The organism is Tundrisphaera macrotermitis (genome assembly GCF_051175315.1).
Classification (GTDB): Bacteria; Planctomycetota; Planctomycetia; order Isosphaerales; family Isosphaeraceae; genus Tundrisphaera.
The window spans coordinates 6,098,383-7,021,128 of record NZ_CP195100.1; the positions used below are offsets into that span (position 1 = coordinate 6,098,383).

General features: G+C 69.7%; 740 protein-coding genes, 13 tRNA genes, 1 other RNA gene, 10 pseudogenes and 1 riboswitch (2 of these 765 cut by a window edge). Of the genes and pseudogenes, 388 read left to right on the top strand and 376 right to left on the bottom strand.

What is annotated here, in order from left to right:
* The 10 genes from TA3x_RS24610 to TA3x_RS24655 all read left to right on the top strand — a co-directional run.
* A protein-coding gene (locus TA3x_RS24610; RefSeq protein ID WP_435017316.1) for an aminotransferase class I/II-fold pyridoxal phosphate-dependent enzyme crosses the window boundary here: on the top strand, positions 1-318 show its 3' portion. Its footprint begins 924 nt before the window's first position; only the last 318 of its 1,242 coding nucleotides appear in the window; its start codon lies off the left edge, out of view; the stop codon is at positions 316-318.
* An 18-nt stretch (positions 319-336) separates the two neighbouring features.
* Positions 337-537, top strand: a complete 201-nt coding sequence (locus tag TA3x_RS24615) for a hypothetical protein (RefSeq protein WP_435017317.1) — start codon at positions 337-339, stop codon at positions 535-537.
* 77 nt (positions 538-614) lie between these two features.
* Entirely contained in the window at positions 615-2,279 is a 1,665-nt protein-coding gene (locus TA3x_RS24620) for an Hsp70 family protein (RefSeq protein WP_435017318.1), read from the top strand.
* 26 nt (positions 2,280-2,305) lie between these two features.
* On the top strand, positions 2,306-2,995 hold the full coding sequence (locus tag TA3x_RS24625; RefSeq protein ID WP_435017319.1) for a Uma2 family endonuclease: 690 nt from the start codon (positions 2,306-2,308) through the stop codon (positions 2,993-2,995).
* Between the two features lie 8 nt (positions 2,996-3,003).
* Entirely contained in the window at positions 3,004-3,711 is a 708-nt protein-coding gene (locus tag TA3x_RS24630; protein ID WP_435017320.1) for a Uma2 family endonuclease, read from the top strand.
* A 4-nt stretch (positions 3,712-3,715) separates the two neighbouring features.
* Positions 3,716-5,812: an Hsp70 family protein gene (locus TA3x_RS24635; protein ID WP_435017321.1), complete on the top strand. Its 2,097-nt coding sequence runs from the start codon at positions 3,716-3,718 to the stop codon at positions 5,810-5,812.
* Positions 5,809-6,675 (top strand): FHA domain-containing protein, encoded by an 867-nt coding sequence (locus tag TA3x_RS24640; protein ID WP_435017322.1) that lies wholly within the window; start codon positions 5,809-5,811, stop codon positions 6,673-6,675. The genes TA3x_RS24635 and TA3x_RS24640 overlap by 4 nt, the downstream gene beginning before the upstream one ends.
* Before the next feature lie 3 nt (positions 6,676-6,678).
* A complete protein-coding gene (locus TA3x_RS24645; protein WP_435017323.1) occupies positions 6,679-8,082 on the top strand; it encodes an FHA domain-containing protein in 1,404 nt (467 codons plus the stop codon).
* Positions 8,079-9,113, top strand: coding sequence for a vWA domain-containing protein (locus TA3x_RS24650; protein ID WP_435017324.1), 1,035 nt, complete (start codon positions 8,079-8,081; stop codon positions 9,111-9,113). Before TA3x_RS24645 ends, TA3x_RS24650 begins: the two co-directional genes overlap by 4 nt.
* Positions 9,114-9,126: 13 nt before the next feature.
* Complete coding sequence (locus tag TA3x_RS24655; RefSeq protein WP_435017325.1) at positions 9,127-10,020, top strand: hypothetical protein; 894 nt, start codon at positions 9,127-9,129, stop codon at positions 10,018-10,020.
* A gap of 118 nt (positions 10,021-10,138) precedes the next feature.
* Here the strand turns inward: TA3x_RS24655 and TA3x_RS24660 are convergent, their stop codons facing one another.
* Positions 10,139-10,846, bottom strand: coding sequence for an FKBP-type peptidyl-prolyl cis-trans isomerase (locus TA3x_RS24660; RefSeq protein WP_435017326.1), 708 nt, complete (start codon positions 10,844-10,846; stop codon positions 10,139-10,141).
* Positions 10,847-11,170: 324 nt separating this feature from the next.
* On the opposite strand from TA3x_RS24660, the gene TA3x_RS24665 reads away from it, so the two are divergent.
* Entirely contained in the window at positions 11,171-11,470 is a 300-nt protein-coding gene (locus TA3x_RS24665) for a hypothetical protein (RefSeq protein ID WP_435017327.1), read from the top strand.
* Here TA3x_RS24665 and TA3x_RS24670 read toward each other — a convergent pair.
* On the bottom strand, positions 11,467-13,362 hold the full coding sequence (locus TA3x_RS24670; protein ID WP_435017328.1) for an ATP-binding protein: 1,896 nt from the start codon (positions 13,360-13,362) through the stop codon (positions 11,467-11,469). The two genes, TA3x_RS24665 and TA3x_RS24670, sit on opposite strands and share 4 nt — an antisense overlap.
* Positions 13,363-13,605: 243 nt before the next feature.
* Complete coding sequence (locus tag TA3x_RS24675; protein ID WP_435017329.1) at positions 13,606-14,187, bottom strand: response regulator; 582 nt, start codon at positions 14,185-14,187, stop codon at positions 13,606-13,608.
* Positions 14,188-14,682: 495 nt separating this feature from the next.
* On the opposite strand from TA3x_RS24675, the gene TA3x_RS24680 reads away from it, so the two are divergent.
* On the top strand, positions 14,683-15,438 hold the full coding sequence (locus TA3x_RS24680) for a UvrB/UvrC motif-containing protein (protein ID WP_435017330.1): 756 nt from the start codon (positions 14,683-14,685) through the stop codon (positions 15,436-15,438).
* A 135-nt stretch (positions 15,439-15,573) separates the two neighbouring features.
* Here TA3x_RS24680 and TA3x_RS24685 read toward each other — a convergent pair whose 3' ends face one another.
* Complete coding sequence (locus tag TA3x_RS24685) at positions 15,574-17,442, bottom strand: pseudouridine synthase (protein ID WP_435017331.1); 1,869 nt, start codon at positions 17,440-17,442, stop codon at positions 15,574-15,576.
* A 192-nt stretch (positions 17,443-17,634) separates the two neighbouring features.
* On the opposite strand from TA3x_RS24685, the gene TA3x_RS24690 reads away from it, so the two are divergent.
* The 4 genes from TA3x_RS24690 (at position 17,635) to TA3x_RS24705 (ending at position 23,075) form a co-directional block, all read left to right on the top strand.
* Positions 17,635-18,783: an AI-2E family transporter gene (locus TA3x_RS24690; protein WP_435017332.1), complete on the top strand. Its 1,149-nt coding sequence runs from the start codon at positions 17,635-17,637 to the stop codon at positions 18,781-18,783.
* Between the two features lie 80 nt (positions 18,784-18,863).
* Complete coding sequence (locus TA3x_RS24695; RefSeq protein WP_435017333.1) at positions 18,864-19,868, top strand: sodium:calcium antiporter; 1,005 nt, start codon at positions 18,864-18,866, stop codon at positions 19,866-19,868.
* 176 nt (positions 19,869-20,044) lie between these two features.
* Positions 20,045-21,334: a glucoamylase family protein gene (locus TA3x_RS24700; protein ID WP_435017334.1), complete on the top strand. Its 1,290-nt coding sequence runs from the start codon at positions 20,045-20,047 to the stop codon at positions 21,332-21,334.
* Positions 21,335-21,380: 46 nt separating this feature from the next.
* On the top strand, positions 21,381-23,075 hold the full coding sequence (locus tag TA3x_RS24705) for an ABC transporter ATP-binding protein/permease (RefSeq protein ID WP_435017335.1): 1,695 nt from the start codon (positions 21,381-21,383) through the stop codon (positions 23,073-23,075).
* Here the strand turns inward: TA3x_RS24705 and TA3x_RS24710 are convergent.
* The 4 genes from TA3x_RS24710 to TA3x_RS24725 all read right to left on the bottom strand — a co-directional run bounded on the left by TA3x_RS24710 (position 23,033) and on the right by TA3x_RS24725 (position 26,356).
* On the bottom strand, positions 23,033-24,013 hold the full coding sequence (locus tag TA3x_RS24710) for a diguanylate cyclase (protein WP_435017336.1): 981 nt from the start codon (positions 24,011-24,013) through the stop codon (positions 23,033-23,035). The genes TA3x_RS24705 and TA3x_RS24710 overlap by 43 nt on opposite strands.
* 111 nt (positions 24,014-24,124) lie before the next feature.
* Positions 24,125-24,943 (bottom strand): hypothetical protein, encoded by an 819-nt coding sequence (locus tag TA3x_RS24715; protein WP_435017337.1) that lies wholly within the window; start codon positions 24,941-24,943, stop codon positions 24,125-24,127.
* Between the two features lie 42 nt (positions 24,944-24,985).
* Entirely contained in the window at positions 24,986-26,035 is a 1,050-nt protein-coding gene (locus tag TA3x_RS24720; RefSeq protein WP_435017338.1) for a hypothetical protein, read from the bottom strand.
* Positions 26,036-26,062: 27 nt separating this feature from the next.
* Entirely contained in the window at positions 26,063-26,356 is a 294-nt protein-coding gene (locus TA3x_RS24725) for a hypothetical protein (protein ID WP_435017339.1), read from the bottom strand.
* Positions 26,357-26,693: 337 nt separating this feature from the next.
* On the opposite strand from TA3x_RS24725, the gene rsfS reads away from it, so the two are divergent.
* The 3 genes from rsfS to TA3x_RS24740 all read left to right on the top strand — a co-directional run bounded on the left by rsfS (position 26,694) and on the right by TA3x_RS24740 (position 29,840).
* Positions 26,694-27,233 carry a ribosome silencing factor gene (rsfS, locus tag TA3x_RS24730; RefSeq protein WP_435017340.1) on the top strand — a complete coding sequence of 180 codons (540 nt, stop codon included), beginning with the start codon at positions 26,694-26,696 and terminating at the stop codon, positions 27,231-27,233.
* A gap of 52 nt (positions 27,234-27,285) precedes the next feature.
* Entirely contained in the window at positions 27,286-29,142 is a 1,857-nt protein-coding gene (argS, locus tag TA3x_RS24735) for an arginine--tRNA ligase (protein ID WP_435017341.1), read from the top strand.
* Between the two features lie 140 nt (positions 29,143-29,282).
* Positions 29,283-29,840 (top strand): DUF4142 domain-containing protein, encoded by a 558-nt coding sequence (locus TA3x_RS24740; RefSeq protein ID WP_435017342.1) that lies wholly within the window; start codon positions 29,283-29,285, stop codon positions 29,838-29,840.
* Between the two features lie 82 nt (positions 29,841-29,922).
* Here TA3x_RS24740 and TA3x_RS24745 read toward each other — a convergent pair whose 3' ends face one another.
* Complete coding sequence (locus tag TA3x_RS24745; RefSeq protein ID WP_435017343.1) at positions 29,923-30,705, bottom strand: MBL fold metallo-hydrolase; 783 nt, start codon at positions 30,703-30,705, stop codon at positions 29,923-29,925.
* Between the two features lie 262 nt (positions 30,706-30,967).
* Here TA3x_RS24745 and TA3x_RS24750 point away from each other — a divergent pair, with 262 nt between their 5' ends.
* Entirely contained in the window at positions 30,968-31,810 is an 843-nt protein-coding gene (locus TA3x_RS24750) for a cyanophycinase (protein ID WP_435017344.1), read from the top strand.
* 85 nt (positions 31,811-31,895) lie between these two features.
* Here TA3x_RS24750 and TA3x_RS24755 read toward each other — a convergent pair whose 3' ends face one another.
* Together TA3x_RS24755 and TA3x_RS24760 are read right to left on the bottom strand one after the other, a co-directional pair.
* Positions 31,896-32,951 carry a DUF1559 domain-containing protein gene (locus TA3x_RS24755; RefSeq protein ID WP_435017345.1) on the bottom strand — a complete coding sequence of 352 codons (1,056 nt, stop codon included), beginning with the start codon at positions 32,949-32,951 and terminating at the stop codon, positions 31,896-31,898.
* A gap of 124 nt (positions 32,952-33,075) precedes the next feature.
* Positions 33,076-33,294 (bottom strand): hypothetical protein, encoded by a 219-nt coding sequence (locus TA3x_RS24760; RefSeq protein WP_435017346.1) that lies wholly within the window; start codon positions 33,292-33,294, stop codon positions 33,076-33,078.
* A 210-nt stretch (positions 33,295-33,504) separates the two neighbouring features.
* Between TA3x_RS24760 and TA3x_RS24765 the strand changes: the two genes are divergently transcribed.
* Together TA3x_RS24765 and TA3x_RS24770 are read left to right on the top strand one after the other, a co-directional pair.
* On the top strand, positions 33,505-34,167 hold the full coding sequence (locus TA3x_RS24765; protein WP_435017347.1) for a hypothetical protein: 663 nt from the start codon (positions 33,505-33,507) through the stop codon (positions 34,165-34,167).
* A gap of 69 nt (positions 34,168-34,236) precedes the next feature.
* Positions 34,237-35,610, top strand: a complete 1,374-nt coding sequence (locus tag TA3x_RS24770; protein ID WP_435017348.1) for a 30S ribosomal protein S1 — start codon at positions 34,237-34,239, stop codon at positions 35,608-35,610.
* A 65-nt stretch (positions 35,611-35,675) separates the two neighbouring features.
* Here TA3x_RS24770 and TA3x_RS24775 read toward each other — a convergent pair whose 3' ends face one another.
* The 3 genes from TA3x_RS24775 to TA3x_RS24785 form a co-directional block, all read right to left on the bottom strand.
* Positions 35,676-36,038 (bottom strand): hypothetical protein, encoded by a 363-nt coding sequence (locus TA3x_RS24775; protein WP_435017349.1) that lies wholly within the window; start codon positions 36,036-36,038, stop codon positions 35,676-35,678.
* Between the two features lie 187 nt (positions 36,039-36,225).
* The gene (locus TA3x_RS24780) at positions 36,226-36,564 is read right to left on the bottom strand and encodes a hypothetical protein (RefSeq protein ID WP_435017350.1); all 339 of its coding nucleotides are present in this window, start codon (positions 36,562-36,564) and stop codon (positions 36,226-36,228) included.
* Positions 36,565-36,680: 116 nt separating this feature from the next.
* Positions 36,681-38,510 (bottom strand): hypothetical protein, encoded by a 1,830-nt coding sequence (locus TA3x_RS24785; protein WP_435017351.1) that lies wholly within the window; start codon positions 38,508-38,510, stop codon positions 36,681-36,683.
* Positions 38,511-38,846: 336 nt separating this feature from the next.
* Between TA3x_RS24785 and TA3x_RS24790 the strand changes: the two genes are divergently transcribed.
* Positions 38,847-41,675: an Hsp70 family protein gene (locus tag TA3x_RS24790; protein ID WP_435017352.1), complete on the top strand. Its 2,829-nt coding sequence runs from the start codon at positions 38,847-38,849 to the stop codon at positions 41,673-41,675.
* 50 nt (positions 41,676-41,725) lie between these two features.
* Here TA3x_RS24790 and TA3x_RS24795 read toward each other — a convergent pair whose 3' ends face one another.
* The 4 genes from TA3x_RS24795 to TA3x_RS24810 all read right to left on the bottom strand — a co-directional run bounded on the left by TA3x_RS24795 (position 41,726) and on the right by TA3x_RS24810 (position 46,511).
* The gene (locus tag TA3x_RS24795; protein ID WP_435017353.1) at positions 41,726-43,735 is read right to left on the bottom strand and encodes a thioredoxin-like domain-containing protein; all 2,010 of its coding nucleotides are present in this window, start codon (positions 43,733-43,735) and stop codon (positions 41,726-41,728) included.
* 105 nt (positions 43,736-43,840) lie between these two features.
* On the bottom strand, positions 43,841-44,431 hold the full coding sequence (locus TA3x_RS24800) for a DUF7689 domain-containing protein (protein WP_435017354.1): 591 nt from the start codon (positions 44,429-44,431) through the stop codon (positions 43,841-43,843).
* Between the two features lie 31 nt (positions 44,432-44,462).
* On the bottom strand, positions 44,463-45,335 hold the full coding sequence (locus TA3x_RS24805; RefSeq protein WP_435017355.1) for an endonuclease/exonuclease/phosphatase family protein: 873 nt from the start codon (positions 45,333-45,335) through the stop codon (positions 44,463-44,465).
* Positions 45,336-45,458: 123 nt separating this feature from the next.
* On the bottom strand, positions 45,459-46,511 hold the full coding sequence (locus TA3x_RS24810; RefSeq protein ID WP_435017356.1) for a hypothetical protein: 1,053 nt from the start codon (positions 46,509-46,511) through the stop codon (positions 45,459-45,461).
* Between the two features lie 327 nt (positions 46,512-46,838).
* On the opposite strand from TA3x_RS24810, the gene TA3x_RS24815 reads away from it, so the two are divergent.
* The 5 genes from TA3x_RS24815 to TA3x_RS24835 all read left to right on the top strand — a co-directional run bounded on the left by TA3x_RS24815 (position 46,839) and on the right by TA3x_RS24835 (position 51,892).
* A complete protein-coding gene (locus TA3x_RS24815; RefSeq protein ID WP_435017357.1) occupies positions 46,839-47,822 on the top strand; it encodes a ribose-phosphate diphosphokinase in 984 nt (327 codons plus the stop codon).
* A gap of 195 nt (positions 47,823-48,017) precedes the next feature.
* Complete coding sequence (locus TA3x_RS24820; RefSeq protein WP_435017358.1) at positions 48,018-49,445, top strand: sigma 54-interacting transcriptional regulator; 1,428 nt, start codon at positions 48,018-48,020, stop codon at positions 49,443-49,445.
* A 30-nt stretch (positions 49,446-49,475) separates the two neighbouring features.
* Positions 49,476-49,748, top strand: a complete 273-nt coding sequence (locus TA3x_RS24825) for a hypothetical protein (protein ID WP_435017359.1) — start codon at positions 49,476-49,478, stop codon at positions 49,746-49,748.
* A 48-nt stretch (positions 49,749-49,796) separates the two neighbouring features.
* Positions 49,797-50,102 carry a hypothetical protein gene (locus TA3x_RS24830; RefSeq protein WP_435017360.1) on the top strand — a complete coding sequence of 102 codons (306 nt, stop codon included), beginning with the start codon at positions 49,797-49,799 and terminating at the stop codon, positions 50,100-50,102.
* 647 nt (positions 50,103-50,749) lie between these two features.
* Positions 50,750-51,892 (top strand): VWA domain-containing protein, encoded by a 1,143-nt coding sequence (locus tag TA3x_RS24835; RefSeq protein WP_435017361.1) that lies wholly within the window; start codon positions 50,750-50,752, stop codon positions 51,890-51,892.
* A 12-nt stretch (positions 51,893-51,904) separates the two neighbouring features.
* Here the strand turns inward: TA3x_RS24835 and TA3x_RS24840 are convergent, their stop codons facing one another.
* Together TA3x_RS24840 and TA3x_RS24845 are read right to left on the bottom strand one after the other, a co-directional pair.
* Positions 51,905-52,654, bottom strand: a complete 750-nt coding sequence (locus TA3x_RS24840) for a hypothetical protein (RefSeq protein ID WP_435017362.1) — start codon at positions 52,652-52,654, stop codon at positions 51,905-51,907.
* Between the two features lie 33 nt (positions 52,655-52,687).
* A complete protein-coding gene (locus tag TA3x_RS24845; RefSeq protein ID WP_435017363.1) occupies positions 52,688-54,526 on the bottom strand; it encodes an adenylate/guanylate cyclase domain-containing protein in 1,839 nt (612 codons plus the stop codon).
* Positions 54,527-54,804: 278 nt separating this feature from the next.
* Between TA3x_RS24845 and TA3x_RS24850 the strand changes: the two genes are divergently transcribed.
* Together TA3x_RS24850 and TA3x_RS24855 are read left to right on the top strand one after the other, a co-directional pair.
* A complete protein-coding gene (locus TA3x_RS24850; RefSeq protein ID WP_435017364.1) occupies positions 54,805-57,105 on the top strand; it encodes a multicopper oxidase domain-containing protein in 2,301 nt (766 codons plus the stop codon).
* Between the two features lie 196 nt (positions 57,106-57,301).
* Positions 57,302-61,252, top strand: coding sequence for a hypothetical protein (locus tag TA3x_RS24855; protein ID WP_435017365.1), 3,951 nt, complete (start codon positions 57,302-57,304; stop codon positions 61,250-61,252).
* Between the two features lie 122 nt (positions 61,253-61,374).
* Here TA3x_RS24855 and TA3x_RS24860 read toward each other — a convergent pair whose 3' ends face one another.
* The 5 genes from TA3x_RS24860 to TA3x_RS24880 form a co-directional block, all read right to left on the bottom strand.
* Complete coding sequence (locus TA3x_RS24860) at positions 61,375-62,901, bottom strand: multiheme c-type cytochrome (RefSeq protein ID WP_435017366.1); 1,527 nt, start codon at positions 62,899-62,901, stop codon at positions 61,375-61,377.
* 11 nt (positions 62,902-62,912) lie between these two features.
* Positions 62,913-64,334: a multiheme c-type cytochrome gene (locus TA3x_RS24865; protein WP_435017367.1), complete on the bottom strand. Its 1,422-nt coding sequence runs from the start codon at positions 64,332-64,334 to the stop codon at positions 62,913-62,915.
* Between the two features lie 179 nt (positions 64,335-64,513).
* Entirely contained in the window at positions 64,514-65,941 is a 1,428-nt protein-coding gene (gene sthA / locus TA3x_RS24870) for a Si-specific NAD(P)(+) transhydrogenase (protein ID WP_435017368.1), read from the bottom strand.
* 200 nt (positions 65,942-66,141) lie between these two features.
* Complete coding sequence (locus TA3x_RS24875) at positions 66,142-67,074, bottom strand: polysaccharide biosynthesis/export family protein (protein ID WP_435017369.1); 933 nt, start codon at positions 67,072-67,074, stop codon at positions 66,142-66,144.
* Positions 67,075-67,291: 217 nt separating this feature from the next.
* Positions 67,292-67,765: a hypothetical protein gene (locus TA3x_RS24880; protein ID WP_435017370.1), complete on the bottom strand. Its 474-nt coding sequence runs from the start codon at positions 67,763-67,765 to the stop codon at positions 67,292-67,294.
* Between the two features lie 316 nt (positions 67,766-68,081).
* Between TA3x_RS24880 and TA3x_RS24885 the strand changes: the two genes are divergently transcribed.
* From TA3x_RS24885 to TA3x_RS24905, 5 genes are all read left to right on the top strand, one after another.
* Positions 68,082-68,903, top strand: coding sequence for a hypothetical protein (locus tag TA3x_RS24885; RefSeq protein WP_435017371.1), 822 nt, complete (start codon positions 68,082-68,084; stop codon positions 68,901-68,903).
* Between the two features lie 113 nt (positions 68,904-69,016).
* Positions 69,017-70,276 carry an esterase/lipase family protein gene (locus tag TA3x_RS24890; protein ID WP_435017372.1) on the top strand — a complete coding sequence of 420 codons (1,260 nt, stop codon included), beginning with the start codon at positions 69,017-69,019 and terminating at the stop codon, positions 70,274-70,276.
* A 124-nt stretch (positions 70,277-70,400) separates the two neighbouring features.
* Positions 70,401-71,903: a peptide MFS transporter gene (locus TA3x_RS24895; protein WP_435017373.1), complete on the top strand. Its 1,503-nt coding sequence runs from the start codon at positions 70,401-70,403 to the stop codon at positions 71,901-71,903.
* Positions 71,904-71,937: 34 nt separating this feature from the next.
* Positions 71,938-74,022: a S9 family peptidase gene (locus tag TA3x_RS24900; RefSeq protein WP_435017374.1), complete on the top strand. Its 2,085-nt coding sequence runs from the start codon at positions 71,938-71,940 to the stop codon at positions 74,020-74,022.
* A 17-nt stretch (positions 74,023-74,039) separates the two neighbouring features.
* A complete protein-coding gene (locus TA3x_RS24905) occupies positions 74,040-75,689 on the top strand; it encodes a formate--tetrahydrofolate ligase (RefSeq protein ID WP_435017375.1) in 1,650 nt (549 codons plus the stop codon).
* A 13-nt stretch (positions 75,690-75,702) separates the two neighbouring features.
* Here TA3x_RS24905 and TA3x_RS24910 read toward each other — a convergent pair whose 3' ends face one another.
* From TA3x_RS24910 to TA3x_RS24925, 4 genes are all read right to left on the bottom strand, one after another.
* A complete protein-coding gene (locus TA3x_RS24910; RefSeq protein WP_435017376.1) occupies positions 75,703-77,736 on the bottom strand; it encodes a redoxin domain-containing protein in 2,034 nt (677 codons plus the stop codon).
* 156 nt (positions 77,737-77,892) lie between these two features.
* On the bottom strand, positions 77,893-78,729 hold the full coding sequence (locus TA3x_RS24915; RefSeq protein ID WP_435017377.1) for a SirB1 family protein: 837 nt from the start codon (positions 78,727-78,729) through the stop codon (positions 77,893-77,895).
* Positions 78,730-78,732: 3 nt separating this feature from the next.
* Positions 78,733-79,770 carry a glycosyltransferase family 2 protein gene (locus TA3x_RS24920; RefSeq protein ID WP_435017378.1) on the bottom strand — a complete coding sequence of 346 codons (1,038 nt, stop codon included), beginning with the start codon at positions 79,768-79,770 and terminating at the stop codon, positions 78,733-78,735.
* Positions 79,728-80,792 (bottom strand): sugar transferase, encoded by a 1,065-nt coding sequence (locus TA3x_RS24925; protein ID WP_435017379.1) that lies wholly within the window; start codon positions 80,790-80,792, stop codon positions 79,728-79,730. Before TA3x_RS24925 ends, TA3x_RS24920 begins: the two co-directional genes overlap by 43 nt.
* Before the next feature lie 216 nt (positions 80,793-81,008).
* On the opposite strand from TA3x_RS24925, the gene TA3x_RS24930 reads away from it, so the two are divergent.
* The 4 genes from TA3x_RS24930 to TA3x_RS24945 are packed head-to-tail and all read left to right on the top strand — an operon-like array spanning position 81,009 to position 87,272.
* Positions 81,009-82,028 (top strand): glycosyltransferase, encoded by a 1,020-nt coding sequence (locus TA3x_RS24930; RefSeq protein WP_435017380.1) that lies wholly within the window; start codon positions 81,009-81,011, stop codon positions 82,026-82,028.
* Positions 82,029-82,088: 60 nt separating this feature from the next.
* Complete coding sequence (locus TA3x_RS24935) at positions 82,089-83,648, top strand: glycosyltransferase family 39 protein (RefSeq protein WP_435017381.1); 1,560 nt, start codon at positions 82,089-82,091, stop codon at positions 83,646-83,648.
* A complete protein-coding gene (locus TA3x_RS24940; RefSeq protein WP_435017382.1) occupies positions 83,645-85,885 on the top strand; it encodes a hypothetical protein in 2,241 nt (746 codons plus the stop codon). Before TA3x_RS24935 ends, TA3x_RS24940 begins: the two co-directional genes overlap by 4 nt.
* 55 nt (positions 85,886-85,940) lie before the next feature.
* Entirely contained in the window at positions 85,941-87,272 is a 1,332-nt protein-coding gene (locus TA3x_RS24945) for a glycosyltransferase family 4 protein (RefSeq protein WP_435017383.1), read from the top strand.
* Positions 87,273-87,329: 57 nt separating this feature from the next.
* On the opposite strand, the gene TA3x_RS24950 is transcribed toward TA3x_RS24945, so the two are convergent.
* A complete protein-coding gene (locus TA3x_RS24950; RefSeq protein ID WP_435017384.1) occupies positions 87,330-89,375 on the bottom strand; it encodes an alpha/beta hydrolase-fold protein in 2,046 nt (681 codons plus the stop codon).
* A gap of 380 nt (positions 89,376-89,755) precedes the next feature.
* On the opposite strand from TA3x_RS24950, the gene TA3x_RS24955 reads away from it, so the two are divergent.
* Entirely contained in the window at positions 89,756-90,571 is an 816-nt protein-coding gene (locus TA3x_RS24955; protein ID WP_435017385.1) for a LuxR C-terminal-related transcriptional regulator, read from the top strand.
* A 114-nt stretch (positions 90,572-90,685) separates the two neighbouring features.
* Positions 90,686-91,783: a DUF3500 domain-containing protein gene (locus tag TA3x_RS24960; RefSeq protein ID WP_435017386.1), complete on the top strand. Its 1,098-nt coding sequence runs from the start codon at positions 90,686-90,688 to the stop codon at positions 91,781-91,783.
* Positions 91,784-91,791: 8 nt separating this feature from the next.
* Here the strand turns inward: TA3x_RS24960 and TA3x_RS24965 are convergent, their stop codons facing one another.
* The 4 genes from TA3x_RS24965 to TA3x_RS24980 form a co-directional block, all read right to left on the bottom strand.
* Positions 91,792-93,387 carry an ATP-dependent DNA ligase gene (locus tag TA3x_RS24965; protein WP_435017387.1) on the bottom strand — a complete coding sequence of 532 codons (1,596 nt, stop codon included), beginning with the start codon at positions 93,385-93,387 and terminating at the stop codon, positions 91,792-91,794.
* Complete coding sequence (locus TA3x_RS24970) at positions 93,384-94,439, bottom strand: ligase-associated DNA damage response exonuclease (protein WP_435017388.1); 1,056 nt, start codon at positions 94,437-94,439, stop codon at positions 93,384-93,386. The genes TA3x_RS24965 and TA3x_RS24970 overlap by 4 nt, the downstream gene beginning before the upstream one ends.
* 134 nt (positions 94,440-94,573) lie before the next feature.
* Entirely contained in the window at positions 94,574-95,104 is a 531-nt protein-coding gene (locus TA3x_RS24975) for a hypothetical protein (RefSeq protein WP_435017389.1), read from the bottom strand.
* A gap of 480 nt (positions 95,105-95,584) precedes the next feature.
* The gene (locus tag TA3x_RS24980) at positions 95,585-97,384 is read right to left on the bottom strand and encodes an ArnT family glycosyltransferase (protein WP_435017390.1); all 1,800 of its coding nucleotides are present in this window, start codon (positions 97,382-97,384) and stop codon (positions 95,585-95,587) included.
* A 463-nt stretch (positions 97,385-97,847) separates the two neighbouring features.
* Here TA3x_RS24980 and TA3x_RS24985 point away from each other — a divergent pair, with 463 nt between their 5' ends.
* The 5 genes from TA3x_RS24985 to TA3x_RS25005 all read left to right on the top strand — a co-directional run bounded on the left by TA3x_RS24985 (position 97,848) and on the right by TA3x_RS25005 (position 104,385).
* The gene (locus TA3x_RS24985; RefSeq protein WP_435017391.1) at positions 97,848-99,254 is read left to right on the top strand and encodes a hypothetical protein; all 1,407 of its coding nucleotides are present in this window, start codon (positions 97,848-97,850) and stop codon (positions 99,252-99,254) included.
* A 73-nt stretch (positions 99,255-99,327) separates the two neighbouring features.
* The gene (locus tag TA3x_RS24990) at positions 99,328-100,512 is read left to right on the top strand and encodes an SGNH/GDSL hydrolase family protein (RefSeq protein ID WP_435017392.1); all 1,185 of its coding nucleotides are present in this window, start codon (positions 99,328-99,330) and stop codon (positions 100,510-100,512) included.
* Positions 100,513-100,680: 168 nt separating this feature from the next.
* The gene (locus TA3x_RS24995; RefSeq protein WP_435017393.1) at positions 100,681-101,637 is read left to right on the top strand and encodes an SGNH/GDSL hydrolase family protein; all 957 of its coding nucleotides are present in this window, start codon (positions 100,681-100,683) and stop codon (positions 101,635-101,637) included.
* 139 nt (positions 101,638-101,776) lie between these two features.
* Positions 101,777-103,348: an amino acid adenylation domain-containing protein gene (locus TA3x_RS25000; RefSeq protein WP_435017394.1), complete on the top strand. Its 1,572-nt coding sequence runs from the start codon at positions 101,777-101,779 to the stop codon at positions 103,346-103,348.
* Positions 103,349-103,389: 41 nt separating this feature from the next.
* The gene (locus TA3x_RS25005) at positions 103,390-104,385 is read left to right on the top strand and encodes a hypothetical protein (protein WP_435017395.1); all 996 of its coding nucleotides are present in this window, start codon (positions 103,390-103,392) and stop codon (positions 104,383-104,385) included.
* Between the two features lie 66 nt (positions 104,386-104,451).
* On the opposite strand, the gene TA3x_RS25010 is transcribed toward TA3x_RS25005, so the two are convergent.
* From TA3x_RS25010 to TA3x_RS25040, 7 genes are all read right to left on the bottom strand, one after another.
* The gene (locus TA3x_RS25010) at positions 104,452-106,080 is read right to left on the bottom strand and encodes a hypothetical protein (protein WP_435017396.1); all 1,629 of its coding nucleotides are present in this window, start codon (positions 106,078-106,080) and stop codon (positions 104,452-104,454) included.
* Positions 106,081-106,261: 181 nt separating this feature from the next.
* Entirely contained in the window at positions 106,262-107,884 is a 1,623-nt protein-coding gene (locus TA3x_RS25015) for a hypothetical protein (protein ID WP_435017397.1), read from the bottom strand.
* 381 nt (positions 107,885-108,265) lie between these two features.
* Positions 108,266-109,132: an NAD(+)/NADH kinase gene (locus TA3x_RS25020; RefSeq protein WP_435017398.1), complete on the bottom strand. Its 867-nt coding sequence runs from the start codon at positions 109,130-109,132 to the stop codon at positions 108,266-108,268.
* 209 nt (positions 109,133-109,341) lie between these two features.
* Positions 109,342-111,297 carry a 1-deoxy-D-xylulose-5-phosphate synthase gene (gene dxs, locus TA3x_RS25025; RefSeq protein WP_435017399.1) on the bottom strand — a complete coding sequence of 652 codons (1,956 nt, stop codon included), beginning with the start codon at positions 111,295-111,297 and terminating at the stop codon, positions 109,342-109,344.
* Positions 111,297-112,214 (bottom strand): polyprenyl synthetase family protein, encoded by a 918-nt coding sequence (locus TA3x_RS25030; RefSeq protein WP_435017400.1) that lies wholly within the window; start codon positions 112,212-112,214, stop codon positions 111,297-111,299. Before TA3x_RS25030 ends, dxs begins: the two co-directional genes overlap by 1 nt.
* 171 nt (positions 112,215-112,385) lie before the next feature.
* A complete protein-coding gene (locus TA3x_RS25035) occupies positions 112,386-115,604 on the bottom strand; it encodes an AsmA-like C-terminal region-containing protein (protein WP_435017401.1) in 3,219 nt (1,072 codons plus the stop codon).
* Positions 115,579-116,916, bottom strand: coding sequence for an ArnT family glycosyltransferase (locus tag TA3x_RS25040; RefSeq protein WP_435017402.1), 1,338 nt, complete (start codon positions 116,914-116,916; stop codon positions 115,579-115,581). The genes TA3x_RS25035 and TA3x_RS25040 overlap by 26 nt, the downstream gene beginning before the upstream one ends.
* Before the next feature lie 220 nt (positions 116,917-117,136).
* Here TA3x_RS25040 and TA3x_RS25045 point away from each other — a divergent pair, with 220 nt between their 5' ends.
* Positions 117,137-117,493, top strand: a complete 357-nt coding sequence (locus TA3x_RS25045; protein ID WP_435017403.1) for a hypothetical protein — start codon at positions 117,137-117,139, stop codon at positions 117,491-117,493.
* A 6-nt stretch (positions 117,494-117,499) separates the two neighbouring features.
* Here the strand turns inward: TA3x_RS25045 and TA3x_RS25050 are convergent, their stop codons facing one another.
* Together TA3x_RS25050 and tilS are read right to left on the bottom strand one after the other, a co-directional pair.
* Positions 117,500-117,964: a nucleoside deaminase gene (locus TA3x_RS25050; RefSeq protein WP_435017404.1), complete on the bottom strand. Its 465-nt coding sequence runs from the start codon at positions 117,962-117,964 to the stop codon at positions 117,500-117,502.
* Between the two features lie 21 nt (positions 117,965-117,985).
* Entirely contained in the window at positions 117,986-119,353 is a 1,368-nt protein-coding gene (gene tilS / locus TA3x_RS25055) for a tRNA lysidine(34) synthetase TilS (protein WP_435017405.1), read from the bottom strand.
* 41 nt (positions 119,354-119,394) lie between these two features.
* Between tilS and TA3x_RS25060 the strand changes: the two genes are divergently transcribed.
* Genes TA3x_RS25060 through xseB form a run of 4 tightly spaced genes read left to right on the top strand, consistent with a single transcriptional unit; the run spans position 119,395 to position 122,513 of the window.
* The gene (locus tag TA3x_RS25060) at positions 119,395-120,342 is read left to right on the top strand and encodes a methyltransferase domain-containing protein (RefSeq protein ID WP_435017406.1); all 948 of its coding nucleotides are present in this window, start codon (positions 119,395-119,397) and stop codon (positions 120,340-120,342) included.
* 4 nt (positions 120,343-120,346) lie between these two features.
* Complete coding sequence (locus TA3x_RS25065) at positions 120,347-120,817, top strand: ribosomal protein L7/L12 (protein WP_435017407.1); 471 nt, start codon at positions 120,347-120,349, stop codon at positions 120,815-120,817.
* Positions 120,818-120,838: 21 nt separating this feature from the next.
* Complete coding sequence (xseA, locus tag TA3x_RS25070) at positions 120,839-122,065, top strand: exodeoxyribonuclease VII large subunit (RefSeq protein WP_435017408.1); 1,227 nt, start codon at positions 120,839-120,841, stop codon at positions 122,063-122,065.
* Positions 122,058-122,513 (top strand): exodeoxyribonuclease VII small subunit, encoded by a 456-nt coding sequence (gene xseB / locus TA3x_RS25075; RefSeq protein WP_435017409.1) that lies wholly within the window; start codon positions 122,058-122,060, stop codon positions 122,511-122,513. The genes xseA and xseB overlap by 8 nt, the downstream gene beginning before the upstream one ends.
* A gap of 12 nt (positions 122,514-122,525) precedes the next feature.
* On the opposite strand, the gene TA3x_RS25080 is transcribed toward xseB, so the two are convergent.
* Positions 122,526-123,971, bottom strand: coding sequence for a metallophosphoesterase (locus TA3x_RS25080; protein ID WP_435017410.1), 1,446 nt, complete (start codon positions 123,969-123,971; stop codon positions 122,526-122,528).
* Between the two features lie 210 nt (positions 123,972-124,181).
* Between TA3x_RS25080 and TA3x_RS25085 the strand changes: the two genes are divergently transcribed.
* Complete coding sequence (locus tag TA3x_RS25085) at positions 124,182-125,741, top strand: mechanosensitive ion channel family protein (RefSeq protein ID WP_435017411.1); 1,560 nt, start codon at positions 124,182-124,184, stop codon at positions 125,739-125,741.
* 553 nt (positions 125,742-126,294) lie between these two features.
* On the opposite strand, the gene TA3x_RS25090 is transcribed toward TA3x_RS25085, so the two are convergent.
* From TA3x_RS25090 to TA3x_RS25120, 7 genes are all read right to left on the bottom strand, one after another.
* Positions 126,295-127,188, bottom strand: coding sequence for an ExbD/TolR family protein (locus tag TA3x_RS25090; RefSeq protein WP_435017412.1), 894 nt, complete (start codon positions 127,186-127,188; stop codon positions 126,295-126,297).
* Positions 127,189-127,224: 36 nt separating this feature from the next.
* On the bottom strand, positions 127,225-127,656 hold the full coding sequence (locus TA3x_RS25095; RefSeq protein WP_435017413.1) for an ExbD/TolR family protein: 432 nt from the start codon (positions 127,654-127,656) through the stop codon (positions 127,225-127,227).
* Between the two features lie 37 nt (positions 127,657-127,693).
* Positions 127,694-128,383 (bottom strand): MotA/TolQ/ExbB proton channel family protein, encoded by a 690-nt coding sequence (locus tag TA3x_RS25100; protein ID WP_435017414.1) that lies wholly within the window; start codon positions 128,381-128,383, stop codon positions 127,694-127,696.
* Positions 128,384-128,581: 198 nt separating this feature from the next.
* Positions 128,582-128,866 (bottom strand): hypothetical protein, encoded by a 285-nt coding sequence (locus TA3x_RS25105; protein ID WP_435017415.1) that lies wholly within the window; start codon positions 128,864-128,866, stop codon positions 128,582-128,584.
* Between the two features lie 4 nt (positions 128,867-128,870).
* On the bottom strand, positions 128,871-129,113 hold the full coding sequence (locus TA3x_RS25110) for a hypothetical protein (RefSeq protein WP_435017416.1): 243 nt from the start codon (positions 129,111-129,113) through the stop codon (positions 128,871-128,873).
* Positions 129,114-129,179: 66 nt separating this feature from the next.
* A complete protein-coding gene (locus tag TA3x_RS25115) occupies positions 129,180-130,676 on the bottom strand; it encodes a DUF1501 domain-containing protein (protein ID WP_435017417.1) in 1,497 nt (498 codons plus the stop codon).
* Positions 130,677-130,748: 72 nt separating this feature from the next.
* The gene (locus tag TA3x_RS25120; RefSeq protein WP_435017418.1) at positions 130,749-135,881 is read right to left on the bottom strand and encodes a DUF1549 domain-containing protein; all 5,133 of its coding nucleotides are present in this window, start codon (positions 135,879-135,881) and stop codon (positions 130,749-130,751) included.
* Between the two features lie 407 nt (positions 135,882-136,288).
* Between TA3x_RS25120 and ahr the strand changes: the two genes are divergently transcribed.
* Positions 136,289-137,299 (top strand): NADPH-dependent aldehyde reductase Ahr, encoded by a 1,011-nt coding sequence (gene ahr / locus TA3x_RS25125; RefSeq protein ID WP_435017419.1) that lies wholly within the window; start codon positions 136,289-136,291, stop codon positions 137,297-137,299.
* A gap of 164 nt (positions 137,300-137,463) precedes the next feature.
* On the opposite strand, the gene TA3x_RS25130 is transcribed toward ahr, so the two are convergent.
* From TA3x_RS25130 to TA3x_RS25150, 5 genes are all read right to left on the bottom strand, one after another.
* Positions 137,464-139,059, bottom strand: a complete 1,596-nt coding sequence (locus tag TA3x_RS25130) for an ankyrin repeat domain-containing protein (RefSeq protein ID WP_435017420.1) — start codon at positions 139,057-139,059, stop codon at positions 137,464-137,466.
* Positions 139,060-139,233: 174 nt separating this feature from the next.
* Entirely contained in the window at positions 139,234-140,349 is a 1,116-nt protein-coding gene (locus TA3x_RS25135) for an ankyrin repeat domain-containing protein (protein ID WP_435017421.1), read from the bottom strand.
* Between the two features lie 101 nt (positions 140,350-140,450).
* The gene (locus TA3x_RS25140) at positions 140,451-143,627 is read right to left on the bottom strand and encodes a PVC-type heme-binding CxxCH protein (RefSeq protein ID WP_435017422.1); all 3,177 of its coding nucleotides are present in this window, start codon (positions 143,625-143,627) and stop codon (positions 140,451-140,453) included.
* 31 nt (positions 143,628-143,658) lie between these two features.
* Positions 143,659-144,942 (bottom strand): MFS transporter, encoded by a 1,284-nt coding sequence (locus TA3x_RS25145; RefSeq protein WP_435017423.1) that lies wholly within the window; start codon positions 144,940-144,942, stop codon positions 143,659-143,661.
* Positions 144,943-145,034: 92 nt separating this feature from the next.
* Entirely contained in the window at positions 145,035-147,329 is a 2,295-nt protein-coding gene (locus TA3x_RS25150; RefSeq protein WP_435017424.1) for a sugar-binding domain-containing protein, read from the bottom strand.
* 558 nt (positions 147,330-147,887) lie between these two features.
* On the opposite strand from TA3x_RS25150, the gene TA3x_RS25155 reads away from it, so the two are divergent.
* From TA3x_RS25155 to TA3x_RS25175, 5 genes are all read left to right on the top strand, one after another.
* Positions 147,888-148,991: a DUF1559 domain-containing protein gene (locus TA3x_RS25155; RefSeq protein ID WP_435017425.1), complete on the top strand. Its 1,104-nt coding sequence runs from the start codon at positions 147,888-147,890 to the stop codon at positions 148,989-148,991.
* A gap of 369 nt (positions 148,992-149,360) precedes the next feature.
* Positions 149,361-149,597 (top strand): lipopolysaccharide assembly protein LapA domain-containing protein, encoded by a 237-nt coding sequence (locus tag TA3x_RS25160; RefSeq protein ID WP_435017426.1) that lies wholly within the window; start codon positions 149,361-149,363, stop codon positions 149,595-149,597.
* A gap of 33 nt (positions 149,598-149,630) precedes the next feature.
* Positions 149,631-150,914, top strand: a complete 1,284-nt coding sequence (locus TA3x_RS25165; RefSeq protein WP_435017427.1) for a lactate racemase domain-containing protein — start codon at positions 149,631-149,633, stop codon at positions 150,912-150,914.
* A 21-nt stretch (positions 150,915-150,935) separates the two neighbouring features.
* On the top strand, positions 150,936-152,234 hold the full coding sequence (locus TA3x_RS25170) for a sulfotransferase family protein (protein WP_435017428.1): 1,299 nt from the start codon (positions 150,936-150,938) through the stop codon (positions 152,232-152,234).
* Complete coding sequence (locus TA3x_RS25175) at positions 152,231-152,689, top strand: YaiI/YqxD family protein (RefSeq protein WP_435017429.1); 459 nt, start codon at positions 152,231-152,233, stop codon at positions 152,687-152,689. Before TA3x_RS25170 ends, TA3x_RS25175 begins: the two co-directional genes overlap by 4 nt.
* A 26-nt stretch (positions 152,690-152,715) precedes the next feature.
* On the opposite strand, the gene TA3x_RS25180 is transcribed toward TA3x_RS25175, so the two are convergent.
* Positions 152,716-152,994, bottom strand: a complete 279-nt coding sequence (locus tag TA3x_RS25180; RefSeq protein ID WP_435017430.1) for a hypothetical protein — start codon at positions 152,992-152,994, stop codon at positions 152,716-152,718.
* 290 nt (positions 152,995-153,284) lie between these two features.
* On the opposite strand from TA3x_RS25180, the gene TA3x_RS25185 reads away from it, so the two are divergent.
* The 11 genes from TA3x_RS25185 to TA3x_RS25235 all read left to right on the top strand — a co-directional run bounded on the left by TA3x_RS25185 (position 153,285) and on the right by TA3x_RS25235 (position 167,363).
* Entirely contained in the window at positions 153,285-154,301 is a 1,017-nt protein-coding gene (locus TA3x_RS25185) for a KpsF/GutQ family sugar-phosphate isomerase (protein WP_435017431.1), read from the top strand.
* A 5-nt stretch (positions 154,302-154,306) separates the two neighbouring features.
* On the top strand, positions 154,307-154,849 hold the full coding sequence (locus TA3x_RS25190) for a KdsC family phosphatase (RefSeq protein ID WP_435017432.1): 543 nt from the start codon (positions 154,307-154,309) through the stop codon (positions 154,847-154,849).
* A gap of 156 nt (positions 154,850-155,005) precedes the next feature.
* A complete protein-coding gene (locus tag TA3x_RS25195; protein ID WP_435017433.1) occupies positions 155,006-158,689 on the top strand; it encodes a hypothetical protein in 3,684 nt (1,227 codons plus the stop codon).
* A 148-nt stretch (positions 158,690-158,837) separates the two neighbouring features.
* Positions 158,838-159,251 (top strand): GntR family transcriptional regulator, encoded by a 414-nt coding sequence (locus TA3x_RS25200; RefSeq protein WP_435017434.1) that lies wholly within the window; start codon positions 158,838-158,840, stop codon positions 159,249-159,251.
* Positions 159,248-160,207 (top strand): ABC transporter ATP-binding protein, encoded by a 960-nt coding sequence (locus tag TA3x_RS25205; protein ID WP_435017435.1) that lies wholly within the window; start codon positions 159,248-159,250, stop codon positions 160,205-160,207. Before TA3x_RS25200 ends, TA3x_RS25205 begins: the two co-directional genes overlap by 4 nt.
* Positions 160,208-160,251: 44 nt before the next feature.
* On the top strand, positions 160,252-162,651 hold the full coding sequence (locus TA3x_RS25210) for a hypothetical protein (protein WP_435017436.1): 2,400 nt from the start codon (positions 160,252-160,254) through the stop codon (positions 162,649-162,651).
* Between the two features lie 54 nt (positions 162,652-162,705).
* Positions 162,706-163,554: an IS5 family transposase gene (locus TA3x_RS25215; RefSeq protein ID WP_435022289.1), complete on the top strand. Its 849-nt coding sequence runs from the start codon at positions 162,706-162,708 to the stop codon at positions 163,552-163,554.
* A 29-nt stretch (positions 163,555-163,583) separates the two neighbouring features.
* The gene (locus TA3x_RS25220) at positions 163,584-163,919 is read left to right on the top strand and encodes a hypothetical protein (protein ID WP_435017437.1); all 336 of its coding nucleotides are present in this window, start codon (positions 163,584-163,586) and stop codon (positions 163,917-163,919) included.
* 93 nt (positions 163,920-164,012) lie between these two features.
* A complete protein-coding gene (locus tag TA3x_RS25225) occupies positions 164,013-164,339 on the top strand; it encodes a hypothetical protein (protein WP_435017438.1) in 327 nt (108 codons plus the stop codon).
* 399 nt (positions 164,340-164,738) lie between these two features.
* Positions 164,739-166,052 carry a sensor domain-containing diguanylate cyclase gene (locus tag TA3x_RS25230; protein WP_435017439.1) on the top strand — a complete coding sequence of 438 codons (1,314 nt, stop codon included), beginning with the start codon at positions 164,739-164,741 and terminating at the stop codon, positions 166,050-166,052.
* Between the two features lie 183 nt (positions 166,053-166,235).
* Positions 166,236-167,363 carry a tagatose 1,6-diphosphate aldolase gene (locus TA3x_RS25235; protein ID WP_435017440.1) on the top strand — a complete coding sequence of 376 codons (1,128 nt, stop codon included), beginning with the start codon at positions 166,236-166,238 and terminating at the stop codon, positions 167,361-167,363.
* A 73-nt stretch (positions 167,364-167,436) separates the two neighbouring features.
* On the opposite strand, the gene TA3x_RS25240 is transcribed toward TA3x_RS25235, so the two are convergent.
* Complete coding sequence (locus TA3x_RS25240; RefSeq protein WP_435017441.1) at positions 167,437-170,868, bottom strand: carboxypeptidase regulatory-like domain-containing protein; 3,432 nt, start codon at positions 170,866-170,868, stop codon at positions 167,437-167,439.
* A 370-nt stretch (positions 170,869-171,238) separates the two neighbouring features.
* Between TA3x_RS25240 and TA3x_RS25245 the strand changes: the two genes are divergently transcribed.
* A complete protein-coding gene (locus tag TA3x_RS25245) occupies positions 171,239-171,484 on the top strand; it encodes a hypothetical protein (protein ID WP_435017442.1) in 246 nt (81 codons plus the stop codon).
* A gap of 10 nt (positions 171,485-171,494) precedes the next feature.
* On the opposite strand, the gene TA3x_RS25250 is transcribed toward TA3x_RS25245, so the two are convergent.
* Positions 171,495-171,743: a hypothetical protein gene (locus tag TA3x_RS25250; protein ID WP_435017443.1), complete on the bottom strand. Its 249-nt coding sequence runs from the start codon at positions 171,741-171,743 to the stop codon at positions 171,495-171,497.
* Positions 171,744-172,143: 400 nt separating this feature from the next.
* On the opposite strand from TA3x_RS25250, the gene TA3x_RS25255 reads away from it, so the two are divergent.
* The 3 genes from TA3x_RS25255 to TA3x_RS25265 are packed head-to-tail and all read left to right on the top strand — an operon-like array spanning position 172,144 to position 175,672.
* Positions 172,144-173,652, top strand: coding sequence for a circularly permuted type 2 ATP-grasp protein (locus TA3x_RS25255; protein WP_435017444.1), 1,509 nt, complete (start codon positions 172,144-172,146; stop codon positions 173,650-173,652).
* Position 173,653: 1 nt separating this feature from the next.
* A complete protein-coding gene (locus tag TA3x_RS25260; RefSeq protein WP_435017445.1) occupies positions 173,654-174,619 on the top strand; it encodes an alpha-E domain-containing protein in 966 nt (321 codons plus the stop codon).
* 45 nt (positions 174,620-174,664) lie between these two features.
* A complete protein-coding gene (locus TA3x_RS25265) occupies positions 174,665-175,672 on the top strand; it encodes a transglutaminase family protein (RefSeq protein ID WP_435017446.1) in 1,008 nt (335 codons plus the stop codon).
* A gap of 52 nt (positions 175,673-175,724) precedes the next feature.
* On the opposite strand, the gene TA3x_RS25270 is transcribed toward TA3x_RS25265, so the two are convergent.
* The gene (locus tag TA3x_RS25270) at positions 175,725-176,552 is read right to left on the bottom strand and encodes a transglutaminase-like domain-containing protein (RefSeq protein WP_435017447.1); all 828 of its coding nucleotides are present in this window, start codon (positions 176,550-176,552) and stop codon (positions 175,725-175,727) included.
* Positions 176,553-176,771: 219 nt separating this feature from the next.
* Here TA3x_RS25270 and TA3x_RS25275 point away from each other — a divergent pair, with 219 nt between their 5' ends.
* Positions 176,772-177,515, top strand: a complete 744-nt coding sequence (locus TA3x_RS25275) for a peptidase (RefSeq protein WP_435022436.1) — start codon at positions 176,772-176,774, stop codon at positions 177,513-177,515.
* A 56-nt stretch (positions 177,516-177,571) separates the two neighbouring features.
* Here TA3x_RS25275 and TA3x_RS25280 read toward each other — a convergent pair whose 3' ends face one another.
* Positions 177,572-179,269 carry an alkaline phosphatase family protein gene (locus TA3x_RS25280; RefSeq protein ID WP_435017448.1) on the bottom strand — a complete coding sequence of 566 codons (1,698 nt, stop codon included), beginning with the start codon at positions 179,267-179,269 and terminating at the stop codon, positions 177,572-177,574.
* 486 nt (positions 179,270-179,755) lie between these two features.
* Positions 179,756-180,028 (bottom strand): hypothetical protein, encoded by a 273-nt coding sequence (locus tag TA3x_RS25285; protein WP_435017449.1) that lies wholly within the window; start codon positions 180,026-180,028, stop codon positions 179,756-179,758.
* Positions 180,029-180,055: 27 nt separating this feature from the next.
* Between TA3x_RS25285 and TA3x_RS25290 the strand changes: the two genes are divergently transcribed.
* Positions 180,056-181,756, top strand: a complete 1,701-nt coding sequence (locus TA3x_RS25290; protein WP_435017450.1) for an ABC transporter permease subunit — start codon at positions 180,056-180,058, stop codon at positions 181,754-181,756.
* 204 nt (positions 181,757-181,960) lie between these two features.
* Positions 181,961-182,167 (top strand): hypothetical protein, encoded by a 207-nt coding sequence (locus TA3x_RS25295; RefSeq protein ID WP_435017451.1) that lies wholly within the window; start codon positions 181,961-181,963, stop codon positions 182,165-182,167.
* Positions 182,168-182,192: 25 nt separating this feature from the next.
* Here TA3x_RS25295 and TA3x_RS25300 read toward each other — a convergent pair whose 3' ends face one another.
* On the bottom strand, positions 182,193-183,086 hold the full coding sequence (locus tag TA3x_RS25300) for a nucleotidyltransferase domain-containing protein (RefSeq protein WP_435022438.1): 894 nt from the start codon (positions 183,084-183,086) through the stop codon (positions 182,193-182,195).
* A gap of 695 nt (positions 183,087-183,781) precedes the next feature.
* Here TA3x_RS25300 and TA3x_RS25305 point away from each other — a divergent pair.
* Positions 183,782-184,378 (top strand): chalcone isomerase family protein, encoded by a 597-nt coding sequence (locus tag TA3x_RS25305; RefSeq protein ID WP_435017452.1) that lies wholly within the window; start codon positions 183,782-183,784, stop codon positions 184,376-184,378.
* A gap of 103 nt (positions 184,379-184,481) precedes the next feature.
* Here the strand turns inward: TA3x_RS25305 and TA3x_RS25310 are convergent, their stop codons facing one another.
* From TA3x_RS25310 to TA3x_RS25320, 3 genes and pseudogenes are all read right to left on the bottom strand, one after another.
* Positions 184,482-185,936: a serine hydrolase domain-containing protein gene (locus tag TA3x_RS25310; RefSeq protein WP_435017453.1), complete on the bottom strand. Its 1,455-nt coding sequence runs from the start codon at positions 185,934-185,936 to the stop codon at positions 184,482-184,484.
* A 190-nt stretch (positions 185,937-186,126) separates the two neighbouring features.
* Positions 186,127-186,543 carry a methionine-R-sulfoxide reductase gene (locus TA3x_RS25315; RefSeq protein ID WP_435017454.1) on the bottom strand — a complete coding sequence of 139 codons (417 nt, stop codon included), beginning with the start codon at positions 186,541-186,543 and terminating at the stop codon, positions 186,127-186,129.
* 522 nt (positions 186,544-187,065) lie between these two features.
* Positions 187,066-188,223 (bottom strand): annotated as a pseudogene (locus tag TA3x_RS25320) (IS256 family transposase); the annotation flags it as partial.
* A 49-nt stretch (positions 188,224-188,272) separates the two neighbouring features.
* Here TA3x_RS25320 and TA3x_RS25325 point away from each other — a divergent pair.
* The 5 genes from TA3x_RS25325 (at position 188,273) to TA3x_RS25345 (ending at position 191,544) form a co-directional block, all read left to right on the top strand.
* Positions 188,273-188,983 (top strand): hypothetical protein, encoded by a 711-nt coding sequence (locus tag TA3x_RS25325; RefSeq protein ID WP_435017455.1) that lies wholly within the window; start codon positions 188,273-188,275, stop codon positions 188,981-188,983.
* Between the two features lie 180 nt (positions 188,984-189,163).
* Positions 189,164-189,553, top strand: a complete 390-nt coding sequence (locus tag TA3x_RS25330) for a helix-turn-helix domain-containing protein (protein ID WP_435017456.1) — start codon at positions 189,164-189,166, stop codon at positions 189,551-189,553.
* A 54-nt stretch (positions 189,554-189,607) separates the two neighbouring features.
* Positions 189,608-190,456 (top strand): IS5 family transposase, encoded by an 849-nt coding sequence (locus TA3x_RS25335; protein ID WP_435022289.1) that lies wholly within the window; start codon positions 189,608-189,610, stop codon positions 190,454-190,456.
* A 50-nt stretch (positions 190,457-190,506) separates the two neighbouring features.
* Positions 190,507-190,773, top strand: a complete 267-nt coding sequence (locus TA3x_RS25340) for a hypothetical protein (protein WP_435017457.1) — start codon at positions 190,507-190,509, stop codon at positions 190,771-190,773.
* 57 nt (positions 190,774-190,830) lie between these two features.
* On the top strand, positions 190,831-191,544 hold the full coding sequence (locus TA3x_RS25345) for a tyrosine-type recombinase/integrase (RefSeq protein WP_435017458.1): 714 nt from the start codon (positions 190,831-190,833) through the stop codon (positions 191,542-191,544).
* A gap of 606 nt (positions 191,545-192,150) precedes the next feature.
* Here the strand turns inward: TA3x_RS25345 and TA3x_RS25350 are convergent.
* Entirely contained in the window at positions 192,151-192,495 is a 345-nt protein-coding gene (locus tag TA3x_RS25350) for a hypothetical protein (protein ID WP_435017459.1), read from the bottom strand.
* 153 nt (positions 192,496-192,648) lie between these two features.
* Here TA3x_RS25350 and TA3x_RS25355 point away from each other — a divergent pair, with 153 nt between their 5' ends.
* The 5 genes from TA3x_RS25355 (at position 192,649) to TA3x_RS25375 (ending at position 196,679) form a co-directional block, all read left to right on the top strand.
* Positions 192,649-193,812, top strand: a complete 1,164-nt coding sequence (locus tag TA3x_RS25355) for an IS256 family transposase (RefSeq protein ID WP_435017460.1) — start codon at positions 192,649-192,651, stop codon at positions 193,810-193,812.
* Positions 193,813-193,911: 99 nt separating this feature from the next.
* A complete protein-coding gene (locus tag TA3x_RS25360; RefSeq protein ID WP_435017461.1) occupies positions 193,912-194,109 on the top strand; it encodes a helix-turn-helix transcriptional regulator in 198 nt (65 codons plus the stop codon).
* Positions 194,110-194,254: 145 nt separating this feature from the next.
* Complete coding sequence (locus TA3x_RS25365) at positions 194,255-194,713, top strand: J domain-containing protein (RefSeq protein WP_435017462.1); 459 nt, start codon at positions 194,255-194,257, stop codon at positions 194,711-194,713.
* Positions 194,682-194,789: a hypothetical protein gene (locus tag TA3x_RS25370; protein WP_435022440.1), complete on the top strand. Its 108-nt coding sequence runs from the start codon at positions 194,682-194,684 to the stop codon at positions 194,787-194,789. Before TA3x_RS25365 ends, TA3x_RS25370 begins: the two co-directional genes overlap by 32 nt.
* A 645-nt stretch (positions 194,790-195,434) precedes the next feature.
* On the top strand, positions 195,435-196,679 hold the full coding sequence (locus TA3x_RS25375; protein WP_435017463.1) for a tyrosine-type recombinase/integrase: 1,245 nt from the start codon (positions 195,435-195,437) through the stop codon (positions 196,677-196,679).
* Positions 196,680-196,853: 174 nt separating this feature from the next.
* Here TA3x_RS25375 and ssrA read toward each other — a convergent pair.
* Together ssrA and TA3x_RS25385 are read right to left on the bottom strand one after the other, a co-directional pair.
* Positions 196,854-197,219, bottom strand: a transfer-messenger RNA (tmRNA) gene (gene ssrA / locus TA3x_RS25380).
* 22 nt (positions 197,220-197,241) lie between these two features.
* Positions 197,242-197,469 carry a hypothetical protein gene (locus tag TA3x_RS25385; RefSeq protein WP_435017464.1) on the bottom strand — a complete coding sequence of 76 codons (228 nt, stop codon included), beginning with the start codon at positions 197,467-197,469 and terminating at the stop codon, positions 197,242-197,244.
* Positions 197,470-197,564: 95 nt separating this feature from the next.
* Here TA3x_RS25385 and TA3x_RS25390 point away from each other — a divergent pair, with 95 nt between their 5' ends.
* The 3 genes from TA3x_RS25390 (at position 197,565) to TA3x_RS25400 (ending at position 203,313) form a co-directional block, all read left to right on the top strand.
* A complete protein-coding gene (locus TA3x_RS25390; RefSeq protein WP_435017465.1) occupies positions 197,565-201,218 on the top strand; it encodes a PSD1 and planctomycete cytochrome C domain-containing protein in 3,654 nt (1,217 codons plus the stop codon).
* A 6-nt stretch (positions 201,219-201,224) separates the two neighbouring features.
* Complete coding sequence (locus TA3x_RS25395; protein WP_435017466.1) at positions 201,225-202,655, top strand: DUF1501 domain-containing protein; 1,431 nt, start codon at positions 201,225-201,227, stop codon at positions 202,653-202,655.
* Positions 202,656-202,779: 124 nt separating this feature from the next.
* Entirely contained in the window at positions 202,780-203,313 is a 534-nt protein-coding gene (locus TA3x_RS25400; RefSeq protein WP_435017467.1) for a glycine cleavage system protein R, read from the top strand.
* 21 nt (positions 203,314-203,334) lie between these two features.
* Here TA3x_RS25400 and TA3x_RS25405 read toward each other — a convergent pair whose 3' ends face one another.
* Positions 203,335-204,306, bottom strand: a complete 972-nt coding sequence (locus tag TA3x_RS25405; RefSeq protein ID WP_435017468.1) for an aldo/keto reductase — start codon at positions 204,304-204,306, stop codon at positions 203,335-203,337.
* 184 nt (positions 204,307-204,490) lie between these two features.
* Between TA3x_RS25405 and TA3x_RS25410 the strand changes: the two genes are divergently transcribed.
* Together TA3x_RS25410 and TA3x_RS25415 are read left to right on the top strand one after the other, a co-directional pair.
* Complete coding sequence (locus TA3x_RS25410) at positions 204,491-206,032, top strand: phytoene desaturase family protein (protein WP_435017469.1); 1,542 nt, start codon at positions 204,491-204,493, stop codon at positions 206,030-206,032.
* A 5-nt stretch (positions 206,033-206,037) separates the two neighbouring features.
* A complete protein-coding gene (locus TA3x_RS25415; RefSeq protein WP_435017470.1) occupies positions 206,038-207,264 on the top strand; it encodes a glycosyltransferase in 1,227 nt (408 codons plus the stop codon).
* Between the two features lie 71 nt (positions 207,265-207,335).
* On the opposite strand, the gene TA3x_RS25420 is transcribed toward TA3x_RS25415, so the two are convergent.
* A complete protein-coding gene (locus TA3x_RS25420) occupies positions 207,336-207,830 on the bottom strand; it encodes a hypothetical protein (RefSeq protein WP_435017471.1) in 495 nt (164 codons plus the stop codon).
* Between the two features lie 173 nt (positions 207,831-208,003).
* Between TA3x_RS25420 and TA3x_RS25425 the strand changes: the two genes are divergently transcribed.
* The gene (locus TA3x_RS25425; protein ID WP_435017472.1) at positions 208,004-208,342 is read left to right on the top strand and encodes a hypothetical protein; all 339 of its coding nucleotides are present in this window, start codon (positions 208,004-208,006) and stop codon (positions 208,340-208,342) included.
* A 153-nt stretch (positions 208,343-208,495) separates the two neighbouring features.
* Complete coding sequence (locus TA3x_RS25430; protein WP_435017473.1) at positions 208,496-209,455, top strand: DUF1559 domain-containing protein; 960 nt, start codon at positions 208,496-208,498, stop codon at positions 209,453-209,455.
* 56 nt (positions 209,456-209,511) lie between these two features.
* On the opposite strand, the gene TA3x_RS25435 is transcribed toward TA3x_RS25430, so the two are convergent.
* Positions 209,512-210,939 carry a sigma-54-dependent transcriptional regulator gene (locus TA3x_RS25435; RefSeq protein ID WP_435017474.1) on the bottom strand — a complete coding sequence of 476 codons (1,428 nt, stop codon included), beginning with the start codon at positions 210,937-210,939 and terminating at the stop codon, positions 209,512-209,514.
* Between the two features lie 149 nt (positions 210,940-211,088).
* Positions 211,089-211,859 carry a DeoR/GlpR family DNA-binding transcription regulator gene (locus TA3x_RS25440; protein WP_435017475.1) on the bottom strand — a complete coding sequence of 257 codons (771 nt, stop codon included), beginning with the start codon at positions 211,857-211,859 and terminating at the stop codon, positions 211,089-211,091.
* Positions 211,860-211,977: 118 nt separating this feature from the next.
* Here TA3x_RS25440 and TA3x_RS25445 point away from each other — a divergent pair, with 118 nt between their 5' ends.
* The 5 genes from TA3x_RS25445 (at position 211,978) to TA3x_RS25465 (ending at position 217,792) form a co-directional block, all read left to right on the top strand.
* Positions 211,978-212,802: a Cof-type HAD-IIB family hydrolase gene (locus TA3x_RS25445; RefSeq protein WP_435017476.1), complete on the top strand. Its 825-nt coding sequence runs from the start codon at positions 211,978-211,980 to the stop codon at positions 212,800-212,802.
* Positions 212,799-214,025, top strand: a complete 1,227-nt coding sequence (locus TA3x_RS25450) for an MFS transporter (RefSeq protein WP_435017477.1) — start codon at positions 212,799-212,801, stop codon at positions 214,023-214,025. The genes TA3x_RS25445 and TA3x_RS25450 overlap by 4 nt, the downstream gene beginning before the upstream one ends.
* 417 nt (positions 214,026-214,442) lie before the next feature.
* Positions 214,443-216,446: a redoxin domain-containing protein gene (locus TA3x_RS25455; RefSeq protein WP_435017478.1), complete on the top strand. Its 2,004-nt coding sequence runs from the start codon at positions 214,443-214,445 to the stop codon at positions 216,444-216,446.
* Between the two features lie 178 nt (positions 216,447-216,624).
* A complete protein-coding gene (locus tag TA3x_RS25460) occupies positions 216,625-216,840 on the top strand; it encodes a hypothetical protein (protein WP_435017479.1) in 216 nt (71 codons plus the stop codon).
* An 85-nt stretch (positions 216,841-216,925) separates the two neighbouring features.
* The gene (locus TA3x_RS25465) at positions 216,926-217,792 is read left to right on the top strand and encodes an aminotransferase class IV (RefSeq protein ID WP_435017480.1); all 867 of its coding nucleotides are present in this window, start codon (positions 216,926-216,928) and stop codon (positions 217,790-217,792) included.
* A gap of 743 nt (positions 217,793-218,535) precedes the next feature.
* Here TA3x_RS25465 and TA3x_RS25470 read toward each other — a convergent pair.
* Positions 218,536-219,591 (bottom strand): ABC transporter permease, encoded by a 1,056-nt coding sequence (locus tag TA3x_RS25470; protein ID WP_435017481.1) that lies wholly within the window; start codon positions 219,589-219,591, stop codon positions 218,536-218,538.
* A gap of 35 nt (positions 219,592-219,626) precedes the next feature.
* Positions 219,627-220,625, bottom strand: coding sequence for an ABC transporter ATP-binding protein (locus TA3x_RS25475; protein WP_435017482.1), 999 nt, complete (start codon positions 220,623-220,625; stop codon positions 219,627-219,629).
* A gap of 297 nt (positions 220,626-220,922) precedes the next feature.
* Here TA3x_RS25475 and TA3x_RS25480 point away from each other — a divergent pair, with 297 nt between their 5' ends.
* Together TA3x_RS25480 and TA3x_RS25485 are read left to right on the top strand one after the other, a co-directional pair.
* The gene (locus tag TA3x_RS25480) at positions 220,923-222,116 is read left to right on the top strand and encodes an AAA family ATPase (RefSeq protein ID WP_435017483.1); all 1,194 of its coding nucleotides are present in this window, start codon (positions 220,923-220,925) and stop codon (positions 222,114-222,116) included.
* Positions 222,117-222,489: 373 nt separating this feature from the next.
* Positions 222,490-223,266: a polyprenol monophosphomannose synthase gene (locus tag TA3x_RS25485; RefSeq protein ID WP_435017484.1), complete on the top strand. Its 777-nt coding sequence runs from the start codon at positions 222,490-222,492 to the stop codon at positions 223,264-223,266.
* 90 nt (positions 223,267-223,356) lie between these two features.
* Here the strand turns inward: TA3x_RS25485 and TA3x_RS25490 are convergent, their stop codons facing one another.
* Entirely contained in the window at positions 223,357-223,734 is a 378-nt protein-coding gene (locus TA3x_RS25490; protein WP_435017485.1) for a hypothetical protein, read from the bottom strand.
* Positions 223,731-224,045 (bottom strand): hypothetical protein, encoded by a 315-nt coding sequence (locus TA3x_RS25495; RefSeq protein ID WP_435017486.1) that lies wholly within the window; start codon positions 224,043-224,045, stop codon positions 223,731-223,733. The genes TA3x_RS25490 and TA3x_RS25495 overlap by 4 nt, the downstream gene beginning before the upstream one ends.
* A gap of 444 nt (positions 224,046-224,489) precedes the next feature.
* On the opposite strand from TA3x_RS25495, the gene TA3x_RS25500 reads away from it, so the two are divergent.
* The 8 genes and pseudogenes from TA3x_RS25500 (at position 224,490) to TA3x_RS25535 (ending at position 232,706) form a co-directional block, all read left to right on the top strand.
* Positions 224,490-224,963: a hypothetical protein gene (locus tag TA3x_RS25500; RefSeq protein WP_435017487.1), complete on the top strand. Its 474-nt coding sequence runs from the start codon at positions 224,490-224,492 to the stop codon at positions 224,961-224,963.
* Positions 224,927-225,733: an MlaE family ABC transporter permease gene (locus tag TA3x_RS25505; protein WP_435017488.1), complete on the top strand. Its 807-nt coding sequence runs from the start codon at positions 224,927-224,929 to the stop codon at positions 225,731-225,733. Before TA3x_RS25500 ends, TA3x_RS25505 begins: the two co-directional genes overlap by 37 nt.
* Positions 225,734-225,787: 54 nt before the next feature.
* Positions 225,788-227,062 (top strand): MlaD family protein, encoded by a 1,275-nt coding sequence (locus TA3x_RS25510; protein WP_435017489.1) that lies wholly within the window; start codon positions 225,788-225,790, stop codon positions 227,060-227,062.
* A 266-nt stretch (positions 227,063-227,328) separates the two neighbouring features.
* A complete protein-coding gene (locus TA3x_RS25515) occupies positions 227,329-227,619 on the top strand; it encodes a flagellar biosynthesis anti-sigma factor FlgM (protein ID WP_435017490.1) in 291 nt (96 codons plus the stop codon).
* Between the two features lie 213 nt (positions 227,620-227,832).
* A tRNA-Arg gene (locus TA3x_RS25520) sits at positions 227,833-227,906 on the top strand.
* 194 nt (positions 227,907-228,100) lie between these two features.
* A pseudogene (locus tag TA3x_RS25525) lies at positions 228,101-229,045 on the top strand (ISNCY family transposase); the annotation flags it as partial.
* A 447-nt stretch (positions 229,046-229,492) separates the two neighbouring features.
* Positions 229,493-230,455 carry a DUF1559 domain-containing protein gene (locus tag TA3x_RS25530; RefSeq protein WP_435017491.1) on the top strand — a complete coding sequence of 321 codons (963 nt, stop codon included), beginning with the start codon at positions 229,493-229,495 and terminating at the stop codon, positions 230,453-230,455.
* Positions 230,456-230,558: 103 nt separating this feature from the next.
* Positions 230,559-232,706 carry a G8 domain-containing protein gene (locus tag TA3x_RS25535; protein ID WP_435017492.1) on the top strand — a complete coding sequence of 716 codons (2,148 nt, stop codon included), beginning with the start codon at positions 230,559-230,561 and terminating at the stop codon, positions 232,704-232,706.
* A gap of 55 nt (positions 232,707-232,761) precedes the next feature.
* On the opposite strand, the gene TA3x_RS25540 is transcribed toward TA3x_RS25535, so the two are convergent.
* Positions 232,762-232,974 carry a hypothetical protein gene (locus tag TA3x_RS25540; RefSeq protein WP_435017493.1) on the bottom strand — a complete coding sequence of 71 codons (213 nt, stop codon included), beginning with the start codon at positions 232,972-232,974 and terminating at the stop codon, positions 232,762-232,764.
* A gap of 267 nt (positions 232,975-233,241) precedes the next feature.
* Complete coding sequence (locus TA3x_RS25545) at positions 233,242-234,258, bottom strand: chemotaxis protein CheB (RefSeq protein ID WP_435017494.1); 1,017 nt, start codon at positions 234,256-234,258, stop codon at positions 233,242-233,244.
* A 305-nt stretch (positions 234,259-234,563) separates the two neighbouring features.
* Here TA3x_RS25545 and TA3x_RS25550 point away from each other — a divergent pair, with 305 nt between their 5' ends.
* The 7 genes from TA3x_RS25550 (at position 234,564) to TA3x_RS25580 (ending at position 248,356) form a co-directional block, all read left to right on the top strand.
* Positions 234,564-240,095 carry a chemotaxis protein CheB gene (locus TA3x_RS25550; protein ID WP_435017495.1) on the top strand — a complete coding sequence of 1,844 codons (5,532 nt, stop codon included), beginning with the start codon at positions 234,564-234,566 and terminating at the stop codon, positions 240,093-240,095.
* Entirely contained in the window at positions 240,085-240,753 is a 669-nt protein-coding gene (locus tag TA3x_RS25555; RefSeq protein WP_435017496.1) for a response regulator, read from the top strand. Before TA3x_RS25550 ends, TA3x_RS25555 begins: the two co-directional genes overlap by 11 nt.
* Positions 240,754-240,903: 150 nt before the next feature.
* Positions 240,904-241,380, top strand: a complete 477-nt coding sequence (locus TA3x_RS25560) for a hypothetical protein (RefSeq protein ID WP_435017497.1) — start codon at positions 240,904-240,906, stop codon at positions 241,378-241,380.
* 284 nt (positions 241,381-241,664) lie between these two features.
* The gene (locus TA3x_RS25565) at positions 241,665-242,012 is read left to right on the top strand and encodes a hypothetical protein (protein ID WP_435017498.1); all 348 of its coding nucleotides are present in this window, start codon (positions 241,665-241,667) and stop codon (positions 242,010-242,012) included.
* A 7-nt stretch (positions 242,013-242,019) separates the two neighbouring features.
* The gene (locus TA3x_RS25570; protein ID WP_435017499.1) at positions 242,020-242,286 is read left to right on the top strand and encodes a hypothetical protein; all 267 of its coding nucleotides are present in this window, start codon (positions 242,020-242,022) and stop codon (positions 242,284-242,286) included.
* 646 nt (positions 242,287-242,932) lie between these two features.
* Positions 242,933-243,244 carry a hypothetical protein gene (locus tag TA3x_RS25575; RefSeq protein WP_435017500.1) on the top strand — a complete coding sequence of 104 codons (312 nt, stop codon included), beginning with the start codon at positions 242,933-242,935 and terminating at the stop codon, positions 243,242-243,244.
* 966 nt (positions 243,245-244,210) lie between these two features.
* Positions 244,211-248,356: a hypothetical protein gene (locus TA3x_RS25580; protein ID WP_435017501.1), complete on the top strand. Its 4,146-nt coding sequence runs from the start codon at positions 244,211-244,213 to the stop codon at positions 248,354-248,356.
* An 81-nt stretch (positions 248,357-248,437) separates the two neighbouring features.
* On the opposite strand, the gene TA3x_RS25585 is transcribed toward TA3x_RS25580, so the two are convergent.
* Positions 248,438-248,647: a hypothetical protein gene (locus TA3x_RS25585; protein ID WP_435017502.1), complete on the bottom strand. Its 210-nt coding sequence runs from the start codon at positions 248,645-248,647 to the stop codon at positions 248,438-248,440.
* 79 nt (positions 248,648-248,726) lie between these two features.
* Positions 248,727-249,851, bottom strand: coding sequence for a prephenate dehydratase (gene pheA / locus TA3x_RS25590; RefSeq protein WP_435017503.1), 1,125 nt, complete (start codon positions 249,849-249,851; stop codon positions 248,727-248,729).
* A 280-nt stretch (positions 249,852-250,131) separates the two neighbouring features.
* On the opposite strand from pheA, the gene TA3x_RS25595 reads away from it, so the two are divergent.
* The 10 genes from TA3x_RS25595 to TA3x_RS25640 all read left to right on the top strand — a co-directional run bounded on the left by TA3x_RS25595 (position 250,132) and on the right by TA3x_RS25640 (position 261,540).
* A complete protein-coding gene (locus TA3x_RS25595; protein WP_435017504.1) occupies positions 250,132-250,791 on the top strand; it encodes a hypothetical protein in 660 nt (219 codons plus the stop codon).
* Between the two features lie 465 nt (positions 250,792-251,256).
* Positions 251,257-253,158 (top strand): molecular chaperone DnaK, encoded by a 1,902-nt coding sequence (gene dnaK, locus TA3x_RS25600; RefSeq protein WP_435017505.1) that lies wholly within the window; start codon positions 251,257-251,259, stop codon positions 253,156-253,158.
* A gap of 144 nt (positions 253,159-253,302) precedes the next feature.
* On the top strand, positions 253,303-253,710 hold the full coding sequence (locus TA3x_RS25605; RefSeq protein ID WP_435017506.1) for a hypothetical protein: 408 nt from the start codon (positions 253,303-253,305) through the stop codon (positions 253,708-253,710).
* 33 nt (positions 253,711-253,743) lie between these two features.
* Positions 253,744-254,130 carry a hypothetical protein gene (locus TA3x_RS25610; protein ID WP_435017507.1) on the top strand — a complete coding sequence of 129 codons (387 nt, stop codon included), beginning with the start codon at positions 253,744-253,746 and terminating at the stop codon, positions 254,128-254,130.
* Positions 254,131-254,229: 99 nt separating this feature from the next.
* Complete coding sequence (clpB, locus tag TA3x_RS25615) at positions 254,230-256,872, top strand: ATP-dependent chaperone ClpB (protein ID WP_435017508.1); 2,643 nt, start codon at positions 254,230-254,232, stop codon at positions 256,870-256,872.
* 120 nt (positions 256,873-256,992) lie between these two features.
* Positions 256,993-257,760: a lysophospholipid acyltransferase family protein gene (locus tag TA3x_RS25620; RefSeq protein WP_435017509.1), complete on the top strand. Its 768-nt coding sequence runs from the start codon at positions 256,993-256,995 to the stop codon at positions 257,758-257,760.
* Positions 257,761-258,069: 309 nt separating this feature from the next.
* Complete coding sequence (locus TA3x_RS25625; protein WP_435017511.1) at positions 258,070-259,644, top strand: ArnT family glycosyltransferase; 1,575 nt, start codon at positions 258,070-258,072, stop codon at positions 259,642-259,644.
* A 21-nt stretch (positions 259,645-259,665) separates the two neighbouring features.
* Positions 259,666-260,469: a 3-methyl-2-oxobutanoate hydroxymethyltransferase gene (gene panB, locus TA3x_RS25630; protein ID WP_435017512.1), complete on the top strand. Its 804-nt coding sequence runs from the start codon at positions 259,666-259,668 to the stop codon at positions 260,467-260,469.
* A 21-nt stretch (positions 260,470-260,490) separates the two neighbouring features.
* Complete coding sequence (locus tag TA3x_RS25635) at positions 260,491-260,859, top strand: 4a-hydroxytetrahydrobiopterin dehydratase (protein ID WP_435017513.1); 369 nt, start codon at positions 260,491-260,493, stop codon at positions 260,857-260,859.
* A 150-nt stretch (positions 260,860-261,009) separates the two neighbouring features.
* Positions 261,010-261,540 (top strand): hypothetical protein, encoded by a 531-nt coding sequence (locus TA3x_RS25640; RefSeq protein WP_435017514.1) that lies wholly within the window; start codon positions 261,010-261,012, stop codon positions 261,538-261,540.
* Positions 261,541-262,445: 905 nt separating this feature from the next.
* Here the strand turns inward: TA3x_RS25640 and TA3x_RS25645 are convergent.
* The 3 genes from TA3x_RS25645 to TA3x_RS25655 all read right to left on the bottom strand — a co-directional run bounded on the left by TA3x_RS25645 (position 262,446) and on the right by TA3x_RS25655 (position 266,456).
* Positions 262,446-263,390 carry a DUF1570 domain-containing protein gene (locus TA3x_RS25645; protein ID WP_435017515.1) on the bottom strand — a complete coding sequence of 315 codons (945 nt, stop codon included), beginning with the start codon at positions 263,388-263,390 and terminating at the stop codon, positions 262,446-262,448.
* A gap of 56 nt (positions 263,391-263,446) precedes the next feature.
* Positions 263,447-265,237 carry a lipopolysaccharide kinase InaA family protein gene (locus TA3x_RS25650; RefSeq protein ID WP_435017516.1) on the bottom strand — a complete coding sequence of 597 codons (1,791 nt, stop codon included), beginning with the start codon at positions 265,235-265,237 and terminating at the stop codon, positions 263,447-263,449.
* A 103-nt stretch (positions 265,238-265,340) separates the two neighbouring features.
* A complete protein-coding gene (locus tag TA3x_RS25655) occupies positions 265,341-266,456 on the bottom strand; it encodes a glycosyltransferase family 4 protein (protein WP_435017517.1) in 1,116 nt (371 codons plus the stop codon).
* 342 nt (positions 266,457-266,798) lie between these two features.
* On the opposite strand from TA3x_RS25655, the gene TA3x_RS25660 reads away from it, so the two are divergent.
* Positions 266,799-269,033 (top strand): ABC transporter transmembrane domain-containing protein, encoded by a 2,235-nt coding sequence (locus TA3x_RS25660; protein WP_435017518.1) that lies wholly within the window; start codon positions 266,799-266,801, stop codon positions 269,031-269,033.
* An 86-nt stretch (positions 269,034-269,119) separates the two neighbouring features.
* Here the strand turns inward: TA3x_RS25660 and TA3x_RS25665 are convergent, their stop codons facing one another.
* Positions 269,120-269,374, bottom strand: a complete 255-nt coding sequence (locus TA3x_RS25665; protein ID WP_435017519.1) for a hypothetical protein — start codon at positions 269,372-269,374, stop codon at positions 269,120-269,122.
* A 62-nt stretch (positions 269,375-269,436) separates the two neighbouring features.
* The gene (locus tag TA3x_RS25670) at positions 269,437-269,805 is read right to left on the bottom strand and encodes a hypothetical protein (protein ID WP_435017520.1); all 369 of its coding nucleotides are present in this window, start codon (positions 269,803-269,805) and stop codon (positions 269,437-269,439) included.
* A gap of 384 nt (positions 269,806-270,189) precedes the next feature.
* On the opposite strand from TA3x_RS25670, the gene TA3x_RS25675 reads away from it, so the two are divergent.
* The 4 genes from TA3x_RS25675 to TA3x_RS25690 all read left to right on the top strand — a co-directional run bounded on the left by TA3x_RS25675 (position 270,190) and on the right by TA3x_RS25690 (position 275,017).
* Positions 270,190-271,557: a hypothetical protein gene (locus TA3x_RS25675; RefSeq protein WP_435017521.1), complete on the top strand. Its 1,368-nt coding sequence runs from the start codon at positions 270,190-270,192 to the stop codon at positions 271,555-271,557.
* Positions 271,558-271,724: 167 nt separating this feature from the next.
* Entirely contained in the window at positions 271,725-272,018 is a 294-nt protein-coding gene (locus TA3x_RS25680) for an acylphosphatase (RefSeq protein WP_435017522.1), read from the top strand.
* Positions 272,019-272,073: 55 nt separating this feature from the next.
* On the top strand, positions 272,074-272,892 hold the full coding sequence (locus TA3x_RS25685) for an ABC transporter permease (protein ID WP_435017523.1): 819 nt from the start codon (positions 272,074-272,076) through the stop codon (positions 272,890-272,892).
* Positions 272,893-273,043: 151 nt separating this feature from the next.
* Positions 273,044-275,017: an ABC transporter ATP-binding protein gene (locus TA3x_RS25690; protein WP_435017524.1), complete on the top strand. Its 1,974-nt coding sequence runs from the start codon at positions 273,044-273,046 to the stop codon at positions 275,015-275,017.
* A 49-nt stretch (positions 275,018-275,066) separates the two neighbouring features.
* Here TA3x_RS25690 and TA3x_RS25695 read toward each other — a convergent pair whose 3' ends face one another.
* Together TA3x_RS25695 and TA3x_RS25700 are read right to left on the bottom strand one after the other, a co-directional pair.
* Positions 275,067-275,795 carry an SDR family oxidoreductase gene (locus TA3x_RS25695; RefSeq protein WP_435017525.1) on the bottom strand — a complete coding sequence of 243 codons (729 nt, stop codon included), beginning with the start codon at positions 275,793-275,795 and terminating at the stop codon, positions 275,067-275,069.
* 143 nt (positions 275,796-275,938) lie between these two features.
* Entirely contained in the window at positions 275,939-277,480 is a 1,542-nt protein-coding gene (locus TA3x_RS25700) for a S8 family peptidase (protein WP_435017526.1), read from the bottom strand.
* Positions 277,481-278,215: 735 nt separating this feature from the next.
* Here TA3x_RS25700 and kdsB point away from each other — a divergent pair.
* On the top strand, positions 278,216-278,974 hold the full coding sequence (gene kdsB / locus TA3x_RS25705; RefSeq protein WP_435017527.1) for a 3-deoxy-manno-octulosonate cytidylyltransferase: 759 nt from the start codon (positions 278,216-278,218) through the stop codon (positions 278,972-278,974).
* Here the strand turns inward: kdsB and TA3x_RS25710 are convergent.
* Positions 278,964-282,683, bottom strand: coding sequence for a HEAT repeat domain-containing protein (locus TA3x_RS25710; RefSeq protein ID WP_435017528.1), 3,720 nt, complete (start codon positions 282,681-282,683; stop codon positions 278,964-278,966). The genes kdsB and TA3x_RS25710 overlap by 11 nt on opposite strands.
* Positions 282,684-282,824: 141 nt before the next feature.
* Between TA3x_RS25710 and TA3x_RS25715 the strand changes: the two genes are divergently transcribed.
* Together TA3x_RS25715 and TA3x_RS25720 are read left to right on the top strand one after the other, a co-directional pair.
* Entirely contained in the window at positions 282,825-283,211 is a 387-nt protein-coding gene (locus TA3x_RS25715; protein WP_435017529.1) for a hypothetical protein, read from the top strand.
* Between the two features lie 849 nt (positions 283,212-284,060).
* Positions 284,061-284,324, top strand: a complete 264-nt coding sequence (locus tag TA3x_RS25720) for a hypothetical protein (RefSeq protein WP_435017530.1) — start codon at positions 284,061-284,063, stop codon at positions 284,322-284,324.
* A gap of 159 nt (positions 284,325-284,483) precedes the next feature.
* Here TA3x_RS25720 and TA3x_RS25725 read toward each other — a convergent pair whose 3' ends face one another.
* Entirely contained in the window at positions 284,484-285,410 is a 927-nt protein-coding gene (locus TA3x_RS25725) for an alpha/beta hydrolase (protein ID WP_435017531.1), read from the bottom strand.
* 67 nt (positions 285,411-285,477) lie between these two features.
* A complete protein-coding gene (locus TA3x_RS25730) occupies positions 285,478-287,298 on the bottom strand; it encodes a MutS-related protein (protein ID WP_435017532.1) in 1,821 nt (606 codons plus the stop codon).
* 255 nt (positions 287,299-287,553) lie between these two features.
* Here TA3x_RS25730 and polA point away from each other — a divergent pair, with 255 nt between their 5' ends.
* The 6 genes from polA to ribH all read left to right on the top strand — a co-directional run bounded on the left by polA (position 287,554) and on the right by ribH (position 295,645).
* Positions 287,554-290,250, top strand: coding sequence for a DNA polymerase I (polA, locus tag TA3x_RS25735; protein WP_435017533.1), 2,697 nt, complete (start codon positions 287,554-287,556; stop codon positions 290,248-290,250).
* A gap of 434 nt (positions 290,251-290,684) precedes the next feature.
* Positions 290,685-291,377: a dephospho-CoA kinase gene (gene coaE / locus TA3x_RS25740; RefSeq protein WP_435017534.1), complete on the top strand. Its 693-nt coding sequence runs from the start codon at positions 290,685-290,687 to the stop codon at positions 291,375-291,377.
* Between the two features lie 195 nt (positions 291,378-291,572).
* The gene (gene rho / locus TA3x_RS25745) at positions 291,573-293,366 is read left to right on the top strand and encodes a transcription termination factor Rho (RefSeq protein ID WP_435017535.1); all 1,794 of its coding nucleotides are present in this window, start codon (positions 291,573-291,575) and stop codon (positions 293,364-293,366) included.
* A gap of 20 nt (positions 293,367-293,386) precedes the next feature.
* Positions 293,387-294,058, top strand: a complete 672-nt coding sequence (locus TA3x_RS25750) for a Uma2 family endonuclease (RefSeq protein ID WP_435017536.1) — start codon at positions 293,387-293,389, stop codon at positions 294,056-294,058.
* A gap of 43 nt (positions 294,059-294,101) precedes the next feature.
* The gene (locus tag TA3x_RS25755; protein ID WP_435017537.1) at positions 294,102-294,782 is read left to right on the top strand and encodes a Uma2 family endonuclease; all 681 of its coding nucleotides are present in this window, start codon (positions 294,102-294,104) and stop codon (positions 294,780-294,782) included.
* Between the two features lie 386 nt (positions 294,783-295,168).
* On the top strand, positions 295,169-295,645 hold the full coding sequence (gene ribH, locus TA3x_RS25760; protein ID WP_435017538.1) for a 6,7-dimethyl-8-ribityllumazine synthase: 477 nt from the start codon (positions 295,169-295,171) through the stop codon (positions 295,643-295,645).
* A gap of 81 nt (positions 295,646-295,726) precedes the next feature.
* Here the strand turns inward: ribH and TA3x_RS25765 are convergent, their stop codons facing one another.
* The 7 genes from TA3x_RS25765 to fae all read right to left on the bottom strand — a co-directional run bounded on the left by TA3x_RS25765 (position 295,727) and on the right by fae (position 302,168).
* Positions 295,727-295,870: a hypothetical protein gene (locus TA3x_RS25765; protein ID WP_435017539.1), complete on the bottom strand. Its 144-nt coding sequence runs from the start codon at positions 295,868-295,870 to the stop codon at positions 295,727-295,729.
* Between the two features lie 113 nt (positions 295,871-295,983).
* Positions 295,984-296,889, bottom strand: coding sequence for an Ig-like domain-containing protein (locus tag TA3x_RS25770; protein WP_435017540.1), 906 nt, complete (start codon positions 296,887-296,889; stop codon positions 295,984-295,986).
* A gap of 109 nt (positions 296,890-296,998) precedes the next feature.
* Complete coding sequence (gene cyaB / locus TA3x_RS25775; protein ID WP_435017541.1) at positions 296,999-297,586, bottom strand: class IV adenylate cyclase; 588 nt, start codon at positions 297,584-297,586, stop codon at positions 296,999-297,001.
* Positions 297,586-299,856, bottom strand: a complete 2,271-nt coding sequence (gene glgB / locus TA3x_RS25780) for a 1,4-alpha-glucan branching protein GlgB (RefSeq protein WP_435017542.1) — start codon at positions 299,854-299,856, stop codon at positions 297,586-297,588. The genes cyaB and glgB overlap by 1 nt, the downstream gene beginning before the upstream one ends.
* Before the next feature lie 153 nt (positions 299,857-300,009).
* Entirely contained in the window at positions 300,010-300,456 is a 447-nt protein-coding gene (locus tag TA3x_RS25785; RefSeq protein WP_435017543.1) for a hypothetical protein, read from the bottom strand.
* Positions 300,457-300,482: 26 nt separating this feature from the next.
* Positions 300,483-301,451 carry a DUF1559 domain-containing protein gene (locus tag TA3x_RS25790; protein WP_435017544.1) on the bottom strand — a complete coding sequence of 323 codons (969 nt, stop codon included), beginning with the start codon at positions 301,449-301,451 and terminating at the stop codon, positions 300,483-300,485.
* Positions 301,452-301,619: 168 nt separating this feature from the next.
* The gene (gene fae, locus TA3x_RS25795; protein WP_435017545.1) at positions 301,620-302,168 is read right to left on the bottom strand and encodes a formaldehyde-activating enzyme; all 549 of its coding nucleotides are present in this window, start codon (positions 302,166-302,168) and stop codon (positions 301,620-301,622) included.
* Between the two features lie 196 nt (positions 302,169-302,364).
* Between fae and TA3x_RS25800 the strand changes: the two genes are divergently transcribed.
* Together TA3x_RS25800 and TA3x_RS25805 are read left to right on the top strand one after the other, a co-directional pair.
* Positions 302,365-303,456, top strand: a complete 1,092-nt coding sequence (locus TA3x_RS25800) for a sensor histidine kinase (protein ID WP_435017546.1) — start codon at positions 302,365-302,367, stop codon at positions 303,454-303,456.
* A gap of 19 nt (positions 303,457-303,475) precedes the next feature.
* Positions 303,476-305,161: a sensor histidine kinase gene (locus TA3x_RS25805; protein ID WP_435017547.1), complete on the top strand. Its 1,686-nt coding sequence runs from the start codon at positions 303,476-303,478 to the stop codon at positions 305,159-305,161.
* A gap of 13 nt (positions 305,162-305,174) precedes the next feature.
* Here the strand turns inward: TA3x_RS25805 and TA3x_RS25810 are convergent, their stop codons facing one another.
* Together TA3x_RS25810 and TA3x_RS25815 are read right to left on the bottom strand one after the other, a co-directional pair.
* Positions 305,175-307,247: an endonuclease MutS2 gene (locus tag TA3x_RS25810; RefSeq protein WP_435017548.1), complete on the bottom strand. Its 2,073-nt coding sequence runs from the start codon at positions 307,245-307,247 to the stop codon at positions 305,175-305,177.
* A 194-nt stretch (positions 307,248-307,441) separates the two neighbouring features.
* Positions 307,442-308,176 (bottom strand): HEAT repeat domain-containing protein, encoded by a 735-nt coding sequence (locus TA3x_RS25815; RefSeq protein ID WP_435017549.1) that lies wholly within the window; start codon positions 308,174-308,176, stop codon positions 307,442-307,444.
* A gap of 353 nt (positions 308,177-308,529) precedes the next feature.
* Here TA3x_RS25815 and TA3x_RS25820 point away from each other — a divergent pair, with 353 nt between their 5' ends.
* The 4 genes from TA3x_RS25820 to TA3x_RS25835 are packed head-to-tail and all read left to right on the top strand — an operon-like array spanning position 308,530 to position 312,479.
* Positions 308,530-309,204, top strand: coding sequence for a CerR family C-terminal domain-containing protein (locus tag TA3x_RS25820; RefSeq protein ID WP_435017550.1), 675 nt, complete (start codon positions 308,530-308,532; stop codon positions 309,202-309,204).
* Positions 309,201-310,559, top strand: coding sequence for an ABC transporter permease (locus TA3x_RS25825; RefSeq protein ID WP_435017551.1), 1,359 nt, complete (start codon positions 309,201-309,203; stop codon positions 310,557-310,559). The genes TA3x_RS25820 and TA3x_RS25825 overlap by 4 nt, the downstream gene beginning before the upstream one ends.
* A 40-nt stretch (positions 310,560-310,599) precedes the next feature.
* The gene (locus tag TA3x_RS25830) at positions 310,600-311,376 is read left to right on the top strand and encodes an ABC transporter ATP-binding protein (RefSeq protein ID WP_435022442.1); all 777 of its coding nucleotides are present in this window, start codon (positions 310,600-310,602) and stop codon (positions 311,374-311,376) included.
* Positions 311,373-312,479: an HlyD family secretion protein gene (locus TA3x_RS25835; protein ID WP_435017552.1), complete on the top strand. Its 1,107-nt coding sequence runs from the start codon at positions 311,373-311,375 to the stop codon at positions 312,477-312,479. Before TA3x_RS25830 ends, TA3x_RS25835 begins: the two co-directional genes overlap by 4 nt.
* Positions 312,480-312,575: 96 nt before the next feature.
* Here the strand turns inward: TA3x_RS25835 and TA3x_RS25840 are convergent, their stop codons facing one another.
* Positions 312,576-313,103 (bottom strand): PEP-CTERM sorting domain-containing protein, encoded by a 528-nt coding sequence (locus TA3x_RS25840; RefSeq protein ID WP_435017553.1) that lies wholly within the window; start codon positions 313,101-313,103, stop codon positions 312,576-312,578.
* Positions 313,104-313,438: 335 nt separating this feature from the next.
* Between TA3x_RS25840 and TA3x_RS25845 the strand changes: the two genes are divergently transcribed.
* Entirely contained in the window at positions 313,439-314,500 is a 1,062-nt protein-coding gene (locus TA3x_RS25845; RefSeq protein ID WP_435017554.1) for a N(4)-(beta-N-acetylglucosaminyl)-L-asparaginase, read from the top strand.
* Positions 314,501-314,552: 52 nt separating this feature from the next.
* Here TA3x_RS25845 and TA3x_RS25850 read toward each other — a convergent pair whose 3' ends face one another.
* Positions 314,553-315,263: a hypothetical protein gene (locus TA3x_RS25850; protein WP_435017555.1), complete on the bottom strand. Its 711-nt coding sequence runs from the start codon at positions 315,261-315,263 to the stop codon at positions 314,553-314,555.
* Positions 315,264-315,642: 379 nt separating this feature from the next.
* On the opposite strand from TA3x_RS25850, the gene TA3x_RS25855 reads away from it, so the two are divergent.
* Positions 315,643-316,323, top strand: coding sequence for a 3-keto-disaccharide hydrolase (locus TA3x_RS25855; RefSeq protein WP_435017556.1), 681 nt, complete (start codon positions 315,643-315,645; stop codon positions 316,321-316,323).
* A gap of 88 nt (positions 316,324-316,411) precedes the next feature.
* Here TA3x_RS25855 and TA3x_RS25860 read toward each other — a convergent pair whose 3' ends face one another.
* Together TA3x_RS25860 and TA3x_RS25865 are read right to left on the bottom strand one after the other, a co-directional pair.
* On the bottom strand, positions 316,412-316,627 hold the full coding sequence (locus tag TA3x_RS25860; protein WP_435017557.1) for a hypothetical protein: 216 nt from the start codon (positions 316,625-316,627) through the stop codon (positions 316,412-316,414).
* Positions 316,628-316,729: 102 nt separating this feature from the next.
* Positions 316,730-318,337 (bottom strand): ThuA domain-containing protein, encoded by a 1,608-nt coding sequence (locus tag TA3x_RS25865; protein WP_435017558.1) that lies wholly within the window; start codon positions 318,335-318,337, stop codon positions 316,730-316,732.
* Between the two features lie 313 nt (positions 318,338-318,650).
* Between TA3x_RS25865 and TA3x_RS25870 the strand changes: the two genes are divergently transcribed.
* The 3 genes from TA3x_RS25870 to TA3x_RS25880 are packed head-to-tail and all read left to right on the top strand — an operon-like array spanning position 318,651 to position 321,633.
* On the top strand, positions 318,651-319,667 hold the full coding sequence (locus TA3x_RS25870; RefSeq protein ID WP_435017559.1) for an aspartate-semialdehyde dehydrogenase: 1,017 nt from the start codon (positions 318,651-318,653) through the stop codon (positions 319,665-319,667).
* Between the two features lie 15 nt (positions 319,668-319,682).
* The gene (gene truA, locus TA3x_RS25875; protein WP_435017560.1) at positions 319,683-320,432 is read left to right on the top strand and encodes a tRNA pseudouridine(38-40) synthase TruA; all 750 of its coding nucleotides are present in this window, start codon (positions 319,683-319,685) and stop codon (positions 320,430-320,432) included.
* A gap of 34 nt (positions 320,433-320,466) precedes the next feature.
* The gene (locus TA3x_RS25880; RefSeq protein WP_435017561.1) at positions 320,467-321,633 is read left to right on the top strand and encodes a glycosyltransferase family 4 protein; all 1,167 of its coding nucleotides are present in this window, start codon (positions 320,467-320,469) and stop codon (positions 321,631-321,633) included.
* On the opposite strand, the gene TA3x_RS25885 is transcribed toward TA3x_RS25880, so the two are convergent.
* Positions 321,592-323,292 (bottom strand): ArnT family glycosyltransferase, encoded by a 1,701-nt coding sequence (locus TA3x_RS25885; RefSeq protein ID WP_435017562.1) that lies wholly within the window; start codon positions 323,290-323,292, stop codon positions 321,592-321,594. The genes TA3x_RS25880 and TA3x_RS25885 overlap by 42 nt on opposite strands.
* Before the next feature lie 146 nt (positions 323,293-323,438).
* On the opposite strand from TA3x_RS25885, the gene TA3x_RS25890 reads away from it, so the two are divergent.
* Positions 323,439-324,704, top strand: coding sequence for a hypothetical protein (locus tag TA3x_RS25890; protein ID WP_435017563.1), 1,266 nt, complete (start codon positions 323,439-323,441; stop codon positions 324,702-324,704).
* A gap of 16 nt (positions 324,705-324,720) precedes the next feature.
* Positions 324,721-325,545: a hypothetical protein gene (locus TA3x_RS25895; protein ID WP_435017564.1), complete on the top strand. Its 825-nt coding sequence runs from the start codon at positions 324,721-324,723 to the stop codon at positions 325,543-325,545.
* 8 nt (positions 325,546-325,553) lie between these two features.
* On the opposite strand, the gene TA3x_RS25900 is transcribed toward TA3x_RS25895, so the two are convergent.
* Together TA3x_RS25900 and TA3x_RS25905 are read right to left on the bottom strand one after the other, a co-directional pair.
* A complete protein-coding gene (locus tag TA3x_RS25900; RefSeq protein ID WP_435017565.1) occupies positions 325,554-326,372 on the bottom strand; it encodes an ABC transporter permease subunit in 819 nt (272 codons plus the stop codon).
* On the bottom strand, positions 326,369-327,226 hold the full coding sequence (locus tag TA3x_RS25905; protein ID WP_435017566.1) for an ABC transporter ATP-binding protein: 858 nt from the start codon (positions 327,224-327,226) through the stop codon (positions 326,369-326,371). Before TA3x_RS25905 ends, TA3x_RS25900 begins: the two co-directional genes overlap by 4 nt.
* A gap of 719 nt (positions 327,227-327,945) precedes the next feature.
* Here TA3x_RS25905 and TA3x_RS25910 point away from each other — a divergent pair.
* From TA3x_RS25910 to TA3x_RS25920, 3 genes are all read left to right on the top strand, one after another.
* On the top strand, positions 327,946-328,167 hold the full coding sequence (locus TA3x_RS25910) for a hypothetical protein (protein WP_435017567.1): 222 nt from the start codon (positions 327,946-327,948) through the stop codon (positions 328,165-328,167).
* A 234-nt stretch (positions 328,168-328,401) separates the two neighbouring features.
* A complete protein-coding gene (locus tag TA3x_RS25915; RefSeq protein WP_435017568.1) occupies positions 328,402-328,728 on the top strand; it encodes a hypothetical protein in 327 nt (108 codons plus the stop codon).
* Positions 328,725-330,749 (top strand): cation acetate symporter, encoded by a 2,025-nt coding sequence (locus tag TA3x_RS25920; RefSeq protein WP_435017569.1) that lies wholly within the window; start codon positions 328,725-328,727, stop codon positions 330,747-330,749. The genes TA3x_RS25915 and TA3x_RS25920 overlap by 4 nt, the downstream gene beginning before the upstream one ends.
* 22 nt (positions 330,750-330,771) lie before the next feature.
* On the opposite strand, the gene TA3x_RS25925 is transcribed toward TA3x_RS25920, so the two are convergent.
* From TA3x_RS25925 to TA3x_RS25955, 7 genes are all read right to left on the bottom strand, one after another.
* Positions 330,772-333,117 (bottom strand): helicase-associated domain-containing protein, encoded by a 2,346-nt coding sequence (locus TA3x_RS25925; protein ID WP_435017570.1) that lies wholly within the window; start codon positions 333,115-333,117, stop codon positions 330,772-330,774.
* 46 nt (positions 333,118-333,163) lie between these two features.
* Positions 333,164-333,388 (bottom strand): hypothetical protein, encoded by a 225-nt coding sequence (locus TA3x_RS25930; RefSeq protein ID WP_435017571.1) that lies wholly within the window; start codon positions 333,386-333,388, stop codon positions 333,164-333,166.
* A gap of 37 nt (positions 333,389-333,425) precedes the next feature.
* On the bottom strand, positions 333,426-335,150 hold the full coding sequence (locus TA3x_RS25935) for a DNA repair helicase XPB (protein WP_435017572.1): 1,725 nt from the start codon (positions 335,148-335,150) through the stop codon (positions 333,426-333,428).
* Positions 335,151-335,387: 237 nt separating this feature from the next.
* On the bottom strand, positions 335,388-336,134 hold the full coding sequence (locus TA3x_RS25940; RefSeq protein WP_435017573.1) for a hypothetical protein: 747 nt from the start codon (positions 336,132-336,134) through the stop codon (positions 335,388-335,390).
* A 170-nt stretch (positions 336,135-336,304) separates the two neighbouring features.
* Positions 336,305-337,543, bottom strand: coding sequence for an MFS transporter (locus tag TA3x_RS25945; RefSeq protein WP_435017574.1), 1,239 nt, complete (start codon positions 337,541-337,543; stop codon positions 336,305-336,307).
* A 240-nt stretch (positions 337,544-337,783) separates the two neighbouring features.
* Positions 337,784-338,356, bottom strand: coding sequence for an REP-associated tyrosine transposase (locus TA3x_RS25950; protein ID WP_435017575.1), 573 nt, complete (start codon positions 338,354-338,356; stop codon positions 337,784-337,786).
* Positions 338,357-338,543: 187 nt separating this feature from the next.
* Complete coding sequence (locus TA3x_RS25955) at positions 338,544-339,446, bottom strand: AraC family transcriptional regulator N-terminal domain-containing protein (protein WP_435017576.1); 903 nt, start codon at positions 339,444-339,446, stop codon at positions 338,544-338,546.
* Positions 339,447-339,641: 195 nt separating this feature from the next.
* Between TA3x_RS25955 and TA3x_RS25960 the strand changes: the two genes are divergently transcribed.
* Together TA3x_RS25960 and TA3x_RS25965 are read left to right on the top strand one after the other, a co-directional pair.
* A complete protein-coding gene (locus TA3x_RS25960; RefSeq protein ID WP_435017577.1) occupies positions 339,642-340,697 on the top strand; it encodes an NAD(P)-dependent alcohol dehydrogenase in 1,056 nt (351 codons plus the stop codon).
* A 62-nt stretch (positions 340,698-340,759) separates the two neighbouring features.
* Positions 340,760-341,005, top strand: coding sequence for a hypothetical protein (locus TA3x_RS25965; protein ID WP_435017578.1), 246 nt, complete (start codon positions 340,760-340,762; stop codon positions 341,003-341,005).
* A gap of 2 nt (positions 341,006-341,007) precedes the next feature.
* Here the strand turns inward: TA3x_RS25965 and TA3x_RS25970 are convergent, their stop codons facing one another.
* A complete protein-coding gene (locus TA3x_RS25970) occupies positions 341,008-341,874 on the bottom strand; it encodes a serine/threonine protein kinase (protein ID WP_435017579.1) in 867 nt (288 codons plus the stop codon).
* Positions 341,875-342,130: 256 nt separating this feature from the next.
* Here TA3x_RS25970 and TA3x_RS25975 point away from each other — a divergent pair, with 256 nt between their 5' ends.
* From TA3x_RS25975 to TA3x_RS25985, 3 genes are all read left to right on the top strand, one after another.
* The gene (locus TA3x_RS25975) at positions 342,131-343,627 is read left to right on the top strand and encodes a RecQ family ATP-dependent DNA helicase (RefSeq protein WP_435017580.1); all 1,497 of its coding nucleotides are present in this window, start codon (positions 342,131-342,133) and stop codon (positions 343,625-343,627) included.
* 150 nt (positions 343,628-343,777) lie between these two features.
* Entirely contained in the window at positions 343,778-344,275 is a 498-nt protein-coding gene (purE, locus tag TA3x_RS25980) for a 5-(carboxyamino)imidazole ribonucleotide mutase (protein WP_435017581.1), read from the top strand.
* A complete protein-coding gene (locus TA3x_RS25985; RefSeq protein WP_435017582.1) occupies positions 344,272-345,438 on the top strand; it encodes a 5-(carboxyamino)imidazole ribonucleotide synthase in 1,167 nt (388 codons plus the stop codon). Before purE ends, TA3x_RS25985 begins: the two co-directional genes overlap by 4 nt.
* On the opposite strand, the gene TA3x_RS25990 is transcribed toward TA3x_RS25985, so the two are convergent.
* The 4 genes from TA3x_RS25990 to TA3x_RS26005 all read right to left on the bottom strand — a co-directional run bounded on the left by TA3x_RS25990 (position 345,439) and on the right by TA3x_RS26005 (position 352,651).
* Positions 345,439-345,843 (bottom strand): hypothetical protein, encoded by a 405-nt coding sequence (locus TA3x_RS25990; RefSeq protein ID WP_435017583.1) that lies wholly within the window; start codon positions 345,841-345,843, stop codon positions 345,439-345,441.
* Between the two features lie 210 nt (positions 345,844-346,053).
* Positions 346,054-347,934, bottom strand: coding sequence for a pyrroloquinoline quinone-dependent dehydrogenase (locus TA3x_RS25995; RefSeq protein ID WP_435017584.1), 1,881 nt, complete (start codon positions 347,932-347,934; stop codon positions 346,054-346,056).
* Positions 347,935-348,017: 83 nt separating this feature from the next.
* Complete coding sequence (locus tag TA3x_RS26000) at positions 348,018-348,254, bottom strand: hypothetical protein (RefSeq protein WP_435017585.1); 237 nt, start codon at positions 348,252-348,254, stop codon at positions 348,018-348,020.
* Between the two features lie 104 nt (positions 348,255-348,358).
* A complete protein-coding gene (locus tag TA3x_RS26005) occupies positions 348,359-352,651 on the bottom strand; it encodes a PAS domain S-box protein (protein ID WP_435017586.1) in 4,293 nt (1,430 codons plus the stop codon).
* A gap of 628 nt (positions 352,652-353,279) precedes the next feature.
* Here TA3x_RS26005 and TA3x_RS26010 point away from each other — a divergent pair.
* From TA3x_RS26010 to TA3x_RS26040, 7 genes and pseudogenes are all read left to right on the top strand, one after another.
* Positions 353,280-354,788, top strand: coding sequence for an ATPase domain-containing protein (locus TA3x_RS26010; RefSeq protein ID WP_435017587.1), 1,509 nt, complete (start codon positions 353,280-353,282; stop codon positions 354,786-354,788).
* A 9-nt stretch (positions 354,789-354,797) separates the two neighbouring features.
* Positions 354,798-358,247, top strand: a complete 3,450-nt coding sequence (locus TA3x_RS26015) for a PAS domain S-box protein (protein WP_435017588.1) — start codon at positions 354,798-354,800, stop codon at positions 358,245-358,247.
* A 46-nt stretch (positions 358,248-358,293) separates the two neighbouring features.
* A pseudogene (locus TA3x_RS26020) lies at positions 358,294-358,422 on the top strand (helix-turn-helix domain-containing protein); the annotation flags it as partial.
* Positions 358,423-358,444: 22 nt separating this feature from the next.
* Entirely contained in the window at positions 358,445-358,837 is a 393-nt protein-coding gene (locus TA3x_RS26025; protein WP_435022483.1) for a DUF1398 domain-containing protein, read from the top strand.
* 503 nt (positions 358,838-359,340) lie between these two features.
* On the top strand, positions 359,341-359,646 hold the full coding sequence (locus TA3x_RS26030) for a hypothetical protein (RefSeq protein ID WP_435017589.1): 306 nt from the start codon (positions 359,341-359,343) through the stop codon (positions 359,644-359,646).
* Positions 359,647-360,166: 520 nt separating this feature from the next.
* Entirely contained in the window at positions 360,167-360,343 is a 177-nt protein-coding gene (locus tag TA3x_RS26035) for a hypothetical protein (protein WP_435017590.1), read from the top strand.
* Positions 360,344-360,538: 195 nt separating this feature from the next.
* Positions 360,539-361,084, top strand: a pseudogene (locus TA3x_RS26040) (tyrosine-type recombinase/integrase); the annotation flags it as partial.
* A 293-nt stretch (positions 361,085-361,377) separates the two neighbouring features.
* On the opposite strand, the gene TA3x_RS26045 reads toward TA3x_RS26040, so the two are convergent.
* The 5 genes from TA3x_RS26045 to TA3x_RS26065 form a co-directional block, all read right to left on the bottom strand.
* Positions 361,378-361,450, bottom strand: a tRNA-Lys gene (locus TA3x_RS26045).
* A gap of 309 nt (positions 361,451-361,759) precedes the next feature.
* On the bottom strand, positions 361,760-363,097 hold the full coding sequence (locus tag TA3x_RS26050; RefSeq protein WP_435017591.1) for a tRNA modification GTPase: 1,338 nt from the start codon (positions 363,095-363,097) through the stop codon (positions 361,760-361,762).
* Between the two features lie 120 nt (positions 363,098-363,217).
* Positions 363,218-364,303 (bottom strand): DUF1559 domain-containing protein, encoded by a 1,086-nt coding sequence (locus TA3x_RS26055; protein WP_435017592.1) that lies wholly within the window; start codon positions 364,301-364,303, stop codon positions 363,218-363,220.
* A gap of 374 nt (positions 364,304-364,677) precedes the next feature.
* Entirely contained in the window at positions 364,678-368,343 is a 3,666-nt protein-coding gene (gene dnaE / locus TA3x_RS26060) for a DNA polymerase III subunit alpha (RefSeq protein ID WP_435017593.1), read from the bottom strand.
* 182 nt (positions 368,344-368,525) lie between these two features.
* Positions 368,526-368,804, bottom strand: coding sequence for a type II toxin-antitoxin system Phd/YefM family antitoxin (locus TA3x_RS26065; RefSeq protein WP_435017594.1), 279 nt, complete (start codon positions 368,802-368,804; stop codon positions 368,526-368,528).
* A gap of 236 nt (positions 368,805-369,040) precedes the next feature.
* Here TA3x_RS26065 and TA3x_RS26070 point away from each other — a divergent pair, with 236 nt between their 5' ends.
* Positions 369,041-369,583, top strand: coding sequence for a hypothetical protein (locus TA3x_RS26070; protein ID WP_435017595.1), 543 nt, complete (start codon positions 369,041-369,043; stop codon positions 369,581-369,583).
* 15 nt (positions 369,584-369,598) lie between these two features.
* Here TA3x_RS26070 and TA3x_RS26075 read toward each other — a convergent pair whose 3' ends face one another.
* From TA3x_RS26075 to TA3x_RS26125, 11 genes are all read right to left on the bottom strand, one after another.
* On the bottom strand, positions 369,599-370,951 hold the full coding sequence (locus TA3x_RS26075) for a c-type cytochrome (protein ID WP_435017597.1): 1,353 nt from the start codon (positions 370,949-370,951) through the stop codon (positions 369,599-369,601).
* A gap of 95 nt (positions 370,952-371,046) precedes the next feature.
* The gene (gene yidD, locus TA3x_RS26080; RefSeq protein ID WP_435017598.1) at positions 371,047-371,268 is read right to left on the bottom strand and encodes a membrane protein insertion efficiency factor YidD; all 222 of its coding nucleotides are present in this window, start codon (positions 371,266-371,268) and stop codon (positions 371,047-371,049) included.
* On the bottom strand, positions 371,265-371,642 hold the full coding sequence (gene rnpA / locus TA3x_RS26085; protein WP_435017599.1) for a ribonuclease P protein component: 378 nt from the start codon (positions 371,640-371,642) through the stop codon (positions 371,265-371,267). Before rnpA ends, yidD begins: the two co-directional genes overlap by 4 nt.
* A gap of 28 nt (positions 371,643-371,670) precedes the next feature.
* Positions 371,671-371,904 carry a hypothetical protein gene (locus tag TA3x_RS26090; protein ID WP_435017600.1) on the bottom strand — a complete coding sequence of 78 codons (234 nt, stop codon included), beginning with the start codon at positions 371,902-371,904 and terminating at the stop codon, positions 371,671-371,673.
* On the bottom strand, positions 371,897-372,214 hold the full coding sequence (locus tag TA3x_RS26095) for a MerR family transcriptional regulator (protein WP_435017601.1): 318 nt from the start codon (positions 372,212-372,214) through the stop codon (positions 371,897-371,899). The genes TA3x_RS26090 and TA3x_RS26095 overlap by 8 nt, the downstream gene beginning before the upstream one ends.
* A gap of 20 nt (positions 372,215-372,234) precedes the next feature.
* The gene (locus tag TA3x_RS26100; RefSeq protein ID WP_435017602.1) at positions 372,235-373,209 is read right to left on the bottom strand and encodes a DnaJ C-terminal domain-containing protein; all 975 of its coding nucleotides are present in this window, start codon (positions 373,207-373,209) and stop codon (positions 372,235-372,237) included.
* Positions 373,210-374,001: 792 nt separating this feature from the next.
* Entirely contained in the window at positions 374,002-374,562 is a 561-nt protein-coding gene (locus TA3x_RS26105) for a pentapeptide repeat-containing protein (protein WP_435017603.1), read from the bottom strand.
* 555 nt (positions 374,563-375,117) lie between these two features.
* Complete coding sequence (locus tag TA3x_RS26110; protein ID WP_435017604.1) at positions 375,118-375,564, bottom strand: hypothetical protein; 447 nt, start codon at positions 375,562-375,564, stop codon at positions 375,118-375,120.
* Positions 375,565-375,712: 148 nt separating this feature from the next.
* Positions 375,713-376,519, bottom strand: coding sequence for a hypothetical protein (locus tag TA3x_RS26115; RefSeq protein WP_435017605.1), 807 nt, complete (start codon positions 376,517-376,519; stop codon positions 375,713-375,715).
* Between the two features lie 432 nt (positions 376,520-376,951).
* The gene (locus TA3x_RS26120) at positions 376,952-377,824 is read right to left on the bottom strand and encodes a DUF4238 domain-containing protein (RefSeq protein WP_435017606.1); all 873 of its coding nucleotides are present in this window, start codon (positions 377,822-377,824) and stop codon (positions 376,952-376,954) included.
* Positions 377,825-377,862: 38 nt separating this feature from the next.
* On the bottom strand, positions 377,863-379,638 hold the full coding sequence (locus tag TA3x_RS26125; protein ID WP_435017607.1) for a hypothetical protein: 1,776 nt from the start codon (positions 379,636-379,638) through the stop codon (positions 377,863-377,865).
* 344 nt (positions 379,639-379,982) lie between these two features.
* Between TA3x_RS26125 and TA3x_RS26130 the strand changes: the two genes are divergently transcribed.
* Positions 379,983-380,423 (top strand): hypothetical protein, encoded by a 441-nt coding sequence (locus TA3x_RS26130; protein WP_435017608.1) that lies wholly within the window; start codon positions 379,983-379,985, stop codon positions 380,421-380,423.
* 63 nt (positions 380,424-380,486) lie between these two features.
* A complete protein-coding gene (locus TA3x_RS26135; RefSeq protein ID WP_435017609.1) occupies positions 380,487-381,644 on the top strand; it encodes an Mrp/NBP35 family ATP-binding protein in 1,158 nt (385 codons plus the stop codon).
* A 54-nt stretch (positions 381,645-381,698) separates the two neighbouring features.
* Here TA3x_RS26135 and TA3x_RS26140 read toward each other — a convergent pair whose 3' ends face one another.
* The 5 genes from TA3x_RS26140 to ilvB all read right to left on the bottom strand — a co-directional run bounded on the left by TA3x_RS26140 (position 381,699) and on the right by ilvB (position 387,595).
* Positions 381,699-382,379 carry a DUF433 domain-containing protein gene (locus TA3x_RS26140; RefSeq protein WP_435017610.1) on the bottom strand — a complete coding sequence of 227 codons (681 nt, stop codon included), beginning with the start codon at positions 382,377-382,379 and terminating at the stop codon, positions 381,699-381,701.
* A gap of 227 nt (positions 382,380-382,606) precedes the next feature.
* Positions 382,607-384,166, bottom strand: a complete 1,560-nt coding sequence (locus TA3x_RS26145; RefSeq protein ID WP_435017611.1) for an N-acyl-D-amino-acid deacylase family protein — start codon at positions 384,164-384,166, stop codon at positions 382,607-382,609.
* A gap of 13 nt (positions 384,167-384,179) precedes the next feature.
* Entirely contained in the window at positions 384,180-384,917 is a 738-nt protein-coding gene (locus TA3x_RS26150; protein ID WP_435017612.1) for a DNA-3-methyladenine glycosylase family protein, read from the bottom strand.
* A gap of 24 nt (positions 384,918-384,941) precedes the next feature.
* Entirely contained in the window at positions 384,942-385,688 is a 747-nt protein-coding gene (locus TA3x_RS26155; protein ID WP_435017613.1) for a hypothetical protein, read from the bottom strand.
* 137 nt (positions 385,689-385,825) lie between these two features.
* Positions 385,826-387,595: a biosynthetic-type acetolactate synthase large subunit gene (gene ilvB / locus TA3x_RS26160; RefSeq protein ID WP_435017614.1), complete on the bottom strand. Its 1,770-nt coding sequence runs from the start codon at positions 387,593-387,595 to the stop codon at positions 385,826-385,828.
* 154 nt (positions 387,596-387,749) lie between these two features.
* Between ilvB and TA3x_RS26165 the strand changes: the two genes are divergently transcribed.
* Positions 387,750-388,601: an SDR family NAD(P)-dependent oxidoreductase gene (locus TA3x_RS26165; RefSeq protein ID WP_435017615.1), complete on the top strand. Its 852-nt coding sequence runs from the start codon at positions 387,750-387,752 to the stop codon at positions 388,599-388,601.
* A gap of 13 nt (positions 388,602-388,614) precedes the next feature.
* Here TA3x_RS26165 and TA3x_RS26170 read toward each other — a convergent pair whose 3' ends face one another.
* The 3 genes from TA3x_RS26170 to TA3x_RS26180 form a co-directional block, all read right to left on the bottom strand.
* Complete coding sequence (locus tag TA3x_RS26170) at positions 388,615-388,911, bottom strand: hypothetical protein (RefSeq protein ID WP_435017616.1); 297 nt, start codon at positions 388,909-388,911, stop codon at positions 388,615-388,617.
* A gap of 124 nt (positions 388,912-389,035) precedes the next feature.
* The gene (locus TA3x_RS26175) at positions 389,036-390,007 is read right to left on the bottom strand and encodes a GNAT family N-acetyltransferase (RefSeq protein ID WP_435017617.1); all 972 of its coding nucleotides are present in this window, start codon (positions 390,005-390,007) and stop codon (positions 389,036-389,038) included.
* An 84-nt stretch (positions 390,008-390,091) separates the two neighbouring features.
* Positions 390,092-390,400: a Rieske (2Fe-2S) protein gene (locus tag TA3x_RS26180; protein WP_435017618.1), complete on the bottom strand. Its 309-nt coding sequence runs from the start codon at positions 390,398-390,400 to the stop codon at positions 390,092-390,094.
* A 182-nt stretch (positions 390,401-390,582) separates the two neighbouring features.
* On the opposite strand from TA3x_RS26180, the gene TA3x_RS26185 reads away from it, so the two are divergent.
* Both TA3x_RS26185 and TA3x_RS26190 read left to right on the top strand, forming a co-directional pair.
* Positions 390,583-392,106: a phytoene desaturase family protein gene (locus tag TA3x_RS26185; protein WP_435017619.1), complete on the top strand. Its 1,524-nt coding sequence runs from the start codon at positions 390,583-390,585 to the stop codon at positions 392,104-392,106.
* Between the two features lie 96 nt (positions 392,107-392,202).
* Positions 392,203-393,363, top strand: a complete 1,161-nt coding sequence (locus tag TA3x_RS26190; protein WP_435017620.1) for a glycosyltransferase family 4 protein — start codon at positions 392,203-392,205, stop codon at positions 393,361-393,363.
* Here TA3x_RS26190 and TA3x_RS26195 read toward each other — a convergent pair.
* From TA3x_RS26195 to TA3x_RS26260, 14 genes are all read right to left on the bottom strand, one after another.
* Entirely contained in the window at positions 393,313-394,644 is a 1,332-nt protein-coding gene (locus tag TA3x_RS26195) for a glycosyltransferase family 4 protein (RefSeq protein WP_435017621.1), read from the bottom strand. The genes TA3x_RS26190 and TA3x_RS26195 overlap by 51 nt on opposite strands.
* 73 nt (positions 394,645-394,717) lie before the next feature.
* Positions 394,718-395,245, bottom strand: a complete 528-nt coding sequence (locus tag TA3x_RS26200) for an SMI1/KNR4 family protein (protein WP_435017622.1) — start codon at positions 395,243-395,245, stop codon at positions 394,718-394,720.
* A gap of 26 nt (positions 395,246-395,271) precedes the next feature.
* The gene (locus TA3x_RS26205; RefSeq protein ID WP_435017623.1) at positions 395,272-396,462 is read right to left on the bottom strand and encodes a glycosyltransferase family 4 protein; all 1,191 of its coding nucleotides are present in this window, start codon (positions 396,460-396,462) and stop codon (positions 395,272-395,274) included.
* Positions 396,463-396,517: 55 nt separating this feature from the next.
* Positions 396,518-397,615, bottom strand: coding sequence for a Gfo/Idh/MocA family protein (locus tag TA3x_RS26210; RefSeq protein WP_435017624.1), 1,098 nt, complete (start codon positions 397,613-397,615; stop codon positions 396,518-396,520).
* Positions 397,616-397,696: 81 nt separating this feature from the next.
* A complete protein-coding gene (locus tag TA3x_RS26215; protein WP_435017625.1) occupies positions 397,697-398,851 on the bottom strand; it encodes a DUF362 domain-containing protein in 1,155 nt (384 codons plus the stop codon).
* Positions 398,848-399,996: a glycosyltransferase family 2 protein gene (locus tag TA3x_RS26220; protein ID WP_435017626.1), complete on the bottom strand. Its 1,149-nt coding sequence runs from the start codon at positions 399,994-399,996 to the stop codon at positions 398,848-398,850. Before TA3x_RS26220 ends, TA3x_RS26215 begins: the two co-directional genes overlap by 4 nt.
* A 232-nt stretch (positions 399,997-400,228) precedes the next feature.
* The gene (hemL, locus tag TA3x_RS26225; RefSeq protein WP_435017627.1) at positions 400,229-401,548 is read right to left on the bottom strand and encodes a glutamate-1-semialdehyde 2,1-aminomutase; all 1,320 of its coding nucleotides are present in this window, start codon (positions 401,546-401,548) and stop codon (positions 400,229-400,231) included.
* A gap of 28 nt (positions 401,549-401,576) precedes the next feature.
* The gene (gene hemB, locus TA3x_RS26230) at positions 401,577-402,584 is read right to left on the bottom strand and encodes a porphobilinogen synthase (protein WP_435017628.1); all 1,008 of its coding nucleotides are present in this window, start codon (positions 402,582-402,584) and stop codon (positions 401,577-401,579) included.
* A gap of 32 nt (positions 402,585-402,616) precedes the next feature.
* Entirely contained in the window at positions 402,617-404,248 is a 1,632-nt protein-coding gene (locus TA3x_RS26235) for a CTP synthase (RefSeq protein ID WP_435017629.1), read from the bottom strand.
* A 114-nt stretch (positions 404,249-404,362) separates the two neighbouring features.
* A complete protein-coding gene (locus tag TA3x_RS26240) occupies positions 404,363-405,268 on the bottom strand; it encodes a PP2C family protein-serine/threonine phosphatase (protein WP_435017630.1) in 906 nt (301 codons plus the stop codon).
* A gap of 134 nt (positions 405,269-405,402) precedes the next feature.
* Entirely contained in the window at positions 405,403-408,573 is a 3,171-nt protein-coding gene (locus tag TA3x_RS26245; protein ID WP_435017632.1) for an efflux RND transporter permease subunit, read from the bottom strand.
* A gap of 62 nt (positions 408,574-408,635) precedes the next feature.
* The gene (locus tag TA3x_RS26250) at positions 408,636-409,961 is read right to left on the bottom strand and encodes an efflux RND transporter periplasmic adaptor subunit (protein WP_435017633.1); all 1,326 of its coding nucleotides are present in this window, start codon (positions 409,959-409,961) and stop codon (positions 408,636-408,638) included.
* On the bottom strand, positions 409,958-410,620 hold the full coding sequence (locus tag TA3x_RS26255) for a Uma2 family endonuclease (protein ID WP_435017634.1): 663 nt from the start codon (positions 410,618-410,620) through the stop codon (positions 409,958-409,960). Before TA3x_RS26255 ends, TA3x_RS26250 begins: the two co-directional genes overlap by 4 nt.
* Positions 410,617-411,276 carry a TetR/AcrR family transcriptional regulator gene (locus TA3x_RS26260; RefSeq protein ID WP_435017635.1) on the bottom strand — a complete coding sequence of 220 codons (660 nt, stop codon included), beginning with the start codon at positions 411,274-411,276 and terminating at the stop codon, positions 410,617-410,619. The genes TA3x_RS26255 and TA3x_RS26260 overlap by 4 nt, the downstream gene beginning before the upstream one ends.
* A 220-nt stretch (positions 411,277-411,496) precedes the next feature.
* Here TA3x_RS26260 and TA3x_RS26265 point away from each other — a divergent pair, with 220 nt between their 5' ends.
* Both TA3x_RS26265 and TA3x_RS26270 read left to right on the top strand, forming a co-directional pair.
* On the top strand, positions 411,497-412,099 hold the full coding sequence (locus TA3x_RS26265; RefSeq protein WP_435017636.1) for an RNA polymerase sigma factor: 603 nt from the start codon (positions 411,497-411,499) through the stop codon (positions 412,097-412,099).
* A 6-nt stretch (positions 412,100-412,105) separates the two neighbouring features.
* Positions 412,106-414,535: a protein kinase domain-containing protein gene (locus TA3x_RS26270; RefSeq protein WP_435017637.1), complete on the top strand. Its 2,430-nt coding sequence runs from the start codon at positions 412,106-412,108 to the stop codon at positions 414,533-414,535.
* Positions 414,536-414,541: 6 nt separating this feature from the next.
* Here TA3x_RS26270 and TA3x_RS26275 read toward each other — a convergent pair whose 3' ends face one another.
* The 5 genes from TA3x_RS26275 to TA3x_RS26295 form a co-directional block, all read right to left on the bottom strand.
* On the bottom strand, positions 414,542-416,452 hold the full coding sequence (locus tag TA3x_RS26275; protein ID WP_435017638.1) for a sulfatase: 1,911 nt from the start codon (positions 416,450-416,452) through the stop codon (positions 414,542-414,544).
* Between the two features lie 61 nt (positions 416,453-416,513).
* The gene (locus TA3x_RS26280; RefSeq protein WP_435017639.1) at positions 416,514-417,974 is read right to left on the bottom strand and encodes an alkaline phosphatase family protein; all 1,461 of its coding nucleotides are present in this window, start codon (positions 417,972-417,974) and stop codon (positions 416,514-416,516) included.
* A complete protein-coding gene (locus TA3x_RS26285; RefSeq protein WP_435017640.1) occupies positions 417,971-419,812 on the bottom strand; it encodes an alkaline phosphatase family protein in 1,842 nt (613 codons plus the stop codon). The genes TA3x_RS26280 and TA3x_RS26285 overlap by 4 nt, the downstream gene beginning before the upstream one ends.
* Positions 419,813-419,859: 47 nt before the next feature.
* On the bottom strand, positions 419,860-420,183 hold the full coding sequence (locus TA3x_RS26290; RefSeq protein ID WP_435017641.1) for a hypothetical protein: 324 nt from the start codon (positions 420,181-420,183) through the stop codon (positions 419,860-419,862).
* A gap of 22 nt (positions 420,184-420,205) precedes the next feature.
* Positions 420,206-420,505 carry a hypothetical protein gene (locus TA3x_RS26295; RefSeq protein WP_435017642.1) on the bottom strand — a complete coding sequence of 100 codons (300 nt, stop codon included), beginning with the start codon at positions 420,503-420,505 and terminating at the stop codon, positions 420,206-420,208.
* Between the two features lie 399 nt (positions 420,506-420,904).
* Here TA3x_RS26295 and TA3x_RS26300 point away from each other — a divergent pair, with 399 nt between their 5' ends.
* On the top strand, positions 420,905-422,809 hold the full coding sequence (locus tag TA3x_RS26300; protein WP_435017643.1) for a PAS domain-containing protein: 1,905 nt from the start codon (positions 420,905-420,907) through the stop codon (positions 422,807-422,809).
* Entirely contained in the window at positions 422,806-423,408 is a 603-nt protein-coding gene (locus tag TA3x_RS26305; protein WP_435017644.1) for an ANTAR domain-containing response regulator, read from the top strand. The genes TA3x_RS26300 and TA3x_RS26305 overlap by 4 nt, the downstream gene beginning before the upstream one ends.
* 57 nt (positions 423,409-423,465) lie before the next feature.
* Here the strand turns inward: TA3x_RS26305 and nikR are convergent, their stop codons facing one another.
* The 4 genes from nikR to TA3x_RS26325 all read right to left on the bottom strand — a co-directional run bounded on the left by nikR (position 423,466) and on the right by TA3x_RS26325 (position 428,146).
* Positions 423,466-423,954, bottom strand: coding sequence for a nickel-responsive transcriptional regulator NikR (nikR, locus tag TA3x_RS26310; protein WP_435017645.1), 489 nt, complete (start codon positions 423,952-423,954; stop codon positions 423,466-423,468).
* 31 nt (positions 423,955-423,985) lie between these two features.
* Positions 423,986-425,149: a Gfo/Idh/MocA family protein gene (locus TA3x_RS26315; RefSeq protein WP_435017646.1), complete on the bottom strand. Its 1,164-nt coding sequence runs from the start codon at positions 425,147-425,149 to the stop codon at positions 423,986-423,988.
* 92 nt (positions 425,150-425,241) lie between these two features.
* A complete protein-coding gene (locus TA3x_RS26320) occupies positions 425,242-426,384 on the bottom strand; it encodes a serine hydrolase domain-containing protein (RefSeq protein WP_435017647.1) in 1,143 nt (380 codons plus the stop codon).
* A 127-nt stretch (positions 426,385-426,511) separates the two neighbouring features.
* Complete coding sequence (locus TA3x_RS26325) at positions 426,512-428,146, bottom strand: glucoamylase family protein (RefSeq protein ID WP_435017648.1); 1,635 nt, start codon at positions 428,144-428,146, stop codon at positions 426,512-426,514.
* 472 nt (positions 428,147-428,618) lie between these two features.
* On the opposite strand from TA3x_RS26325, the gene TA3x_RS26330 reads away from it, so the two are divergent.
* From TA3x_RS26330 to TA3x_RS26375, 10 genes are all read left to right on the top strand, one after another.
* Positions 428,619-429,824: an endonuclease/exonuclease/phosphatase family protein gene (locus TA3x_RS26330; protein WP_435017649.1), complete on the top strand. Its 1,206-nt coding sequence runs from the start codon at positions 428,619-428,621 to the stop codon at positions 429,822-429,824.
* Complete coding sequence (locus tag TA3x_RS26335) at positions 429,821-431,713, top strand: CocE/NonD family hydrolase (protein ID WP_435017650.1); 1,893 nt, start codon at positions 429,821-429,823, stop codon at positions 431,711-431,713. Before TA3x_RS26330 ends, TA3x_RS26335 begins: the two co-directional genes overlap by 4 nt.
* The gene (locus tag TA3x_RS26340) at positions 431,710-432,582 is read left to right on the top strand and encodes an alpha/beta fold hydrolase (RefSeq protein ID WP_435017651.1); all 873 of its coding nucleotides are present in this window, start codon (positions 431,710-431,712) and stop codon (positions 432,580-432,582) included. The genes TA3x_RS26335 and TA3x_RS26340 overlap by 4 nt, the downstream gene beginning before the upstream one ends.
* 72 nt (positions 432,583-432,654) lie before the next feature.
* The gene (locus TA3x_RS26345) at positions 432,655-433,551 is read left to right on the top strand and encodes a YitT family protein (protein ID WP_435017652.1); all 897 of its coding nucleotides are present in this window, start codon (positions 432,655-432,657) and stop codon (positions 433,549-433,551) included.
* 130 nt (positions 433,552-433,681) lie between these two features.
* Positions 433,682-436,174 (top strand): endopeptidase La, encoded by a 2,493-nt coding sequence (gene lon, locus TA3x_RS26350; RefSeq protein WP_435017653.1) that lies wholly within the window; start codon positions 433,682-433,684, stop codon positions 436,172-436,174.
* A gap of 312 nt (positions 436,175-436,486) precedes the next feature.
* Entirely contained in the window at positions 436,487-438,052 is a 1,566-nt protein-coding gene (locus TA3x_RS26355; protein WP_435017654.1) for a B12-binding domain-containing radical SAM protein, read from the top strand.
* An 85-nt stretch (positions 438,053-438,137) separates the two neighbouring features.
* Complete coding sequence (locus tag TA3x_RS26360; protein ID WP_435017655.1) at positions 438,138-438,824, top strand: metallophosphoesterase family protein; 687 nt, start codon at positions 438,138-438,140, stop codon at positions 438,822-438,824.
* Positions 438,821-440,134: an FG-GAP repeat domain-containing protein gene (locus TA3x_RS26365; protein WP_435017656.1), complete on the top strand. Its 1,314-nt coding sequence runs from the start codon at positions 438,821-438,823 to the stop codon at positions 440,132-440,134. The genes TA3x_RS26360 and TA3x_RS26365 overlap by 4 nt, the downstream gene beginning before the upstream one ends.
* 84 nt (positions 440,135-440,218) lie before the next feature.
* The gene (locus TA3x_RS26370; RefSeq protein WP_435017657.1) at positions 440,219-441,457 is read left to right on the top strand and encodes an ABC transporter permease; all 1,239 of its coding nucleotides are present in this window, start codon (positions 440,219-440,221) and stop codon (positions 441,455-441,457) included.
* Between the two features lie 25 nt (positions 441,458-441,482).
* Positions 441,483-442,193: an ABC transporter ATP-binding protein gene (locus TA3x_RS26375; protein WP_435017658.1), complete on the top strand. Its 711-nt coding sequence runs from the start codon at positions 441,483-441,485 to the stop codon at positions 442,191-442,193.
* A 16-nt stretch (positions 442,194-442,209) separates the two neighbouring features.
* Here the strand turns inward: TA3x_RS26375 and TA3x_RS26380 are convergent, their stop codons facing one another.
* The 7 genes and pseudogenes from TA3x_RS26380 to TA3x_RS26410 all read right to left on the bottom strand — a co-directional run bounded on the left by TA3x_RS26380 (position 442,210) and on the right by TA3x_RS26410 (position 454,121).
* Positions 442,210-444,780 (bottom strand): hypothetical protein, encoded by a 2,571-nt coding sequence (locus TA3x_RS26380; RefSeq protein WP_435017659.1) that lies wholly within the window; start codon positions 444,778-444,780, stop codon positions 442,210-442,212.
* Between the two features lie 343 nt (positions 444,781-445,123).
* Entirely contained in the window at positions 445,124-448,846 is a 3,723-nt protein-coding gene (locus tag TA3x_RS26385; RefSeq protein ID WP_435017660.1) for a Tex-like N-terminal domain-containing protein, read from the bottom strand.
* Between the two features lie 298 nt (positions 448,847-449,144).
* Positions 449,145-450,311, bottom strand: a pseudogene (locus TA3x_RS26390) (zinc-dependent alcohol dehydrogenase).
* A 59-nt stretch (positions 450,312-450,370) separates the two neighbouring features.
* Positions 450,371-451,111 carry an SRPBCC family protein gene (locus tag TA3x_RS26395; RefSeq protein ID WP_435017661.1) on the bottom strand — a complete coding sequence of 247 codons (741 nt, stop codon included), beginning with the start codon at positions 451,109-451,111 and terminating at the stop codon, positions 450,371-450,373.
* A 158-nt stretch (positions 451,112-451,269) separates the two neighbouring features.
* Positions 451,270-451,806 carry a hypothetical protein gene (locus TA3x_RS26400; protein ID WP_435017662.1) on the bottom strand — a complete coding sequence of 179 codons (537 nt, stop codon included), beginning with the start codon at positions 451,804-451,806 and terminating at the stop codon, positions 451,270-451,272.
* A 130-nt stretch (positions 451,807-451,936) separates the two neighbouring features.
* Positions 451,937-452,962: a hypothetical protein gene (locus TA3x_RS26405; RefSeq protein WP_435017663.1), complete on the bottom strand. Its 1,026-nt coding sequence runs from the start codon at positions 452,960-452,962 to the stop codon at positions 451,937-451,939.
* A gap of 340 nt (positions 452,963-453,302) precedes the next feature.
* On the bottom strand, positions 453,303-454,121 hold the full coding sequence (locus TA3x_RS26410; RefSeq protein WP_435017664.1) for a hypothetical protein: 819 nt from the start codon (positions 454,119-454,121) through the stop codon (positions 453,303-453,305).
* A gap of 363 nt (positions 454,122-454,484) precedes the next feature.
* Between TA3x_RS26410 and TA3x_RS26415 the strand changes: the two genes are divergently transcribed.
* Positions 454,485-454,961: a nucleoside 2-deoxyribosyltransferase gene (locus TA3x_RS26415; RefSeq protein ID WP_435017665.1), complete on the top strand. Its 477-nt coding sequence runs from the start codon at positions 454,485-454,487 to the stop codon at positions 454,959-454,961.
* Between the two features lie 4 nt (positions 454,962-454,965).
* On the opposite strand, the gene TA3x_RS26420 is transcribed toward TA3x_RS26415, so the two are convergent.
* The 6 genes from TA3x_RS26420 to TA3x_RS26445 all read right to left on the bottom strand — a co-directional run bounded on the left by TA3x_RS26420 (position 454,966) and on the right by TA3x_RS26445 (position 461,336).
* Positions 454,966-455,568, bottom strand: coding sequence for a hypothetical protein (locus tag TA3x_RS26420; RefSeq protein WP_435017666.1), 603 nt, complete (start codon positions 455,566-455,568; stop codon positions 454,966-454,968).
* Between the two features lie 142 nt (positions 455,569-455,710).
* Positions 455,711-457,006, bottom strand: a complete 1,296-nt coding sequence (locus TA3x_RS26425) for a DUF1501 domain-containing protein (protein ID WP_435017667.1) — start codon at positions 457,004-457,006, stop codon at positions 455,711-455,713.
* 382 nt (positions 457,007-457,388) lie between these two features.
* On the bottom strand, positions 457,389-459,134 hold the full coding sequence (locus TA3x_RS26430) for a DUF1549 domain-containing protein (RefSeq protein WP_435017668.1): 1,746 nt from the start codon (positions 459,132-459,134) through the stop codon (positions 457,389-457,391).
* 143 nt (positions 459,135-459,277) lie between these two features.
* Positions 459,278-459,601: a TMEM14 family protein gene (locus TA3x_RS26435; protein WP_435017669.1), complete on the bottom strand. Its 324-nt coding sequence runs from the start codon at positions 459,599-459,601 to the stop codon at positions 459,278-459,280.
* 33 nt (positions 459,602-459,634) lie between these two features.
* Entirely contained in the window at positions 459,635-460,867 is a 1,233-nt protein-coding gene (locus TA3x_RS26440; protein WP_435017670.1) for a 1-acyl-sn-glycerol-3-phosphate acyltransferase, read from the bottom strand.
* Positions 460,868-460,883: 16 nt separating this feature from the next.
* Positions 460,884-461,336 carry a hypothetical protein gene (locus tag TA3x_RS26445; protein ID WP_435017671.1) on the bottom strand — a complete coding sequence of 151 codons (453 nt, stop codon included), beginning with the start codon at positions 461,334-461,336 and terminating at the stop codon, positions 460,884-460,886.
* Between the two features lie 205 nt (positions 461,337-461,541).
* Between TA3x_RS26445 and TA3x_RS26450 the strand changes: the two genes are divergently transcribed.
* Entirely contained in the window at positions 461,542-463,083 is a 1,542-nt protein-coding gene (locus TA3x_RS26450) for a sugar ABC transporter ATP-binding protein (protein WP_435017672.1), read from the top strand.
* 112 nt (positions 463,084-463,195) lie between these two features.
* Here TA3x_RS26450 and TA3x_RS26455 read toward each other — a convergent pair whose 3' ends face one another.
* On the bottom strand, positions 463,196-464,812 hold the full coding sequence (locus tag TA3x_RS26455; protein ID WP_435017673.1) for a porin: 1,617 nt from the start codon (positions 464,810-464,812) through the stop codon (positions 463,196-463,198).
* A gap of 382 nt (positions 464,813-465,194) precedes the next feature.
* Between TA3x_RS26455 and TA3x_RS26460 the strand changes: the two genes are divergently transcribed.
* From TA3x_RS26460 to TA3x_RS26505, 10 genes are all read left to right on the top strand, one after another.
* On the top strand, positions 465,195-466,103 hold the full coding sequence (locus TA3x_RS26460; protein WP_435017674.1) for an urea transporter: 909 nt from the start codon (positions 465,195-465,197) through the stop codon (positions 466,101-466,103).
* A 42-nt stretch (positions 466,104-466,145) separates the two neighbouring features.
* On the top strand, positions 466,146-466,448 hold the full coding sequence (locus TA3x_RS26465) for an urease subunit gamma (RefSeq protein WP_435017675.1): 303 nt from the start codon (positions 466,146-466,148) through the stop codon (positions 466,446-466,448).
* A 42-nt stretch (positions 466,449-466,490) separates the two neighbouring features.
* Entirely contained in the window at positions 466,491-467,021 is a 531-nt protein-coding gene (ureB, locus tag TA3x_RS26470; RefSeq protein ID WP_435017676.1) for an urease subunit beta, read from the top strand.
* A gap of 3 nt (positions 467,022-467,024) precedes the next feature.
* The gene (locus TA3x_RS26475; protein WP_435017677.1) at positions 467,025-468,743 is read left to right on the top strand and encodes an urease subunit alpha; all 1,719 of its coding nucleotides are present in this window, start codon (positions 467,025-467,027) and stop codon (positions 468,741-468,743) included.
* Positions 468,744-468,766: 23 nt separating this feature from the next.
* On the top strand, positions 468,767-469,348 hold the full coding sequence (gene ureE, locus TA3x_RS26480; RefSeq protein ID WP_435017678.1) for an urease accessory protein UreE: 582 nt from the start codon (positions 468,767-468,769) through the stop codon (positions 469,346-469,348).
* Positions 469,349-469,375: 27 nt separating this feature from the next.
* The gene (locus TA3x_RS26485; RefSeq protein ID WP_435022444.1) at positions 469,376-470,047 is read left to right on the top strand and encodes an urease accessory protein UreF; all 672 of its coding nucleotides are present in this window, start codon (positions 469,376-469,378) and stop codon (positions 470,045-470,047) included.
* 17 nt (positions 470,048-470,064) lie between these two features.
* A complete protein-coding gene (gene ureG, locus TA3x_RS26490; protein WP_435017679.1) occupies positions 470,065-470,703 on the top strand; it encodes an urease accessory protein UreG in 639 nt (212 codons plus the stop codon).
* Positions 470,700-471,614, top strand: coding sequence for an urease accessory protein UreD (locus tag TA3x_RS26495; protein ID WP_435017680.1), 915 nt, complete (start codon positions 470,700-470,702; stop codon positions 471,612-471,614). The genes ureG and TA3x_RS26495 overlap by 4 nt, the downstream gene beginning before the upstream one ends.
* Positions 471,615-471,656: 42 nt before the next feature.
* On the top strand, positions 471,657-472,559 hold the full coding sequence (locus TA3x_RS26500) for a hypothetical protein (protein WP_435017681.1): 903 nt from the start codon (positions 471,657-471,659) through the stop codon (positions 472,557-472,559).
* Positions 472,560-472,723: 164 nt separating this feature from the next.
* Positions 472,724-474,253: a serine hydrolase gene (locus TA3x_RS26505; RefSeq protein WP_435017682.1), complete on the top strand. Its 1,530-nt coding sequence runs from the start codon at positions 472,724-472,726 to the stop codon at positions 474,251-474,253.
* A gap of 28 nt (positions 474,254-474,281) precedes the next feature.
* Here TA3x_RS26505 and TA3x_RS26510 read toward each other — a convergent pair whose 3' ends face one another.
* Positions 474,282-475,514, bottom strand: a complete 1,233-nt coding sequence (locus tag TA3x_RS26510; protein WP_435017683.1) for a molybdopterin molybdotransferase MoeA — start codon at positions 475,512-475,514, stop codon at positions 474,282-474,284.
* 290 nt (positions 475,515-475,804) lie between these two features.
* Here TA3x_RS26510 and TA3x_RS26515 point away from each other — a divergent pair, with 290 nt between their 5' ends.
* On the top strand, positions 475,805-476,272 hold the full coding sequence (locus TA3x_RS26515; RefSeq protein ID WP_435017684.1) for a hypothetical protein: 468 nt from the start codon (positions 475,805-475,807) through the stop codon (positions 476,270-476,272).
* A gap of 625 nt (positions 476,273-476,897) precedes the next feature.
* Positions 476,898-477,587, top strand: a complete 690-nt coding sequence (locus TA3x_RS26520; RefSeq protein ID WP_435017685.1) for a class I SAM-dependent methyltransferase — start codon at positions 476,898-476,900, stop codon at positions 477,585-477,587.
* Positions 477,588-477,590: 3 nt separating this feature from the next.
* On the opposite strand, the gene TA3x_RS26525 is transcribed toward TA3x_RS26520, so the two are convergent.
* Together TA3x_RS26525 and TA3x_RS26530 are read right to left on the bottom strand one after the other, a co-directional pair.
* On the bottom strand, positions 477,591-478,484 hold the full coding sequence (locus TA3x_RS26525; RefSeq protein ID WP_435017686.1) for an NAD-dependent epimerase/dehydratase family protein: 894 nt from the start codon (positions 478,482-478,484) through the stop codon (positions 477,591-477,593).
* A gap of 8 nt (positions 478,485-478,492) precedes the next feature.
* Positions 478,493-479,653: a glycoside hydrolase family 88 protein gene (locus tag TA3x_RS26530; RefSeq protein ID WP_435017687.1), complete on the bottom strand. Its 1,161-nt coding sequence runs from the start codon at positions 479,651-479,653 to the stop codon at positions 478,493-478,495.
* A gap of 252 nt (positions 479,654-479,905) precedes the next feature.
* On the opposite strand from TA3x_RS26530, the gene TA3x_RS26535 reads away from it, so the two are divergent.
* Entirely contained in the window at positions 479,906-481,543 is a 1,638-nt protein-coding gene (locus TA3x_RS26535; protein ID WP_435017688.1) for an OprO/OprP family phosphate-selective porin, read from the top strand.
* A 36-nt stretch (positions 481,544-481,579) separates the two neighbouring features.
* Here the strand turns inward: TA3x_RS26535 and TA3x_RS26540 are convergent, their stop codons facing one another.
* Complete coding sequence (locus TA3x_RS26540; protein WP_435017689.1) at positions 481,580-481,987, bottom strand: BPSL0067 family protein; 408 nt, start codon at positions 481,985-481,987, stop codon at positions 481,580-481,582.
* A gap of 375 nt (positions 481,988-482,362) precedes the next feature.
* On the opposite strand from TA3x_RS26540, the gene TA3x_RS26545 reads away from it, so the two are divergent.
* The 6 genes from TA3x_RS26545 to TA3x_RS26570 all read left to right on the top strand — a co-directional run bounded on the left by TA3x_RS26545 (position 482,363) and on the right by TA3x_RS26570 (position 487,161).
* Positions 482,363-482,986, top strand: coding sequence for a DUF4272 domain-containing protein (locus tag TA3x_RS26545; RefSeq protein WP_435017690.1), 624 nt, complete (start codon positions 482,363-482,365; stop codon positions 482,984-482,986).
* Between the two features lie 40 nt (positions 482,987-483,026).
* Positions 483,027-483,341 (top strand): hypothetical protein, encoded by a 315-nt coding sequence (locus TA3x_RS26550; RefSeq protein ID WP_435017691.1) that lies wholly within the window; start codon positions 483,027-483,029, stop codon positions 483,339-483,341.
* 4 nt (positions 483,342-483,345) lie between these two features.
* Positions 483,346-483,744 carry a hypothetical protein gene (locus TA3x_RS26555; RefSeq protein ID WP_435017692.1) on the top strand — a complete coding sequence of 133 codons (399 nt, stop codon included), beginning with the start codon at positions 483,346-483,348 and terminating at the stop codon, positions 483,742-483,744.
* Between the two features lie 213 nt (positions 483,745-483,957).
* Positions 483,958-484,173, top strand: a complete 216-nt coding sequence (locus tag TA3x_RS26560) for a hypothetical protein (protein WP_435017693.1) — start codon at positions 483,958-483,960, stop codon at positions 484,171-484,173.
* A 751-nt stretch (positions 484,174-484,924) separates the two neighbouring features.
* Complete coding sequence (locus TA3x_RS26565) at positions 484,925-485,557, top strand: hypothetical protein (protein ID WP_435017694.1); 633 nt, start codon at positions 484,925-484,927, stop codon at positions 485,555-485,557.
* A gap of 497 nt (positions 485,558-486,054) precedes the next feature.
* Positions 486,055-487,161: a hypothetical protein gene (locus tag TA3x_RS26570; protein ID WP_435017695.1), complete on the top strand. Its 1,107-nt coding sequence runs from the start codon at positions 486,055-486,057 to the stop codon at positions 487,159-487,161.
* Between the two features lie 89 nt (positions 487,162-487,250).
* Here TA3x_RS26570 and TA3x_RS26575 read toward each other — a convergent pair whose 3' ends face one another.
* Positions 487,251-487,955 (bottom strand): aspartyl/asparaginyl beta-hydroxylase domain-containing protein, encoded by a 705-nt coding sequence (locus TA3x_RS26575; RefSeq protein WP_435017696.1) that lies wholly within the window; start codon positions 487,953-487,955, stop codon positions 487,251-487,253.
* A gap of 377 nt (positions 487,956-488,332) precedes the next feature.
* Here TA3x_RS26575 and TA3x_RS26580 point away from each other — a divergent pair, with 377 nt between their 5' ends.
* Positions 488,333-490,051, top strand: coding sequence for an ABC-F family ATP-binding cassette domain-containing protein (locus TA3x_RS26580; RefSeq protein ID WP_435017697.1), 1,719 nt, complete (start codon positions 488,333-488,335; stop codon positions 490,049-490,051).
* 10 nt (positions 490,052-490,061) lie between these two features.
* Here TA3x_RS26580 and TA3x_RS26585 read toward each other — a convergent pair whose 3' ends face one another.
* The 3 genes from TA3x_RS26585 to TA3x_RS26595 are packed head-to-tail and all read right to left on the bottom strand — an operon-like array spanning position 490,062 to position 493,163.
* Positions 490,062-491,603, bottom strand: coding sequence for a hypothetical protein (locus TA3x_RS26585; RefSeq protein ID WP_435017698.1), 1,542 nt, complete (start codon positions 491,601-491,603; stop codon positions 490,062-490,064).
* Complete coding sequence (locus TA3x_RS26590; RefSeq protein WP_435017699.1) at positions 491,600-492,388, bottom strand: glycosyltransferase family 2 protein; 789 nt, start codon at positions 492,386-492,388, stop codon at positions 491,600-491,602. The genes TA3x_RS26585 and TA3x_RS26590 overlap by 4 nt, the downstream gene beginning before the upstream one ends.
* Before the next feature lie 10 nt (positions 492,389-492,398).
* The gene (locus TA3x_RS26595; RefSeq protein WP_435017700.1) at positions 492,399-493,163 is read right to left on the bottom strand and encodes a class I SAM-dependent methyltransferase; all 765 of its coding nucleotides are present in this window, start codon (positions 493,161-493,163) and stop codon (positions 492,399-492,401) included.
* 368 nt (positions 493,164-493,531) lie between these two features.
* On the opposite strand from TA3x_RS26595, the gene mqnE reads away from it, so the two are divergent.
* The gene (gene mqnE / locus TA3x_RS26600) at positions 493,532-494,677 is read left to right on the top strand and encodes an aminofutalosine synthase MqnE (RefSeq protein WP_435017701.1); all 1,146 of its coding nucleotides are present in this window, start codon (positions 493,532-493,534) and stop codon (positions 494,675-494,677) included.
* Between the two features lie 579 nt (positions 494,678-495,256).
* Here mqnE and TA3x_RS26605 read toward each other — a convergent pair.
* The 3 genes from TA3x_RS26605 to TA3x_RS26615 form a co-directional block, all read right to left on the bottom strand.
* Positions 495,257-496,558, bottom strand: a complete 1,302-nt coding sequence (locus TA3x_RS26605; protein WP_435017702.1) for a DEAD/DEAH box helicase — start codon at positions 496,556-496,558, stop codon at positions 495,257-495,259.
* Between the two features lie 408 nt (positions 496,559-496,966).
* Positions 496,967-498,472, bottom strand: coding sequence for an amino acid permease (locus tag TA3x_RS26610; RefSeq protein ID WP_435017703.1), 1,506 nt, complete (start codon positions 498,470-498,472; stop codon positions 496,967-496,969).
* 122 nt (positions 498,473-498,594) lie between these two features.
* Positions 498,595-499,308 (bottom strand): hypothetical protein, encoded by a 714-nt coding sequence (locus tag TA3x_RS26615; protein ID WP_435017704.1) that lies wholly within the window; start codon positions 499,306-499,308, stop codon positions 498,595-498,597.
* Between the two features lie 203 nt (positions 499,309-499,511).
* Here TA3x_RS26615 and TA3x_RS26620 point away from each other — a divergent pair.
* The 5 genes from TA3x_RS26620 to TA3x_RS26640 all read left to right on the top strand — a co-directional run bounded on the left by TA3x_RS26620 (position 499,512) and on the right by TA3x_RS26640 (position 503,696).
* Positions 499,512-499,584: transfer RNA gene (locus tag TA3x_RS26620), tRNA-Thr, on the top strand.
* A gap of 157 nt (positions 499,585-499,741) precedes the next feature.
* Positions 499,742-499,906, top strand: a complete 165-nt coding sequence (locus tag TA3x_RS26625) for a hypothetical protein (protein ID WP_435017705.1) — start codon at positions 499,742-499,744, stop codon at positions 499,904-499,906.
* 144 nt (positions 499,907-500,050) lie between these two features.
* Positions 500,051-501,343, top strand: a complete 1,293-nt coding sequence (locus TA3x_RS26630) for a ceramide glucosyltransferase (RefSeq protein ID WP_435017706.1) — start codon at positions 500,051-500,053, stop codon at positions 501,341-501,343.
* Positions 501,344-501,354: 11 nt separating this feature from the next.
* Positions 501,355-502,953, top strand: a complete 1,599-nt coding sequence (locus TA3x_RS26635; RefSeq protein WP_435017707.1) for an ABC transporter permease subunit — start codon at positions 501,355-501,357, stop codon at positions 502,951-502,953.
* A complete protein-coding gene (locus TA3x_RS26640) occupies positions 502,950-503,696 on the top strand; it encodes an amino acid ABC transporter ATP-binding protein (RefSeq protein WP_435017708.1) in 747 nt (248 codons plus the stop codon). Before TA3x_RS26635 ends, TA3x_RS26640 begins: the two co-directional genes overlap by 4 nt.
* 93 nt (positions 503,697-503,789) lie before the next feature.
* On the opposite strand, the gene TA3x_RS26645 is transcribed toward TA3x_RS26640, so the two are convergent.
* Positions 503,790-504,464 carry a hypothetical protein gene (locus TA3x_RS26645; protein WP_435017709.1) on the bottom strand — a complete coding sequence of 225 codons (675 nt, stop codon included), beginning with the start codon at positions 504,462-504,464 and terminating at the stop codon, positions 503,790-503,792.
* 163 nt (positions 504,465-504,627) lie between these two features.
* Positions 504,628-506,004 carry a PFL family protein gene (locus TA3x_RS26650; protein ID WP_435017710.1) on the bottom strand — a complete coding sequence of 459 codons (1,377 nt, stop codon included), beginning with the start codon at positions 506,002-506,004 and terminating at the stop codon, positions 504,628-504,630.
* Positions 506,005-506,705: 701 nt separating this feature from the next.
* Here TA3x_RS26650 and TA3x_RS26655 point away from each other — a divergent pair.
* Together TA3x_RS26655 and TA3x_RS26660 are read left to right on the top strand one after the other, a co-directional pair.
* Positions 506,706-509,120, top strand: a complete 2,415-nt coding sequence (locus tag TA3x_RS26655) for a hypothetical protein (RefSeq protein WP_435017711.1) — start codon at positions 506,706-506,708, stop codon at positions 509,118-509,120.
* Between the two features lie 91 nt (positions 509,121-509,211).
* Entirely contained in the window at positions 509,212-509,901 is a 690-nt protein-coding gene (locus TA3x_RS26660) for a DVUA0089 family protein (RefSeq protein ID WP_435017712.1), read from the top strand.
* Between the two features lie 55 nt (positions 509,902-509,956).
* Here the strand turns inward: TA3x_RS26660 and TA3x_RS26665 are convergent, their stop codons facing one another.
* The 3 genes from TA3x_RS26665 to TA3x_RS26675 are packed head-to-tail and all read right to left on the bottom strand — an operon-like array spanning position 509,957 to position 512,771.
* Complete coding sequence (locus tag TA3x_RS26665) at positions 509,957-510,406, bottom strand: DUF421 domain-containing protein (protein ID WP_435017713.1); 450 nt, start codon at positions 510,404-510,406, stop codon at positions 509,957-509,959.
* A 23-nt stretch (positions 510,407-510,429) separates the two neighbouring features.
* Positions 510,430-510,936 (bottom strand): hypothetical protein, encoded by a 507-nt coding sequence (locus TA3x_RS26670; protein WP_435017714.1) that lies wholly within the window; start codon positions 510,934-510,936, stop codon positions 510,430-510,432.
* Positions 510,933-512,771, bottom strand: a complete 1,839-nt coding sequence (locus TA3x_RS26675) for a TolC family protein (RefSeq protein WP_435017715.1) — start codon at positions 512,769-512,771, stop codon at positions 510,933-510,935. Before TA3x_RS26675 ends, TA3x_RS26670 begins: the two co-directional genes overlap by 4 nt.
* A 189-nt stretch (positions 512,772-512,960) precedes the next feature.
* On the opposite strand from TA3x_RS26675, the gene TA3x_RS26680 reads away from it, so the two are divergent.
* A complete protein-coding gene (locus TA3x_RS26680) occupies positions 512,961-513,746 on the top strand; it encodes a hypothetical protein (protein ID WP_435017716.1) in 786 nt (261 codons plus the stop codon).
* A gap of 24 nt (positions 513,747-513,770) precedes the next feature.
* On the opposite strand, the gene TA3x_RS26685 is transcribed toward TA3x_RS26680, so the two are convergent.
* From TA3x_RS26685 to TA3x_RS26720, 8 genes are all read right to left on the bottom strand, one after another.
* Positions 513,771-514,373, bottom strand: coding sequence for a glycine cleavage system protein R (locus TA3x_RS26685; RefSeq protein ID WP_435017717.1), 603 nt, complete (start codon positions 514,371-514,373; stop codon positions 513,771-513,773).
* 58 nt (positions 514,374-514,431) lie between these two features.
* Positions 514,432-515,727, bottom strand: coding sequence for a glycosyltransferase 87 family protein (locus TA3x_RS26690; RefSeq protein ID WP_435017718.1), 1,296 nt, complete (start codon positions 515,725-515,727; stop codon positions 514,432-514,434).
* A gap of 126 nt (positions 515,728-515,853) precedes the next feature.
* Positions 515,854-516,249: a DUF423 domain-containing protein gene (locus tag TA3x_RS26695; RefSeq protein WP_435017719.1), complete on the bottom strand. Its 396-nt coding sequence runs from the start codon at positions 516,247-516,249 to the stop codon at positions 515,854-515,856.
* A 28-nt stretch (positions 516,250-516,277) separates the two neighbouring features.
* The gene (locus TA3x_RS26700; RefSeq protein WP_435017720.1) at positions 516,278-517,657 is read right to left on the bottom strand and encodes a bifunctional folylpolyglutamate synthase/dihydrofolate synthase; all 1,380 of its coding nucleotides are present in this window, start codon (positions 517,655-517,657) and stop codon (positions 516,278-516,280) included.
* A gap of 15 nt (positions 517,658-517,672) precedes the next feature.
* Positions 517,673-518,053, bottom strand: coding sequence for a response regulator (locus tag TA3x_RS26705; protein ID WP_435017721.1), 381 nt, complete (start codon positions 518,051-518,053; stop codon positions 517,673-517,675).
* A 157-nt stretch (positions 518,054-518,210) separates the two neighbouring features.
* Positions 518,211-518,441, bottom strand: a complete 231-nt coding sequence (locus TA3x_RS26710) for a DUF2171 domain-containing protein (protein WP_435017722.1) — start codon at positions 518,439-518,441, stop codon at positions 518,211-518,213.
* Between the two features lie 91 nt (positions 518,442-518,532).
* Entirely contained in the window at positions 518,533-519,612 is a 1,080-nt protein-coding gene (locus TA3x_RS26715; protein ID WP_435017723.1) for a fatty acid desaturase family protein, read from the bottom strand.
* 91 nt (positions 519,613-519,703) lie between these two features.
* Positions 519,704-521,065, bottom strand: a complete 1,362-nt coding sequence (locus TA3x_RS26720) for a cytochrome P450 (protein WP_435017724.1) — start codon at positions 521,063-521,065, stop codon at positions 519,704-519,706.
* A 156-nt stretch (positions 521,066-521,221) separates the two neighbouring features.
* On the opposite strand from TA3x_RS26720, the gene TA3x_RS26725 reads away from it, so the two are divergent.
* The 3 genes from TA3x_RS26725 to TA3x_RS26735 are packed head-to-tail and all read left to right on the top strand — an operon-like array spanning position 521,222 to position 523,595.
* Positions 521,222-522,175: a TIGR04222 domain-containing membrane protein gene (locus TA3x_RS26725; protein ID WP_435017725.1), complete on the top strand. Its 954-nt coding sequence runs from the start codon at positions 521,222-521,224 to the stop codon at positions 522,173-522,175.
* A complete protein-coding gene (locus tag TA3x_RS26730; RefSeq protein ID WP_435017726.1) occupies positions 522,172-523,023 on the top strand; it encodes a DUF692 domain-containing protein in 852 nt (283 codons plus the stop codon). Before TA3x_RS26725 ends, TA3x_RS26730 begins: the two co-directional genes overlap by 4 nt.
* Positions 523,014-523,595, top strand: coding sequence for a hypothetical protein (locus TA3x_RS26735; RefSeq protein ID WP_435017727.1), 582 nt, complete (start codon positions 523,014-523,016; stop codon positions 523,593-523,595). Before TA3x_RS26730 ends, TA3x_RS26735 begins: the two co-directional genes overlap by 10 nt.
* Here TA3x_RS26735 and TA3x_RS26740 read toward each other — a convergent pair.
* From TA3x_RS26740 to TA3x_RS26785, 10 genes are all read right to left on the bottom strand, one after another.
* Positions 523,497-527,030, bottom strand: a complete 3,534-nt coding sequence (locus tag TA3x_RS26740) for a hypothetical protein (RefSeq protein WP_435017728.1) — start codon at positions 527,028-527,030, stop codon at positions 523,497-523,499. The genes TA3x_RS26735 and TA3x_RS26740 overlap by 99 nt on opposite strands.
* Before the next feature lie 111 nt (positions 527,031-527,141).
* A complete protein-coding gene (locus tag TA3x_RS26745) occupies positions 527,142-527,699 on the bottom strand; it encodes a hypothetical protein (protein WP_435017729.1) in 558 nt (185 codons plus the stop codon).
* Between the two features lie 64 nt (positions 527,700-527,763).
* The gene (locus TA3x_RS26750) at positions 527,764-528,906 is read right to left on the bottom strand and encodes a GTPase (protein ID WP_435017730.1); all 1,143 of its coding nucleotides are present in this window, start codon (positions 528,904-528,906) and stop codon (positions 527,764-527,766) included.
* Entirely contained in the window at positions 528,903-529,214 is a 312-nt protein-coding gene (locus tag TA3x_RS26755; protein ID WP_435017731.1) for a hypothetical protein, read from the bottom strand. Before TA3x_RS26755 ends, TA3x_RS26750 begins: the two co-directional genes overlap by 4 nt.
* A gap of 105 nt (positions 529,215-529,319) precedes the next feature.
* On the bottom strand, positions 529,320-530,342 hold the full coding sequence (locus TA3x_RS26760) for an aldo/keto reductase (RefSeq protein ID WP_435017732.1): 1,023 nt from the start codon (positions 530,340-530,342) through the stop codon (positions 529,320-529,322).
* A 10-nt stretch (positions 530,343-530,352) separates the two neighbouring features.
* Positions 530,353-531,105: a type III pantothenate kinase gene (locus tag TA3x_RS26765; protein ID WP_435017733.1), complete on the bottom strand. Its 753-nt coding sequence runs from the start codon at positions 531,103-531,105 to the stop codon at positions 530,353-530,355.
* Entirely contained in the window at positions 531,102-532,175 is a 1,074-nt protein-coding gene (obgE, locus tag TA3x_RS26770) for a GTPase ObgE (RefSeq protein WP_435017734.1), read from the bottom strand. The genes TA3x_RS26765 and obgE overlap by 4 nt, the downstream gene beginning before the upstream one ends.
* Positions 532,176-532,215: 40 nt before the next feature.
* Positions 532,216-532,476: a 50S ribosomal protein L27 gene (gene rpmA / locus TA3x_RS26775; protein WP_435017735.1), complete on the bottom strand. Its 261-nt coding sequence runs from the start codon at positions 532,474-532,476 to the stop codon at positions 532,216-532,218.
* Positions 532,477-532,629: 153 nt separating this feature from the next.
* Entirely contained in the window at positions 532,630-534,030 is a 1,401-nt protein-coding gene (locus TA3x_RS26780; RefSeq protein ID WP_435017736.1) for a DUF1501 domain-containing protein, read from the bottom strand.
* Between the two features lie 214 nt (positions 534,031-534,244).
* Complete coding sequence (locus TA3x_RS26785; protein ID WP_435017737.1) at positions 534,245-534,979, bottom strand: hypothetical protein; 735 nt, start codon at positions 534,977-534,979, stop codon at positions 534,245-534,247.
* A gap of 348 nt (positions 534,980-535,327) precedes the next feature.
* Here TA3x_RS26785 and TA3x_RS26790 point away from each other — a divergent pair, with 348 nt between their 5' ends.
* Both TA3x_RS26790 and uvsE read left to right on the top strand, forming a co-directional pair.
* The gene (locus tag TA3x_RS26790) at positions 535,328-535,963 is read left to right on the top strand and encodes a DUF1559 domain-containing protein (RefSeq protein WP_435017738.1); all 636 of its coding nucleotides are present in this window, start codon (positions 535,328-535,330) and stop codon (positions 535,961-535,963) included.
* Positions 535,964-536,064: 101 nt separating this feature from the next.
* On the top strand, positions 536,065-537,129 hold the full coding sequence (gene uvsE / locus TA3x_RS26795) for a UV DNA damage repair endonuclease UvsE (protein ID WP_435017739.1): 1,065 nt from the start codon (positions 536,065-536,067) through the stop codon (positions 537,127-537,129).
* A gap of 31 nt (positions 537,130-537,160) precedes the next feature.
* Here uvsE and TA3x_RS26800 read toward each other — a convergent pair whose 3' ends face one another.
* Positions 537,161-537,487, bottom strand: a complete 327-nt coding sequence (locus TA3x_RS26800; RefSeq protein WP_435017740.1) for a type II toxin-antitoxin system RelE/ParE family toxin — start codon at positions 537,485-537,487, stop codon at positions 537,161-537,163.
* Positions 537,484-537,780 (bottom strand): type II toxin-antitoxin system Phd/YefM family antitoxin, encoded by a 297-nt coding sequence (locus TA3x_RS26805; RefSeq protein WP_435017741.1) that lies wholly within the window; start codon positions 537,778-537,780, stop codon positions 537,484-537,486. The genes TA3x_RS26800 and TA3x_RS26805 overlap by 4 nt, the downstream gene beginning before the upstream one ends.
* A 189-nt stretch (positions 537,781-537,969) precedes the next feature.
* Between TA3x_RS26805 and TA3x_RS26810 the strand changes: the two genes are divergently transcribed.
* From TA3x_RS26810 to TA3x_RS26820, 3 genes are read left to right on the top strand one after another with little or no spacing between them, the layout of a single operon-like run.
* Positions 537,970-538,542: a hypothetical protein gene (locus tag TA3x_RS26810; protein ID WP_435017742.1), complete on the top strand. Its 573-nt coding sequence runs from the start codon at positions 537,970-537,972 to the stop codon at positions 538,540-538,542.
* 3 nt (positions 538,543-538,545) lie between these two features.
* Positions 538,546-539,250 carry a tyrosine-protein phosphatase gene (locus TA3x_RS26815; RefSeq protein WP_435017743.1) on the top strand — a complete coding sequence of 235 codons (705 nt, stop codon included), beginning with the start codon at positions 538,546-538,548 and terminating at the stop codon, positions 539,248-539,250.
* A gap of 2 nt (positions 539,251-539,252) precedes the next feature.
* Positions 539,253-539,645 carry an acyl-CoA thioesterase gene (locus tag TA3x_RS26820; protein WP_435017744.1) on the top strand — a complete coding sequence of 131 codons (393 nt, stop codon included), beginning with the start codon at positions 539,253-539,255 and terminating at the stop codon, positions 539,643-539,645.
* A 169-nt stretch (positions 539,646-539,814) separates the two neighbouring features.
* Here TA3x_RS26820 and TA3x_RS26825 read toward each other — a convergent pair whose 3' ends face one another.
* The 3 genes from TA3x_RS26825 to TA3x_RS26835 are packed head-to-tail and all read right to left on the bottom strand — an operon-like array spanning position 539,815 to position 542,366.
* Positions 539,815-540,834, bottom strand: coding sequence for a methyltransferase domain-containing protein (locus tag TA3x_RS26825; protein ID WP_435017745.1), 1,020 nt, complete (start codon positions 540,832-540,834; stop codon positions 539,815-539,817).
* A gap of 37 nt (positions 540,835-540,871) precedes the next feature.
* On the bottom strand, positions 540,872-541,351 hold the full coding sequence (locus TA3x_RS26830) for a hypothetical protein (protein ID WP_435017746.1): 480 nt from the start codon (positions 541,349-541,351) through the stop codon (positions 540,872-540,874).
* 34 nt (positions 541,352-541,385) lie between these two features.
* The gene (locus TA3x_RS26835; protein WP_435017747.1) at positions 541,386-542,366 is read right to left on the bottom strand and encodes a serine hydrolase; all 981 of its coding nucleotides are present in this window, start codon (positions 542,364-542,366) and stop codon (positions 541,386-541,388) included.
* Between the two features lie 92 nt (positions 542,367-542,458).
* On the opposite strand from TA3x_RS26835, the gene TA3x_RS26840 reads away from it, so the two are divergent.
* Positions 542,459-543,040 carry a Maf family protein gene (locus TA3x_RS26840; protein ID WP_435017748.1) on the top strand — a complete coding sequence of 194 codons (582 nt, stop codon included), beginning with the start codon at positions 542,459-542,461 and terminating at the stop codon, positions 543,038-543,040.
* Here TA3x_RS26840 and TA3x_RS26845 read toward each other — a convergent pair.
* The 3 genes from TA3x_RS26845 to TA3x_RS26855 form a co-directional block, all read right to left on the bottom strand.
* Complete coding sequence (locus TA3x_RS26845) at positions 543,037-543,390, bottom strand: type II toxin-antitoxin system RelE/ParE family toxin (protein WP_435017749.1); 354 nt, start codon at positions 543,388-543,390, stop codon at positions 543,037-543,039. The two genes, TA3x_RS26840 and TA3x_RS26845, sit on opposite strands and share 4 nt — an antisense overlap.
* Positions 543,387-543,650: a ribbon-helix-helix domain-containing protein gene (locus tag TA3x_RS26850; protein ID WP_435017750.1), complete on the bottom strand. Its 264-nt coding sequence runs from the start codon at positions 543,648-543,650 to the stop codon at positions 543,387-543,389. The genes TA3x_RS26845 and TA3x_RS26850 overlap by 4 nt, the downstream gene beginning before the upstream one ends.
* Before the next feature lie 84 nt (positions 543,651-543,734).
* Positions 543,735-544,673, bottom strand: a complete 939-nt coding sequence (locus TA3x_RS26855) for a M48 family metalloprotease (protein WP_435017751.1) — start codon at positions 544,671-544,673, stop codon at positions 543,735-543,737.
* A 338-nt stretch (positions 544,674-545,011) separates the two neighbouring features.
* On the opposite strand from TA3x_RS26855, the gene TA3x_RS26860 reads away from it, so the two are divergent.
* Both TA3x_RS26860 and TA3x_RS26865 read left to right on the top strand, forming a co-directional pair.
* The gene (locus tag TA3x_RS26860) at positions 545,012-545,836 is read left to right on the top strand and encodes a hypothetical protein (protein ID WP_435017752.1); all 825 of its coding nucleotides are present in this window, start codon (positions 545,012-545,014) and stop codon (positions 545,834-545,836) included.
* Positions 545,837-546,000: 164 nt separating this feature from the next.
* The gene (locus TA3x_RS26865; protein WP_435017753.1) at positions 546,001-547,878 is read left to right on the top strand and encodes an AI-2E family transporter; all 1,878 of its coding nucleotides are present in this window, start codon (positions 546,001-546,003) and stop codon (positions 547,876-547,878) included.
* A gap of 78 nt (positions 547,879-547,956) precedes the next feature.
* On the opposite strand, the gene hflX is transcribed toward TA3x_RS26865, so the two are convergent.
* From hflX to miaA, 11 genes are all read right to left on the bottom strand, one after another.
* The gene (gene hflX / locus TA3x_RS26870) at positions 547,957-549,261 is read right to left on the bottom strand and encodes a GTPase HflX (protein ID WP_435017754.1); all 1,305 of its coding nucleotides are present in this window, start codon (positions 549,259-549,261) and stop codon (positions 547,957-547,959) included.
* 192 nt (positions 549,262-549,453) lie between these two features.
* The gene (gene truB / locus TA3x_RS26875) at positions 549,454-550,386 is read right to left on the bottom strand and encodes a tRNA pseudouridine(55) synthase TruB (RefSeq protein ID WP_435017755.1); all 933 of its coding nucleotides are present in this window, start codon (positions 550,384-550,386) and stop codon (positions 549,454-549,456) included.
* Complete coding sequence (locus TA3x_RS26880; RefSeq protein ID WP_435017756.1) at positions 550,383-552,248, bottom strand: response regulator; 1,866 nt, start codon at positions 552,246-552,248, stop codon at positions 550,383-550,385. Before TA3x_RS26880 ends, truB begins: the two co-directional genes overlap by 4 nt.
* A complete protein-coding gene (locus tag TA3x_RS26885) occupies positions 552,245-553,603 on the bottom strand; it encodes an ATP-binding protein (RefSeq protein ID WP_435017757.1) in 1,359 nt (452 codons plus the stop codon). The genes TA3x_RS26880 and TA3x_RS26885 overlap by 4 nt, the downstream gene beginning before the upstream one ends.
* Complete coding sequence (locus TA3x_RS26890; RefSeq protein ID WP_435017758.1) at positions 553,600-554,616, bottom strand: SpoIIE family protein phosphatase; 1,017 nt, start codon at positions 554,614-554,616, stop codon at positions 553,600-553,602. Before TA3x_RS26890 ends, TA3x_RS26885 begins: the two co-directional genes overlap by 4 nt.
* A gap of 7 nt (positions 554,617-554,623) precedes the next feature.
* Complete coding sequence (locus tag TA3x_RS26895) at positions 554,624-555,028, bottom strand: anti-sigma regulatory factor (RefSeq protein WP_435017759.1); 405 nt, start codon at positions 555,026-555,028, stop codon at positions 554,624-554,626.
* Positions 555,009-555,404, bottom strand: a complete 396-nt coding sequence (locus TA3x_RS26900; RefSeq protein WP_435017760.1) for an STAS domain-containing protein — start codon at positions 555,402-555,404, stop codon at positions 555,009-555,011. The genes TA3x_RS26895 and TA3x_RS26900 overlap by 20 nt, the downstream gene beginning before the upstream one ends.
* A gap of 55 nt (positions 555,405-555,459) precedes the next feature.
* Positions 555,460-556,320: an STAS domain-containing protein gene (locus tag TA3x_RS26905; protein ID WP_435017761.1), complete on the bottom strand. Its 861-nt coding sequence runs from the start codon at positions 556,318-556,320 to the stop codon at positions 555,460-555,462.
* Positions 556,321-556,510: 190 nt separating this feature from the next.
* Entirely contained in the window at positions 556,511-558,319 is a 1,809-nt protein-coding gene (locus tag TA3x_RS26910) for a hypothetical protein (RefSeq protein WP_435017762.1), read from the bottom strand.
* A 178-nt stretch (positions 558,320-558,497) separates the two neighbouring features.
* The gene (locus tag TA3x_RS26915; protein ID WP_435017763.1) at positions 558,498-559,973 is read right to left on the bottom strand and encodes a sulfatase; all 1,476 of its coding nucleotides are present in this window, start codon (positions 559,971-559,973) and stop codon (positions 558,498-558,500) included.
* Positions 559,974-560,021: 48 nt separating this feature from the next.
* Positions 560,022-560,990 carry a tRNA (adenosine(37)-N6)-dimethylallyltransferase MiaA gene (gene miaA, locus TA3x_RS26920; RefSeq protein WP_435017764.1) on the bottom strand — a complete coding sequence of 323 codons (969 nt, stop codon included), beginning with the start codon at positions 560,988-560,990 and terminating at the stop codon, positions 560,022-560,024.
* A gap of 274 nt (positions 560,991-561,264) precedes the next feature.
* Between miaA and TA3x_RS26925 the strand changes: the two genes are divergently transcribed.
* Positions 561,265-561,453, top strand: a complete 189-nt coding sequence (locus tag TA3x_RS26925; RefSeq protein WP_435017765.1) for a hypothetical protein — start codon at positions 561,265-561,267, stop codon at positions 561,451-561,453.
* 21 nt (positions 561,454-561,474) lie between these two features.
* Here TA3x_RS26925 and TA3x_RS26930 read toward each other — a convergent pair whose 3' ends face one another.
* Positions 561,475-562,881, bottom strand: coding sequence for a hypothetical protein (locus tag TA3x_RS26930; protein WP_435017766.1), 1,407 nt, complete (start codon positions 562,879-562,881; stop codon positions 561,475-561,477).
* A 79-nt stretch (positions 562,882-562,960) separates the two neighbouring features.
* Complete coding sequence (locus tag TA3x_RS26935) at positions 562,961-564,568, bottom strand: ArnT family glycosyltransferase (RefSeq protein WP_435017767.1); 1,608 nt, start codon at positions 564,566-564,568, stop codon at positions 562,961-562,963.
* 306 nt (positions 564,569-564,874) lie between these two features.
* Between TA3x_RS26935 and TA3x_RS26940 the strand changes: the two genes are divergently transcribed.
* Both TA3x_RS26940 and TA3x_RS26945 read left to right on the top strand, forming a co-directional pair.
* Positions 564,875-565,546, top strand: coding sequence for a protein-tyrosine phosphatase family protein (locus TA3x_RS26940; protein WP_435017768.1), 672 nt, complete (start codon positions 564,875-564,877; stop codon positions 565,544-565,546).
* 156 nt (positions 565,547-565,702) lie between these two features.
* Positions 565,703-566,206, top strand: coding sequence for an N-acetyltransferase (locus TA3x_RS26945; protein WP_435017769.1), 504 nt, complete (start codon positions 565,703-565,705; stop codon positions 566,204-566,206).
* Between the two features lie 177 nt (positions 566,207-566,383).
* Here the strand turns inward: TA3x_RS26945 and TA3x_RS26950 are convergent, their stop codons facing one another.
* From TA3x_RS26950 to TA3x_RS26960, 3 genes are all read right to left on the bottom strand, one after another.
* Positions 566,384-566,626, bottom strand: coding sequence for a hypothetical protein (locus tag TA3x_RS26950; protein WP_435017770.1), 243 nt, complete (start codon positions 566,624-566,626; stop codon positions 566,384-566,386).
* 72 nt (positions 566,627-566,698) lie between these two features.
* Positions 566,699-567,352: a sigma-70 family RNA polymerase sigma factor gene (locus tag TA3x_RS26955; protein ID WP_435017771.1), complete on the bottom strand. Its 654-nt coding sequence runs from the start codon at positions 567,350-567,352 to the stop codon at positions 566,699-566,701.
* Positions 567,353-567,495: 143 nt separating this feature from the next.
* On the bottom strand, positions 567,496-567,867 hold the full coding sequence (locus TA3x_RS26960) for a hypothetical protein (RefSeq protein ID WP_435017772.1): 372 nt from the start codon (positions 567,865-567,867) through the stop codon (positions 567,496-567,498).
* A gap of 181 nt (positions 567,868-568,048) precedes the next feature.
* Between TA3x_RS26960 and TA3x_RS26965 the strand changes: the two genes are divergently transcribed.
* The 3 genes from TA3x_RS26965 (at position 568,049) to TA3x_RS26975 (ending at position 571,797) form a co-directional block, all read left to right on the top strand.
* Positions 568,049-569,212: an A/G-specific adenine glycosylase gene (locus TA3x_RS26965; protein ID WP_435017773.1), complete on the top strand. Its 1,164-nt coding sequence runs from the start codon at positions 568,049-568,051 to the stop codon at positions 569,210-569,212.
* A gap of 412 nt (positions 569,213-569,624) precedes the next feature.
* Positions 569,625-570,992: an ATP-dependent Clp protease ATP-binding subunit ClpX gene (gene clpX / locus TA3x_RS26970; protein WP_435017774.1), complete on the top strand. Its 1,368-nt coding sequence runs from the start codon at positions 569,625-569,627 to the stop codon at positions 570,990-570,992.
* Positions 570,993-571,101: 109 nt separating this feature from the next.
* The gene (locus tag TA3x_RS26975; RefSeq protein WP_435017775.1) at positions 571,102-571,797 is read left to right on the top strand and encodes a Uma2 family endonuclease; all 696 of its coding nucleotides are present in this window, start codon (positions 571,102-571,104) and stop codon (positions 571,795-571,797) included.
* A 38-nt stretch (positions 571,798-571,835) separates the two neighbouring features.
* On the opposite strand, the gene TA3x_RS26980 is transcribed toward TA3x_RS26975, so the two are convergent.
* Positions 571,836-572,963, bottom strand: coding sequence for a pyridoxal phosphate-dependent aminotransferase (locus TA3x_RS26980; protein ID WP_435017776.1), 1,128 nt, complete (start codon positions 572,961-572,963; stop codon positions 571,836-571,838).
* Between the two features lie 263 nt (positions 572,964-573,226).
* Here TA3x_RS26980 and TA3x_RS26985 point away from each other — a divergent pair, with 263 nt between their 5' ends.
* Positions 573,227-573,544 carry a hypothetical protein gene (locus tag TA3x_RS26985; protein WP_435017777.1) on the top strand — a complete coding sequence of 106 codons (318 nt, stop codon included), beginning with the start codon at positions 573,227-573,229 and terminating at the stop codon, positions 573,542-573,544.
* Between the two features lie 32 nt (positions 573,545-573,576).
* Positions 573,577-574,836, top strand: a complete 1,260-nt coding sequence (locus TA3x_RS26990; RefSeq protein ID WP_435017778.1) for an MFS transporter — start codon at positions 573,577-573,579, stop codon at positions 574,834-574,836.
* Between the two features lie 179 nt (positions 574,837-575,015).
* On the opposite strand, the gene TA3x_RS26995 is transcribed toward TA3x_RS26990, so the two are convergent.
* Positions 575,016-575,234 (bottom strand): hypothetical protein, encoded by a 219-nt coding sequence (locus TA3x_RS26995; protein ID WP_435017779.1) that lies wholly within the window; start codon positions 575,232-575,234, stop codon positions 575,016-575,018.
* A 465-nt stretch (positions 575,235-575,699) separates the two neighbouring features.
* Here TA3x_RS26995 and TA3x_RS27000 point away from each other — a divergent pair, with 465 nt between their 5' ends.
* A complete protein-coding gene (locus tag TA3x_RS27000) occupies positions 575,700-577,022 on the top strand; it encodes a putative sugar nucleotidyl transferase (protein WP_435017780.1) in 1,323 nt (440 codons plus the stop codon).
* On the opposite strand, the gene TA3x_RS27005 is transcribed toward TA3x_RS27000, so the two are convergent.
* Both TA3x_RS27005 and TA3x_RS27010 read right to left on the bottom strand, forming a co-directional pair.
* Positions 577,019-577,474: a DUF1569 domain-containing protein gene (locus tag TA3x_RS27005; RefSeq protein ID WP_435017781.1), complete on the bottom strand. Its 456-nt coding sequence runs from the start codon at positions 577,472-577,474 to the stop codon at positions 577,019-577,021. The two genes, TA3x_RS27000 and TA3x_RS27005, sit on opposite strands and share 4 nt — an antisense overlap.
* A 6-nt stretch (positions 577,475-577,480) precedes the next feature.
* Complete coding sequence (locus TA3x_RS27010; protein WP_435017782.1) at positions 577,481-577,978, bottom strand: YbjN domain-containing protein; 498 nt, start codon at positions 577,976-577,978, stop codon at positions 577,481-577,483.
* Between the two features lie 237 nt (positions 577,979-578,215).
* On the opposite strand from TA3x_RS27010, the gene TA3x_RS27015 reads away from it, so the two are divergent.
* A complete protein-coding gene (locus TA3x_RS27015; protein WP_435017783.1) occupies positions 578,216-579,193 on the top strand; it encodes a DMT family transporter in 978 nt (325 codons plus the stop codon).
* Here the strand turns inward: TA3x_RS27015 and TA3x_RS27020 are convergent.
* From TA3x_RS27020 to TA3x_RS27055, 8 genes are all read right to left on the bottom strand, one after another.
* Complete coding sequence (locus TA3x_RS27020; RefSeq protein WP_435017784.1) at positions 579,178-579,627, bottom strand: sirohydrochlorin chelatase; 450 nt, start codon at positions 579,625-579,627, stop codon at positions 579,178-579,180. The genes TA3x_RS27015 and TA3x_RS27020 overlap by 16 nt on opposite strands.
* Positions 579,628-579,694: 67 nt before the next feature.
* A complete protein-coding gene (locus TA3x_RS27025) occupies positions 579,695-582,121 on the bottom strand; it encodes a bifunctional YncE family protein/alkaline phosphatase family protein (protein WP_435017785.1) in 2,427 nt (808 codons plus the stop codon).
* 198 nt (positions 582,122-582,319) lie between these two features.
* A complete protein-coding gene (locus TA3x_RS27030) occupies positions 582,320-582,694 on the bottom strand; it encodes a hypothetical protein (protein WP_435017786.1) in 375 nt (124 codons plus the stop codon).
* Positions 582,695-582,860: 166 nt separating this feature from the next.
* On the bottom strand, positions 582,861-584,246 hold the full coding sequence (gene mgtE, locus TA3x_RS27035; RefSeq protein WP_435017787.1) for a magnesium transporter: 1,386 nt from the start codon (positions 584,244-584,246) through the stop codon (positions 582,861-582,863).
* A gap of 50 nt (positions 584,247-584,296) precedes the next feature.
* Positions 584,297-585,022, bottom strand: a complete 726-nt coding sequence (locus TA3x_RS27040) for a PIN domain-containing protein (RefSeq protein ID WP_435017788.1) — start codon at positions 585,020-585,022, stop codon at positions 584,297-584,299.
* Complete coding sequence (locus TA3x_RS27045) at positions 585,019-585,699, bottom strand: hypothetical protein (protein WP_435017789.1); 681 nt, start codon at positions 585,697-585,699, stop codon at positions 585,019-585,021. The genes TA3x_RS27040 and TA3x_RS27045 overlap by 4 nt, the downstream gene beginning before the upstream one ends.
* Positions 585,700-585,717: 18 nt before the next feature.
* Complete coding sequence (serS, locus tag TA3x_RS27050) at positions 585,718-587,019, bottom strand: serine--tRNA ligase (protein ID WP_435017790.1); 1,302 nt, start codon at positions 587,017-587,019, stop codon at positions 585,718-585,720.
* A gap of 49 nt (positions 587,020-587,068) precedes the next feature.
* The gene (locus tag TA3x_RS27055; RefSeq protein WP_435017791.1) at positions 587,069-588,436 is read right to left on the bottom strand and encodes a dipeptidase; all 1,368 of its coding nucleotides are present in this window, start codon (positions 588,434-588,436) and stop codon (positions 587,069-587,071) included.
* A 664-nt stretch (positions 588,437-589,100) separates the two neighbouring features.
* Between TA3x_RS27055 and TA3x_RS27060 the strand changes: the two genes are divergently transcribed.
* Positions 589,101-589,784: a hypothetical protein gene (locus tag TA3x_RS27060; RefSeq protein WP_435017792.1), complete on the top strand. Its 684-nt coding sequence runs from the start codon at positions 589,101-589,103 to the stop codon at positions 589,782-589,784.
* Positions 589,785-590,033: 249 nt separating this feature from the next.
* On the opposite strand, the gene TA3x_RS27065 is transcribed toward TA3x_RS27060, so the two are convergent.
* Together TA3x_RS27065 and TA3x_RS27070 are read right to left on the bottom strand one after the other, a co-directional pair.
* A complete protein-coding gene (locus TA3x_RS27065) occupies positions 590,034-591,101 on the bottom strand; it encodes a DUF1559 domain-containing protein (protein WP_435017793.1) in 1,068 nt (355 codons plus the stop codon).
* A gap of 97 nt (positions 591,102-591,198) precedes the next feature.
* Positions 591,199-591,582 (bottom strand): hypothetical protein, encoded by a 384-nt coding sequence (locus TA3x_RS27070; RefSeq protein ID WP_435017794.1) that lies wholly within the window; start codon positions 591,580-591,582, stop codon positions 591,199-591,201.
* A gap of 266 nt (positions 591,583-591,848) precedes the next feature.
* Between TA3x_RS27070 and TA3x_RS27075 the strand changes: the two genes are divergently transcribed.
* On the top strand, positions 591,849-592,991 hold the full coding sequence (locus TA3x_RS27075; RefSeq protein ID WP_435017795.1) for a Spy/CpxP family protein refolding chaperone: 1,143 nt from the start codon (positions 591,849-591,851) through the stop codon (positions 592,989-592,991).
* Positions 592,992-593,006: 15 nt separating this feature from the next.
* Positions 593,007-593,387 (top strand): hypothetical protein, encoded by a 381-nt coding sequence (locus TA3x_RS27080; protein WP_435017796.1) that lies wholly within the window; start codon positions 593,007-593,009, stop codon positions 593,385-593,387.
* 10 nt (positions 593,388-593,397) lie between these two features.
* On the opposite strand, the gene TA3x_RS27085 is transcribed toward TA3x_RS27080, so the two are convergent.
* Complete coding sequence (locus TA3x_RS27085) at positions 593,398-595,377, bottom strand: universal stress protein (protein WP_435017797.1); 1,980 nt, start codon at positions 595,375-595,377, stop codon at positions 593,398-593,400.
* 104 nt (positions 595,378-595,481) lie between these two features.
* Positions 595,482-595,641, bottom strand: a riboswitch (cyclic di-AMP (ydaO/yuaA leader).
* A 250-nt stretch (positions 595,642-595,891) separates the two neighbouring features.
* On the opposite strand from TA3x_RS27085, the gene eno reads away from it, so the two are divergent.
* Positions 595,892-597,220, top strand: a complete 1,329-nt coding sequence (gene eno, locus TA3x_RS27090) for a phosphopyruvate hydratase (RefSeq protein ID WP_435017798.1) — start codon at positions 595,892-595,894, stop codon at positions 597,218-597,220.
* A 17-nt stretch (positions 597,221-597,237) separates the two neighbouring features.
* Here the strand turns inward: eno and TA3x_RS27095 are convergent, their stop codons facing one another.
* The gene (locus TA3x_RS27095; protein WP_435017799.1) at positions 597,238-597,813 is read right to left on the bottom strand and encodes a hypothetical protein; all 576 of its coding nucleotides are present in this window, start codon (positions 597,811-597,813) and stop codon (positions 597,238-597,240) included.
* A 213-nt stretch (positions 597,814-598,026) separates the two neighbouring features.
* On the opposite strand from TA3x_RS27095, the gene TA3x_RS27100 reads away from it, so the two are divergent.
* Both TA3x_RS27100 and TA3x_RS27105 read left to right on the top strand, forming a co-directional pair.
* Entirely contained in the window at positions 598,027-599,058 is a 1,032-nt protein-coding gene (locus tag TA3x_RS27100; RefSeq protein ID WP_435017800.1) for an isocitrate/isopropylmalate family dehydrogenase, read from the top strand.
* A 171-nt stretch (positions 599,059-599,229) separates the two neighbouring features.
* Positions 599,230-600,972, top strand: a complete 1,743-nt coding sequence (locus tag TA3x_RS27105) for a hypothetical protein (RefSeq protein ID WP_435017801.1) — start codon at positions 599,230-599,232, stop codon at positions 600,970-600,972.
* Between the two features lie 85 nt (positions 600,973-601,057).
* On the opposite strand, the gene TA3x_RS27110 is transcribed toward TA3x_RS27105, so the two are convergent.
* On the bottom strand, positions 601,058-602,749 hold the full coding sequence (locus TA3x_RS27110; protein WP_435017802.1) for a DUF2382 domain-containing protein: 1,692 nt from the start codon (positions 602,747-602,749) through the stop codon (positions 601,058-601,060).
* Between the two features lie 109 nt (positions 602,750-602,858).
* Positions 602,859-603,512, bottom strand: coding sequence for a YsnF/AvaK domain-containing protein (locus TA3x_RS27115; protein ID WP_435017803.1), 654 nt, complete (start codon positions 603,510-603,512; stop codon positions 602,859-602,861).
* A gap of 231 nt (positions 603,513-603,743) precedes the next feature.
* Here TA3x_RS27115 and TA3x_RS27120 point away from each other — a divergent pair, with 231 nt between their 5' ends.
* Together TA3x_RS27120 and TA3x_RS27125 are read left to right on the top strand one after the other, a co-directional pair.
* Positions 603,744-604,607 (top strand): ParA family protein, encoded by an 864-nt coding sequence (locus TA3x_RS27120; protein ID WP_435017804.1) that lies wholly within the window; start codon positions 603,744-603,746, stop codon positions 604,605-604,607.
* Positions 604,608-604,681: 74 nt separating this feature from the next.
* Positions 604,682-605,641: a hypothetical protein gene (locus TA3x_RS27125; protein WP_435017805.1), complete on the top strand. Its 960-nt coding sequence runs from the start codon at positions 604,682-604,684 to the stop codon at positions 605,639-605,641.
* A 34-nt stretch (positions 605,642-605,675) separates the two neighbouring features.
* On the opposite strand, the gene hemC is transcribed toward TA3x_RS27125, so the two are convergent.
* From hemC to rlmN, 4 genes are read right to left on the bottom strand one after another with little or no spacing between them, the layout of a single operon-like run.
* On the bottom strand, positions 605,676-606,605 hold the full coding sequence (gene hemC, locus TA3x_RS27130) for a hydroxymethylbilane synthase (protein WP_435017806.1): 930 nt from the start codon (positions 606,603-606,605) through the stop codon (positions 605,676-605,678).
* Positions 606,605-607,372: a ComF family protein gene (locus TA3x_RS27135; protein ID WP_435017807.1), complete on the bottom strand. Its 768-nt coding sequence runs from the start codon at positions 607,370-607,372 to the stop codon at positions 606,605-606,607. Before TA3x_RS27135 ends, hemC begins: the two co-directional genes overlap by 1 nt.
* Positions 607,369-608,007 carry an RNA polymerase sigma factor gene (locus TA3x_RS27140; protein WP_435017808.1) on the bottom strand — a complete coding sequence of 213 codons (639 nt, stop codon included), beginning with the start codon at positions 608,005-608,007 and terminating at the stop codon, positions 607,369-607,371. Before TA3x_RS27140 ends, TA3x_RS27135 begins: the two co-directional genes overlap by 4 nt.
* A gap of 31 nt (positions 608,008-608,038) precedes the next feature.
* Complete coding sequence (rlmN, locus tag TA3x_RS27145; protein WP_435017809.1) at positions 608,039-609,145, bottom strand: 23S rRNA (adenine(2503)-C(2))-methyltransferase RlmN; 1,107 nt, start codon at positions 609,143-609,145, stop codon at positions 608,039-608,041.
* Between the two features lie 289 nt (positions 609,146-609,434).
* Here rlmN and TA3x_RS27150 point away from each other — a divergent pair, with 289 nt between their 5' ends.
* The 4 genes from TA3x_RS27150 (at position 609,435) to TA3x_RS27165 (ending at position 613,496) form a co-directional block, all read left to right on the top strand.
* The gene (locus tag TA3x_RS27150) at positions 609,435-610,217 is read left to right on the top strand and encodes a ThuA domain-containing protein (protein WP_435017810.1); all 783 of its coding nucleotides are present in this window, start codon (positions 609,435-609,437) and stop codon (positions 610,215-610,217) included.
* 562 nt (positions 610,218-610,779) lie between these two features.
* Positions 610,780-610,998 (top strand): translation initiation factor IF-1, encoded by a 219-nt coding sequence (gene infA / locus TA3x_RS27155; protein WP_435017811.1) that lies wholly within the window; start codon positions 610,780-610,782, stop codon positions 610,996-610,998.
* 208 nt (positions 610,999-611,206) lie between these two features.
* Positions 611,207-611,509 (top strand): hypothetical protein, encoded by a 303-nt coding sequence (locus TA3x_RS27160; protein WP_435017812.1) that lies wholly within the window; start codon positions 611,207-611,209, stop codon positions 611,507-611,509.
* Between the two features lie 202 nt (positions 611,510-611,711).
* The gene (locus TA3x_RS27165) at positions 611,712-613,496 is read left to right on the top strand and encodes a hypothetical protein (RefSeq protein WP_435017813.1); all 1,785 of its coding nucleotides are present in this window, start codon (positions 611,712-611,714) and stop codon (positions 613,494-613,496) included.
* Between the two features lie 128 nt (positions 613,497-613,624).
* Here the strand turns inward: TA3x_RS27165 and TA3x_RS27170 are convergent, their stop codons facing one another.
* From TA3x_RS27170 to TA3x_RS27180, 3 genes are all read right to left on the bottom strand, one after another.
* Positions 613,625-614,830, bottom strand: coding sequence for a hypothetical protein (locus TA3x_RS27170; protein WP_435017814.1), 1,206 nt, complete (start codon positions 614,828-614,830; stop codon positions 613,625-613,627).
* Between the two features lie 158 nt (positions 614,831-614,988).
* Positions 614,989-615,981 carry a DUF1559 domain-containing protein gene (locus tag TA3x_RS27175; protein WP_435017815.1) on the bottom strand — a complete coding sequence of 331 codons (993 nt, stop codon included), beginning with the start codon at positions 615,979-615,981 and terminating at the stop codon, positions 614,989-614,991.
* A gap of 246 nt (positions 615,982-616,227) precedes the next feature.
* Entirely contained in the window at positions 616,228-616,659 is a 432-nt protein-coding gene (locus tag TA3x_RS27180) for a carboxymuconolactone decarboxylase family protein (RefSeq protein ID WP_435017816.1), read from the bottom strand.
* A gap of 221 nt (positions 616,660-616,880) precedes the next feature.
* On the opposite strand from TA3x_RS27180, the gene TA3x_RS27185 reads away from it, so the two are divergent.
* Both TA3x_RS27185 and TA3x_RS27190 read left to right on the top strand, forming a co-directional pair.
* Complete coding sequence (locus TA3x_RS27185; RefSeq protein ID WP_435017817.1) at positions 616,881-618,776, top strand: hypothetical protein; 1,896 nt, start codon at positions 616,881-616,883, stop codon at positions 618,774-618,776.
* A gap of 201 nt (positions 618,777-618,977) precedes the next feature.
* Positions 618,978-619,469 carry a hypothetical protein gene (locus TA3x_RS27190; protein WP_435017818.1) on the top strand — a complete coding sequence of 164 codons (492 nt, stop codon included), beginning with the start codon at positions 618,978-618,980 and terminating at the stop codon, positions 619,467-619,469.
* Positions 619,470-619,762: 293 nt separating this feature from the next.
* Here TA3x_RS27190 and TA3x_RS27195 read toward each other — a convergent pair whose 3' ends face one another.
* The 3 genes from TA3x_RS27195 to TA3x_RS27205 all read right to left on the bottom strand — a co-directional run bounded on the left by TA3x_RS27195 (position 619,763) and on the right by TA3x_RS27205 (position 622,377).
* Positions 619,763-620,233, bottom strand: coding sequence for a YpsA SLOG family protein (locus TA3x_RS27195; protein ID WP_435017819.1), 471 nt, complete (start codon positions 620,231-620,233; stop codon positions 619,763-619,765).
* A gap of 55 nt (positions 620,234-620,288) precedes the next feature.
* Positions 620,289-621,203 (bottom strand): MotA/TolQ/ExbB proton channel family protein, encoded by a 915-nt coding sequence (locus TA3x_RS27200; protein ID WP_435017820.1) that lies wholly within the window; start codon positions 621,201-621,203, stop codon positions 620,289-620,291.
* A 193-nt stretch (positions 621,204-621,396) separates the two neighbouring features.
* Positions 621,397-622,377 carry a diguanylate cyclase gene (locus TA3x_RS27205; RefSeq protein ID WP_435017821.1) on the bottom strand — a complete coding sequence of 327 codons (981 nt, stop codon included), beginning with the start codon at positions 622,375-622,377 and terminating at the stop codon, positions 621,397-621,399.
* Between the two features lie 645 nt (positions 622,378-623,022).
* Here TA3x_RS27205 and TA3x_RS27210 point away from each other — a divergent pair.
* The 5 genes from TA3x_RS27210 to TA3x_RS27230 all read left to right on the top strand — a co-directional run bounded on the left by TA3x_RS27210 (position 623,023) and on the right by TA3x_RS27230 (position 631,194).
* Positions 623,023-624,369 carry a sulfatase-like hydrolase/transferase gene (locus tag TA3x_RS27210; protein WP_435017822.1) on the top strand — a complete coding sequence of 449 codons (1,347 nt, stop codon included), beginning with the start codon at positions 623,023-623,025 and terminating at the stop codon, positions 624,367-624,369.
* A gap of 311 nt (positions 624,370-624,680) precedes the next feature.
* Entirely contained in the window at positions 624,681-626,135 is a 1,455-nt protein-coding gene (locus tag TA3x_RS27215) for a hypothetical protein (protein ID WP_435017823.1), read from the top strand.
* 151 nt (positions 626,136-626,286) lie between these two features.
* Positions 626,287-629,403, top strand: coding sequence for a tetratricopeptide repeat protein (locus tag TA3x_RS27220; protein ID WP_435017824.1), 3,117 nt, complete (start codon positions 626,287-626,289; stop codon positions 629,401-629,403).
* Between the two features lie 340 nt (positions 629,404-629,743).
* On the top strand, positions 629,744-630,607 hold the full coding sequence (locus tag TA3x_RS27225; protein ID WP_435017825.1) for a sugar phosphate isomerase/epimerase family protein: 864 nt from the start codon (positions 629,744-629,746) through the stop codon (positions 630,605-630,607).
* Between the two features lie 107 nt (positions 630,608-630,714).
* A complete protein-coding gene (locus TA3x_RS27230) occupies positions 630,715-631,194 on the top strand; it encodes a BON domain-containing protein (RefSeq protein WP_435017826.1) in 480 nt (159 codons plus the stop codon).
* Positions 631,195-631,327: 133 nt separating this feature from the next.
* On the opposite strand, the gene TA3x_RS27235 is transcribed toward TA3x_RS27230, so the two are convergent.
* The 3 genes from TA3x_RS27235 to TA3x_RS27245 form a co-directional block, all read right to left on the bottom strand.
* Positions 631,328-631,750, bottom strand: a complete 423-nt coding sequence (locus TA3x_RS27235; protein WP_435017827.1) for an ArsR/SmtB family transcription factor — start codon at positions 631,748-631,750, stop codon at positions 631,328-631,330.
* A 322-nt stretch (positions 631,751-632,072) separates the two neighbouring features.
* Positions 632,073-632,441 (bottom strand): hypothetical protein, encoded by a 369-nt coding sequence (locus TA3x_RS27240; RefSeq protein ID WP_435017828.1) that lies wholly within the window; start codon positions 632,439-632,441, stop codon positions 632,073-632,075.
* 3 nt (positions 632,442-632,444) lie between these two features.
* Complete coding sequence (locus TA3x_RS27245) at positions 632,445-633,215, bottom strand: hypothetical protein (protein WP_435017829.1); 771 nt, start codon at positions 633,213-633,215, stop codon at positions 632,445-632,447.
* Between the two features lie 324 nt (positions 633,216-633,539).
* Between TA3x_RS27245 and thrC the strand changes: the two genes are divergently transcribed.
* The 7 genes from thrC to TA3x_RS27280 all read left to right on the top strand — a co-directional run bounded on the left by thrC (position 633,540) and on the right by TA3x_RS27280 (position 641,550).
* Entirely contained in the window at positions 633,540-634,985 is a 1,446-nt protein-coding gene (gene thrC, locus TA3x_RS27250) for a threonine synthase (RefSeq protein WP_435017830.1), read from the top strand.
* A gap of 54 nt (positions 634,986-635,039) precedes the next feature.
* Positions 635,040-635,831 carry a 4-hydroxy-tetrahydrodipicolinate reductase gene (gene dapB, locus TA3x_RS27255; protein WP_435017831.1) on the top strand — a complete coding sequence of 264 codons (792 nt, stop codon included), beginning with the start codon at positions 635,040-635,042 and terminating at the stop codon, positions 635,829-635,831.
* Between the two features lie 14 nt (positions 635,832-635,845).
* Entirely contained in the window at positions 635,846-636,208 is a 363-nt protein-coding gene (locus tag TA3x_RS27260; protein ID WP_435017832.1) for a hypothetical protein, read from the top strand.
* Positions 636,209-636,240: 32 nt separating this feature from the next.
* Positions 636,241-636,732 (top strand): cyclic-phosphate processing receiver domain-containing protein, encoded by a 492-nt coding sequence (locus tag TA3x_RS27265; RefSeq protein WP_435017833.1) that lies wholly within the window; start codon positions 636,241-636,243, stop codon positions 636,730-636,732.
* Positions 636,733-636,930: 198 nt separating this feature from the next.
* Complete coding sequence (locus TA3x_RS27270) at positions 636,931-637,500, top strand: Pycsar system effector family protein (protein WP_435017834.1); 570 nt, start codon at positions 636,931-636,933, stop codon at positions 637,498-637,500.
* 13 nt (positions 637,501-637,513) lie between these two features.
* Positions 637,514-640,303 carry a tetratricopeptide repeat protein gene (locus TA3x_RS27275; RefSeq protein WP_435017835.1) on the top strand — a complete coding sequence of 930 codons (2,790 nt, stop codon included), beginning with the start codon at positions 637,514-637,516 and terminating at the stop codon, positions 640,301-640,303.
* 311 nt (positions 640,304-640,614) lie between these two features.
* Positions 640,615-641,550 carry a UDP-glucuronic acid decarboxylase family protein gene (locus TA3x_RS27280; RefSeq protein WP_435017836.1) on the top strand — a complete coding sequence of 312 codons (936 nt, stop codon included), beginning with the start codon at positions 640,615-640,617 and terminating at the stop codon, positions 641,548-641,550.
* Positions 641,551-641,599: 49 nt separating this feature from the next.
* Here the strand turns inward: TA3x_RS27280 and TA3x_RS27285 are convergent, their stop codons facing one another.
* The 3 genes from TA3x_RS27285 to TA3x_RS27295 are packed head-to-tail and all read right to left on the bottom strand — an operon-like array spanning position 641,600 to position 645,336.
* Entirely contained in the window at positions 641,600-642,682 is a 1,083-nt protein-coding gene (locus tag TA3x_RS27285) for a basic secretory protein-like protein (RefSeq protein WP_435017837.1), read from the bottom strand.
* 55 nt (positions 642,683-642,737) lie between these two features.
* On the bottom strand, positions 642,738-643,682 hold the full coding sequence (locus tag TA3x_RS27290) for an ankyrin repeat domain-containing protein (RefSeq protein WP_435017838.1): 945 nt from the start codon (positions 643,680-643,682) through the stop codon (positions 642,738-642,740).
* Positions 643,683-643,734: 52 nt separating this feature from the next.
* A complete protein-coding gene (locus tag TA3x_RS27295; protein WP_435017839.1) occupies positions 643,735-645,336 on the bottom strand; it encodes a phytoene desaturase family protein in 1,602 nt (533 codons plus the stop codon).
* A gap of 672 nt (positions 645,337-646,008) precedes the next feature.
* Here TA3x_RS27295 and TA3x_RS27300 point away from each other — a divergent pair.
* The 4 genes from TA3x_RS27300 (at position 646,009) to TA3x_RS27315 (ending at position 653,608) form a co-directional block, all read left to right on the top strand.
* Positions 646,009-646,209, top strand: coding sequence for a hypothetical protein (locus TA3x_RS27300; RefSeq protein ID WP_435017840.1), 201 nt, complete (start codon positions 646,009-646,011; stop codon positions 646,207-646,209).
* 127 nt (positions 646,210-646,336) lie between these two features.
* Positions 646,337-647,974, top strand: a complete 1,638-nt coding sequence (gene xrtE, locus TA3x_RS27305) for an exosortase E/protease, VPEID-CTERM system (protein WP_435017841.1) — start codon at positions 646,337-646,339, stop codon at positions 647,972-647,974.
* Positions 647,975-648,066: 92 nt separating this feature from the next.
* Positions 648,067-651,390, top strand: coding sequence for an SdrD B-like domain-containing protein (locus TA3x_RS27310; protein ID WP_435017842.1), 3,324 nt, complete (start codon positions 648,067-648,069; stop codon positions 651,388-651,390).
* Between the two features lie 232 nt (positions 651,391-651,622).
* Positions 651,623-653,608, top strand: coding sequence for a glycoside hydrolase family 97 protein (locus TA3x_RS27315; protein ID WP_435017843.1), 1,986 nt, complete (start codon positions 651,623-651,625; stop codon positions 653,606-653,608).
* Positions 653,609-653,685: 77 nt separating this feature from the next.
* On the opposite strand, the gene TA3x_RS27320 is transcribed toward TA3x_RS27315, so the two are convergent.
* A complete protein-coding gene (locus TA3x_RS27320; RefSeq protein ID WP_435017844.1) occupies positions 653,686-655,950 on the bottom strand; it encodes a hypothetical protein in 2,265 nt (754 codons plus the stop codon).
* A gap of 342 nt (positions 655,951-656,292) precedes the next feature.
* Between TA3x_RS27320 and tssA the strand changes: the two genes are divergently transcribed.
* The 8 genes from tssA (at position 656,293) to tssG (ending at position 664,431) form a co-directional block, all read left to right on the top strand.
* Positions 656,293-657,372, top strand: coding sequence for a type VI secretion system protein TssA (gene tssA, locus TA3x_RS27325; RefSeq protein ID WP_435017845.1), 1,080 nt, complete (start codon positions 656,293-656,295; stop codon positions 657,370-657,372).
* Between the two features lie 108 nt (positions 657,373-657,480).
* Entirely contained in the window at positions 657,481-658,026 is a 546-nt protein-coding gene (gene tssB, locus TA3x_RS27330; protein ID WP_435017846.1) for a type VI secretion system contractile sheath small subunit, read from the top strand.
* Positions 658,023-659,510, top strand: a complete 1,488-nt coding sequence (gene tssC, locus TA3x_RS27335; RefSeq protein WP_435017847.1) for a type VI secretion system contractile sheath large subunit — start codon at positions 658,023-658,025, stop codon at positions 659,508-659,510. The genes tssB and tssC overlap by 4 nt, the downstream gene beginning before the upstream one ends.
* Positions 659,511-659,729: 219 nt before the next feature.
* The gene (locus tag TA3x_RS27340) at positions 659,730-660,245 is read left to right on the top strand and encodes an Hcp family type VI secretion system effector (protein ID WP_435017848.1); all 516 of its coding nucleotides are present in this window, start codon (positions 659,730-659,732) and stop codon (positions 660,243-660,245) included.
* 21 nt (positions 660,246-660,266) lie between these two features.
* On the top strand, positions 660,267-660,746 hold the full coding sequence (gene tssE, locus TA3x_RS27345; RefSeq protein ID WP_435017849.1) for a type VI secretion system baseplate subunit TssE: 480 nt from the start codon (positions 660,267-660,269) through the stop codon (positions 660,744-660,746).
* Positions 660,747-660,753: 7 nt separating this feature from the next.
* The gene (tssF, locus tag TA3x_RS27350) at positions 660,754-662,622 is read left to right on the top strand and encodes a type VI secretion system baseplate subunit TssF (protein ID WP_435017850.1); all 1,869 of its coding nucleotides are present in this window, start codon (positions 660,754-660,756) and stop codon (positions 662,620-662,622) included.
* A gap of 117 nt (positions 662,623-662,739) precedes the next feature.
* Positions 662,740-663,261, top strand: a complete 522-nt coding sequence (locus TA3x_RS27355; protein ID WP_435017851.1) for a hypothetical protein — start codon at positions 662,740-662,742, stop codon at positions 663,259-663,261.
* Positions 663,262-663,267: 6 nt separating this feature from the next.
* The gene (tssG, locus tag TA3x_RS27360; protein WP_435017852.1) at positions 663,268-664,431 is read left to right on the top strand and encodes a type VI secretion system baseplate subunit TssG; all 1,164 of its coding nucleotides are present in this window, start codon (positions 663,268-663,270) and stop codon (positions 664,429-664,431) included.
* 44 nt (positions 664,432-664,475) lie between these two features.
* Here tssG and TA3x_RS27365 read toward each other — a convergent pair whose 3' ends face one another.
* The 3 genes from TA3x_RS27365 to TA3x_RS27375 form a co-directional block, all read right to left on the bottom strand.
* Positions 664,476-664,970, bottom strand: coding sequence for a ferritin-like domain-containing protein (locus TA3x_RS27365; protein ID WP_435017853.1), 495 nt, complete (start codon positions 664,968-664,970; stop codon positions 664,476-664,478).
* Positions 664,971-665,063: 93 nt separating this feature from the next.
* Positions 665,064-666,275, bottom strand: a complete 1,212-nt coding sequence (locus TA3x_RS27370; protein ID WP_435017854.1) for an alpha/beta hydrolase — start codon at positions 666,273-666,275, stop codon at positions 665,064-665,066.
* Between the two features lie 227 nt (positions 666,276-666,502).
* Positions 666,503-667,657, bottom strand: a complete 1,155-nt coding sequence (locus tag TA3x_RS27375; RefSeq protein ID WP_435017855.1) for a hypothetical protein — start codon at positions 667,655-667,657, stop codon at positions 666,503-666,505.
* Between the two features lie 148 nt (positions 667,658-667,805).
* Here TA3x_RS27375 and TA3x_RS27380 point away from each other — a divergent pair, with 148 nt between their 5' ends.
* Both TA3x_RS27380 and TA3x_RS27385 read left to right on the top strand, forming a co-directional pair.
* Positions 667,806-668,768 (top strand): hypothetical protein, encoded by a 963-nt coding sequence (locus TA3x_RS27380; protein ID WP_435017856.1) that lies wholly within the window; start codon positions 667,806-667,808, stop codon positions 668,766-668,768.
* Positions 668,769-668,861: 93 nt separating this feature from the next.
* Positions 668,862-670,238: a hypothetical protein gene (locus TA3x_RS27385; protein ID WP_435017857.1), complete on the top strand. Its 1,377-nt coding sequence runs from the start codon at positions 668,862-668,864 to the stop codon at positions 670,236-670,238.
* 84 nt (positions 670,239-670,322) lie between these two features.
* Here the strand turns inward: TA3x_RS27385 and TA3x_RS27390 are convergent, their stop codons facing one another.
* The 9 genes from TA3x_RS27390 to TA3x_RS27430 all read right to left on the bottom strand — a co-directional run bounded on the left by TA3x_RS27390 (position 670,323) and on the right by TA3x_RS27430 (position 681,712).
* Positions 670,323-672,026, bottom strand: a complete 1,704-nt coding sequence (locus TA3x_RS27390; protein ID WP_435017858.1) for a long-chain fatty acid--CoA ligase — start codon at positions 672,024-672,026, stop codon at positions 670,323-670,325.
* Between the two features lie 281 nt (positions 672,027-672,307).
* Entirely contained in the window at positions 672,308-672,892 is a 585-nt protein-coding gene (locus TA3x_RS27395; RefSeq protein WP_435017859.1) for a hypothetical protein, read from the bottom strand.
* 87 nt (positions 672,893-672,979) lie between these two features.
* The gene (locus TA3x_RS27400; RefSeq protein ID WP_435017860.1) at positions 672,980-673,651 is read right to left on the bottom strand and encodes an SMI1/KNR4 family protein; all 672 of its coding nucleotides are present in this window, start codon (positions 673,649-673,651) and stop codon (positions 672,980-672,982) included.
* 742 nt (positions 673,652-674,393) lie between these two features.
* Positions 674,394-674,711, bottom strand: a complete 318-nt coding sequence (locus tag TA3x_RS27405) for a hypothetical protein (protein WP_435017861.1) — start codon at positions 674,709-674,711, stop codon at positions 674,394-674,396.
* 270 nt (positions 674,712-674,981) lie between these two features.
* Complete coding sequence (locus TA3x_RS27410) at positions 674,982-675,320, bottom strand: transposase (protein ID WP_435017862.1); 339 nt, start codon at positions 675,318-675,320, stop codon at positions 674,982-674,984.
* A gap of 24 nt (positions 675,321-675,344) precedes the next feature.
* Positions 675,345-676,424 (bottom strand): hypothetical protein, encoded by a 1,080-nt coding sequence (locus TA3x_RS27415; protein ID WP_435017863.1) that lies wholly within the window; start codon positions 676,422-676,424, stop codon positions 675,345-675,347.
* A 354-nt stretch (positions 676,425-676,778) separates the two neighbouring features.
* The gene (locus tag TA3x_RS27420; protein ID WP_435022289.1) at positions 676,779-677,627 is read right to left on the bottom strand and encodes an IS5 family transposase; all 849 of its coding nucleotides are present in this window, start codon (positions 677,625-677,627) and stop codon (positions 676,779-676,781) included.
* Positions 677,628-677,741: 114 nt separating this feature from the next.
* A complete protein-coding gene (locus TA3x_RS27425; protein WP_435017864.1) occupies positions 677,742-679,193 on the bottom strand; it encodes a DUF1501 domain-containing protein in 1,452 nt (483 codons plus the stop codon).
* Positions 679,194-679,198: 5 nt separating this feature from the next.
* Positions 679,199-681,712: a DUF1553 domain-containing protein gene (locus tag TA3x_RS27430; protein WP_435017865.1), complete on the bottom strand. Its 2,514-nt coding sequence runs from the start codon at positions 681,710-681,712 to the stop codon at positions 679,199-679,201.
* A 194-nt stretch (positions 681,713-681,906) separates the two neighbouring features.
* On the opposite strand from TA3x_RS27430, the gene TA3x_RS27435 reads away from it, so the two are divergent.
* The 5 genes from TA3x_RS27435 (at position 681,907) to TA3x_RS27455 (ending at position 686,962) form a co-directional block, all read left to right on the top strand.
* The gene (locus tag TA3x_RS27435) at positions 681,907-683,151 is read left to right on the top strand and encodes a peroxiredoxin family protein (protein ID WP_435017866.1); all 1,245 of its coding nucleotides are present in this window, start codon (positions 681,907-681,909) and stop codon (positions 683,149-683,151) included.
* 214 nt (positions 683,152-683,365) lie between these two features.
* Positions 683,366-683,632, top strand: a complete 267-nt coding sequence (locus tag TA3x_RS27440) for a hypothetical protein (protein ID WP_435017867.1) — start codon at positions 683,366-683,368, stop codon at positions 683,630-683,632.
* A 66-nt stretch (positions 683,633-683,698) separates the two neighbouring features.
* Positions 683,699-684,127, top strand: coding sequence for a hypothetical protein (locus TA3x_RS27445; RefSeq protein ID WP_435017868.1), 429 nt, complete (start codon positions 683,699-683,701; stop codon positions 684,125-684,127).
* 160 nt (positions 684,128-684,287) lie between these two features.
* Positions 684,288-685,487 carry an NAD(P)/FAD-dependent oxidoreductase gene (locus TA3x_RS27450; RefSeq protein ID WP_435017869.1) on the top strand — a complete coding sequence of 400 codons (1,200 nt, stop codon included), beginning with the start codon at positions 684,288-684,290 and terminating at the stop codon, positions 685,485-685,487.
* A gap of 113 nt (positions 685,488-685,600) precedes the next feature.
* The gene (locus TA3x_RS27455) at positions 685,601-686,962 is read left to right on the top strand and encodes a glycosyltransferase family 87 protein (RefSeq protein WP_435017870.1); all 1,362 of its coding nucleotides are present in this window, start codon (positions 685,601-685,603) and stop codon (positions 686,960-686,962) included.
* Positions 686,963-686,968: 6 nt separating this feature from the next.
* Here the strand turns inward: TA3x_RS27455 and TA3x_RS27460 are convergent, their stop codons facing one another.
* The 6 genes from TA3x_RS27460 to TA3x_RS27485 all read right to left on the bottom strand — a co-directional run bounded on the left by TA3x_RS27460 (position 686,969) and on the right by TA3x_RS27485 (position 691,828).
* Positions 686,969-688,393 (bottom strand): hypothetical protein, encoded by a 1,425-nt coding sequence (locus tag TA3x_RS27460; protein ID WP_435017871.1) that lies wholly within the window; start codon positions 688,391-688,393, stop codon positions 686,969-686,971.
* Between the two features lie 167 nt (positions 688,394-688,560).
* Complete coding sequence (locus TA3x_RS27465; RefSeq protein WP_435017872.1) at positions 688,561-688,986, bottom strand: hypothetical protein; 426 nt, start codon at positions 688,984-688,986, stop codon at positions 688,561-688,563.
* Positions 688,983-689,450 (bottom strand): RNA polymerase sigma factor, encoded by a 468-nt coding sequence (locus TA3x_RS27470; protein WP_435017873.1) that lies wholly within the window; start codon positions 689,448-689,450, stop codon positions 688,983-688,985. Before TA3x_RS27470 ends, TA3x_RS27465 begins: the two co-directional genes overlap by 4 nt.
* Positions 689,451-689,581: 131 nt before the next feature.
* On the bottom strand, positions 689,582-690,193 hold the full coding sequence (locus TA3x_RS27475) for a hypothetical protein (protein ID WP_435017874.1): 612 nt from the start codon (positions 690,191-690,193) through the stop codon (positions 689,582-689,584).
* Positions 690,194-690,420: 227 nt separating this feature from the next.
* Positions 690,421-690,912, bottom strand: coding sequence for a hypothetical protein (locus TA3x_RS27480; RefSeq protein ID WP_435017875.1), 492 nt, complete (start codon positions 690,910-690,912; stop codon positions 690,421-690,423).
* A gap of 139 nt (positions 690,913-691,051) precedes the next feature.
* A complete protein-coding gene (locus tag TA3x_RS27485) occupies positions 691,052-691,828 on the bottom strand; it encodes an all3515 family Zur-repressed PEP-CTERM protein (protein WP_435017876.1) in 777 nt (258 codons plus the stop codon).
* 432 nt (positions 691,829-692,260) lie between these two features.
* On the opposite strand from TA3x_RS27485, the gene TA3x_RS27490 reads away from it, so the two are divergent.
* The 4 genes from TA3x_RS27490 (at position 692,261) to TA3x_RS27505 (ending at position 697,348) form a co-directional block, all read left to right on the top strand.
* The gene (locus tag TA3x_RS27490) at positions 692,261-693,379 is read left to right on the top strand and encodes a glucose 1-dehydrogenase (RefSeq protein WP_435017877.1); all 1,119 of its coding nucleotides are present in this window, start codon (positions 692,261-692,263) and stop codon (positions 693,377-693,379) included.
* Positions 693,380-693,445: 66 nt separating this feature from the next.
* Positions 693,446-694,534, top strand: a complete 1,089-nt coding sequence (locus TA3x_RS27495) for a PfkB family carbohydrate kinase (RefSeq protein WP_435017878.1) — start codon at positions 693,446-693,448, stop codon at positions 694,532-694,534.
* A complete protein-coding gene (locus TA3x_RS27500) occupies positions 694,531-695,709 on the top strand; it encodes a M24 family metallopeptidase (RefSeq protein ID WP_435017879.1) in 1,179 nt (392 codons plus the stop codon). Before TA3x_RS27495 ends, TA3x_RS27500 begins: the two co-directional genes overlap by 4 nt.
* A 238-nt stretch (positions 695,710-695,947) precedes the next feature.
* Complete coding sequence (locus TA3x_RS27505; RefSeq protein WP_435017880.1) at positions 695,948-697,348, top strand: serine hydrolase domain-containing protein; 1,401 nt, start codon at positions 695,948-695,950, stop codon at positions 697,346-697,348.
* 144 nt (positions 697,349-697,492) lie between these two features.
* Here TA3x_RS27505 and TA3x_RS27510 read toward each other — a convergent pair whose 3' ends face one another.
* On the bottom strand, positions 697,493-698,641 hold the full coding sequence (locus tag TA3x_RS27510; protein WP_435017881.1) for an IS481 family transposase: 1,149 nt from the start codon (positions 698,639-698,641) through the stop codon (positions 697,493-697,495).
* An 843-nt stretch (positions 698,642-699,484) separates the two neighbouring features.
* Between TA3x_RS27510 and TA3x_RS27515 the strand changes: the two genes are divergently transcribed.
* From TA3x_RS27515 to TA3x_RS27540, 6 genes are all read left to right on the top strand, one after another.
* Complete coding sequence (locus TA3x_RS27515) at positions 699,485-701,122, top strand: SPFH domain-containing protein (RefSeq protein WP_435017882.1); 1,638 nt, start codon at positions 699,485-699,487, stop codon at positions 701,120-701,122.
* On the top strand, positions 701,119-702,759 hold the full coding sequence (locus TA3x_RS27520) for an SPFH domain-containing protein (protein ID WP_435017883.1): 1,641 nt from the start codon (positions 701,119-701,121) through the stop codon (positions 702,757-702,759). The genes TA3x_RS27515 and TA3x_RS27520 overlap by 4 nt, the downstream gene beginning before the upstream one ends.
* Positions 702,760-702,869: 110 nt before the next feature.
* Positions 702,870-703,160, top strand: a complete 291-nt coding sequence (locus tag TA3x_RS27525) for a YbeD family protein (protein WP_435017884.1) — start codon at positions 702,870-702,872, stop codon at positions 703,158-703,160.
* Between the two features lie 124 nt (positions 703,161-703,284).
* Entirely contained in the window at positions 703,285-703,470 is a 186-nt protein-coding gene (locus TA3x_RS27530) for an addiction module protein (protein ID WP_435017885.1), read from the top strand.
* Entirely contained in the window at positions 703,467-703,763 is a 297-nt protein-coding gene (locus TA3x_RS27535) for a type II toxin-antitoxin system RelE/ParE family toxin (protein ID WP_435017886.1), read from the top strand. The genes TA3x_RS27530 and TA3x_RS27535 overlap by 4 nt, the downstream gene beginning before the upstream one ends.
* A gap of 180 nt (positions 703,764-703,943) precedes the next feature.
* Complete coding sequence (locus TA3x_RS27540; RefSeq protein WP_435017887.1) at positions 703,944-705,080, top strand: Sua5/YciO/YrdC/YwlC family protein; 1,137 nt, start codon at positions 703,944-703,946, stop codon at positions 705,078-705,080.
* A gap of 13 nt (positions 705,081-705,093) precedes the next feature.
* On the opposite strand, the gene TA3x_RS27545 is transcribed toward TA3x_RS27540, so the two are convergent.
* The 3 genes from TA3x_RS27545 to TA3x_RS27555 form a co-directional block, all read right to left on the bottom strand.
* Positions 705,094-705,426, bottom strand: a complete 333-nt coding sequence (locus TA3x_RS27545; protein WP_435017888.1) for an arsenosugar biosynthesis-associated peroxidase-like protein — start codon at positions 705,424-705,426, stop codon at positions 705,094-705,096.
* An 88-nt stretch (positions 705,427-705,514) separates the two neighbouring features.
* The gene (locus TA3x_RS27550) at positions 705,515-706,828 is read right to left on the bottom strand and encodes a hemolysin family protein (RefSeq protein WP_435017889.1); all 1,314 of its coding nucleotides are present in this window, start codon (positions 706,826-706,828) and stop codon (positions 705,515-705,517) included.
* A 214-nt stretch (positions 706,829-707,042) separates the two neighbouring features.
* Positions 707,043-708,458, bottom strand: coding sequence for an MFS transporter (locus tag TA3x_RS27555; RefSeq protein WP_435017890.1), 1,416 nt, complete (start codon positions 708,456-708,458; stop codon positions 707,043-707,045).
* A gap of 236 nt (positions 708,459-708,694) precedes the next feature.
* On the opposite strand from TA3x_RS27555, the gene TA3x_RS27560 reads away from it, so the two are divergent.
* Positions 708,695-709,180 (top strand): hypothetical protein, encoded by a 486-nt coding sequence (locus TA3x_RS27560; protein WP_435017891.1) that lies wholly within the window; start codon positions 708,695-708,697, stop codon positions 709,178-709,180.
* An 88-nt stretch (positions 709,181-709,268) separates the two neighbouring features.
* Entirely contained in the window at positions 709,269-710,762 is a 1,494-nt protein-coding gene (locus TA3x_RS27565) for a hypothetical protein (protein WP_435017892.1), read from the top strand.
* 5 nt (positions 710,763-710,767) lie between these two features.
* Here TA3x_RS27565 and TA3x_RS27570 read toward each other — a convergent pair whose 3' ends face one another.
* The 6 genes from TA3x_RS27570 to TA3x_RS27595 are packed head-to-tail and all read right to left on the bottom strand — an operon-like array spanning position 710,768 to position 718,045.
* On the bottom strand, positions 710,768-711,979 hold the full coding sequence (locus TA3x_RS27570) for a FliM/FliN family flagellar motor switch protein (protein WP_435017893.1): 1,212 nt from the start codon (positions 711,977-711,979) through the stop codon (positions 710,768-710,770).
* Positions 711,976-712,923 (bottom strand): hypothetical protein, encoded by a 948-nt coding sequence (locus tag TA3x_RS27575; protein ID WP_435017894.1) that lies wholly within the window; start codon positions 712,921-712,923, stop codon positions 711,976-711,978. Before TA3x_RS27575 ends, TA3x_RS27570 begins: the two co-directional genes overlap by 4 nt.
* 51 nt (positions 712,924-712,974) lie before the next feature.
* Positions 712,975-713,745 carry a response regulator gene (locus TA3x_RS27580; protein ID WP_435017895.1) on the bottom strand — a complete coding sequence of 257 codons (771 nt, stop codon included), beginning with the start codon at positions 713,743-713,745 and terminating at the stop codon, positions 712,975-712,977.
* Positions 713,746-713,800: 55 nt separating this feature from the next.
* Entirely contained in the window at positions 713,801-715,048 is a 1,248-nt protein-coding gene (locus tag TA3x_RS27585; protein ID WP_435017896.1) for an ATP-binding protein, read from the bottom strand.
* Between the two features lie 46 nt (positions 715,049-715,094).
* Positions 715,095-715,598, bottom strand: a complete 504-nt coding sequence (locus tag TA3x_RS27590) for a response regulator (RefSeq protein WP_435017897.1) — start codon at positions 715,596-715,598, stop codon at positions 715,095-715,097.
* 50 nt (positions 715,599-715,648) lie between these two features.
* The gene (locus TA3x_RS27595) at positions 715,649-718,045 is read right to left on the bottom strand and encodes a PAS domain S-box protein (RefSeq protein ID WP_435017898.1); all 2,397 of its coding nucleotides are present in this window, start codon (positions 718,043-718,045) and stop codon (positions 715,649-715,651) included.
* Between the two features lie 175 nt (positions 718,046-718,220).
* On the opposite strand from TA3x_RS27595, the gene TA3x_RS27600 reads away from it, so the two are divergent.
* A complete protein-coding gene (locus TA3x_RS27600) occupies positions 718,221-718,577 on the top strand; it encodes a (2Fe-2S) ferredoxin domain-containing protein (RefSeq protein ID WP_435017899.1) in 357 nt (118 codons plus the stop codon).
* Positions 718,578-718,587: 10 nt separating this feature from the next.
* Here the strand turns inward: TA3x_RS27600 and dinB are convergent, their stop codons facing one another.
* Positions 718,588-719,697 carry a DNA polymerase IV gene (gene dinB, locus TA3x_RS27605; protein WP_435022446.1) on the bottom strand — a complete coding sequence of 370 codons (1,110 nt, stop codon included), beginning with the start codon at positions 719,695-719,697 and terminating at the stop codon, positions 718,588-718,590.
* A gap of 456 nt (positions 719,698-720,153) precedes the next feature.
* On the opposite strand from dinB, the gene TA3x_RS27610 reads away from it, so the two are divergent.
* The 3 genes from TA3x_RS27610 (at position 720,154) to lgt (ending at position 723,185) form a co-directional block, all read left to right on the top strand.
* The gene (locus TA3x_RS27610; protein ID WP_435017900.1) at positions 720,154-721,146 is read left to right on the top strand and encodes a hypothetical protein; all 993 of its coding nucleotides are present in this window, start codon (positions 720,154-720,156) and stop codon (positions 721,144-721,146) included.
* A gap of 268 nt (positions 721,147-721,414) precedes the next feature.
* Entirely contained in the window at positions 721,415-722,287 is an 873-nt protein-coding gene (gene panC / locus TA3x_RS27615; protein ID WP_435017901.1) for a pantoate--beta-alanine ligase, read from the top strand.
* 25 nt (positions 722,288-722,312) lie between these two features.
* Positions 722,313-723,185 carry a prolipoprotein diacylglyceryl transferase gene (lgt, locus tag TA3x_RS27620; protein WP_435017902.1) on the top strand — a complete coding sequence of 291 codons (873 nt, stop codon included), beginning with the start codon at positions 722,313-722,315 and terminating at the stop codon, positions 723,183-723,185.
* A 152-nt stretch (positions 723,186-723,337) separates the two neighbouring features.
* Here the strand turns inward: lgt and TA3x_RS27625 are convergent, their stop codons facing one another.
* Both TA3x_RS27625 and TA3x_RS27630 read right to left on the bottom strand, forming a co-directional pair.
* Positions 723,338-723,832 carry a hypothetical protein gene (locus TA3x_RS27625; RefSeq protein ID WP_435017903.1) on the bottom strand — a complete coding sequence of 165 codons (495 nt, stop codon included), beginning with the start codon at positions 723,830-723,832 and terminating at the stop codon, positions 723,338-723,340.
* Between the two features lie 27 nt (positions 723,833-723,859).
* Positions 723,860-724,771: a DUF1559 domain-containing protein gene (locus TA3x_RS27630; protein WP_435017904.1), complete on the bottom strand. Its 912-nt coding sequence runs from the start codon at positions 724,769-724,771 to the stop codon at positions 723,860-723,862.
* Positions 724,772-725,033: 262 nt separating this feature from the next.
* Here TA3x_RS27630 and TA3x_RS27635 point away from each other — a divergent pair, with 262 nt between their 5' ends.
* The 3 genes from TA3x_RS27635 (at position 725,034) to ycaC (ending at position 728,900) form a co-directional block, all read left to right on the top strand.
* Complete coding sequence (locus TA3x_RS27635; protein WP_435017905.1) at positions 725,034-726,416, top strand: DUF1501 domain-containing protein; 1,383 nt, start codon at positions 725,034-725,036, stop codon at positions 726,414-726,416.
* 20 nt (positions 726,417-726,436) lie between these two features.
* A complete protein-coding gene (locus tag TA3x_RS27640) occupies positions 726,437-728,131 on the top strand; it encodes a LamG-like jellyroll fold domain-containing protein (protein ID WP_435017906.1) in 1,695 nt (564 codons plus the stop codon).
* Positions 728,132-728,270: 139 nt separating this feature from the next.
* Complete coding sequence (ycaC, locus tag TA3x_RS27645; protein WP_435017907.1) at positions 728,271-728,900, top strand: isochorismate family cysteine hydrolase YcaC; 630 nt, start codon at positions 728,271-728,273, stop codon at positions 728,898-728,900.
* Between the two features lie 9 nt (positions 728,901-728,909).
* Here ycaC and TA3x_RS27650 read toward each other — a convergent pair whose 3' ends face one another.
* The gene (locus tag TA3x_RS27650; RefSeq protein WP_435017908.1) at positions 728,910-731,306 is read right to left on the bottom strand and encodes a serine/threonine-protein kinase; all 2,397 of its coding nucleotides are present in this window, start codon (positions 731,304-731,306) and stop codon (positions 728,910-728,912) included.
* 237 nt (positions 731,307-731,543) lie between these two features.
* Here TA3x_RS27650 and TA3x_RS27655 point away from each other — a divergent pair, with 237 nt between their 5' ends.
* Positions 731,544-732,806, top strand: coding sequence for an acyltransferase family protein (locus tag TA3x_RS27655; RefSeq protein ID WP_435017909.1), 1,263 nt, complete (start codon positions 731,544-731,546; stop codon positions 732,804-732,806).
* A 7-nt stretch (positions 732,807-732,813) separates the two neighbouring features.
* Entirely contained in the window at positions 732,814-733,410 is a 597-nt protein-coding gene (locus TA3x_RS27660) for a phosphoesterase (RefSeq protein WP_435017910.1), read from the top strand.
* A 23-nt stretch (positions 733,411-733,433) separates the two neighbouring features.
* Here TA3x_RS27660 and TA3x_RS27665 read toward each other — a convergent pair whose 3' ends face one another.
* Together TA3x_RS27665 and TA3x_RS27670 are read right to left on the bottom strand one after the other, a co-directional pair.
* Positions 733,434-734,669 carry an alpha/beta hydrolase gene (locus TA3x_RS27665; RefSeq protein WP_435017911.1) on the bottom strand — a complete coding sequence of 412 codons (1,236 nt, stop codon included), beginning with the start codon at positions 734,667-734,669 and terminating at the stop codon, positions 733,434-733,436.
* A 173-nt stretch (positions 734,670-734,842) separates the two neighbouring features.
* Positions 734,843-736,261, bottom strand: a complete 1,419-nt coding sequence (locus TA3x_RS27670; protein ID WP_435017912.1) for a hypothetical protein — start codon at positions 736,259-736,261, stop codon at positions 734,843-734,845.
* 88 nt (positions 736,262-736,349) lie between these two features.
* Between TA3x_RS27670 and TA3x_RS27675 the strand changes: the two genes are divergently transcribed.
* From TA3x_RS27675 to TA3x_RS27710, 8 genes are all read left to right on the top strand, one after another.
* On the top strand, positions 736,350-737,441 hold the full coding sequence (locus TA3x_RS27675; RefSeq protein ID WP_435017913.1) for a saccharopine dehydrogenase C-terminal domain-containing protein: 1,092 nt from the start codon (positions 736,350-736,352) through the stop codon (positions 737,439-737,441).
* Positions 737,442-737,461: 20 nt separating this feature from the next.
* Positions 737,462-739,021 (top strand): L-piperidine-6-carboxylate dehydrogenase, encoded by a 1,560-nt coding sequence (amaB, locus tag TA3x_RS27680; protein ID WP_435022448.1) that lies wholly within the window; start codon positions 737,462-737,464, stop codon positions 739,019-739,021.
* Between the two features lie 61 nt (positions 739,022-739,082).
* Positions 739,083-739,325, top strand: a complete 243-nt coding sequence (locus tag TA3x_RS27685) for a hypothetical protein (protein WP_435017914.1) — start codon at positions 739,083-739,085, stop codon at positions 739,323-739,325.
* Positions 739,322-739,633 carry a hypothetical protein gene (locus TA3x_RS27690; protein WP_435017915.1) on the top strand — a complete coding sequence of 104 codons (312 nt, stop codon included), beginning with the start codon at positions 739,322-739,324 and terminating at the stop codon, positions 739,631-739,633. Before TA3x_RS27685 ends, TA3x_RS27690 begins: the two co-directional genes overlap by 4 nt.
* A 115-nt stretch (positions 739,634-739,748) precedes the next feature.
* Complete coding sequence (locus TA3x_RS27695; RefSeq protein ID WP_435017916.1) at positions 739,749-740,768, top strand: diacylglycerol/lipid kinase family protein; 1,020 nt, start codon at positions 739,749-739,751, stop codon at positions 740,766-740,768.
* Between the two features lie 31 nt (positions 740,769-740,799).
* Positions 740,800-746,199 (top strand): neutral/alkaline non-lysosomal ceramidase N-terminal domain-containing protein, encoded by a 5,400-nt coding sequence (locus TA3x_RS27700; RefSeq protein WP_435017917.1) that lies wholly within the window; start codon positions 740,800-740,802, stop codon positions 746,197-746,199.
* Positions 746,196-746,567 (top strand): DUF983 domain-containing protein, encoded by a 372-nt coding sequence (locus tag TA3x_RS27705; RefSeq protein ID WP_435017918.1) that lies wholly within the window; start codon positions 746,196-746,198, stop codon positions 746,565-746,567. The genes TA3x_RS27700 and TA3x_RS27705 overlap by 4 nt, the downstream gene beginning before the upstream one ends.
* A 43-nt stretch (positions 746,568-746,610) precedes the next feature.
* Positions 746,611-746,751, top strand: a complete 141-nt coding sequence (locus tag TA3x_RS27710) for a hypothetical protein (protein ID WP_435017919.1) — start codon at positions 746,611-746,613, stop codon at positions 746,749-746,751.
* Between the two features lie 6 nt (positions 746,752-746,757).
* On the opposite strand, the gene TA3x_RS27715 is transcribed toward TA3x_RS27710, so the two are convergent.
* Positions 746,758-747,273, bottom strand: a complete 516-nt coding sequence (locus tag TA3x_RS27715) for a hypothetical protein (protein ID WP_435017920.1) — start codon at positions 747,271-747,273, stop codon at positions 746,758-746,760.
* Between the two features lie 246 nt (positions 747,274-747,519).
* On the opposite strand from TA3x_RS27715, the gene TA3x_RS27720 reads away from it, so the two are divergent.
* Positions 747,520-748,818, top strand: coding sequence for a right-handed parallel beta-helix repeat-containing protein (locus tag TA3x_RS27720; protein ID WP_435017921.1), 1,299 nt, complete (start codon positions 747,520-747,522; stop codon positions 748,816-748,818).
* A 15-nt stretch (positions 748,819-748,833) separates the two neighbouring features.
* Here the strand turns inward: TA3x_RS27720 and TA3x_RS27725 are convergent, their stop codons facing one another.
* Positions 748,834-748,974, bottom strand: a complete 141-nt coding sequence (locus TA3x_RS27725) for an MFS transporter small subunit (RefSeq protein WP_435017922.1) — start codon at positions 748,972-748,974, stop codon at positions 748,834-748,836.
* Complete coding sequence (locus tag TA3x_RS27730; protein WP_435017924.1) at positions 748,971-750,326, bottom strand: L-lactate MFS transporter; 1,356 nt, start codon at positions 750,324-750,326, stop codon at positions 748,971-748,973. The genes TA3x_RS27725 and TA3x_RS27730 overlap by 4 nt, the downstream gene beginning before the upstream one ends.
* 184 nt (positions 750,327-750,510) lie before the next feature.
* Here TA3x_RS27730 and TA3x_RS27735 point away from each other — a divergent pair, with 184 nt between their 5' ends.
* Entirely contained in the window at positions 750,511-751,449 is a 939-nt protein-coding gene (locus tag TA3x_RS27735) for an amidohydrolase family protein (protein ID WP_435017925.1), read from the top strand.
* A 37-nt stretch (positions 751,450-751,486) separates the two neighbouring features.
* Here TA3x_RS27735 and TA3x_RS27740 read toward each other — a convergent pair whose 3' ends face one another.
* Complete coding sequence (locus tag TA3x_RS27740) at positions 751,487-754,369, bottom strand: sigma-70 family RNA polymerase sigma factor (RefSeq protein WP_435017926.1); 2,883 nt, start codon at positions 754,367-754,369, stop codon at positions 751,487-751,489.
* Between the two features lie 261 nt (positions 754,370-754,630).
* On the opposite strand from TA3x_RS27740, the gene TA3x_RS27745 reads away from it, so the two are divergent.
* Positions 754,631-757,270 (top strand): WD40 repeat domain-containing serine/threonine protein kinase, encoded by a 2,640-nt coding sequence (locus TA3x_RS27745; protein ID WP_435017927.1) that lies wholly within the window; start codon positions 754,631-754,633, stop codon positions 757,268-757,270.
* Between the two features lie 22 nt (positions 757,271-757,292).
* Here the strand turns inward: TA3x_RS27745 and TA3x_RS27750 are convergent, their stop codons facing one another.
* Positions 757,293-757,928, bottom strand: a complete 636-nt coding sequence (locus TA3x_RS27750) for a hypothetical protein (protein WP_435017928.1) — start codon at positions 757,926-757,928, stop codon at positions 757,293-757,295.
* A gap of 137 nt (positions 757,929-758,065) precedes the next feature.
* Positions 758,066-759,472, bottom strand: coding sequence for an efflux RND transporter periplasmic adaptor subunit (locus TA3x_RS27755; RefSeq protein WP_435017929.1), 1,407 nt, complete (start codon positions 759,470-759,472; stop codon positions 758,066-758,068).
* 342 nt (positions 759,473-759,814) lie between these two features.
* Here TA3x_RS27755 and TA3x_RS27760 point away from each other — a divergent pair, with 342 nt between their 5' ends.
* The 3 genes from TA3x_RS27760 to TA3x_RS27770 all read left to right on the top strand — a co-directional run bounded on the left by TA3x_RS27760 (position 759,815) and on the right by TA3x_RS27770 (position 765,247).
* On the top strand, positions 759,815-760,816 hold the full coding sequence (locus tag TA3x_RS27760; RefSeq protein WP_435017930.1) for a DUF1559 domain-containing protein: 1,002 nt from the start codon (positions 759,815-759,817) through the stop codon (positions 760,814-760,816).
* 92 nt (positions 760,817-760,908) lie between these two features.
* Positions 760,909-761,886, top strand: a complete 978-nt coding sequence (locus tag TA3x_RS27765; RefSeq protein WP_435017931.1) for a hypothetical protein — start codon at positions 760,909-760,911, stop codon at positions 761,884-761,886.
* 121 nt (positions 761,887-762,007) lie between these two features.
* Positions 762,008-765,247, top strand: a complete 3,240-nt coding sequence (locus TA3x_RS27770) for an efflux RND transporter permease subunit (RefSeq protein ID WP_435017932.1) — start codon at positions 762,008-762,010, stop codon at positions 765,245-765,247.
* Here the strand turns inward: TA3x_RS27770 and TA3x_RS27775 are convergent.
* From TA3x_RS27775 to TA3x_RS27805, 7 genes are all read right to left on the bottom strand, one after another.
* Positions 765,241-766,293, bottom strand: a complete 1,053-nt coding sequence (locus tag TA3x_RS27775; RefSeq protein WP_435017933.1) for a DUF1559 domain-containing protein — start codon at positions 766,291-766,293, stop codon at positions 765,241-765,243. The two genes, TA3x_RS27770 and TA3x_RS27775, sit on opposite strands and share 7 nt — an antisense overlap.
* A 164-nt stretch (positions 766,294-766,457) precedes the next feature.
* Complete coding sequence (locus TA3x_RS27780; protein WP_435017934.1) at positions 766,458-767,165, bottom strand: ABC transporter ATP-binding protein; 708 nt, start codon at positions 767,163-767,165, stop codon at positions 766,458-766,460.
* 40 nt (positions 767,166-767,205) lie between these two features.
* Complete coding sequence (locus TA3x_RS27785) at positions 767,206-768,024, bottom strand: DUF4198 domain-containing protein (RefSeq protein ID WP_435017935.1); 819 nt, start codon at positions 768,022-768,024, stop codon at positions 767,206-767,208.
* Between the two features lie 50 nt (positions 768,025-768,074).
* Positions 768,075-769,178, bottom strand: a complete 1,104-nt coding sequence (locus TA3x_RS27790; RefSeq protein ID WP_435017936.1) for a tetratricopeptide repeat protein — start codon at positions 769,176-769,178, stop codon at positions 768,075-768,077.
* Positions 769,179-769,201: 23 nt separating this feature from the next.
* Complete coding sequence (locus TA3x_RS27795) at positions 769,202-770,611, bottom strand: ABC transporter permease (RefSeq protein ID WP_435017937.1); 1,410 nt, start codon at positions 770,609-770,611, stop codon at positions 769,202-769,204.
* Between the two features lie 18 nt (positions 770,612-770,629).
* Entirely contained in the window at positions 770,630-772,048 is a 1,419-nt protein-coding gene (locus TA3x_RS27800) for a DUF3526 domain-containing protein (RefSeq protein ID WP_435017938.1), read from the bottom strand.
* Between the two features lie 303 nt (positions 772,049-772,351).
* Positions 772,352-772,792: a hypothetical protein gene (locus TA3x_RS27805; protein ID WP_435017939.1), complete on the bottom strand. Its 441-nt coding sequence runs from the start codon at positions 772,790-772,792 to the stop codon at positions 772,352-772,354.
* A 361-nt stretch (positions 772,793-773,153) separates the two neighbouring features.
* Between TA3x_RS27805 and guaB the strand changes: the two genes are divergently transcribed.
* Complete coding sequence (gene guaB, locus TA3x_RS27810) at positions 773,154-774,659, top strand: IMP dehydrogenase (RefSeq protein ID WP_435017940.1); 1,506 nt, start codon at positions 773,154-773,156, stop codon at positions 774,657-774,659.
* A 126-nt stretch (positions 774,660-774,785) separates the two neighbouring features.
* On the top strand, positions 774,786-776,513 hold the full coding sequence (locus tag TA3x_RS27815; RefSeq protein ID WP_435017941.1) for a hypothetical protein: 1,728 nt from the start codon (positions 774,786-774,788) through the stop codon (positions 776,511-776,513).
* A gap of 82 nt (positions 776,514-776,595) precedes the next feature.
* Here the strand turns inward: TA3x_RS27815 and TA3x_RS27820 are convergent, their stop codons facing one another.
* The 3 genes from TA3x_RS27820 to TA3x_RS27830 form a co-directional block, all read right to left on the bottom strand.
* Positions 776,596-777,744, bottom strand: coding sequence for an alpha/beta hydrolase family protein (locus tag TA3x_RS27820; RefSeq protein WP_435017942.1), 1,149 nt, complete (start codon positions 777,742-777,744; stop codon positions 776,596-776,598).
* 39 nt (positions 777,745-777,783) lie between these two features.
* Entirely contained in the window at positions 777,784-778,272 is a 489-nt protein-coding gene (locus TA3x_RS27825) for a carboxypeptidase-like regulatory domain-containing protein (protein WP_435017943.1), read from the bottom strand.
* A 98-nt stretch (positions 778,273-778,370) separates the two neighbouring features.
* Positions 778,371-779,438: a DUF1559 domain-containing protein gene (locus TA3x_RS27830; protein ID WP_435017944.1), complete on the bottom strand. Its 1,068-nt coding sequence runs from the start codon at positions 779,436-779,438 to the stop codon at positions 778,371-778,373.
* 338 nt (positions 779,439-779,776) lie between these two features.
* On the opposite strand from TA3x_RS27830, the gene phoU reads away from it, so the two are divergent.
* Positions 779,777-780,514, top strand: coding sequence for a phosphate signaling complex protein PhoU (gene phoU / locus TA3x_RS27835; RefSeq protein ID WP_435017945.1), 738 nt, complete (start codon positions 779,777-779,779; stop codon positions 780,512-780,514).
* Between the two features lie 24 nt (positions 780,515-780,538).
* Here the strand turns inward: phoU and TA3x_RS27840 are convergent, their stop codons facing one another.
* The gene (locus tag TA3x_RS27840) at positions 780,539-781,471 is read right to left on the bottom strand and encodes a GNAT family N-acetyltransferase (RefSeq protein ID WP_435017946.1); all 933 of its coding nucleotides are present in this window, start codon (positions 781,469-781,471) and stop codon (positions 780,539-780,541) included.
* A gap of 190 nt (positions 781,472-781,661) precedes the next feature.
* Between TA3x_RS27840 and TA3x_RS27845 the strand changes: the two genes are divergently transcribed.
* The 15 genes from TA3x_RS27845 (at position 781,662) to TA3x_RS27915 (ending at position 808,544) form a co-directional block, all read left to right on the top strand.
* Positions 781,662-782,303 carry an RNA polymerase sigma factor gene (locus TA3x_RS27845; RefSeq protein ID WP_435017947.1) on the top strand — a complete coding sequence of 214 codons (642 nt, stop codon included), beginning with the start codon at positions 781,662-781,664 and terminating at the stop codon, positions 782,301-782,303.
* On the top strand, positions 782,293-782,907 hold the full coding sequence (locus TA3x_RS27850) for a zf-HC2 domain-containing protein (protein WP_435017948.1): 615 nt from the start codon (positions 782,293-782,295) through the stop codon (positions 782,905-782,907). The genes TA3x_RS27845 and TA3x_RS27850 overlap by 11 nt, the downstream gene beginning before the upstream one ends.
* 116 nt (positions 782,908-783,023) lie before the next feature.
* Positions 783,024-784,259, top strand: a complete 1,236-nt coding sequence (locus tag TA3x_RS27855) for a S1C family serine protease (RefSeq protein ID WP_435017949.1) — start codon at positions 783,024-783,026, stop codon at positions 784,257-784,259.
* 329 nt (positions 784,260-784,588) lie between these two features.
* Positions 784,589-784,673: transfer RNA gene (locus TA3x_RS27860), tRNA-Leu, on the top strand.
* A 375-nt stretch (positions 784,674-785,048) separates the two neighbouring features.
* Entirely contained in the window at positions 785,049-786,143 is a 1,095-nt protein-coding gene (locus tag TA3x_RS27865) for an AIM24 family protein (protein WP_435017950.1), read from the top strand.
* Between the two features lie 287 nt (positions 786,144-786,430).
* The gene (drmD, locus tag TA3x_RS27870; protein ID WP_435017951.1) at positions 786,431-789,643 is read left to right on the top strand and encodes a DISARM system SNF2-like helicase DrmD; all 3,213 of its coding nucleotides are present in this window, start codon (positions 786,431-786,433) and stop codon (positions 789,641-789,643) included.
* A gap of 47 nt (positions 789,644-789,690) precedes the next feature.
* Positions 789,691-793,032, top strand: coding sequence for a hypothetical protein (locus TA3x_RS27875; RefSeq protein WP_435017952.1), 3,342 nt, complete (start codon positions 789,691-789,693; stop codon positions 793,030-793,032).
* Between the two features lie 44 nt (positions 793,033-793,076).
* Entirely contained in the window at positions 793,077-793,337 is a 261-nt protein-coding gene (locus tag TA3x_RS27880) for a hypothetical protein (protein WP_435017953.1), read from the top strand.
* Positions 793,338-793,363: 26 nt separating this feature from the next.
* Positions 793,364-797,509, top strand: coding sequence for an Eco57I restriction-modification methylase domain-containing protein (locus TA3x_RS27885; RefSeq protein ID WP_435017954.1), 4,146 nt, complete (start codon positions 793,364-793,366; stop codon positions 797,507-797,509).
* Between the two features lie 12 nt (positions 797,510-797,521).
* On the top strand, positions 797,522-799,561 hold the full coding sequence (locus TA3x_RS27890; RefSeq protein WP_435017955.1) for an RNA-directed DNA polymerase: 2,040 nt from the start codon (positions 797,522-797,524) through the stop codon (positions 799,559-799,561).
* A gap of 28 nt (positions 799,562-799,589) precedes the next feature.
* Positions 799,590-803,237, top strand: a complete 3,648-nt coding sequence (drmA, locus tag TA3x_RS27895; RefSeq protein ID WP_435017956.1) for a DISARM system helicase DrmA — start codon at positions 799,590-799,592, stop codon at positions 803,235-803,237.
* Positions 803,234-805,099: a DrmB family protein gene (drmB, locus tag TA3x_RS27900; protein ID WP_435017957.1), complete on the top strand. Its 1,866-nt coding sequence runs from the start codon at positions 803,234-803,236 to the stop codon at positions 805,097-805,099. Before drmA ends, drmB begins: the two co-directional genes overlap by 4 nt.
* The gene (gene drmC / locus TA3x_RS27905) at positions 805,096-805,899 is read left to right on the top strand and encodes a DISARM system phospholipase D-like protein DrmC (protein WP_435017958.1); all 804 of its coding nucleotides are present in this window, start codon (positions 805,096-805,098) and stop codon (positions 805,897-805,899) included. Before drmB ends, drmC begins: the two co-directional genes overlap by 4 nt.
* Positions 805,900-805,961: 62 nt before the next feature.
* Complete coding sequence (locus TA3x_RS27910) at positions 805,962-807,719, top strand: GmrSD restriction endonuclease domain-containing protein (RefSeq protein WP_435017959.1); 1,758 nt, start codon at positions 805,962-805,964, stop codon at positions 807,717-807,719.
* Between the two features lie 84 nt (positions 807,720-807,803).
* Positions 807,804-808,544, top strand: coding sequence for a hypothetical protein (locus TA3x_RS27915; RefSeq protein WP_435017960.1), 741 nt, complete (start codon positions 807,804-807,806; stop codon positions 808,542-808,544).
* Positions 808,545-808,766: 222 nt separating this feature from the next.
* Here the strand turns inward: TA3x_RS27915 and TA3x_RS27920 are convergent, their stop codons facing one another.
* The 4 genes from TA3x_RS27920 to TA3x_RS27935 all read right to left on the bottom strand — a co-directional run bounded on the left by TA3x_RS27920 (position 808,767) and on the right by TA3x_RS27935 (position 810,632).
* The gene (locus tag TA3x_RS27920) at positions 808,767-809,114 is read right to left on the bottom strand and encodes a protein NO VEIN domain-containing protein (protein WP_435017961.1); all 348 of its coding nucleotides are present in this window, start codon (positions 809,112-809,114) and stop codon (positions 808,767-808,769) included.
* A 123-nt stretch (positions 809,115-809,237) separates the two neighbouring features.
* Entirely contained in the window at positions 809,238-809,429 is a 192-nt protein-coding gene (locus tag TA3x_RS27925; protein ID WP_435017962.1) for a hypothetical protein, read from the bottom strand.
* 36 nt (positions 809,430-809,465) lie between these two features.
* Positions 809,466-809,768: a hypothetical protein gene (locus TA3x_RS27930; RefSeq protein WP_435017963.1), complete on the bottom strand. Its 303-nt coding sequence runs from the start codon at positions 809,766-809,768 to the stop codon at positions 809,466-809,468.
* Between the two features lie 201 nt (positions 809,769-809,969).
* Positions 809,970-810,632, bottom strand: coding sequence for a hypothetical protein (locus TA3x_RS27935; RefSeq protein WP_435017964.1), 663 nt, complete (start codon positions 810,630-810,632; stop codon positions 809,970-809,972).
* Positions 810,633-810,889: 257 nt separating this feature from the next.
* Here TA3x_RS27935 and TA3x_RS27940 point away from each other — a divergent pair, with 257 nt between their 5' ends.
* Positions 810,890-812,122, top strand: a complete 1,233-nt coding sequence (locus TA3x_RS27940; protein ID WP_435017965.1) for a plasmid pRiA4b ORF-3 family protein — start codon at positions 810,890-810,892, stop codon at positions 812,120-812,122.
* Positions 812,123-812,685: 563 nt separating this feature from the next.
* Here the strand turns inward: TA3x_RS27940 and TA3x_RS27945 are convergent.
* Positions 812,686-814,899: a hypothetical protein gene (locus tag TA3x_RS27945; protein WP_435017966.1), complete on the bottom strand. Its 2,214-nt coding sequence runs from the start codon at positions 814,897-814,899 to the stop codon at positions 812,686-812,688.
* Positions 814,900-815,099: 200 nt separating this feature from the next.
* Here TA3x_RS27945 and TA3x_RS27950 point away from each other — a divergent pair, with 200 nt between their 5' ends.
* A complete protein-coding gene (locus TA3x_RS27950) occupies positions 815,100-815,483 on the top strand; it encodes a helix-turn-helix domain-containing protein (protein ID WP_435017967.1) in 384 nt (127 codons plus the stop codon).
* Between the two features lie 215 nt (positions 815,484-815,698).
* On the opposite strand, the gene TA3x_RS27955 is transcribed toward TA3x_RS27950, so the two are convergent.
* The 9 genes from TA3x_RS27955 to TA3x_RS27995 form a co-directional block, all read right to left on the bottom strand.
* Positions 815,699-818,296 carry a S8 family peptidase gene (locus tag TA3x_RS27955; protein ID WP_435017968.1) on the bottom strand — a complete coding sequence of 866 codons (2,598 nt, stop codon included), beginning with the start codon at positions 818,294-818,296 and terminating at the stop codon, positions 815,699-815,701.
* Positions 818,297-818,313: 17 nt separating this feature from the next.
* Entirely contained in the window at positions 818,314-819,282 is a 969-nt protein-coding gene (locus tag TA3x_RS27960) for an AAA family ATPase (protein ID WP_435017969.1), read from the bottom strand.
* 613 nt (positions 819,283-819,895) lie between these two features.
* Positions 819,896-820,249, bottom strand: coding sequence for a hypothetical protein (locus tag TA3x_RS27965; RefSeq protein WP_435017970.1), 354 nt, complete (start codon positions 820,247-820,249; stop codon positions 819,896-819,898).
* 23 nt (positions 820,250-820,272) lie between these two features.
* On the bottom strand, positions 820,273-820,494 hold the full coding sequence (locus tag TA3x_RS27970; protein ID WP_435017971.1) for a hypothetical protein: 222 nt from the start codon (positions 820,492-820,494) through the stop codon (positions 820,273-820,275).
* Between the two features lie 112 nt (positions 820,495-820,606).
* Positions 820,607-821,062 (bottom strand): hypothetical protein, encoded by a 456-nt coding sequence (locus TA3x_RS27975; RefSeq protein ID WP_435017972.1) that lies wholly within the window; start codon positions 821,060-821,062, stop codon positions 820,607-820,609.
* 116 nt (positions 821,063-821,178) lie between these two features.
* A complete protein-coding gene (locus tag TA3x_RS27980; RefSeq protein WP_435017973.1) occupies positions 821,179-821,448 on the bottom strand; it encodes a hypothetical protein in 270 nt (89 codons plus the stop codon).
* 78 nt (positions 821,449-821,526) lie between these two features.
* On the bottom strand, positions 821,527-822,447 hold the full coding sequence (locus TA3x_RS27985; protein WP_435017974.1) for an ArdC family protein: 921 nt from the start codon (positions 822,445-822,447) through the stop codon (positions 821,527-821,529).
* A gap of 218 nt (positions 822,448-822,665) precedes the next feature.
* On the bottom strand, positions 822,666-822,830 hold the full coding sequence (locus TA3x_RS27990) for a hypothetical protein (protein WP_435017975.1): 165 nt from the start codon (positions 822,828-822,830) through the stop codon (positions 822,666-822,668).
* A 36-nt stretch (positions 822,831-822,866) separates the two neighbouring features.
* Positions 822,867-823,061: a hypothetical protein gene (locus TA3x_RS27995; protein ID WP_435017976.1), complete on the bottom strand. Its 195-nt coding sequence runs from the start codon at positions 823,059-823,061 to the stop codon at positions 822,867-822,869.
* A 1,222-nt stretch (positions 823,062-824,283) separates the two neighbouring features.
* Between TA3x_RS27995 and TA3x_RS28000 the strand changes: the two genes are divergently transcribed.
* Both TA3x_RS28000 and TA3x_RS28005 read left to right on the top strand, forming a co-directional pair.
* Positions 824,284-825,570: a hypothetical protein gene (locus tag TA3x_RS28000; RefSeq protein ID WP_435017977.1), complete on the top strand. Its 1,287-nt coding sequence runs from the start codon at positions 824,284-824,286 to the stop codon at positions 825,568-825,570.
* Between the two features lie 352 nt (positions 825,571-825,922).
* Positions 825,923-826,954, top strand: coding sequence for an ATP-binding protein (locus tag TA3x_RS28005; RefSeq protein ID WP_435017978.1), 1,032 nt, complete (start codon positions 825,923-825,925; stop codon positions 826,952-826,954).
* Positions 826,955-827,529: 575 nt separating this feature from the next.
* Here TA3x_RS28005 and TA3x_RS28010 read toward each other — a convergent pair.
* On the bottom strand, positions 827,530-827,928 hold the full coding sequence (locus TA3x_RS28010) for a helix-turn-helix domain-containing protein (RefSeq protein WP_435022450.1): 399 nt from the start codon (positions 827,926-827,928) through the stop codon (positions 827,530-827,532).
* 127 nt (positions 827,929-828,055) lie between these two features.
* Complete coding sequence (locus TA3x_RS28015; RefSeq protein ID WP_435017979.1) at positions 828,056-828,757, bottom strand: helix-turn-helix domain-containing protein; 702 nt, start codon at positions 828,755-828,757, stop codon at positions 828,056-828,058.
* Positions 828,758-828,979: 222 nt separating this feature from the next.
* Here TA3x_RS28015 and TA3x_RS28020 point away from each other — a divergent pair, with 222 nt between their 5' ends.
* From TA3x_RS28020 to TA3x_RS28050, 7 genes and pseudogenes are all read left to right on the top strand, one after another.
* Positions 828,980-829,717, top strand: coding sequence for a hypothetical protein (locus tag TA3x_RS28020; RefSeq protein WP_435017980.1), 738 nt, complete (start codon positions 828,980-828,982; stop codon positions 829,715-829,717).
* A gap of 192 nt (positions 829,718-829,909) precedes the next feature.
* Positions 829,910-830,830 carry a DNA-methyltransferase gene (locus TA3x_RS28025; RefSeq protein WP_435017981.1) on the top strand — a complete coding sequence of 307 codons (921 nt, stop codon included), beginning with the start codon at positions 829,910-829,912 and terminating at the stop codon, positions 830,828-830,830.
* A 45-nt stretch (positions 830,831-830,875) separates the two neighbouring features.
* Positions 830,876-831,079, top strand: a pseudogene (locus TA3x_RS28030) (helix-turn-helix domain-containing protein); the annotation flags it as partial.
* A gap of 192 nt (positions 831,080-831,271) precedes the next feature.
* A complete protein-coding gene (locus tag TA3x_RS28035; RefSeq protein ID WP_435022485.1) occupies positions 831,272-831,601 on the top strand; it encodes a hypothetical protein in 330 nt (109 codons plus the stop codon).
* Positions 831,598-831,837, top strand: a complete 240-nt coding sequence (locus TA3x_RS28040) for a hypothetical protein (RefSeq protein ID WP_435017982.1) — start codon at positions 831,598-831,600, stop codon at positions 831,835-831,837. The genes TA3x_RS28035 and TA3x_RS28040 overlap by 4 nt, the downstream gene beginning before the upstream one ends.
* 365 nt (positions 831,838-832,202) lie before the next feature.
* On the top strand, positions 832,203-832,781 hold the full coding sequence (locus TA3x_RS28045; protein WP_435017983.1) for a helix-turn-helix domain-containing protein: 579 nt from the start codon (positions 832,203-832,205) through the stop codon (positions 832,779-832,781).
* The gene (locus TA3x_RS28050) at positions 832,741-833,889 is read left to right on the top strand and encodes a site-specific integrase (RefSeq protein WP_435017984.1); all 1,149 of its coding nucleotides are present in this window, start codon (positions 832,741-832,743) and stop codon (positions 833,887-833,889) included. The genes TA3x_RS28045 and TA3x_RS28050 overlap by 41 nt, the downstream gene beginning before the upstream one ends.
* Positions 833,890-834,448: 559 nt before the next feature.
* On the opposite strand, the gene TA3x_RS28055 is transcribed toward TA3x_RS28050, so the two are convergent.
* From TA3x_RS28055 to TA3x_RS28065, 3 genes are all read right to left on the bottom strand, one after another.
* The gene (locus tag TA3x_RS28055) at positions 834,449-834,625 is read right to left on the bottom strand and encodes a hypothetical protein (protein ID WP_435017985.1); all 177 of its coding nucleotides are present in this window, start codon (positions 834,623-834,625) and stop codon (positions 834,449-834,451) included.
* A 448-nt stretch (positions 834,626-835,073) separates the two neighbouring features.
* Positions 835,074-839,537, bottom strand: coding sequence for a kelch repeat-containing protein (locus tag TA3x_RS28060; protein WP_435017986.1), 4,464 nt, complete (start codon positions 839,535-839,537; stop codon positions 835,074-835,076).
* Between the two features lie 801 nt (positions 839,538-840,338).
* A complete protein-coding gene (locus TA3x_RS28065) occupies positions 840,339-842,237 on the bottom strand; it encodes an FG-GAP repeat domain-containing protein (protein WP_435022452.1) in 1,899 nt (632 codons plus the stop codon).
* 518 nt (positions 842,238-842,755) lie between these two features.
* Here TA3x_RS28065 and TA3x_RS28070 point away from each other — a divergent pair.
* The 6 genes from TA3x_RS28070 to TA3x_RS28095 all read left to right on the top strand — a co-directional run bounded on the left by TA3x_RS28070 (position 842,756) and on the right by TA3x_RS28095 (position 854,144).
* On the top strand, positions 842,756-844,990 hold the full coding sequence (locus tag TA3x_RS28070; RefSeq protein ID WP_435017987.1) for a peptidase domain-containing ABC transporter: 2,235 nt from the start codon (positions 842,756-842,758) through the stop codon (positions 844,988-844,990).
* Positions 844,975-846,468 carry an HlyD family secretion protein gene (locus TA3x_RS28075; RefSeq protein ID WP_435017988.1) on the top strand — a complete coding sequence of 498 codons (1,494 nt, stop codon included), beginning with the start codon at positions 844,975-844,977 and terminating at the stop codon, positions 846,466-846,468. The genes TA3x_RS28070 and TA3x_RS28075 overlap by 16 nt, the downstream gene beginning before the upstream one ends.
* Before the next feature lie 13 nt (positions 846,469-846,481).
* Positions 846,482-848,353: a TolC family protein gene (locus tag TA3x_RS28080; protein WP_435017989.1), complete on the top strand. Its 1,872-nt coding sequence runs from the start codon at positions 846,482-846,484 to the stop codon at positions 848,351-848,353.
* A 678-nt stretch (positions 848,354-849,031) separates the two neighbouring features.
* The gene (locus tag TA3x_RS28085) at positions 849,032-850,228 is read left to right on the top strand and encodes an HlyD family secretion protein (RefSeq protein WP_435017990.1); all 1,197 of its coding nucleotides are present in this window, start codon (positions 849,032-849,034) and stop codon (positions 850,226-850,228) included.
* On the top strand, positions 850,221-853,019 hold the full coding sequence (rbbA, locus tag TA3x_RS28090) for a ribosome-associated ATPase/putative transporter RbbA (RefSeq protein ID WP_435017991.1): 2,799 nt from the start codon (positions 850,221-850,223) through the stop codon (positions 853,017-853,019). The genes TA3x_RS28085 and rbbA overlap by 8 nt, the downstream gene beginning before the upstream one ends.
* Before the next feature lie 3 nt (positions 853,020-853,022).
* A complete protein-coding gene (locus TA3x_RS28095) occupies positions 853,023-854,144 on the top strand; it encodes an ABC transporter permease (protein WP_435017992.1) in 1,122 nt (373 codons plus the stop codon).
* Between the two features lie 42 nt (positions 854,145-854,186).
* Here TA3x_RS28095 and TA3x_RS28100 read toward each other — a convergent pair whose 3' ends face one another.
* The 7 genes and pseudogenes from TA3x_RS28100 to TA3x_RS28130 form a co-directional block, all read right to left on the bottom strand.
* The gene (locus TA3x_RS28100; protein WP_435017993.1) at positions 854,187-854,426 is read right to left on the bottom strand and encodes a hypothetical protein; all 240 of its coding nucleotides are present in this window, start codon (positions 854,424-854,426) and stop codon (positions 854,187-854,189) included.
* A 117-nt stretch (positions 854,427-854,543) separates the two neighbouring features.
* On the bottom strand, positions 854,544-855,371 hold the full coding sequence (locus TA3x_RS28105; RefSeq protein WP_435017994.1) for a hypothetical protein: 828 nt from the start codon (positions 855,369-855,371) through the stop codon (positions 854,544-854,546).
* 27 nt (positions 855,372-855,398) lie between these two features.
* Entirely contained in the window at positions 855,399-855,803 is a 405-nt protein-coding gene (locus TA3x_RS28110) for a hypothetical protein (RefSeq protein ID WP_435017995.1), read from the bottom strand.
* A gap of 49 nt (positions 855,804-855,852) precedes the next feature.
* Positions 855,853-856,581 (bottom strand): annotated as a pseudogene (locus TA3x_RS28115) (carboxylate-amine ligase); the annotation flags it as partial.
* A gap of 42 nt (positions 856,582-856,623) precedes the next feature.
* Positions 856,624-857,499, bottom strand: coding sequence for an SDR family oxidoreductase (locus tag TA3x_RS28120; protein WP_435017996.1), 876 nt, complete (start codon positions 857,497-857,499; stop codon positions 856,624-856,626).
* A gap of 304 nt (positions 857,500-857,803) precedes the next feature.
* Positions 857,804-858,088, bottom strand: coding sequence for a hypothetical protein (locus tag TA3x_RS28125; RefSeq protein ID WP_435017997.1), 285 nt, complete (start codon positions 858,086-858,088; stop codon positions 857,804-857,806).
* 144 nt (positions 858,089-858,232) lie between these two features.
* The gene (locus tag TA3x_RS28130) at positions 858,233-859,033 is read right to left on the bottom strand and encodes a nucleotidyltransferase (RefSeq protein WP_435017998.1); all 801 of its coding nucleotides are present in this window, start codon (positions 859,031-859,033) and stop codon (positions 858,233-858,235) included.
* Positions 859,034-859,198: 165 nt separating this feature from the next.
* On the opposite strand from TA3x_RS28130, the gene TA3x_RS28135 reads away from it, so the two are divergent.
* A complete protein-coding gene (locus TA3x_RS28135; RefSeq protein WP_435017999.1) occupies positions 859,199-859,945 on the top strand; it encodes a metallophosphoesterase family protein in 747 nt (248 codons plus the stop codon).
* Between the two features lie 66 nt (positions 859,946-860,011).
* On the opposite strand, the gene TA3x_RS28140 is transcribed toward TA3x_RS28135, so the two are convergent.
* Positions 860,012-860,395: a hypothetical protein gene (locus tag TA3x_RS28140; RefSeq protein WP_435018000.1), complete on the bottom strand. Its 384-nt coding sequence runs from the start codon at positions 860,393-860,395 to the stop codon at positions 860,012-860,014.
* A 376-nt stretch (positions 860,396-860,771) separates the two neighbouring features.
* Between TA3x_RS28140 and TA3x_RS28145 the strand changes: the two genes are divergently transcribed.
* From TA3x_RS28145 to TA3x_RS28160, 4 genes are all read left to right on the top strand, one after another.
* Complete coding sequence (locus TA3x_RS28145) at positions 860,772-861,041, top strand: hypothetical protein (protein WP_435018001.1); 270 nt, start codon at positions 860,772-860,774, stop codon at positions 861,039-861,041.
* A 200-nt stretch (positions 861,042-861,241) separates the two neighbouring features.
* Positions 861,242-861,604, top strand: a complete 363-nt coding sequence (locus tag TA3x_RS28150) for a hypothetical protein (RefSeq protein ID WP_435018002.1) — start codon at positions 861,242-861,244, stop codon at positions 861,602-861,604.
* Positions 861,605-861,660: 56 nt separating this feature from the next.
* Positions 861,661-861,891 (top strand): hypothetical protein, encoded by a 231-nt coding sequence (locus TA3x_RS28155; RefSeq protein ID WP_435018003.1) that lies wholly within the window; start codon positions 861,661-861,663, stop codon positions 861,889-861,891.
* A gap of 146 nt (positions 861,892-862,037) precedes the next feature.
* Positions 862,038-863,123, top strand: a complete 1,086-nt coding sequence (locus TA3x_RS28160; protein ID WP_435018004.1) for an AIM24 family protein — start codon at positions 862,038-862,040, stop codon at positions 863,121-863,123.
* Between the two features lie 32 nt (positions 863,124-863,155).
* Here the strand turns inward: TA3x_RS28160 and TA3x_RS28165 are convergent, their stop codons facing one another.
* Positions 863,156-863,554 carry a DoxX family protein gene (locus tag TA3x_RS28165; protein ID WP_435018005.1) on the bottom strand — a complete coding sequence of 133 codons (399 nt, stop codon included), beginning with the start codon at positions 863,552-863,554 and terminating at the stop codon, positions 863,156-863,158.
* A gap of 354 nt (positions 863,555-863,908) precedes the next feature.
* Here TA3x_RS28165 and TA3x_RS28170 point away from each other — a divergent pair, with 354 nt between their 5' ends.
* The gene (locus TA3x_RS28170; protein ID WP_435018006.1) at positions 863,909-865,045 is read left to right on the top strand and encodes a hypothetical protein; all 1,137 of its coding nucleotides are present in this window, start codon (positions 863,909-863,911) and stop codon (positions 865,043-865,045) included.
* 453 nt (positions 865,046-865,498) lie between these two features.
* Here the strand turns inward: TA3x_RS28170 and hpnH are convergent, their stop codons facing one another.
* The 4 genes from hpnH to TA3x_RS28190 all read right to left on the bottom strand — a co-directional run bounded on the left by hpnH (position 865,499) and on the right by TA3x_RS28190 (position 871,177).
* Positions 865,499-866,503 carry an adenosyl-hopene transferase HpnH gene (gene hpnH / locus TA3x_RS28175; protein ID WP_435018007.1) on the bottom strand — a complete coding sequence of 335 codons (1,005 nt, stop codon included), beginning with the start codon at positions 866,501-866,503 and terminating at the stop codon, positions 865,499-865,501.
* Between the two features lie 162 nt (positions 866,504-866,665).
* A complete protein-coding gene (locus TA3x_RS28180) occupies positions 866,666-868,054 on the bottom strand; it encodes a M20/M25/M40 family metallo-hydrolase (protein WP_435018008.1) in 1,389 nt (462 codons plus the stop codon).
* Between the two features lie 534 nt (positions 868,055-868,588).
* Complete coding sequence (locus TA3x_RS28185) at positions 868,589-869,593, bottom strand: N-acetylmuramoyl-L-alanine amidase (protein WP_435018009.1); 1,005 nt, start codon at positions 869,591-869,593, stop codon at positions 868,589-868,591.
* 84 nt (positions 869,594-869,677) lie between these two features.
* Complete coding sequence (locus TA3x_RS28190; protein ID WP_435018010.1) at positions 869,678-871,177, bottom strand: DUF4214 domain-containing protein; 1,500 nt, start codon at positions 871,175-871,177, stop codon at positions 869,678-869,680.
* 576 nt (positions 871,178-871,753) lie between these two features.
* Between TA3x_RS28190 and TA3x_RS28195 the strand changes: the two genes are divergently transcribed.
* Positions 871,754-872,998 (top strand): hypothetical protein, encoded by a 1,245-nt coding sequence (locus TA3x_RS28195; protein WP_435018011.1) that lies wholly within the window; start codon positions 871,754-871,756, stop codon positions 872,996-872,998.
* Between the two features lie 19 nt (positions 872,999-873,017).
* On the opposite strand, the gene TA3x_RS28200 is transcribed toward TA3x_RS28195, so the two are convergent.
* The 3 genes from TA3x_RS28200 to TA3x_RS28210 form a co-directional block, all read right to left on the bottom strand.
* On the bottom strand, positions 873,018-876,677 hold the full coding sequence (locus TA3x_RS28200; protein WP_435018012.1) for a protein kinase domain-containing protein: 3,660 nt from the start codon (positions 876,675-876,677) through the stop codon (positions 873,018-873,020).
* Positions 876,674-877,276, bottom strand: coding sequence for an RNA polymerase sigma factor (locus TA3x_RS28205; RefSeq protein ID WP_435018013.1), 603 nt, complete (start codon positions 877,274-877,276; stop codon positions 876,674-876,676). Before TA3x_RS28205 ends, TA3x_RS28200 begins: the two co-directional genes overlap by 4 nt.
* A gap of 92 nt (positions 877,277-877,368) precedes the next feature.
* Entirely contained in the window at positions 877,369-878,784 is a 1,416-nt protein-coding gene (locus TA3x_RS28210) for a DUF1501 domain-containing protein (protein WP_435018014.1), read from the bottom strand.
* A 305-nt stretch (positions 878,785-879,089) separates the two neighbouring features.
* Between TA3x_RS28210 and TA3x_RS28215 the strand changes: the two genes are divergently transcribed.
* From TA3x_RS28215 to TA3x_RS28255, 9 genes are all read left to right on the top strand, one after another.
* A tRNA-Lys gene (locus TA3x_RS28215) sits at positions 879,090-879,164 on the top strand.
* A 20-nt stretch (positions 879,165-879,184) separates the two neighbouring features.
* A tRNA-Lys gene (locus tag TA3x_RS28220) sits at positions 879,185-879,256 on the top strand.
* 76 nt (positions 879,257-879,332) lie between these two features.
* Positions 879,333-879,407, top strand: a tRNA-Asn gene (locus tag TA3x_RS28225).
* Between the two features lie 22 nt (positions 879,408-879,429).
* A tRNA-Gln gene (locus tag TA3x_RS28230) sits at positions 879,430-879,504 on the top strand.
* Positions 879,505-879,538: 34 nt separating this feature from the next.
* A tRNA-Asp gene (locus TA3x_RS28235) sits at positions 879,539-879,613 on the top strand.
* Positions 879,614-879,788: 175 nt separating this feature from the next.
* Positions 879,789-879,871, top strand: a tRNA-Leu gene (locus TA3x_RS28240).
* Between the two features lie 115 nt (positions 879,872-879,986).
* A tRNA-Ala gene (locus tag TA3x_RS28245) sits at positions 879,987-880,057 on the top strand.
* Between the two features lie 15 nt (positions 880,058-880,072).
* Positions 880,073-880,158 (top strand) — tRNA-Ser (locus TA3x_RS28250).
* A gap of 16 nt (positions 880,159-880,174) precedes the next feature.
* Positions 880,175-880,245, top strand: a tRNA-His gene (locus tag TA3x_RS28255).
* Positions 880,246-880,809: 564 nt separating this feature from the next.
* On the opposite strand, the gene TA3x_RS28260 is transcribed toward TA3x_RS28255, so the two are convergent.
* The 3 genes from TA3x_RS28260 to TA3x_RS28270 form a co-directional block, all read right to left on the bottom strand.
* Positions 880,810-882,339: a sigma-70 family RNA polymerase sigma factor gene (locus TA3x_RS28260; RefSeq protein WP_435018015.1), complete on the bottom strand. Its 1,530-nt coding sequence runs from the start codon at positions 882,337-882,339 to the stop codon at positions 880,810-880,812.
* Between the two features lie 84 nt (positions 882,340-882,423).
* Positions 882,424-883,491 carry a hypothetical protein gene (locus tag TA3x_RS28265; RefSeq protein ID WP_435018016.1) on the bottom strand — a complete coding sequence of 356 codons (1,068 nt, stop codon included), beginning with the start codon at positions 883,489-883,491 and terminating at the stop codon, positions 882,424-882,426.
* 324 nt (positions 883,492-883,815) lie between these two features.
* Positions 883,816-884,952 (bottom strand): IS481 family transposase, encoded by a 1,137-nt coding sequence (locus TA3x_RS28270; protein ID WP_435018017.1) that lies wholly within the window; start codon positions 884,950-884,952, stop codon positions 883,816-883,818.
* Between the two features lie 372 nt (positions 884,953-885,324).
* Here TA3x_RS28270 and TA3x_RS28275 point away from each other — a divergent pair, with 372 nt between their 5' ends.
* From TA3x_RS28275 to TA3x_RS28295, 5 genes and pseudogenes are all read left to right on the top strand, one after another.
* Complete coding sequence (locus tag TA3x_RS28275; protein WP_435018018.1) at positions 885,325-885,729, top strand: hypothetical protein; 405 nt, start codon at positions 885,325-885,327, stop codon at positions 885,727-885,729.
* The gene (locus tag TA3x_RS28280) at positions 885,726-886,409 is read left to right on the top strand and encodes a family 16 glycoside hydrolase (RefSeq protein WP_435018019.1); all 684 of its coding nucleotides are present in this window, start codon (positions 885,726-885,728) and stop codon (positions 886,407-886,409) included. The genes TA3x_RS28275 and TA3x_RS28280 overlap by 4 nt, the downstream gene beginning before the upstream one ends.
* A 24-nt stretch (positions 886,410-886,433) precedes the next feature.
* Positions 886,434-886,688, top strand: a pseudogene (locus TA3x_RS28285) (DUF4184 family protein); the annotation flags it as partial.
* 13 nt (positions 886,689-886,701) lie between these two features.
* Positions 886,702-887,424: pseudogene (locus tag TA3x_RS28290) on the top strand (DUF4184 family protein); the annotation flags it as partial.
* A gap of 104 nt (positions 887,425-887,528) precedes the next feature.
* Positions 887,529-888,320, top strand: a complete 792-nt coding sequence (locus tag TA3x_RS28295) for a hypothetical protein (protein ID WP_435018020.1) — start codon at positions 887,529-887,531, stop codon at positions 888,318-888,320.
* A 55-nt stretch (positions 888,321-888,375) separates the two neighbouring features.
* Here TA3x_RS28295 and TA3x_RS28300 read toward each other — a convergent pair whose 3' ends face one another.
* Positions 888,376-890,499, bottom strand: a complete 2,124-nt coding sequence (locus TA3x_RS28300) for a vWA domain-containing protein (protein WP_435018021.1) — start codon at positions 890,497-890,499, stop codon at positions 888,376-888,378.
* Positions 890,500-890,695: 196 nt separating this feature from the next.
* Positions 890,696-892,732 carry a vWA domain-containing protein gene (locus tag TA3x_RS28305; RefSeq protein WP_435018022.1) on the bottom strand — a complete coding sequence of 679 codons (2,037 nt, stop codon included), beginning with the start codon at positions 892,730-892,732 and terminating at the stop codon, positions 890,696-890,698.
* 291 nt (positions 892,733-893,023) lie between these two features.
* On the opposite strand from TA3x_RS28305, the gene TA3x_RS28310 reads away from it, so the two are divergent.
* The 4 genes from TA3x_RS28310 to TA3x_RS28325 all read left to right on the top strand — a co-directional run bounded on the left by TA3x_RS28310 (position 893,024) and on the right by TA3x_RS28325 (position 896,212).
* Positions 893,024-893,551: a hypothetical protein gene (locus TA3x_RS28310; RefSeq protein WP_435018023.1), complete on the top strand. Its 528-nt coding sequence runs from the start codon at positions 893,024-893,026 to the stop codon at positions 893,549-893,551.
* A 440-nt stretch (positions 893,552-893,991) separates the two neighbouring features.
* The gene (locus TA3x_RS28315) at positions 893,992-894,426 is read left to right on the top strand and encodes a hypothetical protein (RefSeq protein ID WP_435018024.1); all 435 of its coding nucleotides are present in this window, start codon (positions 893,992-893,994) and stop codon (positions 894,424-894,426) included.
* A gap of 123 nt (positions 894,427-894,549) precedes the next feature.
* A complete protein-coding gene (locus TA3x_RS28320) occupies positions 894,550-895,854 on the top strand; it encodes a hypothetical protein (RefSeq protein WP_435018025.1) in 1,305 nt (434 codons plus the stop codon).
* A gap of 28 nt (positions 895,855-895,882) precedes the next feature.
* Positions 895,883-896,212 (top strand): hypothetical protein, encoded by a 330-nt coding sequence (locus TA3x_RS28325; protein ID WP_435018026.1) that lies wholly within the window; start codon positions 895,883-895,885, stop codon positions 896,210-896,212.
* 101 nt (positions 896,213-896,313) lie between these two features.
* Here TA3x_RS28325 and TA3x_RS28330 read toward each other — a convergent pair whose 3' ends face one another.
* Positions 896,314-898,050 (bottom strand): HNH endonuclease, encoded by a 1,737-nt coding sequence (locus tag TA3x_RS28330; RefSeq protein ID WP_435018027.1) that lies wholly within the window; start codon positions 898,048-898,050, stop codon positions 896,314-896,316.
* A gap of 326 nt (positions 898,051-898,376) precedes the next feature.
* Between TA3x_RS28330 and TA3x_RS28335 the strand changes: the two genes are divergently transcribed.
* Complete coding sequence (locus TA3x_RS28335) at positions 898,377-900,146, top strand: Ig-like domain repeat protein (RefSeq protein ID WP_435018028.1); 1,770 nt, start codon at positions 898,377-898,379, stop codon at positions 900,144-900,146.
* Positions 900,147-900,519: 373 nt separating this feature from the next.
* Here TA3x_RS28335 and TA3x_RS28340 read toward each other — a convergent pair whose 3' ends face one another.
* The 4 genes from TA3x_RS28340 to TA3x_RS28355 all read right to left on the bottom strand — a co-directional run bounded on the left by TA3x_RS28340 (position 900,520) and on the right by TA3x_RS28355 (position 909,666).
* Positions 900,520-900,909 (bottom strand): hypothetical protein, encoded by a 390-nt coding sequence (locus TA3x_RS28340; RefSeq protein WP_435018029.1) that lies wholly within the window; start codon positions 900,907-900,909, stop codon positions 900,520-900,522.
* A gap of 537 nt (positions 900,910-901,446) precedes the next feature.
* The gene (locus TA3x_RS28345) at positions 901,447-902,679 is read right to left on the bottom strand and encodes a hypothetical protein (RefSeq protein WP_435018030.1); all 1,233 of its coding nucleotides are present in this window, start codon (positions 902,677-902,679) and stop codon (positions 901,447-901,449) included.
* A 138-nt stretch (positions 902,680-902,817) separates the two neighbouring features.
* Positions 902,818-907,140 (bottom strand): TIM barrel protein, encoded by a 4,323-nt coding sequence (locus TA3x_RS28350; RefSeq protein WP_435018031.1) that lies wholly within the window; start codon positions 907,138-907,140, stop codon positions 902,818-902,820.
* A 75-nt stretch (positions 907,141-907,215) separates the two neighbouring features.
* Positions 907,216-909,666, bottom strand: coding sequence for a DUF1559 domain-containing protein (locus TA3x_RS28355; protein WP_435018032.1), 2,451 nt, complete (start codon positions 909,664-909,666; stop codon positions 907,216-907,218).
* 187 nt (positions 909,667-909,853) lie between these two features.
* Here TA3x_RS28355 and TA3x_RS28360 point away from each other — a divergent pair, with 187 nt between their 5' ends.
* From TA3x_RS28360 to TA3x_RS28375, 4 genes are all read left to right on the top strand, one after another.
* Positions 909,854-910,522 carry a zinc ribbon domain-containing protein gene (locus TA3x_RS28360; RefSeq protein ID WP_435018033.1) on the top strand — a complete coding sequence of 223 codons (669 nt, stop codon included), beginning with the start codon at positions 909,854-909,856 and terminating at the stop codon, positions 910,520-910,522.
* Positions 910,523-910,712: 190 nt separating this feature from the next.
* Positions 910,713-911,642 (top strand): DUF1559 domain-containing protein, encoded by a 930-nt coding sequence (locus TA3x_RS28365; RefSeq protein ID WP_435018034.1) that lies wholly within the window; start codon positions 910,713-910,715, stop codon positions 911,640-911,642.
* Positions 911,643-912,148: 506 nt separating this feature from the next.
* A complete protein-coding gene (locus TA3x_RS28370) occupies positions 912,149-912,865 on the top strand; it encodes a GntR family transcriptional regulator (protein ID WP_435018035.1) in 717 nt (238 codons plus the stop codon).
* 35 nt (positions 912,866-912,900) lie between these two features.
* Positions 912,901-913,263: a hypothetical protein gene (locus TA3x_RS28375; RefSeq protein WP_435018036.1), complete on the top strand. Its 363-nt coding sequence runs from the start codon at positions 912,901-912,903 to the stop codon at positions 913,261-913,263.
* 97 nt (positions 913,264-913,360) lie between these two features.
* Here the strand turns inward: TA3x_RS28375 and TA3x_RS28380 are convergent, their stop codons facing one another.
* Positions 913,361-915,064, bottom strand: coding sequence for a M2 family metallopeptidase (locus TA3x_RS28380; protein ID WP_435018037.1), 1,704 nt, complete (start codon positions 915,062-915,064; stop codon positions 913,361-913,363).
* Between the two features lie 370 nt (positions 915,065-915,434).
* Here TA3x_RS28380 and TA3x_RS28385 point away from each other — a divergent pair, with 370 nt between their 5' ends.
* Positions 915,435-916,196 carry a hypothetical protein gene (locus tag TA3x_RS28385; RefSeq protein ID WP_435018038.1) on the top strand — a complete coding sequence of 254 codons (762 nt, stop codon included), beginning with the start codon at positions 915,435-915,437 and terminating at the stop codon, positions 916,194-916,196.
* Positions 916,193-917,854: an ABC transporter permease subunit gene (locus TA3x_RS28390; RefSeq protein WP_435018039.1), complete on the top strand. Its 1,662-nt coding sequence runs from the start codon at positions 916,193-916,195 to the stop codon at positions 917,852-917,854. The genes TA3x_RS28385 and TA3x_RS28390 overlap by 4 nt, the downstream gene beginning before the upstream one ends.
* 1 nt (position 917,855) lies before the next feature.
* Here the strand turns inward: TA3x_RS28390 and TA3x_RS28395 are convergent, their stop codons facing one another.
* Both TA3x_RS28395 and TA3x_RS28400 read right to left on the bottom strand, forming a co-directional pair.
* Positions 917,856-919,088, bottom strand: coding sequence for an MGDG synthase family glycosyltransferase (locus tag TA3x_RS28395; RefSeq protein ID WP_435018040.1), 1,233 nt, complete (start codon positions 919,086-919,088; stop codon positions 917,856-917,858).
* Positions 919,089-919,177: 89 nt separating this feature from the next.
* Positions 919,178-920,032, bottom strand: coding sequence for a hypothetical protein (locus TA3x_RS28400; RefSeq protein ID WP_435018041.1), 855 nt, complete (start codon positions 920,030-920,032; stop codon positions 919,178-919,180).
* Between the two features lie 164 nt (positions 920,033-920,196).
* On the opposite strand from TA3x_RS28400, the gene TA3x_RS28405 reads away from it, so the two are divergent.
* On the top strand, positions 920,197-920,982 hold the full coding sequence (locus tag TA3x_RS28405) for a hypothetical protein (protein ID WP_435018042.1): 786 nt from the start codon (positions 920,197-920,199) through the stop codon (positions 920,980-920,982).
* 199 nt (positions 920,983-921,181) lie between these two features.
* Here TA3x_RS28405 and TA3x_RS28410 read toward each other — a convergent pair.
* From TA3x_RS28410 to TA3x_RS28425, 4 genes and pseudogenes are all read right to left on the bottom strand, one after another.
* A pseudogene (locus TA3x_RS28410) lies at positions 921,182-921,265 on the bottom strand (secondary thiamine-phosphate synthase enzyme YjbQ); the annotation flags it as partial.
* Positions 921,266-921,388: 123 nt separating this feature from the next.
* Positions 921,389-922,108 (bottom strand): hypothetical protein, encoded by a 720-nt coding sequence (locus TA3x_RS28415; RefSeq protein ID WP_435018043.1) that lies wholly within the window; start codon positions 922,106-922,108, stop codon positions 921,389-921,391.
* A 23-nt stretch (positions 922,109-922,131) separates the two neighbouring features.
* On the bottom strand, positions 922,132-922,554 hold the full coding sequence (locus tag TA3x_RS28420; RefSeq protein ID WP_435018044.1) for a secondary thiamine-phosphate synthase enzyme YjbQ: 423 nt from the start codon (positions 922,552-922,554) through the stop codon (positions 922,132-922,134).
* 21 nt (positions 922,555-922,575) lie between these two features.
* Positions 922,576-922,746, bottom strand: partial view of a sulfatase family protein gene (locus TA3x_RS28425; protein ID WP_435018045.1) — the final stretch only. Its footprint extends 1,269 nt past the window's final position; 171 of the gene's 1,440 nt are visible here — the last part of the coding sequence; the start codon falls outside the window, past its right edge; the stop codon is at positions 922,576-922,578.

Below are 922,746 nucleotides of genomic sequence, written 5' to 3' on the forward strand. Positions count from 1 at the left end.
GTGGCCGAGTACCAGGCCCGCCGCGACGTGCTGGTCGACGCCCTCCGCCGCTCCGGCTGGGAGGCCGAGACCCCCAAGGCCGGCATGTTCGTCTGGGCCCAGATCCCCGAGCCCTGGCGCTCGAAGATGGGCTCCATCGACTTCGCCATGAAGCTGCTGGAGGAGGCCGAGGTCGCCGTCAGCCCGGGCCGGGGCTTCGGCGAGACCGGCGAGGGGTATCTCCGCCTGGCCCTGATCGAGAACGAGCAGCGTCTCCGCCAGGCGGTCCGCCAGATCAACCGTTGCCTCAAGCCCGAGAAGGTGGCGGAACGCGACTGATCGCCAGGGAGCGACCCGATGGACTGCCTCTTCTGCGACCGCCCGCTCGAATGCGACGGCTGCGGCGAGCCCTACGAGCCGCGCGGCCGGGCCGAATACGAGGCCCTGGGGCGGGTCGAGGTGCCGGTGGCCTGCCCGTCCTGCGGCGCGGTCCTGGTCTGCCACTGGTGCCGCGCGCCGTATGATGGCGAGGACGGCGGCGGCCCGGCCGGCGATTGATCCGGGCGGCCGGCCAACAATCCCGGCCGCCCGACGAACAGCGATGAGAACCCGAGACGCCCCCGGAGAATCCAGCCGTGAGCGATGGCCTGAAGCGCGTGTTCGGGATCGACTTGGGGACCACCTACTCGGCCATCGCCTACGTCGATGAACACGGCAAGCCCGTGGTCGTGCCCAACCAGGAGAGCGAGCGGATCACCCCCTCGGTGGTCCTGTTCGAGGGCGAGAGCGTGATCGTGGGCGATACCGCCAAGGAGGCGGCCCGGGTCGAGCCCCATCGCGTCGTCTCGCGGGTCAAGCAGCACATGGGCGACCCCCACTTCGTCTTCGAGAGCGAGGGGAAGCCCTACGGGGCCGAGGACATCAGCTCGTTCATCCTCCGCAAGGTGGTCGGCGACGCCGAGATCGCGCTGGGGGGGGACAAGATCACCGACGTCGTGATCACCTGCCCGGCCTACTTCGGCACGGAGGAGCGCGAGGCCACCGCCAACGCGGGACGCCTGGCGGGCCTGAACGTCCGATCGGTCCTGAACGAGCCGACCGCCGCCGCCATCGCCTACGGCCTGGAGCAGGGCGAGGACCAGGTGGTGCTGGTCTACGACCTCGGCGGCGGCACCTTCGACGTGACCATGATCGAGATCAAGGACCGCCTGATCCGGGTCATCTGCACCGGCGGCGACCACCGCCTCGGCGGCACGCTCTGGGATGAAGCGATCGTCCTTCACCTGGCCGAGGAGTTCCGCGTCCAGACCGGGGAGGAATCCGACCCGATGGACGACCCCGAGGTCCTCAACGACCTGTTCCTCCAGGCCGAGCGGGGCAAGAAGACGCTCACCCAGCGCGACAAGGCGCCCTTCCGCGTCACCCACGCCGGACGGCAGGCCCGCGTCGAGTTGGAACGCCCCCAGTTCGAGTCGATCACCCGCCACCTGCTGGACCGCACCATCGAGCTGACCCGCGAGATGCTGGCCGACGCGAAGGCCAAGGGCTGCGAGCGGTTCGACAAGATCATCCTGGTCGGCGGGTCGACCCGGATGCCCCAGGTCCGCGACCGCCTGCTCGCCGAGTTCGGCATGGAGCCCGAGAGCTACGACCCCGACGAGGCCGTGGCCAAGGGCGCCGCCCTGTTCGGCCTCAAGGAGTCGCTCCAGGACGAGGTCCGCGAACGCCTGGCGCCTGCCTCGGCCGCCGGCGAAGACGCCGCACCGATCGACCTCGCCGCCGTGAGCGAGGCCGAGGTCGTCGCCGCGCTCGACAAGATCGAGCGCGACCTGGGCTTCACCCTGACCGGCCCGGTCCGCGAGCTGGTGAACACCCGGATCGTCAACGTCCTGAGCAAGAGCCTGGGCGTGATCGCCCGCGACGAGTCCGGCCGCGAACTGGTCGTCTACCTCCTGCCGCGCAACGGCGAGGTGCCGATGGAAAGCTCCAACGACTTCGGCACCGACACCGCCAACCAGTCGGGCGTCGACATCCGAATCATGGCCGGCGAGCGCGACAACCCCGAGCCCCTGGACTGCAAGGAAGTGGGCGTGGCCACGCTGAGCCTGCCGGAGAACTTGCCCGCCCGCAGCCCGATCCGCGTCAAGTTCGCCATCAGCGCCGACGGCCGGCTGTATGTCACCGCCACCGACCTGACCGGCGGCGGCTCGATCGACGTCGACTTCGCCACCGAGGCCGTCATGAACGCCGAGGAGGTCGCCGAACGCTCGACGGCCTTGAGGCTGATCAACGTCTCCTGAACCCAACTCCAGCGAGGCCAAGCCCGATGGCCACCGCATCTTCCACCGGCAACACCCATCTTCAAGCACCCACCGGGGAGATCCGTACCCTGATCCGTGGCGTGGGTTGGGAAGGATACGAAGCCCTCCTGGATTGGTTCGGCGACGACAGTCCTCGCCTGTCTTACGCTCGCGGGAATGTGGAATTCATGTCGCCACTCAACCGTCACGAACGCGGCAAGAAATATCTCGGTTTCATGATCGAGACCATTGCCGAGGAGACGGGCCTGGATTTCGCCTCATTCGGATCGACGACTCTCAGAAGGCGGGACATCGATTGCGGACTCGAAGCCGACGAATGCTATTATTTTGCCGGCATGGAGCACCTAAGCAACACCGACCGAATCGACCTGGAAGTCGAACCTCCGCCCGACCTTTGCCTGGAAATCGAGATCACGAACAGCCTGCTGCCCAAGCTCGAAATCTATGCTCTCATCGGAGTTCCCGAGATCTGGCGATTCGACGGCAAGTCGATCACCATCTTCCGACTCGGCCTCGAATCTCGATATGTTGCAACGGAGAGGAGCCTTCACCTGCCCTTCGTGCCCTTCGAGGATCTTCGGCGTTTCCTGGCGGAATCGGGGGCCGAACCGGAGTTGACCTGGCGGCGTCGGTTTCGGGCCTGGGTGCGCGAGGTCCTCGTTCCGCTCCATCGCGACCATCCCCCGGGGAAGTGACGTCGATCATGGCCACCGCCCTCAAAGACAGCAGTCCAGCGACCCCGGCCCCGGCCGGGCCGGCGATCGGCGAGCGCCGCTTCCTCCTCCGCAACCTCGGCTGGTCCGGCTATGAGGCCCTGCGGGCCTTGATCGGCGACGGCTCGACGCGGGTCAATTATGCGAACGGGGATGTGGAGCTGATGTCGCCGATCTCGCATCATCATGAACGGTTCAAATCGCTCCTCGGCTTCATGGTCCTGGCTCTCACCGAGGAGCTTCGGATCCGGAGGAACGTGCTCGGTTCGACCACCTTCAAGAAGCGGCTCGCGGATCGTGGCCTGGAGCCTGACGAATCCTTCTACCTGGCCAATGCCGGGCGGATCCGGGACCAGGATCGAATCGATCTCGATGTCGACCCGCCGCCCGATCTTTGCATTGAGGTGGAGATCACGAACAGCCTGCTCGACAAGTTGGACATCTACGCCGCCATCGGCGTGCCCGAGATCTGGCGTCACGACGGCGATCAGCTCTCGGTGCTCACGCTCAACCGCGACGGGCGGTATGTCGCGACGGGGGAAAGTGCATCCTTCCCCTTTCTCCCCCTCGATGGCCTGACTCGCTTCCTCCGCGATTACAATCCCGCGGAAGAGACCCAGTGGGGACTGGATTTCCGCACCTGGGTCCGCGAGGTGGTCGCTCCTCTCCGCCAGCAGGCCGGGCCGGGGCCGGGGTAATCGCATGGGCGTATGCGTCGGGATCGACCTGGGGACGACCAACTCGGCGGTGGGGCGGAGGAATGCCTTCGGCCGGCCCGAGGTGCTCGCCAATCGCGAAGGCAACCCGATCACCCCCTCGGTCATTTACTTCGGCACCGACCCGCCCGCCGTCGGGGAGGAGGCCCGGGAGTGGGCCCGCCTGGGCAATGCCGAGGTCGCCAGCTTCTTCAAGCCCCACATGGGCAGCCCGCACTATCGGCTCCGGTTCCACGACCGCGACTACGACGCCGCGGCGCTCTCGGCCCTGGTCCTCGGGCGGCTGAAGGAGGACGCCGAGGCACGGCTCGGGCAGGCCGTCGACCGCGCCGTGATCACCGTGCCGGCCTACTTCGCCGACGCCCAACGCAAGGCGACGCTGGAGGCCGGCCGACTCGCCGGGCTGGACGTGCCCCGGATCATCAACGAGCCGACCGCCGCCGCCCTGGCCTACGGGCTGGGGAAGGCGGGGGCCGAGGAGACGGTGCTGATCTACGACCTCGGCGGCGGCACGTTCGACGTGACCGTGGCCCGGATCGAACCGGACGCGGTCCAAGTCCTGGCCACGGCCGGCGACCACGACCTCGGCGGCAAGAACTGGGACGACCGGATCGCCACCTTCCTCGCCGAACGGTTCGCGGCCGACACCGGCGTGGACCCGCTCGACGACCCCGTGGCGCTCAACGAGGTCCTGTCACTGGCCGAGCAGGCCAAGTGGGCCCTCTCGGGCCGAGCGGCCACCCGAATCACGCTCCAACTCGGCCGCGACCGGCGGACCTACGAACTCGCCCGCGCCGAGTTCGAGGCGATGACCGCCCCGCTCATGGACCGCACCCGACGGCTCGCCGAGGAGGCGCTGGACGAGGCGAAGCTCGACTGGGGCCGCCTGTCGGGCGTCCTGCTGGTGGGCGGGTCGACCCGGATGCCCATGGTCCGCTCGTTCGTCCGGGAGATGGCCGGGCAGGACCCGCGGGCCGGGGTCAACGTCGACGAGGCGGTCGCCCTCGGGGCCGCGATCCAGGCGGGCATTGAGGAGGGGCTGGAGGCCGAGTCGGCGGTCCCCCGGTTCACCCTGGGGGGTCGGCCCCAGCCGTCGCCCGCCTTCACCCTCCCGGGGGCCCGGCGGGTCGTGGACGTGATGGCCCACAGCCTGGGGGCGGTCGCGGTGAGCCAGGACGGGTCGAGCTACGTCAACGACATCATCCTCCGCCGCAATCTCCCGATCCCGGCGGAAGGGACCGTCCGCTACCTCCACGCCACCCACGGCGGCGCCAATGCCAACCTCGACGTTTATCTGACCCAGGGGGAGAGCGACCGGCCGATCGACTGCACGATCCTCGGCAAGTATGCGTTCTCGGGCATCCAGGCAACCGATGCCGAGGTCACCGTCGAGGTCCGCATGGCCTATGATGCCAACGGCGTGGTCCAGGTCCGCGCCGTCCAGCGCGACACCGGGCACGCGCTCCGGATGACGGTCGAGCCGGTGCCCGCCGACCTGTCCTGGCTCGGCCGCCCCCCGGCCTCGGCCGTCCGCGCGCCGCTCGCACCGACCCGGATCTTCCTCCTCATCGACGTCTCGGCGAGCATGGCGGGCTCGCCGTTGATGAAGGCCCAGGCCGCCGCGCGTGCGTTCCTGGATCGCTGCGACTTCACCGGCACCGAGGTCGGCCTGATCGCCTTCTCCGACGAGGTGACGCTCCAGTGCGACGCCACCGACAACCCCCGCAAGGTCCTGGCGGGGCTGGCCCGGCTGGAGGCCGACGGCACCACGAACCTGGCCGATGCCATCGAGCTGGCCCGCAACCGCCTGCTCCGGATCGACCGGACCCGCTACCTGGTGATCCTGACCGACGGCTACCCCGACGCGGCCGAGGCCGCCGCCGAGCAGGCCGCGCTGGCGCGAGGCGAGGGGATCGAGATCGTCGCCATCGGCACCGGAGATGCCGACCTCGCCTACCTGCGGCGACTCGCCAGCACCGAGGAAGGATCGATCTTCGCGCGGGAGGGGGAGCTGGTGGGCACCTTCGGCCAGATCGCCCGGATCATCGCCGAGGGAGGCCGATCGTTGCGGAAGCTCTCATGAACATCCCGCGGACCTGGCGGGCCAACGGCCGGCAAGCCCACGAGATGAGCATCGCCGGCGCCCTGGGGGGGGTCTTCGGACTGTTCTTCTTCGTCGAGCTGGTCCACGCCAGCTCGATCTGGTTGCGGGACGCACTGGCGGGGGCGACGATCGGCGGTGCGATCGGCTTCTTCATCGCGGCGGCGGGACCATTCCGGGACGCGGCCTGGCTTCGCCTGTCCCGCGACGCGACCCGGGGTGTCCTGCTGGGCGCCCTCGGCGGCGCGCTCGGGCTGGTCCTCGGCGAGGTCATCCTCGACTGGCTCCGGGGGGGCCTGATCGGCCGCTCGCTGTCCTGGGCCATCCTGGGCCTGGGCATCGGTGCCGGCCTCGGCCTCGGGCCGGGGTGGCGGCCCCGGATCTACCACGGCATCGTCGGCGGGGCCGTCGGCGGCCTGGTGGGCGGCTGGCTCTTCGAGGCGCTCCGCGCCCGGATGGGCAATCGGATCGAGCTAGGCCAGGGGCTGGGCATCGCCCTCCTGGGCGGGGGGATCGGGCTGGGCCTGGCCCTGACCGAGCAGGTGCTCCGGCGGTCCTGGGTCCAGGTGGTCCGGGGCCGCCAGGAAGGCCGAGCCTACCTCCTGACCGGCAAGAAGACCACGCTCGGCCTCGACGAACGCGCCGGGGTGGGGCTATTCGGCGATGCCACGGTCGCCCGCCAGCATGCCGAGATCGCCGCGACCGGCAAGGACTACATCCTGACCAGCCTCGCCCCGCCAGGCCGGACCCGCGTCAACGGCGAGGTCGTCCACGCCCCCTGGACGCTCCAGGACGGCGATCGCATCGAACTGGGCCAGACCCTCCTGCTGTTCCGGAGGCGCTGACCGATGACCGCCCCCGACCCCATCACGAGCTGGAGCCTGGAGGTGGTCCGCGGCCGCAAGCCGGGCCAGGTCTATCCCCTGGCCGCCAACGAGATCGTGCTGGGCAACGCCCCCACCCCCCCGAGCGTGGGGATCGACCTGGCCGGCCAGGAAGCCCCGACCTCGCGACGCATGGAGGCGCAGCATGCCGCCCTGACCTGGCCGGGGGGGGAGCCGTCGATCCGCGACCTGGATTCCTCGTGCGGGACGTTCGTCAACCGCCGCCGCGTCCTCCCCGGCCAGGTCTGGCCGCTCCGGGCCGGCGACGAGATCCAGCTGGGGGCCGTCGTCCTCCGGATCAGCGACGACGCGGCGCGGGCGGCCGAGCCGGATGAGGCGGGCCCGCCCGATACGTTCTTTTACGTCCTGGCAGGCGGCCAGGCGTGCCGGACCTGGGATGACTTCCTGACGGCGTCCGCCCAGCGTTGGGATTCCCTCCGGGACGAACTGGCCTCCGGGCGGATCGACGCGTTCCTGCTCGGGATCGGCCGGGGGGACCTGCGGCCGCGATCGGCCCTGGGCAGCGGGGCCGACGATCGGCTCGACGCCTGGCTGGCCAGCCTGCCGACCTCGCGGCCGTCGCGGCCGGAGCTGGACGTCCACCCCCGGCGGATCCTGGTGAGGGCGAGCCCCGGCGGCGGGGTCGTCCGCAAGACGATCCGTGTCGCCAACGTGGGCTACCGCCTGCTCCGCTCGTCCGCCCGGGTCGATCCGCCCGACAGCCCCTGGCTCAAGCTGGCCCCGGAGTTCGACGACGCCCCCTTCGCGACCGTCGAGGAGACCGAGATCGCCTTCGACCTGATAATCCCCGAACTGCTGCCCGTGCCCCTTGCCGGCGAGATCGTCGTGGAGGGGAACGGGGGGACGAAGCGGGTCGCGATCACGCTGGAGCCCAGGAGGGACGGCGACGCCCCGCCCGAGATCCTGACGAACGTGGCGACGCCATCGCCCCTCGGGGGATGGATCGATCGGGCCGGCCCCCGGCAGTTGGCCCGGGAGATGTCCCTGGGCCTCGCGGGCCTGCGGCTGATCGTCGCCGTCGCAGGGCTGTTCGGCAGGCCGGCGGGCCTGCCGCCGGGCAGCCCGGCCTTCCCCGGGGTCCTGGTCGCCTTCGGGGCGGCCGGGTCGATCCTGGGGCTCGGCCTGGCCGCCAGGCTCGGGGAACCCCGGGAGATGCCCTTCGGCGCGTTCGCCGGCGGTTGCGTCGGGGCTCTGATCTCGGCGGTGGTCCTGGCCGCGTGCCGGGCCTTCGACCCCCAGGTCTCGGGGGGATGGGCGATCGCGACCCTCGTCGCCTGCCTGATCTGGGCCGCGATCGGGGCGGCCGCGGCCGGGCTGGCGAAGCTTTCGAGGAGGTGGACGCAATGATCGCCCGATGGCTTTCCATCCCGACGCTGGCCTGGCTGGTCCTCGCGTCCTCCGGGCCCGCCCGGGCCGTCGAGGGCGAGGCGGCCCCCGACGCCACGACGGTGACGATCACCCAGGCCGACGAATCAAACTTCCCCGAGATCTCGGTCTACTTCGAGGTCGCGAAGGCCGGCGTGCCCCTGCTCAACGCCGGAAAGGAGGAGTTTCGCGTCGTAGAGGAAGATCAGGAACGGCCGATCCTGGCGTTCGAGGCCCCCGAAACCCTCGTGAAGCGGCCGACCACGGTGGTCCTGGTCCTCGACCGGAGCCGGAGCATGCTGCTGGAGGGCCGCATCGTCGGCCTGAAAGCGGCGGTGGCCCGCTTCCTCGACGGCCTGCCGCGCGGGTCGAGGGTCGCCGTGATCGCTTTCAGCTCGTCCGTCGAGCTGATTCTGCCGTTCACCGAGGACATGGCGGCGGCACGCCGCGCGGTCGAATCCCTGGAGGCCGACGGCGGCACGCACTACTACGATGCGGTCGCCGCCGCGCTCGAACTCCTCCGGCACGAGGCCGGACGCCGGGCCATCCTGGCGATGACCGACGGCGAGGATACCTCCAACCGCCCGGGCGCGCTCGATGCGGTAATCCTCGAATCCCGCCGGCTCAACCTGCCGATCCACACCCTGGGCCTGGGCACGGGCCCCCAGGTGACGTCGGGGTCCCTGGCCCGGCTGGCGTCCGAGACCCGGGGCCAGGCCTACTCCGCCCGGGATGCCGGGCAGTTGCGGTCGATCTACGAGGAGATCGCCCGCCGGCAGAGGACCAATTACCGGCTCTCCTACCGGACCGACCGGCCCACCCAGGACGGGACCCTCCGGCCGATCCGGGTGTTCCACCGCGAGGCGGCGCGGGCCGCCCATTCGGCCGTCTTCATCCGGGGCATGGTCGCCCCGGCGCCCGGTTGGCCGGGGCTGTTCCTGGTCCTTCTCGGCCTCCTCGGGCTGCTGGCGATCCTGCCCGGGCGGATCGCCGCCGGGTGGCGGAGGGGCTGACGCGCGAACCACCATGCTCCCACCGATCCGCTATCCCCTGCCCTCCCTGGTGATCCTGACGGTCGCCACCCTGGCGATCTGGCAGGGGGAAGCCTGGACCCGCGACGCCCGCGCCGCGCTGGCTGCTCGCCTGCGGCGGGCCGTGGAGGGGCCCCCGATCCCGGCATCGCCCCGGCCCCAGGTCATCGTCGGCAAGGTTACGCGCCGGGCGCTGCTGCTCGACGAGGTGACCGAAGTCGCCGTCCGCCCCGGCGGTCGTCTCTTCGCCACCATCGACGCCCGGATGTTCGTCGAGGTCTACGACGCCTGGCCCCCGTCCGGCCCGGCCACCCACCTGCGGATCGGCCACGGGACGCCCACCGGATGGGCACGCGCCAAGGCCCTCCTGCCCTGGAACACCAGGCTGGTCGCCTTCCTTCCGCCCGGCCCCCGCCCGCTCCGACCCGGTCCCGAGAAGCCCGCCGACGCGACGGCGGAAGTCGGGACCGAGGCGTGCCCGGTCCTGAGCTGGACCGACGAGGCGATCGAGGTGGCCGTCTGGGATCGGTCCGCACCCTGGTGGCGGGTCGCCCGGACGGGCTGGATCCGCATTGATGAACTCCCCGCCGATGTTTGGGGGGCCTGGATCAGCGACGTGGAGCTGCCGATCGCGCTCCGGCTGTCCGTCGGCGCCGACCCCTCGGCGTCTCGCACACTGGCCGCGCTGGGCCATCTGATCGACGGACAGGCCTGGTCGAAGGCCGAGATCGCCGAGGCCCGACGGGCCTTGCCGCCCTGGTTCCCGACGGCCTCCGCGGCCCCCCGCAAGTCGCGCGTCTTGCTGGCGGAAGCCAACGCCCAGCCGAAGGCCGAAGCCTCCTGGGGCGGCTTCTCGTTCCGCGCCCTGCCCCTCGATCACTTCCCCTGATTCGGGCCGAGCCAGCCCGACGGGGCGGTCGGATCGGGGAGCGGGGGCGTGAAAAAGCCCCGCGCGATCTGGATCGCGTGGGGCTGGCGTGGTTTCGAGAGTCGGGCTGCGTGCCGGCTTACTTGACTTCGAGGAGTTCGATCTCGAACAGTAGGGTGGCGTTGGGGCCGATCGGCCCGCCCGGGCGGGGGTTGGCGCCGTACGCCAGGTTGCCGGGGATGAAGAGCTGCCACTTGTCGCCGACCTTCATCAGCTGCAGGGCCTCGGTCCAGCCCTGGATCACGCCGTTGACCGGGAACTCGGTCGGCTCGTTCCGCTTGTACGAGCTGTCGAACTCGGTCCCGTCGATCAGCGTCCCCCGGTAGTGGGTGGAGACGACGTCGGTGGCCTTGGGGGTCTTGCCGGTGCCGGACTTGAGGACCTTGTACTGGAGCCCGCTGGCCGTCGTCTTGACGCCCGGCTTGGTCTTGTTGGCGGCGAGGAACGCCTCGCCCTCCTTCAGGTTCTTCTCGCCGACGCCCTTCGCCGCCTCGGCGGCCTTGGCCATCATCTGCTGCTGGAAGGTCTGCATCGCCTCCATGATCTGCTCGTCGGGGATTGCGACCTTGCCGCCGTATCCGTCCTTGATCCCCTTGGCCACGAGGTCGAGATCGAAGTCGACCTGCTGGCTCTTGATCTTCTTACCGATGTCGACGCCGATCCCGTAGGCGACCTTCTGCTTGACGTCCTTGAGTTCGGTCGCCCCCTGGGGAGGGGCTTGCCCGCCGGCCATCGTCGAGGTGAAAACCAGACCGGCCCCGATCAGGGCGAGCGTCGCATACTTCATCGGAATTCCTTGCGAATGTCCCGGGACAGATCTTGAATGGTGAACGACCATCGTCGGCCACTCATCCTAACGCAACTCATTCGATCGCACCACGCGCAGAACGACCCGGTCCAGCCATCTTCTCGAACCGGAATCCCGCGAAAATCGTAATTCGGACAAAGTGAGATCACGTCTTGGCCCCAGAGTTGCCGAACCTGGGTATATTGGAGAAGCTAGATAACAAAAGGACGACTTCGGATTCGACATCCGAACTCCGCCACGGAACGGGAACCGTCAGCGCGCGTCGCGGGGTTTGCTTCCAAACCTAGAGCGGGGGGACGTGTCATGAAGAAGGTTCGACGGAACCGTCAGCACGCCAAGATCGCCCGACTTCGCCGCCACCTTGAGATCAGCGGGGATGTGACGCGACCGCGTCGGATCCGCACCCGATCGGCCCGCTATGCGGCCGCCCTGGCCGAGCAATTGCGGATGATCGAGCGTCCGAAATGCTGCTCCTGGTGCCGGAGGCGACGCCCCCTGGAGCGCCATCACTGGAATTATGACGAGCCATTGAACGTCACATTCCTGTGCTGCGACTGCCACCCGATCGCGGATTCGATGAATTACCAGGCGAACTCAGCCTAGCCGTTGGGCAGGGCATGGGACCCGTTGGACGGCCCCGGTCGGAGATCGCTCTCGATCGGGGCCGAATCCAGGACCGGGTAGGTCATCTTGAAATTCGTCCCGAGCCCCGGGGCGGAGTTCCACCGCAGCTCCCCGCCGACCCGGTCGATGATCCGGGCGGCCCGTGGGAGGCCCAAGCCGAGGCCGCGGCCGGCCTGGCGTCCGCAGAAGAACGGGTCGAAGATCCGGGCCCCCTCGTCGGCCCCGATGCCCCGGCCATTATCCCGGACCACCCACTTCAGGGACTTGCCGTCGCCGCCGGCCAGGAAATGGACGGCCCCGCCGCTCGGGGTCGCTTCGAGCGCGTTGCGGACCAGGATGTCGGCGAGTTGCCGGATGGCGTCGGGGTCGCCCCAGGCCCTGGGGTTGGCCTCCCGGGACTCGGCCGTCAGCAGGATCCCGCGGGCCTCGGCCTCGGGTTGGAGGTCGCGGATGCAGGCCCGGACGATCTCGTCGGGCTGGCAGGCGCGGACCCTCGGCTCGGGGGGACGGGCCACGTACATGAGGTCGCGGAGGATCCGGTGGGCCCGCTGAGCTTGGGTGATGATGGCCTGGAGCGACCGCCGGGCCTCGGTATCCTCCACCCGCCCCATGACCAGCTGGGCCCGGCCCAGGATCACCGCGAGCGGGTTATTCAACTCGTGCCCGGCCCCGGCCGCGAACTCGGCGAGCCCTTCGACCAGGGCGAGCCGGCGTGTTTCGGACTCGGCCGCTGCCCTCTTCCGGAGTGCCCGGGTGGCGATGTCGAGGCGTCGGCGGAGGCGGGACCGTTCCTCGACCTCGCGCGACCAGGCGGCCCAGGCGGCGCGGGCCGGATGCGGCCCGGCCGGGACGGCATGCTCCGGCGTGTCGACCCGCCAGAGCTGGATCTGGGCGGTGGGCCGATGGGGCTCGCCCAGGACAATGACGGTCGAGGGGGGGCGGACCGGCGCCGTCGCCGACTCGGACGCGGCCGCTTCGGTCCTTTCGGGCGAATCATCGGCCCAGACGACCCGGGCCGCGGCCACGCCGGGTTCCTCGCACCAGGCCAACCCGGCCCGCTCGACCCAGGTGGCGGGCGAGTCGCTGGAGGAGGACGTCGAGAGGACTTCCAGGAACCGGTCCCGGGCCTCCTGCCCGGCGAGGAGCCGGGCGTTCTCGATCCGGAGCCGGGCGTTCTCCCGGGTCAGCCGCTCCTCGCGGGCGGTCGCGTCGGGCTCGACCCACGGGCCGCCGGTCCGCGCCTGGACCTCGGCGATCAGGATGCGGACGCGCGGGTCGGCCGAGGCCGGGTCGCGCCCGAAGCCGTCGCCGGGGGCCCAGGGCGTGCGCCGGGCGCGGTCGTACGCCTGCTGGATCCAGGCCAGGCGTCGGGGCTGGTCGATTTCCGGCGTCAGGTCGCCGTGGCCGTCGCCGTGGAGCCAGGCGGCGGCCTCCACCAGGGGCTCGCATCCCCAGCGGCCCGCCAGGTGCCGCCCCAGGTCGGCGGCCTCGCACCCGAGCCAGCGCCACTCCAGGTCGGATCGGGCGGGCCCATCCGGCGCCGCGAACCACGCTGTCAGCCGGGACGGATCCGTCGCGGCGATTGCCCACATCCCGAGGTTGTGGAGCAATCCGGCCCGCGCCACCGCATCGGGATCGGGGTCGTCGGCCTCGACGGCCATCTTCCTCGCCGCGATGGCGACGGCGACGGAATGCCTCCAGAGGCGAGTGATCGCCTCCTGGGCGGGCCCGGCCGCGGGGCACGGCCACCAGGCATGTTCGGCGATGATGGCCGTGGGATCGAAGCGACCGTCGCCGATCCGGGACCTCGCCAGGGCCCAGCCCGGATCCACCAGGAGGCAGGAGGTCGGTCGGCTCGCGGAGGCCTCCATGATGGGAGGACCATCCTGCCTGTGCGGTATCGCCGACGCCAGGCGAGCCGAGGCAGGGCGGATCGGGAGCCCTTCCATCCTCTCGATCGCCCGGAGGAGGGTCTCCACATCGCCATTCAGATTTCGGGCGGTTTGAACACGCACCGAGCCGGGCTCCTTCCCGTCGGCGACGATCAGTCTCGGCGACTCGAACGATTCGAGCCCATTGCAGACGGGGCCATCCCGGCCCTCACGGTGGCGCGATCAATCGGTCGGCCCCGTCTCGATGTCCAGCAAGCGACAGACGCGGCGGATCAACTCGTCGATATCGAGGGGCTTGTGCAGGAAATCATCGGCACCCGAGGCCCGCAACTCCGCGATTTTCTTGTCTTCGATCAGGCCCGAGATGCAGATGATCTTGATGTCGCTCATCGACGGGTCTTGCCGGATCAGCTCGCAGACCGCCTGGCCATTGATGTCCGGGAGCATCACGTCGAGGATGATGAGGTCCGGGTGGTACTCGGCGGCGAGCTTCCCCGCGCCGAAACCATTGTTGACGTACTTGGACTCGAACCGCGAATCGTTGGCCAGGACGTCCGAGATCAGGTCGACCACCGCCTGGTCGTCGTCGACGATCAGGATCCGCCTCCGTCCGCTTTCCAGCGCATCGGTCGGTATGCTATTTTCCTTCATGAAGCGATAGAGCGCCTCGCGAGGGATGCGGCGAAACCGCGAGCCGGGGACGCGGAACCCTTTGAGCTGGCCCGAGTCGAAGCAGCGAATGATCGTCTGCTGGCTCACCTTGCAGATCTTGGCGGCTTCCCCGGTCGTGAAAACGGTCTTCATGGTCGAGTTCGCCCCATGCCTTTCGGTTGAGCGCCCGGGCTTCCCGACGCCCCCCGATCATTGACGCCACGATCGATTCCCGGGCCGGTTCAACCCTCAAAGAGACCAATAGGCCGGCCCCTCGGGTCCATCGTGGATGCGAGAAACCGACAGATCGGTCGCAGATGGGAAGTCTAACGGCCCGCAGGGATAATCGGCAGAATCCGCGAAAGCTATCAGCTTTGCCGAAGTTACCAACAGTGCCAACTATAGTGTAACTGCCCATCCTGTCAACGTAAATGCAGCCCGCTTTAATTCCGGGCGAGCCGGATCGGCATCGAGACCGCCCAATAACCCCAAATTCATCGTGATGCCTGGCGACAACCCTCTCATGCGGGGGGACCGTGACAGACCGGCCATTGCGACCTGGCCACGAATGCTCCGCGTGGCGGCCCAAGCCTTGCCTGGTATAATCGGTCGTGTCAGGACGTCTCAGAGGGTGACGGGTTGGAGCCGATGATGCGACGGGATATCGACGATGCGTTGCATGGATGGCACTACAATCCCGAGCCCGGCGAGGTGATCGTCCGCAAGATCGTCGCCCGCGACGGTCGCGAGATCCTCCAGATCCGGATCGAGCTTGGCCTGATCCAGATGGAGGTCGCGGGGCGGCCCGATGGCGTCCGTCCCCACGATCACGAGACCTACCTCTCCTATCTGGAGAGCCGGGCCCGCTCCGGCGGGAAGCGGGGCGGGTGGTCGATGACGGCCGAGCATTGCGCCGAGGTCGATCGAGAGTTTGCCCAGTTCTACCATCGCCGCATCGCCTGGCTGACCCTCCAGGCCTATGACCGGGCCCTGCTCGACGCCGACCACACGCTCGCCCTGATGGATTTTATCCGAAAGCATGCGAAGGACCAGGAATACATCGCGGTCCACGAACGCTTCCGGGGCCTGGTCCTGTTCCACCGCACCCAGGCGGAGACCGCGCTGGCCCTGGAGAACCGCCGCGCGGACCTGGCGATCGACGCCGTCCGCGAGGGGATCGCCCGAATCAGCGCCTTCCACGAAACCTGGACCGCCGAGGTGGAGCGTGATGAGACGCCCAGCGAGTCCCTGATCGAACAGCTCAAGGTCCTCGAAGTCGAGATCCGCAAGAACTTCTCGGTCGAGAAGACCCTGAGCGAACAGCTCGATGAGGCGGTGGCCGACGAGGACTACGAACGGGCCGCCCTGCTCCGCGACCAGATCCGGGCGCGGACCCGTCGCTGAACTCGACCCGATCGATCCGACGGGCCGGCCGTCATCAAGCCCGGGGCCGATGGCCTCCAGGATGCCGCCCACCCGATCGGAGGATTTCTCCGATCGGGGCGGGACAACGCCCACCATGCGGCGGGAGTGGGACGATCACTCGCCGGAATCGTCGGCCGGGCCGCGGCGGCGCGGCATCGGCTTGGGGCCGCGGCCGGGCGGGGGCTGGGGGCGACGCCCCGGGGGCCGCTTCATCCTCGGGCGAGGGCGATCATCGCGGGTCGGTTCCGGGGCGGGGGCGGACTCCATCCCGATCACGCGCCGCTGGGGAGGGCCATCGACCCTCGGCGGCGCGGGCCGGCGTCCCTGCGGCGGGCGCGGGCCGTTCGGTCCCCTTCCCACGCCGGGGCCCATGGGGGGCCGGGCATCGCGATCGAACCGACGCGGGCCGTCATTCCGAGCCTGCTCCGGCCGTCCGCCGCCACCCTGCCGGTCGAACCGGCGCGGCGGGCCGTCCTGGCGCGGGCCCTGACGATTCTCGTCCTCGAACCGACGAGGCGGGCCTTCATACCGGCCCTGGGGCGGGCCACCCTGACGGTCGAAGCGGCGGGGACCGTCGTGCCCACCCGGTCCGCCGGGACGGCCCTGCTGATCGAACCGACGCGGCGGACCGTCGTTGCGGCCCTGCTGATCGAACCGACGCGGCGGCGGCCCATCGTTCCGGCCCTGCTGATCGAACCGACGCGGCGGACCGTCGTTGCGGCCCTGCTGATCGAACCGGCGCGGCGGCCCATCGTGGCGGTCGCCTTCGCGGTCGAAGCGGCGGGGCGGCCCGTCGGCCGGACCGCGCAAGGGGCGGCCGCCGGGCCGGTCCTGTCCCTGGTGGGGGCGGGGGCCGGAGGAATAGCCGGGTCCGGGCCTGGGGGGCCGCTGGTCGCGCATCGGGGGACGATCGCCATCGGGGCGGCGGGCGGGGCCGGAGGGACGGCGATCGAACCGGGGGCCGCCCGGCTCGGGACGGCCGGCGGGGCCATCCCGGCGGTCACGCTCGGGTCGGGCCTCCCCCTGGGCGCGTTCGGGTTCTCGGGGGGGTCGCCTCTCGCCCATCCAGGGCATCGAGACCGGCTCGCCGGCTGCGACCCGACGCAGCAGGTCGATCTCGCGCCCGGTGAGGGCCCGGAACTGCCCCGAGGCCAGCCCCTTGACGGTGATCGGCCCGATCGCAACCCGCGTCAGGTTCATCACCTTGTGGCCGAACTTGGCGAGCATGCGACGGACTTCGCGGTTCTTGCCCTCGGCCAGCACCATCTCCAGGACCGTGGACAGCCCCTTCCGCGCGACGATGCGGACTTTCTTGGCGCGGACCTTCCCCTCGGCGAGCCAGACCCCTTCGGTGATCTGGTCGAGGACCTCGCGGCCCGGCACCCCGGCGACGACGACCCGGTAGAGCTTCTCGACGCCGAAGCTGGGATGCGACAGCTTGTTGGCCAGCTCGCCGTCGTTGGTCAGGAGCATCAGCCCGACGCTCATCTCGTCGAGCCGCCCGACCGTGTAGACCCGCTGGGGGATCTCCGGCAGCAGGTCGATAACGCGGGGCCGGCCCGAGGGGTCCGCATTGGTCGAGACGTAGCCCTTGGGCTTGAAGACCGCGAAGTAGACCGGCCGTTCGGAGTGGATCTTCTGGCCATCGACCGAGACCGGCGTCTCGAGCGGGTTGACCCGGGTCCCCAGCTCGCGGACGACCTGGCCGCCGACGGAGACGCGACCCTGGAGGATCAGCTCTTCGCACGCGCGACGCGAGCCGATGCCGGCGTGGGCCAGGATCTTCTGGAGGCGATCGAACCCTTCCGGCTCGTCCCGGGCGACGGCGGGACGGCCCTTGGACTTGAACGGACGGCGGCCGGGGCCCGAGTTGGGGCCGGGGCGACGCGAGGCGGGGCCTCCCCGATGAGGGGGGCCGCCCGCCTTCGAGCGTGGGCCATGAGAGGGAGAATTCCCCCGGCGCGGGGGACGCGGAGCAGCCATGAGACTTCCGATCGAGTGGGCGACGATCGCTTTCCCGGCGCGAGCGAACCCGGGGCGATCGCGGAGTGCAATCTCCCCATCATAGCAGGAGGGGTCCGGCCGCGTCCAGGAATCGTTCTTGCGCGTCGAATTCGCCCCCGTCGCGGGAAGGAAACGGTTTGCCGGCCGCGAATCTGCTAGGCTAGGGGATCCATGTTCCCGAGACGCATCGGCCGGTCCATCCAGAAAGCCTCCACGATCATGAAGCCATCCCCCAGCGCCGCCGAGTCCGACCATCCCGAGCTGACCGAGGGGGGGTCGGATCCCGCGATGACGAGCGGTGCCGGGCTTCGGCCGATGGCGCTGGCGACGCTGACGCTCACCCTGATCGTGCTGTGCGTGATGCTGGCCTATCCGGTCCTGCCGGCGATCACCTGGGGCCTGGCCCTGGCGATCCTCGCCTATCCGATGCACCGCCTGATCGCCCGCTACGTCACCTGGCCCGGGCTGGCCGCCGGCATCAGCAGCGGGGTGGTGGTCGCCGTGATCGTGGGCACGATGGTCTTCGTGACCTATCAGCTCACCAAGGAAGCCCAGACGGCGGTCCGGAAATCGGAGGCGGACGCCGGGAAGGGGACCCTGCTGGAGAAGGCGAAGCAGGCCAAGTTCGTCGGGCCGGGGATCAGGTGGCTCGAAGGGACCGGGATGGACGTGGAGAAGGAGGTCATGGCCCGGGTCGAGGGGGCCACCAAGGACGTCAAGTCGCTGGCGCAGGGGTCGATCGCGGCCCTGGTCCAGTTCCTGGTCGCGATCTTCATCCTCTTCTATCTGCTGAAGGAACCCGGCATCTTCCTGGATGGGATGAAGGACGTCCTGCCCCTCACCGAGTCCGAGAGCGACCACCTCTTCACCCGGGCCACCGACTCGATCCACGCCAACCTCTACGCCACGCTGATCACGAGCATCATCGACACCGTCGGCTTCGGCGTCCTGTTCTGGTGGGCGGGGTTCCCGGCCTGGGTCCTTTGGACGGCCGTGATGTTCCTCCTGAGCCTGCTGCCGATCCTCGGTTCCGGCGTCGTCTGGGTGCCGGCGATCGGCTATCTGGCGCTGCAGGGGCACTATGGCCAGGCGGCGGTGCTGCTGGCGTGGGGGATCTTCACTTTCACCCTGATCGACAACGCCCTGTATGCCCGGATCGCCGGGAGCCGGATGAGCCTGCACGAGGTCCCCTCGCTGATCGCGTTCCTGGGCGGCCTGGTGATCTTCGGCATGTCCGGGATCATCCTCGGACCGCTGATCCTGGCCGTGGCCGTCGGGTTGCTCGAAATCTGGAAGGGCCGGATGGCCCGGGCCGCCTGACCATCGGGAGTGCCTCCCGGCCTCGCCGGCCGATCCGTCGCGGCTCGACGACCTTCCATCTTCCCTCACCCGCGATGTCCATGCTGCTGCCGATCCTCTTGATGGCGACGGGATTGCCCCTGCTGGTGGCGGGCGGGGAGGCGCTGCTGCGGGGGGCCGTCGGGCTGGCGAGCCTGTCCCGTTTGGCGCCCGCCGCGATCGGGCTGGTCGTGGTCGGCGCGGGGACGGCCTTCCCCGAGCTGGCGGTCTCGGCGATCGCCGCGGCCCGAGGCCACACCGACGTCGCGGTGGCCCACGTCGTCGGCTCGCACCTGCTCAACTCCACGCTCATCCTGGGCGCCGCGGCCTTGATCCGCCCCCTGGAGATCGCCGGCCCCGCGGTCCGGCTCCAGTATCCGATCCTCGTGTTGGCGACCTTGCTTTACCTGACCGTGGCCGACGACGGCCTCCTGGCCCGGATGGACGCATTCCTGTTCCTGGCCTGCTACGCGGCGACCTGCGCCTATCTTGGGGTCCTGGTCCGCGACCGGATAGGACCCGGGGAATGTCGGGGGGTCGAGGCGGGCGTCGGGGAGATCCGGGACGCCCTGCCCCGGGCGTCACGATCCTGGGTCGGAGGCGTGGCGCTGGCCTGCCTGGGCATGGCCCTGCTGGCGGCGGGGGCCGGCTGCTTCCTGGCGGGGGCCGTGCAGGTCGGGAAGATGTGGGCACTGCGGGAGCGGGTCATCGGGCTGTCGATCGTGGCCCTCGGGACGGGGCTGCCCGAGCTGGTCACCGTGCTGGTCTCCCGCTTCCGCGGCCGGGATGACCTGGCCATCTCCACCGTGATCGGATCGAATCTCTTCAGCCTCCTGGGGACGCTCGGGCTCACGAGCCTGGTCGACCCGTTGCCGGTGCCCCTGGGGTTGATGGCGTGGGATCACTTCTGGATGCTGGGGGTGACCCTGCTGCTGTTCCCAATCCTCTGCGGGGGGCGCCGCGTCTCCCGCGCGGAAGGGCTGACCCTGGTGGCGACCTATGGCGTCTACCTCGGGATGTTGCTGACCCGCGACATCAATCATGAGGCGGCGGCCGTCGGATCCTGAGCCGGGGGCGGCCGGCCCCGACGCGTGCTGGCCGCGATGGCGGGCCATCCCCGGGCGCGTTAGGTTCGGGGAGGGGGCTGCATGGGTGCCGGCCGAGCGCCGCGCCACCGGAGAGGTGCCGTTCTCACGTGCGCGGCGGAACCCCTGGCCCGAACCGACCGAGGGCGGTCTCTCAGATGACTCCGAACCTGATCACCGACTCTCACCTCGACATGCTCCAGTGGGTCTCGCTGATCTACTATCTCCGCGAGACCAACCCCGATAACGGCCTGGTCGCCGACAAGACCGCGCCGGGCTCCCCGTCGAGCATCGCGGCCGTGGGCATGGCCCTGTCCACGGCCCCCGTCGTGGTGGAACGCGGGATCATGGAGCGGGACTATGCCATCAACCGGGTGTTGACCAAGCTCCGGTTCTTCCGGGACAGCAAGCAGGGCCCCGAGCCCGACGCCACGGGCTACCGGGGGTTCTATTACCATTTCCTGGACATGGAGACCGGGCGCAGGGTGTGGGACTGCGAGCTGTCCACGATCGACTCCGGCTTCCTGATCGCCGGGATCCTGACGGCGGCCACCTACTTCGACCGGGACACCGCCGACGAGCGGGAGATCCGCGAGATCGCCGACTTCCTGTATCGGCGGGTCGACTGGCAATGGGCCGCCAACGGCGGGGCGGCCCTGACCCACGGCTGGCGCCCCGAGACCGGCTTCATCCCCTACCGCTGGACCGGATACGACGAGGCGCTCCTGCTCTACCTCCTGGCGCTCGGATCGCCCACCTACCCGCTCCCTGCCGAGAGCTATGCGGCGTATTGCGCGACCTACCAGTGGCGGGACCTGTTCGACGTGGAGATGCTCTATTCCGGCCCGCTCTTCACCCACCAGCTTTCCCACCTCTGGATCGACTTCCGCGGCATCCAAGATGCATTCATGAGGGAGCACAGGCTCGATTACTTCGAGAACTCGCGAAGGGCCACCTATCTCCAGCGCGATTACGCGATCCGCAATCCCCTGGGGATGGCGATGTACGGCGAATTCTGCTGGGGATTCACGGCCTGCGATGGCCCCGGGTGGATCGACCGCAAGGTCGACGGCGTGGACCGGCGCTTCTATGACTATGTGGCCCGCGGGGTCCCGTTCGGCCCCGACGACGGGACGATCGCCCCGTGGGCGGTGGTCGCGTCGCTCCCCTTCGCCCCCGAGATCGTGCTGCCGACCATCTACAATTTCTACAAGCTCGATCTCGGGATGACCGATGATTATGGCTTCAAGACCAGCTTCAATCCGACCTATCCCGTCGAGGGGAGCCAGTGCGGCTGGGTCTCCCCGTACTACTTCGGGATCGATCAGGGGCCGCTGGCCCTGATGATCGAGAACTACCGGACCGGCCTGCTCTGGACCCTGATGAAACGGTGCCCGCCGCTGTTGACCGGGCTGCGCCGCGCGGGATTCACCGGCGGCTGGCTCTGAGCGGACATCCGCCCCCGCATCCCCACCCGACCCCGGATCCTGACCCATGCCCAAGTCGAAGAACGGCCGCGCCCTGGGCCGGATCCTCATGATCGTCAGGCCGGTGTTCGTCTCGGACGTCCGATGGAGGGTCTTCGCCTGGCTGGGCCTCCTGGTGAGCCTCGTCTTCGGGGTGATCATCCTGAACGTGGTCAACAGCTACGTCAATCGCGGCTTCATGACGGCGATCCAGGAGCGCAAGAACGACGTCTACATCCGGATGGGCATCCTGTATCTCCTGGTGTTCGCCGCGTCGACGGTGGTGGCGGTCTTCCAGAAGTTCAGCGAGGAACGGCTGGCCATCCTCTGGCGGGGCTGGCTGACCGCCCACCTGCTCAACATGTACCTGAATGAGCGGGGGTATCACCGGCTCATGGAGCGGGGCGACATCGACAACCCCGACCAGCGGATCTCCGAGGACGTCAAGACCTTCACCACCACGACGCTCTCCTTCCTGCTGATGCTGACCAACGCCACGATGACGGCCATCGCCTTCGCCAGCGTCCTCTGGATGATCACGCCGGTCCTCCTGTTCGTCTCGGTCGGCTACGCCATCGTCGGGTCGCTGGTGACGATCCTCGTGGGCCGGAAGCTGGTGGGACTCAATAATCTCCAGCTCAAGAAGGAGGCCGACTTCCGCCACGACCTGATCCACGTCCGCGAGTACGCCGACTCGATCGCCCTGTTCCGGGGCGAGGCCAAGCAGAAGGCCCGGCTCTACGACCGGCTGGGCGAGCTGGTGGAGAACTTCCGGGAGATCACCTCGGTCAATCGGAACCTGGGGTTCTTCACCGTCGGCTACAACTACATGATCCAGATCATCCCGATCCTGATCGTCGCCCCCATGTTCATCCGGGGCCAGGTCGAATTCGGGGTGGTCACCCAGTCGATCGGCGCGTTCGCCACGATCCTCGGCGCCTTCTCGCTGATCATCACCCAGTTCCCGCTCATCTCCTCGTTCGCCGCGGTGGTCGAACGGCTGGGGACCATCTGGGAAGTGCTCGACGGGGAGAAACGGCCCCCCGAGACGTCGATCACGATGATCGACGACGACAATCGCCTCGCCTACGAGCACCTCACCCTGGTCACGCCCAAGGACGGCAGCGTTCTGGTCCGGGACCTGACCCTGGATGTGCCGACCGGGCGCAGGCTGTTGATCCAGGGGCCCGACGGCATCGGCAAGAGCGCCCTGGCGCGGGCCACGGCCGGGATCTGGCCGACCGGCACCGGGACGATCATCCGGCCGGGCCGGGATCAGATCATGTTCGTCCCCCAGCGGCCCTACACGGCCTTGGGCACGCTCCGCGACCAGTTCTACGACGTCTACCACGGCAAGAGCATCTCCGACGAGCGGCTCATCCAGGTGCTCTGCCAGGTCTCATTCGGCCCGCACCTGGACCGGCTCGGCGGACTGGATGTGGAGCGGGACTGGGCCAACCTGCTGACCGTGGGCGAGCAGCAATTGCTCTCGATCGCGCGGCTGCTGGTCGCCGCGCCGAAGTATGCCTTCCTGGACCGGGCCACCAACGCCCTGAGCATGCCCCGGGTCCGGCACATCTACCAGATCCTCTCCGAATCGAAGATCACCTACATCAGCGTCGGGGATCAGCCGGGGCTGCGCGAGTTCCACGACGACGTCCTGGAACTCCTGCCCGACGGTCAATGGACGGTCGGCCCGACCCGCGAGCCGGCCGCCGCCTGATCCCGCACCCGGCCCCGGCCGCCCCGCTCCCCGGCGGCGTCGTCGAGGTCGCGATGGTGGCTGACCCGGTCTCGCCCCGACCGCTTCGAGGCGTAGAGGGCGAGGTCGGCTTCGGCGATGAGGTCGGCGGGGCATTTGGACTGGGGGGCCAGCGTGGCCGCCCCCAGGCTCGCGGTGATCGCGCGGCGCGGCCACGCGAAGGCGGAGAACGCCCTGCGGATCCGCTCGCAGACCGCGAGGGACGCCTGCTCGCCCAACCCCGGCAGGATCGCGGCGAATTCCTCGCCGCCGATCCGCGCCACCACGTCCTCGCAGCGGGCGAGGTCGCCGATCATCCCGGCCGCCAGCCGCAGGACCTCGTCGCCGGCCGGGTGGCCGAACGCATCGTTGTAGGCCTTGAAGTGGTCGATGTCGAGCAGGATCAGCGACAACGGCGACCCCAGGCGTCGGGCCTCGAAGAACCGATCCTCCAGCGCCCGGAGGAAGTGCCTGCGGTTCTTCGCCCCGGTCAGCTCGTCGGAATCGGCCAGGGCCGCGAGTTCGCGATTGCGCCGAACCAGTTCGTCCTGGAATCCCAGGATGCGGCCGGCGATCTCCAGCCGGACGGCCAGTTCCTCGACGTGTGGGGGCTTGACCAGGAAGTCGTCGGCCCCGGCGCGGAGCCCTTCCAGCCGGTCGGCGAGGTCGCGCTTGGAGGTCAGGAGGATGATGTACTGATAAGGGGCGACCCGGCGGGAACGGATCCTCCGGCAGAGCTCGATCCCGTCCATGCCGGGCATGATCCAGTCGGAGAGGAGCACGGGATAGCGGCCCGTCTGGACCATCTCCCAGGCCATCTGGCCGTCCTCGGCGATGGTGGACTCGTGGCCGAGCCGGCCGAGCAGGCGGCGGATGGCCAGGGCGGAGGACGGTTGATCTTCGGCGATCAGGACATGCATCCGAGTCGGTTCTCTCGCGCCTTGCCCCGGGGATGCCCGCGGGGGCCCGCCGGAAACGGGCCGCACCGCGATGAGCATAGCACGGGTTCGCGGATCCGGCATGATGCCGCCTCATGCCCGGGAAGACCTGGATCGGCCGCCCTTCTTGGCCCGGCGGGCCTCCTCGATGAGCGCGAACCGGGCACGACGCTTGTCCTTGCGGGCCCGGGCCTCCGCCTCGCGTCGGGCGGAGCCCCCGGCCGGCTCTCGAAGCTCGGGGATCGTCGCCGGGCGGGCCTCGGCGACCTCCGCGACGATCCGATGATCCAGGCCCCAGCGGTCGCAGGCCAGGCAGTACATCGTGGGCTTGAGCGGCCGGTCGCCGCAGATCGGGCAGGCCTGGCCGGCGTCCCGGTCACGCCCCGGCCCGGGCCAGGGGCTCGCCCCGGTCCCGAGCAGGAGGGTCGGCCGGGGCATCCGCCCGGCCCACGAGCCGGGCCGGAGCGTTTCGGCCTGCGGTGCCGCCAGGGACTCCGCGGCGGCCTCGGCCGACTCCAGCGCGACGTCGGGCCGCTCGCGCGGGTCGATCACCATCTCCAGGGAGGCGGCCCGCTCGCAGCGGAACACGCCCAGGGCGCGGTGCGGGGGAGGGTCGGCCTCGCCCCGGGTGGCCCATCGGGGCAGTTCGTCGGCCCCATGCTCGACCAGCCGGGCCCCGAGCCGGGCGGCGGCCGCGGTCGACAGCGTGACCGCCGGGCCGGCACCGTCGCCCCCCTCCCACGCCACCAGCCACCCCTCGGCGTCGAGGGTGGCCAGGTGGTCGGTCGTTTCTTCCACGTCGGCATCCAGGGCCGAGGCCAACTCGGCCGGCGTCTGCCAGGCCAGGGGGGCGGCCAGCAGGGCCTGGATCACCGTCTGATACGCCTCGGGCAACTCGACAATCGCCATCATCGCTCTCGCTCCCGGATCTCCGGCCTCGGCCCAACGAACCGCTCAACCGATGAATGTCACGTCGTCGTCCGGGGGATTCCCCCCATCCGCCACGGGGGCGGGCCGGGCCATCGCCATCGAGGCGAGGCGTTCGGCACGTTCCAGGTCGGCGGCGGTGGGCGCCGCGAGGCCCTCCAGCCGGGCCTCCGACTCGGCCATCGCGATGGCCAGATCGGCGTGGGCGCGGGCGGCCTCGGCCTCCCTCTGCCGGGCCTCGGCCTCCATGGCGCGGAGGGTGGACAATGCGGTATCGGGGAACTCCGGCAGGCCGGCCAGCACCCGGCGGGCCCACCGGGCGTCGGCACGTGACGGGTCCTGCCGCGCGAGGGTGAACGCCGCGACGCAGGCGCTGGCATCCCCCTCGCCGATCGCCCGATCGACGAAGACCTCCAGCTCGTCGGAGGGCCGATCGGCCATCGCCGCCAGGTACACGCCGACCAGCCGCGGGTTGACCCGGTCGGGCAGGTCGCAGGCCAGGTCGATCCGGCGGAGGTCGGCCTCCTCCATGACCCGGGATCGGAACGCCTCGAGTTGCCGCCTCGACCACTCCAAGGCGGCCTCGTCGCCGGCCTGCTCGGCCGACCGGTGGAGGCCCAGGAGCCCGTCCAGGGTCGGGGCGGGGGCCCCCCCGGCGACCGGACGGGAGAAGGCCCGCGCCTCGAACTCGGGGGCGCGGCTCTGGATCTGGCCCTCGACCAGGGATCGGCGGAGGAGCCGATTCGTCTCGCGCTGGAGCCCTTCGAGCGACATCGTCTCGCGGGCCTTCTGCCGCTGCTGGATCGCCTCGACGAGTCGATCCAGGAAGGCGACGGGCACCGGGCTATAGCCCTCGGCCCGCGCCGTCAGCTCCGTGCGGAGCTTGTGGGCGGCCGCCTCGGCCTGCTCGCGGGCGACCTTGGTCGTCAGGTCGCCGCGTCGCACCAGCGATTCGACCTCGCCGCGGGCGGCCCGGAAGTGGGCCAGCGCGGCGTCGGCCTCGGCCTTGAAGGGCGTCGAAAGCTCGACCGCCCGCAGCCCCGCCTGGAGGATCGCGCTGGATTTCGGGTGGATCATCGTCGGAGTGTTCCCTGGGTGTGAGGTCTAGATGTGCGGGCGACGGAGGCCGGCGCGGCTCCGCAGCGCCGCGAGGTGGGCCGCGGAGATCGCGACGAGGCGAGACCCGCCCCGACCCGTGAAGGCGTGGGGGATCGGCGGGACGGTGACGACCGCCCTCCATAGACCGGAGGTCTCGCGGGACCACTGGAGGCCCCATCCGTCGGCGAGGATCGACGCGCCCAGCGCGTCGGCCAGGCGGGCGTCGCGGCCCTGATAGGCAATCGCCCCGGCCATCCCGGCGGGATGGCGCTTCCGCTTGATGCATCGAAGGAGTTTCACGGATGCCGCTCACGCTGTGGGGCGCGATGGGCATCTCGCGGCGACCTTCGAGGTCGCCCCGGGCCTGCTTTCCTTCGGACAATATCGTTCCGAGGTCGGCGCCTTAGCATAGTTCTTGGCAAAATTCCCGAAATTCCCCGGGACCGGCGCAACGGCCCCATCGAGGCGATGGCCACGGGCCCCGTGGATCGGTACACTGGAGGATAGCGACCACATGATCGAACCTGCCGGATCGCCCCCGTGTCCGGCCCTCCGCCCGCCCGCTCGCTCGTCGAACGTCCGGCCGCGAAGGCCGACGACGATCCGGCGCGATGCGAATGCCCTGGACCCCGGTGCGATGGCCCATCCCAATCAGAATCCGTCCCGTCCCGCCCCGATCGGCGCGAACACGCCCCCCCAGGAAACCCCGAGGCGGAGACGGCCCGCCCCCCCCCTGCCCCAGGACGACGTGGCCCATTCGGCCGCCGCGCGGTCCCAGCCGGCCCGCGTCCCGGTGGCGATCGAGCGCGCGATCCAGTGCGCCCGGATCGCCGACGACAACCGCGGCAAGGATATCCTGGTCCTCGACCTCCGCAACGCCACGCCCCTGCTCGACTTCTTCGTGATCGCCACCGCGAATTCGCGCCGCCAGGCCAACGCGATCGCCTCGGAGATCGACCAGGAGATGAAGAAGGCCGGCGAGCGGAAGCTCGGCATGGAAGGGACCGAGGAAGGCCGCTGGATCCTGATCGACTACGGCGACTTCGTCGTCCACGTCTTCGCCGACGACGCCCGCGGCTACTACGCGCTGGAGGAGATCTGGGGCGACGCCCCGAGGATCGACTGGCGCGACCCGTCGCGTCCCCAGCCCGCCCCGGCCGCGCCTCCGGAAGGCTGATCGATCCAACCCGCCCCGGCCCTCGTCCTCATCGCCCCGAGATCCGAGTTCCATGAACGTCCTCGCCCGCCTGCGCCTCGCGTTCGCCGCCGCGACCCCCGAAGGCGGCGACGCCGCCACCTTCGCCTCGGCGGTCCGGGTCGGGACCGACCCCAAGTTCGGCGACTACCAGGCCAACGGCTGCATGGCCATCGCCAAGGCCGCGAAGGTCAACCCCCGCGCCGTGGCCGAGGCCGTGGCGAAGGCGGTCGATCTGGCCCCGATGGCCGGCACGCCCGAGGTCGCCGGCCCGGGGTTCCTCAACGTCCGGCTCGACGACGCCTGGATCTCCGGGACGCTGGGCACGCTGCTCGACGACCCCGCCCTCGGGGTCGAGCCGCCGGCCGATCCGCTGACCGTCGTCATCGACTACAGCTCGCCCAACGTCGCCAAGCCGATGCACGTCGGCCACATCCGGTCCACCGTGATCGGCGAGAGCCTGGCGCGGATCTTCACCGCGCTGGGACACAAGGTGATCCGCGACAATCACCTGGGCGACTGGGGCTCGCAGTTCGGCATGATCCTCTGGGGCTGGAAGAACGAGCGGGACGACGCCGCCTACGCCGCCGACCCGGTCGGCGAGCTGGCCCGCCTCTATCGCCTGGCCCAGTCGCGGATCAAGCCGGGGGAGACGCTCGGGGCCCGCTACGGCAAGGCCATCAAGCTCCACGAGGACGGGAAGTCCGAGGAGGCGGCGGCCCTGTTCGCCAAGCTGGCGGAGGGGACCGACGACACCTTCGAGGACGTCGCCCGCCGCATGGCCGACGCCCGCGACGTGGCCGACGCCTGCCGCGCCGAGACGGTCAAGCTCCACAAGGGCGACTTCGAGAACCGGGCCCTGTGGGAGCAGTTCATGCCCCACTGCATGACCGCCCTCCGCACCATCTACGAGCGTCTCGACGTCCATCACGACGTCGAGCTGGGGGAGAGCTTCTACGACCCGATGCTCGCCGGCATCGTGGCCGAGCTGGAGCAGAACGGGATGGCCGTGCCCAGCGAGGGGGCGACCGTCGTCTACTCCGAGGGTTTCAAGGCCCCGTTCATGATCCGCAAGAGCGACGGGGCGTACAACTACGCCACCACCGACCTCGCCACGATCCGCTATCGCGAGGAGACGTGGGACCCGGATCTCAGCCTCTACGTGGTCGACCATCGCCAGGGGGACCACTTCCAGCAACTGTTCTCGGTCGCCCGCCGCTGGGGCTACGACCAGACCCGGTACGAGCACGTCGCCTTCGGCACGATCCTCGGCCCCGATCGCAAGGCGTACAAGACCCGCCAGGGGGATGTGATCGGGCTGGAGTCGCTGCTCGACGAGTCCGTGGCCGAGGCCCGCAAGGTCGTCGACGAGAACAGCGCCCACCTGCCCGAGGAGAAGCGGCAGCAGATCGCCGAGGTCGTCGGCCTCGGCGCCATCAAATATGCCGACCTGTCCCAGAACCGCATGAGCGACTACGTCTTCGACTGGGCGAAGATGCTCGCCAAGAACGGGAACACGGCGACTTACCTCCAGTACGCCTATGCCCGGATCCGGAGCATCTTCCGCAAGGCGGAGGTCGAGCCCACCGCGATTCGCGCGGCCCGGCCGCCGATCATCCTGACCAACCCGGCCGAGCGGGCGCTCGGCGTCCGGATCCTCCGGTTCCCGGAGACGCTGGAGTTCGCCGCCTCGGAGTTGAAGCCGAACATCCTGGCCGACTACCTGTTCGACCTGGCCAACGCCTACAGCACCTTCTATGAGGAATGCCCGGTACTCAAGGCCGAGTCCATTGAGCGTCGCGACAGCCGCCTGGCGCTGATCGACCTGACCGCCCGCACCCTGGAGTCGGGCCTCCGGCTGATGGGGATCGGCGTCGTCGAGGAGATGTAAGCGGATCCAAAAACGTTCCCGTCGGAATCCTTGGATTCTTCGGCGCGGTGTTTGCTGGGACAGCGGGCCGAGCCGGCCACGCCCCGCCCACGGCGCCGGCCTCGATCGTCCAACGATCCCAAACCCGAGGGAACCGCACCATGATCCGCAACCTTGCCCTGGCCACCCTGTCCGCCGTGCTCCTGGCCCCGTCCGCCCAGGCCCAGGCACCGGCCCAGTCCGCCCAGACCAAGATGGCCGTCAGCGACCCCCTCTTCGCCGCCGCCGCGGCCGAGGGGGGGTTGAAGGAAGTAACGATCTCGGAGCTGGGCGTGCAGAAGGCGACCGACCCCGAGCTGAAGAAGTTCAGCCAGCACATGGTCGACGAGCACACCAAGATGAACGCCGAGCTGGCGGCCCTGGCCGCCAAGAAGCAGGTCGCCCTGCCCAAGGCGCTCTCGCCGTCCGCCTCGTTCTGTGCCCAGGACCTGGCCGGCCTCTCCGGCGAGGATTTCGACGCCTGCTACGCCAAGGCCCAGCTCGTCGTCCACATGGACTCCGTGGCCACCTTCACGGCCGAGGCCGAGCGCGGCCAGGATGCCGAGATGAAGGCGCTGGCCGCGAAGTCGCTCCCCCACATCAAGGAGCACCTCAACACGATCAAGCCGATCGCCATGAGGTATGAGGAGAAGATGAAGCAGAAGAAGGGCGAGAAGTAAGCCCCGAGCCCTCGGCCCATCGGAGTGTCAGGCCTTCGTCCCCCGCAACGATCGGGGGCCGAAGGCCTGTTTCATCGGCCCATCAAAGTTTGGGCATTCCTTCGACGAGTTCGTCTTCCCACTGGTCCAGCAGGGGCCAGTCCACGGCGCAGGTGCCGAAGTCGGCCAGGTGGGTGTAGGTCTCCAGCCGGGCGATGGTGGCGTCGAGCATCGCCTTATCCTTGCGGAAGATCGGCCCGTGCGACGGCAGGAGGTACTCGGCGTCGCAGTCGCGGATCCGCCGGAGGCTGTCCATGTAGTCCGGCAGGCTCGACCCGTGGTGGGCATCGATCGCGCCGACCGCCCCGTCGCGGAAGATGTTATCCCCCGAAAACAGCAAGTTCCCCATCTTGAAGGCGAGTTGCCCGGCGGTGTGGCCCGGCGTGCTCCAGACCTCGATCGCACGGTCGCCGACGGTGATCACGTCCCCCTCGTCGATCGCCTTGTCGACCTTGCATTTGGGCATCTCGATCCGGATCCCTTGCGCATCGATTCGCGCGAAGGTCTCGATCTCGTCCCCGTCCTCGATCGGCTTGATGCTCTTGGGATGGGCGTAGACCTTGCACTTCAGGATCGAGCGGGCGCGGGCCAGCCCCTGGGTGTGGTCGACGTCGGCGTGGCTGACCAGGATCGCCTTGCACGCCGACAGGCTGAAGTTCATCTGCCGGATCATCTCCAGCACGTCGCCCAGTTCTTCGAGGAAGCCGACGTCGATCAGAGCGAACTCGGTCCCGCCGTCGATCAGGTAGATGTTGACGCCGAGCCGACGCCTGGCCTGGACGTTCAACTCGATCACGCCGGGGAAGATATAGCGACGCTCAAGCATGCGGTGGAAAGCTCCGGGGGCCAGGCTTGCCCGAGGACCAATCGGGCCAGCGATCGGGCGGACTGGGAGATGGGCGGTTGGATGAGGACGGGCGCACGGCCCCGCTCGATTCTAGGAAAGCCGACGCGGGACGACAACACCCATTGCGCGGGTCGGGCACCACGACCCGGGGTTTGCCGAAGCCGTCCGGGCCTGGCATAGTGGGGATCCTCTCCCGAGATCCCGCCGCCCGGACCAGATCCACACCCGCCGAGACCGACCCATGAGCACCGCCCGGAAGCCCGCCCTGCTGCCCTGCCTCGCCCTCGCGATCGCCCTGCTGGCCCCCCGCGTCGCGCCCGGCGACGACGCCCCGAAGGCGGGCGCCCTCGTGATCGTCGGCGGCGGGGGGATGCCGGACAACGTCCGCGACAAGTTCATGGCCCTGGCCGGGGGCAAGGCGGCGAAGCTGATCGTGATCCCCACGGCCAGCGAGGACGCCGACAAGAAAGATGAGGAAGAGGCCTATCTCAAGCCCTGGCGCCGGTACGAGCCGGCCAACCTGACCCTGCTCCACACCCGGTCCCGCGAGAAGGCCGACACCGCCGAGTTCGCCCGTCCGATCGCCGAGGCCACGGCGGTCTGGTTCAGCGGGGGCGACCAGAACAAGATCATCGAGGCCTATCGCGGCACCGCCGTCGAGCGCGAGTTCCACGCCCTGCTCAAGCGCGGCGGCGTCCTCGGCGGCACCTCCGCCGGCGCGGCGATCATGTCCGACGTGATGATCCGGGGGGGCAACCCGGTGGCCGAGGTCGGGCGCGGCTTCGGCTTCGTCAAGAACGCGGTGGTCGACCAGCACTTCCTCAAAAGGAGCCGGATGAACCGCCTCTACGGGGTGATCTCCGCCCACCCGGAATTGATCGGCATCGGCATCGACGAGGGGACCGCCTTCATCATCGAGGGCGACCGCTGGAGCGTCGTCGGCCGATCCGCCGTGCTCGCCTTCGAGGTCGGCAAGGACGGCCAGCCGCCCCGGTTCGCCTCGTTCACCGAAGGCGACCGCGGCAAGTATCCGGCCACCGGCCTGCCGACCCCGGAGCGGTCCCGGCAAGCCGAGGACGAGTGAGGGGATGATAGCCTTCAAGGCCGGAGGCACCCGGCCGCCCGATCGGGGGCGGCCGGGGATCGATCCCGGGAGATCGAGGCGGCGATCAGTACTGGTCGGAGCTGACAATCTCGCCGAAGGCGCGGGTGGCGAGCTTCTGGAAGACGCCCAGCTTGGCCGTGGCCGGGTTCAGGACGATGATCCGATTCGTCGAGTCATAGGACATCCCGGGGCCATAGCCGCTGGCATCCACGGGCATCGAATCGACCGTATCCTTGATGAACTTGACCGAGCCGTCGCAGAAGGCGAAATTGGCCCCGCCCGGGTGCTGGCTGCCCGAGATCATGGCCCAGCTTTCCTCGGCACCGTTCAGCTTGGCGACGTTGGTCGGCGTGTAGAAATTCTTGTACTTCAGCTGGCCGTTGACGGGGAAGATCGTCTCCATCAGGCAGTCGGTATAGTAGCCCGAGTTCCACCAGTGGTACTCGGGGCCGGCGCCCACGCCCATCCGGCGATGCGACTTCTCGCCGAACAGGAGGGTGTTGCTGGTCCCGTCGGAGATCTCGGCGATCTTGGTGTTCGAGCTGGGGTAGATGACCCCGTTCATGTTCGCCACGCGCTGTGCGTATGTCGCGTTGTTGGTACGGGCCGCGAGGCCCCAGATGCCCATGACGCCGGCATAGCTGCTGAAGCACTGGCGGAGCGTGGTCGGCGTCGGCATCCCGTAGGTGGCGCCGAGCGGCTGGCCGGTCATGATCTCCGGATCGCTCGGGCACCAGAAGGTCGAAGTGGCCACCCCGGCGACGGTCGCGTTGACCCGGCTCTGATACGAGGAAGCGAGGTTCGCCGTGTTGAACGTCGACTGCCCCTCGATGAACGGGGCCAGGCGGACGAGGACGCTCACGCCGTCGCTGGTCGCGGCGGTCCAGTCCTTGATCGCCGTGTAGTTGCCGGCGGGGAAGCAGCCGTTGGCCGACTCATAGTTGTGGGCGGCCATCGCCAGCTGCTTCAGGTTATTGGTGCATTGCATGCGGCGGGCGGCCTCGCGGGCGGCCTGCACGGCGGGCAGCAAGAGCGCGATCAGGACGGCGATGATGGCGATGACGACCAGAAGCTCGATCAGGGTGAAGCCTCGACGGCGAGGCGAACGCGAGCGGATCATGGGAGGCTCCGGGAGGCAGATGATGGGCAGATGCCAGGGGATGCGTCGTCCTCCGGACATCCGACGAGGGCGGGGATTGCGAGCGGGGAGAGGAGAGGCGGCGGGTCGGACGGGGGGCCGGGGCTCAGCGGCCCGCGCCGCCACCCCCCGCACCGCCCTTGCCCGAGTAACCTTCGGCACCGGGCTGCATCGACTTGACCGGGGCCTTCGGGGTCGCGACCGGCTCGGTCGCGGCCGGCTCGGCCGCGGGCGGCGGGACATCGGCGGCCGGGCCCGAGCAACCGTGGAGCGGGAGGATCAGGAGGGCGAGGCAGGAGCCCAGGATGAGGCGGCGAGTCGGCATCGATTGAACGGATCGAATCATGACTCTGAAAACCCAAGGTAAACGGGCTCGACGTGTGCATTTCCTCGTGCCGACCCCTTAATTTATCAAGGGTTGACTCCCCTGGCAAGCTGCGCGGCGGGGTGCGTTAACGAAAAGCATCCCGATCATCCGGATCATCACGGACCGGCCCTGCTGGCGATCGGGCAGGGCCTTTGCTAAGATCGCGGGATGACCACGCCCCTGTTGCCCCAAGCCTTCTGGTTCCGGACCGCGTTCCCGTGCCGCCGGGTCGAGGGGATACCGCGCGACAAGGGGCGGCTGCTCGACCTGCCCGACGCCTGCGCCCTGCCCGACCTCGCGGCGTGGGAAGGTCGGGAGTCGTGGGGGTCGGCCCGGGTCGGCTGGAACGAGGCGGGGCTGGGCATTGCCTTCGAGGTGGGCGGCAAGGTCGGGCAGATCTCGCCCGAGTGGGAGCGGCCGTCGGGGGCCGATGGGGTCCAGGTCTACGTGGACACCCGCGATACCCGGACGGTGCACCGCGCCACCCGGTTCTGCCACCGCTTCGCCGCCACGGTGAGGCCGGCGTCCGGGAAGGCCCTGGCCGTGGAGGTCGCCTCCAAGCCGATCGCGCGGGCCGTCGCCGATGCCCCGATGGCCCGGCCCCAGACGATCGCCGCGAGGGCGGAGCGGACCGTCTCGGGCTATCGGCTCGAACTGTTCTTCCCGGCCGAGGTGCTCCACGGTTTCGACCCCGAGACCAACCGGCGCCTCGGCTTCTTCTATATCTTGAACGACCCCGACCGCGGCGAGCAGGGCCTCGGGGTCGGCCGCGAGTTCCCGGTCGGCGAAGACCCGAGCCTCTGGTCGGTCCTGCAGCTTCAGGACGCGTGAGGCGCGAGCCCGACCGGCCCATCCGACCAAAGATCCATCCGGATCGCCCAACCTTCCAGGATCAGCCCGATGTCTGACGAGAATTTGCGAGGGGCCTCGGACCGGGATGCCGCGATCGACGCGGCCCTCGATGCGGCGGCGAAGGGGACGCCCCGGAAGATCGAGCCGGCCGGCGAGATTTCCTTCAAGCGGCAGTGGGACGAGGACCTCGACGCCGAGCTGGAGGCCGCCATGGCCGGCTTCGACGCCGACGCCCTCGACGTCGGCGGCAAGAAGCGGCTCCCGCCCGGCGAGCGGGCCGGCGGCATGGCGCCGAAGTCCGAGAGGGGCCAGGAGTCGCGGCAGGGGCCGCAGCTCGGCAAGGTGATCTCGATCCGGGGCAAGAGCGTCTTCGTCGACCTCGGCGCCAAGAGCGAGGGCGTGGTCCCGGTCGACCAGTTCGGCGACGCCCTGCCCTCGCCCGGCGACACCATCGAGGTCCGCGTCGACCGCTTCGACGCGGCCGAGGGGCTCCTCCTGCTCTCGCTCAAGGGGGCCGCCGTCGAGGCGAGCTGGGAGAACCTCCGCAAGGGGCTCATCGTCGAGGCCAAGGTCACCAAGACCAACAAGGGCGGGCTCGACGTCGAGGTCGACGGCATCCGCGGCTTCTTGCCGATCGGCCAGATCGACATCAACCGCGTCGAGGACGCGTCGGTCTACGTCAATCAGAAGCTCCGCGTGGTCGTCACCGAGGCCAACCAGCGCGAGAAGAACCTCGTCGTCTCCCGCCGGGAACTGGTCGAGCAGGAACGGGCCGAGCAGAGGATCGAGACCTGGAAGACCCTGGAAGAAGGGCAGGTCCTCAAGGGCACCGTCCGCTCGGTCAAGGACTACGGCGCGTTCGTGGACGTCGGCGGGGTGGACGGCCTGCTCCACATCGGCGACATGAGCTGGTCCCGCCTGTCCAGCCCGACCGGCGCCGTGAAAATCGGCGACGAGGTCGAGGTCAAGGTGCTCAAGGTCGACCGCACCGCCCAGCGGGTCAGCCTCGGCCTCAAGCAGCTGATGCCCAGCCCGTGGGACCTGGCCGAGGACAAGTATGCCCGGGGCCAGACGGTCAAGGGCCGCGTCACCCGGCTGATGGACTTCGGCGCCTTCGTCGAGCTGGAGCCCGGCATCGAGGGGCTGATCCACGTGTCCGAGCTGTCGCCCAGCCGGGTCCGCCGGGTGTCGGACATCGTCAAGCCCGAGCAGGAGGTCGAGGTCCGGATCCTCAAGATCGAGCCCGAGGCCAAGAAGATCTCGCTGTCGCTCCTGCCCCTGCCCGACGCGGCCCCCGCCGAGGAAGAGGAGGAGGAGGAAGACGAGGCCCCGCGGCCTCCCAAGCCCGAGCCCAAGATCCCCTTGAAGGGTGGCCTCGGCGATCGCGACCCGTTCCTCAACCCGCCCAGGAAGAAGGGCTGAAACGAAAGCGGGCCGGCCCCATCCCCCCCGGGTGGTGCCGGCCCGGCGACGTCGCCGACGCCGGCTTATTCGTGATAATGGTCCACGAGCTGGCGGACGGCCTCGACCCGGGGGTCGTCGCAGGGCGCCTTCTCGATCGGCTCCCAATGGATCGGCGTGGTGGCCGGGGCGGCGTCCCTCGGGGCGGCCTCCTCATGGGCCGGCTTCAGGGCCTCGGGGAGCTTCGGATGCAACTCGGCATCGGCCCTCTCGATCGAGTCGATCAGCGTCTTGGCGGCCCGGGCCTCGGCCATCGAGACGCAGAGGGCCATCCGCGGGCTCCCCTCGCGGCTGAGGTCGCGCTTCTCGACCTCGAAGCCGTGGTGGTTCAGCCAGTAGCGGGCGCGGGCCTGGGCATCCGGCGAGACGAACAGGTGAGTGAGGATCATGATCGTAGCTCCGAGAATGGAGTGAATGGGATGGGTTCATGCCATCGATTGGGTAGGACCGCTCGGGAACCGATCGGCGTCGAGGATGCAGGGCCGGGGCGTGGGAGCCCGGGCCGTGCGGACGCATGAGCGATCGCCGGCTGCGGCAAGAATGGGCGGGCCGTGCGGCCCTTGGGGCGGGGTGGGTCTAACAGCGGAGGATGGGGCTACGATCGATGAGCGGCCGGAAGGACCGTGAGACGGCCGGCCTCGCCTCGCAGGCGGAATGGCGGGGGATCGGCACCCAGGCCAGTTCCATCCCGATCAGCTCGACGTCCCGCGTATCGTCGGTCTCGTCGAGGGCTTCCTCGGGACGCCCGGAGCGGAGGCGTGGCTCGGACCTCCGGAGCAGCGGGCAGAATTGAGCGAACCGGTTGCGCCCCGCGTCCTTCAAGACCATCGGCTCGGTCGCCCGCGCGGGGGCATCGCAAGCCCCCGCGTCGGGGGATGCCAAGACCAGGGTCAGGAAGATGATCGTCGAGGTCATCGGAATTCGTCACCCGGGGGTTTCGAGGGATCCGTCCGACTCGCCGAGGGAAGCATACGGGCCATCTCGGGGAAGGCAATCCCGAAAATCCGGATCTTCGGGGGCGCCGAACGGGCTCATTCTTCGTCGTTCAGGGACGAAAGGTTCGTTTCCCGCCCGGGGTGTGGGGCCATGATCGCCCAGGCGGCCACGCGTCGGCCGCCTGAATCCGTGCCCACCGCCTTGAACACCAGGGGGCCCTGCCCGTCCAGGACGCCGGCCATGGGGATCGGCCGGGAAGCGAGCGTTCCCCTCGCCGGCAGGGCCGAGGTCCCGAACGCGCGGGCGATGCCCAGCATGTCGATCCCGCCCCGGCCGAACCCGGCCGCGCGGGGGTTGCTGGCCGGGACCAGCGGCTCCCAGGCCAGGGCACCCAGCCGGATCGGCGTCCCGTCCCGCTCGACCACCGACGCCCGGAAGCCGATCGTCCCGCCCGGCGCCATCGCCGGGCGCACGGTCAGCTCGGGGCGGCCCAGCCCGGGGGGCAGGGACACCGCCGTGACCTGCATGTCGGCCGCCGCCGGGCCGTCGATCTCGACCCGGGTCGCCTCGCCGGCGGCGCCGGCGACGATCGCGTAGTGGGCGGTGGTCCCCCCCGCATCCCAGAGGTCCAGCCCGCCCGGGCGGACCGTCGAGGCGCGGGGGCCGGCCAGGATCCAGTCCTCCAGCTCGGCCCGGGGGTCGATCGATCGGTAGGACCCGTCGGCATCGGCCGCGGGGTCGAGGCCCGACGTGTAGAGCGCGACCGTCCAGCGGCGGAACAGCTCGGCGAACGGCATCCCGGTGGCGGCCTCCAGCCCGGGGCGGCCGCGCCGCTCGGATCGGATCAACGCATCCAGGAGCCCCGGCCCGTACCGATCGACGCACCAGCGGAGGAACAGGTAGGTCGCCCCGCGGTTGCCGTGGCTCCGGAACAGGTCCTCGCCGTAGTAGTCGTCCACGACCAGCCGATAGCGTTCCGGCTGGGACAGGTAGGCGCTGACGCGGTAGTCCAGGTTCGACCGCGAGAAGCCGTGGGCGTCCTCGACGAGGTGGGCCAGCGCCTCGTCGAGCCAACCCTCCTCCTCGGTCCCCTGCACGCCCCGCGCGGCGGGCGCGAGGACCTTGCGGCTGAACGTGATCGCATGCGTATATTCGTGGGCCATCACGGTCCGGAGGTGGGGGCCCGCCTTGAGCGTCGTGTTCAGGTACATCATGTCGCAGCGGTTGCCCAGCGGCGCGGGCAGGACGAGGTCGAGGTCGGCCCCTCGCGTGAAGCCGTCCAGGCTCACCTTGCCCCCGGCGAGCTTGGCCAGCCAGCCCGAGAACAGGACCGTGAACCGGCCGTCGCCGTCGACGTCCCGGGGCACCCCGAACCGGAGCGCCGCGACCGGATAGATCTTTTCGTCGAAGGTCGCCACCACGTCGCGGAGCGTGGCGACGTCGACCCGGTCGACGTCGTCCTTGTCGACGTAGACCTGGACCCGGAGGCCGTAGGCGCGGAGGTGACCCTCGACCACGCCATAGCTGGCCGCCTGGGTCACGTCGCCATCCTTGGCGAGCAGGTGGAACGACCGGACGGACGGCGGGATCGTCGCCGGCGCGGCGGGGATCGGCCCGGGGTGGGGGGCATCGCGGAGGGGCAGCGAGCCGACGGGATCGGGCAGCACCTCCGCGGGCCTCGCCTTGGCGACGGCCCGGGTCGACAGCCGGATCGGGAACGGGCCGACGCCGTCCCCCAGGGCCGAGACGATGACCAGGGTCTTGCCGTCGCGACCCGAGGCGGGGAGGTCGAACGAGGCGTGCCCGTCCCGGACCGCGATCGGCATCGGCCGGCCGACCCCCGGCGACGCCGGTGCGGCCCCGGGGGCGAGGCGGCACGGGCCGAGCCCTACCACCAGTAGCAGCAGCACGGCGATTCGGGTCATGCCTGGTCCAAGCATCCGCACCCATCCCGGCCGGGTCGACTGTGCCCCCCGCCCGATCCGGGCGGCCCTGGGGTTGACTCCAGGACTTACGATCGACCCGCCGCGGGGCCGGCCTTGAATCGATCGCGCGGGACGCGACGGTTCTGCCGGTTTCCCGGGGAAGCCGGACCGAACCCTGGGGAAATCCCCAAGTTTCGCCGAGCAAGGGCCGAGGGCCCGGCCCCGATCCGCGGGCGAAACTCGTGGCGAGGCGGGGGGCGATTCTGGTCTATAATGGGTGTTGCCGCCCGCCCGACCGATCGGGCCGGATCTCGCCGCCCTCTTGCCGGGACGCCCATGGCTCGCTCGCGTTACATCGTCGGGATCGACCTCGGCACCACCAATTGCGCCGTGGCCTATGTGGACACGAAGGGGAAGGAGCGGCCGAACGCCGACGTCCGGGCCTTCGACGTCGCGCAGCTGGTCGCGCCCGGGGAGTCGAGCCCCCGGGGCATGCTCCCGTCGTTCATCTACCTGCCCGGCCCCCACGAGCTGCCCGCCGGCGCGACGCGTTTGCCCTGGCGGGGGGACAGCGACCGGATCGTCGGCGAGTTCGCCCGCTCGCAGGGGGCGAAGGTCCCCGGCCACCTGGTCGCCAGCGCCAAGAGCTGGCTGTGCCATGCGGGCGTGGATCGGGAAGCGGCCATCCTCCCGTGGGGGGCGGCGCCGGAGGCCCGCAAGATCTCGCCGGTCGAGGCGTCGGCCGACCTGCTCGCCCACATCCGCGACGCCTGGGACGACCACTTCGCCAAGAACGACGAATCGGCGAAGCTGGCCCACCAGGAGGTGATCCTGACCGTCCCGGCGTCGTTCGACGAGGCGGCCCGCGAGCTGACCGTCGAGGCGGCCAAAAGGGCCGGGATCGAGCGGCCGGTCCTGCTGGAGGAGCCGCAGGCGGCCTTCTACTGCTGGATCGTGACCCACCAGGACGGCTGGCAGCGCGAGGTCCGCGCCGGGGAGCTGATCCTGGTCTGCGACGTGGGCGGGGGGACGACCGACTTCAGCCTGATCACCGTGGTCGAGACCCCCGAAGGCCCCGGCTTTCGCCGCGTGGCGGTGGGCGACCACCTGATGCTCGGCGGCGACAACATCGACCTGGCCCTGGCCCACAAGGTCGAGGCCAAGCTCGGGGCGAGGAAGCTGGACACCGAGCAATGGTCGGCCCTCCGGCTGTCGTGCCGGGTCGCCAAGGAGAAGCTCCTGTCGGACACCCCCGCCGCGCGGTGGCCGGTGATCATCGCCGGCCGGGGCTCCAAGATCATCGGCGGCAGCCTCCAGTCGGAGCTGACCCGCGAGGAAGTGCTGGCCACGGTCCTCGACGGATTCCTGCCGCTCTCCCCGGCGGGCGAGGAGCCGGGACGCGGCGGGCCTCGCGCGGGTCTCCAGGAATTCGGCCTGCCGTTCGTGGCCGACCCGGCGATCCCCCGCCACCTGTCGTCGTTCCTCCGCCGCCACCAGGCCGAGTCGGGCGGGACCGGGCCGGCCCGGCCCGACGCGATCCTGTTCAACGGCGGGGCGCTGACCCCCGCCCTGCTCCGCGACCGGGTGGTCGAGGTGGTCCGGTCCTGGTTCGGCGAGGCCGACCCGACCTATCGCCCCCGGGTCCTGAGCAATGCCTCGCTGGACCTCGCCGTGGCCCACGGCGCGGCCTATTACGGGGTGGTCAGGCGCGGCGGCGGGATCCGGATCGGCGGCGGCACCGCCCGTTCGTTCTACGTCGGGTTCGAGGCCGAGGCCGCCGACAGGCCCTGGCTCTGCGTGGTCCCGCGCGACGCCCAGGAAGGGGACGAGATCCGCATCGACCGCCACGACTTCGACCTGCTCATGGGCCAGCCGGTCGCCTTCCCCCTGGCCAGCAGCTCGGTCCGGCCGCAGGACATGCCGGGCGACCTCGTGAAGGCCGACCCCGACTCGATCCGCGTCCTCCCGCCTTTGGTGGGGGTCATGCGGGTGGGCCGCAAGGCCAAGGCGGAGCGGGTGCCGGTGCGTCTGGAAGCCCGCGTGACCGAGGTCGGCACGGTCGAACTCTGGTGCCAGTCCCGGACCGACGAGCGCCGCTGGCGGCTCCAGATCCAGCTGCGCGGGCCGAGCGGCCCGGCCACGCCCCGCCCACTGGAGGTCGGGCGCGAGTCCGACGCCACGGTGATCGAGCAGTCCGAGGTGGACGCCGCCATCGAGGCGATCCGGTCGGCGTTCGCCTCGCCGCCGGGGACGGTCGAGGGGGGGCCGGATCGGCTGCTCAAGACCCTGGAGGTGGCCCTGGACGCCCCGCGCGACCAGTGGCCGCCGTCGGCCCTGCGGGCGATGTGGGAGCCGCTCCGGGAGGCGACCGACCTCCGCGCCAGGGGACCCCGGCACGAGTCGCGCTGGTTCAACCTGGCCGGGTTCTGCCTCCGGCCGGGGACCGGCTATCCGCTCGACGAGGCGCGGATCAAGGCCCTGTGGTCGGCCTTCCACCAGGGGGTCAAGCACACCAAGGACACCCAGTGCTGGGTCGAGTGGTGGGTCCTGTGGCGGCGGGTGGCCGCCGGGCTGAACCGGGCCCACCACGATGAGATCCACCGCCGGCTCGCCCCGCTGATCTTGCCGTCCCGTGGCGGAAGCTCGGGCAAGAAGGCGACCCGCCCCAAGCCCGAGGCCCACGAGCTGGCCGAGATCTGGCGCTGCGCGGCGAGCCTGGAGCGGCTGGCGTCCAACCTCAAGGAGCCGTACGGCGACCTGCTCGCCAAGGAGATGGCCAAGCCGAACCCGCCCGCGTATGCCGCCTGGTGCCTGGGGCGGATCGGGGCCCGGGTGCCGCTCTACGGACCGGCCAACACCGTGGTCCCGCCCGAGAAGGCGTCGCGGTGGGCTCGGGTGCTGCTGGACCGACCGGCGGCGGCCGGTCGCGAGGCCGCCGACCTCATCTTCGCCCTGGGGCAGATCGCCCGGGTCTCGGGCGACCGGACCCGGGACCTGGAGGAGCCGCTGCGGCTGGAGATCATCGCCCGGCTCGAGGCCCTGGGGGCCGACGCCGCGGCGACCGACCCGATCCGCGAGTTCCGCGAACTCGAAGGGGCGAGGCGGGACCAGGCGTACGGCGACGCCCTGCCCGCCGGTCTCCGGCTGGTGGTCGGGGTCGAATAGGACGGGCCGGCCCTCGTGGCCTGCGGGGTCGCGAGGGCCGGTCGGTGGGGTCATGGCGTCTTGAGCGTCACCTTGTCAGGCGCCCCCGGGGTGAACTTGACCGGCACGTTCCAGACGTAGTTCTTGGTCGTGCACAGGCTGTTGGGCAGGCAGATGAACGCGGAGACCGAGACCCGGAGCGGCAGCGTCGCGCCGGCCTCGGCCGGCTTCGCCAGCGTGACCTTGATCGGGAACTGGGCCTGGGGCGACTCGATCTTGTTGCCGGACGGCGAGACCTCGGGGCCGAAGACATCGGCCTGACCGGGGGACTCGACCAGGTAGAGCATCGGGGCCTCGGCGCTCAGCTTGAACCCGTCCGGCAGGCTGAGGGCCACATCCAGCGTCACCGATCCGCCCGGGGCGACCTCGGCGGCCGGCAGGTCGACCACGGCAGGGTTGGGGAATTTCGGCACCCGGACCCGGGTCGGCGCGACGATCGAGGCGATGTCCAGGGTCGCGACCTTGCGGGTGGCCAGGTCCACGGTGCGGATCGCGTGGTTGTTGGTGTCGGCCACGTAGAGGACGTTCCCGGCCAGGCTGAGGCCGGCCGGCTCGTTGAACAGGGGGGGCCGGTCGGTCTTGCCCCGCCGGACGTCGCCGACCAGGGACTCCACGGCCCGGGTCTTCGGGTCGCAGACCTTGATTTTGTTGTTATAAGTGTCGGCAATATAGAGCTTTTCGCCGCCATAGGCCAGGCCCAGGCAGTGCTGGAGCCGGACCGCCTCGCCGATGCCGTCCTTATCGCCGAAGCCGAACAGGCCGACGCCGACGATCGTCTCGACCACCGGGTCGGCCCCGAGGCCGATCGAGCGGACGCCGGAGACTTCCGAGTCGGCGACGAACAGGTGCTGGCCGTCGGTGGCCAGCCCGCTGGGCTGGGCGAGGTTGGCTTCGAGGGCCGGGCCGTCGAGGATGTTCTCCCGCCCGTCGCCAGCGAAGTTGGCGATCGTCCCGGCGGCGAGGTCCAGCTTCCAGATCTGGTGGGGCCCGGCCATCGCCACGGCCAGCGACCGGGTGCCGGGCATGGGCAGGACGTCCCACGGGCTGTTGAGCCGCACCCCGGAGGCCTTGCCCTCGCCGTAGGGCGGGTGGGCCTGGGTGCCGTCGCCGGCGACGGTCGCGACCGTCTTGCCGGCCAGGTCCACGACGCGGATGGCGTGGTTCTCGGTATCGGCCACGTAGAGCTTGCCCTCGAACAGGCAAGTCCCCTGCGGGCGGTTGAACTGGGCCTTGGCGTAGGCGCCGTCGACCAGCCCGCCTTCGCCGCCGCCGATCGCCTCGATGAACTTGCCGGAGAGGTCGGCCACCACGATCCGGTTATGGCCGGTGTCGCTGATGTAGAGCTTCTGGCCGGCGGCGTCGGCGGTGATCTTGCCGGGATAGAGGAGGCCGCCGTCGTGCGGCTTCTCGATCTCGCTGGGGAATTCGACCGGGGTCTCGTCCAGTTCGCCCTTGGCCCTGTGGAGTTCGACCAGCTTGCCGATGACCTGGTCGAGCCGATCGTAGTGCCCTTCGCCCGAGACGCTGCCGATGTACCGGCCCCTGGCGTCGATCAGGGCGAGCGTCGGCCAGCTCCGGACGCCGAATCGGTTCCAGATCACCTGGTTGGCGTCGTTGGCCACCGGGTGCTTGATCTGATATTCGTGGACCTTGGCGCGGATGTTCTCGGTCTCGCGCTCGGCGTCGAACTTGGCAGTGTGGACGCCGACCACCACGAGGTTGTTCTTGTACTTGGCCTCCAGCTTGGCGAGGTCGGGCAGGACGTGGTGGCAGTTGATGCAGCAGAAGGTCCAGAAGTCCAGGAGGACGATCTTCCCCTTGAGCCGATCCAGGTGGATCGGGTTGTCGGTGTTGATCCAGCCCACGGCCCCGTCCAGCGAGGGCACCTCCTCCTGCCGGGCCGGGGGTGTGGCCTCCGACCGATACCCCCACGCCGCCGTCAGGAGCGCCGCCAAGGCGACTCCGAGGCCCGCCTTGACGAGGGCCTTCGCCAGTGCCGGGTCACGCCGATGCAACCGCATGGAGAGCGTCCTTCCGCGATCGAGTGGGAGGTTCGGGATCAAGGATGCCGGTCCATTCTAGGCCGGGCGGGGACGATCGCAACTTGATTCGCCCCCCCGCCGACTTCACGCCGTCTCGGGCTCCGCATACACGGCGATGGGGCGGCCATACAGCGGGCCGCTGACCGCCTTGAGGGTCGGGTGGCGGATCAGCCCGCCCTGGCCCATCTTGCTGGTCCAGGTGCCGTCCTCCTCCTGGACCGCCGCATGCTTCACGCCCCGGACGACTCCCTTCTTGTCGACGACCCCGTAGACGACCACCTTGTCCACGCCGTCCTGGAGGCTGGTGTCCAGCGTGGCCAGGCGGGTCATCCCTTCCTTGGCGTAGGTCTTGTCGGCCCAGGAGAGGGGATTCTTGGCCGTGCCGAGCCGGGGGGAGACCCACCGATCGCGGTGGCCCAGGCTCCAGGCGATGCAGTTGTAGCGGTTGGAGAACGGGGCGATCACCTCGAACTGGCGGCCGAGGTTGGGGAACTCGCCGGGGCTCAGGTCGCGGCGCTCGGCCGGGAAGCGGGTGAGGTTGTACTTGCGGGGTGCCGGTGCGGAAGCCGCGGGCGGGGCGACGGCCGCGGGCGGGGCGACCGTCGAGAGCAGGAGCCGGGATTCGATCCCTTCGACGGCGGGGCGGAACGTCGGTCGTTTCCTGGTGAGCATCATTCGGTCCGGGGGCCTCGTTGGGTTCGTTCGGTCAATCGGCCTTGGGGGCGAGCACGGCGGTCACGGCATGGTGATCGGACGGGGCGCGGCCGTCGCGGTCGGCCCGGACGATCCCGGCCTCGCGGACGGTCCAGTCGGTCGAGGCGCCGATCCAGTCGATCCGCGGGCCCTTGGTTGCGGCGGACTTGAAGCCCGAGAGCGTCCCTTCGGCCTCGCCCCCGCCCGGGTGGGCGGCGCGGTACGTATGGTACGTATCCTTGAGATAGTGGACGCGCTGGAGCTTGGTGGCGAAGAGGGTCCAGTAGGCCTGGCTCCCCACGCCGCTGTTGAAGTCGCCGGTCAGGACGACGCGGGATCCCCGGCCCATCTCGTCGATCCTGGCCCGGATGAGGCGGGCGGCCTCGGCCTTGGACTTCGGGCCGATGTGGTCGAAGTGGGTGTTGATGAAGAAGATGGGCGGGCCGTCCGGGGCGCGTCGGTCGCGGAGCTTCGCCCAGGTGGCCATGCGGGGCAGGGAGCTATCCCAACCCTTGCTGCCGGGCACGTCGGGGGTCTCGCTGAGCCAGAAGTGGCCGGAATCGAGCTTCTCGAACCGATCCTTGCGGAAGAAGAGGGCCATCATCTCCCCCTTCTCCCGGCCGTCGTCGCGGCCGGCCGCCAGCACCTCGTAGCCGTCGAGCCGGGCCGCGAGGTCGTCGCGCTGGCGGGCCAGGACTTCCTGCGTCCCCAGGAGGTCGGGGCCGAACGCCTTGATGGTGTCGGCGAGGAAATCGCGGCGGTTCTCCCACACGTTCTCGCCGTCGCCCGGGTTGGCGAACCGGATGTTGTAGCTCATCACCCGGACATCGGCGGGGGCCGGCTCGGGCGCGATCAGTGCGGCCAGGAGGGCGAGGGCGGGGAACATCGTCACGGCTCCGGGGAGGGAGGGGGTCGCGGGGAGCGATCGAGCCTAACGCCTTCGGACCGCGATGTCACGGGGCACACGGGGGAGACGCGCGACCGTCCACCCGGGTCGTGGGCCGATCGGTCAGCCCGGGCCCCGCGATGGCGACGGCCGGGCGGCGGGCGTTGGGTTCGTTCGGTGCGGGGGTGCGAGCACCGGCGGGGCCGCCGCGATCGGCGGGGCGACCGGGACGGGGGCGGGGACGGCCGGGGCCGCCGCGTGGGGTCGGGGACGAGGCTCCGCCGGGGCGGGTCGGGGCGGCGATTCGGTGTCCGGCGCGGTCGCTGCTACGCTCTCGGCCCGCTCCTCGACCGCGTGGAACTCGCGGAGGGCGCGGAACAGCCCGCGCTCGGCGGCGGCCTCGTATCGCCGCGCCATCTGGCCCTCCTCCGACGGGTCGAACAGGGCGCGGTCGGCCGCCTCGGCGCGGTCGATGGCTTCGTTTTCGCCATCGACCTGCACGCGAAGCTCGCGCAGGGCCTCCACCTCGGCATCGATCAGGGCGGCCAGTTGTTCGAGGGCCCACCGCTTCCGCTTCTTGCGGTCCACCCCGGCCCTCTGGTCGGCGGTCAGGCCCGAGAAGTCGCCCTGGATGGCCCGGAGGATCGGGGTGAACGGGGTGGGCGGGTAGATCCCGGGGTGGCGGCCCAGGAGGCTTTCCAGGCGCTCGTCGTCGTGGTGATTCCAGGCGAGCTTGCCGGGCCGGTCCAGGCGGCCCCGGAGGACGTGCCATGCCTCGATCAGCCCGTCGATCCCCTCGGGGATCTCCTTCATCCGCGCGACCGCGCGGTCGGGGTCGGTGTCCAGGAGGGCGGCGAGGACGTTGACCTCGGCGCGGCGGGCCTCGTCGCGGTCCTTCTGGGCGTCGCGGACCCGCCGGGCGGTCATCGCCGCCTCGTGCCGGCCGCAGCGGTCGAGCCGGGCCGAGAGCGTGGCGACCCGCCGGATCAGGATCCGGCCCATCTCCCCGGAGGGCTTCATCTCCGCCGCGAGCCGCGCGGCCAGGGCGTCGGCCTCCGAGTTCGCATGTTGACATGAACCGTCGTTCGATCCCAACGGATCGGCGGCGGGGCCGGGGCCGGCGCCCCGTTTCGGGTGCGGCGGGTCGGCGGCGAGGCGGGCGGGGCTGCCAGTCATCGGGGGGTCTCTCGGCGTGGGGTCGGCGTTGGCTCCGTGATGCTCGCTCCTGTCGCCGACATATTCAGGATCGCGCGCCGACCCTTATCAGTGTTTTTCCGGGAATCGCGTCGGATTCCCGAAAAAAGTTGGCGAGGCGTCGTCCGGAGGGCGGGATCCGTCCCCGAGGGGGGCCCGGGCCGTTGCCGGAAATCCCCGGGCGATGACCGGAGGCCCCGAACCGAGGGTGGGGCCGGATCCCCGGTGGAGTTCGGGAGGGGGGCGCGTTAAGATACCGCGAGGATGGCGGACGTCGGCGGGTCGGTTCGAGAGGGCACGCGCAGGCTCATGGAAAATCCACTGTTCAGCTCCGCCAGGCAGACCGACCCGTTCGGCGAGCTGAAAATCTTCGCCGGTCGGGCCAGCCGGGTGCTGGGGCAGTCGATCTGCAACCACCTGGGGATCGAGCTGGCGAAGTCGGAGACCAAGATCTTCAGCGAAGGCAACGTCTTCGTGCGGGTCCTGGAGAACGTCCGGGGCCGCGACGTGTTCGTGGTCCAGGGGACGGAGTTCCCGGTCAACGACAACTTCATGGAGTTGTTGTTCTGGATCGACGCCCTGAAGCGGGCCAGCGCCTCGCAGGTCACGGCGGTGATCCCCTTCTTCTCCTACGCCAAGGGGGACAAGAAGGACGAGCCCCGCGTGTCGATCCGGGCGCGGGTCTGCGCCGACGCGATCGAGGGGACCGGGGCCGACCGCGTGCTGATGATGGACCTGCACAGCCCGCAGATCCAGGGGTTCTTCAAGGCCCCGGTGGACCACCTCTGGGCCATGCCGGTGCTGGTGGACTACTTCCGCAAGAAGCAGATCCCCGACCTCGTGATCGCCTCGCCCGACGTGGGATTCAGCAAGCAGGCGTCCAAGTACGCCGAGGCGATGCGGACCCAGTTCGTGATCGGCTACAAGGTCCGCGACGACCACGAGGAGCGGGCCGCCGTCCTGGACATCATCGGCAGCGTCGAGGGGAAGAACGTCCTGATCGTGGACGACTTCACGATCTCCGGCGGCACCCTGATCGAGATGGCCAAGGTGTGCAAGGCCCACGGGGCGAAGGACATCTACGCCTGCGTATCGCACGGCATCCTGTCCAAGGGATCGGCCGCCAAGATCGCCGCCAGCCCGATCAAGGAGCTGGTGCTCACCGACACGATCGGCTACCACCCCGAGGCCCTGCCCCCCAACGCCACCGTCGTCAGCGTGGCCGGCCTGTTCGCCCAGGCGATCCACTCGATCCACAGCCGCGAGAGCGTGAGCCGACTGTTCGAGATCTGAGCCCGACTCGATCCCTTCGCAAAGTCCCCATGGCCCGGCCCCGTCCCCCGAGGATGGTCGCCGGGCCGCGTTGCGTTGACTTGCCCTTTTCGCCCGCCTAGCATAATCGTGCGGCTTCGGCCGCGCCGGCCCGCCTTGCATGCTTTGCCCGCCCCTTCGCCTGGCCGCGCCACCTACACCCTGGAGCACGAATCGATGGCGATGGAGCGACCCCGGACCCTCGGCGAACTGACCGCCAGCGGCTACAAGGGCGAGTCGGTCAAGGACGAGATGCGACGGAATCTGATCCGGAAGATCCGCGCCGGGCAGCCGCTGTTCCCCGACATCCTCGGGTATGAAGACACGGTCGTCCCGCAGATCCAGAACGCGATCCTCAGCAAGCACGACATGCTGTTCCTCGGCCTGCGCGGGCAGGCCAAGACGCGGATGCTCCGCCAGCTGGTCCACCTGCTCGACGACGCCCTGCCGGTGGTCGAGGGGTCCGAGGTGAACGACGACCCGTATGCCCCGCTCTCCAAGGAGGCGCGGGATAAGGTCAACGTGCTGGGCGACAAGACGCCGATCGCCTGGGTGGGCCGCGAGGATCGGTATCACGAGAAGCTGGCCACGCCCGACGTGACCATCGCCGACCTCGTGGGCGAGGTGGACATGATCAAGCATGCCGAGGGGCGCTACCTCTCCAGCGAGCTGACCATGCACTTCGGCCTGATCCCCCGGACCAATCGCGGGATCTTCTGCATCAACGAGCTGCCCGACCTCTCGCCTAAGATCCAGGTCGGCCTGTTCAACGTCCTGGAAGAGCGCGACGTCCAGATCCGGGGCTATCCGATCCGGATGGAGCTGGACCTGTGCATGGTGTTCTCGGCCAATCCCGAGGACTACACCAATCGCGGCCGGATCGTCACCCCGCTCAAGGACCGGATCGGCTCGGTGGTGCGGACCCACTACCCGCTGACCCGCGAACTGGGCATCGCGATCAACGACCAGAACGCCTGGCTCGACCGCGACGGCGGCAAGCTGGCCGTGCCGGTCTACATCAAGGAAGTGGTCGAGGAGATGTCCCGGCTGGCCCGGACCTCGTCGCACGTCAACCAGGCGTCGGGCGTGTCGGTCCGGATGTCGATCGCCAACCTGGAGAACGTGATTTCCAACGCCGAGCGTCGGGCGTTGCTGAACCAGGAGCGGTGGATCGTCCCCCGCGTGTCGGACCTCGCCCACGCCATCCCCAGCTCGCGCGGCAAGCTCGAACTGACGATGGCCGAGGACGACGGCAATGAGGACAAGCTGATCGGCCGGATTGCCGCCGAGGCGGTCAAGAACGTGTTCGACCACCACCTCGACATCAAGGAGTTCCGCCAGTCGGTGGACTTCTTCGAGGGGGGCAAGGGGATCGAGATCGGCGACACCCAGGCGTCGCAGTCGATCCTCGACCGGATCGAAAAGGTCCCCAACCTCCGCAAGAAGGCCGAGGAGCTGGCGAAGAAGTTCCTGCCCGAACTGGCCGAGCCCGAATCCAAATCCGCCGCCACCGCCAGCGCCGCCGAGTTCATCCTCGAAGGGCTCCACGTCCACAACAAGCTGAACAAGACGGCCAAGGACGGGGGATCGTCGTATCGTCGTTGATCTGTCGTCGAGGAGACCGAGGGCGATTCCATGCTGTTGCGAGCCTTGATCCTGGCTCAGATCGTATGGGTCGCCTTCTCCGGCGCAGTTGTCCGTGGGCGGATGATGGGCTATCCCTTCCCCATATTGGCGGAAGAGGCGGCCGCCCTCAGCTTTTATCCCCTGGTGATCGGCTTCCCGATCGTGGTTGTTTCCGTCGCTCGAAGGGCGGCCTGGCCAGGGTGGAAACGGTCTACGCTCCTCGTTCTGGAGATGTTGCTGACTTATGCCGCTTTCATCGCCATCATGCCCTTAGTTCAATAACTGGTGGGCTGGTCCAGAACACGACGCGGAATTGTCGGTGACATCTCCATGTCGGAATTTTCCAGACTGACCACGATGCTCGTCACCCCGGTGTTGAGGCATCAAGGTTTCATCAAACATGGCGCATTCGATCACAGCCCGACACACGATACGGCCTGTTATCATAAAGGAAGTCTTGAGTTGAGCTTGACGCTCGCCTTTCATCCTTATGACTATCCCGAGATGGGCATTCGCATGCAGGTGCGTGATGCCGATCGCATCCTCTTCGATCGGCTTCATCCACCGACTGAGGGAGGGATAGAGGCCATGCTGCAAGCCGTATTAAAAGACATCGAGGCTTCCGCAGTTTGGTAGGGTGGGCACCGCCCACCGTCCCGAGGTGTGATGGTGGGCGGTGCCCACCCTACGTAAGTGATCGATCGCAGGGCAGTTGATCGGATGAGTGACATCGTGAAAACAGAGATAACCATCCGAAACTGTCCCGCGCCATTTCAATTCCAGTGCTCGAAGCTCTGGACGGAACTCGCTGTCACATCCGATCCCGGCGTCCGGCATTGTGATCGATGTGACAGCGATGTTCACTTCTGCACCACCGATTCGGAGACGATCGAACACGCGAGAGCCGGGCATTGCATCGCTCGCGAAGTGCCCGACCGTGCCGAACTTGGCCTCATCCATCTGGGCAGGCCATCGCCGATCCTCGAAACGATGACACCCCAACAATCGCAAGCACGCTACTGGTTTGCGCGGGAATCGGGGATCGACGATTCCATCCGCAATACGCACAGGGCGACTCGATCCTGCCCAAGCTGCCACTATCCGGCAACCGAATGGCGGAAGACGTGCCGCGTCTGTGGTTATGAGATGGGCCGAGCAAATGACGCATCCCGAAGATTGTAGGGTGGGCATCGCCCACCGGTCCGTGGCGTGATGGTGGGCGATTCCCACCCTACGAGAAACTTCCAGTCCTACCCCTCCGCGTATCTTATCGAGGATGGATCATGTCGCGATTTGAATACACGAAGTGGGACGGCTCTCAGGAGTTCCAGCCCCAGTCGGCGGAGAAGGCGTTCGACCAGCTTTCCGAATACCTGATGCAGTACGGCGACCAGGTCTTGCGGAATCTGGACGACGTCGAGGACGAGGACATGAAGGACCTCGTCGAGTTGATCCAGAAGGAAGGGCTGATCGAGAAGGACGAGGGAGGGCAGTACCAGGTGAGCCCCAAGGGGCTGCGGCGGGTCCAGGACTCGGCGCTGGCCAGCCTGTTCCAGACCTTCAACCGCGACGCGATCGGCAAGCACGACACCCCGCAGAAGGGGGACGGGTCGATCCGCCACGAGGACAGCAAGCCCTACGTCTTCGGCGACTCGCTGTCCAACATCAACATGCACGAGACGCTCAAGAACGCGATGGCCCGTCGCGAAGGCGGCCCGCCGATCAAGCTCCGGTATGACGACTACGTGGTCCACGAGGTCGAGCACCAGACCCGGTGCGCCACCGTCGTGCTGATCGACATGAGCGGTTCCATGAGCCGCTACGGCAAGTACGCGACCACCAAGAAGGTCGCCCTGGCGCTGCAGTCGATGGTCCGGGGCCAGTACTCGGGCGACAGCCTCCAGATGGTCGGCTTCTACACATTCGCCAGCGTGATGACCGAGCGCGAGCTGATCAACTCGGCCCCCAAACAGGTCAGCATCTACGACAGCCGGGTCAACCTCCGGTTCGACCTCGACAACATGCCCAAGAGGGTGCCGCAGCACTTCACCAACATCGACGCCGGCCTCCGGCTGGCCCGCAACCTCCTGGCCCGCTCCGGGGCGACCAACAAGCAGATCATCGTCGTGACCGACGGCGAGCCCACCGCGCACATCGAGGGGCGGCAACTCTGCCTGATCTACCCCCCGTCGCAGAAGTCGGCCGACCACACCCTGAACGAGGCCCGCCGCTGCGCCGCGGCCGGCATCCGGGTGTCGAGCTTCGCCCTGATCGAAGATTACTTCTATTACGGCCTGATGAACTTCGTCGAGGAGATGGCCCGGGTGTCGCAAGGCATCTCGGCCCACTGCTCGGCCGACGACCTCGGCAAGGTCGTCATCGACAGCTTCATCGGCGGCCGCCGCAAGCGCCGGTCGGGGGCATGATGCACCGGGCCGTCAGCCCCACTTCCCCACGGCCGGGACCTTGGGCCCGAACTTTCCCGGCCGGTCGGCGGCGATCCGGCGCGTGAACCAGTCGAGGAGGATCAGCAGGACGACCGGCGCCCCGAGCATCAGGGAGAAGATCACGACCAGCATCGGGACGACGGCCCCTCCAGTGTCAATGGCGGCCGGGGCACTGATGAGCAGGATCGTCCCCGGGAGCAGCACGAGGCAGGCGAACCCGACCATCAACATGGCGAAGAGCAGCGTCCGCGTCTGGTTGATCCCCTCGCCGACCCAGACCCGCATCCCCGAGCGGAAGGCGAGCACGAGGCCGCCGGCCGTCAGGATCGCCGACGCGACGAAGCCGAGGACCCACAGGACCATCGCCACGATGCACGCCGGGGGCATCTCCCCGGCCTCGCCCCTCAGCGCGGAGATGATGGCGGCGACGAACAGCATCACGAAGGCGACCATCCCCAGCTTCCAGGCTCCCCAGGCATAACCGAACAGGGAGCAGATGCGGCCGCCGGCCTTGTCCGGGATCACCCTCGACGCCTGCCACGCGGCCCGGAAATCCTGGTACGCAGACGCCAGGCACGCCAGGATCACGGCGAGCGGCGGTTGGATGGAAAAGATCCATGCGATCAGGACGAAGGAAATCGCCCCATCGCGGAGGCGGTGGGCGGGCCGGGCCAGCGCGGGCGACGCGGGGAACAGTTCCCAGACAGGATCGCCCGCGAGTCGGTCGTCGGCTTCCATCATCGCACGGCCTCCCAGCAGGTTCGGCCCGATGGTTCACTTCGAGGAGAGGGTCCAGACCGGGTCGAAGCTGTCGCCGTCGCAGAGCGCGGAGACGACCCGGCTGAGCAGGATCAGCGAGGGGCCGTCGGTCGGGTTCTCGACCTGGAGGTTCCCCAGGAGGCGGGCCGAGGCGCGCAGGTCCCGATTTTCGTAGTGGGCCAGGGCCTTCTCGTGGGCGGCGCGGAGGTCCGCATGCCTGGGGTCGTCGCCCGGGACCACCTCGTAAAGCTCGACCGGCTCGGCGATGTTGACCACGCGGACCCGGCCGAGGCGGCGGGTGGCGAAGCCGGCGTCGAGCTTGGCGTGGGTCTCGCCGGTGACGATCAGGCGGGTGTGGAAGTGCTTGGTCGCCCCCTGGACCCGGCTGGCCAGGTTGACCGTGTTGCCCAGAGGTCCGTACTTGAACTTGCGGGGGGAACCCGTGTTGCCCACCTGCGCCGGGCCGGTGTTCAGGCCGATGCCCAGGTCGAACGGCTCGCCCAGGATCGGCTCCCACTTGCGGACCAGGGGGTCGAGCTTGCCGAGCATGTCGAGCGCGGCGCGGCAGGCGAGCCGGGCGTGGTCGGGCTGCGCCTGGGGGGCGCCCCACATCGCCATCAGCTCGTCGCCGATGTAGTCGACCAGCACGCCGTGATGCTCGGCGACCGAGTCCGACAGGGTGGCCATCACGTCGTTGATCCACTCGACGGTGCGGGCCGGGCCGAGCCGGGCGCTGATCCGGCTGAACCCGCGGATGTCGCAGAACAGGACGGTGACCTCGCACTCGCGCCCCTTGAGCAGGTCGGGGTTCATCTCCAGGTGGCGGGCCAGGTCGGGGGTGAAGAACTGCTCGAACTGGACCCGGGCGGCCATCGCGGCCTTCTCCTGCTTGAGCCGCTCAAGTCCGGCGGCGATCCCGCTGGCGATCAGCTCGATGAGCATCGCCTGGACCTCGGTGATGTTGCCGCGCGACAGGCTGATCGGGTTGAGGTAGGAGCGGTCGCCGTAGAGGGCGCCGATGACGTCCCCCTCGCGGTTGAGGATCGGCGAGGCCACCACCGCCGCGAGCGAGTCGATGCTGGCGGTGACCCCGACGGAGGCGTCGGCGGTGGGCACTTCCCAGAGGGTCTTCTTGCGTTCCAGGACCATGCGGAGGACGTGGCGATTGGGCCGGGATTCGGCGGCCTTGGCATTGTTGGGCGCCGCGCGGAACGCCTCGACGGCCCAGGCCCCGTCGCGGAGCCGGAGCACGCTGGCGGAGTCCAGCCCGACCAGTTCGAGCGTCGCCTGCGCGGCCTTGTCGAAGAACTCCGAGGTGGTGGCGGCGGCCTGGAGCACGTCCATCGCGACCCGGAGGCCGCGGACCATCCCGGCGCCGTCCAGACCGGCGAAGGAACTGCCCAGGCTGGGGGGCATGGCCCCGCTGGACATGGCCCCCGGGGGCAGGGTCGCCTCGGGCAGCTCCTGGATCAGGCCAACCCCGGTGGAGGGCTCGGGCGCCACGACCCGGACGGTCTTCCGCCCGATCATCAGCTGCAGGGGGATCGCCAGGTCCACCGTCTCGCCCGACAGGATCTCCTGGCCGGAGAGGGTGCGGATCGGGATGGCGCGGCTGCCGTTGCGCACCCGCATCCGCCCGTCGGGCAGGGGCTCCAGGCTGAGGTGCCGGCGCGACACCGTGTCCTCGGTCAGCGGGGCGATCACCAGCCGCCACCGGCCGTTCTCGAAGCGGTGGGAATAGGGGCCCGGCTCGCCCCGGTCCTGCCGGCCGATCTCCACCGCCTTCGAGAAGTCGTTCACGAAGACGACCTGCTGATCCTCGTTGACGACCCGCACCCGAAACGTGGCATTCATGGAGGACGGCCCACCCGCGGCCCCGGACGGCATCCGATCTCGATCGCACGACCCGCCGATTGTACACGCGGGCGGCCCGGAGCGGGCCGTCAATCTTCGGCACGGGGGCGGATGCGGGGCGATCGAGGATCCCGGGGCGGGCCGCTTCGGGATCAACCTGTTGCATCGCCGGGCCGGGACGATTCCAATCGTGCACGAGATCGGGACACGCCAAAGATGTCTTGATCTCGCCCGAGCGAATGACGCTCGCGGCCCATCACGAGCCCCGGAGCCCCCCCATGCCCCGCAGATCCCCCCCCGCGATCGCTGCCGCGTTGGCGCTGGCCGCGTGCGTCTCGCCGCCCGGCCCGGCGAAGTCCCAGGAGATCCCGACGGCGACCACGCCGAAGCCGGGGCCGAGGCCGCACGGCGCCTCGGAGAAGATCAAGGAGGATCACCAGCAGCTCCGGCGGGCGTTCCGCGAGCAGGCGGCCCGGCGGGCCGCCGGGGAGCCGGTCGTCGCGGAAGTGGCCGCGCCGGGCGGAGGGCTGCCCGCCCCCCAGCGCCGCGACCTGGCCGAGTCCAGCTCGATCTCGTTCCAGAATCCCGAGGAGATCCGGTCCGCCGACGGCCAGTTGAAGGTCACGCTGGTGGCCATGAAGACCCACGGCCGGATCGGCGACGACCCGGTCTTCCTCCGGTCGTACAACGGCCGGCTGGTCGGCCCGACGCTCCGGGCCCGGCCGGGGGACATCCTCCGCATCAAGCTCGTCAACGACCTGGAGCCGGAGGTCCACCACGCCGGCGACTTCAACACGATCCACAAGCTCAACACGACCAACCTGCACACGCACGGGCTGCACGTCTCGCCCAACGGGATCAGCGACAACGTCCTGCTGGAGGTCAACCCGCAGTCGACCCAGGACTACGAGATCAAGATCCCGGACGACCACGTCGCCGGCACGTTCTGGTACCACGCCCACCGGCACGGCTCGACCGCGGTCCAGGTGGGCAGCGGGATGTCGGGGGCGCTGATCATCGACGGCGGGATGGACGCGATCCCGGAGATCGCCGCGATCCGGGCCGGCGACCAGCGCCGGGATCGGGTCTTCATGCTCCAGCAGATCCCCTATGCCTACAACACCACGATCAGGGACCAGCAAGGGCAGGTGATCCATTCCTTCAACGACCTGCCCGAGGGGATCATCGAGGTCGAGCAGGCCGACGCCGTCCTGGCGCCGAGGGCGTGGCCGCAGCTCGGGCGATTCACCACCATCAACGGCATCCGCCTGCCGGTGCTGCGGGTCCGGCCCGGGTCGCTGGAGCGTTGGCGGTTCGTCCACGCCGGGACCCGCGAGACGATCCGGCTCCAGCTCGAGAAGGCCAAAGGGGGCCCGGCCGCGCCGGAGGCGCCCCCGCTCAACGAGATCGCCCGCGACGGCGTGCCGCTCGGCCGCATGATCCCGATGCCCAGGATCGACATGTATCCGGGCTACCGCTCCGACGTGCTGTTCCGGGCGCCCGACGCGGCGGGGGCCGAGTACCTGCTGGCCGACGCCGAGGTCGAGGCGGGCCGGACGGTCCTGGGCGATGCCAAGCCCCGCCGCTACCTCGCCCGGATCATCGTCGAGGGGGAGCCGGACCCGATGCCCCTGCCCCGCGACGAGCAGCTGGCGCCGTTCCTCCCGCCCTCCCTGGGCGACCCGACCGAGGTGGAGACGCCCGAGACGGTCAAGCGGATCGTCTACGGCGCGACGGGGGGCAACCCCCTGGTCATCAACGGCAAGTCGTATGACGGCAACACCTCGCAGTCAAATCAGGTGTATCGGCTCGGCGACATCGTCGAGCGGACGCTGACGGCGGAAGGGTTCCTCCACGTCTTCCACATCCACGTCAACCCGTTCGAGATCATCAAGACCACCGGCTCGCCCGGTGGCGACATCCCCCCGGGCCAATCCTACTGGCGCGACACCATCGCCCTGGCCCCCGGGGAGGAGGTGACCATCCGCATGGAGCTGAAGGACTTCGCCGGCCTGTTCGTCCAGCATTGCCACCTCCTCCAGCACGAGGACCTGGGCATGATGGACCTGGTCGAGATCCGCCCGCCCGCCCAGGGCGCGGTGGCGGCGCGGCCCCGGGTCCCCGAGCCCTACCCCGCCCCCCGGTGGGACCTCGCCGCGGCCGACGGCACCCGCCTGACGTCCGACCGGCCCGGCGACCGGCCGACGCTCATGGTCTTCTTCGAGGGCTTCGGCTGCGTCCGGTGCAACGAGCAGCTCGTCGCCCTGTCGGCCCGCAAGGAGTGGTTCCGGGCCCGCGGGGTCGACCTGGTCGCCATCAGCTCGGACACGAAGGAGGATCTCGTCGCCTCGGCCCGCGAGGCGAAGTTCGACTTCCCGCTGGCCGCGGACCCGGACGGCCGGGCCTTCCGCGCGTTCGGCTGCTTCGCCGCGGGCTCGCCGCTCCACGGCATCTTCCTCCTGGATGCCTCGCGACGGGTGGTGTGGCAGGACGTCTCGACCCGGCCCTGGGCCGACATCGATGCCCTGCTCAAGGAGTTCGATAACCTCCTGCCCCGGGCGAACGTCACGATCCGCTGATCCCGGCGGGGATCCGCCCGCCCCCCGGCCCGATCGTCGCGCCGAAAGACGGGCCGGGGGAGGGCCGATGCACCGATTCCATTCGCACTTGACGGCCCGTACCCATCGTGCTTAACTCCCGACGCTTGCGCCGAGGATGGCGGGAAGATGGGCCGGACCCCCGGGGCCCGTCGGTTATCAGGAGGATGACGGGCCCATGACGCGGCATCATCGAAACATCGACCGAAATCGGGCGCGTGGATCCCACCGCGTCGTCCCGGGCCTCGCCTGCCTGGCCCTCCTGGCGATCCTGGGGGCGGGGCGGGCCGCCGTCGCCCAGGGCCCGCCGCGATTCATCGGCCGCCCGGCCGCCGCGCCCGAGCCGTTCCCGCTGCCGCCCGAGTACCTCGGCCTCGACCTCTCCAGGCAGGATCCGCAGGCGGCGTTCGACAAGAGCAACGGCTGCATGACCTGCCACCAGAACACGCACGACCCGCACGGCAAGGAGACCGTGAAGCTGGGCTGCACGGACTGCCACGGCGGCAACGCCAACGTGCGGGTCAAGGAGATCGCCCACGTCCAGCCCCGGTTCCCGGACGCGTGGGTCAGCTCCGCCAACCCGGTCCGGTCCTACACCCTGCTGAACCACGAGTCGCCCGAGTTCACCCGGTTCGTCAACCCGGGGGACCTCCGCGTGGCCCACATCAGCTGCGGGACCTCCGGGTGCCACCCCAACGAGGTGGACAACAACCGCAAGAGCATGATGACCCACGGGGCGATGCTCTGGGAGGCGGCTCTCTACAACAACGGCTCGTTCCCGCTCAAGAATGCCCGCTTCGGCGAGAGCTACAGCATGAACGGGACGCCCCAGAGGCTGCTGACCAACCCCCCGCCCACCGAATATGAGATGAAGGTCAAGGGGGTCATCCCCTACCTCGACCCCCTGCCCCGGTTCGAGGTGAGCCAGCCGGGCAACATCCTCCGCATCTTCGAACGCGGCGGCAAGGGGCGGGCCGAGGTCGGCATCCCCAACCCGTTCAACCCGCCGGGCCGCCCGGAGATCCGGCTGTCCGACCGCGGCCTCGGCACCCAGAACCGGACCGACCCGGTGCTGATCGGCCTCCAGAAGACGCGCCTGCTCGATCCGACGCTCAACTTCATGGGGACCAACGACCACCCGGGAGATTATCGGTCGAGCGGCTGCACCGCGTGCCACGTCGTCTACGCCAACGACCGCTCGCCGGTGCACTCGGGGCCCTATGCCAAGTACGGCAACATGGGGCTGAGCTGCAACCCGGACCCGATGATCCCCAAGGATGAGCCGGGCCACCCCATCGAGCACAAGTTCGTCACGTCGCCCCCCACCAGCCAGTGCATCGTCTGCCACATCCACCCCGGCACGACGGTCATGAACAGCTACCTCGGCTTCATGTGGTGGGACAACGAGACCGACAGCGAGCTGATGTACCCCAAGCATCAGAAGGACCTCACGGCCGAGCAGCTCGTGCAGGCCGCGATGAACAATCCAGACGAGACCTCGGCCCGGGGCAACTGGTCCGACCCCCGGTTCCTGGCGAACGTCTCCGACCTGAACCCGCAGCTCAAGCACACCCAGTTCGCCGACTTCCACGGCCACGGCTGGGTCTATCGCAGCGTGTTCAAGAAGGACCGCAAGGGGAACCTGCTGGACTCCGCCGGCGAGGTGGTCCCCGACGTCGGCCCGCAGCAGCTGATGGACTCGCTGAAGCCGCCCACCGACCAGGAGAAGGTCGTCGGCAAGGACGGCCGCGCCGGCACGCCGCTGCACCTGATGGACATCCACCTGGAAAAGGGGATGCACTGCGTGGACTGCCACTTCCAGATCAGCGCACACGGCAACGGCAAGCTCTACGGCGAGGTCCGCAACGCCATCGAGATCCAGTGCATCGACTGCCACGGCACGGCCAGCAAAAGGCCCACCCTGCGGACCACCGGCAACGCCTCCCCCGAGGGCGGGCTGAACCTCGCCGCGCTCCGCACCCCGTTCGGCAAGAAACGGTTCGAGAAGCGCGGCAATGCCCTGATCCAGAACTCGATGGTCGAGCCCAACGTCTCCTGGGAGGTCGTCCAGACGGTCGACACCCTGATCCCGGGCAGCAAGCACTACAACGAGAAGTCCCGCCTGGCCAAGACGGTCCGGTTCGACGAGAACGGCCGGATGGCCTGGGGCGACATCCCGCTCGGCCCGGACGGCAAGCCGCAGGAGACCGCCTGCGCCCACGCCGACGACAACATGAGCTGCATCGCCTGCCACTCCTCCTGGAACCCCAGCTGCTACGGCTGCCACCTGCCGCAGAAGGCCAACATCAAGATGCCGGAGCTGCACAACCAGGGGGATGTGTCGCGCAACTACGTCCATTACAACTTCCAGACGCTGCGCGATGACGTGTTCATGCTCGCCCGCGACGGCGACGTGACCCGCAACCGGGTCAACCCGGCCCGGTCGTCGTGCGCCATCCACGTCGGGTCGTACAACGCCAACCGCGAGTCGATCTACGTCCAGCAGCAGACGGTCTCGGCCGAGGGGATGTCCGGCATCGCCTTCAGCACCAACGTGCCGCACACCGTCCGGGGCGGGCCGACCACCGACCCCCGCACCGGCCGCGCCGTCAACCCGGCCGCCTACCTGCCGGGGCGGAACGAGACCAAGCAGTGCACCGACTGCCACATCAGCAAGGAGAACGACAACAACGCCATCATGGCCCAGCTGATGATGCAGGGGACCAACTACCTCAACCACATCGGCCGCTATGCCTGGGTCGCGGCGGGCGAGGAAGGGCTGGTGGCCGTCGTCGCCACGGAGCGCGACGAGCCCCAGACCGTGATCGGCAGTTCCATGCACAAGCGGGTCTACCCGGAGAACTACGCGAAGCACGAGGAGCACGGGAAGGTCCTCAAGGACTTCCACGAGCACGTCGGCAAGGATGTGGGGACGTCCCTTCTCAGGCCTCGGGCGAAAGCGGACGTCCTGGGCGTCCAGATGCGGGGCGAGTACCTCTACGCCGCGTGCGGCGAGGGGGGCCTGCGGGTCTTCGACATCGCCTTCATCGACCACAAGGGGTTCTCGGAGCGAATCACCACCGCGCCGGTGTCCCCGCTGGGCCAGCGGTTCTACGTCGAGACCAAGTACGCCGCGGCGATCGCGTCGCCCACGACCCTGGCCCCCGACCCGACCCGGACCCACAAGCCGGAGAACCGCGAGGGCTCGGTCCACGCGATGTACGGCTACCTCTACGTGGCCGACAAGTTCGAGGGGCTGATCACGGTCCCGGCCGCGACGATCATCGACGGCAACCCGCTCAACAACTTCCTGGAGCGCGAGGTCACGTTCAACCCGGGGGGGATCCTCTGCGGGGCCAACGCGATCACGATCTTCGGGACCTATGCCTACATCACCTGCGACGCCGGGCTGGTGGTCGTCTCGCTGGACGACCCCAAGAAGCCCAGCATCACCGCGGTGATCGGCGGCGAGTTTCTCCACAAGCCCCGGGCGTTCCAGGCCCAGTTCCGCTACGGCTACGTGTGCGATGAGGAAGGGATCAAGGTCCTCGACGTGACGGATCCGGCCCACCCGCGGCCGGTCAGCACGCTCCACCTGGAAGATGCCCACAACATCTACCTGGCCCGGACCTATGCCTACGTCGCGGCCGGCAAGCAGGGGCTGGTCATCCTGGACATCGAGCGGCCCGACTTCCCCCGGGTCGACCAGGTCTACAACGCCGGGGGGTGCATCAACGACCTCCACGACGTGAAGCTGGGCATCACCTACGTGAGCGAGTTCGCCTACCTGGCCGACGGCCACAACGGGATGCGGATCGTCCAGCTGACCTCGCCGGAGACCCCGGGCAACGACGGGTTCAGCCCCCGGCCGACCCCCGAGCTGATCGCCACGTTCCCGATCCCCAAGGGGGGCGAGGCCCTGGCCATCTCCAAGGGGCTCGACCGAGACCGCGCCGTGGACGAGAGCGGCAACCAGCTGTCCGTCTTCGGGCGGGTCGGGGCCCGGCCGTTCAACCTCCAGGAACAGCGGAAGCTCTACCTCCGCCCGGGCTCCGCCGTCCCCTGGTGGGTCAGCGACGACCCCAGCGACTCGGTCTACGGCCCGCCCCGGCCGATCCGCCGCGACTGACCGGCCGGTCCGGGGGGCGCGATCCCCCCGGCGGATCGCCGCGACCGCCCAACGAAAAGGGGCCGACCACCGGTCTGGTGGTCGGCCCCTTCGTCATTCTTCCCGACACCCTCGCGGCCCGATCAGCCCGGCGGCAGCAGCGGGAGCAGCGCCATGAGGCGTTCGCGGAACGGGTTGGGGTCGTACTCGGCGGCCCGGTTGAGCGCCCGGGAAAGGTACTCCTCGATCGACTGCTCGCGGCCGGTGGGCAGGTCGAGGTCGAGCTGGGTGCGGAGGTCCTTGAGGATCGCCTCGACCTCGGCCTTGCGGGGCAGGTCGCCGTCCAGGTCCTTGATCAGCACCTCGATGCCCCAGCCGACGTGGCGGGCCGCGTCGAAGTCCGGCGCGGTCTGGATCGACGACTCGACGAGCTGATGGAGGAGCTTGCGGGTCACCGCCTTGTCGTACGAGGCGGCCGAGAGCCGGTCGATCAGCAGGCTGGTCCACGACGAGAACGAGCGGGCGGCGGCTTCCACCGGGCCGCGCCGGCCGAACGGGCGGGCATCGGTCGGCGCGAGCATCGCCTTGTGATTCATCTCCAGGCCGGCGAGCAACTCCTTGGCGGCCGGGTCGTCGAGCATGAGCCGCTGGATGCCGAGTTCGACCATGGCCAGGGGCCACTCGTTGAGCACGGGGCGGCCAGGCGTCCCTTCGTAGCCGCGCTCCTGCCGCCAGCTTTCCCGCTTCAGGGCGTGGTGGCAGGCATAGCAGTCGAAGCGGGCGTAGTCGGGCCAGGTCTGGCCGGGGGCCTTGAAGCCGTCGGAGGCGTGGGCCTCGTCGGCGATCAGGTTCATGGTGGTCCGCAGGGCGACGGCGGCCCCCACGATGGCCAGCTTGGTCCGGTCGCGCTGGCCGTCCTTGGTGCCGAGTTCCTTGCGGACCGTGGGGTCGGTCCGCTCGTCGTCGAGATTCCAGTGGCGGGGCATCTTGTCCGAGAACAGGGCCACCTCCACGCTGGGCAGCGGCGGATGGCCGGCCGCGTACATCGCGTGGGTGACGACCTTCTCCTCCTTCACGCTGCCGATGTGGCACGACAGGCACTGCTCGGCCAGGTGCTCGGAGGTTCGCAGGTCGTTCAGGCCCAGCTGGGCCCGCTCGGCGGGGGTCTTCAGCCGGAGCGTGCCGAGGGCGTGGGTGGTACCGCCCCAGTTCGACGCCGGGCCGTGGCAGTTCTCGCAGCTCACCCCCTCGTCGCGGTTGAACAGGTTGCCGACGACCCGATTCTGCAGCTCGGCCGCGCCGGCGGAGTGGCAGCCGAGGCAGCCGGCCTCGGCCTTGGTCACGTCCACCTTGAGCTTCTCGGCCATGCCCCGGCCCCGGGGCCCGGTCAGGTTCTCATAGGCCAGCGAGTGCTTGTCGTGGTTCCGCCAGGTGTCGAACTCGTTGAGCCGGATGAACGTGCGGGCCTTGTCGAAGGGGGTCTGCTTCGAGTCGGGCGGGACGTTGTGGCAGACCACGCAGGACTGCGACCCGGTGTACAGGTTGGGGACGGGCGGGGCCTGGGGGTCGGCCGTGAGCCCCGACCGGGGCCCGGGCGTCGCGAGGGCGCCGATCGCCAGTCCCATCCCGGCCAGCAGGCCGCCCCGCTTCCACCACGACAGCGCGATCATGACGAGGGTCCTTACGGATGAGGGGGCAGCGCGTCGCGGACGTTGATGAGGTCGCCCTGGATCCGCGCCGGGTCGAAGGCGACCGGGCTGTCGAACAGGGCTCCGCCATCGCGGGCCGGGAGGTTCAGTTCCTGGTACATGCCGGCCAGCCCCGAGCGGATGCGCGGGTCGGCATAGCGCGCGTCGAACTCCATCAACGAGGCACGCAGGGCCACGATCGCCAGGTAGCTCTGGGCGGCGGTGTCCCAGTCCGACCGGAGCGAGGTCGGCGCCTCGGCGATCACGTCGGCCAGGCTGGCGCGGATCTCGGCGAGCGAGAGCGGGCTCCGGTTCAGGAGTTCGGCCCGACGGCCCAGCTCGTCGGCCGCGGCCCGGGCCCGCCGGGCGACGGTCGCGGGATCGGGATCGGCCTCGACCATCACGCCCCGGAGCAGCCCGAGCGGCGACTCCGGCTCGCCGATGGCGAGGCGGCCGGGCGACGGGCCGGGGATCGGGGCCGAGGCCAGGGTCCAGCTGCCCCAGGGGAGGCTGCCGGGGATCAGGCCGGGGGATTTCACCGTCGACCGGCCGCCGGTCCGGTCGAGCCCCTGGTGGCACGAGAAGCACCCGTACTCGGAGAACTCGGGCCACGGCGCCCGCGAGTCATCGGGGGCGGCCCGGCGGGCCCGGCTTTCCAGGAGGTCCAGCGCCGCGCGGGCCCCGGCCAGCCGGCCCAGGGCCCAGGCCTTCGCCTCGTAGTCCGGGTGGCGGGCCTTGTCGTCGCCGACCCGCCAGTGCTTGGGCAACTTGGCCAGCTGCCCGGCATAGTCGAAGTTCAGCCGGGGATGGCCGGCCGCGATCAGGTCGTGATTGACCTCGGCCGAGCCGTCGCCGACGTGGCACTCGGCGCAGATCCGGGCGCGGACCAGGAGGTCCTTGGTCGTCCGGAAGCCGAAATCGGCCTCCTTCTGGGCGACGGAGAGCGACCGCCAGCCGGCCTCGGTGTGCGGGGCGAGCCACTTGCCGGCCGGGCCGTGGCAGCTCTCGCACCCCGCGCCGTCGTCCGAGGCGAAGCCCGGCGCGTGGGCGGAGGGGTCGCGGGAATCGTAGCCCTGGTGGACGTGGCACCGGAGGCAGAGGTCGTCGGCGAACGCGCGGGCGTTGTCGACGTCGACCAGCCGGCGGTAGTTCGCCTCGATCTGGCGGGATCGGTCGTCGAACAGGACCGAGAACGCCTTGTTGTGGGGGTCGTAGCTGGCCCAGTAGGCGTATTCCGCGCCGCCGGCCCGGGCCGGGTCGCTGCGTTGCCCGTGGCAGGCCAGCGCGGCGCAGGAGCCGGTCCCGACCCAGACGGGGCGATCCGGGGGGAGGTCGGACCGGCCGGGCGTGGCCGACCCGAGGATCAGCGACGCCGCCGCGAGCATCAGGCCCGTGCGGGAGATCTTCACACCCATGACGACTGACCCACGGGAAGGGACCGGGGTTGGACGCGATCCCGGCGGCGGCGGGGTCCGCCCCGCCGAGGGACGCGGACCCGGGGTCGCCCCCGGGGCTCATGCATGAGTCTAACATGCCTTTTCGGGTTGACAAATGCCGCGCCCTGATCGGGCCGGGTGCCCGGAGGCCGTCCGATTCAGACGTTGGCGCCGACTTCCTTGACCGGCCCGAGCGTGGCGTTCCTCCGCCCGAGGGCGTCGTAGGTGGCGTACTTGTAGAGGTCGGAGAGCGTGGGGTAGTTGTAGCACGAGTTGATGAACAGGTCGGCCGTGGCGTTGAGCATCAGCGCGGTCAGGCCGACGTGGACCAGCTCGGTCGCCTGCTCGCCGATCACGTGGACGCCCAGCAGCTTCATGTCCTCGGCGCGGAACAGGAGCTTGAGGAAGCCGTCGCTGTCGCCGATGATCTGGCCGCGGGCGTTGGCGGTGTAGCTCGCCCTGCCGACGATGTACGGGACCTTCTGCTCGACCAGGGCCTCCTCGGTGGCCCCGGCCATCGAGCATTCCGGGATCGTGTAGATGCCGTAGGGGAGGAGCTGGGCGACCCCCTTCTTGTACTTGAGGTCGAAGGCGTTGACCATCGCCACCCGCGCCTGCTCCATCGAGGTCGACGCCAGGGCCGGCACGCCGATCACGTCGCCCGCCCCGTAGATGTGCGGGACCGCCGTCTGGTACTGCTCGTTGACCGGCAGGAGGCCGCGCTCGCCCAGGGTGATGCCCACCTTTTCGAGGCCGAGCTCGTGGGTGTTGCTGTTCCGGCCCGACGAGACCAGGACGTAATCCCCGGTGACCACCGCGCCCGACTTCAGGTGCAGCTCGATGCTATCTTCGTTGCGGACCGAGACCACGGCGTCGGACATGAGCATGGTGATGCCCAGCCCCTCCATGCCGCGCCGGAGGGCATCGGAGATCTCGTGGTCGAGGAAACCGACCAGGCGGTCGCGGCGCTCGATCACCGTGACCTTCACGCCCAGGGCCGCGAACATGCTGGCGTATTCGCATCCGATCACGCCGCCGCCGCAGACCAGCATCGTCGCCGGCATGTCGCGCAGGGTCAGGATCGTGTCGGAGTCGAGAACGCGGGGGTCGTGGAACGGGAAGATCGGCGGCCGGAACGGCGAGGATCCGGTGGCGATCAGGATCTTCTCGCCCCGGATCTGGATCTCCGGGCTGCCCGATGGCTTGATCGCCAGGGTGTGCGGGTCGACGAAGCTGGCCTTGCCGGAGTAGACCCGGACCCGGTGCCGCTTCAGGTTGGCCTGGATGCGCGCCCGCTCGGTGTCGCAGATGTAACGTTCGCGGGCCATGAAGTCCCGGACGTTGACCTGCTGCTTCATCTCGAACGACAGCCCGTACAGGGCGCGATTGCGGAAACCGGACAGGAACAGGGCGGTCTCGCGCAGCGTCTTGGAAGGGAGCGTGCCGGTGTTGGCCGAGGCGCCGCCCAGGTACGGTTCCTTCTCGATCAGGGCGACGCTCTTGCCGAAATAAGCGGCCTGCGTGGCACCTTTCTCGCCGGCCGGACCGGAGCCGATGATGACCAGGTCGTACGACTTCGGTTCCATACGGGCAGTCATCCTGAGGAGTTCATTGAGCGTAAATTGACGTCGACGCTACATCCGCCCGGCCCTGCCAGTCAAGCGGCCGACGGAGAAACCCGCCTGCCCGGCCTATCCGCACCATAGGTCACCCACGAAACGACGACCGGGAGCCTCGATGGCGAGGGCTCCCGGTCGGGTGGTTGGTCGGCGGGTCGCGGCGAGGCTCAGCGGGCGCCCGAGCCGATGTTCAGGTTCGTCACCGGGGTGGTCCCGCCGTTGTTGGTGCCCGTCCCGGTCCCGGTGTTGTTGGTCGGGAACAGCGGGGCGTTGATCGTCTTCACGGTCCGGGCGGTGATGCCGTACTGGAAGATCGTGTTCAGCACGCTGTTGAACGGGGCCGCCAGGCGGTCGATGAACAGGGTCGTCCGGACGATCGGATCGCGGTAGACCACGATGCGGTCGCCGGGCATGAGCTGGTAGTTGGTGGTCGTGTCGCCCGCGTTGACGATCGCGGTGATGTTGATCGGCAGGGTCTGCTCGCAGCAGGCCCCCGGCGGGGCGGGGCGGACCAGGCGGATGTTGGGGACCGACGCCGTGGGGATCAGCCCGCCGGCATACTGGATCGCGTCCAGGACGGTCTCGTTGCCGGTGATCGGCAGGCGGCCCGGCGAACCGACGTCCCCCTGGACGTAGTAGACCTTGCTGTTGTACGAGCCGATGTCCACGAACACCCGGCTGGTCTTGGCCGGCTCGACCTCCTCGGTCTGGCCGGTCTCGTTGTTGAGCCGGACGAGCCCGAGGACCTCGTCGGTGAGGTCCTTGCGGAGGTGGAGGATGATCTTCTCCTTGATCTCGTCGAGGGTCAGGCCGGCGACGTAGACGTCGCCGTAGAACCCGAGCGAGATCTTGCCGTCGGGCCGCACCAGCCGCTCGCCGGTGATCGGCCGGCCCGGCAGGGCCTCCAGCACCTCGACGATCAGGATGTCGGGCGGCTCGACGACGTAGTCGGGCATCGAGACCTTGTCCAGCTCGCGGGGGATGTTGCTCTTGGCAATCTGCTCCTCCGGCGTCTTCACGGTCTGGCAGCCGGTCGCCATCAGGGCGGCCAGCAAGGCCAGGCTGCCAATCCATCGGCGGTCGAACGACGAGCGATCCATGCCTCACTCCTGCCCGGCAAGCCATTGCCGGCTCGAACGGCCGGGGGTTGATTTCCGGCCCTGATCCCGCGAACGAGTATTGCGTCGTCGCGGTTTCAGGGGTAACGGCCCCTGACCGCGGCCTGAACCCTCGACCCATCGGCGACGGGTCGATTCGTCAGTCAATCCATCGGCCGATCCGACGGCCTTCTGGAGTCAAAACGTCGGATTCGCCGGCTCATCGGCGGGCCGGCGGGGCGATCCGCTCGCGCCGCCCGTAGAAATCGTTCATGTGATTGGCGGCCCCTTGCCCCGAATTGAAGTAGCGCGACGCCCCCGAGCCCGGGACCATCGCCGCCGGGGCGATCTGGGTCGGGGCCCGGTTGGTGGTGGCCGCGCGCCGGCCGGCCCCGGGGTTGTTCGCCATCAGGCCCGAGCCGATCCCCCCCTGGGCCTGCCGCGACAGCAGGTAGAGGAAGGCCGCGTCGCGGGCCATGGCCGGGTCCTGCGCCGGGCCGGCCATCGGGTTCAGGTAGGGGTTGAAGGCCGGGCTCATCATCGGATTGGAGAGCATCGCCGGCGGCGCCGCGGGCGGGGCGGCCCCGGTCCTCGACGCCGGCATCGGCGTCACCTGGCCGGCCGCGACGGCCGGGGCGGCCAGCCCGCACGCCAGCGCGACCGCCGCCCATCCCCGATGTCGGTTCTTCGTCATCCGTGCGACCTCCCGCCTCGCGCCATGATCCTGACCTGGCACATCCCGACCAGGACTTATCGGCCGCGACCGGCCGAAGACCGCAGCCAATCCCGGCAGATCGCCGCGATCGGGATGGTACACGGGTCAAACACCTCGGAAGCGCCACGGACCGAGGAATCGCCCAGGTTTTCCATTTTTCCTGGCTTCACAATTTCGATCGAGCGGCGCGTCCCATCACCCGATCGTTTTCGATGAACGCCCCGACCGCCGCGACGACCCGGCCCCCGGCCGGATCGCAGCGGAGATTCCAGCCACCTGATGGATGAGGCCAAGGATGATGCAAGCCACACGGAGGATCCCCGGATCGCCGGCTCTCCTGGCGATCGGGCTGATCGCGGCCCTGCCCTCGATCGGCAACGCCCAGCTGTTCCCGAATCAGCACATCAAACGCGAGCGTCCGGCGTGCGTGCAGGAGCCGCCGTTCAACGCCCACGTCCGCCGCGACTACTTCGGGTACTACCCGACCTGCTGGAACCGATTCCCGGCCGGCTGGGCCTGCCCCTGCCCCAACCCCGAGCTGCCGAACGCCGCCGAGTCGTTCCGCCAGCAGCCCCGCGACAAGCCGACCGGGCTGGGGCCGGGCCCCGACTCACCCGAGCCCGAAGACCCCGGGATGCCGGGCGACCTGCCCGACGATCCCAAGCTCCCGGCGATGCCGAGCCAGAGCCGGAACCCGTTCGAGCTGGACAACAAGCCGGGCGCGATCGATCCCCTGGATACGCCGCCGGCCGCACCGTTGCGGAACCCGAACGCACCGGCCCCGGCCCCGGCCCCGGAGGCCACCCCGGCCCCGATCCCGTCGCCCACCGGCCTGCTGGAGATGCCCAGCCTGCCCAGCCCGACGACCGGCAGCGTCCTGCCGGGTTCGATGGCCCTCCCGCCCCTGGATGAGGCGACCCTGGCCTCCTCGCCGGACGGGATGGACGAGGCGCCGATCCAGGCGAACCTCGGCCCCCTGCCCGCCCCCCGCGCCGTGGCGACCGGCCCGGCCGTGATCGACGCCGAGCCGATGGTCGGCGCCGCCCCGGCCAAGGCCCCCGCCCGCAAGAGCGTGCTGGGCGGCCTGTTCAACATCGGCAACCGCCGCCGCCGTTGAGTTGACGCCGCCCGCGCCCGACGGCCACGATGTCCCGTGAGATCCGATCGACCCCGACCCGGCCCCCATCGGCCGCGCCGGGGTCGATCTTCGTCCTCGGGAGGCGGGCGGTCATGGCGTGGGCGGTTCTGGGATGGCTCGCCCTGATCGGCGCGGGGGGGCCGCAAACTCCCCCCGATCGGGCCCCGATCTCGGTCCGGGTCGAGTTCGACCGGGCCTCGGAGATCGACGTGGCCGAGGTCGTGACCCGCCTGGCCTCGGCGCTGGGCGTCCCCCTCGACCGGCCTCCGACGCCGCTTCGCCTGCCCGTGGCCGGCCTCGCCGCCCCGCTCGCCCGGACCCTGCTGGCGGAAACCCTCGGCCCCGATGCCGGCATCGAGGTCCGGCCCGACGCGGTCGTCTTCACGCTCCGGACCGGAGGCGCCGCCGCGAGCCGGGACGACTGGGCCCGGAGGCTCCGCGACCTTTCGGACCGCGCCGACCGCGAGGCGCAGCGACGATCGAAGTACGGGATGCACCCCCGGCCGTCGTACCGGCCCGACGACCCCGCCCGGCCGACCGTCTGCCTGATCCACGGGCTGAACTCGACGTCGGGCGTGTTCGCCCACTTCTTCAAGCCCCTGGAGGACGCCGGCTACGGGATCGTCAACTACGACTTCCCGTACAACCGCGACCTCGACGAGACCTCCGAGGCGTTCGCCCGCGACTGGGCCGCCTTCCGGCGCGAGCGGGGGGACCGACGGCCCTGGGGGATCGTCGCCCACTCGATGGGCTCCTTGCTGGCCCGCTCCTACGTCGAGGGGGACGCCTATGAGGGCGACGTCGCCTCGCTGATCCTGATCGCCCCGCCCAACCACGGCTCGGCCCTGGCCCAGGGGCAGACCCTGTTGCAGATGACCCAGGGGCTCCGGTCGGTGCAGGGGTCGCGGCCGACCGACCCGCTGGCGGTGCTGGGCGACGGCCTGGGGGCGGCGGCCGACGACATGATGCCCGGCTCGGCGTACCTCGGTCGGCTCAACCGCCGGCCGCGCCGGGGCGGGATCCGCTACCACATCGTGGCGGGCGACGTGGGCTACCTGTCGGCCTCGGCCCGACGGCAGATCGACGCGCGGGCCTCGGGCGGCGGGCTGCTGGGCGGGATCGGCCGGATGGCCCTGGCGGGCACGTCGGGGGCGCTCGAGGCGATCACCGACGGGCGGGGCGACGGCTGCGTGTCGGTGGCCAGCACCCGGCTGCCCGGGGTGGCCGACCACCGGGTCATGCACGCCAACCACCTCGAATTGATCCGCGCCCCGCTGCTGTTCCCCGACCCGGGGCCGGTGATGACGATGCCCGACATCCTCCGCTGGCTGGCCGAGGACCTGGGACGCTAGGGTCTTGGGGGATGGCGGTGGTTCCGGTAATCTGTTCGCTCGGCGGCTCGGATCGACCTCTCCCCGGTTCTCGCCCGTCATCGCAGGCCGATCGCCCTTCGATTCGATCACGAGGTCACGCCCCATGGCCACCGCCGACATCTCGGAATCCCGGCCCGGATCGCCCGCCGACGAGAAAGGGCACCCGCCCGGCCTGTACGTCCTGTTCGGCGCCGAGATGTGGGAGCGGTTCAGCTACTACGGGATGCGGGCCCTGCTGGTCCTCTACCTGACCAAGCACCTGGGCCAGGCCCGAGCCAGCGCCCTGGAACTGTACGCCACCTATACGGGGCTGGTCTACTTCACCCCCCTGCTGGGCGGCTACCTGGCGGACAAGTTCCTCGGCCAGCGCAAGGCGATCCTGATCGGCGGCATCGTGATGGCCCTGGGCCACTTCGCGATGGCGTTCGAGAGCCAGCTCTACCTGGCCCTGAGCCTGCTGATCCTGGGCAACGGCTTCTTCAAGCCGAACATCACGACCATGGTCGGCCACCTCTACACCAAGGGGGATGCCCGCCGCGATGCTGCCTACACGATCTTCTACATGGGCATCAACCTGGGGGCCTTCTTCTCGCCCCTGGTCTGCGGGAGGCTGAACGAATCGTTCGGCTGGCACTCTGGCTTCGGGGCGGCGGGGGTGGGGATGGTCTTCGGCCTCATCTCGTTCCTCTCCTTCCAACGGCTGTTGGCGGGGGGCTATCCGCCGGGACGCGAGGAGCAGGGCGGCACCGGCCTCACCGTCGCCGATTGGGGGCATGTGATCCTGATCTCGCTGGGCTGCGCCGCCTTCGCCTACGGGTTCGGCAGGGCCTGGCCCGGTAACGGCGGCAACTGGCCCGGCATCCAGGGCTTCGTCAAGATCCTGGTCCCGGTGATCCTGGTCGGCTACGCGATCGGGCTGGTCCTGGTCGGGTTCAAGGCCAGCGAGGAGGCGGGGACCGAGGCGGGGCAGGACTGGCAAAGGGTCCTGGTGATCCTGCTGGTCGCCCTGTCGTCGGTGGTCTTCTGGATGGCCTTCGAGCAGGCCGGCGGGACGCTCAACCTGTTCGCCGAAGAGAACACGGATCGGGTCGTCTTCGGCAGGCCGATCGCCGCCTCGTACTTCCAGTCGATCAACCCCTTCTTCATCTTCACGCTGGCGCCCCTGTTCTCGGTGCTCTGGTCCCGGATGGACTCCTCGCGGTACAAGCTGACCTCGACGGCCAAGATGGGGATCGGCCTGATCCTGCTCGGGATCGGCTGCGTGGTCATGTACCGGGCGAGTTCGATCGCGGCGACCGGGGTGAAGGTCGGGCCGTTCTGGCTGGTCTTCACCTACTTCTTCTTCACCGTGGGGGAGATCTGCCTGTCGCCGATCGGGCTGTCGCTGGTCAACAAGCTCGCCCCGGCGAAGGCGGCGTCCCTGCTGATGGCGGTCTGGTTCCTCTGCACCGCCGTGGCGAACTACCTGGCCGGGATCCTGGAAGCCTTTTTGGAAGCCCGGCACATCAACCTCTGGGCCTTCCTGATCGCCACCTCGATCGGCACCGGCGTGCTCTTGCTGGCCTTCACCGGACCCTTGAAGCGGATGTCGCACGGCCGGCTCTGATCGGCCGGGCCGCCCCACCAAGGAACAGCGCACCATGAGACGGACCCTCGGCACCTTCCTGCTGGCCCTCGCCGCGGCCTCGCCCGCGATGGCCGCGAAACGGGCGATGACGGTCGACGACCTGCTGGCGGTCAAGGGGGTGTCCGACCCCCAGGTCTCGCCCGACGGCAAGCACGTCGTCTACGTCGTCTCGGAACTGGACAAGGCGACCCAGAAGTCCAACAGCGACCTCTGGATCGTCCCGACCGCCGGCGGCGAGCCCCGTCGCCTGACCACCTCGCCCGGCCCGGACAACCACCCGCGCTGGAGCACGGACGGCCGGTCGATCGTCTTCACCTCCGCGCGGGGTGGGTCGATGCAGGCCTGGCAGTTGCCCATCGACGGCGGCGAGGCCCGGCAGGTGACCAAGCTGCCGATCGACATCGACGGCCCGATCGTCTCCCCCAAGGGGGACAAGATCGCCTTCGCGGCGCGGGTCTACCCGGGAAAGAGCCCGGCCGAGACCGCCGAGATCGACGAGCGGAAGGCCAAGGAGAAGTCCCAGGTCAAGATCTACGACCGCCTCATGATCCGCCACTGGACCGAGTGGGACGACGGCAAGCGGTCCCACCTGTTCGTCGCCGACCTCGCCACCGGCGAGGCCAGGGACCTGACGCCCAAGTTCGACCGCAACACCCCGCCCGCCCCGTTCGGCGGGTCGAGCGACTACGCGTTCTCCCCGCTCGGCAATGAACTGGCCTTCACCGCCGAGCCGGCCGTCGACCCGGCCCTGTCGACCAACACCGACATCTGGATCGTCTCGACCTCGGGCAACACGCCGGTCAACCTCTCCGAGGACAACCCCGGGGCCGACGCACAGCCCGCCTACTCGCCCGACGGCGAGTACCTGGCCTATCTCAGCCAGGCCCGCGCCGGGTTCGAGGCCGACCGGTGGGCCCTGATGGTCCGCGACCGCGACGACGGATCGACCTCCGACGTGACCGCGCCGCTCGATCGCTCGGTCGCGTCGTTCGCCTGGGGCGCCACGCACCAGGTCACGAAGCCGTTCGAGGGGGTGAGCCGGGATCTGGTGGCGGTCTTCGACGACGCCGGGAGCCTGGTCGTGCGGCGGATCGGCGTCCTCTCCGACGAGGATGGCCACCTCCTGTCCGCGATCCGGCCGGAAGCGATCGGCGGCGGCACCAACACCTCGGCGCAGGCCGTGCCGGGCTCCGACGCGATCGTCTTCGCCCATGCGGCCAGCGACGCCCCGGCCGAGATCGCCCGGGCCAACCCCGACGGCTCGGCGATGGAGCCGTTGACGAAGCACAACGCGCCCCTGGTCGCCGACCTCGACGTCCACCACGTCGAGCGGTTCGACTTCAAGGGGGCCGACGACGACGCGGTCAGCGGCTGGGTCCTCAAGCCTCCCGGGTTCGACCCATCCAAGAAGTACCCGGTCGCGTTCCTGATCCACGGAGGCCCGCAGGGGGCCTGGCACGACGAATGGCACGGGCGCTGGAATTACCAGATGTTCGCCGCGCCGGGCTACGCCGTGGTGGCGATCAACCCACGGGGGTCGACCGGCTACGGCCAGCGGTTCACCGACCAGATCAGCCAGGACTGGACCGGCCGGGTCTACACCGACCTGATGGCCGGGCTCGACCACGCCCTGAAGACCTATCCTTACCTGGACGGGTCGAACGTCGCGGCGGCGGGCGGCTCCTACGGCGGCTTCATGGCCAACTGGATCGCCGGCCACAGCGACCGATTCAAGGCATTGGTCAGCCACGCCGGGGTGTTCGATCTGCCCAGCATGTACGGGACGACCGAGGAGCTATGGTTTGCGGAGTGGGAGTTCGGCGGCACCCCGTGGGAGCAGCCCAAGCGGTATCACGACCAGTCGCCGAGCAACTTCGCCGAGGGCTTCAAGACGCCGACCCTGGTGATCCATGGGGCCCTCGACTTCCGCGTGCCGGAAGCCCAGGGCTTCGGCATGTTCACCACCCTGCAACGGCGGGGCGTCCCCAGCCGCCTGGTCTATTTCCCCGACGAGGGCCACTGGATCCTGAAGCCCGCCAACCGGATCGTCTGGTGGCGCGAGGTCCACGCCTGGATGGCCCAATATCTGAAGAAGTGAGCCGAGGTCGCACCCGCATGTCCACGCCCGCCGCCGCCCTTGCCCCGATCGCCGAGGTCGCCTCCGGCCTCGGCATCCACGCCGACCACGTCGAGCCCTACGGCCGCGACAAGGCCAAGATCCGCCTGGAGGCCCTGGAGAACGCCGGGCGGCCCCCCGGCAAGCTGATCCTGGTCTCGGCCATCACCCCGACCCCGGCCGGCGAGGGGAAGACCACGACCTCGATCGGGCTGGCCCAGGGGCTCCGCAAGATCGGCAAGGCGGCCGTCCTGGCGCTCCGGCAGCCGTCGATGGGGCCGGTGTTCGGCCGCAAGGGGGGGGCGACCGGCGGCGGGGCCTGCCGGCTCACGCCGAGCGACCAGATCAACCTCCAGTTCACCGGCGACTTCCACGCGATCACCGCCGCCCACAACCTGCTGGCGGCGGCGATCGACAACCGGCTCCACTTCGGCGAGACCGCGCTGGACCCGCGCCGGGTCCTGTGGAAGCGGGCGCTGGACATGAATGATCGCGCCCTGCGGCGGATCGTGATCGGCCTGGGCGGGCCGAGCCAGGGCGTCCCGCGCGAGACGGGTTTCGACATCACGGCGGCCAGCGAGGTGATGGCGATCCTCTGCCTGGCCACCTCGCCGGCCGACCTCCGGGCCCGGCTCGACCGGATCCTGGTCGGCTACGCCGCCGACGGCCGTCCGGTCACGGCGTCGGAGATGGGCGTCACCGGCGCCATGAGCGCGATCCTCAAGGACGCCCTCCTGCCCAACCTGGTCCAGTCGATGGAGGGGACCCCGGCCTTCGTGCACGGCGGGCCGTTCGCCAACATCGCCCACGGCTGCAACTCGGTGCTGGCCACCAAGATGGCCCTCGCTTTCGGCGACTACGCCGTGACCGAGGCGGGGTTCGCCTTCGACCTCGGCGCCGAGAAGTTCTTCGACATCAAGTGCCGCTCGGCGGGCCTCAACCCCGCCGCCGTGGTGATCGTCGCGACGATCCGCGCCCTGAAGATGCACGGCGGGCTGGCGCTCGACTCGCTCACCCTGCCCGACCCGTCGGCCGTGGAGCGGGGGCTGGAGAACCTGGCCGCCCACCTCGACGCGGCGCGGCAGTTCGGCAAGCCGACGCTGGTGGCGATCAACCAGTTCGGCACCGACAGCCCCGAGGAACTCCGGGTCGTCCACGACTTCTGCGAGCGGCAGGGCGTCGGTTGTTCGACGGCCGACGTCTTTGCCCGGGGGGGAGACGGGGCGATCGACCTGGCCCGCAAGGTCGTCGCCGCGGCCGATGCCGAGGCCGCGCCGCTCCGCCCGCTCTATGCCCTGGAAACCTCGATCGAGAAGAAGATCGAGCGGATCGCCACGGCGATCTACGGGGCCGACGGCGTCACGTTCCTGCCGGCGGCCGAATCCAAGATCCGCAAGGCCCGCAAGCTCGGCCACGGGGCGCTGCCGATCTGCATGGCCAAGACCCAGGATTCGCTGTCGGACAACCCCAAGCTGCGGGGCCGCCCCCGGGGGTTCACCGTCACGGTGCGCGACCTGGAGATCGCGGCGGGGGCCGGGTTCCTGGTCGCCCTGACCGGCGAGATCGTCCGCATGCCCGGCCTGCCCCAGCGCCCGGCCGGCGAGCGGATCGACGTCGACGAGGCCGGCGAGATCCGCGGCCTGACCTGATCCGGCGGGTCGATCAACGGCGGACCGTGTCGCCGCCCGAGGTGCGGGAGGCGATCACGCGGTCGAGGCGGGCGAGGGTGGCGGCGGTGGCCCCTTCGCCCCGCCACTGGATCTTGCCGGTCCGGTCCAGGATCACCATCGTCGGCAGGGCCTGGACGTGGAGGGCGTCGCGGAGCGGGCACGGCCCGTCCATCCCCGAGAGGAGGACCGAGTAGTTGATGCCCAGCTGGCGCGACATCTCCTCGACCTTGGCCTTCCGCAGTTTGGGCTCATCCTCCTCGCAGGCGATCCCGACCACGGCGAGCTTGCCGGGGCCGAACTTCTTCTGGAGTTCGACCAGGTGCGGCACGGCCTCGACGCACGGCTTGCACCAGGTGCCCCAGAAGTCGAGCAGGATCAGGTCGGCGTCCAGGTCCTTGAGGCTGACCGGGTTGCCTTCGAGGTCGGGCAGGCGGAAGTCGACGATCTTACCCAGGCGAGCATCGAAGGTGCAGAGCGAGGCGAATTCGTCGGTCTTCGCCTTCTCGCCCCGGGCCCGGTCGGGCTTCTTCGACGCGGTCGCGGTCGCCACGGCGGCCTCGGCCACGACGGGGGCCGGCTCCTGGCTGGAGAGTTCGCCCCAGGTCATCTTCTTCGCCGGGGCGGGCTTCGCCGCGGGGGCGGTCGGCGGCTTCCGGGCGAGCTTGCTCGGCCCCGGCTTCACGTCCATCCCGAGCGCCGACGTCGATCGGGGCCGGGCCGCGACGCCGATCGGGCGGGCCTTGGGCGGCTCCTGCGACGCCTGGGTCACGAACGGGTTGGCGAACGGGTTGTAATCGGCCGGCGCCGGGGGAGCGGGGGGTTCAGACGCAAAAACCGGCTCGGGGGCCGGGGTGGTGACGGGGGCGGCGGCGAGTGGATCGGGCCCGGGCGGTGGGGCCGCCGCGGGTAAACTCATGGGGGATGGCGCAGGGTCGCCCCCGGGGGCGACCGGGGGCATCTCGGGGAGGCCGGATGCGGCGACGGCCGGGGCCCCGTCCAGGGTCGGGACCGGCCCTTCGTCGGCGGCCGGGGCCTCGGCGACCGGGGCCGGATCGTCCGCCGCTTCGCGGGCCGGGCGGGATCGGCGACGAGGGGCCGGCTCATCGGCCAGGGCCAGGCCGCCGGCGGTCGCGGTCGGCTCCGAACGGGCGGCCGCGCGGCCCCGCCGATCCGGGCGGGACGAGGTCCGCTCGGGATCCGATCCTTCCCGGTCGATCGCCGGGGGGAGCGGGTTCGGCCCCTCATCGGGGGCCTCCATCGCCGGGCCTTCCGATCCGGCCTCGGGGGGGCCGGAGGGCGGAGCGGGCTCGGCCGGGGTGGCCGCGCCGACCTTCCGCCAGCCCGAAGCCTGCCCCGGCTCGGCGCGGCGAGGCGTCTCGGCGGTGGCCTCCACATCCTCATCGGGGGCCGCGTCCTCGGGCATCGTCCCGGCGTCCTCGCCGGCTCCCGGGCGTCCGACCGCACCCTCGTCCGCCTCGGCTCGATTCGAGACCGACCGGGCTCGCGCCGGCCTGACGGTCCGGCTCGCGGCCTCCCCGTCGCCGTCGGCGAGGGTGATCTCGACGCCGGTCTCGGAGGAGCGGGCCTCGGCCGATCCCCGGCCCCGGCCGCCCGGCTCGTCCGACTCGGCGATCAGCGTATAGATCGACCCGGGGCGGAGGCCGCTCAGCGTGAAGGCGCCCGACCGGTCGGTGGTGGTGCGGAGGTCCCGTCCCGCCTTGGCCGTGCCGTCGGCCAGGCGGACCGTGGCCTCGGGCACCGGCTCCCCGTCGGCGTCGAGCACCCGCCCCGAGATCCGGGACCGGGCCGCCGGCTGGGCGGCGGTCAGCGCGGGCTCATCGGCGTCGCTGGCCACCCGGGAGCCGGGTTCGCCGACCGCCGGGGCCATCGGCCGATCGCCGATCACCGCCACCGAACGCGACCGGGCCCCCGTGCCCAGGGGGCCATGCCGGCCAGTGGTCGAGCAGCCGGCCAGCGCGATCGCGGCGAGGAATCCCAGGGGCTTGAGACATCGGGGCGAGATCATGAGTTGGGCGTCTCCTCCTGGGCGGCCTGCGGCCTGGGGCCTGGGGATCGGCGCGGCCCGGGTCGAACTCCGGTCGACTCCGAGCAACTCCTATCGCCTTCATCGGCCGGGGAGGCGCGATCCTTGAATCAATCCCGGAGGAATTTCGCCGCCGGTTCAGTTCCTGAGGGCGACCTCGCGGAGGGCACCCCGGAGGAGGATGCGGACCGCCTCGACGTCGTCGGCCTCCGGCATCGCTTGCAGGTAGCGTTGCAGGGGCCCGATCGACTCGCCGGGCCGGTCGGCCTGGAGGCAGGCCATCCCCCAATCGCGCTGCTCCCCGGGATCGTCCCGCTGGAGGGCGGCCAGGCGGCGGATCACCGGCAGGGTCGAGGCGGGGTCGGCCTGCTGGAGATAGATCCCCTTCAGGTTGCGGAGCATCCGGGCGACGATGGTCGTCGCCGCGCACGGGGCGAGGTGCTCGGGATGCAGGGTCACGGCCCGGCCGGAGATCCGGGCGAGCAGCGACTCGCACCCCCGGTGGTCGAGGATCGCGCCCCGGTGGAACGGGTCGACGAACCGGGCCGGGCCGGGCTCATCGATCCGCAGCAGGAAGTGGAGCGGGAGGTTGACCCCGGAGAGCCGGAGCCCGACCCGCCCGGCCAGGGTGGCATAGAGCACGGACAGGCTGATCGGGATGCCGAGCTTGCGCGCCAGGACCTCGTTGATGTAGCTGTTCTTCGGGTCCTGGTAGTCCTCGACGTTGCCCCGGAACTCCTCCTCGATGAACAGGACCCAGTTGATCTGGCCGATGACCTGCTCGGGACGGGCCCGGTCCCCGCACCTTTCGCGGACCCGCCGGGCCAGGGCGTCGATCTGCCCGAGGATCGCGCCGGCGTCCAGGCCCGGATAGGCGTCGCGGGCGATCTCGAGGCTGACGCCGACCAGGTCGATCGGCTCGACGCCCCGGATCAGGCGGCCGAACTCGGTGGTCTCGGGGAACGGGTCGCGCACGGTTCAGGCTCGCCGGGGGCGTCGGAGGTGGCCCCGGGCATCGCCCAGGCAGGCGATCGTGAGCGGGAAGCGGGGGCGGTAAGCGGCGCCCCGCGCCAGCTCGGCCCGGAGGCGGCGGCGGCCCACCAGCCCCGGCATCAGGGCCAGGGCATCGAGCTTACCACGGAAGAAGGCCCGATGCCGACCCCGCGCCAGCCGCCAGCCCGCCTGCAACGCGGTGAACGCCGCGTGCGGGACGGCCGCGGCCAGGAGCCACGGGCCCGGCAGGTTGGACCAGAACAGGACCTCGGCGTTGCGGGCCATCCGGCGCTGGAGGGTCGGGCTGCCGTGGTCGTACGAGGCCGACACGTCGTGGAGGATCCGGCAATCCGGGGCGTAGGCGCACTCATACCCCGCCCAGCGGAGGCGGAAGGCCAGGTCCACGTCCTCATAATAAGAGCCGAACGAGGCGTCGAAGGCCCCGACGGCCCGCAGGACATCGGCCCGGTAGAAGGCGCTCGATCCGCTGGCCCCGAACACCCGATCGGCGGGGTGGGCCATCCAGGCCGAGGCGTCCTGCCCATGCCCGCGCTTGCTCGGCCAGCCGAACAGGGCGTAGCGGTCGCCGGCGGAGTCGACCCGGGAGGGGTCCGACCGGACCAGGACTAGCGGGGCGACCGAGCCGACCCGGGGGTCTTCGAACGGACTCAAGCCGGCCTCGATCCAGCCGGCGGCGACCTCGGTGTCGTTGTTCAATAGCTGGATGTATTCGCCCCGGGCCGCGTCGATCCCCGCGTTGGCGGCCCCGCAGAAGCCGGCGTTCCGTTCGAGGGCAACCACGCGGACGTCCGGGTGGGCGTCAGCGAGCCAGGCGACGGTGCCGTCGGTGGAGGCGTCATCGGCGACGATGACCTCGATCTCCATCGAGGCGGGGCGATGGCGGGCGATGCTGGCAAGGCAGGTGGCCAGGAGCGCCCGGCCGTTGTAGGACGGGATGACCACCGAGCAGGCGATCGGCCTCAACGTCCCGGCCTCCGGGGCTTCTTCTTCGGGGCGGGCCAAGTCGTCTTCTTGCAGGCGACGTGCTGGACGGTCATGTAAAGGACCTTGAAGTCGAACCAGAACGACCAGTTCTGGATATAATTCAGGTCGTACTGGACCCGCTTGCGGAGCGAGGTCCGGCCGCGCCAGCCGTGGACCTGGGCCCAGCCGGTCATCCCGCCGGGGACGGCGTGGCGGAGGTCGTAGTCGGGCATGGCCTCGGTGAACTGGTCCACGAAGATCGGCCGCTCGGGCCGGGGCCCGACCAGGCTCATCTCCCCCTTGAGGACGTTGACCAGTTGCGGAAGCTCATCGATGTTGGTACGGCGGAGCCAGGCGCCGACGCGGGTGCAGCGATCGTCGCCGTTGGAGGCCCAGATCGGGCCGGTCGACCCCTCGGCGTCGAGCCGCATGCTCCGGAACTTGATGATCCGGAAGGTCTTGCCCCCCTGCCCGACCCGTTCCTGGGTGTAGAAGATCGGCCGGCCGGTGGACAGCAGGATCAGGGCCGAGGCCAGGGCGAACAGGGGCGAGAGGAGCACCAGGCCGAGGGCGGAGGCGAGCACGTCGACCATCCGCTTGGCGAGCCGATCGACCCGCCAGGAGCCGGGCTCGCGGACCGAGGCCGGGGCGCGGGACTCGCCGGGGCGGGCCGAGGGGACCTCGGAGATCCAGTGGACGCGCAGGTCGCGGCGGCCGATCCGGTCGATCGCCGGGCGGACCCGGCTGGCCGGGCGACCGGACAGGGCGACGACGAGGTCGGTGGCGCGGACCCGCTCCACCCAGTCGGCCAGGCGGTCGACCTGGCCGAGGACCCGCACCGGCTCGGCCTGGGGGTGGACGGCCAGCTGCCGGCCCCCCTTTCGGCCGGCGTAGCCGTCGTGGCCGGCGTCGATGAAGCCGACCACCGTATGGCCGGACCAGGAGCCTTCGCAGAAGCATCGGGCGACCCGCCGCCCCGCGCGGCGGTCTCCGACGATCAAGAGGCGACCGCCCGCCGGATGGTCGGGGGTCGCCGGGGCCTCGCCTGGAAGATTGTTCATCGAACTCCACCGATCCATCGGTGTCGCGAATGGGGCGGGCCGCCTCGCGGAGGCCAGATCCACCCGGTTGGTTGAAGCGAGAGGCTCGAACATCCGTGTCGCCGCCCTCGCGTATTTCCCTTCAAGGTCTTCCATCGGCCGCGTCGACCGATTATTCCAGTGAATCTCCGGAACTCGCCCGAAACCGGCGGGCTCCCCGATCCGAGGGAAACCCGCGTGGAATCGTCGCCTCTCGAAGTCTCGCGCCGGCCCCTCCTGTCGGTCGTCGTGGTCAATTACCGGAGCTGGCCCGACGTCGTCGCCCTGGTCGGATCGCTGGCCGATGAGCCGGAGATCCGGTCGGGCGATTGCGAGGTCGTTGTCATCGACAACGGCTCGCCCGAGCCGGCCCCGCCCCGCCTGATCGACGCCCCGCCGGTAGGCGTGCGCGTCCTGCTCCAGGGGGCGAACCTCGGCTTCTCGGCCGGCGTCAACGCCGGTCGCCGGGCCTCGTCGGCCGGCTGGCTGCTGGTGCTCAATCCCGACGTCGTGCCCGACCCCGGCCTGCTCGCGGGGATCCTCGGTCGGATCCGCGAATACGAGGCGAGGATCGGGCGGGCGCCGGGGGTCGTCGGGTTCGGGCTCCGCAACCCGGACGGGTCGCGTCAGCCTTCGGTCGGGGCCTTCCCCAACCTCCTCCGGACCGCATGGGAGCAGTTGATACCACGGCCCCGGAGAAAGTACCAGCCCGAATGGCGGCTCCGCCCGGGCCCCGTCGATTGGGTCACCGGCGCCTGCCTCCTGCTCAACGCGGCGATGCTCGACGACGTGGGGGGGATGGACGAGGACTTCTTCCTGTATCACGAGGAAGTGGCCCTTTGCCGCGTGGCTCTCGACCGGGGATGGACCGTCGAGTACGACCCCGGGGTGTCGGTGGTCCATTTACGTCCCTTGCAAAATCGGGCGATTTCGCCAAAGATGCGGGTCATCACCCGGCACAGCAAGCTGCTGTATTTCCGCAAACACTTGCCTCGCCGGCAGTTCCTCGCCCTCGGCGTCATCGTCCGGCTGGAGGCGGAGGTCCGGGCCGCCTGGTGCGGAGCCCGCGGCCTCGCCCAGGAAGCCCGAGGGTGGCGGGCCATCGCGGACGTTTCGCGACGGCTGGCGCGGGGCGAAGACCTGGGCGGGCCGGGCGTGCTGGAGCTGGCCGAGGCGGCGACCGGGCCGACGGATCGAGACGATGCGGACGCGACCTGATCTGATGAGCTGACGTCGCACGGAACGCGACCGACCCGCCGCGAAAGGATGGAGCCTCCCATGAGCATGAAATCGCACCTGGCCCGCGTGGTCCTCCTGATGGGATGCGCGGCGGGCCTGCTCGGATACATCGCCGGCCGGTCGTCGATCCTCTTCGCCGACGGCCTCCGCTACATCGACCAGGCCAAGCGGCTGGACCGGGACACCAACCCCGACAACCTGTTCCGGTCGATCGACCACCCGGCCTACCCGCTGGCGATCGCCGGGGCCCACCGCCTGATCGGCGGCACCGGCCCCGAGTCGTGGCAGGTCGCGGCGCAGGCGGCTTCGGTCGCGGCCGGCGTCCTGCTGGTCGTCCCGCTCTACCTGATCGCCCTGGAGATGTTCGGCGCCGCCTCCGCCTGGCTGGCGGTGTTCCTCACCTTCCTGGTCCCCCTGACCGGGCAGGTCATGGCGGACACGCTCAGCGAGAGCTGGTTCCTCCTGTTCTGGAGCTGGGGCGTCTGGTGCGGCCTCCGGTTCCTCCGCGAAGGGACATTCGGCTGGCTGCCGACCACCACGATCTTCGCGGCGCTGGCCTACTGGGTCCGGCCCGAAGGGGTGCTCTTGCCGGTGGCGATGGTGGCGACTTTGGCGGCCGTCCCCCTGCTCCGCTCGACCCGGATGAACTGGCCTCGCTGGTGGGCGGCGGTGGCCTTCCTGGTGATCGGCCCGGCCTGCCTGGTGGCGCCGATCGTGGCGATGAAGGGCGGGCTCGCGACCAAGCCGGCCGTCGCGCGGCTGATGGGGGCGACCGCCAAGTCGGCCCCGACCGCCGTGGAACGCCAGAAGCCGCTCGACCCGGACCAGACCGAGACGCAGACCTGGGTGCTGGCCGTCCGGGCGATGGCGATCTCGGTCCGGGATGCGGTGACCATCCCCCTGCTGCCGTTCGCCCTGCTGGGGCTGATCTTCGCGTGGCCCCCCGGCGTGCGGGCCCGCCCCTGGGTCTTCCTCGGGACGATCATGGTGGCCTGGTGCCTGGCGCTGGTCCGGCTCCACGCGACCAGCGGCTACTGCACGCCCCGGCATGCGATGATCCTGGCGTTCCCGCTGATCGCCTCGGCCGCGTTCGGCCTGACCCGGCTGTTCGAGACGCTGGCGATCCCCGGCCGCTGGCTCGGGCTCGATGACGTCAAGTACACCGCCGGCCCGCTGGTCCGCTTGCTCGCGCTGGGTGGGTTGATCTGGTCCAACTCCGGGGAGATCCGCGAGCCGCTCAACCAGCGCTTCGCGGGCTATCGGGGGGCGGCGGAGTACCTCAAGGCCAACGTCCCCGAAGGGGAGAAGATCGTCGACGTGACCGGCTACTCCCAGTTCTACGGCGAACGGCCCGGCTACACCTATGCCGATCTCGTCGCGGCCAAGGCCGACAAGTCGATCCGCCGGCTGGTGGTGCGCGACGCCCACCTCGTGGGGTCCTGGTGGTACTGCGACGAGATCCGGATCCTGGTCGGCGACCGCAAGCCGGTGGCGACGTTCCCGGAGAACCCGAAGCCGAAGCAGCCGGTGATCCTCGTCTATGACTGGTCCGACAAGGCCGTCGAGACGGCCCGGGCCAAGTCGGCCGAACTGCGGTGAACCCGGATCAGATCGGGCAAACCAACCTCAGCCCCGGCCGCCGCCTGGCGGTGCTGGGGCTGGTGGCCCTGGGGTACTTCGGCTTCGCGGCCGCGGCGACGTATCCCGTCATCCGCACGGCGGGGTCGGCGGTGCCGGGGCACCTGTCGGACCCATTGGAACACCTGTGGATCATGCGGTGGTCGGCGGCGTGCCTGGCCGAGGGGCGGTCGCCGTACTTCTGCCCGGACTTGCAGTACCCGGTCGGGGTGCCGCTGGGCCTGTTCCCGACCATGCACCTCCAGACCGCCGGGTATCTGGCGATGGGTCTGCTGACCTCCAACGACGTGCTCCGGTTCAACGCCCTGTGGGCGTTCGGATTCGTGTCGACCGGGGTGGCCGGGTTCGTGCTGGCGTGGTCGGCGGTGCGTCGCTTCTGGCCGGCCTGGCTGGGCGGGCTGGGGTTGATGCTCTGCGGCCCGATGATGATGCACGCCCACGGGCATCTGGAAACGATGCAGATGGGGGCGGTCCCGCTGTTCCTGCTGGCCTGGCTCCGGTTCGTCGACCGCCCCGGCTGGCGCGGGCTGCTGGTCGCGGCCGGCCTGTACCTGCTGGTGGTGGCGAGCGCCCCGTACTTCGCCGTGCTGGCGACCGTCCCGGCCATCTGGGCCGTGTCGTGGGGATTCGGGGGTGAATCGAAGTCGGAGCGATGGGGCTGGATCCGGGCGCGGCTGGGCTGGCTGGCGGGGTTCGGCCTGGCGACCCTGCCCGGCGTGATGGTGCTGTTTTCGAGCCAGATCTGGGCGATCGCCCACGGCTATGCGATGTCCCGGTCCCGGTCGGAGTTCAATCGGTTCGGGGCCCCGGCCTGGAGCTACCTGGCCCCCACCCCCTGGCATCGCCTGGGCGGCCTCCTGCCGGCGGACCTCTATGCCGCGAGCGGGTTCAGGAGCCGGATCTACGAGTGCTGCTCCTATCCGGGCGTGGTCGCGCTGGCCCTGCTGGGCTACGCGGTCGCCGGCCGGGTCCGGTTCGATCGTCGCGGGTACTGGTGGTCGAGCCTGGCCCTGGTGGTGGTCCTGTCGTGGGGGGCTTACGGCCCCTCCGGGATCTGGCTGCCGGCGGGGTGGCTGTACGAGATCTTCCCGCCGTTCCGGCTGATCCGGGTCCCCGCTCGATTCAACCTGTTCGCGGCGGCGGTCGCCGTCGTCCCGGCTGCGGCGGCGTTGCGGGACCTCCTCGGCCGCGTCGGCTCGCGCGGGGGGAGGGCGGCGATCGTCGCGGCCGTCGCGACGCTCATGGCCTTCGACCTGGCGATCGTTCCGTTCCCGACCGCGACCATCCCGGCGCTGCCGGCGATCTATCGGGAGGTGGTGCGCGACCATCCCGGCGCGGCGATCCTCGACGCCCCCGTGTTCGCCTCCAACCAGGGGAATGTGCTGGGCTCGCTGTGCGGCTACTGGCAGTCGCTCCACCGGGGGCGGACCTCGGCCGGCTACAGCGGCGTGGCCAATACGCCCTTTGACGCCGAGATCGTCGAGGCCTGCCCGTGGTCGGCCCGGCTGATGGCCCTGGGGGGGGACGCCCCTCCCGGGTTCGGCCCGATCTCGGGCGGCGATCCCCGCGATCAGGCCTGGCTGTTCCTGGCCGCCCACCGCTACGACTACCTGTTCCTCCATCAGGGGCCGACGGTCCCCCCGCACTACCTGGCCCGCGTCGCGGTCTGGAAAGACCTGCTGGCACCGGCCCGGATCGCGGAAAGCGGCGACGTGGCGGTCTTCGACCGGGCACGCCTCCCCGCCCCCGCCTCCCCCGCGGCGACCATCGGCCGGGGCTGGAAGCGGGGCAAGGCCGGATCCGCTGCGGGGAAATCGGTTTATGCCGTCCGGCAGACGGCGGGCATCACGGTCTACCAGCCCGAACCGGGGGGGCCGGCCCGGCTGGAACTCCAGGGGATCGACGTCCGGGGGCGGGGGCGCCGACTCAGGATGCTGGACCGGGACGGGCGGGAACTGGCCGCGTCGGACCTGGGACCGGGCCGGGCCCCGGGCCCCGTCGTCCTGACGTTCGCGCTGCCCGCCGGGTTGCAGACTCTGAGGCTCGAATCGGACGGCGAGGACCGGCCAACGCGGCCGGCCGACGTGATCGACGAGGCCAGGACGCCGTACAGCTTCCTCGTCCGGTCGATCGAGTTAGGGGCGAATCCGCCTCCCGACGCAGAAAAGGTTCAAGGACGGCCCGACGACGGCCGATGACTCGGATATTCGATACAAGCGGTACGACAGGACGGCAGTCACCCAGGACGGGGAGATGGCTTCGATGAGGATCGCCTGGTTCATCCATCGCTACTTCCCGTGCATCGGCGGGGCCGAGAATTACGGCCGGGCCATGGTCCGCCGCTTCGTCGAGGCCGGCCACCAGGTCGACGTCATCACCAGCGACGCCCACGACCTGTGGTACTTCACCAACAAGACCCGACGCCGGATCGACGCGCCGGCCGAGTCCGTCGAGGACGGGGCCCGGGTGCGCCGGTTCCCGGTGCTCCACTACCCGATGCAGCGGTACTTCGGCCGGCTGCTGAGCTACGCCCCGAGCTGGCCCATCCGGTGCAACGTGGCGTCGTACCTGCCGGTGATCCCGGGCCTGTATTCGGTACGCGAGCCGTATGACGCCGTCTACGGCGTCGGCTTCCCGTACACCAACTTCTCGTATGCGGCGATGCTCACGGCCCGGGCGGCCGGGGCCCCGCTGATCCTCACCCCGTTCCTCCATCTGGCAACGCCCGGAGATCCGGTGAATAAAGCCTACACCCGCCCCCACCAGATCCGCCTGCTGGCCGAGTCCGATGCCGTGGTCGTACAGACCAACCTGGAGGCCGACGCCGTCCGGGCCTGGGACATCGCCGACGACCAGATCCTCAAGCTCGGCATGGCCGTCGAGCACGCCGACGTGACCGGCGGCGACAAGGGCCGGTTCCGCCGGCAGTTGGGCATCGCCCCCGGCGCACGGGTGGTCGGCCACCTGGCGACCCTGGACCTGAATAAGGGGACCAACGACCTCGTCCTCGCCGTGGCCAAGCTCAACAAGTGGCGGCCCGAGGCCGAGTGGATCACCCTGATCCTGGCCGGGCCCAGCTCGCCCGACTTCGAACGCTTCCTGGACGAGCAGCCGACGGCGTCGTGGCCCTGGCTCAAGCGGCTCGGCCCGCTCCCCCTGGAAGACCGGGCCGACTTCTTCGCGGCGATCGACGTCTTCTCGATGCCGTCGCGGACCGATTCGTTCGGGATCGTCTTCCTGGAGGCGTGGGCCAACGGCATCCCGGTGGTGGCCGCCGCCGCCGGGGGCGTGCCCGACGTGGTGCGCCACGGCGAGGCCGGGTTCCTGGTCAACTTCGGCGACCTCGACCAGCTCTCGGGCTCGATCTCCGACCTGATCGACCACCCCGAGCGGGCCCGCCAGCTCGGCGAGGCTGGGCGCAAGCTGGTGGAACGCGGGCACTCTTGGGAGGACAAGTACTTCACCCTCGAAGCCCACACCCGCAAGCTGATCTCGGCCCGCAAGGCCGCGGGCGGGCCGGGCCGGAAGCAGGGCCCACACCGCGTCGCCCGATCGAGCGCCGCCCCCCGGCAGGCCGCCGGCTGATCCGGATCATGGCCCCGTCCGCCGGCCCATGCGAGGCCGGCGGACGGGGTGGCTCCCTCAGGGCTTGCGCCACCGCTCGTCGAAATAGCCGCCGACGATCGGCTCGCCCGGCTTGCCGACCGGGAACACGGCATAATCCCCGAGCCGTGGATAGAGCAGGGCGTTGGAACCCTTGAAGGCGTCCTCGCCGAAGGTGTGGCCGCTGTTGATCACGACGTACCGCCCCTTGTTGAGCGGGCTGGCCGCCACCAGGACCGGGGCGTGGTCGGCGGCGGGGTGCTTGCCGTCGAGGCCCACGGTGGTCTCGTCCCAGGTCAGGGGGAGGCCCGGCAGGGCCCGGGCGATCAGGCTGTTGGAGCCGGGGTCGCCGAACAGGATCAGGTGCTTCCCCTCGATGTCCTGCTCGGTCACGTCCGCATCATTCTTGATCGGCAGGTCGCCGCGCATCCAGCGGTTCCAGTCCTCGGAGAAGCGGGCCAGGCGGGCGTCGGCCCAGGCCTGGACCTTCGGGTTCCAGGGCTTGCCGGTCCCGCGCACGCACAGGAACGGGGCGGTGAAGGCGTCGTCGATCGGGCCCTGGACGCCGGGGGCCTTCTCGCCGCGCGCGTTCTGCTGGATCGCCCGGGACTGCTCGTAATCCAGGGCCTCCCAGCCGTCGGCGAGCTTGCGGTAGTAGGCGTCGGGCAGGAGGCCGCCGGCCGCGGCGCGGAGCGGGAGCGGCTTGCCGCCGTCCAGCTCGATGGTCTCGGCCACGTCGCGGGCCACGGCCAGGACCGCCACGTTGCCGGTGCGGACGACCGCGAGTTCCCCCTTCAGCTCGGCGTCCAGGGTCGCCCGCTTGTAGTGCTCCGCCAGCCGCTCGATCCGGAGCCAGTCGACGGCGTTGTACTTGAGGGTGTAGGTCTCGAACCGGATTTTGGCGAGGTTGATGTTGCTCCCGCTGGTCGCCCTCCGGTCGTGGAACGCCTTCATCAGCGCGGCGCTCTCCTTGTCGACGGCGTGGCCCATCCCCTTGCCGACGATCCGGGTGAAGTCGGGGCCTTCCGCCGTGGTCACCAGGCCATCGACCTTCATGACCACGCCGAGGGCCTTGAGCGCCTCCTCGATGTTCACGGACGCCTGCTTCTGCGTGTCCTCCTCGCCGCCGTAGCCGACGATCGGCACGTCGAAGGCGTTGAGGGCGTAGTCGGTGGCGTCGTAGATGTGCAGCCCCTTGCGGACCACGTCCGACGGGTCCTTGAGCTTGGCGTACTTCATCGTCTCGGTGAAGCCGGCCCCGGCCTCGACCGACGACCACATGCCGGGGTTGTGCAGGCCGAGGTGCCAGGCCCCGGCGCCGCCCATCGAGAAGCCGCGGAGGACGATCCGGCGATCGTCGACCCGGTAGTTACGCCGGACGGCGTCGATGGCCTCGTAGACGTCGGCCTCGCCGGCCCAGCGATAGGCATTATTGACCCGGCCGAAGACGTGGAGGACCAGCCCCTCCTGCCCCTCGGGGGCCGGCTTGCCGTCGTGGGTGTCGAGGAACCGGGCCTCGTGCAGCTTGGCGTCCCGGCCGTGGAGGATCACGTCGAGGCGCTGCTTCGCGTCGGCCTCGCCCTCCTTCGCCTTCGGGACGATGACGGCGTAAGGCTGGACCGAGCCATCCACCCTGGACCGATACCCGCGAGGGACCGATCCGGTCACCCCCGGCTCGGCCCAGGGGCGTTTCCCCTCGCCCAACGCCCTGGCGCGTTCCAGCCCCCGGTCGAGCCCTTTGAGCGTCCGCGCGACGTCCTTGGCCTCGCGGAAGTCGCCATGCCGGACGATCCAGACGGCCGCCTTGTGGTAGACCTCGGCGTCGGCCAGCGCATCGCGGGCCATTGCCCCGTCGCCCAGCCTCGGGGCGATGGACTTGATCGCCTCGCCGAGCCGGGCCGTCTTGTCGGCGATCTCGGCCAGTTCGGCGGCCGTCGGGCGATACGGGCCGGGGTCGGCGGCCGCCTTCTTGGCGGGGGCCTTCCTGGCGGGGGCCTGCCCCTTCGCGGCCGTCCCGCCCGCCGCCGGCACCAGCCCGGCGACCAGCAGGAAATGCAAGAAACCACGTCCGAACCTGATGCGCATCGCCAGTCCCCCCGGGTCATCGAAGCTCGCCGCCTCGGCGAACGGGGACCAATCTAGCAGAACCGCCCGGCCCGGGGGGGAGGGCCGGGCGGCGACCTTTCGCGTCACCTCGGCGGACGAGGCGAACCTCGCCCTGCCCGGGCGACGAGACGGGCCAATGCGGCGACGACGGGCAAATCCGCCCGGGCTCGGGACGAATATCGCGACGTCAACGTATGATTCGAGTGACCGGCATCAGCGACCGGGTTCGCGGGGCTCTCGTGGCATTCCGCACGGCGGGCCGCCTTGGCTCTTCGCCCGCGGGTCGTCATAATAACCTGGACAAGTCATCTTATTCCCCCCTGATTCAAGGGGGTCGGGCGATTCCGGCCGGAGCCCCCATGTCGAAGTCGGAACTGATTCGCGTCGATCATCTCCGCGGGATCCTCACGCTCGCCGGGGAGTGCCGGGAACTCGGGCACGATCCCATCGCCTGGCGAAGCCATCTGATGAAAGGGCTCGGCCGCCTCGTCGAGGCCGACATGGGCGCGTGCGTCGAGTTGAGGGGGCTGGCCTCCCTGCAGCACAAGAACACGGGCATGACCTACTGGGGGCACACCCACTGGAATTCCGAGAGGGATTTCGCCGGCATCGGCGAACTGCTCGAAGAGACTCCGTCGCTCTACCATCGGGGGTGCCTCTACTTCACGAATCCGAACCGGGAGGACGGGGCCTGCTCGACGCGGAGGGATTTCGTCGAGGACCGCGAGTGGTACCGCTCCACCGACTATGACGTGATCCATCGGGCCCTGAAGATGGACCACTTCCTCTGGTGCTTCACGGCGATCCCCGGCCGGGGCGGCGACGAGATCGGCGGCCTGCTGCTCTACCGGGCCGAGGCGCGTAAGGATTTCGGCCGGCGCGACCGGTTGATCGTCCGGGAGACGCTGGCGGCCCTGGCCCCGTGGGTGGGCGGCCCGCTGGCCCGGTTCGCCGAGCCGAGCGCGCTGGGCCTCACGCCCCGGGCCCGCGAGGTCATGGCCGCCCTGCTCGAAGGGGACGGGGACAAGCAGATCGCGGCGCGGCTCGGCCTGAGCCCGCACACCGTCAACGACCACCTGAAGGGGATCTATCGCCACTTCGGCGTCCGGGGACGCGCCGAGCTGATGGCCCTGTGGATCCGCCGCGGCCGGCGGGCTTCGGGGGCGTCGGGATGAGCCCCGGGGCGGGGTCCGGGAGCCGGCCGGGAAAGGGGATACCCCGGGCGACCGCCCCGGTATGATGGGGGGCCCCGAGGCTGAAACCCACCCGACCGGATCGAGGACCCCGCGATGACCCGCCATCGAACCCTGTTCGCCGCCCTGGCGCTGCTGACGACGACCGCGTCGTGGGCCGCCCCGGCCGCCGCCCACGACGGCCCCCTCGGCCATGCTCACGAGTCGCCGATGGCCCGCGCGGGGCGCGAGATGGCCGAGGCGGCCAACAACCTCTGGGCCTCGCTCACCCCCGAGCAGCAGCAGAAGGTCGCCACCGGCTTCGATGACCCGCTCCGCCACGACTGGCACTTCATCCCCCGCCCCCGCAAGGGATTGCCCCTGAAGGAGATGAGCGGCGAGCAGAAGGCGCTGGCCACGGTCCTCCTCTCCAGCGGCCTGGGCCAGCGCGGGTTCGTCCGGGCGGAGACGATCATCAGCCTGGAGAAGATCCTGTTCGACAAGGAGCAGGGCAAGGGCCCGACCCGCGACCCCGAGTTGTATTTCTTCAACATCTTCGGCAAGCCCGGCTCGGCCGACCCCAAGCAGCCCTGGGGCTGGCGGGTCGAGGGGCACCACCTCGCCCTCAACTTCACGATCGTCGGCGATCAGGGCGTGGCCGGCGGCCCGACCTTCATGGGATCCAACCCGGCCAAGGTGATGGAAGGCCCGCGCCAGGGCCTCCGCGTGCTGGGCGAGGAGGAAGACCTGGCCCGCTCGCTGGTCCGGTCGCTCGACGCCGACCGCCGCAAGAAGGCCGTCATCCTGGAGAAGGCCCCCAAGGACATCATCTCGATGGCCTCGCGCAAGGCCGAGCCGCTGGAGCCGGCCGGCATCCTGATGGCGGATCTGACCGCCGAGCAGAAAGAAACCTTGAACGCCCTGATCGTCCTGTACGCCGAACGGCTCCGCCCCGAGCTGGCCGCCGACGACCTCGCCAAGATCATGAAGGCGGGCGTGGACAAGGTCGGCTTCGCCTGGGCCGGCGAGCTTGAGGAAGGCAAGCCCCACTACTACCGCGTCCAGGGCCCGACGTTCCTCCTCGAATACGACAACACCCAGGGCAACGCCAACCACGTCCACAGCGTCTGGCGCGACTTCGACGGCGACTTCGGCGAGGACCTCCTCAAGGCCCACTACGAGTCGGCCGGCGCGGCCCACGGCCACGCCAAGTAACGTCCGGATCAGCCTCCGCCCGGCAGGAGGGCGCGGATCGTCTCCAGGCTGTCCGCGTCCTCGGGTTTCTTGTCGTCGCGCCAGCGGAGGATGCGGGGGAATCGGACGGCGATGCCGGACTTGTGGCGTGGGGATCGCTGGATCCCCTCGAACCCCAGCTCGAAGACGAGTTCCGGCTTGACCGTGCGGACCGGGCCGAACTTCTCGATCATGTGGCGGCGGATGAAGCTGTCGACCCGCCCGATCTCCGCGTCCGTGAGCCCCGAATACGCCTTGGCGAACGGGACGAGCTTGTCGCCGTCCCACACGCTGAAGGTGTAGTCCGTGTAGAGGCTGGCCCTCTTACCGCTGCCCCTTTGGGCGGCGGTGAGCACGGCGTCGATCGTGAACGGGTTGACCTTCCACTTCCACCAGTCGCCCCGTTTGCGGCCGACGTGGTAGGGGGAGTCGAGCTTCTTGAGCATCAGTCCCTCGGCCTGGCGGTCGCGCGACTCCTCGCGGGCGGCGGCCAGGGCCTCCCACGTCGGGGCGATGACCAGGGGCGAGAGGGTGAGCCGGCCGGGCTGGCCGACCGATTCCACCAACTTCTCCAGGAGCGGCCTCCGAACCGAGATCGGCTCGGTGCGGAGGTCGCGGCCCTCCCACTCGATCAGGTCGTAGGCGACCAGGACCACGGGCACCTCGGCGAGGATGGCCTTGCCCAGTGTCTTGCGGCCGATCCGCCGCTGGAGCTGGGCGAACGGCAACGGGGCCCCGTCCTTGAACGGGAGGATCTCGCCGTCCAGGACCGTGCCGTCGGGCAGGAAGGCCCCCAGGGTGCCGAGTTCGGGGTAGCGCTCGGTGACCAACTCCTCGCCACGGCTCCAGAGGAACGTCTCCCCCTTGCGGCGGATGAGCTGGGATCGGATGCCGTCCCACTTCCACTCGACCTGCCAGTCCTCGATGGCGCCGAGGGATGCGGGCTCCGCCTCCAGGGGGTGGGCGAGGCAGAACGGATAGGGGCGGCCGTGGTCGGCGTCGCCCGAGTCGGCGGCGTGGATCGCCTCGTAGAACGCCGGGGTCGGCTCCCAGTCCCCCATCAGGCGGTGGGCGACCACGGCGGCATCGACCCCGCCCGCCCTGGCCAGGGCGCGGGTGACCAGTTGCTGCGACACGCCGACGCGGAAGCTGCCGCTGATCAGCTTGTTCCAGACGAACCGCTCGCGCCGGTCCATGCTCCGCCAGGCGTCCAGCAGGGCCACGCGGCGGGCCTCGTCGTCGGCCAGCCGGAGCGGGAGCAACCGCTCCTCGACCCACCGGCTCAGGGGGAGGTCGCTCGACCGTTCGGGGGGCGGGAGCAGCAGGGCCACCGCCTCGGACAGGTCGCCGACGGCGTCGTAGCACTCGGCGAACAGCCAGTCCGGGACGCCCGCCTCCTCGGCGGCCCACTCGCGCAGCTTCTTGGTGGGCACCACCTGCTTGGGCTTGCGGCCGATCAGGAAGTAGACCGCCCAGGCGGCGTCGGCGGGGGTGGCCGAGGAGAAGTAGGCGGTCAGGGCCTCGACCTTCTCGCCGGTCCGGGTGGTCTCGTCGAGCGTGGCATACAGGGCGGCGAAGTCTTTCATGCGGTCGGCTCCGCCGGGGACGCCTCGGCGTCGAAATCGGTGTCCACCTCGGGCTCGTCGGCGGGGGCGTCGTCGCGTTCCCCCTCGTAGCGGGTCGGGACGATGCCGGCCTCGATCCCCTTCTCCCGCAGCCACTTGACCACGACGGCCGTGTAGCCGTGGGTGACCAGGACCCGCTCCGCCCCGGTCGCGTCGATCGCCGAGAGCAGGCCGGGCCAGTCGACGTGGTCGGACAGGATGAAGCCGCGATCGACGGCCCGCCGCCTCCGGGCCCCCCGGATCGTCATCCAGCCCGAGGCGATGCCGGCCGACACCGGGGCGAACTTGCGCGACCACGGCGTGCCGTGGGCCGAGGGGGGCGCCACGATCATCGCCCCGGCCCAGCTCTTGCCCCGCCCGGCCGCGCCGGCATACGAGGTGGGCGGCAGGTCGATGCCGCTCGCGCGATAGGCGCGGTTCAGCTTCTCGACCGCGCCATGGGCATAGATCGGGCCGATCGAAGGATCCAGTCCCGACAAGAGCCGCTGCGACTTGCCCAGGGAATAGCCCAGCAGGAGGCTCGCCTTGCCTTCCTCCTTGTTGGACCGCCACCAGGCATTGACCTCGTCGAAGATCTCGCGCTGTTCTTGCCAGCGGTAGATGGGCAGGCCGAAGGTCGACTCGGTCACGAAGGTATGGCACCGCACCGGCTCGAAGGTCGTGCAGGTCAGGTCGGGCTCGACCTTGTAGTCGCCGGACACGACCCAGACCTCGCCCCGGTGCTCCAGGCGGATCTGCGAGGAGCCGAGGATGTGGCCGGCCGGGTGGAGCGAGATCCGCACGCCCCCCTGATCGACGGACGAGCCATAGGGGATCGCGTCGATCACCGCGTCCCGGCCCATGCGGACCTGCAGGACGTTCGCCCCCTCCGCCGAGGTCAGGTAGCGTTCGCACCCCCAGCAGGCGTGGTCCGCGTGGGCGTGGGTGATGACCGCGCGGGGGACCGGCCGCCACGGGTCGACGAAGAAGTCGCCCGCGGCGCAATAGAGCCCGCGATCGGTCGGCTGCAGCAAGGTGGTGGAGTCCATCGCGTCATTATAACCGTCCGGGAATGCGTCCCGTTCGAAACGGAAAAACCGCAGCCCTCGCGACGAGCGAGAGGGCTGCGGCGTGTCTGCCCGTAGGAGGTTCACACCCCCCGAGGCATTCAGTTACCGGCCGGGGCCAGGAACAGCAGGCTGGAGGAGTTGGCCTGGGTCGGGACGGGCGGGGCGGGGGGCACCGAGTCGTCAGCGGCCGGGGGGGCGACCGGGGCGGTCGTGGTGGGGGTCACCTGGCCGCTGCCGTAGGCCTGGGGGGCGGCGTACGACTGGGGAGCGGCGTACGACTGGGGGGCGGCGTACGACTGGGGGCTGGCCTGGCTGGTCGGGTAGACGGCGGGCGTGCCGCAATCTTCGACGGCCTTGGCGTGGTGGACCTTCTTCTTCTTCAGGACCCACTCGTAGGTGTAGGTCTTGGGCTTGGGCTTGAGGAAGTCGAGGAGGCAGCACTTCTTCTTGGGGGCTTCGCAGGTGCTGCAGGTCGTGTACTCGCCCTGGGGCGAGGCCTGGGGGCTGGCGACCACGCCCTGGGGCGAGGCCAGGCCGCAGGTGTCGCAGCCGCCGTGGCCGGCCTTGCTGATGCCGGTGAAGCCGAGGGCGAGGACCAGGCTCATGCTCAACGTCAAGGACTTCGACATGGGAGAAGAAACTCCGTTTTGGGCAAACAAGTAAAGGGCGGTCTCCTGGCCCGAGGGCGACCAGTCGCGTCCCTTGGAATTCCGACCGTGGACAGCTCTCATGGGCGGGACTTCCCGAGTACCCGAGGCCTTGCGGCCCGACCCATCAAACCGTCCCACTCACCGGTGCTCCCCAGTCCTCGCCGTGCGTTACCTTGGCGAGCCATGACTGTTATCGTCGGAACCCGGCCCGGCCTTGACTCCGGTTCTTCTTTTCTGCCAGAGACTTACGGCACGCGAGGTTGACGGTCGTCGCGGTCGCGTAGCCCTGGGGATCTGCATAAGATAAGACGTCGTCACGACCCGCAGAATCGGAAAAGTCGCCACGGAACAGATGACCCGAACCGCAAAGTCCCCCCGGACGCCGCCGGTCGGAGTGACCTGGCAACATCCGGGGGGACTCGATTTCGACCGTCCGGGCGGGGCGAACACGGGGTTCGATCAGCGGCGGGCGGGACCGGCGGCATGGCCTGCCGCCACCCGGGCGCTCCGGGGCCGGAGCAGGACCAGCTCGTTGCGGCGGACGTCCTGCTCGCGGTAGACCGGCTCGACGAGATCCTGGATCTCGCCGGCGAACAGGTCGTAGATCTTGCCGCGGATCAGCAGGTAGGGCGAGGAGGCGGACCCGTCCCTGGCCCAGTCGGCGACCTGGTCGCGGGCCCGGGCGGTGCGTTGGGCCGGGGTGTCGACCTTCTGGCCCGAGGATTCGTCCAGGAGGTCGAAGCCGCGGTTGTACCGGGTCCGCGCCGCCGGCAGTGGCGCGAGGTCGTGGCCCTTCAGGTAGAACCAGAGCCCCTCGTCCAGCTCCGCGAAGAACAGGACGGTGCGGACGTCCGGGGGCACGACCTCCTCCAGCGTCCGCGCCAGGCGGCGATGCCCCCGCGCGGCGTTCTCCGCCGGGGCCAGGGCCCCATACCCGACCAGGGCCACGGCGACCACGGCGCCGGCGATCGGGGCCATGGACCAGGCATCGGCCCCCCGCCTCCAGGCCCAGGCCCCGAGGATTACCGCCCCGGCGACGATCCCCGAGGCGGCCCACGCCCACGGGAGGAGGCCCGGGGCCACCTGCCCGGCCGCGACCGGCGCGACGAGGGCCGCCGCGAACATCACCACCCAGGTGCCTTGGAGCAGCCAGCGGGCCGCCTTCGCCCCCGCCTCGGCCCCCCTCGCCAGCCGGCAGGCCCGCACCCACTCCCCGCCGATCAGCAGGGCCACCGCGGGCAGGCAGGGCACATAATAGCTGGGCTTGGACACCTTCCAGCATCCCAGCATCGCCAGGTTGCCCAGGGCCCACCACCAGACGATCCCGAATCGGGGCGACGCGTCGGGCGACCCGCCCCGGGCCCGGCGTAGGGGCCGGAGCGCCGCGACCAGGGCGAACGGGGTCCAGGGCAAGGCCATCCAGAGCCAGTCCCAGGCCAGGAACTCGCGGGAGCGTCCGTGATGGATGCCCGCCGAGCTGGTCTTCTGGGCCATCTCCAGCAACCAGACCCGTGCCGCGTTGGGATCGCGGAGCAGGACCGGCAGCGGCCAGGCCAGCGCCAGGGCGATGAACAGCGCCACGCCCGGCCCGTCGAGGAGTAGCCGTGCACCGGCCCGCAGCCGGCGCGTGCTGGCCAGGTAGGCCACCAGGGTCGTCCCCACCAGCAGGAGGATCACCGGCCCCTTTGTCAGGAAGCCGAGCCCCAGCGCCGCATACATGAGGATGGCCCATCGCCGCAGCCCGGCGACCTCCGCGGGGATCTCGGCCGGGCCGCCGTGCAGGCGTTTCCATGCGGCGAAGATGGCCAGCGTGGTGAACAGGGCCAGGGGCCCGTCGTTGCCCGCCTGGCGCAGCTCGACCATGAAGAAGATCAGGGAGGCCAGCGCCAGCCCCGACGCCAACCCGACGGCCCGCCCGCCGATCCCCCGGCCCATCAGGTAGACCAGGCCCACCATCATCAGGGCCGCCGCGGCGTTGGGCAGGCGGACAATGGCCTCGTCGCGACGGCCGGTCAGGGTCATCGCCGAGGCCACGACCCATCGGGGCAGCGGGGGCTTCTCCAGCCGGGGGCGGGACTGGATCTCGGCGACCAGCCAGCGGCCATGGTCGACCGTATCCATCGCCTCGGCCGAGGCCCGCTGCTCGCGCTTGCCCCAGAGTTCGGTGGAACCGAGGAAGCCCAGGAATGCGGCCGAGGCCACGATCGCCAGGATGAGTTCCGGGGCCCAGGATCGCCCGGTGTCGGTCTCTGTCGGCATCGTCTCCTCCTTGAGACCACGCATGGGGTCCGGTCCACCCGCCCCGCGCGGGCGGCCGGCAAGCTACCCCAGATCCCCCCTCTCCGCAAGCCGAGCCACGCCGGGCGATTATGGACCGGAGGGCGGAAATTCGTGCATGCCGGGGTCGGGTTGACTTGTGATCGTCGGATCGGTTATACCCCCTCTGTCGTCCAGACGAGGGGGGGCGAGGACGGCCCAAGAGGGCCCGATCCGCCGCCGACGGTGCGGCCCGAAAGTGGGCGTTTCGACGCCCGCCCGAGCGGCCCCGTCGCCACCCTTCGACGCCGAGGAGGCGGGACGCTCGCATCGAACGCCGACACGGATGTTGCGGTCGTTTCGGGGACCACCGGCCCAAGGATGGGCCGGCCCCCGATCTACTTTGCCTCCATCCGCGGTCCGGCCGAGACGTCGGCAAGCCGGCACAGGGATGGGGGGATGGCCCGTGGGACTCGTAACCCGACCGTCGATCGATGCGCGAACGGCGCGGCGGTCCGCACCCCACCGCCGGTTCTTCCCGATCCCGAGCCGGCCCGATCCGTCCGACTCGCCCCGGGGCTGGCTCTATCCCGGCGAGCCCGAGGCCTGCCGCCGCGACCTCCGGAAATTCCTGCCCATCCTCGGCCAGATGGCCGTGCTGCTGGCGGTCATCGGGGTCTATCGGGTCGAGGGGCGGGCCCTGCTCCTCCTGGGCCTGATCACGCTGATCGCCCTGCCGATCCACTATGCCCTGCCCTTCCGCCACAAGAAGGCGTTCTTCCTGGCCGCGTCGCTGATCGGCCTGGGCGCTGTCTTCGGCCCCGGCCCGGCGCTGGCGGTGATCGGCCTGGCCTTGCCCCTGATCGCGGCGACCCGGCTGCCGATCGCCTGGTCGGCCCGGGTGGCCCTGATCTCGGCGGCCGCGCTCGGCCTGGCGATCGGGCGGGCCTACGCAGCCTCCTCGTCGCTGGCCCTGGCGGAGATCGTCTGGCCGGTGGCCGGGTCGATGCTCATGTTCCGGATGATCATCTACCTCTATGAACTCAAGCACGCGAAGAAGCCCGAGCCCTGGGTGGACACGCTCAACTACTTCTTCCTCCTGCCCAACTTCGCCTTCCTCCACTTCCCGGTGGTCGACTACCGGACGATGGGCCGGAGCTTCTTCGCCAGGGACGTCCACGAGACCCAGTTGGCCGGCCTGCGGATGATCTTCAACGGCGTGGCGCACCTGCTCGCCTACCGCCTGATCTATCATCGTTTGCTGATCTCGGCCGACGAGGTGAACAGCCCGGCAACCTTGCTGGCCTACATCGCCTGCAATTACCTGCTCTACCTCCGGGTCTCCGGCCAGTTCCACGTCGCGTGCGGGATGCTCCACCTGTTCGGCTACCAGCTCCCCCAGACGCATCACAACTACCTGCTGGCGTCCGGGTTCACCGACTACTGGCGGCGGGTGAACATCTACTGGAAGGATTTCATGATCCGGGTCGTGTTCAACCCGGTGGCCTTCCGGCTCAAGCGCCGGCCGCGCTGGGTCGCGCTGGCGACGGCGACCTCGGCCGTGTTCGCGACGACTTGGTTCCTGCACGCCTACCAGACCTTCTGGCTCCGGGGTTCCTGGGGCTTCTCCGCCCCCGACGCCCTGTTCTGGGGCATCCTGGGCGGGCTGGTCCTGATCAACGTCCAGCTCGACGCCCGGGCCTCGGACGCGCGGCCGACCTCGCGCACCGACGCGGGATCGCCGAGGGCCATCGCCCTCCGCGCCGCGAAGACGGCGGCCACCTTCGCCACGATCGCGACCCTGTGGTCGCTCTGGTCGAGCCCGAGCCTCGGCGCCTGGGCCGGGATGTTCGGCAAGGCGTTCCGCCCGTGATCGCCGCCCGCCCGATCGATGCCATCGGCGATTCGGTCATCCTGACGTTTGCGGTCCCCGGAGACGAGCGACGATGAACGATCGCAGGCCGCCCCAACCGTCCCCCGCCCGGGTCGTCGTCGCGCTGGCCGTGCTGGCCCTGGGGGTGATCCCCCTGCCCGCCGGGTGGGCCGTGAGCGTCCGCGACGACGCCCGATCGCTGGGCCTCAACCGCGCCGACCGGGCCGAGAACGCCGGGGGCTACTATGAGGGCCTGATCGGAGGCGCGGGGGCCAACCGGCGGGGGGCGCGGTCCGCGCTCGACTCCAGCCTGATCGGCCGGGCGATCGCCTGGAACCGGGTCCAGGCCGCCGACATCACCCGGGGCCTGGACGGCGACTTCCTCCAGTTCGACCTCAAGCCCGACCAGGACAAGGTCGTCTTCGGCGAGCGGTTCACCACCAACTCCCGGGGGCTCCGCGATCGCGAGTACGCCATCGAAAAGCCCGAGGGCACGTTCCGGATCGCCCTGCTCGGCTCGTCGATCGACATGGGCTGGGGCGTCGCCACCGACGAGACCTACGAGAACCGGCTCGAAGACTGGCTCAACGCCGAGGCCGCCCGGCGAGGGCTGGCTCGCCGGTTCGAGGTGCTCAACTTCGCCATCGCCGCCTACGGCCCGGCTCAGCGTTATGAAGCCTTCCACCGCAAGGCTTTGGAATACCAGCCCGACCTCGTCCTCTTCTCGGCGACGATGCTCGACCCCCGGCTGGTCGAGATCCACCTGGGGGCCCTGGTCCGCAACGGCGTGGACCTCAAGTATCCCTTCTTCATCCGGGCCGCCGCCGATGCGGGGATCACCACCGGCCCCGCCCGCGGGGATGCCTGGGCCGACCGCGACAAACGCAACGGCTTCAAGGCCCGGATCAAGGACCATTACTGGACCTTCGCCGACGGCTTCGTCGGGGCCATCGCCGCCGATTGCCGCTCGCTGGACATCCCCCTGGCCTACCTGCTGGTGCCCCGCGCCTGCCGCGACGACGTGGTCGACGCCCGGGCCCTGGCCGCCGCCCGCCACGCCGGCATCGCCGCCCGCCACGCCGTCCCCTTCTTCGACCTCTCCGCGTCGTTCGACGACGTCCCGTCCGCCTCGGTCGAGATCGCGCCCAATGATGATCATCCCAACACGCTGGGCCACCGCCTCCTGTTCGAGAACCTGTCGCGATCGGTCATGGACCGCCCGGCCCTCGCCGGCCTGCTCTTCCCCGGGGCGGGCTGATCGGCCCGGGTAAGTGCAGGTGAAACGCGGAAACATCATTGCCTTCCATCGTTGATCCTGTTTCAATCCGACCGAATCGCCGTCCGTGCCTCCCCTCGGCCCGCGACGGCGCGGGCTCGACGTCGATCCCGCCGTGATTCGGATCGTCATGGAAAAGGACTTCAACAGATGCAATTCAGACGAGCCCTCGCGGTGGTCCTCCTGGTGTTGGGATCGCCGGCGGCATCGCAGACTCAGGCGGGATTCACCGGGATCGTGGCCTTCGGGGACAGCCTGACCGATACCGGCAACGTGTACGCCCAGACCGGGTTCACCTATCCGACGCCGCCCTACGCCGGCGGCCGGTTCTCGAACGGCCCGCTCTGGGTCGAGACCCTGGCCCTGGGCCTCGGCCTGGAAGCCCCCCGGCCCGTCTCGCTGGGGGGGACCAATTACGCCTTCGCCAACGCCGAGACCGGGGCCGAGCCGGGCCCGGGCGGGAGCGTGAGCGGCGTGCCCAACCTCGACACCCAGGTGGGCCTCTACCTGCTCTCCGGCCCCCAGGATGCGGCGAGCAAGCTGTTCGTGGTCTGGGCCGGGGCCAACGACCTCCTGCACCAGGCGGCCCCGAACCCCGCGCGATCCGTCGGCAACATCCTCTCGCAGATCACCGCGCTGAGCCAGGCCGGGGCGAAGGAATTCGTGGTGCCGAACCTGCCGCAGCTCGGCTACACCCCGGCCGTCGCCGCCTTCGGGCCGGCCGCCGCGGCGCAGTTCAACCTCCTGACGCAGGACTTCAACATGAGGCTGGCCGCGGGCCTCGGCGGCCTCGCCTCGGGCCTCGGGATCAGGATCCACCAGCTCGACGTCGACGGCGTGTTCCAGCAGATCCTGGCCAATCCCTCCCGATTCCAGATCAGCAACATCACCGCCGCGGCCAAGAGCGGGGAGACCGGGCTGCCCGGGACCGTCGATCGGGATGCCGACCACTTCCTGTTCTGGGACGGCGTCCACCCGACCGCCCGGGTCCACGACCTGATCGGGCAGGGTGCCCTGGCCCCGTTCGCGGTGCCCGAGCCGTCCTCCTGCCTCCTGGTCGGCCTCGGGATCGCGGCCTGCTCGGTCGCCGCCCGCCGGCGCCGCTGATCGCCCCGCGGAAATCGGCCGGGATGCCTGTCGGCCGCCGGGACGCGATTGCGAGGTGAGACTAGCGGGATCGTCGGACGGGCTCGCGAGTTCCCGACGTCGATCCCCCGCACCCTGATACCACGATACCATTATGAGCATGGATGCTCACCATCTCGGATCCCTGCTGGATCATGCCGCCGATTCGCGGCCCGATCACCCGGCGGTCGTCGACGAACGCGGCCGCGGCCTGACCTATGCCGAGCTTCACCACGCCGCCGATCGGCTCGCGACCCGCCTGGCCCGCTGGGGCGTGGGACGCGGCGATCGCGTCGGCCTGTTCCTGCCCAAGTCGCCCGAGGCGGTCGCGGCCATCCACGGCATCCTCCGCGCCGGCGCGGCCTACGTGCCGGTCGACCCGACCTCCCCGGCGGCGCGAGGGGCCGGCATCCTGGCCGATGCCGGCGTCAAGGCCGTGATCGTGGACTCCGGCTCGGCCCCGGCCCTGCTGGCCGCCTGGCCGACCGGCCTCGGCCCGGTCCCCCGCCTCATCACCCTGGGCGAGGCGACGCCGTGCCCGGCCCGCGAGGCGACCTGGGAGGAAGTGCTGGTCGACGACGCCCCCTCGCCCCTGGTGCCGGCCCGCGTGGCCGACGACCCGGCCTATCTCCTCTATACATCGGGCTCGACCGGCCAGCCCAAGGGCGTGGTGCTGTCGCACGCCAACGCCTTCGCCTTCCTCGACTGGTGCGAGACGGCCTTCGAACTGAACGAGCGGGATCGGTTCGCGTCCCACGCACCCTTCCACTTCGACCTGTCGACCTTCGACCTGTTCGCGTCGTGCCGCCATGCGGCCACCCTGGTCCTGATCGGCGAGGCGTTGGGCAAGGACCCGGCGCGGCTGGGCGGGTTCCTGGCCGAGGCCCGGGTCGACGTCTGGTACTCGGCCCCCTCGATCCTGGCCCTGCTGGCCGAGCACGGCGGCATCGATCGGGAGGGATTCCCGGCCCCCCGGCTCGTCCTGTTCGCGGGCGAGGTGTTCCCGATCGGGCCTCTGCGGCAACTCCGCTCGGCCTGGCCGGCCGCCCGGATGTGGAACCTGTACGGCCCGACCGAGACCAACGTCTGCACCGCCTTCCGGATCCCCGACGTGATCCCGGCCGACCGCGACGAGGCCTTCCCGATCGGCACGGCCTGCCCCCCCGCCCTGACGCGAGTGGTCGACGAGCGGGGCCGCGACGTCGCCCACGGGGTCGTCGGCGAGCTGGTGGTCGCCGGAGCCGGGGTGATGATGGGATACTTCGGCCGGCCCGACCTGACGGCGCGGGCCTTCTTCCTCGACGATCTCGGGGCCTGGTATCGCACCGGGGACCTCGTCTCCGACGACGGCACCGGGTGCTATCGCTTCCACGGCCGACGCGACCGGATGGTGAAGAAGCGGGGCTACCGGATCGAGCTGGGCGAGATCGAGGCGGCCCTGTATCGCAACGACGGGATCGACCGCGCCGCGGTGATCGCCCGGATGGACGCGGCGGATGGCCTGTCCCTGGTCGCGTTCATCGCGATGAAGCCGGGGCACAAGGCGTCGCAGATCGCCGTCAAGCGGCACTGCTCGCAAATCCTGCCGGGCTACATGGTCCCCGACGTGATCCAGTTCATGAACGGGCTGCCCACCACCTCCACCGACAAGGTCGACTACCAGGGGCTCAAGCAGCTGGCCTCCTGCGGCTGACCCGTCGACACCCCCACCCACGGCCGCCGAGTCCGCCCACCATGACGCTTCGCCAGGCCGTGAGTTGGAAAGGGTGGTTCCACGGGGCCATCCTCCCCGCCCTGCGTCGGATGGGCCCGTCCCGGGGAGACCGGGTCCTGGACGCCCTGGGCCGGCTGGCGATGGCGGCTCGATGGCGGAGGCGCCGGCAGATCGCCGACAACCTGAGTCGGGCCCGTTCGGTGCTCGGCGAGGACTGGGTGCCCGGCACGACGGTCGGGGATGTGGCCGCGAACCTCGCCCGGTTCACGGCCCGCGACCACCTGCTCGACGGCCTGGAAGATGCGGAGGCCCTGGCCAGGTTCGACGTCCGGGGGGCCGATCACCTCGACCGGGCCCTGGCCGGCGGCCGGGGGGTCATCGTGGTCGGCAGCCATCTCGGGGCGCATGTCGCCGGGCAGCACTGGCTCCATCGCCGGGGCATCCCGGCGCGGCTGCTGGTCCAGAAGCCCAAGCACGTGTCGTCCTACCTGGCCGGGCGGTTCGACGAGCCCGGCCCGCATCCCCAGTCGGGCTTCTTCCTCCGCCGGGCGATGACCCCGGCCGAGTCGTCCGATCGGCTGCTCCGGGCCCGCGCGGCCTTGCGCGACGGGATGGCGGTCTACCTCACCGGGGACATCCTCTGGCCCGGCCCCAACTGCCGCCCCGGCCGGCTCCTGGGGATCGACCGGACCTTCCTGGCGATCTGGACCGACCTGGCGGCTTTGACCCGCTCTCCGGTCGTCTTCGCCTTCGCCGGCCATCGGCCCGGGGGGCGGTTCTCGCTGACCTTCGACCCGCCCCGATCGATCGACCCGGGGGCCGAGGATGCCGGGGTTGCGGCCTTCCTGGCCCGGCTCGAAGCCGAGATCGCCGCCCATCCCGCGGATGCCGTCGCATACTGGTTGTGGCCCTGCTTCGGGCCGCCGGCGGCGTCGCGGGCCGAGGCCAATCCCCGGATCGGCCGCCGCGTGTCGGTGGCCATCGGCGGCGGATCGTCGCCGACCGCCCGGGCATGAAAACGGCCGGCGTCCCCGCCCGGGATGGGATGGGACGCCGGCCGGTCGATCAGATGCGGTGAGTGATCAGAGGCCGGAGAGGTCCAGCCCGACCAGCTGGATCCCCTTCTTCAGGCCCGTCTCCTGCGCCGCGCGATTGGTGATCGGCAGCGACAGGCTCCGGCCCGGCGCCACGTTCAGCCCCAGAAGGTACTTCGGGGCGTCGGACTCCTTGTGCTCCGTCCCGATCAGCGACACGCCGTTGAGCACCAGCGGCGAGGCGTTCTCGATCCGGACGTGGAACCCGTTGGTCCCGTCCGAATTCCTCGACTTCACCAGCGACGCCCGCACCAACCGGTTCATGATCCCCTCGGCCAACGCGTCGCCGAAGCCCGCCAGGTCCGCCTTGCCGGAGGAGTCGACGGCCAGCGGCAGGGTGAACTTGCCGCCGGAGATCCACTCGCCGCCCTTGGTGGTCCCGGCCAGGCGGACGACCGCCTCCGGCTTGCCCGGCTCGCCGCCGATGGACACCTTGCACCCCACCGCCGGGCCGTTCGGCTTCTCCGGCACGCCGGCGGTCGCCGACATCCCCAGCACCATCCGGTCCCGGAACAGCCCCTCAAGCTCCTTGGCGAGCCCGGCCTGGTCGGCCTTCTCCGCCTCGAAGGAGACGAACAGGCGTCCGGTCTCCGCCTCGGGCAGGACGTCCAGGCTGTCCACCAGCTGCCGGGCCAAAGCCAGCTCCCTCACGTTGGCGAACGGCCGCGAACGCTCCGCGATCGTCGCCCAGTCCATCCCCCCGGCCACGCTCCACAGCACCATCTGAGCCACCGCGTCCGGAGCCTTGTCCTCGGACAGCCGCCGCAACGCCTTGGCCACCCGCGGGTCCGACGACGCCTGGCCGATGTCGCCCAGCTCCAGCCGCTCCCCCTTCGCCGGGGCCGACGCCGCGTCCGGCCCCTGCAACGCGAACAGCCGGGTGGACAGGCCCCGGGTCTGGCCCGGCTCCAGCACCGCGTTGGGCAGGTCGGTCGCCGGCACCGACCGCATCCCCCCGCCCCGGCCGCCCATGCCGCCGCCCATGCCGCCGCCCATGCCGCCCATGCCGCCCATGCCGCCGCCCATGCCCATGCCGCCGCCCATGCCGCCGCCCATCATGCCCTGCATGCCGCGTTGCAGCGAGGTGCGGTCCCAGCTGTCCTTCTCGCCGGTCAGCTCCATGATCAGGTTGGCCACCGACATCATCCCCATCATCGGCGAAAGCGTCAGCATGCCCCCGCCGCCGCCCATGCCGCCGCCCATGCCGCCCATGCCGCCGCCCATGCCGCCCATGCCGCCGCCCATGCCGCCCATGCCGCCGCCCATGCCCCCCATGCCGCCGCCCATCATCCCTCCGCCCATCCCGCCGCCCATCCCGCCCATGCCGCCCATCATCTGGCCGGTGGCGCCGGTGGCGATCAGCCCGGGCGGGAGCACGACGCGGACGCGACGGTTGGTCGGGTTGGTGACGCGCACGGTCATCACGCCGGTGCCGGTCCCCTCGGCCTGGACACCCAGCTCGCCGGAGCGGGCGCCGTCCAGCAGGTTGACCACCGGCAGCTCGGCCGGGGTGGAATTCTGGGCCTGGGCCGTCTTATCGGCCGCGTACACGGCGATGGGTCCCGAGAGGAGCAGCGGGGCCGCCGCCAACGAGAGCAGAGTATTGAGGTTACGCATGGAGACCTTTCGGTAGGCCAGGAGAAACGAAAGTGAGGTGAGAACACATTCCAACGTAGAAGCTGGTCTTTTCGACGCCGGAGGGTGTGGTCGCCTGGCCAATCGACCCGGTTTTCCCGTCCCGGCGTCCCATCCCGAGAGGGGATGGGACGCCGGCCGAATCAGGGACCGACCGCCAGGTTCAGAGTCCGGAAAGGTCCAATCCGACCAGCTGGATCCCCTTCTTCAGGCCCGTGTCCTGCGCCGCGCGATTGGTGATCGGAAGCGACAGGCTGTGGCCCGGTGCCACGTTCAGCCCCAACAAGTAGCGGGGCGAGTCCGTTTCCTTGTGCTCCGTCCCGATCAACGACACGCCGTTGAGCACCAGCGGCGAGGCGTTCTCGATCCGGACGTGGAACCCGTTGGTCCCGTCTGCATTGCGTGACTTCACCAGCGACGCCCGCACCAGCCGGTTCATGATCCCGGCGGCCAATGCGTCTCCGGACACCGCGGCGTCCACTTTCCCATGGGCGTCCTGGGCCAGCGGCAGGGTGAACTTGCCCACGGCGACCCATTCGCCACCCCGAGTCGTCTCGGCCAGGCGGACGACCGCCTCCGGCTTGCCCGGCTCGCCGCCGATGGACACCTTGCAGCCCACCGACGGGCCGTTCGGCTTCTCCGGCACGCCGGAGGTCACCTCCAGCCCCAGCACCGTCCGACCACGGAGCTGATTGGCCAGTTCCTCGGCCGGGGCTTGCCCCTCGAAGGAGATGAACAGGTGACCCGACTCGCCGGCCGGCAGGGCGTCCAGGCTGTCCACCAGCTGCCGGGCCAACGCCAGCTCCCGCACGTTGGCGAACGACCGCGAACGCTCCGCGATCGTCGCCCAGTCCATCCCGCCGGCCACGCTCCACAGCACCATCTGAGCCACCGCGTCCGGAGCCTTGTCCTCGGACAGCCGCCGCAACGCCTTGGCCACCCGCGGGTCCGACGACGCCTGGCCGATGTCGCCCAGCTCCAGCCGCTCCCCCTTCGCCGGGGCCGACGCCGCGTCCGGGCCCTGCAACGCGAACAGCCGGGTGGACAGGCCCCGGGTCTGGCCCGGCTCCAGCACCGCGTTGGGCAGGTCGGTCGCCGGCACCGACCGCATCCCCCCGCCCCGGCCGCCCATGCCGCCGCCCATGCCCCCCATCCCCATGCCGCCCATGCCGCCCATGCCGCCCATGCCGCCGCCCATGCCCATGCCGCCGCCCATCATGCCCTGCATACCGCGTTGCAGCGAGGTGCGGTCCCAGCTGTCCTTCTCGCCGGTCAGCTCCATGATCAGGTTGGCCACCGACATCATCCCCATCATCGGCGAAAGCGTCAGCATCCTCCCGCCGCCCATGCCACCGCCGCCCATACCCCCCATGCCGCCCATGCCGCCGCCCATCCCACCCATTCCGCCGCCCATGCCGCCCATGCCGCCGCCCATGCCCCCCATGCCGCCGCCCATCATCCCTCCGCCCATCCCGCCGCCCATCCCGCCCATGCCGCCCATCATCTGGCCGGTGGCGCCGGTGGCGATCAGCCCGGGCGGGAGCACGACGCGGACGCGACGGTTGGTCGGGTTGGTGACGCGCACGGTCATCACGCCGGTGCCGGTCCCCTCGGCCTGGACACCCAGTTCGCCGGAGCGGGCGCCGTCCAGCAGGTTAACCACCGGCAGCTCGGCCGGGTCCGGGGTCGCGGGTTGTGAGGGGACGTCGGTGGCGAACACCGCGATGGGACCTGAGAGGAGCAGCATGGCCCCGGCTCGGGTCAGGAGCGAATTCGAGTTACGCATGGATCACCCTTTTTGGCGAACGTGGCCAGGTTGATCGGGAAGGGACGCATTCCATCGGAGGAACCTCTGTTCGACGTCCGTGGGTCGTGATTGATTCAATCCACCCGGGATTTTTTGGCCATCTGGGCAGGCCCGCGAAACCTTCATGAGCAACGCGGTCCGGGGAGATGGCCATCGACCAATTCCGGGGAGGTGGCAGGGATCACGACCGACGCGAGGCCGCCCGGCCGGGCCGGAGGGCTCGCGATGCGGATCGAACACGCCGGGGGTCCCCGACGTTCCGTCAAAGATACCACCGATTCGACCCGGGCAATGGCCGCGTGCCGCCCCAATTCCTGCGGGGTGCGCGTCATCGCTGGGACAATCGGCAGGCCAGGCCTATCAGGGACGCGTGCCCCGCATGCCGGGGGGCAGGTCGCCCCAGCCGAGCTTGTCTCGCAGGGTCCGGTAGAAGCTGTGGCCGGGGAGCCGGACCATCGGGAACGGGGTCTGCCCGCGCCGGACGACCACCCGGTCACCCCCCTCGACCGGGACCTGGATCTGGCCGTCGATGACCAGGGTGGTGGGGGTCTCGCCGATGGGGATCAGCTCGAACACCCGGTGATGGGCATCGACCAGCGGGCGCTGCGTCAATGTGTGGGCGCAGATGGGGGTGAGGACGAACATCTGGGCGTCGGGCGGGAGGATCGGCCCGCCGGCCGAGAGGCTGTGCGCGGTCGAACCGACCGGGCTGGCCAGGATCAGGCCGTCGCCCCGATAGGTCATGACCTCCTCGCCATCGATCGAGACGCCGATCTCCAGGAGGTGGAACGTCGGGGCGGCCCGGAGCACGACATCGTTGAGGCCGCGGAAGGTCCGCGTCTTCCCGTCGCGGGTGATGAGCGTGCAGGACAGCGTCATCAGGTTGTCGATCGTGAACCGGCGGGCCACCAGCTCGGGGAGCCGCCCGGCGAATCCATCCGGGGTGAACTCGGTGAGGAACCCCAGTCGACCGAGGTTGATACCGAGGACCGGGGTCGGCCGGTCCCCCATCCTCCGGGCGGTATGCAGGACCGTCCCGTCCCCCCCCAGCACCAGCGCGATGTCCGCCTCCAGCCCCGAGAGGTCGGTCTCGTGGGCCAGGTCCACCTCCGCCACCCGGACCCCGGGGTGGGCCTGCAAGGTCAGGCGGAGCCTTTCGGCCTCGACGATGACGTCGGACTTGGTGCCGTTGCCCAGGATGGCCAGGAGGAGGGGCGGGAGGGGCACGGGCGAGGCTCACTCGGCCTGGGGATCTCGGGACGGGGAGGTCACGCCGATCTCGGCCGGGGAGGAGCCGCGTCGGCGGTCGGTCGGCCCGTTCTGCCGACGACGATCCGACCGCATGGGCGCGGGGCTCGGTTGATAGCGGCCCATGCGTCCGATCCTATCCGGGGGGATCGGCCGCGGCAAGCGGCCCCCCATCCGGCATCCCGGGCTCAGCCCGCGCAGACGCTCCCCTCGCGGGCCAGGGTGCCGACGGCGGCCGAGGGCAGGCCCACGGCCCGGGCCAGGTCCACGGCGGCGGCGGTCAGGCCATCGACGTCCAGGCCGACCTCGGCGAGCTGTTCGTCGCGCTCGGCGTGGAGGATGAAGCGATCGGGCAGGCCGAGCCGGCGGACGTGCGCGGTGTTCAGGCCGGCATCGGAGGCCGCTTCCAGCACGGCCGAGCCGAAGCCGCCGGGCAGGCAGCCCTCCTCGACCGTCAGGACGAAGCCGCATTCCTCGATCGCCTTGAGCGCGACCGGGCGGTCCAGTGGCTTGGCGAACCGGGCGTTGATGACGCCCACCCGCAGGCCGTACTGCTCGCGGAGCCGTTCGGCGGCGCGGAGGCAGGTGCCGACCAGGGTCCCGCAGGCCAGGAACATCCCGTCGGTCTCCCATTCGAGGATCTCGGCCTCGCCGAGCACGATGGGCTGGACGTCGCGGTCGATCGTCTCCAGGTTGGCCTTGGGGTAGCGGATCGAGGTCGGCCCGTCGTGGCGGAGGGCGAAGTCGAGCATCGGCGCGACGTCCTTCTCGTCGCCGGGCGCCATCACCACCATGTTGGGGAACATCCGCATGTAGGCCAGGTCGTAGCTGCCGTGGTGGGTCGGGCCGTCGGCCCCCACCAGCCCGCCGCGGTCCATCGTGAAGACCACCGGCAGGTTCTGCAGCGACACCTCCTGGAAGATCTGGTCGAAGGAGCGCTGGAGGAAGGTGCTGTAGATGTCCACCACCGGGCGGCTGCCCGCCTTGGCCATCCCGGCCGCGAAGGCGACGGCGTGGCTCTCGCAGATGCCGGTGTCGAAGAACTGGTCGGGGAAGGCCCCGCGGATCTTCTGGAGCTTGTTCCCCTCGCACATGGCGGCCGTCAGCACCGCCACCTTGGGATCCTTGGCCAGCGCCTCGTACAGCGCGTCGCTCACGGCGTCGGTGTAGGCCCGGCTGGACGAGGTGGTGAGCGGGATGATGCCGTCCTCGACCTCCTGGAACGGCGCCGGGGCGTGATACTTGACCGGATCCTGCTCGGCCGGTGCGAAGCCGTGCCCCTTGTCGGTGAGGACGTGGAGCAGCACCGGGCCGTCCATCGCCTTGACCTTCTCCAGGTACTTGCGGAGGGTCTTGAGGTCGTGGCCGTCGACCGGGCCGAGGTAGGCGAAGCCCAGTTCCTCGAACAGCATCCCGCCGTGGAGCGACGCCTTGATGGCATCCTTGGCCTGCTGGAGCCAGCGATCGGCCTGGTCGCCGACCAGCGGGATCGAGGGGAGGAGCTTGCGGAGCCGCTTGTTCCAGTCGTTGTAGGCGGGCGCCATCCGCGCCTTATCGAGGTAGTAGGCCAGGTTGCCCACCGGGGGGCAGATCGACATCTTGTTGTCGTTGAGGACGACCAGGAATTTCTTGCTGCCCGGGCCGGCCGAGGTCGCGTTGTTCAGGGCCTCGAAGACGATTCCCGAGGGGAACGCCCCGTCGCCGATCACCGCGACGGAGTGCCGTTCCTCGTGGCCGGTCAGCACGTCGCCGGCGCGGAGGCCGAGGGCCGTCGACGGGGCGCAGCCGGCGTGGCCGGTCATGAACAGGTCGAACGGGCTTTCCGCCGGGTTGGGGTAGCCCATCAGCCCGCCCTTGGAGCGGATCGTGTGGATCTGGTCGGCGCGGCCGGTGATCAGCTTGTGGGGATAGACCTGGTGGCCGGTGTCCCAGATCAGGCGGTCTTCGGTGAAGTCGAAGGCGAGGTGGAGCGCCAGGCAAAGCTCGACCACGCCGAGGTTGCTGGCAAAGTGCGCCGGGCGTGCGTTGACGACGCCGATCAACTCGGTCCGCATCTCGGCGGCGAGCTGTTCGAGTTCCGTCTCCGAGAGCGTCTTCAAGTCGGCCGGGGTTTGGATCCGACCCAGCACGGCGCTGCTGCTCATCAGCGGTCCCTTTCCAAAAGATCCAGGGCCAATGCCCTCAACCGATCGCCGCGATCGCCCAGGGGGGCCAGCGCCGCGACGGCTTCCTCGGCCTGGGCGCGGGCGTGGCGCCGACTACCTTCGAGGCCGAGCAGTCCGGGGTAGGTCCACTTCCCCAGCCCGTGGTCCTTGTTGACGCGCTTGCCCAGCTTCGCCTCATCCCCCTGCACGTCGAGCAGGTCGTCGACGATCTGGAAGGCGAGGCCCACCGCGTGGCCGTAGTGGTCCAGGGCGAGGAGCGTCCGCTCGTCCGCGCCGGCGACGATCCCGCCCATCTTGAGCGAGGAGCGGAGCAGGGCGCCGGTCTTGCGGCGATGGATCGCCTCCAGGGCGTCCAGGGTGGGGTCCGGGCGGCCTTCGGCCAGGAGGTCGGCCATCTGGCCGCCCACCATCCCGGACGGCCCGGCCCCCTCGGCCAGGGCCAGCACGCAGGCGGCGGCCGCCTCGGCCGGGCGGGTGTGCCTGGCGACGACCTCGAAGGCCAGGGTCAGCAGAGCATCGCCGGCCAGGACGGCCGTGGCCTCGTCGAAGGCCTTGTGGCAGGTGGGCCGGCCCCGACGCAGGTCGTCGTCGTCCATGCTCGGCAGGTCGTCGTGGATCAGCGAGTAGGTGTGGACCATTTCCAGGGCGCAGGCCGCCGGCATCGCGGCGTCCGGGGGGGCCCCGCAGGCCTCCGCGGCCATCAGCGCCAGGACCGGGCGGAGCCGCTTGCCCCCGCCCATCAAGCTATAGCGCATCGCCTCGACCAGGCGGGGTGGGCAACCGAGGTCGGAGGAGTCCGGGAGGAATCCGGCCAGGGCCTGCTCCACCCGGAGCCGGGCATCCTTCATGGATTCGGCCAGGGAGGCGGCGTTCAGGGAGGTCTGGGTGATCGTCATGGGCGAGGGGGCGAGTCCCGGGACGGGTCGAGGCAGCGGGCGCGGCGGGCCTGCACGCGATCCTTGCAAGGCCCGGAAGTCCCGCGTTCGGGGCCCCCGACCAACAGAGGGTATTGTGGCCGCTGTGCGGCCGATTGTCCACCTTCTGCCGGCCGAAACCGACGCCGGGGATCATCGCCGGGCCGCTTCCGGTTTCTCGGCGCCGTCCTTGCGGCTGATCGCCCGGACCGAGTCCCCGGCGATCGGGACCGGGTCCATCGAGAAGCTGGGCGACCTGAGCGGACCTTGAACCCGGATCGAGAACAATTGGCCGCTGGCGCGACGCACCACGTCGCCGATCGGGCTCCGCCAGGTGTCCCGGCCCAGGGTGATCGGGAGGTGTAAATTCAGGTTCCCCTGGACGTCTAATTTTCCTTCGCCATGCAGGGTGAAGGCGTTGCCCAGGATCCGGACCGGCTTGAGTTGGGTCTCCCCGTTGGTCGTCTTGAAGCTCACCTCGGCCTCGTCGAACGCCGTCCGATTGTCCTTGCCGCCCGAGTTGATGACCTTGAAGAACGGCGCCAGGACGGCGGGCACCGCGCCGAGTTCCCCCTTGGACAGCCCGACGTGGCCCTGGGCCTGGATGGCGTGGGGGTCGAACCCCTGCCCGGCCACCGTGGCCCACCCCGAGACCAGGCCCCGGTAGGACTGGTGCCCGGGCAGCGCCTTGGCGTACTCCTGGAGGTCGATCCCCTCGACCGACAGGCCGGCGTTGTACTTGGGCGTGGCATCGAGGCTGGACTTGAGCGACCCGCCAAAGTTCCCGCCGAGCAGCCGGCCTTCGAAATCGGTGATGTTGGCCCAGCCGTCCTTGACGTCGACGCGCCCCCCCAGCCGCGTCAATTGCTGGCCCAGGAACGACACGCTGTCCAGGGCCAGGAGCCCGCTCACCTCCAGGGCGGTCCCGTTGGCGAACCCCTTGACCTGCTCGATCTGCCCCTGGATGTGGTCCAGGGCGAGGTCGGAGCCGAGGTCGACCTTGTTGTCCAGCAGGACGATCAGGACGTCCTTCCACCGGCACCAGGCCGATTCGTTCGCCTTGCCCGACCACCCGAGGCCGAGGTCTCCCTTGACCTTGTGGATCTTGCGGTCGTCCAGGCGGCGGGCCAGCTGGGCCATCAGCGGCGGCATCTGGCGGCGGAGCCGCTCGTCGAGCCGGAGGCCCTCGACCTCCAGCCCCGTCACCCCCAGGCTGAACTGGCCGTTATCCTTGACGTCCACCTGCCCCCGGTCGAACCGGACCGGGGCCCCCTGGAAGGTGAAGCCGACGTCGGTCATCTCGGTCGGGATCGGCTGGGCGGTGTCGAAGACGAACCGGCCGGAGACCTCGTCCATCCTCATCTCGACGCGGGTCGGCCCGCCGTCCCCGCCCGCCGTGGCGGGGCGGTCGAACTGGAGCTTGACCCCGGCCCCTTCGCGGGGGGTGATCTGGACTCGGTAGTGGTCCGGCCGGCCCGGCTCGGCGTCGATGTCGGCGTCGATGTCGCTGGCCCCGGTGGGGTTCAGCGTCGCCCACGTCACCTGCCAGGGTCGGAGCAGAGCCTCGCGCAACTGCTGGTCGAACGGCAGGTTGCGGGCCTCGACGTGGGTCTTGACCTTGAACTTGTCGCGGGCGATCTGGTCCACCTGCCCCCGGGCCGAGATCCGCGCCTGGCCATTGACCCCGCTCATGTCCGAGAAGATCCACTGGTTGGGGTGGATCTCCAGCTTCCCCAACAGGTTCCGGACCGGGTACTTCAGCCCGTCCCAGGTGATCGAACACCCCGGCCGCAGGTCGACCCAGGCGTGGAACTCGACCTGGCCGATCGGCGGATCTTGCGGGGTCAGGGGAGGCTTGCGGGTCACGGTGGCGCGGCCCTGCACCGACCCGTCGGGCTGGAATTCGTTGACCACCTTCCGCACGTCCGCCGGGAGGGCCTTGAGCAGGGCCGCGTCGACCGGCAACGATTCGACGTCGAACGACAGGTTCGCCACGGCGTCCGGCCCCGGGTCGTCGACCGTCCCCCGGACCCGAAGCGGGTGGCCCCCCACCGGCGCCGACATGTCGATCTCCATCCGCTTCCCCTCGATCCGGATCGTCCCCCGGACGTGGTCGAGCGGATACTTGAAGTGGACGTATTCCATCGAGACATCCTGGCACGACGCCTCGACCACCGAGCGGACCGGGCCGTCGACCTCGCCCCGCGAGGCGGTCACGACCACATCGACCTTGCCCGCGCTGGTGGATGGGACGTGGCCGACCTTGGGTAGATAGACGTCCCAGAGGTCGGCGAACTTCTCCGGGGTCCAGTCGCGGAGCCTGCGGTCGAGTTCCAGGTTCCTCGCCTCGGCGCGGACCCGGAACGGGGACCGCTTCGGGTCATCCAGCCCGAACTGGCCGGACAGGGTCAGCAGCGTCGAGCCGTCCTTCCCCTCCCCGCGGTCGATCCGCACGATGCCGTCGCGGGCGGTCAGGTCGACGAGGACGTCGGAGATCGGGAACGGCAATTTCGGACACTTCCACGCCCCCTTGCGGAGCCGGGCCGCGGCCTCGTAGGTCAGGCGGGGCGAGGCGTCGGGATCGTAGCCCAGGCGGGCCAGCGAGATGTCGACCTCCCCCCCCTCCAGCCCGGCCTCGTCCAGTCCGCGGCGGGCGACCGCCGGCAGGCGCTCCCTCAGCGCCCCGGACAGCAGGAGGCGGGACAGATCCCCCCTGGTGATCGCGACCCGACCGGTCCTGGGGTCGAACGTCCCCTCCACGGCGACCCGGTCGAGCAGGTCGCCCCGGCCGGTCATCTCGAAGGCGACGATCCCCCCGGAGCCGGCCGGGATCCGGATCGACACGTCGCGCAGCACGGCCGTGCCCGGCCCCTCCTCGATGCCCGCCAGCTCCACCGTGCCGTTGCTGATCTCGACGGGCGGCGTCGGCCCGCCCATCGGGATCGGCAATGGGTCGGCCAGCAAGCCCTGGATATTCCAGCCCCCGCCCCTCATCTCCCGGAGCCGGAGCAGCGGGTGGGCCACCAGGACCTTGCGGGGGATGAACTTCCCCTCGGTCATGGCCGCCCAGGGGTCGTATCGGAGTTGGATCCAGGGCGACATCGCCACCAGCGTGGGGACCGGGGCCCCCGTGTCGCGCTTGATCGTCGCGTGGGTCAGGGTGATCTCGCCGAGCAGGGGCTTGATCCGCACCCTCGCCAGGGAGAGCCGGCCGCCGGGCAGGAACCGGGGCGACTCCTGCTCGACCAGCGCGACGAGGTTGTCGCTATCGGTCACATAGAAATAGGCGCACAGCCCCCCGCCCACCAGGGTCGCCACGACGAGGAATAGGCCCCAGGCCAGAACTTTATGCACCCGGCGGCGGATTCCCATCGATCGGACCCCCTTCCCTGGAGGATGAGCGGATGCTCGGGGCGGCGAACGCCCCCAGTCGGACCCACCCGGCGGCCACCAGGCCCAGGGCCGGGACCATGCCGGGGATGCGATAACGGATCGAGCTGACGAAGAGCGAGTGGAGGGCGCAGAAGTAGACCAGCGGCCCGAGCAGGAGGGCCAACGCCCGGAAGTCTCTTCGGCGATCCCACGCGCCCAGCATGAGCAGCCCGAACGCCGGGAGCGTGATCAAGGCCGAGGCCGCGTCGATCGCGGGGCTCCGCAGCATGGCCGCATTCGGCCAGGGGCTCCAGAACCGGCCCACCTTGACCAGTGCCAGCCGGAGGATGCGGCCGGGGTCGTCCCGGATCGACCGCCAGGAGCGTCGGCGGAAGGCGTCTTCCTGCTCCAGCTCGGGCAGCGATCGGACGTCGGGGGCGTCCACGAAGGCCATGTCGCTCTCCCCGTTGGCCTGCGGCCCGACCCCATCATAGAGGCTGGCCCCGACCCAGAGGGCGGTCGGCACGAACCGGCCGTGGATCCGATAGACTCGGACCCACCACGGCGCCATGAGCGCCGCCATCGCCAGGGCGACCAGCAGCGAACCGCGCAGGGCGGCTCCGCGACGGCCCCGACCCGCCCCGATGACCCAGGCCGCCAGGACCGCCGGGACGAACAGGAGCCAAGAAGGCCGGGCCAGGACCGCCGCCCCCATCGCCAGGCCCCCCAGGATCGCCGCCCGGTCGGGATGACGCGGGGGTTCGGCGCCGCGAGGAGTCCAGGCCGCCGCGATGGCCCACAGCCCGGCCACCATCAGCGGGATGAAGATCGCCTCCGACAGCACCAGGGCGGACATCCCCACGATGTACGGGTCGACGGCCATCACGGCCGCGGCGATCCAGGCCAGGGAGGGCCAACCGTCGCGCCGATCTTCGGGCCAGGCCGAGCGGACCAGGCGGGACAGGAGCCACACGCCCAGCGTGCCCACGCCGGCCTGGACGATCCGCACGGCCAACAGGCTCGGGCCGAACAGCCAGCGGCAGGCCGCCAGGAAGATCGGGTAGCCGGGGGTCCGCAAGGCATAATGCGGCGCATCCCCCTGGAAGACGCGGAACGGCTCGCCCGCGACGATGGCCCGCGCCAGCTCCCAGTAGATGATGGTGTCCGGGAAGACGCAGAGCGTCCCCTTGCGGGCCGTGATCCAGGTCACCAGCACGGCCGCGGCCAGGCGCAACGCCAGGGCCGCCGCCAGGATCCAGGCCCAGGCGGGGATGCGGCGTCTCGGCGCGTCGGGCGGAACGGTCGCGGCCATGAACCGCCGCCCGTCCTCCGGGCGGCCCTCCCCGAATCCGGCGAGCCAGACGAGCCCCACCACCGCATGGGAAGGCCGAGGCGCGGCGGATGGTAAGACGCCCGTCCCCGATCGTCAACCCGAACGCTTCGACCGGCCCCGAACCCGGCCCCCGACCGCGTGTCTTCCGGCTACGATCTCACGCGCGAGACCCGTCCCCCTTCCCGAAGGATCTCCCTCGATGGACAGCGTGACCCTGTTTCGGCCCGTCGGCCAGAAAGAGCTGGACCTGATCCGGGATTCGGGCTTCCGCGAGTTCCCGCCCCGCCTCTTCTTTCAGCCCATCTTCTACCCGGTGCTGACCGAGGAGTATGCCGCCGGCATCGCCCGCAAGTGGAACACCAAGGATGAGGCCTCGGGCCACGTCGGCTACGTGACCCGGTTCCGCGTCCGAAAGGCGTTCCTGGACGGCTACGGCGTCCAGACCGTGGGCAGCTCCCGGCATCAGGAATACTGGATCCCCGCCGAGGACCTCCCGGCGTTCAACCGGAACCTGGTGGGCGAGATCGAGGTGATCGCCGAGTTCCGGCCGGAGTAGGACGGGTCAGCCGTTCCGTTCCTTCCACCGGGCGTAGACCGCCAGGGCGTCGGGGTCGGGCTGGTGGATCATGGGCAGGGACCGGTCCTGCCAGGGCTTGGCGATCTCGCCGTAGAAGTTGGCCAGGGTGAAGTACCTGCGGTCGTCGGAGTAGAACCGGCCGTAGTCCTCGCGGGTGGTGATGAAGACGACCCGCTCGGGGCTGCAATAGTACATGGCGGCCAGGCACATCGGGCAAGGATGGGCCAGGATCGTGAACGTGCAGCCGGTGAAGTGCTCCGAGCCCAGCTTGCGCGACGCCTCGCGGATGGCGACCATCTCGGCGTGGGCGGTCGGGTCGTGGGTCTGGGCGACCAGGTTGGCCGCCTCGGCGATGATCTCGTCCCCTCGCGAGATGATGCAGGCGAAGGGGCGGCCGCCCGCCTCCACATTCGCCCGCGCCAGGTCGATCGTCCGTCGGATCAGGTCCATCGCGGCCTCCAGGCGGGGGGATCAGGGGGTTTCGAGGCGGAGCCCGATCGGGTCGACGGTCTCCCGGGTCAGCCGGACCCGGTGGGCGATCCGGTGCCCGGCCACCCAGACGATGCCGACCTGATCGCAGACCACCGGCACGGAGGGGCGGAGGGACCGGGGGACCTGCCGGCCCCGGAAGAAGTCGGCCAGGGCCTGGGTCCGGCCGTCCAGGCCGAGCGGGTCGAAGCGGTCGCCGTCCCGGGCCGATCGGACCACCAGGGGCGGGACGATCCGGCCCAGGTCCACGGTCTCGTCGCGATCCTCGACCGGGTCCAGGGTCGCGACGATCCGGCGCCCGCCCCAGGCCGCCGAGCCCGGGACGGGCAGTTCGGCCGGCTCGATCACCACGGGGGCGGGCAGTTCGGCCGGCCGGGCCAGGGTCATCAGCTGGGTGTCCGGGTCCAGGGTCGCCTCCACGCCCGCCCCGACCGAGATCCGGGGGCGGTCCGAGGCGATGAACGCGGCCAGCCGGGACCAGCGGCGGGCGTCCATCGCCGCCTCGGGCCAGCCGGCCCGCCTCCAGGCATAGCGCAGGACCTCGGCCCGGTCGAAGGGGTCGAGCGCCAGCAGTTCGCGGCCATCCACGACCATCCAGCCGCGATCCTGCTCGATCACCACGGCGCGGGCGGTCCGGGCGATCCGCTGGTCGGCCCCGTGCGCCGCGTGCCGGGACAGCCGGGCCAGCCGGACCAGCGCCGAGGCGACCTCGGGGTTGTAGTCGGCGGCCAGCCGGGGCAGGAGGTCATGGCGGATCCGCGCCCGGGTCCGCGACCGGTCGTTGTTGGAAGCATCCTCGCGGAACGGCTGGTCGATCGACCGGAGATACTCCACGATCGCGGCCCGCGAGGCATCCAGCAGCGGCCGGGCCAGGGTGATGCCCTCGGCCAGACGGCGCCGCGGGGGGATCCCGGACAGCCCGCGCGGGCCGGTGCCCCGGATGATCCGGTGGAGGATCGTCTCGGCCTGGTCGTCGCGGGTATGGCCGACGGCGACCACGCTCGCCCCCCGCTTGCGGGCCACCTCGACGAGCCAGGCATAGCGGGCCAACCGGGCGTCGGACTCGAAGTGGCCGGGGCGTTTGGACTCCCACCGGCCGTGGTCGAAGGGCAGGCCGAGCGAGGCCGCCAGTTCGCCCACGAACCGGGCGTCGGCCCGCGACTCCTCGCCCCGGGCGCCGTGATCGAGGTGGGCGACCGAGAGCGTCAGCCCCTCGGCGTGGAGCAGGCGGAGCAGCCCGACGCTGTCCCCCCCGCCCGACACCCCCACGACGATCGGGGCGGATCGGTGCCGGTTGGCGAACCGTCGGGCGAGTCGGGTCGGACGTTCGGCGGGCCTTCGATCGCTCACGGCGTTCCCCCGGGGATGGCGTTTGGCTAGAATCTTCCCTCATGGACGCCGAACTCGCCAGCCTGTTCCGCTGCCCCGCCGACCTCGGCCCCCTCACGCGCGTCGATCGGCCCGCACCGGTGCTGGTCGGCGTCCAGTCCGGCATCACCTACCCGATCGAAGGGGGGATCCCCCGGTTCGCCGGGGATGGCTACGTCGCCAGCTTCGGCCGGCAGTGGAACCGCTATGACGTGGCCCGGGATGAGGAAGACGAGGCGACCTTCCAGATCAAGACCGGCGTGGCCGCGAGCGAGCTGGCCGGCAAGCTCGTCCTGGATGCCGGGTGCGGCGGCGGTCGGTACACCCGCCTGGTCGCGAAGCACGGGGGGAAGGTCGTCGGGGTCGACCTGAGCGCGGCCGTGGAGAAGGCCCAGGCCCTCTGCGCCGGGATGCCCGGCGTGGCGATCGCCCAGGCCAACCTGGAGCACCTGCCCCTGGCCGAAGGGGTGTTCGACTTCGCCTTCTCGATCGGCGTCCTCCATCACGGCCCCCGCCCGCGCGAGGCGTTCCGGCAGGTGGCCCGGCGGGTCAAGCCCGGCGGCCGGTTCGCCGTCTGGCTCTATCGCCGCAACACCCGCCCGCAGGAGTGGGCCAACGACGCCATCCGCGCCGTCACGACGCGGCTGCCGACGCGGGTGCTGGAGCCGGCCTGCGCGGCGCTCGGGCTGGTGGGGGGCGTGCCGATCCTCCGGCGGACGCTCAACAAGGTGGCCAACTTCAGCAATCACCCCGACTGGACGCTCCGGGTCTGCGACAACTTCGACTGGTACGCCCCGGAGTACCAGTCCCACCACACCGTCGATGAGCTGTCAGGCTGGTTCGCCGAGGAAGGCTACACCGACCTCCGGGTGCTCCCACCGGCGCGGGGGGGCCGGCTCTATGACCTGGCCTATCGCCACGACCTGGTGATCGGCAGCGGCGTCAACGTGGTCGGCACCCGGGGGGCCTGAGATCATGGCGGCACGCTGGGAGGACGACGAGCCGGGCCCGTACTTCAGCCTGATCGACGCCGAGCGCGCGGCGGCCGAGCAGGACGGCAAGCCCACGGACAAGATCGCCCTGATCCGGCGGCTCCGCGAGGCATCGGGCCTCGGGCTCCGCGAGGCCAAGGACGCCGTCGAAGACTACCTGTCCCGGGTCGCCGTCGTGGCCGGCGGCAAGACCGGCTGGGTGGACGACTTCCTGGACGCCGAGCGGGCCGCCGCCGAGTTCGAGGGGCGCTCGGTCAACAAGGTCATGCTCATCCGGGCGGTCCGGGGTGCCACGCCGGGTCTCGATCTCCGGTCCGCGAACGCGGTGGTCAACGATTACCTCCGACGCCGGGGCGCCAACTTGCCGAACGGCTCGGGTCGGGCCGTGGCGATCCTTTTGTTCCTGGCCCTGCTCCTGGCCGGCGGCCTGTCCTTCCTGCTGATCGCGGCCTGACCGCGCGTGGAGACTTCGACCGTGGCCAGCCTGTTCCCCCTGTTCGACCGCCCCGAGAACCGGGCCGAGTCGACCGTCTCGGAGCTGACCGAGCGGATCAAGGACGCCCTGGAGACCGACTTCGCCGACGTGACCGTGGTGGGCGAGGTGTCCAACCAGTCGCGGCCCCGGTCGGGGCACGTCTACCTCTCGCTCAAGGACGACTCGGCCCAGATCCGCGCGGTGATCTGGAAGAGCCTCGCCGGCAAGCTGGCGTTCGACCTGTCCGACGGCCTGTCGGTCCGGGCCAGGGGGGAGGTCACCGTCTACGCCCCCCGGGGCGAGTACCAGATCACGATCCGCTCTTTGGAGCCGGAAGGGATCGGGGCGCTCGACCTGGCGTTCCGCCAGCGCTATGCCCGGCTCCATGCCGAGGGGCTGTTCGACCCGGAGAGGAAGCGCCCCCTGCCCCGGTTCCCCCGGCGGATCGTGGTGGTCTCCAGCCCCACCGGCGCGGCGATCCGCGACTTCCTCCAGGTGGCCGGGCGGCGGTGGGCGGCCACCGAGATCCTGGTCGCCCCGACGCGGGTGCAGGGGCCGGGCTCGGCCGAGGAGATCGCCGCGGCGATCGCCCTGGCCAACCGGGTCGAGGGGGTCGACTTCCTGGTCGTGGCCCGGGGCGGCGGCAGCCTGGAAGACCTCTGGGCGTTCAACGAGGAGGTGGTCGCCCGCGCCATCGCGGGGTCGCGGGTCCCGGTGGTCTCGGCGGTGGGGCACGAGGTCGACGTGACCCTGGCCGACCACGCCGCCGACTTCCGGGCACTGACACCCAGCGAGGCCGGCGAGCGCTGCCTGCCCGACGCCCGCGAGGCCCGCGCCGTGCTGGACCAGGCCCGGGCCCTGCTCGTGCGCGACGCCCGCGACCGCCTCGCGTCCCACCGGATCGGCCTGGATGCCCTGTCCGAGCGGCTCGACCGCGCCCTGCGTCGCCAGGTGGACGACCGCCGCCATCAACTGGCGCGACTGGCGGGCAAGCTCGAATCCCTGAGCCCGGTGGCCGTCCTGGCCCGGGGCTACTCGCTCACGTTCCGCGACGGCGACCCCGCGCCGATCCGCGACGCCCGATCCGTGAGCCCCGGCGACCTCCTCCTCTCCCGCCTGGCGTTGGGCACCGTCGCCAGCCGCGTCGAGGAGGTCCGGCCCGGCGAGTCGGCCCCCGTCCCCACGCCCGAGACCCGACCCCCTGCCCCCGGTGAGACCGATGCCTGATCAAGCGGATGCCGAGATCGGATTCGAAGCGGCCCTGGACGAGCTGACCCGGATCGTCGCCGAGCTGGAGCAAGGCGGGCCCGAGCTGACCGCCGCCCTGGCCCGCTACGAGCGGGGCGTCCGCCTGCTCAACCGCTGCCAGGGGCTGCTCGACGGCGCCGAGCGGTCGGTGTCCCTGCTCACCGGCGTGGACGCCGACGGCCGCGCGACCACCGCCCCGTTCGACGCCTCGGCGACGGCGGTGGCGGTCGTCCCGGCCCCGCTGACCGGCGTCCCCACGCCGGCCGCCGCCGAGCCCCCCCCGAAGCCGAAGAAGCCCCGGAGCACGCCCGCGGCCCCGCCGCCAACGCCGGCCCCTACGCCGCCTCCGCCGCCCGCGCCGGCCCCTTCGATGGGCCTGGATCCGTTCCCCTCGGGCGACCCGGACGACACCGGGCCGCCCTGGTGATGGGCCGGCCCCTCAGCGAGAGATCGTGAAGTGGTCGACCTCGACCCCGTCGACGTCGATCTGCCGGATCGTGGCCGAGTTGGGCGACACGTCGACGACCGTGAACGAGTGGACGTCGGCCACGAACTTCTGGGTGAAGGGCCGCCACGACGCGGGCCGGGTCGTCTGGTCGGGGTCATAGAGCGGGGCCCCGGCCGCGCCGGTGATCAGGTAGATCACCCCGTTCGGCCGGGTCTGGGTGGAGCCATCGAAGGCCTGATCCAGCGTCCAGTCGCCGTCGACCCGGGTGACCACCCGCTTCGGCCTGGCCTCAGGGGCCTCCTCCCTGGCCGCGAACTTCAGCGGGTAGGACCGCTGATAGTTGTGGACGTGGCCGGCGAAGGCGATCGAAACCCCGCCCCGCTCCAGGAGGTCGGCCACCCGCCGCATCTGCTGGTCCCCCGCGTGGGCCTTGGAGGAGTTGAAGCCGGGGTGGTGGAAGGCCACGAACCGCCAGGGCTTGCCGGCGGCGGCGGCCAGGTCGCGTTCCAGCCACCCGCGCAACGTCGGGTCGTTCCAGTCAACGTAAGGGTTGGCGTCGAGCATCGTCCAGTGGACGTCGCCGATGTCGAAGGAGAAGTTGGCCATCCGCGGGTAGTTCGGCCCGGCCGCGTCCACCAGCGTCCGGATCCGGGCGGCGTTGCCGACGCCGACCGGGGTGCTGGCCGCCCCCACCTCGCCGATCGGCCCGTTCAGGGGCTGCGACCAGAGGTAGAAGTAGGCCATCAGGTCGGTGTTCGCGTCGAAGTTGCGGACGACGTCGTGATTGCCCGGCACGGCGATGAACAGGGTCGAATCGAGCAACGGGGCGCCGGAGGCGGGCGACGCCGTCCGGTGGCCGTAGATCGGATAGAACTTCTCGCGGTACTCGGACAGCCTTCCACGCGAGTAGACGATGTCGCCGGTGATCACCGCGTATTCGGGCTTCGCCCGGTGGATCTGGTAGGCCACCTGCTTCTGCGCGGCCGAGCCCGCGGCGCAGTCGCCGAAGACCGCCAGACGCTGCGGGGCCCCGGGCGCGGGCTTGGCGCGGGCCCGGCCCTCGAAGTCGACCGCATTCCCATACTTGATCCGGTAGTCGAACGTCGCCCCGGGCGTCAGGCCGCCCAGCGTGGCGCGATAGACGCGGAACGGCTTCTCCCCTTCCAGCAGGATGCGGCGATGCACCGCGGCGGCGGCCGGCTTCCACGCGGCATCGACGGGCGAGCGGGACTCCACGGACCAGGGGGCGTCGGCATCCTCGGCGTGCCAGACCACGGTCATCCCGTCGGGGGCGGGCTGGTCCCCCAGTTGGAGGTAGCGGGGCCCGAGGGCGGTCGACCGGGCTCGTTCGTCGGCGGGGGGCGTGGCCCCCGAAGCGGTTGGAATCAGGCAGGTCAGCAAGGCGAGGGCGGCGAGCCCGGCTCGGGAGGCGTGCATCGGTGGGATCTCGGCGTGGGGTTCGATCGGGGTTTCGCGCGGCGGCGTCCCCGTGCTCCGGCATCGAATCTATCACCGAACCGGGCCCGGCTCCATGCCCCGGGCTGACTGTTCGGTCCGGGATGGTCCGCGATTTGCCCGCTACGTGAACCTTTTGCATCGGAGTTCAAGGCCGCGGAGCGGCCGGTTCGGGCGATCACGGAGTCTGCGATGAATTCGGCGAAACTGGACGTGTCTGCGAAGCTCTCGGGGCTTGGGCGACGGGTGCTGTCTCTGGTCATGGGTGCCACACTGCTGCTGCACGGGGCCGCCTCGGCCCAGATGCCGTCCCTGCCGGTCGGGCCGAAGCCGGCGGAGCCGCCCGCCAAGGACCCAGCGAAGATGCCGGTCGCGGCGCCGACCAAGGACAGCCCGGAGGCGGTGTTCGCCACCACGGCGGGCACCATCCAGGTCAAGAACAAGGTGGCCGACGAGGACGTGGCGACGACCCTCAACGACCTGATGCTCCAGTACCCCGGCGTCCGCAACGCGGCCGTCAAGGTGGTGGACGGCGTGGTCACGATCGACGGGCTGGTGGACGACCGCGACACCCGCAACAACGTCACCGAGTTCGTCAAGAAGGTCGAGGGCGTGCGCCTGGTCCTCAACCTGATGAAGACCGACGAGCAGGTCATGACCGGCCGCCAGATGGCGATGAAGTCGCTCCGCGACGTGGAGTTCCTGGTCGAGCAATACTGGCTGCTGGCGCTGATCGCGATCGGATACGCCCTGGGATTCGCCTGGCTGGCGAAGCTGTTCACCCGCCACTCGGAGACCCTGCTCGCTCCCTTCGTCAAGAACGTCCTGCTCCGGTCGGTGGTCGGCTCGCTGGTCAGCTCGGGGATCCTGCTGGCGGGGATCATGCTCGGCCTGTCGGTGCTGAACCTGACCCGGGCGGTGACCTCGGTGCTGGGGCTGGCGGGCGTGATCGGGTTGGCCATCGGCTTCGCGTTCCGGGACATCGTCGAGAACTTCATCGCGTCGATCCTCCTGGGCACGCGCCGGCCGTTCCAGATCGGCGACTTCATCACGGTGGCCGGGAAGTCGGGGTCGGTGCTGTCGCTGAACACCCGGGCCACGAACCTGATCACGCCGGAAGGGCACCAGGTCCGCATCCCCAACGCGGTCATCTACAAGGAGACGCTGATCAACTCGACGGCGTCGCCCAGCGTCCTGGGCTCGATCGAGATCGTGGTCCCCTACGAGACCTCGACCGCCGCCGCGATGGAGGCGATCACCGGGGCCCTGGCCGGCACCGAGGGGCTGATCCAGTCCCCCGCGCCCCGGTGCCTGCTCACGGCCCTGGAGAACAACGGCGTCCGGCTCCGCGCCACCTACTGGATGCCCACCAAGGGGATGGATAACGACAAGCTCCAGAGCGACCTCCGGCTGCGGATCAAGGTGGCGCTCCAGAAGGCGGGGATCACCCCCCAGACTCAGTCGACCACCCTGTCGGTGTCGGGCCGGATCCCGGTCGAACTCCTCCAGGCGAAGCACGACGAGCCCGCGAAGGCGCGATCCAACGGCTCCGAGCCGGTCGCCTCCCCCGGCTCCGCCCTGACCGCCCGGCAGGCCGAGGCCAACCTGCGGAAGGACTCGCGCGCCGCCGAGGCCGTGGCCGCAACCCCCGAGGAAGCCTGCCCCAGCCCCATCGACCACGCCATCCGGCAGGCCGAGACGGTCGGCGTGGGCGAGGGCGGCAACCTCCTGGCCCACGGCAATAAGGAGTGACGCAAACTTCCCGACGCGAACCACTTGGGATGCCGGCCTCCCCTCCGAGGCCGGCATCCCAGGCCCGCCATTGGCTTCGTTTCGCAAACTTTCGGAGGGTCCACCCAGGTTGGCATTGGCTTCGTTCGGGACGGGGCGCGGGCCGGGGGCGTCGCCGTCGTTGGCTTCGTTTCGGACATCCGGCGAACTGGCGCACCGTCCCGGCCTTGGCTTCGTTTCGGAACTCCTGTCAAGCCGCGCACCACCCGACCTTGGCTTCGTTTCGAAATTACTGTCCGGGTTAATGGTGGCCGGTCATCGGTATCTGCGGTTGGCTTGCCAGCGACGCCGGCGACATCGTGCCACGAGGATGGGCCACCGGCCCCCTCCCGATTCCACCAGCGCCGGGGAGGATCGTTCCCACGGAGGGAACGATCTCATTGATGGGGAGACGTGAGGACTTCGGGCGGCGGGCTTGGCCGTATCCGACCTCCGCCCCCCGGGCCGTGGAAGGCGGCCGGTCGTCTTCGCGAGAAATCGGGCCCGCTCACTTCGGGGCGGCCGGCGTCGCCGGTCAGGGCGGGACCGACCCGGTGGGCTGGGCGACGGCGACCTGGAGGCCGACCTCGCTGGCGGCGTCGTAGGCGAGCACCGCCGCCCGGTGCGGGGCGGCGTAGTCGGCCGAGAGGAGCATGGCGGTCCGCCCGGTCGCCTCGCGGGCCGAGCGGAGTCGGGTGGCGATCGCCCCCGGTTCGCCGGGGACCGGCTGGTGGTCGATCCTCAGGGCGCCGGCGCCATCGACCTCGACCAGGATGAAGTCCTTTTCCAGTTCTTCCACCGGCTTGGGCCGGCCCTGGGCGACGACCTCGGGGGGCTTGTCGTCGGCGGGCCGGGGGACTTCCAGGGTCTTGAACATCACGGTAGTGGCCGTGACCAGGAAGAACAGGACGAGCTGGAACGCCACGTCGACCATGGCCGCCAGGTCGAGTTCCTCGACCCGCTCGGCGCCGCCCCGGGCCAGGGTGAACTCGGCCGCCGCCTCGTCCTCGTCCTCTTCTTCATCGGCCCCGAAGCCGAGCCAGCCGGCCTCGTCCAGCTCGGGCAGGTCGGGCCGATGCATCTCGTCGTCGGGCAGGACGGGCAAGGCGGCCGAGGTGGAACCGCCCGGGGCCGAGATCTCCCAGTCGGCGTCGGGGTCCGCGTCTTCGGGCGGGGCGAAGAACTGCGCCACGGGTCGGCGGGCCGGCGGCGGGTCCGGCTCGGGGGGGGCGGGCGAGGGGTCCGGGGCTTCGGCCAGGAAGGTGGGCGAGTCGCCGAGGTTGACCCAGGGGTCCTGAGTGCCGCCCGGTCGGATCAGGTCATTGGGCCGATAATGGCCGCTCGCGAGGCCGGCGCGGACGTCCTCGGTGGCGACCAGCCGGTCGACTTCGAGCTGTTCGGAGCGGAAGACATCCCAGAAACCGGCCACGGCTCACCCTCCCAACCCGCGCGGATGCGGCCCGAATCACTCGGGCTCCTGGACGCCGACGTGGATCGTCACGCCCGTCTCTCGCTTGGAGAGTTCGCCGATCAGGCGGATGACCTCCCCTTCGGGTACCGAGCCGTCGGCCTGGACGATTACCTTGCGGCGACCTTCGGCCACCCCCTGAGAGACGGCGGTGGCCGCCTGCTCGGCGTCGACCTCGGGCCCCTCGCCGTTGCCGAGCAGGAGCCGGGGCCGGGCCCCGGGGCCGGAGGGGGGGAGCAGGGTGATGAACGTGGCCGCCGTCTCCTCGACACCGACGCCGTGGCGGGCGTGGGGCACGTCCACCACCGCCGACGATTCGAGCTGGACCGAGAACAGCATGAAGGTCATGAGCTGGAACACGACGTCGACCATCGGCGTCATGTCGATGTGCTCGTCCCGTTCCTGGGAGATCTGGCGGCGGAGCAGCATCGCGGTCGGGCCTCGCTCGGGGAGGGTCGGCGCTCAATCAGCGAGGGAGGACCGATCGCGACGATCGGGGCTGCGACGTGCCGGCCCGGGCCGGGTCTTCCAGGGCCTCGAATGTCTCCATGAAGTCCTGGAGCTGCCGCTCGGTCCGGTCGCGGAGCCGGCGGAGCTTGGCGTGGATGTCGTTGGCCAGGATCATCATCGGCGTGGCGATCAGCAGGCCCGAGCCGGTCGCCCAGAGGGCCAGGCTGATGTCGTTGGCCAGCGCCGTGGAGTTCACCTTCTCGGCCCCGCCGATCCGGCCGAATGCCCCGATCATCGACGCCACGGTCCCCAGCAGCCCGAGCAACGGGCCCATCCGGACGATCGTGGAGAGCGTGGCCAGCCGATCCTCCATGCTGCCGATGACCTCGGTGTGGAACTCCATGACCAGCAATTGCTTGACCTTGGCCAGCCCCTTGGCCCGGTGGCGGATCGCCACGGCGATCAGTTGCGCCAGGGCGGTGTGCCACGCCGGAGGGCCCTGGCAGACGGCGATCGCCCCGTCGGGCTTTCCCGCCCGGCACAGCTCCGCCACCTGATGGATCAGCGTCTCGGCCCCGTCGCCGATCGACTTCCGCCGCAAGGCCCGATAAAGCAGGATCGCGTTGTACACGCCCCACACGGCCAGGACCGCCAGCGCGGCATAGATCACATAGCCGAAAGCATCGATGATCTCGGTGATCTTCATGGACGGATCCGGGGGGACGGGGACGGGACGACGCGCCGGGATGCGGGACGGCGAGCGTGTCGATCCGACCCGCGCATCCCATCATCCATTGTGGCGCATCGGGGCGACCGCTCGCAAGGGCGAGGGGCCTCGGAATGGACCGAACCTTTTCCACTCGCCCCGAGAGGTCGGCCTATCGGAAATCCTCATCAGCGATGATCAAACACGCCGGTCGGGCAGGGAGTTGGCAGGCGAGCGGCGGCTCGATCGCGTCCTAGATCGGTCACGACGCCTTCTCATGAGCGGCACAACAAATCCCCAGTAGAACAGCTGATAGATCGCGATGACCGCAACGCAGCAGCCGAAGATCAAGAAATCAAGTCTTCGCGATGATGCGGAGCCCAGGCGTGACGCAGCACGGATCAGCGGTAAGCACTGGCCGAGCGACACGGCCAATACGACGATTCCGCCGATCGTCTCACCGATGCTGATGCGCAGTTTCATCACCCTATTTTCCGAACAGCCCGCCCAGGGTGCCGGCGATGTCGCCGAGGCCCCCGCCGCCTTCGGCCGGGGGCGTGCCTTCGGCCGGGGGCGTGGTCGAACCGCTGGCCAGCAGGGTGTCGATGTGGCCGGCGAGGGCGGGGGGCAGCTTGTCCTTGAGGAAGCCGAGGACCGTCTCGGCGGCGGTCCGGGCGTGCTCGGGGGACAGGCCGGTCTTCTGCGAGATCAGGGCGACGAGCTGGTCCATGGCTGCGATCCTCGGGGCGGAGAGTGTGGGCTCTCCGTCCGATGATCGCCGCGCCGGACCCTGAGATCAAGCGAACAGGCGGGAGACGGCCTCGGCCTTGACCAGCTCGCGGGGCTGGTTCAGGTGGTTGTAGACCAGGGTGGTCGGGTCGATGCCGAAGGCGTGGTAGATCGTGGCCAGCAGCTCGCCGGGGTGGACGGGGTCCTCGGCGGGGGCGGACCCGGTCTTGTCGGACCGGCCGTGGACGTGGCCGCGCTTGATCCCGGCGCCGGCGACGACGGCGGTGTAGCAGTACGGCCAGTGGTCGCGGCCGTCGGCGCTGTTGCCGTTGCCCGAGGTGCTGATCCCCTTCTGCGGGCTGCGGCCGAACTCGCCCACGGCCACGACGAGGGTGTCGGCCAGCATCCCGCGCTCGTCGAGGTCGGTCAGCAGGGTCGACAGGCCGTTGTCGAGCATCGGGCCGGATCGGTCCTTCATCCGCTCGGTGAGGCCCGAGTGGTGGTCCCACGAGTGGTTGTCGGAGTTGGCCACCTTGGGCCACACCACCTCGACGACCTTGGTGCCGGCCTCGACCAGACGGCGGGCCAGCAGGCAGCTCTGGCCGAAGGTGTTGCGGCCGTAGGCGTCACGCAAAGCGGCGGCCTCGGACGAGAGGTTGAAGGCCTCGCGGGCCCGGCCGGAGACGACGAGGTCCAGGGCCTTGCGGTAGTACTCGTCGAGGTTGTATTCCTCGGTCGCCTTGTCCAGGGCGGGCATCCCGGCGTTGATCGCCTCGCGGAGCCGGGCCCGGCGCTCCAGGCGGCCGGCGAAGACCTCGGGGCGGAGGCGAAGATCGTCGATCTTGATCTTCTCCATCTTCGCCATGTCCATGTCGTCGCCGTCGGGATAGAGCGTATACGGGTCGAACGCCTTGCCCAGGAAGCCGGCGGTGCCCCCCTTGCCCACCACGTTGGATTCCTGCAAGGGCCGGGGCAGCATCACGAACGGGAGCATCGGCTCGGTGGATGGCTTGAGCCGGACGATGTTGGAGCCGAAGTTGGGGAAGTCCTTGGGCGTCGGCGGTTCGAGCTGGCCCGACGGGCTGACCTTGTCGGTCGTGTAGCCGGTCATCATCTGGTAGATGGCGGCGGTGTGGTTGAACAGGCCGTTGGGGGTGTAGCTCATCGACCGGATCAGCGTCGTCTTGTCGATCACCTGGGCCAGTTTGGGCAGGATCTCGGTGAACTGGACGCCGGGGAGCTTGGTCTGGATCGGCTTGAACGCGGATCGGACGTTGTCCGGGACGTTCTCCTTCGGATCCCACAGGTCGAGGTGGCTGGGCCCGCCCTGGAGGTAGACCATGATGATGCTCTTGGCCTTGCCCCAGCCGGGCCGGCCCTTGATGCCGCCGAGCTCGGGCGCGGCGGCGGGCGGGGCGGCGGCCGACGCCGCCTGGAGCCGCAGCAGCGAGCCGAGCGGGAGGCCGAGCAGGCTCGACCCGCCGACGCGGAGGATGGCCCTCCGGGTCATGCCGAGGCCCTGGTCGCACAAGTCTTTGCCGGGCTGTCCGGGGACGATCAGCATGATCCGCCCTTTCGGGTCGATGGGAGGTGAGAGGGGCCCGGCCGAACGCCGGCCGGGCGGGAACCTGTCGGATCAGTGGTTGAACAGGAACGCCGGGCTGTTGATCAGGGCCCACGCCACGTCCTGCGCGGCGGTGAGCCGCCGGGCGGCGGCCTGGGCGATGCTCTGCTCCACGTCCTGGCGGAGCTGGGCGAGCGCGGGCTCGACCGGCAGCGGCCTGTCGGCGGCCTCGACATTCGCCTTGAGGGTGGCGAGCATCGGGTCGGGCGGCAACGGCTTGCGGGCCGCGTCCAGCTGGTTCTGCCGCTTGCGGGCCTCGGGGGACAGGCCGCGATGGTAGGCCATCAGCACCTCCACCTGGGCCGGGGTCCGGGTCTCCGGCGAGATGGCGAGCACGGCCCGCAGCTCCTCGGGGACGCCCAGGGCGACCTCGCGATCGCCGCGCGTGACCGAGATCCGGAATCGGCCGGGCATGTAGGACATGCCCTGGTACTGGTGGGTGAGCGTGATCTTGAGCGCCGTGCCGCCGGCGGCGCCGGCCGGCTCCTTCGCCGCGAAGACGGCCCAGTGGGGGATGCCGTAGGCCGGGCTGATCGCCCAGCCCCGGGCCGGGTCGTTGCCCGGCTCGATCGCCCCGGCGATCGAGAAGTTGCCCTGGCTGAAGTCGGCCAGGGGCCTTTCCAGGGCGACCGGCTTGAACGCCTTGGGGTCGGAAAGGGGGGCGGCGGCGACGTCGATCCGGTTCAGCACGAAGTTGCCGTCCGGGGCCCGGCCCGGGCCCTGGGCGGGCAGGCTGGGGTCGGGCAGCATCTCCAGCCGGATGCCGACGATGTCGCCCAGGTCCGTGTCGGCCTCGAAGACGATCCCGCCCGGCGCGTCGGGCCCGGAGCCCAGCACCGAGCCGTCGGGCAGGATGGCGAACTTGGCCCCGGCGGTGCTGGTGACCGCCTTGGGCGTCAGGATCCGCCAGCGGTTGACCGGCGACTGCTTCTTCTCCCACTCGGCCACCTGCTGGGCCAGGGTCTTCTCGTACGCTTTCACGGCCTCCTCGCGCTTGGCGACCTTCTCCAGACGCTCCGCCTCGCGGGCGGCGGTCTTCGCCGGGAGGTCCTTCTCGTAGGCGGCCAGGGCGTCGCGGGCGGCGGCGCGGGCGGCCTCGCGCTCGCGTTCCAGGGCGGGCCTTTTCATGGCATAGGCGGCCTCGGCGTGGCCGAGCTTGGCGGCGAGTTTGGCGTGGTCCTCGTCGATCCCGCCCAGGTCCTCCAGGCAGGCGGCGACCTCGGCCGGGGTGGCGGGGCGATTCAGGATGCGGAGGAACAGCTCGGAGATGAGCGGCTTGTCCTCGGGCATCGCCTTGACCATCCGGGTCAGGTCATTGTCCGGGTCGGACAGGGCATCCCCGAGGGTCGGGCCGCTGACCAGGGCCATCACCGGCCCGAGCTGGAGGCCGCTGGTCCGCTCGCACTCGCAGGCGCTCTCGCGGGGCGGGCGGCCGAAGGTGTTGAGGAACCCGCTGGGCAGTTCGACCCCCGAGTCCGGCAAGGCCGCGGCGCGGGTGCCGGCCGGCACGCCCGGGAACTTCGACGACGACCCCGTCACCCGGTACACCGCGTCCAGCAGGACCTCGGCGGGCAGGCGGCGGGCGATCGCGTGCGAATAGTTCGTCCTGTCGTCGGCGTTCCACTTGTTGGTCTCGACCGACAGCCCGTAGGTCCGGGACTTGGCGATCAGCTTGATCACGTGGCGGACGTCGAAGTTGCTCTTGAGGAACTCGGCGGTCAGGTAGTCGAGCAGCTCGGGATTCGTGGCCGGGTTGCCGGCGCGGATGTCGTCGATCGGCTCGATCACCCCGACGCCGAACAGGTAGCCCCAGAGCCGGTTGACGTAGCTCCGGGCGAAGTACGGGTTCTCGGGCGAGGTGATCCAGGCCGCCAGCTCCTGCCGACGCGACGCCTTCTCGGGCGCGGGGTGCGGGCTGGGGAACGGGAACTTCGGCGGGGCGACCTTCTTGGTCCGGTCGTGGATCATCTCGCCGTCGCCCTTGTCGTAGACCTCTTCGAAGAGGGGCTTGGCCCCCTCCACGGCCGATCCGCCGATCGTCTTGCCCATCGAGCCGGGGTCGGCCTTGAGCCCGACCTGAGCGAAGTAGGCGGCGGTCTCGTAGTACTGGTCCTGGGTCCAGCGCTCGAACGGGTGGTCGTGGCACTTGTTGCAGTTGAACCGGATCGCCAGGAACAGCTGGGTCGTGTTCTCCATGGTCGCGTCGGCGTCGCGGAGGACCTTGAAGTACGACGCCGCCGGGTTCTTCTGGTTCGACCCCTCGGCGGTCAGGATCGACCGGGCGAACTGGTCGTACGGGACGTTCCGGTCGACCTGATCCCGGATCCAGCCCCGGAACGCCGTGGCCCCTTCCACCCCCAGGAACTTGCGGTTCACCTGGAGGAGGTCGGCCCACTTGTTGGTCCAGAAGTCGACGTAGGCGGGCGACCCGACCAGGCGATCGACGAGTTCATCCCGCTTCACCTGCGACGGCCGGGCGTCGGCGAGGAAGGCGTTCACCTCGGCGGAGGTCGGGGGGAGGCCGGTCAGGTCCAGCGACGCCCGGCGGAGGAACTCGGCGTCGGTGCAGGGCTGGGACGGGAGGATCTTGAGCTTCCGCCACTTGGCGGCGGTCAGCTCGTCGATCTTCGTGGTGCCCGGCTGGTCCTCCCAGGCGAAGCCGGTGCGGTCGCCCATCACGGTCAGGGTGGAGGCGGCATAGGCCCCCTCGTAGCGGACCAGGATCGGGGCCTCGCCCCGGCGGAGGGCGGTCATCACGGCGTCGCGGTCGGCGGTGGCGACCTCGGTGTTGCCGCTCTCCAGGAACGCCTCGCGGGTCACGTCGCGGACCTCGCCATCGCCGTAGGTCGCCAGGACCCGCAATTGCTGCCGGGCGCCGATGGCCTGGACGGTGGGGTTGGCCGGGTGGACCGCGATCGACTTGACCCGGGGCACGCCGAGGTCCAGCTTCGCCCCGTCGTTGATCCAGGCCCGCAGGGCCTCGTAGTACGGCTCGCCGGGGGTCATCAGCGCCCCGCCGACGTGCGGCACGGCGCCGGTCGGCTTGAGCAGCATCAGGCTGGAGTCGGGGGCGGCCGTGTTGACCCGGCGCGAGGCGTGGTCGTCGGTGAGCGCCCGGATGTCGAAGATCGGGTCATAGCCCCGCAGCGACATCTTGAACCCGTTCTTCCCCTGGGCCGAGCCGTGGCACGTCCCCGCGTTGCACCCCAGCCGCGACAGGACCGGGATCACGTCGTGGAGGTAGTCCACCTTGCGGGCCACGCCGAAGCCGGACACCCGGACCGGCACCTCGACCGTCTTGCCGCCGTAGGCCAGGGCCAGCGTCCCCGACCCGTCGGCCCGGGGGCGGACCAGTCCGCCCCGGGTCAGGGCGACCAGGGATTCGGGCGCGGTCCGGGTTGCCAGGCGGGTGGCGTCGAACTCGGTGCCGTCGGCGGTGCGGGCGGTGATGACGAGCTGGGCGTAGGCATACGGGTCGCGGAGGTCGATCGCGGTCGGCTGGACGTCCAGGCTCGCCACCGGGGCATCGCCGGGCGACGGCTCGGGCTCGGCCGAGGTCGCGGCGGTGGGAGTCGGGGGCGGGGTCGCGGCGACGGTCGGGGCGGGGCGTTCGGCGGGCGTGCCGCCGGCCGGGGCCGGGGCGAACTCGCGGGCCACGGCGCCGGTCTCGGGGTCGATCAGGCGGACCAGGCCGTCGCCGCACGCGGCGGCCACGAGCTTCCCATCGGGCCGGAACGCCACGCCGTAGACGCCGGCCTTGACCGTGGCCTTGCCCAGCGCCTTGACGTCCCTGGTCAGGTAGGCGTCGAGCGCGGCCTTCTCCTCGGCGGTGCGGCCGGTGATCACCTTGGCCATGATCGCCTTGATCGGGTCGGGCAAGGTGCCGTCGAAGTTGTAGGCGTAGACGCCGACCTCGCCGGCCCCGTCCAGGGAGCTGCCGGCGGCGATCTTCGTCCCGTCGGCGCTGACCGCCACGCCGAAGATCCGCCCGGCCAGGGGGGGGAGGCGGCGGATCAGGTTGCTGTCGTCGCCGATCACGCGGACGGTCTGGCGGAACACCCGGTAGACCTTGGGCTCGCCGTCCGACCCGCCGATGACGATCTCATCCCGTTCGGGATGGCGGACGACCGCCGCCAGGCCCCCCTTGAGGGCTCCCGGGGTGATCGACGTGAGGTTGTCCACGAATCGCTGGGTGGCGACCTCGGTGAGCTTGGCCGTCATGTCGCGGCCGACCGAGATCAGGTTCGCCCCGTCCTTGGTGAAGGCCGTGTCCAGGGCCCAGTCGTTGTGCGAGCCCATGAACAGGACCTGGTTGCCGGTCTTAGCGTCGATGGCCCGGACCGAGTTGTCGCCGCAGCCGAAGGCGATGGTCTTGCCGTCCGGCGACCAGGTGGCGCCATAGACCGTGTCATGGGTGACGGGCAGCGACAGGTCGAGTTCCCGGGTCGCCACGTCCCAGACCTGGATCTCGCCGATCCGTCCGGGCTGGCCGCCGGCCACGGCGAGCTTCTTGCCGTCGGGCGAGAATCGGACCGAGGCGATCCGCTCGGACAGGCCGATCAACCGATCGATCAGCGTCGAGCCGTCGCCGTCGAAGAGGAGGACCTCGTGGAACCCGCCCACGGCCAGCCTCGACCCGTCCGGGGCGTAGGCGATGGCGGCCAGAGCCGGGGGCCGGGCATAGATCGGGGGATGGGCCCGGTCGTAGACCGCCTCGGTTGAGGCGGGGGAGTCGTCCTTCGCCCCCTCGGCGACCCAGCGGCGGATCAGGTCGATGTCGGCCTGGGCCAGCGGGGGCTTGCCCGACGGCATCAGCGCCTTGCCGTCGGCGTCGATGGCGATCTGGTCGATCAGGTGGCTCTCATCCGGCTTGCCGGGGACCACCCCCGGGATGCCCGACTCGCCGGCCGCCATCAGGCCGGCGTGGGTCGTCATCCGGTACTCCCCCTCCTCCTTGGCCGGCTGGTGGCACCCCTGGCACTGGGCCCGGAAGATCGGCTGGATCTGGCGGGCGAAGCTCACCGGCCCATCCCCCCCCTTCCCCGGCGCCTTGGCGTCTTCGGCCCGGAGGGGGCCCGCGACCATCGTCACCGCCAGGGCCACGGACGGCCAGAAACCTCGGGACCAGGACGGGGACGGCACCATGGCGATCTCCTGGAAGTCATATTCGGAGCCCGAGGCGGCGGGCCCTCGGGCGTGTTCGCGTTTCGGTCGGTCGGGGGCGGGCGGGGGCGGTCGCCTCGCCGGTCGCGCCCTCCCGCCCCGAGCATCGCATCGGGAGGGGACGACGATCGGCAGACGGCACCACGGATCCAGCGGAGGGAGATTCATCGTGCATGTTAAACATGACACCGGGAGGGCTTCAAGCAAATTCTCGGATCTTGCGGATCCCGATATTGCCGGTCGGGAAGGCCGGGCCCCGGGAGGGGGACCGCCGGCCCCTGGTTGTCCGGCGGCGGGCCGCCTCCTATGATTTGCCGCGATGACCGCCGCCAGCGGCACGCGCAAGCCATCCCGGGACCGACGCTTCTGATCAGGTGGAGAGATTCGAAATGTCGACGATCGACGCATGGGTTGTCCCGGCGAAGGGGCAGGAACTGGTCCGCCAGCAGATCGACCTCGGGCCGCTCGGCGACGAGGAGGTCGAGGTCCAGGTCGAGAACTGCGGCCTGTGCCATTCCGACCTCTCGGTGAAAAACGACGACTGGGGGATGTCGCAGTACCCGGCCGTGCTGGGCCACGAGGCGATCGGCACGATCGTGGCCGTAGGGCCGTCCGCCAAGGGGCTGAAGGTCGGCCAGCGGGTCGGGGTGGGCTGGACGGCGGGGAGTTGCATGCACTGCCGGCCCTGCCTGTCGGGCGACCAGCACCTGTGCGCCGAGTCGGCCGCGACGATCATCGGCCACCGGGGCGGGTTCGCCAGCCGGGTCCGGTCCCACTGGGCCTGGGCGATCCCGCTCCCGGAGGGGCTCCCGGCGGCCGATGCCGGGCCCCTGCTCTGCGGCGGGATCACCGTGTTCAACCCCCTGGCGATGCACGCGAAGCCGACCGACCGCGTCGGGATCGTCGGCATCGGCGGGCTGGGCCACATGGGGGTGAAGTTCGCCGCCGCCTACGGGTGCGAGGTCACCGCGTTCACCTCCAGCGAGAGCAAGTTCGACGAGGCCCGGAGCTTCGGCGCCCATCACGTCGTCGCGACCCGCGATTCGTCGGCGATCAAGGCCCGGCCCGGCTCGCTGGACATGCTGCTGGTCACCGTCAACGTCCAGCTCGACTGGGACGCCCTTCTCTCGACCCTCGGCCCCAACGGACGGCTGCACATCGTCGGCATCCCGACCGAGCCGATCCCGATCCCCGCCTTCGCCCTGATCGGCCAGCAGCGGAGCGTGTCGGGCTCGCCCACCGGCTCCCCGGTGGACATCGCGACGATGCTCGACTTCGCCGCCCGCCACAACGTCGCCCCGACCACCGAGCACTACCCGATGAGCCAGATCAACCAGGCGTTTGACCGGCTCCACTCCGGCAAGGCCCGCTACCGCATCGTCCTCGACGCCGATTTCTGAGCCGGGGGCTTGCCCCGACCGCGACGATCTACGTCGGTGCCCACCTCGAACCGGCCACCGCCGCCTGATCGTCGCAAGCTTCATGGGTGGCAGTCGAGGCCATCCTGGTTCCTCGGCGTCTTGCTGCCCGACCTGCACGCCCCAAGCTGATCGAAGGCGATCCCTCAATGGGTCGCACCGGCTTCGCGGAGCAGGTCGGCCACCGCGCCGTGACCGGCCCGGATCGCCCACGCCAACGGTGAGAGCCCATCTCTGCCTGCGGTGTGGAGATCCATGCCACGATCGATCAAAAGTCGAGCGGCCTCGACCTGTCCATACTTTGCAGCATGGGATAGCAGCGTCCTCTCCTCGTCCCTCCGGTGGTCTTGCGCCCCTCGACCGAGCAAGAGTCGGACCATGGGAAGTTTGCCGTGCTCGATGGCGAGCATCGTCAGGCGGGCTCGTCCGCCCGTGAGTCGATCAACATCGCCTTCACCTTCATCGATCCTGGCATCGAGCAAGGTCGCGAGCCGATCACAATCGTCCAGCATCAGGGCATCGACGACGCCACGTTCCGCCCCCATCGCGATGAGGAACATGCACAACTCCCTGTGGCCGCCGATCGCGGCCTCGGACAATGCCGTCCTCCCGCACCACGCGTCGGCATCGAGATCGGCTCCCCGTTCCAGCAGTCGACGAACCACAGGAGTGTGCCCGTTACTGGCTGCCTCGATCAGGGGTCGACTCCCCAGGTCGTCCATCCCCTCGATATCGGCCCCATGATCCAGGAGCAGGTCCACCATCCCGAGTTGGCCATGCCGGGCCGCGATCATCAGGATCGGACCGTAGTAAGAACCCTCGGCAAAGTTGGGATTGGCTCCCTCTTCGAGACGTTGACGGGCCAGCGGGATGTCATCAATCAGGACCGCATCGTAGAGCCGATAGCGAGCACCGGCGCCAAGCAGTATCCGCAGGGGAACCGGATCCGGGGTACACTCGGAATCGGCCCAGGGATGGGCTCTTAGAATGGCTGCCGACAGCGCGGTGAGAGCCCCTGAAATGACTGGGTCCAGACTCGCCCCGCGATCGATCAGCAAACGGATCAGGTCATGATGCCCGAAACAAATCGCCGAAAAGAGAGCGGTCGCGGGCTCTGGGAAATCGATGTCGAAGCCGGAGTCGAGCAACTCGACGATCTTATCCATGTCTCCGGATTTTGCCGCCGCTGCCCACTCCAGGGGCATGATCATTTCGGGGTCGACCAAATCGTCCACGAAGGCTGCCGGCCAGGAAGGGCACTTCAACTCGAGACTCGGGTCGTTGGGGTCCGCGCCGCGTTCGAGGAGGATCCGAATCAACGCATGGTCCTGTTCCGACGCGGCATACTTCAGGGCTGTGAACCCGACGGGATCGCGAGCGTTGACATCGGCGCCCAGGTCGAGCATCGCGGCGATCGTTTCGACGTCACGAGACCTGGCCGCCGAGAACCATCTCATGCGGTTGATCGTGCCGGGATCATCGAGGTCATCGATGAACTCGTCCGGCCACGATGGTTCCATGATGAACAGGCATGTGTCTTCGGGGTCCGCGCCGCGAGCGAGGAGCAGGCGGACCATCGCATGATCCTTGTTCGCAACAGCGCATCTCAATGCTGTTCCCAACATGGGATCGCGAGAGTCTACATCAATCCCGGTGTCGAGCAATTCGGCCACCCGTGCCACATCGCCCGACCTGACCGTGTCGAACCATTCCACCAACCTGAACGTCTCGGGGTCGTTCAACCATGAATCGGGCCATGGGGAATCCATCAATGTTCACCATCAATTTAACGATCAGGTTCGACGGTCCGGCGTAATGAGTCCGGACGAGGCCCAGCCGACGGGGGGCGGTCGGGCCGGGAGGGGATTTCGATCATTGGGACAGGTGCACCCGGGTGCGGCCCATGCGGTAAGTCCTCAATGGGTCGCACCGGCTTCGCGGAGCAGGTCGGCCACCGCGTGATGCCTGGCATGGGTTGCCCAGGCCAGCGGGGTGAGCCCGTCCGAGCCGGCGGCATGCACATCCGCCCCTTGTTTGATCAGGAGCAGTGCTATCCCCACCTGTCCGTGTCTTGCGGCATGGGCCAGCAAGGGTTTCTCCGCAAAATCGGGCTGGTTCTTCGCTCCTCGTTCCATCAGCAGGGAAAAGATGGGCAGATTCCCCTCCGCGATGGCGAGCATCGTCAAACTGTACCGATCGTCCTGGGTCGATCCGGCGATGCGTCCCTTGTCGTCCATCTGGGCATCCAGGAACGACAGGAATAGAGCACGGTCGTCCATCACTAGCGCATCGCAGATCCCGCGTTTCGCCCCCATCCCGATCAGGTAGGCGGCTACCTCCCGGTGGCGGCCACGCGCGGCCCAGGATAGCGCCGAACATCCGTGCCAGTCGACGGCATCAAGATCGGCCCCTCCCGAGAGTAAGCGACGGACCACTTCGATGTGTCCACGGCCTGCGGCGTCGGTCAGCGGCCGATTCCCCAGGTCATCCATCCCCTCGGTGTCGGCCCCGTGGTCCAGGAGCAAATCCACCATCTCACGGTGGCCATGCCGTGCAGCGATCAGCAGGACCGGCCCGTCATAAGAGCCTTCTGCGAAGTTCGGATCGGCCCCTGCTTCGAGTCTTTGTCGGGCCAAAGGAACGTCGTCGATCAGTACGGCATCGTAGAGGCGATAACGGACCCCGGCCTCATGGAGGATCTGCAATGGGACCGGATCAGGAGGCAAGCCCGATCCGGACCAGGGACGAGCACGCTGGATCGCGGCGGTCAACGCCGTATAACACTTGGTGTTGGCCGGTTCGAGGCTCGCGCCACGTTCGATGAGCAAGCGCATCAGATCGTGGTGGCCAAATTGCGTCGCATGCAACAACGCCGTGATATTGATCGGGTCGCCTGCGTTGATGTCGACGCCGGAGTCGATCAGATCGACGATCTTTTCCATGTCGCCCGATTTGGCCGCCGCAAACCACCGATCCAATCTGGACCTCTCGGGGTCATTCAACCATCCGTCGGGCCACCACCAGTCCACCATGCTCGGCCTCAGTTAGACGAGGGATGACCACCTTTCCATCAAGACAGAACTCGATCGAGCCCGGCCGCCGGGCGGGGCGGCCGGGCGTTGAAGGGCGTCGTTTACTTCGGCAACGGCACCTGGGTGCGGCCCATGAGGTAGGCGACGAGGTCGCGGGCCTCGTCTTCGGGGAGGGCGTCGAGCTGGCCTTCGGGCATGAACGAGAGGGGCGAGGTCTCGATGTGCTCGATCTCCTCCCGGGGGAGGACCAGCGAGGCGTCCTGGTTGCGGAGGGTGATGGTCTTGGGGGTCGGGTCGCGGGCGAGGCCGGTGAGGGTGCGGCCGTCCTTGGTGGCGACGATCGTCATCCGGAAGTCGGCCGTGACGGCGGCGCCGGGGTCGATCACGTTCTCCAGGACGTAGTCGAGGTTCTCTCGGCCCGAGCCGGTGAGGTCGGGGCCGAGGTCGCCCCCCTGGCCGAACAGGGCGTGGCAGGCGCCGCAGGTTTTGCTGAAGACGGATCGGCCCCGCGAGCGATCGGCGGCGGCCAAAACCTCGGGGGTGAGCTTGGACTTGAACCGGGCGATCGTCGCCTTCTTGTCGGCGGTGGCCTCGCGCATCTCGCCCCAGACCTCGCCGAGCTTGCGGGCGACCTCGGCATCGCCGAGCGCCCGGATCTGGCGGGCGTGGGCGACCGAGATGTCGGTCCGGGGGATCTTGCCCTCGGCCACCTGATCGAGCAGGACCCGGGCGAACGCGGGGCGGGAGGCCATCGCGTCGACGAACTGGGGCCGCTCCGACGGGTGGAACGCCTTGTAGCTGGCGGCCAGGGCCTTCGCCACGGCCGGGTCGTCGAACAGGGTCAGGCCGGAGGCGGCCACCGGGTTGAGGAACCGGACCTTGAGCAGCCGTTCGCAGACGGCGCGGAGGTCGTCGGGCCGGGCCTCGATCAGGGACCGGAGGGCGGACTTGCGGGCGGTGAGGTCGGCCTTGTCGTCGAGCGCCACGCGGCGGATCTCGTCCAGGGCCCGGCCGTCGCCGAACACCACGTCGAGTTCCCGGGCCCGGTCGCGGTCGCCGCCGACCACCTCGGCCAGCTTCGCGGAGAACGCCGGCCACGCCTCGGGCCGGGGCGCCTTCCGCCAGCCCCGCAGCCCCTCGGCAATCCCCATCGCGGCGTCGGACCGGGCACCGGCGTCGCCCGATTCGGTCAGCTTGCCGAGCAGCAGATTGAGCGGGCCGGGGTTCTTCTCCAGGTCCTCGGAGAGTCGCCGGGCGATCAGGCGGCGGGTCGTCGGCAGGACGCACTTCGCCCCGAGTTCGGCCACGGCCGAGGGATCGGCGTCGGCCAGCGGGATCAGGCCGTACCAGAGCATGAGCGGGATGTCGTGGTCCTCGGCGTCCTCCTTGCGGGCGAGCAAGGGCGCCGCCAGCTCGGCTCGATGCGCGACCGGGAACCGTTGCAGGGTGGAGGCCAGGGTGAGACGGACCAAGGCCGACGGATCCTCGGCCGCCATCCGCACCAGGGCCTTTCGCTGCGCGTCCCACACCCTGGCGACGTCGTCGACCCTGGTCCAGGGACGTGACATGACGTCGTCGATCGGCATGGAGTTGGTGAGGAGCCGAATCGCCCACGCCCGGATCACCTCGTCGCGATCGCGGAGCAGTCCGACGTAGTTGAGACTGCGGGGCGATGAGGCAGATTCATAGCGAGCGATCAACCGCAACCGATCGAGCGTCCACAAGGCTCGCAGCCGGATGGTCGGGTCGGTCGATTCATCCAGCAGGGCGCGGAACCCACCCTCCTGGCTAATCCGCGCGAGTTCGGCGGCCTCGTTGGCCCGGTTGAGGTGGAACTGGGCACGAAAATTCGGCCCCCGCTCCGGCCTCGGGAATTTGGCGACGGCCCGTTCCAGGCGGTCGACGATCTGATCGGTGGCCATCCGGGCATACCAGACGTTGGGATGGCGGAGGAGATCGGCCAAAGCCTTGACGTCGAGCTTCGTCAGGTCGCCGATGGGCGGCTTCGGGGTGCCGTGGGTGATCTTGTAGATCCGGCCCGAGGAGCGGTGGACGCCGGAGCTGTCGTGGCACTCGCCCGTATCGCTCCAGTCGAGCACGAACACCGAGCCGTCGGGCCCCTGCCCCAGGTCGATCGGCCGGAACCAGGGGTCGCCGGACTGGAATCGGTCGGGCTCGTGGCGGCCGACGACACCGCCGCCCAGCCGTTCCAGGCGGTCGACGTTGGTGCGTCGGCCGTGGAAGTTGAGCATGAACGCCTTGCCCCGGCTGTCGGCGGGCCACTGGTCGCCCTGGTAGATCATCAGGCCGGTGTGGGCGTGGCCGCCTCCGAGCCGGTCGTGCTCACCCTCGACCTTGCGGGAATCCTGCCACTCCTTGCGGTTGTCCCAGTGGTAGTGGTCGGCGTGCTGGTCGATCGTGGTGTAGACCCGGGGGTTGGGGTCGACCGTGTGGAGCCGGTGGAAGTGGGCGCCGGGGATCGCGTGCCACAGGTGCCCGTTCACCGTGTTGATGAAGTAGGCCTCGCCGTTGGCGTCCCAGTCGTGGCCCCAGGGGTTGGTGGTGCCGTGGGCGATCATCTGGAACTGCTTGCTGGTCGGGTTATAACGCCACAGCCCGCCGTTGATCGGCACCCGCTCGGCGTCGGGCGTGCCCGGTGCGCCGACCCGGCCCGGCGACGAGGCGCCGACGCGGCCATAGAGCCAGCCGTCCGGGCCCCAGCGGAGGCCGTTGGCGAAGTTGTGGTAGTTGTCCTGCGGGATCGTGAAGCCATCGAGGATCACCTCGGGCTCGCCGTCGGGCCGGTCGTCGCCGTCCTTGTCGGGGATGAACAGGAGCTGCGGCGGGCACATCAGCCAGGTGCCGCCCCGGCCGACCTCGACGCTGGTCAACGCCTTGAGCTTGTCGTAGAAGACGGTCCGCTTGTCGTGGCGGCCGTCGTTGTCTGAGTCCTCGAAGATCACCACCCGGTCGCGCTGGTCGGGGGCGAACCGCTGGGCCCGCTCGGCATAGGTGTAGTTCTCGGCGATCCAGAGCCGCCCGCGCGGGTCCCAGGCCATGCCGATCGGGTTGCGGACGTCGGGCTCGCTGGCGAACACCGAGACGTGGAACCCGTCGGGCACCTTGAACGCCTTCGCCGCCTGCTCGGCCGACATCGCCGGCCCGCCGGGGGTCGGCTCGGTGTCGCGGGGTTCGGGGAAGTCGTCCGCAAGGGCCGGGCCCGCCGTCCCGGTCCCGAGGGCGAACGTCAGGCAGGCCATCCGGGCCCAGGATCGCATGGTCATGGCATCCCTCGCGGGGTCGTGGGGTTCAGGCGGTGTCCTTGACGGTGTCGCGGCCCCAGAGGGCGAGCACGGCGATCAGGCCGATCACCGGGAACCACCCGGACAGGCCCACGACGAGATCGTAATCATGGGTCCGGTCGAGATAGCGGCCGATCACGGGGTGGAGCGACGCGGAGACCAGCCAGGTGGTCGTCGAGAGCGTCCCGCTGATCTTGCCCTGGTGCTTGCGCGACAGGTCCTGGGTCATCGAATAGAACGCGGAGAACGCCCCCAGCCCGCCGAAGGCCACCAGGAGCAGCGCCGCCAGCAGCCACGGCCCGCGCGGCATGAACGCCGCGGCCGTGGTCAGGGTGGTCAGGGCGCAGCACCCGGCGAAGATCGCCATCCGCGAGGCGAACACGGTCCAGCCGTTGCGGGCCAGCCGGCCGGCCAGGAACCCGGTGCCGATCGCCCCGAGGTCGGCGGCGATGTAGTAGAAGGTGGTGAAGTTGAGCATCTCGTCGCGGCCGTAGCCCCGCGACTCGCGGAGGAACTTCGGCAGCCAGACGCGGAACAGGTGCCAGTTCAGGTTGATGCAGATCACCATGATCGCCAGCGCCAGGAACCGCTTGGAGAACATGAAGGACCAGAAGCTCGGCTCCTTTTTCGGCTCCTCGACCGGGTCGCCGGCCAGGGCGTCGTCGGGCGTGGTCGCGACATCGACCGGGTCGCGCAGGTCCCTCGGGCGGATCGACAGGAACCAAAGGACGACCCACGCCGTCCCGCCGGCCCCGATCACCAGGAACGGCTTCCGCCAGCCCCCGGTCCCCTCCTCGATCAGGAGCCGGATCGCCTGCGGCGCGAGGATCGCACCCAGCGCCGTGCCGCTCTGCAGCAGGCTGTTGCCCAGGGCGCGGTCGCGGGCGGGCAGCAGCACCTGCACCGTCTTGAGGCCGCAGGGGAAATGCCCCGCTTCGAACAGGCCGAGCATGATCCGCAGGAACATCAGCTCGCCGTACGACCGGCTCAGCCCGGTCAGGTAGCCCATCGCCGACCAGCCGACCAGGGCCACCGGGTAGAGCCAGAAGACGCCGACCTTGTCGACCAACCAGCCGAACAGGATGCTGCCGAAGGCGAACGCCAGGCCGAAGCCGAGTTCGAGGTTGCCGTATTGCTCGTCGTTGAGCTTGAATTCGGCCTGGATCTCCACGGCCAGCGTGTTGGCCGTGAGCCGATCCATGTAGTTGACCACGGTGGCCAGCAGGAGGAGGACGCAAATGTACCACCGCCAGGTGGCCGAACGGTCGCCGGGGGGCGGGGCTGGCAGCATCGGGCGGGGTTCCTCGTCGGGCGGGATGGGCGGGACGCCGGGGCCGGGGCCCGGTGGAGGGCCCGGCCCCGGCATCGATTCGTTAAGGCCGTTCAGCGGGCGCCGGCCGGGGCGACGACGGGGGCGACGATCTCGGCCACGCCGACGTCGATGGCCTGGCCGCCGGTGGTCTGGTGGCAGTGCACCGCCAGGACATTCTTGCCCGGCTTCAGCGCGGCGCGGGCCTCGGCGGAGATCGGCAGCTCGTCATAGGACGAGACGTGCCCCTTGACGGTGGCCGCCAGGACCCCGTTGAGGTAGTACTCGGCGTCCTCGTCGTAGAGGGTCAGCAGGACGATCTTGGCGGGCACCGGGTCGGGCAGGGTGATGACCCGGCGGGCCCAGATGTCCGGGGTGTTCCACACCGTGCCGATGTGGGCGCCGGGCGTCCCCCGGGTGCCGAAGACCGCCAGGCCATCCTTCCACGACGACTCGTCGGCGTCGACGGCGGTCCAGTTGTCGGCCGGCTTCTCGGTCGTGTACTTCCAGGGCTGGCGCTCGGCCTGGCCGGTCGGGGCCAGGTCGCGGGTGGTGGGGACCTTGGAGGCATCCCCCCGGTTGATCGCCCGGGCCCGTTCGACGTCCACCTTGATGACCTCGCGGTCGTAGGTCAGCAGGCCGTTGGCCTCGGTTTCCACGTCGGTGATCTGGGTGTAGACCAGGGCGTTGAGCCCCTTGGTCTCGCGCATGTCCCACCCCTCGCGGAGCAGGCGCTCGTACTTGCTGGTCAGCTCGTCGGCGCTCTTGGTGCCCTGGTAGCCCCAGATTTCCTTGGTCCAGGTGTGGCCGTCCACGCCCAGGGACAGGCCGCCGAACTCGCCCAGGACGCCGGCTCGCTTCGGTTCGAGCGGGGGGGCGGCGGGGCGGGGGTAGTTGTGGAGGTCGTGGACGTCGCCCACGCCGGCGCGGTCGGCCCAGCCGCTCACCGCGTCGACCAGCCGGGTCGGGTCGTACGACTTGACCCAGTCGGCGATCCGCTTGGTGTCGTACTGGCCCCAGCCCTCGTTGAAGGGCACCCACATGACGATGCTCGGGTGGTTGCGGCGGCCGTCGATCATGGCCTTCAGCTCGGTCTCGTAGATCTTGGCCGACTCGGGGGAGCGGACGATGTCCGGCTCGCTCGGCGAGATCGACTTCTCGCCAGACGGCATGTCCTGCCAGACCAGCAGGCCGAGCTTGTCGGCCCAGTAGTACCAGCGGTCGGGCTCGACCTTGACGTGCTTGCGGGTCATGTTGAAGCCGAGCTGCTTGGTCACTTCCAGGTCATACTTGAGCGCCTCGTCGGTGGGCGCGGTATAGAGGCCATCGGGCCAGTACCCCTGGTCGAGCGGGCCGACCTGGAAGATGACCTTGCCGTTGAGCTTGATCCGGTTCACGCCCTTCTCGTCCGGGCTGACCTCGATCTTGCGGAGCCCGGCGTAGCTGCCGACCGAGTCGACCACGGCCCCGTTCTGGCGGAGCGTGACCAGCAGGCCGTACAGGTGCGGCGTCTCGGGGGTCCACGGCTTGGCGTTGGGGATCGCGACCTCGATCGGGCCGCCGGCCGGGCCGGACGCGGTGCCCACGTTGGCCGTCCCGTCCAGGACGGAGATCGCCAGCTGCGTGGTCGCGGCATCGCCGGCGACATCGGCCGTCACCCGGAGCTTGCCGCCGTCGAGGTCGGGCACGATGTGCAGCCCGGCGATGTGGGCGGTGGCCGCCACCGGCTCCAGCCACACCGTCTGCCAGATGCCGGTGATCGGCGTGTAGTAGATCCCCTTGGGGTTGTTGACCTGCTTGCCGCGCGGCTGGGGGCCGCTGCTGGTCGGGTCGAACACCCGGACGATGATCTCGTTGTCGGGGCCCGGCTTCAGCGCCGGGGTGATGTCGAAGCTGAACCCGTCATACCCGCCGCGATGGGTGCCCATCTCCTGGCCGTTCACCCAGACGGTGGACTCCCAGTCCACGGCGCCGAAGTGGAGCAGGACCTTGCGGCCGGCCCAGGTGTCGGGCGTGGCGAACGTGCGGCGATACCAGAGGCGGTCGGCCCGCTTCATCACGCCCGAGAGGGCGGACTCGACCGGGAAGGGCACCAGGATCGATTCCGGGAGGGCCTTGCCGAACGGGGCGGCCTCCCCTTCCTTGCCGATCTGGAGTTCCCAGACGCCGTTGAGGTTCATCCACAGGTCGCGGACGAGCTGCGGGCGGGGGTACTCGGGCAGGACCTTGTCCGCCCGGACGTCCTTGGCCCACCGCGTCATCAGCGGGCCGTCGGCCGGCTTCCAGTCCGCCGACAGGGCGGGCGCGGCCAGCAAGGCCACGGCGAGGGACGAACGCCACGCGATCGCGGCGAGTCGGTTGCGAATCATGATGTTGGCTCTTGGAGTTGGCTCGGCCCCGCGGCTCGCGTCACGACCCGACGCGGCCCGGGAAGCCCTAGAGGATCGCCGATCCGGCCCGGGTTGTCACCCGAAAAAAGTCCCGACCGCCCCACGATCCCGATCCCGCCCCGTCGACGTCCGGCTCGACCCTGCCCAGGACCAGGCCGGGCATCGACCCTGCGACATCCGTGGGATTCGGCTGCATCGCCTCATCGGGGGCGAGATCGACGGGTGGATCGTTCAACGCCGAGCTCGCCGGCGACACCCGCTCGCACGAAAGCGATCATCAACCCATCCTGATCCGCATTTCCGACAAATCGTTGTGAAACTTGGTTCCATGGCCTTGTTTATCTCGCGAGACTGCGATCCAATATCCGATGAGTCCGGTCGTCTCCTCGTCTCGGATGAGTCCCCCGCCCCGTCTCACCTCGGTTCGCCCAGCCGGGCCCGATGCCTGCCCCCGTTTCAGCCCGCCCCCTCATTCGATCGGCGACGCCGCCGGTCCAGGCCGATACCGGACCAGGCATCGTGAATGAAGGCTAATCCATGAAACGCTCAAGTCGCGGTTTCACGCTGATCGAGCTTCTGGTGGTCATCGCCATCATCGCCGTCCTCATCGCCCTGTTATTGCCCGCCGTCCAGGCCGCGCGCGAGGCCGCCCGCAGGATGCAGTGTATCAACAACCTCAAGCAGATGGCCCTGGCGACGCATAACTTCGAGAGTTCCAACGGCAAATTCCCCGACGGGATCGGCCCCCAGCCGATCAACAGCACCGGGGAGGTCAGCCGGGCCAGCGTGCAGGGCATGATCCTGCCCTACATCGAGGGGGCGGCCCTGTTCGCCACGTTCAATCTCACCCTCGACATGAACGCCTCGGGCGCCAACGAGACGGCTCGTTGCCAGCAGATCGCCACCTATCTCTGCCCCTCCGATGGCAAGGGTTTCCGCCAGCCCGGCTCGCGTAATTTCACGGGGAGCACCGGCCAGCTCGCGCAAAACAATTACTATGCCAACAATGGAGGGACCGCCGCCCAGATCTATGGCTCATCGACCACGGTCTTCCCCACCCAGGAGGTGAACTCGCAGACCCTGGGCATGTTCAACGTCACGGTCGATACCACCGCGGCGGCCACCAGCCCCGATTATCGCAAGGTGACGAGCCAGACCACCCATGCGATGATCATCGATGGCACCAGCAATACCGCGATGTTCTCCGAGACGCGCATCTCAAACATCGTGTTCCCCAACACCCCGGCCAACATCCCGCGCGACATCAACACGGTTTATATTCCCTCCTCGTGGGCCATGCCCGCCGACAACTATGTGCCCAGCGCGGCCTGCAACGGCGTCCCGTACAACACGCGCATCACCTATCGCGGCACGCAGTATTACCGGGGCAACGTCCCCGCGCTCTCGTGCTACACGCACACCCATACGCCCAACACCAAGAACAACGATTGTTCGGCGAACGCGGTGGCCACGAACTGGGTGTCGGCCCACATCGCGGCCCGGAGTTACCATCCCGGCGGGGTCAATGTCGCCTTCGTCGACGGGGCGGTGAAGTTCATCAAGGATACGGTCAATCCCCTGGCGTGGCTGGCCATGGGCACCCGCGCCGGCGGGGAGGTCGTGAGCGCCGATTCGTTCTGATCGTCCTCGCCCCGAACTCCTCCCTCGTGCGGGTCCGAGAACGAGCGGCGGAATCCCCACGTTCGACGGCCCGCATCCCTGCGATGGTGCCCGGTGGATCGACCACCGGCACCGTCCCGGCGCGGGACCGCATCGCAGATTTTTCTCACGCCGCGCTCCGCGTCGATTCCTATCCGCGACATTTGCCGCCGGGAAGATGTGGCCCCTCGTCGGCCGGCAGGCCTGATCCTCCCGGGCCCTCGGCCCTTCGACGGCATGCGCGGGGCGAGGAAACGGCATCGGGCACGGGATGGGGTTGCGGTCGGGGGCCGCGACGATCATCCTGGGGCTTGATTCGCGAGTCGAGACCGTCAGGCGAAAGGGTTCTTCATGCGCTTCATCCAGGTCACGGTCCTGCTGGTCTTCCTGATGGCGATCGCCGTGTTCGCGGTCCAGAACAACGAGGCGGTGGCGGTCAAGTTCCTGGTCTGGAAGGCCACGGCGCCCATGGCGCTGATGATCGTGACCATCTATCTGTTCGGGATGGTGAGCGGCGGGGCCGTCCTCGGGTTCATCCGGCGCTCGATCCGCAAGGCGTCGGAACGCCCGGCCGACTATCAGGCCTGAGATCGGGACGGCACGCGACGAAGGGTGAAGCGCATGTATGAGGCGATCGAAGGGGCGGCCGACGCCGAGATTTCCGACGAGCAGTTGGCTGGCTGGATCGATGCGGTCCTGGGCAGGTTGCGCGAGAAGGGCCCGCTGCGGCGGGTGCTGCTGATCCCGCCCGACTTCACGCGGTCGCACTCCGGGGCGGGGCCGATCACGGTCCGGCTCTGGGAACGGCTCCGCGACGAGGCCGAGGTGGCGATCCTGCCCGCGCTGGGCACCCACTTCCCGATGGAGGCGGGCGAGCGCGAGGAGATGTTCCCGGGCATCCCGGCCTCGCTGTTCCACGACCACGACTGGCGGAACGGCGTGGCCGACCTCGGCGACGTGCCGGCGTCGGTGATGGCCGAGCTGTCCGAGGGGAAGGTCCGCCTGCCGGCCAAGGTCCAGGTGGACCGGCTCTTGCTGGACACCAAGTGGGACGCGATCCTCTCGATCGGCCAGCTCGTGCCGCACGAGGTGATCGGCATCGCCAACCACGTCAAGAATGTCCTCGTCGGTGCGGGCGGGCACGACCTGATCCACAAGTCGCACTGGCTGGGGGCCGTCTACGGGATGGAGCGGATCATGGGCCGGGCCAGGAGCCCGGTCCGCGACCTCCTGAACTGGGCCGCCGACCATTTCCTGGCCGACCTGCCCCTCGTCTACCTGCTGACCGTCCGGGGCCTGACCCCCGACCACCGGCTGGTGACGCGCGGGCTGTTCGCCGGCGACGACCCGACGTGCTACGAGCGCGGGGCCGAGCTATGCCGGGCGAGCAACCTGGACATCCTCGACCACGCCCCGAAGAAGGTGGTGGTCAAGCTCGACGCCCAGGAGTTCAAGTCGACCTGGCTGGGCAACAAGGCCGTCTACCGGACGCGGATGGCGATCGCCGACGACGGCGAATTGGTGATCCTGGCGCCGGGCGTCCGCCACTTCGGCGAGGACGCGGCCATCGACGCCCTGATCCGACGGTTCGGGTATCGCGGCACGCCCGAGACCCTGGCATCGGTGATCGAGCACCCCGACCTCGGCGCCAACCTGTCGGCCGCCGCCCACCTGATCCACGGCTCGTCCGAGGGGCGATTCCGGATCACCTACTGCCCCGGCCACATGAGCCGGGCCGAGGTCGAGGGGGCGGGCTATTCCTATGCCGACCTCGCCGAGATGACCGAGCATTACCAGCCCGCCGGCCTCACGCCGGGCTGGAACCATCGGCACGGCGAGGAGCTGTTCTACGTCCCCAACCCCGCCCTCGGCCTGTGGGGCACCGCCGAGCGGTTCGCCGGATAACCGAAGGGAGGGGCGAGGGGCATGGGCAGCGACCTGGCCGATGCGGACCGATCGACCGACGCATCGGCCGCGCCGATCTGGGAGCCGACGTTCCAGCCCAGATGGCTGAAGCTGATCAACCGGGCCTCGGCCCTCCTCCTGGGGAGGGACCGGCCCCGGCTGGATGCCGACGCGATGATTGCCCGCGCCCGGAGGGCGACGGGGCTGGTCGACTTCGGACCGGACGAGTTCCGCGAGTCGCTGGGGGTACTGGTCGACGCCTTCTCCGGGAGGGAGGACGTCCACGCCTTCGGGCGATTGGCGTTCCGGAAGTATTGCGAGGGGCTGCTGGAGAGCCGCCTGCGGATCCGCGACGACCTGAAGCGGCATCCCGAGATCCTCGACGTCCCGATCACGGCGCCGGTGTTCATCGTGGGCCTGCCCCGGAGCGGGACGACGTTCCTCCAGCGGCTGATGTCGACCGACCCCGCCGCGCGGGTGATGCAGTTCTGGGAGGCGCTCTGGCCGTCGCCGCCGCCGACCTCGGCCACCTACGCGACCGATCCCCGGATCGCCCGGGCCCGCCGCCAGGTGGCGCTGCTGGACCGGGTGGCCCCGGGCGTCGCGGCCGGGCACGAACTCGGGGCCACGCTGCCCGAGGAGGACAACAGCATGTTCGCCCGGGACTTCCGGGCGGCCATCTTCGGGTTCATGTACGACGTGCCGGACTACATCCTCTGGCTCGACGGCCAGGACCGCCTGCCCGGCTATCGGTCCCACAAGCGGGAGCTGCAACTCCTCTCCTGGCGCTGCCCGGGAAATCACTGGGTACTCAAGGCCCCGACCCACCTGTATGGGCTCGACACCCTGCTCCAGGTCTACCCGGACGCCCGGGTGGTGATGACCCACCGCGACCCCGAGAAGGTGGTGCCCTCGGTGTGCCGGCTGGCGGCCAACTTCCGGGGGATGCTGGTCGACCGGATCGAGCTGCGGCGGCTGGGGGCCGAGTTCGTCGAGGCGGTCGGCCAGGGCTCCGACCGGGCCATCGGCGCCCGGGCCACGCTCGACCCGGCCCGGTTCCACGACGTGTCGTATGATGACCTGGTGGCCGACCCGATCGGCGCCGTCCGGGGGATCTGCGACCGCTTCGGCCTCGACTTCTCGCCCGGCTTCGAGGCCGGCGCCCGCCGCCACCTGGGGGAGCACCCGCAGGGCCGGCGCGGGGTCCATCGCTACGGACTGGACGACTTCGGGCTGGACCGGGCCACGGTCCACCGCTTCTTCGCCGCCTATCGGGCCTGGACGGCCGATCGCGGGATCTCGACCGGGGGGCCCGCGTGACGATCATCTACGTCGATGCCGATGCCTGCCCGGTCAAGTCCGAGGTCTACAAGGTCGCCGCGCGGCACGGGCTCAAGGTGCTGGTCGTGGCCAACACCTCGATCCTGGTCCCCAAGAACCCGGACATCGAGTCGGTGACGGTCCGCGGCGGCCTGGACGTGGCCGACGACTGGATCGTCGAACGGATCGGGCCGGGGGACGTGGTGATCACCACCGACATCCCGCTCGCCGACCGCTGCCTCCGCAAGGGCGCGGCGGCCCTCAGCCCCAAGGGCTACCCGTTCACCGAGGATTCGATCGGCGAGGCCCTGGCCACCCGGGAGTTGATGGACACCCTGCGCCAGGGGGGCCTCACCGGGGTCGGCCCGTCGCCGTTCTCGGCCAAGGACCGATCCCGCTTCCTGATGAAGCTCGACGACATCCTCCACGCCATCAAACGCAAGGGGAAGGCCTGATCGGGGCCTTCCCGAGATCGGCCGCCTCAGCCGTGGCCGAGCCGGCGCGGGACCAGCCACGACAACAGGGAGGCCATCCGTCCCGGGCGGCCATCTTCCACGGTGCAGTCCCGGAACAGCGATTCGAGGGCGCGGCGGTAGGACCAGTCTTCGCTGAGCCGGCTGAGGCGGTCGAAGTCGGCCTTGCTCATGAACCCCCGGAACCGCAGGGCTCGGCGGTCGGCGTCGTAGGCGAAGCGGTCGCCCATGTCGGGCGGGACCGAGAGCCCCGGCAGGGCCCGGTCGATCGGGACGAAGTGATCCACGAGATCCTCCATCGGATTCGGACGCGAGTGGATGTGCGGCATCTCCCCGGCTCCGATCGATCATACCCGCCCCGGCGCCCCGGGCAACCGCCCGTCGTCCCGGAACCGGCGCCGGATGATCGCGCAGGGCGGAAAGTTCTCCGCAAGTGGACGACCTCCCGCGACCGATGAAGCGGGAAGACCCCGCGTTGACGCGGCGGGCCCTTTGGGCTAAGGTCCGGCACCGAACCTCCCGGCCGGGGAGGATCGCCGACCGAACCGGGACCCGTCGGTGTGCAAGGAGGCACGCGATGGCCATGATCACCGACCCGCCCCTGGCCCGGGAGGCCGAGGGGCTCCGGTTTGCCCGCGACGTGCTCCGGATCGAGGCCGACGCCCTCGACCTGGTCCGCTCCCGGCTCGACCCGAGTATCGCGCGGGCCGCCGACCTCGTCTACCGCTGCCAGGGGGGCGTGGTCGTCACCGGCATGGGCAAGGCGGGCATCGTGGGGATGAAGCTGGCGGCCACCCTGGCGTCGACCGGCACGCGGGCCTACCCGCTCCACCCGGCCGAGGCGATCCACGGCGACCTCGGCCGCGTCCGGGCCGACGACGTGGTGATCGCCCTGAGCCAGAGCGGCGAGACCGAGGAAGTGGTCCGGATCTTGCCCGCCATCCGGTCGCTGGGGGCGTCGCTGGTGGCGATCACCGGCAAGGCCACCAGCGCCCTGGGCCGGGCCTCCGACCTGTGCATCGCGCTCGGCCCGATCGAGGAGGCCTGCCCGCTCGGGCTGGCCCCGTCGGCCAGCACCACCGCCATGATGGCCGTGGGGGATGCCCTGGCCCTGCTGGTCAGCCGGATGCGGGACTTCCGGGCCGAGGACTTCGCCGTCTACCACCCCGGCGGCAACCTGGGTCGCCGCCTGGCCCGGGTGGACGACCTGATGCGGGCCGGCCGCCGGCTCCGATTGGCCCCCGCCTCCGCGAGCGTCCGCGACGTCTTCGTCGGGCTGGCCGGGCCGAGGCGAAGGTCGGGGGCCGTGCTGATCGTGGACGACGACGGCCGCCTGGCCGGGATCTTCACCGACTCGGACCTGGCCCGGCTCTTCGAACAACGCCAGGAAGGCCGGCTCGACCGGCCGATCGGCGAGGTGATGACCGCCGACCCGCTCCAGATCGCCTCGGGCTCGTCGGTCGAGTCGGCAGTCGAGCTGATGAAATCCCGCAAGATCAGCGAGCTGCCGGTGGTGGACGCCGATGCCCGCCCGGTCGGCCTGATCGACCTGACCGATCTGATCGGCCTGGTCCCGGCCGGAATGGAGGATTGATCGGCATGACCCATGCATCCGACGACCTGACCATGCGATGCCAAGCGATCGAACTCCTGGTCCTTGACGTGGACGGCGTCCTCACCGATGGCGTCATCGCGATCGATGACAACGGGGTCGAGACCAAGCACTTCCACGTCCGGGACGGCTCGGCGATCGCCCTGTGGCGGAAGGCCGGCAAGCGGGTGGCGATCCTCTCGGGCCGCTCCGCCCGGTGCGTCGACATCCGCGCCGCGGAGCTGGGGATCTCGCCGGTCATCCAGGGGGCCTCGGACAAGGGGAAACCGTTCCTGGCCCTGCTGGCCGAGTTAGGACTCCGGTCGACCCAGGCCTGCTACGTCGGCGACGACCTGGCCGACCTGCCCGTCATGGGCGTGGCGGGTCTGGCCGCCTGCCCCAACGACGCCGCCCCGGAAGTGCGCCGGTCGGCCCACATGATCACCAATCGCCAGGGGGGCCGGGGCGCCGTCCGCGAGGTCATCGAGAAGATCCTGGATGCCCAGGGAATCCGCAGCGGGCTGGTCGCGGCCTTTCGCACCCCGGCGTGATTCCCTCGTAGTTGGGGGGGGCCGGATGAAAGCGAAGATCACGCCTTCCTGAATGGCCTTTTGTAGAAACGTCCGCGTGCCGGCGAGATCGTCGGGGCGAAAGATCTTCATCGGGTGGATGGCGATCGGCCAAAATCCCAGATATCGGATGCCATCGTGTTCAAGAAAGCCCTCCAGATCGCCGTGACCTTCGCCGTCCTGATCGGGGCGCACCTCGGCTACACGAGGGGCTTCGAGGAGATCTCGACGCGCCTGGCGATGTCCCCCGAATACAGCACCCCGGGGCCGATCCACCACATCGCCTCGTCCTCCTCGATCCGGGCGACCGAGCTGGCCAAGGAACTGCTGCCGGAGGGGCACTGGGCGGCCCAGCCCGCCCTCCCGATCAACTACTATGATTCCGAGCATGGCTTCTACATGTACAGCCAGAGCTACAAGTTGCTGAAGGGGAAGAAGCAGCTGGAGCTGCGGCCGTTCGCCGTGATTTCCGCCTCCCAGGACGGCAAGAGCCACAAGGTCATCACCGCCGACCTGGCGATCGTCGACCTCAGCCAGCCGTTCCTGTCGATGAAGGCGTCCAGCGCCCCGATGAAGATCGTCCACGGCGAGATGTCCGGCAACGTCCTGATCCGCGACGACAAGGGGACGGCCGACGGCAAGGACGACCTGATCGTCGGCCCCCTGACCTACATCGAATACGACGAGAAGGCGGCCCAGATCACCTCCGACTCCGACGTGCTCCTCCGCGACCGCGACCTCACGGCGACCGGCAAGGGGCTGCTGATCCAGCTCCGCCGCAAGCCGCCGGGGATCGGCGGGGGCGGGATGTCCGGGTTCGAGGCCGAGTCGGCCTACCTCCGCAAGAAGGTCCACCTCGCCTCCAAGGACGTCGGGGCCACCAACGTCCTGCCCGGCAAATCAAAGCAGAACGACGCCGGGCAGGTGCCGCTCAAGCTCTGGTGCGACGGCGAGATGGAGATCCTCCTGCCGCCGAACCGGCCGCCCGTGGCGATCGGCCCGCCCAACCCGGTGGAGCCGACCCTGGCCAAGTTCCAGGTCAACGTCCGGGTCGTCCGGGGCACGCACACGCCCGACCAACTCAACTGCGATTCCCTGCTGCTCACCCTGGTCCCGACCCCCAAGCCCGCGAAGATCGCCCCCAAGGCGGCCGGGGACGGGATCGTCCCGACGGCGTTGGTGCAGGCCGATCCGCTCGCGGGGACGCCGGAATCGGCACCGGCCGACGCCGCGGACCCGGCACCGGCTCCCAGCGGCCCGCTCACCGAATTGAAGCTTCGGGAGGCCCTGGCCCAGGGCCATGCCGTGTGGATCCAGTCCGAGTCCCAGCACCTCAAGGCCAAGTGTATCGAGCTGAAATACAAGAAGTTCACCGACGGGACGCCCGACGAGACCTACCTCAACGGCGGCCCGGCCAAGCGGCTCCAGGTCGAGAAGCTCGAACTGGCAACAACCGGCCCGGACGCCGGATCGATCAAGAAGGTGCTCCGGCTCTGGTCCCTGGACGCGACCATCTTCGATGATGGCCAGGGGGGCGCCTCGACGATCGTCGCCCGCGGCCCGGGCAAGGCCGAGGAACGACCATCCCTGCAGGCCTCGGTCGAGCAAACCGCCTGGTGGGAGGATCAGCTCGTCCTCCGCACCGAGGCCGGGCCCGCCGCGCCCGGGACGCTCCTCGCCTCGCCGGGCACCGCCCCCGCCAAGGGGCCGGTCCGCCGCGAGCTGACCCTGACCGGCCCGTCGAAGCTGGTCGACCACAACCGCCAGACCACGCTCGACGCCAAGACCAAGATCATCGCCCGGTTCAACTCGACGCCGAAGACCCGGCCGGACGGGCCCGATGGCCCCACGCAGATCGAGTCGATGCAGGCCTTCGACGACGTGAACCTCACGGCCCCGAACAAGACCCTGGTCGCCCGCCATCAGCTCGACGTGAAGTTCGAGGACGCGACGCCGGCCGACCCGGCGGCCCAGCTGCTGGCCGCCAACGCCGCCCCCGCGCCGGCCGCCGTCCCCGGCCCGGCCATCCCTGTCCCGCGCAACCCGGCGCTGGCCTCGGCCAAGGTGGCGAAGCCGATCCAGGACGAACCCGATCCCGATGCCCCGGCCAAGCCGACCCCGCCGACGGCGGTCGAGCCGGCCGTGGACGTCCGGGCCAACCGGGTCTGGGCCAAGATCCTCCACCCCCAGAATGGCGGCAAGGATGAGTTCCGCGAGGCCAGGCTCCGGGGCAATGTCATGGTCCACCAGGACCCGGCGCCCGGCAAGGTCCGCGGCACCGACGCCAGCGGCGAGGCCCTGGACCTGATGAGCCAGGGCGACGGCCTCATGAAGTTCCGCGTCCTGGACGCCGACCCCGCCGCGGCCGCGCCCAAGACCCGCCTCGTGGCCGGCGGCCGCGCCCCGGCCCTCATGTCGCTCGCCCGCGTCGAGACCCAGGAGATGTCCATCGAGGGCCACGACATCGGCCTCGACCAGAAGGCCGACTACGCCGAGGTCAACGGCCCGGGCAAGCTCACCGAGTGGACCGAGCGCGGCCTGCTCGACGACAAGGGCCTGGGACGCCCCAAGGTCCTCCCGGTCGCCGCCGTCGTCCCGGTCGGGTCCACCCAGGCCCGGCTGATCATCACCTGGGCGGACCAGATGCGGTTCCACGGCAAGACGGTCGACCCCAAGGGCCGGCCCACCGCCAAGGCGGAGTTCCGCGGCGACTCGGTCGAGGTCCGCACCCCCGACGGCAAGTCCACGTTCCGGTACGGCGTCGAGGCCCGCATGGAGAACGCGCTCATCACCTGCGAGGCGATGGACGTCTACACCGACAAGCCGATCGCCCTCAACAAGGACGCCCGCAAGAAGGACAAGCCGGAGCCGGGGGCCGAGCCCGAGCCCGCCGCCCAGATCGCCCTGATGGACTGCCGGGGCAACGACCGCATGGTCGACGACAAGCCGAAGCCCGGCGTCGATGTCATCAGCGAGAAGTACTATCCCAACTCCAAGGATCTCAAGGAAAAGCAGCGGATCTGGAGCGAGCAGGTCGTCTACGACAAGCGGACCGGGGACTTCACCGCCCCGGGCGAGGGGATGGTCTACCTCTACAAGCGGAAGGGCGGCAAGGGCAAGGACCCGGCCGCGCCCGGCACGATCTCGGTCTCCGGGACCGGCGGTCGCCCGGCGAACCTGACGCCCCTGGAGCTGATCAAGATCGCCTTCACCGAAGGGATGCAGGGCCGGTTCGGCGTGGCCAAGGACAAGCCCGACGCGGAAGCCCGGGTGGCCGAGTTCTACGGCAACGTCCAGGCCATCAACGCCATGGTGCCCCACAAGAATGGCGACCTCGACTTCGATAAGCCGCCCTCCGACACCCTGTTCCTCACCTCGGAATACCTCCGGGTCGTGAGCGCCCCGATCGGCGACGGCAAGGCCGCCCAGCAGACCCTGTTCGCGAAGGGGAACGCCCAGGCCCGGACCTACGACCGGACCATCCAGGGGGACCGGATCACCTACGACTCCTCCAACGAGGTCGCCTACGTCTACGGCGAGGAAGGCCGCGAAGTGGTCCTGATCGACCAGGCCAAGGCCGGGCAGCCGGGCAGCATCCTCCGCGGCAAGTCGGGCCGCTACCACCGGACCACCCGCGAGGCCTCGATCGTCGATCCCCAGACCATCGTCTTCGCCGACCTCAAGTCGGGCATCCGGCCCAAGCCGGCCCCGCCGGATCTCGGCGGCTCGGGCCTGAAGCCCAAGCCCGTCGAGCAGCAGCGGGTCAAGTATTTCAAGGCGGGCCGCACCCACATCGAACGGGCCGGATCGACCGGCCGCTGACCGCCCCCTCTCTCGCCGTCCCGTCCATCGAGCGTCGCCGATCCCCCACGCGGGAGATCGGCGACGCTCGCGGCATTTCCGGCTTGACTCCGCCGAAACCTACCCCAATACTGTATTAGCAAACCGATACAGTAGGCGGGAGGGAGCCATGCTCTTCCAGCTCAACGAGGGGGATGGTCGGGCGATCTACGCGCAGATCGCCGACCAGGTGAGGTTCGCGGTAGCTGCGGGCCTGCTCCGGCCGGGGGAGATGGTCCCTTCGGTGCGGGAGCTGTCTCGGCAGTTGGTGGTCAATCCGAACACCGTGGCCAGGGCGTACCGCGACCTCCAGGCGCAGTCGATCCTGGAGCCGGTGCGCGGCACGGGCTTGCAGGTCGCGGCGGCGGCCACGGCCCTGTGCCAGGACGAGCGGCGGGCGACGGTCCGCCGGCGATTGTATGAAGCCCTCGACGAGGCGAGGCGGAGCAACCTGCCGCGCGGCGAGATCGAGGCGATGCTCCGCGAGGAGTGGGAACGGGTCATTGCGGGCGGCGACACCAACGGGACGGGGGGTGGGCGATGAGCCAGGACTCAGCGATTCGCATCGATGGGCTGACCGTGAGGTATCGGGGCCGCGCCGCCGTGGACGGGCTCGGCTTCGAGGTCCCCGTCGGCTCGGTGTTCGGCCTCCTGGGGGAGAACGGGGCCGGCAAGTCGACGACCATCAAGACCTTGCTCGGGCTGATCCGGCCGGATGCGGGCAAGGTCGAGGTGCTCGGGCTCGACCCGTCCCGGAAGGGGGAGGAGGTCCGCCGCCTGGTCGGCTACGTCCCCGAGATGCCGACCCTGTACGACTGGATGACCGTGGCCGAGATCGGCTGGTTCGCCTCGGGGTTCCGCCCCGGCGCTCCGGGGGGTGCGGAGGGGTCGCAGGCCCGATACGCCGAGCTGGCACGGGGCTTCGACCTGCCGACCGGCCGCAAGATCAAGGCCCTGAGCAAGGGGATGCGGGCCAAGGTCGGGCTCTCGCTGGCGCTGGCGTTCGACCCTGCATTGTTGATCCTCGACGAGCCGACCTCGGGGCTGGACCTGCTGGTGCGCCGCGAGTTCCTGGAAAGCATGGTGGACCTGGCCGGGGCCGGCCGCACGGTGCTGCTGTCGAGCCATCAGGTCGCCGAGGTCGAGCGGGTCGCCAGCCATGTCGCGCTGATTCATCAGGGGAAGCTGATCCTGGCCGAGCCGCTCGACGACCTCAAGGCGCGGACGTTCCGGGTCTCGTTCACGCTCGACGGCCCGTTCCGCCCGGGCGGCCTGCCGCTCGGCCCGGCGTGGCAGTTGGTGGACGCCGACGACGCCCCCCGGCAGTCGCGGTGGCTGATGCACGCCGCCGACCGCGGGGTGCTGACGACTTTGCTGGACCTGCCCGGCGTGACCGGCCTGGAGGTCGAGACGCCGAGCCTGGAAGAGATCTACATCGCCTACATGCGGCACCGGGCGCCGACCGTGGTCGCCCCCGTGTTCGCCCCCGCCACCGCCTGAGGCCGGCCCGTCCGAATTCGCTCGCACCCCGGGGAGAGCCTTTCATGATCGCCCGATTGTGGTGGAAGGAAATGCGGGTCATCTGGCCGGCCTGGCCGATCCTGTTCGGGGCCGGCCTGGCGCTTCAGTTGTTCCTGATCAGCACGGGGGCCCAGGCACCAATCCTGGTCGCGGTCCCCCTGTTCTGGCCTGCCCTTTATGCCTTCGTGGTCTCGGCGGCGGCCTTCGCCGGGGAACGGGAGAACGGCACGCTGGTGCTGCTGGACTCGTTGCACGTCACCAGGCGTCCCCTCTGGCTGGGCAAGGCGAGCTTCGCGCTGGCGTCGACGTTCGCCCTCGGCCTGGCGATGCTGCCGGTGGGCTTGCTGGGCCAGGGCGGGTCCCAGAATGTGGTCCGCCTCGCCGGAATCTACGGCGACTTCTCCAGCCTGTTCATCGAAGGGGTGGCGTGGGGCCTGCTCTGGTCGGCCCTGCTCCGGAACCCGATGATCGCGGGGATGATGGCCCTGGCGAGCGTCGGGGCCGTTTCGAGCCTGGCGACCGGGCGGGGCGAGATCAACTTTTCCCCCGATGAGTCGATCCCGGCGCGGTTGATCGCGGCGACCGTGGCGTTGTTGGCCTCCCGATCCATCGTCACCCGGGGGCCCCGCGCCGAGTGGTCGCCCGCCTTCCTCGACGAGATCGACGCGACCGGCCGGGCGTCCCGGCCGATCCGCATCCGCCCGGCCAACCCCTCGCGGGCCCTGCGCTGGAAGGCGGCCCGAGAAGGCCGGGCGATGGCGATCGCCTGGGTGGCCTGGTCCTGCTACGCCTGGGTTTGGCTGATCGTCCTCGACGGGATGCGGGCGAGGCCCGGGGCATTGGCCAACCCACCCCTGCTGATCGGGGTGGGCCTGGCGTTGGTGGCCGGCGTGGGCGTCTTCGGCGGGGAGACGGCGGCGGGGTCGCAGCGGTTCCTGCTCCACCTGGGCGTCCCGCCGGGGCGGATTTGGCGACGGACGGCCCGGACGTGGCTCATCGGCCTGGGGGCCATCACCCTCCTTCCCGTCGCCGTCTTTGTCCTGGCCGCCCTGGTTTTGGGCTCCATCCACGATGGTTACGTCCTGGTGCTCTCGTTGCTGATGATGTGGGTCGAGCCCCGGGACGAGTCGACGATCCTGCTGGCGACGTCCATCGCCGTGGTCCTGAACGCCCTGGCGGTGGGCATGCTGGCCGGGATGCTGTTCCGCCGCCGGATCACGGCCTGGCTGCTCGCGATGGTGGCCTGCGTGTTCATCATCCCCCCGCAATGCGTCCTGGCGATCGACCGCATGATTCCGCCGTGGGGCCTGCTGCTCACCCCGCTGGCCCTGCTGGCCATCTCCCGAGCCTGGGCCGCCGATTGGTTGCACGAACGGCCGGGGTCGGGGCGATGGCTGAGGCTACTCGGCTACGTCGCGGCGCCGACCATGATCCTTCCGCTCGTCTACGTCGCCCATCGCGCCTGGGGCGTGCCCGATCCCGGCCCCGTCGCCACCCCGGCCATGGCCGAACTCGACAATCCCGGCCAGGAAGCCATAGGTGTTTATTATCAATTGTCGTCGGATATTAATGAGCAATTCTCATCGGAGAGCGCGCCGATCCCGGGTCGGCCCGGCGTGATGTCCGAGAAGGGGGACTCTCGGCGTCGGATCATGAATGTTCGGGGCAGATCGATGAATTTTGCCCGGGAAGCCCCCGGACTCATCGAGCGTATTCGCCGAGCCGCCGAATTGCCCGCATACCGGCCCCAACAGGCATCGGCGACGGGGACGGCGTTCACCCCCGACAACCCCCTCGAATGGATCATGCATGTCGGCCACGTCCTGGGCTCGCGGGCGAAGTCCCTCTCGGATCATTCCGATCCCGCCGACGCCTGGAAGGACATCCTGGCCCAGTATCGGATCGCCCGGCAGCTTACCGGGGCGGTTCCGACGGCCCGCGCGACGAGCTACGCCTTGAGCATCGAGCAATCCGCCACGCTGCTCGGGCTCGACTGGGTGGCCCGACCGGGTCAGAACCCCGAACTCCTCCGCGCAGCCCTGGCCGACCTCAAGGCCCTCGCCCCCCTGCCCACCCTGGTCCAGGTGATCCAGGCGGAGGCGCCGATCCTGGATCGGACCTTCGACTTGCCGAGCGACGTCTTCGAGAGAAAGAACACCGAAGAGCAAAGCCGGATGGGCCCGGACAGCATCCTCGACCCCTGGCTCGTTTATTCCTTCTGGGAACGCGGACGAGCCCGGCGGATCGTCCGCACCGCGTTCGCCGGCCTGATCCGGGGCACCGATCCCCAGATCATCTGGATGGAGTTCCTCCGGTACGTCGGGAGGCCCGAAGGCCGGATTCTTGGGATCCACGGGGCGACGGGCGGTCTCGTCGCGTTCCTGGGCATTCTTCCCGACGGGCTAGGGCGTGTCTGGCAATAGCCTCGGCCCATACGATTGGAGTGGACGGATCACCCCACCAGCACCCTCACGACCTTGGCTCAACTCCGACACGCCCTCTCCGACGAGCATTACGCCGCCATCGAGCCGCTCCTGCCCACCAACGCCCGGCCCGGCCACCCCTGGAAGGGGCACCGCCGGGTGATCGACGGCATCCTCTGGATCCTCCACACCGGCTCCCCCTGGCGTGACCTGCCCAGGCCAACCTACGGCCCATGGCAGACCGTCTACGAGCGGTTCAACCGCTGGGCCAAGGACGGGACCTGGGCCCGGCTGCTCGAGGCCCTGCATGTGCGGCTCGACGCCGCCGGCAAGATCGACTGGGACCTGTTCTGCATCGACGGCTCCTCGATCCGGGCGAGCCGCGACGCCGCCGGTGCCTCGCCGACCCACGGGACGGCCGCCGAGCCGGCCGACCACGCGTTGGGCCGCTCTCGCGGCGGCTTCGGTTCGAAGATCCACCTGATCTGCGACGGCAAGGGCCTCCCGATGGCGGTGACGGTGACCGCCGGCCAGCGGCACGAGGCGACCCAGTTCGAGGCGGTAATGGGCCGGGTACGCGTGCCCGGCCGGAGGGGCCGACCCCGGAGCCGGCCCAGGAAGTTGGCCGGCGACAAGGGCTATAGCTCGCGGAAGATCCGCCGATCCAACCGTCGCCGGGGGATCGCCTCGGTGATCCCGACCAAGTCCAATGAGAGGCGGGTCCGGGGGTTCGACAAGGCGTCGTATCGCCGTCGCAACGTGGTGGAGCGTTGCATCGGGTGGCTGAAGGATCGGCGGCGGGTTGCGACGCGGTTCGAGAAGCTGGCGGAGAACTTCGAGGCGATGGTCAAGCTGGCGATGCTTGAACGGTTGCTGAAGGCACTATTGCCAGACACGCCCTAGAACGGGCGCAGGCTCAACGGCTCGCCCTGATGCAGTTGATCGCGCTCCGGGCCTGGAAGCTGGAGCACGGCGGGGCCGAGGCGGAATCGCTCGATGTCCTGGTCCCGAGCCTGCTCGATCGCCTGCCCGCCGACCCGTACTCCACAACCAACCAACCATTCCTGTACGTCAAGACCGCCGGCCGGAAGGTGTTGCCGCCGCGCCTGCATGGAGGGATCGCCAATGAGCAGACGGGCGTGGTCGAGGCCGGCCGGCGATTGCTGATCAGCGTCGGGCCCAATCACTCCTACGATGGGGAGGTCGATCAGGTCTGGCGATCGAGCCCGCCGATGCCGCCGGACGACCTGGTCTTCCCCGTCCCCTGATCCGGGGCCCGCTCGGCGTCGGATTTGCCTCGCATCACGGAGGAGGCCGACATCCGCGACCATCTCCCCAGGGGATTACGGACCATGACGACGATGATGCGAACCCGACTCCGGACGTTGGCCTTGCTCCTGGCCACGGCGGGCACCCCGACGCTGATGGGGGGCTGCCTGGGGACCAGCGACGACAAGCAAGGGAGCGGCCTGGAAGCGGGCACGGGGGGCGCCAAGCCCAACGACGGCCGCGGGATCGACACCGACACCCAGGCGGCCCGCGACGACAAGGGGGATCCCTCGACCCCCGGCACGCTCCGCCAGGAGACCGCCGACAAGCCCGACACCGGCGGCCTGGGCACGGGGGCCCACGCCATCCCGGGCAAGGTCGAGCCCGCCAAACCGGCCGAGCCCGAGCCCCCGCGCTGAGCCGGGACCCGGCCGGCCGGGGGGCGTCGGATCGAGCTGATCCTTCCCGGCCGGCCTTCCTCCTTGATCCTCCCTCGTAGAATCGTACAGGAGGGCGGATCGAACCGAGAATGCCGGCCCGACCCCAGGATCCATGACCTATTATTACACCGAGCGGTGGTTGGCGCGTCCTTCGATTCACGAGCGGAGGGGAACCAGACCGGGACGGAGGGGCCACGCCGCAACCTCCGTCAACAACGCATGTTGGCGATCAGGTCGGAGGATGAGCCCGGCCGGTGCAGTCGGCTCGACGAAAGGGCGACGATGCGTCAGACGGTAAGGTCAGGGCCGGAGGGCGACTGGCGTGGCGATCGCCACCGATGCGGTCGGGCCGCGCACGCCCGGGGAACGTTTCGGCCCGTGTCGCTGCTCGCCTGCCGGGCCTCGATCCTGCTGGCGATGTTCTGCACCGCCGCGATCGCCGGCCGGGATGCGCAAAATCTCGCGCGCAGATACGCCCCCTCGCCGCAGTGGGCCGAGCCCATGGGCCGGGCGGCCGCCCTGCTCGGCTATGGCGTGGTCGGGCTGCTCGCCTGGGCGACCCTCCGCCTGCTCACGCCCGGCGACGACTGGGGGGCGATGCGGGTGGGGACGCCTTTCGCCTCGCCTTCCGGCGATCGGCGGCCCGCCAGCGGCCCGTCGCCCTCCGCCCCCCGCCCCTCGGGGATGGCCATGATGTCGTGCAGCGGCGACGATGCCGACTTCTGGGCCATCCTGGAGCAGAGCCGGGTGGTCGCCTACATGAAGGACCACCGGGGACGATACATCCGGGTGAACCGCCAGTGGTCCCTGCTGTTCGACCCGGAGAACAAGGGGATCGAAGGCCGGGACGACTTCGAGATCTTCCCGGCGGACCTCGCCACCGCGTTCGCCCGCAATGATCGGATGGTCATGGAGGCGGGGAACACCATCGAGATGGAGGAGATCGCCCCTCATCCGGACGGGCCGCACACCTACCTGTCGATCAAGGTGCCCCTGTTCGACATCAAGGGGAATGCCTGCGGGATCTGCGGGATCTCGTCGGATATCACCGAGCGCAAGAAGCTGGAGCGTCGGCTCGCCGACCAGTTGGAGCGGGCCTTCGCCGCCAACGTCGAGCTGGGCCGCAGGGGGGCGGAGCTGGCCGAGGCCAACGCCCGCCTCGTCGAGCTGGCCACGACGGATGGCCTGACCTCGCTGATGAATCGGCGTCACTTCGACGAGGTGATCGAGGCGGCGGTCGAGGCCGCGTTCCGCGACGGCACGCCGCTCTCGGTGCTGATGCTCGACCTGGACGGGTTCAAATCCTACAACGACGCCTTCGGCCACCCGGCCGGCGACCGCGCCCTCCAGAAGGTGGCCGGCATCCTCCGCGACCACGTCCGCTCCTGCGACGAGGTGGCACGCTACGGCGGCGAGGAATTCATCGCCATGCTGCCGGAGGCCGACAAGGTGGCCGCCTGCCAGGTCGCCGAGCGGCTCCGCGCGGCGATCGAGGCCTGGCGCTGGCCCGACCAGGCGCTGACCGCCAGCATCGGGGTGGCGACGTTCTCCTACGGCCGGGGGAACTCCCAGGCCCTGATCGACCAGGCCGACCGGGCCCTGTACCGCTCCAAGGCGGCCGGCCGGAACCGGATCACCCACCACGACGAGCTGCCGCGGCTCGCGATGCTGATGGGGAACGGGGCCTCCTGACGGCCGCATCCAGGAATGCGGATTCGACGCAGAAGGCCGGCGCATTGCGGGGTGCGGGGCGGGTCGCTAGAATCGTGACGGACTTCGTCCGATCGGTCGTGCCGGGATCGCGGCGCCACGTCGCCTCCCGACCATTGCGCTCATTTCGCATCTTGCCCCCGAGGCCCCGGAGATCGTTCCAAGATGGCTGTCGCCACATCCGCCCCGCGCCACCTCGGCGCCACCGTCCTGCTGGGCAAGGGCCTGACCCCGGGCAAGCTCCGCGGCCTGCAGCGGATCTCCAATCCCAACGGCACGCTGACGATGCTGGCGCTGGACCAGAACAGCTCGATGATCGAGATGGCCCAGAAGGCGCTCAAGGGCAAGGGCCAGGACCGCGAGCCGACCTACGAGGAGGTCGTCGAGGCCAAGCTCGACATGATGCGGCAGATGGCCCCGGCCGCCTCCGGCGTCCTGATCGACGCCTACTACGGCGCCTGGCCGGCGATCGCCACCGAGGCGCTGCCCGCCGACAAGGGGATGCTGATCCGGGTCGAGAAGTCCGGCAGCGGCAAGAACAAGGCCGGCGGCCCGATGGGCGAGATCGAGCCGGGCTGGTCGGTCGAGAAGATCAAGCTGATGGGCGCCGACGCCGTCAAGCTGCTCGCCCCGTTCGAGCCCGGCGAGCCGGTCTCCGCCGAGCACCAGTTCGACCTGATCCAGCACGTCTACGAAGAGTGCAAGAAGTACGACATCCTGTTCCTGCTGGAACCGGTCGCCTTCCCCTACAACGGCGAGAAGAAGACGGACCCCGCCTACCTCGCCCGCAAGGCGGCGACGGTGATCGAGAGCGCCCGCCAGATCAGCCGGTTCTGCGACATCTACAAGGCCGAGTTCCCCGGCATCCTCGGCGTCGAGTCCGACGCCCAGCTCGTCGACAACTGCCACGCCCTGTCCGAGGCCAGCGAGCGCCCCTGGGTGCTGCTGTCGGCCGGCGTCGCCTACCCGGATTACCTCAAGCAGGTCAAGATGGCGATGGAGACGGGCTGCTCCGGCGTGCTCGGAGGCCGGGCCTTCTGGACCGAATACTTCCAGCAGGATGGCGCCGAGGCCCGCACCAAGTTCGCCGCCACCGAGGGCGTCCGCCGCGTGGCCGAGGTCGGCGAGGTCGTCACCGCCCACGGCACCCCCTGGTTCGCCCGCTACGGGCTGACCAAGGAAGACCTCCAGAACATCCGCGCCAGCGAGGGATGGCACAAGCGGTACGCCCCGAACGCCTCCGCGGCGGGCGGCACCAGCGGCCACGTCGTCCGGGCCGGCGAGGTCTACTGACCCACGCCGGAACGACGACCAGGTTTTCGGGCCGGGATCACCCCCTCGCGGGGCGGATCCCGGCCCGTTCGCGTCAGCGATCGCCGGTCGCGCCGCCCGACCAGAACGAGAGCAGGCCGTCGATCGATCCCTCGCGGGCGTCCGATGCCGTCCCGCACAGGCTGGTGGCCAGGGCCAGGCAGGCTTCGCTCCGGGGCTGCCGCGTCCCCTGGTCGGGGGAAGCGGGGATCGAGTCGATCAGGGCCAACGCCCGGTCGGGATCGATGGCGACCGCGGCGGCAACCCACGAGCACGGGTCGCCCTCCAGGCCCGAGCGGACACGGGCGGCCAGGGGCTCGAACAGGGTCGCGGCGGCCTCGCCGTCGTAGCGGGCCAGGAGCGGGATCAGCGAGGCATCGGAAGCCGCCTCGCCCGGGGGCCGAGGGCCCCGAATCGCGATCGACCGCCAGAAGAACTCGGGGACCAGGGACGGGTCCACCCGCTCGACGACCGCCAGGAGCGCCGCGGCGACCACGGCCGGGTCGTGCGACATCGCGTCGGCCTCGACGGCCTGGACCCCGACCGGGATCGGGGCGGCATCCAGCAGGTCGAACGCCTCCCGGAGCCAGGCCTCGGCCGCGTCCCGGTCCGCCACGGCGACGGCCTGCGCCATCAGCCCCAGCGAGAACGGAGCCAGGCACGGATCGGAGGCAGGCCGGACCCGCCCGATCAGGGACCGGGCCAGTCCTGGGTCGACCGGGGCCATCGCGTGGCACAGGGCGGGGAGGTCGGCGGCCAGTGCACGGGGGTCGCGGATCGCCGCGATCAGGCGGCCGGCCGCCACCGGGTCGGTGGCCGCCAGGGCGCGGGCGACGCCGATCCGGCAGCGATCCAGGGCGATCGGATCGACCAGGGTCTCGATCATGGCCATCGCCTCGGCCGGCGCGAGCCGGGCCACGCACTCCGCGTAGGCCCCCCGGGACTGGGCGCCCCGGGCGACGCCCGGGAGCGTATCGACGATCGCCCTGGCGTCGCGGAGCAGCTCGGCCCCGCGGTCGGCGTCGCCCAGGTCGAGCCAGTGGCCGGCCACCCGGATCAGGGCGGATGCCCGGCCCGCCGGGTCGCGGATCGCGTCGGCATCCTGCCGGGCCCGCTCCAGCCAGGTGCGGCGGGCGTCCCGATCGTCTTTCCGGGCCGCGAGGCACGCGTCCAGCTCGACGGAAATCCGCGACTCGGGGTCGCGGATCGCCGCGAACGCGGCCGAGGCCCGCGCCGGATCGAGGGGCAGGAGCCCGCGGGCGGCGACGCAGCGGAGATGGTCGACGAGCCAGGAGTCCCGGATCGATCGGGCCTCGATCAATGCCAGGACCCGTTCCGGATCCACCCCGGCGAATGCCTCCAGGATGCGGACGCGGGCGGCCACATCCCCGCGGGCCATCGCGGGCTCGACGAGCAGGCCGATCGTCGTCCGGGCCAGGGCCCGGTGCTTCGGGTCGATCGGCCTGGCGACCATGTTCGAAGGGGCCGCCTCCGCCGTCCGGGTCAGCACCAGATCGGGGACGGTGGCCGCGGCATGCCCGGCGTCGATGGCCCGCCCCGCGAATCGGAACCCCGAGGCGGAGGCGAACAGGAAACCGGGGCCGGCGGCGACGTCGGCCAGGCGGAATGCGCCGGACCCGTCCGTGATGGCCCGGACGTCCCGGGCGGCCTCGCCCCAGGTCCAGACCTCGACCCCGGGGATCGGCATCCCGGCCCGGTCGACGACCCGGCCATCGAGCACGACCTTCCGCGTCAAGCGGGCCAGGACCAGGTCGGGGAAGGCGGGCTCATCGGCACGCCCCGGCCGGATCGTCCGGGTGCGCCCGGCCTGGAACCCTTCGGCCCCGGCCACCGCATGGTATTCGCGGCCATCGAGGGGCAGCGGACGCGTCCGATACCGGCCCTCGTCATCGGTCTTCGCCTCGATCCAGGTCGCCGAGTCCGACGAATGGTCCCGATACCAGGTCCGCACCGAGGCCCCGGCCACCGGCCGGCCGTCGGGGTCGACGACCCGGCCCGTCAGCGCACGCGCGGGGGAGGCGACCAGTTGGAGCCGGGGGGCATCCGGGTCGGCGGCATGGATCGGGAGGGGCGGGGATGTCCCTGCCGGCGACGAGGCGACCAGCCGCAACTCGGCGGTCGGGTGGACCGGGCCGACCGAGAACGACCCATCCGGCCCGCTCACCGCGGTCGCCAGCATCGGGGATCGGAGCCGGCCGTCGAAGAAATTCCAGGAGGCATCGACCTGGACCCCGGCGGCGGGCCGCCCGCCGGGATCGACGACGGTGCCCCGAACCTCGGCCCCGCGCGTCAGGAAGACCGGGGGCAGCTCGAAGCCGGAGATCCCGGCCGGGACCTCGACGGGGCGAGGCGTCACGAATCCGGGCGGCTTGAGGTAAGGGGCCGGGACGCTGGTGATCCGGTGGCTGATCGACCCGGGCGGGACGTACGCCTCATAGCGGCCCTGGGCGTCGGTCCGGGCGGGGTCGGGCTCGAACTGCCCCGACGGGAGCAGCGAGAGGACCGCGCCGGGGACCGGCCGATCGCCGCCCTCCTCGCGCACGAAGCCGAACACGCGGACGCCCCGGCGGAGCCGGACCTCGACATCGACCTCGCCCCCCTTCGCCAGGTCCCTGCGGAGGACCCGCGCCGGGATGTCGGGGGAGCCGGCGCGGGGCCGGACCCGGATGCTCACCCGGCCGGAGGCGACCTCCGCCAGCTCGAACTTACCGGACGCGTCGGTCGTCGCCTCGGCCTCGGCCACGATCGATTCGCCGCGATCGCCGGCCATGGTCGTGACCCGCACGATCCGCCCGACGGCCGCCTCGGGGTCCTCGGCGGTGACCCGTCCGGAGACCGTCCCGGTCGCGCGGAGGACCACCCGCCTGGGATCCACCGAGGGCTTGCCATCGGGGGTGCGGAACTGCCGCCTCTGGATCCCGAATCCCTTGGCCCTGATCTCCACGCCGGCCAGATCCTCGGCGAACAGGCCGGGGAGACGGGCCTGCCCTTCGGCATCGGTCGTGGCGCCGGCCAGGTCGGCCACCTCCCCGGGGATCGTCCGGGGTTCCCCCACGACCTGGCGCGGGACGACCCGGGCCCCCGCCACGGGCCGGCTGTCCGGGTCGAGCACCACCACCGAGGCATCCCCCGCCGCTTTCAGGGTCAGGCGAACCGGCCCCTCGCCCCCCCCGCCGCGTATCCTCTGCCGGGCGACCCGCGATCCGGGGCGGATGGCCCAGAGCGTGACCGGGGCGGCCGGGTCCGACGCCTCGGGGCGATCCAGTCGGAAATCGCCCCGATCGTCGGTCGTCGTGCGTGCCGTGGGTCCAGGCGCGTCGTCGTCGCCGGTTTCGCCGCTCGCGATGACCACCGCCCCCGCGATCGGGGATCCGTCAACGCCGAGCACCCGGCCGGACAGGGGGGCCACCTCGCGGCCCGTCCCCTGCATCATCACCGCGAGCACGAGCAAGACAGGGGGGAGCATGGACGAATCCTCGGCGTTCCACCCGGTTCGCTTCGCGACCGCCCCCGTCCCCGGTGGTCCGGGAACGTCGGCGCTCGAACCCGGGATGTCCGTGCATGGGTCAGGATCGACGGGCAAGGGAGACGGGGCCGCATCGGCCTGGGAGCGGACGCGGGCACTGTCTCCGAAACCTTTGTTACGCTGCACCCGGTTCGATCGTCGGGAGCAAATCGATGCGCAACTCGTTTTTATTCGGCAAGCTCGCGGTTGGTCCTCCCAGATTTCCGCTCGGAGACGGCACCGCCCGGGCCGGTCGGCATCGATGTTGCCTTATCCTTCAGCGGCACCACCGGCCCGATCGGTCCCGATGGCACAATCCAGCGAGGCCAGGATGACGCAGCCCGAAGACGCCTCGACTCCCCCCGAGCCCGCGTCCGGATTGGCCGATCCGAGGATGCATCCCCCCGGCCCCGAGATGTTCGGGACCGGGGATGGCACCGGATCGGCATTACCAGACGCCGACGTCCCGCCCGGGCAGGAACGCCCCACGCCCGAGGACGGCACGGAGGACGCCGGGGCCGACGCCCGGGGCCTGATCGATCCCCGGAGCGAGATCGCCGACCCCGCCTCCGCCTGATCTCCGACGATCAGTGGGCGCCCCGTCCCTGGGGCCCCGAGACAGTCGCGACGAAACCCTGCGAGATCAAACGGGCGTTCTCGTCCCCGACCGACCCGATCGCCCAGAGGATCAGGAAGAACTCGATCAAGACGCCCAAGCCCATGTGCATCGTGGCGATGGCTAGGGCGAAGAAGACGGAAGCCACGGCCGCACGGAACCACCGGCCGCACGACAGGAAGGCCAGCGGGGGGCAGACCACGGCGAAGAAGTATCGCATTGTCGCACCTCCTTCGGCGGACGCAAGGTGATTCGACGGCCGGACGAGATGATTGGACCCCGGCCGATCGATCCTTCCCCCTATCCTACGAAGACCGATGCCCCTTGGTGCGAGGTTCGCGCGGGCTGCCGCGATTGCTAGCATCCGCACCATCCCCTGCCGAGGACGTGGGCAGAGATGGACAAAGCACACGATCCCAGCCGAAAGCTAACTCTTGTGATCTGCGAGCCTTCGCGTCAGGATACGAGACTGGTGCGGCGTTTGCACTGGATGGTGGGGAGCGGAATCGGAGCAGCATCCCGATCTCCCCCCTGGCATGGATGCGCAGCCCGAGCGCGGGGCACCCCGGCCCGCCCGCCCGTTGTGATCCGGAATCTCTCAACCCGGTGACGGAGCCTTCATGGTGTCATCACATCTCAGGGCTGGCTCCGACCTTTTCGACGGCTACTCGGTGGGCGGGTTCGACGAGATGTTCGCTGGCCCGGGCCGCCCTCGCCCCCATTATGCCGCCCTCCACCATCGCCTCGGCCAGATGGATGCCGAGGAGCTGGAGCACCGCCATCGCGCGGCCGACCTGATGATGCGGCATCAGGGGATCACCTTCACCGTCTACGGCCGCGAGCAGGGGGTCGAGCAGATCATCCCCTTCGACCCGGTCCCCCGGGTGGTGTCCGCCGAGGAGTGGACCCGGATCGAACGGGGGCTGGAGCAGCGGGTCCGGGCCCTGAACCTGTTCGTCCACGACGTCTACCACGGCCGCAAGATCCTCCGCGACCGCGTCGTGCCGGCGGACCTCGTCCTGGGGGCCTCGGGCTACCAGCGGGAGTGCGTCGGGCTCCGGGTGCCGAAGGACATCTACATCCACATCTCGGGCATCGACCTGATCCGCGACGGGACCGGCGAGTACCTGGTGCTGGAGGATAACGGGCGGACCCCCTCCGGGGTGAGCTACGTCCTGAAGAATCGCCAGGTGATGAAGCAGGCCTTCCCGGCCATGTTCGAGCAGTACAACGTCCGGTCGGTCGACGACTATGCGACGAACCTGGCGGCGATGCTCCGCTACATCGCCCCGCCGGGCAACGACGACCCGACCATCGTGGTGCTCACGCCGGGGGTCTACAACTCGGCCTACTACGAGCACGGCTTCCTGGCGCGGCAGATGGGCGTGGAACTGGTCGAGGGGCGTGACCTGTTCTTCGACGGCGGCCAGATCTTCATGCGGACGACCCGGGGCCCGATGCGGGTCGACGTGATCTACCGACGGGTCGACGACGACTTCCTCGATCCCCTCACGTTCCGGCGCGACAGCAAGCTCGGCGTCGCCGGCCTGATCGCCGCCCACCGATCCGGGCAGATCGGCCTGGCCAACGCCCTGGGGACGGGCGTGGCCGACGACAAGGGGATTTATCCATACGTGCCCAACATCATCAAATACTACCTCGACGAGGATCCGATCCTGCCCAACGTGGAGACCTATCAGGCCACCATCCCGTCGCACCGCCAGCACATCCTGGCGAACCTCGACAAGCTGGTGGTCAAGGCGGTCGACGGCTCGGGGGGGTACGGGATGCTCATCGGCCCGGCCTCGACGGCCGAGCAGCGCGACGAGTTCGCCCGCAAGATCGAGGCGAACCCGCGCGGGTTCATCGCCCAGCCGACCATCGCCCTCAGCCAGCATCCCACCTACGTCGACAACCACCTGGAAGGCCGGCACGTCGACCTCCGGCCCTTCATCCTGTACGGCGAGGAGATCAAGGTGCTGGCCGGGGGGCTGACCCGGGTCGCGTTGCCCAAGGGGAGCCTGGTGGTGAACAGTTCGCAGGGGGGCGGCACCAAGGATACATGGGTCCTCCGGGGGGCCCCGCCCGCCCCCTCGGCGGTGGCCTCACCCCGTGCAGGAGGCGACTGACATGCTCAGTCGCGTCGCCGAAAACCTGTACTGGATCGCCCGCTACGTCGAAAGGGCCGAGAACGTCGCCCGCCTCCTCGACGCCGGCTTCCACCTGGAACTGGACGCCTCGGGGCTGACCGGGGACGTCGAGGGCCAGGGGCCGATCGAGAGCGTGCTGACGATCCTGGCGTGTCGGGATTCGTACGAGCGGATCCACGGCACCGGCCGGATGCCCCGCGAATCGGTGCTTCGCCACCTGACCTTCGAGCGGCAGAACAACCACTCGATCCTGTCGATGCTCGCCCGCGCCCGCGAGAACGCCCGGGGCACCCAGGAAACGCTCAGCGGCGAGGTCTGGAGCCAGGTCAACAAGCTCTACCTCTACGTGAACAGCCCCCGCGCCCAGCGGCGGTTCGCCGCGAGCCCCTCGCGGTTCTTCGACGGGATCAAGCGGTCCTGCATCCTCTTCGACGGGCTGGTCGACGGCACCCTGCCCCGGACCGAATGCTTCCATTTCCTCCAGCTGGGCCGATACCTGGAGCGGGTCAACCAGGTCAGCCGGATCCTGAACGTGCGGCTCCACGGCCTGCTCACCAACCCCAGGGCCGCCGGGCCCCCGCTGGGCGTGGTCCACTGGGCGAGCGTGCTCCGGAGTTGCTCGGCCCACGAGGCGTACCTCCGCGAGCATCACGACCGGGTCGATCCCGAAGGGGTGGTCCGCTATCTCGTCCTCGATCCCGACTTCCCCCGGGCCATGCGGTTCTGCGTGACCCGATGCGTGGAATCCCTGCGGGAAATCGCCGGGGGCGACGAGGATGAGGATCGCTCCGAGGCGGAACGGCACCTCGGCCGGCTCGACAGCGACCTGCGATACATCGACGTCGAGGAGATCTTCGCGCGCGGCCTCGGCTCGTTCCTCACCGGCATCCAGGCCGCCTGCAACCGGATCGGCGACGAGATCCATCAGGCGTACTTCCTCAACTGACCACGAGCATCCGCGGCCACCCGCCGACATTCCCACGAGGCTGCCATGCTGCTCCGGATCAATCACGAGACCAAGTTCACCTATTCGGCGCCGGTGTCCGAGACCGTCTTCGAGGTCCGGATGGGCTCGACCACCGACGAGGACCAGACGACCCTGGCGTATCGGCTCCGCACCTCCCCCCAGGCGCCGGTGACCTCCTACCGCGACGGGCTGGGCAACCGGGTCGACCTGTTCAACATCGCCAAGCCGTATCTCGACCTCACGATCCACGCCACCAGCTACGTCCGGACCCATCGCCGTCCCGGCATGGCCCGGCTCGATGCCCCGGTCCCGACGATCGACGGGCCCGACGCCATCGAGGTGCTGGAGTTCCTCGCGCCCAGCCCGCTGATCCCCCGCTCCGAGGCGCTCGACGGCTTCGTGGCGAGCCTCCCCCGTCCGGACCGGGCCGGGTCGCTCCAGCAACTCGTCCAGGCGGTGATGGACGAGGTCCACTCCCGGCTCAAGTTCGAGTCCAAGGTCACGAAGTCCCGGACCACCGTCCACGAGGCCCTGGAACTGGGCCGGGGGGTGTGCCAGGATTTCTCCCACCTGTTCGTGGGCGCCTGCCGCGGCCTGGGCATCCCGGCCCGCTACGTCAGCGGCTACGTCAACCACCCCGGCGAGATCGCCACCCATGCCTGGTGCCAGGTCTGGGCCGGCGAGCGGGCCGGCTGGGTCGACGTCGACCCGACCACGCGGAAGGTCGTGGCCGACGACCACGTCGTGATCGCGACCGGGCGGGACTATTCGGACGTCCCGCCCAATCGGGGGCTCTGGAAGGGCAAGGCCGAGGAGACCATCTCGGTGACCGTGAAGGTCGAGCCCGTCGATCGCGTGCCGATGGAGTGGAACGAGTGGGGGCTGCAGAACGGCCGCCAGGGCAACGGCATGTCCCAATCCCAGAGGATGGGGAGCATGTCCCAATCCCAGAGGATGGGCCGGTATGCCTACCCCGACCAACGCGGCCGATCCACCGGCCTGCATCAGCAGCAGGGCGAGCAGCAGCAATAACCCGGCCCACCGCCCGAGGATCCTGCCTCGGGCCGGCGGGCGGATGCGGATCTCAGTTCCTCGGCCCCGGGTCCGACTCGACCTCGTCGGACCAGACGACGAACTTGTCGAGGCGGGCCGAGCCGAACGAGGTGGTGAGGGCCACGTCGACCGCGTCGCGCCCTCGGGCCATCACGATCCGGCCGATGCGGGGCTTGTTGTGGCGGGCATCCATCGTGCGCCACCGGCCGCCGAGATAGACCTCGAACCAGCCGCTGAAGTCCATCGGGTCGGGCGAGAGCGGGACGCCGATGTCGCCGAGATAGCCGGTCGTGTAACGAGCCGGGATGTTCATGCAGCGGCAGAAGGTGAGCGCCAGGTGCGTGAAGTCGCGGCAGACGCCCTGCTTCTCCACGTAGACATCGTAGGCCGTCTTGGTCGGCCGGGCGTACTTGTAGCCGAACGTGACGTGGTTGTGGACCCAGTCGCAGATGGCGTGGGCCCGCCGGCCCCCTTCGGGCGTGTGGCCGAACAGCGACCAGGCGATGTCGGAGAGCTTGTCGACCTCGCAATAGCGACTGCCCAGCAGGTAGACCAGGACGTCGTCGGGCAGATCCTGGACGGGATGCTGCACTTCGTCGGTGACCAGGGCATCGGGCAGGCCGCTATCCTCGACGATGAGGTCGTCGGAGAGGCGGAGGCGACCGGGAGGGGCGAGGATCCTCGCGCATCGGTTGCCGAAGCCGTCCATATATTCATGGACCGGGATGTCCGGCTCGACCCGAAGCTTGCCGGGCCTGCGGATCGAGGCGTCGCGATCGGGGTGCGTCGCGAGCATCAGGACCATGGGTGCCGGGGACGGCACTTCGAAGATCATCTCATAGCCGACTTGGATCAGCATCCAACCCCCACCGGTCGCGTTCCGTCCCTGGCTGGGGACATCGTTGTTGATAGGATAGTATAAACGACGTTTGGCTTGTCAACGCCGGTCCACGCGAGAACCGCGGGCCGGCCAATCGCTTGCGTCGGAGAGGCTCGGCATGTTATCACCGCCGGGAGGAAAGCCGGGCCAGGGGCCGGGTTTCGGGCGACTGTCGGTCGATTGAAGGTGGTGATCAAGATGACGTATTGCGTGGGCATCAAGACGCGAGAGGGGCTGGTCATGGCCTCCGATTCCCGGACGAACGCCGGTTACGACCAGGTGAACGTCTGTCGCAAGATGCACACCTTCGTGATCCCGGGGGAGCGGGTGTTCATCCTCCTGGTCAGCGGCAGCCTGTCCTGCTCCCAGTCGGTCATCACCCTGCTCCGCCGCGACTTCGATGCGGGCATAGGCCTGGCCACGGCGGGCTCGCTCTACGATGCCGCCCGCGTCGTCGGCGACCAGGTCCGCCGGGTCTCGGCAATCGATCGCCCCGCCCTGGAGCAGGACGACTACAAGTTCAACGTCCACCTGATCCTGGCCGGGCAGATCAAGGGGGAGGATCATGACCTGTACATGATCTACCCCCAGGGGAATCCCCTCCAGTCGACGGAGGATTCCCCATATCTCCAGATCGGCGAATGCAAGTACGGCCGCCCGATCCTCGATCGCGGCATCCGCTACGACCGCACGAGCCTGGAGGATGCGGCGCGATATGCGATGATCTCGCTCGACTCGACGATCCGCTCCAACGTCACGGTCGGGCCGCCGATCGACCTCCTCGTCTACCGGAAGGACGATCTGAGGATCGACCGCTATCGGCGTTTCGCCTCCAAGGACCCCGACCTCCTGGCCGTCCACGAGCAGTGGGAGCAGGCGCTCCGCCGGGCCGTCCAGGAACTCCCGCCGGTCCGCTTCGACGCCCGGGGCGAGGAGGCCTGACGAACGGGCCGCGGGCCGAGGGCGTCGACTTCGATCGCCGTTCGGCCCGCCTCCGCTCAGAGATAGCCGAGGTCGGCCAGCCGCTGCTGGATGGCGGCGTCCTCTTCCTCGGTGTAGGCCGCATCGTCCGCGTCGTCCTGCGGGGGCGACGCGGGGGGCTGATCCCCCTGCCCCGGCTCGCCCTTCTCCTCGGGCCTGGATTCGGGGGCCGGGGCCTCGTCCGAGTTGATCAATTCGGAGAGCACCCGCCCGTCCATGTCGGCCGGGACCGGCACTCCGAGCAGGTGGAGGACGGTCGGGGCGATATCCAGCAGGGTCGCCCCGGCGGGCTCGGCCCCCGGCTTGATGGCGCGGCCGGTCGCGATCATGACGCCTTCCATGCGATGGTCTCCTGTGGGCCCGAAGGCGGGCGAGATCAGCTTGTTGGTGGTGAAATCGTGCAGGCCGATGGTCCGATACCGCCAGTCCTTCAGGACCACGGTCAGGTCGGGGGCGAGGTGGGCATGCGGCCCGTCGTAGATCTCCTCGCGCTCGACGACCCGCTCCACCAGCGGTTCCCCGGTCTCCGGGTGCGGGATGGCGAGCAGGCCGGCCTTGAGGTCATCGAGATAGGGCCGGACATCCTCGGGGGCGACGCAACCCTGCGGCTGGCGGCCCTTCTGATTGACGAAGATCTGGCCGAAGTTCCCCTGGGAATAGGCCTTGGTCTTCGACCAGTCGATGTGCCGCCGGGACAGGAAGGCCGATTCCGCCAGCCGCTCCAGGGGGCCGGTCTGCTTGCCCCGGAACCGCCCGACCCGCTGCTCGGCCAGGCCGAGCTTGACCATCAGGTTGTAGATCGCCTCGGGCGTGGCGCCGCGATCGTAGAACCACTTCTTCTGCTTGACGTAGAACGAGTCCTGGAGGGCCAGGTCGCCCCGCCCGAGCAGCCAAACGTTGAAGTTGACGAACCACTCGATCGGGCCGAAACCGTGGTCGCTCATCAGGATGAGGGTGGTGTCGGGCGGCAGCGCCGCCTCGATCTCCCCAACCCCCTGGTCCAGCGTCCTCCAGAATTGAACGTAGCCCTCGCGGAGCTTCGAGAGGTCGCGTCCCTTGGCGGCCCGGTGCTCCGGCTCCCAGACGTGCCACAGCTCGTGCTGGGCGCGGTCGGTGGCCATCAGGTCGTACATGAACAGGTCCCAGGGGCACCTCTTCATGAGGAACTGGACGGATTTGAGGTGATGTTCCAGGAAGCCCTGCAACTCGGCGAGCGCCTGCGGCTCCCTCCCCCCGTCATGGACCGCCGTCGACCAGGGGCGATACGGCCCGACGTGCTGCTCCAATTCGGCGAAGATCGCCTTATCGCTGGCGAAGTCGGCGGCATCGGGGGGGCTGAGGAAGTCCCCGAGGAAGAACCCGGGCCCCTTGCGATGGGGGTAGCTCATCGGGACGCCGCCGGCGACGGTCGTCTTGCCGTGGCGGGCCGCGATCTCCCACACCAGATCGGACTGGATCGACCGCGACGAGTTGACCCGCCCGTGGAGCGGGTCGTGGCCGTATTCGAGGAACTCGAAGACGCCGTGCTTCCCCGAGTTCTTGCCGGTCATCACCCCGGTCCAGGCGACCGGGCTGAGCGGCGGGAAGACCGATCCCAGCGTACCCGACGCACCGTGGCCGATCAGCCTCGCCAGGTTCGGCATGTCGCCCGACCGGCTCAACGGGCCGATGACATCCCAGGTCGCCCCGTCCAGGCCGAGCACAAACACCTTCATCGATAGTCCCAACTCGCCCGCCGGGCGCGATGATTTGAGAACCTTCCCCATCCGCCTTGCCGCGATGCCACCATTTTAACGATCGGCAAACGCCGCGACAAACGCCCGGCCTTTTGGTGTCAACTCAATCATCGCCCATTTCGGCGTCAAGGATGATCGAAATGCTGGCAAAGCCCAACTTCGGCCCGAGCCTCCGCCCGGTCGAATTTTCCGCGAGAAGGAGCTCCATCCCATGAATTTCTCATCACTTAGGCCGAAACAGGGCGAAGTCGACGGGGAGGTTTTCCTTGATGGCATGGCTCCTGCTTTATCCCCTCAACATCAGGCCCGGCGACGACACCTCCCCGAAGGGTCGGGGCCCGACCCAGACACTTGGATTCATGAGCAAGCGTCGTTCTCCCTGGCTGTGCCCGGCTCCCTCGGGGGGGGCCGGGCTTTTTCATTGCAAGATCGAAATGGCTCACCCCAACCTAACGCATCGATTCATCATCTCAAATCGATCGGTACTCTGACCTGCTCTCCTTGAGCATGGCCGTCGGTTGCCCTGCGATCGGGCGCGAATCCGATTGCGTCGCCCGGCGGCGAGAGATTTAATACCGGATCGAGACCGAAGTCCTGATCCGGGACCGGGCCATGGGATGGGCGGCGTATCTCCGGCGAGAACTGATCCTCGCGACCCGACGCAGGTCGTTCTTCGGCGGTCGTTGCTTCGGCGTAATCCTGGCCGGGTCGATCGCCCTCGGCGTCGGGCTCGTCCATGATTCCTGGGGGTGGGATCGATCCTCGGTGGCGGGGATCCGATCGTTCTCGCTGGCGGTCTTCGGCCTGACCATCGGCGTCCAACTGGTCCTCGTGCTGGGGTTGATGATCAACGCGGTGGCCCCGACGATCGCCGTGGAACGGGACCGCAAGACGCTCGACGCCCTGCTCGCCTCGGAGATCACGGCGGCGGAGATCATTCTGGGGGCGGTGGGCTCGGGTTTGTTGCGGTTCGCCAACGGCGTCCTGCCGGCGATCCCGTTGGTGTTCTTCCTGGCGATCGACCCGCGCCTGGCGTTTCTCGCGCTCGCGGGGGTCGCATCGACGGCCCTCTTCCTCGCGTCGCTCGCCGTCGCCGTGTCGGCGGGCGGCCGCACGGCCGCGCGATCCACGAGCGGGGCGGCCGCGCTGGCAATCGCGTGGTTGTGGCTGCCGATCTTGTTCCTGTTGATCCTGCCGCGGATCTGGCCGGCTTCCGCGGGCTGGACGGCGCCGATCGCCATCCCGCTCCTGGACAGCTCGCCGGTCGGGATCATGGTCGGCCTCGGCGGGCTCCTCCCCCGGGGGCCCCTGGTCGGGTCGATCGCGAGGATGATCGCCTACCAGTCGGCCGCCTCGGCGGCGTTCATCGCGTGGGCGATCCTCCGGCTTCGCCCCGCGTCGCGGGCGATCCATGATGCCCAGGGCCGGAACCGGTCTCGGTCCCGGTTTCGCCGGGGGTGGAGGGAGCGTCCCCCCTGCAGCGATGATCCCCTGCTCTGGCTGGAACTCCACCCCAGCCGGGCGAGCCTCCCCTTGCTGGCCCTGGGCTTCGCGCTCAATGCGGTGTGGCTCGGGCTGGTTGGGTACGTCCTCTCGTGGTTCGCGATCCCGGCCTTCGCCGAACTGATCCGGGACGGCTATGCCGCCGGAAACCCGTCCCTGCCCGACATCCATCCCGTGGCCCGGGCCCTGGTCGGCAAATTCTCGCGGGTTCCCTCGGGGACGGCGCCGGGCCAGGCTCGCCTCGAATTCAACATCGTCCTGAGGCAGGCGACCGCCATCATCGGTTTCGTCTACGTGCTCGTGGTCGCCGGGACCGCCGCCGAGAGCATCGTGAACGAGCGGGAGCGGGACACCTGGCCGGGGCTTCTCGCCACGCCGCTCTCGGGGCGGGAGATCCTCCGCGCCAAGATGATCGGCGCCTTCCTCAGGGCCCGGTCGCTCGCTTACTACCTGCTGGCCTTGTGGACCATGGGGCTCGTCCTGGGCTCGATCCACCCGCTGGGCTTCCTGGCCTCGCTGATCACCCTGGTGGTCTCGACCTGGTTCCTGGCCGCCATGGGGATGGCATCGTCGTTGTGGGGCCGGAACCGCAACGAGGCGACCGGGATGGCCCTGTTGCCGGTGATGTTAACCTCGCTGCTCGGCCTGCTCCCCTTCCGCCGACCGGGCCTCGCCGAACTCCTCCTGGCAGGCGTTTCGATCCCATATCAGTTCTGGGCCGCGCCACTCTCCCGCGAAGATTTGGCCACGGCAGCCCGGAAGGGCGTGCCGCCGATGCTCGCCTCGATGGGCGTCCACGATCCGCTCGGCCCCTGGATCGTCGCGGGGTCCTGGGTCGCCATCATGACCGCCTGTGGCATCGCCGCCCTGCTGCTGACGAGGGCCGCGTCCCGCGATTTCGATCGGGCGGTGGGGCGGCCCTGGCGATGCCCGCACCCCGCCCGGCCGGGTGCATCGGGCTGACATCGTCCCCCCTCGACCCTTTCTCCCGATCATGAGGGGAGCAGCGATCATCCCGATCGATCGACGCCCGTGGGCACGCGGGAAGAGCCGATCCGGCGCGAGGATTGCGGCTGTGATGCAAACGACGCGGCGGTGATTCTCGCGTCGAATCCTGCCTCGTCGGCCCGAGGATGCGGGGCCGGCCTGGCCCGTCGGGGCATTGCCATGCGGACCCTCCTGGTCGTCGCGTTCTCCCTCTCTCTGGTCGGTTGCGCCGGATCCTCGGGCGTGAAGCGATCCCCGGTGCCGGATCCCTCGACCCCGAGGACCCACAAGATGCCGACCCCCTCGCAACGGCGGTCCGCCCACCAAATCGAGGCCACCCAGGCCGTGGCCGGGCGGACCATCGTCGAAGGGGCCTTGATCCGGTAGGAGGCGGGCGTCGGGGAGGGCCGGTTCAGATCAGGTCCTTCACCCGGTCCAACTCCGCCTGGATGTTCCGGAGCGCGACCACCGCCCGGTCGGGCTCCACGATGCACCCCTCCAGCGAACCATAATGGTCTTCGATCGCGGCCAGGAGAAGTTCCCGGATCCGCGCCTCGTCCGGCACGGCCCTCAGCGAACTTTCGGCATACAGGCGCTCCAGTTGCGATTCCTTGTCGGCGAACCACCGGCGAAGCCGATCCTCGGTCCACTCGCCCCGGCGGATCGCCTTGAGCTGATCGTTGTTGCGCTGAAGATCGATGTCGCCTTCCATGAGGATCTGTTCCACCTCGCCGATGAGCCGGACGACGTGGTAGCCGAACTTGGTGTCGTAGCCGTGCTCGGCGACCAGCTCGGCCCGCTTGCCCAGGGGCTGCTTGCTGGCCATCTTGTGCAGCTGCGAATAGGCGTACCCCTTGAACTTGGGCCAGGCCCCCTTGTGCAGAAACAGCCTGCGATTTTCCCGGACGAGGTTGCCGACCCTCGTGCTGTGCAGGACGCAGGTGGCGGGGGTGAACAGGGAGTCGATGATGTTCGGGTTGTTCTCCATCGCCAGGGCGAAGAACTTGACGATCCCGAAGATCGTCAGGTCGTACGTCCGGCCGTGCCCGGCCAGCGCGTCGCGATCCTCGACGTGGTGCTCCTGAAACTGCTCGAACCGCCGGGCCGGCTTGCCGAACCCGACGATCTCGCCCCGGAGGTGGGGGAAGATATCCTCCTTCGCCGGGATGGCCCAACCGTAGACGTCCACGTCGCTGGTGTCCGACGAGACGCCGTAGGCGACCGAGCCCATGATCGTCTCATACTGGACGTTGCCGGGGAGCCAGCGGGGCGGTTTGATCAGGCCCCGATCGGTCAGGCGTTGCATCGTACTCACGGCGGGCCACTCCCCCGGGGGCGTTCTTCTCTGGGATCAAGATACACCGGAAGCCCATCCGGTTCGCTGCATCTCGGTCACGATCCGCGAGTTGCTTGACCGGAGACGGCCCCCGGCGACATCACTCCCGGTGGCGGCCCTCGGTCCGATGATTCATCGAATGCCAGTTGTACTGATGAGAACGAGGGCCGCGATCCGATAAGTATGGAGTCCTCCGGAGAAGGAGGCGATGCACCCGATCTTTGGCCGGGGGTGACGTCGGAGGCGCGGGTATCCGAAGTACTAAGGAGACCCGACCGAGGTCGTCGACGCGGCGAGGACGGGGCCGACGAGGTCGTCGGGTGGGCGGAGATGCCCGTGGAACCGGAGTCTGCGGGAAATTCACGACGCCCAGGAAACCGCCATGACCACGTCAATCGACCGAGAACACCAGTTGGAGAGGCCCTGCCGGGCCGGGCCGATCGTCCGCACCGATCGCGCCATGGACTTCACCGGGCCGAGAGACGGCAGGGGATCCGCCCTGGCGTCCGAGAATTTCCGCCGGGCGACATCAGCCGGGGTTGCGTGAGCGGGCGAACGGCGCCCCAGGCGTTCCAATGGTGAAGAACGCGCGGATCTCGGGCTTCGCCGCCAGGCCGAGCGGCCCGACGATCTCCGCGATCGTCTCGATTTAAGGGAGATGGAAGATGATCAGGCGACAATTCCTGACGGCGGGCGCATTCGGGCTGGTGGGCGGGACGTTCGGCGGTCGCCAGGCGTTCGCCGCCGGGAGCGGCGCCGCCGGATACCCCGCCACGGTCTTCGCCGATATCGGCGGCAAGAGCGTGCGGCTCTCCCTGACCGGCTCCGCCCTGCGGACGAAGTACCTGCTCCGCGTCTATTCCGTCGCGAGCTACGTCCAGGAAGGGGTCTCGGTGCGCAGCGCCGATTCGCTGGCGAAGATCGACGCGGCGAAGCTGCTCCACCTGATCTTCGAACGGGACGTGGACGGGGCGACGATGGCCGCGGCGTTCCGCGACTCGATCGGCATGAGCTTCCCCGCCCCCGCCTTCGCCTCGGAACTGTCGCAGCTCGAACGCCACTTCCTCGCCAACCCGGTGAAGCAGGGCGACCACATCCGCCTGACGCACGTCCCCGGCACGGGGCTCGGCGTCCAGGTGAACCAGAAGCCCACCATGCTGATCCGGGGCGTTGGCTTCGCTCAGGCGGCCTGGGGGACCTATCTGGGCCCGAACAACCTCGGGGTCGCCCTCAAGGAAGGCCTCTCGTCCCGCCTCCGCTGATCGTCCTGGCGGGGCCAAGGCTCATCCCGGGGCCCGACGCCCGGGATCGATCCGCCCGGCCCCGGCCGGCTGGGGCGACCGGCGAGGTCGGGCCTTGCGCCGCTCACTCGGCCTTGCCGACGAGTTGTGGCTGCTTCGTCGCCCCGAAGCCGACGTTCGCCTGCGCGTCGAACTGCAGCTCCTCCCCGGCGAACTTCAGCTTGAGCGTGACGATGAACGGCGTCTCATAGAAGCAGATCTTGGCCGTGTAGGTGTCGCCCCCGGTCCAGGCGCCGCTGGCCGCCGCCGGCTGTTCCTGGAACGGCCCGAAGCCGAACCGGCCCTTCGCCCACGCCCCCGATCCGCAGGCGATCCGCCGTTCGGCCCCCGCGACCCTCAGGACCAGCGTCGTCGGATCCCCCTCCAGCGTCACCGCTTCCAATTTCTGATCGTTGTCAGGGAATGCGAATCTCCTGCCGATCCCCTTCCCCGGGGAGGCCGTCCCCTCCTGCGGGCGAACGGCCAGCCCCTTCAGGGTCCGTTCCAGCCTCGATCGGGCGGCATCGTCGGCGGGCAGCGGAGCCGGCCGCAATGCCGGGAGGAGCTTCTCCCAGACGAGGTCGAGCACGTCCTGCATCCCCCTCACGCCGCTCGTGATGGCGATCACCGCGTCCTGCTCCGGCAGGACGATGCAATACTGGCCGAACGCCCCATCCCCCCGATAGGCCCCGTTCCGGCACCTCCAGAACTGGTAGCCGTAACCCTGGTCCCAGTCGCTCATGGGATTGCTGCCGTTGGAGGTCTGGAGGGCGGTGGCCGCCTCGACCCAGGATGCGGGGACGAGCGACTTGCCGTCCCATCGTCCCTTGTTCAGATAGAGCTGGCCGAACTTGGCGATGTCCTCGGTGCGGATGCTGAGCCCGAAGCCGCCGGCGGAGATCCCTTCCGGGCTCGACTCCCAGGTCGGGTCCTTGATGCCGAGCGGGTCGAACAGGCGCGGCCGGAGGTAATCGAGCAAGGTCATGCCCGTCGCCTTCTGGACGATCGCCGACAGCATGTACGTCCCGCTCGTGTTGTACAGGAAGTGGGTGCCGGGCTTGAACGGGACCGGCTGTTCGAGGAAGGACCTGGTCCACGGCCGGTCCGCCGCGCGTTTCGGCTCCTCCTGATGGCCGGTGGACATGCGCAGGAGGTCGCTGACCCGCATCTGCTTCAGGTTCTTGCCCGGCTCGCCCGGCGCGTCCTCGGGGAAGAATTTCAGCACCTCGTCGTCGAGCCGGAGCTTCCCCTCGGCGATCGCGATGCCGACCGCCGTGGAGGTGAAGCTCTTGCTCAGGGAATAGAGCGAGTGGGGCGACCCGGCGTCGTAGGGAGACCACCAGCCCTCCGCGACGACATGGCCGTGACGCACCAGCATGAAGCTGTTCATCGCGTCGATCTGCCGGTCGGCCGATTCGACGAAGTCCAGGAGCGCGGAGGACGAGACGCCCTGGGCTTCCGGGCTGCTGCGGGGAAGGTCCGAACCGTGAGTACCGGCGCCGAAGACGGCGAGGAGCGTCGCGACGAGGATCATTCGCATGACGGTGTACCCGGAAGGGATGGAGAGATCGTCCAGCGAACGGGGATCATCGCCGATCACCCGCGAAGTTGCCAATCGACGGATGCGTGACCCCAGGATGGGACCTCGACCGGCGCGATGATGCGGGGCGGCAACGCCGCTCGGGCACCCGAGACGATCGGAGCATTCGGCCGCTTGCGATCGTCCCGGACTACTTGATCACCGCGGGCAGTTCCTTCCCCTCGGGGTAGAACTTCATCGAGACGGAGTTCACGCAATGACGCGTGTCCTTCGGCGTGAATCCCTCCCCCATGAAGACGTGGCCGAGATGTCCTCCGCAATTCTGACAGAGGATCTCGGTGCGCCGGCCGTCGCTGTCGGTCTCCTTCTTCACCGCCCCCTTGATCTCGTCGTCGAAGCTGGGCCAGCCGCATTCGCTGGCGAATTTCGCCTCGGAGCGATAGAGCGGCGCGTTGCAACGGCGGCAGACATAAGTGCCGGCATCCTTCAAGTCGGTGTATTCGCCGGTGAACGGGCGCTCGGTCCCCTTCCCGATGATGACCCGTTCCTCGTCGGCGGAGAGGGGATTGTACCTGGCTTCCGGGGCGGCATCCTTGGCTGGCGGCATCTCGGGGGCTCCTGTTGTGAGAACGGCCTCCGGGCGATCCGTGGTCGTGTCGGAGGCGGTGGAACACCCGACGAGGGCCAGGACGATCACGGACAAAGCCGAACGCCGGCGAATTCGAACGTAGGGAAGCATGCAGACACCTCCTGTCGAGCGTCCTGGACGGTGCGGTGCATTCTACGAGGTCGCAAGTCCCGGGGGAATGGAACGCAGGCTCGCCCGATCGATCGGCCCCCCTTCCATCTACGCCACCTGCCGCACTTCTGTTTCGCTTCAAAGTGCTGAAGTAATTGGAGAGGCCCTCACTGCGACCCGACGCAAAGAGAATCCGAGCGCTCGGAATTGAAACCACCCCCTGCAGGCGATCGACGAGTTCGAGAAATGGCTGGTGTCGTCGAAGCATTCCGCCCACAATCCGGTCGCCGGCATCGAGCGGCCGAATGCCGAGGTTGATGTCCGGCACCAGCGGTGGATCGTGCAACACAGTTTCTGTAAATTCCCGGGCTGAAGCCAGGCGGGCCAAGCCGGTCCCATCGTCAGATACTTCCTGTTCATCTCCCAGTCGTCGCTCACTTCCATCAGCACCGCACTGACCAGCCGCAGCAGCGGGGCGTCGTTGGGGAACAGCCCCGCCACCCTCGTCCGTCGCTTCAACTCCTCGTTGAGCCGCTCCAGCATGTTCGACGCCCTCAGCCGTCGCCGATGCTCCCGGGGCAAGGCGGAGACGGACAGGCCCTCCGACACGTTCGCCTCCGGCCAGTCGGCCAGCTTGGGGGCACTCGCCCGGTACATCTTCGCCGCCAGGTCCAGCTGACGCTCCGCCTCGGGCCGATCGGGGGCGTCGAAGACCGCCCGCAGGTCGGCCACCACCTCGGCCTGCATCTCCGGCCTCGGCACGAAGGCCAGGGCATTCTTGATCGGGTGGGACTGGCACCGCTGCCACGCCACGCCCGTCAGCCGGGCGTCCAGGGCCGGCTTCAGCCCGCCGTGGGCGTCGCTGACCACCAGCCTCACCCCGTGCAGTCCCCGGGCCGCCAGCGAGGCCAGGAAGTCCCGCCAGTGGACCTCGGCCTCGGACGGCGAGACGCTCACCCCGAGCACCGACCGCCTCCCCTCGGGGTCGATGCCGATGGCCACCAGCACCTCACACGAGCGGACCTGGCCGCCGTGGCGCACCTTCTCGTAGCGGGCATCGAGGATCAGGTACGGGGTCTCACCCAGGGGGCGGCCCCGCCACTTCTCCAACTCGGCGTCCAGGGCCCGGGCGGCCCGGCTGACCTGGGCGGTGGTGACCTCCAGGCCGCAGAGCTTCTCGGTGATGGCGGCGACCTTGCGGGTGGAGACGCCCTGGACGTCCATCTCGGCCAGGGCCAGCTTCAACGCCCGTTCGGAGCGGAGGCCCTTCCCCAGGGCCGAGGGGTAGGACTCGACGCCCCGGGCCTGGGGCACGGCCAGGGTCAACGCCCCGACCCGGGTCCGGACGGACCTGGGCTTGTAGCCGTTGGCGTGGCCGGTGCGGCCCTCGGCCCGCTGATACGGGCCGGCCCCGAGCACGGCGGCTCGCTCCAACTTCATGACCTCGTTGAGGAGCACCCGGAGGGCGTCGGCCAGGCCGTCGAATCCCTGGTCGGCCAGGAGTTGGCCGATCTCGCCGAGGGCGGTAGTCTGCATCTGGTGGGTCATCGTCGGTCGTCTCCCTTGGTGATGGTTGGCACCTTCCAAGGGACCGGCGGTGGCCCGCCGCTTCAAGCCCAATCCCCGCCAGGGGCGGCGGGGAATTTACAGAAAACAGGATGCACTATCCGGAAGGGCGTTCACGGAACCCCAACTCGAAGTCTTCGCCGCCCAGGGCACGTCCCAGGTCTGGATGGAGACCATCGCCAGGCTGGAAGACGCCGACGATCGGGGCATGGCCGTGGACCTCATCGCCCAGGGCTGGGAGCCGGCCGCAGCCGTCGCCGCAGCGACCGAGGTCAGCCACATCGAACTCGCCAACGGCAAGACCGTTGACCTATCCGCCGTCGCGGCCACCGACGCGTTATTCGAGTCCGAGTTGACCGACGACCAGTGGCTCGCCGTCCATTGCTCGACCATCCTCGCCTGCCTTACCGATCCCGCACGCTTCCGCGCCGACGCCATCTTCTACCGCCGCAACATCGACGCCCTATCCGCGTGCCACACCAAGATCGGCCGGAACGCAATCAGGCAGACCGAACTCATCAGCCTCGGCCACCAGAGCTTCCATGCCAGGATCATGAGGCAGTTCCGCACCGCCCACCCGAAGCATTGGCGCCGCTGCGATGCGTGCGAGGGCACCGGGCTGATGAAGTCGGGGATGGTGCGGACGAAGACGCCCTGCCAGGCTTGCTCGGGCGGGGGCTATCTCGTGACCCAGGAGGATCTCAAGGCCAGGGGCAAGAAGGCGACCCCCTCTGCCAACTGACCTGGACGTCGGGTCGGCGATCGTCGTGAACAAACTGCACGAGTTTCCCGGGATGGACAGGGCCGGGTCCAACTTGGACTTGGGCTCGCCCGCCTGAAACAATCTGACAAAGGCATAGCCTGCTTGCCAGGGAGCAGGCATGGGAATCATCGGAGTCGGTCACACCAAAGGGCGAGCAACATGACCATCAAAGAGTTTGCCGAGCGGGCCGAGATCAGCCAACGCCTCGCCTATGAACTGGTCTCGGCCGGCGTCATCGCCCATCGCCGAGTCGGTGGCCCTGGCAACAGGGGCACAATCAGGATCTCGGACGCGGATTTCGACGCCTGGGTCGAAACAACGAAAGTGCCGGCCCGGACACCCGTGAAAAGTGGCAGTAATCTTGGCACGGATAGGAGGAAAATGGCCGCAAATCTCGGGAAAAACTCGGACAAGTGTGCGATGCATAACCCATACAAGGACAGCAGGTTAGGCGGAAAATATAAAAACCCGGCTCCCCCGAGGGGAAAAGTCTACATTCGTACACGTTGCCCGGTCATGGACTTACATCTAGGGCGTGTCTGGCAATAGCCTCGGCCCATACGATTGGAGTGGACGGATCACCCCACCAGCACCCTCACGACCTTGGCTCAACTCCGACACGCCCTCTCCGACGAGCATTACGCCGCCATCGAGCCGCTCCTGCCCACCAACGCCCGGCCCGGCCACCCCTGGAAGGGGCACCGCCGGGTGATCGACGGCATCCTCTGGATCCTCCACACCGGCTCCCCCTGGCGTGACCTGCCCAGGCCAACCTACGGCCCATGGCAGACCGTCTACGAGCGGTTCAACCGCTGGGCCAAGGACGGGACCTGGGCCCGGCTGCTCGAGGCCCTGCATGTGCGGCTCGACGCCGCCGGCAAGATCGACTGGGACCTGTTCTGCATCGACGGCTCCTCGATCCGGGCGAGCCGCGACGCCGCCGGTGCCTCGCCGACCCACGGGACGGCCGCCGAGCCGGCCGACCACGCGTTGGGCCGCTCTCGCGGCGGCTTCGGTTCGAAGATCCACCTGATCTGCGACGGCAAGGGCCTCCCGATGGCGGTGACGGTGACCGCCGGCCAGCGGCACGAGGCGACCCAGTTCGAGGCGGTAATGGGCCGGGTACGCGTGCCCGGCCGGAGGGGCCGACCCCGGAGCCGGCCCAGGAAGTTGGCCGGCGACAAGGGCTATAGCTCGCGGAAGATCCGCCGATCCAACCGTCGCCGGGGGATCGCCTCGGTGATCCCGACCAAGTCCAATGAGAGGCGGGTCCGGGGGTTCGACAAGGCGTCGTATCGCCGTCGCAACGTGGTGGAGCGTTGCATCGGGTGGCTGAAGGATCGGCGGCGGGTTGCGACGCGGTTCGAGAAGCTGGCGGAGAACTTCGAGGCGATGGTCAAGCTGGCGATGCTTGAACGGTTGCTGAAGGCACTATTGCCAGACACGCCCTAGCCTTCCGATCGATGGCAGAAAAATGGCACTCGGATCGGCGGGCACCAATCATGCGAACCAGTGTGAAGCCGTGGTATCGCCAGGCGCGGGACGCCTGGTACGTCCAGATCGACGGCAAGCAGGTGAAGCTAGCCAAGGGCAAGGCCAACAAGGCTGAGGCCCGTCGTGTGTGGCTAGCGCTTGTCGCCAAGTCGGAGGCGTCGGGCGCCACCATCAAGGCCACCGTCGAGCGACTCACCTTGGTCGAATGCTGCACGACCTACCTATCATCGCTCAAATCGGAAGGGACGCTCCGGTCCCGCAAGCAGGTCTGCTGATATTTCACGAAGCGACTCGGCGAGGGATACTTTGTCGATGAGTTGACGGGCGAAAAGATGCAAGCCGTGCTCAAGCCGTCGTGGTCGCCATCGACGACGCGTTCCTACATCAAGACGCTCGTCGCCGCGCTGAACTTGGCCATCAAAAACAAGAGGCTCCGAACCAATCCGCTTGCCGACGTCGAGAAGCCGGCTTGGGGGCGACGCACCCAGATCCTCTCGCCATCGGAACTCGACTCCCTCATTGCCGGCGCCAGGGAGCCCTTCCTCACGCTGCTCAAGGCGATGGTCGGGACCGGGTGTCGGCCCAGCGAGATTTGCCGGCTGCGGATCGAGGATGTCAACCTGACCCGTGGGACCTGGACGGTGGCGAACAAGACCGCCGCCCAGACCGGAGCCGCAACCCGGACGATCTACCTGCCCGACGATTTGATCGAGTCATGTCGCTCCCTGATCGGGGTCCGCACGTCAGGGCCCCTGTTCCTTAACCGCGCCGGAAAGCCCTGGTCCCCGGATACGATTCGACTTCGATTCGCCCGGCTCCGTTCCAAGCTCGGGCTCTCCGAGGGGGCGATCCCATACGGCACGCGGCATCGGTTCGCCTCGGACGCGATCAACGTGCATAAGATGGACAGCCTGGTCGTGGCCAAGCTCATGGGTCACGCCAATCCGATGATGCTGGCGAAGACCTATTTCCGCGAGGATGGCGATGCCATGCGAGATGCCGTGAACAGGGCGACGAGCCACCGCACCAAGGCTGCCGAGGGCTAGCCAGGAAGACTGAACGCATTAACGCCAACGCAGGGCTTTGGCCTGCCTCGGAATGCCTGAGAGATTCCATGAGACGCGGCTTGATCGGCATCGCTCGATGTGGTGGGATGATCCCGCCGGACATAGTCGGGTTCTTGATAGGTGGGATCGGTAGCCAGACCTCCGGGTCTCGGCCCTGATTGCTCCCCACCATGAACCCGGCGAATAATGCATTTTTCGGCTCGGCTGACGTCGACAGGGTTCGCTCCCCGCGTTGGCCTAGCCAAAATCCATAGAGTTCGGTTCGTCCGAATCGAACGGGTTCGCTCCCCGCGCAGAGCCCACCAAATAACGCCGTTCTTCGAGTGGGGTTATATCATTCGAGCCCGACGAGAGGAGTTGGGATCGGGGCTGTTTTGAACGATCCCTGCAGCCGCTGTCACTCAACCGCTTGGGGGCCTGGTTTCCTGTCAGTCACATCCCATTTGTTGCGGTCTGACCACAATCGTCGGCGAGCATTGGTTTTATAGCTGTCACTCAAGACCGCCTGCTTACTGATCGGTCGATCAATAACGGGGCCGGAATTAACCTGCTAATCCCTATTCACACTCGTCATGAGCACCTCTGTCAGAGCGGCTCGGGCGGGTCTGAATCGAGCGGAATCCACGGGCAATTCGCGGCGCGTTCGTGCCTCCGCTTTACATACAAATGGTGTTTGGCCAGGCGTTCGGACCGCAGCGTCTGAGCATACCACTCATAGGCAACGTCCATTCGACCCTGATCTTGGTTGGACCAGGCGACCGATCGTTGCTTGAGCGCCAGTTTGGAATAGCGGTCCTGAGCCTGGGCAGACTCCTTTGCCACCTTGAGATGCTCGGCCCTCACATGGTAGAGGTGCACCAAGACTAAGCAGGCCAGGGCGATGCTTACGATGACGATCAGATTTCGCCTCTCGATCCGGCGATCACGCATACACTTCTGCTTACACTGTAGACCCCGGACGGTGATTGTGCATCCTGTTTTCTGTAAATTCCCCGCCGCCCCTGGCGGGGATTGGGCTTGAAGCGGCGGGCCACCGCCGGTCCCTTGGAAGGTGCCAACCATCACCAAGGGAGACGACCGACGATGACCCACCAGATGCAGACTACCGCCCTCGGCGAGATCGGCCAACTCCTGGCCGACCAGGGCTTCGACGGCCTGGCCGACGCCCTCCGGGTGCTCCTCAACGAGGTCATGAAGATCGAGCGGGCCGCCGTGCTCGGCGCCGGCCCGTATCAGCGGGCCGAGGGCCGCACCGGCCACGCCAACGGCTACAAGCCCAGGTCCGTCCAGACCCGGGTCGGGGCGTTGACCCTGGCCGTGCCCCAGGCCCGGGGCGTCGAGTTCTACCCCTCCGCCCTGGAGAAGGGCCTGAGGTCCGAAAGGGCGTTGAAGCTCGCCGTGGCCGAGATGGACGTCCAGGGCGTCTCCACCCGCAAGGTCGCCGCCATCACCGAGAAGCTCTGCGGCCTGGAGGTCACCACCGCCCAGGTCAGCCGGGCGGCCCGGGCCCTCGACGAGGAGTTGGAGAAGTGGCGGGACCGCCCCCTGGGAGAGACGCCCTACCTGATCCTGGATGCCCGCTACGAGAAGGTCCGCCATGGCGGCCAGGTCCGCTCGTGCGCCGTGCTGGTGGCCATCGGCATCGACCCCGAGGGGAGGCGGTCGGTTCTCGGGGTGAGCGTCTCGCCGTCCGAGGCGGAGGTCCATTGGCGGGACTTCCTGGGCTCGCTGGCGGCCCGGGGCCTGCACGGGGTGAGGCTGGTGGTCAGCGACGCCCACGGCGGGCTGAAGCCGGCCCTGGACGCCCGGCTGACGGGCGTGGCGTGGCAGCGGTGCCAGTTCCACCTGATCAAGAACGCCCTGGCGTTCGTGCCGAGGCCCGAGATGCAGGGGGAGGTGGTCGCCGACCTGCGGGCGGTCTTCGACGCCCCGGACCGGCCCGAGGCCGAGCGTCAGTTGGGCCTGGCGGTGAAGAAGTACCGACCGAGTGCCCCGAAGCTGGCCGACTGGCCGGAGGCGAACGTGCCGGAGGGCCTGTCCGTCTTCGGCCTGCCCCGGTCGCATCGGCGACGGCTGAGGACGTCGAACATGCTGGAGCGGCTCAACGAGGAGTTGAAGCGACGGACCAGGGTGGCGGGGCTGTTCCCCAACGATGCCTCGCTGCTCCGGCTGGTCAGTGCGGTGCTGATGGAAGTGAGCGACGACTGGGAGATGAACCGGAAGTATTTGACGATGGGGCCGGCCTGACCCGCCTGGCTTCAGCCCAGGAATTTACAGAAACGGTGTTGCACGATCGGTCTCGGAAACGGTTCGCAATCACGGACACGCGCGGGAGGATCTGGAGCGATGAGCACCGACGCAGCGCCAAAACTGATCAACGCCGAAGAGTTGGCCAGGCTCATGCAGATTTCTGAGCGGACGCTGTGGCGCTTGCTCTCCGGCAAGAAGCTCCCCCAGCCGGTCCGTATCGGTCGCAACACGCGTTGGCGGCTGGCCGAGGTGGAGGAATGGATCGAGCGGGGGTGTCCGACGGGAGCGAAATAGTGGTTGCGCGAGCCAGGGAGCCGTGGCAGGGTCGGCTCATGCGAGCGACATCATCCACACGAATTTCAGCCTCTCTGCGCAGCGGGCGCACGTCGCTCGCAAGTTTCGTCGCGTCCACTGCGACGAGGGGCTGTCGTGGAGATATATGACCGAAGCCTATCCCCTCCAATGGCCCGCCGGAAAGCCTCGCAAGCAGCACCCGGAGCGTAGCAAGTTCGGCGATCGCTCGATCGACGCCGCCACGACGATACTTCGCGAGGAGTTGCGTCGGCTCGGCGCGGGCAACATGGTTTTGTCCTCCAACCTTCGCCTCAAGAATGACGGCCTCCCCTATTCGAAACAGGCCCAGCCGCGCGACCAGGGCGTCGCCGTCTACTTTACCCACAAGAAGCAGCCGATGTGCTTCGCCTGCGACCGCTGGGACCGCATCCAGGACAACAACTACGCCATCGCCATGACCATCGAGGCCCTCCGAGGCATTGAGCGGTGGGGGAGCGGTTCCATGGTCGAACAGGCCTTCACCGGCTTCATCGGCCCTCCCGGCGCCGAAAGACCCGCATGTGATCCTCGGTGTGCGGCCCGGCGCCACGGCGGAGGAGATTGACGCGGCTTATCGTCAGAAAGCCAAGGCGGCGCATCCGGAGGCCCTGGAGGCTCCGTCGAGGCCATGCAGGATCTGAATGAGGCGAGGGCAGCTTTGAAGGGACGGGCCGCATGAAGGCCCTTAGCATCCGCCAGCCTTGGGCATGACTCATCGCCCACGGCTTAAAGCCGGTCGAGAACCGCACCTGGAACACGAAGTTCCGCGGCGAATTCCTGATCCACGCCAGCAAGAGCTTCGACAAGACGGGTTATGCGTGGGTCCGCGACAACTTTCCCGAGATCGACCTGCCGCTCCCCCAGCAGTTTGATCGCGGGGGGCTTGTTGGAAAAGCCACCCTGCACGACGTGATAACGTCGAGCTCGTCGCCCTGGTTCTTCGGGCCGGTTGGCCTCAGTCTGTCGAACGCGGAGCCTCTGCCCTTCGTGTTAATGGCGGGGAGGCTCGGCTTCTTCGAGGTGGCAGCTCTAGAGATTTGGAAAAACATAATGGATGACGTCAAGCACGAACTTCTGTATGGCTCCTCGACCATCGAGCCGCGGGGGCTGCTCGCTCAAGCGGGGATCGATGAGCAGGGCCGCGTCAGCGTCATGGTCGTCACGAAGACGGGGGTGAGGCCGCATGACGTATGCCGTTCCCAGTAAACGCTAACCCTCTGGCGCGCCCAATTCTCTGAACGTACAATCACTATCGTCCCGTTCTGTCTTTCACGGAGGCCCGATCCATGGCAGCGATTTTCAAGCGAGGCCGCGACAAGGGGAAGAAGAACAAGCCCTACGTGATCCAATATACCGACCACGAGGGCAACCGCCAGTTCGCCAAGGGCTTCACCGACAAGGCTCTGACCGAGCAGCTGGCCGCCAAGCTCGAGAATGAGGTGCTCCTGCGGAAGCGGGGCATGATCGACCCGGCCCAGGAGCGGTTGCTGGCGATCAAGCAGAGCCCGATCACCGAGCATCTCGACGCCTTCGACCGCTCCATGGCCAACAACACGCCGAAACACCGGCGGCTAACCATGACCCGCGTGCGGCGGGTGGTCGAGGGCTGCGGCTTCCTGACGCTGGCCGACATGGACGGCGAGAAGGTCGTCGACTGGCTCAACGAGTTCCGCGAGGAGGAGGATATCGGGGCCCGCACCTACAACCACTACCTCCAGGCGGCCGACGCCTTCGGGAAGTGGCTGGCGGCGACCAAGCGTCTGCCCGGCAACCCCCTGGTGGGCATGGAGCGGCTGAACGCCGAGACCGACGTCCGGCACAAGCGGCGTGCGCTCAAGCCCGACGAGTTCGCCAGGCTGGTCGAGGCCGCCCGGACGTCCGGCGTGGAGGTGCAGGGCTACGACGGGGAGATGCGGGCGAGGATTTATCGGATCAGCTACCTGACCGGGCTCAGGAGGGGAGAGCTGGCGAGCCTAACCCCCAACTCGTTCAAGCTGGACGACGCCCCGCCGACGCTTACGGTCGAGGCCAAGGCATCGAAGCACCGGCGGAAGGACACCCTGCCGATGCACCCGGAGCTGGTCGCCCTCGTCCGGGGGTGGATCGCCGGCCGGGCCTTGGATGACCCGCTATTCCCGAACCTGGCGTGGCGGAAAACCTACACCATGGTCCAGAAGGATCTGGAGCGGGCGGGCGTCCCCTACGAGACGCCGGAAGGGTTGGCCGACTTCCACGCCGCCGGGCGGCACTCTCACATCACCGGCCTGGTCCGTTCGGGCGCGTCGATCATGGAGGCGAAGGAGCTTGCCCGCCATGCCGACATCCGCCAGACCGCCAAGTACACCCATATTGGAATGGAAGACAGGGCGGAAGCGTTGGCGGCCCTTCCGTTCCCCCTTGCCCCCGCGGTGGTCGAGACGCTAGGGCATGACGCCGAACTGCAGGGGCTGGTCACGGCTTGGCCTGGCCTGGCTGCTGAAACTCGCAAGCAGATCCTCATCCTGGCCGGCTCGGCAGCGACGGATCAGTGAAGGCCGTTGGTTGCATATTAGTTGCGTTTGGGGCGGCGGCTCGTGTCAGGAGTGGCGCCGCGTGTCAGCCGGGGTGTCCGGGAGGTAGGCCCCGGAAACGAGCAAAGCCCCGCCGGAGCGAGGCTTTACGTCGTTACCTGTCGCCGCCAGTCAGGAGCTGGCAGTTAACTTAAGTAGTGGAGGCGGCGGGAATTGCACCCGCGTCCCGAGACACTTCAGTGAAGGCATCTACATGCTTAGCCCATCATTTGATTGTCGGCAATTCTTCCCCCGATAGGCAGGGTGACGAATCGCTTATCCCATCATGGTTTTAGCCCGATCGCAACGGGAGGTTTGGGACGGGCGATCCCGCATTGTCGTCTTCGGGCGTCACTAGCGGGAGAAGGGACGCCGCGAAGCCGTTTCTGCTCTTAGGCAGCCATACGGAGAGAGGGAGTCCTCTCGGCAGATAAAGTGTGGTCCGCTTTTTACGAGGCCTGCTGACCAACCTCGGCATGCCACCAGACACATCCGCAATCCGGTCGATCCTGGTTCGCCCCCGGAATGGAAAGTCCACCGTGTATTACGAGGAATTCACGGAGACTCTCCAGGTCAATTTATCGGGCCGGAAGCCGGAAGTCAAATATTCCTCGCCGATGGTCGGAAGATCGAAGATTGAAAATTGCTCGGGCATGCCGAGGACGAATTCGGTCTGGCGATGGAGACGACCGGGACGCCGGGCGATGCGGCCGTCTGGCCCGGTGGGATCGCGATCCATCCCGGGGCCGGATGGTGGCAATGTGTGGATCATCCTTGGTCCTAGGCTTACAATGGATGTCCTTCCCACACACACGCTGTTAGCACCCCAGGTCCGGCGACCGACCCACCCCAGGGAGCCCCGTCGCGATGCCGATTGTCCACCCCATCCTGATGATCGGCCTGCTCGCGGCGGGCGCGGGGGAATCCCCCACGCCGCGAGTGGATTTTGAGCGGGAGATCCGCCCGATCCTGGTGGAGTCTTGCCTCAAATGCCACGGGGCCAGGAAGCAACAGGGCGGGTTGTCGCTCCTGCGCAAGTCGACGGCGTTGGCTGGGGGGGATGGCGGCCCGGCGTTGATCCCGGGGAAGCCCGAGGAGAGTCGGCTGTTCCGGTACATCGCCGGGTTGGAGGACGACGATCGGATGCCGCCCGAGGCGGATGGCGATGCCCTGCCCGCGGAGAAGGTCGAGCGGATCCGGCTCTGGATCTCCCAGGGGGCCGAATGGCCCGACGATGGCGTTGCCGCCGGGCCGACCCGCAGCGACCACTGGGCCTTTCGAAAGCCGACCCGGCCGGTCCCGCCCGAGGTGCTCGACCGTCGCTGGCCGGCCAACCCGATCGATGCCTTCGTCCTGGCCCGGCTGGAACGGGAGGGGATCAAGCCCTCGCCGGAGGCGGATCGGACGAGCCTGATCCGGCGGGTGACGCTCGACCTCATCGGCATGCCCCCGACGATCGCCGAGGTCGATGCGTTCGTCGCCGACGATCGGCCGGATGCATATCAACGCGTGGTCGATCGCCTGCTCGCGTCGCCGCATTATGGGGAACGGTGGGCCCGCCGCTGGCTCGACGCCGCGCGGTATGCCGACACGAACGGGTACGAGAAGGACCGCGCCCGGTCGATCTGGCCCTATCGCGACTGGGTCATCCGGGCCCTGAATGAGGACCTGCCCTTCGATCGGTTCACGGTCGAGCAACTGGCCGGCGACCTCCTGCCCGAAGCCTCGGCCGATCAGAAGGTGGCCACCGGCTTCCATCGCAACACGATGATCAACGAGGAAGGCGGCATCGACGTCGAGGAGTTCCGCTTCGCCTCGCTGGTCGACCGCGTCGCGACCACCGGCACCGTCTGGCTGGGCCTGACCATCCAGTGTGCCCAGTGCCACACCCACAAGTTCGACCCGATCACCCAGCGCGAGTATTACCAGTTCCTCGCCTTCTTCAATAACGCCGACGAGCCGGATCTCGAACTGCCCGACCCCGCCATCGCGGCGAAGCGGGCGGAGATCGCCGCCGAGATCCGGGCCCGGGAAGACGCCCTCGCCTCTCGTTTCCCCGATCGCGACACCCGCGTCGATTGGGAGATCCTGAAGCCGGTCTCCGCCCATTCCCGGGGCGGTGCGACGCTGGAGATCCGGCCCGATGCCTCGATCGTATCCGGGGGGGAGAGCCCGGGCACCGATCGCTACGAGGTCACGTTCGAGGCGGATCTGGACCGCGTGGAATCGCTGCGGTTGGAGGCTCTCGCCGATCCGACCTCGCCATCCAAGGGGCCGGGACGGGCACCCAACGGCAACTTCGTGGTGTCGGAATTCGCCGCGTCGGCGACACCCATCGACGGTGGTTCGGACCCAACCCCGATCCCCTTCGAGTCGGCCACCGCCGATCACTCGCAGGAAGGCTTCGCCGTCGCGGGTGCGATCGATGGCGACCCCGAAACGGGCTGGGCCGTCGGCGGGAAGGGGAAGAAGGCCAAGGCCTCGATCGGGAAGGATCATGAGGCGACGTTCCGGTTCGCCCGATCGATGCCGATGCGGGGCCGCTCCCGAATCACCCTGCGGATCGATCAGAATCACGGGGCGAAGCACACCCTGGGCCGGTTCAGGATCGCGGCCGGCCGGCCCCATTCCCCGCCGACGGACGACGCGTCGGTCCCGATCGAGCAACGGCGGAGTGCCCACCTGGCCGTGCGGTTCGCCGAATGGGAGCGCGGCCTCGAAGTGCACCGCTGGACCCCGGTCGCCCCGACCTCGGTCGTGTCCGCCAAGAATGCAACCATGACCGTCCTGGCGGATGCCTCGGTCCTGGCCACCGGGGACAAGCCCAACAACGATACTTACCGGGTCGAATTGCCGATCCGGGACGGGGGGATCTCCGCAATCCGGCTGGAGGCGTTGCCCGACCCGAGCCTGCCCGACTCGGGCCCCGGCCGCGCCCCGCTGTTCTCCGTGGGAGACTTCCTGCTCGACGAGTTCGAGGCGAGCCTCGTCCCCGCCGACGGGTCGCCGGCCCGCCCGATCGCGATCGGCGAGGCGACCGAGAGCTTCGCCTCGGCCAACCGCTCGGCTGCGCTGGCCATCGACGGCAAGAGCGACACCGGGTGGTCGATCCAGGGGAAGACGGGCCAGCCCCATGCCGCCGTCTTCTCGTTCAAGGAACCGCTCGCCGCCCCCGGCGGGACGTTGGTCGTCACGCTCCACCAACGGTACATCCACCAGATGACCCTGGGCCGGTTCCGGCTCTCGACGACGGCGGCCCCGGGACCGGTCCATGCCTCGGGCCTGCCCGCCGAGGCCGAGGAGATCGCGGCGACCCGGCCCGACGAGCGGACGCCCGAGCAGGTCGCCGCGCTCCGCAGGCAGTTCCTGCTGACCACGCCCGAGTTGAAGGAGGAGCAGGCCGCGATCTCCAAGCTCCGCGCCGGCATGCCGAGCTTCACGACCTCGATGGTGATGCAGGAACGGGACCCGAAACACGCCCGGGCGACGCAGGTCCGACGCCGCGGCGAATTCCTCCGCCCGGCCGAGACGGTCGAGCCCGGGACCCTGGCGGTCCTCAATCCGCTCCCCTCCGACGCGGCCCGCGACCGCCTGACCCTGGCCCGCTGGCTGGTCTCGGAGGACAATCCGCTGGTCGGGCGTGTGGTCATGAATCGTGCCTGGCAGGCGTTCTTCGGCCGGGGGCTGGTGGGCACCGTGGACGACTTCGGGGTCCGCGGCGAAAAACCAACCCATCCCGAGTTGCTCGACTGGCTGGCGACCGAGTTCCCGCGTCGGGGCTGGAGCCAGAAGGCGATGCATCGGCTGATCGTGACCAGCCGGACCTACCGGCAGGATTCTCGGGCGACGCCCGAGGCGACGGCCCGCGACCCCCGGAACGAACTCCTGGCGCGCGGGCCCCGGTTCCGGGTCGAGGCCGAGGCGATCCGGGATATCGCCTTGTGCGCCTCAGGCCTGCTGAACCCGAAGATCGGCGGCCCGAGCGTCTACCCGCCCCAGCCCGACGGGGTGACCTCGCTCGCCTACGGCCAGCCGTCGTGGCCGACCAGCAGCGGGCCGGACCGCTACCGCCGGGGTTTGTATACCTACATCAAGCGGACGGCCCCGTTCGCCGCGTTCATGACCCTGGACGCCCCGTCCTCGGAGCTGGCCTGCGTGCGTCGGGAACGGTCGAACACCCCGCTCCAGGCCCTGACCCTGCTGAATGATCCGGTCTTCGTCGAGGCGGCCCAGGCGCTCGCCCGCCGCGTCCTGGCCGAGGGGCCGTCCGACGCGGAGGGCCGCGCCCGGCTGGCCTTCCGGCTCGTCCTGTCGCGCCCGCCGTCGGCCGACGAACTCGACGCCCTGGTGTCCTTCCAGGCCCGGCAGGCCGATCGGTTCCGCAAGGAGGAACTGGATCCGGCCAAGGTCGTCGGGGACGCCGGCAAGGCGGCCGATGCGGCGTCGCTCGCCGACCTGGCGGCGTGGACCGCGACCGCCCGGGCCCTGCTCAATCTGGACGAGGCGATCACCAAGGAGTGACCGACGATGCATCTCGACCCTTCGATCCGGGCGGCGATCACCCGCCGGCACTTCTTCGGGGACTGCGGCGTCGGCCTGGGCAAGATCGCGCTGGCGTCCTTGCTGGCCGGCTCGGCCCGCGCGTGGGCGTCCGACTCGAACCCCGCCGGCGCCCCCCTGCCCCACTTCGCCCCCAGGGCCAAGCGGGTGATCTACCTGTTCATGGCCGGCGCCCCCAGCCAGCTCGACCTGTTCGATCCCAAGCCGGCCCTGCAGAAGTTCGACGGCCAGCCGGTGCCGGCCGAGGTGGTCAAGGACCAGCGGTACGCCTTCATCCAGCCGAATGCGAGCCTGATGGCGGCCCGGTTCCAGTTTGCCCGGCACGGCCAGTCCGGGGCCGAGCTGTCGGAGATGCTCCCCCACCTGGCCAAGGTGGCCGATGAGATCGCCATCGTCCGGTCGGTCCACACCGACCAGTTCAACCACGCCCCCGCCCAGCTCCTGCTGAACACCGGGTCGTCCCTACCCGGCCGGCCGAGCTTCGGCTCGTGGGTCACCTATGGCCTGGGCAGCGAGTCGACCGACCTGCCCGGTTTCGTCGTGCTGACCTCGGGCGGCGGGTCGAGCGGTGGTGCCGCCAACTGGTCGAACGGGTTCCTGCCGGCCTCGTATCAGGGGGTGCCGTTCCGCTCCAAGGGGGACCCGATCCTCAACGTCAACCGCCCGGACGGCTTCGATGAGACGCTCCAGCGCGAGACCCTGGACCTGGTCGGTAGCTTGAACCGGAGGCACCGCGACGCCACCGGCGACCCCGAGATCGCCGCCCGGATCGCCTCCTATGAACTCGCTTACCGGATGCAGACCAGCGCCCCCGAGTTGATGGACCTGTCGGGCGAGTCCCAGGAGACCCTCGACCTCTACGGGGCCGAGAAGGGGAAGGCGAGCTTCGCCAACAACTGCCTGCTGGCCCGGCGGCTGGTGGAGCGCGGGGCCCGGTTCATCCACCTGTTCCACGAGGGGTGGGACCACCACTCCGACGTGGCCGGGGGGCTCAAGACCTCGTGCGGCGCCACCGACCAGGGTGCGGCCGCTCTGGTCGCCGACCTCAAGCGGCGCGGGCTGCTCGACGACACCCTCATCGTCTGGGGCGGGGAATTCGGCCGGACGCCGATGGTCGAGTCCAACGCGTCGCTCGGCCGGAGCCTGGGGCGCGACCATCACCCGCAGGCGTTCACGATGTGGTTCGCCGGCGGCGGGATCAAGCCGGGCATGACGATGGGGGCCACCGACGACCTCGGATTCCACATCACCGAGGATCCGGTCCACGTCCACGATGTCCAGGCGACCATCCTCCACCTGCTCGGCCTGGACCACACCCGGCTGACCTATCGCACCCAGGGCCGGGACTTCCGCCTGACCGACGTCAGCGGCGAGGTGGTCCGGAAGCTCCTGGCTTGACTCCGGCCCGGCGCCGATCCACCATCGCCCGGGTCGCCGGCCCGCGTCGTGGATCGGGCGGCGGGCCGTGGTTATCATGTCGCGACGACCGATCCCCAATCCGTCCCGGGTGGTGCCCATCCCCATGCCATCGAACTTCGTGCTGACCCTGACCGGCCCCGACCGCATCGGGATCGTCGAGGAACTGACCGGCCTCCTGCTCGAACGCGGCGGGAACGTGGAGACCAGCCGCATGGCCCGCCTCGGGGGCGAGTTCGCCGTGCTGATGCTGGTCTCCATGGAAGCAGATCGCGTCTCCGGGCTGGACGATCGGCTGGCCGACCTCGGTACCCGGGGCTACAAGGTCGCCATCACGCCGGCCCGGCACACCTATGCCGAGGCCCATCCGGGATGGGTGCCCTATCGGATCGAGGTCCAGGGGGCCGACCACGAGGGGATCATCCACGAGGTCGCCCGCTACCTCTCCGGGCGGGGCATCAGCATCGAGTCGATGGAATCGGAGAGCACGCCGGCGCCGACCAGCGGCTCCCCCCTCTTCTCCATGACGGCCCAGGTCGTCGTCCCGCCGGGGGAATCCCAGTCCGGCTGGGAGGCCGGGCTGGAATCCATCGGCGGGCGCCTGAATCTCGACATCACCGTCTCGGCCGCACGCGACTGAACCGACCCGGGCGGCCGGCGCTCACTGGGACCAGGCCGTCGGGGTCCGGTCCCAGCGGTGGGCCTTGAGGGCTTCCAGCAACGACGGGTCGAGCGGCCGGCCGTCGCTCACCGCCGTGTTCGCCTCGACGTTGCGGATCTTCCGCATCCCCGGGATGATCGTGGAGACCCGGGAATCGGCCAAAATCCAGCGCAGGGCCAGCTCGGGCATGGTCATCCCGGGCGGGATCAGCGGGCGGAGCGCCTCGGCGTGGGCCACGCTGGATTTGAGGTTCTCCGGGACGAAGTAGGTGCTCCGCCAGTCCGAGGCGGGCCAGGTCGAATCCTCGGAGAGCGTGCCGGTGAGCGTCCCCTCGTCGAATGGAACGCGGGCGATGATGCCGACGCCGAGTTCCTGGCAGAGCGGGAACAGGCGGTCCTGCGGGGCCTGGTCGAAGATGTTGTAGATCACCTGGACGGCATCGACCTGGCCCGTCCTGAGCGTGTCGAGGACGTTGTCCGGCTCCCAGCGGTTGACGCTGATCCCGGCCGCGCGGATGATCCCCTCGCTCTTGAGGTCGTCCATGGCCCGCGCCCAGCGGTCATCCCTGGCCCAGGCATCCTCCCAGACGTGGAACTGGAGGAGGTCGATCCGGGGCAGGCCGAGGTTGGCCAGGCTCTTCTCGGCGTACTCGCGGATGTGGTCGGGCGGGAAGCAGTCGTCGAGCGTGAACCCCGCCCGCGACGGCCAGGTGAAGTTTTTGGGCGGGATCTTGGTGGCCACCACCAGGTTCTTGTCGGGATGGTCGCGGACGAGTCGGCCCAGGAGCTTCTCGCTGTGCCCCTCGCCATAACCCCAGGCGGTGTCGAAGAAGGTGCAACCCAGCTCGACGGCCCTGGCCAGCGACGCCAGGGACTCGGCATCGTCCGACCCGGACCAGCCGGCCATGCCCCACATCCCGTAGCCGATCTCGGAGACCGACCAGCCCGTCCGACCGAGCGTCCTGTATAGCATTGCGCGACCCGCCCCTCACGAGAAACCGTCCACGACCCTGCGTCGTAGGACAGGCTAACCCCGATCGGTCCCGGGCGGAAGCGGGGGGCGAGTGGATCGGCCTCGCCGGGGCGTCTACATTAAGGGGATGGCGGGCGGATCGCGGCCGCCTCGATGGATTGGCGATGACCCGGGCGGGACGAGCATGGCGACGGCGACGCGGGCGGTGGTGATCGGCGGCGGACTCGGCGGCCTGGCGGCGGCCATGGAGCTGCGCCGCAAGGGTTTCGAAGTCGCCCTGCTGGAACGGCAGGCCGAACTCGGCGGCAAGGCGAGCCAGCGCCTCGAAAACGGCTTCCGATGGGACGAGGGGCCGAGCATCGTCGTGATGCCCTGGGTCTATCGCACCCTGTTCGAGGCCAGCGGGCTCGACCCCGACGCCTACCTGCCGATGAAGCGGCTCGACCCGGCATTCCGGGTGGTCCTCACCGATGGCCAGACCCTGGACATCCCGTCCGACGCCGCCGGCCTCCGCGCCGCGTTCGAGAAAATCGAACCCAAGGACGGCCCGGGGCTGGACAAGTTCCTGAGCAAGATGGACCGGTTCGCCGCCCTGATCGGCCATGCCTACTGCGACCGGATGCTGGAAAACTGGGGGCAGGTGATGTTCTCCCCCCTGATGATCTCGGCCGCGCTCGTCTCGCCCGCCAAGGGGTATGCCAAGGAGATCGACGAGCACTTCCGGTCGCCGGCGATCCGCGAGCTGCTCTACGGCTTCCCGACCTATTCGGGCTTCGACCCGGTGAACGCCCCGGCCTCGCTGGCGATCATCCCCTGGACGATCATCCGCGAAGGGGTCTGGTATCCCGAGAACGGCGGCGTGGCGGCGATCCCGGCCGCCCTGGCGAAGGCCTGCCGCGACGTGGGCGTCGATGTGTGGACCGGGGTCGAGGTCGAGGCCATCGAGCTGGATGCCCGGGGCGAAGTCGTCGGCGTGGCCACCACCAGCGGGCCGATCGAAGCCAAGGTGGTCGTCTCCAACGCGGATTACGTCCACACCCATCGCATGCTCCGGGGCGGCAAGGGCTTCACCAGGGAAGTCGAGACGCTCCGCAAGGGGGACGTCGAGCCGTCGACCTCGTTCTTCACGATCCAGCTCGCCTGCGACCGCACCTGGGATGCGCTGGCGCACCACATCCTGGTGCTGACCAAGGGGTCGGGCAACGTCTACGACGAGCTATTCATCCGGGGCGACTACCCGGCCGACCCGCCGATCTACGTCAACGCCACCTGCGTGACCGACCCCGGCGACGCCCCGGCTGGCCAATCGAACCCATTCATCGTGGTGGGGGCCCCGCCCCTGAAACCGGGCGACGACGTCCGCCGCGACGCCGAGTTCGAGACGGCCTTCGCCGATCGCCTCATTGCCCGGCTGGAGCGGGCCGGGCTGCCGGGCCTGGACTCATCCACGATCTCCCGCCACATCGCCGCCCCGATCGACTGGCGAGATCGATTCACGGCGTTCCGGGGCTCGATCTATGGCCTGGGCAACAAGCATAACGTCCTGGGCGGCTCGTTTCGCCCCCTGAACTTCCGCGCCGACGTCCCGGGCCTCTACTTCGTCGGCGGGGGCGTCCAGCCTGGCGCGGGAATGCCAATGGTCGTGCAGAGCGGGAAGATCACCGCCGACCGGATCGCCAAAGACTTCCCCCAGCCCAGGGCGTCCAAAGCCAGGGCCGGGCGATGACCGCGATGGCGATCGCGGCCGCCGTGGTGGCCCTGGGGTGGACTGCCCTGGCCGTCCGCCTGATCCGCAAGCGGCCCGCGTTCCGGTTCCTGACGGCCATCGATGGCCCGCTCCCCGGCGACCTCCCGGCCGTCGACGCCGTGGTCCCGGCCCGCAACGAGGGGGCCCACGTCGCCGGGACCGTCGCGGCCCTGCTCGACCAGGACTATCCTCGCCTGGCGATCACGGTGGTCGATGACCAATCCACCGACGCGACGGCCGAGGTCGTGGCACGCATCGCCGCGGGGTCGGACTCGGTCCACCTGGTCCGAGGCGAGGAACGTCCCGCCGGCTGGGTGGGCAAGACCTGGGCCGTGCATCAGGGGGTCCAGGCGACCTCGGCCGGGTGGCTCTGGTTCGTCGATGCCGACATGGGGCTCCACCCCCGGGCCCTGGCGACGGCGGTCCACGAGGCGGGACGGACTGGGGCCGATCTCGTCTCGTTCCTGCCCGGGGCGACGTGTCGGACCTTCTGGCAGGGGGCGATCGGCGCGACCCTCGGCCAGATCCTGGCCCAGCTCTACCCCCTGGACCGGGTCAACGACCCCGCCCGCCCGGATGCCATCGCTGCCGGGGGGTTCATCCTGGTCCGGCGCGAGGCCTATGACCGCGCGGGAGGCCATGAGGCCTGCCGCCGCGAGATCGTCGATGACATCCAGCTCGCCCGGAAGGTCAAGGAGAGCGGAGGGCGCCTCGCCGTGAGGGTCGCCCCGTCCCTGGCCTGGACCCATATGTATGGCGGGTTCGCCGAGATCTGGGTCGGCCTCCGCAAGAACGCCTACGCCGGCATGGACTACATGCCCCACAAATACGTGACCGGTTCCCTCCTGGCCCTGGCCATGGCATGGATCCCCTGGATCGCCGCGGGGCTGGGCCTCGCCCGGGGCGCGTCGCTGCTCCTGGGGTTGGGGGCCTGGGGCATCCTGGCCCAGGCGATGACCTCGGCCCCGGTCCTGGTCTTCCTGGGCCTGCCCTGGTGGTTCGCCTTCACCCTGCCGGCCGGGATCTCGGCCTACGTCGCGATCGCGTCGGCCAGCGTGTGGCATTACCACCGGGGCCGCATCCTCTGGAAAGGCCGCGAAATCGCCGCGTCGTCGGTCGCCGCACCCGCCCCGGCGGGCCGAGGAGAAGATCTCGAAAAAGTTGTCGGAAAAACCCGGCCAGGATCGCCGGGTTCGTCGCCTAGTGTCTGAGGTGTGGCGATCACGTTCGCGTGATCACTATACCTGCGGCTCGGCGCGTGAGAGGGCGCGCCGAGCCGTTTTTATTTCCCGTTCGCTGCGCCGGGCGGTTTGGCCGACCTGGACCGGGGCGGGTTCGGCGTCGTGGGGGCCCCGGCCACGGATGGGGCAGTCGCCTCGCTCGCGGCGGCTTTCCCGGTCGCCGGCTTCTTCTTCCTGCTGGGAGCCCGCCCCCAGAGGATCTGCTGCTCCCTCCTGGCCATTCGCTCGGCCTGCTCCTGCTGGGCTTCGAGCTGCTCCCGGGCCTCGGGATGGGACTTGAGATAGGCGGCCATCTGCTTCTGGTAGGCCATCGCCTCTTTCTGCTGCTGGATCATCAGCTTCTGTTGCATGAGCTGCTGATAGACCTCGGGGCTCCCCCGGGCCTGGCGATACTCGGGTGTCATGGCCGGATTGAAGATCGGCCCGTCAGGCCCCATCGCCGGCGTGCGGTTGTACTGGCCGCGTCCGGCGTGTGCGATGCCGGGCACCAGCGAGAGTGCCACCAGGGCCGCGAGGGCGGACATGCGACGAGTCATGGAAATTCCTCCCCGTACGTGAGGGATTCGTGCCAGGCGAACCGGCGAACGTGGCCGGTCGGGCGGGGATTTTCACGCCCACCGCGTGTCTCGCTTGACACTGATGGAACGTCTCCCGCATCATGAAGTATCGCGCCAGGCCGCGAAATTGGAAGTTGGGAGAGTCGCGCGACGTGGGTACGGGCCGTTGGTGGCTTGCACTGGGTTATCTTCTCGCCACTCTGGTGGCCCAGAGCCCGCACGCCCACGACCATCCGTCGGATGAAGCGGCCGAGTCGCGGGGCGACTGCTCCGACCTGGGGCGCCACATCGCCGGGCACGACCCGGCCAAGCCCCACGAAGCGCCGGAGCCCTGCCCGGCCTGCCAGTTCCGGGCCGAATCCCCCTTGTTGCATTCGGCCCCCCGGGCGATGGCCGGCCCGAGCGTGGCCATCCCCCGCGAGAACTCCCGCCCCTCGACCCGGCCCGGGTCGCCATTGCGGACCAGCTGTCGGGCACCGCCACACGCCTGATTTCGATCTCCCCGATCGAAGCCGGATGGATCGCCCAGGGCGCCTCCATCCCCATCATCACGCGTGCTCAACCCGACCCCTTCGCAGGTGCGAAGCCGCCGCGCGGCCTCCCATCCGAGTGCCACGGCGCTTCGAGCAGGTCCATCGATCCCCATGCGCACGAACCATCGCCGCCTCCGCGGCTTCACGCTGATCGAATTACTGGTCGTCATCGCCATCATCGCCGTCCTGATCGCCCTGCTTTTGCCCGCGGTCCAGTCGGCCCGCGAGGCCGCCCGTCGCATGCAGTGCACCAACAACCTCAAGCAAATCGGCCTGGCCATCCACAACTACGCCGATTCCACCCTGGTCTTCCCGCCGGGTTACATCAGCGCCTACAAGCTCGACGGGAGCGACCCGGGCGAGGCCGAGGACGACATCGGGCCGGGCTGGGGCTGGGGCAGCATGATCCTGCCGAACCTCGAACAGCGGGCCGTGTTCAACGCGATCAACTTCAGCATCACGATGACGCAGACGGCCAACACCACCGCCCAGACCCTCCGATTCAACAGCTATCTCTGCCCGTCCGACGGCCCCAAGCAGCTGATCCCGGTGCGGAATGAGGAGAACACCGCGACGGTCTACACCGTCGCTTCGGGCAACTATGTCGGGTGCTATGGCCTCGGCGAGGTCGGCGAGGCGCCGGGCCGGGGTACGGGGATGTTCTACCGCAACAGCCGGCTCGGCTTTCGCGACGTGACCGATGGGTCGAGCCAGACGTTCTTCGTCGGCGAGCGCAGCCACGACCTCAGCTATGTGACCTGGACCGGTCGGGCCATCGGCGGATGGCTGTTCACGACCCCGTCCTTCGAGGGGGGGCGGAACAAGTTCAACCCGGACCCCGAAGAGTCGTACACGATGATCATTGGCCCGATCGGGCTGGAGCATCAGCCCCGGACCCCGAACTACCCCGCGGCCCACGTCGAGGACTACCGGAGCCGCCATCCGGGCGGGGTCAACTTCCTGTTCGGCGACGGCTCGGTGCGGTTCATCAAGGATTCGATCAACGAGACGGTCTATCAGGCCCTGGCCACCCGAGCGGGCGGCGAAGTGGTGAGCGCCGACTCATTCTGAGCCGGATCCGCCCCCGGTCGATCGGATCGATCGGGGGCAATCTTCGTGACCCGAACTCAGGCCGTTTCGGCCACGGCGAGGTCGCGGCGAGACAGGTGCGGCTTGAACTCCGCCTTGTCGATCCCGTAGCGGCGGAGCTTCTCGCTGATGCTGCGCCGCGACAGCCCGCAGTGGGCGGCGCAGCGATCGATCCGGCCCCGATGCCGTTCCAGGACCCGCTGGAGGTAGGATCGCTCGATCCGCTCGGTCAGCTCGTCGGTGATCGCCTGGAGCGGCCGGTCCTGGTCGAATTCGAGGTCGAAGGGCTCCTCGCGGGTCGCAACCACCTGCGGGGGGAGATTTTCGGTTTCGATTTCCGGGCCGGGGGTCGTGACCACCATCTGCTCGACGATGTGCTCCAGTTCCCGGACATTCCCCGGCCAGTCGTACCGGGCCAGCCGGGAGAGCGTCTCTCGCGAGATCGTCTTCGGCGGGAAACCTCGCTCGCGGAGCCGGCCGAGGAAATGGTCGACCAGCAAAGGCAGGTCTTCGGGTCGCTCTCGGAGCGGCGGCAACTCGATCGAGACGACGTTGAGCCGGTAGTACAGGTCCTCGCGGAACCGGCCGGCGGCGACCGCCTCGGCCAGATCGACGTTGGTCGCGGCCAGGATGCGGGCGTCGGTGTGGATCACCTCGCTGCCGCCCACCCGCTCGAACGTCCCGTCCTGGAGCACGCGGAGCAGCTTGGCCTGCATGCCCAAGGGGAGTGCGCCGATCTCGTCGAGCATCAGCGTCCCGCCGCTGGCCTGCTCGAACCGCCCCTTCTTCTGCCGATCGGCGCCCGTGAATGCACCGCGCTCGTGGCCGAAGAATTCGCTCTCCAGCAGGGGTTCGGGCAAGGCCGCGCAGTTGACCGCGACCAGGGGGCCGCGCCGCGAGGCGTCGTTGTAGTGCAGGGCCTGGGCGACGAGTTCCTTGCCGGTGCCGGTCTCCCCGCCGATCAGGACCGTGCAGTGGGCCGAGGCGACCTTGGCGACCCGCGCGAAGACCTCGCGCATCTTCGGGCTCTTGCCCAGCAGGTTGTGATACGAGTACCTCTCGTGCAGCCCCTGGCGCAACGCCCGGACCTCATCCTGGAGCCTGCGGTCTTCCAGGGCCTTCTCCACCAGGAATTCCAGGCGGTGGTGATCGATCGGCTTGGGCAGGTAGTCGTAGGCGCCGAGCTTCATGGCCTCGACGGCGGTGTCGATCGAGGCGTGGCCCGTCATCACGATCACGGTAGCCGGCAGGTCGCGGCGGCGGATCTCGCGGATCAGGTCCAGGCCGTCGATGCCGGGAAGGCGGAGATCGGTCAGGACCAGCGAGAAATTCCGCTCCACCAGCCACTCGAGCGCAGTGGTCCCGTCGTGGGCCACCTTGATCCGGCGGTCGGGTTGGGCGAGGAGTTGCGATAGCTGTTCGCAGATCAGTTCGCTGTCGTCCACCACGAGGATGCGTCGATCCATGGGGGTTCCATCCCTGGGTGCGGCGGGGGTCGGGCAGGCGGCGCAGGCTGCCCTGGACCTAGGATACGCCGTTGATTCATCCTGTCAAGCCGGGTCCCGCTTCCCAAATGGACCCGCCGGATCGGAAGCCGGGGTGGCGCACTTCCCGTTCAGGGGTGGATCTCGTCGCCGAACAGGACCGAGATCCCCGACGCCCGGTAGGGGGCGAGGATCGCCTCCGACGTATTCGCCTCGGTGACCAGGTGGGTGATCTCGATCAGCGACGCCACCGCATGATGCTCGATCGTCCCGAGCTTCTCGGCGGAGGCCAGGGCCACGACCTCGGCGGCCCCTTCGACCATGGCCCGCTTCACCGCCGCCTCTTCGCGCCCGGGCACGCTCACGCCGAACTCGGGGTGGAGGCAGCAGACCCCCAGCAGGCAGAGGTCGGCCCGGACCCGGCGGAGGGCATCAACGACGTCGGCCCCGATCACCGAGAGCGTTTCCTTGTCGAGGTTCCCGCCCAGCAAGGCGACCTCGATCAGGGGATGCTCGGCCAGGACGGCCGCGACGATCGGGCTCGGCGTGATGAACGACGCCCGGAGCCCGGGGGCCAGGTGCCTCGCCACCTGGGCGGCGGTGGTCCCGCTGTCCAGGAAGACGACCTGGCCGTCCTGGATCAGGCGGGCCGCGGCACGGGCGATCGACTCCTTGGCCTCCGGGGCGATCCTCGCCCGGGCGGCATAGAGGACGGGCGTCCGCGAACGGGGTAACGCCCCGCCGTGGACCCTCTGCAAGGAGCCCTCTTCGTCGAGTTCCCGGAGGTCGCGACGCACCGTATCGAGCGAAACCCCAAGGACACGACTGAGTTCCGACGCCACGACCTTGCCGTCGCGGTGCAATCGATCGAGGATGGCCAGGCGTCGTTCACTGGTCAGCATGCCGGATTCCGCCTGATTTTGCGGCTTTCCCATTGATCTTGCCCGTTTGGCATCTACAATCCGTCGTGTGCCTGTTGTTGCCGGATTGTACCTGATTTTGCATGGAAGGTCATCTGTCGTGGATCGAATCAAACTCGTGGCGATCGACCTGGATGGGACGTTACTCAACGGCGAACATCGGATTTCACGGGCCAATGCCGGGGCGATCGCCGCGTGCCGGGCGGCCGGCGTGGGCGTGATGATCGCCAGCGGGAGGACCTGGTCCTCGGTCGGGCCTTACTGCAAAGAGTTGGGGCTGACGGGGCCCCAGATCACTCTCAATGGGGGGGCGATCGTCGAGGCGCCGGAGGGGACGATCGAGGCCGGGACGCTCATGCCGGAGGAGATCCTCCGGTCGATCACCGATCACCTCCAGGCCCTGAGACTTCCCTTCGTCATCTTCGGCGGCAAGGCGATTTACGCCCTTCCCGGGACCGCGGAGGCGGCCGAGCTGGAATCCTTCGGCGAGCCCGCGGCGACGATCGTCACGGCCCTGGATCGCGACCACCTGCCCGATCCGATCAAGATCCTGGTCTTCTCCCCGGATGCCGAAGACGACGGGAAACTAATCGCCCTGGCCGGGGGGCGGACCGATACGGTGCGGACCCACGCCCGGTTCTTCGAATACGTGATGCCCGGGGTCACCAAGGGCACGGCGCTGGCCGAGGTGATCGCGAGGAAGGGCCTGCCCCGCCGGTCGGTGATGGCGGTCGGCGACTACTATAATGATCTGGGCCTGTTCGCCGCGGCCGGTGTGTCCGTCGCGATGGGGGGCGCTCCGGAGGAGGTCCGGGCGGCGGCCGACTTCGTCACGGCGACCTGCGAGGAAGACGGTCTGGCCCGCGCCCTGGAGGTGCACGTCCTGGGCAAGTCCAGCCGGCGCTATGAGGAGGCGGCCCGATGACCGATCGACCGACGCGAGCCGATCACATCGCCCGGGTGGCGGTCGGCGTCCCCTTCCTCGCCCTCGGCCTGGCGGTCGGGAGCTGGCTGGCCCGGCTCCCCGAGGTCAAGGCCGGGCTGGGGCTGGACAACGGATCGCTGGGGCTGGCCCTGCTCGCCTCGTCGGCCGGGGCCCTGTTCTCGATGCCGATGGCCGGGCGGCTGGCCCCCCGCCTCGGCGCGAAGCGGCTGGCCGTGGCGTCCTCGCTGGGGATGTGCCTGATCCTGCCCGTGATCCCGGCGGCCGGCTCGGTGGCCGCCCTGGTGGCCGCCCTGGCCGCTTATGGCGCGACGACCGGGGTCATGGGCGTGACCGTCAACTCCCTGGCGGTCCAGGTCGAGGGGCGGATCGGCCGGCCGATCCTGTCCTCGTTCCACGCCCTGTTCAGCCTGGGTTGCCTGGTCGGCGCGTTCGTCGCATCCTGGCTGGTGGAGGCCCGGGTCGGCCCGGTGGAGTCGCTGGCGGGGACCTCGGCCCTCCTGGCGTTGGCGCTGGGGGCGGCCTCGTTCGGGATGCCCGACGCCCCGGCCCGCGCCCCGGAGAAGGCCCGGGCCCGCCCTCGGCGGGAACTGGTGATCCTGGGCGGGCTGGCGTTCCTGGGCTTCGTCGGCGAGGGGTCGATGGGCGACTGGGGGGCGATCTACCTGGAGGAGATCCTGGGGACCACCAAGGCGGTCGCCGCCCTCGGGTTCGCCGCCTACTCGCTGGGGATGACCGCCGGCCGCTTCGGGGGGGACTGGCTGGCCCGGGTCCTGGGCGATGAGCGGCTGCTCCGGGCCGGGGCAACCCTCTCGACCCTCGGTCTAATCGGGGCCCTGGCCAGCCGGCAGCCCCTCGTCGCGACGGCCGGGTTCGCCCTGGTCGGCCTCGGGCTGGCCAACGCGGTCCCGATCCTCTTCCGCGCGGCGTCCCGGGTGCCCGGGGTCGAGCCCGTGGCCGGGATCGCCATGGCCTCGACGATCGGCTACTTCGGGTTCCTGGTCGGCCCGCCCGCCATCGGCAAGGTCGCGCAGGTTTCCAGCCTGCCCGCCGCGTTGGGCTTGGTGGCCGCTTCGATCGCCGTGGTCGCCATCGGAGGCGGGATCGTCCGGAGTTTCGCCCAGCCCGCCAAGGCATCCCGGGAAACCCGCCCGATCGGATTCGGCGAACTGGACGTGCCGATCCTGCCGACCGCCGAGGTTTGACAGCACATCAGGGCCGGGTGGTTTGTAACAATCCCTCGGAATGATGCAATTTTGACGATAATCCCGCCCGGTGGAGGTTGCGGAGTCGGCGGTGCGATCCGTCGACCTTAAACACCCATCGCGAATGAGTTGGGGACATCGCCGAGCCATTCCATCAACCTCTGCCGTGCGGTTGATCTCGGGGAAGCCCGGGATGGCGCGGGGTTTGCCTGAGATCAGTCCTTACCGCCTGCGATCTCACTCCCGTGGACATGCCTTTCCCCATCATTTTCGATCGAGACTGGACCGGACCGGCCGATTTCGCCGATCATCACGGCTGTGGCGGGCCGTCGGGTTGGATGAGTCGGGACGATCGCCGGGCGGCCGACGCGGGCGAGGGACGACCCGCCCAGGAACCTCGCAAGTAAGGAGACGCCGATGCGGGCTTTGCGGACGACTCTGGCCTCGGTTTGCCTCGTGGGCCTGGCCCCCGCCTTCGCCCCGGCGGCCGTGACCGTCGAACAGCTTCTCAAGTACCGGCCGACCCAGGGCGGGGTCGATTACGAGGTGCCCGGCACCCCCGCGGCGATCGCCGCCTGCAAGGTCGAGATGGTCGCCAACGCCAAGGGCACCCCCAACGCGGGCTTCGCCCTGATCGACGGCCAGGGCAAGCTGCTCTGCCGGATGGTCGACCAGGACGGCAATCGCAAGCTCGACCAGTGGAGCTACTACCAGGACGGCTTCGAGATCTACCGCGAGATCGACCTCAACGATGACCAGGTCATCGACGAGGCCCGGTGGATGAACTCGGGCGGGACCCGGGTCGCCAAGTGCGTCGCCGTGAAGGGCCCCAACGGCAAGGATACGGTCAACAAGATCGCCGCCTGGTCGCGGATCTCGGCCGAAGAGGCCAGCAAGGTCTTCGTCCAGGCCCTGGTCAGCGGCGACGTCGAGTTGCTGGAGACCGTGATGGCCAAGCCCGAGGAGCTGGACGCCCTGGGCATCCCCAAGCCCGAGGTCGCGGCCATCGCCGCGGCGGCCCAGCAGAGGGCGGCGCAGGTCAAGGCCCTGCGGGGCGGGCTGACCGGTTGGGACGCCACGACCGCCTGGCTCCGGCTCGATGGGGCCATGCCCCACCTGATCCCCGCCGACGCCGCCTCGGGGCTGAAGGACGACGTCCTCCTGTATGAAAACGCGGTGATCTTCGCCGGGGCGCCGAACAACCCCGCCGCCAACGCCGGCAAGATGGCGTTCCTCCAGGTCGGCGAGATGGTCAAGATCGGCGACGTCTGGAAGTTGGTCGACCTGCCCCGGGTGATCGACCCGTCCAAGAACGCCGTGATCGCCGCCATCGAAGGGGGCATCCGCTCCTCCATCTATCGCTCCGAGCCGGGCGATGGCCCCGCCGGGAACGACAACCCGGCGATCGCCGCCGCGATCAAGGAACTGTCCGCGTTCGACGCCGCCAACTCCGCCCTGCTGACCAAGGGCGACCCCAAGGACCTGGCCCGGTTCCATGTCGGCCGGATCGCGCCGCTCCGGGGCGTGGTCAAGGCGGCCGAGGCCGCCGGCGATGCCAAGATCGAGCTCGATCACAACAAGCTGATCGTGGACAGCCTGGCCGCCGCCTACGCCTCGGGCGCCTATCCCGAAGGGGACAAGCTGCTCCTGGGGCTGAAGGGCAAGGGGGGCAAAGTCGGCTCCTACGCCGGTTACAAGCAGATCGAGGCCGATTTCACGCTCCAGAACCAGCAGCCGGGCAACAACTTCGTCAAGGCCCAGAAGGATTGGATGGCCAACCTCAAGCAGTTCATCGACGAGAACGGGCAGAGCGACGAGGCCCCGCAGGCCCTGCTGCTCCTGGCCAGCACCCACGAGATGAACGGCGACGAGGACGAGGCCAAGGTCTACTACGGCAAGCTGGCCGAGCAGTCGGCGGCCACCGAGTGGGGCAAGAAGGCCGCCGGGGCCCTCACCCGCCTCGACCTGGTGGGCAAGCCGCTCGCCCTGAAGGGGACCTCGCTCCAGGGCCAGACGATCGACGCCGCCCAGCTCAAGGGCAAGACGGTCCTGGTCACCTTCTGGGCCACCTGGGCCAGCCCGGCCAAGCGTGACCTGCCCGAGTTGGCCAAGGCCTACCAGAAGTACGGCCCCAAGGGCTTCGAGGTCATCGGCGTTGCCCTGGACAACGATAAGGCGGACCTCGACGAGTTCCTCAAGGCCAGCCCCCTGCCCTGGCCCGAGATCTTCGAGCCGGGCGGCATGGAAAGCCGGCTCGCCACCGAGTTCGGCGTGATCTCCCTGCCCACGATGATCCTGGTCGGCCCGGACGGCAAGGTCGTGGACCGCAACCTCCGCACCGCCGCCGACGTCGAGAGCCAGCTCGACAAGCTCTTCGGCGGCAAGCCCGCCGGCGTGGCCACCCTGGGCACCGCCAACTGATCCACCGACACACCCTGGACCGGCACCTCCCTTTCCTCTGCCGAACCCGTCGTCGAGCCGGCTCCCCTCGTGGGACGCCGGCTCGGCGATGTTTCGAAGCCCGTCCAATATTCCGGCGGGCTCGGCGAAGACTCTCGACAATTCCTTTTCGTGACCTTGTGCTGAGGGATAACGTCCTATGGGCCGAGCCATGCCCTGGATCGTGAGCCTGATCTTGATCGCCGCTGGGATCTTCTTCGGGGCCCAGAGCGAGAGTAACTACAGCAGCCGGACCCTGTGGGGTTATGCCATGATGGGGATGACCAGCCTTCTCCTGGGCACCGGCTTCGCCTTCTCGATCTGGTGGCGCGACTCCGGTCCGACCAAGGGTGGCGCCCGCCATCCCCTGGACTGAAGGCGAAGGCCTGGATTGAACATCCGGGCCCGGCGCGATACCTTCGACCCGGAGACACGACGACCGAGAAAGGATCGCGGCGATCATGCAGAGCCTGGCGTGCCTGAACGGGGAAGTGATGCCGGCGGACCAGGCGAAGGTGCCGATCTGGGACCGGGGGTTCATCTTCGGGGACTCGGTCTACGAGGTTTACCGCCTGTATCAGGGGCAGCTCTGGCTGGAGGAGGAGCACACGGCGCGGCTGCGCCGGAGCCTCGACGAGATGCAGTTCCCGCCGGTCGACCTCGACGTCCTCGTCTCCCGGACCCGCCGGACGATCGAGGCGAGCGGGGTTCAGGAAGGCACGGCCTACGTCCACATCACCCGCGGGGTCGCCCCCCGGGCCCACGTCTTCCCCGACCCGGCCGTACCGCCGACCGAGCTGATCGTCGTCCGCCCCTATGACGACGCGCCGGTCGCCCAGAAACGGGAGAAGGGGGTGGCCGTCATCAGCCAGCCCGACCTCCGGTGGAAGCGGTGCGACGTGAAGTCGACCAACCTCCTGGGCAACGTCCTGTCGATCGAGGCGGCCAAGCGGGCCGGGGCCTTCGAGGCGGTCCTCGTCGACGACGGGCTGGTGACCGAGGCCACCCACTCGTCGCTGCTGTGGGTCCGGGGCGGCCGGCTCGAAGCGACCCCCAACGACGCCGCCATCCTCCCCGGCACGACGCGCTACCTGACCGGGACGCTCGCCGCCGGCCTGGGCATCCCGTTCTCCGAGACTCGGGTGACCCTGGACGAGTTGAAGGCGGCCGACGAGGTGTTGATGGCCGGGACCACCATCGAGGTGATGCCGGTCGTCACGATCGACGGGAGCCCGGTCGGCGACGGCACGCCCGGGCCGATCACCCGCAAGCTCCAGGCGGCCTTCCGCGAGGCCATCGCCGGCTGGCTCACCCCCCAGCCGGCCTGAACCGTCGGATCGAGGCCACCGCCCATGACCTGCCCGCCCTCGACCGCCGGTGACCCATGAGGGCCATCGGCGAAAGTCCCGCGGAATCGCCCCCCGAGGACGACTGGATCCACCCGCTCGACCTCGCCGCGAAGCGGGATCCCCTCCCCGGCGGCGGGGTCCGCGTGATCGTGATGGCGACGGCCGACACGCCCGACCCCGACGCGATCGGCCAGGGGCTGCTCGATCTCCTGGCCCAGCGGAAGCGCGCGGCCGACGCGTTCGTGGTCCGGGCCGACCAGGTGGGCTGGAGCGTCGCCCTGGAACAGGGGCTGGCCGACGGCCTGCACCCGATCGTCCTGGTCACGGCGGCCCGCACCCCCTGGACAGCCGCCCACCTGGACCCCCTGCTCGCCGCCATCGACGCCCGCGACCACGTGGTCGGCTGCCGGCCGCTGGGGATCGGCGGCCGGTTCCTCCGCTGGGTCGGCACCCGGCCGTGGCGGATCCTGTTCGCCCTCCCGGTGGCCGACGTCTATTCGCCATTCGTCGCCCACCGCCGCGTGGCCCTGGAGCGGATCATCCCCCAGTCGGAGTCCCGGTTCCTCGGGGTCGAGATCCTGGCCAAGGCGACGTTCCTGACCCACGTGATCGAGGAGGTCGCCGTCCCCGCGTCGGACGCCCCGGATCGGACGTCGTGGCGGGACATCATGACCGTGCTGCGGCGGCCGATCTTCCGCCGCGACCCGGACCCCTCCCCGGCCTCATTGCCAGCGGAAGATCCGCAGGGCCAGGGCGAAGGTGCCGATGGCGTAGGCGCCCAGGACGCCCAGGGCCACCACGACGACGGGGCTGGTCCAGCCGGCCCCCTCCAGCATGACGGCCCGGAGGGCATTCAGGAGCTGGGTCAGCGGTAGGGCCTGGATGAACGGCTGGAAGGCGTCGGGGAACCGCTCCGACGAGAAGAACAGGCCCGAGAAGATCCACATCGGCAGCATCACCAGGTTCATCAGGCCGCTCACGGTCTCGGTGGTCTTGGCCCGGCTGGCGATCAGCAGGCCGATGCCCGAGAACGCCAGGGCGCCCACGACCTCGACCACGCACACCAGCAGCAGGCTCCCCCGGATCGGCATCTGGAAGATCCCCACGCCCAGCGCCAGCAGGACGGCGACGTCGGGGATCAGGAACGTGAGCCGGGCCCCCAGGATCGCCAGCAGGAAGTCGCGACGGGGCATCGGCGTGGCCATGAACCGCTTGAGGAGCTTGGCGATCCGGAAGTTGACGATCAGGAACCCGACCCCCCACAGCCCCCCGCCCATCGTGTTCTGCCCGATCAGGCCCGGGATCAGGAAGTCGATGTAGCGCGAGCCCAGTTCGGTCACCGGCACGTCCGTCGTCCGGATCGGGTCGACGCGTCCGGCCGCCCTCTGGAGGACCTGGTCCACCGCCGCTCGGGCGGAGGTCGCCTCGGGCCGGGTGGGGTCGAAGCGGTAGGTTACCGACCCGGACGGCCCCGGCACCACCACCAGCGGGGCCTTGCCCGTGGTCAGCCTCCGCAGCGCCTCGGCCTCGTCCTCGACGCGGAGCCGGATCACCCCCGCCTCCGGCGCCCGGAGGGCCTTCTCGATCGCCGGAGAGTCGGCGTTCCGGACGAGGTCGACCGGCACCTCCTCCTTGCTGGGGTTCCGGAACGCCAGGCCCAGCCCCAACGCCAGGAGGGTCGGGAAGCCGTAGACCCAGAAGATCCGGGCCGGCTGGCGATAGAACTCGCGGAGCCGGGCCAAATAGAGCCCGAGCAGGGGATGGTACGACTGAGCCATGCTTCCGATGATCCTTGGCGAAAGGTGGTCGGCCATCAGCGCCCGCGACGCTTGCGGCGGGCCGGCTTCGGGGCGTCGGCGTCGGCCGAGTCGCCCTCGCGGAGATGGCGGCCGGTGAGGGCGACGAAGACGTCTTCCAGGCTGACCTGGCGGGTGGTGAGCCGGGCCAGCGGGGCGCCGGTCGTCTCCAGGTGTTCCAGCAGGGCCGGGATCGCGCGATGGGGCTCGCCCACGGTCAGGGCGAACCCGTCCCCCTCGGCGCGGGCGTCCAGGACCGTGGCCAGGCCGCGGAACGTGGCGGGGTCCGGGCTCGGGCCGTCGCCGCCGAGGGCGAACTCGACGACGTGCTCGCCGCCGATCCGGGCGATCAGGTCGCCGGGCGACCCTTCGGCGATGATCTTGCCGTGGTCCACGATCGCCACCCGGTCGCAGAGGCGCTCGGCCTCGTCCATGTAGTGGGTCGTCAGGACCGTGGTCCCGCCCCGCGATCGGTGGTCGAGGATCACGTCCCAGAGCTGGCGGCGCGATTGGGGGTCAAGCCCGGTGGTCGGCTCGTCCAGGAACAGCAGTTCCGGGTCGCCGACCAGGGCGACCGCCACGGCCAGTCGCTGCTGCTGGCCGCCGGAGAGCTGCTCGACGTAGCTGTTCGACTTCCCCTCCAGGGAGACCCGCCCCAGCACGTCCGCCGGTTCCAGCCCCGAGCGGTAGAACCCCCGGAACATCGCGACCAGCTCGCGGACCGTCGACTTCTCCGGGAACCGGGTCTCCTGCAGGGTCACGCCGATGCGCTCGCGGATCGCGGTCGCGGCGGTCTCCCAGCGCAGGCCGAGGACCTCGACATCGCCCGAGGTCGGCTTGTTCAGACCTTCCAGGATCTCGACCGTGGTGGTCTTGCCGGCGCCGTTGGGGCCGAGCAGGCCGAAGCACTCGCCCGACCGGATGTCCAGGTCGAGCCCGGCCACGGCGTCGACCACGCCATCGCGGCCGGGGTACTGCTTGCGGAGGCCCGCCACTCGAATCGCCGACTCGGCCATGATCGCCATTCACCTCGGGCCAACATCCACGCCCCCCGGACCTTGCGAGCGGGCCGGACCATTCTAAACGAGAGGGCCGGGCCCGCCCAGCGGTCGGCGTCGCCACGCATCGACGATCTCAGGTTCAAGCCGGGCCGCGGTCCGCTCCGATAGACCCAGGTAACAGCCCCCGAAGGCGGACGGCCGACCGAGGATGGTCGGGCCGACCGTCCGTAGCGAAGGGGGCGTGGGTCGGCCCATCTTCACAGGATGGGCCGCCGCCCAGTCAGACGGAAAGGGATCTCGATGGATCGACCGATGATTCGCCCCGACGTGGACGGCCAAGGACGGTCGGCCGAGACGCGCGAGGCGTTGGTGCTCCCGAGCCGCCGCGCCGCCTTGAACCTGATCCGCGATGCCCTGGAATCCGGCCCGATCCTCCTGACCGGGCACGCGGGAGCCGGCAAGACCTGGCTCCGCCAGAGGCTCGCGGCCGAGGCCGGCCCGGGGCGATCGTGGGCGGAGGTCGACCTGACGCCCGCCGACGATCCGGCCTCGTTCCTCGGCATGGTCGGCCACGCCATCGGCGTGCCGGGGCGCACCCGGTCCCGGCTCGACATCGCCGAGTTCCTGGCCGAACGGTCCGCCGACGGCGAGCGGTCGATCCTGGCGATCGAGGAGGCCCACAACCTCTCCCCGGCCGTCGCCGAGGAGGTCCGCGTCCTGGCCAATCGGCTCGGGCGTGCCGACGGGTTCGCCGGCCTCATGCTGATCGGCCAGACCAGCCTGGCGTTGCGGATGTCGACCCGGGTCCTGGCGTCGATCGAGGCCCGCCTCTCCGCCCGGGTCCACCTCGGCCCGATCGATGCCGACGAGGCCCGCGAGCTGCTCGCGTGGCACCGGCCCGACCTGCAACGGTCGATCGACGATGTCGAGCGGGCCCACCGCGATGCCGGCGGGAATCCCCGCCGAATGCTCCGGATGGCCCCGGCCATCGGATCGTCGGCCCCGGCCTTCCGCCCGGGGAGTCTGGCGGTGGCCCCGCCGAAGCCCACCCCCCAGATCGCGGCCCCGCCGCCAGCCCCGCCGGCCCGCCGTTCGCCGATGACCGGCCCGGACCGGCCGCCGCTCCGCGTCGAGGATGAGCTGATCGAGGTGGGTTGGTCGCCCGAAGATCCCGTCGCGTCGGATCCCGCCGAACAGGCGGCGATCCCGGCCGAAGACCGGGCTCCGTCACAGGTCGGCGCGGGGATTGCAAGCGGGGAAGAGGCCGTTCACGACCATTACGCGGCCCTCCAGGCCTGGCGCGAATGGGCCGATAACCAGACCCAGCGTGCCCTGTCCGAGCCGATCCGCCACCCCATACCCGGCCCGCCCGCCGATGACGAGGACGTCGACCCGGATCCCGACCCCGACGCGGCCACCCCTTACGTCCGGGTCGATGGGCGGCGTGATTTCGCCCCCTTCGGCCAGCTGTTCTCGCACATGTCGCGGGCCCAGGGGGCCGAATAGGCCGATCGAACCAACGCGGAGGGCCGGATGCTGATCCGACCCTCCGCCCCCGCAAAGAGCGGGTGCCGTCCCCTCGCGACGGTGCTCCCTGCCCTTTCTTCCCGAGAGAAGGGGCGACCTCGGCGGGCGTTCAACCTCTCGTCCCCTCGCGGGACGGTCGGCGAAGACGCTCGCGGGACGGCACTCGCTCCTCAATCCACCAGGCGTCGAGATCCGCCCAACCCCCCCGGCCGGGTGATTTTTCCCGCGCTCATCGCGACAAAACCACCGATCCGATTTATGCTGGGATGGCGACGCAGTGCGGGAAATGAACCCATTGGAGGTCCGTCGCAACGGCCGCGACGACCTGCGTCGGAAGTCTTCGGGGGCTCCCGTGACCTCTATCACACAACCCAAGTCACAGGCCACGGACGCTCCGCCGAGGCTGCTGATCTCGCTCGCCACCTACGACGAGGCGAAGAATCTCCGCCCCCTGGTCGAGTCCATCCTCGAATATGCGCCCCACGCCTCGATCCTGATCACCGACGACAACTCCCCCGACGGGACCGGGAAGGTCGCCGATGAACTCCGGGCCACGCTGCCCAACGTCTTCGTGAACCACCGCAAGGGCAAGCTGGGCCTGGGCACCGCCGTGCTGGAGGGGATGAAGTTCGCCATCGACAATGGCTACGACTACTTCCTCAACCTCGACGCCGACTTCAGCCACCCGCCGCGTTTCATCCCCGACCTCCTGGCCGGGATGGCCGAGAACGACGTGATGATCGGCTCGCGCTACGTCCCAGGGGGCGGGGTGGAGGGGGAGTTCAACCTCAGGCGGAAGTTCATGAGCACCGGGATCAACACCTATGCCCGGCTCTTCCTGGGGCTGAGGACCCGGGACAACAGCGGCTCCTACCGCTGCTATCGCGTCTCCAAGCTCCGCCAGATCGACCTCGACCGCGTCATCTCGCGCGGCTATTCGTTCATGGAAGAGATTCTCTATTGGTGCCGCACGGTCGGCTGCCGGATGGGCGAGACGCCGATCCTGTTCGAGAACCGCAGGTCGGGCTATTCCAAGATCAACAAGCGCGAGGCGGTCGCCGCCCTCCAGATCATCTTCAAGCTGGGCATCTCCCGACTCCTCGGCAAAGCGCCGAAGCGGAGGCCCTGAGCGGCGCAGGGCCGGACGCGACCCGGCCCCCGGGCTCGATCTCCGAGGGTCGTTCGCGCCATGGTTCCACCTTCGCAAGGCCTCCGGGGCTCAGGCCCCGTCGAACTCGCGGACGGTGACGTAGACTTCCTGGCAGGTCTCGGCAATCTTGTCGCCCAGCCCCTGGTGCTTGCTCTCCAGCTGGGCCGAATACATGCCCAGGATGCGGCAGAGGAAGGAGTTCTGGCAGTCGTCGGACTCGTCGACGAGCTGGTGGAGCGAGTCCTCGATCTGGTCGGCCAGGTAGAGGAGGAACTGGGCCTGCCCCTTGACTTCGGCCAGCGACCGGATCAGGTCCTGCGACAGGAAGGTGGCCCGGGGCGGCGCCTCGGCGGGGATGGCGTCGGCCAGCCCGTTGGGCTGGGGCTCGCGGCCGAGGAGATAGGCACTGCCGAGGGGGCCGCGCGGGGTCGTGGTGGCGGGGTTCATGCGGCGTCTCCGTTGGCGTGATACGAGCTGCCCGAGGCGTCCGGGCTGACGGCGGCCTCGAGGGAATGGCACAGCTCGCCGATCAGCCGCATGTTCTCGCACTCGACGGCGAGGTTGGACGAGTGCATCTCGATCAGTTGCCGGAGGAAGATCCGGGTCCCGGGGTCGGCCTCGCCGTCGAATCGATCGACGTCAGCCACCGCCGCCCGGACGAGGTAATCCATGAACTGGAGCTTGCCCCGGATCGAGGTGCAGAGCTTCTCGAGCTGGGCGCGTTCGGCCCGCTGCGACGATGTGGTGAGCTGGGACATCCGTATCATCTCTCCCTGACGCGAGATCGGTCGTGCGGGGCCGTCCCCGACGGGGGGACCGCCCCTGGCGGCCTCGCGAGGCGCATCTTGCGGTCGAATTCATCGATCGGGCAGGCTTCCGGTCGCCTCCGCCGTACGTCCGCGACGAGCTGTAGGTTAGACAGGGGAACCGTCGATCGCAAGCCGGTCGCCGATCGCCGCGACACCGGGAGAATCGACCTCCACAACGGTTCCTCGAAATCCTCCCCGGGTCGGCGACAGGAACCCGCGACGGTGCCGTGAATCGGCCCGGCCCCCCTGCGATCAACCGGAGTTGTGCAAGCGGAGGGATTCGGTTAAAGGATGAGGCCGTCCGAGCCGACCTCCGCAAGGATCGCGGAGCTTCGGGCGAATCCTTCATTCCGGCCGATGACGGCCCGGACCTCCACGGAAGGGGGCCCCGCGGTGAAGCGGGTCGCTTACGTTCTCTCCCTGATGCCGGTCGTGGCCCTGGCGGCCGGGTGCAGCCTGGCCCCCAAGAGCTTCCGCGACATGGCCCACACGGCGCCGATCGTCCGGGCCCGGGCGGTCGGGCTGGGGGACAAGCAGTCGGCGGCGGTGTCGGTCCCCGCGATGATCGAGCGGCTGGACGACAGCGATTGCGTGGTGCGGATGGCGGCTAACGACGGGCTGAAGACGCGGACCGGCAAGGATTTCGGCTTCGTCCCCTGGGGCGGGGCCGAGGAGCGGGCCGAGGCGACCTCGCGATGGAAGGCGTGGTGGAGCGGCCAGGGGCAATCCGTCTCGCCAAGCCCGCAGAGTTCGGCTAAAGTCGCGACCCGTAACGTCCGGGCCCGCCGCAGGCGAGGCCGGGCGGAGGCCCAGGGAGGGGCGACGACAACATGGACGATGAACCCGTCTCCGCAATCCGCCCCCTGACCCCCGCCGCGAGCCTGCTCGCCGCGCCGGTCGGGGTGATCCGCTACCTGGGCGTCCTGGGTCTGCTCGGGGTCGATGCCTTGAGCGCCGCCCGCCCTTCCCCGTCCTTCCTCCGCGAGACGGGCCGGCATTTCGAAGGTTTGCTGGCGATGGGCCTGCCGCTGGTGGCGGTGGTCCACGTCGGGATGGGTTCGTTCCTGGCGATGCAGGCCTACTTCGGCGCCACCTTCCTGGACGGGATCGGGCCGGTGGTGGGGGTGGGGCTGGTCCGCAACCTGGCCCCCCTGCTCGCGGCCCTGACCCTGGGCGGGATCGTCACGGCCCGATACGCGGCCGACCTCCGGGGCATCCGCGACGCGGACGGGTTCGACCCGGCCCGCGAGGCCTCCGGCCGGATCCTGGCGGCGGCCCTGGTCGGCCCGGTGCTGGCGGTCTGGGGCGCGGGGGTCGGGATCGCCGTCGGGTTCCTGGTGGCCCACAAGATGATGGGCGTGACCGTGCCCCAGTTCTTCGACCTGTTCAGCGAGATGCTCTGGATCCGCGACGTGTTCGGCCTGGTGGGCAAGGGGGCCGTCTTCGCCCTGGTCTCGGCCTGGATCGCCTGCCACGAAGGGCTCCACGATCACGGCCCGATCGCCACCTCGGTCTGCCGCGCCGCCTGCCTGGCGGCGCTGGGCGTGCTGGTCCTCAACGGCGGATCGTTCCTCCTCCTCTATCATGCCGGCCCGGCCTTCGGGCCGACCGTGCTCACGCCCCCGACGGGCCGTTGACATCAAGGACGATGGACCCATGACGGCAACTACCCCTGAAGGGATGGACCCCCGATGAGAACGCGCACCTCGGGACGCGAGATCTGGGCCGGCCTGGTGGTCGTCCTGGCGTTGGGGGCGATGTTCGGCCTGTTCGCGATCGCGGGCGGCGGGCCGGGCTTCCTGGCCAAGCGATTCCAGATCGACGTCGACTTCCGCGACGGCCAGGGCATCCGGCCTGGCAGCCAGGTGCGGATCGCCGGCATCGACGCCGGCCGGGTGGTCGACGTGACCCTCGCCGAGATCGAGGGCGTCCTGCACGCGCGGGTCCGCCTGGCCATCCCCGACGACCTGGCGGCCCGGCTCCGGTCCGATGCCAAGATCACGATCCAGTCCAGCCTCACCGGCCAGTCGCGCGTCAACATCGTCTCGGCCGGCCGGTCCGACGAGCGCCTGGCCGCCAACCAGGTGCTCCGGGGGGTCGAGACGACCCTGTTCGACCCGATCCTGGAACAGGTCGGGCTCGGGCCCGTGGAGCGGAAGCACCTGAGCCACACGATCGCCCAGGTCCGCGAGACGGTCGACCTGACCACGCCGAAGGTCCGCGAGATCGTCGCGGCGGTGAGCGACACGACCAACGGCCTCCGCGCCACCTCCGAAGCGATCCGGCCGAGGATCGAGACTACCGCCGAGCACGTCGAGGAGACGCTCCGCCGCGTCAGCGCCGCCACGCCCAAGGTGGAGCAGGCCCTCACCCGCGCCGCGTCGCTGTCGGCGAACGTCGACGCGATGCTCGCGGAGAACCGCCCCAACATCCAGGCCACGGTGGCCGGCATCAAGGAACTGTCCGCGACGCTGAAGGCGGCCGTGGACCAGGGCCAGCCCAAGGTCGCCAAGCTGCTCGACAACGTCGAGAGCACCCGGGCCCGCGCCGACATCGCCCTGTTCCAGGCCGGCCAGCTCGGGGAATCCGCCAACCAGATGCTGTCCCGTAACAAGACCGACATCGAGCGGACCATCGCCAACGTCAAGGATGCGACCGACTGGGGGAGCAAGCTCGTCCAGAAGATCTACGCCAACCCGTTCGTCCTGAGCCCCCTCTACAAACCCACCCCGGAAGACATTCGCGTCCAGGTCGTCTACGACTCGGCGCAGGTCTTCGCCAAGGGGGCCCAGGAACTCGACGACGCGGTCCGGAAACTCGAAGCCATCCAGTCCCGGCCCAACAACGCGGCCCAGCAGCGCCAGGAGATCGAGCAGATCCGCCGGCTCGTCTCCGACGTCACCGGCCGTTTGGGGGCCGTCTCGCAGCAACTCAGCGAAGGCCTCAAGCCCCGGACCCGGCGCTAGTCGATCCGATCGGGCCGATTCGGGACGGATCGCCCGATTTTCCGACTTCGGCTCAATTCGATCGGTCCGGCCGCCGATAGATAAGGGTGTGGAAGCTTGAGGCGGATGCCTCGAGCACCACGGCCAGGCCCCGGGAAAAGGAAGGTCAGGCGTCCCAGACGCCCGAAACTGCCCGGTTAGCCGTCGCCGTGGGTCTGTGATGAACATCGCCTGCCTCCCGATTTCGGGAACGTGGGTCCAAGACACTGAGGAAGAGGGAGGCTGCCATGGAAATCCACGGTGCGGGCGGGGCCCAGGGCCCCCAGGCGATCTACCCCCGGTTGGCCGCGTTCGGGGTTGAGGGCGGCCAGACCGTCCACACGACCACCCCCCGGGACCATGTCGAGATCTCCCCGCTGGGCCAGATGCTCGACGGCATCAGCCGGCTGCCTGAGATCCGGCACGAGCGGGTCGAGGAGATCCGCCGCCAGATCGCCGACGGGTCCTACGAGACGCCCGAGAAGATCCAGGTCGCCCTGGATCGCCTCCTCGACGAACTCAGCGGCTTCCGCTCCTGAACATGAGCATGAGTGGGACGCGATGCGAATCGGCGACCGGAAGGCCTTCGAGCCTGCCCCGGCCGTCGATTTTTGCGTTGATCCTTCCGCCCGGAGCTTCGGCAATCCGCCGGATTTCATGGCCGCCCCAACCTCGCGGCGGTCCCGAACCGGATTCGTCGATTTTCTCCCTTGCTCACCGGGCCAGGAAGCATTACATTGTGTCCTCGCAACGTGCCCGTAGCTCAATTGGATAGAGCGTTAGCCTCCGGAGCTAAAGGTTGCAGGTTCAAGTCCTGCCGGGCATATCAGGGCCGGATCTCTTTAACCAAGAGATCCGGCCCTTTTTTTAGATACGTAGATTTGTTTTGATCGGCAGGTCGCCTCGGTTCTCCTGGTGAAGCCCTCCCAAAAGTCGACCGATGCCCAGGTCCGAGCAGATGCCGTGACCGGTCCCCCACTCGCACCGTCGAGTTGACGGCCGCCACCCGCGCCCGCCCCGGGTGCGGCCATCTGCGTCCGCAGCGTCGACCGCCTGCTCGACCGCTACGATGAGTTGCTCGCCCTCTCACTGTCTGGCCCGGCCCGGCTTCGTCGCATCACCTCCGACCCTGGGCAGGTGATCCTGGCTCTCGACGGCCTGCAGCCCGACGTCGGCCACGAGGCCCTCTGGGTGCTCCGCGAGGTGCTCTCCGGCGAGATCCTCCTGGCCCGGAGCCTGCTCTCCTCCTGCCGGGCCGACCTGGCCGTGATGATTGTCGAGATGAAGGCCGCCCTCGGGCCCGAGGGAGCCACTGGAGCGCCGATCGTCGGCGTGATCTCCGTCGGACAGCACTCCATCCGCGATGCCATGGCCCTGGCCGTGCCCGGCGTCCCGCATCAGCTCTGCCAGTTCCACTACCGTCGCCGGGCGGCTCGGCCGATCTACGAGGCCGATCGCCACGCCAAGGTCACCCTCAAGAAGGAGGTGCGTGGCGTCCGCCCGATCGAGCGGGCCGTCAAAGGACGCGACGACGAGGAGGTCAGGGCGATCCGGGGCTAATGTGCCGCGGTCCGCTTTGTCGCTGGCCGACGACGGCCGGCCGCCGCTGGAGGCATCCGGGCTGAAGCTGCACGATCGACCGGCCCGGATCGCCGCGAGCCTGGACGAGGTGGCCGGCAAAAGGGTCTCCCGAGAGAGTTGAGCAGGTTGAGGCGTCGCGAGTCGGTCGTGGGCCTGGACGACGCGATCGGCCATTTCCTGAAGGTGATGCGGAGCGGCTGGCCCGGGCTGTTCGCCTGCCATGACACGACCGACCTGCCGCGGCCCAACAATGGCCTGGAGCAACTGTTCGGCTCTTATCGCCATCACGAGCGGAGGTGCAGCGGCCGAAAGGTGGCGTCGCCGGGGATGGCGATGCGGGGCTCGGTGCGGCTGATCTTGACGACGGCGACCCGGATGCGGCCGATCGAGGGGCCGCGCGACGGCCGAGGATGCGGAGACCGCCAACCCAACTGAGTTGGAAGCTCCGGCTCATCGATGCGGATCAGAGAACGCGAGAAGGCCGCGAAGCGGTCCCCATAATGGACGTGTCCGAGGTCGCCCCTGGAATATGCGCGGAAGAAAGTTCGCCACCGGCGGTGAAAAACCCGCCGCCTGGGAGGCCGCCCCTAAGTTGCCCCGTGCGGGTAATGTGCTTGTGCCGCCGGATTTACGGTGTGATGACGGGTCGGCATGGGAGATGCCCAGGGCACAACAGCGTCGAGTTCGGTCGGGGCCGCCGCCGGCCCGACCCGCCCGCGGCGAAGCGGCGACCGGGCGTTCCTCGGATGGATCCCCAGGAGGGATCATCCCGCCCGTAGCTGGGCCACATGCTGATCGGAGTCACCCACTTTGGCGTCCCATCCCGACCGCGTGACATGCCGACGGACCGGCTTCACCCTGATCGAACTGCTCGTCGTGATCGCGATCATCGGCGTGCTGATCGCGCTCCTGCTCCCCGCCGTCCAGGCGGCCCGCGAGGCGGCACGCAACATCCAGTGCAGGAACAGCCTCAAGCAGCTCGCGTTGGCGGTCCACAATTATCACGACGTGTATGAATGCTTCCCCTCGGCCAGGCCGTCCTCCTCCCCCCAGTACGGCCACCTGGTCACGCTCCTCCCCTACCTCGAGCAGGGGGTCCTGACCAACGCCTTCAACGTCGCGGTCCCGGGCGGCTTCGCCGACGCCGCGAATCAGACGGTGGCGAACACGAAGTTGGCGGTCCTGCTCTGCCCGTCGAACCCGGTCCAGAACACCATCCGACTCCGCAAGTCGAGTTCGACCGGGAAGTCCTACGGGGCGTTCATCACCGATGCCAATGGCAATCCCATGACCGGATGGGTCTCCGACTACTGGGTCAACCACGCCATCAGCGCGGCGACCTACGCCCTGATGGGGGCCGCCTCGGCCCCCGATCCGATCCTGAAAGGGACCGCGCCACGCATGGAGGACGTGACCGACGGCCTGTCGAACACCACCCTGTTCCTGGAACACGCGGGCTACGACAAGCACTACGTCAAGGGCGTGGGATGGCCGATGCCGGAATCGGACCTGACGCTCGATCAGCCCGGCGCCTGGGGGGCGTGGCTCGGCTGGTGCGCCTTCCAGGTCCAGGGGTATTCCAATTCGCCCCCGCCGGCCACGACGAGCACCCCCGCCGGCCTCGACTGCGCGATCAATTGCAACAACTCGCAGGGCGTCTTCGGCTTCCACCCCGCCGGGGCGAACGTCGCCATGGGCGACGGCAGCGTGCGTCTGCTGCCGTCGACCATGACCGTCCCCGCACTGATGGGGATGGTCAGCCGGAATGGCGGCGAGATCGCCCAGCAGCCGTGATGCTCGCCCGAGGGTAGCCCATCCGGGGCCGCCCGAGTCCACGGCCGCCCCCGCCCCGATCGACCGCATCGCCAGATCGATCCCCTATCTCCGAAGGTCACGCATGACATCCCGATCCGCAACACGAATCCTCATCGCCCTCGCCCTCGCATCCCCGGTCGTCGCGACAACCGGTGCCGCGGGAGAGCCCCCCCTCATCCGGTCCGCGAAATCGGGCGCCTGGTCCTCGAAGGAGACCTGGGACCTGGGCCGGGCCCCGATGGCGGGCGATCGCGTCGTCATCCGGCCCGGCCACAACGTCGGCTATGATGTCGCGTCCGCCGACGTCATCCGCCTGGTCCAGGTGGCGGGCACGCTGGAGTTCGCCAGGGATCGGAGCACCCGCCTGGAAGTCGGCCTGCTCACCGTGACGGCCTCCGAAGAGCCCTCGGAGGAGGGCTTCGACTGCCACGCCGCCGGCGCCCCGATGAAGCACGGCGCGGCCGGCTCGGACAACCGGCCCCAGCCGGCCGACGCCATCTCGGCACCCCGGGATAAGCCATCTCTCCTGGTCGGCAGGCCGGGGTTGCCCATCCCCGCCGAATTCTCGGCCACGATCCGCCTGCACTACGTCGAAGGGATGGACAAGCAGTCCTGCCCGGCCATCGTCTGCTGCGGAGGGCGGATGGAGTTCCACGGGGCGCCGATCGCGAAGACGTGGCTGAAGCTCCGGCAGACCGCGGAAGGCGGGGCGAGGTCCCTGTACGTGGACGAGTGGCCCGAGGGCTGGAAGCAAGGCGACCAGATCATCGTCACGAGCACGACGCGCCAGCGCGACGGCAACCGCGTCGGCGGCGACTTCCTGGCGGGTGCCCAGACCGAGGAGCGGAGGATCACCGGGCTGACGCCGCGAGACTTCACCGGCGGATATTCGGTGAAATTGGACCGGCCCCTCGCCTTCCCGCACTTCGCCGAGGGGAATTTCCGGGCCGAGGTGGCCAATCTCACGCGCAGCGTCGTGGTCGAGTCGGCCGACCCCGATGGAGTCCGCGGCCACACCATGTACCACCGGAATTCGGCCGGCTCGATCCACTATGCCGAGTTCCGGCACCTCGGCAAGCGCGACGAGAAGGGGCGTTACAGCATCCACTTCCACCTGGCCGGAGAAACGATGAGGGGCAGCTCGGTCATCGGGGCCTCGATCTGGGATAGCCACAACCGCTGGATCACGATCCACGGCACCGATGCCCTCGTCGTCCGCGACAACGTCGGCTACAAGAGCGTCGGCCACGGCTACTTCCTGGAGAGCGGCACCGAGATCAACAACATCCTCGACCATAACCTCGCGGCGCTGGTCCTGCCCGGCAAGCCTCAGGAGGACCAGGAGGTCCCCTTCGACCCGAATCGGGGGGCGGGATTCTGGTGGGCGAACAGCCAGAATAGCTTCACCAGGAACGTGGCCGTCGAATGCGCCGAGTACGGCTACCGATTCGACACCAAGAAGACCGAGGCCTACGATCCGATCCGGCCGATCCGCCAGCCCGACGGCTCGGTGAAGAGGCAGGACACCCGCACCTTGCCGTTCGTCCGGTTCGAGGACAACGAGGCCCACACGATGAAGTTCTTCTGCCTGAACCTCCGCGGGGTGACGCGTCCGGAGCAGGGGCTCGACTTCTACAGCCAGGGCGAGAGCCTGGCCCGCGAGGCCTCCGAGGCGATCCCCGAGCCGGGCCACCCGTTCTGGATCCGCGACTTCCGCGCCTGGGAGGCGAACTGGTCCACGCACCTCGGGACCACCGGCGTCTTCGTCGACGGGCTCGAGTCCTTCCGCTGCGACGTCGCCATCTGGCGGTCGATCATGGATGGCTCCGGATTCCGGAGGATGGCGTCCAGGGACATGCGAGTGAATGACATCCACAACCCGATCAGTTCGGGCTACCTCCCCTCGAAGTCCGAATCGGACCGGGGCGTCTTCCGAGGGGTCTCCAGCTTCAAGGATGAGATGCCCCCGACGACGGTGATCACCAGCGCGGTGCGCGACGGCAACCTGGTCATCGTGAAGGGGTCTTCGGTCGACACGAGCGACCTGCGGAGGGTCACCGTCAACGGCCGCCCGGCCCGGTCGACGCGCGGCAGCTTCGCCGAGTGGGAGATCGCCCTCGATGCCCGGGGCGGCGAGCCGTTCGAAATCTCCGCGGTTTCCGAGGACGTCCACGGGCATGTGGAGCCGAGGCCTCACGTCGTTCATGTGGGCCTGTCGGGGCCGAAGTGATACGGAGTGCCCACAGCGGCTCGGCCGGCTGCAGCTTGGGAGTGCAGGGCGGCATCTAGTGCAGGACCACGCCCGGCGGCCCGTCCAGCTTGGCCCCATCGGGGTCGGCCCACCGCGCGAATCCCTCCAGGGCCAGGGGCATCCAATCGGCGTTCGCCTCCGGCAGGATCAGCTCCGGGTTCCTGCTGCTGGCCGGGTGCACGAACCCGTAGACGGAGACCCACCGATACCTGGCCCGGCCGGGGTGCTCGCGGCGCAGCTCGACCATCCGGACGGCCAGGGCGTCTCTTCCATCCCTGTTGCCGCTCGGCCGTCGGCATTCCGCCGCTTGAGGACCGTGCGGACCCAGGCGGGGGTCGGGCCGACGTGGGCGTCGACCCCGGGTGGGCGAGATCTCCCGCAGGGCCTGGGGCGAGACTTCTTCTGATGGCCGAACGGGAGGCCGGCGAGGGCCGCACCAGGATTGATCGGGATTCGCGATCGTCCCTCGCCCTCGGGGCGGCCCCGCCCGGTCCCCGCCCCATGAGGCCCGGGCCTACCCGCCTGCGAGCTTCTCCTCGCTCAGGTTCTCGTGCCCCATCACCGCCCGCCGCACCATCTCGGCCCTCCCCCGGGCCTCGGACGCCTTGCGGTCATACAGCGCGGCGAGATCGGCCTGCCCGGCCTCCCGGGCATGGGCGGCCATGTGCTCCATCAAGATCGAACTCTCCTGCACCGAGCGGACGGCGTTCCACAGCGACTCCTCGACCACCTCGGTCATCTCGGACAGGAGCGAGTCGGCCGTGTAGGAATGCCCGGTGTGGCATCGGTAGCGGGGCCCGCCGCCGGTCTTCATCCGCATGAGGACGCCGTGGCATTCTGGGCAGGCGAACAGGGACGGCTCGCCGATGTCCCTGACGCCGGCCTGCAGGGCCTTATCCTCCATGGCGATCCTCGTCTCGATCTCGAGGCCCTCGGGCACGGGGAAGTCGCGTTCATCGGGGCCGAGGCCGGCCACCAGTTCGGCCAGGGTCGGGGCGATGTCCTCGGCCCGGAGGCGGTGGTCGACGCGGGACTGCCGCAGGGCCGCCTCGGGCATCGAACGCGCGAAGGCCTCTTCGGGCTCCTGGACGATGGCGACCCCGCCGCGGGCCTTGATCGCCCAGAGCCCCGCCGCCCCGTCGTCGAGCCATCCGGAGAGGATCACGCCCACGACGCGCGGGCCGTAGGCCAGGGCGGCCGAGCGGAACAGCGGGTCGACGGCCGGGCGGAAGCGGTTCTCCTTCGGGCCGCGGGTGACCCGCACCCGCCCGTGCTCCAGCAGCAGGTGGTGGTCCGGCGGGGCGATGTAGATGCGGCTCGGCGCAACAGGCTCGCCATCCCGGGCATGGGCGGCCGGGAGCTTGCCCCGGTGGTTGAAGATCTCCGGGAGGAGCCCCGGGCTATGGGGCGAGGAGTGGAATGCGACGAAAACCGCCGCCGGAAGGCCGGGCGGGAACCCGTCGACGATGACATTCATCGCCTCCAGGGCCCCCGCCGAACCCCCGAACACGATGATGTCATGACCGGCCATTCGGACCCCGTCCTGCCGGTTCGTCTCGGCGTGTACTCGCGACTTAGGGAGGAATACCTCCCACTGTAGGGATCCCGCCGGGGCTTGGATAGTGGGCCGGGAAGATCGCCCTCCCCGGCCGCGATGATCACCCGGGCGACGCGGTTCTCCCGGGACGACCTCGCCGATCGGCCCCATCGGCGGTAATCTTTGAGCGAAACGGTATGGGGGCGGTCTCGCTTTTGCTGGCGTGGGGTTGGGCATCCGGCCCGATCCGTCGAGCCGCGTCGGCACCGCGGGCCGCCCGACGGAAAGGATGAAGCGCCTTGGATCAGGACAGCCTGCCGTCCCAGGACGATGCCGCCCCTCGGCCCGACGAGGAGACGAATCGGCGGGCCCAGCCGGTCGACACCGAGCAGCCGCCGCGGCTGCCGTTCCCGGTCGTCGGGGTTGGGGCCTCCGCCGGCGGGATCGAGGCATTCGGCGAGCTGCTCGACGCCATGCAGCCCGACTCCGGCATGGCCTTCGTCTTCATCCTCCACCTGCCCGCCGACGCCGAGAGCCACCTGGCCGGCATCCTCGCCCGCCGCACCGCCATGCCGGTCCGCCAGGTCGAAGATGGCATGCCGGTCGAGCCCGACCACGTCTACGTCATCCGCCCCGGCCACGTGACCACCATCCGCGACGGCCGCCTCCGCCTCGGACCCGAGCTGGGCGGGCCTCGGGCGGCCAACCGGCCCGTCGACGACCTCTTCCGCAGCCTGGCCGAGGAGCAGCGCGAGCGGGCCATCTGCGTGGTCCTCAGCGGCCTGGGTTCCAACGGCACCGCCGGGGCCCAGGCGGTCAAGGCGGTCGGCGGCCTCTGCATCGCCCAGGATCCGGACACCGCCCAGTACCCGAGCATGCCCCGGCACCTGGTCGAGGCCGGCTACGCCGACCACATCCTCCGCCCGGCCGAGATTCCCGACGTCCTGCTCGCCTACGCCGCCAGCTCTTATGCCTCGGGGGGCCGCGAGCAGGCGGCCGGCCCGGTCCTGGACCGGGAGGGGCACCACCTCCGCGAGATCCTCGCCGTCCTGCGCACCCGCACCCGGCAGGACTTCTCGGGCTACAAGAAGGCGACGCTGCTCCGGCGCGTCCAGCGGCGGATGGGCCTGGCCCGGCTCGGCTCGATGGCCGAGTACGCCCGGCTGCTGCGGCAGACCCCGTCCGAGGTGACGTCGCTGTCCGACGACCTGCTGATCCACGTCACCGGCTTCTTCCGCGACCCGGAGGCCTGGGATGCCCTCCGCAGCCGGGTGATCGCCCCCCTGGTGGCGGGCCGCGATCCAGGCGGGTCGGTCCGGGCGTGGGTGTCCGCCTGCTCCAGCGGCGAGGAGGCGTACTCGCTGGCGATGCTGCTGGTCGAGGAGGCCGAGCGGGCCGGCAAGCCGCTGGACGTCAAGGTCTTCGCCACCGACCTGGCCGACCGCACCCTGGCCCACGCCCGCGCCGGCGTCTATCCCGGCGGGATCGAGAGCGAGATCAACCCGGCGCGGCTGGAGCGGTTCTTCGCCCGCGAGTCGGAGATGTACCGGGTGCGGGCCGACCTGCGGGACCGGGTGGTCTTCGCGCCGCAGAACATCCTCCAGGACCCGCCGTTCTCGCGGCTGGACATCGCCACCTGCCGCAACCTGCTGATCTACCTGGAGCCGGACGTCCAGCGGCGGGTGCTCCACCTGCTCCACTTCGGGTTGCGCGAGGGAGGGGCCCTGTTCCTCGGCTCGTCCGAGGCGGTGGGCGGGGCCGATGGCCTGTTCGAGGCCGTCGACCGGAAGGCCCGCATCTTCCGGCGGGTCGGGCCGACCCGGCACGGGGCGATCGACTTCCCGCTCCCCCACCCGCTCGGGGCCGCAGAAGGCCGGCCGCTCGGGGTCGCCACCGGCGCCCTCCCGGCGCGGCCGACGCGGGCGGACGGGCCGCCGACGTCGCTCGGCGAATTGACCCGGCAGGCCCTGCTGGAGTCCCACACGCCGCCGGCCGTGACGGTCGACCGGGATGGCCATGTCGTTTACTTCCACGGCGACGCCGCCCCCTACCTGCGGATGTCCGGGGAGCCGACCCGGGAGCTGCTCCTGATGGCCCGGGAGGGGATCCGCGGGACGGTCCGGGCGGCCCTCCACCGGGCGGCGGCCGAGGGCGCCCGGGCGACCGAGCCCGGAGGGTGGATCGATCGGGAGCCGGGCCGCCGGGCCCGGGTGGCGATCACCGCCTCCCCGGTCCCCGACCCTGCCGGCGGCGACCGCCCACCCCCATATTTCGTGGTCAGCTTCGAGGAACGGGGGGAGGTCCCCGCCCCGGGGTCCGCCCCGCCGGACGCCCCCGACGGGTGGGAGTCCGAGGTCCGCCGGCTGCGGGGCGAACTGCAGGGCACCATCGAGGAGTTGCAGACGAGCAACGAGGAGCTGAAGGCCTCCAATGAGGAGGTGACCAGCGTCAACGAGGAACTCCAGAGCACCAACGAGGAGCTGGAAACCAGCAAGGAGGAGATGCAGTCGCTCAACGAGGAGCTGACCACCGTCAACGCCCAGCTCCGGGCGAAGATGGAGGAACATCAGGCTGCTTCCAGCGACCTGGCCAGCCTGCTGGCCAGCACCGACATCGCCGTCCTGTTCCTGGACACCGACCTCCGCATCCGCCGGTTCACCCCGGCCGTCCGGGACCTGATCGACCTGATCCCGGGGGACGTCGGCCGGCCGATCGCGGCCCTGGCCCACAACTTCGACGACCCGGACCTGGACGCCGACTGCCGGTCCGTGCTGGACCGGCTGATCCCGGCCGAGCGCGAGGTGGCCGGGGTCGACGGCCGGTATTACCAGCGGCGGGCGACCCCTTATCGGACGACCGACAACCGCATCGACGGCATCGTCCTCACCTTCGTCGACATGACCCCCCGCAGGCGGGCCGATCAGGTGGTCCGGGCGAGCGAGGAGCGGCAGGCGTATCTGCTCCGGCTTTCCGATTTGCTGCGGCCGCTGGACGACCCCGCCAAGATCAGGGCGGCGGCGGCCCGATTCCTGGGCGAGCATCTCGGCGTCAACCGCGCGGTGTACGCCGAGGTGGCGGGCGAAGACTGGTCGGTCGCCGAGGCGTACGTGCGGGGCGTCGAGCCGCCCCAGGACCGCCACCCGACCGAGCCTTTCGGCCGGTGGATCATCGATAGCCTCCGCGCCGGTCAGATGTTGGTCATCCGGGATGTGGGGACCGACCCGCGGTTCGAGCCGAGCCAGCGGGAGGCCCACGAGGCCATCCAGATCGTCGCCGCGGCGGCCGTGCCCCTGGTCAAGGGGGACGAGCTGGTCGCCATCCTGGTCGCCCAGGTCGCCGCGCCTCGCGACTGGACGGAGCACGAACTGGGGTTGATCGAGGAGACGGCCGAGCGGACCTGGGCGGCGGTGGAACGGGCCCGGGCCGAGGCATCCCTCCGCGTGAGCGAGGAGAAGTATCGGTCGCTCTTCAACTCGATGGACGAGGCGTACGCGGTCGTCGAGATGATCCGGGACGAGGCGACGGGGCGGTGGGCCGACTTCCTGTTCCTGGAGGTGAACCCGGCGTTCGTCGAGCACACGGGGATGGCGTACCCGGTCGGCCGCACGGCCACGCAACTGATAGGCGAGCCCAACCCCCGATGGGCGGAGACGTATGGCCGGGCGGCCGAGACGGGCGAGCCGCTCCGGCTGGAGGTGGCCGAGCCGATCCTGGACCGCACCTTCGACCTCAACATCTTCCGCCTGGGCGGCCCGGGCAGCCGGCGCGTGGCGGTCCTCTTCACCAACATCACCGACCGGAGGAGGAGGGAACAGAATCTCGCGTTCCTCGCCGACATCGCCCATGACTTCGCCGGCCTGTGGGGCGGCGACCAGATCATGCGGGCCGTGGGCGAGAAGCTCGCGCGGTTCATGAACATCCAGCGGTGCCACTTCGCGCTCATCGACGAGACGGCCGACGAGTGCCGGTTCCTCGACCGCTGGGATGGGCCCGGGCTGCCGCCGCTGCCTCCGGTCATCCGCCTCTCCGAGGTCGCCAGCGAGGCCCTCCTCGACCCGCTCCGTCGCCGGGCCACGGCCAGCAGCAACGCGGTGGAATACGGCCCGGGGATGAGGGATGCGCACGCGAAGGTCGGCACCGGGGCGTACATCACCGTCCCGTTCCAGCAGCGGGGCGATTGGAAATATGTCTTCTCGGTCAATGCGATCGAGTATCGCCGCTGGCGCGACGACGAGATCGAGCTGGTCGAGGAGATCGCCAATCGCCTGTTCCCCCGGCTCGAGCGTGCCCGCGCCGAGGCGGCCTTTCGCGAGGGGGAGGAGCGGCTGCGGCTGGCCGTCGCCATCGCCGGGCTCGGCACCTGGGACTGGGACGTGCGGACCGGGCGGGTGGTGTGGAATGCCGAGCATTTCGCCATGCAGGGCTACACCCCGGGCGAGGTCGCCCCGAGCTACGAGGCGTGGCGAGCCCGGGTCCACCCGGACGATCGTCCGGCGGCCGAGGCGGCCCTGAACGCCGCCCACGACGCCCGCGCCCCGTTCGCCCACGACTTCCGCGCCCTCCATCCGGACGGGTCGGTCCGGTGGCTGTCCGCCCGGGGGATCTTCTTCTACGACGAGGCCGGGGCCGCGATCCGGATGATCGGGGTGATGCGGGACGTCACCGACCAGAGGCAGGCGGAGGACGCCCTCCGCCGGAGCGAGGAGCGGCTGCGGCTGGCCCTCTCGGCCGCCCGGACGGGGACCTGGGCGTGGGACGTGGCGGCCGATATGCACACCCGGGACGCCAATCTGAACGCCCTGCTCGGGCTGGGCCCGGTCGAGAGCGTCCGGCCATTCGCCGAGTTCCTCGGCCACGTCCACCCGGACGACCGGGACTTCGTCCGAACCGCGTTCGATCAGACCGCCCGGCACGGCCGACCGCTGGGCATCGAGTTCCGCGTGGTGCGGCCCGACGGGGAGGTGGCCTGGCTGCGCGACCAGGGCGACGTGTTCGACGCGGGCGGGCAGGCCCGCCTGGCCGGTGCGTGCGTGGAGGTGACCGACCTGAAGGAGGCGGAGGCGGCGCTACGGCGGGCCAACGACGAGCTGGAGGGACGGGTGGCCGAGCGGACGGCGGACCTGGAGCGGGCGATGGACTCGCTCGCGGCCGAGATGGGGCGGAGGCGGGAGCTGGCCCAGCGGCTGGGGACGGCCCAGGAGGACGAGCGGCGGCGGGTCAGCCGCGACCTCCACGACACGATCGGCCAGCTCATGGTCGGCCTCTCCCTGGCCTTCAAGGCCGTCGAAATGTCCGGCGACCTCCCCGCTTCGGCCGCCGCCAAGCTGGCCGACGCCCAGCGTGTCGCCGACGCCCTGGGCCGGGAGGTGCACGGCCTGGCCATCCGGCTCCGCCCCACGTCCCTGGACGACCTGGGGCTCGTGCCGGCGCTGGAGCATCTCGTCGCCGAGTGGTCGGAGCGGGCCGGGACCCAAGCCAACTTCATGACCGCCGACCTCGGCACGGGGCGGCTCAGCCCCGAGATCGAGACGGTCATCTACCGCGTCGTGCAGGAGGCCCTGACCAACGTCGCCAAGCACGCCCGGGCGTCCGCGACGAGCGTGGTGTTGAGCCGCTCGGATGGGCACGTGATGGCCGTGATCGAGGACGACGGCGTGGGCTTCGTACCGGGCTCCGTCCCGGCGGGGCGGCTCGGGCTCGTCGGCATGGAGGAACGCATCTCCCTGGTCGGCGGGACGCTGGAGGTCGAATCGGCCCCGGGATCGGGGACGACACTCCTGGCCCGCATCCCGATCAGCCGGAGATCGGAGGGGGGGGATCATGGGACCTAAACTCAGGATCGTCCTGGCCGACGATCATCACATCGTCCGGGCGGGGTTGCGATCCCTGATCGAAGCCCACCCGGGCCTGGAGGTCGTCGGCGAGGCCGCCGATGGCGAGTCGGCCTGCCGGCTGGCGGCGAGGCTCGAACCGGACATGGCCGTGCTCGACATCTCGATGCCGGTCCTGGGCGGGCCGGAGGCCACCAGGCGGATCAAGCTGAGGAGCCCCGGCATCAAGGTCCTCATCCTCACCGTCCACGAGGACCGGAGCTACCTCCAGCAGGCCCTCCAGGCGGGCGCATCGGGCTACCTGCTGAAGCGGGCGGCCGCCGACGACCTGATCCATGCCATCCACGCCGTCGCCCGCGGCGGGACCTACCTCGACCCGAACCTGGCGGGCAAGATCCTCGGCGGCAACGCGGGCCGCCTCCCCCGCCCCGGCGAGGACCCGGCCCCGGCGCTGAGCGATCGCGAGGAGGAGGTCCTGCGGCTCATCTCACGCGGCCTCTCCAACAAGGAGATCGCCGCCCGCCTCGACCTGAGCATCAAGACGGTCGAGACGCACCGGGCCCGGGGCATGGAGAAGCTCGGGATCGCCGGGCGGGCGGGGATCGTCGCCCATGCCATCCGTTCGGGATGGCTGGCCGGGGACGAGCCGACCCCGTGACGTCGTGTCGGGGAAACCCTTCAGCCGAATGCGAGGCTCCCCGACTTCGTGGCGCGACCCGATCGGCGAAAATTCCCAGGCTGCAGCACGCCGACTGACAACGGCTCGTCATCGGGCGAGCCCGGCCGGCCCGCGGCGGGGATCGACGACATGCCATCATCCGAGGAGAAGTCCTCCCCCCGCGAAATCGTGGGGGCGGGCGGAACCGCAGGGGAATTCTCGGCGGAGGATTCCATCCTGGTCGATCCGGACGACCCGATCGCCCGCGAGTTCATCCGAACCGAGGCCGCGTCGGGGGCCATCCGCATCGCCCGCTGCAGCGGGGGACGGACCCGGATCATCCCCGTGGGCGGGGCGGTCCAAGGCCGCGAGTCCGCCCGGGACCGCATCCGGTCGGCCGTCCTCTCGGCCAGGATCAAGCTCGTCCGGGAGGAGTGCTTCGGGCCGGATGGCACCCTGGTCCTGGCCGCCTACCTGGGAGTCGACCAGGAAACCTGGTCGGGCTACGAATCCTGGGTCACCATCCCGGGCCCGATCCTCCTCGAATTCATCGCGATCACGTCCGCCCGGCCCGCGTGGCTCCTGAGCGGGGCCGGCCCGCGCTACGAGGGCGGGTCGGCCGGATGACCCAGCCCCGAGCGGAGCGACGCCCCGGCCGATCGAGGCGGGCGAATCGACGACGCGGGTTTCCCCCGACGCAAAATCGCCGATCTCCCCGATGATTTCTGAAAGGATGTGTATTTAAACTGATCTTCAAGTCGGTCCGATCGGCGGCTTTCGCCCGCCGAGAGGGCCCGACCCCGGGCGAGATTCGAAGCGGCCCGCGATGCCCCAGGCCCCGGCCGTCCGCGAGGCCCGCACGAGGCCGCAGCCTGATGCCAGATGCGAATCCTACACCAGGAGGCTGGCCGATGCCCGCGGAATCGAGCATGCGGATCGCGAGAAGGCTGCGTCTCGTGAGGGTCGCCCTCTATGGAGAGGACGGCGAGGCGGAATTCGCCGATACGCTCGGCCTCCCGCCCGGGACCTGGGCCAACTACGAGGCCGGGGTGACGATCCCCGGCCATGCCATCCTCAGGGTCCTCGCCCTGACCGGGGTCTGCCCGAGATGGCTGCTGGCCGGGGACGGACCGCCGACATACCTGGATCAGAAAGCGGAGGCGAGCGCCGATGGATCAACGCCAATACCTGGAGGCCGTGGCGCGATGCATATCGATCATGGTTTTCTACCACAATACCGAAAGATCCGAGCGTTGTGACGAATCGATGACGGCCGAGATCCAGGGCGTGGCCGACATGCTCGCCGGCATGACGCAGCCCGACGAGGACCCTTACCGGCTCCACATCCCGGTCGAGGAGGGGCTGATCGCCCGGTACGGGCCCGAGGTCGGCCCCCGACTGTTCGCCTCGTTCGTGGATGCCTACGAGAGCGCCCCATCGTTCGTGCCCTTCTACCCCCCGAGGGAAATGCCGCGATCCGGGCGAAGGCCCATCACGGCCGAGGCCTCGGGCAGCCGCTCCGAATCTCGTTGATGTTCATTCTGGCCGCGATCGTGAGAGCGAAGAGCCGGCGGTGCAGGCCCGCGGACTCGGGGGCGGCGGGGGATCTGTGCCCCCGGTTCGAATGATCGGGCCTGCCGGGCTCGATCGGGCGACCGCGATCGGCGGTCGAACTGTTCGAGAACCTTCGAAGCACATCGGCGCCGCCTGATATCATATCAGGGAAACCCGGGCTCCATTGCCATGCCGGCCGGACTCAGGCATCATCCCCCGGGATGCCCGCATTTCACGCGAATGACGGCAGGGCTGGCGCCTCCTCCGCAGACCGCGACCCGCACTCCAGGGCCGGCGATGGATCCGTCCCGGGGCCCGTCCCATCAGGCCCGGATGGTGGTGGCCCCGTGGCTGATGTGTCCAGCGTGATGCCACTCCCCTCGTTGGGGATGGCCGCGGTGCCGGCGGCATTCGTCCCGAGGTAGTTACCTTGAGGATATTGCTCGACCCGCCAGCGACCAGGATGCCGTTGCCCAACGTGAACCCGCCGATGATCAGGCCGCGGACGAGGCTGTTGGAGACGTTCAGGAGCGTCACGGCAGTGCTGGTCATCGTCCCTCCCCCGTCCAGATCGATCAGCGGCGTGCCCGCATAGCCGGCCCCGCCCTGGGTCCAGGCGTTGAGGGTGACCTGCCTGGTCAGCTCGGGCAAACCGGCGGCCAGCGCCATCGTCTGGACCCCGGCCCCGGGGATGCTGAAAGCGATGCTGTCGGCGGCGTCCGCCGAGGCGTTGACGCCGACCATGGCGGCACGGAGGGAATTGGAGATCGGGCTGACGTCGCTGCCCATTATCGGCGATGGTCAGCACCGTGAAGGGGGCGGGGGCGTGCCGCCGCTCCAACGGCTCGACCAGGGCCACTCATGGGAAGCGACGAATACGGCGGTGGTACCCGCGGGAGGGCAGGAAGTTCATATCGCCATCCCCATTCCTGGATGAGTGATTCGCCGGCGCGCGTTCGCCCGCCCGAGACGACCGGGTCATCGGCACCGATCGGGCCATTCGCTGGGACTGCTCCCGATTCAGAAGCGCCCACCTTAACACAGGTGGACGGATGGGGGATCTGGGCCGACGAAAACTGGAAGGATGGCGAGATAAGTTTGGCGGCGTAACTGGTTCGCAGGGTTTCGAGTCGATCTCGTGAGAATTCTTATGCCTTCCAAACAGGGGGGCGGCGCCCTCGACAGTCGGCGATTCCACGAGTCATCATCCCTGTGTCCATCGAATTGACGCTCCCGTCAGCGTCTCGCTCCGGCTCATCACCGGGGTCAACGGTGCGGATTCTCGGCCTGCGGGGCCCGACACGGGACCGCCAGAAGGGCATTGCAGCATTCCCTTTCTCTTTCCGGGGCCTCAACTTGGGGAGTGCATATCGGGGAGGGATGCGGCTTGGACCCTGTTTCCCCGCAGTGGTTCATTCCCCGGCTCGGGCCTCCCGAGTGACGCCCCCTAGATCCAGGCCACGGCATGGATTGAACTCCAGAATCCTCCAACTTACCCTCAATCCTTAAATTTTCACAGAGAAACCCAAACTACCCATATTTAATGCTGGTACCAGAATAGGCGGATCTATTAGCCTGGCCTTGCTGAACTCAAGCGAATTTAAATCTGAATATTCGCTTGTTTCATTCGCCCAGTCCAGGTTGAATGCGGGCCGATGCCCGACGAACGAGGCGGGTCGGCCGCCTTTCCACGGCCACCTCGTCGACGCGAACGCCGGCGGGCGTAATGGCTTGCGTCTGCTCGTCCTCCACCACGATGGCCGGAATTCTCCCGGCACAAAGGCGCACTGCCATGCTGCGATACTCTCCGAAGGGACTGTCGGCATCCGTCGCGGAGCACCGGGCTGCCATCCTTCGCCGCAGGGCCAGGCCCCAGGCGGAACGGCTGGAGGCGAGGGACCTGATGGCCGTGGTGACACCGTTCACGCCGAGGTTCCAGGTCAACGACACGGGCAACATCGCCATCGTCGCCAACACCCTCATGACGCTCCCCAACTCCGTCCCGAATGCGGATCAGATCCGGGCGGGAATCGGCCGGGGGACGGAGCTGGACAACAACAATTACGACATGGTTTATGTCGATATCGACAACACCCTGACCACCTTCAATTCCAGCTCGGCCACGCTCGGGCTCCCTTCCGGGGCGAGTGTCCTGTTCGCGGGCCTGTACTGGGGGGCGAATTCCACCAGCCCGAATCGGGGGAACGTCCTCCTCCGGGCCCCCGGCGCGGACGGATACCAGCCGATCACCGGGTCGCTGATCGGCGTCGTCGTCGATCCGGGCGGCATCCCCATGCTGAGCAACTACAGCGAGTTCGCCGACGTCACCTCGATCGTCAGTGCGGCGGGCAATGGCGCATACACCGTGGCCAACGTGCAGGCGAATACGGGGATCAATCAATACGCCGGTTGGTCACTGGTGGTCGCCTATCGAGCGCCCAACGAGATCCCCCGCAACCTGACCATCTTCGACGGCGCCGCGCTGGTGCAGGCGAACTCCCCAACCCCGGTCACCATCTCCATCGATGGATTCGTGACGCCGCCGACGGGCGAGGTGGACGCGGACGTCGGGGTCATCGCCTATGAGGGGGACCTCGGCCTGACGGGCGACCGGATGAGCTTCGCGGGCGATTTGCTCAGCGACTCCCTGAACCCGGCCAATAATTTCTTCAATTCGAAGATCTCGACCCTCGGCGTCCTGGCCACCGCCAAGAATCCCAACTACGTCAATCAGATGGGCTTCGACGCCAAGATCGTCAACGCCGACGGATACCTGTCCAACGGCGCCACGGGGACCGACATCACCCTTTACACGACCAGCAGCGGCTATTACCCCTCCGTGGTCACCACGGCGATCGAGTTATATTCGCCGGTGGTCGACGTGGTGAAGTCGGTCACCCCCCTGGGCCCCGGGCCGGTAGTCCGGCCGGGCGATCAACTCCGATACACCGCAACGGCGACCAACAACTCGGGCACGTCGGGCGACAACGCGGTCAACGTCGTCCTGACGGACACCATCCCCGACGGCACGATTTACGTCCCGGGTTCGCTCTCCATCGACGGAGTGCCGAAGACCGACGCCGCCGGCGACGACGAGGCCGAGTATGATCCGATCCTCGACCGCGTCGTCTACCGCCTCGGTGCGGGGGCCACCACGACGGCCGGCGGGCGTCTCCCGATCGCCGCCTCGAGCACCATCTCCTTCCTGGTGCGTGTCGATCCCACCTCGTTCGATCGCACCGTGACCAACCAATCCAACATCGTCTTCTCCGCGGAGACCAGCGGCTTCATCCTGGCCGGGATCAGCAACCCGGTGGCCACGCCGGTCGTCATCCCGAAGGCCGACCTCGCCGTCACCAAGACGGTCAGCTCGGCGTCCCCGAACGTGGGCGACCAGATCACGTTCGGCGTCACGCTCTCGAACCTCGGGCCCGACGTCACCACCAACGTCTCGGTCTCCGACCTCCTCCCCGCGGGGCTCACGTTCATCTCCGCGACCCCCTCGCGCGGGACCTACAACCCGGCCACCGGCCTGTGGACGATCGGCACCGTCGGGACCGGCGAGGCCCTGACGCTGACCATCGTCGCCCGCGTGGATCGGCCGGATCCGGTGACCAACTTCGCGGCGGTCTCCTCCTCGGACCTGTTCGACCCCGTGCCGGAGAACAACTCCTTCGAGGTGGTCGTCGGGCCGCAGCAGGCCGACCTGGCCGTCCTCAAGACGGTCGACAACCGCAATCCCAACGTCGGCGGGACGGTCACCTTCACCGTCACCCTGTCGAACCTCGGGCCCAGCGCGGCCACCGGGGTCACCCTCACCGACCTCCTTCCCGCGGGGCTCACCCTCCAGGGCTCGACCCCCAGCCAGGGGAGCTACAACCCGGCCACCGGCCTCTGGACGGTCGGCTCGATCGGGAACGGGGCAGCCGCCACCCTCGTCCTCGTGGCGCTGGTCACCACCCCCGCGACGCTGACGAACACGGCGACCGTCACCACGTCCGACCAGTTCGACCCCAACCCGGGCAACAACACCGCGAGCGAGACCGAGACGCCCCAGCAGGCCGACCTGGTCGTCCTCAAGTCGGTCGACCTGGCGAGGCCCCGTCTTGGCGCCGTGGTGGTCTTCACCATCAACGTTTACAACGCCGGGCCCGATACCGCCACCGGCGTTACGGTCCTCGACGTCCTCCCCCCGACGCTCGAATTCGTCTCCGCCTCGACCACGCAGGGGGTCTACGATGAGGCCACCGGCCTGTGGACGATCGGCACCCTCACCGTGGCCGGCTCCCCCGTGACCCTCACGATCGTCGCGACGGCCATCGACGACACGCCCCAGACGAACACCGCCAGCATCAACACCTCCGACCAGTTCGACCCGGACCTGTCGAACAACACTTCGACCACGTCGACCGACCCCTTCACGGCCGACCTCGGGGTGATCAAGTCGGTCGACGTTCCCAGGCCGAACGTCGGGGACACGGTCACCTTCACCGTCACGCTGTTCAACAGCGGCCCCAACGCCGCCACCGGCGTGACCCTCGGCGACCTCCTCCCCTCGGGCCTCCAGTACGTCTCCTCGGTCCCCAGCCAGGGGACTTATGACCCGGGGACCGGCGTCTGGATCGTCGGGGCGGTCCCCCGCCTCGGGGCCCCCACGCTGCGGATCTCCGCGAGGGTGATCAGCGCGACGGCGCAGACGAACACGGCGACCGTGCTGACCTCCGACCAGCCCGACCCCACCCCCGGAGACCGCACGGACTCCGCGACGGTCATCCCGCTGGTGGCCGACCTCGCCGTGAGGAAGACCGCCAGCGACACCACGCCCACGCTCGGCCAGACGATCCGGTTCATCGTCTCCGTCCGGAACATCGGCCCCGACAACGCCACCAACGTCTCGCTCACGGACCTGCTCCCCGCCGGCTTCACCTTCGTCTCGGCGACCGCGAATCGCGGGTTCTACGACCCCGCGACCGGCATCTGGACGATCGGGACGGTCAATACCTCCGATGCCGCCGTCATCGAATTCGCCGCCGTCGTCACCGGCGCGGCCGGGATCAACACCGCGACGATCGCGACCTCCGACCAGTTCGACAGCAATCTCAGCAACAACACCGACAGCGTCGCCGTGACGACGCAGGCGGCCGACCTGGCGGTGACCAAGACCGCCACACCGATCACGCCGCTCGGCCCCGGCTCGGTCATCTTCACGGTGACGGTCACCAACAACGGCCCCGTCCAGGCCAGCGGCGTGATCGTCACGGACCTTCTCCCCCCCTCGCTGATCTACGTCCAGGACCGCGAGCAGCGAGGTAGGAGCTACGACCCCACGACCGGCATCTGGCTGATCGGCCTGCTCGGCCCCGGCGAGTCGGTCTCCCTCCAGATCGTCGCCCGCGCCGACGTCTCGACCAGGATCACCAACATCGCCACGGTGACCTCCGATCAGTTCGATCCCAACCCGCTCAACAACGTTGCCAACCTCGAAGTCCTGATCCCGGCGCCAACGTCGCCGCTCGTCATCGACAACGCGCGCTTCGGCTACCACGACCAGCCCACGGCGTTGGTCCTCGCGTTCAACGTGGCGCTCGCCCCGGACCCCGCCCAGTCGATCAGCAACTACACGCTGGTCCGGCTCAACGCCAGGGGCCGCGTGGTGGAGCGGATCGCGATCTCGTCGGCGTTCTACGACGAGGCCACGAGGACGGTCACGCTGCATCCGGCGCGTCGCCTCCGCCTTCGGGCCACGTACCAGGTGGCGGTCAATGGCACGACCCCCGAAGGCGTCACCGACACCTCGGGCGTGCTCCTGGGAGCGAACCGGATCGGCGAGGAAGGCTTCGACCAGATCCTGACCTTCGACCGCAAGAGCCTGAGGGGGAGGAACTACGCCACCAACGGACCCGTCCGCACGGCCCGCCAGGCCAGGGCCTCTCGGAGGCTCGCCTCCATGCACTTCTCACCCGGCCCGCTCGCGGGCGCGCGGGCCGAACAGGGGCGGCTCTCCGCCCGGGCCGTGGACGCGGTGCTCGCCCAGGGCTGGCGCAACTGAGGCCCGTCATCCCGCGATCGGATCGGAGGGCCGGAGGGACGCGGGACGATCCGCGACCGCCCCGGCCCGGACTCGCCCCGGTCAGTCCTCGCGCCCGTCCCTGATCGCGGCGATCACCTCGGCCAGGGCGTCGCGGATGCGCTCGGCGGTCTCGATGTCGAGGTTCGTCCTGAGGGTGAACTGGTCGCTCTGGATGGTCACATCCAGGCGATCGCCGTCCGCCTCGATGGTGGTGCTGGCCTCCAGCGGGTCGAGGTAGCGGATGATCCGCCGGATGGGGTCGGTGCTCATGGTGTCGACTCCTGCCGCCCCGCCGGGCCGGCCCGAGGGCGCGAGAAAGAGGGTCCGATCGGCGGTGCGGCCGTCGAGGTCAGCTCTCGATCCCGTCGCCTCGCGGGTACGAGCCGAGGATTTCGAGGCGGTCGCAGCGGCGACGCACCTGCTCCAGCGCCTTCTTGACCGGTTCATCCTCGAAGTGGCCGTCCACGTCGGCGAAGAACAGGTAGGACGGGCCGCGATCGTCGGGCTGGGACGGCGAGGGGAACGACTCGATCCAGGACATGTTGACCCCATGTTCCTTGAACGGGTAGATCGCCTCGGCCAGCGAACCGACCTGGTTGGAGAGCCGCAGGATCAGGGTCGTCTTGTCGTTGCCCGACTTCTGCTCGCCCCGCTCGGCGATCACGGCGAACCGGGTGGTGTTGTTGGACTGGTCCTCGATGTTCTCGACCAGGACTTCGAGGCCGTGCGCCTGGGCGGCGGGCCGGCTGGCGATCGCGGCCGAGAACGGCTCGTCGCGGGCGATCCGGGCGGCATCGGCCGACGAGACCGCGTCGATCATCTGGGCGTCCGGCAGGTTCTTCCCCAGCCAGTTGCGGCACTGGGAGATCGCCTGGGCCTTGGAATAGACCTTGCGCACCTGGCTCCATTCCCCCGTGCCCACCAGGCAGTGGCGGACCCGGAGCCGGACCTCGGCGCGGATCTTCAGGCCGGGCAGCCGGACGAACATGTCCAGGGTGTCGGCGATCCGGCCGTCGGTCGAATTCTCCAGCGGGACGATGCCGAACTGGACGTGGCGGCGGTTCACCTCCTCGAACACGGCGGCGATCGAGCCGACCGGGACGTGCTCGACCGCCTCGCCGAACTTGGCCACCGCGGCCAGGTGGCTGTAGCTGAACTTCGGCCCCAGGAAGGCGACGCGGATCTTGCCCTGGAGCGCCCGCGAGCTGCTCATCAGCTCGCGGAAGATCAGGCGTAGGGTCGCGTGCGGCAGCGGCCCCCGGCTGGCCTCGACGGCCCGGGTCAGCACGGCCGCCTCGCGCGCCGACGAGAGGATGTCCATCCCCTCGCTCTGCTTCAGCTGGCCGATCCGGACGGCCACCTCGGAGCGGCGGTTGAGCAGCTCGACCAGGTCGCGGTCGATGGCGTCGATCTCTTCCCTCAGGCTGGCGAGCGTGGTCGAGGCCACCGCGACTTCCGGCGTGGAGTCGGGCATGAGCGTTGTCCTTCCGAAACCGATCCGAATCGGGACGGGTTCCCGGCGAGTGTCAGGGTCTCATCGATCCTGGGAAGGGTAGCATGACGCGGCGTACGGGGCCAGCGATGTCGCCCCGGCGCATCCGATCCACGGCGTCGACCCGGACCTCCCCGGGAAAACCCGCACACATGATGACCCTTGAAAGGATCATCGGGTTCTGCCATCATGCTCCGCCCCGACGCGGGGGCGGCGGGGCGCCATCTCGCGGACCATCCCCATCATCATTCTAGGGTCGAGCATGGAAACGCAACTTTGGTCGCAGAAGATCGGCGAGAAATCCGCCTACTTCCTGACCCTCCGGGGCACCCAGATCTATCAGTTGAAGGTGACCGGCAGTAAGTTCTCGATCAGGAAGAACGTCAACAAGTTCCTCGAAGCCCTGGCCGCCGGCCAGCCCCCGGCGGAGGCCGGCGGCAAGGTGGTCAGCGAGATGGACGCCCAGAATATCGTCCAGGCCGAGCTGTCGCCGGGCAACGGCACCCTGTCCCTGGGGGCCGAAGGGCCCGGGAGCAAGGACCTGAACTTCTCGCCCGAGGACGACCGGGCCGACCTGATCTGGGAGGTGATCCGATCCAGGACGGGGCGTGATTTCCAGCCCACGCCGACCGAGATCGGGGCGGGCGAGGCGGTTCTCCCGCCGATCATCCTGGGCGCGGTCGCCGGGGTGTTCTGGGGCATCCTCCACAACTCCGCCTCCCGGATCGCCGCCGGCGAGGAGATCGAGGCCGCCGGCCGGCGTCGCGGCCTGCAGCGGATCTTCATCGGCATCGCCGAAACGATCGGGACCACCGGCTCGATCGCCATCGGGGTCGCGCTGCTGGTGCTCGTGCTCGGCTGGGCCATCCGCAGGCTCGTGGTGCGGCCGGTCAAGACGGTCTGGAAGCCCGCCTCGGCCTGAGGCCGATCCCCCCTCCCCCGGCTCCGTGCCCGCCCCCCGTTCTGGCCGGATCCCGAGGTCCGCGAGAGATCCCGATACCCTGACGGTTTTCTCGGCAACACCAATAGGTTAGACTCGGATGACCTTGAGGTCGGGGGGCGGCCGGGTCAACCCGATTCGCCCGCGCCTCCGCCAGGATCGATCGGCCAAACCGGCATTTTTATGCCTGCCATATCGGCACCCTGAAATCGCCTCGTTCGGGCCTCCTGTCCGCGATTCTTCAGCCGTTAACCTCGACAGGATCGATGGTTGCATAGCGGCGGCGGCGATCGCGTGCGGGTCGGCATAGCCGTTGCGTTCCATCGTTTCCGATTCGAGAAAGGGCCGAACGACGCGGTCGCGCCAGCGAAGGGTCCTGAGAGCGGGCCCCACATGCACCGCCCGCGATTCGTCCCATCGTAGAGATCCTTCGAAAGGAGACCGGACGTGGCTGAAGGGGAGAAAATCATCGGGATCGACCTGGGGACGACCAACAGCGTCGTCGCGGTGATGGAGGGCGGCGACGTTACGGTCATTGCCAACCAGGAAGGAAGCCGCACCACCCCGTCGATCGTCGCGTTCAACAGCAAGGGCGAGACCCTGGTCGGCGACCCGGCCAAGCGTCAGGCCGTGACCAACCCCAGCGGGACGGTCTACTCGATCAAGCGGTTCATGGGCCGCCGCCACGATGAGGTCCGGTCCGAAGAGAAGATGGTCCCCTACGAGGTGGTCGGCGGCGGGGGCGACTACGTCAAGGTCAAGGCTTCGGGCAAGGAATACACCCCCCCCGAGATCTCGGCGCTGATCCTCCGCAAGCTCAAGGAGGCCGCCGAGAGCCACCTCGGTCACAAGGTCCGCAAGGCGGTCATCACCGTCCCGGCCTACTTCAACGACAGCCAGCGCCAGGCGACCAAGGACGCCGGCCAGATCGCCGGGCTGGAAGTGGCGCGGATCATCAACGAGCCGACCGCCGGCGCGCTGGCCTACGGGCTCGACAAGAAGAAGAACGAGAAGATCGCCGTCTTCGACCTCGGCGGCGGCACGTTCGACATCTCGATCCTGGACGTGGCCGACGGCGTGTTCGAGGTCCTCTCCACCAACGGCGACACCCACCTGGGCGGCGACGACTGGGACGAGGCCCTGATCCACCACATCGCCGCCGAGTTCAAGAAGGAACAGGGCGTCGACCTGCTCAAGGACCAGATGGCCCTCCAGCGGCTCAAGGATGCCGCCGAGAAGGCCAAGAAGGACCTGTCGTTCCAGGCCCAGGCCGACATCAACCTGCCGTTCATCACGGCCGACGCCACCGGCGCCAAGCACCTGGCCCAGGTCATCACCCGGGCCCAGTTCGAGAAGCTGACCGACAACCTGTTCGAGCGCTGCCGCGGCCCGGTCCTCAAGGCCCTGGAAGACGCCAAGCTCAAGCCGTCCGACATCGACGAGGTCGTCATGGTCGGCGGTTCGACCCGCATGCCCCGGGTCCAGGAGATCGTCAAGTCGATCTTCGGCAAGGAGCCGCACCGCGGCGTGAACCCCGACGAGGTCGTGGCCATCGGCGCGGCGATCCAGGGGGCCGTCCTCACCGGCGACGTCAAGGACCTGCTCCTGCTCGACGTCACGCCGCTGTCGCTGGGCCTGGAGACCAAGGGGGGCGTGTTCACCAAGCTCGTCGAGCGCAACACGACGATCCCCACCGAGAAGAAGGAAACCTTCACCACCGCCGAGGACAACCAGTCGGCCGTCACCATCGTCGTCTATCAGGGCGAACGGCCGATGGCCGCCGACAACCGGTTCCTCGACAAGTTCGACCTGCAGGGCATCCCGCCCGCCCGGATGGGGACCCCGCAGATCGAGGTGACCTTCAACATCGACGCCAACGGCATCCTCAACGTCTCGGCCAAGGACAAGGGGACCGGCAAGGAGCAGACGATCCAGATCAAGGGCGGCTCCGGCCTGTCCAAGGAAGAGATCGAGCGGATGCAGCGCGACGCCGAGGCGCACGCCGCCGAGGACAAGAAGAAGCGCGACCTGGCCGAGGCCCGCAACGCCGCCGAGCAGCGCGTCTACCAGCTCGAAAAGACCATGGAAGAGCACAAGGACAAGCTGTCCGAGGGCGATAAGTCGGCCGTCAAGGCGGCGATCGACGCCGTCAACGAGGCCAAGAAGGGGGACGACGTCGCCGCCATCAACACCGCCGTGGAGAACCTGGGCCGCGCCAGCCAGGCGATGGCCGAGCACATCTACGCCGCGACGTCCGCCGCCGAAGGCGCCGGGGCCCAGCCCGCCGGGGCCGGCGCCGGTGCCAAGCCCGACGACGTCATCGACGTCGAGTTCGACGACAAGAAGTGATCCGTCAGTGCGATGACCGCCGGGGGCGGGGCCAGGAATCGGCCCCGCCCCCTCTCCTATCCACCTTCGCGAGCCTCGGGGCGGCGCCTCCCGATTCCGGACGCCTGCCGACGAGCCCAGTCCCCCCTCCAAGGATCTTGAACGATGTCGCTTGAGAACGCGAGGGCGGTCTACCCGATCTTGGTACGCTTGGCCCGCGACCTGTCCCAGGCCTCCAAGGACCGCCGGCCCGTCGTGTGGATCTCCTATGACGACCTCTGCGTTCGCTGCAAGGAAGTCGGGATCAAGGAAACGCCCCGGACCATCGCCACCAAGCTGCTCAAGCCGCTCCAGGCCCTCTGCCTGGAGAAGGCGATGCCCGACCTGAGCGCCCTGATCATCCAGAAGCCCAAGCCCCGCGGCGATTTCGGCAACCTGCTCCGCCCCGTCGATGGATGGTGGGAGCCGTACGTCGCCCAGGATATCGCCACCGTCGGCGACGTGGCCTTCTGGTTCAAGGAGTTCCAGAACGCCCGAGATTACGCCGACTGGCCCGAGGAACCGTTCTTCTGATCGGCCCGGCGGCTCCACCAGGCCCCATCGGCGATGACACCGTACAACGAACTGGTCCGGCGGGCGTGGCCGATCCTGATCGAAGCGGCCCGGATGCGCCGGACGTTGCCCTATTCCGAGCTGGCCGGGCGGGCCGGGCCGCCGCTCACCGCCCGGGCCGTCCATCGCCAGCTGCTCACCCCCTTATCCGCCCGATGCCGCCGCTCCGGCCTGCCCGACCTCGCCGCCCTGGTGGTCCGCAAGGGTCTCGGCACGCCAGGTGCAGGATGGTTTGATCCGACCCAGCCCGGCGATCCCATCGAAGCCTGGGCCGATGCCGTCGCCGCATGCTACGCCCACCCCTGGACCAGCACCCCCGATCCGGCGCTGATCGACGACGAGGCGGACCTGCAACCGAAGCCGCGGCGAGGTGGCCAATGAACTTTTGGGCACCAACCTGCGTAATCACTCCGTGAGATTTCCCGTCGGGGCAAGCGAGTGCTCAGCCCCGTTCGACGATCCTGGAGGTCATCGGTTCCCATGGCATTTCGGCCCGATCGTCTGACCCTGAAGAGTCAAGAAGCTTTGCAGCGGGCCCAGGGTCTGGCCCGCGATCGCAGCCACCACCGCCTCGAGCCGATGCACCTGCTGGCGGCCCTGCTCGACGCGGACCAGAGCGTGTTCCGCTCCGTGCTGGCCCAGCTGGGCGTCGAGCCGAACCGGCTCCTCAAGGCGGCCGAGGAGGGGCTCAATGCCCTGTCGACCGTCACCGGGGGCGGCGACCTGTCGCTGGGCTCGGATACGCAGAAGGTCCTCGACCAGGCGCAGGCCGAGGCCGACCGGATGAAGGACCAGTATGTCTCGGTCGAGCATCTGTTGCTGGGGCTCCTGAAGGTCCCGAGCAAGGCGCAAGGGTTGATCCAGGCGCTCGGGGTCAACGAGGCGGACGTCCTCAAGGCACTCAAGAACATCCGTGGGAGTCAGACCGTGGATGACCCCAACGCCGAATCGAAGTACCAGGCCCTGGAGAAGTACGGCCGGGACCTGGTCGAGCTGGCCCGCGCGAGCAAGATGGACCCGGTGATCGGCCGCGACTCCGAGATCCGCCGCGTGGTCCAGGTCCTGTCCCGCCGGACCAAGAACAACCCGGTCCTGATCGGCGAGCCGGGCGTCGGCAAGACGGCCATCGTCGAGGGGCTGGCGCAGCGGATCGTCTCGGGCGACGTGCCGGAAACCCTCCGCGACCGCAAGCTGATCGCACTGGACATGGGGGCCCTGGTCGCCGGGACCAAGTTCCGCGGCGAGTTCGAGGAACGGCTCAAGGCCGTCCTCCAGGAAGTCACCAAGTCCGAGGGGCGGATCGTCCTGTTCATCGACGAGCTGCACCTGATCATCGGCGCGGGCAAGGCCGACGGCGCCATGGACGCCGCCAACCTGCTCAAGCCGGCCCTGGCCCGCGGTGAGCTGCGGTGCATCGGGGCGACCACGCTCGACGAGTACCGCGAGAACATCGAGAAGGACCCCGCCCTCGAACGGCGGTTCCAGCCGGTCCACGTCGGCGAGCCCTCGGTGGAAGACACCGTGGCGATCCTCCGCGGCCTGAAGGAGCGGTACGAGGTCCACCACAAGGTCAAGATCCGCGACTCGGCCCTGGTCGCCGCGGCCAAGCTGGCGTCGCGCTACATCACCGACCGCTTCCTGCCCGACAAGGCGATCGACCTGGTCGATGAGGCGTCCAGCCGGCTGGCGATGGAGCTGCAATCCGTCCCCACCGAGATCGACGTCCTCCAGCGCCGGCTGCTCCAGCTCCAGCTCGCCCAGCGGATGCTCCGCGGCGAGGACGAGGAGCACGCCATCGATCGGCTCGCCGAGGTCGAGACCGAGATCGACGGCATCGAGAAGGATTTGCAGGACCTCCGCGCCCAGTGGGAGGTGGAGAAGCTCGGCCAGCGCAACGTCTCGACGCTCCGCGAGGAGTTGGAGGCGGCCAAGGCGGCGTTCGCCCACCAGATGGCCAGCATCCAGCAGAAGCAGGTGCGCGGCGAGCCGCCCCGCGAGGACGAATACCAGGCCCTCGCCAAGCACGACGCCGAACGCCGCCGCCTCGAAGCGCAGATCGCGCAGGTCGAGGCCCTGGGGGACACCACCACCAAGGATGGCTCGCGGCTGCTCAAGAAGGAAGTCGACCCCGAGGAGATCGCCGAGGTCGTCAGCCAGTGGACCGGCATCCCGGTCTCGCGGATGCTGACCACCGAGCGCGACAAGCTCCTGAAGCTGGAGGACCAGATCCACCTCCGCGTGATCGAGCAGGACGACGCCGTGAAGGCGGTCGCCGATGCCGTCCGCCGCAGCCGCGCGGGGCTCCAGGACCCGAACCGGCCGATCGGCTCGTTCCTCTTCCTGGGCCCGACCGGCGTGGGCAAGACCGAACTGGCCAAGGCCCTGGCCGAGTTCCTGTTCGACAGCGAAGCGGCCATGATCCGGCTGGACATGAGCGAGTTCGGCGAGCGCCACAACGTCGCCCGCCTGATCGGGGCGCCCCCCGGCTACGTCGGCTACGAGGAAGGGGGCCGGCTCACCGAGGCGGTCCGCCGCCGGCCGTACTCGGTCGTCCTCCTGGATGAGATCGAGAAGGCCCACCGCGACGTGTTCAACGTCCTGCTCCAGGTCCTCGACGACGGCCGCCTGACCGACGGCCAGGGCCGCACCGTGGACTTCCGCAACACGGTCATCATCATGACCTCCAACCTGGGCAGCCACCAGATCGCGGCCATGGCCGAGTCGGGCGACCCCGAGCGGATGCGCAGCAAGGTCATGGACGTGCTCAAGGCCGAGTTCCTGCCCGAGTTCCTCAACCGGATCGACGAGACGATCATCTTCCACCCGCTGGGGATGAAGCAGCTGACCAAGATCGTCGGCATCCAGCTCCGCCGCCTCGAAGGGCAGCTGAGCGAGGCCGGGCTGACGATCCGGGTCTCCGACGCCGCCAAGCAGCAGCTCGCCGAGGAGGGGTTCGACCCCGCCTATGGCGCCCGGCCCCTCAAGCGGATCATCCAGCAGAGGCTGGCCAACCCCCTGGCGACGGCCCTGCTGCAGGGCAAGATCGCCACGGGCCAGGAAGTCGCCATCGACTGGGACGGCTCGGAGTTCACCTTCAACGCCCCGGCCACGGCCGCCACCTGATCGCCCGCCGCAGCGGCCTCGCCCGCGTCGCGACACACCCCGGGGATCGGCACCGAGTCGCCATCTCGGTGCCGATCCCCGTTTTCCTGGCGCGACGATTCGACCCCGAGAGATGCCCGAATGCCCCCCCCTCCCCCCCTGATCCGGGCACACAAGAGCGGTTGGCCCCGCTGGGCCGTGCATCGCCTGATCGTCGGCCGGACCCGGAAGGGTTTGCGGCAGGTCCGCGTCCAGGGGCTCGATCGGGTCCGCGCCGCGATCGGAGATGGGCCGGGCGGCACGCTCTTCCTGGCCAACCATTCGAGCTGGTGGGACCTGTTCCTGGTCCACGTCCTGAACGAGTCCATCCCGGTCGACGGCTACGGGATGATGGAGCACTTCAACCTGGCCCGGTTCGGCTTCTTCCGCCGGATCGGGGCGTTCTCCGTGGACCGGACCAGCCCGGCGTCGGTCCGGGCGTCGCTCCAGTACGCGTCGGACCTGCTCCACGGCCCCCGCGCCGGGGTCTGGGTCTTCCCGCAGGGGAAGATCGAATCCAACGACGTCCGCCCCCTGGCCTTCCAGCCCGGCATCCGGGCCCTGCTCCGCCGGGCCGGGCGGACCCGCGTCGTCCCTGTCGCCTTCCGGCTCGAATTCTGGCAGGACGAACGCCCCGAGGCCCTGGTCCGCTTCGGCGAGCCGACCTGGGTCGACCGGCCCGACCTCCCCGACCTCCTGCCGACCTGGGAGCGGCGCCTGACCGACGAGCTGGACGCCCTCAGGGCCGACGGACTGACCCAGGACCCGGCCCGGTTCACCAGCCTCTTCGAGGGCAAGCGATCGATCAGCGAACGCTACGCCACGTTCCGCGACCGGTTCCGCGGCCCCACCCCCGGCGCCCCGACTTGACCTCCGGCCGGGTGGCAGGGGTCTTGCGTCGCGGCCGCAACCCCGGCTCGGGGGTCGCACATACCATCGGCGTCGTGATCCCGGGCGTCGTCGTTCCCGGGGTTGCGGTTGCGCCGCAAGACCCCTACCACCCAGGTCGGTCCCCGCATCGAAGAACGGCTTCGCCTGGCCACCCTGACGCCCTGGCTTGACCGCCGATTCCGGTTCGGGCTACGATCCGCGCGGGCGGGGCAAATTGTGTGCTAACACGCGGCCCATCCCACGATAGTAGAAGGCGGAGCCTCGCGCTTCGCGGGGTCCGTGGCCGAGATGGGCTCGATCGTGGTCGACGACGCGGGATCACCTCAGACCGAACCGGGTCCGTCCGCCCCCGCGCGGTCGGGGCGGATCGTCCTCGCGCTCCTGCTGGTCGCCACGTTCGCGATCCGGGCCCTCTACCCCGGGCAACCGATCGTCGAGAACTACGTCGGCCGCCAGATCCCCACGGCGATGGTCGCCCGCAACCTGGTGCGCGGGTCGGGCTTCTTCCGGCCCGAACTCGACACCGGGCCGTTCCCGAACCTGTTCCTGGTCGAGCCGCCGATCTACGCCCAGATCGTCGCGACCACCCACCTCCTGACCGGCATCCCCCTGGAACCGACCGGCCGGCTGATCTCGGCGGCGGCCACCGCCCTGGCCGCCTGGGGCCTGTTCGGCCTCGCCCGGCGGCGGGAAGGGACGAGGGTCGCCCTCCTGGCGGTCGCTTCGTTCGCGATCTTCCCGGTCATGATCCGCTATGGCCGCGCCTTCCAGCCCGACGCCCTGATGTTGGGGGCGATGCTGGGCGGGCTTCGCTGCTGGGACGACTGGAACTCGTTCGGGGAACGGGCGTTCGGTCCGATGGGTCTGTTTTTCCTCGCGCTGGCGTTGGGGCTCAAATTCATCGTGGCTTGGGCCCTGTTGCCCTTCGTGGTGATCGTCGGCCGATGGCCGATGGCGTCGCGGGTCGCCGCTGCCGGCCTGATGCTGATGCCGGCATTCGCCTGGTATCTCCTCCAGTGGGGCGAGGTCCAGCGTCCCGGGGCGGGGTCGCTGGCCTCGTCCGACAACGCGGCGATCTGGATCCGTTCGGTCGGGCCGGCGGCGTGGCTCCGCCTGGCCACCTGGACGAGCGTGGGCCGGGCGTTGGTATGGAGTTCATTCGGCCCGGCCGGCTTCGGGCTGGCGTGCTGGGGCTGGATCGCGGGCGGCAAGGTCGACCCGTTGTGGAAGGCGTGGGGGATCGGCTGCGGGGTGGCCTTGCTGGTTTTGGCCGCGAAGTGGCACCATGGTTATTATTGGATGGTCGTGGCGCCGGTCGCGGCGGTCGGCGTGGGGCGGGGCCTGGTGGCCCTCGGCCGGTTTGGCTTCGTTTTTCCCGCCCTTATGGGCACGGCGTTCCTGGGGAACTGCGTCGCCCAATCCGTCGGGACCTGGCGGACGCCGCCCGAGTGGGCCTCATTGCCCGAAGTCGTCCGGGCCCTGACCGATCACGCGACCGTCGATGAGATGCCGATCGCAGCCGAGGCCGTCCTGTACTTCGCCGACCGTCGAGGGTTCCGCCTGGAGTTCGAGCCCGAAGCGTCCCGGCGGGCGGCCGGAGAGTGGGGCGGGATGCTCGTCGACCCCGCCAATCCCCTCGCATTGACGTCCTTTTATCAGAGCCAGGATTGGGACAAGGTGCCCGAAGTCGGCCAATCGATCCCGGACTTCGTCCATGGATTCTACCGACCCAGGTGGGTCGCCGATGTCGGGCCGGCCGGGACTGACGGGCGGCGTCGGGCCTGGCGGGCGGCGATCCGCGAGAAGCCCGGAACCCGCCTGATCCTGGATCGACCCGACGCCTTCGTCGCCGAGATACGCTGATCGCCCGAGGATATGCCGAAGATGCCGCCCAAGCCCAAGACCAACGTGACCCTGCCCGACTTCGCCGCCTGGAAGGCGGAGGGGCGGAAGATCAGCGTGCTGACGGCCTACGACTACACCATGGCCCGCCTGCTCGACGCCGCCGGGGTCGACTGCCTGCTGGTCGGGGACACCCTGGGGATGGTCGTCCAGGGCCGGACGACCACGCTGGGCGTCACCCTCGACCAGATGGTCTACCACGCCGAGATGGTGGCCCGCGCCGCGACCCGCGCGCTGGTGGTGGCCGACCTCCCGTTCGGCAGCTACCAGGCGTCGCGCGAGCAGGCCATCGTGTCGGCCGGGCGATTCCTCAAGGAGACGCAGTGCCAGGCGGTGAAGATCGAGGGGGGCCGCAAGATCGCCCCCACGATCCAGGCCCTGGTCGACGCCGACATCCCGGTCATGGCCCACGTCGGGCTGACCCCGCAATCGGTCCGACGGCTGGGCGGGTTCAAGGTCCAGCGTGACGAGGACCAGATCCTCGCCGACGCCCATGCCGTGGCCGACGCCGGCGCCTTCGCGGTCGTCCTGGAGTGCATCCCCGCCGAGGTCGCCGCCAAGGTCACCGCCGAGTTGCCGATCCCCACCATCGGCATCGGCGCCGGCCTCCGGTGCGACGGGCAGGTGCTGGTCACGCCCGACCTGCTCGGCATGTACGAGGGCTTCCGCCCCAAGTTCGTCCGCCGCTACGTCGATCTCGGCGAAACGATCCGCCAGGCGGCGGCTTCTTACGTCGCCGACGTCGCCTCGGGCCGCTTCCCGGACGATTCCGAATCCTTCCGCTGAACCTCGATGCGAGACCTCGCCATGAGCACGCCCACCGTCGCGGAACTGACCCGGAAGAAGTGCGTCCCCTGCGAGGGCGGCGTCCCCCCGCTCTCCGAGGCCGAGGTCGACGCCCTGCTCGCCAACCTCCCCGGCTGGAGCAAGGCCGACGGCGGCAAGGCGATCCGCCGCCTCTGGACGGTAAAGAATTTCATGGCCGGGATCACCTTCTTCGACGAGGTCGCCAAACTCGCCGAGGCCGAGGGCCACCATCCCGACCTGCACCTGACCGGCTACCGCGAAGTGGCCATCGAAATCTCGACCCACGCCATCGGCGGCCTCTCGGAGAACGACTTCATCCTCGCCGCCAAGATCGACGCCATCCCGATCCAGGTTAAAGCCAAGAAGTGAAAGGGGTGATAGTGGTCCATCGAGGGCAAAATGGTAGGTGGTAATGCTCCGAAAATCCTGTCTTGGCCTTGACTTGCGAAATCAGAGCTCCCATCCATTTTCCTTTGATGAACCACCACCAAACTTACCGAAGTCCGAGGACATGAGCAAATGAGCACATCAGTAATTATCGCAAACATGGACAGGCGCGAGTTTCTGGACGCATATGCTTTTGGAAGGCAAATGCAACCAAGGGATTACATCAATGGTCATGCCGCTGTGGCAGTCTCGATGTTGACTTGCGACGCTTCACGTTCCGTCGGCGAGATCACTCCCCTGGCTGGTTCGTGGAATGGATGCAATGTCATCGCGGTCAGCGACGCTGGCCCCCCTGATGCTGAGGGATTCATCACTTCCGCGCAGGACGACCCACTGAGAAATCTATATTCTCTTATAATTGATGAGTTCCGTGATATCAGCTTGGATGCGATCGCGATGATCTGCGAACGCTTTCCAGAGATCGCAGACAGCCTGGCGCTTCAAGCCAAGGACAAATATTCGGGTTCAAAACAATGGGGATCCCAATTTTTTTTTCGATCTCGGCAAATGCGTTTTGGATCACAATGTGCAAAATTTGGATTCAGCCCTAGCACCTCACTTTGGAGACAACTGGAGAGAAATCCACTCGCAGATTCATATTGATTATTGAAAGGCGCCGTTCGGTTATTGCTCCGTTCCGCCCGCCCTGAGGCCCGACACCTGTGCGGGCTCAATCCCGATGAATCCTGCTCCTCCGTCGGGTGGCTGTGGTTGGCAAGCCAACCACAGGACCAATCATCCGGAACCGCTACGCAGGGGACAGGATATGGCGTCGACCCGATAGATGGCCGATCCTTCGATGAACTTCGCCGGCCCTGTGGTTGGCAAGCCAACCACAGCCACCCGACGCGAGAGTTGGTAGCGGTCAGGAGGCTGGGCTATAGTTCAAGCACTGATCAGGGGCGAACTCATGATTTGGCGTCGAATGGCAATCATAGTCTTGTTAGTCATGCCGGCTTTGTTTATGTTTCTCGGATTTCTCCTAATCCCATTTTCAGACCCAACGTACACGTCGGATAGGGAGTCTCCGGTTTCTTTGGTGCTTTGTGTCATTCTTCCCTTTGCCTCAGCAGTTTCTTACGGATTGGGCATCTACCTTAAAAGAAGGTACCCCACTGCTTCGTGGGCACTCAAACTGGTCGCCGTGATCCTCCTGATCCCGAGCTCAGCGGTATTCTATTTGTGTCTCGCTCTTATCATTTTTGTTCTGGTTGCGGCGACCATCACCGGCGGCAGCATAGGTTCGTTTATGTGATCTTTTTTATGGTTATTCGTATTTTCTACAGAGAACATCTGGCTGCTTGACTTGCTCAGTGCATATCAAGGCGAGAGGCCACCCGAAGTCGTACGGAAAGTCTCGGAAATGGTCATTGGCTGCCGAGAGATACTACCGCTGCTCCAGGCCGAACGCGATCGATGGATCGAGGGCGGGGACTGGCAAGATCCGGATGATGAGGAAGACAATCCGTCCTGAGTCGAAACCGTGCGACGGAGCCGGCATCCGTGGGTCACTCGCCGCCGAACAGGCGGGAGAAGAAGCCGCGGCGCTTGGTCGGGAGCGGCGGGGGGGCGGATTCGATCGAGGCACTCTGGAGCCGGACGGTCGGGTCGCGCGGGGCGTCGGATGCCGGCGGGGCCGCGGCGATCGGGGCCTTCTGGGCCTCGGCGAGGTGGGCGAGCATGTCGGCGTCGGACGGGCCTTCCAGGCGCTTGGTGAGCGGGGGGCAGTCGGGTGAACTTCGCAGGTCGGCCAGGTAGGCGAGGAGGGCCGCCTTGCGGGGCCGTTCGTCGTTGAGCAGGAAGTGGACCCAGGCCCAGGACTCGCGATAGTCGCGCGGGGTCATCTGGCGGACGCTCCGCTGGGTTTCCAGGCGGGCGAGGTCGGGGGCCCAGCCGGCGGCGAGGTCGGCGGGCAGGCGGCCGACATGCTCGGGGTTCAGGCCCTTGCGGTCGGCGGGTCCCTCGAAATACTCGGCCAGCCCCTCGTCGAGCCAGAGCGGGATGTCGCCCACGGCGGCGTGCAGCAGGGCGTGGGTCCCCTCGTGGCGGATGTCCTCGATCAGGCGGTCGCCGAAGCAGGTGTAGACCACCCGGCGCGGGCCGTTGGCCAGGAAGAAGGCCCGGCGGTGCGGCAGGTCGGGGTAGTGGAACGAGAGGAAGTGCTGGAAGCTCTGCCGGTCTTCGAGGATGTAGACCTCGATCGGCTCGGTGGCCGGGTCGACCCGGAGGCCCAACGTCTCGCGGACCTCGGTCTCCAAAGACTGGAGCTGCCGCACGACCGGAGCGTCGGCCGCGAGCTGGGTCCCGGTGAACACGGCGAAGGGGCCGGTCCGGGTCTGGAACTCGGTCGGCACCAGCGGCTTGCCCCGGTCGCCCATGGTGGCACAGCCGGGCAAGAAGGCCAGGAGGAACAGGTACCCGGCGAGCCGGGGAAGTGAGCGGCGTTTCCGCATGGTTGGCGGCCTCGACTCGGCGGACCATCGGGCCGGGGCTTCGCCGCCTCTCTTGGTCAAGAGATCGGCCGCCCCCGGCGTCGGTTCCTCTCCTCCTTGGAGTCGATAAGCCGGGCGATCTTCCGCCAAATTCCCTTCCAATCGTTCTCGGGCGTCAGGCCCCACGGAAGGTAGGCGCGGAGGAAGCGGAGCGAGTCGGTGCGGGTCCGGCCCGGCACGTCGGCCAGGCTGATCTGGAGCCGGGCGAGATTCTGGAGCCTCCGGCCGGCGGGCAGAGGGTAGAGCAGCTGGACGCCGACGAGGTCGATCAGGGTCAGCTCGGGCTCGGGGCCGTCGGGGTCGCCCACGATCAGGATGTTGGCGGCCTTGAGGTCACGGTCCGAGATGGACCGGTCGTGGAGCGTCCGCAGGAGGCGGGCCAGCCCCAGGGTCAGGCACTCGATCCGCTCGCGGCGATGCTCGGGCGAGGCGGACGGCAGGACGAGCTTGGCGTAATCGCCCAGCGTCACCGACGGTTCGGCCTTGATCGTGAGCAGGTAGGCGCGGCGGGTCAGGTGGCGCGACAGCCAGTTCCAGCGGCGGACGCCGGGCTGGACGATGTAGGCCAGGTTCTGCGGGGTGGGCAGGCCTCGGCTCCGGAGGTGCTGCCCGGCCTGCCAGGCCCGCCCGGCGCGGGAGGGCCGGACGAGGTTGAGCAGGACTTCCATCGGCTTCTTGGCGTTGAATCGCTTGTAGATGACGCGGGTCGGCCGCCCCTTGACGGGCAAGGTCATCTCGGCGACGACGGCGGTCCGCGACTCCTTGAGGATCACGGTCCCGTCGCGGCGGAGGGGGGCCTCGGGGTCGGCGATCAGGGACTGGACGACCGACGCGTCGAGGTCGCGGGAGGCGATGGCGCGGGCGTTCGGCCCCTGGTAGGTCGTGAAATACTTGTTGCGGCCCCAGCATCGCCGGCCCCAGCGCCGCCAGAGCCGCTCGGCCCAGACGCGGGTGGCCTGCTCGATCGACCGGGCCAGGCCCCGGGCGCCGGGCGTGCTGGCCTCGGACCGGGCCTTGAGGTAGGCCTTGAGGAACCGGAACCGGTCGGATCGGTTGCAGCGGCTCCAGAAGTAGTGGTTCAGGAGGGCGAGGTTCTCGCGGACGTCGGACCAGCTCAGGCGGCGGGCGACGCGGAGGGCATCCAGGTCGATCACGGCCAGGCGGAGCGAGTCGTCGGCCTCGATCCGGATCAGGACGTTGCCGGGATGGAAGTCGTTGTGGACGAACCCGGCGTCGTGGAGCCGGGCGGTCAGGTCGGCCAGGACCCGCGCGAGGTCGCGGCGGAGCTTGCCCTGCCGGGCCTCGGACATCAAAGGCATCCGCCGCTCGACGAACTCGTCGAGCGGGACGGTGTTGGGGATCTCCTTGGTGACCAGGAAGTTCTCCAGGAGGAACTTCCCGACCCGGCGCTCGCCCAGGGCGACCGGGGTGATCGTCGGGACTCCGATGGCTTCCAGCTTGGCGGCGCGGCGGCCCTCGTTGCGGCCCTTGCCGGCGCGGAACCACTGGCGGGCCTTGGCCCGGAGGTTGGGGACCAGGAAATGCTTGACGTAGACCGGGCCTTCGGCGAGGTCGGCGCGGTAGACGACCCGATGGGGGCCGCGCTTGACCGTCCGGAGCCTCCCGTCGCGCTTCCACTCGTCGAGGGGGAGCCGCCCGTCGCGCAACAGGGCCTGGGACCAGTCGGTGCGGACCCACCATCCCGTATCATCCGCCTTCTCCCAGCTCCACATCGGGGGCCGGAACACGCCCGAACGCGGCCCCTTCCGGGGCGCGGTTGGCGAGCGGGTTGGGTCGAGGTCGGGCATCGGGGTCATCCTCGTTCCGGCCCGCTCGTCGGGGATTTCGCCCGATCGAGCGGTCGGTATCGAACGTCGTGGATCGTCAAACAACGGGACATCGATCTACGGTTTACGCCAGAGCCTGTCGGGAGTTCGAGGGGAGTTCCCCGCCCCCGATCCTCGTCTCGCGACGGGGCAATGATTTGGGCCGGGGGATGGCGACGGGATGGTCGGGCGTGGGGCTCGACCCGCCGTCGCCGGCCAGGCAGTCGACGAAGCTGTCGGCCCAGGCGGCCACCGAGTAGTTGGCCTGCACCAGCGAGCGGGCCGACTGGCCCATCCAGCGGCGGAGTTCGGGCTCGGCGGCCAGCTTGCGGACCGCCTCGACCCAGGCGTCGGCGTCCTCCACCAGATAGCCGTCCACGCCGGGGTGGATCATCTCGGAATGCACCCCCACGGGGTTGGCCAGCACGGGGAGGCCGGCGGCCTGGTACTGGAGGATCTTGAGGCCGCACTTGCCGCGGCTCCAGAGGTCGTCGGGCACCCAGCTGATCCCGACGTCCGAGGCGGCCAGCTCCCGGGCCTCGGCGGCCTGGGACCAGGGGACGTCGATCACCGGCAGGGCGTCGAACCGGAGGAATCGGTCGCAGATCATCCGCAGCCGGGTGCCGGGCACCTCGCGGCCGATCCGCTCCCAGAGCGGGCGTTGCAGCTCCAGGCCGGCCATCGTGCTCGACGAGCCGATCCAGACCAGTTCCAGGCCCGGCCCGCTCGATGCCTTCGGCTCGGCGGCGGCCGGCTGGGGCGCGATGCAGGTCGGGATGACCCGGACCCGGTCGATCGGGGCGCCCGCCTGATGGGCGCGATCGGCCAGGAACGAATTCCCCGCGATCACGGTATCGGCCAGCCGGACCGTCCGTTTGAAGCGTTCCGAGCGCCGGCGGTCGTGGGGGCCGCGGCGATCGTAGGAATCGCGATAAAGGACCGCATCGTCATAGTCGAAGATCAGGCGGCGGGACCGGCGGCGCAGCTCGCGGAGCTGCCAGCCCGGCAGCAGCTTCCGCTGGAGCAGGGTCGCGTCGTAGCGGGACGTCCCGGCGAATTGCCGCATCCGGCCCACCAGGCCCGGCTCCAGCGGTTCGATCGTCAGCGACCAGCCCGAGGCCGCCAGCGCCGATTCGAACGCGCGGACCCGATAGCGGCAGCAGACGTGGTCCCGCGCCTCAACCAGCGCGATTGCCTTCATCCCGTCCTCCCTGACGGCCACCCATCGACCGGGGCGGAGGGCCTCGGTCGGGCGGATCTTATCAGAATCCCGAAAGGCCGCCAGGCCGATTTTCCGGGCCGCCCGATCCGCGGCGCCGGGCGAACCGCTGAAGTTCACGCATCGCCGCCGCCGATCCCAATGGCATGACGCGAGAGGATCTTCCGGCCGCCCCGCGAATCGCGGGGGGTTCGAGATTCTCGGATTGTTGCATCCGAGTCCTCCTGCTACAAGGTCTCCAGCCCAAACCTCGACACGCCGTTCGCGACGCTTCGAGTGAGGCATGGAAGCCTTGGGTAACACCGTCCCCGGCGCTGGCCAACCATGAAGAATTTTGCCCGCCTCGTCCGTTTCGCCTGGCCCTATCGGGTCCGGTTCGGGCTTTCCCTCGGCTGCGCGGTGATGGTTGCCGTCTTCTGGGGCGGCAACATGGGGATGGTCTATCCCCTGCTCCAGATCCTGATCCGCAGCCAGAATTGCCAGCGCTGGGTCGACGAGAAGGTCGAGACGAGCCAGACCGAGATCCATGCTCTCCAGGCCCGGCTCGGCGAGCTCGACGCGCTCACCCGGTTGGACCTCCCCAAGGACCAGGTCCGCAAGCGCTATCAGGATGCCAAGGATGCCGAGGCCGCCGAGATCAAGCGGGTCCGCGACCTCCGGCAGGACCTGATCGATATCGCCATGAACGGGCGGGCGGACCAGGCCACGGCCCCCGAGCAGACGATCGGCGAGGCCCAGGAGCGCGGGCTCAAGGTGGCCGAGGCCCGCGTCCAGGAACTCGACGCCTCGCTGCCCATGGCCAAGGCTGGGCGCGTCGCCGAGTTGAAGGAACGCCGGGCCCGCTGGTCCCGCGACCTGTCCTCGGCGACGAAATGGCACAGCCGCTACCTCCGGGCCCAGCCCCTGGTCCACCAGTACCTCCCCAGTAACGGGTTCTGGACCCTGGTCCTGGTCCTCGGGCTGGTGATGGTGGGCGTGGCCTGCAAGGGCTTCTTCCTGTTTCTCCAGGAAGTGCTGGTCTCCGACCTCACCCAGCTGACCCTGTTCGACATCCGCAACCAGTTCTTCCGCCGGACCATGGCGCTGGACCTGGCCAACTTCAGCGACCAGGGGTCGTCGGAGCTGCTGGCCCGGTTCACCAACGACATGGACTCGTTCCACGGCGGCCTGGTCACGATCATGGGCAAGGTGATCCGCGAGCCGTTGCGGGTCGTCGCCTGCCTGGGCGGGGCCCTGTGGCTGAACTGGCGGCTGACCTGCCTGGCGCTGGTGCTGGTCCCGGTCTCGGCGGCGTGCACCCACCGCGCCGGCAAGATCATGAAGCGGGCCGTCCGGCGGTCGCTGGAAAGCATGTCCAACATCTACAAGATCCTCCAGGAGAGCGTCCAGGGGATCAAGGTCGTCAAGGCCTACACGTCGGAGCGGTACGAGCGGCGTCGGTTCTTCCTGGAAACCAAGAGCCTGTACAAGAAGAGCGTCCGGGTCGCCACGATCGACGCCCTGTCCGACCCCGTCCTGGAAATGCTCTCGCTGGTCACCGTGTCCATCGCCCTCCTGTCCGGCTCCTACCTGGTCCTGAATCAGACCACCTTCCTGGATCTCTACTTCTTCAAGCTCCAGCTCTCGGCCTACCCGATGCAGATCGAGGATCTGCTGAGCCTGTACGCGATGCTGGGCGGGATCTCGGACCCGGTCCGGAAGCTGGCCAACGTCCACTCGCGGGTCCAGCGGGCCTCGGCCGCCGCCGACCGCATCTGTGCCTTGATGGACCGCCGACCGGAGGTCGCCGACAAGCCCAAGGCGATCCGGCTCCACCGCCACAAGGCGGCCATCGAGTTCGAGGACGTCACCTTCGGCTACAACGGCCGCGACCCGATCATCAAGGGGCTGAACCTCGAGGTCCAGCACGGCGAGACGATCGCCCTGGTCGGGCCGAACGGGTGCGGCAAGTCGACCCTGATGAACCTCCTGCCCCGGTTCTGGGACGTCCAGGGGGGCGCCATCCGGGTGGATGGCCACGACCTCCGCGACGTCAAGATCCGCACCCTCCGCAGCCAGATCGGGATGGTCATCCAGGAGACCACCCTGTTCAACACCACGGTGGCCGAGAACATCGCCTACGGCAATCGCCACGTCGGCCGCGATGCCATCGTGGCCGCCGCGAAGAAGTCTTACGCCCACCAGTTCATCATGAATCTGCCCAACGGATACGACACGATCCTGGGCGAGATGGGGACCGGGCTCTCCGGCGGCCAGCGGCAACGACTGGCCCTGGCCCGGGCCATGCTGCGGGACCCGTCGATCCTGATCCTCGACGAGGCCACCAGCGCCGTCGACATCCAGGACGAGGCCCTGATCCGCAAGGCGATCGAGGAGTTCTCGCGGAACCGGACCACCTTCGTCATCACCCACAGCCTGGCCGGCCTGTCGTTCGCCGACCGTATCGTGCTGATGAACGCCGGCCAGATCGAGGCCGTGGGCACCGACGCCGAGCTTCGCCGCAACTCCCCGCTCTACCGCCGGCTCCACGACATCCACTATCATCGCGAGAGCGCCTGAGCCTCCGGAGAGCCGCACCCGATCCGACGCATCGACCGACATCCGAGGCCCGCGGGCCCTGGGTGTCGGTCGATTCGCATTCCCGCTCAGGACGGGACGGGGCCGGGCCGGTCGATCGGGTCATCCCGGCAGACGCACCATCCGGACCGGACGAAGAACCCGTCTAGATGGCCAGCCTCCTCGACCCGGTCGTCCCACCCGACCCCGGGGTTGTCCGGGTCGCACAGAAGGATGAGCAGCCCGCCCGTGGCGTCGGCATCATCCTCGACTCGGACGCGGAGCCCGGCGTTCTTGCCGGCCGTCACGCGGCCGGACCACGGCAGGGGCGATGATCCCGGCATGGGCGATGGTCCTCGATGGCTGGCGTGATGGGTCGGCCGAAGCTCGTCACGTCGCCCGGATCTCATGAGGGGGGCCGGAGTCTCGAAAATTCGTCCAGGGCGATCGAGAACCGCTTGACCTTTTCCTGGTTATCGCGGCACCCCTCCCGTAGGAACTCGAAGATCCGGGACGTCGGCACGCCATGCCTGTCCGACAACCAGTCCTTGAATTCCGTCCAAACCTCCCGGTGACTCCGCCAACCTTCGTCAACCGCGTCGATGTCGCCCCGGCGGACGGCCGTGGCCCGATGATAGTCATGTTCCTTGGCCATGCCGCCGTAGAATCCATCGAGGAAGGCGATCATTTCCTCATAGGTGCCGTCGGTCGTATACATCTTGGGGCGCCGGGCGACCGCCCGCATGAACCAGATGGTCCGGTGATCCTCGGTCACGGCCGACCCTCCCGACTCGCAGCCTTGAGGCGTTGCGTCGCCATCGTCGACGGGCACCATCGCCGCGTCAATCCCGGGCGATGGAAATCCGCCGATGGTTCGGTGGAGGATAGGTTGGAATCAGCCCGAGGCGCGAGGCTGACGGTTCTCCCGGACGGACGGATCGGGCCGCGGCAATTCGGGAATCTGGCGGCATCTGGGTCGATGGCGTAAACTCGGTTTGTCGAAAAAGACTAGGAAACCGATGAGGGTCGCGGCTCGAATCACCCGGATTCCCGGGCCGTCAGCCGAAACGCGGAGTTTCGAGCCACCGCCCTATCGCGGGTGGCGGCCGTGATTTCGGTGTTCGAGTCGATCGAGGCTCCGTCCAGAAAGGTCAACGCGATGCCGTGGCGAAATCGTTGGCTGGTCCGGGCCTTCGCGGCCGCGGGCCTGATGTCCGGCCCGATGCTCGGGGCGTCCACCGCGGGCGAGCCGCGCGAGCCCGTGCCCGGTGCCGGGGCGGAATCCCGGACGGTCAAGGTCCTGGAGGCCGAGAAGGCCGGGGAACTGGCCGTCGAGGTCCGAGGGCACGGCCAGGACCGCGTCCGTGTGGGCCTGCGCAACACGTCGGGCCGACGCCTGAATGTCATCCTCCCGCCGGGCCTGGTGGCCTCCAACGCGGTCGGCCAGGGGGCCTTCGGCGGCGGCGGGGCCCAGAACATGGGCCTCGGGGCGGCGATCAATAACGCGGCGGGCGGCTTCGGCCAGTTCGCCGGCCAGGGTCAGGGCCAGAACCAGGGCCAGGACGTCGGCTTCCGCTCGGTCGCCCCGTCCCCCGCGGCCGAATCCGCCCCGTCGGTGACGGTGCCCGCCGGCCAGGAGGTCTCGCTGGAGATCCCCGCCGTCTGCCTGAACTTCGGCAAGCCCACTCCGACCCTGCGGGACCGCTTCCGCCTGGTCGACGTCGATGATTACTCCCAGGACGTCCGCGTCCGCAAGGCGCTCCGGGCGCTGGCCACCTACGGGACCAGCCACGGCACGGCGCAGGCGGCCATGTGGCGGATCTGCAATGACGTCCCCTTCGACCTGATGGTCGCCAAGGGCGACAAGATCGTGAACCCCGCCGAGGTGGCCCTGGCCGCCCGGTTCGTCGACGCCGTCGACCGCTCGGGCGACCGGCTGGATCCGGCCTACCTGTCCGAGGCCCGCGTCTTCGTGAGCATCTCCGGCGAGGGCCCGATGGCCAAGGATGCCAAGCGCCTGGCCGCCGAGATCGACGGCCTTCGCGTGCTCGGGCTGGCCTCGCGGGTGGTTGATCGCGCCGAGGCGCCCCGGGCGTCCGGCCCGGCCCTGTTCCTCGACGTCAAGCTGACGGCGGGCGCGACCGGGGCGACCCGCGGCGTCGTGGCCGTCCGCTCGTCGAACGGGCTGGGCGAAGCGGGATGGCAGCCGCTGGGCGACGTCGAGCTTCGCGAAGGCGCCTCGGTCTCCGCCCTCGACGGCTCGACCCTGGCCCGCTCGATCGACCGGGCCGTCGGCTCGGCGTTCGTGACGGCGAAGGCGACCCGCAAGTCGACCGGCTCCACGACCCTGCGGGTGGAGAACCGCCTCCCGTTCACGCTGGCCGGAATCTCCGTGAAGGCGGGCCAGTCGGCCGGCGCCCCGGTGGTCAACCTGCCCGGCCTGGGGATCGGCCCCGGCCGCTCCGGCCTGGCGACGATCGAGGCCTCGCGGGCCACGGTCGAAGCGGTCGAGTTGAACGGGCTCTGATCCGCGGGATCCCCGCCGCCCGGCCCATCCGATCCGAGACGCATCGCCGGCCCCCCGGCGATGCGTCTCTTTTGGCCAGGACGCTTGTCTTGCGCCGATCCTCCCCGCTAAACTGGGAAGGGTCTCCATCGCGATTCCTGGGTCCACCGACCTCAGCGAGGCCGGCCATGCCGATCGAACGACGCCGGGTTTATTACGAGGGACGTGTCCAGGGCGTCGGGTTCCGGATGACCGCCAGGCGTCTGGCCTCCGGGTTCCCCGTCTCGGGCCACGTCTGCAACCTGCCGGATGGCCGCGTCGAGCTGGTCGCGCAGGGGGATCCGCCCGCCGTCGCCTCGTTCCTGACCGCCGTGCATCGCGAGTTCGGCGACATGATCCGCGACATCCGGGTGGTGCCGGAGACCCCCGACGCCGGGGCCCCGCCCGCCTTCACGATCCATTACGGTCGCTCGACGAGCTGATCCCCGTCCGCCTTCGTCCCGTCCCCATCATCCATCGCACCGAGCCCTCATCCCCATGAAATCTCTCACGATCGCGACGGCGACCGCCAAGGAGGCGATTCGCCAGCCGGCCTTCTTCGTCCTGGCGGCGATCGCCGGGTTCTGGCTGGTGGCCTCGATCTTCATCGCCTACTTCACGTTCGGCGAAGACATCAAGATGTACAAGGACACCGGGCTGACGACGATCTCGTTCGCCTGCCTGCTCCTGGCCCTGCTCACGTCCAGCTCGACGGTGGCCGAGGAGATCGAGGGGAAGACCGCCATCACCCTCCTGTCCAAGCCGATCAACCGCCGCCAGTTCATCCTCGGCAAGTTCTTCGGCATCGAGATGGGCGTGCTGATGATGTACCTGATCCTGGGGTCGCTGTTCGCCCTGGGGGTGGCCTACAAGTATTCGTACGACCTCCGCGAGACCGCCGGCACCGACGCGGCGGGCAAGCAGATGGCCCAGGTGGCCCAGGTCATGCCGGGGCTGGTGCTCGGCTTCTTCGAGGTCACGGTGCTGACGGCCATCAGCGTGGCGATCTCCACCCGACTGCCGATGCTGGTGAACCTGGTCGTCTGCATCTCGATCTTCTTCCTCGGCCACCTGACGCCGATCCTGGTCGACGTGACCGCCAACGGCGGGGCCAACGAGCTGGTCCACTTCATGGCCCAGCTGTTCGCCTTCGGCCTGCCCGAGCTGGAGTTCTTCAACGCCGGCCCGGCGATCTCCACCGGGGCGGTCATCCCGTGGTTCGGATATGTTTTGCCGGCCGCGGGTTACTGCGTGTTGTACAGTGGAGCAGCGCTTCTCTTCGCGTTCCTCCTGTTCGAAGACCGCGACCTGGCCTGACGCTCGTCCATGAGGCGTCCCGCCCCCGGAATCCCGGCGGCGGGCCGCCGGCGAGGTCCGTCGCCGGCCGGGCCCCGGCCTTCCGCGTCGCCGTGGCCGTGGCCCCCACCCGGCGGTTCGTCGACTCCGTGGCCCGTTGGGATACTTCGCGATGCAATCGGCCGCGCTCGATCGCGCCCGGAAGCTGTGGGCCCCGTGCCGGGGCGCCGTGATCCGGGCGAAACTCCTGGGATTGATCCACTCCCTGCTGATCCTGGGCCTGATCCTCATCGGCGGGGGGGTGGCCGCCCTGGTCCTCACCCGGGGCGAGGCGTGGTGGCCCGCCGATGCCGCGAGCCCGCCGCCGCGATGGCTGCCCGCCGCCACGGCCACCCGGCTCGACGGGGCGACGCTCCACCCCAACTCGGGGCTGTATGCGATCGTCGCGGCCCACGAGTCCATCGGCAACCCGCTCCACCGCGCCGGGTCGTATGCCCTCCGCTACCTGATCCGGGCCGTGCCTCCGCTGCGGAACAACGCCGGGGCGCTGTCGACCCTGCTGGCCTTCGCCCTGGCGACGCTGGCGGCGCTGGCCCTGGAGACGATGGCCCGCAAGAAGGCCATCGCCGCCGCCGTGAGCGAATCGGCCACGGCGTTGCGGCGCCTGATCCATCGCCAGACTTACCGGCTCGGCCAGTCGTCGTTGCCCTCCGAGGGGACCGGGCCGGTGGTCGGCCTGTTCACCCGCGAGGTCAACGACGTCCGCGATGGGTTGGCCGCCGAACTCGACGGCGGGGTCCGCCTGCCCGTCCTGGCCATCGGCCTGGCGCTGATCGGCCTGGCGACCTCTTGGACGACCGCCCTGTTCCTGGCGTCGCTGGTCGGCCTGACCTGGCTGGCCGTCCGGGCCCTGTCCCGGTCCTCGAAGCTGGAATCGGTGGTCGCCACCCGCGATGCGGCGCTCCAGCTCAGCCTGCTCCAGGAGGACTTCGGCCTGATCCGCACGGTCCGCGTGCACGGGATGGAGAACGTCGACAAGCAGCGGTTCGACGAACACCTGGAACGGTTCCGCGATGCCGATTCCCGCCGGATGGCCCACGAGGTCCTCTACAGCCCGATGGCCCTGCTGGCCCTGGGGGCCGCCATCACCGTCGCCGTCGGCGTGCTCGCCCAGGCCGTCCTGAAGGGCAGCATGACGGCCCCGGCCGCCCTGGTCCAGGTCGCGGCCCTGCTGGGGATGATCCCCCTGGCCCTGGCCTGGGAGCGGCTCCGCCAGGCGACCCGCCAGGCCGAACGGTCGGCGGGCGGGGTGTTCTCCTTCCTGGAACGCAAGCCGGAGCTGCACCAGGCGGGCGGGGCGAAGTTCCTGCCGCCCCTGCGCGAGAAGATCTCGTTCGAGAACGTGTCCCTGGAAGGGGGCAACCGCAAGCCGATCCTCAACGGGTTGACCGTGGAGATCCCGGCCCGGTCCAAGACCTCGATCATGTCGATGGACGAGGAATCCAAGACGGCGATGGTCTGCCTGATCCCCCGGCTGATCGACCCCACGGTCGGCCGGGTCCGGATCGACGGCCACGACCTCCGCGACGTGACCCTGGAGTCGGTGCGGGCCCAGGTGGCCGTCGTGCTCCAGGCCGACCTGGTGTTCTCCGACACGGTGTTCGCCAACATCGGCCTGGGCGACCCCAGCTACGACCTGCCCCGGGTGATCGAGGCCGCCAAGATCGCCCACGCCCACCACTTCATCCAGGCGCTGCCCGACGGCTACGACACCGAGATCGGCCCGATGGGGGCCTACCTCAAGCCCGACCAGCAGTACCGGATCGCCCTGGCCCGGGCCTATCTCCACGACCCCTCGATCGTGATCATCGAGGAGCCCTCGATCCCGCTGGACGACGACGTCAAGGCGTTCGTCGACGACACCGTGGCCCGGATGGCGCCCAACCGGACGCTGATCATGCTGCCCCACCGGCTCTCGACGATCCGGTCGAGCGACCACGTCATCATCCTCCAGAACGGCAAGCTGGAGGCGGCCGGTTCGCCGCGCGAGGTGGGCGGGGAGAGCAAGCTCTACCGCCACATCCAGTACATGGAATTCAACCAGTTCGCGACCGGCGAGATCGAGGCCGGGCAGATGGGCGTCTGAACTCGGGGAGTCGCGGGCGGCCGGGCATGGCTCGGCCGCCCGATAGCGTTCAGGCCCAGTCGTCGACGGTGGGCTTGATGACGAGTTCCGGGACGCTGGCCCTGGGGTGGAGTTCCACCAGGAACAGGACGGCGCGGGCGACGTCCTCGGGCTGGAGGATCGCGTCGCGGCGATCCTGCGGGACCGGCACCGGGCGAGCGTCGAGGATCGGCGTGTTGACCTCGCCGGGATAGATCACCGTGGATCGGATGCCGCGCGGGCCTTCCTCGCGGCCGATGCCGATGCCGAGCGCGGCCTGGCCGAACTTCGAGGCCGAGTAGCCGGCCCCGCCGAGCACGCTGGCCCGGAGGCCGGAGATCGAGCAGACCTGGACGACCAGCCCGGCCCCCTTCTCGCGCATCCCGGGCAGGAAGGCGTGGACCAGGTTGAAAGCCCCGGTCAGGTTGGTGTTGATCATCAGGTCCCAGTCGGCCGGGGCCAGCTTGTCCAGCGAGCGGACGCGGACGTTGGTCCCGGCATTGCAGACCAGGACGTCGACCGAGCCGAATGCCGCGAGGACCCGCCCGGCCATGGCATCCACGCCGGCCCGGTCGGCCACGTCGCACGACTCGATCAGGGTGTCGTCCCTGCCGATCTCGTCGCGGACGCGCTCCAGCTTGGACGGGTCCCGCCCGATCAGGGCCACCCTCAGCCCCATCCGGCCCAGCTCGACGGCGGTGGCGCGGCCGATCCCGCTGCCGGCCCCCGTGACCAGGGCGGTGCGCGATTCGATCGACATGTGATTCTCCATCCGGGACGCGAACGGCCCCGCGCCGCCCCCCGGAGGGGCGGCGCGGGGCTCGATATCGGCGATGATCTTACCGGATGAGGACGCGGGTGGCAGGGCGAAAATCCCCGGGCCGCCCATGACGCGGCGTGGCGTCAGTCTTTCGACCCGATCAGCGACTTCTGATTATCGCGATGCTTGCCCTGGAAGAACCGGGGCCGCCTGGCCGAGCTGATCACGGCCGGCGCGTCCGTCCCGCTGGGGCGGGGGGTGATGTTGGACGAGGCCGCCTTCACCGTCCAGGTCCGGAAGCTCCCGACGTTCCCCTTGATCGCGGAGAACAGGACCGGGTTGGACGCGTCGAGTCGAGACGTCTCGGCCCGGCCGCTGGAAACCCCGTTGATGAAGACCTGGGTCGTCGGCGCGGGCGGGGTGACCGGCAGGGGCACGGCGATCGGGGCCGGGGCCGGCTGCACGGCCGGGGTCGTGGCGGGCGGGGGCGTCGGGGCCGGGACCTGGGCCGCCGGCGGGGGCGTCGCGGGGACCTGGGCCGCGGGCGGGGCGACCGGGGCCGGCGTCGCGGCCGGCGGGGGCGTCGGGGCCGGGGTCGGAGCCGGGATCGGCGTCGGCGTCGGCGTTGGCGTCGGTGCGGGGACCGGCGTCGGCGTTGGCGTCGGCGTGGTGACCGGCGGGGTGACGGGGGCGGGGAAATCCTTGGAAATCTGCTCGGCCACGATCCGGGCCGAGGCGAACACGTCGAGCCGACCCAGCGAGATGCCGGTCACGGAGTCGCTGATCGCGTCGGCGCCCTGGGTGATCCACTGGTCGATCTGGTCGACCGTGGGGAGCCGGTCGTAGGCCTGCTCGTAGATCTGCTGGAGGAGGACGATCCCGCCGGCCACCTGGGGCGAGGCGAAGCTGGTCCCGTCCAGGCTCATCACGCCGCTGCCGCCGGCCGGGGCCGTGATCCCGATCGAGGGGGCCGCCACGTCGGTGGCCGACTTGCCGCCGAGGGCCTTGCCCAGCCTCTGGGCGTTGCCGGCGAGCTTGTCCGAGGCGTCGGTCCCGGTCACGCTGATCGTGTTGGGGATGATCGAGATGAAGCCTTCGCCCTGCTTGCCGGTGAACGCATTCCCGGTGGCCGTGACCACGGGGATGTTCAACCCTTCCAACTTCGTGATCAGCCCGGAGATCCGCTGGCCGACCCCGCCATCCTGCGAGAAGTAGTCGACGGCGTAGTTGTTGCCGTCGGACAGCGACAGGTTGACGACGGTGATGTTGTAGGAGGAGTGATTGTCGACCACCCACTGGAGGGCGTCGCCGATCTTGTTGAAGTCCCCCTTGCCGTTGTCGCCGAAGACGCGGAGCGCGACGATGTCCGCCCCCGGGGCGACGCCGGTCGACCCGGCCGCGATCCCGGCGACGCCGGTGCCGTGCTGGGACGTGGGGAGCACGCCGTTGGGGCTGCCGGTGAAGTCCACCCCCGCCACGACCTTGTTGCCGGGGCCGAGGCCCCCGCCCAGGATCGGGTTGGTGTAGTTGATCCCGGTGTCGATCACCGCCACGGCGCTACCCGAGCCATCCACGCCGAAGGTGGCGCGGGTGTCCGAGGCCTGGATGATCGCATCGTAGTTGGTCGAACGGTCGGCATTCAAGGTCGCGCCGGCGATCTCGGGGGCACCGGCGACGGACAGCATTTGACGGCCTTCAAGGCCTTCGATCCCGGGTCGGCGGCGGTCGCGGGCAACGCGACCGGTCGTGCGGGTCCACCCCATGCTTGAACTTCCTCCCCAGACGACCGCCCAAACTCGGGCTGGCCGTCCCGCGAAACGATGGTGAACGCCCCCCTTCCATGGCACGACGAACCCGGGGGAATTCCCGGGCGCGTCGCGGAGACCGGGATCGCGCGAACGACCCCGAACCTGGCAGAGCGTGTGCAGTCGGTGTAGGGGACGTACCCGGGCGAGTCCCCGCCTCGCCGGCCCGTCGGGGCGCGAGGCGTCGGCTCGCCGGGATGGATCCCTGAGCGAGGGACCCTCGCGGGATTCCCCGGGCGGCGACGGAGGCCGCCCCATCCAGGGGTGGCCGCATTCGCGCGACGGTTCGGCCGCGAGGGCGGAAGGCGAGCATCCTGCGGGGGGAGCGTGCGGGTACCGGGTGCGGATCTCGACGCGCGTCCTCCGGACGACGCATCAGGGCGCGGACATTCCTGGGGCGGAACTTCGCGGCCGGCGAGGCGGGCCGCCCGTGGCGGCCGAGCGATGGAGACGGAAGACTCGCGGCGGATCGCGACGGGGGCATGCAGGGCGGATCGCCTTGCGTCGCCGCTCGCGTCGGATACAGTAGGCGGGGCGGGTGCCCCGACCGGCCGCTCGTCGACCTTCTCGACGTCCCTAGTATCGGACATAAATCCGCGGAGATGCCCCAGAATCATGGCCATCGTCGGCATAATCCCGGCGCGTTTCGGATCGACCCGATTGCCCGGCAAACCCCTCCTATCCGACACCGGATGGCCCCTGATTCGGCACGTCGTGGAGGCCGCGCGGCACGCGAATCGCCTCGATCGGATCGTCGTGGCCACGGATGATGATCGGATCATGCAAGCCGTGGCGGCCTTCGGCGGCGAGGCCGTCATGACCCGCGCCGACCACCCCACCGGCACCGACCGCATCGCCGAGGTCGCCGCCCTGATCCCGGACGCCGACCTCATCGTCAACATCCAGGGGGATGAACCCGAACTCTCCGGCGATGCGATCGACGCGATCGTCGCCCTGCTCGAATCCGACCCGGACGCCCCGATGGCGACCTTGGGGACGCCGATCCGATCCGAGGCGACCTACCGCGACCCGTCGTGCGTCAAGGTGGTGGCCTCGACCCGGGGCCGGGCCCTCTACTTCTCCCGGAGCCCGATCCCCCACCACCGCGACGGCGTGCCCGACTTCTCCGCCGATCCCCCGTCCGCCCTGCTCCACCTGGGGATCTACGGCTATCGCCGCGACTTCCTCCTGGGCTATGCGGCCCTGCCGCCGTCGCCGCTGGAGCAGGCCGAGAAGTTGGAGCAGCTCCGCGTCCTCGAAGCCGGCCTGCCGATCGCCCTCGGGGTGGTCCACGAACATGGCGTGGGCATCGACACCCCCGAGGACTATCGCCGCTTCGTCGGGCGCTGGCGGGCGGCCCGACCTACGGCCTGAGGCTCATCAGGTAGGCGACGAGGTCGGCGAACTCGGCGGGGGTGAGTCCGTCGACCTGCCCGGCGGGCATGATCGACACCTCGCCGAGCTTCCTTTCGTCGATCTGGTCCTTACGGATCCGGATCGGCCGGGCCTCGGCGTCCACCAGCTCGACCTCCGCGTCGGACTCGGCCCGGAGGACGCCGGCGGCCAGGGTGCCATCCTTGCGGGCGATCAGCACCGGCTGGTATCCGGTGGCGATCCGGTTGGACGGTTCCAGCACCGAGCGGATGACCTCGGCCCGGTCGTACTTGCCGGCCAGCCCGGCGAGATCCGGGCCGACGTTGGCCCCGCCCCGCCCGCCGACGGAGTGGCACTTCACGCAGCCGATCCCCCGGGCGTCGAAGAACAGGGCCTCCCCCTTCTTCGGGTCGCCGTCGTGCCCCAGGGCATAGCTCCGCAACGCCTCCGCGATCGGGACCGCGGGGGCGGCCGATCCCGCCGAGCCGTCGTCTTCCGACACCTGGACGCCGAACGCCCAGACGCCCATCCCCTGATGGCTCCGCACGAGGAGGCGGTTGGACCCCTTCTTGAGGGCGACCCGGACGAGGTCGGAATCCGGGGCATAGGGCCGCCCGGCATAGTTCTGGACCGACAGCACCGGCTTGCCGTCGAGCGTGAGCTGGATCGTCCCGCTCGACCCGACCAGCAGCAGCGCGGAGCGGTCGCGGTCCGAGGCGATCTCGGCGACGGCGAACGCGGAGATCTGGGGCGGGTTCTGGGCGTCGTAGCCGAACCCGCCCCGGTCGCCGGCCCCGCCCTTCAGGTCCTCCAGCACGACCTGCCCGGTGACGGGATCGGCCCGGCGATCGGACCAGGCGACGGACCGCCCCTCGGCGCCGGACTCGGGACGGCCGAAGTCGATCGCGGCGGGGTCCGGGAACAGCGGGCCGAGCGTCCGGGGGAACGGCCCGATCACCTTCCAGTCGACGACCGGGGCGAACCGGGCCAGGATCCGCTCCGCGGCCAGGGCCGACGGCCCGGCGAACTCGCCCCGCGCCGCGCGGGCCGCGATGTCGGGTCGGGCCTGATCGCGGATCGCGAGCAACGCCGACTCCCCGGCCCGGCGCAGGTCGGGGTTCTTCCCCTGGATCGCGGCGACGTAGGCGGGGATGGCACGGGCATCGGGCAGGTTGCACAGGGCCATCGTGGCCTCGTCCCTGACGGCTTCATCTTTATCGGCCAGGACGACCAGCCGGCGGACGGCCGCGTCGATCCGGTGCCGGGCCGAGGCGATCGCGGCGGCCCGGCGGACCGGCGCGGCCGGGTCGTCGAGCCGGGCGGCGATGGCCGCGTGGACCTCCTCGGGCAGCGGCTTGCTGTCGAGCGGGAACGCCGCGACGGCGGCCGCGCGGACCAGTTCGGAGGGATGATCGAGGAACCCCGCCAGGTCGTTGGGCGGCAGCCGCCGGCTCATCCCGAGCTTGGGCAAGGCCCGCGCCAGGAGTTCGGCGGGGGCCTTCGGGTCGTAGACCAGCATCATCCGCGCGTTGAGCGCCGGCCGGGCGTTGAGATTGCCCAGGGCATCGAGCGCGGCGGTCCGCACGTCGAGCGGCCGATCCGGGTCGGCCAGGAGCTTCGCCAACGTCGGGGCCGACCCGGCATCCCCCATCAGGCCGAGGGCCTCGACGATGGCCGACAGTAAACGCGGGTCGTCCTCCGAGGGCAGGCGCCTGCGGAACAGGGGCAGGGCACGCGGGCCGACCGCCAGAAGGCCGACCAGGGCCGGGCGGCGGACCGACGGGTCCTCATCTTCCAGGGCGGCGGCCAGCCCTTCGAAGACGGCGGCCATCCCCTCGGCATCCCAGTCCTCGGTCCTCCGGGGCGGGGGCGAGGCCAGGGGGTTGGTGCCGAACCACTGGCCGTCCCATTCGGGATAGCGGCGATACAGGCCGGCCAGGGTCGCGACGACCCGCGCTCTCCACTCGGGGTCCCCCTCGTCGGTCACGATGGCGGCCAGGGCGACGGCGACCGGGACGGCCCAGGTCTGGTCGGCGAGCTTGAGGGCCTCCTCCCGCCGCCGGGGATCGCCGAGGGCCGCGACGAGTGGGGAATCGGCCCAGACGCCGATCGAACGGATCGCCTGGCGGATCGACCAGGCGGCGAACGGGTCGAGTTCCCCGAGCCCGGCATACAAGGCGGGCAAAGAGGCCGGGTCGGCGATCCGGCCGAGGGCGATGGCGGCCTCGCGGCGGACGGCCGGGTCGGCATCGCCCAGATGAGTCGCGATGGCGGACCTGGCCTGGGCGTCGCGGCGGATCCCTCGCGATCGGATCGCCTGGAGCCGCACCTCCGCATCGGGATCGTCGAGCACCGATCGGATCGCCCCCGTTGACTCGCCGCCCGGGATGGCGTCGAGTGCCCACAGGGCATGGATTCTGCCGGCGATCGGGCCGGCCCCCCCGAGCTTGGCGGCCAACTCGGCGACGGACGGAGGGCCGAGTTCGTCGACGATCCGGCGCTGGGCATCGAGGCGGGCCGAGAAGGCCGGGTGATCGAGCGCCGCCAGGCGGGCCGCCAGGTCGGTGCCGGTCGGCCGGGGGGCGGGCGTGACGCGGTCGGCCCCATCGTAGGCCAGGCGGAACAGCCGGCCCGTCGCCGGACCCTTCGCCAGCCACCCGCCATAGGCCCAGTCGACCAGGTAGAAGGACATCCCATCCGGCGAGGCGGCCAGCGAGAACGGGCGGAAGTCGCCCAGGTCTCCCTTCTCGACGACCTTCTCCTTCGCCAGGACCTTGAACGAGGCCCCCTCCCGGGCGATCCGGTAATGCGTGACCGTCTGGGTGCCCCAGTCGCAGAAGAACAGGCCGCCGCGATAGCGTTCGGGCAAACCGTCGTCGTTGTAGCAGATCCCCTGCGTGCCCGACCCGCCGAGCTGGCCGGCGACGATCGGCAGGGCACGATCGGGGGCGGACAGGAACTCGTAGGGATAGCCGTAGTGGCCGCCGACGATGTGGTGGGTCAGGCTATTGGGCCACTTCTTGCTGTCGTCGTCGTTGCCGTAGGTGAACACGTCGTCCTGCGCGGTCAGGGCCACCGAGAGCGGGTTCCTTTCGCCCGAGGAGACCACTTCCAGGTCGGTCCCATCGGGGCGGATCCGGATCACCCCGCCCCCCTTGAGCTGGATGGTCCGGCCGTCGGCCCCCTTCCCCCTCGGGATGCCCTTGTCGCCGACGGCGATATAGAGGAAGCCGTCCATCCCCAGCCGCAGGCCCGACGCGACGTGGTCGTTGATCCCGTTGAACCCCGGCTGGTCGGGGCCGAGCCCGGTCATGAGGTCGACGCGATGGTCGGCCCGGCCGTCGCCGTCGGTGTCGCGGAGGGCGGAGAGGAACGGGGCGTGGACGACGTAGAGCGTGTCATCGGCCCATTCCAGGCCCATCACGGCCCAGAGCTTGTCGGCGAACTCCCGGACCTTGCCGTCCTTGATGGCCACCACCGAGTCGGCCGGCACGGTGGGCGGGCCGGGCATGTCCATCGGGTCTTGCCCGAGGTAGATCGTGCCGTCGGGCGCCGCCACGATGGCGGTCGGGTAGGCGATGTCGGGCGCCTCCACGACCCGTTCGATCTTCCATCCCGGCGCGACCCTGGGCAGGGGGGCCTCGGCGGCGGGGGCGAGGCCGGCCATCGCGGCCAGTCCGTAGGCGAGCGCGAGCGGGGGGCGACGCATCGGTGCGGATCCTTCCGGGGCGGATGGTCTGGAGATCGGCGGGCGTTTGCGGCATGATTGTAGCCGAACGGGGCTCCCGCCCTCAACGAGACGCCGGGACCGCGCCCCTCCCGATCGACGATCCGCCGGAGCCCGAATTCCGTGAGCGACTCCAACCCCGTCTCCGAAGGCGAACTCGAGACGAGCCCCCGGCGCCCCGCCGACCCCAAGAAGAACCCCTCCTACCCCCCGCGCGTCCACCTCCACGAGAAGCCGAAGTGGCTGGCCGAGCTCAAGGAAGTGGAGAACCGGATCGGCTACGCCCGGCAGATGCTCGCCTCGCTAAAGAACGACCCCAAGCGGCCGTCGTTCGAGCGGATCTACGCCCAGATGCAGGGCGCCCGCGACCAGGTCGCCGACGCCGTCCGCCGCCTCCCCCAGGAGACCGGCGACCTCTATCACGAGGATCACCACCGCGTGGCCGACGCCCAGGCCGCCCTCAAGCGGCTGTTCGACCGCTGGGAAAGCCTGACCACCTCCCGCGCCTGAAGACCGAACGCCCGCGCTGATCGCCCGTGCCCCGGCCACCCAGGCGGCCGGGGGCCCTGGCCCCATCGAGGACTGGGGGGGGAAGGCCGCGAGCGGCATGGGCTATCGCCTCCTCTCCGTCGCCGAGAAGGCCCTCGCGAAGTCGATCACCGCTCCCGCACCCGGGGCCTGCTGGGCGTTGGCGGGAGCCTTCCCCGACGACATCGACGACGAGTCCGAGGAGATCGTGCCCGATCCCGCCTCGTCCGCCTGGAGCCGAGATCCGGGCAAGTTGGCCTTGGTATGCCGACCTCTCCCTGCGCGGATGCCAAGGTCCGAGATCGGATCTTCACCTTCCTGCCCGAGGTGGAGGATTTCACCAAGATGCGGTTCCGGTCGGAGGACGGCGGCTCGCACGGACTGGGCCGCCGCCGGGCTCTCTGCCGGGCGGGGTGCGACGATGATGGACCCATCATCCTTCGGCAAGGTCGCCTTTCTGAATAACGACCGATCGGCTAATTTAGAGACCATCTATGGCGTCTTCCCGCCGATCCAGTCGCACTTCGGGCATCCGCTTGCCTCGATCCGCGGTCATCGCCGGCCTGGGATGTGGGGACGGGCGATCATCCACGCCCGGGCCGATCCTTCATGGATCGGGCGTCGAATTTCGGGTCGGGACCGATAAGGGCGGGCCAGCAAAGGGTTCATGCATCGGATAATCGCTACAGGTGTCAATGTTTCCCGGGGTAATCAACTGCAGCATCCTTGCATCACTCAATTCGTGTTAATTTGTCATGCAGCGATTCGAAATCTATTGTTAAGGTAAGCTCGAAACTCCGGATCCTCCCCCCCCAGAGCGAGATCGTTTTTATGGCTAGGCCTTCCTACTGGCAGGAAGTCTCCCGCCGCGGTCCCGACCTCGTGACCAGGATCGTTCGGATCGCACTGGTCATCTACCTGGCCCCCGCACTGATCGCGACCCTCGCCGTCGGAATCGTCGCGCTGGCCCTCTTCCACCTCGCCATCCTGACGTCGTCGGTCTTCCACCACCATCGCACCACGGTCCATCGGCCCACGGCCGTGATGAGTTCGCGGATCGGCGGGGGCCGGAGTGGGGCACCGCCCCTCGTCTGATCGGATCGTGCCAGATCTGTCCACCCCAGCGGACAGCCTCCCGGCACGATCCGGCCGACCCCCGCACCCCACGGCCCCATCAACCGGCCACGGGATGCGGCGCCCGGCTGATCCCGCCATCTCCCGCGGCCGGCGGGGGCAGATCCGCCCCTCGCCCTCCTAGCGTTTGTCCAGGAAGCCATGACCCTTGAGCCAGGAGGCGCACAGGCCCGGCCAGGCCTGGAACGCCGCGTTGGGCACGACCTTGTGGCGGGCCGAGCCGTTGCCCAGGCCGAGCCCGTGCTGGCCCGTCTCGAAGAGGTGGAGTTCGAACGGGACCTTGTGTTTCCGCAGGGCCATCGCGAAGTCCACGCTGTTCTCGACCGGCACCACGACGTCGGCCACGGTGTGGGCCAGGAAGGTCGGCGGCGTCCGCTCGGTGACCTGGGCCTCGTTGGACAGTTCGTGCATCTGCTCCGGGGTGGCATCCGGCCCCAGGAGGTTGCGGGCCGAGCCCTTGTGGCCGGTCTCGGCCTCGAAGCTGACGACCGGGTAGAGCAGGATCGCCAGGTCCGGCCGCTCGGTGAAGCCGTCGACCGGGTCGGCCGGGTTCGCCTCGGCGTCGCGGAAGTGGGTGGCCAGGGTCGACGCCAGGTGGCCGCCGGCCGAGAAGCCGATCACCCCGACCCGCCTGGGGTCGATGCCCCACTCCGCCGACTTCGATCGCACCGTGCGGATCGCGCGTCGGGCGTCAACGAGCGGGGCCGGATGCCGGTACCTGGGGGAGATCCGGTACTTGAGCACGATGCCGGCGATGCCCAGGGTGTTGAGCCACTCGGCGACCTCCATCCCCTCGTGATCGGCGGCGAGCATGCCGTAGCCCCCGCCCGGGCAGACCAGGAAGGCCGCCCCGGTCGCCTTCTCCTTCGGGGGGAGGTAGACGGTCAGGGTCGGGATGTCGCCCGACGACTCCGGCCCGCCGGGCTCGGTGCCGATCGCGCCGGGCGCCCCGTTCGGCCAGAGCGGGAAGGTCTGCGGCCCGGCGGCCGGGGCCGACGCGGGGGCGATCAGGGCGAGGCCCAGGAGCAGGGAATACCGTCGGAGCATGACGTGGGGTCCCGGAGAGGTGGGTGGGTCGAACCGGGCCCCAGTCTCATGCGGAGGCCGGGCCGTGTCAAACCTCCAGGCCGACGGCCCGCATCAGGGCCAGGGCGTTGCTGTGCTCGACCACGCCGGGGCGCATCCGGTAGTCGAAGGCGAGCCGGCCGTCGGCGTCGAGATGGTCGGCGAAGTGGACGTTGATCGCCAGCGGGGCCAGGCTGCCGGCGACCTCGGCCAGGGTCAGGTCGTGGGTCGTGAACAGGCCGATGGCGCCCCGGTCGAGCAGCCCCCGGATCACCGCCTCGGCCCCTTGCAGGCGGTCGTGGGAGTTGGTGCCGGCCAGCACCTCGTCGATCAGGAACAGGAGCGGCCTCGGCCCCCTGGCCAGGTCGAGCAGCTGGCGGAGCCGGAGGATCTCGGCGTAGAACCGCGACCGCCCCTCCTGGAGCGAGTCGTGGACCTTGAGCGTCCCGCCCACGGCCAGCGGCGACAACGTCATCCGGGTCGCCCGGACCGGCGCCCCGGCCTGGGCCAGCACGACGTTCGCCCCCACGGTCCGCAGCCAGGTGCTCTTGCCCGACATGTTCGACCCGCTCACCGCCAGCACCCGGGGCTCGGCCCCCAGGCGGATGTCGTTGCGGACGCAGCGGGCCGCGGCGATCAGGGGATGGCCCAGGCCCTCGGCCTCCAGCATGGGGCCGGCCTCGGCAAACTCGGGGAACGGGGCGTCGGGGTTCTCATAAGAATAGCCGGCGATGGAAGACAGGGCCTCGATCTCGCCCACCGCCTCCAGCCAGCCGCCGATCTCCTTGCCGTGGGCGGCCCTCCAGGCGGCGACCGCCAGGCCGATCTGGGTCTTCCAGAGGAGCACGGCGGCGATCAGGGCGAAGACCGTGTTGTGCCGCGCTTCCAGCCAGGTCACCAGCCGGGCCAGCCGCGCCAGGCGGGCCGACGCCTTGCCCCGGCCCGCGTCGAACCGGGCGACCCGAGCGGAGAGCCCGGCGGTCCCGAACGGCTCGCGCTCGATCCTCGCCAGGAGGTCGGCGAGGTGGGTCAACTCGGGCCCGCGATCGGCCACGCCGGACAGGGCCTCGTCGGCGCGGCGTCGGGCCAGCAGCGCCACCACGCACTCGGCGGCCAGAAGGGCCAGGAACGGCCTCGGCCACGGCCACCCGGACAGCCAGGCGACCAGGGTCGCGACGGTCGCCGCCATCACGCCGAAGGCGACCCAACGCCACGCGGGCGAGGCGGCGGCCGGCCCCTCGGCTCCCCATTTCGCCAGGGCCTCGGGGTCGCCCCCGGCCCGGACGTCGCGGCCCAGGAAGGCCAGGTCTTCGCGGAGGTCGAGCCGGCCCCGCATCCCGGCGACGTCGGCCTGGCGTTCCTTCACCTCGGCGGGATCGGCCGGGCTGAGCAGCCACGCGGCCAGCGTCCGCTCCCCGGCCGCCGTCTGGGCCAGGCACAGCCGCTCGAAGATCGATCCTGTGCCGAACAGGTCGAGGTCGGCGGCGTAGGGGTGATCCTCGTCGAGGAACCGCGTCCCCGGGTTCCCCCGGCCCGACCACCGGCCGTCGAGCCGATCGATGGCCACCTGGTAATAGGCGGCGATCGCCTCGGCCTTGCGGCGGGCGGCGGTGGCGCGGCCGTGGACCACGACCAGCAAGGCAAAGGCCCCGAGGACAACCAGGGGCCAGGCCACGCCCAGGCTCCCCCGGAAGGCCATGACCGCCAGGACGACCAGCGCGATGAACAGGACCAGGCGGAGGGTGGCCCCGGCATCATCGTAGCGGGCCAGGTGGGCGACGCGGGCGGAGGCGGCGTCGAGGCGTCGGCGATACTCGTCGTGGGGCGTCGTGGCGGCATCGCCCGGCCCCGGTCCATGTCCTGCGTCCAAGATCCCGACCCCCGATCCCGCCGTCATCCCGCGCGACGGCCCATCGCCCCACGCTCGCGAGCGATCGTAACCCGGAGGCACCGCGTCGCTCAAGCCGGCCATCGGCGGGCCCCTCGCCCCGGTCGTGAACGGTTGAACCGCGGGCGGGCGCTTGACTGGGGGCGGGCGATGCCTAAACTGGGGCCTGGCTCCAGGGACCGGACGCCCGCCCTTCCGTCGTGCCGCCCATCCCTTCCCCTTCCGCGACATCGCACGATGAACCCACGGCCGACCCTCTTCATCCTCGACGCCTACTCGCTGATCTACCAGGTCTTCCACGCGATCCCGCTGATGACCAGCCCGAGCGGGCAGCCGACGAATGCCGTGTTCGGGATCTTCCGCGACCTGCTCAACATCCTCCGGGTCCACAAGCCGGCCTACCTGGCGGCGGCCTTCGACGGCGGAGGCAAGACGACCCGGGCCGTGAAGTTCGCCGAGTACAAGGCCCAGCGTGGGCCGATGCCCGAGGACATGGTCCCGCAGATCCCGGTGATCAAGCGGGTCTTCGAGGCGTTCAAGGTCCCCGTGCTGATCGTCCCCGGAGCCGAGGCCGACGACATCATCGCCACCCTGGCCCGCAAGGCGACCGCCCGCGACCTCGACGTGGTGATCTGCACCGCCGACAAGGACGCCCGCCAGCTCCTGGACGAGCGCACGCGGATCCTCAACCTCCGGAAGCAGGAATACCTCGACGTCGATGGGCTGATGAAGGACTGGGGCGTCCGGCCCAACCAGGTGATTGATACCCTGGCCCTGACCGGCGACACCGTGGACAACGTCCCGGGCGTGCCCGGCATCGGCCTCAAGACGGCCGCGACCCTGCTCCAGGAGTTCGGCACGCTCGACAACATCCTGGCCAACATCGCCAAGGTGTCCGGTGCCAAGCGCAAGGAGAACCTGACCGCCCACGCCGACACGGCGCGGACGGCCCGAGAACTGGTCACGCTCGACCTCGACGTGGCCGTGGAACTGGACTGGGAGGCGCTGAAGTCGGACGGCTACGACTTCCAGGCCCTCAAGGCGATCTGCCAGGAATGCGGGTTCCACCGCTTCATGGACGAACTCGTCGACACCGCGTCGCCCGTCGAGGCCCCGTGGGACGCCGATTATCGCCTGGTCGACACGCCCGAGGCCCTGGCCGCGTTCGCCGAGGAGCTGAACCGGCAGCCCCGGTTCTCGGTCGACACCGAAACCACGGCCATCGACCCGTTGCAGGCCGAGCTGGTGGGGCTGTCGTTCTCGTGGAAGCCGGGCGTCGCCTATTACCTGCCGGTGATGGGCCCGGAAGGGAGCAAGGTCCTGCCCCTGGACGCCACCCTGGATGCGATCCGCCCGGCCCTGACCAGCCCGGAGACGGAGAAGGTCGGGCAGAACGTCAAGTACGACATGCTGATCCTGGGCCGCAACGGCGTGTCCATCCGGGGCCCGGTCACCGACACGATGGTCCTGAGCTACCTGCTGGAGAGCGGCGAGCGGAACCACAACCTCGACCAGCTCTCCCAAAGGCTCCTGAACCACGCGATGATCCCGATCACGTCCCTGATCGGCAAGGGGAAGTCCCAGGTCACGATGGACAAGGTGGACGTGGCCAAGGTCGCCGAGTATGCCGGCGAGGACGCCGACGCCACCTGGCGGATCGAGGAGATCCTCGCCCCCAAGGTCCGCGAGCAGGGGCTGTGGGACCTGTACGCCGAGGTGGAACGCCCCCTGATCGGCATCCTGGCCGGGATGGAGACGGCGGGCGTGAAGGTCGACGTCCCCCGGCTCAACGCCCTCTCGGCCGAGTTCGCCGCCAAGATCGCCACCATCGAGGCATCGATCTACGAGCACGCCGGGCACCCGTTCAACATCGGGTCTCCCAAGCAGCTCAGCACGGTGCTGTTCGAGGAGCTGAAGCTCCCGTCATACAAGAAGACGCCCGGGGGCGACCCGAGCACCGACTCCGAGGTGCTGGAAGACCTGGCCCGCAAGCATCCCCTGCCCCGGCTGATCGTCGAGCATCGCCACTTCGCGAAGCTCAAGAGCACCTACCTGGACGCCCTGTCCCGCCTGGCCGACGCCGAGGGGCGGGTCCACGCGTCGTTCAACCAGGTGGTCGCCGCCACCGGCCGGCTCAGCTCCAGCGACCCCAACCTCCAGAACATCCCGATCCGGTCGGAGGACGGCGGCCAGATCCGCCAGGCGTTCGTGGCCGGCTTCCCGGGCTGGTCGCTGCTCACGGCGGATTACTCGCAGATCGAACTCCGGATCCTGGCCCACTACTCCAAGGATCCGGCCCTCCTGCGGGCCTTCGAGAACGACATCGACATCCACACGGCGGTCGCGGCCCGGATCTTCAAGGTGCCCGAGGCCGAGGTCGACGGCAACCAGCGTCGGGTGGCCAAGACGGTCAACTTCGGCGTGATCTACGGGATCAAGCCGTTCGGCCTGGCGACCCGCCTGGGGATCACGCAGGCGGAGGCGGCCGCGTTCATCGACGCCTACTTCAATGAATATGCGGGCGTGGAGGCGTTCATGACCCGGACCCTGGAAGGGGCCGCCCGCGACGGCCGGGTGGAGACGATCCTGGGCCGGCGGCGGTCGATCAACGGGATCAAGAACACCACGGGTCGGAACCTGAACCTGGCCGAGCGGACCGCCGTCAACGCGGTGATCCAGGGCTCGGCCGCCGACCTGATCAAGAAGGCGATGATCGCCGTCGACGCCCGGATCCGGTCGGAAGGGCTCAAGGCCCGCATGCTCCTGCAGATCCACGACGAACTGGTCTTCGAGGCCCCGGACGCCGAGATCCCGGCCCTGGCCGAGCTGGTCCGGGCGGAGATGATCGGGGCGATCCCCTTCGACGTGCCGCTCCAGGTCGACGTCGGCGTCGGGCCGAACTGGCTGGACACCACCAGCCTGCCCAGCCCCTGAAATCGGGCGGGATGCGGGCATTCCCGGGCGATTGCGATTGCAAGGCGTGCGTGGATGTCGTATAAAAACCGTGAAGCAATCGCTCGCGATCCCCCAAGCGTCACCCATCGACTCGCCCGCCATCCGTCACCTCACGCCTGGCGAGGCCCTCCGGGCCAGAAAGCCCGCGAGCCGGCATCGACCGACCGGATCACCTTGGGACTCACAGCGGTTCCGTTCGCGATGGTGACCGTCCCTCCGTTCCTGGACGCGGCCCCATCGCTCGCCCGGTTCTCATCCATCGCCGTGGGCTTCGTGCGTGCCCTCGCGACCCGCCCCCTCGCCCGACCCATTCGGGCACGACTCCCCATCGTTTTAACATGCCGCGATACAACCGCCCCGAACCTGCCCCCCGTCGACGTCCCCCCGGAGCCTGGCGCTTCGGGCCGGTCCCGGTGATCGGCCTGGTCGGCGGGATCGGGGCCGGCAAGAGCCGGGTCGCCGCCGAGTTCGCCGCCCGGGGCGCCCTGATCCTCGACGCCGACAAGATCGGCCACGTCCTGCTGTCCCAGCGCCCTTGCCGCGAGGTCGTCATCGAGCGGTTCGGCGAGTCGATCCTGGGCGAGTTCGGGACGGTGGAGGAGGGGGCCGAGGGGGACGAGCCGGGCGTGGGTCGGCGGCCGATCGACCGCAAGGCCCTGGGGGCGATCGTCTTCGCCGACCCCGACAGGCTCCGCGACCTGGAGGCCATCCTCCACCCGCTGATGCGCAAGACGTTCGAGCGGGCCATCGGCCGCGAGCAAAGGCGGAGGCGGGTCCCGGCCGTCGTGCTCGACGCGGCGATCCTCTACGAGGCCGGCTGGGAGTCGCTGTGCGACACGGTGGTCTTCGTGGACGCCCCGCGCGAGGTCCGGCTGGCCCGGGTCGCGGAATCTCGCGGCTGGGACGAACAAACGCTCGACGCCCGCGAAAAGATCCAGGGGCCGATCGACGAGAAGCGGCGAAGGGCCTTCCACGTCCTGTCCAATGCCGGGACTCCCGAGGAGCTCAAGGCCGAGGTCGACGCCCTGTGGCCCCGGCTGATCGCCCGGCCCCGCGCCCGGAAGGGCGAGCTCCTGATGCCCCCGAGGCTTCCCGAGATGGATTGAAGCCGCGGCCAACGCCCCCGATCTCCCGCGTCACGTCCCGTTCCCCCAGGATTCCGCCTCGTCCCCCGCCCGATCCGGCGTGCGACCGGATCTCCCCGAAACGACCCATCTCCCATCCAGACATATCGCCGTCGGGCGGCGCGCGGACCGACGGCCGCCCGACTTCGCCCGCCCGCACGAGGAGCTACGATCCCCATGCCCAACGAGACGCGCCCGCGCCGGGAGTCCTCCTCCACGTCGCGGCTCCGGAGCAAGGCCGCGACGGCCGCCGCCCCGGCCACCGATGAAGCCCCGACCCCGACCGCCGAGGTCGCCGCCACGCCCCGGCCGCCCGAGGACGCCCCGGCCGCCGAGCCGGTCGCGACCCCGGCCCCCGCGCCCCGCGAGCGGGTCGAACGGCAGATCGAGCGCGAGCCGGCCCGGGCCCGCGAGGCCGCCGGTCCCACCCTCCGCGACCGGATCTCGCGCGACCGCGCCGAGCGCGAGGTCGGCTCCCGCGTCGAGGCCCGCGACGGCATCCCCGTCCGCTCCCGGGAAGCCGAGCCCGTCGCGGCGCAGGCCCCGGCCGCCCCCGCGCGGATGGAGCGCGAGTTCGGCGTGATGCCGCCGCCCGCCTCGGACGATGAGTTGGCCCTGCCCATCCCCGCCGGGATCCCCGGCGAGGACGACGATGACGCCTTCGGCGACAACGCGATCCACGATCGCTACGAGGACATCAAGCGCGGCGAGATCCACCTCACCGAGCTGCAGAAGATGACCATGCCCCAGCTCATTCGCACCGCGAAGAGCGAGGGGGTCATCGAGTTCACCGGGCTCAAGAAGCAGGATCTGATCTTCAAGATCCTCAAGGAGCGGGTCAAGCAGAACGGGCTGATGTTCGGCGAGGGGACGCTGGAGGTCCTGCCCGACGGCTTCGGCTTCCTCCGCAGCCCCGACTACAACTACCTGCCCTGCCCCGACGACATCTACGTGTCGCCGAGCCAGATCCGCCGGTTCGGGCTGAAGACCGGGGCGATCGTCGCCGGCCAGATCCGCCCGCCCAAGGAGAACGAGCGCTACTTCGCGCTGCTCCGGGTCGAGGCGATCAACTTCGAAGATCCCGACAAGCTCAGCGAGAAGGTCGGCTTCGACGACCTGACCCCGCTCCACCCGCTCGGCCGGCTCACCCTGGAGCACGGCCCCGACGACATGAACATGCGGGTGGTCGACCTGGTCTCGCCGATCGGCATGGGCCAGCGCGGGCTGATCGTCGCGCCGCCGCGGACCGGCAAGACGATCCTGCTCCAGAAGATCGCCAACAGCATCCTGGCCAATCACGAGACCGCCTACGTGATGGTCCTGCTGATCGACGAGCGCCCGGAAGAAGTGACCGACATGGAGCGTTCGGTCAAGGGGCCGACCGCCGAGGTCATCTCCTCGACCTTCGACGAGCCCGCCAGCCGCCACATCCAGGTCGCCGAGATGGTGATCGAGAAGGCCAAGCGGATGGTCGAATACGGCCGCGACGTGGTGATCCTGCTCGACTCGATCACCCGCCTGGCGCGGGCGTACAACACCGAGGCCCCGCACTCCGGCAAGATCCTCACCGGCGGCATCGACGCCTCGGCGTTGCAGAAGCCCAAGCGGTTCTTCGGCGCCGCCCGCAAGATCGAGGACGCCGGCAGCCTCACGATTTTGGCCACCGCGCTGATCGACACCGGCAGCCGGATGGACGACGTGATCTTCGAGGAGTTCAAGGGCACCGGCAACATGGAGCTGCACCTCGACCGGCGTTTGGTCGACAAGCGGGTTTGGCCGGCCATCGACGTCAACCGCTCCGGCACCCGCCGCGAGGAGTTGCTGATGGACCCCGAGGAACTCCGACGCGTCTGGATCCTCCGCCGCGTCCTCAACGACATGAACCCCGTCGAGGCCATGGAACTGCTCACCGGCCGGATGCGGAAGACCAAGTCCAACGCCGAGTTCCTGATGAGCATGAACCTGTCCTGAGCCGGGTCGGAGGCGACACGATGGCCACGGCGTCCCGCCGCCAGCATCGCGACGTGAAGGTCCTTCGCAACGTCCCCTACGAGGTGTACCGACTCCTCGTCGAGGACGAGGCGAATGACCACCTCCGCATGTCCTACCACGACGGGACGCTCGAAATCGTGTCGCCCAAGCATCTCCGACATGAAATCCCGAGCGTCCGACTCCTCTTCCTGGTGACGACCGCCGCCGAGGTGCTGGGCATCGATTATCGGGCCGTCGGGAGCGGCACCTGCATGAAAGCCGGTGCCGGGCCCTTCCTCGGCGTGGGCAAGGAGCCCGACCAAAGCTTCTACTTCGCCAACCATCGCCGTCTCCCGACCGATCGCGAGGTCGACCTGGACGCCGGGGACCCGCCGCCCGACCTCTGGATCGAGGTCGACAATCGCGTCAGTTCCGCAGGTCGGCTGCCGGTCTATGCGGCCCTCGGCGTCCCGGAGGTCTGGCAGTTTCGGGTCAAGTCCCGCAAGGTCCAGTTCCTCCGGCTGGTCGGCAACAACTACGAAGTGGCCGATCGGAGCTTATCGTTGCCGATCCTGACCCCGGCCTTCGTCCGGGACGCGCTGACGACGAACCATGACCTTTCCGACCTCGACTGGATCCGCCGGCTCCGCGATTCGATCGGCAGGCTCGTGGCCGATCGGGCCAGCGATTAAGATGGGGTCTCGGCAAGAAGCTTGTCCCGGCCCGGAGGCGATGATGGCCACGGCGTCCCGCCGCCAGCACCGCGACGTGAAGGTCCTGCACCGCGTCCCCTACGCGATGTATGCGCAACTCGTCGAGGACGAGGCGAACCGGCACGTCCGCATGTCCTATCACAACGGGACGCTCGAAATCGTGTCGCCGATCTATCTCGCCCACGAACGTCCCAGCGCCCGCCTTCGATTGATCGTGACCACCGTCGCTGATGCGTTGGGCCTCGCCTACGAGGGGTGCGATAGCTCGACGTTCAAGAAGGCCGGGGACGGCCCATTCCTCGGGGTGGGCAAGGAGCCCGACCAGTCGTTCTACATCCCCAACGTTGCCCGCCTGCCGAGGGAACTCGAACTAAATCTTGAAGCGGGCGACCCGCCGCCCGACCTCTGGATCGAGGTCGACAATCGCGTCAGTTCGGCGGGACGCCTGCCGGTCTACGCGACGCTCGGCGTCCCGGAAGTCTGGCGATACCGGGTGAAGAGTCGGAAGTTCCAGATGCTCGGCCTGACCGACGGCCAGTACCGGGAGATCGAGCGGAGCCTTTCGCTGCCGGTGCTCACCCCGTCGCTGGTCCTGGAAGCCCTGTCCCTCGGGGGTGGGCTGCGCGAGGTGGAGTCGGATTGGGTCCGGATGCTCCGCGACTGGGCCCGCCGTCTCGTTGAGACCAGGGCCGACAGGAAATGAAAAGGCCGATCTCCAAAAGTCATGACGAGGCCAGCGACCCGGACTTTTGCCCCCGATGCCTCGGCGGGCGAGTGTTGATCGGGAAGCTTCAAGGTCATCCGGGTCTCGCCACTCCGGTCTATTTCCGCTGGAACGGCCCTCAAACCCCCTGGCAGCAATTCTGTTCCTTCTTAGGTTTCTGGCCGCGAATCCTCAACTTTCAATCCGATGCTCTCCTCTGCCGCGATTGCGGTATGCTTTGGGCTTCCATCGACTTCGATGAAGCAACGAAGTACGCGAGTGAGAGGGCGAAGGCCGACCTCGGCCGTGCCGCGAAATCACCGTCCCTGGACGATGAACACTTCTGAAACTTGACTCCGATATACCCAGGCCCGAGACCCCGAGCGATGCCCACGTTTGAAGGTGACTTCTCCCCGCCCGCCGGCCGGTTCGCGATCGTCGCGGCCCGGTTCAACTCGCTGATCATCGAGCCGATGCTGGCGGCGTGCCGCGACACGTTCGCGCGTCATGGCGTGGCCGCGGACCGGATCGACGTGGCCTGGGTGCCGGGGTCGTTCGAGATCCCGCTGGTGGCCAGGAAGATGGCGGAGACGAACCGATATGCGGCGGTGATCTGCCTGGGGTGCGTGATCCGGGGGGAGACCGGGCACTATGACCACGTCGCCGGGCAGGCGTCCGGCGGGGTCCTGCAGGCGGGGATGAGCACCGGCGTGCCGGTGATCTTCGGCGTGCTGACGACCGACACCGTCGAGCAGGCGTTGAACCGGGCCGGGCTGAAAGCCGGCAACAAGGGGATCGACGCCGCGATGGCGGCCATCGAGATGGTCAACCTGCTCGGGCAGATCGACGGCGCGTCGGCCTGATCCCGGGCGATGGATGGCCTTCGAAACGACGAAGACGCGGCGTGCCGCGTCTCGTTCGGTTCGTTCCGGCGAGGGCGAGGCTCAGAGGCCGACGCCGCCGAGGTGCTTCTTCTTGAGCGGGTTGCGGACGCCGTGCCGCTTGACGCGGCGGCCCTTGGCGACGGGCGAGCTGTCGGCCTTGCGCCGCCACTTGCTGCTCTTGCGATGCTTGGTCTTCTTCTTCATGGCGCACCTGGACTGGGTTCTCGGTCGGGCGAGAAAGCGCCCATTGTGCGGACTCGGACCGCGGGAATCAATCCGAGTTCGCCGGTTTCTCGTCCCGATCTTCGGTAGATGGCTCAGCGGGGGCCCGACGGGGTGGCCCCGCGGGTCGTGACGACCGGGGTCCGGATGGTGAAGGTGTAGGGCTTGCTCAGCTCGCTGGCGAAGTTCTGGTCGGTCGCGCGGGCGAACACGGTGTACTTGCCATCGGGCAGGGGCGTGGCGATCTTGACCGAGTAGCGCCCCGAGGCGTCGGTCACGGCGCTGGTGCCGAGGACCCGGCCGCCGGAGTCGACGATCTGGATCGTGGCGCCGTCGGTGTAGGAGCCGGTGAAGGTGGGCTGATTGGACCGGGTGAAGTCCATGCCCTTGGAGACCGTGCGGCCGGCCGGCGTGAGGCGGGGCGACGCCGGCTGGAGCAGGGGCCGGCCCGTGCCGAGGGCCACCTGGAGGACGGTCGCGTAGTGGTTGGCCACCACGATCGCCGAGGTCCGCTGGGTGGAATCGAACTGGGTGAGCTGGTTCATGCCATCGCGGAGCTGGGCCCGCGTGGTGGCCGAGGCGCCCGCCCCCTTGAGCACCGCGTCGAAGTCGTTGCTGAGCGTCTGGGCGTCGCTCGGCCGGATGTTCTGGTTGGTCAGGACCCGGCGCAGGTCGACGTTGAACTTGTTCACCAGCTGCGGCGTGGAGGCGTGGAGGGCCGCGACGTTGGTGCGGAGCGCGGTCTGGATCTCGGCGATGGCCGCATCCGGGAGCTTGTTGTTCTCGGTCAACCGGCCGAGGAAGAAGGGCAGGTTCTCGATCCGCTGGAACTTGGTCTGGATCGTCTCGGCCACGGCCGTGTTGGCCGTCACCTGGGCGTTGGCCCCCCTGTTGGCGGCCGCGGCGACCGCGGCGGGATTCGCGGCGGACGTGCTCGCGGTGCTGAGCAGGTTGCGGATCTCCAGACCTTCCGACCTGGGGACGAAGCGGCGTTTGTCCATCGCGAGCGGCTCCCGGCTCGGCATCCCTGCCCGAGCGATCATCGTGCGTCGTGTCAAAGGACTTCGATGATGCGGTGCCCGATGCGAGCCGGGGTTCTACCGGAAAAGCTCAAGTTTGCCCAGGGGATTTCCCGGGCATGATCCCCCGCCGCTCCAGGAGCATCCGGAGGTAGGACCGCGGCTCGACCTCCGAGAGCCCGAGCCGGCGGGCCAGGTCGTTCACGGCGGCCTGCGCGGCGGGGAGGTCGCCGGCCCCGTCGACCAGGGTCTCCACCTCGGCGAACAGGCCCAGCTCGCCGGCATCGTCGAGGGTCACGCTCATGGCCCGCCCGCCGTCGTCGAGGTGGTACGAGATCCGCGTCTTTGCGACCGTGGCGACCGGGCGGAAGCCGAGGCGGTCGAAGACCTCGGCCATCTGCGACCGGGCCGAGGCCCCGGGGTCGAACGAAACCTCGATCTCCTCGCGGGTCTTGGCCGTCCCCCCCTGCTTGGGCCCCTTGTAGGTGACGGCGTTGCCCTCCCCCTCGGACCGGATCCGGAACGCCTCGCCGGTCTGGGCGAAGTCGCGCGAGGGATGGGCGAGATACAGGTCAGTGTTGTCGACGGCCGGTCCGGCCGACGCGCCGGCCGCGGCGAGGCGGGCCGCGAGGTCGGCGTGGTCGGGCACCCGGTACTTGATCTCGACTTCATACCCCATCAGCGTTCGACCTTCAGGAACAGCACGCCCAGCGGGGGGAGCCGGAGCGAGACGTGGAACGGCCGGCCTGACCACTCGCCGGGGTGGGCCCACACGCCGCCGGCGTTGCCGAAGTTCGACCCGGCGTAGCCCTCGGCGTCGGTGTTGAGGATCTCGCGATAGTAGCCGGCCTCCGGGACGCCGATCCGGTAGTTTTCCCGGGCGACCGGGGTGAAGTTGCAGACGACGACGACGGCTTCCCTGGGGTCCTTGCCGCGGCGGAGGAAGGCCAGGACGCTGTTCTCCCAGTCGTGGAGTTCCAGCCACTCGAACCCCTGCCAGTCGAAGTCGACTTGATGCAGCGCCGGCTCGGACTTGTAGAGATGGTTGAGGTCGGAGACCAGCCGCTTGATCCCCTGGTGGTCGCGCCACTGTAGCAGGTGCCAGTCGATGCTCCGGTCGGCGCTCCACTCCTGCCACTGGGCCAGCTCGTCCCCCATGAACAGGAGCTTCTTGCCGGGGTGGCCGAACATGTAGCCGTAGAGCAGCCGGAGGTTGGCGAACTTCTGCCAGACATCGCCGGGCATCTTCTCGATCAGCGATCCCTTGCCGTGGACGACCTCGTCGTGCGACAGCGGCAGGATGAAGTTCTCGGTGAAGGCATAGATCAGGCTGAAGCTGAGCTGGCCGTGGTCGTACTTACGGTGGATCGGGTCCTTCTCGATGTACTTGAGCGTGTCGTTCATCCAGCCCATGTTCCACTTCAGGCTGAAGCCGAGCCCGCCCAGGTAGGTGGGCCGGGAGACGCCCGGGAAGCTCGTCGACTCCTCGGCGGCGGTGATGATGCCCGGGTGTTCCTGGTGGCACAGCTCGTTGAGACGCTTCAGGAAGCCGATCGCCTCCAGGTTCTCGTTGCCGCCGTGGATGTTGGGGATCCACTCGCCCGCCTTGCGGGAGTAGTCGAGGTAGAGCATCGAGGCCACCGCGTCGACCCGGAGGCCATCGAGGTGGTAGCGTTCGAGCCAGAACAGGGCGTTGCCGATCAGGTAGTTGCGCACCTCGGACCGGCCATAGTTGTAGATCTTCGTGCCCCAGTCGAGGTGCTCGCCGAGCCGGGGGTCCTCGTGCTCATAAAGGTGGGTGCCGTCGAAGAAGCCGAGGCCGTGGAGGTCGCGCGGGAAGTGGGCCGGGACCCAGTCCAGGATCACGCCGTAGCCGTGGCGGTGGAGCGTGTCCACGAAGTAGGCGAAGTCGTCGGGCGTGCCGTGCCGCGCGGTCGGGGCGAACATGCCGATCGGCTGGTAGCCCCAGCTGCCGTCGAACGGGTGCTCGGTGATCGGCAACAACTCGACGTGGGTGAACCCGGTGTCGCGGAGGTAGGCCACCAGGTCGTCGGCCAGCTCGCGATAGGTCAGGTAGCGGTCCCCGTCCTCGGGCTTCCGCTTCCACGACCCGAGGTGGCACTCGTAAATCGAGACCGGGGCGTCGAGTCCCTGCCGGGCGGCCCGGTCCTTCATCCAGTCCTGGTCGTTCCAGGCGAACCGGGTCACGTCCCAGACCTTGGACGCGGTCTTGGGCCGGAGTTCGGCGGCGAACCCGTAGGGGTCGGCCTTCTGGACGAGGTAGCCGTTGTGGCGGCTCTTGATCTCGAACTTGTAGACCTCGCCGGGCCGGAGGTCGGGGAGGAAAATCTCCCAGAACCCGCCGGAGACCGCGCGCATCGCGTGGCGGCGGCCGTCCCAGTGGTTGAAGTCGCCGATCACGCTCACGCGGAGGGCGTTGGGCGCCCAGACCGCGAAGTGGACGCCCTGGATCCCCTCATGGTGTTTGACGTGGGCGCCCAGCTTCTCATAATTCTTGTAATGCGTCCCCTCGCCGAGCAGGTGGAGGTCGTAGTCGGTCAGCACCGGGCCGAACTGATACGGGTCGACGAACTCCCAGCCGTGGCCGTCGTGGTTCTCGACGGCGAGCCGATACGGGAACCGCAGGGCGTGGTCGGGGATGATGACTTCGAAGAACCCCTCGTCCCTCACCCGGGTCATGGGCACGCGGGTGCCCGGTTCCCCCTGGTCCAGCCTCACCACCCAGGCCTTGGCGGCGTCGGGCAGGAAGGCGCGGATCACGCGGGCGGCCTTGCCCTTGACCTGGACCTCGTGCTGCCCGAGCACGGAGAATGGGTCCCAGTAATTGCCGTGGATGATGTGGTCGATGACGTCGGCGGGCGTCGTCGGCGAGGCCAGAGGGGTCGCGGTCGCTGGTGCCATCGTCTTCGCCTCGCTCGAACGTGTCATTCTGTCAGCTCCCTCGCGGGCCTCAAGTCGGGACATGGCCTGCCTCGTCGCAACCGACGTGCCCATCATACCCCGAAGGCCGACGACACCGGGATGGGGTCCCGCGTCGTCGGCCTTCGGGGTCGGGCATGGCGGGTGCGGACGGGCCGCTGGCTACTCGAACGTGCCCGCCTTGGTGAGCTTGAAATGGAACTCGTTCTTGGAGGCGTCCGGGTCGATCGTCTTCTTGATGATCGACTTCACATTGAACGCGGGCGGGATCGTCTCGGCCAGGATGTCCATGGTCGGCGCGCCGTCCCCCATGATGTTGGGGATGGTCTTGCCCGTCTTCTTGGCGGCGTTGATCTTGATGACGTAGGTCCGGCCGGCGGTCGGCCCGGCGTCGGCGGCGATGTCGAACTTGCCGCCCTGGATCGGCCCCTGGGCCGGGGCCGCGTCGTCGGTCGACTCGAAGGTGATCGACCCGGCCTCGACCGGCGCGCCGTCGAGCGTCACGTCGCCCCAGGCGCGCATCGTCCTCGGCCCGGTCTCCTGGGAGCAGCCGGGCGCGAGGGCCGCCAGGGCCAGCAGGCCGGCGATCGGGATGGAATGGAACCGCATCGGAGAATCCTCCCGGCCTCGATCCGTCAGTAAGAGTCGGCCGAGATGACCTCGCCCGCGTTGATGCTGGCGATGGCCTGCCAGGTCACCAGGCTGATCGTGTCCTTGGCGAACTTCACCGAACCGTCGGCCATCAGGATGTTGACCCCGCCGGGATGGTAGCTCCGGGCCGCGTAGTCCTGCTGGCACCACGACTGGGCCGGGCCGGTGGTGTTGCCCACGCAGGGCGCCCCCTTCTTGGTGTTCACGCAGTACGAGTCCGGGTAGACGGCGTCGGCGACCTTGGCGTTGGGCGGCCGGTGGTGGGTGTATTGCACCCCCCAGTCGTACCAGGCGGTGCCTCGGCCATCGTTGGTGTTGGTCGGCCCGTGGATCAGCTCCGACGCGGCGACCGTGTTGGACGACCCGTCGGTGATGTCACGGAGGCCCCGGGTGACGTTGAAGTTCGACAGGGCCTGCCGGGTCGACGGGTTGACCGTGCCGTTGCAGCGGGTGTCGTAGGTGAAGTTGACGTTCTTCTCGATCATCAGCCCGTCCGGGCTGTAGGTGGCGACGTAGTTCGACCGGCCCCAGTAGAAGGCCCCCCGCGCCATGGTCCCGCCGGTGTCGTCGGGGCAGAGATAGGTGCTGATCGCCGCCTGGGTCACCGTCGAGTTGTAGAGGCCATAATTCGGGTCGGCCGACGTGTTGATGCTCAGCGAATAGTTGTAGGCATTGCCCAGCGTGCCCAGTTCCAGATAGGGCAGGATGTAGCAGGTCCAGAAGGTCCGCGCCCCGGTGTTGTTGGGCTGGGTGCACTCGCCGGTCGGGAAGCACTCGTTGGTCGAATGGTAGTTGTGGAAGGCGAGCCCCAACTGCTTCAGATTATTGGTGCACTGGGACCGGCGGGCGGCCTCGCGCGCGGCCTGCACGGCGGGCAGCAACAAGGCGATCAGGACCGCGATGATCGCAATCACCACCAGCAATTCGATCAGCGTGAATCCGCGACGGCGCATCGGGACACCTCCGGAGGAGTACGTGGGGCGACCCGGGCCGGAAATGGAGGATTCCCGGCACAGGCCGGCCGATCTGGATCGGATAAGGATGACTCGTCTGGTCTAACAAGACCATCGCAGGTCCGCAATCCAGCCGCCAGGGAGGTGAAAAGATTTTGGTGCGGCCGTTCAGAGGCCCCCTTCCAGCCCGAGCTGGTGGTAATAGTGCTGGACCTCGTCCTGGTGTTCCAGCAGCCAGTCGATGGTCGGCTCGTTGCGCATCGCCTTGCGGATCACCTTGGCGGTCGCCTCGCGATGGACGGCGAAGAGGGCCGCGTGATCCACGGATTCGACCTCGATCACCGAGGGGTCGAGCCACGCCGAATAGATGATCCCCAGGTCGTTGACCCGGTCCTTGGGCAGGTCGCCGGCCCGGACGGCGTCGAGGACGCCGTTGGCGATGGCCGCCTGGATCGTGCCCATCAGGATGTTGGTGTAGCGCGGATCCTTGACCGTGACCTTGCTGACGACCACGGTCGCGGGGCGGACCTGGACGTCGCTGTTGAGGATCGCGAAGACCTTGGTGTGCCCCTTGACCTGATCCCCGATGAGCTGGGCCAGGGCGTGCCCGACCGGCCCGTCGAGCTCTCCGATGACGACCTCGGGCTCGGCCGCCATGTAATCCTCGGCCCCTTCGACCAGGGCTTCCCCGGTCCGCAACGTGATCTTCTCGCCCATCTCGACCGGCTCCGGCGTGTCCGGGCCGCGGCGTGCGGCCCGTGGGAAATGGCCCGCGATCCGGCCCCGTGGGGGCCTCGCGGGGTTCGACGGCCGTCCATCGTAATCGCGACGGCGTCCTGATACGATGAGCCCGAGGCCCGGCGCGGCCCGGGAATGCGACCGGCCGGGCGCGGGCCCCACCGAGGGCGGACGGATGAGTACGGTCCTGCTCGTCGACGATAGCCCATCCGACCGGGCCTTGTTCCGCGCGATCCTCGGTCGCGCGGGGTTCGAGGTCCAGGAGCTGTCGCGCGGCCTGGAGGCGGTCGGCAAGGCGCGTCAGGTCCGGCCCCACATCGTGGTCCTGGACCTCAACCTGCCGGACACCGACGGGTTCAAAGTCTGCCGCGCCCTGCGGGCCGACCCGGTCTGCACCGGGCTGCCGATCCTGATGCTCACCGTCCGGGGGCACGACGACGACATCCTGGCCGCCCTGGACGCCGGGGCCGACGATTACCTGAACAAGGACGAGCCCCGCGAGATCATCCTGGCCCGGGTCAACCGCCTGGTGGAGTTCCGCAAGCTCTCCACCCTGTCGGTCCTCAACGAGCAGCTCGCGCAGGTGGGCCGGCTGGTGGCCGGGATCGTCCACGAGATCCGCGGCCCTCTGACCGTGATCCGGGGCAACGTCGAGCTGCTGGGCATGGAGCTGGCCGAGCACCCCGGCAAGCAGTGGGTCGACCCGATCCTCCGGGCCGCGATCACCCTCCAGGTCCGGCTCGACCACCTGATGGCGGCGGTGCGGACCGGGCCCAGCGACCCCGCGCCGATCGACATCCGGCCGGTCCTGCGCGAGGCCGCCAGCCTGTTCCACAAGGGGACCGACGCCCGCCGGAGCAAGGTCGCGGTGATCGTCCAGGCCGAGGAGCGGATGCCGATCGTCCGGGCCGATGCCGGGCGGATGATCCAGGTGCTGCTCAACCTCCTGGCCAACGCCCACGAGGCGATCCTGGCCGAGCGGGCCGAGGGCAAGATCGTCGTGCAGGCCCGGCCCGAGCCCCGGCCCGAGGCCCCGTGGGTCCGGATCGACGTGGTCGACGACGGCCCCGGGATCGACCCGGCGCACCTGCCCCGGATCTTCGAGCCGTTCTACACGACCAAGGATGGCGGCACCGGCTATGGCCTCTACCTCGCCTCGGAGATCCTCCGCGAGCACGGCGGCAGGCTCACGGCAGAGAATCACGCCGGGGGCGGCGCCTGCCTGACCGTCTGGCTCCCGTCGGCCGAGGCCGAGTCGCCGGCCTGAACCGGAGGATCGCTCCCCGATGCGACGCGGCCCGGACCGCCAGGACCGAGACTCCCGACGCGAGGCCATCGCGACCTTCGGCCGGGTCGCCCTGCCGTCGGCCCTCGGCTGGGCGGCCGCCGTCGCCCTGGCCGCGACCCGATCGGCGGCCGCGCCGGCGTTGATCGCGGCGGTCGGCCTGGCGACGATCGCCGCCACCGAGGTGGCCCGGAGGCGGCAGGAGCGGAGGCGATGGATCCGGCCGGTCCGCTCCCTCGCCCGCAACGTGGCCGCCTTCAACGACCACCCCGACGAGGTCTGGGACCTGCCCGCGACCGCCGACCTGGCCGACCTGATCGAGCCGGTCCGGGTCCTCCAGGGGCGATACATGGCCCTCCGCGACCGGGTCGCCCGCCGCCTCGACGAGCCGCCGATCGGGGCCTACGACACCGGCGAATTCGCCACCTCCCGGCCCGCCCCCGGCGTCATGACCCGGAGCGGCTCCTACGAGCCGCCCGAAACCATCGCCTTCGAGATGATGGCCACCGGCGAGTTCTCCTCGCTCGACATGATCAACCGCCTCGAGCCCCGGACCTGGCGGTGGCTCGATTCGAGCGCCACCGAGCAGGAATTCCTCGGCTGGGACCTGGCCCGACTCCGCGAAAAGTCGTTCCTGGACGTGGTCCACGAGGACGACCGCGAGCTGGCCCGCCAGCAGTTGCGATCCGTCCTGGCCCGGGGCGAAGGGCACGGCCTGATCTACAAGATCGTCACCGCCCGGGGCGCCGTGAAGTCGGTCGAGTTGAACATCGGCGCCCGCTACGGCGTCGATCGCAAGATCACCCACCTCCGCTGCCACCTGGCCGACGTCACGGCCAAGCTCCGCGACGAGGACGAGCTTCGCCGACGGACCCAGGAGCTGGTCCAGGCCAACGACGGCCTCCGCCGGGCCAATCGCGAACTCCAGGCCCTCAAGTCGGAGTTGCAGCAGGGCGTCGAGCGGCTGGCCTCGGCCAACGCCGAGCTGTCCCGCAAGAATCAGGAGCTGGACGAGTTCACGCGGGTCGTCTCGCACGACCTCCAGGAGCCGGTCCGGACCCTGATCGGCTTCTCGGACTTCCTGCTCAGCGACCACGGCCACCAGCTCGACGAATCGGGCCGCGAGCTGGTCCACCACCTGATCGACGCGTCGCGGCGGCTCCGGACCCTGATCCGGGACCTGCTCGACCTGTCGCGGGCCGGCAAGGTCACCGACGATTTCGAGGCCGTCGACCTCGGCGAGGTGGTCGAGACCGTCCGGGCCGACCTGGCCGGGCTGATCCGGGACCGGGGCGCCTCGGTCCGGGTCGAATCCCCCCTGCCCTCGATCTGGGGCGACCGGACGCGGATCGGCCAGCTCATGGCCAACCTGATCGGCAACGGCCTGAAGTACAACGCGAACCCGAGCCCCCGGGTCGAGGTCTCCGCCCGTCCGGGGGACGACGGGCGGACGGTGGTCGTGGCGGTCCGGGACGACGGGATCGGCATCGATCCCCGCTATCACGCCAAGATCTTCCAGCTTTTCCGCCGCCTCCACACCCGCGAGGAGTACGAGGGCACCGGCGCGGGGCTGGCCATCTGCCAGAAGATCGCCCAGGCCCACGGCGGCCGGATCCGGGTCGAGAGCGAAGGGGCGGGGAAGGGCTCGACTTTCCTGGTCACCCTGCCCGCCCCGCCCGGACGCTGATCCGGGGCGGAGATCAGGCCGGGTCGTCGCGGAGGTCGTACTTGGAGCCGACCAGCCTGGACTTGTTGGCGGGGGCCGCCGGCACCTCCGGCTGGCGGATCATCTGGGGGATCAGCTCGTCGATCGGGACGTCCCACTTGACCGCGCCGATGGCCACCGAGGCGATCCGCTTCCTGGGGTCGATCTTGACCACCCGGCCGGGCCGGTCGTAGCCGAAGCGGGGGACGACCACGCGGTCGCCGGGCTGGAGCCGGGCGCGGGCCTCGATGATCCTCGCGTCGTTCTCGGCCTGTTTCTGCATGTCGGCCAGGCGTTGGTTGAGCGCCTCGCGGCTCTGCTCGGCCTCGGCCTGGGCGGTCAGGGCGGACTGGCGGGCCGCCTCGGCCTCCCTCCGCATCTTCTGGGCGATCTCCAATTCGGGGACGTGCTTCCCCTGCCCTTCGCCGAGATAGCGGGCCGCCCGCGCCACCAGGTGCTCGGGCATCTCCAGGCGGCGGGCGATCTGGAGCGCGTTGGATTGGCCGATGTCGCCGATGTGGAGTCGATAGAGCGGCTTGAGCGACTCCAGGTCGAACTCCACGGCCGCGTTCTCGGCCCGGGGGTTGGAGAAGGCGTAGGTCTTGAGGTCGCCGATGTGGGTCGTCACGATCGCCAGGCTGCCGATCGAGTCGATCTCATCGAGGATCGCCCGCCCCAGCGCGGCCCCTTCGGCGGGGTCGGTCCCGGCGCCCATCTCGTCCATCAGGATCAGAGAGCGTTCGGTCGCCTTGCGGAAGATCGACGACACCCGGCGGACGTGGGAAGAGAAGGTCGACAGCGACTGTTCCAAACTCTGCTCGTCGCCGATGTCGGCCAGGACATCGTCGAAGATCGGCAGCATCGACCCCTGGTTGGCCGGGATGTGGAGCCCGGCCTGGGCCATGATCGCCAGCAGGCCCACCGTCTTGATGGCCACCGTCTTGCCGCCGGTGTTCGGCCCGGTCACCACCAGGATCCGGAACTGGAGCCCGAGGTGGACGTCGATCGGGACGACCTTCCTCGGCTCGGCGGGCACCGGGGGGGGCGTCGGCTCGGGCTCGACTTCGGGGGCCTCCTCCCCCTCGGCCGGGGCCTCGATCGCCTTGGCCGCCCGGAGCTTGTCGCCGCGGAACAGGGCCTCCAGCAGGGGGTGGCGGGCGCCCCGGAGGGCGAGCCGGCCCTCGGTGTTGAAGTCCGGCGGGGTCATCGCGTAGTCGATGCTGTAGCGTCCCCGGGCATAGACCAGGTCGAGCTCGGCGAGGGTGTCGAGCGAGATCAGGAGGAGGTCGGCTTCCTGGCCGACCTGGGCCCCGAGCCAGCGGAGGATCCGGCGGATCTCCTTCTCCTCCTTGGACCGGAGGAAGGAAAGCTGGGCCGACTGCTCGGCGATCGCCTGGGGCTCGATGTAGACCGTCTCGTTGCTGGAACTGGTCCGATGGACCGAGCCCTGGATCTCGCCGCGATGTTCCTTGGCGATCGGCAGGACGTAGTGGTGGCCGACCATCGTGAAGTTGGGGTAGCGGAGGATGCGCTTGATCTCGTTGGACCGGAGCATCCGCCGCAGGGTCTCCTGGATCCTCTCCTCCACCTGCCCCATCTCGCGGCGGATCGCCGAGAGGCGGCGGCTGGCGGTGTCGAGGATCTTGCCCCGGGCGTCGATGCACGACTCGATGGCGTTGGCCACGGCGTCGAACCGGCCGACCTCGGCGCGGAGCCCGCCCAGCCGGGGGAACTCGTCGCCGACTTTGGCGAGCCAGTCGCCCAGGTTGCCCACGGCGCGGAGGGTCTCGACGATCACGGCGAAGTCTTCCGCCGCCAGCATCCCGCCCACCTGGGCGCGGCGGACCACGGCGCGGATGTCGTGCAACCCGCCGAACGGCGGCGTGAGCCCGGAGGCCAGCGCGTCGGCCATCTCGGTGGTCAGCGCCTGGCGGTTGCGGATCTCGCCCGGATCGATGCTCGGCTCCATCCGGAGCGCCGCATCCTTGCCGAGCGAGCAGGCCGCCTGCGCGGCCACCAGGGCACGCACCTTGTCGAATTCCAGCAATTCCAGCGTATGAGCGTCCATCAACCCTCGCCCTGGCCCGAACCCCGATCACCCCAGGCGACACGGCGCCATCGATCGAGGTTCGCCGCCTCCGATTATTGCACGCGGCGATCCGCCCCCGCCACGCCAACCCATTGAGTTATAGGACGGGCGTCCAGGTGCAGGCAAACGCCGGGCCGATCGGAGGCCAACGCGAAGGGGTAGGAGATGCCGGCTCAGGGCTCGGGCGACAGCGAGGGCGGTTCCAGCTCGGTGTCTCGGGCCGCGATGGCGGCCTTGGCCTTGGCTTCCGCCTCGATCTCGGCGGCGGCGATGGCGTCGGGCTTCGCCGGCTCGGCGGCCCCGGCCACCGAGCGGACGTAGTCCTTCCAGTCGTCGGCCTTGATGCCGAAGTCCTTGCCCACGGTGGCCACCAGGGCGTTGTGGGAGGCGTAGCGGATGGCCGGGTCGTCGTGCTCCATCGCGGCGGCCAGATAGGTGATGATCCGACCGTCGGTGGACTTCAGGTCGCCCAGCGACTCGATCGCGGCGATGCGGCACTCTTCCAACAGGTCCACCGTCATGATCCGGGCCAGGATCGTGGCATCTTCCTGGCGGCCGACCCGACCCAAGGCGCGGCACGCCTCGGCCCGGACCAGGCCATCCTCGTCGTTGACCGCCCTGAGGATCACGTCGCGGGCCTCGGGCCGGCCCAGCGCCCCCAGGGTCCGGCAGATCACCGCGCGGGTGGCGGTCGGCTCCTTATCCGCCTCCAGCTTGGCCACCAGGGTTCTCACCGCCTGCGCCTTCTGGTTCTCATCGTCATAGCACTTGGGCGAGGCCAGGTTGGCGTATGCCTTGTAGCGGACGTTGGGGTCCCGCTCCTCGATCCTCTTGAGGAAGCTGGCGGCGGTGGTCCCCTGGAACGAGGAACAGCCCGAGCCCGACGAGACGACGACCGCGAAGGCCATCGCCGCGCGAACCGGGAACCGCGGTGATGGTCGAGCGCCTTGCATGTGCCTTGGCCCTACCCGCCGGTCACGGCGTCTTGGTGACTCGGAGTGCGCGAACGCCGGGAACTCCCCGTCGTCGCGACCTTCCTCCCCGCGGCGAACCATCATCCTGGAGCAAGCCTCAACCCGCGGCGCCGCATCTTAATCGGACCCGGAAATCCGACAACCCCAACACCGTCCGTCCCCGCCCATCCCGGGCCCGGGACGCCGCGATGAGAATTTTCCTCCCGATATTGACGCCCCTCCGCCGAAGAATACACTCGATTGAAACGCCCGTTTGAAACAGCCGTTCGCCCCGCTCGGATGGTCAAGTGAATCAGGACGACACGAAGGCACGACTGCTGGAGGCGGCCGGCGAGGAATTCGCCGAGAAGGGGTTCGACGGCGCCACGGTGCGGTCGATCTGCCAGAAGGCCGGCGCCAACCTCGCGGCGGTCAACTACCACTTCGGCGACAAGTCGCAGCTCTACATCCAGGCGGTGGTGGAGGCCCATCGGTGCGGGACGGTCCCGCTGCCGGCCGACGCGTTCGAGCACCTGTCCCCGGCCGACCAGCTCCGGAAATACATCCGCCACTTCCTGAGCAACGTCCTGGCGATCAACCGCCCGGGGTCGTGGCAGAACACGCTGATGCTCCGCGAGATGCTCAGCCCCACCGAGGCGGCGGACATCCTGGTCGACGAGGCGATCCGCCCCCGGTTCCTCCGCCTGAGCGGGATCCTGGGTCGGATCTGCCCCGGGGCCGACCGCCGCCGGCTGGATGCCCTGTGCATGAGCGTGGTCGGCCAGTGCCTCCAGTACAAGATGGCCCGGATGATCACCGAGAAGATCATCGGGCCGGGGCGATTCGAGGACCTGTACGACCTGGATTACCTGAGCGCCCACATCGGCGATTTCACGCTCGCCGCCCTGGGGCTGGCCGCCCCGCTCGACGGGTCGGGACGGCCGGCCGGCACCGATGGCGACGAGGGAGGGGAGGGGTCATGACCTGGATCGCCCTGAAGATGCTGACCGGCGACAAGCCGAAGTTCCTGGGCATCGTCCTCGGCCTGACGTTCGCCGCGCTGCTGATCACCCAGCAGGGGTCGATCTTCTGCGGGCTGATGTGCCGCACGGCCGGGCAGGTCTACGACATCACCGGCGCCGACCTGTGGGTCATGGACCCCAACGTCCGGTTCGTGGACGACATCAAGCCGATGATCGAGAACAACCTGTACCGGGTCCGGGGCGTGGACGGGATCGAGTGGGCGGTGCCGCTCTACAAGGGGAACGCCCGCGCCAAGCTGAACTCGACGGGGATCGACCCGGTCACGAAGCAGCCCAGATCCTTCCAGGTGATCGAGCAGGTCATCCTGCTCGGGCTCGACGACAATTCGATGATCGGCGCCCCGCCGCCCGGGCGGATGCTGGCCGGCTCGCTCGAAGACCTCCGCCAGCCCGAGGCGGTCATGGTGGACTTCACCCGGCTCCGCAAGCTCTACCCCGGCGAGCCCTGGGACCAGGAGCCGGCCCTGCCCGGGCTCATCCAGACGGCCAGGGAAGGGATCGGCCACCTCCTGCACGAGGCCGGGCTGATCCGCGAGGACCCCGCCGAGGTCGGCGAAAGGGAGCGGGCCCGCGCCCGCAGCGCGTTCTATTCCCGATTCCTGGGCCGGGACCTGGAGATGAACGACCACCGGGGCCACATCGTCGCGGTGTGCGAGGCGACCCGCACCTTCCAGTCCAACGCGGTGGTCTACACCACCTATTCCCGGGCCAAGCTGTTCGTGCCCCGCGAGCGCAAGATCCTGTCCTACGTCCTGGCCAGGGTCGCCGGGGCCGACCGGCCGGGCCTGACCGATGAGCAGCGTGAGGGGATCCGCCAGGAGGCGGCCCGTCGGATCGCCGGCCAGACCGGGCTGCGGGCCCGCACCAGCCGCCAGTTCATCTGGGACACCATCGACTACTACATGAAGTACACCGGCATCCCGATCAACTTCGGGATCACGGCGGTGCTCGGTTTCATCGTGGGGACGGCGATCGCCGGGCAGACCTTCTACAACTTCACGCTCGACAACCTCAAGCAGTTCGGCGCGTTGAAGGCGATGGGGGCCAGCAACCTCCGGATCGTGGGGATGATCCTGCTCCAGGCCACGGTGACGGGGCTTTTGGGGTACGGGATCGGGGTCGGCCTGGCGGCGCTTTTCGGCCAGGCGAGCCGGGGCGGCGAGCTGGCGTTCTTCACCCCCTGGCAGTTGTTGCCGATCAGCGGGGTGGCCGTGGTGGCGATCTGCCTGCTGGCCAGCCTGGTCTGCGTGCGCCGGGTGATCGTGCTGGAACCGGCCGTCGTGTTCCGGGGCTGAGTTCGATGACCGCGTCCCGATGGGGGGAGGCCTGCTCATGATGGCGACGATGGACCAGACGAAGGCGGTGCCGGTCGCCCACGCCATCGCCCCGGACGGGGCCGAGGTCGCGGTGCGGATCCGGGGGGTGTCCAAGTCGTTCGGCAAGGGGGACCAGAAGGTCCTGGCCCTCAAGTCGGTCGACTGGGACATCCTGCCCGGCCAGATGACGATGATCGTCGGGCCGTCCGGGTGCGGCAAGACGACCCTCCTGTCGGTGGTGGCCGGCATCCTCGACGCCGACCGGGGGGAGGTGGACATCTTCGGCACGCTGGTCAGCCGGATGCGCGACGGCCAGAAGACGCGATTCCGCGCCAAGCACATCGGCTTCGTGTTCCAGCAATACAACCTCCTGCCCGCTTTGACCGCCGCCGAGAACGCGGCGATCCCGCTGGTCATCGCCGGCTGGAGGCGCGGGCCGGCCGTGGCCCGCGCCGCCGAGGTGCTCGACTCGCTGGGCATGGGGCAGAAACTGGAGAAGCTGCCGTCGCAGCTCTCCGGAGGCCAGCAGCAGCGGGTGGCGATCGCCCGCGCCCTGGTCCACGACCCGAGCCTGCTGGTCTGCGACGAGCCGACCGCCGCGCTGGACCACGAGTCCGGCCTGAACGTGATGGAATTGCTCCGCCGCGCCGCGGTCCGCCCCGACCGCGCCGTGGTGGTCGTGACCCACGACAACCGCGTCTTCCACTTCGGCGACCGGATCGCCCACATGGACGACGGGGGCCTGGTGCGGGTCGATGAGAAGGCCGCCGAGCCCGCCGAGGAGGACCAGCCATGATCCGGAAGCTATCCCTGCCCCTGCTCGCCCTGTCGGGGCTGCTGTTCGCGATCTTCACGATCGTCCAGGCCCGGCAGGAGCCGCCGGCCTACCAGCCCACGACCCCGCCGCCGACCCGCCCCGGCCCCGTCCGATCGATCGCCGGGGCGGGGCTGGTGGAGCCGAAGCTGGAGAACATCCCCATCGGAGCCCCGACCTCGGGCGTCGTGACCGAGGTGCTGGTCAAGATCGGCGACAAGGTCGAGAAGGGTGCCCCGCTGTTCCAGCTCGACGACCGGGAGTGGAAGGCCGACCTCCTGGTGCGCAAGGCGGCCCTGGCGGCGTCCGAGGCCCAGTACGAGCGGCTCAAGAACGCCCCCCGGGCCGAGGACCTCCCCCCGGCCGAGGCGATGGTCGAGGAGGCCACGGCCAAGCTCTCCGACGCCGAGACGGCCCTGGGGCGGTCCGACCGCCTGTTCCAGAGGCAGATGTACTCGGCCGGCGACCTGGACCGCGACCGGTTCGCCTACGCGGCGGCCAAGGCCACCCTGGCACGCGCCCGCGCCGACCTCGCCAAGCTGAAGGCCGGGACCTGGGGCCAGGACCTGGACGTGGCCCGCTCGGCGGTCCAGGAGGCCCGGGCCCAGGTGGAGCGGGTCAAGCTCAACCTCGACCGCCTGACCGTCCGCGCCCTGACCGCCGGCCAGGTGCTCCAGGTCAACGTCCGGCCGGGCCAGTTCGCCGCGGCGGTCTGGAAGGAGCCGCTCATCGTCCTGGGCGACGTCGGCACCCTCCACGTCCGGGTGGACGTGGACGAGAACGACCTCCACTGGTTCGACCCCAAGGCCCGCGCCGTGGCCACCCTGAAGGGCCGGCCCAACGTCCGGTTCAACGACCTCCGGCTGGTGAAGGTCGAGCCCTACGTGATCCCCAAGAAGAGCCTGACCGGCGACAACTCGGAGCGGGTCGACACCCGCGTGCTCCAGGTCGTCTATGCCCTGCCCGACGAGAAGCAGGTGCCGATCTTCGTCGGCCAGCAGATGGACGTGTACATCGAGGCCGCCAAGCTCCCCGAGGGCCTGAACCTGGACGCCGGGGTGGGCCGCCCGTTCGCCGCCGAGTGACCCCAGGGCGAGCCGTCCGGAGGCCAATGCGAAACGGCCCGGTGTTGAACCGGGCCGTTTCGGGCGGGATCGTCCATGTTTCGTCGCGATCGGTGCTTAGAGGGTCGCCTTGGCGGCCTTCCGGCCGGCGAGGCGGCGGCGGTTGGCCACCACCGTGAAGATGACGCCCATGCCGAGCAGCAGGGCCGAGGCCGGCTCGGGGACGGCGGCCGGGTCGACGGCCGTCGCGGGTGGGCCGAGCGAGGGATTCGTGGAGGTCTCCGGCGGCCCGATGATCTGCGGCGCGAGCGGCAGCACCGGCTTGACCGGGTTGTTGCGGTCGTAGATCTCGTTCCGCTTCAGGAGCTTGAGCAGGTCCCGGCACTGGTGGAGCTCGCGGAACAGCCCCTTATCCTGGCGGAAGATCGACGTGGTGAGGTTCCAGAAGGTGGTATTCGGCAGGTCGCCGCCATTCTTGCTGGCGTACCGCTCCGCCTGCCGGATCATCTTCGTCAGCACCGAGTAGTTATATTTGATGACGTCGTGGGGCGAGCCCTGGACGTTCAAATTGTAAACTTTGTAACCCTGGCCTGACGCCGTCGGGGAAGAGTTGCGGATCTGCTGGGCGATGGATAATTGTGCCATATTCCTCGATCTCAAATCGATTAAGGGCCGGGCCCAGCCGGCCTTTGACAAAACATCTTACATGAGCTACGACGTCGCTGTGACGCCGTTCTAGCTCGGATTACGAATTTTGTCCATCCGGTGTGAGTTCTTTTTTCGCAACACGGATTCGTTCAAGTCGGGAAGTTGTTGCGTCGATGGGGATCTGTTGATCCGAACGGGGTCCTGAGGCCCGCCGGGCCCGACGGATCCGCCGGGCCCGGGGCGTGGTGATCGGCCGGGCTTCGCGTTATCGTTGGGGGGCCGGACAGCCGGGACGGCGCCCCGAACGACACCATGAGCGAGGGATCAACGCGATGACCGAGACCTTGAACCGCCGCGCCTTCCTGGCCGCGGGAGCCGCCGGCCTGGGCGCCTCGGCGATGCTGGGGGCCGCCCCGCCCCGCCCGGTCGGCGCCCGCCGCCCGGTGGTCGTCTCCAGCGCCAACGGCCTGCGGACCGTCGAGAAGGCGATGGAGATGCTCCGCGCCGGGGCCGACCCGCTCGACGCCGCCGTGGCCGGGGTGGCCATCGTCGAGGCCGACCCGGCGGATCGCACGGTCGGCTACGGCGGGATCCCCAACGAGGACGGGATCGTCGAGCTGGACGCGGCGGTCATGCACGGGCCGACCCACGGCGGGGGCGCCGTCGCCTCGATCCGCAACATCATGCACCCGGCCGCCGTGGCCCGGCTGGTCATGAAGCGCACCGACCACTGCCTGCTGGTGGGCGAGGGGGCCCTGCGGTTCGCCCGGATGCACGGCTTCCCCGAGGAGAACCTGCTCACCGAGGACGCGCGGAAGATCTGGCTCCACTGGAAGGAGACCAACGGCAAGGACGACGACCGGATCCCGCCCCCCGACGACGAGCTGGACCCCGTCGTCCGGGAGTTCTTCGGCATCCGCAAGCACGGCACGATCCACTGCTCGGCGCTGGACACCCACGGCGACCTGGGGTGCGTGACCACCACGTCGGGGCTGTTCTACAAGATCCCCGGCCGGGTCGGCGACTCGCCGATCCTGGGCGCGGGGCTCTACCTCGACAACGACTTCGGGTCGGCCGGCTCGACCGGCAGGGGCGAGGCCAACCTCCTGAACCTGTCGAGCTTCGCGGCCGTGGACGGCCTGCGGCGGGGCCTGGACCCCAAGGACGCGCTGATCGAGGTGTGCAAGCGGGTCGCCGCGACCACCCGCGACCCCCGGCTCCGCGACGGCAAGGGGCGGCCGAACTTCGACGTGAAGTTCTACTGCGTGTCCAAGGATGGCCGGTTCGCCGGCGCCAGCCTGTGGGCCGGGGCGAAGATGGCCGTGCACGACGGCGATTCCGCCCGCCTGGTCGACTGCGCCTCGCTCTACGACGAGAAGCCGCCCGAAGGCTGAACGCGAACCGGCCCCGGGCGGACTGATCGCGCGGGGCCGGTGCTCGGATCGTTCAGGCGTTGGCGGGCGGCAGCGTGGAGAGGTGCTTCTCGCCGGCCTTGGAGACCATGTAGCGGTAGTGGCCGCTGGTCTTGTCCTTGGACCCCTTCTTGATCAGCTTGCGATCGAGCAGGGCGTCGATCGTCTTCTGCTCGGCCTTCTTGCCCAGCAGATAGCCCGGGTCCTTGGCGTCCTGGATCTGCTTGAGGAACTCGACCTGGCGCCCGGTCAGCCTGACCGCGGCCGGGGCCTTCTTGGCGACCGCCGGGGCGGCCGGCTTCGCGGCGACCGGGGCGACCTTCTTGGGGGTCGCCGACGGCTTGGGCGTCTCGGCCTTGGAGGCCGTCACGACCGCCACGGCCGGGGCGGCCTTCTTGCCCTTGGCGGCCGGGGCCGGGGCCAGGGTCGGGGCCTCGGCCGGGGCGGCGGCCGTCTTGCCCTTCGCCTTCGCCTTGGCGGCGGCCGGGGCCTTGGCGGCAACCGGGGCCGGGACGGGCTCGGGGGCGGCGGCGGGGGCGGCGGCGACGGTCTTCTTGGTCTTCGGCTTGGGCTTGGCCGGGGCCGAGGCTGCGGCCGTCGCCGGCTCGGTCTTGGTGGTCGGGGTTGCGGCGCCCGAGGCGGCGGGCGCGGCGGAGGACTTGGCCGGAGTCTTCTTCGTCGCGGCGTCCTTGGGCGACGACTTCGGGGTCGTCTCGACGCTCACCTTGCTCTTCTTGACCGCCATCGGATTGCTAACCTCCACCAGGGGATGACCGCGGATGAGAGCAGAACACTCATCGTTCGGGCCCTTCTTAGCGAAACATAACACGTCCGTGAAGGCGAACATGACCCGATCCGCGAGAAGGCCGCGGCGATGGACCCCGATCGGCCCCACCCATCAATCCCACGAATGACTTGGAATCTCTGATACCATCACTCCTGGATTCATCATGACTTGCCGACCTGTTCCCGCCACGGCCGCCGCGGCACCGGGGGCCGGGGCGTGGGTTTCGCGGGGGCTGGGCCCGGGTTAAACTCGTGCGGACGGGCGGGGCCGGGCCGGCGTCGGCGGTCGACGCGGGCGGGACTCGCCACGATTCGCGACCTCACGGAGCTTGCCGGACATGCGATTCCTCTCCCTCGCGCTGGGCGTGGCGCTGGGCCTCCCCGCGATGACCTCGGCCCAGGACAAGCCGTCGGACAAGACCCTGGGCGCGAAGCCGCCCGAGGGGGCGAAGGTGCTCTTCGGCGACTCGATCGCCGCCTGGAACAAGCTCGACGGCAAGACCACGGCCGAGTGGCCGGTCGAAGACGGCATCGCCACGGTCGGCAAGGGGAGCATCCGCTCGAAGGACACCTTCGGCGACATGCAGGTCCACGTCGAGTTCAACATCCCCTACATGCCCGACAAGACCGGGCAGGCCCGCGGCAACAGCGGCGTCTACCTCCAGGGGATCTACGAACTCCAGGTGCTCGACTCCTACGGCCTGGAGCCCAAGAACAACGAGTGCGGCGGCATCTACCAGCAGATCGTCCCGGCGGTCAACGCCTGCAAGCCCCCGCTCCAGTGGCAGACCTACGACATCACCTTCCACGCCGCGAAGCGGGAGGGGGACAAGGTCGTCAAGAAGGCCCGGCTGACCGTCGTGCAGAACGGGCTGACGATCATCGACGATAAGGAGATCTCCCCCACCCCCGGCGGCGTCAACGACGTCAAGGAAGGGCAGGACGGGCCGATCATGCTTCAGGACCACGGCAACCCGGTCCAGTTCCGCAACCTCTGGGTCAAGCCGCTCGCGAAGTGAGACGACGATCCCTGACGATTCGAAACGGCGAGGGCCCGGCGAGATCGATCTCGCCGGGCCCTTCGTCATTGGCGCGGATGGTCGCGGCTTACCTGCCCGAATCCTTGATGTCCTGGCCGACTTCCTTGACCTTGTCGCCGGTGGCCTTGGCGGCATCGGAAGCCTTCTGGGCGGCGGCGTCGGTCGCGTCCTTGGCCTTCTCGGCGGCGTGGCCGACGCCGTCCTTGGCCTTCTCGGCGGCGTTGGCCAGCCCATCCTTGGCGTTCTCGATCCCGTCCTTGACCTTGTCACTGAAATTCGACATGGGAGAGGTCCTTATCGAAAGAGTTCGTTCGGGTGGCCCGCGACGACGGGATGACACCATCGCAATCGGCATACCGCGATCCCACGCATCCATCCTCATCGATCACTTCGCCGCCGTCGCCGCCGCCGTGGCGGGGAGCTTCGCGGCCCAGTCGATGCCGTTGCGGAGGAGCCGGACGAACATCGGGTTGTCGAACTCGTCGGGGTGGCCCAGGGTGGTCACGAAGGTCCGGCCGCCGTCGGGGCGGATCCAGGTCCAGGAGACCGGCTCGGGCGGGGCCCCCGGCGTGGTGCCCATCAGCAGGGGCTTGGCCCCCGCGGCGAGCGGCAGGACCTTGTAGAGCGTGGAAGGCAGCTTCACCGGCTCGTCGGCGATCCCGGCCAGGACGGGGTTTCCCGCCGCCTCGGGGATGATCCGGACCACGGTCTCGTGCGGCTTGTGGTGGTTGGCATAGAAGCAACCCAGCACCTCGCGGTCGAACTCGGGCCAGAACTCGCGGTTGGCCGGGAGCGGCTTCTTGGGGAACGGGGCGAACGAGTGGGGCGCGGTGCGGACGCCGACCACCCCCTTGCCGCTCGCGACGAACCGGCGGACGGCCGCCAGCTGGTCGGCGGGCAGCCCCTTGCGGCGGATGCAGAACAGGGCGACGTCGGCCCCGTCCAGCGCCGGGATCAGGCCGGGCAGGTTGTCGTGGTCGCGGGGGTCGGCGAACACGGTGACGACGCGATAGTCCTTGCCGAGTTGCTTGAGGGCGAACTCGGGCAGGGTCCGCTCCGACTGGTACTCGTCCTCGGCCGCGATGATCGCCAGGGTCGGCCGGCGGTCGGCCGCGAACCGGAACGGAGATCCGCCCAGGATCTGGTCGCTGGAGATGGTCGGGCACCAGTGCCGCTCGACGTGGTCGACCATCAGGTCGGTGCCGGTGAAGTGCGAGACGAAAGGGGCCTTCGCCGGGTTGTACATGGTGTCGGTCAGGTCGCGGACCAGGACGACGTTGAGCCCCTGGCGGACGAGTTGGCGGATGGCGAACGGGCGGCCCAGGACGCACATGTTGAGGTGCACGCCCATGACCAGGACGTTCTCCGCCCCGCGCTGGCGGATCAGGTTGTAGGCCTCCACCCCGTCGGTGATGGCGTCCTCGGGGGCGATCCGCAGGGTGTCGATCTGGCGGGTGAAGACCTTGACCGGATTGCCGGGGGTGGGCGAGTCGTCGCCTCCGTCGGTGTCGTCGATCGGCAGGGGGGGCTCGTGGGCCGGGTCGAGCTTGATCCAGCCCCGGAGCGGGACCTTCGGCTCGGCGGCCGGGGCGGCCTGGGCCCGCGCCCTCTGCGGGGTGTCCTTGTAGAAGTCCATCGTCTCGCTGGGGCAATGGATGATCAACGCCCCCCGGGCGCGGAGCGCCGTGAGGAGGTCATTCATCCGGGGGGCCATCTCCGCCACCCGCCCGGTGGCGTTCTTGCTCCAGTGGCTGTCCCACATGTCGCAGACCACGACGGCCGTCTTCTTCGGATCCCAAGAGGCGGGCGTGACCTCGGATCGGTAGCGGCCGACCCCGGGCCCGATCTCCGCCTGGGACCGGAGTTCCAGCGCCAGCGGGGCGGCGGCCTCCTCGGCCGACGCCGCCGGACTCGGGTCGAGGGCCGCCAGCCCCGCAACGACGAGGGCCAGGGCCGGGATCGCGTGACGGAGGAAACTCGGATGCGTTCGCACGGGATGCGCCCTCGCGGAAGGTGTCGGGTGGGAGGCCAGGCCCGGCGGGGAATCCGGCCGGCGGGCGTCGCGGGCCCTCGCACGGCCCGGGGATGGCGATCACCACTCTGCGCGGAAAACGTCTCGATCTCAATCGGGTGCCCCCGACAACGCGCCGCACCCGGCTTGGACCTGCCGCCGATGATCTTGTATGCTGGTGGCTGACGGGCGGGCCCGAACCCGAAGCGAGCGGCTCGTGTCCTCATCCTCTCCCTGGGGATCCTCCGTTTCCTCCATGCACGACGCCCCCGGTTGGGGCGGAAAGGTCCGAGCCGTGAAGAGCGTCGCCGTCGTCGGGGCCAGTGGTGCGGTCGGTGAGGTCATGACCCGCTTGCTCGTGGAGCGGAACTTCCCGATCGGCTCGATCAAATTCCTCGCCTCGGCCCGGAGCGCCGGCAAGACGATCGATTTCATGGGCGAGCCATACACGATCGAGGCGCTGGGCAACCACTCCTTCGACGGGGTCGACATCGTCCTGTCGAGCACGCCGGCGTCGATCTCGCGGCAGTACTCGCCGATCGCGGCCCGCGCCGGGGCCGTGGTGGTCGACAATTCGAGCGCCTTCCGGATGGACCCCGAGGTCCCGCTGGTCGTGCCCGAGGTCAACCCGGAGGCCGTGGCCCGCCACAAGGGGATCATCGCCAACCCCAACTGCTCGACGATCCAGATGGTCGTCGCCCTCAAGCCTTTGCACGACGCCGCGAAGATCCGCCGGGTGATCGTCAGCACCTACCAGTCGGTGTCGGGCGCCGGGCAGACCGGCATGAACGAGCTGTGGGAGCAGACCGAGGCCCAGGTCGCCGGCCGCGAGATCCCCAAGCCGTCGAAGTTCGCCCACCCGATCGCCTTCAACTGCGTGCCCCACATCGACGACTTCCTGCCCAACGGGTACACCAAGGAAGAGATGAAGATGGTGCACGAGACCCGCAAGATCATGGGGGATGACGCCATCGACGTCTGCCCGACCTGCGTGCGGGTGCCGGTCCTGTACAGCCACAGCGAGTCGATCCTGGTCGAGACCGAGCGGCCGGTCACCCCCGAGCAGGCCCACGAGATCTGGCGCAACTGCCCGGGGCTGACCATCGTCGACGACCCGGCCACGCTGTCGTATCCCCTGCCCGCCTCGGCCCGGAACCGCGACGACGTCTTCGTCGGCCGGATCCGCCAGGACCTCCACAACCCCAACGCCCTCCTGTTCTGGTGCGTGTCGGACAACCTCCGCAAGGGGGCCGCGCTCAACGCGGTGCAGATCGCCGAGGAACTGGTCAAGCTGCACCCGGTGGGGGCGTGACCCCGCGACCTTTCCGTGCGTAACCTCAAGCTCCTGATCAGCTACGACGGCACCGACTTCTCGGGCTGGCAGCGCCAGCCCGACCGCCGGACCGTGCAGCAGGTCCTCGAAGAAGCCATCGCGCCGCTGTCCGATGGGATCATCCCGGTCACCAACGCCAGCGGCCGGACCGACGCCGGGGTCCATGCGCTGGGCCAGGTCGTCCACTTCTACACGACCTCGCGCCACCGGCCCGACGTCTTTGTCAAGGCCCTCAACGCGACCCTGCCGCCCGACGTCCGCGTCAAGGGGGCGTGGGACATGCCCCAGTCGTTCCACTCGACGCTCGACGCCCGATCCAAGCTCTACCGCTACGTGATCGACAACGGCCCGGCCGCCGACCCGTTCCAGCTCCGGTACAGCCACCACGTCTACCAGACGCTCGACATCGACGCGATGAACCGGGGCGCGGAGGGGCTGCTGGGCCGGCACGACTTCCACAGCTTCGAGACCAACTGGCCCAACCGCACCAGCTCCGTCCGGACGATCTACCACCTCAAGGTCTGCCGGATGGCCCACTTCGTCTGGGTCGACGTCGAGGCCGACGGCTTCCTCTACAACATGGTGCGGACCATCGCCGGCACCCTGATCCTGGTCGGCAAGGGGTTGTGGAAGCCCGAACGCGTGGCGCAGGCCCTGGCCGCCGAGGATCGCCAGGAGGCCGGGCCGACCGCCCCGCCCCAGGGCCTGTTCATGGTCCGGGTGCGGTACCCCGGCGACCCCTGATGGCCCTCCCCGAACTTCCCGGACCGGACCGTCGATGCGCATCGTCCACGTCATCACCCGCCTGATCCTGGGCGGGGCCCAGGAAAACACCCTGCTCACGGTGGACGGCCTCCACCACCGCCACGGCGACGACGTGACCCTGATCACCGGCCCGGCCGAGGGGCCCGAGGGGGACCTGTTCGCCCGCGCCTCCGAGCGCGGGCTGAAGGTCGAGGTGATGCCGGAACTCGTCCGCGCCATCCGGCCGGCGACCGACTATCGGGCCTATCGCGCCCTCCGGGCGTCGATCCGGAGGCTCCGGCCCGAGGTGGTCCACACCCACAGCTCGAAGGCCGGCATCGTCGGCCGCGCCGCCGCCTGGGACGAGCGGGTGCCGGCCGTGGTCCACACGATCCACGGCCTCCCGTTCGGCCCGTCGGAGACCGCCGCGAAGAACCGGCTCTACATCGCCCTGGAGCGTTGGGCGGCGAGGCGATGCCACGCGATCGTCGGCGTGTGCGACGCCATGGTCGAGCAGGCGCTGGCGGCCGGGGTGGGCCGGCCCGAGCAGTATTCCACCGTCTACAGCGGGATGGACGTGGAGGCGTTCCTCCACCCCCCCCGGGGCCGCGACGAGGTCCGCCGCGAACTCGGCCTCCAGGACCACGAGGTCGCCTTCGGCACCGTCGCCCGCCTGTTCGAGCGCAAGGGGCACGACGACATCCTGGCGGTCGCCCCCAGGATCCTGGCGGCGAATTCGGACGTCCGGTTCGTGTTCATCGGCGACGGGATCTTGCGGGACCGGCTCCGGCAGGACGCCGAGCGGCTGGGCGTGGGGCACGCCGTCCTGTTCACCGGGCTGGTGCCGCCCGACCGCATCCCCGAATTGCTCGGGGCCGTCGATGGCGTGGTCCACCCCAGCCTGCGGGAAGGGCTGGCCCGGGTGCTGCCCCAGGCCCTGCTGGTCGGCCGGCCGGTCATCAGCTACGACGTGGACGGGGCCCGCGAGGTCGTCCTGCCCGAGACCGGGGTCCTGCTCCCGCCCCGAGACCTGGACGGGCTGGCCGCGGCGGTCCTCCGCCTGGCCGCCGACCCCGACCTCCGGGCCGCGATGGGCCGGGAGGGGCGGAGTCGATTCGCCGACCAGTTCCGCCACGAGACGATGACCGACCAGTTGCGTTCACTTTACCAGCGACTGCTCGGGGGCCGCGGCGACGGCTGACACCTTTCGGGCCCGGATGATCGAGAACTCCAGGGCCTGGGTCTTCCCCTTGTTGGCGTTGAAGCCGACGAGCTGCTCGGCCACCTCGATGTCGAGGGCCGGGTCCTTGCGGAGTTCGGCCACCTCGTCGGGGAGCAGCGGCAGCAGGACCGCCCCGTCGCGCCGGACCTGCTCGCGGAGGTCTTCGGGGCTCTCGATGTCGGCGGCCGGGCGGCCCAGGGCATAGATGATCCCGGGCTCCTGAAACGTCATGATCGCCGGCCGGACCCCGGTCTGCGCCGACAGCGTCCCGAGTTTCTCGCCGACCACCCGCGACAGGCGGAACGGCTCGGCGGACGGGATCAGCCACCCGCCCACCATCCCCATCGTCAGGGCCCAGGTCGCCACCAGGCCGTGCGTCGCCGCCGTCGTCTCCCCCCGGGCCAGCATCATCCGGGCGGCATAGGTGCCAACGCCCAGGGTCAGGGCGATCGCCAGGCAGGGCCAGCGCATCTCCGAGGGGAGGAAGAACGGCCCGACCAGGAACGCCGCGGTGGCGCCGATCCCCATCGCGCCCAGCAGCTTGATGCCCGCCCGCCCGAATCGGTAGGCGTCGATGGCCAGGTTCCGCCGGGAGGCTTCCACCAGGATCCACGCCACGAGCAGGGCACAGGCGGGGATCGAGGGGAGGAAGTAATGGATCAGCTTGGTCTTGCAGCATTCCAGCACAATCAACGGCCCAACGATCCAGCCCAGCAGGAACCCGGCCTCGGGCGCGTTCCGGCGCCGGGTCCAGGCCGCATAGGCGGCCACCGGCAGGAAGGCCGACCAGGGGTAGAACGTGGGCAGCGTGACCAGCGGGTAATAACCCGGGAACGCCCCGTGCTGCTCCATCCCGGTCGTCACCCTCTGGACGATCTGCGAGCCGATCGCGAACCGGAAGAACTCGCCGCGCGACGCCAGGCCGACCGCGACGAACCATGGGAGGGTCAGGACCAGGAAGCCGAGGAGGCCGCGTTTCCACCGGAGGCGCCTCCAGCAGGCCGTCGGGCCGCCCCACCACCACGACATCAGACCCGAGGCCGACACCAGCGCCGGGCCCACAGGCCCCTTCAGCAGGGTCGCTCCCGCCATCAGCGCCCAGAACCCGGCCGCCAGGCCCGGCCGGTCGGCCCGCGAGAGGCCCCACAGGCAGGCCTGGGCCGAGACCAGGAACAGGGCCAGCGTGGCGTCGGTGGTGGCCAGCTTCGACTCCGCGATCATGATCGGCGCCGTGGCCAGGGCCAGCGCGGCGAGCAGACCGGCCCGCGGGCCGACCATCGACCGGCCCAGGCCCAGGACGACCACGCAGGTCATCGCCCCGGCGATCGAGGACACCAGCCGGGCGCCGAACGGGTTGTCCCCGCCCACGGCGTAGCCGGCCCGCATCAGCCAGTAGATCAGGACCGGCTTGTGGAACCGGGGCTGGTCGTTGAACGTCGGGTAGATCCAGTCGCCCCGCTCGCGCATCTCGCGGGTGCAGGTGGCATAGCGGGGCTCGTCGCGGTCCCAGAGCCCGACCCGGCCGTTGCCGACCAGGTTGAGCGTCAAGGCCAGGCCGGCCACCAGGGCCGCCTCGCACGCCAGGCGACGCCAGGCCATCCCGGCCGGGGCGTCGACGGTCGAATCTCGGGGGGTCACGGAGGGTCTCCGACTCTCGGGATCGGTCGCGACATCGCGGCACCGTCGCGACCCGGGTCGGACGGACTATAATGTTTTCGACCATTTCGGGTCAGGTCGATCACTCCGAACCTCCACATGCCCGCCCGCCGCAAGGATTCTCGATCATGTCCCAGATCACCGAGGCCGCCTGCCTTCTCCAGTCGGGGCGGGCCTATCCCCGTCGGATCGGCCTCCGCGGCCCTTCGGGGGAGCTGATCTTCGTCGGCCTCCGTCCCGAGGGGTTCTCCATCTACTGGGATGACGCCCCGATCTGCCACTTCGACCTGGAAGGCCGATGGCAGCGGGCCTTCCGCGACGGAGTCCACTATCTCAAGGGGCTGGACGGGGTGACGCGGTCGGTCGAACGTCCGCGAGTCGACGGGAAGCTCGCCCTTCGCCGCCAGAATCTCACCTACACCGAATCATCCGACCTGGACGCCGCCATTCGCGACGAGGCGATCGAGCTTTCGGCCGGCATCGACTCCGGCCGGCTCGTGCCGATCGATCCCCCGGCCCCGGCCGAGCCCATCGGCGCCGCGGACCTCGTCGAATTGCTGGGGCGTGTCGCGGACTGGGATGCCGCCGCCTGGTTCGCCCACCGGGAGCGCTACGCGGCCACCTATGGCCCCCTGCCCTTCCTCCCGCCGGACCTCCCCAACCCCGTCGTGCTCCAGAAGACGCTCGGGCATGTGCCCGGTCACGCCTTCGGGGTCGCGGCCCCCTGGCCCCGCTACGTCCGCTCCCCGGCCGAGTTCGCCGACCACGCCCGCACCGTCCGCGACCTCGTCGGCCGCCGCTCCGCCCAGGGCAAGGCGATCTTCCTGGCCGGCACCGACCTGTTCCACCTCCCCCCCGACGCGGTGTGCGACGCCCTGGCCACCGCCCGGGACGCGTTCGCCCACATCCCCGGGCTGGAGATCCACGCCTTCCTCGAACAAGTCGTCCCCCCTCTCCTGGATCCCGAGGTTTGGAAATCTTACGCCCAGTCCGGCCTGACGAGGGTGACCCTCGGCCTGGCCTCAGGGAATCCGCTCGCCAATCAGCTCGAAGGCACGCCCCCGCCGGGCCCGGAGGCCGGCGAGCTGGTCGCGATCCTGAAGGCGAGCCCGCTCACTTTCGGCGTGGCCCACCTAGTCGGCGCGGGCGGGAAGCCCGCGGCCCGGGGGCACGTCGACGACACGGCGGCGCTGGTCCGGTCCTGGGGACTGGGCCGGGAGACCCTGGTCAGCCTGGTCGATCGCCGCTGGCTGGCCGGGTCGGCCGGCGAGGACGCCCTGACCGACGCGGAGGCGGACGAGCAGGCGGCCGGGCTTCGCCGGGGGATTTCGGGCGATGGGCCATCGAACGGCCCCCGGGTCATCCCGTACAATCCCGACAAACGTTGGGCCTGAGTGCGGGGAGTGGGGCATGATGGGTCGGATCTGGGGCATCGTCGGCGGCCTCGCGAGCGTCCTGATGTTGGCGGGGGCGGATCCCGGGCCCGCCGCGCCCTGGGCCAATCCGGTGGACTTCAAGGTCGAGGTGGGCGAATTCGCGCTCGGCACCAGGCCGGTCACGACCTCCCAGGTCGTCACCCGGGCGGGCCGGGCCTACCTCTTCACCGAGGGCAACGATGAGGTCATCGTGATCGACCCCCAGCGGTCGAGCGTGGAGCTGGTCGAATTCGGCCGCCGCATCCGCGCGGTGATCTCCTTCGGCCAGCTGGCCGAGTCCAAGGCCAGGCTCAAGGCCGCCCTCTCCGCCACGGTCGAGAAGAGGGAGGGGATGGGGGGCCGGTCGAATGCCGAACTGGCCCGGATGACCCGCGACCTGATCGATCCGCGATTCCGGGTCGAGGGGGCGGCCGGCTCGGCCCGGATCCGCCTGATCAACCCAACGGTGGAGGTGGACGCCACGGGCGAGCCCGACGCCGACCCCACGCGACTGGCGTTCTTCGCCCTCTGCCTGGACACGGTCGCCGACCTCGGCTACTTCCGCGTCCCGTCCGACCTGCCCCCGTTCCCGGAACTCGACGCCATCTCGACTCTGGCCCGCGACCGCCGCCTCCGCCCGACCGAGCTGAGCTACCTGTATCGCCTGGCGGGGCCGCCCCGGCGATTCCGCCGGACCTATCGACTGGTCCCCGCCCTGACCGATCGCGAACGCGAGGCCATATCGCGGATCGACACACTCCGCAATGAGGCTCCGCTCCTCAGGTACGATCGATACGCCAAGGCCATATTGCCAAAATAAGCTAATGCTTAACTTCCCGCGGGCAGGTCACGCCAGTTGAAGATGGCCAGCCCCACGATCAGCCCGATCAGCCCCACGCCGCCCAGGATGCCGGCGTTGAAGGCCAGGGTCTGACCCTTGACCGCGGCCTCGACCGGGTTGACCGCCTCGAAGATCGTGATGTGCTCCAGCCACTTCCACCCTTCGAGCTGAGGGATGTTCGAGATCACCTGGAAGATGAACATGGCCAGGGTGGCGACCGAGGCGATCAGGTTGGGACGCCATCGGACGATGTCCCCGGCCGAGAGCATGGCAGTATAGCCGTAGATGGCGAACCCGAAGGCCACCAGGTTCAGCCCTGGCCTGAGCAAGGTGGACAGGCTGGGCGCGGCATCGACCGTGTTGTAGCGGGTGCCGACCCAGTTTCCGGCGATCATCGCCGCCACCATCAGGATCAGCCCGAAGGTGGCGGTGGCCACCTGGCTGCCGAAGAAGGTCGTGCGTGCAACCGGCCGCGACAGGATCAGGTCCATCGACCCCTTCTCCATCTCGCCGGCGACCGCGCCCGAACCCCGCGCGATCGCCCAGATGGCGAACATCAGGAGGATGGACGGATCCTTCCAGAAGGTCATCTCGATGGCGGTCGTGGAGAAGTCCATCGCCTCCCCGCCCAGGCCCCGGAGCATCCGCATCGATCGGGCGCCCGACCCTTTGAGGATCGCCTGCTCCATCTTGTGGGCGACATGGACGAACAGCCAGCTCAGGCCAAAGAGGGCGACGACGAGGATGGCGAGCATCCAGCGGGCGTCGCGAAGATTCTTGCGGAACAGGGCGATGGCGACGGTCATGGGATTTTGGGCTCGTCGGTGCGGGCATCGGGCCCGTGGAATTTGTCGTACAGGGCCCGCAGGTCTTCGGTGCCGATGGCCAGGTCGACCACGTCGCACCGCCGGAGCCAGTCGAGGAGCGGGCCGATGAGGCCCCGGTGCTCGAACAGGTCGATGCCGTCCTCGCGGCCCCGCAGGGTCAGTTCGAGTTCTTCGGGGAGGTGGTCCGGCGGGGCCTTCGCATACTTGGCCAGGACCATCCGCAGCGAGCGGCGGGCGTGCATGTCCTCGACGTGCATCAGCCGGCCCGTCCGCATGATGCCGACCCGGTCGGCGATCTGCTCGACCTCGGAGAGGACGTGGCCGGAGAAGATCACCGTCTGGCCCGACCGCCTGGCCTCGGCGACGAGCCCGAGCACGTCGGCCCGCGCCGAGGGGTCGAGCGCCGAGGTCGGTTCGTCGAGGATCAGGATCTGGACCGGGTCGGCGAACGCCTGGGACAGGGCCAGCTTCTGCTTCATGCCCGTCGAATAGGCCCGGACCTTGCGCCGCAGGTCCAGCTTCATCACCTGCTCGGCGATCGCGACGGCGCGATCCAGCCCGGCGCCGCCCCGGAGCGACGAGAGGAACTTGAGCAGGCCCAGGCCGGACATCGACCCGATCAGGCGGAGTTCCCCCGGCAAGTACGAGACGAGGTCGCGGACCTCCAGGCTCCGGGACCACGAATCATAACCGCCCACGGTGGACCGCCCCGAGGTCGGCCGCAGGAGGCCGAGCAGGAGCCGGATCGTGGTGGTCTTGCCCGAACCATTCGGCCCCAGCAAGCCGAAAACCTCCCCTTTCCTGACGTCCAGGTTTAATTCAGCCAGAGCCACATTGGCACCATAGGTTTTCGTTAATGTTTCCGTCGCGATCAACGCAGGCCCCCATTCCTTACGATTCTTCCCCGACGCGAGCGACCGCGACCGGCCTGAAGGTTCGGGCACGGGGCGCCCGGCCCCGCGAACATGGAAACCGACTGGTCGGGAGAAAGTGCGAAGAAAGCTTCCCATTGGTCAATTTAAGCAATAAAACCGGGAAGCAAAGTGATCTGTGATGTTTCTTTTTTTCAACATCCCGCATTTCACGCCATATTATTCACACAAGCTTCGATGGTTCCTTGCGGGTCTTATCGACCCGGGGTAGAACAGAGTTGTGGAAAGCAATACCCCACCGTCCTTACGACAGGAGGCCTGTCGGATTGTCAGAGGAGCAGGACATTGCCCGATCAGCCCCCATCGTCGAGGAACCCGGGATGCGTTTTCATTCAATCTCTGCGATCCGCCCTCCCACCCCATTGTATCGCGGATTGAGCGATCGTTCATCATCCCCACATCGCCACGTCGTGACCTCCGACTCCCGATCCATTGCCCCTGACCCCGAGATCGGCACGGCCCATCCCTCGGCCTCCTCGCCCGCTTCGCCATTTTTTGGGTATGAAAGGTCGGATCCCCCCGACGTCGCGGGGACCTGACGTCCCGGAACACCCTCTCGCCATTTGTGAGCAAATCCGGGGCGAAGTCGAATCTCATCCCACCTCATCGGATCTAGCCCTATGAATATTGCCCTGCGTGATGATTCGATCGCGATGAAGCGATCCCTCCTCAAGATCCACCGTCCTGCGGAGCAGATTGCGAATTCGGCACGTTGGCTCATCAACGGCTTCCCAGCGACGGTGCTGATCTGGACTGCGGAGGAATGGGCGATGTTGTCCGTCAGGCCGAATGATGCCCAGCCGTTCCCTAACGGGAGTTGGGGGGCCCTCCGGATGGATTGATCCGTAAGGACCAAGGTATTCGACACCGGCCTCCGGCGGCCGGCCTGCGGCCTGAACGGCTTGCGGCCGGCCGCCGGAGGCCGGCCGCGTTCGTGGTCCCGGGGAAGATCGGCCCCGCACCGGGCCGATAAATCGGGCTCGGACGCGTCGATGCCGCCTTGCATTCCGGCCCACCGGCCCTACATTGGTGGCCTTGCACCGACCGGGGCGATGGGGCATGCCGGAGATTCCACGTTGGCCAATGATCGCGACCTCCTCGAATTGACACCCGACGAGCAGGCGCGGCTGGCCCGCGCCGTGATGAGGCGGCAGGGGCGGCTGAGCCTGGGGGTGGCTGCGGCCTTCCTGGGCCTGCTGCTGGCCTTGCCCCTGCTCAACGCGACCCGGCCCGAGCTGGCGGGCGCGCCGATCCTGGGCATCCCGGCCAACTGGCTGTTCCTGGGCGTGATCTTCTACCCGATCGCGGTGATCCTGTCGGTCTTCTTCGTCCGCCGGTCGGACCGGATCGAGGCGACGTGCCTGGACTGGCGGGCGATGCTCGCCGAGGAGGCCCGCCGATGAACCTCCTGGACTGGATCCCGGTCGCCTTCGTCGCGCTGATGACCGTGGCCACGATCTACCTGGGGATCCACGCCACCCGCAAGGCGCAGACGGCGTCGGACTTCTTCGTCGCGGGCCGGTCGGTGAGCGTCTTCTGGAATGCATCGGCGATCTCCGGCGAATACCTCTCGGCGGCCTCGTTCATGGGGATCGCCGGGCTGTTGATGAAGAACGGGTACGACGCCCTCTGGTATCCGGCCTGCTACGCGTCGGGCTACCTGTTCCTGCTCCTGTTCATCGCCGGGCCGCTCCGACGCTTCGGGGCCTACACGATCCCGGACTTCGCCGAGGGCCGGTTCGACAGCCCGGCGTTCCGCAAGGTGGCGGTCACGTTCGTCCTGTTCATCGGCTTCTTCTACACGATGCCCCAGATGAAGGGGGCCGGCGTGACCATGGGCACGATCCTGAACTGGCCCTACTGGGCCGGGATCGTGCTGGTCGGCACCGTGATCACCTTCAACGTGGCGCTGGGCGGGATGAAGGGGATCACCTTCGTCCAAGCGTTCCAGTACTGGGCCAAGCTGTTCGCGATCACCGCCCCGGTGTTCGTGCTGATGACGGTCCTGGGCGGATATGGCAAGAACGTGGCCGAGAACCGCGCCCCGATGGGGCCGGACGCTTTCCCCAGGGACAAGCTGCTGAAGGCGGTCTCATTCAAGGGGGAAGCGGCCTACCCGGCGAATGTCGCGACGTTTTCGGATCGAGATGAATCGCAGCTTCTGTTCAGCAGGGACGCGGTCATCGACCACATCGAGCCCGTTCGCAAGCCCGGGCCGGGGGAAGACCCGGTCTCGTCGATCTTGGCCATTACCGCGACGAATGGCACGCTCAAAGTCCCGGAGCCGGGTACCGCAGCCGAGGTCGCGGTCGCCGTCAAGCCGGACGCCGAAGGTGCCCTGCGGATCTCGCCGGGGACGTTGCTGGTCATCCGGCCCCATCGCGTCACCAAGGGGGGCGAGCCGATCCGGGTGGACGGCCAGGAGGTGTTCACCGCCGTCCGGTTCCGCTTCCGCGAGCCGACCGCCGCCCTGTTGACGGCGGGAATAGCCAACGCCCCCTCCGACCCGAAGTGGATCAACCCGTTCGGGCCGATGACCTCCAAGTATGGCCACCCCCTGCTCTACACCTATTCTTTGATCATCGCGTTGATCTGCGGGACGGCCGGGTTGCCTCATATCCTGGTCCGGTTCTACACCAACCCCGACGGCCGGGCCGCGAAGCGGACCACGCTGTGGGTGATGGTGATGCTGGGGTTGTTCTACGTCTTCCCGCCGGTGTGGGGGACGTTCGGCCGCAACGCCCTGCCGTCGCTCTATGCCAACAACTCGACCGACGCCGTGGTGATCCGGCTGCCGGGCATCCTGAACAACCAGGTGCTGGCCCAGGTGCTGATCGGGATCACCAGCGCGGGGGCGTTCGCGGCGTTCATGTCGACGTTCTCGGGGCTGCTGGTCAGCATGTCGGGGGCGCTGGCGCATGACATCTACGGCAAGATGCTCCGCCCCGAATCGTCGCCCCAGGCGCGGCTGGTCGCCTTCAAGCTCGCGGCCATCCTGATCGGCGTGGTGTCGATGGTGCTGGGGCTGCTGGTCGAGACGTTCGACATCGCCATGATGGTCGGCTGGGCGTTCGCGATCGCGGCGGCGTCGTACTTCCCCCTCCTCTTGCTGGGGGCCTGGTGGAAAGGGCTGACCAAGATCGGCGCCGGGGCCGGGATGCTGGTCGGCGGCGCGGCATCGGTCGGGTCGATCGTGGCGTCGATGCTCCTGGATAAGAAGGTACTGACGCTCGAAGTCTCCCCGCTGATCCGGTCGCTCATGGAGCAGCCGGCGATCTGGGGCGTGCCGCTCTCTTTGGGGCTGATGATCGGTCTCTCGTTGCTGACGCCCCGGCTGGTCCCGGCCGACGTCCACCTCAAGATGCTCCGGCTCCACGCACCCGAGGAGCTGGGATTGTCCAAGGACTACATCGGCGACCATTGATCGAGGCCGGGCCGGCCCCGGTTCACGGGGCCGGCTTGGTCTTCGATGAGGACTTGCGGGGCTTGCTCGCCGGCGGGGTCGGAGCCGGTTTCGGTGGAGGCGGGGGCGGGGCCGGCGCGGGCGGGTCAATCCGGGCCGCGCCGGGGTCGTCCAGCCGGAGGCCGAGGTCGGCCAGGGCCTCGCGGAGTTCGTCCAGCGACTCGTCGGGGACGATCACGCTGGTCGGGCCGAGCCGGTCGCCGAGGTAGGCTCCGGTGGTCGGGTGCTGGAGCAGCCCGTCGAGGATCTCGGGCGACGGCGCCGTCATCACGACCGGCCTGCGGGTCGGGAACGGCCGGACGTCCTTGCCCGCGGCGTGGAGCAGCAGGCGGACCGCGGCCGGCAGGTCGGCGCCGGTGCGCTGGAGGAACCAGCGCGAGAGCTGGGCGGGGGTCATCCCGTTCTCGGTGGCCCGGGCCAGCGATGCCGGGGAGATCAGGAACGTCCGGCGGGGGCCGGCCATCCCGCCCGCCCGGTTGAGGTCCTTCTTCTCGTCGGCGAAGCGGGCCAGTTCCGCGTCGACCAGCAGGTCGGATCGGCCCAGGTCGAGCGACAGCTCCACGCCGTCGGGCTCGACCTCGACGCAGGCCTCGGGCGGGCGGCGATAGTCGCGCGAGCCGGCCATCCGGAACCGATGGAACGGGATCGCCCCCTCGTCCTCGACCAGCAGGAACCGGTCGGCGATCCGGGCCGGCGGGACGCGGCCGTTGGTCGGCCACGAGGCCAGCGCGGTCTCCAGTTCGGCCGCCGTGGCGAACTCGACCAGGGTCGTGGAGGCGTGGTAGGTCACCCGGTCGCGGCGGCCGGCCCAGGTCCGGAGCGCCTCGGCCACGCCCGCCGGCAGGGGCCGGGAACTGTGGCGGCCGAGCCGTTCCAGCATCGTCTCTGTGGTCAGCCCGCCTTCGAGGCCGCGATAGACCGAGTCGGGCGTGAGCTTCAATTCCAGGGCGGCGCCGATCTGGATCCAGCGGGCGAACCGGCCGAACTGGCCGATCAGCGACGGGTTGAGCCCCTGCCGGTAGGCGATGACCTCGAAGTTCGGCTGGACGAACAGGAAGTGGTCGAACGTCGATCGCGGGGGCGGCGGCGGGCCGACCGTCAGGACGTACCGGCCCAGCGGGGTCAGCTGGACGACCCGGCGCCCGCTGGGGGTCTCCTCGGCGGCGCGGATCAGGCCGAGCTGGTAGGCGGGGCCGAGCAGGATCGCGGACAAAAGCCCGGACGGCTCGCCCGCCTTGCCGCGCCACGACTCGGCGAGCATCGGCCGGTCCCAGCCCGGGGAGAGCCGCGCGAGGTGGTCGTCGAGGTCGGCGACGGCCATCCACGAATCTTCCGGGATGGTGGCGAGCCAGAGCAGGGCCGAGGCCCGGGCGAACGGGGCGGCCAGGTCGCCGGGGGCGGCCTCCTGCCTCATGCCGGCGGTCTCGTGCCACTGGCGGAGGCCGAGCCAGCGGGTGGCGACCATCTGCGGCAGGTGGAAGGCGTTCTCGCCCCAGAAGTCGGGCCGGGCGGCCACCAGGCGGTCGGAGTTGGGCTCGGGCACGACCAGCCCGACGCCCCGCGCCAACGCGACCCAGAGCGGGGCCATGTCGGGCAGCGGTTCCAGGGAGTCGGTGATCGGCCCGGCCAAAACCGGGTCGTCTTCGAGCCGCTCGCGGTCCCTTTTGAAGAAGGTGCCCTGCAAGGTTTGGCGGAGCGGGGCCTCCTCGATCCGCTGCCAGGCGGCCGACAGGCGGAGGATCGGCTCCAGGCCGTCGGTCTCGCGGGCCTGGCGGACCGGGCCGGCCTCGGGCGGGGGCGGCCCCTCGGGGGCGAGGGTCCGGGCCGCGGCGACCGCCGACGGGTGGGCCAGGCAGGTCGTCCGGTGGGCCTCGATGCCCAGGGGCATGTCGAAGTTGGGGACGAACTCGAACGAGTCGCCGACCTTGGCCGCGACGAGCCCGAGCCCGAGCAAGGCCCGGATGGCGGGGGCCGGTTCCACGCCCAGGGTGGACAGGCCGAGCATCAGGCCCAGGGCGGGCCACTCGGTGGTCTCGGTCAGCGAGAACAGCCCCAGCGCCATGCGGGCGTCGCGCGGGAGGGTGGCGATCCAGCGGTCGGCGGTGCGGGGCTCGGCCATGCGATCGGCGATCGCGTCGGGCAGGCCGGCCGACTTGCCGCCGAGGTCGGCCCCGCCGAGCGCGGCGTGGATCTCCGCGAGGAGGCCGCCGTCGTACCGCTTCAGGGCCGCGCGGAAGGCGATCAACGGCGGGTCGGGGGGCGGGATCGGGACCCCGGGGGCCTCGGCCTCGATGTCGGGCCCGTTCTCGATGTCGGACGGATCGGTCATGGTCGCCGGGGCGGGTCAGGTTCGCCGCCCCCCCTTCCTTCCGTGGTCAGCGCACGACGCGAGGTGTGTGGCCCATCCGGCGGAGTTCGTCGAGGATCGCATCTTCCTCCTCGGCCCGCACCAGCAGGATCGTGTCCGATAGCCGGCCCGCGATCAGGCGGGCCAGCGTCTTGCGGGCCAGGAGTTCTTCGGCCAGGATCGGATCGGCCACCCGGATCAGGGCGACCTGCTTGTGGAGCTTGATCGGCGTTCGCGCCAGGCTGCCGGCCATCCCTCCTCCTTTCCGTCGGGTCCAGCGGGGTCGGGGATCAGGGGGCGGCGGTCCCGTTCTTGGCCGCCGCCGAGGCGGACTCCACGTCCCCCTCGTCCACGATCTCGTAGCTGTAGCCCTGCTCGGTCAGGAAGAGCTGGCGATGGTGGGCGAAGTCCATCTCGCGGGTGTCGCGGGTCACCAGGGTGTAGAAGTGGGCCGGGTCGTCGCCCCCCTTGGGACGCAGGATCCGGCCGAGTCGTTGGGCTTCCTCCTGGCGGCTGCCGAAGGTGCCCGAGACCTGGACCATCACGTTGGCGTCGGGCAGGTCGATGGCGAAGTTGCCGACCTTGCTCAGCACCATCCGCCGGATCTCCCCCTTGCGGAACCTCTTGTAGAGGTCCTCGCGCTCGTTGTTGCCGGTCTGCCCGGTGATGAGCGGGAGGTCGAAGCGGTCGGCGATCCGCCGGAGTTGCTTGAGGTATTGGCCGATCACCAGGACGCGGTCCTCGGGGCCGTCGTGGCGGTCCAGCAGGCGGCCGACGAGGTCGTCCTTCACCGGGTTCTCGCTGGCCAGGCGGAACTTATCCCGCCACTCGGCCACGGCGTAGTCCATCCGGTCGTCGGCGGGCAGGGCGATCCGGACCTCGTGGCACTTGGCCTCGGCGATCCAGCCTTTTTGCTCCAGCACCCGCCAGGGGACGTCGTACTTCTTGGGGCCGATCAGGCTGAACACGTCCTCCTCGCGGCCGTCCTCGCGGACCAGGGTCGCGGTCAGCCCCAGGCGTCGGCGGGCCTGGATGTCGGCCGTCACGCGGAAGACCGGGGCCGGCAGCAGGTGGACCTCGTCGTAGACGATCAGGCCCCAGTCGCGCTCGTTGAACAGCTGGAAGTGGGGATAATCCCCGTCCTTCTTGGGCCGGAAGGTGACGATCTGGTAGGTCGCCAGGGTGACCGGCGAGATCGCCTTGGATTCCCCGGTGTAGGTGGAGACCATCGACTCGTCGAGGTCGGTCTTGTCGAGGATCTCGCGCCGCCACTGCTCGACCGACGTGGTGCTGGTGGTCAGCACCAGGGTGTTCTTCTTGAGCAGGGCCAGCGCCGCGATCCCGACGATCGTCTTGCCCGCCCCGCACGGCAGGACGATCACGCCCGATCCGCCCCGGACGTCGCCGCCGGCGTGGAAGGCGTCCACGGCCATCTTCTGGTAGTCGCGGACCCGGAACGACTGCCCCCGCAAGGTCGCCTCGCGGAGCGACACCATCAGCGACGCCCCCTCGGTGTAGCCGGCCAGGTCTTCCGCCGGGTAGCCGACCGAGATCAGCGCCTGCTTGAGCACCCCGCGGAACGCGTCGTCGATGGCGAAGCTGGTCTCGTCGAGCCGGTCACCCAGGTAGCCCCGGACTTCCTTGCGCCGGGCGAGTTCTTCCAGCAGCACCTTGTCGGTGGTGACCAGCCGGAGGGAGCCGTCGACGCGCAGGAGGCGGACCCGCCCGTAGCGGCCGACCAGCTCGGCGAGGTCCACCGCCAGGGTGGGCGGCAGGGGGAACTTGCTGAACGACGACAGCGACTCGATCATCGCCTCGGCGGTCATCCCGGCCGCCGCGGCGTTCCAGAGCGACAGGGGCGAGAGGCGGTAGGTGTGGATGTGCTCGGGGCTTTTTTCCAGCTCGGCGAACGGGGCGAGGGCGTCGCGCGCCTCGGGGTACTTGGGGTTGTCCACTTCCAGCAGGACCGTGCGGTCGCCCTGCACGATGAGCGGATTGGCGGGGTTGTACTGCATGGGCTCCTTGCCGGACGAGGACCTGCGTTGCGCCCTGGCGCCAAAGCTGTCATGGTAGACGCCGGCGCCCCGCCCCGCAAGGCCGGCTTGCGGGCGATGGCCGATGCCGGGCGCCGCCCTCGGGCCGGTGATTTTCCGCAACCCGGCGACCGCCACGGGGTGCGGCCGACGGCCCACGCGGCCCGATCGGGGCGCGGCCCTCGATGGAATCGCGCCGGAATGCCATGCGACCGCCGGTCAGCGGGGCCGGCCGATCGCGATCGGGATGTCGCTGTGGGTTTCCAGGCCGGTCTCCCACCCCCGGAAGGCCGAGGTCAGGGCCACGGCCCGGTGCACGGCGGGGGACAGCCCCGGCTCCAGGTCGTCCACGACCGGGGCCGGCCCGTCCAGGAAAGACGAAGCCAATTTCCCGGCCGATTCCGACGCCTCGGCGGGCGCCTCCGCGACGGGCGCGGGGGCCGGGGCCTCCTCCACGACGGCCCGCCCGGCCTCGGCCCGCATCCGGCGCAGCTCCTTGAGGGCGGCGTGGAAGCCGCGCTCCGACGCCGCCTCGTACTTCCGCGCCAGGACCGCCTCCTTGGAAGCGTCGAACAACGCCCGGTTGGCGGCCTCGTCGCGGAGCGTCCGCGCGTTGTCGGCGTAGCGATCATCGGAGGCCATGAAGGCTCGCTTCGCCTCGCGGACGTGGGTGGCCAGCGCGGCGGTCTCCTGCACCACGGCGCGGTCCATCCGGACGGCATGCACCGCCATCCGCCGCACCAGCACGTCGCCCACATCCCCGTCGGGCTTCAGCTCGGCGCGGAACGACTCGGCGAGGCGCTCGACCCGGGCGGTATCCTCGGCCAGCAAGACGACGCCGGCGCCGGTCATCCCGTGCTTGAGCGCATTGGCCCGGGAGCTGGCCTTGCCCTCCTCCGTCTTCGGCCCCGTGCTCCTGAGCGAGTTGCGGCGGTTGGCCTCGATCTGCGCGGGGGAAGCGGGCATCGGCGGGGTCCTCGATCGGGATGGTGTCGGGCGGGTCGGGTCTCCGTCCGATACATTCAGGATCGAGGGGGCGGCTTAATCATACTATTCACCAAAAGGGAGACATTTCGTCAAAAAAAGCTCGCCCACCCTCCGCCTCGGGGAGCCGTGGAGGGTGGGCGTCGACCGGATCAAGGCTCGTCCGGCCAATCGTCCTCGGGAATGGTCGCTGGGGCGGGCTTCGCCCCGAGTTGGGGGAGCAGGGCGGTCAGTAGGCCGATCAGCGGGAGGAACGAGCAGACGCGATAGACGTGGGCGATGCTGGTCTGGTCGGCCAGGCGGCCGAGCACGGCCGAGCCGATCCCGCCCATGCCGAAGGCGAATCCGAAGAACAGGCCGGCCACCATCCCCACCCGGCTGGGCAGAAGTTCCTGGGCATAGACCATGATCGCCGAGAACGCCGAGGCCAGGATCAGCCCGATCGGGACGGTGAGCACGGTCGTCCAGAACAGGTTGGCCGAGGGCAGCGCCAGGGTGAACGGGAGCACGCCGAGGATCGAACCCCAGATCACCGCCTTGAACCCGACCTTGTCGCCGATCGGCCCGCCGATGAACGTCCCGGCGGCCACCGCCCCCAAAAATACGAACAGGCGGATCTGGGCGTCCTGCACGGAGACCTTGAAGGTCTCGATCAGGTAGAACGTGTAGTAGCTGGTCAGGCTGGCCAGGTAGAAGTACTTGCTGAAGACCAGGCAGAGCAGGATCCCCACGGCGAACGCCGCCCGCCGGCCGGAGACCGGGCCCGCCCCCCGCGCCGGCTTCTTCACGGCCCGCTCGGCGAGGTGGGCGCGATACCAGAAGCCGACGCGGGCCAGGATCAGCATCGCCGCCACCGCCGCGATCGAGAACCAGGCCAGGCTCCCCTGCCCCCACGGCACGACCACATAAGCGGCCAGCAGCGGCCCCAGCGCCGACCCGGCGTTGCCGCCGACCTGGAACAGGGATTGGGCGAACCCGTGCCGCCCCCCGGACGCCAGCCGGGCCATCCGCGACGACTCGGGGTGGAACACCGCCGAGCCCACCCCCACCAGCCCGGCCGCGATCAGGATCATCGGGAAGGTGTGGGCCATCGACAGCAGGACCAGCCCGACCAGCGTCACCCCCATCCCCAGCGCCAGCGAGAACGGCAAGGGCCGGCGATCGGTGTAGGTCCCGACCACGGGCTGGAGCAAGGACGCGGTGCACTGGAAGGTCAGCGTGATGAGGCCGATCTGGGTGTAGTTGAGCGAGTACGACTCCTTGAGCACCGGATAAACCGCCGCGATCAGCGACTGGATCGTGTCGTTCAGCAGGTGCGATACGCTCAACGCCGCCAGCACCGCCCACGCCGTCGCCGACGCCTCGGCCTTCCGCTCCGCCTCGATCAACACCGTCGCGTCCTCCCTGATCCCCGGCCCGCGTGGGCCGTCTTCGATTCGAATGGCCCGGCCGCAGCGTACCCGATGCCGCCACGATCTGTCATGTGGTCATGAACCGCCCGGACACTCCAAGGCGGCCGGCGGGTTCGCGTCCGGGTGGCTGTGGTTGGCTTGCCAACCACGGCGCCGGCGAGCCGGGAGCACGTCGATGCCACGTGTCGGCTCGCTACGCAGGGTCGGCCTCGCGATGGGTCAAACGTCGGACCATTCGGGCGGGATCGGGTCGGGACGCAACTCGTTCCGGGGCGTCCCCTCGTACCAGCCGGCGCTGGACCAGGACCAGTCGCCGGCGCGTTTAGCCAGACCGCGACGGATCGGGTTGGCGTGAACGTAATCGATCATCGCCATCAGGACCCGGGGCTCGACAATGTTGCGGTCATACCCGCCCCCGGATTGCCAGAATAGTCGCTCGACCCGGCCACCTCGCTGGCGAGTCACGCGGGGCAGCCAATGGGGAGCTTCTGCTTCGATGAAAAGCAGGGCCCGGCGCCCGACCGGCTGCTTGATCCCCTTGAGGATCGCCGCGACCGTACTTTCCGGGGCATGGGGTCGGATGATCAGGTGGGCGTGCTCGGGCATGAACACGAAGGCCCAGAGGTCAAACCTATGGCGCACCCGAGCCTCGGCGATGGAATCGGCCAGCCATCGGCAGGTGCGTTCGGCGGCGAGGAACCGATGCCGCCGGTAACAGGTGAAAGTCAACGCGTGGGCATGGCCCGGGTCGTCGAACCCATGACGTCGTCCGATCGATTGTCCATGATCCATGACTGTGGCCTGATTCTTGATCATCGACCGATGTCACGCCATGAAGTGACAGTCTTCGACAGGACCGCCTCGGTCCCGCCCCCGAGGCGGTCGACGGTGGACATCATCCTGTATCCGGCTCGCCGGCGCCGTGGTTGGCAAGCCAACCACAGCCACCCAGAGGTAAAGCCACCCGATGATCTGGCAGTCACCCGACCGCCAGGCGGGCGCGGGTTTGCTCGGCCTCCTCGACGGGGGAGACGCCGAAAAGACGCTTGAACTCCCGGCTGAACTGGGACGGGCTCTCGTAGCCGACGGCGCGGGCGGCGGTGCCGGCGTTGTAGCCGTCGTGGGCCATGAGCCGTTTGGCGCGGTCCAGGCGGATTCGCTTGAGATACTGGAGCGGAGAGCTGGCGGTCACCAGCTTGAAGTGGTGATGGAAGGCCGGGACGCTCATGTTGGCGCGCCGGGCCAGTTCCTCGATGCTCAGCGATCGGGCGTGCTCGCGGTGGATGTAGTTCACGGCGCGGGCGATCCGCGCGAAGTGGTCGTCGCGGCTGGCCAGGGCGCGGAGCGAGCCCCCCTGCTCTCCCAGCAGGACGCGATAGGCGATCTCGCGGACCGCCTGCCGGCCGAGGATCCGGCTGTCGAGCGGGCATTTGAGGCATTCCAGGAGGCGGACCACCGCCCCGACCAGATCCTCGCCCATCGGCGTCGTGGAGAAGCCCCGGGGCGTCGGCCCGACCGGGGGCGCCAGCTCGTCCAATTCCAGGATCAGTTCGCCGAGCATGGCCGGCTCCACGTCGATGGCGACGACCAGGATCGGCTCCTCGGGGCTGGCGTCGGCCTCGCACTCGGCCGGGATCGGGATCGACGAGACGAGATAATTGAACGCGTCGTACTCGTACACCCGATCGCCGACGTAGGCCCTCTTCCGCCCCTGGCCGACGATCACGATGTTGGGGTGGTAGACCATCGGGGCGCGGGCGATCGGCGCCGATCGGCGGACGACCTGGACGCCCTCGACGCTGGTCGGGTGCATCCCCTCGCGGACGGCGACCTCGCCCAGCAGGCGGGCCAGTCGCAGGCGATTCTCGGTGGGGCAGTCCATCGGTTCCTCCGTCGGTTCGCGCCGCGTCATAGCTCCAGGATACCAATCCCGGTCAAGTCCCGATCGATCGGATGGGCCCCGAGAGGATCAGGCAAGCCTTTTGGAGGATCGTTCCTTTTCCTTTGCGATCGGCGAGCCTTTAATGACCCTCGACGGGACGAGCAACGAACGGCCGGAATCACCCAGGATCATCGCATGTACCAGTCGAAGGTCTACTCGGCCGCCAGCGCCACGTCGCCCCTGGCGGCCGCCGCAATCAACCGGCGCGACCCGGGCGAGCACGACGTCCAGATCGAGATCCTGTTCTGCGGGATCTGCCACTCCGACCTCCACGCGGTGCGCGACGAGTGGAGCGAGTTCATGCCAACGGTCTACCCGATCGTGCCGGGGCACGAGATCGTCGGCCGGGTCGCGAAGGTCGGATCGGCGGTCGCGAAGCACAAGGTCGGCGACCTCGTCGGGGTCGGCTGCCTTGTCGATTCGGACCGGACCTGCCCCCAGTGCCGGGCCGGCAAGGAGAACAACTGCGGCAACCTGACGCTCACCTACAACTCGCCCGACTCGCACCTCGGCGGCGTGACCTATGGCGGCTACTCCGACAGCGTGGTGGTCGACGAACGGTTCGTCCTGAGCGTGCCGGAGAATCTCGACCCCGCCGGGGCCGCCCCTTTGCTGTGCGCCGGGATCACGACGTACTCGCCGTTGCACCACTGGGGCGTGGGCCCGGGCAAGAAGGTCGGCGTCGTGGGGCTGGGCGGGCTGGGGCACATGGGGGTCAAGATCGCCCACGCGATGGGGGCCCACGTCGTGGTGTTCACCACGTCGCCGGGCAAGCGGGAGGACGCCCTGCGGCTGGGGGCCGACGAGATCGTGGTATCCCGCGACGCCAACGCGATGGCCAGGCACGCCAACAGCTTCGACTTCATCCTCGACTGCGTGTCCGCGGACCACGACATCAACGCCTACCTGAACCTCGTCGCCGTCGATGGGACGCTGACCCTGGTGGGCGCCCCGCCGAAGCCGCTGGCGGTCTCCTCGTTCAACCTGATCATCGGCCGCCGTAGCCTGTCGGGCTCGAACATCGGCGGGATGCCCGAGACGCAGGAGATGCTCGACTTCTGCGGGAAGCATGACATCACCGCCGACGTCGAGGTGATCCCGATCCAGGGGGTCAACGAGGCGTACGAGCGGATGCTCAAGTCCGACGTGAAATATCGCTTCTCCATCGACATGGCCTCGCTCCGGTCGTGAATCGCCCCGCGGGGCCCGGCCGGGACTTCACCCCTCGCCCTCGAAACATGGAGATCGCCCCCATGGAACCGACCTCGTTCGCCCAGGCCATCCGCGACCTCGCCCGGGACGCCCACCGGGCTTTGAGCCTCCCGTCCTCCCCGGCCACCCTGTGGCACCTCGCCAGGCGGGCCGATTGCCTCGGGTCGTCGCTGGGCGATCGCCGATCGGGCCCGCCCGGCGCCTGGCTGGACAGCCTGGGGCGGCGGCTGCGGACCGCCGCGTTGGAGCGGGCCGGCGCGGCCCGCCAATTCTGCTCGCGTGCCTGAGGTCAATCCTCGTCGTCGTCGAGTTCCGGCGTGGCCCCTTCCAGGCCGAGGTACTTGACCACGGCGGCGAGCTGGTGCTTGACCTCGAACATGCCGGCGGGCCGGCGGTTCGGGTTCCGCTGGAGGCAGGCCATGATCGTCTCGTTGAGCGTGCCGGGGATCTTCGGGTTGATCGAGATCGGCGCGTCGACCTTGATCTTGGCGATCTCCCCGATCGGGGGCCCATTGGGGTTGGCATAACGCCCCGTGAACATCCGATACATGGTCGCGCCGAAGTTGTAGATATCGGTCTTCTCGTCGACCGTCTTCTCGCTGACCTGCTCCGGGGCGATGTACTGCGGGGTGCCCTGGATCCGCCCCTTAGCCTCCCCCTTGAGCCAGGCGGTGCCGAAGTCGATCAGCTTCACCTGGCCATCCTTGGTGACCATGATGTTGGACGGCTTCATGTCGCCATGATAAACGCCCCGCCTGTGCATGTGGGCCACGGCGCCGGCCACCTGGTCGAAGATCAGGACCAACTTGTCGAGGGTGGGTGCCTCGATCTCGTCGAGCGTCTTGCCGTCCACCAGCTCCATCAGGAGTTCGACGCTGACGACCTTCAGGAGCAGGTTCCGCTTGGTCCGGCAGTCGTAGATCTTGGCGATGGCCGGGTGGTTGAGCCTCTGGGCGATGTCGAATTCGAGCAGGGCCTGGGCGATGTAGATGTCGTCGTCGGAGTCCTGCCGCTTGACGACCTTGAGGGCGAACCGCTTGCCGCCCCGGGAGCGGTCGGCGATCTCCAGGATCGTGCTGCCGGCCCCCGTCCCCAGGGGCTTGACGACCCGCCACTCCATATCCTTGAACTTCGGCGCATCCGGACCGTTCGCCATGACGTCCCCCGGTCGTCGCCTGGCGACGGCCCTGGCCTGCTCGGTGTCTCGCAACTCGTCGAAGTTAACTTAGGGCGCGACCGGGGGCAATCCCCGAAAGGATTGGGGCGAGGCGACCCGGGGGGCCGGATCGGCGAGGGCCGGGGGACGTCCGGGAAATTTGTCCACCACACGAGGCTTGGGTACGCGATCTGCGGAAGCACCAGCCACCGCCCCCCACTCTCCTCCGCCAGCCGACCGACGGGAGCCCGATTCGATGACCCATGCCATGGACGTGCACCACCCCGCCGACCCCAACGCCATGCGTCGCAAGCTGCGGGAGCACTTCGGGTTCAAGTCGTTCCGCCCCGGCCAGGCGGAGGCGGTCGCCGCCGCCATCGAGGGGCGGAACACGATCGTGATCATGCCCACGGGCTCGGGCAAGAGCCTCTGCTTCCAGCTCCCGGCGCTGGAGCTGGTGGGCACCACGGTGGTGGTCAGCCCCCTGATCGCCCTGATGAAGGACCAGGCCGACGGCCTGCGTGCCCGGAACATCTCGGTGTCGGAGGTCAACAGCACCCTGTCCGCGGCCGACGAGCAGGCCGAGCTGGAGGCGATCGCCCGGGGCGAGCGGGAGTTCGTCTACACGACCCCCGAGCGGCTGGCCAACCGCGAGTTCCGCGAGGTGCTCAAGCAGACGGCCATCGACCTGTTCGTGGTGGACGAGGCCCATTGCGCCAGCCAGTGGGGCCACGACTTCCGCCCCGAATATATGGCCCTGGCCGAGGCGATCGAGGACCTCGGCGGCCCGACCGTCCTGGCCATGACCGCCACCGCCACGCCCGACGTGATCGACGACATCCGCCGCCAGCTCGGCATCCCCGACGCCGAGATCGTCCACATGGGCATCGAGCGGCCCAACCTCAGCCTGGAGGCAATCCGGGTCGAGGGCGAATCCGCCAAGCTGCGCGAGATCGCGCAGCTGCTGGACGCCATCGACGGCACCGGCATCATCTATACGGCGACCGTGAAGGCGGTCCAGGCGATCACCAAATCCCTCCAGGACGCGGGCATCGCCGCCGCCGGCTACCACGGCCGGATGAAGGCCGGCGAGCGGACCGAGAACCAGGACCGCTTCATGCGGGGCGACCTCAAGGTGATGGTCGCCACCAACGCCTTCGGCCTGGGCATCGACAAGCCCGACATCCGGTTCGTGATCCACCACCACGTCCCCGCGACCATCGAGGCTTATTACCAGGAAGCCGGCCGCGCGGGGCGCGACGGCGAGCCGGCCCGGTGCATCCTCCTGTTCGACCCCTCGGACAAGGCGCTGCTCAACTTCTTCCAGGGGGGCCGCTACCCGTCGGGCGATGACCTGGTGAACGCCCACCACGCCCTCAAGCGGCTGATGGACATGGACGGCCCGCACACCATGAAGGAGCTGATCCCGATCTCGCCGCTCGGCAAGACCCGGCTCAAGCAAGCGGTCAACCTGCTCAAGCAGAAGCACGTCGTCCGCGACGACGGCGACGGCCTCCACCTGCTCCTGCCCGACCTCTCCCCGGACGCCCTGGAGCGGATGGCCGGCTCGGCCCGCGAGCGCGACGAGCGGGATCGGCTCAAGCAGCAGCAGATGCTCGAATTCGTCGAGATCAAGTCCTGCCGCTGGGCCTACCTGCACCACTACTTCGAGCTGGTCCACGAGGTCCACCACGACAACCACGAGACCGACTGCGGCCGCTGCGATCATTGCTCCGGCCGGTGGGCCGCCTGAGAAGATGAAGACAGCGTCGCCCCGCCCCGTCCCGGCGGGGCGGTTCCGTCTGGCCCGCGGCGGCCGATCCCCGTAAGATTGGCTTCGCGCCCGAGGCGGGACGGACCGGCCGGCACCCCTCCAGGCGTCCCGACCACCGGCCACGAATCCATGCCCAGCGACGACGCGAGAGCCCCCCTGGTGGGCGTGATCATGGGGAGCCGGTCCGACTGGGACACGCTGCGGAACGCGGCGGAGATCCTGTCGGGCCTGGAGATCCCGTTCGAGGCGAAGGTGGTCTCCGCCCACCGCACCCCCGACCGCCTGTTCCGCTACGCCCGAGAGGCCGAGGGGCGGGGCCTGCAACTGATCATCGCCGGGGCGGGCGGCGCGGCCCACCTGCCCGGGATGGTCGCGGCGCTGACGATCCTGCCCGTGCTGGGGGTCCCGGTCGAGAGCAAGACGTTGCGCGGGGTCGATTCCTTGCTGTCCATCGTCCAGATGCCCAAGGGGGTCCCGGTGGGGACGCTCGCCATCGGCGCGGCCGGCGCGGCCAACGCCGCCCTGCTGGCCGCGGCGATCCTGGCCCGCACCGACCCGGCGTTGCGCGATCGATTGGCCGCCTTCCGGGCCCGGCAGACCGACGGCGTCGACGAGTCGCCCGAATGAGCACGCCATCCGACGACCGTCATCAGGGATCTCTGGCCCCTCCGGCCTCGCTCGGCGTGATCGGCGGCGGGCAACTCGGCCGGATGTTCATCCAGGCGGCCCAGCGCATGGGCTACCGCGCCGGGGTGCTGGGGGCGATCGAGCAAGGGCCGGGGGCGCAGGTCGCCCACTGGTCGGTGATCGGCCCGCCCGACAACCTCCCCGCGCTCCGGTCGATGCTCGACCATGCCGACGCCGTGACCGTCGAGTTCGAGAACGTGTCCGCCCCCGCCCTGCGCTGGCTGGAGCGGCGGATCCCGGTCCGGCCCGGCTGGCGGACGGTGTGGGTGAGTCAGAACCGGCTCCGCGAGAAGACGTTCCTGGGGGACCACGGCATCCCGGTCGCCCCGTGGCGGCCGGTGCGGACGCCGGCCGAGCTGGACGAGGCGGTGCAGTCCCTTGGCGTCCCGTTCATCCTCAAGACGGCCGACTCGGGCTACGACGGCAAGGGGCAGGTCCGGGTCGACCGGGCCGACGACGCCGCCTCGGCGTGGTCCCAGCTCGGCCGGGTCACCTGCGTGGCCGAGGGGTGGGTCGACTTCGCCTGCGAGGTCTCGGTGATCGTGTGCCGGGGGGCCGACGGCGACGCGCGGTCGTTCCCGGTGGCGCTCAACCGCCACCATCGGCACATCCTCGACGCCACGGTCATGCCGGCGCCGGTCGGGCCGATCGTGTCGCAGGAGGCCCGCGACCTCGCCCTGGCGATCGCCCGCCACCTGGGGACGGTCGGCGTCCTGACCGTCGAGTTCTTCCTGACGGCCGCCGGCCGGCTCCTGGTCAACGAGATCGCCCCCCGCCCGCACAACTCCGGCCACCTGACCATGGAGGCCGCCGCTTCCAGCCAGTTCGAGCAGCAGGCGCGGGCGCTGGCGGGGCTCCCGCCGGGGTCGACCGACCTGATCGCCCCGGCGGCGATGGCCAACCTGCTGGGGGACCTCTGGTCCGACGGCCCCCCGGACTGGTCGCGGATGGCTCGGCAGGACCCCGGGGTCAAGCTCCACCTCTACGGCAAGAAGACCGCCGCCCCCGGCCGGAAGATGGGGCACCTGACGGTCCTGGACGCCGACCCCGACGCGGCGCTCGACCGCGTCCTGGCGGCGCGGCGGGCGCTGGTCGGCCGCTGATCAGGGACGCTCGATGGGCCGGGGCAGGCGGGGCCTCAGGGTCCATTCCCGCCCCCACCAGAATCCGAGGAAGCCGCCCACGGCGATCAGCCCCAGGGTGATGGGCGGGACCTGGTGCAGGTGGAGCAGGAACTCGCGGAGGCTGCCGTCCTGGGTGAACGCGAAGGTGAAGTGCTTCCACTGGGCCAGGATCCCGCCGACCAGCGCCAGGAGGCCGCAGGCCAGGCCCCGCCGATTGCTGTCGGTGCGCGAGGCGATCCCGCAGCCCAGGCCGGCGAAGGCACCGACCAGGACCGGGGCGTCATAACCCTGCTTGACGATCCAGGCGAACAGGTAGTATCCGACCGCCCCGCCGAGCAGGGCGCCGACCAGTCCGGGGACCACGTCTTGGACGAACGATTTCATGGGAGCCCCTGGGCATGTAGGCCCGCCGGAAAATGTGCATCGTGACCCGATCGATCCCGCCTTGCAAGTGGGCCGATCACCGCCCGCATCGGGCGGCCGGATCGTCCGGGCCCCGGGAGATCCGCGAACGCCGGGCCATACCGAGGCGGGGAGGCCGGCAACACGGGTTTTTCCCTCATCGTCTCCGGGCGGGGGGATCCGGCCGAAGCCTCAATCCGGGAGGCTGAAGGCGACGAAGGCATCCCCGGCCCGGGTGCGCAGCTTGCCCGCACCGCCCGCGGCGATGACGACGTACTGCCGCCCGCCGGCCCGATAGGTCGCGGGGGTCGCATAGCCGCCCGCCGGGAGGGCGTGTTCCCAGAGCATCCGGCCGGTCTGTTCGTCGAAGGCGTGGATCCGCTCGTCCTTGGTCCCGGCGATGAACACCAGGCCGCCGGCCGTCGCGATCGACCCGCCGAAGGTCTCCGTGCCGGTGCGCGGGACGCCCCGGGCGGTCAGCTCGGGATGCTCGCCCAGGGGCACCTGCCAGGCGAAGTCGCCGGTGTTCAGGTCGATGGCGGTCAGCACCCCCCAGGGGGGCTTGATCGCCGGATACCCCTCGTGGTCGAGGAACTGGTTGTAGCCGGTGTGCCGGTACGGCCCGCGATCCTTCGCGTCGCCCGGCTTCGCCCCGGACAGGGTGATCACGTTGGGGACGTTGTTGGAGTTCACGAACAGCCGCCCGGTGGCCGGGTTGAACGAGGCCCCCGACCAGTTCGCCCCGCCGTGGTAGCCGGGGATCACCACCGTGCCCTGGAGGCTCGGGGGCTGGAACGCCGGGCCGCCCCGGATCTTCCGGAGCTGGTCCAGCACCGAGGCCCGATTGGACTCGCCGATGTCGGTCGCGTCCGCCTCGTCGAACTTCTGCGCCGAGAACGGAGGCGGCTTGACCGGGATCGGCTGGGTGGCGGCGGCCCGCTCCCCCGGGATGTCGGAGGCCGGCGCGGGGCGGTCCTCCACGTCGAACAGCGGTCGGCCCGTCATCCGGTCCAGGAGGAACAGGTAGCCCGTCTTGGTGACCTGGGCCACGGCGTCGACGGGCTTGCCGTCGCGGGTGACGGTGACCAGGTTCGGGTAGGTGGGCAGGTCGTGGTCCCAGAGGTCGTGGCGGAGCGTCTGGAAGTGCCAGGCCCGCTTCCCGGTCCGGGCATCGAGGGCGACGGTGCAGTTGGCGAACAGGTTGTCGCCGTGCCGGTCCCCGCCGAAGAAGTCGAACGAGGCCGACCCCAGGCCGGCGAACACCAGCCCGCGATCGACGTCGACGCTGAGCCCGCCCCAGGCGTTGGCACCGCCCCGATCCTTCCAGGAGTCGCCGGCCCAGGTCTCGCTGCCGAACTCGCCCGGGCCGGGGACGGTGCGGAACCGCCAGGTTTCCGCGCCGGTGCGGACGTCGAACGCCCGGATGTCGCCCGGGGCGGCGAGGCCCGGCCCCTCGTCGCAGGAAAACCCGACGATGATCGTGTCCCGCCACAGCACCGGCGCGGAGGTGGGGCCGTAGGAGACGCGGGCGAACCTGGGGTCGAGTTCCTTGCGGAGGTCGCGGATCCCCGCGTCCCCGAACCCGGGGTCGAGCCGGCCGGTCGCGGCGTCCAGCGAGTAGAGCCGCCCGTCGGAGGTCCCGTGGATGATCCTTCGCAGGCCGCCGGGCCGGCCATCCGACCAGAAGGCGCAGCCCCGGTTCACCCCGCCGGAGGCGAACTGGATCCCCGACGGCCGTTCCTTCGCGGGGTCGAATTGCCAGCGCACCGCGCCGGTCGCGGCGTCGAGGGCCACCACCCGGAGCTTGCCGGTGGTGAGGTACATCACGCCATCGACGACGATCGGGGTACATTCGATGGTCCGGCCGACGCCTCCTTCCAGCTCGCCGGTGTGGAAGGTCCAGGCCGGCCGGAGCCGGGCGACGTTGTCCCGGTTGATCTGGTCGAGCGGCGAATAGCGGGCGCAGCCGGGGTCGTTGCCCACGCCGTGCCAGTCGACCCCGGGCGGGGGCTGGGCCCCGGCGGTGCCGACGATTGCGAGCAGGCAGCAGAGGCGGGTCAGGCAGGAACGCATCCGGGTGTCTCCGGGTCGCCGGGGCCGATCTCGGCACAGCATACCGGCGCCGCGGGCGCGGGTCATGGCCCCGGTCCGAACCATCATCCCCCCTTCCCCGCCTCCAGCTTCGCGACCCGATCCTGCAGGTCGACGATCAGGCGGAAGGCATTGAGCAGGGCGGCCTGCAACTCGACGTTGCGGCAGGTGTGGTCCCGGTCGTCGGCCTCGCGGATCCAGCGGACGGCGTCGGCCGCGTCGAAGGACCGGATGAGCTTGGCATTGTCTTCGGGCTCGCCGAAAAGCATGGTGCGGACCTCGCGTCGGAGGGGGTGGGCCACGGCTTCGTCCGGCCCACTGTAACCCCGGCCGGGGCCGGCCTGAAGACGTCTCCCGGGCCGGCCGGCGATGGCGATCCGATCCGCGTCGGCCGGCCCGGTGGCGTTCAGGCCCCGAACGTCAGGGCGAATTCCTCGACCTCCTCGTTGTGGGACACCCGATCCCGGCCATTCCTCTTGGAGTGGTACAGGGCGGCGTCGGCCGCCGCGATCAGCTCCGACGCCGAGAGGACGTAGGGGGTGAGGGTGGCGACGCCCAGGCTGGCCGTGACCCGCCGGCGCGGCCAGGGGTGGTCGGCGATCGCCGAGCGCAGCCGCTCGGCGATCGCCCGCCCGGCGGCGGCGTCGGTGTCGGGGAGCAGCACGGCGAACTCCTCGCCGCCGTAGCGGGCGAGCGAGTCCTGGGGCCGGATCGCGTCGCGCAGGATCGAGGCCAGGGCCATCAGCAACTCGTCGCCGGCCTGGTGGCCGTGCTCGTCGTTGAACGACTTGAACCCGTCCAGGTCGAGCAGGACGACCGACAGCGGCCGGGAGTCGCGGCAGGCCAGCGAGAAGGCCGATTCCAAGGATTGCCGGAAGTGCCGGCGGTTGTTCAGCCCGGTCAGGTCGTCGGTATGGGCCAGCCTCATCAATCGGTCCAGCTCCCGGGACTGGTCCGCCTTCTGGTCCTCCAGGATCCGGTAGGCCTCGCGGGCCTGCTGGACCTGGTATTCGAGCATGACCGTCCGGGCCTCGCCCCGCGGCTCGTCCCGGCCGATGGCCTTCGGGGCGGCCGCCGGCGCCGACTCGCCGCCGATGATGGCCAGGAAGGCCTCCACGACGGCGGGGTCGAGGTGGCTCCCGGAGAGCGACCGGATGTGGTCGATCACGCGGGCCTCGGGCCATCCGGCCCGGTAGGGGCGGTCGGACCGCAGCGCATCCCAGATGTCGACCGCGGCGAAGATCCGGGCGGCCAGCGGGATCATCTCCCCCTTCAGCCCGCCGGGGTAGCCGGTGCCGTCCCACTTCTCGTGGTGGTGGTGGGGGATGTCCAGCGCCGGCCTCAGGAACGCGACCGGCGCCAGCCATTCGTAGGCGTACTCGGGGTGGCGACGCATGATCGCCCACTCGGCGTCGGTCAGCCGTCCGGGCTTGAGCAGGATGTCGTCGGGGATGCCCAGCTTGCCGATGTCGTGGAGCATCGCCCCCCGGCGGATCGAGAGGAGGTCCCCCTCGTCCACGCCCATCGCCCGGGCGAGCATCACGGTCATCTCGGTGACCCGGCGGGAATGCCCCTCCGTCTCCTTGTCGCGGAGGTCGATGGCCCGGGCCCAGCCCTCGATCGTGGCGTCATAGGCGGCCATGAGGTTGGTGTGGGATCGTTGGAGGTCGCGGAACAGGGTCGCGTTGTCCGCGGCGATGGCGGCCTGGCCGGCGAGCGTCTCCAGGAACGAGAGCCAGTCGCGGTCCGGCTCGAAGGCCGAGCGATGGTACACCTCCAGAACGCCGCGCACCTGCCCCTTGGCCGTGAGCGGGACGGCATGGTAGGAGACGAATCCCTCGTCGGCCAGCAGGTCGGCCCGTTCGAACCCGGCCTCGGGCCGGGAGATGTCCGGGGCCGAGACCGGCCGCTGTTCCAGGGCCGCGGCGCCGGCCAGCCCCTGGCCGTGCCGCACCACGCTGGCGGCGATGCGGTCGGTCCGGAACCCCTTGCCGGCCGCGTAGATGAGCGTCCGGTTGTGCGGGTCGACCAGGAGGATCGCGGCGGCGTCGGCGTGGAGCTGGGCCTTGACCTGATCGAGCACGATCCCCAGGGTCAGCGGCAGGTCGAGGCTGGCGGAGATGGCCAGGTCGATCTGACGGAGCGCGTCGAGGCGGAGGATGCGCCGCTCCAGCTGGGCGTTGAGGTCGCGGACCTCCCCCTCGGCCCGGGCCCGATGCTCCTGCTCGGCGCGCTTCCGCTGTGTGATGTCCCGCTGGATCGAGACCCAGTGGGTGTACCATCCCGAGGCATCGGACACGGGCCGGATATTCAGCTCGACCCAGAACTCGCGGCCATCCTTGGTGTAGTTCAGCAGTTCGACGCGGGTCGGCTGCCACCGCCCGAGGCGCTCGCGGAGTCCGTCGAGGGTGGCCCGGTCCGTCCCCGGGCCCTGGAGCATGCGCGGGGTCTTGCCGATGATCTCCTCGCAGGCGTAGCCGGTGGACTTTTCGAAGGCGGGGTTCGCGTAGACGACGCGTGGCCCGGGCTGGTCGATCGGCTCGGCCTCGGTGATCAGGATCACGTCGTTGGCATTCTCCACGGCCGCCTGGAGCAGGCGGAGCTGCTGCTCGGTCCGCTTCCGCTCGGTGATGTCGCCGATCGAGCCGGCCATGCGGACGGGCCGCCCCTGCTCGTCCCAGACGGCCTGGCCCCGGGCGTGGAACCAGCGATAGTCGCCGCCGTCGCCCCGGAGGCGGTACTCGACGTCGTAGGGGGCCCGGGTCTCGAAGTGCTCGGCGAGCAGGCCGAGGACGCGGCCCCGGTCGTCGGGGTGGAGCCGGGAGCTCCATTCCTCAAGCGTCCCCTCGAACTCGCCCCCCTCGCGCCCCAGGAACTCCGCGAACCGGGGCGAGAAGTACACGGTGTCCCCGGCGACGTCCCAGTCCCAGAGCCCCTCGTTGGTCCCCCGGACGGCCAGGCCGAACCGCTCCTCGCTCCGGCGGAGGGCCTCCTCGGCCATCTTGCGCTCGGTGACGTCGGCCTCGATGGCCATGAAGTGGATGATCCGGCCCTCCGCGTCGCGGATCGGCTGGGCCTCGACGGCGATCCAGTAGGCCTGGCCCCCCTTGGTGTAATTGAGGATCTCGGTGCGGAACCCCTCGCCCGATCGCAGCCGGGCCCGCATGTAGGCGACCGCCTCCGGCGACGTCCCGGGGCCCTGGAGGATCGCCCCGGGGCTCCGCCCGATCACCTCGGCCGGCTCATAGCCGGTGATCCGGGTGAACCCGTCGTTGACCCACTCGATCTTCCCGTGGGGGTCGGTGAGGATCACGGCGTTGTCGGTCCTCGCGGCGACCAGGGCGAGCTTCTTCGCCTCGGCCTCGCTGCGCAGGAGGGCCGCCTCCGAGCGCTTCCGCTCGATGCCCAGGGCGAGCCCCCGGGCGACCGACTCCATGGCCGCGAAGACCTCCGGGGACTGTTCGCGGCGTGAGAACGTCGCCCAGACCCCGATCAGCCGATCCCCGACGATCAGGGGGAAGCCGGCGAAGGAGACCATCCCCTCGCGCTCGGCCCAGGCCTGCTCCGGCACGGCGGGGTCGCCCACCACCGAGTTGGTCAGCAGGGGGCGGCGTTCCGAGGCGATCGTCCCGATCTTGAACCGGCCGACCGGCACCCGGGCGTGGGGGCCGTCGATGTGGGTGTACATCCCGGCGCTGGCCCGGAGTTCCAACATCTCGCCGGACTCGTCCGGGATCCAGACCCTTGAGAACGCCGCATCGAGCCGGCAGACGGCCGCCTCGGCGCAGCGGCGGAGCATCTCCGGCAGGGTCGCGTCCTCGGTGAGCGCCAGGGCGACGTCGCGGACGAATTCGGCGATCCGGACCTGCTCGGCGATCACCGCCTCCTGCCGCTTTCGGTCGTCGATGTCGGCGATCGACCCGACCATCCGGGACGGCCGGCCGTCGTCGTCCCACACCGCCTGGCCCCGGGCGTGGAACCAGCGATAGTCGCCGTCGCGGGTGCGGAGCCGGTACTCGACGTCGTAGGGGGACCGGCGGTCCAGGTGGGCGACGATGGCCGAGAGCGCCGCGTCGCGGTCCTCGGGGTGGAGTCGGTCCTCCGGCTTGCCGTCGAAGTCGCCGCCCATGCACCCGAGCAGCTCGCGATAGCGGGGCGAGTAATAGGTGACGCCCGTGGCCATGTCCCAGTCCCAGATCCCGTGGTCGGTCCCCCGGGCCGCCAGGGCGAACCGCTCCTCGCTCCGCCGGAGGGCCATCTCCGAGCGGGCGAGGTCGGGCAGCTTCAGGGCCGTCGGGATGATCCGCACCGTGGCGATCACCGTGGCCCAGGACACCAGGGCGGTGATCGCCTTGACCGCCCCGGCCAGGCGGTACACCGGGTGCCAGAAGATCAGCGCCTCCAGGCCGTGCCCGATGCCGCAGGCGAGGATGAACGACGCGTACAGGGCGGTGAGGCCGGGGAACGGGAACCGACGCCGCCGGCACATGAAGTACCCCAGCGCGATGGGGATCGAGGTGTAGGCCGCGAAGATGGCCAGGTCGGAGGCGATGTGGAGCCATCCGAGCCAGGACGGCCAGGCGCCGCAGGACCAGCGGGCCGGGAACCCCTCGGTCGAGAAGAGATCTCCCAGGGCGGCCGGCATTGCGGCGGGCGCCGGCAGGGCGGTGATCCGGCAGGAGGTCGTGCAAACATCCATCGACGATCGGTCCCCAGCGACGAACGGGATCTGCCAGGATCGGACACGAAGGGTGATCGATGAATCGGGCCGCGGATCTCTGGGCGTGCATCCGGGAGCGGATTCAGGGAGGCCGATCGATCCCGCATCCTCCCCCTTGCTTTGGCTTCCGGGGGGCCTGGCTGGTCCATCCGGGATCCACGGCCAGGCTTCGACCGAATCCTAGGTCAATCCGCGGCGATCGGGGGGAAGCCCGGGGAAATTGGCAGGCTGTGTTGATGCGAACGCGGGGGGCTTCCCGCCGCCCCGCCCGATTCCTATAACATCCCATCGGGGCGCGCCGGCGCGTCCCGGGGATCGCCGCATCGAGTGCGGGGGCGATCCTCCGCGCCGGCCGCGCGATGGCCCATCCTGGGCTACCATCCGGCACCGGGATCGCATAGCATCGTGGGGTGCTCGACGGCTCATGGAACGCACCGGGGTCGGAGCGAACCAGGACCGGGGAGGCGAGGGCGGACGGGCCACCGGCATCGCCGTCTGCGCCCGGGACGATCCGGGGGCCCGGGACGCGCCGGCATCCGGCGGGACGCCGGCGACTTCGCCGCGTCGGGAGCCATCCCCGGCCCGGCGGCACGACGGGGGCGAGACGATGGCTGATCGCAGGCAGTACGTGCCGACCGGCGTCCCGGGGCTGGACCATGTCCTGATGGGTGGGTTTATCCGCGAGGGGTTCTACCTCCTCCAGGCCGAGCCGGGATCCGGCAAGACCACCGTCGCCCTCCAGTACATGCTGGGCCGGGTCGCGGCCGGGGAGCCGTGCCTCTACGTCTCCCTGACCGAATCCCTGGCCGACCTGGAGTACGCCTGCGATTCCCACGGCTGGTCGCTGGACGGGCTGGCCATCTGCGACCTGACGGCGGAGGCCGCGACCCTGGCCGGCGAGTCCGGGGAATCCGTCTTCCACCCGGCCGAGACCGAGCTGGGGGACACGACCCGGGCCATCCTGGCGGAGGTCGAGCGGATCAGGCCCCGCCACGTCGTCTTCGACGGGCTGGCCGAGCTGCGGCTCCTGTCCGGCGACTCGCTCCGCTACCGCCGCCAGCTCCTGGCCCTCAAGCAGTTCTTCAAGCAACGGGGGATCACCGTCCTCCTTCTGGACGACCGCTCCAACCCGTTCGGCGACATCCAGCCGGAGAGCCTGGTCGGCGGGAACATCATCCTGGAGCGGTCGCTCCCGGAGTACGGCAAGGCCCGCCGGCGGCTCTTCGTCACCAAGGTCCGGGGCGCGAAGTTCCGGGAGGGGTACAACGACTACGAGATCATCGACGGCGGGGTCGTCGTCCACCCCCGGCTGGTGGCCGCCGAGCACCACGATCGGTTCGAGCGGATGGCCTACCCCAGCGGCGTCGCGGCCCTGGACGACATGCTCGGCGGCGGGCTGACCACCGGCACCACTACACTGCTGCTCGGCCCGGCCGGGGTCGGCAAGTCGACCGTCGCCATGCAGTACATCGCCAACGCCCTGAAGACGGGGGACCGTGCCGCGGTCTACACGTTCGACGAGGTGCTGGAGACCCTGTTCGACCGCTCCGACAAGCTCTGCCCCGGGCTGGACGGCGGCATCCGCGAGTACCAGGCCAGCGGCCAGCTCCACGCCCAGCAGATCGACGCCGCCGAGCTGACCGCGGGGGCCTTCGCCCACGAGGTGCGGCGGGCCGTCGAGGCGGGGGCCGGGGTGATCGTGATCGACAGCCTGAACGGCTACATGAATGCCATGCCGGGGGATCGATTCCTGGCCACCCACCTCCACGAGCTGTTCTCCTATTTGAATCAGAAGGGGGTGGTGACCATCATGGTCGTCGCCCAGCACGGGCTGATGGCCGGCGTGATGAGCGACATCGACGTCAGCTACCTGGCCGACGCCGTGCTGCTGTTCCGGTACTTCGAGGCCGGCGGGGAGATCCGCCAGGCCCTCAGCGTGTTCAAGAAGCGGACCGGGGAACACCAGCGGAGCCTGCGAGAGCTGAAGATCACCGCCGACGGGGTGGTGATCGGCGAGCCCCTGGCCGGATTCCGCGGGATCATGACCGGCACCCCCCAGTACGAGGGGAAGACGGGGATGCTCCCCGGGGACGCGGACGGCGGGGGGGGCCGGTAGCGGATGGCCATGCCCGAGGGATCTCCCGACGAGCGGGTGCTCGTCCTCATGCCGACGGCCCGGGACGCCGAGCGGACGCTCGACCTGCTGGCGGGCGCGGGGATGGCCGGCACCGCCTGCGCCGGCATCGCGGACCTGTGCCGGGAGATGGCGGCCGGGGCCGGGGCGGTCCTCCTGACCGACGAGGCGGTCACCGGGGGGGATGCGGCCCGCCTCTCGGAGGCCCTCGGCTCCCAGCCCACCTGGTCGGACCTGCCTCTGGTGGTCCTGACCCGCGAGGGGACCGAGGGCCGCCACGCCACGCTCCGCGAGTCGACCAATGCGACTTTGGTCGAGCGGCCGGTGCGGATGCGGACCCTCCTGAGCGTCGTCCGGGCCGCGCTGCGCGCCCGCCGCCACCAGTGCGAGGTCCGCGACCTGCTGGTCGAGCGGGCGAGGGCCGAGGCGTCGATCCGGGAGCGGGACGAGCGGATCCAGCTCCTGCTGGGCCACGCGACCGACTACGCGGTCGTCATCTCCGACGTCCGCGACCGGGTGCTGGAGTGGCTGGGCGGGGCCGAGGCGATCACCGGCTGGCGGGCCGACGAGGCGATCGGCGAGCCGGTGGCGATCCTCTTCACCCCCGAGGATCGGGCGGCCGGCGTGCCGGAGCGGGAGGCGGGCGAGGCGGCCGCGAGCGGGCGCGCCGAGGACGTGCGGTGGCACCGCCGGAAAGACGGCTCCCGGTTCTTCGCCGAGGGGGTCACCGTCGCCATCCGGGGCCCGGCCGGGGAACTCCGCGGCTACGGCAAGGTCTTCCGCGACGCGACCGCCCGGAAGCGGGCCGAGGAGCGCCTGACCCGGGACGCGATGCTCCTGGCCAACGTCCAGGACGCGGTCGTCATGACCGACCCGGAGGGGGTGGTCACCTACTGGAACGAGGGGGCCGCACGCCTCTACGGCTGGGCGGCGGAAGAGGTCGTCGACCGCCATTATGCCGACCGGTTCGCCGAGCCGGTCCGGTCCCGGGTGGCCGCGGAGATCCGCGAGCGGGCCGCCGGGCCCGACTGGTCGGGCGAATACGAAGACTACCGAAAGGATGGATCCCGGGTGTGGGTCGATGCCCGCGTCACCAGCATCCGGGACGGTTCCGGGGCGGTGGTCGGCCTGCTCGGGGTGTCCCACGACATCGGCGAGCGGAAGCGGGCCGAGGCGGCCCTGCGGGCGAGCGAGGAGCGATTCCGCTCGCTGTTCGAATCGATGGACGAGGGTTACTGCGTGATCCGGCCCGTGGCCGACGCCGAGGGCCGCCCCGTCGACTACCGATACCTGCTCGCCAACCCCGCCCTGGAGCACCACACCGGCCTGCGCGACGTCGTCGGCAGGACGGCCCGGGAGGTGATGCCCGGCCACGAGCCGGGCTGGATCGAGGCGTACGCCCGGGTGGCGGCGACCGGGGAACCGCTCCGGCGCACCGCCCGGGTCGAGGACCTCGGCCGATGGTTCGAGGTGTCCGCCTTCTCGCTCGGCGGGGGCCAGGTCGGCGTCCTGTTCTCGGACGTCTCCGCCCGACTCCAGGCCGAGGAGGCGCTGCGGGCGAGCGAGGCGCGGCTGTCCGAGATCTTCCGCCACGCCCCGTCGTTCATGGCCGTCCTGGCGGGGCCCGACCACGTCTTCGAACGCGTGAACGAGCGATACTTCGAGCTGATCGGCGGCCGGGATGTCGTCGGGATGCCGGTCCGGGAGGCGTTGCCGGAGATCGCCGGCCAGGGGTTCCTGGAACTCCTCGACCGGGTGTACCGCACCGGCGAGCCGTACGCGGGCACGGGCCACCGGGTGCTCATCGCTCGGGCCGGGGGCCTGGAGGAGCGGGTCCTGGATTTCGTCTACCAGCCGATCAAGGTCGCGGCGGGGGTCATCACCGGCGTCCTCGTGCAGGGGATCGACACGACCGAGCGGGTGCGGGCCGAGGCGGCCCTGCGGGAGCGGGACGAGCGGCTCCAGCTGGCCGTCGCCATCGCCCGGATGGGGACCTTCGAGATCGACCTCGCGACCGACGCGGTGGCCGTCAATGAGCCGGGGCGGGACATCTACGGCTGGCCCGATCGCCGGACCACCTTCGCCCGGGTCCAGGAGCACTTCCACCCGGACGACAGGGACGAGGTGATGCGGAGGGTCGGCGCCGCGCTCGACCCGTCGGGGCCGGGCATGTTCGAGGTCGAGCAGCGGATCTACCGGGCCGACGGCGCCCTACGCTGGCTCCGCGTCCGCGGGCGGGCCCTGTTCGAGGGGCATGGCGAGGCCCGGAGGGCGATGCTCTGCATCGGGGCGTACCTGGACGTGACCGACCAGAAGGAGGCCGAGGGGCTGCTCCGCGACGCCGACCGCAAGAAGGACGACTTCATCGCCCTGCTGGCGCACGAGCTGCGCAACCCCCTGGCCCCGATCCGCAACGGCCTCCAGGTCCTCCGCCTGGCCGGGTCGGACCAGGAGGCGGTGGCCGAGACGCGGGAGATCATGGAACGCCAGATCACCCACATGGTGCGGCTGATCGACGACCTGCTCGACGTCTCCCGCATCAACCGCAACAAGATGGACCTCCGCCTCTCACGGGTGACCCTGGCCGAGGCGGTGAACGTCGCCCTGGAGACGGCACGCCCGCTCATCGACGCCGGGGGCCACGCCCTGACCGTCCGCATCCCCGACCGGCCGATCCACCTGGAGGCGGACCTCACGCGCCTGGCCCAGGTGTTCGGCAACCTGCTCTCCAACAGCGCCAAGTACACGCCCCGCGGCGGGCGGATCCGGCTGGAGGCCGAGCCGAGGGGCGGGAACGTCGCGGTCTCCGTCGGCGACGACGGGATCGGCATCCCGGCCGATTCGCTGGCCAATATCTTCGACATGTTCTCCCAGGTGGACCGCAGCGTCGAGCGCGCCACCGGCGGCCTGGGCATCGGCCTGGCGCTGGTCAAGGGGCTGGTGGAGATGCACGGCGGGACGGTCTCCGCCGCCAGCGGCGGCGAGGGGCTGGGCAGCACGTTCACCGTGATCCTCCCGGTGGCCGCCTCCCCCGCGGCGCCCGCGCCTCCCCCCGGATCCAACGGTCATCCCAGGACGAGCCGGCGCATCCTCGTGGTGGACGACAGCCGGGACGGGGCCAACAGCCTCGCCCGGATGTTGCGGCTCATGGGCAACGACGTGCGGACCGCCAACGACGGGCTGGAGGGCATCGAGGCGGCCCGCGACTTCCTCCCCGAGGTCGTGCTGATGGACGTGGGCATGCCCCTGCTCAACGGCCTCGACGCGACGCGCCAGATCCGCCAGCAGGAGTGGGGGCGGGGCATGACGATCATCGCCCTGACCGGCTGGGGCCAGGAGGGGGACAAGGAACGGTCGCGCGAGGCGGGCTGCGACGGCCACCTGGTGAAGCCCGTGGACCTCGACGACCTGATGAAGCTGCTGGTCGAGCTGCGGGGGTGAACGAGCCTTCCGCACCAGCAACAACTTGAGGCCCCGGGCTCAGGTGGTGCTGAGGGCCCATCGTGGCCGACCCCACCCCCAGATCACCCAGGACCTCGCCGTCAACCAACGCACCTTCCAGCGATGGCTCGACGCCTCCAACCAGGCTGGCCTCGACGCACTCGTGCCCGGCGAAGGGCAAGGTTCTGGGGTGAGCCATGGACAATGCGGTGCTGCACGAGTGCCTTGCGGCGGCATTCGCCGGGCGGATGACCTTCCCCGAGTCGGTGGGCCGGATGATGGCAACGGGCGTCGAACGCTACGACGCCGACCTGACCCGACTGGAGAGGAGGCACTACGGGCTCGACGGCACCACGCATCTCGAAGTCATGCCGCTCGCCGACGCCCCCGCGATCCCCGAGGCGTTTTCATCGCCGGGCGTGCAGTCGGCGATCACGGCCATCCAACGCAAGGAGATCGCATATCCGGACTTCCTCCGGCGCATCATGGCCGCCGGCACCGCGGGTTACAGCGTCTTTTTGAACGGCCGGAAGGCGATCTACCTGGGTCGCAACGGCGACTTCCACGTCGAACCATTCCCGGCCCCCTGAGGGCAGGTCCGGCCGGTCGGGGTGTCGGCACCCTTCGCTGGCACGGTGGGCGGCGTCGAAAACCAACGGCCAGGGGCTCACCTGACCAGCAACGATGCGGTGACGGGCGCCGGCGCTAGCTTCGCGCAGGGGAGCGTCACGGGGCTGCGCATCCAGGGATCCGGGCGGCCACGCGGGGCAGTCGATCACCTTCGCGGGCACGGCCGCCGATTCGCTCGCAGGCGGCCCGGATAGCAGCGGCGTGGAAACGAATACCTTCGCCCAGGGCGTGGCCGCGACCGGCGCCGCGAGCCTCCGGGTGATCGCAACCAGGAACATCGCGGTCGTCCTTCCCTCATGAACTCGGAACTCTATGGGATCTACGTGACCGGGGCGGGGTCGTCGATCTCGTCGATCGGGGGGCAACACCGGCATCGAGCTGGATTCGGGCGGCCAGGTCTCCTGGGATGGGATGGGCCTCGTGAGCGTCCGGGGCAACAGCTCCAACGCCCAATTCAACGGCTATGGAATTCAGGCTCGCCGGCTCGGAAGCCGGGATCACGTCGGGGGGCGGCGACGTCGACGTCATCGGCCGCACGACGGGCATGGTCGAGAACAACGGGGGCGTGGGCCTCAACGGTTCCAGCCGGATCACCTCGGGCGGTGAAGGCTCGGTCACCGTCACCGGGATCGGCGAAGGCTCGATCCAGGGCCCCGGGGCCATCAACATCGGCGTGCTGATGCAGGACGATAAGGAGTCGGATCACGTTGGGCGGGCCGGGGACCGTAACCGTCTCCGGGCCCGGGGCGGTCGGTTCCGCCATCGATGACCATGGCGTGTCCGTCCGCGGGACGATCACCTCGGGCGGCGGCGACGTCGCGGTCACCGGCCGGGGAGGCAGTACCGGGCCTCGCGGAGACGGCGTTCGCGTGGACGGTTCGGGGCGGATTGCGGCGGGAGGGGCCGACACGGTGACGGTCGCCGGTACCGGCGTCATCCGGAATCCCTCGGGGGCGAACGGGGTCCTCGTGACCGATGCCAATTCGCAGATCACGAGCAGCGGCGGCGACGTCCGCATCACGGGCGCGGCGGCCGTCGGAGCCGGGAGCCTCGCGAGTGGCCAGGGAGTGGCCGTGCAAGGCTCGGGGCAGCGATGTTCAGGCGACGGGGCAAATCGCGATCAGCGGTGACCTGACCCGGGGCTCGGCCACCGACCTGACCCTGATCAGCGTCCCGGGCCTCTTCACCACCCCGGCGGGGCCGGCAAAGTCTGGTACTACACGTTCAGCGAGGCAGACGGGAAGCGGCCGGAGCGCAAGGGTTGCCCCAACAAGAGGGCGACCGAGGAGATGGCCCGCGCCGCGGAGATCGGGGCCGCCCGCGTCCGCAACGGCCTGGCCGACCCCAGGGCCGCCCGCCTGGCCAAGGAGGCCCGGCGCCCGATCGGTGACCACCTGGCCGAATACATCGCGGCGGTCGCGTCCAAGGGCGGCGATCCCAAGCATGTTCGCCAGACCCGGACCTAAGCGGCGCGGGTCATCGACCTGACCGGGGTCGCGCGGATCGAGGACCTGGTTCCCTCCGCCGTCCACAATGCATTGGACCAACTCCGCGAGCAGGCCCTCTCCGCCCGCACGTTGAACGCCCACGTCACGGCGATCAAGTCGTTCGGCCGCTGGCTCCGGATCAATCACCGCGTCGCCGACGATTCCCTGGCCGGGGTGGGCAAGCTCAGCGAGAAGGCGGATCGACGCCACGACCGCCGCACCCTTGGCCTGGACGAGCTACTCCGACTCATCGACGCGGCTGCCGCCGGAGGTTCCTACCGGCAGATGAGCGGCCCGGCCCGGGCGCTCTGCAGCCGCCTGGCGGCCACCACGGGACTTCGCTATTCGGAGATCAAGAGCCTCACGACGCGGTCCCTCGCCCCGGACTCCAAGCCCGCGGCGGTGACGGTCGCGGCGGGATACACCAAGAACGGCGAGAAGGCGACACAGGAGTTGAAAACCGACCTGGTCGCCGACCTCCGGGCCTACCTGGTTGGGTTGCCCGAGGGGAGCCCGGTCTTCCCACTGCCCGAGAAGGGGGCCGCGATGCTCCGAGTCGACCTGGCCGCCGCGGGGATCCCCTACCGCGACGAGGCTGGGGTCTTGTTCGACTTACACGCCCTGCGGTGCCAGTACGCCACCCTGCTCGACCAGTTCGGGGCCAGCCCCCGGATCGTCCAGCAGAAGATGCGGCACTCGACCCTGGAGTTGACCGGCAGGTACACGCGGCCGGGGGCCCATGAGTTGGAGGCGGCGACCGCCGCGCTTCCGGACCTCGGCCCGGCTCGGCCGATCCCCGGTGGCATCGCGGCCACTCCCGGAGAGGCGGAACCGGGACACATAAGAGAAGGCTTTTCCACGCATTTGCCACGCGCAGGGGACGCGGCGGGGCGCGACCTGGCGGAGGATGGCGAGATGACCGGGCCGGCGGCCGAGATTAGATCGAGCCACAAACCCATAGACCAGGAACGCTTAGACACCGCCAGGCGGGACCTGGCGGCGTCTGGCGGGAGTGCCCCCCGTAGGACTCGAACCTACAACCCGCTGATTAAGAGTCAGCTGCTCTGCCAATTGAGCTAGGAGGGCGATGGCATCGAATTGTTACGCAGCTGAAGACGATCTTTGCTGGATCGATCAGACGGTGGGGTTCGCTGTTTTGAACCGCGTTCGCCCTGCGTTTCCGTGGGTTGTTTATAACAAACCCAGCCCTGGAGTTGCAAGATACCAGGGGGATTTTTCGGAACCGAGGCCGCCATGATCCTCACTGGCGCGGTGGCCGGGCTGGGCTCGGAGGCTGGCGCGGATCCCGAGATGGAAGACTGGCCGCCGAATAGATCGACGGGCGGGGAGACCGGGGCGAGGAGGATCGCCTCTCCGGATGAAGCCGAGCCGATGTCATTTACCGATGCAGAAGCGGCGGAAGATCCTGTCGAGGAGATCGTCGGTGACGACGGCCCCGACGACGCGGCCGAGGTCGTCGATCGCCTGGCGGATGTCCACGGCCACGAGTTCGTCGCCGGCCCCGGATCGGACCGCCGAGGCGGCCTCCTCCAGGGATCGGCCGGCGCGGGTGAGCGACTCTCGGCACCGTGCCCCGGTGCCGGCGGGCAGGTCGCCATCGACGTCGCGGGCTCGGAGCATCGCGGCGACCGCCGACCGGAGGGCGGGGATTCCCGAGCCGGTCGCCGCGGCCGTCGCCAGGAGCCCGTCATCGCAGGGCGGGGCGAGGTCGGCCTTGGTCCAGACCCCGATCCGAGGACGGCCGGGGGCGACCGGGGCAGGGTCGGCCGGGGCGTCGGCCGATTCGCAGACGAGCAGCAGGTCGGCCAGGCCGGCCTGGTCGGCCCGGGCCTTCTGGGCGAGGCGTTCGATGGGGAGTTCGGCCGGCTCGGCTCCGGCCGTATCGATCAGGTCGACGGCCAGGCCGTCGCAGTCGCAGGCCGCTTCGAGGTAGTCGCGCGTCGTGCCCGCTCGCTGGGAGACGATCGCGCGATCGCCCCCGACCAGGGCGTTGAACAGGCGGCTCTTGCCGGCATTGGGCGGGCCGACCAGCACCACCCGGGGGCGGCTCCCGGCGCGATCGCGGCCCCGGAGCCGGTCGGCGATCGATAGGATGTCGGCGGCGGCCCCCCCCAGTTCGTCGGCCAGGCTGGTGCGACCCAGCAGGTCGACGTCGGGCTCCTCGGCGAAGTCGAGGTTCGCTTCGAGGTGGGCCAGCAGGTCGGCGAGCCGATCCCGCAGCGCCGCGATCGGCGTGGCGAGGCCGCCGGCCAGTTGCTTCAGGGCGGCCTCGAGTTGCCCGCCATCCCGGGCATCGATCACCCCGAGGACGGCCTCCGCCTGCGTGAGGTCGATTCGACCCGACAGGAAGGCCCGGAGGGTGAACTCCCCGGGCTCCGCGAGCCGGGCCCCGTCGGACAGGCAGTCCGCCAGGACGAGGCCGAGGATCGGCGGCGACCCGGACAGGTGGATCTCGACCAGGGGCTGCCCCGTGTAGGTCCGCCGGCCGGGCCAGCCCGCGAGTGCGACGGTCAGGGGTCGGCGTAGTTCATCGGAATGCCATCGGCCGGGCCGGCGCTCGGGGTGCGTCGGCGTCCCCCCAGGACGGTCGGGACGGAAGCGATCCAGGGCGATCGACCAGGCGTCCGGCCCGGTCAGGCGGATCAGCCCGCGCAGGCCGGGGCCCGACGGGCTGGCGATCGCGGCGATGGTGTCCGACGTGTCGAGGGGCATCGGGTCGGGGTCCGGGAAGTTTGCCCCGGCGGGAGGGGAGAGTGGGAAACCGAAGCGGGCCCCTGGGTTCGCGAAGAACCCGGGGCCCGGTGATCGATGGGAACGGTCGTTCCGCTTCGCTCAGAACGCGTCGGAGGAGACGACTTCGCCGCCGTTCATCGTGACGATCGAACGGATCACGATCGGGTTGGTCGTTTCCTTGAGGAACTTCACGCTGCCGTCGGCCATCAGGACGTTGGCCCCGCCGGGGTGGTAGCTGAAGATCTCGTCATTGGCACCGGCGTCCACGACGACACCGCTGGTCGTGTTGAACGGGGTGCTGGCGTTGAACATGGGGCGGATCTTGTTGTTGATCGCGCCCGAGACGCCGATGGCCGAGGCGGGGTCCGCCCACCTCCAGAACCGACGACGCTTGCCCGCGGAGCCGCTCAGGCCGTTGTAGGCGGCGGTCCAACCGGTGGCGGTGTTGTAGCCCGAGTCCGTGTAGGCGCAGAAGTACCGGGGGTCGCGGCCGGCGTCCTCGGCGAAGGCCACCGTGTTGCTGGTGCCGTCGACCGCCTCGGAGATGCGGGTCTGCGAGTTCTTGAGGAGCCCGTTGGCCGCGCTGGTCGTCAGGCGGTAGGGGGTGGCCGGGTAGGTCGTGGAGGTCGCGCCGTTCGGGGCGATGTCCGTGAAGCTGGTGGGGGCGTAGTCGGCGACCCCGTAGCCACCGTTCAGGTTGGCCGCGGTGGCATCCGTGTCGCCACCGGCCGTGTTCGAACCTTCCTTGCCGCCGGAGGGCGACCGGGTCGCGCTGGGGCAGAGGAACGAGTTCTGGACCGTCGTGAACGAGGTCGTGTTCTGGAGGCCGGACGAGTTATAGGGGACGGTGAAGTTGATCGTGTTGAAGATCGTCGTCCCCTCGATGTACTGGAGGAGGCGCGGCAGCACGCCGTATCCGCCGTCATTGAAGAGGGGGGCGGTGGAGTTGCCGACGGTCGTGGCCATGCCCGACGGGGGGAACGAGCCCGAGCTGCTCTCGTAATTGTGCATGGCCAGGCCCAGTTGCTTCATGTTGTTGACGCACTGGGTGCGGCGGGCTGCTTCGCGAGCCGCCTGCACGGCCGGCAGCAGCAGGGCGATGAGGACGGCGATGATGGCGATGACGACGAGCAACTCGATCAGTGTGAACCCGCGGCGATTCCGTGTTTGCCTCGACAAGCTCATCAATTGTGACCTTTCCGTCGTAAACGGCAACATTTTGCAACGCTCGCATTGTGTCCCATCCCGGGCGGAATGGGAAGGAAAATCCCTGGAAAATCACCCCACATGAGAATCGGTCGTCTCAGAGGGAATCCGATTTCACACATGAGGATGACATGGGCCGTTGATTCCATGCACCCAACACGACGCCATCCCACGCCATTGTGCGGCCGAACCTCGCTTGGACGGCCCGGGATCCGGCCGGGATTTGCCCCCGGCCGCGATCCGGATGGTCGCTCGGTGCCGATGTCCGATCGACTCGGCCGGGAGAATCCTAGTACACGCCGGCCCGGCGGTTCGGGGAATTCGGGGCGGCCGGCCATTTTCGGGGGGCGGTATCAGTCATCGTCCTCGCCGAGACCCTCATCGAAGTCCTGCGCGAACCCTCGGGATGCGGCCGCGGCGACCGGGACCGGGTTGGCCGGGGCCTCGTCGCCGCCGAAGGCACCCCGGGGGCCGAACTGGAGGACGTTGCCCACGCCGGCCGTCCGCTTCAGGTCGGTGAGCATCGCGTCGTCGTAGCGGACCTTCAGCGACGAGCCCGCCTTGTAGATCGCGCGGCGGACGTTGGCCAGGCCGAGGATCTCCAGGTAGAGGTCGAGGTTCCCCGGGTAGTTGCGGACGGTCCGGAGCAGGCGTTCGAGGTCGTCGGGCTGGGTGCTCCCCTTGTGGAGCCGGACGATGACCCCGCGCGACAGCTCGGACGCGGCGCGTTCCAGGGGGATGACCCGGCTGATGATCAGCTCGGCGGGGTCGCGGCGGCAGTCGAGCGAGCCCCGGACGAAGACGATCTGATCCTCCTTGACCTGCGATTCGAACCGGGCGAACTCCTCGGGCCAGAGCATCGCCGGGATCGATCCGGTCAGGTCCTCGAAGGTCATCTTGCCCATCCGGGTGAGGCCGGACCGGCTCTTGGAGACGTTCTTGACCTGGAGGCCGACGATCATCCCGCCCAGGACGACCTCCACCTTGGGGCCCCGGTTGGCGAAGTCGAACTTCTCGCCCGAGCCCTTGGACTTCTCGGCGATCTCGCCGAGGTCGCAGACCTGGTGGGTGGCCAGGGCCTGGAGGATGGCCGAGTGCCGGGCCAGCGGGTGGCTGGTCATGTAGAGGCCGAGGGCCTTCTTCTCCTCGGCCAGCTTCACGGCGTCGGCGAGTTCCTCGATGTCCGGCAGGACCATCGTGGCCGCCGCCGGCCCGGCCGCCTCCTCGGCCACCGAAGAGTCGAACTGGTCGAACATGTGCTTCTGCTGCGTGTCCGACCGGACCTTCCGGATGGCCTGCCCCCCCTGGACGGCTCGCGGGAGGATGGCCAGCAGCTGGCTCCGCCGCGCCCCCAGGCAGTCGAAGGCGCCGGCGTAGATCAGGGTCTCGATGTTGCTCTGGGAGACGAGGCCGGCCGGGACGCGCTCGACGAGGTTGTCCAGCCCGGTGAAGGGGCCGCCCGCCGCGCGGGCCTCGAGGATCGCCTGGATGGCGCGCTCGCCGACGCCCTTGACCGCCCCGAGGCCGAAGTGGATCTTGCCGTCCTCGGGGACGCTGAACCCGAGCTGGCCCTCGTTGATGTTGGGCGGCAGCAGCTCGATGCCCATCCGGCGGCAGTCCTCGACGTGGTCGACGAAGAACTTGTCGCGCTCGGCCCCGTCCATCTCCGAGGACAGCAGGGCGGCCATGAACTCGGTCGGGTAGTGGGTCTTGAGCCACGCCGTCTGGTAGGCCACCAAGGCATAGGCGCAGGTGTGCGACTTGTTGAAGCCGTAGCCGCCGAAGAACTCGATCAGCTCGAAGATCTTGACCGCCTTGGCCTTGTCGACCCCCTTCTCCACGGCCCCCTTGACGAACTGCTCGCGGCCCTCGGCGATGGTCTCCATCTTTTTCTTGGAGATCGCCTTGATGCAGGCGTAGGCCTTGGATAGCTCGATCCCGCCCAGGCGGTTGAGGATCCGCATGACCTGTTCCTGGTAGACCATCACCCCATAGGTCTCTTCCAGGACGTCCTTCATCACCTGGTGTTCGTACTGCGGGCTCTTTCGCTTGTGCTTCACGTCGACGTATTCGTCGACCATCCCGCCGTTGAGCGGGCCCGGGCGATAGAGCGCGAGGATGGCGATCAGGTCGGCGAAGCGGTCGGGCTTCATCTTGACCAGCAGGTCGCGGATCCCCGCGCCGTCGAGCTGGAACACCCCCTTGGCCTCGCCGCGCTGGAGCAGGGCGTAGGTCGGCTCGTCGTCGAGCGGGAGGTTCATGATGTCGATCGGGGCGTCGGGATGGCGGCCGTTGATCAGCTTGACCGCGGCCTCCAGGCTGGTGAGGTTGCGCAGCCCGAGGAAGTCCATCTTCAGCAGGCCGGCCTTCTCGACGTCGCCCATCTCCCACTGGGTCGAGACGATGCCCTTCTTGTCGACCTGGAGCGGGACCATGTGCATCAAGGGCCGGTCGGCGATCACGACCCCGGCGGCGTGGGTGCCGACGTTCCGCGCGGTGCCCTCCAGGCGGAGGGCGTAGTCCATCATCCGGCCGAACTCGGGGTCCTCGGCGACCAGCCGATTGAGCTGCGGCTCCTCGTCGAGCGCCTGGGCCAGCGTGATGTTGGGCCGGGTGGGCACCAGCTTGGTGATCTGGTCGACCCGGGCCAGCGGGACGTTCAGGGCGCGGCCGACGTCCTTGAGCGACGCCTTGGCGGCCATCGTCCCGAACGTGCCGATCATCGCGACGTTCTCGGCCCCGTACTTCTCGCGGACGTAGGCGATCACCTCGACCCGGCGTTCCTTGCACAGGTCGATGTCGATATCCGGCGCCTCGGACCGGTTGGGGTCGAGGAACCGCTCGAACAGGAGGTCATAGACCAGCGGGTCGACGTGGCTCAGGTACAGGAGGTAGCTGACCAGGGCCCCGCACGCCGAACCTCTCGCCGAGTTGGGGATCCCCTGCTCGCGGGCGTAGCGGACGAAGTCCCACACGATCAGGAAGTAGGAGGCGAACCCCATCCGGTTGATGATGCCGAGTTCGTGCTCCATCCGGTCGCGGGCCGCCTGGGGCGGGTCGCCCTGGTAGCGGTCGGCCATGCCCTTCTCGCACAGCTCGCGCAGGTACTCCTCGGGCGTCTGCTGGCCGGGGGGCTTGAACGACGGGAACTGGCGCTGGCCCAGGTTCAGGCTCTTGTAGTTCTCCTCGACCAGCCCGGCGATCTTGACCGAGTGGCCCAGGGCCTCGGCCTGGTCCGGCATCGCGGCATACATCTCGGCGGGCGAGCGGACGTGGAACTCGTTGCTCTCGAACCGCATCCGCTTGGGGTCGTCGACCCGCGCCCCGGTGTTGATGCACAGGAGCAGGTCGTGGACCTCCGCGTCCCCCTGCATCAAGTAGTGGGCGTCGCTGGTGCCCACCAGGGGCATGCCGATCCGGCGGGCGAAGTCGATGGCCCGCTCGGCGTGGTCGCGCTGGATCTGGACGTTGTTGCTCTGGATCTCGACGTAGAAGTGCTCCTCGCCGAACCAGCGCTGGTACTGGACGGCGAGCTTCTCGGCGAGGTCGAAGCGGTCGTGGAGGATGTGGTCGGAGAACTCCGAGCCGACGCACCCGGACAGGACGATCAGCCCTTCCTTGTGCTGCTCCAGGATCTCGTTGTCGATCCGGGGCTTGTGGTGCTTGCCTTCCAGGAACGCGCGGGACGACAGCCGGCAGAGGTTGCGGAACCCCTCGGCGTTGCGGGCCAGCAGCGTGAGGTGGAAGTAGTGCTCCTTGCCCGAGTGGCCGCCGGCCACCTTGGAACCGCGGTGGCCGGGCGCGACGTAGGCCTCCATCCCGACGATCGGCTTGATGCCGGCGGCCTTGGACTCGCGGAGGAACTCGACCGCGGCGTGCATGTTGCCGTGGTCGGTCACCGCGATCGCGTCCATCCCCATCGCCTTGACCCGCTGGACCAGCGCGGGGATCTTGCTGGCGCCGTCCAGCAGGCTGTAATGGCTGTGGCAATGGAGATGGGTGAAAGGCCGGCTCGACATCGCTGTCACCTCGATCGGGTCGGGTCGCGCCCCCGGGTCGGCCCGGTGGCCCGTCCTGGGCGGGTTCCATCCCTTGATATCGGTCGAGACCCGAAGGTGACTGGAATGCGTCGCGGGCCCTCCTCCATCCTATCCGATCGCCCAACCCGGACGGAACGCCCGGGGCCCATCCCCCGGCGGCCTCAGCCCTTCGAGCCCGCGCCCACCGTCTCGTCTTCCTGGACCTCGGCGGCGGACGATTCCAGGCCCTGAACCAGGGCCCCGAGCTGGAGGGCGAGCAGGCGGTCTTCCGGGATGGCGCCGCGGAGCAGGTGGAGGAATGCCTCGGCCCCGATCATCACCGCCTTGGGCTTCCCGTGGATCGTCACCACGAAGCGGGACGCCGGGTCTTCCAATTTATCGAGAACCTTGGGCAGGTCGCGGTGCAATTCACGGCTGCCGATGAAGCGAACGCGGGACATGGCTGATCCTCGGCGGGAGGTGATTTTGCCGGGAGTAGGGTGCGTGGCGAAGAAAGGAAATGCCACGGCCTCGATAGGTGGATGTATCGTAACCGCGGGACGCCCGCCAGTCAATTCGGCCCGGCCCGCCCCCGCCGGTCGAGATTGACCGTCCCCGGCGGACATGCTAGCTTCCGCCCCGACCCGGGACGGTACGGGCGCAGGATCTCGCGGGATGCGGCCAGGGAGGCCAGTCGATGCGGCATGCGATGACGGCGGGCGGTCTGCTCGCGATTTCGGTATTCGCCGGATGCTCCTCGACCGGCTCATTGGGCCGCCAGGCCGTGACCTCGCCGGTCGGCCCCTCCTACGTCGCGGGCAAGGGGGTCCAGGTCTTCCCGGCCTCGCCCGCCGTGATGAGCGACGTCAAGGATGCCATGACCGACGTCGGCATCCACTCGATCAAGCAGGTCCGGGAGCCGGACAACACCGACGTCTTCGAGGGGACGACCGCCGACAACCGCAAGGCTCAGGTGGCCGTCCAGCCCCGGGGCTCGAAGATGGTGGTGACCACCAAGATCGGCTGGCGGGGGGACGAGCCTTTGTCCCGCGCCGTGCTGGACCGGATCAGCATCCGCCAGGGCACCATGCCCGACTCGGCCATCCCGGTCACGCCGGCCTCCAACGCCTCGCCCCTGGAGACCGAGCCCGAGCCGGAGACCCAGGCCAACGTGGGCGTGCCCGACTCGGTCATGCTCCGGAGCCAGCTCGAATCCGGCGGCTTCGGCCAGTCCCCCTGATCGGGCCCGCCTCGGTCACAACGTCTTGAGATATTCGATCACGTCGGCCCGCTGGTCGTCGGTCAGCTTGTCGCCGAAGGTGTGGCCGCCGTTGCCCAGGCCGAACCGCGACGAGTCGAACAGGTAGCGGGCCCGCGCGGGGTCGGGGCTGCCGTCGCCCGACGCGGCGGGCAAGTCGAACTTCCAGCCGACCGCCGCCCGGTCGTAATGCCCGAAGTCGGTGGACGGCGGCCGGTAGAACCGGGCCGGCCGATCGCCCGACCGCAGCAGCGTGGCCAGCGTCGGGACCGAGCCGTTGTGCAGGTAGGGTGCGGTCGCCCAGACGCCGTCCAGGGGCGGGGCCTGGTAGCCGGGCACCTCGTCGTGGACCGCCCCCTCCTCGCCGAACCAGGTCGAGTTGTAGTGGGCGACCATCCGGTCGGACAGGCCCAGAGACCGCGCCGGGTCGGTGCCGATCGTCTCCAGATCCACGACCTTGTTGGGATACTTGCCGTCCGGCCCATAAGTGCCGTGGCAGCGGGCGCAACTCGCCTCGAACACGGATCGGCCCCGGTCGGCCCGGGCCGCGTCGATCGGGAACGGGTACCTGGGGGCCTTGAGGCTCTTGAGATAAGCCTGGATGTCCCGGAACGTCGGCTCCAGGTCCTTGAACTCCTCCAGGGTCTTCTCGCCGAGCATGAACTGCATGTTGGACCGGACCGACCGGGCCTCGGTGCGGCCGTCGTAGTACATGGTCTTCTTCTTCGCGAGCAGCCACCACGCCGGCACGTCGATCTCGGGCAGGTTGGCCCCCAGGGGCAGCGGGAGCATCCGGAACGACAGGTCGGGGTTCCTCAGGCTGAGCAGGATCACCGAGAACATCCCGGCGTTGACCGTCCCCCGCGACGAGTTGATCACGATCGTCTGCGGGGGCAGCCGGCGCCCTTCGGCCCGGGTCAGGTCGTTGAGCAGGAGCTTGAGGTCGAGCGTCGTGTTGCCGATCCCGACGTAACTCGTTCCGCCGATCGAGCCGCCGTGGCAGGTCAGGCAGTCGATCTGCATCCCGACCTTGGTGCCGTCCGGGCCGTTGCCGCGCCGGAGGCCCATCGGCAGGCCGTCGTTGGGGAACGGCGCGGGGGGCAGGCCATAGCGTTGGCGGAACGCGGCGGCGTAGGCCTCGGGATCGGCCGACGGGTCGGGGGCCGGGGTGTCCCAGAGCTGGCCGGCCCTGGCGTAGGCCTCGGCCGTCCACCCCGGCTTGAGGTAGCCGGTCCCGGTCATCGCGACCCGGCCGCGCTCGACGGCCGCCGGATCGGGCTCGTCCCCGAAGGCCGGGATCGAGACGGCCAGCGTACCCAACAACGCCCCGATGATGCTGGCCCTTTTCATGGCGATGACCCGCGATTTGGACCACGTTCCGGACCGAACTTCTTCCTCCGTTATAGGCATCCGTCCACCATTCGGGAATGCCCGACCGCTCACAATCAGGGCGGGTCGAATCCTCCCGGGTGCCACGGGTGGCAGCGGGCCAGCCGGGCCAGGCCACGCCCCACGCCCCGGCCCAACCCATCCTTGCGGATCGCCCCGGCCATGTACCGGCTGCACGACGGCTCGAACCGGCACCGGGGGCCGAGCAAGGGGCTGAGGGTCCTCTGGTAGACCCAGAGCGAGGCCAGGATCGGGGCGGCGAGGATCCGGCCGATCATGGCCGGGGCTGTTGGGGGATCCGACGGCCCAGGCGGCGGGCGGCGGCCCAGGCCAGCCAGGGCAACCCCTGCCGGGCCTGTTCGAAGGTCAGGCCCGGGCCGCGCGGGACCACGATCAGGTCGATCCCCACCGGCATCTCCCCCTTCGCCAGCCGGAACGCCTCCCGCAGCAGACGCTTGACCCGGTTGCGGTCGGACGCCTGGCGGACCTTCCGCTTCGAGGCCGAGATCCCCAGCCGCGAGTACTCCAGCCCGTTTTCGAGCCCGTAGACGATCAGCCCCGGGTCGGAGACCGATTTCCGGCCCTGGAAGGCCTGGCGGAAGATCGCGGGATCGTTGATCCGTTCGTGCGGGCGGAATCGGGCGGAGATCATGCGACCCTCGGGGGTGGGTGGTGGGCCGTCAGGCGGGCGGATCGGCTCGGTTGGTCAACTCGGGGAGGCGGACGATCTTCGGCGGGTCCAGCTTCGCCACCAGCCGGCGGCCCCGGCGGATCAGGAGCCACACGACCAGCGCCGCGATCGAGGCGGTCGCCACCAGCCACCAGCCGAGCAGCGAGGCGACCACCCGGCCGATTCTTTTCCGGTCTTCGGGCTTCAGGTCGTCGCGCTCCAGCAAAGGGCGGCGGTCAGGCATCGCCGTCGGGCCCCGGCCAATCGTCCAGGGTCGCGTTGAGTTCGCGGGCCAGTTCGCCGAGCCGGGCGTGGGCGGTGGCCATCTGGTCGCGGAGCCGGAGGATCACCTCGACCCCGGCGAGGTTGATGCCGAGGTCGCGGCGGAAGGTGACGATGGTCCAGAGCCGGCGGATCTCGGCCGGGCCGTAGCCCTCCCGATCCCCCTCGCGGACCGCGGCGACCAGGCCCCTCCGCTCGAATCGGGCCAGGGTCTCCACGGTGATCGCCAGGTGGTGGGCCACTTCGTCACGCGAGAAGATCGGGCGTCCCATGACCGTGCTCACCCCTTGATTCACCAGAGCCCGTCGCGCGGGCGCGACGGGTTGCGGGCCGCGAACTCCTCGATCAGCTTCCGGCTCTCCTCATCGATCCCCTTGGGCACGACCACCCGGGGGACGATGTAGAGGTCGCCCTCGGGTTGCGATTTCGATGCCGGGACCCCCTGGCCCCGGAGCCGGAGCTTCTGGCCGGAGCTGGTCCCCGGCGGGATCGGCATCGTCTTGGTGCCGTCGAGCGTGGGGACCTCGATCCGGGCGCCCAGGATCGCCTCGGCCGCCGAGATCGGGACCTCGACCGAGAGGTTGCGGCCGTCTCGGGTGAAGTAGGGGTGCGGCTCGACCGAGACGGTGATGATCAGGTCGATCCCGTCCCCCCCCTGCCCCTTCAGGCGGATCTTCGACCCCGACTCCAGCCCGGGCGGGATCTTGATGACCTTGGACTCGCGCCCGCCCGTCCCGCGATCCAGCTCGATGGCGGTCTCCCCGCCCCGGACGGCGGTGAGGAACGGGATGGCGATCGACGCCTCGGCCGCCTCGGGCTCGCGGGCCGGGGCTCGTCGCCGCTGGCCTCCGCCCTGGCCCCCGCCGCGCATCCGGGTCAGGATCTCGTCGAAGATCCCCCCGCCGCCGGCCTCGGCCGACATCCCCGGCCCGCCCTGCTGGTTGAAGAACGACCCGAGGTCGATGTTCTCGAACCCGCCCGGCCCCGCCTGGCGCGAGGCCCACTCCGACCCGCCCGAGCGCGGGCCGTAGGGGTTGAACCCCGAGAACGCGGCGTGGCCGAACTGGTCGAACTGGGCCTTCTTCTCGGGGTCCGAGAGGATGTCGTAGGCGCCCTGGATTTCCTTGAACTTGGCCTCGGCCGTCTTGTCGCCGGGGTTGGCGTCGGGATGGTGCTTGCGCGCGAGGGCGCGGTACGCCTTCTTGATCTGCTCGGCGGAAGCATCCCGGGCCACCCCGAGCACCTCGTAATAATCGCGGTCGGCCATCACGTCCCCCGAAACGGTCGCGTCGTCCTCGGCCTCGACGTCCGGCGAGCCCGCGACGGCGACGAAGCGACCGGACCCATTTTAGCGGACCCGCCCCCCGCAAGACAAGCAATGGAGACCTCCACCTCGGCCCATCCCAACATCGCCGAGGCGGCCCCGCCACGACCCGGCACGCCCGGGCCATTGGGTTCGTTCGGGAAATCCGCGGTGCCCGGGGACCCCGCCGTTGGGTTCGTTTTTCCCACGCCATCGTCCGCGGTTGGACCGGCATCGTTGGGTTCGTTTTTCCCGGCCGCGTTGCCCAGGATCCCCATCGTCGTTGGGTTCGTCTTTCCCGAAGGCGCGGGCCCCTGCCGTCCTGGCAGGTGGGTTCGTTCCTCCCCGCCGCCACGGCCCGCAGTCCCGACGCCGTTGGGTTCGTTTTGCCCGAGGCATCGAAGGCCCGTCGCGGGCCCGCCGCGACGTGATGAGGCTCGAAGGAGGGTCAGGGTGGTCCGCATGGTCGAGGTTCGCGCGTGGGGTGCCGATATCGGATGTCCACCGGATATCATCGTGTCCGCGACCGGCCCATAGCACACTTTCTCGGCCCAGGACGACGGATTCCCTCGATCGATGATCCGGGCGTGCCCGATGCGTGTCATGCAACGCCGTAAATTTCCGATCCGATGCCCATCGATCTCCCCTGAGGGCTGAGTTTCCGCGAAGCGGTTCACGTTCGATGAGTCGTCCCCGGGTCGATCGGTGATCGGGCGTCGAGGTTGGTTGGCTCCGAGACGTCTGCCACCCTCCGCCTCAGTCGACTCGACGGATCATCCCCCGGCTCGCGGGGTCGAAGTCCGCGGGGAATCGGGTTCGGCCGTCGTACACGGCAAGGTTGAGATCGGCGGCGGTTAGGTCGGCCCCTCGAAGATCGGACCCGTCGAAGCGGCACTCATTGAGCCAGGTCGAACCGCCGAGGTTGTCCCGCCCGAACTTCGCCCCCACCAAATCCGCATCGGTGAGGTCAGCCCCTTGCAAGCCGGCCCCCCGGAAGTCGGCTTCCTGCAACTTTGCGCCCCGGAACGACGCATTGAATGCCAACGCCCAGTACAGGTCGGCCCCGCGGAGGTCGGCCCCGTCGAAAATGGCATCCATGCAGACGACGCCTTCCATGATGGCACCTTCGAGGATGGCGTCGGTCAGGTCGGCTTCGCAGAGGTCGGCCGAGGTGAGTATCGCCCGGCTCAAGTCGGTCCCGACGAGCGATTCGCCATCAAGTTGGGCGGCCAGCAAATCGAGGCCACGGAGGTCGGCCCCGGGTAGCTCTCCCTCCCGCTCCAGGAGGACTTTTCCTTCCTTTGAAAGGATCCGCATGCCGACTCCAGGTCCCGTCATTTGGACATCGTCCACCGCTGCGATTCATCGGCCACGATGCGGTGGGCGAAGCCTAGCCAACGAGACTATAAACCTGCCTCCCACCGATGTCGCTCGACCGCCCTCCGGCCCTTCGTCGCCGCCCTCTCCCAGACGTCCGCCTGGTCCGCCCATGACGGGGTTTTGGGTGGGTCCCACGGATAGGGGCAGGCCCTCAGGCCCTCGGCCTCATCGCTCGCATCGTCCCAGGCCGCCCCCCGCTCCGCCCGACCCCGGCAGTCGGCCGCCCTCCGATCCATGAGGTCACACTCCGAGGCGCAAAGCACCGCCATCATCCCATGGAAATCGGACCGCAAATGGACCTGGGGGTCGGTGGCCCGGCGCACGAAAAAGGCGACGCCGGCGACGAGGACGGCGAAGACAAACCCCTCGATCAGATACCTTCGACCATGCCTCTGCCAATCGTCGGCGAGATGGGCCCAGAGCGACTGCCGCATGTCCTCGGATCGCATGGGTCGGGCCTGCCTTCGTGAAGGATCCTCTCCCTATCACAAATCAAAGATTTGCACCCGAAGAATCGTCCCTGATCCTGGGGCTGACGACCTCGAATGGCCAGCCACGCTCGCGATATTCGCGCTCCAGACGGAGCAACAGAGGGCCCACGAGCCGGGGATCGCGGATCTCGATCAGGATCGGCTTGAGGGCGAATTCGCCGTTGGCGCCGGACACCTTCACCCGCTCCGATCCAAGCTTGTTGGCCTGAAAATCCCTCACCGCGATCGACCAGTTCGCCGTCCGCGTCGGGCTCTCGAACACATAGGGCGACCTGGACTCCTTCGGTTCGGCGTCCGCCACCCGGGCCATGGCCTCGGAGAGGATCGCCTGCGTTGCGTCACGCTGGAGATACATCACGACCCTTCGAGCTTCCCATTTCTCGAGATGTCGCCGCTGGGCCGCCATGAACCCGAGGAAGAGGGCGACGCCCGCCACCAGGCCCATCATGCGACGGATCGTCAAGCGACGGCTTTGCGATGGCATCGTCCGGGCTCTTTCAATAGGCCGCCCTGGCTGGAAATCGTTCGCCGCATCAGCTTCGTCGGGCGGGCGACGCTCGCCCTGCGGGACTTCGACCACCGGGCGGCAGCCCGGGTCATGGCAGGATGATTCGCGACTTCCGGTCCGGGTCGGGGCGTTCGTCGATGAAGGAGACATCCGAGGCGAAGACGACGATGGTGAAGGGTTTGTCCCAGGGCGGCCGTGCGACGACCCTCGTGATCAGTTGAGGATTCGACCCGATCATCCCCAGGATTTCGGCCACCTGCGGGCGGGGATCGGCCCGGATCATGAGCGTCGAGCGGAGGTCGGACGCGATGGCCTCGTGCAGGCTCAAGACCTTGAAGCCCTCGCCGCTCGCGTCCGCGAACATGGCCAGGACGACCGGGTCGCTGACGCCGCGCGATTTCGCCTCCCGGTAGGCGAACTCGGATCGGACGACGACGAGCCTGTGGATCCGCTCGTCGTAGTGTTCGGAGGGGGTCCTGCCGCCCGAAAGCCCGGGGTGGCCGGAATCGTTTTTCAGGCCCCGGAGCGTCGCCCCGACCGCCCGCATGGCCTCGTCCCATCCGGCGGAGGCGTTGCGTTGGCTCCAGCCGAGGCCCGGGCGGGGGAAGTGGGCGGGGTTGTCGATCTGGGGGAACGTGGCCTCGACGAACGCCTGGTCCTCGGGAGCCGGCTGCCATTCCGAATACATGGCCCGGACATCGGAGGGGGCCGCGCCGGTCCGCTCCTGGAGGGATTCCCAGGCGCGTCGGAGGCAGTCGGGCGCCCGGGTGGGCCCCCGCTCATCGAAACGCCGGACGGTCCCTTCGCTTTCCACGTCGATGACCACGATGTTGATCTCGGGATCGAAGTTCATCTCGGCAATGCGGAGCGCGGCCGCCAGGTCAGGCTGGTTCATCGGGTCGTCCCCCTCGCGGACCGGTCGTGGATGGATCGGATGGGCGTGCGGACCCGCGATCGGATCGCCGCCCATGAAGTCCGGGCACGATATTGATCGGCGCGGATGCGATTTGCAATGCCGAGGTCGGATTCTCAGCTCGACTCCCCCATCGATCCGTGGATCCGACCCGGGGGAAGTTTGAATGTTCGCCGACGCCCGAACCGTGACGCTCGGGAACCGACGCAAGTTCCGCAGGGTGGGCATCGCCCACCGATTCAATCCATCGGTCACGATGCGGTGGGCGTTGCCCACCCTACGGGCCTTTATTTTTGGGCATCGCCCACCGGTTCGACCTGCTGAGCACGATGCGGTGAGCGATGCGCAACCCTACGTGACCTTTTGTGGGGAAGGTCAATCACGCTCCACCAAAGGGTCCGTCTATCTAGAGGCTCACCTACCGAGGCGAGTGATGACCAAATCCGTTCGAGTCAGCAACTTCGCGATCCACGACGCGTTATCGTGCGAGAAGACGAACCGGGTGGCCTGCATGATCATCCGCTTGTTGACCTCTCGGACGAATCGCTGATTGGCAGGGTCACGGAAGAACGGCCGGACGACGGGTTGGTGGGACCCGTGCAGGGCCACCTCCTTGGATATGGGGAAGATCAGCTCGGTGTCCTTGACCGCTAGTCCGATCCCCTCCTTGAGGAAGAAGTTGGCGGGATAATCCGAGGTGACGAAATGCTGCGGGCCGGTGGACTGGAGGACCCGCCAGTGCATCGTGAGCAATACCGCGACAACGTTCTCGCTAGGGAACGGGCTGTCCACCATGTCGACGATGTTTTGCGGCAGTTCGCCTTGATGCTCCTTGAGGACCCGCTCCATCACGGCGATACGGGCCTGGACCCAGTCCTCATCGTGCCCATGCTGTTCGGCCACCTCCCGGAGCAACACCGGGAAATTCCTCCTCTCCTCCTCGATCGCACCTGGGAGGTAGTCCGCCGCGATCCCGCGGCCCCATTCGCGATGGAAAGGGATGCGGCGGATCATCGAGCCGACGTGCACGGCGAACGCCCTCAGCTCCGAGTCGGTCAACGGCTGTCGCTCGAGGATCTTTTGGATGGCATCACCGCCCGGCCGTTCAATCTCCCGAGTTAAGCGTTCTTCCGTGTCGTCGTCGAAGTAGCCTTCCTGCTGGGCGACCTTCCCGATTTTCGCTAGCACGGGCGGGTTGCCCCGTTTGTCGTGCTGCCAGATGAACTCCGGCCTCTCGGGGCTCTCGAAATGCCGGAGGTGACGTCGCGGGACCGAGTGTTTTCCCATCGATCCATCAGCCTCAGATTGAGCGTTTGTCAACAAATTCAGATCTGGCGATCCAGACCGCTGGTCGCTCGGTCAACGGCCGTTCCTTCGGGCAGGTCTTTGCGTACCAAGCCCGTTTTATATCCAGCCTTCTGGCCCGATGTCGCTTCGCGGACATCTACCTTATCGACGCGGAGCGACTCGACCTTCTCTTCGTGGAAGCGGTCTTCAAAGACGTACCCGACCGTATCGCCAATCGAGAGCCTCTCGCCATCATCGACGAGGATGCTCGCTACCGAAATTTTGTCGTAGTAGTGAGCGATCTCTCCCACGCGTCGGTAGTGTGCTGGAAGCTCACCGATCCTGCCCGCTTGGAAAAAGACGTCCTGGACATGTTGCTTATCCCAGCCCCAACGCTCCATACCCCGGATCAATCGGAAGAGGTCCCAGGTTGTCATCAACCCCGTCCCGTTATCCGAGGCATCCGCGACCTGGGCGTCGGTGAAAACGCTATTATTGTCGCGCTCTAAAGGCGGGAGGTTTCTTTGATGATTGACCAGCGTGACCCCGTGAGGTGTGATGACCGGCTGGTCCGGCCAGATCCAGTTTCGAATGCGACGTAGGATAAACTTCGTCACCTGCAATGTATTCGCCTCTCGCGGCAGTCCCCCAAGGCCCTTGACCTCGACGAGCACTTTCGTCGGCCGGTCCAGAATCTGCAAATCCTCCTGCTTGTTGCCTCCTTCGCCAGTTTTGTCTACGTCTATGACATTTTGAAACTCGATAAATTCAAGTGCGGATTTCACGTCATCAACGAGTTCATCGCCCGTCTTGGTAAGCAACCCGTGGAGGAACGCCAAGCGAGTTTTCTCCTCGAGTATCTCCACCTCGATTGAATTTTTAGCCTCGTCGGCCTTGAGTTGAATTTTTGCTTGGCGAGACCGCTTGGTGACTATACCAGGGTGCTCATAATCCCTTCGGTGGACCCAAGCCTCGCCCTCGTGCTCGGGAAATAATCGGGGAAAGACTTCAGGCAAGTAGCTTTTGAATAAATCGCTCAGGAACCCAGCTTTATCTTCAATCTGAGGCAGGATGATTATTGATCCACGGTTCTCTCCTAAATAGATAGCGGCACCTACTGCGTCTCCGTATTTGGAAAACAAGAATGGAGTAAACGCGGGGTAAGGCTTATCTTCGGTCGTGCGCCATTCCTTGCGTATTGTACAACTAAAATAAGAGCCCTTTGTGAATCTATCGATCAGGCTAATAATCGATGTGCTCTGGTCACCGGGTTTCATCTCGGTGCCGCTATCTCGATTTAAAGTCAGCCAGCGATCACCCAATAAGCTTAAGAATGACCAATTATCCAAGGGGAATTCTTCTCGCCGTTTGTACCTCTCCTCTGGTCTTAAGAATACATATTCGACCGTGGTTCTCGGCGTGGCAAACACGATAAACATGCCCCCGGATTCTAGGATCCGAGCGCCTTCTTCCCTTGCAGTGCCCATTGCCCAATAACGCGGGTTGATAATCCCATAGCCTCCGTTGACAACGAGCTTAGGCACATTGGGAGCAAGCGGTTTTACATCGTTCGGGTATGAAACAGGGGTGGGCTCGGAGGTGTCAACAACGATGATTTCCTGCTCGGCATATCCAGGCAGAGAATACCTCAATGGAACCAAAATATCGCCTGTCGTTAATTTCACTTCGTATGGCACGCCGAAACTGCCAGTTTCAACGTTGAGCCCCAGTTTCCGCAGGGTGAGAGCGGCATCCTCTGGGAGATCGACTAACAAGATTCGAGGCTTTTCATATCGCCGCGATTCTTCGGCCATCTTTTACCGCTCCGTGATCATAACCTTCAACAATAGCGGGGCCAATCGTATTCAGTGACGTCCGTTCAGTCAATCAAGCCTCGATTGCCATTGGTTGTCCGAAGAAATCAAAGGGGACATAGCGATATATCAAGTCTGATCGCCTGTCCTCCGAGTCGTATTCGGCCGCCGATGCGGTCACTGGTAGGGAGGCCATGCTGACCCGAGTTCGTCTGGCATTTCATGCTCGTTAGGGCTCGGTCTGGGAGTCGATGGCCGTGAAGGCACTCGTCGCCGGGCGGGTTGCCGGGTAAAATGCGAAGGATGAAGCCAAAGCGCCGGATCGACGAGAAATCCATCTCCGCATGAGCCCGCAAGCGATCGTCATCCACGAACGGCTCCACGGCTGGGCCCGGCAGTTGCGGCCCCGGCTGGCGGGGCATGCGATCGCCTGGGTCGAGTCGCGGTCGGCCGAGGACCTGGCCCGGGCGTTGCGCGGGGCGGCGGTGCCGATCGTGGTCGTGGACCTCGGCGACGCGCCGGCCCGTCGGCTGGATGACGTGGCCCTGGCCCGCCGCGAGGCGTCCGACGCGTTGATCCTGGCGCTGGACCCGCGCGATCGGCCGGGGGTCGCCGTCCAGGCCCGGGAGTTCGGGGCGACCCGGGTGGTCTCCGGCGTGGCCACGCCGCCCGAGGTGGCCTCGATCATCGCCCGCTGGCTCCCCCTGGCCGGCCGCCGGGCCCTGGCCTGCGGATGGTCCGAATCGATCGCCGAACCGACCCGGGGCGCGACGCGTGTCCCCTGATCCTGCCCGCCGGACGCCCGGTCCCCTGCCCGCCGCCTCCCCCTTCCCCGAGGATATCGCCCGATGTTCGGCATGAAGAGTTCCCGCCCGACCGAGTCCGACGTGCTCGCCGCCCTCAAGGGGGTCAAGGACCCGGACATCCAGCGCGACCTGGTCGACCTGGGGATGATCCGCGACATCAAGATCGGCGACGGGACGGTCGAGCTGACCGTCAACCTGACCACCCCCGCCTGCCCGCTCAAGGCCAAGATCGAGGCTGACGTCCGCGCCGCGCTGAACGCCCGGCTCGGCGAGGGGCTGACCTACACCGTCAAGATGACCGCCGACGTCCGGGGCAAGGGCGTCCGCGAGTCGGGCGACATCCCCGGCGTGAAGAACGTGATCGCCGTCGGCTCGGGCAAGGGGGGCGTGGGCAAGTCGACCGTCGCCGCGTCGATCGCCTACGGGCTCAAGGCCTATGGGGCGTCGGTCGGGCTGATGGACGCCGACGTCTACGGCCCGTCCGTGCCGCAACTGGTCGGCGCCGGGGGCCAGAGGCCGATGGCCCGGGGCGACCGCATCGAGCCGATCGAGGCCAACGGGCTGAAGCTGATGTCGATGGGCTTCTTGCTGGAGCCCGAGAAGGCGGTCATCATGCGGGGGCCGATGCTCCACGGCATCGTCCAGCAGTTCCTCCACCAGGTCGAGTGGGGCAACCTGGATTACCTGGTCATCGACCTGCCGCCGGGCACCGGCGACGTGCCGCTGACGCTGGCCCAGAGCCTGCCGCTGACCGGGGCGGTGGTGGTCTGCACCCCGCAGGAGGTGGCGCTGATCGACGCGGTCCGCGCCGTGTCGATGTTCCGCCAGCTCAAGGTGCCGCTGCTGGGGATGGTCGAGAACATGAGCTTCTTCGACATCAAGGCCTATCTCCGCGACCGGGGCACCAACCCCGCCGCGTCCGACGCCCTGTTCTCCGACCCGGGCGACGAGCGGGTCTACCTGTTCGGCCGGGGCGGCGCCCGCCGCAAGGCCGAGCAGATGGGCATCCCCTTCCTCGGCGAAGTGCCCCTGAACATCATCCTGCGGGAGACCGGCGACCAGGGGCGGATCCGCGAGGCCCTGGAACCCGGGTCGCCGTCCCGGCCCTACCTGCTCGGCGTCGTCGAGCAGCTGGCGGCCCAGATCAGCATCCAGAACATCAAGACGCCCAAGATGCCGAAGCTGGAAATCCTCAACTGAGGCCCGACGGAGATGGGGGGAGGAGGATCGACCTCCCCCCGTCGCCACCCGGCTTTACTTGGCTTCGTTCAGCTCGTCCAGGGCGAACGCCATGCAGGCGTGGATATCGTCCTGGTTGAGTTCGGGGTGGGTGCGGAGGATGTCCGCCCAGGTGTGCCCGTCGACGATCAGGGAGACGACGTGGCTCACGGTGATCCAGGTCCCCTTGACCACCGGGGAGATGTCCGAGACCTCGAAGTCGAAGACGAGGCGATTTTTCCAGGCCGGGGCCTCGCCCTCGGCCGGCTCGGGCACGTCGAAGGGCGGGAGGGTCCAGTCGCTGGCGTCGCCGTCGAAGAACGGGTCGAAGGCCACGACTTCGGGCGCGGGGTCGGATTCCAGGATCGGCTCGATGACCGGCTTCGGCCCCGACGGGCGGCGGGCCTGGAGGGCGTCGAGCGTCTCCAGGGCCTCCCGCATCGACCGCAGGGCCCGGTCGGCGGCCGAGGCGCGGCGGGCCGAACTCGGGGCCTTGTCCGGATTGCCCTCGGCAACCTCGTCCCGGGCGCCCTGGCGGTCCAGGGCCTTCTTCAGCTCGCGGGCGGATTCGATCACGCGGCCGGCGATCATCGTCTCGATCGGCCCGCGCGGGTTGAGCTTGCGGATCACGTCGTCGGCGAAGTCGTCCGGGAAGGTGGTCGCCACGGGGCGGATCGGCCCGCGGCCCGGCCGCTCGGGGCGACGATCCGGGTTCATCGAGCGGACGGACTTCTCGTTCCGGCCGCCAACCGCCATTTGCTTCTGATGTCCAAGGGCGGAGGATTTCATGATGGCTCTCCAAGATGTTGTTCGCGAGATGACGGGTCCGATCACCCTCGGCGACGAACGCTCAGGACTCTCGCCCAACAACATCGTGAATTCGAGCCACCTTAAACACACAATCTAGGAAATCCCCGCCGATTGTGCGGCTTAATTTTTCAAAATCATCCGCGACGCAGGGCCCGGCCGGGGGTCTTGCCGGTCGGCTCGCCGTTTTCGAGGGCGATCGTGCCGTTGACGACCACGTGATGGACGCCGACGGCGAGGGCCCGACCGTCCTGGTAGGTCGCCCGATCGGCGACGGTCTTCGGGTCGAACAGGGCGAGGTCGGCGGCGAAGCCGGGCCGGATCAGGCCGCGATCGGCGAGGCGGAACCGGCGGGCCGCGTGGCTCGACAGGTGGGTGACGGCCTCGGGCCAGGTGTAGTCGCCGAGTTCGCGGGTGTGATGCCCGAGGAATCGGGCGAACGATCCCCAGCCGCGAGGGTGGGGCGCCCCGCCGCGGAAGATCCCGTCCGACCCCGCCATGTGGGCCGGGTGGCGGAGGATGGCCCGGACGTCGTTCTCGTCCCGATCCCCCGATCGGCCGACCACGCCGACGGCGAAGTCCGAGGCCAGGAGGATGTCGCAGATGAAGTCCGCCACGATCAGGCCGGCCCGGTCGGCGGCCTTGGCGATCGTCATCCCCTCGGCCCAGCGCCAGTCCGGGGCGGCCACCATGGCCAGGGTGGTCTCGTGGAGCAGGAAAGGCGACAGGTGGCCGAGTTCCTTGTCGGCCAGCCGCTTGCGGATCGCCGGATCGGCCAGGCGGGCGAGGGTGGCGTCGGTCGTCCCTTCCTGGACCCAGGGCGGAAGCGTGACCATCCCCAGGATGGTGCTCCAGGCGGTGTAGGGGTAGGTGTCGTAGGTAAGGTCGTGGCCCGCCTTCAGCCCGCGTTCGAGCAGCGGGAGCAGGAGCTTGGCCGGGCCGTTGAAGTGGGAGATGTGCGCGGCGACCCCCGAGCGTTCGACGATGTCGAACACCTCGTCCATGCCGACCTTGGCGTTGGGGCCGTAGGCCCGCATGTGGGTGACGTAGACGCCGTCGTCGGGGACGATCGCCTCGCACAGGGCGGCGATCTCGCGGGCGTCGGCGTATCGGCTGGGGATGTAGTCCAGCCCGGTCGAGAGGCCGACCGCCCCGGTGTCCATCCCCTCCCGGACCATCCGGGCCATCGCCTTCAGCTCGTCGTCGGTGGCCGGGCGGGGGTCGTGCCCCATGACCTCGATCCGCACGTTTCCGTTGGGGATCAGGTAGGCGACGTTGACCGCCGTCCGGCGATCGAATCGGGCCAGGTACTCGTCGAGGTTGCGCCAGGTGTAGTCGATCGTGTCGGGATTGCCGTTGAAGCCGGCGGTGTACCGCCGCATGTAGTCGATCGTGGCGGGCGACCCGGGGGCGAACGAGCAGCCGTCCTGGCCGATGATGTAGGTGGTGACCCCCTGCCGGAGCGCGGGGAGGTGGACCGGGTCGTCCAGGATCATGGTGTCGCCGTGGACGTGGGCGTCGATGAACCCCGGCACGACGTAGAGGCCGGTCGCGTCGAGCACCTTGGCGGCATTCGAGCCGTCCAGGCGGGCGACCGCGGAGACCATCGTGTCGGTCACCCCGACGTCGGCCCGGAATGCCGGCCCGCCCGACCCATCGATCACCCACCCGCCCCTGACGATCAGGTCGAAATCCACGCGAGGTCCCCGGTTACTGGGTTCGTTTCGGTCGGTCGGCGACGATGATCTGGCGCTCGGACTCCTCCTCGGCGATCGCCTCGGCCTGGGCCTTGGTCTTCGCGTCGCGAGGCGCGTCGATCTGCTGCCAGAGATACCACATGGCGATCGTGCGATAGGGACGCCAGGGCTCGGCCAGCTCACGACATTCCTTCGGCGTGGGCATCGCCTCCAGGCCATAGAAATTCCGGAGCCCGACGCGGATCCCCAGGTCCCCGACGGACAGGATGTCGAGCCGGCCCAGCGCGAAGATCAGGAACATCTCGGCCGTCCAGGCCCCGATCCCCTTGACGGTGGTCAGGGCGGCGATGATCGCGTCGTCGTCCCAGGTGTGGACCTCGTCCAGCGGCACCGCCCCCTCCTCCACCGCCCGGGACAGGTTGAGGATGTAGCGGGCCTTGACCCCGGACAGGCCGGCGCTGCGCAGCCCCTCCTCGCCCAGGGCCAGCAGGGCGGCGGGCTCGTGCTTCTCCCCGGCGAGGTCCCGGACCCTCTTGTCGATCGAGGCGGCGGCCTTGGCCGAGATCTGCTGGCCGACGATGGCCCGGACCAGGGTGCCGAAGCGGTCGGGCCGGACCTCGAACGTGCAGGGGCCGACCACGTCGAGGATCGGCGCCCACCGGGGGTCGAGGGCCCGGAGGTGGGCCACCGCGGCCTCGCGCGGGTCGGCCGGCGTCTGGTTCTTCCTGCGCTTCGGGCGGGCCGGGGACATCGAGCCCCTCCGGGGGTCGGCGGATCAGCCCCGGGCCGCGATCGCGGCGGCCAGGGGTCGGATCACGCGAGGGATGACGTGCTGGCTCACGATCTCCTCGCCGATCGCCCTCTGGTGGCGGAACGAGTCGAGGAACGACTGGTCCGGGCCGTTGCCCCAGTACTGGCGGATCGTGAAGTAGACGCTGATCTGGTCGTCGCCGAACTCGCCGGTGCGGACCTGGAAGGCGTTGGTCCGGGTCTCGATCGACAGCCGGGCCTGGAGCCGGCAGCCCGGGTCCAGCGCCAGCGTGACCGACGGCTCGAAGTTGAGGACCCGCGCCCCCGGCACTTCCATCAGGCTCTCGAACGACGGCCCGAGGTTCAGCGCCTCGGCCACGACCTCGTCGTGCGGGCCTTCGAAGTTGAAGTCGTAGCCGAACATGACGTCCAGCGCCTCGCAGTCCAGCACGCTGATGGTCAGCAGGTGCGGGGCGAGTTCCAGGACCAATTCGTGCTGGGCGTAGGCATCTTCCATCGTCGCCGGGTCGACGTGGCCGGAGCACAGCCGCCGGGGCTCGATGGCCAGGCAGCGATACGAGTCCTGCTCCTTGTCCCCTTCCAGGACCAGCTCGCCCCCCTCGCGGGTGTAGAAGTTGCGGAGGTCGGGGAACCGCTTCTTCATCTGCTCGAAGAAGTGCAAGACGGTGTCGCGGCTGGTCGGCAACTCCATCTCGGTGTTGAGGTTGACGCTGAGCGTGAACTCGTCGGCATCGGAGCGGAAGGGATTCATCGCGATCATCCCGGCGGGGACGCCGGCTCGGAGTGGGGGACGAGGAGGATGGCCGCGAGCCGTCCGGGAAACGCGGAAGGCCCGGGCCGGATGCCCGGGGGCAACCCGACCCGAGCCCGGTTGGCGCTGGACTTCGGTCAGCTCTTGATGATCTGCTGGACGGTGCCGCCGGCCGGGATCATCGGCAGGACATGCTCCTGGTAGGGAACCAGGACGTCGAGCACGTAGGGGCCCTTGTGGGCGATCATCTCCTTGAGGGCGGGGATGACGTCCTCCTTGCGGCGGATCTGCCGGGCGGCGATGCCGAACCCCTTGGCCACGGCCACGAAGTCGGGGTACGTCGTCTCGTAGAGGTCGCCGGCCCCCTGGCCGATCGCCTCGGGGTGGTCGATCGGGCCGAGGTAGGTGTGGGCCCGGTTGCCGCCGTGGAAGCGGTCTTCCCACTGCACGACCATGCCGAGGTGCTGGTTGTTGAGCACGATCATCTTGACCGGCAGGTTCTCGCAATAGACCGTGGCGAGTTCCTGGATGTTCATCACGAACGACCCGTCGCCGTCGATGTCGACCACCAGGGCGTCGGGGAACGCGGCCTGGGCCCCCATCGCGGCGGGGAGGCCGAAGCCCATCGAGCCGAGTCCGCCCGAGGTGACCCAGGCGCGGGGGTGGACGAACTTGGTCCACTGGGCGGCGAACATCTGGTGCTGGCCGACCCCGGTGGTCATCAGGAATTCGCCGTTGGTGATCTTCGAGAACTGGTCGACGACGTACTGGGGCAGGATGCAGTCGTCGCGGTCGGCGTAGGCCATCGGGTCGCTCTCGCGCCACGCGTCGATCCGCTGGTACCAGTCGCGGTAGTCGCCGGGCTCGACGCGGGGGTTGAGCGCCTCCAAGGTCGTCTTGACGTCGGAGTTCACGGCGACGTGGGCCGCCTTGTTCTTGTTGATCTCCGAGGCGTCGATGTCGACGTGGACGATCCGGCCGTGCTTGGCGAATTCCTTGAGGTTGCCGGTCACGCGGTCATCGAACCGGACGCCGAGGGCGAGCAGGAGGTCGGCCTCGTTGATCGCCAGGTTCGAGTAGACCGTCCCGTGCATCCCGAGCATGCCCAGGCTCAGGTAGTGGTCGCTGGGGATGGCGCCCAGGCCTTGCAGGGTCGAGGCGACCGGGATGCCGGTCTTCTTGATGAACTCGCGGAGGGCTTCCGACGCACCGCCGCCCACGGTCCCGCCGCCGCAGTAGATGATCGGCCGCTTGGCCGCCTTGATCGCGGCCAGGATCTCGCGGATCTTGTCCTCGGAGGGGATCGGCGGGAGGCTGTAGCCGGGCAGGTCCATGGCGACGTCGTAGTCCGGGTTGGCCACGATCGTGTTCTGGATGTCCTTGGGCATGTCGATCAGGACCGGGCCGGGGCGGCCGGTGCTGGCGACGTGGAAGGCTTCCTTGACGACCCGGGCCACGTCGCGGGCGTCCTGCACCAGGTAATGATGCTTGGTGATCGCCCGGCAGACCTCGACCATCGGCGTTTCCTGGAACGCGTCGGTGCCGATGACCTTGGTGGGGACCTGGCCGGTGATGGCGATGATCGGCAGCGAGTCGAGCTTGGCGTCGGCCAGGCCGGTCACGAGGTTCAGCGCACCGGGGCCGGAGGTGGCCAGCACGACGCCGGGCTTGCCGGTGACGCGGGCGTAGCCCTCGGCCGCGAAGATCCCGCCCTGCTCGTGGCGGGGCAGGATGGTGCGGATCCGGTCGCGATAGTAGGTGAGCGCCTGGTGCATCGGCATGCTCGCCCCGCCCGGGTAGGCGAAGACCACATCGACGCCGTGCCGGGCCAGGGACTCGACCAGCACGCTGGCCCCGGTGATGGGACGGGTTTGAATCTCGGTCGAGCGGTCGTCGATGGTGGCCACGGCAGGGAGCACTCCAGAGACCCGATGAGGAGACGGGGTTTCGCGGTGGCGAAGGTAACCCCTATGATAGTCGACCCCGACTCATCGAACAACCGGGCACCGACCATCGGGGCCCGGCCCGGGCCATACCCGAACCTTTCCAGGGCCCACGACCATGCCAGAGGATCCGACCCCGGGACGGGTTCGCGAGGCGCAGGCCCCCGGGGGCCCCGTGGCCCTGGTCACGGGGGCCTCGGCGGGGCTCGGGCGGGCCCTGGCCGGCCTGCTGGTGCGGGAGCGGGGGATGACCGTCCTGGCCACCGCCCGCCGCCGCGATCGCCTGGAAGCGCTCCGCGACGAGCTGCCGCCCGGCTCGGTCGAGATCCTCGACGGCGACCTCGCCGACCCCGCGTTCCGCGAGCGGCTCTGGTCCTGGGCCGAATCCCGGTCGCCCCGGGGCGTCGACCTCCTGGTCAACAACGCCGGGGTGGGCCATTACGACGACTTCGCCGACCAGGACCCCGCCCAGATCCGCCAGATCGTCGAGCTGAACCTGATGGCCTTGATGGACCTGACCCAGCGGGCCATCCGGTCGATGCGGCCCCGGGGGTCGGGGCAGATCCTCCAGATCTCGTCGACCCTCGGGTTCGTCGGCCTGCCCTACTCGGCCGCGTACGTCGCCAGCAAGCACGCCGTGAACGGGCTGGTCAAGAGCCTGCGGTACGAACTGGCCGGGACCGGGGTCCGGGTCTGGGCGGCCTGCCCGGGTCAGACCGAGAGCGAGTTCCGCCGGGTCGCGCTGGCCGGGCACCGGCCGCCCCCCGACGCCTGGGGGGGCGAGCCGACCGACAAGGTGGCCCGGGGCATCCTCCGGGGGCTCGATCGGCGGGGCGCCTTCCACATCCCGACGATGATCCCCCGGGCGATCGTCGCGTCCGCGAGCTGGCTGCCGGGCCCCTTCGACTGGATCATGCGGAACTGGGCCCCGCGCCGCTTCGGCCGGGAGATCGGCCGGCGGCTCGACTGAACGAGGGCCGGGGTCAGTCGCCGATCGTTTCCTTGATCGAGCGGACGAAGTGCATCCCCTTCCCCTTGGACTTCAGCTCGGCGGCCCGGGCCTCGGCCGCCGGCTTCTCCGAGTAGTGGAAGGTCGCGACGGTGCGGCCCCCGACGTCGCAGACGGCCCAGACGACCCGGGTGCGGGTGGTGGCATCGACCTTGGGCTTGCGGTCCGAGGGCTCGCTCCGGGCGCGGCGAGGTTCGGGCTGGTTGATTCCCAGGGCCTCGGCGGCCGCGTAGGCGTCGCGGAGGTCGTGGCGGTTCAGGGGACGTCCCATCGGATCGGAGCCTCGCGCGAGAGATGGAGATCGGGACGGCGGGCCCCCCGGATCGGCCCCGGGTCCGCCCTCCCCCCCATTCTAGAATTTCGCGGCGGCCGGGGAAGGCCGGTTCCCCGGGCGATCAGGCGGGCGGCCCGCCCGGGCGGCGGAACAGGGTCGAGGTACCCGTCGGGACGAACCCGAGCCCTTGATACAGGCCCAGGGCGGGCAGGTTCGTGGCGTCGGTCTGGACGGCGACGATCTCCCCCCACCGGCCGCGGTGATGGCGGAGGATCTCGGCGACCAGGTGGCGCCCATATCCCTTGCGGCGGAGGTCGGCCGGGACCTCCACGCCGAACAGGCCAACGCGGCTCCGGCCGTCGGGGCGGCCGAATGCGGCCATATCCCAGGTCGACGCCCGGGCCATCTCCCGATTGTCGAGCCGAGACAGCAGGCGAAAACGGGTGATCTCGACCGGCCCGATCCCCAACGCCTCCCACCACCCGGAGGGCATGGCCTCTTCCTCGACGTCGACCCGGGCCTGGCGCCGGAACAGGACGGCCTTGGGGTCGCGGACCTCGGCCCCGGCCAGGTCGGCCTCGAACCGGGCCGTGGTGGCCACCGCCTCGTAGCCGGCCGCGGCCGCCGCGCCGCGGAACGCGGCGTCGACGTCCAGGATGCCCGAGAACTCGCTCCCGCCGTAGACGCCCCGATAGAATGGATCCAGGGGGTGCTGGGCCCCGGCGTAGAAGACCTGGGCCCCGGCGTTCCGGAGATAATCCTCGCCGGCCCGGAACAGGGCGGAGGCCAGCTCGCCCCCCTGCCCGGCGTCGACCACGAGCATGGCGATGGTCCCGAGCTGGAAGTCCAGGCCATGGCCGGGGCCTTCGGGCGAGATGGGGCCGAACCCGGCGTGGACGAAGCCGACGATCCGGCCCCCCTGGCCCTCGGCGACGATCAGCCCTTCGCGGCGGAAATCGAGCCGGCCGATGATCAGGGTGTCGAATTCGTGGGGCGTCAACGGGCGGACGACCCCGCGCCCCGGCAGGGACCGGTTCCACAGCTCGGCCAGGGCGGGCGGATCACCGTTGCGGAACGTCCGGAAGCGATTCACCGGGCCTTCGGGAGTTGAAGTAGGGGGGGATGCGGTCGGGTCGCGAATCATGGCGACGATCACGAAGGCGGACGGCCCATCGGCTCAGGCCACCGCCACCAGGACGTCCTGTCCCTGGACGACCACCTCGAAGACGGACTGCTTGATCCGGGACGAGACCGGCGTGCAGCCGGTGCGGACGTCGAACTGCCATCCATGCCACGGGCAGGTCACCAGCGTCCCACGGAGCGGGCCGTCGGCGAGCGGCCCCCCCTGGTGGGCGCAGATCCCGTCGATCGCGGAGATCACGCCATCGACGTTGAACAGCGCGTAGATGTGGCCCTCGTGCTCCACTTCCAGCGAGCCGCCGGGGGGGAGGTCCGCCAAGGATGCCAATCGGACGAAACCCGCCATGCCCGGCCGCTCCTGCCATCGCGATCCAAATCGGTCTCGGGCCAGTCTACGCAGGCGACCGGGCGCCCACAAGACGTCGGTGGCCGCTCGCCCTCGCTCGCCGACGGTTCATAATATCCGGAGGCGGTGCCGGACGATCCGAGGCCGGCCCCGGTTTATCGCGATCGGCGGGAGGCGACCTGGTGGACGGCGGAATCTATGACCTTCTCGTCGTCGGCGGGGGCCTGGGGGGCCTGGCGACCGCCGCCCTGGCCCAGAGGCGCGGCCTCCGGGTCGCCCTGCTCGAATCCCACACTCGCCTGGGCGGCTGCGCCGGATGGTTCCCCCGCGAGCCCTACACCTTCGACGCCGGAGCCACGGCATTGATGGGGCTGCGGCCGGGCGAGCCCCTCGCCGAATTGTTCCGGGACGTCGGTATGGAGTTCTCCGCCGAGGAGACGCCGAGCTACCGCGTCCACCTGCCCGACCGGACCTTCGACATCACCCCGGACCCGGACGAGTTCGGGCGCAACCTGGCCACGACCTTCCCGGGCCGGGAGGCGGCGCATGCCCGGTTCTGGAGGCTCCAGGAGGCCGTGGGCCGCCGCCTGTTCGATGCGGCATCTCGCGTCCCCCGGCTCCCCGCCCGGTCGCCGTCCGACCTGGCCCACGACCTCCGGATCCTCGGGCTCGGGGGCCTGGCGGCGGCGGCCACCTGGACCCTGACGGTCGGGGACGTCCTCCGCCTGCTCGGGCTCGCGGACGACGTCCCGTTCCGATCGCTGGTCGCCATGCTCCTCCAGGACACCGCGCAGGCCGGGCCGGAAACCGTCCCCTTCGCCAACGGGGCGGCCTGCCTGCACGCCTATCGGGCCGGGATGAGCCGCCCTCGGGGCGGGATGAAGGCGCTGGCCGAGGGCCTGGGCCAGCGCTTCGCGGCGCTCGGGGGGGACCTCCGGACGGCCACCGTGGTCGATCGCGTCGTCCCGCGCGACGGGGGCGGGTTCGCGGTCGAGACCCGCCGCCGCCACCGGCTCGAAGCCCGGCAGGTGGCCTTCAACCTCCCGCTGGACCTCGCCTCCAACTTGCTGGGCCGCCCGCTCTCCGGCCGGCTCAAATCCGGCGAGTCGCGCTCCCGGGCCACATGGAGCGCGGTCACGGCGTACGTGGCGATCGAAAGGCGGGCGGTGCCCGACGACGCCCCGCTGTTCCACCAGGTCCTCCGCCGCTACGACGCGCCGATCCACGACGGCAACAATATCCTGATCTCCCTCTCGCCGCCGGGCGACGAGGCTTACGGGCCGGCCGCCGTCCGGGTCGCCTCGATGTCCACCCACACGGCGCCGGCCGAGTGGAAGGGCCTGCCCGCCGCGGACCACGCCGCGAAGAAGGACGAGTTCGGCGGCCGATTCGCCGAGGCCCTGGCGCGGGCCTTGCCCGGGGCGGACGACGCCCTGGCCCACGTCGAGATCGCCACCCCCCGCAGCTTCGCCCGCTACACCCGCCGGGCCCTGGGCGCGGTGGGCGGGGCGCCCACCTCGCGGTGGAACAGCAACTTCTTCGCGGTCCCGGCCGATATCTTGGGGCGGGACCTCTGGGTCGTCGGCGATTCGGTCTTCCCGGGCCAGGGGACGATGGCCGTCGTCCTCTCCGCCATCCGGGTGGTCGAGCGGATCACCGGCCGGCCCTGGGCCGACCGGGATCGACTTCCGGCGATCCCGGCCTGAGCCGGCCCCGGGAACTCGGACTGGCGTCGGACCGAGGGACGGATCCAATCCCGCGCAAATGGCTTGAGACGGATCGATCGAGCAAGGAGGCTCGCGATGCGGTTGGTCATCGATGGTCGCGGTCTGCGGTCGGGGCGGACGGGCCCGGGCCGCTACCTGGAAGTGCTCCTCCGCGAGTGGGCGGGCTCCGGGCCTCCCCTGGCGGAGACCATCGTCATCCTGGCCGACCGCTCGGGCCTCGACCTCTTCCCCGAGACGGAAGCGATCCGGGCCGAGGTCGTGGGCGAGGGCTGGCCCGGGCCGATCTGGGAACGGTTCGCGCTGGGACGGGCACTGCGGGACGGGGACCTCCTGTTCGCCCCGACCGGGCTGATCCCCGCGTCCTGGCGCGGGCCGAGCATCCTGTTGGCCTTCGATACGCTGATGGAGGTGCAGCCCGATTCGGTCCCGGCGCATGTCCGTTGGCTGTTCCGGGGCCGGCGTCGCCGGGACTCGCTCCGGGCGGCCCGGGTGCTGACGCCGTCGCAGGCCAACTGGCGCGACGTGGCCAAATTCCACGGGGTGCCCGCCGATCGGCTCCGCGTGGTCCACCCCGCCGTCGACGCGTCGTTCCGCCCCCAGGGGCCGAGGTCCGCCGAGGTCCTGGCGGCCCGGTCGCGGCTCGGGCTCGGATCCGACCCGTTCTTCCTGTGCGTGGGCCGGCCGGCGCGACACCGGAACATCCCGGCGATCCTCGACGCCTTCGCGATCCACCGCGCGTCCCATCCCGGCCACCGACTCGTCTTCGCCGGCCCCGGCCATCGCCGGGCCGCGTCCGACGGGATCATCAACGCCGGCCACGTCGATGACGCGACCCTGCGGGGCCTGATGGCCGACGCCGTGGCGTTGCTCCGCCCTTCCGAGTACGAGGGATTCGGCCTGCCGGTGGCGGAGGCCCTGGCCTGCGGCTGCCCGGCGATCACGCTTCGGCGCGGCGGGCTGGCCGAGGCGGGCGGCGATGCCGCCTGGTTTCTCGACGAGGCCGACCCCCGGGACATGGCCGGGGCGATGCACGTCCTGGCGACCGACGTGGCGGCGCGGGCCGCCCGGATGAGCCGGGGCTTCAGCCACGCCGCCCGGTTCCGCCCGGCCCGGTTCGCCGATCAGGTCCGGGCCGAGATCCGCGACGTGGCCGGCCTCCACGCCCCGGCCCTCCGCGGCCCGATCTCAGGCCGGGCCGCCGGCCGAAGGGCCGAAGCCCGACGCCGGGCCCGTTGAAGCGACCGGCCGGGCGCGAAGGTTCGGGACGGGCGCGGCGTGGGCCCGATCGACCCGGACCCTCCGGGTCCTCCTGCGGTCCTGGATCAGCCCGAGGTAGCGTTCCAGGTGTTCGGATTCCGACCAGATCCCCCGCCGGGCCGCATATCCCGCCGATCCCAGGCGACGGCGGAGCCCATCATCCCCGGCCAGCCGGGCCAGGCTGGCGACCAGGCCGTCCTCGTCGCGGAACACCAGCCCCCCGCCGCTGACGGCGACCATCTCGGGCAGGGCGCCCAGCTCGCGGACGACGACCGGGGTCCGTTCGGCGAACGCTTCCAGGGCGACGTTGCCGAAGGTCTCGTAGACCAGGGACGGCACCGCCACCGCCCGGGCCCCCCGGAACAACGCGGCGACGCGGGGGCCTTCGAGACGGCCCTCGAAATGGACGTTGGCCATGCCCTCGGCCCGCGACCTCAGTTCGGCTTCGAACGGCCCGACGCCGGCGATCCGGAGGTCGAGGTGGGGCAGGCGCCGCATCGCCTCGATCACGTCCTGGAATCCCCGGATCCGCTCCAGCCGGCCGGATGCCGCGACATACGGCCGGCCCGGCATGGTCGTGGCCGCGGGGGCCACGGCCCCATCGGGATGGTCGTCGGGCAGGAAGGGGGGCAGGTGCGTCATCGGCACGGCGATCCCGCGCCGGGTGTGCTCCAGGATCGACGACCGGCTGGGCGCGATCAGGGCATCGAGCCGGGCCAGCGAGCGACCGAGCAACGGCGTCTTCCGCCACAACTGCGGCGGCAACTTGGCCTGGACGCAGCAGCGGACGCATTCCCGCGCCACGCAGACGCCCCGACCGTGCTTCCACAGGGCATGCGTCGGGCAGACCAGCCAGTGTTCGTGGGCCGTCATCAACTTGACCGCCCCCGGCGCGGGCATCGCCAGCAGCCCGGGCCCGCCGATCAGCGACAGGTTGTGGAAGTGGACCACATCCGGGCGGATCGACGCGAGGATCGATCGGATCGCCCGCGCCTTGAAGCCCGGCCGCCCCGTCTGGTGGGTCGCCAGCGGCGACAACGGCCCGAGCGGGCTCGACAGCGTGTGGACCGTCACCCCGCTCGGCACCGCATACGGCCGGGCCGTCCGCTCCTTCCGGGCCACCCTGAAGGCATCCCGGCAATGGATGACGTGGACCTCGTGCCCATGCCGCGCCAGGGCCCGGGACAGCCGATCCACGAAGGACGCACACCCCCCGAGCGCATGCGGCCCGAAGAAAGACGTGAGCATGGCGAATTTCATCGTGCCAACTCCTTGGCCGAGGCCAGAATTTCGCCTTCATGAGCGGTCGATGAGAAGGCCAACGGCCCGAGGATCAATTTTGGAAGATCGGATCCGTTTTGAAACATTCTCCCGCCCCGAAGAAACAACCCGGCATCTCGCCAGAGAGCCAACGGACGAGGAACTCGACCAGACGCATGGAATACTTCTCTGACATATAAAAGCCGTGGTCATAGAAGATCAAAGGCCATTCGTCGGGCAGGCCCTCGGTCAGCCAGAATGCATAACCACCATTCGTTGTCCCCCCCAGGGAAAGCAGGCTCCCAGGTCCGGGAAACGTCGAGAAAGGGCATTCCTCAGGGGAGCTGTCTCTGAACTCTTCGTAGATTTCGGCGGGGGAATCCTCGCCCAGCATTGAACCGGGGTCCGAGAGCCAGAACAGGTCGTTGAAATAGCCCACTCCATAGCTGGTCATGATCAGCTTGTAATCCCGAGGCAGTATTGTCCCGAGGTCGGACTCGATCCGGTTCCAACGCTCCCAGCCCACCCTGCCAATCAGCAACTCGGGCGGCGGGGCGATCCGGATCAGGTCGCCCACAGTGATATTCTCACTTGCTGGCATCAAAACCCTCCAGCACCATTTGTCCCTCAGGCCGTCCTCCGACGCGACCGGGCCGGGCTTGGGTCCAGTTCCTCGAAGCAGTCGAGCAGCGAGCGGGCGGCGGAGGTCCAGGTGAATTGCTTCGAGCGGGCGAGGGCCAGGCGGGCCAGGCGGTCGCGTTCCTCGGGGTGGTCGAGCAGGGACCGGATCGCGTCGGCCATCGCCGCCACGTCGGTCGGGTCGAAGAAGACGCCGGCCTCGCCCACGACCTCGGGCAAAGAGCCGGCGGTGCTCGACAGGACGGGCGTGCCGCAGGCCATCGCCTCGACGGGCGGGAGGCCGAAGCCTTCCATCAGCGAGGGCATCGACAGGGCGTAGGCCCGACGGTAGATGTGGGCGAGGTCGGCGTCCGGGACGAAGCCGGTGAACAGGACGCGATCCCCCAGGGCGAACCGTTCGACCGCTTCTCTCAACGCCGGGACATGCGTATGGAAGACGTCGGCGAAGTCGCCCACCAGGATCAACCGGACGTCGGCCGGTGCGGATCGGGCGAACGCCTCGATCCAGCGGGCCAGGTTCTTGTGCGGGCTCAGGCCGCCGACGTAGAGCAGGTAGCGGGAGCCGGGGGCGATCCCGTACTTTCGCAGAACCTCGTCCGACGCCGGCCCCTCGTCGGCCGGCCCGAAGGCGGCGTCGGGCCCCTCGCTGACCACGCGGACGCGGTCCTCGGGCAGCCGGAACCAGGCGACGAGGTCGCGGCGGGCGGCCTGGGAGACCGTGACGATCCGGTCGGCCCACAGGGCGGCGGCGCGTTCCTTGGCCCGCCAGGCGAGCCGGCCCTTGCCGCCGGGGAAGACCCATTCGGGGTGGGCCAGCGCCAGGGTATCGTGCATGGTCACGACCACCCGGCCGGCGTTCCAGACCGGGAAGAAGCTATAAGTGGCCGGGAAGTAGATCAGATCGAGCCCGGCCCGGGACACGGCGCGGCCCATCGCCAGCATGTCGCGGACCCGCCTCCGGCCGTCCGCCGACGCGGCGCGGCTGGGGGCCTCGGCCACCTCCACGGCCACGGCCTCCATGCCGGCGGGGACGCGGACCGAGTCGAACGACGGGCGGTCGACGAACACGGCGAACTCGTGGGGCGATCCCGACGCGGCCAGCGCCTCGACCATCTGCCGGGCGAACCGGCCGAAGCCCCGGCGATTGGCCAGGCAGGCGCCATCGATGCCGATCCTCATGCGTCGACTCCCCTCCCCCGGAATGGGCATCGCGGCCGGTGCGTCGATGGGCGGCTCAACGCCGGTGCTCCCGGATCGCCCGCCGCCGCGCCTGGGCCGGCAACTGGGCGAGCAGGGGCTTGAGCACGATCTCGTCGCCGGTCCGGTCGGACTGGTAGATCGCCTGGACCATCTCGGTGGCGCGGCAGCCGTCCCAGCCCGACCCCGCCGGGCGGGGCGAGTTGCTCGACCCGGCGGCGAAGGCGTTCAGCTCCTGGACGATCGACCGCTCGCAGCCGAAACGGATCCGGTGGACCCGCTCGGCGGCGCGTTGCTTGAGGTAGTGATGGCGGACCCGGGTGCCGTCGGCGAGCCGCCCGGACAGGCGCCAGGGGGCGGTCTCGACCCGGAGTTCCCCCTCGCTGCCCCGGACGTCGATCGTGAGGTGGCCCGACCGGAGCCTCCAGCTCGACCGCAGCTCGGCGATCCCGTCGTCGTGGTTGCGGAACAGGCCGAAGCCGTCGGACTCGCAGCCCGGCGGGAGCTTCTGGTCCTGGCGGACGAACCCCTTGGCCAGGACGATCTCCCCCAGGAACCGGCGGATCAGGTCGCAGGCGTGGAGGCCGTTGTCCATCAGGGTGCCGCCCCCGGCCAGGCCGAACTCGGTGTACCAGCCCTGGAGGAACCCGGGCGAGGCGAAGTGGCCGATCTCGGCGCGGACGCTCTCCACCCGGCCGATCGCCCCGGAGGCGGCCATCGCCAGGGCGTCGGCCACGGGCGGGTCGAAGCGGTGGTTGAAGCCGGTCGCCAGGCGGAGCCGCGACTCGTCGGCCAGCAGGGCCAGCTCGCGGGCATCCTCGGCGCGGATGGCCAGGGGCTTCTCGCACAGGACGTGCTTGCCCGCCTCCAGGGCCAGCCGGACGGCCTCGGCGTGGTCGGAATGCGGGGTGGCGATCACCACGGCATCGACGCCGCCCGACTCCAGGCCGACCGACAGGTCGGGCACGGCGACCACCCCGTGCCGGGCCGCGAGCCGCTCGGCCGAGGCCGGGTCGCGGTCGGTCACGGCGACCAGGCGGAGCCGGCCCACCAGGCGGGCCGCGGCCGCCCTCCGAGAGCCGAAGAATCCCGTCCCGACGACCAGGAGCCCCATCGTCTTGCCGCTGGCGTCCATGCCCTCACCTCTCATCCCGGGATGTTGATACATACAGGTCTCGCGGCGGTTTTCGGGATCGCCGCGACGCGGCCGTTCGCGTCACCGGCGGGCGGGCTCGGCGGGGCGTGGGATGGCGACGTGGGGGGCGGGCAGGGCCGACCCGGCACGCCCGGATGCGATGATCTCGGGGAGCCGGTCCCAGTGCCTGAGGATGGCGTGGTTCGAATGCGGCACGCAGCGGCGGCGGACCACGGCGACCGGGTCGCCCACCACGACGATCGAGCCCGGGTCGGCCAGCCCGAGCCCGGCCTCGTGGGCGTATCGGAGGTGGCCGATCCGCATCGGGTCGAACCCCATCACGGCCGACGCCACCGCGTCCACGGCCACGGCATCCGTCCCGGCGATGATCGTCCCCAACCGGATCGGCGTCCCGTGGCGCGGGCCCTCGCGGTGCATCGCCGCGAACCCATCGACCACGCTGATGTGGGGCATGGCCGCGCCCGCCAGGGCCGCCAGGTTGCGGGCCAGCGTCTCGGCCGTCCGGAGCAGCGCGATTTCCCGCCTCGCAAACCGCCGCCAGGCGTCGTCGCGGGCCTTGCCGGTGCAGGCCGCCTTGAGCCGGCGGGCCCGGCCCAGGACCCGGGCCAGGACGCCGGCCGCCGGTCCGTCCCCGTCGAGGAATTCGGCCGCCGGCCGCTTCCACCCCGGGGGGCCGTCGGCGCCGGACTCCCCGCGCATCATGGCCCGGTCATCGGGATGGATGCCGGAGAGCATATTCATCAGGCCGAGGGACAGGCTCGCCGTGCCGTGCGTCGCGGCCGGGGCGACCGAGACCCGGCAGGGCGCAGCGGCGATCGTCCGCGAGACGCGGGCCCGGAGCGGCTGGCCGTCGACCGAACGGAGTTCGACGGCGTCCCAGGCGGTCTCCTGGCGGTCCAGGTCGAGGAAGGCCACCGGGCGGCCGATCGCCTCCTTGCGGAACCCGAACCGATCGAAGCCCGCCGACGCGTCTTCGCCCCCCTCGGCCACGATCACGCGTTCCCCGCCGGCGGCCAGGACCGCGTCGAGCGTGGCCGAGAGGGCGTCGGCGTGGGTCGAGCCGAGCTGGCGCCTGGGGCCGGGCAGGCTCGGCTTGATGAGGACGTCGGCCGCGACCGCGGCGCGGAGGTCGTCGGCGATCAGGTGCAGTGCCTGGGCGACCGCGCCGCGTCGGTTCTCGGACCGGACGACGGCGACCGTGGCGGATCGGCTCATCGGGTCGGGCTCCTGTGGCGGGTCGCGACGGGATGGGGGGCCGGCGCGGCGGCCGACTCCGGTGCGTCCAGGCGTCGGGCCGCGGCGGCCACGGCCACCCGGCCGGCGCGGCGGGGGGCCAGGTGCCAGAGCCCCAGGGCGATCGCCACCGAGGCCCCGCAGCAGCAGTAGTAGACCAGATGGAGCGGCACCGAGGCCATCGCGAAGGCCAGCCCGCGGGTCCGGAGCAGGAAGCCGTAGAGCGACCGATTCGCGGCCACCACGAAGGCCACGGCGATCAGCGCAACCAGCAGGGACCAGGGCGACGCCACGGCCGCCGGCATGGCCAGCAGCCCGAGCCCGGTGGCCACCACGCAGGCCCGCTGGGCCGGGTCGACGTTGAGGTCGGTCTCGACGACCCGTTGCCGCTTCATCAGCAGCATCCAGGGGACGCCGCGCTGGAAGATGTCGGTCCGCACCACGCCGGGCAGGGTCCAGCGCTTGAGGTGGGTCGCCTGGACGTCGCGGGCCAGCAGGATCGAATGCCCGGCCCGGGTGACCCGGTAGCCCAGCTCGATGTCCTCGATCGCCGGGCGGCGGTAGCGCTCGGGGTCGAACCCGCCCACGGCCTCGAAAACGTCGCGGCGGATCATGCCGCAGCCGGTCCAGAACGTCCGCGCCGGTCGGGCGTCGTCGACGAAGGTCCCGGCCTGGTGGACGTGGTGGTGCAGCAGGTTGCGGAACCGGCTGACCACGCCCGGGGCGGCCGGGGCGGCGTCGTAGGAGCCGAACAGGGCGCCCAGGGCGGGGTTGGCCTCGAACCGGGCCATGCCCCGCGCGATCGTGGATCGGTGGATCTCGACGTCGGCATCGAGGAAGAAGACGATGTCGGCCTCGGCGGCCAGCGCCCCGATGTTGCGGGCGGCGGCCGGGCCCATCTTGGTCGGGTTGCGGAAGACGCGGGCGCCCCACGCCTCGGCCTTCTCGGCCGAGCCGTCGGTGGATCCGTCGTCGACGACCACGACCTCGTAATCGGTCCAGGTTGAGGCGCGAAGCCCCCGGAGGCAGCGCTCGAAGTCGCGACCCCCGTTGTTCACGGGAATCACCACCGAGAGCGCGGGCCTCCGGGGCCTCGGGCTCGCCGGACCGGCGGGGATATCATCCATGAAAGTCCTCGCCCGTCAAAATGGGGACACGTGCCGGAATGCGTCCCCATCCTTGGGGTCGCCCGTGCACGCGCCTCGACCTCGCGTCGGGCGGGTGGGACCGGGATGTCTCGTCGTGTGGTGCGTTGCGGTGGGTCGCCGTCCCGTCGAGCTTGGTCGCGACGTGCGGCGGGACTTTATCCCGGACGCCCGGGGGTGTCAATCGAGATCGGGGCGAATCGGCGACACCCGTTCATTTGGCGGCCCGCAGGGCCTCGCCGGCCGCCCGGATCGTGTGATCGATGTCGGCCTCGGTATGAGCTGATGAGATGAACGCGGCTTCGAACTGGCTGCAGGGCAGATACACCCCCCGGGCCAGCATCTCCCAGAAGAACCGGCCGAAGAGGGCGGTGTCGCTCCGTTTGGCGTCGTCGTAGTCCCAGACCGGTCCGGGGTGGAAGAACAGGGTGAGCATGCTGCCGACCCTCTGGACCACGTGCGGCACGCCGGCATCGGTCGCGGCCCGTTCGAGCCCCTCGGCCAGTCGCGCGGACAGGGCTTCGAGCCGCTCGTAGGGCGGATCTTCGCGGAGGAGCCGCAGGGTCGTCAGCCCGGCGGCCACGGCCAGCGGGTTGCCGGAGAGCGTGCCCGCCTGGTAGATCGGCCCGGCCGGGGAGACCTGGTCCATGACCTTGGCCGAGGCCCCATAGGCGGCGGCCGGCAGCCCGCCGCCGATGATCTTGCCCAGCGCGGTCAGGTCGGGGGTGATGCCGAACCTTTCCTGGGCGCCGCCGAAGGCGAGCCGGAAGCCGGTCATCACCTCGTCGAACATCAGGATGGCGCCATCCTTCTCGGTCATCTCCCGGAGCCGTTCCAGGTAGCCGGGCCGGGGCGGGACCAGCCCCATGTTGCCGGCCACCGGCTCCAGCAGGACCGCCGCCACCTGCCCGGGATACTTGCGGAAGACCTCGGCCACGGCGTCGGCGTCGTTGAACGGGCAGATCACCGTGTCGGCGGCCGCCCCTTCGGTCACGCCCGGGCTATTGGGCGTGCCCAGCGTGGTCGCCGCCGACCCCGCCTGCACCAGCAGGGCGTCGATGTGGCCGTGGTAGTGCCCGGCCATCTTCACGACCTTGGCCCGGCCGGTCACCCCGCGGGCCACCCGCACCGCCGACATCGCCGCCTCGGTGCCCGACGACACGAACCGGACCTTCTCGATCGACGGCACGGCGCGGGCCACCTCCTCGGCGATCTCGGCCTCGCGGACGGTGGGCGCCCCGAAGCTGGTCCCCTTGTCCATCGCCTGGACGACCGCCGCCCGCACCTGCTTCTGGGCGTGGCCGAGGATCATCGGCCCCCACGAGCCGATGTAGTCGATGTATTGGTTACCGTCGATATCGTGGAGGTACGCCCCCTCGGCGCGGTCCATGAACGGCGGCTCGCCGCCCACCGCCCCGAAGGCGCGTGCCGGGCTATTGACGCCGCCCGGGATCACCCGATTGGCGCGGGCGAACGCCTCGCGGCTGCGGTCGAGCTTGTAGGTCGGCACGGACGTCCTGGGCATGTCGGGCATGGCTGAGATTCCCGGGGATCGGCGGCGTTCAGCCTTGCTGGAGCCACCGCGCCGCGTCGAGGGCGTGGTAGGTGAGGATCATGTCGATGCCGGCGCGTTTGAAGCCGGTCAGGGTTTCCAGGACGATGCGGCGTTCGTCGATCCAGCCGTTGGCGGCGGCGGCCTTGACCATCGCGTACTCGCCCGAGACGTTGTAGGCGGCCAGGGGGACGTTGAACCGGTCCTTGATCCGGCGGGCGACGTCGAGGTAGGCCAGCGCCGGCTTGACCATGACCATGTCGGCCCCTTCGGCGAGGTCGATGGCCACCTCGCGGAGGGCTTCCTCGCCGTTGGCGGCGTCCATCTGGTAGGTGCGGCGGTCGCCGAAGGCGGGCGTGCTCTCGGCGGCCTCGCGGAACGGGCCGTAGTAGGCGCTGGCGAACTTGGCGGCGTAGGACAGGATCGGGACGTTCGAGAACCCGGCGCCGTCGAGCCCGGCGCGGATCGCGCCGACCATGCCGTCCATCATCCCGGACGGGGCCACGATGTCGGCCCCGGCGCGGGCGTGGCTGGCCGCCTGCTCGCCCAGGAGCGGCAGGGTGGCGTCGTTGTCGACGTCGAGCCGGCCGCCGGGGCCGGCCTTCATCGGGCCGCAATGGCCGTGGTCGGTGTACTCGCAGAAGCAGACGTCGGTGATGACCAGCAGGTCCGGGGCCTGGCGCTTGATCAGGCGGGTCGCCTCCTGGACCAGCCCGGCGTCGTCCGAGGCGCCCGAGCCGGTGGCGTCCTTGTGGGCCGGGATGCCGAACAGGAGGACGCCCGGGATCTTGAGCTCGACCACCTCGGCAACCACCTCGCCGATCCGGTCCAGCGAGAGCTGGAACTGGCCGGGCATCGACGCGATCTCGCGCCGGAGGTCGGTGCCGTGGTAGATGAACAGCGGGTAGATCAGGTCGTGGACCGTCAGGCGATTCTCCCGGACCAGGTCGCGGAGGCCGGCGTGGGACCGGAGCCTCCGGGGACGCTGGATCGGGAAGCGGGCGGATTCGAACGGCATGGTGCGGGTCTCGGTGCGGGCGGACTCGGAGATCAGCGGGCCTCGACCTCGACGCGGCTGCGGTCGCGGCGCTGGATCGCGGCGGCCACGAAGTCGCGGAACAGCGGGTGGGCCTGGGTCGGCTTCGACTTGAATTCGGGGTGGAACTGGACCGCCAGGAACCAGGGGTGGTCGGGCAATTCGATGATCTCGACCAGCGACCCGTCCGGGCTCACGCCGGTGGCGACCATGCCGTTCTCCTCGAACTGCTTGCGGTACTTGTTGTTGAACTCGTAGCGGTGCCGGTGGCGTTCGTGGATCGTGTCGGCCTCGTAGGCGGCGTGGGCATGGGTGTCGGGCGCCAGGTCGCAGGGCCAGGCCCCCAGCCGCATCGTGCCGCCCCGCTCGCGGACGGCGACCTGCCCTTCCATCAGCGCGATCACCGGGTTCTGGGTCGAGTTGCTGAACTCGGTGCTGTTGGCGTCCTCCAGGCCGAGGACGCTCCGGGCGAACTCGATGGCGGCGCACTGCATCCCCAGGCAGATCCCGAAGAAGGGGATGCCCTTGGTCCGGGCGAAGCGGATGGCTTCGATTTTCCCCTCGATGCCCCGCATCCCGAAGCCGCCCGGGACCAGCAGGCCATCGACCCCGGAGAGGGCGGCGGCCACCCCCTCGCGGCCGATCTCCTCGGCCTCGACGCGGCGGACCACGACGCGGGCCCGGTTGGCGATCCCGGCGTGGTCCAGCGACTCGTACACCGACTTGTAGGCGTCGCGGTGCTTCATGTATTTGCCGACCACGGCGATCGTCACCTCGGTGTCCGGGTGGATCACGCGGTCGACCATGTCGCGCCAGTCGGAGATGTCCAGAGGGGCGGCCTTGAGGCCCAGGCGCTTGACGATCAGGTCATCGAGCCCGTTGGACACCAGGCTCAAGGGGACCTCGTAGATGCTGAACTCGCGGTCGCGCTCCTCGATGACCGCCTGGCTCTGGATGTTGCAGAACTGGGCGATTTTGGCGCGCTCGTCGGCGGGGATCGGGTGCTCGGTCCGACAAATCAGGATGTCGGGCTGGATGCCGATCTGGCGCAGGGCCCCGACCGAGTGCTGGGTTGGCTTCGTCTTGATCTCGGCGGCGGCCTTGAGGTAGGGCACCAGCGTGAGGTGGATGTAGAGGCAGTTCTCGCGCCCCACGTCCAGGGCGAACTGGCGAATCGCCTCCAGGAAGGGCAGCCCCTCGATGTCGCCGACGGTGCCGCCGATCTCGGTGATCACCACGTCGACGTCGTCGGTCGCCAGCTTATTGACGGCCGCCTTGATCTCGTCGGTCACGTGGGGGATGACCTGGACGGTCTTGCCCTCGTAGTGCTTGCCTTCGCGTTCCTTCTGGATGACCGACAGGTAGATCTTGCCGGTCGTGTAGTTGCAGTCGCGGGTCAGGGGGACGTTGGTGAACCGCTCGTAGTGGCCGAGGTCGAGGTCGGTCTCGCCGCCGTCGTCGAGCACATAGACTTCGCCGTGCTGGTAGGGGCTCATCGTGCCCGGGTCGACGTTGATGTACGGGTCGAACTTCTGGAGCCGGACCCGGAGGCCGCGATGCTCCAGGAGCATCCCGATCGACGCACACGTCAAGCCCTTGCCCAACGAACTGACCACGCCGCCGGTGACGAAGATATGCTTGGCCATCAGAATCCCCGCGAACCTACCAACCGTCCATGCGACCGCCCCAACGACGTAGTATAACGCGCGAGGCCGGCGGCGACGAACGGAAGGTGGGATCGGGCGGGCCGGCGGGCCGGCTCACACGAACTCGTAGCGGGCGACGACGGCGGTGACGTTGTCCGGCCCGCCGTTGGCCAGGGCCAGCTCGATCAGGCGATCCACGGCGTCGCCGGGGGGCGGGTTCGAGGCGAGGACGCCGGCGATCTTCTCGTCGGAGACCGGCTCGGTGAGGCCGTCCGAGCAGATCAGCAGGGTGTCGCCGTCCATGAGGCGGACCTTGTGGATCTCCGCGTGGACGCCCGGGTTCGGGCCGCCGATCACGTTGGTGACGACGTTCCGCCGCTTGTGGGTCTTGGCGTCCTCGCGCGACAGGACGCCGCCGGTGACCAGGAGCTGGACCAGGGTGTGGTCGCTGGTGATCTGCTCCAGGTGGCCGTCGCGGAACAGGTAGGCCCGCGAGTCCCCGGCGTGGACGATGAACAGGTCGGTCCCGACGGAGAAGGCCATCGTCAGCGTCGTGCCCATGCCGGCGAGCTTGACGTCCCCCTCGGCCTGGCGGACCACGGCGCGGTCGGCGGATTCGAGGCCGTGCCGCAGCTCGGCCTTCAGCACGCTCTCGTCCGAGCCGCCGAGGTGGAGGAACCACTTGAGCGTGTTGAGCGTGAACTGCTCGACGCTCTCCAGCGCCAGGGCGCTGGCCCGCTCGCCGGCCGCGGCGCCCCCCATGCCGTCGGCGACCACCAGCAGGTAGCCGTCCTCGTCGGAGAACTTCATCTCCCCGGCGTGCTGCAGGCTGGAGTGGCAGATCTGCATCGACTTGGCCAGGCGGGCGACCAGGTAGTGGTCCTCGTTGTTGCTCCGGACCTTGCCCGCGTGCGTGCCGGCCCCGGTGACCACCCGGATCCCGGTGCCCCCGGGGCGGAACGGGTCGATCGATTCCAGGGTGTCCGGCCCTTCGGATTCGCAGTCGGCTTGGGTAGACATCGGGACGGCCCCATGCAGGTCGGACCGCCCCGACGAATTTCGGGGCGTGATAAGATCAGTTTATCACCCCGCCCAGCCGGTGTCGCGAGAGAAGCGGAAGGCGGGGGACGGATGCCGATCCCACCGCCGCCGATTCAATCCAGCCGGATGTGCGCCGCCTCCCGCTCCGGCTTGGAGGTCGGGCCGGCCGGCGGCAGGCCACCCTTGCCCACGCGGGTGAGGCGGGCCCCCATCCGGCGGGTGAAGCCGACCCAGTTGTCCAGCAGGACGTAGAAGACCGGCGTGACGATCAGGGCCAGCACCAGCGACAGCATCTGCCCGCCGATGATGACCTTGGCCATGCTGGCCCGCGCCCCGGCCCCCGGCCCCTGCCCCAGCGCGATCGGCACCATGGCGGCCACCAGCATCGCGGTGGTCATCAGGATCGGCCGCAGCCGGGTGTGGTTGGCCTCGATGATCGCGTCGTGGCGGGGCACGCCCAGCGCCCGGAGCTGGTTGGTCGAGTCGACCTGCAGGATCCCGTTCTTCTTGACGATGCCGACCAGCATGAACAGGCCGAACATCGCGTAGATGTCCATCGGCGACCGGAACAGGATCAGCGAGACCAGGCCGAACGGGATCGTGACCGGCAGGGCCATCATGATCGCCACCGGCTGGGACCAGCTCTCGAACTGGGCCGCCAGGATCAGGTACATGAACAGGAACGAGAGGCCGAAGGCGATCAGGAAGTACTTGCCGGTCTCGCCCATCGTCTTGGCCTGGCCGGTGAAGGTATAGCGATACTCCTTGGGCAGGTCCATCTTCTCCAGGATCGCGGTGGTCCGCGCCACGGCCTCGCCGAGCTGGATGCCCTCGGGGTTGCCCAGGACGGTGACGATCCGCTCGCGGCCCTGGCGTTCGATCTCGGTCGGCCCGCGCGCCTCGTCCAGTTGGGCCAGGCTGGTCAGCTTGACCAGCCCGACGGTGGGCGAGGGGAGTGACAGGTTGGCCACGTTGCGGGCCGAGTCGCGGTCGGCGGGGCGAGCGCGGAGCCACACGTCGTACTGCTCGTCCCCCTCCTTGAACCGCGAGACGGGCCGGCCGCCGACCAGGATGCGGAGGCTATCGGCGATCGTCGCCACCGGGATGCCCAGGTCGCTGGCCGCCTCGCGGTCGATGGCGACCTGGACCTCGGGCTTGCGCAGCGAGAGCGTGGTATCGAGGTCGGCGAGGCCGCCGGCCTTGCGGAGTTCCTCGACGAGCCGGTCGGCGTACTCGGCCAGCCTGGGCAGCTCGGGGCCGGACAGGGCCACCTGGAAGGTCTGCGACCGGGCCCCGCCCTGGAAGGCGGACACGTCGTTGACGCTGGCCCGCAGCTCGGGGTAGTCCTCCAGGATCTTGCGGGCCTCGCGCTGGACCTCGAACTGGGTGTACGGCGTCTTGCGGTGCTCCAGGTCTTCGAGCCGGACGTAGATCGTGCCCCGGGTGACGTTCCCCTCCCCCTTCACCGACCGGCCGCCGGAGACCTCGCCCGTGGTCGTGTAGATGTGGGTCGCCCCCTTGAGCTTCCAGAGCTTGGCCTCCAGTTCCTTGAGCACGCCGTCGGTCCGCTCCAGGGTGTAGCCCTCCGGGGTGGTGACCACGACCTCGAACTCGCTCTGGTCGTCGCGGGGGATGAACCCCTTCTCGACCTTCATGAAGATCGGCCCGGTGCTGAAGATCACGGCGGCGGTCAGGATCACGACCAGGAACTTGAACCGGAGGGCGAAGCGGAGGATCCCGCCATACGCCCCGTCGGTCAGGCGATAGAAGAACCCGCCCTTGCTCTTGGCGTGGCCGACCTCCGACGGGTCGAGCTTGAGGAACCGGCTGCACAGCATCGGCGTGAGCGTGAAGGACACGAACAGGCTCATCACCACCGAGAAGGCGACGGTCAGGCCGAACGACGAGAAGAACCGGCCGACGATCCCGCCCATGAAGGCGATCGGCAGGAAGATCACGACCAGCGAGATGCTGGTGGCCAGCACCGCCAGCGCGATCTCGGAGGTGCCCACGCGGGACGCCTCCATCGCGTCCATCCCGTCCTCCTCCATGTGGCGGAAGATGTTCTCGTGGACCACCACCGCGTCGTCGATCACGATGCCGATCGCCAAAATCAGGGCGAGCATCGTGATGTTGTTGAGCGTGAAGCCCATCAGCTGCATGAACAGGAAGGTGGGCACGATCGACGTGGGGATCGCCAGGGTGGCGATCACGGTGGTCCGCCAGTCGCGGATGAACAGGAGGATGGTGGCCGACACCAGCACGGCCGCCAGCACGAGGTGGAATTTCACCTCCTCGATCGAGTTGCGGACGAACCGGGACTGGTCCTTGGTGGTCACGATCTTGATGTCGGGGGGCAGGGTCTCGCGGATCTCGGCCAGGCGGGCGGTGAGGTCGTCCACGACCTTGACGGTGTTGGTGCCCGACTGCTTCTGGATCACCAGGCTGACCGCCCCCTCGCCGTCGAGCCGGGCCTTGGTCCGTGGCTCCTCGAAGCTGTCGGCGGCGTGGCCCACGTCCTTGATCCGGATCGGGTAGCCGCCCTTGTTGGCCACGATCAGGTCGTTGAACTGCTCGGCGGTGTGGAGCCGGCCCAAAGTCCGAAGGACCAGCTCGCGCGAGCCCTGGTCGATCCGGCCGCCGGGCTGCTCCAGGTTCTGCCGTTCCAGGGCGACGCGGACGTCGTCGATCGACAGCGAGTAGGCGGCGAGCTTGTCGGCATCCACGGTCACGTTGATGGCGCGGGTCCGGCCGCCGGCCAGGTTGATGGCGCCGACGCCGTTGACGGTCTCCAGCCGCTCCTTGATCCGCTTGCGGGCGATCTCGGTCACCTCGCGCAGGTCGCGCCGGCCCGAGACGGCCAGGGTCATCACCGGCATGGCGCTGGTGTCGAACTTGTTGACGATCGGCGCCTCGGTCCCCTCGGGCAGGTTGGACAGGATCGTGTTGACCTTGTCCCGGACCTCCTGCGCCCCGACGTCGCCGTTCTTGGACAGGAGGAACTGGACGGTCACCACCGAGATCCCCTCGGTGGTCGTGGACCGCAGCTCGTCGATGCCGGACACCGTGTTGATGATGTCCTCGATCGGCTTGGTGACCGTGGTCTCCATCTCCTCGACGCTGGCCCCGTTGAGGACCGTGGTGACGGTGGCGACCGGGAAGTCGACGTTGGGGAACAGGTCGACGCCCAGGCCGCCGTAGGACACCAGGCCCAGCACGACGGGCAGGGAGACCAGCACCCAGGTGAACACCGGCCGTTTGATGCAGATGTCGGAGATGGTCATGGACGGTCGGCCTCCGTGGCCAGGGCGTGCGAAGGGGTGGGGAAGAACGGGGCCATGACGTTTCAGCCGCCCGTGGCCGGGGGCGTTGGGTTCGTTCGGGGCGATCCCGGCCCGGCCGGGGTGGGCTCGGTGCCGCGGACCACCACGGGGGTCCCCTCGGCCAGCCGGGCCTGGCCGGTCATGATCACGCGGGCCCCTTCGGGCAGGGCGGTCAGCACCTCGACCCAGCCCGGCCCTTCCTGGCCGGTCTCGACCTCCAGGGCGTGCGCCTCCCCCTTGGCGTCGGCGATGAACAGCTTGGTCACGCCGGCGAAGCGGATCACCGCGTCCAGGGGGACGATCGTGGCGCGGGCGTGGCTGTCGGTCACGATCCGGGCCTTGGCGAAGCCGCCGGCGCGGAGCAGGCCCGCGTCGTTGGGCACGGCGGCCTCGACCTGGAAGGTCCGGCTCGCGGACTCGACCGCCGGGCTGATCCGGGCCACCTTGCCCGGGAAGGACTTGCCCGGCTGCGAGGCGACCGAGATGGCCACCTCCTGGCCGGCCTTGACCTCGGCGACGTACCGCTCGGGGACGTTGACCCAGAGCCGCAGGGGATTCTCGATGACCAGGTCCATCACCGGGTCCCCTTCGCGGATCATCTCCCCCTCGGAGATCGACCGCCGCGCCACGGCGTAGACCGACGGGGTGTCCAGGCCGAACGGGGGCTTCGAGGGCCTCGGGGCGCGGATCTCCATGTCGTCCCGGGCCTGGCGGACCTTGTCGATGCCCGCCTTCGACGACATGGCGGCGACCAGGATCGACCGCGCCGTCAGGATCGCGTTGGACAGGACCGCGTCGGCGTTCTTGAGGTCGTTCTCGGCGTTCTGCAGGTCCTGGACGGTGCCCGCCCGCTTCTCCACCAGGTTCTTCTCGCGGGCGAGGTTCTGGCGGGCTCGCTCGACGCCCACCTGGGCCTGGATCACCGAGGGCAGCTTGGTGACGTCGAAGGTCGAGACGGTCGGGACCTTGTCGGGGATCTTCTCCAGGATCACCCCGACCTTGGCCAGGTCCGCCATCAGCTGCTTCTCGGCCTGGTCGACCGCGAGGTCGGCGTCGATCGTCTCCAGGTCGACCAGCGGCTCGTCGGGCTTCACCTGGTCGCCGACATCATGGCGGACCCGGACGACCCGCCCCCCCTTCTTGGCGCCGACGGTCACCTCCTCCCAGCCCTTCAGGGTCCCCACCACGTCGATGGACCGTTCCACCGTCCGGGTCTCGGGCGTGGCGATCGTGACGTGGACCGGCTTCGGGGCCGTCTCGACCTCGACCGGCGCCTCGTGGTGCCCGCAGCCGGCCAGGGATGCGGCGACCAGGATTCCGAGCCCGATGGGGCGCATCCGTCGGTTCATCTTTCTTCCTCCAGGGAGTCGCGGAGGATCTCCGCCACGGGGATCGGGGGAAACTCGCGTTCCGGCTGCCCGCCCCCCGGGGCGAGCCGGAGCGGGACCTCGGCGTCCATCGCATAAAAGACCGGCGGGGCATAGGCCCCGACATCGCCGACCGTTTTCGGGTCGCGATACACTTCCACCCGCCGAGCATTGATGTGGACAATCCAGTACTGGGGCACGCCGCCCCGGGCGTACTCGGGCAGCATCACCCGCGAATCGTCGGGATACGAAGTATTGGCAATCTCGACGACGAGGGCCGCGTCCGCCGCCGTGGGACGCCTTCCCTTGTAGGTCGATCGCGAGCCGGGGAGGACCACGATGTCGGGGTTGGGCAAATATCCTTCGCGTAGCCAGAGCGGATTATTTGCGCGAACGATCCAGGCATTCAAATCAAGCCGCATGTACAACGCCTGAATCAAGGCATTGTATGCATTGACGTGGGGCTCGTATTCGCTCATGGCCTCGCAAATCTCCCCATCCCAGAGGAACTCCGGGCCACCCTCGCGCATCACCCCACGCGCGATCATTTCTTCGAACTCCGCGACCGTCCACCGCCGACGCGGGAAGGCCGAGCCGGCCACGGCCGGCGCCGGATGGGTCTCGATCGTCGCCGTGCTCATGATCGCTCCCTCGTTTCGAGGTGACCGTTCAGGGTCCCGGGGCGGGCGAAGCCTTGCAGGAGGTCGCGGGTCAGGTCGTCGGCCAGCCCCGGCTCCAAGGGCTTGCCGTAGCGGAGGAATTCGAGGATCGAGACGAAGATCAGGCCGCGGAACATCCGGCCCAGCCCCTCGATCCGACCCGGATCGACCAGCCCGAGTTCGGCCAGGCGGGCGAAGCAATCCCCCATCACCTGCTTCATCTCGTGCTTGGAATCGCACATCGATTCGGCCAGGTCGACATTCTGCGGCGAGGAGAAGATGGAGAAGAAGAATCGGGCCCAGTCCGGCTCGTCGCGGCAGAACTGGAGGTGCCGTTCCAGGACGTCGCGGAGCAGGCGGGTCGGGTTCGTTTCGCGGGCGAGCAAGGCCCGGACGTCGGCCACCAGCTCGACGTGGGGGCGGCGGAGCAGCTCCTCGGCCAGCCCTTGCTTGCTGCCGAAGTAGTAGTAAAGCGTCGGCTTGGTGATCCCGGCCGCCTCGACGATCTCGCGCACTGAGGTCGCGTCGTACCCGTGGGCGGCGAACAATCGCGCGGCGACCTTGAGGATCTGCCCGGCCGCGTCGCCCGACGCCCGCACGGGCCCCTCCGCCTCGCCCATCCTGGCATCCTTCACCATGACCCGCCCTCCTATACCGACCGGTAGGTATTATTGTCCCAGGCCGGAATCGATCAAGGCGGATTTCCGTTTCAACGGGAGAATCTCGCCGCTGGAGACGATCCGGGCCGTCGCTCGGCAGGTGCTTGCGGAATCGATCCGGGTTGGATTAGGCTGTCCCCTGTGTTGGAGACACGGCCGGTCGCGTGCCGATCGCGCGACCCGGGATGGAGGCCGGGCCATGGTGGTGGGCGATCAGACCAGGGATGATGTGGCGGGCGGGGAGATCCGGTCCTACCTGGCCCGGATCCAGGCGGGGGACCAGCAGGCCGCCGGCGAGCTCCTGTCGCGATACGAGGCCGAGGTCCGCCTGGTGGTCCGCCGCCAGCTGCCGCGGATGCTCCGCAGCCGGTTCGACTCGGTGGACTTCCTCCAGAGCGTCTGGGGCAGCTTCTTCCACCGGGTCCGCACGGTCCCCACCGAGTTCGAAGATGGCCGGCACCTTGTCGCGTTCCTGGCCCGGGCCGCGAAGAACAAGGTGATCGACGAGTTCCGCAAGGCCGGCAGCCAGAAGCAGGACATGCGCCGGGAAGAGCCGATCTGGTCGGAAGGGGACAAGCCCCGCGACCTGGCCGGCCACGCGGAGACCGCCAGCCAGGTGGCCGAGGCCCGCGAGGCGTTCGACCACCTCCGCAACCTGGTCCCCGAGGACCGGCGGGCGATCCTGGAGCTGAAGGCCGAGGGGCTGTCGAGCAAGGAGATCGGCGACCGGCTCGGGATCAGCGAGCGGACCGTCCAGCGCGTGCTGGAAGAGCTGCGCCGTCGGGTCTTCACCGAGGAATAATCGACGATGGGCCCGACCGCCCCACCGCGGACCTGGGACGAGTCGTCGTCCCCGGCCGCGACCCGCCTGGCTCGCCGCTACGAGGCCGCCTGGCAAGCCTCCTCGCGCGCCGACCGACCCGACCCGGCCGCCTTCCTGGCCGACGAGCCCGACGCCACCGCCGCCGCACACCTGGCGGTGCTCCGCGCCGACCTCAACCTCCGCTGGGAGGCCGACGGCCCGCTCCGCGTGGAGCACTACCGCGATCGCGATCCCGGGCTCGACGCGGAGACCCTGGTCGCGCTGATCTACGAGGAATTCTGCCTCCGCGAGGACGACGGCGACGCCCCGGTCCCCGCCGAGTACGAGGAACGGTTCCCCGATCTCGTCGACCGCCTCCGGCGGGTCTTCGACATCCACGACCTCGTCGGCAACGCCACGTCGATGACGGCGCTCCAGCCGAGCGGCCCGCCCGCCGTCCCGTTCCCCGAGGCCGGTCAAACGATCGCAGGCTTCCATCTGGTCGAGGAGCTGGGCCGGGGCGCCTTCGCCCGGGTCTTCCTGGCCCGGGAGCGCCAGCTCGCCGATCGCCCGGTGGCCCTGAAGGTCGCGCGGAAGGGGTCGCGCGAGCCGCAGACCCTGGCCCGGCTCCAGCACACCCACATCGTCCCGGTCCACTCCTATCGCGACGACCCGGCGACCGGCCTGCACCTGCTGTGCATGCCCTACTTCGGCCGGGTCACGCTGGAGCAACTGCTCGACGACCCGGCCTCCCGGATCGCCCCGACCGGCGCCGCCCTGCTGGCGACCCTGGATCGGCTCGAACCGGGCGACGCCACCGCCGAGGAGTCGGCGGCGCGGGCGGCGCTGTCGACCCTGCCCTACGCCCGGGCCGTCGCCTGGTGGGGGGCCCGCCTGGCCGAGGCGCTGGCCCATGCCCACGATCGGGGGGTGCTGCACCGGGACATCAAGCCGTCCAACGTGCTGGTCACCGGCGACGGCCTGCCGATGCTCCTGGACTTCAACCTGGCCGGCGAGACCTGGGCCGACCACGCCGCGAAGGGGGCCGAGACGCTGGGCGGGACGGTGGCCTACATGGCCCCCGAGCACCTGGACGCCCTGGCCGAGAACGACCCGGGCGGCATCGATCGCCGGTCCGACCTCTATTCGCTGGGCGTCCTCCTGTATGAGGCCGTGGCGGGGTCGCGCCCGTTCCCGCCCCCGGCCAACGGGCCGTCGGTGCCCGACACCCTGCACCGGGCGGCCGAGGCGCGGCGGGGACCCGCGCCCCGTCTCCGCGAGGAGCATCCCGAGGTGCCCGCCAGCCTGGAGCGGGTGATCCGCCGCTGCCTGGCCCCCGACCCGGCGCAACGCCACCGGACGGCCGGCGAACTGGCGGCGGACCTCCAGGCGGTCGCCGACGACGCCCCCCTGCCCTGGACCCGCGAGCCCCTGGCCGTCCGGATGGGCCGGAGGGCGTGGCGGGCCCGGAAGCGCCTGGCCCTGGCCGTGCCCCTGGTCCTGGCCCTGGTCGCCCTGGCGATCACCTCGATCCGGGCCCGCGACGAGCGCGGCCGGGTCGGCGAGATCGTCCGCCACAAGCTCGCCGACGGGGTCCAGTGGATGGCCCGCGAGGAGTACCAGCGCGCCGACGCCAGCTTCGAGACGGTCGAGCAACTGACCCGGGGCCAGCCGACCCTCGCGCGCCAGTTCCAGGACGCCCGTGCCCATCGCGCCCTGGCCCGGCAGACCGGCGAGGTCCGCTCGCGGGCCGATGCCCTGGCGCGGGCCGCGTCAGGCCTGCGGAGGCGCCTGATCGGGCCGGCCGATGCCGGCCCGGAGGTCGAGGCCCTGCTCCGGCCGTTCGACGTCCAAGCCGAGCCCGTCTGGTCCCGCTCCGCCGACCTGGACCAGCTCGACGGCCCCCGGCGTGACCGCCTGGTGCGCGACGTGGACGAGGTCCTGTTCCTGTACGCGGCGTCGCTCGACCCGGGCGACGAGGCCGAGGCCCGGCGGTCCGTCGCCCTCTGCGATCGGGCCCTGAAGTTCACCCCGGCCGCGGGCCCCTGGCGGGCGCTCAAGGCGTGGTATGCCGAGGCCCCGGCCGACGACGCCGGGACGGCCCCCTCGCAGGAAACGTCGGCGACCGCCTGCTACGAGTGGGCGGTCCTCCGCGATCGCCAGAAGCGCCCGGATCGGGCCATCGAATGGCTGGAGCGGGCGAGTTGGCTCGACCCCGGCAATGCCTGGTATCACCACCACCTGGCGATCCTGGCCGCCCGCGCCGACCGGCCCGAGCTGGCCTCGCGGCACTTCGAGGCCGCCATCGCCATCGACCCGGGCTCGCGGGCGATCCGGCTCGACCGGGCCGCCCTGCTCCGGTCGATCGGCCAGGCCGATCGGGCCGAGCTGGATCAACTCCGGGCCGAGGGGCCCGGCCCGGAACGATCCCGCTAGCGTGCGTCAGTCCTTGGGGGCCTGGGTCGCGATCGCCTCGGTGCGGGGCGTGACGACCCCGGCCACCTGTTCCAGGCGGCCGCGGAACCGCTCGATGGTCGACGCCTCGGCCCCGGCCAGGTTGACGGACTCGGTCGGGTCGCCGGCGAAGTCGTACAGCTCCTCGTCCCCGGTCGCCCCCCGGATGTAGACCCGGTTGTCGGCGATGATCGAGTACATCGGCCCCTTCAGGGCCGGGACGCGGTTCGGCTTCTTCGAGATCTTGTCCCGGATGGCAACCTCGGACACGATGACGTCGGCCGAGGCCGGGCGGGGCGGGGCGGACGGGTCCCAGGTGGCGACCAGCGAGGTGCCGGGCATCTTCGCCTCGTCGGCGACCCCGAGCATGTCGAGCACGGTGGAGGGCAGGTCGCGGAGGCTGACCGGCTGGGCCACCACCTTGCCTGCCGGGGTCCGGCCCGGCTGGACGATCAGCAGGGGGACGTGCAGTTCTTCGCGATAGAGGCTGCGGCCGTGGCCGTAGAGGCCGTGCTCGCCGATCTGCTCGCCGTGGTCGGAGGTGACGACGATCAGGGTGTTGTCGATCATCCCGCGCTTGCCCATCTCGTCGAACAGGCGGCCCAGGGCCCCGTCGAGGTAGGCGATGCAGTCGTCGTAGGCGTCGCGGGCCAGCTCCACGTCGCGGGGGTTGTTCGAAGTCTCGGTCCGCTTCTGCCACGAGGCCAGGGTGTGGGCGTCCTCGGCGGTCTCCGGCACCAGGCCGAAGTGGCAGACGTCGGTGTGGTCGGGGACCCGGTAGGGGACGTGGGCGTCGAAGTAGTTGAGGAACGCGAAGAACGGCCGGTCCTTGCGCGTCTCGGACCAGCGGAGGAAGTCCTGGCTCACCCGATCGGCGTCCTTGCGGCCGTCGGGATGGAGCGACTCCTCGTTGCCCGAAAGCGCGATCACCCTCCGGCTGAGTTCCGCGTTGCGGAACAGCTCCAGCCAGGTGGCGTCCTGGACCGCGTAGAAGTCCTCGTAATGGTCGAACCCGTTGCTCAGGCCGAACCCGGCGTTGCAGTAGTAGGTGTTGGCCACGAACCCGCCGGTCGCATACCCCCGGGCGGAGAGCTTCTGGGCCAGCGTGGGGAACTTCGCGTCGAGCGGCTGGTCAGGGTAGGTGAACAGCTCGTGGGGCCAAAGCCCCGTGAACATGCTCGAATGCGAGGGCAGGGTCCACGGGGCGGTGGACCGGGCGTTGTCGAACCGGATACCCTTCGTCGCGAGCTGTTCGAGCCGGGGCGAGGTCTTCCGCTCGTACCCGTACAGGCTCAGGCTCTTGGCCCGGACCGTGTCGAGCACCAGGAACAGGACGTTGGGCGAGCCGGCCTTCGCCGGGGGCCGATTCTCCGCCTCGCGGTCCCGGGCGGCGAACTGGGCGTGGCGGCCGATGTACAGGGCGGCGATCGCCGCCACCAGGACCGGCATGGTGACCAGGGTCATCCGGGACAGGCGGGCCTGGTACGGGGCGATCCCCCGGCCGATCCAGACGCTGGCCCCGCAGGCGAGCAGGACGCAGGCGATCGGCGCGAGTTCCCGGACCGTCAGCAGCAGCGCCACCAGCGCCAGGAACGACAGCACAAGGGTGGCGACCTTACCCCCGACCTTCGGCCAGATCCGGGCCAGGGCCTCCAGGACGAGGCCGAACGCCCCGAAGATCAGGACGTTGGCCATCGGCACCATCCAGGGATAGTGCCGGTTGAGCCGGAGCGACCCGATGGTCTGGGCCGAGTTCCAGCGCTGGAGCAGCATCAGCATGCCCAGCTCGGCGAGGCCGACCACCATCCCGAGCCAGAGGGCGGTCACGAGGATGCGGGGCAGGCCGCGGAGCGGCCGGCGGCCTGCCGGGGTGCTGGTCTCAACGTCGTGCGTCATCATCCGTGACCCTTCGATCCATCCGGGTTGGGGCGTCATGCCGGGAGTTTGCCGTCGGCCGGGCTCAGGACAGGTAGCCGAGACCGCTCAGCCGCGAGCGGACGATGTCATCGTCGTCCTCGTCGGATTCGACCAGGGCCGGGGCCTCGTAGCCCGCCGCCAGCGACCGCCCCTGCATCGAGGCCGGGACGTCGTAGCCGCCTAGTTCCAGCAGGGTCGGGGCCATGTCCAGGAGCTTGGCGCCTTCGACCTCGCCCGAGATCGGGCAGCCGGGGGCGACCAGGACGAAGGCCCCGTGCTGGGCGTGGTTGCAGTCGTCGGGCCCGGTCTCGTCCTCCTGGACGGTGAGGGTCGGGTAGCCGACCCCGCCCACGGAGCGCCACGACAGGCCGCCGAAGTGGACGATCAGGTCGGGGGCGACGCCCCGGACGTTCTGATAGACCTCCTCGGGCTTGAAGACCAGCGTGCCGAGCAACTTGCCGTCGGCGTCGGTGGTGGCTTCGAGCTTGGCCTTCAGCTCGTCGCGGAACCTTTCGTAGTCGGCCGGCTTGATGCAGCCGTTGGGCTCGCGCCCCTCGACGTTGAGGTAGACCCGGGCGTAGTACCCGCCCTCGCTCCACGCCTGGGTCTCGCCCCAGTTGATGTCGAGCTTGGGGAACGGCGTGACCTTCTCGGGGTAGCTGTTCAGCGCGAGGTGCTTCTCGCGGACCAGCCACTCGTTGACGCAGAACCCGCCGTCAAGCTTGCGGGCGCCGTGGTCGGACAGGACCAGGACCACCGTCTGGTCGTCGACCAGCTCCAGGACCTTGCCCACCTCCTCGTCGAGCAGGCGGTAGTGGTCGCGGATCGCTTCCTTGAACGGGGAGTTCGGGTCGTGGCGGACGTGGTCGGGGTCGTGGTGGCTCCAGAACCCGTGCTGGAGCCGGTCGATGCCGATCGCGACGAAGTGGGCGTAATCCCACTCCTCGTTCTGGAGGAAGTGGCGGAGGACCGTGAACTGCTTGCGCGTCATCTCGTTGATGTCGGCGAGCATCTTGGCCTTGTCGCCGCCGCGGAACCCGGTCACGTCCACGGCGTAGTCGCCGACCAGCTCCTTGATCGTGGCGGCGACCTGGGGCGGGTGGGTGTAGACGTTCTTCTTGGGGTCGGGCGTGAGGAAGCAGCCGACGGCCACCCCGTTCAGCTTCCGCGCCGGGTATCCGGGCGGGATGCCGATCAGGATCGACCGCTTGCCTTCGCGGGCAACCTGATCCCAGATCGTCAGCTCGGAGACGGTGCGCGACTCGACCATCGCGTGCTTGTCATACGAGCGGTCGGCCCGGTTGCGGAACCCGTACACGCCGAGCGAGCCGGGGTCCTGGCTGGTCGCCATGCAGATCCAGGCCGGGACGGTGATCGGTGGGACGATGCTTTCCAGCTCCCCATAGCATCCGGCTTCCATCAGGCAGCGGATGTTGGGGAGGTTCTCGTCGCCGAGCAGGAGGTCCGGGACGGCGCCGTCGAGTCCGAGCACGAGGATCTTCATGAGAGCAGCGATCTCCCTTCCATTTCGGGCCCGGGGGGGCAGCCGAGGGCGGCCAGGATCGTCGGGGCCAGGTCTTCCAACCGGGCGCCCTCCGCCCGGAACGGCCGGTTCATGAACAGGATGCCGGGGACCAGCGCGGGATCGACGATGTGATCCCCGCTCCACTTCTTCGTGTTGTCTTCGAAGGTCGCCTCGGGGACGCCCCCCATCGACGTGGCGCTCGACGCCCGGTAGCCGTAGGCGAAGTTCACCACGAGGTCCGGGGCATCCCCCAGGAAGGCCCCGCGATAGACCTCCTCGCGCGGCCGGACGCTGCGGATGGCCGTCGTGGATTCCTTCTCGGGGTCGGCCAGCCCGCCCAAAGCCCCGGCGATCTTCGCCTTCAGGGCCTCGGCCTCGGACGGGTCGACGATCCCCTTCCCCTCGCGGCCCCGGAGGTTGACGTAGATCCCCCCCAGGCCCAGCGAGTAGGCCGAGGTCTTCTCCCAGTCGACCCCCATGAGGAGGTCGCCCGCCCCTTCGCCGGGCTTCAGGCCGGGCTTGAGGGCGAGCAGGCCCTTCTCGTGGAGCCACGTATTCAGGTTCACGCCCCGGCGATAGGTGCCGAAGCCGTGGTCGCTCAGGGCGATCACCAAGGTCTGGTCGTCGGCGTGCTGGAGGGCCAGCCCGAGCATCCGGTCGGCGCGGCGGTACTGGTCCAGCAGCACCTCGGCCAGCGCGGGGTCGGCGGGCGAGTCGGGGCTGTTGGCGGGATGGTCGGGCTCGCGATGCCTCCACAGCATGTGCTGCACCCGGTCGGGGGTGTCGAACAGGCAGTAGAACATCCCCTCCTCGAAGCATTCCAGCTCCGAGACCATCATCGCCTCGCGCTCCCGCCAGGCGGTGTCGCACTGGTCGAGGAAGCCGCGCTCGTCGAACCGGCCGTTGTTCAGGCCGGCGTGGTCCTCGACCATCCCGGTCGTGTGGTACGGGCCGATCTCCTCGGCCAGCTCGCCCGAGAAGGCGGCCGGGGAGCTGATCGGGAACGCCGGGGAGGCCGGGTCGAAGTTGACCGGCGAGGCGTAGAGTTCCAGGGTCGGCCCGACCCGGGTCAGATAGAACCGGACGATCGCCCTGGTGGTCCGCAGCGGGCCCGACTTGAAGGCGACCTTGAGCCAGTCGCTCCAGGCCCCTTCGCGGACTTCCAGCCGTTCCGGAGAGCCGGTCGACCGGATCGTCACCTTGCGGCCGTCGTGGTCGACGTCGACCGAGATCGGCAGGCGGAGGTCGGAGCGGTCCTTGGGGTTGCGGGGGCCGATGATCTCGGTGGCGATCGTCCCGCGATCGGAGGCGAGCCGGACGAGCTGTTCCCCTTCCCGCGCGACGGCGTCGGGGGCCGAGGAATAGACCGTGGCCGTGCCGAAGCCGCCCCGGAGGTCGGGCACGCCCATGCCCGAGAGCATCCGGCCGCGGACCTTGTCCGGCGGGTAGGTGGCCGGGCAGCGGATGATCGAGGAGTGGAGGCCCTTGTCGCCCAGGCGATCCCAGACCGGGGTGCCGCCCCGGAGGTTGACCGCCTTGGGGGGCATGAAGGCGTTGGCCTGGACGTACCGGCTCAGCGCGATGTCGGGCCGGTAAGTCTTGGGGTCGCGGCGGAGGAAGTCGAAGATGCCGTGCCCGCCGGGGTTCACGCCCGTGGCGAAGGTGGACCAGGCCACCGGCGTCTGGGCGGGGGACGTCGTGGCGACCCGGCCCGACCCGCCCTGCTCGCGCACGCGGCGGAGGTGGGGCAGGTCGCCCGCTTCGAGCAGGGGCCCGACGATGCCGGGTTCGAGCCCGTCCAGGCCGATCACGATCACGCGTTTGATGGCTCATCCCTCCTGGAAAGGCCGCCCGGACGCATCCCTCAGGACGCGTCGGGCATCATCGGCGGCGGGGGCGGTGGTGCGAAGGGGGACGACGGGGGCGGCGGGGCGGACATCTCGCCGCTCACGACGCGGGCGATCACCGTCCAGCGGCGGATCTGGGTCGTGGTGAAGGTCGGGTTCCGGGGCGGGGTGGTGTCCACGCCCGCGATCCGGTTGCCGAGCCGGACGTAAGGATCGGCGATCCTCCGGCCCAGCGAGGTGAATCCTTCGCCCAGGTCGCTCAGGAAATTCCCGGGCGCCAGGCGTTCTTCCAGGGGGGATGGGCAGCTCGGGCGGAAGGCGCGCGAAGTCCTCTTGTCCATGACGGCGAGGCTCCCGGCGTGATCAGTCCGCGATCGGGGTCGACGAGGCCCCCGCCGAGCGAGCTTCGGCCGCGGGATTCGCCGCATCGGCGACGGCGTCGCCCTCGGCGGGGATCCGGACGTGCGGCCCCTGGGCGCCGGCCCTCCGGCTCTTCACCCGGGCCCGGGCGCCCTTCCCCTTGATCCGCAGCAGGCCCAGGAACAGGCCGAGCGTCTGCCGCCCGAGCATCAGGATCACGCCCACGACCCCGGCGATCACCGAGGTCATGGGCAACATGGTCTCGGGCCCGAGGTAGGCCACCAGTCCGATCATCCGATCCATCGTCTTCCCTCCTGGAAGAATCGGGCCTTGTGCGGGGCCCGCGGGGCGATCCTGCCCCTCGTCGGTTGTTTCGCACGCCCGGGCGGCCCCTCGGGTCTCTCTCCCCCGATGGGCTTGGCCCGCGGCGATCGTGGCGCGGATGTTACGGGATCGCGAGGAAATCGAGAACCCGAGATCCGGCGGAAACCCATCCCCTACGGAGCCGGGAAAACCCGCAATCCCGGGGTGGGGGGCCGTCCGGAGACGCCATCCGCGTTAGAATCGCTTCTTCTCATACCATCGGATCCAGATCCGGGCGAATCCAGGGTTAATCGTCATGCCGGAGCATTTCAGGGGCGGGCCGGGGCGGATCGCGGGGCCGGCAGGCCGGGCCCGCCGGCCCGGGGGGGGGCGTCGCCCATGAGCGGGCCCCCCGATCGTCGCCCCGCCCCCGGAGATCTCGGCCCCCTCGGCGTCGACCCGATGACCCGCTCCTTGCTGGCCCGCCAGGCGGTGTCGGCGATCCTGGTCGGGATCGCCTTCATGACGCGGGGGCCGATCGAGGCCTGGGCGGGGGTCGATGCCTCGCCCGGCCTCTACCTGCCGATGGTCACCCTGGCGGCCTGGTATGGCGGCCTGGGATCGGGGCTCACCGCGGTCTTCCTCGCCGGCCTGAGCTGGGCCTACTACGACGCCCACCCCGATTACACCCTGCTGATCGAGAAGCCCCACGACCTCTACCGGATCGGCTCGTTCCTGATCGAGGGGATCCTGGTGAGCGTCCTGATGGACCGCCTGCTGGCGGCCCGCCAGGCGTCCGAGGCGAACGCGCGCGAGGCGGGCCGCTATCGCGAGGCGTCCAGCCGCAACGAGGCCCGGCTCCAGGCGATCCTGGACAACTCCGCGGCGCCGATCTGGCTGAAGGACGTCGAGGGGCGCTACATCCTCGCCAACCGCCTCTACGTCGCGCTGGCCCGGCCCAACTCCGACGAGCCGACCATCGAGGGGCTGACCGACGCCGACCTGTTCCCGCCGGCGATCGCCGAGGCGCTCCGGTCGGGCGACCTCGCCATGCTCGAGGCCGGCCACGCCACGGAGTCCGAGGAGATCCTCCCCCTGGCCGACGGCCCGCACACCTTCCTGTCGGTCAAGTTCCCGCTCCGCGACGAGGAGGGGCGGACCTACGCCATCGGAGGCATCTCGACGGACATCACCCGCCGCAAGGATGCCGAGCAGGCGCTGATCGAGAGCGAGGACGAACTCCGCCTGGAGCGCGACTTCGCCGAGGGGCTGATCGAGACGGCCCAGGTGATCGTCCTGGTCCTGGACCACGACGGCCGGGTCGTCCGCGTCAACCCGTTCCTGGAGCGGGTGGCCGGCTATCGCCCCGAGGAGGTCCGCGGCGCCGACTGGTTCGCCCGGTGCGTCCCGGCCGGCCACCGGGCCCGGGCCGTCGCGGCGTTCCGCCGCGCCATCGTCGACGCCGAGGGGTGCGAGATCACCCATGCCCTGCTCGACCGCGACGGCCGCGAACGCGAGGTCAACTGGGCCCTCCGCTCGCTGGACGACGGGCCGGACGGCTCCACCGGCGTCCTGGCCATCGGCCACGACATCACCGAGTTGAAGGAAGCCCAGCGCCGCGCCCTCCAGGCCGAGCGCCTGGCCGCCATCGGCCAGATGGTCACCGGCCTGGCCCACGAGAGCCGCAACGCCCTCCAGCGCAGCCAGGCCTGCCTGGAGATGCTGGCCTTCCGGCTCGAAGAACGGCCCGAGGAACTCGACCTGGTCGCGGGCGTCCAGGACGCCCAGGACGACCTCCATCGCCTCTACGAGGAGGTGCGCACCTACGCCGCGCCGATCCTGCTGGATCGGCGATCCTGCTCGCTCAGCGAAATCCTCATGGATGCCTGGTCCCGGCTGGAAGTCGCTCGCAAGGGACGAGTTGCGACGCTGGCCGAGGTCGGGGGGCCGCCGCCGACCTGCGACGCGGATTTGCACCGGATGGTGCAAGTCTTCCGGAATATCCTAGACAATTCGCTCGATGCCTGCGACGATCCAGTGCGTATCGTGGTCACATGGAGCGATGCGGACCTGGCCGGGAAACCCGCCGTCCGCGTCGCCATCCGGGACAACGGGCCGGGCCTCACCGCCGAGCAGCGCAAGAATCTGTTCGAGCCGTTCTTCACGACGAAGACCCAGGGCACCGGACTGGGGATGCCCATCGTCCGCCGCATCGTCGAGGCCCACGGGGGCCTCATCGGCATCGGCACTCCCGACGGGCCCGGGGCCGAGATCGTGATCCTTTTGCCGCGAGGGAATGCATGAACCCCGCACTCATCATCGCCGTCGCCGACGACGAGCCGAGGATGCGCGAGTATTATCGGGAACTCCTCACGAGGATGGGGCATCAGGTCTCCGCCGCCGCCGCCACGGGCCGGGAACTGGTCCGGGCATGCCGCGATCACCGCCCCGACCTGATCATCACCGACATCAAGATGCCCGAACTCGACGGGATCGACGCCGCCGTCGAGATCGGCCGCGAGGACCCGATCCCCACCATCCTGGTCTCCGCCTACCACGACGAGGCGCTGTTCCAGCGCGCCCGCTCGGGCGACTTCTTCGGCTTCCTGGTCAAGCCGATCAAGCAGGACGACCTCAAGGCGGCGATCGCCATCGCCATGACCCGGTTCGACCACTTCAGCGCCCTGCGGCACGAGGCGGGCGAGCTGCGGCAGGCCCTGGAAGACCGCAAGGTGATCGAGCGGGCCAAGGGCATCCTGATGAAGAAGGCCGGGCTCGACGAGGACGAGGCCTTCCGCCGCCTCCGCCGCCTGGCCCGCGACCACAACCAGAAGCTGGTCGAGGTCGCCCAGATGATCCTCCGGGCCGAGGCCGCCTTCGAGCCCCCCGGGCACCAGAACTGATCGCCAGACCGGGGGCCGCCGGGCCGGACTCCCCGGCCGGGCGGCGGTGGGCCCGGATCAGCCGTGCGAATGGCCGTGGTCCCCGGGCCCGTGGGAATGGCCGTGGGGGTGGGCGTGGGAGTGCCCGCCCTCGATCGGATGGGCCGCGGCCAGGACCAGCCGGCCGGTCTCCACGCCCTTGACGCCGATGATGCCGTCGGCCAGCTCGCGGACCTGCCGCGTCTTGCCGCGCAGGAGGATCACCTCCAGGCACCGCCGGGCGTCGAGGTGGACGTGGGTGGTGGTCACCACGCGTTCGAGGTGGTGGTGCTGGAGTTCGGTGAGACGCTCGGAAATCTTGCCGGCGTGGTGGTCGTAGATGATCGTGAGGACGCCCATCGCCTCGCCTTCCTCGTCGGCGACGGCGTCCTCGATCAGGGCCGCGCGCATCAGGCCGCGCACCGCCTCGCTCCGGTTCGGGTAGCGATGCTCCTCGCGATACTGGTCGAACTTGTCGAGCAGCTCGCCGCCGATCGCCACGCTGAACCGGACCAGGGGGTCTTTCACGATCCATCCTTCGCGCTAGGGGACACGACCATCAGTCGGACGTGGGCAGGGTGACCCACGCGCCGTCCTGGTTGGAGCTGGCGACGGCCGCCTCGACGAACGCCATGCCGGCCACGCCGTCGGCGATGCCGGGGTGGGGGAACGCGGCCGGCACCGTCTCGCCGAGCCTGGCCCGGATCTGGAGCTGGAGCGACAGGTGGAGATTCGCCAGCGCCTCGTGGAACCCTTCCGGGTGGCCGGACGGGAGCCGCAGGTAGGGCTTGATCGACCCGGGGAAGTAGCCGTAGTCGGCCCCCAGGCGATAGATCCGGACCGGCTGGCCCGCCTCGAAGTGCTTGAGGCAGAGGTGGTCGGTCATCGACCATTCCAGCGTCCCCTTGGTGCCGGAGACCCGAAAGCCGTTGTCGTTCTGGGCGCCGATGGTGATCTGGGAGGCGGCCACGGTGGCGATCCCGCCGTTGTCCAGCTCGGCCAGAACGGTGAAGTCGTCGTCCAGGGCACGGCCGGGCACGAACGCCTTGAGCCGGGCCCGGAGCCGGGTCGCCTTGAGCCCGGCGACGAACCGGACGAACTCATAAGCGTGGGTGCCGATGTCGCCGCCGCAGCCCGACGCGCCGGCCTTGGCCGGGTCGACCCGCCACGCCGCCTGCTTCTGGCCGTCGGCTTCGAGCTTCGAGGCCAGCCAGCCCTGTGGGTACCAGGCCTCGACCTTGCGGACCTCGCCGATCGCCCCGTCCTGGACCAGGGTCCTGGCCAGCATGACCATCGGGAACCCGGTGTAGGTGTAGGCCACCACGAACGGGGTCTTGGAGGCGTTGACGGCCTTCTGGAGATCCTGGGCCTCGGCCAGCGTGGTCGTGAGCGGCTTCTCGCACAGGACGCCGATGCCGGCCTTCGCGGCGGCCTCGGCCGGGCCGAAGTGGGCGTCGTTGGGGGTGACGATGGTCAGGTAGTCGATCCGCTCGGTCGCCGGCAGCGCGGCCTCGTCGCGGACCAGGGTCTGCCAGTCGGGATAGCCCCGGGTGAAGAACAGTTCCTGGGCCGAGGCCAACGATTCTTCGGGGGAACTGCGAAGGGCGCCGGCGGTCAGCTCGGCGGCGTTGTCCATCAGGATCGCGCGGCGATGCGGGCCGCCGAAGAAATTGGACGGCCCCCCGCCCCCGACCATGCCCACCCTCAGCTTGCGCCGGCTCATCGCGATGCCCTCCCCGGTCATGATCGGTCGGTTGTTGTGGCGGCTCTCGGTCGCCGAAAGACCGCCACGATAGCAGGCCCGATCGGTCGCGTCTATCGGTCGAAGGCCACCAGGATCTTGGCGACGAGCTGGTCCTCGAAGTCCCTGGGGAACCGGTTGCCGTCGCCGAGGCGGACGAAGACCAGGTCGCGGCTCGGCAGGACGAACCCATCGTTGTGGTTCCGGCCCGAGGTCATCACCAGGTCCTTGGGGGCCTTCTTCCATCGCGGGTAGACCCACCACTGGCCGCCGTAGGTGGGGTTGTTCGGCGAGCTTTGCCAGGCGAAGTCGTAGTAGCTCGCGGGCACGATCCGCTTGCCGGCCCATTCCCCCTTGTGGAGGGCCAGCTGGCAGAATCGGGCATGCTGGCGCGGGTTGGTGTGGATCCCGCTGTAGCCCTGGCTGTAGGGGCCGATGCCGCCGTCGCCCCCCAGCGGGGCCCAGCGGAATTCTTCCACGCCGATCGGGTCCAGCAGCTTCTCCCGGAGGAACGGCTCCAGGTCCGTGCCGGTCGCGTTCTTGAACGCGAGGACCAGGTGGGCCACGCCGGCATTGCTGTAGTGGAAGACGGTCCCCGGCTTCCCCTTGAGCTGGGCGAACGCCGAGCCCGGCTCGTGGCCGAGCGCGACCTCGAAGGGCTTCTTCGACGGGACCGGGTCGATGCCGAGGCCGGAGGCCATGTTCAGCAGGTGCCGGACGGTGATCTCGGCCTTCCGGGGGTCGGGCAGCGGCAGGGATTCGGGCAGCCAATCGGCGTTGCAAACCGGGGTGTCCAGGCTCAACGACTTGCCCGAGGGGGTCGGCCCCGCGCCGAAGTCGGAGAGGATCAGGCCGAACGCCGTGCTGGTGTACGCCTTGGAGCTGGAATAGATGTTGAACTCGCGGTGGCGGTCGCCGCCCCGATACCATTCGCCGATGATCTTGCCGCCCTGGATCACGACGAGCCCGGTGTTCCCGGGCATCGAGGCGTTGTAGAGCCAGGCCGCGTTGAGCTTGTCCCAGTCGGCTCCGGTCTGGCGGCGGATCTCGGCCTTGGCCGAGTCGTCGGGCTCGCCCGATTCGGGCAGGAGGCTCTTCCATCCCCCCCGGGACTCGGGGGCGGGGAACTCGGCGGCCAGCGGGGCCGTCTGGGCGGGGGCGGGGAACGGGACGGCGAGGCCGAGCCATCCGGCGATCAGGCAAAGCGGCCGATTCATCGCGGCGATCTCCTCCGGGGCGAGACGAGGACGGCCGGCGCACCGGCGCCGGCCGTCTCGGTGTCCCGTCAGGATACGCCAGGCCGACCCGGTCCGCCATCGGCCCCGGATCCGGCGGCCGGCCCGGTCACTGCTGGACCAGGGCCTCGGCCGGTGCCGGCATGGGGGCCGGCTTCGCGGGCTCGGCCTCGGCCGGGGCCTTCATCGCGCTCACGGTCTGCGGTGCGGGCGGATCCAGACGCCACTGGGATCGGGAGGAAGGCCGGTTGGGGTGGCCCTCCTCGATCCCGGAGGCGAACCGTTCCGGGGCGATCAAAGGCCGGATGACCCGGTCGATGTCCCCCTCGCAGAAGGCCCGCTGCATCCCGCCATCGGTCAGGGCGTTGGCGATCGCCGCCATGATCATCCCCTGGTCGATGGCCAGCGAGGTCTCCGAGACCTTGCCGCTGGCGACGTCGACGGCATCGTGGAAGCCGTGGGGCCCGTAGGCGCGGAACTTCTCCGAGAGGATGCTCATGTTGGCCATCGCCTCGCGGGGGGCGAAGGCCAGGGCCAGGAACGAGGCATGGGGCGTGACCACGGTATCGCCGACGGTGTCGGTCCGGCGGCCGTCGGCGCTCAGGCCGGCGACCCCGAAGACGCGGTAGCCGCCGCCCGGGATGTTCGAGGCCGAGACGCCCCAGGCCGCCATCCGGGCATCTTCCAGGGCGTTCTGGATCTGGGCGCGGACGTAGAGGGGGTGATTGATGCCCCAGGCATGCGGGGCCCATTCCGCCTCGGGGATGAACAGGGATACCATCAGCGCCTCGAACATCGAGCCGTCCCAGCTCGGGACCACGCGGAGGCCCTTGACGGTCCGGAACCCCTGCTCGACCGGCACGCCGTGGTAGTTCTGGACCTCGAAGCGGTCGCGGTCCGATCGGCTCTCGGCGGCCGGCGGGCGGGATCGCGACATCCGGTAGTAGTGGTCGAGGGGCAGGTCGCCCCGGGAGATCCCGATGTAGCTGGCGATCCGGGCCTCGGTGTTCAGCATCCCGTAGTGGAACCCGGCGAACGTCTTGTCGTCGAGCCAGTATCCGCCGCGGAGCAGGCCGGGATGGGCGGCCGGGTTGCTGGCGTCGTAAGGATCATAGAAGAATCCGAAATTCATCGGCCCCAGCAGGCCGTCGGCGATGTCCCGGAACGCCGGGCGGGCGTTGCGGATCATCACCAGGGAGGCCGCGAGCCACCCGTTATCCACGGTCGAAAGAAAAGGGCGGATGGGTCCTCCGCCGGGCCAGGTCGTGACCGTCGAGCCGTCCTTGGGGTCGTACCAGTTCAGGTAGAACCCGTGGGCCCGCTCGATCCGGCCGAGGGTCTCCAGCGTCTTGCCGATCCGCTGGGCGGCCTCGTCGTGGCCGATGACCTCGAGGTCTTCGGCGGCGAGGATGCTCCAGAGGTACGCCCCGATGTTGGAGGGGGACGTATAGGTCGAGGGCGTCCAGCGGCCGTCGGCCAGCGTCAACGAGTCGCACGGCAACCCGCTGGGCATGGCCATCGCCGCGAATGATTGCCACGTGTCCCGGGCATATCCGGCGAGTATCGCGCGATCGGCGGGGCCGAGATCGTTGGATCCCGCCCATGTCGCCGAGGGGCAGATCATCAAGAGGAAAATGGCCGGGAGATGAAGTCGGCTCATGGTCTGGTCCTCCCCATCTGGTCTACGGGAGGTGGCGGCGGGTGGGACACCTGGCCGGCGGGGGGACCGCCGGTGCACGCCCATGTCTCACACTCGCAGCACGCCTACTCTCTCATTCGGACGTTCGCGTCGCTTCGATCACCCGAACGCCTACTTCATTCCTTAATCTGGTACGCCAGGGGCAAGCAGAGGGTTCACCTGGTCAGGTGACGACTGCGCGTCGATCCTTCGACCAGCGGGTTGACACTGGCGCGATCCGGCTGAGAGAGGACGGAACGGCGACCATCTGCGAGACGGATGGCCGAATGGCCGACCCGACCGCGATTCATGCGACCCGCGTGCCGGTTGGAGCGGCAAGACAGGTCGAGTTTGTCAATTTGATGTGAAGGCTAGGGTGATTGTGCGCCACAATCCGGTGTCCATCAAGGTCAATGGTGGACATTCCGGCCCGTTTTGATGGCGGGTGGACGACCCATCATCATTCCTGTTATGCTGTTCCGTCCCGCAAATCGTCGCATCGGCGGCCCGCGAAGAGGACGGTCAGGGAGGGGGCTCGATGGGCAATGGCTGGATCCTGGCGGCGATTTTCCTGTACGCGGCCCCCCCTTCGGACGCGGCGCGAACCGTCCGCTTCGCGACCTTCAACGCCTCGCTGAACCGGGATCACCCGGGCGACCTGGCCCGCGACCTCGCCACGCCGGGCGATGTCCAGGCCGGCCATGTTGCGGAAATCATCCAGCGGATCCGCCCCGACGTCCTGCTAATCAACGAGTTCGACCACGACCCCGACGGGCGGTCGGCGATGTTGTTCCAGGACAACTATCTGTCGAAGGGCCGCAACGGGGCCGAGCCGATCTCCTACCCGTACCGCTTCACCGCCGGGGTGAACACCGGGGTGGCCTCCGGGGTCGACCTCGACGGCGACGGCGTGGCCGAGGCCCGGGTCGGCTCGCGCGGCTACGGCAACGATGCCCTGGGGTTCGGCCTGTTCCCCGGCCAGTACGGCATGGTGATCTACTCGAAATACCCGATCGACGCGGCGTCGGCGGTGCAGTTCCGCGAGGTCCTGTGGAAGGACATGCCGGGGGCCCTGCTGCCGACCAAGGCCGACGGCTCCCCCTGGTACTCGGCCGAGGCCCTGGCGCGGCTCCGCCTCTCCTCCAAGAGCCACTGGGACGTGCCGATCCGGATCGGGGCCCGGACGGTCCACGTCCTGGCCAGCCACCCCACGCCGCCGTCGTTCGACGGGCCCGAGGATCGCAACGGCCGGCGGAATCACGACGAGATCCGCCTCTGGGCCGATTTCATCTCGGGCGGCGAGAAGGCCCGCTACCTCGGCCCGGCCGCCGCGAAGCCCCCCGAGTCATTCGTCATCATGGGCGACCTGAACGCGGACCCGACCGACGGCGGGAGCGTGCCCGGGGCGATCGGGCAACTCCTCGATCATCCCCGGGTCCACTCCGCATTCGTGCCCACCAGCCCGGGCGGGGCCGAGGCCGCCCGGCTCCAGGGCGGGGTCAACGCCGCCCAGCGCGGGGACCCGGCGCAGGATACCGCCGATTTCGACGACCGGTCGGTCGGCAACCTCCGGGCCGACTACGTCCTGCCGTCGGCCGACCTCCGGCCGGTCGGCGGGGGCATCTTCTGGCCGGTCGCGGCCGACCCGCTGGCACGCCTGGTGCAGATGACCCCCGCCGTCGCCAGCTCGGATCACCGCCTGGTCTATCTGGATCTCGCCATCGAAGGGGTTGAGCCGAAATGACGAGCCGCATCTCCCGAGGATCGACGGGCCTGCTGATGGCCCTGTTCGCGTGCCTCGTGCCCGGGCAAGCCGGCGCGCAGGGCCTCGAATACGTGAAGGCCCACTACACGAAGTTCGAGTATCGCATCCCGATGCGCGACGGGGTGAGGCTGTTCACGGCGGTCTACGTCCCCAAGGACGGCGCGGGGCCCTACCCGATCCTCCTGAACCGGACCCCCTACAGCGTCCGGCCTTATGGCGTGGACCAGTCGAAGTCGGACCTCGGCCCTTCGCCCGCCTTCGGGCGGTCGGGCTACATCTTCGCCTACCAGGACGTCCGGGGGCGGTGGATGTCCGAGGGGGAACACGTCAACGTCCGCCCGATGCGCGGGGTGGGGGGCGAGGGGATCGACGAGGGGACCGACTCGTTCGACACGATCGACTGGCTGGTCAAGAACATCCCGGGCAACAACGGCAAGGTCGGCCAGTCGGGGATCTCCTACCCCGGCTTCTACACGGCGGCCAGCCTGGTGGAGCCCCACCCGGCGCTGGTGGCGGCCTCGCCGCAGGCGCCCGTGACCGACTGGTTCATGGGGGATGATTTCCACCACAACGGGGCGTTCTTCCTGCCCCACGCCTTCAACTTCCTGGCGAACTTCGGCCACCCCCGCCCCGAGCCGACCCGGAAGCCCGGCACCCCGTTCGACCACGGCACCCCGGACGGCTATGACTTCTTCCTCCGGATGGGCCCCCTGCCCGGCGCCGACGCGAAGTACTTCAAGGGGGACGTCGCCTTCTGGCTCGACCTGATGGGCCACGCCACCTACGACTCGTGGTGGAAGGCCCGCAACCTCCGCGCGCACATGAAGGCCATCAAGCCCTCGGTGGCGGTGATGACCGTGGGCGGCTGGTTCGACGCCGAGAACCTGTTCGGCGCCCTGGAGGTCTACAAGAACATCGAGGCGACCAGCCCCACGACCAGCAACACCCTGGTGATGGGCCCCTGGTATCACGGCCAGTGGGGCGGGCGCAGCGACGCCGGCGAGAAGCTGGGCCACGTCCGTTTCGACTCGAAGACGGCCGACTTCTACCGCGATTCGATCGAGTTCCCGTTCTTCGAGCACCACCTCAAGGGGGCCGCCGACCCGAAGCTCCCCGAGGCGTTCGTCTTCCAGACCGGGACCAACCGCTGGCGGAAGCTCGACGCCTGGCCGCCGAAGAACACCGTCGCCAAAACGCTGACCTTCGCCGCCGAGGGGGGCCTCACCTTCGACCCGGCCGACCAGCCCGACGCCGAGGCGGCCGACGAGTTCCTCAGCGACCCGGCGAAGCCGGTCCCGTTCATCGCCGAGACCGCCATCGGCATGACCCGCGAATACATGGTGGATGACCAGCGGTTCGCCGCGCGACGGCCCGACGTCCTGGTCTACCAGACCGCCCCCCTGGAGGCCGACGTCACCCTGGCCGGGCCGATCACCCCCGAGCTGATCGTCTCGACCACCGGGACCGACGCGGACTGGATCGTGAAGCTGATCGACGTCTCCCCGGACGACCTGCCCGACGACCAGCCGCCCGACCCGTCCGGGTTCAAGCGGGCCGGCTTCCAGCAGATGGTCCGGGGCGACGTGATGCGGGGCCGGTTCCGCGAGGGGTTCGAGGACGCCAAGGCGTTCGAGCCCGGCAAGCCGACCGCTGTCAAGTTCACCCTGCCGGACGTCTACCACACCTTCCGCGCCGGGCACCGGATCATGATCCAGGTCCAGAGCAGCTGGTTCCCGCTGGTGGACCGCAACCCGCAGACGTTCGTGAACATCTACCAGGCCGAGCCGGCGGACTTCCGCAAGGCGACCCACCGCGTCTTCCGATCCTCGGCCCGGCCGTCGCGGGTCCAGGTCATGGTCGAGCCGTGAGCGTCGCGACCCGGCTGGTCCGGGTCCCGACCACCGGGATCACCCTGAACGTGGCCGAGGCGGGGCCGGAGGACGGCCCCCTGGCGCTCCTGCTCCACGGCTTCCCCGAGTTCTGGTACGGCTGGCGGAACCAGATCGGCCCTTTGGCCGAGGCCGGCTATCGCGTGGTCGTCCCGGACCAGCGTGGCTACAACCTCAGCGACAAGCCGGCCGGGGTCGCCCCCTACGCCCTGGACACGCTGGTCGACGACGTGCTGGGGCTGATGGACGCCCTGGGGCGCGAGCGGGCGGCGATCGTGGTCGGCCACGACTGGGGGGCCATCGTGGGCTGGTGGGCGATCACCCGGGCGCCCGGGCGGTTCGAGCGCGCCGCGTTCCTCAATGGCCCGCACCCGGCCCTGATCCTCCGCGAGCTGCGCGAGAGCCGGGCCCAGAAGCTCAAGAGCTGGTACGCCTTCGCCATGCAGGTCCCCTGGCTGCCCGAGAAGTTCCTCGGGCGGGACTCGGGCCGGTTCCTGGCCCGGGGCCTGGAGAAGACCAGCCGGCCGGGGACGTTCACGGAGGCCGACCTCGCCTTCTATCGCGACGCCTGGTCGCGGCCCGGCGCCCTGAAGGGGATGATCGCCTGGTATCGCGCCGCGTTCCGCCACAAGCCGAAGATGCCGGACGACCCCCGGATCACGGTCCCGACCCAGATCATCTGGGGCCTCAAGGACGCGTTCATCAACCGCAGCCTGGCCCGCGCCAGCTATGCCCTGTGCAAGACCGGCCGGATCGAATGGATCCCCGAGGCCTCCCACTGGGTCCAGCACGAGGAGCCGGGGCGGGTGAATGGCTGCCTGCTCCGCTTCCTCGCCGATCCGGGCTGATCGGGCCCGGCCGGGCCGAGCCGAGCCTATCCTTCACGACCCAAAAAACTCCTCGTCCCTGGTGAGAAATCGATGACAGCAGAAAAAGTCGGCACCAAGCAAAAAGTCCTGTCCGAACTGGCCAACGCCTTGTTGATCGGGCTGGGCATCGTGTCGGCGAGCATGGGCATCAATGGGTTCTTGCTGTCGAGCCATTTCATCGACGGCGGGGTGACCGGCGTCTCGATGCTTCTGGCCGGTCTGCTCCGCTGGCCGCTGGCGATCCTGATCGCGGTGATCAACCTCCCGTTCGTCGCCCTCGGCTATCGCCAGATCGGCCGCTCGTTCGCGCTCCGAAGTTCGCTGGGCATCCTCGGGTTCGCCGCCTGCCTGGCCGCCACGGCGACGGGATCGCTGCTGCCGTTCCCGGACGTGACGCCCCACGACAAGCTCCTCTCCGCCGTGTTCGGCGGGTTCTTCATCGGCGCCGGGATCGGCCTGGCGATCCGGGGCAATGCGGTCCTGGACGGGACCGAGATCGCCGCGCTGCTGATCAGCCGCAAGAATCAGATACTGCGGGTCGGCGACGTGATCCTCGGGCTGAACGTGGTGATCTTCCTGGTCGCCGGGTTCGTCCTGGGCATCGAGCCCGCCCTGTACTCGATTTTGACCTATGCCGCCGCGTCGAAGACCCTCGAATTCCTGCTCCACGGCATCGAGGAATACACGGCCATCACCATCATCTCGGAGAAGAGCGACGAGATCCGCCGCGCGATCACCGAGGTCCTGGGCCGGGGCGTGACCATCTTCAAGGGGAAGCGCGGGATGTCCGGCGCGGACCAGGACATCCTCTATTGCGTCGTGACCCGGCTGGAAATCGGCAAGGTCCGCAGCTCGGTGCAGAGCATCGACGAGTCGGCGTTCCTGATCGTCCAGGTCCTGGCCGACGCCAAGGGCGGCGTCATCAGGAGGTCGGCAGGCGTCCACTAATCCGGCGCTCGGTTGCGAACACCCCTTGCACGGCCGTCGTATCATTGCGGTGAAGAGCCGACATGACACGACCGAAAAATCCTCCCTCCGCCCTCGCCGGGCGGGGGGCTTGTGCGAGGGAGGGTGTGCGATGGCCGATGTGCGAACGCTTCCCGTCCTGCCCCTGCGCGGGACGGCGATCTTCCCCGGGCTGACCGTGCCGATCGCGGCGGGCCGCCCCGGGACCCTGCGGGCCGTCGAGGCGGCGATGAAGGCCGACGGCCTCGTCTTCGCCGTGGCCCAGCGCGACGTGGCCGAGGAGCCGGCCCCCGAGCAGCTCAATTCCCTGGGCGTGGTCGCCCGGATCGGCCAGGTCCAGCGCGGCCTGGGCGGGCTCCAGCTTTTGCTCCAGGGGGATTCCCGCGCCAATGCCCTCCGGTTCAACCCGGTCGAGGGATACCTGGCCGCCGACGTCGTCGCCATCGAGGAGATGGCCCCGATCAACCCGGATGACCGGGCCTTCGCGGCCCTCCATCGCGAGACCCGCGACCGCGCCATGGAGCTCGGCGAGAAGCGCGGGCTGCCCGAGGAGGTGCTCCATCAGGTGATGGACTCGGTGACCGACCCCGGCCGGTTCGCCGACCTCGTGGCCGGCTACATCGAGCTGCCGGTCGCCGAGAAGCAGGAACTCCTGGAGACGCTCGACGTCGAGACGCGGATGCGCCGGGTGCTGGTCCACGTCCAGCGCCAGATCGGCATGTTCGCGGCCCAGGCCGAGATCCAGTCCCAGGTCCAGACCGAGCTGGGGGAACGCCAGCGCGAGATGTACCTCCGCGAGCAGCTCAAGGCGATCCAGAAGGAGCTGGGCGACGACGACAAGTCCCACGACATCGCCGACCTCCGCGACGCCCTGGCCAAGCTGGAACTCCCCGCGGAGGCCCGCAAGGAGGTCGACCGCGAACTCAACCGCCTGGAGCGGTCGGGGCGGGAGTCGGTCGAGGGGCAGGTGATCCGCACCTACCTGGAATGGATCGCCGAACTCCCCTGGAACACCCGGTCCGACGATGACCTCGACCTGGCCCGCGCCACCAAAGTCCTCGACGAGGACCACCACGGCCTCCAGGACGTGAAGGACCGCGTGCTCGAATTCCTGGCGGTGCGGCAGCTCCGCGCCCGCCGCCTGGCCGCCCAGCCCGAGGGGGCGGACAAGGAGGCCAAGGCCCGCGCCATGGCCAAGGGCCCGATCCTCCTGTTCGTCGGCCCGCCCGGCGTCGGCAAGACGTCGATCGCCAAGTCGATCGCCCGTGCCCTGGACCGCGAGTACGTCCGGGCCGCATTGGGCGGGGTGCGCGACGAGGCCGACATCCGGGGCCACCGCCGCACCTACGTCGGCGCCATGCCCGGCCGGATCGTCCAGGGGCTCAAGCAGGCCGGCACCAAGAACCCGGTCTTCCTGCTCGACGAGGTCGACAAGCTCGGCGCGTCGTTCCAGGGCGACCCGGCCTCGGCCCTGCTGGAAGTCCTCGACCCGGCGCAGAACGACTCGTTCACGGACCACTACCTCAACGTCCCGTTCGACCTGAGCGAGGTCCTGTTCGTCGCCACCGCCAACGTGATCCAGGACATCCCGGCCGCGCTGCTCGACCGGATGGAGGTCGTCGAATTCTCGGGCTACACCGAGAGCGAGAAGGCCGAGATCGCCAAGACCTACCTGATCCCGCGCCAGCTGGCCGACTCGGGCCTGACCACCGAGGATGTGACCTTCGATGACGAGGCCGTGAAGGCGCTCGTCGGGCGGTACACCCGCGAGAGCGGCGTCCGCCAGCTCGAACGCCAGATCGGCGCCGTCACCCGGAAGGTCGCCCGCGAGATCGCGTCCGGCGCCGCGCCGGGCCGGGTCGTGACGCCCGAGGACGTCCGCGCCCTGCTGGGCCGGGCCCGGGTCCACCCCGAGCGGATCGCCGAGGCCAACGAGGTGGGCGTGGCCACCGGGATGTACTACACCCCGGCCGGCGGCGACATCATGTTCGTCGAGGCGGCCCTGCGCCGGCTCAACGGCGAGGCGCCGGCGTCGTCCGACGCGCCGGTGGCGGGCTCCGGCGGCTGGGGCAACCTGTCGCTGATCCTGACCGGCCAGCTCGGCGACGTGATGAAGGAGTCGGCCCGAGCGGCGCTGACCTATGCGGCCACCCACGCCCGGGCCCCCCGGCTCGCGGCGAAGCCCGGCCCGATCGAGGTCCACATCCACGTCCCGGCCGGTGCGGTCCCCAAGGACGGCCCGTCGGCGGGGGCGGCGATGGCCACCGCGATCGTGTCGGCCATGACCGGCCGGCCGGTCCGGCGCGACGTGGCGATGACCGGCGAGGTCACGCTCCGCGGCCGCGTCCTGCCGATCGGCGGCGTGAAGGAGAAGATCCTCGGCGCCCACCGCGCCGGGTGCACCCAGATCCTCGTGCCTCGCGACAACGAGGCCGACCTCGACGACCTGCCGGAAGATGTCCGGGCCGCCTTGCAGATCAACTGCGTGGCGACGCTGGACGAGGTCCTCGACATCGCCCTGCTGCCGTCGCCGGTCGAGCCATTCGCCAACGCACGCGAAGGCCGCTCCTTCGACGACGTGGACCGCACGATCATGGTCGGCTGACCCCCTCGCGGGGTCAGGGTCTTCCCAGTTTTCCGAGCTTCAACGGGGCCGGGGCGCTTTCGGGCGTTCCGGCCCTTTTTCGTCGATCCGGGAGGCCCGATCTCGATCAAAATTAGGGAACCGGCTTATACTTACGCCGCGAGTCCCCTAGAATCGTCATTCGACCTTGCTCCGCCCCCGGCTCGGCCTCGCTGGGTTTTCCCAGATCCCGGCCGGGAATTCGCATGCCAGGGTCGCCGACCGCTCTTCACCCTGATCGACCACGCTCGGTTCGCTCGCCCGCGAGGGGGACGACCCGCCAAGGATGATTTGATGGCCCGGATCTGCCTGATCAACCCCAAGTTCCCCACCTCGTTCTGGGGCCTCAATCACGGACTCCCCATCCTGGGCAAGAAGTCGAACATGCCGGTGCTGGCCCTGCCGGTGCTGGCCGGCCTGACCCCGCCGGGCCATGAACTGCTGCTGATCGACGAGAACATCGAGGAGATCGACTTCGACGAGGTCGAGAAGTGCGACATCGTCGGCATCACCGGCATGACGGTCCAGCGCGACCGGATGCGCGAGATCCTCGAAGAACTCCGGTCGCGCGGCTGCTTCGTCGTGATCGGCGGCCCCTGGATCACCGTCGCCGAGGACTGGTTCGAGGGCCTCGTGGACGTCCTGTTCATCGGCGAGGCCGAGGAGACCTGGCCCCGGTTCCTCGAAGAATGGGCCGACGGCCGCCACGCCGCCCGCTACGAGCAGGCCGACAAGACCGACATGACCAAGGTGCCGATCCCCCGGTACGACCTGGTCAAGTTCAACGAATACGCGATGGGCTGCATCCAGACGTCGCGCGGCTGCCCGTTCCAGTGCGAGTTCTGCGACATCATCGTGATCTTCGGCCGCAAGCCCCGGATCAAGACCGCCGAGATGGTCATCAGCGAGATCCAGGCCCAGCACGACCAGGGCGTGCGGGTGATCTTCCTGGTCGACGACAACTTCATCGGCAACAAGAAGGCGGCCAAGGTCATCCTCCGGGCCATCGTCGCCTGGCAGCACGAGCACGGCTATCCGCTCTCGTTCTTCACCGAGGCGTCGCTCGACCTCGCCGAGGACGACGAGCTGATGCAGCTGATGGCCGAGGCCGGCATGGTCGCCGTCTTCATCGGCATCGAGAGCCCCGACGAGGAGGCCCTGCGCGAGACCAAGAAGTTCCAGAATGTCCGACCGGGGAGCATGATCGACAAGATCCGCAAGGTCCAGGACGCCGGCATGGAGGTCTACGCCGGGATGATCGTCGGCTTCGACAAGGACGACGAGACCGTCTTCGACCGCCAGTACGAGTTCCTCAAGGAAGCCCGCGTGATCGGCGCGATGGCCGGGATGCTCTCGGCGATCCCCAAGACGCCGCTCTACGCCCGCCTGGAGGCCGAGGGCCGGCTGGACAACGCCGCGGCCGACGACCCCAACATCGCCACCAACGTGATCCCGCTCAACATGAGCCGGGAGGTCATGCGCGACGGCTGGCTCGACCTGATGGTCCGGCTCTACGACACCGAACATTACTTCGAACGCTTCGACGCCCTGTTCGTAGAGGGGCGGGTCCCCCTGGCCTCGCGCAAGATGGACTGGCTCCGCCGCCACCGGTTCCTCACCTACGTGAAGATCCAGGCCCTGACGATCCTGGCCGCCCTGGGGATGCTGGCCAAGATCTGGTCCGACCCCCGGACCCGGGCCGACCGGCCGGTTTACGCCAAGTATCTCCGCCGGCTGATCGCCGCGAAGCGGCCGCCGCGCTACCTGTTCCAGTTCGCCTTCAAATGCGTGATGCACACCCACTTCGCCATCATGACCCGGCAGATGGCGCGGGGCGAATCGCGGCTGGTGAATACCTGAGCCGGCCCGCCCCGCGCTTGCGGGGCGCCCCGGGCGGTGGCATGATCGGGCTCAATCCCTGTCCCCCACCCAGGAGGCCGGCCCGGTGAAGCTGGGGATCGTCTCCGACATCCACGAAGCTGTCGAACTGCTCGATGTGGCCCTGGCCGGCTTCCGCCGCGCCGGGGTCGATCGCGTGGTGACGCTGGGCGACCTGTTCGAGACCGGGCCGCGCCTGGAACGCACGGTGGAACTGCTGGAGGCGGCGGGGGCCGTCGGCGTCTACGGCAACCACGATCACGGCCTCTGCGTCGACCCGTCCCCGTTCGCCCTCGAACGCTACAGCCGCCGGGTCTTCGACTACATGGCCACCCTGCTGCCCCGGATGGAGATCGACGGCTTCCTGCTCGCCCACCGCGAGCCCTGGCTCGACTGCCGGGAGATCACCGACATCTGGCACGCCGACGAGAGGCCGCTGACCCCCGACCTGATCGCCCGGAGCTTCGACGCGACGCCGCACCACGCCATCCTGATCGGCCACTTCCACCGCTGGCTGGCCCTGGACCGGCGCGGCCCCCTGCCCTGGGACGGCCGCGAGCCGTTCCGGTTCCGGCCGGAGGCCCCGACGATGATGGTCGTCCATGCCGTGTGCGACGGCTACGCCGCGATCCTCGACACCGGGACCGGCCGGCTCGACCCCCTCGACCTCTACGCCGATGCCGGGTGGGCACGCCCCCAGGGCCGCCCCCTGCCCGTGCTCTGCGACCACTCCGAACCCCGGACCGCCCCATGAGCCACCGCCATCGTTTCGCCCTCGTCGTCGCCCTCGCCCTCGGATCCCCCGCCCGGGCCGCCGAGCCGCACCGGTTCCGCGCCCAGGAGATCGACCCCCGGGTCGGCGACGTCTGCTACGCCGTGGCCGTGGCCGACGTGGACGGCGACGGCAAGCCCGACGTGGTGGCCGTGGCCGGCGACGCCGTGGTCTGGTATCAGAACCCGACCTGGACGAAGCACGATATCATCCGGGGCATCACCGAGCGCGACAACGTCTGCCTCCAGCCCCACGACATCGACGGCGACGGCCGGGTCGACTTCGCCCTGGGCGCCGCCTGGCGGCCGTCCGACACCAAGGGGGGCGGAACCCTCCAGTGGCTCACCCGCACCGGGGCCCCCGAGGGGACCTGGCGGTCGATCCCGATCCTGTCCGAGCCGACCCTCCACCGGGTCCGCTGGGGCGACGTCCTGGGCACCGGCAAGAAGCAGCTGATCGTCGCCCCGCTCCAGGGCCGGGGAACCAAGGGGCCCGACTGGGGCGCCGGCAACGGCTCGCGGATCATGGCCCTGACCGTCCCCGCCGACCCGTTCAAGGAACCCTGGCCGGTGGAAGTCCTCACGGACAAGCTCCACACGGTCCACAACCTCCAGGTCAAGGACTTCGACGGCGACGGCCGCGACGATCTCCTCCTGGCCGCCTGGGAGGGCGTCTTCGTGCTCCGCAAGGACAAGGACGGGCGATGGAATCCGACCAAATTCGGCGAGGGGGATCAGGAGTCGAAGCCATTCAAGGGCTCCAGCGAGATCAAGCTCGGCAAGCTTCGCGATGGACGCCCTTACGTGGCCACGATCGAGCCCTGGCACGGCTCAACGGTCGTCGTGTATACGCCGGTCACGGGCGTCAGTGCGGGCATTTCGTCTGCGGAACTCAGGCGCATCGATGCGAACTTGTGGCGTCGGCAACCGATCGATGCCCCGATCCAGTGGGGCCATGCCGTGTGGTGCGCCGACTTGGATGGGGATGGCGATGAGGAATTGATCGTCGGCCAGCGTGACAAGAATCCGGAGATCACCACCAATCTGGCTCCCTCGGGAATGTCCTTTGGTCCTGGGCTCCCCCCCAAACTCCGGGGGCCGGGCGTCCTCGTCTATGACCCCGAAGACGGAGTGACCGTTCCCCACTTCAAGAAATACGCGATCGACGACGGCGGCGTGGCCGTGGAGGACCTGGTGGCCGCCGACCTCGACGGCGACGGCCGGCCGGAGATCATCGCGGGGGGCCGGGCCACCCATAACGTCAAGATCTACTGGAACCTGAAGCCGGAGTGAGCCGGCCCGCCTCGCCCCTTACCCCGGGTGGCCGGCCCGACTATAATCGCCCTCGAAACGATGATCGGATCGGACTCCCGGGAGATGGCCGAGCGCATGGGGAAATTCGCCTGGAGCAACCTGCTGACCCGGCCGTTGCGGACGATCCTGGCCCTGATCGGGCTGTCCGTGCCGATCCTGGGCGTCCTCGGCCTGTTCAGCGTCTCGGCCGGCCTGCGGTCCCTGGTCGGCGACACGCTGGAGAAGATCAAGGGGGTCATGGTCCTCCGCGAGAACGTGCCCACGCCGGTCTTCAGCAGCCTGCCCGTCGCGGTCGGGGAGACGATCCGGTCCATGCCCGGCGTCCGCGCCGTGGCCCCGGAGGTCTGGGGCCTGCCGCCGACCATCGAGGACGTGAGCCTGATCCCGCGCAACCCCCTGGAATTCCTCAACCGGACCAGGGAGCAGAAGATCCAGAGTTTCCTGGACGCCACCATCATCCAGGGGCAGGACATCGTCGCCCACCAGGGGCTGAAGAGCGCCGTCTATCCCAACGCCCTGAAGGAAGGGCGGTTCCTCCTGCCCGAGGATGCCGGCTCCCGGAACATCGTCATCAGCCGCAAGATCGCCGCCGAGCACAAGAACCCCGACGGCACGGCGAAGCAGGTCGGCCAGCAACTCAAGATCGGGTCCGAGCCGTATACGATCATCGGCCTCTACGAGACCGGCTCGATGCTGCTCGACCCGGTCATCGTGATGGACATCGGCACGGCGCGGAAGCTCCTGGGCAAGGGGGACGGCGAGGTCTCCAGCTTCTACGTCGAGGGGGACGACCCGGGCCGGATCGACGAACTCGCCCTGAAGATCGAGGAGGCCCTGCCCGAGCCCCGCGTCGACGCCCGGAGCATGTCCGAGTTCGCCGCCAACTTCGGCACGATCATGGGCCAGATCGACACCTTCCTGATGATGACCGTCAGCCTCGCCCTGCTGGTCGGGGTGGTCGGGATCATTAACACCATGCTGATGAGCACCACCGAGCGGTTCGTCGAGTTCGGCGTCCTCCGCACCAACGGCTGGTCGCGGTCCAACGTCCTGGGGCTGGTCACTCTGGAGAGCGCGTACCTGGGGCTTCTGGCCGGGGCGCTCGGCTGCCTGATGGCCCTGGCGATGACCCAGGTGGCCAACCAGTTCCTGTCCGGCGGGCTCCAGCTCCAGTTCACGCCCGGGTTGGTCGCGACCGGGCTCCTACTCTCGGTGGTGATGGGGACGCTGGGCGGGCTCTACCCCGCCTGGAAGGCGTCGCGGCTGGTCCCGATGGATGCGATCCGGCTGGGCTCGCGTTGAACGAGGCGTAGGACAAAGGATCGACATGATTGAAGTCGCGGGCGTCACGAAGTCGTTTCGGAGCGGGGACCGGATGGTCGACGTCCTTCGCGGGGTGTCCTGCCGCATCCCCAAGGGCCGGTTCGCGTTCATCGTCGGCCCCTCGGGGTCGGGCAAGAGCACGCTCCTCTACCTGATGGGCGCCCTGGATCGGCCGACCTCCGGGACGATTACCGTGGAAGGGCGCGACCTCACCGCGATGAGCGAGGCCGAGCAGAACGCCTACCGCCGCGATCGCGTCGGCTTCATCTTCCAGTCGTTCAACCTGATCAGCAACCTCACCGCCGTGCAGAACGTGGTGGTCCCGTTCATGCCGACCGGCGTGACCCGGGAACACCTCGACCGCGCGGCCGACCTGCTCACCACCGTCGGCCTCGGCGATCGACTCGACCACCGGCCGGGGATGCTCTCCGGCGGCGAGCAGCAAAGGGTCGCCATCGCCCGCGCCCTGATCAAGGACCCCGTCGTCGTCCTGGCCGACGAGCCGACCGGCGAGCTGGACTCCCGGACCGGGGACGAGGTCTACCGGATCCTGCACCGGCTCCAGGAGGAGCGGAAGACGACCCTGGTCGTCGTCACCCACGACCGCCGGTTCATCCGGCCCGACGACCTGGTCCTGGAAATCGAGGACGGCCGCGTCAAGTCGGCCTCGGGGTTGGAATCCGAGGGCGACCTGGCCGCGGCCGGGGCTCACTGACCAATCGACGCGGCGATTAATCGCCGGGCTTCTGGTTCTTCTTCCGGGGCTGATCGGGCTTGTCCGGCTTGCGACCCCCCGGGCCGGGCCGCCCCGGGTTCGCCGCCGCGCCAGGCCGGGGACCGGGCGAGGCCTGCACTCCGGGCGGCTGGGGTTGGGGGCGGGGCCGCTGGGGGCCCTGGGCGACGTTCGGGGCGGGCTGCGGCCCGGGCCGGCCCGGCGCGGGTGCCGTCGGCCTCGGCTGCGGGTTCGGGTTGAAGACCTGGGGCCGGTTGGGCCCCGGTGCTCCGCCGGGACGCTGCGTCATCGCCCCAACGCCCTGGGGACGGTTGGGCATCGGGAATCCGCCCGGCCTCGGGGACATCGCGGCGATCCCCTGGGGCCGATTCGGGATCTGCGGGCCGTTCGGCCGGCCGTTCATCGCCGAATCCCCCTTCTTCTGAGGTCGGTCCGGGTTTCCCGGCCTGTTCCCGCCGCCGGGCCGCCCATTGCCCCGCCCCGGACCATCGCCGTCCGGACGGCCGCCGGGCCGAGGCCCCGCCTGAGGCCCGGGCCGGGGCCCAGGCTGGGGCTGCGGTTGGGGAGTCGGCTGCGGTTGCGGCTGAGGGACCGGCTGGGGCTGAGGCTGCGGCTGGGGGGCCGGCTGGGGGCGTGGCTGGCCTCCGGGATTGCGGGGGCCATTCCCGGGTCCATCGCCGGGGCCGCGATTCGGACCCGCTCCGGGGCCTCGGTTGGGGCCGGGCCCGGCTCCGGGACCTCGATTGGGACCATCGCCGGGGCCGGCGCCGGGGCCGCGGTTCGGTCCATCGCCGGGGCCGCGGTTCGGGCCTGGGCCTCGATTGGGGCCGTCACCGGGCCCGCGATTCGGGCCGGGCCCTGCACCGGGGCCACGATTGGGGCCATCGCCAGGACCTCGATTCGGCCCGGGGCCGTCGCCGGGCCCACGGTTGGGCCCGGGCCCTGCTCCCGGGCCGCGATTGGGGCCATCGCCAGGGCCACGGCCCGGTCCGTCGCCCGGTCCACGATTGGGGCCATCGCCGGGCCCACGGTTCGGGCCAGGTCCTGCGCCGGGGCCTCGGTTGGGGCCGTCGCCGGGGCCTCGGTTGGGGCGGTCGCCGGGCCGGCGATCCGGGCCGTCGCCGGGCCCCGGGTTGGGGCGGTTGTTGCCGTTGCCCGCCCCGGCGGGGAAGGCCGGGCGGAAGGCATTGTGCTGCTCCGGCCGGGGAGGGGCCGCGGCGACCGGGTTGGGGCCCTGGGGATTGCGCCCGGGTCGTCCGCCCGCGAAGATCGGCGACCGATTCAGCGGGAGTTGCCGCGGCCGATCCTCGTCGGGCCGGGCGTTGGGCGGGCGGCGGGCCGCCACCTCCTGCGCCTGGCGGGCCTCGCGGAACTTCTGGACCTCCGCCTGGCGGCGGACGAACTCGCTCCGCTGTTGCTGGTCGACCGCGACGAGGCGGCGTCCCGGGTTCGGGCCCTGGTTGAACTGGTTCAGGGGGCGCGCAAAGCCGAGGTCGCGGATATCTTCCCCCCGGGCCCGCCGCTGTTCGAGCCGGGCCCGCTCGGCGATGAACGTCGGGGCCGGGCGGGCGTCGTCGTGGTCGAAGCGATAGCGATACCCCTCGCGGAGCCGGCGATCCCACTCCGGCTCGCGCCGGGCGTTGATGACGGACATCTGCGAATAGATCGGGTCATAACCCGAGCGGTACTGCTGCCGCTCGAACCAGGGGATATAGCCCGCGTTCGGCCCGCGACCGACGCCGTAGTAGTCGCCGAAGTAGTAGTTGCTCTGGTTGGGCCGGACGAACAGGTTGGCCAGCAGCCCGCCGGCGGCCAGGGCCACGAACGGGGTGTAGCTGTAGTTGGGCCGGGCCAGGACGGTCGGGGTGAACGCCACCGGGGCGAAGGTCAGGCCGCGCTGGGCCAGGGGATAATCCCAGTACCCATCCACATACACGTACCCGCTGGGGGTCGGGACGTAGCGGCTCGGCATCCAGATCCATTCCGGCTGGGTCTGGATCCAGTAGCCGGGGCGCCAGACGTACCGATTCTCGGCCCAGGTCCAGGAGCCGGGGATCCAGGCGAAGTTCTCGCCGGGCTGGGGGGTGTTCGGTCCCGCTTCGAGCGACGGCGGGGGGCCGGCCGGCAGGTAGACCAGCTCCTGCTCGCCGGTGGAGGTCCAGAACCCGGAGGTCCACTGGAACCCGTTCTCCGCCTGGACCCAGTAGCCGGGCACCCACTGGCGGCCCGGGGGGATGTCGCGCCAGATGCCGCTGACCCAAATGAAGTCGCTGCGCTCGTCGTCCCAGGCCCAGTAGCCGGGGATCCACTCCACGTCCGCCCCTTCCGGCCGCTGGTCGGGGGGTTGCTCCTCGACCGGCGCGGGGGGTGCCTTGGGGACGATCGGATTCATCACCGGGTTGTAGGCCACGGACTCGGCGAACGCCTCGTGGATCGGACCTCGGGTGAGGACCTGCACGTTCGGGTCGCCCTGGACGTCCGGCGGCGGCGCCTGCTGATCGAACGGGACCGGCATCGGCGGGGCATCCAGCCCCTGGGCCATCGCCGAGGGGGCGGCCAGGGATATCATCCCCGTCGCGAGCCAACCGAGGACCCGCCGACGCCTGCGCGGACGGCGTCCCGACACGGGGATCTCCCACAACATGATCGTCACCCCTTCCCAGGACCCGCGGTGCTCCGGCGTTCGAGATGCAGCTCGATGAATTGATTACGAGTGCAAATCGGATACCCGCGAGTGGTTGTCGGGATTTCCCCTCTCATCGGCCCGCCGAAAGCGGGGGGCGGAGCCATCATCACGCGGATTCGGGCCGTCTATCGGGGCGATCCGGGTGGGGAGACGTTGCGTTAACGAAACAGGCCGCCATCCCGGTGGGGATGGCGGCCTGCGGTGATCATGCAACCGGGTTCTCGGTTCAGGAACCGGATTCCGGGGTCGACGGCGGGGTCGGGGTCGGCGTCCCCTCCGGGGCGGGCGCGGAGCCTTCCGCCGGGGGGGTCGATCCGCCTTCGCCTTCCGGTTCGTCGCGGGCCTGCCACAGTTGCTTCAACTGGCCGAAGCTGCGGAGCGGGACGCTGCCGGCCAGGGCATCCTTGGACAGGGGGGGCGGCGGCGGGGCCGGCTTGGCGGGACGGGGCGGGAGCACCGTCTTGGGAGCGGACGGCTCGGGCGGGCGTCCGCCCCCCTGGCCGCCGAACCGCGAGCCGCCCCGATTGGGGCCGCCGAACCGAGATCCGCCCCCGCCGGCCGGGCCGCGGAACGGCGCCCGGTCGCCGGGGCGAGCCCCGCCGGGGCCGCCACCGGCCGGGGGCGAGGTCAACTGCGACGGCGGGGCGCTCTCGCGCCGCGGGCCGCCCGGGCCGGCCGGACGGCGGGCGCCGCCGCGGCCTTCCTGCCCTTCGCCCTGCGGGCGTCGGCCGCCGCCGGCACCCGCGCCCGCCGGGCCGCGTTCGCTGCGGGGGCGTTCGGTGCCGGGCTTGACCATCGTCAAGGAGACCCGCTTCCGCTCCCCGTCCACGCCCATGACCCAGACCGACACCACGTCGCCGACGCTGACCACGTCGTGCGGGCTCTTGATGTAGCGGTTGGCGAGCTGGCTGATGTGGACCAGGCCCGAGTCCTTGAGGCCGATGTCCACGAACGCGCCGAAGTCGACGACGTTGAGGACCGTGCCCTTCAGCTCCATGCCGGCTTCGAGGTCTTCGAGCTTGAGGACGCCCTTCTTGAAGATCGGCTTGGGCAGGTCGTCGCGCGGGTCGCGTTCGGGGCGGGCCAGCGCCTCGAAGATGTCGCGGAGGGTCGGCTCGCCGACCTCCAGCTCGCGGGCCATCGCCGCGACGTCGGCCTCATCGAGCTTCGCATGGAGCTCGGGCAGCCGCTCGCGCTGGCGGACGACGTCCGGGGTGAACCCGAGCTTCTCCAGCACCTTCTCGGCGGTGGCGTAGCTTTCCGGGTGGACCCAGGTCCGGTCGAGCGGGTTCTCGCCGCCGCCCAGCTTGAGGAAGCCCGCCGCCTGGGTGAAGGTGGACGGGCCGACCCCTTCGACCTCCATCAGCTGGGCCCGGCTGGTGTACGGCCCCTGCTGGGCCCGCCGCTCGACCACCCGGCGGGCGGTCAGCTGGTTCATGCCGGACACGTGGCGGAGCAGCGGGATGCTGGCCGTGTTGAGGTCCACGCCGACGAAGTTCACGCAGCTGGAGATCACCCCTTCGAGCGACTCCTTGAGCTGCTTGGGGTTCACGTCGTGCTGGTACAGGCCGACGCCGATGTTCTGCGGCTCGATCTTGACCAGCTCGGCCAGGGGATCCTGGAGCCGGCGGCCGATCGAGATCGTGCCCCGGACCTTGTCGTCGAAGTCGGGGAACTCTTCGCGGCCCACCGGGCTGACCGAGTAGACGCTGGCGCCCGCCTCGTTGACGATCACGTAGGCGAGCTGGGCGAGCTGGGCGTCGGCGGCGTGCGGCCGGGGCGGGGGCGGCGGGCCCTTGGGCTTGGCGGGGCGGGGGTTATCCCCCCCCTTGCCCGACCGGCCTCCCTTGGACCCGCGCGGCTGGTTCTCCTTGCGGCCCTGCCCCTCGCCGCCGGCGGTGGCGGCATCGGCCGGCAGGACGTCCTTGACGCCCGATTCCGGGGGCGTGGGCGTGCCCGACGGGATGACATCCTTGACCCCATGCTCGGGCAGGACGATCTCGGGGGCATCCCCGGTCCCTTCCGCCTTGGGTTCGGCCGTCACGGTCGCTTCCGCCTTGGGTTCGGCGGGCTGTGAGGCTTCGGCACCGGGCTCGGCCGGCTTCGAGGCGGCCGGGTCGATGGCCGGGATCTCGTCGCGGATGCCGTCGGCGGGCAGGTGCGACGGGGTTGCGGCCGGCTCGTCGGGGGCCGGGGCCGAGCCCGAGGTCGGGGGCGGCGGGGTGTCGGACGCGGACGGGGGCGGCGTCAGCTCGGCGGCGGTCGGCTCGGCCGGCTTGGGCTCCTCGTCGGCCTCGGGCGATCCGCCGGAGATCGGCTTGGGCGTCTCCTGGTTGGCGGGGTTCCGGGTCTGTTCGGAGTGCTCCAACGCGTCGGCCTGGTCGGCGTGGCGTTCGGGCGTCTCCCCCTCGGAGGTCGCCGACGGCGGCGGGGGCGGGTTCTCGCCCGGGTTGTTCGCCTCGGGCTTCTCCTCGCCCTCGGCGGGCGCGCCGCCGGAGATCGGCGGGATCGATTCGGACGAAGAGCCGCTGCCCTCGCCGGCCGGGGTGGCCTGCGGCTCGGAGGCGCCGTCGCCGTTGGTCGAGGCGTGGGCCTCGACGGCCGGGGTCGCTCCCGCGTCGGCGGGCGGGGCCTCGGCCGAGCCTTCGGCCGGCGTCTCGGTCGCCTGCCCCTCGGCGGGGGTCGCCTCGGCGGCCGGGGTTTCGGGGACGGCCAGGGCGGCGTCGGGGTTGTTGTGGAAGTGGGTCCCCTCGGAGATGATCTCGGCGATCAGCTCCTCGGTCTCGCGGCAGGCGGTGCCGTTGCCGATGGCCACGACGCCGACCTTGTGCTTGCCCACGAGATCCTTGAGGTAGACCTTGGCCTCGTGGCGTCGGTTCTGGGGCGGGTGCGGATGCATCACGCCGTGGTCCAGCAGCTCGCCGTGCTCGCCCAGCACCGCGACCTTGCAGCCGTTGCGGAACCCGGGGTCGATCGCCAGGACGACCTGCTTGGGGATCGGCGGCTGGAGCAGGAGGCTGCGGAGGTTGCGGGCGAACACGTCCACCGCGTGGCGTTCGGCCATCTCGGTGAGGTCGCGGCGCACCTCGCGTTCCATGCTCGGCATCAGCAGGCGGTCCAGCGCGTCCAGGGCCGAGGCCCGGAAGAAGTCGGCCTGGGGGTGCCCGTCCAGCGGGAGCTGGGCGAAGGTGGCGGACTCCAGGTCGGCGCGGGACACGTCCAGCTTGACCTTGAGCGGGCCTTCCTTATCGCCCCGGTTGATGGCCAGGACGCGGTGCGGCGGGATCTGGGCGATCGGCTCGGAGTAGGCGAAGTAGTCGCGGTACTCGAGCCCTTCCCCCTCGGGGATGTCGCTCTTGGTGGTGCTGACCTTGCCGGTCTTCCAGACCACCCGGCGGACGGCGTCGCGGACCACGGCCAGCTCGTTGATGGCCTCGGCCAGGATGTGGCCGACCCCTTCCAGGACCTTCTCGACGGTGTCGAGTTCCTTCTCCGGGTTGACGAACTCGGCGGCGGCCCCCGGCAGGTCGGTCAGGGTCTCGTCGTGGTTCCAGACCCGGAGGGCGAGCGGTTCGAGCCCGCGCTCTCGGGCGTCCGAAGCCTTGGTCTTCTTCTTGGGCTTGAACGGGAGGTAGAGGTCTTCCAGCCGCTTGGAGTTGTCGGCGGCCCGGATCGCGGCGGCCAGCTCGTCGGAGAGCTTCCCCTGGGCCTCGATCGCCTTGAGGATCGTCTCCTTCCGCTCGGCGAGTTCGCGGAGCCGGCCCACGCGGAGCTGGATCTCCCGGATCGCCACCTCGTTCAGGTTGCCGGTCCGTTCCTTGCGATACCGGGTGATGAAGGGCACCGTGTTGCCTTCGTCGAGCAACTGGACGACGCTCTCCACCTGAACGCGCCGGATTTGCAGATCCTGCGCGATCCGGCCCAGGTCGACCTGAATCGGATTGTCCATGGCAAGGGGCACCTGATAGGAAGAACGGCGACGACACGGCGGGGTCCGCCACCTCGAAGAGGGTCGCGGAACAAGCGCGCGGACCATCCAAGGATCCGAGATTCGAGAACAGACCGCTCACTGTATGGGATGCCAACCCGCATGTCAAGCATCCGGGCTGCACCACGCCTAATCCCGAACCTTCCATCGTTAGAGGAGTTGGGTTGAAACGCCGAGCGGGAAAGCTGGGCAAGATGATCCAGGTCAAGACCAATCCGGGCGGCGACCCCGGCCCGGGGCGGGGTCGCCGAGCCGCGGATCAGGGGGTGAGGACGACCTTGGTGCATTCCCCCGGATGCGAGTGGAACGTGTGGTAGCCCTCGGCGGCGTCGGCCAGGCCCATGCGATGCGAGATGATGAACGAGGGGTCGATCCGGCCGTCCTGGATCGTCTCCAGCAGCGGTTTGAGGTAGCGATGGACGTGGGTCTGGCCCATCTTCAGGGTCAGCCCCTTGGAGAAGGCCGCGCCCAGGGGGAACTTGTCGGGCAGGCCGCCGTAGACGCCGGGGATCGAGACCGTCCCCCCCTTGCGGCAGGCCTGGATCGCCTGGCGGACGGCGGTGATCCGGTCGGTGGTCAGCCACAGCGCCGCGCGGGCGCGGTCGTAGGCGGCGCCCAGGGTGTGGCCGTGGGCCTCCAGGCCGACCGCATCCATGCACGAATCCGGCCCCCGGCCGCCGGTCTTCTCCTTGAGGGTCTCGAACACGTCCTGCCGGCTGAAGTCGACGGTCTCCGCCCCGCCGGCCTCGGCCATGCGGAGCCGGGCGGCGATCCGGTCGATCGCGATCACCCGCTCCGCCCCGAGCAGGAAGGCGCTGCGGATGGCCAGCTGGCCGACCGGGCCGCAGCCCCAGATCGCCACGGTGTCGCCGCGCTCGATCTGGCAGTTCTCGGCGGCCATGTAGGCCGTGGGGTAGATGTCGGACAGGAACAGGACCTTCTCGTCGTCCAGCCCGTCGGGGATCACGATCGGCCCGACGTCGGCGAACGGAACGCGGACGTACTCCGCCTGGCCGCCGGCGTATCCGCCGAACATGTGCGAATAGCCGTAGAGGGCCGACGCCGAGAAGCCGTAGGCCATCTCGGCGATCGAGGCGTTGGGGTTGCTGTTGTCGCACAGCGACCACAGTTGCTTGCGGCAGAAGAAGCAGTTCCCGCACGAGATCGTGAACGGGACCACCACGCGGTCGCCGAGCTTGAGGTTCCGCACCTCGCGGCCCAGCTCGACCACCTCGCCCATGAATTCATGGCCGAGGATGTCCCCCTTCTGCATGGTGGGGATGTAGCCGTCGTAGAGGTGGAGGTCCGACCCGCAGATGGCGGTCCTGGTGACGCGGAGGATCGCGTCGCGGGGGTTGATGATCTTCGGGTCGGGGACGGTCTAGACGCGGACCTTCCCCTTCCCCTCCCAGCACAGGGCTTTCATGGATGCGATGACCTCGGGTGGGCGGCCTGGTGGTGTCGGTCCGGATCGGTCGCGCCGGCTCAGGCGCGGCCCGAGGGCTGCCCCTCGACGGTGGCCAACTCGCCGGCCTCCATCAGCTGCTTGAAGCGGCGGAGGTCCTCGCGGACGCTGGCGTCCGGGTCCTTGCCGATGAGCCGGGCGATCGCCAGGCCGGCGGCCCCGAGGGGCGCCTCGTAGTTCACCTCCAGGGTGACCACGGTGCCCCGCCCGCCGGTGGCCGGGTCGAACCGGACCGTGCCGGCGTGCTCCACGTGGGCGCCGGGCAGGGTCTTCCAGGCGATCAGATGGTCGGGCACGTCGTTGATGACCTCGGTCTCCCAGGTCGACGTCTCGCCCATCGGCCCTTTCGTGACCCACCGCGCCCGGTTCTCGCCGGACTTCTCGACCGACTCGACGTCGACCATGAAGCGGGGGAGCTGCTCGACGTCCTGCCAGGCCCGGTACAGGTCCGCGGCCGGCCGCTCGATCGTGACGCTGTGCTTCACCAGCCGGCCGTTGTGGACGCGGTGGCCCTCGGCGTGGCTGCCGGGCTTCGCCGTGTTGATGCCCAGGGCGCAATACGCCTGGCAGTGGCCGGTGACGGCCCGGTAGACCAGGGAGCCGCCGAGGATGGCCATCCCGAGGCCGGGGAACGAGCCACGCCGCAGGCCGGCGGAGATCAGCAGGGCGCCGCCGATGCCGGAGGCCCATCGTTCCGCGTCGGCGACGTTGATCTCCCCCGCGTGGGGGGCATGGTCCCGCGACAGTGCCAGGTGGTCCATGATGAGGGCTCCGATGGTGAGGGGAATGGGTCGCGACCGTCGGGCGATGGGCCCACCCGCCCGCACAATCCATGCCGACCGCACCATGCGAAGACGCCCGCGCCGCCGGCCGGGGCCGGCGGCGCGGGCGTCTCGATGGATCCGAGTCGGGCCGGCGATCAGCCGCCCCGGCTGCCCTGGAAGAAGAACGGCCAGTAGTCCGGCCCCGGCCCGGGGGCGAACGAGTCGAGGTCGTAGATCGGGACATAGCTGCCGCGATCGTAGTACATCCCGACCGGCTTCCTCTGGTTCACCAACTGCTGGACCGCCCGCAGCGGGCGAGGCCAGGCCTTCGACTCGGCCGTGATGGTGCTCCGGCCCGGCGACCCGTAGAAGAACGGGTAGACCGAGGCGGTGTCGTCGGCCGGCAGGCGGACGCCATAGAGGCCCTGGTCGCAGACGGTGTTGGTCGGCAGGATCTTGCCGCGATCGGCGAACCGCGTCCCGTAGAAGTTGTCGCGGTACGGGTCCTTGGGCAGCCCGGTGTTGATCGGGTAATCGAACCGGCGGATCAGGCCGCTCCGCTCCCGGACGTCGGGCCGGTGGGGCTGGGGGACCTGGGCGCGGGCCGGGCTCGCTCCCCCGGCCCAGGCCAGGGCCAGGAGCATGACGGCCAGCGAAGCCGGGCGGGGCCCGGCGGGGAATCGGCGTCGCATCGCAACCTCCATGTCGGACGCAAGGTGGCCCGACCGGCGGACGGTGCCGGTCGGGCCCAGATCTCCGGGGGTCCGGGCGAAGGCCCCGCCCGACCGGCCATTCCAGGCCGGTCGGGCGCGGGCCCCGAGATCAGGGGGTGTCGGGGGTGTAGGGCGGGAAGGAGAAGAAGTCACGCGGCGACCGGGTGGTCACGACGTAGGGGGTGTAGCCCGGGGTCAGCGGGATCGGCCCGCCCGCCCCGACGAAGTACTTGATCTTGTTCTTGTGGTGGAACAGGCCGCCCAGGGCGAGACCCTTGAGCTTGGAGCAGAGGCCGCAGCCCCTGCCGCCGCACGCACCGCACCCGCCCTTGTTGAACAGGCCGCAGAGGCCGCAGCCCTTGCCGCCGCACGCCCTGCAGGGGTCGCCGCCGCCGTGGCCGAAGCCGCCGCCGTGGCCCTTCTTGAACAGGCCGCAGAGGCCGCAGCCCTTGCCGCCGCACGAGCCGCAGGGGTCGCCGCCGCCGTGGCCGAAGGTGCAGCCGGGCTCGGTGCACGGGCCGGACGGCATGTAGCCCTGGGGCGACGAGGCCACGGGGGCCGGGATCACCTTGGTCGGGGACTGGGCCGAGGCCAGGGTGTGGATCGGGACGCCGGGGCCGCTGGTCTCGCAGACGCCGCAGCCCTTGCCCTTGCACAGCCCGCAGTTCTTGAACCGCTTGGCGTGCCCCAGGCCGCACCCGCCGTCGTCGCAGCCGCCGCCGCCGTGGCCCTTGAACAGGCCGCAGCCGCCGCCGCCATGACCGAGCCCGCAACCGCCGTCGCCGCAGCCCTTGTCACCCTTGTGGAACAGGCCGCCGCAGCCCAGCAGGCCGCAGCCGCCGCCGCCATGACCGAGCCCGCCGCCGCCGTGGCCCAGGCCGCAGCCCAGGATCCCGCAGCCGTGGCCGGCCTTGCCGAAGTAGCCCCCGTGGAGGCAGGACATGAATCCGTCTTTGGCGTAGTGGCCGTAGGGGATCGGGGGGGCGTAGTACGGCCCGCCGGTGCGGACGTCCTGGGCGAGGACCTCGCGGGGGATGGTCTTGTGGAAGCCATCGGCCGAGGCCGTCCGGGAGGTCGCCAGGGTGCTGGCCAGGGCGACGGCCAGGCTCAATCCTCGCCAAAATCCGATGCGCATGATCACTCCATTGTCATTCGACGCAGGGGTTCCCTCCTGGAGATGGTAGAAATGCGCGAGCGGTGGCGAGGCCCGCACCATCCTGCGCGGGCCAGGGCCATCAGTCGTCAGCCGGGCCTCGATCGCCGATCCGGCCGGGGAGCCTTCCCCGTCCGGCCGTCAAGATCAATTTGAGATGGCCTCGGCTACCGGGTTATTCATCGGCCGAACCGGGGGCCTGCTGGAGCGTTTTCGAAGCGAGACGACCCCTCCCCTCGGGCGAGGGTGGGGTCGTCGGGACTCGCCGGGTTGCCCCGGGGTCCGATCTCCGGTTTGCGGATTGCCGCTGGAGCGGCGGGGCTCAGCGGCGGGGGCCGTAGACCATCCCCGCGGGGATGGCGTCCGCCCCGGTGGCCTCCGGGTTCATCGCGGCCATCGCGGCGGCGGCGCGGGACTTGGAGCGGGCCTGGTCGCGGGCGAAGGCCCGGGACTCACGCCACTCGCTGCCGATCGCCGACCAGCCGAACAGGTGGCCCAGGATTTTGGGGTTCGCCTCCGACCGCCGGTGCTGGTAGGGGGCCGAGCTGACGCCCATCATCGGGTCGGGGGCCGCCACGGCGCGGCCGGGGGCCGACATCGCGGCCGACGCGGGGCCGGCCGGGGCGGCCATCCCCATCGCGCCGGCGTTGCCGTTGGAGAAGTTGGTCCGCACCACGCCGATCGGCATCGGGCCTTCTTCCGACGAGGCCAGGCCCATCCCGGGGGCCGCGGCGGCCGGGGCCGACGCCACGGCGCGGCCGGGGGCCTCGGCCGGGGCGGCCGAAGGCGCGGCGTCCGGCATCATCGTCACCTGCCCGGGCATGTCCAGCACCGCCTGGCAGGCCGGGCAGACGCCGTTGCGGGAGTGGGCACAGGCCACGATCCGGCCCTGCGACGGCATGGCGCGGGCCTGGGCCTCGGTCATCACCATCGGGGCCGAGCCCACGGCCCGGGTCACCGGGGCCACCGGGGCGCCCGGCGACGGGTTCGCCTTCACGACCCGCCCATCCAGGCCGACCGTCTGGGCCGGGGTCCTGAATCCGCCCTTGGCGTAGGAAGGGATGTCTCCCGCCTGGGCGGCGAGGGGCGCGGCCACCGTCAGGCCGACCAGCGCGAGTTTCGTCCGTGCGAAGCGATGCATCCGGGGAACTCCTTTCCCAAATCCGACCCGCGGCCGAAGGGGCACGCCCCGGCCATCTGGCCCGGGGCAGCCGATCGGCCGCTCCTCTTGTGCCTCGAAACCGTCCGCCTCGACACCCCCGCCGCGACCGCCTCCGGCGACGCGACGACGGCTGGACGATGCTCCTCGCGGACGTCCTCACAACCAGGGAGATCGACCGGGGGGCCGCCTCGTCTTGCGGAAAATCGGCGCAATCCATCCGTCGCGATCGACGGGCAGATCCGAAACGACCGGATTGCGATGGCGGCCGGCCCGGGGAGTCGGCAGACTAGGCCGGGTCGACGACCAAGGCCGGGCCCCGATGGGGCGAGGAGTTTCGGGATCATGAAGCTGTATTTCGCCGGGCCCCTGTTCACCCAGCCCGAACGCGACTGGAACGCGAGGATGGCCGCCGCGCTGACCGAGGCGGGGCACTCCGTCTTCCTGCCGCAGACCGAGGTCAAGGCGATCGCCACGCTCGACGCCGACACCATCTTCGCGGTCGACGTGGACGGCGTCCGGGGGGCCGACGCCGTGGTCGCCGTGATGGACGGGGCCGACCCGGACAGCGGGACCAGCTTCGAATGCGGCCTGGCCTACGCCCTGGGGCTGCCGATCGTCCTGCTCCGCACCGACTTCCGCGCCGGGGGGGATGCCCTGCCCGGCCAGAAGCTGGCCACCATCAACCTGATGCTCTCGCAGGCCGCCGTCGCCATCGTGGCCCGCCCCGACCCCGGCGCCCGGTTCGAGGACCTGGCCGCCGACCTGATCGCCGCCCTCAAGGATCTCCCCCCGGCCGGGCCGAGGGTCGAGCGACTCTGAACCGTCACCGGGGCGGGCGGACCCCCGCCTTGACCCGGGGCTTGATCGGCCGGTCCGAGAACGCCGCCTTGAAGGTCACCCGGATCGGCCGGGCCCCGGGCGATTCGGCGACGATCCGGGCCAGCACCACGTCGTCCCCCTCGCTCACTTTCACGCCCGCCGGGCCGATCGGGTCCTCGATGGCGATCGCGACATCGGGGCGGCCGAACCAGAGTTCCGGCTCATAGTCGACGGTCGAATCCTCGCCCCCCGCCTCGCAGCGGATCGAGACCCGGCCCCGGGGGTGGTCCGGCCACGGCTCCCGGATCGCGATCGACAGCCGCCCCTCGCCGTTCGCCAGGAACAGGGCATCGTGGAGGAACGGCTCGGGGTTGTCCGCCGTCCCCTCGATCTCCATCGTCGCCCGGATATACCCCCGGACCCCGTCCAGGACGAACCCGATCGGCGCGATTTGGGCCCCCGGTTCGACCCGGGCCTGCACCTCGGCCCCGGATCGGCGGACCGCGACCGATGCGGGCGGCGTCGCGATCGGGGTCTCCGCCGGATGGCAGCCGGGCAGGGAGGCCAGGAACAACAACGGGACGAGCGGGCGGAAGTTCGAAGCCAAGGGTTCCATCCCATCGCGACGAGGACGGCCGGGCGGGACGATCATCGCCCGATGGGCCCGGCCCTCGGCCCGCCAGTCTACCAGCCCGAGGCGGGGCTGCCCACGCGAGGCCCCCCGCCCACGGCCCCGGGCGTGCTCGGCGTCAGGCGAACAGGCCAGGGATCGGCGTGCCGCCGTCGACGATCTTGATCGGCCGGCCCAGGGGGCTCATGTTCTCCTTGGTCGGGTCGATCTTGAGCGAGCGGCAGAAGCTGGCCATCAGGTCGACCACGCCGACCGGGGTGTCCTTCACGGCGGTGCCGTCCGGGGTGGACGCGCCGATGACCTGGCCCCCCTTCACGCCGCCGCCGGCCAGGGCGATGCTGAAGACGCGCGGGAAGTGGTCGCGGCCGGCGTCGGGGTTGATCTTCGGGGTCCGGCCGAACTCCCCCATCCAGACGACCAGGGTGCGGTCGAGCATGCCCCGCGACTTGAGGTCGGCGATCAGCGTGGCATAGCCGACGTCGTTCGACGAGGCATTCCTGGCGACCGCCTCGTTGACGCCCTTGTGGTTGTCCCACCCGCCCTGGCGGACCTCGACGAACGTGACGCCGGCCTCGACCAGCCGCCGGGCCAGCAGGCAGCCCTGGCCGAACGGGGTGGCGCCGTAGCGGGCCCGGACCTTGGCGTCTTCCTGGTCGACGTCGAACGCCTTCATTCGGGGGGAGAGGATCATCTTCTGCGTCTGCTTGTAGGTGTCGTGGTGCTCCTGGACCCGGTCCAGCCCGCCGGTGTTGCCGAACCCGGCGACCTCCATCGAGTAGAGCAGCCCCATCCGCCGGACGAACCGCTTCTCGTCGACCGCGAGGTTGACGTTGGTCGGCGGCTTGAGCGGATTGGGGACGTGGAACGGCTCGTACTTGGCCCCCAGCATCCCCGCCCCCACGCCGTCGGCGTTGCCGCCGATGCTGACGATGTGCGGCAGGTCGAACTTGGCGTCCCCCAGCTCGGCGGCCGTCACGCAACCGAAGCTCGGGTGCTTCACCGTGCCCGACGGGGCGTAGCCGGTGTGGAGCTGGTACGTCGCCCTCTGGTGGTTGCCTTCCTTGTTGTTCATCGAGCGGATCAGGGCGATGTCGCCCATCACCTTGGCCACGTTGGGCCAGTGGTGGGCGATCTGGATGCCCGGCACGGCCGTCTCGATGGCCCGGGTCTCCCCGCCGGTCTCGGTGCCCGGTTTGGGGTCCCAGGTGTCGAGCTGGCTGGGCCCGCCCCCCATCCACAGGAGGATGCAGGCCATCTGCTTCTTGCGCAGTTCTTCGGCCCGGACCGCCATCAGGTCGGTGAAGCTCAGGCCGGAGAGCCCCGCCGCGCCCAGGCCGATCCCGCGCAGGAAGCCCCGCCGGCCGACCACGCCCCGGGCATCCATCGCGACCTTCACGAGGCTGGAAGTGAACATGGACGGGCCCTCCCGATGGGCTTAGAGTCGGGCAAAAAATAACCTAGTGAGAACCATGGAAACTCATTTGTTCCTACGCGGAAAAATATTATGTCTTGTATCTATCAAACATTTCGTCGATGACGAACTCTCCGGGTTTGCTCTCACGTAACCTACGACGTCGCTCATCTGCGAGGTCCACCGCCTCACGAATACCTACTCCGCTAGCCTCTCTGATCGCCTTCACGGCGTTGATCGTCCAACCTCGTAAGATAAAATTATCTATACGATTCAATTGTTCATCATTGAAAGTTGGGCTCATTCAATATCTCCCCCGAAACGCCCTTACTTCAGCTTATCGCATGCTCAGGATTCACCAGGCTATACTTGCCCGCTTCCTAATTTAGCGCCGGCTGATGAATTCGGTGGAGTTGACGAGGGCCCAGAGGATGTCCTCGAACGCCTCGATGCGGTTGGGGCAGGCCTGGAAGTAGCGCCCGCAGGCGGCCACCTCCTTGGGGTTGGGCCGGCGGGCCAGGACCCGGAGATAGAGGGCATCCAGCACGGCGCGGTTGTCCGGGGTGCTGCTCAGGAGCTTGCCGAGCATCGAGTCGGGCCGGGCCTTGACCCCGCGCGTCACCATCGGCCCGTTCATCATGAACAGGGCCTGGGGGATCGTGCCCATCACCGTGTCCGGGGGCACCGAGGGATCGACGCCGAACACGTCATCCACCAGCCGGCGCTGGTTGTTGCGGTCGGCGAGGAGCTTGGCGGCGGCGGCATCCTGCACCTCCTTGGGCTGGTCGGGCAGCGCGGCGCGGGCGGCCTTCGCGGCCTTGGCCATCGCCCTCGGCCTCTGGGCCGGGCCGGCGTAGCCGAGGTCGAGCGCGTGGGCCAGGGCGTCATAGATCTGGTCGGCCCGGAGCCGGCTGGGGCAGATCGACGCGAACGCGGTCCGGCCGGCCGCCGTGTTCGACGACCGCGCCGCCCTCTGGTACGCCTTGGTGTTGAGGATCGTGCGGAACAGCCAGCGGATGTCGTAGCCGGTGGCCTCCCACTTCTTCGCCAGCAGGTCCAGGACCTCGGGCGACGCGGCCTCGCGGGTCGGCCCCATGTCGTCGACCGGGTTGTAGAACCCTTCGCCCATCAGGCAGAACCAGACCCGGTTGACGAACGCCCTGGCGAACCACGGGTTCTTGGGCGACGCGACGTAGTCGGCCGCCAGTTCCAGCCGGCGGTCGGCCTTCACGGCGTGGGAGAGGGCGGGCTCGTCGCCGAGGAAGAACTTGGGGACGACCGGGATCTGCTTCTTGGGGTCCTTGAGGTCGACCATCGTGTATTTCGGGGCCCCCTTGGCGGCGACCTCGAAGACCTGCCGCTTGCCCGGCTCGGGCTTCTCGACCCGGCGGGACTTGACCCCCGCGAAGAAGGCGGCGAACTCGTGGAACTGCTGCCGTTTCCAGGGGTCGCTCGGGTGGTCGTGGCACTCGGCGCACTGGATCTGGATGCCCAGGAAGACGCGCGACACCTCGCCGGCCATCTCCGGGGCCTTGGCCTCCTCGGACAGCGCGAACACCACCGCGCCGTTCTCGTCGTCGCGGCCGGTCGCGGTGATGATCGATCGGGCGATCTCGTCCCACGGCCGGTCGTCGTCGAGCTGCTCGGCGAGCCAGTCGACCAGGAGCGCCCAGTTGAGTTGCCGGGGGTTCTCGTTGGGCGACCGGAACGCGATCACGTCGCGCCAGTACCGGGCCCAGTTCCGGCTGTAGTCGGGGTGGTCCAGCAGCGCCTCGATCAGGGCCGCCCTCTTGTTGCGGTCCCGCGACGTGACGAACTGGCGGATCGAGCCCGGGGTGGGCAGGCTGCCGAGGACATCCAGGTAGAGCCGGCGGATGTATTCCTCATCCGTGGCCTGCGAGGCGAGCGGGGTCTTGTTCGCGGCCAGCCCCTTCTCGATCAGGGCGTCGAGGGCCGCAGACTCCGGCGCCGGGACGGCCCGCGCCACCGGGGCCTTGGCCGCCTCGGCCGGCTTCGCGTCCTTCCCGGCCCCGTCGGCCCCCCGGGCCGAACCCGCCGCGCCGAACGAGCCCCAGATCACCGCGAGCGTGGCCATCCCGACCGCCGCCCGTCCCCTGCTCGCGTTCGTCATGGTGCCGGCCATCCTGATAGACCCATCGACCCCGCACGCCACGCCGCCGAGAGAACCGCCCGCCGACCACCCGATAGAACCCCGGCCCGGGCGGGTGGTGTCGCCCCACTCATCATACGCCGGCGCCCGATCGTTCGGGACGATCAACGCGGGATGAGTTCCAGGATCATCACGACCAGGACGACGACGCTGACGACCGTCAGCAGGCCGCCGGGCATGAACTTGCGGCTGGCGAGGAACCGGGGGGCGAAGAAGGCGAGCATGACCGCGGACAGCACGGCGCCGAGGGCGAAGCCGCCCCTGGTCTGGTTGGAAAGCCAGGCGGCGCCCAGGGCCGTCACGCCGCTGGCGACCCCGGCGATCAGGGAGGCGCTGCTGCCGGCCTTGCGGAAGCCGATCAGGCCGCCGGCGGCGAGCAGGGCGGCGTAGATTCCCAGGGCGATCTGCCCCACGAACGGGCTGAGCATGGGCGGTCGGACTCCGGTGGGACGGTCGGGACGTCAGGGGTGCGGGTCGCGGAACGGGGTGCCGGGGCCGATCGCATCCAGCAGGCCCTGGATTCGCGATTCCAGCTCGGCGGTGATCGGGCCGATCGCGTCGCGGGGCTTGCCCGCCTCGGCGATCAGTCGAGTCACGTCGATCGGATCGCCGATGTGCACGATCGCCCGGCGGGGGCCGCTGGGGGGCGGGGCGTCGTCCCCCATCAGGTCTTCCTCGAACTTGCGGATCGTCTCGGCGATCCGGTCGATCGAGGGGAGCGTGCGGACATAGTCGCCGGGATAGCTGAACAGTTGCAAGGCCACGTGGAGGTCGTCGAGGTCGCGGCGGGCCTGTTGCTCCGCCTCCGGGGCGAGGTCGGGGCGGGCCAGGTCGTCCAGGCAGCACCGTCGCAGCTCCTTGACGCGGATCGGGGCCGGGTCGGCGCGGCGGCGGCCGGCCCTCCGGTCCTCGATCCGGCCCAGGATCGCCTCGCGGACCGCCGCGATCCGCGCCGGGATCGGCCCCGAGCCGGGCGAGCCGAGGTGTTCGGCTTCCTTGAGGGCCACCTGCGTCTCGGCCAGGTCGTAGATCCGATCCACGAGGCCATGACCGGCGACGCGATCCGCCCTGGCCAACGCCTCCAACGTCCCGATCCGGGCGTAAAGGCTCCCGACCTGGGCGTCCTCGTCGCAGAAGCGGTACTTGGTCGCGACCGGCAGGACGTAGGTGGATTTGCCGGCCGCGGACAGGCGTTTGGCGGCCGTCACCGCCATCGCGGCGGCCCCTTCGCGGATCGGCGTGATCCGATCCGACAGGTGGTAGACCTCCCCTTCCGGGAAGACGACCACGGGGCGACCCCGGGCCAGGAGGTCGACGGCGGTCTTGAACGCCTTGAGGTCGGTGCCGTCGCGGTCGATCGGGAAGCCGCCGATCCGGGGCAGGACCGACCGGGCGTTGCCCTGGAAAAGCTGGACGGCCGCCATGTAGGCGAACCCGCCCCCGCACCGGGCGGCGACCTCGAAGGCGACGTAGGGGTCGGCCTGGTCGGGGTGGTTGGGGGCGATCAGCACGCCGTCGCCCCGGGCGCGGATCGCCGCGAGGTGCTCGGCCCCCGACAGCTCGACGGCGGCGATCCCCTGCTCCCGGCGGAGGATGCGGCGGTTGTAGGCCCGGGCGAGCCATCCCGCCGCCCGGCCGAAGCTCGGCGGGGCGATCTCTCCGGCGGCCGGGTCGTCGGGCGGCAGGCGACGCATGGGTGACGACCTCGGGTCAGGATCGCGATCGGGGCGCCGGCCGCACCAGCATCAGCAGCAGGAGGCCCGCGCCGACGCCGAACAGCCCGGCCTTGAAGTTCTCGCCGAGGAACAACATCACGGCGAACAGGCTGATGCAGAGCGAGAAGACGACCGTCAGGCCGGTGCGGATCGCGTTGGACCAGGGCCGTCGCGAGGCGAGGCCGGTCGGATCGGGCCGCATCCTCACGCCCCAGCGGCCCTCGGGCTCGCCCTCGTCGTCGTCGCCGATGTAGAGGACGTCGGGGTCGAGGCCGAGCTTCGGGGGCCGGGCGTTTCCCTTCGGCCGCGACGACGGGAACGGCGGCAGGCCGCCCGTCCCGCAGCGCGGGCAGCGGAGCCATTCGGGCGAGGCGACCGACGGGGCCTCCAGGCCGACCCCGCAGCGCGGGCACGGATAGACGACGGTGGCCACGAAGTCCTGATCCAACGGCCTGGCCTCGCGCTGAAGGGAGTGGGGGCGCCCGGGGCGATCGTAATCGAAGCGGGGCCGCCCCGCACGGGAAAACCGGCCCCGATCGCCTCCCCCGGCGGCCGTGATGCCTTCCCCCGCCGCCCCCGGGCCTTTACCATGAACCGGGGGCACCCCTCCGCCCCGCGATCACCCCTCCCTCGTCGCCAGGAAGTCCGCCGCCATGAGCGTCCCGAACGCGGTCCCCCGCCTCCAGATGGTCGACATCGCCAAGCACTTCGGCGGGGTCCGCGCGCTGGGGGGGGTCAACCTCGCGGCCTATGCGGGGGAAGTCCATTCGCTGTGCGGGGAGAACGGGGCGGGCAAGAGCACGCTCATGAAGATCCTCTGCGGGGCGATCACGGATTACGAGGGGCAGATCCTCCTGGACGGCCAGCCCGCCAGATTCTCGGGCCCGCGCGACGCCGAGGACGCCGGGATCCGGATCATCCACCAGGAATTGAACCTGGTGCCCGACCTGTTCGTGACCGCCAACATCTACCTGGGCCGGGAGAAGACCAAAGCCCTCGGCTTCCTCGACGACCGGGCGATGGAACGGCACGTCGAGGAGCTGTTCGCCCGGCTGGGCACGCCGATCTCCCCCCGGGCCCGGGTCGGCGACCTCCGGATCGGCGACCAGCAGGTGGTGGAGATCGCCAAGGCGCTGGCCTTCCAGGCGTCGATCTTGATCATGGACGAGCCGACCTCGGCGCTGTCGGATGCCGAGGTCGCCCGCCTGTTCCGGGTGATCCGCGACCTGAAGGCGGCCGGCACGACGATCCTCTACATCTCGCACAAGATGAACGAGGTGTTCACCCTGTCCGACCGCGTGACCGTGCTCCGCGACGGCAAGTTCGTCGCCACGGCCCCCAGTTCCGAGACCTCGCCGGCCCAGGTGGTGCGCTGGATGGTCGGGCGCGAGATCGCCGAGATGACCCTGGAGCATCGCCCGTCCACCGGCCGGGTCATGCTGGACGTGGCCAACCTCCACCTGCCCAGCCCGCCCGGCAGCGGCCGGCCGGCCCTGGCGAACCTGAATTTCAGCGTGGAGGCCGGCGAGGTCGTCGGCGTCGCCGGCCTGCTGGGGGCCGGTCGGACCGAGTTGCTCGAATCCCTGTTCGGCGCCACGGCGACCCCGCCGTCCGGGACGATCCGCCTGGATGGCAAGCCCGTCCGGTTCCGCGAGCCCGCCGAGGCGATCGCCGCCGGGGTGGCCCTGGTCACGGAGGATCGCAAGTCCCTGGGCCTGTTCCCCGAGATGGTGGTCGGCCAGAACATCACGATCCGCCGGCTCGACGCCCTCACCCATGCCGGGCTGGTCAGCTCCCGCGCGGAACGGGCGGCGGTGGCCGAGTCGATCCAGAAGCTGGCGATCAAGACCGACGGCGGGGGCGCCATGATCACCAGCCTCTCCGGCGGCAATCAGCAGAAGTGCATCATCGCCCGCTGGCTGCTGATCGGCCCGAAGCTCCTGCTCCTGGACGAGCCGACCCGCGGCATCGACGTCGGCGCCAAGGCCGAGATCTACACCCTGATCCGCCGCCTGGCCACCCAGGGCATGGCCGTGCTGATGACCTCCAGCGAGCTGCCCGAACTCCTGGCCGTGTCCGACCGCATCCTCGTGCTCTGCGAGGGGCGGATCACCGCCGACATGCCCCGCGCCGACGCCGACGAGGAGAACATCATGCACGCCGCGACCCAGTTCCTCGACCGCGTCGCGGGCTGAGGCGTGCGACGAGGGGGAGTCGATCCGGCGCCGGCGGCCGGATCGACTCCCCCTCGGGTGCGCGGGCCGCGTGGCCTCGGGGCCACATCCCGCGCCTCGTCCCGGGATCAGATCAGAAGAACATCGCGAACCGCATCCAGAAGGTCTGGTACTCCTGGATCGACCCGGGCCCGACCAGCGGGATCGCCCGGTTGAAGCCGGTCGAGACGTAGTCGGCGCTGAGGCGGGTGTACTTGTTCGGCCACCAGTTGAGGCCGACCATCAGGTTGCCCATGCGGTTGGTCGAGCGGGCGGAGTCGGCGAACCCGTTGGCGATGTCGGAGGTGCCGGCGTTGAACTCGGACCACTGGGCGGCGATCTGCCAGGCACCGGGGCCATACTGGCCACGCGACGGGATGAACGGGAGGAGCGGTTCGATCGTCGAATAGCCCTGGAACCCGCTGCCCTTGAAGTCGCGCTCGCCGGTCAGCCAGTATGAGGCGTTGACGTAATAGCCGCGTTGCGTCGAGTTGGCGCGGTTGGTCCCGTCGGTCAGCTCGCGGGAGAAGTCCATGTATTCGGCCAGGACGCTGAACCGGCCGAACCAGTAGATGTGGGGGGCGACCCGGGTGCGGATCCCGTCGGCCGCGACGCCGTCCTTGTAGACGAAGAACGGGAGCCCGACGACGGTCGTGAAGCTCGGGTTGGTGGTGGCCTCGCCGTTGTTGGTGTAAGCGATCCCTGACTGATCGAGCTTGTAGCGATTGTTGCCCACGGACACGCCGACGCCGGCGCCCAGGCCCTCCCAGATCGTGCCCGCCCAGTCGTCGCCCCGGAACGGGGTGACGTCGATCGCCCCGTTGTATTCGATGTTCCGGTTGAGGTTGCCGAAGGCGCTGGTCCCCTCGTTGCTCATGCCGGACCACCACTGGACGCGATCGCCGAAGTTCGTCCCGGTCAGCATCAGGCCGATCGGACGCTTCGCGGCGAGCTGATACAGCGGCGAGTTCGTGATCACCGGCTCCAGGGCCGGGGAGAAGGCATAGTACTCGTACAGGGGGGGCGCCAGCCCCTTGCCGGCCCGGAGCGTGATGTTCTCGGTGAGGTGCCAGGCCATGAACAGGTCGAGCAGGTTGAACGTGCCCAGCGACCCCTGGACGCCGACCTGATAGCTGAAATCCTTGGTGATATTGCCGTAGAGGTAGGTACGAGCGAACGGGATGTTGAAGCCCTGCTCGATCGTGGGCAGGTTCGCCCGGTCGAAGAAGGTGCCGTCGACGGTGATCTGGTTGGACAGGTTGAGCGTGAACTCGTCGTTGAACGAGGTGATGCCGAAGTAGCCGCCGCCGCCGTTCGGGCCGGTCGCGTCGTGGTGGTAGCGATAGCGGGCCCGCGACAGCGGATAGTCGTCGGCGTCCGCCTTCTCGGGCTGGTCGGACGCGAAGGCCCCGGAGTGGTAGCGTTCGGGCACGCCGTCGGCATAGCCCGGGCCGACCCCGGTCCCCGGCCCGGTCGGGGCCGCCTCATGGCGGGCGGGCGGCCCCCCCCCTCCGGCGCGGAGGCCGGCGACCTCGTCGCGGAGCCGGAGGACCTCCTGCTGGAGCTTTCGCGTCTCGTCGACCTCCGCCCGGAGTTTGCGGAACTCCTCCATCAGTTCGGCGTTCGTCGCGGACGCGGGCGGATCGAGCGGGGCGACGGCGGGGGGCTCCTGGCCGCTGGAATCCCGGCCCATCGCCGCGAGGCAAAGCATACCCAGGGCGATCGAGCGATGCGATTTCGCCGATCGGAGCCGGTCCAGAAAGCCATCCCTTGCAGTCATCGGAGGACACCCCGCTTCCCGCCGTTTGATCGAAGACCCATCAAGAAGGACGAATTTTAGCCCCTCGCCGTTCTGATAATCGGCTCAACCCCAACACTTCATCAGGCTTTTCCGGGCTCCGATCCCCCCGGCATGGGCGGCGGAACCCGGGCGTCCACCCATCGAAGGGATAAACCCACTTGCGGATGTTTTATTTTCGGCGGCTTGCGTCCGCCTAATCCGGCGTTGTATCATCCGGGCGACGATGAATCCTTCATGATCATCGCTCTCGCACCCGTCTTCGTTTCTCCGGCACCGGAAGCATGGCGGTCCTATGGATGAACCCGATGGGGCAGTCGGTGGCGCCACGCCAGCCGGTGGCGCGACCGACCCGCTCGATGCGGCGAAGGCCTGCCTCCGCGGCCTCGGCCAGATCATGTTCCAGGGGCATGCCGGGACCGGGCTCCTGTTCCTGGCCGGGATCGCCTTCAGCTCGCCCTGGATGGCGCTGGGGGCCGTGCTCGGCTCCGCGATCGGGATGGCGGGCGGGCGGCTGATGGGCGGCGATCGCGGCGAGATCGCCGACGGGATCTACGGGTTCAACGCCGCGCTGGTCGGCATCGCCCTGCCCGCGCTCTGCCGGCCGGACGCCCGGATCTGGGTGCTGGCCCTGGCGGGGACCGTGCTGGCCACGGCCCTGACCCGGCTGGCCCGGGGATGGGTGCCCTTCCCGACCTACACGGCCCCGTTCGTCCTGGCGACCTGGGCCGTGCTGGCCCTGGCCCACGCGGTCGGCTGGACGGACCTGATGGCGACGGCGTCCCCGAAGGTCGCGGATCGCGGCCTGCTCGGCTCCGCGCTGGACGGGCTGGCCGAGGTGATGCTCGGGGCCAACCCTGTGACCGGATCGCTTTTCCTGGCCGGGATCGCCCTGAGCAACTGGCGGCACGCGGCGATCGCGCTGCTCGGATCGCTGGTCGGCACGATGGTGGGGATCTACCACCACGACCCCAGCATCTCGGCCGGGCTCGTCGGGTTCAACGCGGCCCTGGCGGCGATGGCCGTGTATCTCTGGAGGCCGTCGCTGCTGGGCCCGATCCTGGCGGCGATCGTCTCGGTCCCCCTGGCCGAGTTCTTCCCGAAAGTGTGGGGGATCCCGGCGCTGACCGCCCCCTTCATCGTGGTGACCTGGGCCGTCCTCTGCGTCGGGGCCCTGGAAGACCGCTTCGTCGCGAAGGCATGACCCGAGTCCCTCCCCCGCAGGCCCGATGAGGTCGAGATCGCCATGCACCTGACACCCCGCGAAACCGAGAAGCTGATGGTCTATCAGCTGGCCGACATCGCCCTGAGGCGCAAGGCCAAGGGCCTGAAGCTGAACCACCCCGAGTCGGTGGCCGTGATCTCCGCGGCGGCCATGGAAGGGGCCCGGGAAGGGAAGCTCGTCGAGGAGGTCATGCACGAGGCGGCCCAGGTCCTGACGCGCGGCGACGTCATGGAGGGCGTGGCCGACATGATCGCCTACGTCCAGGTCGAGGCCATCTTCACCGACGGCAGCCGCCTGGTCACCATCCACGACCCGATCAAGTAACGGTCCGATCCCCGAGACGACCCATCCACCGGAGCGATCACGATGGCGGAACCGGAACGACCCCAGGATGAGCCCGGCGTGGGCAATTGGCTCCGCCACCCCGACGCCTCGCCCCACGCGACCAGCCCGGAGACGGCGCCGGTCGGCGGCCTGATCCTGGCCTCGGGGGACATCGAGCTGAACGCCGGCCGCCCCACGGTGGCGGTGTCCGTGAAGAACACCGGGGATCGCCCGATCCAGGTCGGCTCGCACTTCCACTTCTTCGAGACCAATCGGGCGCTGGATTTCGACCGGCCCGCCACCTTCGGGATGCGGCTGAACATCCCCTCCGGGACCGCCATCCGGTTCGAGCCCGGCGACCTCAAGGAGGTCACCCTCATCCCGATGGGGGGCAAGCAGCACTGCTTCGGATTCAACGACCTGGTCAATGGCTGGGTCGGCGGGAGCCCGCCCCCGGGCTATCGGCCCAACTTCACCCTGGCCGTGCAGAAGGCCGCGGCCCTGGGCTTCAAGTCGTCCGGCGAGACGCCCGAAGGGCCGACCCCGACCGATCCTCCCAAGACGGGGCACTGACGCATGTCGAAGATCTCCCGCAAGCAGTACGCCGACCTCTACGGGGCGACCGTCGGCGACAAGATCCGCCTGGGCGACACCGATCTCTTCATCGAGATCGAGAAGGACCTGCGGGTCTACGGCGACGAGTTGCAGTACGGCGGCGGCAAGACGCTCCGCGACGGCATGGGCTCGGACAACCAGATCACCCAGGCGGCCGGCTGCCTCGACCTGGTGATCACCAACGTCACGGTGCTCGACCCGATCCTCGGCGTGGTCAAGGCCGACGTCGGCGTCCGCAACGGCAAGATCGTGGGCATCGGCAAGGCCGGCAACCCCAGCACGATGGACGGGGTGACCCCCGGCCTGACCACCGGGACCTCCACCGACGCCATCGCCGGCGAGCACCTGATCCTGACGGCGGCCGGCATCGACGCGCACATCCACTACATCTGCCCGCAGCAGGTCGAGGCGGCCCTCAGCAACGGGGTCACCACGTTCTGGGGCGGCGGGGTCGGGCCGACCGACGGCACCAACGGCGTGACCAGCACCAACGGCCCCTGGAACCTGGAGATGATGCTCCGGGCCGCCGAGGGCCTGCCGATCAACGTCGGCTTCCACGGCAAGGGGAACTCCGCCGGCCGGGGCCCGCTGGTCGAGCAGCTTTTGGGCGGGGCGGCCAGCTTCAAGATCCACGAGGACTACGGGACGACCCCGTCGAACATCCGCGCCTGCCTCCGCGTGGCCGACGAATACGACGTGTCGGTGTCCATCCACACCGACACGCTCAACGAGGCCGGCTTCGTCGAGGACACGATCGCCGCGTTCGACGGCCGGACCATCCACACCTACCACAGCGAGGGGGCCGGCGGCGGCCACGCCCCCGACCTGCTCCGGGTGGTCGGCCAGCCCAACGTGCTGCCCAGCTCGACCAACCCGACGCTGCCGGTCGGCACCAACTCGGTGTCCGAGCTGTTCGACATGATCATGGTGTGCCACAACCTGAGCCCCAAGATCCCCTCGGACGTCGCCTTCGCCGAGAGCCGCGTCCGCGCCGAGACGATCGCCGCGGAGAGCGTGCTGCACGACCTCGGGGCGATCTCGATCATCAGCAGCGACTCGCAGGCGATGGGCCGGGTCGGCGAGAACTGGCTCCGCGCCATCCAGACCGCCGACATCATGAAGAAGGCCCGCGGGCCCCTGCCCGAGGACAACTCCGGCAACGACAACCATCGCGTCCTCCGGTACGTCGCCAAGGTCACCATCAACCCGGCCCTGACCGTCGGCATCGGCGACGTCCTGGGGTCGATCGAGCCGGGCAAGATGGCCGACCTGGTCCTGTGGGAGCCCGCCTTCTTCGGGGCCAAGCCGAAGCTGGTCCTCAAGGGCGGGATGATCATCTGGTCCACGATGGGCGACCCCAACGCGTCGCTGCCGACCTGCCAGCCGATGCTCTACCGGCCGATGTTCGGGGCGTTCGGCTCGGCCCTGTCCAAGACCTGCGTGACCTTCGTCTCCAAGGCGTCCTACGACCTGGGGATCGCCCAGAAGTTCGACCTCCAGCGGGTCGTCCGGCCGGTCTACGGCACCCGGTCGCTGACCAAGCGGCACATGATCCGCAACGACACCCTGCCCAACATCGAGGTCAATCCGCAGACCTTCGCCGTGACCGTCGACGGCGTCCACGCGACGGTCAAGCCGCCGCGGACGATCGCCCTGAATCAGCTCCACTTCTTCGGCTGAGCCCGAAACCCCGGAGTCCGCCCATGATCCTCGTCGAAACCGTGGTCGGGAACCTCGCCGACCCGGCCTGGTCCGCGAAGCTGGAAGGCGCCACGATCGATGTCCTGGCGCTCGACCAGTGGCAGGCCCAGAAGAATCGGTTCCGGCTCAGGACCGGCGGGGGGGCCGAGGTGGCCGTGGCCCTGGGGCGGAACTCGCACCTCCGGGATGGCGACATCCTGGCCTGGGACGAGCCCGCCCGCACCGCCATCGCCGTCCGGCTGAACCTCAGCGACGTGCTGGTGATCCGCCTGGACGCCCTGCTCGGCGACCCGGCCGAGGCGATGGCCCGCACCTGCTTCGAGCTGGGCCACGCGCTGGGCAACCAGCACTGGCCCGCCGTGGTGAAGGGGACCACCGTCTACGTCCCCCTGACCGTCGACCGCAAGGTGATGGCCTCGGTCATGAAGACCCACGGCTTCGCCGGGATCACCTACGAGTTCCGGCCGGGCACCGAGGTCATCCCCTACCTCGCCCCCCACGAGGCCCGCCGCCTGTTCGGCGGGGCGGACTCGACCCCGCACTCGCACACCTCCACCTACGAGCGGGCGCTCGGCCAACCCTGAGGCGACCCCGTGGCCCCGATCCTGGCGATGATGCGCCTGCTCCAGTTCGGCGACTCGATGCTCCCGGTGGGGGCGTTCTCGTTCTCCAACGGGCTCGAATCCGCCATCCAGAGGGGTGTCGTCCGGGACACGGCCACCCTCCGCGACTTCATCGCCACGGCGGCCCGCCAGTCGGCCACCTCCGACGGGGTGGCGCTGCTCCACGCCTTCCGCGCCGCCCGCGACGGCGACCTCGCGCGGATCGTCGGGGCCGACCGGGCCGCGTTCAACCGCCGGCTCAACGAGGAGGCCCGGACCATGTCCACCCGGATGGGCCGCAAGCTCGCCGAGCTGGCCGGGGCGGTCCTGGGCGAGTCGGCCGCCGGCGACTGGCTCGCCGCCATCAAGAGGGCCGAGACGCCCGGCACCTACCCCGTCGGCCAGGGGATCGTCTTCTCGGCGCTGGGGCTGGGGGAGGCCGTCGCCTTCGCCGCCCACCAGTACGGCGTGGCCAGCATGATGGTCGGGGCGGCGCTCCGGCTGATGAAGCTCCACTACCTCGACGCCCAGAAGATCCTCCTGGAGGTCAACGCCGAGGCCCCGGCGGCCTACGACGAGGTCGCCGCCAGGTCGCTCGACGAGATGGCCTCCTTCGCGCCGGCCTTCGACATCCTCGCCGCCGTCCACGTCCGCGCCACCGTGCGCATGTTCATGAATTGAACGGGAACTCGCCTGATATGAAGAACATCACCCGGATCGGGATCGGCGGGCCGGTCGGCTCGGGCAAGACCGCCATCGTCGAGGCGATCACCCCGAAGCTGATCGACATGGGCATCTCCGTCCTGATCATCACCAACGACGTGGTGACGACCGAGGACGCCAAGCACGTCCAGAGGACCCTCAAGGGGATCCTGGTCGAGGAGCGGATCCTCGGCGTCGAGACCGGCGCCTGCCCGCACACGGCCGTCCGCGAGGACCCCAGCATGAACCTGGCGGCCGTCGAGGACATGGAGGCCCGCTTCCCCGACGCCGACGTCGTGCTGATCGAGAGCGGCGGCGACAACCTGACGCTCACCTTCAGCCCGGCCCTGGTCGACTTCTTCATCTACGTGATCGACGTGGCCGCCGGCGACAAGATCCCCCGCAAGAACGGCCCCGGCATCGCCCAGTCCGACATCCTGGTCATCAACAAGACCGACCTGGCCCCCTACGTCGGCGCCAGCCTGGAAGTGATGGACGCCGACTCCCGCTTCATGCGTGGCACCAAGCCGTTCGTCTTCACCAACTGCAAGGCCGGCGAGGGGATCGACGAGCTGGTCGCCCTGATCCGCGAGAACGTCCTGTTCGACATCGCCGCCAGGGCCCCGACCTCATGACGTCCCCGGACTTCGCCCCCGAGCTGGCCCCCTACCAGGACGAGCCGGCGCAGATGCCCAGCGGCTCGCCCGGCAAGCTCGCGCGGCTGGCCCTCCGGTTCGAACGCCGGGGGGACCGCTCGATCCTGGCCTCCATGGACCGCCGCGCCCCCCTGCTCGTCCAGAAGGCCCTGTACTGCGACGAGGGGATGCCCGACCTGCCGGTCGTCTTCATCATCACCAACTCGGGCGGCATCCTCCAGGGGGACCGCTACTCCATGCGCTTCGAGGTCGGCCCCGGCGCCCGCGGGCACGTCACCACGCAGGCGGCGACCAAGATCCACGAGATGGACGCCAACTACGCCGTCCAGGAGCAGGAGATCGTCCTCCACGACGGCTCCTATCTGGAGTACATGCCCGACCAGGTCATCCCGTTCGCCCGGTCGCGGTTCCTGACCCGGACCGCGATCCGGATCGCGCCCGACGCCACCCTGCTCTACTCCGAGATCCTGGTGGGCGGGCGCAAGCATTACGGGGCGGGCGAGCTGTTCGCCTTCGACCTGTTCTCCTCGACGGTCCGGGCCACGCGGCCGGACGGGGTCGAGCTGTTCACCGAGAAGTTCCTGATCGAGCCGGGCCGCGACGCGATCCGCCGGCCCGGGATGATGGCCGACTTCGACGTCTTCGGCAACGTGGTCCTGCTCACCCCCAAGGCCCACGCCGACCGGATCTTCGAGCAGTCCGCCCCCAGCTACGACCCCGGCGGCCGGTGGGCCTCGGGCGTCGGCCGCCTGCCCAACGACTGCGGCCTGGTGCTCAAGGTCCTGGGCCGGGAGGCGAGCGACGTCCACGCCCGGATCCGCGACTTCTGGTCCCTGGTCCGCCCCGAGGTCGTCGGCCGGCCGGTCCCGCCCGCATTCTCCTGGCGATAGCCCCCGGGGATCCCGACCCGATGGGGACCGGAGTTCTTGATCATGGATGCGACGCACGACGTGGCCGCGGAGCTGGCGAGGCTGGACGAGAAGGTCAACGCCCTCCTCCCGCCCCGGTATCAGCACTGCTACGGATCGGTGTCGCCCGTCTCGATGGGCTCGGCCGGCCTGGTCTACGGCCCCGACGGCCGGGTCGCCTGGGACCAGATCTGGACGACCTTCTGCGACCTGGCCCTGGCCGGCGGCCCGCCCCACCGGGGCCGGCTCCTGGAGCCCGTGCCCGAGGCGGAGGCCCGCTCCGACCCGGGCCGCTACCGGGACGCGGTCGGCGAGATCGATCGCGCCATCGGGCTGACCTCGGGCTTCCCGGTGGTCGACGGCGACCGGCCGGGCTGGGTCGGCCTGCCCTGCCGATCCGCCGAGGAGGCCGCCTGGCTCCAGTTCGCCGTCACCGCCGAGAACGTCTCCGCCCGCCGCCGGGGGCGCGTCCTCCAGCTCCCGGCCGGGCCCGCCTTCCGGGCCGAGAAGGAGATCAAGAACGTCGTCGTCGCCCTGGCCAAGGCGTGCCACTACTGGGAAGGCCACCTGACCGAATCCCAGCAGGCCCTGGCCGGGGACGAGCCCTGGGAGCCCGCGTCCCCGGACGAGGCCGCCGCCGACCCGGCCGGCTACGAGGCGTCCGAGCGCCAGGTCCGCGACGCGCTGCGCCGGGCCGGGCTGCCGATGCCCGCCCGCCGGTCCATCGGCTGGGCGGGCGTCGAGGCCGACGGCGAGGAGGCCGCCGTGTGGCTCCTCCGCGCCGTCCTGGCCGACGGCGTGCTGGCGCGGAGGGAGGGGAGGATCCTCCACCTGCCCGTCGCAGCGGCCCCGGACGAGGCCCGCGCCGCCCGGATCGGCGCGGCCCTGGCGCACGCCCATCGCCTGTGGTCGGCCTGTTCGCCCTGAGGGGGGGCCGGGACGTCGGGGATCCCCGCGACGCATCCGCACCGATGATGCACCAACAGGACACGATCGGCCTCACCCCTTGCGGATCGGGGCCCGGCCGGGGTTGAATAGCCCTCTTTTCGGCCCCGAGGGATGGGGCCGTGACATCGAGAGGAGACAACCCGGTGCATCATCTCGCGAAGGCCGCGATCGCGGCGGCCACGCTGCTGGCGGGGCTCGCATTCACGACCAGGGCCGAGGCGTTCGTGGACCCGGCCCGGGTCATGGCCGTCGTGCCGGCCCTGGAAGACTACGTCGCCAGGAGCCAGGCGAAGACGGGCGTCCCCGGCCTGTCGATCGCCATCGTCGCCGGGGACCGGATCGTCTACCTGCGGGGGTTCGGCGTTCGCCGGGTCGGCCAGAAGAACGCGCCGGTGACGCCCAACACCGTCTTCCAGCTGGCGTCGCTGTCCAAGCCGATCTCCTCGACCGTGGTGGCCGGGCTGGTCGGGCGGGGCGGCGTGCGGTTCGACACCCGGATCGCGTCGCTGATCCCGGGCTTCCGCATGAGCTCGCCGGACACGACCGCCAACGTCACCGTGCGCGACATGCTCTCGCACCAGAGCGGGCTCCCCGAGTACGCCGGCGACGTGCTGGTCGACGTCGGCTTCTCGCGGCACGAGCTGATCGAGCGCACCCGGTTCCTCCCGCTGAACGCCCCCCTGCGGGGCCGGTACAACTACAGCAACGTCGGCTACACCATCGGCGCCGCCGCGGCCGCCCGGCCGTCGGGCCGGAGCTGGGAGGACACCGCCGAGGCGATCCTCTATCGCCCGCTGGGGATGACCTCGACCAGCTCCCGCTACGCCGACTACATGAAGGCCAGGGACCGCGCGACCCCGCACGTCCGCTCCGGCTCCGGCACCTCGTGGGTGCCCCGGAATCCGCCCAACGACGATGACGCCGAGGCCCCGGCCGGCGGCGTCAGCTCGTCGGCGCGCGACATGGCCAACTACCTCCGGCTCCAGCTCCGCGACGGGACGTTCAACGGCAAGCGGGTGATCGCCGCCGGCCCCCTTGCCGAGACCCGGACCGCCCAGGTCCAGGGCACCTCCGGCGAATACGGCCTCGGCTGGAACGTGGGCACCGACTCGGCGGGGCGATCCCGGATCAGCCACTCCGGGGCGTTCAACTCGGGCGCCGCCACCGACATCACCATCTACCCCGGCGAGGACGTGGGGATCGTCGTCCTGACCAACTCGTACCCGATCGGGCTGCCCGAGGCGATCTCCGCCGGATTCTTCGACCTGCTGTTCCAGGGCGCCGTCGCCCGGGATTATGTGACCCTGTTCGGCGGGATCTTCGACCAGTTCTGGGACGAGATCGAGGAGAAGTATCCCGCCTACCCGCCGACCGTCCCGAACCCGCCCCGGGCTTTGGCCTCCTACGCCGGGACGTATGCGAGCCCGCTCTTCGGCCGGGTCGAGGTGGTCCGATCGGGCCGCGGCCTCGCCATCCGCCTCGGGCCGAAGCAGGTGACGTACCCGCTGTCCCACTACAGCGGCGACGTGTTCCTGTTCACGCCCGTGGGCGAGAACGCCTACCTCCCCAGCGGCGCCCGGTTCGACTTCGGAGGCCGGGGGCAGGCCCGGGCGGTGACCATCGACTACTACAACACCGAGGGGCAAGGCACCCTCACCCGCGTCCCCCGGTAAGGCGGGCCGGGCCGTTCGTCCCCCCGGCTCAGGCCGGGGGATCGAACGGGATGACCTCGATCAACTCGCCGCCGGACCACGGGCCGGACCGGGCGGGGAGCAGCGCCAGGCCGTCGGCGCGGGCCAGGGCGGGCAGGTCGTCGGGCCCCTGGGGGCGGACCGGCCGGGCCTGGTGGCGGGCGTCATCGCCGATCGAGAGGGCCACCGGCAGGGCGATCGCCCGGTCTCCGGTCGCCCGATGGCCGCCGACCAGGGCCGCAGGGACCGGCAGGCCGGGGTCGAGGCCCTGGAGCTTCTCGATCAGGGGGCGGACCAGCAGGGTGAAGGCGGTGACCGCCGCGATCGGCCCGATCGGCAGGTGGAAGACGTGGTGGGCCACCCGGCCCGCCTCGTCGCGGATCACCCCGTACTTCGACCGGCCTCCGGGGCGGAGGGCGACGCCGTTGGCCAGGATCTCGACGCCCATGGCGTCCAGGCATCGGCGGATCGCCACGGTGGGCGGGCCGAGCACGACCACCACCGGCGCGTTGGTCGCACGCTCCAGGGCGGGGATCAGCCGCGAGCCCGGCACCGACTGGAGGTCGTGGGTCGATGCCCCCAGGCGGTCGGCCAGCGCGACGATCGCGAGGTTGGCCGCGTTCCGCTCGCGATGCATGGCCGGTTCCTCGGCCGGCCCGATCAGGTGCTGGCCCACGGCCACGACGGAGACCCGGACCCGGCGATGGCAGAGCGGGTGGACGACCCCCTGCGAGGCGAGCAGGCCGACCATCGACGGCCGGACCCGGGCGCCGGCCGGGGCCAGCTCCGCCCCCGCTTCCAGGATCGAGCCGCGGGCGGCCACGCCGCGCCCGGCGCGGGCGGGCCGGAGGACCTCGATCACGCGGGCCGGGCCGTGGTCCGGGTCGGGCCGGACCGAGCCCAGCGGCAGGACCGCGTCGGCGGCCTCGGGGATCGGGTCGCCCTGGGACACGCGGATCGCCTCGCCGGGCTCGACCATCGCGTCGGCGTCGCGCCCAGGCCGGTGGACGCCGGCGACGCGGAGCAAAGCCCCGGGCGCGGCGTCGGCGGACCGGACGGCGTAGCCGTCGCGGGTGGACCGGTCGAACGGGGGATGGGCCACGTCGGCGACCGCCGGCTCGGCCATCACCAGTCCCACCGCCTCGCCCAGCGAGACGGCGATCGGCTCGCCCACCTCGGCCAGCGAGAGGATTCGCGCCCGCGTTTCGCCCGGCGACAGCATCGTATCGAAGACTCGGGGCACGATTCTTGGATCTCCGGTCGGTTGTCGATCGGGGGGGATTCTAATCACAACCCCCCGAACCACCAATGGACGATTCGTGCGGGACCGGCCCCCCGCGACGGCCGCGCCGGGCAATTTTCCGGAATGGCTGGCCTTGATCCGCCCATCTGGCCGATTCCCTGGTTGTGATGAAATTCCGACGACCGCCACGAGCGGCCCGAAGGGTTTCCTCTTGGGATCGACAGGAAACGTCGCGGCGGGCGGCATGGGCCGGGTACGCCGGGCGTGGTTCATCAAGGAGGGTGGAGCCGATGTTGTCCTCCAGCGCGGGATCGCCGCGGCGGTCGCAGGGCCGTCGTGCGTCGGTCTGGGCCGGCGCGGCCGTCTTGGGCCTGCTGACGGCCACCGGATGCCAGGTGGAATACGCCGGCATGACCTTGCCCTCGGGCAAGTACATGCACGACGACGTCCAGTATTTCGCCCCCGGGCCCGATTTCCCCTACGCCAACACCCAGGCCGCGACGCAGCGGGCCAAGATGGCGGCCAACGGAATCGCGGTGCCGCCCCCTCCGGGCGCGGCCGTCGAGGCCCCCGTCGCCGGCATGCCCGGCCCCAACGGCATCCCCGCCGTGCCGGCCCCCGGCATCGGCATCCCCCGCCTGGGCCCGATGCCCGAGGGCGAGGCCAACGCCCCGGGCGGCCCCGCCGCCCCCAACAACGTCCCGGGCCCCGGCGCCGGCGGCGACGCCCCAGGCGGCGCCATGCCTCCCCCCTTCTGAATCAGGCCGAACCCCATCGGCGTCGCAGCCGTCGGATCATCCCGGCGGCCCCGACGCCGGCCTTCGGACCCACGGGAACCCCGGGCCATCGCGGCCCGGGGTTTTCGCGTTGAAGCCCGCCGGTCCGAGACGATTCGAGCCAATCCAACCGAGCCATCCAGGGGCCATTCACGCTGACGTCGGGGATTTGCTGGAACGTCCTGTGGCGACTGCTGTTCAATGCAGAGACATGGGTGGCGCCTCAGTGCAGAGACATGGGTGGCGCTTTTGGCCAGGGGAGAGCCTTTGGGAGGGGGAAGATATTCAGCCCATCACGACCGCAAGAGGTGAAGCGGCCCGACCATGCCCCGCAGATCTCCCAAAGTGACCTGTAGGATCCCCATCAGACACACCGGATCGGCCTATGGACTGCCCACGATACCGACTCTGCCCGGTTTTACGGTGGGGCCAGGCGCCACCCATGTCCCTGCGCTCTACAGCAAGCCAACCACAGCCACCCAGGGCCGCCGAACCAAAGGCCAAAATCAAAGGACACATTCGAGGCCGGGCCTTCGCGAAGGCGGGGTTCGCGCGCGGGTAGTGGATATGCGATCATGGCCCGCTCGACTTTTCAGGAGGAGCGACCATGACCGTGCCCCATCACGAGGAGATGCCCGTCCGCGCCGGCTACGCCGCGTGGGCCCCCTGGTACGACGCCGACGGCAACCCGCTGACGGCCCTGGAGGAGCCCGCCATGTGGGGGAGGTTCGGCCCCCTGGAGGGGCGGATCGCGCTCGACCTGGGGTGCGGCACCGGGCGGCACACCGCCGCGCTGGCCCGCGCCGGGGCGACCGTGGCGGCGCTCGACTTCACGCCCGAGATGATGGACATCGGCCGGGCCAAGCTGCGCGACCTGCCGGTGGTCTGGGCCCAGCACCGCCTGCCCGATCCCCTGCCCTTCCGCCCGGACAGCTTCGACATCGCCGTGATGGGCCTGGTGGCCGAGCACATCGAGGCACTCGACTCGGTCCTGGCCGAGGTCCTCCGCGTGGTCCGGCCCGGCGGCGCCTGCCTGGTCTCGGCGCTCCACCCCGACCGCACCGCCGAGGGCCAGCGGGCCCGGTTCATCGACCCGGAGACCGGCGTCCGGCGGCCGATCGCCACGATCCACCGGACCCTGGACCAGTATCGCGAGATCGCCGCGCGGGCCGGCTGGGCCGCCGACGGCGAGGCCAGCCTGGTCGTCCCGCCCGAGCTGGCCGAGGCCCTGCCCCGGGCCCGGCCCTATGTGGGCCGGCCCCTGGGCTGGGTCGGGCGTTGGGTCAAGCCCGGTTAGGGGTCAACCGAGGCTGCGCGGGCCGGGGTGCTCGGCCTCGTCGGCGAAGGCGTCGTCGGTCGGCCAGAAGCCGATCGACTCGGCCGAGGAGGCCAGGTCCCAGCGGGTCCCCTGGTTGTTGGACATCCCGTTGACCACCGTCGAGGAGCGGTCGCCGAGGTCGGCCTCGATGGCGCGGGTGAACAGCCGGACCATGTCGCCGTTGCTCAGCCAGAGCGAGCGGGACCACTCGTCGGGCAGGGTGTCGGGGCGGTTGTCGCCGACCTGCACCCACCCGAGCCGGAGGGCCACGAAGGTCATCTCGAAGATCCCGGCCAGGCCGACGCCCAGCCGTTCCCCCATCAGCTTGGTCCCGCCGTAGGGGCCGTCGGGCTTGGGGGGCAGGTCGACGGTGATCGGCATGTCGCCGAGTTCGCGATAGCCGCCCATCGCGTGGTTGGAGCTGGCGAAGACGATCCGCTCGATGCCGGCCAGGGCGGCGGCGTGGAAGACGTTGTTGGTGGCGTCGATGTTGGGCCCGACCAGGTCCTCCCAGGCGGCGAACTCGTCGGGGTTGCCGGCCAGGTGGACCACGGCATCGACCCCGTGGAACGCCTCCATCCACGCCTCGTCCAGGACCGACAGGTCGGCGACGATCAGCGAGGGCTCGTCGGGGTCGGGTTCCTGGTCGATCAGGACGAGGTCGTACACGTCGTCCCACGCCTCGCGGAGCTTGCGGCCGATGTTGCCGCTGGCCCCGGTGATCAGGATGGTGCGCGGGCCGTCATCGACCTCGTCTTCCCCCTCGTCCTCATCGTCGACCTCGAACTCGTCGGGGTTGAGCACGGGGAGGCCGCCCGAGGCGATCGGGGGGACGGTGCGGCGGCTGGTCTCGTCCGGTTGGTCGGGATGGATCATCGGGGGCCTCACGGACGATTGGGCTCGGAGATCGACTCCGGCGCCGGGCTCTCGCCCAGCACCTTGTCGACGGCCTCCAGGAAGAAGAACTCGCCCCACATGACCGACTCGTCGACGCCCAGCTTCTTGTGGAAGTGGTAGACGCCGTGCTTCAGCACGCCTTCCCAGCCCGGGGTGTCCCAGGCCATGTATCGGTCGGTGCAGAGCGAGTCGAGGATGGTCAGGCAGGCGTCTTGGTAGCGTCGGGCACGGGCCGGGTCGGCGGTCAGGCCGGCCAGGTTCCACAGGCCCGACGCGGCGATCGCGGCGGCCGAGCTGTCGTCGATCCGGTCGGGCCCCTCGGGCACGTCGAAGTCCCAGGGCGGGACCAGCCCCTCGGGGCACCGGGCGATGAAGTGGTCGGCGTTGCGCTCGGCCACGGCGAGGTCGGCCGGGTCCTTGGTGTAGGTATAGACCGTGCCGTACCCATAGAGCGACCAGGCCAGGCCCCGGCTCCAGTCGGAATCCCCCCGGAGCCCCTGGTGGGTGGTCTGGCGGAGGAACTCCCCGGTCTCCGGGTCGAAGATCCCCTCGTGCGCCGTGCCGCCATCGGGGCGGACCAGGGTCCGCTCGGTGGTCCGGCAGTGGGCGACGGCGAGGTCGTACAGCGCCTTGTCGCCGGCCTCGCGGGCCGCGTAGAAGATGATCGGCACGTTCATCATGATGTCGATGAACAGGCTTTCCGGGGCGACGAACGACCGGAGGTACTGGCCGGGCCGGTTGAACCGCATCGCCAGGGTGCGGCCGGCCGTGATCAGCACCTCGCGGATCTGCGGGTCGCCGGTCGCCTCGAACCAGGGCTTGTAGGTGCTCAGGAAGATGAAGCCGAGGTCGTGGACGTCGCGGTCGTGCTGCTTGTGCTCCAGCAGGCGCGAGTAATGCTCGGCCAGGGCCCGCCAGGCCGGGTCGCCGGTCCTGCGGGCGACCAGCCACATCATCCCGGCGTGGAACCCGGCGCACCAGTCGGTCCACAGTTCCCCGCCGTGCCGCCACCGCCCACCTTCCGTGTAGATCGGGAAGTAGTCGGGCGTGCGCTCGGTGGTGGCGCGGACCTGCTTCGCCGCGAACGTGAAGGCCCGCTCCAGGCGGGGCCGGAGTTCGGCAAGATCGACCGTTCGCGGCTCGGCCACGGGGACCTCGATGGCGGGGAGAGGATGCGGGGAGGCTGTCGTCCCCGGATCCTCGGAGGATACAACCTGCCTCCCCCCCGGGCAAGCGCGACGGCCCCGAAACGGCCGCGCCCCGGGGCCGGGCCGGGCGATCGGAGGCGGGAATCGATTCACGCCGGACGGCCGGGTATGCCGATCATCCCGGTTGTGAGGCCAGGCCGGGCCCCGACCCGTGCGGAAGGCGAGAGATCACGCCGAGAGGATTGGAGCGGCATGGGCCGGCAGAATCGCCGAAGGATCGGCCGCATCGTCGCGTGCCTCGTGTTCGCGCTGGCGCCCCGCGTGCCCGCCGACGAGCCGGCCCCCCCGCAGCCCACGGCGGCCGGGGCGGAGGCCGACGGGCGGATCCAGGAGCTGGAGCGGGAGAACCGCCGGCTCGCCGACCAGCTCGAAGGGGTGACCCGGCGGCACGGCGAGCAGATCGAGCAGCTCCTCAAGGAGGTCGCGGCGCTCCGCGAATCTTCCTCCGCGCCGAAGGAGGGGGGCGAGTCCGCACCGAAGGCCGAGGCCGCTCCGGCCCCCCGGCCCGGCGCGGGGGCGAACGTTGGCGGGGCGTCGGATCAGCCCGGCGGGCGACGCTCGCCGATCCCGGGCTACAACGCCGTGTCGGGCTCCAAGGCCCAGAAGAAGGTCCCGCTCGGGGCCAGCTTCGGGCCCGGCTTCGAGCTGATGAGCGACGACGAGGAGTTCCAGCTCCAGGTCCACCAGGAGACGCAGCTCGACTTCAAGGAGTTCGACCCCAACGGCGACCAGTACGCCCGCTCCGGGTTCGTCTTCCCGCGCGTCCGGCTGTTCTTCAACGGCCGGGTCACCAAGCCCTGGGAATACACCGTCTCGCTCAACCGGGGCCTGGGCTCGATCGACATCCTGGACGCCTTCGTCAACTACCACCAGGACGACCGGCTCCAGATCAAGGCCGGCCGGTTCATGACCCCGTTCAACTACGAGCAGTTCGCCATCCAGAACATGTGGCTGGTCACGCCGGAACGCTCGCTGTTCACCGCCAACCTCGGGCTCAACCGGATGCTCGGGGTGCAGGCCTGGGGCAACGTCCTGGAGAAGAAGCTGGACTACGCCGTCGGCGTGTTCAACGGCCCGCGCAACTCGTTCGAGGACTTCAACGAGGCCAAGGACGTGATGCTCTACCTGAACGCCCGCCCCTTCGGCGGGCAGGAGGAGGGCCGGCCCCTGCGGAACCTGAACCTGGGCGGGTCGTTCACCTACGGGACCCAGGACAACCCGCTGGTGCCCCGGGCCTTCCGCACGGCGTCCAACGCCTCCAACGCCAGCGCCGCCGACCTGCTCAGCCCTCCGTTCTTCGTCTTCGACCCCGACGTGGTCGAGCGCGGCCAGCGCACGTTCTGGTCGGCCCACGCCGCCTACTTCTTCCGCCAGTTCTCCGCGTTCGCGGACTACAACGGCGGCCTCCTCCGCTACGCCCGGAAGGCCAAGGCGCCGGACTCGGTGGACCTGCCCACCAGCGGCATCTCCGCGTCGTTCGGCTACTTCCTGACCGGCGAGACGCCCGAGCGCCGCACCGTCCTGGAGCCGCTCCGCCCGTTCAACCTGAGCCGCGAGAAGTTCGGCCTCGGCGCCTTCGAGCTGGCCTTCCGCTACAGCTCGATCGAACTGGACCGCGCCGCCTTCGACGCCCGCCTGGCCAACCCGAACTTCTGGTCCAACCGGGCCTGGATCACCGACCTCGGCGTCAACTGGTACCTGACCCGCTACCTCAAGATGTACGTGGCCTGGCAGCACTCCGAGTTCGGCTCGCCGATCCTCTACCGCAGGCCCGACCGCCGCCAGCTCACCAACGAGCTGTTCTGGCTCCGGATGCAGCTCTACTTCTGACCGGCGCCCGGCCCGCGCGGGCGCCGCCGATGCGACCTAATGGATGATCACGTAGAACAGGTCGCCGTTGTTGGAGCGGTCGTTCTTGGCCCCGCCGAACCGCAGGGTCCGCTTGCCCCAGGGCTTGGGGGGGTGGTTGAACTGGTCCCAGACCTCCAGCCCCTCCTCGGTCTCGCGGATCAGGACCGCCGCGTGGTCCTGGGCGTAGACCCCGTTCTGGAACGAGGCGATCGCGGTGCCGGGCGCGATGCTGTTCCCCTTCACCAGCGGCCCTTGCTTCCACAGGGTGGTCAACCCGATCGGCTTGCCCGCCTTGAAGAAGACGTACTGGACCCCCGTGGCGCATTCCCCCTTGTTCTTGTTCCAGCCCGGATCGTCCGAGAGGACCTGGCCCTTGAAGCCGGCCGCATGATCGAGCGAGACCGCGAACCCCTGCTTGGACATGACATTGGCTCCGGTGATTGGCGACTCCGAGGGGCCCTGCTCCGCGCCCGCCCGGCCATCGCCGATGGCATGCCGTCCCATCTCCCGTCTGGATGAGAACGTCGGGATCGCCCCGCCGTGACGGACAGAATCCGGCCGCCCCCGCCTCCCGGCCCGTGTGCGTTCTCGGGCCCATGTGGCCTGCGAACGGTGATCCTCGCCCATTGACGAGGGTCTGCGGCTCGACCAAGCTAGGCACCTCCGACGGCCGTCGGAATTGTAACGGGTCAATACCCCGTCGGGATTGGCCGTTTTCGATCCGATGGATAAGAACTTACGTCGACTCGATCATGTCACGGGTGAAGTAGCGGCGAGAATTTACAGGGGGGTCGCATCGTGGGGACGACCGAGCAATGGGCGATGGCTCACGGCATCTCCGTGGCGGAAACACCGCCCGCGATCCCGGACTTTTCCGAGCCGTGGCCTCATCCCGCCCGCCATGTCGCCGAACGGGCGGTGATCCTGCAGGGTATCGTCGCCGTCGGCTATGGCGTCGAACCGGGGCCGGTGACCGCGTGGCTACAGGAGCAGGGCATCTGGGAACGAGTCAGTCCCGGTGAGATGGCCTTCCTCCTCGACCCCTCGCCTACCGACGAGGAGAGGAACCGCTTCCGCTGGCATCAGGAGGCTGAAAGGACCTTGCTTTGGGCCATCGGCAAGGTCGAGGCGCTGGGCCTGCCGACTCGCGGCTGCGATACTCGGCGGCTGGTGGACGAGATCATCCCGCCGCTCGGCTCCGAGGTCGAAGGGTTCCTCGCCTCGGCCGAACTTCGCTCGCCCGGCGTACTGCTGGCCGAGGATGACCGGACGTACGAACTCTGGTGCCGCGCCGTTGCGGCCCGACGTGAAGGTGAACCGCTCCCCCAAGACCTGAACTGGTTGGTACTCTACGAGCGGCGATATGCATTCGAGTGGCTCGGCGGACCGCGAGAATGGGACGAGATAACTTGTGACGCCTGAGCTATAGCCACGCTGAACACCCCGCCTCGGAGGCCCAAGCATGAGATTGCCCCGCGTGCGGCGGATGATGGTCGCCGTGGCAGCAACGGCGTTGCTCCTCGGTGCAGTGGCCGAGCGGAGGGCCCGGTTCCTACGCCTGGCGGAATCCCATGCGGCCTGGGCGGGCAAGATGGTCATCCACGAGGCCGAGGGACGGTACAAGCCCATCACCTTCGATGATCCGAACGGCCAGCCCGTCAAGAGGGCACGCCGTGGGTGGCATTTCGACCTGGCGGCGAAATACCGGCGGGCCGCCCGACTCCCCTTCCTCCCCGTCCCGCCCGATCCACCGGTGCCTCCCGAGAGGACGAGATAGCCCGATGCGAGCACCCAGGATCACGGTGCGGCGGTTGATGGTCCTCGTGGCGATCGTCGCGGGCCTGATCGGCGGCTGGATGGAGGCCATGCGACTGACCCAATGCAGCCGGAAATTCCGGCTCTCGGCGCGCGTTCATCTCTCCGAGGAAGGCTTGGCCATCCAGGCCCGCGATCGAGCCGCCTCGCAGCTCAAGCGTGCGATCTCCGGGCGATCCTTTCACGATCTGGGCGACTTCCAGATCGTCACTGGGGCTTCCGACGATGCCCTCGCTGCGATGCATGAATTGGTCGAACTCTTCTCGCGTCGAGCGGAGTATCACCGTTCGCAGCGGGAGAGGTACGAACATGCGGCACGCTACCCCTGGCTTTCCATCGGGCCCGACCAGCCGTACCCACAATGAATTTCTTCGGCCGTCACCGGTGAAGTATAGTCACGCGAGGCGTAGCGCTCGAAATCGAGGGGAGACGCCCCAGAGATGATACCCTCCACCTCAGACGCCTTCCCGATGATCGCGCCGCTCATCATCGCCTCTGTCGGTTTGGGCATATGGTACTCCGAGGCGGTTTGCGGGTCGGCCCTGCGAGCCTGGGCGCAAGAGTCGGGCTTCGTCATCATGAGGCGGAAGCGACGATGGTACTTCACGGGCCCATTCGACACCGTCACCAACATGCAAGTCGTCTATCGCCTCGACCTGGAGGACAAGAAGGGGCAGCATCGTGGGGCCTGGGTTCGATGCGGCTCGTGGTTCGGCGGCCTGTTCTTCAAGCCGGTCCCCCTCAAGGTCATCCTGGACGAGGTTGAGGACACGGGAATTTATGATTCCCTGTAACGCCCCGCCTATAGCCCTCGTAACAACCCGCCATCAGACCCCGGCAGTCATCACCCCGCCGGGATTGGCCATTTTCGATCCGATGAATAAGAACTTACGTCGAGTCGAAATTGGAACGAGTAAAGTAGAGATGAAACCTGCCAACATTCCCGAAATAAAACTCGACCAATGCAAGTCCTGTGACGAGTGCGGGAGCGACTACTTGGCCGCCACCTCCCAGATGGCGCAGTTGTGTCCCGAGTGCTCTCACTGGCTCTATGGGTATCCACGGTGCGAACACGAGTTTGCCCAGGGGCGGTGTTCCATCTGCGGTTGGGACGGATCGGTCTCCGAGTACCTCAGCTCATTACAGGCGAACCCGCCCGAGCCGAACTAACTGGCTCGTGAGATGTATGGGACGAGTTCACAGAGGCACCGTTTGGGGTTCTCGATGAACAAGAGAGGTAAAGACCTTCTACGGATTCAGACATACAAGGACAGGTTTAGCAAACTCTCGACCGAGGACATTCGTCGTCGTCTCGGGGAGTCCTCGTTGATCAAGGAAGCGGGGACAGCCTTGCGACGAATTTTGGAAGAACGGCAAGAGCAATCGCCAATCGATGAGACCTCCAAACCGTAACGGCTCACCTATAGACGAGCCTTGCCGATGCCTGGGGCAAGCTTCAGACTGCCCCGCGAGATTATCGCAAGCGGAGCGATTTGCTGACGGAAGGGCACGGGAAAACGGGAAGCCATGGGTATAGGTACTCGATTGACGCTCTTCGTGGCAACAGACGCCGATCTCGACTCTTGCTTCCCATCCTGGCGCAAGCCGCTGGCTGAGCAGGCGCCTGTCGAAGCCATCAATCCATTCACCAAGGAGTCGATGACGTTCCTGAGTTGGGATCCCGGCCGGCCTGTCGATGCGAGCGCGATACCCTCGTTCGATGACGCTCGTGGCCGAAGCCCGCGCCCTCCGATCTCACCTCCGGAAAATGACACCGACAAATGGCTCCAGAAGCACGAGGCGCCGAAGCTGCTACGGACGCTGCCGTACTTCACCCTGTACAGCATCGCGGGTCCGCCGCTACGGGAGCTACTAGATCTCCTCAAACTTCCCGACTCGCCCCCGGAGCGGATCGTCGACTGCCCCGAAGAGGAGGCGGAGATGTTCAGCTTTCCCGACGCCGTGATCGGCCCGCTCGGCGCGCTCGATGACGGCGAATTGAAGACGATCCTCACGGCTTGGCAGAAGGCCCTGAAGCTCCGCGGTAAGGCGTTGAATTCGATCGAGACCGAAGCGGTCGAGGGTTCGGACTGGGCCCTGCGGCGCATCCGTGCCTTGGCTACTGAGGCCGCGCGCCAGGGCGGTCATTTCTTTGGTTTTGTGCGTTACGACGTGTGAATTTCATAAGGATCGAGTGGATCCTCAAGCGGCAGTCAGGGCGGCCCGGAACGAATTCCTTCGGACGCAATCATTGAACTATAGCCACTCGTAACAACACGCCATCAGACCCCGGCCGGAGAACCCGCGTGCGGCACACAATCCCCCGGTCGATGATCGTGGCGACGCTTGCAGCCGAAATCTCGCCCCGGACGCCGGTCGGGATGGGTTGGCCGTACCGGCAGACCTCAAATCCTCGATCCGCCATGCCATTGCCCCCCTGTCGCGCCCCGGGTCTGCCGGGTACGGCCAACCCATCCCGACCGGGCACGATTCGGGCGACCTCGTGAGCCGACTTCGGTCACTCCCCGCCAGGTCGATGGCGATTATTTTGGCGAAAATGAGCCGATCCGTCAGAAACTATGCTTAACGCCCCCTCGGGAATTTGAATGTATCGGTGACGGCGTGATGTCGATCGTCGTCCCACACCATTCGATCCCCACCGAGGAGTGCCGGCGATGACGTGCAGCCCCGCCCGATTGGCCGCGAACCGGAGGAATGCGCAGCGATCCACGGGGCCGAAGACGGCACGGGGTCGGGAGATCTCGCGCGGGAACGCCCTCAAGCACGGGATGACCGGCGCCGGCGTCGTGCTGCCCGAGGAGGACGCGGCCGAGGTCGACGCCTCGACCGCCCAGCTCGTCGCCGAGATGAAGCCCTCCGGGCTGATGGGCCGGATGCTCCTGCGGCGGGTCGCGGTCTTCCACCACCGCCTCGACCGCTGCGGGCGCCACGACGCGGCGATGGCGGCGAAGCGGGTCCGCGACGCCGAGAAGCAGCGCGACGCGGCCCGCCGCGCCGAGGTCAACGATCTCGCCGCCCTCCTGGACACCGACCCCGATCGGGCGGTCACGCGGATGATGGAGATCCCCGAAGGGATCGACGGGCTGATCGAGGCGTGGCACGTCCTCCGGGGACGCCTGGACCGGCCCGGCAAGCTCGCCTGGACCCACCACGACGACCAGCGCCTCGACAGCCTCCTCGGCCGCCACCCCGGGATCTACCCGCCGACCCAGTTCAACCCCATCCTCCGCGCCATCCAGGGCGACTTCTCGGGCCTGACCGCCGACCAGGGGGCCGGGCTGAACTGCAAGAAGCGCAAAGCGTGGGCCCTCGAACAACTGGCCGCGCTGATCGACGCCGAGGTCGAGGCCCTGCGCGAGCTTCGCGTGCTCGTGGACGACGAGGACGAGGCGGCCGACCGCGCCGAAGCGGGCGACCGCGCCCTGTTCGACCCGTCCAAGGAGGCGCAACTCGCCCGGAGGTACGAGGCCGCCGCCGAGCGCGGGCTGTTCCGCGCCCTCCGCGAGTTCCACGAGATCGAGCAACGGGCCGAAACCGGGGCCGCGACCGCGCCGGCACCCGTCCCGGCCGCCGCCCCGCCCCGCAGCGAACCGCCCGCGCCGCGCCCCCGCCCGGCGAAGACGCAGTCCCGCTTCGCGCCCGAGCCGGTCTCTCGCCCGACACCGGCCCAAACGAACCCAACGATCGGGGCCACGACGCCGATCCCGCCGGCCCCGCAGCGGCCCGCCGCCCCGCCCTCCGCCGGCCCGAGGCTCCTGTAGGACGCGGTCCGGCCGGTTCGCTCTGTGACAAATCGGTGACGCGGCCGGCCTCGGGTTCGACCCGGCGCCGGGCGGCCCCCGCACGCCGATCACGCCAGCTTCTTGAGGATCTCCTTGCCGTAGACCTGGCGCATGATCGACTGGGCGATCCGGTTGGCCGGGTCGAACGGGAACGGCATCGGCCGGCGGATGTCGGCGATCAGGATCACGCGGTCCTGCTCGCAATGGTTGATGACCTCGTGATCCCAGCTATCGTCGAACATCATGCTCTCCCCCTCCTTCCAGGTGTAGTGCTGATCCTTGATCCGGATCGAGGGGGGCGACTGCTCGGGGACGACCAATCCGAGGTGGTAGCGGAGGTAGCCGCGATACGGCCCCTCGTGCGCCGGGATCGACTTGCCGGCCTCCAGGATCGAGAAGAACGCCTGGAACAGCCCGGGGATGCCGTCCAGCAGGGCCGAGGTCTTGGGGCAGAGCGCGACGTTCTCGGGCGGCTTCTCGCCCATCGCGTAGAGGAAGAAGACCTTCCAGGACCGCTCGGGATCCCCCTGCGCCGAGATCCCGTACTGCGCCGCGTCGAGGTCGTGATAGCGCGGCAGGGTCGACTTCCGGGGCAAGATCCTCATCACCTCGTCGCGGATCGCCGGGAAGTTGCGGTCCAGCTCGCGGAACTGCGGGCAGGTCTTGTCGACGTCGAAGAAGACCGGGCGACGCTTCCCCCCGGTGTGGAGGTCGAAGAACTTGTTGAGCGGGACGAGCAGAGACTCGTAATCGATGCGATCGAGGAGGCCCATGCGTGTGATCTCGGGTCGGGTCGGGGATCGGGCGGCCCTGGGGCGAATCGCCCGGCCCGACGCACTCACGGTCGGCCCGGATCTCCCATCCCCCCTAACCATTGGAATCGAATTGGACCTGGGGCTCAAGGGGATGGCCACCTCGGCACGGGTCAGGGTTGTTGAAAACGGGGGCGGGAGGCAAGCCGACCTTGCGGGCGATGATGGGGTGGCCTAGAATGTTTTGCCCCCGAATGGGATTGTTCCAGATCCCGGGGATCGGGCCGCTCTCGATTGGGATGATCGGCCCCGCCCGCCCGCCATCGGCCCGGACCTGCGACGGACCACCCCGCCGCTCCCCGCCCCGGGCCCCTCCCACGTCGAGACACCCGACCCCCATGATCCGCCTGAACAACGCGCGCAAGAATTTCGGCCGGCAGACGCTCTATGATGGCATCGACGCCTCGATCGTCCGCGGCGAGCGGATCGGGCTCCTGGGCAAGAACGGCGCCGGGAAGTCGACCCTGTTCAAGATCCTGATGGGGGTGGAGCACCTCGACGGCGGCGAGATGGTCAAGGACCGCAAGTGCTCGGTCGGGTATCTCCCGCAGGAGATCCACCCGCTGAAGACCGGCACGGTCTTCGAGAACATGCTGGACCACCTCGGCCCGTGGACCGCCGCCGACCGCCGGCTCAAGGAAGTGATGGCCGGGCTGGAGGCCGGGGACCCCAAGGCGCTGGACAACTACGACGACGCGATGGAGGCGTTCCTCACGGCCGGCGGCTACGAGATGGAGGCCCGCGCCAAGTCGATCTTGCTCGGCCTGGGCTTCTCGATCGCGAAGCTGGACGAGCCGGTGGCCACGCTCTCGGGCGGCTGGGCGATGCGGCTGGCGCTGGGCGGGCTGCTCGCCTTCGACCATGACCTGCTCCTGCTGGACGAGCCGACCAACCACCTCGACCTGCTCAGCGTGAAGTGGTTCGAGGACTTCCTCCGGGGCTACCCCGGCGCGATCCTGATCACCTGCCACGACCGCGACTTCCTCGACCGCGTGATCACCAAGACGTTCGAGTTGGAGATGGGCAAGCTCCACACCTACCCGGGCAACTACTCGGCGCACATCCCGCAGAAGGAGCACCGGCTCAACGTCCAGCAGGCGTCGTTCGACGGCCAGCAGAAGAAGCTCAAGCAGATGCAGGACTTCGTCGATCGCAACCGGGCCAACGCCGCCACGGCGTCGCGGGCCCAGAGCCGCCTCAAGGCGATCGAGAAGATGGAGCGGGTGGACGCCCCCCAGGTGGACGGCTCGACCATGCGGATCAAGCTGCCCGAGCCCCCGCGGAGCGGCCAGGTCGTCGCCAAGCTCGCCGACGTCGGCTTCGCCTACGGGTCGAAGGTGGTCTACTCGCGGCTCGACCTGGAGATCGAGCGCGGCGACCGCGTGGTGCTGGTCGGCCCCAACGGCGCCGGCAAGACGACCCTGATGAAGCTCCTGGCCGGCGTCCACCAGCCCACCCGGGGCGAGGTCGCGCTGGGCAGCAACGTCTTCTCGACCTACTTCGCCCAGCACCGGGTGGAGGCGTTGAACCTCCGCGACTCGGTCCTGGCCAGCCTCCGCGAAGTGCACCCCGGCGCCTCCGAAGGGGCGCTCCGCCACATGCTGGGGGCCTTCCTGTTCAGCGGCGAGGCGGTGGAGAAGCCGGTCTCGGCCCTGTCCGGCGGCGAGAAGACCCGGCTCTGCCTGGCCAAGATCCTCACCGTCGCCCACAACTTCATCATGATGGACGAGCCGACCAACCACCTGGACATCGCCAGCCGCGACATCCTGGAAGAGGCCCTGGTCGGCTACGCCGGGACGCTGTGCTTCATCTCCCACGACGAGCACTTCATCCGCGCCGTGGCCACCAAGGTCATCGAGGTCGATACCGGCAAGCTGACCATCTACCCGACCGACTACGAAACGTACCTCTACGCCAAGTCCAAGGCCCCGGCCGACCCCGGCGACTGGCGGTCGCTGCTCTCCAAGGGCACCAAGAAGCAGCCCGGCACCGTCCCCCTGACCGCGCCCGCGTCGTCCTCGCCCGCTCCCAAGAAGGCCGGCAAGGCCTCGGCCTGAACCGAGTCGGTCACCGGGCGGCTTCCAGGCGATCGGGGCGGACGGCGAACTCGCCGTCGCCCCGCCGCACGGCCCGATAGCCATTCCTGGCCAAAAACTCACGGAGGGCGGCGAACTGCCCCGCCGTGTAGAACACCGGCATCCCCCGATCGGAGAGCGTGACCAGCGCGGGCGGATGGGCGACGAGCTCGCCCAGGAAATGTGCCGGGCTGGCCCGATCCCGGTAGGAAGGCAGCCGACCGAGGATGGTCTCCGAATCGAATCCGCCCGGGTCGATCGTGTTGAACCAGAGGAAGAACGAGTCGCGGCGGTCGATCGGGTGGAATGGGGGCGCCGCCACGACGTACTCCCCGGGGCCCGCGACCCGGCCCATCCAGCGGATCACGATCCCTTGATGGCGGGCCTCATCGGCGTCCGCCCAGGCACGGGCCCGCCCAAGGGCCCCGACGCTGGCCAGCCCGGCCGTCAGGACGAAGAACGTGGCACGAAGCCGCCCGGGGCGGCCTGCCCGGCCCATCCCGAGGTAGGCGAGGTACACCGACGCGAACAGGAACCAGGGCGCATAGTATTGCTTGTAGGGATACGCCACCAGGATCGCCTGGAGCCCGAGCCAGGCGGCCAGTCCCGCCTCCACCGGACCGGGCCACGAGCGGCGATGGATCCGGTCGATCGCCCAGGCGGTGAGCCCGAAGCAGGTCACCCCCAGGAGCACCGGCTGGTCGAGGATGCTCCGGATCAGGCCGCGATGGAAGCTTGAGGTCGCGTTGGCGATCGTGTGATAGCGAACCAGAAGCTGGAACACGTCTTCGAAGCGAATCCCCTGAGTGACCAGCAGCAGCGCGACCAGGCCGCCCGCCGTCGCCGTTCCCGCGGCATAGGCCGCCGCGATCCGAAAGGCCGACCGCGCCGAGCGCCAGTTCCCGAGCATCGCGAACACGACGATCATGGGAGGCAGGAGCGCCAGCTTGGGGCAAAACAGGAAGGCGGCAAGCCCCGTCCCGAGGCCGAGGCCGAGGTCGCGTCGCGGGCCTGGACGTGCGCGGGTCGCCCCGATCAGGGTCCACGTGGCGAGGGCGTAGCCCCAACCATCGACCCGGAACTCGACGAGGAATTCCAGGACGGCCGGATCCAGGGCGACGACGCCCAGCCCGAGCCACCCCCAACGCCGATCCCCGGGCGAGGTCGTGACGAGCCTGCCCAGGCCCGCCAGAAAGAGGAGATTGCCCGCGATCCCCAGGAGACGCAACGCCCGGAGCAGATCGACCGGATCGCGGCAGGCGCGGACGATCGGGACCAGGAGCGGGAAATAGGGCGGATGGCACTCGAAGTAGTCGGTGTAAGGTCGCAAGCCCTGGGCGGTCAGCCAGGCGGAGTGGGCCCGGGTCAACTCATCATAGTCGTAGCTCCTCGTCCCGATCCCGACGATCAAGGCGACGCCCCCCGCGACGATCATCAGGGCCAGCGTCGCCGCCTCGACCCGAAAACAACCCCTTCGGGACGGGCGGGACGGGACGTCGGTGTGATCCCCGGCCGGGGCTGGATGCGTGCTCATGACTCGGGGAGGACCTCCGTCGCCGGGATGGCGAGGCGACGCCCTCCCGGGTCGAACAGGCGATGGCGGCCGATCCCCCAACGGTGGAGGCGGAAGATGACCGAGGTCCGCAGGACGCCCAGGCCGTAGGTGATCGACCGCCGGAGCCCGATCGAGGACGCCTCGGCGAAGTAGCGGGTCGGGCAGGAGACCTCGCCGATCCGGAACCGGAAGGCGATGACCTGGGCGAGCATCTGGTTGTCGAACACGAAGTCGTCGGAGTTCTCGCCCAGGGGCAAGCCTTCGAGGACCTCCCTGGAGAAGGCCCGGTAGCCGGTGTGGAACTCCGACAGCTTGGAGCCCATCAGCAGGTTCTGGGCGAAAGTGAGCAGGCGATTGGCGACGTATTTGTAGGCCGGCATGCCCCCCGCGCGGGCCCGACCGCCCAAGATGCGGCTGCCGATCACACAATCGTAGACGCCATTGGCGATCATCAAGGCCATCGCCGGGATCAGCAGCGGGGTGTACTGGTAGTCCGGGTGGACCATCACCACCACGTCGGCGTCCAGCCGGAGGGCCTCCAGATAGCAGGATTTCTGGTTGCCCCCGTAGCCCCGATTCTCGGGGTGGACGATGACCCTCAGGCCGAGTTCCCGGGCCAGTTCCACGGTCCGATCGCGGCTCGCATCATCGACCAGGATGACCTCGTCGACCACGCCGCGATCGATCTCCCGATAGGTCCGGGCCAGCGTCGCCTCCGCGTTGTAGGCCGGCATCACCACCACGATCCTCTTGCCGTAGAGCATGGCCGCCATCCTACCTCGGAACCGACCGCGCGGCCACGAGCAACGTCCCGGCCTGCCTGGTCAGCCCCTCGGCCCAGGCGGGGACGGCCATGAGGGCGGAGAGCAGGACGCCGGCCGGCACCTGGAACACGGCCCTGGCCCCCCGTCGACCGGGCCGATCGGACATGGCGTGGAAGAACTCGTTGCGACCGCCGAAGAAGCGATTGAGCAGGCCCTGCGACCAGCCGATGACATCATATTCGATCTCGCCCGACCACAACCCCTCGACGCGGTATCCGGCCGCTTCGAAGGCCCTTCGCAGCGACTCGGGGGTGAAATGCCACAGATGCCTCGGCAGATCCAGGTGCAGCCAGGCGGGCCCCGCCACCAACGATTGGCGGGAGGCGAAGTTGGGGACCGCCGCGAGGACCAAACCGTTGGGCTCCAGACGTTCCCTCAATCGGCCCAGCGTGGCGAACGGATCTTCGAGGTGTTCCAGGACATGCCAGAAGCTCGCCCCGGCCAGCGGCGGCAACGCATCGAGGTCGTCGAGCCCGCCGACGATCGGGACTTCCGGGCGCGTCGGCAAGGTGCGCCGTTCGAGCCCCCAGCAATCCCAACCCCGTCCCCGGGCCGCCAGCGCGAAGCCGCCATCCCCGCTGCCATAATCGAGCCAGGCGCGGCCATCCGCCGGGCCGGCCCAACGACGAACCAGCCCCAACCTCCTCCGGATGCACAGCTTGGCGGTCACACCATGGCGCCGTCCGTAATAGCTCGGCCCATAATACAGGTCCATATCCGACGGAGTCGGTCGTGTCCTCCCAAGACCGCACCGCGGGCATTCCGCGATCGCGAACCGCTCCCCGGTCTCGACGGCGGCGATCGCCTCATGGCGGGGGCGCAAACCGACCTGGCACAGAGGACACTGATTCTCGGCTGGGGGCGACCCTGTGTGCATCGGCTCGAAGGCCCTGAGATCGCGGCAAGGATCGATGAAGCCCAGGATACTACAAGGGCCAGACACCCGCCAGGCGATGGGCAAAGCCATCGTTTGATCGGCCGAGGTTGATCGAGCATTCAATCCCGACTAAAATTTCAATCAGGGACGGGAAGGGATTTCCAGGACGGCTTGGGCTCAGGCAAGAACCGAAGGGTGGACCGACGATGGCGACCGAGGCGACGCGGATGAGGGCGATTCGCGACAAGGTCGAGGCCGGGCAGCGCCTGAGCTTCGAAGACGGCCTGGCGCTGGAAGCGTCGAACGACCTGTTCGCCATCGGCGGCATGGCCAACCTGGTCCGCGAACGCCTCAACGGCAACTTCGGCTACTACAACGTCAACACGCACATCAACCCGACCAACGTCTGCGTCTACAAGTGCGACTTCTGCGCCTTCCGGGCCGACCTGAACGACCCCCGCGCCTACGTCATGAACCGCGACCAGATCCTGGAACGCGCCAAGTCGGCCCACGATCGCGGCGCGACCGAGCTGCACATCGTCGGCGGCCTGCACCACAAGCTCCCGTTCGACTACTACGTCGACCTGATCCGCTGGATCAAGGACGAGTATCCCGAGCTGCACATCAAGGCCTACACCGGGGTCGAGATCGAGTTCTTCGCCAAGATCGCCCGGCTGTCGATCCGCGAGGTCCTGCAAAAGCTGGTCGACGCCGGCCTGGGCAGCCTGCCCGGCGGCGGGGCCGAGATCTTCCACCCCGAGGTCCGGGAGAAGGTCTGCGGGGCCAAGGCGTCGACCGAGACCTGGCTGGAGGTCCACCGCACCGCCCACCAGCTCGGGCTCCACTCCAACGCGACCATGCTCTACGGCCACATCGACCGCGCCGAGCACCGGATCGACCACCTGATCCGCCTCCGCGAGCTGCAGGATGAGACCGGGGGGTTCCAGACCTTCATCCCCCTGGCCTTCCACCCGGACAACTCGCGGATGGACGAGATCCCCAAGCCGTCCGGGGTCATGGACCTCAAGACGATGGCGATCAGCCGCCTGATGCTGGACAACTTCCCGCACATCAAGGCCTACTGGATCATGCTGGGGATCAAGACCGCCCAGGTCGCCCTGAACTTCGGCGCCGACGACATCGACGGCACCGTGGTCCACGAGACGATCTACCACGAGGCCGGAGCCGAGACCCCGCAGGAGATCACCGTCGCCGAGATCCGCCGCCTGATCGCCGAGGCCGGCCGCATCCCCGTCGAGCGCGACACCCTGTACCACCGCGTCGAGCGCGACGGGGCCGCGTGGAGGTCCGCCGAGCCGATCAAGATCGCCTCGCTGGCGGTCCTGAACTGAGCAGGGCCGAGGATTTCGGACCCGGGCCTCCGCCCTTTCCTGAAAGGGCAAGAGACCGTCTTTCCGAGGCAAGAGACACACAAAGGGAGGGCCGAAATCACCGGACCTCCCTTCATTGTTGGCGGATCGCCAGATCGGGATCAGCGGACGGGTGGCAGAGGTTTCCGCGAAGACTCAATCGGTTGCTGGGTGGCTGTGGTTGGCTTGCCAACCACGGCGCCGGCGAGCCCAAATGCTCACCGTTGACCAACGCCGCCTCACCGTGCGGCCACGGCACCTTGATGATGCAACCGTCGGCCCATCAGGCTGGGCAGGTTGGCGTGAGCGGACACGATTTGAAGTCGGTCGACGCCTGACATCGACGGGCCCCTGACTCGGCCGGCACCCCGGTTGGCAAGCCAACCACAGCCACCCAGAAGCACCCTGGCGATGCCGAATCAGATGACGATCGCTTGAGCATGGCCACCAACAGGTGGGCGGCCGCAGCAGATCCAGTCCGCGAGGCCAAAGAAAAAGGGAAGGCCGGAAATTCCGGCCTTCCCTCGTGCGTATCAGAGCATTCGCAAGATCAGCTCGACCTTAGCGGCCGGCACCCTGCGGGGTGCGGTCGCGACGGCCGCCGGGGCCGCCGCCATGACCGTGGCCGCCACGCGGGCCGCCGAAGTTGCCGCCGCCGGAGCGACGGGGGCCGTTGAACGGCCGGCCGCCACGGGCGGGGCCGCGACGGCCGCCGGGGGCCGGGCGCTGCGGGCGGAACATCGGGCGGGGCGGGGCGGGGATGCCCTCGACCTCGTCGGCGTCCAGCTCGCGGGCGATGGCCCGCTCGATCTGGTCGAGCATCTTGCCCTGATCGGGGATGACCAGCGAGAAGGCGGCGCCGTCCGAGCCCATCCGGCCGGTGCGGCCGATCCGGTGGACGTAGTGCGACGGGTCTTCGGGGAGGTCGAAGTTGATGACGTGGGAGACGCCCTGGACGTCGATGCCGCGGCCGACCACGTCGGTAGCGACCAGGATCGACAGCCGGCCGATGCGGAACGCCCCCAGGACCCGGTTGCGCTGGGCCTGGCTGAGGTTGCCGTGCATCGTGTCGGCCCGCATGTTCTCGGAGCGGAGGAGCATGCCGACGCGGTCGGCGCCCCGCTTGGTGCGGCAGAAGACGATCGCCCGCTGGGGCTGCTCGCGGCGGAGCAGGCCGATCAGGAGGTCGAACTTGCGGTCGTTGTGGACCATCAGGTACGACTGCTTGATCGCCGGGATCGTCGCGTCTTCATTGTCCGGGATCAGGCGGACGTCCTCGGGGTCCTTGAGGTACGTCTTGGCCAGGTCGCGGACTTCCTTGGGCATGGTGGCCGAGAGGAGCAGGGTCTGGCGACCCGCCTCGGGCACGGCCTTCAGGATCGTCTCGACGGCCGGGCGGAACCCGATGTCGAGCATCTGGTCGGCCTCGTCCAGGACGACCATGTTCACCTTGTCGAGCCGGATGGCGTTGCGGGCCATCAGGTCCATCAACCGGCCGGGGGTGGCGACCACCAGCTGGCAGCCGGCGCCCAGCAGCCGCTGCTGGCGGATGATCGACTCGCCGCCGACCACGGCCACGGCGCGGGAGCGGCGGCCGTAGCTGAGCCGCTCGAACTCGCGGCAGATCTGGATCACCAGCTCGCGGGTCGGGGCCAGGATCAGGGCCTGCACGGCCCGGTTCCGCTCATCGATCTTTTCCAAGGTCGGCAGCAGGAAGGCGGCCGTCTTGCCGGTCCCGGTCGGGGCGTTCCCCAGGCAATCGCGACCCGCCAGGGCGGCGGGGATCAAACGGGCTTGGATCGGGCTCGGCTGGGTGAAGCCGGCACGCTCCAGGGCGCGGAGGGAGATTTCCCCCAGGCCCATCGAGGCGAAAGTCGTCGAATCAGTCGTCTCAACCACATCCGACTCGGTCACTGCAATCGTCGTCTGCAAACTCAGCTCCTTGATGACCCCGACTTGCGGCACGGTCGGGGCGGACCAATTTGGTCCGCCCTGACACTCGGGACGCGGCTTCCATACGGTCGGCCTTGTCGCGCCACAAAGGGTCCGCCGCGATCGCCGGGGGCGATGGCGGCCAGGAACAGCGCAAGAGACCAACTGGGCAGGTTTATCGCGAAGGGCGAGGGGAACTCGGCCTCAAGCCGGCGGGGTACGAGATCCGTTGGATCGTTTCTGCACGAGGATTCTACCACGCCGTCAAGCGTTCGCGAACCTCTTCTTGTGCAAGAACTCCAAGATTACGCGGCATGGGGCCGCCTGGTTCGACCGAAATCAACGTCCGGGCGAATTCGGTTCGCTCCCCAGCCGGGAATGATATCGGCCATAGCCCAGGTAGATCACCATCCCCAATCCCAGCCAGACCACCAGGCGGATCCAGTTATCCCGCCCCAGCGAGAACATCAAGCCGCCATTGACCAGGATCCCCAGGCTCGCCACCAGGTAGAGCGCCGGGACGCGGAACGGCCGCTCCACCTCCGGGCTCCTCCGCCTCAAGACCATGACGGCGACGCATACGATCACAAAAGCAAACAGCGTGCCGACGCTCACCAGGTCGGCCAGGACGCCGAGCGGCACCAGGGCCGCGATGATCCCCACGACCACGCCCATCAGGATCGTCGACTTCCAGGGCGTGAGGAACCGGGGATGCACGGCGCCGAACACGCTCATCGGCAGCATCCCGTCGCGGGCCATCGCCAGCAACACGCGAGGTTGGCTGAGCATCCCGACCAGCAAGGAACTGGTGATCCCGGCCAGGATGGCGGCCGTGATCAGCCCGGCGGCCCACCCCCCGCCGTGCCTCTGGAACGCGTCGGCGATCGGGGCATCCACGTTGATCTCGGCGTAGGGGACCATCCCGGTCAGGATGCCCGCCACCACCACATACAGGGTCGTGCAGATCGCCAGCGACGCCAGGATCCCGATGGCCAGGTCGCGGCGCGGGTTCTTCGCCTCCTCGGAGTGGGTCGAGATCGAGTCGAATCCGATGTAGGCGAAGAAGATGTGGGCCGCGCCCCGGGCCACCCCCTTCCAGCCGAACTCCCGGTGGAAGAACGGGCGCCAGTTGTTCGGGTCGACGTAGGTCGCCCCGACCCCGATCACCATCAGGATCACGCAGAGGTTGAGCAGCACCAGCGCCGCGTTGAACCCCGCGCTCTCGCGGATGCCCACCACTAGGATCACGGTGATCAGCAGGATGATCAGCAGCGCCGGCAGGTTGAACCAGGCCTGGGCCATCTCGACCGCGCCGTCGGCCCCGGCGATCGGCACCAGCTTCCAGGCGAACGCCCCGCGGGCCGGGTCGAAGTCCCAGGGGGCGTTGAGCCATCGGGGGTCGAGCGTGATCCCCAGTTGGTTGCGGAACAGGGCGGCCAGGTATTTCGACCAGCCCACGGCCACCGCCGACGACCCGATCGCGTACTCCAGCACGAGGTCCCAGCCGATGATCCAGGCGAACAGCTCGCCGAGCGTGGCATAGGCGTAGGTGTAGGCCGACCCGGCCACCGGCACCATGCTGGCCAGTTCCGAATAGCACAGCGCGGCGAACCCGCAGCCGATCCCCGCCAGGAGGAACGACAGGACCAGGGCCGGGCCGGCGTCGTTGCGGGCCGCCTCGCCGGTCAGCACGAAGATCCCCGCGCCGATCGTCGCGCCGACGCCCAGCGCCGTCAGGGCCAGCGGCCCCAGGACCCGGTGGAGCCGCTCGCCCCCTTCCATCTCCTTCAGCAAGGTCTCGATCGGCTTGCGCGCGAACGGATCGGACGGTCGTCTTGAATTCATCCGGCAAGATTCCCCGCGTCGGTCCCTGGCCAGGCCCGAGGTTGAACGGAAGGTGGCGAGGCCCCACCCTACGAAAACCGTCGGACCCAGGCAAAGCCATTCGCCCGCCCGGGCGGCCGGGGTCACGGCTCCTCGTCGAGCGGCTCCAGGTCGCGGACCTTGATCAGCCGGGCCCCCAGCGACTCGTTGAATCGGATCGACCCCCGGACGCCGACCCGGCGCGCCAGCAGGCGGGCGGTGGGGATGCCCGGGGGGATGTCCAGGTAGGCGACCGGGACGCCCTGGGGGCCGATCAAGGCATGGACCTTCTGGCCGTCCACCTGGCGCGACGAGGCCTGGAGGTAGCCCCGGGCGTCGTAGCCGAGGTCGGTGGCGACCCGCGCCTTCATGAGCCGGGCGCGGATCTCGTCGACCTCGTGGTCGCGCCGGCGGCTCCGGGCGGTCGCCGCCTCGAAGCGCAGGGCCGCGTCGGCGATCGGGTCGCCGGTGCCCGCCGCCGCGGCGGTGACGGCGGCGTCGGCCGAAGGCTCGTCGATCCTGGGGGTGGGACGACGGCCGGCCGGTTCGTCCTCGACCCGGGGCGAGGGTGCCCGGCCATCGCCCGGAGGGCTCGCCCGCCAGGAGCCCGAGGGGGCCTGGGCCATCGGCCTCGCGCCGGCGGGCGAAGCGGGCCGCTTCGGGGCGGGGGGCCGGCGATCGGGCACTTCCATGCGGATCAGAGGGGCCGCCGGGGTCCGACGCGACGACGCGGGCGCATCATCGGCCCCGCGCGCCGGGGGCGCGATCGCCGCGATGACCAGGAGGATCCGGAGGGCCGAAACCCGCGAGGCGACCATCCGATTGCCGTCCCCCACGCCATCGGCCCGATGCTTCGCCCCAGGCCCCGAGGCCGGGGCCACGCCGCGGGAGGATCGCCGAGGGCGCCGGTCTCGTCAAGGTCGATCGGGCGGCGGGCCGGCTTCGCGGGCGGGCGCTGTTGATTTTCGATTTCGCATCGCTTATGATCTTCTTCCGTGCCCCCGACCTGTCGGGGTCGCCCGCCGCCTTAGCTCAGTTGGTAGAGCGACGCTTTCGTAAAGCGTAGGTCCCGAGTTCGAGTCTCGGAGGTGGCTTAATCATGACCGCACGGTTCGCCGTGGGCCATGAATCGCAGGCGGAGCCCCGCCGGCTCCCCTCGCGTCGCGAATCACGGGTCGAGACACCCACCGCCCGCGAACCCCGCCCCGCCCGATCGACGCACCATGCGCCCGCCTCCCGGAGACCCCCGCGATGAGTGGCCCGATCGTCCGCAAGTACGGCTTCCCGAATTTCGAGGCGATCTTCGGCAAGCGCGAGCTGAAGCACGGGGTCGACGAGCCCAAGCCCGAGGAATCGGCCGGGAATGAGCCCAAGCCGGACGAGGCAACGGGCAAGGTCGAGCCGAAGAAAGACTGACCCGGAGGCCCCGGGCGGCGGCGAACCGGCCGAGATCGGTTTTGCCATTTTTTCAAGGGCCGGTTAAGCTGGACCGAGAGCGACCCTCGCCGCGACGGGGGACGACGGCCCCCGGCAGGATGCGCGGGGGTCGGTGGGGCGACGATGGCCGTCTCCCCGGATGACGACCGATCGCGACTGTTCCCCACCGACGGCGGCGGGACCCGCCGGGGATCATCCCCGCTCATGGTCAACCTCTACGGCAATCTCCTGCTCGGCCTGGTCGCCACGATCGCCATCTCGGTGACGCTGGTCGCCCTGCTCTCGGTCTTCTGGGTCACCCGTCGCCGCCGGGGGCTGCCGGACTGGACCCCGCCGGTCACGATCCTCAAGCCGCTCAAGGGGCTGGACGAGGACCTGGAAGGGAACCTCCGCAGCTTCTTCCGGCTCGATTACCCGGTCTACCAGCTCCTGTTCTGCGTGGCCGACCCCGACGACCCGGCGATCCCGCTGGTCCAGCGGCTGCTCCGCGAGTTCCCCGACCAGGACGCCCGGCTGATCGTGGGCTGCCCCCGGTTCGGGCTCAACCCCAAGGTCGAGAGCCTGGCGGCCATGGAGCGGGCCCGCCGCCACGACACGATCCTGATCAGCGACTCCAACGTCCGGGCCCGGCCGTCCTACCTCCAGGAGACGGCCTGCTACCTGGCCGACCCGGGGGTCGGGCTGGTCACGAACCTGTTCGCCGGCACCGGCGAAGAGCAGGCCGGCGCGGCGCTGGAGAACCTCCAGCTCAACGGGATCGTGGCCGGCGGCGTGGCCACGGCCTCCCTGCTGGGCATCACCTGCGTGGTCGGCAAGTCGATGCTGATGCCGGCCCGCGTGCTGGAGGCGATCGGAGGGTTCGCCTCGGTCCGCAACCTGCTGGCCGAGGACCAGGCCATCGGCATCCGGGTGCGCAAGGCGGGCTACTCGATCCGCCTGAGCCACCACGTCGTCGAGAACCCGAACCACACGCGGAGCTTCCGCTGGTTCCTGAACCGTCACTCGCGCTGGTTCAAGATCCGCCGGCGGCTGGCCCCCGCGACGTTCGTGATCGAGCCGTCGTTCAACCTGGCGACGGTGGGCGTGGTCTGGGCGCTGGCGGGCGACGGGTCGGGGCTGGCCTGGACCGGCCTGTTCGGCTTCGTCGGGCTGGGGATGGCGCGGGACGCGATCCAGGCGAAGCGGCTCCGGGGCACGTTCCCGAGCCCCAGGCACCTGCTGCTCAGCCCGCTCAAGGACCTGTTCCTCCTGCCGGTCTGGTTCGACGCGCTGCTCAACCGGCGGATCCAGTGGCGGGGCAACCGATTCCTGGTCGGCAAATACACCCGCCTGCGTTCGGCCCGGACTTCCCGGGACGTGCGGCTGCGGGTCCGCCGGGTCATGAAGGTCCGCGCCCAGCATCAGCACGGCGGTTGAGGGTCGCGTTGATGGAACCAGAGATGGAGGCCGATGAGCCTCGCCCGGCCCCGATGAAGCGCCGCCCGGCGATCCGGATCGCGGCGCTGATCGGCCTGGCGCTCGCCTCCATCCTGCCCTCCCCCGCCCCGGCCGCAGACGCCCTGGCCCGGATCCGAGCGGCCGGCGTCCTCGCTTATGGGGCCGACGAGGAAGGCGGGGCCCCTTACATCTACGTCGACCGGGCCACGGAGAAGCGGGTCGGCTTCGAAGCCGAGCTGATGGAGCGGATCGGCCGCGAGCTGGGCGTCCGCCCCGCGTTCCGCCAGGCCCAGTGGGAATACCTGCTCAACGTCCTGGGACGGGGCGAGGTCGACCTGGTTATCAACGGCTACGAGCTGACCGAGGCCCGCGCCCGGGATTACCTGCCGACCCGGCCCTACTACGTCTATCAGCTCCAGTTGATGGCCCGGAAGGATGGCCCGGTCCAGTCGTGGGCGGACTTCGCCATGCCCCGGCCGGGCGGCGGGCCGTGGAAGGTCGGCGTGCTGGGGATGTCGGCCGCGGACGACTACCTCGCCCGGTTCCAGGGGGCGAATCTCCGGCCCTACGTCTTCGACTCCGCCACCGGCGCCATGACCGCCGTGCGGAACGGCCAGATCGACGCCACCCTCCAGGACCTGCCGGCGGCCCGCCACTACGCCAAGCAGGACGAATTCCGCGACACCCTCGGTTTGGTCGGCCCGCCCGACGGCTGCGGCTACTACGTGATCTATGTCCGCAAGGGGGACGAGGCCTTGCGGGACGCCATCGACGGCGTCCTCGGGCGTCTGATCGCTTCGGGCGAACTCCGGACGCTCTACGAGAAGTACGACATCTGGAACCCGGCGCAGGAGGTCCTGAAGGCCGAGTTCCGCAGGTCGGCCGATCCCGTCGAAACCCCTGGACATTCCCGGATGTTCGATTGGGGGCTGATCCGCCGATTCGGCCCGGACCTGGTCCTGGCGGCCGGGGTCACGGCGATCCTGTCCTGCACGGCGATGCCGCTGGCGATGACCTTGGGGCTTCTGATCGCGATCGGCCGGGTGTTCGGGCCGAGGCCGCTGGAGATGGTGCTCAAGGCTTACGTCGAGCTGATCCGCGGGACGCCGCTGATCATCCAATTGTTCGCCCTGTTCTACGTCCTGCCGGAGCTGGGCATCACCCTAACGCCGTGGGCGGCGGGCGTGGGCGGGCTGGCGATCAACTATTCGGCGTATGAGGCGGAGATCTACCGGGCCGGGCTCCAGGCGATTCCCCGAGGGCAGATGGAGGCGGCCTTGGCGCTGGGGATGACGCCCGCGCAGGCCGTGCGCCGGGTGATCGTGCCGCAGGCGGTGCGGATCGTGATCCCGCCGGTGACCAGCGACTTCATCGCCCTGTTCAAGGACACGTCGGTCTGCTCGGTCATCACCCTGACGGAGCTGACCAAGCGGTATTCAATCCTGTTCAACACGCACGGCGGGGTGGTCGAATTTGGCCTGGCCACGGCCGCCCTGTACATGGCGATGAGCCTGCCGCTGTCGTGGTTCTCGCGGTGGGTCGAGCGGAGGTTGGACGACGGGCCGTCGCGGCCGGGAGGGGCACGTTGATCGAGGTCGAGGGCCTGGTCAAGCGTCACGGGACGCTGGAAGTCCTGCGCGGGGTGTCGCTCCGGGTCGAGCGGGGCGAGGTCGCGGCGATCATCGGGCCGTCGGGCGGGGGGAAGAGCACCTTCCTCCGCTGCCTCAACGGCCTGGAAGCCTTCCAGGGCGGGTCGATCGCCATCGCCGGTCAGAACCTCTGCTGCACCGCCTCGGCCCGGGACCGGGCGAAATCCCTGGGCCTGATCCGCCGCCGGGTGGGGATGGTCTTCCAGGGGTTCAACCTGTTCCCGCACCGGACCGTGCTGGGCAACGTGACCGAGGGCCCGGTCCAGGTCCTGGGCCTGGGGATCGATGAAGCGAGCGAGCGGGCGAAGGCGCTCCTGGATCGGGTCGGTCTGGCCGACAAGCTGGACGCCCGCCCGCGCGAGCTGTCCGGGGGGCAGCAGCAGCGGGTCGCCATCGCCCGCGCCCTGGCGATGGAGCCCGAGGCGATCCTGTTCGACGAGCCCACCAGCGCCCTGGACCCGCGGATGACCGGCGAGGTGCTGGCGGTCATGGCCGACCTGGCCCGCGACGGCCTGACCATGGTGGTTGTCACCCACGCGATGCGGTTCGCCCGCCAGGTGGCCACCACGGTCCACGTCTTCGGCGAGGGGCGGGTGGTCGAGTCCGGCCCGCCGGCCCAGGTGTTCGAGCGGCCGGGCCACGAGGCGACCCGCCTGCTCCTGTCCGAGGCCCAGGCGGCCTGAGCCCGCCATCGGCCGAGGCCGGCGACGCGGCCCGGGACCACGTCCCGCCCACGCCCCGGCCTCGATGGGTCGACGACCCCGAAGGGGTGCGGCTCAGTTGTTGCCGCGGCCGCGGGGACGGCCGCCCGGGCGGCCTTCCATCTTGACCTCGAACGGCTCGCCGAGCATCTCCTTGTACTGCTTTTTCTGGTCGTCGGTCATGACGGCCAGGACCTTTTCGTTGGTCTCCTTGCGGATCTTCTCCATCGCCGCCATCCGGTCGCTGCCCTCGGCCTGCATCGCCTCGCGCATCTCGGTGAAGGAATCGGTGATGATCGTCCGGACCTTGTCGGACTGATCGTCGGTGACGTTGAGCTTCTTGGCGAACGGGGGGTAGGTCAGGGCGTTGGCGCCCTGCTGCTGGAGGACGATCTCCTTGAGACGCTTGGTCTGCTCGGGCTTCATGAACGCGCCGAGGGCCTTAAGGCCTTCTTCGTTGGTGGTCCAGTTGATCTCCTGGAACTTCTTCATCCGCTCGGCCGGCTCGAGGTCCTGGAGCGAGGACATCGACTCGCGGCTCTTCTCGCGCAGCTCGTCGGCCACGCCCTTGGCCTTCTCGATCTGGTCCTCTTCGAGCTTGAGTTCCTTCTGGACGCTCTCGTTGGTGATCAGTCCGACCACGCCGCCGCGATTGAACCCGCCGCCGGGGCCGCGGCCCTGGGCCGACACCGTGCCGGCGAATGCCGCGACCAGGCCGAACGTCAAGGCGACCTTGCTGAAAGCGCTCATGGTATCGACTTCCTTGGAGATGAGAGGGGAGTTGCCGGTCCCCGCGGAGAAACCTCGGCGGGCGATCGCGACCGATCCGCCGATCATGCTCCCTAGATTAGCGTCATAGGACAACGCCCGGGCCGGGGGAATCGGCAAATTCTCGGATCCTCCCCGGCCCCGATCAGTTGCGCAGGCTGGACAGCGGGGCCGGGATGCGGCCGCCGTGGTGGACGAACGCGGAGCTGCCGCCGGCGGCGTGGATCGGCAGGATGATCATCTCGCCGAACAGGCCGCCGAACACGGCGCGTTCGCCGGCCGCCTTGCCGGGCACCGGGATCACCCGGACGGCGGTCGTCTTGTGGTTGATCACGCCGATGGCCACCTCGTCGGCGATCACGCCGGCCAGGGTCTCGGCGTCGGTGTCGCCGGGCACGGCGATCATGTCCAGGCCGACCGAGCAGACGGCGGTCATCGCCTCCAGCTTGGACAGGGTCAGGTCGCCCCGCTCCACGGCATCGGCCAGGGCCGAGTCCTCGCTGACCGCCACGAACGCGCCGGAGAGCCCGCCCACCGACGAGCTGGCGAAGCTGCCCCCCTTCTTCACCGCGTCGTTGAGCAGGGCCAGCGCGGCGGTGGAGCCCGGCGCGCCCAGGCGGACGACGCCCATGGCCTGGAGGATCTCGCCCACGGAGTCGCCCACCTGCGGGGTCGGGGCCAGCGACAGGTCGACGATGCCGAAGGCCACGTCGAGCCGGGCGGCGACCTCGCGGCCGATCAGCTCGCCGACGCGGGTCACTCGGAACGCCGTGCTCTTGATCTCCTCGGCGATCTCGCCCAACGTCGGGTTGGTGGGCGAATGGGCGACCATGTCCTCCACGGCCGCCTTGACCACCCCGGGGCCGCTCACCCCGATGTTGATCACGCAGTCGGGCTCGCCGACCCCGTGGAAGGCGCCGGCCATGAACGGGTTGTCGGTCGGGGCGTTGGCGAAGATCACCAGCTTGGCGCAGCCGAAGCCGTCGTGGTCCCTGGTCCGGGCGGCGGTCTCCACCAGCACCCGCCCCAGCGCCAGGATGGCGTCCATGTTGATCCCGGCGGCCGTGCTGCCCACGTTCACCGAGGCGCAGACCCGCTTGGTGGTGGACAGGACCTCGGGCAACGTCTCGATCAGGCGGCGATCCCCGGTGGTCCAGCCCTTCTGGACCAGGGCCGAGAACCCGCCGATCAGGTCGACCTCGACCTCCTGGGCCACGGCGTCCAGGGTCGCGGCGACCGCCAAAAATCCCTCGGCCGAGTGGGCCGCGGCCACCGATGCGATCGGGCTGACCGCGATCCGACGGTTGACGATCGGGATGCCGTACCGGGCCTCGACCTCGCGGCACACGGCGCGGAGGCGGCCGGCATAGCGGATCAGACGCTCGCGGATCCGCCCGCAGAGGACCTTCAGGTCGGGCGAGGCACAGCCATGCAGGTCGATGCCCATCGTGACGGTCCGCACGTCGAGCTTGTGCTGGCGGACCATGCCGAGAGTGGACAGGACGTCCTCGGTGCGATGCAACGGCGGCTCCTTCGATGCGGACGGGGATCGGGCGTCGTTCCGCCCCCAGGATAGCGGGTCTCCGCCGACCTTGCCACGACGCCCCATGGGCATGATCCACGACCCGAGGTCCGGCCCACCGCCGGCCTCGCTCGGCCCGCCCGGCGGCCGTCCCGGTGAACGCCCGCATGCATGCCTGTGCCATCCCGAAAGTTGGAGAGACGCCGATGCGTCATTTCCACGCAACAACGCCCGACATAACAGCACCGATGATTCAAGCGAATCTTTACGGAGTTCGCGCGTGCGGAAGAAAATCCACGGCATGACGCGACCCAACGACCCCATGCCGCCCTTCCAACCCATCTCGTTTGGGGCCCGGGCCAACCTCATCCAACCGGACAAAACGAGACATTTGCGTTGAATTAAAGCAACCTGGCGCGGTGCGCAGCCCGCCAACTAATGCATGCAAGCAAGACGATCCTGCATCCATCGTTCCGGCTCAACCTGGCAAGATTGGCATTCGCTTCGCTTCGGGGACGCATCGTCGCCAGGACCAAGCCGGGTCCCCCTCCGACCCCTCGCTCGCGACATGACGAGGCGGGCCAGGTACGCCCGCACCGCAGGATCCAGGCCTCCCGGACGGTTCGCGAGCCGATCAGGCTCGACGCGAACCGCCCCCGGGGTCGTGCGCCCCCCCGATGAACATCTTTGGAGGACAGCCGTTGCGGACCCGTCGCACCAGCCCCCGCCGCCGACCGCTCTTCGATGCCCTGGAAGATCGCCTGCCGCCCGGCTATGCCCTGGGGGGGATGATCGGCCTGGCCCTGGAGACGGGGTTGCCCGTCCCCGAGACGCCGTCGGACGTCTCGCCGGCCATGATCGATCGCGATGAACCGGCCCCCGCCTCCCAGCCGATGGGGATGGCCCCATCGGGATCGGGCGAGGCCTCCGTGAGCGACTTCATCGCCACCATCGCCATCGCCATCACCCCGGTGGAAGATGAGGCCGGGGGCGCCCTGGCGGCCCCCCCGGAGGCCCGCAAGGTCGTCGCGATCCCGATGGCCTGGGCCTCCCCGGCCGAGGACGCCCCGGATCAGCCGATCCCGGCCGGCCAGATCACGATCACGGCCCCGGCCGTCACCCCGGCCGCGTCGTCGTCCGGAGGGGATTCGCACGGCGGTGGCGGCGTGGCCGGGCCGGGCCCGGTGATGTTCGCGTCGGCCGTGGCCGGCTCGCCGGCGCCCGAGGATCTCCCCTTCGACCCGGTGCGGGAAGCCCAGAGCATCCTGATGGCCGGCGCCGGCTACCTGCCCGGGGATGAGGTCGCCGTCGACCTGTCGAGCCCGGTCGGCGGCAAGGGGATCACGCCCAAGGCGGCCACCCAGGCCGGGATCGACAGCACCGGGACGCGGACCTTCTCGGTGGCCGCCCCGGACCCCGGCACGCCGGGCGCCCTGGCCGTGACCCGCGAGGAGTACGAGTTCGGCTACTCGTCGTTCTCGATCGCCGGCTTCCCAACGGCGACCTCGACCGCGCCGCTGGAGTTGGACGGCTCGGTGACCTACCCGACCGACCTGTCGGGCGGCCCGCGCCCGCTGATCATGCTGATGCACGGACGCCACAGCACCGCCTACAACCCGACCACCGGCTCGTCGTCGCTGACCTGGCCGCCGGCCGCCAACCAGCTGTCGATCCCCAGCTTCCGGGGCTACGACTACCTGTCCGACGTCCTGGCCAGCCAGGGCTACATCGTGGTGTCCATCGGGGCCAACGGGATCAACGCCCAGGACAACAACGCGGCCGACCTCGGCATGAACGCCCGGGCCAAGCTGATGCAGAAGCAGCTGGACATCTGGAACGGCTTCAACACCACCGGCGGGGGCCCGTTCGGCACCAAGTTCGTCGGCAAGGTGGACATGCAGGACGTGGGCCTGATGGGCCACTCGCGGGGCGGCGAGGGGGTCGTCGCGGCCTACAACTACAACAAGTCGCTCGGCTCCCCCTACGGCATCAACGCGGTGTTCGCCCTGGCGCCGGTCGACTTCAACCGGTTCACCAACAACAACGTCCCGTTCGCGGTGCTCCTGCCCTACGCCGACGGCGACGTCAGCGACCTCCAGGGGATCAAGTTCTTCGACGACCAGCGGTACAACGTGGCGGGCGACCCCACGGCCAAGTACTCGATCCTGGCGATGGGGGCCAACCACAACTTCTTCAACACGGTCTGGACCCCGGGCCTGTTCCCGTCGGGCACCTCGGACGACTGGGGCACCACCGGCGTCCGCGGGTCGGATCCCTACGCCGGGGCGCTCATGCCGGGCAACCTCCGGCTCACCCCGGCCCAGCAACGGGGCGTCGGCATCGCCTACATGGGGGCCTTCTTCCGGGCGTACCTCGGCGGCGAGACGAGCTTCCTGCCGATCCTGAAGGGGGACGCCCTGCCGCCGGCCTCGGCCCAGGGGGCGCGGGTCTACACCTCGTACCACGCCCCGGACACCCCGACCTCCCGGCTCGACCTGAACCGGATGACCTCCACGCCCAACATGGACGTCAACGCGATGGGCGGCTCGGTGATCGACGTCGGCCTGACCCCCTACACGATGGTCGGGGGCACCACCGGGACGCCCTACGTCCTGCCCAACCAGCCCCGGGGCCGCGAGCCGTCCACCACGGTCAGTTCGCGGGCCACGACCGTACCGGGCCTGAGCCAGCTGGTCGTGGGCTGGGATGACCCGACGGCCACCTACACCAACACCATCCCGGCCGGCGCCGGCGACGTCAGCGACTTCGCGGTGTTCCAGTTCCGGGTGGGGCTGAACTTCGCCGACTACCGCAACGTCTACTCGACCCAGGACTTCGACATCGCCCTGACCGACGGGTCGGGCAACACGACCGCCACCGCGATCAGCCCGTACACCAATTGGCTGTTCTACCCGCCGGGCAAGAGCAGCCCGCTGCCCAAGCTGATCCTCAGCACCGTGCGGATCCCGCTGTCGGCGTTCGTCGGCGTCGACCTGAACGACGTCCGCTCGGTCCAGTTCAAGATGGACCGGCGGCCGACCGGGGCCCTGGTGTTCGCGGACCTCGCCTTCGCCGACCCGTCCACCATCTTCACGACCTCGACCGCCACCGCCTGAGCCCTGGCACCCCTCCCCCCGCCCGGGGGGTGGGGCGCGTCGGCCTCGGGAATCCATCCCATCCCTCCCCCGATCGAGGAAGCCCCGCATCATGAAGTCGCCTGGCACGTTCATCTGGGCCTGCGTCGCCCTGTTCCTGCTGGCCCCCCGCGCCGACGCCACGTTCTGGGTCGAGGCCGGCGATGCCGGCCAGCTGCCCAACGCCGCCCAGGTCGTCCTGGGCGACTCGTCGCCCCTGACCGGGATCTCGGGCAGCCTCAGCTCGACCGGCGACCGGGACATGTACCTGATCTACATCACCGGCGGCGGCACCTTCTCGGCCACCACGGTCGGCCAGCCCGGCACGCTGTTGGATACCCAACTGTTCCTGTTCAACGCCGCCGGCCGGGGCGTCTACGCCAACGATGACGATGCCGCGGGAGAAGGCTTCAACCAGTACCGGTCCACGCTCCCGGCCAACGGCCCCCTGACGCCGCTGGCGGCGGGCTTCTACTACCTGCTGATCACCGCCTCGCCCATCTTCCCCACCGGCACCGGGGGGGTGATCTTCCCCAACTACACCACCCCTGGCGGCAGCGGCACCGCCGTCGTCGGCCCGACCGGGCCCGGCGGCGGGTCGGTGATCACCGGCTACACCGGCACCGGGGTCGAGTTCGGGAGCTACCAGATCGCCCTGACCGGCGCCACGGCCGTCCCCGAGCCGTCGTCGCTCGCCTCGGCCGGGATCGCCGGCGTGGTCGGCCTGCTGGCCCTGGCCCGCCGCCGGCGTCGCGCGGCCTGATCGTCCAGGGTCCCCCGCCCCTTCCTCGCCGATGGGGCGACGGAGGGGGCCGGGGTCAGTCGTGCTTCTTCGGGATGATGCTGATGCCGCCGCCGCGTTCCAGGACGGCGAACTTGACCTGGTCGAGCCGCTCCAGGCCATGCAGCCGCCGGGCGGCCTCCAGCACGTCGTCGATCTCGACGCGGGCCCGGCGCATCCGGTCGCCGATCGGCCGGCCGTCCTCGATCAGCAGGGTCGGCACGCCCTCCACCCACTTGTCCAGCCGCGACCACCGCCGCTTGGCCAGCGAGAAGCCGATGTCCAGCGCGATCAGGGTCAGGATGACCAGGAAGGCGTTGGTCAGCGAGAAGTCGTCGCCGATCATCGCGTTCTGGGTCGCTTCGCTGATGATCAGCAGCAGGACGAAGTCGAAGTTCGTCGTCTCCGCCAGGGTTCTCCTCCCGGCGGCCCGGATCACCACCAGCAGGAACGCATAGACGGCGACCGCACGCAGGACCGGCTCCATGGCTGCCTCCTCGCCCGACCGGCTCAGGGGTGGATGTACTGGGTAAATTCCAGGATCGGGCCGTCGCCCGGCCGCACCCGGCCCCGGACCGGCCCGGGCCGGTTGGGATTGAGCCGGAACCGGACCCGGACCAGCCCGCCCTCCGGCGTGGTCGGGGCGGACACCACGTAGGTCAGCCCGTACGGGTCGACCTCGACCCGGACGGGCGTGGGATCGGCGCGGTCGATCTCGACCGCGTCGGCGTAGGCCGAGGCCACCCAGACCCGGGCCTCGCCCCCTGGCCCGACCGGGGCGAACACGTCCAGCGCGGACGCCGAGCGGAGCCGGCAGACCCGGGGATACTCGACGCGCGGGCCGCCCGCCGGGCCGGCCGTGCCGGTGGCGAACGGTCCGCCGCCGAACAGGCCGAGCAGGGCCGCGACCAGGATCGCCGCCATCGCCCACCAGGCGACCCGTTGCGCCTTCCAGGTCCGATCCTGGAGGGCGAGGTCGTCTGGGATGTCCAGATCCTGCGGCTTCCGCGCGCTCATGGCAGGACCCTCTGGCCCACGGCCGTATTCAGGTCGAGCATGGTCTGCCGCAGGTCGATCAGGGTGTCGCGGTACTGGTGGATGACCTCGTTCAGGTCCTCCTGCTCGTCGACGTAGTCGCCGACCTTCGCCGGATCCTCGCGGTACTGGTCGTAGGCCGCGTCGCGGGACCGGACGGCGGCCGGGATCACCTCGTTCTCCAGCTCCAGGACGTCGGCGTGGGTCCGCTCGATGTCGCGGACCGTGCGGCGGATCTCGTAGGTGGCCGCCTGCTCCAGCGCGGCCAGTTCCACCCGGGTCTGGGCGGCGTTGGACTCGGCGCGGGCGATGTTGCCCTGGTTGCGGTTGAACAGCGGCAGGGCGGCGTTGATCCCGACGCCGTAGGTGTACGTCCCCTTGGCGCCGAACGAGTGGTTGGACTGGAAAGTGTAGGGCTGATAGACGAGATAGACGTCGGAATAGCGGTTGGCCCGCGCCAATTTCACGTCGGCGTCGGCCCGCGAGGTCCCCAGCCGGTAGGCGGCCAGGTCGGGGCGGCAGGCCAGGGCCCTCATCACGAGGTCGTCGCCCGGCAGCGGGGTCGGCACCGGCTCGCGGAGCCGGGCCCGGATGCGGAGCGCATCCGCCTGGTGGGGCGGGATGCCGATCAGCTGGGCCAGGGTGTTCGCCGACCGTTCGAGCTGGCGGCCAGCCTGTCGGACCTGCAAGATCGACTGTCGCTCCCGGGCCCGGATCTCCAGGACGGCGTCGGCGGCCGCCTTCCGCTCCTCCTCGGTCGCCATCGGGTCGCCCGCCTTCTCCCGCTCGACGGCCTCGGCATCGGCGCGATCCTTGCCGATCCGGGCGAGGTAGGCCGCGCCGAAGCGCTGGGTCTCGCGGGCGGCCAGGACGTTGACGAAGGCCCTGTAGAGGTCGTCGATCAGGTTGCGCGCGGCGTCCTGGAACTGGGCCTCGGTGACCTTCAGCGCCAGCCGGGCCACGGCCACCCGCCCCTTGCGCTTGTTGTTGACATCCAGAGGTAAGGAAACGTTCACGTCGTATTGCGGCTGCCCGCCCCCTCCGCCCGGCCTCTCCCTGGTGAAGTTGCCGTAGGGGACGAGCTGGGCGTCGGCGTAGAAGATGGGGTTGTCGCGGAGCCCCGCCGTCAGGACGTCGGCGCGGGCCTTGGGGATCTCGAACCGCTGGGCCATCAGGTCGAGGTTCTGCCGGAGCAGGGTTTCGATGGCCGCGTCCAGGGTCAGGCCGTCCTCGGGGCCCTCGTCCTCGGGGAGGCCGACGGCCTCCAGGCCGGGCTTGCGGGCCCGCGTGAAGTCGTCGGCCTCCGGGGGCTCGATCTCCCGACGGTCGCGGGCCAGCCGGTCGCGGACCGCCTGGTTGGGATCGCGCGAGGAGGAGCTCCCGGGCCGGACCGAGGGGTTGGCCATCCGGCCCAGCCGCCCGCCCAGGAGGCCCGGCCCCCGGTTGCCCGGCACGTTCTCCCCGGAGACCGTGCCCGAGGACCCCAGCGGGGGGCCGAGCAGGGACTCGTCCGGGTCGCCCGGGCTGGTCCGCGACAGGCCCCGGCTGGCGGCGCCGACGGACCCCGACTTCCGCCCCTCGCCCCCTTCCAGGCCGCCGAATCGGTCGGGGTCGCCGCCCGACGACGAGCTTCCGCTCCCCATCACCGCCGAGCCGCGAGGCCCGGCCACCCCGCCCCCCAGGCCGGTCGGCCCGCCCGAATTCAGGCCCGACTGCCCCCGGGCGGGCGTGCCGGAGGCGATCGCCAACGCCAGGGCCAGCCCGCCGGCTCGCCGCTTCCAGCGGTCTTCGCGGGGCATCGAGGGCTTGCGGACCATCCTGGCCCCCCTTCGAAATCGATCGCGGACGACGGACGGGCCGCCCCGTCCATGAGGACGACCTATCGCCATTGATCGGGCCGGGGGCCGGGCACCCATCAGGATTTCCGGGCCCGGGGGCCGTTGCACTCGGGACGCTCCTTGATATGATGGTCGGACGGTCCGGACCGCCCCCTGGGAGAGTCGAACTTGCGCAGGATGCACCCCGACCGTGGCATGAGGCACGGGCTGTCCTTCTTCGTCGCCGCGCTGGCGATGGGCGCGGTGGCCCGGGGCGGCGGGCCTCCCCCGGCGATGCCCGACCTGCTCGCGTCGCAGGTCACGGTGGAGGTCCGCGACGACCGGACGCAGTCGCGATTCCGGGGGACGGTGCTCGACCGCGACGGCGACCTGCTGACGGTGGTGACCGCCGCGCATTGCCTGTCGGCCGCCCAGGTCGGTTGCCCCGCGCGGGTCACGGTCGCCGGCACGGCGATCCGGGGCGTGGTCGCCTCGGTGGTCTGGAATCCGGCCTATCGCCCCAAGATCACCGGCCACCTGCACGGGCCGGACAGCGCCGTGGCCCGGTTCCGAGTCGACTCCGCCGACCCCCGATCGGCGGCGGCGTTGGGGACGATCCGCCCGGCGAGGGGGCCGATCGAGTACCCGTTCCCCGACCCCGGCGGCCGGACGATCGTGGTCCGGGCCATCGACGGCGACGGGATCGAGCACGCCATCCGGGCCGGCAACCACATGAACCCCCGCTGGCTGGAATGGGGGCCCGGCTACTTCCCCAAGCCCGGGGATTCGGGCGGGGGCGTCTTCTGGCTGAGGCAGGGCCCGGACGGCCAACCCGAGCCGGTCCTGATCGGGGCCATCGTCGGCCACGACGCCCGGGGGGGCGGCGCCGCGCTGGTCTCGCTCGACCAGCGATGGCTCGCCGAGGCCCTGGCGGACAAGGACCGGCCCCCGGAGCCGGCCATCCCCCGGGATTGATCCCGGCCGCCGGGGGCCATCGGCTCAGTGCGGGACGACGGGCACCTGCTCGGGGGTCCGGGCGGCGGGCCCGACGCGGACCGGGGTCGGCTCGCTGGTGGCGGTGAAGATGTTCTCGTGCTGGACGAACGCCTCCAGGCCGAGGTCGCGGCCGAACCGCTCCAGTTCTCCTCGAACCACGGCCGGCGACAGGTCGGGCGGGAGGAACGCCTCCATGATCATCGAGAACCGCCGCCCATCCACCCGGGCGTGGAGGTCGACGATGTTGACCCCCAGCCGGGCCAGGCTCCCGGAGATCCCGCAGATGTTGCCCGGGTGGTCGGCGCCCAGGACGGTCAGGATGAACCGCTCGCCGTCGGGCACCGGCGGCCCTTCCTCGGCCTCGGCCTTGGGCATCACCGCCACGGTCAGGTCGAACTGCTTCCCCTTCTCCACCAGGAGCGTCCGGAGATCGTCGGGGTCCTCCGGCCCGGGGAACTCGGCCGCCAGGATGATGGTGAAGTAGTCCCGCATGACCGTCTGGCTCAGTTCGAGGATGTTCCCCTTGCGGTCGCGGATCACCTCCGTGACCGCCTGGACGATCCCCACTCGATCCGCCGCCGTCACCGTCACGATGTAGGTCTGCATGCCGCGATCCAACCCCCTCGACCCGGGCGGCGGCCCCGAACCATCCGGGGCCCCGACCTCATCGAGCATATCCCACCCGGCCCGCCCCGACGAGCCTGGCCCCGACGGGACGATTCGCGGGGGCCGCCCGGCCCGCCCTCCGGCACAGGCTCGCCCCCGCCGCATACAGGCCGGACAGCTTGATCGCCAGCAGCACCGGGCCGCCGATCGGCAGGGCGAACGGCTGCCAGTAAAGGAGCAGGAGCCCCATCGCGGCGTGGATCGCCCACCCGTCGCGTCGGTCCCACAACGCCAGCGCCGCCAGCGTCAGGGGGACGAGGTTGTAGTCGAGAGAATAGGGCATGGCGAACGTCGCGGCGGCCACCAGCCAGAGCAGGAACGGCAACGTCAGCGGCCCGGGGCCCGCCGCTCGGGCGAACCGTCGCCCGACCACCACGACCGCCGGGGCCAGCAGGATCAGGGCTGCGACCGCACCGGGCAACTTCCTCAGCACCTTCGACCGGTGGACCACGCCGATCGCCGGCCAGCTTTCCACGATCGAGTGCTTGGTCGGGTGGACGAACCGGACCTTGTCGGCCATCACGACGGCCGTCGCCCGGCCGTTGCGGACCGACCGGGCGAACCCGTCCCGGTCGACCACGCCGATCGCCGCGACCACCACGACGAACGCCGCGACCGCCCGCCACCGGCCCAGGGCCAGGGGCGCGACCACGGCGATCCCCGGATAGTACTTCAGCCAGGCGGTCGCCCCCAGGATCGCCCCGGCGGCGACCTCCGCCCAGTTCCCGCGCCGGCCCAGCAGCCAGGCCGAGGCGATCAGGATCGGGATCACCATCGGGTCGGACTGCCCCCGCTCCATCGCGAACAGGGCGGGGGTGCCGAACAGGACGGCGGCCACGACCAGCGGGGCGGGGATCTCGGCCGACCCCAGGCGACGGCGGGCCCGCCAGGCGGCGACGCCGCCCACAACGTAGCACCCGGCCAGGGCCGCCTGCCAGATCGCCGCCGCCGTGTCCTTCGGGAACCACGCGACCCAGGCGAACACCCGCGCGATCATCGGCGGGTAGGGATACAGGGCGCAGACCCAGTCGTCGGCCCGGCGGTACGGGTCGACGCCCGCCGCCTGGAGCCGGGCGACGTGGTCGATGTGGACCTTGAAGTCCCCCGCCAGGAACGTCAGCGGCGGCACCCAGGTCGACCCGCCCAGGGTCATCGCGTCGCGCCGGAGGTTCCCGGCCCACCAGGCCGCCCAGGCGACGATCAGACAGAGGCCCAGGACCGTACCCAGGGTCCTGACCCGGGAGGGCAACTCCCCGGTCAGGCCGTCCGGCCGATCGACGCGAAACGCGGGCATGATCGGTTGGCCTCGAAGAAAAGGCGGGGTCGAGGTCGGCGTGGTCCCCCGACGGTCATCCGCCCTATCTTCGACAATCCCCCCGTTTCACTTCGGCCCTTCCGCGCGATTTCGCCCGGGACGGGTTCAGAGATTCGGATTCGTCCCCCTGGACGGGCCGGCGGCCAGGGCCAGGGCGATCCAGCCGACGATCATCAGGACCCCGCCGATCGGCGTGATCGCCCCGAGCCAGCGGATGCCGGACAGGGCCAGCGCGTAGAGCGTCCCGGAGAAGATCAGGGTCCCCAGCAGGAACGACCACCCCGCGACGGAGGCGGAGGCCCCGCCCCGGCCCGAGCCGATCAGCAGGCCGACGCCGACCAGGGCCAGGGCATGGAACATCTGGTAGGTCGCCCCGGTCTTGAAGATGTCGACCATCCGGGCCTCGATCCGCCCTTCCAGCGAGTGGGCGCCGAAGGCCCCCGCCGCGACCGCCAGGGCGCCGAGGATCGCCCCGGCCCGGACCCAGATCATCCCATGCATCGCGGCGACTCCATCGAGATCGAAGACATCACGCCGAGGCCGACGGTGCGGCCAGGCCGAGGATCAGGGCGCGCGACTCGGCGGCCAGGAACAGGGAGCCGGTCACCAGGATCAGGCCGTCGGCCGGGGTCAGGCTTCGGGCCAGTTCCAGGGCCTCGGCCGGGCCGGGGGCAATGTGGGTCGCCGGGCCGTCCTGGGCGGCGACCGCCCGCGCGACCTCCTCGGGCGGGACGGCCCGGGGATTCTCGGCGTATTTGGTCGCCACCACGACGTCGGCCAGGGGCAGGAGGGCTTTGAGCTGGCCGTCCAGATCCTTCTCGCGGGTCGTCCCGAAGACCAGGGTGCGGTAGGTCGGCGGGAAGCAGACCCGCAGGGTCTCGGCCAACGCCTCGGCCGAGGCGACGTTGTGGGCGCCGTCGATGACCACCCAGGGGCGATCGGACACGACCTCGACGCGGGCCGGCCAGGTCATCCCGGAGAAGCCCCGGGCCACGGCGTCGGGGCCGGCCTCGATCCCCTGCTCCGCCAGGGCGTCGAGGCTGGCCAGGGCCACGGCGGCGTTGTGGGCCTGGTGCGGCCCCAGCAACGGCAGGTCGATCGGGCCCCACTTCCGGGCCCAGGTCCGGACCAGGACCCGGCCGGGGGACGGGCCGGACAGGGGCGGCAGCGGGGGGACGTAGGTGTAGCTGAAATCGGCCCCGATCTCGCGCAACGGGGCCCGACGCTCGGCGGCGACCCGGCGGATCACGGCGCGGGCCTCGGAGCCTTCCACGCCGCTGACCGCCGGCCGGCCCCGCTTGATGATGCCCGCCTTCTCCCCGGCGATCGCCCCCAGGGTCGAGCCGAGCTGGCGGGTGTGGTCGAACGAGATCGTGGTCAGGACCGACAGCGCCGGGCGGACCACGTTGGTCGAGTCGAGCCGGCCACCCATGCCGACCTCCAGGACCACCACGTCCGCCCCCTTGCGGGCGAAGTGGAGCAGGCCCATCGCGGCGGTGACCTCGAAGAATGTCGAGCCCCGGAGCCGGTAATGGCGGTCGCCGCCGGCATCCAGCCCGTCCACGGCCGGTCGGACGGCGTCCACCAGCTCGACCAGCTCGGCGGGCGTCGCCTCGACGCCGTCGACCCGGAACCGTTCTTCGAGCCGGTGGAGGTGGGGCGAGCAGAACAGGCCGACCTTGAGGCCCGAGGCCGTCAGCGCCGCGGCGATCATCGCCGAGGTCGAGCCCTTCCCCTTGGTCCCCGCGACGTGGACGATTTTCATCCCGAGGTGCGGGTCGCCCAGCTTGCGGAGCAGCCGGCGCATCCGCCCGAGCCGGAGTTCGGCGGTCCCCCGGGGCATCCCCAGCCGCTCATAGTTGAGCCGGCCGAACAGGTAATCGAGGCTAGCCTGGTAATCGTCGGGCACGAGGAGGCGGCTCGCTCAGGACAGGGGCCCGGGTTCCAGCAACTGGCCGATCCGGTCGCGGAACTCGACGAGCGGCATGCCCTTGACCAGATATTCGGTCACGCCCATCTCGAAGCATTCCAGGCGGGTGTCGGCGTCGCTCATGTTGGACAGCATCACGACCTTCATCGACGCCGAGGCCGGCTCGTGGCGGAGCCGTTCGAGCACCTCGAACCCGTTCATCTCGGGCATCCAGACGTCCAGGATCAGCATCTCGGGGCGATGCTCCAGGACCAGGGCCACGGCGTCCTCGCCGCGTGAAGCTTCCCAGACGGTGTGGCCCAGGGCGCGGAGCAGGGGGACGTAGACGGCGCGGAGGTCGTCCTCGTCGTCGGCCAGAACGATCGTGTTCGGCACGAGTTCGCCCCCCGGGATCCGGGGGATCCCCAAGCCGGCCCGGTCGCCCTTCGCCACCCCCACACGATACCCGGCCCCCGCCCGTCTCGCCAGACGGTGCCCCGGAACGGCGACGCCCCCGGCCGGCCGGCTCGGGGGCGTCGGGGGGTGGGTCGGGTCACTCGGACTTCCAGACCTGCTTGACCTCGTCGCACGGCTTCGACAGGTGGACCTTGGTGTCGACCGACGCCACGAAGTCCAGGGGGAACAGGTGGTGCATCCCGTCGTCCGAGTCGTTCTTGGTCAGCTTGATCTGGTCGCCCAGGACGTGGTCGACGGTCCCGACGTGCATCCCCTTCGAACAGACGACTTCCATGTGCTCGGTGATCTTGTCGGCAACGGTGCTCATGGCGTTCTCTCCTGGTACTGGGGCCCGATCCGGTTCGGGATCGACTCGGGGCGGTTGGGCCTTCCAGGAGCAATGGCCGTGCCGCTCCCGGTCAATCGACCGGGGTCGCCACCTCGGACGGCCGGGCGTGGGGCCCGCGATGGATGGACCGCGACGGCGGGGTGGCCAGCAACTCCAGCAGCGACGGCCCGGGGGTTCCGCGCTCCCGGAAGAAGAACCCCCGGCAGACCACGACCTGCTCGCGATACGGCCGGTGGCGCGACAGGACCTCGTGGGCCTCGGCGATCCGGTAGTGCGGCACCATCGCGAACAGGTGATGGGTCAGGTGGAACGCCTGGCCATACGGGAAGATCGCCGCGTTCAGGAGCGGGTGGACCCGGAAGACCCGCGAGTTGGTCAGGTCGCCGTCATCCGGGGCGTTGCTGTGGTGGGCGATCTCCCGCAACTGCATCAGCAGCGGGTAGACGGTCAGCAAGGGCACGACCCAGAACAGCCAGAAGATCGGCCATGACCCGGTGGCGTGGACCACCGTCAGCAAGGACAGGAAGTACGCCCCGCGCATCGAGCGGGCGACCCGCATCCGGTAGACCTGGCGGGTCGGCTTCACCGCGTCGCCGGCATCCAGGTTCGCCGCCTTGGCCCGCCCGATCAGGTACCGCAGGATCGACGGCGGCCAGAGGGCCCGGAGGACATAGCGCCGCCAGAAGTCCCGCTTCGAGATCGGGAAGTGGTGCGGCTCGGGATGGTTGAGCCGGATCAGGTCCGGGTCGCGTTCCGGGTCGTTGACGAACCGATGATGCCCCAGGTGCGCCGCCCGATACTTCTGGGTCATCGCCACCAGGGGGAACAGCAGCAGGAGGTCCGACGCCAGCTCGTTGGCCAGCCGGTTGCGGAACAGGGTCCCGTGGCTGGCGTCGTGGGCCAGGCCCGAGAGCCGATGCTGGAACACCGCGACCAACGCCACGCCCGCCGCCATCGGGACGAAGCCCGCCGTCCCGACCCGCCCGGCACTCCAGGCATGATAGGCCCAGATGCACCCGGCCAGCACCAGGGCCAGGCCCAGGTACTCGCGCGCGATGTAGCCGATGTTCGTCCGATTATCGGTACGCATCAGGCCCACCACGGCGCGGTGGGCGGCCTCGGCGGTGAGGTCGGGGGATTCGTGGGTCATCCGTGAACCATCGAGAGGGGGAAACGGGGTCGTCTATTTACCTATCGTCCCGCCGGGGGATCGGCGTCCGGGAATTCTCGAACCGACGGCCTCATCGCCGGGCCTCCAGGATCACGTCCAGGCCCGATTCGGGTCGGAGGGTCATGGTCGGCACCGGGACGACGCGCGCGCCGGGGGCCAGGATCGGTCGAAATTTGCGGGCGATCGCGGCCAGCAGGAGCACCGCCTCCATCATCGCGAAGCCGTTGCCGATGCAGATCCTCGGGCCACCGCCGAACGGGAAGAAGGCGTAGCGGGGGATCCGTTTGGCCAGCCCGTCGGCCCAGCGATCGGGGCGGAAGGCGAGCGGGTCGTCCCAGAACCGGGGGTCGCGGTGGATGACCCACTGGCTCATGTAGATCGTCGTGCCGGGGGCGACCGGATGGCCGCCGACCCCGGTCGGCTCGATCGCCTCGCGGCCCAGGAGCCAGACGGTCGGGTAGAGCCGGAGCGTCTCGTTGACCACGTGCTCGGTGTAGGCGAGGCGGGGCAGGTCGTCGAAGGTCGGCGGGCGGTCGTCGAGCACTGCGTCGAGTTCGGCGTGGAGCTTCGCCTCGGCGTCGGGGTTCAGGGACAGGAGGTACCAGATCCAGGCCAGGGTGTTGGCCGTGGTCTCGTGGCCGGCCGCGAACAGGGTCATCGCCTCGTCGCGGAGCTGCCTGTCGGTCATCCCGGTGCCGTCGCCGTCGTCCTGCGCGGCCAGCAGCATCGAGAGGAGGTCGCCCCGGTCCTCGCCCGAGGCCCGGCGGCGCGCGATCATCCCGGCCAGCAGGCCCTCCAGATGCCGGCGCGCCCGGGCGAGCCGGACGTTGGCCGGGGTCGGCACCCAGTCGGGCAGGCGGACGAACCGCATGACCCGGGCGGTGAAGTCGCGCATCACCTCATCCATCGCCTCGCCGGCCGCGGCCGATTCCGCCGACACGTCGGACCCGAACAGGCAGGCGGCGACGATCTCCAGGGTCAGCCGGGTCATGTCGGCCTGGATGTCGCGGCGCTGGCCGTCGGCCCAGGTCGCGAGCATCCGCTCGGCGTGGTCGACCATCACCCCGGCGTGGGCCGCGACCTTCTCGCGATGGAAGGCCGGCTGCGACAGCCGACGCTGCCTCCTCCAGAAGTCCCCCTCGCTGGTCAGCAGCCCCTCGCCCAGCATCGGCTTGGCCATCCGCAGCGCGAAGTGCTTGATGAACGAGCGGTTGCGCGTGACCAGCACCTCCTCGACCAGGTCCGGGTGGTTGACCACCAGCACCTTCCGCCGGAGGAACCGCATGGCGAAGAGATCGCCATGCGTCCGGGCATTCTCGGTCAGGAATTCCAGCCGGTCCCGCGCGAAGTCGCGGACGTGCCCGGTGAGCCAGTGGCCCCTGGGGCCGGGGATCGGATCGGTCGGCGGCGCGGTCGGTGAGAGGGTAGCCATGCTTGCATCGTACCGCCGGAAAAGGCTTTCGGTCCATTCCGATTGTGGAATGTCCCACACATTCCCATTAATATCAAAAGACCGGCGACGAATGGACTCGCGCGGCGGATGCACCTTCTTCGATCGATCGGACCCGGGCCTCGCGCCGGAGGAATCGTGAAAGACTGGTGGCTCCACAACCCGATCGCCGACCTGCCCGGCCCCACGTTCCTGGCGGTGTATGCCCTGGCCATCGCCTTCCTGCTGGCCGAGGCGACGTGGCGTCGCTGGCGCCGCGACGACTCGATGCGCCTCGGGCCGCCCCGCATCCCCCTGAAGCCCGACCCCCTGGCGATCGCCTATCTCCGGGGCGGCGAGAACGAGGTCGCCCGCCTGCTGGTCTTCGACCTGTTCCGCCGGGGCCTGCTGAAGACCGACAAGTCGGCGATCGTGGCGAATGCCCCCTATGCCGGCAAGTGCTCGCACGACAAGATGATGGCGGCGATGGACGAGGAGGCGATCGACTACTTCCAGAAGGAACGGTCGCCGGACGCCCTGTTCGGGCACGGGGGCCTGGCGAAGAAGCTCGATGCCCATTGCGAGCCGATCCGCGAAGCCCTCCGCGCCGAGGAGCTGATCCCGACCGCCGAGGCCGTCGCCCGGTCGTGGAACCACTGGTACGCCGCCGCCGGCCTGGTCGTGCTGCTGGGCGGCTACAAGACGTCGGTCGCCCTGGCGAAGGGGCATCACAACATCGTCATCCTGGTGGTCATGGGGATCGCCGCGGTCATCCTGCTGGGGATGATCTACAACCCGCCGCGACGGACCCGCCGGGGCGCGGCCTATCTGGATCGGCTCCGCGAGGCGTTCGTGTCCATCAAGTCCCAGGTCGTCCCCGCCCCGGCCTCGGCGGCCGCCGATCCGATGGTCCTCATGACCCCCGCCCTGTTCGGCCTCACGGCCATGGCCGGCGGTCCCTACGACGAATTCTCGACCCTGTTCCGGACGTCGGCCGCGACCGGCGGCAGTTGCGGGGCCAATTGCGGTAGCGGGGGCGGTGGAGGCGGCGGTGGTTGTGGAGGCGGCGGTGGTTGTGGCGGGTGCGGGGGATGCGGCGGGTGCGGCGGATGAGCCCCGCCGACGCGCTGGCCGGACTGCCGACGATGGGCGTGGGGATCGGCTTCCGCGAGCCGTTCCGCGCCGACCTGTTCCTGGCGAGGGACCGGGTCGACTTCCTGGAGATCACCGCCGACCACTACTTCGACCCGATGCCCGAGAAGCGCCGAGAACTCGACCTGCTGGCCGACCACTTCACGCTGATCCCCCACGGGCTCGACCTGTCGCTGGGCGGGGCCGAGGGGCTCGACCCGGCCTACCTCGGGCGATTCGCCGACCTGGTCCGGAGGCTCGACCCGCCCTGGTGGAGCGAGCACGTCGCGTTCACCCGCGCCGGCGGGGTCGCCATCGGCCACCTGGCGCCGGTCCCCCTGGATCATGAGGCGCTGGCGGTCCTGGAGGCCAACATCGCCGAGGCCCGCGCCGCGATCCCCGCCCCGCTGATCGTCGAGAACATCACCACCCCGTTCGTCCTGCCCGGGGCCGAGATGGACGAGGCCGCCTTCCTGACCGAGCTGACCGACCGGACCGGGTGCGGGCTCCTTCTCGACGTGGCCAACCTCCAGGCCAACGCCGCCAACCACGGGTTCGACCCGATCGCCTTCCTGGACCGGCTGCCGCTGGACCGGGTGGTGCAGCTCCACTTCGCCGGGGGGCATCTCGGCGGCGGAGGGCGGGTGATCGACAGCCACTCCGGGCCCACCCCGCCCGAGGTCTGGGACCTGCTGGAGGCCGTGGTCGCCCGGGCCCCGGTCCGGGGGATCATCCTGGAGCGCGACGAGGCGTTGCCTCCGTTCGGGGAGTTGCTGGACGAACTCGACCGCGCCCGCGCGATCGGGAGGGCCCACGGCCGATGGGCCTAGCCGAGCGCCAGAGGCTGCTGGCCCGCCTGGCCACCGACGCCGGCCTGCGCGACCGATTCGCCGACGACCCGGCGGCGGCGACGGCCGAACTGGGCCTGTCCCCGGACGACGCCGGCTGGCTGGCCGCCCTGTCCTCCGGGCCGCTGGCCCTGTTCGCCGGGTCCTTGATCGCCAAGAGGCGGGGCGAGGTCGCGAAGCTCCTGCCCGGGACCGCCCGCGCCCTGGGCCCGGCCCGATTCTCCGAGCGGTTCCGCCGCCATGCCTCCGACCGGCCGATCCCCGGCGGTCCCCGCAAGCACCGCGACGACGCCCTCGGCTTCGCCGCGACGATCGGACGCGACGCGGGCGATCCGCCTTGGGTCGCGGACCTGGCCCGCCTGGAGGCCGGGGCGCTCCGGGCCCACGACCCGGCCCGACGCCTCGCCGCCGTCGGCCTGGGCCATCACCCCGCCGACCTCGCCCTCGCCCTCGATTCAGGCGTGCTGCCGGGTCGTCGGCCGACCCTGATCCTCTGGGTCCGGCCCCGGCGCGGGGGCCGTTTGCGCCGTCTCGTCGTGGCTCGCCCCTGGTGAGGCCGACCCGTCGGCCAGCGGCGACACACCGTCGACGAGCGCCGTGAGGCTCGGGCTGTCGGGCAGCAGGGCGAACCCTTCGACGAACTCGGCCGGGTGGTCGATCCCCTCGCGGTCGCGTTCCCAGACCTCGACCCACCGCTTCCACGCCACGGCCACGTCGGAGAACAGCAGGCGGCGGGCATCGATCGGGGGCGGGACGATCGACTCGGGCTCACCCGTGGGGGTGACCGGCACCAGGGGCGCCCGGGCCTCGACGGGCCGGAGCAGGTAGATGACGTCGGCCGCGGATTGCGGGTCCGGCCAGACCACCAGCCCGGTCTCCCGGAACTCGTAGGCCGGCTTCTCCGACCCGAGCGCCGCCTCGATCGGCTCGCGGACCAGGTCGACCCCGGACATCTTGTACAGGCCGGCCAGGGCGGTGGTCACGGCGCGGCGTTCGGGCTCGGAGAGGTCGGACGCCCAGCCGGGCTCGGCCACCCCGGCCACGACCCACCCGCCGTACTCTTCGAAGGCGAGCCACAGGCTCGGCCCCGGGCGGTCCGAGCATCGGATCTCGACCAGCAGCCGCTTGACGCTGGAGACCACCTTGCCGGGCTCCAGCCGCGCGCCGGACATCGACCGGCTGAGCAGCAGCAGCGTGAGGAAGTCGCGCGACACGAAGTGGCCGACCGCCTCCTCGACGCCGTGGAGCTGCGCCAGGTGCTTGCGGACCCCCAGGCCCTTGCCGGTCCGCCGGGCCTTGCGCTCGGCCCGCCGGAGCTTCGCGTACAGCTTGGGCACGGTACCCGAGTGGAACCCCGGCTTGAGCAGCCGGGCCAGGGTCTCGCCGTGGTGTCCCACCGTCACCGGCCGGAGCGTCTTGGGCCGATTGGCCTCGTAGAGCCGCCAGTTCTCCTTCAGCTCCCAGACCAGGAAGCCGAACACGCCGGGCAGCAGCAGGAGGATCGTGGCCGCCGTGGCGGCGCCGGCGTCGCGGCCCAGCAGGGCGACCATCACGACCAGCAGGCTCTTGCTCTGGGTCAGGAGGATCTTGTGCGAGACGGTGACCACCGGGAAGTGCTTGATCGGGTTGATCTGCGGCTCGATCAGGATCGTCACGCAGAACCGGACCACATAGGTCGCCAGGAACCAGAAGACCCCGAGGAACCCCTTGGCCACGATCGACCCGTTCCCCTCGCCGCTGCGGAACCGGAGCCACTCGTCGACCGCGTAGAGCAGGCGCTCCAGCGCCTCCATGATCCGGTCGAAGAACTCCAGGACCAGGCGGAACAGCCCGGGGATCAGGCCGGCGACGATCGCCGACCAGGCCCGGCCGATCGCGTCCATGAAGATCTCTTCCAGGTTCCGCCCGGCCCTCGTCGTCAGCAGCATGCAGGTGGTCAGGAAGATCAGGGCCGAGGCCGGCAGCGCCTGGCGGGCGCTCACCCCCTCCGGCCGCGTCGACCAGGCGGCATAGGCCAGCCCCAGCGGCAGCAGGAACGCCCGCACCGCGAACGCCAGCGCCCGGCTGCCCAGCAGCAGCCGCACCCAGGTCTGCCGCAGCACCCAGCTCGGCACCCCGACGATCAGGCCCCGCGACAGGTCGTAGCCCACCCCCAGCGACCGGAAGAACCAGGCCCGGAACCGCCGCGACGCGATCAGGAACAGGGCGACCGTCCCGACGGCGGCGTACGACTCGCGCGTCAGGACGTGGACCTCGTGCCCGCTCAGGGCGTGGGTCACCGGCCCGACGACGTGCTGCAGCCCTTCCAGCACCACGAACGTCCCGGCCCAGGGCAGGACCAGGTAGCGGGTCAGCACCCGCCCCACCTTGGTGCCGAAGGCCAGGGCGCTGAGCCTCTGGAGGGCGCGGAGGTAGGCCTCGCCCCGGCGATACACCCCGTCCAGGGCGATCGCCAGCCGGCCGTCGGCGCGGATGAGGCGGTCGCCGGTCAGGAACTCGACCGGCCCGGACAGGTCGGGCAGCTTGCGGTTGTTCCGCGACAGGGCGTCGCGCAGGTCGCCCATCGCCAGGAACCCGCGCTCGACGATCTGGTCGAGCAGCTCCTCGGTCAGCTTCCGCAGGGCGACCCGCTCGGGGAGGTTGCGGGCGGCGAAACCGTTCTCGTCCAGGGTCCGGGCGATCTCCGGCCGGAAGCGGTCGCGGAGGTGGGCCTCGGCGCGGTGGACGGCCCCGGTCAGCAGCCGCGAGAGCCGCCGGCGATCCGCCTCGGACATCCGCGCCGCGGTCAGCCGGCCCGCCGCCTTGCGCAGGTGCTGGACGATTAGCACTTCCTGGTGGTTGGGCAGCAGCCGGCGGATCGGCCTCCGGCCGAAGGTCCGGGCCCACTCGATCACGTCGACCGCGTAGATTGCCCGCTCGTGGTCGACGCAGACCTTCTGGAGGTCGTAGAGCAGCCGCGCCTCGGGCGTCCATCCCCCCCGCCCGCAGTGGTCCAGCAGGGCCGACAGCGACTTCCGCCAGCCGCGGAGGTCGTCCTCGCCGAAGTCGATCGCCTTGCGGAGCCGATCGGCGAGCCGGTCCATCGCCCCCCGGGCCGCCGACCGCGCCTGGCCGGCCCGGCTGTGCCCGGCCAGCCGGGCCGCCATCATCCGCAGGATCGCGGCCCGGACCAGGTTCCCCTTCTCCGCGGCCCGGTCGGCCCGATCCATGAAGGACTGGTAGCGGGCCCCCGAGGGGGGCTCGTGGGTCGTGTCGATCTCCTCGGCCAGCCCCGGCTCCTCGGCCTGGGAGGAAGGGAGGACGTCTTCGGGCTCGGGGGCACCCGCCGGGCGGGTCGCCGCCAGCAGGGCGTCGGCGTCCAGGTCCTCGGCCAGCACCCGGTCCACCCCGGCCAGGTCGCGGATCGACGGGAAATAGCGCGGGACCAGGTGGGGGGCGAAGGCCCGCAGCTCCAGGTAGACCGCGACGAATTCGACGTAGACCCCGGCATCATCCCGGGGCGGCAGCAGCGTCTCGTCCTGGCGAAGCACCGTGCGGGCTTCCTCCAGGGTCGAGAAGCCCACCCGCCGGATCCGCTCGCGCAGACCCACCGCGTCGATCGTCCCGTCGGCGAACCGCGCCTCCAGGGCCAGGTGGACCCGGGCGTGGAACAGCCGCCGCCACATCGTGACCAGGACCTTGCCCAGGGGCCAGGAGGACAGCTCGTCGGCCTCGGGCGCCGAGATCAGCAGGACGGTCGCGGGCACCGGGTCGGACGGCCTGAGCCCCAGCTCGTCGCGGTCCACCACCTGCAACGCGCAGAAGCCGGGCAAGACGTACGAGCGCCGGTGGGGCACGTGGATCACCAGCGCGGGCAATCCCCGCTCGTGCTTGATGACCCGGCGCACGATCCGCGAGGCGACGACGAACGCCCTGGGGTCGACGTCGCGGACGATCCGCCCCAGCTCGGGCACCGTCAGGACCGGATCGCCATCGCCTTCGACCACCATCAGCCTCCCTTCCGCCGCCGTGACCCGGTCGCCGCCGCGCCTTCGATCGTACCGCCCCCCGGGGCCGCACGCCACATGCGCCGCCCCCGGCCGGGGGATTCGGATCGCCGCTCATTCCCCCGAGAAGAACGGCACCAGCCGGCGGAATCGCGAGGTGAGCGCGTCGACCAGCGCGGCCGGTTCCGGGAAGAGCCCGCCCGGGCCCTCGATGATCCGGTAGGCCATCGCCTCCTGGCCCAGGTTCACCCGGATCAGCCCGAACGGGATCGCCCGGGATCGGCGCCTGGCGGCCAGGGCCTTCTCCAGCGCCTCGTCATCCCCCGCGCCGATCGGCTCGGGGGTCAGCATCACCACGGTCAGGCCCAGGCTCCCCCATCCGTAGGCCCGACCGGGCGGGAATCGGCCGTCGGCCGCCTCGCAGGCCCGGCCGAGGAACGCCGCGAGGTCGCCGCCGGGCTTGCCCGCCACGCCGATGTCCACCGGCTGCCGGGCCACCGCCACCACCGACTGCGACCGGCCCAGCAGGGGAAGCCAGTGGAGCCGGACCGGCCTCCGGTAGTAGCGGAGCACGTCCAGGGGCGGGTCGCGGAACTCCTCCCCATCCTCGGGCAAGAACCCCAGCGGCGCCAGGACCGGGTCGATGTGGTCGAAGAACGACTCTTCCAGCACTGTCCCGCCCCCTGCCCCGGCGTTTTCGATGAGCGATCCCAGGAGGGATCATACCCGGCCCGCGTCATCCGACCCACCGGACCAGCGACCTCCGCACCCGATCCGGGTCGCCGCCATCGACCCGCGCGAGCAGGGCCGCCAGCCACCGGGCCTGCGACCGCAGGACCGCAACCCCCGCGCCGGGGGGCGGGGACTCGGGCACGAGCCGGCCGGCCATCGCAGCGACCAAGGCCTCGATCCCGTCGCCCCGCTCGGCCGAGATGGGCAGGGCCCCCGGGCCCTCGGCCTCCCAGGCGGCCGGCAGGTCGGACTTGTTGGCCGCGACCAACGCCCCGGGATGCCGGGCCAGGATCTCGCGATCGGCCGGGCCGATCGGCTCGGATCGGTCCAGGACCACGACCACCAGGTCGGCCGCCCCGTGGATCGACCGGGCCCGCGCCACCCCCTCGGCCTCGATCGCGTCGTCGGTCGCCCGCAGGCCCGCCGTGTCGATCAGTTCGACGGGCCAGCCGTCGAACGCGGCGCGGACGGACACCGCGTCGCGGGTCGTGCCGGGCGTCGGGTCGACGATCGCCCGATCGTAGCCGGCCAGGGCGTTGAGCAGCCGGCTCTTGCCCACGTTCGGCCGCCCCGCCAGGGCGATCCGCCATCCCCCGACCAGCCGCGTCCCCACCGGCGACCAACGCACGAGGCCCGCCAACCCCTGCCGCAACGCATCAGCCCCGGCATCGATCAGAGGGCGCAACGCCTCGTCGAACGCCCCATCCGCCTGGTCGAGCAGGATCTCGGCCGTCCGCACGGTCGCGGCCTTGCCCGCCTCGACCGCCGCCCGGCCCCGGAAGCGCGATCCGGCCTCGCGCCGGGCCAGCGCCAGCGGGGGCCGCACCCGGGCCCCGCCCGCCTCCAGGGCCTCCACGACCAGGGCGACGGCCGCCGAACCGCCATGGCACTGGACCTCGACCTCGTCCGGCCCGATCACGACCGCCACGACCTCATCGCCCGCCCCGGCGCCGACCCGGCCGACGCGGAGCCGCCCCTCGGCCGTCTCCGCCAGCCGCTTCCCCCGCGCCGGGCAGAACGCCCGATCGGCCAGGGCCAACGCCCCCTCGCCCCACACCCGGACCACGGCCACCGCGCCGCGACCGTTCGCCGTCAGCACGGCGACCGAGGGCGCGACGCCGGCCGCATCCGTCTCACCTCCGCTCATTTGGCCGCGACGGCCCCGAGCGGGACGATGTACAAGGGCTGCCCGTTGAACGTCCGCCCTTCGGGTTCGGGCACGGGTTGGACCCCGTCATTCGGCACAGGGATAGACCCGAAGTTCGGGACAGGGACATCAGGCCTGAAGAGCCCGATGTCGTACGCATAGTCCATGGCCGGCAAGACGGGGACGCCGGTTGCCGCGACCACCGCCGGCGGGGCGGGCGGCTCGACCCGCCGGGCGACGAGGGCGACGGCCGCCGTGGCGCAGGTCCCGCAAAGCAACCCGACGAAGAACGCTCGCTCGCGACCCATGGGGGGATCTCCCGATCAGGAACGTCGGCTCCCGGACACATCTCCCACTGTGACGTCCCGGCCCGGGATCGGCAACCTCGGGCCGGGATCTTCGCCAGGCCGGCGTCAGGCGTTCATGAAGCCGTGCTGCTTCTGGTGGACCGGGCCGTCGAAGTCCTGCGACGACTTGAACCGCTCGAACCGGCCATCGCCGGCGACCATCAGGTACTTGGCCTCCAGGGCGTGGCGTTCGTCGGGGCTCATCGGCGTGAACTCGCGGACGATCTTGAGGTTCTGGTCGAGCACCTTCTCGGAGTCGATGCCCGAGACCAGGGTCGAGATCGGCAGCGAGAAGACGTAGTTCAGGGCCTGCTCGACCGGCACTCCGGCCTTGGACACGATGCTGCCGGTGCCGCCCAGGCTCTTCATCCCGATGCAGCCGATGCCCCGCTTGTTCATCTCGGGGAGGACCTGCTTCTGGAAGCTCCGGTAATTGGCGTCCATCACGTTCAGGGGCATCTGCGAGGCGGCCCACTCGTAGGGCTTGCCGATCATCTTGAGGTGGATCGACGGGTCCTTATGCCCGGTGAACCCGAGGTAGCGGACCTTGCCTTCCTTGACCGCCTTGAGCGCGGTGTGGATCGCGCCGTCCTCGGCGAAGATCCAGTCGGGGTCATTGTCGTAGCACATCTCGTGGAACTGCCAGAGGTCGAGATGGTCGGTCTTCAGCCGGCGGAGGCTATCCTCCAGGTTCGACTGGGCGTCCTTGGCGGTCCGGCCGCAACACTTGGTCATCAGGAAGACCTTGTCGCGGAGCTTCCCCTCGGACAGGGCCTTGCCCATCCGTTCCTCGGACACGCCGTCGTTGTAGTCCCAGGCGTTGTCCATGAAGGTGATGCCCTCGGCCACCGCCCTCTGGATCAGCTTGAGGCTTTCCTTCTCCGACAGTTTCTTGGGGTCGGTGCTGCTGAACCCGCCCAGGCCCAGCAGGCTGACCATCTCGCCGGTGCGGCCCAGCGGGCGGAGCGGGATGCCCCCCTCGTTCTTGCGGTCGTCGGCCGCGGCGCCCGAGGCCAGGCCGACGGCGGCCACGCCGGCGACCCCGGCCTGGATGAATTCGCGGCGGTTGGGATTGGCGGGAGTCGTCATCGGATTCACCTCAGGGGATAGGATAGGGGGCCTGGCGGATCAGCCCTTCCAGGACCAGGTGCGGGACGACCCGCGAGCCGTCCCGGACAATGTAAGACGCGAACCGGGGGGCGTCGCCCCCGGTCCAGAACAGCCAGGGATCGGCGAGGCCGGCGGACTGGCGGGCGACGAGTTCGCGGATCGCGCCCACGACGCCCCAGAACACGCCCGCCTCCAGGGCGGGACGGGTCGATCGGCCCCAGGGCTCGGGGGCTTCGACCGGGGCGACCTCGGGCAACTGCGCGGTCATGACCCGCAAAGCTCGCGCCATCGGCCCCAGCCCCGGGGCGATCGCCCCCCCCTGCCAGGTGCCGTCGGCCGCGACCCGCTCCACGGTGACCGCCGTCCCGCACGACACGACCAGGCCCGGGCACCCGGCCGGGGCCAGCGTCATCGCCCCGGCGACCGCCAGCGCCCGGTCGGCGCCGGCCGTCTCGGCGTGTTCGATCTCGTGGCGGATCGCCACGTCCCGGGCCGACCGGAACCAGCGGGGCTCCGCGACGCCACGCCCGGCCAGGAAGTCGGCCAGGTGCGCGGCGAGCGGCGGGTTGACCGAGGCGATCGACCACGACGCGTCGCCGTCCAGGCCCCAGCCGTTCCAGGCTTCGAGCCAGGCGGCCGGGTCGTCGGTGGGCAGGGACACGACCTCGGCCAGTCGGCCGTCGGGCGTGACCCGGCCCCATTTGAGCCGGGAGTTGCCCAGGTCGGCGACGATGCGGTTCATTCGCCCGGGGCGGCGGCCTCGGCCTCGGCCGCGATCGGGGGGGTCGGGGCCGGCCGGGCGGGGGCGGTCGGTTCTTCGGGGACGTCGACCTTGTCGACCAGTTCCGACACCCGGCGGATCAGCTCGGGGATGCCCCGGCCGGTGACGGCGGAGATCGGCAGGATGTCCCGGCACAGTTCCTTTTCGAGGCGTTCGCGGACCTCGGTGGCGCCGGTCAGGTCGAGCTTGGTCAGCACCAGCACCTCGGGCCGTGCGGCCAGGGCGGGGCTGTACTTCTCCAGCTCGTTGCGGATCGTCCGGTAGTTGGCCACCGGGTCGGACCCGTCCATCGGCACGGCGTCGACCAGGTGGACCAGCAGGCGGGTGCGCTCGACGTGGCGGAGGAACTCGTGCCCGAGCCCGTGCCCTTCGTGGGCCCCTTCGATCAGCCCCGGGATGTCGGCCACGACGAACGAACGGTCGCCTTCGTGGACGGTGCCGAGGTTGGGATACTTGGTCGTGAACGGATAGGCGGCGATCTCGGGGTGGGCCCGCGAGATCCGCGACAGCAGGGTCGACTTGCCGGCGTTGGGCAGGCCGACCAGGCCGACGTCGGCGATCACCTTCAGTTCCAGGGTGATCCAGCGTTCCTCGCCCGGCTGGCCCGGCTCGGCCTCGCGGGGGGCGCGGTTGGTGCTGGTCTTGAAGTGCTTGTTGCCGTGGCCGCCCAGCCCGCCCTTGGCCACCGTCACCTGGTCGCCGACCGCCTTGAGGTCGCGCAGGAGGTGGCCGCGGTCGCGGTCCCGGACGACCGTGCCGGCCGGCACGTCGATGATGAGATCCTCGGCGGTCTTGCCGAAGCAGTCGGAGCCCAGCCCATGCTGGCCGCGATCCGCCTTCCAGTGCCTCTGGAAGGAGAGGTTGGCGAGGTTGGTCACCCCCTCCGCCGCGCGGAGGATGACGCTCCCGCCCCCGCCGCCGTCGCCCCCGCTGGGGCCGCCGCGCGGCACATACTTCTCGCGACGGAAGGCGATGCAGCCGTTGCCGCCATCGCCCCCCTTCACATAGATCGTGACCCGATCGACGAACATCGAACCTCGTCCCGGGCGGCGAGTCCCGCCCGCGTTGCGATCAAGCCTGGGCGGTCTGGAGCGGCAGGACGTTGATCCGACGCCCGCCCTGGTCGAACATCACGGTGCCCTCGACGACCGAGAAGATCGTCCAGTCGCGGCCCACGGCCACGCCCTTGCCGGGCCTCCACTTGGTGCCGCGCTGGCGGCAGATGATGCTGCCGGCCTTGGCGTACTGGCCGCCGTAAACCTTGATGCCGAGCATCTGGGGATTCGAGTCGCGACCGTTGCGGCTCGAGCCCTGGCCTTTCTTGTGTGCCATCGCCGTTCCCTTGAACCAAACGAACCCAATTGTCTCGTCCCGCCCCTCGCGCCGAGGGTGCCGGGGAAACCCAGACTGTACCTTGACGACCCGGCGTCCCGCAAGTCCAACCCGCGTCGCGTCCGGGCGGCGTGCCGGCCGGGGCGAGTCGGCTCAGAACAACTCGGCGATCGGCCGGCCGCTCTCCGCGACGATCGGGAACGGCTGGCCGGAGGTGTTGGTCCAGTGGGCGTCGAGGTCGATGCCGAGGTGGCGGAACACCGTGGCGGCCAGGTCCTGCGGGCCGACCTTGCGCTCGCCGATGTTTCCGCCCTTCGGGTCGGTCGACCCGATCACCTGGCCGTGGCGGAGGCCGCCGCCGGCCATCACCATCGACATCACCTTGGTCCAGTGCTCGCGCCCCGCCTCGCGGTTGATCACCGGCGCCCGGCCGAACTCGCCCATCATCAGCACGAGCGTCTGGTCGAGCAGCCCGCGCGACTCCAGGTCTTCCACCAGGGTCGCGAACACCTGGTCGACCCGGGGCAGGAGCGGCTTGAGCCCCTTCTCGATCCCCTTCCACACGACGTGGTCGCCGTGGTGGTCGAAGTACCCCCAGGCGCCGCTGACCATCACGTAGCTCACGCCCGACTCGACCAGCCGGCGGGCCAGCAGGGCCTTGGTGCCCAGGCTGTCGCGGCCGTAGGCGTCGCGCAGGGCCGGCGTCTCCTTCTCCAGGTCGAACGCCTGCCGCGCCTTGCCCGAGGCGATCATCTCGTAGGCGTCGCGGGTGTACCGTTCGAGCTGGTCGATGGCCGGGTTGGTGTCGAGGTCGGCGCGGAGGCGGTCGAACTGGCGGCGCAGCGCCTCGCGGTCGCCGAGCCGGTCGATCCCGACCCCCTTGGGCAGCTCGAACCGGCCGGACAGCTCGCTCCCCCGGATCGGCTCGAACACCTTGCCCATGTGCCCGGCCCCCCAGACGTCGGCCGCCCAGGAGTCGGCGAGCCCGACGAACGCGGGCATGGTCGGGTCGTTGGGGCCGCGGAACTTCGCGGCGACCGAGCCCATCGACGGGTATCCCCCCCCGTCGCGGCCGTCGTTGGTCCGGCGGGCCAGCGGGTTGCCCGCCTGCATCGTGATCGGCGTGTGGTCGCTGGCCGAGCAATCCACCGAGCGGATCACGGTCAGCTTGTCCATCATCGCAGCCTGCCGGGGCAGGTGCTCGCCGAACCGCACCCCGGGGAGCTTGGTCGGGATCGAACCGAACGGGCCGCGGATCTCGGCGGGGGCGTCGGGCTTGGGGTCCCACATGTCGATGTGGCTCGGGCCGCCCGACAGCCAGAGGAGGATCACCGACTTCGGCCCGCCGGGCTTCGACGGCGAGGTCGCCGCCTTGGCCTGCAATCGGAGCAGGTCCGGCGTCGCCAACCCCGCCAACCCCGCCAGCCCCGCCCGCAGGAACCAGCGCCGGGAGGTCGACCCGACGCCGATCAGGTCATGCGACGGGGGGGCCCACGAGGCGAGCCCGCTCCTGTGCTCCGCCCCATGCCCCGAATCGATCGACCGAGATCCCATCGCATCCCTCCCCGCTCGCGTCGCCCTGGCCAGGCTCGTCACGGAGCAATCGCGAGACTACCACCCAGGATCGGGCGAGTTCCAGCAAATATCCAACATTCGGGACGCTTGGCTCCCATCTGCCCCGATCGGCGTCGGCGATGCGGATCGGGTCGACCGGAACGCCACCGAACGGCCTCGCCTGAGGTCGCCGACGTGCTCCCCTTCGGCCCGATCAGCGGGCCCGGCCCACCGCGATGGGGATGTCGCAACGTCCGTCCTCGCCGGCTTCCCAGCCCAGGAAGGCCGAGGTCAGGGCGAAGTCTCGGTGCATGGCGGGGGCCGCTTTCAGCTTCGGGGCCGACGCTTCGGGCATGGACGGGGCCGGGAAAAACGAACCCAATTTGCCGGACGGCGCGGATACCTCGGCGGGGGATTCCGAGGTGCCCGGGTCCGCCTCGGCGAGCCGGTCGGCCTCGGCCCGCATCCGGCGCAACTCCCTGAGGGCCTTGTGGAAGGCCCGCTCCGAGGCGGCCTCGTGCTTCCGGGCCAGGATCGCCTCCTTCGTGGCATCGAACAGGGCCCGATGGGCCGCCTCGGTCCGGAGCGTCCGCGCGTTGTCGGCGTAGCGGTCGGGGGAGGCCATGAACGCCCGGGTCGCCTCGCGGACGTGGGCGGTCAGCGCGGCGGTCTCCTGCACCACGGCCCGATCCATCCGGACGGCGTGCACCGCCATCCGCCGCACGAGCACATCCCCCACCTCGCCCATCGGCTTCAACTCGGCGCGGAAGGCGGCGGCGAGTCGCTCGACCTCGGCGGCATCGCGGGCGGGTTGGCCGATGACGGCGCCGGCCGTCCCGTGCCGTGGAGATTCGGCCCGGGCGAAGGACTTCCCGGATTCGGATCCGGGCCCGCAGGGCTCTGCCGCGCCGGGGATGCTGGCCTCGCTCTTCGCCGGGGAAACATTCATGATGCGTCGTCCTCGATCGGAATGGCGTCGGTCGGGCAAGGTCTCCGAACGATAGATTCTGATTCGAGGGGCGGCTTAAACACACTTTCTGCCCGGATCGCCGATTTTGTCCGTTTTACCGGCCCGGACCCTCTCGGCCTGATCACTCAACAGCAGGTTTCTCGGATCGATCCCACGATGCGACACATCGCGGGTATCATGGACCCAGCACGCGATGATCCCCCGATAGGGAGGCGACCCATGACGATCAAGAAACTGCAAATGCTTGTGTTGCTCGTCGCCCTCGGCCTCTCGGGCTTCCCTTTGATTCCCGCCTTTTATCCCCGGAGAACTGGCTGTGGGCATCGGATGTCTTCGGCGAGCAACCTCCACAACGTCGGCCTGGCACTCGAGGGATACGAGATGCGGGAAGGCAAGCTCCCCACGCTGATCGCATCCGTGCCGCCGGAATACCCGGTTCAAAGCTGGATCACACGCTGCCTTCCCTACCTGGACAACCAGGAACTGTTCGACGCTATCGACATGGCTCGGCCCTGGGATGATCCGGCCAACCGGCCCGTCTTGCGGACCCCGATCTCCATCCTGCGGAATCCGGGGTTCGGTCGCGAGTTGCTCCCTAACGGACTGGCCCCCAGCCATTATGCCGGGAATGTTGAGGTCCTCGGCAGTTCCAAGAGGCTCCGCCCGAGCAAATTCCGGGATGGAGTGTCGAACACGATCCTGGCGGGCGAGGCCGGCGGGAACTTCCGCCCTTGGGGCGACCCCGGGAACCTTCGCGACATCAAACTGGGCATCAACAAATCGCCCAACGGCTTCGGCTCGCCCTGGACGACCAGATCCTTCTTGAGCAACCCGGGCGGGGCCAACTTCCTGTTCGCCGACGGCTCGGTGCGGTTCGTCCGGGAGGGCATCGATCCGAAGATCCTCCGCGCCCTGGCCACGCCCGACGGGGGGGAGACGCTTCCGGCCAACCCCCTGGATTGATCGGGGGATCGGCCCCGGTTTGGCCCGACGAATGCGACGCAGGGGCGTGCCGCCCTCCGCCCGGGGCCGGCATGGGTCGGGACCGGAAAGGACGGACACGCTTGGCCACGACGACGACGAACGGAGGGCCCGACGGGGGGCCGATCAAGCTGGGGTTCGCCGTCAAGGTGATGGGGGCCCCGGACCTCAAGAGCAACGACGCAAGGCGGTGGCAGAGCGGGCCGCACCTGCGGACGTCTTTGGAGTACGTCCGGGCGATCCTCGATCACCTGGACAAGCACGACATCCGGATGTATCGGATGTCGTCCGACCTGGCACCCTACGTCACCCACCCCGACCTGCCCCAGTTCCACGGCCAGATTGCCGAGTGCGACGCCGAGCTACGCGAGTTCGGCCGGGTGGCGCGGGAGCGGGGCATCCGGCTCTCATTCCACCCGTCGCAGTTCATCGTCCTGAACAGCCCGGACCCGGCCCTCGTGAAGAAAAGCATCGCCGACCTGCTGGCCCAGGCGGAGATGCTCGACCGGATGGAGCAGGGCCCGGAGGCCGTGATCGTGGTCCATGCCGGCGGGACCTACGGCGACCGCGTGGCCGGCGGCCTGCGCTGGGCGGAGACCTTCCCGACCCTACCCGAGCCGGTGCGTCGCCGGTTGGTTCTGGAGAACGACGACCTCCGCTACAGCGCCGCCGACGTGCTGGCGATCCACGAACGGACCGGCGTCCCCCTGATCTTCGACCACCAACACTACTGGTGCCACAACCCGGAGCGGCTCGACCTCCGCGAGACCGTGGAGCGGTTCGCGAAGACGTGGCCGAAGGGGGTCCGGCCCAAGTTCCACTACTCGTCCCCCCGCACCGAGATGCGGGAGATGAAGCGGAAGGACCGCAAGACCGGCAAGCCCACCACCGTGCTGATGCCGCCGGTCTGGACCGGGCACGCCGACTTCGTGAACCCGTTCGAGTTCGTGACCTTCCTGCGGATCGTCGACGGGATCGAGTTCGACATCATGCTGGAGGCCAAGAGCAAGGACCTCGCCCTGCTCCGCGTCCGCAAGGATCTGATCCGCTACGCCCCCGAGATGGCCCCCCGATTCGGCCTGGACCCCGGCGCCGAGGTCGAGGACGCCGAGCCGGTCGAGGCGGAGGCCGGGGCGCTGTCGGAGTGACCGAAGCCGCTCCGGTCTCGGGGCGACCCGATCAGTCCCTTTCGTCTTCGTGATCCATCGGGCCCCGCGAACTGTGTCGGACCTCGTGGAGGACGACCGTCTCGCCTTCGATCGAGAAGAGGAGGCGGTAGACGTTCTTGTGGCGACCGTAGAGCAATTCCCGGAGGTCGATCCCGGTGCGCTCCGACTCCTCCTCGGCCCGGGGATGCCGATCCGGATTCCGTCGCAGGTCGGCGATGGCCTTTTCCAGCCCGTCATACCATCGGGCCGCGGCCCGGGGCGAATCTTCTGCCTTCCAGCGGAACGCCCGCACCGCATCGACGCGAGCCCTGGCGGTGACGACGACGCGATACGTCACCGATCCTGGACCTCGGCGAGGATGGCACGCATCTCGGCCAGCATCTCCTCGGCCGAGGAAACCCGACCTGCGTGCAGATCATCGATCGAGGCCTGGAGGGCGTCCGCCCGGTCGGCCCGCTCGGCAAGTTCGACGAGACGCCGGTAGGATTCCGGATCCTGGACGACCATCTCCGGCTTGCCGTCGACGGTGAGGATCACGGGGCGACCCGATTCCTTCAACTTGCGCAGGAATTCCGGGTGATCTCTCTGGAAATCTCCGAGCGGTATGGTGCCGCCAAGTTCCTCTGGCATGGCTCGATCCCCCGGCCCGAGAAGCGACCCGATCGGCTTGATGTTAGGTGAGTCCCGGCCGGTTCACAAGATCGAGTTCGCGGGGGCGGGCTTCCCGGTGTTGGGATTGCCACCCGGGGTCGGTCGGCTACAATTCCCCGCCGTCGTCGGGGAGGGAATCCCGCGCGATTCGGCCGGGGAGGATCGAGCGTGCAGCGACGAGCATGGATGCGGCTCGGGTTGGGGATGATCGCCGGGGCGACGGCGGGCGGGGCCGTGGTGGCGATCCGCCGCGACGAGTGGTTCGAGAAACGGGTGGCCGTGGTCCACCCGGGCCGGGCGATCCGGGGGGCCTGGCAGGGGCCCGAGCCGCTGCGGCGGATCATCGCCCGCGAGCAGATCCGGACGATCGTCACGCTGACGGCGATCAATGCCGATGATCCCAAATACGTCGGGCAGATCGCCGTCGTGCGCGACACCGGGGTGGCCTGGCGGTTCGTGCGGATGCGGGGCTCGAAGGCCACGCCCGAGCAGATGGCCGAGGCGGCCGACCTGATCGCCGACCCCGCCAACGGGCCGGTCTTCTTCCATTGCGTGGCCGGGCATCACCGGACCAGCCTGGCCCACGCAGCCTTGCGGATCCGCCACGAGGGCTGGACCGCCGCGCAGGCCTGGGCCGAGGTCTCCGCCCTGCCCTGGGCCCGGCCGAAGTCGGATCACGCCGACCTCCGCCAGATCGAAGCGTTCGCCGCGAGCCGATTCGGGGCGAGGCAAGGAGCCTGATCGATGACGATTCCCCGGCGCCTCCGATGGGCGCTCCGATCGGTCGCCCTGGCGGGCCTGGTGGCCGCCGGGCTGGCCGCCTGGCTGTTCCTGGGCGACAACTTCGCCGCGATCCGGCCGGGCCAGCTCTACCGATCGGGCCAGCTGGGCCGAGCCTCCCTGGAGGCGAAACTCCGCGACCACCGGATCAAGACCGTGCTCAATCTCCGGGGGGCCCACCCCGAGGCGGATTGGTATCGCGACGAGCGGGCCGCGACCCTGGCGGCGGGCGGCACCCAGGTGGACATGGCCCTGTCGTCGTGCGAGTGGATGTCGCGGGCCCAGGCCCGGGCGCTGTTGGAGATCCTGGACCGGGCCGAGAAGCCGATCCTGGTCCACTGCTTCCACGGCTCCGAACGGACCGGGATCACCTGCGCGTTCGCGGAGCTGCTGCGGCCGGGCTCGACGCTGGCCGATGCCCGCGAGCAGTTCACCCTGCGTTACCTCTACACCGGATACGGCGACGGCGTGGTGACGTTCCGCCATCTCGAACGCTACGAGGCCTGGCTCAACGCCCAAAAGGCCGAGCATTCGCCCGAGCGGTTCCGGGCCTGGATCGCCGACGGGTTCGAGCCCGGGAGCCCGTGCCGGGAGCAGTGGGACTTCGACCCGTATCCGCTCGTCGTCACCACCCGGGCCGTGCCCCGGGTCGCCGCCCGCCAGGAGTGAGCATGAACGAAAGCGATGAGATCACGGTCCGCGTCCGCTATGCCGAGACCGACCGGATGGGGCTGCTGCACCACGCCAACTACTTCGTCTACTTCGAGATGGGCCGGACGGAATTGCTCCGCCGCCGCGGGCTGACCTATCGCGACATGGAGGACGCCGGCCACCTGCTGGTCATCGTCGACCTCGGGTGCAAGTACAAGCGGCCCGCCTACTACGACGACCTCCTGACGCTGCGGACCACGGTCGAGCGGGTCACGCACGTCAAGATCATCCACAAGTACGAACTGATGCGGGACGGCGTGCTGCTGGCCGAGGGGCACTCGACGCTCGCCTGCGTCGACCGCGACGGCCGGCCGCAGGCCCTGCCCGAGACGCTCCACGATGAGCAGGGTTAGGGCGGATTGACCTCGACCGTGATGGGCAGGGCTTCCCGGACGACGGATGCGGCGACGAGTCGCCGGGGAAGGTCGACCGAATCGACTTCCCTCTCGTCAGGCTCCGAAGGCGAGGATCCTCCTGCCAACCGTCTCGGTCCAGGAAAAACCGATCGGATCGGGTCGGGACTCATCTCGACATGCGGTCGGAAGCAAAGTCGCTCTTCTTCCGATATGGGGCATCCGGCGCGAGGATGGCTCGATTATCAGGACGCTTGCCTGCGGCGAGCTTGCGCGCGATGACGAAGATGTTGAAGGGACGACTCGCGCAAACATCGAGGATCTGAAATCCGGCATGATCGACCAGGGCGACGATGGCCGGCGAATTGAAGACGTGTTGATGAAGGCAGCGATTCCGGAAATTCTCGAGCGAGCGCAGGCGGAATTTCTCGGCATCTCCCGCCCCGGGGTCGCGAGAAAGGTCGTGTTGGGCCAGGATTTCCTCCAGATGGGTGAGATCGTCCTCGCCGGTCCCGTTATTGTAATCCTCGATGAGGTGGGCCAACGGGGTCGGCTGCCTCTTGTGGTCGAAGGTCCCTTCAGGATGAGGCGCGACCAGGATGAGGAGGCCGTCATCCTTCAAGACCCGCTTCCACTCCTCCAGGCCTCGGAGCGGGTTGGCCAGGTGCTCGATGGTGTGGGATGACAGGAGGAAGTCGTAGGATGCGGAGGGGATGGGCGCGAGATCGGCCGCCTCGCAGACATACTGACGGCCGGGCGGGCGACCCTCGTCGAATTGGAACGTCATGCCCTCCGCAATCGCCCCTTCCCACTCCGTCGCGTGGGCGAAGTTGGCGTTATCGACCCGCGTCGCGATGGGGTAGATCGGCAGGATCCCATCCTTCTTGAAGAACCGTGTCGGGCCGCCGATCTCCAGTCCGGTCTTCCCTTCGAGCGAGCGGGTGGCCTGGACCAGGGGCATCATCTGCCGCCTGAGCTTGAGGGGGGCCAGGACGGATTTCACCTTCCGGCCGACCTTCCGGATGAGACTGACAGCCATCGCATGGACCTCGATGCAAAAGCCGCGATGATCGTTCGGCCTTGCGTGAAAGCTCGGATTCCGGGTTGTATTTCGGATCTTAACCCCGAAAAATGCCGGGCTCAATGTGAAGGATTCGCCCGGCATCATCCCGGCGATTTTTCGCCACATCCCCCGGCCGATCGCGGAGTTCGGCCCGGGGCCCGGGTCAGGCCCCCTCGACCTTGTCGCCGAAGAACGACTCGGCCTCGGCGACGATCTTCTCCAGCGCGGCCACGGCCTCGGCCTCGGGGATGCCGATCAGGTCGCGGGCGAGGTCGAGCTTGCGATGCTCGGCCTCGGTGACGACCCGGTCGGAGACGATCCGGCGGAGCATCAGGTGGAACTCGTCGACCTGGCAGCGGTGGGCCCAGCCGGGCTCGAAGCCCATGGACCTGGCCTCGGCGACCAGGTCATCCCACTGCGGGCGGGAGTCGGGCAGTTCCTCCAGGACGCGCTTGACCTTCTTGGCCCACTGGGCCCGGTCGTACTTGCCGGACTCGAACGGGGGGGCCTCGGGCAGGGGGGCCTCGTCGGCCTCCCCGGAGTCGTCGTGATAACGGGCCTCGATCTCGCGCGGGTCGAGGTTCCTGGCCACGGGCCGGTCGTCGGTGATGATCCGTCTCAGAGCGTTGAAGAAACCCATCATCGTCCTCCGGTCGGCCTGGGTCGGTGGTCGTGGATTACGGCTTGTCGGAGGGGCCGGCCGACGGCTTCGGCTCCCCCTTGGCCTTGAAGTGGTCGTAGACCTCGCGGGCGACCTCGGCACAGAGCTTGTTGCCGGCGTTGTCGGCCACCCACCGCTTGTCCTCGTTCTCGTCGGTCATCACGCACAGGGCCACCGGCCCGCCGGGGGTCTCGATGATCCCGGCCGCGGTCTTCGAAGCGTCCACGCTGCCGGTCTTGAAGGCCACCCTGGTGCCGGGCGGCAGGAACCGGGGGAACTTGTCCTTGTCGTCGCAGGCCCGCATGTGGTCGAGCATCGCGGCGCTGGCCTCGGGGCTCACCAGTTCCTTCTTGTGGAGCGCCTCGCACAGCCGCACCATCTCCCCGGCGGTCGTGCTGCCCAGGCCGAACTGCTTGCTCCGCTCGGGGAACACGGACGTGTCGCGGCGGTAGACCTTGGAGTGGAGCTTGGTGTTCGGGTAGCCCATCTTCTCCATCGTGTCGGCGGTCGACTTGATCCCGATCTGGTCGACGACGAGGTTGGTGGCGGTGTTGTCCGAATACACGATCATCAGGTGGATCGCGTCGCGGAGCGGCAGCGTCACCCCGTCGGAGAAGTGGGTCGTCAGGATGCCCGAGCCCGGGACCTTGTCGGCCTTGGTCAGGGTGATCATCTTGCCGAGGTCGGCCTGCTTCTCGGCGGCCTGGCGATACGCCTCGACCATCACCGGGAACTTGATCAGGCTGGCGGTCGGCATCGGCACGTCGTCATGATAGGCGAACGACTCGCCGGTCTTGAGGTTCTTGACCGCGACGCCCACCTTGCCCTTGTGGGCCTGGATTAGCGGCATCAGCCGCGATTCCAGCGTGTCCCCTTCTCCGCCCCGAGCCGGTTCGGGCGCCGCGACTGGACCGATCAACGCCACCATCAGGAAAGCCCGCAACATCATCATGAGAAAGTCATCCCGGCACTTCGTGGGGTCGTGGGTGCGTCGCATCTCCCCCTCGATGCGGGGATGATTGTCCCAGGTCGGCCCGCTCCGGCCAAACGGATTTCGCCCGATCGGGCCCACGAAGGGGATTTCGTCCGATGGAATTGATCCTGGCCAGCACCTCCCCCTATCGCCGCGCCCAGGTGGGACGACTGGGCCTCCCCTTCCGCTGCGTCGCCCCGCCGGTCGACGAGGAAGCGCTGAAGCGGGAGTGGGGCTCGATCCACCCGCGCGAACTCGCCGAACGCCTGGCGGCGGCCAAGGCGACCAGCGTCGCCGAGATGGAACCCGAAGCCGTAGTGATCGGCGGCGATCAGCTGGTGGCCTTCGATGGCCGCGTCCTGGGCAAGCCGGGCACGATCGAAGGGGCCGAGGCCCAGCTCGCCGCGATGTCGGGCCGGGCCCACCAGCTGATCACGGCCCTGGCCGTGGGCCGGGGGGGCACCGTCCACGCCCACACCGACGTCACCGAACTCACCCTGCGGCGGCTCACGGAGGAGGAGATCCGCCGCTACGTCGAGGCCGACCGGCCCCTCGACTGCGCCGGGAGCTACAAGATCGAGGGGCGAGGCATCGCACTGTTCGAGTCGATCCGATCGGACGATCAGACGGCGATCATCGGCGTGCCCCTGATGGCCCTCACGACGATTCTCAGGCAACTGGGCTTTGCCGTCCCCTAATCCGTATCTTCTCTCAGATCAGAGTCGATCCCGAGTTCGTCGGACAGGATGGCATGGATGTCGCGTGCTCCGTGCAGGATCCGATAAACCTCGATGCCATCGGGGATCGTTCGATAGAAGATCAGATAGCTGCGGTGGCGTGAAATCGGGCAGAAACGCAGCGACCCAAACGCGGGGTCTTCGGCCCGATACGGCGAGCCGAGGTTCGGCACGCCTTGAAGCCGGATCAGGGTGGATTCCGCTTCCCGGAAAAAACGATCGGCGGCCCTGAGCCCGGAAGACCGCGCGAACCAGCGGTAGAGCCGGATCAGGTCGCGGTCCGCCGCCGGGCGTCGCAGGCATCGCTTCACGGAAGGATCGCCTCTCCGGCGAGCCCGTCGAGTGCCTGCCGGCGGAGCGAGGCCCATGCCTCCGGGGTCATCGGCTCGGCCGGGCCGCCCTCCTCCGCCTCGCGGAACTTCGCCTCAAGCTCTCGCCGGGCCCGACGGCGCTGGGCCTCGGCGATGAGGACGTTGACGTATTCGCTCGGCGAAGCGTATCCCGCCTCCGCCATCTCGGATTCGACGAACGCTCTCATCGCCTCGGGGATGGAAACGGTCAGGCTCGGCATGGGTCACCTCCTCCCTCGACTGTACCACGGCGAAAAGGCCCTGCCAGCCGAGAATCCAGGTGAGCGATCCGCCGTCGGGGCCTGTCACTGCGGACGGTCGAAGTCGAACTTGCGGCGGGGCTCGGCCGATTGAGGCGGGGCCGAGGAGCCGGACAGGGGTCGCCCCTTGGTGAGTTCGGCGGGGATGCCGTTGGGGTATGCCTGGTCGATGGCCTGCTGGATGGCCTCCAGCCGGGTCTCCGGCAGGGGGTGGGTGAGCAGGAACTCGGGCTGCCTGCTCCCCTCGCTGGCCGCCTTCAACACCTTCATGACGTCCAGCATGGCGCGGGGATCGTAGCCGGCCTGGGCCATGTCCTTGAGGCCGAAGCTATCGGCCTGCGACTCGTCGCCGCGGCTGTAGTGGAGCTGCATCATCTGGTTGGCCATGGCCGAGGCCATCTGGGCCTTGCGCCCGCCGTCATCCCCGCCGCTGGCGCCGACGCCGACGGCCACGGTGAGGAGCTGGCCGAGCTGGCCGGCGGCCATCTGCTGGGCGGAGTGGCGCTCGATGACGTGGCCGATCTCGTGGCCGAGCACGCCGGCCAGCTGGGCCTCGTTCTCCAGCTTCTCGTACAGGGCCCGGGTGATGAAGATCTGCCCGCCGGGCAGGGCGAAGGCGTTGATCGTCTTGGGGTCGTCGAGCAGGTGGAAATGAAAATTGTCGACGTAGGGGCTCTTGCTGGCGTCGCTCCGGGCGACGATGCGGCGGCCCACCTCGGAGACCATCATGGCCCTCGGGTCATCGCGAGGGTCGATGACCCCGCCCATCTGGGCGGCCATCTCGGGGGCGGCCTGGAGGCCGAGGGCCTTCTCCTCGTCGACGCTCATGGCGATGTGCTGCTTCTCGCCGGTGACCGGGTTCACCTCGGTCCGCAGGTAGTACATGGCCACGCCTACCAGGGCGATGACCAGGCCGATCGCCCATCGCGCCAGCTGTCCGGCGGACGCACCACGCGGACCATCGCCATAATATCCCGCTGACATCGGCAACTCTCCCCGGCAAGATAACGATCGCCTCGGACCATACGACGGCTACATCACGCAAATCAGACGCCAATACCCCGCGGCCGCACCCCGGCGGGAACCCCGCTGCCCGGCCGGGAAGCAGATCCCCGCCGGATCTCCGGAGCATCGGCGCCGTGACGCACGGAGCGGCACGGAGCGGACCAGGGAAGGGCGTCCCGCGTCCTGCGTCGCGGGATCGGTGGGCACGGGCATGCCATTCGCTTGATGTCCATTCTCATACCATCACCCTGGATCAAGCCGAGAGCGGCCCCCGGACGGGGACGACGCGCCGGCCTTCGCGCCGCGGAGAATCTTTCATGTCATCGACCACGCCAAGTTTGAAAGCCACCGACCTGCTGGCCGTCAAGAGCCGGGTCAGCTGGGGCGCAATTGCCGCCGGGGCCATGGTCGCCTTGTCGGTCTACCTGCTGCTCTCGTTCATCGGCCTCGCCGTCGGCCTGGAAGTGTCGCGGCGGCCCCGCATGGCCGAGTCGGTGCCGCTCGGCCTGGGCACCACGATCTATGTGATCGTCTCGCTGCTGCTCTCGATGTTCCTGGGCGGGTGGGCGACCAGCCGGCTGGCCGTGGGGGAGAGCAAGCTGGAGGCGGTCCTCTACGGGATCATCCTCTGGGGCGTGCTCTTCGTCGGGATGTTCTGGCTGATCGGCTCGGGCTTCAGCGCCGGATTCGGCGCGATCATGAACGCCGCCTCGGGCGCGGTGGTCGTGGTGGACGACGACCCGTCGGCGGCGGCCGACGAAGGGGCCGCCAAGCGGCTCGTCGACCGCTACAGCTCGGATGTGGGCGGCGACAAGTTCGTCGAAGACCTGACCAAGATGGGCGTCGACAACGAGCAGGCCAAGAAGATCCAGACCACGCTGAAAGAGCGGATCGACACCCTGCGCAACAATCCCACCAGCCTTCCCGAGCAGGTGAAGGGGGACCTGAACGACCCGGCCATCCGTCGGGCCGGCGACCAGTTGGCCGACGCCTCGCGGCAGGCGGCCTGGTACTCGCTGGCCGGCATCGTGCTGTCGATGATCTCGGTGATCCTGGGCTCGCTGATCGGCTCGGGCGACCTGCCCGTCCCGGTGCCCGTCCTGGGCGTCCGCCGCTCCACGCGCGTCGACCCCCGGCTCTGAGCCTCGGGCGATCCGCCCCGGCATGATCGATCCGCCCCGGGCGTGCCCGAGTCGCCCGGGGCCACCTCCCCATCACCTCTCCCCCGGTCCCCACCAACCCATCCCGACGCCGGAGCCGTACCTTGCCCGCCCATCGCCGCAACTCCGCGATGGATCATCCCATCGTGATCACGTTCTTGCTCTTTGCCATCATCGGCTTCCTCTACTTCGCATCGGAAGTCCTGCGGCCGCTGGCGCTCGCCATCCTGCTGGCATTCGCCATGGTGCCGATCTCCAAGATGATGGAGCGGCGGGGCATCCCGCGGGTCCCGGCGACGGTGATCACGGTCGTCCTGGTCCTCGGCACCCTGGGATTCATCGGCTACCAGGTGGGGCAGAACCTGAACCACCTGGCCGAGGACCTGCCGAAGTATCAGAGTCGGATCGAGGAGAAGGCCAAGTCCCTGAAGCCGGGTCGGGCCAACACGATCACCAACGTGGCCAACTTCGTCAAGAACATCGGCCGGATCCTGTCCCCCCGGGGGGCGGAACAGGGCGCCGACAGCGATGCCTCCGAGGCCGCCCTGGAGCCGATGAAGACCATCCCCAAGGTCCAGGTCGTCCAGGAGGAGGACTTCGGCGGCGGCCTGCTGGAGCTGGCCGGCCCGTACGTCGAGGCGTTGGGCACGGCCTCGATCATCCTGATCCTGGTCATCTTCCTGATGATCCACCGCGAGGACATGGGCGATCGCCTGATCCGCCTGTTCGGCCGGGGCCGGATCAGCCTGACCACCCGGACGCTCGGCGAGGTCGGCCAGCGGATCAGCCGCTACCTGGCGATGTTCGCCGCGGTGAACACCATGTTCGGCACGGTGATCGGCCTGAGCCTCTGGGCGCTGGGGCTCCCCTACCCGATCCTCTGGGGCTTCCTGGCCGGTTCGCTCCGGTTCATCCCCTACGTCGGGGCGGCCACGGCCTTCATCCTGCCGGTGATCTTCTCGTTCGCCAGCACCGATGGCTATGGCACGACGATCGGCATCGTCGTGGTGTTCGGCGTGCTGGAAGTCCTGGCCAACGCGGTCCTGGAGCCGATCATCTACGGCAAGTCGACCGGCGTCTCGGCGCTGGCGCTGCTGGTTTCGGCCATGTTCTGGACCTGGCTGTGGGGCGGGCTGGGGCTGCTGCTCTCCACGCCCCTGACGGTCTGCCTGGCGGTGCTGGGCAAGTACGTCCCCAGCCTCAAGTTCTTCGCGACGTTCCTCCACGAGGAGGTCGACCTCGATCCCGGCGTCCGCTTCTACCAGCGATTGCTGGCCACCGACCAGGATGGCGCGACCGGCGTGGTCGACGAGTCGCTGAAGCTGCACACCCGGGCCGACGTCTTCGACAAGGTCCTGGTGCCGACCCTTTCGATGGCCGAGCGCGACTACGCCTCCGGCGACATCGACGAGCGCGAGCAGGCGTTCATCCACCGGGTGATCGCGGACATCCTGGACGACCTGATGGAGGAGCCCGAGGTCAGCCTGGCGATCCTCGCGAAGGTCGACGCCTGCCAGGTCGAGACCGGCCCGGCGGGCGGGGCGGCGAAGGCCGAGGAGGACAGCCCGTGCCCGTCGATCCTGGCCCTGCCGGCCAACGACGCCACCGACGTCCTGGTCCTGCGGATGCTGGCGGTGCTGCTGGTGCCGTCCGGCCTGAAGCTGGAGATCGCCGACACGGTGGAATCCCCGCTCAAGACGGTCGATCGGGTCGAGCAGGAGGATCCCTCCTTCGTGCTGATCTCGCACCTGCCCCCGGACGGGCTGACGGCGGCCTGCTACCTGACCCGCCGGCTCCGGGCCCGGTTCGCCAGGCTGCCGATCCTGGTCGGTCGCTGGGGCGTCTCCGGCGATGACGACGCCGGATCGGTGAAGATCTCCGCCGCGGCCGAACGCCTTGCCGGCGTCGGCGCGACCACGATCTTCAGCGACCTCTCGGAGGCCCGCGATCGGATCATCGAACTGGCCAAGGGCAAGGCCGGCGAAGCCACCGCGACGCCGGTCGGCACCTCCGTCAAAGGTTGAAGCCCGGCATCGACGACGAAGCCCCCGGAGGCCCCACGCGGGTGGGACCTCCGGGGGCTTTCGCATTGTTGACCCGGATCAGACGTAGAGCCGTTCGCCGCTGGACGTCCGGACCTGGGCCCCGTGCTCGTGGAGGAAGTCGAGGCAGCGGCGGGGCAGCCGGCACTGGACCACGACCCGGTCGTCGTCGTAGCTCCGGTTCTGGATCGTGGCGTGCTGGGCCAGGTAGGAGAGGACCTTGCCGTTGCCGACGCTGGTCTCGACGTCGGCGTCCAGGGCCCGCTCGTCCAGGACCTCGCGGACCGCCTTCTCCAGCCGCTCCAGCCCCTCGCCGTTGGCGGCGCTGATGGAGATGGAGTCGTCGTGGTGGGCCCTGAGCACATCCAGGAACGACCGATCCGTGACCTTGTCCACCTTGTTCAGGACCAGGATGGTCGGCTGTTCGGACAGTCCCAGTTCTTCGAGCACGGTGTTGACGGCGGTGATCTGCGCCTCGGCCTCGGGGCTGGAGGCGTCGGCGACGTGGAGCAGCAGGTCGGCCTGCCGGGCCTCTTCCAGGGTCGCCTTGAACGAGGCGACCAGGGAGTGCGGCAGGTCGCGGATGAAGCCGACGGTGTCCGACAGCAGGACGTAGCCGCCCCCCTTGAACTTCCACCGCTTGGTGCGGGTGTCCAGGGTCGCGAACAGCTTGTCCTCCGACAGCACGCCGGCCGACGTGAGGGCATTCATCAGGGTGCTCTTGCCGGCGTTGGTGTAGCCGACCAGGGACACCGTGGCGACGTCGGCACGCCCGGCCACCTCGCGCTCGCGGCGCGACTCGACCTTGCCGAGCTTGTCCTTGAGGTCGCGGATTCGCTTGGTGACGAGCCGGCGGTCCTCTTCGAGCTGCTTCTCGCCCGGGCCCCGGACCCCGATGCCGCCCTTGTAGCGCGACAGGTGGGTCCACATCCGCTTGAGCCGCGGCAGGGCATATTCGAGCTGCGCCAGCTCGACCTGGAGGTGGGCCTCGTGCGTCGACGCCCGGGTGGCGAAGATGTCGAGGATCACCTCGGTCCGGTCGATCACCTTGACGCCGAGCGACTTCTCCAGGTTCCGGGTCTGCGCCGGGCCCAGGTCATTGTCGAAGACCACGAGGTCGGCCTCGTGGGCCAGGACCAGTTCCTTGAGCTCCTCGACCTTGCCGGAGCCGATATAGGTGGCGATGTCGACCTGATGGCGCTTCTGGAGCATCCCGCCGACCACGATCAGCCCGGCCGTCTTGGCCAGGCCCCGGATCTCTTCCAGGGGGTCGTCGGCCGCGTACTCGCCGTCGGAGAGGAGGACCTTGACCAGGACCGCCTTCTCGCGACGGTCCGAACGCTCGGTGCTCTTGGTTTCGATCAAAGTGGGCGTGTACCTCGAAGAGGAAGAAGGAGGGGCGATCGGGCGACGACATTCCGGGTCCCGCGATTCTAGGCCCGCGGGCCGGATCGCGTCAACGAAGATCGGGCCGACCACCCTATGGCATCAAGTGGACACCTGACGGCCACAGGAGGTTCGTCCCCGGGGGCCCGCAGGTTCGAAGGATTTCCCGGATCAGCCGGGATTGGCCCCGGCCAGGACCCGCCTCGGGCGGATCAGGCCCCGGCCGGCCAGGGCATCGTACTCGCCGATCGCCACCACCGACCCGTCGGGGCCGAGCAGCGCCACTTCTCCGCCGCCGCCGGCGGCGCCGGCCACGCGGTCGGCGACCAGGGCCTTGCCCTGCCCGACGGCGGCCACCTGCTCGGGGGTGAGCACCAGGCGGGGCAGGTCGCCCAGGGCATCGGCCATGGGGCGGAGATGGGCCAGGAGTTCGGCGATGTCCCGGCCCGTCGGGTCGATGGCTTCCTCCAGGAGGAACGAACCGATCCGGGTCCGGACCAGCACGTCGATCAGCCCGCCGCAGCCCAGCGCCTCGCCGACGTCGCGGGCGATCGACCGGATGTAGGTCCCGCTCCCGCACTCGACCAGGATCTCCAGGCGGGGCCAGGCGTAGGACAGCAGCTCGATCCGGTAAACCTGGACCGGCCGGGCCGCCAGCGCGACCTCCTTCCCCTCGCGGGCCAGGTCGTAGGCGCGACGGCCGCCGACCTTGAGGGCCGAGACCTGGGGCGGCACCTGGTCGATGGTCCCGACCTGCGCGGCCAGGGCGGCCCGGACCGCCGTCTCGTCGGGGATCGGGGGATTCTCGACGGCCGTGATCTGCCCGTCGGCGTCCAGCGAGTCGCTGGTGGCACCCAGGCGGATCTCGGCGCGATAGGTCTTGGGCATCGCCTGGACCGATTCGATCAGGCGGGTCGCGGCGCCCAGGCAGAGCACCAGGACCCCCGAGGCCAGCGGGTCGAGAGTCCCGGCGTGGCCGACCTTGACCTTCGCCTTCTTCAGGGGGCGGGAGACCAGGTCGACCACGTCGCGCGAGGTCATCCCGGACGGCTTGTTGAGGTTGAGCACGCCGCAGGGCGGGGAAACGGGCAGGGGTCCGGTCATGGCGATTTCGAGAAAGCTCCGCGTGAGGATTCCATCAGTCGTTCGATCGATTCGAGGTCGGTGGGCTTGACCAGGTGGTGGTCGAAGCCGGCCTCGCGGGCCTGGCGGAGGTCGTCGTCGCGGCCGTAGCCGGTCAGGGCGATCAGGAGCAGCGCCTCGCCGCCAGGCCGGGCCCGCAGCCTCCGGGCGATCTCGTAGCCGTCCATGCCGGGCAGGCCGATGTCGAGCAGGACCACGTCGGACCCGTGCTCCCGGGTCGTTTCCAGGGCCGAGGCCCCGTCGGAGGCCACCCGGACGTCGTGGCCCCGGCCCTTCAGGAGCCGGGCGAGCATCCGGGCCGCGTCGGCCTGGTCGTCGACCACGGTGATCCGCCGGGCCCGGGGGGGGGCGTCGGAGTTGGCCGGTTTCGGGCCGTCGCCGGCCGCCTCGATCGCCGAGGCGTCCAGCGGCAAGCACACGGCGAACTCGCTCCCCCGGCCCAGGCCCGGGCTGGACGCCGAGACGGACCCGCCGTGGAGCTCGACCAGGCGGCGGACCAGGGTCAGGCCGATGCCCAGGCCGCCCTGCGACCGGTCCAGCGCGCGATCGGCCTGGGCGAACAGGTCGAAGACCCGCGTGAGCATCTCGGGGGGGATGCCCATGCCGGAATCCTTGACCCGGACCACCGCCTGGTCGTCGGTGACGCCGACGGAGATCTCGATCCGGCCGGGGGGCTCGGTGTACTTGGAGGCGTTGTTCAGCAGGTTGGTCAGGATCTGTTCGAGCCGGGTGGCGTCCCCCCGCATCGGCAGCGGGCCGGGGCAGGGCCGCACCAGGAAGGAGTGGCCGCGCCCTTCGATGGCGGGCCGGATCGTCTCTATCACCCGGTCCACCACGTCGAGCAGGTCGAGCGGCTGCAGCCGGAGCTGGATCTTGGAGCTGCTGATCCGCGACACGTCCAGGAGGTCGTCGACCAATCGGGCCAGGTGGCGGACCTGGCGCTCGCCCACCTGTCGGATCGGCGCCAGGGCATCTTCCCCGCCGGTCTCGGCCCGCATCACCTCGAAGGCGTTGAGGATCGGCGCCAGCGGGTTGCGCAGCTCGTGGGCCAGCATGGCCAGGAACTCGTCCTTGCGGCGGTCGGCCTCGGCCAGGTCGTCGGCGCGGCGGCGGAGCTCGTCCTCCAGCCGCCGGCGTTCGGTGATGTCGGTCAGGATGCAGACGACCCCGGCGGTGGTGTCCTCGTCGTCCAGGATGGGGTGGACGCCGACGCGGAACCAGCGGTCGCCGATCCGGAGGTCCCCGGCCGCGGCGGGGTCGGCCACCATCTCGCGGAGCGGGCTGCCCAGTAGCGCGCCGGGGCCCTGCCCGAGGATCTCGTCGGCGGCCCGGTTGGAGCGGACCAGCCGGCCGGAGGGGTCGAGCAGGCAGATCGCCTCGCCGATGGCGTCGAAGGTGGTCGACCACTGGCGGGCGACCACCCGGGCCATGCGTTCGGCCGACCGGACCCGGAGCAGCGCCTTGACCGTGGCGATCAGCTCGGGCGGCTCGACCGGGCGGATCAGGTAGCCGTCGGACCCCTCGTCCAGGGCGCGGGTGCGATCCTCGCTGAGGATGTAGCTGGCCGACATGTGCAGCACCGGGATCGCCGCGGTCGCCGGGTCGGCCTTGATCCGGCGGCAGATTTCGAAGCCGTCGATGTCGGGCAGGTTGACGTCGAGGATGACCAGGTCGGGCTTGGCGGCGACCAGGCGGAGCGCCTCCTCGCCGTTGGCCGCCTCCAGCGACGCGAACCCGGCCCGGCGGAGCATCCGGGTGATCGCGTAGCGGTTGGCCTCATTGTCGTCGACGTTGAGGATCGTGATGGGAGTCGGGTCGGTCACGGCTCGGCCCTCGATGGGAGCGGTGCGGGGCCGGCCTCGCCGCTGGATTCGATGGCGATCGGCACCGTGGCCCAGAAGGTCGAGCCGACGCCGGGCCGGCTCTCCACGCCGACGGTCCCGCCCAGCAGCCCGGCCAGCTTGCGGGTCAGCGGCAGGCCCAGGCCGGTCCCCTTGACCCGCCTCTGGATCGGGCTATCCACCTGGGCGAACTCCTCGAAGATCTGCGCGTGGAACTCGGGGGCGATCCCGATCCCGGTGTCGCTCACCCGGAACCGGACCCGGCCCGGCTCGGGCTGGTCGGCCCGGACCCGGACCTCGCCCGCGTCGGTGAACTTGAGGGCGTTGGACAGGAAATTGCGGAGGATCTGGGCCAGCTTCGCCTCGTCGGTATGGAGGATCGGCAGGCCGTCGGCGGGCTCGAAGATCAGTTCCACGGGGGCCCCGGCGGGGATCAGGGGGCGGAGCATCCCGCGCAGGGCGCCGAACATGTCCTCGATCCGGAAGGGCTCGGCCCACACGGTCTCGCGGCCGGCCTCGATCCGGGCCAGGTCGAGCAGGTCGTTGACCAGACCCGTCAGGTCGTGCGCCGCCCGGAGGATGAACGAGACCTGGCGTTCCTGCTCGGTGCTCAGGTCGCCGTCGGTGCGGTCGATCAGGAGGCGGCCGATGCTGAGGATCGAGGTCAGGGGGGTGCGGAACTCGTGGCTGACGTTGGCCAGGAACCGGGTCTTCAGCTCGCCGGCCTTCTTGAGCGACTCGGCCCGCTCGTCCAGCTCCTTGTGGAGGGCCAGCACGCCCCGGTTGGTCTCCTCCAGCTCGCTGTTGAGCAGGGACAGCTCCACCTCCCGGGCCCGGAGGTCGTCCAGGACGCGGAGCAGCTCGCGGTTCTGGCGGCGCAGCTCCTCGAACGGGTCGGCCGCCCGGTCCGGGGCCAGTTCCCCGGCGATCCGCGCGGCGTCGCGGGCGGTCACGCCCGGGGATCGCCTGGGCAGGGCCTTGGTCAGGATGATGGTGGTCCCCTGCCCCGGGGCGGATTCGATGCGGAGCCCGTCCATCAGCCGGCGGGCCCCGGACAGCCCTCCCGCCCCCAGCTTCGACTCGTCCAGGCCCGGGCCGGAATCGATGACCCGCGCCATCAGGGCCCGGGCGGGGTCGCCCTCGGCGAGCAGCTCGACGCGGCCGCCGCCGGCATGCTGGACGGCGTTGCGGGCGACCTCCGAGATGGCCGTCGCGATCCTGACCTGGTCCTGCGATTCGAACCCGAAGCGGGCGGCGACCTGGCGGGCCCCCTGGCGGGCCTGGACCACGCCGCGTTCGTCGCGGACCTCGACGGTGAGGATCGGGGTGGCCGTCATGGCTGGCCGCCGTCGCCGTCGCGGGCCACGACCACGGTGGCGTCGTCCCGGCCCCGGGTATGGTCGCGATACAGGACGCCGGCCACCACCGACGGGTCCCGCGACCCCAGGGCCGAGGAGCGATCCAGCCGCCACTGGGTCGTCAGGCCGTCGGAGTGCATGACCAGCATCGCCCCCTCGGGCCACGCGTAGGTGAACTCCTGGAACTTCCGGGCGTCGGCGCCGAGGGTCCCGTTGTGCGAGACCAGGCCCGAACGCCCGGACGGGGCGAGGATCATCCCGAAGATGTTGCCGACCCCCGCATAGGCCACCTCGCGACGCCCGCGATCGACGGCGGCGACCGCGACGGCGGCGCCGCGGGTCCCCCGCAACGCCTCGTGGGCCTCGCGCAGGATCTCCGCGGGGGCGGAGCTCCGCGTCCGCGCGAAGATCTTGATGGCCGCCAGCGATGCGTCGGCGGCGAGCGGGCCGTGGCCCAGGCCGTCGGCGACCATCACCAGGGACCGCACCGGGTCGGATTCCCGGGCCATCCAGGAGTCGCCGGAGATGACCTCGCCGGCGATGGGACGGCAGACCGCCCCGACCTCCAGGCCCCCCGCCGTCCGGTCGCGGGGGCCGGTCCAGCAGCGGCTCATCATCACGGTCCCCTGGCCGGGGGCCGAATGGATGTCGAACTCGTCGGACATCCGCACCACCGCGCCCAGGCCGACCCCGGGGGTGGTCCCCGTGGAGAATCCGTCGGCGAGGCAGCGGCGGACGTCGGCCATGCCCGGCCCCTTGTCCAGCGACAGGATTTCCAGCCCGGCGTCGTCGCCCTCCGACAGCACGCGGAGGATCAGCTCGCCCTGGCTGGCGTGTCGGACCAGGTTGTTGGCGATCTCGGTGACGAGCAGGGCGACCTTCCCCTGGCCGGTCGGATCGAAACCGGCGCGGGCGGCCATCGACGTGGCCGCCCGGCGTGCCTCGCCCGCCTGGCTTGGTTCCTCGACCGCCAGGGCGAGGGTTTCTCGCATGCGTAGCTCATTTCCACTTGGTGATGGCGACGCGTGTCCCCTCGCCGACCCGGGAGGTGATCTCGAACTCGTTGACCAGCCGCCGGGAGCCGCTGAGGCCCAGGCCCATGCCATGCCCCGTAGTGTAGCCGTCGCGGAGCGCCAACTCAATGTCGGGGATGCCGGGGCCGTGGTCCTCGAAGGTCATGCGGAGGCCCTTGCGGCGGCCGTCCGACAGCACCTCCAGGAGAACGGTCCCCCCGCCGCCGTAGACCAGCGTGTTGCGTGCCAATTCGCTGGCCGCGGTGATCGTCTTGGTCTGATCGACCAGGCCGAAGCCCAGATCGACGGCCCACGTCCGGACGACCTTGCGGACCTGGACGACGTCGTTGTCCGAGGCGATCGGGATCGATTCAGCCTTCACCGGGGGCATCGCCGCTCCCTTCCCCACGGGCCGAGATGGCCGATCGGAGGAGATTCATCCCCTTCTCGACGTCCAGGCCGGTCCGGACGCCGGGCAGGGACATGCCCAGCTCGACCAGCGTGATGGCCACCGCCGGGCGCATCCCGACCACCACCGTCTGCGCGTCGAGGACCGTCGTCATCGCGGCGATGTGGCCCAGCATCCGGCCGATGAACGAGTCGACGATCTCCAGCGCCGAGATGTCGATCAGGACGCCGCGGGCCTGGGTCTGCGAGATCATCGACGTCAGGTCGTCTTGCAAGGCCAGGACGAGGCGATCGTGCATGTCCACCTGGATGGTGACGAGCAGGAATTCGCCCATCCGGAGAATCGGGATGCGATCCATGGGGAGCCCGAGCGGTTCGAGGGTCTGGGGTCGGTCGTACGTCGCGACGCCCGGGTCAGGCCGAGGACGGGTCGGCGGCGCGGCTGACCTTCAGGCCGGAACGCCGCATCGCCAGGGCCAGGGCATCGGCCAGGGTCGCCTTGGTGATCACGCCGGCCAGGTCCACCCCCAGGTGGACGATCGTCTGGGCGATCTGGGGCCGGATCCCGCTGATGATGCAGTCGGCCCCCATCAGCCGGGCGGCGGTCACGGTCTTCAGGAGGTGCTGTGCCACCAGGGTATCGACCACCGGCACGCCGGTGATGTCGATGATCGCGACCTCCGAGCCGGTGTCGACGATCTTCTGGAGCAGCGACTCCATCACGATCTGGGTCCGAGAGCTGTCCAGCGTGCCGATCATCGGCAGGGCCAGGATCCCCTCCCAGAGCTTGACCACCGGGGTCGACAATTCGAGCATGTCCTGCTGCTGGCGGAGGATGACCTCCTCGCGGGTCTGCTGGTGGACCTCGGTGGTCCACAGTCCCAGCCGGTCCAGCAGGGTCGTGGCCGTCCAGAGCTCATCGGCCAGGCGGGCGGCATCCCCCGCGTAGGCGAGCCGGAGCCGCTCGAAGAGCGTCTTCTTGAACGAGAAGACGAACATCGCCGTCTCGGTGGGCGTGGAGCCCTTCAGGCTCCGGGCCCGGACGATCTCCGCCAGGGTCTGGCGGACGCCGTCCCAGGCCATGCCCTGGAGATCGCCCAGGCCGCCGCGGTCCAGGGCCTCGCGCACCTGCCCGAGCAGCTCGCCGCAGGTGCCCCGCAAGTCCGAGGCCCGGCCCAGGCCGGCCTCCTCCAGCTCGGCGATCCAGGAGGCCAGCAGCTCGGGCTCGTGGCCGGCCAGGATCTCGGGAAGCTTGCTCGCGCCGGTCTCGCTCATATCGGGTCGGGCCTTGATTCTCGGGGCGTGGGCCCGCTTCGGGGCCGATGCTTCGGTTCGGGATGGGCGGCTTCGCCCGCGCCGGGACGTCCGGGCCAGCCGACGAGTATAAGCGGTCGCTTACGGTCCGGGGAAGATGGGAAATCGGGCGGGAGGGAGTTCGCACGGTCCAACCCGCCCCCGTCGCCGATCAGGGCCGGGCGCTGCTCACCCGGGGCGGGCTCTCGCCGGTGATCGTGGTATGGGCGATGGCGTGGATCAGGTCATCCTCGGACGGCTTCTCGCCGTGGGGCAGGTCGGCGTGATCGAGCTGGACCCGGCACGTGCCGCTCCCCCGGCCGACCGCCTTCGCCTCGATGCTGAGCGTGAGCGTCGCCCCCGGCTCCAGGCGGTCGATCTCCGGGAACATGAAACGGCCGTCCTCCTTCTTGAACTGGACCGTTTCGAGCCCCGAGATCCCCTCGATCACCAGGTTGGTCGACAGCATCCCGCTCAGGAGGATCTTGGACGCGGCCTGGGTGCCGACGTTGCGGATCTGGAGGTCGAAGACCGTGGTGTCGCCGACGTCGATCACCGGGTTGGAGCTGCTCATCTTGACCACGACCACCGCCAGCCCCTTCACGTCGGTGGCCACCCGCGCGGTCTGCCGCAGCTCGCCCGAGGTCGCCTCGACCAGGGTGGTGTAGAGTCCGACCCCGCCGGTCTGGTAGGTGAACGTGAATTCGCGGGTCATGTCCGGGTCGAGCCGGGGGATCGCCCAGAGGATCTTCCGCTGCTGCTTGTCGAACACGCCCACGTTATCGCCGATGTTGGTCAGCCGGCCGCCGGTGGTGGGCATGGTGGCCACCACCTTGACGTTCTCCATGGGGGCGGTGCCGGTGTTGGCGACGGTCAGGGTGTAGTCGTTCTTCTGGTCGGTGTAGCGGTGCTCGTGGGCCGAGAGCTTGACGACCAGCTTGGGGCTGATGACCTCGATCGCCCTGACGCACTTGGCGTCATCGGGCACGGGGGTGACGTCGGGGCTGGAGACGATCACCGTGCAGGTCTGCTGGCCGCCGGCCTTGGTGTCGACGACCAGGGTATCCAGGTCGAACCGCTCGCCGGGCTTGATGACCGGGATCACCTGCTCGACGGACCGGTCCCCGTCCACGCTCCGGAGCCCGTCGCTGAGGTTGGCCTGGACCACCACGTTGCGGGCCGGGCCGGTGCCCGGGTTGGAGACCGAGATCCGGAAGTTGGCCGCCCGGCCGATCAGCGGTCGGGCCGAGTCGACGGTCTGTTCGACCTTGAGCTTCGGCTCCTGGACGATCAGGCTGGCGCGGGCGCCCGCCTTGGCGGTCACGGTGGCCGCGTGGTCGCACACCGTGACCTTGTTGGCCTTCACCTTCACGGCGATCGTCCAGTCGGTGCCGACGGCGAGCGACGGCTTCTTCCAGTAGTAATTCGACTTGTTGACCGGGTCCTGCATCGAGTCGGGGACGCTGGAAACCAGTTCGAGGCCGTCGGGCACCTGGTAGACGACGGTCACGCCCACGGCCTCGACGTTGCCCGTGTTCTTGACCAGCAGGTTCACGGTCATCTCGCGCCCGAGGTTGATGACGGGCCCGGGCTGCTGGACGTCGATGGAGAGCTTGAAGTCCTGCCGGCCCGTCGACAGCCGGTCCATCGGCAGGGCGAAGCGGTCGCCGTCGGAGACCCCGCCGGCATCGGCCGGCGTCGGGGCGGCCCCGGGCTTGGGCTTGGCCCCCGGGAGCGGGTTCGTTTCGTCGGCCGCCCCGGCGGGGATCACCGCCTCGTCGTCCGGCGCGGGCAATGCCGCCGGCTCGGACCGGGGATCGTCCAGGGGTTCGGCCGGGATCACCATGCTGCCGGGCGAGAGCCGCTCGGGCGCCTGTGCCAGGGCGGTGGCCGCGGCCTGGGGGAGCGTCAGGGCCGACAGGATCGCCAGCGGGGCGAGCCATCGCCGGCAGGGCCGGGTCGATTCGAATAACCAGATCATCGGAATACGGTCCCCTCCCTGGGAACGACGCCGTCGTCGCGCGGGCCGGTCGGATCGGCCGATCCGCCCTCCCCCCGACGCCGGGCGCAGCCCGGCCCGGGCCGATCATTGAAGTCGGTTGATACCAGATCGTCCCGGGCCCGAAAAGGTCAAAACGCCCCGGGCCCGCCGTCCTGGCTCATCGTTGGAGGTCGGCCGGGACGATCGGCTCGCCGTCCCAGAGCCACCCGCCTACTCCTCGGGTGAGCAGGCGTCCCACGCTCCCGGGGGCCGGCGGGGCGTCGGCGGCGGGGAGCCAGCGGGCATGCTCGCGGATCGTCTCCGCGTGGCGCGGGTCCTTCGCCAGGTTGATCCACTCGTCGGGGTCGGTTCGGTGGTCGTAGAGTTCCTCGGACCCGTCCGCATAGCGGATGTAACGCCAGTCCTTCGACCGCACCGCATGATTGCCCGGGTTGTGGGTCGTGATCGCCGGCCAGGGGCGGGGTGCGGCGGGGTCGCGGAGCTGGGGCGCCAGCGAGTGCCCTTCCAGCCCGGCCACGGCGGGCAGCCCGGCCAGCTCGATCAGGGTGGGATAGAGGTCGAGCAACTCCGCCGGCTGGTCGCAGCGGGCATCGCGGGCGATGCCCGGCCCCGCGAAGATCAGGGGGACGCGGGTCGACCTCTCCCAGAGCGTGTTCTTGCCGGTGATCCCCTTCTCCCCCAGGTGCCAGCCGTGATCCGACCACAGGACGACGATCGTCTCGTCGGCCCGCCCGCTCGCCTCCAGCGCATCCAGGACGCGGCCGACCTGGCTGTCCATGAAGCTCGTGCTCGCCAGGTAGGCCCGGACCAGCGGCAGCCACTGGTCGTTCTGTTCCAGCCAGGACAGCCTCGGCTCGGGCAGCTTCCAGTGGAGGTTCCAGGCGAAGTCGGGGACGTCCGACCGGTCATCGCGGTTGATGTGCGGCCGGGCGAGGGTCGCCAGCGGGTGGAGGTCGAACCATCGCTTCGAGGCGAAGCAGGGGACGTGCGGCAGCCGGAACCCGGCCGCGATGAAGAACGGGGCGTCGGCCGGGGCGGACCGGAGGCGGGCGATCGCGGAGTCGGCGATCTTCCAGTCCGCCTGGTCCTCGTCCCGCTCGGGGAAGATGCCCCAGTCCATCGCCTTGATCGCCGCCGGGGTGGCCACCAGCTTGGTGGTGGGGAACGGCATCGGGCCGTTGTTGCCCCAGGCCTGCAGCTCGCGGGGACGGTCGGCCGGGGGAACCGATCCGTCGTGGAAGAGCTTCCCGGCGGCGAACGTCGAGTATCCCTGGGCCGCGAGGTGCTGGGGCAGCGTCGTCCGGTCCCGCGCGACCGGCGACTTCCGGAATCCCGGCTGGAGGGCATAGATCCCGGTCGTTGTTGGCCGGAGGCCGGTCAGGAGGCTGGATCGGGAGGGGTTGCACAACGGGGCCTGGCAATGGGCGTTGGCGAACAGCGTCCCCCGCCGCGCCAGGCGGTCGATGTTCGGGGTGAAGGCCTGGGGGTGGCCGCCCAGGCATCCCACCCAGTCGTTCAGGTCGTCGATGGCCAGGAACAGGATGCTGGGCGGCTTCTGCCGGGCCGTCGCATCGACGCCATCGGCGCCGGGGAGGGCCAGGGCGAGGATCAGGCAGGACCAGGCGGATGTCATGATCGGGGCGCCGTCGGGAGGGAGGATGGACCGGGTTCCGCGATGGCCTCAAGGAGAACAGATCGGGTCGCGGCGCTCCAGCCTCTGGGCCAGCCTCGCGGCGGTCTGCTCGGCCGGCTCGTCGTGCGGGACCGGGAAGAACTCGACCTCGGAGAGTCCGCGGAACCAGGTCGTCTGCCTTTTGGCGAACTGCCGGGTCCGGGCCCGGATCCGTTCCATCGCCTCGGCCTCGCCGAATTCGCCGGCCAGCATGTCGAGAACCTCGCGATAGCCGACCCCCTGGGAGGCGACCGGCCCGATCGGGCGGGGGGCGTCGCGGAGCCGTCGCACCTCGTCCACCAGCCCGGCGTCGAACATCTGCCCGACCCGGGCATTGATCCTCCGGTGCAGCTCGTCGCGGGGACGGTCCAGGGCGAACACCGCCACCCCGGCCGGCGCGGGGGTCTCGTGCTCGCCCCTCTGCTCGCTGAATGGGCGGCCGGTCGCGGCGATCACCTCCAGGGCCCGGACCACCCGCCTGCGGTCGTTGGGGTGGATGCGGGCGGCGGTCGCGGGGTCCAGCGCGGCGAGCCTCGCGTGCATCGCCGGGTCGCCGATCCGGGCGGCCTCCTCCTCCAGTTCGAGCCGCAGATCCGGGACGGCCCCCGGGCCATCGAACAGGCCGCGCAGGAGCGTCTTCAGGTACATCGGCGTCCCGCCCACGAACATGGCCGGGACGTGGCGTGTCTCCAGGTCGGACAGCACCGCCGCGGCCCGGTCCCGATAGTCGGCCACGCTGGCCGACTCCCAGGGTTCGAGGACGTCGATCAGGTGATGCGGCACCCTGCCGCGTTCCCGGGGCGTGGGCTTGGCCGTGCCGATATCCATGCCCCGGTAGAGTGTCAGCGCATCCAGGGCGATCACCTCGGCCCCGATCCTTCGAGCCAGGGCCACCCCCACGGCCGTCTTGCCCGAGGCGGTCGGCCCGGCCAGGTAGACGGCCCTGTGGAACCGGCGATTCGCGTCGGCGTCGTTCATCTTCTCCTACCCTCGACACATCAGCAAAACGCCGAACAATCAGGCACAAGCGGGCGGTTTACTGCCCGATTCGAGGCACGCCAGTGGACAAAACCGGGGCCGACTTCGTAGACTTGGGTGACACGAGAGTGATGCCGGCCAGCCTTTGCCCGATTTCGGACCATCGGCCCGGCAATTGCTCTCATCCCTGGCGTTAGATTCCTGGACGCCATCATCGTCCCCACCACATCCGGATCGGGGACCCATCCCCTCAGGCGAAGCCGACAGTAATCCCATGCAAACCAACCTGCCCGAAATCAAATCGGCCGACCTCAAGGCCGCTCTCGACTTCCTGACCGGCCCCCGCGACGCTTCGGCCACCCCCGCCCGCGTCAAGCGATCGGCCCACACCGCCCGCCCGGTCGTGACCGTCCACCACGGCATCAATCGGGACCGCATCCGCGCCGCCAAGACGGCCGTCTGAGGCGGCGGCGGCCTCCGTCGGTCACATCTCCCAGACCCGGCGACCGCCCAGGAACATCGTCAGGAAGCCGTCCTCGCTGACCTTGAGCACCGGCCCGTGCAGCGAGGCGGCCAGGGCGGCCAGGGTCCGGGCCCCCTCGACGGCCCGCGCGACCTTGAGCGTCTCGGGCGCGATCCGGAGGATGGCGCCGAAGGTGAGCAGCCGGCCATCGCGATCGGTGACGACGGCCCCGTCGATCCCGGACAGCGATTCCAGCACGGCCGGGTCGATGTCGGCGAGGCCCCGCCCCCGGACGACGTGGTGGAGCGACCGCTTCGCCAGCCGGGGGGAGAGATTGTCCGGATCCTCGGGATCGTCGATGGCGACCTCCTCGTCGATCCGGTCGGCCGGGGCGATCAGTTGCGGGATCGACGCCATCGGGTCGCGCAGGACCACGAACAGGGCGCCCTTGCGGTCCTCGGCGAGATTCAGGGCCGCCTGGAAGATCCGCCCCGCCAGGTCGAGGCAGGTGGTCACACCGACCGCCTTGCACCACGTCGCGAACTTGGTCGGGATGTCGAGCAGGCGCCAGCGGGCGTCGCTGAACGAGAACATCATCTCGCCCCGGGCGAAGATCTTGATCTCCTGCGACGGCGTAAGCACCAGGCAGACGTGCCCCCCTTCCCTGGTCGCCCGGGCGTGGTCCTGGTAGGCGCGGGGGCACGGGCTCGTCGCCGGCTCGACGCCGACGGCCCGGTCGGCCCATTTCGACACCTCGACGGCGCGGGCCAGGTCCCCCTGCCGGTCGACCAGGTAGACGGTGCGGATCCCGTCGCAGAGCCGGTGGAAGCCCTTGATCGCGGTCAGCCGGACGCTGTACCGGGGAGCCCCCTGGGTGTTCTTCCACGCGGGGTTGGCCGGGTCGTGCTCCGTGCCCAGCAGCAGCGCGCCGGTCGAGACCCGGCGGTTCTCGTAAGTCGAGAGGGCCGCGACCCGCAGGGCCTCCAGCGCCGTGGGCAGCCGGGACGCGTCGGGCGATCCGACATACTCGCCCACGATAAAGTCTTCGAAGGCGTACTGGAACAGCTCGGCGCGGCTGGCGGCCTCGGATTCGAAGAGCGACTGGAACCGGACGTCCAGGATGGCGACGATCACCTCGATCAGGCGGCGTTCCGACGGGAGGAACGGGATCGGCGTTCCCGGCTGGAAGATGTAGATCGAGCGGAGCCACTCGATCTCCACGCCGAGGCCGTCCGCCTCGTCGGCCACGCGGAAGCGGGCCCGATCGATCCCCTCCCACTGGATGAAGCTGCGGTCGCTGGCCAGGTCGAGGATCGCGTCCGGGAAGAAGTGCTCCAGGCTGCGCCGGAGGAACATCTGGTAGAGGCCGACCACCCGGGAGGCGGGCCCGGGCGGACGCTCCGGGACGATGGCCGTATCGGACTCCATGATGCTCGACTCCGCATTCCTCGGTGGTGGCCCCGGCTTCCCGGCCACGGGCCTCGTTCGCCTGACATCTTCGCCCATTCTATCGGGACCGGGGAAGGCCGGATCTCGCCCGGGCCTCATCGCCGGCCGGGATCGCGACGACCCGACGCGGCTCGGCGTCGAGGTCGCCCGGCAGGAAGGGGAAGGCCATAATCTGCCGGATGCACCGAAAAACCCGGATCGACCGCACCACCCCGCCGGCGCGGGTTACGTCGAAGGCCGCCACCGGCTCGATCCGCGAGAAGTAGCGTTCGTAGCACTCCGGCTCCGCCTGGCGGTCGTTGACCGAGATCAGGAGCCCATCCTTGCCGACCCAGTCCTCGGGGCGGCTCCAGAAGGCGAAGCCACGCGCATCGCGGTCGTTATAGCAGAGGACCGGGATGCCGCTGTCCCGGGTCGCATAGGCGATCTGGCCGCTGGAAATCCAGTTCCCCGTGAACAGAAAATCCGTGTCGCGGCCGAGCAGCCCGCGACGGCCCAACTCCTCCGCCACCTGATCCCACCCGTAGAGTTCGATGGTCTGATCGATCTTCGACTTCGGAGGTAGGATCCCGAGGGAGACGCGCGCCCCCTGCTGGAGGAAGCCGAATTGGTACTCGGCCAGGACGAATGCGACGGGGATCAGCGTCGCCAGGGCCAGCATCTTGAAATACTTGAGGGCCTTCGCCGGATCGGCCCGCCACCGAGCCTCCCAGGCCAGGCCCAGCAACGGGAACAAGGAGAGGTAGCCCACCAGGGTCCAGTGGGGCAGGACGCGATGGAAGCAGGCCACCCCGGTGAACGCCACCAGCGGCGCGATCGATCCGCACAGGAAAAAGCGCTCGACCCGCCCGATCTTGCGGAACTGCCGGACCCCGCGGACCATGATCACGGCCAGCATGATCCAGATCCACGGGAAGAGGTAGGCGATTTGTCCGCCGATCATCGCCGCCAGGTAATCGGGGCGGGGCCACAGGCTCCCCACCGCCCGGCCGCCCTGGAAGAGGAACGAGACCCAATGGTGGGAGGCGTTCCAGGCGATCACCGGGGAGAAGACGAGGATCCCGATCAGGGCCGCCAGATAGGGGCCCGGCCGGCGGAGGACGCGGCGGGCCGATGGCTCGACCCACAAATAGATGAGGGCGCCGGCCGGCAGGAAGATCGCGTGGTACTTGCTCAGGAGGGCGAGGCCCCAGGCCACCCCGACCCCCAACCAGGGGAAGATCCGGTCCGGCTCGTCGAACGCCGCGGCCAGCCGGTCGAGCGTCAGCAGCCAGAAGAACAGCAGCGGCCCGTCGGGCAGCACGAACGAGCTGGCCGCCGCCGTGTGGTAGGCCGTCACGTTGAGCGCGAACGCCGCCAGCAGCCCCACGCGGGGGCCGAACGGCCGCTCGGCCAGCCGGTACATGAGCCAGGTCGAGCCCGCGAACAGGGCGATGAAGCCCAGCCGGAGCGCGAACGGGGAGGTCGACCCGCGCAGCAGCGCCGGACCGATCGACTCGATCACCGCCACCATCGGCGGGTGGTCGAAGTAGCTCCAGTCGGGGTGGGCCCAGAACAGGTAATGGTAGGCCTCGTCGTTGCCCGGCCCCAGGATCGAGGCCCAGGCGAGCCGAAGCAGCGTCGATGCCCCGATCAGGAGCCAGAGCGTCCGACGTGGCGTCATCATGCGGGTTGGTCTCGGGCGGGCCTTGCCGTCGGCCCGTCGGGCCGGGGACGGGGCGGATCCGCCCGACTCGGCCCCGCGCCATAGACGGGGTATCTTACCGATTCCACCAATTGTCGCGACGGCAATTCCCGATCCGGCCGCCGGTTCGAACTGGAATCGAGCCCCCGGATTGCCGATCCACAGGAAATGGGCCGGGTCTTGGACGATCTAGGCGGTCCGACCGATCCCTGATACCATCCGCGCCTCGCGCCCCGGCGGGCGTCGCCGCCCCGGGGCAATCCGACCCACGAAACGGAGTTCGTGCCGATGACCAAGCGACGCATCTGGACCCGGCGAGTGCTGTTCCTGGCCCTCGGCGTCCTGGCCTGCCACCAGGCCTGGAGGCACGGCCACGATTACCTCTTCGCCGACCGCTTCGCCGAGGTCGAGCCGGGGCGGATCTATCGCGGGGCCTGGCAGAAGACCTGGCCGATGAAGCGGATCATCCGCGATCGCCACATCAAGACCATCGTCGCCCTCGCCCACCCCATGACCCACCCCCTGCCCCAGCAGGAGCAGGCGCTGGCCAAGGAACTGGGCGTGCGCTGGGTCCACGTCCCGATCGTCGACCAGCGCGGCCCCGACGATCGCCGGACCATCTCCGATCTCCTGGAGATCGCCGCTTCGGAACTCGCCAACCCCGCCAACCAGCCGGTCTACTTCCACTGCCACCACGGGATCAACCGGGCGTCGATGGTCCAGATGGCCTATCGCATGCTCTATTGCAATTGGACCCTGGAGCAGGCCAGCGCCGAGATCGATCACAACTTCGGGCTGGTCGAGGTCTCGCGAGGGCCGGACTATCGACACATGGAAGACTTCTATCGCGAGCGCGTCCTCCCCAGGCGGATGGTCGAGCGGGCCTCTCAGGCGGGGGCGGTCGCCGAGCCGGCCTCGGCGACCGCACGGACCGACTCCACGACGACCCTGCGGAAATAGCCCATTCGCCCCGATCCGAATTTCACCACTTGATTCGGGGGCCGGTGCTCCTAAAATTGGTATTACGCTTTTGCCCGAGAAAACCCGGCGGTCCGGGGATCTTGAGGCCGAGGCAACAAAACCCGGGTTCACCCCCGGGGTTTGGGGGTCCCTCGATTGAACATTCGCCCCGCTCGCGTTGGTGACGTCCCGGCCATCCAGGAATTGATCCGATCCTTCGCCGACCGGAAGCTGATGATCCGGAGGTCTCCGGGAGAGCTTTACGAGTCGATCCGCGAATTCTTCGTGGCGACCGACGACGTGGGCCAGGTTGTGGGCTGTGCGGCCCTCCATGTCTTCTGGGAAGACCTGGCCGAGCTGAAGTGCCTGGCCGTTTCCGAGCGGGCCCAGGGCCTGGGCATCGGGCGGAAGCTGGTCGAGGCCTGCTGGAAGTCCGCCGAGGAGCTGGAAATCCCCTCGGTCTTCACGCTGACCTACGTGCCCGATTTCTTCGAGAAGTGCTCGTTCCACCAGGTCGAGAAGACCGAGCTGCCCCACAAGATCTGGAACGAGTGCGTCCGCTGCCCGCTGTTCCCCAACTGCACGGAAACGGCCCTCGTCCGCTCGTCCGTCCCGGCGGCCACGGCGCCACGGGAAGACCTGATCCTGGCCGAGGCCTGAGCCGGCGGCCGACCGCAACGAAACGGGGGACACGATCGACGTGCCCCCCGACCCCGTCCCGACGGCCCCCGAAGGCCGATCGTTCGCACGCCTCATCGTCGGACCGCGGATGGGGATCTCATCGGACACTCCATCCGCCGGCCCCGATGCTCGGCCATCCCGATACGCAAGCGGCTGTCAGTCCAGGGACGTGACGGCCTCCGCGACCTCGGGGACGGGCGGCGCGGATAGCTCGACCTCCAGGGGGCGCCGCTTGCGCTCGGGCCGCTCGATCTCGAAGTGGCGGTCATCGTCGTCGAACGCCAGATTCAACTGCCCGGGCATCCCCGGCTCGATGCGGCAGACCCGGATCCGCAACACGTCGCCCGAGCGGTGGGTCACATCCACCCACTGACCTTCTTTGCGCTTCAAAACAAGCATGGTCATCTCCTTCGAGGGGTTGCCAAAACATTCCACATGAGCAAAATCAACTGACGATCGCGGGGCTTCGACTCAGACGCCGACGAGTTCCTGGGCCATGGACGATTTGCGCGACCGCCGGGCTCGTCGCCAGGTCGGCTGGTACGAGGTGTCGGCGCGATAAGGTTCCGCGAGGAATTCCATGGCCTGGCGATGGATCCGGTTGATCTCCGATTGCGAGACCCCCATCACCTCGGCCACCTCGGCCAAAGTCTTCCCTTCGAGATAGCGGAGCCGGCAGACCTCGGCGTGACGCGGGGGGATCCGACGGAGGTGCCGATCGACCGAGTCGGCCGCGTCCACGTCCGCGCCAACGGCGGGGTTGGAGGGGGAGTTGAGTGCGACCCCGAACTCCTCGTTCAATGGGGTGAGTCGATGGACTTCCGGGGCGTTTTCGTAATCCTTCTCCCACCCGGACAGGCACATCGAGCGGCCCACGTCGTTGAGGGCACCCCGGATACGGAATCGGGCGAAGGTGGCGAACTGGATGTTACGCGACGGGTCGAACGATCGCGCCGCCTCGACCAAGGCCAGGCAGGCCGCCGACTCGAAATCATCCCGCCAGTGCCGGAACATCTTCTTGAGGGGCTTCGCCAGGCCCCGGGCCAGCGGCAAAAATTGTTCGGCGAGTTCCTGCTGCACGGGTGTCAGGGGCGCATGGGCCGCCTTGTACTTCTTCGGCTTCATCGCGGCCTCGCCGCCGGTCGAATGACCCCCCCTCGTCGTCGCATGATTCGAGCTGATCTGATCCATGAGTCCACAATCCCCAGTCTGACTATCTGGCCTCATTCCACCCAGGATGACCCGACTCGATCCGTCCGCTGGCGTGATCAACCTTCAACTCGACCCCGACCCTCGCCCATCCCCAGGATCTCGTTCACCTCATGCCGATTGGCCCGGAGCTGGGCCAGGATGCCGCGATGCTTGGTCTTGCACACGGCGAGGTAGAGGGCCCCGACCCGAGTGTCACCCGCCGGGGTGGCGAGGGCCGCCCGGGCCCGGACGATCCGGCCGCGTGCCAGTTCCAACTCGCCGGCCAGCCGATCATTGGAATGCATGAGCTGGACGAGTCGCTCCAAGGGGTTGGCGGCATCCCGGCCGCGGTTCGGCCGATCGACCCGTCCAAGATCGGACCTCTCCGTCATCCGATCGCCCGCGGTCCGGTTATCGCATTCGAGCGTCGCGTCGATGTGGCCGATCATGGTGTCATCCTTCCAGAACTGTTGCGTCCGGACCGCCCGGCGGCGGCCTCGAACCTTGCGTGTCCGGCAGGTTTAATCCCGCTCGCACAACCCTAATTTAACCTACACAAACACAAGGTCAATCCCCTAACCAGGAATTTCTCCCCAATCAGTCCATCTTATCCATGCAGAGAACTCGTTCATGGCCCGAAAAAAGCCCGTAAACACCGGAGTTGACAGCTCGGGAGCCCCGGATCTCGACCCGGCCTGGATCGGTCGGATCCGGGAGAAGTTGGACACCTGGTATCGGGGCGCGGCCCGGAAATTACCGTGGCGGGAGGATCGCGACCCGTATCGCATCCTGGTGTCCGAGATGATGCTGGTGCAGACGACGGTGGCCGCGGTGATCCCGTACTTCGCGAGATTTCTCGCCCGATTCCCGGATTTGCAATCGCTGGCGGAGGCCGACGAGGCGGATGTCCTGAAGGCCTGGGAGGGACTGGGCTATTATCGCCGGGCACGCCAGCTTCATGCGGCGGCCCGAGCGATCCAGCAGGGCCACGGCGGGGTCTTCCCGTCCGACCCGGACGAGCTGCTCGCCCTCCCGGGCGTCGGCCGCTACATCGCGGGGGCCGTGCTCTCGTTCTCCTTCGATCGCGCCGCGCCGATCGTCGAGGCCAACACCCAGCGAGTCCTGGCGCGGTGGCTGGCGTGGGAAGGTGACCTGAAAGCGTCCGCGACCCAGGCCCGCCTCTGGGAGGCGGCCGGCAGGCTCGTCCCGCAAACGGGATCCGGCGATTTCAACCAGGCCTTCATGGAGTTGGGGGCCCTGGTCTGCATCCCGCGCGGGCCGCTGTGCCTGGCGTGCCCCGTCTCGGCGGAGTGTCGTGCCCGGGCCCTGGGCCTCCAGGATCGCCTGCCGATCATCGCCCCCAAGCCGCCGCCCCGGGAGGTGGCCGAGTCCTGCGCCCTGGTTACCCGGGAGGGCCGATTGCTCCTGGTGCAGCGCGGCAAGGGCCGGCTCTGGGAGAACTTCTGGGAACTCCCGACCATCCACCTGGCCGGCCACGACCCGGCCGGGCGATCATTCGGAGAGGCCATCGAGTTGGCCGATGGGGTCCTCCGCCTGACCGGGGTGGTCGCCGACGTCGGGCCGCCCTGGCGGACGATCAAGTTCGGAGTCACGACCCACAAAGTCACGTTGACCGCCCATCATGCCAAATGGTTGTCCGGCGAACCGGCCCCCGGGCCGGGCCTTGTCGCCGCACGATGGGTCGAGCCCGGGGCGATCGCGGGGTACACCTTGGGGGCCGCCACCCGCCGCATCCTGGCGGGATGGGGCGATCCTGGGGGCGAGACGGCCTGATGCTCATCCGGCAAATGGGAGGGGGCCGGGATGGTTTCGCCGAAGACGACCCGCTGTCTGTCATGGCGCCGACCCGCGCCGCCCGATCAAGCCACAACGACCCGAATGCCACGAACCGGCGAGGGTCGGATTTACCTGTCGGGTTGCACCGGGCCATTTCGTCCATTAGAATGACCCAGTTGGCGAATGATGGGAAGCTTGCCGGGATCCTCGAGAAGGAGTTCGGGGCGATCGGTCACGATGATCCGGGGGGTCGTCACGAGCCCATCCCGATGGGTAAACGACGCCCGGGTCGCCAATTCGGACCATCGCCGTCCTCGACGGCAGGCTTCCGCAAAATCGTCTTCGCCATCCTCGACCCGACGCTTGTCTCCAAGGCGGGTCCCCGTTTCGAGGGACGAAAGGACTAGGCATGCCATCGGGTAAGGACATCACGGGCGGCTCGTCGGGAGGCGGGGGCAAGCGTGGCGGAGGTGGCGGCAGTGCCCCCACGGGGACGACCGGTGGCACCAAGAAAAACGCCTACTGCTCGTTCTGCCGCAAAAGCTACCGCGACGTCGGCCCGCTCGTCGAAGGCCCTGGTGACGTCTATATTTGCGGCGAATGCATCGAGCTTTGCCAGTCGATCCTCGACACGGAGCGTCGGCGCCGGGGCGTCCCCAAGACGCTGTTCACGGACATCCCTACGCCTCGCGAGATCAAGGAACAGCTCGATTCCTACGTGATCGACCAGGATCGGGCCAAAAAAGTCCTGGCTGTCGCCGTCCACAATCACTACAAGCGGCTGGTCCACGCCGAGGAGACCGGCAGCGAGATCGAGCTCGATAAGTCCAACATCCTCCTGATCGGCCCGACGGGATGCGGCAAGACGCTGCTGGCCCGGACCCTGGCCCGGATCCTCAACGTCCCGTTCGCCATCGGCGACGCCACCACCCTGACCGAGGCGGGTTACGTCGGCGAGGACGTCGAGAACATCCTCCTCAAACTCTTGCACGCCGCCGACTTCGATCTGGAGAGTGCCCAACGGGGCATCATCTACATCGATGAAATCGACAAAATCGGCAAGACGAACCACAACGTCTCGATCACGCGGGATGTCTCGGGCGAGGGGGTCCAGCAGGCCCTGCTCAAGATGCTCGAAGGGACGATCGCCAACGTCCCGCCCCAGGGGGGCCGCAAGCACCCCGAGCAGCAGTACATCCAGATGGACACGACCAACATCCTGTTCATCTGCGGCGGGACGTTCGTCGGGCTCGACAACATCATCGCCCGGCGGATCGGCCGGAAGACGATCGGCTTCGGCAGCCAGACCGAGGCCCAGCACGAGCACGAGTTGAGCGACCTGCTCGACCGCGTCGCCTCGGACGACATCCTCGAATACGGGATGATCCCCGAGTTCGTCGGCCGCCTCCCGATCGTCTGCCCGCTGATGCCGCTGGACGTCGAGGCCCTCGTCCAGATCATGACCGAGCCCAAGAACGCCCTGGTCAAGCAGTACCGGCGATTCTTCGAGATGGAAGGGGCCGACCTCGAATTCGCCCCCGAGGCCCTGGTCGAGATCGCCAAGAAGGCGAAGGCCAAGGACACCGGCGCCCGCGGGTTGCGGTCGATCGTCGAGGAGATCATGCTCGAAGTGATGTACGAACTGCCCGACAAGTCTCCCAAGGAGAAGGGCAAGTACATCATCACCCCCGAGGTGGTCCGCAAGGAAAAGAAGCTGTTCGATACCCCGCCGATCCCGATGACCCCGGCCAAGGAACGCAAGAAAGAAAGCGCCTGATTCGGCCCGGTCGGGTTGAACCTCGAAATCATCGACGGGCCGGGTTGACACAGATTTGTGATCATCCCGGCCCGTTGGCGTTCCCCGGCTGGTGAGGAGATCTCCGCCGATGAGTATCGTCTATCGAACCACGACCGTCACCCAGCCACCCTTGATTCATGGCCAGCGGCTCGACCAGCCCACGTTCCACGACCGTTATCTGGCCATGCCCGAGGACGTCCGGGCGGAACTCGTCGGCGGAGTGGTCTACATGATGTCGGCGCTGCGCTACTGTCACGGCGACCTGGACGGAGCAATCAGTCTTTGGATTCAATCCTACCGACGGCGGACTCCTGGATTAAAATCCCCGGTGAACGTCACGACCAAGCTGGGAATCGATGCCGAGGTCCAGCCCGATTGCATGCTCCATATTCGCGAGGACCATGGGGGCCAGGCCAGGGTCATCAATGAATATCTGGTCGGGGCTCCCGAGTTGGTCGTCGAGATCGGATACGCCAGCCGGGCCTACGACCTCGGCCCCAAGAAGGACCAGTACGAACGCTCGGGCGTGCTGGAATACCTGTTCGTCGGCGTCGATCCCGACCAGGTCCTATGGTTTGCCCGACGCGATGGCCGCTTCGAGCCGATCTCGCCAGCCGAGGATGGTACGCTCCGTTCAAGAGTCTTCCCCGGCCTCTGGCTCGATCCTGCCGCCCTCTATGCCGACGACCTCGATGCCCTGATCGCCCCCCTGGACCGAGGCATGGCCACGCCCGAGCATGCAGCATTCGCCGATGCACTCCGGGCACGCAAGGCGGGGCCATGACCCGGGCGGCGGACGGTCGGCGGCCCCGCTTGATCCCGTTAGAGGGATTCGGCCCGGGGGTCGGTCGCCAGGGAACGCAGGACGTCGAGGCCCCGCGCCAGGGTGTCGTCGGCAACGGCGTACGAGATCCGGAAGTGGGTATCCTTCGCGCTGAAGACGTTGCCCGGGATGATGAGCAGGGAGCGACGGATTGCCTCGGCGACGAATTCGGTCGCGGTGCCCCAGGGGGCGCGCGGGAAGGCGTAGAAGGCCCCGCTGGGCGTGGGCAGGTCGTACAGGTCGCCCAGCGCGGCCACGACGGCGTCGCGCTTGCGGCGATAGGCATCGACGTGGCCGGAAAGGTCGACATCGAGGGCGGCGACCCCGGCCCTCTGGACGATGCTCGGGGCGCAGACGTAGCTGAACTGCTGGAGCTTGGCCATCTCCTGGATCAGCCGGGCCGGCCCGTGGGCGAACCCTAGCCGCCAGCCGGTCATCCCGTGCGACTTGCTGAAGCCGTCGACCACCAGGACATCCTCGTTCCAGGTCGCCGGTGCGGCGAATGGGGCATCGAAGCAGAAGGCCCGGTAGACCTCGTCGCTGATCAGCAGGACGTCCCGCTCCTTGCAGAGCCGGGCCAGGCGCCCCATCTCGTCGGCCGAGGCCACCACGCCGGTCGGGTTGGCGGGGCTGTTGACCAGGATGCACTTGGTCTTCGGGGTGATGGCGGCGGCCACCTTGTCGACGTCGACCCGGAAGTCGGGGTAGGTGTCCAGGATCACCGACGTCCCGCCCGCCAGCGTGACCAGGTGGCGATACATCACGAAGTAGGGGTCGAACAGGATCACCTCGTCGCCGGGATCGACCACGCAGCAGAGCGCCAGGAGTAGCGCCCCGGACGTGCCCGAGGTGATCAGGACCTGCCGATCGGCGTGGTGGAACTCGGCGTCGACGGCGGACTGGATCGCGCCTCGAAGCTCGGGGATGCCCTGAGTCACCGTGTAGGCGTTGAACCCGCCCTCGATCGCCTCGATGGCGGCGGCCTTGACCGGGTCGGCGACGTCGAAGTCGGGCAGGCCGATCGACAGGTTGATCGGGTCCTTCATGGACTTCGCCATGTCGAACGCCTTGCGGATGCCCGAGGCGTCGATGTGTTTCATCCGATCGGCGATCCAGGCATCGTTCACGGCGCGAACCCTATGGAGAGGTAGAAGTCGGCTTTCGGATCTGCGGATCCCGGCCAAGCATCGGATTGTACGCGGGGCGTGCCGCGTTGCCAAAGGAGTCGGCGTGCCGTAGTCTAGGTGTTTGCCCCGAGCGAGCCCAAGCGAGCCCAAGGAAGCCGATGTTCTGGATCTTTTCTGGGCTCGCATCGGGCGCTTGGGTCGCGATGGCGGCCGGCCTCGCCCTGGGGTGGCCCCCGCCGGATTGGTCGGCCGGTGGAAGCTTGATGGCCCATATCCTCGCGATCGACTCGATTTCACGGTCGGGACGGTATGTCACTCACCTGGTCCGGGCGGGCGGGTGGCCCGATTGGATGGCGGCCCAGGGGGAGAAGAATCGCCGCAAGGCGTTGGTCTACGCCGGATGGGGTATAGCGTTGCTGGTCGCGACGCTCGTGTCGCGTGGCGGGTGGCATGCCACCCTGTGCGTGGCGACCTTGGCCTACCATCTGGGAGCTTTCGCGTCGGAAGGACTCCTGATCGCGACGCAAGATCGACTGCTGCGAGATTACCAATCGCGAAGCGTCGCCGAGCGACCCGTTTGATCCGTCGGTCCGGCCCGGGAGGGTGATCGTTGATGTCTCCGCTGGTTGTCGTGGTCCTGATCGTGCTGGTCGACTTGCTCGGCTTCAGCATCGTGATGCCGTTGCTGGCCCCGTTCGGCAAGGAATATCACTTCGATGGCCGGCAGATCGGCCTGCTGCTGGCCGCCTACCCGATGGCGCAACTGGTCGCCGGGCCGATCCTGGGCCGACTGAGCGATCGCTTCGGCCGCAGGCCGGTCCTGGCCGCCAGCCAGGCGGGCACCGCGATCTCGTTCTTCATCCTCGGGTTCGCCACCGACTTCACCACGATGTTCCTGGCCCGCCTGCTCGACGGGGCCTCCGGCGGCAACATCCTAGTGGCCCAGGCCTACGTGGCCGACGTCACCAAGCCGGCCGACCGGGCTAAGGGATACGGGCTGATCGGGATGGCCTTCGGCCTGGGGTTCGTGCTCGGGCCGATCCTGAGCATGGGGCTGGTGTCGCTGCCGATCGCCCCCGAATGGCGGCTCCGCCTGCCGTTCCTGGTCGCGGGCGGGTTTTCGACGATCGCCTGGATCCTGGTCCTCGCCCGGCTCCCCGAGTCGTTGCCGGCCGACGCGCGAGCCCGGCAAAAGGCCCGGGTCGTCAGCCTCCGGGGCCTGGCCGATAGCGTCTCGATGCCCATCGTGGGCGCGATGATCGCCCTGGGCTCGTTGGTCATCCTGGGCTTCGCGGCCCTGGAAGGCACCTTCAGCCTCTACCTCGAACAGCGGCAGGGCTGGGGTCCGGTCGGCGTCCTGGGCGGGTTCGCCTTCCTCGGGCTGGTCGGGGCCGCCACCCAGGGCGGGTTGCTCCGACGGCTGGTGCCCCGCTTCGGCGAGCCGAAACTGATCGTGGCCGGGTTAGTCCTGCTGATCGTCGGATTCGTCGGGCTGGGGTGGACCTCCGGGACGGCCGCCATCCTCGCCTCGACCCTTGCGGTGGGGATCGGCCAGGGGCTGACGACCCCCAGCATCAACGGGATGCTCTCCAAGATCACCCCGAGCCGCGAGCAAGGGGCCGTTTTCGGCACGCTCTCCTCGGCGCAAACCCTGGCTCGGATGGTCAATTACGTTGTCGCCAACCTCCTGTTCGGCCGGGGCAACACGGGCGCCCCGTTCTGGATGGCCGCCGCCATCGTCCTCGCGGCGCTCGGCCTGGCCCTGGCCTGCCTGCCCGTCGCCGCACGCCGGGCGGAGGCCGTCGGCTCGTTCTCGGACCAGGAGGGTGAGCCGGTGCCCCTGGCCGCGGGGGCCGAGGGATTCTCCGCCTAGATCCCGGTTCGAAACGACGCCGGGCGTCCCCCGACCGCGTTGCAGGTCGAGGGACGCCCGGAGGATGAGATCAGTCCGGTCTCGAATCCGGACGGCCCGGGTGGGGCCGAGCGAGTAGGACCGGAAGAACGGGGCGGTGGGGCCTTCGGTGTCCCAGGATGAGATCCTGGCCCGACCGCTCAGCTCCGGCTTCGGCCATGCGAGAAGACTGCGGAAATCGCTTCGTTGCGGGAGTACCCGGCATCCGGGGCCTCGGCGGAGCGGCTGTAGCCGGCATCCGGGGCCTCGCAGGCCAGGTGGCCGCGGTCGACGGGCTCGACGTGACGGACGGTCTGGGTCGGATTCGTCACGAGAGCGGTGGGGGCGATCGGATTCTGGATGCGAAGTGCGACGGACATGGGAAACCTCCCCGCGCGACGCGGGCAAAACCTGGGATGGGGCCCGAGCCCGCCGGGCGAGCCGCGACGAACTCCATCCCGCACCCGGCCGTTTCCTCTCGGCCGGATGCACGACCGCCCCATCGAGGGGCGATCGGAGCTGCGTCGCGAACCGGGCCATCCTTCCGACCCCAACCAGCAAGCCGGGGTTCGGAGCCGGGTCCGGCTCGCGACTCATCCAGATAAAGTCTACTCAACGAAAATGGAGCCGGCCAGTCGATTCCGCCCCGAATTTCTGGAGGAATTGCAGGAGATGTGCCGATTGTGGTCGATTCGGCGGCCGAACGCCGATGGCGGAAGAATTGCCGTCGCCCCCGCCGAACCGATCTCGATCTTCCCCATTAGGGCCCCGTTGCGCGATCCGCACGGCGAGGCCCCGGCCCGGGTGGAGCCCCGGCGTCCGTCCGCCACGAAAGGAGTCGATCGATGCGTCTTTGCCTCGTCGAAGATGGCGCGGTCTCGGGCCTCGAACCCTTGACCCTGACGCGGCCGGTGTTCGACCTGCGGCTCGGCTCGGGCACCCTGGGCTCGAAGATCTCCCGAGCCTTCGGGGCCAGGCCGGGCCCGGCCCGCCGAGCGGTGATCGTCCGGCCCTATCTGGCGGCGGTCCAGAAGGCCCGCGACCCGCAGACGGTCGTCAACGACGCCGATTGGCTCGCACGCGGGCCGGTCCTGGTGGCCAACGGCCGGTGGGTGCCTCCGGCCCAGGTCGACCCCTCGATCATGGGCGGGACGGCCCCGTGGGTCGGCCTGTGCGACGGCCAGCCCGCCTGTGCCTGGGTCGATCCCGACGACTCGGTCGGCCTCCGCCCGAACCAGGTTGCCGATTGGTTCGAGGACCTGATGGCCCGCGCCGAATGCCGCGACATCGGGGGGGAATGGATCGCCCGGCCCTGGGATCTGGTGGCGCGCAACGCGGATCACCTGGCCCGCGACTTCCACGCCGAAGGCCCGGCCCGCGTGAGCAACCGCCACCTGGCCTCGGCCGCGATCGTCGGCCCGTCGGAGTTGCTGTCGATCCACGAGACGGCCCGCGTCGATCCGTACACCGTGTTCGACACCACCGGAGGGCCGATCACGGTCGCCGCCGGGGCCTTCATCCAGCCGTTCACCCGGGTGGAAGGCCCCTGCTACATCGGCCGGCAGACCCAGCTATTCCGCGCCAACGTCCGGGGCGGCACGACGATCGGCCCGAATTGCCGGATCGGCGGCGAGGTCGAGGCCAGCGTCGTCCACGGCTTCTCGAACAAGTACCACGAGGGCTTCCTGGGCCACGCCTACGTCGGCGAGTGGGTCAACCTGGGGGCGATCACCTCCAACAGCGACCTCCGCAACGACTACGGCGAAGTCCACGTCCCCCTGGTCGGCGACCCGATCGCCACCGGCCAGGCCAAGGTCGGTTGCTTCGTGGGGGACCACACCCGGACCGGGATGGGGTCGATGCTCAACACCGGCACCAGCATCGGCGTGATGTGCAACGTCCTGCCCGCCGGGCTGCTCCTGCCCAAGCACATCCCGTCGTTCACCTCGGTCCTGTATGGCCAGGTCGCCCCGGGGTTCGACCTCTCCCAGTTGTTCACCACCGCCGAGACGGTCATGGGCCGGCGCGGCAAGGCGTTTAGCGACGAGGAGCGGCAGCTCTACCTGGACCTCCACCAGCAGACCCGACTGGAACGCGAACGCGCGTTCCAGAGGGCCAAGGACCGCCGCGGCGACCAGTGGCCCGTCGCCGCCAAGTCCTACCGTTAAGACGGGTCCGGGATGGCGAAGCTCAGGTGGTGGGCGCAGTGGATCCGGACGAGCCGATCCCATTCCTCCCTGGACAGGGGCCCGAAGACGCGATGGGGGATCGCCGGGCCGGGGGAGGCCGCGTAGTGGGCCAGGGCGTCGCGGAGGCCCTCGGCCTCCTCGCGCGCCTCGCGGACGGGCGGGAGCACCAGGGTCGGCGGCAGCGGGATGCCTTCCGGGAGGAGGCCGGTCTCGAAAACCTGGCGTTTGAGGTCCGGGTTGCTCGCGGGCGGCGGGGCATCGGGCGTCGGGGGCGGGGCGTCGACGACCAGGCGGGTCATGGTGGCCAGGTGCTGGCAGATCTGCGCCAGCGACCACCGGCCGACCCTGGTGTGTCCGGCGAGGAGCCGATCGACGTCGGCGGTGATCGCGTCGAGGCTATCGTAGCGGAGGGGCCTGCGGCCTGGGGTCATCGCGGTTCATCCTTCGTCGTCGGAAAGGGGGTCGGGGAGGTCGTCTCCCAGGGCGTGCAGGGCGTCCTGGCGTTCCCGCCAGCGCCAGAAGCCGAAACAGGCGGAGAAGAACGAGTTGGTCAGGTGGTTCACCAACTCCTGGTGGATGCCGGGCCCGAGGTTGAGCCACTGCTCGCAGAGGATCCGCCCGGTCGCGGAGATGTTGAAATCCTCGACCTCCAGGTAGACCTTGGGCAGCTTGTACAGGGCGTTCCACTCGTTGCAGAGGCGGATCTGGCGATCCCAGTCGGCGCGGGGGACGCGCTTCAGCACGTCGCCGCGCAGGCAGAACTGGCTGCGATCGTCGCCCGAGGCCGCCAAGAGGAACCGGGGATGGCCGGCGAGTTCATCGTCGTAGCCGAATTCGACGACGAAATCCCCCTCGAGGTCGCGGAGATAGTGAAGCCCGGCATCTTCCAGGAAGGCCTGGATCATCGGCTGGCCGAAGCCCTCCACGAACCCCATGCGGGCGACTCCTTTGCGGCGGGCCGGGGGATGGTGAGACGCGGGGGATCGGCCCGCTTCATTGGAGCCCGCGGCCGCCCCGAGTGCAAGGGGAGCCGCCGAAACCGAACCCGGCGGCTTGCCTCGTGTCCCTACGATGGAAGGATACGCCGGCCCCGGTCGTGGGCCGACGTCGGTCGATGGTCTGACGGGGAAGGCGGTCCGGGTCCCATGGCGGTCGTGGCGAGAGATGGGTCGGTGGCGAAGGGGAACGGCGGGGCGGTCGGCCTCGGCGCGTTCGGCTCCCTGGCGATGATGGTCCTGATCGGGTCGAGCACGGCGGTGGCGGCGAAGATCGCCGTCCGCGAGATCCCGGTCGGCCTGGTCCCGATGGTCCGGTTCGGCGTGGCCGGGCTGATCCTGTGGCCGATCGTGGCCCGGGGCGATGTGCTCATGCGGATGTTCCGCGAGGACCGCTGGAGGCTGCTGCTGGCCGCCGCCTTCTGCGTGCCGATCAACCAGGCCCTGTTCCTCAACGGGGCCCGATTCGCCCCGGCCGGCCACATCGGGATGATCTATGCGGCGGTCCCCCTGGTCGTCCTGGGCCTGGCCACGGCGATCGGGCAGGAACGGCTGACCGGGCGGAAGATCCTGGGCGTGCTGGCCAGCGTCGTCGGCGTCGGGCTGATCGCGCTGGAGAACGTCTGGAGAGGCGGCTCCGGCGGCCGTGACGTGCTCCTGGGGGACCTCCTGGAAGTGGGGGCCGTGCTCGCGTGGGGGTCGTACCTGGCGGTGAACAAGCCTTTGGTCGCGCGATTCGGGGCCATGCCCACCCTGGCGGCCACCTTCCTGGTCGGCTCGCTGCTCGACCTGCCGATCGCGATGGCGACCGCGCCGGGATGGCCGCCGCTGTCGGAGATCTCCCCCGCGGCGTGGGGTGCCCTGCTCTACCTCACCTTCGCGATCTCGATCGCCGGCCTGGCCTTCCAGAACCTGGCGATGAAGAAGCTCGACGCCAGCCAGGTGGCGACGTTCGGCAACGTCGCGCCCTTGCTGACGGTGCTGTGGGGCTTCCTCCTGTTCGGCGAGCGGATCTCGCCGGTCGCCGCCGTCGGCGGCGGATTGGTGCTGCTGGGGATCGCGGGGATCGCCTCCCGGGGGCGATCGGTCGCGCTACCGATCTCCCTGACCAAGCCCGGTCATGCGGCGATCCCGGCCGTTCAGCCCGCCGCGTGATCCCCCATCGGCGCGTAGCGCCCGGCCATCTCGGAGGCGGGCGCGAACGCCGGGGCCGGTCCGGGCCCGTCCAGGTCGGCAACGCGCTTGGCGACCAGGTCATCGAGCAAGGGGTCGGGGCCGAGCGGCGGGCCGAGGCGGAACTCGACCCCAGGATGCCGCGCCGATAGGTCGTCGCGGGCGGCGGTGAGGTCGCGGAGCAGGTGGACCCCCGCCGACAGGAAGTAGGGGACCAGCAGGACCCGGGTCGCCCCGCGTTCGATGCAGCGGTCCCCGCCCTCGGCGATCGACGGGCCGGCCAGTTCCAGGAACGACGGCTCGACGATCCGGTGCGAGCCGCGATCGGCGAGCCGGGCCGCCATGCGCCGCAGATCCTCGTTGGCCGGCTCGTGGCGGCTGCCGTGGGCGATCAGGAGGACGGCGGTCTCGGTCATGCGATCGGCTCCCGGCGAGGGTCTCGGTCCCGGGCTCGATTGTAGGCGATTCGGCCACATCGTCCAATCAGTCGCGGGGGAGGACGAACGCGGAGCGGACCGGCGGGGGCATGACCGAGTCGGCGCCCCGGACCGCCTTCCAGATGATCTCGTTGAAGGCGAGGTCGTCGGCCCGGTCCTCGGCCTCGTCGAGGTCGAGCTTCATCGACTCCGCGGCGCCCACCGTGTCGCGGGTGTTCCTGGCTTCGAGGTCGATCCGCGCCGGGCGGTGGACGTAGGGGGCGAGATCGGGCTCGGTCGTGAACGACGCCGCCATCGGCCGGGCGGCGGCGTCGAACTGGCTCATCGGGTCGAGGCCGAGGATCAGCTCCATGGTCCGGAGCATCGACGAGGTCGAATACATCGACGAGTCGACCGACCCCTTCTTGATGTAGGGGCTGATCGCCAGGGCGACGGTTCGATGGGCATCGACGTGGTCCGAGCCGTTCTGGGCATCGTCCTCGACCACGAAGATGGCCAGCTTCGGCCAGAACCGGCTCTTGCTCAGCCCCTCGACGATCCGGCCCAGGGCCAGGTCATTGTCCGCGACCATCGCCGAGACGGTCGGCGACCCCGGCCGGGTGCCCGAAGTGTGGTCGTTCGGCAGGCGGAGGATGATCAGCCGGGGCATCTCGCCGGCCTTCTCGAAGCCGGCCAGTTCTTCCAGGAACCGGTCGGCGCGGCGGACGTCGGGATAGTTGAGGTCGTAGCCCCGGAATCCCGGATCGAAGTGGCCCTGGAGTGCGGCGACCTTGGTCGTGGAGGGGTCGGCGGGCGTCTTGCCGTTCTCGATGAACTCGCCGTAGCTCCGGTAGGTCACACCCTTGGCGGCGGCGGCGTCCCACAGATAGCCGCCGGCGGGCCGGGCGATCTGCAACGCCCCTTCCGCCGGGTAGGGGACGCGACGGTCACCGCGATACATCAGCGGCCAGGTCTTCTCGACATAGTCGGTGGCATAGGCCCCCATCGTCCACTCGTGGCCGTCGGCGCTGACCTCGGCCTCGACGTAGAAGTTGTCCAGGAGGACGAACTCGCGGGCGAGCGCGTGATGATTGGGCGTCACCTCCTCCGGGAACAGGCAGAGGGCGGGCTCGCCGTTGCCGGCCGGCATGTCGCCGAAGATCTGGTCGTAGGTCCGGTTCTCCTTGACGATGTAGATGCAATGCGTGATCGGCGACGGCTCGCCCACCTTGTTCGGGATCGGATGCCCGGCCGGCCGAGGGGCCGGAGGATTCTGGGCGAGGGTGCGGAGCGGGCTGCATTCGTAGACCGTCTTCGAGAACGCCCCCATCTCCCTGGGCCCGGGCATGGGGATGATCGAGAGGGTCCCCTGGAACAGGCCGGCGATGTACTCGCGGGTGTTGCCGGCGGCCTTCGCCAGGGGGTTGGGCCCCTCGCGGTTGGGCTTGGAGGTCGCCCCCTTGCCGTTGGCGACCAGGATCGACTTGCCCCCCTTCGCCACCCGGACCGAGGTCGGATACCAGCCGGTCGGGATGAAGCCGAGCGGGGCGCTCGCCCCCTTCTCCTTGACGTTGATCGCGGCCACGTCATTGGTGTTGGCGTTGGCCACGAACAGGACGTTCTCATCCGGGGTCAGGGCCAGGGAACTCGGCGTGCTGCCCGGAGGGGCGTTGGGGTCGATCGCCGTGCCGATGATCTCGGTCGGCCGCCCGGCCCGGGCGTCGAAGACCGAGACCGTGTTCCGGTTGGCGTTGGCCACGTAAAGCAGGTCGCCCCCCTTTGCCAGGAGCATCTCGTTGGGATGCTCCTGCGTCGCCCAGCGGCCGACGACCTCGGCCGTCCGGGTGTCGACGACGGCGACCTCGGCCTTGTTCCAGAGGCTCACGTAGAGCCGGCCGGCCGGCTCGTCCCAGGCGAGGCCGTAGGGATAGGAGTCCGCCCCCAGGGCCAGCTCCGCCTGCAAGTTCCCGTCGCCGTCGAACCGGGCCAGGGTGTGGCCGAAGGCGTTGGCCACCCAGAGCGTCCCGCCGTCCCGGGATACCGCCAGCCCGGCCGGGACGCGGCGGCCGATCTTGTCGGGGTAGCGGAACGTCCGGCGGTTGGAGAGCAGGCCGGAGGCGTGGTCGAAGCGGTAGATCACGTCGTCGAACCCGCCGCCGACGAACAGGTGCTTGCCGTCGGCCGACCACGCCAGGCCCTGGAACGTCTCGGGCAGGGCCACGCGGCCGATCGTGGCCCCGGTGGCGACGTCGAGCGTGATGACCTCGTGCTCGCCGTATCCGGCGTGGAGCACGGCCAGCACCGGCTCGCTCGGATGCTCGCTCATGGCGACCGGGAAATCGCCCAGCCGCTGCTGGCGCCCGGCCGGCTTGAGGGACCAGCCGTTGGGCAGCAGCACCGACCCGGCCTCCGTCAGGCCGGGCCAGGTCGGCCTCGCCCTGGCGGGCTCATCTCCGCCCGCCCAGCGGGCGGACAATGCCAGGACCAAGGCCACCCGGGCGATCCTGCCCCCACCGCTCTGCCTACGACCGTTCGCCATGCTCGCCCCCGCCCCATCGATGCCCCGGGCCCGGGCCGTATCCGGGCCTCCGAAGTCTTTAGGATAGCGGGCCGGGGCGGGCGGTGCCATGACCGGGGCCGCCGGACGGCGGAGTCCCCGGTCTCGTCGGGCCTGGCGGGGCCGCCCCTCGCGTCACTTCGGGGCCTTGGCGGCCTCGGCCGGCCTGGCGGCGGCGCGGCGGAGGTTGGCCAGGAGCTTCTTCTGGGTCTCGTCGAGCACGTTCTCGCACTCGGCCAGCATCTCGGCCCGCACCGCCTCGATCTGCTTTTCCAGGGCCTCGATCTTGCCCATATGCTTGTCCTGGACGCCGTAGATGCTGGTGCGCTGCTCGGGGGTCAGGCCGATCTGCCCGAAGTAATCGGGCACCCTCCGGGACGGATCCCCCTTCTTCTTGGCGGCCGGCGTCGCCGGCTTGGCCCCGGCGGGCTCCTGGGCGAGGCCCGGCATCGAGCCCGCGACGATCACGGCCACAGTCCCCAGGAGAACGGCACCAACGCGGCTAGGCATGGGCATCAATCAGGACCTTTCGCGGCAAGATGATTTAATGGGACCAAGAACGCATGCGTCCGAGGTTCACAAATTATCATCGGGGCCGGTCCCGATCAAAGAGGTCGTGCCGAAATCCGACAGGCCGAGGCCGCAACGCAACTCCTCTGATGCATTCGATCTCGGCTCATTGGCCGAGCTTAATAAGGAGGGCAATGGCGATCGAATAGAAGATGACCAGGCCGGTCGCATCGACCAGCGTGCTGATCAAGGGCGCGGAGACCAGGGCGGGGTCGATGTCGAAGCGGCGGGCCAGCAGGGGGACCAGGGCGCCGATGGCGTTGGCCCAGACGCAGATGCCCAGGATCGAGAGGCCGATGACGGCGCCGAAGGTCGGCGAGTTCCCCGGGATCATCCAGGTGAAGAGGAAGCCCAGGATCCCCAGCATCACCCCCAGGACGAGGCCGGTCACCATCTCCCGGACGACCACGCGGACGGTGTCTCGGGTCTCGATCTGGCCCAGGGCCATGCCCCGGATGATCGTGCCGACGGTCTGGCTGCCGGCGTTGCCCCCGGTGCCGATCAGCAGGGGGATGAAGGCGGCGAAGTCGATGGCCCCGTGGAAGTGGCGATCGACCCATTCGAACGAGTGGACGACCCACCGGGTGATCGTCCCGGCCAGGAACAGGAGCAGGAGCCAGCCGATCCGGCGGCGGACGGCGGTGGTGAGCCGGCCCTGCCAGTAGTCCCCCTCCTCGTCGTCCTCGGCGTCGGACGAGACGCCGCCGAAGGCCAGGATGTCCTCGGTCTGCTCCTGCCGGAGAATGTCCATGGCGTCGTCGTGGGTGACGATGCCGACCAGCATGTCCGAGGCGTCCAGGATCGGGACGGCGAACAGGTCGTACTTGTCGACCTTGTGCGCCACCTCCTCGCGGTCCTCGTCGACCCGGGCGTGGATCACGTCGCGCTGCATGATCTGCTCGACCCGGGCGCCGGGCCGGGCCAGGATCAGGCGCTTGAGCGGGACCACCCCCAGCAGCTTGTGCTTGTCGTCGACGACGTAGCTGTAGTCGATCGTCTCGCGGTCCGGGGCCTCGCGGCGGAGCCGGTCGATCGCCTCGCGGACGGTGATCTCGGCGGGCAGGGTGGCGTAGTCGGTGGTCATCACCGCGCCGGCGGTCCCGGGCTCGTAGCTGGCCAGGCGGCGGATGTCCTCGCGCTCGGCGTGGGCGAGGTTGCGGAGGATGTTGTCCGCCCGGTCCTCGTCGAGCCGGTTGACCAGGTGCGCCCGGTCGTCGTGCGACATCAGGTGCAGCAGCGCCGCAGCATCCGGCGGCTCCATGGCCTCGACGAACCGGACCTGGCGGTCGGCCTCGACGTAGCTCATGACCTCGGCACGCGACCGGTCGCGGAGCAAGGCGAGCGCGGCGTCCCCCTCGCGTTCGCCGAGATCTTCGATGATCTCGGCGATGTGGGCGGGGTGGTGATCGTCCAGGAACTCGCGGAGCGCGTCGGTCTCACCCGCAAGGATCAATTCGCGGAGGTCCGGGACCAGCAGCGGGTTTCGAAGCATCGCGTCCGGCCCTCCTATTTTGGTGACGCCTGGATCAAACCGTGATCGGATCACGACCGACCCGAAATCCCGAGTTTGCCCATGGCCGCGCCTGGTTCGCCGTGGAATTCCAATTCAACGTCGCCCGCCTCCTGGAGGAGGTCCGCGTGGAGCATTGTATCGGTGGCCGTCTTGAGGGCGCTCGAGCGCCAGAAAGCGGCTTTGTCGGAACTGACGAACATGACCCGCTGCCGGGATCCATCCGCACGAAGACGACGCGAAAGTTCCAGGTAATGTTCCCAATGAATGGAGTCTTTGATTGAACCATCATGCGAAGGCCGTTTTTTCTGCTCAACGCGATTCAGGGCCCTTGTGGCAGACGAGTCGTCACGATCGACGACGATGGCTCGATCCAGCAACTGATCCACCACCTGGACCAGGTTCTCAGAGACGCCATCGAAGAGGCCGTCGACCCCCTGTCGATCGAATTCCTGCCCGCGATGTTGGCCATCCTCGAACAAGATTTGCATGGAACGCCTGAGGCTCGCGAGAGCGGCCTTGTTCCCCTCAATGAGTTTGTCGCGATTTTGCGCCCATTCGACCTTCACGAGATAAGTCAAAACGAGCCGCACCACATTGGAATCGCCATTCACATGGTTTCGAAGTGCCCTGGCCCAAGTCAGGTCCCGGGACTGCCGATCATCGACTCGAACGAAGTCCATCAGGACGCAAGTATCAAGGCAGAGGACGGGGACCGAGCTCCCGCCAAGAAGCTCGACCACTTGATCCATCGTCATGATGGTACCTGCGTCCGAACTTCGTCGTAGTGATTCAGTATCCCGATCACCGTGTCATAACGCTCAACCAACAGGACGCACTCCGACTCACCGAATCCCCAGTCGTGGAGGCAGACTTCCAAACCTCCTCGGATGGGAGCCTCATCCCGATAGGCCTGGATGGCGAAATCATCCCACAAGCCGAACATCAAGTGCTCTTCCAGACTCAAGACGTCGTCGCGATGCTTGATCTCGTCTCGCCAAGCCTGGAGATGACGCCTGGTTTCCTGTGGGAGAGCGTCGAGCCACTCCGACACCTCAGGCAAGAGCGTCGCCGAGAGGAGATACCTCGCTTCCCAGGGCTGTACGACATCTCGGTAGAAACGAAACACGAGCTCGCCCGGCTCATCATTCGAAAGGTCGGAGTTGGGAAAGGAGTGATCGGAGATCAAGCATTCCCGCCCGATGCGTCGGAGGACGAGTTCATTGGGCGAAAGGTTCTCGGCCCCCGACCACACGAAGCGAAAGGAATCCACCTCGGAGGCAAGATCCGACAAATCCACCATTCGAGACGTCGGGCGACGCTCTACCTCGGGTAGATATCGCCACCCGGAGGGGGGGGTAAGCTCTGTCTCCACGATGAACTGTTCGAGCGACTCGGGATCGCCATGGATGGCCAGATTTTTGATCGCTCGCATGAGTTGACCTCCCGAATTCTACTGCCCCGCCTTCGCCCCGATCACGTCCTTACCCATGTACGGGCGGAGCACCTCGGGCACATCAACCAATCCGTCGGCCCTCTGGTAATTTTCCAGGACCACGATCACGGCGCGGCTGAGGGCCACGGCGGTGCCGTTGAGGGTATGTACGAACTTCGTCCCCTTCTGGCCCGACGGCTTGTAGCGGATATTGAGCCGGCGGGACTGGTAATCGGTGCAATCCGACGTGCTGGTCACCTCGCCGTACTCGCCCGCCTCGCCCCGGCCGGGCATCCAGGCTTCCAGGTCGAACTTGCGGTAGGCCGGGCCGCCGAGGTCGCCCGAGCAGATGTCCAGGACGCGGTAGGGGATGCCCAGCTCGGTGAAGATCTCTTCTTCCAGGGCGAGGATCTGGGCGTGGATGTCCCCCGAGGTCTCGGGGGTCGAGAAGGCGAACATCTCGACCTTGGTGAACTGGTGGACGCGGTACAGGCCCCGGCTCGCCCGACCGGCCGCCCCAGCCTCGGTGCGGAAGCAGTGCGACAGTCCGACGTACTTGAGCGGGAGCCTGGCTTCGTCGAGGATCTCGTCGGCGTGCATCCCGCCCAGGGTGATCTCGGCGGTGCCGATCAGGCTGAGGTCGGTGTCCTCGATCGAGTAGATCTGGGTCTCGACCCCGCGCGGGGTGAAGCCGATCCCCTCCAGGATGCTGTTGCGGGCGAGGTCCGGGGTGGTGATCGGGATGAACCCGGCCTTCGCCAGCTTGGTGATGGCGAACTGCTGGAGGGCCATCTCCAGGAGCACCGCGTCGTTCTTGAGGAAGTAGAAGCCGTTGCCCGAGACCTTGGCCCCGGCCTCGAAGTCGATCAGGTCCAGGGCCTTGCCGATCTCGACGTGGTCCTTGGGCTTGAACGAGAAGGTGGGGATCGTCCCGACCTTGCGGAGTTCCTTGCTCAGGTCCTCGGTGGCCCCGATCGGGGCGTCGGGATGCGTGAGGTTGGGGATCCGCCCGAGGCGTTGCCGCAATTCGACATCGAGAGGCTTGAGCGCCTCCTCGGCGGTGGTCGCCTCGTCGCGGAGGGCCTTGCCCTGGGCCACCAACTCGGCGCGGCGGGCGGGGTCCTTCTCGCGGCCGGTCGCCTGGGCGACCTCGTTCTGGCGGCGGCGGGTCTCCTCGACGGCGTGCTGGAGGCCCTTCCGCTTGCCGTCCAGCTCGATGACGCGGTCCACCTCGGCGACGATGTCGTCGGACACGTTGCGGTCGCGGCAATTCTGCCGGACGGCCTCGGCATTCGCCAGGACGTATTTGAGATCGAGCATTCGAAGACCTTTGCGGACGCGCGTTCGATGGGAGGGAGGGGACCGGGACTCAGGCCAGCTCGGCCAGCAGGTGGGCCGACGCCTTGATCCCGCGATGGAAATCGGCCAGCGAGAACTTCTCGTCCGGGCCGTGGAGGTTGTCGTCGTTCTGGCCCCAGCCGAGCAGGAGCGTATCGACCTTGAGGTGTTCCTTGAACAGCCCGACCACGGGGATCGAGCCCCCCTCGCGCATGAAGACCGGGGCCGTGCCGAACCCCTTCTCGATGGCGCGGGCGGCGGCCCGGACGCCGGGGCTATCCACGCCGACCAGCACGGCCGGGGCGCCGTGGTGCTCGATGATCTCGACCGTGACGCCGGGGGGCGTGACCTTCGCGACGTGGGCCCGGAACTGCGCCGCGACCTGCTTCGGGTCCTGGTCGGGGACGAGGCGGAAGCTCAGCTTGGCGCCGGCGGTCCGGGGCAGGACGGTCTTGGGGCCCGGGCCCTGGTAGCCGCCGAACAGGCCGTGGACATCGCAGGTCGGCCGCGCCCAGCGCCTTTCCAGGGTCGTATACCCGGCCTCGCCGAACAGGGTCGGGACGCCCAGTTGCTGGCGGAACTCCTCCTCGGAGAACGGCAGCTTGGCGAAGTCGGCCCGCTCCCAGTCTTCCAGGGGGCGGACCGGGTCGTAGAACCCCTCGATCAGGATCCGGCCGTCGGGCCCCTTCAGGCTGGCCAGGATCTCGGCCAGGGCATTGAGCGGGTTGGTCACGGTGCCGCCGAACATCCCGGAGTGGAGGTCGGCCCTGGCCCCGTTGACGGTCAGCTCGAAGTAGGCCATCCCCTTCAGGCCATAGGTGATGGCCGGGATGCCGGGGGCGAACTGGCTGGTGTCCGAGATCACGGCGTAGTCGCAGGCGAGCTTGGCGTGCTCGGCGGCGACGAAGGCTTCGAGGTTGGCGCCGCCGACCTCCTCCTCCCCCTCGATCAGGAACTTGACGTTCACCGGAAGGCCGCCCATCGACTTGAACCAGGCCTCGGCCGCCTTGACGTGGGTGAACATCTGCCCCTTGTCGTCGGTCGCCCCCCGGGCGTAGACGTTGCCGTCGCGGACGGTGGGCTCGAACGGGGCGGAGGACCAGGGCTCCAGCGGCTCGGGCGGCTGGACATCGTAGTGGCCGTAGATCAACACGGTCGGCCGGTCGTCCAGCTTCGGCCCCTCGGCATAGACCAGGGGATGCCCCCTGGTCTCGATCAGTTCCACGATCGGGAACCCGATCTTGAGGAAGTCGTCCCGGAGGAACTCGGCGGCGCGTCGGGTGTCGGCATCGTGGGCCGGCTGGGCGCTCACGCTGGGGATGCGGAGCAGGGCGAAAAGCTGTTCCTCGAATTCCCGGCGGTGGGCCTCGAGATACGCATCCACACGGTCGATCGACATGGCCGACGGCTCCCCTATCCCGATCCGCGGTCGTCGGCGCCTCCGGGGGCGACGCCACGAGGAGGGGACAGTATAGCAGGACCGGGGACGCCGCGGCGACGGTCGCCCCTCATTTAGACGCCCCCGCGAAGACTGGGGCGCGGCCGAGAGGGCGGCGACTTACAATCCGAGGCCCGGGATTGAAGAGAACGCCCCAGACCGAGACGACCGGAGAGGTCAATCCGGAATTTTCTCAAGTTGTTGCGGGCCAATGCCGGGGGCTGGTTCTTCCCGATCATTCGGCGCAACGGCACCCGGTTTGCCTTAAGTTCCCGCCGTGAGCCTAGCCAACCGGGCCTCCTCGATAGGTCAACGGATGATTCGTACCGCGAGGAGCTGGAATCGGTTTTCTGCCGGAGTTCGCTCCAGTTTGATTTTGCACCCCAGACCTTTTTCGGCGCCAAACGTGGTATATATACGAGGAACGGCATAGTAGCGGTGCCAATGGAAAGGCAACCGTCCCCGGGGTGGGTCTCGATCCCCTTGGGCGCGGTGCCGGACGAACCCTGGGATGGTTCGTTCCGGGGCGGAAGGCCCCGGAATCGTCCGGCGCGGTGGCCGAGGGCGAACGACCTATTCGATATTGTTTGTACTGTGAGTCGCGGACAGGAGGGGTGCCTTTCCGATGAGCTTCATCCAAAAATTCCTCGAGCGCGTGCTGCGTCCCAACATGGACCGCATGCCCCGGACCAGCTTCGACGACCTGAACCAGGACCAGTTGGATGCCCACCTGCGCGTCGGCCGCTACGGGAACTTCACGCTGACCGACGCGATCCGGCCCTCCTATGGGCTGGAGGTCGTGCCCCGGGAAGGCTACCGCCGCGACGTCTACCGCGACCCGGAGACCGGCAACACCATGCCCGTCCTGGCCGCCTCGGTCTCCTCGGAGCGCCTCTTCGAGGTGCTCATGGACCTGCTCACCCCCCTGGGTGAGGAAGTCGACGTGGTCATGGAGTCGAGCCACGAGAGCGAACCGGGCGCCCACTCCGACCTGTATCGCGAGCACATGGACACGGTGATCCTCAAGAGCACCCTCTACGACTACGAGACCCTGCTGCTCAACGACGGCTGCACCGGGCTGGCCGCGCTGAACCCCAACGGGCCGATGGAAGTGCAGTTCGACGAGCACAAGCTCCTGTTCGTCTACGCCCACGACCTCGACCCGTTCGAGCAGGTGCTGATCGACGCCGGCCTCCGCCGCGACGACACGATCAAGTTCATCTCCGAGGCCGAGCACCTCCACTCGACCGACGACGCCTACCGCGACCAGTTCGAGGAACTCCGCTACCGGCTCGGCATCGACGTCTGACACCCCGAAGCACCCCTGATGCGCACCCCGCGGGGCAGGTCGCCGGTTCGCCGGTCGGCCTGCCCCGCCGATCGTTTCGAAGGCCGCGCCGGCGGCCGTCGGGCCGGCGCCGCCGACATCAGGGAAGGCCGATGGCCCGGGCTGGCGAGGCGGGGGCGGCTCCGCGCAAGCAGTCGCCCGCGATCCTCCGGGGCTTCGGTCCGGGGGGCCGCGGGCGATGCGGTGGGGATGGCTTCGATCGGGCGTCGATCAATAGGCGTCGGCGGAGATCACCTCGCCGCCGGCCGGGGTCACGAGCCCGCGGATGACGAGGATGGCGGTCGTTTCCTTGAAGAACTTGACCGACCCGTCGCCCATCAGGATGTTGGCCCCGCCGGGGTGGAACGAGAAGATCTCGTCGTTGTTGCCGGCGTTGTTGTTGCGGGTCGGCGAGGCGAGCGGCGGATACTGGCCTTCCTCGCGGGCCGGGCGGAACTTGTTGTTGATGGCCCCCGAGACGCCGAAGGCACCGTCCGGCTCGGCCCAGGTCCAGAACCGCCGGGGCAGGGACTTGTCGAACTGCTGATCGAGGGGGAAGGTCGAATTCGCCGCCGTCTTGTCATTGGCGATGAACCGGGCGTCGCGGCCGGCATCCTCGGCGATCATGAAGGTGTTGCTCAGGCCGTCGATGACCTCGGCGATCGCCGTCTTGCCGGCCTTGAGCATGCCGTTATCGCGGTGGTTGTTGTTGCGATAGGGGGTGATCGCCGTGAAGCCGAGCTGGCCCGTCGCGCCCGACCGGTCGAGGTCGGTGTAGCACGGGGCGCCGTAATCCTGGTAGGCGTAGCCGACCCCGCGAACGTTGTCGATGGGGCACGCTGCGTCCTTCTGGGCCCGGCCGCCGCTCGGGTTCCGGGTCGAGGACGGGCAGAGATAGGAATTGATGACCGTGGTGCATCCGGTCCAGTTGGCCCCCGACTGATGCGTCCAGGGGAGGCTGAAATTCAGGGCGTTGTAGGCGTTCGTCTGCTCCATGTTCTGGAGGACGCGGGCCAGGCAGCCCCACTCCCCGTCGGGGAAGATGGTCGAAGCCGGGGCGGTCGAGAAATTCGTCCCCTGACCGGCCGGCGGGAAGCAGCCGTTGGCGCTCTCGTAGTTGTGCATGGCCAGGCCGAGTTGCTTCAGGTTGTTGGTGCACTGGGCCCGGCGGGCGGCCTCGCGCGCCGCCTGGACGGCGGGCAGCAAGAGCGCGATCAGCACGGCGATGATGGCGATCACCACCAGGAGCTCGATCAGGGTAAATCCGAGGCGGGCTCGCGACCGGACGTTCGTCGACATTGTGGCTCTCTTAAGTGAAGTGGGCCGGGCCGGTTTCTGGGGTGGTCCCGGTGAGGAAACGGCGTCAGGCATGGCCTGGGGGCTGGGGCGGGCCAGGTCATGGGAGCTTGATTTCGAGATCTTGGCCGGCGCGGACTTCGGTCGTCAGCTCCGCGCCTTTCTTGAGCTTGGCGTCCGAGTTCTCGATCTTGACGCGATACTTGCCCGGGGTGGCCCCGTCCTTGGGCGAGAAGCTCGTGAGTTCGAAGGACCCATCCGGCCCGATCTCGCTGGTGGCCTGATTGATGCTGCCGCCATCCGGGAGCGGTTCGAGGGTGATGATCCCCTTGGTCACCGGCGATCCGTCGGCCCGGAGCAGGCGGCCTTTGGCGGAGACCGTCGCCGGCCGGCCGCCTCGCAGATCGCCGGGGCCGTGATCGCAGCCGATCAAGCCCGACACCACCACCCCGGCCAGCGCGGCCCTGAGTCCGATCGAAAACATCCGATGCCCCAATTCCTGGAGAGGTCACGACGGCCGGCGTGCATCCGGTCCGAATCGGGGGCATCCTATCGCTCGCCCCTTCAGGTTTGACGAGGGAATCATAAATGTCGGATGAAGAGACTCTGTGGCGGACGCCCGTGGCGATGGGGCCGGCGGCCGGGCGAGATGAAACCCGACGCGGATCGCCAGGGTAGCGGTAGTCGGCGGCCCGCCCGGACGGCGGATGTTCCTCACGCCGCAAGATCGGACGCCTGGAGTCCCCTCGGATGAAGCGGAACCCACCCTCCTCGCAGGCCGGCCCGTGGCTGGTCGCACTCGGCCTCCTGTTGCCGGCGGTCGCCCCGCCGGGGCCTGCCGCCGGCCAGGACACCCCGGCCCCGGCCCCATCCCAGCCCCGACTGCCCCTCTCGGCCCGGCGCGGGGTGAATCCGCCCCCGGTCGAGCCGAAGCCGGCCGCCGGCCCGGCGACCGAGGCGAAGCCCGCAACGGATCCGGCGAAGCCCGACGCCGACAAGGAAGGCTTCCTGGGGGATACCAAGAAGTTCACCCGGCTCGGCGGCTGGGGGAGCATGGGCGGGGCGATGGGCCAGTTCGGCGTCGCCAAGTCGTTGCTGGTGATGATGCCGCCGGTCCAGGACGAGTTGAAGCTGACCGACGACCAGAAGCGGAAGCTACGCGAGGTCCAGGACGAGACGCGGAAGCGGGGCGAGGCGCTGGGCAAGTCGATGCGCGAGAAGGGGAGCGACCCGCTCGGCGGGGGCGAAGACACCTCGATCATGGCCCGGGTCGGCCAGTTCACCGGGATGATGAGCCGGGTCAGCGAACTGATGCGCGAGAACGAGGAGGCCTTCTCCGAGGTCCTCACCGCCAAGCAGAAGAAGCGCCTCGGCCAGATCGCCCTCCAGATGGAAGGCATCACGGCGCTGACCCGCCCCGAGATCGCCGAGGCCCTGGGCCTCTACCCGATCGAGCAGGAGAACATCCAGCAGATCGTCGCCCAGGCCCGGATGATGCAGATGACCTCGATGGTCGGTACCATGATGACCATGAGGCCCGATCGCACGGCCCGACGCGGGACGGATCGGCCCGCCTCCGGGGAGGCCACGCCGACCAGCAAGGACGCGACCGCCAAGGACGCGGCCCCGAAAGAGGCCGCCGATCCCAGGGCCCGCGCCGAGCGCGAGAAGGCCGTCCGCGAGAAGTTCACCGCATTGCGGGACAACAACGACCAGATCCAGGACCGGGCCGTCCGCGAGATCTCCCGCTACCTGAACAAGGCCCAGCGTGCCAAGTTCCTGAACATGCTCGGGCCCCCCTTCGACCCCGCCCAGCTCAACACCCTGGGCCGGCCGCCCGGGCGCCCCGAGCCGAAGCCGGGCGAGGCCCGGCCCAAGGCCGAGGCCCGTTGACCCCGAGGGACCAGGATGCCGACCGGACAGCGCGACTACAGCACGGCCCGGCTCACCCGGCACGCCCTGGAGCGGTTCGTCGAGCGATTCGGGGGCGAGCCCGACCAGGCCGACCCGTCGCTCCGGGCCGCGTTGACGCGGACACGTCGGCTCGGGCGGAACCCGGAGAACGACGCGGTGGCCGTCCTGGCCCTGCATCGGGGCCGGGTCCTGGTCGCGATCCTGAACGGGACGACCTGCCTGACCGTGCTGACCTGGCCGCAGTTCGAGCCCCGCCTGATCGAGTTCGGACGCACCCACATGCCCCGCAAGCGCGGGCGGATGCTCCGGCGCCTGGCCGAGCCGGGCGCGGAGCCGGCCCCGGACCCGGAGTGGTCCCCGGGCCCGGAGGGATGACGCCCGCGCGTCAGGCGTGGATCAGGAGGCCGATTCGCTCGGGGAGCTGTTCCGCGACGGCCTGGATCACGTCCCCCTTCATCGCCTTCCAGAGCGAACCGCGGCGGGTCGTGCCCAGCAGGAGCAGGTCGGCCCCGTGGGTCACGGCCATGTCGAGGATCGCCTCGGGGATGTCGCGGGCCACGCCGTAGAGGAGCCGGAGCGGGACCCCGGCGGCGGTGGCCTGGGCCCGGAGCCGGTCGAACAGGTCGAGCGCGTCCTCGTCCTCGGACAGCGTCGGCGGGGCGGTCGGGCCCATCGGGGTCACGGCGATGTGGCGGATGAAGAGGATGTCCAGCTCCGCCTGGCGGTTCTTGGCCTCCTTCATGGCGAAGTCGATCAGCTTCGGGTTGCCCGTCGTCGGCACCATGATCCGTTCCTTGGGGGCGTACTCCCCCTTGAGGACCATCTTCGGCTTGAGCGGGGCGGCCTCCGCCGCGGCCGGGGCGTGTGCGGCCGGCTCGAACAGGGCGGCGCGATACTTCTGGGTCTCGTAGCTAGCGTAGCCGATGATCAGGGCGATCGCCGACGACGGGATGAACGCCTTCCAGTCATCCCCCATGATCAGGGCGATCGCCAGTTCGGCGGCGACCGCCAGCCCGGCCAGGCTCGTGTAGGCGACCCGGGTGTTGCGGGAGATCGGCACCGCCTTGTTGGAGACGATCGTCACCAGGCGGCCGGCCAGCCCCGAGACCAGCACGATCAGGGCGAAGCTCCGCGCGGCGGGCTTCTCGATGCAGATCGTGAAGCCGATGGCGAGCATGATCATCGTCAGGACGAGCATGAAGCCGCGCTCGCCCAGCTTCAGCGCCAGCTCGCGGTTGGTCGAGGTGGTGGCCAGGGTGATCGAGATCGCCCCGACCACGCCGATCGCATACAGGCCGGCCAGCTTCTCGACGTTGGGGAACAGCAGGACGATCGCCGCCGGGATGATGGCCGCGACGATCAGGGGGATCTTGGGCATCCCGAAGCGGTTGAGCCGGGCCAGGGACTGGGGCAGCTCCTTGTCGCGCGAGAGCATGAACTGGGTCGAGACCAGCGCCCCGATCGCGGTGTTCACGGCCGACAGCAGGAGCGCCGCGAACACCACCGAGGAGACCGCCGCGAAGCCCGGCGATACGTAGTGGGCGGCGATCACCTTGAGCATGTCCCCGGTGTGCGCCGTGGGCTTGCTGTGGTCGCCGCCGACGAACAGGTCGGCATCGGGCAGCGAGGTCATCGCCAGGGCGAGGATCAGGTTCATCACCACGATCTCGATCAGCACCGGGACGATCGCCTTCCGCGCGGTCTTCTCCACCGGCTGGACCATGATCCCGGTCATGTTGGCGATCGCCTCCACGCCCGAGAGGGCCAGGACGATCTCGGTGAAGCCGATCCACGACTGCCGGGCCCCGTGCGCCAGGGGCGACTCGACCATCGAGAAGGCATGGCCCAGGTGCGGGATGCAGGCCACGCCGATCACCAGGGTCAGCACCACGGTGGCCAGCGCCACCAGCATGGCGATCGACCCCGTCTTGGTCGGCCCGAAGTAGTTGAGCCAGCCGATCAGCAGGATCGTCACCGCCGCCGCCAGCGCATCCACCGGCAGCCCGAACAGCGAGTACCCCGTCAGCCCCAGATAGTGGAACGCGTCCAGGCAGGAGAGCGACGCCGTTACGACGTAGTCGGCGCAGAGCAGCAGCCCGCCGATCACGGCGAGCAGCTGCGATCGGCGTTGCGCCGAGGAGTAGACGCCCCCGCCGTCGGGGAACAACCGACAGATGATCTCGTAGCTCCAGCCCACCCCGATCATGAGCAGGCACATCGCCGCGACGTACCAGAACGAGGCCCGGGCGGTGAAGGCGAAGGCCAGGCCCAGGACATACAGGCGGCTGGTCCCCCAGTCTCCGAACAGCATCGGCCCGGCGTGATACCAGCGCAGCTCGCGCGGACGTTCCCCGGTGGTCAGCATGGTCGACCGTCTTTCCATCCGATTTTGGATGCATGCGGCCGTTGGCCGGGGGGCCGGTCAAACGCGACCGGCGACTGCCGGCCCGCGGTTCGCGGCGGGCCGACGACGTACCCCTCGGACGCCTGCGAGGTTAGCTGACGGGCTCGGGACCGAAGGTGCCCCGTCGCGTATTCCGCGATTCGCCCCGGACCCCCGGGCCGTGGCCCGGAGGTCGATTGGTTCCCCCGCTCCCTCGCCCATCGAGGGATTCGGCGATGATCTGGCGCGGTCGCATGCGGCGTGGATTGGAACGTATCTTCCCGGATCCCGTCAAGGGCCCGCCGTCGGGGCGGCGGGCCGCCCCTCGGGGGTGGGGGAAATCCCGCGCGATCCGTGCCGATGGCCCGAGAAGTGCAAAGCCTGTCTGGATGAGTTGCGCCGCCTCCAGTCATCCAGGATTCTAGACACCTTCATCCTCCGATCCCGGAATCCACAAGGCCGGGATCCCCCCCAAACCCGCTGGCGAGGTGGCCTCGTGTGCCGTCTGGAAAAACTATGGGCGCGGGAAGTCCTCGACTCGCGGGGGAGCCCCACCATCGAAGTCGAGGCGATCGGCGAGGCCGGGGTGCGGGCCTCGGCCATCACCTCGTCGGGGGCGGGGCGCGAGCCCTATGCGGCCCGCGAGCTGCGAGACGGCGAGAGCCCGCGCCACAACGGCCGGGGGGTCCGCCGGGCGGTCTCCCTGATCGGTTCGGAGATCGGCCCCGCCCTGCGCGGGATGGACGTCGAGGATCAGGGGGCCATCGACTCGGCCCTGGTCGAGCTGGACGGCACGCCGGACAAGGGGCGGCTCGGCTCCAACGCCCTGATGGCCGTCTCGCTGGCCGTGGCCCGAGCCGCGGCCCTGCACCGCCGCGAGGAGTTCCACGCCCACCTGAACGGCCTCTGGAAGGAACGCCTCGCCCCGGATGAGGCATCCGAGCCATCGCTCCCGGTGCCGATCGTGCACATGATCACCGGGGGATGCCACGCCGTGCGGTCGCTGGACTTCCGCGACTACCTGATGATCCCGGTCGGCGCCCGCGACTTCGCCGAGGCGGTCGACATGGCGGCCTCGGTCTATCGGTCCCTGGGCGAGATCCTCCAGTCCCACGGCCACGCCGCCCACCTGATCGGCCCGGAAGGGGCCTATGGGCCCAGGCTCTGGGCCAACGCCCAGGCGGTCGACCACGTCCTGGAGGCCGTGATGGCCGCGGGTCTGGCGATCGACCGGGATGTGGTCATCGCCATCGACGTGGCCGCCACCCGGCTGCATGCGGCCGGCACGTCGACCTACCGGCTGGAACTCGGCGGCGAGGAGCACGACAACGCCGGGATGATCGACCTGCTCGAACACTGGGTCCGCCAGTACCCGATCGCATCGATCATGGACGGGCTGGCCGAGGACGACTGGGACGGCTGGGTGCGGCTCACCGAGCGGCTCGGGTCCCGGGTCCAGCTGGCGGGCGATGACCTCTACGCCACCCAGATCGAGCGGCTGAGGTATGGGATCGACCACCACGCCGGCAACGCCGTGGTCGTGAAGCTGAACCAGGCCGGGACGCTGTCCGAGACGCTTGATGCGATGGCCCTGGCCCGCCGCCACGGGCTCTGCCCCATCGTCTCCGGCCGGTGCGGCGAGACCGAGGACTCGGCGATCGCCGACCTGGCGGTGGCCACCGCCTGCGGGCTGATCAAGATCGGGGCCCCGGCCCGATCCGATCGCGTCTCCAAGTACAACCGGCTGCTCCGGATCGAGGGGGAACTCGGGGGCTCGGCCCGCTATGCGGGCCGCTCGGCCTTCCGCCATCTCGCGGCGGGATGACGGCCGCCGGGGCCGGTTCAGAGGCTCCGGACCGGGCGGGAAACCCGGGCGCCGGAGGGGGCGACCCCGGGGGCCGATCCGACCAGCTTGGCATTCTCGGCCAGGAGCTGCTTGAACTCGCTCTGGAGCCGGGCGAGCTGCTCGCGGAGGTCGGCGTTGCGGGCCTTGGCCTGCTCGATCTCGGCGAGCTTGGCCGCCTTGATCTCGTTGGCCTGGGTCTCCTCGGCGATCCTCGTTTCCAGGGCGGCCTTCGCCGTGGCGAGGGCCGACTCGTAGTTGGCGACCTGGAACTTGAGGCGGGCCAGGCTGGCGTTGGTGGCCGACTGGTGGCGCTCGGCGGCGGTGATCCGGCCCTGGATCTCGCGCAGGTCGCGGACGGTGTCCGCCTGCAGGAGGTGGGCCTTGTTGATCGTCGTGGTGATATCCTGGGTCACCTTCGCCACCTCGGCGGTGACGTCATCGAGCTGCTTCTGATTCTTCGCGACTGCCTCGCCGTGGTTCTTGTTCAGCTGGGTCACGGCGGATAGAAGCACCATCCAGCCGGCCATCATCAGCATGACCAGGACGACGAGGACTTTTCCTGCGGTCGACATCGGACCACTCCTAGCCCCAGGGCTACGGCCGAACCAGGGGACGCCGCGGCGCCCGTTACATACCCCTGATTATATCCGATCGTTCGCCGCCCGTGCCAGAATCTCCCCGCGCCTCCCCCATTTCGCCCGATCGGCCGGTTTGACCGGCGTCGGGCCGGCCCATAACATTCCGTAACACGCCCGGGAGAATCTCATTTCGGAGTTTGTTCGAGAATGCGTCCTACTTATGCGGTGACCGAGCTTCTGGGCGACGGCATCGGGGCCGAGCTTTCCGATGCCATCCACGTCCTGGCCGATGCCCTGCCGATCCGTCTCGACTTCATCCCCGTCGACCTCACGCTGGCCAATCGCCGCGCGCGGGGCAAGGCGATCTACGACGAGGCCGTCGAGGCGGTTTGCACGACCAAGCTCGCCCTGAAGTACCCGACGGTCACCGCCGAGGAGAGCCCCAATGCGGTCCTCCGCCGCCGCCTCGACCTGTCGGTGATCCACCGCCCGGTCTACACCATCCCCGGCGTCCCGACCAACTTCACCCGCCCGCTCGACGTCGACATCGTCCGGATCGCCACCGGCGGCACCTACGACGACCCTGGCCGGCCGATCGGGGACGGCGGCGCGGTCAGCCTGCGGATCGTCGAGCGGAAGCCGGTCTTCGAGGCGGCCCGCTACGCCTTCAACTTCGCCCGCCAGACCGGCCGCCACGTCACCTCCGCGTCCAAGCACACCATCCAACGGGCGACCGACGGCCTGTTCGAGCGGGTCACGCTGGAGGTCGCCCACCAGAACCCCGACGTCGGCCACAAGATCGAGCTGTTCGACGCCCTGCTGGGCAAGCTGATCATGACGCCGGAGAAGTACCAGGTCGTCCTGGTGCTCAACGAGTACGGCGACTTCCTCTCCGACATGGCGTGCGGGCTGGCCGGCTCGCTCGGCATCGGCGCCAGCGCCAACCTCGCGTTCGACGCCGAGGCCGCCGTCCGGATCGCCATGTACGACGCCGCCCACGGCACGGCCCCGGACATCCAGGGCAAGAACCTGGCCAACCCCACCGCCATCTTCCTGGCGCTGGCCATGCTCTGCATCCAGGCCGGCGAGCCCGAGGTCGGCCGGGCGATCAAGGAAAGCACCCTCGGCCTGCTCCGCGACGGGGTCCGCACCCGAGACCTGGGCGGGACCGAATCGACATCCAGCTTCTCCGCCGCCGTCGCGGCCGAGGTGGCCCGCAAGTTGAAGCCCGCCTCCTGACCCATCGCCGCAAGAACCACCGACCGAGCCCCGCCCTTTCCCGGCGGGGCTTCTTCATGCGCCGGGTTTCCGCCCGACACGCCTTGCGACAAACGTCAGACCGACACCATAATGCCGTGGGCACGTCGCCCCACGTCTTTCCGTCGCACCTCTTCACCTCCCGAGGTTTCGATGACGGACCTTATGGTTGATCCGAGCCGCCCCGCCGCGCCCGGGCTTTCCCGGGGCTGGCCGGGCCTGATCCGATGGCTGTACAGCCAGAACCCGTTCTACATCATCAGCGCCGACCTGGTGTTCCTGGGGCTGAGGATGTCGTTCGACCCGAACGCGAAGGACTTCGACACCTGGGCGCTGGTCGCCGGGCTGGGCGGCTACACGCTGCTGCTGGCGATCACCGGCTGCCTCCTCATCCGGTTCGGGAAGGTATGGGACGACGTGCGGAGCATCCTCCTGCTCGTCGTGATGATGTTCCTGGCGATCTCGGTCACGTTCGACGAGATCCTGGTGGCCCGGCCCCGGCTGGGGACGATCTGCTTCGCCGGCGGGCTCCTGTTCTCCGTGGTGGTGAGCGAGGCGATGCTCCGGGGGATGCGGCTCGGGCTGCCGGCCCTGTTCCGGATCCCGTATCACCTGATCCTCGCCCTGTTCTTCCTGTACCCGGTCGCGCTGGTCTCGTTCCGGGACCGCCCCGAGACGCCGATGGCACACTGGGCGGTCTCCGGCTTCTCGCCGCTGGCCGGGCTGTGCTTCCTGACGCTCCTGCCCGCGATCCGCCGGGGGCCGGCCTACCTCCGGGGGAACGGGAGCCCGTGGCGGTGGCCGATGTATCCCTGGAGCCTGTTCGTGTTCCTGGGGCTGGGCGTCTGCGGCCGGGCGTATTACCTGTGCACGTCGATGCACGGGGTGGACGCGACCCGGACCATCTTCGGCCCCTTCTTCCTCGTCCCGTTCGGGCTCGCCGTCGCCGTCCTCCTGCTGGAACTCGGCCTGGTGGCCCGCCATCGCGGAACGATCGCGACGGCGATGGCCCTGCCGATGGCCCTGGCCGGCCTCTCGCTGATCGGGCACCGGCCCGACCCGATCTATCGGCACTTCATCGCCCTGTTCGAGGGGCAACTGGGCTGCGACCCGGCCTTCGCGACCCTGGTCGCGGCGACGGCCTTCTATGCCGTGGCGATGGCCCGGCGGGTGCCCCTGGCCGGGCCCGGCCTGATCGCGGCCCTGCTGGGGCTATCGGTCGTCGCGCCCGGGACGCTCGGGCTCGATGAACTGGTCCAACCCCAGGCGGGGCCGCTCGTCCTGATCGCGGCGACGCAGGCCTGGATGGCGATCCGCGATCGCGCCGGGTGGCGGTGGATGGTCGCGGCGGGATGCCTGATCGCGGCGGCGTTCGACCTGCCCGCGATCCGTTCGCTGGATCGGCCGGGGCTGGTCGGCTTCCACCTGGGCCTGGTCGCGGTCCTGGCGATCGGGGCGATCCTGGAAGATCGCCTGGGGGAGATCCTCCGGCGCCTCGGGGCCTTGCTGCTCCTGTGCGCCATCATCTCCTCGGCGGCCGGGGAGCCGATGACTGGGCATCGCCCGCCCTCGGGGACGATGCCCGCCTATCCGCTGGCGATGGCCGCGATCGCCCTGGCCTATGGCTACCGCTGCGGCGGGCCGATCTACTACGTCCCGGCGGCGGCGGGCCTGGGCACGGCCCTGCTCATGACCGGGGCGCGGGGTTATCTCTATTGGCGGAGCCGGGTCGTCGGGCTCGATCGGATCGCCCTGGGCCTGGCCTCGTTCCTGGTCGCCGCCCTGATCAGCCTCCGCAAGGCGGGCCTCCGCATCCGGCCGCGATCCCTCGCCTGGCTCACCGACCCCGGATCGGGGCGACCGAAGCCGGTGCCGGTCGACGAACTCGGGGGATGATTTGCCGGAGGATGAAAAAGGGCGGGCGGGGCATCACCTGCCCCGCCCGCCCGTTCTTGCTCATCGATCTCTCGGACCGAGGCGATCAGGCCTTGCCGCGAGCCTTATCCCAGGCGTGGTGGACGGCGTCCTTGAACTCCTCCCAGGTCCCCTCGTTCTTGGTTTCCCAGTGCCTGCGGGCCTCGGGCTCGACGGTGGCCCAGGTCCCGGTCCGATAGCGTTCGTCGGTGCCCAGGGTGTGCCCGAAGCGATAGGCGGGGGTGTATTCGGAGTAGGTCGACCCGCCCTTGGCGTAGTGCGACTTGTGGTGCTTCTCGAACTGGGGCGAGAAGGTCTCGTAGGTCTCGTGGGTCACGGTGGCCGGGGTGTCGATCTCCTGGACATCGACGTCGGTCTTGCGGACCTTGTCCCGGACGGTCTGGGTGCGGTCCGAGCCTTCCTTGCTGAGGACGATCTCCTCGACGACCCGGGCCGACTTGGCGACCACGGCCTCCTCGACGGTCTCCTTCAGCTCGATCGTCCCCTCCTGGAAGGCGGCCGCATCGGCGCCGGTGACCGGGCGATCCACGGCCCGGCGCTTCACCTTGACGTGTTCCTCGTGCAGGCTGACGTCGGTCTCGACGGGGGTCTCCACGACCGAGGTCTTGACCTGGACGCCCCCCTTCTCCACCGTCCTCTTGCCGACCTTGAGCTCTTCCTCGACGACCGGGATCACGGCCTCGTTGCCGGACGCGACCTGGTGCTTGGCGCGGCGTTCCCAGGCGCTCTTCACATAGGGCTCGGTCTCTTCCCAGGCCGTCGAGCCGGTCCAGCTCTTCTTGAGTTCGGAGCCGACCTGCGACCACGATTTATCGCGGTACTCGGGGCGTTCGTAGCTTTCCCAACCATAGCGATAGGCCGGGGAGACCTCTTCCCACCTGTGCTTGCCGCGGGCCGAGCTGGATTCCCACTCGGAGCGGAAGTCGGCCTCGTGCGAGGCATAGCCGGCCGCGCCGCCCGCCGCCGAACCGGCCACGGCACCGATGCCGGCGCCGACCGCCGCGCCGACCGGGCCGCCCACGGCGGCGCCGACCCCGGCCCCCGCCAGGGCGCCCGCCGCCCCTCCGGTCGCCGTGCTCACCGTGGCCTTGGTGTCTTCATGCTTGTTGGTGGTCGCCATCGTCTTGTCTCCTTTGGTGGTAGCCGCCTTGGGGGCGGCCTTGGCCTTGGGCTTCGACGTGTCTGCGGTGGGGGTGGAAGCGAGGGACGCGGCGTCGTAACGGTAGTCCGGGTCCTTCTTCCACAGCTTCTGGTGATGCTTGATGTCGTGGAGGCCGGTGGAGGTCAGCAGGGACCGGGCCTCGGACTCGCGGCCGGCGGGGACCTTGACGCTCAGCAGGACGCCGCCGCGCTCGACGCCGGCCTGGTAATGCTCGACCTCATCCTCGGGGACGCCGACCTCGGTCAGGGCCCCGACGATCCCGCCGGCGGCCGCCCCCAGGGCCCCCCCGGTCAGGGCCGCGGCGATCGGCCCGGCGGCGATGATCGGCCCGATGCCCGGGATGGCCAGCGCCCCCGCCCCGAGGACCAGGCCGGCGATGCCGCCCAGGAGGCCCCCGCCCATGGCCCCGGCGGCCGCGGCGTCGCCGACGCCCGCCTCCTCGGCCACGTCGGCGGACGCCTCGCGGTCACGCATCACGATGCTCATGTCCTCGGCGGGGAATCCGGCGGCCTTCAGGGACTCGACCGCCTTCACCGCCTGGTCCCGCGTCTCGAAAAGTCCGACAACCGTCCCCATGAGCTGACCTCCCGGTTGAGACCACACCGGCACGCCCCGATCCGGGTCGCCGTCGTGGGTCGCATGAAAGGATCCAAGGGCAAAGCGGGTGCCGAACGCCGGTGGATCATCAAGACTTTTTATCGACGTTGCCCGGTCCCGCCGCACGGGGCCCGTCGATTCGTTCGACGGTCGCCTCCTCGACGCGGAGGGTCACGGACTCCGGGGAACGGTGCTCGACCTTGCGGCGAGTGATCCGCAATTCCTCCTTCAGCATGAGCCGTTTCTCGACCACCAGGACCTCTTCCAGGATCGGGACGATCAGGGTGTCGCCTTCCTGGCGGTTGCCCACCGGCCCCTCCACCACGCGGCCGACCGGGACGCGCTCCACGTCGACCTCCTCGCGGACCAAGGGCTCGTCGACGACCTCCTCGACCGTGCGGACGGTCTTGTGGATGCGGACCCGGCCGGTCTCCACCGTCCGCTTGCCGACCTCGACCGACTCGGCGACGACGGGCACGACGACCTCGGCCCCGGCCCGGCCCCCGACCTCGGACGTTTCCACCTTCCCGATCAGTTGCTCGATCGCCGAGGCGGAGAGTTCCAGGGCGTAGCTCCCGTCCTCCTGGAGCACGAGCAGCTCGGCCGGGATCACGACCCGCCGGCCGTCGTCCAGGCGGATCGCGACCGACTCCGCCTCCTCGTCGTCGTGGGCCAGGAAGGCCTCGACCTGGCCGACGAGGCCGTTCTTGCCCCTCACGACGGCGGCTGTCTTGATCGCCATGGCGGCGGTCCTTTCCCGGTGGCGGGCGATGGTGGATCGACGGAACTGTCGTCCTGGCCGGATGCTGCACGGATCATGCCGCATCCGTGGATCCCACCGCCGCGACCATCCGCCCCCCGGCGCAATTCCCCTTCACGCCGGGGGATGAATGGTCTAGACTCCCGGCGAGATCCCCGAAGACGCCGTCGGGGCGAACGGGGACGGGGTCGCGCACAGGGAAGGAACCCATCGATGCGACGGATCGCGATGCTGAATCAGAAGGGGGGGGTCGGCAAGACGACGACCACCGTCAACCTGGCCGCCGCCCTGGCGGCCGAGGGGAACAAGACGCTCGTCCTCGACCTGGACCCCCAGGCCCACGCCACGCTCCACCTGGGCCTGCTGCCCGGCCGGTCGGGGCCCTCCCTCTACGACGTCCTGACGCAGGGGCTCTCGCTGGCGGAGGTCCGCCGCGAGGTCTCGCCCAACCTCCACATCTGCGGCAGCCACATCGACCTGGCCGCCGCCGAGGTCGAGTTGATCGGCACGGTCGGCCGTGAGGTCATCCTCCGCGACCAGCTCGACGCCGAGATGGAGAGCGAGGCCTACGACTACGTCCTGATGGACTGCCCCCCCTCGCTCGGCATCCTCACGCTGAACGCCCTGTGCGCCGCCCGCGAGGTGTTCATCCCGCTCCAGGCCCACTTCCTGGCCCTGCACGGGCTGTCGAAGCTGCTGGAGACGATCAGCCTGGTCTCCAAGCGGGTCAACCGCGACCTGAAGGTGGGCGGCGTCGTCCTCTGCCTGTACGACGCCGGGACCCGGCTCGGCGGCGAGGTCATCGACGACCTGGACAGCTACTTCGACGGCCGCAAGAACGCGAACTCGCCATGGTCCGAGGCCCGGGTCTTCCGCACCCGGATCCGCCGCAACATCCGCCTGGCGGAGTGCCCCAGCTTCGGCCAGTCGATCTTCCAGTACGCACCCACCAGCCGGGGCGCCGAGGACTATGCCTCACTGGCCGGCGAGGTCCTGGGCCGCCCGCCCGCGTCGATCTGGATCCCCACCGAGAAGGCCGTCGACGCCAACGCCGACGCCGCGTTCTCGGCCCTCTGAGCCGCAAGAGCCCCCGACCGCGCCCGCCGGGCGGGCCGTCGGGGGTCTCCTCCCCCGATCCGAGGCAGGTCGCCGTGGCCCCCACGACACGATGGGTCGGGATCGACGAGGCCGGGTACGGTCCCAACCTCGGCCCGCTGGTCATGACCTCGGTCACGGCCGAAGGCCCCACCGACCATCCGCCCGACCTCTGGGCCGACCTCGCCGCCACGGTCTCCCGCGCCGGGGGGCCGAAGGATCGCCTCTGGGTCGACGATTCCAAGCTCGTCTACAAGGCCCGCAAGGGGCGCGAGCGGTTGGACGCCGCCACCCTGGCCTGCCTGGATGCCGCCGGCCTGGGGACGCCCCGCACCCTCGGATCGCTCCTGGAAGCGGTGGGCGCCGGCTCGCTCTCGGGCGTGGAACTCGCCCCCTGGCTGGATGGGGCCGACCCGCCCTACCCTTCCTCCTGGGACGTCGTCGCCCCGGCCCTCCACCGTCGCCCGCTCGACGGGGCCCCGTGGCGGCTCGTCGCCGTCCGCTCCGTCGTCGTCGGCCCCTGCCTGTTCAACGAGGGCCTCGACGCCCTGGGATCGAAGGCCCTGGTCCACTTCTCCGCGTTCGCACGCCTGCTCGAAGCGACGTGGGATCGATTGGCGGACGCATCATGGACGTCGGTCCGATCCGACAAGCATGGCGGACGGAACTTCTACGGCGACCTCTTACGCCAGGCCTTCCCCGCCGCAAGGGTCCGCCCCGGCCCCGAAGGCCCCGACCTCTCCCGCTATGATCTCTTCGCGTCGGGCCGGTCGCTCACCCTCGACCTGATCCCCCGCGCCGACGCCCACGATGGCCTGGTCGCCCTCGCCTCGCTGGTGAGCAAGTCGATCCGCGAGCACGCCATGGACGCCTTCAACGCCCACTGGCTCGCCCGCATCCCCGGCCTCAAGCCCACCGCCGGCTACCCCGGGGACGCCGTCCGCTTCCGCGCCGCCATCGAGCCGCACTGCCTGGAGCGAGGGCTCGGCCCGTCGGAGTGGTGGCGGGCCAAGTAGACTCCGTGGATCCAAGGCCCCCCGTCGATCCCGGTCAGTTCGGCCGGACCCGGGCGAGGATGCGGTCGGCCCCCTGGGCCCGCAGGGCCTCGGCCACGCGCCGGCCCAGCCCCTCGGGGTCGTCGATCGGGCCGTCCAGGCCGGCCGCGACCATCTCCGTCCCGTCGGGGTCGACCACCATCGCGTCGAGCCTCAGCCGGCCGTCGACGTCGCGGGCGAACGCGGCCAGGGGGATCATGCAGCCGCCTTCGAGGTCGGCCAGGGTGCGCCGCTCGGCCGCCACGGCGCGATGGGTGGCGGGGTCGTCGAGCGGGGCGAGCCAGGCCAGGGTCCGGGCGTCGTCGGCCCGGCACTCGATCCCCAGGGCCCCCTGCCCCACGGCCGGCAGGAACGACGGGGGGCCGAGCCGTTCGGTCACGTGCTGGTCGAGCCCGAGCCGGTTGAGCCCGGCCTCGGCCAGGACGACCGCGTCCAGCTCTCCGCTCAGGGCCCGGTTGAGCCGGGTCTCGACGTTGCCCCGAACGCTCACGACCGTCAGGTCGGGCCGGGCCAGGAGCAAGAGGGCCCGGCGCCGGAGCGAGCCGGTGCCCACGGTCGCCCCTTCGGGCAGGGCGGCCAGAGTCCGGTGCACCGGGGCGATCAGGGCGTCGGCCACGTCCTCGCGGGGCGGGATGGCGCCCAGGGTGAGGTTGGCCGGCCCCTGGGTGGGCAGGTCCTTAAGGCTGTGGACGGCGATGTCCACCTCGCCATCGACCAGGGCCCGCTGGATCTCCTTGGTGAACAGGCCCATCCCGCCGATCGCCGCCAGGGGGGAGTTGCGATCGCGGTCCCCCTGGGTGCGGATCTCGACCAGGTCCACGGCCAGCCCCGGGTGGAGCGTGCGGAGGCGGTCGGCCACCCAGTTCGCCTGCCAGAGGGCGAGGCGGCTGCCCCGAGTCCCGATCCGCAACCCTTCGCCCGCCATCACGGCCTCCCCTCGGCTCGTCCCACCACCACCACGATCACCCGCTCCGCCCCGGCCTTCTTGAGCGCCCGCGCGGCCGCCCCGGTGGTCGCCCCCGTGGTCAGGATGTCGTCGACCAGCAGGACGGGCCGCCCTTCGAGCCGGGCCCCGCGCGCCACCCGGAAGGCCTCCTTCATCCGCCGGGCCCGCTCGGGGCGGCCGGCCAGGGCCAACGCGGGGGTGTCCACGACCCGCCGGAGCGGCTGCCGGAGCGGGAGCTTCATCCCCGAGGCCACGCCCCGGGCCAAAGCCTCGGCCTGGTTGTACCCGCGGCGAAACCGCTTCCGCCAGTGCAGCGGGATCGGCACGACCCAGGGCTCGGGGCCGACGTCCGGCCCGAGCGCCCGGCGGATCGCCCCGGCGCGGGATTCGACCACCAGTTCCGCCACCCACCGGGCCATCCAGGCGTTGTGCTCGCGCTTCAGGGCCAGGCAAAACTGGCGGATCGGCCCGGTGTACGGCCCCAGGGCGACCGCCGCGTCGAAGCCGAGGGCCTTGCCCCGGCACTCGGAACAGCCCCGGGTCCGGTCGGCGAACGGCCCCATCGGCATGGCGCAGCGATGGCAAGGGGAGCCGGCCGCGTCGCGCAGCTCGTCGCCGCAGGCGTCGCAGAACGGCGAGCCGTGCGTCTCGGCGTCGCACACCTGGCAGGCGGTCGGGAACAGGAGCCCGCCGCCGGCCCGGCCGATCAGGGCCCACCAATCCCGGAGCGTCGAACCCGCCGTCACGTCGCCCTCTGCCCGGTCTTGAGATAGGGCTCGAGCTGCTCGCGGAGCTGGTTGCGGGCGCGGGCCAGGAGGGACTTCACGGCCGCCTCGGATCGGCCCATGACCTCGGCGATGTCGGCGTAGCTCATGTCCTCGAACTTGTTGAGCAGGACGGCCAGCTTCTGGTCCTCGCCCAGCACGCCGAGCGCCTCGCGGACCACGTCGGACAGCTCGACCTGGCGCATCTGCGCCGAGGGGGTGCCGTCGCGGGCCATCGCCCGTTCTTCCAGCGGCCGGAGGCCGAACGACCTGGCCCCCTGGGACTCGGTGGCGAGGGTCGGCGCCCGGCCCTTGCCCCGGAGGTGGTTCATCGCCAGGTTGTTGGCGATCGTGAACAGCCAGGTCGAGAACTTGGCCTTGGGCTTGTATCCCTTGCGGGCCCGATAGATCCGCAGGAACACGTCCTGGGTCAGGTCCTCGGCCTCTTCGAGCCGGCCGCCGACCAGGTGGGCCAGGACCCCGACCAGGCGATGCTGGTACCGCTCGACCATGACCTCGAAGGCGCCCGGGACGTCGTCGCGGATCTGGAGCATCAGGCGGACGTCGGGGTCGCGCACCTCGAGCGGTTGAACTTCTCCCGTTTCGCCGGTCGCCACGAGCATTCCCCTCCGCATTGGGCGGCCGCCGTCACGGGGCCGCCGAGGGTTCCACCACAGCCAGGGACGATGGGGCCACCGCCCGGATCGCCCCCGCCTCTTCCGCCCGGCGCCGGAGCTGGCCGCACGCGGCGTCGATCTCACGCCCCTTGGTCTTCCGCACGCTCACGCCGATGCCCCGGGACCGGACGATCGCCACGAACGCCTCGATCGCCTTCGGCGTGGGCCGCTCGTACGGCAGGCCCTCCACCGGATTATAGGGGATCAGGTTGACGTGGGCCTTCCTCCGGTCCAGGAGGTTGGCCAGGGCCCGGGCATCCTCGACACGGTCGTTGATCCCACGCAACAGGACGTACTCGAAGGTGACCTGCCGCCCGCTGGCCTGGAAGTAGTGATCGGCGGCCTCGACAACGGCGTTGAGCCCGACCTTGGCGTTGATCGGCACCAGTTCGTCGCGCAGCTTCGGCGTGGGGGCGTGCAGCGAGACCGCCAGGTGATATTGCCGGTCCAGGGCCGCCAGTTTGCGCATCTTTTCGGGCAGGCCGACCGTCGAGATCGTGACCCGCCTCTGGCCCATGCCCAGCCCCTGCGGGGAGCAGATCCGGTCCAGGGCCGCGACCAGGTTGTCCAGGTTCGCCAGGCTCTCGCCCATCCCCATCACGACGAGGTTGGTCAGCCGCTCGTCGGGGGGCAGCAAGTTGCGGAGCCGGACCACCTGCTCGATGATCTCGCCCCTGGTCAGGTTCCGCTCGACGCCGCGGAGGCCGCTGGCGCAGAAGACGCAGCCCATCCCGCAGCCGACCTGGGTGGAGATGCAGACCGTGCGCCGGTCCTCCTCGGCCATCAGGACGCACTCGACCTTGCGGCCGTCCCGGCAGGCGATCAGGAGCTTATCGGTGCCGTCGGGGGCGACGTGGTGGAGGGCCACCGTCGTCGAGAAGACCTCCCACTCGGCGTCCAGCTCCTCCCGGAGCTTTTTGGGCAGGTCCGACATCGCCGCGAACGTCTCGGCGCGGCGGTCGAAGATCCAGCCCATGACCAGGCGGGCCCGGTACGCGGCGTGGCCCCGTTCCTTCATCCACGCCCCGAGCTCGTCGGGGCCGGCATCCAGGATCGATCGTTTGGGCTCGCTACTCATCGACGTCCGCCAGGTTGATTCGTCCGGAGGGTCCGGGTCACACATCCTATCATACGCCCCGGCGCCCGCGACAGGCCACCGTCGCCGGCCCGGGCGGTACGCCGTCGGCGGATCGAGTGCCGCCGGATCGGATGGCGTGCCGGGCCGCCCGGTGATGGCCCTTGCCGCGGGCCTCGTGCCGCGGGTGGACCGTTGCTCGCCCGACGGCGATCGTGTCAACTGACGCGGGGGCGGGGACCGGGATTCGTGCGGGTCTCCCCAACAGTGCGCGTGCCAGGGAGATTCACCGATGAGAGCGATGGGATTTGCGGTCGCGGCGCTGGCCGCCCTGGGCCTCGCAGACGCGGCGGGCGCCGAGCGGCCGATCAAGGCGTTGATCATCACCGGGGATACGCACCCCGCTCACAACTGGAAGGAGACGACCCCGGTCCTGAAGGATCAGCTCACCCTGCCGGGCAAGGTCGAGGTGGACGTGACCACCAACCCGGCGAAGGACCTGACCGACGAGAACCTGGCGAAGTACGACGTCCTGCTGCTCAACTACAAGGACCACCACCCCAGCCCGGAGACGACGTGGTCCGACGCCAACAAGGCCGCGTTCCTCAAGGCGGTCCACGACGGCGGCAAGGGCGTGGTGCTGATCCACCACGCGTCCTCGTCGTTCGTGAAGCCGAACTGGGCCGAGTTCGAGAAGGCCATCGCCGGCGGCTGGCGGACCCAGGGGTTCCACGGCCCGGCCCACGCCTTCGCGGTCAAGAAGACCGCCGCCGAGCACCCGATCTCGGCGGGCGCCCCGGCCGAGTTCGCCCACGTGAAGGATGAGTTGTACCAGAACTGCATGGTCACGCCCGGCAGCACCGTGCTGGCGACCGCCTACTCCGACCCGGCCAAGCCCAAGGGGACGGGCAAGGACGAGGCCGTGATCTGGGTCAACGCCTACGGCAAGGGGCGGATCTTCGAGAACGTCCTGGGCCACGACGCCGCGACCCTGCTCGACCCGGGCGTCCAGACCTGGAACCGCCGCGGCCTGGTCTGGGCCGCCACCGGGGACGTGCCGTCGGACATCAAGTGATCGAATCGGACGACCCCGGCGCGGCCTCCCCATCGAGGCCGCGCCGGGCGTGGTTCAGGGGGCGTCGGCGGGCGGGGCCGTGGCCCGGGGGCGACCTCGGCGTCGATGTCGCCCCCTCCCCCGCATCCCGATGGCCATCGATGGACGCCCCGAAGATCGATGGGATGATGGGGTCGGGAGGGACGGGCCCGGATCCGGCGTGCGGGCAGTCCCGATGGATCCGACCAGGATGGCCGGGACGCTCGCGGACGCCTCATCGGTCGGATCGGGTGATCCCCATATTTGCCGGGCACTCCCGCGAGGCGGTCGGGTCGGCTTCGCGGCCGGGATCCGCCGCTCCCCGCGACGAGGCCCCCGGGCCGGGGCGAAACCCGGGGAATCGAATCTGGCCAATCGGATCGGTATCGGTTAAGGTGGGTGGCTCGCCCTGGGGGAGGCAGATGTCGCCCCGCGTCCCGGCCGAAGGGCGTGGGGTGCGGTCGTCTGCCCGGGCGAGGCGACATCCCGACTTGGATCCTGGACTTGCGACCGTGGCCGGCCCCGGTCGCCTTGGGAGTTTTGCGTGGCCAAAGAGGAACCGATCGTCACCGAGGGCCGCATCGTCGAGGCCCTGCCCAACACGCAGTTCATGGTCGAGCTGGAGAGCGGTCATCGCATCCTGGCGCATATCGCCGGAAAGATGCGGAAGAACTTCATCCGCATCGTGCCCGGCGACCGGGTGCGCATCGAGATCACGCCCTATGACCTGACCAAGGGTCGCATCGTCTATCGCGAACGCTGAAGCCCGGCCTCGCCTTCTTCGACCGGGATCGCATCGCCGTCCGGCGTCGAATCGACCTTGGCCCTGCGCCCGGGCCGATGCGTCGCGGGCCTGCGCCGGCCGATCGGCCTCGCGACGCCTGATGGGCTTGGCAGAGGGCGCCTTCCTTGATACAACGGCTCAGCCGATCCCTGCCAGGGGACGCGCCGACCACAGGAAGGAGTTCGCCGTGATCGAACGCGACGTCGCTTCGGATCCCGCCACGTCCTCATCCTCATCCCTCGAAACCGCCACCGGGTCGCCGGCGCCGATCGCCGCCACCGAACGTGCCCGATGGGAAGCCGGCCACGAACTGGACTGGCACCGGGCCGAGACCGAACGGGTCCGGGTCCTGGTCGAGTTCCTGTCTCGCCCGATCCACGCCTACGGCGGCTCCGAGCCCGACCCCGACATCATCTCGGCCTACAACCTCGCCGTCGAGGCGGCCCTCCAGGGCATCCGCCGCGCCACCGCCGACCGCCCCGGGGCCTGAACCCGGCGGATCGCAGACGCGGGCACGCCCCGACGCCGGGGCGATCACGGCCGACCGCATCCCCGTCCGGGCCCGGTCGGCCTGATACGTTTGTCGGAGAATCTTGTTGGCGGCGGGCGATCCGGGCCTTAACCTGGCCCGGATGATCGCCCGGCGGCCGGACTCCCTTTCGAGTCCCGCACGGGGATCGAGGGGCGTCCTCATGCTGCTGGGTCCCGTCTTCCGTTCCGAGTTGGTCCGAACCGCGAGGCGGCGGATCGATTACTGGCTCCGCGTGCTCTACGGGGTGATCCTCCTGGCCGTGGTCGGCCTGGGGTACATGGAGATGTTCTCGGCCGGCGGCGGCACCGCGACCATCGGGACGGTCTCGGCGTTCGCCCAGTTCACCTTCCGGGTCTTCGCGATCGTCCAGCTCGTGACCGTCCTGCTGCTGGTCCCGGCCTTCTTCGGCGGCACGATCGTCGACGAGAAGCAGCGCAAGACGCTGCATTACCTGATCGCCAGCGGGCTGACCAGCGGCGAGATCGTCGTCGACAAGACCCTGGGGAAGCTGCCCCGGGTGGCGGTCTACCTGGCGATCGGCCTGCCGATCATCGCCCTGCTCGGCCTGTTCGGCGGCGTCGATCCGGCGCTGGTCCTGGCGGCCTACGGCGGGACGATCTCCTCGATGGCCTTCGCGGTGGCGCTCTCCGTCTTCCTCTCGACCCTGGCGCGGCGGGTCCGCTCGGCGGTGCTGGCGGCCTACGTCGCCACGGCGGCCTGGATCATCGGCCCGGTCCTGGCTTATGGGGTCTGGTTCGGCCTCTATCGGCCGAGCTTCGCTCGGTGGAGTCCCTGGTTCGCCTGGGCCTGGCCGATCAGCCCGTTTTACTGCTACATCGAGTGGCAGATCCGCACGATGGGGGCCGGGACGATCTCTCCGGCGATCGACCTGTTCACGCAGATGGTCGTGCTTCAGTTGGCGGGGGCGGTCTTGCTGATGCTCGCCTCCGCGCTGCTGCTCCGGCCCATGTTCCGCCGCCACGAAGGCGGGGCGGTGCGGCGATCCCGGCCCAGCGCGCGGGCCCCGAAGGGACGGAGGCGATGGAAGGCGGTCCCCCCGTGCGGCGACGACGCGGTGGCCTGGAAGGAGCGGCATTTCGCCCGGACGGACCGCTTCACCCGGTTCGCCGTCCTGCCGGCGACGATCGTCCTGACCACGTTCCTGATCCTGATGAGCGGGCTCGATGAGACGCTGTTGCGCATGATGAGAGGGCTGGTCGGCGGGGCCGGGGCGTGGGACAAGTCGGCGGTGGTCGAACAGGTGCGAGGGATCTCGATCTGGTACGTGGCGATCTGGCTGCTGGCGGTCGCCGGGGCCTCGGCCTCCTCGGTGGCGGTCGAGCGCGAGGAGGACACCTGGCTCACGCTGACCTCGACCCCGCTCGCCGGCCGGGAGATCCTCCGGGGCAAGGCGATCGGCGCCCTGTGGGCCCAGCGGGGCTTCGGCGTGTTCCTGCTCCTGATCTGGGCGGTCGGCCTGCTGGCCGGGGCCCTGCACCCGCTGGGGGTGCTGATGGCCTCGGCCGTTCTGGCGCTGGAGACCTGGCTGGTCGCGGCGATCGGCGTGCATGCGTCGATGCGATCGGCGACCACGTCGAAGGCCCTCGGCAAGACGCTCGCGGCCGTCTTCGTCCTGGCGGGCTACCCGCTGTTCATCCTGGCGGCGTTCCAGGGCGCCCGACTCGGCGACACGGCCACGCCCTTCGTCGGGCTGATGGCCCGGTGCGTGGTCGCCCCCCTGGTCTCGTGGACGTATGCGGCCAATGCCTTGACCATCTTCCGGGGCGGGCTGGACATGAGCCGGGTCTATGTTTGGGCGGGCGAGATCTACCTGGTCCTCTGCCTGCTGCTGGTCCACGTCGCGGTCGCGGCCTTCCTGACCGAGCGGACCTTCGCCCGGTTCGACCGCTGGCTCGACCGGCCGCGCGGGGGCGACCGGGCCTGAGCCGGGGGCGATCCGGTCAATCCTGGGGCGGGAAGACGTCGGGCTCGATCTGGTAGCCGTGGGCCTCGGGGAGCGTCGTCGCCATGACCGACGGGCCCGAGAGGGATGTTTGGAAGCAGGCTCGCGACCTATTTCCCGCCACGACGCCGCCAGAAGACGACCGCGCCGAGGGCGACCGCGCCGGCGCCCACCACGGGAAGGCCCCATGAACGCCTCGTCGCCGGGGGAACGACCTCGGGATACCGCGTCAACTCAGCCTCGTCCACCCGGGGCGGGGCGGCTGCCTTCCGAGGCTCCTTCACGCGGGCGCCCAGGGATGACTTGACCTGGTCCAAGCCCACTTCCTTGACGCGAGAATTCAGCCTGACCGCCCCGCCCTCCCCCACGAACGCACGGACGCGATCCATCTCCTGATCGAGCTTGGGCGTCGACTTCATCTCGGTGATGCCGGTCGTCCGGTAATGGATCACCGAGACCGTCCTGGGTAACGGCAGGATCAACTCGTCGGTCTCGCCGGGGAACTGGGCGTCGAAGTTGTCGATCCCATAAAACAACTGGATCCATTCGCCCGGGACGAATCCTCCTCCCTCGCAGCGCCGGACGTCGGTCAGAAACGTCTCCTTCGTGAGCGCCTTGCCTTGGAAGAGGCTGATGAATCGGAGATATCGGGGCAGGAATCCGGATTTGGGATCATAAGCGATTTGCAGTTCAACCCATCCATCATCCGGCATTGGTTTCTTGTAGACCTCGATTTCCACCGGCCGGCCGCCCCGCTCCGCCGCGAATCGCCTCGGGCGGACGCCGGGGAACATCCGCTCCACGCCCCGATCGAGCGGGATCAGATCGGTGAAAAACATCGGCGCCTGCCCGGCGGACAGGGGGAACCGGTCGGCGCCGGGAAAGTAGGTGATCTCGAACCCCTCATGATTGCCGGGCCACATCGGAAAGTAATGGAAGGCGGACGATCCGACATCGTAGAGCACCTCGAATCCCAGAACCTCATTCGGCGCGGTCTTGCCGGCGTCCCTGGGCTCCTTCCTCGCCCGCCATACTTCCTCCAACGGTCGATTGACGATGTGCTGGACGGACCCGTCGGTTTCCCATCGGCCGAGGATGGTCGTCCGCGGTTCGACCTCGACGGGAATCTCCTTGCCGGCCCAGATCGACGCACGGTCCAGCCGGCTGCCCGCGATCGTCCCCCGCTTCGTGACGAAATCGACCCGGGCGTGGATCGCGGTCTGATTCGCACGGAATCCGTCCATCGGCCCGACCACGACCTGGCATGGGACCATCGCCAGGAGATTCATCAGGATATAGCCGATCATTGCTATCACGCCCTCCGATCTCGGGATGCCGAACGCACGATGATTTTGTTCGAGGCAGGCACCGCACGGTCGCCGAGATGATCGGCGAGGCCGTCACCACACACGGGGAGACGAGGGTACAGGAGAGGAGCGAGGCATCCGCCCCTGAGTCTTGATGCGAGTCGTCATCAAAACTCTCCTGGTGCGAGATCGCCGGCATCGTGGGTTCCGAGCGCCGTCCAAACCGTGACGGCGACCGAGTCGAGGACCTTGGCGACGTGGCCGTCCCCCAGGAGGACGTTCACCCCGCCGCGATGATAAGACCTGGGAGGGCAGAAACTCGCGTTGACCCCCGCCTCGCATGAGGGTTGGGGATCGTTGGGGAGGCCGTTATGGTTGTAATCCGTGCTGCGGACCCCGTTGTAGAACCAGTAACGACCGTTCGTCGTGATCCAGGCCGCCGGCTCATTGTCGGCGCAGAACTTCCGGGCGTCGACGTCGGAAGTGAGGCGGTCGGGCCCGGTCGAGGCGTCGGGGATCACCGCGTCGCGCGGGAAGCCCGCCGAGGTGGAGAACCCACCCCCGATCCGCTCGCTCACGAACGCGGTTTGCGACAAGCCGTCGGCCACCGCCCCCGCATCCAGTCGGACGCCCACCCCGAACGGGCCGTCGAATGCCTCTCCCGGGCGGATGGCGAAGCGGCCGCGATTGAACCGGTATGACGACTTGTGGTCGAAGCCGGCATCGCTGGGGCAGAGGAAGAGGGCGACCGTCGTATGACGCGCCGTCCGGTTGACCAGCGAGGGACGGTCCGCGGACTCGGCATTGACGAATGCCAGATTGATCGAGTTGTACAGCGGGGTCATGTCCGCGAACGGCAGGATCCGGGCCAGGGCCGACAGGTGGTTCGACGAATACGAGGGCGTGGTCAGGAGCATGTTGCCGGGATACATCGCATTCGTGGCGTGGTAGGCATTGAGCGCGATCCCGATCTGCTTGAGATTCGCCACGCACTGGAGCCGCCTGGCGGCCTCGCGCGACGCCTGGACGGCGGGCAGCACGAGGCCGAGCAGCAGGGAGATGACGCCGCAGACGGCCAACAACTCGATCAGGGTGAAGCCGCCTCGGCGAAGCGGCGGCCTCCGGCGATACGATGCGGGTCGGTTCCTCCGCGAATCCATCTCGACCCTCCCCGGCCGTCCTCGGCGCCCGCTCGCCAGCCCGGACCGGCCGTGATGGGCCGCACGAGCCGGAAGATGTAAGAGATGCGATCCCAACCCTGACTGCCAGAATGGTGGGGGAAGGGGTGGACGGATGCAAGCATATTTCCTCTCAAGGGGGACTGGTTGACCTCGCCATGCCGCGAGCCCGATCGGGTCGGGTGGACGCCCGGGGCGGGAGATCACCCCGCCGGGCGAGGGGGCGGGTCAATCCTGGGGCGGGAAGACGTCGGGCTCGATCTGGTAGCCGTGGGCGATCGCGTTGGTGCTGTTGAACAGGCCGACCACGGCCATGACCTCCCCCAACGCCTCGACCGACAGCCCGAGCTTGCGGGCGGCGGCGGTGTGGGACTGGACGCAATACGGGCAGCCGTTGGTGGCCGACACCGCCAGGGCGATGATCTCGCGGGTCAGCGGGTCGAGCTTTCCGGCGCGGCCGGAGGCCTCGGGGTGCATGGTCGCCTTGAGCCGGCCCCACACCTGCTCCAGGTGGTCGGGGTCGGTGGCCAGGACCTGCCAGAACCGGGGGACGAAGTCGATTTTCTTGGTCGCCTTGATGTCGTCGTAGATCGCGGCGACCCGGGCCGACGCCTCGGCTTCCGGGACGGGCCTGACCGTGGCCGGGGGACGTTCCGCCATGACATTTCCTCGCTGCGGGGTGGTGACGCCTGGGTAAGGATTGATGATTGTCGCCGAATCCCGGGGCCGGGCAAAGGGCTTGCGTCGTGCCGGGTCGGGGGCCCGGGGGAATGGGTCAGGAACCCCCTCGGGCCGTCCGATAGAACCCTCGGGGGAGGCGGGCGGCGGCGTCCCGACCTCCCATCGCGGTGGCTTCCGACCGGACCGACGGAGTGGCCTGCGTGCGGAACGACGAAGAACAGGACCTGGCTCCCGACTCGACCCCCGACCCCAATCGCCCGGCGACGGCGCGATTCGGGGCCCGGTGGATCGTGGCGGCGGTCCTCGCCCTGCTCACGGCGGCGACGTGCTGGGCCGTGGCCGTTTTGGCCTCGGCGTGGCTGGTCCCCCCGTACCTCCTCCTGATGGCCCTGATCCTGTTCGCCCCGCCCGGCCGTCCTCGCGACGCGTCGGGCCCGGCGGCCTCGACCTCGGCGGATCTCCTCGAACCGGCTCGCCGGGCCGAGGGGATCGCCGACCCGTCGACGCCGCACGGACCGTCCCCGGACTCGGCCTCGGCCGATCCGGCGGCGGGCGGCGACCCGGGCCAGGCCACCACGCCCGCCCCCACCAAGGGCAAGCGTGGCAGGGGCAGGCCGCGGAAGGCCAAGCCCGCGCCGGTCGAGGCGTCCTGGGTCCAGGTTGGTCCCGGCAAGTTCGTCCGCGTCGAAGCCTCCGAGACGGCCGCCCAGGCCGGGCCCCACGAAGCCGTGGGCATCCCGGTCGAGGTGACCGCCGAATCGCCGCAAACCCCGTCGGCCGATGGGGAAGGGCAACGCTGCCCCGACCCGGCCGACACCCCCGCGACCGCGACCGAGGCCGACAACCTCGCGACCGATCCGGGTCCTGAACCCGCCGAGGAGGCCGACTCGGACTTCGACCCCGTCGAAGCCCGGGACGATGCCCCCGCCGGGGTCGCCTCGCCGGAGCCGCCGTCCGCCATCCTCGGCGAGGACGACGCCCCGACGGGATCGGAGGAGGAATGGGACGACGTCCCGGCTGCCGACGGCATCGCGCCGCAGGCCGAAGACGCCTTCCCCGACGCCCCCGAGACCGGATGGGCCGAACCCTCCGCCGACGAGGGACCGGGCCGCGACCGGGACGAGTCGATGGACGAGGAGTTCGAGGAGACCGACGCGCCGCTGGCCGACCGCTTCCTCCCGCATCCCCCCGGCCAGGACGAAGGCCACCCGGACGACGGGGCGGCAACGCCCTTCTCGACCGGGTACGACCCCGAATACGAGTACGAAGACGAGGCGGAAACGCCCGTCCCGTCCTCCGAACTCGTGGTCGAAACACCCGAAACCTGGCACGAGGACGATGCAACCGAGGACGCAGAGGCTGACGACGCCTGGATTTCCGACGATTCTTCCCCCGGCTTCGCCCCCGAGCCGCCCCTCCCCGCGATGCCCGACGCCAACGCCGTTGGGTTCGTTTCGTCCCTCGAGGAGCCCGAGCCGTCCCGCGATGGGTTCGTTTCGCCCGAGGACCCGACCGACCTTTCCGACGATGGGTTCGTTTCGTCCGAAGACCTGGCCGACTCATCGCAAGATGGGTTCGTCTCGTCCGACGATGCGATGATCCCCTCCCACGATGGGTTCGTTTTGTCCGAGGAGCCGACCGACCCGACCGACGATGCGCTCGACCCTTCCTGCGATGGGTTCGTTTCGTCCGAGGTGGAACCCGACCTGTCCCACGATGGGTTCGTTTCCGCCGAAGACGATGGCGATCCCGTGTCGATGTCCGACCTCGCGTCGGCCGTCGAGGAGATCGACCCTGCCGCCGCGGACTTCGCGAGCGACCCGCCCGCGCCCGGGGCCGTCCCCGACGCCCCGGCGGGTTCGTTCGGCTGGATCTCGCGCCTGGCGCCGAGGTCCCGGACCCGCGACGTGCCGGGCCGCCCCGCGATCGGCAACGCGACGCCTTCCCGGCGTCACGACCGCTCGCGACGGCCCAGCCCCCGTCGCCCGCTCGAAGCCCGGCCCCCCTCTCGCCGCGGCCTCGGGCGTTCCCGCCAGATCATCCGGACCACCCCGCCCCGGTCCCCACCACGCGATCGTCGGTCGGTGGGGGGATGAGGTCGTAGTTCCTGGCCGTCTGTCCGGCCATCGAAGCCCGTCATACGTCTGGCCGCCCGCTTGGTGTCGAACTCTTTGGTTCATCGCAACTTCTCTTGTATCGTGTTGAATGCCGCGTCGATCAGGTCCTGATGTCGCATCGGTGAGTGATTCCTCGACGCCCCTGGCCCCATCCTGGCAAACCTCGCGATGGCCCCCGACTTGCCGCCGAGTCCCCCGGCGAGGCCCGCCCGGCGGCTCAAAAAGTGGAAACGGCTCGCCGCGATCGGCCTGGGTTCATTTGCCCTGCTGATCGCGGCGTTCGTCGTGGCGCTGGTCTGGACGAACGGCTTCCAGGTCACGGCCGAAGGGGTGACGGCGCAGGCGGCCCGGCAAGAGATGCATCACCGGATGGGCCTCCCCGACACGGCCAGCGACGTGTCCTATCTGTCGAATGTCTGGGCATTCACGACGGTCGAATGCTCCATCTCCGAGGCGGACTTCCTGGCGTGGTGCCATGAGCGGGGTTGGGTGTGCCACCCGATCGAGCCGGGCGGATTCATGAAGTTCCGAAACGGCGTGAGGAATGGCCAACTGGTCTCCATCCCGTTCGACTCCGGCCTGGGATTCTCCGCGATGGACGGTGATTTCGGATTCGGCGGCTGCTTCGACCGCGACGCGCGGCGGGCGAGCGTCACGTTCTCGATCCGCTGAGCGGCCTCGGTCACCCCCATCGCGGAGATCCCCGACCCGCCGGTCGGTCGGGGTCGATCCTGCCATCCGGCGCGCGGCCCCCCACTGATGCGGGCTCCAAGCAGATTCGCCGGTGGGACAAAGAGCGAGCAAGGTCGCGGCGATGGCCGCCCCGAGCCAGGGCACGCGGGCCGCGCCGAGGGCACAACCTTCACCGGGAAGAATCCAACCCGCTCACAACAGGGAGGCGACGGCTCCCGGGCGGCTCCCGCCTGCATGGCCGGGCGTCGGACCTCGCCCGGATGGGGGCCGGATCAGGTCATCGCCGTGCGGCGGGCCGCGAAGACGCGATCGAGCAGGGCCGCCGCGCGGGCGGGGAGCCCCGGATCGGCCGACGCCGGGGGGCCGGCGACCATCAGGGTCTTGACCTCGAAGACGACCAGCCAGGAGACGATTTGCGGGGCGGGCATGAGGGCGGGCTGGACGGCCAGGAACGGCTTGCCGAGTTCGTGGCAGGCGGCGAGGGTGGCGCGGGCGTGGGGGGAGTCCGTGTCGCCGAAGAGGAGGACGCCGTCGGCATGGCGGAGGTTGGCGCGGAGGCGGCGGGCGTCGTCCATGCGGAATTCGATCGCGCCGAAGAGGGCGGCCAGGCGGGGTTGGGGGCCGTCCTCGGCCGCGAAGCCGGCGGGCATGTAGCCGCCGGTGGCGATCCCGGCGCGGCGGGCGGAGGCCCAGGCCAGGCGCTCGACGCCGGCCTGGCCCCCGGTGATGACCTTCTGGATCATGGGCGGGCTCCCCTTCGATGAAGGGGAGGATCTTCGCCGATCGGGGCGACGCGGGTCAATCGTCGTCGTAGAGGTCGTCGCGGTCCATGGAGCGCGACGGGAGGCTGTCGGGGATCTCGACCCGGATCTGGTGCGGCGTGCGGATCGGGCCGCGACGGGGCTCCGGGCCGCGAGGCGTGTGGACCGTGTGGGTGGCGGTCTCGACCGGGGCCGACATCGCGATGGCGTCCACGGTCTCGGCGCCCAGGCGGTCGAGGGTGTTGGCCAGCTTCTCCACCTTGCCGACCAGGCCGTCGTAGGCGACCAGGGCGATGATCGCCAGGGCCACGCCCGAGGTCAGCGGGATCAGCGACTGGCCAAGCGCGGGGCCCCAGGAGGCCCCCTGGACGGTCAGGGCCCGGCCCGCCGAGATCAGGCTGCCGAGCAGGCCGAGCAGGGGCGTCATCGCCGCCACCCGGCGCAGGGTGCCGACGTTGCGGCGGAGCAGGTCGGTCTCCACCCGGCAGGCCAGGGCCACGGCCCGTTCGATGTCGGCGACCGGGCGCCCCCAGCGGCGGACCGCCGCCAGGGCGACGCGGGCGGCCGGGCTCGGGTTCAGCTCGCACAGGTCGAGCGCCTTGCCGCGGTCGAGCTTGCCGTCCTGGAGCCGCTCGCGGAACCTCTTGGAGAACTCGCGGGGGGTGACCCGCCCGCTGCGGAGCCGGAGCGACCGCTCGGCCAGGACCAGCAGGCCCAGCACGGCGCAGGCCCCCAGGCCGCCCCAGGTCACGCGGTCGGCGGGCGGGGTACGGCGGAACCAGGCCGAAGCCTCGCGGCCGAAGGCCTCGGCCCGCTTCATGGCGAGGTCGAGCGTGGGATTCTGGCCCGCCGCAGGCGCCCCGTCGGCCCCTCCGGCGACCACGACGAGCACCAAGGCGAGGCCGGAAGCGGCCCGGACCCAAGATCGGGCCGGATTTGTGGTTCGGTGCATGGGGCGGCGTCCTTACCCGTGGAACACGATCGCGCGGATCGATGGGAGAGCGGCGGAAGTTGCGACCCCGGGGCCGATCCCGGCCGGCGCGGGCCGCGTCGTCTCTCCTGTTAGTTATCGTGGCCGGCGCGATCGCTCCTGCACTCCCGTTTCGAAAATTCCTCGGGAGCGGACGCGTGGGGCCGGGCCCCGATCAGTCCTCGCCCGCGATCGCCGTGTCCGCGTCGACGACCCGCGAGGCCAGCTCGTGGCTGAAGACGATCCGGTCCCGGCCCGAGTTCTTGGCCTGGTAGAGCCCCTGGTCGGCGGTGGAGATCAGCGACCCGATCGAGCGCGGGCGGCCGGGGGGGGCGAACGCCAGGCCCAGGCTGGCGGTGACCCGCAGCGGCACGCCGCCGGCCAGGATGCGGCGGGAGGCCAGGCTCGCCCGCAGCCGCTCGGCGCGGTCGGTCGCCTGGTCGGGCGCGGCGACCGGCAGGGCGATCACGAATTCCTCGCCGCCGTAGCGGGCGACCAAATCGTCGGCCCGTGTGGCCTGGCGGAGCACGCCGGCCACCTCGCGGAGGACCTGGTCGCCGACTTCGTGGCCGTGGGCGTCGTTGATCCGCTTGAAGTGGTCGATGTCGAGCATCAGCACCGCGATGCCCAGCCCGCGCAGGCCGCCCCGATCGGCCAGGGGGCCGAACTGGGCCAGGAAGAAGGCCCGGTTGTACAGGCCGGTCAGCGGGTCGCGCACCGTCCGCTCGAACATCTCGCGCTGGAACTGCTCCTCGCACGGATCGGGCCGGATGAACTTGACGATCACGTCGGAGCCGAACTGGAGGCGGTCGCCGTCGTGGACCAGGACGGGGGTGTTCTCCGGGAGCCTCCGCCCGTTCTGGAACGACCCGTTGGTGCTCCCCAGGTCGGTGAGCCGGACCTGCCCTTCCTCATCGACGCCCAGGAACGCGTGGTAGCGGGAGATGCTCGCATCGGGGAGCTGGAGCGTGTTGTCGGACGCTCGGCCCAGCCGGTTCCCGCCCGGCGAGAGCCGGAGCATCGCGCCGGGGATTCCTCCGCTCAGGACGACGAGGTACATCGGGGATTGGGATCCGCCGGGGGACGAAGGTGCGGGCGCCGGGACCTGGTTGGGGGCCCGGTGCTCGCACAGGAACGTGGCTCCATTCACATCCATGGTCGGTTCCTGCGATGGGCCCTCGGGCGGCAAGAGAGGGGCCGCGCCGGGGCGGGCGTGGGACCGGGGCCATCTCGCCCGGGGGTCGGTCTCCCTGGACACTAGGTCGCGGATCGGGCCTGTCAAATGCCCTGCGGGAAATTTCTCGGGGCACCGCCGACCGCCCGATCCTGCCTGGCGATTCAAGCATGCGAAAGCATCGACGGATCGGGCCAGCTCGACCATCGCCAGGAAGTTCACCGCCAGCTTCTCGAACCGCGTCCCCGCCTGGCCGATCGTGCCGTCGCGGGCCCGGCGATATCATCTTATCCGACACCGCCGCGCCACTCTCCACCCTTGATCCGGCCGACGACCTCACTTACCGTGACGGACACTTCTGCGACGCGTCCGAGGCGACGATCCGCCGCATCGCCCGCCGTGCGGGATCCCGGAGGATCTCCTGGTCGAGAGGGTCCGCGCCGAAAAGGTCCGGCCCGACCGCAAGGAGGCGTGGATGGACGAATTCGACCTTTCGACGAGCGGCGGGGGCGACGGTGGGCCCTCCTGAGACAGGAGCGACCGGCGTGGCGTCGTTTCCTCCGGCCGATGCCCCGGCCCGATCGCAAACATGAACGGAAGCGCATCGCCCACCGGGAGGGACCACCTATGAAGCCCATTGCAATCTGCCTTGCCGCGGCCCTTCTGATGGGGGCCGCGTCCGCCCCCCCGCCGGCCGTCGCCGCGGCGGCGCGGACGCGTCCCAACATCGTCCTGATCATGGCCGATGACTTCGGCTACGAATGCGTCTCCGCGAACGGCGGGGAGTCGTATCGGACGCCGAACCTCGACAAGCTCGCCGCTTCCGGCATGCGCTTCGAGCAGTGCCACGTGCAACCGCTCTGCACGCCCACGCGGGTGCAGATCATGACGGGACGGTACAACGTCAGGAACTATTTCAACTTCGGCACGCTCCCGACCCAGGAGACCACGTTCGCCCAGGTCCTGAAGGGGGCCGGCTACGCCACGGGCATCTTCGGCAAGTGGCAACTCGGGCGCGGCGATCCGGGCCTGCCGCGGCATTTCGGCTTCGACGAAAGCTGCCTCTGGCAGCAGACTCGCCTCGCGCCGCGCTATGCCAACCCCGGGCTCGAATACGACGGCGTCGAGAAGGATTTCCACGACGGCGAGTATGGGCCCAAGCTCGTCCACGACTCCGCGCTCGAATTCATCGCGCGACACAAGCAGCACGAATTCTTCCTCTACTATCCGATGATCCTGACGCACGACCCCTTCCAGCCGACGCCGGACAGCCCCGATTGGGATCCCAGGGCCATCGGCGAAGGCGTGAACCGGGACGTGAAGCACTTCGCCGACATGACCGCCTACATGGACAAATTGATCGGGAGCCTGGTCGCGAAATTGGATGAACTGGGGATCCGGGACAATACGCTGCTGCTGTTCGTGGGCGATAACGGCACGCATCCCACCGTCACCAGTCGCTTCCGGGGGTCGGATTATCGCGGCGGGAAGGGGACCACGACGCAGCGAGGCACCCATGTCCCGCTGATCGCCAACTGGCCCGCGGCGATCGAGAAGGGCCGCCTGAATCGCGACCTGATCAGCAGCGTCGATTTCCTGCCCACGCTCTGCGATGCGGCCGGGATCCCCGCGCCGCGGGCCCTCGACGGCGTCAGCTTCCTGCCCCAATTGAAAGGCGAGCGTGGTACGCCCCGCGAGTGGCTGTACTGCTGGTATTCGCCCCGCCAGAAGGCCGACCTCACCGTGCGCGAGTTCGCCTTCGATCACGAGTTCAAACTCTACCGCACCGGCGAAATCTTCGACCTCGCGACCGATCCCTTCGAGCAAGCCCCGCTCGATCGCCGCACGCTCCAAGATGCCCCTCGCACCACCGTCGCCAAGTTGCAGTCCGTGCTCGATCGGTTCGCCGACGTGCGTCCGGCGGAGCTCGACCGCGACTTCGAACGAGCGATGCGGGAGCAACGGCCGAAGTAAGGGGATTGGGGCGAAGCGGACCGGCCCACGACCCGGGATGACTCTGGACCGCCGGGCAACGCTGCGGGCCACCCATCCGCCCTGCCCCCCATCCTTCATGAGTCGCCCGGCGCGAGGATTCCACCCCGGGGGGATCGCGCCGGCCGGGCGATGTTCGTCGAAATCGACGAGGATCCGCGTCCGGCGGAATTCGGGAACGTTCCCCTTGGAATCGAGATGAATCGCAGGTACGTTGCCCTGGATCCCGCGACGTCGGCGGGCTCTCCCACCGTGCGGAAGATCGCCGGACACGGCCTCGACGGGCTGGCCCTATGATGCGCACCTTCACCATCGGCGCCGGGGATGATCGCAAGTCGGTGACCCTGGAAGTCCAGGGCTCGTGGCTGCGCGTGACCAAGGACCGGCCGGACGGCACCCAGAAGGTGGAGATGAAGGAGTTCGAAGGCGAGGCCAACGCCCGCGCCGCGTCCAAGGATGCCGCCCGCCAGCTGATCGCGCACGGATACAAGGAAGCGAACGCCGCCCCCGCGACGCCCCGGGCGGCCGAGGCGCCGGCACGGTCCAAATCCAAATCCAGGCCCAAAGCCGCGGCGAAGTCGCCGGGCCTGCCGGCCGGGCTCGACCTCGGCTTCCTGGCGGATGACGACGAGGCCCCGGAGGGGCCGGAAGCGATGCCGCTGGGCCGGCTCGCCCCGCCCCCCGCAGCCGCCGAGGCCAGGCCGAAGAAAAAGAAGGCGGGCCGCAAGAAGAAGCGGAACCAGGCGCAGCCCGGCCAGGGAGGAGACCTCGACAAGCGCGTGATCGCCGGGATCGCGGCGTTCGGGCTGGCCTGCCTCGCCGTGGTCGGCTTCCTGGGCTACAAGGCGTTCCTGGAACCCCCGTCGATCGTCGGCAACTGGGAAGGGTCCCGGACCGAGCACGAGATCGGCAAGTCCCTCACGAACACCCAGTATGTCCTGATCCTCGACGGCCAGGGCCGGGCCTCGATGGCGATCGACGACGGCCCCGCCACCTCCGGGACCTATGCCTACCGGAAGGGGCGGCTCAACCTCAGTCTCAAAGACGAGGAGGGGCGCACCAGCGAGGTGCAATACCGGACCGCCCTCGGCGGCGCGACGCTCGACCTGTTCGACCCGGCGAGCGGCAAGAAGCTGGTCCAGCTGATCCGGTTCCACAAGGCCCCGGTGGTCGGCGGCGGCAAGCCCACGCCGGAGGCGCCCAGGGATCTGGCCAACGCCCCCGCCGACAAGGCGGCCGACGAGAAGTTGGCCTCGGTCCCGTTCGGGTCCAAGGACGGCGCGTTCGCCCTGCGGCATCCCCCGGGCTGGGAGGCGGAGACCGGAGGCCGCTCGGACAATCTCTACTCCTGGGCCAAGCTCACCAAGGGCTCATTCCGGATCCGGATCTATGCGGACGCGGCCGGCTCGCTCATGGCCGGGCCCAACCCCCACGAGCAGTTCGAGGAGGGGAGCGAACTCGCCCCGGTGCATGGCGCCCACGAGCGGTACAAGAAGGACGCCGCCGAACTCTACAAGGATTACGCGGAGAGCGAGCCCGCCGCCTTCAAGGGCTCGACGCTCGGCGAAGGGCGGATCGCGACCTTCACCGCGACCGGGGACGGCGTCTTCGGCGCCAAGCTGCGCGGGATCCGGGTCACGCTGCTCACCAACGACCGCCGGCTGTCCGTCTTCTGCGAGGCCCCGACCAAGCAATTCGACCAGATGCTCCCGACCTTCCTCGCCACCTGCCGGAGCCTGTCCCGCTGATCGGCCCCGGCCCGGGGCCGTCGATTCGAGGGACGGGTCATGGAGCCAACCTTGAGCCCTTCCCGGGGATCGGGGTATAACCGGGAGTGGCCGGGGGTGGCGACGGGGAGTCGTCGCCGCCGGTTCGCCGCCGTCCAGGGAGGGGGCTTTCGTGCCGTCCACGGAGTTTGCGTCGCGATCGCGGTTCGCCTCGACGCTGGTCGGCCTCGCGCTGGTCGCGCCCGCCGCGGCCTCGGGCCAGAAGCCGCCCCGGGTCATCGAGTCCACCCCCAAGACGGCGAGCGAGGCCACCGAAGGGCTCGACTTCGCCAACCGCCTGTACAAGGATCGTCGCTACGACCTCGCCGCCGAGGAATACGAGCGGTTCCTGGAGACGACCAAGGCCGGGCCCGAGGCGGCCGACGCCGGGTTCAGCCTGGGCAACGCCCGGCTGTTCCTGGGCAAGTACAAGGAGGCCCGGCGGGCGTTCGAGGAGTTCCTCCAGATCGCCCCGGACCACCCCAACGCCCCGACCGCCCGGTTCCGGGTGGGCGAGACGGCCTACGTCCTGGGCGACCTGCCCGCCGCCCGCCAGTCCCTGGAGGCGTACCTCCAGGGCGCGGGGGAGCTGCGCTATCGCGAGGCGGCCTGGTCCCACCTGGGCGACGTCGCGTCGCGCCAGGGGGACCTGCCCCGGGCCCGCCAGGCGTATGAGCAGGTGCTGGCGGGCAAGCCGACCGGCAACCTCGGCCTGCGGGCCCAGTTCGGCCTGGGCCGGACGCTGGTGGCCCAGGGCGAGCCGGGCCCGGCGATCCAGGTCCTGACGAAGCTGGCCGAGCAGGGCGGCCCGGAATGGGCCGACAAGGCGTGGTTCCAGGTGGGCCAGGTCCAGGCGGGCGCCGGCCGGTGGGCCGAGGCGGTCGCCGCCTTCGAGGCCCTGGAGAGCGCCTCCCCCCGCAGCGCCCTGCTGGCCGAGGCCCGCCTGGAAAAGGCCGAGGGGCTGATCCAGCTCGGCCGCCGCGACCAGGCCGAGGCGCTGCTGCAATCCCTGCTGGACGAGCCCGCCCCGGGGATCGCGGCCCAGGCGGCCGACGCCCTGGGGGCGTCGCAACTGGCCGGCGGCCATCCCGACCAGGCCCTGGACACGCTTGACCGGGCGCTGGCGAAGTTCGCCGGCTCGCCGAGCGGGCCGATGATCCGCTACCACTCGGCCGAGGCCCTGCTGGCCCTCAAGAAGCCGGACGAGGCCCGCGCCCGGTTCCTCCAGCTGGCCGAAGCCGGGCCGGCCGTCCCCTGGTCCGACTCCGCCCAGGTCCGCGCCGCCGGGCTGGCCCTGGACGCCCGCGACATCCCCGAGGCCCGCCGCCTGGCCGGCGGGTTCGCCGCGAAGTTCCCGGACAGCCCCCTGAAGGCCGACGCCCGCCTGATCGACGCCCGCGCCGCGCTGGCGGCCGGCCAGCCCGGGGAGGCCATCGCGCTGCTGGGCGAGGGCTTCGCCGCCGACAAGCCCTCGCCGGCCACGGCGCAGGCGGGCCGGTACTATCTGGGCCTGGCCTATCGCGCCAACAATCAGCCGGCCGAGGCCGCCGCGATCCTCGACGCCGTGGCCCAGGCGCCCGAGAACCCGGTGGCGGCCGACGCCCAGTTCATGCTCGGGCAGGGGCACGTCGAGTCCGGGAAGTTCGCCGAGGCGGTCGACGCCCTGGAGAAGTACCTGGCCAACCGGCCGAATGGCGAGGTCGCCGACCACGCCCTGGCGCGGATCGTCCAGGCCCGGATCGGCCTCGGCCAGCTCGACGAGGCGGCCAGGGCCCTCGAACGGCTCGTCTCCGCCCACCCCAAGAGCCCGGCGCTCGCGCCGTCGCGGCTCCGGCTCGGCGAGGCGGCGCTGGCGGCCAAGCAATATGATGGCGCCGCGGAGTGGCTCCGGCTCGCCGCCGAGGGGGTCGAGCCGGCCCGGTCGGCGCGGGCGAGGTCGGGGCAAGGCTGGGCGCTGCTCCAGGGCAACCACCCGGCCGAGGCCGCCACCGCCTTCGCGGCCCTGATCGAGGCCACCCCCGACGACCCGCTCGCCCCCGAGGCCGCGCTGGCCCGGGCCCGCGCCCTGGAGGCCGCCAACCAGCCCGAGGCCGCCCGCGAAGCCTACGCGAAGGTCGCCCAGGCGTATCCGAAGTCGCCCCAGGCCGGCCCGGCCTCCCTGGCCCTGGCCCGGATGCTGGCGCGGGCCGAGCAGCACGAGGCCGCCGCCGCCGCGTTCGAGGGCGTGGCCCGCGACCATGCAGCGACCGCCGGCGAGCCGTCCGACGCCGTCCTGGCCGAGTGGGGCTGGGCCCTGATCGACGCCGGCAAGCCGGCCGAGGCCGACGCCGTCTTCGAGCGGTTGCTCCGGGAGGCCCCCGACAGCCCCCACGCCGCCGATGCCCGGTTCAACCTGGCCGAGTCGGCGTTCGCCGCCCGCAAGCTCGACCGCGTCGCCGAGCTGCTGGCCCCGGTGATCGCCCCGGGCTCGACGGCCAAGCCGGCCCTGATCCAGTCGTCCCTGTATCGGATGGGCCGGGCCGAGGTCGAGGCGCAGGATTGGAGCAAGGCCGCCGCGACGTTCCGCCGGCTCCTGGCGGAATACCCCGACGGGACGTTCCGCCGCGAGGCCCGGTTCTGGGGGGCCGAGGTCGCCTCCAAGCTCGACGACGCTGCGACCGCCGAATCCGAGTTCGCCGCCCTGATCGCCGATCCCCCCGCCCCCACCGACCCCAAGGGGCTGGTCGAGACCGCCCGGAGGCGGCAGGTCCAGTGCCTGGTCCAGCTCGGCCGGTGGGCCGACGTCCTCGCCGCCGCCGACGCCTTCGCCGCGGCCGCCCCCGACGATCCCCAGATGGCCGAGGTCGACTACGCCCGGGGCCGCGCCTTCCAGGCGCTCGCCCGGTTCGACGAGGCCCGCGACGCCTTCGCCCGGGCGATCGTCGCCCGCAAGGGGAGCGAGCTGGCGGCCCGCGCCCAGCTGATGCGGGGGGAGACCTACTTCCATCAGGAGAAGTACCGCGACGCCCTCCGCGAGTTCCTCCGCGTCGCCCTGAACTACGACGCCCCGGAATGGCAGGCCGCCGCGCTCCTGGAGGCGGGCAAGGTCCACGAGAAGCTCGAAGAATGGCCCAAGGCCGTGGAGACCTACGAGAAGCTCCGCAAGCAGTTCCCCGACGATCGCAACGCCGCCGAGGCCGCCCGCCGGATCGAAGCCGCCCGGGACCGCGTCGCCCGCCCCGAAGGTCAGGCGGACGCCCGGACCCGCTGAGTCGGGAAGATCATTTTCCTCCCCGGGCGGATCGCCAACCGTCGGGTGCCTGTGGTTGGCTTGCCAACCACGGCGCCAACGAGATGAATTCGAGGTGCTGATCTCCTGATGCAGGCGTCCGGATGCGGGCTCGATGGCCAACCTCGCGTCGCCTGCTCGCCGGCGCCGTGGTTGGCAAGCCAACCACAGCCACCCGAAGACCAGAACTTCCGGATGAAAAGGCACACCCGGAAGGTGATTTTCGGGCCGAAGCGGATCGCCAACCGGGGGCGCGGCGGCTATCATCGGCGGGCGACCGTCCTGCATTTTCGACCCAACGACCCGCCCGACAGGTGCCGCCGTGTACCAGACCACGAACAGCGCGACCCCCTCCGTATCCAAGCTCGCCCCGGGCGTTTGCAGCTGGAGCCTCCAGGTCGGCAGCATCGCCGAGCTGAAGCGGCTGCTCGACGGCCTGGGCACCTCGGTCACCCAGATCGCCTGCGGCGACCCGCACCATGCGAGCTGGTCCGAGGGGGACGCGATGCCGGAGGCGGCGCTGGCCTCGGGCCTCACCTTCACCGGGGCCATGCTCGGGTTCCCGGGGGAAGATTATACGACGCCCGAGACGATCAAGCAGACCGGCGGGTTCGGCAACCCCGCCACCCGCGCCGAGCGGCTCGACCGGCTCCGCTGGGGCCTGGAACGGACGGTCGCCCTGGGGCTGACCGACCTGACCCTGCACGCCGGGTTCCTTCCCGAGATCGGGTCGCCCGACCGGCCGGCGATGCTGGACACGCTGGCGAAGGCCGGGGGGCTCGCCGCCGAGAAGGGGGTGACGCTCGCCTTCGAGACCGGCCAGGAGACGGCCGAACTGCTCCGCGCCACGCTCGACGACCTCCGGGCGCCCAACCTCAAGGTGAACTTCGACCCGGCCAACATGCTCCTCTACGACATGGGCGACCCGATCCGGGCGGTCGAGATCCTCGGCCCCGACATCCGCAGCGTCCACGTCAAGGATGCGAAGCGGCCGACCGTGCCGGGCCAGTGGGGCCAGGAGGTCCCGCTGGGCGAGGGGGAGGTCGACATCCCTCGCTTCCTCAAGGCCCTCCGGGATGCCGGGTACGCCGGCCCGTTGGTGGTCGAGCGCGAGGTCGGCGACCAGGCCGGGCGGCTCCGCGACGTCGCCCACGGGCTGGAGCTGCTCCGCCGGCTCTCCGGGTAATCCCCGGGCCTCGGTCCGCGATTTGCCCCTGGGTCTCCCCGTCGAAACGACGCAACGCATCGATTGGAGCGATGCCGGTTCGTCATGTTCCCCGGGGAGATTCAGCCATGCGACGCATGATCATCCGCCGCACCGTCCCGGCCGTCGCCGTCGCGACCCTGGCCTTCGCCTGGGCCGGGCACGCGCAGGAGCCGGGCGTCGGCCAGAAGGCCGGCGAGAAGCTCGACGCGACGATCCAGGACATCAAGGGGGGCCTGAACAAGGCGGGATCGGCGATCAAGGATCGTTTCGCCCAGGCCAAGACCTCGGCGAGCAACCTCGGCGTCGAGGCCCGCATCTACAGCCGTTTGCAATGGGACAAGTCGCTCGCCGACAGCCTGATCGAGCTGACCAGCGAGGAGGCGGGGGTTTTCATCCTGTCCGGTCAAGTCGCGGACGAGGCCGCCCGGCAGCGGGCCGTCAACCTGGCGGAGACGACCGTGGGCGTGACCCGGGTCGACGATCGGCTCTCGATCCGCCCGGCGGGCACCCCGTCGCCTGCCCCGGCGAAATCCAAGAACAGGGCGGCGAAGCCCGCCCGGCCGTGAACGGCACGCGGTAGGCGAGGGATCTCGCTTTCGAAACGACCAATGGCCCATTGCCACCGGAAGTCCGGGGGCGGTGGGCCATCGACGCTTGTATCCTTCCGAGATCGGGCCTTCCGTGGGCCGGCCGTCCCGATCAGTTGACGATCGAGTTCACGACCTCGGCCAGCTCGCGACCGGCCTCGGTCAGGCCGTAGAAGTTATGCTTGCCGGAGCGCCGCGGCTCGATCAGTCGGCCGTGGCGGAGCAGGGCGAGGTGGTGGCTGACGGCGGGCTGGCTCTGGGTGCCCAAGTCGGCGCACAGCTCGGAGACGTTCCGCTCCTTCTCGCACAAAAGCATCAAGACCTGGAGACGGGTCGGATCGGAGACCTGCTTCAGCAGGTCCGCGACGCGGCGGATCTCCGGCGAGGGGCGCGTCTGCTGGACCGGCTTGGCCGGGGCGGGCGCCGCCTTGGCGGGGGTCGTCTTCGCGGCCGTTGCCTTGGCCGGTGCCGATTTCGCGGCAGCCTTGGTCCCCGTCCCCTTAGCGGAAGGCGTCTTGGCCGGACTAGAAGCCATGAAAATCCTCAATTCTGGTTGATAGAAACACGTACCGAAAATGCTGAAATCAGACTGCTTGGGGGGGGACGCCACAGCTAGCCGTTTCAAATAATATGTTACTTTACAACGCCGTCAACCCTGTTGGCGGGCAAATCCCTATTCTTGTCCCTTCCCAGCCGGAATGTTTGTCGGATTCCCACCCTATATTCCATCCATCGATCAGGGCACGCAGCCCGGGCTCCCCGCGGTCACGCACGAGACGATACACATTTGAACAAAAATTGTTCATCAAGATTTCCCGCCCGGCGGGGGGCGGGGGCCGTCCCCCGCCCCCCGCCGGTCAGGCGATCGCCCCGATCGACCCTTCCCATCCGGCGAGTTCGACGCAGCGGAGGCAGTCCGGCCGCCAGACTTCGGCCGGCCGATCGGGGTGGCCGCAGAGCCTCGGCTCGGCCCCGCAGCCGCAGGCGCCCGCGCCATGGGGGCAGAGGTCGGCGTCGATCCGACCGATGTCCCCGGGATCGGTCGGCGGCCGCCCCCCCGGGTCGCGAAGCGATAGTCGGCGGAGCTGCGCCGCCCGGCCGGGCTTCCCCCGACGGATGTCATCGCAGACCGGGGGGTGGATCAGGCCCAGGCAGGTGCGGCCGGGGGCCACGGGACAGGCGTCGCAGGGCGGGGCGGCGGCCCCGGCCCGGTCGGGATTCCTCATGGATCACCCCGAGATCACGAATTTGCCGTTGAACCGGACCCCCGGCTGGGTCTGCCCCACGCTCAGGAGGAACGGGCTGCAGAAGTTCACCGGGTTGCGGCTCCCCATCGCCCAGTTGTAGATCTGCCCAGGGGCCTGCCAGAGCCCCCCGCCGAACTGCCCGATCCCCAGGGAATACTGCGAGGAGAAGCAGGACAGGCGGTAGTAATCGGTGAACCCATAGTCGTCAACCCAGGCGGTCGTGCTGTAATATCCCGGCCCGGGGAATGAAGACTGGGAGATATATCCGGGGGCAACGAAATAATACGATAACGAGCAGGATTGGAATGCATTGCCATAGGTGTGGGCATTTTCTCCATTGCCATAAATGACGGTCAGGCTGAGCGAGGCGGGGGTCCCCTGGCAGAAGCACCCGGGGATGCCGATCGCGATCGGGGCGGCGGCCGAGGACCGGGGCCGCTCGGCGACCCACCGATGGTCCGCGTACCGGCAGATCAGGTACTCCCCCCGGGCCGGCAGCGCCGGGCCGAGCAGGAGGACGGGCACCGCGGTCGATTCGTCGACGGACACCGCCCCCGGCCCCCCCTCGGCCTCCGCCCCCATGACGGTGGCGGGGTTGACCAGGAGGAACCGGCCCACGCCGATCTTCGAGGCGTCCGAGGCCACCCTCCCGAGGAACGAGGGCGGGTCGTCGGCCCGGATGTCCAGGCCCCCGCGGCCGCGGACCTCCTCGCGAATCCGCAACCGTTTGAAATCGTCCGACGTCTCATGCATGGCGGCAGCCCCGGCCCAGGCCCGTATCCCGATCGCCCCGGTCGGCGCCGGCCCGATGCCGCCGCGAGGGGCTCCCCCGACATATTCAGGATGGAGGGTGCCCCGCTAACTGAGTTTTTTCCGGAATCGCGCATTATTTCGCGATGGGCCACCGGCGGTCGGGCGCGTCCCGGGACCGGGAACGACCCATTTCGGCTTGTCTCGGCCCCCGGCACGGGGGTAGAGTGGATGGTTAAGGGGAACCCGACACGGCCAGGGTGAAGGCCCCTTCGTCGGGCCGTCGGCCCGAAACCCGACCGGAACCAGCCCCCGAGAGTGGTCCCGATGTCCGTGCTCGCCTCCACGCAGACCGACCTGGCTTACCAGCAGTGCCTCAACCCGTCCTGCCGGACCACCCTCTCGGTGGACCAGACGGCCTGGGCCTGCCCCGAATGCGGCGACCTGCTGGACGTCGTGTACGACTGGGATCGCTTGCCGGTCCCGCGACGGCTGTCCGACTTCGAGTCCCGCTGGTCGCGGCGGCTGGAGCCGCTGAACTTCTCGGGCGTGTGGCGGTTCCGCGACCTGCTCCCGTTCGCCCCCGAAGACAAGATCGTGACGATCGGCGAGGGGCAGACGCTGCTGGCCGCCGCCGACAAGGTGGGCCGCTACGTCGGGCTCAACGCCGGCGGATTGAAGCTCCAGTACGAGGGGATGAACCCGTCGGGCAGCTTCAAGGATAACGGGATGACCGCCGCGTTCACCCACGCGCGGATGGTCAATGCCCGCCGGGTGGCCTGCGCCAGCACGGGGAACACCTCGGCGGCGCTGGCGGTCTACTGCTCGGCCACGCCCTACGGCTTCAAGGCGATCATCTTCATCGGCTCGGGCAAGATCGCCTACGGCAAGCTGGCCCAGGCGCTCGACCACGGCGCCCTGACGATCCAGATCGCCGGGGACTTCGACGATGCCATGGAGCGGGTCCGGCAGGTCGCCGACCGCCTCGGCATCTACCTGATGAACTCGATCAACCCCTTCCGCCTGGAAGGGCAGAAGACGATCATGTTCCGGGTGCTGGAGGCCCTGGCCTGGGAGCCCCCCGACTGGATCGTCGTGCCCGGCGGCAACCTGGGCAACTCCAGCGCGTTCGGCAAGGCGTTCATCGAGCTGAAGCACCTCGGCCTGATCGACCGCGTCCCCCGGCTGGCGGTCATCAACGCCGCCGGCGCCCGGACGCTCGACGAGCTGGTCGGGGCCCACAAGATGTCGTGGCTCGAAGGGCTGCCCGACATGAACGTGGCCCACACCTATTACGGGAAGCTCGACGCGGCCGGTGCCAAGGCGTCGACCATCGCCTCGGCGATCGAGATCAACCGCCCGGTGAACCTCAAGAAGTGCCTGCGGGCCCTGGACTTCTGCGGCGGCGTGGTCCGTCAGGTCTCGGACCAGGAGATCATGGACGCCAAGGCCCAGGTCGGGGCCGGCGGGCTGGGGTGCGAGCCCGCCAGCGCCGCCAGCGTGGCCGGCGCCCGCAAGCTCCGCGAGGAAGGGATCATCGCACCGAGCGATTCCGTGGTCTGCATCCTGACCGGCCACCAGCTCAAGGACCCGACCGCGACGGTCGCCTACCACGGCACCGACCGGGAGAACTTCGAGAAGGTCCTGGGCAGCCGCGGCGTGCTCCGCGCCGGGTTCGCCAACCGGCCGATCGTGGTGCCCAACGACCTCGACGACATCATCCGCTCGATCGCCCTGTATTCCGACTCCGGGCCGGACGCGGCCGGCCACTGATCCGGGCCGCGACCGCCGGCCCGTTCCCTCTCCCTTCGCAAAGGACGGACTCCGTTGGCCTCGCAACCGCTCCTCGTCGCCATCCACGGCGCCACCGGCCGGATGGGGACGCGGCTGATCCAGCTCATCGAAGCCGACCCGGCCCTGAAGCTCACCGCCGCGATCGATCGCGGCGAGCACCCCGACCAGGGCAAGGACGTCGGCCCGCTGGTCGGCCTGGGCCCGCAGGGCGTCCCCCTGTCGGCCGGCCTGGACGTCCCGGTCGACGTGGCGATCGACTTCTCCCTGCCGGTCGCCGGCCTCCCGTTCGCCCGCGCGTGCGCCGAGCGGGGCGTGCCCCTGGTGATCGGCACCACAGGCTTCGAGCCCGAGCAGAAAAAGGAGCTGGAGGGACTGGGCGCGCGGATCCCGATCCTGCTGTCCCCCAACCTCAGCCGCGCCGTCAACCTCCTGATGAAGCTGGTCGGCGAGGCCGCCCGGGCGCTCGGGGATTCGGCGGACATCGAGATCGTCGAGCGGCACCACCACTTCAAGAAGGATGCCCCCAGCGGCACGGCGCTGCGGCTGGCGGAGATCGCCGCCGCCGCGATCGGCTCGAACAGGTTCGCCCACGGCCGCGAGGGGGTGATCGGCGAGCGTCCCAGGGGGGAGATCGGCCTCCACGCCCTCCGCACCGGCGACAACCCCGGCGAGCACACCGTGGTCTTCGGCCTGATGGGCGAATGCCTGGAGCTGTCTCACAGGGCGCTCAACCGCGACGGGTTCGCCCTGGGGGCCCTGGACGCCGCCAAGTTCCTGGCCGGCAAGCCGCCGAAGGCCTACACGATGGCCGACCTGCTGGGCTGAGCGAGGAGGCCACGATGGTCCGCTGCGAGACCGGCTACCTGTGCGACGTCTGCGGCGAGGAGGTCGAGAACCTCGACGAGTCGGACCTCTACCTCCGGTTCGTCCTGGGGGAGGTCGACCCCGAGACGCTGCACCAGGCGGCCGAGCGGCACCTCCGCTGCAACCCGAGCCTGTCCCAGTTCATCGTGGCCGAGGGGTTCGCCCCCGTGATGGCCGAGGGGTTCTTCGCCAAGGACCAGCTCGACCCCGAGTTCGTGGCCCGGGAAGAAGCCCGCGTGACCCGGGGCTACCTCCGGCTCCGCGAGCTGATGGGCCTCGACGTCCCGATCACCGAGTACCCCCTGCCCGAGGCCCGCGCCCGGTGGCAGGCGGGCTGACCCCCCTCCCCCCCCACCCAGATCGTCCCGCCGTGGCCACACACCTCCGCCGCCTGTTCCTGGATGACGACCCCGCGCGGGCCGATGTGTTCCTCGGGCTCTACCCCGACGCCGTCTGGGTCGAGACCGTGCCCGAGTGCGTGGAGAAGCTGGCCGAATCGTGGGACGAGGTCCACCTCGACCACGACCTCGGCGGCGAGGTCTACGTCGACGACGGGCGCGAGGACTGCGGGATGGAGGTGATCCGCTGGCTCGACCGCGACCCTCCCGAACACCTCCGGTCGGCCCGGTTCATCGTGCACAGCCACAACCAGCACGCCGCGTTCGTGATGGTCCTCCGGCTCAAGGCGATGGGGTATCGGGCCGAGGCCCGGCCGTTCGGCATCGACCCGCCCGGGTCCGAGGCCCCGACGGCGCGGCCCTGGGATCGGGCCCGGGACCTGCTCCGGCGGATCCGCGGCCTGCCCCCCCTCGACGACCCCGCCCCGGAGCCCGACCCCGACTCGCCCGACTGGATCCCCTGACGACTCGGATCCGGGCCCCGGTCGGCCCGGAAAGTCGTGAAGTCGAAGTCACGCCCACACGGTTCGAGCATCGCCGCAGGGAGGCCGGAGGCCACGCCGTGATTTTTCGGGATCTCCCGGGACGCTCGCCTGATACATTGATCATATGACACGCCATGCGGCGTGGACCCGCCGGTTCCCCCCTGCCGAGTCGACGTCATGGCCGAGCATCCCCCTGATCACGATCCGACGATACCCACACCTCTCCCCCTATCAGGGCGGTGCGCCGAGGCGACGGAACATCTCTGGAAAACGCTCCAGGGCATCAACGAATGGATCCGGTTCGCCGACGCCAAGGCAGGGGCGGTCCTCACCGCCAACGGGGTCCTCGCGACGCTCGCGGCCGGGGTGATCGAGAAGCAATCCGACCTCTTGTCGAAGTATCAAAGTCTCAAGATCGTCACGCTGATCTGCGGACTTGCCCTGCTCTTGTCCTCGATCGCCTGCGTGAAGTGCCTTTATCCCCGAGTCAGGGTCAAGGGGGAGATCCGCTCTCTACTCTTCTTCCATCACATCGCCACCGTATACGCCGACCCGCCCCGTTACCTCGACAAAGCCAGAGAGTTGAGCGAGCCGGACATGGCATTTCGTGAGGTTGGCACACAGGTCTGGGCCAATTCACGGGTCGCCCGGGAGAAACACAGGGAGGTCGCCTTCGCCATCGGAGCCACCGGGGCGAGCCTATTCGTGTCGCTGTCGGTCTGGATCATCGCCATCCTCGTCCGATGAAAGGAGATGTCGCGTGTCCGGGCCACCTGCCTACCCGATCGGCAACGTCACATTCCTCTTCACCGACGTCGAAAACTCGACCGTCATGACCAATCGCCTCGAGCGGCTCGGCCGCCGGGGCATCTACGAGGCGGTGCTCCAGGAGCCCCAGCGGGAGCGGCTCAAGGCCGAGGCCGAAAGTCGCCGCGGCTTCGAGATCCAGCGCAACGGCGATGGCCATCTGTTCGTCTTCCAGAAGGCCGCCGACGCCCTCGCCTGCGTCGTCGCCTTCCAGCGCTCCCTCCTGGCCGACCCGATCGCCCATCGCGAAGGGGATGAGGCATTCGCGCTCCGCGTCCGGGCGGGCGTCCACACCGCCCAACTGCAGCGCGATCCGAAGCCCCTGGAGAATGGCCTGGTCGAGTATCCCGGGGCGGACACCAGCTTCGCCTTTCGGGTGATGAGCCTGGGCCAGGGCGGGCAGGTCCTCGCCTCCGAGAGCACGGCGATGGAAGCGATGAGCCTCGGGGCCTACCGCCTCCACCCCTGGACCAACCGGCTCCTGAAGAGCTTCGAAGACAGGGCCTATACCGTCCACGAAATCCTCTACGACGAGGGCCAGACGCCGCGCGAGCCGGGGATGCAGTGGCTGCCCGACTGGTATCAGGCCGAGAAGAAACTCTACATCGAACGTCCCGCCAAGGAGGCCGAGGTCATCGAGCAGTTCCTGCGGAAGGCCCCCGGCCCGGGCGCGTCGTTCGCGGGCCGGGCCGCCGCGAGGGACGGCCATCGGATCGTGACCATCAAGGGCGAGGGGGGGATGGGCAAGTCGAGACTCGCCGTCGCCTGCGCCGCCAAGGTGGCCGACCTGTTCCCCGACGGCGTCCACTTCGTCCCGTTGGTCCTAGTCGAACCCGACGAGAATGCGGTGGCCGAGGCGATCGGCCGGGCCCTCGGGCTGGGGAACCAGGAATCCCGGCCGGATTCGGTCCTGGACTACCTCCGCCCCAGAACCCTCCTCCTGATCCTCGACAACTACGAATCGATGACCCCGCCGGCCGACGACCCCGAGCCGAGGGTCGCCCGCTATCTGGGCCGGCTGATCGCCGGGGCAAACAACCTTCGCCTGCTCGTGACAGGCCGCTCGCCGGTCAAGATCCGGGATGTCGAGAAGGTCATCCTCCTCGACGACGGCATGGAAGACCAGGAGGCGCTCGACCTGTTCCTGGACCGCGCCCGCCTCCGGTGGGACGATGACCGCGAGTTGACCGACGCCGAGCGGCCCCACTGGGTTCGCATCCGGGACCTGACCGCCAGGATCCCCTTGGCGCTCGAACTTGCCGCGGCCTGGGTCGAATACGCCGAACTCCGGGAGATCGCCGACGGCCTCGCCAGGACGCCGCTCGGCGCCGAAACCGGACTCCCGCCCGGCGATATCCGGTTCGACAGCGAGGTCGCCCGGAGCCGCCACGATACCTTGACCCGCTCCTTCGACTGGTCCTTCAACCTGCTCGGCAAGACCGCCGGGCCGGCGGCCCAATCCTTGTTCGCGGCCTGCGGGCTGTTCGCCGACTCGTTCGACGCCCCCACCCTGGCGACCATCGCCGCCGACCCGGCGGCCCGCAAGCACCTCATCCACCTCCAGGATGCGTCGCTCGTCCGTCGCGAGCCCGGCGCCGGCGCCACCCGCTACAACCTCCACCGCTTCGCACGCGAATACGCCCTTCAGCGCCTCGCCGCATTTTTGACGGCCGACGCCACCCGAGGACGGTTCCTCGCTCACTACGTCGCGTTGGTCAGGGCGAATGCATCCGACCCGAATCACCGCGACGGTTACCTGCTGCTCGACCAGGAATGGCGCAACGCCCTCGCCGCCTCCCAACTCGCCGGATCCGTCCCGGGCGGGCCGTCGCTCCTGTCCATGCACTCGCTCGGGGAATACTTCCTCTCGAGAGGACTTTGGTCCGAGGCGGAGAGCCTTTACCTTCGTTGCCTGGCGATCACCCAGGTCACCTCTCCCCGTTCCAATGAGGGTAGCATCTGGAACAACCTGGGCAACGTCTATCAACTCCAGGGCCGGTACGACGAGGCGCTGGAGGCCCTCGGACAGGATCTCGCCATCTGCCGCGAGTACAAGGACCGCGTCGGCGAGGGCCGGACGCTCGGCAACATGGGCATCGTCTACCAACTCCAGGGCCGGTACGACGAGGCGCTGGAGGCCCTCGAACAGGATCTCGCCATCTGCCGCGAGTACAAGGATCGCGTCGGCGAGGGCCGGGCGCTCGGCAACATGGCCGGCGTCTATCGGCTCCAGGGCCGGCACGACGAGGCGCTGGAGGCCCTCGGACAGGATCTCGCCATCTGCCGCGAGTACAAGGACCGCGTCGGCGAGGGCCAGACGCTCGGCAACATGGGCGTCGTCTATCGGCTCCAGGGCCGGCACGACGAGGCGCTGGAGGCCCTCGGACAGGATCTCGCCATCTGCCGCGAGTACAAGGACCGCGTCGGCGAGGGCCAGACGCTCGGCAACATGGCCGGCGTCTACCAACTCCAGGGCCGGTATGAGGAGGCGTTGGATGCCCTCGGCCGAAGTCTCGCCATCCGCCGCGAGTACAAGGACGGCATCGGCGAGGGCCAGACGTTGGAAAATCTCGCGATCCTGTTGGAATCCAGGGGACGACGGACTGAAGCGATCCAGTGGGCCCGGCAGGCGGTGGCAGTACTACGAACGACCGAGGCGAAGGCGGCCTGCGAGAAGGCGCTGCGGACGCTCAAATGGTTGGAAGTATTGGCCGCAGCGGATACGGGCGCCGTGGATGGATGACCCAAGGGTACGCCAAGGTCGGTGCGTGAGGGCAAGCTCCCGCCCGGGATGAAGCGGATTCTCGATGGTGGGGAGCGAGATCCAGGAAAGATGGGACTCGAAGGAGCGAGGCGGAGCGATCCGCTGGCCGGCACCGATCCGAATTCCGCAACCCCTCCGACCCAGGCTTGCCGCGCTCATCGCCATCCGAGCCTTGCCCGGCCTGGGAGGGGTTCCCCGTGCCGACGGCGGGATCGGTTGCCAAGACCCACCGCCGGGATGTAAGGTATTGCTCGCGTATTGGCTTCGATGGGAACCGATGGGAGACCGGGATGGCACGGACGGTGATCACGGGCGGTGCGGGATTCGTCGGCTCACACCTTTGCGAGCGGTTCCTGGCGGAAGGTGACGACGTCGTCTGCGTCGACAACCTCCTGACCGGCAACCGCAAGAACATCGCCCACCTGGAAGGCAACCCGCACTTCGAGTTCCTCGAACACAACGTCTCCGAGACGATCAAGATCGACGGCGCGGTCGACCACATCCTCCACTTCGCCAGCCCGGCCAGCCCGGCCGACTACCTGGCCCACCCCATCGCCACCCTCAAGGTCGGCTCGCTGGGCACCCACAACGCCCTGGGGCTGGCCAAGGAGAAGGGGGCCCGGTTCCTCATGGCCAGCACGTCGGAGATCTACGGCGATCCCGACATCCACCCCCAGCGCGAGGATTACTGGGGCAACGTCAACACGATCGGCCCCCGGGGCTGCTACGACGAGGCCAAGCGGTTCGCCGAGGCCATCACCATGGCCTACCACCGCTACCACGGCATCCCCACCCGGATCGTCCGGATCTTCAACACCTACGGCCCCCGGATGCGGCTCAACGACGGCCGCGTGCTGCCCGCCTTCATGGGCCAGGTGCTCCGCGGCGAGCCGCTGTCGGTCTACGGCGAGGGGGACCAGACCCGGTCGTTCTGCTACGTGACCGACCTCGTGGACGGGATCTACCGCCTGCTCCACTCCGACTTCGCCGAGCCGGTGAACATCGGCAACCCGTCGGAGATCACCGTGCTGGAGCTGGCCAAGGAGATCATCGCCATGGTGCCCGGCACCAAGAGCACGATCACCTACCACCCCCTGCCCCAGGACGACCCCCGCCGCCGCCGCCCCGACATCACCCGGGCCCAGACCATCCTCGGCTGGAACCCCACCATCGACCGCGCCGACGGCCTGAAGCGGACCCTCGAATACTTCCGCTCGGTGCTCTGAACCCAAGGCCGACGGGGCCGGGCAAACCCGGGCCCCGTCGGCTCGTCGGTCAGTTGGCCTCGGCCTTCTTGCGGGGCTCCCGACGCGGCAGGGTCGCCCGCCATTCCTCGTCGAGTTCCTTGAGATCCTTGCCGGTCAGCTCGCGGAAGGCCTCGTCGGAGTAGCGGCCCTCGCGCATCCGGCGGTTCATCTCGGTGATGAGGGTCGGGGCGTACTTCTCCTTGACGAAGGCCAGGAACCGGGCCGAGGTCCGGTAGCTGTCGTTGTAGCGGGCCCGGGCGCCGTTGATCGGGCCGATCGCGTCGGCGGGCTCGAACTCGAAGAACCGGATGTAGTCGGCCAGCCCCTCGACGAGCCAGCCCGGGTTGCGCCGGCTCCGGTAATTCTGGATGATGTGGACGGTCTCGTGGATCATCGACCCGAGGTCGTCGGGGTGGTCCTTGTAGTACTTGACCGACCCGGTGATCCGGCCGCCGCCGGCCGCGGCCACGCCCTTGTAGTCGTTGCTGAGGACCAGCTTCACCCTCTGCGTCGGCTTGAACCCGTCGCTGGGCAGTTCGTCGACCAGCCGGGGATACCAGGCTTCGCAGAGCAGGGCGACCTTCTCGGCCCACTCCTTCAGCTCGGGGGCGTCGGCGACGTCCACCGTGTACTCGACCGGGTGCCGGAAGACGGCGACCGCCGGGTCGGACTCGATCTTGATCTCGCGGATCGCCAGGGGGTGATCCTGGTCCTTGGTCGGCTTGATCCGGATCGCCTTGATCGGCGGGCCGTCGAACTTGGCCGCGAGGGCGCCGTCGACGAACGGCTGCGGCTGGCCGAACGCCTCGCCGTCGGCCGAGACCTCCAACTGGCCGGCGTCGAGCTTGCCTTCCCCGCCCGGCTTGCCGGTGGTGACCGACACCGACCGGATCGTCACCGGCTTGTCGAAGGTGAGGGTGAAATGGTCCGAGGCGGCGGCCTTGTCGGCCTGGAAATACGACTCGGCATCGCCGTCGAAGGCGAACTGGCGGATCTGGCCGGAGGCGGTCGGCATCGACGAGCGTGCCGAGGCCGCCACCGGATCGGCGGCGTTCGCCAGGCAGGGGACGGAAAGGGCGAACAGGAAGCCGAGCTTGGTCGTGGGATTCATCGAGGCTCCAGCGGGAAAGTGATGCGTCAGGGTTGAGGATCGCCCGAAAGTCTGCTCAAAACATGCCGAACTCCCGCTCCAGGATCCCCCGGGCGTCCGGGACATCCTGGTACGCGGCATGGTCGAAGGCCGTCAGGCCATCGGCAGCCGCCAGGTAGGGGTCGGCGCCGGCGGCGAGCAGGGCGTCGACGGCCCCCGGGGCGTCCGCGAGGACGGCCCGGATCAACGGCGTCGCCTCGTCGTCGAAATCGCGGGCATCGGGGTCGGCCCCGTGCCGGAGCAACGCCTCGACGACCGGCCCATTCCCCCGATGGGCGGCCCGCCACAGGGCCGTCCGGCCCCGCTCGTCGCGGGCATCGACGGCCGCGCCGGCCTCGATCAGCAGGGGGATGAGGCCCGCCCGCCCCGCCTCGGCGGCCGCGTGGAGGGCCGTCCGGCGTTCCTCCCCGGTCCGGGTGCGGGGGTCGGCGCCGGCGTCGAGGGAGGCGCGCACCGCCCCGGCGTCGCCGGAAGCGGCGGCCCGGTCGAGCGCCTCGTCGGCCGGGCCGGGCCGATCGGGGATCGCCATCTCGGCGCGGAGGCGGAGCCAGGGGCTGGTCAGCGGCGTGAGGTAGGCAACCACCTCGTCATGGCCGCATGCGATGGCGTCATGGAGGGCGCTCCGGCCCCGGCACTCCCAATCGATCTGCGGCTCGACGTCCTCCGCGAGGGCGTCGGGGTTGGCCCCGGCCTCGACGAGCATCCGGGTGATGCCCGGGTGGCCGAGCCTCGCCGCGCTCATCAGAGGCGTGTCGCCGAGTTCATCGGTCATGTTGACGTCGGCCCCGCCCTTGATGAAATCCGCGACCATGTCGGCCCGGCCGAGTTCGACCGCCCGGATGAGGGCCATGATATAGCGTGCCAGGAAAGGCCAGCCCGAGATGAGGCGTCGGAACTCGCCGAGGTCGCCCGCCTCGACCGCTGCATGGAACGCCCGACCGAGGTCATGTGCATCATCCACCCGGATACCCCTGCGATGAATGTGGATTATATGCGCCGGCATCATAAATCAATCATGGCTGGCGCAATACTTCCATGGCCGCATTGCGACCATTCACTGCGATGACGCTGCCCCCGGGGTGGGTGCAGGCGCCGCAGAGGAAGACGCCGGGCATCGGCGTGCGGGGCTTGAGGCGTCGATCCCAGAGGTAGTCGGGCAGGATCTCCCCCTGGAAGATGTGCCCGCCGGTCAGGCCGACCGTCCGCTCGATGTCGGGCGGGCCGAGCACCTGGGCCGCGATCACGGCGTCGGGCAGGTTGGAGCAGAACCGGCCGATCGAGCCCAACGCCAGGGCCTCGACCTCGGCGCGGCGGTCGTCCCAGGTCCCCTGGGCGAAGGCATACGGGACCGACTGCGCGAACACGCTCATGGTGTGGACCCCCTCCGGGGCCACGCTCGGATCGTGGGCGGTCTGGAAGTAGAGTTCGGTCCAGAGCCGGGGGGGCAGGCCCCCGGCGCGGGCGATCGCGTGGAACTCGCGCCATTCCCGCTTGGTCAGCGGCGTGTTGATCTGGCCGAAGTGGTGATCCTGGCGGGTGCCGGGCCGGGCGGTGAAGTTGGGCAGCTCGCGCAGGGCCACGTTCAGCTTGACCGTGCAACCCTCGATCGGCACCGCCTCGACCTGCCGCCTCCAGCCGGGGTCGGCCCCCGCCCCGAGGAGCGCGAGCGTGGCCCGGGGGTCGGCGTTGGACACCACGATCGGGGCCTGGATCCGGTCGCCGCCTTCCAGCTCGACCCCCTCGCCGGGCACGATCCGAGCGACCGGGAAGCCGGACGCGACCACGGCGCCGGCGTCGCGTGCGACGTCGCAGAGGAGGAACGACACCATGCCCATCCCGCCCACCACGTAGCCCCACATCCCGGGCTCGCCGCCCAGGCGCCCCGAGGCGTGGTGGAAGTGGACCGAGGCCGTCCCCGGGTCGTGCGGGCTGGCGTTGGTGCCGATCACCCCCTGCCCCAGGTAGGCCATCTGGATCCGCTCGTCGGAGAGATACCGCTCGACGTATTCGACCATCGACCAGTCGAACAGCATCGACTTCGCCTCGGGGTCGCCGCGCAGGAGGTCCTCGATCCGCTCTCGGGACGGCGCCGGGCCGACCCACAGGTCGCCGTCGCCGTCCGGCCGGAGCGCGTCGCGGAGCCGTCGCTTGACGTCCCCCATCGCCCGCCAGCCGGACAGGTCGTCGGGGTTGAGGCGGCGGATCTCCTCCTCGCACTGGGCGTCGTCCTCGCCGAGTTGCAGCGACGTGCCGTCCTCGAACGGGACGAACATCCCGGCGCTGGCCGGGACCCACCGCAGCCCCCGCGCGGCCAGGCCCAGCTCCTCGATGACCAGCGGGTGCAGCAGGCCGACCAGGTAGGCGCACGGGGAGACGCGGTAGCCCGGCCAGGGCTCGTCCAGGGTGCACGCCCCGCCCACCCGGCGGCGGGACTCCAGGACCAGGACCCGCTTCCCCGCCCGGGCCAGGTACGCCGCGCAGGTCAGGCCGTTGTGGCCGGCCCCCACCACGATCGCGTCCCACGGCCGCGCCGCCATCTCCGCCGCCGACATCGGCGCGGCCAGGACGCCCAAGGTCTCGGCGGCCCGCCCTTCCCCACCCCGACCGATTGCCATCGCCATTCCCCCCGCCCCCGATCCCGGCCGCCGCACGACAAGTCTAACCCGGGGGGGCTGCGGCAGGGAACCGCGACGGCGCGGGCGGGCTCCCGGGCCCCGGAGATCGGCCGCGGGGCCGATGACAGGACCCTGGCACGGCCGCCCCCCGATGGCCGGCCCCGCGGTGATTTTCGACAACGCAGCCGGGACTACCCTCCGCGCGGCCCGGGCCGTCGCGGAATGGCACAGTTTGGCCGACCCAGGGCCGGGGGCGGCCGGCCGACAGGCCCCGGGCGTCGTCGCGTGTTCTCACTTCGATTCCAGGGGGATGAACATCGCCCCCTCCCCGATGCCATCAAGGCCGGGGCTGCGCCGGCGCGTCATGGACAGCCGTCACCCGACTTAAATTGGCGACACTTGCGGGCCGCAGCATGAATGGGGCCGATGGAATTTCTCGCCCTCGCAGCATGAGTTCATGATGCAAGAATTCGACCTCAATTGACGTCAATTACCCCTTGGACTAACATCCTGACACGGCGGACGGGCAAGGCCATCCGCCCGGACCGGGCCCCACGAAGGTGCTCGGAGATAAAGAGTTCGGGCGATTGTTGCGCCAACTTGGTGTGGTCGTAAGGAAGCCGAACCGGCCAAGCTGTTTTTGCATGTCCATGCACCATGGATTCCTCACCAATGAATCGCATTTTCCGCACTTTCATGAACGTTTCCGGACTGATGCTCATGACGGCCGGGCTGTCGTCCCTGGCCCTGGCCGGCGATCCCCCGTTCATCCCCAATGCCGTCCCCGAGCTGGATCCGGGCTCGTTGGGCAGCGCCCTCACGATCGCCAGCGGTGCCTTCTTCATGCTGCGTGGGCGCCGCGCCCCGAAGTGATCCGCACGCCTCGCCCCGCACGAGCGACGGGGCCGATGGGCATCGATGATGATGCCCATCGGCCCCCTCCCGCCCGCCCGCCCGCGACGATCCCCCACCCCCGCCCCTCCCGTTGAGGAAGCCCCCCGTGAGCCTGGCACGGTCGATCGCCCGCGCACCCTCCGAATCCTGGGCCCGGCCCGGCCTCCGGGCTGCCCTGGTCCTGTGGCTGGCGGCCGAGGTGGTCGCGTTCACCATCCATTTCGAGTCGGGGGACATCCCGGCCGGCGCGGCCTGGTCCGTCGGCCTGATCAAGAACCTCGGCTGGGTGGCCCGCCCCGCCATCGTGGCGGCGATCGCCGCGACATGCCTGGGGGCCGGGGCGGTCGGGCGGCTCCTGGCCGGCGCGGCCTCGCGGTGGAACCCCTGGCCGTTCCTGGCGGGCCACGTCGCGATGATGGCGCTCTTCGCCGGCCTGTCCGATGCCCTGGTCGCCGGCCTGGCCACGTCCCGATACGCCGACCTCGCCGTCGCGGCCTGGCTCGGGTCCGGGGCCGCGGCGCTCGGCCTGTGGCTGGCGGCCCTGCTGCCCCGGCCGCTGTGGGGGCCGGCATCCCGCGCGATGGCCGGGCCGCTGGCCTGGGGGGCGGCCGCCGGCCTGCTGGCCTGGGGGGCGGGCCGCTCCACGGCCGGGCTGTGGGACCAGTTCCACCGGGCCACGTTCCGGGCGGTCGCCGCCCTGCTGGGGATCGGCTTCGCCGGGCCGATCTGCGACCCGGACCAATTCGTGGTGGGGGCGCGGGGCTTCGCCGTGACGATCGCCCCGGCCTGCTCGGGGTACGAGGGGATCGGGCTGATCTGGGCGTTCCTGGGCGTCTACCTGATCCTGTTCCGCCGCGAGCTGCGGTTCCCCGCCGCCCTGCTCCTGCTGCCCATCGGCACGGCGGTCATCTGGGCGGCCAACGTGGTCCGGATCGTCGCCCTGGTCGCCATCGGCGCGGCCGGGCATCCGGGGCTGGCGGTGGGCGGGTTCCACTCGCAGTCCGGCTGGATCGCCTTCAACGCGGTGGGCCTGGGCCTGGTGATGGCCTCGCGGGCCACCGGCCTGCTCGATCGCGGGCGGGGGGCGGCCGGGCCCGCCGAGGGGACCAACCCGGTCGTCCCGTTCGTGATGCCGCTGGTGGTCCTGGTCGGGTCGGCGATGATCACCGGGGCCCTGACGAGCGGGGCGTTCGATGCCCTGTACCCCGCCCGCGTCGTCGCCGTCGGCGCGGCGTTGTGGCTGCTCTGGCGGCGCCCCGCCACCTTCGATCTGAATGGGTCGTGGGCGGCCGCGGCGATCGGGGCGCTGGTCTTCGCGCTCTGGATGGCCCTGGAGCCGGCCCCGGCGGGCGGCGAGGGGTCGGGGCCGATCCCGACCGCGTTGCGGGCGATGTCGCCGATCGCCGCGGCGTTGTGGCTCCTCGCCCGGGTCGTCGGGTCGGTGGTGACGGTGCCGATCGTCGAGGAGCTGGCCTTCCGGGGCTTCCTGCTCCGCCGCCTGGCCTCCCGGGACTTCGAGTCCGTCACGCCCGGGCAATTCACCTGGTTTTCGCTGATCGCCTCCTCGGCGTGCTTCGGGGCACTCCACGGGCGATGGTTGGCCGGCACCCTGGCCGGGATCGCCTACGCGATGGCCTATCGCCGCCGCGGTAGGCTCGGCGACGCCGTCGTCGCCCACGCCGTCACGAACGCCCTGATCGCGGGCCTGGTGCTCGCCTCGGGCCGCTGGTCGCTGTGGACCTGAGATTCACCCCCCAAGGCAACGACGCCCGTCCTCCGGGGACCGTCCCCGGTCGCCGATCGTCCCACGCGCTTTCATCATTCAGGGCCTCATTCATGCTGGTTTCTTCCCGACGCGTCGCCCCCAAGACCTCCCCCCGCCGCCCGCTCAGGCGCCCGCTCCGCCCCGGGGTCGAGGCGATCGAACGCCGGACGCTGATGGCCGCGAACTTCCTCCAGGGGGTGTCGTTCGTCGACAACAACGCGAACAACGCCCTCGACGCCGGGGACGCACCCAGGCCCGGCATGACCATCCAGCTCCGGGATGCCGCGACCAACGCCCTGCTCAACAGCACCCTGACGAACGCCGAGGGCTACTACCGGTTCGACAACCTGTCCGCCGGCAAGTACAAGCTGGTGGAGGTCCCCTCGGCCGGCTACCTGGCGTCCGACGCCGAGGTCAACGCGGTGTTCAATGCCGGTGCCTGGACCGGCAACGCGATCGAAGTCACCATGCCCAACCCGAACCTGGGCTCGCCCGTCAAGATCCAGCGCACGCCGGGGATCGCGGGCGGCTATCAGGGGGTGGACACCGCCTTCACCCTCGCCGGCGGCACGGACATCTACAACTCGTTCTCTTCGCTGCCCTATGCGAGCAACGCCCACCAGTTCCAGGTCAAGCTGGTCGCGGGCGACGCCAATACGCCCGTCACCCCCGACTTCTACACCTACTGCTTCGACCTCTTCCACATCGCGCCCGGCTACTTCGGCCCCTACGAGGTGACGCCCGAGACCGTCCCCCAGAACCTGCCCCCGGCGGTGACCGACCACCTGGGCGAGATCGGCTGGCTGTATAACCACCACGGCAAGAACCTGGCCACCAGCGGCGCGGACGGGGCCGGCCTCCAGCTGGCCTTCTACGAGCTGACCTACGACAAGACGGTCGACCTCGCCGGCGGCAACTTCAAGGTCAACACCGCCACCACCGACCCCGCCGCCCTGGCCGCCGCCCGGTCGTACCTGGCCCTGGCCGCGGGCCGCGACGAGCGCTCGATCTTCCTGAACACCACCGACCCGGTCGACACCGCCGACTACCTGACCTGGGGCACGCAGGGGTTGATGACGACCGAGTCGTTCAACTTCATCAACACCCCGTCCGTCTCGCTCGGCGATTACGTGTGGCTGGACGGCAACGGCAACGGCGTCCAGGACGCCGGCGAGAACGGCGTCGGCGGCGTGGTCGTCAACCTGCTCGACGCCTCCGGCACCGTGATCGACTCCAAGCCGACCGCCGGCAACGGCTCCTACCTGTTCGACAACCTCGCCCCGGGCACCTACTCGGTGCAGTTCGTCCTGCCCGGCGGCTACGCCTTCACCGGCAAGGACCGGGGCGGTAATGACCTGAAGGACTCCGACGCCGATCCCGCCACCGGCCGGACCGCCACCACCACCCTGGCCGCCGGCCAGTCCGACCTGTCCCTCGACGCCGGCCTGACCGTGCTGCCGGTCTCGCTGGGCGATTATGTGTGGCTGGATAGCAACGGCAACGGCGTCCAGGATGCCGGCGAGAACGGCGTCGGCGGCGTCAGGGTCAACCTGCTCAATGCCAACGGCACGGCGATCGACTTCCGGATCACCTCCTCCGCCGGCGCCTACCTGTTCGACGGCCTGGCGCCCGGGACGTACTCGGTGCAGTTCGTCCTGCCCGGCGGCTACGCCTTCACCGGCAAGGAGAAGGGCGGCAACGACCTGAAGGATTCCGACGCCGATCCCGCCACCGGCCGGACCGCCACCACCACCCTGGCCGCCGGCCAGTCCGACCTGTCCCTCGACGCCGGGCTCACGATCCTGCCGGCCTCGCTGGGCGACTACGTCTGGCTGGACGGCAACGGCAACGGCGTCCAGGATGCCGGAGAAGACGGCGTCGGCGGCGTCACCGTCCGGCTGCTCAACGCCTCCGGCTCGGTGATCGGCACCAAGCAGACCGCCTCCAACGGATCCTACCTGTTCGACGGCCTGGCGCCGGGCACCTACTCGGTGCAGTTCGTCCTGCCCGATGGCTACGCCTTCACCGGCAAGGACCGGGGCGGCAACGACCTGAAGGACTCCGACGCCGACATCCTCACCGGCCGGACCGCCACCACGACGCTGGCCGCCGGCCAGTCCGACCTGTCGCTCGACGCCGGGCTCACGATCGTCACCGGCTCGATCAGCGGGACCAAGTTCCGCGACCTGACCGGCAACGGGCTCACCGCCGACGACACGCCGCTGGCCGGGGTCAAGATCTACCTCGACGCCAACAACAACGGCAAGCCCGACTGGAACGAGGCCTGCACGACGACCGACGCCAACGGCAACTACCGGTTCACCGGGCTGAAGCCCGGCAAGTACACGGTCCGCGAGGTGGTCGCCAGCGGCTGGATCCGCACCGGCCCGGTCCTGGCCGACAACTACGTCGTGAATGTCACCCCCGGGGCCGACGCGGGCGACAACGACTTCGCCAACACCGAGACCGGCTGCGACTGCCAGATCTCCTGCGTCGTCTACATCATCAACGGCTGCCGGCAGGTCTCCGACCTCCGCGGCAACGTGAATCAGGGCGACACGGTCACGGCCCGGTTCACCGTGAGGAACGCCTCGGCGAGCAACCCCGCGGTCTTCTCGCTGGTCAGCTACACGGCCCCGAACTCCTGGTTCTCGGCGGCCGACGCCGCCAAGCAGGAGGTCTACGACATGGCCACCGGGACCTACACCACCAACGGCACCTACACGCTGAAGATCGACGTCCCGGACAGCTTCTTCCAGGTCGACTTCGTGTGCGGCAAGGTCATCGACCGCTTCGGCCCGGCCGGCAGCAACCTCTTCTACACCCCCCAGGGCCGCCTGATCAGCGCCGATAACGGCGGGTGCGGCCTGAACAACAATGCCCTGGCCGACAACGACACCGGCACGGCCGACTTCTGGGCAGGCTCCACCGGCCAGGCCCTGATCAAGGGTCTGAACAGCGGCAGCACCTCCAAGGCCCTGGGCAACTGGCTGGCCAGCAACTTCTCCAACCTGTACGGCAAGCTCGCCGGCAAGACCAACGCCGACGTCGCGGCGTTCATGAAGTCGCTCAACTGCAGCTCCAGCACCCAGCTGGAGGCCGACATCCTGGCCACCGCCCTGTCGGTCTACGTGACCGACGCCGACCTCGCCGGCATGAACGCCGTGGGCTACGGCTTCCACGTCTCGTTCCTGGGCACGGCCGTGAAGAAGGCCAGCGTGGGCTCGGCGGGCAGCTATCTCGGCCTGTCCAACAACGTGAAGTACTCCGTCTGGACGATCCTCGACGCGGCCGACGCCAAGGCCTCCAACGGCGTCGTCCTGGGCAGCAGCTCCTACGGCCGCTCGCGGGTCGGCAGCCTCTTCGCCGGCCTGAATGACGCCGGCTCGATCTGATCGCCCGATTTGCCAAAGAGCCGAGGGGCCGCCCCGCCGGATGACCGACCGTCCTCACCAGGACTCTAGGTCATGCTTCGAGGCCGGCCCCTCGATTCCGTTCGAATCCCCCGAGATCGGCCCGCGTCGATCGTCGTCGGCCGTCCGTGGGCCTTGCCCCGGGAGGGTGTGCCGGTCATCCTCGTGGGTGTGCGAGGCGAGATCGAGGGGGCCGGGCGGAAGGAGCGAGCGAATGGGTCGGCAATCCTGGACGATGACCTGGGCCTTCGGCCTGCTGGCGGCGGGGGCGGCCCTGGCCGATGGGCCGGTCGAGGTGGCGTCGCCCGGCGGCGAGATCCGCGCGGCGATCTCCCTGGACGGGGCGGAGCCCCGCTATGCCGTCACCTACCGGGGCCGGCCGGTCGCCCTGCCGTCGCGCCTGGGCGTCGACCTCGGCGACGGCTCGTCGCTGGGGGCGGGCTCGCGGATCGAGGGGGTCCGATCGCGCCGGGTCGACGAGTCCTACCGCCAGTTCCCGGGCAAGCGGAGCCGGGTCGTCGATCGCTACGCCGAGTCGGTGATCTCGTTCCGCGAGGCGAAGGGGCCGGCCCGGCGGTGGGAGCTGGTCGTCCGCGCCTCGGACGACGGGGTCGCCTTCCGCTATCGGTTCCCGGCCCAGGAGGGCTGGTCGAAGCTGGAGATCGCCGCCGAACGGACCGGGTTCCGCCCGCCCGACGACGCCCGGTCCGTGGCCATGCCGGTCCCCTCGTTCCTGATCTCGCACGAAGGCCTGTATCAGCAAGGCCCCGCGGCCGGGCTGCCCAGGGGCGGTCTGATCGGCCTGCCGTTGCTGGTCGAGCTGCCCGGGACGGGGTGGGCGGCCTTCCTGGAGGCGGACTGGCAGGACTATGCCGGGCTCTACCTGGCCCGCGACGACGGGCCGGGGGCGTCGCTGGCGGCCCGGCTCTCGCCGCTGCCGGGCGAGCCCGGGCTCGCGGTCCGCGCCGACCTGCCCCACGAATCCCCCTGGCGGGCGATCCTGATCGGCGACCGGGTCGAACGGCTGGTGGAGTCCGACCTCGCCCTGAACCTCAACGACCCGTGCGCGATCGCCGACACCTCGTGGATCAAGCCCGGCAAGACGACGTTCCCCTGGTGGAACGGCTTCTACGAGGAGCCCGGGCAGATCCCCCAGCGGCTGGACACGGCCACCGCCAAGTACTACATCGACTTCTGCGCCCGGGCCGGCATCCCGTATCACTCGCTCGACGGCATCGACGAGACCGCCTGGTACGGCGGCCCGCTCAAGCCGTGGAAGGGGGCCGACATCTCCCGGGGCAAGGAGGGCCTGGACCTCGCCGAGATCGTCCGCTACGGCAAGTCCAAGGGGGTTGGCATCCGCCTCTGGCTCAACTGGGCCGGGGCCGACGCGATGATGGATCGGGCGTTCCCGATCTATCGCGAACTCGGCGTGGAAGGGGTGATGGTCGACCTGATCGACCGCGACGACCAGGCGATCTCCCGGTTCGTCCGCCGCCTGGCGGCCACCGCCGCCTCCAACCACCTGACGGTGACGATCCACAACATCAAGGAACCGACCGGGCTGGAGCGCACCTATCCCAACCTGCTGGCCTTCGAGGCGGTGCGGAACCTCGAATTCGACAAGTGGGACCCGATCGGCGTCCCCCCCGAGCACGAGACGACCATCCCGTTCACCCGGATGCTCGCCGGCCCCCTCGACTTCCACCAGGGGTCGTTCCGGGTGGTCTCCCTGGCCGACTACCGGCCCCGCGACAAGGCCCCCAACGTGATCGGCACAACCTGCCGGATGCTGGCCTCTTACGTGGTCTATCAGGATCACCTGTCGATGGTCGCCGACTATCCCTCGGCCTATCGCGACCAACCTGCCCTGCCCCTCCTGGTCGCCATCCCCTCGACCTGGGACGAGACCCGATGCCTCGAAGGCAAGGTCGGCGAACTCGCCGTGGTCGCCCGCAAGCACGGCGACGAGTGGTGGGTCGGCGCTTTGGGAGGCCGCGAGGCGCGCGACGTGGCCATCCCGCTCAACTTCCTCGATGCCGGCCGGGACTATGTGTCGGAGACCCATCGCGACATGCCGGGCGAAATCCGCGGGTTCGAGTCGGAGTCGGTCAGGATCCGGTCGGATGCGACGATCCGGGCCCGGCTCGAACCGGCCGGCGGCCTCCTGATCCGCCTCAAGCCCCTCGCCGACCGCTGACGGGATCGGGCCCCGCGGCGATCCCGCCCCCGTGGCACGCGCGATCCCGGGGCCGTCGCGAGGGCCGGGGCCCGACCTCAGGGTGCGGCCCGGGGGGGAGGATCGACCTCCGCCCCGGCCCCGGTCGTCCCGCCCCGGGGGAACTGGCCGGGCCGATCCTCCGGGCCTCCGATCCATTCGGCGCCGACGACGGCGCGGCCGAACGTCCCCTTCCAACGATCCCAGGCGAGCGCGAGCTTCCGGAGGTCGGCCGGCCGGAACCCCTCCGGCTCGTCCAGATCCCTCCAGCCGCGCGGCGTGTGGCCGGAGTATCCGTTGATCGTGGGCTTGCCCCGGACGAGCCCGGCCCACATGGCGTCGAGGTTCGCCTTGACGGGGGGCAGGAGTTCGTCCGGGGTGTAGTAGAACGCCCCGGGCCCCGGGTCGATCCGCCGGGCCAGCGAGGCGATCACCTCGCGATTGGCGTGCTTGTCGAAGGCGGGGGTCGTCGTCCCCTGCTCCAGCAGGCAGATCGCCCCGAGGCCGAGGGCGATCGCCCACCTCCCCCCGCCCCGGAGCGCGTCGAGGGCATAGGCGAGGCCGATCGCGGCGGGGATGAGCAGGATCAGGCCGACCCGCGAGAGGAAGATCAGGGAGCTGCCGCCGGGGACGTGGATGTGGAAGAAATGCCAGGCCGTCCCCCCCTGGCTGAACACCACCTCGGCCGCGAGGCCGGCCAGCGCCAGGTGGGGCAGCGACCACGCCGGCGGGCGGGCCGGCGCCAGCCGCGCCGCCATCACCGCGAATGGGGCGGCCAGGGCGATCTGCCACACCGCCGGCCGATCCCAATAGGTGATGCCCACGGCGAAGGCCAGGAACCCGCCCAGCGCGATCGACTCGATCCCGGGGCGTGACCGGAGGCCCAGGAGCGCCGCCGCCCCGGCCAGCAGCCCGCCGACCGCCGCCCCGAGCCCCAGGACGAGCGGGGCCGGGAACAGCATCAACGATAATCCGACGACCAGCGCCCCCGTCGCGATGGCCTCGGCCCGGTCGTCCCCCCGCCCGACGAATGCCGCCGCGGCGATCAGCAGGGCGAACAGCCCGCAGCCGAGCAGGAAGGGGCCGACCGGGCCCTTCAACCACACCAGCAGGATGACCAGCCCGAACACCGCGACGAACAATCGGGGGTGGGCCTTCCGGTCGACGTAGGCGAACGCCGGTGGCCCGAGGATCAGCAGGCATTCCGCCGCCAGCACGAGGCCATCGGGCAGGCGCGTGAGGCAGAGGGCGAGGACGGCCGCGGCCGCCGCCAGCAGCCGGGTCGACGCGCGATGGCGCCCCAGGTAGAGGCCGGCCAGGACCGCGATCGTCGTCGCCCACCCGATGCCGAGCGGCGTGGTCAGCCCGGCCGGACGGGCCGGCCCGATCCCGCTGAGGCCCCCGACCCAGCGGCCGAGCCAGTTCTGCGGCCCCGTCTCCAGCCAGGTCACGGGCAAGGGCATCGCGCTCAAGGCCCACCCCAGCCACCGGGGGCCGAGTTCCCGGGACGCGGCCAGGTGGTGCGAGAGCCAGGGGCGGATCGCCAGCCCGCCGAGCCCCGCCGCCAGCGCGATCCAGGGGGCGTCCCGGGCCAGGGTGGCCAGGAACGGCCGCCGGGTCGAGGGCATCCAGATCGCGAGGGCCGAGGCGATGCCCATCGCCAGGACCATGAACCAGCCCGGGTAGAAGGCCGAGCTGAGCTGGGCCAGCATCCCCGCCGTCGCCACGATCCAGGCCGCCGCCCTCGCGGGGCGGGAGACGATCCCCCCGGAGAACAGCCCGAACAGGGCGTCCACGCTGATGAGGCTCAGGAACTGGGTCAGCTGGGTCTGCTGGGTGAGCATGTTGGCCCGGGGCGACCCGAAGGCGAACAGGAACGCGCCGGCCGATGCCGCGGCGGCCGAGACGCCGAGACGCCGCGTCAGGAGGTGGATCATCACCGCATAGTTGAGGGCGGACAGCGCGATCGTCCAGAGCTGGAACGACGTGTCGGGGGCGAAGCCCAGGGCCCGGAACGCCGCGTACAGCGGCGCGATCCCGAACATCGTGTCGGAATAGGCCGCGATGTTCCGGGCCGGGTAGAAGAAGGGAGGGTCCCAGTAGCTCTCGTGGCCCGGGAGGCCCCGATACCAGCGATAATTATGCTCAAGAAAATAGTTGATCAGCCGCGTGTCGGCGAGGTCCACCTGGATCCGACGCAGGCCCGACAGGATCATCGGGTGATGCATCATGAGGAGGCCGACGGCGCCGACCGCCGCCGCCAATGCAGCCCCGGGCCAATCGCGGCGGCCCGCCCCGCCCGGGATCTCGGATGTCGACATCATCGCCCCTCGGGAGCGCGAGCAGGGCTCGATCCAGTATCGGGGCCGCCCGCCGGATCCCCCGGCGGTCCCACCGTCGGGCACCCCGCGGCGCCGAATCTACATGAGCGGAGGATGACATTTCAATGGGGCATACCGGGGGATGGATCGATCGGTCCCCCACGCCGGATGATCCGATCCCGGCCGGGGGGCTCTCCGCAGGGCGGCGGACGGCCCGGCCTCGGGGAGAATCGGGCGTCGGCCCCGGATTCGATTGCATCCGGGCGACGCGCGTCCTATATCTTGGGAGGTGAGCGGGGACGATGCGGCCCCGCCCCTGAACCCGAACGAACGAGTCGAGCCCGGATGAGCGCCGACCCCCTGCTCGACCTCGATGCCCTGCTGGCACCGATCCCGGGAGACGATCCGTCGGGATCTTCGGTGCCGTACGCGACCCGCGAACAGCTCGAAGAAGGCCGCAAGGAGGTCAACCCGGACGACTATTCGGCCGACGACCCGCGCCGGCCCGACCAGCCCAAGCGTGCCGACTGGCCGGGGATCGCCCGCCTGGCGCGCGAGACCCTGATGGCGACGTCCAAGGACCTGATGGTCGCCGCGAGGCTGGTCGAGGCGGCGACCCAGGCCGGCGGCTTCGTCGGGCTCCGCGACGGCCTGAACCTGCTCCGGAGGATGGTCGACGAGGGCTGGGACCGGATCCGGCCGCCGGTCGAGGACCCGAGCGACCTGGAAGTCCGCGCCGCCCCGTTCTTCTGGCTCGACGACCCCGACCGCGGGGCCCTGTTCCCCAACACGGTCCGGTCGCGGCCGATCCTCGCCAGCGGGCCCGCCCCCTATAGCTGGCAGGACTGGCGGCGCGGCCAGGACGGCCGGGGCTCGGTCTCGCTGGAGGCGTTCGAGAAGGCCATCCTCGCCACGCCCCGCGAGGCGATCCAGACCACCCACGACACGCTGGTCGAGGCCCTGGAGGCGCTCGACGCCCTGACGCCGATCCTGGCCACCCGCCTCGGACCGGAGGCCCCAGGGCTGCTCTCGCTCCGCAAGGCCGTCGTCGAGTGCCGCGACCTCGCCGGCCAGATCCTGGCGCGGAAGGGATCGGCGCCGGCCGAGGCCGCGTCGGCCCCCGCGACGGCGGCCGACGCGCCCGGATCCCCATCCGAGGGCTCGACCGCCCCCGCCGCCGCCCCCGGCCGCCCGGCCACCCGCGACCAGATCTATCGCCAGATCGCCGAGGCCGCCGAATTGCTCCAGGGGATCGAGCCCCACAGCCCGATCCCTTACCTGCTGAGGCGGGCCGTCGAGCTGGGGTCGATGCCGTTCCCGGCGCTGATGCGCGAGCTGGTCCGCAACCCCGACGTCCTGGGGGAGATGGGCCGCGAGCTGGGGATCAAGCCCGAGGCCGCCCCGGAGGCGTCCGAATCGGGCTGATGCGTCCGAAATCGCCGGGCTCCCCGAATTTTCTTTTGATCGCCGCCATCGCGGGCGACACACTGTTCGTCGACCCCATCCGATACGCCCCGAAGGGCAGAGGTGACCATGCCGAGCGATAGCCTGCAACACAAGCTGGACCGGGTGCGACGGCCCCGGGTCCAGATCACCTATGACGTCGAGACGGGCGGCGCGATGGAGAAGGTCGAGCTGCCCTTCGTGGTCGGGGTTCTGTCCGACCTGTCGGGCTCGCCGTCCGAGCCCCTGAAGCCGCTCAAGGACCGCAAGGTCGTCACGATCGACCGCGACAACTTCGACGACGTGCTGGCCAAGGCCACGCCCCGCCTGGCGATGAAGGTCCCCAACCGACTGGCCGACGACGACTCGAAGATCGCCGTCGAGCTGAACTTCCGCAAGTACGAGGACTTCGAGCCGGCCCGCGTCGCCGAGCAGATCGCCCCGCTGAATGAGCTGCTCCAGATGCGCCAGAAGCTGACCCAACTCCTGAGCAAGATGGAGGGCAACGACAAGCTCGAAGGGCTGCTGGCCGAGATCGTGGGCAACACCGAGAAGGCGAAGGAACTGGCCGCGCAGATGGGCGTCGACGCCCCGGCCGAAGGCACCGAGGCCCCCAAGCCGGAGGCCGGAGCATGAGCACCGCCCCCGATCCCGCGTCGGCACCCGCCGCGACGACCACGACGACCGAGGCCCCCGGCCTCCTGGACCAGATCATCGCCTCCACCCGGCCCCAATCCAGCCAGGAGGCCGACGCCGCCAAGGACTACTTCAAGCAGTTCCTCGACCGGGTCGTCCAGCCGGGCCAGGTCGTGTCCAAGGATGTTGAAACCAACATCAAGCACTGGATCGCCACGATCGACGAGAAGCTGTCGTCGCAGCTCAACGAGGTCATGCACGCCCCCGAATTCCAGGCCCTGGAAGGGTCGTGGCGCGGGCTCCACTACCTCGTCCACCAGTCGGAGACCGGCGAGAACCTCAAGATCCGCGTCCTGAACGCCTCCAAGCGCGAGCTGTTCAAGGACCTGGACCGGGCCCCCGAGTTCGACCAGAGCGCCCTGTTCAAGAAGATCTACGAGGAAGAATACGGCCAGCTCGGCGGCCAGCCCTACGGCATGCTCGTGGGCGACTACGAGTTCGGCCGCGGCGCCGAGGACGTGGCCCTGCTCAAGATGGTCTCCAACGTCGCGGCGGCGGCCCACGCCCCGTTCGTGTCGGCGGCCAGCCCCAAGATGTTCAACTTCGACAAGAGCTTCGCCGAGCTGGCCACCCCGCGCGACCTGGCCAAGATCTTCGAGGGGGTGGAGTACGCGTCCTGGAAGTCGTTCCGCGAGTCGGAAGACTCCCGCTACGTCGCCCTGACGCTGCCGCACGTCCTCGGACGCCTGCCCTACGGCAAGGACTTCGCCAAGGTCGACGAGTTCAACTTCGAGGAATTCGTCGACGGCAAGGACCACGACAAGTACCTCTGGATGAACGCCGCCTGGGCCTACGCCGCCCGGATCACCGACGCCTTCAGCAAGTACGGCTGGATGGCCCGGACCCGCGGCGTCGAGGGGGGCGGCAAGGTGGAGGGGCTGCCGGTCCACACCTTCCCCACCGACGACGGCGACGTGGCGATGAAGTGCCCGACCGAGATCGCCATCTCCGACCGCCGCGAGTTCGAGCTGTCCAACCTCGGCTTCCTCCCCCTGCTCCACAGCAAGGGCCGCGACTTCGCCGTGTTCATGGGCGCCCAGTCGTGCCAGAAGCCGAAGACCTACTTCGACCCGGCCGCCAACGCCAACGCCGAGCTTTCGGCCAAGTTCAACCTGCTGCTCTGCACGTCGCGGTTCGCCCACTACCTCAAGGTGATGGCCCGCGACAAGATCGGCTCGTTCATGGAGCTGTCCGACGCGTCGAAGTGGCTCAACGACTGGATCAACAACTACACGGTCAACCCCCAGGGGGCGGGCGACGAGACCAAGGCGTCCCGGCCGCTGTCGGAGGCCAGCATCGAGGTCCGCGAGGTGAAGGGGAAGCCGGGCTGGTTCGAGGCGGTGGCCTACCTCCGCCCCCACTTCCAGCTGGAGACCATGTCCACGTCGCTGCGGCTGGTCGCCGAGGTCCCCAAGAAGGGTTGAGGTCGGTCGAATCCGGATGTCTGCCCGATGAAAAAATCCGGCCGGGGTGGCCCGAAACGCACCGGCCGGCGTAAGGATGTCAGCCGAGGACCGATCGGCGAGAGGCCCCGGGCGATGGTCGCCCGGGGCCCCGCCGGACCACCGAGATGACGCCCCGCGACGCCCCCGCCCGACCGGCCGGGGGAGGCGGTCGCGTCGTCGCCCGGGAGCTTGACGACGATGGCTTACGACAGCTTCATGCAGATCAAGGGGGGCTCGGCCCCGACCGGCGAGTCGACCGACACCGCCTACCCCCAGTGGATCGCCCTCCAGTCGTTCACCTTCGGGGCCAGCAACCCCAGCACGATCGGGTCGAGCACCCCGGGCAGCGGCTCGGGCAAGGTCGCGATCAGCAGCTTCAACGTCACCAAGCAGACCGACAACTCCTCGCCCGACCTGTTCCTGGCCTGCTGCAAGGGGGCCCACTTCGACAGCGCCACCGTGGTGCTCCGCAAGGCCGGCGGCGGCCAGAACGTGTTCCTCCAGTACGACTTCACCGAGGTCTACGTCGATTCGGTCAACTGGATCGGCAACGGCACCACCAGCGGTACCGCCTCCGGCGACACCCCGGGCGAGACCGTGTCCTTCTCGTTCGCCTCGGTGAAGATCACCTACACGCCGCAGGTCTCCAAGGGCGGGGCCAAGGGCACGCCCAACGTCAAGGGCTGGAACGTCACGACCAACACCAACGTCTGATCCAGGGATCAGGAGGCACCGATGGCACCCGGCGAGTCCCCATTCGGCCTGGTGCCGTCGCTCCTGGACCGGCTCATCGCCCCCGACGCCGACGGCACCGCCTGGCGTCGGGGCTTCGGGATCGAACAGGTCCGCGACGCGATCCGCCGCGACCTGGAAGACCTGCTCAACACCCACCGCTCCCACCCCGACCTCCCTCCCGGATTCGAAGAACTGATCAACTCGGTCTTCACCTATGGGATGCCCGACCCCTCGTCGCTGTCCGCGATGGCCCAGAAGCCGGGCGAGATCAGCCGGGCGATCGCGGAGGTGATCGACCGCTTCGAGCCGAGGCTCCGCGACATCGACGTCCGGGTGGTCGACCAGCCCGACGTCCACCATCGCCGGATCCGGTTCCAGATCGAGGCCCGGTTCCGGATCGAGCCGTTCTCCGACGTCGAGTTCGAGACGGTGCTAGAATTATCGTCGGGCCACACCTCGATCGAGCCGGCCGGGGCCTGACGCATCCATGTCCGACACGTTGTATCGCTACTACGAGCGCGAGCTGACCTTCATCCGGCGCATGGCCGAGGAGTTCGCCCGGGGCTATCCGGCGGCGGCCGGCCGCCTGATGCTGGAGTCCGGCCGCAGCGCCGACCCCCACGTCGAGCGGCTGATCGAGTCGTTCGCCCTGCTCGCCGGGCGGGTCCACCACAAGCTCGACGACGAGTTCCCCGAGCTGACCGACGGCCTGCTCGGCGTCCTGTATCCCCACTACCTGGCGCCGATCCCGTCGATGGCGATCGTCCAGTTCGAGCTGGATTCCGGCCGCGCCGGGATCCCCAAGGGGTTCACGATCCCGAAGGGGAGCCGGCTGCGGACCCAGGCCGTGGGGGACATCCCGTGCAAGTACCGCACGGGGGACGCCGTCACGCTCTGGCCGGTCCGGGTGCTGGAGGCCCGCCTGGCCCCCCCGCCCTTCCCCGAGGGGATGACGCCCCCGCCCCGGGCGGTGGCCGCGCTCCGGCTCCGGCTGAACTGCGCCGCCGGGCTGAAGTTCGCCGACCTCGGGCTCGATGCCCTCCGCCTCTACCTGGCCGGGGACCGGGCGATGGTGGGCAAGCTCTACGAGCTGGTCTTCAACCACGCGGTCGGGGTGGTGTTCCGCCCCCTCGGCCGGGGCGCCCGCGGCGGACCTCCGCCCGAGCCGATCAGCCTGGCGCCCGCCGACGTCCTCGGCCCGGTCGGGTTCGACCGCGAGCAGGGGCTCCTGCCCTACCCGGCCCAGTCGTTCGAGGGATACCGCCTCCTGAGCGAGTTCTTCGCCTTCCCGGCCAAGTTCTCGTTCGTCGACCTCGGCGGCTTCCGCGCGGCGGCCGAGGCCGGGTTCGGCGACGAGCTGGAGGTGGTGATCTTCCTCAACCGCTCCGCGCCGGACATCGAGGGGCGCGTGGATGCGTCGACCTTCCGCCTGGGCTGCACCCCGGCGATCAACCTGTTCGAGCAGGTGGCCGAGCCGATCCGGCTGACGCAGAGCCGGTATCAATACCGGGTGATCCCCGACGTGGCCAGCCCGGACGGGATGGAGGTCTACTCGGTCGACGACGTGACCAGCACCGACCCCGCCACCCGGACCACCACCCACTACAAGCCCTTCTACTCGGCCGCCCACGGCACGGCCCGCGACGGCCCCCGGGCGTTCTGGCACACGTCGCGGCTCCCGTCGGTGCGCGAGGGGGACCGGGGGACCGACGTCGAGATTAACCTCGTCGACCTCGACTTCAACCCCCGCCTGCCCGCCGAGTCGACCGTGGTGGCCTGGACCACCTGCACCAACCGCGAGCTTCCCGTCCGGCTCCAGCACCTGGGCGACCGGGTCGACTTCCAGCTCGAAGCCGCGGCGCCGATCTCGCGGGTCCGGTGCGTGGTATCGCCCACCCCGCCGCTCCGCCCGCCGTCTCGGCGCGGGGCCTACTGGCGGCTGGTGTCGCACCTGAACCTCAACCACCTGTCCCTGTCCGACGGGGAGCAAGGACTGGATTCGCTCCGCGAGATCCTCCGGCTCTACGACTTCTCGGATCAGGACGTGGGCGACCCCGCCTCGGCGGTCAACCGCCAGATCATCGAGGGGATCGCCTCGATGTCCTGCCGACGCGTGGTCGGCCGGATCGGCGACCCGATCTCGGGCGGGTTCTGCCGGGGGACCGAGATCGCCCTCGGCTTCGACGAAAGGAACTACGTCGGCACCGGCATCTACCCGTTCGCGTGCGTGCTCGACCGCTTCTTCGCCCTCTACACCTCGATCAACTCGTTCACCCAGCTGGTCGCATCGACCACCCAGGCCGAGGGGCCGTTCCGCCGCTTCCCCCCCCGCACCGGGGCCCACCCCTTGATCTGACGCATCCACAAGCTTAACGTCTTTCGATCCCGGGTCCGGTGCGGCGGCGAAACCGCCTATTTCCCGAAGGCGGGGCGATGGACCCCAACCACAACCACCCCGAAAAGCGAGGCCGACATGACGCCCACGATCCGCCGCCGAATCCCGACGTTCCTGGTGCTGATCGGCCTCCTCGGGCTCGGCTCGATGGGCCGGGGGCAGGCCCCGTCGCCCGCCGCGACGCTCGCGGCCAAGAAGAGCGAGGCCGAATACCTGCGGGCGCGGCTGGCCCGGGTGGAGGCCGAGATCGCCCTGGAAACCTACGTCGGCACGACGATCCCCGAGCAGGACGCGGCCGCCGAGGCCGGCGTCAAGCGGGCCCGGGCGGAACTGGATCGGGCCGAGCGGATGCCTGAACGAGGGGGGACCGATCCGGACGAGAGGCAGATCGCCCGGCTGACGCTGGAGCAGGCGGAGTTGAACCTCGAGAAGGCGGAAACCGCCCGGGCCATCCTGAACCGCTACGTGAAGGAAAAGACCACCAAGGAACTCCGCAGCGTGGTCGAGAAGGCCGCCGCCCTGGAAAGCACCAAGCAAGCCGCCTACGACAAGGCCAGGGCGCAGCCATCCGCCCAATCGCCGCCACCACCCGCCGGATGAACGTCCATGCCGAGCGACACGACCCCCGCCGGGCACCTGTTTGCCGAGCCGTATGCCTTCGACTTCTTCCAGGCGGTGCGGCTGCTGGAGCGGCTCGCGCCGGGCTCTGTGCCGGTCGGTCGCGATGGCCCGCCCGGGGCCGAGTGCGTGCGGTTCCGGTCGATCGCCTCGCTGGCGTTCCCCCCCAGCGCGGTGGCCGACCTCCGGCCGGGTCGCGACGACGGCTCGGCCCCGGTGCTGGTCCAGGCGTTCCTGGGGCTGACCGGGCCCAGCGGGATCCTGCCCCGGCACTACACCGAGCTTTTGATCCGGCTGGAGAAGGAGACCCGCGAGGCCGACCGCTTCGCCCTCCGCGACTGGCTGGGGATCTTCGACCATCGGCTCGCGTCGATGTTCTACCGGGCCTGGGAGAAGTATCGCTTCGCCATCCCGTTCGAGCGCGGCGAGGCCCTGCGCGACGACCCCGACCCGTTCACCCGGGCCCTGTTCAGCCTGGTGGGGCTGGGCGAGCCGCCGCTCCGCCGCCGGCTGATCGTCCCCGCGCCGTCCCCGGCCCCGGCTGGCGAGCCGCCCCTGGCGGCGGTCAATGACCTGGCGGTCATTTATTACGCGGGCCTGTTCGCCCACCGCCCGCGCTCGGCCGTGGGGCTGGAGCGGCTGCTCGCGGACTACTTCGCGGCCCCGGCGCAGGTCGACTCGTTCCGGGGCCAGTGGCTCCCGCTCGGCGCGGAGAACCAGATCCGCCTGGGCGAAGGGGATCACGGCGACGCCCCCCGGCTGGGCGTGGATGCGATCGCCGGGGAGCAGGTCTGGGACGTCCAGGGGCGATTCCGGGTCCGGCTCGGCCCCCTGTCCTACGGCCAGTTCGCCGAGTTCCTGCCCGATCCCTCGCCGATCCCGGCGCGCAAGGCGATCTTCCTGCTGTCGCACCTGACCCGGCTCTACAACGGGCCGGACCTGGACTTCGATGTCCAGCTCGTGCTCCGGGGGGACGAGATCCCGGAGTGCCGGCTCGCCCCCGACGACCCCGAGCCCGGCGACGTCGGGCACCGGCTGGGCTGGAACACCTGGCTCCGCTCCCTGCCGGCCGAAGCCGACTCGGACGCGGCGGTCTTCGACGGCGAGTCCCTGCTGGCGACGGCCACGAGCCTGCCGGCGCCGGCCGGCTGACCGGGGCGGTCGCGGGAGTATTGATCCTCCCGCGACCGCGGGGATCAGGCCGTGGCCTCGGCGTTGATGACGCTCTCGGCCAGCGTGGTCAGGGCCTTGTCGGTGGCCCCTTCCTCGTCCAGGGTGGCCTGGAGGAGCTTGAGGGCTTCCTTCTCGCCCAGGTGCTTGGCGAAGGTGCGGACCGTGCCGTAGCCGGCCATCTCGTAGTGCTCGACCCGCTGGGCGGCGGCGATCAGGCCGGCGTCCATCACGGTGGGGTCGGCGTCCTCGCCCATCAGCTCCGAGCCTTCCTCGACCAGCCCCTTCATGGCGGCGCAGGTCTTCCCCTTGGGGGACTTGCCCAGGCCCTCGAAGATCGTCTCCAGGCGGGTGATCTGGCCTTCGGTCTCCTTCAGGTGCTTCTCGAACGCCGCCTTCAGCTCGGGCGACGTGGCCGCCTTGATCATCTTGGGCAGGGCCTTGGTGATCTGGTTCTCGGCGCTGTAGAGGTCCCGCAGCTCTTCGATATAGAGGTCGCGCAGGGTGGCAAGCTTCGACATGGGGGAATCCTCTCGTGCATGGATCCGTTGGGCGGTCCGGGACTGTGGCGGAGACTTCAGCAATCGCCATGCCCAACGGCCCCCCCGGGCGGATCAGGCCCGCTGGGCCAGCCAGCGTGCGATGGTCGGGTAGACCTGGGCGCGCGAATTCAGCCCGACCAGGGCATCGTCGTGCCCGGCGTCGACCTGGAATCCGGCGGCCCGGCCGAAGTAGGCGAGCGACTTGTCGGCCGAACCGACCCCGGCGTGCATCTGCTGCTGGACGGCCGGCGGGGCGAAGCGGTCCGCGGCCCCGCAGGCGAACAGGCAGGGCACCGTCACGTTGGCCAGGTTGCGGGCATAGCTGTAGGAGCCCGCCGCGTCGAGCAGCTCGCCCCGCCGCGAAAGCAACATATATTGCTTCATCAGCCCGATCGACGGCACGTCCGTGGCCCAGGTGGTCAGGGCCTCGTAGACCTTGCGGTCGACGTTGCGGATGTTGAAGAACATGTCCTGCAGCCCCTCCTGCCCCATCTCCACGGCGCGGGCGGCGTCGATCTGGCCGGTGAGTTCGAGCTGGCGGCCGCTGAGCAGGGAGTCGAGGTACTGGGTGACGATCTGGCCGTTGGGCATGGTCACCTGGCTGCCCACCGCGATCAATCGGCCGATGCCGGGCGTGCGATACTTGGCCATCCGGGCGATGGCGACGATCCCGCCCATCGAGTGGCCCATCCAGGTCACGTCCGGGGCGCCGGTCATCTTGCGGACGAACTGGACCACCGCCGGCACGTCGTGCTCGATGTGGTCGTCCATCGTCCAGTTGGCATACTTGGGGTCGATGGTGGCATAGCCGGTCGGCGCCACCTTGCCCTGGGAGAGCCGCCGCATCGCCCCGCCCATCAGCTGCATGGGCGCGTTGTCGAGCTTCCAGACCCACTTCTGGCTCAGGCCGTTGCCGCGCAGGCTGACGGACCAGACGTCGTAGCCGGCCTCGGCGAAGTACTGGGCCGGGCTGCACGCCGGGTCCAGGTCCCAGAACAGGGCGTTGTAGGTCAGGCCGTGGCAGAGGATGATCGGCTTGCCCCGGGGCGCCCCGGCCGGCTTGTAGCGGTGGGCCACCAGGGTCCAGCCGTCGGCGGTCCGGAAGGGGTGCGGCTCGCCGGCCCGGCTGGCGGCGAACGATCGCTCGATCGCCTTCGGCTCCAACCCCTTGCGGATCGTGTCCTTGGCCAGCTTCTCGACCAGCCCGCCGAAGTCCTGCCCCCGCGCCGAGGCCGCCAGGACGGACCCCGCGATCGCCGCCCGACCCAGATCACGCCGATTCATGACGACCCGCCTCCGTGCCAACCCATCGTCCGCGCCGCCACCCGCGGCGCGAGCCCGGACACACCCCGGCCGGGACCGATGGCGCCGATCTGTATCACAATGAAATCGATCGGAACAGGCGAACCGGATCGGACACCCCCGCCCGTGGCCGGCCTCGTCGGGGCGCACCGCGATCGGGGCCGGGCGGTCCCGGCGGCATCGGCGGCGATGATCGGGCGGGGAAGGGCTCAGGCCGGGCCTCCCCCGCCCGATCCGTATCCCGTCATCTCGCGGATCGAGGGCAAGCCCGGGGGCAACGGGGCCGGCGGCTGCCAGAAGGCCGGTTCCCAGTCCAACGGGGGCGGCAGATCCGGCGTCCGGGGCGGATCGGTTGGGTTCGTTTTTCCCGGGGGTTCGGCGGGCGCGGGGCCTTCGACCCCCGGGTCGGATCCGGGCTCGATCTCGGGCGTCGGCTCGGGGCGGGGATCGGCGGCCCGGGGCGGCGCGGGGGGGCCGGAGTCTCGGCCCTCGGCCCAGCCTTCGAGCTGGCGGAAGTCGCGCAGGGCCCGGAACAGCCCGCGCTCGGCGGCGGCCTCGTACTTCCGGGCGAGGTTCGCCTCCGGCGAGGGGTCGAACAAAGCCCGCGCGGGGGCCTGGGCGCGGTCGGCGGCCTCCTCGTCCGGGTCGCGGGTCGGGGCCATCGCCCGCAGCGCCGCGACCTCCTCGTCGATCATCGCGGCGACCTGCCGGCGGGCCAGCACCTTCCGCTCGCGCGGGGTGGGCGTGCCCGGATCGGCGGGCAGGCCCGAGAAGTCGCCCCACCCGGCCCGGCAGGCCGCATCGAACCGGCACGGCGGCGACTCGCCGGGGTATCGGCCCTGCAGGTTGTCGATCCGGTCCAGGTGCCAGCGCTGCCAGCGGACCTTGCGGCCCCGGCCGAGGTCCTTCTTGATGGCCAGCCAGGTCCCGACCAGCCAGTCGATCCCCTGGGCGGTCTCCTTGAGCGTCCGGACCGTGGCCGCCGGCCGGTGCTCCAGGTGGGTGCCGATCACCTTGATCTCGGCGGTCCGGGCGATCAGGAAGGCATGGTCGGCGTCGCGGGCTTGCCCGGCCCGAATCGCGTCGCCGTGCTCGACGCAGCGGTCGAGCCGGACGGCCAGCACGGCGAACCGCTTGAGCAACACCCGGCTGGCGGCGTTGGTCGGCCGGAGGTCGGCCTCCAGCTCGCGGGAAAGGTCCGCGACCTCGGCGGCGTCGCGGGAGGCCAGGACCACGCCGTCGCCGGTCATCCCGTGCTTCAAGCTGTTGGCGCGGGAGCGATCCTTCCCGGCCTCCGTCCTGGGCCCGGTGCTCCGGGACGCGTTGGCGCGGTTCGCGGCGAGGCGGGCGGGGCTGCACGGCATGGGGGGCGGGCTCCGGGGCGATCGGGGTGCACGTCGTGGGCCCGTCGCGGATCGGGGCCGTCGCCCTTATATTCAGGAGATCGAGGGGGGTTTATGCTGAGTTTTTCCGGAATCCTGCCGGATTGATCGAGCGAGAGGGGGACGGACGATGCGGGCTTCCACGATCGCGATGGCCCTGGCGGCGTTGCTCCCGGCCCTCCCGCCGGATGGCGGCCCGACGCCGATCCTCCGGGGGGAGGGGGACGCCGAGGTGGCCCCTCACGGCGAGGGCAACGTCTACGCCCCAGACGTGATCCGCGACGGCCCGACCCTGCGGATGTGGTACGGCGGCCAGGGTCGCGACGGCCACGACCGGATTGCGCTGGCCGAGTCGTCCGACGGCGGCGCCACCTGGGCCCACAAGGGGGTGGTCCTGGCCGACGACCGGGCCAACCACGTCAACGACCCCTCGGTGGTCCGGGTCGGCGGCCTTTTCTTCCTGTTCTACACCCGGACGGCCCGCGACGTGGTGGACCGGATCGACGTGGCCATCTCGGCCGACGGCCGGGCCTGGGAGCCGAAGGGCGTCGCCCTCGACGTCGGACCGCCCGGCTCGTGGGATTCCCTGTCGGTCGGCCGCCCCAGCGTGATCCACGAGGGCGGCCTGTTCCGGATGTGGTACGACGGCCGCCGCGACTTCCCCCCCGGCGCCCCGGTCAAGGGCGTCCCGATCTCGCCCGCCTCCGCCCGCCACGTCGGGTACGCCACCTCGCGCGACGGCCTCCACTGGACCCGCTCCGGCCCCTCCCCCGTCTTCGACCACGACGCCGGCGGCGTGGACGTCAAGCGGGTCGGCGGCTCGCTGGTCATGCTCTACGAATCCCGCGACGGCACCCGCGCCGCCTCCGGCACCGACGGCCTGTCCTGGACCGATCGCGGCCTGCTCGCCCCCCGATCCGGCGCCCCGATTGACGCCTTCGGCCACGTCACCCCGTTCCTCCTCCTCGACCCCGGAGGAGGCCCGGCCCGCCTGTACGTCGGCGCCGCCTCCGCGACGACCTGGGACCGCAACCAGATCGCCTGGCTGGCCATCGATCGCGCCGGCCTCGATCGGATGGCGGCCCGACCGTGAGGCGACGGGGTGTGGCCGCTTGACCCGCGCCGGCGCGACGGCCAACATCGACATGCGTGATGGGCCTTCCCCCCAGCCCCGGAGCCTCCGCCCATGCGGCGCCCCCCGATCCGATCGCTCGGCCTCGCCCTGATCCTGCTCGCCGCAGGGTCCGCCCCGGCCCAGGACGTGCCGCCCCCGGCCCAGGACGTGCCGCCCCCGGCCCCGGCCGTGCCGCCGCCCGCGCCGGGCGAACCGATCCCGCCCCAGGAGGGCGAGAGCCCCATCGTCAGCCTGCTCTCGCTGTTCTTCGACGTCCGGCCCGGGCCACTCGATGAGGCCCGGATCGCCGGGTTGCCCGCCGGCAGCAAGCCCGGCGTGCTCGGCCTGAAGCAGGCCTACGACCTGGCGATCGCCCGTCCTCGGGGCGCGAAGCCGGGCCGCTTCGAGACGCTCGACGCCGGGGAGGCCGCGATCCGGGCCGCGGGGCCCGGCGTCGAGGATTTCGCGCGGTTCCGCGAGGACTTCGCGTCCTCCGACGCATTCGTCGATCCCTCCTCCCCATTCCTCGATCTCCAATCCCGGGTCGTGCGCATCGAGAACGACCGTTGGTATGTGGCCTCCCTGGAGAACTGGATGGGAGTGCTCCGCGAGATGGTCAGGGGCGAAGCGTCCGGCCTGAGCCAGTTCGACGTCGACGGCTTCGATGCCACGCTCTCGGACGCGAGGCGCGGCCTCGGCCGGGAGATGGCCGAGTATCGCGACCGCCTGGATCGCTTCAAGGTGACGCTCGGGCTCTCCCCGCACGCCCCCATCACGATCGACCTCGCATCCCAGGCGGCGTTCCGGCGGTCGTTCGAGGAGGTGAACCGCTGGCACCTCAACCCCAACCGAACCCTGGCCGGTTTGGCTGCCCTCTTCAATCGTTTGCCCACCCTGGGCGACGTCGTGATCGATGGCCGATCGATCCTCCGCGAGATCGAGGAGGACCCCGACCGGTTGGAGGAGGTGCTCGCCCTGGCGACGCGTGCCGCCTCCCGGGGCGGCCTCGCCAGGGCCGTCGACGAGCCCCTGGCCGAGGTCTCCCTCCGGGATCGGATCCGCCACCTGGCCGAGGTGCGGGCCGATTACCGGCACGCGCAGCGGATGTCGGTCCTGGCCGTCCGCCAGTTGAGCGACATCTACGAGCAGATCATCACCCCTCCGGCGGGTTCGGCGCCCGGCCGGCCGGCCCGGCCAGTGCTTGACCTGGCCCCTCACGCCCGGAGGATCGCGGAGAGCCGCTCGCAACTCGTCTCGCTCTGGAACGAGTTCAACGCCGGCCGGCTCGCCCTGTACCGCGACCTCGGCACCTTCCCCTTCGCGGATTGGACCGCGTTCTCCGGCCAGTTCGACGCCCGGCCCACGGCGCCGGCGGGGCCTGAGCCGGAGGCCGACGCTCCGCCCCCGCCGGCGCCCATCCCGCCGCCCCCGCCTCCACTCCAGCCGTAACCGCGATGGCAGTCCCCGGCCCCGAGATGGCGGGCGATATCCACCCGGCGAAATGGCGGGCCCTCCGCAGGGAGGGACAACGCCTCAACCCGATTCCACCGATCCCGACGCCGTTTCCCCCGTCCGGGCCGCGCCGGCCCGGCCGAAGTGGGGCGGCGGGATGGCCTCGGCCAGCGTCCGGCGGAGGAGCTTCTTGTCCAGCTTGCCGACGCTGGTCCGGGGCAGGCCGGCCACGAACCGGACGTCGGCCGGCCGGGGCAGTTGCCAGCGGGCGAACCGATCCGCGAGGTGGCGGAGCAGGTCGGCGGCCTCGGGCCGATCGGGGGAGTTCGGGTCGCGGACCACGAACAGCACCGGGGCCTCGTCGCGGCCGGGGTCGGGCCGGGCGACCACGGCGGCCTCCAGCACCCCGGCGAGCCCCAAGGCGGCGTTCTCCATCTCGATGGAGCTGATCCATTCCCCCTTGGACTTGATCAGGTCCTTGCTCCGGTCGGTGACCTGGACGTAGCCTCGGGCGTCGATCGTCGCCACGTCGCCGGTGCGGAACCAGCCGTCGGCGGTGAACGCCGCGCCGTCGCCGGGGTCCTCGTAATAGGCCCGGGCCACCCACGGCCCGCGCACCGCGAGTTCCCCGGCGTGGAGGCCGTCCCAGGGGAGGTCGCCCCCGGCGTCGTCGAGGATGCGGACCTCCACGCCCGGCACCGGCCGGCCCTGCCGGGCCCGGGCCGCCATCGCCGCCTCCGGGTCGCCGGCCATCGCCGGCGTCGGCCGCGCGACCGTGCCGATCGGGGATAGCTCGGTCATGCCCCAGGCCTGGATCATGGTGACGCCGAGGTCGCGCTCGTACGCCTCGATCATCGACCGGGGCACCGCCGAGCCGGCCGCGATCACCGTCTTCAGGCTGGAGACGTCGTGCTCACCCGGGTGCCGGCGGAGGTGCTGGTGCAGGAGGTTCCAGACCGTCGGCACCCCGGCGGCGAACGTCACCCGCTCCGCCGCGATCAGCTCGGCCAGGGGCCGGCCCAGCGCGTGGGCCCCGGCGTACACCTGCTTGGCCCCGGCCATCGCGCAGGCGAACGGCAGGCACCAGGCGTTGACGTGGAACATCGGGACGACCGGCAGCACCGCCTCGCGCTCGCCCACGGCGAACGAGTCGACCATGCACGTCCCCATCGCGTGCAGGTACAGGGACCGGTGGCTGTACAGGACCCCCTTGGGCTCGCCGGTGGTGCCCGACGTGTAGCAGAGCCCGGCGGCCATCGCCTCGCCGGGCCGGTCGGCCTGCGAAGCCTCGGACGCCGAGGCGAGCAGGTCCTCGTAGTCGATCGCCGGGCCGGGCAAAGACGGGGCCTCGCCCCCGTCGCCGATCACGACGACGTGCTCGACGGTCGGGAACTCGCCGGCGAGGTCGGCGACGATGTGGGCCAGCGAGGCGTCGACGAACAGGACGCGGTCGCGGGCGTGGTTGATGATGTAGCGGATCTGCTCGCGCGCCAGGCGGATGTTGACCGTGTGGAGCACCGCCGACACGGCGGGGATGGCGAAGTAGAGTTCCAGGTGGCGGTCGTGGTTCTGGGCGAACGTGGCCACCCGGTCGCCCGGGCGGATGCCCAGCCCCCGCAGGGCGTTGGCCAGCCGGGCCACCCGGGGCGCGATCGCGCCGTAGGTGGTGCGCCGCAGCCCGCCGCCGGACTCGCGGGCGACGACCTCCTTGTCCGGGAAGATCCGCGCCGCGCGGTCGAGGATGCCCGGCAGGATCAGGGGGACGTCCATCATCAACCCGTTCATGATCACCCTCGCCTCATCACGAGTCGAACCGCCGGCCGAGTCACGGCGGGAACTTACCCCCGACGCCCCGGGCTGGCAATGCCAGCGACCGATCGACATGAGACGAGCCCGGGGATCCGTGCCCGCCGGCGCGTCAGCGGGGAGCCCACGCACCGGCCCATCCCGATTCACGAAAAGGAGTTGCGACCACCGGATGTGGCCACCCTCGGGGCGGACGAGTGCGACCCGATCGATCTCCCATCAGGCTTCGGCCCCGTCGATCCCGATGGATCGGGCAACACTCATGGGGCTTCCTTCCACCAGACCGAGAACCTCATGCGGAAGTGGCGTTCGTAGCGGTCCTCCAGCACCCGGGTCGTGTGGGTCACGCCGTGAACGCTCCAGTCGAGCGACGCTTTCAGCCGTTGGAGTTCCCTGGCGAAGGGGTCCTCGGCCTTGTCGAAACCGATGAACAGGACGAGACGCAACCGACGGCCCGGCTCGGCGAGCGACGATGGTTTCCAGAGCCGGCTCAACTCCTTGTCGATCTTGCACCGGCCCCAGCGTTCGGAGAAGTCTTCGAGGCGATCGACCCGGTAGTGGGATCCGAACTTCCTGACCTTGATCTTCGAGATCTTGATGATCTTCAACTTCGCCGGGCCGATCCCGGGAGCGTCGAACGCATGGCCATGATCCATCGACCAGAATCCCGAACATCCCGATGCCTTGAGTCGCGGTAGCAGCCCGCAATGCCATTCCGCTTCCCGGGCATTGATCCGACTGCACTCGGGCAGATCCCCGGCGGCGTAGAGGCCCAGGGGCGGGATCGACCGGTCGAAATCTTCGAGGCAATCGAGCAGGAACTCGGCGAATTCCGCCGCTGGCATGGCCCGCGCTCCTTGAGTGGCCTTCGGGTTGGGGCGTCGTCAACCCGACGGACACTCCGGGGGGCGGTTGTGGGGCGTGGGCATGGCTCATTCGTCCCGGATGGCGTGTCCTGGCGGAACTCCGAACCACTCGCACCAGGCCACGGCGTTCGAGCCAGCCAGGTCGATGCCCCCCCGCTTCTCCGGGACGAAGAGCGGCCAGATGTCATCGTCGGGGCACCCGAGCGCGGTCCAACGATCCATGAAGTCGAAGAAATCGCCCCCGAGCACATGGCCGTGGCTGTAGTCGAAGTCGTGGCTGAGATAGACGACCGGTTGCGGGTCGCCGGAAGAGACGTCGATCGCGATGTAGTCGCCGCTGGCGATGGCGTGAAACGGCAACTTGTCCCGCCAGATTGTCTCATCGGGCGTATCCTCGACGAAGGCGTTCGTCGAGAGCCAGCGGGCCTCCTCGTCCATCCTCGCGAGCTGCCCGATATCCCAGCGGCACCCCCCGCACCACACCCCCTTCCAACGTTCCGGTGTTTGGTCATCCTGGGGTAGGAGGAACCAGAAGAAGTCCACCCGACGCGAGAACTCGAGCAAGGTCCTCCGGAACGGCTGGGGTAGAGGTCTCCCGATCGCACGTTCGACCTCTTCGACCTCGGAAGTGGTCGCCGGCCGATCGATTTCGAGGCCATAATCCCGGGCGCCTCGCCGTTTCGCGGCATCGATGGCCCTTTGCCAGCGCTTCGTCCAGAGATCGCCCATGGCCTGCATCCCTGCTCCTCCGGGGTGCGAGTGGCGAACGGCTGATTGACGCCGGGGTTATTCCTTCAGGGTCCGAGGGCGGGCACCGCCCACCGTCCCGATTCGAGAGGGTGGGCGGTGCCCGCCCTGCCGTTCTTCTCCAGGGCGTGTTCGCGAATTATACTTATACGGCACCGCTTATACTGTCATCCCCCGTGGCACACCCAGCCGCTTTGGCCTTCTCCCCTTGCTCGAATGATCGTTTCGCGTCGTCCAAGCTATCAAATACGAGGAGCTTGACCACTTCGTCGATTGCGAGCCAGCACGTCACATCGGACCAGTCACGGGTCTCGCGGGGAGCGAACCTACCGACAAGGAACGACCTCCCCTCAAGGCGAGCGAACCGGACATCCTTGATCAGCCCCCCCCTCATCGAACCGAGAGTAGACAGCGACGATCTTGCCGTCAAAAACGTTTGCATCGGCCGGCTGGCCTGAACCGATCAGCCACTTCATCGCTGCACCATGTTATCTGTGAGGTTTCGCCGCTACTCCAACCGCGACAACTTCCATTCGACGTCAGTTCCGTAGGGTGGGCACCGCCCACCATCCCCCGATTCAAGAAGGTGGGCGGTGCCCACCCTACGAACTGCATGAGCGCCATTTTGTCGATCATGGTCCGCCCTCCAAGGCGTGTCGAACGCACGGCCGTGCCCCGGAACACGTCATCGAGATGGTAGCACGATCGGGAAGACAACTGACGGCGTCGATGGCTAATTGTTCCGGCTTGCGATCCTCGCGAACTCGCCCAGTTGCTTCATGACCCACTCGAAAGCGTCCATCATCCTCTCCGCCCCCGCGAGCGAACCATATCCCGCGAAAGCCAGGGCGGGCCACGCCCCCCACCAGTAGGACGGCAGGCCCGGCATGGGGTCGATGGGCGGGACCGGGGGCATTTGGGGCACTTGTGCAGCGACTTTGGCCGCGACCTTCAGCCCGTTCAGGAACAGGATGAGATAGAGCGTGCTCCAGGAAATCAGGCCGAGGAGGCTGCCGCACAGGGCGAGCACCAGCCGATCTCCGCGGGTCAATCGCTCACGTTTCCGCCGCCTTGGCGGGCATCGCTGCTCGAAGGGTATCGTGCTGACCCCGCCTCGTGACGCCATGAGTGGGCTCCTGGTCGATCGCCGGAGTCATATTCGCTCGTCGCACTCCGAGATTCTTAGGATTTCCGACGTCGCGTCTCGCCCTGATTGGAAACGCGGCGACCGTCCACCAGCCTGGACCTTGAGTGTGGTAGGGTGGGCATCGCCCACCGCCCTCGCTGTTGGGATGGTGGGCGGTGCCCACCCTACGGCTACTCAGGTGCTCCGCCTCCTCGACGCAAAAGGGCGGCCGCTCTCCAGGTGCTGGCACTTCCGGCCCAGCAGCTCGTTGTCCATGGTGAGCTGGCCGACCTTGGACCGGAGGCGGACGATCTCCTCATCCCGGTCGTCGGCCGGGCGGCTATTCATGGCGGCGGTGCCGCCGTCGAGGAAGGCGGACCGCCAGGAGGAGAGCGTGGCGGCGACGACGCCGAGCTCCCGGGAGAGGGAGTCAAGGTCCTCGCCCCGGAGGAGCCGGAGGACGGCCTCGGACTTCTTCCTGGCCGAGAAGCGGCCCCGGTCATTGGTGTCGGTCTTGGTGCTGGGCTCGGGCATCTCGGGCACTCCTTTCGCGAGCCATTATGGCTCAAGGGAATGTCCAGAGAAAACCCCAGGCGAAGGACGCGTGCATTGCCAGAACCAGATCAACATGTCGGCTTCAATATCGGGCGGCGCGCTGGTCGAGAAGGAGATCGTGCCATCGTGCCGACTTTCGAGCTTGAATTTTTCCCGTTGCTGAGGAGTGACAGGAACAGATCCCGTGAACCACTGCTTGTACACATCGCCAGAGTCCAGGGCGTCCCCCGGTTTGGGAACATAAATGACCTGGAATCGTTGATCCGATAAGGCCGCCGTCATGCCGATAGCCCGTACGTCTCGGCCGCCCTTCGGAAAGTGCCTCACGACCCAGGCCGGGGCGGCGAAGTTGACGTATTTCCACTCCGGCAAGTCGTCGGGTAGCGCACGGATTCCGCGGTCGTCATTAACACGTCGGAGCACCTCCTCCAGATAACGATCGCTGGTGGCGTAGAGAAGGGTATCCGGCTTCAGGAGGACGAAATAAGCCCCTTCCCAGGTCGTCTTCTTGACCCAAGGTTCCTTCTTGATCGGCGAGGGGAAGACATAGACCTCTCGATTCAGGATGGTTCTCACCGATTTCGCATTCTTCCGGAAGGCTTCAATCAGTTTTCGGCCCGCATCGCCAAGATCCGCTGGGAAGAGGAGGATCGTACTACTTTCACTCCGCAGGCTACCGAAGCTGCTCACGCCCTCGTAGTTTCTCCCCCCTCGAACGATCAGATCGATCTTTTTTCCCAGCAATGGTTCCAAGGATTTATGCGAATGGACATCCAAGTCATAGATCGCGTTGGCGACCCCGATTTCAGGCCATTTTAGGGCGACCCAGGCATCATTTATGGTCAAGGTTGCATTTCGGGCGACGACCAATGTTTCCGTATCTTCGGGCAACCAACGGATCAGTCGCTCAACGTTCAGGGGCATGCCCAGAGTTGGGCCGTCGGCCGCGGTCGATGAGTCCTGGGCCGAGCCAAGGAATGACAAGCCAAGGAATAGCCACCAACGAAGGCCCTGCGTTTTGATGAGGCATGAGACATCACGCCTGGCGACTCCTACCGAGAATCGTTTTCGATCCTGTTGCATGGCCGCGTCTTCCGAGGGGTTTACCGTGAGTCTTGGCCTCTCTGGTGCATCCGGCCTGTCATCTTCCATTGGGAACGTACTCAATCGGTGAGATGGTCGGATATCACGGCGAATCTTCCGGGAAAGCCACCTGGCGGATGGACCATCGACTTCAACCGTTACAACTTCCGCCCGATGCAAGTTCCGATAGGTCGGATCAATAACGGCCATCCTCCACCGGGTCGCGACCTGTTGCAATTCCTACGCTTGTTGGAACACTTCAAACGCATCCTCCGAGAGCCGCTCGACCAGCCGTCGGGCCTCGTCTTCGACCGTCGCATCCATCAATCCCCGCCCTCCCTGGCCGGGTTGGGATTAGGGCGTGTCTGGCAATAGTGCCTTCAGCAACCGTTCAAGCATCGCCAGCTTGACCATCGCCTCGAAGTTCTCCGCCAGCTTCTCGAACCGCGTCGCAACCCGCCGCCGATCCTTCAGCCACCCGATGCAACGCTCCACCACGTTGCGACGGCGATACGACGCCTTGTCGAACCCCCGGACCCGCCTCTCATTGGACTTGGTCGGGATCACCGAGGCGATCCCCCGGCGACGGTTGGATCGGCGGATCTTCCGCGAGCTATAGCCCTTGTCGCCGGCCAACTTCCTGGGCCGGCTCCGGGGTCGGCCCCTCCGGCCGGGCACGCGTACCCGGCCCATTACCGCCTCGAACTGGGTCGCCTCGTGCCGCTGGCCGGCGGTCACCGTCACCGCCATCGGGAGGCCCTTGCCGTCGCAGATCAGGTGGATCTTCGAACCGAAGCCGCCGCGAGAGCGGCCCAACGCGTGGTCGGCCGGCTCGGCGGCCGTCCCGTGGGTCGGCGAGGCACCGGCGGCGTCGCGGCTCGCCCGGATCGAGGAGCCGTCGATGCAGAACAGGTCCCAGTCGATCTTGCCGGCGGCGTCGAGCCGCACATGCAGGGCCTCGAGCAGCCGGGCCCAGGTCCCGTCCTTGGCCCAGCGGTTGAACCGCTCGTAGACGGTCTGCCATGGGCCGTAGGTTGGCCTGGGCAGGTCACGCCAGGGGGAGCCGGTGTGGAGGATCCAGAGGATGCCGTCGATCACCCGGCGGTGCCCCTTCCAGGGGTGGCCGGGCCGGGCGTTGGTGGGCAGGAGCGGCTCGATGGCGGCGTAATGCTCGTCGGAGAGGGCGTGTCGGAGTTGAGCCAAGGTCGTGAGGGTGCTGGTGGGGTGATCCGTCCACTCCAATCGTATGGGCCGAGGCTATTGCCAGACACGCCCTAGTCGTCGGAGACGCGAAGCCCGAGCCCCATGGACGCCCGCTCACGCCAGGATCGGCTTCACGACCTTGCCGTGGACGTCGGTGAGGCGGAAGTCGCGGCCCTGGAAGCGGTAGGTGAGGCGTTCGTGGTCGATGCCGAGGAGGTGGAGGATCGTGGCCTGGAAGTCGTGGACGTGGACCGGGTCGCGGGCCACCGAGAGGGAGAGTTCGTCGGTCTCGCCATAGGTGATGCCGGGCTTGATGCCGCCGCCGGCCATCCACGAGGTGAAGGCGTGGGGGTGGTGGTCGCGGCCCCAGCGGGCGCGGTCGTCGAGCTTGCCCTGGATGAACGGGGTCCGGCCGAACTCGCCGCCCCAGATCACCAGGGTGTCATCCAGCAGGCCCCGCCGCTTGAGGTCCGTGACCAGCGCGGCGGAGGGCTGGTCCGTGTCGCGGCACTGGTTGTACAGCTCGGTGGTGATGCTGTTGTGCTGGTCCCAGCCGGCGTGCATCACCTGGACGAACCGGACCCCGCGCTCGGCCAATCGGCGGGCCATCAGGCAGTTGTAGGCGAACGTCCCCTGCTCGCGGGCGGCCGGGCCGTAGAGGTCGAACGTGCTCTGCGGCTCGGTCGACAGGTCGGTCAGATCGGGGACGCTGGCCTGCATCTTGAAGGCCATCTCGTACTGCGCCACGCGGGTGGCGATCTCGGGGTCGCCGAAGTCGCGGAGCTTCATCTCGTTGAGCTTCGCCACGTCGTCCAGCAGCCCCCGGCGCATGGCGGTGGACATGCCCTCGGGGTTGGACAGGTAGAGGACCGGGTCGCCGCCGTTGCGGAACTTCACCCCCTGATACTTGGACGGGAGGAAGCCGGAGCCCCAGTAGAAGTCGTAGAAGATCTGGCCGCAGGTCGTCCCCTTGGAGACCGAGGTCATGGCCACGAAGGCGGGCAGCTGGTCGGTATCGCAGCCCAGGCCATAGGCCAGCCAGGCGCCGGCGGTGGGCCGGCCCGGGATCTGGCCGCCGCTGAGGATCAGCGAGATCGCCGGCGCGTGGTTCACGGCGTCGGTGTGCATCCCCTTGACGAAGCAAAGGTCGTCGGCGATCGCCGCCGTGTGGGGCATGAGGGCGCTGACCCAGGCGCCGCTCTGGCCATGCTGGCGGTACGGCTCGATCGGGGCGAGCATCAGCTTGCCGTCGGCGGCGCCGGTCATCGAGCTGAACCGCTTGCCCGCCACGGCCGACGCCGGCACCGGCTTGCCGTGCATGGCGATCAGTTCGGGCTTGTAGTCGAACAATTCGACGTGCGACGGCGCCCCGTTCTGGAACAGGTAGATCACCCGCTTCGCCTTCGGGGCGAAGTGGGGCAGGCCCGGCGTGCCCGGCGGCATCGTCCCGGCCAGGCCGTCGCGGGCGAGCAAGGACGCCAGGGCGGCCGTGCCCACGCCCGCCGCCGATCGGCCGAAGAACTCGCGGCGGGTGACGTGCCGGTGATTGGCTTGCAAAGGGTCCACGGCCGTCACTCCTTGGTCAGGGCCTCGTCCAGGTTCAGGATCGCCGAGCCGACCGCCGCCAGCGCGGCGCGATCGACGGCCTGCGCCTCATCCCCCGGCGCCCCGTCCCCCAGGTACTTGCGGGCCGAGGCGGGGTCGGCGGCGAACTCGCGGCGGACCCGGTCCAGGGCCGCCACCAGGACGGATCGCTCGTCGTCGGTCGGCCGGCGGGCCAGGACCAGGCGGAACGCCCGCTCGATCCGGTCGGCGGGCGCCGGTCCGGCCTCGGCGGTGGCGCGATCGGCCAAACCTCGCGCCGAGGCGACATAGGTGGCATCGTTCAGCGTGGTCAGGGCGTGGAGCGGGGAGTTGGTCCGGTTCGGCTTGACCACGCACACCTGGCGGGGCGAGGCGTCGAAGAAGGCGGTCGGGCCGACGATCCGCCTCCAGAACGTGTAGAGGCTGCGGCGGCGCAGGGCTTCCCCCTCGTCCTGCTTGTACTTGAGGATGCCGAACGAGGCTTCCTCCCACACGCCGGGGGGCTGGAACGGCCGGACCGGCGGGCCGCCCACCCGATCGACGAGCAGCCCGCCCGAGGCCATCGCCTGGTCGCGGAGCATCCACGACGGCAGGCGGAACCGGGCCCCCCGGGCGAGCAGGCGGTTGGCCGGGTCCTTCTCGGCCAGCGCGGGCGAGGTCTTGGCCTCCTGGCGATAGGCCGCGCTGGTGACCAGCGACCGATGGAGGGCCTTGACGTCCCAGCCGGTGCGGACGAACTCGGTGGCCAGCCAGTCGAGCAGTTCGGGGTGGCTGGGCAGTTCCCCCTGGAGGCCGAAGTCGTCGGAGGTCTTCACCAAACCGACGCCGAAGAACATCTGCCAGGCCCGGTTGACCGCCACCCGCGCGGTGAGCGGGTTCTCCGGGGCGACCAGCCAGCGGGCCAGCCCGAGCCGGTTGGCCGGGGCGTCGGACGGCATGGGGGGGAGGAAGCCGGGGGAGGCGGGCGCGACCTTCTCCTTCGGCTTTTCGTAAGAGCCGCGGTCGAGGATGAAGGTGTCGCGGGGCTCGGGCATGTCGCCCATGACCATCACCCGGGGGATCGCCCTGGCCTGGGCGTCTCGGGCGTTGACCGCCTCGCGGCGGGCCTTGAGCAGCGCCGCGTAGTCGGGCTCGGCGGCCTCCCAGGCCTTCTCCATCGCCTCGGCCTGCTTGCGGTCGCGGCGGGCGGGGGGGAGCTTGAGCCACTCGACGAGTTCGGGCCGGAGCACGGTGGCCTTGGGGGATTCGGCGGCCGGCTTCCCCTCGGGGCGGGGGAACAGGGCGTTTTCTCGCTCCTCGACCTTCCGGGTGGCGTCGGCGACCGAGGCCGACAGGCGCGCCAGGGCCTCGGCCTGCTCGGGCGAGGGGACGTCCAGCACCGGCGCCGTCTGGGGGTCGCCCCCGGCGCCGGTGACCGGGGTCCGGTTGAAGAAGGCCATGAAGGCGTAATAGTCTTTCTGCGAGGTCGGGTCGAACTTGTGGTCGTGGCAGCGGCAGCAGTTGAGCGTGAGGCCCAGCCACACGGTGCCCGCCGTCTCGCTCATGTCCATCGAATAGTCGACCCGGTTCTCCTCGGGGATGCGCCCCCCTTCGCCGTTGATCATGTGATTGCGGAAGAACCCGGTGGCCAGCTTCTGCTCCGGGGTCGCATCGGGCAGGAGGTCGCCGGCCACCTGCTCGACCGTGAACCGATCGAACGGCATGTTCGCGTTGAAGGCCCGGACCACCCAGTCGCGCCAGGGCCACATGGTGCGGTCGTTGTCCCCCTGGTAGCCGTTGCTGTCGGCGTAGCGGCCCGCTTCGAGCCAGTCCCAGGCCATCCTCTCTCCGTAGGCCGGGGAGGCGAGCAGGCGGTCGACCACCTTCTCATAAGCGTCGGGCGCCGCGTCGGCCAGGAAGGCGTCGACCTCGGCGATCGTGGGGGGCAGGCCGGTGAGGTCGAGCGTCACGCGGCGGATCAGGGACTCCCGGGACGCCTCCGGCGAGGGCCGGAGCCCTTCGCGCTCCAGGCGGGCCAGGATGAAAGCGTCGATCGGCCCCCGGGGCCAGGTTTTGACCTGCACCGTCGGGACTTCGGGCCGCGCCGGCGGGGTGAACGACCAGTGCTCGCCCCACTTCGCCCCCTCGGCGATCCAGCGCGTCAGGGTCTCGACCTGCGCGGGGGTGAGCGGCCGGTTCAGCTTCGGCGGGGGCATGACCTCGTCGGGGTCGTGGCTGGCGATCCGGGCGACGAACTCGCTCTCGTCGGGCCGGCCCGCGACGATCACCGGCTCCTCCATGCGCAGCGCCCCCGCCTTCGTGTCGAGCCGCAGCTCGGCCTGGCGCGACCCGGCGTCCGGGCCGTGGCACGAGAAGCAGCGATCCGACAGGATCGGCAGGACGTCGCGGCCGAAGTCGACCGGGGGCGCGTCCGCCCCCGCCCCGGCCGTGGCGACGCCGAGCGCGAGCCCGAACGCGACCATGCCGCGACGAAGACGGGTCATCCAGGGGCGGGTTCGCATGATGGCCGGGGCCTCCGGGCGGGGCGGGACTCGCATGGGGAGGATCATCATCTTCGTATCAACCCGCCCCGGACGCAAGTGAGGATGCCGCCCCGCGATCGCATGCTTGCACGCGACCAACCCGCATGCCATGATCACACGATGCAACGGGCGATCGGCCCCGCCCCGGCCTGTTTCGTGCGAGGGGACGACGGATGACATCGGGACGCGTCGGCGCGCTGGTCGTGCTGGGGACGATCGCGGGATTCGTGGGCGGGGTCTGGATGGCCGCCACCGGGGCCTTCGACCGGCTGATCGTCATGTCGGGCCCGATCGCCCTGCCCGCGGCCCCCCCGCCGCCCCCGCCGAGGGCCATCCCGAAGCCGGGCCCCCCGAAGATCCCGGCGGTCGCGGCGCCGCCCCGGCGGATCTTCAGCGGGGGCAACAGCTTCGGCCTGAAGGTGGGGCGCCTGGATCTCATGCCGTCGCCGGGATGCTTTTGGGAGATCGAGCCGCGGGCCTTCCAGCTGGACCGGACCTGGCACGAGACCACCCCGGAGCACACCCTGGTGGTCTACGCCTCGGCCCGGCCCAAGAAGGACGCGATCCAGTTCCTCGTGACCCAGACGGCCCGCAAGGGGTCGGTCACGGTGCCCCTGCGGGTCGTCCTCTTCGAAGAGGATGGGACCCGCCGGGCGTCGCTCCCGACCTGGCCGGCGGGGGGATCGACGGGCAGCGACGGCCAGCTGGAGGTGGCGCTCTTCGGCGTCAACGGGATGTTCGGGGACGACCCGGCGAAGATCGCCTATTTCGGCATCGAGCGGGTCGCCCCCGACTCCGCCGAGCGGTCCGTCGTCGCCGCCCAGGCCGAGGCCTCGGCGCGGAAGATGGCGATCCTGCCGCCGGCCCGGCTCGGCCAGCCCTATCCCTTCGACCTCCCCACGGCCGACGGCAAGCGGGCCCGCGCCCAGGACCATCGCGGCCAGGCGGTGATCGTGGTCGTCGAGGGGGAATCGTCCTGGACCGCCCACACGTACATGAACGTCAGGCGGGCCATCGAATCGAACGGGCCCGGCGAGGTGGCGGCGGTCGGCGTCTCGTTCGACTCGACCCTCGCGGACACCGAGCAGGTGCTGAAGAAGATCGGGTTGCAGATCCCGCTGGTCCTGGTCCCCAACGACGCCGCCACGCGGAGGATCTGGGTCGAGGGCGGCCAGATCGACCGCCTTCCGACCTGCTACCTGATCGACCGCGACGGGGTCCTCCGCTTCGTCACCGGCAACGGATTCGACCTCGCCGATCGCGTGAGCGACCTCTACGGCCGGCCTCGCCAGTTCCCGCCCGATCGCAAGTTCATCGGCCCGCCGCGGATCCTGCCCAGGCCCACGACGCCCCCCACGGTCATCCGCCCCGGCGGCCCGCCCGCCCGCCCGGCCATGCCGACCGCCCCGGGCCGCTAGACGGAGATGCGAGCTTCGCGTCGGGTGCGTCCGCCCGGTCCGGGAATGAGCATGGTCGTGCCCCCGCAAGGCGGGTCTTGCCCGACAATCGGCCCGCTCGTATAACCATCCGGGTGGCCGTGGTTGGCCGGAGATTGGGGGCCATGTGATGTCATCTCCATCATCCCGGCCGGGACGACCTCCGCCGATGGCGATGCTGACCGGATGACCCCTGATGGATCCCACCGTGCCGATGAATCGGGTGGAGTCCGCCCTCGCGCGGACGCCGCCGCGGGACGCCTTGCGGGAGGTTGCCGAGGAATTGCGGGATGGCGGGATGCCGCGGTCGGTGCTCCTCGCGCTCTTCGATGCGGCTCGTGGATGCCACTCCGAAGATGCCGATGAGGCGAGCCACGATGCGATCCTGGAGGTGATGGACTTCATCTCCGGGTGGTGCCATCCCTCGCAGGGACTCTACCCCGATCCGGAGCATCGCGCCTGACCTGTCATCCCACCAGGGCCGACCCGCCGAGGGATAGCGGCCGGGGTCGAGTCAGGATCGATGGCCATGAAGAAATGTTCGAAGCAGGAGATCCGCTGGACGCCACGCCGCGACCCCTATGAGCGTGCCGTCGCCGCCTTCTCCGCCTCGTTCATGAGCGACGCGAAGTGGCGGAAGGCGTTGGGGGCGATCGCGGACGCGGGGCTCGGGCTCCGGTGGGCGACCTGGAAGTTCATCGACGAGGATCGGCTCTACGACTGGGGGGTGCCGACCCGGCGGGACCTCCTGCCGACGGGGCTGGCCGACGGCCGTTTCCAGCCCGAGGAGTACCGCTGGATCGAGTGGATCCGCTTCCCCCGCTCCGGCCCGCCGACCGGCGACGGCGATCCGGTCGCGCAGGATCTCGACGGCCTGAAGCGGGTGCTCGCGGCCATCGGCCATTTCCGGATCGAGGAGGACGAGCGGGGGCTCACCCTGTTCGGATACGGTCGCTGACCGCCGGGCGGGTCGCACGGCCTTGGCGGAATCTGCCCGTCGTGGCGGAGGCGAAGCGAGGCGGCATCGGCCAGGGCGGCGGGAGGGGGCTTTCCCCGGTCCTATAACTTGGTGGGGCCGGATGGCCCGTGGACCCGAGGCCGAGCCGAGACCGATCGCGATGATGCCCCCGCCCGAACGCCCGTACGATGTCGCGATTGCCGGGGCCGGTTTGGCCGGTGCCTCGCTGGCCCTGGCCCTGGCCAGGGGCGGGGCGAAGGTGGCCTTGCTGGACCCGGGGACGTTCCCGCGCGACAAGCTGTGCGGCGAGTTTTTGAGCCCCGAGTGCTGGGGCGTGCTGGACCGGATCGGGCTGGCCGGGGCGGTCGAGCGGTCGGGGTATCGGCCGATCCGGCGGGTCCGTTTGAGCACGCCGGCCGGGCGGATCCTGGACGCCGAGATCGCCGGCGAGGACGGCTCCCCCGGCATCGGCCTGGGCCGGTCCACCCTGGACAACCTCCTGCTCGCCGCCGCGCGGGCCGAGGGGGTCGAGGTCTTCGAGGCCACGCGCGTCGGCGGTCCGTGGGTCGAGGACGGCCGGGTGGCGGGGCTCCGGGCGCGGGGGGCGGAGGCGGGCGAGTTCGCGATCCGCGCCCGCGTCGCCGTGGCCGCCGACGGACGGCATTCGGGGCTGGTCAAGCAGGCCGGGACGACCCGGGGCCGGAGCTGGTTCCGCCCCCGCCTGTTCGGCCTGAAGCGGCACCTGTCCGTTGGCGAACCGGGCCTGGACGACGGGCCGGGGGTGGTCGGGCTCCACCTCGTCCCGGGGGGGTACGGCGGGACCTGCCGGATCGAGGGGACGGCCACCAACCTGTGCGCCCTGCTGCCCGAGTCGGCCGTCCGCGCCCGGCGGGGCGACCTGGGCCGCGTGGCCGCCGAGTGCCTGGGCCGCAACCCCCGGCTGGCCCGTTTGCTGGGAGGCTCGACGCCCGCCGGGGAGTGGAAGACGGTGGCCGGGGTCCGGGTCCAGGTGTCGACCCCCGCCCTGCCCGGCCTCCTGTTCGCGGGCGACGCCCAGGGGACGGTCGACCCGCTGGGGGGCCAGGGGATGACGATGGCCCTGCTGGGCGCCGAGGCGCTGGCCCCGTTCGTCCGACGGGCCCTGGCCTCGCCGGCCGGGGTCGACGCCCGGCTCCAGGCCGAGGTCCAGGCCGCCTGGCATCGCCGGTTCGACCGCCGGGTCAACCTGTGCCGGTTGTTCCACCACACGCTGGTCCGACCGGCCGTGGTCGACCTGGGCGCGATCCTCGGGCCGCTCGGCTCGCTCCTCCTTTCCAGCGGATTCCGCAGCACCCGCGACGCCGAGTGGTCGCCGGCCTGAGCCCGGGCAAGTCGAGTGGACGAGAAGCGCCCGATGGACGATAAGGGGCCCTGGCACGGCAGCACACGCGGATCGGGCCATGATGCCCGCGGGCTCCCACGGAGGGGACGGCGATGAAGGCCTGGTTCAGGTCGCGGACGCGGTTCGAACGCTGGTTCCTGTTCGCCTGCTGCGTCTTCATCCCGGCGGAGCTGGCCGCCAAGGCCGTCAGCCATACCCGCAATTACGGCGACTTCAACGTCCAGCGCGATTTCGGGATGCGATTCCTCCGGGGCGTGCCGCTCTACGAGAACGGGAATTGCTTCAATTACATGCCCATCAGCGCGATGTACTATGCGCCGATGGCCATGCTTCCGCTCCCCCTGGCCAGCCTGGCCCGGACCGGATCCGCGCTGATCTGCCTGGCCCTCTCGCTCCGCTGGCTGGCGGAGATGACCCGCGACCGCGCCCGGCCCGGGGCCTGGCGGGGGCTGACCGTCGCCGCCATCGCGATCGTCCTGACCAGCCAGTATCTCCTCCGCGACCTCGACGACGGCGGGCCGCACCTGATCTACCTGGCACTGATCCTGGGCTCATTGCGGTGCGTCCAGAAGGGGCGCGAGGGGTGGGGGGCCGCCGGGTTCGGGCTGGCGATCGCCCTGAAGATGACACCCGGGCTGTTCCTGCCCTACTTCGCCTGGAAGCGCCGGTGGCGGCTGGCCGGCCTGACCGCCGGGGCCACGGCGGCGTGGATCGTCCTGCCCGCGCTCTGGATGGGCCCGGCGTCGTGGTGGAAGTACCAGGGGGAATGGAACGCCGTCGCCTTCAACGTCTTCTCGGACCGGGTGGACAAGGCCCGCGCCGATAACGAGGTCCGGGTCCAGAACCAGTCGCTCAAGCCGGCGGTGGCCCGGTTGCTGGTCGCCTACCCGCCCGGCCACCCGCTCAAGCTCGACAACCGCGCCGACGTGGCCTTCGCCAACATCCGGCCGGAGGTTGCCAACCGCGTGGGCACCCTGGCGGGGCTGGCGTTGCTGGGGTCGCTGGCCCTGTGGTCCCGGCGCCGATTCATCGGCCCCGACGACCCGGCCTGGACGATCGAGGTCGCCGCCCTCCTGATCGCGATGCCGTTGCTGTCGCCGGTCACCTGGATGCAGCACCTCGCGTTCCTGCTGCCGGCGGTCTACCTGCTGGTCGCCGAGCACCGGGCGTTCCGGCCGCTGGGCCGCCCCGCCCTGGTCGCGCTCGGTTTGTATGGCCTGGCGACGGTGGGGCTGAACCGCGGGATCATCGGCCGGGAGGCCTCCTTGCTCCTGTTCAGCTTCCACGTCCATGCCTGGGCCATGCTGGTCCTGCTCGCCCTGCTGATGCGGAGGCGGCCGACGTCCACCATCGCGACGCCGGCCACGGCCCCGACGCCGGCCCCCGCCGTCGGGGCGACGATTCGGGGGCCGCACGTCTTCGGCCACCAGGCCCCGGATCGCCGGGGACGGTAGGCCGGATCACTTGCGGAGGGTGATCCGATACAGGGGGCCGGGCGTGGATTTGTCCAGCTTCGGCCCGGAGATGACGGCCGAATCCCCGTCGAGGCGGTAGTCGAACGGCCGTCCCGTCGCGGGGTCGAGCGGCAGGGGGATGTCCCGGATCTCGTCCAGCGTCCTGGGGAGCCCCTTCCCGGCGGCGAGGTGGAGCCGGATCGCCTCCACGGTCCGCAAGACGGCGATGCGGCGGGCGAGCCTCGCCTCGACGATCCGGGCCAACCGGGCACTCATGATGACCTCATCGAGCGCGGCGTAGATGCCCATCCGTTCGATCGTGATGGTCTCCTCCCGACCATAGGGGTCGGACGCCGCCGCCTCCGGGATGGGCAGGTACTGCCACTTGAACCTCTCGTCCCGGTACTCGCGATAGACGGCGGCCAGGTAGCGGGCCAGGGCCTCGTCGTCCGACATCGGCCGGCCCGAGGGGGCGTCGCGAAGCCGGTCCCGGGCCGACGCGAGGCACTTCGCCCGGAACTGATCGACGCTCGGCACCTGGACCTTGGCGAGCGATTCCGGCCGGTCATCCGAGGCCCAGTGGTGCCGGAACAGGTCGTTGAGGCGGCCGATCAGCCTCGTCAGGAGATCGGCCCATTCCGCGTCGGTGCGGGGCCGATCCAGCTCGCCGAGTTCGGGGACGATGTCCTCCACGAGCGCCTGCTCGATCTCCAGGGCGTCGCGGAAGTCGATCAGGGGCCGGGGCAGGGCCGTCAGCGCCCAGTAGAGGTTGGGAGATCCGGGCCGGCCGATGAGCACCTCCAACTCGTCCACCATGTACCGGGCGTTGATCAGCGCCCCGAAGCTGCTGGCGAGAAATGGCCCCCGGCCGACGTGCCGGGCGTAGGCAAACCCGGTCTGGATGGTCCGGATGGCGTCGTCGAATTTCCCCTCGGCCGTCTCGACCCGGGCCTGGATGGCCAGCAAAGCCGCCCAGGCAACGGGGGTGTCCCGGGTGCCCGCGGCCATGATGTCTCGCCCCGATTCCCTGTGCTCGAGGTAGGGATCGGCCCAGTCGCAGTCCCGGCGGTGGGCCCCGTAGCCGATCTGGGCGAGGACCGGACGCCAGCCCTCCAGCCAGGCGCGGGCCTCGGCGATCGGGATCGCCTCGATCGGCCTCGGGTTTCGCCCGCCGAAGTGGGTGGCGACGCTGATCCAGGCGTTATCCTTCTCCCCCACCTCCTTCCTCAGCTCGGTCCCCCGCCACCAGTGCAGACGGAGGTAAATCGGGGCGGCATTCCCCGGGGTCAACGACGAGGCCTCCGGCAGCAGCCGATGCCGCAAGGCGGGGCGGGGGGCCGGGGCCGGCGAGATGGTGAGGCCCCTCTCCACCGGCTCGTCGGACCGGATGATCTTCACCTGGGGTTCGTCCCACGGCGCAGCCGTGGCCATCGATCCGGTCATCGCCGGCAGGCCGATCGCGAGGGCAAACACTCCGGATCGAACTTTCAGGGACATGGGCATGGGCCGATCACCTCCGTGAATGGCGGACGAAGAACGGGCTCGCCCACCACGCGCGGGCGAGATTCGGGAGGAAGGGCGGGGCAAGGCCCCGACCGTCACAAGTCGAGGAGGCGGTCCACGTCGTGGATCCGGATCGGCGGCCCTTGATCCGGCCCGTCCGGCAGGGCATCGAGGCGTTCGACCATCTCGATCACCCGACGCTCGATGGCGCGTTGCCGGTCGGCGTCCAGGATCGGCGGATCGAAGGGGGCGACTGTGGGACGCTCCTCGACGCTCGCTTTCGCCTCCAGCACGTCAAGCCCGGCCAGATGACGCTGCTGACGCTCGCGTACGAGTTGAAAGCTCAATCCGGCCGAGATGAGCAGCGAGGCGGCCAGGGCCAGGGCCCACAGGCGGTCGCGTCCCCGGGCGCGGGCCGAGGCGGCGCCGGCGGCGAACAGCATCCGATCGCGGTCGATGGGCGAGGGGCGCCAGGAGGCCAGCCGTCGTTCCAGGTCGGGGTCGTGCCCGTCGTCGGTCATGAGATCTGCTCCCGGAGCCGGGCCAGGCCGGCGTGATAGCGGCGGTGGGCGGTGGCGACCGAGCAGCCGTGCAGCGCGGCGATCTCGTCGAAGCTGAGGCCGCCCCAGACCCGGGCCACGACCGCCTCGCGGAGGTCGCCGTCGAGGCCGGCCACCAGCCGCGAGGCGTGGGCCGCGTCGATCGGGTCGCCGGTCGGGGCGAACCAGGCCTCGGGGCTGGATGCCCGGGCCTCGCGGCCGCGCCGGCGGCGCTCCCCCCGGCTCGCGGAGATCGCCCCGTTGCGGACCACGCGGAACAGCCACGGCACCACGCGGTCGGGCACGGATCTTTGGCAGGCCAGCCGGACGAACGCCTCCTGGACGACGTCCTCGGGGGCCTCGCACCACTGCCGGGCGTACAGGGCCAGGGCCGGGGCATGGTCGTCGAACAAACGCCCCAGCAGTTCCGGCCCCGCCGCGTCCATGCCGCATCGCCCTCGCCCCGCCGTCGATCCCCGCTCCCCACGGGTATGACGCCGCCGACGCGGGATTTTCTCGGGGTATTTCTCGCCCGCCCGTGATTCCCGGATCGGTGCCGGACCCGGGGCGAGTCGGGTCAGTGCGGCGGCAGCAACTCCCTGTGCCGGGAGGTCTCGGTGAACCGGCTGGCCCGCTCCATCTCCTTGCGGAGCCGTTCGACCTTGATTTCCAGCTCGCGGATGCGGTCGTCGTTGGGCACGGACTCCGCCTCGGGCACGGCGCCGGAGCGTTCGACCGCGCGGAGCTTGCGGCGGGCGCGGGCCAGGCGGATCTCGATGTCCTTCTGCTCGACCCGCCTCATCTCCATCTCGGACTGGTATTCGGCGAGATTGACGTCGGTGATGTTCAGCTGGAACGGGGTGGTCAGGCCCTTCTGCTTCTGCCTCGCCAGGTCGGCCTGCCAGCGCGTGAACGTCGCGACCCGCAGCTCCGACTCGCGGCATTCGGCCTGCTTCGCCTTCTGGAGGGCCTCCAGGTACGCGACGTCCTCGCGGGCGCGGATCTTGCGCTCCTCCCACGGGTCATCGGTGACGTCGTCGGCCGGCTCGACGGGGGCGGGGGCGGGGGCCGGAGGCTGCGGCGCGGCCGGTTTCGCGGGCGGCACGGTTTGCCCGGATCCGGGCGAGGCGACCGCCACCATCGCCAGGGCGGCGATTAACGGGACGAGACTGACGATCCGCCTGGCCATGATGCAAACCCTCGGATGCCCACCCGCACGCATTGCGACCGACCGACTCGGACCGATCTGTAGGCGACAGATCCGACCGCGACGGCCTTCGAATCTATCCGCGACGAGCCGGCCGGTCGAGCGTTCCCCGGCCGTCGCGCGAGAGGATCGGGATGGCCCGGGCTCACGACATCCCTTCATGAGCCGGGGAGGAGCCAATGGATCCCGCGGCGGCCGATCCGGACAGTTCACCGATATCGCCAGCGTGCCGCCCGATGATGCGGGTGCCTTGCCCCGAACCATCGAGGCTCATTCGCCATGAAATCATAGGCGCCAAACAGCACGATGAAGTTGAGCACGACCACGAAGATGGATTGCCACTTCGTCAATTCGAACAGCAGGAAATAGCCCAGGAGCATCACGACGACCTCGGCCATGATGCCGAGGATCGGGATGGGGACCCAGCACGCCACCCCGTCCGCCATCACGTCGATGGCCAGGATCCGGAGCGCGAAGCCGCCGAGCGTCCCGAAGTCGACGTCCAGGAAGCGCGAGGCGATCCAGGCCGCGACGATCCCCGCCGGGGCCTGGATCAGGAGCTTCCTGAGGGAATTCTCGGCCAGGTATCGCCCCGCCTCCGAACCGGCGGCCATGTAGGCCTGGATGCCGATCAGGATCAGGCCGAAGACGAGCATCTTCAGAGGTGCGGTGCCGCGGGAGCGATCCCTGATCAGGCCCATGGTCGATTCATCCGTTCCGGGGCGGGCATCATGTGGGGTGGCGACCGGAAGGGAACCTACGCCTCCGGGGGGCCCGCGTCGACAAAGTCGACGGTTTTGCGTGGCCCCCGCCCGGCGAGGGTCGGGGGCGCGGGAGGCTTCAGATCGACGGGGCCGGTGCGAGGCGGCGGCGTCGCCGGGCGGCGAGGCCCACCGCGCCCAGCCCGAGGCCCGCCATCGCCAGGCTGGCCGGCTCGGGCACGGCCGACGGCTGGGCCGTGAACTCGTAGCGGAAGGTGCCCGACTGGCCCAGCGTCCCGTTCAGGTCGACGAGCCGGAAGGTGGCCGCGAAGGGGCCCGAGGTGACGCCCGGATCGGTGAAGAAGGTCGGCGTGAACGGCGTGAACGAGGCGGCGGCCCCCAGCGCCAGGCGGTCGCCGGCGGCCGAGAGGAGCGGGACGCCCGCCGCCGTGCCGACGTTCAGCCCCGTCGTGATCGAGACCAGTTCCAGGGCCAGCGACACCCCGGACAGCGAGCCCAGGTAGCGTCCACCGCTGCTGTTGGCCAGGATGGCCTCCGGCGAGCCGGCGGGGAAGCCGAGAAGGGTCTGGATCGACCGCATCTCCAGGTTGCTGTACTCGCTGGTGGGGTCGTTGGCGACGTCATAGGTGCCGCTCACGAGGCGGCCGGCCAGGGCCCCGGTGCCCACCCGGAGCGAGAGCGGGCCGCCCGCCGAGGCCTCGGGGATCCGCCCCTCGTTACCCCCGAACACGCCGATCCGGTGGAAGTGGTCCCCGTGGCTGAATAGCAGGGTCAGGCGGCCGTTGTTGGTGCCGGTGCCGGTGTCGTGGCCGACGTAGAAGTTGGCCCGCGCCGACGGGGAGAACGTCAGGGCGAGGCCGCAGGCGAGCGAGAGCAGGCGAGCGAATCGGGGCATGGGATTCCGTCCATGTCAGGTGATGCGATGAGCCCGTGGCGAGGCCGACCCCGCGGCGCATCGCCGTGGGGATCTCGACAGGGTGGCCGGCGGTCACGCGATCCGGGGAAGGCCCCGGCCTCGCGGGATGGGGGGCTCGGCGACGACGCCGGCCCGATAGGATCGAGGGGGTTGGCCACGCCCCCTTCCCTCACCCCTTAGTGCCGGCGCCGGCCGCCGAGTTCCCTGGCCGGCGCGGACGCCGGGCGAGGGTGTTGATGGGAGCGGGCGGTGTGGTAGAGTGGTGGCCCCGCGTCTCGCGCCGGCCGCCCGCTCGTCGATCCCCCGGGATCGAGGGCCCGAGGATGTCCCGCGCGACGGGGGGAGCGACGTGCCCGGGCGTGGGGCCGGCGCCTGGGTTGGTCCGCCTATCCCCGACGAGTCGAACTCCGGATGAAAGCCGTCGCCGTCCATCCCGGGCGCCCGCACAGCGTCCACCTGCGGGACATCCCGGCCCCCCAGTTGGCCGATCAGCCCCACCCGCACGTCACGACGATCCCCGAAGGCCGCGGCGTTCTGGTCGAGGTCCTGCAGGTCGGCGTCGATGCCACCGACCGCGAGATCAACGAGGCCCTGTACGGCAACGCCCCGCCCGGGGGCGACTTCCTGGTGATCGGCCACGAGAGTTTCGGCCGGGTCCTGGAAGTCGGCCCGAAGGTGACCGAGGTCGTCCCCGGCGACTACGTCTCGTGCACGGTGCGCCGGCCCGGCGGGTCGATCTACGACCGGATCGGCCGCAACGACATCACCAGCGACGAGGTCTATTACGAGCGCGGGATCAACCTGTGCCACGGCTACCTGACCGAGCGGTTCGTCGATGACGCCGACTACGTCGTCAAGGTGCCGGTGGACCTGAAGCATCTGGGCGTGCTGGCCGAGCCGGCCAGCGTGTGCGCCAAGGCGATCGAGCAGGCGTACCTGGCCCAGCAACGGCTCCAGGTCTGGGAGCCGAAGCGGGCGTTCGTGCTGGGGGCCGGGCAGATCGGCCTGCTGGCCACGATGATGCTCCGGCTCCGGGGGATGGAGGTCTTCACGATCGCCACCAAGCCCGGCCCGCACCTGAAGAGCGAGATCGTGGGCCAGTATGGCGGCACCTACGTCAGCAGCAAGCAGGAATCCCTGGCCGACCTGGCCAGGAGGGTCGGCAAGCCCGACCTGATCTTCGAGGCGACCGGCAACGCCCAGGTCTGCTTCGACAGCATGACCGTCCTGGCCCACAACGGGGCGCTGGTCTGGACCAGCATCACCGGGGGCAACAAGGACGTGACCGTCGACGGCGCCAAGATCAACCTGGAATGGGTCCTGGGCAACAAGCTCCTGGTCTCCAGCGTCAACGGCAACCGCAAGCACTTCGAGCTGGGGTTGCAGGCGCTGTCGCTGGGCGAGCACACCTACCCGGGCGTGACCGCCAGGATCCTGACCCACCCGGTCTCCGGGCTCGACCAGTACGCCGCCATGATGACGCTGCTGGAAGACAAGGAAGCGCTGAAGGTCTTCGTCAACGTCGCCTGAACCGACCCGACCCGTCATCACCTATCCACATCGACCTCTCCCTCTTGCCTCCAGTTGGGGACCGACATGAGCAGCCTGGGCCTGCGTAGCGAACCGAGCGAGCTGGACTTCCTGGCCCTGGGCGCCCTGGTGCACCGGCTCGACCCGGGCATCATCCCGTTCCGCAAGGCCAAGACGCTGGACATCCACGTCTCGGGCGGCGAGTACAACGTGGCGGCCAACCTGAGCGACTGCTTCGGCATGAAGACCGGCATCGCCTCGGCGATGGTGGACTACCCGATCGGCGAGCTGGTCGAGGCGAAGGTCCGCGAGTACGGCGTGAAGCCGTTCTACAAAAGGTTCGCCCACGACGGCGTCCGCGGGCCGAACATCGCGGCGGTCTACAGCGACCGCGGCCTCGGCGTCCGCGCCCCGGTGGTGTTCTACAACCGGTCCAACGAGGCCGGCGCCCAGCTCAAGCCGGGCGACTTCGACTGGCCCGCCATCTTCAAGGGCGGGGTCAAGTGGTTCCACTCGGGCGGGATCTTCGCCGCCCTGTCGGAGACGACCTCGCAGGTCATCATCGAGGGGATGAAGGCCGCCAAGGCGGCCGGCGCCGTCACGTCGTTCGACCTCAACTACCGCGCCAAGCTGTGGGCGTCGGTCGGCGGCGCCCAGAAGGGCGTGGAGACGATCGCCAAGATCGTCGAGCACGTCGACTGCCTGATCGGCAACGAGGAAGACCTCCAGAAGGGCCTGGGCATCGAGGGCGGCCCGGACCCGGTCGAGCAGAAGTCGAAGCTCGACCCGGCCGCCTTCTTCGAGCTGATCGGCAAGGTCACCAAGAAGCACCCGCACATCAAGCTGGTGGCCACCACGCTCCGCGAGGTCCACTCCACCAACCGCCACGACTGGGCGGCGGTGCTGTGGCTGGACGGCAAGGAATACGTCAGCCCCACCACCCAGCTCGACGTGGTCGACCGGATCGGCGGCGGCGACGGCTTCTGCGCCGGGCTGATCTACGGCCTGCTCGCCGGCAAGAGCCCCGAGGAGGCGCTCCGCCTCGGCTGGGCCCACGGCGCGTTGCTGACCACCTTCCCGGGCGACACCACCATGGCCCGGCTCCCCGAGGTCGAAGCCTTCGCCAAGGGCGGATCGGCCCGGGTGCAGCGGTGAGCGCCCCCATCCCCGAGGGCGACGGGACCGGATTGACCGCCGCCGGGTGCGCCGCGAGGCGTGCCCGGCTGTGGGATGCCCTGCCCGATCGGTGCGACGTGCTGGTGCTGGCCGACCCGGCCCACCTGGTCTACTTCGCCAACTACGTCCCGTCGCCGTTCGCCTTCCGGACCAACGAGTCCGGTGCCCTGCTCCTGCTGGAGCCGGGCCGGGCGACCCTGGTGGCCGACGACATGATGGGCCCGTTCGTGGCCAAGGCCCACGTCGACGACACCTTCGCCCCGACCTGGTACGACGGCGACAAGACGCCCGACCCGCGCCGGACCCAGCTCGTCGAATCCGTCCTGGTCCGGCTGGCCGAGGGCGGGGCGCGTCGGGTGGGCGTGGACGAGGCGACCGTGCCGGCCGGCGTGGTCGAGGGGCTCCGGCAGGTCCATCCGTCGGTCGAGGTCGCCGACCTCGGCCCGATCGTCGGCCCGATGCGGCGTGCCAAGGACCCGGACGAACTGGCCGTGATCGCCCGCGCCATCCGCGCCGGGGAGGCCGCCCACGCGCGGGCCCTGGCCGAGGTCCGCCCCGGCATGACCGAGCTGGACGCCTGCCTTCTGGTCCAGAGGGCCGCGCAGGAGAGCCTGGGCGAGCCGGCCATCATCTACGGCGACTTCGCCTCCGGCCCCCGGACCTGGGAAGACAAGGGCGGGCCGCCGACCTCGCGGGTGATCGAGGAGGGCGACCTGCTCCTGCTCGACTTCTCGGTGATCGTCGGCGGCTATCGCGGCGATTTCACCAACACGTTCGTCGTGGGGGGCGCCCCGACGGCCCGCCAGCGCGAGCTGTTCGAGGCCTGCGTCAACGCCCTGCGCGTGGCGGAAAGCAAGCTGGCCCCCGGCGTGCCCGCCCGCGAGGTCGACGCCGCGGTCCGCAAGCTGTTCGGCCTGCTCGGCTTCGAGAAGGCGTTCCCGCACCACACCGGCCACGGCATCGGCCTGGGCCACCCCGAGGCCCCGTTCTTCGTCCCGCACAGCTCGGACACGCTGCAGGTCGGGGACGTGGTCACGGTCGAGCCCGGCCTCTACGTCGACGGGATCGGCGGGATGCGCTTCGAGCGCAACTACGTGATCACCGAATCCGGGTTCCGCAACCTGACGAATCACGAGATTCGGATCCAGCAGTAGACACCGGACGATCCGCGTCATACATTCCCCTTCGCCTTCCCCTCCCGGCGTGGGCCCGCGCCGGGGGCGGGAGGCCTGACGGAGCCGGATGGGCCACGCCCCGATGCCGCGGCGTGGCCCATGTCCTCCCCGGGCGCCCCGCCGGGATTTCGCTTGAGATCCGGCCCGCCCGCCGCGAAGATCCTCCATTCGTCACGCGGCCCGTCGCCGACGGGCGAGGAACCGGAGGGTCGATCCGATGAAGGCGGCGCAGCTCATCCTCATCCTGTGCCTCGCCCTGCCCTGGGCCGCCCCCGCGTCGGCGGGCGTGGCCGACGACGCGGACGCCTACGTCAAGGGGGAGGTCGCGAAGCGGCTGATCCCGGGGCTGGCCGTGGCCGTCGTCCATCGGGGCGAGGTGGTGCTGGCCCGCGGCTACGGGATGGCCAACCTGGAGTGGTCCGCCCCCGCGACCCCCGACACCGTCTTCGGCCTGGCCTCGGTCAGCAAGCAGTTCACCGCGACGGCGATCATGCTCCTCGCCCGGGACGGCGAACTCTCGGTCGACGACCCGATCGCCGGCAAGCTGGACGGGCTGCCCAAGGCTTGGGCCGGCATCACCGTGCGGCACCTGCTCGGGCACACATCGGGGATCAAGGAATACCTCAGGGCCAAGAACCTGTCGTTGCGCCAGGACTATGCAGAGGCCGACCTGATCCGCATGGTGGCCGACGAGCCCCTGGAGTTCCCCCCGGGCACGCGCTGGGCCTACTCGAACACGAACTACGTCCTGCTCGGAATGATCGTCGCGAAGGCGGGCGAAACGAGCCTGGCCGCCTTCTGCCGGGATCGGATCTTCGAGCCCCTGGGGATGAAATCGACCCGGGTCAACGACCCGCGGGCGATCATCCCGCGCCGGGCCGCGGGATACGAGCGGTCGTGGGGCGTCCTCCGCCTCAGCGAATGGATCAGCCCGAGCCTGGCGGCGACCGGCGACGGGGCGGTGGTCAGCACGGCGCTCGACCTGGCGAAGTGGGAGGCCGCGCTCGACGGCGATCGGCTGTTGCCCCGGGCGACCCTCCGTGAGATGTGGACCCCGGGCCGGCTCGCCGACGGCAAGCCCACCGGGTACGGGTTCGGCTGGGTGATCGGCGAGCGTCGCGGCCGCCCGGTCCTGGAGCACGCCGGCGGGTTCCCCGGCACCAGCGCCTACATCGGCCGCTTCCCCGACGAGAAGCTCTCGGTGATCGTCCTGTCCAACATCGCCAACGCCGGCGCGGCCCAGATCGGCCGGGGGATCGCCGCCCTCTACGCCCCGTCGCTGGCCGCCCCGGCACCGCCCCCTCCCGACGCGAAGGCCGACCCGGCGATCACGGCGAGGCACAGGGCGGCCCTGGTCGCCTGGCGCGACGGGACGCTGGACCCGGGCCTGTTCACCCCCGAGGCGAAGGAGGCCCTGTTCCCGGGGCCGATCGGGGATGTCCGCAAGCAGCTCGCCGGCCTCGGCCCGCTCGGCTCGTTTGCCCCGCTCGGCATGAAGGAGGCGGACGGCCTGCGTTCCCACCGCTACCGGGCGACGCTGGGGGAGGCGGACCTGATCCTGACCATCGGCGAGACCCCGGATGGCCAGATCGCGAGCATCCGGATCGTACCCGAGTGAGGGTCGGGCGCCGGGAGGGTGTGCCCTTTGATTTTGGCATGTGGCTCGGCGGTCCTGGGTGGCTGTGGTTGGCTTGCTGTGCGATGCAGGGACATGGGTGGCGCCGGCGCAGGGACATGGGTGGCGCGCCCGGCCGATCGAAGTTTACACCATCGTCCATGCCGTCACGCCGGGCTTCAACTGCTCCGCGGCGATGACCCGGGCCCGGTGGGTCCCGTAGTACACCTCCACCTGGTGCCCCTGGTCGTCCACCCTCACCCGCTCGCCGGACAGCCCCACCCCCACCTTGATCCGGGCGCGACGCCAGCGGGTCGACCCGTCCTGGCCCACCACCCGCACCTCGGCGTCGGCCGGGTAGGTGATCTCGGGCACCGCGTCGGGCCGGCGACGCGGGCTGGGCGCCCAGCGGGTCGCCGGCGGCTCATCCCCCAGCGCCTCGTGCGGCCGGACCGAGTTGTACACCGGCCGCCACGCCTCCAGGTCGGCCCGGAAGTGCTCCGACTCATCGCGCCTGACCTTGGGCCAGACCTCGCGTTCCAGGGTGCCGTGGAACCGCTCGACCTTGCCCTGGGTCTGCGGGTGGTAGGCCCGCCCGTGCAGCGGCCGGATCCCCAGGCGGATCAGCCAGGCGTCGAAGCCCGACAGCCCCACCCCGGTGTTGCGGGCCGAGAAGGCGTTGTCGCAGAGGATCGCCTCGGGCATCCCGACCTCCCCGTACAACCCCCACAGGACCGCCTGGGTGGTGGCATAAGTCATGTCGGCGCAGGGCCTCAGGGCGAGCAGGTAGCGGCTGTGGTCGTCGATGATCGAGAGCGTGACGACCCGGGCGCGGCCGACCTCCAGCGGCCCCTTGAAGTCGAGCTGCCAGAGCTGGTTGGGCCCGGACCTCTCGAACCGCTGGGGGGCCGGGGTGGGCGGCGGGGCGGCGACGGGCGCGGCGACGCGGCCGTGGCGGCGGAGGATCGCGGCGATGGTGCGGATCGGCGGGGCCTGGTGCCCCTGGGCCTTGAGATGGGCGTGGAGCTTGCGGGGCCCCCATCCGTGGCGATCGCGGGCCTCCAGGACGATCAGCTCCCGGTCGTCGGCGGTGCGGGAGGGGCTTCTGGCCGGGCGTCGAGAGCGGTCGGCCAGGGGGCGATCGGGCTCGGCGTCGTGGCGGGCCAGCCACTTGAAGGCGGTCTTGCGGCTGACGCCGTAGCGTCGGGCGGCCTCGGCGACGGAGAGGCCGGCGGTGCGGACGGCATGGACCAAGGCGATGCGCTGCTCGGTCACGGGATCAACCTTCCAGGGCATCTCAGGCCTCCTTTCGAGGCCCGATTCTGCCCTCAAAGCGCCACCCATGTCCCTGCACTCACCGTAACCCATGTCCCTGCATTGAACAGCTTGCCAACCACGGCGCCGGCGCCACGATCGCGGTGTGCTGACCATCGCGGCACCGGGCCGAGGATGATCGACGCCGGCCATCGATCGCCGGGGCGGGCTCGTCGGCGCCGTGGTTGGCAAGCCAACCACAGCCACCCGGAAATCCGAACGCCAAGAGCAAAAGGCACACCCCGCCGGGATGTCTCGCACTCCCTGCCCTTGAGCGGCGAGGCCGATCCGGGTAGACTCGGGGCTTTCCCCGGTCGGCCACCGAAGCGGCCCGTCCGGCGCCACCAGCCCGCAGGCCCCTCGATCGGGGGGATGGGGCCGGGGCGGGGCGTATCCGGGGACCGAAGCCACCGTCTTTCATCGCCAGCCGAGGAGCGAGTATGGCCAGTCGCCGCCGTGGAAAAGGTCGCCGCAAGGTGGGTCGCAAGAAGCGCCGCATGCGCAGCAAGATCAGGCACCGCAAGAAGTAATCGCGACCGCCGATGCGGGGTTGCCGCCACCGCGAGCCGGCGGGGGACCTCGAAGACGCCCGCACACCGACGCCCCGGGATGCCGCCTCGGCCCCCCGGGGCGGTTTCGCGCGCCCATCACTCCCGATCCGCAGCCCCGCCCCCTCCGACCCGGCCAGCCGAGTTTGCCGCTTGCGCAAACCCTGATCCGGGTGTACGAATAACGGAGATCGACGCGCGAATATCCAGGCGCGTCGGGGGCGTTCGGGCCGATCCGGCCCCGGCCCCGGGGCATGCGGGCACAGCGGAGACGACCATGAGTCGGTTCGAAGCGCGACGGGACGGGCCGGGCGGGTTCGGTCGCCGGCGTGTCGGGGCGGGCGTGATCCTGGGCGTGGCGATCGCGGCGGGCGTGGCCGCGATGATCGCCTACGGGGCGTGCAAGGTCGAGGTTGGCACCGGCCAGCAGGCCGTCCTCGTCCGCCTGGCCGGCCTCGACCTGGAACGCGACATGGAGCTGGCGCCGGGCCGGGCCAAGGATGGGTCTTACTACAAGGGCGTGCAGGCCGACGGGCCCCACGACGGCGTCTTGACCGAGGGCCGCTACTTCTACAACCCGCTCTACTGGTCGTGGGAGATCGGCCCCCAGGTCGAGATCCCCAGCGGCAAGCTCGGCGTCCGGATCGCCCTGGCGGGGGCCGACCTCCCGGCCGGGCAGGCGCTGGCCGACGAGGGGCAGAAGGGGATCCGCCGCGGCGTCCTCCTGCCCGGCCGCTACCCGATCAACCCGTATGCGACCAAGATCGAGCAGCACGAGCCGGTCACCGTGCCGGCCGGCTTCCGCGGGGTCGTCACCCTGATGTCGGGCACCCGGGCCAGGGTGCCCAACTCCTTCCTGGTCGCCGTGGGGGAGCGCGGGGTCCAGGAGAAGACCCTGGAGCCCGGCACCCACTATCTCAACCCCTACGAGGCCCGGGTCAGCCTGGTCGATTGCCGGTCCAAGCGGTTCAACCTCAACCAGGACGACGGGATGGACTTCCTGTCGTCCGACGGCTTCCCGGTCACGCTGGACGGGGCGGTCGAGTTCCGGGTGATCCCGGAGCGGGCCGCCGAGGTCTTCGTCAAGTACAACGACGACGCCAACGGCGACTCGATCGACGCCGAGATCATCGCCAAGATCATCACCCCGGAGAGCCGGTCGCTGTGCCGCACCGGCGGGTCGAAGCTCAGCGGCGGCCAGTTCATCAGCGGCAACGACCGCGAGGCGTTCCAGAGGACCCTGGTCGCCAGCCTGACGGAGAACTGCCGCAAGCAGGGGATCGAGATCCTGGCCGTGGCCATCACCACGATCCTGCCCCCCCAGGAGATCGCCGGCCCGGTCCGCGCCCGCGAGGTCGCCAAGCAGGAGTTATCCCAGTACAAGCAGGAGAAGCTCCAGCAGATCTCCGAGGCCCAGCTCCAGATCCAGGTGCTGCTGGCCGAGCAGAAGCAGAAGGTGGTCGAGGCCGAGCAGGGGGTGATCGAGAAGACCACCCGCGCCGAGCAGGATAACCTGGTCGCCATCACCCTGGCCGAGCAGAAGCTGAAGGTCGCCCAGACCCGGCTGGAGGCGGCCAAGGACCAGGCCTCCGCCATCGTGGCCAAGGCCCAGGCCGATGCCGAGGTCATCCGGTTCAACAACCGGGCCGAGGTCGCCGGCCTCGCCGAGCGGGTGGCCGCCTTCGACGGCGACGGCGCGGCGCTGGCCCGGAGCGTCCTGGTCCGCAAGGTCGCCCCGGCCTTCCGCTCGATCATGACCAACACCGACGGCCCCCTGATGGGCCTGTTCGACCAGTTCTCCGCCCCGAGCCCCCGCCCCCCGTCGCCGGCCCCCGGCCCGGTCGCGGCCCCCGCGCCGACGCCCACCCCGGCCCCGGCCCCGGCCCCGAGCATCGCCGAGGAGGACCCGTCATGAACCGCCCCCTGATCCTGCGGTCGATCGCCGTGTTCCTCGCCGCGACGGCCGTGTACCTGATCGGCTACGTCGGGTTCTGGCGGTGGACCATCTGCCGCATCGAGGTCCCGCCCGGCCAGAGCCTCCTGCTCCGCTACCGGGGGCCGTGGCCGTTCGCGCTCCGGGAGATCCCCAAGACCTCGGGGCTGGTCAAGCTCGACAGCAAGGGGCGCCCGGCGGGCGTGGGGATCCTGGAGGCCATGCCGGGCCCCGGCCGGCACTTCTATTCCCCTTTGGAGTACGAGACCCGGCTGGTCCCCGACATCCTGATCGACCCCGGCCAGATCGGCGTGGTCGTGTCCAAGTTGGGCAAGCCGCTGCCGCCGGGGACGTTCCTGGTGGACGGCGACGGCTTCCAGGGGATCTGGCGGCGGGTGCTGACCCCGGGCCGCTACCGGCTCAACGACTACGCGTACGAGGTCAAGGTGGTGGGCGCCGGGTCGTGCATCACCCCCCGGTCGGTGATCCCCCGCCGCGAAGGGGACCCGGCGCTGATCCCGCCCGGGTTCGTGGGCGTGGTGACCAACCGGACCAACGACCCGGTCGCCGGCCAGGCCCAGGGGATCCAGGACGAGGTGCTCCAGCCCGGCCTCTACTTCCTCAACCCCGAGGAGAAGCAGGTCGACGTGGTGAGCGTCGGGTTCAACGAGGCCAGCCTCACCAGCAAGTCCGACAAGGCGTCGCGGTCGGACCTGACCCGCGACCCGGTCTACGAGCCGGGCACGGGGCTGGAGTTCCCGTCCAACGACGGGTTCCCGATCCACCTGGACTACACCGCCATCTGGGGCATCATGCCGGAGCAGGCGCCCGATTTGGTCCGCCGGTTCGGCCTGCTCTCCGACGTGGAGCAGAAGGTGATCCTGCCCCAGATCGGTTCGATCTGCCGCCTCTACGGCTCCAAGAGGGGCGCCGTGGACCTGCTGGTCGGCGAGAGCCGCGAGCAGTTCCAGGACGAGACCTCGCTGGAGTTGCAGAAGGTCCTGGAGTCCAAGGGGCTGACGCTCCTGTTCGGCCTGACCCGGCACATCGACGTCCCGGTGCAGGTGCGCGGGCCGATCCAGAAGGCGAAGATCGCCGACGAGCTGACCCGGACCCGCGAGCAGGAGCGCCTGACCGCCGAGGCCCAGGCCGACCTGACCGAGGCCAAGGCCAAGGTCACCCTGGAGAAGCGGAGGACCGCCGCCGAGACCGAGAAGATGGCCGCGCAGGTGGTCGCCTCCGGCGAGAAGCGGGCCCGCGAGATCGAGGCGGACACCGAGCGCGCCCGCGCCGAGGTGGATGCCCGGACCGCGATCGTCGAGGCCCAGACGACCAAGGCGCTGGGCGAGGCCAACGCCCAGACCATCGAGCTGGCCAACCAGGCCCGCGCCGACCTCTACGTCCGGTCGGTCAAGGCCCTGGGCGGTGGCGACGCCTACAACCGCTACCAGTTCGCCGAGGGGCTGCCGGCCGACCTCCGCCTGGGGGTCTTCTACGCCGGCCCCGGCACGTTCTGGACCGACCTCAAGGGGTTCGAACAGACGATGCTCGGCAAGCTGGCCTCCGACGCCACCGCCGCGACGCCCCGGCCCGCGACCCGGCCCGCCGGGGGGCCCTGACGAAACCGCCTCCCGGTTTGGACCGGAGGGCGGGCCGGCCTATAATGAGGATCGCGCCATCGCGACGCGCCCGGACCCGCCCTCTTGTCAGTCGCCAGGGGATCGGCCAGATGGATATGGATCATCGCCCATCGGAAGACCTGCTCGTCTCCAACCACACCTTCCCGGGTGTCTACCAGATCAAGGCGATCGGCGCCGCCGAGGACGACTTCGCCCTCAGGGTGGTCGAGGCCGCCGCCCTGGAGCTCGCCTCCGCCGGCGAGATCGACCACGTCGTCCGCTCCACGCCCAACGGCAAGCACGTCTCGCTCACCATGGACATCACGGTACAGACCCCCGACCAGGTCCGCGCCATCTACGCCCGGCTCCGCGAGGTCAAGGGGATCACCCTGCTGTTCTGAGGTCCAGGGCCCCGGCTTCCCGGCGCCGACCGGTGGTGATAGGATCGTGGAAAACGATGGTTCTCCGCCGTGGAGTGATCCCATGCCCACGTCGATGAAATCTCTTGGATTGGATCGGCTGAGCGTGGCCGAACGCCTCCTGCTGGTCGAGGAACTCTGGGATAGCATCGCCGCCTCCCCGGAGGAAATCAGGCTCTCCGAATCCCAGGAGCAGGATCTCCGGCGACGCCTGGACGCCCATCGCGATGACCCCAAGGCCGGCGCCCCGTGGGAGGAAGTTCGGGAGCGGTTGCGGGGGGCCGGGGGTTGATCCTGCCACTGATCGTCAACCCCGAGGCCGAGGCCGACCTGGCCGAGGCCAAGGCGTGGTACGACGGCCGTCAGCCTGGGCTCGGGGACGAATTTCTGCTGTGCGTCGACGAGGCGTTCCAGGGCATCCGACAGGGACCGGAACTTCATCCCAGGGTCTTTCAGAGGCTCAGGATCGCGCTGGTCCGCCGGTTCCCGTTCTCCGTCATCTACCGCCAGGACGATGATCAAATCACCGTGCTGGCGGTCTATCACACGCGGCGAGATCCGCGCGGTTGGCGGAATCGAGCCTGACTCGGCGGGTGGAGATCCATCGGCCCCGGGCGGGCCGGGTGGACGGGTTGACCGGCCGCCGCGTCGATCCGTAAAGTAAAGCGGGATGGGCGGGGCCGGGTAGCCCAGCCAGCGCCGATGCATCGAAGATCCACGATCCCTACCGACCTCGAATCTCCCCCAACCCCCCGAGGCCGATCGATGGTGGAACGGATCGACCTGACCCGGGCCGACGACCCGCGCGACGTGGTCCACCGGGCCGTGGCGTGCCTGGCCCAGGGAGGCGTGGTGGGTTTGCCCACCGAGGCCGCCTATGGGCTGGTGGCCTGCGCCCTGAGGCCGGAGGCGGTGGCCCGGCTCCGCGTCCTGGCCGCCCCGGCGCGGGCCCAGGTGGCCAACCCTCATGGGTTCCCGACCCTGTTCCTGAAGGGGGCCGACGAGGTCGCCGACTGGGCCAACGTGCCGTCCGAGGCCGGGCGGCGGCTGGCGCGCCGGGCCTGGCCCGGGCCGATGACGCTGATCCTGCCGGTGGCCGAGCAGGGGCTGGCCCGGCGGCTCACTCCCGAGGTCCGGTCGTTCCTGCTGACCGACGGCACGATCGCGGTCCGGGCGCCCGGCGACCCGATGGTCCGCGAGATCCTCCGGCTGATGCCCGGCCCGCTGGTCCGATCGATCGCGCCGGCGGCCGGCACGCTGGTGGGACGGGTGCCGGTGACCGCCGACGATCTGGCCGAGGTCGAGGGGCTGGACATGATCCTGGACAACGGCCCGACCCGGCTGGGCGGCCCCGCCACGGTGGTCGCCGTCACCCCCGAGGGCTGGGAGATCGCCCGGCCCGGCGTGCTGTCGGCGCAGGCCCTGGGGCGGATGGCCGGGACCATCATCCTGTTCGTCTGCACCGGCAACACCTGCCGGAGCCCGATGGCCGAGGCGCTGTGCAAGGCCCGCCTCGCCGATCGGCTGGGCTGCCGCCCCGACGAGCTGGTCGGGCGGGGCTATGTCGTCCAATCGGCCGGGGTGTCCGCCCACGACGGCATGCCCGCCGCCGCCCATGCGATCGATGTCGTCCGGTCGCGCGGGGGGTCGCTCGATGCGCACGCCAGCCGGAGGGCCACCGCCGAGATGGTCCGCCAGGCCGACTGGATCGTCGCGATGACCCTGGACCACCTCGACGCCCTGCTCGACCAGGTCCCCGAGGTCGCCGACCGGGCCCGCCTGCTCCACCCCCTGGGCGACGACGTCGCCGACCCGATCGGCTCGGATCGCGACGTCTACCTGCGCACCGCCCGGGACATCGAAGGCTACCTGGCCCGGCTATTCGACGACCTCGGCTTCTGAGCCGGGGGGCCGATCAGCCGGTCCTCTGGTCGGCCACCTCGCGCATCTGGATCCCGTGCGAGAGGGTCGCCCCGGCGCGGATGGCGGCGGCCACCTGGATGGCCTCGGTCATCTGGGGGACGCTGCACCCCTGCTCCAGGCTCGACCGCGTGGTGACGTCGATGCAGTACGGGCACTGGAGGGCGTTGGACACCGCCAGGCCGATCAGCGCCTTCTCGCGGGCTGTGAGTTCGCCGTCCCGGAAGACCTCGGAGTACCAGCCCTGGAATTTCTCCCAGAGGGCGGGGGCGCCGGAGGCGACTTCGGGCAGGCGGGCCAGGTCTTCGGTCTTGTAGAAGGTCGACATAGGTTCGTTGTTCCGCGGTCCGGCCCCGGGGCGGGCGGGGTGTTGATCCCCTGCCCTCGCAAACGGGGTTCCGAACGGCGGGCGGCGTTCAGCCCCTGGGCTCTGGCCGGGGCGAGGGCTCGACGCGGATCGTGCGGATCCGGGTCGGGTCGGCGCGGAGGACGGTCAGGCGGTGGCCGCCCACCGTGACGGCGTCCCCGGCCAGGGCCAGGCGGCCGAGCCGGTCGAGGATCAGCCCGCCGGCGGTCTCGGCGTCGGTCTCGGGCACCTGGACGCCGCAGGATTCGGCCAGGACGTCGAGCGGGCAGGAGGCATCGACCTCGAAGACGTCATCCCCCAGGGGCGAGACCTGCGGCGTCTCGCGGTCGAACTCGTCCTGGATCGGCCCGACCAGTTCTTCCAGGACGTTCTCCAGGCTCACCATGCCGACCACGCTGCCGTACTCGTCGTGGAGCATGGCCAGGTGGACCTGGTTCTTCTGGAACTCGAAGAGGAGTTGGTCGAGCTGGAGCGAGGCGGGCAGGAACGGCACCCGCCGCATCGACTTGCGGAGGTCGGGCCGGGCCCCCTGCCCCCCGGCGCGGAACAAGTCCTTGACGTGGATCATGCCGATCACCGTCGTCAGGTCGTCCTCGCAGATCGGGTAGCGGGTGTGCCCCGCCTGCCGGGCCACGCGGAGGTTGTCCTCCAGGGGCCGAGACAGGCTGAGGTAGACGATGTCGGGCCGGGGGACCATCACCCGCCGGGCGGTCTTCCGCTCCAGGTTCAGGACGTTCTCGATCATCATCCGCTCGTTGCGGGTCAGGTGCCCGCCGGCCACGCTCTCCGCGACGATGTGGCGGAGTTCCTCCTCGGTGTGCGACACCTCGGCGTGGTCGGAATGGCCCAGCCCGATCACCCAGAGCGTGAGGTTGCTGGCGCCGTTCAGGAGCCAGATGACCGGGAAGAACACGTAATAGAACGCGATCAGGAACGGCGCCGTCAGGAGCGAGACCGTCTTGGCCGACCGGATCGCCAGGCTCTTGGGGGCCTGCTCCCCCAGGGCCATGTGCAGGAAGGTGACGAACGAGAAGGCCATGATCCAGGCGAACGAGCCCGACCCGGCGTGGTCCCCCTCGGACCCCAGCCCGATCCGGACCAGCAGCCCCTCGATCGGGTGGACCACCTTCTCGATGGCGTAGCCCAGCGCCAGGCTGGCCACCGTGATCCCGAGTTGCGACGCCGACAGGTAGGCATCCAGCCGATCCAGGGCCCGACTGGTCAGCTTGGCCGCCCAGTTCCCCTTCTCCACGAGCTGGTCGATCTGGCTGGTGCGGACCTTGACCAGGGCGAACTCGGCGGCCACGAAGAAACCGTTGATGAAGATCAGGCCGGCGATCACGAAGAACTGCGAGGCGTCCATGAAGCGGATGGTCCGACAAGAGGAAGGCCCCGACCCGGCCATCGCGGCGGCATCCAGGCCGAATGCCGCGCGGCCCGCGGGGCCAACCGGCGATTCTAACCGAACCGCCCGCCCGACGCATCCGGTTTTATCCGGCGCGGGCGCCGATCTCCCGATCGGCGAACCCGGCCGCCCCATCGCGGCCGGGCCCCTCGTCGCGGCGCCGGGCCGTGGCTCACTCCGGCAGCGGCTTGCCCTTGGTCTCGGGGGCGAACGGCAGGACGGCCAGGCCGATCAGGAAGACCACGCACATGGTCACACCGGCATAGCGGCGGGCCATGATCTCGCCGTGGTGGCCGTAGACGTCGCTGGCCAGCAGGCCCAGGAACAGCGGGCCGACGGCCGCGACCAGGCGGCCGACGTTGTAGCAGAACGACGTCCCGGTGCTGCGGAGCCGGGTCGGGAACAGCTCGGGGAAGTAGATCGCGAAGCCGCCGAACACGGTCAGCTGGCAGAACCCCATGATCGGGATCATCCAGAACAGGTCGGACACCCGGTTGATGTACCAGAACGTCCCCGCCGTGGCGAGCATCGCCAGCAGGAACGACACCGCGAACGCCATCCGCCGGCCGAACACCGCGGTGAACCGGGTGAAGGCGTAGATCCCCAGGAACGAGCCGGCGTTCTGGAGCAGCGAGGTCAGCCCGACCAGCCAGGTCAACTGGCCGGGGATCAGGGCCGGGTCGACGCCCCGCTCGGTCAGGTCCTTCTGGAACACGGCGCGGATCAGGTCGAAGCTGAAGAAGCCGATGCCCCACAGGCCGACCACGCCCGAGAACCCGAGGATCATCCCGATGATCGCATTCTTACGCCAGCGGGGGTCGCCGAACAGCTCGCGGATCGAGCCGGCCTTGGGCTCGGCCCCGGCGCTCTCAGCCGCCTCGTCGGCCTTGATGGCGGCCTGCCACTTCTCGGGCTCCTTGAGCCGGCGGCGGATCAGGACGGCCAGCAGGGCCGGGGCCATGCCGATCAGGAACATGATCCGCCAGGCGTTGCCCACCGCCCCGGTCTCTTCCATCTTGCCCAGGATCATGGCGATCACGGCGGCGGTCATGTTGCCCACCGCCGACATCGCCTGGACCCAGCCCAGGGCGAACGGCCGGGCCCGGGCCGGGATGACCTCGGCGACCAGGGCCACGCCCACGGCGAACTCGCCCCCGACGCCCAGCCCGGTCAGGAACCGGTAGAACGCGAAGTCCCACACCCCCACCGACAGGGCGCTCAGCCCGGTGAACGCCGAGTACGCCAGGATCGTCAGGAGCATCGTCTTGGCCCGGCCGATCCGGTCGCCCAGGACGCCGAAGAACAGGCCGCCGATCGCCCAGCCGATCATGAAGATCATCGTGGCGTAGCCGCCGTACTTGGCCACGTCGCCGGCGGAGGGCGCCTCGCCGGTCGAGGCCTTCAGCAGCTCGGTGATCGCCGGCTTCCGCGCCAGGTTGAACAGCTGCTGGTCCATCGTGTCGAACATCCAGCCCAGGGCCGCGACGATCAGCACGAACCAATGGTAGCCGTTCAGTTCCTTGTGCCAGGGGCCCGAGGCCACCTCGTCCTTCGCCCCGGGGGCCTGGAAATCGGCGTCGAAATGCATGCGGGAATCCTCGGGAGCGGCGATGATCCGGGATGGAATTCGGTAGGGGTGGGTCCGGAGTCGCTCGAAGATAACACCTCCTGCGCGTCGATGCCGCAATCCCGTCCGGGAAAATCGCCGGCCCAGGCCGCGTCGCCAAGGTCGATTTCGATGGATCCTATCGCAGGGCGTGGCGACCCGGTATCTTCCGGACATGGGCAGGATGCGGGCCATTCCTCGCGGGGGGGCGTCGATTGATGGCGAAATTCAGGACGATCGTGGCGGCGTCGACCTTCCTCGGGGCCATCGCGCTGGGGTCCGGGCTGGTCGCCCAGCAGGGCACGGGCGGCCGGGCCGACCGGGGGCCGGGGGTCGACCCGTCGATCCGGTCCCTGATCGAGGCCCGGATCGGGGTGGCCAGGGAGATCTTCGAGTCGGCGATGGCGCCGCCCCAGGACGGCCCCCTGGACGACCTCCCCTCCTGGTCGCGCCGCTGGATGGACGACGAGATCGGGCTCAACCCCGACTCCGGACCGGCCAGCAGGCTCGCCGCGATCCGGGCCCACCTGGGGCGGATCAAGTCCCTGGAGGAGATCGCGGCCCGCCGCCAGGACGCGGCGCGAGGGGCCCGCGCGGACGTACTCAAGCTGAAATACTTCCGCCTCGAAGCGGAGCAGATGCTCGCGGAGCTGAGGATCATCAACCCCGGCCTCTTCCCGCCGACTCCCCCCGCCCGGCCCTGATCGGCCCGGGGACGCCGGGGCGGATTCGGGCCATCGGCCCGGCCGCCCGCCTCGACCGGCCGTCCCGGGACGGCTAGAATCCACCCCCATGCGACGAGGACCGGCGATCGTGGTGGGGGCGGCGACCTTGCTGGTGGCGGGGGGCGTGGCCGCGCTCGCGTCCGGGCGGATCCCGCTGGGCGTCCCCGGCGAGTGGGAATGGCTCCGCCTCCAGTCCGGCCCGGACCCGATCCGCGTCGCGGTCGCCCTGGCGGCCATCGCCGCCTATGCCATCTTCGTCGCCCTGGGCTCCCGGTCCCTGGCCGGGCGCGTCGGGCCGATCCGCGAGTGGGCCTGGCTGGCGGGGCTGGCCGCGGCGGCGGCGGCCACGCAGGCGGCCGTCCAGGACGGGGCCCCGGAAGGGTACGGGCTGGAGAAGTGGGTCGTCGCGCTCCACAACTCGGGGTCGAGCGGCTATCTCTCGGTCGCCGGGGCCGCCATGGACGACCCGGCGCGGTTCCTGGCCGACTACCCGGCATGGATCGCCCGGCAGGATGCCCTGCACATCGGCACCCACCCGCCCGGCCTGTTCGTCGCGACCCATGCCGTGCTGCGGCGGATGCAGGGATCCGCCGGCCTGGCCCGGGGCGTGGTGGACCTCGCCCCGCCGTCCACGGTCCGCATGATCCGGGCCTATCGGGACGACCGGCGCCTGTCGCTGGCCGAGGCCGCGACCGTCGCCGCGATCGGGGCGCTCACCCTGCTGGCCTGCTCCCTGACGGTCGTGCCGCTCTACGGCCTGGCGCGGGCCTCGGGCTTGGGGCCGATGGGGGCGTGGGCCTCGGCCGCGATCTGGCCGGTCGTCCCGTCCGCCCTGATGTTCCAGCCCACCGCCGACGCGGCCTTCCCGCTGCTCTCCGCCTCGGCCCTGGCCCTGGCGGCGTGGGGGGCCCGCGACGCCGGCCGCCTGCGGGGCCTGCTGCCCTGCCTGGCGGCGGGGGTGATCCTGGGCGTGGGGATGTTTTTCACCCTGGCCTTCCTGCCGGTCGGCCTCGTCGTCGGGGTGCTGCTCGCGACGACGCCCGCCCTGCCCTGGCCGCGCCGGATTGGCTTGATTTCGGCGGTCGGCGTCGGCTTCCTCGCCGTCACCCTGGGATGGTGGGCGGCGACCTCGGGCAACCCGTTCGCGATCTGGTATCACAACCAGGCCAACCACGCCCGGTTCTACGTCGAGCATCCCCGCACCTACTGGGCGTGGGTGCTGGAAAACCCGATCGAGCTGGCCATCGGCCTCGGGCTCCCGGCCTCGCTGTGGGTCGCCATCGGCCTCCGCTCGCCGCGGACCGCCTCGGCCCCCCGGGTGGCCTGGATCACGCTGGGCGTGCTGGCCTTCCTCACCCTGGGCGGCCGGAGCCTCAGCGAGGTCGGGCGGCTCTGGCTCCCCTTCATGCCCGCCCTTCTGGTCGCGGCGGGCGCCGGGTTCGGACGCCTGGGCGGCGGGCCCAGGACCCTGGCGGCCACCGTCGCCCTGATCGCCGGGCAAACCTTGCTGATGCAGTGCCTCATCCAGGTCGTCTACCCGATCGTCGTCAAGCCGGCCTGAGCGGGCTACAGGAAGACGGACAGGACGCGGACGCCCAGCTCGGCGTCGATCTGGACGAGTTCGCCTCGCGCGACCAGGCGGCCGTTGGAGGTGAGTTCCACGGGCTCGCGGGCATGGCGACCGAGTTCCAGGACGTCGCCGGGCTTGAGATCGGCGAGCCGGCGGAGCGGGATGTTGACCCGGCCAAGTTCCACGGCGAGCGTCACCGGGATGTCGGGGCGGGCGGCGTCGGCGGGGGCGGATTCGGCCGGGCTCGGGTCGCCGGGGGCGGTCATGATCGGGACCTCTCGGGGCAGCGGTTCGTGGCGGGGGAGATCGGCGACGATGAGGCGGGCGGCCGAGGTGTCCGGTGCCGCCCGCACGGGCAGGATCGACCGGCCCGACGCGTCGCGCTGGGCCAGGCGGATCGGCCCGTCGGGGCTGGCCGGCGTCCCCCGGAGCGCGGCCCCGTCGATCGGCAGGATGAGGCCGGGGCGGAGCCGGTGCAGGCCGCGCGGCAGGGTCGCCGACCCGGCCTCGGCGTGCCACTCGCTGGCCAGGTCGGCATAGCGGGCCAAAGGGATCGGGGCGGCGTGCCCGGCCGGGGGGTCGTCGGCCAGCCAGAGCGCCAGGAGGGTCTCGGGCAGCCAGGCCCGGATCGAGCCGACCCGGTCGCCGACGCGGGCCCGCCACCGCCAGGTGACGATCGGTCCCAGCCCCGACACGTCGAAGGGGTCGGGGCCGACGCGGTCGAGCACCAGGTCCCACGGCCCGAGCGGGCCGGGCCGGGCGTCGAGGTGGTCCAGGCCCCGTGCGATCAGGAACGTGAGGATGCCCCACTCGACCGGGGTCACCTGCAACCGGGTCTCGGCCGGCCCCCGGCGGAAGCCGAGCAGGCGGTCGACGATCGCGTGGGCCAGGGTCGGCTCGATGCCGATGGCCACCCGGGTGGCCAGGCGGGGCCAGCTCATCTGGGCGATCACGGCGGGCCGCCCGAGCCCCGCGCCCCGGGGGAGGAACTCGAAGCGGTCCAGGAGGAGGGCCTCGCCCAGGATCTCCGACACCCCGCCGACCAGCCCGCCCGGGCCCGGGGACGGCCCGTCCGGCCCGAGCCTCCGCCCCAGCGCGACCTGGCGCCGGGTCAGCGTCGGCAGCGGCCCGAGCGGGCCGGGGTCGGGGGAGCCGGTCGATCCGGCCTCCTCGGCGCGTCGGATCGGCTCGATCAGGTCGGTGCTCATGCCGAGCCTCCGGCGGCGTCCGGGGGAGGGGGCGGGGCGGGCAGCCGCCCCTCGGAGATCAGCCGGGCCCAGGCGGCCTCCAGGACCCAGCGTTCCCAGGCGATCAGCGCCCGGGGGGAGAACCCCGGCGCCGGGCCGGGCCGGGCCAGCCTCGCCAGGGAATAGGGGAGGTGCTGCAACGCCCACCGGGCCCGGTGGGGCTCCACGCCGGCCAGCAGGCGGCCGAGGGTGACCAGTCCGAGCCGGGCGTGGGCCCGCCGGGGATCGCCGCAGGCCCCGGCCAGATCGGTGCGGGCGAGGGGGACGAGCCGGGGGTCGGCCACGCCGATCAGGCGGCGGAAGTAGGCGAGCCGGACCCGGTCGATCGGCGTCATCCGCGCCGCCGCCTCGTCGGTGGCGTCGGGCCCGTGGCCGCGCATCGCGAACGCATGCTTGGCCTGGCCGGCCACCTTGGCCAGCCGGGCCCGGGCCCGGGGGCCGAGCTGCGTCAGAGCCACCACGACCATCGGGTCGTCGGGCCGGGGCGGGGCGTCCCCCACCAGCCGCTCGGACCACAGGGCCAGGGCCCAGCCCAGGGCGTCCGGGTCGGCCGGGAACTCGGCGACCGGGTCGGTCTCGTCGCGGCCCAGGGCCTCGCGGATCGCCGCCGGGGCGTGGGCCACCACGGTTCCCCGCACGGCCCGGGACTCGGGGGTCAGGGCCCGCGCGTACCAGGAGGGATGGACCCGCGTCGGGTCGGGCCGGGCCGAGGCCGCGTGGTCGCGCAAGAGCATCAGCCGGGCCATCTCGGGCGTCCCGGCCTCGTCCCCGGCCGGCAGGCGATCCGCCCAGGCGGGGGCGATCCGCGACCGGAGCCGGGCATCCCCCGCCCCGTCTCCCCAGGCCCGCAGGCAGAGGAGCAAGGAGCGGTCGGCCGTGGTCGGGGGTCCCTCGGTCGCGGGCACGGTCCACCTCGTGTCGGTCGTCGCGCAAGCGGTGTGGGGGGTGGGCTCGGATCAGGGCCGGTCGTCGGCGGCCGAGAGGACGACCCGGGCGCGCTCGGCGTCGGGCGAAACCCGGATCGCCCCGCCGCGTGCCAGGAGCCCGCCGAGGCCGTCGGCATCGCCGGGAGGATCGTCGGCGAACCAGCCCGATTCGTCGCGGATCGTGACCTCCACGCCCCGATCATCGCACCGATAGTCGAGCGACGCCACCCGGGCGGCCCCGTGCTGGCGGCCCCAGTCGACGGCGCGGGCCGCGACGTCGATGAGCAGCCGGTCCAGTTCCAGGGCGATCCCCTCGGGCAGCGACGTCCGGGCCAGGACCAGGCCCCGGAGCCGGGACAGGCCGAGCAGGAGGTCGACCTCGGCGGAGGCGTCCAGGGCGATCGTCCCCTCGGCGGCCCCCTCGACGAGCCCGCGCCGCCAGTCGCCGGCCCGGGCCAGGGCCTCGAAGATCTGGTCGGGTGTGTAGGGCTTGGGGACGTATTCGGCGGCGCCGACGCGGAAGCCCTGGACCCGGTTCTGGTCGGCCAGGCGGGCCGTGACCATGACCACCGGGATGGCGCCGGTGGTCCGCTCGGCCCGGAGGGCCCGGCAGACCTCGTAGCCGTTGATATCCGGGAGCATGAGGTCCAGGAACACGACGTCGGGGCGGCGCCGCCGGGCGATCTCCAGCGCCTCCCCGCCGGTGAACGCCGAGTCGGTCCGATAGCCCCGGAGCTGGACCAGCATGGCGAGGAGTTCGTTGGCCTCGGGCTCGTCCTCGACGATCAAGGCTGAAGGCATCGGGTCATCCTCAAAATGTCGGCGACGTGGGCCGGGACGGGCGGGGCATGGCCCATCATGACGGCCCCCCCTCCTCCGGGCCCGCCGACGCATCCGGCAAGGGACATTCTACGCCATCTCCGCCGGATGGGAACCGATGGCGGGGGAGCCGGACGGTGATCCGGGTCCCGACGTCGGGCTCGCTCTCCGCCTCGACCCGGCCCCCGTGCAGCTCGACGAACAGGCGGACGATGCTCAACCCCAGGCCGAGCCCGCGCTTCTGGAAACCGAAATCGCCCGAGGAGTGGCGGCTCGGGTCGAACTCGGTGAAGAAGGGCTGGAAGAGCTGGCGCAGCGCCCGGGGCTCCAGCCCGATGCCCCGATCCTCGACCACGATCTCGGCCGCGTCGGCCCCGACCGCCCGGGCCCGGAGCGTCAGCTCGCCGCCGTCGGGGGTGAACTTGATGGCGTTGGTCAGCAGGTTGGTCACGGCGTCCACGATCTTCGCGGCGTCGATGTCGAACGACCCGAGGTCGTCGTCCAGCTCGATCCGGAACCGCTGCTCGCGGAGCCGGACGAACGGCCCGACCCGCCCGGCCGCCTCGCGGAGCAGCTCGGCCAGGTCGGTCGGCTCGCGGTGGAGGGTCTGGCGGAAGTCCTCGGCGCGCATCATGGTCAGGGTGTTGGTGACCAGGCGGGCGAGGTGGCGGGCGCCCCCGGCGATCTTCTCGACCAGCTCGCGCTCGCGGGGGTCGCGCCTGGGGTTGAGCAGGCGGAGCAGCTCGCTGAGGCCCAGGACCAGCGTGATCGGGGTGTTGAACTCGTGGCTGGCGACCTCGATGAACGCCCCCTTCAGCTCGTTGGCCTCGGCCAACTCCTCGTTGGCGCGGAGGAGGCGGGCGTTGGCCTCCTGGAGTTCCGCCAGAAGCCGGTTCCGCTCGGCCAGGAGTTCGTACTGGTCGGCGGCCTGGCGGACCAGGGACTCCAGCTCGGCGGGGTCCCAGGGCTTGAGGATGTAGCGGAAGATCCGCCCCTCGTTGACGGCGTTGATGACCGCCTGGAGGTCGGCATAGCCGGTGAACAGCATCCGCACGACGTCGGGGCGGAGGTGCCGCGCCCGGGCGAGGAAGACGTCGCCGGTCATGCCGGGCATCCTCTGGTCCGAGAGGATGACGTGGACCTCCTCGCGGGCGAGGATCTCCAGGCCGGCGGCCCCCCCCTCGGCGGTCAGGACGCGATAGGCGCGATGGAACAGGTGCCGGAGGCTTTCCAGGACGTCGGGCTCGTCGTCCACGATCAACAGCGTATTTCGCCGACCTTGCATCAACTTCCCCCCACCCCCCCCGCACCGCATCGCCCCCGCCGGCCGCTCACGGCGACACCGGGGGCGTCCCGCCCAGGCGCTTGACCTCCGCCTCCAGGACCTCGACCCGCCGCTGGAGGCCGTCGATCTCGCCCCGGAGGCGGTCGCTGATCTCGGCGTCGGCGATCAGGCGTTCGTACTCGATGGCCGCCTGGCGCACGGCGTCGATCAGCTCCTCCGGCTGCCACGGCTTCTTGAGGAACTGGTAGACGTGCCCCTGGTTGATGGCCGCGACGATCGATTCCAGGTCGGCGTAGCCGGTGAACAGCATCCGGACCGCCTGCGGGTTGCGGGCCTTCACCTTGGTCAGCAGCTCGACGCCGGAGACCTGCGGCATCCGCTGGTCGGTCATGATGATGTGGACTTCCTCCTCCTGCATCAGCCGGTAGCCCTCCGCCCCGCTGTGCGCCTTGAGCACGCGAAACTCGCGCCGGAGCAGGTCGTGGACCGAGTCGCAGACGTCGGGCTCGTCGTCGACGATCAGCAGCGTGTACTTCGCGGGGGGGCGCATCGGGCCTCCTCGGTGCGGATAGGGTTTTGGGGGACGGGGCCGGGCGGTCATCATCCGGGGGGGCACGGCAGGTAGACGCGGAACCGGGTGCCGACGCCCGGCGAGCCGTCGACGTCGATCCGCCCGCCGTGGCCGGTCACGATCCCGTGGCTGATCGACAGCCCCAGGCCGGTCCCCTCCCCCACCGGCTTGGTGGTGAAGAACGGGTCGAACAGCCGGGGGATGCACTCGGGATCGATCCCGCAGCCGTTGTCGGCCACCTCCAGGAGGTAGAACGGCCCCTCGTCCCGGGTCGTGATCTCGATCCGTCCCGGGTCGGGCTTGCCCGACCCCTCGATCGCCTGCACGGCATTGACCAGCAAGTTGAGCGCCACCTGGCTGATCTGGGTGGAGACGCACGACACCTTGCGGGACGATTCGTTGCGGTGGACGACCTCGATGCCGCCCCGGCGGATCCGCCCCTGGACCATCTCCAGCGCCGAGGCGACCAGCTCGTGGACGAAGCAGGGCTCCATCTTGGGCGGGGAGGTCCGGGCCAGGCCCCGGAGGTTCTGGACGATGTTGGCCACCCGCTGGACCCCCTCGCGGGTCCGGGTCAGCATCCGGGGCAGGTTGGACCGGACGTAGGGCCAGTCCAGGTCGTCGCTCAGCTCGTCGACCTCCCGGAGGGCGTCGGGGTCGGCCGCGGCGAGCTTCCGGCCCGCCTCGCCGTAGGCGTCCATGATCGCCAGGACGCCCTGGAAGTCGCGCTCCAGGACGGCGAGGTTGTTGGCGACGTAGGCCAGGGGGTTGTTGATCTCGTGGGCCACGCCGGCCGACAGCAGGCCGATCGAGGCCAGCTTGTCCGACTGGACCAGCATGGCCCGCATCCTCTGCCGCTCGGCCTGGTCGCGGATCGACCCGATGAACTGGGGCTCGCCGTCGAGGTCCACGGCGGACAGCGACAGTTCCAGGGGGAAGGACTCGCTGTCCTTGCGGACCCCCTTCAATTCGACCGTCCGGCCGATGATCCTGGGCTCGCGCCGCTCCAGGTAGTCGGCGAACGCCACGCCGGGCGGGACGGCCAGGGCCTCGGGCATCAGCTCGGACAGCGGATGGCCCAGGATCTCGGCGGCCTCGTAGCCGAAGGTCCGCTCGGCGGCGGGGTTGAACAGGGTGATCAGGCCGTCGCGGTCGGCCACGACCACGGCGTCGTGGGTCCCCTCGGTCAGCTTGCGATACCGGGCCTCGGACCGCTGGAGATCGCGGTTCTTGGCCTCGATGGCCCGGGCGTTCTGCTCCTGGGCCTCGGCCAGCCGCTTCCGGGTCTCCTCCAGGGCCTTGCGCTCGGTGATGTCGCGGCACACGGCCAGGATGGCCACCTGGTCCTCGAACTGGATCAAGGACGTGCTGACGTCCACCGGGATGACGCGGCCGTCGCCGGTGCGGTGCCGCCCCTCGAACGCCAGGTGGCGGCGCTCGACCTGGCGGCGGAGGCGATCCTGGAACCCCTCGGCGAACTCGCCGTCGTCGAGGTCGCGGGTGTTGAGCTTGAGGAAGTCGCGCCGGGAATAGCCCATCCGGCGGCACCCGGCGGGGTTGACGTCCAGGACGTTCCCCTCCAGGTCGTGGACGAAGACGACGTCCTCGATCCCCTCGAACAGGGCGCGGGCCCGTTTCTCCGAGGCGACCAGGGCGGCCTCGGTCTGCTTGCGGGCGGTGATGTCCTGCAGGGTGCTGCGGATGCCGACGACCCGCCCCTGGGCGTCGAGCCGGAACCTTTCCTCGATGGCGACCACCAGGCGGCGGCCGTCGCGGGTCATGTAGGTCCGCTCCAGCGGGACCAGGGGCCGCTCCCCCCGGATCTTCTCGGTGACCGCCTGCCGGGCGGCGTCGCGCGACTCCTCGGCCACGAAGTCGAAGATCGACCGGCCGATCATCTCCTCCTGGGAATAGCCGAGGATCTCGCACTCGGTCCGGTTCATGATCACGATCGTCCCTTCCGGATCGATCTCGTGATAGCCGAACGGGGCCTCGTCGTAGAGCCGGCGGAACTGCTCCTCCGAGGCGATCAGGGCCAGCTCCGTCTTCTTCCGCTCGCTGATGTCGGTGACGAAGGCGAAGTAGCCCCGGGGCTCGCCGTTCTCGTCGCGATCCAGGTCGACGACCACCTCCACCGGGACGATCGCGCCGTCGCGGCGGATGTATTCCTTCTCGTACCGGACCGCCTGGCCGGTGGCGCGGAGCTGCTCCAGCGCCATCTCGCCCGACCTCCGCCACCGCTCCGGCGTGATTTCGGAGATGGTCATCGTCGCCAGCTCGGCCGCCGCGTACCCGGTCAGCGCTTCGAAGGCCGGGTTGGCCAGGACGAAGTGGAAGCCCAGGTCGACCGCCGAGAACGGCTGCGCCGTCGAGGCCAGCAAGCGGCTCAGGAACCAGTCCTGGGCCTCCACCGTCGGATGGTTCACGGGACGTCGCCCCCTGCGCAAGACGGCCGCCTCCGCCGCGGCCCCGGGCCGGCTCGCCCCTCGTCCGGCTTGACCGATCGTCGCGACGGCCCCACCATACCAGGACCGCGACGCGAAGGCCAACCGTCCGCCCTCGCCGGCCCCGATCCCCCGCCCCCGACCCGAACGACGCCCCATGCCCGCCTTCCGCCACCACGTCTTCATCTGCGAGAACGCCCGCGCCGACGGCCACCCCCGGGGCAGCTGCTCCCTGATGGGGGCCGGCCCGCTCCGCGACGCCTTCAAGAAGGAATTGAAGCGCGCCGGGGTCGCCCGCACCACACGCGCCAACTCGGCCGGCTGCCTCGACCAGTGCGAACACGGCCCGGTCGTCGTCATCTATCCCCAGGCCATCTGGTACGGCCGCGTCACCCCCGAGGACGTCCCCCGGATCGTCGACCGCACCATCGTCGCCGGGGAGATCCTCGACGACCTCCGGATCGCCGACGACTGCCTCAACAATCCCGACTGCCCGCACCGGGCGAAGCCCTGATCAACCGCCGTCAGAACGGCAGGCGGAGCTGCCGGCCGGCGCGGGGGGCCCCGTCGACCTCCAGCGACGAGAGCGTGACGCCCAGGAGCCTGACGCCCAGGGGGGCCGGGAACAGCGGCTCCAGCAGTTCCTCCACGATCGCTTCGAGCTGGGCCCGGGACGCCACCGGGGCGTCGCCGGTCCGGCTGCGGGTGATCTGCTGGAAATCCGAGTACTTGGCCTTGAGCGTCGCCGTCCGCCCCCGGATCGTCGAGCCCTCGCAGTACGACCACACCTTGTCGATCAGCGGCCCGAGGGCGGCGTGGGCCTGCTCGGCCGTGAACAGGTCGGCGTGGAACGTCGTCTCGGCGCCGATCGACTTGCGGACGCGGTCGGCGGAGACCCGACGCTCGTCGATGCCCCGGGCCAGACCGAAGTAGTAGGAACCCGACTTGCCGAAATGCTCCTGGAGGAACGACAACGCCCGATCCCTCAGGTCGGCGCCGTCGCGGATGCCGAGCGCCTCCATCCTGGCCTGGGTCGCGGGGCCGATCCCGTGGAACTTGCCTATCGGCAGGCGCTCCACGAACCCCGGGCCCTGCTTCGGGGTGATGACGAATAGGCCATCCGGCTTACGCTCATCGGACGCCATCTTCGCCAGGAACTTGTTATACGAGACGCCCGCCGACGCGGTCAGCCCCGTCTCTTTGCGGATCCTGGCGCGGATCTCCTCGGCGATCGCGGTCGCCGAATCGATGGCCTTCCGGTTCTCGGTTACGTCCAGATACGCCTCGTCGAGCGAGAGCGGCTCGATCAGCGGGGTATATTCGGCGAAGATCGCCCGGATCTGGAGCGACACGGCCCGATAGACCTCGAACCGGGGCTTCACGAAGATCAGATCCGGGCACCGCCGCTTGGCCGTGACCGACGGCATCGCCGACCGGACGCCGAACCGTCGCGCCTCATAGCTGGCCGCCGCGACGACGCCCCGCTCGCGCGAACCACCGACCGCGACCGGCTTGCCGCGCAACCCGGGATCGTCGCGCTGCTCGACCGACGCGTAGAACGCGTCCATGTCGACGTGGATGATCTTCCGCTGCCGTCCCGGGCCGTCCACCGTCGCGCCCTCGAACCTGGTGATCGCCCGCCGGCTACCCGATTTGGCCCGAGGCCGATCCGATGCTGACGGGTCCGAATGGTCTAGAGGAATGGGTCGGACCCACTAGCACCCTACCACACAAATGATCACAATGAACAGAAATCACAAAATTGATTAACCGGATCGAACCAACAGCCAGTTCTACTTCTTCGCCCAATGTAACGATCCGATGTTCTCTCCAAGGCACTCAGCCCATCGGCCGCCCAGGGTACCCAGCTCACCAAACGGTCGAGGACGGACCCATACCATCCGATCGCAACGAGAACACAATTCTTCCCATTGACCAACCACTAGAACACAGAGGGACTTCTGCACATTTTACATAAAAAATAGGATTTTTATTGACCGATCCGATTCGGGTCATTCTGATGTAATCCAACCAGAGGATAGGGCGAAACTCTGGCCAGATATTTTTCAAGGCCTACAAGAGAATTACCCATGGATGACAAAACATTAGACTTAAGGCTTGAAGCATCTCGTGCCGCGCAGGAGAGATCAAGGCTTGCTTTTTTCACGACGACAGTCATTTCGTTCGCAATGATCACAAGCGGCTGGAACGCCTACCTGTCATTTTACAGGGATATAGCATTCGCAATGCGGGACCTCATCCAAACAGATGCACCCGAACGGCCGAACAACAGGCTTGGCACCCAAGAACTACAGAGGCAGATGCTCAGAGAATGGACGAGCAGCCGCATGGTTAACGTTTCATTACTCGGCATTCGAGTTGGCGTGGATGACATGCCAACCATTGGGGCAGCCGCACTGGCTGTCTCATTGATTTGGTTCTACCTATCAATGAGACGCGAACATTACATAATTGGTTTTTTACTTCACGACTACAAAGGCACACAAATCCCAACCGATCTAAAGTGGAGAATTTTCTACGGAGTGAATTCTTACGCCATATTTACCAACGTTAAGCACTCCGATTCACCTTTCACCAGCATCAATGAAGTGCCGGGCGAAACGAGCATAAAGCCTCTACGCCCAGTAATGTCCGCATTATACTACCTGCCAATAATAGCCCTGACACTTTTGCTAGCTTTGGACATATGGTCGCTATTTAGACCATCGCCCTTGAGATGCAGCGACCAATGGCTTATCCGGATTATCTGGGATGATCCGGATCGATACTTTTTGCTCACAGGAATCGTTTTCTGGTGGATTATTGCCCTTCTTCTGGCATATCCGATTCTGACTTTGTGCAAGAGAATCAGCTGCTTCGATCATTCCACCGAATTGGTTCTAAAACAGTTTTTAGATATAATAGAATTAGAAGATCGATCATCAAAGAGTTCGCAAGAAAGCAGGCCGGCGACGTCAACAATGGATTCGGCTGGAGAGCACGAACAGTCACCGTTGACTGCGGAACTTGGCCGCTTGGATTCATCCGTGAACCCAGACGATGCACTGCCAGACAACCATTGATTGCCACTACACTTGATCACTAGCGAAATTATCAGTCGTCAAGCCCCGGCTCGATCGCGTTTCGGGACGTCTGGCGACAGCCTCGACACCCTGATCGGCCGGCGCAGTTTGTCTCGGTCGCGGACCGCGCCTTGAACTGATCGACCGCGGTGGCGACCCTGGGCGGCCCGCCTTCATCCTCAAGGGCTGGAGATGGTACCATGGTCCTTTCCCCAGCCGACGAGTCGCGGCCTCGGGGGTCACCTGCCCGGGAAGAGAGCGATTGGTGATGGCGGATTCGTTGCCGGAGGTGTGCGGGACGATCGCCGAGGTCCGCGCGCGGGTCGCGGAGGCCCGGCGCGGGGGGCGGTCGATCGGGTTCGTCCCGACCATGGGGGCGCTGCACGCCGGGCATGGGCGGCTGATCGAGACCTGCCGCGAGGGGAGCGACTTCGTGGTCGCGTCGATCTTCGTCAACCCGACCCAGTTCGGGCCGAACGAGGACTTCCGCCGCTATCCCCGGACCTTGGACGAGGACCGCGCCCTGTGCGGGAAGGCCGGGGCCAACCTGATCTTCGCGCCGGGCGTCGAGGAGATGTACCCCGACGGGGCGCTCGCCACGTTCGTCGAGGTGCCGGGGGTCTCGGATCGGCTGGAGGGGGCGAGCCGGCCGGGTCACTTCCGGGGGGTGGCGACGGTCGTCCTGAAGCTGTTCGGGATCGTGGTGCCGGACCGGGCGTACTTCGGCCTCAAGGATTACCAGCAATTACTAGTGATCCGGCGGATGGTCCGCGACCTCGACGTGCCGGTGGAGATCGTGCCGGTGGCCACCCACCGCGAGCCCGACGGCCTGGCGATGAGCAGCCGCAACCGCTACCTGGACGCCGACGACCGGCAGGCCGCCACGGTCCTGTCCCGGGCGCTGGGCCGGGCGGCCGAGGCGGTCCGGGGCGGGGAACGGGATGCCGAGCGGGTTCGACAGATCCTCCGCGAGACGGTAGGATCGGAGCCCCGGGCGCGTCTGGATTACGCCGAGGTCGCCGACGCCGAGACGCTGGAGCCGGCCCGCGAGGTCGGCCCCGGCCATCCCCCCGCGGTGGCCCTGCTCGCCGCCAGGGTCGGGCCCGCCCGATTGATCGACAACGCGACCCTGCCCGGGTGAACGGGATCGGAAAGGCCCACGACGCATGCGGCAAATCTTGTTCGAAATCCCCGGCCTGGGCCTGAAGATCTTCGGCTATGGCCTGATGCTGTTCTTCGCCTTCCTGGGGTCGATGCACCTGGCCGCCCGCCGCGCCCGCCGCGAAGGGCTGGACCCGGAGGTGATCTACGACCTGGCGTTGTGGGTCTTCGTCGGCGGTTTGGTCGGCGCCCGGGGGTTCTACGTCTTCCAGTACTGGGGGACGAAGGGGCTCCACGGCTTCTGGGACATCTTCAAGATCTGGGAAGGCGGGATCGTCCTGTACGGGAGCATCATGGGCGGGACGGCGACGTTCTTCCTGTACCGGGCGCTTCGGCCGTTCCCGCTCCGTCCGATGCTCGACGTGATCGCGCCGTCTTTGGCCTTCGGCGTGGCCATCGGCCGGTTCGGCTGCTTCCTCAACGGCTGCTGCTACGGCGACACCTGCGACCTGCCCTGGGCGGTGCGGTTCCCCCGGCTCTCCCCGCCGTGGGAGGCCGAGGTGGCCCGCAACCTGATCCCCCCCGGCTCGGCGTACTCGCTGCCGCTCCACCCGACCCAGCTCTATTCGACCCTGGACGGGCTGATCCTGTTCGCGTTGCTGACCGCCTTCTACCCGCTCCGCCGCCGCGACGGCGCGGTGATGGGGCTCCTGATGGTGACCTACCCGATCACCCGATTCCTGATCGAGCGGCTCCGCGACGACGAGGGGGCCTACTTCGCCGGGCTCACGATCTCGCAGGCCATCAGCGTGGGCCTGCTGGCCGGCGGCCTGATCTATTGCCTGGCCCTGACCCGCCTGCCGGCCGGCCGCTACGTCGACATCGTCAAGCCGGAGCACCCCGAGCCCGTGCTCGACGGGGCCACGATCCTGACGTGACCCGGGCCGGCGTCCCGACGCGGGCGACCTGACGGGGTGCCAATGCAACGAGGGACCGGCCCCGAGCCCATGCTCAGCGGCCGATCCCCTCGGATCCGGCGGGCGTCGGCGATGATCCGCGGGGCCTTGGCACCGAACGCCGGGCGAGCGGCTCAGGGCATCAGGACCTGCTTGTCGAAGGCCGAGATCTTCGGCTTCTCCTGCACGGCCACGTCGGTCAGGTCGATCGGCGGGAGAGCATTATCCTCCCCCGGTTTGATCGAGACCTTCCACTTGGACCGGTCGGCCTTGTCGTAGCGACGGCCCAGGCGGTCGGGGGAACCCATCACCGAGGAGTCGACGGGCCAGATCAGCGTGACGGCATAATCCCCGGGCGGGACGCCCTCCCGGTCCTCGTAGGCCGACAGGGAGAAGGTCCCGTCGTCCTGGACCTTGCCCCATGGCCTTGAATTGCGGGCGTCGACCTGCGTTCCAATCGGGTGCAGCTGGACGAGCAGCCCGGAAGCCGGCTTGCCGTTGACGGTGACCCGCCCGGTGGCGGGCACGGTGGCGGCCTTCCAGTCGCCCCCGCAACCGGGGGCGAAGCAGGCGGCCGTCGCGCCCAGGGCGGCAACGGCCAGGAATCGGCGGAGTGTCGTGCGTGTCATGGTTGGTCCCCGGGCCGGAACGTTGGCTCAGAACTCCCCCACGATCTCGCCGCCGTTGCGGGAGCTGATGGCGCTGATGATCTCGTAGGGCGTCTCCGCGCGGACGAACCGGACCGACCCGTCGGCCATGGCCATGTTCACCCCGCCGGGGTGGAACGAGTAGGGCGCCCCATACCAGTTGGAGATGTTGATGATCGCCGAGCCGACCGACCAGGTGATGTCCGGGGCGGCGTTGGCCTTCATCCCCAGCGCGACCGGGAAGAACCAGCCAGCGTTGCCGCTGCTGGTCCAGGTCTCGATGTTCCCCCAGGTATAGCTGGTGGAATAGACCGACCCGCCCGGATTCCGGGTCCGGTAGGTCCACCAGTTGGCCCGCCCGGCCGACTCGTACTGCAGCACCGTATTGGACAGGCCGTCGGTGATGTCGCTGAACTGGGCGTTCCTCTTCTGCTCGAAGATCGACTGGTGGTCGGCGTACTGGGTCGCGTTGCGGAGCGACGAATAGTCCCCGGTCGCGTTGTTGGAGACCTGCGGGGTGGCGCCGACCGGGGTCACCATGCCGGCGTCAGGGTTGGACGGGCACGAATAAGCGGCCACGCGGAGCTTGGCGACCGTCGTGTTGCCCAGGCTGGCGTGGTTCCACGTCAGCGAGAAATTATAAGCATTCGCCACGGCGGTCTGTTCGAGGAACGGGAGGATCGAGACGTACACGCCCGCCGCCCCCGTGACCGAGGCCATCGGCAGGCTGTTGTTGGAGTCATTGTAGTTGTGGAGCGCCAAGCTGATTTGCTTGAGGTTGTTGACGCACTGCGACCGCCGGGCGGCCTCGCGGGCCGCCTGCACGGCCGGCAGCAAGAGGGCGATCAGGACCGCGATGATCGCGATCACCACCAGCAGCTCGATCAGGGTGAAGGCGCGGCGATTCCGGGGCGAGGGCATCGGGGTGGGATTCCTGGAGTCGAAGGCCGGCGGTTACTGGCCGGGGCGGGGTCGGATCCGAATGGAGATGGCCTCGTTCGTGAGATCGAGATCCAGTCTCAATGGGGATCATGGTACTTGCGACTCGGAGTGTCGTCAACGCGCCGGTTTCGCCGAAAATGTTCAACATCAAGACCGGTCGAGCCGGTAAACTCTATAGTGATGGGCCGGTCCACGGTCGCGGCCCGTCGGCGGCCCATCGAACCCCCGGAGATTGCCAGTCATGGTCGGACGCGGACGCGAGTCGAATCGGGCCGGGCGAGCGGGTGTCTCCCGTCGGCAGTTCCTCCAGGTCGGCTATTCCGGGCTGCTGGGGATGGGCCTGCCGGGGCTGCTGGCGGGCCGGGGGGTGGCGGGGACCGCCGCGACGGGACGGGCGAAGTCGGTGATCGTGATCCTCCTGAGCGGCGGGCTCGGCCAGCACGACTCGTTCGACATGAAGCCGGAGGCCCCAGACACGATCCGGGGCGAGTTCAAGCCGATCGCGACCAAGATCCCCGGGGTCCAGATCTGCGAGCACCTGCCGATGATGGCGGAGCGGCTCGACAAGATGGCCATCGTGCGGTCGATGTCGCACCCGGAGGGGAACCACCTCGTCGCCGTCCACCACGTCCTGACCGGCCACCCGTCGGTGCCCCGGGGGGCCAGCGACCTGGACCGCGTCGCCACCCGCGACGACTTCCCCTGCTATGCGGCGGTCGTGGACAGCCTCCGCCGCCGCGACGACGGGATCCCCAACGGGGTGGCCCTGCCCCTCCGGCTGGTCGAGGGGCCGCTGACCTGGCCGGGGCAAGACGCGGGGTTCCTCGGGCCCCGCCACGACCCCTGGCAACTCCGGCTCGACCCGGCCAAGCCCGAGAAGAAGGACGACAGCCTGTCGCTGCCCGAGGGCCTGGACGCCGACCGGCTCCACCGCCGCCGGCACCTCCTGAGCCAGACCGCCCTGCAGGGGCCGGTCAACGGATTCCTGGAGCAGCAGGACGCCGCCCTGGCGATGCTCGGCAACGGGGCGGTGGGCAAGGCGATGGACCCCGACGGCGAGGACCCCAAGGTCATCGAGCGCTACGGCAAGCACCTGTTCGGCCGGTCGCTCCTGATCGCCCGCCGGCTGGTCGAGGCGGGCGTGCCGGTGGTCCAGGCGACCATGGGGATCGTCCAGACCTGGGATACCCACGTCGGCAACTTCCCCCGGCTCAAGAACGACCTCCTCCCGCCCCTGGACCGTGCCGTCACGGCGCTTTTGGACGACCTGGAAAGCCGGGGCCTGCTGGACGAGACCCTGGTGGTCATGCTCGGCGAGTTCGGCCGGACGCCCAGCATCCACCCGCTCAAGCCGGGCGACGTCCCGGGCCGCGACCACTGGCCCAAGGTCTTCCCGGCCGTGTTCGCCGGCGGCGGCGTGGTGGGCGGCCAGGTGATCGGCCGGTCCGACAAGATCGGCGCCTATCCCAACTCCGGCACCTTCGGACCGCCCGACCTGGCCGCGACCGTCTACCACGCCCTCGGCGTCGATCCGGCCACCGAGATCCGCGACCGCCTGGGCCGGCCGATCCGGCTGACCTCGGGCCAGGTCATGACCCCCCTGTACACCACGGCGAGCGTCTGAATCACCCCCCGGGCCGACCCATGACACTCGCGACGATCGGGCGGATCATCTTCCTCGTCGGATCGCCCGCCCTGCTGGCACCGGCCCTTTCCGGCGCGCCCGCCCGCGCCGAGGCCCCCGGGCCGATCGGCCACTGGAAGTTCGCCGGCGACGCGAACGATGCGTCGGGGCGGGGCCACCACGGCCGGGCCGTCGCGGTCGACCTGACGGCGCCCGGCCCGGACGGCGGGCCCGGCACGGCGGCCCGGTTCGATGGGACGTCCTCGTTCGTCGAGATCCCGCCGCACCCGTCGCTCGAACTCGGCCGCGGGGATTTCAGCCTCGCCGTCTGGGCCTGGACCGAGCAGGACCCCGACGACTCCCCGGGCGACCTCCTGAGCAAATTCGACCCCGCGACCCGCCGCGGCCTGAACTGGTCGATCAAGAGCGGGACGGGGGTGACGAGCAGCCAGGCGAACGACCGCAACATCCACTTCGGCGTTGATTCGGGCACGGAGCCCGCCTGGACCGACCGGGGGCGGCCCGGCGACGCCACCTTCGTGATGGCGCTGGCGGTGCATGACGGGACCCTCTACGCGGGCACCTGCGAGGCCGGCCCCGGGGCGGCCGGGCACGTCTACCGATACGACGGCGAACGGCGGTGGGTGGACTGCGGCGCCCCGGATCGCTCCAACGCCGTGACCTCGCTCGCCTCGTTCGGCGGGAAGCTCCACGCCGGCACGGGCCGGTATCGCCTCGCGGGCTCGGCCCTGCCGGAATCGACCAACGCGAACCCCGGCGGCAAGGTCTTCCGCCTCGAAGGCGACGGCCGGTGGGCCGACTGCGGCCAGCTGCCCGGCGTGGAGGCCGTGGGCGGGATGGTCGCGTTCCGGGGGGGCCTGTACGCCTCCTCGCTCTACAAGCCGGCGGGCCTGTTCCGCCATCGCGGCGGCGACGCCTGGGACCCCTGCCCCCTGCCCGACGACGGCCGGCGCGTCGTCCCGCTCGGCGTCTTCAACGGGCATCTCTATGCCGGCTCCTACGACACCTGCTCGGTCGCGCGGTTCGACGGAAAGGTCTGGGAGACGTTCCCCCCGCTGGAGGAGTCCGGGCAGACGTATTCGTTCGAGGCCCACGGCGGCGAGCTATTCGTCGGCACCTGGCCGAACGGCCGGGTGTTCCGGTTCGACCGGGGGGAGCGCTGGGTGTCGGCCGGCCGGCTGGGGGAGGAGACGGAGGCGATGGGGATGGCCGTCCACAACGGCAAGCTCTACGCCGGGACGCTCCCGCTGGCGGAGGTCCATCGGTTCGACGGGGGAACTTCCTGGACGCGAACCGGGCGGCTGGACCCGACCCCCGACGTCCGCTACCGCCGCGCCTGGTCGATGGCGGTCTTCGACGGAAGGCTCTTCTGCGGGACGCTCCCCTCGGGGCGGGTCCATGCCCTGGAGGTCGGCCAGAGCGCGACCTACGACCGGACCCTGGAGCCGGGTTGGAGGCACCTGGCGGCCATCCGCGAAGGGGCACGGCTCTCGATCTTCGTCGACGGCCGGCGCGTGGCTTCGTCATCCTCGACCGCCAACACGGCGCCGCTGGACCTCGCCAACCGGGCCCCGCTGCGGGTCGGCATCGGGGGCCACGACCATTTCCGGGGGCGCCTGAGCGACCTGCGGCTCTACGACCGGGCGCTCTCGGCCGACGAGGTCGCCGCCCTGGCGAACCGGGCGCGGCCCTGATCGGGATCCCCGCGAAGGTATCCCGATGCCCACCAGGGCACCGATCGGCTCTCACTTGAGTTGGCCGGGCCCGACGCCTAGAACTGAGGAGGCGCGGCCGGGCGGCCGCCGAAACTTCAGACCCCGCGAGATCCACGCCGTGAACGGTCAGAATACGCCGGATCGCCTGTCGATCGACGATGCCGTGGTCCTGCTGGTGGACCATCAGGCGGGCCTGCTCTCGCTGGTCCAGGACTACACGCCCGACGAGTTCCGCAACAACGTCCTCGCCCTGGCCGACATCGCCAAGCTGTTCAAACTGCCGACGATCCTCACCACCAGCTTCGAGAACGGCCCCAACGGGCTGCTGATGCCGGAGTTGAAGGAAAGGTTCCCCGACGCCCCGTTCATCCCCCGCCCCGGCCAGATCAACGCCTGGGATAACGAGGATTTCGTCGCGGCCATCAAGGCGACCGGGCGGAAGCAGCTGATCATCGCCGGGGTGGTGACCGACGTCTGCGTGTCGTTCCCGACCCTGTCGGCTCTGAGCGAAGGATATCAGGTGTTCGTCGTCGTGGACGCCTCCGGGACGTTCAACAAGTCGGTCCGGGACGCCGCCCTGATGCGGATGACGCAGGCGGGGGCCGTCATGACCAACTGGTTCGCCGTCGCCTGCGAACTCCAGCGCGACTGGAGGCGGGACATGGAGGGGCTGGGCTCGCTCCTGGCCGAGCACCTGCCCGCCTACAAAAACCTCATGACCAGCTACAACGCGAAGGTCGCCCGCTGAGGGCGGGCTTCAGACCTTGTTGCGGGGCCGGAATCGCTTGGACAGCGCCCGATCGAGCTGATCGGGCGCCTCCAGGCCGATCACCAGCAGGTCGCTGTTGAGCTGGCCGGGGTCGTCGTAGTTGGTCTGGTGGTTGGTGGGGGCGTGCCAGGAAATGTAGCGCGGGACGTTCCGCTGGTCCAGGTAGGTCACCACCAGGCTCTGGTCCCGGTAGACCCAGGCGGCGATGATCGGCTTGCTGGAGTCGGAGCCCAGGCGGATCGAGGGGGTGAGCATCTCGATCTGCTTGTGGCCCATGCCCTGGATGGCGACCTCGCCGGCGGACCGGCCGCGGATCGAGGGGATCACGGCCAGGTGGTACGGGCCGATCGCGGTCTTCCGGTGCCCGACCCGGGCGCCGGGCGTCTTCATGGCGGCGGCGGCCTCCTGCCACAGCTCGCGGAGCTGGCCCATCGTCAGGCGGATCGGGTCGGGGTCGGCCAGGCGGACCACGCCCTTCTCGGGCCCGACGTCGGCGGCCAGCTCGTGGAGGCTGACGGAGCCCGACCGCCCGTCCGGCACGTCCCCGGCCGGGGCGACGGCGACGATGTCGGCGTCGAGCTGGGGCTCCTCTTCGAAGCTGCCCAGCGACAGGTCGAGCTGCTCGACCACCTGGGCGGGGACCACCCGGCGGATCGCCCGGTCGAACCGGACCCCGGTGTCGGGCAGGTGGAGGATGTCGCGGAGCTGGTCCCAGGCCACCTCGGGCCGGGATCGGAGCTTCCTCTGCCAGCGGGCCCGCTCGATCAGGGGATAGACGACCTCGGGCCAGAGGTCGGCGCTGGCCGGGTCGCGCCAGGCGGACTGGGTCGCGTAGCCGAGCACGGCGCGGCGGAAGTCGGGGCGGGCCCGCCAGACCTCGGCGACCCGGTTCCACCGGCCGACCAGCCGGTCATCGACCTCGGTCCGGGCCGGGGCCACCTTGCGGAGGTCGTCGAGGGTCTGGGGGATCAGCCCGGGGTTGAGCATGCCCCGCTCGTCGGTCATCCGGCCGGCGGCCTCGGGGCTGGCCTCCTGCAGCTTCCGGCGGGTGGTGCGGAACAGCTTCCGCTTGGCGGGGGTGTCGCGGGCATTGAGATACTTGGTCACGACGACCGGGCTCAGCGACGGCCGGACGTCGTGGTCCGACTCCAGCAGGATCGCGGCGCGGGCCACCGTCTCGTCGGTCGGGCCGGCGGTCATCAGCCAGGCCATCGCCAGGATCAGGCGGGCCCGGTCGGCGTTGAGCGGGTCGAGCGGGCGACGGCGGAGGAACCCCCGCCGCCGGGACCCGCCCAGGAAATAGGCGAGGTAATGCCCCTGGAGGTAGCGCTCGTCGGGGGTCAGGGCCACCGGGTCGGCCACGACGTCGGCCAGCATCCCCCGCGCCACCGAGGGGGGATCGTCGGCCGGGGCCGGCGAAGCGGGCGCGGCCACGCTGGCCGCGATCGTGGGGGCCAGTTCCAGGCCGACGGCGGTCGGGTCGAGGAAGTCGCCCCGATCCTGGGAGGCCGCGACCGTGCCGGCGACCGAGATCCGGGCGGTCAGGGCCTCCGAAGGGCCCGCGATCGTCGCGTCGCCGCCCAGGGTGGCGTCGGACCGGAGGAGTTCGCGGATCAGCCGGGCCGCCTCGGCGCCGGTGGCGGGGCGGGCGGCGGGGTCCTTGGCGATCAGGCGGAGGATCAGGGCCTCCAGCGCCGGGGAGATCGCCGGGTTCCGCGACCGGGGGGGCTCGGGGGCCTGGTGTACCTGGTTTGCGATCACCGCCATCGACGCGCCCTGGAACGGGGTGGACCCGGTCGCGCACTCGTAGGCCATGATGCCCAGCGAGTAGAGGTCGGTGCGGAAGTCGAGCCGGCCGCCCCGGGCCTGCTCCGGGCTCATGTACTGGGGCGTCCCCTTGATGACCCCGGTCTTCTGCTCGGCGTCGGTGGTCAGCGACAGGCCGAAGTCCGACAACTTGGCGACGTCGGTCGCCGTCAGCAGGACGTTGGCGGGCTTGACGTCGCGGTGGATCACCCCCTGGTGGTGGGCATAGTCCAGGGCGTCGGCCACCTGGGCGAGCACGGCCAGCCGGCCGGCCAGGTCGAGGTGCCTGGCCCTCCGCGAGAAGCTCGACCCGTCGACCTCCTCCATCACGAAGAAGTATGTCCCCTCGGCCTCGCCGAAGTCATACAGGCGGACGATGTTCTCGTGGAGCAACCGGGCCAGGATCTGGGCTTCCAGGCGGATCTTGCGGGAGATCTCCTCGCCGGCGCGATCCTTGAGGATCTTGATCGCCACGCTCCGCTGGAGGACCTGATCGGTCGCCCGGAAGACGGACCCCATGCCCCCCCGCCCCAGCTCCAGGTCCAGCGTGAATCTCTGGTTGAGGGTCTTGCCGATCACCGAAGTGCTCCCGAGAGGGGGAAGGCCGCGACGGGCGAAGGCGCGGGCCGTCCATCATACAAGTCACACAACCCCCGGTCCAACGCGAGGAAAGCCGCGCTGGGAAATCCGTCGGAGCGGCACCGGCCCGTCGCCCTGCGGCCGATGCCCCCTTCCGTCCCGCGCGGAGTTTCCTTACAAGTAGGAGGGGCCGAGGATGGCCCGGATCGGGACCGCGAATCGAGGAGAGCCGGCGTCTTGGAATCGTCCCGAACCCCGTCGATCGCCGAGGATGCCGCCGCACCCGCACCCGCCGCACGGCCCGGGGCCGCGGTCGCCCGCGAGCCGGAATCCCGCCCGAAGCACATCCTGGAGCTGGACGGGATCCGCGGCATCGCGATCGTCCTGGTGTTCCTCCACCACTACATCACCGTCGGCCGGGGCGATTCGCCGGTCCACCGGTTCCTGGCCTCGGCCGCGGAATCGCTCTGGTGCGGGGTGGACCTGTTCTTCGTCCTGTCGGGGTTCCTGATCACCGGGATCCTGCTCGACACCCGGGACAGCCCCACCTACTTCCGGACGTTCTTCGCCCGACGGTCGTTGCGGATCTTCCCGCCCTACTTCGGCCTGCTGGCCGTATCCCTCCTGATCCTGCCCCGGTTCATCCCGTTCGACTCGGACCGGGATCGGGAGTTGCTGGCCAACCAGGGGTGGCTCTGGACCTACCTGGCGAACTTCCGGATCGTGGTGGCCGGCTACGCCCCGTTCCAGGGGGACCACGTCTGGCTGCCGCACCTCTGGTCGCTGGCGGTCGAGGAGCATTTCTACCTGGTCTGGCCGTGGCTGGTGTATGCGGTGTCGCCCCGATCGCTGCGCCGGGCCTGCCTGGGCTGCATCGCCGGGGCGCTGGCGCTGCGGGCCGGATTGCTGCTGACCTCGGCCTCGCCGGAGGCGGCCTACGTCGCGACCCCCTGCCGGATCGATTCGCTGGCCCTGGGCGGCCTGGCGGCGCTGATGGTCCGCGATCCGGGGGCCGATGCCGGGCGGCTGCGCCGGGTCGCCCTGGGCCTGCTGGCCGTCGCCGGGCCGATCCTGCTGCTGATCATCGGGCGGCACGGGGGACTGTTCCGCGACGACCCGATCACCAGCACGGTCGGCTACACGACGCTGGCGCTGTTCTCCGCCGGGCTGATCCTGGCGACCGTGGCCTTCGACCCATCCGGGATCTATCGGCGGGCGCTCCGGCTCGGGCCGCTCCGGGCGCTGGGCCGATATAGCTATGGGCTCTACCTCTACCACGTCGCGCTGGAGCCGTCGCTCAACGCGATCCTATCCACGGGCCGGATCCAGGCCGGGCTGGGGGTGCCCTACCCCGCGGCCGGGCTGATCCGGGTGGGCTCGACGTTCGCGATCTGCTTCGCCGTGGCTCTGCTGAGCTGGCACCTGTTCGAGAAGCCGATCCTCGGGCTCAAGCGCCGGTTCGAGTACGCTCGCCCGGCCCGATCAACGGAAAGGGTTTGACGTGGGAATGTCCGAACGGGTCATGGTGGTCCCGACCGCCGAATTCGAGCGCCTGGGGCGATTCCAGGGCTTCTCCGCCGACGCCGACCGCTATCTCGACGCCCTGCTCACCCCCGAGCTGGTGCGGTTCCTGCCCCGGTCGGAGGTCGAGGACGACCCCGGCTTCAAGCAGATCATCCCCTACGTGATCTTCCGCGCCGGGGCGTCGGTCTTCACCTATGCCCGGAGCAAGTCGTCGGGCGAGGCCCGGCTCCGCCGGCTCCGATCGCTGGGCGTGGGGGGGCACGTCGCCGAGGCCGACGCCGACGGCAGCGGATCGCCAGAAGCCTACGAGCTGGCCCTCCGCCGCGAGTTGGACGAGGAGGTCGCCCTGCCCGCCGAGCTGGGGCCGATTCGCCGGCTGGGGCTGATCAACGACGACACCAACCCGGTCGGCCTGGTCCACCTGGGGGTGGTCCACCTGTGCGACCTCGACCGGCCCACCCTCGACCCCCGCGAGGACGCGCTGGCCGACCCCGAGTTCATCGCCGTGGCCGACCTGGCCGCCCGCCGCGACGAGTTCGAGACCTGGTCGCAGATCTGCATCGACGCCCTGCTGGCCTGATGGCCGGGGGCCGGCCCCGGGGATCAGCCTCCCGGGGCGGCCGGCTCCTCGTGGACGGTCAAGGCCTCGGCGGCGGGGGCGATCTCGGGGGCGGGGAGGGTCTCCCGGATCGTCGCATGGCCGGGCTGGCGCATGTCGAGCCAGGCGATCAGGGGCGGGAAGACCTCGCGTGGGGCATTGCGGCTCCAGACGAGGTCGCAATGGCCGTAGTCGGCCTCCTGGCCGTCGAGCCGGCCGAACCGCATGAGCGACTTGTCGGCGCTGCCCAGGGCCTGGAACGTGAGGATCGACGACGGGATGTCGGCCATGATGTCGGCCTCGCCCGCGACCATCAGGATCGGCGTGGTCACCCGGTTCAGCCCGGCGGCGTAGTCGATGGTCCGGTCGGCCGAGAGCATCCGGCCGTTCTTGAGGTAGGTCTCCAGCTGCTTCAACGCCCCGGGCCCCGGGTCTTCCAGGGTGTATCCGTAGAAGCGGTCCACGGTCCGGGTGTCGACGTTGGCGGCGGTGTAGTAGAAGCGGTCGACCTTCTCCAGGCCGGGGAGTCGGCCATACATCATCGGACGGCCGAGCCGGCCGGCGCTGAAGACCGTCATCAGGGTGCGTAACCCCTTGTTGGCGGCGTACATCTCGCGGACCTCGGGCGTGTCCACCACGATCGCCACGCCGCCCATGTCCACGAAGTTGGCGATCCGGTCGGGCTCGCGGGTCATCTCCAGGTGGGCGAACATGAGCATCCCGCCCAGGCTATGCCCCACCCAGTTGACCCGGTCCTGGCCGGTCTCGGCGCGGACGTAGTCGAGGATCGCCGGGACGTCGTATCGCGCCTGGTCGTCCACGGTCCAGTCGGCCGAGCCGATCTCGCGGAACGGCCCCTGGCGGACGACCCGGTTGAGCATCCCCTTGTATCCGACCCGGTGGCTGGCCCCGGACCCCCTCATGTCGACGATGAAGACGTCGTACCCCTGCGAGGCGAGCTGCCCCGGCAGGTGGCGGTCGGTGATCGTCCAGAAGGTCCCGTTCAGCCCCAGCCCGTGGCAGAGCACGACCGGGAGCTTGCCCGGGTCGGGGCAATCCGGGCGGATCCGCCGCATCCCCAGCCGCCAGCCGTCGGCCGTGGTCGCGAACCCCTCGCCGCAAGGGCGGAGGTCCCCGGTCTCGGCCCTCCAGCGCATGGTCGCGCAGCCCGGGCATGCCAGCACGATCAGGATCAGCCACGGCGCCCAGTTCCCGAGGCGCCAACGCCAGCCATCGCGCATGAGTCGAGGAATCCTTCCTCGTTCGATCAACTTCAGGAAAAACGGGCGCCGGCACGATCCTTCGGGCCGGCCCGCCCGTCCGCGCGAATCTTAATCGACGTTCCCGATCGTGGGAATGCAAAGTTTCTCCGCATCGGCACGATCGCGCCGGGATGGGGCGAGACCTCCGGGATTCAATGCGACCCGACCGTCTCGTAATCCACGGCGTCGAAGGCATCCGGCCGCACCTGGCGGCGCGGGTCGGTGGCGGCGATGATCTCGCTCACCCCGTGCTGGTTGAACCCCTTGAATCCGTCGTTCCGCTCCAGGTTCTCCATGTGCGATCCGATCGCGCCGTCGGCCCGGAACGCCTCGGCCTGGGCCGGCGTGATCAGGCCCCGGGCCAGCAGCCGGTCGATCCGGGCCGGGTCGACCCGCCAGCGTTCCCCCTCGGTGAACGCCTGGCGAAGATAGGCGAAATCGGTGAACGGCTTCATCGTGCGGATGCCGTGCTCGCGTTCGAGCTGCTCCTTGAGGGCGTCGAAGCTGAAGACGCATTCGAGGTGGTGCATCCCGGCCTGCAGGAACGCCTCGCCGTGGAGCCCGCACCACAGGCCGATGGTCGCCAGCGCGTCCCGGGGCGCGAGGCCGTCGTGGCTGAAGTCGCCCATCAGCTCTTCCGGGGAGAGGTCGACGTCGTTGAAGGTGACGATCCGCGTGACCGGGTGCTCCATCACCTGGGCCCCCCAACCGGCCGCCAGCCCGGCATAGAACCGCTCGCGGCAGAACAAACCCAGCTTCTCCCACACCCGGACCAGCGGGGCGAAGCTCTCGCGGCTGCTCCGGTAGGTGTGGTGGTCATGGTTGGCCCAGCCGATGCCGAGCCGGTCCTGGCGGGCCTTCTGGGCCTGCGCGGCCTTGTTGCGCCCCGCCCAGTACTCGCGCTCGGCCGCGAAGAAGAGGTCGCAGGCGTAGTCGCGGCCGACCCGGGCGATGGCCGCGTCGATCAGCCGTTCGGCCTCGGCGAACCCCTCGGCCGCGTCGACGAAGTCGCGGCGGCGGAGCCGGAAGCCCTCGGCGACGGCCAGCACGTCGGCCGGGGCCGGGCCCCCCTCGGAGGTGTAGCCCCGGGTGCCGTGGCGCTCGGCGACGCTCACCGTGGCCTGGCCCTCGGCGGCGACCACCGCCCGGCGATACGGGGCCAGCGGGGCCCCCTCGATCGGGCGGACCAGGCGATGGGCGGCGAGGAAGTCGGCCACGCTCTCGACCTTCAACTCGACGCCCGTCCCCGTCCCGCCCACGGCGATCGTCGGAAACAGCCCCCGGGGCTGGTCGTAGGTGGCGAATCCGCCATCCGCGCCGCGGGGCTCCCACCCGGCCGCGACCGCCGCTTCGAGCCGGGGGTCGCCCCCGGGGAGGAACACCGTGTCGATCAGGTCGGCGAAGCGGTTGCCGCTCTCGCGGAACAGCCGATCGGCGAAGTCGGCGGCCCAGGGGACCTCGGCCAGGAGGCTCGCCGCGACCTCGGCCACCCAGGCCCCCGCGGCGGGCTGGGGTTCCCAGTGGTATTCCAGCAACACATCGGCGTGGGAGGGCGTGGGGTGGGTCGACATCGACGGCTCCGATTTGGTCCGCGGGGCGAAGGTCCGTATGATTCTAGGGAGCCAGGAGCTTTCGTCCACGCATTTCGGAAGGTTGCGGATGTACCCAGTGCTGCTCGTCGGGGCCGGAAAGATCGGATCGGCCGTGGCCAAGTTCCTCGCCGACACCGGGGATTATGACGTCCGGGTGATCGACGTCGACCCGGAATCGCTCGGCCGCCTCGAAGGCGAGGCGAACATCTCCACGGACATCGTCGACGTGATGGACCCGGCCCAACTGGCCGGGGCGATGGCCGGCCGCAAGGCGGTCCTGTCGGCCGTCAGCTTCGCCCAGAACCCGATCCTGGCCGCCGCCGCGCTCGAACACGGCCTCTCCTACTTCGACCTGACCGAGGACGTGGAGACGACCCGGATCGTCCGCGGCTTCAGCGAACGGGCCCGGCCCGGCCAGATCTTCATGCCCCAGTGCGGCCTGGCCCCGGGCTTCGTGTCGATCGCCGCCTATGCCCTGGCCGAGCAGTTCGACAGCCTCAGCGAGGTCCGCCTCCGCGTCGGCGCCCTGCCCGTCTTCCCGACCAACGAGATGAAGTACAACCTCACCTGGTCGACCGACGGCCTGATCAACGAGTACGGCAACCCGTGCGAGGCGATCCACGAAGGCCGGTTGATCAACGTCCTGCCCCTGGAAGGGCTGGAGCAGTTCAGCCTCGACGGCGTCGACTACGAGGCCTTCAACACCAGCGGCGGCGTCGGCACCCTGGCCGAGACCCTCCAGGACAAGGCCCACACGCTCAACTACAAGACGGTCCGCTACCGGGGCCACCGGGACCTGATGAAGTTCCTGATGTTCGACCTCCGGATGAACGAGCACCGCGCCCAGCTCAAGGAGATCTTCGAGCGCGCCGTGCCGATGACCCCGCAGGATGTCGTGTTGATCTTCTGCACCGTGAAGGGCGTGAAGGACGGCCGGTACGTCGAGATGACCGACGCCCGCAAGGTCTACGCCGGCACCTTCCGGGGCCAGACCTGCAGCGCCATCCAGACGACCACCGCCGCCGCCATGTGCGCCGTGCTCGACATGCACGTCGCCGGGCAGCTGCCCACGCAGGGGTTCGTCAAGCAGGAGCAGGTCTCCCTGAAGGACTTCCTCGCCAACCGCTTCGGCGTCTCCTACGACGTGGCCCAGAGATGATCGAACGAGGACGCCCGACGATGGACCTGCTCCGCAAGTTTTCCATCCCCGACCGCCCCGCCGCCACCGCGATCGGGGCGACCGCCCGCCCCGGCTCCGGGGCGCCGATCGTCGCCCGGTCGCCGATCGACGGGGCCACGCTCGCCACGATCGCCGGGGCGACCGCCGCCGACGTGGACGCCGCCATCGACGCCGCCCACGCCACCTTCCTCAAGCTCCGGGTCATCCCCGCCCCGATCCGGGGCGAGCTGGTCCGGCGGATCGGCGTGAAGCTCCGCGAGCGCAAGGCCGACCTCGCCGAGGTCGTGACCCTGGAGGCGGGCAAGATCACCAGCGAATCCCTGGGCGAGGTCCAGGAGATGATCGACATCTGCGACTTCGCCGTGGGCCTGTCGCGCCAGCTCCACGGCCTGACCATCGCCAGCGAGCGGCCCGGCCACCGGATGATGGAGCAGTACCACCCGCTCGGCGTCGTGGGCGTGATCAGCGCCTTCAACTTCCCGGTGGCGGTCTGGGCCTGGAACGCGATGCTGGCCCTGGTCTGCGGCGACCCCGTGGTCTGGAAGCCGAGCGAGAAGACCCCCCTGACGGCCCTGGCCACCCACGCGATCGTCCTGGAGGCGATCCGCGAGTCGGCCGACCTCGGGATCCCGGCCGAGGTCGTGTCCCTGGTGATCGGCGGTCGGGAGGTCGGCGAGGCGCTCGCGGCGTCGCCCAAGGTCCCCCTGGTCAGCGCCACGGGATCGACCCGGATGGGCCGCGAGGTCGGCCGGGTCGTCGCCGGACGGTTCGGGCGGAGCATCCTCGAACTCGGCGGCAACAACGCGATGATCGTCGCGCCGTCGGCCGACCGGGAGCTGGCCGTCCGGGCCATCACCTTCTCGGCCTTCGGCACCGCCGGCCAGCGCTGCACGACCCTGCGCCGCCTGATCGTGCATGAGACCATCTACGACGCGATCGTCCCCCGGATCCGGGAGATCGCCGGCCGGGTCAAGATCGGCGACCCACGGACGCCGGGCACCCTGCTCGGCCCCCTGATCGACGGGGATGCGTTCGAGGCGATGCAATCCGCGCTGCAGCAAGCCCGCCAGGCGGGCGGGACCGTTTCCGGCGGCACGCGGGCCGACGTCGGCGGCGAGGCCGCATTCTACGCCGCGCCGGCGATCGTCGAGGGGCTAGATCCCTCGGCGGCGATCGTCCAGCACGAGACGTTCGCCCCGATCCTATATTGCTTCCGATACCGGACGCTCGACGAGGCGATCGCGATCCACAACGGCGTCCCGCAGGGGCTGAGCGGTGCCATCTTCACCAACGACGTCCGCGAGGCGGAACTGTTCCTGTCGGCGGCTGGCAGCGACTGCGGCATCGCCAACGTGAACATCGGCACCAGCGGCGCCGAGATCGGCGGCGCCTTCGGCGGCGAGAAGGAGACCGGCGGCGGCCGCGAATCCGGCTCCGACGCCTGGAAAGCCTACATGCGCCGGGCCACCAACACGGTCAACTACTCGACCACCCTCCCCCTGGCGCAGGGCGTGAGCTTCGACGTCGACGGCCCGGATCAGGTCAAGCCGATGGCATGACGAGCCCCGTCCTGGGACACTGGGGTCGTCCCCCATCTGTCCCGGGCGAGGAGATGAGCCGATGAGCGGGCGACGTGCCAGGGTTCTCGCCATCGTCATGTATGTGGCCGCCGCCCTCTGCGGCCTGGAACTGGTGTTCAAGGTCGTCTCGGCCCCCGCGCTGAACCCGGTACTGCTGATCGGGCCGATCGTCGGGAATCTGTTCCTCGCCGTCGTCCTGATCCTGGGGGCTCGCATCGTGTGGGAGAAGGGCAACGCTCCCGGGAAGGTCGCGCTGACCGACCCGGAGTGGCAGAATCCATGACCGATCGCGACTCGACCATGTTCACCCCGGAAGAACGGCTCGTCCTCGACGCGTACCGCCATCCGGGGTCGTCGGACACGCGGCGGGCCGTCCGGCTGAGCCTCCAGTATCTCATCGGGGCGGGGATCTTCGCCTACGCGGCGATCGCCGTCAGCCCCTGGTTCGCGGTCCTGATCTGGCTGGAGTTCGCGGCCTTCGCGGCCATCCGCCTCCGGGGGGCCCGCCGGGTCGCGGGGATCATGCCGGGCATCCTGGCCAAGTACGAACGGCGACTCGCCGAACTCGAAGGACCGGCCGACCGGCCATGACCCGGCCGGCGTCGGTCGATTGACCCGACGGGCCCGGCCTCGATAGCATGGGCCGGTTGCCGCGCGGGCCTCGATGCCCGCGGCGGGACGCGGCCCGGTGCGGAAGGGGATCGGCATGGCAAATCGGCTCCAGATCGACTCGGGACCGGGGGGGGCGTCGCCCGCCCGGGAGGGCTGGGAGGCCGAAGCGAACCACGGGCGCGACTGGGTCGGCATCGCGGCCAACGCCGCATCCGGCCGGGGCGCCGGGCGGCTGGCCGTCGATCGCCTGGCCCGCGAGTTGGAGAAACTCGGGCTGGAAACCCGGATCGCCTGGACCCTGCCGGAGCGCGAGGCCTTGGTGGCCGACGCGACGGCGGCCCAACATTGCCGATGCCTGGTGGCGGCCGGCGGGGACGGCACGGTCGCCGACCTGATCAACGAGCGCCCCACCGTGCCGATCGCCGTGCTGCCGGTGGGCACGGAGAACCTGTTCGCCCGCCACTTCAAGTTCGTCCGCGACCCCAGGCGGGCCGCCGAGCGGATCGCCTCGGGCGAGGCGACGACCATGGACCTGGGCCGGGTCGGCTCGCGCCGGTTCGCGCTGATGGCGGGCATCGGCTTCGATGCCGACGTGGTCTCGCGGCATCACAACGCCCGCGTCGGCCGGACCGGGTCGATGCGGCCGACGCACCGCGTGGCCTACGTCGAGCCGGTCCTCCGGTCGAGCTTCGGCTATCGCTTCCCGCCCCTCCGCCTGACGATCGACGGGGCCGACGGCCGGCGCGAGTCGCTGGCCGGGTCGACGGCCTTCATCTTCAACCTGCCCCGCTACGCCCTGGGCCTGCCGTTCGCCCCGTCGGCCCGGGGGGACGACGGCTGGCTCGACCTGGTCGTCTTCCGCGACCCCGGCCCGTTCCGCGCCCTCCATTACCTCTGGCTGGTCGTGTGCGGCCAGCACCTGAACCGGCCCGGCATCATCCATCGCCGGGTCCGCCGGGTGACGGTCGAGGCCGACGAGCCGGTCCCGGTGCAGCTCGACGGCGACCCCGGCGGGACGATCCTGCCCGGCGCCTCGCCCCCCTGGACGGCCGAGATCGACCCCGATGCCCTGGGCGTGCTCGCCCCGGCCGTGTCGGCGGTCGCGGCGTCCTGACCCTCCCGATCGACCGAAGAGAGATCCCACCATGCCGATCCGCCCCGCCCTCCTGGCCCTCGCGGCCTGCCTCGCGCCGCTCCTGGCCCGTCCCGCCCTCGCCGATGACACCATCCCGATCGGGGTGGCCCGCGCGGACGTCACCCCCGAAGGGCCGATCTGGCTCAGCGGCTACCTGTCCCGGACGGCCGAATCCAACGGGGTCGCCCAGAAGATCTGGGCCAAGGCCCTGGCGATCGGGTCCGACGAACAGGGCCCGGCGATCCTGGTCTCGCTGGACAGCCTGGGCATCTCCGCCGCGAGCGTCGCCGAGGTCGCCGGCCGGCTGGAGCGGAAGGCCGGGATCAAGCCCGAGCGGCTCTCGATCGCCGCGTCGCACACCCACTACGCCCCCTGCCTCACCGACGTCGCCCCCCACATCTTCGGCAAGAAGCTGCCGGCCGAGGAGCAGGCGCGGGTCGACGCGTACACCCGCACCCTGGTCGACCGGCTCGAAAAGGTCTGCCTGGACGCCCTCGCCGATCGCGCCCCCGGCCAGCTGTCCTGGTCCCAGGGGAAGGTCGGGTTCGCCGCCAACCGCCGCACCAAGGGGGGGCCGGTCGACCACGCCCTGCCGGTCCTCCGCGTGACCGCCCCGGACGGCAAGATCCGGGCGATCCTGACCAACTACGCCTGCCACTGCACGACCATCCCCCACACCGACAACCTCGTCCACGGCGACTGGGCCGGCGTGGCGCAGGAGGCCATCGAGGCCGACCACCCCGGCTGCATCGCCCTGACCGTGGTCGGCTGCGGGGCCGACTCCAACCCCACGCCCCGCGGCTCGCAGGCGATGGCCGAATCCTACGGCCGGTCCGTGGCCGACGAGGTGGCCCGCCTGCTCAAGGGGTCGTGGGCCGACCTGCCCGCCGCCCCGCCCGCCATCGCCGTCGAGAAGTTCTCCCTCCCGTTCGACACCCTGCCCGACCGCGAGGCCCTGGAGAAGCTGGTCAAGGCCGGCGGCCCCCCCGGCTACAACGCCTCGGTCTGGCTGTCCCGGCTCGATCGCGGCGAGAAGCTGCCGGAGGCCCTGCCCTACTCGGCCCAGGCCTGGCGGTTCGGCGACAAGCTGGCGATGGTCTTCCTGCCCGGCGAGGTCGTGGTCGACTACGTCCTCCGGCTCAAGAAGGAACTCGACCCGGCCCGTCTCTGGGTCTCCGCCTACAGCAACGACGCCCCCTGCTACATCCCCTCCGAGCGAATCCTCCGCGAAGGGGGCTACGAGGGGGGCGGGGCGATGGTCTATTACGGCTGGCCCACCCGGCTCAAGCCGGGCGTGGAAGACCTGATCGACGCCGCCGTGCTCCGCGTGGTCGGCCCCGGCTTCGAGGCCCCCAAGGCCGCCGAGCCGCCCAGGCCCCCGCTCACCCCCGAGCAGGGCCGGGCGGCGTGGCGGGTCAAGCCCGGCTTCCGCGTCGAGCTGGTGGCCGCCGAGCCCCTGGTGGAAAGCCCGGTGGCCGTGGACTTCGGCGTCGACGGCAAGCTCTGGGTCTGCGAAATGCGCGACTACCCGATGGGGATCGCCAACGACTGGAAGCCCGGCGGCGTGGTCAAGGTGCTGGAAGATCGCGACGGCGACGGCCGCTATGAGACGGCGACCAAATTCCTCGACGGCCTGCCCTTCCCGACCGGCGTGATGGCCTGGCGCAAGGGCGTGATCGTGTGCGCCGCGCCCGAGGTCATCTACGCCGAGGACACCGACGGCGACGGCCGGGCCGACATCCGCCGCTCGATGCTCCAGGGCTTCGCCACCGAGAACTACCAGGCCCGCGTCAACGGCCTGTCCTACGGGCTCGACAACTGGGTCTACGGTGCCAACGGCCTGATCGGCGGGACGATCCGGGGGATGGCCAACGGTTCCGAGGTCAACATCGGCGGCCGGGACTTCCGCATGAAGCCCGACACCGGGGCCTTCGAGCCGGCCTCGGGGCTGACCCAGCAGGGGCGGGTCCGCGACGACTGGGGCAACCCGTTCGGCGGCAACAACAGCGTGCTGATCCAGCACTTCCCCCTGCCCGACCACTATGCCCGCCGCAACCCCCGGGTGGCCCCCCCGGCCCCGGCCGTGAACGTGGTCCGGGACGCCGACCCGGCGCGGATCTACCCGGCCAGCGAGACTGTGGCCCGGTTCAACCACCCCGAGAGCGCCAACCGCGTGACCTCGGCCTGCTCGCCCCTGATCTACCGCGACGACTACCTCGGCAAAGAGTTCACCGGCAACTCGTTCACCTGCGAGCCGGTGCACAACCTGGTCCGGCGGGCCGTGCTGACTCCCGAGGGGGCGACCTTCGCCGGCCATCGCGCCCCGGGCGAGGAGGAATCGGAGTTCCTGGCCTCCACCGACCCCTGGTGCCGCCCGGTCCAGGTCCGCACCGGGCCCGACGGCGCCCTGTGGGTGGCGGACATGTACCGCGCCGTGGTCGAGCACCCGCGCTGGATCTCGCCCGAGACACTCAAGACGATCGACGTCCGCGCCGGTGCCACCATGGGCCGGATCTACCGCGTGGTCGCCGAGGGCCGACCGACCCGGCCGGTCGCCCGGCTCGAATCGCTCCAGGGCCCGGAACTCGCCCGGGCCATCGACACCCCCAACGGCACGGTGCGCGACAACGTCCAGAGGCTGCTGGTCCACCGCGGCGACCGATCGGCCGCGCCGACGCTGGTCGAGCTGGCCAAAACCAGCACCCACCCCGAGGCCCGGTTGCAGGCCCTGGCCACCCTCGACGGCCTGGGCGTGCTGGACCCGGACACGCTGCTCGGCGGGCTGGCCGACGCCCATCCCGGCGTCCGCCGCGAGGCGATCCGGATGGCCGAATCCCGCTTCACGGCCGACGCCCGGCTGCTCCCCGCAGTGATCGCCCGGGCCGATGACCCCGACGCCCCGGTCCGGTTCCAGGCCGCCCTGAGCCTGGGCGAATCCACCGCCCCGGAGGCCGGCGCAGCCCTGGGCCGGATCGCCGCCCGCGACGGGGCCGACCGCTGGATCCTCGCCGCGGTGCTGTCCTCGGCCACGCCCCACGCCCCGGCGATTTTGGCCGAGGTCGCGGCGAAGGCGGGCGAAGCCGGGCCCGCACCGGCCCTGGTCGAGCCCCTGGTGGCCACGATCGCCGGCTCCGGCAACCCGGCCGACATCCGCCGCGTCCTGGGCCTGCTCCGGGTCGTCGATCGCGGCCCCGAGGCCTGGAAGCTCGGGGCGCTCGCCCGGCTGCTCGACGCCAGGAATGACCCCGCCCTGGCCGCCGACCCGGACGTCGCCCCGACGCTCGCGGTGGCCCGGGCCTGGGCCGCCGACCGATCCCGCCCCGCCCCGGCGCGGGTGGCCGCCCTCCGCCTGCTGGGCCGGGGCGACCGCGACGCCGATCGCGAGGTGCTGTCCGGCACCCTCGAACCGTCCGAGCCGGCCGACATCCAGGCGGCGGCCATCCAGGGCCTGGCGCGGATCGGCGACCGTCCGGCGGCCGACGCGGTGCTCGCCGCCTGGTCGCGGTTCGGCCCGGCCAACCGGGGCGCGGCCCTGGACGCCCTGCTCGCCCGCGAGGCCACGGCCGAGGCCGTCGTCGACGCCCTGGAGAAGGGCCGGATCGCCCCGACCCTGGTCGACGCCGCCCACCGCGAGCGCCTGCTCGGCAAGGGGACCGAGGACCACCGCAACCGGGTCGCCCGGGTCTTCGGCCCGTCCGCGATCGGCCCGCGCAAGGCGGTCGTCGCGGCCTACGCCTCGGCCAGGACCCTGCCCGGCGATGCGAACCGGGGGGCCAGGGCCTTCGCCCGGGCCTGCGCCTCGTGCCACAAGGTGGGCGAGGTCGGCCACGAGGTCGGCCCCGACCTGATGGCCCTGACCGACACCTCGCCCGACGCCCTGCTCGGGGCGATCCTCGACCCCAACGCCGAGGTCGACGCCCGCTACGCCGTCTACACCGCCGCCCTCAAGGACGGCCGCGTCCTGGCCGGCCTGATCGCCTCGGAGACCGCCGGCGCCATCACCCTGAAGCGCCAGGACGGCGCCGCCGACGCCATCCTCCGGGTCGACCTGGAAGACCTGGCCACGGCCGGGAAATCCCTGATGCCCGAGGGGCTGGAAAACGACCTGACCCCGGCCGACATGGCCGACCTGATCGCCTTCCTGAACCGGGGCGGCGTGCGGCCCAAGGAACTGGCCGGCAACCGGCCCCGCCCGGTCGTCCCGGACGCCGACGGCACGCTCCGCCTGACGGCCGACGCCGCCGAGGTCTACGGCCCCAGCCTGGTCTTCGAGCCCGAGTTCGCCAACCTCGGCTACTGGCACACCCCCCGGGATCGCGCCGCCTGGACGTTCCACCTCGACCGCCCGACCACGTTCTCCGCGACCCTGGACTCGGCCTGCGATGAGGAGGCGGCGGGCAACGCCTACGAGGTCCGGGCCGGGGCGACCACGCTCCGCGGCCGGATCGCCGGCACGTCCGGCTGGTCCGACTACCGGCCCCTCTGGATCGGCGAGATCCCCCTGCCCGCAGGCGACCACCGGATCGAGATCCGCCCGGCCGGCCCGATCCGGGTCGCCCTGGCCGACATCCGCTCGCTGACCCTCGTGCCCAAGGGGCTGGGCAGCCTGCCGCCCCCGGCCACGCCCGCCCCGCCGGAACTGCCGACCTCGGCCGCCGACCGCGCCGCCGAGATCCTCAACCCCAAGACGGCCAAGGGCCGCCGCGACGCGCTGCTGGCCATCGACGCCGCGAAGTCGGCCGAACTCCTGTCCGAGCTGACGAAGGGCCTCGACCCGGCAGACCACACCGAGGAATCGCGGCGGATCCCCTGGATCTGGCAGGTTGCCATCGCCGCCGGACGGCGCAACGATGCCGCCGAGATCGTCCGGATCCTGGACGCCTCCACCCCGGCCGACTCCCAGCCCCTGGAGCGCTGGCAGGCCGTGGCGATCGGCGGGGGGATCATCAACGGGATCACCCAGGCCGGGGAATGGCCCGGCGCGCGGGTCGAAGCCCTGCTCCGCGACGACCCGGCCCGCCTCGGCCGCTGGCGGCGGGCCCTGGGCCTGGCCTTCGCGATGGCCGACGATGCCTCGGTGCCCAGCGGGACGCGGTACGATGCCCTGCGGATGATCGGCCTCGAGCCCTGGGACAAGGCCGGCGCCCCGCTGTCCCGCTACCTGGCCCCCGGCACCAACGGCGAACTCCAGCAGGGGGCGGTCTCGGCCCTGGGCGACCTGCCCGATCCCCGCGCGACCCGGGCGCTGCTCGATGCGATGGGCGGCCTCACCCCGTCCAACCGCAAATGGGCCCTGGAGGCCCTGGTCCGCAACGACGAGCGCCGGGCGGCCCTCCGCGACGCCCTGAAGGCGGGCCAGGTCAAGGAAGCCGACCTGCCGGACGGGGTGCGCTCGGCCCTGGGCCGATGACGGGCACACGCCGCCCCTCGCGACTCCGGGCCCTCCTGCGAGGGCGGTGCCCGGAGTGCGGGATCGGGCGGATCTTCGCCGGACGGACCCGGATGAACGAGCGGTGCCCGGAGTGCGGCTACCGGTTCGAGCACGAGCCCGGCTACTTCACCGGGGCGATGTACTTCAGCTATGCGATCGCCGTCCCGATCATCGCCGCCGGGGTGATCGCCGGCTCGCTCTGGATCGTCCCGACCTGGCCGCTCCATTGGGTCCTGGTGGCGGCCTGGGTCCTGTTCCTCCCCCTGGTCCCGGCCGTGTTCCGGGCCTCGCGCGTCCTGTTCATCCACCTCGATCGCTTCCTCGACCCCGAAGGGGAAGCCCGGTGAGCCCATCCGGTCCGTCCTCGACCTCTCCCTGGGATGAACCAGCATGCTCGGAATGATTTTGATCTATGCGGTCTTGTCGATCCTCTTCCTCGTGGCCGGCGTCGGGATCTGGATCCTGCGTGGCAACGGCCTCCGCGACCTCCTCGGCCGATCCAGGCAGGATCGGGAACAGCCCAGAACCTAGCACCGATCATCGAGACGACATGGCGATCGGGTGGAGACCGAACCTTTCGTGCGGCGGGCGGTTCTTCCGGTAGGCCTTGAGCAGGTCCATCAGCTTCGCCCTCATTTTGCCGGCGACCCTTTCGGTCTTGAGGTCATAGAAGGACCGGGCCCCCTCCGGGTCCACGAAGCGAGCCTCGAAGCACCCGAAGCAGATCAGGCAGCGGGTGACCTTCCCCTCGACGGACCATTCGACGGCGAAGTCGGGATGAAAACCGCCGCAGGTCTTCTCCACGTTGGACGAGATGCCGGCATAGGTCCCCCTGGCGCCGATCAGGTCGCGGAGCGTCGCGACGTCCTCCGCCTTCATGGCGAGGGGCTCTCGGTAGAACGGGAAGTCGGACAGCATGACGATCGGCCTGACCTTCCGCTCCTCCTCGAATAATTCTTGCTCATATGCATGATGCGGAAGCCCCTCGTAAACGACGATCTCGTCGGCCCGTCGGATCGTCTGGTAGACCTGAGGCAGGAGGGGCCAAACCACTTTGATTGCGCAAGCCGCCCCGATGAACACGAGGACGAGCGCACGGATCCGGGGCCAAGTCATACTCATGCAAGTATTCCGAAATGTTCTTCTTTACACTTGTCCTACCGCCCCAAATTACGACGTCCCGAATGCCGGCTCAAGGTGACAGCTGCCTCCCCGAAACCCATCCCGCGACCCATCCCGTCTGAGGCGTCCATGCTTGATCCTCTCCATTCGATCGGGCCTCGGGTTGGGATCTTCGCCTTGGCCGCGTGGTCGGCCGTCGCGACAACAGCCCAGGCTGGCAACGGTGAGATCTCGGCCGGGGATTACCCGACGATCCAAGCGGCCATCGACGCCAACCCCGGGCGGGTCGTCGCCGTCCCGCCGGGCGATCACGCGATCGGCAAGACGATCCGCATCGACAAGCCCGGCGGCGGGCTGGCGGGGTCGGGGCGGATCGTGATGTCCGACCCCGGGGCGGCCATCGTGGAGATCGAGCACGCCCGGGGCGTCCGGCTCTCCGGCCTCACGCTGACCCGGGCCGAGGGGGCGATGGAGACGGGCCGCGAGGGGGTGCTGATCTCGGATGGCCGGGACATCACGCTCGACGGCCTGCGGGTCGAGGACAACCGAACGCGATCCGGGGCGATCCGGGTGGAAGGGTCGCACCGCGTCCGGATCTCCCGGTGCGAGGTGCGGAACTACATGAGCATCGCCGTCGACGACCGGACCCGCGACGCCGCGAACCAGGGCTACGCCTTCCGGTGCATCGACGGCACCGGCATCGTCGTCGACCGCTCGCACGGGACGCTGATCGAAGGCTGCACGATCATCGAAGAACGGCTCATCCCCACGCCCGAGTTGAAGGCGGAGCACCGGCTGGGGACGTTCACCGCGAAGAACCCGACGAAGGGAGCATTGGTCGCGCAGGCGACCTGGGACGCCGGGTACGTCAACAACTGGCACCAGGGCTCGGCCCTGATCGTGACCGGGCCGACCGAGTCCGCCGACACCCGCATCCTGGGCAACCACATCGAGAACGCGGCGCAGGGGATCGACCTCCACTCCGACCGCGTGGTCGTGAGCAACAACATCGTCACCAACTCGTTCATCGGCATGAAGGCCATGCACGGGTCGCGGCACGTCCTGATCACCGGCAACCAGTTCAGCCGCAACGACCTCTGGGCGATCGGCCTGATGCCGGGCGTGGCCTCGGCGCCGGGCAACGTCGACGGCGGGTCGATCATCGCCAACAACATCATCTCGGGCTTCGGCGCGGGCCATTCCGCCTGGATCTGGAAGGACGCCGACCGCTGCCCGATCCGGTTCGACCATGGCCAGGAACCGGCCGACCCGCCCCTGCGCGACGTGATCGTCACGGGCAACATCGTCGACGACGGCCGCCGCGACCGGGCCGAAGGCGAGCCCGACCGACCGCGCTATCGCCTCGCCGTCCGGGTCGAGGCCGGGTCGGGCCACTCGCCCGAAGGGCTCCACTTCTCGGACAACCTGTTCCACCCCGGCACCGAGGGGATCAGCAACGTCGAGTTGAAGCCCTGAACCGCCCGGACCCGATCAGGGGACGAACAGGAGCATCGCCTTGCGGAAGGTCATGACCACCCCATAAAGCAAGGGCAGCGTGACCAAAGTCCAGGCCACGGCCACCAGCCCCCACCCGCCGGGGGTGGCTTCGAGTTCCTCGCGTCCGGGCGTCATGGCAACTCCTCGCGGCTGCGGACGTGCCGGGGGTGGACCCGCGTGACCAGCAGGTTGCAAAGGAAACCAATCCCGAGCAGCCCGGCCATCAGGTTCATGGTGAGGTTGTAGGCGTCGGACTTGGCCACGGCGTGATCGACCTGGTACTGGCGGATGTACGCGATCAGCGCCGGTCCGGCCACGCCCGCCGCCGACCACGCAGTGAGCAGGCGGCCGTGGATCGCCCCCACCTGCCGGGTGCCGAACAGGTCCGAGAGGTAGGCCGGGATGGTGGCGAAGCCGCCGCCGTACATGCTCAGGATCGCCGCGAAGCAGGCGACGAACAGGGGGACGTTGCCGGCCCGACCCGCGACCGGCACGAGCGCGAAAAGCACCGCCCCGGCCGCGAAGAAGATCGCGTAGGTCGCCTTGCGGCCGATCGCGTCGGAGGCCGACGCCCAGGCGAACCGGCCCCCCATGTTGAACAGTCCGAGCAGGCCCACGAACCCGGCCGCCGCCTGCGCATCGATCCGGCCCCGGAAGATCTCCTGGATCATCGGCGACGCCTGGCCCAGCACGCCGATGCCGGCGGTCACGTTCAGGAACAGGATCATCCAGAGCAGGGCGAACTGCGGCGTCAGCGTGGCCGCTTCCACCGGGACGTGGTGCTCGCTCGCCAGCACCCGGGTGGCCGGCGGGGGCGTCCAGCCGCGCGGGGCCCAGCCCTCGGGCGGAACGCGGAACAGGAAGGCGCCGGCAATCATCGCGGCGAAATAGACGGCCCCGAGCACCAGGAACGTCTCGGCCACGCCCACGGAGGTTGGCGAGGCGAAGCGGCGCATGAGCGCCTCGGACAACGGGGCGGCGATCATCGCTCCCCCGCCGAATCCCATGATCGCCATCCCGGTGGCCATGCCCCGGCGGTCCGGGAACCAGCGGATCAGGGTCGAGACCGGCGTGATGTAGCCGATCCCCAGCCCGCAGCCGCCGAGCACGCCGTAGCCGAGTTGCAGCAGCCAGAGCTGGTGGCGATGCACGCCCACGGCCGCGACCAGGAAACCCAGGCCCCACAGGCAGGCGCTGGCCACCCCGCTCGCCCGGGGCCCGGCCCGCTCCAGCCACTTCCCGCCGAATGCCGCCGACAGCCCGAGGAAGACGATCGCCAGGGTGAACGTCCAGCCGACATCGGTCAGCTTCCAGTCTCCCGGTGCCGGGGCATCAATCCCGATCGCCCGGGTCAGCGGCAGGTTGAACACGCTGAACGCATAGACCTGGCCGATGCACAGGTGGATCGCCAGCGCCGCCGGGGGGATGAGCCAGCGATTGAAGCCGGGCCCGGCCGTGATCCGCGACTTCCGCAGCAGGTTCGCCATGAATGCCTTCGATCCCCCTCCCCGATCCGGAACCCCGCCCGAGGATACTGCGGCCCGCCCGGCGAGGGCAAGGCCGACGACACGTCCCGGACCGGCCGAAAATGGAGGCGATAGCGGGTGGCGATCGGGCCCCGGTCGTGCTTCACTGGCCCGGTCGAGGTCGGCACCTTCCGGAGGATGGATCATGGGCAGGCACGCGAGTCGTCGGGAATTCCTGGGCCGGTCGGCCGCGCTGGCCGTGGCCGTCGGGGCGGGCATCGGGGCCGCGCCGGCGGCGATCCCGATCATCGACAGCCATCAGCACCTCTGGGACCTCTCGAAATTCCGCCTGCCCTGGCTCGCGGCCGGCCAGCCGCTGGCGCATGACTTCCTGATGGACGCCTACCTCAAGGACGCCGAGGGGCTGGGCGTCGTCAAGACGGTCTACGTGGAGGTGGACGTCGCGCCCGACCAGCACCGGGCGGAGGCCGATTACGTCGTCGACCTGTGCCGCCGCAAGGATGGCCCCCTGGCCGGCGCCGTGATCGGCGGCCGGCCCGCGTCGGACGGATTCGCCGACGACCTGGCCTACTACAAGGACAAGCCCGAGATCAAGGGGATGAGGCAGGTCCTCCACGGCGGCACGCCGCCGGGCACCTGCCTGGATCCAAAATTCATCCGGGGCATCCGGCTGCTGGGCGAGTCGGGCCTGAGCTTCGACCTCTGCCTGCGGCCGGCCGAGTTGCCCGACGCGACCCGGCTGGTCGACGCCTGCCCGGGCACGTCGTTCATCCTCGACCACTGCGGCAACCCCAAGCTGAAGGACAAGGACCTCTCCGCCTGGCGCGACGACATCGCCCGGATGGCCGAGCGGGAGAACGTCGCCTGCAAGGTCTCGGGCCTCACCGCGACCTTCACCCCGGGGTCGTGGACGGCCGAGGACATCGCCCCCGCCGTCGACCGGGTCCTCTCCGCGTTCGGCCCCGACCGGGTCCTGTTCGGCGGCGACTGGCCGGTCTGCAACCTGGCGTCGACGCTCCGGGGCTGGACCGACGCCCTCCGCGAGGTCGTCCGCTCCCGCCCCGAGGCCGAGCAACGCAAGCTGTTCCACGACAATGCCCTGCGGGTCTACCGCCTCGCCTGACCGGGGAGGCCGGGGCGATCCGGCGGGGTTTCATCGATCACTCCGCCGGATCCTTGCCGGGCTGGACCTTGAGGTCGCCCAGGTCCCGGGCCTCGCCGGGGGCGACGACCAGGCCATCGAACAGAGTCCCGAGGATCTGGGAACTATTGGCGAGGGATGCCCCATATTCCAGGCCGGGGAGCAATCCCTGGACCCGGAACCGGCCATCGATGTCGGTGGCGATGTCGCCGGTCGCGTCGCCCACGCCGCGGAGGGCCGCCCGGGCCTCGGCCCGATCGCCGGGGCCGCCGAACAGGCTGAGGATCTGCATCCCCGGCCGAGGCCGGCCCTCGTCGTCGACGACCCGCCCGGAGATTTCGCCCCAGGGCTGGAGCCGCACCGTCACCGCGTCCGGCGGATCCCCTTTCAGGTAGGCCGATCCGGCCAGCTTGCGCCCGATATGGACGATCGTGACCCGGCGCGGCCGCGCCGGATCATAACCCAGGGCCTCGAACGTGGCCGCTTCCTGCGGACGTGGGATCGGGTACAGCCCGCCGAGGCCCTGGGCCGTGGTCCCCGGGAGGGGATGGCCTCCGGGATCGACGGCCGTGATCGCGATCGACCGGCCGGGGTCGACCTGGAGGTCGAGTTCGAACGACTCGCTCCCGGGGGCGAGATCCACCCCGGCCAGCAGGTGATAACCCGTGGGGTTGCAGATCTCGGGCACGGTGCTGAAATAGCGGTAATTGGAGCCCGATTTGATGCCCGGGATGGCATCGGCCCCGACGCCGCCCCGGTAGGCGGAATCGTTGCTGGCGCGGAAGGTGATGATCCCCCGACCGGGCAGGGCGACGACCTCGAATCGCCCATCGTCCTCGACGGGGGCGCGGGTCGGATAGCCACCGGAATAGCCCGGGAAGTCGCGGACGTGCGGGTTGTCGGCGAACGCCAGGGCGTTCAACACCCCCGGGACGGGCTTGCCGGTCGCCCTGTCCGTGACCTTCCCCCGGACCAGCGTGCCCCGCTTGAGGGCCACGTCGAAGGCGATAGGCCCCGGGCCGGGCGGAGGGGCCGGGACGGGCAGTGCCGCATTGGCGTAGGGGACGCCGCGTCCGGGGAACAGGAAGAGGCGATAGCTTGCCGCCGCCGGGAGCCCTTCCAGCCGATACCGTCCATCGGCATCGGTTCTGGCCTCGACCCCATCGATCCAGGTGTTGTCGCCGTCCCGCACGATGTTCCCTCGGATCAGGACCCCGGCGATCGGCCGGCCGGTGTCCCGATCGCGGATGGTCCCCTCGATCGGCCGGGACGGGGCCGCGACGTGCTGGAACCGACGGGGGTGGATGAGGAAGGGGCGGGGCTCGACCCAACTCTTGTCGACGGTCCGGACTTCCGGGTCATCCCGGCCCATCACGTGGAGCGACTCGGCGGCGATCCCGGGGCCCGAGAGGAGCAGGACGGCGATCCGGTCGCGGCCCGGCCCATCGATCCGGAACCGGCCCTCGGCGTCGGTGGTCGCGGCCTCGGGCGAATCGATGTGGATGCGGCCCAGCTCCCGCCAGATCGCCCGGACGCCGACCAACCGGACGGAGGCGATCCACGAGCCCAGATCGCCGGCCTCGGAGAAATAAAGGTCGGTGGTCGCGACCCGGGCCCCGGCGACGGGCCGCCCTTCCAGGTCGACCACCCGGCCCTCGATGGGCGGGCCGGCCTCGGCCAGCCGGATCGTCGGGCTGGATGGGGCGCCTCCCCGCAGGACGCCCTCGGCCCAGCCGGGGGCGAAGCCCGGGGCCGTGGCCACGAGCCTCGGGAAGCGATCGATGATGTCGACGTTCGCCTCCCGGAGCGATCGCGGGACCTGGAGGGCAAATCGGCCATCCGGCCCGGTCGTCGCCGCGAGGTCGGGCGGGATCTCGCCGCGCGATTCGGCCAGACGGACCCGCGCCCCGGCGACCGGCCGGCCGTCGGGGCCGACGACGGTGCCCCGGACAGGGATCGGCTCGTCCGGCCTGGCCGCCTCGGCCGGGGGTAGATCTGGCCTGGCTGGGGCGGGTTCCGGGGCCTGGGCCGCCGGCATCGTCAGGGCTTCGGGGCCTTCGGGCCGGGCCGCGACGGCGAACACGCCGGCCGTCGCCAGGGCCAGGGCCGCCAGGGCGGCCGTCGCGGCGAAATGGATCTTGGTCATGAGCATCCCCCTCAGGATGGATCGGGTCAGGGCCAAAACGCCCGCCGAGGTCGTGCCGCCCGCGGCGGCCACGGACGCCCGCATCAGCGCGGCCGGCACGACGAACGCCGAGGCCGTCGAGTCGGCCAGCCAGGCGGCCAGCGTCGTCGCGGTGATCCCGCGGCGGGTCAGGCGGGTCCGCAATCGCTGACGAGCCCGGGACAGTCGGCAGCGGAAGGCGGGGACGGTCCAGCGGAGTTGCCCGGCCGCCTGCTCGTAGGTCAGCCCTTCCAGGTCGCAGAGCACGACCGCCAGGCGCTGGGCTTCGGGCAGGCGGTCGATCTCCTGGTGGAGGATGGCCCGGAGGTCCGGGTCGAACTCGGGCCGGGCCTCCTTCGTCGGCGCGAGGGCCGAGGCTTCCGCCTCCTTCCGGCGCCTCCGGTTGGCCCGGACTCCGGCCTGCACGGCCGACCGGCGGGCGACCCGGTGGAGCCAGCCGCCCAGGGCCTCGCCGCCCCGGACCGTCCCGGCCTTGCGGGCCAGGACCAGGAACGTGGCCTGGAAGGCGTCCTCGACGTCGTGCTCATCCCGGAGGATCGCCCGGCAGGTGGCCAGGACCATCGGCCCATGCCGGCCGACCAGCGCCTCGAACGCGGCATCGTCGCCGGTCGAGGCGTACCGGGCCAGAAGCTGGCCATCGGACAGCCCGACCGCCGACGCGCCGCCGAAGAGTTCGCGGAGGTGCCGATCGGCCGCCCCCAGTCCCGCGCCCGCCATGTCCGGTCGCCTCCCCTGGATCATGCCCGTCCTGCCCGAGAGAGGGGCACAACGCCCCGATCATCTCACGGTTTCCCGCCGATGGGGGAATTGGCCCGCGGCCCCCGGGTCGATCCGGCCGGGGGCCGGCCGGATTCCCCTTCCGATCCCGGGCGCGGCGACCTATGATTGCCGGGCGGCCGACGCGGATTCGGCGAAGGCGGGCCGGGGCCGGTCGGACGGGCCGGGCCCGCCCTCCAGCACCCAGGTCGGGAGGCCCCGATGCCCCGGCAACTCAACACGCCCCACGCCCTCCGCACCGGGCCCCGCGTGCCGGAAGTTGGGGCGACCGCCCGCGATGGGAGGGGGACAGCCTCCGAGGCCGGGGATCGGACGACGGCGGAGACGATCGTCGACATCGCCGCGCCGGATCGCCCGGAGGACCTGGCCGAGGAGGACCAGGCGGCCGACCCCGACGCCACGCGGGCCGACCGGGCGGCCGACTCCGACTCCACTCGGGTCGACCGTCGCGGCGAGGCCGAACCGACCGCATCCTTCTTCCAGGATGCGGCGGCGGGCATCCCGGGGGACGGACGGGGCCGGGACGCGGCGGGCATGGCCACGGAGGCGGGGCGATTCCGGATCCTGGGCTCCCACGCCCGGGGCGGATTGGGCGAGGTCTTCATCGCCCTGGATCGCCAGCTCGATCGATCCGTGGCATTGAAGGAGCTGCAGCCCCGCTTCGCCCACGACCCGACCTCCCAGTCCCGGTTCCTGCTCGAAGCGGAGGTCACCGGGCGGCTGGAGCATCCCGGGATCGTGCCGATCTACAGCCTGGGTCGGCACCCGGATGGGCGGCCGTTCTACGCGATGCCGCTGATCCAGGGCGGGACGCTCCGGGCGGCGATCGAGCGGTTCCACGCCTCGGGGACCACCGAGGACGCGCGTGACCCGGCCTTCCGCCGGCTGCTCCGGAGCGTGATCGACGCCTGCAACGCCGTCGCCTACGCCCACGAGCAGGGGGTCGTCCACCGCGACCTCAAGCCGGAGAACATCATGCTGGGCCGGTTCGGCGAGACCCTGATCGTCGACTGGGGGATCGCCAAGCTGGTCGGCCAGTCCGGGGAACAGGGCGATCCGGCCGGCACGCCGGGGCCGGACCCGTCGATCACCCGGCCGGGGTCTTTGATCGGGACGCCGCGATTCATGAGCCCCGAGCAGGCCTCGGGCGACGCGGATGCGGTCGGCCCGGCCAGCGACGTCTACAGCCTGGGGGCGATCCTCTACACGGTCCTGGTCGGCCACGACCCGTTCCCCGACGGCGACCTGTCCAGCGTCCTGGACCGGGTCCGGCGCGGGATCTTCCCCGGCCCGCGCCGGCTGCGCAGGTCGGTCGACGCGGCCCTGGAGGCGATCTGCCTGAAGGCCATGTCCCTGAACCCCGCCGATCGCCACGCCTCGCCGCTGGCGCTGGCCGGCGAGATCGAGGCCTGGCTGGCCGACGTCCGCTATCGCGGCGAGCAGGAGCAGGCCCTGGAACAGATGCGGGTCTCGCTGGCCCGGCTCTGCCTGGAGCGGGCCCAGTCGTGCTTCGACCGGGCGGCCGGCGAGGAGGGGATGCTCTGGCTGGCCCGGGCGCTGGAGACCGTCCCGGCGGAGCCGCCGGACCTCCCCCGGGTGATCCGCACGAGCCTGGCCGGGTGGCACGCCGGGGGGCGGATCCTGGAGCGATCGCTCCGCCACGGCGCCCCGATCCGGGCCATCGCTTTCTGCCCCGAGGGGCGGAGGCTGGCCACGGCCTGCGAGAAGGGGGAGGCCCGGCTCTGGGACGTCTCCACCGGCAAGCCGCTCGCCCCGAGGCTATCGCACGAGGGCCCGATCCGGGCCATCGCCTTCGCCCCGGGCGGGGACCGGATCGCGACCGGCGGGGCGGAGGGGCTGATCCGGCTGTGGGACGCCGCGACCGGCGAGCCGGCCGGGCCGCCGATCCGGGCCGGCGTCCCGATCGGCTCGCTGGCCTTCAGCCGGGACGGTTCGCGGCTCGCGGCGCAGGCCGGGCCGGGCCGGCCGTTCCTGTGGGATGCCGCGACGGGACGGGCGATCGCGGCGGCGAAGCTCGGGCGGGCCGGGGCGCAGGCCGTCGCCTTCGCCCCCGACGGGTCGGCGGTCGCGATCGCCCGCGACGATGGCCGGGTCGCCCTGCGCGACCCCGCCACCGGCCGGGCGATCGGCGTGCCGCTCGACCACGGGGCGCCCATCACCGCCCTGGACTTCGACCCGGGCGGGCCGACCCTGGCCACCGGCGGCGCCGACGGGACGATCCGGCTCTGGGACGCGGGCCAGCGAACCGCGACGGCGACCCTGCCCGGCCAGGGGGCGGTCCGCTGCCTGGCCGTCCGGCCCGGCGGGATGGCGGTCGCCTCCGCGTGCGACGAGGGGACCGCCCGGCTCCGGGACGCCGCCACGGGCCGGCCGATCGGCGAGCCCCTGGATCGGCGGTCGCGGGTCGATTGCCTCGCCTTCCGGCCCGACGGGACGCTGCTGGCGACCGGCGGCCCGGACGGGATGGTCCGGCTCTGGTGCGCCGCCACCGGCCTGCCCGTCGGCCCCGCGCTCAAGCACGGAGGTCCGGTCCGGGCCCTGGCGTTCAGCCCCGACGGCCGGCGGCTGGCGTCCGGCGGCCCCGGGACCTCGGCCCGCTGCTGGGCGGTGCCGAATCCGATGGAAGGGGACGCGGAGCGCGTCTCCTGCTGGGTCCGGATCACCACCGACCTGGAGTTCGACGACGGCGACGCCGTGCGCCGGATGGAGGTCCCGACGAGCTGGGAACTCCGCCGCCGCCTCGCCGACCTGGGCGGGCCGATCCCGCAGGCCGGGCACGCCGGGGTGTCCCCGCCGCGCCGCCGGCCGCCCCGCCGCTGAGCCGGGCCGCCCCGGCGGCGGCTCAGCGGTGCAGCCGCAGGACCGGGAAGGCGCGCCTCGCCTGGTGGCCGAACGGGTCCTGGACCAGGTAGTTGTTGGTGGTCAGGGATCCCCCGTCCGCCAGGTCGGCCAGCTTCACGTCGATCTCGAATCGCCCCCGGGCGTCGCTGACCACCGGCTTCCCCTCGTAGCGGAAGTTGATGATGGTCTGGCCGGGCTCGGCGGCGGTGATATCGGTGAAGATGATCGAGTTCGGCGTGGTGCGGCCGACCACGGTCACGCGATCCATGCGGGTCACGCCGCCGTTGTTGGCCGGGTGGGGCGTCCGGGCCCGGTCCTCGGGGGCGAGGTCCACCAGGAGCCGGAACGGGACCTTCGGGGTGGACCGGGCCAGCCCCCGGAGGATCGGCACGACGTCGCTCCGGTCGATCCGGCCGTTGCGGTTGAAGTCGTAGGCCGGGTTATAGCGCACCCCGCCCCGGACGGAGAGGTAGGCGTCGGCGTAGGCCTGGAGATCGGCGGGCGTGAACGTCCGTCCGGCCGGGGCGATCGCCGCCGCGGGCCGGAGGGCCATCGCGTTCGAAGGCGAGGCGCTGAGGACCAGGCGCGGGTCGAGCGAATCGAAGCTGGGTCGGAGGCCGAGCCGGGTCCGGGGCATGGCGTGGCTTCCTTTGGGATCGGAGGATGCCTCGGGGCGACCGATGCCGCCCGCTTCCGCCGTTGTATCGGCCATCGCGGGCCCGGCAATCCGGGCATTCGGCGGGCCGGCCCTGCACGGCGTCCCGCCTGCGCCGGCTATCCGGGCTCGGGGGCGACCGGCGTGCCGTCGGCGATCGACCCGTTGTAGCGGACGATCACCGAATCCCCGGTCGACAGCCCCTCCAGGATCTCGGCATCGATCCCGTTGTCCGACCCGACCTTGACGCCGACCTGCCGGGCCTTGCCGTCGCGGACGACGTAGACCGATCCTTCGCCGGTCCCGGCCTGGCCCACCAGACCCGACGACGGGATGGTGACGCTGCCGGGGGCGGCCTTCTGGAGCAGGAGCGTGATCCGGCCGTACATCCCCTCGCGGAGCAGCCCGTCCGGGTTGGGCAGGTCGATCTCGGTGCGCATGTTCCGGCTCTGCGGGTCCTCCGACTCGGCGATCCGCGACACGACGCCGTGGAACGTGGACCCGGGCAGGGCGACGATCCGCAGGGTGGCCGGGTCGCCGGGGTTGGTGTAGGGGACGTCCACGTCGGGCACCGGCATGACCACGCGCATCTTGTCGGTCACGGCCACGGCCAGGACCGGCACGGTCCCCCCCTCGGAGGCGGACCGGACGAAGTCGCCCCGGTGGAAGCTCCGGAGCGTGATCACGCCATCATAGGGGGAGGTGATCCTGGTGTAGTCCTGCATCACCTTGGCCCGGGCCAGGTTGGCCTCGGCGACGCCGACGTTGGCCTTCGCCTCGGCCAGGTCGGCGCGGGCCGAGTCGATCAGCGCCTGCCTGGCCAGGGCCTGGGCCTTGGCGGTGAGGACCGCCGCCCGGGCCGCGCCCAGGTCCGAGGTCGCGACGTCGAAGCGGTCCTGCTGCTCGTCCAGCAGGCGGGCCTCAACGGCGTTCCGCTCGACCAGCCCCCGGATGCGGTCGAGTTGCTTCGATTGCAACTCCTGGTTGGCGGCCTTGCTGGCGACGTCGACCTCGGACTCCTTGACCATCGCGTCGGCGGCGTCCTTGTCCGCCGTCGTGCTGCGGATCTTCGACTCGGCGACCCCGACCCGGGCTTTGGCCTGCTCCAGCGACGCGGCATTCTGCGCGACCGCCTGGTCGACCTCGGGGTCGTCGATCACGGCCAGCAGGTCCCCCCGCTTGACCCGCGAGCCGATATCGACGTTCTGATCCTTGAGATAGCCGGAGACCTTGGCGAACAGCGCCGCGTGCTCGAACGGGTGGACGGAGCCGGCCTGCGTGGTCGTCCGCTCGATCCCCCCCGGGCGCGGCCGCGCCACCACGACCGCGATCCCGGCGCGTGGCTTCTCCGGCCCGGCCGAGGCCTTCGCCGGCCCTCGGCCATAAAACAGATAAGCCCCCCCCGCCCCGGCGGCCAGCACGACCAGCGCGGCCAGCCATCCCAGCCCATGCCCGCCGGATCTCGGGCGGGGCGCGTCCGGCGTCTGCGGGACCTGCGCGGCGGATGCGGTTCCTGGCTCGTCCACGGGTCAAACCTCGCGGTCATGGCGTGACGCCGGCTCGATCGACCGCCGGCCGCGACCTCCCGACGGGAGGGAGGCCGCCGCCTGGAGCATAGGACGCCCCGCAACCCCGGTCAACGACGGCCGCGGACACCGGGGGCGAGGAGGGCTCTTCCGCCCCGCCGGATGAATCCCTTCGGTTATTCCTTGACAGCCCGCATCGCGTCCGCAATCCTTCCACATACTTCAATTCTACAAAGCCATGAGCGGACGACCACACGCCGGGAGTCGATTCCGATGCACGTCGGCCCCCCACGCAGGCGATCCCCCGCCCACGGCGGACATTCATTGAGCCAAGGCCCCCCGATGGCCATGCGGAGGGGCGTGACGCTCATCGAGATCCTCGTCGTGCTCGGGATCATCGGGCTGCTCGTGGGCCTGCTTCTGCCGGCCGTGCAGGCGGCGCGGGAGTCCGCGCGGCGGGCCCAGTGCGCGAACCACCTCGGGCAATTGATTCGGGCCACCCATCAGTTCGAAGGCGTCCACGGCGGCTTCCCGCCCGCGATTACCTTCGGGGCCCCGGCGGTGGGAGGCAAGGTCTATTCGGGGTATTCCGTGCAGGTCAGGCTCCTGCCGTTCCTGGAACAACGCGCCCTGCACGACAGCATCAACTTCGCGGCGCCGACGGGATTGACCGTCGAATCGTTGCAGATCAATCACGCCACGCAGGTCTTCCGCACGATCGAGGTCTTCCTCTGCCCGTCCGACCCGAACCGGTCCCCCCGGCCGCTGGCCCCGGTCTCGTATCGCGCCTGCAGCGGGCTGGGGACCTCGACCTGGGCCGCTGCGGGCGGCAGGCCCCCCGATCACTACGGGGGCGTGTTCGCCTTGGTGGACGACGGGCGGTTCCGGTACTGCTCGCCCCTGTCCGCGGTCACGGACGGGCTTTCCAACACGCTGGCCTTCTCGGAGAAGCCCATCGGCTCCGGCGCGGCGGGCGTGTATTCGCCGTTCCGGGACTGGTCCGAATATTTCGACATCAACACGAGCACGCCCGACGACTGGGTCAACGCCTGCTCCCGGATCACCAAGCCTGTCCCGAGGCTGGAGGCGGGGGGGACGTGGATGCTCTTCGGGGCGGTCTTCACGGAGTTCTACGCCTCGGCCCCCCCGAACACGTCGATCCCGGATTGCGGGGGCCCGATCTACGACCTCCATTCGGGCCTGTTCTCCGCCCGCAGCTACCACCCCGGCGGCGTCAACGCGGCCATGGCGGACGGCTCGGTCCGGTGGGCGTCCTCGGGGACGTCCCAGGCCGTCTGGCGCGCCATGGGGACCCGGGCCGGGGGTGAAGTGATCCCCGAATAGCCCGGGCTTCCCGGGCGAGAGCGATGTCGCGGGTCCTCGATCGCGACCGGCGGACCAGGCCAACCGACCCCCGACGACTTGAGGGACATTCGATGGACCCGATCACGAACGAGCTGGCTCAGCACCTCACCCGGCGATTCGAATCCCAGGAGTCGGTGGAGATCCGGGTCCAAACCAAGATCACCCCGGGCCCGGCCGTGCCGAACGCCCCGGGCAGTTTCGATACCCACGAAGAACACTACGTCGAGACCGCCGCCGGCCAGAGATTCTGCGAGATCCGGGGGACGACCGACGGCGTGCTCAAGTCGCACTCGATCCATTACGGCTCGGGGACGCGGTTCGCCGACCTCTCCTTCGACCGCGAGGACCCGTCCCGGCCGGTCATGCTCCAGATCAAGCGGCATTATTACCTGGAAGATTCGAGCGGCCGCAAGGAGGTCCCCGTCCCCCTCCGCTTCTTCTACGTGGGGCGCGAACCGTTGCACGAGGCCCTGGCCCACGGGCGGCATCTGGACGAAGGGGAGGTCATCGGGCGGAAGTGCGAGTTGTACCTGTTCCCCCAGGTCCGCATGTTCAACGCGCCGCAAGATCAGGTGTACTACCTGGACCGGGCGACCGGCACCCCGTTGAAGTTCGAGTTTTACCGCGACGAGACGGCCCGCGCCGAGAACAAGACGCTCGGCGTCTGGACCGCGAAATCCGTCGAAAACATCCAGGGGCGGCTCGTGGTCGTGGATTCGACCCAGGCCGCATTCGACCCGGATGGGAACTCCCTGGGCCAGTGGAAATTCCACGTCGAGTCGATCGCGGTCAACAGGCCTTATCCCGCGACCATGTTCTGGCAGCCGCCTCCGCCCGGCGTCTCGGTCATGGATACCATCGCGAACAAGGCCTATCAGGTGCCGGGAGGGGCGCCCCCCGCGCCGAAGAAAGAGGCCTCGGTGGGGGTCGACCCGGTCCGGGCCGTCGCCCCCCGGGAGTGGCCGGCGGCGGAGCTGGCCGCGATGTCCGGCGCCGCGCTGCTGCTGGCCGTCGGGATCTCCCTGTGGCGTCGCCGGCGGGGCGCCTGAGTCCCGGCGATCGGATCGAGACGCTTTCCCCGGCCCCGACGACTTGCCAGGCCCGTTTGGCGGTCGCATCGCTTATGGTGATGGGATCAGGGTCCCGTCGTCGTGGGAGGTCCGTGGGCCGATGAATGGCTTGATCCGCGCGTCGTTGAACAACCCCTATGCCGTGACGGTCTTCTGCCTCACCATCGCCGTGATCGGGACGCTGAGCCTGGGGATGATCCCGGTGGACATCCTGCCGGTGTTCAAGAGCCCGGCCGTGCAGGTGCTGACCTTCTACGGCGGGATGCCGGCGCAGGGGATCGAGAAGGACATCACCAGCCCCCTGGAGCGATGGGTCGGCCAGTGCAACGGGATGGCCCGGCAGGAGTCGCGGTCGATCGTCGGCGCCAGCATCATCCGCAACTACTTCCAGGGGGGCGTGGACCCCAACGGGGCGCTGACGCAGGCCAACTCGCTGGCGCTGGCGGCCGTGCCGGGACTTCCGCCGGGGACGCTGCCCCCGGTGGTCCTGCCGTTCGACCCCACCAGCCTGACGCCGATCGGGCTGGTCGCGCTGAACAGCGAGACGGCCGACGAGGCCACGCTCTACGACGTGGGCCGGTACGAGGTCCGCAACATGATCATGAGCAGCCCCGGCGCCGTGGCCCCGGTGGTCTACGGCGGCAAGCTCCGGGCGATCATGCTCTACATGGACCGCGCCCGGATGCAGGCGCGCGGGCTGGCCCCGCTCGACGTGATGAAGGCGATGGACGCCTACAACATCTTCCTGCCGACCGGCGACGCCAAGTTCGGCACGACGGATTACGCCATCGACTCCAACTCGATGTACGCGCTGGTCGACAAGATGGGCGAGATGCCGCTCCGCACCGAGCACGGCAACGCCGCGTTCATCCGGGACGTGGCGAAGGCCGAGGACCGGTCGTTCATCCAGACCAACATCGTCCGGGTCGACGGCCGCAAGCAGGTCTATATCCCGATCTTCCGCCAGCTCGGGTCGAGCACCCTGAAGGTCGTCGACGCCCTCAAGGACAGCCTCGCCTCGATGACGGCGCGGTTGAGCAAGCCGGGCATCGGCCTGAAGCTGGTGATGGACCAGTCGGTCTACGTCCGCCAGGCGATCGCCAGCCTGGTCCAGGAGGGGGTGCTGGGGGCGATCCTCTGCTCGCTGGTCATCCTCCTCTTCCTGGGCCAGCCCAAGATGACGGCGATCGCGATCCTGACGTTGCCGCTCTCCGTGCTGGCCGCCGCCACCTGCCTGCTGGTCACCGGCAACACGATCAACGTGATGACGCTGTCCGGCCTGTCGCTGGCGATCGGGCCGATGGTGGATAGCTCGGTCATCTGCCTGGAGAACACCCACCGCCACCTCGGCCTGGGGGCCACCCCCGCCGACGCGGCGTATCGCGGGGCGAGCGAGGTGGCGTTGCCCGAGCTGGTTTCCACCCTGTGCACCTTCCTGGTGCTGGCCCCCCTGGCGCTGATGCCCGGGCTGGGCCCGTTCCTGTTCCGGCCGATGGCGCTGGCCGTGGCCTTCGCCATGATCTCGTCGTACATCCTGTCCCGGACCTTCGTGCCGTCGCGGGCCGCCCAGTGGCTCGGCCCCCACGTCCACGGCGAGCCGAAAGGGATCGTCGGACGGGCCTTCGCCCGCTGGGAGAAGGTGATCGACCGCGGCATCGCCCTGTACACCCGGGGCCTGGACGCCGTGCTGGCCCGGCCCCGGACGACGATCGCCTGCGCCTTCGGCCTGCTGGCCCTGTCGCTCACGACCCTGATCCCGATCGTGCGTCGCGAGTTCTTCCCGGATGCGGACGGCGGCGCCTTCGACATGGCGGTGCGGGCCCCGAGCGGGACCAGGATCGAGGTCACCAACGACCGGATCGACGAGGTCGAACGATTCGTCCGCAAGGAGATCCCCAAGGCCGACCTGGAGCTGATCGTCACCGAGATCGGCGTGACCCCCGACTGGTCGGCGGCCTACACCCCCAACGCCGGGCCGATGGATGCCGTGGTCCACGTCCAGCTCGCCGAGAAGCGCGGGGCCTCGGCCCAGCAATACGTGTCGAAGATCCGCGCGGCGGTGAAGCGGGAGCCTCGGTTCGCCGACCTCGAATTCGCCTTCGACGCCGGGGGGCTGATCAAGGGGGCGATGAACGAGGGGAAGTCGACCCCGCTGAACATCCGGGTCGTCGCCAAGGACCTGGGCAAGGCCGCGCAGGTCGCCGCGATGGTGCAGTCCGAGGTCCAGCGGATCGACGGCATCGTCGACGCCCGGATCATCCAGCGTCAGAACTACCCCGAATACGTCGTCAACGTCGACCGGACCAAGGCCGCCGACCTGGGCATGACCCAGCAGGACGTGATGCAGAACGTGGTGGCGGCGCTCAACTCGTCGATCACCTTCAACAAGCGCAACTTCTGGATCGACCCCAAGACCCACAACCAGTACTACGTCGGCGTCCAGTACCCCGAGAAGGATATCGTGTCGATCGACACCATGCTGGACATCCCGATCACCGGCGTCCTGAAGGCCCAGCCCGTGCCCCTGCGGACCCTGGCCACGGTCTCCCGCACCACGGTCCCCACCGAGATCGTCCACGACGACCTCCAGGCCGCCATCGAGCTGACCATGGGCGTGGAGGGCCGCGACCTCGGGCACATCGCCGACGACGTGGCCGCCGCGCTCGACCAGTTCGGCACGAAGCGGCCCGACGGGACGTGGGCCCCCTACGACCCGGCCGATTCGGGCTCGAAGACGGCCCGGACGCCGATGGAAGGGTCGTCGATGGCCCTGACCGGCGAGTACGCCCGGATGCAGGAGACGTTCCGCGACCTGGCCATCGGCATGGCGCTGGCGGTCCTCTTGATGTACTTCCTGATGGTCGCGCTCGACCGATCCTACATCGTGCCGCTGACGGTGATGCTGACCGTGCCGATCTCGATGGCCGGCGTGTTCCCGATGCTCTACTTCACGGGGACGGCGGTCAACGTGCAGTCGATCCTGGGGATGATCTTCATCATCGGGATCAAGGTGGCCAACACGGTGCTGATGACCGACTATGCCCAGGAGATCCGCCGCGAGGAGGGCTTATCCCCGATCGCGGCGATCCGCAAGGCGGCCTCGGTCCGGGTCCGCCCGGTGACCATGACCGCCCTGGCCGCCTTCTTCGCCATGATCCCGGCCGCCCTGGCGATCGAGCGGGGCAGCGAGACCAACGCCCCCCTGGCCCGCGCCATCCTGGGCGGGCTGATCGCCGGCGAGCCCGCCACCCTGTTCGTCCTGCCCTGCCTGTACGCCCTGATGGTCCGCGACACGTCCGGCCCTCGGGATGTGCCCGCCGAGGCCGCCGGGGATCAATAGGCGTCGGCCGAGACGATCTCACCCCCGGCCCGGGTCCCCAGCGCCTGCCAGGTGGCGAGGTTGACCGTATCCTTGGTGAACCGGACCGAGCCGTCGCAGAGCAGCGAGTTCACCCCGCCCGGGTGCCGGCTCCGGGCCGCCTTCCAGCCGTAGTCGCTGCCGCGCAGGCAGTCGTAGGTCTTGCTGTTGGGGGTCAGGTAGTGGGTATAGAGGGCGTGGCGGAAGTCCCCCTGGACCCAGGCCCCGCCGCGCTGGGCGTTGTAGTAGCCCGACGTCCCGGCGGCGGCCGCCTGGCACTCGGCCAGGGTCAGGTTGGCCGGGGGGACGGTGGTGATCGCCACCGCCGACTGCTGGGCCATGATCTCCTGCGGGTTGACCGGGGTGCCGGCCGGGACCGAGAACGGCCCGCTCTCCCGCCCCAGGATGCTTTCGCCGATGGCCACCGTCTGGCTCAGCCCGTCGCTGATCGCCGCGAAGGTCACGCCCGAGTTGTAGAAGAAGCAGCCGTTGGGGCTGTCGTGCAGGGCCGACCCTCCCGGCAGGCCATTGCCGGCGTTGGCCATGTAGTTGGCGGGGCCGAACCCGGCCTGCACCGTCTTCGCCGCGTCGCTCGGGCAGAGGAACAGGTTGACCCGCATGGAAAAGGCCGTGACGTTGGGCGGGGAAATGGTGCTGTCCGACATGTAGACCGGGTAGCTGAAGTTCATCGCCCCGAAGATCGGCGTCTGCTCCAGGAACGGGGCGAGCATCGCCAGGGTCGAATAGCGGTAGTGTTCCCCCTGCGCCCCGGTCGGATACCAGAAGTTCCCCGGCTGGGCCACGATCGCCCCGTAGGGCAGCCGGCCCATCGTGTCGTGGTAGTTGTGGAGGGCGATGCCCAGTTGCTTGAGGTTGTTGGTGCACTGGGCCCGCCGGGCCGCCTCGCGCGCCGCCTGAACGGCGGGCAGCAGCAGGGCGATCAGCACCGCGATGATCGCGATGACGACCAACAGCTCGATCAGCGTGAACCCGCGAAGGCGGCGTGGCCGGAAGCGTCGGTTCAACATGGTTGGGTTCGTTTCGTCGGCGGTGGGGGGGCCTCAGTCGCCGGGGGGCGCAACCTCCCGAACCTCGACGAGCCGCCCCGATATTATGATTCCCGAAATCGTAATACCAGCCCCGGCGGGAGATTTTCCCGAACGAACCCAACCTCGTCGCGCCCGTGCCCCGATCAATCTTTCATATGATCGAGGTAGAGGCGTTCGAGGTCGGCGTGGCCGATCTCTTCGGTGCGGAGGGTTTGCACCATCCGGCCGTGCTTCATAATCCCGACGCGGGTGCCGCTCTCCTTGGCGCGGAACAGGTCGTGGGTGGCCATGAGCACGGCCACGCCGTCGTCGCCCAGCCGCTCCAGGAGGCCGGAGAACTCGTTGGACGCCTGGGGATCCAGGCCCGACGTCGGCTCGTCGAGCAGCAGCGCGCCGGCCTGCTTGGCCAGCGCCACGGCGATGCCGACCTTCTGCCGCATCCCCTTGGAATAGCCCGAAACCCGGCGCCGGGCGGCGTCGGCGGGCAGGCCGGCCCGGGCCAGGAACTCCATGAGCTGGTCGCGGGAGTAGTGGTCCTTGCCGGCCATCAGGGCGAAGTACTCCAGGTTCTCCAGCCCCGAGAAGTTCCGGTAGAGCATCACCATCTCGGGGATGTAGGCGAGGTGGCGCTTGGTCTCCAGGGGATGCTCCGCCACGTCCAGACCTTTGACCCGGGCGGTGCCCGAGGTCGGTTCGAGGAAGTGGAGGAACAGGTTGATCGTCGTCGTCTTGCCGGCCCCGTTCGCCCCGAGCAGGCAGAAGATCTCCCCCGGCTCAATGGACAGATTGAGCCGGTCCAGGGCGAGATGGCCGTCGTCGTAGCGTTTGGTCAGGTCGATCGCCTGGAGCATCGCGGGGCGGGCCTCCGGTGGGGTGGTGCGGCGTGAGGCGTCACTTGTCCGTGACGGGGATCGACGTGGTCGCCACGTACCGCTCGTTGTCGAACGCGGCGCGGTCGGACGGGCCCGACTCGGTGACGTGGAGGGCGTCCAGCACCCAGGTGCCCGGCTCGATCAACTCCAGCGAGACGCGACCTTCGGCGTCGGTCTCCGCCGAGACCTCGGGGAGCCCGTCCGGGTTGCGGGTCGTGCTCGCGGCCGACACCTTCACCCCGGCCAGCGGCTTGCCCTGGAACAGCAGGCGGGCCTTCAAAGGCTCGTCGGCCGAGTAGCCGCGCTTCCCGGGCTTGCTCTCGACGACGATCTCCAGGGGATGCCCCAGGGCGGGGGTCGGCTGCCCCTCGGCGATCTCGTTCAGGACGACCGCCTTGGAGAACTGGTGGCTCCGGGCCGAGAAGGTCAGCTTCGCCCCCTCCGGCAGCGTGAACTTGTCCTTGGGCTGGCGGGCGAAGCCCGCCTTGCCGGACGCCTCGGTGTAGGACACATAGGTGAGCGCCATCCGAGTGACGGCCACCTGGTACATCCCGGGCTCGTCGAAGACGACGTCGTTGGCGTGGAGCGACTTGCCCGACGTGGCGAGCGGCTTGACCGCCCCGGACGGCGTGTGGACCTGGTAAGGGCCGACCTCCTCGGCCGGGATCACCTCGTCGACCGGGAGCAGGTGCCCATAGGACAGGTAGACCGTGTTCCGGAAGCCCGGCTGCGGGACCGGGCGGGTGACCAGGACGCGGAGGGTGTGGGCCTGCGCCGTGATCGCGGTCGCGGCGACGACGAGGGCGGGCAGCAGCAGCCGGGGGTTCGCGATTCTCATGATGCCTCTCGGGATCGGGGGGGGATTGTCGCGGGCTCGAAGGGTTCACATCAAGATCGGCCGAGACGTTTCCGGGCATCGGCCGAGGCGACCGGGTCGAACCCGGGGTTGATCTCCAGGCACAGGGCATAGAGGCGCTTCGCCTCGTCGGCCTGGCCTCGGGCCTCGGCGATCCGGCCGGCGTGGTACAGGATCAAGGCGTCCCGGCAGCCCAGGGCCAGCACCGGCGCCAGGATGGCGGCGGCCCGCTCGTGGTCGCCCCGCAGATGGAGGACCCAGGCGAGCGTGTCGCAGGCGTGGGCGTCGGGCCCATCGGCGTGGACGGCCTCGGCCAGTGCGAGCGCCTCGGCACGGGCCTCCGGCTTGCCGGCGAGCATCAGGGCCCGCGACGCCCGGTGGGCGGGCTTGCCCTCGGTGAGCCGAAGGGCGCGGTCCAGGTGGCGCTGGGCCGACTTCGCATCCCCCTTCGCCAGGTAATAGGAAGCGAGGTCCATGAGCACCGCCGGGTCGTCGGTCCGGGCCATGATGCCCCGCCAGCTTCGCTCGGCCCGGGCGGCGTCCCCCTGGGCCCCATAGACCCGGGCGAGCCCGGCCGTGGCCCCGCCCGCGACCAGCCGGGGGTCGCGCTCGTCGTGGGGGACGTCCGCCGCGTGGAGCCTGGCGTGGGCGTCGTTGACCAGCGAGATCGCCTTCTGGAACTGCTCTTTCGCCGGGTCGAGCCGCCCGGCGCGGAACAGGACCGCGCCCAGCCGGGTGCGGGCCTCGGACAGGAGGCTGGCCCCGTCCAGGGACTCGACCGAGGCGATCCCCTTCTGCCTCGCCTCGACGGCCTCGGCCATGGTCGAGATGGCCCGGTCCAGGTCGCCCCGGGCCTCGGCGATCCGGGAGAGGGCCTCCAGCCGGGCCGGCTCGGCGGCCGGTGGCCCCGGGGCGGCGAGTTTCGCCTCGGCCTCCTGGTAGCGGCCGAGGCCCAGCAGGATCCGGCCGAGGAGGATCCTCCCGCCGTCGCCCGGTTCCGGCTGGGCTTCGAATCGGGCCAATGCTTCGCGATAGCGCCCGGCCTCGACGAGACGGGCCGGCTCGGGATCCGCCGCGCCGGCCGCGAGGCAAGCCGCCAGGATCAGGGCCAGGTTCAGGATCGATGTTCGGTGCATGTCGCGTCTCGTCTGCCTCGGGTTCAGCCCACGATCGGGAAGCGTCGCAACCTCCGCCGGCCCAGCAGCCCCACCGCGAGCGCCGGGACGACCAGCCCCGCGAGGCCGATCGCCACCCGGCCGGCGACGGCGCCCAGCGGCTCCTCCCGGAAGCTGAACGCGGGGAGATGGCCGAGATCCTCGGCGCGGATCGGTTCTCCCCGGAGGATGCGGGGGCGGAAGAACTCGCGCCATCGGGCGTGGAACGCCTCGACCTGCCCGACGAAGTGGCGGTAGCGGGCCGACCCGGTCCCGGCCACATCCTGGAGGGCTTCCAGCGCGGCGATCGCCGGGGACAGGAACCGGAAGCGGTCGACCAGCCCCTGCTGCCGGACGAGTTGCGACTCGAACCGGGCGAGGACGTCGGCCACGCCCGCCTCGGTCGCCTCCTGCACGGCCAGGGTCTGCACGGCGAACTCGTTGGCCTCGCCGCGGCCGCGGGCCAGTTCCGGGTGGGCTTCCAGGAATTTCTCGCTCAGCCGGGGCCCCTCGGCCCGGGCCTTGTCGGAGGCCGAGCGGATCGCCTGGATCAGCTCGACCCGGGACGGCACGGGGTAGGTCGCCCGGATGAACACGTTGGCCAGCGCCGGGATCACCGCGACCACCAGGAGCCAGATCCCGGCCAGTGCCAGGGCGTTCGTCGCCGAGCTTCGCCCGAAGGCGTTCACGGTCACCGCGAGCGCGAACCAGAACGCCCCGTAGGCCACGACCACGGCCACCCACAGGCCGAGCCGGGCCAGGCCATCTCCGGACGGCCGCCCGCCCGCCAGGGCATACCCGGCCAAAGAGATCGCCAGCGAGAGTCCGAGCACGACCGCCCCCCGGGCCAGCACCTTGGCCAGCACCAGCGTCCCGGGCCGGACCGGCTGGGACAGGATCAGGACCAGCGTCCCCTGCTCCTTCTCGGCCGACAGCAGGTTGTAACCCAGGGCCAGGATCGCCAGCGGGTAGAGGGCGACGATGACGAACCCCAGGTCGAACCGGCCCGACAGGAGGTGAGCCGGGTTCTCGATCTCGTCGTCGGCCTGCGACGCCTGGCGGCTCGCGGTCGTCACCGTGGCGTGGTACGGATAGAGATCCGCCTGGCCGATCGCCAGCGTCGCCAGCGGGCCGGGGGGCATGCTCGCCTCGCGCACGCCGAGGGCCAGTCCGACCTGATCGGCGGGCACCCCGCGATCCTCGCCCGCCGATCCGATCCGCTTCCCCAGCGCCTCCATCCGGGCCGCCTCCTCGCGGGCGACCCCGTCCAGGACCCGCCGTTGGAACGAGGCCCAGCTCGCGCCGTTGGAGACGCCGTAGGCGACCACCAGGGCCAGGGCCGCGACCACGGCGGCCAGCGTCCGGTCGACGGCCATCTGCCTCGCCTCGTGGCGGACCATCTTGACCAGGGGCATGAACGGTCCTTCCCGGGGTTAGGCGTCGACCCGGAGCCGGCGGGCCGACCGCCGGGCCAGGGACAGGAGGCCGGCGGACCACGCCGCCAGGGAGAGCCAGGCCAACCACTGATGGCGGAGCGTCGCGACCAGGCCCGGGGGCTCGTAGTCGAACCGGGGCATCGACCGCCACAGGTCCGGGCCGGCCTGGTACATGAAGCCCAGGTCGGCCCCGTTCACCTCCAGGTCCTTGTTCAGGGCCCGCACGAGGTCGCGGCGGTAGGCCTCGGCCGCGTCGGCGAAGTCGCGGGCGTGGCGGTTGTCGGTCCCGGCCAGGGCCATCGACAGGTCGCGGATCGCCAGGCTCGGGAACGCGAGGCCCAGCCCGGCCCGGATCGCGTCCTGGCGGTCGAAGGCGTCGCGGAGGGCCCCGTAATGGCGATCATAGACGGCGTGGCCGTACTCCTCGCCCGCCTGGAGGGCGACCCCCTGGAAGTTGATCGGCAGTTCCTCGACCGTCGCCACGCCGTGCTTCCGGAACAACTCCTGCTTGAGCCGGTCGAGCCGGCGGTCCTCGGGGTCGTGGCCGTTGATCCCGCCCTTGATGTCCCTCTGGATCGCCGCGGCGAACTCCGCCGACGACGGCGTCCCCACCGCGCGGCGGGCGAGGTCGGTCGCCAGCCGGGGGGCGATCATGGCATTGGCGATCCAGAAGCCCAGCAGCACTACCAGGGCACCCCGCGAGGTCCGGGACCGGGCGGAAACCGCCAGCGAGCCGGCCAGGAAGATCCCGAGATACAGGAGATACCCGGCCCCCAGGGCCAGCGCGTCCGGCCCGGCGTGCTCCGGCCCCGTGCTCCCCATCGCCAGCAGGGTCCCCCCCAGCACCGCCGCCGGCACCAGGATCAGCCCCAGGGCGGCGGCCAGACCCAGCGCCTTGCCCGCCATCAGCGTCGAAGGCCGCACGCCCAGGCTCATCACCTGCCGCAGCGTCCCCTGCTCGCGCTCCCCGGCGATCGCGGGGAACGCCAGGAAGATGATCAGCAAAGGCACCAGCATCTGGAGCACCGACGCGGGCGTCAGCTCGCCGAACCTCTGCAACGCCGTGGCGTCGCGCGCCGGCCGGTCCCGGACCTCGTTGCGGCGGTGAGCCTCCAGGTAGACCGAGACCCCGGTGTAGGGGTCGACCCCGGAGTCGAACAACGCCAGCATCGGCTTGGGCTTGAACACATAGAGGCCATAATGGGCCGCGGCGTGCGGGTTCTTCTCCTCCTGCCCCTCGAACTGCCCCCGCGCCTCGGCCTGGGCCCGGTCGTGCTCCTCGCGCACGTCCCGCCAGTTCCGCCAGCCCGCCGCCGTCGCGACCACGAGCAACACCGCCACGATCGCCGACGCCCACCGGAACCGGCCGTCGCGGGTCAGGTCGACGAACTCCTTGCGGGCGATGCTCAGGACCATGGCGGGCGACCCATCGGGATGGACATCGGAGCGGAGACCCTCGCCATGCGGCGGTTGCAACGAACCCCCGGAGTCCAAGAAGCGGCGGGAATCAAGAGCGGGCCGCGTTTGGTATTACGAAACTACACAACGTAACACCGAACCGATAGGGGGTACCCTCCGCTCGGTCAACCTCGGGCGTGATCGATCTTCGGAGATCGGGAAGGGAACGGATCGGACTGTGGCTCGCCCAGCACCGGCCGATATGTTTGGGGGCGAGTCTCGAACCGATCGTTCGCCCGACGATGCGTGGGATTCCGGCCATCACCGCTCGCGGATGCGTCCCCGAGGCAGGGCCACGACCATGCCGGCATGCTTTCCCGCCAGGATTTCGATGACAACGGCCCGATTCGCCGTGGCGTCGCTATCGCCCGAATCGAACCGCACCATCGCGGGGGTGTTCGCATCGACGCGGATGCCCATCATCGGCCCGGGTTCCACCTCGCCATAGAACTCCTCCCCGGACGTGGGAATCTTCCCGCGACAAGGCCTCGCATCGCACTCCGCCACGACGGCGACCGGGCGACCGCGGGCCAATCCGCCGCGAGACTCCCAGTCTGGATCATTGAGGGCTGCGTCGAGGGCGGCCTGGAATCCGAGGGCCGCGGCTCCGACAAGCCCGAACCCGGCGAGGGCGGACAACGCGGCCACGACCAGCGTGCCCAGCATACGCCGCGTCGAGGTTCGTGCATCGGGATGGGGCATGGGGGGGATGATCCCTGGGCGGTCACCGCCCGGAAGAACCGGGCGACGGGGCCGGGGGCCTCGCTCCCGGACCGACATGATAACGATAACTCGTCGGTGCCGTCACCGGCCTGTCCCCTGGGTTCCCGGGGATCGACGGATCCGGTTCGCGTGACCTCGGGCCGGCCGGGCGACATCACCGGAAGGCTCGGCCCCCCCACGGTCCAGGCCAGGGAGGGAGGCCCGTGCGCCGAACCGATGCCGCGGTTGGGGTTGCCGGTCGGGGCGAATGGGGGTCTAATGGACCGGGAAAGGCACCTTAAGTTGACCCGACGCCGGAAGCGGAACTTCCCCCATCACGTCGGGTCCGGAGGCTTTTCCCGTGCAGGATCGCATCGCCTATCAGGGCATCACTTTCGACGATGTCCTGCTGGAGCCCGGCTACTCCGACCTGCTCCCCAAGCAGGTCGACACCAAGACCCAGCTCACCAAGAAGATCCCGCTCAACATCCCGATCCTGTCGAGCCCGATGGACACCGTCACCGAGGCGGAGTTGGCCATCGCGCTGGCGCAGGAAGGCGGGCTGGGCGTGATCCACAAGAACCTGTCGATCGAGGAGCAGACCCGCGAGGTCGACAAGGTCAAGCGGTCCGAGAACGGGATCATCGTCGACCCGATCACGCTGCCCCCGTCCGCCACGGTGGCGCAGGCCCGCGAGATCATGGAAGGGCACCACATCTCGGGCGTGCCGATCACCGTCAACGGCATCCTCCGGGGCATCCTCACCCGCCGCGACCTCCGCTTCCTGGAGAGCAACGACCTCCGGATCGAGGAGGTCATGACCAAGGCCAACCTGGTCACGGCGCGGGAGAACACCAGCCTGGAGGAGGCCGATCGGATTTTGACGAAGAATAAGGTCGAGAAACTCCTGCTGGTGGACGATGAGTATCGACTGAAGGGCATGATCACGATCAAGGACATCGACAAGCTCCAGCGCTACCCGAATGCGTGCAAGGACGGCCGCGGCCGCCTCCGCGTCGGCGCGGCGGTGGGCGTCATGGACTTCGAGCGGATCCAGTCGCTGCTGGAGGCCGACGTCGACGTCCTGATCGTGGATTCGGCCCACGGGCACAGCCGGAACGTGATCGAGACCGTCCGCCGGATCAAGCAGGACTTCGACATCGAGGTCGTGGCCGGCAACGTGGCCACCGCCGAGGGGACCAAGGCGTTGATCGACGCGGGGGCCGACGCCATCAAGGTCGGGATCGGGCCGGGGTCGATCTGCACCACGCGGGTCGTCTCGGGCGTCGGCGTGCCCCAGATCACCGCCGTCTACCAGGCCGCCAAGGCGGCCGCCGGACGGGTGCCGATCATCGCCGACGGCGGCATCCGCTATTCGGGCGACATCACCAAGGCGCTGGCCGCCGGCGCCCACTCGGTCATGATCGGCGGCCTGTTCGCCGGGCTGGCCGAGAGCCCCGGCGACACGATCATCTATCGCGGCCGGACCTTCAAATCCTACCGCGGCATGGGCTCGCTGGCCGCGATGGCCAAGGGCTCGCACGAACGCTACCGCCAGGACGCGACCAAGAGCGCCGACGGCAAGGCCACCGCCACCCAGAAGCTCGTCCCGGAAGGGGTCGAAGGCCGCGTGCCCTACAAGGGGTCGTTGGCCGAATACGTGTTCCAGCTCGTCGGCGGCATCCGGGCCGGCATGGGCTATTGCGGCACCCGGACCATCGAGGAGTTGAGGACCAACGCCCGATTCATTCAAGTGACCGGCGCCTCGGTGCAGGAAGGCCACCCGCACGACATCATGATCACCCAGGAAGCCCCCAACTACTCCAGCTTCGCGAGTGAGGGCGAGTCCGGCCGAGGCCCCGCATGATGCGGGGCCCGATCCGCTGACCCGCCAGGTTGCAGGGTTTGACGTATGAACTCGATCGAATCGAACGCATCGCCCCGGCCCGTCGGCTTCTCGCCGGGCCGGGACCAGCCAGCAAGGAGGCGTGGCTTGCGTCGCCCCACTTCGGCCCTGACCGCGGCGCTCGCGGCGATCGGGCTCTCGACCCCGCTCGCCGGGGCCCAACAACCCGCACCGCCCCGCGCGGCGGCCCCCGCCGCCGACGAGGCCAACCCGACCATGCTGGGCCGCCCCGCGCGGTATCTGCTCCGCAACGGCATGGACTACCTCGCCTACCGCGAATACGGCCGGGCGCTGAGCTTCCTCCGCGCCGTCGAGGCGCGGCAGGCGGAACTCAACGACGCCGAGCGGAAGACGCTGAAGCAGGCGATCGCCCGGGCCCAGGAAGGGCTCCGCGAGCCGGTCAACGCCCCCCGCGTGGCCTCCAACAAGGGCCGCGCCAAGGTCCAGTCCGGGGCCTTCGCCCTGGCCCAGGCCCCGCCCGCCGAGGAACCGGCCCCGGCGGCCGAGCCGGTCGTGCTGACCGCCGCCACCCTGGAGATGGCCGCCGCGGCCCCGGTCCCCAAGCCGATCCCGGCGGAATCGTCCGCGCCCGTCTTCGGCGCCGAGGCGGCTTCGCTGCCCAGCCTCCCGCCGTCCACGCCGGCCGCGATGGGTGATGGCGCCCCGATGGTCGCCCTCCCCGCCGAGGCCCCCGCCGCCGCCGAGCCGCCCGCGGCCCTGGCCGAGGTGGCCACGCCGGAGGTCCCCGCCCCGGCCGAGCTGCCGCCCGCCAGCCCGGCCTCGCCGGAGCCGACGGCCCCGTCCGAACTGCCCCCGGCCATGCCGGAGTTGCCCGCCCCGGCGGCGGCCCCGGCCGAACTGCCGGTGGCCAGCCCGAGCGGATTCGAAGCGGCCCCGATCCCGGCGGCCAACCCCGAGCCGGCGGCCCCCGCCGAGGCCCCCGCGCTTGTCGATCCGGCCGCCGCGCCGACGCTGGCCCTGCCCCCCGACGAGCCCCAGGGCTTGCCGATGCCCGAGCCGTCGCCCACGCCCGTGGCCCTGGCCCCGGGCGACGCGATGCCGCAGCCGGCGGCATTCCCCGAGGCCCCGGTCGAGCCCGCGCCCCCGCCCGAGGCCGACGCGCTGCCCCCCCTGCCCTCGGACACCGCCACCGAGCCGCGCCAGTCCACCCGGGCGCCGAGCGTGTCGCCCTACTCGCCGATCCTGACCCCCAAGCTCCAGGAAGAGGTCGAGCGGATCGCCCAACGCCAGCCCGACGAGGACCGGCAGCTCATCAATCGCCCGCAGACGACTGATACGGTCGACCCCAACGACCCCATGGCCCCCATGGCCCCGATCCAGGGGTCGACCCGGCTCGAACTGCCCCGGGCCCCGAGCCCGACCGAGGCCCGGCCGCTCCGCCGGATCCCGGTCCCCGAGGAATTCGAGACGCTGGCCGCCCGCGACTGGGGCGCGAACCGGAAGTACTGGGCCGCGGCCGCCACCTGCCACATGCCCCTCTACTTCCAGGATGCCGTCCTGGAACGCTACGGACAGAGCGCCGAGCAGGCCCTCGGCCCGAACGGCCGGTTCTTCTCCTACCCGCTGGACGACCCGAAGCAGTCGAACCAGAGGAACCAGATCCTCCAGCCGTTCGCCTCGATCGGGCTCTACTGCTTCCAGATCGGGACCTTACCGATCAAGATGATCGTCGATCCCCCATGGGAGGCCGAGTACGACCTGGGCTACTACCGCCCCGGCGACCGCATCCCGCCCGACACCATCTACGCCACGCCCGCCGGCCTCGGCCCCCCCGGCCACGGCCGGAAGTATTGAGCCGAACCCCTCGGCTCGCGGCGGAACTCGAAGGCCCCCGGGATCAACCCCGGGGGCCTTTCGCGTCGATGTCCTGCGCGGTTCACCGCAGGGTCGCGTCGAATAGCTGGTAGGCCGCTTCACGCATGGCGGGCGGGAAGTCGTGGCCGCCCTCGGGATGTTCGACCTGGAGGTTCCCGGGCCGCCCGTAGAGCGCGAAGACCGGGCGGGCCGCCGCGACGACCCGGTCGACGCTGTCCGCCCGGAAGTTGCTGTCCCCGACCGGGGCGACGATCAGGACCGGGCGGGGGGCCAGCGCGCCGATCAACTCGGAGAAGTCGAACGGGATCTCCGCGAGCCGGCCGCGATAGTCGGCCAGGCGGGGCATGTACCGGGTCTGGGTCCAACCCTTCTCGGGCTGCCAGACCTTGGGGTCTCCGCCGTAATAATCCAGGAACGAGTCGAGCCCGCAACTCGACACCACGGCCCGGATCCGGTCATCGAACACGGCGGTGTAGACCGAGTTGTGACCGCCCAGGGAGTGGCCGATCGCCCCGAAGCCCCCCGGCTTCACGTAGGGGAGCGTCTCCAGCAGGTCGAGCCCTCGCATGTTGTCCCAGACCGCCTTGAGCGTCCCGCTCTCCCAGCCCAGGGCCTTCAGGTCGGGCTGGTACTTCGCCAGGAGCGGGTAGTTGGGGGCCAGCGTCACATAGCCGCGTTCGGCCAGTTCGCTGGCGTAGGCCCGGTTGGCCTTGCCGCCGATGCCGACCACCGTGCCGTGCCCGACGACGTTGTCGGTCCCGTGCAGGCAGAGGACGGCCGGGGCCCGGGCGCCGTCCCCCCGGAGCACGGACTTGGGGATCAGCAGGTACGCCGGCACCCGGCTCCCGGGCTCCGAGGCGTAGGTGATCAGCCTGCGGACGTAGGAGCCGCAGTCCGTTTCCTCCTCGACCTTCATGTCGGGCGGGCACCGCTTCTCCGCGCCGGGCAGCCGACCCATGACCGCCTGCATCCCGGCGAGGATCTCCTTTCGCCGTTCGAGCCAGCCCTCCCGGTCCTTGACCGGCGCCATGGCCCCGCCCGGGCCCCGGTAGGTCAGCAAATCATCCCGCGATAGCCTCGGGATCGCCCCGGGATCCCGGCCCTTCGGTTCGTCCGCCGTCGCCCCGCCGGGGAAGAAGGCCGCCGCGGCCAGGACCACGGCGGGCCAGAGGATGAGGCGCACGTCCGCTGCGATTCGGGTCGATTTCATGGGAGATCGCCGGTCATCCGGGTGATGGTTCTGGATGCGTCACTTGGCCGGGGCCGCCTTCGAATTGACGTCGAGGTCGAACGCGCCGCCCTCGGCGGTGACCTCGCGATCGAACGAGGCATCGATCGTGCCGGCCGGCTTCTTGGCGCGGCTGTCGAGCATGCCGGCCGAGAGTTGGGCCATGTACGGGTCGTCCTTGAGTGCCTCGTCCTTGGCGACGGATTCGGGGAGGGGCGGGGCCTTGGTCACGACGATATGGTATTTGCCGGGGATGACCCCGGTCCGGCCGTCGGTCTCGGGTCGATAGCTCCCATCCGCGCCGGTCAGCGCCTCGGCCGGCCGCGCCCCCGGGCTGGCCGGGTCGGGCAGGTACGAGACGACCGCCCCTTCCACGGGCTTGCCGTCCAGGGTCACGACCCCGGTGACCTTGACCGGAGACGGGCCGGATTCGCCGCACCCCGACAGGATCGCCGCCCAGGAGAACAGGATGGCCAGCTTGCCCACGACCGGAATCGCCCGGTTCGTCATCGCGGAACCTCGTCTGGGATGGGTGAGGCAGGAGGGGATGGTGCGGCCCACGCCGATGCCGGGGGATGCGGCCGGCGTGGGCTCGCCACAGGCCCGGGTCAGAACGCGTCGGCGCTCACGACCTCGCCGTTGCCGATCGTGTTGATCGCGAACCAGGTGATCGGGCTGATCGCGTTCTTGATGAACTTGACGCTCCCGTCGGCGAACGCGGCGTTCATGCCGCCGGGGTGGAGGCTGCCCGTCGACCAGGCATAGCCGAGCCGGCGGGGATTGTTGGCCACCTGCGAGAGCAACGCCGGGGCGTTGGGCATGGTGCTCGGCCATCGGCTGTCGTACGAGGCCTTGTTGGTGGGGTTCGAGTCGTAGATCATCGCATGGGTCGAGGTCCAGAGGCCCTGGCCCCAGTATCCGCCATAGCCGACGACGGTCTTCTCCTGCCGCGATTCGAGGACCAGGGTCGTGTTGCTGGTCCCGTCGGGGATGTCGGAGATCTTGGTCGCGAGGTCGCACCCGGAGAAGACGCCGCCGTCGGCGGGGCGCCCGCCGATCCGGTTCCCATTGTAGGCCTCGAAGTAACGCCCGGCCGGGAGCAGATAGTTGGTGCGCTGGCTCTTCCACCCGCTGTAGAGGCCGGCGCTCGTGGAGGCGGTCGTGGCGTTCATCGGGGCGACGGTCACCTCGGACGGGCAGACATAGCTGGAGATCACGCTGCTGGTCGTCGTGGTGTTGGCCAGGTAGGCCATGACCCCGCCGACGAGGGTAGTATTCGGGGCCGCGTTGGTCGACGCGCACGAAGGGAGGCTGAAATTATAGGCGTTGGACAGCGGCCCCTGCTCGACGTAGCTGAGGATCATCGCGAAGGCGGTCGTGTTGAGGACGAGCCCCTGCCCGCCGGGATCGTTCGGCCCGGTGCCCGGCGCGGGGGTGGCGATCGTGGCGGACCACAGCTTCGCGGGCGGGAACGATCCATTGGCCGATTCATAATTATGCATCGCCAGGCCGATCTGCTTCAGGTTGTTGGTGCACTGGGCGCGGCGGGCGGCCTCGCGCGCCGCCTGCACGGCCGGCAGCAGCAATGCGATCAGCACGGCGATGATGGCGATGACCACCAGCAATTCGATCAGCGTGAAGCCGCGGCGCCGGGCGGAGGGCGGATGATGGGGCATGGGTCGCGATCTACCTCGGGATGAGGGCGTGGGAGGGTGGGACCGCCCGATGGGCGGCGGGCTGTCGTGAGAATGGATCAAGATAGGATAACGGGGCAGAGATTGCAACGAGGCTCCGAAGTCCTTGCGCCCGGCGGGCCGGAGGCCATTCGCAGGGATCAGAACATCTGCAAGTGCTCGTCCAGTCCGGCGGGGATCCGATCGTGAGAGATTGATGAATGTCGCCGGGTTGGACTTAACCTGGCCGGGGGGGGCGGCTAGACTGGATCGATTCGTGATCGACGGGCGATCTCATCGGAAAAGCCGGGCCGATCTCGCCCGGTCGGGGAGGCGACTTGATGCCGGAACAAGACGGGATGGGCTGGGGGGCCGAGTGGCAGGCGGAGCGGGCCACCGTGGGCCGCCATTTCGTCCGCGACATGGAGGGGCTCTGGGGCCAGGTGCTGAAGCTGGCCGCGGTGGTCGAGGCCACCCTGAATAACAGCGTCCGGGCCCTGATCGACGGCAACCCCGAGCTGGCGACGGAGGTGAAGTCCGGCGAGCCGATGATCGACCGCTGGGAGGTCCAGATCGAGCGAGATTGCCTGAAGGTCCTGGCCCTCCACCAGCCGGTCGCGTCGGACCTGCGGCGGGTCGCGGCGATCCTGCGGATCAACAGCGACCTGGAGCGGATGGCCGACCTCGCGCAGCACATCGCCAAGAGGGCGCGCAAGCTGGCCCGCGCCCCGCTCGGCCGCGCCCTGCCGATCGAGATGGAGACCATGGCCACCGAGGCCCTGGAGCAGGTCCGCGAGAGCCTGGACGCCCTGGCCCAGGGGGATGTCAGCCTGGCCCGCGCCGTGATCGCCGGCGACCGCCGGGTCGACCGCCGCCGCCGCTCGGTGGTCGAGGGGCTGAAGCAGGCGATCCGCGAGGACCCGGAGCGTCTGGACGCCTGGCTCCGGCTCATCAACGCCGCCCGCAACCTGGAGCGGGTCGCCGACCACGCGACCAACATCGCCGAGGCCGTCATCTATCTCAAGGAAGGCGACATCATCCGCCACTCCGCCCCGGACGGCACCAAGCCGGTGGCCTGAACCGCCCCGCCGGACGGCCGCCGCTCATCCGTCGCGCCGCAGGACGGCCAGGTGGACGGCGCGGCGGTCGAACGGGACGAAGCCGGCGGCATCGTAGAGCTTCCGGGCCGGGTGGTTCCGATCGTCGACGGCCAGTTCCAGCCGCGAGGCCGAGGCCCGCGCCAGGTCCAGGCCGTGCGCCAGGGCCGCTCGGCCCAGCCCCCGGCCCCGGGCCGCCGGGGTCAGCCCGAGGTAGGCAACCTCCCAGGCGTCGCGGTCGGGGACCTCCGACAGCAGGATCACCGCGCCGGCCTCGGGCTCGCCGGGCACGGTGCCGACCCGCCACCGGGACGGGTCGAACCGCCCGGCGGCGCGGTGGCTGGCCATCACGTCGTCGAGCGACCGGACCCCCTCCAACTCGGGCATGTCCAGGCTCCCGGCGTAGGTCCGCTCCAGCACGGAGCGGAACTCGGCCTCGGTGTCGTCGCAGAGCGGTCGCCAGACGAAGCCGGGCGAGGACGGATGTTCGAGCGGCGTGGCCGTCCTCCGGTGCATGTAAGTCAGCACGGTGGTCCGGGGGAGGCCGCCCCGGGTCAGGTCGGCCGCCGCGGCGCGGGGGGCGTCGCGATCGACCAGGGCCTGGGCGATCGCGACGCCCCGTTCCCGCATGTCATCCAGGGCGACCCGGATCAGGCCGGCGGCCAGCGCCCCCCGGCCCCAGATCGGCTCCACCTCCGGGGCCCAGACCGCCGCGGCCCGCCCGGCCAGTGTCTGGGTCAGCAGCACCCCGGCGATCCGCCCCCGGCGCCGGGCCGCCCACAGGCCCGACAGGTCGACCCGCCCGGCATCGGCCTCGGCCATCGCCTCCGCGACCAGATGTTCGCGGAGCGATGCCGGGACGCGACGATACAGGACGGACAGGGCCTGGGGCCGCAACTCGGGCGTGCACAGGGAAATCGGTCGCTGCGGGGTGGTCATGGCATGCGGGAAATCGGCCGGCTCATCCCGGGACGTTCCATTCGGGCAACAAAAAACGCGGTCCCCCGGCCCGGACGCGGGGCCGTCCTCAGGAAAAACCCCAACGGAAGAGGGGTGTCCCCCCGTATCATAAAGGGAGTCAGGAGGGCCGGCGATGATCAAGGTGAGAGAATTCGGGCGACCATCGGACATGGCAGACCTTGAGGAGACTCGGGGGGAACTGGCGTCCACGCCCGCGTCACGCATCGAGGAGGCCGGCGATGCCCGCCTCGTCGAGCTCGCCCGCGACGGCGACGATCGGGCCTTCACCACCCTGGTGTTCCGCTACGAACGGGCCCTGATCCGCGTCCTGGGCCGCCTGGTCCGCGACGAGGAGATGGCCCGCGACCTGGCCCAGGAGACGTTCTGGAAGGTCTACAATCGCCTGGATCGCTTCGACACGTCGCGGCGGTTCGGCCCGTGGCTCTTCCGGATCGGCGTGAACCTGACGCTCGACGCGCTCCGACGCCACGAGCCGCCCACACCGACTTCGATCGATCGGTCGGCCGACGACGGGCGGGGGGCCTACGACCTGCCCGACCCCGACCCGAGGATCCGGGCGGAGTTGGTCCAGGAGGTGCAATTCATCCTGGAAAAACTGCCGATCGCCTATCGTACCATCCTGGTGCTCAGGGACCTGGAAGGGTTCTCGTCGGCGGAAGTGGCGGCCATCGTGGGGCGTCGCGAGGCCACGATCCGCTGGAGGCTCTCCAAGGCCCGCGATCTGTTTCGCGAGCACTGGGAACGCCGTCAAGAACTATCGCGACGAGAGGAGGCCGAGGATGAGGATTAAGTCTTGTTCCTGGGTCCTCCGTCGCTTGCCGCTCCTCGATGGCGGCGAGCTGGCGGTGGACGAACGCCGCCGGGTGGAGCGGCACCTGATCGGATGCCCCGATTGCCGGGATCGCCGATCCAACGCGTCGGAGGCCCTCTCGGCCCTCCGGTCGCTGGCCGCGGCCCCGGCCCGCCGCGAGGCCCCCTCGCTCTGGCCGGTCCTGGAACGCCAGATCCGCCAGTCCCGGCACGCGGCCCCCCGGCCCGCCTGGTCCTGGTCCTGGCTGATCGCCCGGGCTTCGCCGGCCCTGAGCTTCGGCCTGGCCGTGGGCGGCGTCATGGCCGTCGGCTTCGTCCTGGGGCGGACCACCCCCGGCCCGGTCCCGGCCATCGACCCGTCGCCGGCCCTCCGGGTGGCGACCGGCCCGGACCTCACGGTCCATCGCCTGGCCAAGCTCCCCGCCAAGCCCCAGGGCGCGGCCCGCGAGGCGTCGCCCCGGGCGCCGAAGCTCATGACCCTGTCCGATGACCCGTTCCGTTCCCCCAATATCCGGGTCGACTATATTCTCGACCACGGATATCCGATAGGCTCCGGGGCACGCGACCCCCAGCGTTCGTATTGATCCGACCCCGGGCCGGTGCATCCGATGCTCCGCCCGAAGCGATCGGCGGATCATCCCGCTTCTCTCCTCAATCTGGCGGACGACCGATCGCCCCGTCCGCCCGGGGGTCTTCCCCGTTGGCTTCGATCTTCCTCCCTCATTCATCCCTGGTCGCCTTCGCCCGCCGCAACCGCGGGCTCGCCCGCCGCACCCTCGTGTTCCTGCTCGCCCTGCCGGTCGGCGCGGCCCTGGTCTTCCTGACCTGGCCGCGCCCCGAAGGCTCGCCCATCGAGGCCGCGACGACGGTCGCGAATCCGCCGATCAGCCTGGCCGATGCCGCGCTGCGGGCCCAGGCATCGACGGTGGCCCTCGAGTATGGAGGCAGCGACACCGAATCCCGGAAGGTGGCCACCGGCGTGGTGGTCGACGACCAGGGCGGCGTCCTCTCGGTCAAGGTCGATGCGCCGACCGGCGCCGCCACGATCTGGGCCATCGACTCGGCCGGCCACCGGCACAAGGCCCGGTGGCTGGCCTCCGACCCGGAGACCGGCCTCTCGCTCCTGGACGTCGACGCCGACGACATCATCCCGATCCGCCCATCGTCGCGCGGCGCGACCCTGGGCGAAGAGGTCTTGCTGATCGGGAATCCCTACGGGCTCGGACATTCGGTCGGCCGGGGGTTCGTCGCGGGCCTGGGCCGCCGGCTCGACCTGGAGCCGAGCCCGCTGAGCGGCCTGATCCAGGTCCAGGCGCCGATCCATCCGGGAGACAATGGGGCCCTGCTGGCCGACCTCCGGGGCGAGTGGCTCGGGCTGGTCCGCGGGGGCCTGGCCTCTCCCAACGCCCAGTCCTCGGGCGATCACGGGCTCGGCTTCGCCATCCCCGCCGATGAGGCGCTCTGGATCGCCGGGCGGCTCCGGGCCTACGGCAAGGTGGGTCGGGCCTACCTGGGCATCCACCTCGGGGCCGATTCGCCCGACGAGCCCGGTGCCGCCGTGTCGAGCCTGGTCGCCGACGGCCCGGCCGCCCGTGCCGGGCTCCAGCCCAAGGACCGGGTCATCGCCCTGGCCGATCACGAGATCCGATCGGGCGATGACCTCACGGATCGGCTCGACCGCCTCGCGGCCGGGGCCACGGTCGACCTGGACTACCTCCGCGACTCGGTCCCGCACAGGGTATCGGTCCTGCTCGCCCCCCGCCCCGCTCGCAAGCCGGCCCCTTCCCCTTCCCCGCCCGGGCCTCCCCCTTCGTCCGAGCCCCCCCGCCCGACGATCCCCCGCGAGATCCTCGACCAGATCGACCGGCTCGAACGGCGGCTCCAGGAGATCGAACGCCGGGAGAAGTCGGTCCCTCCCCCCGGGTCCTCGGGCTAAGTCCCCCCGAGCTTCGGCCCGGGACGGTGCCCCCCGGGGTGCCCAGCCCTTCCCGGCCGAAGCCATCCTCCCATGATCGCAACATGTCCGGAAGCCGGGTCGCCCCCCGATCCTGGGGGATGGAGACGCCCGGTGCCCATCCAACCTGCGCCACTCACCCCTCACAGAACGCTGGGCCGGATCCCGATCAAATCACACTGCCCCTCTTTCGTTCGCAATCCCGACAGTCGCCCCTCCCTTGGCCAACCACCCCTCGAAGTTTGGAAACCCCGGGAAGGAGGGCCATGCTCGCTTGCAATAAATCTGATAACCTACCTTTCGGAATCCATGCCGGCGTGGCGAAATGGCAGACGCAGAGGACTTAAAATCCTCCGGGGGGGAACCCCCGTGCCGGTTCGAGTCCGGCCGCCGGCATTGACTAAGCCTCGTGCGACAATGAGTTAGGGGAATTCTTGCATTCCCCATCACTACCCGCAACTCCCTGCTTCTCCCCTCGATTTCGCACGAATCCTGGGGAGAAATCAGGGAGATTTTTCGAGGACAGAACTCGGTTGACGGATCGAATCAAGGGGCTAAACGTGCCTCCACCTCCGATGGCAGCCAAAGTTGCATCTCCAACGATCGGCAGCGTCACTTCCATTCTTGCGCCGAGATCATGCCCTGATTGCTCGGAACGCCCGGCCCATGAATGATGAAACTTTGGAGGGGGTTTAGCCACGGGCCATGGTCGTTATACGCCGATTCCCGCCCGATGCCCCATTGAAGTTGAGTCCTGAAGCAGGAGCGGCGATGGCGGCCGAATGGTTCTTCAAAGTTATGGGCACCGTGTTCGGCCCCATCTCCGTCGCCGAACTGGTCCAGCAAGCTGCGGACGGCAGGATCGCCCCCGACACCGAGGTCAGGAAGGGCGACGGCCCCTGGGTACTCGCCTCCAAGGTTGCCGGGCTGTTCGACCGGGCCGCCCAGTCCCGGCCGACGACCCCGAACCCTCCCTCGCCGCCCATGACGACTGACTGGGCCAGCGTCTTCGTCCCCGCACCGAGGCGACCCTCCTCGGTCCCGCCGTTGGGCGGCAACTTCGAGGTGATCGACGTGGCCGAGGCCGAGGGCTTCCGGGTCGAGGTCCTGGCCTACTCCAAGCTCGGCGGTTCCAGGGACCCCCAGACGGCCTCGACCATCTACTTCGCCGAGCAGGCCGGCATCCGGCTCAAGCAGGTCCGCATCACCCTGGACGGGGGCGAGGCGATCGTCGAGTCGGGGGCCCTCCATTTCATGCTCGGCCACGTCCAGATGGAGAGCAAGGTCGGCGGCGTGTCCGGGCTCGGCAAGGCGATGATGAACAAGTTCGTCGCCAAGGAGGCGGCGATCCTGCCCCGCTACCGGGGCACCGGGCAAATCTACCTGGAGCCGTCGTTCGGCCACTTCCTCATCCACCGGCTGGCCGCCGAGGAGGTGGTCGCCGACAAGGGTATGTTCTACTGCGGCCAGGGCTCGCTCGACGTCGGCACGGCCATGCAGAAGAACGTCTCGTCGGCCCTGTTCGGCGGCGAGGGGCTGTTCCAGACCCGGATCAGAGGCACTGGCCTCTGCGTGCTGGAGTCGCCAGTGCCGGCCGACGAGGTGCTGCGGATCGACCTGAAAGACGAGACGCTCCAGGTGGACGGCAACTTCGCCCTGATGCGGACCGGGCGGATCGAGTTCTCAGTCGAGAAGTCCACCCGAAGTCTGCTGGGGACGCTAACCAGCGGCGAGGGGCTACTCCAGACGTTCCGGGGGACGGGCTCGATCTGGCTGGCCCCGACCCAGGAGATTTACCAGCGACTCCAAGCGGGCGGTATGGGATCGCTGGCGGCGGCGCCGAGGAGGTCGAACACGGCGACGTAAGTCGGGGTTGTTGAGATAGGCCGAGGGCGAGCAGCGGGTCAAAACAACAAGGGCACCTCCTAGCCCGGGTCGAGAGCCAAGCGGTCAAGTCACGAGCCTGCTGGAGGCCGTTGCCTGGAGCCGGAGAAAATCCTCCTCGTCTTATGATCCCTACCCGGCAAATGGGACCTATTAGTTGATTGATCGAACCTCGCCGTCGGTGTAAGCTGGTTGCCTCACGCCAAGCACCCAACCAATAAAGGGTCGCCGCAGACCCGACACGAACGCCGCAAGTCCAAAGGGGACCGATGTCTTCTGCGCCGGCCACGGTCCCCGAGCAGGGTCAACTCGTCACCGTCCGGCGCCGTCAATACGTCGTGACGGATGTCGCTCGGAGTGCCCTCGAACCTGGGCCGCTCCGGCCACCCGGCCACGGCCCCCAGCACCTCGTCACGCTGGCCTCGATCGAGGACGACGCCCTCGGGGAGGAACTCCAGGTCTTCTGGGAACTGGAGCCGGGGGCCAAGGTCCTGGAGAAGGTGGCCCTGCCCGAGCCCGGCGGGTTCGACGACCCCGAGCGGCTCGACGCTTTCCTCGATGCCGTCCGCTGGGGGGCCTCCTCCTCGGCCGACCTGAAGAACATCCAGGCCCCGTTCCGGGCCGGCATCGACATCGAGGACTATCAACTCGACCCCGTGGTCCGGGCCGTCCAGATGCCACGGGCCAACCTCCTCGTCGCCGACGACGTGGGCCTCGGCAAGACGATCGAGGCGGGCATGGTCGCCCTGGAACTGATCCTCCGGCACCGGGCACGCCGGGTCCTGGTCGTCTGCCCGGCCTCGCTCCAGGTCCAATGGCGGGACCAGATGCGGGACAAATTCGGGCTCGACTTCCGCATCGTCGATAGCGAGTTGATGCGGACCTTGCGGCGGGACCGGGGCATCCACGCCAACCCATGGGGCCACTTCCCCCGTCTGATCACCTCGATCGACTTCCTGAAGAGAGAGCGGCCCCTGCGGCTGTTCAAGGAGACCCTCCCCCAGGAGGGCGAGTCGGTCTACCCCCGCCGCTACGACGTCCTGATCCTCGACGAGGCCCACAATTGTGCCCCCTCGGGCAAGGGCAAGTACGCCACCGACTCGCTCCGCACCCAGGCGTTGCGGGTCCTGGTCCCCCACTTCGAGCACAAGCTGTTCCTCTCGGCCACGCCGCACAACGGCTACCCCGAGAGCTTCTCGGCCCTGCTGGAACTGCTCGACGACCGGCGGTTCGCCCGGATTCCGGGGCCACCCGACCGCCGGCAACTCGAAGCCGTCATGGTCCGGCGGCTCAAGAGCGAGTTGCCGCCCAAGTTCGACGGCTCCCCCCGGTTCCCCGAGCGGAAGCTCGAGGCCCTGGAGGTCCCGTACTCGGGGGAGGAGAAGGCCGCCCATGCGGACCTGAAGCGGTACTCGGAGTTGCGTCGCAAGGGCCTGGCCGACGACGCCGAGAAGTTCGCCACCGACTTCGTGCTCCTGACGCTCAAGAAGCGGCTCTTCTCCTGCCCACAGGCGTTCGCCATCACCCTGGAGCAGCACGAGCGGTCGCTCAGGACCGCCAGGCGACGGGGCACGGCCGCCAGGCCGACCGTCGGCATCCTCCAGAGGCAGATCGATCGGGTTGAGGAGGACTACTTCGACGACTCGGAGTACGAGGAGGCGACCGACGACGCCGTGGACGCCGCCAGCCTCCTGTTCCGGGAGCCGACGCCCGAGGAACTGGACCTAATCGGGCGGATGAAGGGATGGGCGGCCGGCGCCTCGACCCGGCCCGACAGCAAGGCGGCCGAGTTGATCCGCTGGTTGGAGGCGTACATCCGGCCCGGAGGCAGGTGGTCGGACGAGCGGGTGATCATCTTCACCGAGTATCGGGCGACCCAGAACTGGCTGATGACCATGCTGGCGTCGGCGGGCTTCTCCGGCAACGACCGGCTCATGACCATCTACGGCGGGATGGACAAGGACCAGCGGGAGGCGGTGAAGGCGGCCTTCCAGACCGACCCGTCGAGGAGCCCGGTCCGCATCCTGCTGGCGACCGACGCCGCCAGCGAGGGGATCGACCTCCAGAACCACTGCCACCATCTGATTCACTACGAGATCCCGTTCAACCCGAACCGGCTAGAGCAGAGGAACGGCCGCATCGACCGCCACGGCCAGCGGGCCTCGGAAGTCCTGGTGTACCACTTCGTCGGCAAGGGCTACAAGGAGCGGGAGGCCGCCCTGTTCGCCATGTCGGCCGGCGACCTGGAGGACGACCTGGAATTCCTGATGCGGGCGGCCCGCAAGGTCCAGACCATCCGGGAGGACCTGGGCGAGGTCGGCCCGGTGATCGCCCGGCAGGTCGAGGAGGCGATGCTCGGGCGACGGACCTGGCTCGACACCCGCTCGGCCGAGGAGAAATCCGGAGCGGTCAAGCGGATGTTCAAGTTCGAGCGGGACCTGGCCCGGCAGATCAAGCGGCTGCGGGACCAACTCGACGAGACGAAGCGGGAGTTGCGGCTCTCGCCCGAGAACATCCAGAAGGTGGTCGAGGTCGCCCTGGGACTGGCCGGTCAGCCGAAGCTGATCCCCACGGAGGTCGAGGGGATCTGGCCCCACCCGAAGCGGCACCAGTGCCCGGTCTTCCGGCTGCCCGCACTGTCGGGCAGTTGGGGGTTGTGCGCAGAGGGGCTGCGGCATCCCCATACGGGCGAGGTGAGGCCGGTCGTCTTCGACCACGCCCTGCTGGCCGAGGCGAAGGAGGGTGTCGTCCTCGTCCACCTGAACCACCGGCTCGTCCAGATGGCCTTACGCCTGCTGCGGGCCGAGGTCTGGTCGGGCCAGGGGAAGAAGAACCTGAATCGGGTCGCCGCCCGGCTGGTCCCCGACGTCGTGCTCCGGGACCCGGCGCTTGTCGCCCACGCCCGGCTGGTGATCGTCGGCGGCGACAGCCACCGGCTCCATGAGGAGATCATCACGGCGGGCGGTCTCCTCCAGGAGGGCAAATTCCGGCCGATGAACGTCGGCCAGGTCGAGAAGGCCCTGGAAGCGGCCCGGTCCGATGAGCCTGGCGGGCCGATGAAGGAGGCGATGACCAGGGAGTACGCCAAGCACCGGGAGTCGTTGGTCAGGGCCCTCGAAGCCCGGATGCGTGACCGGGCGGCGAGCCAGCAGAAGGCGCTGGCGGACCGGGCCGAGAAGGAGGTCGCCGACGTCACGGCCGTGCTGACCGAACTGGCCCGGTCCATCGAGGCCGAGATGGATGACCCGGAGTACAAGGCGCTGGGCGACCGGGAGTACCGGCAGTTGAAGCTGTTCTCGGACGACGAGTCGGACCAGTGGGAGCGGAACTACGACGCCCTGCGGGCGAGGCTGCGTGCGATCCCCGAGCAGATCGAGCGGGAGACGGCGGCGGTCCGGGCCAGGTTCGCCGACCCGCAGCCCAGGATGTTCCCGGTGGCGGTGTCGCTGCTCGTGCCGGAGCGGATGGCCAGGGGCCTCTAGTCAGGATTAGCGGCGGATTCGATCCGACATCGAGAGGGTTGGTAGGCATGCACCAGGATCAGGCCGAGAGATATCGCCCCCTCCTCGAAGACGATCCCCCGGCGTTCCTCGACCGGGTGAATACGCCCTGGGATCAGGTCCCCGACCTGGCCGAATACAATCAGGACGCCTACCGCAAGATCGTCCGAGCCCTCAGGTCCCTTTCGAGGAAGAAGGCGACCGATGACGAGTCGAACACCCAAGGAATCTTGATCCTCGGCGAGGCCGGGACCGGCAAGACCCATCTCCTGATGCGAGTCGCCCGCAACCTCTCCGAGACGAACCACATCCTCTTCGTCCGCAAGCCCAACAACGAGGATGCCGTCGCCCAGCACATCTGGGCCAACATGGTGAGCAGCCTCACCCGATCGCTGCCGACCAGCGGCTCGAAGAGGAGCCAACTGGACGACCTGCTCGCCCACGTCTTCACGGCCGTGCTCCTCCCCGAGTTCGAGCAGGACGTCCAGGAGGGCAAGGACGACCTGAAGAAGCGCTGGATCGTGGATTTGAAGGCCGACCCTTACAACCTGTTCAAGATGCTCGGCGAGGGCGAGCAGCGCCAGAGCAACATGGACAAGATCCGACGGCGTACCCTCCGCTACCTGATGCACAAGCACCCCGACGTGGACCAGCGGATCGCCCACGTCCTGATCACCTATTGCTTCGTCGCCAGGGAGGACCGGAAACGGGTGTTGCTGACGTGGCTGTCGGGCCAGGACGTCGATCAGGCCGAGGCCAAGGATCTCGGGCTCGATACCTCCTGGGTCAGGATCGACGAGACCTCGGCCGACGTTGCGACCCAGCAGCAGAGAGAGGAGCAGGCCCTCCGGGCGATCAGGACCATCGGCATCCTCTCCACGTATTACCAGCCGCTCATCCTGGCCTTCGACCAGCTTGAGGGCCTGCGGGACCAGCAGCGGCTCTCGCATCGGTGGGGCGACACGGTGCGGGAAATCTTCACGATGACCCCCAACCTGCTCGTCGTAACCTGCATCTTCCCGAGCCTGTGGGAATCCTGGTTCGATCGATCCCTCGACCGGAGCGTGACCGAGCGGATCGCCCAGCAGACCGTAACCCTGGAGACCTTCGGCCCCCAGCACGGATTGAGGTTGCTGGCGGCACACATGGAGCCGTCGTTCGCCAAGCACCGGCTCCCGACGAGCATCTATCCCTTCACGGAGGACGACGTGGCCGCCCTCTGCTCGAAGGCGACGTCGCCCCGGTCCTTCATCCAGGGCGCCCGGACGATGTTCGAGGCGTGGCTGGACGAGGACGTCCCGGCGACGGCCCCCGCAAAGGTGGTCGCCCCGGCCGTCGTGAGTCGTGAGGCCGTGGACTCGCTCATCCGCTCGACGATGGCGGAATTCGAGAGGGAACACCTGGGCTCCTATGACGCCGAGATTCCGGTCGAGCAGGACCTCTTCGGGCGGGTCAAGGATGTCGTCGAGACGCTTCTCAGGCATTCCAATGAGGAGGCGACCTACGGCAAGGCGACCTGCGGGCAGAAGGTGATGCCGCCGAACCTGATCATCAAGCTGGCCGACGGGGCGGATTCCCTCTGCGTCGGCATCGTCAACGGCGAGGCGAAGTCCTTTGCGGCGAGGATGAGGAATATCAACGAAGTCATGCGATCGGGCGGGGGGCCGAGGAGGGCGATCCTCCTGCGTGACCGCCGCTGCAAGGCGGTCGGCGACAAGGGCCGGGAGTATGTCGAAGCCTTCGAGGCGATGGGCAACGTCTACCTGAACGCTGGGGGAGACGAGATTTCCGCACTGAACGCCATCTACGACACCTTGGTGGCGATCGAGGAACACGACCTGTCGATCGGCACCCACGAGGTCGATAAGAGGCAGTTCGTGGAATTCCTCAGGGGCGAGGGGATCGCCCGCAATACCCGGCTGCTTCGCAGCGCCGCCCAACTGTCCGGGTGCTTCGCTCGGGCGATCGGCCAGGTGGATTTGCAGCCGAAGACGAATGGTCAGACATCGGTACAGACGCCACCGACGCCGCCACGGAAGCCCGGCGGACCTCCCCTATCTCTCCCGAGGGCGAAAGCCGAGAGTCCCCGCACCCGGGGCGCCGAGTTGGCGAAAGCCCATCCCGAGGTGGCCGGTACTTCTCCCGCCGTCCCTATCGAGGTGGTCATCGGCGACACGGAACTGGACAGCCCCAACCTCGGGCTCATCGGGCGACTCAAGGACGGCAAGCACGGGCTCGCCATCTCGTTCACCAAGCCGCAGTGCATGGTCCTGCTGGGTTACATGGGCTCGGGCAAGTCCTACGCCCTAGGCGTCCTCATGGAGGGCGCCCTGAAGAGCCTCCCGAACCTGAGCCGCCACAAGAAGCCGATGTGCGTCGTCGCCTTCAATTACCGCAAGAACCCCGAGGCTCGTTTCGAATATTGGGGGTACGGGCAGTCCAACACCAAGTCGGCCGAGGTCGGCCGGCTCCGGCAGGAGTATGGTGCCGAGCCGGCAGGCATCGATCGGGTGAACGTCTTCGGCTTCGGGCCGGAGTTGAGGCGGCGTCAAGCGGAGTACCGGGGCCTTTCCATGTACCCCATCCAGTTCCGGCCTGACGAACTCGGGGCCGAGCACTGGGAGATCCTGATGAAGCCGCCCAGCCCCCAGGCCGAGTACATGGACGTCATCCGGGACATTATCCAAAAGCTCTTTTACCAGGAGCGGCTGACCTATAAGAATCTGGAGAAGCACATCCTGACCGACGAGCGGCTGAGCAACATGCAGCGGCAGAAGGCCAAGAACCGCCTGAGCTTCGCCAGCAAGTGGCTGACCGACGATCGGAACTACGAGTGGGGGGACGTCCTGACCAGCGGGAGCCTGAACGTCTTCGACCTGCGGATGCAGGCGCTCAGCAGCGACGACGCCCTGAAGCTGTGCCTCGTCCTGACCGACCTCGTGCGGCGGGCGAAGAACGGCGTCAACAAGATGGTCGTCTTCGACGAGGCCCACGAGTACGTGGACTCGAAGGACCTCGTGGCCGAGCTTGAGAACGCCATCACGCAGATCCGCCACGACGGGATGTCGTTCGTCCTGGCATCCCAGTTCCCGGACCGCATCCCGGACCGGATCTTCAAATATCTCCTCACTCGGCTCATCTTCAAGACGTCCGACCAGAAGGCGATCAACGCCATCCGACGGGCGGCCCCGAACCTGGAGTCGCTCTCGGCCCAGCGGGTCAGCAACCTTGACCTGGAGCAGGGCGTCTGCTTCATCCAGACCGATGACGACTGCACCGACTCGCTGCTGAAGATCCCCCAACTGCTGGCCATCCGCCCCCGGTGCAGCATGCACGGTGGGGAGACCGTGAGGAATGCCGAGAATCGTTGACAAAACCTGTATCGCCTTGGGGTGTATTGGACAGAGGAGTTCTCATGATCTTCAATCCCAAGCCGAATCACCAATACGTCGGTAATCTCTCGCACGAAAAGCAGAGAAATCGAGAAGAAGACTCCGATCTCTACTACGACACGGACACTAAGACATTCTTCATAGTTGATTCGGTCGAGGACGACAACGGCTTCACCTCCTGGTATAGCCACTCGATCCGCCAGATCGAAGGAATTTTCGAGGGTTCCGAGATCGGCGGGAAGATCGAGTCGCTGATGCGAGATCACCTCAGTCAACAGTCCTGACACCGAGAACGCAAAGTACAAGCATCATGTCCACCGCCCGTGATCATGCCGAATGGCTCTCCCTCGTAGAGGTCTCGGGGCCGTTCCTGAGCCTCCCGGTCCTGCTGCGGGTCTTCCCGCAGGGGCTCGATGCTCACGACGCCGAGCACGCCCGCAGCTTGCGGATGGCGTATGGCGAGTGGCAGGAGGACCAGGCCGGGCCGAAGCCGAGTGCGGCTATCCATGACGCCTGGATATCGTTCGTGCTCAAGGAGACGCTGGGCCTGGACGAGAGGGTGCTCGTCGAAGGCCAGGCGGTCCCGCAGTCGCTCCAAGTGGCGGTGCCCGAACACGTCGAGACTCTCCGGCCCGACCGGATCATGAGGAACCCGAAAGGGGATGAGAAGGAGGGCAAGGAACGGCTGCTGATCCAGGTCTACCCGAGCGACCAGGATTTAAGGAAGCCAGTGCGGGGCCGGTCGTGGAAGGCGTGGCCCGAGAGCCGGATGACCGACCTGCTGCACGGCACGGGTGTCCGGCTCGGGCTCGTGACCAACGGCGAGCAGTGGATGCTCGTCGATGCCCCCAAGGGGGAGACGACCGGGTTCGCCTCGTGGTACGCCCACCTCTGGTTCGAGGAGCCGTCCACGCTCCGGGCATTCCGCAGCCTGCTGGGACTTCGGAGGTTCTTCGGGGTGGCCGAGAAGGACACGCCCGAGGCGATGCTGGCCGAGAGCGCCACGAACCAGCAGGACGTCACCGACCAGCTTGGAGATCAGGTCCGCAAGGCCGTCGAGGTGCTCATCCGGTCGCTCGACCGGGCCGACCAGGACCACGGCCGGAAGCTCCTGGCCGACGTGCCGCCGGAGAAGCTATACGAGGCGGCGCTCACCGTCATGATGCGTCTGGTGTTCCTATTCTCGGCCGAGGAGAAGGGGCTGCTCCGATTGGGCGATCCTCTATACGATCAGCACTACGCCGTCTCGACCCTCCGTGCCCAGTTGGAGGACTCGTCGAAGTTCGGCGAGGAGGTCCTGGAGCGCCGGCTCGACGCCTGGTGCCGGCTGCTGAGCACCTTCCGGGCCGTTTATAGCGGGATCGACCACGAGCGGCTCAGCCTCCCGGCTTACGGCGGACACCTGTTCGACCCAGATCGGTTCCCGTTCCTCGAAGGCCGGGCAGAGGGGACGTCGTGGAAGTCGGTGCCGGACCCGGCCAACCCGCCGGTCCCGTTGCCGGTGGACAACCGGACGGTCCTCCACCTGTTAAACGCCCTCCAAGTCCTCACGATGAAGGTCGCTGGGGGCGGGACGGCGGCTCGCAAGTTGAGCTTTCGTGCGCTCGAAGTCACCCAGATCGGCCACGTCTACGAAGGGTTGCTCGACCACACCGCTAAGCGGGCAGCCCAGACGATGCTGGGGCTGTTCGGGTCGAAGGACCAAGAGCCTGAGATCCCGCTTGCCGAGTTGGAGCGGCTCCGGGAGAAGGGCGAGGACGAACTGGTCAAGGCCCTCAAGGAGATGACAGGGCGGTCGCCCAGTGCCTTGCACAAAGCATTGAGCGGTACGATCGACGGCCTCGATGCCGACCGCCTCCGTGCGGCCTGTTCGAACGACGAGGACCTGTTTCGGCGGGTGAGGCCGTTCGCCAGCCTTCTCCGGCCCGACACGTTCGGCTACCCGGTGGTGATTCGCCGGGGGAGCGTGTTCATGACCGAGGGAACCGACCGCCGGAGTTCGGGGACTCACTATACGCCCCGCAGCCTCACGGGACCGATCGTCAAGTACACCCTGGAACCACTGGTCTACCAAGGTCCAACCGAAGGGTGGCCCGAAAGCGATTGGGAACTCCGCTCTGCAAGGCACCTGCTCAGCCTCAAGGTCTGCGACGTGGCTTGCGGTTCGGGGGCATTCCTAGTCGAGGCGGACAACTACCTGGCGCAGCGGTTGATGGAGGCGTGGGAGAAGTTGGAGGCCCCCTTCCAGGGGCGAGATCGAAGCAAAGACTCGGAGCCGCCGACGGTCCGTATCACCCCTTATGGCGACCTGTCACTCGGAGATTCGAGCGAACAGCCGATCCCGCTCGATCCCAACGAGCGAGAGGTTTTCGCCCGCCGGATCGTGGCCCAGAGGTGCCTTTACGGGGTGGACAAGAACCGCCTCGCCGCCGAGATGGCCAAGCTATCGCTGTGGCTGTACACCATGGCCAAGGACAAGCCGTTCACCTTCCTCGACCATGCTATCCGCCACGGCGACTCATTGGTGGGCGTCAATGCCGACCAGTTGAAGTCGTTCTCGCTCGACGGCCAAGGTGCAGGCATTACCCTGCCCGGCCTGCTCGACATGATCCCGAAAATTATTAGTATCACTCGGCAGCAGCGGCAACAGTTGGAGCGCCTCGGCAACGACTCGATCGGGGAGGTAGAGGCGAAGGAGAGGCTGTTCTACCACATCAAGCAGGACACCAGGCGGCTGACCTATGCGGCCGATCGTCTCCTGGCCGCCAGTTGGAAGCCTGCCAAGCCGGCCGAGAGGATGGCCTGGCTGAAGGAAGTGCTCAAGGAGGTGAACGACCGCATCCGGGACGTGGCCCCGGAGACCTTGGAGGCCGAGGGGCGGGCCTACCGAGAGGAAGTCGGGTGCCCTCAGCCGTTCCACTGGGCGCTCGAATTCCCCGAAGTCTTCCTCAAGTTGCCCGACCGTGACGGCATAGACCGCAACGGTTTCGACGCCTGCATCGGCAACCCGCCGTTCATGGGCGGCCAGAAGATCACCGGCTATCTCGGCACGGCCTATCGAGACTATCTGGTGCGTGAACTGGCCGGTGGCAAGCGGGGCAGTGCCGACCTATGCGCTTACTTCTTCCTGCGGGCCGCCAAACTCATCCGGCCCGGTGCGGGATTCGGCCTGATTGCCACGAACACGATCGCCCAGGGAGACACGAGGGAAGTTGGCTTGGACCTCCTCCTGGCCGCCGAATATGTTGTCAATCGGGCAGGCTCCAGCCAGCCGTGGCCCGGGCTGGCGAGCCTGGAGGTTTCCATCGTCTGGGTGCGTCGTGGTGGTTGGAACGGCATCTATGTCATCGATGAGAAACCAACCCTGGGAGTGACGGCTTTCCTGACCGAGCCAGGGATCATCAGCGGCCCACCGCACCGCCTGGCCGCCAACGCCGGCAAGTCTTTCATAGGATCGTACGTCTTGGGCATGGGCTTCGTATTGGAGCCGGACGAGGCCAGGCGGCTCATCGAGAGGGACCACCGCAACAAAGACGTCCTCTTCCCCTACCTCAACGGCGAGGACCTCAACTCCCGACCAGACCAGTCGCCAAGCCGCTGGGTCATCAACTTCTTCGACTGGCCGCTCGACCGGGACTCGGCTCCCGAGAATTATCAGGGGCCGGTGTCGGCCGATTACCCTGACTGCCTGGCAATCGTCGAAGACAAGGTGAAACCGGAGCGGACCCGGCGGAATGAGAAGGGCGACTACTCACTTCGCAAACCATTGCCACAACAATGGTGGATTTATGCTGAGAAGCGGCCGGCACTTTACCGTACCATCACCGGCATGGGGCAGGTGCTAGTGAGGGCAAGGATCGCAAACCGCCACTCAATTGTCTGGGTGCCGGCAGGTTGGGTCTACAATGAGAAGACCGTAATATTTGTCGGATGTCCATTTGGCATAATGCAATCCGATATACATGAGGTATGGGCTCGAAATTACAGTTCGACGCTCCGAACAGACATGCAATACACACCATCGGATTGCTGCGATACCTTTCCATTTCCCGATGGTCATCACACGCATCTTACGACTCTTGCCGAGACATACCACGCCCACCGTCACCAAATCATGCTCACCCGCCAGAAGGGTCTGACAAAAACTTACAATCACTTCCATGATTCTGACGAGACAGCCGCCGACATCCAGCGACTCCGTGACCTCCACGTCGAGATGGACCGGGCCGTCGCCGCCGCCTACGGTTGGGACGACCTCGACCTCGGCCACGGCTTCCACGAGACGAAGCAGGGCGTCCGTTTCACGCTCAGCGAGCCGGCCCGCCGAGAGGTTCTCGCCCGTCTGCTCCGGCTGAACCACGAGCGGTACGCCGGAGAGGTTGCCCAGGGCCTCCACGACAAGAAGGTCAAGCCTGCTTCGAAGAAGAAGTCCAACGAGCCCACGATGTTCGATTAAGGTCCAAGCCCGATGATCCAGGCTTCCCCCCAAGCCGTTGATGATGACGCCGAGGTCCTTCCCAGCGAGGAGTCTGTCGTTCCGCCTGGCCAGATTGGGGCGGGGTCGTCAGGTTCCCCGACCGATCTCCCTGCGATCGTCGGCTCAGTCCCGACCGCCCAGGACTTCGAGACGCTCTTCTCGCTCCGCAAGCTCCGTGCGACCTGCACCAGCATCAGGAAGGAGATCCGGCTGCTCCGGGCGAGGGATGCGGTCGATTGGCTCGACTGGTTCCTGACCCTCGACGCCTCGCTCGAACAACTCCGGGAGCAGATCCTCGAAGGCGACTACACGCCGACACCGCCCTCCCGCTACGAGATGGGCAAGTCGAAGGGGGCCTTCCGCATCATCACCTCGTTCAACATCTGCGATGCCCTCGTCTACCGGCACATCAGCGATGCCGCACTCGAAGCGGCCCTCCCCCGCAAGGTCCAGGGAGCCTTCTTTTCGAGGCGGCATTCGGCGACCCCGGTGGGCAAGACTTTCTCCGTCTCGGAGGACGACGAGTATCTCAACTTCTTCGAAGTCTGGCTCCGCTACAACGAGTATCGGACCCATACCCTGTTGCAGCAGCCCTACGAGTGCCTCGTCGTCACCGACATCACGAACTACTTCGAGTCCATCCAGCACGATCTCTTGATTGAGTATCTCGCACCGCTCGGCCTGCCTCGGAAGGCGATGGGCCTGCTCGGTAGGCTCCTGGAGGCGTTCAAGCCGCTCGCCGGCCACTCGCCCAACCCCCGAGTCGGCCTTCCGGTCGATGAACTCGACTGCTCCCGCCAACTCGCCCACGTCTTCCTCTTCGAGCACGACCGCCGGATCGTCGAACCGTTCGGCGAGGACAACTACGTCCGGTGGATGGACGACCAGAACATCGGTGTCCGTTCAGAGACCGAGGCCCGCCACGTCGTCAACACGATGACGAGATCGCTGTCGTCCCAGCGCCTCACGCTCAACTCGGGCAAGACCAAGTTCCTCCCGGTCGATTGCATGGTCGTCCACTTCCAACTCGATGCAAACAAGAAGATCAGCGAGTGGGACGAGAAATACAAGAAGGTCACGGCGAGCAATGTGGAGGCTGCCCGCAGCGACTTCGCCGGACTTTGGGACGAGGTCGGGGACGGCCCGCACGTCAACGACGGCAACTGGGACAAGATCCTGAAGCGGATGTACGGGCTGGCGGTGAAGGTCGATTCGGACATCCTCGAAGTCCGGGCGCTGGGAGACCTCATCGCCAACCCCGAACTCGACGAGCGGATTTTCACCTACTTCTCCAAGAGGAACCGATTCGCCGAACTGTTCTCGCTCTTCTCGTCGTACACCGAGGCCGAGGAGAGCCTGTTCGAGGCGACCGAGGTGGCTTTCTTCGAGTCATCGCTATTGCTCGACCCTGACGTCCCCCACGCCAAGCTCTATCGTAACCAGGCACTCCGATTTGCCGAGGGCGGGGTGAAGTCTCGGTCGAAGCGGCCGTTGAGCATCGCCTCGGCGATCCTCTCGGTCTACTGGTTCGACGGCTCGATCGACTCCCTCGTCGATCTCTACCCGACGAAGGCCGCCCACAGGCTGCCGAAGGAGGTAGCCCGGACCTGGATGGCGTGCGTGGCTGCCCTCAGCCCCGACCAACTTGGCAAGGTGCAATCGGCCCTCTTCGGCCACCCCTCCGATGACGTCGCCCGTCTCGGCCGGTTCCTCACCGAACTGCTCGCCGGGCGGGTCCATCACCTCGGACACTACAAGAGCCAGAAGCACCGCTGGCCGCTGCCCGGCGACTACTATGACGCCCGCTCTTGGTTGATCCTGGACATCGCAGCATCTTCCCCGAGTGAACGGCTGCGTGCCCAAAACCGGAAGGATTACGGGGCCTTCGAGAAGCTCGCCAGGACATCGCCCGAGATCACCGTCTCGACACGCATCTCGACAAAGTTGTTCGAGGGCCGTGGCGAGGAGCCGGGTCAGAAACCGAGGCGGACGAGACAGGGCCACAAGAAGAAGGGACGACACGAGGCATGAGTGGCTCCTTCGCCGGAGGTTCCGAACGATGACAAGTTCCATCCTCCCACAGGCACCGTCGCCGTCCCAACTCCGGGCCATGCTGGAGGAGATGGTCATCGCCGACCTGCTCGGCCCGGCCGGCGGCCCCGAAGAGGAGATCGTCGAGCGGACCGTCCGTGACCGCTACCTCGTCGGCGTCCTCGCCCCCAGGCGTCGGAGGGATGAGCCGCCGCCCGAGGTTATCGCTCAGGCGACCAATCCCGCCGGCAACGAGGACGAGGACGAGTTCCCGCCCGTCCTCAACGATGAACTGGCCGAGGACGGCCACGACTGGCCCGAGGACGGGCCCGCCGACCTGTCCGTCGCCCTGCCCAAGGCCACCGAGCCCTCCTCCTTCGGCATGACCTTTTGCGTCGATGGTTCTGCCGAGGGGGTCGTGGCCACCGCCTCCTGGGGGCAATACCTCCGGCCCCAGAAGGAGGAGCGGATCGACCCGGCCACGGGGCGGGTCCTGCGACTCTGGAAGCGGCACCCGAGGGGCGGCCAGCCCCACCGTATCCCCCTGCGTATCGGAATGGTCCGGCCGATCGTTGCCGACCCGGAGTGCCCGGACGTCACCATCCAGGGGGTCGTCCGTCACTGCGACCCGTGCTGGATCGTCACGTTGTTCCTCGTCAACGGCCAGGAGGAGAGCAAGCCCAAGGACCAGTCCTGGCTGTTTCAGCCCCGGCTCGTGGTCGAGGCAACCGACGGGTCGCCCGACTTCATCAAGAAGACGACCCGTCGCCTCTCCGAGAAGCTCGACGGCGTGTACCGGGCCGAGGAGGAGGCGATGGCGATGCTCTACCGCCATCACGTCGAGTTCGCCGTCGGCCACGGGGTCAGCGTCCACGCCGACACCGCCCCCGATCGCCCGGATCGGGCCGTGAGGATCTCGACGGTGGTCGTCCCCGCCTACGAGGTCCCCCGGACCACGGCGGCCACGGCCGACGACGCCGACGAGGACCCGTCGTTCGCCAAGTTGGCCGGGCTCTGCCGGGACATGAAGGTCTTGTCCGAGGTCCCGGCCGGCGAGCTTGCCGCCAAGTTGGGCCCGCTGACGACCGCCTACGCCGCCTGGATCGACGCCCAGGAGGCCCGCATCCAGGACCCCGCCTCGGGGCTGCCCGAGCACCGGGACGCCGCCACGATGGCCCTGATGCGGTGTCGGGAGACCCTGGCCCGGATCAATGAAGGGATCGAGTTGATCACGGGCGATGCCCAGGCCGCCGAGGCGTTCCGGTTCATGAATGGGGCAATGTGGCTCCAGCGGACGCACTCGATCCTGTCCGAGCGGGTGCGGCGGGGTCATGAGCCAGATTTCGACCGGGACGTCGATAGGCCCGAGAACCGAAGCTGGCACCCGTTCCAGTTGGCCTTCGTCCTGCTGAACCTGCCCGGCATCACCCGGCTCGACCACCCCGAGCGGTCCGACGACCACCAAGCCATCGCCGACCTGCTCTGGTTCCCCACGGGCGGCGGCAAGACCGAGGCGTACCTGGGCCTGACCGCCTACACCCTCGGCCTGCGGCGGCTCCAGGGGACAGTCGAGGGACGCTCAGGCGAGGACGGCCTGGCCGTGCTGATGCGGTACACGCTCCGGCTGCTGACCCTCCAGCAATTCCAGCGGGCCACGGCGTTGATCTGCGCCTGCGAGTCGATCCGGCGAGAAGCCCTGGCGAAGGGGGACGCCCGCTGGGGCATGACGCCTTTCCGCATCGGCCTTTGGGTCGGCCGGAAGACGACACCGAACACGACCGAGCAATCGGCCGAGGCCGTCAAGCTCGACCTCGGGGGCGGCAAGCGGGGCGGCTCGGGCGGGGGCGGCTCGCCCTATCAACTCACCTTCTGCCCTTGGTGCGGCAGCCCGATCGACAAGGACGACCTGAGGGTCGAGACGTTCGCCGCCGGTCAGGCCCGGACCCTGACCTACTGCGGCGATGACCTCGGCCGCTGCCTCTTTACTCGCAAGAAGGCCGAAGGCGAGGGGCTGCCCGTCGTCGTGGTGGACGAGGAAATCTACCGGCGGCTGCCGTCGCTGCTGATCGCCACGGTGGACAAGTTCGCCCAGATGCCCTGGAACGGGGCGGTCCAGATGCTCTTCGGCCAGGTGGACGCCCGCTGCGACCGCCACGGCTACCACTCGCCCGAGATCAAGGACTCGGACCATCCCCGCAAGGGCAATCTCCCCTCGACCCGCCTGGTCCCGCACAACCCGCTCCGGCCGCCCGACCTGATCATCCAGGACGAGTTGCACCTGATCAGCGGCCCGCTGGGGACGCTGGTCGGCCTCTACGAGACGGCCATCGACTCGCTCTGCACCTGGGAGGTCGGCGGCAGGAAGGTCCGGCCCAAGGTGGTCGCCTCGACGGCCACGATCCGCAACGCCGGGGATCAAGTCTTCAAGCTGTTCAAAAGGCGGGTCAACGTCTTCCCGCCCCACGGCCTGGACGTCCGGGACAACTTCTTCTCGCTCCAGAGGAGGCCGAGCGACAACCACCCCGGACGCCGCTACATCGGCATCTGTGCCCCCGGCCGACGGCTCAAGGCGGCCCTAATCCGGGTCTACGTCGCCTTCCTGTCGGCGGGCCAGGCCCTCTTCGAGAAGTACGAGCACGACGCCGACGCCTGGATGACGCTGGTCGGCTACTTCAACTCGATGCGGGAACTCGGCGGGATGCGGCGTCTGGTGGACGATGACGTCCGCAACCGACTCGGCAAGATGGACCGGCGGGGCCTAGCAAACCGCAGCTTCCCGGTCGAGTACCTCCAGGAACTCACCTCCCGGATGTCATCGACGCAGATCCCGCTGATCCTCGACCGGCTCGAAGCACCCTTCGACCCGGCGAAGAAGGCCAGGCGGCAGGAGATGGCCAAGGCCAGGAAGTACGACGGGATGCCCCAGAAGCCGATCGACGTCCTGCTAGCCACCAACATGATCTCGGTTGGCGTGGACGTGAAGCGGCTTGGGCTGATGGTCGTCGGCGGCCAGCCCAAGACGACGGCCGAGTACATCCAGGCGACCAGCCGGGTCGGGCGGTCGAGGCCGGGCATCGTCTGCACGGTCTTCAACTGGGCCAGGCCGAGAGACCTGTCCCACTACGAGTCGTTCGAGCACTACCACGCCACGTTCTACAAGCACGTCGAGGCGTTGTCGGTGACGCCGTTCTCGCCGGGGGCGTTGAGCCGTGGCCTGGCGGCGTTGCTCGTCTCGTGCGTCCGGCTTCGGGGGACCGAGTTCAACACCAACGGGGCCGCCATGCGGATCGCCACCGAGGCCAATCACCCGGTCGTCAAGGAGGCGATCCGGGCGATCGTGGATCGGGCGTATCAGGTCGGCGAGGACGCCGAGGTGCGGGAGTTCGTCGAGGCCGAATTGAAAAGGAAGCTCGACTACTGGCAGAGGCAGGCCCAGCGGACGGCCGGCGGCCAGCGGCTCGGCTACGAGGAGGCGGCCGACGGACTGACCAAGAACCTGCTCCACCGACCGGGGCTGGAGCGGTGGGACGAGTTCACCTGCCTGAACTCCTTGCGGGAGGTCGAGCCGACGGTCAACCTCGTGCTGGACGACCACCACCTGGGCGGCGGGCCGGAGGAGGAGCCGATGGTCGAGACAGAGCCCGAGGCCCAGGCGACGGAGGCCGAGGCGTCATGAGCACGTCTCCCCGCAAGGTCAAGGTCGGCGAGATCCGCCCCAGCCAGGTCCTCACGACCTTCGGCGTCGGGTCGATGATCGACCTGCCGTTCCTTTCCGTCATCCTGATGGGCCTGGAGGACTGGCCGGTGGCCCAGTCCATCAAGGTCAACGAGGAGCGGCTGCTGGCCTCGGTCCAGGAGGTGCTCGGGCCACGGGTCGAGGCCCTGAGGACCCCGCCCCGCCCCCCGAGCGACGGCGCCACTCCCGGCCCGCTGGACGAAGCATCGACGATGGGCATCCCCGTCGCCCCGTTCCCCCGCTGGATGGTCTGCCCGAAGTGCCGGCTGCTGGCCCCGATCCCGCCGGCCTCCGACCTGCTCAAGCTGGTCCCGCACCTGCAATATCCCGACCGGACCCAGTACGTCCACAGCAATTGCCACATCCCCGGCAAGACTCCGGCCGTGCCTGCCCGGTTCCTGGTGGCCTGCCACAAGGGGCACCTCGACGACTTCCCCTGGGACTGGTACGTCCACCGGGGACAGCCCGGCTGCCAATCGACCCTTCGGCTCTTCGAGATCGGGACCTCGGGCGAGGCGGCCGACGTCGAGGTCCGGTGCGACACCTGCAAATCTCGCCGCCGGATGGCCGAGGCGTTCGGGCGGGACAATCAGACCAACCTCCCGAGGTGCAACCGCCGTCGGCCCCACCTGCGGGACTACGACCCGGCCGACTGCGGCGTAGAGCACATGTCCACGATCCTCCAGGGGGCGTCGAACTCCTGGTTCTCGATCTTCCTGTCGGCGCTGTCGATCCCCGAGGCGACCGACAAGCTCGCCCAGTTGGTCGCCGAGAACTGGACCAACCTCAAGGCCGTCCAGAGCCGGCAGAACGTCGAACTGCTGCGGGGCGTCGGCATGCTCCGGGAATTCGCCTCCTACGACGACGAGCGGGTCTGGCGGGCGATCGAGGAGAAGCGGTCTGAGGGGGAATCCCCGCCATCGGTTGGGCCGTCCGACCTGAAGTCGCCCGAATACGCCATCTTCACCGAGCCGAATACGAGCCGGAACACGCCCGACTTCAAGCTCAAGGTCGTCCCTCCCCCGGGCCGCTACGCCAAGTACCTGGAGAAGGTTGTCCTGGTCGAGCGGCTCCGGGAGGTGCGGGCTCTCGTCGGCTTCACCAGGATCGGCTCGCCTGGCGATTACGAGGACCCGGTTGAGATCCCCGACGACATCCGGGCGCCGCTGTCACGCAAGGCCCCCCGCTGGGTCCCGGCCTCGGAGATCCGGGGCGAGGGGATCTTCCTCCACTTCCGGGAGGACCTCATCGAGGAGTGGTCGGGCCGGATGGCCCGGCACGACCACGACTTCTTCGAGGCCCACAAGCGGTGGCGGACTGCCAGGGGGCTGCCCGAGCCGGAGAAGGGCTACCCCGGCCTGCGGTTCGTCCTGCTGCACTCGCTGGCACACGCCCTGATCCGCCAATTATCCCTGGAATGCGGCTACACGGCGGCCAGCCTGCGGGAGCGGATCTATTCCCGAATCCCCGCCCTGGGCGAACCGATGGCCGGATTTCTGATCTACACGGCCGCCCCGGACAGCGAGGGGACGCTCGGCGGGCTGGTCAGCCTGGGCGACCCCGAGACGCTCGGCCGGCACCTCGACCACGCCCTGGAGATCGTCCGGCTATGCTCCTCGGACCCCCTGTGCGCTGAGCACCGGCCGACGCAGGGCTCGCTGACGCTCCACGGTGCGGCGTGCCACGCCTGCCTGTTTGTTCCCGAGACGTCGTGCGAGCGGGGGAACAAGTACCTCGATCGGACCGTGCTGGTGGAGACCGTCGAGCGGGACGACCTGGCGTTCTTCGAGGACGAAGCATGAGTGGTGGCCTGGGGGCGATTGAGGCGGCGGCGAACCGGCTGTCCGCCCAGCTTCCGACCCCGCTATTGCGTTCGCTTGCCGAGGCCATCATGACATGCGAGGCGGGCCAATGGACGATGATCCTGGCCCGAACCGCCGGGGTGGTGCCGCACGCTCTCTATAGGACATTGGGGTTGGCGTTCATCCGTGCCTGGAGGGAGGAAGCGGCAGGGCTCGGCCCCGAGGCGGTCGCCCTGGCTCTGATGACGGCGGCCCATTTCCAGGAAAGCCACCGTGATGGGCAGTCGGTCGAACTCGTGTGGACCGGGCCAGAGTCGGGGACCGCCCCGTTCCGACGCACCGAGCAGGCGATCCTCCAGGTCATTGATGCGGCGACCCGGCGGCTGCTGATCGCCAGCTACGCCGTCTACAACATCCCCCGGATCTGCGAGGCCCTGGTCCGGGCTGCGGGGCGAGGCGTGATGCTGACGGTGGTCGTCGAGGCGTGCGAGAGGCAGGCGGGCCGGGAAGCCTACGACTCGCTACGAGCACTGGGACCAGCCGTGGCCTCCCGTTCCGACGTCTATTTGTGGCCCCATGAGCGGCGACCCCGAGACCAGAACGGCCGGTCGGGCCTCCTGCACGTCAAGTGCGTGGCGGGCGACGGTCGGTGGCTGTTCGTGTCGAGCGCCAACCTGACCGAATACGCCTTCACGACGAACATGGAACTCGGAGTGCTGATCACCGGAGGCGGACAGCCGGCCCGGATCGAAGCCCACTTCGAGGGATTGATCGAGTCCGGGGTCCTGGAGAGAGCGTGAGTCGCAACCTCCGCTCGAGGAAGAAAAGGGGTTCGATTGGCGGTAGTCAACGGGGAGAATCGATGGCCACGACTCTGTTCAAAGAGGTCAAATATTCGCTGTCGAAGCTCGTTGAGGACATCGAGATGGGGGAGATCGGACTCCCCGACATCCAACGACCGTTCGTCTGGAAGAACAACAAGGTCCGGGACCTGTTCGACTCGATGTTCCGGGGCTACCCGGTTGGCTACCTGCTCTTCTGGGCCAACGGGAAATCCGACGGCCACCGGCAGATCGGGACCGATGCGAAGCGGCACGTCTCCAGGCTGCTCATCGTGGACGGCCAGCAGCGGCTCACGTCGCTCTTCGCCGTTCTGAAGGGCATCCCCGTGGTCCGGGAGAATTTCCGCAAGGAACGGATTCGCATCGCCTTCCGCCCCAAGGATAGCCTCTTCGAGGTCGCCGACGCCGCCACCGGGCGGGACCCCGAGTACATCGCCGACGTCAGCGAACTCTGGGCCGGGTCCGTGACACTCAATCGGTTCGTCCGGGATTTCCTCAAGCGGCTCCGTGAGCACCGGGAGGTCCCGGACGAGGAGGAGGACCGGATCTCCGAGGCCATCGGCCGCCTCTTCAACCTCCGGGAGTATCCCTTCACGGCGATGGAGCTTTCTTCCTCGATGAACGAGGAGCAGGTCTCCGAGGTCTTCGTGCGGATCAACAGCAAGGGCAAGTCGCTCAACCAGGCCGATTTCGTTCTCACGCTGATGTCGGTCTTCTGGGATGATGGGCGGACCGAGATCGAGGAGTTCTGCCGCCTGTCCCGCCAGCCCTCGACCGGGAACGCCTCGCCCTTCAATCACTTCTTCACCCCGGACGCCGACCACCTGCTGCGTGTCAGCGTGGCGGTCGGCTTCCGGCGTGCCCGCTTGCAGTATGTCTACTCACTCCTGCGTGGCAAGGACCTCGACACCGGGGAGTTCTCGGACGGCCAGCGTGTGAAGCAGTTCGACATCCTGAAGCAGGCCCAGTCAGGGACCCTGGACCTCCAGAACTGGCACGAGTTCTTCAAGGTCCTGATCCGGGCCGGCTATCGGCGGGGGGACATGATCTCGTCGCAGATCAACATGTTGTACTGCTACGCCCTGTTCCTCATCGGGAGGAAGGAGTTCGGCGTCGATCTCTACCGGCTTCGGAACGTCATGGCCCGCTGGTTCTTCATGTCGTCCCTGACGAGCCGCTACACCGGATCGCCCGAGTCCGTGATGGAGCAGGACTTGGCGGGGCTGCGTGACGTCCGGTCGGCCGACGAATTCGTCGCTCACCTCGACCGGATCACGCAGGACGCCCTGCCCGAGGACTACTGGGCCATCACGCTGCCGAACGAGTTGGCCACGTCGTCGGCCCGCAGCCCGTCGCTGTTCGCCTATTACGCCGCCCTGAACCTGCTGGACGCCCGTGTCTTGTTCTCGAAGCTGAAGGTGTCGGAGTTGCTGGACCCGGCCTCACACGCCAACAAGTCGGCGATCGAGCGGCACCACCTGTTCGCCAAGAATTACTTGAGGTCGCTCGGGATCACTGAGCCGAGGGACACCAACCAGATCGCCAACTATGCGCTGGTCGAGTGGTCGGACAACATCGCCATCTCCGACGGTGCCCCGGCGAAATACTACCCGCAGTATGCCGCCCGCTACTCGGCCGAGGAACTCGACCGCATGCGCCATTGGCATGCCCTCCCGGATGGATGGGAAGTCATGAGTTATCTCGACTTCCTCCATGAGCGTCGGAGGCGAATCGCCCAGGTCATACGAGAGGGTTACAAGGTCTTGCTCGAATCGTGATCTCGCAGATCGTCGAGGTTGGGTCCGCATCAGCGATATTGGGGTATCGGCCTCCAGCGACTTCCTGCCCCACCCGAGGCATCCATGTCCGAGCACTCCGGGAAAGACACGAGCCGTGGGACCCGCCCACAACAAGAGTCGAGGGCCAAGGTCTCCCACGTCTCCGACACGCTGAACCGGGCGTTGATCAAGACCTGGCACGACCTGTGCGTCTCGCTGGGTCACGCCTACACGATCAGCGAGGCGGCCGTCATCCAGTTGCTCGTCGCCCGCATGCTGGGCAAGGGTTACTTGGCCGAGGCCGACCTATGCCCGGAGGATTATTACCTCGACCGGGAGGGCGGCTGGAGGCGAGTCGATCTGCTGATCGGGAAGGACCTCCTCTTCGAGACGGGGAAGCCACGGGCGATCCGGGGGCGCCTCCTCTCGGCTGCGGTCGAGTTCAAGGTCGAGAGCGAGGCCGTGACGATCAGGCTGCCACAGATCGAGAAGGACGCTGCGAAGTTGCAGGGGTTGGCCGAGGACCAGCAGGAGCGATCGTCGAATTTCAACGTCCTGGTGTTCTTCCGCTCGAAGCAGTGCCAGCGGGGCCAGGTCCCGGCCTGGAAGGAGATGTCGTCCCTATACAGATCCGTTCGCTTCGTCGTATCTTTCAGCGAGGAGGGGGAGGTCCGAGTGTTGCACTTTCACCAGGGGAGGGTTCGGGACATCAGCAGGAGCGACGGGCACTTCTACAAGGGGTGGCAATTGGACCGGGCGCTCGCCCGAGATCAGCGCAGGGCCACCACACCCCGAGCAGAAGGTGATGTAGATGTTGCATCATAAGTAAGGCCGGGCATTCCGCCTCTCTTTCTCGCTCGTCCGTTGAAACATATCTAATACGGCAGATCAGACCGAAGCCCGGTACTCCACCGCCTCCAGCCGGCACCCCTTTGAAAGTGCCCCGCCTACCACGTAGATCCGTGTGTCCCTGGCGAAATCGAAGACCCGGTAGAGCCGGAACCGCTCCGGGCAGTCCTCCGAGCACCTGACCTCGTTCGCCGTAACCTAAAACGGGAAGTGCTTGCCCAGGCCGGTCGTCTTGACCTCAATGAACCGCTCAGATTCATCTCCCTCGTCGAACGATAGCACGTCGAACCCATCGCCACACGTCATGGCCACCCACTCAACCTTGGCCGCCAGGTCGTCCCGGCCGCAGAACAGCAGCCTTCGCCTCTCGACATCGATGGCGAACTTTTCGCCGAGTTGGCCCAGGTGCCGGTTCATGGCGTCCCGTCGGGCGAAGTCGATACTCTTGCCCTTCCGTGAGAGCCAGGGTTTCTCGTCGCTCGCCGGGACGATGATCCGGTCGGGCCGGTCCTCGAAGATCGCATCGAGAGGGCGGTCGCCGATCACGGGGGCGGCGACCGGGTTCAGAACTACGCCATCAGCCAGCGAATCGAAGAAGTCGGGATGGCGGATCAGGTAGCCCTCGACGGCATGCGGCAGGACCGTCTTCTGTAAGTTCTCGGTGGGCCTTTAGCCCTCGATGTACGGAAGGCCCGTGGCGACCAGGACGGCACTGATATTCCGGTGCTTGAACTCGACCGAGCTTTTCGAGCGGCCGTCCAGGAGCGGCTGCAAGGCCCGGTTGTGCTCTGCCTTGCTGTACGGATCACCTGCTAGCTCGGCCTTCAACATGTGAAAGTAGTCGGCGACGATCAGGTCCACCTCGTCATGGGACCAGGGACGTCCCCGCTCCTTGGCTTACTCGACCTCTTCCGACGCTATCAGGGCACCCTTCTTCTCGATCGTGAAGCCGAGTTCCCGGAGCACGAAGTTCGCCTGGCCGGGGGCGTCGCCGCCGCTGAACTCCTCGGGCCGGAGAATCTGGCCAGTCAAATGCCGGAACGCAACGCCGATCACCGCCTTGGGCGGGTATCGCCTGCCCCCGTGGACGACCTCGTAGCCGGTCGGCGAGCCGAATGGGTGGCCGATCCCGGCGTCGAGATCGGCGAGCGCCGCTATCACATGATGCTGAGTCAGAACTCTCGGGATCGACTGGGGCATAGCGAATGATCTTCCGAAGCTCGATCCACGACAGACCGGCGTGCCGTAACCATCGTGCCAACCGTCGTCGAGACTATCGAGATCCCCTTACCTTCCTGCGAGGGGATCGAGACATCGTGAAGGCTCCGGCCGATTCATGTTGCCTTGCCCGATGGCCTTCCAACGGTCGGCTCAGAATCCTCCCGAGCGGGGCGATTTGACTTACTTTGGCTTCGTGTCCGGGTGAGCTTCGTTCGGTTCCCCCGCCCCATCCTTGATGATCTCGCCCGTCTTGAGGCGTACCCTCACCGTCTTCTTCGGTATGTCCCGGTCGCCCGGTGCCAACCCGCCGTTGCCCACGTTCAGGGTCAGAAATTCCTGCTTGTCGTCGAGATGATGGCCGCTGCCCCACCAGATCGAACTGACGGAGTGCGGCAGGTTCCCCACCTCCTCCTTGGACAGGAAGTCCTCTAGCCCCATCGAGCGGACGAGCTTCCCGTCGGGGGCGAAGACAACCACGACGTCCGGCCCGTAGCCCATCGAGTGCCAGTTGTCCAGAGTCACGACCGACCCGTCGTCGGCCACCAGGGCACGGACGGGGGACACGTCATTGGCCAGGGCATGCTCCCAGACGACCTCGAACCGCCCCTCCTTCGACTTCTTCTCCAGCTTCCCCAGGGCCTTGGGGCGGACAGCCTTGCCGGTGGCGTCCTTCGTCGTCGGGGAAGGTCGATCCCCGAACGAGGGCTCCACGGTCAGGCGGTGGCCGCCGTCCTTCGACGTGACCTGGAACGTCTTGGGGATCGCCCAGGAGTCGGCCCGAGAGGTCGTTGGGGCGGCGAGGGTGACGGCCAGGAGGCCCAGGATGCGGCCGGTTTTGAGCATGATGGATCGCCATTCCGGGCCATCAGGGTCGTCATGTGAGTGATGCGATCATGGCCTCCCATCATGGGAGGACGGATCGGAGCGAGCAAGGATCGGCCCCCGAGTTTCATCGTCTCGGCCCAGACGAAGGGCTTGCGATCACGGGATCGAGGACGAGCGGAGAAGGGGCGATGAGCCCGTTGTTCGGGCGACAGTGGCCGGGAGGATTTACTGATGACAGAATGATGGGATCGAGCGAACTGTCGGCGAGCACCATCATGGCCCAGAAGAAACAGATCCAGCCCGGCGAGATGGTCGGCCTCAAGCTGACCCAGGCCCAGCGGGCACTCCTCCTCGACGCCCTCCTCCTGATCCCCAAGGAGGTCGAGTGGGCCATCCGCACCACGCCGGCCGACGAGCCGCTGATGTTCACCCTCGACGACCTGGACGACCTCTCCGGGCACGTCGCCGCCGGTGCCAACCACGCCGAGAGCAAGGCTCTCCGGGACAAGCTGGACCGGATCTACCGGAAGATCGAGACGCTGCTCGGGTCGTTCACCGACGAGGCCGCCACGGAAGAGGGAGGCCCGAGCGATCTCATCGAGACCCTGATCAACATGATCACCGGGGCGAAGCCGATCATCCCGCCGATGCCCCCCACGTCCAAGAAGGGCGAGGCAATCTACTCAGTCACGCTCACCAACACGCAGCGGGAATCGCTCGTCGCCGCCACCCGGCTGCGTCGGGGCCTGAAGAACAAGATCGGCGAGGCCCCCGAGGACACCCAGGCCGTCGGGTTCACCAGGAAGGAACTCGACGAGATGGCAAGCGAGGTCGATCTGGCCGTCGAGTTTGCCCCGCCCCCCTACAAGAAGCGGCTCGAAGCCGTCATGGCCAAGCTCGAAGACCTCCTGGATGCCCTCGAAGAGGACGAGCCGATCAAGCCCGGTCGCAAGGAGGCCAAGGGCAACAACCGGATCTACCAACTCAAGATCACGCTCAAGGACGTCCGGCCGCCGATCTGGCGACGTGTCCTGGTCCCCGACTGCTCGCTGGCCGGGCTCCACGAGGTCATCCAGGTCGCCATGGGCTGGGGCAACTGCCACCTCTACGACTACGAAGTCGGCGGCGAGCGATACACCGACCCTAGGAGCATGGCCGACCTCGACATGGAAGACGCCGGCAAGGTCAAGTTGGGCCGAGTGGCCCCGAGGGAGAAGGCGAAATTCCGCTACACCTACGACTTCGGGGACCACTGGCAGCACGAGGTCCTGGTCGAGAAGATCCTGCCCCAGGAACCGGGGAAGGCGTATCCGGTCTGCATCGCCGGCAAGCGGGCCTGCCCGCCGGAGGACTGCGGGGGTCCATGGGGCTACATGGAGTTCGCCGAGGCAGTCCGAGACCCTGAGCACGAGCAGCACGATGAGGTCGTCGAGTGGCGTGGCGAGTTCGACCCCGAGGCGTTCGACTTGGATGCCGTGAATGAGCGATTGAAAGGCATCCTGCGTTGATCGGCCAGACGAGTCGAAGGTTCGTCACCCTCGTCCCATGGGTCGTCGTTCAGTTCGTGGTTTTGGGTTGGAGGGCAGCCGGGCCGGTGACTTTCCAGTCATGATCCCGTTCTTCCCCTCCTGCATGGCGACGGAATGACCGAGGCCGTACCGCACGGCGAGGGCAACGTCTACGGCCCAGACGTCCTGGTCGAAGGTGTCCTCCACAGGAGGTGGTACGGCGGTTGGAAGGACCTGCCGCTCGGGGCTCCCGCCGAGGTCGTCCCGAAGTCGCCTACATCGAGAGGCTGCGTCGGCTATGCCACGTCGAAGGACGGCCTCCTCTTGACGACCTTGTTTTTCGGTGCGGCCGGTGCCACCTCCTGGGACCGGAACCCATCGCCGAAGCCGTCATCCCGCCCGGTCAGGTCGAAAAGCTGGTGGGAGCGAGACAGCCAAGACAATGAAACGACGAGGGCTGTCGATCGAGGAGAACCGGGGAAGGCGAGAAAAGCACCCGATGACGGCTCGCCCTCACTCGATTCACCGTAGCTTCGGAGCAGCCTGGGGATCGGACCCGATCACTACCTCAACCCCGTCTCTTGCTTGTCTATCAGCCTGCAACCACGGAGATTGGTGATGCCGTCCGAGCCGAAGATGAGGACGGCCCCACTGCCAGGCCCACCGTTCCCTTTGAAGCCGAGGACGTGGATTATCTGATAGGTGCGGAATTTGGGGTCGGTCAGGTTGGTAAGGGATTTCGAGCTATGCTCTGAACCTCCCAGGGCCTCTCGCACCTGATCGTATTTCATGCCGATGACGAGCGACTCGAACGCCCGCCGGGTGATCGGAGGTGCGGGCCGGCTCAGCAACTCGTCTCTTTCGGATTCGCCGGCCAGTACAAGGTTGTACTCCTCGTATTCATCCTCGTAGGGGACCGTCCGGCCCTTGCGAAGATCCCAGACTTTCGCCACCGAGTCGCTGTGACCCGAGACGAGGTACTGGCCGTCCGGCGAGATGGCGATGCTACAGATGCCCCGGTCCTTGATCCGTCCGATGCAGGCCCCGGAGGCGACGTCGAAGAAGTTGATGTGGTGGGTCTTGTCCCGCTTCAACGAGCCGCCCCCCTCGACCGCTGTGACGAGGGTCTCTCCATCGGGCGTGAAAAGGACCTGATCGGCGTAGAGCGACTTGATCACCCGGAGCGGCTCCGACGAGGTTGGCTTCCAAAGGGTGACGGTGAAGTCCTGTGCGGAGCCCGACGTCGTGGCGATCTTGGAGCCGTCCGGGGAGATGGCGGCGACGTGGAAGTTGATGTCCTTACTCTCGAATCGATTCGTCTCCTTCCAGGTGGTCGTATCGAGGAAAGCAACGTGCCGGATGCTCGTCCAGGTCCGATCGGGGTCTTTCTGCGAGGAAGTTATCAGGAAAGTCGTACCATCGGGGAGGAAGGCGATCTGGTTGTCGTAGGCCATCCCGGAATCGCCCTCGACCTTGGTCCTGAAGAGGGGCTTGTCGCCACCCGGCCACGACCAGACCTCGATGACTTTCACCCGATGAGGCAACTCCTCGTAGCCGGGCACCCCGTTAACCGCCAGGGTGCTTCGGCTTTCGAGGAGCCTTGCCATCATGCGGCCTCGTGACGAGAAGGCGAAGGTATAGCTGCCGAGTTGTCCGGTTGGCTTGCCCAGTTCGAAAGACCGTCTCTTCGATCCCGTCTCAAGGAAAGGGAAGGCCGAATCCCGGATCTTCGCCATCCGGGCAATCGCCGCTGACTTCTGAGCTTCTCTTCCAGATTCGGTCGCCATGAGCCTCTCGGAACCTGTGGGCTCCGGCTCCGGCACTGGTGCGGCCACGGCGACACCGTACGGGGTCCAGAGCGCATCGCAATCCACGTAGGGGAAGCCCAATGCGTTGCGATCGTCGCTGTTGAACCCCGTGATCAGGCGATACTTCTCGACGACCTCGGCCTGCCCGTCGTTGATCTTCCAGACGAGCAACTCGTCGCTCCATGCGCTGGAGAATGCCGACCCCACCGGCGAGAACAATCCATCGTGGATGCGGGATCGCCTCTCCGGATTCAGCAAGTGCCAGCCGTCCATCGCCCAGAGCCGACCCTGCGTGATCAAGTACCTACCGTCGGGGGAGAAATCGATCTCCCTGATCCAATCTCTCCCACCAGGCTGGTCCACCGCCAGCACGGTCAGCGGCTCGCTCCAGATTTTGAAGACTGCGCTCCGGCCCGCTCGTGAAGCAGAGGGTGCGGGGGTGTCGGCTTCCAAACGTGCCTGTTCCGGCGGCGACGTAGCGTGATTCTTCCGGTGTTTGCCGCTGTCGAGGAAGACAAGAGCGACGATAAGGCCCCATGTCCCGCCCGCCCACCACCATCTCTTGCTCCGGCCCAAGCTGGGGTGCTTCCATAGCAGATAGAGACCGAGCGGGAAGAACACGAAGATCACCAGGCCCACCACGAACAGCGAGTCCGACAATCTGGAACCTCGGAAGAGCCCGCCCCGGATCTCGTCCCAATCCTCCTTCGCTTTCGCTCTAATGGACTGGACCCGCTCGGACTTCGAGAACTCGTCCACCCCGACCTTGGCCTGATCCGCCGCCTGCTTCGTGCCCTCGACGAGCCTCTTCGCCCCGGCCATGGCTATCCCGCCGGCCTTTGCGGCGTTCTGCTTCACGCCATCGAGCTTCTGCCTGGCCTCGTCGAAGCGGGCGTACTCCCCAACCTGATCGGCCAGGCGCCTGGCCCGACCCAGGATGCCGTCGTCGGCGGCCTTCTCGTCGCTCATCGTGTGGCTCCGGCTTGCAGTCGAAGGCAACTTGGCCCGTTGGTGGTGGCCGGACTCCGGCCGTCGTCGGCGTCTTCGCCCAGGCCAAGTCCTCGTCGCCCGGACCAATCTACTCGCAATACCATGCAAGTCAACAAGCGGAATGATGCTTATTGAGGTCTCCCCCGCCGGGGCGATGAAGTGGCGGGGGAGGGTCCGGGATGGCGAGGCCGAAGCGAAAAATCGAGATCGAACACGAACCGATCGTCGGCCTGTTCGCCGCCCGACTCCGGGAGGTGCGGCTGTCTCGGGGGATGACGCAAATCGACCTGGCGAACCGGGCCGTCGTGACGCCCACCTACATTGCCAAGCTGGAAGGGGGCAGGGTCGCACCGGGGATCGATCTGGTGGCTCGCCTGGCCAAAGCGTTGCAAACTACCATCTCGGACTTGTTGCCCGAGGCCGAGCCGTCCGACCCGTTGCCCCTCCTACGAGAGCAGGCGGGCAAGTTCAGCGAAGTGATGAAGACGGCGGACCAGGACACTCTGTTGATGCTCGTCCCATTACTGACCCGACTCCTTGAGTCGCCCACGAGGAAGCGGTGAGGCACTTGGGTGCAGACCCAGACTGAAAACTGAGGACGAATCAGTACCCTCCAGGTAGGCCACGACGCTATGCCATCACTTGCCGCAAACTCCTTGGCTCTCGTCGAATGATTGTTCGCCTCGAACGCAGACTTGACCTGGAAGGACGGATGCCGCAGCAACGGCTCGTCGGAGAGACGTAAGCATTTTTCCCGCAGCTTCGGGAGGTCGGTGAGTCAGGAACGTCCGACAGCCCCAGGAGGAGTAATCCTGGGGCGCAGACGAGCCCTCACCTCGTCGTAGAGGGCGATGCTCACGCCCTGGGCGACTTCCAGCGAGACGGCCAAAGCATAAGGGACAGCCTCTTTCAAGCGGCCAGCATCGGGCCGACAGTTCACCGTCAGCTTCATGGTGTCCCCTTCGGTGATGACGCAGGCATCGTCGCCCTCCAGGATCTCGTGCTGGATTGTCCCTCGTCGTACCGACTGCCACTCGGCCTGGCGGCGTGAGACTCGCAACGGGGTACGGGGCGGATCGAACCAGAGTTGGGCCTGTCGATACTTGTGATGCTGCGGATTGATCGGCGAGAGCCAGGCGAGCGTGATCGTCAGCCGCCGCCATTCGGTCCGACCGCCCAGGCCGGGCGGGAGCGGTATGGTGTAGTCGTGGCCCTCCTCGGCACGAAGACTCTCGCAGCCGATGAGGGTGGCCCGGTGGTCAGTACAGTCGAGGACACGGGCCAGGTCGGCAACCCCGTAGCCGAGGAAGCGGGCGATCCTCGACTTGAGCTTCGGGTCGTTCGACCCCTCCCGAAGCACCGACTCCAGCGTCGTCGATCCTTCCCCCCAGCCTGCGCCATGCACGATCAGGGCCTTGATCAAGACGGTGATCATCTCATCGCCGAGCGACTCTCCCCCCGGTTCCGACCTCAGAGACAACAGTCGGTCGAAGATGCCGATCGCACCCCTGGTCGCAAGTGCGGCTGAGTTGCTCGATCCGCAGGAGTAGCCGGTGTTCGCCTGCCCGGAGGCGGGCGAGCCGGGCATGGCGACACGGATGCCGGGCGGCTGCGTGGAGGCGACGGGCCGTAGGGCGACCTTCCCGTCCTGCCGGGCGGGTTGCTCTCGGAACAATTGCTTTCCCCCCGGCAGGAGGATCTCGGGTTTCACGGAGCGTTGGAACCCCTGACCGAGGCCGTTCGTCAGGCTCGGGAGCGAAGGCGTGAGGAGGTCTACCCGATTCCCCTTGATCACCTCGAGACAGCGGTCGTCATGGGACGCCCCGACCGTGATCGAGTTGATGGACTCGGCAGGGGACAGCAGCCGTCGGTGACGCAGGTCGGAAGCGATGGACTGGAGCACTCGCCGCTGGAGTTCGTCCGGGGCCAGGGAAGAGAGACCCCCTCTGACAGGTTCGAGGAGGATCTCCCGACCGTGGTTCCCGGCGCTCACAATGAAAAGGATCTTATACGTCCACGAGAGCCAATCGAGGACACGAGCCCACGGGCTGAGTTGATAGTCGAACAACTGGCTTGGGTCGCCGAGCGAGAGGTTGACGATTCTCACGGTCGGGGCGACCGGCCCCGAATCCCCGTCACCCTCCAGCATCCGCTTCACCGCCCGGTGAATCAGGTCGGCGGGGAGCAAACCCTCGGGGATGCACTCTCCCCTCGGGCGACGACCACTGTGCGGGTTCGGCTGCATGATCGGTCGCACGTAGAGAGCCCGGTCGATCGGCTCCTCCCCAGCTTCCAGGTCCCCGTGGATGATCAACGAGGCCATGCCCGTCCCGTGCTGGCGATCCTCGGAGGGGTAGGCCGACGCCCATCCGTCCGGGTCATCCAGCACGAGCCTCCCGATCAGGAGTCGGTGGTTCTCCAGCGGGAGCCCATCAAGCAGTGCGGCGACAGGCTCCCCGAGCCTCTTGAGATCGTCGTGAAGCTCGACGGCCCGCAGGCCCTCGATCTCGTCCGGGGGCTGGACGTCGGATTGGCCGAGGGGGCGGAAGAACATCACATCGTTCGAGCGGAGGACCCGAGTATCCGTCTGATCGAGGATGGCCTGCACCCCGCCCGGTGGCAGTTGGACGACGGCGGCGTGGTAGGCGACCTGGGGAATGGCACACTGATTCAGGCAGACCCCTCCCACTTCCGAGACGGTCGCCCGGAACCGCTCGTAGACGGCGAGACGTTGCCGCTCGTCGGCCCGGAACCAGAATTCGGCCTCGAACCGGATGGGGTCATACCCGTACTCAATCGCCTCTCGCCATCGCTCCATCATTCCCGTCTCAAGGACCCGATCCCGCTCGTCCCAACGCCGCAAGTCCTTGAGTTGCCGGAAGACGTCCCGAAACTTATTGAACCCGTGCTCGAACTTCCGCTCTGGATCGGCCTTATAGCGGTTCCAGAGGGAGAGGAGTTCCTTCATGCCCTGCTGGTTGCTCATGATCAGGAAGAGCCGTCCCCGGAGGGCCTTCTCGTGGTCCTCCTCCTCATCTTTACCCGTGCGATAGAAGTCGTCGTCGGGGAGGATGCCGTCCTCGTCCCATTCGGCCATCCACTCCAGGCCGTCGATCCTCCTGACGGCATTGGCAAAATCCTCGACCGAGCCGACGATCTCCAGGACGATGACCTCTTCCGGTTCGACCCCCGCCGCCGTGGTACGCATGGAGGTGGACTCGGCGTCCAGGCTCTTCTGCAACATGTCGAACTTCGGGCTGAGCCGTTGCGATTGCCGGTCGCTCGTCGGCAGGTGCATCTTCGGCGGTGCCGCCGAGAGTGTCTCTCGGCTCGCCGTCCTGGGCGTCGGGAAGATGAGGAGGGGGCGGTCTGGCATCGGTGACGGTTTCCGTGTTAACCCTGGGGCTTGATCCGGTTCTCCCACTGCATGAGCCGATCCTTGACGATGCGCCGGATGTCCCCTTCGGGCTTCGTCAGAATCCATCGCCTGGCCACGTCGAGTCCGAATTCCTCCAACTCGGCGAAGCTGGCATCACCCAACTTCTCGGCCAATTTCTGCGGGCTCGTCCCGAACTCGAAGCCCATCCGCCTCTGGAAGTTCTCGATCCAGGCTTGGACCTGTACGCCCGAAGGTGGCGGCAGTTGGAGCCTCAATTGGAACCGCCGCCAGACGGCCCGATCGAGGAGTTCGGGGTGGTTGGTCGCCGTGACCACGACGACGTGGCTGGGCAGGCCGTCGATCTGGAGGAGTAGTGAACTGACAACCCGCTTGACTTCACCCGTGTCGTGAGGGTCCCCACGCTCCTTGCCGAGCGTGTCGAACTCGTCGAAGAAAAGGACGCAGTGCCGGCTCCTGGCGAAGTCGAACAGGTTCCGCAAGCGGGTGGCCGTCTCGCCCAGGAAACTGCCGATGACCCCCTCATAGCGGACCACGAGCAGCGGGACCATGAGCGCATGGGCCAACGCTTCCGCCAACGATGTTTTGCCGTTACCCGGAGGCCCGGCTAACAGAACTTTGTGCCGTGGTTCAATGCTGTACGATCGGAGGAGTTCGGAGCGGTGGTGCTCCTCGATGAATTCGCCGCAGGTCTTAGATACGCCGGTCGGCAGGATCAGGTCGTCCAGGCCGACCCTGGGGCTGACCTCGACAAATAGTTGACCGGCCTGGGCATCCAGGGAGAGAGGGCGAGGCGAGGACGGCTTGCCGTTCTCCCGGAAGCTCTCCAAGAGTCGATCGGCGAGGACGTGGTGCTGCTTCGCTCGTTCCTCGGCGACGAGTGCCTCAACCGTCTTACGGAAGAGGGCCGAATCCCCTTTCGCACCGGCACGAACGAGCGATAGCAGCAAGTCTGATCGTGCCATAGGGACGGTCTCTCGAATCGCAAACAGCCCAGCCGGCATCTGAACAAAATTATACCAACAAGGAGACCTCCCCATCCTCATTATCGTCGGGTTCCTAGCAGACGCTACAAACTATTCCCCCTAAAGCTTCATCGATCGTACGATGACGCCTGGGTTCGGGGAGGATTGCCCCAGTTCACGGGTGAGAGACTGCTGGACATGATCCCGTCCGGTGCTTTCGGAAAAAGTGTCTCGCTGTAGATGAAACTCTCGCCGGCCAAGCAGCCCGCAAACGCAGAAGTTGGTCGTCAAGATCGCTCCTCAAACGGAGTCGATGGGTCCAGGGATTTTCAGGAGGATTCTTCATCCCAGCTTGCAAGATTTTGCAACAGCGGAGATACCCAGGATGGGACCCAAGAACCAGTCTCTCGGCGTAAGCCGATATTGGATGGCCTGGGGAGGGACCCACCAGGGCGAATTAGCGAATAGTTTCTCCATTGTCCATCCTGCAACGCCGTACCTGAAAACCCCTAAATCTTAAGGGCGACTTCGTCCACTCGTAGTGTCCTGCTACTCTTTGCCCGCTACTCGATATAGAAAGGCCCCGAGATCGCCGCCCTCGGGGCCCGACCGATCAATGTTCCTCCGGGAGTAAGCAACAGGAGCTAGCCCTTCGGCCATCCTCCCCCACCGCCTCGGTGATGATCCAGATCCGCTCCCCCGTCCTCGTCGTGTATGCCGAGAGGATTCGGCCGCCGTCGATCAGGGCCTCGTCGTTCAGCGATCTGTCCTCTTCGTCCAGGTCGCCCCAGTCGCCCCTGCCATGGCGGTGGAGGAACTCCGAGGGCTGCTGCCCGGCACCTTTCAGAACGTCGAGACAGCCTGGTGTGGCGACGACCTGACCGAGTTCGAAGCTCGCTTCCACGTCGATCCCTCCTCCTCGAAGGTTGAGGTTCTCGGCGATCAGGGTCCCGGCCCTCATGGGCATGGGTTCCAATTCCTGGGCATTCGTCACCGCATCGGCGGCTTGGGCAGGATCGCATCGAGCCCGAGGCCGACTACGTTCATCGCCGCCTCGGCCTCCTTGAGGTTGCCGGCAATGACCTCGGAACCGGCCTCACGAGCCGCCTCGGCCCGTTCACCGAAGACTTGGCCGATCAGCATCAGGACGCTGCCCGGCGAGAATGAGTTGAGCATCGTCTGCAACTGTTTCCTGGCCGCCTCTTCCTTCACGCTGTCTATTCCCTAAGCTCGATCGACTCAGCCATACTCCACGAACTCCAGGGTGCTGAGCCTCTTGACTCGGTGGTACGTGAAGGAAGGGAGCCTCTCGGCCCCCTGAGTTTCAGCAGCCGTAGACAAGCCCATCGTCGCCGATGTAGGGGTTGTACACGCCGAACTCCCTGGCGAGCCTGTCGAGGCCCTCGCCGATTCCTCTCGGCCAGTCGCCGTCCCAAAATCCGGCCCCGTGGCCGGAGCGTGTGAGGAGGAAGTCATGCCCGGCGTAGTCCGTCACCGAGCATCTGGCCCCGCCCGGAAGGGACCATCGGCCCTCAGCTTCCAGCCGCTCGGCGATGGCGATGAGTCGGCCGCCGAGCTTGTGATTCATGAAGGCGATGCAATCGGCCCGCATTTGGGCGAGCGTATCCGGTGCGATGTCGCTCTGGTCGTAGCGGCGATCGAGCGGCTCGCCACCCGAGTCGTCGGCATTGTCCATCGAGGACCAGAGGGCAGCCTCGATATAAGCTGTCATGAACTCGTCCAGTCCTTCGGGCTCGGAGATCGCAGGCGTTTCGGGCATCTGATGGGTCATCTCGGCGTCCCTGGGTTGTCGTGGTTGTCTCACGAAGGCCAGGGTGCAAAACCTCATGGCTCGCCAGGCGTGAAGATAAGGGGCCTTGCGGCCCCCTGTGCGACTCAGTGCATGATGCCCCGGAGTTCTTCCCTGATCTCCCTGATGCCCCCTTCCAGGTTCTTGATCGCACAACGGACCGTCTGATCGGCGTTCTCCTCGTCGAGTTGTCCTGTCAGATAGCTCTGGAGAGCCCGGCCGGCGTCCCCTCGCTGGCCGAGGCGGCTGATGGCCAGCCTGATCTCATTAAGTTGGGTGGGGGTGGCCTGGCGAAGCGGCATGGTCATCTCCTGGTCAGCGGTGTTCTCCTCGTTGACCAGGGTGCAAAGCCTCATCGCTCGTCTCGGAACGAGAAAAGCCGCCTCAGCAGCTTGCTGGGCGGCTCGACGAGTTCGACGTGATCCTGGGCACCGTTAGCAAGCGAGAGCCGCCTCGGGTTCCTCCTGGGTCATCTCGTCCTTGGGTCGGCCGTAAGACAAAATATGATCCGCAGCTTTGCTGGCGGCTGCCGAGGCCGAGAAGATGTAGCGGGGATCGTCCCGGAGCGCCCGGAGCCAAGATTTGACGTAGGAGTTGACGTTGGTCAAATCATCGCTCTGGGGCACGCCCAGTTCTGCCGAGATGAAGGCAGCCGTTATTTCCGACCGCAACTCGCCACTTGGGTAGTCGCCCTTCCACCCGAGCCGAGATTCGCTCCAGTGGGCCAACTCGTGGAAGAGGGTCCCGTAATATTCCTTGGCGTCGTTGAATTGGCTCTTGTTCGGGCACTGGATGAAGTCTTGACCGGGGCTGTAGAACGCCCGGTCCCCGCCGAACCTAATATCAGCGGCCGTCGCCTCGATGGCGGTTTCGGCGGGCTGGTAGTCTGGGAAGTGGTTGGCGTCCGAAGTGGCCGGGACCTGCCATTTCTCGGCCCCGTGGACCTGATCCGCCGAGAAGACCACGAACGACCGCATCAAAGGAAACTTGGTATCCTTCGTCTCGCCGGTCTTCGCATCAACTTCGGACTTCTCAATGGGCTTGTACAAGACGACGTGGCATCCCCACTGGCCGGATTCGACGCCAGCAGGACGGGGTTTGACGATACAACCACGATCACGCCATTGGTTGAACGTCGCAAAATTACGGCTCGTGAATCCGAAACGACGGGCATGAAGCTGAAGCAACAGGACGTTGATTCCGTTGTAGTTCTTGCCCGTCACAGCATTGGCGGGCATCCCCTTGCCGTTGGGATGGACCGACCAGCCCATCCGCCAGGGTGGGATTCTACCGGCTTCCAGGGCCGTGATAATCGAGTCGGTGATCTGGCGGCGGATCTCGGTCTGGCTCGGCATCGACTCATTCCTGGAGGGTGTCGGGCGGTCAACACTCACCAGGGTCCTGCTCGTGTTACCGGGGTCGGGCTCCGGCTAGATCAGGTGGGGGAGGAAGCACAGGAAAGACCTCCATGGAAAGACTTTTGGCCAGGCATGACGTACTTGCCCGGTCGAAGCACGAGAGCCACGCTCCTCAGGCGGCGAATCCACAAAATACCTGCGGATGTCCCCGGCCTTCATAAAAAGAGCCAAGACCCTACGAGCCGCCCGACGAACACAATCAAGGCGACCGTCCCGACGAACCCGACCACGACCAGGAGCACCGGCAGCAGGGCAATCACGATCCCGATCGCCATCACAGCGAGCCAGGCGATGAACAGGAAGCCAATCAGGCGTTCCATCGGGTCTCCTTTGAGGGGGTTGAGCGGCCGTCCTGCTCAACGGAGCAGGTCGGCGTAGAGGCGGGCAATCTGCCGATTCACGTCGTCGGGGTCGGCGAACAACAGGGCCTCACGGAGCCGTCGGCTCCAACCCTGGCCCGTCCAGAACCACTCGCCTTGGCGTTTGCGATCCCGGACCACATAGCGGCGGAATTTAGGGTCGCCGACCAGTCTCGGGACGAACGGGGGCATGACCTGCTCCTGAGGACGCAGACTTGTGTTCCCCTCCTAGGGTTCTAACCCTCTTTGGAATTTGGGAGGCAAGCGGAGTTGAGTTCTCGGTCATTGCCCCCGTGCTCTGGGAGCCAAGGAAGATTCGATCCTGGCCGAGATCGAACCGCCGAGAACGAAGTCGCTGGATCTTGTTCGGTCATGCAGGCTTGGCCGGGGCTGACGGGAGACGACAACGGTGGTGGCAGGTTGATGCCTATCCACAATGAAATACTGGTGATGGGTGGCGAAGACGCCAAGCACTAATAAATAGTTCTCCGCCACGGAATCTGCCGAGGTCGGGGAAACAGTCGGGGGAGAATCGAACTCGGGGACACCCAAGTGCCAAGCTATTAACGAGCCCAGATCATTCGAGGGACGCTCAGCCCGTGGCGATTATCAGTGAAACGACGAGACGTGAACAAAGAGCCACGAGAGTATCGAAGCCCCTTAGCTAGTCTAACCGAGAACCCGAAATCCGTGAGACTTGAGACCAGCGATGCGAGCGTAAACGAGTGAATTCACGAACTGATGGCAGCGTCAGCGAATGATAAATTGCAGGTCACACTGGCCGTATCCCAAGAAGAGTTGGATTCGGTATCGCAGGCAACACCTCATGCTTGGAAAACCTGGCGGTTCGAGAGGAGACTTGTCTCATCGTAGTCTGCGAGCTAACAGGCATGTTCCCTGCGAGAATCGGGGACTCCATCTGGTAGCCCTCGCCAGAATGTCTGCACGGAAATTATCGGATAGCTTGACGGTCATGCGAAGATTTCGGATGACAATCTACCGATGTCGGCCGGGAAACCCGCTGTCGCTCACCTGGCAGGAATTGGTGCCAAATTCGGGAGAAGAGCCGCAATAATCACCGGGTTCCCCGCCAGGCAAACATCAGGTCATCCGGGAGAATCCAAGCGGGAGGGGGCGGTACGGGAGCGAGCGCAGCGAGCGATCGACTGCCCCCTCCCGCCTCGCATTGCGAGCGCAGCGAGCAATGCCCTTCTCTTAACATCTTCTCGTTCCACTTATGTTCTAATTGTATTGTTGGACTTCTGGTGAATCCCCAGGAAGCATGGTGATTTGCCGGCGAAAAACGGTGATCCATCGGTGAGGAATAGTGAGACCGAGGAATTTTGGTGATTTTTCATTGTATCTGGTGATTTTGTAGACAGCCTTCATATGTATTAGTTAAATAGGAGGGACAATGAAGGGCAAGTGCTATCTGAAGTTGGTTCAGACCCACAAGGGTTTCGATCGCCTCTCGCTACACGAGCGGCTCATCTACAGCTACCTCGTGAGCAGGGGCTCGGCCAGGCAGCGGGAAATTGCGGAATGGCTCGGGATCGGCATCAACACCGTGACCCGCTGCTGCGGCAAACAGGGTTCCCTCGTGGTGCAGCATCGGCTCGTCGGTCGCATCGGCGGCCGGGTGGTGCCCCTCGAACCGGGCGACATGCACGAGGGTTGGTTCCGACGCTTCCGCCAGGACGAGCGAGGCTGGCGGAAGGCGTTCAAGTACATCAAGGTCTACATGCCATCCGGGGATTCGCCCCTCGTCCTGCGTGACCACATCGTCCTGTCGGTCCTCTACGGCATGGCGGGGACGAAGAGTGTGATTCCCAGGGTCGCCCCGCAGTATTTCGTCGAGGTCCTGGGCATCGCATACCGGACCGCCAGGGCCGCCCTCGAAGACCTCCAGGAACACCACCTCATCCTCCTTGAGGACAATCCCGCCGGAACCGGCCTGACGGTCACTCTCGGCGGCCTCGACGAAGGGATGCTGCATTGGTTCCGCATGGCCGCTCCGAGGCGAGATCCCGCTGGCCCGGCGCTACCCAGGATCGCCTCGATGTTCGCAGACGGCCACCGTCCCGACCTCAAGGACCTTGCCGAGGTCGAATCGCTGCGGAGGGCCGAGATGCGATCCCATGGGAAAGGCCCACGGCCGTCCGACCGGATCAACAATCAGGCCGATGCCAAGCCGATCCAACATGGGATGGACGACCCGCATACTCACCCGAGATCCATGAAACCCGAGGGGGTTACCCACGGAATCGACCGAGCCGGCTCTACCTGCGAGGAGCGGAGCCGCACAGGGGGGCTGATTGCCGGTGATGCTCCGGTCTGCGAAGACGATATGGATTGCTTGTCGGAGGACGTGCAGGATGAGATGGCTTTGTTGGAGGCCGACCTCGAAATCATCTGCTCCGAAGCCGTCGCCTCGTCCACGAATCCTTCCGCCCATCGACTAGCAGGCGTTGCCGCCGAGAGATGCGGCGAGATTTCGGATGACATCCCGCCCGGCGATGCCCTCTACAGGTTGATCCAGGGAGCCCCTCGGGACGGAGTTGTCATGGCCGCTTGGGACGACGAGGACACCTCGACGATCGACCCAACTTGGTTGCAAGAACTTGAGTCCGCAATCGATGAATTGGGAGAGCGTCACGCCCGGAACGAAGAGGAGTTCAAACAGTCTTCAGAGGCCCTATAGGCGCCGTGGGAGTGCTGGATAAAACATAGCGGAGTCTCCACATCACCTTGATCGATGCCGATGGAACGACGTGGATGCCCATGATATGGACCATTATCGGTGCAGGCCCCCGGTCCGGGCGATATCGGTCTCGTCGGTCGGTTTGTTCTTCAGGGAGTAAACGGGGGTCAATCCCTCCGGCGTCCTCGTCGCCCCGAGGACGATGTTGCGGTTCGTGGATTCCAAAGGTGGCCTATCCCTTTCTTTTTCGGGCCGGTAAGGTTCCGCCCCGAGAGTCGAGACACGGCAACACGGGAGGGCGTCCTCCAAGTCTCAAGTCTCACCTAGCCCTGCACCATGGAATATGCGACCGATGGCCAAGCCAATCTTCGTCCCCACCTACAAGCTCCTGAGGCGTCATTGCCAGGCGTTCGCTGAGGGCAAATTCGAGAGCCTGATCATCGTGGGGCCTCCCGGCGTGGGCAAGAGCACCGCCCTCGCCGGACTGCTCCCCGACTTTCCCACCGAGGCCGACGGCGGCCCGAGCGTCGATGAGATGAGGAAGCGGAAGGGGCACGCACGATGGATCAACAGCCGAGCGACCGGCATCCAAGTCTACGCCAACCTCTATCGGTACAGGGACGCCCCAATCATCTTCGATGACGTCGATCAGTTGTACAAGGACAAGCAGGCGGTCGCCGTCTTGAAGGCCGCCACCGACAGCCGCCGCATCCGCAAGGTGGCCTGGCACTCGACGAGCAGGGAGCTTTCCGCCCAGGGCATCCCCAGGGAGTTCGACACGAAGTCCCAGGTCTGCATCGTGGCCAACGAATGGGAGGGCCTCGACAAGAACTTGGGGGCTCTCGAAGACCGGGGCATCCTGCTCCGGTTCGCCCCGCCCCCGGCCGAGGTCCACATCGAGGCCGGCAACTGGTTCAAGGACGAGGCCGTCTACGAGTTCATCGGGGAGCGGCTCGGCCGCATCCACCAGCACAGCCAGCGGCTCTACGTTCACGCCCAGAAGTTCAGGAAGGCGAAGCTGGATTGGAAATCCTGGATCGAAGAGCAGATCCAGCCGCCGGACCATCTGAAGATCCTCGACGAGATCCGCAACGATGCCGGCCTGCTCGCCGAGTCCGAGCGGTTCGCCAGGTTCCACTCGCTGACCGGGATGTCGAGGGCGACCTACTTCCGCTACGTGGCGGAATTGAGGGACCGGGATCGGGCGGCCGGTCTGATCGTCGCCAGGAGGGCGAGGCCGAGGAGGGCCGCCAAGGGAGCAGCCCCGCAAGCCGTGGAGATCACCGCCTCGCAAGCCGAGGAAGCGGCCCATCCTGTCGAGGGGGTAGCGTTCTCGCAGGTCGAGGGGGTAGCGTTCTCGCAGGTCGAGGAAGTCATGGCCTGAAAGTCTCAAGTCTCACGAGAAGGAGAATGTCGTCGGAGATGGGGCCGGGGTGGTCTCCTCACCCCGGACTCGGGCTCCCCTCGGGGGCGAGTCGCCGAACCGGGCTCCAGCGAGGACGATCCCGGCTTGTCGCCGTTGGATTCTTTCACATTGCGAAAAACTCCATGCACCATGCCGAGGGGCACCCGGAGGTGTGGCATCCCGCTAAATCTGCGTCATCCGACACCATGAGTCGGAGCACCCTGGATGATACGCTCGGCATCTCCCGGTGTCAGTCTGGCATCCAGGGGGCCGCAGTCCAGGGCCGAATCCAACTGATTGGTGACGATCTCGGCAGCCCTGGCAAGTAGGGGATGGGGCAGGACTCGCTCCCAAAGTGGGAGTGGTTCCATCAGGCAAGCGGGGAACTGATCGAGGCTAACTTTCCGCTCCTCGCCCGAATCCAGGTGCTTCGGATGGAGCTTGAGGAGGGACTGATTGCATCGCTCGACTTACGGCCATGATCGATCGAGATAGCACCTCTCGCTGTCCTCATTTGGGCAGCAGGTCCACGGTCAGACCCTTGCCCGGGGCGCCTACAGCCCCTCCGAGGCCGAGTCGGGACTTTCGGGTGCCCCGGAGATTGTCCGGTGGATGTTGACCTCTCCGGTGGGGCGTCGAACCGACGAGCGTAGTTCCGCCCGCCTCACCCTGGCCCGCAACTTTCGGACCTTGCGATCGGAGTAGAGCGACAGCCCAAGCGCCTCGCACAGGCGGTCCGCCACGACAAGCGTGAGGCCCCGCTCACCCTTGACAAACCGCATCACGCCCTGGGAGGCCACACCCGCCCGCTTGGCCAACTCGTTGTGGCTGAGGCCGGAGGCTTCGATCGCCCGCCTAAGCACGTCGGCGAGGGAACGACGGGCATCCCCTTCCTCCCGTGTCGGCTGGTTATTCACGGGATGGGCCCTCTTTTTCCATTCATAAAAGTTCATGCTTTGTAGGTTAAATCGATGGACAACGACGACGAAATCGGATTGATGCAACCAATCATTGTGCCGATTGGCACTAAGAGTATTTGCATCCTGGTGAGAGTATCCGAGGTTTTGGCGTCAGATGGCGTCAGCCAATCCATTCCTCCATGTCGTCTTCGGGATCGGGTTCGGGGTCGGGCAGGCTCGAAAACCAACGATACAAATCATTTGTGTCGAGGATCGCCCCGAGGGAGCCGATGCAGATCGGGTCGTTATTTTGGGTGACAAGATATCTCAGGAAGCCGGGCAAATGCTCGTGGGCCATCAATTGCTCGCTCCTCGGGTTCATCTCCAGGATCGACAGCACCAAACATTGGACGGCGACCCGCTGCTTGTCGCTTCCGTCCGCTTTGACCTCCATCAGGAAGGCGTACAGGGGGAAGTATCGCCGGGTGCGATTGAGGATGTCGCTCCAGACAGGATGGTAAAGGGAGGCGAGCGGCGCCTTGTCGTCGAGTTGGATCAGGAATAATTTGCACCTGAGAATATCGATTGTATCGAAGGATCGACGCCTGACAGTCACAGGCTCGGGACGGGTCGGGGGCGGCGCAACCTCCGGTACCTTCTTGGGAAGCAAGGTCAGCCCGAGTACCTCGCACAGCTTGTCCACGGTCTCCGTCGTCAATCCCCTCTCGCCCGAGAGGAAGCGATTGATCGCCTGACGTGCGACCCCGGTGCGCCTCGATAGCTCGCTGATCGAGATGCCCGAATCCCTGATCGCCCTCCTGAGCGATCCGCTCACCCCAGGGGCCTGATCATCGCCACCTTCGCCCGTTGTCGTTCCTGGCATCGTCCGAATCCCAGCGGTCGGGGAATGATTCACTGACAGTCTTGCACGAGATCGTGGCCACCGCCAGCCGGCCTGCTGGCCGTCTTCGTCACCCCCGACAGGGCCGCCGGGATAGGGGCACTGTCCAGCAATCGTCCTAACACTCCCAGACCGACCCCTCCGGCCCGTCGCCGGGGGCCGATCACTCGTACCCCGTCACCCCTCGGATCAGGAGCTTCTGTCATGATCAACGACCAGACCGCCACCGCCACGATCGAGATGCCCGTCGCCCCCGCCGTCCTCGGCGAGGGCTCCACGGACGAACAGCTTATCGCCGCCGCCCGCAAGTACGCCAGGTCCGTGGACGGCCACGTCCGGGCGATCCTCGACCGGAAGCGACGGGTCATCCAGGACTTCCACCGACTGGGCGAGATGCTGGTCTATCTGTACCGCCGTCGGTCGATGGGCGACTGGGGGAAGACGCTGGGTGAGATCGGGGTCGGCACCACGACCGACAGCTACGCCCGAAAGTTCTTCAACGCCGTGACCTTCGAGCGGCTCGACGAATTCTCGTCCAAGACCGAGGCCCTGGAGAAGCTCGGCATCCTGAATCGGAAGCCCAAGGCCCAGCCCGAGTCGAAGCCCGGCACGGGGCCCGAGGCCACCTCGGCCACAACGGACCCGGCGGCCGCCCAGAACCCGGACGCCAAGTCCGAGCGGACCCAGCGGGCGGAGACCACTGAGGAGACGGCCGAACCCGCCCCGAAACCAGCCCGGAACGCCGGGAATAGGCATCCTAGCAAGCTCATCACCCCCTTGGCGCCCCCGACGTCAAAGGATCTGCTGGCCAAGGTCGTGCGAGCCCTGGAGGAGGTCGGCCAGGTCGGCGGAATGGATGCCGAAGCCCTCGACCTCCTGGACCGGGCGTCCGGCCTGCTCGTCGCCCTTCGGGAGTCCGTCATCCGGCGAGACGCAGCATGAGGTGATTATCGCACCGAATGAGCCACCATCGGCCTCAAGAATAAGTCGGCGACCGCAACGGACCTCGGGGCCAACCCCGAGGTCCGTTCGTGTTTCCACCTCCCCTACGACCGACTCTGCCATCCGAGCCACCCGGGGCACCAGCCGGGCGGCTCGACCCAATTCTGGTGCCCGGCAACTCCGAGATTCCCTATGACCAGCCGCCCCGCCCCGATCAAGCCCGTCGCCACCCGTCGTCCCGCCTGCTTCGAAGTGCAAGAGAACCTTTGCCCGGTGCGCAACCGGATCAAGTGCATGGACGCCGTGGACGGGATGCGGGCACTCCCCGACAACTGCATCCCCCTGATCGTGACCTCGCCTCCGTACGACTCGATCCGATCATACGGCGGCCACCTCTGGGACTTCGAGAAGTTCATGCTGCTCGCCCGTGAGCTTTGGAGGGTGGCGATGCCCGGCGGGATCGTCTGCTGGAACGTCCAGGACCAGATCGTCCGGGGCGACCAGACGGGCAGCGGTTTCATGCAGGTCTCGTACTTCAAGCGACTCGGATTCAGGCTCCACAACACGCTCATCGTCGAGAAGCAGGTCTGCCGTGGGACCAGCCGGAACCGCTACGGGGTCGCCCCCGAGTTCGTGTTCGTCCTCAGCAAGGGGAGGCCCCGGACCGTGGACCTCATCCGGGACAAGGCTAACAAGTACGCCGGGCGGATGATGAGGTTCTCGGCCCGCACCAAGGACGGGCAGATCAGCCACACGAAGCAGGTCCTGATCAAGCCCTATGGCGTCCGGCCGCATGTCTGGCGGTACACGTCAGGGAGCCGGGCGACGGCGACGGATCGCTATGCCTTCGAGCACCCGGCGCTCATGCCGGAGTTGCTCGCCCGTGACCTGATCCTCTCCTGGTCCCGCCCCTTGGACGTCGTTCTCGACCCTTTGGCCGGGGCGGCGACCACCTGCAAGATGGCCCTTCTGATGGACAGATACTACCTCGGATTCGAGGTCCACGAGCCGTACCACCGGCTGGCCGAGCGACGGCTGTCAGACGCCCTGATGGAATATCGGAGGCGGCTACTCGACCTTTCGGAATGTGATCGTTCGGCTACCAACTCATAGGCAAGGACATTTCGAGCAATTTGTCCCTACTTCGGAGGCTCCGAGATGCCCAGAACAACTACCTTCCGGTGGAACCCGACGGTGCCCTTCGACGTGGCCACCGACCCGAGTTTGGGCGCCAACGCCAAGGCGGTGTATCTCTGCCTGTGTCACCATGCGGGCGCCAAAAATCACTGCTGGCCGAGTGATCGCCGACTGGTGGACGAGACGGGCCTCAGCATCGCCACGCTCCAGCGTGCCCTGCGTGAGTTGGAGGGCAAGAGGGGTGAGCCTCGGTCTCCCCTGATCGAGCGTAGGACGAACCGCCACGGCCGAGTGATCCGCTTGATCAGTCGTGATCAGACCACGCCACCATCGACCACCCCTGATCAGCCACGATCAGCCGAGGGATCTCGGGTGATCAGTCGGACGCTCCCCCCTGATCAGAATGGCTCATCACCCGTGAGCAGAGAAGAAGCTGAGATTAATGCTCGAAAGAAACAACAACACCAAGATCCCGGGGGCAATCAATGTGTTGTTGTTTCCTCGGGTTCGATCAAGGACGGGATGGACTTGGATGCGGATTTTGCTGTATGGCAGGCCGCCAACCCTGATCTCGAACTCACGGACTGGGAGTTAGGGTTCGATGATCGGCCACTCCCCTACGTCTACCCGAACGGCGTCCAATCCACCATTCCGTTGGGCGATTGGAATGAGGAATACATTCGAAACCTCCTACACGCCTTCGGTGATGAGGTGATAAGGGTATTCGATAGGAGGCGCAGGAGGTGAAGCAGGCGATGAACGATGATGCCCCACAAGAGAGCGAACTGGACGGGATAGATGCGTACTGGGAGGACCCCTCCCGGAGCGAGAGGGAGTCGTTCGACGAGGAGGCGATCGAGGCGTCCCCGCATTGGGACGAGATCCGAAGCCTGAGCCCCCAGTCCCCGATCTTCCCGGGCCTGAAGTCAGCCGCCCGCTGGGAACACGTCCGGCGGAAGCTCGGGATGGAAGTCCGGGGCTAAGGCCAGGGGGCCTCTTTCCAGGGACGAGCCTCCGCACCACATCCGAAGTGTCAGGACCCCGGCAGGGAGCCGGGACCTGGGCGTATGGGCTTGGCGCCACTCAATGCCGTGGCGATCCGATCCGTGAAGACGGGCCAGTCGAGATCGGCCGACTCATCGATCTGCTTTTCAAGTTCCCGTGCGGATCAATAACGCACACCAGGATCGGGACGATCGCCCGCCGACGGTCGGCACAGGCGCCATGCTTCCGCTCATAACCTCATCGCCCCGACACCTAAAGAGCGATCGGCAAGTTCACTCCCGATCTGGAGGGCCTTACGCCCGCCGCAACTCTGTTGAAACCCAAACCTAAGGAGCACCCAACGATGAACGACTCGGAAGACGAGGAAGGCCCCTTCGAGGAGGACGATCTATGCAGCGTGATCGATAGGGAGCATCCGGGTGGCTGGGCGGCGTATTGCAGTGAACGGAAAGACCAGGAGCAACGGGAGAGGGAACTCGAAGCACGATCGCCCTGGAGGAGGCTCGAAAAGCGGATCGGCAAGCTGGCCTACGAGGCGGGGATCGAGCCGGAACTGGCTCGCAAGCTGGTGGAGGAACGCCTGGCCGTCGAGATCGCCGAGGCCGTCGTGGACGAGTTCCGCCGGGAGGCCGGGCATTTGGCGAGCCGGAGCTTGGAGATCGGCCTCGTGACGGATGGTGAGGTAGGAAACAGGCGGGGCCCAGAGCCAAGAGTATCGACACCCTATCTAGATGTGGACCAGGCCGCCTCATACTTGAAGAAAACCCCCAAGGCGATCTACGGCCTGATCGAGCGTGGAAGACTCAAGAAGATGCCCGGGTCCCGTGTCTGTTACTTCACCCGAGAGATGCTCGACGAATTCCTGAAAGGGGAGACCGACAATGGCCGAGGTGTGCGTCCTGGCCGACGGACGAAGGGTTAAATACAGTCTTAAGCAGCGAGAACGTGACCCTTGCTACCTCGTGACGTTCCGGGGCCCGGATGGAAAGCCGAAGGAGAGATCAACCCAGGAGCGCAACAAGAAACGGGCCGCCGAATCGGCGATCGCAGTGATCCGCTCGGCCTACGAGCCGAAGGCTACCCCCTCCGATATCTCCTGGGAGGAGGCCATCGCTCGGATGGTCGAGCACATGCAAGGGCATAATCTTCGCCCGCAAACCATCAAGTCGTATAGGGCCTCGATCAAGATCCTGAGGGATGTGTATCCGAACTTGCACGGCCCGGCCGGGATGACCCCCACAATGGCAGAGAGGTTCAAGGTGACTCGCCTCAAGAGTCGGCGGCCGAACACGGTCAAAGGCGATCTGAACGAGTTGTCCATCGTCTACGGACGATGGTGGGTCGAAATTTGCAAAATCCTGGCCTCGAACCCGTTCGCCGACGTCGAGCCGCCGAAAGTAGACAAGCCCGAGCCGATCGTCCTCACCATCGATGAACAACGGGAATTCCTTTCTTGGCTCTCGGATCGCTGGGGAGGGTGGCGTCTACCGTCGCTGTTCCTGGAGGTGAAGGTGGCGGTTGGGTGTCGCATCTACGAATTGGCCAGCCTGCCCAGATCCGCCCTCCAGGATGGCCGGCTCGTCTTCGAAGCTCTGACGGCCAAGGGCCGGAAGACCCGCCGGTCGAAACCACCCAAGATCCTGTTCGACGAACTCTCGGCCGTGGCAGGACCGACCTTCGTGTTCGAGAGCTTCAGCGAGCGACTCCGGTCGATCCATCGGGGCCGTGGGAGGCAAGATCATGTCTCCAGCCTCAGGGGGTTCGCCCCGGAGCGCTTGGTCGCATGGCTGGAAGATGAGGTCGAGAAATACCGCTCGGCCCATCCCGAAAGGCGGCGATTCAAATTGCACAATTTCAGGGGCACTGCAATGAGCCGGGCCAAGCTCGCCGGGGTCGCCTATGACGATGCAGCCGTTGCCTTCGGCTGCCATCCTGAGACCATGAGGAGGCATTACATCCACCTTGATGAAACCCTCATCAGTGATTCGGTTATGGATCGTCTCAACGGCGTTGATGAGCCGCAAAGATGACTTCCTGACCTAGAGGTTTAAGAGATGGGGAGATTTTCGGGAGAAGACAATACCACTCTCGTGCGGACACAACGCAAAGCATTTTCAGGAATAGACTTGGAGACATAGACCAGGCGATCGGGAGAGGACTTAAAATCCTCCGGGGGGGAACCCCCGTGCCGGTTCGAGTCCGGCCGCCGGCACTCAATGACAGCACCCGACAGGCCCCGAACGGCGGGTGTCGCCCTCGAACCTGGAGATTTTGAAGTCCCGGGAACTTCCCGATCTCACGATCGATTGGAGTTGGCCTCTGTGAGGCCGACCGGGATGCAGCGGGCACGACGGAAAGCGTGCGTCTCGACCTTGAGATGCGGCGGGCTCACCGGCGGCCGGCCTCGAAGAGGCCAGCGACAACAAACCGCGAATCTCCAGATTCGAGGGTTACACCCCCGAACGGCCACGTCTCATATGGGCTTTAATTTAACATTGCGCTTTCTTTCCATGTCAGATAGGATGCGGCGCATACCGGCTTGAGCCACTCGGCATCGGAGCCTACACCATCATCGCCGAGCAGGCCGCCTCATTCTACGCTTCCCAATCCGCATAGGACCGGATCGACCCGCACCGAGTGCACGTCCGCGACCAACCCGGTGGAGAACTGCTCCAGGAACAGGTTGATCGTCGGGGTGTCATGGTGAGGCATCACGATGCCGGCCGCCGCGCCGGTGGCCGGGCACGCCGCGGCGATCTGAGGCACGGTACGCTCTTGGGCGGCCAGGATGACCGATCGGATCCGACGGAAGCGACGCTTGCCCGATGCGCATCGGCCAGGCGGCGAGGTGTCCGGCCGTCAGGCGATCCGTGACCTGCATCGGGGTGACCTCCGGGGTCACCTTCCATCATGATCTCGCCATGAATCGAGCGCAAATGGGCGAGCGGCGAGATCGTCGAAGTCGTAGGACTCTCGCATGATCCCGCCCCCGAGACGACGAAGCACCAAGAATCAAGATGCCCGCCGCTCCATCATGATGGAGCGGCGGGCATCTTGGCGATGAGTTCCGGGCCCGGCCATCTCGGGCTGCAGGACGCCGATGGGAGGATGCGATCCCGGCGCGATGAGGTCGAGCCGGGGACGCAAACATGGCCCTTCCGGCAGGCTTACCGCATGGCGGCCCCGCCGGAAGGGCATCTCTCAGGTGGACGGATCAACCCCTCCGCAGCCTGGGAATCGTGGTCTGGAGGACGTTCCTCACATACCGGCGGAAACGGCCGGTGTAGGCTTGCGGCTGGCCATCGACGAACGTGACGGCCGGCGAACGACCGGGGATCGACAGGGCCGTCCAGCGAACCTTGGTTTTGAACGCGGTCCCGGGCTGCCCGATCCCCCTGCCATCCAGTCGGTTGCCGGATCGGTCGCTCAGGCGGGGAGAGACCGTGAGGTTGTAGGCGCGGGCCAGCCGCAGGCCCCTCGCCGTCACGATCCTCACGGTGTTCGTGGCCTCATCGTAGACGACCCGCTTGATGGCGATGCGGCGGCCGTTCCGGCGGGTGATCCGATAGTTGCTCCGGTCCAGCGCGGAGGCCACGTCGAGCGGGCCGTCGAATTTGAGTTCCAGCACGGCCCTGCGGGCCCTGATCCCGAAGCGGCTCAGGCCGATGACCTTGGGCCCTTCCACGCTGACCGTCGGGCCGACGACCACCGGTTGGCCGGGGGGCGTCGGGGTGGGTTGGCCGGGGGGCGTCGGGGTGGGATTGCCCGGGTTCGGAGAGGGCGTCGAGGGCGACTGGGCGTCCAGGTTGAAGCCGACCGTCGCCTGGCTCGCGGAGGAGCCCGCATCGCCCGAGAAGACGGCCCGGAACGAGTGCTGGCCGAGGGGGAGGTCAGCGACGCTGAGGGTCGCGACCCCATCGACGATCGTCGCGATCCCGAGGAGCGTCTCGCCGTCGTAGAACGCCACGGTGCCCGAGACCGCGGGGCTGCCCGGCGAGGTCGCGAAGACCCGGGCGGAGAGCGTCACCTCCCGGCCGTTCGCCGTCGCCGTGAGCGCGACGGCGGTGGTCGCGGGCGTGACCGAGGTCGGCGATGGGGCCTGCGAGTCGGCGGCCAAATTATTGCCGTCGCCCGAATAGACGGACCGGAAGGCGTGGTTGCCCGGGGCGAGGGTGGCGATCGTGAACCGGGCGAAGGCCGTGCCGCCCGCCTCCGAGACGACCAGGGGGGCGGAGCCGAGATACACCTCGCCGTCGTAGAAGTCGACCATGCCCAGCACGGCCCCGGCGAGGGCCCCCGGCACCGTGTACGACGCCGTGAGGGTCAGCGGCTGCCCGAAGAACGGTTGTTCGGGCGAGGAGGTCAGGGGGCCGGCGATCGGCTGCGCCCGGGCGACCGAGAAGGATTGGGTGGCGGCGACGTCCGGGGCCTCCGGGTTGGCCACGCGGATCGACTGGGCCCCCGCCGTCCGGAAGCCGATGACGAACGTCCCCACGCCGTTGACCAGGACGGGCTCGGCCGGGAGGATGGCGTTCGGGTCGGTGCTGGTGATCTGGACGGGCCCGGAGTAGCCGGTCGCCACGTTGCCGAAGGCGTCGTAGGCGGTGACGACGATGGTCCCGGTCCCGCCCACGGTCCCCCCGGTCACGCCGGAGACCACGAACGAGGTCGCCGGGCCGGCGACGAGGGCGACCGCGCCGTCGGCCCCGACGGAAGGCGTGAGCGGCCGGCCGAGCACGTCGATGGTCGTGGAGTCGCCGCTCTGGAGATACCCGCCGACGAGGTAGACCTGCCCGTCGGGGCCGGTCGTCGCGGCCGACCCGTAGTTGCCCACCGCCAGCCCGGCGACCTGCGTCCAGGTGTCGGTCGCCGTGTCATAGGCGTAGACGGTGTCCAGGTAGCCGTCGTCGTTGTAGCCGCCGATGGCGTAGATCCGCCCGTCCGGGCCCCTCGCCGCCGAGAGATAGGCGCTCGGCACGGGCATGCTGGCGACCTGTGCCCAGGTGTCGGTCGCCGGGTCGTAGGCGTAGACCTTGCTCGAATAGCCGTCGTCGTCGTAGCCGCCGATGAAGTAGATCCGCCCGTCCGGGCCGGTCGCCGCGGCCCCGTAGCCAACCCCCACCGGCAGCGGGGCGGCCGTCGACCACGCGCCGGTGGCCGGATCGAAGACCTCCATCGCGTCGGAGTAATTGTCGCCGTCGTAGCCGCCGATGGCGTAGATCCGGCCGTCCGGGCCGGTCGCCGCCGACAGATAATCGCGGCCGGTGGGCATGTCGGCGATCGGGGTCCAGGCGTCGGCGGCCGGGTCGTAGACGTAGGCCGACTTCACGTAATTGGTCGACGAATTATCGCCGCCCATGACGTAAATCTTGCCGTCCAGCCCGGTGGTCGCCGCATGATAGGCGAGTTCGATGGGGAGCGATGCGACCGGGGCGATGGCCTGCGTGGCCGGGTCGTAGGCCAGGACATCCGCGAGGCGGCCATCATCGTCATAGCCGCCGATGATGTAGACCTTGCCGCCGGAAGTCGCCGCCGCGTGGTAATAGAGCCGGTCCCCGAAGTCGTGGACGCTGGCCCAGGTCGCCGGGATCGCCTGGCCCACGATATCGACCGTCACGCGGTAGGATCGGGTCCCCACCTGCGTCGTCTGGCCCGGGCCGCTCGCCGAGACGAGGAACTGGCCGGGGACGTTCGGGTCGGCCGAGATGATGCCGGTGGTCGTCGTGTTGTCGGCCCAGGTGATCGTGGCGACGAAGTCGGAGGCCGTCGCGCCGGGGAAGGTCGGCGCGGTGAACATCGCGACCGGGATGCCGGTCAGAGCCTGGCTGACGACGGCCGTCGGGGACCCGACGGTGATGGTCGGGGGTGCCAGCACGTCGATCGTGGTCGTCGCGGTCGCCGGATCATAGTTGGCGACGTCGTCGGGCGTGAAGGTGACCGAGAGCGTCTGGCCCAGGCCGGCCTGGAGGACCGTGCCCGCCGCCTGGGCGTAGGCGAAGGTGCCCGAGGTCGACGCCGAGGCGTTCAGCTGGATCGCCCCGAGGGGCGTGCCGACGAGGATCGGGCCGGGGATCGCCCAGGCGATCGTCGGGGTGCCCTTGGCGACGCTGAACAGTTCCGAGTCGGTGCCCACCGTATTGATCGGGTTGAAGGCGTCGTTCTGGTTGGACGGGCCGGCGTTGCCCATCGAGTAGATCCGGCCGTCCGGGCCGACCGCACCGCCCACGTAGAGCCGGAAGCTGGGGATGCTCGGCGTCGCGGACCAGGTTCCGGTCGTCGCATCGAAGGCGAAAGCGGAGGTCACCCAGCCGGACTGGTTGTTATACCCGCCGATGCTGTAGATCTTGCCGTCGGGGGCAACGCCCGCGATCATCGCCGCCCGCTGATCCGGCATGTCGACGCCCGCCGACCAGGTGTTGGTGGCCGGGTCGTAGATGTCCACCCGAGTCACCGTGCTGGTGACGTCGTCGCCGCCCAGGGCATAGATCCGGCCGTCCGTGCCGGTCGCCAGGCCCACATTCTGCCGGGCCGTCGGCAGGTTCGCGATGCTCGCCACGCTGTCGGTGGCGGGGTCGTAGGCATACGAGGCCGCCGTGATGACATTCGAGACCGAGCCTCCGACGATATAGATCAGGCCATCGGGGCCCGTGGTCATCCGGAAGTTGCCGTCGGGGACCGCGAGGGCCGCGCCCGTCGACCAGGCATCCGTGGTCGGGTTGTAGACGTCCATCCGCCTGGTCGCGGTGTCCGGATCATAGGCCATGGCATAGATCCGGCCATCCGGGCCGGTGGCCGTCGCGAGGATCTGGTCCTGTCCGGGCAAGGGGGCGCGGGCCGTCCAGGTGTTGGTGGTCGGGTCGAAGGCGTTGACGTTCCGCGTCTGCTGGCCGTAGCTGCCGCCGATCTGGTAGATCTGGCCGCCGGTCGTGGCCGGGGTGACGAAGCCGAGCGCCTCGGGCATGCCGGCGGCCCCCCGCCAGCCATATCCGCCGCCCGACTGGAGCACGGACACGTCCACCTTGAAGGTCAGGTCGCCCGCGGCCGAGTAGGCCGACGGCTTGCTGGCGGTCACGCGAAACAGGCCGGGCGTGACGCCGTCGGCCGTGATCGTGCCGCCGGTGACCTGGCCGTCACCCCAGGTCACCGTGGCGGCGAAGTCCGCCGCCGTCCTCGACGTGTCGGCCTGGAGGAACGTCGCGACCTCGGCGTCGGCGACCGTCGCCCCGACGGAGATCCCCGACGGCGCGATCGCGGTGACGATCGGCTCCGGGATCAGCGCCGAATCGACCGACGAGACCGTCCGGCTGGTGGTCGTGGACAGGTTCGTGATGGTCACGGAGACCTGGTTCATGCCCTGTTTGGCAAACGTGTGCTGGCCGGTCACGTTGAATCGGCCGGGGACGTTCGTGTCCGCGACGATGGACCCCGCCGAGGTCGTCCCGTCGCCCCAGTCGATCTGGGCGGAGTGCCCGCTCGGCGCGGCCTCCGAGTCGGAGAACGTCGCGAGCAGCACCGGCCCGCTCGCGACATTGGTGGCGAACGAGTGGTACTGGCTCATCGCCGAGATGGCCAGCAACTGCCGTTCTTCCAGGTGGTCGAGCGAGGTCAGGAAGTGGGTCCGGGAGCGCCGGGAGGACCGCTGGCGGGATGAACGGGGGGGAATCCTCAGCGAAGGCATGGAGAGTCTCCGAAGCTCAAGGAGGACGACTTGCACTCTGGCGTGTGGACGCGACCCGGCGCGCCGCGCCGACGGACCAGGCCCGGTCTCTCCGAAACCTCTGCGGCGAGGCCGGGCCGGGATGATCGGGGCGTTCAAGATGCGTCGCATTGCCAACCATGGGCACTCCTGAAGAGATAGGACGTGTTTCGGATTCCATGGAAAAAATCCGACCCGGCGGTCCTCCCCAATGACCCTCGACGGGGCCAATCGGAGGCCGTTCGCCTTGCTGGGCTCTCCGGGTGGGCCTCGCGACGGAGCGACGCGCCGCGTCCCCGACCGGGAACCTGGCGACCGGACGAAGTTACGGCCGCCATCGCGGGGCGGAACCGCGGGCGGGAGGAGGCCTTGAAGCGGCCCCGATGGATCGCTCGAATCGAGCCTCGCGGCGCGAAACGCCCGCCTCCCCGGCGATGGGGGAGCGGGCGTCCTCGCTCTACGTCGCGAAGCGGCACGCGATCCAGGTCCAGGTCGTCACGGCCCGCCGCACCAGGCCGCGCGGCCCCGGCCGGAAGTCGCAACGCCTGCGGATCGCGGCGGCGTCCGGGCCGTTCCCGGGCGATGTCCACGACAAGACAGTCCATGACGGGATGAAGGAGGTCACCCCGCCCGATGCGAGGCGGATGGGCGGCACGGCCCGCCTCGGAACGCCGCTCTCGACCCCGGCCCGCAAGCCCAGACGAGCGGGGCATCGCGGTCGGCTTCGAGGCGGACGCCGGCGGCGGGGTCGATCAGGGTGCCGCCCCGGCCGGGGCCCCGGGACTATTTCGCCCGGGGGTTCTTCAGGTAATAGAACCGCCCGTCCTCGGCCCCGCCGAGGAAGTCGGGGATCCCGTCGCCGTCGAAGTCGACGACCGTGGGGCTGACGTCGTGGCCTTCGATGTTGGTCTCGGACAGGAGCCCGGCGTCCCGGAACCTCCAGCGGCCGTCGGCGGAGTCGACCTGGCGGAGGAGCCGCGCGTTGGCGGCGTTGAGCAGGATGTCGAGCTTGCCGTCGCCGTCCCAATCCACGATGCAGAGCTTGCGGCGGCCGCTCTTGCCCGCGGCGCCGGGGTTCAGGCGCAGGGGTTGCCCGGCCTCATCGTCGAACACCCGCCTGGGGGGCAGGAGCACCAGGGCCCCATCACGTCGCGTCCTTTCGAAGAAGGCGAGGTAGCCCTCGTGGTCCAGCATGACCAGGTCCGCCAGGCCGTCGGCGTTCCAGTCGACGGCGCAGGGCGTGGTCCGCCATTGCGTCAGGAGGGCCTTGCCCTCCGGCCGGAGCCAGCCCCAGGCCAGCGACGGCTGCGGGCCGTCCCACTCCACCTCGACGGGTTGCGCCGGGGCGAGCGACGGCGCAACCCGCGTGCCGATGTTCCGATACCACTGGACCTTGCCCCAGATCGAGTTGACGACGAGGTCGGGCAGGCCGTCGCCGTCCCAGTCGGCGACCACCGGCGCGGTGTAGCCCCATTTGGCCTCGCACGGGCCCTGGATGCTGCCGTTCGGCCCGGCCATGATCCGGATCACCTGGCCCCCGGCCTCGATCAACTTCGGCCGGTTCCACCTCGGCCGCTCCACGCCGGGCCCGCTCAGGTTCTCGATGAAGCCGATGTAGCCGGCCGTGTTGCCCGAGATCAGGTCGACGTCCCCGTCGCCGTCCCAATCGAAGCCGAACGGCGTGGCCAGGGCGCCGAACTTCACGTCGTCGGCCTCCTGCCGGAAGTAGCGAGGGGGGAGGAACTGCGGCGTGCGGTCGGCCTGCGTCCGGCCCGTGTTCTCCACGAAGGCGACGCGGCCGTCCTCGTCGCCGACGATCAGGTCGGCGTCGCCGTCGCCGTCCCAGTCGACGGCCGTGGGCGTGATCATCTCCAGGTCCATGACGAGCGGCCTGCCGTCGGGGGCCGCCAGCCGGCGTTCGGCCGCGTACTCGGGGCGGGTCCGCGTGCCCGCATTCTCGAAGTAGGTGAAGCCATCGAGGAACTCGCCGCAGAGCAGGTCGAGGTCGCCGTCGCCGTCGAAGTCGGCGAAGTTGGGAGACGGCCAGCCGAACACCTCCGCCGGCCTCCCCCCCGCCATCACCTTCGCGGGCGGCTCGTACCGGGGCGCATCGGTCGTGCCGGCGTTGCGGGCGAGGTAGACGAAGCCCCGCAGCGGCCCGCGCGTCCATCGGCCGGAGGGGTCGTAGGCATTGTCCCAGCCGTAGTCGGTCCAGTCATCGGCCCCGACGACCAGGTCCAGGGCCCCGTCGCCGTCGTAATCGACATACCGCCAGAAGTTGCCGCGGACCTTGTTGGGGTGGACGTTGGGGGGAACCGGCAGCTTCCGGGGCTTTTCCAGGCCCGAGCCCCGGAAGTCGGGATACTCGAACCCGGGCGAGAGGACGCGCGGGCGGCCATCGACGAGGCTCACCTGGACGTTCTGGAGTCCTTTGCCGATCCGCCGCGCCGGCGGGAACACCGGCATCGTCCCGCCCGCGGCCCCGGGTCCGGGGTTCGTGAACACGTAGGTGCCGTTGTAGGGCTTGTCCGGGCAGACGACCACGAGGTCGAGCCGGCCATCCCCGTCGGCATCCATTGGGAGGGGCCAGGCCCAGAGCCCGACGCCCAGGTCGACCACCAGGCCCGGGTGGTTGTACTTCAGCCGCTCCAGGTCCCCGGCCAGGACGCATCCCGGCCCCATCGCCAGACACAACCAGGCCAACGCGGTCCGCACGGAAAAGTCCTCCCGGGCCAGAGGTGGGTCGATCGCGAATCCTCGGATGTTAGCAGCCCGAGCGGATCGCCGCGATACACCGGGGCGTGAGAAAGGTTGTTGGGATGGTGGACGTCGACCCTGGGGGACCGGCCGGATCCGCCCCGGAATCTCGACGATCGATCGTCTCGGCCTTGCCAGTCGGGACGGGCAGGACAACGAATCTTCAATGGATGCCCCATTTCTCATAGGCAACCCAATTCTTTGAAATTCCCTCCTCCAACCTTGCCGACCCACACGACCGATCCACCCCGACTGCCAACCTTCCTTGACCCCTAAGTCGTTAGGGGTTATCAATGGCAGGACATTTCCTCTGAATTCCGTAGGACAGAATGGCGGTTTTCCCGGAAGAATCCCGCGGATCACCGAACAATCGGCCGCCTGGGTGCGTTTAATGTCCTCCGCCCGTGATTGGGAGGGCGCCAACCACCGGCGTAGGAGTCAAGATGCCAGCGACCTGCGTCGACGTTTTGAGAAGTTGCACCGAGGCCATCGGCCTGGAGTTCGATCCGGGCCTGGCCCGGCGGGCCGTCATGCGGCCCGGCCGGGACGTGCCCGGGGTGCTGTCCGAACCGTGGCAAGAGCGTTTGGCCCGGGTCGGCAAGGAGTTCGGCATCCGGATGACCCCTTCGCGGGCCACGGTGCGCGAGGCGATCGCGGCGGCGGCCCCCGGGCTGCCGGTGGTCGCCTGCATCCCGGCATCCGACGGCGAGGCGGGCGACCGTTGGGTCGTCCTCCTGGATCGGAAGGGGAGATCCGCGCGGGTGGCCGGGCTCGTGGAGGGCGAGGCGGACCGCTGGGTCGGCCCCCGCGACCTGGCCCGAGCCCTGGGCGTGACCGATCCCCGGAAGCCTCTGGAGTGGGCCTTCGCCCAGCCGATCACCCCGTGCAATGGCCTCGGCGCCCCGGACGACGGGCACGGGCACGCTCATGGTCATGGTCACGGGCATGGCCACCACGAGGCGATCTCGCCCGTGCGGAGGCTGATCGGCCTGATGCGGCCCGAGGCGCAGGACCTCCGCCTGGTGGTCGCCCTGGCCGTGGTGGTGGGCCTCCTGACCCTGGCCACCCCGCTGGCGATCGAGGCCCTGGTCACGACGGTCGCGATGAGCCTGCTGATGCAGCAGCTCGTCGTCCTGTCGCTGGTCCTGCTCATCTGCCTCGGCTTCGCGGCGGCGCTGCGGGCGGCGCAGACCTACGTCGTCGAGCTCCTCCAGCGGCGGATCTTCGTGCGGCTGGCCTCCGACCTCGCCGACCGCCTGCCCCGCGTGCGCCGGGATGCCTTCGATCGCGAGTACGGGCCGGAGATGGTCAACCGCTTCTTCGACATCCTGACGGTCCAGAAGGTCGGCTCGGCGCTGCTGCTGGACGGCCTGTCCGTCGTCTTCCAGGCGCTGATCGGCATCGGCGTCCTCGCCTTCTACCACCCGTACCTGCTCGGGTTCGACCTGATCCTGCTCGCGGCCATGGCCTTCGCCGTGCTGCAGCTGGGCCGGGGGGCGATCGCCACGAGCATCCAGGAGTCGCGCGCGAAGTACGCCGTCGTCGGCCACCTGGAAGACCTGGCCCGGGCGACGCTGGCCTATCGGCCCGAGGGGGGCAGCGAACTGGCGCTGGACCGGTGCGATGCCCTGGCGCGGCGCTACCTCGGGGCGAGGAGCCACCACTTCGCGATCCTCTGGAAGCAGATCCTCTTCGCCCTGGCATTCCAGTGCATCGCGTCGACCGCCCTGCTGGGCCTGGGCGGCTGGCTGGTCATCCAGGGGCAGCTGACGCTCGGCCAGCTCGTCGCCGCCGAGCTGATCGTGGCGATGGTCGTCGGGTCGTTCGCCAAGTTCGGCAAGCACCTGGAAGGGTGGTACGACCTGATGGCCGCCGTCGACAAGCTCGGCCACCTGATCGACCTGCCGCTGGAGCGGCGCGGCGGCGAGCCCCTGCCCGACGGCGAAGACCCGGCGGCCCTGCGGCTCCGCGGCGTCTCGTTCGCCTACGAGGGACACCACGAGGTGTTCCACGGCCTGGACCTGGAGATCGAGCCGGGGGACCGCGTGGCCGTCGTCGGCCTGAGCGGGTCGGGCAAGAGCACGCTGGTGGACCTGATCTTCGGCCTCCGGGCCCCGTCGTCCGGGTCGATCGAGCTGGACGGGGTCAACCTCCGCGACGTGGGGCTGGAGTCGCTCCGCCGGCAGGTCGCCGTCGTCCAGGGGATCGAGATCGTCGAGGGGACGATCCTGGAGAACCTGCGCGTGGGCCGGGATGAGCTGACGCTCGCCGACCTCCGCGAGGCCCTGGATGCGGTCGGCCTGAACGACCAGCTCTCCGCCCTGCCCGACGGCCTGCACACGCGGCTGGCCGTCACCGGGGCGCCGCTGACGCAGGGCCAGGCCCGCCGCCTGATGCTGGCGCGGGCCATCGCGGGCCGGCCCCGGCTCCTGGTGCTCGACGAGGCGCTGGACGGGCTCGACCTCGAATCGCGGAGGACGGCATTCGACTCGCTGCTCTCCCCCAAGGCCCCGTGGACGCTGCTGGTGGTGACGCACAGCCAGGAGGTGGCCAGCCGCTGCCGCCGGGCGGTGGCCCTCGCCGGGGGAGGCGCCGAACACACGGTGGCGATGAGCAACGGCCATTCGCCGGACATTGAACAGTGGCTCAGGGAGACGTTGCGATGTCGGGCACATTGATCGAGACGGAGGGCCCGCCCGCGACGCCGGCCCCGCCGGCGACACGGGCCCCGGCCCGTCGGCCCAGGGCCCCGCGCGGGATGCACTCCGGCTCGGCGATCCTCCTGGCCCAGACCCCCCGGGCGATCCACAGGCTCGGCCGGGTGCTCGCGCTGTTCATGCTGGCCACCGGCGTCGGCCTGGCCTTCCTGCCCTGGCAACAGTCGGTCCCGGGGACGGGGCGGGTCGTCGGCTTCGCGCCGCTGGACCGCGAATTCCGGGTCGAGGCGCCGCTCTATGGGCGGGTGACGGAGTGGCATGTCCGCGAAGGGACCCGGGTGCGCGGCCCTCGCACCGAGGACGGCCGCGATGTCCCCGGCGATCTGATCGCCACGCTCTCCAACAACGACCCCGATTACCTCACGGCCCTGGAAGACCAGGCCGCCCGCGTCCGGGAGAAGCTCCAGGCGTATCGCGACCAGTACGACATGTATTCCCACATCGTCGAGACGATGGAATCGGCCCGCCAGCAGGCCATCGAGGTCGCGCGCAACGACGTCTCCGTCGGCGAGAAGAAGCTCGCCGCCGAGGGCCGCGACCTGGAGGCGATCCGGGCCAAGTACGAGACCGACGCGGTCCAGATGGGCCGCATCGGCCGCCTCGGCCCGCAGGGGCTCGCCTCGGGCCGCGAGCACGAGCTGGCCGACCTGACCCTGCGCGAGAGCCTGGCCAAGGTGCGCAAGGCCGAGGTCTACGTCGAGGCCGCCAAGGTCGAGCTCCAGGGCAAGCAGAACAAGCTGAAGGAGGTCGAGGCCAAGACCCTGGCCGACGTCGCCAAGCTCCGCAACGACGCCCAGGGGGCCTCCGCCAAGGTGTCCGAGGGGGAGAAGGAGTTGCTGGAGATCGAATCCAAGGTCCGCAACCAGCGGTCCCAGGTGGTCCGCGCCCCGCGCGACGGGGTCATCCAGCGCCTGCTGGTCAACCAGGGGGCCGAGCAGGTCAAGGACGGCGACCCGATCGCCGTGCTGGTGCCGGAGACCTCCGAGATGGCCGTGGAACTCTGGCTGGACGGCAACGACATCCCGCTGGTCAACACCGGCGACCACGTCCGGCTGCAATTCGAGGGCTGGCCCGCCGTCCAGTTCGTCGGCTGGCCGTCGGTGGCCGTCGGCTCCTTCGGCGGCAAGGTCGCCCTGATCGATCCGACCGACAACGGCAAGGGCCGATTCCGGCTTTTGGTCGTCCCCGAGGCCGACTCGGCCTGGCCGTCCAACCGATACCTGCGTCAAGGTGTGCGCACCAAGGGTTGGGTGCTGCTCCGGCAGGTCCGGCTCGGCTACGAGATCTGGCGCCGCCTCAACGGTTTCCCCAAGGTGGTCGCCTCCGAAGAGCCGTCCGAGGCCAAGGGGGACGCGAAGGGGAACGCCAAGGGCTCGACCGCCGAGGGCGAGGACTACGGCGGCAAGGAAAAAGTGAAGCTGAAGCGACCCAAGTCCTAGGCATGAGGCCACGATGATCGCACGGATGCGCTGGCTGGCGGTCTTTCTCGCCGCCTGCGGACCGGCAGGAAGCCGGCCCGCGGCGGCCCAGGGTGTGCCCGACCCCACGTCTTCGCCCCGGCTGGGGCTGCCGTTCGGCACCGAACCCGACCGCCTGTCCGGGCCCCCGCGGGCCGTGGGCGAGCTGCCGATCGGCGAGAGCCAACCCCCCTCGACCCTGCCGGGCAACCTGTCGGGTCCCCCGCGGGCCGTGGGCGAGTCGCCCCCGGGCACGCCGGGGTCGCCCGGGGCGGCCGGCGCCTCGGGGGGGGCGTCGCCCTTCGGCCTCGACCGCCCGTCGCCCGTGCTCCCACTGTCGCCATCCAACCCGTTCACGGGGATGCTGCCGGGCGGCTTCTTCCTGGGGGCCCAGCGGCCCGAATCGGCCCCCGGCACCACCGGGGACGCCGCGCCCACTCCCCCGTCGTCCGCCTCGGTCGGGATCGGCGGCGGGCCCCCCCTGGACCTGGAGGAGATCGTCGGCTCGGCCCTGCAATCCTACCCGCCGTTCCTGGCGGTCCTCGAAGAGCGCGGCATCGCCGCGGGCGATCTTCTCTCGGCGCGCGGGGCCTTCGACCTGAACCTCAACGCCGACACGCGGAATTACCCGCTAGGCTACTACCGCCGGAGCGTCCACGACGTCTTCATCGACCAGCCGCTGCGGGTCCTCGGCTCCGAGGTGTTCGCCGGCTATCGGCTCGCCGAGGGGCGCTGGCCGACATATTACAACTACCTCAACACCCGGGGCGGAGGCGCCTTCGTCGCCGGCTTCAAGCTGCCGCTGCTCAAGAACCGGGACATCGACGCCCGGCGGGCCAAGGAATTCCAGGCCGAGATCGAGCGGCGGAAGGTCGAGCCCACGATCCTGAAGGAACGCATCAGCCTGGTCAAGAACATCACCAAGGCCTACTGGGCCTGGGTCGGCACCGGCCAGGCGGTGGCGGTCTATCGGGATTTAATCCGGCTCGCCGAGTTCCGCGGCAAGTCCCTGGAAGCCCAGGTGAACGAGCAGCTCATCCGGCCGATCGACATCGTCGACTTCCGCCGGGTGCTCCTGTCGCGCCAGCAGCAGCTGGTCGCCATGGAACGGAGGTTCCGTCAGGCGGGCATCGAGCTCTCGCTGTTCTACCGGGACGGTCGGTGCCTCCCCATCATCCCCGATCCGTCCCGCGTGCCGGAGCAATTCCCGACCCAACTCCCCCCCTCGCCCGAGGAGACCGCCCGCGACCTCGAGGTCGCGCTGCGGCTGCGTCCGGAGATCCTCGGCCTGCGGCTCCAGGCCCAGAAGGCGCAGGTCGAGCGCCAGTACGCCGAGAACCAGACCTTGCCCTCGCTGAGCCTCTACGTCTACACCGAGCAGAACGTCGGCAATCGGACCAAGGACCTGGGCAGCGACTTCCGCCCGTACGTCGCCGAGACGTCTTTGCTGTTCGACGTGCCCCTCCAACGCCGCTATGCCCGGGGCCGGATCGCGGCGACCGACGGGGTCATCCGCCAGCTCGCCCACCAGACCCGCTTCGCCAGCGACCGCATCCAGGCCGACATCCTCGATGCCGAGTCGGCGGTCCAGACCGCATGGGGCCAGCTGGTCCGCTACCGCGAGTACGAGGACCAGACGCGCAGCCTGCAGAGGGCCGAGGCCGCCCTGCTGCGCGAGGGGAGCAGCACGGTCCTGCTGCTGAACCTCCGGGAGCAGGCCACGTCCGACGCCCGCGCCTCCCGGATCGAGGCCGAGGCCAAACTCTTCTCCGCCCTGGCCGATTATCGCGCCGCCGTGGGGCTCGACTCGGTCTACTTCGATCCGCCGCAGCCGCCCAACCCCGCCACGGTCAGGGCGACGAACTAGCGCCGCACCGCGAGCGGTTTCAGGGCGGGAAGGGTCCCCCCGGCCGGGACCGACATCGGGCGCGACGGGACGGGGCGAACGTCCGTCGCGATGCCCGCCGGGATCGCGGCCAGCGGCCCCCACGACCCCTCCAGGGCGGAGGTCGCATCCTCGGCCTTCGGGCCCCCGATCCGGCCCGATGCCCGGGCGCTCCCCGTTGGGTCCGGGGATGAAGCCACCCCGGCGCGTGTTGACGGGCCGGGTCACTCCTGGATATGAATAGAACTTGCGCGGATGGTGGCCGTTGATCCACGCCCGCCGCCGGGGATCTCCCGGGAGCGAGGCGTGGCCGTCCCCGGCCGCCTCGCCACGGGCACCCCATCGCACCGAGGCCACACGCGTGCAACCCGACTCGCCCCACCTCAGCCGCACCGACCGGGCCCCCGGGCCGTGGTCCGGCCAGCCCCGGGGCGGCGCCCGCGGGTCCAACCCGATGTTGACCCCGCCCCGGATCTCCAGGGGCCGGCGTGCCGCCACCGGCGTCCCGGATCGCCCCCGGGGGCGGCCGGCGTGCGGCGGAGGCATGCTGCCGGGGCGGGGGCCGGCGCGCCCGGACCTCGCCGATCGATCCGCCCGCTCAAGGTTCGCTCGCCCGCCGATGCGTCCCATGTGATCAATCCGAGCCCGGGAGGCCGTCTGATGGCGACGATTGGGAGCGAACAGGAGATCCAGAAGGGCGATCCGAACGGCCCTCGGCCGAATCCGCCCGCCGGCGGCACCGCCCCGCCGGGGCCGTCCCGGGTCGACCTCTGGAAGCGGAGGCTGAGGGGGGCGGCCAGGAGGATCCTCCTCGCCGCGGCGGCCATCGCGATCGCCGGCTTCGCCTACATCCGGTGGGAGTCCACCCGGCCCGCGCCCCTGCCGGACGGGTTCGTCGCCACCAACGGGCGGATCGAGGGGACGGAGGTCGACATCGCGGCCAAGCAGGAGGGCCGCGTCGTGGAGATCCTGGTCCATGAGGGCGATTTCGTCTCCGCCGGGCAGGTGGTGGCCCGGATGGACACCGACGTGCTCATGGCCCAGTTGAAGGAGGCCGAGGCCAAGCAGCGCGAGTCGAAGAGCGCGGTGGAGGCCGCCCTCAGCAACGTGAAGCAACGCGAGATGGAGAAGGCGGCCAAGGAGGCCGTGGTCGCCCAGCGCAACGCGGAACTGGAGGCCGAGAGCCGGCACTTCGCCCGGGCCGAGCGGTTGGCCGCGCGGGGCGCCGAGACGGCCGACAACCTCGACTCCTTCCGGGTGGCATTCCTGGGCGCCAAGGCGACCCTCGCCGCTTCGCAGGCGGAGCTTGCGGCGGCGGACGCCGCCCTCGCGTCGGCGAAGTCGCAGGTCGTCTACACCGAGGCCTCGGTCGACTCCGCGAAGGCCGGCATCGAGCGGATCCAGGCGGACATCAACGATTGCATCCTGAAGGCCCCCCGCGACGGCCGGGTCCAGTATCGCGTCGCCGAGCCCGGCGAGGTGCTGTCGTCGGGCGGCAAGGTCCTGAACATGGTCGACCTGACCGACGTCTACATGACCTTCTTCCTCCCGACCGAGGAGGCCGGCCGGGTCCGGCAGGGGACCGAGGTCCACCTGGTCCTGGACGCCTATCCCCAGGCCGTCATCCCGGCCCGCGCGACCTTCGTCGCGGACGTCGCCCAGTTCACGCCCAAGACGGTCGAGACGGCCGTGGAGCGGCAGAAGCTGACGTTTCGGATCAAGGCCCACATCGAGAAGGACCTGCTCAAGAAGTACATCCGGCGGGTCAAGACCGGGCTGCCGGGCATGGCCTACGTGCGGCTCGACCCCAAGGCCGAATGGCCCGAGCACCTGAAGGTCAGGATCCCCAATGACTGACCGCGGCCCGGCCGCCATCGGCCCACCGCCCGCCGCGGCGCCCGTGGCGCGTTTGATCGACGTCGGCCTGCAATATGGCAAGACCCGGGCCCTCGACTCGATCCGCCTCGATCTCCCGGCCGGCTGCACGGTGGGGATCATCGGCCCGGACGGCGTGGGCAAATCGAGCCTGCTGTCCCTGATCGCCGGCGCCCGCCGCGTCCAGGAGGGGGTGGTCCAGGTGCTCGGCGGCGACATGGCCGACGCCGGGCACCGGCGGCGCATCTGCCCGCACGTCGCCTACATGCCCCAGGGTTTGGGCAAGAACCTCTATCCCACGCTGTCGGTCTTCGAGAACACCGACTTCTTCGGCCGCCTGTTCGGCCACGGCCGCGCCGAGCGCGAGCGGCGCACCGCCGGGCTCCTGGAGAGCACCGGCCTGGCCCCGTTCGCCGGCCGCCCCGCCGGCAAGCTGTCCGGCGGCATGAAGCAGAAGCTGAGCCTCTGCTGCGCCCTGATCCACGACCCCGAGCTGCTGATCCTCGACGAGCCGACCACCGGGGTCGATCCCCTGTCGCGCCGCCAGTTCTGGGAGCTGATCGACCTGATCCGCGCCGACCGGCCCGGCATGAGCGTCCTGGTGGCGACGGCCTACATGGAGGAGGCCGCGCGGTTCGACTGGCTGCTGGCGATGGACGAAGGCCGCGTGCTCGCGACCGGGACGCCGCGGGATCTCCTGGCGCGCACCGGCGCGGAGACGCTGGAGGATGCCTTCATCGCCCTCCTGCCCGAGGAGAAGCACCGGGGCCACGGGAAGCTGGAGATCCCCCCCCGCGCGTCGGCCGACGGCCGGGTGGCCATCGAGGCGCGGGGACTGACCAAGCGGTTCGGCGACTTCGTCGCGGTCGATCACGTGAGCTTCCGGATCGAGCGGGGCGAGATCTTCGGCTTCCTCGGCTCCAACGGCTGCGGCAAGACGACCACCATGAAGATGCTGACCGGGCTGCTGCCGGCCAGCGACGGGAACGCATGGCTGTTCGGCAACGAGGTGGATGCCCAGGATCTCGCATCCCGCCGCCGCGTGGGCTACATGTCGCAGTCGTTCTCGCTCTACTCGGAATTGACGGTCCGCCAGAACCTGGTCCTGCACGCGCGGCTGTTCCAGGTCCCGGACGAGGAGATCCCGGGCCGGGTCGAGGAATCGACCCTGAGATTCGGCCTCGACAAGGTCCTGGATGCGCTGCCCGACTCGCTCCCCCTGGGGCAGCGGCAACGCCTGTCGCTGGCCGTGGCCCTGATCCATCGGCCGGAACTCCTGATCCTGGACGAGCCGACCTCGGGCGTGGACCCCGTGGCGCGGGACGGGTTCTGGCGCCTCCTGATCGACCTGTCCCGCGAGGACAAGGTCACCATCTTCATCTCGACCCACTTCATCAACGAGGCCCGGCGCTGCGACCGCATCTCCCTGATGCACGCGGGGAAGGTGCTGGTCAGCGACACGCCCGACGGCCTGGTCGCCCGCCGAGGCGCCCCGACACTGGAAGACGCCTTCATCGGCTACCTCGAAGACGCGACCTCCGCGGGGCGGGGCGCGGGGGCGAAACAGGCCGGGAATGAGGCCGCGCCGCCCGGGGTGTTCGCGGCGGAGCAATCGCCCGCGGGCGGGGCCGGCACGGACGCCTGGTTCAGCCCGAGGCGGATGGCGAGCTACGCCCGGCGCGAGGCGCTGGAGCTGAGCCGCGACCCGATCCGCCTGACCCTGGCCGGGCTGGGCAGCATGATCCTCATGCTGATCATGGGCTACGGCATCACCATGGACGTGGAAGGCCTGACCTTCGCCGTGCTGGACCGCGACCAGTCGACCGTCAGCCGGGATTACGCGATCAGCATCGCCGGATCGCAGCGCTACTTCATCGAGCAGCCGCCCATCGCGGACTACAAGGATCTCGACCGGCGGATGCAGTCGGGCAAGCTCAGCATGGCCATCGAGATCCCCCACAACTTCGGGCTCAAGGTGGACCGCGGCCGGCCGGCGGAGATCGGCGTCTGGATCGACGGCGCCATGCCGCAGCGGGCCGAGACGATCCGCAGCTACGTGCAGGGCATGCACTCCCTCTGGCTGGCCGACCAGGCCCGGCGCCAGCTCGGCCTGCGCGACGTGGGCGGGCCGGCGACCGTCGAGGTCCGCTTCCGCTACAACCCGGACGTCAAGAGCGTGGTGGCCATGGTCCCGGCGGTGATCCCGCTCCTCCTGCTGCTGATCCCGACCATGCTGGCGGCGCTCTCGGTCGTCCGGGAGAAGGAGCTGGGCTCGATCATCAACTTCTACGTCACGCCGACGACGAGGCCGGAGTTCCTGCTCGGCAAGCAGCTCCCCTACCTGGCCATCGGCATGCTCAACTTCCTCCTGCTGGCGGCCCTCGCGGAGTTCGTCTTCCGCGTGCCGATGAAGGGGAGCTTCGCGGCCGAGGCGGCCGGCGCCCTGCTCTACATCGGCTGCGCCACCGCGATGGGGCTGCTCGTCTCGACCTTCATGCGCAGCCAGGTGGCGGCGATCTTCGGCACGGCGGTGCTGACGATCCTGCCCGCCACCCAGTTCTCCGGGCTGATCGAGCCGGTCTCCTCGCTGGAGGGCTGGGGCTCGCTGGTCGGCCGGATCTACCCGACGACCTACTTCCTGACGATCACCCGCGGCACATACTCCAAGGCCCTGGGCTTCGCCGACCTGCACGCCGCGTTCATCCCGCTGCTGATCGCCATCCCGGTGCTGCTCGGGCTGGGCGTGATGCTGCTGAACGACCAGGAAACCTGAGCCATGCGCCCGGATCACATCCTGCACCTGGGCGTCAAGGAACTCTGGAGCCTGGTGCGCGACCCGATCATGCTGGTGATGATCATCTATTCGTTCACCGCGTCGATCTACGAGGCCGCGAAGGCGATGCCCGACACCCTCAACAAGGCGCCCATCGCCATCGTGGACGAGGACCGCTCGCCGCTGTCCCAGCGGATCATCAACGCCTTCTACCCGCCCCTGTTCCTCCCGCCCCGGATGGTGACGCAGGCCGAGATGGATTCCCGGATGGACGCCGGCCTGGACACCTTCGCCCTGAACATCCCGCCCGACTTCCAGCGCGACGTGCTGGCCGGGCGCAACCCGGCGATCCAGCTCAACGTGGACGCGACCCGCATGAGCCAGGCCTTCAACGGCGGCGGCTACATCCAGACGATCGTCAACCAGGAGGTGCAAACCTTCGCCAGGCGCTACCGCGCCGAAACGACCCTGCCGATCGACCTGGCGGTGCGGGTGCGATTCAACCCCAACCTCAACAAGTCCTGGTTCAACGCCGTGGTCAAGCTGATCGACCACGTCACGATGCTGTCGCTCATCCTCACGGGCGCCGCGCTGATCCGGGAGCGCGAGCGGGGCACGATCGAACACCTGCTCGTGATGCCGGTCACGCCCTTCGAGATCATGACCAGCAAGATCTGGTCGATGGGCCTGGTGGTGCTCGTCGCCTGCGCCTTCTCGCTGGTCGCCGTCGTGCGGGGGGCCCTGGCCGTGCCGATCGAGGGCTCGATCGCGCTGTTCCTGCTGGGCACCGCCCTGCACCTGTTCGCCACCACGTCGATGGGGATCTTCATGGGGACGTTCACCCGATCGATGCCCCAGTTCGGCCTGCTCTTGATGCTGGTGCTGCTGCCGATGCAGATGCTCTCCGGGGGAGAAACCCCGCGCGAGAGCATGCCCGAATGGGTCCAGGACGTGATGCTGGGGGCGCCGACGACGCACTTCGTCAAGCTCGCCCAGGGGATCCTGTACCGGGGGGCGGGCTTCGGCGTCGTCTGGCCGCAGTTCCTGGCCCTCGCCCTGATCGGGGCCATCTTCTTCGGGGTCGCCCTCTCTCGCTTCCGGAAGATCATCGGGACGATGGCCTGATCGCCGCGCCGGGGCCGCCCATCGGCCCCGGTGGCCCGGCGATCACGCGCCGATCCGGGCCTGGGCGACGGCGTGGAGCAGTTCCTCGTCGGAGAGGCCGTCCTCCCAGCCTTCGGGCAGGGCCAGGCGCACGGTCGGCTCCTCCCGGCTCGGCGAGCAGACCACGGGGACCGTCCCCTCCCCGCCTTCGGCGGCGGCGGGGGCGTGGTCCCCCTCCACGGCGGCCAGCGCCCGGACGCAGACCCACTCGATGCCGTCTTGACCCCGGACCCTGCGTTCCATCGGCGATACCTCGTTCGATCGATGAATGATGGGGAAGCCCTCGCGTCGCCCGGCACGACCATGCAAGATCGACGCCGGGCCCCCAGCGAAATCCCCGCGGCCCCGCGGCCTCGTCGCTCAGGCCCCCTTGCGAAGCCGGGGCGCTCCCCCGTCCAGGTCGAGCGGTTCGAGGCGGACGCCCCGGGCGTCGGCCCGGACCAGCGTGTCCGGCCCGACCTCGATCCAGCCTGGGCCTTCGTCCAGCGGCTCGGAGGCGATCACCGAGCCCCCCGACCAGCGCGATTCCCCGGCCAGGTAGTAGAGCGTGTTCGGCGTCTCGGGCTCGGCGTATCGCACCGCCACGACGTCCGAGCCCGAGGCGAGGATCACGTTGGTCTTGATCTCGCCGTCGTGGTCGCGGGCCAGGTCGCGGCACTCGCGGAGCGTCGTCCGGAGCGCCAGGGCGGCGTCCCGCCCCCCGGCGCGGCGGAAGTGGGTCCGCCACAGGGCGCCCATCATCTCGCCGTCGGTCGACCCCCTCAGGTCGGCCTCGTGGTCCGGGTCGAGCCGGTCGCGGATCGCCTTGGAGAGCGGCCCGGGCCAGGGCTGGAGCATCCCGTTGATCGTCCAGAGGTGGTCGTCCAGCACATACAGCGGCGTGTTGGTCAGGCAGGTCTCGATGTTCGGGCTGGCGTAGCGGATGTGGGCGACGATCGAGCCGGAGGCCACCGCGCGGGGCATGGTCCTCCCGTTCTGGTCGGACCACAGCGGCAAGACGCTCTTGAGCAGGCCCGGCGTGGGCCCGGCCCCGGGGTTGAACCAGCCGACCCCCCAGCCGTCGCCGGCCACGCTGGAGTCGGACATCTGCCGGGCGTTGCGGCTCTGGTCGGTCAGGCCGTGGGGCGGGTCGTCCAGCAGCGACGAGAGGGTCCTCGGGGGGCCGAGGTAGGCGGCGATCCGGCACATCGGGGCATCTCCGGCGGCGGGTTGGGGTCAGATTGCGGTCGCCTCGTGACGGGGCGATCCGTGATCGGCCCCGGACCCCACGCAGCCGGGCCCTGGCACGGGGCCGGCCGTCAGGAGCCGGGCGACTTCGATCAGGTCGCCGGTGCGTTCGAAGACGGCGAGTTGGAGGTCGGCCCCGGTCGGGCCGTCGGCCATCGCCCGGGCCATCTCCAGGTGCCGGGCGCAGCCGAGTTCCTCGGCCACGCCGCCCAGGCGGTCGACCAGGCGGCGGATGACGTCGGAGGCGCGGGCGGGGCGGCCGGTGCCGGGGTCGACGATCATCGCCTCCAGGCCGTACCGTGAGGCCCGCCAGCGATCCTGGCGGATCATCATCCGGCCGATCTCGTCGTCGGGCAACGGCCTCCCGTCGTCGCGGCGGGCCAGGTCGTGCACCAGGCACTGGATCAGGGCCGTCAGCCCGAGTGTCGCGTCGAGGTCGGGGGGGCATGTCGCAGGCCCGGACCTCGACGGTGCCGTGCCGCTCGCTGGGCCGGACGTCCCACCATAGTTCCTTGGTCGTCTTGATGTGCCCGGCGTCCGACAGTCGGCCGACCAGTCGGTCGAAGTCGCCCCATCGCGACAGGTGCGGCGGGATCCCGCCGATGGGGGAGGTCGCCAGCACCTCGACCCGGTGCGACCGGAGGCCGGTGGCCCGGCCGCACCAGAACGGGCTGTTGGCCGAGAGGGCCAGCAGGGCGGGGATGTATATCGAGATCCGGGTGCAGGCCCGCACGGCCTCATCCCCGCCCTCGACGCCGACGTGGACGTGCATGCCGAACGTCAGCTGGCGGCACAGTGTCTCCCGGAACGTCTCGGCGAGTTCCAGGTAGCGGGGTTCCGGGGTGATCGGCTGGTCCATCCAGTGGGCGAACGGGTGGGTCCCGCCCCAGGCGAGCAGGACGCCATGCCGCCGGGCCAGCTCGCGGACGGCGTCGAGCTTCGGGGCGAGGTCCCGCCCCACCCCTTCGACGTCGCCGCAGATGGCGGTGTTGACCTCCAGGCAGGAGGGGTAGAACTCCGGCTTCAGCGAATCGGCCAGCCCGGCGGGGGCCGCCGCGATGATCTCGGGGGCGACATCCCGGAGCCCCAGGTAGCGGGCGTCGACGAGCTGGAATTCCAGCTCCACGCCGAGGGACGGGCCGGGGCTGCCGGGGAACGGTTCGACGCGCATGGGAGAGGATCCTCGCTCAGGTCGTCCGCGGCCGGGCCCGGGCTATCCGGTGGTGACCTCGCCGCCCAGCAGGGTCAGGACCTCGCCGGTGATGTAGCTGCTGTCCGCCTCGGAGGCGAAGAAGACGAAGGCCGGGGAGATCTCCTCCGGCTGGGCCGGGCGGCCCATCGGCGTCTTCTCGCCGTGCTTGGCCACCTGGTGCGCCGGCTCGCTCATCGGGATGAACGGCGTCCAGACCGGCCCCGGGGCCACGCAGTTGACCCGGATGCCCCGGTCGACGAAGTTCTGCGCCAGCGACTTGGTGAAGGCGTGGATCGCCCCCTTGGTCGCCGAGTAGTCCATCAGCCGGGCCGTCCCGCGCATCCCGGCGATCGAGCCGACGTTGATGATCGAGCTGCCCTTCTTCAGGTGCGGCAGGGCGGCCTTGACCATGAAGAAGTAGCCATAAATATTGGTCTTGAAGGTCTTGTCGAACTGCTCGACGGTGATGTCCTCGAAGCGGTCCTGCTGCATCTGGTAGGCGGCGTTGTTGACCAGGATGTCGAGCTGGCCCAGCTCCTTGACGGTCCGCTCGACGAGGTTGCGGCAACCCTGCGGGTCGGTGACGTCGCCGGGCAGGAGCAAGCAGCGGCGGCCCGCGGCCTCGACCGCGCCCCGGGTCTCCTCGGCGTCGGCCTGCTCCTCGGCGAGGTAGACGATGGCGACGTCGGCCCCTTCGCGGGCGTAGAGCACGGCCACGGCCCGGCCGATGCCGCTGTCGCCGCCGGTGATCAGGGCCACCTTGCCCTCCAGCTTGCCGGCGGCGCGGTAGTCGGGCGCCTGGTAGCGGGGCTTCTGGCCCATCTCCGCCTCGATCCCCTGCCCTTCCTGCTGCTCGGGGGGCATCGGGCCTTCGGGCTCTTGCTTCTGCTGGCTCATGGCGATCCTCGGCGGTTGGGGGAACATGGCGGGACGGCGGGCTCGCCTCGGCCCGTCGCCGCAAGCAAACACCGGGCCGTCGGGGCGGCGGCGCCGCCGTTCGGCGGAAAAATATGCTTCAAAGCTCATGCGATCGGCCCGGCCGGCCCGGATCCGGGGGCGATGGCGTCGGATCGCCGGCCCGAGGGGATGGGGCCGGGCCCGGCCGATGCTCGCGGGCGTCCCCCGACGGGGCAACGCTTTGCCCGGGGCACCGGCACCGGCCGGCGGGGTCGCGGGCGATCCCCCGCCCGGGGCCGTCGATTCAGGCCCCTCCCCGCGCCGATCCGGACGCGTCCGACGCATCGCGGCCGGCGTCGGGCTCGTAGGCCGGGGGCGTCCCGCTGCGCCCGGTGCCCCTCGGGCCCGGATCGGTCTGGCCGGGGGGGACGTAGCGCTCGCTGCCCCCGGTGCCGGGTCCGCTGGCCGACTCGTTGGGGTCGGGCCCGGGCGTGCCGGCGTCCCGGCCGCCGCGATCCGAACTCGCCCCGCCGCCCGTGGTCGCCGTGTTGTCGCCCGGCGTGTCGCCCAGGACTTGATCCCTGCTCATGATGGTGCCTCCGAGTTGGGTGGGCGCCCCTCGGCGGGCCGGACGGGCCGCGCCGGGGCGCGGGACCTTGGGGATCAAAGGGCATGCCAAGGACGGGCACGCCGCGGCCCGACCCGGGATCTCGCACTCCCGGGCGCGGCGGGCCTACTTGTGCGGCTCGATGCAGGCGGTCCAGTGGGCGACCTCCTCGGCGGACATCGGCCCGGCCGGCCTGACCCGCGCGTCGGCGTAGCCCCGGAGGCCGGTATCGGCCTGGTATTGCTCGCGGGAGAGGAACGTCCCCAAGCAGACCTTCTCCGCCGGGGCGGGCGCGTCGACCTCGGCCTCCAGCCGGCCCGTCAATTCGCGGAGGACCCAGGCCGGCACCTTGCCGCGCTCCGAGGGATAGCAGAACCCGAACAGGATGAGCTGGCTGAGGATCAGGCGCCAGTGGTCCCCGAAGCGGTCGAGCAGGCGACGCCAGTCGAACGAATCGCCCCGGGCGAGGATCAGGTGGGCGATGTCGGCCCCGTCGTAGCGCTCGCGCTCCTGGACATAGCACTTCGACCAGATCATCTCCTCGGGCGGGCAGACCCGGACCGGGATCCCCAGCACCTGCGCCTCGGTCGCGTGCCGGAACCAGCCGTCGTCGACCCGGGCCACGCCATTGCCCGAGTTGAAGATCAGGTCGGCGAAGCAGTCCTCGCCGTGGGCCTTCGCCAGCCAGTGCGGGAACGGGATCTCGGTGCGGTATCCGGCCCGCGAGAGGGCCTCCAGGGCCGGGTCGAGGTCGGATCGCTTGAGGAAGAAATCGACATCCTTGGTGTGCCGCTCGATCTCCGTGTAGGCGGCCAGGGCGAAGGCGCCCCCGACGAGGAAGGGCACGCCGGCCTCGGCCAGGACGGTCATCGTGCGGACGTAGAATTCCCGCGTCCGCGGGTCGAGATCGAGGTGGGCTGGCTGCATATCGCGTCCCAGGTCTGATATTTTCGCCCGCCGGGCGGATCATCGCGCCCCCACGGAGAGCAATCCGGGTGCCGATCGTTGGGCACGCGGGTTGCCACCTGGTCGACCCATGCGCCGCGACCCGAGCGGCCCCGAAATCACCCTGGATTCGAGACGGAGGCGGTGATGCCCGAGCCCGGCCCGGTCGTACGAGTGGCGGCGATTGGCGATCTCCATTGCACCAGGACATCGCAGGGGACCATCGCGCCGATGTTCGCCGGCGTCAGCGAGTTCGCCGACGTCCTCGTCCTGTGCGGGGACCTGACCGACTACGGCCTGCCCGAGGAGGCCCACGTGCTCGTGAAGGAGCTGGCGGGCGCATCGAACCTGCCGACGGTGGCCGTGCTGGGCAACCACGACTTCGAGTCGGGCCAGGCGGACGAGGTGCGGCAGATCCTCGCCGAGTCGGGCATCATCATGCTCGACGGCGACGCGGTGGAGGTCCGGGGCGTCGGCTTCGCCGGCGCCAAGGGGTTCGCCGGGGGATTCGGGCGGGGGACGCTCGGCGCCTGGGGCGAGTCGTCCGTGAAATTTTTCGTCCAGGAGGCGATCGACGAGGCGCTCAAGCTGGAATCGGCCCTGGCCCGGCTGCGCACCGAGCACCGCATCGCCGTCCTCCATTACGCCCCGATCCGCGCGACGGTCGAGAACGAGCCGCCGGAGATCTTCCCGTTCCTCGGGTGCAGCCGGCTGGAAGAGCCCCTGAACCGCTACCCGGTGACGGCCGTGGTCCACGGCCATGCCCACAACGGCACCCACGAAGGCCGCACCGGCGCGGGAATCCCCGTGTACAACGTCTCCCTGCCGCTGATGCGGAAGACGTCCCCCGATCGCCCCCCGTTCCGCATCATCGAGGTGCCCGCCCCCGCCTGAGCCGGCCGGGCGCGCCGCATCGGCGGTCGCCCGGGACCGCCCCGATCGGCCGCCCGCGCGGCGCGGTCACCGGCCCCCCGTCGCCTCGTGGTCCGGCGGGCCGATCGACGTCGTCGGGGTCCACGAGGGCGGGTCGCTGGCCGGGAAGGATTCCTCGGAAGCCTCTGCCACCGGGTCGTCCGAGCCTTCGAAGTCGATCCGGCCGCCCCGTCCGACCGCGTCGCCGGACTCGCCCGACCACGAGCCCCCGACCGAGCCGGTGAAGATCGAGGGCGTCTCGCCCCGTCCTTCGCCGCGGGCGAGCCCGTCGGCGGCATCCTCCGCGCTCATCGCGCCCCCGGCGATCGTCTCCAGGTCGTCGCCCGGGCGGATGCCGGGCGCCCGGGCGGTCACCCCGCCGATGGGCTTGCCTTGCTCGTCGCGATGCGGATCGTTGCCGATGCCAGCCATGTCGGACCTCCATTTCGGGTGAAAGTCGCGGATCATCCCGATCGGTCGTTGCAATCCCCATACCCGGCCGAGGTCCACCTTCGGCGCGGGGATCCTGCATCCTCCCGCCCGAATCGCCGCAGGGACTCCGCGCCGGGGGACGCGCGAGGACGGCACTGGGCGAGATCGGGGTCCCCGATCCGGCCGCCTCCCATCCCGACCGGCCGGCCCATTCTGAGCATCCGAATTTCTCCCGATCGCCTGAGCGGCAACGGTTTGCGTCGAGCGGGCGGCATGGTCGCGACGACGGCCGTGCCGGATGGGTGTCTTGACCGGCCTCGCGGATGGCCGTCCGCGCCATCCCGGGGCCCACCCCATCCCGCGAGGAGTTGTCCCCATGCCCATCGATCCGTTCGCGATCCAAGCGTCGGCCCGGCTCGCCGCCGACGCCGGGCCGATCGCCCGCCGAGCCGTGAAGTCCTCGTTCCCGCTCCTGTGGTTGGTGCTCAGGCCGATCATCGGCAAGCTCCTGATGATCGTGATCGAATCGATCTTCGCCGCCTCGGCGACCGGCCGGGGGATCGTGGCCGGCGGCCGGTCCGACCCCTACCGGGACGGCTACGGCTCGGAAGTGCTGAAGGCGTTGCGGGAGGCCGACGCGGACTGACCGCCCCCCCGCGACGCCCGGCCTCGCCACCACCCACGCTTATTTTTGAATATTAGATTATTTTAGCAACATTTGTTATTCGATCTGTTAAAGTTCATGTCGTGGCACCGGCCCGGGCCCGGCGCGAGATCCGGCCCGGCCCCACCCGTCCCGCGGTCGTCCGATGTCGGGGGCGACCCGCCCTTCTCCGGGATCCACCCATGAGCCCCTTCCCGACCCGCATCGCATTCGCAGGGCGCATCCGCCGCATCCGCCTCGACGCCTTCGGCGAGGACGGCATCGGGAGGCTGTCCGAGGCCCTGGGGATCCTGCCGCGGACCTGGGAGAATTACGAGGCGGGGGTGACCATCCCCGACCTGATCATCCTCCGCTTCATCTGCCTCACCGGGGCCGCCCCCCGATGGCTCCTCGCCGACGAGGGGCCCGCCTATGGGCCCGATCCCGGCACGAACCAGGACGACGATCGAGATCGAATCCCGGTTTCGTCCCCGCCACTCGCCGCCGGTGCATCGCCCTGCCGGACGCCGGCCCGGAGGGTCGGGGGCGATGCTCCCACGGGTTGACGATCCGGGGGTCCCTCGCGTAGTGTCCAGGCAGACACCAACGGAGGGACCATGCCATGTCGCATCATCACGCCAGGGGCGCGACCTCGCGCGAGGTCGGCATCATCGCCCGGCTGACGACCGCCGGGTCCAGGGCCGTCGACCCGTCCGACCGCATGGCGATCGGCGAGGGGTTGGAATTGATCCGCCTGCTGGTCTCCGAACGGGGCCGGCGCCGGGACCTGGATGTCCAGTGGGACGAGGCCGGGGCCGACGGCTTCCCGGTGGACCCGCCCTGCCCCGACTGACCGGGGCCGCGATCGAACCCGGATTGCCCGGATCGTCCGGCCCGGGGATGATGGCACGCCGGGGGCGACGATGCGCGGGCGATGGTCGCCCTGCCGATGACCCGCCGATGCCCGGCGGGGGCGGGTTTCCCGACCGAGGGGTGCCGATGGCGGCCGAATGGCGTTTTCGGATCATGGGGACGGTGTTCGGCCCGGTCTCCGTCGCGGACCTGGTCCGGCAGGCCGCCGAAGGCCGGATCGGCCCGGACACCGAGGTCAGGAAGGGCGACGGCCCCTGGATCCTCGCCTCCAAGGTGGCCGGCCTCTTCGACCGGGCCGCCCAGGCCAGGCCGGCCGCCCCGGATCCGCCCGGGCCGGCCGAGGAGGCCAGCGTCTTCGTCCCCGCGCCGAGGCGTCCTTCGTCGGCCGCCCCCTCGGGCGGCAACTTCGAGGTGATCGACATGGCCGAGGCCGACGGCTTCCGGGTCGAGGTGCTGGCCTACTCCGGGCTCGGCGGCTCCCGGGACCCGCAGACGGCCTCGACCCTCTATTTCGCCGAGCGGGCGGGCATCCGGCTCAAGCAGGTCCGGATCACCCTGGACGGCGGCGAGGCGATCGCCGAGTCGGGCGCCCTCCACTTCATGCTCGGCCGCATCCAGATGGAGAGCAAGATCGGCGGCGTCGCCGGGCTCGGCAAGGCGATGATGAACCGGTTCGTCGCCAAGGAGGCGGCGATCCTGCCCCGCTACCGGGGCACCGGGCAGATCTACCTGGAGCCGTCGTTCGGCCACTTCCTGATCCACCGGCTGGCCGCCGAGGAGGTGATCGCCGACAAGGGGATGTTCTACTGCGGGCAGGGGACGCTCGACGTCGGCGCGGCGATCCAGAAGAACGTCTCGTCGGCCCTGTTCGGGGGCGAGGGGCTGTTCCAGACGAGGATCCGGGGGACCGGGATCTGCGTGCTGGAGTCGCCCGTGCCGGCCGGCGAGATCGTGCGGGTCGACCTGAAGGACGAGGCGTTGCAGGTGGACGGCAACTTCGCCCTGATGCGGACCGGCCGGATCGAGTTCTCCGTCGAGAAGTCGACTCGGAGCATCCTGGGGACGATCACCGGCGGCGAGGGGCTGCTCCAGACGTTCCGGGGCACCGGCTCGGTGTGGCTGGCGCCGACGCAGGAGGTCTACCAGCGGCTCCAGGCGGGCGGGCTGGGCTCGATGTCCTCGGCGTCGAGGTCATCGAACACCTCGACCTAGATCGCGCGACGCCGGGCCCCGGCCCCGCCCGTTCAGGCGAGCTGATCGGGGTCCTCGGCGAGGATCTCGGCCGCCCGTTCCGGCCGGAACCGGTAGGCGATGAACGAGACCGCCAGGAAGGCGGCCAGCGCGAGCCAGGGGGCCTCCCCCTCCCGCAGCCCCATCACGACCCGCAACGCGAACAGGGCCATCAGCACCAGCGCGGTGAAGAAGTTCACGAACGGGATCAGCAGGGTCACGGCGCCGACCACCTCGATCAGCCCGACCGCGATCCTCGACCAGTCGGGGAGCCCCCAGGCCTCGAAGTTCGCGACGACCGTCCGCGAGCCGGCCAGGGTGGCCACCCCGGCGAACAGGCAGCACATCACCGCCACCCCGAACGCCAGGATCGTGGCGACGAATGCGAAGAACTCCCGCGTATCTCGGTCCATGGGTCATCTCCAGGCCAACGGCGGCGGCGGCGCCGGCACGAGGGGAAGGGGCGGGCCGAGGCCGGCCGTCCGCCCTATCCTATCGGGTGGCCGGCCGGTTGCCAGGGAGGGGCGCCCCGCCCGCCCCGATCGGATCGGCCGGCCCCGGGGGGCGTCCCCGATTCCACGGATTTTTCGGGTGTCCATTTGATAAGCGGGGGCCCCTGTCCTATCCTGGCACGATCCGAATGATCCTGATCGGGATCGAAGTCCGCGCCGGGCCCGGGCCCCGGGCCCGCGCCAGCCCGGCCGGATGATGGCCGACGCCGGCCACGGACCGCACCGCATCAACAGCGTCTGTTGGGAGCACCCACCATGTTCGGATCGTACCGTTCGAAGCTCGCCGTGGTCGCCTCGTTCGGGGTCCTCGCCGGGTCGGCCCAGGCCCAGTATTGGGGCGGCTATGGCGGCTACGGCTATGGCGGCTACGGCTATGGAGGCGGGCAGACGGTCGCCGGGAGCACCCTGCAGGGGATGGGCGTGCTGGCCGCCGCCGCCGGCCAGTACAACGTCCAGACCGCCCAGGCCAACGCGATCAACACCGACACGGCGATGCGGTACAACCAGTACCTGTACCTGTCGAAGCTCGAAGGCGAGCGCAAGTATCACGAGCGGCTGGCGCGGGACAAGGCCCGCGAGGCCAAGGGGGCGGCGGAGGTCGCCGCCCGGCTCCGGGACAATCCGGAGCCGGGGGACATCACCCGCGGCGACGCCCTGAACGTCATCATGAACGAGCTGACCGACCCGAAGATCTACGATAAGGCCCTGTACTACGCCGGCCGGATGAAGGTGGGCGGCGAGCAGATCCGCGACATCCCGTTCAACTACGCGTCGGCGGCCATCTCGATCAGCGTCCACGAGCTGACCCAGGGGGGCGCCCCGCCCATCCTCAAAACCGACCCCCGGTTCGCCGCCGACCGCACCGCGCTGCGGGCCATCGCCGCCGAGCTGCGCAAGGAGGGGGACGAGACGGGCTCCCACAAGCCCGAGACGATCCAGAAGGCCAAGGACCAGATCATGGCCACCCGCGCCAAGGTCGAGGCGACGCTGGAGAAGAACACCCCCGATCGGGTCGCCGCCGACAAGTTCCTGAAGGCCCTCTACGGCTTCACGAAGATGCTGGACACCCCGGCCGTCAGCGTCCTGCTGGCCGGCGTCGAGAAGCACCCCGAGGCCTCGCTCGGCGACCTGATGAAGTTCATGACCGTCTACAACCTCCGCTTCGGCGTCGCCGACACGCCCCGCCAGAAGGCCGTCTACACCCAGCTCTACCCGATGCTGGCCCAGGTCCGGTCGGAACTCCGCACCGGCGGCGCCGCCCCGGCCCCGGCCGCCGAAGCCCCGGCGACGCACGCCTCGGCCGCCGCCCCGCTGGATGCGTTCGACAAGCTCAGCTACGACCAGATCGACGGCAAGATGCCCCCGCCCCCCGTGCCCAACGCCCCCCGCTGATCCGATCGATCGTCACGGACCGAGCCGGAGGGCGGAGGAGGACATCCTCCGCCCTCCGGCCGACTCGGACCTTCGCCGAGAATCCACGCCGAGGTCGCCGGAAAGTGTGCGAACGGGCCGCGCCCGGAACGATAGTGTCGGTGGCAGGTTTCGCCCCGACCGGCACCATCGCTCCCAGGGATTCCCGTGGACCTCGGCCGCCCGACACCTTCCCGAACGAACCCAACCGACCGGGTCCCGCACGGCGACCCCGGACCGGCCTCGCACCGGGCGTCCCGCCCAAACGAACCCAGTCGAGGAGCGGCGATCCGACGCCACCCCCCTCGACAAAACGAACCCAACCCGGCGGCCGAGGCCCGACCATCTCGCCGAAACGAAGCCAATCACCGGATGGCGATCCGGGGCCGACCGTCTCGACGAAACGAACCCAACGCGCCGGCAGGTGCCGGGGGGTCAGACCCCGATCGACCAGGCGGCCAGCTTGAGGGTGCCGCCCAGGGTCTTCATCGCGTCGTTGACGGCGCTGTGCTCGAAACCGCTGTGCATCTTGCAGTTCTGGCAACGGCGATCCTGGCGGCTCTCCCAGTAGGCCCAGTCGGTCGTGGTCCAGAACTCGTTCCAGTCCTGGTGGTAGCCCTCGCCCTCGATCAGGTAGCACGGGGCCTTCCAGCCCTTGGGCGTGTAGTTGACCGTGGACCAGGGGGAGCAGGTCAGCTCGCGGAGCCCGGCGGCGAACTCCAGGAACGGCGGCGTGGCGCTGACCTTGTACTTGCGGGAGAACGCGCGGATCGCCCGGAACTTCTCGTGGATCTGGTCCTTGGTCAGGAAGATGTCCCGCTCGACGCTCTCGTACTCGTAGCCCGGCGAGATCAGGATGCCGTTGGCCTTCAACTCATCGACGAGCTTGCACAGTTCCTCGACCTCGGCCACGTCGGTCTGCTTGTAGACCGTGGTGTTCAGGAAGACGTGGTAGCCCAGCTCCTTGCCCTTCTTGATCGCGGCCACGGCCTTGTCGAACACGCCCTTGCGGTTGGTCACGTAGTCGTGGGTCTCGCGCATCCCGTCCAGATGGACCATGATGAACAGGCGGTCGCTGGGCGGGATCACGTTGTAGAGCTTCTCCTCCAGCTTCAGGGCGTTGGTGCAGACGATCACGTATTTGCCGCGATCGAACAGCCCCTGCAACAGCTCCTTCAGCTCGGGGTAGAGGGTCGGCTCCCCGCCGCACAGGTTGACGATCGGAGCCCCGCAGTCGTCGGCCGCCTTCAGGCAGGTCTCCACGGGCAGGCGATCGGCGAGCTTGCCGGTATAACGCTCGGTCGAGCAGCCCAGGCAGGCGAGGTTGCAGGTGTAGAGCGGTTCCAGCATCATCACCGTCGGGTACCGCTTCGTCCCGGAACGCTCCATGCGGGTCCGGTGGCGGGCCTGGGTCATCGTGAAACCGAGCGGGTAGCGCATCGCCGGGGGACTCCTTCCGATCGGACCGAACTTGTCGTAGCTGCGAAAGTACGGCCAAACGCGGGAGTTTGTCGAGGCCAGGATTCCCCGGCAAATCAAGGACGCATCCCTTGCCGGGAAGGCTGGGCAAGCTACGTCAAGGCTGCCGCCCGGCGGTGGGATTCAGCGGCCGGTCGGGGGCGGCGGGACCGGGAACGCGGGCAGGCTGGCGTTGCCGTCGCGGTCGATGGCCTGGACCGCGAAGAACAGGTCGTCCTTGGTCAGCCCCGGGATCGTGGCCTCGGTGACCAGGCCGAACTCGCGGGCCCGATCCCAGAATGGGAGGTGGGTGGCCCTCCAGACGACGCGATGGCCGGCGAGGTCGGGCTCCGCCCCCTGGGCCCAGGTGATCCGGGTGTCGTAGTCCTGGCGGGCCGATCCGAACCGCGCCTCGGCCGGCGGGGCCGGGGCCAGGGCGAGCCCGGCCAGCAGGCTGGCGTTGACCCGGGCCACGCGGGCGACGTAGGGGAAGTCGACCTCGTCGGGCACGTCGCCGTAGGCGATGCCGTCGCGGACCTCGACCTTCTGGTGCTGGCGGGCGAAGTCCTCGTGGGGCTCGGTCAGCCGGACGGCGGCGTACCCGCGCTCGTTGAACGGGATGTGGTCGCCGCCCCGGCCGTAGCGGTCGCGGCGGAAGACCAGCGTCACCTCGAAGTCGTCCTGATACAGCTCGGCCAGATCCTTGAGGTGGCGGGCCAGCTGCCGCGACGGGCCATCATTCTCCCCGCCCACCGAGCGGCGGAGCTTCGCCTGGGCCTCGGTCTCGGAGGACGGGACGCCCTCGGAGAAGACCCGAACCCGGCGGTTGTCGCGGGCCCCGGTGCCGCCCCGGGTGTTGCCCACGATGTCGTTGGTCAGCATCGCCTCGATCCGCCGGCCCTCGGTTTTGGCCTTCTCGGCCCAGTGGGTCGAGCCGAGCAAGCCTTGCTCCTCGCCCGGCACGGCCAGGAAAACCAGCGTGGCGTCGAAGTGATATTTCGACATGACCCGCGCCAGTTCCAGGACGACCGCCGTGCCCGAGGCGTCGTCGTTGGCCCCCGGCGCGTCGGCCTCGGCGTCGCTCAGGGGCTTCGGGATCGAGTCGTAATGGCCGCTCACCACCAGCCAGCGGTCGCGGGATTCGGGCTGGTCGCCGGGCAGGGTGGCCACCAGGTTAATCAGGGTCGTCGCCTTCGGCACCCGAGCCGCCGGGGGCTGGACGAACGCGTCCTCGGCCACCGCGAGCCGGCCGCCGGACTCCCTGGCGATCGCGTCGAGTTCCGCCCTGATCCACCGCCGGGCGGCGCCGATGCCCCGGGTCGGGTGGTCGGGGTCGGACAGGGTGTGGCGGGTGCCGAAGCCGGCCAGGGTGCGCACGGTCCGCTCGATCCGCTCGGCCGAGATCTCGGCCAAGATCGCCTCGATCCGCGGGTTCCGCCTCGGCCCGGCCAGCACCCGCTGCGCCTCGGCCCGGTCGGTCGTGATCCCCAGGATGCAGGCGCCGAACAGGGCGGCGATCGCGATTCGTCTCATGGCGGTTCGATCCCGGCGGGCCGGTCGGTCGGTGGTCTCCGGGCCAGGATACCGGACGCGGGCCGCGCCGTCCCGGGGGAGGCGTCGCGACGGATCGAATCGGGGGGCGAGATCCGCCCCCCTCTCTGGGATGGCTTTACGTCGGGGTCGCTGCCCCGGCACAGGCCGAGCAGGCGCGGACGGCCCGGACCGTCTCCCAACCCGTCCCGCCCGGGTCGTCGACCCAGACCAGCCGGCGTCTGGGTTTCCCGTTATGGCGGTCCATTTTCACCACCAGGTTGGCCCGGAAGCGCCGCGGATACTCGCGGATCCGACGCTCAAGGACCACCTCGCGACCTCGTTCTCCCGCCGCCGACTGCACGCCGCAGATGCCGCAGTGATACACGCATGACAGCCCATTGCGACTCGCTCCCGGGGGGGCTGATGTCCCGGAAGTCTCAGGAATCCGGCCCCCCGAAGTGGGGACGCCGGAGCTTGACCATAATCATCGGCCGAGCCGTCGGCAAGCCATCCCGGCCCGGAATCCGGAGATGTTCACCTCGCCATCAATGCCCGGGCGCCGTCGACCAGCCGGTCCCACTGGAAGGCGGGGCCGGGATCGACCTTGTTGCTCTGGACGTGGTAATGGCCGAGGATCCCCGCATAGCCGGAATACAGGTCGTCGGCGAGCTTGGCCGGCGCCACCGCGCCCTCGGGGGTGCGCGGGTAGTCGCAGCGGATCTTCGGGAACGTCCGGCAGAGGGCGGCGGTCAGCTTGATCAGGGACTCGTATTGCTGCGGGGTGAGGTCATACTGGGCCAGTTCCTCCCCCTGGACCCGGCCGACGACGGGCCGGTCGCGATCGGGCCGGAGCACCATCGATCGGGAGGCGGCGGGCAGGGCGGTCGGGTCGGGCAGGGTGATCCGGGTCTTCCCCCCGGCGTCGGGCTGATACCAGCGGGCGACCTTCGGCGAGCCGGCGGCGTCGGGCCGGAAGGTGCCGATGTTGGCGATCTCGATCCCGATCGACCGGCCGTTGGCCTTGGTGGCGTGCCAGGCGGCCTCCTTCAGGTCGAGCGTCTGGTAGATCGTGCCGTCGAGGTCGAGCATGAAGTGGACGCTCAGCCCGCGCTCGTCCTGCAGGACCTCGAAGCACTTCCGGCTCGTCCCGCAGGCGTCGAAGTGGAGGACGAACTGGTCGACCGCCTGCTGGAGCAGCGGCAGGTCCCAGCCCTCGGCTTGGGCCTTCTCCACCTGCTCGGCGGACAGCCCGGCCTTGCGCAGGCCGAACCGGGTGGCGGGCAGCCCGGACGGCTCGGCCTTCGCCTTGGCCTTCTCCGCGGCCGACTCCTCGGCCACCACCACGCGGCGGTCGACCCGGTAGGCGTCGTATCCGCCCGGGTCCAGCCAGGTGACGATCGGCGTGGTCGTGTGGATCAGCCGACCGCAGACGATCATCTCGTCCCCCCGGCGCGGGGCCGGGTCGCCGGGCTTCGGTTCCTGGGCGGACGAGGACGCGGCGGCGAGGAGGAGGCAAAGGCCGAGGTGGCGGGCGCGCATCGGTGTGGCTCGCGGGCGGGGTGGGGCGTGGCCTGGATCGAGGCCCCCACGTTAGCACGCGCGGGGGCGTCGACCAAGCCGCGGCTAGCCGGCGTCCTCGACCGCCCTCCGGGCGAACTCATCGCTGGCCAGGAGGCCCCGGGCCGCCACGATCGACCTCCGGGACGAACGGCCCAGGGCCGAGGCCCAGGCGGAGGCGGACGGGTCGGGGGCCCGGCGGAGGTACGTCCGATAGAGCCCCTCGATCGCCCGGTCGTGGGCCTCGTCCGAGTCGAGCACCTGGCCGACGATCGTCGCGCGATCGACCCCGGCGGCGAGCTGGGCCCGGATCGCCTCCAGGCCCGGCCCGTCCCCGGGCCGGCCGAGGATGTCCAGGTACAGGCCCCGGGCGAAGTCGTCGTCGCCCCGATGGGCCGACTGGTACTCGTCCGAGCCGAGGATCGCCGCTTCCACGTCCCCTTCCGCCGCCCCGGCCAGCAACGCATCGACCCAGGGGCGGGCACCCGGGTCGGCGGCCCGGCCGAGCAGGCCCAGGTACATCGATTCGACCTGCCGCTCGCGGTTCTCCTCGGACTGGAAGAACGCCTCGGCGACGTCGGTCCGGCCCCAGCCCCGGGCGATCCGATCGGTCCAGCCGGCGACCTCGGCGGCGCCGCCGGCCCGGCCCAGCACGTTCAGGTACAGCGACCGGACGTAGGCGGTGTCCGCGTCGGGGACGCCGGCCGGGTCATCCCGCAGCCCGATCGTCAGCGTGCCGTCTCGGATCATCCGGGCCTGCCCTGCGGCCTGGCCGTCGGAGAGGACGCGGATCGGGCGCCGGCGATTGCCCCAATCCTCCGGGAACGAGAATTTCCCGTCGGCGTCGGTGATCGAGGTCGGCTCGCCCGGGTCGAGCACGCCGTCCCCGTCGCCGTCCATGAACAGGACGCGGCCGGCCATCGCCGGCTCGCCCGGCGACCGCATGTTGTCGCCGTCGAGGTCCCGGTACAGGACGCCCTCGGCATGCCCGTAGAATCGCGCCTCGTAGCCCGGGGCCGTCTCGTACGAGAATTGGGAGACCAGGCCGGGCTCGCCCCCGGTCAGCTCGGGATGGGCGAGGTCGCGGAAGGCGATCGACTTGGGGCCGCCGGACGAGAATCCGACCGAGAAGAACGTCGTGCCGCCGGCCAGGCGGACGAGCTTCGGGTTGATCAGGAGCATGTCCCCTTCGAGGGTCATGCCGATGAAATCCTCGGTCTCGATGGCGATCAGGTCGCTGGTGCCGGCGGCCAGGTAGCCATTCGCGTCGTAGGCCGTCAGGGTGAATTCGACCGGGCCGCCGGGCTCGGCCTGCGGCGTCATGGTCAGCTCGATCCGGGTCGCCGGCCCGGCGATGATCCCGGGGGGCGGGGTGGCCGGGTGCGGGGCGAGGTCCGGCGGGGCGATCCGGAGCATGGCGGGCGGGGCGAGGTCCGGCGGGCTCGTCGGGGCGGCGGACATGAGCCGTCGCGCCTCCAGGGCCTCGACGTTGCGGGGACGGCCCCGGCCACGCGATGCCCGACCCCGGGGCGTCCGCCGCCCGATCCTCGTGATGCCCCAATCCATGGCGTGAATCTCCCGGTTGGCATCGGCCCGGCCTCGACTCCGCCGGGGGGACGCGGCCCGAGGCCCGTGCTCCCGCCGGCGACGCTGCCGCCCGATTCGAACAGTCCCTGTCCCGATCCTATCGGCAACGGCCCGAGGATCCGGACACCGGGCGCGGCGATTCCGAGTTTTTTTTCAAGAAATGGCCCCGAAAACGTTTAGGACAACCTCGCCGAGATCCGTGTCCGATCGGGCGTGGAAATCTCGAAGGATATGGCGGATGATGGCGCCTCGCGCCGACGTTCGTGACATCGGATGGTCATCAGGACAACACGGATGGCCATGGAAAGGCGGCCCGGCTCGGTGAGCGGCGATCGATCATCGTCTGAGACTGAACCCCGCCGGGCGAGGCGACCGGAGCGTCGCCGTCGGCCGACGCGGTTCGCGCCCGGGTCGACGTCCGGGCTGCCCGCCTGCGAGCCGCTGGAGGGCCGCCGGCTCCTCTCCGATTGGGGGATGATCGCGTTCCCGGCGGGAACCGATCCGGCCCCCATCCGGTTCGGCCCCGCCGCGCCGGGCCCCGTCGAGTTGAACCCGATGCCGGACCTGCTCCCGGCCGGGCGGGTCGACACCTACATCCTGCCGGCGACCAAGTTCTCGCCCGAGGCGCGGATCGAGTTGAAGTGGGGCGCGGGCGATGCGCCCGCCGCCGGCCACCTCGTCGTGAGCATCCCCGCCAAGGACGTCCTCGTCGAAGTGCCCCTGGAAGGTTTCCAGGCCGTCGAGGTCGGGATCAAGCTTCCGGCGACCACGGGCAAGGAGCCCGAGTGGCTGCACGTCAAGCTCGCGATCCACGCCGAGGAGGAAGCCGAGGACGGGGGCGATGCCGGGTCCTACGAATTCAGAGCCCGCTTCGAGCAGCACAGCCAACCCCAGAATATCTCCGTGCCCGGCGTCGAGATCCCGCCGCCACCGCCACCGCCTCCTCCGCTCCCCGAGTTGTACGGGGGAGGCCGGCTCCCGAAGGCGGAATCCCCGATCGAGACCACGCCGGTCTCGGGCGAGGGCACCGGCGGGTCGAGTCCTCCGCCAACCACGCCGCCCCCCCAGCCACCCACGCCGCCGCCCACCCAGCCGCCCACGCCGACGCCGCCCCAGGCCGGGGGACCCCCGACCGGGCCGTCGCCCGGGTGGGTCGACGGGATCCCGGTCGCCGATGGCTCGACCGCCGGCTTCGCGGGCGGGCCGGGCCGCGACATCGCGTCGCCCGCCGCGACGGGGTGGGGCCCCCCATCCGCCGTCGGGCCCCTGCCGTTCGGCCCGTCGACCGAGGACGCGGGGATCTTCGGCCGGGCCGCCGGCCGGTCCGCCACCCCGGCCCTCCTGACGATCGACTACGGTGCGACCGGCCCGACGCGGCCGACCGCGGCCTCCTCGCCCGGGGGGACGGCGATCGAAATCCAGGCCCGACCTCGGGCCCGGGTGGTCGTGCGGGCCGAGCCGAGGCGGATCGCCGTCCGGCCCCGGCCGCCGGCCCCCGACATCGCCGAGGAAGAAGGGATGGGGGAACTGGCCGCGACCGGCGTCGCCTTCCTCCCCCCGATCGCCGCCGTGGCCGAACTCCCCCCGACCCCCGCCGAGGCATCGCCGGCGCCCCCGGCCCGCGAGGAGGCCCCGACCCGGCGGCCCCGGCTGGTGGCGATCCTGACGGTCGCCTTCGTCGCCTCGTCCGGGATGTTCCTCAAGATCGCCCGGCGCGGCCGGGAGTCGGCCCGATCGCCCCGCCGGCCCGGGTCCTGGACGACCCGGCGCGTCGTCCCGGAAACCACGATCCTGTCCTGATCGGCGACCGGGCCCGAAGTTATCCGAGGCCGGGGCGAGGCCGCTCCTCGGCCAGCCGACGCACCAGGGCGAGGACCCGTCCCACACGGCCCGGCCGGGCGGGCAGGCAGGCCGCATAGCCCAGAGCGACCCGGCCGAGCAGGGGCGAACCCGGCTCGACGGTGGACGCGGCGGACTCCAGCGCCACCACCGCCCGCTCCCACTGCCCGAGCGACCGCCGGGCGGCGGCCAGCCCCAGCGCGGCCCGGGCGTCGAACGGGTCCGCCTCGACGAGGGCGGACCAGAGGTCCGCGGCCTCGGCGTGCCGGCCCAGCGCCGCCAGCGCCCGGGCCATGTCGGCCCCTTCGGCCGAGTCCGATCCCCGCGCGGCGGCCGCGGCCAGGTCGGACAGCCCCCCGGCCGCGTCCCCCTGCGCGACCCGGATCGACCCGTGCAGCTCCATCAGGTCGGGCGCGTCCGGCTCGATCGCCAGGCCCCCCGCGATGGCGGACAGGGCCAGGTCGGCCCGGCCGGCCCGGCGGGCGATCCGCGCCAGGGCAAGCCGGGCGTCGACGCAGCCGGGGGCCTCGGCGACACGGCGTTCCGCCAGGGCCAGCGCCCCCGCGTGGTCCCCGGCCGCACTCAGGAGGACGGCCCGCGTCGGGTCGGCGTCCCGGCCGTCGCCGAGCCGGCCGGCCGCCTCGCGGAGGGACTGCCGCAGGGCCGGGCCGCCGAAGGGGAAGCCGTCGAAGGCGTCGGGCCGATCGGGCCACGGGTCGAGGTCGCGGCCCAGGGCCACCCGGGCCCGGTCGCGGAGCCGGGCGTGGTGCGGGTTCGGATCCAGGCGGGCGGCGAGCGTGGCGGCTTCCTCGGCCCGCTCGGCCCGGCCCTCGGCCAGCCAGGCCATCGCCCGGTCGGCCAGGTAGGGGGCGCGGAGCGGGGCCGGGGTCGATGCGATCAGGGCGTCGAGGTCCGGCCCGGCCAGGTCCGGCCGCCCGAGGCGGAGGGCGAGCCGGGCCCGGCCCCACCGCGACCGGCGGTCGTCCGGGTCGGCGGACACCAGTTCGTCGTAGATCGCGCGGGCCCGCCCGGGCCGGCCGGAGTCGGCCTCCAGCCGCGCCAGGTCGCGCCGGGCCTCGCGGGCGACCTCGCCGGCCGGGTCGCCGGCCAGGGCCGCGGCGTAGTCGGCCCGGGCGGCGCGGAACCGGCCGAGCCGCTGGCCGGTCCGGCCCATCTCCAGCCGGACCCGGGCGGCATCGATCGGGGCGCGGCAGGCCCGGAGCGCCTCGGCCAGGTCGGCCACGGCCGAGGCCCATTCTCCCCGCCGGGCCGACACCACGGCCCGGTTCTTCCAGGCCCAGGGGACGTCGGGCCGCAGCGCGATCGCGGTGCCGTAGGCGGTCAGGGCGCGGTCGTCGCGGCCGGCCCGGGCCCACTCGTAGGCCAGGGCGAAGTGGTGCCAGTAGTTCCCGGGCTCTCGCCGGGCGGCGCGTTCGAGCCAGGCCAGCGACTGATCCCGGTCCGGGCCCAGCTTCCCGAGGAGATACCAGCGGAAGCAGCCGGCGGCGGGGACATCGTCGGACGGGTCGGGCAGGATTGGGCCGGCCGGGCCTGCCCCCCCCCGCCCGGCCCACCAGTCATGGAGGGCGATCCAGGGACCGGGCTGGCCGGTGAAGCCCAGCGCCCGGCGGCAATACGCCTTGGCCACGCCGTCGGGCCCGGCCCCCCCCGCCGCGCCGGGCCGGCCCAGGGCGACGGCCACGACCCAGGAGAACAGGAGGTCGTCCGCCTCGCGGAGCAGCCGGGCGCGGCGCCCCTCGTCGAGGAGCCGGACCGCCGGCGTCTGTGCCCAGTCGTCGGCCCCCAGGATGCCGAACGGCCGGAGCGAGTCGGCCAGGTCCCGCGACGCGTCGGCCTGGTCGCCGACGAAGCCGAGCAGGGCGAACCGCAGCGACTCGGCCCGGTCGAAGAAGCGATCGGCCCGGCGCCGGGCCTGGCGGGCGGCCTCGGCGGACTCGCGGCCCCGCTCGGCCCGGTCGCGGAGGGCGGCGAGTTCCGGGTGGCCCTCGGCCCGGGCGATCGCCGCGATGTATTGCCCGATCGCCGTCGGCAGGTCGCCCGCGGCCTCCGATTGCTCCGCGTCGCGGATCTCCTCCCGGACCTCGGCCTCCAGGCGGAGCGACCGCGCCTGGTCCTGGAACCGGGCGGCGACGGCGGCCGGCACGGCCACCGCCAGCGGGACGGCGATCGCCAGGTGGAGGGCGTGCCGGCGGAGCCACCGCGCCGCGCGGGGCGGCCAGGGCTCGCGGGCGAAGGCCAACGGGGCGTCGTCGGCGACGGCCTGGAGGTCGGCCGCCAGGTCGCTCGCCGAGGCATAGCGGTCCTCGCGCGACGATTCCAGGCAGCGGCGGATCACGGCGACCAGGGCCGGGGGCACCCCGTCGGCGGCGGCGGCCCGGGCGATCCGGCCCCGGGGCCCGTCGGCGTCGGGCCGGCCCGGCGAAGGGGGCGTCCCCTCCGCCTGCATCGGCTCCAGCATCTCCAGCAGGACCATGCCCAGGGAGTAGATGTCGGCCCGGTGGTCGATCCCCCGGCCGCTGCCCAGGGTCATGGCCTGGTAATGCTCCGGGGCCATGTAGGCGATCGTCCCGCCCAGCGTCGCGGAGCCCTGGCCGTCCCTCCAGGACTCGTAGGCCAGGTTGAAGTCGAGCAGCATCGGGGTGCCGTCCGACGCGATCAGGATGTTGGATGGCTTGATGTCGCGGTGGAGCACGCCGAGGTCGTGGGCATGGTGGAGCGCCTCGGCCATCCGGGCCCCCCACCAGGCGATGGCCCGGGGGTAGGGCCGCCGGGCCAGCGCCGCCCGCGCCGCCTGGTGGCCGACGGCGGGCCCGTCGGCCGGGTCGAGCCGGTCCAGGGCCGCGAGCAGGTCCTGGCCCGCCCTCGGGGCGCCCAGGGCGGGCTCCTCCAGCAGGCGGGCCAGGGTCGCGCGGCCGTAGTACGGCATGCACAGGAGGTGGAAGCCGGTCGCCGGGTCGGTCCGGTAGGAATAGACCGGGACGATGTGGGTGTGCTGGAGCCGGGCCAGGGTCTGCGGCTCGCGCGACCCGACCCGCGTGACCTTCAGGGCCACGGGCCGGTCGGCCAATTGTCGCTCGCGGGCCAGGAAGACCCGGGCGAACGAGCCCCGGCCCAGCTCGTCCTCCAGCAGGTAGCCGTCGATGGTCTGGCCGGTCCTCGGGAACGCGACGGGCCCGGCCGGCGACTCGTAGGGGAGCGTGCTGGGCCGCGAGGCGATCAGGTCGTGGATCTCGAACAGCTCGCGGAGCCGCTCGGCGTGCTCGGGGTATCGCCCGAGGTACTCGGACTGGTCGGCCCGCTCGCCGGCCTCGGCCCGCAGGCAGTATTCCTCGTAGAGCAGGGCCACGAACATCTCGCCGGTCAGGTCCGGGACGTGGTCCTGATACCACTCCGCCCGGGCCGGCTGCCCGTCCCCGCGTCGGAGGGCCATGTCGGCCCGGAGCACCGCCAGCAGGGCGCCGGCCGGGGCGGCCGAGTCGCCGTCGGCCCAGAAGCGGTGGGGGTCCGGTCGGCGGCCGGGGGGGGAGTCCTTCCAGAGGGCCTGGTACTCCCGCGCGAGGTCGGCGGCGTGGGGGCTGTCCGACTCCTCCCAGACGCGCCCGAACCGGGCCGAGATCATCGCCCGCCCTCCTCGCCCTCGACGAGCCCCGAGCGGTGGCGGAGGTCTTCCAGGACCCGCCGCACGGTCCGCTCGCTGATCCCCAGCTTCTCGCCGATCTCTCGGGTCGACAGCCCCTGGACCCGCAGCTCCAGCACGGCGCGGCGGTCCTCCGGCACGAGGTTCATGAGCCGGAGGAACTCCTCGCGGGCCTCGACGATCTCGCTGGGCGAGTCCTCGCCGCCGACCACCGTGCCCGCCGAATACAGGGGCTCTTCCAGGCTCATGTCGGCCTTCTGGCTGGCGGCCCGCCGGTACTCGTCGATCACCTTGTTCCGGGCCGCCCGGGCCAGGAAGGCCACCAGCGACCGGGGCTCGTCCATCTCGACCGGGTCGGCGGCCATCCTCCGGAAGAAGCTCCCCCAGACGCTCTGGAGGAAGTCCATCGAATCGAACCGCGACCGGAGCATCCGGGGCAGTTGGCGGCGCACCACCAGGCGGACCTGCGCCTCGTAGCGGCGGGTCAGCTCGTAGGCGGCGGAGTCGTCGCCGGCCCGGATCCGGGCGAGCAGCGACGAGAGCGAGTGTTCGGCCCGGTCGGCCGATTCCGGAAGTCCCATCCCAAAAAGCCCCTGACCAAGTCCGGCGATCCCATGCGGTGCGTCGTTCGGCCGGGATTAGTCGAAAACCGGCCCGGGCCCCGGCCACCCGATCAGGCCAGGAGGTCGCGGACGACCCGGCCGGCCACGTCGGTCAGGCGGAACCGCCGGCCCTGGAATTTGTAGGTCAGACGCTCGTGGTCGATGCCCAGCAGGTGCAGCAGCGTCGCCTGGACGTCGTGGACGTGCACCGGATCGGCCGCGACGTTGTACCCGAACTCATCCGTCGCCCCATACGCCTGGCCGGGACGAATACCGTCCCCGGCGAACCACATCGTGAAGCACCGGGGGTGGTGGTCCCGGCCGTAGTCCGTCGCCGTCAGCTTGCCCTGCGAGTAGTTGGTCCGGCCGAACTCGCCGCCCCACACGACCAGGGTATCGTCCAGCAGCCCCTTGCGTTTGAGGTCGGTCAGGAGGCCGTAGGTCGGGCGGTCGACGTCCTCGGCCTGGCGGCGGATCCCCCTGGGCAGGCCGCCGTGGTGGTCCCAGCCGGGGTGGTAGAGCTGGATGAACCGGACGTCCCGCTCGGCCAGCCGCCGGGCCAGCAGGCAATTCGCCGCGAACGTGCCCGGCTTGCGGGACTCGGGGCCGTAGAGGTCGAAGGTCTCGTCCGGCTCCCCCTTCAGGTCCATCACCTCGGGGACGCTGGACTGCATCCGGTAGGCCATCTCGTACTGGGCCACCCGGGCGTTGATCTCCGGGTCGCCCCGCTCGGCGAACTCATGAGCATGCAATTCCGCCATGCGGTCGAGCATCGCCCGCCTTGAGCCGGCCGAGATGCCGGGCGGGTTGTCCAGGTAGAGCACCGGGTCCTGGGCCGAGCGGAACAGGGCCCCCTGGTGCTCGCTGGGCAGGAAGCCGTTGCCCCAGAGCCGGGCGTAGAGCGGCTGGTCGATCCGGTCCTTGGAGATCAGGACCACGAAGTCGGGCAGGTTGCGGTTGAGCGACCCCAGCCCGTAGCTGAGCCACGACCCCAGGCTGGGCCGGCCGGCCAGCTGCGACCCGGTCTGGAAGAAGGTGATCGCCGGGTCGTGGTTGATCGCCTCGGTGTGGACCGAGCGGACGATGCAGAGGTCGTCGGCCAGCTTCGCCGTCCACGGCAAAAGCTCGCTGATCTCCGCCCCGGACTGGCCGTGCCGGGCGAACTTGAACACGGACCCGGCCAGCGGGAGCGTGGCCTGGTGGCCCGACATCCCGGTGAGCCTTTGGCCCATGCGGACGGCGGCGGGCAGGTCCATGCCGTTGCGCTCGACCAGCAGGGGCTTGTGGTCGAACAGGTCGAGCTGCGACGGCCCGCCGCTCATGAACAGGAAGATGACCCGCTTCGCCTTCGGGGCCAGGTGCGGGCCGCGGGCCTCCGGCCCGTCGTCGGCCCGGGCGCCGTCGGCGAGCAGCCCGGCCAGCGCGGCGGAGCCGAGCCCGAAGCCCACCCGTCCCAGGAGGTCGCGGCGACTGATCGGCGTGTGCATGGGCGTCGTCTCCTCGGGCGGTGCTGCTCCGCCCACGGTGGATTTTAACAGCGGCCGGGCCGGGACGGCAGCCCCGGACGGATCGGGGCCATCCGGAAAGCCGGCGAGGGGGGCCGCCGGGTCGGCCCCGGCCGAGCCTCCGGGGGAAATTGCGGGCCGGGCCGAACCTCCCCGGCGGCCGCCGCGTCTCTCAGGGCATGGAGGACGCGACGCCGGGCCGGGGACTTCTCCCCGGAAGGCCGTCGCATCCGGGGAGCCAGACCCATGCATCCGATCAAACGTCGGCCCCGGGTTTCGGCCCATCCGGGGCCGTGGTGTCGCGGCAGCATCTCGGCCTTTTAAGCCGGGAGTCGGGGGGTCGAATCCCCCCGGCCCCACCACGCCGGGGCACGCGAACGTCGGGACCGAAGCTCGACCGGCCGAGCACCCGGCTCTTAACCGGGCGGTGAGGGTTCGAGTCCCTCCGGTCCCATCCCGACGGGCCGATGCATTGCATTCGTGCCATATCGGCACGATTTCACGAAATGTCGGCATCCGGCCGATCCGGGACCGGGGATGCATGAGCTGGTTCATGCGCCTCCCTGTTAAGGAGGAGTCCGCAGGTTCGATTCCTGCCCCCGGTGCTCCCGAAGCGAGAGGGTTTGATCCGGGGCAGTTGCTGCTGGTAGTGACGCCGCGCTTTGAACGCGGAGGCCGCTGGTTCGATTCCAGCCCCCGGAACTCATCGAATATCGCCGATAATTCGGAGACGAATGTCCTCGCGGAGCAGCCCGGAGTGCTCGCCACCCTGTCACGGTGGAGATCGTGGGTTCGAATCCCATCGAGGACGCTGGAGGATCGGGATGGGGGGCGGACCTCCCGCCCGATCGCGGAAATCCCCATTGGCGTCGGCTGGGCATGGGCGTGCCCCGGTGGCCGTAACCCACCCGCCTTCGGGCTTTGGCGGTTCGACTCCGTCCCGACGCACTCTCGATCCTGGAGGTGGTTTGTCGCAGCGGAGATCGCGCCGGGTGGCGGAATGGCAGACGCGCGGGCCTCAGGTGCCCGAGCCTTTCGGGGCGTGGGAGTTCGAGTCTCCCCCCGGCGATCCTCGGGCGGGGCAGGTGCCCGCTCGGCCCTCATGAGGCCGATCCCCCCGGCTCGATACCGGGGCCCGAGATGCCCCGATCCGGCCATGCGGCCGGGGCGTCCCTCGTTTCGATGGGCTGCTGGTCCAACAGCAAGACGCCTGCCTTGCACGCAGGAGTTCGGGGTGCGACTCCCCGGCGGTCCACTGCGGATGTCGGTCGGAAGGTCGCCGGAGACGGTGGGCCGGGCCCCGTTGCTAACGGGTGCGCCCTCGCGGGCATGGGGGTTCGAATCCCCCGCCTTCCGCTCCCCGGCCGTGATGGTGCCCGTGGTGCAGCGGCAGCACGCGAGATTGTGGATCTCGAGACGCGGGTTCAACTCCCGTCGGGCACCCTGGGATTGGCCTCGCATCCGGGAGGGATCGCGACGGGGCCTCATGGATGATCGCCCTCTTCGGGCGCGTTGGCCGGGGGCCGATAGGGGCGGAAGTGTTCGGCCGCGTCGTCCCACCGGCCCTTCGCGAACACCGTGATCGACCGCTGCGAATGGTCGTGGTCGTGGAACCCGCCGGTCGACAGCCCGAGGCCGAGGAAGACGAGGCTCCCGAGGCATTCCCTGCGGGTCCGGGTCGCGGCGGATCAGCCCGTCGATCAGGCCGGGGTGGTCGAGGAGGTTCGGCACCTCGTCGAGGCCGAGGGTCAGGCCGGGGCAGAAACCGATCTCGGCCACGGTCTCGCCCCCCTTCGCGTAGTGGATCGAGAGCCGGTTCTCCCAGCGGTACTCGGTCGTTTCGCCCAGGAAATTCTCGTGGACGAAGGCCGGCTCCCCCAGCAGGGAGGCGACCTCGGCCCGGCCCATGCCGAAGGCGATCGGCAGGGCCCCGGCGTGGGGCACGAACCGGAAGCGGGGGGGCCTGGCGGGTTGGGGCGGGACATCGTCCGGCATCGGGGCGTCATCCTAGAGGTTGTCGGGGTCGACGGCCTCGCCGCCGTCGCGGCTGAGCAGGGCTTTGAGCGTCGGCACGGAGGTTGAACGCTTGATGAACCGGACGGCGCCGTCGGCGAACAGGGCGTTGAACCCGCCCGGCTGGGATATGCCGGGCCTCAAATCGAGCAGGTAGAGCTCGGAAGATCGGTCCTCCGGCTTGGTCCAGGGGCTGCGGTGCATCGTGTCGGTGGCCAGGATCGTGTTGCCCATCCCGTCGGTGAATTCCGACAGCTTGACGGGCCGGTCATCCAGCGCGGCATGCGGGCCGACGGACGCCAGGACGTGCGTGTCGCCCTGGTTCCCGGGGATGGGATGGCGGACCGGGCTGGCGTACACCGCCGGCATCCGGGTGAGCAATGCCTTGTTATGCGCGCTGTCCCAGGGCTCGTCGAGGCGGAACTCCCGGTACAGGGCCTCGTGGCCGAGGAATGGCAGGATGGCGACCCGCCAGCTCAGCAGCGGCTTGCCGGCCGCGTCGGTGATCGCGGCCGCCGGGAAGGCGCCGCGGGCGTCCTGGTACTTGTGCAGGGCCAGGCCGATCTGCCGGAGGTGATTGGCCCCCTGGGCCAGCAGGGCGGGGTCGTCCGCGACCGGGGCGGCCGGGGCCTGGGCGGGCGGGGCCGCTTTGGGTTTGTTCGGGGCCGGATCGTTGGGCGACGGCCTCAGGGCGCCGACCGCGCCGACGCCGAGCAGGAGCGGGACGGCCAGCCACTTCGCCAGGTTGATTCCGATCATGTGGGTTCCTTTCGCATGGGCGAGGGCCCCCGCCGTGGCCATCCCGACGCGGGACGGCAGGGCGGCGGAGGCGAGCCGGATCAGGGTTTCGGCCGGGGGCGTGGCGCCGGCCAGCAGGGCGGGGACGAGGGCGGAGGCGGACGCATCCGGGGCGAACCCCCGGCGGGCGAGGCGGTGGCGGAGCAGGTCGCGGGCTCGGGCCAGGCGGACGCTGACCGTGCCCACCGGCCAGCCGAGTTCGCGGGCCGCCTCGGCGTGGGTGAGCCCTTCCAGGTGGCACAGGACCACCGGGCGGCGGTACTTTTCGGGCAGGCGGCCGAGTTCCTCGTGGACCGTCGGCGCCAGGTCGGGACAGGGGGAGGTCGAACCGGAGGCCGGCGGGTCGGCGAGGATCGCCCCCCCTTCCCTGCGGGCCCTCCGGGCCGAGGCGGAGCGGGCCTTGAGCGACACCCGGCGTGCCACGCCGTGGAGCCACGGGCCGAGCGGCCCCCCGGCGCCGACCCGCCCGGCCTTGCGGGCCAGGACCAGGAACGTCGCCTGGAAGGCGTCCTCGGCGTCGCGCTCGTCGCGCAGCAACGCCCGGCAGACGCGGAAGACCATCGGCCCGTGGCGCACCACCAGCGCCTCGAAGGCGACCTCGGCCGCCCCGTCGCGCCGGGCGGCGAACCGCTCCAAAAGCTGGGCATCGGTGAGCCCGCCCGCGGGGCCCGCCGCCCACAACCGCCGCATCTGACGGGGCCCGTCCCCGGCCAGCCCGCTCGCCATGCCGCCCTCCTCCGCCGGTGCGTCCGTCGTCGTGCCCTCCCTACTGCCCGGGAGGGGCGTCCTGCTGACAACTTTCCCGGATTTTCACCCGGGAGGGGCCGCCCCCGCCCGGCCCGATCCCCCGGCGGGCTCGGCCCGGGGGGCGTGGATTGGGTTCGTTCGGGCCGGCTTGGCCGTCGGGATGGGCGCGATGGGGGCCGCCGCGACGACGCGGGGGCGGGGCCTCGGCGGGGCGGCCGGCGATGGCGGGGCCGGGGACGGGGCGGCGTTGGGTTCGTTCCGCGCCTCGATCTCGTGGAACTCGCGCAGGGCCCGGAACAGCCCGCGCTCGGCCGCCGCCTCGTACCGACGGGCCAGTTGCCCCTCCTTCGACGGGTCGAACAGGGCGCGGTCGCCCGCCTCGGCCCGATCGGCGGCCTCGTCCTCGGCGTCGATCAGGGGGCGAAGCTCGCGCAGGGCCTCGACCTCGGCGTCGATCAGCGCGGCCAGTTGCTCGCGGGCCCAGGCCTTGCGCCCCTTGCGGTTCACCCCGACCCCCTGCCCTTCGTCCAACCCCGAGAAGTCGCCCCGGATGGCCCGGAGGATCGGGTCGAACTGGGTCGGCGGGTGCATGCCCGGGTGCCGGCCGAGGAGGCTATCGAGGCGCTGGTCGTCGTGGTGGGTCCAGGCGAGTTTGCCGGGACGGGCCAGCTTCCCCCGGAGGACGTTCCACGCCTCGATCAGCCCGTCGATCCCCTCGGGGGTCTCCAGCATGCGGGCGACCGCGCGGTCGGGGTCGGTGTCCAGGATGGCGGCGAGTTCGTTGACCTCGGCGCGGCGGGCGGCGTCGCGGGCCCGATCCGCCTCCCGGACCCGCTTCGCGGTCATCGCCGCGTCGTTCCGGGCGCACTGGTCGAGCCGGGCCGACATCACGGCGATCCGCCGGATCAGGATCCGCCCCATCTCCCCGGAGGGCTTCATCTCCGCCGCGAGCTTCGCGGTCAGCGCGTCGACCTCGGCGGACTCGGCGGGCGGGAGGACGACGCCATCGCCGGCCATCCCGTGCTTGAGGGCATTCCGGGACGAGATCCGGCGCCCTTCGGGGCTGGTCGGCCCGGTGCTTTTCCGGGCGTTGGCCCGGTTCGCGGCGAGTCGGGCGGGGCTGCACGTCATCGGCGGCGGGCTCCACGGCGGGCATCGGGGGGTGGGGATCCGGGCGCGAACGGGCGCCGTCGCCTGACATATTCAGAATTTTCGGGCCGGCTTATCATACTTTCTGCCCGCGAGCCGCGATTCTCGTATCATTCCCCGCCGGGCGTCGCCCCGACGGGATGCTCGTCCCGGGCGGAACCGAGGGGTTACACCTCTTGTTTTTGGCGATCGCCCGGGCGGTCCCGGGTGGCTGTGGTTGGCTTGCTGTGCGATGCAGGGACATGGGTGGCGCCGGGCGCAGGGACATGGGTGGCGCGCCCGGCCGATCGAAGTTTACACCATCGTCTATGCCGTCACGCCGGGCTTCAACTGCTCCGCGGCGATGACCCGGGCCCGGTGAGTCCCGTAGTACACCTCCACCTGGTGCCCCTGGTCGGCCACCCTCACCCGCTCCCCGGACAGCCCCACCCCCACCTTGATCCGGGCGCGACGCCAGCGGATCGACCCGTCCTGGCCCACCACCCGCACCTCGGCGTCGGCCGGGTAGGTGATCTCGGGCACCGCGTCGGGCCGGCGACGCGGGCTGGGCGCCCAGCGGGTCGCCGGCGGCTCATCCCCCAGCGCCTCGTGCGGCCGGACCGAGTTGTACACCGGCCGCCACGCCTCCAGGTCGGCCCGGAAGTGCTCCGACTCATCGCGCCTGACCTTGGGCCAGACCTCGCGTTCCAGGGTGCCGTGGAACCGCTCGACCTTGCCCTGGGTCTGCGGGTGGTAGGCCCGCCCGTGCAGCGGCCGGATCCCCAGGCGGATCAGCCAGGCGTCGAAGCCCGACAGCCCCACCCCGGTGTTGCGGGCCGAGAAGGCGTTGTCGCAGAGGATCGCCTCGGGCATCCCGACCTCCCCGTACAACCCCCACAGGACCGCCTGGGTGGTGGCATAAGTCATGTCGGCGCAGGGCCTCAGGGCGAGCAGGTAGCGGCTGTGGTCGTCGATGATCGAGAGCGTGACGACCCGGGCGCGGCCGACCTCCAGCGGCCCCTTGAAGTCGAGCTGCCAGAGCTGGTTGGGCCCGGACCTCTCGAACCGCTGGGGGGCCGGGGTGGGCGGCGGGGCGGCGACGGGCGCGGCGACGCGGCCGTGGCGGCGGAGGATCGCGGCGATGGTGCGGATCGGCGGGGCCTGGTGCCCCTGGGCCTTGAGATGGGCGTGGAGCTTGCGGGGCCCCCATCCGTGGCGATCGCGGGCCTCCAGGACGATCAGCTCCCGGTCGTCGGCGGTGCGGGAGGGGCTTCTGGCCGGGCGTCGAGAGCGGTCGGCCAGGGGGCGATCGGGCTCGGCGTCGTGGCGGGCCAGCCACTTGAAGGCGGTCTTGCGGCTGACGCCGTAGCGTCGGGCGGCCTCGGCGACGGAGAGGCCGGCGGTGCGGACGGCATGGACCAAGGCGATGCGCTGCTCGGTCACGGGATCGACTTTCCAGGGCATCTCGGGCCTCCTTTCGAGGCCCGATTCTCCCCTCCAGGCGCCACCCATGTCCCTGCACTCACCGTAACCCATGTCCCTGCATTGAACAGCTTGCCAACCACGGCGCCGGCGCCACCATCCCGGGGCGATGGCCGGCGAGGTACCGGGCCGCAGTCCTTCCTCGCCGGCCCACGATGGCCGGGGCGGGCTCGTCGGCGCCGTGGTTGGCAAGCCAACCACAGCCACCCGAAGACCACACCGGCGCAATCGAAAGGTACACCCCAACCGGGGGATTTGATCCGGCGGGCCCTCCCCGGGCGGGGCCGATGAGGTATGATCCGGGCTCGCCGATCGGGCGGCGGCGCGGCGGGCGTCGGAGGGGGCAGGCCGATCATGCGAAGGCCGGGCGTGCGGATCACGGTGCGGCGGATGATGGTCGCCGTGGCGGCCGTCGGGCTCGCCCTGGGGGGCTGGCGGCAGGGCTCGGCCTGGCTCGAACGTCGCGATGACTATGCGATTCGGGCCGAGGCGTTCGCCTGGGTCGAGGAGCAGGATCGCGGGTTCCTCCGCGACGCCCCCCATGTGCTCGCGAGATTGACCGAATCCGCGGCGGATCGGCGGCATCGGACCTGGCTGGAATGGCAGATGCGTCATGTCGAGGCGAGGGCCCCGTTCCTCCGCGCGATGGTCCTCAAGTACGAGCGGGCCGCCCGCTATCCCTGGGTGACGATCGGGCCGGACCCGATCGAGCCGGGAACCACTCCATTTTTCGACCCCATGGACCAGGCATCGCCATGAACACAGGGAACGCACGCATTCGGGCCGCGATCATCGCCGCGCTCGCCCTGCTGGCCCCGGCCGCCGGGAGGGGCGACGATCCCCCCGCGCCGGTCGCGCTGTTCGACGGCAAGACGCTGGAGGGCTGGAAGGCGGTCACGTCGTACCAGGCGGGCGAGGTGAAGGCCCAGGGGGGGTCGATCGTCCTGGGCCAGGGCGGGCCGATGACGGCGGTCGCCTGCACCCGCCCGGCGCTGCCGACGACGGACTATGAGCTGTCGTTCGAGGCCCGGCGGGTGGCCGGGGAGGACTTCTTCGCGGCGGCGACCTTCCCGGTCGGCGCGTCGTTCCTCACGCTGGTCAACGGCGGGTGGGGCGGCGGCGTGACCGGCCTGTCCAGCATCGACGGGGCCGACGCCTCGGAGAACGAGACCAACCGCTTCGTCAAATACCGGAACGGGACCTGGTATCGGTTCCGGATCCGGGTCACCGGGAAGGCCGTCCGCTGCTCGGTCGACGACCGGGAGATCATCGCCCTCCGCCACGACGGCCGGCACCTCAAGACGCGGGTCGAGGTCCGGGGCTGCCAGCCGCTCGGCTTCGCCTCCTGGCGGGGCTCCGGCGAGATCCGCGCCATCACGGTCCGCGCGCTCACCGCCGCCGAGGTCGAGGCGGCCGGCCAGATCCCCGAGGTCGATTGAGGCGGCCCGGCGGCCGGCGGCGCGATGCCCTTCACCCCGACCCACGTCCTGGCCATCGTGCCGATCGCGGCCATCCGGCGCCCGCGACTGCCGTTCTCCGCCCTGGCCATCGGCAGCATGATCCCGGACCTCCCGCTGTTCGTACCGATGGGGCCGGGCTACGCCGCGACCCACTCCCCGGCCGGCGTGCTGACGGCGTGCCTGCCGCTCGGGATGGGGGCCTTCCTCGCCTTCCAATCGTTGTTGAAGCGGCCCCTGCTCGCCCTCCTGCCCGCGTGGATCCCGGCGCCCGCGACTGCCGTTCTCCGCCCTGGCCATCGGCAGCATGATCCCGGACCTCCCGCTGTTCGTACCGATGGGGCCGGGCTACGCCGCGACCCACTCCCCGGCCGGCGTGCTGACGGCGTGCCTGCCGCTCGGGATGGGGGCCTTCCTCGCCTTCCAATCGTTGTTGAAGCGGCCCCTGCTCGCCCTCCTGCCCGCGTGGATCCGTCGCCGGTGCGCGAGCATCTCGGCGGCCCGCTTCGCACCGACTCCCGGGGCGCTCGGGCGGGCCGCGATGGCCGTCGCGATCGGGGCGGCGACCCACGTCCTCTGGGACTCGTTCTCCCATCGGGGCCGATGGGGGACGCGCCTCCTCCCGTGGCTCGACGAAACGGTCCCGACCTTCTGGGGGCAGGCCGTGCCCGGCTATAAGGCCATCCAGTACGGCAGCACCCTTGTCGGGCTTCCCTTGCTGATCCTGCTCGGGGGGGCCTGGCTCCGGCGGCAGCGGCCGGAGGATCGGGCCGATGCGCCGACGATGCCGCCCCGTTGGAAGGCGGCGGTCCTCCTCGTCGCGATCCTTGTGCCTACGGTGGCGGCTGGGCTCGCCTCCCGCCGCGAGGGGTTGTCCGGTTACGATCGGCTGGGCCGCTCGATCACGGCGGCGGGGCTGGCCCTGATGATCCTGGGCCTGGCGTATGGCCTGGCCTTCCGCGCCATCGAGGCGAGGGCGGCGGCGAGCCGGGGCTGATCCCGGGCCTCCGCGCCGATGGAGGGGGAAAGATCCGCCCGGTCGACTATGATGTGGTCCGATGTGCCGGATCCGCGACGAACACGCCCGGAAGGAGGAGACGGTTGGCCGACGGGTTTTTCCATGACCTGCCCCTGGGGGTCCTCATCCCATTCTTGCTGGTGTTGCTGCTGGTCGCCACCGAGGGGGGGTTCCGGCTGGGGTTTCGCGACAAGGTTCGGATGAGCGAGCCGGCCAAGTCGCAGGTGGGCACCATCGAGGCGGCCCTGCTGGGGCTGCTCGGGCTGCTGCTGGGGTTCACCTACTCGATGGCGTCGTCGCGGTACGACGCCCGCAAGGCGCTGGTGGGGGCGGAGATCACCGCGGTCCGCTCCACGCTGCACCGGGCCCGACTCCTGCCCGACGAGATCGCCGAGCCGGCCGAGGTGCTGATCCACGCCTATGTGCGGGCCCGGATCGCGTCGGCGGAGTCGCCCGACGAGGACCGGGAGCGGGTCGACGCCGAGACCCGGCGGCTCCAGGAGCGGCTCTGGGAGCTGGCCGACCTCGATGCCGGCGCCCCCAAGCGGCCCGAGATGAGCTCCCTGTTCGTGCAGGGGCTCAACGCCATGGGCGAGGCCAAGACCCGGCGCGACTCGGCGCTGGCAGACCACGTCCCGACCAGCGTGCTGACCCTGGTCTTCTTCGCCACCACGATCGTCTTCGGCGTGGTGGGCTACGCCTTCGGCCTGGCCGGGGAACGCGGGCTGCTAGCCACGTCGCTGCTGGCCCTGCTGATCGCGCTGGTGGTGCTGGTGGTGCTGGACCTCGACCGGCCCCGACGCGGGCTGGTGAAGGTCGGCCAGCAGGGGATGATCCGGCTCCGCGACGGCCTGGACCCGAGCCCGCCTTTGTGAAAGGCCCGGGGGGCCGCCCGGCCGATCGATCGGTCGGTGCGGCCCCCGGCGCGGGTCAGAACTTGGGCACGAGCCTGGCCCGCTCCTCGTACTTGGTGTTGCGGTGCCACTCGTTGCGGGCGACGCCCAGGCCGCGATCCAGCACGTCCTGGGCCAGGTCGGCCCAGGGGGTCTTCGGGTGGCGCTCGATCACCAGCCGGAGCAGGCGGTGGGCCTCGGCGACGACCTTCTCGGTGTTCTGCTTGGGGGCCTTCAGGGTTTGCGAGTGGTGGATGTCCCAGATCACCTCGGTGTCGGCCTTGGGCTTCCTGGAAAGCTTCGGCGGCTGCTTCTGCATCTCGATCAGGAGGGCGCGATATTCGTACGCATTGACCTGGAAGGCCACGACCTGCGCCAGCATCAGGTCGTAGGCCGCCTGCCAGCGCCGCTCGGGCTCCAGGTTGCGGGCCTTCTCCAGCTGCTTGAGCCGGCGTTCGATGCTGATCAGGACCTGGAGCCGGTCGGTGACGACGGGCAGTTGCTCGGCGATCGCCTCGACCAGGGGGCCGGGCTCGACCGGGAAGTGGACGCGGAACGGGAAGCTCCGGGTGGTGTCGATCACCTCGTAGAGGGTGCGCCTCAGCTCCGACTTGAGCCGGCGTTCGCTGTAGGCGGCGCGGCTCTCGTAGTCGGGGACGTACTCCTTGAGGGTGGCGATGGAGTAGGCCTTCTCGCGCTGGCGGGCGCGCATCGCCTCCTCGGTGGGCAGGAGGAAGTAGATGCCGCCGGTGTCCTTGGCCAGGCGGGCCAGCTCGTAGGGGGCGAAGCCGGAGGGCTGCTCGTCGTCGCGGCCGCGGATGCCGTCGTACTGGAGGGCCTCGACGTCGGCGGTCTCCGGGCCGCGGCGGATGGTCGGCCAGTAGGTGTCCAGGGTGACCGGGTCCTGGTAGCGGATGTGGACCGCGCCGTTGCCGAAGATCGCCTGGCGGCCGATCACGTAGATGGGCACGCCCCGGGCCAGCGCGGCCTGGCGGGCCTCCTCGACGTACTCGCCGTCGTCGCCCGACTCGTCGGTGACCAGCACCACCAGCAGCTTGACGTCCTTGGGGACCGCCGAGCCGTAGTGGCCGATGACCCGGGCCAGGGCCTGCATCGTGTTCTCCTTGCCCGAAACGTCGATCACCAGGCGGCCGATGGCGCGGCCGATGGCGTCGATATTCTCGGTGGGCTTCTCCTGCTCGAAGTGGACCTCGTCACCGAACCCGACGATGGCGTGGGTCAGCGGCGGCCAGTTCGACTTCTTGTCCTTGGCCCGGCCCTTGGTCATCTCGGGCAGGTTGACCTTCAGCTCCGAGGAGACCCGGTCGAACTTCGAGCGGATCGCCTTCTGGTCGTCCCGCATGCTCTCGGATTCGTCGAACATCCAGACGACCGACACCTTGTGCTGGGTCAGGTGGCGGCGGATCTCGTGGGTGATCTGGTCCAGGGCGTCGCCCACCTCGCCTGCGGTGAAGGTGACGTCGCCGCCGATCAGCCCGCCGCCGCCGAGGTCGCGGGTGGGGGCCGCCGGCATCATCCCCAGGCCGCCGATCGAGGTCACGATGTTGACCGACGGGAGGATCGTCCGCTCGCCGACCGCCCGGCCGGTGCCGGTGATCGCCGGGGTGGCCGAGGGGGGGCCGCTGCCCACGCCGCTGAAGCCGACCGTGGGGCCGGCGGTGGACGCGTCCAGGCTGCCGGCCGCGTTGTCGCGGGCCTCGGCGGGGTCGGCGTAGATCTTGGTCAGTTCCTCGGGCCCGTCGCCGGCCGGGGCCATCGAGGCGTCCAGGTCCACCAGCTTCTTGACCACGTCGCCCGAGGAGGTCGCCACCAGGGCCAGCCCGCCCAGGATGCCGAGGTGGATCAGCGCCGAGACTCCCCAGGCCGGCATGTCCCACCGGCTCTTGCGCTTCTTCTTCTTGCGCTTCGGCCGGGGGGCGGGGGCCGCCGCGGCGGCCGTCTCGGCGGGCGGGGCGGGCGCATCGCCCCCGGGGGCCGGCTCGGGCCCGGGCCCGGGTTCGGCCTCGGAGGCCGCCTCCAGGGCCGGGGCGTTGTCCGATTCGAGCGTGGCGACCGCGTCGGGGTCGGTCGCGTGGGCCTGCGGGGCGGCCAGGTCGTAGCCCGCCTCGTCGGAGGCCGGATTGGCTGCATTCCGATCCATGACGCTTCGTCCCCTGTGCCGAGGGTGGCGGCGGAGTCGCCCCGGGTCGTGACGGTTGCCGCCCGGGCGGACGGCCCGGGTCGATGGATCTCGCGGGTGTTTCGGCCGGTGGCCGGGCTCGCCGGGGGCCCGGACGCATCGTCGCTTTATTATAGCGCAATCGCTGCCCGGTTCAAAGGCCGGGGCCCGGCGCGGGTCACAGCTTGGGCGGCTCCTCGGGCTTCATGGCCGGCTTGGTCATCGCCTTCTTCTTGGCGGCGGCCTCGGATTCCATGCGCTTGGGCAGGGGCGGGACCTTGGTCTCGACCCACTGGAAGCCCATCGGGTCCTTCAGCTCGCGCTGGGCCAGCAGGGCCCAGGGGGTGTTGGGATGGTCCTTGACCACGCCTTCCAGGAGCCTTTTGGCCTCGACGGCGACGGCCGCGACCTTGGCCCCGGAGTCGATGGTCTCGGTCGGGGCCAGCCTCCAGGCGTTGGAGCTTTCCTTCTTGAACTTCATCGGCTCGCGCTTCATCCGGGCGCAGGCGGTGTTGTACTCGTAGCACCGGATCTTCATCGCCATGAGGCGGCCCCGGATCAGGTCGAAGTGGGCCTGCCACCGCCGCGAGGTCTCCCGGTCGCGCTGCTTGGCCACGGCGGAGATCGGCACCAGCGCCTCGTCGACCGTGTAGGCGATCCGGGCGACGATCTCCTGGTTGTTGGTCATCGCCTCCTTGAACTCGGGGGCGTCGGCCGGCGGGAAGACCAGGCCGGGCTGCCCGGGCAGGTTCTGCTGGGTGATCAGGGCGGCCTGGATCACGGCGCCGCGGATCGGGTCCTTGGCCAGCGCCTGCTCGTACTGGGCCTTGCTGACCCAGTCGGGCCGGTACTCGCGCATCCCGTTGGGGTCGAAGCTGAGCCGGCTGGGCCCGAGCCGGGTGATGAAGTAGATTCCCCCGGTGGCCCCGGCCAGGCGGCTCAGGGCATAGGGGCCGAACCCGGCGTCGAGGTTGTCGTACTGGTCGCCGTTGTACCAGAACGGCAGGCGGATCTGCTCCAGGGCCACGCTCTCCGGCCCCTGGCGGACGGGCAGGTTGCGGAAGGTCTTCTTGGTCTTGGGGTCGGTGTAGTCCATCCGCCCTTCGAGCTTGCCGAACAGGGCCGGCGAGCCCAGGACATAAACCGGGACCTTGGCGGCGTTGGCCGCGGAGATCGCCCCTTCGAGGTTCTGCTCGTCGTCGCCGACCTCGTCGGTGACCACGATGATGATGGGGTGGTAGGCCCCCTTGTCGTTCTTGAACTTGCCCCACTTCCGGGAGATCTCGGCGACGGTCTGGAACGTGGTCTCCACGCCGGTCGCGTCGAGCGGGACGTCCTTGATCGCCTGGACGATGGCGGCGCGGTCGGCGGTGGGGGCCGGGGTCATGGCCTTGCGGTCCTGGCCGAAGGCGATCACCTGGGTCAGCAGGGCCTCGTCGGCGGAGATCCGGCTCTGGTCCAGCTCGTCGATGTGGGCATAGACCTGCTCGATGTGGCCGGCCAGCTTCTCACGCTCGGCCTGGAGGCTGCCCGAGGCGTCGAACGCCCAGATCACCAGGGTCCGGCCGCGTTCCAGCCGCCCGAGGATCTCCAGGGCGACGCGGTCGACGGCCCCTTCCACCCCGCCGACGTGCTCGGCCCCGCTGCCGCGGATCGACACCGCCTGGCTCAACGTGGCGGCGGCCGGCATGACCAGGTCGCCGGGGCGGGTGACCTTCAGGTCGCTCAGGGTCATGTGGTCGGAGGAGTCGGACCTGGAGGCCACCAGGATCGGGGCGGAGCCGGCCACGGCCAGCGGGGCCAGCACCGGGGCGCTGGAGCCTTCCGGGTTGGCGGTCATCTCCTCGTCCATCTCCTGGATCTCGGCCTTATCGAAGGCCGGGATCGCGGTGTCCACCACCGCCCCGGTCATGTCGCGGCGGATCTCCGCCTGGGCGGCATAGCCCATCACGCCCAGGGCGGCGAGCAGGGCCCCGTGGAACGCGAGGCTCACCGCCACGGCGGGCAGGTCGCGGCCGTACCGCACCCCGGGCCCGAGCACCCGTTCGGCGAGCCCGACCACCGGCCCCGAAACCTTCCCGACCAGGCGGGTGAACCATCGATTCGACACGGTTCGGCGCTCCTCGGTCCGCTCGTCGCGGCGATCCCCGGCCCCCGGCGCGGGCCGATCCGGCCCCATCGCCGCGCCGGCCGGCTCGGACATCGTCCTGGTCATGGCTTCCATCCCCTATCCTAGTCCGCCCCGACATCGCGGGCAACGCGCCTCGGGCCGACATCCGCCGATGTCCCCCCGACGCGACGCCCGACACCCCGCCCCCCGATCAAACCCCGGATCGGCGGCAGCGGATCGCTCATTCCCTCCTTTTTCCCGGCCGGCCCGGTTCCCCCGGCCCGTGCGGCCCCCCCTACCCCGCTCCCGAGGGCCGGGAGATCATGAGAGGGAGACGACATCGACGATCGGACAGGTCGGGACGATCGCCATGTGACGCACCTCCGGGGGGATTCCATGACCGACGAGCCCGCCCGGACGAAATCCACCCGGGGCTGCTTGTTCGCATTCCTCATCGTCACAATCCCCTGGCTCGCCATCACCAAGGTCACATCCCCCGCGGATTGGGTCGACGTGAAGGTTGGCCCGATACCGAAGGGCTGCGAAAACTTCTGCCTGATCGCCGAGGATTCCCAAGGGATCGGGACGCTCCCCTGGTATCACTCCAAGGTCGTCGCTGACGCGGTCGACCCGTTCATGGGCGGGGCCCTGTCCGGGGAGGCGCGGAATCACAAGGAGGAAGGCTTCTTCATCGCGAGCGTCCGGTGGAGGGAGGCGAAGGGGTACGGCGTCCTGGCCCAACGTGCAGACGGCCGGTGGCGCCTCTGGTGGATCGAACCCTCCGCCCTGCGACGGCCTTCCGCCTCCAGGTTCATCTACGGCCGTGCCCCGGCCGGGATGCGTTTGCCCGCCGAGGCGTCGGCGCAGGTCCCCTCCGAGCCACTCCTGAAACGGCTCGGGCACCGCCGCGAGCCGGGCCCATGAACGCCCGGGCGGCAGGGGCTTGAGACCGAATCGCCATGGCCTTCCTAACGGCTTGAACAGGCTGGGGACTGAACCGGCCCCGGTTGGCCGTGAGCGGCTACCACCCGAGTCGCCGACGAGTCGGAGGGCTCAGGCGTTCTTCCGGATCGAGCGCGTGCCAGGATCGCCGGCGCCGGGGTCGGCAAGCCGACCACGGCTTTGATTTCGAAGCAGGATTCAGTCTGGGCCTTGAAATGGGCAGGCCGGTGGTCCTTGGGAGTCGCGGCATCGGGCGTTTTTGCCGGATCTCCATTCATGCATAAATATTGGCTTACCGCACACGCGATCGGGCGACGTGGGATTCAGTGATACATCGGAGAAGCATCCTTGACTTGGGCATGCCGCTCGGCTCTTTTACCCGGGTGCCTTGCCCATTGCCAATTTTAGTTCGGAGGGTTCCCATGCGACTGCGGAAATCGACCGTCCTCGCCCTCGGGTTCTGCCTTTCGGCAGCCGGCCTCTCCTCGGCCCAAGACACCAAGGGCGAATCAACCGGCCCGAAGCAATACGTGGTGCACGAAGGTTTCGTGTGGAAGGCCTGGGCTACGAAGGGCCCGCAGGGGGTGCTCCACGTTTCGGGCGTCCTCAATAAGAAGGGAGGCCCGGGAGAGTACGCTGACTTGAAGCCGGCGTCCCCCCAGGGGATCAACCCGAAAATCCTCATCCTCGAAGTCAAGCTCGGCCAGTTGCCCGGCGAGTGGCCGGAGCCTTTGGTCGACCTGCCGACGGTCTACGAGCAGGCAAAGTACACGGGGGATTACGAATCGATCTCGGTCCGCTTCTCTGACGGGAAGGAGATCCACTTCCGCGTCAACCCGGGTGGCGGGGGATCTTGAGGCGTCGCGGAGAAGGTTGACGGGCAGGACAGATGAGACCGATGTGACGAGACCCCAAGCTGAGCATGGTGGAATGCAGTGTTTCCACCATGCGTCGCCTTGAGAGATGGATGAGGGCAGATCATGGCCGCCAAAGCTCCCCGGATCGCTTCTGTCAACCTGGATATCATCAGGACCCCGGAGGGACGCATCACCGTCTGGGCTTTCGCCATGCTGCCGGAACTTCTCGATCGCGATGGAATCACCCCGGGTCGACCTCGCGAACTGGCGGGCGGGGTTTCCGAACCGGAAGGGCAGGATTTCCCCTTCCGTCGTGCGTCCGCAACTCATCAGTCCGGTTACAAGACCCAGCTCATTCCCCATCCGTCACCGACCAACGGGATCTATGAATTCGATTTCGTCGTCGATGTGCCGCCCGATACGTTCCTGATCCCCTCCGCCCGCACGGTCCTCGGATTCGCCACAACCAGCTCGGGGTCGGACCCCCTGGAAGGCATCCCTCCCGAGCGGGTGAAGGGCATCCGAGTCCACGGAGCTGGCAATCAGGTCACGGTGCGCGTCCCGACCGTGTCATCGGGCTCACCCGCCGCGGGCGACGATTTCACCGTCACGCGGGTGGTTGTCGATGACGACCAGTTGAAGGTCGATGTCACGTACTCGGGAGGCTGCGAACGGCACGATTTCGAACTGGTTTGGAGCGGGAATTACTTGCTTTCATTGCCACCCCAAGCCGTCATGAAGCTCGTGCATCGCGCCAACGGAGACGAGTGCGAGAGGCTCGTCAGAGAGACGCTCGTGTTCGACCTTCTCGACCTCGCCCCTTGTGTCATCAGGCTTTCCACAGACCATGGGTATTCGTCCTCGGTCAGTTACAAGCTCGGCACGCCGGGCGGCATCCCCGTCCTCGGAGCCGGCGAGGCCACGCCGGGCGGGAATCGCGAAGTCCCGATCCTGACGCTACCCATGGCCAGATTCTTCGTCCAGATGATTCAGGGCGGCGAGAAGCACGTCGAATCCTTCGCCGCTCATCCCGACAAGTCGGTTCAGGAAGCCGGGCTCTCCCTGGAAGACATCGCACTCCTGGCGAACGACCCGAACGACGGTTTTTCCGGGTCCCTACGCCAACTGGGTGTCCGCGACGAGGTCCTTCAAGGTTATAACGGCACCCTCAAAACCCTGCTGGGCAACGGCTACAGCGGCAGCCTGTCGGTGCCGGTCGTCCGGCTCCTCGTGCAGCTCGCCCAGGACCGCAGCAGGCTGCAAGCCATCAAGGCCGAACCGGGGAAGATCGAGAAGGAATACGGCCTTTCGAAGGCGGATGTCGCCCTGCTCAAGGGCGGCCCCAGCAACGGCTCCCGGGCCCTCAAGAGCGTGGGGCTCGGCGAGGACATCCTTCGTGAACTCGCGACCGCCTTGAGCGGCCCCTGACCAGCACTTCGAGTTGCGGGGATTGCCCATGGATTTCATCTACGCCGGCATCGATGAGGTCGAGAAGGTCGAGTGGGATTATCCCTCATGGGACCCCCTCACGAGCACGGAATGGGGCACGAGCACGTGCAGGATCTATCTCAAGAGTTATTCCATCAATGGAGTCGAGAAGCCCATCGTGTTCACGGATGTTCCCGGGGAAATCGGGATGGCTCTCACATCAGCCCTGTCGAGAAGCGGATGCCGTGTGGCATTGCTGTCCGCCGGCATCCCTTCGCCGACCGCCGGCGGCGCACTGTACGAGACCGGATTTGGAGGCAAATTCAAAATTTCCACCACCGGCCAGCTGCTTTTCTAGGCCCGGCGGGGCGGCCGTGGTCGGCAAGCCAACCACAGCTGCCCAGCCGCCGTGAGTCGGGCCCGTGACCGGCTGACCGTCCCCCCGATGACGACACTCGGTCAGATTCGATCTCGTTTCTCGTTGTTGCATTTCCTGCATAGCAGTTGAACATTGCCAAACGTGTTCGCCCCACCCAGCGTATGCGGGATGATGTGATCGAATTCCAGGTAGCGGTCGTCCTGGTATTGCACGCATCGCCCGCCATCCCGAGCCCAGACCGCACGCTTGACATCGCCCGGGATGTGCCGGCTCTTCTCCGACCCGGTCCCATTCGATGCGGTGTACTTACCTCTTTTGGCAAGGCCGATCAGGATCGCCTCCAGGTCTTTCGGTCGGGTGACGTAGTAGTCGCCGTTCCCTTGCCGGGCGTCCGTCTTGATCCTGACGCGGGGGCCGACGCCCTCGATATCCACGACCTTCCAGGGGGCGAACGAGAAGCTGCGGGTCGGCGAGACGAACATGATCCGCTTGGTTGTCGCGACCAGTTCCCCTTCGACCTGTTTGGAATCCTTGGCCGTCTGATAGAGGAGGCGGCATGGGGAATCCCAATGGCAGGTCTCTCCTCCTTTGAAGAGCTTTCGGGATTCGACCAGGGGCAATCGGCCGGAGCGGTATCCGGCCAATCGCTTCGCCTCGGCCAACTGCTCGGCGTACGGGGCGACCGCCGCCGCGTCCAGGCCGGTCTCTCCTTCGAGCCAGGCGAGCAACTCCTCCTGCTGTGGGGTGATGTCGCCGTCCTGGACAATCTCCGCGAATGCCTCGCGGTAGAGGTCGATGGCACGGCCCCGGATCATCGCGACGGTGTCGGCGTCGGAAAGCCCCAGCCCGCTCTTGAACCGTTGGACCTCCCGCAGGCCGCGAGGGTCGGCGGCGCCCGATTCGATGACCTTCCGGATCAGGGCTTCATAAGCCACGGCGGCGAGCGCTCCCGCACTCCGGGCTGCGTCGTTGGTCGTGATCCCTAGCGTCACCCTCAACGATTCCAGACGGCTCGCCTCCGGCGGGGTGATGACCCCATCGGCCAAGGCCTCCAGGACGGCTCTGCGATACGCATCTCGCCTGGCGCTTTCCTCGATCCGGGCCGCCCAGGAAGGGGCGACGTGGAACGCCCTGGCCAGGGCATCGAGTTGGCCACGCTCCGCCGCGGTGATGATGCCATCGGCACAGACCCTGATGGCGAACTTGGCATATAACTCGTCGGCGACTTCTGCGGTCGCGGAGTCAGGCGCCCCCGAGTGGTCCGCATAGGCTCGGAGATCGAATGTCCCGGGATTCGCCTTGAAATCCCGGACAACCGCATCGCGGAATGCGTCCCGATCGAACATGGCGGCCAGGTCCGCCTCGACCTCGTCGTCGACATCATCGGGTTCGGGCAGGAGATTGCGGCGCATCTCCGCAAGGTGGGCGGCCTCTTCCAGCGTGACGACACCGTCGGCCATCGCGACTTGAGCGGCCTCCTCATAGACCTCGGCCCCTGCGATCTGCTCGATCGAGGTGGCTTTTCGGCGGTCGAGGCCGAGGACGGCGGCCAGCCCGTCCAACTTCGACCTCTCGGCGTCCGTGATCACCCCATCGGCGGCGACCTTGCGGGCGAATCGCAGGTAGAGTTCGGCGATGACCTTGGATGCCCCCTCGTCCGAGACACCCGTCTTCGCCCGGATCTCGGCCAGGTCGACCCCACCTTTCGGCGGGTTCTTCAGCGTCTGGATCATGACCGAGCGGAATTCGACGACGGGGGCTGGCTCGCGGTCCGGGCCGACGACGGACTTGGCGATATCGGCAAGACGCTTGAACATGGAGCCATCTCGGGGGGGAGGAAAATCGCACCATCGCTCCATCTATTCAATCATGTCAGGCCCGTCTCATCCAGTCTCGCGGGCTGGGGCCCTTCGGTCATTAGCTCATATGATATTTCATTCAGCGCCCAATCCACGGTGCTCTTTAGCTTGCATCCATCGGATCAGCGATGAATAATGGTGTTCACCCTCAATATTCCCGGCGGAACGGGCGTTCGAGGTCGCCGAGCCCTCGATCGTCCGTCGAAATCGTGCGGATCAAGGTTTCCCGGGTCTCGATCGCCCGGGATCATGCCCGATCGAGGATGAAGAAGGGATCGCCCACCATGCGTTACCTCCCGTTCGCACTCGCGTCCCCCGGCCATCCGCCGCGTCGTCGCGGCCTGAATCCTCGCGCCGAGGGGTTGGAACCGCGCAGGCTCCTCGACGCCTCGTCGCCGCCGGCAACGCTGCAGGCTTCGGCGACCTTCGCGCAGGATCAGGCCGCCGCCTACAGCCATGGGGATCGGGCGATCGCGCTCGTGGCCTACGCCACGTCGGGGGATCAGATCAGCGACGGCGGGACGATGACCTTCCGGATCCTGGACGGGGCGAAAGTCATCGGCGAGCCCGTCTCGTATGACGTGACGAGTTCGGGCGCGGTGGCCGGCTCGACGGGCGACGTGCAGGTGCTCAACTACGCGATCTACACCGTGCCGGGGGGTACGGCGCCGGGGGTCTATACGATCGAGGCGAGCTACAGCGGCGGCCCGGGCCATACATTCAGCTACGTTGTCGACCCATTCCCCCATCCCATCATCACCGGGCCGGGGGAGATCCAGTTTGAATACACCCGGCGTGTGGTCGTCAACGCCGGGACATTCGCCCCGTCGTCCGACAGTTCGCACACGCTCACGATCGCCCCGGGCCTGGACCTCACCTCGGACGCCGCCTCGGCGCCCCGGGGGCAGCCGATCACCTTCACGGCCTCGCGACCGGACCGCCTGAGCCACGGCGGGTCCGTCCAGTTCGTGGTGGACGGGGCCAACCGCGGCGAGCCGGTGCCCATGCGGGCCGACGGGACGGCGAGCTTCACCGATCCGTCCCTGGCCGCCGGCACGCACGCGGTCTGGGCCGTCTACAACGGCGTCGACGGGCTGTTCGCCGAGAGCGAGACGTTCACCCAAACCGTCGTCCCGGCCGCGACCACGACGGTCGTCGCCCCCGACTCGTCGGCCTCCGCCTATGGCCAGGCGGCGACGTTCACGGCCGTCGTGTCGGCCGGCACGCCGGGGGCCGCCACGCCCTCGGGCACGGTGCAGTTCTACGTCGACGGGGTCGCATCCGGCGCGCCCGTGCCGGTCGACGCCGCCGGTCGGGCCTCCTTCGCGGCGGCGGGCCTCCATGCCGGCTACCACGGCGTCTCGGCCATCTTCGACCCGGCCGACCCGGCGGAACTCTCGGGCAGCCATGACATGGACAGCCCGGCCGTCCTGCTGGTGACGCCGGCCCCCCTGCTGATCGTCGCGGATGACGCCTCCTCGCCGCTCGGGGCCGCCCCTCCGCCGTTCACCGCCTCCTATTCCGGATTCGTCAACGGGGACACCGCGGCGAGCCTGGCGACGGCCCTGGCCCTCGAATCCCTCGCGAGTGCCTCCAGCCCGGCCGGCACCTATCCGATCCTCGCGAGCGGGGCGTCCTCGCCCGACTATTCCATCACCTTCCGGCCCGGCACGCTGACCATCGTGCCGCCGCCCGCCACCCCGCCCGCGACGCCCATCGGGCCGATGCCCGCCACCGCCGTGGCGGACATCCAGGTCGTGAGGAACCGGGGGAAGATCGTGCGGGTCGTCGTCCAGTACTCCGGATCGCCCGAGGCCGTCCCCGCCGGGAAGGCCGCGATGTACCGGCTGGCCCTCGGCACGGGGCGACGCCATGCCACGGTCTACGCCCGCACCCTGCCCCTGAAGGCGGCCGCGTTCGACCCGGCGACGGGCCGGGCGACCTTGAGGCTGCGGGCGGGCGTGGCGGCGTCCGCGAAGCTGCGATTGCGGGTCGGCGGCAAAATCCTCGGCGGCGCCGATCAGGTCTTCGAACTGCCGCCCGGGAGGGCGTGAGGATACCGGCTGGGCCTTCCACAGGGTATGGACATCAACGACCGCGGCCAGATCGTCGGCTTCGGCACTAATCCGGAGGGCAGTTTTGTAGGGTGGGCACCGCCCACCGCAGGCTCATATGATGAGGTGGGCGGCGCACCCTACAGGAATCATCACATTAGCATCAAATTACATTCAGGAAACACAGGATTTAGTCTTGGAAGATTCGGAGTTAGATCTTGCTTTGGTTTTCTGAAACCTGGCACAATCGAACGTTACCAAATTCGTAACGATGTGAAAATTAGAAACAGATTCTAACGCTGAAGTCTCTATAAAAACCCCCGGCCGCAGAAACCGGGGGCGGTTGCTCGTCATGCTCAGGGGTTGCTTTGCCTCATTGATTGAAGGGAGGCTGACCCGGCGTCTCGAGGTAAATCGGCCTAAAAGTGAAGGACGCTGTATCGGTATTGCCCGTCTGGTCGAAAATACAGGTGATGAAGTATTCCTCGCCGACATTGGCGGCAACGGTGTCGAAATGGACGATAGTCTCGAACGACTGATCAGTCCCAATCGGACCGGTCATGTCTTTGATCGACGGGTCATTGGTGCGCTTCAGCTGGAGATACTGATTCTGGGAGTTGCGCACGGTAAAATGGACCGCCTGCGAAGACCCGAAAATAGTTTCAGGCCCTTGATTCGTGACGGTGACATTCACAGTAATGTGGCCGCGGCCGATACCAGCAGCGGCATAAGCCCGAACATTCTGAGCGATGGACACAGACATTCTTGCACATTCCTTTCTCTGGGGTAAAGCGGGGATCCCGCCGCACATAGTATACGAGGTATCACCTGGGAATGTTAGACATTATCTCGTGATCGAATGTTTTTCTTTATATAGCGGACAAGTTGGCCAAAAACAAGCCTACTTGTGATTACCTTGTCCATTTCCCAGATTAATCAGACACCCTACCATCGCCTGATAGACAAGTCTCATAAGGTGGGTACCGCCCACCGTAAGCTCATATGATGAGGTGGGCGGTACCCCCTTACAGGTCGCGGAGGTCAGGCTTGGTTTTTGGTTTCGGATTACTTCCGCCCAACGGAATTGATACGTTCCGGCGACGCAAAGATGACTCCGAATCGTTTGGAAACACCGACCAGGCCCGCCCCCCTAACCCCGGGCGAATCCGTGCAAACGTGGATCTGTCAAGGGGGGGGGGATTGGCCGCGTTGGGAGGGTTTCACGCGAGGCGTGCTTCGCGAGGGCTGATCGGGTTTCGGGGGGCGGGGTCGCTACGCATGTTCCCGGGTTGGGGCGGGGTCACTTCGCCCGAGGGGTCAGCTTGAGCAGGACCCCCTGGCCCGGGGGGAGGTTGTACCAGGGGTTCGGGAACGGCTTCAACTCGCCCGTGACCGGGGAAATGTATTCGATCTTCGCCGGCGGGTCGCGGAAGTCCGGGCGGCACGGGGTCGCGTTCCGGAGGTGCTTGTTCACGATCATCATCCAGCGCGATCCGTCCTCGTGGGTGAACTCGCCGATCAGGAACGACTCGCCGGCCAGCAGGCCCTTGAGCAGCGAGTCGTCGCCGATGCCCCGGTTCTGCTCGGGGACCTCGCCGACGTGGTAGACCGCGTCGGAGCGCAGCTTCAGGAGGGTCGGCCCGAGGTTGCGGACCTGCCGGTTCGTGTTCCGCATGAAGTCCCAGGTCGGCGTCTTCTCCAGGAACTGGTCGAGCGGGGCGCCTCGCCAGTCGCCCAGGTCGGGCGCCTCCAGGATGGGCAGCTCGCGGCTGATGAATTTGTAGTAGCTGATCCCCCGCGCCCCATACGCGAGGGCCCCGTAGACCTGGAGCCGGAGCGAGGCCGGCGTGGGCTCGGCGTAGGTGAGGTGGGCCACGCTCAGCATGATCGTCTGGAACGGGAGGCCGTGGCGCAGGCCCGCATTGCGGACCTGGGCGATGTTGGCCCAGTATCCGTAGGAGAAGCTCCCGTCCTGCCCCAGCGGATAGTTGTCGTAAGAAAGGATCGTCGGCCGGCACTGCTTCACGAACAGGTCGAGATATCCGTCGTACCCCTTCCCCATGCCCGGGGGCAGGTTGATGTAGCCCCACTTCCCGGGGGCCAGTCGCCCGACCTCCGCGACCGCCTTGCCGAGTTCGTCGAACTGGCCGGGGTCGGGCTCGTCCTTGAGGTGATAGCCCATCACCGCGGGATGGTCGTTCACCCGCTTCACCAGGTCGGGCAGGATGCGGATCGCCCCTTCGCTGCGGAAGGGCTGGTCCCAGCGGGGCGGCGTCAGGTCGGGGTGGTAGACGATCGCCTTCAGCCCCAGCTGGCCGCAAAGGTCGAGCGCCCGCTCCGGCACGAAGGCCACGGCATTGATCCCGCAATCGGCCATCGAACGCAGCGTCGGTTCATCGTCGGCGTAGTCCCAGGCGATGATCGGGAACGGGGCCGGGGCCGGGGCCGCCGGGGGGACCGGGCCGCCCGACGCACGGGAGCCGAAGCCCCCGAGACTCATCGCGATCACCACCGACATCATCGATCGCCGCATGGCGCATCCTCCTTCCCGAACGATGCCTGGATTCGATGGAGTTTCACGAGCGAATGAAAGGGACATGACGATGGATCGCTTTCTTCCTGAATGCAAGGGCGAGCGGCAACGGCACGTTCCCGGATCCGACCTGGATCATCACGGGGCCTTGGGCCGGTCGGCGAGGAGGTAGGCGAGCAGGTGCTTGAGGTCGTCGGGCGTCCGGACCAGGCCGGCGGGCATGGGGGAATGGGGGGCGGCGGAGCGTTCTTCCAGGTCGGCCTTGGGGATCGTCTCGCGGCTGGCGTCGGGCAGCAGGAGTTCCAGGCGGTCGGCGTCCTCGGAGAGGATCAGGCCGGAGCGGACGCGGCCGTCGGCGGTGGCGATTTGGGTCGCCTTGAAGGGGTCGGCCACCTGGCGGTCGGGGTCCAGGATCGACTCGACCAGGTGGGGCACTGTCAGGCGGCCCCGGGCGTCGGCCAGGCTGGGGCCCCCGCCGCCCGCCTGCCCGGGGGCGACGGCGTGGCACCGGGCGCAGCCGATCGACTCGAACAGGGCCCGGCCCCGCGCCGGGTCGCCCCGGCGGGCCGCCTCGGGCCAGTCGACGCGGGCGAAGTCGGAGGCGGCCGCCGCGGCGACGGTCGGGGCGGCGTCGCGACGCTCGGGCAGCGTGGCCGCGACCTCGGCGGGGGCGCGATAGCGGAGTTCGACCCGGTCGCCGACGCGAACCAGGATGTCGTTGCGGCCGGGCCGGAGGTCCAGGGAAATCCGGCCGTCGACCGGCGGTTCCAGGGGTCGGTCGTCGTGCCAGGCGGCGACGGGGGCCGGCGATCGGGCCAGGAGGAAGGCTGGGCCTTTGGCGGGGCTTTCGAGCCGGAACAGGCGGTAGCCGGCGGGGCCGTCGAACCGGCCGCCGTCGCCCGACGCTTCGAGCCAGGGGATCGGGCCGGCCGGCGACGGTTGGGAAACCGCCGGGTCGATGCCGCCGGGTCCGGCGGGGATGGGCAGGTCGGCCGTCGTGGCCAGGGCCCAGGCGCGGGGGATCGGGCGGTCGGGCGCGCCGGCCAGGGCGCGGGTGCGCAGGTCGCGCCGTGCCGAGGCAACCCGGGGCTCGATGGCCGGGTCGCGGAGCAGGCCGAGGAAGAAGGCGGACTGGGAGACGACCCGGGCGTCGGGGTCGGACAGGGCCGAGGACAGGAGGTCGACCAGGGCGAGCTGGTCGGCGGTCGGGGCGACGGCCTTCCAGCGTTGGGCGGTGGTGTAGCTGCCGATCGGGCCGAGGTCGCGGAGGTTGACCGCTCCGTGGGGCGCGGCGAACGAGATCACCCCGTGGAAGAACGGGTTGTCGGCCGGGAAGAACAGCGGGACCGCCGACGGCGGGCGGTCGTCCGTCGGCACCACCGTCAGCCGGGCCCCGGCCGCCAGGACGCCGGCCAGGCGGGCGGCGGGGGAGGCGTCGGCCCGCAGGGCGTTCAACTCGTCCAGGTTCGCGCGGAGCGCGAGCAGGCGGGACGCCGCCTGGCGGAGATAGGTGTCGGGCGAGGCCGCCAGCCGGGCCACCGGGGGGGTCGGCGGGGGGAGCGTCGACCCGAGGTAGGACCCCAAAGCGGCCAGCGCCACGCGCGGGTCGGCATCGTCCAGGGCCCGGGCGAACGTGTCGGGCGTGGGGTTGAGCCGGGGGAACTCGGACAGGATGCGGACGGCCTGGAGCCGCAGGGCGGGGTCGGGGTCGGCGGCCCAGGACCGGACGACCCGGCCGGCGGCGTCGGACCCTCCGGCGGCGGCCAGCCAGGCCAGGTGGACGCGGGCCGGGTCGCCGGGTTGGGCATCGCCGAGACGGCGGGCGGCGTCGTCGAGCAGCGGCCCGCCCCGGCGGAGGATCTCGCCGTGGGCCCGCCAGCGGCGGGTCGTGGAGGGGGAAGCCAGCTCGTCCCAGAGGCCGGGGTCCGGCAGCGCGGCCACGTCGCGGGCGGAAGCGGGGGCCTTCCCGTCGGAGATCACGACGAGGTCGCTGGGGCATTCGGGCGTGACGACGTTGCCGGCCAGGTACAGGCTGGTGACATAGACGCGGCCGTCCGGGCCGACCGCCACGCCGACCGGCCGGGCGTCGTCGCGGCCCTGGAGGAACGGCTTTTCAACCGCCGCGAAGCTCGCCCCCCGGGGCTCCAGGGCGTAGAGGTTGACCGCCATCCGATCCCACCGGCACATCAAGAGGCCGGGGGCGGGCCCGTCGGCGTAGGCGAGGTCGCACGGGACGCCCCGGCCCAGGGTGGCGATCATCGGCTCCAGGAGGTCGGCGCGGTCGGGGCTCATCGACGCCATCCAGCCCCGGGGCCAGCCGAAGTCGGCCCCCGGCGAGGCGTGGAGGAGCCGCGCCGGGGCATACAGGTCGGCGCGGCTCTCGTGGTCGTTGTCGTTGGTGAACAGGTTGCCGGCCGGGTCGAACGCCAAACCCACCGGCCCCCGCAGCCCGCCGGCCACCACCCGCAGGCCGCTGCCGTCGGGCCGGACCCGGAGGACCGCCCCCGAACCCGTGTACGGCACCTCGGTCCCCTCGGGCTGCGAATGCAAGACCCAGTGGCCCCAGTGGTCGGGGCGGTCGTCGAGGCCGTAGTTGAGCAGCGGGTCGCCGTGGGTCAGGTAGAGGTCCCCGTCCAGCCCCCAGGCCAGGCAATGGAAGCTGACGTGGTAGTCCAGGGGCAGTCCCCAGACCAGCCGGCGGGGGACCAGCCCCTCGCGGCGGACCCGGCCGCCGGGCACCAGGTAGAGGGCGCTCGCCGTGAGGACGTAGAGGTCATCCCCCCGGAACTCCAGGCCGATGATGACCGAGGGGTCGGGGAACCGGAGGATCTCCTGCCGAGGGCCGTAGCCGCCGGCGCGGTCGGGGTCGAAGGCGTAGACCGAGGCCCGGCCGCCGACGAACACGGAGCCCGCCCCGTCCACCTTCACCGCCATGTAGGCGTCGCTCGCCGCGCGGTCGATCCGCGCGACCTTGAGCCGGGGGTCGACCGGTTGGAGCGGGTCGCCGGCGGGCGGCTCGACGGAGCCCGCCCTGGTCGGCCTGGCGGACCGCGCCGGGTTGCGGAGCGGCGACCGATCCTCGGCGGGGCCGGCGCCGGCCGGGTCGAACCGCCAATCGCCGACCCGCTCATCGCCCCGGGTCAGGGTGGCCGATTCGATCGCGCCATCGCAGCCGATCCCCCCTTCCGCCAGCCGGCCGAAGGCGAGGTCGCCCGGCTTCGCGGGCATCTCGCGCATCGTGACCGGCTGGTCCCCGACCGTCTTGCCGTCGCACGTCAGGATCACGCGATCGCGCTCGATCCGCAGCCCCAGCTCATGCGACTTGCCATCGCAGATGGCGGCGTCGGACCGGACGTGATCCGGGACTCGCCCCGGCAGGTAGGCGGTCAGGGCGCCGGTGCCGGGCCAGGTGAACAGCTCCCAGTGGTTGCCCGAGGCCTTGGGGTCGCAGGCCGCCAGGATGTTGAAGTCGGCGGCGCCGTCGAGGCGCGCCCGGAGCGTGAGCATCAGCGGGGCGGAGCGATACTCGGGCCGTCCGGCGATGACCCAGCCGGTGCCGCGCTCGGCCGGGGCGGCGGCGACCGGCGTCCGCGGCGTGGGCTTCGGCCCGGCGGGCCGGCCTTCGAGCTGCGGGGTGAGCCAGTCGAGGCCGTCGAGGTTGTCGCGGAGCCGGGCCTCGGCGTCGTCCTGGGTGTGGCCCAAAATGCCGATCGGGCCGCGATAGCCGCTCTCCCGGATGGCCCGGAGGAGCGCGAGGTCCTGGTCCCCCTGCCCCAGCGGGAGGATTTTTCGGCCCAGCTTCTCGCCGTCGCGGACCATCCCGTTGAGGTTGATCGCATAGAGATGGGGCTGGAGCTTCCGCAGGATCGACGGGAAGCGGTCGAGATGGTCGTGTCCGTGATGGAGGTTGTAGACGATGCCCACGTTGGGCCGGCCCAGCGCGGCGATGATCGCCAGCTCGTTCTCGGGCTCGCCGAACCAGCTGCCGTGGTTGTAGAGGCCGACCGAGCAGCCGATCTTGGCCGCCGCGTCGACGATCGGCCGGAGTTGATTCGCGGCGGCTTCGACCTTCGCCGCCTGGTCCTTGCCGGGGGCCGGGTCGCCCATCGTGACCCACAACTGGGTGTGGATCTGGCGGCGGCCGAGGGCATCGAGGATCGTCCGCGCGTCCTTGTCGAGCGCCGCCGGGAACCAGACCGCCGACAGGGTGACGTGGTGCTTCGCCAGGGCATCCAGCTCGGCGTCGAAGCTGGGCAGGTGCTCGGCCCGCCAGTCGTAGGCATAGCGCGCGAAGCCGAGCCGCTCCAGCATCGCCGCGCGGTCCTCCGGGCCCCGGTGCTGGCTGTCGAACGGGACGATGCACCAGGCCACGAGGTTGCCGCGATCGAACGGGGGCCCGGCGCCCCTCGCGGCGGAGGCCAGGGCGAGGAGGGCGAGCAGGCTGCGCGCGAAGATCGTCATGGATGCACCGGGCGGGAGGGGAGGAGGCGGGGACGACCGGGGGCGGCGCAGGGCGCCGCCCCCGGATCGGATCGATCAGAAGTCGTCGCGGGAGATGATCTCGCCGCCGTCGCGGGAGATCAGGGCCTTGAACGTCACGGGGTTGATCTTGTTCAGGAGGAACCGGACCGAGCCGTCGGCGAACAGGGCGCTGAACCCGCCCGGGTGGGGCGACCCGGCCCCGAACAGCGAGGGCTGGGCGTTGATGTCGAACTGCATTTCCTCGGGCTTGGACCAGGGGACGCCCTTGGTCGAGTCGGCCACCATCAGCGTGTTGCTGGTGCCGTCGAGGAACGACGCGATCGGGTTCGGCTTGTCGCTGAAGGCGGCGTGGGGGCCGGTGAAGGCCAGGTAATGGGTCTCGCCCGGCACGGGGTTGGGGGTGCTCGGGTTGAGGAAGACGGTCGGCATCCGGGGGATCAGCGTCTTGTTGTGCTCGCTGTCCCAGGGCTCGTCGAGGTGGAACTGGTTGTAGAGGTCGGCCTGGTCGAGATAGGGGAGGATCGCGACCCGCCAGCTCAGCAGGGGCTTGCCGTCCTTGCTCGTGATGGCCGCGGCCGGGAAATGGCCGTTGGTGCTCTCGTAGTTGTGCAGGGCCAGGCCGATCTGCTTGAAGTTGTTGGTCGACTGGGCGCGCCGGGCGGCCTCGCGGGAGGCCTGCACGGCCGGCAGCAGGAGGGCGACCGCGACGCCGGAAGTGGCCGGCGAGGAGAGGCTGGGGGCCGACTCGCGCGAGACGATCTTGAGCCCCTTGGCGTCGATGGAGACGGCCACGGTGCCCGGGGAGAGCCGCGAGCGGATGTCCTCGACGGTGGGGACGCGGGCCGGGTCGGCCTTCAGGGTGAACGGCGTCTCGCCCGGCTTGGCCGAGGTCATGGTGGCGGCGTTGAGCATCCCCAGCATCAGGGGGATGCCGGTGATCTGCTGCGGGAGGGTCGACCGGGGGTCGGACACCACCAGGGCGACCAGGTCGCCCGGCAGCTTGCCGATGGCCGGCGCGAAGTCGGGGCCGGGCCTCCAGCGGTCGCCCACGGCGGTGGCGCCCCGGGCCTCCGCCTCATCCACGGCGATGGCCAGGCGCTTCTTGCCGACCACGATCGTCGGCGAGATCCCCTTCATGGTGGGCGGCAACGCCTGAGGGGACAGCACGATGCGGTAGGCCGGCGTGGCCCCCGGCAGCTGGACGATCTCGGCCGGCTTCGGCCGGCCGGGCACGGCCTGGGCCTCCAGGATCTGCGCGGCGACCGTGATGATCCGGCCCATCGCGTTGGCGGCGGCGGCGGAGTCCCGCAGCTCGACCGTCACGGCGGCCTTCCCCTTGTTTCCCCTGGACAGGGCGGCGACGTCGGCATAGACCGTCCAGCGCGGGCCGAGCGGGCCGAGCACGTCCTCCTTGAGCCGGAGCCCGCCCAGGATCTGCGGGATGGCCTGCTCGAAGGCGACGATCTTGGGGGGCCCGCCCTGCGGGGGTCCGGGCTGCTGCCTGGCCTGGTCCACGACCCACGACCAGAGCGGGGCCGGGTCCAGCGACAACGTGGCCCAGGTGCCCACGCCGGCCGGCACCGCCGGCAGGTTCGACTTGTCGAACCGGGGGAAGGCCGGGCTATCCGCCAGGGCCAGGACCCCGCGACGCGGGAGCGGGGCGACCACGGACAGGGCGCTGTACAGGGCCTCGTCGGAGAAGCCCCAGCGGAAATCGACCCGCTTGATCCCGTCGAAGCCCAGCCGGATCGCGTCCGGGGGCATCGGCGGCAGGGCGGAGAAGTCGACGAACGCCGTCAGCGCCGTGGCGACCCCCGGCTCCCCCCTGGCCAATTCGGCGCGGATCGGGTGGCCGGCCGCCGAGGGGGACTGGCCGTCGATCGTGGCGATCACCCGGTCGATGATCGGGGCCGAGGCGAGCACGACGTCACGCCCCTCGACCCACCAGGCCGGGGATTCGGGGCGGGCGCGGTTCAGCGTCCGCTTCCCCCGCTCCTCGGCCATCATCGTGACGCCGGGCTGCTTCCCCAGGCGTTCGAACATCGCCCGGAAGCCGTTGCGCTCGCCGTCGCGGACGACCAGGACGATGGCCGCCTCGCCCTTGTCGCCGGGCCCGGGCTTGTAGACGGCCAGCGTGCCGCCGTCGGCGAAGAGTTCCTTGGCCAGCTTGATGATCTCGGCGGGCGTCGGCTTGTCCTCGCCCTGGGCCCGCGCCAGGCCCTGGGCGATGGCCTGGGTGAGCAGGTCCTCGGCCATCGCCCCGAGCTTGGTGTCGTTCAGGAGCTTGGCGAGGGCGGTCCGCCGCCAGGCGGGGGCGTGGGCCTCGGTCCCGTCGTACTCGACCAGCGCCACCAGGCCCTCGGCCGGGACGTGGCGGATCGTGTCCGATGCCTGGAGCGAGGTGGCCGACTTCGGCGCCTGGGCGGTGGCCGTCGCCGCCAGGGCCGGTGCCAGGGCGAGCCCGAAGGCCACGGCCCAACGTGGGGGGATTCGTCGAGTTGGCACGGTGAGGGGTTCCCGCGGGGATGGATTGGGACGCCGTCGCCCGGCCGATGCGGGGGCGGACGGCCCGGTCATTTGATCCCATCGCCACGCGGGACACAACCTGCTACGATCCGAAATGCGGGCCCCCGACGCCGGCGCCGGCCGCGGCGTCCCGGGGGCCGGGCCGATCAAGGAAGGATCGCGCGCGATGTTCTGCCCGGAATGCGGCACGCAGGGCGGCGGCAAATTCTGCACCCAGTGCGGCACCCGGCTCGCCGGGGAGCCGGCCGCCCCGGCCCCGGCCGGCGTGACGACGTTGCCATCGGCGCCGGCACCGGACGCGCCGCCGGCCGACTGGTCGCGCGAGGCACGCCACGACATCCTGCTCGCCCACCCCGAGGTCCGGGCGCTGCTCAAGGTGGCCGCGAAGCGGGGCGGGTCGCGGGTCTCCGGGGAGCAACTGATCCGGCTCCACGACAAGTACCTGGCCAAGCTGAACCACGGGATCAAGGTGGAGGACCTGGCGTCGGTCGTCGCCCCGGCCCTGACCCGGCTCGGCGTGAAGACCGGCAAGCAACGCTCCGAGGTGGTCCCCCTCCCCATCGGCCACGCCACCGTGGCGACCCTGTGCGCCCTGGCGGCGCGGGGGATCGCGGTCGAGGACGTGGAGCCGGCCGGCGACGGCTGCGTGATGGAGGCCACCATCCCCCCCGACCTCCTGGTCTACCAGGGGACGCTGGCGATCACCCTGGCCGACCTCGGCGACCGCACCCGGGTCGAGGCCCTGACCCGGATCGGCGGCCAGTTCTTCGACTGGGGCAAGAGCACCCGCCTGCTCGACGGCCTGCTCGCCGAGATCCGCTCGTTCCGCCCCTGACGCCCGCCGACTCGGCCCGGCATCGCTCGGGATCCCCACGCCTTGTCAAGATTTTCTCTTGATCGATTCCTAATATCATCGTTAAAGTCCCCGAACCTTTCTCCCATCCGAAAATTCGCCCCGATTCTCGCTTTACGTCGTCGATGGACCATCGACCCGGCGCCGGCGAGTCCACACGTTGAGAGCGGATATGAGCCGAATTACGCGGGATCGCGGCGGGTTCACCCTGATCGAGCTGCTGGTCGTCATCGCCATCATCGCGGTGCTGATCGCCCTGCTGCTGCCGGCCGTGCAGGCGGCGCGCGAGGCGGCCCGCCGGATCCAATGCACCAACAACCTGAAGCAGTTCGGCATCGCCCTCCACAACTACCACGACATCCACGGCCGGTTCCCGAACGGGGCGATGGGACGGCTCCCCACCACCGGGCGATATCCCGGGACCGGGACGAATTATCGCGCGGCCTTCTGCGTCTCAATCATGCCTTACGTCGAGCAGGGTGCCGCATTCGCTTCGTTCAACGCGAATCAGAACGTCCTCCATGCGACGAATCAGACGACGCGGATGGCGAAGCTGGCGGTCTACCAGTGCCCGTCGGATACCCCGGTGGTCTTCGGCGACCCCAACCCGGTCGACCACAAGGGGAACTACGGGATCAACTTCGGCCCCGGCCCCTACTACAACCCGAACCAGCCGGGCGGCGTCTTCAGCATTGCCTACGGGGCCAGCCTCGCGGAGATCACCGACGGGTCGAGCAACACCCTGGCGATGTCGGAGATCCTCCAGGTGCCCTCGCCCCTGAACGGCATGGTCGACCGCCGGGGGCGGATCTGGAACGACGACACGTCCACCTACCAGATCTCCGGCCAGATCACCCCCAACAGCAAGAGCCCCGACACCGGCGCCTGCGGCAACGACCCGGCCCGCAACATGCCCTGCCAGGACACCCCGGCGGCCACGGCGAACCACTGGATGGCCGCCCGGAGCCGGCACCCGGGGGGCGTCAACGCCCTGCTCTGCGACGGGTCGGTCCGATACGTCAAGGACACGGTCAACCCGGTCAACTGGCGGGCCCTGACGACCCGCGACGCCGGCGAGGTCATCTCCGCCGACGGCCTCTGAGGATCCGGAGGGGAACGGGCCAACGGCCGGATCGCCCTGAGCCCCGTGATCATCGTGGGGCGTCAGGCCGATCGGCTTCAGGTCATGGGTGCACTGGGATCCGCCGCGGGGCAGGGAGCCGCGGCGCGATCAGCGTGAAGGCCCGATTGCGGGGAGGGGGCACACTCGATGGGCCGACGCCCGGGGGGTTCACCGGCATTCGGGGCGGAGAATCCAGGACTCGGGGAGGGGTCCGGGCCCGAGGCGGCTCCTCGGGAGGGGAGGGAATCGATCCCGGATCCGTATCGGATGGCCCGGCCACAAGCCCGGCCCGGGAGATAGGGCGAGGGCCGGGGGGTCCCCTCCGGCTCATCCCGCCTCCAGGATCGCTCCTGGTGGCGACATGATGCCGCCAGGCGAGACTTGAGACCGGGCCGAATATTGTATACAATACGTCGAAGTCGACCGTCAAGACATTTCTGCGACAATTGGATCTGATTTCCTCATCCCTCGGATGGCCTCGCCCCATGCCCACCGGCCGACCGCCTTCGCTGGCCGAACTCAACGCGACGATCGGGCCGCCGCAGGCCCTCCCCGACCGCGTGTACGCCCTGATCAAGCACCAGATCATCACCTGCGCGATCCTGCCGGGCCAACGCCTGAACGAGAAGGACCTGGCGGCCGACCTGAAGGTCTCGCGGACCCCGCTGCGCGAGGCGTTGAACCGCCTGTCCCAGGAGAATCTCGTCGCCCGGGTCCCCTATTGCGGCTACGTGGCCTCCCCCATCACCGAGGACGCCATCCGGGACCTGTGCGAGTCGCGGCTGATCCTGGAGACGGCGACCGCCGGCCTGGCCGCCGAACGCGCGACGCCCGAGGACATCGATCGTTTGACGCGGTGCATGGAGCTGCGGTACACGCCCGGCGATCGCCAGACCTACGTGCAATACCTCAGGGATAACAGCATCTTCCACCGCGAGCTGGCCCGGGCCAGCGGCAACCGCCGGCTCGAATCCCTGGTCGCGGCGCTGCTGGACGAGTTGCAGAGGCCGCTCTACCTCGGCCTGGACGTGGGCCTCGACGCGGCGTGCGCCACCCAGGAGCATGTCCTCATCGTCGAGACGATCAAGGCCCGCGACCCCGCCGCCGCCCGGCAACTCCACACGGAGCAGATCATCGGGGCCAATGAACGCATCATGGCCGCGATGCGCGATCAGGCCGCCACGAAGCGGGACCCCGCATGACGGCCCCCGGCCCGGGCGACTCGAAGGAGCAGCCCATGTGGCCTTGCCCTCGATGCGGGGCGGGACTGATCGTCTCCAACCCGCACGGCCCTTCGACCTGGGTCGAGAATTGCGCCGCGTGCGGACACGAGGGCGGCGGGACGGTGAGCTTCGTCGACGACGAATTCGCCGACGACGATCGGCCCATCTTCGCGGTGTGGGTCGTCGATCCCGGCCCGCGGCGGCCCCTGCTCTTCCGGCTCTACCGCAACATCCTCGGGGTGTCGCCCCGGCAGGCCAAGGCCCTCCTCGCCGCCCCTCGGGTCGAGGTGGCCCGGGGCACCCGCATGGAGATCGAGCCTCGCGTCGACGAGTTCCGAGCGGCGGGCGCGACGCTGGAGGTCTCCAGCATCGAGTGATCGCCGCATCCTCGCGGATTCGTCCGGGTACGCCATGCAGGTGCAGAGAGGACGCCCCGGCCGATCGCCGAGGCGCCCTCCCGGCCGGATCGGCGGTTCAGGAGGCCCGGAAATCGGCCGCGAACGCCTTGGGGTTGAGGCCCTCGCCGGTGGCGTGCTTGGTCAGGGCGTCCCAGCCCAGGGTCTTGCCGGGGGCGAAGACCCTGGCCTTCATGAACTCCCCGACGCCCGGCTTGCCGACATAGCTGGCCGTCGCCGGGTCCGCCCCGCCCAGCGCATCGCGGCAGATCGCATGGTGGACCTGCGAGGCGAACAACTGGCCCATCATGTAGTTGTGATAATAGCACGGGGCGGTGACGACGTGGATCTTGCTGGCGTAGTCCGGGGCGTTGCGGCCTTCGGGGCGGCGGATGCCCTGGTACTCCTCGACCAGGTCCCACCACAGGCCGTTGAGGTCCTGATCCGGGTTGGCGTACATCGCCTTCTCGAACCGGAGCATGACCTGGCACCAGCGGGAGAAGATCAGGAGCTTGTCGCGGGTCATCCTCGCGCCCGTCGCGTTGAAGGCCGCGGGGTCGGCCACGGTCACGCCCATCGCCGCCAGCCAGTCGGCGTCCTTGCTCGACCGCTCGAACATCATCGCCACCCCCTCGGTAGTGAGGATGTGGGCCTCGCCCCGCAGGACGTACGGGACGCTGCGGGGGATGTTCTTGCTGGAATAGACCGAGTGCCCCAGTTCGTGGAGCATCGTGGCCATCCAGTACTCGTTGGGCACGATGTTGGCCAGGACCCGCACGTCGCCTTCGCGGTCGATGTCGGTGCAGAAGGCGTGCGGGCTCTTTCCCGGCTTCTCGTAGAGGTCGCTGCGGGCGATCACCTCGTCGATCGGCAGGCCGATGCCGGCGTAGTAGTCGCGGCAGAGCTTGAGGATGTCGGCCTTCGCATACGGGGCGTCGAGGTCGGCGTCGTAGACCGACGGGGCCTCCTGGAAGAACGGGTCGTGGTAGTGCCACGCATCCATGTCCCCAATCCGGATGCCATACCGCCGGGCCAGCCGGGCGTCGATCTCCCCCTTGGCGGCCTGGAACGGCTTGCGGGTCAGGGCGTCGAGTTCGTCGAACAGGGCGAGGACCTGCGCCTGGTCCTGCTCGTTGAGGGCGAGTTGCATGGCGTGGAAGTCGGGGAAGCCCAGCGAGCGGGCCGCCTCGTTGCGGAGCTTGACCAGCGCCTTGAGGTCGGCCTCGACGATCGGGCCGACCGCCTTGCTCGCCTCCCAGACCGCCCGGCGACGCGCCGTGTCGTCGGATTCCTTGAGGGCCTTGCGGACCTCGCTGTCGGGCATCTCTTTGCCGTCGACCTTCGCGCGATGGGCGTTGAACGCCTGCTCGATGGCGTTGGCCCTGGCGGTCATCTTCCGCAAGAGGGCCGGGTCGACCTGCTTCTCCAGGTAGGCGAGCCGGAGCACCTCCACCTGGCGGGCGAGCGTGGGGTCGGCGATCTGGCCCTTGCGGATCGCCTCGATCTCGGCGAACCGCGCCCGGTCGGATAGGGCGGCGTCGAGCTGATTCTGGGCCTTCTCCTTGGCGGCGAAGGCCTCGTCTTTGCCGGAGACGTTGGCGTCCCACCAGGCGAGGCCGGCGGCCTTCTCCAGCGGGCGGATCGTCGCCTCGTGGGCGGCGACGAACGCCCGCGCCCGGGCGGAGGCATCGCCCGCCGGCTCGTCCCCCAGGGCCGCATCGCCCAGGGCGATCAGGCCCACCATGTTCGCCGTGCCGGCCAGGAATTCGCGTCGCGAGGCCATCAGCCCGTCCTCCGTCCGTCCTCGGGGGTGCCAGGGCGGCCATTCTCGCAGGCGCCCGCCGCCGCGACAATCGCCGCCCGCCCCCGAGTCGCCGGCCCCTCCTTGCGGCGTCGATCCGGAGGGGCAATGATATGTCCGCCCCATCCATGAATGTCCGGCCCGTCGGGGGAGATGCACGATGCCCGAGCCTTCGAGTTGCCCCGCCTGCGGTTCGAGGCCTTCCGCGGGGGGATCCGGCCTCGACCGGGACGCGCGTTGCGCGACCTGCGGCGGGGCCCTCCCGGGCGAGCCCGCCGACTGGAATCCGTATGCTCCCCCGTCTTCGGCCCCGATCGGGGGGGCTGGCCGGATGCAGGAGGTTCCCGCCTCGATGATCGGGAAGTTCGCCCAGGCCTTCTGCCTGCTGGGGGCCAACCTGCCCCTGTTCGGCCTCATCATCCTGACCCTGTGGCTGCCCGCCAACATCGCGATCGAGGCCAGCCTGATCGAGGTGCCGGCGGAGCGGGCGGAGGGCGTCTCGTTCCGGCTGAATCAGCTCATCGGGGGGGCCTTCGGGCCGATCGTCCTGGGGGCGTTGATCTTCGCCATCGCCGGGCGGATGCGGGGCGAGCGGGTCGGCTACTTCGAGGCGATGGCCGTCGGCTTCCGCCACTGGGGCCGGATGTTCGCCGCCCGGTTCTTCGCCAACTTCCGGATCCTGCTGGGGCTCATCGCCCTGATCATCCCGGGCATCGTCCTGGGGGTGCGCTACTCGCTGCTGGAGCCCGCGATCATCATGGAGCGGCCGTCCGACGCCGGCCGCAGGAGCACGGACCTGACGCTCGGCCGGCGGTGGCCGATCTTCTTCGCCCTGGCGATCGCCCTCGCGTTCGACTATGCCTGCGGCCTGGCCACGCGATACGCCTTCCAGCAGACCGAGGCGCTGGACAACTTCTGGGCCTACGTCGCGGCGGACTGCCTCCTGGATGTCGTCGAGTCCCTGTCCACCGTCATCCTCGTGCTGTTCTACCTGGAGGCGCGCCAGCAGGAGGCGGAGGACGCGGAGGGCCGCGAGGGGCATCTGCAGGTCGATCCGGGGAGCTGGGACCTCGACGGGCCGGCCGTCGCGTTCCCGGGGGAGTTCGCCCGATGATGCGATGGGGGCCGGGTCCCGTCTTCTCCGCCGATTGCCTGACCCTCGCGAAGCGCTGGCAGCTCTATGCCGGGCGGGCCTTGCTGGTGGCCTGCGTGCTGGCCGGGGTCGCCCTGATCTGGTTCGGGCGGGTCCACCGGCGTGCGATCTCCGACTATCGGGAACTCGCGACGGTCGGCGTCAGCTTCTTCAGGGCGATCATGGCGGTCGAACTCGTCCTGGCGCTGGTGGTCGTGCCGGCAGCCGCGGCGGGGGCGTTCTGCCAGGACAAGGTCCGGGGCGGGCTGGCCCTGATGATGACCACGGACCTGTCCGACGCCGAAATCGTGCTCGGCCGGTTCGCCTCCCGGCTGCTGGCCGTGCTGGGCGTGGTCGTGTGCGGGCTGCCGGTGCTGGCGATCACGGCGTCCCTGGGCGGGGTCGACCCCGGCGAGTCGGTGGCCGGGTCGCTGGTGGTCGTCGGCGTGGCGATCCTGGGCATCGGCGTGGCGATGACCTACTCGGTGTGGGCGACCCGGCCTCACGAGGCGCTGATGGCGACCTACGCCACCTGGGCGGTCTGGCTCCTCGCCGCCGTGGTCTGGGGCGCGATGGTCGACCGGACGGGCGGGCCCGGCGTCGTGACCGTCACCAACCCGTTCTGGCTGATCTTCGGCCATCCGCGCGGGACATCCGGCGTGATCCTGGCGCGGGGGGCCTGCTTCCTCGCCGGGTGCGTGGCGATCTCCGCCGCGCTGGCGCTGATCTCGGCGCGGCGGCTCCGCCCGGTGATGCTCCGGCAGGCGGGCGGCGCGAGGCTCCGATCGGCCTCGCGGCGTCCTCCGTTCTGGGTGCCGCCCGGGTGGGACGACCGGGACCGGGCCCTGCTCGACAGCGACCCGGTCCTCTGGCGGGAGCGGCGGCGCGGCCGGTCGTCGGCGTGGGGGCGGGCGATCTGGCGTCTGTATGGCTCCCTGTCGGCGATCTTCACCCTGGCGGCGATCCTGCTCAACCCGGACATCGCGACGGGCGTGGCCGGCTTCATGGTCTCGATCGGGCTGCTGATGGCGAGCGTGACCTCGGCGACCGCGCTGGCCGAGGAGCGGGCGCAGGGCGGCCTGGACGTGCTGATGGCCGCGCCGCTGTCGACCCGGGAGATCGTCAGGGGCAAGTGGCGCGGGGCGTTCCGGATCGTCCCGAGGCTGGCGATCCTGCCCGGCGGGCTCGCCCTGGCCCTGGGGCTCGCCCGGGAATGGGGGTGGGGGGCGTTCCCGTTCGCGGCGCTGGTGGTCGGGCTGGTCCTGGCCTACGGCGCGGTCGTCACCAGCGTCGGCCTCGCCTGCGCGGCCTGGCAACCCCGGCTGGGACGCGCGGTGGCCCTCGCCGTCGCCGCCTACCTGTTCGCCACGGTGATCTTCCCGACGATCATCCTGATCAACATCCGCGTCGGCCCCGATGACGACTTCCTCCTCTGGATCAGCCCCTTCTTCGGGACGTTCCTCGCGATCGGCCGGATCACCTGGAACATCGACCTCTCCGTCGGTTTCCTCGCCGGCTTGACCTTCTGGATCGCGCTGGCCGGGGCGGCCGCCTTCCTCATCCTGAAGGCGACCGAAACCCGGTTCGACCGCCTCCTGGGCCGGGTGCCCGAACGGCCGGGGCCCGCCCTGCCCCGCTGAGCTACGCCCCGCCGCCGCGTTTGCGACCGGGGCGGGCCTTGCCCCGCGAGGGACGGCCGACCAGCCGGGGCGCCGCGTGGGGCGAAACGGGCTGCGGCGCATCGACCTCGCCCGGCTGCGAGACCCGGGCCACGATGTCGGCCGCCGCGCGGGGGCGGCCCAGGCGGAGGGCGTTGGCCCGCATCGCTTCGAGCCGCCGGGGGTCGTCCAGGAGTCGGTCGATCTTGTAGGCGATCACCGGCAGGTTGTTGCAGCGGATCGCCGCCCCTTCTTCCAGGAGGTGGTCGGAGTTCCGCTCCTCCTGGCCGGGGATCGGGCTGACGACCACGAAGCCGAGGCCGCGGGCCATCGCCTCGGACGTGGTCAGGCCGCCCGGCTTGCCGACGACCAGGTCGGCCGCCGCCATGTACTCGTCCATCTCGGTGGTGTATCCCACCACCTTGAGCGAGACCGGGGCGTCGGCGGGCAGCGTGCCGGCCAGGCGGTCGAGCCGGGCCTTCAGCTCGGCGTTCCGCCCGCAGATCGCGATCACCTGCCCCGGGTGCCGGACCTTGAGCAGCGACGCCATCAGCTCGTCGATGCGCCCCACGCCGAACCCGCCCGCCGACGACAGGATCACCGCCCCGTCGGGCCGCAGGCCATGCTTCCGGCGCATCTCCGCCTTGTCCTTCGCCAAGGCGAACACCGGGTCGATCGGGATGCCCGAGACGGTGACCTTGCCCGGCGGCACGCCCAGTTCTTCCAGGTGGGCGCGGGTCTCGTCGATCGCGACGAAGTAGTGGGCATAGTTCGGGCAGAGCCACTGGGCATGGACGTCGTAGTCCGTCACGACGATCGCCTGCCGGGTATCGAGCCGGCCCTTGCCGATCAGCCACGAGATGATCTCGGCGGGCAGGAAGTGGGTGCAGATCGTGATGTCCGGCCGCAGGTCCTCCAGCAAACGGATCAACGGCCCGGTGTTCAGCTTGTCGAAGGCGAGCTGGATCCGGTCGTCCTTGTCCGGCTGGTCGAGCTGGTCGTAGAGCCAGCCCAGCACCTCCGGCATCCGGTTGACCATCTCGATGTACGCCTTGGAATAGAGCCGGCGGAACAGCGGGTTGGTGAACTCCAGGGTGTCGTAGTTGTGGATCGATTCCGCCGTCCCCGCCTCGGCGAACGCCCGCTCGATCGCCTGCGCCGCCCGGAGATGGCCCGCCCCGGCCGACGCCGAGAGGATGAGGACTTTCTTCGCCATGATGGGTCGCTCTCGCCTCTCGCGCCGGGGCCGTCCGAACCTCCCCCGATCATCCCCGGCCCCGCCGCCCGACACAACGGCCCGACCCGTCAACTCCAGCGCACCGGGTTGCCGGTCGCGACCGAGGCCGAGAAGACGACCCGCAACGCCCGGACGATGGACTCGAACTCGGAGGTCAGGCGCGGCCTTCGCTCGACATGGAATCGAGCGGGGTAGCCGAAGCGGACACGGCCATCGGGCCGCTGCCACTTCCCGTCGTCCCAGGGGATCGCCTTCCCGCTGATCGCGATCCCCGACGCGTAGACCTCGCCCGTATCCAGGTCCTTCCAGACCACATCGTCGGCGTCCCCCTCGATCGGCGATCCCCCCCGGCGGGCCTGCTCGACCCGGGTCGCCCGGAACAGCTCCTCGCCGGTCCGGGCATCGACCGCGAAGAACTCGAACTCGCCGATGCCGACGTTGACGCCGAGGCTCCCCTGGAGGATGAACACCCCTCCGTAAGCGGGATTGTGCTGGTGGAAGGCCTCGCCGGTCGCCGTGTCGACCAGCACGGTCTTCGTGCCGATCTCGCCGACCGATTCGAACTCCTCCAGTTCCCGGAGTGCCCGGCCGCTGGCCCCGGGCGGGGTCAGGCCCCCGTTCGCCTCGGGCAGTTGCTCCTGCAGGATCGGGAAGCGATCCCAGCCCACGTCTCCCAGGGCATCCTGGAACAAGCGGAGCCCGAACCAGTTCGCGATGAACTCGCAGGCGAAGTCCATATCTTCATGGTCGCAGCATGAATGCTGCCACTCCATGAGTTTTGCCCAACCCTCGGCCGAGTCATGCTCCTGGGCGAGGTTGAAATAGCCTTCCTCGTCCACCTCCAGCCATTCCCGGGGGAACGGCGGGGGCGTCGTCTTGCCCTTGCGGAAGCAGTCGCACATCACATGAGCATCGAGTCCCATGACCGCCCCCTATTCCCCGATGACCTTGACCAGCACCTTCTTGGGGCGGTTGCCGTAGAAGCTCACTGCTGTTGACGTATTCGGGAACGGAAGCCTTTAAACCCTGGGCAGACCGGGAGAGAATGGGTCGAAACTGTATCGTACCATCTGCCATGAGGATACCCATGATCGAGCCGGCTGAGAGGGTGATGCCGAATCGTGGAAGTTCGGGTGGCCTTCACCTATGCGTCGTTTCGGTCAGCCTCCTGCTGTCTCTCCTGATCGCCCCCGCCACCGTCTCGTTCAGCCCCGAGGGCTCCGGGGCTCTCGTCACTCTCATTGCGGTTGTTTTCGGGCATACCATCGCAACAATCGCGGGGCTCTGCTTCTCCAAGTCGACCAAAGTCTCTTGCACGATCGTCTTCGGCATCGCCTTCTTCTTCACGGGCTGCTTCGCGGTCGAGTCGAGCATGAATGCAGTTCGGCGTGGGTTGTACATGAGATATCAGGCGCCCTACGATCGTTTCCGCGACTTGATCGCTTCTCCCATACCGGAAAGCGTCGCCAATCTTCGTATCCCGGAATTGGACGAGTCGATTACAGACGATGTGGAGATCGAATTTGATATCGATCCGAGGTACATGAATCATATCTTGGCAGACTCAAAATGGGTCAAAAAAGATTCCACCGAGCTGCTCAATCCGAAAGATTTTTTCCAGTACGATTATTACATGCCCCTGAATGGCGACTATCACATTTATCAACAATCGAACTCCTCGCCCGGCGATTCGATCCTCACGATGAAACTCAGTGCAAAGCACGACCACGCCATTTTCAGACGCGAGGACTTCTCATTCTACAGGGATCGTCTTTGGGAGAGGACCGACGACATCATAATCAAGATGAACACCGAGGCGTTGGAGAAGTTGAAACAGAGATACGAGGGCTCACATAATCAGGCCGGAAAATAGTCACTGCCTCGATCGCGAAACCGTTGCACGAGCTGAACTCCTCGCCTCCAAGATCGCCGCAAGGGAATCGGCCATGATCGAAATCTATCCATGATGGCGAATCGTGACAGGATTGGACGATCGCCTCTACCGGAGCTTCGGACCGCCGAAGCCCGGGGTCGGGATCCCGGTTCGCTTGCAAACCACGAGGCCTGTCAGCTCACTCCCCGATAACCTTGACCAGCACCTTCTTGGGGCGGTTGCCGTCGAACTCGCCGTAGAAGACCTGCTCCCAGGGGCCGAAGGTTTGCAACAGACCGAACCCCTCGTTCTTCGCGCCCGCACGGGCGAGAAGTGGCGGCCCCGCGGCAGGCATCAAGTTGCCGCAGTCCTTCCAGTGCGAGCATCAACTCAAAGCGAGGCATGGTTATCGCCGTGGGAACTTTGCATGGATGTCATCAAGGCCCACGGCCTCCCTCATGGCCCGGTATTTCTGCTCATGGGCGGCCTTCATGAAACTGAATGGCTCTTCGGTCAGGATGATCCACCAGTAGTCGCCTTGCCGCCCGGCGCGGGCACCGGCAGCGGCGGCGGCATTCATCAGGTCGACTTCCATGGCGGCGACGACATCCTTGTGGAGTACCGTAACCCACTCGATGGTCACCGGGACCGCCATGCTGTCGAGGTTGCGGAACCGCTCGAAATTCGCCGAATGCTGCTCGGAACTCTCATCCTCGCACTTCACAAATCCCATCGCCGATGGACCGACCTGCACGCAGGCGAGCAAGAGGTCCCGGATCTCATCCACGCCATGAAAGGGGCCGCCCTTGTAGCACTCGGACAGCGAGAAGTCCAAACCCAGGGAGGATGTGAAGCGTGATGCAGTCCATTCGCTGTTCCGAATGATGCTCAACTCTCCCCGCAACGACTTCTTCCCTCGATCGACGACGAAGCGTACATCCGAAGTTTGATGGCGATCGGGCTGCAGGACGCGATGCAAGTTGGCCCGAGTCGGAGGAAGGCGATCTGATCTTGGCCTCAGCACGGTGCCCTGGAAAAACTCCATCTCGAACAGCCGCTCAAGTCGCGAAAGCAGGCCGGCGTCGTCCTCGTCGTGCCAGAATTTGGTCGACATCGAGTATTTCATGAAAGCCCTTACGGACGGGGGCATTACTCCCCGATGACCTTGACCAGCACCTTCTTGGGGCGGTTGCCGTCGAACTCGCCGTAGAAGACCTGCTCCCAGGGGCCGAAGTCGAGGCGGCCGTTGGTGATGGCGATGACGACCTCGCGGCCCATGACCTGGCGCTTCATGTGGGCGTCGGCGTTGTCCTCGCCGGTGCGGTTGTGGCGGTAGCGCTGGGGCGAGGCGTCGAACGGGGCGAGGTTTTCGAGCCAGGCCTTGTAGTCGGCGTGGAGGCCGGGCTCGTCGTCATTGATGAAGACGGATGCCGTGATGTGCATGGCGTTGCAGAGCAGGAGCCCTTCCCGGACCCCGCTCTGGCGGACGATGTCCTCCAGGCGGGGGGTGATGTTGAGGAAGTCCATCCGGGCGGGGACGGTGAAGGTCAGGTACTCGGTGTGCGACTTCATCGGGTCGGGCTCCGGGGTCGATCAGTCCTGGGCCTGGTCGGCGGGGCGGACGGCGGAGCCGGGCCGCTTGCTGGTGAGGGTGTCGCCCAGCTCGGCGCGATGGGCGTCGGCCAGGGTTTGGAGTTGCTTGACGACGTCGGGATGCTGGGCGGCGACGTTGGTGGTCTCGCCGGGGTCGGCGTCGAGGTCGTA

Excerpts from the sequence above, each read along its gene's own strand:
- TA3x_RS24615 (WP_435017317.1), top strand. The coding sequence starts at position 337 with ATGGACTGCCTCTTCTGCGACCGCCCGCTCGAATGCGACGGCTGCGGC.
- TA3x_RS24625 (WP_435017319.1), top strand. The coding sequence starts at position 2,306 with ATGGCCACCGCATCTTCCACCGGCAACACCCATCTTCAAGCACCCACC.
- TA3x_RS24630 (WP_435017320.1), top strand. The coding sequence starts at position 3,004 with ATGGCCACCGCCCTCAAAGACAGCAGTCCAGCGACCCCGGCCCCGGCC.
- TA3x_RS24635 (WP_435017321.1), top strand. The coding sequence starts at position 3,716 with ATGGGCGTATGCGTCGGGATCGACCTGGGGACGACCAACTCGGCGGTG.
- TA3x_RS24640 (WP_435017322.1), top strand. The coding sequence starts at position 5,809 with ATGAACATCCCGCGGACCTGGCGGGCCAACGGCCGGCAAGCCCACGAG.
- TA3x_RS24645 (WP_435017323.1), top strand. The coding sequence starts at position 6,679 with ATGACCGCCCCCGACCCCATCACGAGCTGGAGCCTGGAGGTGGTCCGC.
- TA3x_RS24650 (WP_435017324.1), top strand. The coding sequence starts at position 8,079 with ATGATCGCCCGATGGCTTTCCATCCCGACGCTGGCCTGGCTGGTCCTC.
- TA3x_RS24655 (WP_435017325.1), top strand. The coding sequence starts at position 9,127 with ATGCTCCCACCGATCCGCTATCCCCTGCCCTCCCTGGTGATCCTGACG.
- TA3x_RS24660 (WP_435017326.1), bottom strand. The coding sequence starts at position 10,846 with ATGAAGTATGCGACGCTCGCCCTGATCGGGGCCGGTCTGGTTTTCACC.
- TA3x_RS24665 (WP_435017327.1), top strand. The coding sequence starts at position 11,171 with ATGAAGAAGGTTCGACGGAACCGTCAGCACGCCAAGATCGCCCGACTT.
- TA3x_RS24670 (WP_435017328.1), bottom strand. The coding sequence starts at position 13,362 with ATGGAGGCCTCCGCGAGCCGACCGACCTCCTGCCTCCTGGTGGATCCG.
- TA3x_RS24675 (WP_435017329.1), bottom strand. The coding sequence starts at position 14,187 with ATGAAGACCGTTTTCACGACCGGGGAAGCCGCCAAGATCTGCAAGGTG.
- TA3x_RS24680 (WP_435017330.1), top strand. The coding sequence starts at position 14,683 with ATGATGCGACGGGATATCGACGATGCGTTGCATGGATGGCACTACAAT.
- TA3x_RS24685 (WP_435017331.1), bottom strand. The coding sequence starts at position 17,442 with ATGGCTGCTCCGCGTCCCCCGCGCCGGGGGAATTCTCCCTCTCATGGC.
- TA3x_RS24690 (WP_435017332.1), top strand. The coding sequence starts at position 17,635 with ATGTTCCCGAGACGCATCGGCCGGTCCATCCAGAAAGCCTCCACGATC.
- TA3x_RS24695 (WP_435017333.1), top strand. The coding sequence starts at position 18,864 with ATGCTGCTGCCGATCCTCTTGATGGCGACGGGATTGCCCCTGCTGGTG.
- TA3x_RS24700 (WP_435017334.1), top strand. The coding sequence starts at position 20,045 with ATGACTCCGAACCTGATCACCGACTCTCACCTCGACATGCTCCAGTGG.
- TA3x_RS24705 (WP_435017335.1), top strand. The coding sequence starts at position 21,381 with ATGCCCAAGTCGAAGAACGGCCGCGCCCTGGGCCGGATCCTCATGATC.
- TA3x_RS24710 (WP_435017336.1), bottom strand. The coding sequence starts at position 24,013 with ATGCATGTCCTGATCGCCGAAGATCAACCGTCCTCCGCCCTGGCCATC.
- TA3x_RS24715 (WP_435017337.1), bottom strand. The coding sequence starts at position 24,943 with ATGATGGCGATTGTCGAGTTGCCCGAGGCGTATCAGACGGTGATCCAG.
- TA3x_RS24720 (WP_435017338.1), bottom strand. The coding sequence starts at position 26,035 with ATGATCCACCCGAAATCCAGCGCGATCCTCCAGGCGGGGCTGCGGGCG.
- rsfS (WP_435017340.1), top strand. The coding sequence starts at position 26,694 with ATGGCCCATCCCAATCAGAATCCGTCCCGTCCCGCCCCGATCGGCGCG.
- argS (WP_435017341.1), top strand. The coding sequence starts at position 27,286 with ATGAACGTCCTCGCCCGCCTGCGCCTCGCGTTCGCCGCCGCGACCCCC.
- TA3x_RS24740 (WP_435017342.1), top strand. The coding sequence starts at position 29,283 with ATGATCCGCAACCTTGCCCTGGCCACCCTGTCCGCCGTGCTCCTGGCC.
- TA3x_RS24745 (WP_435017343.1), bottom strand. The coding sequence starts at position 30,705 with ATGCTTGAGCGTCGCTATATCTTCCCCGGCGTGATCGAGTTGAACGTC.
- TA3x_RS24750 (WP_435017344.1), top strand. The coding sequence starts at position 30,968 with ATGAGCACCGCCCGGAAGCCCGCCCTGCTGCCCTGCCTCGCCCTCGCG.
- TA3x_RS24755 (WP_435017345.1), bottom strand. The coding sequence starts at position 32,951 with ATGATCCGCTCGCGTTCGCCTCGCCGTCGAGGCTTCACCCTGATCGAG.
- TA3x_RS24760 (WP_435017346.1), bottom strand. The coding sequence starts at position 33,294 with ATGCCGACTCGCCGCCTCATCCTGGGCTCCTGCCTCGCCCTCCTGATC.
- TA3x_RS24765 (WP_435017347.1), top strand. The coding sequence starts at position 33,505 with ATGACCACGCCCCTGTTGCCCCAAGCCTTCTGGTTCCGGACCGCGTTC.
- TA3x_RS24770 (WP_435017348.1), top strand. The coding sequence starts at position 34,237 with ATGTCTGACGAGAATTTGCGAGGGGCCTCGGACCGGGATGCCGCGATC.
- TA3x_RS24775 (WP_435017349.1), bottom strand. The coding sequence starts at position 36,038 with ATGATCCTCACTCACCTGTTCGTCTCGCCGGATGCCCAGGCCCGCGCC.
- TA3x_RS24780 (WP_435017350.1), bottom strand. The coding sequence starts at position 36,564 with ATGACCTCGACGATCATCTTCCTGACCCTGGTCTTGGCATCCCCCGAC.
- TA3x_RS24785 (WP_435017351.1), bottom strand. The coding sequence starts at position 38,510 with ATGACCCGAATCGCCGTGCTGCTGCTACTGGTGGTAGGGCTCGGCCCG.
- TA3x_RS24790 (WP_435017352.1), top strand. The coding sequence starts at position 38,847 with ATGGCTCGCTCGCGTTACATCGTCGGGATCGACCTCGGCACCACCAAT.
- TA3x_RS24795 (WP_435017353.1), bottom strand. The coding sequence starts at position 43,735 with ATGCGGTTGCATCGGCGTGACCCGGCACTGGCGAAGGCCCTCGTCAAG.
- TA3x_RS24800 (WP_435017354.1), bottom strand. The coding sequence starts at position 44,431 with ATGATGCTCACCAGGAAACGACCGACGTTCCGCCCCGCCGTCGAAGGG.
- TA3x_RS24805 (WP_435017355.1), bottom strand. The coding sequence starts at position 45,335 with ATGTTCCCCGCCCTCGCCCTCCTGGCCGCACTGATCGCGCCCGAGCCG.
- TA3x_RS24810 (WP_435017356.1), bottom strand. The coding sequence starts at position 46,511 with ATGACTGGCAGCCCCGCCCGCCTCGCCGCCGACCCGCCGCACCCGAAA.
- TA3x_RS24815 (WP_435017357.1), top strand. The coding sequence starts at position 46,839 with ATGGAAAATCCACTGTTCAGCTCCGCCAGGCAGACCGACCCGTTCGGC.
- TA3x_RS24820 (WP_435017358.1), top strand. The coding sequence starts at position 48,018 with ATGGCGATGGAGCGACCCCGGACCCTCGGCGAACTGACCGCCAGCGGC.
- TA3x_RS24825 (WP_435017359.1), top strand. The coding sequence starts at position 49,476 with ATGCTGTTGCGAGCCTTGATCCTGGCTCAGATCGTATGGGTCGCCTTC.
- TA3x_RS24830 (WP_435017360.1), top strand. The coding sequence starts at position 49,797 with ATGTCGGAATTTTCCAGACTGACCACGATGCTCGTCACCCCGGTGTTG.
- TA3x_RS24835 (WP_435017361.1), top strand. The coding sequence starts at position 50,750 with ATGTCGCGATTTGAATACACGAAGTGGGACGGCTCTCAGGAGTTCCAG.
- TA3x_RS24840 (WP_435017362.1), bottom strand. The coding sequence starts at position 52,654 with ATGATGGAAGCCGACGACCGACTCGCGGGCGATCCTGTCTGGGAACTG.
- TA3x_RS24845 (WP_435017363.1), bottom strand. The coding sequence starts at position 54,526 with ATGAATGCCACGTTTCGGGTGCGGGTCGTCAACGAGGATCAGCAGGTC.
- TA3x_RS24850 (WP_435017364.1), top strand. The coding sequence starts at position 54,805 with ATGCCCCGCAGATCCCCCCCCGCGATCGCTGCCGCGTTGGCGCTGGCC.
- TA3x_RS24855 (WP_435017365.1), top strand. The coding sequence starts at position 57,302 with ATGACGCGGCATCATCGAAACATCGACCGAAATCGGGCGCGTGGATCC.
- TA3x_RS24860 (WP_435017366.1), bottom strand. The coding sequence starts at position 62,901 with ATGATCGCGCTGTCGTGGTGGAAGCGGGGCGGCCTGCTGGCCGGGATG.
- TA3x_RS24865 (WP_435017367.1), bottom strand. The coding sequence starts at position 64,334 with ATGGGTGTGAAGATCTCCCGCACGGGCCTGATGCTCGCGGCGGCGTCG.
- sthA (WP_435017368.1), bottom strand. The coding sequence starts at position 65,941 with ATGGAACCGAAGTCGTACGACCTGGTCATCATCGGCTCCGGTCCGGCC.
- TA3x_RS24875 (WP_435017369.1), bottom strand. The coding sequence starts at position 67,074 with ATGGATCGCTCGTCGTTCGACCGCCGATGGATTGGCAGCCTGGCCTTG.
- TA3x_RS24880 (WP_435017370.1), bottom strand. The coding sequence starts at position 67,765 with ATGACGAAGAACCGACATCGGGGATGGGCGGCGGTCGCGCTGGCGTGC.
- TA3x_RS24885 (WP_435017371.1), top strand. The coding sequence starts at position 68,082 with ATGATGCAAGCCACACGGAGGATCCCCGGATCGCCGGCTCTCCTGGCG.
- TA3x_RS24890 (WP_435017372.1), top strand. The coding sequence starts at position 69,017 with ATGGCGTGGGCGGTTCTGGGATGGCTCGCCCTGATCGGCGCGGGGGGG.
- TA3x_RS24895 (WP_435017373.1), top strand. The coding sequence starts at position 70,401 with ATGGCCACCGCCGACATCTCGGAATCCCGGCCCGGATCGCCCGCCGAC.
- TA3x_RS24900 (WP_435017374.1), top strand. The coding sequence starts at position 71,938 with ATGAGACGGACCCTCGGCACCTTCCTGCTGGCCCTCGCCGCGGCCTCG.
- TA3x_RS24905 (WP_435017375.1), top strand. The coding sequence starts at position 74,040 with ATGTCCACGCCCGCCGCCGCCCTTGCCCCGATCGCCGAGGTCGCCTCC.
- TA3x_RS24910 (WP_435017376.1), bottom strand. The coding sequence starts at position 77,736 with ATGATCTCGCCCCGATGTCTCAAGCCCCTGGGATTCCTCGCCGCGATC.
- TA3x_RS24925 (WP_435017379.1), bottom strand. The coding sequence starts at position 80,792 with ATGAACAATCTTCCAGGCGAGGCCCCGGCGACCCCCGACCATCCGGCG.
- TA3x_RS24935 (WP_435017381.1), top strand. The coding sequence starts at position 82,089 with ATGAGCATGAAATCGCACCTGGCCCGCGTGGTCCTCCTGATGGGATGC.
- TA3x_RS24945 (WP_435017383.1), top strand. The coding sequence starts at position 85,941 with ATGGCTTCGATGAGGATCGCCTGGTTCATCCATCGCTACTTCCCGTGC.
- TA3x_RS24950 (WP_435017384.1), bottom strand. The coding sequence starts at position 89,375 with ATGCGCATCAGGTTCGGACGTGGTTTCTTGCATTTCCTGCTGGTCGCC.
- TA3x_RS24955 (WP_435017385.1), top strand. The coding sequence starts at position 89,756 with ATGTCGAAGTCGGAACTGATTCGCGTCGATCATCTCCGCGGGATCCTC.
- TA3x_RS24960 (WP_435017386.1), top strand. The coding sequence starts at position 90,686 with ATGACCCGCCATCGAACCCTGTTCGCCGCCCTGGCGCTGCTGACGACG.
- TA3x_RS24965 (WP_435017387.1), bottom strand. The coding sequence starts at position 93,387 with ATGAAAGACTTCGCCGCCCTGTATGCCACGCTCGACGAGACCACCCGG.
- TA3x_RS24975 (WP_435017389.1), bottom strand. The coding sequence starts at position 95,104 with ATGTCGAAGTCCTTGACGTTGAGCATGAGCCTGGTCCTCGCCCTCGGC.
- TA3x_RS24980 (WP_435017390.1), bottom strand. The coding sequence starts at position 97,384 with ATGCCGACAGAGACCGACACCGGGCGATCCTGGGCCCCGGAACTCATC.
- TA3x_RS24990 (WP_435017392.1), top strand. The coding sequence starts at position 99,328 with ATGAACGATCGCAGGCCGCCCCAACCGTCCCCCGCCCGGGTCGTCGTC.
- TA3x_RS24995 (WP_435017393.1), top strand. The coding sequence starts at position 100,681 with ATGCAATTCAGACGAGCCCTCGCGGTGGTCCTCCTGGTGTTGGGATCG.
- TA3x_RS25000 (WP_435017394.1), top strand. The coding sequence starts at position 101,777 with ATGGATGCTCACCATCTCGGATCCCTGCTGGATCATGCCGCCGATTCG.
- TA3x_RS25005 (WP_435017395.1), top strand. The coding sequence starts at position 103,390 with ATGACGCTTCGCCAGGCCGTGAGTTGGAAAGGGTGGTTCCACGGGGCC.
- TA3x_RS25010 (WP_435017396.1), bottom strand. The coding sequence starts at position 106,080 with ATGCGTAACCTCAATACTCTGCTCTCGTTGGCGGCGGCCCCGCTGCTC.
- TA3x_RS25015 (WP_435017397.1), bottom strand. The coding sequence starts at position 107,884 with ATGCGTAACTCGAATTCGCTCCTGACCCGAGCCGGGGCCATGCTGCTC.
- dxs (WP_435017399.1), bottom strand. The coding sequence starts at position 111,297 with ATGAGCAGCAGCGCCGTGCTGGGTCGGATCCAAACCCCGGCCGACTTG.
- TA3x_RS25030 (WP_435017400.1), bottom strand. The coding sequence starts at position 112,214 with ATGACGATCACCCAGACCTCCCTGAACGCCGCCTCCCTGGCCGAATCC.
- TA3x_RS25035 (WP_435017401.1), bottom strand. The coding sequence starts at position 115,604 with ATGGGAATCCGCCGCCGGGTGCATAAAGTTCTGGCCTGGGGCCTATTC.
- TA3x_RS25040 (WP_435017402.1), bottom strand. The coding sequence starts at position 116,916 with ATGGCCGCGACCGTTCCGCCCGACGCGCCGAGACGCCGCATCCCCGCC.
- TA3x_RS25045 (WP_435017403.1), top strand. The coding sequence starts at position 117,137 with ATGGACAGCGTGACCCTGTTTCGGCCCGTCGGCCAGAAAGAGCTGGAC.
- TA3x_RS25050 (WP_435017404.1), bottom strand. The coding sequence starts at position 117,964 with ATGGACCTGATCCGACGGACGATCGACCTGGCGCGGGCGAATGTGGAG.
- TA3x_RS25060 (WP_435017406.1), top strand. The coding sequence starts at position 119,395 with ATGGACGCCGAACTCGCCAGCCTGTTCCGCTGCCCCGCCGACCTCGGC.
- TA3x_RS25065 (WP_435017407.1), top strand. The coding sequence starts at position 120,347 with ATGGCGGCACGCTGGGAGGACGACGAGCCGGGCCCGTACTTCAGCCTG.
- xseB (WP_435017409.1), top strand. The coding sequence starts at position 122,058 with ATGCCTGATCAAGCGGATGCCGAGATCGGATTCGAAGCGGCCCTGGAC.
- TA3x_RS25080 (WP_435017410.1), bottom strand. The coding sequence starts at position 123,971 with ATGCACGCCTCCCGAGCCGGGCTCGCCGCCCTCGCCTTGCTGACCTGC.
- TA3x_RS25085 (WP_435017411.1), top strand. The coding sequence starts at position 124,182 with ATGAATTCGGCGAAACTGGACGTGTCTGCGAAGCTCTCGGGGCTTGGG.
- TA3x_RS25095 (WP_435017413.1), bottom strand. The coding sequence starts at position 127,656 with ATGCTGCTCCGCCGCCAGATCTCCCAGGAACGGGACGAGCACATCGAC.
- TA3x_RS25100 (WP_435017414.1), bottom strand. The coding sequence starts at position 128,383 with ATGAAGATCACCGAGATCATCGATGCTTTCGGCTATGTGATCTATGCC.
- TA3x_RS25105 (WP_435017415.1), bottom strand. The coding sequence starts at position 128,866 with ATGAAACTGCGCATCAGCATCGGTGAGACGATCGGCGGAATCGTCGTA.
- TA3x_RS25110 (WP_435017416.1), bottom strand. The coding sequence starts at position 129,113 with ATGGACCAGCTCGTCGCCCTGATCTCGCAGAAGACCGGCCTGTCCCCC.
- TA3x_RS25115 (WP_435017417.1), bottom strand. The coding sequence starts at position 130,676 with ATGCTGATCGTCCCCGGACAGCCCGGCAAAGACTTGTGCGACCAGGGC.
- TA3x_RS25120 (WP_435017418.1), bottom strand. The coding sequence starts at position 135,881 with ATGGTGCCGTCCCCGTCCTGGTCCCGAGGTTTCTGGCCGTCCGTGGCC.
- ahr (WP_435017419.1), top strand. The coding sequence starts at position 136,289 with ATGTCGACGATCGACGCATGGGTTGTCCCGGCGAAGGGGCAGGAACTG.
- TA3x_RS25135 (WP_435017421.1), bottom strand. The coding sequence starts at position 140,349 with ATGGTGGACTGGTGGTGGCCCGACGGATGGTTGAATGACCCCGAGAGG.
- TA3x_RS25140 (WP_435017422.1), bottom strand. The coding sequence starts at position 143,627 with ATGCGATCCTGGGCCCGGATGGCCTGCCTGACGTTCGCCCTCGGGACC.
- TA3x_RS25145 (WP_435017423.1), bottom strand. The coding sequence starts at position 144,942 with ATGCTGCCAGCCCCGCCCCCCGGCGACCGTTCGGCCACCTGGCGGTGG.
- TA3x_RS25150 (WP_435017424.1), bottom strand. The coding sequence starts at position 147,329 with ATGATTCGCAACCGACTCGCCGCGATCGCGTGGCGTTCGTCCCTCGCC.
- TA3x_RS25155 (WP_435017425.1), top strand. The coding sequence starts at position 147,888 with ATGAAACGCTCAAGTCGCGGTTTCACGCTGATCGAGCTTCTGGTGGTC.
- TA3x_RS25160 (WP_435017426.1), top strand. The coding sequence starts at position 149,361 with ATGCGCTTCATCCAGGTCACGGTCCTGCTGGTCTTCCTGATGGCGATC.
- TA3x_RS25165 (WP_435017427.1), top strand. The coding sequence starts at position 149,631 with ATGTATGAGGCGATCGAAGGGGCGGCCGACGCCGAGATTTCCGACGAG.
- TA3x_RS25170 (WP_435017428.1), top strand. The coding sequence starts at position 150,936 with ATGGGCAGCGACCTGGCCGATGCGGACCGATCGACCGACGCATCGGCC.
- TA3x_RS25185 (WP_435017431.1), top strand. The coding sequence starts at position 153,285 with ATGGCCATGATCACCGACCCGCCCCTGGCCCGGGAGGCCGAGGGGCTC.
- TA3x_RS25190 (WP_435017432.1), top strand. The coding sequence starts at position 154,307 with ATGACCCATGCATCCGACGACCTGACCATGCGATGCCAAGCGATCGAA.
- TA3x_RS25200 (WP_435017434.1), top strand. The coding sequence starts at position 158,838 with ATGCTCTTCCAGCTCAACGAGGGGGATGGTCGGGCGATCTACGCGCAG.
- TA3x_RS25205 (WP_435017435.1), top strand. The coding sequence starts at position 159,248 with ATGAGCCAGGACTCAGCGATTCGCATCGATGGGCTGACCGTGAGGTAT.
- TA3x_RS25210 (WP_435017436.1), top strand. The coding sequence starts at position 160,252 with ATGATCGCCCGATTGTGGTGGAAGGAAATGCGGGTCATCTGGCCGGCC.
- TA3x_RS25220 (WP_435017437.1), top strand. The coding sequence starts at position 163,584 with ATGCAGTTGATCGCGCTCCGGGCCTGGAAGCTGGAGCACGGCGGGGCC.
- TA3x_RS25225 (WP_435017438.1), top strand. The coding sequence starts at position 164,013 with ATGATGCGAACCCGACTCCGGACGTTGGCCTTGCTCCTGGCCACGGCG.
- TA3x_RS25235 (WP_435017440.1), top strand. The coding sequence starts at position 166,236 with ATGGCTGTCGCCACATCCGCCCCGCGCCACCTCGGCGCCACCGTCCTG.
- TA3x_RS25240 (WP_435017441.1), bottom strand. The coding sequence starts at position 170,868 with ATGCTCCCCCCTGTCTTGCTCGTGCTCGCGGTGATGATGCAGGGGACG.
- TA3x_RS25245 (WP_435017442.1), top strand. The coding sequence starts at position 171,239 with ATGACGCAGCCCGAAGACGCCTCGACTCCCCCCGAGCCCGCGTCCGGA.
- TA3x_RS25250 (WP_435017443.1), bottom strand. The coding sequence starts at position 171,743 with ATGCGATACTTCTTCGCCGTGGTCTGCCCCCCGCTGGCCTTCCTGTCG.
- TA3x_RS25255 (WP_435017444.1), top strand. The coding sequence starts at position 172,144 with ATGGTGTCATCACATCTCAGGGCTGGCTCCGACCTTTTCGACGGCTAC.
- TA3x_RS25260 (WP_435017445.1), top strand. The coding sequence starts at position 173,654 with ATGCTCAGTCGCGTCGCCGAAAACCTGTACTGGATCGCCCGCTACGTC.
- TA3x_RS25265 (WP_435017446.1), top strand. The coding sequence starts at position 174,665 with ATGCTGCTCCGGATCAATCACGAGACCAAGTTCACCTATTCGGCGCCG.
- TA3x_RS25270 (WP_435017447.1), bottom strand. The coding sequence starts at position 176,552 with ATGCTGATCCAAGTCGGCTATGAGATGATCTTCGAAGTGCCGTCCCCG.
- TA3x_RS25275 (WP_435022436.1), top strand. The coding sequence starts at position 176,772 with ATGACGTATTGCGTGGGCATCAAGACGCGAGAGGGGCTGGTCATGGCC.
- TA3x_RS25280 (WP_435017448.1), bottom strand. The coding sequence starts at position 179,269 with ATGAAGGTGTTTGTGCTCGGCCTGGACGGGGCGACCTGGGATGTCATC.
- TA3x_RS25285 (WP_435017449.1), bottom strand. The coding sequence starts at position 180,028 with ATGGACGAGCCCGACGCCGAGGGCGATCGACCCGGCCAGGATTACGCC.
- TA3x_RS25295 (WP_435017451.1), top strand. The coding sequence starts at position 181,961 with ATGCGGACCCTCCTGGTCGTCGCGTTCTCCCTCTCTCTGGTCGGTTGC.
- TA3x_RS25300 (WP_435022438.1), bottom strand. The coding sequence starts at position 183,086 with ATGCAACGCCTGACCGATCGGGGCCTGATCAAACCGCCCCGCTGGCTC.
- TA3x_RS25305 (WP_435017452.1), top strand. The coding sequence starts at position 183,782 with ATGATCAGGCGACAATTCCTGACGGCGGGCGCATTCGGGCTGGTGGGC.
- TA3x_RS25310 (WP_435017453.1), bottom strand. The coding sequence starts at position 185,936 with ATGCGAATGATCCTCGTCGCGACGCTCCTCGCCGTCTTCGGCGCCGGT.
- TA3x_RS25315 (WP_435017454.1), bottom strand. The coding sequence starts at position 186,543 with ATGCCGCCAGCCAAGGATGCCGCCCCGGAAGCCAGGTACAATCCCCTC.
- TA3x_RS25330 (WP_435017456.1), top strand. The coding sequence starts at position 189,164 with ATGACCATCAAAGAGTTTGCCGAGCGGGCCGAGATCAGCCAACGCCTC.
- TA3x_RS25340 (WP_435017457.1), top strand. The coding sequence starts at position 190,507 with ATGCGAACCAGTGTGAAGCCGTGGTATCGCCAGGCGCGGGACGCCTGG.
- TA3x_RS25345 (WP_435017458.1), top strand. The coding sequence starts at position 190,831 with ATGCAAGCCGTGCTCAAGCCGTCGTGGTCGCCATCGACGACGCGTTCC.
- TA3x_RS25350 (WP_435017459.1), bottom strand. The coding sequence starts at position 192,495 with ATGCGTGATCGCCGGATCGAGAGGCGAAATCTGATCGTCATCGTAAGC.
- TA3x_RS25355 (WP_435017460.1), top strand. The coding sequence starts at position 192,649 with ATGACCCACCAGATGCAGACTACCGCCCTCGGCGAGATCGGCCAACTC.
- TA3x_RS25360 (WP_435017461.1), top strand. The coding sequence starts at position 193,912 with ATGAGCACCGACGCAGCGCCAAAACTGATCAACGCCGAAGAGTTGGCC.
- TA3x_RS25365 (WP_435017462.1), top strand. The coding sequence starts at position 194,255 with ATGACCGAAGCCTATCCCCTCCAATGGCCCGCCGGAAAGCCTCGCAAG.
- TA3x_RS25375 (WP_435017463.1), top strand. The coding sequence starts at position 195,435 with ATGGCAGCGATTTTCAAGCGAGGCCGCGACAAGGGGAAGAAGAACAAG.
- TA3x_RS25385 (WP_435017464.1), bottom strand. The coding sequence starts at position 197,469 with ATGATCCACACATTGCCACCATCCGGCCCCGGGATGGATCGCGATCCC.
- TA3x_RS25390 (WP_435017465.1), top strand. The coding sequence starts at position 197,565 with ATGCCGATTGTCCACCCCATCCTGATGATCGGCCTGCTCGCGGCGGGC.
- TA3x_RS25395 (WP_435017466.1), top strand. The coding sequence starts at position 201,225 with ATGCATCTCGACCCTTCGATCCGGGCGGCGATCACCCGCCGGCACTTC.
- TA3x_RS25400 (WP_435017467.1), top strand. The coding sequence starts at position 202,780 with ATGCCATCGAACTTCGTGCTGACCCTGACCGGCCCCGACCGCATCGGG.
- TA3x_RS25405 (WP_435017468.1), bottom strand. The coding sequence starts at position 204,306 with ATGCTATACAGGACGCTCGGTCGGACGGGCTGGTCGGTCTCCGAGATC.
- TA3x_RS25410 (WP_435017469.1), top strand. The coding sequence starts at position 204,491 with ATGGCGACGGCGACGCGGGCGGTGGTGATCGGCGGCGGACTCGGCGGC.
- TA3x_RS25415 (WP_435017470.1), top strand. The coding sequence starts at position 206,038 with ATGGCGATCGCGGCCGCCGTGGTGGCCCTGGGGTGGACTGCCCTGGCC.
- TA3x_RS25420 (WP_435017471.1), bottom strand. The coding sequence starts at position 207,830 with ATGACTCGTCGCATGTCCGCCCTCGCGGCCCTGGTGGCACTCTCGCTG.
- TA3x_RS25430 (WP_435017473.1), top strand. The coding sequence starts at position 208,496 with ATGCGCACGAACCATCGCCGCCTCCGCGGCTTCACGCTGATCGAATTA.
- TA3x_RS25435 (WP_435017474.1), bottom strand. The coding sequence starts at position 210,939 with ATGGATCGACGCATCCTCGTGGTGGACGACAGCGAACTGATCTGCGAA.
- TA3x_RS25440 (WP_435017475.1), bottom strand. The coding sequence starts at position 211,859 with ATGCTGACCAGTGAACGACGCCTGGCCATCCTCGATCGATTGCACCGC.
- TA3x_RS25450 (WP_435017477.1), top strand. The coding sequence starts at position 212,799 with ATGACCGATCGACCGACGCGAGCCGATCACATCGCCCGGGTGGCGGTC.
- TA3x_RS25455 (WP_435017478.1), top strand. The coding sequence starts at position 214,443 with ATGCGGGCTTTGCGGACGACTCTGGCCTCGGTTTGCCTCGTGGGCCTG.
- TA3x_RS25460 (WP_435017479.1), top strand. The coding sequence starts at position 216,625 with ATGGGCCGAGCCATGCCCTGGATCGTGAGCCTGATCTTGATCGCCGCT.
- TA3x_RS25465 (WP_435017480.1), top strand. The coding sequence starts at position 216,926 with ATGCAGAGCCTGGCGTGCCTGAACGGGGAAGTGATGCCGGCGGACCAG.
- TA3x_RS25470 (WP_435017481.1), bottom strand. The coding sequence starts at position 219,591 with ATGGCTCAGTCGTACCATCCCCTGCTCGGGCTCTATTTGGCCCGGCTC.
- TA3x_RS25475 (WP_435017482.1), bottom strand. The coding sequence starts at position 220,625 with ATGGCCGAGTCGGCGATTCGAGTGGCGGGCCTCCGCAAGCAGTACCCC.
- TA3x_RS25480 (WP_435017483.1), top strand. The coding sequence starts at position 220,923 with ATGATTCGCCCCGACGTGGACGGCCAAGGACGGTCGGCCGAGACGCGC.
- TA3x_RS25490 (WP_435017485.1), bottom strand. The coding sequence starts at position 223,734 with ATGAACCCCGCCACCACGACCCCGCGCGGCCCCCTCGGCAGTGCCTAT.
- TA3x_RS25495 (WP_435017486.1), bottom strand. The coding sequence starts at position 224,045 with ATGTCCCAGCTCACCACATCGTCGCAGCGGGCCGAACGCGCCCAGCTC.
- TA3x_RS25505 (WP_435017488.1), top strand. The coding sequence starts at position 224,927 with ATGGACGATGAACCCGTCTCCGCAATCCGCCCCCTGACCCCCGCCGCG.
- TA3x_RS25510 (WP_435017489.1), top strand. The coding sequence starts at position 225,788 with ATGAGAACGCGCACCTCGGGACGCGAGATCTGGGCCGGCCTGGTGGTC.
- TA3x_RS25515 (WP_435017490.1), top strand. The coding sequence starts at position 227,329 with ATGGAAATCCACGGTGCGGGCGGGGCCCAGGGCCCCCAGGCGATCTAC.
- TA3x_RS25535 (WP_435017492.1), top strand. The coding sequence starts at position 230,559 with ATGACATCCCGATCCGCAACACGAATCCTCATCGCCCTCGCCCTCGCA.
- TA3x_RS25540 (WP_435017493.1), bottom strand. The coding sequence starts at position 232,974 with ATGGTCGAGCTGCGCCGCGAGCACCCCGGCCGGGCCAGGTATCGGTGG.
- TA3x_RS25545 (WP_435017494.1), bottom strand. The coding sequence starts at position 234,258 with ATGGCCGGTCATGACATCATCGTGTTCGGGGGTTCGGCGGGGGCCCTG.
- TA3x_RS25555 (WP_435017496.1), top strand. The coding sequence starts at position 240,085 with ATGGGACCTAAACTCAGGATCGTCCTGGCCGACGATCATCACATCGTC.
- TA3x_RS25560 (WP_435017497.1), top strand. The coding sequence starts at position 240,904 with ATGCCATCATCCGAGGAGAAGTCCTCCCCCCGCGAAATCGTGGGGGCG.
- TA3x_RS25565 (WP_435017498.1), top strand. The coding sequence starts at position 241,665 with ATGCCCGCGGAATCGAGCATGCGGATCGCGAGAAGGCTGCGTCTCGTG.
- TA3x_RS25570 (WP_435017499.1), top strand. The coding sequence starts at position 242,020 with ATGACGGCCGAGATCCAGGGCGTGGCCGACATGCTCGCCGGCATGACG.
- TA3x_RS25580 (WP_435017501.1), top strand. The coding sequence starts at position 244,211 with ATGGCCGTGGTGACACCGTTCACGCCGAGGTTCCAGGTCAACGACACG.
- TA3x_RS25585 (WP_435017502.1), bottom strand. The coding sequence starts at position 248,647 with ATGAGCACCGACCCCATCCGGCGGATCATCCGCTACCTCGACCCGCTG.
- pheA (WP_435017503.1), bottom strand. The coding sequence starts at position 249,851 with ATGCCCGACTCCACGCCGGAAGTCGCGGTGGCCTCGACCACGCTCGCC.
- TA3x_RS25595 (WP_435017504.1), top strand. The coding sequence starts at position 250,132 with ATGGAAACGCAACTTTGGTCGCAGAAGATCGGCGAGAAATCCGCCTAC.
- TA3x_RS25605 (WP_435017506.1), top strand. The coding sequence starts at position 253,303 with ATGTCGCTTGAGAACGCGAGGGCGGTCTACCCGATCTTGGTACGCTTG.
- TA3x_RS25610 (WP_435017507.1), top strand. The coding sequence starts at position 253,744 with ATGACACCGTACAACGAACTGGTCCGGCGGGCGTGGCCGATCCTGATC.
- clpB (WP_435017508.1), top strand. The coding sequence starts at position 254,230 with ATGGCATTTCGGCCCGATCGTCTGACCCTGAAGAGTCAAGAAGCTTTG.
- TA3x_RS25620 (WP_435017509.1), top strand. The coding sequence starts at position 256,993 with ATGCCCCCCCCTCCCCCCCTGATCCGGGCACACAAGAGCGGTTGGCCC.
- TA3x_RS25625 (WP_435017511.1), top strand. The coding sequence starts at position 258,070 with ATGGGCTCGATCGTGGTCGACGACGCGGGATCACCTCAGACCGAACCG.
- panB (WP_435017512.1), top strand. The coding sequence starts at position 259,666 with ATGCCGCCCAAGCCCAAGACCAACGTGACCCTGCCCGACTTCGCCGCC.
- TA3x_RS25635 (WP_435017513.1), top strand. The coding sequence starts at position 260,491 with ATGAGCACGCCCACCGTCGCGGAACTGACCCGGAAGAAGTGCGTCCCC.
- TA3x_RS25640 (WP_435017514.1), top strand. The coding sequence starts at position 261,010 with ATGAGCACATCAGTAATTATCGCAAACATGGACAGGCGCGAGTTTCTG.
- TA3x_RS25645 (WP_435017515.1), bottom strand. The coding sequence starts at position 263,390 with ATGCGGAAACGCCGCTCACTTCCCCGGCTCGCCGGGTACCTGTTCCTC.
- TA3x_RS25650 (WP_435017516.1), bottom strand. The coding sequence starts at position 265,237 with ATGCCCGACCTCGACCCAACCCGCTCGCCAACCGCGCCCCGGAAGGGG.
- TA3x_RS25655 (WP_435017517.1), bottom strand. The coding sequence starts at position 266,456 with ATGAAGGCAATCGCGCTGGTTGAGGCGCGGGACCACGTCTGCTGCCGC.
- TA3x_RS25660 (WP_435017518.1), top strand. The coding sequence starts at position 266,799 with ATGAAGAATTTTGCCCGCCTCGTCCGTTTCGCCTGGCCCTATCGGGTC.
- TA3x_RS25665 (WP_435017519.1), bottom strand. The coding sequence starts at position 269,374 with ATGCCGGGATCATCGCCCCTGCCGTGGTCCGGCCGCGTGACGGCCGGC.
- TA3x_RS25675 (WP_435017521.1), top strand. The coding sequence starts at position 270,190 with ATGCCGTGGCGAAATCGTTGGCTGGTCCGGGCCTTCGCGGCCGCGGGC.
- TA3x_RS25680 (WP_435017522.1), top strand. The coding sequence starts at position 271,725 with ATGCCGATCGAACGACGCCGGGTTTATTACGAGGGACGTGTCCAGGGC.
- TA3x_RS25685 (WP_435017523.1), top strand. The coding sequence starts at position 272,074 with ATGAAATCTCTCACGATCGCGACGGCGACCGCCAAGGAGGCGATTCGC.
- TA3x_RS25690 (WP_435017524.1), top strand. The coding sequence starts at position 273,044 with ATGCAATCGGCCGCGCTCGATCGCGCCCGGAAGCTGTGGGCCCCGTGC.
- TA3x_RS25695 (WP_435017525.1), bottom strand. The coding sequence starts at position 275,795 with ATGTCGATCGAATCGCGCACCGCCCTGGTCACGGGGGCCGGCAGCGGG.
- TA3x_RS25700 (WP_435017526.1), bottom strand. The coding sequence starts at position 277,480 with ATGCTGTCCGTCGCCGGTGCCCCCGAGATCGCCGGCGCGACCTTGAAT.
- kdsB (WP_435017527.1), top strand. The coding sequence starts at position 278,216 with ATGGCCATCGTCGGCATAATCCCGGCGCGTTTCGGATCGACCCGATTG.
- TA3x_RS25710 (WP_435017528.1), bottom strand. The coding sequence starts at position 282,683 with ATGCGTCGCCCCCCGCTCGCGCTCGCCTACGGACTGGCCGCGATGGCC.
- TA3x_RS25720 (WP_435017530.1), top strand. The coding sequence starts at position 284,061 with ATGGCTAGGCCTTCCTACTGGCAGGAAGTCTCCCGCCGCGGTCCCGAC.
- TA3x_RS25725 (WP_435017531.1), bottom strand. The coding sequence starts at position 285,410 with ATGCTCCGACGGTATTCCCTGCTCCTGGGCCTCGCCCTGATCGCCCCC.
- polA (WP_435017533.1), top strand. The coding sequence starts at position 287,554 with ATGAACCCACGGCCGACCCTCTTCATCCTCGACGCCTACTCGCTGATC.
- rho (WP_435017535.1), top strand. The coding sequence starts at position 291,573 with ATGCCCAACGAGACGCGCCCGCGCCGGGAGTCCTCCTCCACGTCGCGG.
- TA3x_RS25750 (WP_435017536.1), top strand. The coding sequence starts at position 293,387 with ATGGCCACGGCGTCCCGCCGCCAGCATCGCGACGTGAAGGTCCTTCGC.
- TA3x_RS25755 (WP_435017537.1), top strand. The coding sequence starts at position 294,102 with ATGGCCACGGCGTCCCGCCGCCAGCACCGCGACGTGAAGGTCCTGCAC.
- ribH (WP_435017538.1), top strand. The coding sequence starts at position 295,169 with ATGCCCACGTTTGAAGGTGACTTCTCCCCGCCCGCCGGCCGGTTCGCG.
- TA3x_RS25765 (WP_435017539.1), bottom strand. The coding sequence starts at position 295,870 with ATGAAGAAGAAGACCAAGCATCGCAAGAGCAGCAAGTGGCGGCGCAAG.
- TA3x_RS25770 (WP_435017540.1), bottom strand. The coding sequence starts at position 296,889 with ATGGACAAACGCCGCTTCGTCCCCAGGTCGGAAGGTCTGGAGATCCGC.
- cyaB (WP_435017541.1), bottom strand. The coding sequence starts at position 297,586 with ATGGGGTATGAAGTCGAGATCAAGTACCGGGTGCCCGACCACGCCGAC.
- glgB (WP_435017542.1), bottom strand. The coding sequence starts at position 299,856 with ATGACACGTTCGAGCGAGGCGAAGACGATGGCACCAGCGACCGCGACC.
- TA3x_RS25785 (WP_435017543.1), bottom strand. The coding sequence starts at position 300,456 with ATGCGGTTCCATTCCATCCCGATCGCCGGCCTGCTGGCCCTGGCGGCC.
- TA3x_RS25790 (WP_435017544.1), bottom strand. The coding sequence starts at position 301,451 with ATGCGCCGTCGCGGATTCACGCTGATCGAATTGCTGGTGGTGATTGCG.
- fae (WP_435017545.1), bottom strand. The coding sequence starts at position 302,168 with ATGGGCGAGAAGATCACGTTGCGGACCGGGGAAGCCCTGGTCGAAGGG.
- TA3x_RS25800 (WP_435017546.1), top strand. The coding sequence starts at position 302,365 with ATGAGTACGGTCCTGCTCGTCGACGATAGCCCATCCGACCGGGCCTTG.
- TA3x_RS25805 (WP_435017547.1), top strand. The coding sequence starts at position 303,476 with ATGCGACGCGGCCCGGACCGCCAGGACCGAGACTCCCGACGCGAGGCC.
- TA3x_RS25810 (WP_435017548.1), bottom strand. The coding sequence starts at position 307,247 with ATGGACGCTCATACGCTGGAATTGCTGGAATTCGACAAGGTGCGTGCC.
- TA3x_RS25815 (WP_435017549.1), bottom strand. The coding sequence starts at position 308,176 with ATGGCCTTCGCGGTCGTCGTCTCGTCGGGCTCGGGCTGTTCCTCGTTC.
- TA3x_RS25825 (WP_435017551.1), top strand. The coding sequence starts at position 309,201 with ATGACCTGGATCGCCCTGAAGATGCTGACCGGCGACAAGCCGAAGTTC.
- TA3x_RS25830 (WP_435022442.1), top strand. The coding sequence starts at position 310,600 with ATGGCGACGATGGACCAGACGAAGGCGGTGCCGGTCGCCCACGCCATC.
- TA3x_RS25835 (WP_435017552.1), top strand. The coding sequence starts at position 311,373 with ATGATCCGGAAGCTATCCCTGCCCCTGCTCGCCCTGTCGGGGCTGCTG.
- TA3x_RS25840 (WP_435017553.1), bottom strand. The coding sequence starts at position 313,103 with ATGGCACAATTATCCATCGCCCAGCAGATCCGCAACTCTTCCCCGACG.
- TA3x_RS25845 (WP_435017554.1), top strand. The coding sequence starts at position 313,439 with ATGACCGAGACCTTGAACCGCCGCGCCTTCCTGGCCGCGGGAGCCGCC.
- TA3x_RS25850 (WP_435017555.1), bottom strand. The coding sequence starts at position 315,263 with ATGGCGGTCAAGAAGAGCAAGGTGAGCGTCGAGACGACCCCGAAGTCG.
- TA3x_RS25855 (WP_435017556.1), top strand. The coding sequence starts at position 315,643 with ATGCGATTCCTCTCCCTCGCGCTGGGCGTGGCGCTGGGCCTCCCCGCG.
- TA3x_RS25860 (WP_435017557.1), bottom strand. The coding sequence starts at position 316,627 with ATGTCGAATTTCAGTGACAAGGTCAAGGACGGGATCGAGAACGCCAAG.
- TA3x_RS25880 (WP_435017561.1), top strand. The coding sequence starts at position 320,467 with ATGCGCATCGTCCACGTCATCACCCGCCTGATCCTGGGCGGGGCCCAG.
- TA3x_RS25890 (WP_435017563.1), top strand. The coding sequence starts at position 323,439 with ATGTCCCAGATCACCGAGGCCGCCTGCCTTCTCCAGTCGGGGCGGGCC.
- TA3x_RS25895 (WP_435017564.1), top strand. The coding sequence starts at position 324,721 with ATGATGGGTCGGATCTGGGGCATCGTCGGCGGCCTCGCGAGCGTCCTG.
- TA3x_RS25900 (WP_435017565.1), bottom strand. The coding sequence starts at position 326,372 with ATGACCGTCGCCATCGCCCTGTTCCGCAAGAATCTTCGCGACGCCCGC.
- TA3x_RS25910 (WP_435017567.1), top strand. The coding sequence starts at position 327,946 with ATGAATATTGCCCTGCGTGATGATTCGATCGCGATGAAGCGATCCCTC.
- TA3x_RS25920 (WP_435017569.1), top strand. The coding sequence starts at position 328,725 with ATGAACCTCCTGGACTGGATCCCGGTCGCCTTCGTCGCGCTGATGACC.
- TA3x_RS25925 (WP_435017570.1), bottom strand. The coding sequence starts at position 333,117 with ATGACCGATCCGTCCGACATCGAGAACGGGCCCGACATCGAGGCCGAG.
- TA3x_RS25930 (WP_435017571.1), bottom strand. The coding sequence starts at position 333,388 with ATGGCCGGCAGCCTGGCGCGAACGCCGATCAAGCTCCACAAGCAGGTC.
- TA3x_RS25935 (WP_435017572.1), bottom strand. The coding sequence starts at position 335,150 with ATGCAGTACAACCCCGCCAATCCGCTCATCGTGCAGGGCGACCGCACG.
- TA3x_RS25940 (WP_435017573.1), bottom strand. The coding sequence starts at position 336,134 with ATGCCCGCTTCCCCCGCGCAGATCGAGGCCAACCGCCGCAACTCGCTC.
- TA3x_RS25950 (WP_435017575.1), bottom strand. The coding sequence starts at position 338,356 with ATGGATCATGGACAATCGATCGGACGACGTCATGGGTTCGACGACCCG.
- TA3x_RS25955 (WP_435017576.1), bottom strand. The coding sequence starts at position 339,446 with ATGGACTGCCCCACCGAGAATCGCCTGCGACTGGCCCGCCTGCTGGGC.
- TA3x_RS25960 (WP_435017577.1), top strand. The coding sequence starts at position 339,642 with ATGTACCAGTCGAAGGTCTACTCGGCCGCCAGCGCCACGTCGCCCCTG.
- TA3x_RS25965 (WP_435017578.1), top strand. The coding sequence starts at position 340,760 with ATGGAACCGACCTCGTTCGCCCAGGCCATCCGCGACCTCGCCCGGGAC.
- TA3x_RS25970 (WP_435017579.1), bottom strand. The coding sequence starts at position 341,874 with ATGGCGAACGGTCCGGATGCGCCGAAGTTCAAGGATATGGAGTGGCGG.
- TA3x_RS25975 (WP_435017580.1), top strand. The coding sequence starts at position 342,131 with ATGACCCATGCCATGGACGTGCACCACCCCGCCGACCCCAACGCCATG.
- purE (WP_435017581.1), top strand. The coding sequence starts at position 343,778 with ATGCCCAGCGACGACGCGAGAGCCCCCCTGGTGGGCGTGATCATGGGG.
- TA3x_RS25985 (WP_435017582.1), top strand. The coding sequence starts at position 344,272 with ATGAGCACGCCATCCGACGACCGTCATCAGGGATCTCTGGCCCCTCCG.
- TA3x_RS25990 (WP_435017583.1), bottom strand. The coding sequence starts at position 345,843 with ATGAAATCGTTCGTCCAAGACGTGGTCCCCGGACTGGTCGGCGCCCTG.
- TA3x_RS25995 (WP_435017584.1), bottom strand. The coding sequence starts at position 347,934 with ATGCGTTCCTGCCTGACCCGCCTCTGCTGCCTGCTCGCAATCGTCGGC.
- TA3x_RS26005 (WP_435017586.1), bottom strand. The coding sequence starts at position 352,651 with ATGGATGTTTGCACGACCTCCTGCCGGATCACCGCCCTGCCGGCGCCC.
- TA3x_RS26010 (WP_435017587.1), top strand. The coding sequence starts at position 353,280 with ATGGCTGATCGCAGGCAGTACGTGCCGACCGGCGTCCCGGGGCTGGAC.
- TA3x_RS26015 (WP_435017588.1), top strand. The coding sequence starts at position 354,798 with ATGCCCGAGGGATCTCCCGACGAGCGGGTGCTCGTCCTCATGCCGACG.
- TA3x_RS26025 (WP_435022483.1), top strand. The coding sequence starts at position 358,445 with ATGGACAATGCGGTGCTGCACGAGTGCCTTGCGGCGGCATTCGCCGGG.
- TA3x_RS26030 (WP_435017589.1), top strand. The coding sequence starts at position 359,341 with ATGGAATTCAGGCTCGCCGGCTCGGAAGCCGGGATCACGTCGGGGGGC.
- TA3x_RS26035 (WP_435017590.1), top strand. The coding sequence starts at position 360,167 with ATGGCCCGCGCCGCGGAGATCGGGGCCGCCCGCGTCCGCAACGGCCTG.
- TA3x_RS26050 (WP_435017591.1), bottom strand. The coding sequence starts at position 363,097 with ATGCCCCTCGACACGTCGGACACCATCGCCGCGATCGCCAGCCCGTCG.
- TA3x_RS26055 (WP_435017592.1), bottom strand. The coding sequence starts at position 364,303 with ATGAGCTTGTCGAGGCAAACACGGAATCGCCGCGGGTTCACACTGATC.
- dnaE (WP_435017593.1), bottom strand. The coding sequence starts at position 368,343 with ATGTCGAGCCGGCCTTTCACCCATCTCCATTGCCACAGCCATTACAGC.
- TA3x_RS26065 (WP_435017594.1), bottom strand. The coding sequence starts at position 368,804 with ATGTCCCGCGTTCGCTTCATCGGCAGCCGTGAATTGCACCGCGACCTG.
- TA3x_RS26070 (WP_435017595.1), top strand. The coding sequence starts at position 369,041 with ATGCGGCATGCGATGACGGCGGGCGGTCTGCTCGCGATTTCGGTATTC.
- TA3x_RS26075 (WP_435017597.1), bottom strand. The coding sequence starts at position 370,951 with ATGAAAAGGGCCAGCATCATCGGGGCGTTGTTGGGTACGCTGGCCGTC.
- yidD (WP_435017598.1), bottom strand. The coding sequence starts at position 371,268 with ATGATCGGCCGGATCCTCGCCGCCCCGATCCTGGCCTCGCTCTGGGTC.
- rnpA (WP_435017599.1), bottom strand. The coding sequence starts at position 371,642 with ATGATCTCCGCCCGATTCCGCCCGCACGAACGGATCAACGATCCCGCG.
- TA3x_RS26090 (WP_435017600.1), bottom strand. The coding sequence starts at position 371,904 with ATGCCTGACCGCCGCCCTTTGCTGGAGCGCGACGACCTGAAGCCCGAA.
- TA3x_RS26095 (WP_435017601.1), bottom strand. The coding sequence starts at position 372,214 with ATGGGACGCCCGATCTTCTCGCGTGACGAAGTGGCCCACCACCTGGCG.
- TA3x_RS26100 (WP_435017602.1), bottom strand. The coding sequence starts at position 373,209 with ATGGCCGACCGCGATTATTACGAGGTGCTCGGGGTGGCCCGGGATGCT.
- TA3x_RS26105 (WP_435017603.1), bottom strand. The coding sequence starts at position 374,562 with ATGCGGATCCTTTCAAAGGAAGGAAAAGTCCTCCTGGAGCGGGAGGGA.
- TA3x_RS26110 (WP_435017604.1), bottom strand. The coding sequence starts at position 375,564 with ATGATGGGCCTGGTGGCGGGCGTCGCCCTCTTCCTCGGGTTCATGGCG.
- TA3x_RS26115 (WP_435017605.1), bottom strand. The coding sequence starts at position 376,519 with ATGAACCAGCCTGACCTGGCGGCCGCGCTCCGCATTGCCGAGATGAAC.
- TA3x_RS26120 (WP_435017606.1), bottom strand. The coding sequence starts at position 377,824 with ATGGGAAAACACTCGGTCCCGCGACGTCACCTCCGGCATTTCGAGAGC.
- TA3x_RS26125 (WP_435017607.1), bottom strand. The coding sequence starts at position 379,638 with ATGGCCGAAGAATCGCGGCGATATGAAAAGCCTCGAATCTTGTTAGTC.
- TA3x_RS26130 (WP_435017608.1), top strand. The coding sequence starts at position 379,983 with ATGAGCCCGCAAGCGATCGTCATCCACGAACGGCTCCACGGCTGGGCC.
- TA3x_RS26135 (WP_435017609.1), top strand. The coding sequence starts at position 380,487 with ATGTTCGGCATGAAGAGTTCCCGCCCGACCGAGTCCGACGTGCTCGCC.
- TA3x_RS26140 (WP_435017610.1), bottom strand. The coding sequence starts at position 382,379 with ATGAACCCGGATCGTCGCCCCGAGCGGCCGGGCCGCGGGCCGATCCGC.
- TA3x_RS26150 (WP_435017612.1), bottom strand. The coding sequence starts at position 384,917 with ATGTCCCCGGCCCGCCCGAAGCGCAGGAAGAACCAGACGCCGGCCGAC.
- TA3x_RS26155 (WP_435017613.1), bottom strand. The coding sequence starts at position 385,688 with ATGAATCCCTTCCGCTCCGATGCCGACGAGTTCACGCTCAGCGTCAAC.
- TA3x_RS26165 (WP_435017615.1), top strand. The coding sequence starts at position 387,750 with ATGCCAGAGGATCCGACCCCGGGACGGGTTCGCGAGGCGCAGGCCCCC.
- TA3x_RS26170 (WP_435017616.1), bottom strand. The coding sequence starts at position 388,911 with ATGGGACGTCCCCTGAACCGCCACGACCTCCGCGACGCCTACGCGGCC.
- TA3x_RS26180 (WP_435017618.1), bottom strand. The coding sequence starts at position 390,400 with ATGGCGGGTTTCGTCCGATTGGCATCCTTGGCGGACCTCCCCCCCGGC.
- TA3x_RS26190 (WP_435017620.1), top strand. The coding sequence starts at position 392,203 with ATGCGGTTGGTCATCGATGGTCGCGGTCTGCGGTCGGGGCGGACGGGC.
- TA3x_RS26195 (WP_435017621.1), bottom strand. The coding sequence starts at position 394,644 with ATGAAATTCGCCATGCTCACGTCTTTCTTCGGGCCGCATGCGCTCGGG.
- TA3x_RS26200 (WP_435017622.1), bottom strand. The coding sequence starts at position 395,245 with ATGCCAGCAAGTGAGAATATCACTGTGGGCGACCTGATCCGGATCGCC.
- TA3x_RS26205 (WP_435017623.1), bottom strand. The coding sequence starts at position 396,462 with ATGAGGATCGGCATCGATGGCGCCTGCCTGGCCAATCGCCGGGGCTTC.
- TA3x_RS26210 (WP_435017624.1), bottom strand. The coding sequence starts at position 397,615 with ATGGACGCCAGCGGCAAGACGATGGGGCTCCTGGTCGTCGGGACGGGA.
- TA3x_RS26215 (WP_435017625.1), bottom strand. The coding sequence starts at position 398,851 with ATGAGCCGATCCGCCACGGTCGCCGTCGTCCGGTCCGAGAACCGACGC.
- TA3x_RS26220 (WP_435017626.1), bottom strand. The coding sequence starts at position 399,996 with ATGGATGATATCCCCGCCGGTCCGGCGAGCCCGAGGCCCCGGAGGCCC.
- hemL (WP_435017627.1), bottom strand. The coding sequence starts at position 401,548 with ATGCCCGACATGCCCAGGACGTCCGTGCCGACCTACAAGCTCGACCGC.
- hemB (WP_435017628.1), bottom strand. The coding sequence starts at position 402,584 with ATGCCGTTCGAATCCGCCCGCTTCCCGATCCAGCGTCCCCGGAGGCTC.
- TA3x_RS26235 (WP_435017629.1), bottom strand. The coding sequence starts at position 404,248 with ATGGCCAAGCATATCTTCGTCACCGGCGGCGTGGTCAGTTCGTTGGGC.
- TA3x_RS26240 (WP_435017630.1), bottom strand. The coding sequence starts at position 405,268 with ATGTCTACCCAAGCCGACTGCGAATCCGAAGGGCCGGACACCCTGGAA.
- TA3x_RS26245 (WP_435017632.1), bottom strand. The coding sequence starts at position 408,573 with ATGACCATCTCCGACATCTGCATCAAACGGCCGGTGTTCACCTGGGTG.
- TA3x_RS26250 (WP_435017633.1), bottom strand. The coding sequence starts at position 409,961 with ATGAACCGACGGATGCGCCCCATCGGGCTCGGAATCCTGGTCGCCGCA.
- TA3x_RS26255 (WP_435017634.1), bottom strand. The coding sequence starts at position 410,620 with ATGAGCACGGCGACGATCGAGACCCATCCGGCGCCGGCCGTGGCCGGC.
- TA3x_RS26260 (WP_435017635.1), bottom strand. The coding sequence starts at position 411,276 with ATGGTGAAGGATGCCAGGATGGGCGAGGCGGAGGGGCCCGTGCGGGCG.
- TA3x_RS26265 (WP_435017636.1), top strand. The coding sequence starts at position 411,497 with ATGGTGGTGGGCGATCAGACCAGGGATGATGTGGCGGGCGGGGAGATC.
- TA3x_RS26270 (WP_435017637.1), top strand. The coding sequence starts at position 412,106 with ATGGGCCCGACCGCCCCACCGCGGACCTGGGACGAGTCGTCGTCCCCG.
- TA3x_RS26275 (WP_435017638.1), bottom strand. The coding sequence starts at position 416,452 with ATGATGACGCACGACGTTGAGACCAGCACCCCGGCAGGCCGCCGGCCG.
- TA3x_RS26280 (WP_435017639.1), bottom strand. The coding sequence starts at position 417,974 with ATGAAGATCCTCGTGCTCGGACTCGACGGCGCCGTCCCGGACCTCCTG.
- TA3x_RS26290 (WP_435017641.1), bottom strand. The coding sequence starts at position 420,183 with ATGGACAAGAGGACTTCGCGCGCCTTCCGCCCGAGCTGCCCATCCCCC.
- TA3x_RS26295 (WP_435017642.1), bottom strand. The coding sequence starts at position 420,505 with ATGGATCGGATGATCGGACTGGTGGCCTACCTCGGGCCCGAGACCATG.
- TA3x_RS26300 (WP_435017643.1), top strand. The coding sequence starts at position 420,905 with ATGAGCGGGCCCCCCGATCGTCGCCCCGCCCCCGGAGATCTCGGCCCC.
- TA3x_RS26305 (WP_435017644.1), top strand. The coding sequence starts at position 422,806 with ATGAACCCCGCACTCATCATCGCCGTCGCCGACGACGAGCCGAGGATG.
- TA3x_RS26315 (WP_435017646.1), bottom strand. The coding sequence starts at position 425,149 with ATGAGCCGGCGCAAGCTGAGGGTGGGCATGGTCGGGGGCGGGGGGCCG.
- TA3x_RS26320 (WP_435017647.1), bottom strand. The coding sequence starts at position 426,384 with ATGAATCGGCCGCTTTGCCTGATCGCCGGATGGCTCGGCCTCGCCGTC.
- TA3x_RS26325 (WP_435017648.1), bottom strand. The coding sequence starts at position 428,146 with ATGGGCGTGCACCGGCGGTCCCCCCGCCGGCCAGGTGTCCCACCCGCC.
- TA3x_RS26330 (WP_435017649.1), top strand. The coding sequence starts at position 428,619 with ATGGGCAATGGCTGGATCCTGGCGGCGATTTTCCTGTACGCGGCCCCC.
- TA3x_RS26335 (WP_435017650.1), top strand. The coding sequence starts at position 429,821 with ATGACGAGCCGCATCTCCCGAGGATCGACGGGCCTGCTGATGGCCCTG.
- TA3x_RS26345 (WP_435017652.1), top strand. The coding sequence starts at position 432,655 with ATGACAGCAGAAAAAGTCGGCACCAAGCAAAAAGTCCTGTCCGAACTG.
- lon (WP_435017653.1), top strand. The coding sequence starts at position 433,682 with ATGGCCGATGTGCGAACGCTTCCCGTCCTGCCCCTGCGCGGGACGGCG.
- TA3x_RS26355 (WP_435017654.1), top strand. The coding sequence starts at position 436,487 with ATGGCCCGGATCTGCCTGATCAACCCCAAGTTCCCCACCTCGTTCTGG.
- TA3x_RS26365 (WP_435017656.1), top strand. The coding sequence starts at position 438,821 with ATGAGCCACCGCCATCGTTTCGCCCTCGTCGTCGCCCTCGCCCTCGGA.
- TA3x_RS26370 (WP_435017657.1), top strand. The coding sequence starts at position 440,219 with ATGGCCGAGCGCATGGGGAAATTCGCCTGGAGCAACCTGCTGACCCGG.
- TA3x_RS26375 (WP_435017658.1), top strand. The coding sequence starts at position 441,483 with ATGATTGAAGTCGCGGGCGTCACGAAGTCGTTTCGGAGCGGGGACCGG.
- TA3x_RS26380 (WP_435017659.1), bottom strand. The coding sequence starts at position 444,780 with ATGATATCCCTGGCCGCCCCCTCGGCGATGGCCCAGGGGCTGGATGCC.
- TA3x_RS26385 (WP_435017660.1), bottom strand. The coding sequence starts at position 448,846 with ATGGACAATCCGATTCAGGTCGACCTGGGCCGGATCGCGCAGGATCTG.
- TA3x_RS26395 (WP_435017661.1), bottom strand. The coding sequence starts at position 451,111 with ATGGACCACCTGGCACTGTCGCGGGACCATGCCCCCCACGCGGGGGAG.
- TA3x_RS26400 (WP_435017662.1), bottom strand. The coding sequence starts at position 451,806 with ATGCGACGCCGATTCCCCGCCGGGCCCCGCCCGGCTTCGCTGGCCGTC.
- TA3x_RS26405 (WP_435017663.1), bottom strand. The coding sequence starts at position 452,962 with ATGCGCATCGGATTTTGGCGAGGATTGAGCCTGGCCGTCGCCCTGGCC.
- TA3x_RS26410 (WP_435017664.1), bottom strand. The coding sequence starts at position 454,121 with ATGCATCGCTTCGCACGGACGAAACTCGCGCTGGTCGGCCTGACGGTG.
- TA3x_RS26415 (WP_435017665.1), top strand. The coding sequence starts at position 454,485 with ATGAAGCTGTATTTCGCCGGGCCCCTGTTCACCCAGCCCGAACGCGAC.
- TA3x_RS26425 (WP_435017667.1), bottom strand. The coding sequence starts at position 457,006 with ATGTTCACTTCCAGCCTCGTGAAGGTCGCGATGGATGCCCGGGGCGTG.
- TA3x_RS26430 (WP_435017668.1), bottom strand. The coding sequence starts at position 459,134 with ATGACGAACGCGAGCAGGGGACGGGCGGCGGTCGGGATGGCCACGCTC.
- TA3x_RS26435 (WP_435017669.1), bottom strand. The coding sequence starts at position 459,601 with ATGCTCAGCCCGTTCGTGGGGCAGATCGCCCTGGGAATCTACGCCGCC.
- TA3x_RS26440 (WP_435017670.1), bottom strand. The coding sequence starts at position 460,867 with ATGCGTCGCCTGCCGCCCGACGACCCGGCCGCCGGAGAGATCGCCCCG.
- TA3x_RS26450 (WP_435017672.1), top strand. The coding sequence starts at position 461,542 with ATGAGCGTCCCGAACGCGGTCCCCCGCCTCCAGATGGTCGACATCGCC.
- TA3x_RS26455 (WP_435017673.1), bottom strand. The coding sequence starts at position 464,812 with ATGCTTTGCCTCGCGGCGATGGGCCGGGATTCCAGCGGCCAGGAGCCC.
- TA3x_RS26460 (WP_435017674.1), top strand. The coding sequence starts at position 465,195 with ATGGATGAACCCGATGGGGCAGTCGGTGGCGCCACGCCAGCCGGTGGC.
- TA3x_RS26465 (WP_435017675.1), top strand. The coding sequence starts at position 466,146 with ATGCACCTGACACCCCGCGAAACCGAGAAGCTGATGGTCTATCAGCTG.
- ureB (WP_435017676.1), top strand. The coding sequence starts at position 466,491 with ATGGCGGAACCGGAACGACCCCAGGATGAGCCCGGCGTGGGCAATTGG.
- TA3x_RS26475 (WP_435017677.1), top strand. The coding sequence starts at position 467,025 with ATGTCGAAGATCTCCCGCAAGCAGTACGCCGACCTCTACGGGGCGACC.
- ureE (WP_435017678.1), top strand. The coding sequence starts at position 468,767 with ATGATCCTCGTCGAAACCGTGGTCGGGAACCTCGCCGACCCGGCCTGG.
- TA3x_RS26485 (WP_435022444.1), top strand. The coding sequence starts at position 469,376 with ATGATGCGCCTGCTCCAGTTCGGCGACTCGATGCTCCCGGTGGGGGCG.
- ureG (WP_435017679.1), top strand. The coding sequence starts at position 470,065 with ATGAAGAACATCACCCGGATCGGGATCGGCGGGCCGGTCGGCTCGGGC.
- TA3x_RS26495 (WP_435017680.1), top strand. The coding sequence starts at position 470,700 with ATGACGTCCCCGGACTTCGCCCCCGAGCTGGCCCCCTACCAGGACGAG.
- TA3x_RS26500 (WP_435017681.1), top strand. The coding sequence starts at position 471,657 with ATGGATGCGACGCACGACGTGGCCGCGGAGCTGGCGAGGCTGGACGAG.
- TA3x_RS26515 (WP_435017684.1), top strand. The coding sequence starts at position 475,805 with ATGTTGTCCTCCAGCGCGGGATCGCCGCGGCGGTCGCAGGGCCGTCGT.
- TA3x_RS26520 (WP_435017685.1), top strand. The coding sequence starts at position 476,898 with ATGACCGTGCCCCATCACGAGGAGATGCCCGTCCGCGCCGGCTACGCC.
- TA3x_RS26525 (WP_435017686.1), bottom strand. The coding sequence starts at position 478,484 with ATGATCCATCCCGACCAACCGGACGAGACCAGCCGCCGCACCGTCCCC.
- TA3x_RS26535 (WP_435017688.1), top strand. The coding sequence starts at position 479,906 with ATGGGCCGGCAGAATCGCCGAAGGATCGGCCGCATCGTCGCGTGCCTC.
- TA3x_RS26540 (WP_435017689.1), bottom strand. The coding sequence starts at position 481,987 with ATGTCCAAGCAGGGGTTCGCGGTCTCGCTCGATCATGCGGCCGGCTTC.
- TA3x_RS26550 (WP_435017691.1), top strand. The coding sequence starts at position 483,027 with ATGAGATTGCCCCGCGTGCGGCGGATGATGGTCGCCGTGGCAGCAACG.
- TA3x_RS26555 (WP_435017692.1), top strand. The coding sequence starts at position 483,346 with ATGCGAGCACCCAGGATCACGGTGCGGCGGTTGATGGTCCTCGTGGCG.
- TA3x_RS26560 (WP_435017693.1), top strand. The coding sequence starts at position 483,958 with ATGAGGCGGAAGCGACGATGGTACTTCACGGGCCCATTCGACACCGTC.
- TA3x_RS26570 (WP_435017695.1), top strand. The coding sequence starts at position 486,055 with ATGACGTGCAGCCCCGCCCGATTGGCCGCGAACCGGAGGAATGCGCAG.
- TA3x_RS26575 (WP_435017696.1), bottom strand. The coding sequence starts at position 487,955 with ATGGGCCTCCTCGATCGCATCGATTACGAGTCTCTGCTCGTCCCGCTC.
- TA3x_RS26580 (WP_435017697.1), top strand. The coding sequence starts at position 488,333 with ATGATCCGCCTGAACAACGCGCGCAAGAATTTCGGCCGGCAGACGCTC.
- TA3x_RS26585 (WP_435017698.1), bottom strand. The coding sequence starts at position 491,603 with ATGAGCACGCATCCAGCCCCGGCCGGGGATCACACCGACGTCCCGTCC.
- TA3x_RS26590 (WP_435017699.1), bottom strand. The coding sequence starts at position 492,388 with ATGCTCTACGGCAAGAGGATCGTGGTGGTGATGCCGGCCTACAACGCG.
- TA3x_RS26595 (WP_435017700.1), bottom strand. The coding sequence starts at position 493,163 with ATGGACCTGTATTATGGGCCGAGCTATTACGGACGGCGCCATGGTGTG.
- mqnE (WP_435017701.1), top strand. The coding sequence starts at position 493,532 with ATGGCGACCGAGGCGACGCGGATGAGGGCGATTCGCGACAAGGTCGAG.
- TA3x_RS26605 (WP_435017702.1), bottom strand. The coding sequence starts at position 496,558 with ATGGGCCTGGGGGAAATCTCCCTCCGCGCCCTGGAGCGTGCCGGCTTC.
- TA3x_RS26610 (WP_435017703.1), bottom strand. The coding sequence starts at position 498,472 with ATGAATTCAAGACGACCGTCCGATCCGTTCGCGCGCAAGCCGATCGAG.
- TA3x_RS26615 (WP_435017704.1), bottom strand. The coding sequence starts at position 499,308 with ATGGTCGCCTCGCGGGTTTCGGCCCTCCGGATCCTCCTGGTCATCGCG.
- TA3x_RS26625 (WP_435017705.1), top strand. The coding sequence starts at position 499,742 with ATGAGTGGCCCGATCGTCCGCAAGTACGGCTTCCCGAATTTCGAGGCG.
- TA3x_RS26630 (WP_435017706.1), top strand. The coding sequence starts at position 500,051 with ATGGCCGTCTCCCCGGATGACGACCGATCGCGACTGTTCCCCACCGAC.
- TA3x_RS26635 (WP_435017707.1), top strand. The coding sequence starts at position 501,355 with ATGGAACCAGAGATGGAGGCCGATGAGCCTCGCCCGGCCCCGATGAAG.
- TA3x_RS26645 (WP_435017709.1), bottom strand. The coding sequence starts at position 504,464 with ATGAGCGCTTTCAGCAAGGTCGCCTTGACGTTCGGCCTGGTCGCGGCA.
- TA3x_RS26660 (WP_435017712.1), top strand. The coding sequence starts at position 509,212 with ATGAAGTCGCCTGGCACGTTCATCTGGGCCTGCGTCGCCCTGTTCCTG.
- TA3x_RS26665 (WP_435017713.1), bottom strand. The coding sequence starts at position 510,406 with ATGGAGCCGGTCCTGCGTGCGGTCGCCGTCTATGCGTTCCTGCTGGTG.
- TA3x_RS26670 (WP_435017714.1), bottom strand. The coding sequence starts at position 510,936 with ATGAGCGCGCGGAAGCCGCAGGATCTGGACATCCCAGACGACCTCGCC.
- TA3x_RS26675 (WP_435017715.1), bottom strand. The coding sequence starts at position 512,771 with ATGGTCCGCAAGCCCTCGATGCCCCGCGAAGACCGCTGGAAGCGGCGA.
- TA3x_RS26685 (WP_435017717.1), bottom strand. The coding sequence starts at position 514,373 with ATGCAGACCTACATCGTGACGGTGACGGCGGCGGATCGAGTGGGGATC.
- TA3x_RS26690 (WP_435017718.1), bottom strand. The coding sequence starts at position 515,727 with ATGCCCGCGTTTCGCGTCGATCGGCCGGACGGCCTGACCGGGGAGTTG.
- TA3x_RS26695 (WP_435017719.1), bottom strand. The coding sequence starts at position 516,249 with ATGCATGGGATGATCTGGGTCCGGGCCGGGGCGATCCTCGGCGCCCTG.
- TA3x_RS26710 (WP_435017722.1), bottom strand. The coding sequence starts at position 518,441 with ATGAGCACCGTTGCCGACAAGATCACCGAGCACATGGAAGTCGTCTGT.
- TA3x_RS26715 (WP_435017723.1), bottom strand. The coding sequence starts at position 519,612 with ATGACCCACGAATCCCCCGACCTCACCGCCGAGGCCGCCCACCGCGCC.
- TA3x_RS26720 (WP_435017724.1), bottom strand. The coding sequence starts at position 521,065 with ATGGCTACCCTCTCACCGACCGCGCCGCCGACCGATCCGATCCCCGGC.
- TA3x_RS26730 (WP_435017726.1), top strand. The coding sequence starts at position 522,172 with ATGAGCCCCGCCGACGCGCTGGCCGGACTGCCGACGATGGGCGTGGGG.
- TA3x_RS26735 (WP_435017727.1), top strand. The coding sequence starts at position 523,014 with ATGGGCCTAGCCGAGCGCCAGAGGCTGCTGGCCCGCCTGGCCACCGAC.
- TA3x_RS26740 (WP_435017728.1), bottom strand. The coding sequence starts at position 527,030 with ATGGTGGTCGAAGGCGATGGCGATCCGGTCCTGACGGTGCCCGAGCTG.
- TA3x_RS26750 (WP_435017730.1), bottom strand. The coding sequence starts at position 528,906 with ATGAGCGGAGGTGAGACGGATGCGGCCGGCGTCGCGCCCTCGGTCGCC.
- TA3x_RS26755 (WP_435017731.1), bottom strand. The coding sequence starts at position 529,214 with ATGGGTCGCGAGCGAGCGTTCTTCGTCGGGTTGCTTTGCGGGACCTGC.
- TA3x_RS26760 (WP_435017732.1), bottom strand. The coding sequence starts at position 530,342 with ATGACGACTCCCGCCAATCCCAACCGCCGCGAATTCATCCAGGCCGGG.
- TA3x_RS26765 (WP_435017733.1), bottom strand. The coding sequence starts at position 531,105 with ATGAACCGCATCGTCGCCGACCTGGGCAACTCCCGGCTCAAATGGGGC.
- obgE (WP_435017734.1), bottom strand. The coding sequence starts at position 532,175 with ATGTTCGTCGATCGGGTCACGATCTATGTGAAGGGGGGCGATGGCGGC.
- rpmA (WP_435017735.1), bottom strand. The coding sequence starts at position 532,476 with ATGGCACACAAGAAAGGCCAGGGCTCGAGCCGCAACGGTCGCGACTCG.
- TA3x_RS26780 (WP_435017736.1), bottom strand. The coding sequence starts at position 534,030 with ATGGGATCTCGGTCGATCGATTCGGGGCATGGGGCGGAGCACAGGAGC.
- TA3x_RS26785 (WP_435017737.1), bottom strand. The coding sequence starts at position 534,979 with ATGAATGTTTCCCCGGCGAAGAGCGAGGCCAGCATCCCCGGCGCGGCA.
- TA3x_RS26790 (WP_435017738.1), top strand. The coding sequence starts at position 535,328 with ATGTCTTCGGCGAGCAACCTCCACAACGTCGGCCTGGCACTCGAGGGA.
- TA3x_RS26805 (WP_435017741.1), bottom strand. The coding sequence starts at position 537,780 with ATGCCAGAGGAACTTGGCGGCACCATACCGCTCGGAGATTTCCAGAGA.
- TA3x_RS26815 (WP_435017743.1), top strand. The coding sequence starts at position 538,546 with ATGACGATTCCCCGGCGCCTCCGATGGGCGCTCCGATCGGTCGCCCTG.
- TA3x_RS26820 (WP_435017744.1), top strand. The coding sequence starts at position 539,253 with ATGAACGAAAGCGATGAGATCACGGTCCGCGTCCGCTATGCCGAGACC.
- TA3x_RS26825 (WP_435017745.1), bottom strand. The coding sequence starts at position 540,834 with ATGTGGCGAAAAATCGCCGGGATGATGCCGGGCGAATCCTTCACATTG.
- TA3x_RS26830 (WP_435017746.1), bottom strand. The coding sequence starts at position 541,351 with ATGATGGGTTTCTTCAACGCTCTGAGACGGATCATCACCGACGACCGG.
- TA3x_RS26835 (WP_435017747.1), bottom strand. The coding sequence starts at position 542,366 with ATGCGACGCACCCACGACCCCACGAAGTGCCGGGATGACTTTCTCATG.
- TA3x_RS26840 (WP_435017748.1), top strand. The coding sequence starts at position 542,459 with ATGGAATTGATCCTGGCCAGCACCTCCCCCTATCGCCGCGCCCAGGTG.
- TA3x_RS26850 (WP_435017750.1), bottom strand. The coding sequence starts at position 543,650 with ATGCCGAGCCTGACCGTTTCCATCCCCGAGGCGATGAGAGCGTTCGTC.
- TA3x_RS26855 (WP_435017751.1), bottom strand. The coding sequence starts at position 544,673 with ATGTCAGCGGGATATTATGGCGATGGTCCGCGTGGTGCGTCCGCCGGA.
- TA3x_RS26860 (WP_435017752.1), top strand. The coding sequence starts at position 545,012 with ATGTCATCGACCACGCCAAGTTTGAAAGCCACCGACCTGCTGGCCGTC.
- truB (WP_435017755.1), bottom strand. The coding sequence starts at position 550,386 with ATGACCGGACCCCTGCCCGTTTCCCCGCCCTGCGGCGTGCTCAACCTC.
- TA3x_RS26885 (WP_435017757.1), bottom strand. The coding sequence starts at position 553,603 with ATGACGGCCACCCCGATCCTCACCGTCGAGGTCCGCGACGAACGCGGC.
- TA3x_RS26890 (WP_435017758.1), bottom strand. The coding sequence starts at position 554,616 with ATGCGAGAAACCCTCGCCCTGGCGGTCGAGGAACCAAGCCAGGCGGGC.
- TA3x_RS26895 (WP_435017759.1), bottom strand. The coding sequence starts at position 555,028 with ATGCCCCCGGTGAAGGCTGAATCGATCCCGATCGCCTCGGACAACGAC.
- TA3x_RS26900 (WP_435017760.1), bottom strand. The coding sequence starts at position 555,404 with ATGGATCGCATCCCGATTCTCCGGATGGGCGAATTCCTGCTCGTCACC.
- TA3x_RS26905 (WP_435017761.1), bottom strand. The coding sequence starts at position 556,320 with ATGAGCGAGACCGGCGCGAGCAAGCTTCCCGAGATCCTGGCCGGCCAC.
- TA3x_RS26910 (WP_435017762.1), bottom strand. The coding sequence starts at position 558,319 with ATGATCTGGTTATTCGAATCGACCCGGCCCTGCCGGCGATGGCTCGCC.
- TA3x_RS26915 (WP_435017763.1), bottom strand. The coding sequence starts at position 559,973 with ATGACATCCGCCTGGTCCTGCCTGATCCTCGCCCTGGCCCTCCCCGGC.
- miaA (WP_435017764.1), bottom strand. The coding sequence starts at position 560,990 with ATGAACGACGCCGACGCGAATCGCCGGTTCCACAGGGCCGTCTACCTG.
- TA3x_RS26925 (WP_435017765.1), top strand. The coding sequence starts at position 561,265 with ATGCAAACCAACCTGCCCGAAATCAAATCGGCCGACCTCAAGGCCGCT.
- TA3x_RS26930 (WP_435017766.1), bottom strand. The coding sequence starts at position 562,881 with ATGGAGTCCGATACGGCCATCGTCCCGGAGCGTCCGCCCGGGCCCGCC.
- TA3x_RS26935 (WP_435017767.1), bottom strand. The coding sequence starts at position 564,568 with ATGATGACGCCACGTCGGACGCTCTGGCTCCTGATCGGGGCATCGACG.
- TA3x_RS26940 (WP_435017768.1), top strand. The coding sequence starts at position 564,875 with ATGACCAAGCGACGCATCTGGACCCGGCGAGTGCTGTTCCTGGCCCTC.
- TA3x_RS26950 (WP_435017770.1), bottom strand. The coding sequence starts at position 566,626 with ATGCTTGTTTTGAAGCGCAAAGAAGGTCAGTGGGTGGATGTGACCCAC.
- TA3x_RS26955 (WP_435017771.1), bottom strand. The coding sequence starts at position 567,352 with ATGAAGCCGAAGAAGTACAAGGCGGCCCATGCGCCCCTGACACCCGTG.
- TA3x_RS26960 (WP_435017772.1), bottom strand. The coding sequence starts at position 567,867 with ATGATCGGCCACATCGACGCGACGCTCGAATGCGATAACCGGACCGCG.
- TA3x_RS26965 (WP_435017773.1), top strand. The coding sequence starts at position 568,049 with ATGGCCCGAAAAAAGCCCGTAAACACCGGAGTTGACAGCTCGGGAGCC.
- clpX (WP_435017774.1), top strand. The coding sequence starts at position 569,625 with ATGCCATCGGGTAAGGACATCACGGGCGGCTCGTCGGGAGGCGGGGGC.
- TA3x_RS26975 (WP_435017775.1), top strand. The coding sequence starts at position 571,102 with ATGAGTATCGTCTATCGAACCACGACCGTCACCCAGCCACCCTTGATT.
- TA3x_RS26985 (WP_435017777.1), top strand. The coding sequence starts at position 573,227 with ATGGCCCATATCCTCGCGATCGACTCGATTTCACGGTCGGGACGGTAT.
- TA3x_RS26990 (WP_435017778.1), top strand. The coding sequence starts at position 573,577 with ATGTCTCCGCTGGTTGTCGTGGTCCTGATCGTGCTGGTCGACTTGCTC.
- TA3x_RS26995 (WP_435017779.1), bottom strand. The coding sequence starts at position 575,234 with ATGTCCGTCGCACTTCGCATCCAGAATCCGATCGCCCCCACCGCTCTC.
- TA3x_RS27000 (WP_435017780.1), top strand. The coding sequence starts at position 575,700 with ATGCGTCTTTGCCTCGTCGAAGATGGCGCGGTCTCGGGCCTCGAACCC.
- TA3x_RS27005 (WP_435017781.1), bottom strand. The coding sequence starts at position 577,474 with ATGACCCCAGGCCGCAGGCCCCTCCGCTACGATAGCCTCGACGCGATC.
- TA3x_RS27010 (WP_435017782.1), bottom strand. The coding sequence starts at position 577,978 with ATGGGGTTCGTGGAGGGCTTCGGCCAGCCGATGATCCAGGCCTTCCTG.
- TA3x_RS27020 (WP_435017784.1), bottom strand. The coding sequence starts at position 579,627 with ATGACCGAGACCGCCGTCCTCCTGATCGCCCACGGCAGCCGCCACGAG.
- TA3x_RS27030 (WP_435017786.1), bottom strand. The coding sequence starts at position 582,694 with ATGCCTAGCCGCGTTGGTGCCGTTCTCCTGGGGACTGTGGCCGTGATC.
- mgtE (WP_435017787.1), bottom strand. The coding sequence starts at position 584,246 with ATGCTTCGAAACCCGCTGCTGGTCCCGGACCTCCGCGAATTGATCCTT.
- TA3x_RS27040 (WP_435017788.1), bottom strand. The coding sequence starts at position 585,022 with ATGACGATGGATCAAGTGGTCGAGCTTCTTGGCGGGAGCTCGGTCCCC.
- TA3x_RS27045 (WP_435017789.1), bottom strand. The coding sequence starts at position 585,699 with ATGCGAGCGATCAAAAATCTGGCCATCCATGGCGATCCCGAGTCGCTC.
- serS (WP_435017790.1), bottom strand. The coding sequence starts at position 587,019 with ATGCTCGATCTCAAATACGTCCTGGCGAATGCCGAGGCCGTCCGGCAG.
- TA3x_RS27055 (WP_435017791.1), bottom strand. The coding sequence starts at position 588,436 with ATGTCGATCGACCGTGTGGATGCGTATCTCGAGGCCCACCGCCGGGAA.
- TA3x_RS27060 (WP_435017792.1), top strand. The coding sequence starts at position 589,101 with ATGAGCTTCATCCAAAAATTCCTCGAGCGCGTGCTGCGTCCCAACATG.
- TA3x_RS27065 (WP_435017793.1), bottom strand. The coding sequence starts at position 591,101 with ATGTCGACGAACGTCCGGTCGCGAGCCCGCCTCGGATTTACCCTGATC.
- TA3x_RS27070 (WP_435017794.1), bottom strand. The coding sequence starts at position 591,582 with ATGTTTTCGATCGGACTCAGGGCCGCGCTGGCCGGGGTGGTGGTGTCG.
- TA3x_RS27075 (WP_435017795.1), top strand. The coding sequence starts at position 591,849 with ATGAAGCGGAACCCACCCTCCTCGCAGGCCGGCCCGTGGCTGGTCGCA.
- TA3x_RS27080 (WP_435017796.1), top strand. The coding sequence starts at position 593,007 with ATGCCGACCGGACAGCGCGACTACAGCACGGCCCGGCTCACCCGGCAC.
- TA3x_RS27085 (WP_435017797.1), bottom strand. The coding sequence starts at position 595,377 with ATGCTGACCACCGGGGAACGTCCGCGCGAGCTGCGCTGGTATCACGCC.
- TA3x_RS27095 (WP_435017799.1), bottom strand. The coding sequence starts at position 597,813 with ATGTCGACCGCAGGAAAAGTCCTCGTCGTCCTGGTCATGCTGATGATG.
- TA3x_RS27100 (WP_435017800.1), top strand. The coding sequence starts at position 598,027 with ATGCGTCCTACTTATGCGGTGACCGAGCTTCTGGGCGACGGCATCGGG.
- TA3x_RS27105 (WP_435017801.1), top strand. The coding sequence starts at position 599,230 with ATGACGGACCTTATGGTTGATCCGAGCCGCCCCGCCGCGCCCGGGCTT.
- TA3x_RS27110 (WP_435017802.1), bottom strand. The coding sequence starts at position 602,749 with ATGGGGACGGTTGTCGGACTTTTCGAGACGCGGGACCAGGCGGTGAAG.
- TA3x_RS27115 (WP_435017803.1), bottom strand. The coding sequence starts at position 603,512 with ATGGCGATCAAGACAGCCGCCGTCGTGAGGGGCAAGAACGGCCTCGTC.
- TA3x_RS27120 (WP_435017804.1), top strand. The coding sequence starts at position 603,744 with ATGCGACGGATCGCGATGCTGAATCAGAAGGGGGGGGTCGGCAAGACG.
- hemC (WP_435017806.1), bottom strand. The coding sequence starts at position 606,605 with ATGGCGGGCGAAGGGTTGCGGATCGGGACTCGGGGCAGCCGCCTCGCC.
- rlmN (WP_435017809.1), bottom strand. The coding sequence starts at position 609,145 with ATGAGTAGCGAGCCCAAACGATCGATCCTGGATGCCGGCCCCGACGAG.
- TA3x_RS27150 (WP_435017810.1), top strand. The coding sequence starts at position 609,435 with ATGAGAGCGATGGGATTTGCGGTCGCGGCGCTGGCCGCCCTGGGCCTC.
- TA3x_RS27165 (WP_435017813.1), top strand. The coding sequence starts at position 611,712 with ATGCTGCTGGGTCCCGTCTTCCGTTCCGAGTTGGTCCGAACCGCGAGG.
- TA3x_RS27175 (WP_435017815.1), bottom strand. The coding sequence starts at position 615,981 with ATGGATTCGCGGAGGAACCGACCCGCATCGTATCGCCGGAGGCCGCCG.
- TA3x_RS27180 (WP_435017816.1), bottom strand. The coding sequence starts at position 616,659 with ATGGCGGAACGTCCCCCGGCCACGGTCAGGCCCGTCCCGGAAGCCGAG.
- TA3x_RS27195 (WP_435017819.1), bottom strand. The coding sequence starts at position 620,233 with ATGATCCAGAAGGTCATCACCGGGGGCCAGGCCGGCGTCGAGCGCCTG.
- TA3x_RS27200 (WP_435017820.1), bottom strand. The coding sequence starts at position 621,203 with ATGCACCGAACCACAAATCCGGCCCGATCTTGGGTCCGGGCCGCTTCC.
- TA3x_RS27205 (WP_435017821.1), bottom strand. The coding sequence starts at position 622,377 with ATGGATGTGAATGGAGCCACGTTCCTGTGCGAGCACCGGGCCCCCAAC.
- TA3x_RS27210 (WP_435017822.1), top strand. The coding sequence starts at position 623,023 with ATGAAGCCCATTGCAATCTGCCTTGCCGCGGCCCTTCTGATGGGGGCC.
- TA3x_RS27215 (WP_435017823.1), top strand. The coding sequence starts at position 624,681 with ATGATGCGCACCTTCACCATCGGCGCCGGGGATGATCGCAAGTCGGTG.
- TA3x_RS27230 (WP_435017826.1), top strand. The coding sequence starts at position 630,715 with ATGCGACGCATGATCATCCGCCGCACCGTCCCGGCCGTCGCCGTCGCG.
- TA3x_RS27235 (WP_435017827.1), bottom strand. The coding sequence starts at position 631,750 with ATGGCTTCTAGTCCGGCCAAGACGCCTTCCGCTAAGGGGACGGGGACC.
- TA3x_RS27240 (WP_435017828.1), bottom strand. The coding sequence starts at position 632,441 with ATGAGGAATCCCGACCGGGCCGGGGCCGCCGCCCCGCCCTGCGACGCC.
- TA3x_RS27245 (WP_435017829.1), bottom strand. The coding sequence starts at position 633,215 with ATGCATGAGACGTCGGACGATTTCAAACGGTTGCGGATTCGCGAGGAG.
- thrC (WP_435017830.1), top strand. The coding sequence starts at position 633,540 with ATGTCCGTGCTCGCCTCCACGCAGACCGACCTGGCTTACCAGCAGTGC.
- TA3x_RS27260 (WP_435017832.1), top strand. The coding sequence starts at position 635,846 with ATGGTCCGCTGCGAGACCGGCTACCTGTGCGACGTCTGCGGCGAGGAG.
- TA3x_RS27270 (WP_435017834.1), top strand. The coding sequence starts at position 636,931 with ATGGCCGAGCATCCCCCTGATCACGATCCGACGATACCCACACCTCTC.
- TA3x_RS27280 (WP_435017836.1), top strand. The coding sequence starts at position 640,615 with ATGGCACGGACGGTGATCACGGGCGGTGCGGGATTCGTCGGCTCACAC.
- TA3x_RS27285 (WP_435017837.1), bottom strand. The coding sequence starts at position 642,682 with ATGAATCCCACGACCAAGCTCGGCTTCCTGTTCGCCCTTTCCGTCCCC.
- TA3x_RS27295 (WP_435017839.1), bottom strand. The coding sequence starts at position 645,336 with ATGGCAATCGGTCGGGGTGGGGAAGGGCGGGCCGCCGAGACCTTGGGC.
- TA3x_RS27300 (WP_435017840.1), top strand. The coding sequence starts at position 646,009 with ATGAATCGCATTTTCCGCACTTTCATGAACGTTTCCGGACTGATGCTC.
- TA3x_RS27310 (WP_435017842.1), top strand. The coding sequence starts at position 648,067 with ATGCTGGTTTCTTCCCGACGCGTCGCCCCCAAGACCTCCCCCCGCCGC.
- TA3x_RS27315 (WP_435017843.1), top strand. The coding sequence starts at position 651,623 with ATGGGTCGGCAATCCTGGACGATGACCTGGGCCTTCGGCCTGCTGGCG.
- TA3x_RS27320 (WP_435017844.1), bottom strand. The coding sequence starts at position 655,950 with ATGATGTCGACATCCGAGATCCCGGGCGGGGCGGGCCGCCGCGATTGG.
- tssA (WP_435017845.1), top strand. The coding sequence starts at position 656,293 with ATGAGCGCCGACCCCCTGCTCGACCTCGATGCCCTGCTGGCACCGATC.
- tssB (WP_435017846.1), top strand. The coding sequence starts at position 657,481 with ATGCCGAGCGATAGCCTGCAACACAAGCTGGACCGGGTGCGACGGCCC.
- tssC (WP_435017847.1), top strand. The coding sequence starts at position 658,023 with ATGAGCACCGCCCCCGATCCCGCGTCGGCACCCGCCGCGACGACCACG.
- TA3x_RS27340 (WP_435017848.1), top strand. The coding sequence starts at position 659,730 with ATGGCTTACGACAGCTTCATGCAGATCAAGGGGGGCTCGGCCCCGACC.
- tssE (WP_435017849.1), top strand. The coding sequence starts at position 660,267 with ATGGCACCCGGCGAGTCCCCATTCGGCCTGGTGCCGTCGCTCCTGGAC.
- tssF (WP_435017850.1), top strand. The coding sequence starts at position 660,754 with ATGTCCGACACGTTGTATCGCTACTACGAGCGCGAGCTGACCTTCATC.
- TA3x_RS27355 (WP_435017851.1), top strand. The coding sequence starts at position 662,740 with ATGACGCCCACGATCCGCCGCCGAATCCCGACGTTCCTGGTGCTGATC.
- tssG (WP_435017852.1), top strand. The coding sequence starts at position 663,268 with ATGCCGAGCGACACGACCCCCGCCGGGCACCTGTTTGCCGAGCCGTAT.
- TA3x_RS27365 (WP_435017853.1), bottom strand. The coding sequence starts at position 664,970 with ATGTCGAAGCTTGCCACCCTGCGCGACCTCTATATCGAAGAGCTGCGG.
- TA3x_RS27370 (WP_435017854.1), bottom strand. The coding sequence starts at position 666,275 with ATGAATCGGCGTGATCTGGGTCGGGCGGCGATCGCGGGGTCCGTCCTG.
- TA3x_RS27375 (WP_435017855.1), bottom strand. The coding sequence starts at position 667,657 with ATGCCGTGCAGCCCCGCCCGCCTCGCCGCGAACCGCGCCAACGCGTCC.
- TA3x_RS27380 (WP_435017856.1), top strand. The coding sequence starts at position 667,806 with ATGCGGGCTTCCACGATCGCGATGGCCCTGGCGGCGTTGCTCCCGGCC.
- TA3x_RS27385 (WP_435017857.1), top strand. The coding sequence starts at position 668,862 with ATGCGGCGCCCCCCGATCCGATCGCTCGGCCTCGCCCTGATCCTGCTC.
- TA3x_RS27390 (WP_435017858.1), bottom strand. The coding sequence starts at position 672,026 with ATGAACGGGTTGATGATGGACGTCCCCCTGATCCTGCCGGGCATCCTC.
- TA3x_RS27395 (WP_435017859.1), bottom strand. The coding sequence starts at position 672,892 with ATGCCAGCGGCGGAATTCGCCGAGTTCCTGCTCGATTGCCTCGAAGAT.
- TA3x_RS27400 (WP_435017860.1), bottom strand. The coding sequence starts at position 673,651 with ATGCAGGCCATGGGCGATCTCTGGACGAAGCGCTGGCAAAGGGCCATC.
- TA3x_RS27410 (WP_435017862.1), bottom strand. The coding sequence starts at position 675,320 with ATGCCCGAGCCCAGCACCAAGACCGACACCAATGACCGGGGCCGCTTC.
- TA3x_RS27415 (WP_435017863.1), bottom strand. The coding sequence starts at position 676,424 with ATGCAACAGGATCGAAAACGATTCTCGGTAGGAGTCGCCAGGCGTGAT.
- TA3x_RS27430 (WP_435017865.1), bottom strand. The coding sequence starts at position 681,712 with ATGCGAACCCGCCCCTGGATGACCCGTCTTCGTCGCGGCATGGTCGCG.
- TA3x_RS27435 (WP_435017866.1), top strand. The coding sequence starts at position 681,907 with ATGACATCGGGACGCGTCGGCGCGCTGGTCGTGCTGGGGACGATCGCG.
- TA3x_RS27440 (WP_435017867.1), top strand. The coding sequence starts at position 683,366 with ATGGATCCCACCGTGCCGATGAATCGGGTGGAGTCCGCCCTCGCGCGG.
- TA3x_RS27445 (WP_435017868.1), top strand. The coding sequence starts at position 683,699 with ATGAAGAAATGTTCGAAGCAGGAGATCCGCTGGACGCCACGCCGCGAC.
- TA3x_RS27450 (WP_435017869.1), top strand. The coding sequence starts at position 684,288 with ATGATGCCCCCGCCCGAACGCCCGTACGATGTCGCGATTGCCGGGGCC.
- TA3x_RS27455 (WP_435017870.1), top strand. The coding sequence starts at position 685,601 with ATGAAGGCCTGGTTCAGGTCGCGGACGCGGTTCGAACGCTGGTTCCTG.
- TA3x_RS27460 (WP_435017871.1), bottom strand. The coding sequence starts at position 688,393 with ATGGCCACGGCTGCGCCGTGGGACGAACCCCAGGTGAAGATCATCCGG.
- TA3x_RS27465 (WP_435017872.1), bottom strand. The coding sequence starts at position 688,986 with ATGACCGACGACGGGCACGACCCCGACCTGGAACGACGGCTGGCCTCC.
- TA3x_RS27470 (WP_435017873.1), bottom strand. The coding sequence starts at position 689,450 with ATGGACGCGGCGGGGCCGGAACTGCTGGGGCGTTTGTTCGACGACCAT.
- TA3x_RS27475 (WP_435017874.1), bottom strand. The coding sequence starts at position 690,193 with ATGGCCAGGCGGATCGTCAGTCTCGTCCCGTTAATCGCCGCCCTGGCG.
- TA3x_RS27480 (WP_435017875.1), bottom strand. The coding sequence starts at position 690,912 with ATGGGCCTGATCAGGGATCGCTCCCGCGGCACCGCACCTCTGAAGATG.
- TA3x_RS27485 (WP_435017876.1), bottom strand. The coding sequence starts at position 691,828 with ATGCCCCGATTCGCTCGCCTGCTCTCGCTCGCCTGCGGCCTCGCCCTG.
- TA3x_RS27490 (WP_435017877.1), top strand. The coding sequence starts at position 692,261 with ATGAAAGCCGTCGCCGTCCATCCCGGGCGCCCGCACAGCGTCCACCTG.
- TA3x_RS27495 (WP_435017878.1), top strand. The coding sequence starts at position 693,446 with ATGAGCAGCCTGGGCCTGCGTAGCGAACCGAGCGAGCTGGACTTCCTG.
- TA3x_RS27505 (WP_435017880.1), top strand. The coding sequence starts at position 695,948 with ATGAAGGCGGCGCAGCTCATCCTCATCCTGTGCCTCGCCCTGCCCTGG.
- TA3x_RS27510 (WP_435017881.1), bottom strand. The coding sequence starts at position 698,641 with ATGCCCTGGAAGGTTGATCCCGTGACCGAGCAGCGCATCGCCTTGGTC.
- TA3x_RS27515 (WP_435017882.1), top strand. The coding sequence starts at position 699,485 with ATGAGTCGGTTCGAAGCGCGACGGGACGGGCCGGGCGGGTTCGGTCGC.
- TA3x_RS27520 (WP_435017883.1), top strand. The coding sequence starts at position 701,119 with ATGAACCGCCCCCTGATCCTGCGGTCGATCGCCGTGTTCCTCGCCGCG.
- TA3x_RS27525 (WP_435017884.1), top strand. The coding sequence starts at position 702,870 with ATGGATATGGATCATCGCCCATCGGAAGACCTGCTCGTCTCCAACCAC.
- TA3x_RS27540 (WP_435017887.1), top strand. The coding sequence starts at position 703,944 with ATGGTGGAACGGATCGACCTGACCCGGGCCGACGACCCGCGCGACGTG.
- TA3x_RS27545 (WP_435017888.1), bottom strand. The coding sequence starts at position 705,426 with ATGTCGACCTTCTACAAGACCGAAGACCTGGCCCGCCTGCCCGAAGTC.
- TA3x_RS27550 (WP_435017889.1), bottom strand. The coding sequence starts at position 706,828 with ATGGACGCCTCGCAGTTCTTCGTGATCGCCGGCCTGATCTTCATCAAC.
- TA3x_RS27555 (WP_435017890.1), bottom strand. The coding sequence starts at position 708,458 with ATGCATTTCGACGCCGATTTCCAGGCCCCCGGGGCGAAGGACGAGGTG.
- TA3x_RS27560 (WP_435017891.1), top strand. The coding sequence starts at position 708,695 with ATGGCGAAATTCAGGACGATCGTGGCGGCGTCGACCTTCCTCGGGGCC.
- TA3x_RS27565 (WP_435017892.1), top strand. The coding sequence starts at position 709,269 with ATGCGACGAGGACCGGCGATCGTGGTGGGGGCGGCGACCTTGCTGGTG.
- TA3x_RS27570 (WP_435017893.1), bottom strand. The coding sequence starts at position 711,979 with ATGAGCACCGACCTGATCGAGCCGATCCGACGCGCCGAGGAGGCCGGA.
- TA3x_RS27580 (WP_435017895.1), bottom strand. The coding sequence starts at position 713,745 with ATGCCTTCAGCCTTGATCGTCGAGGACGAGCCCGAGGCCAACGAACTC.
- TA3x_RS27585 (WP_435017896.1), bottom strand. The coding sequence starts at position 715,048 with ATGCAAGGTCGGCGAAATACGCTGTTGATCGTGGACGACGAGCCCGAC.
- TA3x_RS27590 (WP_435017897.1), bottom strand. The coding sequence starts at position 715,598 with ATGCGCCCCCCCGCGAAGTACACGCTGCTGATCGTCGACGACGAGCCC.
- TA3x_RS27600 (WP_435017899.1), top strand. The coding sequence starts at position 718,221 with ATGCCCGCCTTCCGCCACCACGTCTTCATCTGCGAGAACGCCCGCGCC.
- TA3x_RS27610 (WP_435017900.1), top strand. The coding sequence starts at position 720,154 with ATGGATGACAAAACATTAGACTTAAGGCTTGAAGCATCTCGTGCCGCG.
- panC (WP_435017901.1), top strand. The coding sequence starts at position 721,415 with ATGGCGGATTCGTTGCCGGAGGTGTGCGGGACGATCGCCGAGGTCCGC.
- lgt (WP_435017902.1), top strand. The coding sequence starts at position 722,313 with ATGCGGCAAATCTTGTTCGAAATCCCCGGCCTGGGCCTGAAGATCTTC.
- TA3x_RS27625 (WP_435017903.1), bottom strand. The coding sequence starts at position 723,832 with ATGACACGCACGACACTCCGCCGATTCCTGGCCGTTGCCGCCCTGGGC.
- TA3x_RS27630 (WP_435017904.1), bottom strand. The coding sequence starts at position 724,771 with ATGCCCTCGCCCCGGAATCGCCGCGCCTTCACCCTGATCGAGCTGCTG.
- TA3x_RS27635 (WP_435017905.1), top strand. The coding sequence starts at position 725,034 with ATGGTCGGACGCGGACGCGAGTCGAATCGGGCCGGGCGAGCGGGTGTC.
- TA3x_RS27640 (WP_435017906.1), top strand. The coding sequence starts at position 726,437 with ATGACACTCGCGACGATCGGGCGGATCATCTTCCTCGTCGGATCGCCC.
- TA3x_RS27660 (WP_435017910.1), top strand. The coding sequence starts at position 732,814 with ATGTCCGAACGGGTCATGGTGGTCCCGACCGCCGAATTCGAGCGCCTG.
- TA3x_RS27665 (WP_435017911.1), bottom strand. The coding sequence starts at position 734,669 with ATGCGCGATGGCTGGCGTTGGCGCCTCGGGAACTGGGCGCCGTGGCTG.
- TA3x_RS27670 (WP_435017912.1), bottom strand. The coding sequence starts at position 736,261 with ATGTCGACCCACCCCACGCCCTCCCACGCCGATGTGTTGCTGGAATAC.
- TA3x_RS27675 (WP_435017913.1), top strand. The coding sequence starts at position 736,350 with ATGTACCCAGTGCTGCTCGTCGGGGCCGGAAAGATCGGATCGGCCGTG.
- amaB (WP_435022448.1), top strand. The coding sequence starts at position 737,462 with ATGGACCTGCTCCGCAAGTTTTCCATCCCCGACCGCCCCGCCGCCACC.
- TA3x_RS27685 (WP_435017914.1), top strand. The coding sequence starts at position 739,083 with ATGAGCGGGCGACGTGCCAGGGTTCTCGCCATCGTCATGTATGTGGCC.
- TA3x_RS27690 (WP_435017915.1), top strand. The coding sequence starts at position 739,322 with ATGACCGATCGCGACTCGACCATGTTCACCCCGGAAGAACGGCTCGTC.
- TA3x_RS27695 (WP_435017916.1), top strand. The coding sequence starts at position 739,749 with ATGGCAAATCGGCTCCAGATCGACTCGGGACCGGGGGGGGCGTCGCCC.
- TA3x_RS27700 (WP_435017917.1), top strand. The coding sequence starts at position 740,800 with ATGCCGATCCGCCCCGCCCTCCTGGCCCTCGCGGCCTGCCTCGCGCCG.
- TA3x_RS27705 (WP_435017918.1), top strand. The coding sequence starts at position 746,196 with ATGACGGGCACACGCCGCCCCTCGCGACTCCGGGCCCTCCTGCGAGGG.
- TA3x_RS27710 (WP_435017919.1), top strand. The coding sequence starts at position 746,611 with ATGCTCGGAATGATTTTGATCTATGCGGTCTTGTCGATCCTCTTCCTC.
- TA3x_RS27725 (WP_435017922.1), bottom strand. The coding sequence starts at position 748,974 with ATGACGCCCGGACGCGAGGAACTCGAAGCCACCCCCGGCGGGTGGGGG.
- TA3x_RS27730 (WP_435017924.1), bottom strand. The coding sequence starts at position 750,326 with ATGGCGAACCTGCTGCGGAAGTCGCGGATCACGGCCGGGCCCGGCTTC.
- TA3x_RS27735 (WP_435017925.1), top strand. The coding sequence starts at position 750,511 with ATGGGCAGGCACGCGAGTCGTCGGGAATTCCTGGGCCGGTCGGCCGCG.
- TA3x_RS27740 (WP_435017926.1), bottom strand. The coding sequence starts at position 754,369 with ATGGCGGGCGCGGGACTGGGGGCGGCCGATCGGCACCTCCGCGAACTC.
- TA3x_RS27745 (WP_435017927.1), top strand. The coding sequence starts at position 754,631 with ATGCCCCGGCAACTCAACACGCCCCACGCCCTCCGCACCGGGCCCCGC.
- TA3x_RS27750 (WP_435017928.1), bottom strand. The coding sequence starts at position 757,928 with ATGCCCCGGACCCGGCTCGGCCTCCGACCCAGCTTCGATTCGCTCGAC.
- TA3x_RS27760 (WP_435017930.1), top strand. The coding sequence starts at position 759,815 with ATGGCCATGCGGAGGGGCGTGACGCTCATCGAGATCCTCGTCGTGCTC.
- TA3x_RS27765 (WP_435017931.1), top strand. The coding sequence starts at position 760,909 with ATGGACCCGATCACGAACGAGCTGGCTCAGCACCTCACCCGGCGATTC.
- TA3x_RS27770 (WP_435017932.1), top strand. The coding sequence starts at position 762,008 with ATGAATGGCTTGATCCGCGCGTCGTTGAACAACCCCTATGCCGTGACG.
- TA3x_RS27775 (WP_435017933.1), bottom strand. The coding sequence starts at position 766,293 with ATGTTGAACCGACGCTTCCGGCCACGCCGCCTTCGCGGGTTCACGCTG.
- TA3x_RS27780 (WP_435017934.1), bottom strand. The coding sequence starts at position 767,165 with ATGCTCCAGGCGATCGACCTGACCAAACGCTACGACGACGGCCATCTC.
- TA3x_RS27785 (WP_435017935.1), bottom strand. The coding sequence starts at position 768,024 with ATGAGAATCGCGAACCCCCGGCTGCTGCTGCCCGCCCTCGTCGTCGCC.
- TA3x_RS27790 (WP_435017936.1), bottom strand. The coding sequence starts at position 769,178 with ATGCACCGAACATCGATCCTGAACCTGGCCCTGATCCTGGCGGCTTGC.
- TA3x_RS27795 (WP_435017937.1), bottom strand. The coding sequence starts at position 770,611 with ATGCCCCTGGTCAAGATGGTCCGCCACGAGGCGAGGCAGATGGCCGTC.
- TA3x_RS27800 (WP_435017938.1), bottom strand. The coding sequence starts at position 772,048 with ATGGTCCTGAGCATCGCCCGCAAGGAGTTCGTCGACCTGACCCGCGAC.
- TA3x_RS27805 (WP_435017939.1), bottom strand. The coding sequence starts at position 772,792 with ATGCCCCATCCCGATGCACGAACCTCGACGCGGCGTATGCTGGGCACG.
- TA3x_RS27820 (WP_435017942.1), bottom strand. The coding sequence starts at position 777,744 with ATGAAATCGACCCGAATCGCAGCGGACGTGCGCCTCATCCTCTGGCCC.
- TA3x_RS27825 (WP_435017943.1), bottom strand. The coding sequence starts at position 778,272 with ATGACGAACCGGGCGATTCCGGTCGTGGGCAAGCTGGCCATCCTGTTC.
- TA3x_RS27830 (WP_435017944.1), bottom strand. The coding sequence starts at position 779,438 with ATGCCCCATCATCCGCCCTCCGCCCGGCGCCGCGGCTTCACGCTGATC.
- phoU (WP_435017945.1), top strand. The coding sequence starts at position 779,777 with ATGCCGGAACAAGACGGGATGGGCTGGGGGGCCGAGTGGCAGGCGGAG.
- TA3x_RS27840 (WP_435017946.1), bottom strand. The coding sequence starts at position 781,471 with ATGACCACCCCGCAGCGACCGATTTCCCTGTGCACGCCCGAGTTGCGG.
- TA3x_RS27845 (WP_435017947.1), top strand. The coding sequence starts at position 781,662 with ATGGCAGACCTTGAGGAGACTCGGGGGGAACTGGCGTCCACGCCCGCG.
- TA3x_RS27850 (WP_435017948.1), top strand. The coding sequence starts at position 782,293 with ATGAGGATTAAGTCTTGTTCCTGGGTCCTCCGTCGCTTGCCGCTCCTC.
- TA3x_RS27865 (WP_435017950.1), top strand. The coding sequence starts at position 785,049 with ATGGCGGCCGAATGGTTCTTCAAAGTTATGGGCACCGTGTTCGGCCCC.
- drmD (WP_435017951.1), top strand. The coding sequence starts at position 786,431 with ATGTCTTCTGCGCCGGCCACGGTCCCCGAGCAGGGTCAACTCGTCACC.
- TA3x_RS27875 (WP_435017952.1), top strand. The coding sequence starts at position 789,691 with ATGCACCAGGATCAGGCCGAGAGATATCGCCCCCTCCTCGAAGACGAT.
- TA3x_RS27880 (WP_435017953.1), top strand. The coding sequence starts at position 793,077 with ATGATCTTCAATCCCAAGCCGAATCACCAATACGTCGGTAATCTCTCG.
- TA3x_RS27885 (WP_435017954.1), top strand. The coding sequence starts at position 793,364 with ATGTCCACCGCCCGTGATCATGCCGAATGGCTCTCCCTCGTAGAGGTC.
- TA3x_RS27890 (WP_435017955.1), top strand. The coding sequence starts at position 797,522 with ATGATCCAGGCTTCCCCCCAAGCCGTTGATGATGACGCCGAGGTCCTT.
- drmA (WP_435017956.1), top strand. The coding sequence starts at position 799,590 with ATGACAAGTTCCATCCTCCCACAGGCACCGTCGCCGTCCCAACTCCGG.
- drmB (WP_435017957.1), top strand. The coding sequence starts at position 803,234 with ATGAGCACGTCTCCCCGCAAGGTCAAGGTCGGCGAGATCCGCCCCAGC.
- drmC (WP_435017958.1), top strand. The coding sequence starts at position 805,096 with ATGAGTGGTGGCCTGGGGGCGATTGAGGCGGCGGCGAACCGGCTGTCC.
- TA3x_RS27910 (WP_435017959.1), top strand. The coding sequence starts at position 805,962 with ATGGCCACGACTCTGTTCAAAGAGGTCAAATATTCGCTGTCGAAGCTC.
- TA3x_RS27915 (WP_435017960.1), top strand. The coding sequence starts at position 807,804 with ATGTCCGAGCACTCCGGGAAAGACACGAGCCGTGGGACCCGCCCACAA.
- TA3x_RS27930 (WP_435017963.1), bottom strand. The coding sequence starts at position 809,768 with ATGCCCCAGTCGATCCCGAGAGTTCTGACTCAGCATCATGTGATAGCG.
- TA3x_RS27935 (WP_435017964.1), bottom strand. The coding sequence starts at position 810,632 with ATGCTCAAAACCGGCCGCATCCTGGGCCTCCTGGCCGTCACCCTCGCC.
- TA3x_RS27940 (WP_435017965.1), top strand. The coding sequence starts at position 810,890 with ATGGCCCAGAAGAAACAGATCCAGCCCGGCGAGATGGTCGGCCTCAAG.
- TA3x_RS27945 (WP_435017966.1), bottom strand. The coding sequence starts at position 814,899 with ATGAGCGACGAGAAGGCCGCCGACGACGGCATCCTGGGTCGGGCCAGG.
- TA3x_RS27950 (WP_435017967.1), top strand. The coding sequence starts at position 815,100 with ATGGCGAGGCCGAAGCGAAAAATCGAGATCGAACACGAACCGATCGTC.
- TA3x_RS27955 (WP_435017968.1), bottom strand. The coding sequence starts at position 818,296 with ATGCCAGACCGCCCCCTCCTCATCTTCCCGACGCCCAGGACGGCGAGC.
- TA3x_RS27960 (WP_435017969.1), bottom strand. The coding sequence starts at position 819,282 with ATGGCACGATCAGACTTGCTGCTATCGCTCGTTCGTGCCGGTGCGAAA.
- TA3x_RS27965 (WP_435017970.1), bottom strand. The coding sequence starts at position 820,249 with ATGCCCATGAGGGCCGGGACCCTGATCGCCGAGAACCTCAACCTTCGA.
- TA3x_RS27975 (WP_435017972.1), bottom strand. The coding sequence starts at position 821,062 with ATGCCCGAAACGCCTGCGATCTCCGAGCCCGAAGGACTGGACGAGTTC.
- TA3x_RS27980 (WP_435017973.1), bottom strand. The coding sequence starts at position 821,448 with ATGAGGCTTTGCACCCTGGTCAACGAGGAGAACACCGCTGACCAGGAG.
- TA3x_RS27985 (WP_435017974.1), bottom strand. The coding sequence starts at position 822,447 with ATGCCGAGCCAGACCGAGATCCGCCGCCAGATCACCGACTCGATTATC.
- TA3x_RS27990 (WP_435017975.1), bottom strand. The coding sequence starts at position 822,830 with ATGGAACGCCTGATTGGCTTCCTGTTCATCGCCTGGCTCGCTGTGATG.
- TA3x_RS27995 (WP_435017976.1), bottom strand. The coding sequence starts at position 823,061 with ATGCCCCCGTTCGTCCCGAGACTGGTCGGCGACCCTAAATTCCGCCGC.
- TA3x_RS28000 (WP_435017977.1), top strand. The coding sequence starts at position 824,284 with ATGAAGGGCAAGTGCTATCTGAAGTTGGTTCAGACCCACAAGGGTTTC.
- TA3x_RS28005 (WP_435017978.1), top strand. The coding sequence starts at position 825,923 with ATGGCCAAGCCAATCTTCGTCCCCACCTACAAGCTCCTGAGGCGTCAT.
- TA3x_RS28010 (WP_435022450.1), bottom strand. The coding sequence starts at position 827,928 with ATGAACTTTTATGAATGGAAAAAGAGGGCCCATCCCGTGAATAACCAG.
- TA3x_RS28015 (WP_435017979.1), bottom strand. The coding sequence starts at position 828,757 with ATGCCAGGAACGACAACGGGCGAAGGTGGCGATGATCAGGCCCCTGGG.
- TA3x_RS28020 (WP_435017980.1), top strand. The coding sequence starts at position 828,980 with ATGATCAACGACCAGACCGCCACCGCCACGATCGAGATGCCCGTCGCC.
- TA3x_RS28025 (WP_435017981.1), top strand. The coding sequence starts at position 829,910 with ATGACCAGCCGCCCCGCCCCGATCAAGCCCGTCGCCACCCGTCGTCCC.
- TA3x_RS28045 (WP_435017983.1), top strand. The coding sequence starts at position 832,203 with ATGAACGACTCGGAAGACGAGGAAGGCCCCTTCGAGGAGGACGATCTA.
- TA3x_RS28050 (WP_435017984.1), top strand. The coding sequence starts at position 832,741 with ATGGCCGAGGTGTGCGTCCTGGCCGACGGACGAAGGGTTAAATACAGT.
- TA3x_RS28060 (WP_435017986.1), bottom strand. The coding sequence starts at position 839,537 with ATGCCTTCGCTGAGGATTCCCCCCCGTTCATCCCGCCAGCGGTCCTCC.
- TA3x_RS28065 (WP_435022452.1), bottom strand. The coding sequence starts at position 842,237 with ATGGGGCCGGGATGCGTCCTGGCCGGGGACCTGGAGCGGCTGAAGTAC.
- TA3x_RS28070 (WP_435017987.1), top strand. The coding sequence starts at position 842,756 with ATGCCAGCGACCTGCGTCGACGTTTTGAGAAGTTGCACCGAGGCCATC.
- TA3x_RS28075 (WP_435017988.1), top strand. The coding sequence starts at position 844,975 with ATGTCGGGCACATTGATCGAGACGGAGGGCCCGCCCGCGACGCCGGCC.
- TA3x_RS28080 (WP_435017989.1), top strand. The coding sequence starts at position 846,482 with ATGATCGCACGGATGCGCTGGCTGGCGGTCTTTCTCGCCGCCTGCGGA.
- TA3x_RS28085 (WP_435017990.1), top strand. The coding sequence starts at position 849,032 with ATGGCGACGATTGGGAGCGAACAGGAGATCCAGAAGGGCGATCCGAAC.
- rbbA (WP_435017991.1), top strand. The coding sequence starts at position 850,221 with ATGACTGACCGCGGCCCGGCCGCCATCGGCCCACCGCCCGCCGCGGCG.
- TA3x_RS28095 (WP_435017992.1), top strand. The coding sequence starts at position 853,023 with ATGCGCCCGGATCACATCCTGCACCTGGGCGTCAAGGAACTCTGGAGC.
- TA3x_RS28100 (WP_435017993.1), bottom strand. The coding sequence starts at position 854,426 with ATGGAACGCAGGGTCCGGGGTCAAGACGGCATCGAGTGGGTCTGCGTC.
- TA3x_RS28105 (WP_435017994.1), bottom strand. The coding sequence starts at position 855,371 with ATGTGCCGGATCGCCGCCTACCTCGGCCCCCCGAGGACCCTCTCGTCG.
- TA3x_RS28120 (WP_435017996.1), bottom strand. The coding sequence starts at position 857,499 with ATGAGCCAGCAGAAGCAAGAGCCCGAAGGCCCGATGCCCCCCGAGCAG.
- TA3x_RS28125 (WP_435017997.1), bottom strand. The coding sequence starts at position 858,088 with ATGAGCAGGGATCAAGTCCTGGGCGACACGCCGGGCGACAACACGGCG.
- TA3x_RS28130 (WP_435017998.1), bottom strand. The coding sequence starts at position 859,033 with ATGCAGCCAGCCCACCTCGATCTCGACCCGCGGACGCGGGAATTCTAC.
- TA3x_RS28135 (WP_435017999.1), top strand. The coding sequence starts at position 859,199 with ATGCCCGAGCCCGGCCCGGTCGTACGAGTGGCGGCGATTGGCGATCTC.
- TA3x_RS28140 (WP_435018000.1), bottom strand. The coding sequence starts at position 860,395 with ATGGCTGGCATCGGCAACGATCCGCATCGCGACGAGCAAGGCAAGCCC.
- TA3x_RS28145 (WP_435018001.1), top strand. The coding sequence starts at position 860,772 with ATGCCCATCGATCCGTTCGCGATCCAAGCGTCGGCCCGGCTCGCCGCC.
- TA3x_RS28150 (WP_435018002.1), top strand. The coding sequence starts at position 861,242 with ATGAGCCCCTTCCCGACCCGCATCGCATTCGCAGGGCGCATCCGCCGC.
- TA3x_RS28155 (WP_435018003.1), top strand. The coding sequence starts at position 861,661 with ATGTCGCATCATCACGCCAGGGGCGCGACCTCGCGCGAGGTCGGCATC.
- TA3x_RS28160 (WP_435018004.1), top strand. The coding sequence starts at position 862,038 with ATGGCGGCCGAATGGCGTTTTCGGATCATGGGGACGGTGTTCGGCCCG.
- TA3x_RS28165 (WP_435018005.1), bottom strand. The coding sequence starts at position 863,554 with ATGGACCGAGATACGCGGGAGTTCTTCGCATTCGTCGCCACGATCCTG.
- TA3x_RS28170 (WP_435018006.1), top strand. The coding sequence starts at position 863,909 with ATGTTCGGATCGTACCGTTCGAAGCTCGCCGTGGTCGCCTCGTTCGGG.
- hpnH (WP_435018007.1), bottom strand. The coding sequence starts at position 866,503 with ATGCGCTACCCGCTCGGTTTCACGATGACCCAGGCCCGCCACCGGACC.
- TA3x_RS28180 (WP_435018008.1), bottom strand. The coding sequence starts at position 868,054 with ATGAGACGAATCGCGATCGCCGCCCTGTTCGGCGCCTGCATCCTGGGG.
- TA3x_RS28185 (WP_435018009.1), bottom strand. The coding sequence starts at position 869,593 with ATGCGCGCCCGCCACCTCGGCCTTTGCCTCCTCCTCGCCGCCGCGTCC.
- TA3x_RS28190 (WP_435018010.1), bottom strand. The coding sequence starts at position 871,177 with ATGGATTGGGGCATCACGAGGATCGGGCGGCGGACGCCCCGGGGTCGG.
- TA3x_RS28195 (WP_435018011.1), top strand. The coding sequence starts at position 871,754 with ATGCCGGACCTGCTCCCGGCCGGGCGGGTCGACACCTACATCCTGCCG.
- TA3x_RS28200 (WP_435018012.1), bottom strand. The coding sequence starts at position 876,677 with ATGATCTCGGCCCGGTTCGGGCGCGTCTGGGAGGAGTCGGACAGCCCC.
- TA3x_RS28205 (WP_435018013.1), bottom strand. The coding sequence starts at position 877,276 with ATGGGACTTCCGGAATCGGCCGACCGGGCCGAACACTCGCTCTCGTCG.
- TA3x_RS28210 (WP_435018014.1), bottom strand. The coding sequence starts at position 878,784 with ATGCACACGCCGATCAGTCGCCGCGACCTCCTGGGACGGGTGGGCTTC.
- TA3x_RS28260 (WP_435018015.1), bottom strand. The coding sequence starts at position 882,339 with ATGGCGAGCGGGCTGGCCGGGGACGGGCCCCGTCAGATGCGGCGGTTG.
- TA3x_RS28265 (WP_435018016.1), bottom strand. The coding sequence starts at position 883,491 with ATGACGTGCAGCCCCGCCCGACTCGCCGCGAACCGGGCCAACGCCCGG.
- TA3x_RS28270 (WP_435018017.1), bottom strand. The coding sequence starts at position 884,952 with ATGCCCTGGAAAGTCGATCCCGTGACCGAGCAGCGCATCGCCTTGGTC.
- TA3x_RS28275 (WP_435018018.1), top strand. The coding sequence starts at position 885,325 with ATGCGAAGGCCGGGCGTGCGGATCACGGTGCGGCGGATGATGGTCGCC.
- TA3x_RS28280 (WP_435018019.1), top strand. The coding sequence starts at position 885,726 with ATGAACACAGGGAACGCACGCATTCGGGCCGCGATCATCGCCGCGCTC.
- TA3x_RS28300 (WP_435018021.1), bottom strand. The coding sequence starts at position 890,499 with ATGGATCGGAATGCAGCCAATCCGGCCTCCGACGAGGCGGGCTACGAC.
- TA3x_RS28305 (WP_435018022.1), bottom strand. The coding sequence starts at position 892,732 with ATGACCAGGACGATGTCCGAGCCGGCCGGCGCGGCGATGGGGCCGGAT.
- TA3x_RS28310 (WP_435018023.1), top strand. The coding sequence starts at position 893,024 with ATGACCGACGAGCCCGCCCGGACGAAATCCACCCGGGGCTGCTTGTTC.
- TA3x_RS28315 (WP_435018024.1), top strand. The coding sequence starts at position 893,992 with ATGCGACTGCGGAAATCGACCGTCCTCGCCCTCGGGTTCTGCCTTTCG.
- TA3x_RS28320 (WP_435018025.1), top strand. The coding sequence starts at position 894,550 with ATGGCCGCCAAAGCTCCCCGGATCGCTTCTGTCAACCTGGATATCATC.
- TA3x_RS28325 (WP_435018026.1), top strand. The coding sequence starts at position 895,883 with ATGGATTTCATCTACGCCGGCATCGATGAGGTCGAGAAGGTCGAGTGG.
- TA3x_RS28330 (WP_435018027.1), bottom strand. The coding sequence starts at position 898,050 with ATGTTCAAGCGTCTTGCCGATATCGCCAAGTCCGTCGTCGGCCCGGAC.
- TA3x_RS28335 (WP_435018028.1), top strand. The coding sequence starts at position 898,377 with ATGCGTTACCTCCCGTTCGCACTCGCGTCCCCCGGCCATCCGCCGCGT.
- TA3x_RS28340 (WP_435018029.1), bottom strand. The coding sequence starts at position 900,909 with ATGTCTGTGTCCATCGCTCAGAATGTTCGGGCTTATGCCGCTGCTGGT.
- TA3x_RS28345 (WP_435018030.1), bottom strand. The coding sequence starts at position 902,679 with ATGCGGCGATCGATGATGTCGGTGGTGATCGCGATGAGTCTCGGGGGC.
- TA3x_RS28350 (WP_435018031.1), bottom strand. The coding sequence starts at position 907,140 with ATGACGATCTTCGCGCGCAGCCTGCTCGCCCTCCTCGCCCTGGCCTCC.
- TA3x_RS28360 (WP_435018033.1), top strand. The coding sequence starts at position 909,854 with ATGTTCTGCCCGGAATGCGGCACGCAGGGCGGCGGCAAATTCTGCACC.
- TA3x_RS28365 (WP_435018034.1), top strand. The coding sequence starts at position 910,713 with ATGAGCCGAATTACGCGGGATCGCGGCGGGTTCACCCTGATCGAGCTG.
- TA3x_RS28370 (WP_435018035.1), top strand. The coding sequence starts at position 912,149 with ATGCCCACCGGCCGACCGCCTTCGCTGGCCGAACTCAACGCGACGATC.
- TA3x_RS28375 (WP_435018036.1), top strand. The coding sequence starts at position 912,901 with ATGTGGCCTTGCCCTCGATGCGGGGCGGGACTGATCGTCTCCAACCCG.
- TA3x_RS28380 (WP_435018037.1), bottom strand. The coding sequence starts at position 915,064 with ATGGCCTCGCGACGCGAATTCCTGGCCGGCACGGCGAACATGGTGGGC.
- TA3x_RS28385 (WP_435018038.1), top strand. The coding sequence starts at position 915,435 with ATGATCGGGAAGTTCGCCCAGGCCTTCTGCCTGCTGGGGGCCAACCTG.
- TA3x_RS28390 (WP_435018039.1), top strand. The coding sequence starts at position 916,193 with ATGATGCGATGGGGGCCGGGTCCCGTCTTCTCCGCCGATTGCCTGACC.
- TA3x_RS28395 (WP_435018040.1), bottom strand. The coding sequence starts at position 919,088 with ATGGCGAAGAAAGTCCTCATCCTCTCGGCGTCGGCCGGGGCGGGCCAT.
- TA3x_RS28400 (WP_435018041.1), bottom strand. The coding sequence starts at position 920,032 with ATGGGACTCGATGCTCATGTGATGTGCGACTGCTTCCGCAAGGGCAAG.
- TA3x_RS28405 (WP_435018042.1), top strand. The coding sequence starts at position 920,197 with ATGATCGAGCCGGCTGAGAGGGTGATGCCGAATCGTGGAAGTTCGGGT.
- TA3x_RS28415 (WP_435018043.1), bottom strand. The coding sequence starts at position 922,108 with ATGAAATACTCGATGTCGACCAAATTCTGGCACGACGAGGACGACGCC.
- TA3x_RS28420 (WP_435018044.1), bottom strand. The coding sequence starts at position 922,554 with ATGAAGTCGCACACCGAGTACCTGACCTTCACCGTCCCCGCCCGGATG.